This is a genomic window from Bacillus altitudinis, assembly GCF_001191605.1.
GTDB classification, from domain to species: domain Bacteria; phylum Bacillota; class Bacilli; order Bacillales; family Bacillaceae; genus Bacillus; species Bacillus altitudinis.
On the sequence record NZ_CP009108.1, the window covers coordinates 1,844,063 to 2,766,808 of the forward strand.

Sequence of the window (922,746 nt, forward strand, 5' to 3'; positions counted from 1 at the left end):
CAGAAATTCCAGCTAATACTGGAAATATTGCGCGAACATGTGCAGCAACAAATACAACACTTCATCTGATTCGTCCGCTTGGTTTTTCGACAGATGATAAAATGCTGAAGCGTGCAGGACTCGATTATTGGAAATATGCCAATGTCGTCTATCATGATTCATTAGATGAATTGTTTGAGGCTCATCCGAAGGGGCAATTTTTCTATATCACTAAGTTTGGGCAAAAGCCGCATACAACGTTCGATTACTCGCAACTAGATGAAGACTACTTCTTCGTATTTGGCAGAGAGACAAGTGGATTGCCAAAAGATTTGATTGAACGGAATATGGATCGCTGTCTACGTTTACCAATGACAGAGCATGTTCGTTCACTGAATCTATCGAATACGGCAGCGATTCTTGTGTATGAGGCGCTTCGCCAGCAGCAATACCGAGATTTGATATAAGAACATGATAAAAGCCGAGATCCGATCTCGCTTTCAGTGAATATGTAAGTACTGAAAATATGAACGAAATGAAAAAGGATGTTCCGCTGATGGAACATCCTTTTTTTCATTTACCAGGCTTGCCTTCGTAGCCAGCTGTGAAAATGGATACTAAAAACGTAATGATGACGCCCATCATAATGACCGTTCTCATATAAGCTCCCCCTTATCCCTTTGTTCCTTCGCTGCCAGTTTCATATGTTGTGAAGTTCGCCTTGAAAAGCAGGAGATGAAGATCATTTTTCTCCTGTTTTTCCTTTATTATGAAGGGTCTTGCGGATGGTTGTCAATTCAGTTTGCCAATTCGTCATTTTGAAGAACGAAAGCATGTAATAGGACGCCTCCGCATAGATTGTAAAACAGTATCTGATTTCTAGCTTCAATCTTGAAAGAGGAGGTTCATATGGATATTTTAAAGAAAATTGAACAGCACAGAGAAGAAGAGCAGCGACTGAAATGGGAAGGCACCTTCAGTGAATATCTAGATATTATTAAAGAAAATCCACTTGTCGCTCAATCTGCTCATTCTCGCGTTTATCATATGATTAAGGACAGCGGGATTGAAGAGGAGAATGGGGTCAGAACCTACAAATTTTTTGATCAGGAGCTTTTTGGTTTAGAGGAATCATTGGAAAGGCTAGTGGAAGAGTATTTTCACCCTGCGGCTAAACGTTTAGATGTCAGAAAGCGTATTTTATTGTTAATGGGGCCAGTCAGCGGCGGGAAATCGACGCTTGTCACAAGGCTGAAAAGAGGGCTGGAAGAGTATTCACTAACAGATCATGGCGCAGTCTATGCGATTAAAGGCTGCCCAATGCATGAAGATCCGCTTCATCTCATTCCGCAAAATCTGCGGGAGGATTTCTATAGAGAATACGGCATACGTGTGCAGGGGAATTTATCACCTTTAAACTTGATGAGGCTCGAAGAGGAATATGGTGGCCGCATTGAGGATGTGAGAGTGGAACGAATTTTTTTCTCAGAGGACAAACGGACCGGCATTGGTACCTTCAGCCCGTCGGATCCGAAATCTCAGGACATTGCTGACTTAACAGGAAGTATTGATTTTTCAACGATTGCTGAATTTGGTTCAGAGTCAGACCCGCGTGCGTACCGGTTTGATGGAGAGCTCAATAAAGCAAACCGTGGAATGATGGAATTTCAAGAGATGTTAAAGTGTGATGAGAAATTTCTATGGCATCTTCTTTCATTAACGCAGGAGGGGAATTTTAAGGCGGGGCGTTTTGCGTTGATTAGTGCGGATGAATTGATTGTTGCACATACGAATGAAACGGAGTACCGATCATTTATTTCGAATAAAAAGAACGAGGCTTTACACTCAAGAATTATTGTGATGCCGATCCCTTATAATTTAAAGGTGACAGAGGAAGAACGTATTTATCATAAGATGATTTCAGAAAGTGATGTCTCAGATGTTCATATTGCACCGCATACGCTAAAGGTAGCTGCGATGTTCTCTATTTTGACAAGGCTGAAAGAGCCGAAGCGGTCTGATATCGATTTGGTGAAAAAAATGCGACTGTATGATGGGGAAAGTGTCGAAGGTTTCCAATCTGTTGATATTGATGAGATGAAAAAGGAATTTCATGACGAAGGAATGAGCGGAATTGACCCGAGATATGTCATTAACCGCATTTCATCCACCATTATTCGAAAGAACATGGAATCCATCAATGCACTGGATGTCCTCCGTTCCTTAAAAGAAGGACTCGATCAGCATCCATCGATCTCAAGTGAAGATCGGGAACGTTATTTGAATTTTATTTCTGTCGCACGAAAAGAGTATGACGATATGGCGAAGAAGGAAGTTCAAAAGGCATTTGTGTATTCCTATGAGGAGTCTGCGAAAACTCTCATGGATAATTACTTAGATAATGTTGAGGCGTACTGCAATAAAAACAAACTGCGTGATCCGTTAACAGGTGAAGAAATGAATCCTGATGAAAAGCTCATGCGTTCAATTGAGGAACAGATCGGCATTTCTGAAAACGCCAAAAAGGCATTCAGAGAAGAAATCCTCATTCGGATTTCGGCTTATGCGAGAAAGGGCAAACGCTTTGATTATAATTCTCACGAGAGATTACGTGAAGCTATTCAGAAGAAGCTCTTTGCCGATTTGAAAGATGTCGTGAAAATTACGACATCGACGAAAACGCCGGATGAGCAGCAGTTGAAAAAAGTCAATGAAGTAGTGGCGCGATTGATTGATGAGCATGGCTATAATTCTACAAGTGCAAATGAACTCTTAAAATATGTAGGCAGTCTTCTGAATCGTTAATAAATGAAGGAGGCATTATTGGCGCAAACCAGCACCGGTAATGTCTTTTTTAAAAATCGTCGTCATTTCGACGACGACCAGCATACGATAATGGAATCGATGGGTACAAGAATTGTCCAAAAAGGTGAGGAGGGGGATGGATGTCCCGGCAAGAAAAAAGTCAGTTTATTGTGTCTCAGGAAGACTGGTCCCTCCATCGAAAAGGCTTTGATGACCAGCAGCGTCATCAGAAAAAAGTCAAAGAGGCGATTAAAAACAATTTGCCGGATCTTGTCACAGAGGAAAGCATTATTATGTCTAATGGCAAAGATGTGGTCAAAATTCCGATCCGTTCTTTAGATGAATATAAAATTCGGTACAACTATGATAAGAATAAGCATGTAGGTCAGGGGGATGGAGACAGCCAGGTTGGCGATGTGGTCGCTCGGGATGGATCTGACAGTAAGCAAGGGCAGGGAAAAGGTCAAGGTGCTGGAGATCAAGCCGGTGATGATTATTACGAAGCAGAAGTCTCATTAATGGATTTAGAGGAAGCGCTATTTCGTGAGCTGGAGCTACCAAATCTTAAACAAAAGGAACTTGATGATATCGTTGTCGAGGAAATTGAGTTTAATGATATTCGCAAAACGGGGTTAACCGGTAATATCCATAAAAAACGAACAATGCTGTCAGCATTTAAACGAAATGCTATGACAGGAAGCCCTTCCTTTTATCCTATTTATCCAGAGGATATTAAGTATAAGACGTGGAATGAAGTCACCAAACCAGAATCGAAAGCGGTTGTCCTAGCGATGATGGATACGAGCGGAAGTATGGGGCTTTGGGAAAAATATATGGCGAGAAGCTTTTTCTTTTGGATGACACGTTTCTTGCGGACAAAGTATGAGACAGTCGAGATCGAATTCATTGCTCACCATACAGAGGCGAAGGTCGTAGACGAGGAGCACTTCTTTTCTCGGGGAGAGAGCGGGGGAACCATTTGTTCTTCTGTCTATCGAAAGGCACTAGAGCTCATAGACGAACGATATCCCCCGTCACGATATAATATTTATCCTTTCCATTTTTCTGATGGTGACAATTTGACCTCTGATAATGCACGGTGCGTGAAGCTCGTTTCTGAAATTATGAAAAAAGCCAATTTATTTTGTTATGGTGAAGTGAATCAATATAATCGGCATTCTACGTTAATGTCAGCATATAAACATATTCAGGATGAGAAATTTAAACATTATATTTTGAAGCAAAAATCAGACGTTTTTCTCGCATTAAAAAAATTTTTTCAGCAGGAAGAAGTTCTTTCTTAAAGAGAACATTCAAAAAAACCTTTCAGCATAAGGGCTGAAAGGTTTTTTGTGTGGAGAAGGAAGGGATCACCAGAAAAAAAGTAAAACTTTCTCTTTGACATTTCAATTTTCATTTATTAATATTTAATCTTGTTAAATATAAGTTTTTCAAAAAAGATGCCGATCGTCTTTTCTTCTTTTTCTGCTTTTTGCTCATAAGTGAACAATAAGTATAAATGGGCTGCACACCATTTTCAGCGGAGTAGAAAAAGGGGAAACAGACAGCTCTATGAGCTTGTTTCATAATCTGTCAGATGATGGGCATTCTAAGTTTGCTAAAGCAGATGACACTATATTTTTATACATGAAAGGAGAAACAAAACATGAACAGAGGGCGTTTATTGCTAACAAATATTATTGGCCTTATTGTGATTCTTGCCATTATTGCCGGAGGTGCTTATTACTACTACGAAAGCACAAACTTCGTAAAAACAGATGAAGCAAAAGTGACAGGTGACATGTACCAAATTACAGCGCCAGCAGCTGGACAAATCAAAGGCTGGGATATCAATGAAGGTGACGAAGTGCAAAAAGACAGCACAGTGGCAAAAGTTGAAGGAGAAGCAAAAACAAACATTAAAGCAGTGGCTGATGGCACATTAGTCAAAAAAGAAGTACAAAACAACCAACAAGTGCAGCCTGGGACAGTTCTTGGTGAAACGATTGACTTAAGCAAGCTTTACATTACAGCGAATATTAAAGAAACAGACATTAAGAACATTGAAAAAGGTGACAAAGTGGACATCGTTGTAGACGGCGATCCTGATACAACATTTGAAGGAACAGTTGAACAAATTGGTTATGCAACAAACTCAACATTCAATATGCTGCCAGCCACAAACTCAAGTGGTAACTACACGAAAGTGACACAAAAAGTAGCAGTGAAAATTTCAATTAAAAATCCATCTGACAAAGTACTTCCAGGTATGAATGCTTCTGTCAAAATTTCATCTTAATGATGACTGATATCAAAAAATGAAAGGAGGTTGTCTGAGATGGCAAATCAACCTGCAGCGACAAAACAGGGAGCAGGCTCCTTGTCTTTACTGATCATTTTAATGGCCGGTTTGTTCGTAGCGATTTTAAACCAAACGCTTTTGAACGTAGCCATGCCCCATTTAATGACTGAATTTAATGTGAGTGCGACGACAATTCAGTGGCTTACAACAGGTTACATGCTTGTTAACGGTGTGCTCATTCCGTTATCTGCGTTTTTAATCACACGTTTTGGCCAGCGCAGCTTATTCCTCGTGGCGATGATTTCATTTACACTAGGGACTTTTATTTGCGGTATTGCGCCAAACTTTTCTACGATGCTGATTGGTCGTTTGATTCAGGCAGTCGGTGGCGGTATCTTACAGCCGCTCGTCATGACAACAATCCTTTTTATTTTCCCTCCAGAAAACAGAGGGAAAGGAATGGGGATTTTTGGTCTTGCGATGATGTTTGCGCCAGCTGTCGGACCAACGTTATCTGGTTATATTATTGAACACTATTCATGGCGTATTATGTTTTATGGACTTGTACCAATCGGTGCGATTGTCATTATCGCGGCTTTCTTTATGTTTAAAAATATTGTAGAGCCTAAAAAAATCAAGCTGGACAGTCTTGGTGCGATTCTGTCGATCGTTGGTTTTGCTTCGCTTCTATACGGAGTGAGTGAAGCGGGAAGTGATGGTTGGACAGATCCAATCGTTTTATCTACGATTATCATTGGTGCGATTGCGATCATTCTCTTTATTTTCCAACAGCTAAAAGCGGATAATCCGATGCTTGATTTCCGCGTGTTTAAATACAGCATTTTCTCATTATCAAGTGTTATTAACATTATTATTACCGTTGCCTTATACACTGGGATGTTCTTACTACCGATCTACTTGCAGAACCTCGTTGGGTTTACTGCACTGCAATCGGGGCTTTTAATGCTTCCAGGGGCACTTGCGATGCTCATTATGTCCCCAATTTCAGGGATCTTGTTTGATAAATTTGGACCTCGTCCACTTGCCATTGTGGGGATGCTGATTACGGTTGTCACCACATACGAGTTTACACAGCTTACGATTGATACATCTTATAGTCACATTGTGCTCATGTATGCAGTACGTGCCTTTGGTATGTCACTCTTGATGATGCCAGTCATGACTGCTGGGATGAACCAATTACCACAGCATTTAAACAGTCATGGTACAGCGATGTCAAACACACTGAGACAAATCAGTGGTTCGATCGGTACGAGTTTGATCACGACGATTTATACAAATCGCACGACATTCCATTATTCCAATATGGCAGATCAAACGAATACGGCTGATCCGTTCTTTATGAATTCATTCCAAGCGGCTGTCTCTAATGTGATGCACCATATGGGCATGACAGCAGAAGCTGCTCAAAAATATGTGTCGACCCAGCTCTTTACGAAAGCACAAGTTGATTCCAATGTGATGGGCATCAATGATGCTTACATGTGGGTGACATTATTCTGTGCAGCTGGTGTGATTCTCAGCTTGTTCCTGCGAGATGTACGTAAGGATAAAAAGCGAAAAGAAAAGCAGGATAAGAAACAAGAAATGACATTGCTTCCAGCACCTAAGGAAGCAAACCAAGATGCAAGATAAGTGTGGAGGGACCGTACATGAAAATTTATGTCGTATACGATAGTGAAGGTGACCATACAAAAGCACTTGCAGAAGCGATTGCAGCTGGCGCAGGTGAAACAGAGCAAGCTGAAGTGTTCATTGATCATGTGAAAGATGCGGATATCCGCAAGCTTGATCAAATGGATGCAATCATTTGGGGCTGCCCTGGTCACTTTGGTACCATTAGTTCTGGATTAAAGACATGGATTGACCGTCTTGGGTATTTATGGGCAGAAGGAAAACTCATCGATAAAGTCGGTGCCGTTTTCTGTACCACTGCAACAACACACGGCGGATTAGAAATGACGATGCATAATTTGATTACGCCAATGTTCCATCAAGGGATGCTTGTGGTCGGCCTTCCTGGAAATGTTCCAGAAAATGCGTTATACGGCTCTTATTATGGAGCAGGTGTGACGTGCCCGATTGATTCTGATGAAGTGATTTCTGCAGAAGGCATTGAGCTGGGGAAAGCATTAGGAAGACGTGTAGCATCAGTCACTGCGTCATTTAAGCGATAAGGAGAGGGTTCTTTTGGCGACGATTATTGTAGCGTTAGTAGCTGCTTTTCTAGTTATTATCGGATTAGTAGCGTTCAATGTCAGACACGCTTCGGCCGAGAAGGAAGAGATCAAAGAAGATGTATCGAATCATCCTGACGTGCCGCATAGCGAGCCAGAAGTTGCGGCGAGACCTGTAGAGCCTGAAGTGGAAGAAAAAGCGTCAGAGCCTTCTCAGACAGATGATGCTCCGTCAGGTGATGATTTCTATAGACAGGCGCTTCAAAAGTTTAAGCAGCCAGAACCACCTGTCAAAGAAGAAGAACCAGAGACGAAAATGAATGATGATATGTATCGTTCTGCTTTACAGAAACTAAAGCAGAAGGACAAATAAAAAGAGAACCTCTCGTCAGGTTCTCTTTTTTTTATTGCACAAAAAAACCGCCGGCATAAAAGCCGAGCGGTTTTCCTTCACTCTATAAAGTGCTAAAAGAGCAGATGCTCTTAAATTACGCTTTGTTAACGTTAGCAGCTTGTGGTCCACGGTTACCTTCAACGATTTCGAAAGAAACTGATTGACCTTCTTCTAAAGTTTTGAAGCCTTCGCCTTGGATAGCAGAGAAGTGAACGAATACATCGTCTTGACCTTCTACTTCGATGAATCCGAAACCTTTTTCAGAGTTGAACCATTTTACTTTACCTTCTAACATGAAATTTCCTCCTAAAGCGATCTTAACGCTTAAATTCACTATTCTTGCTCTTACACAAACTTCAAAGACGAAAACTCTTTCAAAACTTTCTTCTTAAAGATGATACGAACAAAAATAATTACCTTTACTTTACCAGTGTTTGCGGGAAAAAACAACTGTTATACGAAAACTTTTTTAAAAATAATTAGCACTAACAAATTGAGGAAAAAGCCTATGTTAAGTGTTCTCTTTTTCGTCCAGAAAAGCTCACTTGGTTTCTGCCTGACTGCTTCGCTTTATAGAGCTCCTGGTCTGCAATAATCGGTAATTGTTTCATGTTTTCACTTGTTCCTGCATCATAAGCACATCCAATTGACACCGTAATGTAAATCGATGTTCCGTTTTGTAAATAAATTGGCTGATCCGCCATTTTTTTTCGTAAACGTTCCGCAATTTGCCATGTTTTTTCAACGGAACAATTCGGTAAAAGCACAGCAAATTCTTCACCGCCGATTCGCCCAATATAATCAGAGCTTCTTGTGTTCTTAATCAGCCTTGTTCCGATTTCTTTTAAAACGATATCTCCCTCATGATGTCCATACTGATCATTGATGGTTTTGAAATAATCGATGTCTAGATAAATCAAGGACATTTGATGGATAGGTTGCTTTAAGTTCAGAGAAAAAGCATCATTTAATATCTCATCGAATTTCCGTTTATTTAAAACACCAGTTAAAAAGTCATAATGAGCTTGGAATTTATACAAATTTAACATCTGATACGCTTTTGTTTGATGCTCAATGACATAAAAGTTAAATAAACCGGCAATATACGAGAACATCCAATAGGCAGCATGCAGTTCAAATGACCTTTCATTGACGATGATGATAAATAAAATCGTCGCTATGACGTTGCTCATGGTAATAGATAATAGCATTTTTACGACGTGATTGATATGACGCTCAGCAATTAAAAAGGAAGCTGTGGCGATAAATATCATGGAAAAAATATTAATGAAAGAAGCGACATTGGCTTCGATTAATAATCGGCCAATAATGATCACACAGGCTGCAATGAACGTTTGTGCAATGCCTCCATAAAATGCCGTTAAAATAAGGGGGATATGTCTTAAATCGATGATGGCTGGTCCTGCTTTAATAGAGAAAAACATTAAGAGGACACCGAGTAACCCAGAAATCATTCCTTTATAAATTTGTCTGAGCAGGGTGTCTTCCTTTTTTAAAAAATTCTCTTTAAACACAAGCATCAATAAATAATGGAAAGTGACAAGAATTGTTAAATTAATAAAGAGGTCTCTTAGCAAAATAAAATCACCTTTTTAAAATTACTAAAATTTGTTGCAAAAGAAAAGGGGAAACAAGATAATTAATAAAAATTTCACTTATGAGGGGTTTAAAATGAGGAGAAAACAATTTCCAGATCGAACGGACTCGCTTTCTTTTTTGAGACGTGGCCTGATGAAGGATTTGAACGAGATATGCCCATTGAATATCAAGATCTAACGTTTCGGTTTGAGAATGAGGAAGAGCGATTTGTGGTGACGATGTCTCTTGGAGTACAAGAATTTTCTTTGAGGGCTGTTCGAAAAAAGGACGCATCCGTTTTAGGAGTATATGCCTTTAAAACTGTGCGACATGTAGAAATAAAAAAGGATCGGCAGCATGAAAAAGAGCTGTTGATACTATTAGATGTTTGTTATCACGATCGAAATTACCTTCTTGCCTTCCTTCTGCATCATGGTGAAAGAGCATTTTTCGGGAGAATAAACAGGAGCCTTCTGAAAAAAGGCTCCTGTTTTAGTTATTTGTGCTCGATGTCATTGAGTACTTGCTGAATAGATTCATCATCCATTACATTCATGACACTTTCATCAATGTGAAGAGACTGGGCGTAAGACTCTCTCGGCGGCTGATGGGTTTGGTATGTTTTCGATGATGTTTGATGCTGGCTTGTTTCATTAGGCTGGACAGCGGTGAATGCCTGCTTGATCATTTGTCCTACTTCAGCTGTGCCTTTTGAGTCTTTACGTGAATGTGAATGGGACTCATGACGAGATGACTCATGATGGTGTTGATCTTTGCCTTTCATCATTGAGGACAAATTCATTTGAGTCATGCTGCTTAGTCTTCTCCGTAATAGTGGTGAAAATAATGCAATGATGGCTGTTGATGCTGCGATCATTGCACCAGTACTCATACCTTTTCTCTTTTTAAACAAACGAATCCCTCCATTTGATCGTGATGATACTTCTTCATCATGTTTAGGATGACCAATCAAGGCTGATTTATGAATTCATTGCTGAAATAGAGGATGTGTGCATAAAAAGTCTGCTGGATGAAAAACCTATGAGCAAAAGGAGGGAATAAATTGATGAATAAGAAATGGATGCTATCTTTATTACTCGTTCCAACATTGATCACTGCTGGGTGTGGAATGAACAATCAAGGCGATGAACGAAGAGGAACAATGAAACGACAGTACGAAAATGTCACATATAAGAACGACAACATGAGACAGGATCAACCAAATGTACAAACACCTCAGAAGGTGAAAGTGGCAGATAAGGCATCAGAGCTTGTTGCCAACATGTCTGAAGTGAAAACAGCGAACGTACTTGTCACAGGGAAAAATGCATTTGTTGCTGTCGTGCTTGAAGGCAATAAAAGCGGAGATGTAACAGACGATTTGAAAAAGAAAATTTCTGACAAAGTCAAATCGACGGATCAACAAATTGATAATGTGTATGTATCTGCTAATCCAGACTTTGTCGATCGTATGGCAGGGTACGGAAAACGTATTAGAAGTGGAGAGCCAATTTCAGGATTCTTCGACGAGTTTACTGAAACGGTTCGACGTGTCTTCCCTGAATCAAAATAGCTACGACAAAAGCCGTATGTCATATGCGGCTTTTTTGTTTGGAACCGCACCTTGCGCACCTGACTGCATAAAGTAAAAAATATATCACCTCTTGTTGATCTTTGTTTTTTCATAGAAAGAGAAAGAGGTTGCAGGATGAATTCAGGTGGGGAGTAAATGAAAGCAAAACCGTCATTAATTCATAAAAAACTTGTAAGCGGAATGATTGCAGCAGGTTTGATTTTTTATGCGTTCACTGCGTACTTGATTTATGTAGCGTTCCAGCTGGCAGAGCAATATCTAGAGCAGCATTCTTCGCCTAAAACGGTTTTAACGGAAGGACTCAATAAGCAAGTCTATGAACATATTCGAATCTACTATGCAGAGGATGAGGGCGCCTTTGTCGATCTGACCATAGAAGCGCTTGAGCAGGCAAAGAAGAGGACGATGTCAGTGTTTCAGTATGAAGCTGATAAACCGTTAGATATCATTTATTTTGATGATAAAGAGACGATTGAGCAATTTGCCGGTATCAAGCATATTACAGGTTTTTATTCTGATGTTGATCATATGATTGGATTATACCCAGATAAACGGGAAGAATTGTTGAAGAAAGAGACACTGCCTTTATACTTTTTCAACACGTTATTCATTCATGAGTATGCCCATTTTGTTTTCTATGAAAAGGTGCATGCATATAAGGTATCTCCAGTCGTCTTTCCCCTTTGGTTCCATGAAGGAACAGCAGAATGGACGGCCTATGATGTGCTGAATGCCACGTCTGAACGGTTTGACGTCATTCCTTTTAAATCTCTTTATTCTGATCAAGACTGGCAAGAATCTCGCACGACGTATGAGACAGATGTTTATTTACAAAGCTACTATATGATCTATGAGCTTGTGGAGCTTTATGGACGAGATGTCATACATGAGATCATGGAGGAAACGGCGAAAACTAGTCGTTTTGATAGAGGGTTTGAACAAGCGACAGGACAACGTCTCACAGATTTTGAAGAGCAATTTAAACTGAAATATCAAAGAAAAAACGGCTGACCTGAAAATCGGGTAGCCGTTTTTTTGTTTAATGAAGCGGTTTTTGCTGGTTGGCTTTGCTCGGCGGCATCTGCACTTGTCCCTGCATAGGGGCAAATGTAGATGTCATCGCCTGCATATCTTGAGCTGTAAGCTGCGGAACTTGATAATAGCTATGTTTGTTTTGATATAAGAAAATTTCATACGCCATTTCAATAAAGTTCGGGATTTGCGCTGCAAGCACACGTCGTACCACAGGGTTTGTGACCTCTAATGCAGTCATTGAGAGTAATCCAGCATGAGATTTCACGAGACCAAGCATATGCCCTGTAATTCCCGCATCCTTTACATCCTGTAATGATTGATTTGGCTTCTTAGGCTGAGATGGTTTTATTCCGTATGTCACCTGTGTCTGTTCGTTCATCATATAAGTAGATGTTTCTTCACTAGGCTTTTGACCAGTAGAAAAGCAATCTACCGTGACGTTGTACTGGGACAATACAAATTGATATTGTCGATCTAACATGTCGGATAATGCGGGATCTTGGATAAATTGCCGAAAGATCATGTATTGATCCAAAATATTAATGGTCCCTGCTAATACCTCATGTAAATCAAATAACTCATGCCCGCCATGATTGAATTGGGGCTGCTGGACATGTCCTTGAACGTTTGGTTGCTGATCGTTTTGCATAAAGAATCCTCCTTCTGTTTTATACAGTCTGTTTTAATGTGAGGAAGTTTTCCTCCTTTCATGCAAAAAACATTATTTACAATTAGAGGGTTTTCTTCCTTTTTGTCGAAAAAATGTATCAGACGAATGAACATGGGGGTACCAGATGCAGGACAAAATCATTAATCGTTTGATAGAAGACGAACATGTGCAGGCACCAGTGATTGGCATCGGTGTTTCGCCGTTTGAACAGCATCATCTTGAGGCTTTTTTTCAATCATTTCCGCATGAATTAAATGCCTCTTTTATTGTTGTGCAAAATCATGTGACAGGCGATTGTGTAACTGATTTGGAAGCACTTGTTTTACCGATTGGCTACCGGGCAAAGCCGATTAAGCATGGTGAGAAAGTCATGAAAAATACGATTTATGTTTGTCCGCAGCATGCAGCTGTGACATTGACAGAAGACAAACGGCTACACATAACAGAGCAGCATCCTACAAACAAGGCGTGTGCTGTAAATTCGTTGTTTCAGTCACTTGCCAATGTGCAAAAGGAAGAGGCCTATGCGATCTTTTTTCAAAAAGGCTATTGTGTAGGAAGTGGTTTGCTTCAAATCGTTGAGCAAGGCGGTACAGCCATATCGTGCAGTGAGACAAATAGTGGGTTTGATCGTATGTATCATCAAACATTTCAAGACCCTTCTGCACTTGCGTCATATATAGCCAACATCATCAACGTTCCGCATACAGATGTTGCAGACCCTGTTTTAATCAGAATCATTGAACGTCTTGAAATGCATAAAGGAATTGCATTTTCAACCTATGAGAAGCGCAGACTGCTCTCTGTCATTCAAAAAAGAATGAGGAGTGCGAACCAATCGATCTCCTTATTGTCCGAGTACGATCGTTTATTAGAGAGAGAACCAGATGAGCTTGATCGCCTGCATGTACAGCTTTTAAGCGGCACGACTTCCTTTTTTAGAGATATGGAAGCCTTTCGAGTATGTGAACATCACATCATTCCGTCGATCATTGAAAACACAATGAAAAATGGGAAATCTCGATGCCGCATTTGGATTGCAGGATGTTCTACAGGTGAAGAAGCCTATTCTTTTGCGATGTTATTTTTAGAAGAAATGAAACGAAGACAAGTGTCCATTGAACTTCAAGTGTTTGCAACAGACATCAACCGGAAAGCCATCCAAAGTGCAAGCAAAGGTGTTTATTCGCTTGAGTCTATGGCACGGATGCCAGAAAAATGGAGGGCGCGATATTTCGAAAAAAAAGGTGACGCTTTTATTGTGAAGCAGTCGCTTAGAAAACATATTGTCTTTGCTCCTCACAATTTATTGATCGATTCACCTTTTATCCACCTCGATTTTATCAGTTGCCGAAATGTTCTGATGTACTTCCAGCCAGAAGTACAAAAACGAGTCTTATCTCGATTCCAATATGCACTAAAGGATCAAGGGATGTTGATATTAGGACCGAATGAAAAGGTACCCAATATCCCTCGTTTATTTCATTTGTTAAATGAAAAGTGGAACATTTACACCCACTCAAACGTTCCTAAATACAATGCAGGTCATACGGAGTTAAAAAAACGAGCTGTCCAATATATGAAAGAAGTAGAGCAGGAGTATGATGCATGTTTCATCATAGACGATTGCGAGCAAATTCTCGCGATATCAAACGGTGCCTATTCTTTCTTAGCGCATGCAGAAGTCTCAGATGAATTATGTGAATATGTAACCCCTGATTATATGAAAGAGATACTAAGTCAAAGCTTTCAAAAGGTGTGGACTGAAGAGACTGAGGTTGTCTTTCAACATGTCCTCATTTCGGAAAATGGAAGAAAGCAGTATGCAGATTTTACAGTGAAACATTTTGATCGCCGTTTTAAAGGAGTATACGTCATTCTCATTCGGAAGAGTGAGAGAGGAAAAAATCAAAAGAACGGCAGGGACAAAGGGATGTTAGAGCAGAATTCGGTTTATCAACAGCGAATTGTCGATTTAGAAAACGAGCTCAATGAGGTCAAACAAAAGGAGCAAGAAGCAAGGGCTCAATTAAAAGAAAAAAACAAGCAAATAGAAGTGCGCGAGAAAACAAACGAGCATTTTATTAATATCATCAACAACTTAAAGGTGACAAGAGAAGAACTGTACCGGCCGTCTGTGAAGCCAGAACTTGCCACGTTGTTTGTGGACCGGGAAATGAATATTCGCTATCACACTCCTACAGCTACCTCTTTATTCACTTCAGCTCAAACCCGGCACCAGCAAACGTTTCAGTCGATGGTGAAGAAGCTATCGAAGGAAATGCTCTATCATGATATTCAATCTGTCATTTCAGATAGGCGCGTGATCGAACGTGAAATTGAAACGAACGAAGGAGAACAATTCACGGTTCATATGACACCTTTCTATGATCAAGATCGCGAGGGAGCGGTGATGACCTGGATCAAAATGACCGAAATGACGAAATTGAAGCAGGCTCTTCATCTTGCGGTGACAGCACTTGATAACAGCCATATTCATATTGTGGTTGCAACGGGAGAAGGCGTTATTCAGTGTGTCAATCAGCGCTTTTGTCAGTTTGTACAGCAGCATGAATATGACTTGATCGGAAAAGATATTTTTTCTGTCTATTATGCGTTGTGTCAATGTGATGATCTAGCGAAACAATGGGACGTGTGTTTAAGAGAGGGCAGCTGGACAGGTGAGTTGTATTTTCAGGACTTATCAGGGCGTGAGCGATGGGAAAGAGTCTCTTTACACCGAATCGATGACCCTGACAAAATGCAGTCTACTGTCATGCGGATTTCGGAGGATATTACAAGTCAAAAACAGTCTGAGAAAATGCTGATGAAGTCTGAAATGCTGTCAGCAGTTGGACAGCTTGCAGCTGGTATTGCCCATGAGATACGTAACCCACTTACGTCGTTAAAAGGCTTTTTACAGCTAATGATTCAAAGTAAAAAGTATCAGAAGGATTATGCCGATGTGATGATGTCAGAGTTTAATCGGCTTGAGTCTATTATTAACGAATTCCTTGTGCTCTCTAGAAGCAAATCTGTTAAATTTGAACCGGTGAATGTGAATCTTCTGCTCGAAGAAGTCATTATGGTCGTTGAATCTCAGGCGGTCTTAAAAGGAGTGTCGATTCAAAAGAATCTGGCGCCCTCTCTGCCACATATTCAAGGCATTCCAAATGAACTAAAACAAGTGTTCCTTAACATTCTTAAAAATGGAATTGAAGCGATGGATGGAGTAACAGGTGTGATCCAAGTGACTTCATTATTGAAAAACGACCAAATGATGCTGATATTTGAAGACCAAGGAAAGGGCATACCAGAAGACGAGATTGGGAAATTAGGTGAACCTTTTTACACAACGAAAGAAAAAGGCACGGGTCTTGGATTAATGATGACCATTAAGATTATTGAAAGCCATGGCGGTACCATTCGTTTTGAGAGCAAAAGCTTTGAAGGGACACGTGTGATTATTACGTTTCCAAGTAATTGAGATCAGCTTTACATGAAATCCATCCATTCTCAATAATTGCTTTGTACAATAGAAGAGATGAAGTTCAAAGGGGAGAAATCTAATGAAACGTATACAATCCATTCGAATGGTCTGTTGTTTGATTTTGGTGATATTTAGTCTGCAATCTTTACTGCCTAGTATGATGACAGCTGAGGCGTTTTCTTCTTCTGAGAAAAAGGAGACTTTATGGAAACAAACAAAGCCGATGAACATAAAAAAAGCCCGAAAACTGATAGGAGAAACGGTAACGGTGAGCGGAATCGTAACAGCAGATCAATCCGCTATAGGGAATGGGAAACTATCAACATATATTCAAGACAAAACAGCTGGTCTCAATATTTATTCTGCGCAGCCGAAGAATTTTCCAGAACTGAAAGCAGGCATGAAGGTCACGGTGACTGGCAAGGTGACGACTTATAAAGGGCTCGTTGAAATTGTGCCAGATCAAGATCGTCTGAAGATAGATGCTGTGAATCAGCCATTGCCTTCGCCAAAGAAAGTTTCCATTAAACAATTGGAATCGGATCAGGCAAGCAAATATGAAGGAAGATTAGTGAAGGTAAAAGGCTATGTAGAACAAGCGCCAGATCAGCCAGCTGGCGGTGGATACAATGTGGTCATCATCGATAAAAAATATCATAGCACAGTTCTTAGAGTCATGGTTGATACGGGTGCCATTGATCAAGTGAAGACCGGAAAATGGTATGAGTTTACTGGCGTTTTAAGCAGATATGATACGCTGCAAGTACTTCCAAGACACAAAACCGATGTCAAATTGCTGAAGCACCAGCCAAAGCCGCCAAAAATCAAAAAAGAATATGAGGCAACGGTAGATCGTGTTGTGGATGGAGATACCATTCATTTGAAGAAGCCTGTGCTCGGCACAACAAAGGTACGCTTCGTGAATATGGACACACCAGAAACCTACCACCAGCCCAAAAATGAATTAGATCAAAACCAGCTGCGCTTTGGACAAAAAGCGACGGATTATTTAAAAACGCTTCTTTCAAGTGGTGATCGAGTCACATTAAAGATTGGCCCGGAAGCAAAGGATGGATATGGACGTCTTTTAGCTCAAGTCAAAACCAAAAAAGGGCTGAATACGAACCTAGAGCTTGTGAAAAAAGGATATGCCCCTACTTATTTCATTTGGCCTGTTGGAGATGAAAAAGAGTATCGGATGTTCCAGCAAGCAGTGAAAGATGCCAAGGAAAAAGGGCTTGGTATTTGGAATGAAGAAGATCCTCTGCTAGAACAGCCGTTTGAATTTAGAGCACGCGAGCAGAAAAAAGGGCTCACACGTTATGTGGGGGATTCATCTGCAAAAACCTACGTATCACCTGACAGCTGGAATGAGATCGATGTGGATAAACGTATCTTTTTTGCTTCTAAAGAAGAAGCAGAGCAGGCTGGATATCAGGCGTCAGCATCAACCCGTGAAGTTCCATTAACCATTTTAAGCATGAATGATTTACATGGGAAAATTGATCAGCAATATGAGCTGGATGTAAAAGGTGATGGCAGTAAAGGAACATATGGACGGATGGATTATGTGGCGGCTTATATAAAACAAAAGCAAGCTGCGCAAAAAAATACACTGACAGTTCATGCAGGAGATATGATAGGCGGAAGCTCGCCGGTTTCTTCTCTTTTACAAGATGAACCAACCGTTGAACTAATGGAGAACATCGGCTTTGATGTTGGGACTGTCGGCAACCATGAGTTTGATGAAGGTGTAGATGAATTATTGTGCATCTTAAAAGGTGGAGATCACCCGAAAGGCACAAAAGGATACGATGGGCAGAACTTCCCGCTTGTTTGTGCAAACTGCGAATACAAGGACACTGGCAAACCACTTTTACCGGCCTATGAAATCATGGATGTCGAAGGAATTCCTGTGGCTTTTATCGGGGTAGTGACAACATCAGCGGCAGGAATGGTCATGCCAGAAGGAATTAAAGATATTCAATTTACTGATGAAGTCAAAGCTGTCAATGAAGCAACGAAAGAATTAAAGCAAAAAGGGATTAAAGCGATCGCAGTTCTGGCTCATATGACCGCCTCTCAAAATGGTGATACCATTACTGGAGAAAGCGCAAGGCTCGCCAAAGAAGGTGATGACGAAATTGATGTCATTTTCGCTGGCCATAATCACGAAGTGGTCAATGGAGAAATGAATGGAAAATTAATTGTCCAAGCCTTTGAATACGGAAAGGCAATTGGAGAAGTCAATGTCACACTTGACCGGAAAACAAAGGATATTGTCAAAAAGAGTGCAAAGATCCAGTATGTAGACCAGGCTGGTATTGAAAAGGATCAGGAAGCAGCGGACATTTTAGCCCATTACGGAAAAGAAGTGGAGCCGATTATTAGTGAGGTGGTTGGAGAAGCTGGCGTCAAGATGGAAGGTGGCTATTCCAATGATGGTGATACACCACTTGGCAACCTCATTGCGGATGGCATGAGATATTCAATGAAAAGTGACTTTGCCATGATGAATGGCGGCGGTATCAGACAAAATCTCGAAAAAGGACCCATTACTTGGGGAGACCTCTTTAATATTCAGCCATTTGGAAATGTGTTAGTAAAGCTGGACATCAAGGGGAAAGATTTAGTTGATATCATTGAAGCTCAAATATCTCCTCAATTTGGACCGGATTATAGCATTTCAGGCTTTTCTTATTCGTACAATCCGTTAACATATAAAGTAGTCGACTTAAAACTGCCTGATGGTTCTTCCGTTGATTTCGATAAAACGTATACACTCACAGTGAACAACTTCATGGCGACTGCCACTGGAAGTAAGTATGCACCGATTGGGCGGCTAGGGAAAAATCCGGAAACAGGCCCAGAAGATTTAGAAGCAACGGTCGCTTTTGTAAAGAGCTTCGAGGGAGCTTCTATTGTGTATCAAAAAGAGGGCCGAATTCAACAAGCGAAACAAGAAGAAAAGGCAGCAGCAAGCTAAAGAATCATCAGCAAAGACAAAGGAGTTAACGCATGAAAAAATGGCTTGCAGTGATTGTCATGTCAGCGGGAATTGTGGTGCTTGGCTGGGGAATCTGGCAAATGGCTTCTACTCACCTACAAACAGCACATTCTTTAGAGGAAGCAAAAAAGGTCGTAGAAACTGATCAAGGGATGACGAAGGAAAAATTTTCACCTGAAATGGGGAAAGCCTCTGGCATCCTGACCATTCCGAAATTAAAAGCCGATTTGCCGATTGTTGAAGGGACAGATGCGGACGACCTTGCCAAAGGCGTCGGTCATTATAAAGGCAGTTATTACCCTGATCAAAATGGACAAATCGTTTTGTCGGGACACAGGGATACGGTCTTCCGCCGGACTGGTGAACTGGATATTGGGGATCAGCTGAAAATCACTGTACCGTATGGTGAGTTTGTTTATGAAATTACGCATACGAAAATTGTGGATCAGCATGATACATCCATTATTACCTTACAAAATAAAAAAGAAGAGCTTGTGTTAACCACATGCTATCCATTTCATTTTGTCGGCAATGCACCAGAGCGGTACATTATTTATGCGAAAAGAGCATCTGTCTAACGTCAAAAGAGCCTGTATGATCAGGCTCTTTTTCTACATATTGTCCATTAATTCAGCCATATCAGGTGGAAGCGGTGCTTCTATCGTCAGCTTTTCACCTGTGAATGGATGGTTCATGTCTACTTGTTTGGCATGAAGGGCGCATCTGTTTATCAGGTCACGCTTCCCGCCATATAATGTATCGCCAGCTAAAGGATGCCCGAGACTGCTAAGATGGACCCGAATTTGATGCGTTCTGCCTGTTTCTAATCGAAGCTTAACGGCCGTCATCTGTAAACGTTTATTGAGATGGAAGACCTCATAATGAGTCTTGGCGCTTTGACCAGTAGGAGAAACCCTCCTTCTGACGGCATGGTGTTTATCACGTCCAATGGCTGCTTGGATCGTTCCTTTCTTTTTCTTAAACAGTCCTTGTGCGATGGCAAGATACGTTCTGTTAATCGCTTTTTTTGAAAGCATTTGATCGAGTACAGCATGTGCCAACCTGTGTTTGGCAAAAATAACGGTGCCGCTTGTGTCTTGATCCAGCCTATGTATATGTCTGACCCGCTTTTCTTCTCCATTTGCTTGAAAATGGAAAGCGACTAGGTTCGCCAGCGTACCTGTTTGTCCTTTTTCATTTGGATGCGTCGGCCTTCCAGCAGGCTTTTGGACAACTAATAAATGCTCGTCTTCAAAGAGTACCTCTAATTCACCGTATTCTGGCGTCACATCACTTTCTTCCGTCTCAAATAAATCAATGAGAATCTGATCACCTGTACTCACTTTTGCAGCATGGTGGGCAGGTTTTTGATTGAGACGGACTTTTTGGTGCTCCATCCAAAAATGGATAATCGGTTTAGAGGCAGACACTTCGTCTTTTAAAAATTGACTTAAGGAATTGCCATTTTGATGCTCACCTACTTTTAGGGAGAGCGTGTGTCCTTTTATGATCATGATATTCGTCCTCTCTTTGGGTATATATAGGAAACACTTACCTTAGCGAATGACTTTTTTTCTGTGCTATTCTGAATGGAGTAATAACGACAGAGAGGTAGATGCCACGTGAGATTAATGAAAGCTGCGACAGACCTTCAAGAGCAGGCAATTGAAGAAGTATCAAAGGAAATTGAAGATCTTTTATCCCATTCTGTCAATGGAGAAGCGCAGGAAAAACAACCCCCGCTTACATTCATTGATGGTGTGTATAACGGGACAATGGATGATGCTTTTCGTATCTTATCAGGTCTTCAGCTATTACATACCATTATTTTAAAGCCGAAGCGACATATCACAAAACGAGATCGTGAGTTATTTGAACTCAACCGTGAACAAATTAATGCGTGCGGCTTTTCTTTCCCGTTTGATTTAGATGATTTTGCAGGCCGTCACCTTCAAAATGCGTAAAAGTTGGTGTGAACTTCCTTGTTAACTTACAAGGTCGTCGCACATACTATTTTTAAGGGAACGGAGAAACCTTCAAGATCTGTAATACCAATTCCGCTCTTTTTCAACAATGTCTATTCTCCACGAATCGGAGCGCTTGGATCTCTTGCAGAAAGAATCGAACATGACAGGAGCCTGACAAAACGATGCAGGCTCCTTTTATACATAATCATTTTAGCAGACATTCATCTTTGAAAGTCAATTTTATTCACGATATGATAGCAGTATGGAAGATATTTCAGACTTTCGGAAAAAAGGAGTGGCCTCTTTGGTAAAGGCGATTATATTTGATTTTGATGGATTAATTTTAGATACAGAAACACATGAATATGAGGTTCTGCAGGAAATGTTTGCGGAGCATGAATCGGAGCTGCCTCTGTCTGTATGGGGAAATGTGATTGGAACGCAGGCAGGTTTTAAGCCTTTTGAATACTTGGAAGAGCAGTTAGGAAAGACATTAGATCATGAGGCACTCACAGAAGACCGGCGTTCACGTTTTCAAAAGAGAATGAAGGACGAAGCAGCAAGACCTGGTGTAGAAGCTTATTTAGAAGCGGCAAAGGAGCTTGGAATTAAGATTGGACTTGCTTCCAGCTCAGATTATAAATGGGTGTCTGATCACCTGAAAAAAATTGGACTTTTCGATTACTTCGAATGTATCCGCACGTCAGACGATGTGGAAGAAGTGAAACCTCACCCAGAACTTTATTTGCAAACCGCACAATGCTTAGGCGTTGAGCCAAAAGATTGCGTGGCATTTGAGGACTCTGTGAATGGGTCAATCGCTGCCAAACGAGCGGGTATGAAATGTGTCATCGTGCCAAATAAAGTGACGAGCACACTGCAGTTTGAAGAATATGACGCGAGATTAGAATCCATGGCTGAAATCGAATTGCTCCAGCTATTCCATCAGCTTGAAAAAGAGGATCAGTAAGGGGGCAATACATCATGGCAGAAAAACTAGATTTAACGCGATTTGAAAAAAGAATGGTGATTCGAAATATTAGAGAAGAAGATATCGACCGAATCATCGCATTGCAAGAGGTATGCTTTCCAGGCATGGACCCTTGGAAAAAAGAGCACCTTGAAAGCCACCTTGAACATTTCCCAGAAGGCCAGTTCTGTGCGGAATTCGAGGGAGAAATCATTGGCTCATGTTCAAGTTTATTAATTAACTTTGATGAATACGATGATCGTCACACATGGCAGGACATCACAGATGATGGATATATCACAAACCATAATCCAGATGGGATGAATATGTACGGAATTGAAGTAATGGTCAGTCCTGAGTACCGCCGGATGAAAATCGGTCATCGTTTATACGAAGCAAGAAAAGACTTAGCGAGAAGATTAAATTTAAAAAGCATCATCATTGGTGGACGTATCCCGAATTATCATAAATATCAAGAGGAAATGACGCCTCGCCAATATGTAGAGCAAGTCATGCTGCACCAAATTTATGATCCTGTGCTATCTTTTCAGCTGTTAAATGAATTTAGCCTGATGCGGATCAATCCGAATTACTTGCCGGATGATAAAGCTTCCAGCACGTACGCAACGCTAATGGAATGGAACAATGTCGATTATCGCCCGCAATCGAAAAGATATTATAAATCGGCGTTCCCAGTACGTATTTGTGTCATTCAATATGCAATGAAGCAAATTCATTCCTTTGAGGAGTTTATGAATCAAGTGGAGTATTACGTGGATGTGGCATCAGATGCGTCAGCTGACTTTGCCGTTTTCCCGGAAATCTTTACAACCCAGCTTATGTCATATTTAGAAGAGAGATCACCAAGTCTAGCAGTGCAGCGGATCACAGAATATACCGAGGACTACATCAATTTGTTTACAGATCTCTCGGTCAAGTACAACATTAATATCATCGGTGGTTCTCATTTCGTTGAAGAGGAAGGGAAAATCTATAATATCGCCTATTTATTTAGACGTGATGGAACGATTGAAAAGCAATATAAGTTGCATATCACGCCGAATGAAAGAAAATGGTGGGGGATTTCAGCTGGTGACCAAGTCCGGGTATTTGATACGGACTGCGGTAAAATTGCGATCCAAATTTGCTACGATATTGAATTCCCTGAGCTTGCTCGAATTGCAGCTGACAAAGGAGCGAAAATTATTTTCACTCCATTCTGTACAGAAGACCGTCAAGGCTATTTACGAGTGCGTTACTGTGCGCAGGCGAGAGCGGTTGAAAATCAGATATATACGGTCATTTCTGGAACAGTCGGAAACCTTCCGCAAACAGAAAACATGGATGTCCAATATGCACAATCAGCCATCTTTGCACCATCTGATTTTGAATTCGCAAGAGATGGCATTGTAGGGGAATGCAACCCGAATATTGAAATGGTGGTTGTCGGTGATGTCGACTTAGAAATATTAAGAAGGCAGCGTCAAGATGGGACGGTTCGTCAGCTGAAAGACCGAAGAAGAGACGTGTACCATATTGAATATAAGAAATAATCAAAACAAGCGCCCCGCAGTTATGCGAGGCGCTTTTCTGTATGTTTACATTTTCTTTAATGCGAGTGTAGCAAAGTGGGCAATGCTTTTGGCAGCTAAAAATGGAACGTCTGATTTGACAAGAGATTGATAAATCGTTTTTTCTACTTGTTTCCATGTAAGAGCAGGCTCTTCTAAAAGATTTTTTAAATCAGGTCCTACATGCTGGTTGAAAAACTGCTCAAATTGTTCACGTTTTTCTTGTCCGGCAATCACTTCTAATTTTTGTAGCCACTTTTCTTGTTTTTGGAAAGATTGTTCGATGTTTTGTTTAATGGTGTCTGTTGTTGAAGGAAGCTGAAAATCACTTTCTGCTGTCACCTGCTTCGTTTGAATAGATGCAGCATCAGCTGTTTGTGTAATAGGTGAAGCGAATAAAAGGACAGTGGTGGAGAGCATCAAAGATTTTGCGATTGTTTTCATTAAGAAAACCTCCTAGTTCATTTAGTATTGTGCACGAGATTTATTATACATTTTTGTTAAAATAAGGTAATGAGACTTACCGCTTATTTTTTCATGCGACAAAGGGATGCCAAATGAAAAGACGAATATACTGAATGGAAATGATGTTTTACAAAGGGAGAGGGATATGGGGCGACAATCTAAACATCTGTATATCAATTTGCCGGTTAAGCATGTAAATGAGTCAAAGGCTTTCTTTGAACAGCTGGGTTTTGACTTTCAACAAGAACTGACGAATGAACATGCTGCTTGTTTTGTGATGAATGAGACGATCACAGTCATGCTGTTATCACTTAAGCATTTCCAATCCATTTCAGAGAAGGAATTGGTAGATGCCAGAAATGGCGCAGAGGTCATTATCTCTTTACAGGTCGAGACGAGGGAAGAGGTTGATGAGCTTGTAGAGCGTGCGATCGCAGCTGGTGGTTCACCGTTTAAGGAAAAACAAGACCATGATTTCATGTATGGCTGGAGCTTTCAGGATCGTGATGGTCATTTATGGGAAGTGTTTTATATGGATGAGGAGAGAAGCGACCTTTCATAAGGGTGCTTCTTTTTTATTGATGATCAGTGGTATGATAAGAGGGTAAAAAAGAAGGAATTCATCTAGAGAAAAGTAGGTGCTGCATGGAGTTTTTACTTGTCTTAATGCCAGTGTTCGGCATATTCCTTATAGGGTATATTGGGCAGAAGACAATTGGTTTTGATATACATACGCTCTCATCAATGTCTTTATATTTAATGTCACCATTTCTTGCGTTTGAAACCTTTTATCAAAATAAAGTATCGATGGACTATGTGTACTTATCAATATTTGTCGTAGGGCTTTGTCTTTCACTTGTTTTATGTGTCTTCATTTTATCTCGAATTTACGGGTATTCGAATGAAACGTATTGCGCCATGATTTTGTCATCAGCATTTATGAATAATGGAAATTACGGCACGCCTGTTGTCCTTCTTGTTTTTGGAGCAGCTGGTTTAGATATTGCGATTGTGCTAATGGTCCTTCAGCAGCTCGTCATGAGTACGATCGGCATGTATTATGCAGCAAAAGGTGGAGAGGACGCGGGAGACTTGAAGGTCGTTCTAAAAAAAGTGCTGCGTATGCCTGTTGCTTACGGGGCTCTTCTTGGTCTATTATTTCAGCTCATTGACCTTTCATTACCTAAAGAGCTTATGACAGGTGTTCAGCTGGTCGGGGATGCAGCGATACCAACGATTATGCTGATTTTAGGTATGCAGCTCGCAGTGATTTCTTTTAAACAAGTGGATTATCGTAATATTTCCTATGCGGTGCTGCTGAAGCTGTTTATCTCACCACTCATCGCCTTTGGTTTTACGCTTATTTTACCGGTAGATGATTTGGTGAAACAAATTATGATTTTAGTTGCAGCGATGCCGACAGCGGCGAATACAACGCTGATGGCTGTGCAATTTCGAACGAAGCCTGAGTTTGTCTCAAGCACGACGTTTCTCAGTACGATTTTAAGTATTGTGACTTTACCTGTTTTATTATGGATTTTATCCATGCACCCTCTGGGATAGGGGACGGCAAACAAAGGGGGACTTATGAATGAATGTAGATGTTCATTTTCAAGTAAGTGATGTGTTAAAAACGAAGCATTTTACACATGCGAAAGTGTTAGCGGGGGAAAAGGGATTGTTTCGGCAGGTAAAATGGGTACATGTACTTGAAGTGCCTGCTGTAGAGGATTTGTTAAACGGAGGCGAGCTGATCTTAACGACGGCCGCAGGCTTCCATGATCAATTGGAAGTCTTTCAGGCGTTTTTAAGACAGTTGATTGACTCAGGTGCGGCTGGCTTGTGTATTGAATTTGTACCGCTCCGGTTTGATGTGCCAGAAGAACTGATTATTTATGCAGAAGAACGTGATTTTCCGCTTATTTTGTTTACAAAAGAAGTGAAGTTCGTCAATATTACACAGCATCTCCATACGATGATGATTGAGCGTCAGTATCAGATGATGGCGGATTTAGAAACACTGTCGTCCAAGTTGAATGAGCTTTTATTGACTCCTCATCCGCAGATGGATATTTTGGATCAAGTGTATCAGCATGTGAGAGGGATACTACTGCTGATCCCTGTTCAAGGTGAGCCGATTATTTTATGTGATTCTTCCAAACAAACAGAAGAGCTGGTGATGAATTATTTGCAATATGCTTCATTACCAAAAGGATATGAAGTGACGCAAAAACAAGTCCTTGCACTCAAACAAACCTTTGCAGACCTCGTCCTCATTCATCAATCGAACACACTCTCGGAATTTGAACTGCTTGTGATGGATAAAGGAGCGAATGCCCTTGCCCAGCAAACTTTAAGAGAGCTGTATACAGAAGAGCTGAAGAAGACAAAAGAGAATGAATGGCTGCAAAAATGGTTTCATGAAGATCATACAGAAAGAGAGATCATAGAACACCTTGAGGAGACAGAAGGGCTGAAAAAACCGACCGGCTGTGTGGTGATGCTCTTTCAAAAAAACCACCAAATAGAAGAAATCGCAGGGAATCTTTATTTTCTTGTCTCTTGCCGTTCTATTTTTCAGCGTGCTGGTTTCTATTTGATTGTGTACGAGCATCAAGGACAAACCTTATTTATTTTATTGAATACAAGAAAAGTTGAGGACTGGAAAGAGCGTGCAGAAAAAGCGGCAAACGACATCACGCAATTATATGACCGTGAGAAGCCCGGCGAGGCAGTCATCAATTATGGAATCGGTTCATATTGTGAGCAATTTCAACACATGAGAAAAAGTTTTCAAGCAGCGAAAGAAGTGCTGCATTTAAAGAAAGTGATGCCGCAACGGATAAAAAGCCCATTTTATGAAGATTTACATATGCTTCGGTTGATGCCTGTCATGAAAGAAAGCGGGTTATTAGAATGCATGGTGAAAGAGTATTTAGAGCCGGTGATTTTATATGATAAACAAAATAGCGGCAGGCTCTATCAGACGCTGAATATCTTTTTACAGACAAACGGTTCTAAAAAAGAAACCGCAAGCCAGCTCTATATTGTGAGGCAGACGCTTTATCACAGATTGGATAAGCTTCATGCTTTACTTGGTGAGGATATGATGCAAGCGCCAAAACGTCAAGCGCTTGAATTTGCGATCCTTGCTTATGAATTTTTACAGGGGAATCGCCATTAACGGTATATGTTAGATTTTGCCGAGGGATCAAGTAGAGTGTCTCATGGTTCTTTTCAATCAGTTGACGATCTGTCTAATGTAATGTGTCTGGCCCCTTTTTTATAATGAGAGTAACGACACGGGCGGTCTTGTTTCAGTTTCATATGCCTCACTTTTATCCATATAATGAATGGAGAGGTCATATGCAGGACCGGTTTAAGCTTCTTTGATGATGAAAACGGATACATGGGGGCGTGGGAAGATGAAAACACATAACGCACAAGATCTTCAGGCGAAAGATGATCAGTTCATTTGGCATCATATGAAAGGGACAAACAAAGAAAATGAAAGTATGGTGATTCATGAGGCAGAAGGCGCATGGGTGACAGATATTCATGGAAATCGCTATTTAGACGGAATGTCAGGACTATGGTGTGTCAATGCCGGATATGGACGTAAAGAGCTTGCAGAAGCGGCGTATAGGCAATTAAATACGATGCCTTACTACCCACTGACACAAAGCCATGTGCCAGCGATTCAGCTGGCTGAGAAGCTCAATGAATGGCTAGACGGGGACTATGTGATCTTCTTTTCTAACAGTGGTTCTGAAGCGAATGAAGCGGCATTTAAGATTGCCAAACAATATCATGCGCAAAAGGGAGAGAGTACACGAACAAAATTCATTTCCCGATATCGATCGTATCACGGCAATACAGCAGCAGCTCTTGCCGCAACGGGTCAAGCGCAGCGTAAGTACAAATATGAACCGTTAGGACAGGGGTTTATCCATGTCGCACCGCCTGATATGTACCGGCACCCTGAAGATCAAGAGAGCTTGGCAAGTGCTGATGCAATCGATCAAGCAATGACGTGGGAATTAAGTGAGACCATTGCTGGCGTCATCATGGAGCCGATGATTACAGGAGGCGGTATCTTAATGCCGCCAAAAGGATATTTGAAGAAGGTGAAAGAAATCTGTGAAGATCATGGGGCGCTCCTCATTGTGGATGAAGTCATATGCGGCTTTGGCCGGACAGGAAAGCGGTTTGGATTTATGCATGAGGAAGTGAAGCCAGATATCATCACCATGGCAAAAGGGATCACAAGTGGATATTTACCGCTATCTGCAACGTGCGTAAAACGAGACATTTATGAAGCGTATGCAGGAGAAGATACGTATGACAGGCTACGGCATGTGAATACATTTGGCGGTCACCCTGCTTCCTGTGCGGTTGCGCTTGCTAACCTAGAGATCATGGAAAACGAGCAATTAGTGGAGCGGTCACGCACGCTTGGCCAAGACATGCTCGAACGTTTGCAAGAGTTAAAAGAGCATCCATTTGTCGGTGATGTGAGAGGAAAAGGTCTGCTGTTTGGGATTGAGCTTGTGCAGGATCAGGCGTCAAAAAAGCCAGCTGATCCAAGTGTAGTCGGTCAATTGATTGCAGAATGTAAAAAGCGGGGATTGATCATCGGGAAAAATGGCGATACAGTGGCTGGCTATAATAACGTGGCACAGCTCGCACCACCGCTAAATATCACTGATGAAGACGCCTCATTCATTATTCATACTTTAAAAGAAAGCATGGCACAATTATAGCAGAGATTTCTCTGCTTCAGATTGTTGACAAAGGGCTAAAATATTATTTATTTTAGCCCTTTGTCTTCTTTTCAGCGTGATAGAAAATCTTTGCAGCCCTAGGAAGGGTGAGCACCAGCACGCAGGACTGACAAAGAATGCGAGGATTTGCCTACACGCTGTAGCAGAGAGGTTTCTCTGCTTTTTTCTATGCCCTGAAAGGATCAGGTTTTGATCGATTTGCTAGGCTGAATGGTCAATGGGCACACTAGGTGTATTGAAAAAAACATGTGATTCTATTACTGTAAGGAGAAGATAGAACCAATACACACGAGAAGGAGACGGCATATGAGTTTTCATGATCAACCCATTCTACCTGCTGTTCGCAATATGAAGCAATTTGAGGAATTTTTAAAAAGTCCATTTACATATGGGGTCTTACTAGATGTTCATTTAGGGCGGCTTAAGGGCATCATGAATGAGGCGAATGCGCATCATAAAAAAATGTTTGTCCATGTCGATCTCATTCACGGAATCAAACATGATGAGTACGGAACGGAATTTATTTGTCAGGAAATGAAACCAGCTGGCATTATTTCTACTAGGTCTTCTGTCATAGTGAAAGCCAAGCAGAAAAAGGTATATGCCATCCAGCGAATGTTTTTACTTGATACAAGTGCGATGGAAAAAAGCATGGAGTTTGTCGGAAAACATCGTCCAGATTTTATTGAAGTATTGCCGGGTGTCGTGCCAGATTTAATTACAGAAGTGCGCGAAAGAGCTGGAATACCAATATTTGCAGGAGGATTTATCCGAACAAAAGAAGATGTAGAAAGGGCGCTTGCAGCAGGGGCGACAGCTGTCACCACATCGAATACAGAGCTTTGGAAAGCATTCCAAAAGTGAAAAAGATAAAATGTGAAAATTGATTGACAACGTTTTCATCCTCTGATACTATAGCACTAAGTTAATATCATGTGATGGAGAAACGGAGATCCACAACGACGCTTTACTAGGTGACAAATGACCCTGATGTAAAGTATGTTTGTTGTGGATCTTTTTTTCTGTATCTTTTCTACACATTTATAGGGGATGGCAACTGAACCAGAGGAGGAATTTTTCATGACACCATTTTGGGGTGAAGTCGTTGGTACAATGCTTCTGATTATTTTTGGAGGCGGTGTGTGTGCGGCAGTCAGTTTAAAGAAATCGCTTGCTTATCAGTCCGGTTGGATTGTAATCGCTTTCGGATGGGGATTTGCAGTAGCGATTGCAGCTTATGCCACTGGAGGAATCAGCGGTGCACATTTAAACCCGGCGCTGACAATAGGTCTAGCATTAGAAGGAAGTTTTCCTTGGGCTGATGTTCCAATGTATATTGTCGGTCAAATGCTTGGCGCATTACTCGGAGCTATTATTGTCTTCTTACATTACTTACCGCACTGGAAAGCGACAGACGATCCAGGTGCAAAACTAGGCGTATTCTCAACTGGTCCTGCGATTCCGCATACTTTTGCAAACGTGCTCAGTGAAGTCATTGGTACATTTGTATTGGTGGTAGGAATTTTAGCGATTGGTGCAAATAAATTTGCAGACGGAGTCAATCCGTTGATTGTTGGTTTCTTAATTGTTGCAATTGGTCTTTCATTAGGTGGTACAACTGGTTACGCAATTAACCCTGCACGTGATTTAGGTCCAAGAATCGCACATGCCATTCTGCCGATTCCAGGTAAAGGTCCATCAAATTGGAAATATGCTTGGGTTCCTGTTGTTGGTCCAATTTTGGGCGGTGCATTTGGCGGTGTTTTCTATAATGCAGCCTTTAAAGCGAACGTCACACCAGCCTTTTGGATTGTAAGCGTTATTTTAGTTGTGGTATTGTTAGGACTCTATGTTTCTACGAAAAACCAGACAAATGCTGTCAATGAAAGTATGTAAGGGGAGGAAAACACCATGGCAAAAGAAAAATATATTCTCGCATTAGATCAAGGGACAACAAGCTCAAGAGCGATCTTATTTGATCAAGAAGGTAAAATTGCACATACAGCTCAGAAGGAATTCAATCAATATTTTCCGAACCCAGGCTGGGTAGAACACAATGCAAATGAAATTTGGAGCTCTGTTCTATCAGTTATTTCAACTGCTTTAATCGAATCAGGAATTGAAGCAGATCAAATCGCCGGTATCGGAATTACGAACCAGCGTGAGACAGCTGTTGTTTGGGATAAACATACAGGCGCACCTGTTTACAATGCAATTGTTTGGCAGTCACGACAAACATCTGGTATATGTGATGAGCTAAAAGCGCAAGGGCACGATGAAACGTTTAGAAATAAAACGGGTCTACTCATTGATGCTTATTTCTCAGGCACTAAAGTGAAATGGATTTTAGACAATGTAGAAGGTGCTCGTGAGAAAGCAGAAAATGGTGACTTGCTGTTTGGCACAATTGATACATGGCTCATTTGGAAAATGACTGGCGGTCAATCACACGTAACAGATTATTCAAATGCATCAAGAACGTTAATGTTCAATATTTACGATCTGAAATGGGATGAAGAACTACTTGATATCTTAGGTGTTCCAGCTTCCATGCTGCCAGACGTCAAACCATCATCACACATTTATGGTGAAACAACAGACTATCACTTCTTCGGTAAAAATATTCCAATTGCAGGAGCGGCAGGAGATCAGCAGTCTGCGTTATTCGGTCAGGCTTGCTTTGAAGAAGGAATGGCGAAGAACACATATGGTACAGGATGTTTCATGTTGATGAATACAGGGGAAAAAGCAATTAAGTCGGATCATGGATTGTTAACGACGATTGCATGGGGCATTGACGGCAAAGTTGAATATGCTTTAGAAGGAAGTATTTTCGTTGCTGGCTCAGCGATCCAGTGGCTGCGTGATGGACTTAGAATGTTTAAAGACTCAAAAGACAGTGAAGCTTATGCTGAGCGCGTTGAGTCAACAGACGGCGTATATGTCGTACCAGCATTCGTTGGTTTAGGCACACCATATTGGGATAGTGATGTCCGAGGCGCTGTATTCGGTTTAACACGCGGTACTTCTAAAGAGCACTTTGTTCGTGCAACGTTAGAATCACTTGCTTATCAAACGAAAGATGTTTTAGATGCGATGGAAAAAGATTCAAACATCTCACTTAAAACATTGCGCGTCGATGGCGGGGCTGTAAAGAATGATTTCTTAATGGGCTTCCAAAGTGATTTGCTCGATGTACCAGTAGAACGTCCAGAAATTAATGAAACGACGGCACTCGGTGCGGCCTATCTTGCGGGAATAGCAGTTGGCTTCTGGAACGACCGTTCAGACATTGCAAAACAATGGAACCTTGACAAGCGCTTTGAACCTAAAATGGAAGAAGACAGCCGTGACTCGTTATACAGCGGGTGGAAAAAGGCTGTAAAAGCAGCTCAAGCTTTCAAATAAACAAAAAGTATGGTATACTTCAAGTAAGTTAATAGAACGGTTGGAGAACTGGAGAGACCGCAAGCACCGAAGTGTAGAAATACGCTTTGGGTGTTTGCGGTCTCTTTTTCTTTACCGTACAACATGGGAGGAACAAGAGATGACTTTTTCTAGCTTAGAAAGAGAACAAATGCTTCAGGACATGACAAAAAAACCATATGATGTGTTTATCATTGGTGGGGGTATTACTGGCGCTGGTACAGCACTTGATGCGGCTTCACGCGGAATGCGTGTCGGTCTTGCGGAAATGCAGGATTTCGCAGCGGGTACGTCTAGCCGCTCAACGAAACTAGTGCACGGTGGACTTCGTTATTTAAAACAATTTGAAGTGAAAATGGTCGCAGAGGTCGGTAAAGAGCGTGCCATCGTATACGAAAACGGTCCTCATGTGACAACGCCAGAATGGATGCTTCTTCCGATGCATAAAGGCGGGACATTCGGTAAGTTTTCAACTTCAATCGGACTTAGAGTATATGACTTTTTAGCTGGCGTTAAGCATAGTGAACGCAGAAGTATGCTAAGTGCAAAAGAGACACTTGCAAAAGAACCACTTGTGAAAAAGGATGGCTTAAAAGGCGGGGGCTACTATGTTGAATACCGTACAGATGATGCACGCCTGACAATTGAAGTCATGAAAGAGGCTGTGAAATTCGGGGCAGAAGCGGTCAACTATGCGAAAGTAAAAGAATTTATTTATGATAAAGGCAAAGTTGTCGGTGTTGTCATTGAAGATGTCACAACACAGAAAACATACGATGTATATGCGAAAAAAATCGTCAATGCGACAGGTCCATGGGTCGATCAGCTAAGAGACAAGGACCACTCAAAAGAGGGGAAACATTTACAGCATACAAAAGGAATTCACTTAGTATTTGATCAATCTGTTTTCCCATTAAAACAAGCAATCTACTTTGACACACCTGATAAACGAATGGTCTTTGCGATTCCAAGAGAAGGAAAAACGTACGTGGGAACAACAGATACCGTTTACAAAAAACAGCTGGAACATCCGCGTATGACAAAAGCAGATCGTGATTACGTGATCAAAGCCATTCAATATATGTTCCCAGATCTTAACATTACAGAGAAAGACGTTGAATCTAACTGGGCTGGTCTTCGTCCACTCATTCATGAAGAAGGGAAAGATCCTTCAGAAATTTCTCGTAAAGATGAGGTATGGACATCATCTTCAGGCTTAATCACGATTGCCGGCGGTAAATTAACAGGTTACCGTAAAATGGCTGAACACATTGTGAATCTTGTACGTGATGGACTTAAAGAGGAAACTGGAAAAGATTTCGGACCATGTAAAACGAAACATATGCCTATTTCAGGTGGGCATGTAGGCGGTTCGAAAAATATGGCATCCTTTGTTCAAGCGAAAACGGCAGAAGGAGCATCCGTTGGTTTGACAGAACCGATTGCACAAAAATTAGCTGAGAAATATGGCTCAAACGTCAGCAATGTCTTCAAGCGTGTAGAGCAGCTTCAAGGGGAAGCAGACAAACGAAACATTCCCGCATATGTGTTGGCTGAACTTGTCTATGCGATCGAAGAAGAATTGGCTGTAACACCTGTCGATTTCTTCTTGAGAAGAACAGGCAGCCTATTATTTAATATCAATTGGGCAAAAACGTATGCACAGCCTGTTGTTGACTATATGGCAGATCGTTTTGGCTGGGATGAAGCGACAAAACAGAAACATCAAACTGAATTAGACCGACTATTCCATGAAGCAGTCGTACCGCTTGATGCTGAATAAGTAAAAAGCCGATCGTGTATCGGCTTTTTTTATTTTGTTCATCGTTTTTTCATATGTTCATGATATAACATGACATGAAGGATAATTCCATATAAAATAACAGTAGATGTTATTTTATTGATGATAAGAGCTGGGAGGACGACCATGAGTTGGAATACGAATTATGAGCGTTGGATCAATGAGAAGCACCTGGATACTGAACTAAGGGAATGGCTGGAGGCACATCAAGATGATCATCAAGCGCTTGAAGACTGCTTCTACAAAAACCTTGAGTTTGGTACTGGAGGAATGCGCGGAGAAATTGGTGCTGGAACGAACCGAATGAATGTTTATACTGTTCGAAAAGCATCTGCTGGTCTTGCTGCGTATATTGCAGCACATGGAGAGGATGCAAAAAAAAGAGGTGTCGCCATTGCCTATGATTCACGCCATAAATCTCCTGAATTTGCGATGGAAGCGGCCAAAACACTTGCTTCACATGGCATTCAAACATACGTATTTGACGAACTGCGTCCGACACCAGAACTCTCTTTTGCAGTTCGAGAACTGAATGCCTTTGCAGGGATTGTTGTGACAGCAAGTCACAATCCGCCAGAATATAATGGCTATAAAGTTTATGGAGAAGATGGAGGCCAAATGCCCCCATTTGAAGCAGATCAAGTCATTAAAGAAGTAGATGCCATCGAAAATGAATTAGCCATTTCAGTGGAATCAGAAGAAGTATTGAAGCAAAATGGTTTGATCCGCATGATTGGTGAAGAAATCGATCAAGCGTATATGGAAAAATTAAAAACCATTCGTGTGCACCCTGAGCTTGCAAAAGAAGTCGATGTCAAAGTGGTGTTTACCCCGCTTCACGGGACGGCGAATAAACCTGTCCGAAACGGACTTCAGGCCTTTGGTTATGAGCATGTGACGGTTGTACCTGAACAGGAAAAACCAGATCCGCAATTCTCGACGGTCACATCTCCAAATCCAGAGGAGCATGCCGCTTTTGAATACGCCATCAAGCTTGGCAAAAAGCAAAATGCTGATATGTTGATTGCGACAGATCCAGATGCAGATCGATTAGGTATCGCTGTGAAAAATCACGATGGAGAATTTACCGTTTTGACGGGCAACCAAACAGGCGCCTTACTACTTCATTATTTATTATCTGAAAAACAAAAACTAGGTCAGCTACCGCCTCGCCCCGTTGTGATGAAAACGATTGTGACAAGTGAGCTTGGGCGTGCTGTTGCCTCAGCATTTGGAGCTGACACGATTGATACGCTCACTGGCTTTAAATTTATCGGAGAAAAAATCAAGCAGTTTGAAGAAAGCGGAGAATACACGTTTCAATTCGGCTATGAAGAAAGCTACGGCTATTTGATCGGTGATTTTGCACGAGATAAAGATGCAGTTCAAGCTGCGTTATTAGCAGTTGAAGTCGCAGCCTTTTATAAGAAACAAGGGAAGTCATTATACGATGCGCTTGTTGATATTTTTAAGGAATTTGGATTTTACAGAGAAGGCTTAAAGTCATTAACCTTAAAGGGGAAAGTAGGAGCAGAGCAGATTTCTGCTATTCTTCATACCTTTAGATCAAACCCGCCAGCTTCTATCGCCGGTCAGCGCATTACGGTCATTGAGGATTATCAATCAAGTCAAAGGCACCTTGTGGCTGAAAAGAAAGAAGAAACGATTCATCTGCCGGCATCAAACGTCCTGAAATATTTCCTTGAAGATGGCTCATGGTTTTGTTTACGACCTTCTGGTACGGAGCCTAAAGTCAAATTTTATATTGCAGTCAAAGGCACATCGTTAACAGACAGCGAAGAAAAGCTGAAACACTTATCAGAAGAAGTCATGAAAGTCGTCTATGACATTGTGGAAGAAACAGCTAAATAAAATATCACAAAGCCATCATGTCATGCATGATGGCTTTTCTCAGTCGAAAGGATGAGAAAAAATCATCCTTTTTGAGAAAGAGCCGCACAGATGCTCATGGTATAATCAACATATTGATCAGAGAGGCAGTAAAAGCCGGGGGTACACACGATGGGAGATTACCAAGAAAAAGTCAAAACATTAAAAACGTTAAAAGAAATTGCTGAAAAGTTAAATGAAGGAATGGAAATGAAGGAAACGCTTCATGAAGTGCTTCATATGCTTATGGAAGTGACAGGCTTTCAAACAGCATGGATTTATTTTATAGAAGAAGACGGATCGTATGAACTAATGGCAGAAGTATGCTTACCTGAAGCGCTGGCAAAGCATCAAAAAGAGCTCATGTGTCAAAACGATTGCTATTGCATCAACCGCTACACGAAAGGCTCACTGCAATCAGCGACCAATATCATCAATTGTAAACGGATTGAAACGGCGATTGAGCAAAAGCTTGGAGATACAGAAGGAATTACCCATCATGCAACCGTTCCGCTCCAAGCATGTAAGCGTACGTTTGGCTTATTAAATGTGGCGGCAAAAGGGAAGGTCACATTTACACAGGAGGAGCTGAATCTGCTTGAAAGTATTGCACTGCAAATAGGTACGGCTATTCAGCGCATGAAGCTTGTGCAAAATGAGCAGCAGCATGCACTGCTAGAAGAACGAAACCGGCTTGCACAGGATTTACACGATTCTGTGAATCAAATGCTGTTTTCCGTGAGTTTGACTGCAAAGGCAGCGCGTCAAATGACAAGTGATCAACATTTAGGGGAAATGATTGATTTTATTCAGCATTTATCACAAGATGCCCTCATTGAAATGCGTTCACTCATATGGCAGTTAAGACCAAAAGGACTTGAAAAAGGATTTACGACAGCGATTGAAGAGTATGCACAGCTTTTAGGTCTAAATTGTTCATTGTCTTTATCAGGCTGTATGGAAATAGATCATTCAAAGCACGAGACTTTATTTCGCGTATGTCAAGAAGCTCTAAATAACTGCCAAAAGCATGCGGGCGTTGAGAAAGTAGAGGTCAAACTGGAGCAATCAGGAGATACGTTTGGTATGAAAATCATCGATCAGGGAAAGGGATTTCAGTATGATGAACAAATGAGTCTTCCTTCATTTGGGCTGAAAGGGATGGCTGATCGTATCCGAAGAGCAGGCGGTACATTTTGCATCAATTCTGAGCTAGGTAAGGGAACGACGATTGATGTGAAAGTACCATTTTCTCAAGAAAGGAAGGGATTGTCATGAGGGTAGTTATTGCAGATGATCATCATATTGTCAGAAAAGGGCTGGTCTTTTTCTTGCAAACTCAGCCAGATGTAGACATCGTCGGTGAGGCATCCAATGGGGAAGAGGCACTGCAGGTAGTTAGGCAAACAAAGCCTGACATTGTCTTGATGGATCTCTCTATGCCTGTAATGAATGGAATTGAGGCGACAAAGCAAATGACGCTGGATATGCCGGATGTCCGCATTGTCATTCTGACAAGCTATGCAGATAAGGACTATGTGATCCCTGCTATCCAAGCGGGAGCGAAGGCTTATCAGCTCAAGGATGTAGCACCTGAAAAGCTTCTCACGACAATGATTGAGGTGCAAAATGGTACGTATCAATTAGACGGTCATATTACGACGTTTCTCGTCCAGCATCTAACTGAACCTAAAGAGCAGAAATGGGCATTGATGAACGAACTGACCAATAGAGAACGTGATGTCTTATTTGAAATCGCAAAAGGGAAAAGTAACAAAGAAATTGCCTCATCGCTTTTTATTTCTGAAAAGACTGTGAAAACTCACGTGTCTCATGTGTTATCAAAGTTAGAGCTGGCAGATCGAACTCAGGCCGCTCTATATGCGGTAGATTATCAAAAAAATCAGCCGAAAGAGCTGTTGTAAACAGTCATGGTGGACATTCCAAAAGACTTCATGAGTATTCTCTCGTGAAGTCTTTTCTTCTTTATGAAAGGCGGTTAGTAAAAGGCTGAAAAGAAAACAAAGAGCTAAAATAAAGTTCATTTTAGCCCTTTGTCAACAATCGAAAATCAACCTTTTCCTTTATGTGTACATTGGTTCAGCATATGCTTCAGCAACGGCAGCTTCTGAAGCATGGTCGATATACTGCAGGAGTCCATATAAACATTTTTCAACATCTGCATCGTTCCGGTTAAATTGATACGCATGTAAGAAATGCTCAATACGTTTCGAGAGCAAATCATCTTGCGTACGGACCATAAGAATAAGTAAATTATCCCATTGCGAGCGATGCGTATAATAAAGTGCCTTATCATAATCTGCCACATTCATTAAACCTTCTCCTTTCCCTTGAGAAGTCCTCATTAGTTTGCTCGGATCAGGTCGACTTTTTCAGGGGAAAAGTTGGTGTCTGCATAAACAGGGTACCGGGAATTATAGGCTGAATAAATGCTTGATGTATGAAAAAGAACCAACCAGCAAAACCTAAACAAAATAGACATGAAAGTGAGAATATTGATATCATGCACCCGAAATTATGGATGCTTTTTGCAGCAGGAATTGTTTTATTTGGCAGTCTGATGATACATCCATCTTCACAAGCAGCTGTGCAGCAGGCAGAGAATTGGGAAAGACTTGCGTATACTGCCTTGCAAGATGAATATGAAGGCGCCGTTTTAAACGATTATCATTACATTGGACGTACACAAGTGAATGAAGATCAAACAAAAGATGTGTTTCGCGTGACCGTGAAGGAAGGCTCCACACGATTTGCAGCACATGCAGAAATTTATTTTCATCCGGTGACGGGGCATTTGATTAGTATTAACGTATTTCGGCTATAAAAAAGCACCTCTTTTAAAAAAAGAGGTGCTCCAGCGGTAGTCAAACCCTCGCATTCGGTGTCAGTCCGGCACTGGTGCTCACGAATGTCAAATTCGCTCTGCAAAAGTTGCTGTTCTTCCTAGACTGCAAAGGGTTTCGATCATGTTGAAAAGAAGATTTATTTCATGCTTCCTTGAAGATATGAGCGAATATCCACACCGAGTGAATCCGCTAAACGCTGTCCATAATCTTCATCTGCACGATAGAAGTTACAGATCGCAAGTAATTTCGTTTTTTCATTTACGTCTTTCAAGTCAGCTGTCAGGTTCTTGATCAATGCTTGTTTCTCTTCTTCAGAGTAGCTTCGATATTTTTCTCCAGCTTGTTTGAAATCATTTGGTTTTTCAATTTTTTGTCTCACCATACGGTCACCGTGAAGAACCGGTTCACTTTCTTTGTAGTGAGGGTTTTCTTTTGGCTGATCGTCATAACGGTTTGGTTCATAGTTAATATGACCGCTTGGACGAGTTGTAGTCATAAAGCCATCCTGTTGGTTATTGTGAACAGGCGCATAAGGACAGTTCACTGGGATGCGCATGTAGTTTGCACCTAGGCGGTGACGCTGCGTGTCAGGATAAGAGAACAGACGACCTTGAAGCAGTTTGTCTTCAGATGCTTCAATTCCTGGTACTAGGGCACTTGGCGTGAAAGCAGATTGTTCTGTTTCAGCAAAGAAATTTTCTGGATTGCGGTTCAGTGTCATGCGGCCCACTTTTTGCAGCGGATAATCTTCCTCGCTCCACGTCTTCGTCGGATCACATGGATCATAATCTAGTTCATCATAATCACTGAGCGGCATAAGCTGAACGTAAAGATCCCATGCTGGATAATTTCCTTTTTCAATACGATCATACAAGTCTCTTGTCGCATGCTGGAAGTCGTTTGCTTGAATTTCTGCAGCTTCTTCCATCGATAAATTGCGAATGCCTTCTGATGGTCTCCAGTGGTATTTCACATATTTTGTTTCTCCGTATTTGTTTACCCATCTAAACGTATGAACACCAGAACCGCGCATTTCAGCGTAGTTCGCAGGAATACCTTCGTCAGAGAATAGCCATGTGAGCATGTGAGTGGATTCAGGTGTTAACGTCATAAAATCCCAATAACGGTCAGGATCTTGAATGTTGGTTACAGGATCTGGCTTGAGAGAGTGAACCATGTCAGGGAATTTGAGTGCATCACGAATGAAGAAGATCGGCAAGTTGTTCCCAACTAGATCATAGTTGCCTTCTTCTGTATAAAATTTGACAGCGAAACCACGAGGGTCACGTAATGTTTCAGGTGAACCTTTAGGGTGAATAACCGTTGAGAAACGGACAAAAACGTCTGTTTGTTTTCCTTCTTCACTTAAGAAGGCTGCTCTTGTATGTTTCTCCATGCTATTTTCTACTTCAAACACACCATAAGCGCCGGCGCCCCTTGCATGAACAACACGCTCTGGAATACGTTCACGGTCAAAGTGTGCAAGTTTTTCAATCAAATGGTAATCATCAAGAAATGAAGGCCCTCTGTGACCAGCAGTTCTTGAGTTTTGATTATCGCCAACTGGCACGCCTTGATTCGTCGTCAAATTTTTATGATTAGAATTTGTCATTCTTTTTCTCCTCCTGTAAACAAAAAATGGTTTCTAGCAATCTATATACCCTAATTATATTGAATCAAACATGATAGTCAATATTTATTTATAATAATTTTAAATAAATTATTATTACAATGAGGTAAAGAAAAAGACGAAAGAAATAAATTCTTTCGCCTTAGAGCAGAAGCTCTCTTAGAGCATCTTTGTTTTGTGTTAAATCACTTAATGTGTATTGGTCAAGAACGCGTAAATAAGCAGTGAGAGCTTCATGAAGTACGTGCTTTAATGAACAAATCGGGGAGATAATACAGCTGTTTTTCTTCGGATCAAAGCATTCAACCATGACTAAATCATCCTCTGTATAGCGGACAACCTCACCAATATTAATGCTTTCTGGGCTTTTCCCCAGCCTAATCCCACCATTTCTTCCGCGGATCGTTTCTACATAACCACGTTTTCCAAGATGGTAAATGACCTTTGTCAGGTGATTTTTCGAAATGCCATAAATATCGGCAATCTGCTGAATATTTGACAGTTCATTGTTTTCTCTCGAAGCTAAATAAATGAGTACCCTTAATGAGAAATCTGTATAATTCGTAAGTTTCATTTGGACGACCTCTAAACCTAATAGAGTTTTGTATCATCGTAACACATTTTAGACAAAAACTGTTCGAGAAAGTACTAAATGTGACAACATTTAAAACATGCATTTTAAATATTGCTTTTATAAGCTGTCATCCATTACGATAAAGATGTATTTAAAATACATCTTTTGAAAGAAGGAATAACGATGTTATCCACAGATCAAATGAATGCCATAAAACAATCAGCCCCTCTTCTAAAAGCTGAGGGAACAAAACTTGTGACTGTTTTTTATCAAAATATGATCAGACAGCACCCAGAGCTACTCAATCAGTTTAATAAAACAAATCTCATGAATGGAAGCCAGCCAGAGGCGCTTGCCGCAACACTCTATCAAGCTGCACTGCACATTGATCGCTTGGCAGACTTGTTACCTGCTGTGAAACAAATTGCCCATAAGCATGTCAGTGTCATGGTGAAAAAAGAGCAGTACCCAATCGTCGGATATCACCTTCTTGAAGCAATGAAAGAGGTATTTGGGTTATCAGAGGAAGATGACACATTGTTGGCTTGGAAGGCTGCATATGACATCATTGCGAATATATTCATCACCATTGAGGCAGAAATGATGGCTGAAAATGTGAAACAAACGGGTGGATGGGCAGATGTCAAACCGTTTATTCTGAAGAAAAAGAAACAAGAATCTCCATCACTCATTTCCTTTTATTTCGTACCAGAGGATGAATCTGAGCTACCAATGTATGAAGCTGGTCAATACATTACGGTGCAGGTAGATATGCCGGGTGAAGCCTATGTATACAGCAGACAATACAGTTTATCAGATCAATATCACCCATCTTACTATCGCATCACCGTGAAACGAGATGGCCATGTCTCCACATTCCTGCATGATGAAATGGAAGAAGGCGATATTCTTCACGTGAGTATGCCGCAGGGAATGTTCTGCTTGCAAGATGACACAAAAGAACCCGTTTATTTGATTAGTGCCGGTTCTGGTGTCACACCAATGATTGGTTTAGTGAAAACAGCGTCGCATAACAATCAGCCATTCACGATGATTCATGCAGACAGACTAGAGGATGTAACCGCTTTCGAACAAGAGTTTGAACACGTTCTCACTTCATCTCCAGAGGGGCGAATTATCCTTTGTAACGAACAATTTGAAAAGAGTGGAAAGAGTGAGCTGGTTGAGAAGGCGGCTTCCCGTATTGACCAGCCATTCCTCCAATCAGTCATTGGTGAAGGGAAAGGCCAATTTTATGTTTGCGGTTCCCCAGCATTTACACAAGAGATGATCCTTAGTTTAAAAGCGATGGACATCCCGGAAGAGAATATCCATTATGAATCGTTCGGCGGGCAGTCCATGAAAGAGATGGAAGTCGTCTAAACAACTGGTTGAACATCATGTTTTATTAAGTACGCTCATATAGTAGGGATAAGTCCGATGAGGAGGGATGGTTTCCTTGAGCGTATCTGAAAAGCGTCTTTTACAACGAGCCATTGATGAAATTACAGAAATTGCAGAAGGATTTGGTCTGGATTTTTATCCGATGAGGTATGAAATCTGTCCCGCGGAGATTATTTATACATTCGGTGCATATGGCATGCCAACACGATTTAGCCACTGGAGCTTTGGAAAGCAATTTCACAAAATGAAGCTTCATTATGATTTAGGATTAAGCAAAATTTATGAGCTTGTGATTAATTCAAATCCTTGCTATGCCTTTCTCCTTGATAACAATTCGCTTGTTCAAAATAAACTAATTGTGGCTCATGTCTTGGCACACTGCGATTTCTTTAAAAACAACTGCCGTTTCCAAAACACAAAACGAGATATGGTGGAAAGTATGTCAGCGGCAGCAGAGCGAATTAAAGAATATGAACATATCCACGGTACAAAAGAAGTCGAGTCCTTTTTAGATGCTGTATTGGCATTGCAGGAGCATATTGATCCGTCGCTTGTTCGTTCAAAATTAAGCTGGAATCTCGACGATGAAGATGAATATGAAGAGGACAAACCAAAACGTCAAACGCCATATGATGATTTGTGGGGAATGGATGAACCAAAAACACGTGAGAAAAAGAAAACGATCAAGCAATTCCCCCCAAAGCCAGAAAAAGATATTTTGCTCTTTATCGAGGCACACTCCCGGGAGCTAGAGCCTTGGCAGCGGGATGTGCTGACGATGCTGAGAGAGGAAATGCTCTATTTTTGGCCACAGCTAGAAACGAAAATCATGAATGAAGGCTGGGCATCGTATTGGCACCAGCGGATTATGCGTGAACTTGATTTAGATTCAAGTGAATCGATTGAATTTGCAAAATTAAATGCAGGTGTCGTGCAGCCATCTAAGACAGGAATCAATCCTTACTATTTAGGGCTGAAGATTTTTGAAGATATTGAAGAGCGCTACGATCATCCATGCGAGGAATTAAAAAAAGCAGGAGTGACGGAAGGGTCCGGTCGCAGCAAAATGTTTGAAGTGCGAGAAATTGAATCAGACATTTCTTTTATTCGAAATTACTTAACGAAAGACCTTGTGATGAGGGAAGATTTGTACTTGTTTCAAAAGCAGGGGAGAGACTATAAAGTCATTGATAAAGAATGGAAGGCAGTCCGTGATCAGCTAGTCAGCATGAGGGTCAATGGCGGCTTTCCGTATTTGACAGTCATCGATGGCGACTATTTAAAAAACAACGAACTCTATATTAAACATTGGTATGAAGGCATTGAGCTTGATCTCAAATACTTAGAAAAGGTGCTTCCATATTTGTATCAGCTATGGGGAAGAAGTGTGCACATCGAGTCAGTTCTTGAAGGAAAAGAAGTGATGTTTTCATACGATGGAAAAGGGGTTCATAGGAAGTATCTCACTTAATGATCAAAAAAGATGTCTACGACTAGACATCTTTTTTTGTGATTAGCACTTTATTGGTTTTTCAGCAGTTTGAAAATGTGTTTCGCTTGATCTGTATTTTCCATAAGCCCTTTTAGCTGCTCACTTGTTGGTCCATAAGCATAAAATGGTACTTCATCCCCTGTATGACCCGATGTGGTCCAGCCTGTATGAGACCTCGTATTGATGACTTTTTCGATGGCATCATCGATTTGAACAGGATCTTTTGTTTCAGCCGCCTTTTGAATAGAGGCGATTTCCTCTTTTGTGAAATCAAGGTCGATGTATTGTTGAAGCGCAGTCTCGACCGTCATACCCCCTACAATTTTGTTTGCAATGAAATCAGGTGTCTTTTTTGCTGCTTTGACAGGCTGATAATCCCAGCTGCCCGAGCCGTCTGCTCCGAAGGAAAGGCCGCCAGTTGAATGATCTGCGGTCGTGATGACTAATGTGTTTTTATCCTTTTTTGCGAAACGAATGGCTTCTTCAAATGCTTTTTCAAAATCCTTCATCTCACTCATCGCACTGACAATATCGTGGTCATGTCCAGCCCAGTCAATTTGACTGCCTTCAACCATGAGGAAAAATCCTTTTTTGTTTTTAGACAGCTGTTTGATGGCTGAGGATGTCATGTCTTGCAAGGAAGGGGTCGTTTTATCACGATCAATTGCTTTATCGAGACCACCGTCAGCAAAAATGCCTAACAATTTTTGCTGTTTGTTTTTTTGTAAGTCAGCTTTATTGGTTACGTAACGATAGCCTGCTTTTTGAAATTCTTTCGTCAAATCACGATCTTTGCGGACAAAATCGATCAGTCCTCCGCCAAGCATGACATCGACTGTATGCTGTTTGCCAATTTTCTCATCGAAGAAATCATCAGCAATGGCTGCTGTGTTTTTTCTAGACACATCGTGGGCGGCATACGCAGCAGGTGTCGCATTGGTTAATTCAGATGTGACGACGAGACCAGTAGACTTTCCTTTGCGTTTTGCTTCTTCTAATACTGTTTTTAGTTTTTTGCCATTTTTGTTTACACCAATGGCGTTGTTGTATGTCTTTTGACCAGTTGCCATGGCTGTACCAGCTGCTGCTGAATCAGTAATGTTACTTTTAGAATCATCAGGGTATGTTTTATGCATGCCAGTGAGGTAAGGGTCAAACGCTGTTTGCTTGGAAAGATCACCGTTGTGTTTAAATGAGCGGTAAGTTGAAAGGTAAGGTGTTCCCATGCCATCTCCAATGAGCACGATCACATTTTGTACGTCATTTTTTGGTTTCTTTTTAGCCTCAGCTTTGTCAGCCTGTCCAAATTCAATTCCTGAAAAAATACCAATCGATAACACAGATGCGGCTGCGATTGCAGCTATTTTCGTTTTCGAGCTTTTCAACACACTCATTCATTTTGCCTCCTCATTGTTTATGTATCGCTCTCACGTTTACAATGGTAGAGCAGAAGTGTGGATTCCAAATGACAGCACCGTAAAGTTCACTTTAAAATTGTAAAGGTCCACTTTACATAGAATGAACCAAAAAGAGAAATGAATGTATGATTTATCTATGACAAGATGCATTTGTTTTGTCATGATTGTGTAATAAAAATGAAATAAAAAGAACCCTAAAAAAAAATAATTTTTGCCGAATTAATAAGCATAATGTCGTAGGAAGTCAAGACTATTTCTTCTGGTATTCGATCCTTATAATAGAAAGTAGATAAAAATTCGGATCACGATAGATACATACAGGAGGAACAAATGAAAAAACAATTGATCACAGCTGCAAGTGCAGTTCTACTTGGGACGACATTATTTGCCGGAGCTGCCTCAGCACAATCAGTAAAGGTTCAAAAAGGTGACTCTCTTTCTGTTCTAGCGAAAAAATACAAAACAACCGTGAGTAAGATTAAATCAGACAATAAACTGAAATCTAACACGATTTATGTTGGACAAACTTTAAAAGTGAATGGTACTTCTTCAAAAAAGGTAACGAAAACATCAAAAACAACAACAAAAGTAAAAGCGTCTTCAACGACAGCCACTCATAAAGTTGTCAAAGGTGATACTTTATCTAAAATCGGCAAAAAATATGGAATGACAGTGAAAGAGCTGAAATCGTTAAATAAACTCAAAACAGATCTGATTAAAATTGGACAAAAGCTGAAAGTGAAAAAGACATCCAAAGTGAAACCAACACCTGTCAAAGAAAAAACAGTTGCTACTTCTTCTTTAAACACGTCTAAACTCGTAGCAGATGCGAAAGCACAAAACGGTACACCATATAAATGGGGTGGAACGACACCGAAAGGCTTTGATTGCAGCGGTTTTATGTGGTATATCATTAACAAACAAACAAAGATTTCAAGACAAACAACTGAAGGTTTTTGGGGATCAATGAAAAGCGTCTCAACACCTAAAGTTGGAGATTTTGTCTTCTTTACAACCTATAAATCTGGCCCATCTCACATGGGTGTCTACCTTGGGAACAACAAGTTTATCCACGCTGCTTCTGATGGTGTGACGATCAGCGATATGACTTCAAGCTATTGGAAGCCAATTTACCTTGGCGCAAAGACATTTGTAAACTAATAATGGATCTTAAGAGACTGCTTACTAGGCAGTCTCTTTTTTTGTATATCGTTTGCGCAGCTCAATCAGTCCTTTATCATAGCTCTCTATGAGTCTAAAGGCTTTTAAATAAGCAAAAGTGGAGACGAGTTATCAAAAGAATAATTTTATTTTCACTTTATAAAAATTATATCAAAAAAGTATAATTTTGTATGTTGTATAATAAATAGAAGAAGCCAAGCTATGATTTGAATAAAGATTGAAGAAAATCTACCCTGATGATTGACAAATATTTTGTTGATAATTAAGAATTTTCACTCTGTTTTGAAAAAAAGTGTTTTCATTTTTTAATTTTCATATATAATAATTTTACGCCGCTAATTTATTGCGTTAAATTAAATCTAAATATTCAGAAAATAAAGTGAATTACGAAGTGGTGGCGTCTTTAGACGGATACTAAGTTTTGGGAGTGATGGTATGAGCAATTCGTTGTTTAGAAAGAAGAGCATTTCAGAGCTAATTGCGGCAACACAAGGGGAAAAAGCGTTAAGAAAGGAATTAGGTTCATTTGACTTAACGATGCTTGGTATTGGAGCGATTATAGGTACAGGGATATTTGTACTGACAGGTACAGGCGCCGTCACAGCAGGACCAGGACTTGTTTTATCATTTGTGATTGCAGGTCTTGCATGTTTATTTGCGGCATTGTCATATGCGGAATTCGCTTCCACAGTGCCAGTATCAGGATCTGTTTATACATTTACGTACGCATCTATGGGAGAATTTTTAGCGTTTATCATTGGCTGGGATTTGATATTAGAATATATGCTAGCCGCTAGTGCCGTTTCAGCAGGCTGGTCAGGCTACTTTGTGTCGTTTTTAAATGGGATAGGGATTCATATACCGGTTGAATTAACAGCAGCACCAGGTGGTTTAAAGGGTCAAGTGACATATTTTAATCTTCCTGCATTTATTATTTTAATGATCATCACCTTCTTGCTGTACTTCGGTATTAAAGAATCAAAACGAGTCAACAACATTATGGTCATTATGAAAATTGCGGTGATTCTGCTCTTTATTTTAGTCGCTGTGAAATATGTAAAACCTGAAAACTGGACACCATTCGTTCCTTTTGGAACTTCAGGTGTGTTAAGTGCAGCAGCTCTCGTATTCTTTGCATTTATCGGATTTGATGCAGTTGCTTCTGCGGCAGAGGAAACAAAAAATCCATCCCGCAACTTGCCAAGAGGAATCATCACTTCCTTATTGATTTGTACCATGTTGTATGTGGTAGTCAGTGCCATCATGACAGGCATTGTTCCATTTATGAACTTTGAGGGAGTATCCCATCCAGTGTCTCTTGTTTTACAAGTAGCCGGTCAAAATTGGGTGGCGGGTATTGTAGATGTTGGGGCGATTTTAGGGATGACCACGGTCATGCTTGTCATGCTGTACGGCCAAACACGTGTCATGTTTGCCATGTCTCGTGATGGCTTGGTACCAAAGGTTCTTTCAAAGGTTCATCCAAAACATAAAACACCTTATATCAATACTCTTTTCTTTGGAACATTGTCAGCATTAATGGGTGGATTCATTCCGCTTGATGAGCTGGCAAGTCTAGTGAACATCGGAACACTTTCAGCTTTCATTTTGATTTCAGTTGCTGTCATTGTCATGAGAAAAACACAGCCTGATTTGCCGAGAGCATTCAGATGCCCCGCAGTCCCGTTCATTCCAATCTTGGCTATTCTATCTTGCGGACTGCTCATTTATAAGCTTGGCACCATCACATTTGTTCGTTTCTTAATCTGGCTTGCCATTGGGCTTGTTGTCTATTTCTTATATTCAAGAAAGCACTCCGAATTAAACAAAAAATAAGAGTGTACAGAAAAAGCCAGTCAAGTATGACTGGCTTTTTAGTATTAAAAACCTAATTGAAGATCGACATCAATGGAGACGATCGCATAGACACAAACGATGACAAAAATATTCAGAACGACGCCTAGGAAACCTGGTCCAGTGCGGCCTTTTTTAATGAACAGTTCAATCACACCGAATGGAACTGCGGCCATTGCAAAAGGAAGCATTTGAAACGAATAAAATGTCACATTGCTGATAATGGCGAGGTTCAGCATGAGCAGCGATAAAATAGCGGTGCCGACCGAAATCCAGCCAAACACATTATGCTCTTTAAAAATTCTTACCAATTCCATAATTCCACCTCGCTCACTTTGGCCGTTTTAATGCGTTTTGTCTTCACAAATTTCTCTATTTCTTTAGAAGGACCTGTGACAACAGAACCGTAAACCGTGACACCATTTTGATTGATATAGCGTATTCGGTTAGAGAGGTCAAGTTCAGGTCTGCCAGAGATCGTTTTTGCCCAGGATGGATGCTGGTTGACATAGGCGAGGGCATCTTTGAACTGATCAACCTCTGTTTTTGATGTGTGCTGAAGCTCTTTTAAAAATTCAGAGTCTTTCCCGGGAAAACCGATTGGACGCTGATTTCCACTTAATGAATCTTCTGTTTTGATCGCATTCCAAAGCACTTTCATATCATATTTTTTAGCAAATGAATACACGTCTTTCGGTGTGTATGCTTTGTCATAGGATACATACACTTCACTCACTGTTCCTTCAGGTAGCTTGTCTAGAGTAGTGAGTGTTTGTTTTTTAGATGTATCTGCCTGAGACGAAGGGTGCGTAAAGAAATCCTCCGTATTACGTGCGCTGTCGCCATAATAAGAGATCGTAGGCTGCTTTAATTTATCGAAAAACATTTCGATTTGTTCACTGCCGATGGCTTCTGTTTTATTGCCAATTTGTTTTTGCAGCTTAAGTTCTGTGTTCATACCAAATAGTTTGACTTGCCCTTTTAAATCCTTCATATCAATGGCGACATTCGGTTTTGTTAGGGCGACTGTTACAGCGGCCGTTTCCATAAAATGATTGCCTTTACTGTCTGCTCCGCCAACGCCGTAGTATAGATAACTACCTAGTGTACAAAGCGGTAAAATAATCAATGTAGATATAACAGCAAGCACAGAAATACGTAAATAGGACTTTCTTTTTCCGTATTGTAAAATGGCTTTTTGTTTTTCAGGACTGATGGAGAAGTCTGTCCAATCTGAGTCATTCAGTTCTTGGCTTAAGCGTTTTTCATTTTCTTCCAGCTCTTCTTCAAACGCCATCATTTCTTCCTCGTTCATCTCGCCATTATTATATTGTTCCCATCGCTTATTAAACTCTTCATTCATCATTAACACCTCTGTTATATAGTGCTTTTAGGCGCTGCCTTGCACGAAATAAAACACTTTTAAAATTTGCTTCAGTAATATTCATGACCTTGGATGCTTCTTTGTAATTTAGTTCTTTTAAATAATACAATGTCAACGCTTCCTTGTAGTTATCTGGAAGTTGCTCCAAATACATGTTGAGAACTTCTTTTATTTCAATCTGTTCAGCAGGACTTTGTACAGACGTTTGTAAAAGGCCGCCAATGAGATCATCCGATATGGTCACTTCTTTTTTATGTTTCCTGACATAATCAATAAAAGCATTTCGTGCCACCTGAAATAACCAAGGTTTCACTTTGCTATGGTCGTAGGAATGAATATGTATATAAGCACGCATAAAGGTTTCCTGCAATAAGTCCTCTGCCAAATGTTTGTCTTTTGTCATGGAGAGCAGAAACCTGTAAACATCGTTCATATACATTTGATAAATTTCATCGATCGTCACTGATTTTTCTCCCCTCTATGTTATACACGCATAAGAAAGGCATAAAGTTGCACGAAACTTCTCATAGGCCGTACATTACTCATCTCTTTCGCCGAATCAAAATCATTTCTCCTTATCATAGCGAAATTTGCATCATTTATAAAGTGTTTTCAATAGAACAAATCAGGAAAAAAACTCAAAAAACGACAATTTTGGACACATTTCTTCCTCTATTCTCTCCTAAAAACACATACTTGAATACAGAAGGAGCGGTCATCTTAAGTGAAAAGATGATTTTAGTGAACCGTCTCTATTTTATCAACAGGAGAAAATTTTTAGTACCAGGTAATAAAAAATTTGTTATAATAGAAACAAATCCTTCATTCTTCAAACAAAGGAAGTGCACTATGTATAAATTTTCAGGCTATACCGTCAAAGCATTTTTTGCTCTCCGAGGCGGAATCAAAGTATATCAAAAAGAGAATCTGCCAACAGACCGGGGGTTTGTCATTGCTTGTACGCATGAGGGTTTTGTGGATGTTCTTGCATTAGGCGCAGGAATTCTTCCGTTTGAGATCCACTACATGGCGAAAAAAGAATTGTTTGCAAATAAATGGATCGGCGGATTTTTAAAGAAGATTCATGCTTTTCCAGTTGATCGAGAGAATCCTGGGCCAAGCAGTATTAAAACGCCCATTAAATTATTAAAAGAGGGGAAAATCGTTGGAATTTTTCCAAGCGGAACACGTACAACAGAAGATGTTCCTTTAAAAAGAGGGGCCGTTACGATTGCGCAGCTCGGCAAATCACCAATCGTTCCAGCAGCGTACAAAGGACCTTCTAATGCAAAAAGCCTTTTTAAGAAGGGGAAAATGCGCTTAATTATTGGTGAACCGATTGAGCTGTCTGAATTTGATCATCTGCCGCCAAAAGAAAGATTAGGTGCGATGACAGAAGTATTAAACACAAGAATCAAAGAACTTGAAGCTAAGTTAATCGAAAAGGGATAAAGAAAACGACCACTTGCTAAGGCAAGGGTCGTTTTTTTCTTAAGAAGCGCCTTCTTCAGCTGCTTCTAATAGTTGTTCGTTTAGTTTTTTGACTTCGATGTATGCCACATGGTGTCCATCGACTTCATTAATGATAAATTCATAGCCTTGTTCACGAATCGCGTCATTTTTCTCGACTTCATATTTTTGTGTAAGGAACCAGCCGCCGATTGTGTCGACTTCTTCGTTATCAAGCTGAATACCTAGTAGCAGGTTAACTTGATCTACAAGGACCTTTCCATCAAAGATGTAGTGGTCTTCTCCCAATTTACGCACTTCGTTGATTTCATCAATATCGAATTCATCACGAATCTCACCGACGATTTCTTCAAGGATGTCTTCAACTGTTACAAGTCCTGCTGTACCGCCATATTCATCTGATAAAATGGCCATGTGTACTCGCTCACGCTGCATTTTAAGCAGTAGATCATGAACAGGAACCGTTTCAATTACATGAATAATTGGGTTTACAAAATGTTCGATCGTATCACTTGTGGAACATTCACCACTAATACATGCAGTGAGTACTTCTTTAATATTCACAACACCGATGATGTTGTCTTTATCGCCATCTTCAATTGGATAACGTGTATATTTCTCGACCTTGGTCACTTTCAGCATTTCCTCAATCGTAATATCATGCGGGAAGCTGACAACTTCGGTACGAGGAATCATAATTTCTTTCGCCAGACGGTCATCAAATTCAAAAATTTTATTCACATATTTGAATTCAGACTGGTTAATCTCGCCGCTCTTATAGCTCTCAGATAAAATAATCCGCAATTCTTCTTCAGAGTGCGCCATGTCATGCTCAGAAACTTGCTGAAGACCAAATGCTTTCGTTAATAAACGAGCAGATCCATTTAACACCCAAATGAACGGAAACATCACTTTATAAAATATCATAAGCGGTCTAGCAAATAGAAGGGACACTTGCTCAGCCTTTTGAATGGCGAGTGTTTTTGGGGCAAGCTCTCCAACCACGACGTGTAAAAACGTCATAATACTAAACGCAATAATAAAAGTGACAATATGACTGGCTGATTGAGGAATCGACAGCTCTACAAATAGTGGAGCAAGCATATGCGCAATTGTTTCTTCCCCTAACCAACCAATCCCAAGGGCGGTAATGGTAATACCGAGCTGACAGGCCGACAGATACTCATCAAGGTGAGTCGTGACGTGCTTGACAGCAACTGCTGTTTTATTACCTTCTGCAATTAATTGATCAATTCTTGAGCTTCTTAAGCGAATGATCGCAAACTCCGATGCAACGAAAAACGCGGTTAAAGCTATAAGTAAAGCAACTATGAGTAAATTCACTATGTCCAATTAAGGCCTTCGTTCTGACTTTGAGAACGAAGGTAACACCTCCTGTTTAGTAAAAATTTTAACTTAACAGCAGTAAAAATGATTGGACAGCCGTCATTTTTTCAGGAGTAAGCTGCTCTTTTAGTTTTTCACGTTGTTCTGGCTGAAGCTGCTTACAACGTGCCAAAATGCGGTCCATATGCTCATTCATCCGATCGATATCAGAGGTTAAATGGACAAGTTCGTCATGTTCTTCCTTTTGAGAAGGGAATTGTTCATCTAATCTGGATTTGATGTCAGAAAGAGCCAATCTCTGCTGTTTGCAAAGAACGATTAATTGTAATCGTTTTAAAGCATGTTCATCGTAATAACGATAATTAGAGCAAGATCTAACAGGCGCAAGCAACCCTAGATTCGTATAATAATCTACAGTTCGTTTCGTCACCTGTGCAATCTGTGCTAGTTCACCAATACGATACTTTTTCTCAGCCCCATCTGAACATCTCCTCCTAACCGTCACGTTATAGTTTATGAAAATAGTTTAATATAATTCGAGTCTGAAATACAAGATAATTGTTCAGATTTCCTGCCAATATGAAGAAACAAAGGGCATTTCCATCAATTTAGGTTGTCATCTCTAAAATACTGTAGCGATACAGGAATTTTCAGATTATTTATGGTAAGATAAAATGAATACCGTTTCATATATATGTAGAGAGACGGATTTTACGTGAACCGGAGGTGGTTAAGTGGGGCCCTCAAAGTAGTCTTATTTAATCAGTTAACCGTTTTGCAAAAGACAACATCATCAATCAGGAGGTGACTCCTTGTTCTTCTAAGAAAGAGCAAGGTTAAATGGACGATATTGTTAATCTGAGTATAGTCGGAGTTTTGATTGCTTTAACAGCTTTCTTTGTTGCATCTGAATTTGCCATTGTAAAGGTGAGAAGTTCAAGAATTAATCAGCTTGTTGCCGAAGGGTCCAAAAAGGCTATCATGGCGAAAAAGGTGACATCAAGGCTAGATGAATATTTGTCAGCCTGCCAGCTTGGTATTACAGTGACATCCCTTGGTTTAGGGTGGATCGGTAAACCGGCAGTAAAAGAACTTTTAGTTCGAGGTTTCGGTTTGACAAACATTCCTGATTCAGCAATCAGCCTGATCTCAGCAACACTTGCGTTCTCTATTATTACCTTTTTGCATGTAGTTGTTGGCGAGCTTGCACCAAAAACACTTGCCATACAAAAGGCAGAAAAAATGACGCTTTGGCTGTCAGGACCGCTGCATGCATTTTATATCCTTATGTACCCTTTCATTTATGTGTTGAACGGGTCAGCCCGTGTACTAACGAAAATGATGGGCATCGATATGGGGTCTGAAAAAGAACATTCCCATTCCGAAGAGGAATTAAAGATTTTATTATCTGAAAGCTTAAAAAATGGGGAAATCAACTCATCAGAGTATAATTATATGAACAAGATATTCGATTTTGATAATCGAATCGCAAGAGAAATTATGATACCGCGAAGAGAAATTTGTGCGATTCCAGAAGATATGCCGTTAGACGAAATACTGGTGATCATGACAAAGGAAAAGTACACACGCTTCCCAGTGTTTTCAGGGGATAAAGACCATGTCATTGGCATGCTCAACAAAAAGCAGCTCTTTGCAGATATTGTGTATCAAGGAGAAAAAGATCAACTGAAGCTTCAAGATTATATTTATCCAGTGATTGAAGTGATTGACACGATTCCAATTCAAGAGCTTCTCGTCAAGATGCAGCGCGATCGAATGCATATGGCGATTTTAACGGATGAATATGGCGGGACATCTGGACTTGTCACAACGGAGGATATTTTAGAAGAGATTGTTGGAGACATTCGAGATGAATTCGATGAAGATGAGCAGCCGGTCATTCAAAAGAGAGCGGAGCATCATTATATATTAGATGGAAAAGTGAGATTAGAGGAAGTTCAAGATTTGATCGAAATGTCATATCATGATGAAGAAATTGATACGATAGGCGGGCTAATCTTAAATGAGAACATTGATATCCGAGAAGGACAATCCATTTATCTTGATGATATTCGGATGAAGGTCTTGGAGATGGATGGACGCTATGTGAAAAAGATCGACCTGAAAAAAGGCGTCACATCATCAGAAAAAGAAAATACACGAACAGGGCTTGATATAAAAGAGCCACTGTTAGTAAATGAAATGACCTTGAGCGAAAAATAAGCTCAAGGTTTTTTTAGGTATTTAGCCTCTTTTATAAGAATGTATGTTCGTATATAATAAGAACAAACGTTCGTAAAAGGGGGATGGACATGCTCTGGTATGAAACAGCAAGTATCGCGGAGAAAAAAACCTCAATGAAACGTATTGAGTTTCATTTAAAAAATTTCAAGAACTATCAAGCAGCCATTTTAAATATTGAAAGACAGCTTGAAAAGCGAAGTTCTCTCCAACATCATCATATGGCACGTCAAAAATTAGAAGAGCAGAAAAGTCAGTATGAACTGATTGTTGCTTGTATTGAAACGGCTTTAAAAGAATTGGATGAGATAGAGCAGCAGCTCATTGATTATAAGTATTTTCGAGATTGGCGCATGGCAAAATGTGCAATCGAAATCGGCTATAGTGAGAAGACACTATTTTTAATGAAGCGCCAGCTGATGGATCAACTGCTCATCAGCCTAGCTGCCATCACAGATATTTAAAACAGAAGTTGTCCTATTTGATAAAACACCGCAAAAAGGCATAAAGAGCCGATAATTGTTACAAGTAAATAGGCAGCAAGCTTTCCTATTTGACGCTGCATCAGCATCGTCGCAGATTCTACACTAAACGTAGAGAATGTGGTAAAGCCGCCAAAAAAACCGGTTCCTATGATCACTAGCAGTGGATGATTGGACGTTACAGCGCCTGTGAGAAAACCTAAACCGGCTGCACCTAATAAATTAATGAAAATAATACTGTACGGGAAAAGGGCATGGGATGGAGTTTTCTGGATTGTTTGGCTGATGAAGAAACGACATGCACTGCCGATTCCTCCAGCTACAGCTGTATAAAAAACAATCATTTATCTGCTTCCTTTCTGCTGCTTATTTTGATGAAAGAGCCGTTCTGCAAGGATCAGGCCAGCTAAAGCAGCGGCTACTCCAGCAATGACTGAGAGCAGGATGTACATCATACTTAAATTGAACTGCCCTGCCTGTAACAGAAGAACTGTCTCTTTAGAAAAGGTGGACATGGTCGTAAACCCGCCGCAAAACCCTGTTCCAATCAAAGCAGCAAGATATTTTTTCCCTTTCTGAAATAGAAAGTATCCTGTCGCAAAACCAAGAAGTAGGCTGCCGGAAATGTTTTCAATCATCGTTGCATAGGGGAATGTCTGGCTGATGACAGTTTGGCTTAGTTCATATCTGCAAAGTGTACCAATCAATCCACCGATAAAAACGGCGAAATAAGTTTTCATCTGCATCATTTCTCCTTTTGAAAAAATAGCGGGTTATCCGTTACCACACCATCAATTGGGTGTTTTTTGATTCGATCCGCTGTTTTTTGATCTTTTACAGTCCATATGAATACTGCCATTCCGAATGAATGAATACGATCTATCCACCATTTATTGATCATCGTTTTCTTCATATTAAGACAATTTGCAAACGAGCTGTATGTCGTTAACTTTCGTTTCGTTAGTTTAAATGCATCAGGCTTTATAATCAAAGCTGTGCGAAGAGAAGGGGCGAATGCTTTGATTCTTTGCAGTGCATGAACATCAAAAGATTGAATCATGATATGACGAGAATAGGCAAACCGATTGATGATGCGGGCAACTGCCTTTTCGATTCCTATCTGCCGTTTTGGGTGTTTGATCTCGATCAATATTCCAATCCGCTGACTGTATCTTTCAAGAATTTCTTGTAATGTTGGAATTCGTTCATTCGTATACTGTTGGTCAAACCAGCTTCCTGCGTCCAGTTTTTTCAACTGATCAAGTGTATAGCTTTTGACTAATCCGTTTCCGTTCGTCGTTCGATCAACGGTATCATCATGGATGACGACGACGTGCTGATCCATTGTCATTTGTACGTCTAATTCAATATAATCTGCTCCTTGCTCGACAGCTACATCAAACGCAGCGATTGTATTTTCTGGGGCGGCGCTTGATGACCCTCTATGTGCGATAATATACACTTGCTCCAGCTCCCTGACATAAGTTCTGGTCTTATCATATCAAATGCTTTGGTGGTTTTCCTTCTTTACTATATGGAGAAGAAGAGCGCCGTATTATCATGGAACCTCATGTACCGAAAAAGCTTGATGTATCATTTTGAAAAGTTACAGGAATAGAGCAAGCTTTGATTGAGTAAACCTGAATTACATCAATTTTTCTTCGATCAATTTTGTCCAAATCGTCAGCGTTCGTCAAAATATTAGTGCTTTCGTCATGTTGACTGAAAATTCTGATGTTTTATAATGATGAAAAGGAGGCGAGATGATTGGGTAAAGGGAGAATTAGAGTGGAAGAACGTATTAAGGCCGAAACGGATGCTGAAATGTTTAAAGCGACTCTCCTTGATCAGGCTCAGAAGAAAAAGTAGTTTGCTGCCCGTCGATATGTCTCAAGCCAAAATTTCATAATTGAACATCATGCCTCGGGATAGGTCCCGAGGCTTTTTATATAGAGGTCAGACATTTAAGAGAGGACATAAACGAAGGTTATATTATAAACTAGAGAGGATTGTTTTAAAGGAGAGAGACAGAGATGTTTACACAAAAATGGATGGATACATATTTTACAGTCGATATTGCGATCCAAATAGGCATTAGCCTTTGTATTTTATTGCTTTTTTTATTACTTCGAAAAGTATTTACGAAATACTTGTTTCACCTGCTCTTTAAACTGACAAACCGGTCTAAAACCGAAGTCATTAACCAAATTGTCGTGGCGTTTGAAAAACCTGCGAGGCTGTTTTTTGTGGCACTAGGTTTATATTTTGCGTTAAGACAAGCCCCATACTTTGAGCACCATATGGATGTCATTGTCAAATTGTATAGATCCTCTATTATTTTGATGCTGACGTGGGGACTGTGTAATCTAACCGCAGCTTCTTCTTTCTTATTTCAAAAAGTGAATTCAAAATTTGAATTAGAAATGGATGATATTTTAGCGCCATTTTTATCAAAGGTTCTTCGTTTTATTATTATTGCACTGAGTATTAGCGTCATTGCACAAGAGTTTAATTATGATGTGAACGGACTTGTGGCAGGGCTTGGTCTAGGTGGTCTTGCTTTTGCGCTCGCTGCGCAGGATACAGTGGCGAACTTTTTTGGAGGAATTGTGATTATTACAGAGAAGCCTTTTACAATGGGCGATTTTGTAGAGACTCCAAGTGTACTTGGGACTGTAGAGGACATTACCTTCCGAAGCACAAAATTTAGAACACCTGCTGAAGCTGTGGTGACCGTGCCAAATTCGACCCTTTCAAAGGAGCCAATCACAAATTGGACGAGAATGAATAAACGTCAAATTACGTTCTCCGTTCGCGTATCGTACAATACACCGAAGGAAAACATTGATAAGTGCATCAAACGTCTGAAGCAAATGCTTTATGAGCATGATGGGGTTCATAAGGAAACGATTATGGTGAATTTCGATGTGCTGGCAGACAGCTATTTAAACTTATTCTTTAACTTTTATACAAACACAACGGCTTGGTCTGAAAACCTGGATATTAAGCAGGATATTAATTATCGCATTATTGATATTTTCCATGAAGAAGGGGTAGAATTTGCTTTCCCTGGACAGACCATTTATATGAAACAAAAAGGTGAGAAACAGCTCGGTGAATAAAGGAGGAATGGTGGTTGGATCAAACAAAAGTGGCAGCGCTAAGAGAGAGATTATCAAAGGCCTCACATATTACAGTCCTTTCAGGTGCTGGGATGAGCACAGAATCGGGAATTCCCGATTTTAGATCAACGGGTGGACTATGGACAGAAGATACTTCTCGCATGGAGGCAATGAGCCGGTCTTACTTTTTATCACATCCTCATCAATTTTGGCCGAAATTCAAAGAATTGTTTCAAATGAAGATGAGTGGAGAGTACGAGCCAAACGCTGGACATGCTTTTTTAGCCAATTTAGAAAAGCAAGGAAAACGCGTGGATATTTTCACGCAAAATATCGATGGTCTGCATAAAAAAGCGGGAAGCCAGCATGTGTATGAACTGCATGGTTCCATTCAAACAGCTACATGTCCATCATGCGGGTCAACATACGAACTGCCTTATTTATTACAAGAAGAGGTACCGGTTTGTGAGCGGATTTCATCAGACGGCCGCACATGTGGACGAGTACTTAAAACAGATGTTGTCCTTTTTGGAGACATGGTGAAGCACTTTGATCAAGTGGAGAAATCGCTCCAGCAAACGGACATGCTGCTCGTCATGGGAACTTCCTTAGAAGTGGCACCAGCACGATATATTCCAGAAGATGCTGCTCATCATCCTTCCATCTTTAAGGTCATGATGAATTTAAGTGAAACGGAATTCGATCCGCTGTTTGATCTTGTCTTTCACGAACGAATTGGCGAGCTTGTGAATGCTTTATAAATCATAAAAAACCCGCATCCAACAGGTGCGGGTTTTCTTTATTGCTGTAGTGGCTTCATTGTTTCATCAAGGACTTCAAACGTGTAGCCCTTCGCCTTTAATTGTGTGATCAGACTGTTTAAGTATTTTGCGGTAGCTGGTTGATCATGCATTAAGATGATTTTTGGCTCTTTCGGGTACTTGGTTTCAAGCACTTGCAGCTGATTTAATACTTCTGGTACATATTTTGAGCTTTTATATTTCCAGTCAAGACTGTCAATGGTCCAGTCCCAGTATACAAAGCCTTTTTGTTTTAAACGTGTTTTTTGCTGGTCTGTTAAGTTTGGAGAACTGCCATAAGGTGTTCTCACAAGATGTGTATATTCACCAGTAACAGAAGCCAATATACGTTGATCTTCTTTCATCTCATTTACAGGAGAATCACTTTTTTGATAAAAGCGTTTCACATCATGCGTGATGCCATGAAGTCCTAATTGATGACCTTCTTGATGAAGTCTTTTCACAGCTGTTGGGTGTTCTTTGATTTGCGGCCCGAGCATAAAGAATGTGGCCTTCACTTGCTGTGATTTTAGCACATCTAACAGCTGATTTGATGTAGCAGAAGGGCCATCATCAAAGGTCAAAAAGATCGTTTGATCCGTTACATGTTTGTTTGGATTGATCTTAAAATGTGCATCTAATGTTTTTGGCGAATCATCTTTTGCTTTCAGACTTGTACTTGTGTCTCGAAATGGACTGCTCGCAGACACTTCATTCGGTTGATCTGCTGCCTGCATATTGGTTTTAGATATATCCCAAATGAAAAAAAGGATCAATGTCAGAATGACTAGACCAATTGCCTTTGAGAGCAGCATCGTGTTTGAAGGTGTCTGTTTTTTCGTAACCCGTTGCATTACAATCGCTCCAATAAATCAGTAGTTTGTGTCGAATCACGTAGTGGATTCTGTCTTTTTTCGCTGTTTTTTGTCGTGCTCATATGGAGTAAGTATACAGGAAAAAAGAGCCTATGAATATAGAAGATGCTAAAAAATTGGAATCTTTTTGGTTATGAATCTATATTTGTTACAATAGAAGGTTATCCAGTCAAATGGATATGAAATAATTCTGAATAATCATTGAAACGTTTACATTTATCCGCTAAGATAGCATCAGATTCAACCATTAAGCAAAGCGAAGGGGAGATTCCATATGAAAGTATTGTACAATGGGGATTTTATTGAAAAAAAAGATGCACATGTTGATATTGAAGACAGAGGCTATCAATTTGGCGACGGAGTCTATGAGGTCATCCGCGTATATAATGGAACTTTGTTTACATTAAAAGAGCATACTGAGCGTCTATTCAAGAGTGCAAAGGAAATCGGCATTCATCTGCAAGGTACAGTATCCGATATGGAAGAGAATTTGAAGAAGCTAGTCGCAGATAATCAAGTGATTGATGGTGGCGTGTATATTCAAGTCACGCGAGGCGTCGCACCTCGTAAACATCAATATGGTGCACTTACCCCTCAGATTACGGCATATACATTTCAAGTGAAAAAGCCTATTCAAGAGCAGACAGCTGGTGCGAAAGCTCTATTGTCTGAAGATCTTCGCTGGTTAAGATGTGATATTAAAAGCTTAAACCTTTTATATAACGTCATGGAAAAGCAGAAAGCGTCTGAAGCTGGTGCGTTTGAAGCGATTTTAATAAGAGACGGCTTTGTGACAGAGGGAACGTCCTCGAATGTGTATGCCGTCATTGACGGTGTCATTCGTACACACCCAGCAAATAACCTGATTTTAAACGGCATTACACGTAGAAAGCTGCTAGAGGTTTGTCAGGAAGAAGGATGTCGTGTGGAAGAAACCCGCATGAGTAAAGACGAACTTTTGCATGCGCAGGAAATTTTCATTAGTTCAACGACAGCTGAAGTGATTCCAATTGTAGAGATAGATGGTCAGCCAGTTGGGGAAGGTGTTCCAGGGGAGATCACGAAGCGTGTACAGGAAGGGTTCCAGAAAAAAATTAAGCATGAAAGCGAAGCATCTATTTCTTCGTAAAAGGAAAAAGGCTGTAAACCAATGTTTACAGCCTTTCAGCGTGTAGCCAAACCCTCGCATTCTTTGTCAGTCCTGCGTGCTGGTGCTCACGAATGTCAAATTCGCTCCGCGCCAGTACTCGTCCTTCCTAGGGCTGCAGAGGTTTTCTATCACGCTGAAAAGAAGACAAAGGGCTAAAATAAAGTTCATTTTAGCCTTTTGTGATGACATTTATTTCACGATCAGTACAGGTATATCTGATTTGGACGATAACTTTTCACTCACACTGCCAAAGAGCATTTTTTTCAATCTGCTTTGGTCACGTGCTCCCATGACGATGAGGTCTGCTGAAATCTCTTCAGCGTATTCGATAATCGCTTCTGCAGGCTCCCCTTCAACAATTTCAATCGCAGCTTCAAACTGCTCTTCATTTAACAGCATTCTTGCTTCTGCAACGACCTCTTCTGTATGGTCTTCAAAAATCAAGGGACTTTGCTGTTCATCATGAGGTACATACACAGGGGGTGTTTGAAGGTCTGCCATGCCGCCTCCGATATAAGCGCCGCCAGTCATTGGGCGAGGTGCATCAAACACCTGTCTGCTGGATTTCCCATCATGAGCGTAGGCAATGGTCAGCTTGGCATGCAACGTTTTGGCTAAAGCGATTGCCTTCTTTAATGCTTTCTTACTGTCTTCATGTCCATCAAACGCAACGACCATCCGATCAGCTTGAAACAATGTCCTCATTCCTTTCAAAAGGAGTCTATACGTTCATGGTATACCCGTTATGAGAAAAAGATACACATGAAAACGATTGTGTTTTTGTTAGAAAATTTCATTTATTGAAAAATATTTATTGACAAAATGGTGACAGCCACTATAAGATAAAAAAAGATTCAAGAGCCAAAAGGAGGAAATGTCATGTGCAACATCATTGGAAGAATGAAATCAAACTGCATGAATGGGTTGATTCACGTGACAATTACACCTTCATTGGTCATTGAAAAGGGACTCGTATGTTCCAATTGATCGGATGAATCAAGGCGTATGTTGCGTATTTGTCAACATGCGCCTTTTTATCATGTATAAAAGAGGCGTACCAGTCAGCTGGTTGCCTCTTTTTTTGTTGTATACATTTCGTATATCGAAATAATGGAATGCATCAACAACTAAATGAAGAGGAGTGAAAGCATGTGAACATGCCAAAGGCAAGACAAATGACAAAAGCTCAAAAAACGAAACAAGGTGACAATCAGGAAAATATAGAAAGCGGCTAGCTTTAAAAGGAGAGACAAACATGTTTTCAGTATTTGTGAAATTAGGCTGGTTCTTTAAACAAGAGTGGAGGCGCTATACAATCGCCATTACGCTGCTACTCATTGTGAATGTGCTTGAAATGCTGCCACCGAGGTATCTAGGTCAAGCAGTTGATGACATTCGGTCTGGTCAATTTACAACATCCAGTATCTTATTTTACGTAACCATTTTTTGCTTACTTGGTGTCAGTGTCTATGCGCTCACCTACTTTTGGATGTATCAGTTATTTGGCGGCGCAAATGTCATGGAGCGTGTGATGCGCGGAAAATTAATGCGCCACTTACTTAAGATGACACCCACCTTTTATGAAAAGAAAAAAACCGGAAATTTAATGGCGTTAGGTACAAATGATTTGAATGCTGTGGCTTTAACAACAGGCTTTGGCGTTTTAACATTAGTCGATTCCACTGCTTACATGCTGATGATCTTTTTTACGATGGGACTGACGATCAGCTGGAAATTAACTTTAATGGCCATTATTCCAATGCCACTGATGGCGATTTTGATAGCGTTTTATGGCAGTAAAATTCATGAACGCTTTACAGTCGCTCAAGATGCATTTGGTGATATGAATGATCGTGTATTAGAATCAGTTGCCGGCGTTCGGGTGATTCGGTCTTTTGTACAGGAAAAACAAGATGTGAATCGCTTTCGAGAAATGACAGATGATGTCTTTCAAAAAAATATGAGAGTGGCGATCATTGATTCATTGTTTGAGCCGACGGTGAAATTGCTTGTGGGGATCAGTTATTTAATCGGTATCGGTTACGGCGCATATCTTGTGTTCCAAAGTGATTTAACCATTGGTGAGCTTGTCGCATTTAACGTCTATCTGGGGATGATGATCTGGCCAATGTTTGCCATTGGTGAATTGATTAATATCATGCAAAGAGGAAATGCCTCATTAGACCGGTTGAATCATACACTCAGTTATCAACCGGATGTAACTGACGCAGCCAAGCCAAAAAGATTACAAGAGCCTGGCGATATTCAATTTGAACATGTGACATTTAGGTATCCAACTTCTTCTAAAGATAATCTAACGGATGTCTCCTTTACTGTACGAAAAGGGCAAACGATTGGTATTACAGGAAAAACGGGAAGCGGAAAAACAACGATTGTCAAACAGCTTCTTCGTCAGTATCCGACAGGTGATGGAAAGATCTTGTTTTCAGGTGTTCCAATTGATGACATTGAATTGGATCAACTGTTCCAATGGATTGGCTATGTTCCGCAAGATCATGTCCTTTTCTCAAAAAGTGTAGAAGAGAATATGCGTTTCGGTCATAGAGACGCGAAAGAAGCTGAATTAGCACAAGCGATTAAAGATGCTTACTTTGAAAAGGATTTACGCCTTTTACCAGAAGGCTTGGAAACCATGGTTGGAGAAAAGGGAGTGGCGCTGTCAGGAGGACAGAAGCAGCGGATTTCCATTGCACGTGCATTATTAATTGATCCAGACATTTTGATTTTGGATGACTCGTTATCTGCAGTTGATGCAAAAACAGAAACGGCTATTTTAGAGAATTTAAGACAAAATCGTCATGGAAAAACGACATTTATTACAACCCACCGTCTATCAGCTGTTGAGCATGCGGATCTCATTCTTGTCATGGAAGAAGGGCGTATTGTTCAAAAGGGAACCCATCAAGCGCTTATTCAGCAAGATGGCTGGTATAAAGAGCAATTTCTGCGTCAGCAGCTGACAAATCAGCTGGAAGGAGGGGATGAGGCATGACAACAGGGAGAAGACTTCTTGCCTATGCACTCCTATATAAAAAAGTATTGTCTGTTGCTTTGATCTTTCTGATCATTGCAGTTGGTGCTGAGTTGACAGGACCTTTCATTGGGAAAAAAATGATTGATGATCATATTTTAGGTGTAGAAAAACCGTATGTTGAGGTAGATGAAAAAACAGATAAAACGGTTTATTACCAGGGAAATAACTATATAAGAAGTGACCGGCTACAGAATCAAAATGAAGCTGGAAAGCAAATCAATGTCGTGCAAGTCGGATTTGGGTACTATTTTGTGAATGAACCGATTCGATTTGACGGGAGCCGGACAATAGAAGGGGATCAGCTCACCATTGAAAATGGGAGCGAGCGTGAGACGTATCAGGTACAGCGCTTATCCAAAGAGGAAATCTTCGCTTTTTATCAGCCGGAAATCAGTGGTTTGGTGCAGCTTGTTCTATTTTATTTTGGGATGCTCGTCATTGCGATTTTCTTTCAATATGGGCAGCACTATTTACTCCAGCGTATTGCAAATCGCATTATTCAAAAAATGCGAGTGGACGTATTTGAACATATCCAAACGCTTCCGATTCGGTATTTTGATAATTTACCGGCTGGAAAGGTTGTCGCGCGGATTACGAATGACACAGAAACCATTCGTGATTTATATGTAACAGTACTCGCTAATTTCGTCACAAGTGCCATTTACATGGTTGGAATTTATATCGCCATGTTCTTATTAAATGTGAAGCTGGCGCTCATTTGTTTAGTGGCTGTTCCGATTATTTTCCTATGGTCGATGACTTACCGAAAGTTTGCGTCGGTTTACAATCATCGCATTCGATCCATCATCAGTGAAATTAATGCCAAGCTAAATGAAGCTATTCAAGGAATGACGATTATTCAAGCATTTCGACATGAACAAGCAACGAAAGAAGAATTTGATGAGCTGAATAACAATCACTTTCGATATCAGCGAAAGATGCTTCATTTAAATTCACTGCTTTCACATAACCTGGTGAATCTGCTTCGGAACTTAGCATATGTCGCACTCATTTGGTATTTTGGCGGCGCGTCCTTAAGTGCGACGGGCATTGTGTCGATTGGGGTGCTCTATGCATTTGTCGATTATTTAAATCGTTTGTTCCAGCCGATTACAGGCATTGTGAATCAATTTTCTAGATTAGAATTAGCAAGGGTTTCATCTGAACGGGTCTTTCGATTATTAGATGAGCCAGGTACTGAAGTGGAAGAACCAGTTCAGAAGAAACTAGAGGGACACGTTCAATTTCAGGATGTTACCTTCGCGTATAATGAAGGGAAAAATGTATTAAAGAACATCACCTTTGAGGCGAAAAAAGGTCAGACGGTGGCACTTGTTGGACATACCGGTTCTGGGAAAAGTTCGATCATGAATTTGCTACTACGTTTTTATGATATTCAGCATGGGGACATCCTCATTGATGGAAAAAGCATCTATGATCAGTCGCGCCAAACGTTGCGTAAACAAATGGGCATTGTACTTCAAGATCCTTATTTATTTTCTGGAACGATCGCATCCAATGTCAGTTTAGGAAATGAAGACATTAAAAGAGAAACGATTGAAACATCGTTAAAGCAAGTGGGCGCAGCAGAACTATTAAAGCATTTGCCTGAAGGTTTTGATGAACCAGTTGTTGAAAAGGGGAGTACTCTTTCCTCTGGGGAGCGTCAATTGATTTCATTTGCCCGTGCACTGGCATACGATCCAGCGATCTTAATTCTAGATGAAGCGACGGCTAACATCGATACAGAAACAGAAGCCATCATTCAACGGGCACTAGATGTCGTCAAAGAAGGCCGAACCACTTTTGTCATTGCACACCGATTATCTACTATTAAGAAAGCTGACATGATTTTGGTGTTAGAAAAGGGTGAGATTGTCGAGCGCGGCAGCCACGAAGAGCTCATGGAGCAAGGCGGACTGTATGCGCAAATGTACGAATTACAAAAGGGAGCTGTGACGAGCAGCTAATGAAGTATTTTAATATAGAAAGCCTCTTTCAACTGAAAGAGGCTTTTCTCAGTGGTGAAACTCAAGTAACTTTAATATTAATAGGAAGATATATTTTTGTAATTATGAATCAATATCACATATGTGAAATAAGATATGTAAAATGGTTAATTAATGAATTTTTATACATATTTTTTAGTTTTTTTATCCAAAAATATATGATTTTCTCTTATTTGTGATATTATATTCTTGTATCAAAAAACAGGAGGATTGAATATGAAGAGTAAAAAAAGGTTATTTAAGAACGTCATCTTGATTGCTGCAACAACATTAATTATTTCTGGATTTAGTGAAATTACATCATCTGCATCAGCAGCTGAACAAAAAGTACCAAAGAAACAAGTAGTCGAGACAAAAACTGATTTATCATCACAAATTCAATCATTTAAGACTGCTAATCAGGTTGGACAAGTTCATGCTTTAGGTAATATTGATTCTTCAGAATATGCTGCAAGGGTTACTCTTAATTTAAGCCAAGTTAGAAAAATGACATCTGCTCAGCGTAATATTTTTGATAAAGGATTTAATAAAAAAGATTACAGCAAGCTAAAAGATGCACTAGGCACAAGTGCGACTGTACTTGGATTGGTATTTGTAACTAGTACACCTGCAGGAGTAGTTGCGGGAGTGTCTGGTTTAATAACTACCTTAGCTCCTAGTGCTCGAGGTACTCTTAAGAATATGGTTTATAATGGATATTGGCAAATGGGGTATTTAGAAGACTTTTTAACTAAGAATAAAAAATACGATCTTATAGATGTTCAATTGCCTTTCATTGAGTACAAAGTAAAAGGAAAAAGAATTAGATTTGTTACAGGAAAAGGTGTAGTAAAAAGAGTTCATTCAAAATCAGGCTGGATTACTCTTTAATTGATTTTTTGAAATATTCAATTTAATTTATTTTTATACTCATATTAAAAAGTCGAGGTGATTTTCACCTCGGCTTTTTGAATTTCTCTGGCTACATTGGGTGTGTTTCCATCAATAAGCGATACCGACGCGTTGATGCACAAATTCCTTTGAGTTTAACTGCTGATACAAAAAGTGTGCGGTATCTTCAACTGAAATTTTCTGTCCATCTATAGGGAGAAAATTCTTTTCATAGCGATATGACCGTGTCACTTCTCCATCTGGTAAATAGGTTGGGCAAATGATTGTCCAATCTAGTTCAGTTGATTGAAGAATTTCAAATGCTTTGGCATGTTCTTTAGCAGCTCGGGAAGTGGTTCGCCTTGATTCATTTGTTTCAAAGCGGTAAAGCTCAGGCTGCTGCCTTGCTTTTAAAATCCCTGCAGTGCCAATCGTTATAATTCTTGATGTTCCTGTTTGCTTCATGGCTTGTACGATATGCTCCATTGAAACAGATAAAGTATCATCACCATCTGTTGATAGACAGCTCACGACAATATCTGATCCTTTAATCGTTTCAAGCACATCCTCTTGATTTCTGGAATTGCCGGTGACTTGAAACATACCCGCAAGCATTTCTTCCCGGTTTGTCCGAATTAACGAGCGAACCATGTAACGATCATCTTCTTTTACGAAACGAAGAAATGCTTGTCCTACACGTCCATGAGCACCGAAAAGAGCTATTTTCATCTGATCGATCCCTCCACTACATACTATAAGTGAAAAGAACTTAAAATGGTACAGTTTTATGTCATGCTTTTTTTATAAAGATGAAAGGACCGAATACTATGAGCATATTCACATAATAGAGAGAGACCGACAAATTGTAGAAGTTCAAAATTCACACCTGAAATAATGTCCATGAAGATCCGCTCCTTTCTAATACATCATATGAATTCAAAAGGAATCGGTGAGGGATAAAACCAAAAAAAGAAGACACCATAAGAGGTGCCTTCTATGATCCAGATATGAAATTAAGCTTTTGTTCCGCCAAGGTTTTGCTGAGCGTAAGATACAAGACGTTTCGTGATTTCTCCACCAACTGAACCGTTAGCACGAGCTGTTGTTTCTGCTCCAAGGTTTACACCAAACTCAGAAGCGATTTCGTATTTCATTTGATCGATTGCTTGCGCTGCTCCAGGAACTAGTAATTGATTTGAACTATTAGAATTTGCCATGATGTGAATCTCCTTTTTATATATGATTTTTTTGGTTGGGTTTGCTGGAATCGCACCAGCGAAATGACCAAGTCATTTGCCACTTGGCGAAACCCAATGTGGTAACTGCTTTGTACTAAATATTATGGTTCGCTACGAAAAAAACATACGGAAAAAGAACATGGTAAATGTTGTTTTCATATACAAAAAACCACCACCCAATGGTGATGGTTTGTGGAACGTCTTCTTATTCAGCTGAGCGGATGCGCAGCTCAGTCTCTGTATCAAAGAAGTGCGCTTTATTCATATCAATGGCAAGAGGGATCGTCTGACCTGCCTGAATATCTGTGCGAGAATCAACACGTGCAATAAACGTTTGACCAGCGAGAGAAGAATAAAGCATCGTTTCGGCTCCCATTAATTCAGCCACTTCTACGTTTGCTTCAATTTTTGTTCCTTCAGAAGCCTCTATAAACACAGGCTCATCATGGAAATCTTCTGGTCTGATGCCTAGAATCACATCTTTTCCGATATAGCCCTGACTGCGTAATACTTTCATTTTTCCTTCTGGTACACGAATGTGCGTATTCCCAATGGCAATGGCTCCGTCAGACAGTTTTCCTGTAAAAAAGTTCATCGCTGGAGAGCCAATAAATCCTCCTACAAAGACATTCTCTGGGTTTTCATACACATCCTTTGGTGCGCCAACCTGCTGAATAAAGCCATCTTTCATGACAACAAGCCGAGTAGCCATTGTCATAGCTTCTGTTTGATCGTGTGTGACATAGATGAATGTCGTCTGTAGCCGCTGATGAAGTTTAGAAATTTCGGCACGCATCTGAACTCGAAGTTTAGCATCTAAATTAGAGAGAGGTTCATCCAAAAGAAAGACTTTTGCATCTCGCACAATGGCCCTTCCAAGTGCAACACGCTGTCTTTGACCTCCAGACAATGCCTTAGGTTTTCGATCTAAGTATTGTTCAAGTCCTAATATTTTTGCAGCGTTTCGTACCCGCTCATCAATTTCTGCTTTAGGAAATTTTCGAAGCTTTAATCCAAAAGCCATATTATCGTACACATTCATATGAGGGTATAAGGCATAGTTTTGGAAAACCATCGCAATATCCCGATCTTTTGGTGCCACATCATTCATTCGCTTGCCGTCTAATAGAAAATCCCCTTGTGAAATTTCTTCAAGGCCTGCAATCATGCGGAGAGTTGTTGATTTTCCGCACCCAGATGGACCAACAAACACAATAAATTCTTTATCCTCAATATGTAGATTAAAGTTATCTACTGCTGTTACTTTGTTATCGTACACTTTATAAATTTGATTTAGCATCATTTCAGCCATAGGTGGTAGCCTCCCAGTCCTTTTTGAAAGCGCTTTACTTATAAATGAAGTGTATAAAAAGGAAGGGTGTCTGTAAATGGACAACGTGCACAACATCTTATTTTCATTTTTAGGCAAGGTGCTCATGATAGGATCATTTAAGAAAGATCGAGAAGATTCATCATGAAATAAGCAGCTGACGCTTCTTGAAAATGCCGTATATCTAGCCCTGTCCGTTCAATAAATTTATCAATCCGATACTGAAGGCTGTTTCGATGAACATATAACGCTTTTGCTGCCTGCGATGCATTTAAATTACACTGCATATAGGTCGTGAGAGTCCGGTAAACGTCCCGATCAAAGATTGTTTCTATAAATGCATCTGAAATAGCGGCAGAAACCATGTCTGTATCATGGCGAATGAAAGCAGGTAGACATTGATAAAATGTTGCAACCCCTGACCTAAGTTTTCCTTGCTTCAGATGCCATAAAAAGAGCTGATGTTCATTTAATAATCTCATTTTTAAATTTCCATTCGGCAAATGCAGCTGTCCTTGCATGAAGACAACGTCTGTTAAAAAATCACTTGTGATGGCTTGAGACAAATCATGTAGCTGTTCAAGTTGACCATTTTCTGATGTAGCGTTTGTTTGAATGAGCATAGCTGTTTCAGTGCCTGTCCATATGAAATGAATATGTTCGAGGCTGCTGTTCACAGCCTCTTTTATTTGCTGCCTTTGTTCTGCTTGGTGATCCATTTTAAAAAAATGAACACGGACGGAGTGATCGATGGTGATTGATTTGTTTTCAAAGAGATAGCTGTACCATTTCTGTTCTTCTTCCGTTTCCTGCGTATGAGGTACATCAATTGGTGTGAGGAATGAATTGAGAAGAAGCGTTTCCCTTTCTGTTAGCTCCGTTTTGTTTACTCCGAATATTTCGCCTTCGTCTGTTTGATACCAGAGAGTTTGTTTATCATTTGTTGGTGAACTGATGATATGGTGTCCGTAAACAAGTTTTAGCTTTTCTAACATGGCGAGGCTCCTTAAACAGTTTAATCATACACATGGAATAGCATTAATTCGTGGATTTCTTCTTTTAAGGTTGGTTCAACTTCATGAGGCGGAAGCTGAGAGCCCCATTCAATATCACCCGTTTTGTGATAAATGCCTTCATAGTGTGAACCATTATGAAAAAAGGATATTTTCCAACCAGGTAATTGCGCTTTTTTAAAGAGAGGTTTCCATTGAAAATGAGAAATCATATCATCATTGCCTCCTTGCTTTTATTGATGAAACAATAAATACACACGACAATACGGAAACAACCTTGAACTTGGTTTTATTGTATCTCATCTGATGAAAAGAGCATAGGGAAAGCACAGATTTCAGAGACATGAAAAGAAATCATCAGTAGGCGTTTGCATGGTCTATAGGAGTAAGAGCCATTTGTGTTAGGTAAGATGCGTATTCAACGATTCTTTTCCCAATCAGCCATTCTGAGTTTTTCAATGGTGTATGTAGAAAAATCTCGCGGCCTGGACGAGAATTGGCTTCAAACATCCAGATAGCACCTAAGTGATCAATACCTAAGTCAAAACCAATTTCGCCAATCAGACCGGGCATTTTTTCATCTATCACACGACTAAGTGCGAGGGCAGTATCAGAGAGCTCTTGCAAAACCTTCAAACGTTTCTCTGCATCAGGAAAGATATCATACAGTGTTTTTACTGAACCACCATGCAGTTGATGGGTTGTGACAGTGTGATCTCCTGAAACTTTTCCAGCAGCGGCTGTAACAGTCCAATGACCATACTTATTTTTATTCGTATGAATTCTAAAATCCAGTGGTTGATTGTCTATTTGAAGAAGCTCAATGCCTTGTTGTGCAATCAAGTCGTGAATTGCACAATCTTCCCGCAGTTTTTTCACGAAATGATCTACGGAATGATATGAAGTGCATTTCCCTTTATTTGAGCAGACAGTGATCCCGTTTTCCGTCTTCTTTAACTGATAAATACCGTCTCCGTGACTGCCGTTTGTTGGTTTTAAATAAATGACATGATGCAGATGAAGGAGTGTTTCTATTGTATTTAAAGCATCAACAGGATCTAATCGTATGGAATGTGGTAAGAAAGAGCTTGTTTTTTCATCTGTTAATAGCTGTTCATGAATGTCCCATTTATTAAAAAAATAAGGGTTGAACCAAGGGATATCGTAGTCTTGAGTGAGTTTTCGTTTTGTTTCTTGAATGAATGCCGACTGAGCAGCCTTTCTATTAGGCAGCCGGTCATAAACAACGGATGGGAGGGGCATCTGCTTTTTTACCCAGCGCTCCTCTTGGTAAAGCAAACCGTCTACTATTCCTTTATCCCAATCGATCGAATGAGTACCAAAAAGATATGCAAAACCAGCATGCTGCCTGCAAGATTGCAGCAGTTTTATAAAATAGGAAGATCTTGCGCCTAAAGGTGCTGTATTTTGTTCGAATCCTGCAGTGAAAATGCCGATGAGAGGTCCTATATAGAGTGTATGTTGAACTAATATGACATCAGCTTTCGTTTTGTATGGAATGAGTAAAGTGCGATAAAGGTCTTCTGATAATAAAATCCTTTGTGATTGATGATGATAGGAAATGGTGAAATCATCTACTAAACAAGAACCTAAAGCAATAGATAAAATTGCCTCCTGCTCTTTAAACTGAGCAGGGAGATGTACTGTTTTTTCACTTGCTGAATGAGGAGCGATGATGTAGCGTTTTCTCTTCATAAGGAACCTCCTTTTCTTCAGCCATCATCGATTTGGCATGTTCAAGTATGGTCTGAATCAATTGATTCTCCCTCTCAGGGTAAGCTTTTAAAAAAGAGGATCGTCCTGGCTTTGATCTTACATTTGAGATGAAAAGTCTGCCTTCATTTGTATGAAGCAAGTCTATAGCGAATTCAATACACGGTGAGAAAGTTTTGTCTATAAACGCTGGAAGAGATGACTGAATGGAGGCAATATCATCTAACAACAGCTCCTTGATGTGTGGCTTTAATGAGTTTAAATAGTGATCAAAGGCTACCACATGAATGGAATTTTGTGTATTGCTTAAAAGGCTGTTTTCTACTGATGGTTTTGTATGAATCCCCATGCTATTCCATTGATTTTGTGAATTTTTTATAAGAAAAATCCTAATTTCATTGAATATAACGTCTTTTTGATCATTCGTGTTAAAAAATTGAAGGAAAGATCGGCCGATATACTTTTTGCACCAACGCTCAACCTCTTCTGAATGTGAAAAGGTGATGATTTGCTTAGCGTTTAGCTGCACAGTAATGAGTGATTTGTCTCTTAAAGAAATGAAGCAAGAGGGTGCTGCGTGCTGTTGAGAAAGCGGCTGTATTTTACAATATCCGCCCTTTCTGACCAAGTTGAGAAGGTCTGAAGGCTCTGTCAATAGAGAGCAGACTGGTAAGTATGGTTGTAAAGAAGGCAGGAGACGGAGCTGCTCGAATAGCCGCATTTTATTTGAAATTCCAGTATTCAAAAAAACGGTTTTTGGATACTTTTTTAACCAATTCATGATAGGTTTTGCTTTTTTAGATTGTGCGTCATGCTGATAAAGACAACGATCATAAATCAAGTCAGGAATCTGAAATTCTGACGCTTCAAATCCTTTGCCAGTCTTAAATTTTTGACCGTGAATGATATTTGAAGCAGGCTTTAAATCTAGAGGTGAAAAACGAACAACTTCTAAATCAAAAGAAGAGGCTGCTTTGGCAAGCTGAAGTGTGAATGCCTCTTCATGCTTCGGAGAAAGAGTGACAATGCCGAGCGTTGACGTCATGAAACAACACCTACTTTTCAAATTCTTTTTTTAACATCTGAAAAACACTTTTTGTTGATTTTACATAAACTTGGCGTTCCTATATCATTACGACAGATCGTTGTCTCATATGTCACATTGAATGCTTCATTTGCTTGGGCTCTTGACAACAACTATAATACGTATAGATAAAAACAATAAACTTCAGGTGTTGTTTGAAAGGTAGATGACGACTTTGGATATATTCACAACGTTTATCTTTATGATTGTGATAGGTGCAGTTATAGGGGCAGCAACAAACCATCTCGCAATTAAAATGCTCTTTCGTCCGTATAAGCCATATTATTTATTTGGGAAGCAGCTCCCATTTACACCAGGTCTTATTCCTAAAAGGAGAGATGAAGTAGCCAAGCAGGTTGGCGTCATGGTGATGGAGCATTTACTAACGCCAGAGGGTATTCAAAAACGATTTGAATCATCGGAGGCAAGGCAAGAGATATTGCAGACAGTGCACCGATATATTGATAAAGGTGCTGATATGGAAATGACGGTTTTCTCCATGTTAGAAAGATACGGTTTTTCACAGGCTGACGTTAAAGCTGACGCATGGCTTCATCAGTGGACTGATCATAAGCTCCACTCACTGCTTGAAAAGTATGATCAGCAAACGTTGTCTGAGCTGCTGCCACAGGATGTAGAAAATAAGCTTGCATCCAAAATTCCACATGCCGCAGATTATATTTTAAAGAGAGGCATTCATTACTTTGAAAGTGATGAGGGAAAAGCAAGACTCGGTCATATGATAGATGATTTCTTAAAAGAACGAGGAATGCTTGGCAGTATGGTCCAAATGTTTTTAGGGAATTCAAGCTTAATTGATCGCGTACATCCTGAAATGATGAAGTTCTTAAAGAATGCAGAGACAAAAAGGTTTTTATCAGATTTACTTGTTCAAGAATGGGACAAGGTAAAGCAATTTTCTTTACATGAGCTTGATAAAAAATGGAATGTGAAAGAGCTTCTATTTAGTGTGAAAAAGCAATTGCTTTCACATTTTTCTACAAAGGTTCTGTTAGATAGACCAGTAGGAGTTTACATCAGTGCAGTAGCGGATGATCTTAAGACCAAGTTTGCTCCATCTCTCATTGATAAAGGGATTGAAGCCGCATCTAATGCGCTTGAGGGACTGCTCGCAAAGCTCCAATTTGAAGAAATTATTCGTGAACAAATTGAACTTTTCCCGCTTGAAAAAATGGAAGAGCTTGTGATCAGCATATCTAATAAGGAGCTGAAGATGATCACATTTTTAGGCGGTCTTTTAGGTGGATTGATCGGTGCTGTCCAAGCGATTTTTGTCACCTTATTCTAAGGCAAGATCGAGAAATTTCGATGAATTTATTGTATATATGTGAAACGAAAGCCATAGTTTGTTATAGTGGAGTGGTGTCCGCCGATCCATATCGGTGATAACGGATAGAAAGGAGACATAACATGTCTGTAAATCTTTATGATGTTGCATATGACCTTGAAAAAGCACTGCGTCATAGCGAAGAATATTCAGCGTTAAGAAATCTTTATGATGAGGTAAACGGGGATGAATCCTCTAAAAGAATGTTTGAGAACTTCCGTGACATTCAAGTAAACCTTCAACAAAAACAAATGACTGGTCAAGAGATTACACAAGAAGAAGTAGAGCAAGCGCAAAAAACGGTTGCACTTGTGCAGCAGCACGATAAAATCTCTCAGTTGATGGAAGCAGAACAACGCGTAAGTGTTCTCATCGGTGAATTAAATAAAATTATCATGAAGCCTCTTGAAGAGCTTTATGGAAATACAGAAGAAAATTAATTGAAAGGGCGATCATATTCGCCCTTTTTTTCATTCATATCGCCGCTTGTATATCTTTAAAAAAAGGGTTGTCGAAGCTCGTAAATTCTGCGATAATACTTATTGAAAGTGCTTTCAAAAAGCGCTATCGTGATGAATTGGGTGCGTTCCACTTTGGATTTACGACGATGAGTCAAATGAGAGAGAAGCGCTTCTGGGAGAAAAGCAAAGCATAAGGGGATATGATATAAGCAATGCTTTGGTGTGTGAAAGATGAGGGGATCATGGGGAGCTTCATCACGCCATTGTTACGCATCCAAACCATACATAAAAAAAAGCCTAGGGGTAGGCTTTTTTTATTTGCGATTGAGGCATAAAACAAGGGCTGCTTCAACTGCATGTTCTAAAGCGCTAAGCTAGGGCATATCCTCATCGTAAGTACAGTCATCAAGAAGGGGGATGCCTCAGTGTCAAAAAAGCTACTTGCACTCAATATAGATGGAACGTTACTTCGTTCCAATGGGAAAATCCATTCCGCTACAAAAGAAGCTGTGGAATATGTTAAGAAAAAAGGGGTTTACGTGACGATTGTCACCAACCGTCATTTTCGATCTGCACAAAAAATTGCCAAGGCGTTGAAAATACCAACTTCAACTCTTGTGACGCATAGTGGTGCATTTATCGCTGATAAGCTTGATGAGCCGCTCCATGTGAAGAAATTAACGGAAGAGAAAACATTTAATCTTGTGCAGATCCTTGAAAGCTTTGATTGTAATGTTCGCTTGTTACATGAAAAATTCTCAATCGGCAATCGGAAAAAAACACAGTCTCAATTGATGGGAAAAACGTTGATTCATCCGTCTGATCCCATTTTCTATCCCGTTCAATTTGTTGAATCATTAAGTGATATGCTCATGGATGAACCGGTTAGCACACCTGTCATTGAAGTGTATTCGACGGCAGCACTTCAGCCTGAAATCCACACAACCATTCAACAAGCATTCCCATCTGTTGATCTGATTAAGATCAGTGATGAGAAAATGAACATTGTATGCAAAGGGGTATCGAAAGAAGCAGGACTTTCTCTTTTAACTTCAGCACTAGGTTTTACATTAGAAGATACGGTCGTGATCGGTCACGGGACAGACGACATCCCGATGCTTGAGTTAGCTGGCTTAGGCGTTGCGATGGGGAATGCACCTCATTCGGTCAAACGTAAAGCCGATTGGGTGACACGTTCTCATGATGAACAGGGTGTTGCTTATATGATCAAAGAATACTTTAGAATGCAGCAAAGGGAAGGTTTTTTACATCAATTTGATATTAAACGATAATACAGTGAAGGCCCTGTCTATTAAGAAATGGCAGGGCCTTCGTCTGTTCTCTTCATTGCTTTTCCTAGATGAATTTTGTAAAATGAAACAAGTTTGAAGATAAAGGTGATACGATGCGAATTTTAGTTAAAGGGCTGTCTGATGAACGATTTCATCGACCGCTTGTCAATATAGCCAATTTATTTGAAGAAGATAGTGAAGTGCTGTTTGATTCCGGTGAAGTGGATGATGGCCTAGTGATGGTGTTTGATTGGAAAGAAACCCATGGTAGGGTGGAGGCTTCTGGCCATATTGCTGGATCAGATATGACGAGTCGTTTTACAAGAGAGATGCCAGAGGGCTTGAATGAAAAAGAGCGCTGGAAGCAAATCAAAAACACTGTGCTGTCTGTTTATTTACATCTGCTTCAGGAATATACAGGAATGACGCAAAAATGGGGGATTCTTACGGGGATACGCCCTACGAAATTACTTCATAAGATGCTAAGAGAAGGCATGACAAAGGAAGAAGCACATGCAGCGTTAAAGCGCGATTACTTGATTCATGATGAAAAGATCCATTTGATGCAGGAGATTGTTGATCGTCAAATCAAAGCCATTCCAGATCTGTACGATCTACAGGAGGAAGTGAGTATTTATATCGGTATTCCTTTCTGTCCAACAAAATGTGCTTATTGCACGTTCCCTGCTTATGCCATTCAAGGACAAGCTGGAAGAGTGGGAACGTTTCTTTTTGGGCTGCATTATGAGATGCAAAAAATGGGCGAATGGTTAAAGGAACATGGGATTAAAGTGACGACTGTTTATTTTGGCGGAGGTACTCCAACGAGTATTACAGCAGAAGAAATGGATTTGCTGTATGAGGAGATGTATCGCTCTTTTCCAGATGTGAAACATATTCGGGAAGTCACTGTAGAAGCGGGACGACCTGATACGATTTCACCTGATAAGCTGGAGGTGCTCAACCGTTATCATATTGACCGGATTAGTATCAATCCGCAATCATATGAGAATGAAACATTGAAAGCGATTGGCCGGCACCATAGTGTGGAAGAAACGATTGAAAAGTATCATTTATCAAGGCAGTATGGCATGAATAATATTAACATGGACTTAATCATTGGACTGCCAGGAGAAGGGCTAAAGGAATTCCAACATTCCTTGCAGCAAACAGAAGAACTGAAGCCTGAATCTTTAACGGTGCATACACTTTCCTTTAAGAGAGCGTCTGAAATGACCCGCAATAAGGAAAAGTATCAAGTGGCAGACCGAGAAGAGATCACACGTATGATGGATGAAGCGGTTGCTTGGACAAAAGTACATGACTATCATCCGTACTATTTATACAGACAAAAAAACATTTTGGGGAATCTCGAAAATGTCGGGTATTCGTTAGATGGACAGGAAAGTTTGTATAATATTATCATTATGGAAGAAGTGCAGACGATCATTGGCATCGGATGCGGTGCTGCGAGTAAATTCATTGATCCGCGAACCGGAAAAATTACGCAATATGCCAATCCAAAAGATCCAAAGTCTTATAATGATCGTTATGAGCACTATACGGAAGAGAAGATTCAATTCCTTGAGTCATTATTTGCTTCTCACATGTAAACACTGCGGTGACGCAGTGTTTTTTTCATTTGTAAAAGGGTATATAGGGGGTAAAAAGGTAAAGCAGGTGTACATATGATGGATGTGATCGGAATTGGGATTGGGCCAGCAAATTTAGGATTGGCCGCTTTAATAGAGGAGTATGAAGATGTGACATGCTGTTTTTTTGAACAGGAAACCGAATTTGCTTGGCATCCTGGTATGCTCATCAAAGGAACGGACTTACAAGTTTCCTTTCTAGCGGACCTTGTGACAATGGCTAATCCAAGGAGCAAGTATACATTTTTAAATTATTTACATGAATCAAACAGGCTTCACCGCTTTTATACATTTGAACAATTTGATATCCCCCGGAGAGAATTCAATGAGTATTTATCCTGGGTTGCAGGTGAATTAGATAGCTGTCAGTTCGGGATGAAGGTGGAAGAAGTGACCGACTGTGAAGACGGGTATCTTGTAAAAGTTCGGCGGTTGAAAGATGGGGCGCTTTCTGAATATCGTGCAAAGCATGTCGTCCTTGGTACTGGAAGCAAGCCGATGATTCCTGTCGATGTGCCAGAAGCTGCGTTGCCGCATGTGACCCATAGCAGCCGTTATATAGATCAACAAAAAGAACTTCATGAAGCTGAAAAGGTGGCGGTGATTGGTTCAGGTCAGAGTGCAGCTGAAATTTTCTTAGACCTGCTTCAGCATCAGAAGAAAGGACAGCAGCTTTCATGGTTTACACGTTCAAGTGAATTTAGAGAACTAGAGACAGCGGAGCTTGGTCAGGAGCTATTTACACCTAAGTATGTTGAATATTTTCATTCCCTTCCTTATGAAGAACGGATGAACACATTGCCTAGACTGGCAGGATTAAGGAATGGCATAGATGCATCGACGCTTTCTCGCATTTATCAGGAATTGTACCATCGATCCGTTTCAGGAGAAGAGCCATCTGTACTCATTCAGCCAATGATTGAGCTTGAAGCGATACATATGGAGGATGAGCAGCAGGTAGAGCTGCATTTGAAACAATGGCAGCTGAAGAAAGAAAAGAAAATCACAGTCGATCATGTTGTATTGGCTACAGGATATAAGCCTAATATTCCGGAATGGTTTAGCGCATATGAACCATTGATTGAATGGGAAAGCGATGAGCATTTTAAAGTGACAGACGACTTCAGGCTTGTGTTTAAAGACAAACGGTCTCATCATCTCTTTACATTCACGAACCTCGATCACTCTCATGGAACAGCGGCGACCAATTTAAAACTATCGATCTACCGCAATCAGAAAGTCATCCGAACCATTCGCGGGGATACGAAAGAACAAGTGAAGCAAGAAACAGCATTTCAGCAATTTGAATAGATATAAAAAAGGGCCCCTGCACAGGGCCCTTTTCAATTAAATGGTTGTTTCTCTTTTTACTTTTGGTTTTTCAGTTTTCCATTTGAAGATTTTGTTTAGGATTTGATAGATACGCTTTGATTCTTTCGTCACTAGCGGTCCTAAAATCGCAAGGATTAATACATATAATGCAGCAAATGGCTTCAATGTAGCGGCAAGCCCGCCTGCAATTCCAAGTTCGGCTACAATGATGGAAAACTCTCCTCTTGATACGATGGTTAATCCAATATTAGAAGAGGCTTTATGAGAGAAACCGGCTCTTCTTCCAGCAAACATCCCAGCGGTGAAGTTCCCGATCAAGGTGAGAATGACAGCACCGATCGCAAGCCAGAAGGCATCTCCTAATGTAAATGGATCAATACTTAGTCCAAAGCTGAAGAAGAACATGGCGCCAAAGAAATCTCTAAAAGGAACAACGAGATGTTCAATGCGGTCTGAGTGCTCTGTCTCTGAAAACACCAGACCGAGTAAGAGAGCGCCAATGGCCTCTGCGACATGAATCGTCTCTGAAAAACCAGCCACGAAGAACAAAGCGGCAAAAATGACAATGATAAATACTTCATTCGAACGGATATCGAATAGTTTGTTTAATAGTTTTGGCAGCTTACGCGCGATGATAAAGAAAATCATCATGTAACCAAAAGCGATTAAAATAGATAATAAGGCACCGCCAACGGACGTGGCATCTCCAAGGACAAGACCGGATACGACAGATAAATAGACGGCGAGAAAAATATCCTCAAACATAATAATCCCAAGAATTAACTCTGTTTCAGGGTTCGCTGTCCGTTTTAAATCGACAAGGACTTTGGCGACAATGGCGCTGGATGAAATGGTGATAACGCCTGCCATAATGAGAACTTCGAGGAATCCAAAGCCTGTGATAAACCCATAAAGCAATCCTAAGCTAAAGTTGATCAAAATATAAATAGATCCGCCGACTGCAATGGATTTACCCGATTTTATGAGTTTGCCGACAGAGAACTCAAGCCCCAGATAGAATAGAAGGAACAGGACACCCATTCTACCAAAAAACGAAATAATCTCGGTGCTCTCGATAAACTTCAAATCAATGATCCCGATGGTTGGTGCATGCGGACCAACAATCATCCCGAGGACAATGAGAAAAGGAATGATAGAAAATTTAATTTTATTGGCGATTAAGCTGGCAATGGCGATGAGAATAAGCGCCGTTCCAACTTCAAAGACTAAATGATCCATTCATCACTCTCCCCCTCTAGAAAGAAAATCACGTATCAATCGCTTCAAGTGTTTTCTTTCGCCTGAAATGACCATCGTATCATTTGCTTGAATAATCGAATCGGCACCGGGGTTGAGTAATTTTTCATTTGTATGTTTAATGATCGCAATGACGGTGACTTCATAATTTTGTCTCACATCTAAATCGCCGAGTGTATGTCCAACCGCTTTTGCGTCTTTTTCTACCTTAAACCATTCAATGATCAAATCATTGAACGCCATTTCAATCGTTTCAAGTGCTTGCGGCTTATACACCATACCGCCAATAATGGCAGCAATTTGCCGGGCTTCAGCATCATCGAGAGAAATGGTGGACAGTACTTCATCTGGATCTTCATCGTCGAAACGATAAATCTCCCGTCTGCCATCATCATGAATCACAATCGTCATCTTTTCTCTATTTCTCGTTTCAATTTCAAATTTCTTTCCAATCCCAGGAAGATCATTTTCTTTAATGTTCATTTTATCCCTCCGAATATGATAGGTTTTGTTTTTCATATAGTGAGTACGGATGAAATAAAATGAATCAGTCGAGGTAATTTGATTGGTACATAATGGGGATCGCACACTTCATTTCTAAAAAACATAAATCAATAGATAACGCTGTGGTTGATGCAAGCTTTACAAGAAAAGCTTTTGAAGCGCCCATTGATAACCTCTGTTTTAACAGAAGAGATGCGGCATGTTTTTTTGAAAACGGAGGTGTCTTCACAGCATTGATTTCTTCATCATAAATCGATGGAGAAATCAGGCTGGGTGTGCTCGCTTCTGCTTGTGAAGCAAAAACGACATTTGAAAAGGGAGAAAACATGACGATGCAGCTAATCAATATACATATGGAACTTCTTATCAATCATTCTCCCCCTTTCATATGATGTTTTATTTCTTATTTTACTATATAAAAATATATTTCTCGTTTCAACAATTATGCTTATTTTAGTATCAGTTGATCTTGAAATTTTTTATGTAGAGGAAAAGGAATTACTTGATGGAAATTGAAGTAAGTGATGAGCTTGAAAAGAAAGAGGGGAATGGATGATGACATATATCAATTGTCAGGTAGATGGGGATATTTTTGAAATCGTTTTCAATAGGCCTGAAGCGTATAATTCGTTTCATGTTGACATGTTTGCTGAATTGAAGGAAGCGTGTGATAGAGCGAGTGAGAGCAGTGCGAAAATTGTTGTACTTAAGGGGATGGGCAAAGGGTTTTCAGCAGGCGGAGATATTGGAATGATGCTAAAGCAAGATCGTGAAGAAGATTTTCATCGCGTGATGGATCTGATCGAGGGAATTACACTTTCTTTAGCCAGTATGAAAAAAGTGACGATTGCACTTGTCCACGGGGCAGCGGCTGGTCTTGCTTTTAGCTTTGCTCTTAGCTGTGACTATTTGTTTATGCATCAAGATGCTAAACTTGCCATGAACTTTAATGGAATCGGGTTAATCCCAGATGGCGGAGGGCATTTTTTCCTCACCAAAAGAGTTAGTGAGCAAACCGCTAAACAATTGATTTGGAGCGGGCAAAAGCTGCCGGCTGAAGAAGCGCTCAAGCTTCGCCTTGCAGACGGCGTGTTTCAAGATGAGGTGGATACGTATCAGAAAGCGTGCGTCAAGACGTTTTTAAATATGCCGCTTCAAGCCTTTGTTGAAACAAAGATGATTTATTTTCAGCAGTCAGAATCACAGCTGTTAGCCGTTCTTCAAAAAGAGCGTGCTGCACAAGCTAGACTGAGACAAAGCCGTGATCATCAGGAGGGTGTTCAAGCGTTTTTGGAAAAAAGACGTCCTGTGTTTCATTAAATAGAAGAATGAATGGCCGGCGGATGCCGGCTTTTTTAACGTTCAAATAAAAGAAGTTTACCTGCATCATTTACGAGCCGGTGAGAATGCTTTGTGTATTGTTGTTCGATTAAACGATGACGTCCTAATTCTTTTGCTTTTTCATCACTATCTGTGGTGATTTTTTCGTTTAATAAGGTTTCACCTGACGAATCAAATACAGTCAAAAAGTAGGTTTTCTCCATCTCTGATCTTCCCTTTCTTCTTGTTTTTTAATGAATTATACAAGGAGGAAGTTAAAACCTCTTTTTTTACCCCTAAAAATGTGTTTTTTAGAATAAGAGCGATAGAACGTGCATTCGTAAAAACGGCGTGATAAAATATGGACAACTACAGTAACGTACAAGGAGATAGACGTTTGACGAAGCTCACTTTTATTCATGCCGCAGATCTTCATTTAGATAGTCCGTTTGCGGGAATGTCCAATATACCGAACCGAATTTTTAAGAGGTTGAAAGAAAGTACATTTCAAAGTGCCAAGAACATGTTTGAACTTGCAATTGATCGAGAAGTAGACTTTATGCTGCTTAGCGGAGATCTATTTGACGAATCGAATCGCAGCCTAAAAGCACAACTTTTTTTAAGAAATCAGTTTCTTCAGCTGCAATCACACGGGATTGAAGTGTTTATTATTTATGGTAATCATGATCATTTAGGTGGTGAATGGACACCAATTGAGTGGCCAGAGAATGTTCACGTTTTTTTGAGCAGTACGCCAAGTGAGCAAGCCTTTTATAGAGAAGGTCAGCTTGTGGCAAGTATTTACGGGTTCAGCTACAAAGAGCGGGCTGTCCATGAAAATATGACACCTTATTATGAAAAAAAAACAGATGCCCCCTATCATATTGCCATGCTTCACGGCACATTAGCAGGTCAAGAAGGGCATGATGCGTATGCACCATTTCAGCTTCAGCAGCTTCTAGCCCGGGATTTTGATTATTGGGCGCTTGGACATATTCATAAGCGGGCTCTTCTGCATGAAGACCCAATGGTGATTTATCCTGGAAACGTGCAAGGAAGACATATAAAAGAAACAGGAGAGAAAGGCTGTTATGTCGTTTACCTATCTGAAGATGCTCAAAGAGCGGAGTTTATGAGCTGTTCAGATGTCATCTTTGAGACATTGATAATAGATATCACACATACCGCTCATATGACCGATCTTGTGATACTTGTGGACAAAAAGATGAGTGGACTGAAAGAGAGAGGTGTTCCTCATTTTGTGAAAATCGAACTAACTGGCGATGCTCCTGCTTATATGGAGCTCACGCAGCTTGAAGTGCTTGAGGAGCTGATGGCTGTTCTTCATGAACAGGAGGAAGATGAAGACTTGTTCGTTTGGGTGATGTCGATTGACTGCCGGACACATGTAGATGCCGTCTATCCAGAAGATTCTTTTTTGACAGAACTAACAGCAGAAATTGCCGAGTTTGATGCGTATGATGAGCTGCTTTCACCGATCAAGCGTCATCCAACCTATAGAAAGGCAGGAAGAGCTTTTACAAAAGAGGACGAGATCGATATTAAAGAAGAGGCACAAAGGCTGCTGGCAGAACAGCTGAAGCAATTATGAGAAAAGGAGAGGCATGATGAAAATACGTTCACTCCATATTGCGAATTTCGGGAAATTTTCCAATCAAACCTTCCACTTTTCTGATGACGGTTTTCAGTTAGTTTATGGCCTGAATGAATCGGGGAAAACGACATTGAAGGCGTTTATTGAATCGATGTTATTTGGTTTTTCCAAAAGCCATATGTATAAGCCGAAGCATGGCTCATTTTATGGCGGGTCTCTTACATGTTTAGATGAGGAATTAGGTGTGATTCATATTGAAAGAACATCTGATCATGGCGGCCAAGCTCAGGTGTTGCTGCCAAATGGTGAAGTGAAAGATGAAGCGTTTCTACATGCGATGTTAAAGGGAACGGATCGCAGATTATACCAATCGATCTATTCTTTTGACGTGTTTGGTCTGCAAAATGTACAAGCATTAAATCAAGATCAAATAGGGGAATTTCTACTCTTTTCAAGTTTGTTTGGCTCAGATGCGGCATCTAAAATGGACAGCAGGCTACTAAAACAGCAGGAGCAGCTTTTTAAACCGAATGGACGTAAGCCTGAATTAAATCAGCAGCTTGATCATGTAAAAGAGCTGTCAGGTAAGTTGAAACAGGCCAAATTGGTAGAAAGTCGTTATACCGAAAAGAAAAAAGAACAAGCTGAATTAACCGAGAAGGTAGAAATGCTTCAGCATGAAATGAGACAGACTGAAAAAGAGATTCGGCATTTGACTGAACATATTCGACTTTATCCTATGATAGAAAAAAAGATAGAGTTAAAAAAAGATTTGGCTAGTTATCCAGAACGAGTCAAACGGTTTAGACCGGAAACCGCGCATGAACTTGATAAATTAGAATCACACCTTCACCCAAAAAAGGCGCAATTGACGGCACTGAAACAAAAATTAGATCATTTGCAAACGTCGCTCACGCAAGTTCAGCCACTCTATGACAAGGATACGGTATTGGAGATGAAGCAGGTCATAGCTGAATCATCTGATGCTGAACTTGTGAAGAAACGCTTAGCAGAAGGGAAAACAGAGCAGAATTCTTTGAAACAAAAAATAGAAGAAGCATCAGCGAAGCTGAAGTGGCAGCGTCCAATCAAGCTTGACCAGCTGGATGATTCACTTGACTTTGAGTGGGAATTAAAAGAGGCTGTGAGCCAATACGTTCGTTTAATGGATAGGAAAACACAGCTCGATGACCGGTTTGATCATGCAAGACATGAGCTGGAAGAAGCGGAAACCGCTCTAAAAGGATTAAAGGAACAGCCCGTTAAAGAGCAAGATGCAGAAGATGTCAGGGGCACAAGGGCTACAGTGAAACAGAATCATTCCAGAGTGTGGTTATTCCCGCTGATGTTCGTGCTATGTGCTGTCATTCTCACGGTCTTATTCGTTTTAGCAGAGAGCTGGGTGACGTTACTGTTTGCAGGATTTTCCGTATTTATCTTGATTGCTATTTATCCAGTGCTTAAACAGACTCAGATGAAGGAAGCAAACGACAGTAACGCCTATCATTCTTTTCAAGTTCAAACAGCTTCAGCTGAAACGCTAGTGAAGCAAAAGGAGCTTTTATACGAAAGAATGATACAGCAATATGAAGACTGGGAGCGGGAACTGGAACCTGTACAGCAGCAAGTAGAAGATATGAGAAGGCAGCTGGGTTTGTCCTCAGAGCTCTCATTCCTTGTGGAAGCTTTCCATATCTTGAAACAATTAAAAGCGAATACAGCGGCATATGAGGCGCTTAACAAGGAAATAGAGATGCTCACACAGCAGCAATCGACCTACGAGCAAAGAGTTTCAGCGCTCATGAGTCTCCTTCAAAGAAAAGAAGGGACCATTCAAGAGAATATCTCAGCCTTTCAAGAGATATTGAAAGATGAGGAAAAAAGAGAAAAAGAACGTCAGACATTGCACGTATCCATTCAGCATGTAGAGCACCAGCTGACAACATTAGAAGGAGAAGTTCAATATTATGAAAAACAAACGGACGAGCTTTTTCGAAAAGTAGAAGCAGCGTCAAAAGAAGATTATCATGTCCTATCTCATCTATCCAAAGAATACCGGGAGCGGCTGTACAATTTGCAGCAGCTGAACCAAGAGCTGCACAAAAGCGGTTATATAGATGAGGAAGAGGTCATTGTCCGTAAAGGTTTACGCACCCTTGAGGAGCAGTGTGCACAAGCAAAAAGGCGTCTGAATGACATGCAAGAGAATGTGACGAATATGAAAAGACGCTTGGCAGAATTAGCAGTAGAAATACGCCAAATAGAAGCATCAGGTACGGTGTCTGATTTGACTCATCAGCTTGCTGTAGAGCAGGAGCAGGCAAAGCATCTAGCGAAAAAATGGGCGGCTATTCAGCTCGTTCGTTCCGTCATTCGAGAGAAACTCAATGAGCATAAAGAAACGAGGCTACCAGCACTCCTCCAAACAGCTTCCCGATTTATTCAGCCGTTGACGAATGATCGTTATGAAGTGATTTTATTTTCTGCCGAAGATGACCGGCTGATTGTGAAACGGAGGGATGGACGCCTATTCCGCCCGGAGGAGCTTTCACAAGCAACATGTGAGCAGATTTATCTCTCGATTCGTTTTGCACTTGCTTTGTCCCACCAGCAAGAGTGTCAGCTCCCATTTATGATGGATGACAGTTTCGTTCACTTTGATCATGTCCGTCTAGACAGGGTGCTGGAGCTGATGAGTGAACTCACTCGTTTTGAATCACAGCTGTTTTATTTCACTTGTCATCATTATATGAAACAAGCAGCGGAAGACGGGCAGATTACGAGTTTAGTAGTGGAATGATTGACAAATTATGACTTATGTTATACTTATATGAGCAGAAACATGGAAGGAGCATTTATTGAATGGCTAAAGGGATCATGACCTATGACGTCGGCGAACAAGTTGACCTGCATTTATTAATTAAATCATCTACTAAAGGGATTGCGAGTAATGGCAAACCATTTTTAACGTTAATTCTTCAAGATCAAAGTGGAGATATTGAGGCGAAGCTATGGGATGCAAAGCAGAATGATGAACTCACATATGCTGCGCAAACCATTGTGAAGGTAGTAGGTGATATTCATCATTATCGCGGAAGGAATCAGCTGAAGCTTAGGAATATACGTCCTGTTGCTGAAAACGAGCAAATCCGCATTGATGATTTTCTAGAAACAGCTCCTATTCCAAAGCACGATATGATGGATACCATCATGCAATATATTTTTGATATGAAAAACCCTAATATTCAGCGTGTCACAAGACATTTGCTGAAGAAATATGGACAGGAATTCGCTGATTACCCAGCAGCTACGAAAAACCATCACGAGTTTGTTTCGGGTCTTGCCTATCACGTGGTATCGATGCTTCATTTAGCGAAATCCATTGTTGATCTATACCCATCACTAGATCGAGATCTTTTATATTCAGGGATCATTCTACATGATTTAGGGAAAGTCAAAGAGCTTTCGGGTCCTGTCTCCACCACATATACAGTAGAAGGGAACTTAATTGGCCACATTTCTATTATGGTGACAGAAATTGCGAAAGCCGCAGAGGAGCTTGGCATTGATTCTGAGGAAATTCTGATTCTGCAGCATTTAGTGCTGAGTCATCATGGAAAAGGGGAGTGGGGCAGTCCTAAACCACCAATGGTGAAGGAAGCCGAAATTCTCCACTATATAGATAATTTAGATGCAAAAATGAACATGATGGATCGTGCGCTTGAGCATGTGAAGCCAGGAGAATATACAGAGCGTATTTTTGCACTAGAGAATCGTTCGTTTTATAAACCAACCTTTCACAATGAATCATCATGATAAAACGCCCGTTTGATGCGGGCGTTTTTTTTCATAACTTGTCTTCTTTTCGCATAAGCATGTAACACAAAGGAAGAGAGATTAGTCCTGAAAAAGGAGGGGAAGACAATGTTATTTTTTCCATGGTGGGTATATGCATGTATCATTGGCATTATTTTTTGTGCCTATAAATTAATGACGACAGCCAAAGAGGAGCAAGAGATTGATCAATCCTTTATTGAAAAAGAGGGAGAAATCTTTATCGAACGAATGGAGCAGGAGAGAGAGCGTAGATGTCAAGGACAGCAAATGAAACGATCACAGGAAACGGCGAAGCATGAGGACCATTCGATTGCATAATCAATAAGAATAAAAAAACCCCTCTACAAGTTCATGTAGAGGGGTTTTTCGTTCATTATTGGTTTGTTGTTTGTTGTGTGGTTTGCTCAGATTTTTCTTTGAATGTATTTTCAAGTTCTTTATCTTTTACTTTCACATCAGCATCTTTCACCAATTTGTTTAAGATCGTCTGAATTTCATTGTTATCTGCTTGTTTTTGATCAAGCAGTTCTTTTTTCAAGTCTGCTTTCATGTCATCGTATTTACCGCGTTCTTCGGTCTTTTTAATGATATGGTAACCAAATTGAGATTTTACTGGTTTGCTGATTTCATTTACTTTTAGTTTGAAGGCAGCTTTACTGAAGTTCTCATCCATTTGGCCATCTTTTGCGAACCAGCCTACATCGCCGCCTTGTGCTGCTGAAGCAGTGTCAGTTGAATATTCAGATACAAGGTCATCCCATTTTTCGCCTTTATCTAATTTCTTTTCTACTTCATCTGCTGTTTTCTTGTCAGCAACTAAAATGTGGCTTGCGCGGATTTTTCCTTTTAGGTCATCGTAATACGCTTTTACTTCTTTGTCAGTGATTTTGATGTTAGCTTTGGCAGCCTTTTGAGTCAGCAGCTCATATTTTACTTGATCTTTGATGTAATCTTTTCCGAATTCATCTTGAAGTTGTTTTAAACGATCTTCACCAAGTGTCTTTTTATATTCTTCCAATTTCTTATCAATTTCTTTATCTGATACTTTGTATTTGTCAGCAAGAACCTTTTGTTGAACAAGTAGGTTTAAAGCATCTCCACCTGCTTGTTTTTTAAGTGTTGTGTAAAGCTCTTCTTTTGTGACATCTCCTGATTTTGTTGTTGCGATCACTTCTTTGTCACCGCTACTGCATGCGCCAAGAGTTAAAACACTTACTGCTGTTACAGCTGCTAAAGCCATTTTTTTCATTCAAAAAACACTCCTAATCTTTCCAATTTATTTATCATTGCTTGTATCATAACATATTGTGACATGCTGTAAAAAGAAATGCAAATGGGAGGGCATTCGTCTAGTCAAATTTTTGCGACCAACATACACATATATTGATCACAAAAAGGAGGCTGAATTATATGGGAGCAGGATATTCTAATGGGTTTGCTTTATTGGTCGTGCTATTCATTTTGCTGATCATCGTTGGTGCAGCATATCTTTATTAATTAAATCGCTGTTACAGAAAGGAGCCGTCCTGCCATGCGTGCGGGCGGTTCTTTTTTAAAACGATGACAAGTGCCTAAACGTTTTAAAATTTTCTGCATACACTGAGCTTAGAACAGAGGAAGAACTGGCAGGAGGTGTTTTCACATGGGAGGAGAAGTCTTTGCTGGCGGTTTTGCACTAGTCGTCGTATTATTCATCTTATTGATCATTATCGGTGCATCTTGGATTTGCTAATAGATCATCATACACAAAAAGCTGCCATCAAACAGGCAGCTTTTGCTTTGATCTTAAATAGATATGGTAATTTCAACAAATGATGAGATCAGTAAGATCAGTATCGATACATTGATAAAGCGAAACACCTTATCTTGCCGTTCTTCAGGAATCTCTCTGACAAGGCATAATGTATTAGTAAGCCTGTTTATTGAATACACAATAAACGCGGCAAAGACGATGAAGTAAAATAAAACTATCGGAGATCCCCCCTCTCTATGCTATTCCCATACTACATTACCAAATTTTTTATGAAAAAGATAGAAGTTGGCTTTAAAAACCTCATGATGAGGAAGTTGGGTCAACTAAAATATCAAACTCGTCTTGGGCTTGATCAATGATGCATGATTTTGGCGCTTTGAGCAGTTTCCAAGCAAATAAAAAGTCAGGCAAACAATAGCCTGCATGAATACTTGCGATCATGATAAAATAGTGTGCGTACATTGGAAATGCCATTCCTAAAACAAAGTAAACAGGTGAGATGACACAAAACGGGCTGAGCAGTGAGAAAAGCATCACTCTCTTAGGCACGCGCTGCCAGCAATTTCGTTTAAATAACGTCATTTTTTTCTTATGTTTCATGACTGGGATCAAGTGAACCACGCGGTGGACAAGCAATGTCGCAAGTAAAAGCACGACAAAAAGTGGTGCATTGTGACTGCTGAGTCTCGTTTCAGGATGAGTCAGTTGAAAACATAAAAATGCCATAATGAAAAAAAATACAGTAAGACATATGGCTGAAATCATCATTCTCGTATAACCATAATCCTTTTCAAGATTAATGGTCTTCCAACAATTCATTTTTCATCCTTCCAATCTCAAAAAAACTAATTGAATATCTCAAGATAATTTACTCTTCCTGAGGATAAAAATCAATGGTTTTCATGAAAAAAAATAAATTGTTACATTCATATGGAGTAAAGAGAGGAAACTTTGGGTTTTTCAAGAAAAAAAGACATAAGAGGGAGGTTCGTCTCTTTCGTCAATGAGTAATTTCGGCTAAAATAGAGTGACTAAGAGAAAGAGGGAACGTACATGAGTATTGAGGAACGAATGAGCCAGCTCGAATATTATATGGAACTGTTACTGACGGCGACAGATATGAGCCGTTATCCATATTATGCGCTATTGATCCGGCAGCGTGTATCGAAAGAAGAGGCAAAGGACATTGAGCGTATTTGTGTTGAGCTCTCAGATGAAATGGACAAGCAAAAAGCACAAGGCTACGTCATGTTCGACGATCTCCTTGCGCTGTTTGCGGGACAGTTAATTGAAAAGCTGGATGTTCATGAGACGATTTTTGCTTTGCATGATCAAGGGCTGTTTCAGCCGTTAATGAATGAATTTATAAAGATCATTAAACAATTTGATTTGCTTTAGCCGCTTTTTCCTCTGCTGTGTCTTCAAGTTCTTCAGGCTTTTTCGTGACTTTCCCACGTTCATTCAAAAAGTCCTTCTCAATGTTTGAAAACGATTTCTCAAAAATCTCCATGAAATCCTCACCATAAATGTTTCGGATAATACACATCATTTCTAAAATTTCAGGGAACTTTCCGTAAATGTCATGAAGCGGCTGTGCGCCTTTGACAATACCAGTTCGGGCCGGGTCGTAATCTTCGAGTAGTTTATGGAATGTCTCTTCGCCTTTTGGCGTTAGCTCAATATACGTATTGCGTTTATCGTTTAACTTTTTAGAAAATTTTAAAAATCCTCGTTCCTCCAGTTTCTTGGAGAAGTTAAACGCCGTTGATACATGCATGACGCCAAACTTTGCAATTTCTGATATTGAAGCTCCTTTTAATTGATACGCAATCCACAAAATATGATGTTCATTGATATTTAGGTTATACGGTTTGATCCACTGCTGCCAGTCCTTTTCAATGGATTTCCAAAGAGCTTTGCTCAATTGGGCCATTCTTTGACTGAATAAAAGTGCTTCTTTTACATCGAAAGGCTGTTCCGAATGATTCATCCATTTCACCTACTTCTCTTTTTCTTGTAATTCTATTATGCCAATAAAATAAAGATTAATAAAGCTGAAAATTCAAGAATTTTTAAAAGTCATGAAAAACATTGACAAAATAACCTTTTTTCAACAAAAAAAGTGCGGGATACGCACCCCGCACACTTTTGTAAACGAATATTTTTTTGTGAGTATATTAGTTTTGTAAGGTTTTCTCCAGTTGTTTGAGCTTTTCCTCAATTTCCTGAATTTCCTTTTGTAAGTCCTGCTGATGAGGTTTGATTTCCTCGCGCCATTGCTGAATGGATGTTTGCAATTCAGTTCCGACCTCTTTAATGACCTCAGCACTTTCTTTTGCGGTTTCAACAATCTGCTCTTTTAAAGCTTGTCCATCTCTTTTTAATCTTGTCAGCGTATCTTCGAATTTGTCATAGCCGTCTTTCATCTTTCCGCGTACATCTCTGCCAGAAGAGGGAGTCGTCAGGAGCACTGCCGCACCTCCGAGGAGACCGCCTACAAATAATCCTGTTAATAAAGAACGTCCACTAGCCATTCCAATCACCTCTAGTCAAATTTTACACATTCGCATGTTCTCTCTGAGCTGACGATCAGCTTCATTGAACTTCCATACATAGCTTGCTTTATTTTAGCATACTTTTGAAGAAAAGGGAGGGGAGAAGGTTGTCTGTCTTTCTGTTCGTTTTTACGTGTATGTGTGTGATTTTCGCAGGTGGTTCTATTCATTATGTAAGGCAGCTTGGGTATGCAGGGTCTTATCCGCCAAAACATGTATTAAGACAAAAAGCAATTGTGTGTGCTGCAGGTGCAGGGATTTCGCTCTCCATTTTGCTGCTTACCCTTTTTCTTTTATAGAAGCATGAAAAAAAACTCTTCATCTAATGAAGAGGTTCCAGCATGTAGACAAACCCTCGCATTCGTTGTCAGTCCTGCGTGCAGGTGCTCACGAATGTCAAATTCGCTCCGCGCCAGTACTCGTCCTTCTTAGACTTCAAGGGCTTTCAATCATGCTGAAAAGAAGACAAAGGGCTAAAATAAAGAATCATTTTAGCCCTTTGTCAACAATATGAAAAAAACCTCTTCATCTAATGAAGAGGTTCAGTTATTCGTTAAGCGACTTCAATCATTCTTGCGCGCTTTAATATGGACTGAGCAATCGGGAAGACAAATACCATAGCTATCGTATTGATCACAGTTGCTGGCAGGACAACACCTACAAGAAGTGCTGGTAACGCAGCCGGCAGTCCAGTAATCAGTAAAGCGGCAGATAGGAAAATCACGCCCGATACGACGGTCCCAACAGCGGTGAGTACAGCGGTCAGAACGACTTTGTTCTTGATCTTCAGGCAAGATAAGAAAAGGGCTAAGAAGATAAAGGCTGTCACCGGTTTATCAATCATATTTGGAATTTGTCCGCCTGGAAAACCTGTTGTCAAAGCGGAAATGACCCCAGTAACTAGGGCGATCACAACGACATGCTGTACTTTCGGAAAAAGGATGATGCTTAAAAACATCATAACCAGCATCATATCAGGTTTCATTCCAAAAAAGATGGGCGGGAAAATCGTATGCAAAACAGCTCCCATTGCTGCAAGCAATGACATAATCACTAATTCTTTTGTTTTCATTTCTATGCTCTCCTCTGCTAAGCTCTTAGAACTCTCCAATAATATGGCTGATCATTTATTGCAAGAGTCATGACTTTATATTTCTCGTTATTATAACAAATTTATTTCACGATAGAAAAGCCTTTTTACTCATTTTCTTGCTGGAACTTTTTCATAAAGTCCGCAAGCTTTTGGCAGTCTTCTATAGAGACGGCGTTGTAAATCGAGGCTCTGCATCCGCCAACAGAACGGTGGCCGGCGAGTCCAACCATTTGTTCTTGTTTTGCTTTCTCCACAAAGGATGCAGTGAGTGCATCATCACGCAGGGTAAACGTGACATTCATATGTGAACGGCTGTCAGCACGTGCATGCCCTTTGTAAAAACCGCCACTTTGATCAATCGTATCATACAGAAGCGCTGCTTTTTGTTCATTGCGTTTTTCTGCTGCTTCTACACCGCCCGCCTGTTTCACATGCTCCAGGACAAGGGACAGCATATAAATCGCAAAAGTTGGTGGTGTGTGATAAAGAGAATTGGCTTTGGCATGTGTTGAATATTTTAAAATTTTAGGTGTGCCGCTTTTTTCTTTCTCTAATAAACGTTTGCGCGCGATCACAATCGTGATACCAGAAGGCCCTAGATTTTTTTGTGCCCCGGCATAAATGAAATCAAATGAAGACACGTCTATTTTTTTGCTGAGAATATCACTGGACATGTCGGCAATAAGCGGGAGTGACGTGTTCGGGAACGTTTTCCACTGAGTACCGAAAATGGTATTGTTCGATGTGATGTGCAAGTAAGCACCGTCATTTAAAACGGACGCATCTACATCTGGAATATACGAATAGTTGTCGTCTTCACTTGAGGCAAACACTGATGTTTCACCAAACCCTTTTGCTTCTGACAAGGCTTTCTCTGACCAAGCACCTGTTTGGATGAAATGAGCCGTTTCGCCTTCATGTAAGAAGTTCATCGGAATCATTGCAAATTGAAGACTTGCCCCGCCTTGTAAAAAGAGGACCTCATAATCTTCTGGAATGTCCATCAATTCTACCAAGAGTGCTTTCGCTTTATTGTGGACTTCTTCATACTCACCGCTGCGATGAGAAAGTTCCATCACAGACATCCCGGTTTGTTTAAAATCAACAAGTTCTTCCTGTGCTTTTTGAAGCACTTCTAGCGGCAGCGCCGCCGGACCAGCATTAAAATTCGTCGTTCGCTTCATCACAATCTCTCCCTATTTCTCGCGTTAATGGATCAAAAGATAAAACCATCCTATCACAAATTTGAAGCATTTGGACAAAAAATTTGAATCGTCCTAAATATCTTACGATTCAGAGGATAAGCTCAGAAAAGAGGCGAAAAAAAGAAAAACCTCATCCATTAAGATGAGGTAAGGCGCGTATGGATGGCAGAAGAAATGTCTTTTAAATCCTCTGATGTATATTGATCTTGGTGAGATTTCCATACGGCACCAAAGCCGTCGCCTTTGCCATAACGTGGAATGATGTGCATATGGTAATGGAACACAGATTGTCCGGCTTTTTCACCGTTGTTGTTCAGAAGGTTTAAACCAATTGGTTCAAATTCTTGTTTGATGGCTCTAGCGATTTTTGGAATCGCTTGGAAGTAATGATTAGACACTTCTGGTGTCATGTCATAAATGTTTTCTTTATGTATTTTCGGGATTACAAGGGTATGTCCTTTTGTTACTTGGCTGATATCAAGAAAAGCCAATACATGCTCGTCTTCATATACTTTTGCACATGGAATGTCTCCATCAATGATCTTGCAAAAAATGCAGTCGCTCACGCCATGTCACTCCTCATTATTTTTCCTTTATCGTATCACAAAAAGAAGCAAAAAAGAAAACAGGACAAGCGAACTCCTTTGGTCGCTCATCCTGCTCCTGCAGAAGAAATGCTGATGCTTTCATTTGATATGCCTTTTGAATTCTCTATTTACTGAAATAAAGAATTCATATGCCTGCTATTTCTGCCGTAAACACCTCATTTGACGTTTTGGTTCGTCGTATACATATTTGTATAGGACACAAAAATCAAGAATCAGTGAAGCAAAACAGAAGCTAAGGTTTTTAGATGAAAAACCAACTTGTCATGCGGTTATTGCCTTTAACAAACACCTCATTTACGTATTGGTCATCAAGTTCATTTCTTCTACATACATTATGATGACCAGTATGCCGATGTTTTATTCATGAGTTGTCTATAGGTAAACATTTCAAATTGTCTTTCGTTTTTGGTACTATAAAGGAAAAAAGAAAGAAAGGAACGAACTGATGTCCCTTCTAACTGTAAAAGATGTAACGGGTGGATATACAAAGAATCCCGTTCTGAAAAATATTTCATTTGAATTAGAAAGAAACCAAATCGTTGGTCTCATTGGCTTAAACGGGGCGGGAAAAAGTACAACCATTCGTCATATTATTGGATTAATGAAACCTCATAAAGGGGTCATTGAGCTGAACGGACGAACCCTTCAAGAAGATCAAGAGGCGTATCGTTCACAATTTACGTTTATTCCAGAGACACCTGTCTTATATGAAGAATTAACGTTAAAAGAGCATTTAGAGCTGACAGCGATGGCTTACGGCCTTTCAAAAGAACAATTAGAAGAACGTCTGCCGTCTTTGCTGAAGGAATTCCGAATGGAGAAGCGATTGAAATGGTTCCCTGCTCATTTTTCTAAAGGGATGAAGCAGAAGGTGATGATTATGTGTGCGTTTCTTGTGGAGCCAGAGTTGTATATTATCGATGAGCCGTTTTTAGGGCTTGATCCGCTTGCGATCAACGCACTATTAGAACGGATGAATGCGGCGAAACAAAATGGCGCAAGTGTTCTGATGTCAACGCATATTTTAGCCACAGCGGAACGTTATTGTGATTCCTTTATTATTTTGCATGAAGGGGAAATTAGAGCGAAAGGAACACTGACAGAACTAAGAGAGCAGTTCAACATGAGAGATGCGACACTCGATGATCTTTATTTGGAATTAACAAAGGAAGAAAGCTATGAGTAAAACAACGCAAACCATTTGGAAATCACGATTAGAAGAACACGTACAAGAAACAAGAAAATATTTAAAATATATGTTCAACGATCATCTTGTGATTGTGCTCATTTTTTTCCTTGCAGGCGGGGCGAGCTGGTACAGTAATTGGCTGAAGCATATTCCAGCTCACTTCCCATCCTATTGGGTCATGGCAGTTGTTTTCTCATTGGTACTGACTAGTTCTTACGTGCGAACGTTGATCAAAGAGGCAGATCTTGTGTTTATGCTTCCTTTGGAAGCTAAGATGGACCCTTATTTAAAACAAGCGTTTAACTTTAGCTTCATTTCTCAGTTATTTCCTTTGATTGCCGTGTCCATTATTGCACTTCCGCTATATTCGGCTGTCTCCTCAGGCGATCTGATGCTATATGTGCTCATTTTGGCGCAAATGATCTTAATAAAAGGTCTGAATACAGCAATTCAATGGAGAATCACTTATTTTCAAGGGAAACATGTCAGATGGATTGATGCAGTGATTCGTTTTCTGCTCAATACAATGTTAATGTATACCGTTTTACAAGCAGCTTATGCCATTGCCATCGTCTTTTATCTTTTATATGCTGTCTATCTCATTTATCTAACAAATGCAGTAAAAAAACAGCCCTTTCAATGGGAATTGCATATTTCTGATGAGTTAAAACGAAAACAGCGTTTTTACCGCTTGGCAAACTTATTTACGGATGTCCCTCATTTAAAGAAACAAGTGAAAAGAAGGGCGTATATGGACTGGGTCTTGCAGTTTGTTCCTTATGAACAGCGTAAAGCTTTTTCTTATATGTATGTGAGGGCGTTTTTACGTTCAAATGACTATTTTGGTCTTGTGTTTAGGTTAACGGTCGTGTTTGTGCTCATCCTCTTGTATACAGGTGCAGCAGGCTGGGTGGGGGCATTACTTGTCTTGTTTACAGTCTTTATCACAGGTGTACAGCTTGTCCCGTTAACAAAGCACTTTGCTCATCTGTCGTTACAGGCACTTTATCCTGTGTCTCAGCAAGAAAAAGATCGAAGCTTTTTTGTTCTCGTACGAAATGTACTCATTATCCAGTCAATTTTACTGAGCTCCGCCGTTTTCCCAGCAGGTGGATGGAAGGGAAGCGGACTTGCTCTTCTCATTTCATTGGTATTTGTGCTTGTCCTATTTAAGCCTTACGTACAAAGTAGATTAAAAAAGATGAGATAAGCATTTTTTACAGCGTGTGTATGATGTCACCAAGGAGGGAACTGGGATGAATGCAGCTGAACGGGAACTGTATGAAGAGGCCATTTTTTTTCAAATGCGTTTTTTAAGAAAACCATCCAAGATCGAGCGGTTTTCAAAAGGTGTTCAGCAGCAAGTGAATCGCCGAATCCCTGCTCGATTTCATCAAGTCATCACAAGTGCGGTGAAAACAATGGTTGAATCCACCGTATCAGGAAGCCATTTTACTTCATTTACAGTCATTGATGAACAATTGTCTATTGTAGAGCGAAATGAGCTGGCAAAGGAAAAGGTGACATATTATCAAAAGGCCGCTGCGATTGAAGGAATTGGCACAGGTGCGGGTGGATTGTTTCTCGGAATGGCGGATTTCCCTCTCCTTTTAAGTATCAAGATGAAATGTCTTTATGAGCTTGCCTGTATATATGGATTTGATTTGTCTCAAAAAGAGGAAAGACTCTTTTTGCTTTGTATTTTTCAACTCGCCTTTTCAAGCAGTACACACCGTCAAAAAATGATGAAACTCATTGAAGAATGGGAAACAACCCGGGAAGAAATGGATTGGTATAGCTTTCAGCAGGAATATCGAGATTATATTGACCTTGTGAAGCTGTTTCAATTAATGCCTGTGGTCGGTGCCGCTGTTGGTGGGGTGGCAAATCATCAGCTGACAGGACAGCTTGGTGAAGTCGCACGCCATGTGTTTCACTTGAGAGTGTTGAAAGAATCGAAATAGAAAAGCCGCTGCCCAGCAGCGGCTTTTTTTCATTCATCGTAGGAAAGGACGGCATGAGCGATTACCTTTGCTGCGACAGGCATTGCGTTTTCGTTAATATCAAATTTTGGATGGTGGTGTGGATACACATCTTGGCTGTTTTCTGGCATAGCGCCTGTGTAGAAGAAAGTACCAGGAACATGCTGAAGGTAGTAAGCAAAGTCTTCTCCGCCCATTTGGGTTTCGGCTTCTTTTACTTCTGTGACTCCTTCTGTCTGTTTGGCTATTTCTGCTATATATTCAGTTGGTGCAGGGTGATTTTTGACTGCAGGATAGCCTCTTACATATTCATAAGTATAAGAAGCATCGTGCATGTGGCAGACACCTTTCACCACCTGTTCAATTTCACGTTCAATGATATGGCGTGCACTCTCTTCAAAGGAACGTGCAGTACCTGTCAGCACGGCCGAATCTGCAATGACGTTAAAGGCATTTTCAGCGACAAATCCCCCTACAGATACAACCGCAGAATCAATCGGGTTGACTTTACGGGCCACGACCTGCTGAAGATTGGCTACAATTTGTGAACCGATGAGTACGGCATCTTTCGTCAGGTGCGGCTGTGCGCCATGTCCGCCTTTCCCTTGCACTTGAATAGAGAAACGATCGGCGGCTGCCATAAAGTTCCCGCTTTTATAAAGAACAGTGCCGCATGGCTCTGAGGACCAAAGGTGGGTGCCGAAAATGACGTCAACACCGTCTAAACAGCCATCTTCAATCATTGGTTTCGCACCGCCGGGGGCATATTCTTCAGCGTGTTGATGAATGAGGACGATTTTTCCTTTTAATTGATCTCGGTGCTCATGTAAGATCTTCGCTAAGACGAGAAGTGTTGCTGTGTGGCCATCGTGACCGCATGCGTGCATGACGCCAGGTTTTGTTGAACGGTAAGGTACATCCTTTTCATCATGAATGGGAAGTGCATCAAAATCAGCTCTCAGTGCAATGGTCGGTCCAGGGGAAGTTCCTTCAATAAAAGCGAGTACACCATGTCCGCCTACATGTGTGCGTGTTGGGATATGTAATCTGTCATAATATTGAGCGATGTAAGCAGCTGTTTCCTCTTCCTGAAAAGAAAGTTCTGGATTCATATGGAGATAGCGTCTAATTTCAACCATTTCCTCATAATGTTCATCAAGACGTTCATTGATCCTTTTGTGTAAAGTGGATACTGTCATTGATCCGAAAACCTCCTTTAGGCTCTTTTACTGATTGTATGGTAATTGTTAGAATCTTTCAACAGAAGAGGATGTCGAGAATGATAGAAAAGGTCATTTTACATAAAAGTCGAAGGTTAAGTATGAAGCTTGAAAAAGGGGGAGTGGCATTGGGAAGCTGTCCAAATTGTTCAAAAGCATTTTCTTTCGTCGAAAAATTTCATTTATCGCATACGAGAATGATGCTTTGTCCAAGCTGCCGGCATCAAATCAAAGAAACGTTCGTTTCGAAGATGAGCTTTTTGATGATTTGTTTGATTCCACTGTTGGTACTACTTATTCAGATGAAAGGTGCTTCACCTATGCTCAAATGGCCCATCTTATTAGGATGGATCTTGCTGAATTTTTATGTACTTCAGCCAATCATTCATCGGTACGAGCTTAGAGATAAGCGTTGAAAGCCCAGCAGAAGGGCTTTTTTTTATGAAAAAAAGAAGTGCGAAGAGCAGCACTTCTTTAATGGTCTATGACGGCATGATAGGATGTCAGATAGGCAGGACGAGAGAAGATGGAGCCAGTATCCTCGTGCGGCTGAAAGAAGGCTTCTGACTCTTGAAAGTCTTGAAATAAGTCTTCAGATTCCCAAAGGGTCAAAATTAAGTACACTTCTTCATCCTTTTTTGGTCTTAACACACGAAGCGCCTGAAAGCCGCGCTGGTGTTCTGACATATTTGTTTTTTTCTGAAAGGTGGATTCAAAAAGTGCTCTGCTTTCGAGCTTTACAGGGATATGATTCAGCGTGACAAAGCCAGATTGGACGAGCTCACCTTTTGTATAAATCACATCATAGGCATGGGGTGCTTTAAAGACTGTCTCACCCTCCGTTTCATGAAAAAGAGCCGCTTGTTCCTTACCGACCGTATAAAGCAGATTTTCAAGATGATGTTTTTTTGCGATTTTTTGCAAAAAGTCTGCTGTTCCATATGTAATATAGAAATTCATCTAAACCGCCTCCTGCTTGATAGTATAACAAAAGAATGATATATAATTCTTTGGTAGTCAATCCATAAAACATATTATGAAGCAATACATCCCATACTATCCGTATAAAGGAATGAGGTGACCTAATTTGAAGAAAAAGAAGATAATCATTCCATTAGTCATTGCAGGAAGTACAATCGTGCTTTCATTTATTGGCTATCTGACCATTTTATTTTTAGGACATTATGTCATAGACGAAAAGAAGCTCGTTTTTCACGCTTCCTCGAAAATCATTGATCAGAATGGAAAAGAACTCACAAGCATGTATTCAGAAAATCGGGACCCTGTGTCATTAAAAGAGGTCCCAGATAAAGTGGCGAAAGCTTTTGTTGCTGTAGAGGACAAGCGCTTTTATGAGCACCACGGAATTGATGCACAATCGATTTCAAGGGCGGTTTATCGAGATATATTAGCAGGTGGAAAGGTAGAAGGCGGCAGTACCATCACCCAGCAGCTCGCCAAAAATATCTTTCTCACAAATGATAAAACGTTTCTTCGAAAAACAAAAGAAGTCATTATTGCGATCAATTTAGAAAGAGATTATTCAAAGGACAAGCTGCTTGAAATGTATTTGAATCAGCTTTACTTTGGTCATGGCGTCTATGGGATCCAAGCAGCGGCCAATTACTATTTTAGTAAAGATGTAAAAGATCTCACTGTCAGTGAAGGAGCTACACTTGCTGCCATGCCAAAGGCACCTTCAACGTATTCCCCTGTTCTACACCCAGATAAAAATAAACAAAGACGGGATACCATCCTGAATTTAATGAATGAACAAGGATATTTGTCTTCTACAGAAACAGTTGAAGCAAAAGGAAGAACACTTGGTATTCATTTAAAAAAGAAATCAGAAACCCCTTGGGTGGACAGTTATGTAGATCTCATGATTAAAGAAGCAGAATCACAGTATTCGATTTCGCATGAACAATTGCTTCAAGGCGGCTATACTATTACCGTACCAATCGATATGAATTTGCAAAAAGTTGCCTATGATGCGATGAAAAACAATCGTTATTTCCCGGGAAAAAGCGGGTCACCTGAAGGCAGCGCTGTGTTTATTGACAACGCATCTGGTGGTGTAAAAGCAGCAATAGGCGGACGAGAATATCAGGCAAGAGGCTATAACAGAGTCACAGCTGTTAGACAGCCTGGTTCTGTCTTTAAGCCGATCGCAGTATATGGTCCAGCGATGCAGGAGAAAAAATTCAGACCGTATTCACTGCTTGAGGACAAGGAAAAAAGCTATGACGGCTATTCTCCAAAGAACTACGATGGACAGTACGAAGGCAGGGTCACGATGGTAGAGGCTCTCATGAAAAGTAAAAATACATCTGCCGTATGGACGTTAAGCCAGCTTGGCATCGATACGTCTAAATCCTATCTTGAGAAAATGGGAATGGATATTTCGGATAAAGGACTTGCCATAGCGCTTGGCGGTTTAGAAAAAGGGGTTTCTCCGTTGCAGATAGCTGGAGCATTTCATACATTTGCAAATGAAGGCGTCTATAAAAAGCCGTTCTTCATTCAGAAAATCACGAATGATGATGGTGAAACCGTTGAAAAAAATCGAAACAAAGAAGAACGAGTGTTTAGCGTACAAAATGCTTGGAATATGACAAGAATGCTTCAACAGGTCGTCAAAGGCGGAACCGCTCAGAGCGGATCATACGCTGGAGATTTGGCTGGTAAAACAGGCACAACTACGTATTCCGGTGTCAAAGGGGCAACGAAAGATGCTTGGTTTGCTGGCTACACGCCTAGTACAACAGGGGCAATCTGGATGGGGTATGACAAAACGGATAACAGTCATTATTTAACTGGCGGCAGTCAGTATCCAGTGCAGTTAATGAAAGATATTTTAACGACAGCCCAAATAACCAATGAAACATTCCAAAAACCAGAGGGAATTAAAGAACTTCAATCGCCAATCCATTTAGAAGGACTGTCAGGCTTTGAAGCACGTTATGCATTTAAAATCAAAGGGCTCTTTACATTGGAGCTGTCATGGGATGAACAGGAAGACAAACGCGTTGAATATCGTATTTATGAAAAGAGAAATGGAAGCGAGACCCTGATCGATTCTGTAACAGGAACAAACAGCTACACAATGCCGTATGCAAATGTGTTTTCAGATGCGCAGTATAAGGTTGTTCCATACAATACTCAAACACAAGAAGAAGGCGAAGGTAGTGCTTATATCAAGCCAGAGGCTTTTGGACGTTAATATTCGGCGATTTTTTGAACATTGAGCCGCTTTAGTATACCGAGCCCTGAAAAAGCGGTATAGTAAAAGCAGTGTTTGAGCCTTATACAAAGAGAGTGTGAGGCGAAAGGTGGAATGAAAGGTAATGGGAAAAACGAAGGCTTTTAATGACACGTTCTTAAAGGCGTGCAAAGGGGAAAAAACAGACCATGTACCAGTTTGGTATATGAGACAGGCAGGACGCTCGCAGCCTGAATATCGTGCCCTTAAAGAAAAATACGGGCTATTTGAAATTACGCATCAGCCAGAGCTATGTGCTTACGTAACAAGACTTCCTGTAGAACAATATGGTGTAGATGCCGCTATTTTATATAAAGATATTATGACTCCGCTTCCAGCTATTGGTGTGGATGTTGAAATTAAAAATGGAATTGGACCAGTGATTGACTCGCCTATTCGGACAAAGGCAGATATCCAGCGTCTTGGAGAGCTTCATCCTGAAGAAGACCTGCCGTATGTGCTTGATACGATCAAGCTGTTAACAGAGGAGCAGTTGAATGTTCCGCTGATTGGTTTCGCAGGTGCACCTTTTACGATGGCAAGCTATATGATCGAAGGCGGTCCATCTAAAAATTATCATAAAACAAAGGCGCTCATGTACAGTGAGCCAGAGACATGGATGCTTTTGATGAATAAATTAGCCGATATGACGATCACATACATACGCGCTCAGGTAAAAGCAGGCGTCCGAGCATTTCAAATCTTCGACTCTTGGGTTGGCGCTTTAAATGCAGCAGATTACCGGACCTTCATTAAGCCTGTCATGCAGCGTATTTTCACAGAGCTGAAGCCTGAAAACGTACCAATGATTATGTATGGTGTCGGTGCGAGCCATCTGGCGAAAGATTGGCATGACTTGCCGCTTGATGTCGTTGGACTGGATTGGCGTATGAGTATAGACGAAGCGCGAAAAGAAGGCTTAACAAAAACGTTACAAGGAAACCTTGATCCAACGATTTTACTTTCTCCTTGGGAAGTGATTGAAGAAAGAGCAAAAGCGATTTTAGATCAAGGAATGAAATCAGATCAATTCATCTTTAACTTAGGTCACGGGGTATTTCCTGATGTCTCACCAGACACGTTAAAGAAGCTGACTGATTTTATTCACGATTATTCAGCTAAACATAAAAAGACATCCATCTAAATGATTTCAAATGATCTGAAGGAGTGTTGGTTGTGGAGAAAAAGAAAATGGGGCTACTTGTCATGGCATATGGCACCCCATATAAAGAAGAAGACATTGAACGTTACTATACACATATCCGCAGAGGCAGAAAGCCAGAGCCGGAGATGCTGCAAGATTTAAAGGACCGCTACAAGGCAATTGGCGGCATTTCTCCTTTATCAAAAATTACAGAACAGCAGGCAAATGGTTTGTGTGAACATTTGAATGAGATCCAAGACGAGATTGAATTTCATGTATACATTGGGTTAAAACATATTGAGCCTTTCATTGAAGATGCAGTCGCTGACATGCACCGAGATGGCATCACAGAAGCGGTGAGTATTGTCCTTGCACCGCACTTCTCCACATTTAGTGTGAAATCGTATAACAAACGTGCACAAGATGAAGCAGAAAAGCTTGGCCATCTGAACATTACTTCTGTTGAAAGCTGGTACGATGAACCGAAGTTTGTGGACTATTGGGTGAAACAAGTGAAAGAGACGTATGCATCCATGAGTCAGGAAGAAAGAGATTCAGCAGTGCTGATTGTGTCTGCACACAGTCTTCCTGAAAAAATTATTGCAGCAGGGGACCCATACCCTGATCAGCTTGCACAATCTGCAAAAATGATTGCTGAAGGTGCAGGAATTGAGCATTATGAAATTGGCTGGCAAAGTGAAGGCAATACGCCTGATCCATGGCTTGGACCAGACGTACAGGATCTCACACGTGACCTATTTGAACAAAAAGGCTATAAAACATTTGTATACGTGCCTGTTGGATTTGTCGCTGATCACCTTGAAGTGTTATACGACAATGATTATGAATGTAAAGTCGTCACGGATGAAATTGGCGCAGCCTACTATCGTCCAGAAATGCCAAATGCGAAACCAGCATTTATTGATGCACTGGCAGCAGTCGTATTAAAGAAGCTTAATGAAAGCAAGTAATCATATAAAAGAAGGCGATCCTATGCATGACAATCAAAAACACCTTGTCATCATTGGCGGTGGCATCACGGGTTTGGCCGCCGCCTTCTATTTGGAAAAGGAAATTGAAGAAAAAGGCCTTCCTATCCAAATATCTCTTATTGAAGCGAGTCCTAGGCTAGGTGGAAAAATTCAAACATTATATAAAGACGGTTATATCATTGAACGTGGACCCGATTCATTTTTAGAAAGAAAGGTCAGTGGACCCCAGCTGGCAAAAGATGTTGGGCTATCTGATCAGCTCGTCAATAATGAAACAGGGCAAGCGTATGTATTAGTCAATGAAACCCTTCATCCGATGCCAAAGGGCGCTGTCATGGGCATTCCAACTCAAATCAGTCCTTTCATTACAACTGGGCTTTTTTCAGTTGCCGGAAAAGCACGTGCAGCGATGGATTTCGTTTTGCCAAAAAGCAAACAGACAGAAGATCAGTCTCTGGGGGAATTTTTTAGAAGACGTGTGGGTGATGAAGTGGTGGAGAATTTAATTGAACCGCTACTATCAGGCATTTATGCTGGTGACATTGATCGCCTGAGCTTAATGTCTACCTTCCCGCAGTTCTATCAAACAGAACAGAAGCATCGTAGTTTGATTCTTGGGATGAAAAAATCACAGCAGCATGCAAAAGCGCAACAAGTGACAGCGAAAAAGCAAGGACAGTTCCAGACAATCAATCAAGGGCTGCAAGCACTTGTTGAAGCGGTCGAAAGTAAACTCAAGCTGACGAAGATTTACAAAGGGACAAAAGTGACCCAGATCGAAAAAGCCGAGGGAGGTTATGGCGTTCAATTAGACAGCGGTCAAACGCTTTTTGCAGATTCTGCCATTGTGACAACTCCTCACCAATCGATCTATTCCATGTTTCCAAAAGAAGCAGGGCTTGAGTACTTGCATGACATGACATCGACTTCTGTTGCAACAGTTGCACTCGGATTTAAAGAAGAGGATGTTCACAATGAATATGATGGCACTGGTTTTGTCATCTCAAGAAATAGTGATTTCTCCATTACAGCATGTACGTGGACAAATAAGAAATGGCCTCACACTGCACCTAAAGGAAAAACATTGCTTCGTGCATATGTTGGGAAAGCTGGCGATGAATCAATTGTCGAACAGTCTGATCATCAAATCGTGAGCATCGTGCTGGAGGATTTGAAGAAAATCATGGATATTAAAGCAGATCCAGAGCTGACGACAGTGACTCGCTGGAAAACAAGCATGCCGCAATATCATGTGGGTCATCAAAAACAGATTTCGACGATGAGAGAAACGTTTAAGCAATCATATCCTGGTATTTATATCACGGGTGCTGCATTTGAAGGTGTTGGAATTCCTGATTGTATTGATCAAGGAAAAGCTGCCATCTCAGAAGCTGTATCTTATCTATTTTCATAAAAAACAAACTCCCTTTTCTGTCATGGAAAGGGAGTTTTTCATGTTCGTATGTTTAGAAAAGAGTGGTGAATAATAAAATTGAACAAAGTTGTTGCATCTGAGGAAAAAGATGTGGTATATTACTTTCTGTACTTAATGACCGAAACGTTCAAATAGTCATTTTGGGAGTGAGATCATGAGTGTTGATAGGAGACAAATGATTTTAGATGGAGCAACAAAGGCATTTACCCAGTTCGGGTATAAAGCCACGACAATGGACCTTGTAGCAAAGCTTGCCAACGTTGGAAAAGGAACGATTTATACTTTTTTCAAAAACAAAGAAGAGCTGTTCGATGAAATTTTCACATCACTGTTAATGGAGATGAGGAAAATTGCAGATGAAGCAATAGATGAGAAGAATAGTTTCTCAGAAAACCTTCATTTAGCACTCTTTGCAATATTAGAATTTCGAAAAAACCACCAGCTTACAATTAAAATCTTTCAGGAAAATGCGGAGCTTGGCACATCAGCAGTGAAAGAAATGATTGAAAAAATGGAACAGATGATCATTCGCTATATTAAAACAAAAGTAAAAGAAGCGATTGAAAAAGGCGACATTAAGCCCTGTGATCCTGAATTGACGGCATTTGTGATGGTGAAACTATATATTGCACTTATTTTTGACTGGGAAAAGCGATATGAGCCTTTAACAAAAGAAGAGGTCGCTGAATCGCTCGAGCTTTATGTACTAAAAGGACTGTCTGCAACAACATAATTTTTTTTAAGTTCAAATGACCGAATTCTTAATTTAGTCATTCACCAATGGGAGGAAAACAGCAATGAATGTAATTCGGAATCAATGGAAAGACATTGTGACGAGCAAAAAACTACTGATCCCGATTTTAGCTGTCTTATTTATTCCACTGATTTATAGTGGTGTATTTTTAAAAGCTTACTGGGATCCATATGGTACAGTTGATCAATTACCTGTAGCGGTTGTCAACTTGGATGAAGGCAGTCATTATGACGGCAAAACCCTTCAAGTGGGCGATGATTTAGTGAAGGAATTGAAGAAAAACGATAGTTTTAAATGGCATTTTGTTGATAGTGAAGAAAAGGCCATCAATGGGTTAAATAACGAAGACTATTATCTCGTCGTCGAGATTCCGAAAGATTTCTCGAAAAATGCGAGTACAGTACTAGACAAACATCCGAAAAAATCGAATCTGAAATATTATACGAATCCAGGCGCAAACTATGCTGCGTCTCAAATTGCGAATAACGCCATTATCAAATTAAAAGATTCGGTTTCAAAGGAAGTCACAGAAAATTATGCAGAGGTCATCTTTGATAACTTCAAAACGATTGCAAAAGGATTAGATCAAGCAAGCGATGGAGCGAAGAAAATTGATGACGGAACAAAAAGCGCAAAAGACGGTAGCCAAAAGTTAAAAGACAATTTGGCGAAATTGGCAGAAGGAACGTTAACGTATAGCGAAGGTGTTCATCAGTTTGCAGGAAAAATGGGTGAACTGAACACTGGAATTCAATCTCTTGATAGCGGTCTTGGTCAGCTCTTAACAGGCTATCAAACGATTGATCAGAAATTTGGTGAACTTGGCACAGGAATTGATACATTGACCGAAGGGTTAAACACAAGCCGTGAAGGTCATGAGCAGCTTTCTTCTAAAATGCCGCAATTCACAGCAGGCATTGAGCAGCTGAACAATAAAGCACAGTCATTTTCAGAAAAAATCGCTGCTGTGGAGAAAGTATTGTCTTCACCTGAATTAGCGAATCTTGAAAAGATGGCGCCTAAGATTGATCAGGTGAAAAAAGATGCAAAAACGTTTAGTACCAAACTTGCTTCTTTAAAAGAAGCATTATCTAATCGAGATGCAAAAGTAAAAAGTATTATTCAAAACAGCTCGATGACAGATGAAGAGAAAAAGGCGGCAATGGATCAGCTAGACAGTCTTCCTACAATCGAACTGCCTGATTTGTCTGGTCTTGAGCAAAGCTTAGCGGCGCTGCAAGAACTGCCTGACGCAAGTGAAGTTCAGTCTGCGGTTGCATCTGCAAAAGCACAGCTACAGCAAGTCAAGCAGCTGCCAGAGAAAACAGAACAGCTGTATACATCAACAGTCGCCATACAAAATGCGATTGATCAAATGACATCTGGTACGAATAAATTGTATCAAGGTGCACTGAAGCTTCAAACGGGTCAAGGGAAATTACAAGATGGCCTGCAAACAGCAAATGGAAAGCTTGACACAGCGAAAAGTGGTGCGGATAAACTGGCAAATGGTTCAAGCCAGCTTAGTGCAGCATTGAATAAACTAGAAAGTGGATCAGAGAGTATCCAAAGCAACTCATCTAAACTGGCTGAAGGGTCAAAATCCCTTGATAAAGGATTAGGTGACTTAAAAAGTGGAACTGGAAAGCTTTCTGATAAGCTAAAAAGCGCTGCAGATGAAACAGGAGACATTGATGCGGGGCAGGACAACTACAATATGATTGCAAGCCCAGTCAAAACAGAGAATGATACAGCGAAAAAAATTGATAACTATGGAACAGGGCTCACACCATATATTTTATCAATGGGACTCTTTGTTGGAGCTCTTATGCTGACTGTTGTATTCCCAATGAAAGATCCTGCAGGACGCCCTAGAAATGCGTTTGAATGGTTTGTCAGCAAATATAGTGTGCTTCTCTTAGTCGGTATCTTGCAGGCAGTGATTGCAAGCACCATGCTGATCTTTGGGCTTGGACTTGAAGTGGAAAGCCTCTGGCGCTTCTATCTCTTTGCAATCATCGTCAGTCTGACATTCCTAGCGATCATTCAGCTTCTTGCGACGACGATGGGGAACCCAGGACGCTTTATTGCCGTCATTATCTTGGTTCTTCAGCTTGCAGCAAGTGCGGGTACATTCCCGCTTGAGCTTGTACCAAAATTCTTCCAAGTCATTCATAGTCTGCTTCCAATGACGTATACCATCAACGGATTTAGAACGATCATTGCAAGCGGTGATAACAGTTATTTATGGCACCAAGCAGCGATTCTTGGAACAGTAGCCATCATCATGATGGCTGCAACAACAGCATACTTTGCTTGGAACATAAGAAAAATGAAACAAGAAGAAGCTTAATCAAAAAAACCTTTCTCTTCCATGAGAAAGGTTTTTCATTTCAGATTGTTGACAAAGGGATAAAATGAACTTTATTTTATCCCTTTGTCTTCTTTTCAGCTCAGCGTGATAGAAAAACTTTGAATACTAGGAAGGACGAGTACTGGCGCGGAGCGAATTTGATATTCGTGAACACCAGCACGCAGGACTGACACCGAATGCGAGGGTTTGTCTACACGTTGAAACCTTTCTCTTTCATAAGAAAGGTTTTTTTCTATTAGAAATTAGACATCAGGAACCCGAAGCGATATATTTTAAGAAGGATGCTGAAAAAAGGCATGCTTGGAAAGAATTTCTTTTAGATGAAGGAGGATATGCCGAATGACAACGGAAGTAAATGAAACGGTTCAGCTTATTCAAAAGCTTGTGTCAATCCCAAGTCCATCAGGAAATACTGAGAAAGTGATTGGCTTTGTCGAACGTTTTTTACAAGATTTAAATATTGAAACGAAGCGAAATAGAAAAGGCGGATTAATTGCCACCCTAAAAGGAACAGATGACAAGGAACACCGCATGTTGACAGCACATGTCGATACGCTCGGTGCGATGGTCAAAGAAATTAAATCAAATGGCCGGCTGCGTCTTGCACTCATTGGAGGCTTTCAATATAACTCGATAGAAGGCGAGTATTGTGAAATTGAAACAGTAACAGGCCGTACATACACAGGTACCATTCTGATGCATCAAACGTCCGTTCACGTATATGAGGACGCTGGAAAAGCGAAGCGAAATCAAGAAAATATGGAGATTCGCTTAGATGAGAAAGTGAAAAATGCAGACGATGTGCAAGCACTCGGCATTCAAGTAGGAGACTTTATCTCATTTGATCCTAGAGTGGAAGTGACATCTTCAGGTTTTATTAAATCAAGACACCTTGATGATAAGGCAAGTGTGGCGTTGTTGCTGAGATTGATTCACCGCATTCAAACAGAGAACATCACATTGCCGCATACGACACATTTCTTAATTTCAAATAATGAAGAAATCGGATACGGTGGGAACTCGAATATCCCGGAAGAAACGGTGGAATATTTGGCTGTTGATATGGGAGCCATCGGTGATGGTCAATCAACCGATGAATACAGTGTGTCGATATGTGTGAAGGATTCTAGCGGTCCTTATCACTATGGTCTGCGCAAACATTTAGCAGCATTAGCTGAGGCAAATAAGATCGATTACCGCCTTGATATATACCCTTATTATGGCTCAGATGCGTCGGCAGCGATTCGAGCAGGGCATGATATCATTCATGGACTGATTGGACCTGGCATTGACTCTTCGCATGCCTTTGAAAGAACCCATGAAGATTCATTGATTCATACAGCCAATCTACTGTACCACTATGTTCAAAGCAAATTAATCACAGTATAAAAAAAGAACCCCGATCGCGGGGTTCTTTTTGATTAGCTTGAAAGCTGTGTTGGCTCAGGTACATCTTGTCCAGTCATCACGCGGTGTCCTTTTTCAGGGTCATATTGCCCTTCCCATTTAGACATCACGACAGCTGCAAGTGCATTACCAGTTAAGTTGACAACGGTTCTTGCCATATCCATGATACGATCAACACCTGCAATAAAGGCTAGACCTTCAGCAGGAACACCGATCGTTCCAAGTGTTGCAAGTAATACAACAAAGGATGTACCAGGAACGGCAGCCATTCCTTTTGATGTCACCATCAGTACAAGGATTAGTGTGAGCTGCTGTACGATTGTGAGGTCAATGCCATATACCTGCGCTAGGAAAAGCGCCGCAATGGCTTGATACAAGACGGAGCCGTCTAGATTAAATGTATAACCAATTGGGATAACAAAAGAAACAATTCCTTTTGGACACCCGATGCGCTCCATTTTATCCATGACTCTCGGTAAAACTGTTTCAGAGCTGGATGTACTAAAGGCGAGAAGCATTTCGTCTTTCATGTAAGCAAGAAATCTGAAAATATTGACGCCAATCATCTTTCCAATAATTCCGAATACAACGATAAGGAAGAGAGCGAGCGCAAAATAAACAAGACCTACGAGCTTACCTAATGAAACAAGAGATTCAAGACCAAATTTTGATACTGTCACACCAATGAGCGCGAACACACCAAATGGTGCAGCTTTCATCACAACATTGACGACATGGAACATCGCATGTGACACACCTTCAAAGAAGGCGAGCACTGGTTTGCCGCGTTCACCAATCGCTGAAACGCCAAGTGCGAATAATACAGTGAAGAAAATAATCGCAAGCAAATCACCTTCCGCCAATGATTGGAAGAAGTTCGTCGGAACGATATGAAGGAACGTATCAGCAACCGATTTACTGCTTTGTTCTTTTTCCGTTTCAACATACTGGCTAATATCCTGTTTTTCTGTATGTCCAAAGTCAACGCCTGCACCTGGTTGAACAAAGTTCGCAAGCACAAGACCAAGGATGATCGCAAACGTTGTGATAATTTCAAAATAAAGAATGGTTCTAAAACCAAGCTTCCCTACTTTTTTACCATCACCCGCACCTGCAACACCTAAAATTAAGCTAGATACGACAATCGGAATGACAATCATCTTAATGAGTCGTAAGAAGAAGTCTCCAATTGGTTTTAAATATGTCTCAACACCAGGGTTACCGAAAAAGATCGCACCAACCACGACACCGAGAATAAGACCGATTAGGATTTGAGTAGCTAATCCAAATTTTAATTTTTTCATAGATTTCCTCCCTAACATATTCATTAAAGGAATATTCCCATTATATTAAGTTTTAATATATGAATTAAAGTATAACTAAAATTAAAGAGGTTCGTCCACGATTAAATTATATTAAGAAAATACAAAATTATTTGAAAAAATGGACACTTCGAACCCCCTTCGTTGTTTTAAGTCAATAAAAAGTGCCTTCCGAACTAAAAGTCATCATATGAAAATACTAAAAAACCCTTCTGTACCAAGGGTTTTACCTTTTTACCTATTTTTCAGAAAAAATAAAAAGCACTTTTGACTCCAACTGACGAAGGAGGAAAAAAGTGCTTTTTTGTTCTATTTATTTCCTTATTTAAGATAACTTACTTGTGAGCATTCCTCACATTCATTACCGTAACACTCGTGCTGTTCCATTAAATCATTTCCACATTTTGTGCATTTTTTTGAAGGCAAATTTCTAAAAAACTCAGTGATTTTTCCTAGCATTTGTCATCCTCCAATACGTTTTATTGCTATCATTGTATTATAACAGATTGGTAATTGTCAATCTGTTTTGTAACAATAGGCAAGAAGAATGCTTTTTTTATGAAAAATGGGTATATTGTAAGAAGGGGATTTTTTGAAAAGGAGGAAATATGACGATGAAATTAACCGTGATTGGCTGCTACGGAGGATTTCCAGCAGCTGGTGAAGCCACATCAGGTTATCTTTTTGAATCAGATGGTTTTCGTCTGCTTGTCGACTGCGGGAGCGGAGTTCTGTCAAAGCTTCAGCAATACATTGATATAGAAGAACTAGATGCTGTACTCCTTTCTCATTATCATCACGATCATGTTGCAGATATCGGACCTCTCCAATATGCGAAGCTAGTGGGTTATCATTTAGGAAAAAGCAGTGGTCCGCTGACGATCTACGGACATACCGGGGATCAAGCAGCATTTCAGCGGCTCTCTGATGATGTACATACAAAGACAAAACCTTATCACCCGGAAGAGGGCATTCAAATTGGACCATTTCAAATTGATTTTTTGAAAACGGTTCATCCGGCAGAATGCTATGCGATGAGAATTCAGGCAAATGAGGCTGTGGTGGTGTATACAGCTGACTCCAGCTATCAAGATGCATTTATCCCTTTTAGCAAGGATGCAGACTTACTTATTGCCGAAAGCAACTTTTACGCCGGACAAGACGGATCGGGTGCAGGACATATGAACAGCACTGAAGTAGGGAAGCTGGCAAGTGAAGCAAATGTTGGAGAGCTTATCATCACCCATCTGCCTCATTTCGGTCGGCATAAAGACCTAGTCAATGAAGCACAGGCGTTATATACTGGCAATATACAGCTTGCCCAATCAGGGCTTAGATGGAACAAGGAAGGAAGATAGAGATGCTGTTTATCGATAACGAGCAACATTATGACCCAATGATTAATTTAGCAATTGAAGAGTATTGCTTAAAATATTTAGATCCAGAAGAAACGTATTTGCTGTTTTACATCAACCAGCCATCCATTATTATTGGAAAGAACCAAAATACAATAGAAGAAATCAATACAAAATATGTCGAAGACAATGGCATCAAAGTCGTTCGCAGGTTATCTGGCGGTGGTGCAGTTTACCATGACAAAGGAAACTTGAACTTCAGTTTTATTACAAAAGACGATGGGGACAGCTTTCATAACTTTAAAAAATTCACCGAGCCAGTCATCAAAGCGCTTGAAAAGCTTGGCGTCAAAGCGGAATTAAGCGGCAGAAATGACATCATGGCAGATGGGCGTAAAATTTCGGGGAATGCTCAATTTGCTACACGAGGACGTATCTTCAGTCATGGCACCCTATTATTTGATTCAGAAATCGAACATGTTGTCTCGGCATTAAATGTGAAGAAAGAAAAGATCGAATCAAAAGGTATCAAATCCATTAGAAGCAGGGTTGCGAATATTAGTGAACTGATGGATCAAAAGATGACAACAGAAGAATTTAGAAAAATTCTTTTAAGCTATATTTTTGACACGAACGGAGACGTGCCTGAGTATCAGCTGACAGAAAAGGATTGGGAGAAGATTCATGAGATTTCTCGTGATCGATACCAAAAATGGGAATGGAACTACGGCCGTTCACCTAAGTTTAACTTGCAGCACTCTAAGCGTTTTCCAGCTGGATCGATTGATCTTCGATTAGAAGTGAAAAAAGGCATCATTCAAGACTGCAAAATTTTTGGTGACTTCTTCGGTGTAGGGGATATTGCTGATATTGAGAAACGACTCATTGGGCAGCAATATGATCGCAAAACCATTAGTGATGTATTAGAAGACATGGATATGCGCCATTATTTTGGTAACGTATCAAAAGAAGATTTTCTGGATTTGATTTATTAAGCAAGGACAAGCACGGCTAGAGATAGCGGTGCTTTTTCTAATGAAAGAGATGAAAGCGGTTTACATTTGATCTTGTGAATTTTTTCGATTGTCTATTATAATAGAAAGGAGGAATGTTTGGTCATGAAATGAATGGCTATTCATTCATTGATGAAGTATAAGGGGTGGGAGAATGGATTTGATCAAAAATCTTGAGCAGACTGCGATGACCAAGGGAGAGAACGTCGCACTGATCTTTGAAGGGAACAAGTGGACCTATCAAGAACTGATGACAAGTATCGAACGTTTTGCAGATGGTTTAGTGAGCGAAGGGTTTCAAGCGGGAGATCATATCGCGCTGATTTTAGGAAATTCACCGCATTTTGTGATTTCATTTTTTGGTGCATTAAAGGCAGGACTTGTTGTTGTACCTGTCAATCCAACATATACGCCAAGTGAAATCGGCTATATGCTTGTCACTGGTGATGTAAAAGGGATTGTTGCACCGGATCAGCTTCTGCCGATATACGAGCAGGTGTATGAACAGCTTCCATCTATTGAACGAGTCATTATTTGTGCACAAAATGAATCTGCGTGCAGGTCAAGTTTAAAAGAAGTATCTGATCGTCTTGTTTTCTTCGGAAAGCTTGTGTCTGGAGATGCGCCGGAAACTGAGCATCCTGTCATACAACCTGACGATACGGCCGTTATTTTATTTACATCTGGCACAACAGGAAAACCAAAAGGGGCAATGCTCACTCATGTTAACCTATATTCAAATGCAAGAGACATTGCGGAGTACCTGTCAATTGATGAGAAGGACAAGGTGATTGCTGCTTTGCCGATGTTCCATGTGTTTTGTTTGACCGTCTGTATGAATGCCCCTTTGATTCATGGAGCGACCATCTATGTCCTGCCGCATTTCAGCCCATCAGAGCTTTTACGAATGATGGAGAAAGAAAAACCAACGCTATTTGTTGGTGTTCCAACCATGTATAACTATTTATATCGTCAGGACGGTCATGAGGAAGCGATGAAGTCGGTGAGGATTTGTATATCAGGCGGTGCGTCCATGCCTGTTGCTTTACTTCACGGTTTTGAAGAAAAGTTCGGTGTCACGGTGTTAGAGGGCTATGGATTGTCAGAGGCTTCCCCAGTGACGGCATTCAATCCCCTTGATGGAAAAAGAAAACCAGGCTCGGTCGGCACTGATATTATGAATGTGAAAAATAAGATCGTGAATGAACTTGGAGAGGAAGTTGGACCAAACGAAGTCGGAGAACTGATCGCAAAAGGGCCAAACATTATGAAAGGCTATTATCAAATGCCAGAAGACACAGAAGCAGCACTGAAAGATGGCTGGCTGTACACAGGAGATTTGGCGAGAAGAGATGAAGACGGATATATTTATATCGTCGATCGAAAAAAGGATATGATTCTCGTAGGCGGGTATAATGTCTATCCAAGAGAAGTAGAAGAAGTGCTTTATCAACATGAAGCTGTAGCAGAAGCCGTTGTCATCGGTGTGCCCGATCCAAACACAGGAGAGGCTGTTGTCTGTTACATTTCCCCTAAGAAACATGCTCACATCAATCAAGAAGACATCATCACACATTGTTCACGCTATTTGGCGAAATATAAGCAGCCCCAAACGATCCATTTCATTGATGATATTCCAAAAAACACGACTGGTAAAATTTTAAGAAGAGCGCTAAAGGATAAGTACCAAGCAGAAACAAGTAAATAAAAAAGAGTCTCTTCTTATGAGGCGGCTCCTCAGCGTGTAGACAAACCCTCGCATTCTTTGTCAGTCCTGCGTGCTGGTGCTCACGAATGTCACATTCGCTCCGCGCCTCCTAGACTGCAAAGGTTTTCTATCACGCTGAAAAGAAGACAAGGGGATAAAATCAAGTTCATTTTATCCCTTTGTCAACAATCTAGGGAGTCTCTTATGAAGAGGCTCCTTTTTGAATCGCTTCTTGTACCTGTTTTCGAAAGGAATTTGACTGTTTTTGATTTAATTCATAATAGGTGCCGTCTACTAAAAAAACAACTTGAGAGCGGTTGGTCCATAGCTGAAAAGAAGTGCCATTTGTCCGTCCGAACATGACCTTGGCGATATAATCTGGCTTCTTTACATTCTTTTTGAGATGGCTGCTTGTTTGTTTCCCTTTGTTTAATTGTTCAATTAGATCCTCAGTTGTATCTTTATCATCTATTTCATAAGAAATGGACTGGTTCGTCGGTGAAAGCAATAATTTCTCTGCTCGATTTTCATCGAAGATGTCACTTGTCCGGCTGAACACATAAAAGAAGGTAATCAGTAAAAGCCCAAAGATCACAATTCCTGCAAGGATTTTCTTCATGATGAACCTCCAACTCACTTTTTTATAGTTAGTTTCTCCGATTTTTGAACAGCATAATCATTTTTTTCACTCAAGCTTTTTCAGATAGGGCATGCTATGATGGAGCCACATGAGACAGGTTCTAAACAAAAACGTGCGTGATTACAATAGAGAGAGAAATGGAAAGGAGGCTGACCAGTGCGAGTACGCAAATGGATAGCTCTTGCAACGGTAGCATACATATTGTATGGTCTTTTTATTTATTCTTACTTATTTCTAATGGGGGATTCATCTGTCCCTGACAGTGTGAAAGGGACAAGTGCAGACCCGCATACATTTATGACAAGCCATGAGCTTTTGATCAGTGGAAATTACTCGAACATTCGTAACCTGTTGTACTTTATGACAATTCCTTTAGATTGGTATGTCTTTTTCCTTTTGCTCATTTCAGGGTTTTCAAGGAAATTAGCAGATTGGAGCTTGGCAGCAGCTCGTTTTCACCTTGTGAGCAAACTTGTGTATGTGTTTGTGCTGTCACTTTTGACGATGCTGATCACATTGCCGGTCAAGTGGGTGAGCTACCAGTTGTCCTTGTACTACGGTGTTTCAGCACAAAGCACAGCAAGTTGGCTAAAAGACCAAACGCTTGATTTTTGGATTCAATATCCACTGCTTGTTCTATGCGCGATTGTGTTCTTTTGGCTCATTCAAAAGAAAAGGAAATATTGGTGGCTGTATGCTTGGTGTTTAACCGTTCCAGTTACACTGTTTCTCTTCTTTATACAGCCGGTCGTTATTGATCCACTCTACAATGATTTTTACCCATTGAAGGACCAAGCGCTTGAGAAAAAGATATTAACCCTTGCAGAGAAAGCACACATTCCAGCAGATCATGTATATGAAGTCAACATGTCAGAGAAAACAAACACGATGAATGCTTACGTCACAGGAATTGGTGAAAATAAGCGTATTGTTTTGTGGGATACGACACTTCAAAAGCTGAAAGACCGTGAAATCTTATTTATTATGGCGCATGAGATGGGACATTACGTGATGAAGCATGTGTATATCGGTTTAGCAGGATATTTAGTGTTGTCTCTGGTTGGATTTTTTGCCATTGACCGTCTTTATTTTTCCCTTTACCAAAAAGGCGCTTCTCCATTTCGTCTGAAGGCACCACATGACGTTGCTGCTCTTCCGCTTCTTTTGATCATTGTATCTATGCTGTCATTTGCTGCTTCTCCTTTTACAAATGCTGTGTCAAGGCATCAAGAACGTGCAGCTGATGAATACGCCGTGAACTTGACGAAAGATGGAGAGGCGGGGGTAACATCATTTCAAAAGCTTGCAAAATCAGGGCTTTCCCAAGTCAATCCGCCACTTTTAGTGAAAATATTCCGCTATGGACACCCGACGATGATGGAGAGAATCATCGATATGGAAAAAGCGGCGAAAAAAGAGGAAACATCGAAAAAGCAATAAATAAAAAATCCGGCTCAGTTCGCCGGATTTTTTTGTCACACTTATTTTAGTTAGAAGCTGCTTGAACGTTAATCAATCCTTTTCCATAATAGAACGAATTACCAAGCGGTGTTGCTGTATTTTCTAAGCGCTGACGAACCTGAGAAGTTGATAGATTCGGATACTTAGAAAGGATAAGCGCTGCTGCTCCTGCTACATGAGGAGATGCCATCGATGTTCCCGTATAAGATGTATATCCACTGCTTGGTACTGTACTTAAAATAGATGTACCAGGTGCAGAAACATCTAATTCAGGACCTGCGCTTGAAGACGAGTTTCTGACATTGTTGCTGTTCACGTTGGCAACAGCAATGGTTGAGTCGTATTTAGCAGGATAGCCAACGGTGCTAGTAGAGCCAGTTGAACCTGAATTCCCTGCTGCGGCAACGACAACTACTCCGCGGTTATTCGCTGTGTCTACAGCATTTTTAAGCGCTGTGGATCCGCTTGGGCCGCCTAAGCTCATATTGATGACATCCATGTTATTGGCAACAGCCCATTCAATACCGCTGATAATCCAGCTGTATTGTCCATCTCCGTTTCGATCTAACACTTTAACGGCATACAAGGAGGCGCTTGGCGCAACCCCAAGAACACCAATCGTGTTATCAAGGGCAGCAATGGTTCCGGCTACGTGAGTTCCGTGTGATTGAAAGTCTTGTGTGGCATTTGGCTCTGAAGGGACGAAGCTAGCACCGCCTGCAACATTTAAGTCAGGGTGTGCGGCGTGGATTCCAGTATCAAGGACAGCTACTTTGACGTTAGCACCTTTATAACCTTGAGCGTGTACGGCTGGAGCTTTGATTTGAGGGATACCATAAGGGACGGTTTGTGCATATGCTTCTGCTTTGTGGTCTTCTTCTACATAAGCAATGCTAGGGTCGTGTTCAAGTTTTTTTGCGGCTTGTTCAGACATCTTCACTTGTGCAGCATTAATGAGGCGGTATTGTTTTTCTAATTTCCCACCATTTTGTGTCACTGCTTGTTTCTTAGAGCTGTTTGTGGTGGCAGAAGCTTTAAAGCCAACGATATAGCTTTTTTCACTTTCTGACTTTGAGGCAGTCTCGGCATTTGCCATCGAGCCTCCAAACCCTGCTGAAAACAGAAGAGGGACAGCCAATAAAACACTTGTCATCACATTTTTCTTTTTCACGCACATTCCACATCCCTTTTTCTTATTTCAGAATAATCATCCGTAGTCTATAAGAATGATCCGTTTGATTATTCTGTATTTTCAGTTTAATGGAGGTAGGCAAATAAGAGTAGACCTGAATTTTTGTGGAAGTCCTAGCGAAAAATAGGGAATTAAGTCGCTTGGAAATTATGGTAAAATATGTTTATTGTGTATTTTCAACGATTTTCTGTTAAAAAGGAATCGTGCTTTTTTTCTCATGATCTATTTGGGGATAAACATTCGATACCCGAAATGCCTTAAAATAGGTAGAAAAGGCTATCATCTATTTCGAATTTCGATATAAAAAAATATTATTTTATCATTATTTTTGACATGAAAAAGAACCTGCTTTGGAAACAGGTTCTTTAAGAAGGGGCAGATTGTGTTAAATGGCTGACCACGTTGTAATCGTTCACCTTCCATTCACCATCTGTCCATTCCACATAATTTAAGCAGGCATTGACAAGTCTAGTGTCCTGAATACCCATATGTTCGTCAGCTAGTGCGGTGAGTAAGGCATGGATGGCAGCCCCGTGTGCCACGATTAGTACCCGTTTATCTGGGTAGGTTGCTCTCACTTTTTCAATACCTTCTAGCATTCGATCTTGAAGTGCCGATAGTGGTTCCATATTTGGATACTGTTTATTAGGAAACAGCTTCTGACGTTCCTCAAATGACATGCCTTCAGCGTCGCCATAATCACGTTCAATAAAATCGTCCATGATCACGAGCGGTGCATGTACATGCTGTAAAATCAAATGAGCTGTTTCTTTTGCCCTTGATAGCGGACTAGAAATGACAACATCCCAGTGGGCATCTTTTAGGTAAAGACCGGTTTGTTCCGCTTGCCATTTACCAGTGTCATTTAAAGGGATATCTGTTCGTCCTTGAATTCGTTTTGCTGCATTCCAATCGGTTTCACCGTGTCTGACTAGGCAAATTGCTGTCAATCAAATCCCGCCTTTTCTATCTTTTCTTCTATTATACTAAAACAGAAGAAGAATGACTGGATCAGCGATTTGTCAGACTCGTTAAGGACTCGACCGAACTTGCCACTTGGGACACTGTTTGTTTGACTTCTTTCAATTCGTTTAGGAATGTTTGCAAATCTATTTCAATTTTTCCGTTTTGGTTTTTGCTTAAGTTCATGCTGCTGACGATATCATCGAATAGAGAGTTGATTTGGGTCATTTTTTCTTTACTGTCTGTCACAAGTAAATTCACGTCAGCAATATGCTGTGACACAATGGCGATTTGTGAATTTGTGTTGTTGACGAGCTCAGATACAGTTGAAACCGTTTTCTTTGTATCCTCTGATAATTTGCGAACCTCGTTTGCAACGACAGCAAAGCCTTTGCCATGTTCACCTGCTCGAGCTGATTCGATTGAAGCGTTTAAAGATAGTAAATTCGTTTGCTCCGCAATACCTGTGACGATCCCAAAAATTTGTTCAATTTGTTTCGCAATTTCTTCTAAGCGTTTAATTTCTGTTTCAATCTTTGTCATACTGCCGTCAATTTGGTTCATTTGCGTCTGCTGAATTTCTAACTCTTTTTTACCGCCTATTGATTTCTCTTCAACTTGTGCTGAAATCTTTGTGCCAGCCTGTGACATATCCGCCATCTCATCAGATTTTGATACAAGTTTGTCCACTGCATTTGTTGTGTTTGAGAAGAGAGAAGCAAGTGAATTAGATGTTTCTGTAATTTTTGTATGAAGCTCTTTTTGCTGTAGTTCTGCTTCATCACGAACTTTAGAGTATTCATTTTGGAACGTATCTAGGACAAGCTGCTGCTCTAGATTTAAAATTTTCGTCGTCGCCTTCACTGCCGTCTGATATTCTTTGAAATCTTGGATATGCTGGGCAAATAAATCCATAATGGATAGCAATAGGTCTTGGAAAGCTGCCATATACCATTTAGGTTGAAGCCCAATTCTTAAATGAACTTGTGCAATTTTAATTCTTTTGGCCACATAAGATTCGTCAATCACACCGGCAAACATTTCACTAATATGAATGCGTAGTGTTTTCTTTAGACGCTCGACTGAGCTGTTATCTTGAATGATGTGCATCAAGGAAGACTCGACTTCTAGGTTTTTATAAAATTTATCGACGATATGTTCAATTTCATCTTGAACGATTGGATTTAGCTGTTTCAAGATAAAAAGGTCTTGCTGCGTCAAATCAATCATTTTAATTTGTTTGGCAATGTCCGTATTCTCCGGAAAATTGATTCGTTTTATCCCATCATCCTGCTGTGTGAAAAAAGCAGTGTTTTTCTTTTTACTCTCTTTTTTAAATAACAATGTGTTTGTCCCCCCATGATCATCAAAAATATCAGACTTTATGTTTTTTATCGGATAATATTGGATTTTTTAAAGGGAAAACAGTGAAATTTTACTGTTCTTTATATGACCTTTTTAGTGGTTTTTTCGCCGGACCTTCTACTACTTCTCCCGTAATGGAGAAACGAGACCCGTGACAAGGACAGTCCCACGTGCGGTCACTATTATTCCACGCGACTTCACAGCCTAAGTGAGTACAGGTTGTATCGACAAGAAAGATATCTCCGTCCTCTGACTTAAAAGCGCCACATTTTTTATGCTCATAAGACACAATCCCGCCTTCCCCCGGTTTTAAATCATCAATTGTTTGATCAGCTCGCTTTAATTTACCACTGATCAGCTTCGCTGCAACATTGGTGTTTTCTTTGATAAAGTCTTTTACGAATGCGTCTGACACGAGTCTTGATGGAGTAAAGAGGGATTCGTAAGGATTCGATTTTCCTTCGATCAAATCTCCGATCAGTGTCGCTGCTACGTGGCTTGTGGTCATGCCCCATTTTCTAAAGCCTGTTGCCACAAAAATATTCGAATGATGTTTTGTCAGGCGGCCAATATAAGGAATTTGATCCATTGTGACCATATCATGTGTGGACCAGCGGTAAAGGACTTCCTTTATGCCAAGGGTGGCTTCACCAAACTTTTCTAGTGCTTCATAGTGTGCGGATTCATCTCCGCCTTGTCCGGTTTTATGGCCTTGTCCACCGATGAGCACGACATCTTCTCCATGGAATTTCGCCGTTCTTAATGAATGGGCAGGCTGATCAATTCCTAAGTACATGCCGTTTGGGAGCGGTTTTTTTGTTTTGGCTGCGACGACATAAGATTGCTCAGGATGGATTCGCGTGAAATACAGTCCTTTGCCATCGTAAAAAGGAAAGTGTGAGCATGAAATGATAGAGCGCCCCATCAGATGATGGCCACTTTTTGTGATGACAGCAGGGTGTTTTCCTTCTTTTACATCGACTGCCGTTGTCTGTTCAAATATGCGCACGCCTCGGTCAATGAGCTGATCAATCAGTGCATGAAGATAATGAAGAGGATGAAATTGTGCCTGCTGCGTCATGGCGAGGGCTGCCTTGATGCCAGCATCAAACGGGAGCGCTGTTTTCCATTCGCGATCGATACCGAGCTGTTTGTACGCATCTAATTCCTTCTTTAACTTTTTGACGCCGTTTTCTTCTGTTGTATAAAGGTAAGCATCTTTTACCTCAAGATGACAATCAATGTCATACTCTTTCACACGTGCTTGGATGTGTTCCTTTGCTTTTTCATTTGCTTCTACATATAAACGGGCTTTCGGCATACCAATATGCTGAATCAGCTCATGATAGTAAACATCATGCTGGGAGGTAATTTTCGCTGTCGTATGTCCAGTGGTTCCTTGCAATACTTGATCAGCATCTATGATGATGACATCCAGCCCGCGTTCTGTCATTTCAAATGCAGTAGCGATACCTGTAATACCGGCACCGACAATGATGACATCTGCTGTAAGATCTTCGCTGACAGTAGGAAAAGAGGGCTTCTCACTATCAGCTAGCCATAACGACTTTGCTTGTTCCGATCCTTTATGTTCTTGTTCCATGTTGTCGCCTCCAGTCACTTGTTGTGTATAATTTTTCCACGATGCTGAAAATCATACATTTTAATGGAAACAAGAGCGAAATACATAAAAAAATGAGCAACACATAAAAATAAACGAGATAAAAAGGAAGGAGTGGACTGACGTGTCAACAAAGCAGCCAAAGAAAACGTTACCGCCTCAGCATCAGAACGAACGTCCAGGACTTGAATATAAAATGAACCCTAGACCTATCTTTGATCGAGAGGTGCAAGGCAAAAAGCTGACAGGGAAAACGGCGATTGTCACAGGTGGAGACAGCGGGATTGGAAGAGCAGTATCTGTCTTATTTGCGAAAGAAGGAGCCAATGTAGCAATTGTTTATTTGAATGAACATCGCGATGCGGAAGAAACGAAGGACTATATTGAAAAGATGGGAGGCCGCGTCATTTTAATAGCAGGTGACCTAGGGGATGAAGCTTTTTCAAACGAGGTCGTCAAAAAAACAAAAGATGCTTTCGGTTCGATTGATATTTTGGTCAACAACGCAGGTGAACAGCATCCGCAAAAAAGCATTGAACAGATTACCTCTCACCAGCTTCTTCGGACATTTCAAACGAATATCTTTGCCATGTTCTATTTAACAAAAGCGGTGCTCCCTCATTTAAAGAAAGGAAGCAGTATTATTAATACAGCATCGGTCACTGCTTATAAAGGTCATGAAACCTTAATTGATTATTCATCGACAAAAGGGGCGGTTGTAACGTTTACAAGATCATTATCTCTATCTCTTATCAAACAAGGGATTCGGGTAAATGGGGTAGCGCCTGGACCGATTTGGACACCGCTGATTCCATCCACATTTACGGAAAAGGAAGTGTCTGAATTTGGTGGAGATGTCCCAATGGAGCGGCCTGGTGAGCCAGTAGAGTTAGCGCCGAGTTATTTATTTTTAGCGAGCGAAGACTCTTCTTATATGAATGGACAAATGATTCATGTGAATGGCGGAACCATATTAAATGGATAAAAACAAAAAACTTGCGGTAAAGAGACAAGCTTTTGTCTCTCTGCCGCAAGTAAAATCATCATGATTGATGTAAGCAATGTTCTGCATATTGAGCTGACAGGTCATTAAAATGCTTTTCATCACGCTGATCTAGCGCCTTGTCAATCTCTTCTCTAAGGAAGGTTAAGCGCTGTTTATAAAGCGCCTCATCTAAAACCATTTGAATATAAATGTCTAAAATAGTAACGCCATTCTCTTCGGTTTTTTGGGTGTTGCGGGACTTCATGAGCTCAGCATACGTTTTTTTCTCTTTCATAAAGAATCCCCCCGATGCCTTTTTTATAGTATATGGATTGGCGGAGAAAAAATCAACAAGAATTTATAATTTTTAGACAATTTATTTTTGAGCCATATCAACACCCCTTGTCCAGTCGACAAGATACGATATATCTTTAAAAATGGCTTTTAGATAGATCGAATGTACTAAAAAATATGATAAAAAGATGATTTTAAATAAATATTGAAAAAATCCTGCCGTTTCTTATACGTTGGTGATAGATTAATAGTATCTAAAATAACCAAAAATTAACACAGGAGGAAATGAAGTGTCAGGAATTAGTGAAACACCATTAGATTCATACGTCATTAATCAAACAACAATGGCGGTCCTTCCGGTTGAAGAAGGAAAACGAGTATATTCAAAAGTGATCGAAAGAGAGACAAGCTTTTACGTTGAATTAAAGCCGCTGCAAATTATAGAACGCAGTTGCAGGTTCTTTGGCTCAAGCTATGCAGGCAGAAAAGCGGGAACATACGAAGTAACAGGAATTTCCCACAAGCCACCCATCGTGATTGACTCATCCAATCATCTGTATTTCTTCCCAACCTATTCATCCAACCGCCCTCAATGCGGATGGATCTCCCACAAATACATTCATATCTTTCAGGAATCATCCCTCGGAGACACGGTTGTTACTTTTACAAATGAGCAATCGGTCAAACTAGATGTCTCATATAAGTCATTTGAGAGTCAGGTACACCGAACAGCGTATCTTCGAACGAAATTTCAAGATCGACTTGATGGAGGTCTTCCTAAGAAACAAGAATTTATGCTGTATCCAAAGGAACAGCAGCTCAACCTTGTGTATGATTTTATCTTAAGAGAACTTCGTAATCGTTATTAGTGAGAGACCAGCGGCAGACAGCCGCTGGACTGCTTACTCATCGCCATCACTTTTTTGCAGAAAAAACCATTGATTATCGTATAAAAAAATATATAATTTATCTATATCGTATAATTTTTTATACAGTGAAAGGGGTCATGGGGATGATGTATGAAGAGCTGGATACGCCGGCACTACTCATTGATAAACGGGTGATGATGGAGAATGTAGCGGCGATGCAGCAATACGCAGACCGTCAGCATGTCAAATTGCGCCCTCATACGAAAACGCATAAAACGCCTGCACTTGCCAAGCTGCAGGAAGAGAAAGGTGCATCTGGCATTACGGTGGCGAAAGTAGGAGAGGCTGAAGTAATGGCAGCCCATGGGCTCAAGGATATTTTTATCGCCAATCAAATTGTAGGTGAGACTAAACTCAAGCGGATTCGCAAACTGGCAGAGTCGATACAGATTTCTTTTGGTATAGATTGTGTTGAGCATGTGAAGCAGATTGAGCAAGTCTTTCGTGAATCAGAGAAAAAAGCGGAGGTTTTAATTGAGATAGAGGTTGGAGAGGGAAGGTCTGGTGTCATTGAAGAACGTGATTTCTGCCACATATTAGAGGCGATTCAAACAAGTGATGCCGTTCATTTAAAGGGGATTTTTTCTCATGATGGTCATACGTATCAAGCGGAAAGTAAAGCACATTGCCGGACATTATACAAGGAGGCTGTAAATCGAACGCTCCGTTTTGCGCAGATTGCAGAAAAAGCTGGTATGCCGCTAGAGGTCGTCAGTATTGGATCAACACCGCCATTTTTATTTCAATTTGATATCCCAAAAGGAGTCACAGAAATACGGCCAGGCACATACATCTTGATGGATGCTTCCCAGTCCAATGTAATCGGCACATATTCACATTGTGCAGCATCTGTGCTGACGACGGTCATTAGTAAACCGACAGAGCGCCGGGTGATTACAGATGTAGGGGCCAAGGGGCTGACGGCACAAACACGTACAAAAGGGCTGACGAAAACAGAGGGCTTAGGCAAAGTGAAAGAATATGATGATGTATTTGTTTCAAGCGTATTTGACGAGCATGCCATTATCTATCATGAAGGCTTTCGTCAAAGTGTACAGATCGGTGAGAAGGTGCAAATTATTCCGAATCACATCTGTCCTGCTGTGAATCTTCATGAAAAAGCATACCTCATTCAAGATGGTGAAGTGGTAGAAGAGCTGGAGATTGCTTGTAAAGGAAAGTTGCAATAAATTGGTAGGATCATAAAAGGCGCCGAAAGGGGTCTTTTTTATTTGATTAAAAATGACGAAGATGAAATAGATTGAAACCAAACGTGCCTCTCTCGTCGTCTATTGACTGTATCATCATGAAATGGCAGGGAAATGTGAACCATTAGAAGGATTTTCATTCATTTCCGCATAAATCACAGAAGTGATACATGCGGTCTGTTACAATAAAAACAAGTCATTTCTTGCAATGTGTTCGTATGAGGTAAAAGTTGATCATATTTGACCGATATGAACAAATGGGAAAGAGAAATGGGGGCCCTGTATGAAAAAACGATGGCATTTGATGCTGCTATTTACCGTGACAGTGACACTACTCACGGCCTGCAATCAAGCAGGTCAGCCGCCTTCAAAACAAAACACAAAAGAAGCTGCGTATGAACAATGGGTTCAGCGTTATATGGATGAGTTAAATGAAGCATATGAAAACATGACCGATCAATTTATTTCAGATGGACATGGAAAAATTCAAGTAAATGAAAAATTGACAAAAGCGACGAAAGCATTCGACCGTGTCATTCAAAAAGGGCTTACTCATCAAGAAGTGCCAGCTGTGTATCAAAAGGCAGACAAACAATTAAAGACAGGTCTTGCTTCATTTGAAAAAGGAATGAGCAAGGTAGAGCAGCTGTTGAAGCGTCCTGATCAAGAAAAGCTGTTTATGTCAGCAACTCAACATTTTCAAAATGGATTGCAAGAGACAGCCTCTTTCATTGAAGAAGTAGGAAACGTTCAGCAATCACAATGAAAAGCCTGGAAGAGAGACTTCCAGGCTTTTTTAGATGTGCAGTGTTTGCTTTAATCGGCGTACACCTTCTTGAATCATGGCTTCATCCGTACAGGCAAAACCAAGCAGCAACCCTTTCCTTTTGCTTTCATAACAATAGGGGCTTAATGGATAAATGCCGACACCTGCCGCTTTTGCGGCCTCAATCGTGCCTTGTTCATCAAAGTCTGATGTTCCTTCTAAAAAGACGTGAAGGCCTGTATCGGTTCCATATAAACGGAAGTGTTTGTCAAAGTGATGTGTCAAAAGAGCATCCATCATCGCTGCCTGCCGTTTTTTATACACCTGTCTCATCCGCCTGACATATCGCGTAAACTCTCCTTCTCTGAAAAAAGAGGCAAGAGTGATTTGCTCCATGATCGGCAGCTGTCTTTGAATAAGTGATTGCAGTGCAGCGATTTCTTTGATGACTGCTTTGGAGCCGATGATGGCAGCAAGGCGGATGCCTGGAGCAAGTACCTTGGAAAAACTGACAATATAGATCACATGATCGGGTGCTTCTGAAAATAAAGAAGGAAGCGGTCCGCCATGATAACGATAATCCCCATCAAAATCATCTTCTAATATGTAAGATTGAGCCTTCGCAGCAAACTGCAGCAGCTCCCGTCTTCTATTGACGCTCATACAGACACCGGTTGGCCGCTGATGAGAGGGCGTTACAGCGATCAGCTTTGTACGTTCTGGCAATGTATTCACCATCATTCCTTCTTCATCGACTGGTGCGGGGTAAATATTCATTTCGCGATGTAGAAAGGACAACCTAGCTCCAGGAAAACCAGGATCTTCAACAGCGACTGTATCTCCTTTTTTGAGCATGACTTGTGAAATCAAGTCAATGGCTTGCTGTGTGCCCCCTGTTAACACCATTTGGTCTTCTTCTATATCAATGCCGCGTTCAACCGATAAGTATTGGCGAATTTCTGAACGCACTTCCCATAATCCATGCGGAGAAGAATAGCCCCAATCCTTCATATTTAAGCGCTGTAGTGCTTTTAGAAGCGAGCGTTTCCATATGTTTTGAAAATGGTCATCGATGGCTGGTTCTTGATGGCGGAAATCAATCTCAAGTGTGTCATGAAATTGATTGGCCGAGAGCCAGTGATCCATTTGTTTTTCAGCCTCGTCAAAGTGAGGTCTTGTCGGAAGTGCAAAAGGCGGTTCGTTTTGATGTGGGGGAGAAGCAGCATAGTGATCACTTGAAATGACCTTTGTCCCGCCTCTTCTAGAGGTGCTGACATAGCCTCTTGCCAGCAGTTCATCATAGGCAAGCTGTACGGTGGATCGAGATACGTTGAGCTCTTGTGCTAATACTCTTGTCGGAGTCAACTGATCATCAGGATTCAGTGTGTTTGTATGAATTTTTTGAATGATGCCATTGACGATTTGCTGCCAGAGCGGGGTAGAGCTGGAACGGTCTAAATGAATGTACACAGTGCACCTTCTTTCCTTTGTCATGTCATCATTGATGATGACATGGAATTATGGACTGGTCAATAGCTTCATTTTTGGATGTGGGAAGAAATCCAAATGATGTGTACACTGGTTCATATCATTTACACAGAGGAGAGAGTCCCATGATTCCTGCATCAAAAGAAGAAACAGCACAGCTATCCATGATTCCGTTTGTGTTCGTTTTATTTAGCCTTTTTATGATTACAACAGCAGTGAACCTGCAAGTCCCTCTTTATACGGAATATGCAGAGCAGGCAGGATACGGAAAGGCGTCAACAGCCCTTGTGTTTGCTGCGTATGTTTTCGGACTGATTCCAGTATTACTGTTACTTGGCGGCATGTCTGACCGGGCTGGACGAAAACCGATTTTATTGATCGCTCTTTGCTTTTCATTATGTGCCACCCTGCTCATGATCGTGCATCCGACCATACAAATGCTCTTTGTCGCCCGGCTGCTGCAAGGAGTGGGACTTGGGTTAAGTGTTGGCACATGTACTGCCTACTTGATTGCTTTATATCCAGAGAAATCGGGCTGGATCCCAACGTTTATCGCATTATGCAGTTCAATTGGATTTGGTGGAGGTGCTCTTTTTACAGCGATTCTTTCTTTTGAGCAAGTGTCACTGACGCCTCTTAGCTATTGGATTGTGTTGGTCTTGATTATGTTGACGATTGTTGCTGTATTCTTTTTGGTGCCGCCTGTACAAGGGGATGCAAGTAAACCGCTAATGAACATGCCGAGGTTTCCAAAAGGGACAATGCCTGCCAACTTAGCCATTGCTATCGCATGGTCTGTGTGCGGTCTTGTCATTTCGATTTTGCCAGCACAGCTTAAATTAAATGGCTATGAATTGTGGGTAGGCCCGGCGCTGTTTTTTATTAATATGGCAGGTGTTCTGATGCAGCCTTTTGTCCGAAAGATGAATAGCAGTGCAGCGCTTCGTATCGGTTTTATTTGTCTTCCGTGCGGATATGGCCTGCTGTTATTCGGTGCTAATAGCGGGTCTATATTCCTTGTCCTTGCTGGAACTCTTTTAGCGGGCACAGCTTGCTATGGATTTACTTACTTAGGCGGTCTCCAGCTGATTGTTGAGAAAGAGAAGAAGGAAGCGGCTAGAGCCGTTGCTGGATATTACTTGTTTGCGTATCTAGGTCTTGGCATACCAAGTGTGTTCGTTGGTCTCTTTGCTGATATGTACGGTACTCAGACAGTGTTAACGCTCTTTTTCATGCTCGTGTTGGCTGCCTGTCTGATCTTGTTTAGTTTAAGTTTCAGAGAGAGGCAAAAGTGAAATGGATTCTTTCTCTTTCCTCTCCAATTCGTTTAAAATAAAGACAGAAGAGGAGGAGGGAAATGAAAAAAGTACAGCTAAATGGTGCGATGTGCAGATCACAAGAGGAGCTTCATGATCAACTAAAAACAGTGTTACAACTTCCTGATCATTACGGGAAAAATCTTGATGCCCTTTGGGACTGTTTAACAGGAGAAGTGAGTATGCCTGTAGAGCTCACGTGGATTCACTATCAAGCAAGCAAAGACGAGCTTGGTGATTATGCAGAGAATTTGCGGCAGTTATTTCAAGAGGCTGAAGAGGAACTGCAAGGGCAGTTTCAATTGTATATTGAAGCGTAAAAAAGCAGCTGATCCCAAAAGCTGTTTTTTTATGCAGTTTTCACCCTTTCTCATTCTACTATTGAATATTTCACTAAATATGATAATATATGAACTGCCGTTAATTGATAATGATAATCATTTGTGGCAGAGAGCTTGATAGAAAGTGTGAACCCTGTATGAAGTTGTACCAATTAAGTTTGTTGTTTGTGTGTTTGGCATGTGCGTCGCTGTTTGTCGGAGTACAGGACCTGTCTCTTTTACAGTTGTTTCATCTATCAGATGAACAAATGAACACCTTATTTTCAAGTCGCATCCCGCGGCTGATGAGTATTGTGCTTGCTGGCATGAGCCTGAGCTTATGCGGTTTTATCATGCAAAGCATGACGAGAAATAAATTTGTCTCTCCAACGACTGCAGGAACAATGGATTGGGCCAAGCTGGGTATTTTAACCGCTATGCTTGTTTTTACACAGGCAAGCCCGCTGATGAAAATGGCGATTGCGTTTTTATTTACGTTAGCTGGCAATCTATTATTCTTAAAAATTCTACGCCATATTAAGGTGAACGATACGATCTACGTACCGTTAGTCGGCTTAATGTTTGGCGGAATTGTTAGTTCAATTTCCACGTTTATAGCCTATAAATATGATTTGATCCAAAACGTATCCGCATGGCTGCAAGGGGATTTTTCTCTTATTGTTCAGGGACGTTATGAACTACTCTATGTGAGTGTTCCTCTATTGATCATCGCGTATTTATATGCTGACCGCTTTACAGTGGCTGGTATGGGTGAGAGCTTTGCCGTCAATTTAGGTTTAACGTATAAACGTGTCATGGCAGTTGGTTTGGTGATTGTTTCGATGATTACTTCTGTAACGATTTTGACTGTTGGCATGCTACCTTTCCTCGGCTTAATCATTCCGAATATTGTATCGATCTACCGAGGGGATCACTTGAAAAAGAGCCTGCCGCATACGGCTTTATTAGGGGCCATTTTTGTGCTCATATGTGATGTACTCGGACGGGTGATCATTTATCCATATGAAATATCTGTCGGGCTTATGGTCGGCATTATTGGAAGTGCGATCTTCCTGTACATGTTATTAAGGAGGAAGCGCTATGCATAAGAAACGAACATTATTTCTCATTGCAGCCATTGCAGCCGTATTCATTGTCATCTTCGTCACCTTTCAAATGGGGTACTGGGAGTACACAGTGCCGAGCCGTTTAAAAAAGGTGCTTGCCATGACTTTGACAGGAGGCGCGATTGCCTTTTCCTCTGTTGTATTTCAAACATTGACCAACAACCGAATCTTAACGCCAAGCATTTTAGGGTTAGACGCGCTTTACTTGTTTTTGCAAACGGCGATTATTTATCTTTTTGGATCGACCAACTTGATGATCGCGAATAAGAACCTGAATTTCTTTCTCTGCGTTGGATTAATGATTCTTTTTTCTGTGCTGCTCTATACGGTCATGTTCAAACGCAAAAACAAGCATATTTTCTTACTCCTGCTTGTCGGGATTGTGTTTGGAACATTGTTCAAAAGTCTTTCTTCCTTTATGGAAATGCTCATTGACCCGAATGAATACCAAGTCGTACAGGACAAGTCCTTTGCCAGTTTTAATCACATGAACACAGATATTTTACTCTTCGCTTCTCTTTTATTTGCGGCACTTTGTCTTTATATATGGACCTTCCGCGCGAAATTAGATGTCATGTCGTTAGGAAAGGAACAGGCTGTGAATCTCGGGATTGACTATGACGGGATCACAAAAAAGATGCTGATCGTCATTGCTGTCCTTGTTTCTATTGCGACCGCCCTCGTTGGCCCGATTACGTTTCTTGGCTTACTCGTTGTAAATGTGGCAAGAGAGCTGTTTCGTACATATCGGCACACGTACTTGCTATTAGGCTCGTTTTTCATTAGTATTATTGCGCTTGTAGGCGGGGAATTTCTTGTGGAAAAGGTATTTACGTTTCAAACACCGCTTAGTGTGCTGATTGATTTAGTCGGCGGACTGTATTTTATTTATCTACTTTTAAAGGAGAGTCGTTCATGGTCGTGATGAAGGGAGTCAGTAAGACATATAACGGAAAAACAGTGCTTCACGAAACAACTGTCAGTGTAAAAAAAGGACAGCTGACCTCTCTCATTGGTCCAAATGGCGCAGGCAAAAGTACGCTTTTGTCCATCATGAGCCGCCTGATTCAACCTGATACAGGGGCAGCTTATTTAGAGGACAAACCTTATCGTGCATACTCTCCTCAGGAGCTTGCGAAAAAAATGAGCATCTTGAAGCAGTCGAACCACATGAGTGTGCGTCTGACCGTTCGTGAGCTTGTCAGCTTTGGCCGCTTTCCTTACTCACAAGGCCACTTGACAAAAGAAGATGAGAACATGATTGATGTGTCGCTTCAATACATGAGACTCGTCGAAATTCAGCATCAATATTTAGATGAACTAAGCGGCGGACAAAGGCAGAGAGCCTTTATTGCCATGGTGCTGGCTCAGGATACGGATTATATTTTCTTAGATGAGCCTTTAAATAATTTAGATATGAACCATTCAGTTGAAATGATGAAGCTGTTTCAGCAGCTCGTGAAAGATCTTGGAAAAACGATTGTTGTTGTTCTCCATGATATTAACTTTGCATCTGTCTATTCAGATCACATCGTTGCCTTAAAAGAGGGTCAGGTGATCAAAGAAGGAAGCGTTGATGAAGTGATTCAAACAGAAGCACTTGAACACATTTATGACATGCGCATACCGATCGAAGTCATTCGTGGTGAGCGTATTTGCTTATATTTTTCTTGAAAAAATGAAGAGGTGATCAATCATGAAAAAATGGATTTGGATGATAACAGTACTAACAGCGATTGCTGTCCTTGCTGCCTGTGGTAACCAAGGGAAAACAGCGGGAACGAATGAGGAAACCGTAACAGTAAAGGATATGTTGAATAAAGACGGTGTGAAGATCAAGAAAAACCCGAAAAAAGTCGTCGTTTTTGATATGGGAAGTCTCGATACACTTGATAAGCTTGGTGTCAACGTGACAGCCTTACCAAAACAAGTGATTCCTCACTATTTATCTAAATATGAAAGTGACAAATATGAAAATGTCGGCGGGTTAAAAGAGCCAAACTTTGAGAAAATTGCAGAGATGAAGCCTGACTTGATCATTATTCAGCACCGTCAAGCAGATGCATTTGATGAATTTTCTGAAATTGCTCCGACGATTTATATGGATGTAGATAATGCAAACTATATGGATTCATTTAAAAAGAATGCTGAGACGTTAGGGAAGATTTTTGATAAGGAAGACAAAGTCAAAAAAGAACTTTCTGCTATTGATCAAAAAGTAGATGCATTAAAGAAACAAGCAAAAGAGTTAAAGAAAAATGGTCTCGTCATCATGGCGAACGACAGCAAAATGACGGCATTTGGTCCTAAGTCAAGATATGGTCTGATCCATGATGTATTTGGGATCACACCAGCAGATCAAAAGCTAGAGCCATCTGATAAACACGGACAAAGCATTTCGTATGAGTATATGGTCAAAACGAATCCAGATTACTTATTTGTCGTGGATCGCGGTGCGGCGATTGGAGAAGAAACGTCTGCGAAACAGCTTGTTGAAAATGATTATGTGAAATCAGTCAAAGCGGTTAAAAACAATCATGTGGTGTATTTAAACTCTGACATGTGGTATTTAGCAGGCGGCGGCCTTGAATCATTGAATGCGATGATTGATGAAGTGAAAAAAGGAATTGAACAAAAGTAATGGATGAAAAGCTGCTCCTATCGAGCAGTTTTTTATTGTGGATACATAAAAATATGTTGCGTGCAGGAAACTTTCATCAAAATATGTTATAGTGGAACCTACATTGTGAGACTAAGATAGAGTGAGGGTTCGGAAAGGATGAAGGAGAAAACAAGATCAAAAAGAAGGCTAAGACCTTGGGTGAAAGTCGTGCTGTTTATCATGGCATTTGTCATGGTTATGGCTGTATCTGTCACAGGATATGCATACTATAAAATTTCAAAAGCGTCGAATAAAGCGCAAGTATCTTTAGAAAGAGGAGAGACCTCGCAAAAGCGTGTGAAAGCTTTTGATCCAGGAAAGGATAGCTTTTCGGTGCTGCTCTTAGGGATTGACAGCCGTCCAGGTGAAACGGTAGACGAAGCAAGAAGTGATGCGGTCTTACTGGCGACGGTGAATCGAACAGACAAAACGATCAAGCTCCTAAGTATTCCTCGTGATTCTTATGTTGATATACCGGGGAGAGGATATGATAAAATTGCTCATGCCCATGCGTTTGGGAGTGCAGATTTATCAGTCAAAACGGTAGAGAATTTGTTAAACATCCCGGTAGACTATGTAATTGCAGGAAACTTTAAGGCGTTTCAAGACATTGTCGATGAGCTAAATGGAATTGACGTAACGATTGAAGATGAAGGCATTGCAAAACAAATGGAAAAGGATTCAAAAGGAAAAGTTCATGTGGAAACAGGCACGCATACGCTCAGTGGTGAAGAAGCATTAGCGTTTGTGAGAACGAGAAAGGCAGATAGTGATCTCATGCGCGGAAAGCGCCAAATGGAAGCACTTCAAGCCATCTTTGAAAAATCAAAATCCATTTCTTCCATACCGTCTTATGACAACATCATTGATACACTTGGGGATAACGTCTCCACCAATTTATCCATGAAACAGTTGATCGGTCTATTCCCTTTACTGAGTTCATTAAAATCAGTGGATACCATCCAATTAAAAGGGCACGATTACCAGCCTGGGAATGTGTATTACTTTGAGTTAGATGGACCAGGATTAGAAGAAGTGAGACAAGAGCTGAGAAAACAGCTCGAATTGTCATAATGGAGAAAGAGCCTGCCGCTATGGCAGGCTTTTTTTAATAATAGAGGGTTGCAGGCATCGTTGGGTACCACACACCATTTAAAGCAAGCGCCCAGCCATACACCTTTTGACCTGATTCAATCTTGTCCTTTACCGAAGTGAGCGCTTCGTATGAAAAGACTTGATAAGACTGTCCGGTTTTTTTAGCGACAATGACCGATAGAATATTGTCATTGAATACACTTGGCTCTTCGTCCGTACTCGTCCAAGCAATTCGATTATAGTAATTCATGTTGAAAGGATTTTCGAGTGCTTTCACTTCAAACTTTACTCGTTTTCCAACGATAGAAACCGTTGTATAGGCTACACTTGTTATTTGTGTAGATGCTGCTGGGGCTTGTTTTCCTGTTTGCAGTGGTTCTAATGCTGACACTGTGCTTGGCACAAGTAATCCTGCTGCTAAGGTAAGTGCTGTTATTTTTTTGAACATGAGTTGGAACCTCCTAATTTTTGGTATAATAATCAATTCGCCAAAAAGTGAAGAGTTCCTTCTATAAATGTAAAATATAACCATATTATTTTCCTGAATGGAGGAAATAATGGGTGAGCATTTCCTCTACACGATGACGTATACGGGGATTAAAATATTTATGCTTTTCTTCATAGCCATTGATCAGAAATAAATATGTCGTAAATCCTTCATCGTGTTCAATTTGCTGTACGTTCATTTTTTCTTTACGTAACTGTTGTTTCAGTTGATAAAGGGCTTTTTGTGCTTCTTTTAATGAAGAGGTGACTAGCTGAATATATGGTTCATTTAGTTTGAATGTTTGATGTTTTTTAAGGTGCGTCAAATCACGATTGAGGATGGAGATGACCATTGGAAGAAAGATGGCTTGTTCCATCATCTGAAGTTGTACGCTTGATAATCTCGTCATGTCCATGCCTGCTTTCTTTATATATAGAACATTTGTTCTTATTTATTATATCGGATGAGTTAAAAAATCTCAAGGGGGGGGCTGAGAGGGATTCATTTGTATATTTTTATGTTTTCCATGTAAAATGAAAGATAGACAAACCTTGAAGGAGTCAAACAAGTTGCCATTATTTCTTTCTATATTTACTCATGAAAATATCACATCATTTTTTGAAAGCTACAAGGCTTTTGGACCCATTGTGGCTATATTACTCCCTTTAATAGAAGCATTTCTACCGTTTTTACCTCTCGTGGCATTTGCGGTGGCCAATGCAAATGCTTTTGGGCTATGGGAAGGCTTTTTATTGACCTGGATTGGTGCAAGTGCAGGGTCTATCCTTGTCTTTTTACTGATCAGAAAATTTGGACAGATGAGGATGTTGAACTTTATTAGCAGACACCCTTCTATTCAAAAGCTAATGCTTTGGGTTGAAAAGCGGGGATTTGGTCCGTTGTTTATTTTACTCTGCTTTCCTTTTACACCTTCTGCTGCCGTTAATGTCGTAGCAGGTCTATCAAGAATCAGCGTCTGGCAGTTCTCATTAGCTGCTTTATCAGGGAAGTGTGTCATGCTCTTTATTATTAGTTTTATCGGCTATGACATTTCAGCTTTAGTAAAGAATCCGTTAAGAAGTGTTTTTGCGGTTCTAGTCATTGCTTTATTATGGTATGTTGGAAAGAGAGTAGAAAATAGGTTGAATATTCGGATGAGTCAGCGTGAGGACAAAGGAGGCTCTTAATGAAAAAGAAGCCATTGCTATGGTTCATGATTATTACATGCATCGTCTTGTTGTTCCAAGTAAAGAATTTCATGTTTGTCACGTACAAAGTAGAAGGGGTTAGTATGGACCCGACATTTACAGATGGAACAGAATTATTAATTAACAAGTTCTCGCCAAAACTCACGAAAATTAGCCGGTTTGACTATGTATTATTTCATGGCCCTAAAAATCAAATCTTGATCAAACGGGTCATTGGGCTTCCAGGAGAAACAATCAAATATGAAGATGATCAACTGTTTGTTGATGGTGTAAAGTGGAAAGAGCCGTATTTAAAAGAGCAGAAAAAACATAAAATGGGCAACGTCCTAACAGGTGATTTTCAGCTGAAAGCCATCACCGGTCGTCAGAACATACAAAACAATCATTACTTCGTGATCGGAGATAATCGAATACATAGCTTTGACAGCCGGCATTTTGGAACGATCTCAAAGGATCAAGTAGTCGGTGTAAAAAGGAATCATGATGAATAAAAAAGAGCCGCTCTGCTTATGCAAAGCGGCTCAGCGTGTAGACAAACCCTCGCATTCGTTGTCATGTCTGCTCTCCAGTGCTCACGAATGTCAAATTCGCTCCGCTCTGGTGCTCGACCTTCCTAGACTTCAAAGGTTTTCTATCACGCTGAAAAGAAGACAACGGGCTAAAATCAACATCATTTTAGCCCGTTGTCAGACAATCTGAAAGCCGCTCTGCTTATGCAAAGCGGCTCTTTCTATTTAGCGGCTTTATAATCAGTCTGTCTTTTTGCCCAGACATGATGTAAGAAACGAAAAAACGGTGGTAGCATGGCGATGACCAAAATAATTCTAACGACTTGTACAGCCACAACAAAGGTGGAATCCTCATGAAGTGTAACAGCTGTTGTGGCCATTTCTGCAATACCGCCAGGCGAAAAAGCAAGAATGGCCGTAATGACAGAAATACCTGTTATTTCTGCAATGGCAATTGAACTGAGAACGGTCGCGGCAATCAATCCGGCTGAGCTGACGACGGCCACAATCAAGGTATTTTTTAGCCCGACAAACATTTGTTTATTCATTTTTGACCCGATGGTTGCCCCTAGAAATACCTGTGACGCAATGTTCGCTTGGGCTGGCCAGTAAGGAATCAAATCATGACCTGTCAAGGCGCCTGCCCCTACTTGGAGAGCTGCCACACCTAACATACTGCCGATGAGCCAAGGGGCAGGAAAGTGAAGACGCACAGCTAGGCGTGACATCAGCCATGCCCCTAAAATGAGTGCAGCAGTCCAAGAAATGTTTGATATTGTGAAAACGCCTGATGAGAAGGCGCTGCCTTGGGCGACTACCGCATCTGATTGGCTTTTTGTATTTAAATAAAATACCGTAAATGGAATGGTCAGTACGACCATTAACACACGTATCGTTTGTACGAGACTTACTACAGCTGTATTTGCTCCAACCTCTTGGGCGATGCCCGGCATAGCGGAAAGACCGCCGGGGGCAGTGCCGACAAAGCTAGTCAGCATATCTGTTTTACTCAGCTTCCATAAGACAAACCCGGAGAGCATGGCTAATAAAATAGAAAAGACGAGCATGAAACTCACGGGAAGCCAATTTTCAGCGAAAATGTGAAGGACTTTCATGTTCATTTTTTGTCCTAGTTCGATTCCGAGAATGAATTGACCAAGGAGTAGCCATCTGCTGTGAATACGTAAGGTATTCTTTCCTTTACGCTGAAACAGGGCGGGACGGCGCAGGGCAATAAATGCAGCTGTCATTAATGTGCCAATCATCCAGCCGATAGACATCCCTGTTAGAGATAAAAGGAATCCACCTAAACCGCTTACCGCAATCAAAATGAGATCGGTTCGAAGGCTGTTTCCTTGCTTCATCACGTATAAACCTTCTTCCTGTATATTTGTTCAGTAAGTGAAATGTTGTTATCTTCACTATAATACAAAAGTCTCTATAAATAAAATACGAATTTTTTTAGTATTTTCATAAGATTATCTTATGGTTAACTCTGTTAGAAAAAAGATTGTTTTTGATATAAATGACATATAATTTTTGTCAAAAACAAATACAATATACAACGATTTTCCCCTATTTTTGTTATCGGTTGACTATCATTTTCAATTACACTACAATGCTTAGTGTGAGGTGATGACATGAAAATTCCTTCTTTTAAATATAACGAAAAGGGATTGAACCGCTTTTTCGGTCCTTTAGAAGGAAGGATTATGGAGATCCTTTATCAAGGTGAGGATATGCCGATTAAAGAGGTACAGCAGAAGCTGTCAGATGAGAAGCCAATTAATTTCAACACGGTCATGACGGTACTCAATCGATTAACCGAAAAAGGAATTGTGGAAAAGAAAACAAAAGGGCGTTCATCTATCTATAACCCTGTTTTAACAAAAGAAGAATTTCTAAATGAGCAAACGAAATGGATTACTCAAGGACTGATGGATGATTTCGGCCCCCTTGCAGTCAATCATATGGTGGACGCAATTGAAAGTGCTGATCCTGAATTACTGAAGGTACTCGAAGCAAGGCTTGCATCCAAAAAAGAGGAGAAACGACATGATTAAAATGAAGTCGAGTCTGCTGTTTTTAGGCGGTATATTGATTGGCTTAGTGATCTTTTACCAGATGGGCTATTATGTACTCTCAAGCTTTTTTGGCTGGAATCAAGCATATAACCTGATCCATGTATGTCAATCTGTTCTCGAATTTTATGGATTCACTCCTTTAAAGTATTTTCTGGATGCGTTCGTCTTGTATACGCTTGGTTTTGCCGTTTTCTATATGACAAAGCAGGTCAGAAAGTATCTTCATTTCAAAAGAAATATGATGATGGCAGTCGATCAACATTCAACGCAAACTCTATCAGACAAGTATAGAAATGAGATTATTGTGTTTCATTGCCATGAACCGCTTGCTTTCGCAATGGGGATGCTTCGGCCAAAAGTGTATCTCTCAACAGCGCTTATAGACATGCTGGATGAAGGGGAAATCGATGCGGTTGTCTATCACGAATTACATCACAAATACAGCTACGATCCTTTAAAGACTTTCGCTTTCTCTATGCTCACAAAAGTGATTTGGTACATTCCTGTGTTAAAGCATATGAGACAAAGTTACTCCGTTTTTCGTGAAGTCATTGCAGATGACTATGCCATTCAGCAGACAGGGACTGAGCTTGGAGTAGGGCAAGCCCTTTTGAAACTCATTAAAAAAAGAACCCAGTTTCAAAAACAAACGAAATTTGCCGTGTCCTTTGGAGACCGAGCATTGAATTTAAGAATCCAAAAAATCTTAAACCCAACATACAACATACCGTTCAATGTACCACTTATCCCAATTGTGACATCAACCATCCTCATGTTGGTCTTAATGATTATGCTCAACTTAAATTACTAATTTTTTTTACGAATGAACATTACATGATGTAGTGTAAAAATGGGAGGAAATCACTATATGAAAACAAATCAAGAAATAGGAACACTTTTTGTACGCGTCATCTTAGGCATTATTTTCTTTTTACATGGACTTCAAGCATATCAAGGTGGACTAGGAGGCACTGCGGCATTTTTTGGTCAAATTGGTGTCCCAGAATTTATGGCCTATATTGTCAAAACAATTGAACTGGTTGGTGGAATTGCCCTGATTCTAGGTTTAGGCACACGTCTTTTCGCAGCTTTATTTGTGCCAATTATGGCTGTAGCCATTATCACAGTTGGTTTTGCAAGAGGATTTGTGGGCGGTTATGAATTTGAACTTTCTTTAATGGTCATGGCGCTTTACTTGACACTTAGTGGAAGCAAGATGCTATCGATTGATGGATTGTTAAAACAACAGCAGCAAAGCAATGAAGCAAAATTTCATTAAATAACAAAAAACTCCTTCTGCGATTTGTAGCAGAGGAGTTTTTTTATGGTCAAAAGGTCGTTTTATCATTAAAAAAGGAAAAGCGAAGAGTCGTTTTGATGATGACAGCCCTTTATTTCACATATTGAATGAGCAAAAAAGCAATTTCATTTTTTGACGGAACATACGATCTCCTATTAAAATAGGAGTAACTAAGAAACATGGTGCGTTAAAAGATATAGAAACCAGACAGCATGCTGCTGTTCATCTTGAGCAATACGCTTCATTAATTCCTTTGTTCCTTGATCACGGACATAGTCTGATACCGTTAAGTAAAAATCGACTGTTTTTTGTTCGTCTTTAAAGGCAAATAAGAGACCTTCCCTAAATTGGTCTGGACAAGGCTCTGTTATGCTTGGTTTGTGGTTTTTACCAGTCAAAGAATAGTATAGCTTTGTAAATAGCTGATAATGTCTGACTTCATCCTGACGTATTTCTTGAATGATTTTTTTCGCTTCAGGATTTTTTGCTTTTTGTGCAAGTTTTTCATAGCATTGGATCGCAGAATATTCGCCATTGATGGCCTTTTCAAGGTCTGCAATGATCCTTGTGTTTTGGCGCATGTCATATGGCGAGTAGTCATAATAACCGTAATACATGATATTGCCAGCCTCCTTTTAGATCATGATGGTTTATGATATGAAAAGAGTCGGGAAAGGTGCCTATTTTCTTTTCGATCGGAGGAGAAAGGGAAGGTGATAGGAAAATAGCTATTTACCTTTATTTTCGCTAGAATATGAGTACATAAGAAAGGTGTTGTGGAACGTGGAGATTCAGTTTTTAGCAGGCAGATCGGGGAGTGGAAAAACGACTGCAATTCTAGAAGAAATCAAAGAACAACTGCGGCTTGATCCGCTGGGTCCGCCAATCATTTTTTTAGTCCCGGATCAAATGACATTTTTAATGGAATATGAGCTTGCAAAAACGTCTGAAGCTGGTGGAATGATCAGGGCCAAAGTCTTTAGTTTTACTCGGCTTGCCTGGTCTATATTACAGCAGACTGGCGGTGCGAACCGTCAATTTGTCACAAGCACAGGAATTCAAATGCTCTTAAGAAAAGTAATAGAAGAACAGAAAGACAAGTTTAAGGTATTCAAAAAGGCGAGTGATAAACCGGGATTTGTTGAGCAAATAGAAAAGACGATGGCTGAATTCAAAAGGTACTGTATGATGCCGGAGGATATTGAAAAAATCTCGGCATCCAGTATGCATTCAGAGTATACAGAAGAAAGACGTGCGGCGGAAAAATTGCATGATCTTCATGTTCTTTATCAGCAGATGGAGCAGCATCTGCAAGATGAGTATGTGCATTCAGAGGATTACTTGACACTTCTGGCTCAGCAAATTCCTTTATCAGAAGAATTGAGAGGGGCACACATTTATATAGATGGTTTTTATCAGTTTACCCCCCAGCAGCTTCTTGTCATTGAACAGCTTTTGCTACATGCAGAAAAAATAACAGCTGCATTCACAGTGGATCGTTCCTATCATGACACGCAGCCAAATGAACTTGATTTATTTCGCATGACAGGTAAGACATATTCCCAGCTTTATCAGCTGGCTAAAGAGTGCGGAGCGGTTATTTCTGAGAACATTTTGGAGAGAAATAAGCGGCATCTTCATACCCCAGATCTAGCTTATTTAGAAAATCAATATGAACAGAGACCTTTGCGGCCGTATCAAGAAGAAACGCCTCACCTTACCGTATCGAAAAGTGCAAATAAACGAGCTGAAATTGAGGGGGTAGCGAGAGATATTCTTGATTTAGTAAGAGAGGAAGGTCTTAGGTTACGAGATATCTCAATTGTTGCAAGACATGTAGACGACTATAAAGATACGTTAAAAGAGGTGTTTCGAGATTACGATATTCCTTTCTTTATTGATGGAAATGAATCGATGCAGTATCATCCGCTCATTGAGTTCATTCGTTCGAGCCTCGATGTCATAAAAGGGAACTGGCGGTATGAGGCGGTGTTTCGCTGTGTGAAAACGGAGTTCTTATTTCCGCTTGAACTCGCTAAAAACAAAGCAAGAGAACAGGCGGATCAGCTTGAAAACTATTGTATTGCTTACGGTGTAAAAGGTGAACGCTGGACGAATGGTTCACGATTTCATTATCGCCGCTTCCAATCACTAGATGAAGATTTTGGACAAACCGATCAAGAAATAGAAATGGAGCAAATGCTGAATGATGTAAAAGAATGGATTGTTCCGCCTCTCTTTCAATTGCAAAAAAGATTGAAAAAAGCGCAAAAGCTAAGAGACATGGTGGAGGCAGTGTATGTCTTTCTAGAAGAAGCCCAAGTGCCAGAAAAGCTTGAAAAGGCAAGGCTTGAGGCAGAAGAAGCAGGCAGGTTAGCTGAAGCGATGCAGCATGGTCAAGTGTGGGATGCTGTCGTTCAATTGATGGATGAATTTGTTGAAATGCTGGGCGAGGAGGAGCTCTCATTTCCATTATTTCAACAGATGATAGATACAGGACTGTCCTCTCTCAAGTTCGCTTTGATTCCCCCTTCACTTGATCAAGTGTTTATCGGAAGTATGGATTTATCCAGAATGTATCAAGTAAAGTGTACGTTTGTCATTGGAGTAAATGATGGGGTTATACCTGCCCGGCCCTCTGATGAAAGTGTATTGTCTGAGGACGACCGGGAATGGTTAAAACGTGCAGGAGCAGAGCTGGCAGAGACAGGGAAGGAACGGCTGCTGGATGAACAATTTTTGATATATCAAGCGCTGTCCAGTCCATCGCACTACCTGTATTTATCCTATTCAGCTTCAGATACGGAAGGGCGGTCTCTTTTGCCTTCGACCCTCATCAAGTATTGTGAGGAACTGATGCCAAACCATCAGCAAGCCCTCTATGTGTTAGATCCAGAGCAGTTGGATGATCAGGAGCAATTAAAATTTGTAACAAACGAGCATGTCTCGTTATCCTATACCGTTTCGCAGCTGCAACAATGGCTCAATCAATATCCGATCAGCGGCGTATGGTGGAGTGTATATAATCATTTGATGACCTCGTCAAACCGCGACGTATCAAAAAAAATCATGTCCAGCTTGTTCTTTACAAATAGAGCGAAACGTTTAAAGCCGAATGTCACAAAAGAACTTTACGGTGACCATATTCAGGGCAGTGTTTCAAGAATGGAGAAATTCAATGCATGTGCATTTTCTCATTTTGCTTCCCACGGGTTAAAACTAAAAGATCGACAATTTTACAAATTAGAAGCACCTGATATCGGTCAGCTCTTTCACTCGGCTTTAAAACTGATTTCAGATACGCTTGTTGAACAAAAAAAGGATTGGAAAAACTTAACGAAGGAAGATTGTGTGACCTACTCAAGGCATGCAATCGAACAGCTGGCTCCACGTCTGCAAAAAGAAATTTTATTAAGCTCTAATCGGCATGCTTATATAAAAGAAAAGCTCCAAAAAATCCTCATCAGGGTGTCTTCTATATTAAGCGAACATGCAAAAGTGAGCGGATTCTCTCCGGTTGGACTTGAGTTAGGTTTTGGAGGTCAAGGACCTCTGCCGCCGTTTACTTTTCAATTAAAAAACGGCTGCACGATGGAGCTTGTTGGAAGGATTGACCGAGTGGATAAAGCAGAAGGATCAAAAGGACTTCTATTAAGAATTGTCGACTATAAGTCCAGTGAGAAGGGGCTTGATCTAGCAGAAGTTTACTACGGTTTAGCCTTGCAAATGCTCACTTATTTAGACCTGACCATTACGTATTCTAAAGAATGGCTTGGCATGGAAGCGACACCGGCAGGAATTTTATACTTCCATATTCATGACCCGCTGATTCAAGCGCCTATTCCGCTTGGAGAAGATGCAATTGAGCAGGAAATATTGAAGAAATTTAAAATGAAGGGTCTATTGCTCGAAGATGTGGAAGCAGTGAAGTTGATGGATCAAACACTCGAATCAGGAAGATCACAAGTCATCCAAGCTGGTTTGAAAAAGGATGGTTCTTTCCGATCTGACTCTGCGGTATTAAGTGAAGATCATTTTCACATTCTCACAAAACACGTTCGGCGAACCTTTGAAGAGGCAGGAGAAAGAATTACAAGCGGTGAGGTAGAGATAAACCCATATAAATTAAAGGATCAAACCCCTTGCCGCTTTTGCTCCTTTAAGTCTATTTGCCAATTTGATGAATCAATAGAAGATAATGAATTTAGGGTGCTCACCTCTGAGAAGGATGATGTCATGTTAGACCGGATCAAAAAAGAAGGGGATCAGTATGCAAATACCAAAACCGAATAACAGTACTTGGACAGATGACCAATGGAACGCCATCGTTTCAGAAGGACAAGATATTCTTGTTGCTGCGGCGGCAGGGTCAGGGAAAACAGCGGTCTTGGTTGAACGGCTCATTCGAAAAATGACTCGGCCGGAGCAGCCAGTTGATGTGGACAGGCTGCTCGTAGTGACTTTTACCAATGCTTCAGCAGCAGAAATGAAGCACCGGATCACTGAAGCACTTGAAAAAGAACTATCTAAAAACCCTGGTTCCCTTCATATGCGGAGACAGCTGTCACTTATGAATCGTGCCAATATTTCTACCTTGCACTCTTTTTGTTTGCAAGTTCTCCGTACCTTTTATTATGAGATTGACCTTGATCCAGGTTTTCGTTTGGCTGATCAAACAGAAGGAGAATTATTAGGAGATGAAGTGTTAGATGAACTGTTTGAGGATGAGTATAAGGCTGGAAAGCCGTCATTCTTTGAACTCGTTGATCGTTACACATCTGATCGGCATGATTTAGATCTTCAATGGCTTGTCAAAAGAATTTATGAGTTTTCTAGGTCACATCCAGCGCCCGAACAATGGATGCGGGCATTCCTTTCTCTTTATGATGTGGATACACAGACAAAGGTAGAAGAGTTACCCTTTTATCCATATATCAAAGAGGACCTTTCTCTCGTTTTAAGAAGCTGTCAGGAACTGCTGGAACAAGCGCTCACTTTATCAAAAGAGCCGGGCGGTCCAGCACCGAGAGCAGAGAATTTTATAGATGATTTAGAGCAAGTAAATGAATTAATAAGGCATCAAGATGATTTTGGAACACTTTATGAGCTTTTGCCAAACATCAATTTTAAAAGGTTAAAGACTTGCAAAGGGGATGACTATGACCCAGCTCTGTTAGAAAAAGCAACAGATGCACGCAATCAAGCCAAAAAACAATTAGAAAAGCTAAAAGATGAATACTTTATGCGCAGTCCCGATCAGCATTTAAAAAGCTTGGCTGAAATGAAGCCAGTTGTAGAAACACTTGTAGAGCTTGTGATTCAATATGGCGAGCGTTTCGAAAGAGCAAAACAAGAAAAATCAATCGTAGACTTTTCGGATCTAGAACATTATTGTTTGCGCATTTTAGCGAAGCAGGACGCAGAAGGAAATCTCATTGAAACAGAAGCGGCTAAATACTATCAACAGCAATTTGAAGAAGTACTCGTGGATGAATACCAGGATACAAACCTTGTCCAAGAAACGATTTTAAAGCTCGTGTCTAAAGGAAAACATCCTGCCGAAGGCAACCGCTTTATGGTTGGTGATGTGAAGCAGTCCATTTATCGCTTTAGACTTGCAGAGCCGATGCTCTTTTTAAATAAATATAAACAATTCAAAGCAGATAGCAAAGAAACAGGTAAAAGAATTGATCTAAATAAAAACTTCCGCAGCCGGGCTGATGTTTTAGACAGTACCAACTTTCTGTTCAAACAGCTGATGGGAGAAACAGTTGGAGAAATTGAATATGATGAACAAGCTGAATTAAAGCTTGGAGCGAGTTATCCGCAAAGCGAAGACACGACGTCAGAAATGCTTCTTGTTCATTTAGATCAGCACGACACAGAAAACGATGAAGAACGAGAAGAGTTAGAGACGGTACAATTTGAGGCGAGAGTGATTGCGAAGAAAATAAAAGAACTGGTAGAACAGCCTTTTCAAGTGTACGATGCAAAACAGCAGCTGACCCGCAACTTGCAGTATCGAGACATTGTGATCTTGCTTCGCTCAATGCCGTGGGCTCCGCAAATGATGGAAGAGTTGAAGAAGCAGGGAATCCCTGTTTATGCGAATCTTTCCTCAGGTTATTTTGAAGCTACAGAAGTATCTGTCATTCTTTCTTTGTTAAAAGTGATTGATAATCCATATCAAGATATTCCGCTCGCTGCTGTTTTAAGGTCACCTCTTGTTCATTTAGACGAAAATGAGATGGCACTGATTAGAACAAGTGATAAAAAAGGCACTTATTATGACGCTGTGAAGGCATTTATGAGTGTGACACACTCTGATCATCCGACATGCAGAAAGCTGGAGCGTTTCTTCCTTCAATTACGCAAATGGCGTGATTTTTCGATTCAGCATTCGGTAGCAGAACTGATTTGGGAAGTGTACCGAGATACACAATATCTAGATTATGTCGGCGGGATGCCAGGAGGTAAGCAAAGACAGGCAAACCTTCGGGCTTTATATGATCGAGCGAAACAGTATGAAAAGGCTGCATTTAGAGGGCTGTTTCGATTTCTTCGATTTATTGAAAGAATGCAAGAGCGTGGAGATGATCTTGGAGCGGCAAAAACGTTCAGTGAAACAGAGGATGTTGTCCGCATGATGACCATTCATAGCAGTAAAGGACTCGAATTCCCTGTTGTGTTTACTGCAGGACTTGGCAGGAACTTTAACATGATGGATTTAAACCAGTCCTATTTGCTCGATAAAGAATTAGGTTTTGGCAGCAAATATATTCATCCTGAGCTGAGAATTAGTTATGCAACATTACCGCTGATCGCGATGAAAAAAAAGATGAGAAAAGAACTATTATCTGAAGAACTGAGGGTTCTATATGTGGCGCTCACAAGGGCAAAGGAAAAATTATTTTTAGTCGGCTCTGTCAAAAATCAAGTGAAAGCTTTAAGCAAGTGGCAAAATGCCGCAAACGGAGACGACTGGCTTCTTCCTGATTTTGAACGATATCAAGCGAGAACATACTTAGATTTTATTGGCCCAGCTCTTATCCGTCATCAAGCGATGTCTTCTCTTTTAGAAGAATCGAGAGAAGTCGTTCTCTCGCATCCATCATCATTTTCTATCACCTTTCATCAAGCGTCCGATCTTCTACAAGAAGACATATCACTTGAAAAACAAAAACAAGACGAAGTGGTACAAGCATTAATGGAAGGTGTGCCTGTTCAAGGATATGGCGATTACGAGGAGGAAGTAAAAGAAAGACTTTCATGGCGTTATCCATATTTAGCGGCCTCCCAAGTAGGGACAAAGCAGTCAGTTTCTGAAATCAAAAGAATGAAAGAAATACAGGATGAATACAGTGTGCCTTCTTCCGTTCGAAAAGCTCGTGCGACATTGTACGAACGACCGGCTTTTATGAAGAAAAAAACACTCACAGCCGCAGAACAAGGGACGGCCATGCATACAGTCATGCAGCATATCCCTCTTCCTTCAAATGAACCATATGATGAATCTCGTGTAGAAGAGCTGCTCCATTCTTTAAAAGAGAAAGACTTACTAACAGATGAACAAATCCAGTCCATCAATCGAGAAGGAATTGTGGCCTTCTTTTCTACTGCTATTGGTCAAAAACTGCGGAAAGCGGACTGGGTGAAACGAGAAGTATCGTTTAGTATGGTTTTACCGGTTAAAGAGGTATACAGCCATATTGATGCAGAAGGTGAACCTGTGCTCATTCAAGGAATGATTGATTGTTTATTTGAAGCAGATGGCAAGCTCTATTTACTTGATTATAAAACAGATCGAGTGACTGGCAGATTCTCAGGTGGCTTAGAGGAAGCTGAAGCGATGTTAAAAAAACGCTATGAAACGCAAATATCGTTGTATACAGCAGCGGTAGAGCGTTTAACAAACAGAACATTAGAGGAGAAAATCCTTTATTTCTTTGATGGAAATCTAGAAATTTCTTTATAGGTGGAATGAATGAGAGGTGAATCACATGAGGATTCTGCATACAGCGGATTGGCATCTAGGGAAAACCCTTGAAGGCCGAAGCAGGCTTGAAGAGCAAGCGGAGTTTTTAGATGAATTAAATCAAATCGTCAAGGATGAACACATTGATGTCATTGTGATGGCAGGCGATGCCTTTGATACAGTGAACCCTCCTGCTCGCGCAGAACAGCTTTTTTATGAAAGTCTGTCTGCATTATCTGATAAAGGAAAGCGTCAGGTGGTTGTGATCTCTGGCAACCATGATAACCCAGACCGTTTATCAGCCGCATCTCCTTTAACGAATGAGCAGGGGATTCATTTAATTGGATATCCGACAAATGATTTAATTCATGTCGATGTTCCTTCTGCAAGTGAACGTCTATCTATTGCCGCACTCGCTTACCCATCCGAAGCAAGGCTAAACGAGGTGCTGGCTGAAACATTTGAAGAGAAACTGCTCCGTGATCAGTACAATTTAAAAATACAACAAATGTTTCAACATTTAAGCAACCAATTTCAGGCGGATACGGTCAATATCGCAACAAGTCATATTTATGTGGCAGGTGGCAGTCAAACGGATTCGGAAAGGCCGATTGAAGTGGGAGGCGCATATACCGTTGCGGCCGAAAGTCTGCCTGAGGCGGCTTGTTATGTCGCACTGGGGCATTTGCATCGCCCCCAAACCATTAAACGTGCCAAAACGATTGCCCGCTATTCTGGCTCTCCACTTGCATACAGCTTTTCTGAAGCAGGCTACGCCAAATCAGTCACCATTGTAGATGCAAAACCGAATGAAACAGCAAGCTGGAAAGAAGTGTTTTTATCAAGCGGTAAACCACTTATGAAGTGGAAGGCGACTGAAGGACTGAGCCAAGTACACAGTTGGCTGGATGAAAAGCGGGATCTTCAAGCCTGGATTGATTTAGAGATTCACTTAACAGATCAGCTGTCGATCGAACAAATTCATCAGCTTAGAAAACAGCATAGTGGATTTGTCCATATTAGACCAAAGTTTAAAGAGTTACAGCAAAAAGAAGAACAAAAACAAGTGGAAAAGCTCTCGATTGAAGAGCGGTTCGTGAAATTTTATGAGCGTCAGACAGGTGGAGGTCTACCTGATGAAAAAACCGTCAAGCTATTTTTAGAGCTTGCCAATGACATGCAAGAGGAGGAAGCGAATTGAAGCCGATCACGCTAACCATTAAAGGACTTCATAGCTTCAGAGAAGAGCAAACCATTGACTTTAGCTCCTTATGTGATGCAGGTGTGTTTGGTATTTTTGGACCGACTGGAAGCGGAAAATCGTCTATATTAGATGCCATGACACTAGCACTCTATGGCAAGGTCGAACGTGCACTCAATAATACGCATGGTATTTTGAACCAAGCTGAAGAAAAGCTGTCTGTCTCCTTTACGTTCGCTTTGCAAAGGGAACACCATATTTCTTATAAAGTGGAACGTGCCTTTAAACGGGCAGATGAAATGAAGGTTAGAACGACGTTATGCCGATTGATTGAAATTGGTGATACGCAGACAGTTCTTGCAGATAAAGCAAGTGAGGTCAATCGTAAAATAGAAGAATTACTTGGTTTAACCATTGACGATTTTACGAGAGCGGTTGTTTTACCCCAAGGAAAGTTTGCGGAATTCCTTTCATTGAAAGGAGCCGACAGACGCCAAATGCTGCAGCGTTTGTTTAATTTGGAGAAATATGGTGATCAGCTCGTCAAACGTTTACGCGCAAAGGCTCAAAATCACTATGGTCAGAAAAACGAACTGCTGGCTGAACTGACTGGATTAGGAGAAGCTGGTCCAGAGGCATTAGCGAAAGCTAAAGAAGCAGCTGCGCAGGCGCAAGCTATTTTTCTTGAGAAAAAACAAACGCGGGACGAAGCGTTCACTACTTTTACAAAAGCGCAAGCCATCTGGCAGTATCAAAAGGAACAAGAAGCGTACGAGAAGGAACAAAACAAACTCAATCTACTGGCATCCACGATGGAAGAGAAAAAGAATCAACTTCGCATTGCAGAGCAGGCAGAGACATTAAAGCCTTATGCGGATGCATTAACAAAGGCTGAAAAGCAGCTCTCTCAAGCATCAAAAGAGAAGCAGGAAGCAGAAAAACATTTACTTCATCAACGAACGATCTATGATCAAATGACGCAGGAGTATGAGCAAACACGGCAAAAGAAAATGGAAAATGAGCCAGAGCTTCTTCAAAAGAAAGAGCAGCTGATTCAATTAAAAGAAATTGAACGAAAAAAAGAAACAGCTCTTCAGGAAAAGACCGTACTAGAGCAGCAAAACCATGAAAAAGCGCAGCAATTGACTCAAAAAAAAGCGGAAGCCGAAAACCTGCAATCTTTATTAGAGCGTGCGCTTGCGAAACAAACACAGTTGAAGCATGAGCTGGAACAATTACAAGTCTCTGTCAAAGAGCGGAAACTTGTACAAGACGCACTTCGTTTCAGTGAAAATGTTCAAAGAATGAATGTGAGTATTCAAAAGGAAGAACAAAAGATTGAGGAGCTAAGACAGCGTTCAGCACAGGCGACACAATCATATGAAAAGCTTCAAAAACAGCAAAAAGATCATCATGAAAAAATAAATCAATCGTTTCAAGCGATAGAACAATTGTATTTTTATGTATGTGAATTTGAACGAGGTCTTACAGAATGGAGTCATAAAGAGCAGGACAAAAAACAAGAAAAATTAAAACAGCGTGATGTTGTCAGATCGGCAGAATTAAGAAAAGAATTAGCGGCAGAGCTGGTAGACGGTGAACCATGTCCTGTTTGTGGATCGATTCATCATGATCCAAAGGCTGTGATAGACAATGTCCATGAAGAAACGGTTGCCCAAATTGATGAATGGATTGTAAAAATGGATAAAGAGCTCAAGCTGGCAGAGGAATATGCTAGAGACATGTTTGCTGCAAAGCAGCTGCTTGAAACGCATGCCAATCAATTAGTTAAACAGTTCTCCTTTTTATCTCAAAAAGCCCCCGATTCTGAAGTAGCTGCAGCAGTAGAAGTAGTACAGAATCCGCAGTCTTTGCAACAGCTGATTCAAGAATGGAAAGGCGTAAAACAAGATATTCAAGCAATCGAAAGCAAACGAGCTCGTTTAATGGACGTTACTTATGATCAAGCGGCAGAAATGAGCAAAGTCAAAGATCAACTGACATTTGAGCAGCAGCGCATACAAGAACTAGACATGCTGATCAAGGAGCTTCGATCTGAGCTTTCCGAACAACTGACGCAATTTGAACAGACCTTTCCTCACCTGGCAATCAACCAAGTGCAGGAAATGCAGCAACAAATTGATGAAAAGGATCAACAAGCGGAAGGTTATCAAGAGCGTATTGAGAAGAGTATTTCTTTTCTAGAGGAAAAACAGCAGGCAAAAGAGCATCTGCAAACAGCCATATACGATCTAGAGAAGGAACTCGATAAGTTGGCGCATCAGCTCGGAAGCCAGCAACACCTGATCGATCAATATGAAACAGATTTACAGCGATATCCTTTAAAAGCCGCTTCTCTTTCTGATGAACTGAACGAAGTTCAACAATCTCTTGCTCATCTAAATGAAAAAGAACAGCAATCGTACGAGCAATTCAAGCATGCACAGCAATTATTTAGTGAGGCGCAAAGCCATTTCTCAAGCAGTGAACGTCAGCTCCAAGAGGCTAAGCGGCGAAAACAAGAAGCTGAGGAAGCATGGCAAAAAGAAACAGGATCTACTCCTTTTGATCAGCCGCAGGAGATTGAACCTGCTTTAATGGATCGATCTGTACGTCTTACAGTCAAACAGGAAATTGATGAATTTGAGGATAAAAGAAAGCAATGTGCAGCAAACTTAAAGCGAATTTCTGAACTGTTAAAAGGTGAGTCGCTGGATGAAGACGAGTGGACAGACATTCAACTAAAAAAAGAAGCGGCGGAAAAAGCGCTTGAAGAAGCGACAGCGCTGAGTGGATCTGCACAAGAGCATCTGCGAGTGATTGAAGCAAACCATCAGCGCTTTGCAAGCATTCATGAACGCCTTGAAGAACTGCAGCAAGAAATTGACCGGCTGGATAAGCTTCAAACTGTGTTTAAAGGGAATACATTTGTTGAGTTCCTAGCAGAAGAACAGCTAGAAAGTGTCAGCCGTGATGCTTCTCATCGTCTTGGGATTTTGACAAGACAAAGGTATGCCATTGAAGTCGATTCAGAGGGCGGTTTTGTGATGCGGGATGATGCCAATGGAGGTGTCAGACGTCCGGTATCCAGCTTGTCTGGGGGAGAAACTTTCCTGACGTCTTTAGCACTTGCCCTTGCTCTGTCTGCACAAATTCAGCTGAGAGGTGAGTTCCCGCTGCAATTCTTCTTCTTAGATGAAGGATTTGGTACGCTCGATCAAGACTTGTTAGATACGGTGATTACAGCATTAGAGAAGCTACAGTCTCAAAATTTGGCCGTTGGTGTGATTAGCCATGTGGAAGAATTAAAGATGAGACTGCCAAAGAAACTGATTGTCCACCCAGCAGATCCAAGCGGGAAAGGAACAACAGTCTCGATGGAATTAATGTAAAGTGAGGTGATCTCAGGATGGCAAAGCAAACGATTGGATTATGTGAGCTGTGCGGAAGACAAGAGGTCGTCCTTACGGAACATCACTTGACGCCAAGAGAAGAGGGAGGGGCCTTTCTACCGACTGCCTTCCTGTGTATCCCTTGCCATAAACAGGTACATGCTCTTTATACAAACCAGGAGCTTGCCGCACGTTTGAATACGCTGGATGCACTAAGACAAGATGAAAAGCTTGTTCCGTACATCAAATGGATTCGAAAGCAGCCGGCAAGCAAGCTGGTCAAAACAAAGAAATCAAGACAACGCAGAAAGAAATAAACATAAAAAAGCGCTCCTCTAAATGAAATGAGTGAAGAGGAGCCGCTTTATGCATTGCCTACCATATTCTGATCATTTAAGTCAGGATCCACATAGTTGGTGGCGCTAATGCCATTATTTAAAATCAAGAAATCTCCGGTATTCCCCGCTCCAGAGCCTAAAGCAGATTTTGAAGAACTTTTAGGCGAAAGATAAAATGAGTCACCGACGTTTACGACGCCCCCAGAAATCGAGTTAATGTAAATGGGTCCGACAATTGCTGGCATAATCGACATCCTTTATTCGAAGTCATATCACCATCATATGCGCAGGTAGGTCCAATTGTGAGTTTGGCGGCTGTTCGTCATTGTTGCTAAATAACTCTCGAATATGCTTCACTCGCGCAACGGCATTTATTCCGCACGTAGAGCCAATTTGATAGATAGAGGAGGAAGAGACCCCTTCTACATGAATGGACGACACTTTAATGAGAGGCTTTTCATGATAAAAGGCCGTTCTAACCGCTCGTTCTGGCAGCATCAATGGGATCGGCTCATAATACACTTCAAATTCTTTTGCATCTAGGTTTTCAGCTTCATTTCCATAAAACAAACTAATGGTTCGCTGAACAGCTAACACCTTCACGTTCGGACATAGCTCTTGTGTATCACCAATTTGAACAACACTTGATATCCCGACAGAATTCACCTTCGAGAACTTCACTTGAGATGTGCGCTTGATCATTATCGAGGGGCTAGAGGAACAAACGGTCCAATAATTAATGATTCTGGCGGTGTATCGAAAATCGATGACAGTTGTACGTGATCCGTGTCCCCGATAATAAATAGGGAAGAGGACGATACCCCAACTACTTTAATGCTTCCGGTTTCGATGTTGCGGTTGACGACTGTGAAATTCATCCGTTTTCCTCTCCTTTCGTTTCATTTGGAATATGGGCTAAAAAGTGTTCGATTGCCCGTTTGACATCATGTTTCACGTATTCAGCAATTTGCTCGGAACGTTGAAGCGGGGTCATATCTTCCCTTTGTGGCAGCTGCCCCGCATAATATTTGATTCTGCTGTCTATTTGTTTTCGAATGTCCTCAATGATATGGTGTTTGTTGCTTTCATCAAGCGAGCCTTCGTATCGCTGCTCTAGTTCTTCAAGAAGCTGCGGTGCTTCTTCATTTAAGAATGCATCGACAAGCTGGCGTGTTTGATTGAAAAATTGATCAGCCATTTCTTGCTGCATCATTCCAATTCCCGGGGTTGTTGTTTGGCCCACTTCAAAATTTTGAACACTATTTGGATCAGATGGATTGAGGCCGATATTTAATGTGCCTTCCAGCCGCTCGATTTTCAGTTGATCAAATTGATAATCAATCCGTTCAATCGTTGTTGTCGGTTTATCTTTGATCATTTGCATTTCCTGCTGAAGCTCGTTAAGCCTTTTTTCAAGCATCATGATTTGCTGTGTTTGCTTTTGAATGATGCCATACATTTGTGAAGCGCTGTTTTGATAGTCATACATATGCATACACCTCCGGGGATTGCAGATGAACTTATGTTGTTGGTGACTGAAGCGGTACAAAAGGTGCTGTGCTTGCGCCTTGAGATTCTTGAATTCCTTGTGTGCCTGCTGCGGCAGGTGCTGACTCTACGTAGCTTCCAGTGTTATACAGATTGGAGAGTGCCTTGATTGATCCAGCACTTCCGATTTGCAGAACGGATGAGTTACTCACAGACTCCACACGTAAGTAATTAATTTGTATCGCTTGATTAATATAGAAGTTCAACGGATTCTCACTCCTTACAAGTTACCAACAAGCGGTTGATCAATGACATCACTATCATACGTATTTGTCACACTTTTATAGTTGCTAATGCGTAATTGATCACCAGTGTTAAAACTGCCTGCGCCGGCAAACGTTTTAACCTGACTATTTGGAGAAATGGTGATGCAGTCTCCAACATGAACGACTCCGCTCGTTCCGACGGCATTTACTTTAAAGGCTCCAACAATAGCCGGCATAGCGGTGCACATCCTTTAGAAAAATAGGGCACTTCGTTTTTGGGCGTTTCACCATAGCTTATGATGGGTCTTTTAATATGTGATTGTCTTTTTGAAGAACTTTGATGAGAGGAATGAAGTGTATGGTTTACCCTTTATTCGAGCATTCTTTAGAGGTGGTTTTGATGCCTTTATTTAAGAGTGTGTCAAGCTCTTGACTGCACCTGATGGTTTCTTCGGCATTCATTCCGAATTTTTTTGCGGTCTCAATTAAATGTAATCTTTTTTGTTCAATTTCATAATTGATCATAACGGACGCCAACTCTCACATTTTTTATCAAATAGAAGGATATGGTTAGTATACCCTATTTTTCTATAAAAAAAGCTCTTTCGTCAATATGAGAACTAAAGTGACAAAATTCGAAAGTGTCTTTACAGGCGCGATGTCTCTTTTTTAATCTCAGTTTGTAAATAACGTCGTCTTTTGTTGATATACTGTCGGATTAATTCTCGCTCTGAACGCAGCATGTCTTGTCGGTTTTTCGTATATGGATCATCTCCAATTCGCTGCTCAATCGAAGCATGCCATGTCTCAATGATGGGGAGAAGCCGGTTTTCTAAAAAATGTGTATCTAGTACGTGCTGGAAAAGGGCATAATAGTCTCTTTTAAATGCAGGGATGTCTAGTAATCTAGCGGTTAATGTATTGAAACCGCTGACTGGAATATAATCAAACGCCATTTCTTCTCCGTGAATATCACGACCCCAAGTCGCATCATAATCCCAAGGCATTACTTGAAACCTTCCTTGATCATTCACATAAAGCGCATAGTTATGAACAAAGCCATCAAAATTTTGGGTACACACGACACCAATGAGCCAGCGAAAATATTGTGTCACATCAAGGTACTGCTCAATCTTATTTGCAAACGTGTCGTCCCTTGCGGTGTTCAAAAAGTAAATAAATTCACTCAGCTGCTTGTCGTGTTCAGGAGTTCCCGTTTTTTTCTCATAACCGAGAAGAAGATGTTTTTTTGGCTTTTTATCAAATGAACTTAAAAGAGAGAAGTTGGCGTCATCATCTACAGCATAATAAATGCCGCCTCCATGCAGCTGTCGTTTTTGGAGGAACAGCTCATCTACAGATTCTATTTTTAAATAAATGCCTTCTTTTCTTCCATTAATGGTCAGAAACACATGAGAAGCGGACGGGCTGAAGACACCCATTTGTTCAAAGAAATAAAAAGACAGCCTGTTGCGAATGAAAGAAGGATCATTGTACTCTGCATTTAAGTGAAAAACGGATTCGCCTTGTCTTTGCTTTGGTTTTCGATATTCAATTTGATAGGATTTTTTCTTGAGCTTTCGAATGTGTGATCCTCGGTATGAGGCATAAATATGTGACTTGGTTTGGCCGGTTTTCAGAATGGCCTCAACGGGTTCATCGTTCCATACGTCCTTTTTTAATTCCATGAGATCTTTTGGATGAATCCAGATATCCAGTTGTTTTAAAGGTTCTGTGTCCATGCGTTCATCACCCTCCTATATCTCCTCCACTATATGAAAATGAAGGAATGTCCTGTACCTGCTGATAGGTATTCATGGAGTTTTATAAGAAAGAGGCATTCGCCAAGAACACTTGTCTATCGAGTCTCGTAACATAAAGCAGAGAAGATAAACAGCTTTGTCTGTTTGTTTTGTCAGCACAGATTGGGAGGGGAATTGTTCGTGAGCACATTTGATCATTCGCATATTGAACATGCAGTTGATTCACTTCGAAGTGAGGGGCGTGATCATCACTTAGATCGTGAACCTGAATCGGGACATTCGCACAAATCATCTCGTTCTCGTCATTCAAATCGCCGTCACTGGTTCTTTGGTGGGGGAGGCTGCCGTAAGTCACATCGCAGCAAAAAAAGCCATAAAAGCTATCGTTCTAAGAAAAGCTATCGCTCTAAAAAAAGTCGCTGCTCAAAGAAAAGTGTAAAGAGCGAGAAACCATGCAAAAGTAAAAAGTCGTATAAAAGCAAAAAGTCTTGCCGCAGCAAAAAGAGTGAACCAAAAAAATCATGCCGCAGCAAACACAGATCACATCATAAGAAAAGCTGCCGCAAATCACACCGCAGCCATCGATCTAAACGTTCTCATCACCATAAACGGAGTCACTCTTGCCGAAGATGCGGGAAGAAAAAACATCATTCCCGCCATCAAGGAAATGTTGATCGTAAATGGGATCAAGGGAATATGTGGGAGTATCGACGCTACCGCTAAATGTCAGGTCTTCATTTTTGAAACCCTTTTTAAAAGAGAGTATGATAAAAAAGGGTTTTTTTTATTTCGTAGAGAAATAAAAATGAGACATCATAATGTATTGAAATGAAGATTGTGAGGGGAAGACATGAAGTTTTTTACAGGTGAGATACATAACAGATTGTTTATCGGGGTCGTCATTGATGATGAATGGGTGATGGACGTCAAAAAGGCAGAAGCAAAACTATTTGAGCTAGAAACATTGCCAAACTCTTTATCTGAATGCATCAACATGGGGGACAAGTTTGTCGAACACGTCAAACAGCTTCTTGATTGGGCGGAGAAAAAAGAAGAAGACCGCGGCTCTTATGTCTATCCGCTTTCGGACGTGACACTCCATGCACCGATTCCAAAACCAACGAAAAACATCATGTGTGTTGGGAAAAACTATCAAGATCACGTCATGGAAATGGGAAGTGCGGCAGATATTCCTAAAGACGTGATGATCTTTACAAAGGCGCCTACCTCTGTTGTAGGGCATGAAGCGGACATTCTTCTCCATGAAGATGTGACAAGTGAATTGGATTACGAAGGGGAGCTTGCCATTGTCATTGGCAAAACAGGAAAGAATATTGCTCCTGAAGAGGTCCAAGATTACATTTTCGGTTACACCATTTTAAATGATATAACGGCAAGAGATTTGCAGAAAAAACACAAACAATTTTTCATCGGAAAAAGCTTAGATACAACTTGTCCAATGGGACCTTATATCGTTCACAAGTCAGTGATCGAGGATCATGGAGCACTCCATGTGGAAACAAAGGTAAACGGAGAGGTTCGTCAGTCTGCGAGTACGGAATTAATGATCTTCCCAATTGAAGACATTGTGTCAACTCTTTCAAAAGGGATGACGCTGGAAGCGGGAGACATCATTGCAACAGGTACACCTTCTGGAGTCGGCAAAGGTTTTGAACCGCCAAAATTTTTAGCCTCAGGCGATCAGGTTGAAGTAACAATTGAACCAATTGGGACGTTATCAAATCGCGTCAAATAAAGGCGTGTTGACACAGGATTGTCGCTTTGTGTTCGACTTATTTCGTGGTACGATGAGAAGGTAATTGTTCTGATAAAGGGGGAAATCACAAATGGGAACACATTTACATATTACAGCGTGGGTGCTAGGTATTATTCTATTTTTCGTTGCCTTTGCATTAGCAGGTAAAAACGATAAAGGCGCTAAAATTGTGCATATGATCGTACGCCTATTTTACTTGATTATTATTGCAACGGGTGTAGAGCTGTATGTTCGCACAGGAATGAAAATCCCGGGTTACGGGGGCGAGTATGTTGGAAAAATGATACTTGGTATTCTTGTGATTGGTTTCATGGAAATGGTCCTGGTACGCAAGAAAAAAGGAAAATCGGTGACGGGTGTATTCATTGGTTTTATCGTGGTTGCTATTGTGACCATTCTTCTCGGCTTACGTCTGCCGATCGGTTTCCATATCTTTTAAGATAAAAAGGGCATTGCTTATCAAAAGCAGTGCCCTTTTTATGTGAGATCAAACTGAGACATCAGCCGGTGACCGTCAGACGTCGTCCATTCCAATTGAACTTGATTTGCGTCCGAATGATGGTGGCATTGAAGGGCAAGTGATTGCATGTCTCCTGAAAACTGAAAAAAAGACACGCGATGAGAAGGATGGAAGGAAGAGAAGACACAATCATAGACGGAAAAGCCAAGCTGTTCTACATAGTCAATGATCTGATAAAAGACGCTTTCCGGTACGAACATAAGCAAATCAAGCCACCCTTTAGAAAGAGACGCTGTATATTGAATGCGTTCACCGCCTTTTACCTCCATCAACTTCCCATTATCACAAAGAACGACAGACCCGAGCAATTCTCCTTTTGTCCATCGATCCTTTTCTTTCAAACAGATCATAGAACTTTGAAGGCTTTCAGGCATCATGATGTCTCCTTCTTCGTCTTCAATCAGACAATGACCGTTTTCCATCAGTAAGTACCCGTTACACCATTTTGGGTGGTTTTGCTGAAGATAGGTCATGCGGTTCTCCATTCGCAAAACCTCCTTTCCTCTTTCTTTTCTTACCAAATGAAGCTTGTCCTATACACAGGAGGAAAAAAGGACAAATCAACTATCAAGGAGACGATGCATAAACTAAGAAAGGCTAAATGAGAACACTTGATGAAAAACGGATGGGAGCTGATGATGATGTGTGGAATAACAGGCTGGGCAGACTTTAAAAAGCAGCTCATCCAACAGGATCATGTAATCAATCAAATGACAGATACATTATCTAAACGAGGGCCGGATGATACAAATACGTGGAAAAGTGAGCACGTTCTTTTCGGCCATAAACGGTTAGCCGTTGTCGATGTTGAAGGCGGAAAGCAGCCGATGACATATACCCATCAACACCATGATTATACGGTGGTATACAATGGAGAACTCTATAACACAGAGGATATACGAAAAGAATTATTCAAAAGGGGGCACCGCTTTCTTGGGCATTCTGATACAGAGGTTCTTCTTCACGCCTATACAGAATGGAAGGAAGAGTGTGTGACCCATTTTAATGGAATTTTTGCATTTGTCATTTGGGATAGTGAACGTGAATTATTATTTGCAGCGAGAGACCGGCTCGGTGTTAAGCCATTTTTCTATACAGAACGTCATCATTCCTTTTTGTTTGGCTCAGAAATCAAAGCACTTCTGGCTCATCCTGAAATGAAAGCCAAAGTGGATCATGAAGGGTTATCAGAAATCTTTGGTTTAGGGCCGTCTAGAACACCAGGGCAAGGCGTATTTAAAGGGGTGAAAGAGCTGAGACCTGCTCATGCTTTAACCTTCTCAAAAGATGGTTTGCGTGTGTGGAGGTACTGGAATGTCAAAAGCAAGCAGCATACAGATTCGCTTGATGACACCGCTCAGCACGTGAAGGAACTCTTTACGGATGCTGTTACAAGACAGCTCGTCTCTGATGTGCCTGTATGTACGTTTTTATCGGGCGGTGTGGATTCTAGTGCCATTACGGCCATTGCCGCCAAGCACTTTGAGAAAATAGGGAAAGCCCCGCTGCATACGTATTCTGTTGATTACGACGGAAATGATCAATTCTTTGAAGCAAGTCAATTTCAGCCCAATGCTGACGGGCCGTGGATTGATCGAATGACCAAAGCGTTTCAAACGAATCATCACAGCTGTATCATCGGGCAAAAAGAGCTGGCTTCTTATTTAAAAGAAGCGGTTGAAGTGCGAGATTTGCCGGGGATGGCAGATATTGATTCTTCTTTGCTATGGTTCTGCCGAGAAATTAAAAAGGATTTTGTTGTCGGTTTATCAGGTGAATGTGCAGATGAAATTTTTGGAGGTTACCCATGGTTTCACATGGCAAGCGAAACCAATGGATTTCCGTGGATGAGATCAACGGAAGCACGCATTCAGCTTCTTCAAGACTCATGGCAAAAGAAATTATCACTGAAGGAATATGCGCAAAGCAAATATGAAGAAACCGTGGCAGAAACCCCTCTTTTAGATGGGGAAACTGGAGTAGATAAAGCCCGAAGAGAACTTTTTTACTTAAATATGATTTGGTTTATGACAACACTGCTGGATCGAAAAGATCGTATGAGCATGGGTGCGAGCCTTGAGGTACGTGTACCATTCGCAGATCATCGTCTTGTTGAGTATGTATGGAATATTCCTTGGGAAATGAAAATGTATGGAAATCGGGAAAAAGGGGTTTTGAGAAAAGCATTAGAGGGAATTTTACCGAATGAAGTGCTTTATCGCAAGAAGAGCCCTTATCCGAAAACACATCATCCTGCTTATACTCAGGCGGTAAAAGAGATGTTAACAGATTGTCTCGCGCAAAAGGATTCTGTGCTTCATGAATTTTTAGATCCACATCAATTAAAACAGCTGATTGAAACAGAAGGGGCTTCTTTCCAGGTTCCTTGGTATGGTCAGTTAATGAAAGGCCCACAGCTCATTGCCCATTTGGCACAGATTCATCATTGGTTTGAAACATATCGAATTGATATAGAAGCATAACAAAGGGTCGGCTTTCTTGCACTTGTTGAAAGGAAGTCGGCTTTTTTGCTACATAACATGAGACTTTTAGAGCACATCAAAAGTTGATCTAACCGCTTCAATTTGTATAATTAACTTAAAGTGAATTAATTTGGAGGAAAAAGGATAATGAAAATCATTGTGATCGGAGCAGGACCAGGGGGACTTGCAGCAGCTATGATGTTGCAAAGCAAAGGACATGATGTTCATATATATGAAAAACAGTCCTTTGTTGGCGGACGTAACTCTAAGTTTCAACTTGGTGATTTCACGTTTGATACAGGTCCTACTTTTCTCAGTATGATTCATATTGCAGAGGAACTATTCACCTTTGCCGGTAAAAATCTCTATGATTATATAGATGTGATTGAATTAAAAGAAATGTATAGGTTAATCTTTCAAGATGAGAAGCTTGATATGATTCGAGATCGAGACGAAATGTACAAACGACTAGAAGCCTTTGCACCTGGTGAGGGCGAAGGGTATGTACGTTTTATGAATGATACAAAACGAAAAATGGATCGCCTAACGCCGATTCTACAAAGTAAAATGGATCGTTTCCATCATTATTTGCGTCCAAAGGTCATCAAAGCACTTCCTCAGCTCTCATTAAATAAAAGCTTATATGATGTGCTGTCGGATTATTTCTCAAATGAATCAGTGAAATATGCCTTTACATTCCAATCAAAATATTTAGGGATGTCACCTTGGGAATGCCCAGGAGCGTTCTCAATTCTTTCCTTTATGGAGCATGACACAGGCGTTTATCATCCGAAAGGCGGAGTGAATCAGCTGTCAGAAGCGATGGCAAAGGCAGCTGTTGAATCTGGGGCTACCCTTCATCTATCAACTGGAGTTGAGAAGTTGCTGACGGAAGGCAGGAAAGTGAAGGGCATTCGCTTAGAAACCGGTGAAGAAATACAGGCAGATGAGGTCGTCGTAAATGGTGATTTTGCACACGTGATGACAAAGCTTGTAGAGCCGGGTCTTTTAAAGAAATATAGCGAGAAGAAACTGAAAAAGAAAAAATTCTCATGCTCCACCTTTATGCTGTACCTAGGTTTAGATACGATATATGATGAGCCGCATCATACCATCGTTTTTTCCGATGACTATGCGAAGTTCGTCAAAGAGATTACGAAAACCTTTGAGCTGCCGGATGATCCGTCCATTTATATTCAAAATGCAAGTGTGACAGATGATTCGCTTGCGCCAAAAGGCAAGTCCGCTCTTTATGTGTTAGCACCCGTTGCCAATAATCAAAGCGGTATTGACTGGGAAGCGCATCAAGAAGAATTTAGAGAGCTTGTGCTGGATACACTGGAGCGGAAAACGGGCTTTAAGAATATCAGGCAGCATATTGAAGTCGAGCGGATGATCACGCCGAAGCATTGGGAAGAAGAGCTGTACGTGTATGAAGGAGCTACATTTAATCTTGGTCACCAGTTGACGCAGATGATGGTACTCAGGCCGCATAATGAATTTGATGAGTTGAAACACTGCTGGCTCGTTGGTGGAGGAACCCACCCAGGCAGTGGATTGCCAACCATTTTAGAATCAGCGCGTATTACGACAAATGCGATTCTGTCAAAAGAGAAACATACGCATAAAAGAGTGCCACATGAAGAAAAGGGGAGCGCCTCATGAAAAAACATATATTGATTGCTGGCGGCGGTATTGGCGGAATGATCTCAGCTCTCTATTTAAAAAAAGCTGGACATGATGTCACCCTTGTTGAAAAAAATGAACGGCTCGGCGGGAGACTTGCTTTTGTACGTGAGAAAGGATATAAAGTAGATGAAGGTCCGACCATTGTCCTACTTCCTGATATGTTAAAAGGCATTTTACATGACGTAGGCATTGATGAAACATCTCTTGATCTCTTGCAGCTCGATCCGCTGTATACGATCCACTATCAAGATGGAACCTCCTACACGAAATACTCTGATACACGGCGACAACTAGAAGAAATCAAACGTGTATTTCCAAAGGAAGAACAGGGATATTTAAAATTTATGCAAGAAATGACGGATCGGTTTCAAGAAGGGCAGGAAGCTTTTCTAGAAAAATCATTTCATGAAAAACGAACCTTTTTTACAAAAGCGAACATGAAGATTTTAATGAAATTAAAAGCATATCGAACCGTTCAAAGTTCTCTCAAAAAATATTTTTCGGATGAGCGCCTCCGAGATGCATATGCACTTCAAACCCTCTATGTCGGAGGAAATCCGTATGAAGCATCTGCCATTTATTCGCTTGTTTCATATAGTGAGCACGCACACGGAATTTACTATTTAAAAGGCGGATATGCGAGTTTAGTAGATATATTGGAGAGACAGCTCTTAAAGACGGGTGTACACATAAGAAAAAGTGAAGAAGTCGCACAACTTGAGTTTGAGGGGAAACGTGTGGTCAAGGCAAAAATAAATGATGAACACATAGCAGCTGATGCATTTGTGATGAACGGAGATTATCCAGCGGCGTTAAAACAGCTTGGTTTAGGTGAACAAGACCGGCGTAAATACGTTCCATCCTCCGGCTGCGTGATGGTGTATCTAGGGTTAAACAAAGTATACGATGAAGCACCTGTTCATCAATTTTTCATGGGAGAACACTTTGATCAGCATATGAGAGAGGTGTTCCAAACGAAAACGATACCTCAAGATCCATCATTTTATACGTTTAATCCATCGACCATCGATCCATCCCTTGCCCCAGAAGGCAGCAGTGTCCTATATATGCTCATTCCTGTTCCATCAGGAGATCACATCAACTGGGAACAAGAGACAGACTTTGTGGATAAAATGGTGGAGCGTCTCGAGAAAAGAGGCTTTCCACAGCTGCGAGAGGCGGTTGTCTGGCAAAAGGTGAGAACACCGAATGATTCAATGCGAGAAGGATTGTTTGAAGGCGGCAGCTTTGGACTCGCTCCTAATTTGTTTCAATCAGGTGTGTTTCGCCCGCAAGTAAAGGTTGCAGATGTAGACAATCTATATGCGGTAGGTGCTTCCATCCATCCCGGCGGCGGTGTACCGATCGTGATGCAAAGTGCAAAGCTCATGGCTTCTGTACTGCTTAAAGAGCTGAACAACAGAAAGGAAGTGAAGCTAAGTGGTTGATGTGCAAACAGCATTGAAAATATGTGAAGAGACCATTCAAACCCATTCAAAAACGTTTTATCGTGCCTTTTCCATGCTGCCTAAAAAGAAAAGACAGGCTGTTTGGGCTGTTTATTCCTTTTGTAGGAGAGCGGATGACATTGTAGATGAGTCTCCTTCACCAAAGGAAGAACTGGCGTCTTTTCAGGAGGCATTTGAACGTTTCTTGCAAGGAGAAGTAGATCGTGATGATCCAATGTGGGTGGCGCTGGAGTATACATTTCAACAGTTTCGTATGGATGAATCCCCATTCCGTGACCTGCTGCGAGGACAGGAGATGGATTTAGAGCAGCACCGGTATGAAACGTTAGATGAACTGCTCATCTATTCCTATCATGTCGCAAGTACAGTTGGATTAATGCTGCTTCCGATCATTGCACCGCGTAAAAAAGAACAGCTAAAAGAAGCAGCGATTTCCCTTGGGATTGGCATGCAGTTGACCAATATTCTTCGAGACATTGGTGAGGATAAGGCGGAAAGGAACCGCATTTATTTGCCAAAACAAGTCATGGATCAATTTGGGTATACAGAGCAAGAATTACAAGAAGGGATCGTCAATCAAGCCTTCCAGCACGTATGGGAATATATTGCGTTTGAGGCAGAGGCGTACTATGAGGAATTTTTTGACCATCTACATGAATTCCCACTTTATTCAAGGATACCGGTGAAAGCAGCTGCTCACTTTTATAAGGCTATTTTAGATAAAACTAGAGAAAACGAATACCGCGTCTTTACGAAGCGGTCATATATTTCAACACAAGAAAAAGCACTTATTTTAGAAGATATTACGTAATGAAAAGAAGACAAAGGGGTAAAATAAAGTTCGTTTTAGCCCTTTCAGCGTGTAGACAAACCCTCGCATTCGGTGTCAGTCCTGCGCTTCGGTGCTCACGAATGTTAAATTCGCTCCACGCCGATGCTCGTCCTTCCTAGGGCTGCAAAGGTTTTCTATCACGCTGAAAAGAAGACAAAGGGCTAAAATAAAGTTCATTTTAGCCCTTTGTCAACAATCTGAAAGGACTGCACCCGCAGTCCTTTTTATGTGGAAGTAAACCGATACTCCGTCCACACCCTTGAACGCCACCGCCTATACATAAAGATGCCTCTTACCCATTCATCCACGATAAAAGAAATCCAAACCCCGATCAGGCCCATCTCAAGTTGAATGCCTAATAAATAAGCGATCGGAAGGCCGATGCCCCACATTGAAATCATCGCCATATAGACTGGAAACTTCGCGTCACCAGCTGCCCGCAAGGAGTTGATGATGACCATATTAAAAGAACGTCCAGGCTCTAAAATAATCGTCAATATGAGGAGGAGGCTCGCGATTTGAATGATCTCACTGTTGCTAGTGAAAAAAGTAAGTAAATGCGTCGATGATAAAGATAAAGCAGTAGAAGAAAGAAGCGAGATGGCAATGGCCCAGTATAAGCTTTTCATGCATCTTCGATAGGCCGCATCAAATTCTTTCGCCCCGATCAGGCGCCCAATTAAGATTTGCGTTCCTTGGCTAATGGCGGCACCAAATAACATAATGAACATCATCAAATTCTGGGTATAGACTTTTGCTGCCAGTGCTTGCGTGCCCATAAATGTGATAAACAGCGTAATAATCATTTGAGAGCCATTATAAGAAAGCTGTTCTCCAGCAGAAGGAATGCCGATTTTTAGCAGTTTTTTTAAATGCGTTCGCTGGATGTAAAACGTTTGCTTGAATGAAAACTGCAATCCAATTCGGTGTCGAACAATGAGGATCATGGCAGTTAGACCGATCAACCGTGCAAATGATGTGGAAAGAGCAACACCCATGACACCTAATACAGGGAAGCCAAATGGTCCGAAGATGACCAAATAATTACCAGCAACGTTTAACAGGTTCATACCGATGGTGACATACATCGTATCTCTCGTGAATCCATAGCTTTTTAAAATAGCACTATAGGTCATAATGAGCGCCTGTATAAAAGAAAGCAGGCCGACAATCTGTAAAAAGACGGTTGCATCTGGCATTAGCTCGCTTGATAATCCCATCATATGCAGGATGGGCACGGCTAACACAAACATAAGAAGACTGATCACAAAGCTAATGAGGAAGTTGGTGCCTAGTGATACATAGGCAACTTGGGTCGCTTCCTGCTTGCGGCCCGCTCCTAAAAGCTGCGCAATGACAATCGTCGTCCCAGTCGTAATGAAGCTGAACATCACAATCAATAGATTTAATAGCTGATTACTAACCCCTACTGCGGCAACACTATTGTCAGAATACTGGCTGAGCATCAGTGTATCTGCGCTGCCCATCAGCATATATAAAGAGATTTCGATAAAAATAGGCCAAGTTAATGCAAATAATGAAGGGTGGGATTTTTCACTTTTGGCTTGAACCTTTTGTATTGTCAGTGCTTGTGGTTTCATCACATCGCCTTCTTTCGTATAAATCCGATTTATAGTGTACCTTGCATCGACTATAATAAGAAGAGATGAAACCGAAACTTATTGGAGAAATCCGACTTCATAAGGGGATGAATATGGGTCCGTTTATTACATTTACTGTACCGCCATTTCCAGTCTATATTGCTTCAGGCAAAGGTGTATTCCATCCAGGAGAACGACATATCTCCAGAATTTTCACCGTATTTGATCTTCTTTATGTCACGAAAGGGGAACTATGGATCACAGAAGACGAGGTGCCTCATCACGTAAAAGAGGGAGAATATATCATCTTATCACCGGGACTTGCCCATGGTGGACATCTGCCATGCAAAGAAGAAACACTTTATGAGTGGCTGCATTTCTCAATTGATCCATTTGAGTTTACAGATCGGCCGAGAGAACACTGGTTTGACATGAAGCAAAATCAAGCCACTTTTGAAAAAGCAGCAAGCTATGAATTTCGTCTGCCCCGAAAAGGAAAAGTGAAAGGGGGAAGCGTGCTACAGAAGCATCTTTTAGCGATGCGCGCTTTAAATGATGATGCGTCTGAACTTCAGCTCAAAAAGCAGCTTCAATTTGAGGAAATGCTCATCCATTTACAAAAAGAAGCATTTCATATTCCAAGTGCAAAGGAGACTGTCGCTTCAGAAGTGGTTTACTATCTTGAACGTCATTTTACGCAAAAATTACAGATGGAGAAGCTGGCAGAGATTCTTCATTATCATCCTGATTACATGACAAGGTGCATGCAGACCGTGTACGGACTGACGCCGAGCCAGTACATCAATCGACTCAAAATCGAAAAAGCCAAAAGCCTGCTTGCTTCAACGAATGAAAAAATAGCTCTCATTGCAGAACATGTAGGCATTGATGACCCTACTTATTTTTCAAAGCTGTTTCGGCAAAATGAAGGCATGACGCCTATCGAGTATCGTCATCTTGCTAAAAGAACGACAAAGTAAAGGAACGTGAACAGATGAAAGGAAAAAAAGAAGAGATTGTGAGCATACGTCCATTAGACGAAACCGATTTAGAAGTGGTATGGCATTTAAGGTTTAAAGCACCAGACCAGGCCTATCGAAAGTGGAATGCACCGTATTTTATTGAACATGACATATCGCTTGCTGCATTTAAAAAACGCTATTTACAGGATGATTCTGTCCTGCCAAAACTATTTGGCATTGATGTCGGAGGTGAATTAAAGGGCACAGTTTCTTATTATTGGGAGAATGAACGCACACGCTGGCTGGAGTGTGGGATTCTTATTTATGACTCGCGTTTTTGGAATGGGGGCGTTGGAACAAAGGCATTGCGTCTATGGATCGATGAACTCTTTTCACACATTGATATCCCACGCATCGGTCTGACCACCTGGTCTGGAAATGAACGCATGATGCGTTGCGCAGAGAAATGCGGGTTTATCCTTGAGGGAAGACTGCGTAAGGTTCGTTACTATCAAGGGGAGTATTATGATTCGATGCGGTATGGAATGCTGAGAGAAGAATGGCAAAGCCTTCCACACCATTCATTTGAATAGTTATTTTTAAGATTAGGAAAAAAGTATAGTAAGATTCAATAAATTGAAAAAGAAGGGTGGCGGATGAATGTGAAATGGATTACAGGTTGGTTTGTATCCATAATAGTCGCAATCTACCTATTCGTTGATGCACCAAAACACGGGAAAAATAAATGGTTATGGGCCATCTTAGGTCTTTTACTCGGGCTCTTTACACTTGGAATATATCTCATTCAAACAGGAAGAAAAGGGTTGGGCTGGACAGTACTGATTGTGTCCATTTTCATCTATGCGATTGCCATCCTCGTCTTTGTCTTGTACTTCCTCATGCTAGTCTTCGGGTACTCCAACGCAAATTAGAGAGTACGGCTGCACATACATCATAGGTGATTTTTTTCACTTCAAGTTGCTACCGATTGATGGTTTGATGGCGCCATAGCATCATAAGGATAAAAGGTGTTGGGCTCGGGCATGATGATCCTCATGTTTAACCATCTTATTTTATCTCATGTGGCTCACTGTTTTGATCAAGTAAGTCCTTCATAAAGAAGGGCTTTTTTCTTTTATTTTTTGAGCAGGGACACCTGCAATGACAATCTGCTCTTCATGAAAGGAGCGATTCACTACAGCATTTGCTCCGATGGAAATATGATTCGCAATATAAATGTTTCCAAACAGTTTAGCGCCAGGGCCGATCCATACATGATCTCCGATGACGGGCACATCTTTTTCATGATGGTTTTGACCGATATTCACACCTTGATGAATATCACAAAACGCACCGATTTTGGCATGCTTGTTCACAATCAACAGCCCAGTATGGTTGATTCTGAGCCCAGGTCCAAATACACCAATCGGGATATCAAAGCCAAGCTGCATGCCTTTCTTTTTATGTAAGTAACGATAAAACCATTTGCGTAACGTAGCACCGCTATTCGTATAGTACTCATATTTTCGTAAATATCTTTGATATTTCCAAATATCATCCCCAAGCCACTTTGGTCTTTTTCGATTGATGGCAAGTGCTTTCTGATCTTGTGCCAAGTAGTGGTGAAGGTCATGCTTCGTTAAAATCATCAGATCTCCCTCGATTCCCTTTCGTTTCAGAGAAATTATACCATCATAACCATTTATATCAAGATAAAATAACGTTCATTTTTTGTTTTACTACATTCATTTCATTCGGCCGTCCCGTATCAAACAAGGGAGCTACAACGCATAGAGCAAAAGAACCAGGAGAATTGATTTGTAATTTTTTTCAACATTTTTCATACTCAAACGTTACATCGCCTTATGGCTGTAGATGTTTGTAAAAAATACACGAAATTACTCGTTAAAAAGAGAATATAGCATTCATATGCTTTTAGAATCATCTTTTTGAATACAATTGACTTTCGTATCTTACATACTCTAGGCTAGTAAATGAAAATGATAATCTTTATCAATTGGAGGAGTGTTTTATTATGTCCATCAAAACCGTTTCTAAAAATCAGCAATTTTTAGAGCAACAAAGTCAAAGAGAATCTAATGCAAGGTCTTACCCGAGACGGTTCCCATTAGCCATGCAAAAAGCCGAAGGTATGATCGTGACAGATGCAGATGATAGAGAATTTTATGACTGCCTAGCAGGTGCAGGAACACTTGCCCTTGGTCACAATCACCCGGTTGTTATAGATGCTATTGAACGTATGCTTCATGAAAAAAGACCGTTGCATACGCTGGACATCACTTCAGAGATTAAAGAAGAATTTGTGAATGAGATTTTTTCTCACTTGCCAGAAGAGTTTGCAAAAAGAGCAAAAATTCAATTTTGTGGACCAACTGGTGGTGATGCTATAGAAGCAGCAATTAAATTAGTCAAGACAGCGACGGGAAATCGTTCCATTCTATCATTCCACGGAGCATATCATGGTGCTACGCATGGCACGATGTCATTAAGCGGCAACTTATCGCCAAAGGAAAAAGTACAAGGATTAATGCCAGATGTTCACTTCCTGCCTTATCCATATGAATACCGCTGCCCATTTGGAATCGGCGGTAAAGACTCACATCGCATTTCCAGTTCTTATATTGAGCGTGTATTAAATGATCCTGAGAGTGGAATTCTCCCGCCAGCAGGCATGATCTTTGAAGCGGTGCAAGGGGAGGGCGGCTCCATCCCGGCATCAATTGAATGGATACAAGAAATGAGACGAATCACAAAAGAAAAAGGAATTCCACTTATTATTGATGAGGTTCAATCAGGCATCGGCCGAACGGGTAAGATGTTTGCCTTTGAACATGCTGGTATTGTGCCAGATGTCATTGTGTTATCAAAAGCAATTGGGGGAAGCCTGCCACTATCCGTTGTGATTTATGACAAAGACTTAGATCAATGGAATCCAGGTGCACACATTGGCACGTTTAGAGGAAATCAAATGGCGATGGCAGCTGGAACTGCTACGCTTAAATATATAAAAGAAACCAATCTGCTTGATCATGTAGAAGCGCTTGGTCAGCGTATGCAGGCCAATCTAAAAGACATTCAAAAACAAGTGCCTGCTCTCGGTGATGTGCGAGGAAGAGGATTAATGATTGGTGTTGAAGTTGTGAATCCAGATGAGAAACAGGATGTGGACGGCAGTTATCCAGCAAATCCAGAGCTAGCCAGTCTCATTCAAAAGAATTGTTTTGATAAAGGCTTAATTGTGGAGACAGGAGGCCGTTTTGGAAGTGTGATTCGATTCTTACCGCCTTTGACCATGACAGAAGAACAGCTTGAAAAAGTCATCACGATTTTTAAAGAGGCAGTTTACGATGCAGTCAACTAAACCATCTGTCGATTCATTATTTATTCAACAAAGCCAGCTTGGGAGGGAGTCCTTCCAAGCGGCTCTCTACACATCCATCGACAGCTTACTGGCAGAGTGGCAAACAAGCAGAGGACCGTATAGCGGAATATTGCCTGGGAAATTAGCGACTCATGTCGAATCGTTATTCCAGATTCAACCGGCTGGTGAATCCATTGAGTCTGTTTTTCAAGATATAAAAAATCACCTTTTACCGCATTTGGTTGATGTGTCACATCCTAAATGCCTGGCACATTTGCATTGCCCACCTCTTATCCCTGCTCTGGCAGCAGAGGTGATCGTAAGTTCCTTTAACCAATCAATGGATTCCTTTGATCAAAGCGGCATTGCATCTTTGGTTGAGGAGGAAATCCTCAAGTGGTTATGTGAAAAGTTTTCTTATGGAGAACGAGCAGATGGGACCTTTACGAGCGGTGGAACCCAATCTAACTACATGGGACTGCTTTTAGCAAGAGATGCATTTTGCGAAAACACATGGCAATGGAATGTACAGCAGAAAGGGTTGCCGAGTGAGGCAAACCGTATGCGGATTCTTTGCTCCAAGAATGCCCACTTCACTGTGAAAAAATCAGCATCTCAGCTAGGTTTAGGTGAGCAGGCTGTTGTGTTAGTTGAGACAGACGAACATCACCGAATGGACCTGCATGATTTGCAGAAGAAGCTTATGGAGCTTAAGGAGCAGGATTTGCTTCCATTTGCAGTCGTGGCGACTTGCGGGACAACTGATTTTGGCAGTATTGATCCTGTACGTGACATATATGACATGGTGAAGCCTTTCGGTTTGTGGATTCATGCAGATGCTGCCTATGGAGGAGCGCTTGTATTAAGCAAAACCTTCCGAGGAAAATTAGATGGCATCGAGCTTGCTGATTCGATCACGATCGACTTTCATAAGCAATTTTATCAGCCGATCTCCTGCGGGGCATTTCTACTAAAGGATAAAAGACATTTTGGTTTGATTGATTACCATGCAGATTATCTCAATCCAAAGGAAGATGAACTGGAAGGCATTCTGCATCTCGTGAATAAATCTGTTCAGACGACGCGCCGGTTTGATGCGCTAAAACTCCTTCTCTCTCTGCGTATGATTGGAGAAGAAGGATTTGCAAGTATCATTGACCATACCATCCATTTTGCGAAAGATGTGGCTACGTTGATTGAGAAAAATGAGCATCTTGAGGTGATCAATCCTGATCCAGAAATCAATGCAGTCGTGTTTCGTTTTATAGATGATCATCAAGCAGAGGACATCAATAAAGTCATTCATCGCACGCTTTTCCAAACAGGAACGGCTGTCGTAGCAAAAACAGTAGCCGATGGTCAAACATGCTTAAAATTCACTTTGTTAAATCCGAGAACGACTATTACACATATTGAGGAAATCCTTTCTGACATTGTTGATATCGGGATCGCTCATATTCAATCCGGGAGGGTACTACGTTGAGTCAATATAAACAAATGGCTGAAAATGCAACGATGCAAAGCTTTTTAAACTGTTTTTTACGTGAAACAGGAATTGATCGATCTGCAAAGAAAGAGACAAAAGCAGACGGCTCACTTGTATTTGTAGCAGCATTAGCAAAGCAAGATCTTGAGCTTGTCATTCCGATTCGATATTTTTCGCCTGTAGGCCGTCATCTCTTTGATTTTCCCGTTCGTTTTCGCCCGCAAGGCAATGAGCAACAGGGGACGATCGTCGATTATACAACACTTGTTGCTTTATGTTCAAAGGAACTTCTCATTGAATACGGCCGCACAGATGCAGAGGATGAGTTCATGCTTCGCATCATTTTAAGCTGCCGGAATATTGAACGATTCATCAGAGAGAGAGAAAGTGATCGGGCAGCTCTTTCTTCAGCTGATTTTGAATATATCGAAGCGGAGCAGTCACTCCTTCTTGGGCATTTAACGCATCCTACACCAAAAAGCAGACAAGGAATGACAGAAGAGGAGGAAGCTATTTATTCTCCTGAGCTGAAAGGCTCTTTCCAGCTTCATTACTTTAAAGCACATCCGTCAATTGTGCTTCAGGATTCTTCAATTTCACAGTCTGCGGCAAGCCTCATGTTTGAGGAGCTTATGCGCCAGATGCCAGAAGAAAAAGAGAGACTGACGACGTTAACAGAAGGCGGTCAATATGTCCTGATTCCGATTCATCCGCTGCAAGTCCAAGTAGTGATGGAGAAAGCGTTCGTCAAGCGTTATATAGAGGATGGAAAGCTGGCGTATTTAGGGCCGCTAGGGTCTGAATACACAGCGACATCTTCCTTTAGAACGGTCTATCAAAAAGACTCTGCGTACATGCTCAAATTCTCTGTCCCTGTAAAGATCACAAACTCTTTACGCGTTAACAAACAAAAGGAACTTGATCGCGGAGTTGAGATGTCTCGTATCTTAAAAACAGAATTAGGCGTTTCTTTATATGACAAATTTTCTGGATTCCGTGTGATTGAAGATCCTGCGTATCTATCTATTCAAGGGGATGAGGCGGAATCTGGCTTTGAAGTCGTCATTCGTCAAAATCCATTTTTGCATCATGAAAAAGGGGCAAGCTTAATTGCAGGGCTATGTCAGGATCATGCATACGGAGAAAAATCACGCCTTTCAGGCATTATTCATGAATTAGCAGACGCTGAAGGCAGATCAACAGAAGCTGTCAGCCGTGATTGGTTCACACAATATTTATCGATTTCGTTAGAGCCGATGCTTTGGCTGTTTGAAACGTATGGTCTTGCCCTTGAAGCCCATCAGCAAAATGCTGTCGTACAGCTAAAGAATGGATATCCGCACACATTCTATTATCGTGACAATCAAGGCTACTATTATAGCGAATCGAAAAAGGATCAGCTTGCGAAGCTTGTTCAAAACTTAAGCGTCAGAAGTGAAACCATTTGTGCAGACGATGTAGCGGTTGAGAGACTGCGTTACTATTTCTTCTTTAATCATTTGTTTGGTCTTGTGAATGGTTTTGGTACAGAGGGGCTTGCACAAGAAGAAGATTTATTAGCCCTGATTAGAGACACACTGATTGCGCATGAAGAGACATATGGTGCATCTGAGCTGACGAACAGTCTTCTCCGGTCACAGGAGCTGCCTTCAAAAGCGAACTTACTCACGCGGTTTGAAGATATGGATGAACTGACAGGTTCTTTAGAAACGCAATCTAGGTACACGTCTGTATTGAATCCGCTCTTTTTACATAAGGAGGCGCTGATTGGATGAGGCATCGAATTGGGTTCATTCGCGCTGAATATGAACGGGACGTCCAGCTTGTCCACAAGTGGATGCAAGAAGAGTATGTCCACCCATTTTGGCATTTGAATATTCCATTTCCTGCTTTTGAAAAGCACTTTTATCAGGCCATTCATGATCCGCATCAAACCCTTTATTTAGGAACCATTGATGGCACGCCGATGAGCTATTTTGAAGCATACAATGTGAAAGGGGATATCATTGAATCGTACTATCAGCCTTCTCCGCATGATCAAGGCATTCACCTGTTAATTGGAGAGCCAGATTATGTAGGGAAAGGATTTGCGGCTCCGCTGCTTCAAGCCATGACAGCATTTCAGTTTGAGCAGAACAAACGAACAGAAAAAATCGTGGCTGAGCCAGATATTCGGAACGAAAAAATGATTCATGTCTTTGAAAAGTGTGGATTCGAACGTGTGAAACCAGTCACTTTACCAGATAAAACAGGTCTTTTAATGTTTTGTCATCGAGATCGATTTGAAAGGAAGTATAACCATGACGCGGTTCAACAAGCAAAATAATGTAGTGGATGTCATTGGGATTGGCATTGGACCATTTAACCTAGGGCTTGCTGCATTATCTGAAGAAGTAAACGAAATTGACGCTTTGTTTTTTGAAAGAAGTGAAGCGTTCCACTGGCATCCAGGTATGCTCATTGAAGGGACAACACTTCAAGTCCCCTTTTTAGCGGATCTTGTCAGTATGGCGGATGTGAAAAGCAAATATAGCTTTCTCAACTATTTGCAGGAACAAAACCGTTTGTATTCATTTTACTTTCTAGAAGACTTCCATATCCCGCGCAAGGAATATAGCCATTATTGCCGCTGGGTCGCGGATCAATTAGATTCTTGCCGATTTGGCATGAATGTCGAATCTGTCTCCATTGTTGAAAAAGCTGGAGAAAAACGATATGAAGTGCATGTCCGTCATGTGAAAGATCAAACGGTAGAGGTGTTTGAAAGTAAGCATCTTGTTTTAGGTATCGGCACACAGCCTGCGGTACCAGCACCTCTTCAGCCAGCTTTAGGGGATCGGGTGTTTCATTCTGCTGATTACTTGAAACGAAAGAAAGAAGGCTGTTTTAAAGGAAAATCCGTGACGGTCATCGGTTCTGGTCAAAGTGCGGCAGAAGTATTCTATGACATTTTATCAGACGATGAGGCGAAGGATATTCATTGGTTTACACGCTCTAAAGGGTTTTTCCCAATGGAATATTCAAATTTGGGTCTTGAGTATTTCTCTCCAGACTATATTGATTTCTTTTATGAGCTTCCGCAACTTAAAAAAGATGCGCTATTAAAGCAGCAAGATTTGCTGTATAAAGGCATCAGCTCAGCGATGATCCGAGATATTTATCACTTGCTTTATGAACGTTCTGCTTGCGGAGAGCAGCTGAACACCGTGCTGCAGGCGATGACGGAGGTCAATTTGATTGAGGAAACGAGGGACGGCTTATCGCTTTCATGCAATCAATGGGTCAAAGAGGAATCCTTTAAGCATGAGACAGACATTGTCGTCTTGGCAACGGGCTATCAATCTGTATTACCGCCATTTATTGATCCGATTTCCCATCATATTCAGTGGGATCATCAAGGACGCTTCCAGGTTGAACGTGAATATCGATTGAAAACAAACACATTAGGTGAAAATGATATTTTTGTACAAAATGCAGAGCTTCATACACATGGAGTAGGCGCACCAGATTTAGGGCTAGGGGCGTACCGAAACAGTGTCATTATCAATGAACTGGCTCGTCGACCTGTGTATCCACTTTATCAAAAGCATGTTTTCCAGACATTCGGTACACATAAACACGCAAATACATTTGAAGAAATCAAAGGGTAAGGAGGATGAACCGATGAGTGTACAAGATGAATTGAAAAAAGCGGTCAATCCTGCTGCTTGGAAAAAAGCAAACCAACGAATGGTGGCAAAAATGCTGTCCGAATATATGTATGAGGATATGCTTCATCCCGTTCAGCTAGATCATCAGGATGGCATCGCCCAATACGAATTAATCATTCACGAACAGAAGAAATATCGTTATCTCGCAAAACCTCGTTTGTTTGATAGTTTTGATACGATTGCTGAATCGATCGAGTGCTGTCAAGACGGAACATGGACAAAGGATGTTAGTGCCATTGTGTTTTTACTAGACATTCAGCCAATCATCCCAATGTCTTCTGAAACAACTGGCCATCTGATCAAAGAGCTTCACCATACCTTGTTAGCGGATGTTCATTTACTGTCGAAAAAAGCACTTCGTGCAGATGAGTTAACGGATACAGATTACGCATGGATTGAAGGCGAGATGACGGGTCATCCTTGGATCGTCTATAACAAAGGGCGTATTGGATTCAGCTACGATGATTACTTAGCCTATGCACCTGAAAGGCAGGAATGTGTGCAGCTGTCTTGGATTGCTGTTCACCGAGAACTTGCGACATTCCATGCGGTCGATCATGAGAACTATGAGCACATCATTGCCAAAGAATTAGACGAAGTCACGATTCGTCAATTCCAACGTGTGTTAAAAGATGAAGGGCTGAATGCGGCTGATTATTATATGATGCCTGTTCATAAATGGCAGTGGACGCATATGATCATCCAGCATTTCCCCGAAGATTTAGCCATGCGCCGTATTGTGTATTTAGGAGAAGGGCTGGATCAATATATTCCACAGCAATCGATCAGAACCTTTACGAACATCTCAAATAAAGGCAAGCATCATATTAAACTGCCAATGAGTATTTTAAATACGCTAGTGTACCGGGGGCTCCCATCAGAACGTACGGTTATTGCGCCACGTATTACAGCGCATATTAAAGGAATTGCCGATCAAGACGCCTTTTTATCCGATGTATGCCGCGTGATTTTACCAGGTGAGAATGCGAGTATCAATGTTGATCATCCTTATTACAGCAAGCTACCTGGTGCGCCATATCAATACCTTGAAATGCTTGGGGTCATTTTTAGAGAAAGCATTTATACGTATTTAGATGAAGGGGAGAGCCCTGTTACGCTGGCGGCACTCACTTATGAGGATCATGAAGGCGAGCCTTATCTAAAGCAGCTCATTGAAAAATCGGGTCTGTCAGCAAAAGAATGGATGGCGTCATTCTTCCATGTTGTCATGCCGCCGCTTCTGCACTTTATGTATCAATATGGCACGGTGTTTTCACCGCACGGACAAAATACAATTCTTGTATTAAAAGATCACAAGCCGCATCGTTTGGCCATCAAAGATTTTGTTGATGATGTGAACATTAGTGATCAACCGCTGCCTGAATTGGCTTCATTAGAAGAAGATCTAAAGGAAGTGCTGCGTAGTGAGCCGCCTGAGGGTCTTGTACAATTTATTTTTACGGGCCTGTTTATTTGCAATCTTCGTTACGTGTCAAACGTGTTAGACAATCACAATCTGTTAGATGAAACGACGCTTTGGCGCTTGCTTGCAGAAGAAATTCAGCAGTATCAAAAGCAATTTCCACAGCTAAAAGATCGTTTTGCTTTATTTGATCTATTCCAGCCTCAGCTGACAAAGCTTTGCTTAAACCGTAATCGCATGATTGATTATGGCTATGGAGATGGAGATGACCGGCCGCATGCATCAGAGCATGGCAAGGTCACAAATGCACTCGCTCAAGTTCTCTCATCCGTAGGCGAAAAATAAAAAAGAAAAGCTGTAGACAACATCTGTCTACAGCTTTTTGATTTTTTATGAAAATGCTTGTGAGGCCAGAAAATAGAGAAGCGCAGGATCGTTCTGCTTTTCGTTCCCGCGAATCATCATAAAATGTGCGACGTTTGTTTTCGTAAATCCTGCTTCTACAAGTGATGCATGCAGGCGTTCAGCTGTTTCTTCCTGCATATCTAAACGAAAGGCGCCAGAATAAGACGTGAGAAGTGATTGAATGAGTGATAGCGCCGTTTGTTCATCGTTTGCTGCAAGCGGGCCAATCATTAGATTAGCTGGTGTTTCCACACCAAACGCGAAGCCGGTGATTTCGTGGTGTTCATCCTTTGCGATCAGTTTAAATGTTGCTCGCTCCATTCGTTTTATTAAGAAGTTTGATCGATTGGTCCCTGCGCCTTTTTCATCCAGTCTTTCAATAGACGGGAGGTGCGTTTCATCAGCGGGAAAAAGATGAATCTGATGTGACACGTGAAGCGCACTAGGATTTGTTTTTTGTGCTTTGTATGTATGAATATAACCGGCTGTCTGAAAGCCGATTTTTTCATAAACTGGCTGTCCTTGTACAGTAGCCGTTAAAACGACAGGGACACTTGGATCACTATGACGAAGCAGTGTGTCAATCATTTGACGGGCAAGACCGAGGCCTCGATGTGTCTCAGATACAATGACCGCTCCAATTGATGCCATTCTGTCATATTGAAAAAGTCCTGCGCATGAAATGACTTGTCCGTCAGTTGTTGTAAAACCGGTAAAATGTCCATTTGTTAAAAGAGATGTGAGCTCTTCCGCATTGTAATCAGGCCAGTCGACCTCTTTTGACAATGCGACAAGATCTGGTATGTCATCAAGTGTTAAAGATCGTTGAATAACGTTTGGCAATACACGCAACTCCTTCTTCGATGATTTCTCTACATGTATCGTACCATAAGAACGCATAAGAAAAAGGAAAAGGGAGCACCTTTTCCTTTTGTATAGTTTAATAATTGAGGTCACGATTGTATTCATATTCAAAGGTGAGCTGTAAGTTCTTAATTGAGACAACGCCTACTTTGATTAACCGTCCACCGATCAATTGAGGAACCTCGGTTGCATTAAAAGAAACAAAAAAGCGGTCTTTTGCCGGCACTTGACTTGTTTTATAAGAAGAGATGTCAACTTTTTGACCGTTCCAAGGTACGTTCACTGTTCCGCCTTTTAAGGAAGAGACCGTGAATACATAATTATATGCATTTGTACTACCTTTTTCAGCTTCTAATGACAGGCCAGTGACAACGGCATCCTGCGGCAAGCTGCTTAAATCAAAAGAAGAATTGGGAGATCCGGCTTCATTGAAACTATTCAATGTGGCAGGTGATCCATATCGTTTCGTTGTGCCTTTTTCAATACTTTTATCAAAGACAATACGATACATGTTGTCCTCTTCATTTAATAATTGCTTTGGTTTAACGGCTAAGTAGTAGTCAGTGCTTGCGGCAATTTTCGGCATATGGATGATTTCATTTTGGTTGTTTGTCCGCACAGAGGAAGACACGAGTGACCCGCTCTGATTGTAAAGATAAAGATCGAAATCATTTCCAGCTTTCACATTGACGAGTTTGATAGAAAAGCGGCCATCTGCTCCATCAAATTTAGAGCTGGTGAACCGATAAAAATCAATGTCATTCATAGAAGAGATACTGCCTTCGTGATATAAATAGGTCTTGTTTAGATGAAGAGAGTGCTGTAAGAATTGAGCTTTGTCCATCGTATCATTGTTTGCATAATCACTGTCTGGATACAGATGCTCCAATTCTTCTGTATAATATGTTGTTTGTTTCGTAGAAGTTTCACTCGCTTGTGCAGGTGATTGGAAAAGAGGGCTAGCGATAAAGAGGCCTGTAAGCAATAAAACCCCGATCTTCTTTTTGAACATGACAAACATCTCCTTTTAAGTAAATGACTTTCATTTGTAATATCGGTAAATAAACGTAATTTTTCATATTTATGTCATTTTTAATGATAAAAAGAACCTCCTGGAATGGAGGTTCTTTGTTAATGAACGTTAAAATATCGAGCTTCAGGATGAGAAACGACAATGGCTGAAACGGATGCTTCAGGCTCCATCATAAACCCTTCTGTGAGATGAATCCCGATTTTTTCTGGCTGCAGCAGGTGGAATAGTTTTTCTTGGTCTTCTAGATTAGGGCACGCTGGATAGCCAAAGGAATAGCGCTGACCTTGATATTTGGCTTGGAATCGTTTCTCCATCGTGAAATCGACTGGGTCTGGGAATCCCCATTTATCACGAATTACTTGGTGCGTTCGTTCAGCCAATCCTTCTGCAAGCTCAAGTGCTAAAGCTTGGACAGCATGCATTTTTAAATAGTCGCCCTCTTGTTTAAATTGCTGCGCAACTTCTCGTATGCGGGCACCAGCCGTCACTGCAAATAAGGCAATATAATCTTTCTCGTTCTCTCCGCTTTTCCGCACATAATCAGAAATAGACCGGTACGGAAGTTTTTCCTGTCTTGGAAATTGGAATGTCTCAATGACGCGGTCAGGCGCTTCTGGATCATAGATATGCAGATCATTCCCATTTGAACTGGCAGGGAAGAATTGATAGACAAATGCAGGTGCAAACCAGTTTTTCTCTCTGCCTTCTTGAAGAAGATCTGTGATCAGCTGTTTTAACTCCAATGCTTTTGGATGCTGTTCAGCCAAGAGCTTTTTGACCTTTCCTTTTAAACCGAGGTGATGGCCGATCAGCATTTGCTCATTGACATAGGGCATTATGTGGTGCAAATCAATATTCCGTACATAATGGCGTTTCGTATTTTCTGGCGTGAAAATGGCTGCCTCCGGAAGCGTAGCGCGTTTTTCTAGTAATTCAATCACAGCTTTTGGCTGCGTTGTTTCTTTTTCCTTATGGAGTGCTTCTTGGTCCTCTAAGGGTTTTGTTTGAAATTGAAGAGGATTCGCTCTTAATTCATTCGCTAAAGACAGGCCGTCCATTGCATCTTTGGCGTAAAGGACGGGACCATCATATTGAGGCGAAATTTTCATCTTCGTAAACTTCCGTGAAAGCGCCGCGCCGCCCACCAAAATGGGAACAGAGATGTTTGCTTTTTGTAAATCTTGAGCGGTCAAGACCATTTGCTGTGCTGATTTGACAAGTAAACCTGATAATCCAATCATATCTGGCTTTTCTTTTTGCACCGCTTCAATCAATGTTTGTGGGGTTACTTTGATTCCGAGATCGACGACGTGAAAGCCATTATTGCTCAAAATGATGTCGACCAGGTTTTTCCCTATATCATGGACATCGCCTTTGACGGTGGCGAGGAGAATCTTCCCTTTGCCGCTTGCGTCCTTTTTCTCCATAAATTGCTCAAGGTATGAAACAGATGCTTTCATGACCTCAGCGGATTGGAGGACTTCAGCTACAATCAATTCGTTTTGATTAAAAAGGCGCCCAACCTCTGACATTCCCTGCATTAATGGTCCATTGATGACATGAAGAGGTGATTCAAATTTCTCCAAAGCAAGGGCCAAATCATCAATCAGGCCTTCTTTCGTCCCTTCGACGACATAGAGTGCCAGCCTTTCATCAAGTGATAAGGAGATCTTTGGTTTCTTCTCTGTTTTCTTTTTCCCGCGATAAAATTGGGTGAACTCAGCAAGGGTTTGATCATTTGTTTCATAAAGTAAAGTTTCAGCCAGCTTGATTTCTTCCTTTGGAATTGAAGCGAAGCGTTCAAGCTTTTCAGTATTCACGATCGCATAATCAAGCCCTGCTTTGACGCAGTGATACAAATAAACGGCATTCAATATTTCTCTACCAACTGGCGGGAGTCCGAAAGACACGTTACTAATGCCTAAAATGGTGAGACATTCAGGCAGTGCTGCTTTGATTCGCTCAATGCCTTTAATCGTCTCTTCAGCAGCACCAATATACTGTTCGTCTCCAGTACCTACTGGAAAGACAAGCGGGTCAAAAATGATATCACTCGCAGGGATTCCATATTTTTTCGTGAGCAGGTCATGGGATCTTACGGCAATCTCAAGTTTTCGATCTGCTGTGACGGCCATCCCTGTTTCATCGATTGTTCCAACAACAAGTGCGCCGCCATATAGCTTGACAAGCGGAAGAATCTCTTCAAAGCGCTCTTCTCCATCCTCTAAATTAATAGAATTGATAATGGCTTTTCCTTGAGAATACATGAGTGCTTTTTCGATGACATGTTTATCGGTTGAATCAATGACAAAAGGAGCTTTCACTTTTTTCATGGCTTCTTTTAAAAAGCCTTCCATGTCTGCTATCTCATCACGATCAGGGTCTGCTAGACACACATCAATGACGTGAGCGCCATTTTTCACTTGAGCACGGGCAATTTCTGCCGCCTCTTCAAACTTTTGTTCTGCGATGAGCCGTTTGAATTTGCGTGAACCAATGACATTTGTGCGCTCACCAACAAAGAGGGGGCGCATCGCTTCTTCATAAATGAGGGGCTCGATGCCTGATACGGTATGCGGTGATGACTCATGCGTCATGCTGCGGGGCTGAAGCGAACGTACTTCATCTGACAATGCCTGAATATGTGCAGGCGTTGTACCGCAGCAGCCGCCGACGATATTTAACCAGCCTTCTTTTGCAAAAGCGGCAATTTTTTTAGCAAGCGAAGCAGGGGATTCGTGATATTGCCCTTCTTCATCAGGGAGACCAGCGTTTGGATAGCAGCTGACAGCCGACTTTGAGATGGAGGAGAGTGTACGGATATGGTCTGTCATAAATTCTGGACCAGTTGCACAGTTTAGTCCGACGCTGATTGGTTTCATATGCTCAAGTGAAATATAAAAGGCTTCAATATCTTGACCAGCAAGGGTGGTGCCCATTGGTTCAATCGTCCCTGACACCATCAGTGGCAGCTCAATACCGGTCGCGTGAAAGGCTTCTTGAATGCCTTTAAAACCAGCTTTGACATTCAGCATGTCTTGACTCGTTTCTAAAAGAAGAGCATCACATTTCCCATCAATCAGGGCGCGGGCTTGTTCTTCATAATTTGCAACGAGCTCTTCAAACGTTGTGCCGCCTGTCACGGATAATGTTTTTGTAGTGGGCCCCATTGCGCCTACTACAAAGCGGGGCCAGTCTGGCGTCGACAAACGGTCTGCTTCACGCTTTGCCAGCTGAGCTGCTTTTACGTTCAATTCATAGGCGAGATGGCCAAGTCCATATTCATCGAGAACGAGCTTCGTCGCACCGAATGTATTTGTTTCAATGAGGTCAGCACTTGCCTCTAGGTATTGCCGGTGAATCGTGGAGATAATGTGAGGGGCTGTGACGTTTAAATATTCGTTACAGCCCTCATACTCTTCTCCGCCGAAATCCTCTGCTGTGAGATCGGCGTTTTGAATCATTGTGCCCATTGCACCGTCAAGGACGAGGATGCGTTTTTTGAGCTGTTCAGTGATAGTTGGCATGGATGTTTGGCTCCTTTTCTTTCTGATGGATGTAAGTTGTCAGTTCTGCTGTTAAATCTGATCGAAGGAAAGGGGTAATTAAATAGATACCATTAAACAATTCGCAAGCTGTATCTAATAAAGAGCGGGCAATCGCTAACCCTTCTGTCCGCTGCTTTTCTTTATTTTCGCCTGCCTTGGCCATAATCTCACGAATCGAGTCAGACAATTTAATGCCGGGAATTTCATGATGAATAAACTCTGCGTTTCGGCTGCTTGTTAGCGGCATAATACCGATGTAAATCGGTTTATCTAAATGTCGGCTTTCTTCATGAATCTTCACAAGCTGTTCCTCAGAGTATACAGGTTGTGAAATAAAATAATCGGCACCGTATTCGATTTTCTTCTCGAGGCGTTTGACCGCTTTATCAATATGACGGACATTTGGATTAAACGCACCAGCCACAGAAAAATTAGTCTTTTTCCCGAGCGGCTTCCCGGAGAAAGATAGTCCCTCGTTAAATTGTTTGATCAGACGGATCAAATCAAAGGAGGTTAAATCATACACAGATGTCGCACCTGGGAAGTCTCCAATTTTAGACGGATCGCCTGTGATGGCTAAAATATCGGTTAGTCCAAGCGTGTCTAGCCCCATTAAATGAGATTGGAGTCCAATCAAATTGCGATCACGACATGTGATATGGACAAGTGAACGCATATCAAGCTGCTGTTTTAATAAAGCGCCGCATGCCACATTGCTAATACGCGGGGTAGCTAGAGAGTTATCGGCCAGTGTGAGGGCATCAATGCCTGCACTTTTTAATTCGTTCGCTGCGACGAGGAATTTTTCAAAGTTCAGCTTCTTCGGCGGGTCCAGCTCGACGATAATCGAACGTTTTTTCACAGCCAGCTCGTCAAGACCTGGTTCTGTCCGTTGATCTTGGATGGAAATGATTTCTTCTTTTAATACTTTCACTTCTTTTTCGGTGATAGGTGCTAAATCTTTGACCGCCTCAGCCATGGCGCTTATATGCTGAGGGGTTGTTCCGCAGCAGCCTCCAATGATTCGTGCGCCCTGATTTCTAAACTCAAGTGCACTTTTTCGGAAATAATCATTATCTGTATCATAGACGAGTCTGCCTTCTTCAAGGGAGGGGAGACTGCTGTTTGGATAGACAGATAAATGCGAATTTTGCAAAAGTGGAACGCCTTCAAGTGCCTGAATCATATGATAAGGGCCTAATCGGCAGTTAATGCCGACGACATCAGCGCCAAGTGAGGATAATTCAGATAAGCCGTCTTTTAGCGGTGTACCGTCCTGCAATACACCTTGCTCATGCATGGAGACGTTCATGACAATCGGAAGCGCTGTTTCTTTGCGAGCAATCTCAAGAACGGCTTTTGCTTCTTCAATATCGTAATATGTTTCAAGCAGTAACCCATCAGGCTCTTCATTTAAAAGGATATAGAGCTGTTCTCTAAAGCTCCGTTTAATCTCGTCTAAAGAGTAGGCATTTTTGTTAAATGTTCGAATGCCACCGATCGTTCCAAGGACATAAGCTGAGCCAGCGGCTGCTTTGGCAATTTGTACAGCTTTTGTGTTAATGCGTTTTGTTTCTTCTTCTAAACCGTAGCGGGATAGTTTAATATAATTCGCACCGTATGTGTTCGTTTGAATAATGTCCGCTCCAGCTTGCACATATGCCTCGTGCACTCTTTTGACTTCATCTTCTTTTGATAAATTTAATTCTTCAAAGCAACGGTCAATGCCATAAGAGTATAAAAGTGTTCCCATTGCTCCATCAGCAATCAGTACGCGATTTTGTAAGTCTTGTAATAGGCCCATTGGTTTCCTCCTTATTTCTATGTAACAAAAAAAGCCTTCTGATAAGAAGAAGACTTTTTGGCTGTATTGAAATTCTTCTTCTTATCTTCCAAGCAGTTGCTTGCTGGATTTAGCACCTTGGTCATAGAAAATAGATTTCTACTACACCGGTTGCTGAGGCTTCACAGGGCCAGTCCCTCTGCCTCTCTTGATAAGAAAGCGATATGAACATGTCAATGAATTGAACTTCCATCAACTGTATCGAAAAAATCGGAAATAATCAATGGAAAATTTGAAATTTATCGAAAATTTATAAATTGGACGTCAATCGGTAAATCTGCCTTGCGCATAAGCGCAATCACTTCTTGTAAATCATCTTTATTTTTTCCTGTCACACGCACTTGGTCATCTTGAAATTGCGACTTTACTTTTATACCAGATTGTTTGATCAAGGCATTGATCTTTTTGGCATTGTCCTTATCAATCCCGCTAATCAGCTTTGCACGCTGGCGAACGGTTCCACCTAGGGCATGTTCTGTTTTTCCGTAGTCAATGTTTTTAGTCGGTACGTTTCGTTTAATCAGTTTTGTCACAAGGACATCCTTTAGCTGCTCCAGCTTGAAGTCATCATCAGAAATGAGAACGAGTTCTTCTTTTTCTAGTGAAATATCACTTTTACTTCCTTTAAAATCATAACGGTTTTTAATTTCTTTCAGTGCTGCTTGAATGGCGTTTTGCACCTCTGGCAGCTCCACCTTCGATACAATATCAAATGAACTTTCTTTTGCCATCACATATGACCTCCAACTATAGATATTGCGTCTATTTTATCATGCCCATAGGGGAAGAAGAAACTTTATCGAAGAGAGTTCAGATGTATGCGGTATAATTCAAGTACAGTTTGTCCACTTTAGCTAACAGAACTAGAGATGTTCATGATGACAGAAGTATAGTAGAATAAAGTGAATCAAAAGATGAACGAACGCTCTTTTAAGGGCAGATAGGAAGGAAGAGAACATGAGACCAGGTGAGCAACTGACCTTGCAAATAGATAACGAGATGGAATACGGCTACTTTTTAACAGATGGCGAAGATTCTGTTCTCCTACATCGCAGTGAGATGACAGAGGATATTGGAGATCGTGATGAAGTAGAGGTCTACTTATATGTAGATCATGAGGAAAGACTGGCAGCGACGATGAAAATTCCTAAAATCAATGCACATACATACGACTGGGTAGAAGTCGTAGACGTTGTAGAAGATATGGGTGCTTTTGTCGATATAGGTTTGTCAAAGGATGCACTTGTTGCAACTGAACACCTCCCGCCTTTTGAGGAAGCGTGGCCGAAAAAAGGCGACAAACTATACTGTATGCTCAAAGTGACAAGTTACGGGAGAATGTTCGCAAAACCAGCCACTGAAGATGTGATCAGTGAATTGTTTACTGAGGCGCCAGAAACGTTAATGAACAAAGAAATCACGGGGACAATCTATCGCTTAATTGCGACAGGTTCTTTTATGCTGACAGATACAGGCGTGCGTGGATTTATCCACCGCACGGAACGAAAGGAAGAGCCTAGATTGGGATCGACCGTGACAGGACGCGTCATTGCAGTGAAAGAGGACGGAACTGTAAACGTTTCTCTGCTTCCGAGAAAGCAGGATGCATTATCTGTCGATGCAGAAGAAATCTTAACTTACATGAGAACGAGAAACGGTGCAATGCCTTTCGGCGATAAAAGCGATCCAGAAGATATCCGGGAAAGATTTCAAATGAGCAAAGCAGCCTTCAAACGAGCATTAGGTCATCTGATGAAAAATGATCTTGTTTACCAAAAAGAAGGATGGACATACGAGAAAAAGTGAGCATTTGCTCACTTTTTTTATTTTTGTCATAAATAATGGTTTTTTTCAGTGAAAAAAGTCATGAAAAAAGCTGAAAATCCTTCACTTTATCATTGAAACAATGACTCTCAAATCCGATAAATAAGGGGTAAGGATGATAAAAGGAGTGTGTTTTTGGATGAAAGTGAAGATTTCATTACTTCTGATGGCAGCTATGATCATGGTACTCGCCTCATGCAGCAATCAGCAGGGGGGACCACCGGTATCAAATACGAAGCATATTGGTGTCATGCTGACGGATGATGGTCTTGGTGATCAATCATTTAACGATTCATCATTTAAAGGATTAGAAAAAGCACGTGATGAGCTTGGCATTGAATTCGATTATAGAGAAATTGCAGAAACCGATACATATGAAAAAGGGCTGACCGAGCTTGTGAAAGATGGAAATGACCTGATCATCGGTGTAGGTTTCAGTATGCAAGAAGACTTAGAAAAGGTAGCGAAAAAATATCCGAAAAAGCAATTTTTACTCATTGATGCTGTGTCTGAACTGAAAAATGTCACATCAGTGACTTTTAAAGAAGAGCAGGGCAGCTATTTAGCGGGAGCACTTGCTGCCATGACAACAAAAAGCGATGTCATTGGTTTTGTGGGCGGAGTCGATGCAGAGGTGATCCATCGATTTGAACAAGGCTATCAAAAAGGCGCAAAATCAGTGAATCCGAAAATTAAGGTCGTATCCACGTATGCTGGCACATTTAGTGATGCAGGTAAAGGCAGTAACATAGCGAAAGACATGATCAAAAAGAAAGCAGATGTTTTATATGCCGCAGCCGGTTATACGGGTGTTGGTGTATTAAAAGAAGCGCAAGCGCAAGGCAAATATGCAATCGGCGTGGACAGCGATCAGTATTATACAGCTGAAAAAGCCGTTATTTCGTCTATGGTCAAAAAAGTAGATGAAGTCGTCTATCAATTCAGCGAACAGCTCGTCAAAAGCAGCAAAATCAAAAGTGGACATATCGTTTATGACTTAAGTAATGACGGAATCGATATGGCAAGAATCCGGGTGCTCAAAGATGCTGAGAAATTGACCAAAAAATTAAATGGACTGAAGCAAACACTTCTGAAAGAAGAGGGGGCAGCATCATGAGCTTACGCATCAAAATTTTGCTCAACTCACTCATTTCACTTCTTTTAGCGGTTGGCGTAATTGCCTTTATTATTGTGAGCATGACAAAGATTCAGTCATCAAGCGAAACAGAAGTTCAAACCTTACTGAACGTACAAAAAACGAAGGCCAGCTTTGAAAGTGTCGAACAAGCCATGACCAATTATTCCATGACCCTTTCAGATGAACAGCTAGAGGTCGTTCAAACCGATATATCAACAGCGAAAAAAAAGCTGCAAACGTTAAACAAAAACGCAGGAAATATGAACAAAGAAGCCCTAACACGGTTAAATTCAAAGTTTGACACATGGACGCAAGAAGCAAACAATGCCATTGGTGAAAAAAATGCCTCTGATGCCAGACGAGTGGCTGCCAGAATTGACGGTGTTTTAAACGACGTGCATACGATGAATAAAAGAGCACAAGAAGCGTATGAATACCATTTAGAGGAGGCGGCAGACAATGTGCAAAGGATCATCACAAGCGCATCTGTCGCAGCCCTCACATTGATTGTCATCGCCGTCTTTTTAAATATTGGTTTAACGAGATCCATTGTGACACCAATCAAATCCCTTTCTTACCGGGCAAAACAGATTGCCGAAGGAAACCTCGCTGTGGAGCGGATGGACATCAAGCGGAAAGATGAAATCGGTGGCTTAAATGAGTCGTTCAATCAAATGACGGATCAGCTGATTAGCTTGATTCAAGAAATCAGCCATGTATCAAGCCAAGTAGAATCATTCTCGGTTCAGTTAGATGATGAAAACAAAAAGCTTATGGAATCGGCCAATCAAGTGTCTGTATCGACAGACGAAATGGCGAATGGTTCACAAGCGATTTCAGAAGACCTTCAGCATGGCGTTAGTTTGATTGAAAAAATGGATTCACATGGCCGTAAGAATTCCGAAAGATCACATACAGTCATCCGTAGTACAGAGGATGCCATTGAAGCGGTGGAAAGCGGAAAGCACACGTTAACAGAAACAAAAGCAGCCATTGAAAAAAATACACGTGCGACGAGACAAATTGAAGAGTCTGCAGGAGAATTCACTCAGTACGCAAGCGGAATCTCCGCAATGGCCAAAACGGTTTCTGATATTGCGGACCAGACAAACCTCCTCTCGCTCAATGCGGCGATTGAAGCGGCAAGAGCAGGAGAAGCTGGCAAAGGGTTTGCCGTCGTAGCGGACGAAATTCGTAAGCTGGCAGATGAATCGTCTCGTGCAACAAGACAAATTTTTGACATGGTGAGTCATATTGAAAAAGGCATTCAATCCATTAGCCAAACTGTACAAGAAGGGGTCAAGCTATCACTTCAGCAGCAAGATGCAATGGACAAAACCTCACACTCCTTTGAAGATATAGAAACAAAAGCACAACATATTAAGCAAGAAATGGCGGTCTTAAATGACCAAATTATTCAATCAACAGAGCTTGGCGGACAAGTGCTGCACTCGATTGAAAATATTAGTGCCGTTGTAGAAGAAACGGCAGCGGGCAGCGAAGAAATTTCTGCCTCGGCAAACGAACAACTGCAATCTTTCCATCAAATGAACAAACAAGTAGAAGAACTGATGAGTATGACGGCAAGGTTAAACGAAACCGTTCACCGATTTAAGCTATCATAAGAAAAGCACCCTTCCCGTGATGATTCAGGGAAGGGTGCTTTTTATGATGGGCTGCCTGTAAAGAAAATGGCAAGTGTGCTAGGGCCTGAGTGGGACCCGACAGCTGCGCCGATGACCTGGATGTCGATTTCTTTTGGATGAAATTCGGCTTCGATTAATTGTCTCATTTCTTCTGCAAGTGCAGGGTCATCTCCATGACTAATGCCAACAGTTTGGCTGGACCAGTCAGATCCGCGTTCTTTCATCAGCTCGATTATGCGTTTCAATAATTTTTTACGGCCACGAATTTTTTCAAGGGGTATCAGTTTTCCATCCTCAACGTGTAAAATGGGTTTAATACTTAACAATCCGCCAACAAATGCGGACGCTTTACTGATTCTTCCGCCTCTTGCTAAATACGATAAATCGTCTACAGTAAAAATATGTTGTAAAGATTCACAAAAATGCTTTACAGACGTTTCAATTTCTTGTATTGTATTTCCGTCAATGGCAAGTGATTGAGCGTGTTTGACAGCTAGTCCATAACCAAGTGAAGCACATTTAGAATCAATGATTCGTAAATCGAAATCAGGGTATTCTTCCTTCACTTCGTTTGCCATCATCACAGCGGTTTGGTATGTACCTGAAAGCTCTGATGAAAAGGCAACATAAATAGCCGATGTATGGGTTTGTGCTGCAGAAACAAAGGCTTCCTTTATCCGGTTCGGTGAAGCTTGTGATGTTTTTGGACTTGCACCTTGTCTCATCGCATCAAATACTTGTTTTGGTTCAATGGTAATCAAATCCTCAAATTCCTGCTCGCCGAGTAACACACGCAGCGGAATGAGTGTCATGTTTTGTTCATCATAATAAGAAAGAGGCAGATCAGCAGCACTGTCTGCTATGATATGAACGGTCATCAAAATCCCTTCTTTCTAAAAAAATCAACCATATTTTACATCTTTTTAGCCTAACTATATCATAGAAAATCATCTTTTCGTGTTCAAATTCTAAATTTTAGGGAAAACCATAGAGAGAATGGTAAGTGGAGGAATGACAACATGTTCATTGGAGAAGCAAAAAAATTCATCGTCGTCGTCATTGGTGCCTTACTCAATGCGATTGGACTGAATTTATTTTTAATCCCTGCTGACGTATATGCAAGTGGTTTTACAGGGGTTGCCCAGCTGTTATCTAGTTTAATCGATCAATATGCACCGTTTTATTTATCAACAGGGATCCTATTATTTATTTTAAACATTCCGGTCGGCATTTTAGGCTGGATGAAGGTTGGTCGTTCCTTTACTTTGTATAGCATTATTAGTGTGGCACTGACAACGATTTTCCTCGGCATTTTACCAGAGACAAGTGTTTCTGAAGATATTTTATTAAATGCTGTATTTGGCGGAGTCATTTCTGCACTTGGCATTGGGATTACACTGAAATATGGGGCATCTACAGGCGGCCTTGACATTATTGCGATGATTTTAGCGAAATGGAAAGACAAACCAGTTGGCACGTATTTCTTCATTTTAAACGGAATTATCATTTTTACAGCAGGATTGTTACAAGGTTGGGAGAAAGCTTTATATACCCTTGTCACATTATATGTGACGACTAGGGTAATTGATGCCATCCATACGAGACATGAAAAGCTGACCGCCATGATTGTGACAAAGAAAGCAGATGAAATCAAAGAAGCCATTTATGGAAAAATGGTCAGAGGGATTACGACTGTTCCGGCCAAAGGGGCATTTACCAATGAACAAAAAGAAATGATGGTCATTGTCATTACAAGGTATGAGCTGTATGAACTTGAACAAATTATAAAGGAAGTCGATCCAAAAGCCTTTACAAATATTGTTCAAACAACCAATATTCTTGGATTTTTCAGACGAGATTAGAAGGTGGGTAGAAGATGAAAAAAGGGTTAGTGCTTTTTCTCGTTCTATTGGTTTTAACAGCTTGTGGACAACAAAAAAAGGATGAACCAGACAAGGAGGTATCCGGTCAAATGGGAGAAAAAACCGTTGTACTCACAGTAGACCCCGTCCAAAAAGGTTCTTCGGTTCAATTTCATATGTCACTCAAAAATGAATCAGATCGAGATATTGAATTCACGTGTAACACAAGCCAAAAATTCGAATTGAGTGTGTACGATGAAGACGGAAATGAAAAATACCGTTACTCGAAAGACCGTATGTTCACACAAGCCATCCAATCCTTTGTGCTGAAAGCAGATGAAACATATGACTTCCAAGACACGTGGTCAAACGGTGTGGAGCCGGGAACGTATGAAGCGGTCGTCACATTTAAAGGAAAAGCAGAAGGGCTAAAGCAAATCACTGAGAAGAAAACGTTCCAAGTGAAATAAGCATAAGAAAAGCTGTCCACAAAGCGGACAGCTTTTTTCGTTAAAGATCATCAAGCAGGTCTTGGAACGTATGCAGCTGGTTTCTTTCTGCATCTGTCGAATTAGCAAATGCAGACGATACGGCGTTTTTAGCTCGCTGAACTGCTTGTTGACGCTCTAAACCAGATGGAAATGAAGAAGTAAGGGCTTCCTCAGTAAATGATTTGGCTTGATCAAAAAGTTCGTTTCTCACAATGAACCTCCAGAAGCATCAGTCTTCATATTTCCCCTGTCCTCCGCAGCTTCTTCAAGTGTGGAACGATACGGAAAACGTGCGTCATGCAGACTGACTGAATCTTTACCTTGTTGTATAAAGCGTTTCGATTTGCTTCTTTTACCCATTCGGAATCCGCCCCTTTACACAAGCTGACAGGACAACCTGTCTAACGGTAGTATGCCCGCTTCGACCTGCTATGTATGAATGGAAAAATTAAAGCGAGAAGTAATTCGTTAGGAATTTTGCAATCCCATCTTGTTCATTCGTATCTGTCACTTCATTAGAGACGCGTTTCACTGCATCAATCCCGTTGCCCATGGCAACCCCGCATCCAGCAAATTCAAGCATCTCTAAATCATTGTCTTCATCTCCGAATGCCACAATCCGCTCCTGAGGCACACCGTAATAATCACTGATCTTTTGCAGTCCAACGGCTTTGTTCATACCTGTTTTAATAATTTCAATGACGTGCCACGGAGCAGCCCAGCGTCTGTGGTCAATCACTTCTGCATGAACATCTGTCAAATAGCTCCGGATCGCTCCGACGTCTTCTTCTTTTGCGTGAATTAAGACGCTTGTGACATTCTCTCCAAGATTGTTCCGAAGGTCTCCAACGGTCACTTTATTTGCATTCATATTAAATATATCAATGAGCTTTTCATCATGATAATGGAAATACAAATCGTCTAGCACTTCAGCTAACACATTGTGTACTTTATATTCCTCACTAATATCCACAAGCTGTTTCACGACTTGAAGATCAAGTGATGTGTGAAATCTGCCCCATTTTTCATCAAGAGGATGATGGACAAACGCTCCATTAAAGTTCACAATCGGTGAATCGAGCTGCAATTGCTGATAATAAGGAGAGCTGGAACGAAATGGCCGGCCAGTTGAAATACAGACATGATGCCCGCTGTCTTTCACTTTTTGAATGACATCAAGTGTGTGTGCAGAAATCGTTTTATCGTCTTTTAATAACGTGCCATCCAGGTCAAGTGCGATTAGATAAGGTTTAGTCTCCATAAAATCTCCTTTGATCTGTAAGTAATAGGAGGCAGCTGGTGCGGGTGCCTCCACCTATAGTGTATCTTTATCACATCTTCGTTGTCTACATGTTAAAATAAACAAAGACGGGAATGATAAAGGAGGATTCATAGGCTGTGATCACCATTGATGAGCAAATGACACACGATATTCCATTTTTACATATCGTAAAAGCTGAAAATAAAGATAAACCACTGCCACTTGTATTTTTTATACATGGATTTACAAGTGCACGCGAGCACAACTTACACTTCGCCTTTCATTTGGCGGAAAAAGGCATGAGAGTCATTTTGCCTGACTGTGCTTATCATGGTGTAAGATCAGAAAACCTCAGCTTAGAGGAGCTGGCATCAAAGTTTTGGGAAATCGTCCTGAACGAAATACGTGAAATCGATATCTTAAAAACATATTTTCAAGAAAAACAATTGATTGAAGCCGATCTAATAGGTGTTGCAGGTACTTCCATGGGAGGCATCACGACCTTTGGTGCACTCGCAAAACATGATTGGATTAAAGCGGCAGTCAGCTTGATGGGCAGTCCGAAATATACGACATTCCTACAAGCACAAATTATGGACATGCGGCACAAAGGGTTGATGAAAGAGATTACAGATGAAGAGGTTCATCAGCAATTAGACGCGCTGCGTCCTTATGATTTAACGCTACAAACAGATCGATTAAACAAAAGACCGCTGTTATTCTGGCATGCAGAAAACGATCCAGTTGTCCCTTACAGACATGCAAAAGCTCTTTATGACGAGTTAGCAGAAACCCAATATAAAGAAGATCCGCACCTGATTCGTTTTATTACAGATGGACAGGCTGGCCATAAGGTCTCAAGACAAGCGATGTTTGAAACCATTGACTGGTTTGTGACACACCTGAAAAGCACAAACGTTTAGCCAAAAGGAAAAGTACGTTATACTAGTTGAAAAAGGAGTGGATATCATGGATGAAGCATTGAAAGAAAATATTTTAGGCGCCCTAGAACAGGTGATTGACCCTGAGTTAAACGTAGACATCGTCAACCTTGGACTTGTCTATGATGTCGATCTTGATGAGAATGGAAAAGCGGATATCACAATGACTTTAACATCAATGGGCTGTCCCCTTGCACCAGTTATCGTCGATGAAGTCAAAAAAGCATTAAGCGACTTGCCTGAAGTGAAAGAAACAGAAGTTCACATCGTATGGAATCCACCTTGGACACGTGACAAAATGTCAAGATACGCTAAAATTGCGCTTGGTATTCAATAAGTAAATACGACCTGGTATGAGTAGAACTCGTACCAGGTTTTTTTATGAAAAATTAAGGTAGAGGAGGAGTATGGCTTGATATAATGGATGTAATTTTATAGAACGGAGTACCTATAATGAAACGAAAGTGGATATGGATCGTCCTTTTGATGGGATATGGTGCTGCCTTTTTTGCATCAGTCTCTATACGTGAAGATCAAGCACACAAAAGACAAGGACTTGAGGCGTTTACAGATGTGAGTCACCTCATGCCGGTCAAAATAAAAAAAGTCGTGCAAGGAAAAGAAATAGAATCTTTAAAAGAAGTATTAGAAGAAGCAAAAGAGAAGAATCTGCCCATTTCAATCGCCGGAAAGCAGCATAGTATGGGCGGCCACACGTATTATGAAAATGGCATTGTACTAGACATGACGAAATTTCGCCGAATCGTATCATTTAATGAAAAAAAGAAGACCATTCGGGTCCAGAGCGGCGCCACATGGGATGATATTCAAACATATGTGAACCCATATGGTCTTGCAGTAAAGGTGATGCAATCTCAAAACATCTTTACGATTGGTGGCTCGTTAAGTGCAAATGCACATGGACGTGACATTCGCTACGGCTCACTTATTGACACTGTGCGCTCTTTCACACTGTTAAAAGCAGATGGAGAGATCATCACAGTAAAGCCTAGCGATGATTTATTTACTGCCGTGATTGGAGGATACGGCTTATTCGGTGTCATTTTAGATGTTGAGCTTTCCTTAACAAAGGATGAATTATATAAAATGGAGACAACCTCTCTACACTTCGATGAATACACTGATTATTTTCAAAAGCATGTAAAGAACAATAAAGAAGTGCGCATGCATCTCGCAAGAATCTCTACAGCGAAAACAAATTTTTTGAAAGAGATGTATGTGACGAATTATTCACTTACTTCTGATCAACAGATCGATCCATACCGCGAGCTCAAAGAAGATCAGCTCGTCATCCCTTTAAAATTTATGCTCGGCCTTTCGAGAAGATTTGATATGGGGAAAGATTTGCTATGGAACTTGCAAAAGAAGTATTTTCAAAGTCAAAATGACCAGCTGATCACAAGAAATAACGTGATGCGGTCTGATTCTGCTTTTTTAGAATATGAAAATGAGTCAGATACCGATGTGCTTCAAGAATACTTTGTTCCAGTTGATCGTTTTCGTGCGTATATCGATTACATGAGAGGGTTTTTACAACAGGAAGAATTGAATTTAATGAACATCACGATCCGCTACGTACAAAAAAATGAAAAAGCGGATCTCTCATATGCGAAAGAAGATATGTTTGCACTTGTTTTGTTAGTGAATTATGGTTTTGAGAAAGAAGAGAAGGCAGAAGCAGAGCGGGTCATCCGGCAAATGACAGATATCACCTTGCGGCACCATGGAAGCTATTACTTACCATACATGCCTTATCAAACGAAAGCACAAATGAAACAAGCGTATCCAAAAACCGATCTATTCTTTCAAAAGAAAAAGCAAGCAGATCCAGATGGCAGATTTATCAACTACTTTTATGAAAGGTACAATACACAATGAATGCTAAAGCAATGAAATGGTTCGTCTATTCACAAAGTCTACTGTTTTTCGCCAGTAGTCTCATTTTCCCTTTTTATATTCTTTTTATTAAAAATGTTGGGTCGAGCTATTCTCAATTTGGTCTTGCTTATGGTCTGTTTGGTTTGAGCGGTGCGTTCATTCATTTATTATTAGGAAAACTTCCTGAAACGACCGACAGGCGTCTCTTTTTAATCATTCATTCGTTTGGTATGGCGTTTCTTCTTCTCCTTTTTCCACATATCACAGAAGTAGAGCAAGTTTATATGATTCAGATTGCCTTAGGTGTGCTAGGTGGTGTTCAGAAGCACGGAGAGAAACTGCTCGTCACCGAACTCACAAATGAGAAGAAGCGAATGAAAGAAGTTGGGCACTATCATTTTTGGACAGCGCTTTTTTCATCTATCGCCATCATGCTTGGCGGCCTGTTTGCTGATTTTTTCACCATTCATTTGATTTTTTATGCAAGTTCCCTATTATATTTATGCAGTGCGCTTTTGGTTCTCAATATGAAGAACAATAGATAAAATCCGCATGTCTCACGAAGATATGTGGATTTTTTTATGAAAAAAAATGAAAACAAATATTAAATATACAATTGAATTAATTTTTATACATGTTATAATGTTAAATAATTTCACAAAGATCAAGAGGGTGTATTGACGTTGAAAATAGGTATTATAGGTGCTACAGGGTACGGTGGTGCGGAATTAGTTCGTATCTTTAAGCAGCATCCACATGTGGAGGAATGTATATTGTATTCATCAAGTGGTGATGGGCAATTATACAGTCAATCTTATCCGCATCTGACAACGATTACTGACCAAACATTAAAAGCCATTGATCCGGCTGCCATTGTGCAAGAAACAGATGCTGTGTTTTTAGCGACACCAGCAGGCGTTTCAAGTGAACTCACACCGAAGCTCATGAATCAAGGGGTGCCAATTATTGATTTATCAGGTGACTTGCGCATTCAAGATGGGGCCGTTTATGAAGCGTGGTATAAACGAAGGGCAGCGGATGATGCATCGGTTCAACAAGCTGTATACGGATTATCTGAATTGAATCGTGATACCATTAAGCAAGCGGAAGTCATTGCAAACCCAGGCTGCTTTCCTACTGCAGTTCTTCTAGGTTTAGCACCGCTGATGAAACAGAATTTAATCGATGAATCTATGATCATAATAGATGCAAAAACCGGGGTGTCCGGTGCAGGACGATCAGCCTCACTTGGCACACATTTTTCAGAGCTGAACGATAACTTTAAAATTTATAAGGTGAATGAACATCAGCACACACCTGAAATAGAACAAGTACTTAGAGAATGGAACCCGCAAACGGCGAACATCACATTTTCAACACATCTTGTCCCGATGACAAGAGGGATTATGGCGACGATGTATACACAATTGAAAGCAGATGTCACAAAAGTAGAATTAATGAAACGGATGAAGGACTTTTATGAAGATTCCTATTTTGTAAGAGTGAGAGATCATGGGATATATCCGCAAACAAAAGAAGTATACGGCAGTAACTTCTGTGACATTGGTTTTCATTTAGATGAGCGAACAGGCAGACTGACGATTGTATCTGTCATAGATAATCTCATGAAAGGCGCAGCCGGCCAAGCGGTTCAAAACTTCAATATCATCAAAGGCTTACATGAAGAGGCGGGCCTCACAATGACACCTCTCTATCCATAAGAACAGGGGAGACAACAAACATGATCGAATTGAATGAAAAAAGTATTGTCAAAATAGACGGGGACGTATCATCACCAAAAGGTTTTGAAGCAAAGGGGATTCATATAGGATTACGCTATTCAAAAAAAGACCTTGGCTTGATCATCAGTGAAGTACCAGCAGCGAGTGCAGCGGTATACACTCAAAGTCACTTTCAAGCTGCGCCTCTTCAAGTCACACAAAAAAGCTTGAAAAAGACGGGCAAACTAAAAGGTGTCATTGTCAATAGTGCGATCGCCAACGCATGTACAGGTGAGCAGGGATTAAAAGATGCATACGACATGCAGGCAGCCTGTGCAGACATGTTAGGGACAGAGCCTGATTACATTGCTGTTTCTTCTACTGGTGTCATTGGAGAGTGTCTGGATATGGATAAAATCAAAACAGGCATCGCTCAGCTAAAAGAAGCAAAAGCAGGAAATGGCCACTTTGAAGAAGCGATTCTAACAACAGATACAGTCATTAAAAATACGACATACTCCTTGACGATAGACGGGAAAGAGATTCTCATTTCTGGTGCAGCAAAGGGCTCTGGTATGATTCATCCGAACATGGCAACAATGCTCGGGTTTGTCACAACCGATGCAAATGTCGAACAAGAAGCTTTGCAAAATGCTCTTCGTGACATTACAGATGTGACGTTTAATCAAATTACCGTCGATGGAGAAACATCAACTAACGATATGGTGCTTGTGATGGCAAATGGAATGGCAGAAAACCAGGCACTGAATGAAGAACATCCAGAATGGCCATTGTTTAAAGAAGGATTAAAACTAGCCTGCGAAGATCTAGCAAAAGAGATTGCAAGAGACGGAGAAGGCGCAACTAAATTAATCGAAGCGAAAGTTGTTGGTGCAAAAAACAACTTAGAAGCTGGTATTATTGCAAAAAAAATCGTAGGTTCAAGTCTTGTGAAAACAGCCGTATACGGTACGGACGCCAACTGGGGCCGGATTGTCGGAGCAATCGGTCATAGCGCAGCTTCTGTCACGCCAGAAGAGGTGGAAGTTTACTTAGGCGGGCAATGTCTGTTTAAACATAATGAACCCCAGTCTTTCTCAGAAGAGGAAGCAAAAGCGTATCTAGAGCAGGATGAGATTACGATTTTCATTCAAATGAATGAAGGAAATGGTGAAGCGGCCGCATGGGGCTGTGACCTTACCTATGATTATGTGAAAATTAACGCGAGCTATCGCACATAATGAAGGAGATAGACATGGATAAAACGATCGTGTTCAAGTGTGGAGGCAGTGTCATTCGAGAACTTTCCGATACCTTTTATGAAAATGTCCGCTCACTTCAAGCTGCTGGATTTAAACTGGCTATCGTACATGGCGGAGGTCCTGAAATCACGAGCATGCTGCAAAAATTAGAAGTGAAAACGGAATTTGTAGATGGACAGCGCAAAACAACAAAGCCGGTGTTAGAGGTAGCCGAAATGGTCCTTTCAGGAACGGTGAATAAATACTTTGTTTCAGAGCTGGCAAAGCATGATATATCATCTGTCGGTGTATCTGGTAAAGATGGACAGATGCTTGTCGCCGATTTTCTCGATCAAGATGTATATGGGTACGTTGGCGAAATCAAAGAAGTCAATCCAGAGATGGCAGAAGCACTAATGGAGAAACAATTCATTCCCGTCATTGCGCCGCTATCTATGACCGAAGAATGCCAAACGTTAAATGTAAATGCTGATCTTGCAGCATCAGCAGTCGCAGGAGCTATGAAAGCTGATAAGCTCATGTTTGTCACAGATGTGGAAGGAATTTTAAAAAATGGTGAGCTGTTAGACGTTGTCACCGAACAAGAAGCGCTCAAGCTCATCGATGAAGGTATTATTTCCGGGGGAATGATTCCAAAAGTGCAATCTGCGCTAAGTGCTTTATCAGGAGATGTGGATGAAGTCATGATTGTGAATGGAAAAGGCAGTATTTTTACAGGAGATACCTTTAAAGGAACTCGAATTGTAAAACAAAAGGAGGCGGTCCTGTGAGTCATCTCTTTCAAACGTACGGACGGTGGAATGTTGAAATTAAAGAGGCAGAAGGTTCTTGGGCAGTTGATACAACTGGGAAAAAATATTTAGACTTTATACAAGGCATTGCGGTCACGAATTTAGGTCACAATCATCCAAAGGTCAATCAAGCCATCAAGAAGCAGCTTGACGAGGTCTGGCACGTATCAAATCTATTTGAAAATGGACTGCAAGAAAAAGCAGCGGAAAAGCTGGCAGCAAACAGTTCAGGAGATCTCGTATTTTTCTGCAACAGCGGGGCTGAAGCGAATGAAGGGGCTATCAAATTGGCCCGAAAAGCAACAGGTAAAACAAATATTGTGACGTTTTTGCACTCTTTCCATGGGCGCACGTATGCTGGTATGGCTGCCACAGGTCAAGATAAAATCAAAACTGGTTTTGGACCGATGCTGGAAGGCTTTCATTATATACCGTTTAATGACCCTGAAGCGATCACAGCGTGTGAAATCGATGATGTCGCAGCTGTCATGCTGGAAGTGGTGCAAGGTGAAGGTGGAGTGAATCCAGCTACAGCTGAATTTCTAGAAGCCGTTCAAACGTTTTGCAAAAAACATCAAGCACTTCTGATTGTAGATGAAATCCAAACGGGTATTGGGCGAACAGGGACAGCATTTGCCTATGAGCAATCGGGACTTGATCCTGATATTATTTCAGCCGCAAAAGGTTTAGGAAATGGGTTTCCAGTCGGTGCAGTGATAGGGAAAAAAGCTTTAGGGGATGCATTTTCTCCAGGCTCTCATGGCACAACATTTGGTGGGAATATGCTCGCTATGTCAGCTGTGAACGCAACCCTTGATGTGATATTCAAAGAAGACTTTCTTTCAGAAGTGAAAGAAAAGGGTGCGTATCTCTTAAAGAGACTGCAAGAAGTCAAACAGCTGAATATCGTGAAAGAAGTACGGGGCAAAGGATTAATGGCAGGGATTGAGTGTCACCAGCCAGTAGGTGATTACATCACAGCCCTTCGAGCGCAAGGTTTGCTGGTGCTTCCAGCTGGTCCGAATGTCATTCGTTTATTACCTCCACTGAATGTCAAAAAAGTTGAATTGGATCAAGCAATAGAAGTGGTCATTCAAGTGTTAGCAAATGAAGCAGTAACGGTCTAAATTTTTTTACACTAGAACGCATAAACATGCATTTATATTATTAATTATTCAATATGGGGTGACACAAGCATGAAAGGTTATTTAAATTTAGAAGATGGAGCCTCTTTTGAAGGAGATCTGACAGGAGAAGCTGGCATGACAGGTGAAGTGGTCTTTTTTACAGGGATGACAGGTTATCAAGAGGTGCTCACAGATCCTTCTTATAAAGGACAAATCATTGTCTTCACATATCCGCTCATCGGAAATTACGGCATCAATCATGAAGACTTTGAGAGCAAAAAACCACAAGTAAAAGCGGTCGTTGTCTATGAGGCAGCTGACCATTTTTCTCATCACCTTGCAGCCGTAAGCTTAAAAGATTATTTACAGAAGTGGAACATTCCGCTTCTTACACATACAGATACTCGCGCAGTCGTGCAGAACATTCGAGCCAATGGAACGATGAATGCAGTGCTTAGTTTAGACGAAAATGAAACGCCACCTGCAATGAAGCAAGACAATGTGGTTGAGCAGGTCACAGAAGATGAAGTATACACACAAGGCAGCGGCGAGGATCATGTAGCGCTCATTGATTTTGGCTTTAAAAAATCAATTGCGGACTCACTCGAAGCGCGCGGCTGTAAAGTCACAGTGATTCCGTACAAACAAATGGAAAAGGTATTTGATATCAAGCCAGATGCGATCCTTTTGTCAAATGGACCTGGAGATCCAAAAACAATGAAGCCATATTTAAAAACCATTCATGACATCATGATGACCTTCCCGACACTAGGCATTTGCTTAGGTCATCAATTAATTGCTCTTGCGCTTGGCGGGGATACGTATAAGCTTCCTTTTGGCCACCGCGGAGCGAATCATCCGGTACAAGATACAGAATCAAAACGTGTCTTTATGACAAGCCAAAATCATAGCTATGTGGTCAATGAAAAAAGCATGAATGACAAAGAAGTGGACGTCAAATTCCTCCACGTGAATGACGGATCTGTTGAAGGATTCATTCATAAAGAGAAGCTGATAATGTCCGTTCAATTTCATCCAGAAGCACATCCAGGCCCTGCAGAAAGTGAATGGGTATTCGATGATTTTATTGAGAAAGTGAAACAAGCAAGGAGAGAAGTCGCACATGCCTAAAGATCAAAGCATACAAACCATTCTAGTCATCGGGTCCGGTCCAATCATCATTGGTCAGGCAGCAGAATTTGATTACTCAGGGACACAAGGTTGTATGGCCTTAAAAGAAGAAGGCTACAACGTCATTTTAGTGAATAACAACCCAGCAACCATTATGACAGACGAGTCATTTGCTGATGAAATTTATTTTGAACCGCTTTCAGTTGATTCAGTGACAAGAATCATTGAAAAAGAGAAACCAGATGGTCTTTTAGCCAATCTTGGCGGACAGACGGCTTTAAACCTTGCTGTCGAGCTGGAAAAAGCCGGTGTGCTGAAAAAGCATGGGGTAAAACTGCTCGGAACGTCAGTTGAAACAATTGAAAACGGTGAAGATCGTGAGAAATTCCGTGCTCTCATGAAGCATTTGAATGAACCTGTACCAGAAAGTGAAATTGTGGATAATGCGAAAGACGCCCTTCAATTTGCAAAAGAAGTGGGCTTTCCTGTCATTCTTCGACCAGCCTACACACTTGGTGGTAAAGGGGGAGGCATCGCTTTAACTGAAGAGGCTTTTAAACCGCTGATTGAAGGTGCTCTTCTAGCGAGTCCGATTCATCAGTGCTTAGTTGAAAAAAGCATTGCTGGCTTTAAAGAAGTCGAGTATGAGGTCATGAGAGATCGTCAAAATACGTGTATCACTGTATGTAACATGGAAAATATCGATCCAGTTGGTGTGCATACAGGTGACTCGATTGTCGTTGCACCGTCACAGACATTAACGGATCAGGATTATCAAATGCTCCGCTCAGCAAGCTTAAAAATTATTTCAGCGCTTGATGTCGTTGGCGGCTGTAATATCCAATTCGCTCTTGATCCACTCAGCAAAGAATATTTTGTCATTGAGGTCAACCCTCGGGTCAGCCGGTCTTCTGCTCTTGCATCGAAAGCAACAGGCTATCCGATTGCCAAAATGGCGGCAAAACTTGCGGTCGGTTATACACTAGATGAATTGAAAAATCCGCTTACAGGAACAACGTATGCTAGCTTTGAACCGGCACTCGATTATGTCGTGGTGAAATTCCCGCGCTGGCCGTTCGATAAATTTAAACAGGCAGACCGGAATTTAGGCACAAAAATGAAGGCGACTGGTGAAGTCATGGCGATTGACCGTAATTTAGAATCTGCCATTCAAAAAGCAGTCGCATCACTTGAAATCAAAACAAAGGGCTTTCACTTGCCTGAACTGAAAGAACATTCGACTGAACAGTTATTTGAATTAATCAAAACACCGGACGATCGCCGTTTCTTCGCTGTCATGGAGCTGCTTTCCAGACAAGAAACCGTTGAAACGATTCATAAAACGACGAAGATTGATCTGTTTTTCTTACATGTCTTCAAGAATATGATCACACTCGAACAAGAATTGAAGAATCATCAGGGGACGCTATCCAAAAACACCTTAATAAAGGTGAAAGAAAAAGGTTTCCTTGATGAAACAATCGCTTCTCTGACGGATCGCAGTGAACAAGATATCAGACAGCTTCGCCAAGAGTATGGCATTGCCGCTTCATTTAAAATTGTCGATACATGTGCGGCTGAATTCGATGCAAAAACGAATTACTTCTATTCTACGTACTTTGGCAAAAGTGATGGAGAGCATCAAGAGAAAACAAAGCAGCGTGCACTCATCATTGGCTCCGGTCCGATTCGAATTGGGCAGGGAGTCGAGTTTGATTATAGTGCCGTTCACGGCGTTCTTACTCTACAAAAGCTTGGATTTGAAACCATCATGATGAACAACAATCCAGAAACGGTTAGTACCGATTATGAGATTGCAGATCGTTTATACTTTGAGCCGATCACGTTAGAACATATTTTAAACGTAGTTGAAGCGGAGCAAATTGATTTTGTCATCGTTCAATTTGGCGGGCAGACAGCAATCAATGTGGCGGAAGGTTTAGAAAAAGCCGGCGTTACCTTGTTAGGCACGTCCTTTGACACACTAGATGCATTAGAAGATCGCGATTTATTCTATCAGCTTCTTGATGAACTGAATCTTCCTCATGCAAAAGGAGATACAGCTCATTCAAAAGAAGAAGCACTGGGGCATGCTACAAGCATCGGGTACCCTGTTCTTATTCGTCCATCATATGTCATTGGTGGAATGGGCATGATCGTTGTTCATACAGAAGCTCAATTGGCAGAACTACTTGATCAGCCAGATCATTTACCTTATCCGATCTTAATTGATGAGTATGTCACTGGAAAAGAAGTGGAAGTGGATCTTATTTCAGACGGACAAACGACATTCATTCCAACAATCGTTGAGCATATTGAAAAAGCGGGCGTACACTCAGGTGACAGCTTTGCCATCTTGCCAAGTGTCTCTATTAGTGAAGACATCAAAGAGCAGGTGTATAACGCTTCTGAACAAATCGCAAAGAAATTAGCTTTTAAAGGCATTATGAATATTCAATTTGTGATAAAAGGGAACCAGGCGCTCGTATTAGAGGTGAATCCTCGGGCAAGCCGGACTGTTCCAGTTGTAAGTAAAGTCATGGGTGTTGACATGATCCCAATGGCGACTCAGCTGTTAGCTGGTGCAACGCTTGAAGAATTGAAACCGGCAACGAAGAATAAGGGGGGCACAGCTGTTAAATTCCCAGTCTTCTCCTCACATGCCATTCAAGATATCGATTTAAAGCTGACACCTGAAATGAAAGCGACGGGTGAAGGAATGTGTGTTGGAAAGAACGTCGAAAGCGCGTTGAAAAAAGTGTTTGCACCGATCTGGAAACAAAAAGGAAGCCTCTTTATACAAGGCAGTGAATTATTCGTAGATGAAGCAAAACGAGCAGGCTTTGACGTCTGGACTGGCAGCTTTGAATCGTGGCTGCAACAAGACGATAAATCGCTTCACATTCATTTAGGTAATGATGAAGAGGCAAAAGAACAGCGTGTAAAAGCACTCACACATGGTGTTCAAGTTCTAACCGAATATGAAACAGCGCAAGCGTTCCTGCAAGGAAAAGATGGAGATGTATCACCAGTATCTCTCCACGAATTATATAAAAAGGAAGTGACGGCATGAGCCAAGTCGACGTGCAACCGGCATTATACGGAAAAGACTTTTTATCGTTAAAAGACTTTTCGATCAATGACATTGCGTACTTAATTGAAAAAGCAGAAGAAATGAAACAACATCCATATCAAGATTTATTCAAAGGAAAAACATTAGCGATGATCTTTGAAAAATCTTCAACTAGAACCCGTGTCTCGTTTGAAGCGGGCATGACGCAGCTAGGCGGACATGCGCTCTTCCTCAGCTCAAATGATCTGCAAATTGGCAGAGGAGAAACGATTGGTGATACAGCGCAGGTGCTGTCTGGGTATGTAGATGGCATTATGATTCGAACCTTTGAACATGAGAAGGTAGAAGAACTTGCAAAATACGCCTCTATTCCAGTGATCAACGGACTAACGGACTACTCTCATCCATGTCAGGCACTGGCTGATTTACTGACGATTAAAGAAGCAAAAGGCACACTAAAAGGTGTGAAAGTGGCGTACATCGGTGATGGGAATAATGTGGCTCATTCCTTAATGGTTGGCTGCGCGCAGTTAGGCTGTGACATTGCCGTTGCATCACCAAAAGGCTATGAACCTCTTCAAGAAGTGACAGAGACTGCCCAGGCGTTTGCAAAACAATCAGGCGCAGAAGTCATCGTCACAACAGATCCAGTAGCTGCTGTTCAGGATGCAGATGTCATTTATTCAGACGTATTTACAAGCATGGGACAGGAAGCTGAAACAGAGAAACGTCTAGCTGAATTTAAAGAATATCAAGTCAATGAGGAACTCATGCAACATGCAGCAGCAGATTATATCTTCCTTCATTGTCTGCCGGCACACCGAGGAGAAGAAGTGACGGCTGATATCATTGATGGACCACACTCTAAAGTATTCCAGCAAGCAGAAAATCGCTTGCATGTGCAAAAAGCGTTAATCAAAGAGCTCATGTATCAACAACCTAAATAAATCACAAGTGTCCCTGTCTCGACTGAGCAGGGACTTTTTACATGTTGGATTGGAGAGACAATGGACGGGACATAATAACATCAATCGAGAAAGGAGGATGGAAATGGGTCAACAGCATCAGTTTAAATCTGGTAATAAGGCACCTAATAATGGTGTTTATATCGAAATCGGTGAGACCGGTAGTATGGTGAAAGATCCTTTAAAGATAAAGCTTAAAGCAGGAGACGTCTTTCCGGATAACTCGAACCATAACCGTGTTTGGACTTACCAAAGAAAGCCGTAAGCAATTGACTAAGAGTCCATATGAATAAGTCTTTAGAGGCATGTGTCATGCCTCTTTTTTCTTTATAATAAAAAACAATTAAGTTCCAATTTTCAAATAAATAGTATGAAAAAAAGAAAGATTAAGGTAAAATATGTAAGAATAGTATAAGGTTGAAAGGATTTGTGTGATGGAAAAGATGAATCTCAGTGAAAGTGTTTGGAATAAACGCTTCACCTCATTGTTCATATCAAGACTCATAAAAAATACAGGAGAAAGTTTTGCTTTTACATCCGTTCTTTGGTTATTGATTTTAAGAGGGGATGGAGCGCTCGGTACCGGACTTCTTCTAGCAGTGACAGTTCTTCCTTCATCATTGTTGGCCCCAATACTAGGACCTCTTATGAAAAGACATCATTTATCTAAATGGATGTTTGCTTCAGATGTCATTCGAGCAACCATTGTACTCATTATTCCACTACTGCATTTTTCGCACATATTGCCTCTATGGTTATTGATCTCATTAATGGTTATTCAATCGGCAACAGGTGCAGCCTATAACCCGGCTTCTGTGGCTATCCTTCCGCAGATTGTTCCAAAGCATCTCATTCAAAAAGCAAATGCGATCCTGCAATCATCTTTTGAAATTGTCGCACTTGCTGCGGTGATGGTCGCTGGTCTTTTGGTCAAATTAATTGGACCTGCAGATACGCTCCTGATCACCACTGCTTTATTTATCATATCGGGCTTGTTCATTATTGGCGTTAAACTCCAAAAGTCAGATGCAGAAAAAGCAGCAGACATTAAACAAGCAAAGAATACATATCTGTATAACTTAAAAAGAGGCTTTCTAGTCGTTAAAAATCATCATATTTTATTTGCACTGACCCTTTATTGTATTTTAATGAATGTCGCTGCAGCTCCGTGGCAGGCATTATCCGCTGTATATGTAGCAGAAGCGCTGCAAAGTGATTCAATGGTGTATTCCATTTTAAGAGGTGTCGCCGCAGTCGGTGCGTTTATGATGGGCTTTGCACTGGCGAAGGTGAAAATCAAAAGGTTTGGCTTGTTCTTTATTGTCGCAGGCATGATTGAAGGAGCTGCATTCTTTATCACTGGAATGAGTACATGGCTTCCAGTCGTTCTTCTAGCTTCCTTTATTTTTGGTGCAGCCGTCAGTGCGATCAATGTTCCAGAGATGGTCATTATTCAAACGTCTGTTGACCAAGAAGATCAGCCGCAAGTATATGCCGTGATCAATGCGTCATCAAATGTCTTTCTCCCGCTTGCAGCCGTCATATCGGGCGTCCTGGCAGAACGCTTTGGAGCAGGACCTGTCATTGCGGGGGGCGGTGTGCTTGAAATTTTATCGGGCATCGCGATCTTCCTGTTCACAGGGCTTGCGAAAAGCCATTTGTCAGCAGACAAACAGAAGTCCGAAACGGTTGAGGTGTAACTCAAAAACCCCCTGTAATTAACGGCAGGGGGTTTTAGCGTGCGCTCTCAACTTCTGGTCATCATTCTGAAAAAAAGAAAAAGAGCTAATCTCAAATCATTAGCTCTTTTCCAGCAATATTAAGAATGTTCTGTTGAACTTTCTGTTTCTTTCATTGGACTTACTTCAGCAAAGATGAATAAAATAACCGTAAACACTATGGCAAGAATGGAAGTTAACGTAAAATCATAAGCAGCTCCATTCATAGATGCAACGATGTAACCAGCCATATGTGTCAGCAGAAAAGTCCAAATGAGGGTGATAATGTAATGCATTATTCCACCGTCCTTTATGTAACAATCTATTGACTATCATACCATAGATACGAGTTCAGAGAAAAGACTGTTTTCCGCCTTTATGTGACCATTTTGAGACCTTCTACTATAAAAATAAAAAGAATTCTTCTGTCTTTAGGGGATTTCCTTATTCCTACAAGAGTTGTTGTTCATATCATAGAAAGCAGAATCACTGAAAGGAGGCTGGCCATATGGGTGTAAGCGAACGTTTTTTCCAGCTTGGTTCCCAGTGGAACGTCATTCACCTTCCTCAAAAACCAAATGGCTTTGGCATTCTAATCCTCGGTGACCGAAATCACTTTGTGCAGGAAAATACATCATTCTGGCTTCAGCATTACGGAAGAAACCAGCTTTTAACTGCTTTAAAGGATGAAGGATATACATTGTTTAATAGTCATCTTCATGGGAATCACTGGGGATGTGAAGATGCTGTTTTTAGTGCGAAACAGCTTGTTCATCACACATTAAAACAAGAAATATTAAACCGGGAAATTCATGTGCTGGCAGAGGGAATGGGTGCACTTGTCGCCATGAGTCTTGCCGAAGAAATGCCAGAAGTGCTAAGGTCTATAGCCATGATGAATCCATGTTTACACCTGCAAGCACAAAGAGAAAGAGAAAAGGAACACAAATTCTTCTACAAACAGTTCATGAAAGAACTCGCACAGAGCTATGGGTGCTCTGCAAAGGAAGCAGAAACGTATCCACTTCCTTCTTGCCCCGTTCATTCAGCTCATGTACCGATTCATATATGGCAGAGACTAAACGGCGCACCGTATGCCTATGAACTACATGCAAAGCCTTTTATTGATCAACATATGATGAATCCAGACCATTGTCAGATGGACCTTACCTTGCATATGTTTGATCATCCAAGAAGAATCTTTCAGTCCATTCACAAGTTTTATAAATCGCATGAAAGAGAATTGTAATGAATAGGATGATAACAGCCCTTCATGGAAAGGGCTCTTCTTTTTATTCGATATGCTAAAAAAGGGGACATGAACATGGAAACAGGACTGATCATAGGTGCAGATGAATTTTTTGGCCTGACACTTTGTGAATATATGATGAAAGAGGGCATACAAGTGGATATCACATATCCTAAGGAGAAGTCAGAGGAGCAAAAAATGTTATTAGAAGAGCGGATGATGTGGCTTGGCCGCAATGATCTTGTCCGCGTTATTGATGGTCAAGATAGGAAAGAGGCATATGACCTGATCTTTTTTCAATCAGATGATTCAATGAATAGAGAGACAGACCTCGAAGCGAAGCATGGCATATACCGCTTGTTTTACGAAGAACCCCAAAGCCATTCGCATGAACAAAGCGTTTCGGCTGTTATCCTTCCACGCATGTTTGGTCCGTGGTCACTCCATGAAGAGAGACGAACAAAGGATGATCACGCATTTTTTGTAGAAGATGTCGCAAAGGAGCTTTTAAAGTGGGCACGGACTGATCAAAGGCAGGAAATGATCCATCAATTGAAGGTAGAAAGACAAACAGGTGACAAACAAGCAGAAGAAATCATAGCAGAATGGAAAAGACAAAACTCAACATTTTTCGACAAAAAGCAAGAATGATCTTCCATCTTATCTTTTTTCAGTATAAAATAAACCTATATTTAACATACAGGTTCATGCCTGCGTGTTGCAAAGGGAGTTGAACATGGCATGAAGTACCAGCGGCTTGTCATGATCTTTTCGTTCCTTCTTCTTATGCTATCTGCCTGCTCGCAGGCGCCGTTAAAAGGACATATTGAGAAGGTGGGTTTACTCGTCCCCGATACGATTAATGATCAAGTTTGGGGAACGAAAGGTTATAAAGGCTTATTAAATATCCAATCAACATTTGGTGTAGATGTTTATTATAAGGAAGGGATGGTCGACAAGGAGAAAATCGTTGATGCCATTGAAGAATTTCATAAAAAAGGAGTCAATTTGATTATTGGCCATGGCAATGAATACAGCGAAATTTTCAACTTGATCAGTGAAGATTATCCGAAAACACAATTTATCACGGTCAATGGAGGCAAGCCTCAAGCTGATAATGTCACAAACGTCACGTTTAAAGGAGAAGCAATGGGCTTTTTCGGAGGCATGACAGCAGCACATATGTCCAAAACAAAAAAGATTGGTATTCTGGCTACATATGATTGGCAAAGTGAAGTAGACGGTTTTATCAAAGGTGCAAAATATCAGGACGAACATGTGCAAGTCCTAGCGGAATTTGTCGAAAACTGGGATGATGCTGACAAAGCGGTGAACCTCTATCAAAAATTGAAAAAACAAGGTGTAGATGTTGTGTATCCAGCAGGTGATGGTTATAATATCCCTGTCATTGAACAAATCAAAAACGACAATTTATCTGCGATCGGATATGTCACTGATCAATCCAACCTTGGAAGCCATACGGTGTTAACTAGCACAGTACAGCATGTCGATAAAGCGTACAGTATCATTGCGAAGAAGTTTAATGAAGGCAAGCTAAACGAACAAGGTGAGTACTCCTTTGACTTTAAAGAAGGAGTGATCGAAATGGGGAAATTTAGCTCAACCATAGACCGTGCTTTTGTGAAAGACATTGAGAAGGATATTGCGAATTACAAAAAAACAGGCAAATTGCCAAATGAAAAGTGAGGACGTTAAACATGCAACACGAAAAATCGATGGAGTTTTTACAAATTGCGATGAAGTATTTTCCACAAGCAAAAGAAGAATTAGATAAAGCAGGGATTCAGCTTGATCCACAAGCACTTCAGCCGCTTCTCTCTTTGTTTACATCTGTCATGCAAGAGGCATATGAGCTTGGAAAAGCAGATGCAGCATCAGAAAAAGCCACAGAATAGTGGCTTTCAGCGTGTAGACAAACCCTCGCATTCTTTGTCAGTCCTGCGCGCTGGTGCTCACGAATGACAAATTCGCTCCGCTCCAGTGCTCGTCCATCCTAGACTGCAAAGGTTTTCTATCACGCTGAGAAGAAGACAAAGGGCTAAAATATTTTAGCCCTTTGTCAACAATCAAAAAAAGCCACAGAATAGTGGCTTTTTTTTATGATAATTTTTTCTTGAAGGCACTAATCATAGGACCAACATCTTTAAACACAGGCTTCAGCTCATCGATGGAGTTCATAATGTTTCCAATTTGATTCATGACATGCATGTAGTCAATGGAGTCATCACTTGAAGAAGTCTCTGCACGCTCCTCCTTTTTTTCTATCTTGCTTTTCTCCTTTTCTAGCGGCTGACCAAACATCATTGCTGAGAAAATATCCTTTTGCGCCATATCACATGTTCCTTTCTACTATTGGTATATCATTAATCTATGAAAAAAGTGAGAGGAAAGGTTAGACGTTTGTATTGCCAAGGAGAAAAAAATAAGGTAAAATTAGTACCAGATACTAATATAAGATCACAATATCACATGCTCGTATGAGTAAAAGGAGTCTTATTCAATGAATGCTGGAATTATTGGCCTTGGCCGCTATATACCTGAAAAAGTATTAACAAATCGTGATTTAGAAAAAATGGTTGAAACTTCTGACGAGTGGATTCGTACTAGAACAGGTATAGAAGAAAGAAGAATTGCATCTGATGATGTCAATACATCTCATATGGCGCTTGCTGCTGCAAAAAAAGCATTAGCTGACGCAGATGTGGCTGCAGAAGATATTGATATGATTCTTGTAGCGACAGTTACGCCAGATCAAGCATTTCCGACAGTCGCTTGTATGATTCAAGAGCAGCTCGGTGCACATAAAGCATGTGCAATGGATATTAGCGCTGCCTGCGCTGGCTTTATGTATGGGCTTGTTACTGGAAAACAATTTATCGAATCAGGCACTTACAAACACGTGCTTGTCGTTGGTGTAGAAAAGCTTTCTCGCATTACCGACTGGGATGACCGCAACACAGCTGTTTTGTTTGGAGATGGAGCAGGTGCTGCTGTACTAGGAACAGTCAGCGAAGGAAAGGGAATTCTATCATTTGAGCTTGGAGCCGATGGAAGCGGCGGGAAGCACTTGTACTTAGATGAAAAAGATCATACAATCATGAATGGAAGAGAAGTATTTAAATTTGCTGTGAGACAAATGGGCGAGTCAAGCGTAAACGTGATTGAAAAAGCTGGACTATCAAAAGAAGACGTAGACTTCTTGATTCCGCATCAAGCAAACATTCGCATTATGGAAGCAGCACGCGAACGCTTAGAGCTGCCAGTTGAAAAAATGTCGAAAACAGTCCATAAATATGGAAACACATCAGCAGCATCCATTCCAATTTCACTATGTGAAGAAATCGAAGCCGGAAAAATTCATGACGGCGATGTGATTGTAATGGTTGGTTTTGGTGGCGGATTAACGTGGGGCGCAATCGCTATGCGATGGGGCCGATAAAAGAGTGGGGTGCACAAATTAATGGATAAGAAACGAGTAGTTGTTACAGGATTAGGTGCTTTGACACCTCTTGGCAACGATGTAGAGACAACATGGAAAAATGCTGTAGCAGGTGTATCAGGTGTTGGCCCGATCACACGTGTTGATTCAAGTGAATATACAGCAAAAGTAGCAGCAGAACTAAAAGATTTTAACATCGAAGATTACATGGAGAAAAAAGAAGCGAGAAAGATGGCACGCTTCACACAATATGCAGTCGTTGCTGCTCAAAAGGCTTTAGATGATTCACGCCTTGAAATTACAGATGAAAACGCACCTCGTGTTGGGGTATGGGTTGGATCTGGTATTGGCGGACTTGAAACATTCGAAGAGCAATTCGAAGTGTATTCGAATAAAGGAGCAAGACGCGTAAGCCCGTTCTTCGTTCCAATGATGATTCCAGATATGGCAACAGGCCAAATTTCAATTGCTCTTGGCGCAAAAGGGGTTAACTCTTGTACAGTAACAGCATGTGCAACAGGAACAAACTCCATTGGTGATGCCTTTAAAGTCATTCAGCGTGGAGATGCAGATGCGATGATTACAGGTGGAACAGAAGCACCGTTAACGAAAATGTCGTTTGCTGGCTTCTGTGCAAACAAAGCCCTTTCGACAAATCCTGATCCAGATACAGCAAGTCGTCCATTTGATAAAAACCGTGACGGATTTGTCATGGGTGAGGGAGCGGGAATTGTTGTTCTTGAAGAATTAGAGCATGCGTTAAAACGTGGTGCGACCATTTATGCAGAAATCGTTGGCTACGGCTCAACTGGAGATGCATACCATATCACAGCACCTGCTCCAAACGGAGAAGGCGGCGTACGTGCAATGAAAGAAGCCATTCGTGATGCAGGTTTAACAGTGGAAGAAATTGATTATATCAATGCCCACGGAACAAGCACACCGTATAATGATAAGTTTGAAACAATGGCGATTAAAGAAGTGTTTGGAGAGCATGCGAATCAGCTTGCGATCAGCTCGACAAAATCAATGACAGGTCATTTACTTGGCGCAGCAGGCGGAGTAGAAGCGATTTTCTCTGTTCTCGCGATTAAAGACAGTGTCATTCCGCCAACGATTAACCTTGAAACACCAGATGAAGAATGTGATCTTGATTATGTAGCAAATGAAGCACGTTCAAAAGAAGTACAAGTTGCGTTGAGCAACTCACTTGGTTTTGGCGGGCACAATGCGACAATTATCTTCAAAAAATACGAAGCGTAATATGTCTTAAGAAGGCGGTGATCTATAAACAGATCGCCGCCTTTTTGCATATGATGAAAATGGAGGTGTTCAGCGGTATGGGTCTGATCAATACACAATATCTCATTGAGCAATCATCATCATTTCAGGAGCTGGCGGCACGTTTTGTCCCTTATTTTAAAGGAGCGGAGAAAAAAGAAGGATCATCTATTCTCGCCCATTTACAACATCACGGAATGGTGCGATCATGGAACGCCTGCCAGGAAATGATCGACAAGCTCAAAGAAAAAGGGTATTTCCAGCTTGTGATGAAAGAATACAAAGCGCTGCAAAAAAAGTGGGGAGGTCCTGATGTCCCTGTCTTTATTTTGCCTGTTAATGAGAGCAGCAAAGAGATCAGAGAACAATTTTACTTTCAATCCGGCATGGCATTTGATGACAAAATCTTTCTTTTTTTATCCCCGCATACACCGAAGGAGCGAATCGGTACGTTGCTGACGCATGAATATCACCATGTATGCAGGTTGCATTTTCTCACGAAAGAAGAAAAAGATTTTACATTCCTTGATACAATCATGATGGAGGGGCTCGCTGAATATGCTGTGTATCATAGATATGGAGAAAGCTATACAGCAAAGTGGACGACTTTATATGACGAATCGCAGCTGCAGCGCATGTACAAGAAATGGGTATCCAGTCACCTTTATCAGAAAGTGCAGGACGACGAAAGGCTGATACAGAATCTCCTTTATGGAAAAGGGAACTACCCCAAAATGCTTGGCTATGCCACTGGATTTTATATCGTGAAAAAGTATTTCGATGAGCACCGAATCAGCGAGGAGTCTATGATTGCGGAGCCAGCGGAAACGTTTTTAAAGGCGATAGAATCGTAAAGACAAACATTCACAAAAAAAGTGACATATTACAATTTTACTAAATACTTCTTGATTTCGTCATGCTGATGTAATAATATACAAATATAAATTTTGATAATTCTTTTTATTCTAAAAAGACGGAATTTTTCGATTCGGTTCATTTGATCTATGGAGAAAGGGGCGAATGCATGAGCACACTGCTTGAAGTGCAAAACTTAAAAACCTATTTTTTTCGAAAAAAGGAACCAATACCTGCTGTTGATGGCGTTGATTTTAGTATCAAAAAAGGGGAAACAGTCGCATTAGTCGGTGAGTCTGGGTCTGGTAAAAGTATTACGTCTTTATCCATCATGGGTCTGATTAATGGGACTGGTGGGAAGATTATGGATGGTTCCATTAAGCTTGATGGAAAAGACCTTGTTACATATAGTGAAAAGGAATTGTGCAATATTCGCGGTAATGATGTATCCATGATCTTTCAGGAACCCATGACCTCACTTAATCCCGTCTTAACCATCGGGGAACAAATAACAGAAATCCTCATTTACCACAAAAAACTTTCAAAAAAAGAAGCGACCAAAAAAGCGATTGATTTGCTAAAGCTTGTAGGCTTTTCAAGGCCGGAACAAATCATCAAAGATTACCCGCACCGTTTATCCGGCGGTATGCGTCAACGAGTCATGATCGCCATTGCGCTAAGCTGTGATCCGAAGCTCCTCATTGCGGATGAGCCGACTACTGCTCTTGATGTGACCATACAAGCCCAGGTGCTGACCTTAATGAAAGATTTATGTTCGACCTTTGGTACATCTATACTTCTCATTACGCACGATTTAGGTGTTGTGTCGGAAGTAGCAGACCGCGTCATTGTCATGTACTGCGGACAGGTTGTTGAAAATGGAACCGTTGAAGAGTTGTTTGATCAGCCGCTTCACCCATACACAGAAGGACTGCTTGAATCCATTCCGGTCATTGACGGAGACATTCAGCCATTAACGGCGATAAAAGGAAATGTCCCTGCGCCAGATCAGCTTCCCGCAGGATGCCGTTTTGCGCCTAGATGCCCGAAAGTAATGGAACGCTGCATAGGTGAATTGCCCAAACTGGCAACCTTTGAAAATGGTAGAAGCGTCAGGTGTTTCTTATATGAGGAGGCAAGCCAAACATGACACTTGCTGAAAATCAACCATACATGACAGATCAATCTGAGAAAGAAACCATCCTGGAATTAAAAAATATACGAAAACACTTTCCGATTAAAGCTGGGGTGCTGCAAAAGAAAGTAGGAGCAGTCAAAGCGGTTGACGGCATCGACTTAAACATTTATAAAGGCGAAACGTTAGGCATCGTTGGAGAGTCTGGATGCGGTAAATCCACATTAGGACGGACGATGATTCGTTTATATGAACCAACAGAAGGACAAATTCTATTTAAAGGGCAAGATATCTCTCATGTATCTGAATCAAAGCTAAGACAATCAACAAGGAAAAACATCCAAATGGTTTTTCAAGATCCCTTTGCATCACTCAACCCTAGAAAAACACTTCGAAGTATCATCAAAGAACCCTACAAAACACATCACTTATATTCCTTAAAAGAAAGAAATGAAAAAGTAGAACAGCTTTTATCCAAAGTCGGCCTTCACCCAAGTTTTGCGAATCGATACCCGCACGAATTCTCCGGCGGACAAAGGCAACGGATCGGTATCGCTCGTGCACTTGCCATGAATCCTGACATGATCATCGCAGATGAGCCTGTATCAGCACTTGATGTATCCATTCAGGCGCAGGTCATTAATCTGATGGAGGAGCTTCAGGAGGAATTTGATCTTACCTATCTATTTATCTCTCACGATTTAAGTGTGGTCAGGCATATTAGCGATAGAGTCGGCGTCATGTATCTCGGCAAAATGATGGAGCTTGCCGATAAGCACAGTCTGTACGATGAACCGCTCCATCCGTATACACAGGCCCTGCTTTCTTCTGTTCCCGTCACCCGTAAAAAAGGGCAAACGAAAAGAGAACGCATTATGCTGCAAGGTGACCTGCCGAGTCCTGCGAATCCGCCAAAAGGCTGTGTATTTCACACAAGATGCCCGCATGCGAAAGAAATCTGTAAAGAAAAAGTACCAGCATTTGAGGAATTAAAAACGAACCACTTTGTTGCCTGCCACCTCTACAATGCTTGATCAAGCTTGTATGATCTCATCTTTGAGAGGGGGGATGAAACAGGATTCTGTCATTATTTTTAAAAAAAGATAGGGGGAATTGTCTATGAAAGTTAGAAATAGAAAGTCCATTTTGGTCAGTTTACTGATGATTTTTACATTAATCCTTGCTGCTTGTTCTGGTGGAAATAAAACGTCTGGAGACAGTGAAAAGAAATCCACTGGTAAACCTGTACAAGGCGGCGATCTTGTCATCGGTTCAATTGCAGAGCCAACATTATTTAACTCGCTGTATTCTACAGATGTGGCAAGCTCTGATATTGAGGAAAGAATCTACAGCTTCTTACTTCAAACAGACGGAAAGCTGAACCCTCAGCTATCGCTGGCAGAGGATATTAAAGAATCTGATGACGGCAAGCAGTTTGATGTCACCATTAAAAAAGGTGTGAAGTTTCATGATGGTGAAGAACTGACTGCTGATGATGTTGTGTTTACATACAGCATTCCAATCAATAAGGACTACAATGGGGAGCGCGGATCAGGCTTTGAAGTATTAGAGTCTGTAAAAAAAACAGGGGACTACTCGATCGAATTCAAGCTCAATAAAAAAGATCCCTATTTTTATAATGTCACACTAGGAAGCTACGGTATTTTACCTAAGCATATTTTAGGTGATGTGCCTATAAAAGATCTCGGTGAAAACGAATTTAACCGAAAAAAACCAATCGGTTCAGGTCCATTTAAATTTGCAGAATGGAAAGAAGGAGACTACGTCAAACTAGAAGCCTTTGACGATTATTGGGATGGACGTCCTTACCTTGATACCGTCACGATTAAAACGATTCCTGATGAAAATGCAGCTATTGCTCAGTTATCAGCAGGCGATATTGATTTCTTTGCTGTACCGGGAGCGGAGCTGCAAACAGCTGAAAAAATAAATAACATCAAAATCGAGTCCGATTTAGGCCTGAATTATTCTTTTATTGGCTGGAATCAGAAAAACGATCTCTTTAAAAGTAAAAAGGTCCGCCAAGCGCTTACCCATGCCATTGATCGTCAAACGATTGTCGATCAAGTGTTAGATGGAGACGGGAAAGTAGCCAACATCCCAGAAAGCCCGCTGTCATGGAACTACCCTAAAAATGAAAATGTCCCAGTATTTGAATTTGATCAAGAAAAAGCGAAAAAGATGCTAAAAGAAGAGGGCTGGAAGGATACAGATGGAGATGGCTATCTTGATAAGAATGGTAAGAAATTCTCCTTTGTATTAAAGACCAACCAAGGAAATAAAGTTCGTGAAGATATCGCTGTCGTTGTACAGCAGCAACTTAAGGAAATTGGTGTAGAAGCGAAGCCGCAAATTGTAGAATTCAGTGCGTTAATCGAACAGACATCTCCACCAAAATGGGACTATGACGCTTTACTTCTAGGGTGGAGCCTAGCTACTTTCCCTGATCAATATAGCATCTTTCACTCAAGTCAGTCTGAAAAAGGTTTAAACAAAGTTTGGTATAAAAACAATGAAGTTGATCAGCTGCTCGTAGATGCTAAAAATTTAAGCGATCGAAAAGATTATACAAAGGCGTATGAAAAAATTTATGAACTAATTGCAGAAGATCAGCCATACACATTCCTTTATTATGCCAACTCACATCGAGCTATGCCAGCTAACCTACAAGGCTACTCTTATCATCCGAAAGATGAGTATTACAAAATCGAAAAGTGGTGGATTGAAAAGTAGACCCATTGTGAAGAAGGGGGGAGTTTCTCCCCTTACAGCGTGAAGACAAACCCTCGCATTCGGCGTCTGTCCTGTGTGCTGGTGCTCACGAATATTTCATTCGCTCCGAGCAAGTACTCGTCATATCACGCTGAGAAGAAAAATAGGGCTAAAATAACATCATTTTAGCCTTTTTTCACAGAATGGTGATCCGATGAAAAAGGAGTTGTGCATATGGTTACATATATCATTAGAAGGACATTGCTGTCGATTCCCATCTTATTGGGGATTACCATTTTGTCCTTTGCCATTATGAAAGCAGCACCAGGCGATCCGATGTCACTCATGATGGACCCTACCATTAGTGCGGCAGATCGGGAAGCCTTTATTGATAAGTACGGCTTGAACGATCCTGAATATGTGCAATATATGAAATGGCTTGGCAATATGCTTCAAGGTGACTTTGGCACATCCATTGTCAAAAAGGGAACGCCCGTGGCTGATTTGATTTTTGCCCGGCTGCCAAATACCCTCATCCTCATGATCTTTTCTACATTAGTTGCCCTGCTGATTGCTATCCCATTTGGTGTTCTTTCAGCAAAACGTCCGTATACAAAGCTTGACTATGGCATTACGGTTACATCTTTTATCGGACTGGCTATTCCAAACTTTTGGTTTGGTCTCATCCTCATTATGGTTTTATCCGTGAACTTAGGGTGGTTTCCAACTGGCGGAGTCTCTACCTTGAATGCCGATTTTAATGTGTTTGACCGACTCCATCACATCATTTTACCAGCCTTTGTTTTAGCAACGGCTGATATGGCTGGGCTGACCCGGTACACAAGGTCGAGTATGCTTGATGTCATGAGGCAGGATTACATTCGCACAGCAAGAGCGAAAGGCTTTAGAGAAAACAAAGTCATTTTTAAGCATGGTTTAAGAAACGGTCTTATGCCTGTCATAACGATTTTCGGATTGATGATACCATCCTTTATTGGCGGCGCAGTCGTGGTGGAACAAATCTTCACATGGCCTGGACTTGGAAAGCTGTTCATTGATTCTGCCTTTTCGAGAGATTATCCGGTCATTATGGCAATGACCGTTATTTCCGCAGTGCTTGTGGTGGTTGGAAATTTAATAGCGGATATTTTATATGCAATCGTTGATCCGCGTATTGAATATTAGAAGGGAGCTGAAGCACAATTGGCACAGCCTAATATGGGAACACCTCCTGTTGATATCAAATTAAAGGAGGGCCTTCCGCCAAAGCCAGAGACGATGCTGCGTTTATTTTGCGAGAAATTTTTCAAAAATAAATTGGCGGTTGCCGGCTCCGTGATCTTATTGATCATTATCTTTTCTGCCATTTTCGCTCCAGTGATCGCTCCATATGCACCAGAGCAGCAAGATTTATTGAAGCGGCTTCAGCCGCCAAGTGCTGAGCATTTTATGGGCACTGACAAGTTTGGACGCGATATTTTCTCAAGGGTGCTATATGGCGCGCGGGTCTCTTTATTGGTCGGTTTCGTCTCAGTGGTCGGTGCAATCACCATTGGCACTGTCGTTGGCGCGGTCGCGGGGTATTTCAAAGGATTTGTTGATTCCTTGTTAATGAGGTTTGTGGATGTCGTGTTGTCGATTCCAGACATTTTTCTATTGATCACGCTCGTCACCATTTTCAAGCCGGGCGTTGATAAATTGATTTTAATCTTTGCTTTGACCGGCTGGACAACAACGGCCAGGCTCATCCGCAGTGAATTCTTATCACTTCGAACAAGAGAGTTCGTACTCGCGGCGAGAACCATTGGAACGAAAAATCATGTCATCATCTTTTCGCATATTTTACCGAACTGTATCGGTCCTATTATTGTATCGGCTACATTAAAAGTAGGCTCCGTGATTTTAGCTGAATCAACGCTCAGCTATCTTGGCTTTGGTATTCAGCCGCCAACGGCAAGCTGGGGCAACATGCTGCAAGATGCACAAAATTTCTCGATTATGGTGCAAGCTTGGTGGTATCCGCTTTTCCCAGGTCTCTTTATTTTAATAACGGTTCTTTGCTTTAACTTTTTAGGAGATGGCTTAAGAGATTCATTTGATCCTAAGAGGATATGAACGAGTCATAATCAGGCTGTAGAAAGATCTCAATAGCCTGATTATATGGTTCATTCCCACTTGATATTTAGAAGTATATAGGTACAAGAAAAGTAATTGATAGAGTTTGGATTATTTAATGATTGAAGGTTTGGTAAACTCCTTTTCCTGTTGCTAAGATATTGTTTTTTCGTTTCAATAGTTTTTTTGACCTATTTAAGGGCTGAAAAGCTGTCCTTTATTGTAACAGGCAGTCAATTACGGAGAAGATGGAGTTTATGATCGATTTTTTTAGTATTTCTAATTCTAATGGCATTAATTTAGATATAGAGATGAAGGAAGATTATACTAAATTAATTTGCATAAGAAAAAAATATATAAAAACCAAAAAATATAATATCTAATTATTTACTTAAAATGAATAATATGGTAGAGTAATATATAGATATTCTTTATAATCTACCCATAATAAGTAGCACATTACTTTCCTCAAAGAGTAACACAACATTTTATCTTCGTATTTCTGCAATTTATATCACATTTATTTCTCTAAATCATTATTAATATCTCCCAATCAATGACTTTTTTCTTGAAAACAATCCCTATTTAGAAAAAAAATAATTTGTGTGATTCATTTTATTAAGTATAGAGAGGTGAGAAATTTTGGTATGATCAAAAACTTAAAATTCAAGTATATAGAAGCAGGCGAATTTCATTTTGGAACAGAGTGGAACAAAGAAAAGTTTATAAACATGGTAAATAATTATAATGTTCCGCTTGAATGGTTATTAAAAGAAGTCCCTCAGAAAAAAGTATATTTAAATGATTATTGGATTTCTGAAACTCCAGTTACGATTGGAATGATGAAAGAATTTTATCAAAATAATCCACATGTGCAAATGCCCTTAGTCATAAAAAAACATATTAATAATAACGATTTAGATTTCCCAGCATATCACATTAATTTTGAAGATGCGTTGATGTTTTGTTACTGGGCTTCAGAAACCTTGGGAGAGTGTATAGATCTTCCAACTGAACCCGAGTGGGAAAAAGCCGCTAGAGGAAGTTGGGATGATAGAGAATTTCCATGGGGCGATGAGATAATTGAGAATGTAAATATAAAAGGTCAATACAATTCTTTGCCTATCCCAGTAAAGAACATAAAGGAAAATAGATCTCCCTATGGTGTCTATGATCTTTCTGGAAATATAGAAGAGTGGACTAGAAGTTACAATCGACCTTATTTAGGTTCGCCCTTAAAATATTCTAAATCATTAAATTACCATATTTTGAGAGGTGGGACGTGTGAACATGGAGTAGATTTAGCTAGATGTTCAAGAAGACACGGAAATATTCCCAGTGTATTTAGAGGATTCAGAATTGTAAAAAGGAAAGAGGTTAATATATTTCAAAATGATATATATTCAGAATATTCGGAAGTTAATGAAGGTGATTTTATATTAGCAAGAACTTCAAAGTTAGACCAGCAAAACTTGATCGTTGATATAGATTTAAATAAAAAAGCTTATTTGGACATTCAAACATGTCAATCCAATGAAATAAAATTATTCAAAGGTTTTTCCAATCCAGGTTCAGAAATTTTGGTTCAATTTGAAGGAGATGTTGGAGGTCAATTAAAAGTAAGAAAACCCTCATTATCTGAATTGGATTCTTTATTAAGGAACTTAGACGTCAATAAAATAATTCAATAGGAAACAACTTAATATGCAATATCGTGGAGGGTTAGATTAGTGAGCACAGGTTGTTTTTAGCCCAATGCTTATTTTTAAGGGTGTACTTTTCATCGCAATAGTAGTGAAAATGCTTCTATAAATGGGATTTACAAAAAATAAAGTGAGGAGAACAAAATTGCAACTTAAACTGGATGATTATAAGTTACTTGCCCAAAAATTAAAAATCATACCCTATAAAAAGAAATATATGTACTTTTTCGGGCCTATTGAATTGCCTATTAATTTAAATGGAGAAATTATTATTTTTAATTGGTATACCTGGTTTGTACATAATGAAAAATGGTCCTTAAAAAAAACGCTGGAAAAATTACCGAGCCTATCTCAAAACGAATCTCAACAAAGCACTGTTTTGATATACGGAGACTTTGAAAACTCAGAAATGGCAAAAGTTAGATTACACAGTATCTGTCACACTGGAGATATTTTTGGAAGTGAAAAATGTGACTGTGGAATTCAGTTAAAACTGTCACTACAAAAAATTTATCAAGCTGGAACAGGTGCATTATTTTATTTATCAAATCATGAAGGAAGAGGGATAGGTCTATTTAGTAAATCAATGACCTATGTTTTACAGCAGAAAGGTTATACCACGTTAGAAGCTAATTTGTTGCTGGGGTATAAAGTAGAATGTAGAGATTATGAAGAAGCTTCCTATTTATTAAAAACATTAAGAAATAAGCCAATCATTCTACTAACGAATAATCCTGATAAAATAAATAATTTGAAACAAAGTGGAATTGCGATAGAGAGCTGTGAAAATGTGATTGGTGAAGTTAATCAATTTAACATTAAATATTTAGAGACAAAGGTAAATGATATGAATCATTCTTTTAAATTAGTAAAGGAGGATGAAAAATGCATACAGGGCCATTAAGAGCAATAGTAATTGACCAAACAGGGAAGTATGCATACACTGGCGGCTATGATAAAAGAGTTTACAAATGGGATTTAAATAGCGGATCCTCATATCTTCTTACTGAACATGAGCATTTAGTCGGAGGATTAACACTAAGTAAAGATGGAGGATATTTACTCACATCCTCTTCTGATTATTCTATGAAATTGATTGATACTAAGACTGAATCGGTAATAAAAACTTTTTTAGGTCATACTGACGACATCGAATATGCAATTTTCGCAGAGGACGATCAATATATTATATCTACATCCTTACAACATGATGGCAGAGTTTTAGTGTGGAATGTTGAAAACGGTAATATTATTCGTGAATTTAATGAACATAAAAGCAGTGTCAAATCTGTATGGACATTTAACAATAAAGTTTTTTCCTGTGATAATAACGGGAATGTTTTGGTGTGGAATTTAATTACTGGGGAAGTGCTAGATAATTTAGGTCCATATACTTGTGACATAGATACCATTAATGGAGATATAAATAGAGGGATTTTATTAATAGGGTTAGATAATGGTGATATAGATGTATATGATGCTCTAAAACATACAAAAATGAAAACATTAAAAGGTCATAAAATCGGTGTTAAGACTATAGAGATATCTCCATCTGGAAATTACGTATTAACTGCTGCATACGATCATCAAATTTTTATTTGGGATCGGAATTTCAAAAGGCTTTCATCATTACCTCAATACAAATATCAGTGGGAAGTAGGGTTTGCTTTTAGTAAGGATGAAAAAAACGTATATGGTTGTACATTTGGATATAAGTTTTGTGAATGGGAGTGGGAAAAAAATCAACTAATTGACAATAACATAACATGTGCAACCCCTTCCATAAACGATATAGCTGTTAGTGAAAATGGAAATGTCGCTACTGCTTCAGATGATGGTGTGTTTAGACTAAATGGAGAAAAGATTATGTCGGTAAATCATGTTTTGAATAACGCCGTAGGTATGACGAATGATGGTTCTATAATAGCTTGGGGAGATCATAAAGGATATTTGCATTTGGTAGATGCTGAACTGAAGACAATGATTAAATCAATTGATTTTTCATCTGGGCCACTTAATTCAATTGTTTATGATAGAGAACATCACTCGTTTTTTATAGGTTCATATAGTGGGAATGTATTTGAAATAAACCTTTACGATTTCAGCATCGTTGATCAGTTTCGTGCACATAATGGGGCCATTAAAGGAATGGTAGTAGAAAGAGAATTTATTGCTACGGGTTCTTCAGGTGGGGAAGTGCATATTTTTAATCGAAAAAATATATCAGAATGTATTCGTTTAGTTGGTTCGTCATTTGTCATAAATGATCTTTCATATAATGAAAAGAAAAATTTACTTGCAACAGTTAGTAGAGACAGAATTGTAAGAATTTATGATGCATCAAACGGATCTTTAAAAGGTCTTCACAATATGCATAACTACTCAGTTAAAACAGTATGCTTTAATGCTTCAGGAGTATTATTTGCAGGTGATTATTGGGGATATATTAGTGTATGGGATTTAAATGATGACAAGAAAAACATATTTAAAGTAGCGAATAATGGAATAAGTTATATGGAGAAATTAGGTGAAGAAGTTCTTGCTGGATCTTATGATGGAGGAGTATATTCAGTGAATAAAAGTGGTGAAAATTCAGAATTTATAAGATTATTTGATCAATCTGAAAATTATCATGTTTTAAAATGAGATATAAATTTATTTTCATTCTTATTTAAAGGAGGTGAGAGAAATGGGTCGTAAAATTAAAGTTCAACCAATCCGCAGCTCAGTAAACACACGTAAATAATTATAGGTTTGGGTAGGGATATAAAAAAGTATCCCTACTTAATTTTAATATAAAAAGGAGGAGAAAAAATGTTAATTAGACCACTTAGGGTTGATTATGTAGCTAGTAAAAATTATATTATCACTGTTGATACGCAAGGTGTACTACACCGTTTAAATGATAAATTAGAAGTTGTTAAAAGTTCAGCAGCACCGCTAATTAATACGAAGGTTTATTGTCTTACTGCAACGGACGATTATATTTATACTCGTGATTACTTTGGAGTCTTAAGTAAATACTGTATTGAAACCTTAAAAAAATTACAGACACTACATACTGAACATTATGCATTATCAGAAAAAATATTACAAAATGAAGAGCCGTCACCTTCAAATGCGAGAGGTATTCGAGTGTTCGGAGAGTTTCTATATACAACTAATGGTTTTGGGCAAATTATGAAATTAAATAAAGAATCATTGGTTGTTGAGGAGATAATTGAACACCCTAGTAATGAAAAGACATTCATTGATTATTTTAATGTGGAAAATGATATTGAACAAATTATTACAGATAAGGAAGGAAATTTGTTTTTCGGTGATTTAAGTAAGCTTGAATTTAACAGAAAAATTAAAGTTGATGAGGGAAGTGTACATGTAGTTAGGTATGATCCTAAGAATAACCGTTACATCGCTACACAAGATTATGGTTTGGAAAATTCATATGGTATTGAGTCAGGTCTTGCAATCATTGATCCCGAATCACTCACGTTTACAAGTCACCCATTCACAACAGATGATGTTGAATTTATTTTCTTTGACAAACACTTCACTGAAATTTACACTGGAGGATTTGATGGGAAAATTTATGTATTTGATAATATGACCCCTAGTCTTAAACTTAAGCGAACCTTGGGTCCATTTAATCACCAGATTTCATATGGTCTCATGCTGAATGATGATAGAATATTAGTTCTTTTACAATCTGGAGAAATGCTGATTGTTGATAAATATGGAAATGAATTAGAAAAGTTGGATTTTGATTATGTTTGCTATTGGGATTTTGTGAATGGTGAAAGTTCAGATGAATTCTATGCTCCAAATGGCAAAGGGATTACTAAATTTGTTGTTGAGGAGGTCAATGATTCAGATATTATAATAAGAGAAAAAGAGAAATTTGTATATAACTTTGGCTTAATATTTAAATTAGTGCGTGTAAACAGCTCAAGATTTGTTGCTTTATCTAGAAAAAATTTAATTTTTAGCTTTGATGAAAATGGCTATGTTCTATGGAGTACAAATTTAGAATATCTGCCTAAAAGTATATCGTGCTGCTCGAATAAACAAGTTGCAATGGTAGGGTTAGATAATGGAATAATGCAAGAAATAGACTTAAATAATGGTAGATTATTAAGAAGAAAAAATTTCGATGCGGCCGTTACTACTTCTATATTTAATGGGGAAGATGTTGTAATAGGAACTTCCAATGATTCTCTTCACTTTATTGATTATGTCACATTTGAAGAAAGTCATAAATCGCTCAATTTAAAAGGGTATCCAAAAAGAATTCGACTTGAGGGACAGTATCTAGTTTTAACAGGTGGTGGATTCGGTTATATTGAAATTGATAAAGATACCTATGACATTAACAAAAGAATGGTAGGTGACTTGCTTTATAATACAAGAGAAGAATCTATAAGAATAGATGATTACATTTTAATATCTTCTTATGGCCACCAAATGGGTGTATATAATTACGAAAATAATCAGATTGTTTATTTAATTGAGAGGTTGCCAGACTATGTAAAAGCAATTAAACATTATAAGGGAGGAAATGGGGAGAATTATTTAATTATTGGTGGAAATAATGGATTCTTACAATGCTATCGAGTCAATAAAGATGGATCACTCCTATTAATAAAGGAATATATTTTTTAATGCGAAAGTTAAGGTTACTATTAGCGGCTAACCTGATTTCAACTGTGGGAACCGGAGTAACTTCTTATTTAATCATTTGGTTGCTGATAGACCAATTGAATCAATCAGTATTGTATGGAATTTTAACCATTGTCACGATGATTTTTGTGTTCTTTGCTTCGCCCTTTTTAGGAAGCTTGGTTGATAGACACTCTCGGAAAGCTATCTTCCTGCAATTAGAATTAATAGGTGCGTTCATGCTGATTGTTTTTCTCATCCTCTTTGATATTTCAAATTTCCTTAATATTTTTCTTGTCGTTTTATTAACACTATATAATACAATTTATGATTCAATAAAATACCCAACGTTATCAGCTTTAACTCAAGAAATGTTTAAAGAGGATGAGTATAGTAAAGTCAATAGTAGTTTAGAAGTTCAGGGGCAAGCAGCTTTGATGATTAGCTCTAGTTTAGCCGCTTTTATGATCGGTCAAATATCCATCACCCTTATATTGGTTATGAATATCATGACATTTCTTGCCGCTTCAATTATCATATACAAACTTCCTTATCAACGAAGTCGTGTGGTAGAAGAGGAGACCAATGCCACGAAGAGTGTATCATACTGGGTTAACTTTAGGTCTTCACTTCAATACCTAACTCAACGGAAAGTTTTGTTCGTAATTTTATTAACGACTTTTGTGCCTAGTATTGTTATTATTGTGGCAAATTATTTGGATCCAATTTTTATTTATCAATTTTTGAATGAAGGTCCCTCAGTAATTGGTATTGCAAATATCTTTTACGCAGTCGGAGCAATTGGCGCTGGTTTCGTAGCCTATCAAATGTCAAAGAGACTTCCACATATTCAAGGTGTCATTATGTTTATGATCGTATTTGCTATTTCAACAGTCGTTATCTTTCTTTTCCCTCACTCTGTGACATTTATTGTAGCAAGTTTTTTTTGGGGTCATTCAAATGCTGCCATTAGAGTATTTAGAAAAAGTTATATGTTCCAACATGTTGATAATGCATATATGGGACGTGTCAACTCATTAATTAATGCATGTAAGTTATTAGGTCAGATTGCTTTAATTGGAACTTTAACTATAACTGTTGTGCCAGCTGGAAAATCTCAATATGGATATCTTATTTTATTCATCATCGTATTTGCTGCTCTATTCATCACATCATATTTATGTATGAAAAACTTTAATTACAAGAATGAAAAAAAGTATACTTCTGTCTGAGAGTTGACTTTAGAAAGAGGAGCGTTAACGGAAATTGGTTATATGAATTGATCAATTGTTTTGTGTGTTTTAATTTTGCTAAAATAAATATTAACATTGAAATCAGAAAAAGCAGACTTTACTTTAAAACACATCCAACTCCATCTTGCTGCACGAGTTTCAAGTATTAGGTTTTCATTTTAGGATGATTGAAGCTTTTTCCTTACTTGCTTGGAAAATTAAAACCAGGTTGTATTTTAATTACAACGACAATCATTATGGGATTTGGTATGAAGTTTATCATACCAGTTGAGTTTCTAGAAGCACTGTTTGGGTTACAGTCAGTCTACCTTTTGGTTTTTTTATCGGTCTAATGAATGCCTTCTTAAATGTGCCGATTAGCAGTTTATTTCTGGGACTTACTCATTACTCCACATGCTTATAGGAGTCATGCGATTCCCATCTTACAAATGTTCTCTAACTTCATTCTTGGCATTGCCAGTATTTTTTCTAAATATATTGGTGTCATATGGATTACTGATATCTCTGGTGTTTTCCGTCTTATTAACTGCCGCGAAAAAAATAAAGGCAAACCACCTGTCGTTCAGCTTGAAGTTTTGATAAAGTTGGAATAATTTCTCTATCCCTTGCCCATACTGTGGACAACAGTTTTTATAAAGTGAGGGATTGGTTATGTTATTTCTTCATGACGTATGGGTGAATTGGTTTGAAGGGGAAGAAAATGGCTACAATGTGTGTCATTTTCATGAGTGGCGCAAGGAGGACAGCGTTGAGCTGTTAGATCAAGTGCCTTTACTTAAGGTGCAGAGTCCTTTGTTTGATTACATAGAGAATGATCTATCAGAGCTGCCAAAGACGCTGCTAGAGACTGTATTTGAGAAATCATATATTCGAAAAAATCATGAACGCCGTAAATTAGAGTATTGCTTTGTGGTCACGGACGGGATTAGAATCATCGCTGTGGATACGATTGGTTATTCCATCCCTGTGAGAAAGAGCCGATTGATTCCAAGACAGGAGCAATTGGTATATGAAATGGTGAAAGATGTGAAGGCAGAGGAGTATGAATTCACGCCGGACAGCCTTGAATCGACGAAAGAATATCACATCCTATCATTACCACCGCAGCATATCAGCGGATTAACGAGAAAAGAAAGACAGCTGAAGCAGCTGATGTTTATGGCGCTAGATCAACTAAAGGGGCTTCAAAACCGAGCTGAAATTGCCTATTGGTATACAGAATGGAATCCGCGCATGTACAACCAGATCAAACGAATGTCTTTCGAGGAAATTTGGAACATGCTTTATAACGAAACCATTGATGGATGGTCAGAAAACCATTTAGCCTTTTGTGAAAAAATGATTAAAGGACAGCCGTTTTTTGAAAAACTTTGGGAAATGGAAAACGAATCAAAAGTGAATTAGAAAAAGCTTGCAGCTGAATAAGCTGCAAGCTTGTTTTATTTGCGTTTCCGGCCAAGACCCATTGCATTCTCCATTTTTTTCAGCATTTTGTTTGCTGCACGGTTTGCCTTTTCAGCACCCTCATCTAAAATGCGGTCAAGCTCATCTGACTCAATGAGTTCATAATAGCGATCTTGAATTGGTTTTAACGCATCCACGACCACGTTCGCAAGATCTCCCTTAAATTCACCATAACCTTTACCTTCGTATTTTTGTTCAAGCTCTGCAATCGATACGTTCCCTAATACAGAATAAATCGTCAGCAAGTTGGCAATTCCAGGTTTGTTTTCTTTGTCATATTTGACGATCCCTTCTGAATCAGTCACAGCACTTTTGATTTTCTTTTCAAGCTGTTTTGGCTCATCTAATAAGGTAATGAAAGATTTTTGGTTCGGATCAGATTTGCTCATCTTTTTCGTTGGGTCTGTTAAAGACATAATCCGAGCGCCTTCTTTTGGAATTTTGACTTCAGGTACAGTAAAGATGTCGTTATACTTTCGGTTAAAGCGTTCAGCAAGCGTTCTCGTTAATTCAAGATGCTGCTTTTGATCTTCTCCTACAGGAACTAAGTCCGTACCGTATAACAAAATATCGCCAGCCATTAGTGGCGGATACGTTAATAGTCCTGAAACGACTGCTTCCTTACCAGCGGATTTGTCCTTAAATTGAGTCATTCTTTCTAATTCCCCAATATAAGCGACACATTGCAGCATCCATCCTGCCTGGGCGTGGGCAGGTACCTCTGATTGGATAAACAATGTTGCCTTCTCAGGATCAAGTCCCACTGCCAAATAAAGAGCGGCTAAGCTTCTAATATTTTGTCGAAGGGCTAAACGATCCTGACTCACCGTAATGGCATGCTGATCGACCACACAAAAGTAGCCGTTGTAATCATGCTGAAGATCGACAAATTGCTTCATCGCTCCAATGTAGTTCCCCAATGTCACAGAACCGCTAGGCTGAATGCCTGAGAAAATCGTCTTTTTTGTCATACTAAAACCTCTTTTCTTCAATATAAAAAGGCCCACCCATCACTTTTCAACAGAAAAGGGACGAATGAACCGTGGTACCACCCTTGTTATTTCAATACGAAATCACTCAAGACGTTGATATCGGAGACTGCTCCGTCTAAGCCTACTGACTCTGTCAAGTGTTCGGTTAGCTGCTCCAAAGCCCATTCCATACATGCCATTATCTGCTTGCACCAACCGCAGACTCTCTGTAAATGGTGAATATATGTACTCTTCTTTTTCATCGCAAAAATGTAATTTCATTCATTATAAATAAGCAAAAATCAAAAGTCAAAACTTACATATAATAAATCAAGAGCAATATTAACATTTCAATGAGTAAACTCAAACCTAATGTTCTTAAGGTTGAAAAGTTACTTTGAAAAGATGATGATAAATGTTTGTTTAAACTGTCATCAACATGGTCCTTTTGCTTATTTAAAGAATCAAAAACCTTTCGGAAGCTGTAAGATATTTGATCAAAAAATCCACTTTTTAAAGTGATGAACGATAACCACACTAGCAAAGTGCCAGAAGATAAATAAAATGTGATGTTAATCATGCTTAAGAAAGATATGTGCCCATAAAAGAGGAAGCTTAAAATGAAAACAAGGCCATTAGAACTAAGTAAAAGAATAAAAAATCTAATAACAATCACTCCTGCGCATTAAAACTTTACTGTACTAAAATAGCAATAAAAACGTTTAATTCAAGACTTTCACTATATAAGAAAAACGAAACAAGGAAAGAAGCTGTTGTTTTAATCAATTTCTTGATATCAGTTTACAATGAATCATGAAGATTGCCAATTGTATAGACAGGATTACTTCTGATTAGGTATTTGAGATCACGAAATCTCAGAAAAATAACCAAATTATTTCAATTTTTTAATAAAAATATTAAAAAACAGTGGAAATATGAAAATTTTCTTAAAAAAATGAATGCACAATTACTTATTTGCTAGTATAATAGTTCCTGTAGTTCATTTATGAAGGGGAGGTCAACAACTAGATGAAAAAGTCTAAATTTTCACTGCTTTTAGTTTTTTTATTGGTGCTGACTATTTTTGTATCTGCATGTTCAGGTAAACAAAGTAGCGACAAGGGCACTGCATCCAAAGATTCAAAACAAGAGGCTACAATTTTAGAATCACAGGAAATGCCTGCAATGGATACAATCCAAGCGAGTGATACAATCAGTTTTACGACTATGAATAACGTGTTTGAAGGTTTGTATCGTTTCAACGATAAAGAAGAATTAGTGCCTGGTATGGCTGATGGGGAACCAGTTGCTAACAAAGATAAAACAGTTTACAACATCAAAATTAAAGATGCAAAATGGTCTAATGGTGACCCAGTTAAAGCTCAAGACTTCGTATATGCATGGCAACGTGCTTTAGATCCAGAACAAAAGTCTGAGTATGGCCCATATATGATGGTTGGTAAAATTAAGAATGCTGATAAAGTTTACAACAAAAAAGCAAAGCCTGAGGAACTAGGAATTAAAGCTGTAAGCGATAAAGAACTGCAAATTACACTTGAAAAACCAATTCCTTACTTCCAATCTCTGCTTTCATTCCCAACATTCTATCCAGTGAATGAAAAATTCGTTAAAGAACAAGGTGACAAATATGCGAAGACTGCAAAGAACCTTGTATACAACGGACCATATGAACTTTCTTCTTGGGATGGACCACAAGCAACTACTTGGGAATACAAAAAGAATGAAGAATATTGGGACAAAAAGAACGTCTCTATGACAAAACTTACTTTTAAAGTATCTAAAGATCCACAAGCAGCTGTTAACGCATTTGAAGCGGGAGAAGCTGATATTACACCTAAATTATCAACACCTGCCATCATCTCTCAATACGAAGGTGATAAGCGGATGAAAAGATTACTAGAACCTACTGTGTTCTGGTTGAAAATGAACCAAGGAAATAAATCTTTAAAGAATGAAAACGTTCGTCGTGCAATTGCAACGGCAATTGATAAAGAAGCGTTTGTAAATGATGTATTGCAGAATGGTTCAGTTGCTGCATACTATCAAATTCCAAAAGATTTCGTACATGATGAAAGCGGAAAAGACTTCCGTGATGGAATGCCTAAATACTTAGAAACTAATAAAGATGAAGCGAAAAAGCTTTTTGAAAAAGGGTTGAAAGAATTAGGAACGTCTAAAGTAACGCTTAATTACTTAGGTGATGATTCTGAGACAGCTAAAACAATCGGTGCTTTCATTAAAGATCAGCTCGAGAAAACTTTACCTGGCTTAGATATCAATATTCAAAGTGTTCCTTTCGCTACTCGTATTGATCGTGATAAGAAAGAGGATTACGATCTTCAGATGGCTGGATGGGGTCCAGATTACCTTGATCCGATCACGTTCTCTGACTTGTTCATCACAGGTGGCGGAAACAACCACATGGGTTACTCAGATAAAAAATATGATCAGTTGTTAAAAGATGCATCTGGCAAATTAGCTGCTAAACCTGAAGAACGCTGGAAAGCTTTACAAGAAGCTGAAAAAGTATTATTACAAGATGACGCAGCACTTTCACCAATTTATCAGAGAGCAACTAACTATCTGATTAATAACAAAGTAAAAGGATTTGTCATTCACAAAGTTGGACCTGAATTCAGCTACAAATGGATGAAAATTGAAGGATAATTAACAATCTTATAGAAAAGAGAGTGTATTCTCTGAATATACTCTCTTTTTCACTGAGAGAAATATGTCGAAATATACAGAAAAGTCAGTTTTATCAGGAGGTGCAAGTATGCTGAAATACTTAATCAGACGGGTTGCCTACATGGTTGTTACCCTCTTCATCATTGTTTCAATCACTTTTTTCTTAATGAAACTTATTCCGGGTTCTCCTTTTGTTAATGCGCAAAAGTTATCAGAAGCTCAACAAGCTGTACTTAATGCAAAATATGGACTAGATCAGCCAATTCCTGTTCAATATTTTCATTACATGATTAATACATTCACTGGGGATTTAGGTGTTTCATTCCAATTCAACAATACCTCCGTAACAGAACTTCTTTCATATCGAGTAGGACCATCTGCTGTCCTAGGCCTTCAAGCGATTATTTTAGGAACGATTGTTGGTATCTTTTTGGGAGTAGTTGGAGCTTTAAGACAGAACACATGGGTGGATTACTCTGCTACTTTCTTGGCAGTTATCGGTAAATCAATTCCGAGTTTTGTATTCGCTGGATTACTTCAGTACTATATTGCGGTGAAATTGGGGTTATTACCAACTCAATTTTGGAATGGGTTTGAATATACAATTTTACCTACTATAGCGTTAGCAATGTTCCCTATCTCCATTTGTGCTCGTTTTATGAGAACAGAAATGGTTGAAGTACTTGAGACAGATTACATTTTACTTGCAAAAGCAAAAGGAGCAGGCTATTTTGAGATCGCATTTAAACATGCAATGAGAAATGCTTTAATACCTGTTGTCACAGTACTTGGTCCATTGACTGTTAGTTTAATGACGGGATCACTAGTAATAGAAAAAATCTTCTCAATTCCTGGAATTGGTGAGCAGTTTGTTAAAGCCATTACAGTAAACGACTACCCAGTTATCATGGGTACAACTATCTTATTTGCCGTTCTTTTTGTAGTGGTTGTATTTATTGTCGATATTCTATATGGAATTATCGATCCTAGAATTCGTGTAGCGGGAGGTAACAAATAATGAAACAGCAAGAAGAAAATATTGATAAAAGTCTGTTTGAACCCGCTGGTGTTGATACATTATCTGCTGAAAAAATTGAAAAACCAAGTCTAAATTATTGGCAAGACGCATGGCTTAGAATTAAAAAGAATAAAGCCGCTGTTGTTAGTATGGTGATTTTATTTTTAATTGTATTCATGGCGCTCGTCGGACCATTAATTAGTGGCAAAGACTTTAGTACTCAAACAACGTCTGAAGCGAACTTACCGCCGCGAATCCAAGGGTTAGAGCATGTTAGTTTCTTACCTTTTACTGGTGAAAGAACACTAAAAAATGGTGATGTGGTCAATCCATATGAACAAAAAGGGATTGAACATTACTACTGGTTCGGTACCGATAATCTTGGGAGAGATCTATTTACACGTGTGTGGAAAGGAACTCAAATCTCACTGCTTATTGCTGTTGTTGCAGCTGTGATCGATTTAATTATTGGTGTTGCCTACGGCGCTATTTCTGGTTATTTCGGTGGGAAAATTGATAATGCGATGCAGCGGATTTTGGAAGTTCTAATGGGGATTCCAAACTTAATCGTTGTCATATTAATGATTCTCGTCTTAAAACCAGGGATTATTCCAATTATTATTGCACTAAGTATTACCGGGTGGATCAGTATGGCTAGGGTCGTGCGTGCTCAAGTCATGAAGCTGAAAGAACAGGAATATGTACTAGCCGCTAGAACTTTGGGATTAAGTAACTTTAAAATTATCTTTAAGCACATGTTGCCAAACTTAACAGGTGTGATGATTATTAATACAATGTTCACTATTCCTAGTGCGATCTTTTTTGAAGCTTTCTTAAGTTTTATTGGATTAGGTCTGCAAGAGCCGCAAGCTTCACTAGGGACATTAATTGAAGATGGGTTTAAATCAATGATCGCTTTCCCATATCAGATGGTTTATCCAGCAATTATCATTAGTGTTATCATGATCGTCTTTAACCTTGTTGCCGACGGTGTGAGAGATGCACTTGATCCAAAAATGAAAGATTAGTACGGGGCGGTGATGTTGATGAATAAACAAGAAACGATTTTAAAAGTAAATGACTTAAATATTTCATTCCACACATTTGCTGGCGAAGTTAAGGCAATTCGAGGTGTGAATTTTGAATTGAAAAAAGGTGAGACGCTTGCCATTGTTGGAGAATCAGGCTCTGGTAAATCGGTAACTTCTAAATCAATCATGGGTCTGCTTCCTAAATCTAACTCCGAAGTGAAAAAAGGAGAGATTTTGTTTCAAGGTAAAAACCTAACAAAACTTTCTGACAAACAGATGCAGAAAATAAGAGGGAAAGATATCGCCATGGTCTTTCAAGATCCAATGACATCTTTGAATCCGACTATGACAATTGGCAAGCAAATTATAGAACCCATCTTAAAACATCAAAATGCAAGTAAAGAAGAAGCTAAAAAAAGAGCACTTGAGCTTTTGAGTCTTGTAGGTATTCCGAAACCGGAACAGAGGTTCAAGCAATACCCTCATCAATTTTCTGGTGGGATGCGACAAAGGGTTGTCGTTGCAATAGCTCTTGCTTGTAATCCGAAAATTTTAATTGCAGATGAGCCAACTACTGCTTTAGATGTAACCATTCAAGCCCAAATCTTAGAACTGATGAAAGATCTTCAAAAGAAAATTGAAACATCTATCATCTTTATCACACATGATTTAGGGGTCGTTGCGAATGTAGCAGATCGTGTAGCGGTTATGTATGGTGGTCAAATTGTTGAAATTGGCACCGTAGATGAGATCTTCTATAACCCAAAACATCCATATACTTGGGGATTACTGAGCTCTATGCCAAGTCTTGATGCAAAAGAGGAGAAATTGTTTGCAATTCCAGGCACGCCGCCTGATTTGCTGAATCCTCCAAAAGGAGACCCGTTTGCGGCTAGAAATCAATTTGCAATGAAAATTGATTTTGAACAGCAGCCGCCTTTATATCAAGTATCAGAAACTCATTTTGCAGCTACATGGCTTTTACATCCTAACGCACCAAAAGTAGAACCTCCTGAATCAATTAAGCAAAGAATGCGACAATTTAATGCGCAAAAAGGGGGGGATCACATTGAGTGAAAAAGATGTTATTTTACAAGTGAAAAATCTTAAGCAATATTTTAATGTGGGTAAACCTAATGAAGTAAAAGCTGTTGATGATGTCAGCTTTGACATTTATAGAGGTGAAACATTGGGTCTTGTAGGTGAATCTGGTTGCGGGAAATCCACTACTGGGAGAACCATCATTCGTCTATATAATGCAACAGGTGGCGAAGTTATTTTTAACGGGCAGAATGTGCATGATAAAAAATCAACAACAGATCTTAAACAATTTAACCGAAAAATGCAAATGATCTTTCAGGACCCATATGCCTCCCTCAATCCAAGAATGAAAGTTGTGGATATTATTGCAGAGGGTATCGATATTCATGGTCTTGCAAAATCAGCACAAGCACGTAAAGACCGTGTGTATCAATTGCTTGAAACGGTTGGTTTGAATAAAGAGCATGCGAATAGATACCCGCATGAATTTTCGGGCGGTCAAAGGCAGCGTATTGGGATTGCTCGTGCGTTAGCTGTTGAGCCGGATTTCATCATTGCCGATGAGCCAATCTCTGCACTAGATGTGTCGATCCAAGCGCAGGTCGTCAACTTAATGAAAGAACTGCAAGAAGAAAAGGGCTTAACGTATTTATTCATTGCCCATGACCTTTCCATGGTGAAATATATCAGCGATCGTATCGGTGTGATGTATTTTGGGAAATTGGTTGAGCTGGCACCAGCGAATGAATTATATGAAAACCCGCTTCATCCATATACAAAATCATTACTATCTGCGATTCCACTTCCAGATCCTGATTATGAGCGTAACCGCAAACGGATTAAATACGATCCATCTGTTCATAAAGGAACAAATACGGAATTTCGTGAAGTGAAGCCAGGTCACTTTGTCAGCTGTACTGAGGAAGAATTCAAAGAGATCAAAGCAAAACAATAAGAACAGAGAAGAAGCACTGCGATATCAGTGCTTCTTTTTTTATTTTACAAAAAAACAAGTTGATGGTAATTTTTATATAAAATGAGTAAACCAGGAGGAAATCAAATGTTGTTATGGAAGACGTTTCGCTATTCATGTCTTCACTTTTTTATCGTCACGATGCTTTTTTCATTATCTTTTTTAACGGAACCAAATGGAGGAAAGTGGATGATCGCATTTTTAGTGCTCATTTGCATCATTTCGTTTTCAGTTGAATTTGCTCTGTATCGGCGCACGAATAAACAGAAGGAAGAAGTCCGGCGTATGAAGTACCTTTATTTCATCATGTTTCAGATTGCCATGACACTTCTTTTGTTTGCTTGCTTTCAAATGCTCATGAATCGTTCGATATAAAACTTTTTTGCTTTCTCTTGAAAAAAAGTGAAACCACCAATGGCATTGCTGCGTCTTACTAGTACAGGCGTTTAAATAGCAGGAAATCGGGAATAGATAAGGAAGTGGTTCTTAACTACATCATAAGGAGCGGATCCATGAATTGGTATGAAAAGCTCAGTGAATACTTCCCGATAGAAGAAATGAAGTCAAAAGAGCATATGGAAGCTTTATTAAAGGAAAGAAGTGATATTTATCATAAAGAAGAAGGGCCTCATCATGTGATGATGTACGCTGAATTTGATTCTTTCATCTTTATTGATTATTTATTTGTTTCCAAGGATGCAAGAGGTGAAGGCCTCGGCTCAAAGCTCATTCATAAGCTGAAGGAAAAAAGAAAACCGATCTTGCTTGAGGTCGAGCCTGTAGATGAAGATGATGCAGATACTGCAAAACGCCTAAAGTTTTATCAGAGAGAGCACTTCAAGCATGCTGAATCAATTGGTTATAAACGCAGGTCACTTGCAACGAATGAAGTGAACCGCATGGAAATTCTTTATTGGTCGCCTCGTACAGATAATGAGGAAGAAATGATGGAGGCCATGAGAAAGACGTACGAAGGAATCCATACGTATAAAGACGAAGAATGGTATGGACAATCGTATGAGGATGTTGATGATGTGCTGAAGCTCGTTGAAAATAGAAAACAAAAAAATATTTTCGATCATCTCGACTAAATGAGAATGTTCAGACTTCAAACATCTGCACAAAAAGAATGAAATTGTCTAGTTTTTGTCACAAAAATTGCAAGAAAATCTGTTCACACTTACTTTTTTATAGTATAATCACTATAAAGATTACTTATTTAGAACAATTTTAATTTAAGAATACAGATCAATATTCATTCTACAAATTGAGGAGTGAAGATTTATGGTAACATTATACACATCACCAAGCTGTACATCATGTAGAAAAGCAAGAGCGTGGTTAGAAGAGCACAATATTCCATATCAAGAGAGAAATATCTTTTCTGAGCCTCTTTCAATCGATGAAATCAAAGAGATTCTTCGTATGACGGAAGATGGTACAGATGAAATTATCTCAACACGTTCTAAAGTATTCCAAAAACTAAATGTAAATGTTGAGACAATGCCGCTTCAACAATTGTATAAACTAATCAATGAGCATCCTGGTCTTCTAAGACGTCCAATTATTTTGGATGAAAAAAGACTGCAAGTTGGGTACAACGAAGATGAAATTAGACGTTTCCTTCCTAGAACGGTTCGTACATTCCAACTTCGAGAAGCTCAGCGACTTGCTAACTAATAGACAACACGAAAAGCTGCCGATCATTTGGCAGCTTTTTTTATTTATTTTCAGCCGTTTGTTCGTAAAAGAGACTGGCTAAAATAACGGTTGCGACGGTTAAAAAAGGAAGCAACAATTCAAGTGTTGTATGCTGCGCCATAAATTCATTCAGTTTTACATCACGGACAATCATTTCTCCGCCAGTAAAAGCTAAAAGTGCACTCCCTCCGTATAAAAGAATCGGAAACTTGGTTAGTGCTGCATGAATCAGCTTACTCCCCCAGATAATAATCGGGACTGAAATCATTAAGCCAAAGGCAGTGAGCACCATGTTCCCTTTAGCTGCCCCTGCAACAGCGATCACATTATCAAGTGACATAAAAAGATCTGCAATCACGATGGTCTGAACAGCACGCCAAAGGGAGCCGCTGCTTTTAATCCGAATGGATTCTTTCTTTTGTTCGATTAACAAATTGTATCCGATATAAAGGAGAAAGAGACCGCCGATAAATTGCAAATAGGGGATGGTCAATAAATAAACGGCAGCACCAGTCATGGTGATTCTCATCAGCACTGCCAAAAGTGTGCCGATCCATATGGCTTTGTTTCGTTTTTCATTTGATAAGCTTCGACTGGCCATTGCAATGATTAATGCATTATCTCCGCCTAATATGAGGTCTATGCCAATAATCATCAGTAAGGATACGATCCACTCTGTTTCCATCCAGTTCACCTCATTTCACTAAAATAGCTCGTACAACCAATATATGAAGACAATTCAAATATATGTTTCTGCAAGTTTTCTCTGCAAAAAATGCGTTTTTATTTCTTTTATTCATGTTTTATCATAAAATAGACAGTACACAGCAATACCTCATTTCTTTAAATGGTTAACATGTAGACGGAACGGGTAAAGTGTAGTAAAGTACTATTAATTGGGAGCTTGTATGTCCCTTCAACATCTTATATAGAAGGGAAGGTTGGCAAAATGGAAATCGAGAGAATAAATGAACATACAGTCAAATTTTATATTTCCTACGGTGATATTGAAGATCGCGGTTTTGACCGTGAAGAGATTTGGTATAATCGTGAGCGCAGTGAAGAGCTGTTCTGGGAAGTGATGGACGAAGTGCACGAAGAAGAAGAATTTGCAGTAGAGGGACCACTTTGGATTCAAGTACAGGCACTTGATAAAGGTCTTGAAATTGTCGTGACAAAAGCCCAACTTTCTAAAGATGGACAAAAGCTCGAATTGCCGATTCCAGAAGATAAAAAAGATCAAACAGATGAAGAAAGTTTAGATGCTCTGCTTGATGATTTTCATAAAGAAGAGCAAGATCAAGAAGATCATAATGAGAAGGACAAAAAACTTCAACTTCAGTTCGTTTTGAAAATGGATGATTTTGAAGATTTGATTGCACTTTCTCAATTAAATATGCAGGATTTTACGACAAGTTTATATTCGTTTGAAAACCGTTATTATCTATATGTTGACTTCCACGAGGATTTGTCAGATGAGCAGGTGGAGAATAAGCTTAGTATTCTGCTTGAATATGCTCATGAATCAGTGGTCAGCATCTACAGACTGCAAGAATACGGTCAGCTGATTGTCAAAGAGAATGCGCTTGAAACGATTCAACAGCACTTCTCGTAACAACCAAAAGTCGATTTCTATAGAGGAATCGACTTTTTTATCTGAATGAAAAAGTAAATAAAGTGATCGGCAAGGAGAAAATGAAATGAGAAATGTAGTCAAAGTTCTATTTTTTCTTATCATTACGATAGGTGCTTATTTGATTATCCAAATTTTTGCCGGTGATCTAGCGGTAAGTGTATTAAGTTCCGTCAGTGTTCTATTCACTTTATCGATTATCTTCATCGGGTTTGTCATTTTCTTAGAAAACAGAAACCCCTCTCAAACGATTACGTGGCTTGTGCTGCTTGGGAGCTTTCCGCTTTTCGGGTTTTTGTTTTATATTTTCTTTGGACGCAATATTAAAAAGCGCAGACTTTTTGAAAAGAAAGCGGTACTAGACGAACAGCTTGTCCAGGAAGATGAACGTATCCACAGAGAGGCGATTGAAAAAATGACTCATATGGGTGACCATCAGCAGCTCTTATTTAAACTGGCCCACAGACTTGGACATACCCCTATTACGTATCGCACATCCTCTAAAGTTCTGACCAATGGAGAAGAAACGTTCTCTCATATTTTTGAAGAGATCAAAAAAGCAACACATCACATTCACCTAGAATATTATATTCTCCGTCATGATGATCTGGGACAAGAATTAAAGGACATTTTAATCGAGAAAGCAAAAAGTGGTGTGATTGTCCGCTTTTTATATGATGATGTAGGCAGCCTAAAACTTTCCCGTCAATATATTGCTGACTTAGAAAAGGCTGGCGTGCAGATCGTTCCGTTTTTACCAGTGAGACTGCCCTTATTAAATAATAAAATCAATTTCCGAAATCACCGGAAAATCGTGGTGATTGATGGAGAAGTAGGATTTGTCGGCGGACTTAACATTGGGGACGAATATATGGGGAGAAGCAGACAATATGGATTTTGGCGTGATACGCACCTGATGATTAAAGGTGAGGCCGTTCGTGATTTGCAGCAGATTTTTATGCAGGATTGGTATTACATGACCAATGAAAGGTGCTCGGGTGTGGATTATTTTAAAGATTTCAGCCATATGGAGAGTAGAGCAGAAGGCGTACAAATGATTGCGGGTGGTCCTGATAAACAGTGGGAAGTCATTAAAAATCTCTTTTTCTCCATGATTATCTCAGCCAAAAAATCAATTTGGATTGCTTCACCTTATTTTGTACCTGATGATGATATTTTGTCCGCACTGAAAATTGCTGCTTTGAGCGGAGTCGATGTACGAATCATTGCACCGAAAAATCCAGATAAACGCATTGTATTTCATGCGTCCCGTTCATACTTCCCCGAACTTTTAGAAGCAGGTGCGAAGGTATACGAATATGATCAAGGCTTTATGCATAGTAAGTTTATCATTGTGGATAGTGAGCTAGCATCAATTGGTACAGCAAATATGGATATGAGAAGTTTTCATCTGAACTTTGAAGTGAATGCTTTCCTCTATAAAACAAAAAGTACAGAGAAGCTGGTCAACGACTTCTTAGGTGATTTAGAGCAGTCGCATGAAATTGTTCCAGAAGAATTTGCGAAGAGACCTTTGAGGGTGAGGCTGTTTGAATCAACAGCAAGATTATTATCACCTCTTTTATAAAAATTGTATTTTCCCCCTTTTCTAAAAGGGGGATTTTTTATTTTAATAAGGGAAAGTAGGTTAAAATCGCGTTTTGATACGATAAAAGTTCATTTTCGATATTCGCTTCCTGATGAGAGAAAAAGCTATAATACGGTCATCAAAGAGCAAGGGGTGAAATATATGAATGCAGCGATCATGGAGAATGGCAAGCTGATTCGCATCACACAACATCTGACTAAAAGGCGGCTAGAGCATGTAAGAGCTACATGCAAATTTTACTGTCCTGAATGTAGGCAGGAGGTTCTATTAAAGCTAGGTGAGCATCGTGTCCATCATTTTGCACATAAACAGCTCTCGGCATGTCCATTAGCGTCCACCGGTGAAACAGCTTATCATCAGGCAGGGAAGATTGCTCTTAATGATTGGCTCACGCAGCTTGGATATGAGCCGTTACTAGAGAAATATGTTTCAAACATTCAGCAGCGCCCTGATGTGACCGTCGGTATAGAAAATAAAAGCTATGCCATTGAATTTCAATGCGCAAATATTTCGTGGAAAGAGCTGCATAAACGAACGGAAGGTCTCCGTGCTGCGGGGCTCTATCCTATATGGATCATAGGGGCGAATCGTTTAAAACGAATGGCTGGCCAGCTCTTTTCATTCTCCTCCATTCATTGGGGAATTTTAAGGCAGTCAAAGAATAGGAGACTCATTTTTTATTGTCCGATCCAAAATAGATTTATCCACCTGGATCAACTTCTCGTGTTTCAGCCAACGAAAATATGTGCTTCAATGACCGTTAGACCGCCTTCAGCTTATCGCCAACTACCAGCACTCTTATCTGTTTCCTCGAGCAATCATCAATTGTATAAAGAGTGGCTCAAGTGTATTCGGCAATTTAGGGAGCGGCCACCCCGCATTTTAGCAAATGAAAGCAAGCGTTTAAGAACCATTTTTTATGAGCATCATCAAACAGCATGGCCATTTCTACCGACAGAATTATTTATCCCCCTGACAGAAGCATATATCTTTTCAAGCCCTGTTTATGTGTGGCAAGGATGTCTTTATGATTGGATGGTTCGAACGGGAAAAGAACAAGTGACCATTCATCTTCTTTTAAAAGAAATTGAGCGATGTGTCCAGAATAAAGAAGTGAAGCTCCGATATACCAATGTCACAATAGAAGAAATCAAAGAGGTGATCATTTCATATGTACGGGCGCTTGTGAAACTAGGGTTTTTATACATGACGAAAGAGGGTAATTATCAAGTAACGTCGAATCAAAAGCCTATACGAACAGCAGATGAAGCGATAAAACGAGATGCTTTCTTATTTCATTAGCATGTTTCATGCCCACTTTGATCATGATAAGAAAAAGGTGGTGCTGCTATTGAATAGAAAGAAACGCTTTTTTCTCATTTTTTTAGTTTGTTTGGTATTTATTTCTGCATATGATTTGACAAACATAGTTCAAAACAAAGAAGATAAATACAACACCAATTTCTTTCACTTTCCGAAAGGTTGGTTCAACACAACTCATGCAAGGGGGATTCATATGACTTCACAAAATAACAACAATCATTTACCAGACAGAAGCGAAGTAAAAGAAGAAAACAAATGGCGCCTTGAAGATATTTTTGAAAGTGTCGATTCTTGGAATAAGGAATTCGAAGCTGTAAAAAAAGAAATTCCGAAGCTCGCCCAATTTAAAGGCAAGCTGGCCCATTCTGCTGATGTCTTGTATGAAGCCCTAACATTTCAGGATCAACTTTCTGAAAAGCTTGGCAAGCTTTATACATATGCGCATATGAAATATGATGAAGATACAACAAATTCATCATTTCAGGCTTTAAATGATAAAGCATCCAATTTATTTACACAGCTGTCTAGTACATCTGCCTATATTGTTCCGGAGATTTTATCTATTCAAGAAGATAAGCTGCAGCAATTTATTTTGGAAAAAGAAGAATTAAAACTTTATTCTCACGCTCTCGAAGAAATTAACAAAGAGCGTCCGCATATTTTAAGTGAGGAGCAAGAAGCTTTATTAGCTGAAGCCTCTGAACCTTTATCAACATCATCCACTACGTTTAGTATGTTTAATAATGCAGATATTTCGTTCCCTTCTGTTAAGGATGAAAATGGAGAAGAAAAGAAAATTACTCATGGCAACTTCATTACTTTTTTAAACAGTGATGATCGTGAAGTGAGAAAGAATGCTTTTAAAGCCGTTTATAAAACGTATGATCAATATAAGAATACTTTGGCGTCTACACTCAGCGGCTCGATTAAAAAGGATAATTTTTATGCGAAAGTACGTCAATACAAATCGGCAAGAGAAGCAGCGCTATCACGCAACAGTATTCCTGAAGAAGTGTATGACAATCTAATTGATACAGTTCATCAATATTTACCCTTATTACACCGCTACATTGAATTGCGTAAAAAGGTATTAAAGCTTGATGAAGTGCACAATTATGACTTGTATACACCATTAGTAAAAGATGCTGGCATGAAGCTGACCTATGACGAAGCAAAGGATTATATGCTGAAAGGGTTAGCGCCATTAGGAGAAGAATATGTTTCGGTATTAAAAGAGGGACTCGAAAATCGCTGGGTAGATGTTTATGAGAATAAAGGGAAACGAAGCGGCGCGTATTCTTCTGGAAGCTATGGTACGAATCCTTATATCTTAATGAACTGGCAAAATAATATTGATAATTTATTTACGCTGGCTCATGAATTTGGTCACTCTGTTCATAGCTACTATACAAGAAAGCATCAGCCATATCCGTACGGAAACTACAGCATTTTTGTAGCGGAAGTAGCTTCTACAACAAATGAAGCATTACTAGGCGAATACTTACTCAATCATTTAGAGGACAAAAAGCAGCGCTTGTATGTGCTCAATCACTTGTTAGAAGGATTTAGAGGGACGGTATTCAGACAAACGATGTTTGCAGAGTTCGAGCACCTGATTCATGTGAAAGCGCAAGAAGGGGAGGCATTAACGCCAGAGTTTATGACGAACCTGTATTACGACCTGAATAAGAAGTATTTTGGCGACGGTATGGTTGTGGATAAGGAAATCGGATTAGAATGGACGCGAATTCCGCATTTCTATTACAACTATTATGTGTATCAATATGCGACAGGCTATAGTGCGGCTCAGGCATTAAGTAAACAAATTTTAGAAGAAGGGAAACCTGCAGTGGAGCGCTATACAGACTTCCTTAAAGCAGGAAGCTCTGACTATCCAATCAACGTGCTGAAAAAAGCTGGTGTAGATATGGCATCAAAAGAACCAATTGAGGCAGCATGTCAATTGTTTGAAGAAAAATTAAAGGAAATGGAAGAGCTCATCTCAAAGACTAGTGAGTAACGAGAAGACTTCTGTCAGATGTGTGAGTGCAAACTCACCTTTTGGCAGGAGTTTTTTCTTGAAATAAAAAAGACCAGATTGTTGACAAAGGGCTAAAATGAACTTGATTTTAGCCCTTTGACTTCTTTTTAGCGTGATAGAAAACCTTTGCACGCAGGACTGACACCGAATGCGAGGGTTTGCCTACACGCTAGACCTCGTCTATATGAACGAGGTTTGTACATTCAATGATTACGCTTTAAAACCTTTGAAGGTTTTTCGGTGATTCATTCGATAGAGTGTAAAGAGAATGGAAGCGAATAGGAGTGGAGATGTCAGGTATAGAGGCAGCATCTTCATTAAGCCTAATATATTTAAACAGAAACATAAGCCAATGGCAACAAGTCCAATGGTTGTGCTGCGCATGCAGATCCCCCCATTTTTTTGTTACTTTCACTATATGAAAGTGACAGTCCTCTTATGTTTTGTGACAAAAATATGAACATATAGTATATCGGTTGTCATAAGTCGACAAAATTTGATATACTACAGATGTGAAATTAATCACATACAAACATTACCCCTTTGTTTGACCGTGAAAAATTTCTCCCATCCCCTTTGTTGTCGTTAAGACATAGTGAAACCGCGCTTATCCCGGCGCGGTTTCTTCGTACTTATAAATAGAACAAGTGTTCTTTTGGGGGTGAAGAAAAAAACATGGGTCAGCACCCATGTTCATTCTCACAGCGGTAGACATCAAGATCTGAATGATTGTCTCCTTCTGTATAACGCCAAAACATTTCTTGATGTACTTGTACACGTTCTACCTTTTTAGCGAATGCGAGCTTTTTCATCTCGCGTTCAACTTCTTCAAGTGTCAGGTCATATACAACGGCAATTTCTTTTGCTGATGCAAATTGAAAGTAAGCGATAAACCATTCAATTGGCGGTCGTTCTGAAGGTGTTGGTTTTTCGCCAATCATTTCAAAGAGAATTTCCTCGTAAATATCATAAGAATATGCACCTGAAATCTTTAATCCTTCTTCACCATTGATCGTATTAAAAAAGGCGAAAGTGGGAAGCTCAGACACATCCATTTCAGCTGCGATTTTCATATCACATTGGAGCGCTTTGACAGCACTTTGAGAATGGATATCTCGCTGGAACTCTTCAATGTCCAGTCCAGCCGTTTTTGCATTTTCTAGCAAGACTTGTTCACTGGTGACGTCCTGCTGATGGCAAAAAAGCGATTCTTGAATGAGTCGTAAAAATTTCATTCCGCATTTTCTGCCCTGAAGTTCAGCTGCTTTTAATGCAAGAGAGGCGAGATAAGGTGATGTCACAATTTGTTCAGACAGCATTTGTTCTTTTTTGGTCTGAGTTTTCGTGGCAAATTTCCCCCACGCTTCGGTTAGTAAATGTTTTTTTCGTTTCCGGTTCAAAGCATTAATACTAGAACTTGTAACCGTTCGTAAAGTGAAGAAACGGCCATATTTCATTTTCAACTTTTTAATTGATGGCTCTAATAACCAGCAGTCCGGGCTGAGAGGATCAATGAATACATAGATTTCAATCGGCTTTTGAGGATGTCCGTGACAATGTGAGAAATATTGCTCATGCGGATTGCAGCTCAAGATCGTCCGTCCTTTTCAGGTATTTGGTTGACCATGTGACGAGCCGTCAAAGACAGCCGCTCAAATAAAAAGTCACGAATATCGCCGGTTAGTCCTACTTGATCCATTGCATCCTCCATACATTCAAGCCATGCGTCCGCCCGCTCCTCAGTAATCGGAAAAGGGAGATGTCTCGCCCGTAGCATTGGGTGACCATGCTCCTCAGTATAAAGCGGCGGTCCGCCTAAATATTGAGTTAAGAACTGTTTTTGTTTTCTTGCTGTTTCTTTTAAGTCATCCGGGAAAATAGGATGAAGCAAAGGATGACACTTTACATTTTCATAAAAAGTATCAACAAGTTGCGATAGAAGTTCCTCTCCAACCGCTTCGTAAGGTGCGTTAAACGATTGTACCATGTTGACTACTCCTTTAACTCGTAGCTAATAGGATGGCTCACCCTATTGCGAATTTCATGTATTTCAAAAGTGATATTCAGTTTGTTCTATTTTATTGTTTCTATTCTTGTATACTTATTTTAACAACCTCTACTCAATTCCACAAACAAACCGCTTTGGTCCTTTGGGAATAGTGAGGGAGACAGGTTCCGTGTTCAATTGACCATATCATAACACATTCAGTCAAAAAAGGGTGAAAAGCGACATACAAAAAACCGAAGAGGTTATTCTCTTCGGTTTAGGCGAAATATTGAGCTGTGATTTTCTTTACATAATTTTGTGTTTCTTTAAATGGAGGAATGCCTCCGTACTTATCTACATTCCCTGAGCCTGCGTTATAAGCGGCTAAGGCGAGTGAGACATTTCCATTATATTTTTGAAGCATTTGTTTTAAATACTTCGTTCCGCCTTCAATGTTTTGGGCTGCATCAAAGGCATTGTTCACGCCAAGTGATTTAGCAGTAGACGGCATTAGCTGCATCAGTCCAAGTGCACCTGCATGGCTGACAGCATTCGTGCGATAACCGGATTCTTGCTTGATCACTGCATGGATCAGTTTTTCTGGAACTCCGTGTTTTTGAGCCATTTGTGAGACGATTTGATTAATCTCTTTTGATGAAGGGCCTGAAACAGCTTTTTGAAGGGGCGGTGTGTAGCTGTTATTTAAGACGTTTCCAATACCATTTGCGGTATTCAATTGGCTGTCATTTGCATAAAGAGACTGAGATTGAAGCTGTTCACTGCCCGCTATCGCAGATAAATATGGATTCATGCGTGCATATTGCGTGTTCGGAGACGTTGATGGGTCCGATCCCATGAAAGCAGAAATGGAAAGCGGGAGACGAGATAATTCTGATCCGCCTAAAAAATCTTGCAACAGCGACTGGAATGAAGTCTCAGCGCTTGATTCTTGTCCAGCTGTGAGTTGTGTTTGTCCATTATCAGATTGTAACGTTTTGAGTGCTTGAAGCTGTATAAAGGATTGAAGTTGATTGACGTTCATCATGTTCCTCCTTCAAGGAATTCATCTATTCTTTTGTTTTCATTTTTTCTTCATAAAAACGTACGACTTTGTTTTTCGTGTGTCTTGGTGGGATCTGAAATTGCTGAAGCAATGCTGTGAAAGCAGCTTGTCCAATGTCTAAATCACTCACTTCAAATTCAAGTTCATAGTCCTCTACTGTTAAATATCGGCTGTGATCCAAAACAATTAAGCCTTCTTTGATCATTTTTTCTGCTCTTGACGTTTCCAGTGAACCAAAATACACGATTTGATCCTTTTGAATGTGAAGGTGTACTAACCTGTCTGCCACTTCACCTTCTGGCAGTTGGAAATGTTCAAGACTAGCGGGAGGATCGATCGTTTGGTGGGTTTCCAAAAGGCCGATCTCATGCGGTTCCTTTAATGTGAGGACCCACTGCCCACCTTTTTCTCTCATTCGTAATGCAGCGAATTTGGATTTTATATCAAATTGAGGTGTATCAAAATAATAGTTGGTTTGAGTGAGGAAGTCCTCGTCCTTTAATTGAAAATATTCTTTTAGCTGTTCAAATTCTTCTTTCATTAATAATTGTTTTAGTTCTATCTCAATTTCCTGTGCCATTTTGACATCAACCTTTCATTTAGAGGAAATATGATTATTGTACATGAAAAGCTTCTTTTTTTCTTATTTATTCCTTAAAAAGAGACGTATATAGATGCTAAATGAGGCAAAATGAACAACGAAATGGAGAAATCAAATTTTCTCAAAAAGTTCGGTTTATCAATATTGAACTTGATATGATAAAATAAAGCTGTACTTTGTTGTAAAGGAGATCATGATGCAAAACAGAATTGAAATCACAGAAGCAACTTTAAAAGAAGACAGGCTGATCTTGACGGTCCAGTCAGATGAGCAAATTCAAAAAGCAAAAGCATCAGGACAAATGCTTGTTGATTCTGATCACTTTGCGTTCGTTTACATACTTGAGACTGAGGAGTCTTTTACGTATCTTATTTTAGGAGAACATACATGGGCTCCATTAAAAGAAGCAATGAATCGTGAAATCCCTGTCTATTTGGCGGCGGAAGAGCAAACGCTAGAACTCATTCAACTTCATCAGGAATTAAACTATTTAATCGACAATATTAAAGACAATGCCAATTACGGAGATATGGAAGAGAAAGTGAAGAGCACATTCCTCTGAAATAATTAGGTATTTGGAATTGGGGGAAGTTTCATGGACAAAAAACAATGGGATCAATTCCTCGCACCATATAAGCAAGCAGTCGAAGAATTAAAAGTGAAACTAAAAGGCATTCGAAAACTGTATGAATTTGAGGATGACCATTCACCAGTAGAATTTGTCACTGGCCGAGTGAAACCCGTTGCCAGCATATTGGAAAAGGCAAAGCGTAAAAACATCCCGATGCATGAGATTGAAACGATGCAGGATATTGCAGGGCTTCGCATTATGTGCCAATTTGTAGAAGATATACAAGTCGTCAAGAAAATGCTTCAGTCACGAAAAGATTTCGTGGTTGTAGATAAACGCGACTATATTGCAGAACATAAAGAAAGCGGATACCGCTCGTACCACCTTGTTGTGTTATATCCGCTGCAAACGATCAATGGAGAGAAGCAGCTCCTCGTCGAAATCCAAATCCGTACATTAGCCATGAACTTTTGGGCGACCATCGAGCATTCTCTGAATTATAAATATAGCGGGAATATCCCGGAGAAGGTCAAGCAGCGCCTTCAAAGAGCTTCTGAGGCAGCATCTCTTCTTGATGATGAGATGTCTGAAATCAGAGGGGAAATTCAAGAGGCACAAGTGGCATTTTCCCGGAAAAAGAAAAACGATAGCTGAGCCTAAGCTTGATCAAATATGATGCTGCTTTCTCGTCGCAGCAAGGTGGAAAAGGAGAAGAATTCATGAAATTTGCAGTTTCTTCGAAAGGGAATTCTGTATCTGACACACTCAAAAATAAAATACAGACCTACTTATTGGATTTTGGAATGGAATTAAATGAAGAGGAACCCGATCTCGTCATTACAGTTGGCGGAGACGGAACCCTTTTATACGCTTTTCACCGGTATAGCAACCGTCTGAACGAAACCGCTTTTGTCGGCGTACATACAGGCCATCTTGGTTTTTATGCGGACTGGGTACCGAGTGAAATAGAAAAGCTTGTGTTAGCCATTGCCAAAACGCCTTATCATATTGTGGAATATCCGATTCTTGAAGTCATCGTCAGGTACAACGATGGCGGCCGGGAAGAAAAATATTTAGCAATGAATGAATGTACGATTAAAAGTATGGAAGGTACACTTGTGGCAGATGTTGAGATTAGGGGTCAGCTTTTTGAAACATTCAGAGGAGATGGTCTTTGTTTGTCTACACCATCTGGCAGTACAGCCTATAATAAGGCACTTGGCGGGGCTATTATTCACCCATCCATTAGGGCGATCCAGCTGGCAGAAATGGCTTCAATCAACAACAGAGTGTTTAGAACGGTCGGTTCGCCGCTCATTTTGCCGGACCACCATACGTGTGTGATCAAACCGATTAATGATGTGGATTTTCAGGTGACGATAGATCATTTGTCGCTGCTGCATAAAGATGTGAAATCCATTCAATGCCGAGTGGCAGACGAGAATGTCCGGTTTGCCCGATTTAGACCATTTCCATTTTGGAAAAGGGTGCAAGATTCCTTTATCGGCAAAGGAGAATAAGAAAGAGGTTGTTCTCGCTGGAATACTTTAAGATAAACAAAACCATATCAGCCAAAGAAGAAGGCAGGCTGTTGAAGGACTACTTAATCGATCTTGGCATTTCAAAACGAATGCTGACAGATATTAAATTTGATGGCGGTGACCTTCTGATTAATGGAGAGCATGTGACCGTGAGATATGAGCTGCGCGAGGGAGACAGGCTCACCATTTTATTTCCCGAGGAAAAAGTGAGTGAAGGGCTAAAACCTGCGGCCATTCCGCTTGATATTTTATTTGAGGACGAGCACGTGCTTGTGCTGAATAAAAAGCCATATATCCCATCGATTCCTTCTCGAGAGCACCCTGAGCATAGTATTGCAAATGGGTTGCTTCACCATTATGCTAAGCAGTCCGTTCGACTGACTGTCCACTTGGTGAACCGTCTTGATCGTGATACTTCTGGTGTCATGTTAGTCGCTAAACATCGCTTTGCACACAGCCTTTTATCAAAGGCGCAGAAAAAAGGGGAAGTCAAGCGAACGTATAGAGCCATGACACACGGCATGATCACGCAAAAGGAAGGAACAATTAGAGCAAAAATTGCTCGAAAAGGGGACAGCATTATTGAACGAATGGTGAATGAATCTGGTCAGGAAGCCGTAACACATTATACGGTGCGGGCGGTACATACTCATTTAGATATGTCTGATGTGTCCCTTATCCTTGAAACGGGAAGAACTCATCAAATTCGTGTTCACATGCAATTCCTTGGTCATCCGCTTGTTGGAGATACGCTATATGGTGGAACAAGCGAGAGAATAGGCAGGCAGGCACTTCATAGTGAAACCCTTGTTTTTCCGCATCCGATAACAGGGGAGTCCATGACCTTTTCGGCTCCTTTGCCGGATGATATGACATTATTGCTTCAGTAAACAAGTAAACCCGGTCACCTGTCATGGTGGACCGGGTTTTTTATTGCGTGAAATGCTGAAATCTTGAATCATCATATGGCATAGATGAAGGAACAGATACTGTCTCAAGCTCTGGATATCTAAGGGCAGAGAGCTTGTGGCCAAAGACACAGCCTGTATCAATGTTAACCGTTCTACCGATAAATCTTGGTTCTTTTACGGGTGTATGCCCGTACACAATCCATGGTTTTCCGTGATATTCCTTTGCCCAGTCCTTCCTGACAGGTCGACCGTCTGGCCATGTTTCTCCGGTGACTGCTCCAAATAATAGATAAGACCTCATCTGTTTGTTCGGTTTTTTGCCAATATCCTTTTCCTTCATCGCTGCGTGTGCAATGATCAGTTCATTCGGAATCAGTACATCATAAAGCGGTGCCTTTTCAAATAAATGTTTAAATTCACGTGATAAAATGGTTTGTTCATCATGCGGCAGGTTTTTGATTTCGTTGACCGTTGTTTCAATGCCATGCAGTAATTTTACGGGATTTCCTTTCAAATAGCGATACAGCTTAAAACAATGGTTGCCAGGCACATAGCGGATGGCGCCCTTAGAATAGGCGTGTATGACAAATTGCATCACGGCAACTGATCGAGGGCCGCGGTCTGTTAAATCACCAACAAGGGCCAGTGTTCTCTTATCAGGGTGGACAGGTAGTCCGTGTTTGAGTTCGTATCCTAGTTTGTGTATGAGGGTAAGCAGCTCTTCGTAGCAGCCGTGGATATCGCCGATGATATCGAATTTCATAAAGGTTCCTCCTGATTTTTTCATCCATTTATCGGATATAAAGAAGTTTGAATTTTAGAAAATATAACGAATGGCTTTCATTTCATTTGGGCAATTGTTAGAATCAATGCTTTAACGTAAAACTTAAAAATTAAACATGAATGTTAGGAGGCTTTAGCCAATGGAGCATACATCTGTTTCATCACTCGTTGTCGTTATTATTGTAGCCTTTTTCACCCCCATTTTATTGCACCGATTTAAGCTGACCATCCCGGTCGTTGTCGCTGAAATCATCATGGGGCTCATCATTGGAAAAAGCGGTCTTCAACTAGTTGTTGAACACGACGCATGGCTAGATACGTTATCCATGCTAGGTTTTATTTTTCTTATGTTTTTAAGTGGACTTGAAATAGATTTTTCTTCTTTTGAATCAAAGAAGAAAGCGCGAGAACTACCAAATGGATTAAAAGAACCGAATACATTTAAAACAGCGACCATTATTTTTGTTGGCGTATTTTGTATGTCCTTTATCCTGTCTTATGCGTTTGTCCTTGCAGGATTTATTCAAAATGCCTTTTTAATGACGCTTATTATTTCCACCATCTCATTGGGTGTGGTAGTTCCTACCTTAAAAGAGGAAAAGTTGATGCAAACGAATATTGGTCAAATCATTTTGCTTGTAGCCGTCATTGCTGATTTGGTGACAATGATTTTACTTGCTGTGTTTTCCTCCATTTATGGCGATGGAACAGGGAACATGTGGTTGCTCTTATTATTATTTGCGGCAGGTATTCTTCTTTATTTATTTGGCCGGGTATTTAAGACAAAGTCCATTTTTCAGTCCATGTCAAAAGGAACGGTGCAAATTGGGACAAGAGCCATCTTTACTCTCATTATAGTCTTAGTTGCCTTATCTGAATCACTCGGTGCTGAAAATATTCTGGGGGCTTTTTTAGCAGGTGTGCTTGTGTCTCTTCTTTCGCCTAATAAAGAACTCGTACAGCAGCTGGACTCATTTGGCTATGGATTTTTAATTCCGATCTTTTTTGTGATGGTCGGTGTGGACCTGAATATATGGTCACTCTTTAAAGATCCAACCATCATGATCATGATTCCGCTACTGTTTATTGCATTATTGCTTAGTAAACTCGTTCCGATTCTTTATTTAAAAAAATGGTATGACATGAAAAAGGTCATTGGTTCTGGTTTTTTATTAACCTCGACGTTATCCCTAGTTATTGCGGCTGCAACGATTGGTGAGCGGCTTGGTGTCATTGATCATAAAATGTCAGGAGCCCTCATTCTAGTCGCTGTGCTCACGAGTATTTTAACGCCTGTTTGGTTTAAGGCGTTATTTAAACAAGAACGTGAAACCAATCATAAAAAGCGTGTGACGTTTATTGGAGCGAATCAGCTGACGTTACCTGTGACGCTTGATTTACATCAGGATGAATATGACATCCGTATTTTACACGTCTTTCAGGAAAATAAAGAAGCCTTGCTTGCTGACTCCATCTTTGAAGTTGAAGCGATTGAACAATATGACGATGATACGCTCAGGCAGGCTGGCATCGGGCAAGAGGATGTGCTCGTTGTGGCTACAGGCAGTGAAACGAAAAATAAGGAAATTGCTTTATTTGCAAAAGAAGAAGGGTCTAAACAAGTCATTGCAAGTGTCAACAAAGCGGAAGCCGAGCTGACTTTAAAGGAAGCAGGGATCGATACCTTTTCTAACTTCTTATCATCTAAAACGGTGCTGAGGGCATTGATTGAAGCACCTGATGCGATTCGCTTGTTAACAAATGAGGATTCTTCTTTGTATCAAATTCAAATGAACAATCATCGGTATCATAACGTCATGCTGAGGGAATTTCCATTTACCGGCGATTTGGTGTTTGTCCGTATTTTTAGAGGAATTGACAGCTTAGTACCGCATGGGGATACGACGCTTAGAAGCGGTGACCGCGTGCTTGTGTCTGGCTCCCGGGAGTATGTGGCAGGACTAAGAGCCCAATTAGAGTTGCAATGAACCCTTGACCGATGAACAAATCCTGATTAAGATAGAGGTACAACAATATATGTTTGATCCACTAGGGGAGTCCTTTAAAAGGGCTGAGATAAAAGTATAGACTTTTAGACCCTCATTACCTGAACAGGTTCATACCTGCGTAGGGAAGTGGTGCGGTGTTTGACTATGCTTTTTACAAATTCCAAACCACTTTCCACGCGGAAAGTGGTTTTTTTATATGGAAAAACAGGAGGAGAGGAACATGACATTTTCGAACGAATGTAAAGAAGCAGCAGCTAGATGGTGGAATGGGAGCTTTACACACCCTTTTGTGAAAGGGATTGGTGATGGCACACTTTCACTCGATCGTTTCACTTATTATGTGATGCAGGATTCGTACTATTTAACTCATTTTGCAAAAGTACAGTCGTATGGAGCTGCCATTAGTGAGGACTTATATACGACAGGCAGAATGGCATATCATGCGCAGGGTACGTATGAAGCAGAGCTATCACTGCATAGAAAGTTCACAGAACTGCTCCAGATCTCTGATGAAGCGCTGGCAAACTTTAAACCTTCTCCAACTGCGTATGCATATACCTCGCATATGTACCGATCTGTGAAAAGCGGTCGTTTTGAAGAAATTTTAGCCGCATTATTGCCGTGCTACTGGCTTTATTATGAGGTAGGAGAAAAACTGAAACAAACAACACCTGACCATCCGATTTATCAAGAATGGATTTTGACATATGGCGGGGATTGGTTTAAAGAGCTTGTTTTTGAACAGGTGAACCGTTTTGATGAACTTGCAGAAAAAGCGCCAGAACATGTGCGGGCTAATATGAAAGAAAATTTCGTGATTTCGAGCTATTACGAATACCATTTCTGGGAGATGGCGTATGAAAAAGAAATGTGGCAGACAGCATGCTTAGATGGGGTTGGTGCAAATGGAACTCCATGCAGTGACAAATGATACGCTTCCTGTCAGGGAGCTCATCAAGCAAATAAAAGACATTGCGTCTGAAGTAGACTTTATTCATATTCGTGAACGATCGAAGGCAGCAGGTGAGCTGGTTCACCTCGTGAAACAACTCCTAGCAGAAGGTGTTCCGAAAGAAAAGCTGATTATCAATGACCGAGTTGACGTTGCGCTGCTGACCAATATTCACCGGGTTCATCTTCCAGGACACAGCTTTTCGCCAAAGGAATTAAGACAAAAATTTCCTCACCTCCATGCGGGGGTATCGGTTCATTCGATAGAAGAAGCCAAAGCAGCAGAGAAGAACGGGGCAGAGTATGTCATGTTTGGGCATGTGTATGATACCGCATGCAAACCCGGACTTCAGGCGAGAGGCATAAAGATTGTGGAAGACATGACTTCTTCGCTGTCCATTCCAGTCGTTGTCATTGGTGGAATCACACCAGAACGACTGCCAGAATTGATGCATGTTGATTTAAAGGGAATAGCCGTCATGTCGGGGATTTTTGCTCATCCTCAGCCGCGCAAAATGGCGCAAATATTTTCTAAAAAGCGAAAGGAGAATCCTTATGAACAAGCATTATGATGTTGCAATCATTGGTGGTGGAATCATAGGGATGTCGATCGCTTATCACCTTGCAAAAGCAGGAAAGCAGATTGTCTTATTTGAGGCAAATGAGATCGGGAAGCAAACGACGAGTGCGGCTGCTGGCATGCTGGGTGCACATGCTGAAGGAGAAGGTGATGAGGATATTTTCTTTCAAGTAGGCAGACAAAGTCAGGTTTTATATGAAAAATTAACGGTCGACCTTCAGCGTGAATCGGGCATTGATATTCGGACATCAGTGGGCGGGATTATGAAGGTGGCTTTTACAGAACAAGAAAAGCGAGCGCTTTGCCGGATGCAGCATTTGCCCACATTTGAATGGCTTGAAGCAAGCAGCGTAAAAGAACGTATGCCTCAAATAGCAGATGACATCGTAGGAGCAGGCTTGATAGCAGATGATGTACATGTCGAGCCATATGCGGTATGCAGGGCTTTTTGGCAGGCGGCTGTTCGGCATGGAGCGGATGTGAAGGAGTTTACCCCCGTTATCGATGTGAAGAGGGGAAAAGAAACTTTGACAGTCAGTACAGCTAAAGGCATCTTCACATGTGATCATCTGACTGTAGCAAGTGGTGTATGGTCAGGCCGTTTTTTAGAAGAACTGGGGTTATCACATTCTCTCTATCCTGTAAAAGGAGAATGCGTGTCTGTTTGGAATAACGGTCCAGCGCTTGCACACACCATCTATCATGATCATTGTTATATCGTTCAAAGGGATAGCGGTAAGCTAGTGATTGGTGCAACGATGAAACCGAATGACTGGCAGGCCGTTCCGACACTTGGCGGTATTGAAGCAGTTATTCACAAAGCATCTCAGCTCATGCCTTCTATTCGAGAGATGCCGATTGATCAATGTTGGGCAGGTCTTCGGCCAGCGACAAGCGACCGGCACCCCTATATCGGAAAACATCCGGAAGACGAGCGTATTCTTTTTGCAACGGGACATTACCGAAATGGCATTTTACTTGCGCCAATTACGGGGGAAATCATTCGCGGCTTGATAGTAGGCGAGTCTGTTCACAAGGAATGGCTTCATGCGTTTCGTATTGGGCGAAAGGAGGCATTGTTCGTATGAAAATTCAATTGAATGGAAGAATGGTTGATTTCGATAAGGAAAATGGCACGATTTTTGATCTGCTGTCAGCCTATCAACTTGAAAACCGAGTGGTGATCGTTGAAAAAAATCAAGAAATTATAGATAAAGAAGCCTTTCAACAGGTAAAAATTCAACCAAATGACACGATTGAAATCGTTCACTTTGTAGGAGGAGGATGACACCATGCTGCGCATTGGCGGAAAAACATTTACATCAAGACTATTACTAGGGACAGGAAAGTATCCATCATTTGAAGTTCAAAAAGAGGCGGTCAACGTATCAGAAGCTGAAATTTTGACCTTTGCTGTGCGAAGAATGAACATATTTGAACCATCACAGCCCAATTTTTTAGAGCAGCTTGATTTATCAGCCTATACATTGCTGCCAAATACTGCAGGGGCAAGTACAGCGGAAGAAGCGGTGCGGATTGCTCGTTTAGCGAAAGCTTCTGGACTGTGTGACATGATCAAAGTAGAAGTCATTGGCTGTTCAAGATCTCTTCTGCCAGATCCAGTCGAAACGTTAAAAGCATCTGAAATGCTATTAGAAGAAGGCTTTATCGTGTTGCCATATACGTCAGATGATGTGGTGCTGGCAAGGAAATTAGAAGAACTTGGTGTTCATGCCATTATGCCAGGTGCTTCTCCAATCGGTTCAGGTCAAGGGCTTTTAAACCCTCTGAATCTATCGTTTATTATCGAACAGGCAAAGGTGCCAGTTATTATTGATGCGGGTGTAGGTTCGCCGAAGGATGCTGCTTATGCGATGGAATTGGGCGCTGATGCTGTATTACTGAATACAGCCGTGTCTGGCGCAAAGGACCCTGTGAAAATGGCTAAAGCGATGAAGCTGGCGATTGAATCTGGAAGACTCGGTTTCGAGGCAGGCCGTATTCCACTCAAAAACTATGGAACAGCCAGCAGTCCGCAAGAAGGAATGCCAGCATTTTGAGCACACGTTATTCACGCCAAGAGCTTTTTAGGCCGATCGGTACAGAAGGACAAAAACGGCTAAATGCCTCAAATGCCGTCATTATTGGGGCTGGGGCACTTGGAACAGCGAGTGCTGAAATGCTCGTCCGTGCCGGCGTAGGATCTGTCACCATTTTGGATAGAGATTATATTGAATGGAGCAACCTGCAGCGTCAGCAGCTTTACACAGAACAAGATGTTCTTGATCGGCTGCCAAAGGCTGTGGCTGCTGAGAAAAGACTCAAGCAGGTGAACAGTGACGTTCACGTGAGAGGCATCGTCATTGACGTGACCGCTCAAAATATTGATGAGTACGTCAGCGGGGCATCCATCATCGTGGATGCAGCGGATAATTTTGAGGTGAGAATGATTGCGAACGATGCGGCCGTCAAACATCAAATTCCGTTCCTTTACGGGGCCTGTGTAGCAAGCTATGGTATTCAATTCACAGTGATTCCTGGTGAAACACCATGTTTACACTGCCTGCTTGAGCATTTGCCTGCACAAGGCATGACATGTGATACAGCAGGAATTATTAGTCCAGTAGTGCAGCAGGTTGCGGCCTATCAAGTGGCGGATGCACTGAAGCTTTTAACAGGACACCACATCACACCGGTATTAAGATCGTTTGATTTATGGACAAACGAGCGATCTGATATTCGATCCGTTACGTCTTTAAAAAAGAAACAATGTCCAAGCTGCGGTCTTAAGACATATCCATTTCTCTCATATGATCAAAGAGCAAAAGCAGATGTATTATGTGGACGAAATACCGTACAAATTCGCAGTGCACTAGGGGCACCCCCTGCGCTGCATGAAGTAGCCCGTCAGCTAAAGAAAGCAGGAATGGATGTGTTGGAAAATCCTTATTTGCTTTCGTGTCAGAAGGATGAGTACAAGCTTGTTTTATTCAAAGATGGCAGAGCGCTTGTACATGGGACAAATGATATTGCGAAAGCGAGAACGATTTATCATCAATGGATTGGCTAATGAGAGGGTGAGATGACATGACGATTAAAAAAGCATTAACCATCGCAGGTACTGATTCTGGTGGTGGAGCAGGTATTCAAGCAGACTTGAAAACCTTTCAGGAGCTTGGTGTGTACGGAATGTCCGCCATTACGGCCATTACAGCGCAAAACACACTTGGCGTTCACGGTATTTATCCTCTGTCTATCGAGGCGCTCGAAAGTCAAATTGATGCAGTAGCAGAAGACTTGTTGCCAGATGCCGCTAAAACAGGGATGCTGTGGAGTGCCGACATGATCAGTGTCGTTGCTGAAAAGACGAAGCAATATGACTTGAAACTAATTGTCGATCCAGTCATGATTGCCAAAGGCGGCGCTTCTTTATTAAATGAAGATGCGGTCTCTGCTATGAAAACACAGTTACTGCCTGTCAGTTATGCAGTCACACCGAATCTCCCTGAGGCAGAAGTGCTGATAGGCATGCGCATTCAGACAAAAGACGATCGCCATAGAGCAGCAGAACGACTTTATGAGCTTGGCACGTCCTATGTTGTGATCAAAGGAGGTCATAGTCCTTCAGACGGCCTCATTACAGACCTTTTGTACGATGGAAAAAGCTTTTTTGAACTCACGAACGAACATATTGATACACCACATACACACGGAACAGGCTGTACATTTGCAGCGGCATTAACGGCAGAAATAGCAAAAGGTCGTTCCATGAAAGAAGCCTTTGAAACGGCAGAAACCTTTGTCCATGAGGCGATCAAATTTCCTCTGAATATTGGCGCTGGGCACGGACCGACTAACCACTTTGCTTATCAGCAAAACAGAGTCAAAGCATAAAAAGAAGACTGTCTTCACTTGTGAGGACGGTCTTTTTTCTGAAATAAAAACTTTCTTTCAACGGAAATTGTCAATATCTCATGATTTGTGATAAGATTATGATCAGGTACTAATACTATGTCTTGAAAAAATAGGAGGCTTTAATACATATGAACTTTTCTTTAGAAGGCCGTAATATTGTGGTGATGGGTGTTGCCAATAAACGAAGCATCGCTTGGGGGATTGCTCGTTCACTTCACGAAGCAGGAGCTCGTTTGATTTTTACTTATGTTGGAGATCGTCTTGCAGAATCAGTAAAAGAACTAGCAAGCACGCTAGAGCGTGATGATTCCATTATTCTTCCTTGTGATGTGACAAGTGATGAAGAAATCGAAAAATGTTTTGCAACGATTAAAGAAAAAGTACAAGTCATCCATGGTGTTGCACATGCGATTGCATTTGCGAACAAAGAAGAGCTTGTCGGTGAATATTTGAACACGAACCGTGAAGGTTTCCTTTTAGCGCACAACATTAGTGCCTATTCACTAACAGCTGTAGCAAAAGCAGCACGTCCGCTCATGACAGAAGGCGGAAGCATTGTCACACTTACTTACCTAGGCGGAGAGCGCGTTGTCTCTAACTACAATGTCATGGGTGTAGCAAAAGCAGCCCTTGAAGCAAGTGTGAAATACTTAGCAGCTGATCTTGGAGCGGAAGGCATCCGTGTGAACAGCATTTCTGCTGGTCCAATTCGTACGTTATCTGCAAAAGGAATCAGCGGCTTTAATACGATCCTGAAGGATATTGAAGAGCGTGCACCGCTTCGCCGTACAACGACTCCTGAAGAAGTTGGCGATACAGCACTATTCTTATTCAGTGATTTATCCCGCGGCATGACAGGTGAGAATCTTCATGTTGATTCTGGCTTCCATATCATTGCCCGCTAAACGAATAATTGATTTGCAGCATACCAATCACTGGTATGCTGTTTTTTATTTTTCTTCTGATTTGGGGTGTCCTCTCATATATATAAGGAATGAATCATTCGGGAGGGATCAGTATGTCAAATAAAGGTGATGAGAATCAAAAGCCGCTTATGTATATTGTTCAGCCGAGCTATGATGAATCAGCGCCGGCCATGCAAAATATTGTGAGAAAGCGCAAGAAGTCCGAAAAACCTTCAGAAACCAAAAAAAGCGCCAAAGAGGATGTAATCGAAGAGAGCGTGCAAGAATCTGTATCACAGGAAGTAAAGCAGAAAAAAGAAGAGCCGCCTGCGCTACAGCAAGAGCGGGAGATCAATCAAGAAAAAGATAATTCACAAAATCGAGAGGCAGTACAAGAACAAGAACAAGAAAAACAGCCAGAAGGCGTATTTCATGAAACAAAAGAAGAACCAAGAAGAAAACGAGTGAAGAAGCCGTTAAGCCAAATGAATATTGAGGAGAAAGTCGATTTTCTTACAAGTCTGCCGCATAATATGCCGAGAGCGCTTTGCCTCATTGAAGCCGATGGAAAAACATACAGAGGAATCATCATGGAGAGACAAGACAATATGGTCGTCATCCGCACAGCAGGCGGCGGTAATCCAGTAGAATTAGCGATTGGTGATATTTCTTCTATTCATCCACTTGGTTTTTAATGAACATAAAAAAAGTCCCATAACGGGACTTTTTTTGTTAGCAGCTACGGTTGATGAGTCTTGGATTTAAGCACTCGATTGCGCAGAAGCAGTCAAGGTCTACTTCAATGCAATATTTTGATTTTTCTAAACGGAACACATCACATACGGAATCTTTATCTGTAAAATCTAAAATATGACGATCTTTGTCAAATGCAATAAGCAAGCTGAGTGTTGCGCAGTGATCAGAGATGTGTTCGACTCTGAAAAATGCAGTGCTGAAGCAAGGGCCAGCATCTACTTCTCCGACGTTTCCGAATGCAACGAATGGTTTTGATTTTGAGGTAAATAGAACAAACGGGACAGTGTCACCTAATGAATGTGATGGAGAAAGGAGATTGCTGTAACAGCTGGTCGGGCAATCCTCTTCGACGGCATTTTGTAAGTCGTTTATGTTTTCAACAGCCTCTGCTACACAGTTCCATGAATGTTTGCGGCTCATATTCAACCCTCCTATACAAGGAAATTTGTTTGAGTGTTTGAGCACTGTCATCATCATCTATAAGCTTTATTATGTGTCTCGCCGGTTGATGCATCTAATGTCAATCAATGCGGAAGCGGCCGCCTTTTGCTGACTGCTCCGCATGATTGGTTGTCATTCGTGAGGAAGGGGATGCTTTGACTTATGACAAGTTAGATGAGCGGGCGATTGGTTTAGCCGTGGTGATGATGCTTTTTATCTTTTGTTGGCATGACTCTGTCGACAAGTTCTGGATTTAAACATTGGATCGCGCAGAAACAGTTCAAATCAACTTCGATACAAAAGTCCGCTTTTTCTAAACCAAAGAAGTCAGGATCGCAAGGGTGACAAACGCTTAGCGTATGTCCGTGTACATCAACAGGTCTTAATACAGATAATGTGGCACAGCAGTCATGCAATTTTTCAACCCGGAAGAAAATGGATTCGAAGCATTGGCAATCGTCAACAAATCCTCCAATGTTTCCGAAAGTAGAGAACAATCCGCCCTTTTTATCAAAAAGTAAAAACGGAATCGTATCTTTTCCAGAAACTGTCGGGCTTAATAAATTACTGTAGCAGCTCGTAGGACATTTATCTTCTACAGCTTCCTGCTCTGCTAAAATCTTATCAACCGCATCGCATACACAGTTTTCATCATGTCGGCCATGGTGTTTTCCGCAGCTCATGGATTTCAGCTCCTTTAACAAGGTATTTGACTTTAGTCCTTAACAACATATGTATGCGCCCTCTAGTTGGTGTGGGTAAATGACTATTTATCTTTGTTGTATTTTTAGAAAAAGGAAAAGCAGAGCTTTTCGCTCTGCTTTTGTACATTAGAGGATACCAATTGCAACGATCGTCGCAACAAGTGTCTGTGTAAGCGTTTGGATGGCAATAGAGATGTCCGCATCGATTGTAGAGACTGTAACGTTTCTAGAGTTTTCGATAACAAGTTTCTGGCGGTTTGTTTGTTTGTGAGTAGCGGCTTGTAAGAGATCTTGTGTGACGCGGTCAGCTAAATCACCGTCTGCGATTGAGATGTTTGTAATGGTAATGATCGCTGTTTGAACAGCTACTTGGATAGATGCTGCTACCTGTGCATCAACAGAAGAGACGTTAATGTCACAAGAGTCTCTAACGATAATGACTTCCTCAGATGTCTGTTTTGTGACACTCACTTGATCAAAGTCTTGTAAAACATCTTCATCATCATAATAGTGGCCGTCACAAACTGCTTTTCTTTCGTAGTTATGGTGGTAATCTCCGTGGTGTGAACAGTTACGATCTAGAGCGACCCAAGAGTATGGTTTAGAATCCATTTCTTTTCCTCCTTCCGTTTACTTTATTAAATGCTGGAATGATTGGTTTTGTCTCGGGCATTTATCCTAGCAGGCAACCCATTTTTATTTAATCGTTATTTTGCTGCGCTTGACGGCGCTGCTGGATACGATCTCGAAGTGAATTTCGTTTAGGACGCACTTGTGGTTCAGGCTCGACCTCTTCTGTATGTTTTGCTGCCTCTGCCTGCCGCTTTTTCTCTTGCTGCTGCTGTACGAAATCATCTGCTTTCTTTTGTAAGTCTTCAACTAATTTCAAAATCATTTTTCGTTGATCATCTGAAATGTTTGCTTTCTGATCATCTGTGATGTTGTTTTTGTTTAAAATATCACTCACAAGAAGACTTGTTAGTGGATCAACATCAGTGTTGATTTGAAACTCCTTTTTTTCGTTCTCTTCAGCCACGATTATTTCACCTCTTTCATACGTGATGTTAGAAAAAGAAAGGGTCAAAGAATGCCGGCTTCAACTAAGAGTACATTCAATGTTTGGGTGAGAATTTGGACGGAGTTCATAATAGATGCATCTGATAATGTAATCGTGACGTTATAGCAATTGATGATTTGGATCACAGTCTTCTTTTGGACTGTCACTTGTTGTGAGGCTAAGAGCTGATCTGTGATGTCTGTAGCCAATTCATCGTCTGGTACAAGAAGTTGGATTAAAAGAGTAATGATTGTCGTTACGGTCGCTTGAAGGGAGAGTGCGGCTGTTACATCTGTTTTATGAATCGTGACATTTTCGGAATCCTTAATCTCGATGAAATCATCATAATTGCTGATTAATTCGTTTAACAGTTGTGTGTATAATAAATCAGCACTTTCTTCAATAGACAATACTTTCACTCCTTTCTTATCTATACATTATTTAATGCAGCAGAGGCTCAAGGTGGAATCGGAAAGCATGAAAAAGTACAACCCAATTTTATTTGCACTCGATTCATCATGGTGGTCTTTCTTTTTGCATATATAAAGAAAGGACGGAAAAAGAAGAATGAAGGAGGTGGAGGTTCCATGAGCGGCGCTTTGTCATTTGCTATATTTGCCCTCGCATCCTTTAGGCTGACGAGATTGATCGTGTTTGATACGATTACAGCCCCCTTTCGCCGTCTATTTCATGAAGAGCAAGAAGAGGTAAACGAACAAGGTGAAGTCGAGACCTATATCGTCATTAAGGGGAAGGGACTGCGATCGTGGGTAGGAGAGCTGTTAAGTTGTTATTGGTGTACGGGTATGTGGTGCACTGCTGCTTTACTACTGATATACATATTTTTTCCTGTCATCAGCATGTGGCTTAATTTACTATTAGCGATTGCCGCCGCAGCAGGCTTGATTGAAGCAGTCGTGTCGAAGCTTGTGAAATAAACAGGCATTCTGATCAGACACGCTTAAAGAAAATGCATATACTAACATGGAATAGGAAAGGAAGGGTTGCGATGAAACCAACTGAAACACCGTCACATATGCTTCAAGGGTATCCAGCGCAGTCAAATCAACAATCTGTATATACGAAGAAAATCAAGAAGACTGGCTGCGGCTGCGGGAAGAAAAAGAAACCTCAATAGGGAAAAACAAAAGCCGGATTTATCCGGTTTTTTTGTTGCCCTTTTTTTGGGTGATGCATATGTAAGAGAGAAGGGGTGACCAGAATGGATGCATTCGAACAATTAATCGGTTCCTTGTTCACTAAACCCCATGATGGGAAAGAGCAAGCGCACGAAAAAGCTGAAATGGATCTAGCGAATAAAGCGAAGGATCTTGAAGAGCACTTAAAAGCATTTGGCGAGAAAATGGATACTTTTGCGAAAGAAACAGAAGCATTCATGATCCGTCATGGAGAGGCAGATTACGTCTTTAAACAGCAGAAATAAAAATTCCGCACTTTTTTATGTGATCGTCCAAACCATTTCATGTATTTTTCATATTTTGTAAGGGAGAAGAGGAGGTGCTTATATATGAGTTGTTACGGTTACGGTGGCGGTTATTGCGGAGGTTATGGTGGCGGCTACGGCGGCGGTTATGGTTCAACTTTTGTTCTTGTCGTCGTGCTTTTCATCCTTCTAATCATCGTTGGTGCTTCTTTCTTTAACTAAACAGTAAGAAGGTGAGGGAAGCAATAGGGAAGCCTTTTGCTTTCCTTTCTCTTTGCTAACAAGGCAGCAGGATAGGCACATATCTCGCCTATTTTCATATAGTAAGGTGATTACTCCACAAAGAGGAGGCAAAGGAATGGATAATAAGTTCTTTAAAAGTGTGGAAAATAAAACAGGTGTAAATATGAATGATGTCTTTAAGCTTGCAGGTTCTTTGCAAAACGCGAACTTTAAAGATGAGAATACCGTTCGAGGTGTCATTAAAAAAGTGGCGCAGCTTGCAAACAAACGTGTACCTAAAGAAATGGAAGACAAAATCGTTCAATCGATTACAAGTGGAAAAGAAAAGCTTGATTTTAATACAATCGCTAAAATGATGAACAACAAAAAATAAACAACAGGCTCTCCATTTAAAGGGGGGCCTGTTGTTTTTGTGTGAATAATTCGCGATTTTTCTTTAAAAGAGGGTACAAAAAGCGGGAGCGGTGAGCCGTTTTTCCTCTTCTATATGATGGAACGGATAGATAAAGGGATTGTTCTGCTCTCGTCATGGCAACGTATAATAAACGCCGCTCCTCTTCAATGGCTTCTTCATCACCGTTTCTCAGCTCATCAAGTGCAAAGTCATGAGGGAGCGCCCCATCAACCACGCTCGTGATGTACACTGTTTGGAATTCTAGTCCCTTCGCACGGTGGATCGTCATGAGCTGAACGCCTGGTTCATCTGATTTTTCCTTTTCAGCAGATTTCATATGTACGGCATGAGCGAGGAAGGCTTCAATTGTTTCAAAACGTTTCGCCGCTGTTTTCACATCTCGTACATCATCTGTTCCTTTTTCAAGCACATTCGTATCATTCACTCGTTTTTTTAAATAATCACCAAGTCCCATCCTTTGTTCAATAAACGCTACAGCTTCAGATGGCTTTAACGTTTTTAACGTTCGAAACAGGGGAACGATCGATTGCAGTTTTTTGCGCTGAAACGGCTGAATGTCTGTTAGCTTTCCAAGTGCCTCTACCATAGAACAATCTTCCGTAATGGTCAGCGCCTTCATGGTATTCAGTGTTTGCTGCTTTAAAAAGAAAACGGGCAGCAGCAGCTTCATTGCGGCGACATCATCTGCATCCTGACTTAGCGAAAGAAAAGCGAGCAGCACCCGAACAATTCTTCTGCTATAAAAGGCTTTTACGCCAGCATCGGTTTGATACGGAATCGCCGATTGATGAAGACGTTCATAAATCGCACGGCCTCCTGTATTCGTTCTAAACAGCACGCAAAAGTCATTCGGTTTTGCACCGTTTTTAATTTTCTCCTGAATATCTGCTACGATCATGGTCGCTTCCTCTTCCTCGTCATATGGATAAAAAAGAGTCGGCGGAATTTTCTCCACGCGAACGGCTTTTAACGTTTTCTCGTAACGATGCTGGTTCTTCTTAATAATGGCGTCTGCACTTGCGACAATCGTATGATGAGAGCGGTAATTTGCATGTAAATGGACGATCTCGGCCGAAGGATAGTCCTGTTTGAAGTCAAGAATAAAAGCAGGATTGCTTCCTCTAAATGCATAGATGGCTTGATCATCATCACCTACACAAAATAGCTGCTCGGATTCTCCAGCTAAAAGCTGGATTAATTGATATTGTACGGGATTAATATCTTGAAATTCATCTACTAAAATATACTTGAATCGTTCTTGATATTGTTTGAGCAATTCAGGCTGCTTATTCAGCATGTGTAAACAGGCAATGGCCATGTCATCAAAGTCAAATTGTTGATTTTCACGCTTTTGCTGTTCGTATGACTGATAGATTGTCCACATTTGCTTTTCCTTTTCATCTTTCAGCTCAGGAAGTTCGTTTGGTAAAAAAGCATTTTTCCAATAGCCGATTGATTGCAGCACTTGATCGGTTGGATAGTCTTTTTCATCAAGTCCTTCATTCATGATCGCTTTGCGAATATACTGCTCTTTTTGCCAGTCGAATTTAATCAAATGCTGTCCGTTCCATTTGCCCCGATCATCGTGAAGCAGCATTTTATAAAATAGACTGTGGAATGTGCCTGTCACAACTTGGCTCGCCTGTGAAGGATGAAGCTGATACTGCATACGTAGTCTTTCTTTCATTTCACTGCTTGCTTTTGTGGTGAAGGTCACGAGCAGGATATGGTGAGCAGGGATTTGATGGTGCGACATCAGATAAGCAGCTCTTGCTGTCAGTACCCTTGTTTTCCCGCTGCCGGCGCCAGCTAGTACAAGCATCGGACCGTCTTTGTGTGTGACTGCTTGAAGCTGCGGTGCGCTAAAGGTGATGTGTGGAAAGAGGTCAATGGTATGCACTTCTTCATTCTTTTCTAAATGAAAGGTTTCGCCAAATTGAATGGACCGTGGTTCCTGCCAGTCATCCGATTCTTCTGTTTGTGAGATGATCTGTTTGCCGGTTGGAAAGCGAAAGCCGCCAAGTTCTTTGTAGGATGCCTCTTCCTCTCGTTCAGCCGGTTTCTTTTCCTCTTGTTGTTCTCTTTTTTCGCAAATCTCTTGCTGAGATATTTGCTTATGGATAAAGGCAGGTTCTTCATGTATATTTAATCTAAAAAAGACGGGGTGTCCGCAATATGGGCAAGATAAATGCCCTTTTTTCCCCTCATCATGGAGGAATTGATAGTGTTCTCTCGAATATGTATGTAATGAGATCGTTCGATCATGTCGTCGTGCGCATTTCAAAGCTAGTCCTCCAATAGTCAATCAATCTTAAAAAGAAACACATCTAATCATATCAAATGAGGCGTGTTTCAAACAGTCATAATTAGGGAATAGTAGAGTAGAAGAGAAGCAAAGGAGGCGTTCTTGATGGGATATATAGCCCCGATTCAGCCGGATCTGTATTTTCAATATATCAATCGTCCTGCTCCTCAGGATAAAGAAGACTATGCGAAAGTGACGAAGGTCACCCGCACCTTTCATGACAAGGTATACAGAGAGCTGGAGAAAAAAGAGGACTTAGTGACAGAAGCGGAAACGAAAGTACAGCAAAAAAAGCGGGAACGCTTTGTACGAGATATGTTTATGGAAGAAGGTAAGGGCGTTCATATCAATACTTACGTCTAAATGACTGCGCTTTCTTCCTGAGCGAACGAGATGGAATCAATAAAAAGCCAGAGCATCCATGATGCCCTGGCTTTTTATTTTCGTTAAACGGATAGTGTTTTTGTCATTTTGACATGTGTAATTCCTGCTTCTTCAAACGGTTCTGAAACGGCTTTGTAGCCTTTCTTTTCGTAGAAAGGAAGAGCTTGGACTTGTGCATGCATGACAGCTTCTTTCGCTCCGTTTGCCATCGCTTCAGACTCAAGTGCTTCTAAAAGCTGGTGGCCAAGACCGAAAGAGCGCGCCTCTTTTAATACACAAATTCGTTCAAGCTTTGCCTTATGACCTTCAATTATGCGCAGTCTAGCAGCAGCTTGTGGTTTGTTGTCATCATTATAAATGACAAAGTGAATGGCTTCGTCCTCAAGTTCATCAATTTCGATCTCTAACGGGACTTCTTGTTCTTTTACGAAAACTTCTTTTCGAACATAATAAGCATCTTCTCGTTGTGTTTGTTCTTTTACGATGACTGTATTCAAATGTCTTTAACCCTCTTCTCCTAAGATAAATGTTTCATAAACGGTCCAAGAACCGTTCTCTAATTGATATAAAAGGTGGAAGCGGTCAACCGTTTCCTCGTGGTCAATTTTTCTCAGCTTCAATGTGCCTAGAACGTCTGAATGCTCATCGTCTGATAACTTTTGAGCCACTGTCACATGCGGAACAAATGCATATTCAGGTGTACCAGCAAGCGGATCAGTGTACAACTTCTCATTGAGAGTCATTAATTCTTCGTTCGGTTCTACTTTCATATAAATCACGTTGTTTACAGGAGCGAATGAACTGAATTTTTTAATACGTAACGTAATAGGAGAAGCATTTTTTGCGTACTCTCGCAAGGTGGAGACGACCTCAGCTGCTTCTAGATCCGTTAATTCAAAAGGTGTTCTTAATGTTAAATGAGGTGGTATGAGTGCATAGTTCGGATCATAACGTTTCCGATAAGAGTTCGCAATGTCTTGCAATTTTTTTGATGGAAATAAAACAACTCCGTATTTCATCATGTTCCCTCCTGATTAAGAAAGTATTTATTATTTTTTATTATAACAAAATTCAGTTGATTAACGAATATGGGAGCATTCTTTTTAACGAAGGTGAAATGAGCGGCTGCCAAAACGTCCATTTATGATCGCCTTCGAATGTCTCAAATAAATAATCCGCACCGGACTTCTCCAAAAGGACCTTTAATTCTTCGTTCGGCTGAATAAAGTCAAGCACTTGCCCATCTGTCGTTTTCACAGCTGTTTCTTCTAACCCGATTTGATGGATAATGGCATAATGAGCAAGGGATGATGACTGTTTGACTGCTTGCAGAACAGACTCATCCACGTAAGGAGACTGCAAAATCAGTCCGCCAAATAACGAAGGATAATCAATGGCTGTCATAAGTGAGATCGTAGCACCTAATGAATCACCAATAAATGTACGACCTGATCCAACTTGATACGTTGGATAGTGTTCATCAATATACGGAACTAGTTCATTTGCCAAAAAGCGTTTATACGCCTCGAACTTTGGTCCGTCTGGATGATACGTATTTCGTCTTTCAGTAACATTTTCATATGGGACACCAATGATAATCGAGCGTTCCATTTCTTTATTTTGCATTAATTTTTCCGCCTGTCTGCCTATTTTACCTAGACGGAAATAATCATGACCATCTTGTGCAATGATGACATGATATGTATAAAGGGGGGAGTAATTGACTGGCAAATAAATCAAAATGGTCATATCTGCCCCAAGTTCTTTTGACTGTAAGGTTTCTTCTTGAATGATGCCTGTTTTCTTCACCATAATCCATTCCTCCAGCTAACCAAATTCATCATAAGTGAAACGTTTCCATTCATTGTAACACGAAAAACAGCGTTGTTCCTATATGCTAACATGCAATCAAATTGGCTGACATCCAATCTGCTACAAAATACAGAAAATTTTAATTAATCGTTACATTTCCCCTTGAAAAATGAGGTTTAATGCGTTACAGTATTAAGAATTAGAACAGACAGACAACACATTCTTATCGTGAGAGGTGGAGGGACTGGCCCTTTGAAACCTCAGCAACCGGTATGCATCACTTCATGTGATGTACCAAGGTGCTAAATCCAGCAAGCAGCTTTTTTGCTTGGAAGATAAGAGGAAGCGATTAAACCCCTTCTTCTTATGAAGAAGGGGTTTTTCTGTTTTGAAATTAGATTTTTACTTAGGATGGTGTCAAATGACAGAACATGTGGAAACGAAGTTAGCGCAAATTGGAAACCGCAGCGAAGAGGTGACTGGTACTGTCAGTCCTCCCGTTTATCTTTCAACAGCTTACAGACATAGAGGCATTGGGGAATCAACAGGATTTGATTATATTCGAACGAAAAACCCAACAAGGCAGCTTGTAGAAGATGCGATTGCTTCACTCGAAGAAGGAACGGCCGGTTTTGCCTTCAGTTCGGGAATGGCTGCCATCCAAACGATCATGGCGCTGTTTGAGAGCGGGGATGAACTCATTGTTTCATCAGATTTATATGGCGGTACATACCGTCTATTTGAAAACGAATGGAAAAAGTACGGACTGCGCTTTGTTTATGATGATTTTTCAGATGAAGACTGTTTACGCTCTAAAATGACGCCAAATACAAAAGCCGTCTTTATTGAAACGCCAACAAACCCACTCATGCAGGAAGCGGATATTCAAAAGGTTGCGAAAATCGCAAAAGATCACGGTGCATTGGTCATTGTGGATAACACCTTTTATACGCCCGTCTTGCAAAAACCGATTACACTCGGAGCAGACATTGTCATTCATAGTGCAACCAAATATTTAGGCGGACATAACGATGTTCTTGCCGGACTTGTCGTCACAAATGGGGAGCAGCTATCGGAAGACATGTTCCAGCATCAAAACGCCATCGGAGCGGTTTTATCTCCATTTGACTCATGGCTTTTAATGAGAGGAATGAAAACATTGGCGCTGAGAATGCGCCAGCACGAAGCTAATGCGAAGGAATTAGCTGACTTTCTAAAGCAGCAGCCGGAAATTCAAGATGTGCTTTACCCAGGAAAGGGAGGCATGCTGTCATTCCGAGTAGCCAAAGAGGACTGGGTCAATCCATTTTTAAAGAAGCTGAAAACGATTTGTTTTGCTGAAAGCCTTGGCGGAGTCGAAAGCTTCATTACGTATCCTGCAACGCAAACCCATATGGACATCCCAGAAGAGATTCGCATCGCAAACGGTGTTTGTAACAAATTGCTCCGTTTCTCAGTCGGGATTGAGCATGTGGAGGATCTAAAAGCAGACCTGAAACAGGCACTATCAAATGTGAAAGAGGAGGTACACACGAAATGACCACACACGATTGGACACTAGAAACACAACTCGTTCATAATGCGTTTAAAACAGACCGTTCAACAGGTGCAGTCAGTGTACCGATTCAACATGCATCGACGTTTCACCAAAGCAGCTTCGATGACTTTGGTCAATATGACTACTCCAGATCAGGCACCCCTACACGTCAGGCATTGGAGGATACCATTGCAGCGCTAGAAGGAGGAACGAGAGGGCTTGCCTTTGCGTCAGGTATGGCAGCCATTTCAACCGCTTTTCTTCTATTATCAAAAGGAGATCATGTCCTTGTCACAAGAGATGTGTACGGAGGGACTTTCCGAATGATCACCCAAGTTCTTTCAAGATTTGGGATTGAGCATACCTTTGTGGACATGACCAATTTGAATGAAGTGAAACAAGGCATTCAATCAAATACAAAAGTCATTTACATGGAAACACCGTCAAACCCTACACTCGGTATTACGGATATTGAAGGTGTCGTACAGATTGCGAAAGAACATGACTGTCTGACTTTCTTAGATAATACGTTTTTAACGCCTGCGCTTCAGCGTCCGCTGGACCTTGGTGTAGACGTTGTGCTGCACAGTGCAACGAAATTTTTAAGCGGCCACAGTGATGTACTGTCAGGCTTAGCCGTGGTGAAAGATGAGAAGCTAGGAGACGAACTTTATTCGCTGCAAAACTCCTTCGGGGCGGTGCTTGGCGTACAGGATTGCTGGCTTGTGCTCAGAGGATTAAAGACCCTTCAAGTCAGATTAGAAAAAGCCAGTCAAACCGCATTAGAACTGGCTACATTTCTAAAAGAACATCCTGCGGTCAAAAAAATATATTACCCAGGATTAGATGATCACCCAGGGGCAGACATTCAGCGGAAGCAGGCGAGCGGTGCAGGTGCTGTTCTTTCATTTGAACTAGAAAACCAAGCGGCTGTCAAAGAATTGGTCGATGGCGTCACATTACCTGTATTCGCCGTCAGCCTCGGAGCAGTCGAATCCATTCTTTCCTATCCGGCCAAAATGTCCCATGCCGCTATGCCAAAAGAAGAAAGAGAAAAAAGAGGCATCACGGATGGTTTACTTCGATTAAGTGTGGGCGTAGAAAACGGAGAAGACCTCAAAAGGGACTTCAAACAAGCACTAGATCAACTAAAGCCAGTTCTTGTGAACCAATCATAAAAGTCAGTAAAAAGCCGGTATGGATACCGGCTTTTTACTGACTTTTTTGAACAAAACCATTGACGACTGACGATGATGGTTATATAATAGAGACTGTCAGTAACAGAAAGCCCAGAACTGATACATAATCCGATTCCGTAGCTCAGCTGGGAGAGCGCTACCTTGACAGGGTAGAGGTCGCTGGTTCGAGCCCAGTCGGAATCATCGTTTAAACCCTTGCCTAGCAAGGGTTTTTTGATTGTCGGTAACAAATATTTGTTCTGTTTCTTTTGGTTGGGGACGAACTTTATCCACCAAATTGTTTCTCAGTATTTTTAGAATCAAAAAATTCCTTTTCCATACCAATCACACATTTTTTAATAGTATCAGCATATCCAGTTTAAGAGGTTACTTACAAAATATTTAGAACTTTTTAGTAAGAATCCTCAGAAATGTAATACGGTTTTAAGTATTTTCATTTATAATTCTCTATTTGTCTATACTTTTCATATCGCTGTTGTATAAGCTCTTCCGAGGATAATCGTATCAATTTTTTAAGAGATGATTCGATTGCAGATTCAATCAATTTTGCCTGTGATTTGATATCATTTTGTGCTCCACCTTTCATTTCAGGAATGATTTCATCAATAATTCCTAAATGCTTTAAATCTTTTGCTGAAATTTTCATGTGTTTAGCAGCTTCTGGAGCATACTTAGCATCCTTCCATAGGATAGATGCTGCTCCTTCTGGTGAAATGACCGAGTACCATGAATACTCTAACATATGGATATGGTTACCGACACTAATGCCAAGAGCTCCACCACTTGATGCCTCTCCAATTACAATACAAACAATTGGCACTTTAAGTGTTGCCATTTCCAATAGATTTCGAGCTATTGCTTCAGAAATTCCACGTTCTTCAGACCCTTTCCCTGGATAGGCGCCAATTGTATCAATAAATGTAATAATAGGGCGATTAAATTTATCAGCTTGTTTCATCAGTCTTAGCGCTTTTCTATATCCTTCTGGATGTGACATTCCAAAATTTCTTTCTATATTTTCCTTTGTACTTCTCCCTCTTTGATGACCAATAACCGTAACGGGCATCCCTTTAAATTTTGCAATACCACCTATCATTGCTTGATCATCACCATATAATCGATCACCATGAAGTTCGAAAAAGTTTGTAAACAATAAAGGTATATAATCCAATGTCGTGGGCCGGTTACGTAGCCTTGCAATTTGAACTCGTTGAAAAGGTGTAAGATTAGAATAAATTTCATCTTGCATTTTATTTAAACGTTTTTCTAATTCTTGAATTTCTGTTGATAAATCTACATTATGTTCTTTCATCATTTTCTTTAATTCATCAAATTTCTCTTTTAGTTCAATAATAGGACGTTCAAAATCCAAACTCATTTTATCCTCCAAAGGGTATGATTTACCTCACTCTAATCAAAAGACTTAGAAATAGAATCAATAAATAATTCAAAACCATCCACAACTATTTTTTGTTCTGATTCTGATAAATTATTGAGGATACGTTGATAAAATGTAAGGGATTGTTCTCTTAAGCGATTAACAGTAATGTGACCTTTTTCTGTGAGGTGCAGAAAAAGTTCTCTTCTGTTTTTTTCATTTACTTCACGATAAACAAGCCCCATTTTTACTAACTTATCTACCAATCTACTTACAGTTGAAGTCTCTAATCTAAGTTTATTGGAAAGTTGCCAAACAGTTAATTTTTCCACCTCTAGTTCCTCTAACGCCATCATTTGAGAAGTTGGTAGAGGTTTTTCAAATGGTCCATTGGGCAAATTTTGAGATTCAAAAACCCCTGTTATTATAATCATTTTCTTAATATCTGATCTTAGTTTTAAGGCATCTTCTCTTTTCAAAAGGTCAACCTCCTACAATTCATGCATCATACATCAATTGTATTATACATGAATATGATTTTTTCACAAGCTTAACATAAGCCAATATGACAACATGGACGAGATATTTCTTCTTGTTAAATGTGTCTAATTTGTGAATTTAACAAATTCCACAAACTAAAATATATGGAAGTTCAGTCTATAGTAGGTAACATAATACTCATTGTTATGGCGGGTATCTAGTCTCGTAAAAGTGACAAGACTAATCATTTTGAATGAATAGAAGGAGGTTTCATGATTATTGCCATAACTGATGTTACATACGGTAGTAAAGTAAGAGAGCCAAAAGGTGCTCTGCGTTACTACTATACACATGCCTTAGAAATCGAAAATTCTAAGGAAGAGCTTCTCATCCAAATGGACTTTACAGATAAGCTCTCTAAAAAAAATTACACGGAGGTAATAGGAAATGAGAATTAACCACAATATCGCAGCACTTAACACATTAAACCGTTTATCAGCAAACAATGGTGCAAGCCAAAAGAACATGGAGAAACTTTCTTCTGGTCTTAAAATCAACCGTGCAGGAGATGACGCAGCAGGTCTTGCAATCTCTGAAAAAATGCGTGGACAAATCCGAGGATTAGAAATGGCGTCTAAAAACGCACAAGACGGTATCTCTCTTATCCAAACAGCTGAAGGTGCATTGACTGAAACTCACTCCATCCTTCAACGTGTTCGTGAACTAGTCGTTCAAGCTGGAAATACTGGTACACAGCAAGGTGAAGACTTAGCTGCAATTAAAGATGAGATCACAGCGCTTGTTGAAGAGGTCGATGGTATTTCTAATCGTACTGAGTTTAACGGAAAAAAATTATTAAATGGTACGTTTAATGGAGTAGGCACACCAGAAGTTCCGCCGACAGATCCAGATGACCCAAGTACAGGTACACCAGCAACTGATGGCGATGCTTTAGTTTTCCAAATTGGTGCAAATGCTACACAACAAATTAAGGTAAACATTCAAGATATGAGCGCTGCTGCTTTAGGCGTTACAGACGACGATGGTGCAGTTGAGACAGGTAAATCTGTTAAAGATATCGATATATCTAAATTTGAAACAATTGCAGCTGGTGACGATGGTGGATTTGATGATCAGTTAGCAATCGTTGACGGAGCTATTACACAAGTTTCTGCACAACGTTCTAAACTTGGTGCAGTTCAAAATCGTCTAGAGCACACAATCAACAACCTTGGTGCTTCTGGTGAAAACTTAACGGCTGCTGAATCTCGTATTCGTGATGTTGACATGGCAAAAGAAATGAGTGAATTCACTAAGAACAACATTCTTTCTCAAGCTTCTCAAGCTATGCTTGCACAAGCGAATCAACAGCCACAAAACGTACTTCAATTATTACGTTAATAAATCAAAAGCCCCTTTATATAGGGGCTTTCAGACCGTAGACAAACCCCACCTTTACTTCAAGTAAAAGTGGGGTTTTCACATTTTTTGATAAAAACATTATGTGTTTTACGCTGGACATGGCTCTTTCCATGTCCAGTTTGCTAGCTTTTTAAGATTCATGGCAGCGAAAGTAAGCATCGCCTGCATTGAAACTTTTTTCAGTCCTCGAAGTTTCGTCCAACGCATACCATGCTTTTCTTTTGCATCCGCAAAAACGCGTTCTATTGTTTCTTTCCGTTTTACATAGATGTCTTTATTCATTTGTGTCAGCCTCAGATGGTCTGCTTCATCTAGATAGTCCTGCCAAATATGCCGATGAATTTGTTTAGTGTGATTTTGACTTTGTGTACAGTTATTTAAAAACGAGCAGGATTTACATACCTCTGAATCAGACGCATATTGCTTATAGCCTTCTCTAGTCGTTGTACGATAAGAGAGAATTTGCCCGTTGGGGCAAATGTAACAATCAAAATATGCATCATACACGTATTCATTCTTTTTCAAATAACCAGCTTTTGTTCTTGGGCGAGTGTAAGGCATGACAGGTCTTATCTCTTGATCCATTAAAAACTTAGCGATGTAAGGTGTTTTATATCCTGCATCTACTGCGACTACAAATGGTTTTCCGACTTTTTCTGTCACCTTTAATACGAGTGAATCCAACATACGACTATCATGAACATTTCCACCAGTGACCAGTGATCCTAAAATAAATCCTTTAGTATCACAAGCCGTATGAAATGAATAGGCAAATGATTTTTCTCGCTCATCCTTCACATAGTAACCACTCTCTGGATCAGTCGTACTTACCTTGATTTCTTTTGTCTCTTCTTTAGTCTGTAGGGGTAAAGGCTTTTTTCCATGTTCTTCACGGTCAATATTGATCTCCTCATGAAGCTGATTTTGATAACTTCTCGTCTCTACTCGAACGATTTTCTTTTCAAGTTTTTTCTTATTGGCATTCGCTTTTACATGAGTGGAGTCAATGAAGGCAATAGAAGGGTCAACGAGTCCTTTTTTCATCGCTTCTCTTAAGATTCGGTAAAAAATTTGTTCGAATAAATCTGTATCATGGAAGCGTCTCACGTAGTTTTTACCGAAGGTAGAAAAGTGCGGGATTTTCTCAGAAAATCCATATCCAATAAACCAACGATAAGCCACGTTGGTTTCAATTTCTCTAATGGTTTGCCGCATAGAGCGAATGCCAAATAGATATTGAATTAAGACCATCTTAATGAGAACAACGGGATCAACACTTGGTCTACCGTTGTCAGAACTATAATGATCTTTGACAAGATCATAAACGAAATCAAAGTCGATCGCTTGATCAATTTTTCGTACAAGATGATCTTCAGGCACTAATTCATCTAAGGCCACTACTTCTAATTGATTTCTTCTTTCTTCTTCACGTTTCGATAACATGTTCATCCCCCACAGAATTGTGTTATTACCCTTATTATACAAAAAAGCTTGTAGACAAAGGCTGAAAGCCCCTTTATATAGGGGCTTTTTTTGTTAGTCTTTATTCGGTTCGATGCCTCATTTTATTGATCGTTCTAAAAGATGCTTCAACGCCAATAAATACGACAAAGAATATTACTATCCAACTGACCAACCTTCATAGAACTTGCCTTACTAGCGTGAATTAAAACATATATAATACTTCTATTAAAGTTGTTGGTTTTAAAAAGTAAAAAACATGGTAAAATTAGATAAAAGTATAAGAAAGAGTGATTCTATGGAATATGTAATTATGTTAATCTTTTTATTATCACTTTTCTTTATTTTTACTGTTTTCCTAAAAACCCGTTACAGTTTTGGTGAAAAATACTTAGTCTTAAAATTTGGTTTATCTAAAACAGAAATACCAATTGATCAAATCGTTAGTATTAAAGAGTCGGACAAGTATGGAGTTGCAGATAATATTGATTATAGAATTGGTGCTCCATATGGTCAACCAGATAGAATCGTTATTGAAACTATGAATAAGCGTTTTCTAGTTTTTTTAAATGAAGGTCATCATTTTCTTCAAAATTATAAAAAAGCAAGTGCTAGAATATAAGATAAGTACCTTCTACGATAGAAGGTGCTTTTTTATTCGAGTTCCTCTTCTTTAAATATACTAATAGAATGAATACTTCAGCCAAGCTCACTTACGAAGAGTTGCTGCAGGGTTTATCGTAGGCAAAACTCATGGTAGACTTTGATTGGACAGAAACATGACATATCTCTTGAAAGGATGATTGTGGTGGTGAAAACAGATAAAGTCTCCTCCTGAATACAAGAAATCACATTCAGGAGGAGATAAAAAATGTTTAAACAAATAGATGAAAATTATCCGAGAAAAGAGCACTTCCATCATTATACAAAGTCAACCCGATGCTCATATAGCCTGGTGATCGATCTAGACATCACGAAATCGCATTCAATATTAAAAGAAAAAAAGTTAAAAGTATATCCTGTGCAAATTTATTTGTTAGCAAGGGCTGTGCAAAAAATACCGGAGTTTCGGATGGATCTAGTGAACGATGAACTTGGTCATTGGGAACTTCTCCATCCTAGTTATACGATTCTAAATAAAGAAACAAAGACATTTTCAAGTATTTGGACGCCTTATGACGAAAACTTTGCTCAGTTTTATAAAAGCTGTGTGGCGGACATTGAAACATTTAGCAAAAACAGCAACCTATTTCCGAAACCTCATATGCCAGAAAACATATTCAATATTTCAAGTCTACCTTGGATTGATTTTACTTCTTTTAACCTTAATGTATCTACAGATGAAACTTATTTACTGCCGATATTTACGTTAGGCAAATTTAAGGTGGAAGAAGGAAAAATCATCTTGCCAGTCGCCATTCAAGTACATCATGCTGTTTGTGATGGCTATCACGTCGGTCAGTATGTGGAATATTTGAGGTGGCTTATTGAACATTGTGAAGAGTGGTTAAACGAGTCATTGGGTAAGTCCTGAATGTCAGGAGTGATTTGCAAGAGGTTTAAGCAGACTTTAACGAGTCTGCTTATTTGTTGTGTGATGAAGGAGCTATTAGTTTGCAAACAAGGCAATCATGTTTTGTTTCTCAATTATTTTTGCGGTTTCTTTTCGGCGTTTTGTAAAAATGAACTACAAAAATCATGTCGAAACACGACGATGATTGATTGAGGCACAGCATCTTAAAATGTGTAAAACATATGAAAACAGACCTTAAGGAGGTCTGTTTTCATATTGGAATCTGTCGAAAGCATCATTAACATAGGGAAGAAGTAAGTGTTGTATTCATTTTTGTTGTGCACAACAATCTATGTTAAGCCTCAAGGTTGTGTAAATAACCATCAAGATAAAAAGACATTGTATTCATCACATCTGTTTTAAAATCTCGTTTAAATTCATGCATATTATGATTTTCAATAATAGTGATGACTTCATCAGGTAAGGTGGCAGTGAGTTTGCATCCTGTGATAATTGCTGCTTCAGCTTGAAAAATATCCATCACTTGCGCCTCATTGATCACATCATTTTGACAAAGTAAGTCTGTCATTTCCGTTAGCTTTTGAAATAACATCATTTTTGATTGAAGCATGGTGTCAGAGTCTACGTTTCTTTCCAAAACAGAAGTGCGAATTGCTTCTAATCTGATGTACATAGGATTTTTATCAATGATTTCTTCCAATTCCTTCAGAAAAAGATGTTTGATATCCTGAAGGTTTTTAATTTGTGTTTCAGAAATAATCTCAATGAATCGCTCTAGTCTCTTTACATATTCTCGGCATAATAGCTGGAAGAACAGAGCTTCTTTCGTTTTGAAATAAACAAACAATATGCCTTTAGACAGCTTCGTTTCTTTGGCGATATCTGACATTTTGATTTGGTTATATTCATGTGTTTCAAAAAGCTCTGCTGCTTTATCTAAAATCGCTTGAGCTCTTAGAGCCTTAGCTTCATCTGTCATCGCTCTTTTCATTATTTTTCAACCTCCATTTCAAAGGATCATTTTGATTTGGAGTCAGACAAAGTGATATATAAGGAAGCATGTGATTAGCTGAATCTTTTAATGATCTTGTCAAACGTACGATCACCAAGAAGATTCTTCATAAACACCATAGGTTTAGCACCAAACCCAACCAAATAGCGCGTTTTAGGTTTCGTTACAGTGACAGCTTTTACAATTGTATTTGCAATGACTTCTGGTTTTGTTAAATTACTTCCTGAATAAGTTTTTACCATGTTGTCTGCTGATTTGTTGGCAGCTTCTTTATAAGCTCCTTTTGCAGAAGCGGTTCTAAGTTTTTCTGCTGCAATGACTCCCCAGTCGGTTGCAATCCCGCCAGGTTCCACAACTATGACATCAATACCAAATGGTTCAACTTCTAACCGTAAGCAATCAGAAAAACCTTCTACTGCAAATTTTGTAGCGTGATACCATGCGCCAAATGATGTCCACACTTTACCACCCATAGAAGAGATATTGACGATCTTTCCATATTTGTTTTGTCTCATACTTGGCAGAACAAGCTGCGTCATTCTGGCAAGTCCAAACAGGTTTACTTCTACTTGTCTTCGAGCTTCTTCCATAGATACATCTTCAACCGCACCATATGAGCCGTAGCCCGCATTATTGACAAGCACGTCGATTCTTCCTTCTTTGTCCAAAATCTCACGTACACAGTTTACCATAGACTCTTCATCAGTGACATCAAGTGACATGGTGTTAATTCCTTGATTGGTGAGGTCTTTCATCATTTCTTTTCGACGAGCAGCACCATAAACAATGAAACCTTTCTTATTTAATTCAATTGCTGTGGACTTTCCAATTCCTGCTGATGCACCTGTGATAAGAGCGACTTTTTTACTCATTTGTAATTCCTCCTTTTGGTGACCTCGGGTCATTTATAAATGACTTGAGGTCAATTATAAATGACTGTTAGTCAATTGTAAAGGAAGGATATTATTGTGTTTTATCATTTGGTTTTATGGTCAAATTTATGACCTCTTTAAGAGTACAAAAAGGTGTTTTTTATGATCTAACCATCATTGTCCTGGGTATCTGGTGGTGACCCGCCATGTTAAAAATACGAATGATATACTTATATCAATTAATATTGGGAGGTATGCCCCTTGAAATCATTCTGGGAGAAAGAAGAAGAGAGTCCTTTTACGTTAGAAAAGATAGATGAGGAACAAATTCGTGAAGCAGAGGGAACGCTTGGTGTCACTTTACCTGATACATACAAAAAACTCATTTTAGAATGGAATGGTGGTTTTACAGTTCGTAATGCTTTTCCAACCGAACGGCCGAATTCATGGGCAGAGGATCATGTTCAATTCGACCATCTAAGAGGAATCGCCAAAGATGATGGAATTATGAATAGCGCTCAGTTAAGTGATGAATTGGAGCTGCCCGAGGGACTTGTTTTCATCAGCGGGGAAGAAGATACATGGATCGCCATGGATTATCGAGAAACGAAGGAACATCCTCCTATTCACTATTTCGATTTAGAGCTGGAAGTAAATTTTAAGCTGGCAGATACTTTCGATGAATTTGTTGAGCGGTTATATACAGCTGACGATGCCATGGTTGAAGTAATAGAGATTGAGGAGGAAGCTTCGGATTTATATATCAGTAAAGAAGAGCTTGAACACATTTTTGAGAGAGGAGACCTTCGTCAGCAGAATCTCTTCAAAATGGCACATTATCCGATGGAAGACATTGAAGAGATCGCATGGTTTTTCTCGCGCATGAAACAGTGCATTCAACAGATAAAAGATCAACATGTCTTGTATGAAACAGCTACTGCTATTCACTCCAACCTTCTGTTAAACCCAGATATGCCAAGGAATGACCGTATTAATCAAGAGCTGCAAGAAATTGCTGAATTTCTAGAAAATAGTGAAGATCCGAATACCGCCTTTTTGGGAGAGGACATTCATCCAGTGAAAAAACGATAGTGAAAGATGAAAAGCCCTTTCTAGGGCTTTTCGAAAGTAGTTTATGATCTCTTTTTATTTAAAATTTTCATAATGAATAATGCTATATATGAAGCAATGAATGAGCCTAAAGTGTAAACAACAGCCCAGCCAAAGAAAGAGACATTGAAAAGTGTAAATGTCAGAATGAGCAAAATGATAAAGCTCACAATTGGCATGAAATAAACCTTTTGTACAAACAATGTGACGATAAAAGAAGCGATGATCATACTGACTGGAAGCAAGCCGAATGCGAATTCTAAATGAGTCATATCCATTCTCCTTTTAAATGACTTAGCTACATTTGATTTGTTCTCATTGTCTCTCTTACACTCAAAATTCATAGTACATCGGGTTTTTGAGTTTAATAAATTATATTAGACAGAAGAATCAATAACCATATCATAACACATAAAAATGAAATTATTTCATTTTATGTAATTTAAAGGGTTTTTGATGATTTTAAATCTTTCTTTTTGTCATCTTATTGAAAGTCATATTTAAATAAAGTATAGTAAATTTATATGATATAGAGGAGGATGGTTAAAAATGATGCATGCAGGAAGATTACGCCAGAAAACTTTGAATCAGTAATTTCATATGTTCAAAGGCTCTGTTTTCATCAAACGGAGTAAACGGGGTAGTCTGCACATTTTTAATGATCTTCAGCGGGAAAGTATGCAATTTCACTAGAAAAGAGGCAGCTAATCGGTCTGTCTTTTTTTGTATGTTTTTTATGATGCAAAGAAAGGCATATGTCTAGCTTTGTTTACTCTGACCACATAAAGTAGCCTGTTTGTGGGTTTTGTGATGATATTCTTGATGCCTATTGATCATGACTAAATGAACAATTGGAGGATTGGATATGAATAGACTGGAATTAAAGCAGTTAGTCAAACATCACGGATTAGAGATTTTAGAGAATACCATCAAAATAAATGAATCAGGTGTGGATTTCCGTGTCGCTCACGTCGAAGATTTACATGGTGATCAATGGATAATAAGAATGCCTCGCAGACCTGAATCAATGAAACATACCTTACAAGAAAAAAAGACATTAGATTACATTAGTAATCAGGTTCACTTTCAGGTTCCTAAGTGGTCTATCTTTACAGAAAGTCTGATTGCTTATAAACAATTAGAGGGGGTACCGGCGGCTAGTATTGATGTGGAACAGCAATCTTATGAGTGGAGATTTGACCAAACGAATGTACCGCAAGCTTATTATGAATCATTAGGAAGAGTTTTAGCGAATGTACATTCCTTAGATCAACAGCCTTTTAAAACGATCGGTGTGGACATGCTCAGTGCTCATGAATTAAGAGGATCAATGAAACAGCGAATGGAACGTGTCAAATCGCAATACACCATTAACAGCGGTTTATGGGAGCGCTGGCAAGAATGGCTAGCTAAAGATTCTTTATGGCCGCCTTTTGTAGGAGTGAAGCATGGAGATTTGCATCCTGGTCACATTCTGATTGATGAAAATCAATGTGTTACCGGTGTGATTGATTGGTCTGAAGTGGGGGTTGGTGATGTATCTGCAGACTTTTTGTCGCATCAACTTCTCTTTGGGAAAGAAGGATTAACGAAACTTATCCATGCGTATGAAAAAGCAGGCGGGAGAACTTGGTCAGGAATGGATGAACATATAATAGAACTTCTGACGACAAGTGCGATCACTGTGGCCGAGTACGCACAGAGATCAGGATTGAAAGATATGTATGAAACGGCAGCATACATGTTGGCAAACGAAAGCTAATCAATCAGAACAAATCCAAAAAAAGCCCCTAAAAAGGGCTTTTTTTAATCTAATTCATGAAAAAACTGTTTGAGTTGATCAATGAAAACGGATTTGGATTTTCCTTTTTTATAAATGAACTCAATATTGATGTTGAAATTGATAGATGGCTCAATTGAAATTTGTTTTAGTGTTCCTTGTTCTACTTCATTTCTAACACAATGATGAGGAAGAAACGATAGTCCCATTCCTTGTAGCACTAAATTTTTTGCAGTTTCCATATGATCAACCTCAATGGAAATGTTCGGTGTGATGTTGTTTTTTTGAAATAATCGGTGGAGCATCAACCAATCAAATGACCCATAGTCAAAGAAAATAAAAGGTTGTTCTTCTAGTTCATTCATATTGATGTTGCCTAGGCTGGCAAGCGGGTGATGAGTTGGGACGAACAGCCCGATTGGATCGCTGAAAATCGGGATTGATTCAATTTGAGGATGTGTTTCAGTCCTGACAATGCCAAAGTCTACTTGGTTGTTAATCACTTTTTGGACAACATCCTTTGAATGTCCTGTTACAATTTTCACTTTCAGATTTTCGTATTTTTCTTTTAGGGCGGGCAATATGTTAGGCAATAGATTATTGGAAATAGAGGATGCGCATCCAATCGTCAATTCATAAGGGAGCATCGTTTGTTTGAGACTATGCTTTGCTTCTTGATAAGAATGGAGAATCTTTTTGGCATGCGGGTAAAACTGTTCACCTTTTTCCGTCAGAGATAGTTTATTTCTCTGTCTATCAAATAATTTCAGGTCTAATTCTTTTTCTAACGATTGAATACGTGCCGATACAGAAGGCTGGGTTAAATACAATGCTTCTGCAGCTTTATTGATACTGCCTAGCTGGCATACATAAATAAACGCTTCTATATTCTCAATATTCATGTTATCCCCTTATATGACGTTCTTTAAATGTTTAGTTTTTCAAGCTCATACACTAATTTTACAGCTTCTTTCGCCAAAATGACAGTAGGGTCAATCACTTTCACAGCTTTGGTTGACCTTAGAACTAAAGGAATTTCTGTACAGCCGGCAATGATGGCTTCTGCTCCTTGATTGATTAAAATTTCTGCAGCTAACGCCAGTTCACTTTCGCCTTTACTCAATTTCCCTGCTTTCACGGCATAAATCCCATTCATCACACTTTTCTGAAGATTTTCACTAGGAGTCATGACATCAATCTTGTGATGGGCACAAGCTTTTTGATAGAGCTGGGTTTTTAATGTGCCATCAGTACATAGTAAGCCCACAGACGTATAGTGATGTTTGTTCAGGTGCTTTGCGGTTTCTAATGGCATATTCATGATAGGGATATGAGTGGATTGTTGTACGTTTTCTAAAAAGAAGTGAGCGGTATTGCATGCAATCAGAATAAAGTCCGCTCCTGCGCGCTCTAATCTTTTAGCTGATGCAATCATATATTCTGTAGGATCTTCGCCTTTCCCAAATATGGCATTGGTTCTATCAGGGATTTGCGGATCATTATCAGCAATCACATGGAGATGATCCTGATCTTTTATCGCTGGTGTATGAGAAATGATTTTTTTCATCAGATCAATCGTCGCTAAAGGGCCCATACCACCCATAATACCAATTGTTGTAGACATGCATATCACCACATTTCATTTTTTTCTATTATAAAAAAAGAAAGGATGGTGAGTGTTATAGAAAAGTTCTATTTGTATATAGAAGGTTGATTAAAAGCACCTTTTATTTTCTTCTTTATCTGTTTTGCGGTATGAGTTGCAATCTAATCAAAAAACATTAGAATAAAGAAAAATTGATAAAGGAGCTACCATATGAATTTCAATTTGGATGAAGCTTTAGATATGTTGAGTCGAACTCCTCGTACATTAGAAAGTCTTTTGTCAGGTTTATCGAAGGATTGGCTTTACAGTCGTGAAGGGGAGGGAACGTGGAATCCCGTTGAAGTCATTGAACATTTGATTGAAGCAGAGAAATTCAACTGGATTCCCCGATTAAATGTCATTCTTGCTGATGGAGAGAATACCCCATTTCCTGCATTTGACCGCTACGCCCATTTGAATCAAACTGAAAGACAGATAGAACAGGCACTAGCGGAGTTTCATCATGTGCGGATGGAGAATGTGGCATACATTCAGCGTATGACACATTCAAATCTTGATCTAGAGAAAAAGGGCGTCCATCCAGAATTCGGCGTCGTGCAAGTGAGCGAATTACTTTCTGCGTGGGTTGTCCATGATTTCACCCATATCTCCCAAATTGTTCGAGTCATGGCGGAACGATATCGAACCGATGTGGGTCCATGGAGCGCTTATTTAGGGATTTTGAATAGGAAATAAATGATTAATGACGCTTCGCGGCCCACTCGGATTGAAGAATGGCATATTGATACTCATCGACCCAATGTCCTTTTGACATATAATTTTGTAGCAAATGTCCTTCGCGTCTCATGTCTAAACGTTCCAGTACTCGAATAGATTTTTCGTTTCGTACATCTGTAAAGGCAATGATTTTATGCTTGTTCAGTGTAGTGAAAATATATTCGATCATTGAATTCAAGGCTTCATGAATATAGCCCTTTCCTTGAAATTCAGGCGCAAGTGTAAATCCTATTTCAATGATTCTAGGCTCGCTGCCGAGTGTATGAATGGCGCAATCTCCTATCAACTGATTGGATTCAGATAAGGCAATCGCGTATTGAAACCACGTCCCTGGTTGATTAGGTTGTTGCGTCATTTGGTGTTGTACAAATGATTCAGCGTCTTCGTACGTGTAGTTTTCCCAGGATTGAAATGTGGCAATAGAGGGATTTGATCGGTATTGATAAAATGCTTCAATATCCTGCTGATCAACCTGACGAATCACGACCCGGTTTGTTCTTGTAAATATGCTGTTTGCATTCTTCATGTGTTACCCTCACTTTTTAGTTTGTTCTTGATTTGAAAAAGTCTATTAGCCATTCAGATAGCTGTTTTTGCGCTTTGGTCACAAATCGATCGGCATAATACGTTAATTCAAGATGCCGAACAGGAGCAGGGGCAGAAATAGGAATAGAGACAATATTAGGCCATGCTGAATGTTGCTTTAACAGCCCTCTTGGCTGGATGGTGGCGCCGATCCCGGCTTCAACCAGCTGCAATAATGAAGTGGCAGACCCAACATCCATGACCGTGTCCAATTCAAAACCGTGTTCTTTACATACGTCATCGACCAAATCTCTTCCTAGATAGCCTTTTGGATACATGACCAGTGCATGCTTTGTCAGCTCTTTTAGCGTCACTTCACGCCTTTTTGCCAGTTCACTGTCTGAATGAACAAACAATTCGTAGGGCTCATCGCCAAGTGGAATTTGAATCAGTCGTTTATCCGCAGGCCCGCGCAGCCCAATTCCGATATCGACTTTATGTGAGAGCACCTCGTCACGAACAAAGATGGTCGAAAAAGCCTTTAGGTTGATCTCTGGATACAGCGTTTTAAATTCTACAAAAAGCGGAACAAGCTGAAAGTCAAGATCAGAGGGAAGGACGGCAAGCCGAACGGTACCCCGCTGTTCAGATAACAGTTCTTTCATAGCATTTTTGGCATCTCGTTCAGCCTGAAGCATTTTTATGCCATATTGATAAAGAAGCGTACCAGCTTCGGTTGCAACTACTTTTTTACCGATTCGGTCAAAGAGCGGCATCCCAACTTCAGCCTCAAGCAGCTGAATCTGTTGGCTTAATGTAGGCTGTGATATACCTAGTTGCTCTGCAGCCTTTGTGAAATGTAAATGATCGAATACAGCCATAAAATAGGTAATGTGACGAGTATCCATATGCCATCCTTTCATTAATGATAGTATTTTCCTATCATCATAATACGAATTATTGTATTGATCAATGAATGAAGCGGATTTATACTCATAGTAACCTCAACAAGATGAGAGAGGAAGAAGAGTATTGATAAAAAAAATATTTTATTTAGCTGCTTTATTTTTAGCTGCCTTAAACTTGCGCCCAATCATTACATCCGTGGCTTCTATGATGAGCATGATTCAATCAGACCTTGGCGTTAGTGCACTCACGGCAAGTCTTTTAACCACTTTGCCGGTCTTGTGCATGGGAGTGTTTGCCCCTGTAGCAACGAAACTAAGCCGCCGGTTTGGATTAGAGAGAACTCTTTTCTTCTCGATTTTTCTTATCACAATTGCGACTGGACTGCGTGGTACAAGTCAAACGGTTACGATCCTTCTCGTGACTGCTTTTGCAGGAGGAGTTGGAATAAGTTTTGCCGGACCATTGTTGTCTAGTTTTATTAAAAAGTATTTCCCGAAAAGTCCTGGGATTGTCAGTGTGTACTCTATATCGATGACAGTTGGAGCTGCACTTGCTTCGGGCTTGACCATTCCGATTTACCTTCGCAGTGAGCATAACCTTCCACTTGCGTTATCTTGCTGGGCGGTTTTAGGCGTTATTGCACTGATTTTGTGGCTCGGTCTAGCTCGTCAAAATCAACAAGCGGATCATGCAGATGTGCCGCTGAGATTACCGCTGCGAAACAAAAAAGCCATTCAATTCACCTTGTTCTTTGGCTTTATGTCTAGCATGTTCTATTCGTTAACAGCGTGGATTTCACCCATTGCGCTTGATTTTGGGAATAGTCCGCAGTATGCCGCCATGCTGCTTACGATATTTACGCTCATTCAGATTCCGGTGGCATTACTCGTTCCAAACATCGTCAATCGTCTAGGAAAGCCGAAATTATTTCTGATTTTATGCAGTTTGTCAGAGCTGATTGGACTCATATTCCTTCTATTGCCAATGCCGATCCTGCCAGCTGTTATTTTTCTGGGGATTGGAGCAGGTGGATTATTTCCTTTAGCGCTTATGCTGCCTATTATTGAAACGCGTACACCAGAAGAAGCCGGTACATGGTCAGCGATGTCACAGATGGGCGGGTACATCATGGGAGGATTTGGTCCATTTTTAATCGGTTTGATTTTCGATATCAGCGGACATTTTCAAGCTGCTATTGTCGCAATGCTCGCCATCGTGATGCTGATGATTGGCGTGCAGTTATCGATGAAGTTAGGGAAAAAACGTGATGAGGTATCCAATTAAAGATCAATATACCGCTGCTTTTATATCATGACTCAATTGAAATCGCCATAGCCTATTCCTAAGTAGGCTATGGCGATTATTTTACTCAATTTTTAAAAGATGCACCTGAATGAATTATCGTGCCAGATTTTTTTCAACTTTACGAGTGGCCATTTCTGCAGCCTCCATGATCATTTCACCTAATGTTGGGTGAGGATGAATCGTCATGGCTAAATCTTCTACTGTAGCACCAATTTCAATAGAGAGAGAAAGTTCTGATATAAGAGTAGATGCCTCTGCACCTACGATCTGTGCTCCTAAAATAAGGCCAGATTCAGCATGGGCCACAATCTTCACAAATCCTTCTGGTTCTTTTAATGCCAGTGCTCGACCATTAATAGAGAACATTGTTTTTCCAGTAACAGTCGGAATGGATTGTTGCTTGCAATCCGTTTCGCTCAGTCCAACACTCGTCAATTCTGGGCTAGAAAACACAACAAGTGGGATCGCTTTATAATCGATCATCGAAGGTTTCCCGGCGATTGCCTCTGCTGCCACCTTCGCTTCATAGGAAGCTTTATGAGCCAGAGCAGGACCCTCGGTGATATCACCAATTGCATAAATGTGCGGAATGGAAGTTCTGCATTGTTCATCAATTTTAACTAGTCCGTTAGGGGTAATGGACAAACCGATAGAATGGAGACCTAATGTTCCATCTGTATTCGGTTTTCTTCCGACAGTAATCAGTGCATATTCCGCTTGCACCGTGTAACTTTCTTTCTGTTTCTCATAATGAAGATCAATTCCGCTCATATGCTGCTCGGCACCTATGACGTTTGCTCCTGTAATCACGGTGATGTTATCTTCTTTCAATTGTCGAACAACAGGTGAGACAAGTTCACTTTCAAAACCAGGCAATACTTGATTGCCGCCTTCTAGAATGGTGACTTTTGATCCAAACCTTGCAAACATCTGTCCGAGTTCAACACCAATATATCCACCCCCAACTACGACAAGGCTTTTAGGGATTTCGGGAAGGGATAGTGCTTCAGTGGAAGACAATATACGACCTCCGAAAGGGAGTGATTTAATTTCAATTGGACGAGAGCCGGTTGCTAATATAAGGTGTTTGAAGTTGATTCGTTTTTCACCTTTTTCGGCATGTTGAATCACCGCTGTATGCTGATCGAACAAGCTTGCATCGCCTTCCAAAATGGTAACTCCAGCTGACTTTAACAAAAATTGGACGCCTCCAGCTTGTTTTTCCACAACAGCTTTTTTGAACGCTTGAGCTTCATTGAAAGAACCGCTTTCTTGAAAACCACCCCATTGTGTGCGGAGTTTGAACCGCTCTGCTTCTGCTATTAGCGCTTTAGAAGGGATACAGCCTACATGGGTGCATACGCCACCTAACTGATCACGTTCTACAATCGCAGTCTTCATGCCGAGATGAGCTGAACGTAACGCCGCCACGTAGCCTCCCGGACCTGATCCAATCACCAATGTATCTACTGTTTCTAAATGAATCATTTCTTACACCTCCAATTTCAAAATATGATGATCATAATATATTATAGTCATCATATTTTGGCGAAGTCAATCCCATCTGAGTGAGGAAAGATGGATTTTAGTCAATTGACACAAGATAATATGATAATTATAATATTTTAATAAATACACTTAGATGAGTTAAAAGGAAGGAGAAAAGAGGATGCCTTATCCGAAAGGTCATAAGTCAAAAGTGAGAGAGCAGATCATCGCTAGTGCTGCACGAGCATTTCGAACAAATGGCGTCCGTAGTATCAGTTTGCCATACATTATGAAAGGGGCAGGTCTAACTCATGGAGGGTTTTACGCTCACTTTAAGAACAAGGATCAGTTGGTGATAGAGACTTTTCATTTTGCTATTACTGATACGATCAAGCTGCTGCAAAGTGTTGCAGACAAGAAAACAGACCAGCCTCGAATTCAGACGATCATTGACTTTTATTTAAGTTCCGTTCACCGTGATCAGACGGAGATCGGCTGTATATTGCCTGCACTGGCAGGGGAGATTGCTCAATTATCGCAAGAGGTACGTAAAACCTATACAGATGAATTGAAACGGTTTATGGCGTTTACAGCTGATACGGGAAACATAGATCTCTCTACCAGTTACGCACTAGTAAGCAGCATGATTGGTACAATTGCTCTTGCACGAGCTGTCAATGATTCGCAGTTCAGTGATCAATTGTTAATGGCAGGTAGAACACAGGCAAAACACATTTTAAATTCAAATTAAAAAACATAGGGGATGTTGCGATGTTGATTAGAGAAGCAAGCATAGAAGATTATCCACAATTAAGACAAATCTATTTAGAATCCCGACGTCAGAGCTTTCACTGGCTCAATACAGAAGAAATCAAACTGCAAGATTTTGATCAAGATACGCAGGAAGAGCAAATTTTCTTAACTGAGGAGAACAATAAAATCCTTGGATTCATCTCATTATATGTACCAGATCGTTTTATTCATCTCTTGTTTGTACATCCAGAAGCTGCTGGTCAAGGGGCTGGCGATCTGTTGCTGAAACATGCGATCAAAGTGCTCGGAACACCAGTCACCCTCAAATGTGTATCCGAAAATCACAAAGCTTTGTCTTTTTATCAAAAAAGAGGATGGAAGGCTGTTGTAGAGGAAGGGGAGCCTGGGGCGAAGTACTGGGTGCTTGCTTATGAATAAGGATAAAATTGTAAAATAATCTAATGTGACTCACACGTTAGGTATTGGTGATCCTGCTTAAAAAAAAGCCTCCATAATAGAGGCTTTTTAATTTACTTTCTAACCGTTATATAAAGAGCGCCTAATAGAGCGCCATTTGATTTATACATCCATACTTCTACTTGGTTACTACCTGAATCTTTTAACCCTTTAATATCTCTACCGGATACAGAGACATACTGTGATCCTTTCACAACAACAGCATATGAGGCAATGTCATCAATAGGATAACTAGATCCTACGTTAATTGTGATATTTCTTGCATTTGTTTTAATTGGAGCATCCGCGGATAAAGATTTTAGCGTAATAGGCATAGATGAAAGATGATTAGTTTGAACGGATTCTTGAGCAGAAGCAACCCCTCCAATAGTAAAAGTCAATGCAGAAACAGCAATAAGAGAATACATAGATTTCTTCATTTTCATTCTAAAGCACTCCTTTTAAATTAGTTTACAAGTCATTAATTCGATATTAAATCGAGATATTCCTGTTAAAAAGTGTTAATTAATTGTGAACATTTTCCTTTCGGGATGAATTGAAATTTTCTGTGAAGAAAACGACTTAATATCTATCTATTAAAAATTTAAAACATTATTTTTTAGTAAGAATATTGCTCATTACTCGTATTGCTAAAGCTCCTTCTCGATTTGAATATCTACCTATTTTAAGAAATTTCCTCAGAGAATTGTGAAGAGGAAAAGTCTAATCTTTTCCCATGGATGATATTGAAAAAAATCTAGCCATTTCCTAATTCTATCTTCATTCATTCGCCGCTTAAAAGATCATTTACAACTAAAGAAGTGACACGGCATTGACCGTTTGCGGGACTCTATTTTGAACTAGATTGTGAAAGCCAAGCTTTATCAAGAGCATCATAATTATTTCAGTTTTGTAAGGTCCTATCATTAATGTCATTTCAGTGTGAATGTAAGTATTCAAGTCTATATAGGCTTTTTCAAGAATTAACAGGTCTTGGTTCTTATTGAATGTTTTTTGTATAAATGAATAAAGATAGACTATATGTTAAAACGAACACAAATTACAGAAGAAACTTATGTTAAAAGGAGGAACGATTATGAAAAAACTTTGCCGGGAAGTCTGGATCGAAGTTAATCTTGATGCGATTAAAAGAAATATCGAAGCCATTCAAGCGCATATTCCAAAGAAGAGTAAGATCATGGCTGTCGTGAAGGCGAATGCTTATGGACACGGTTCAGTGGAGGTAGCGCGGCAGGCACTAGAAAGCGGTGCGACGGAGCTCGCAGTTGCTAGCTTAGAGGAAGGCATTGTGCTGCGAAGAGCAAAAATTGAAGCGCCGATTTTGGTTCTTGGATTTACACCGCTCGACTGTGTGAAAAGGGCCGCAGCCTGGAGAATCGACCTCTCCGGCCTTCGAGAAGACTGGATTGCTCAAGCAAACGAGATCTTAGCGAAAGAAGAAAGCAAGCGACGGCTTGGGATTCATGTCAATGTTGACACGGGGATGGGGCGATTAGGTGTACGGACAAAGGAAGAGCTGTTAGCGGTGGTGAAGGCGCTTGAAAAGAGTGAAAACCTGAGGTGGGATGGAATATTTACGCATTTCTCCACTGCGGATGAGCCTGACCCTGATTTCACGTTGCTGCAGCACAGCATCTTCATTGATTTTCTTCGGTTTTTGAAAGAAGAAGGGATCAAACTGCCGACCGTACATATGAACAATACAGCTGCTTCGATTGCGTTTCCTGAATTTAGTGCCGATATGATCCGGCTTGGTATCGGACTTTATGGATTGTATCCCTCGCAATACATTGAAAGCTTAGACGCTGTTCAGCTAGAGCCCGCTCTCAGTTTAAAAGCAAGAATTGCGTTCGTGAAGAAAATGGTGACAAAGCCAAGAACCGTCAGCTATGGGGCAACCTATGTGGCAAAGCCTGACGAAGTCATTGCAACCATACCGATTGGTTATGCAGATGGGTACTCACGTGCTTTATCCAATCGAGGGTTTATGCTTTTCCGCGGAGAAAGAATGCCGATTGCTGGCCGAGTCACAATGGATATGACGATGATCAGCTTAGGAGAGATGAAAGCAAAGCAAGGCGAGGAAGTCGTCATTTATGGCCGTCAAAAGGGCGGAGAAATTTCTGTTGATGAAATTGCTGAAATGCTCAATACGATTAACTATGAAGTCATTGCAACATTAAGCCGCCGTGTTCCAAGGTTTTATCGTCGAGGCGGGAAGATTATTAAAATATCGACGCCGGTGATGTATGTGTGAAAGTAAGGACAGCATGAAATTGCAAAAATCCCCCTTTATAAAGGGGGATTCAGATTGTAGAGAAACTCATATTTTTCTACAATCTTTTTTATTTTCATCGTAATGATGATGGATTTGAGTTTCACGTCTTATTTCGGCTTAAGCTCGATACTCTTTATCTAAAATAAGAATGGGTTTAATCGTAGATCCATTTTTAGAATCTTCAAAAGCTTGTTCAATCTCTTCTAATTCGTAGAATTTTGCTAGTTTCTCAACTGGGAATTGTCCATTTTTAAAGAACTTGACTAGTTTAGGAATGAATAGTTGAGGAACGGCATCGCCTTCTATCACACCTTTTAACGTGAGCGCATTGAGCATGAGATCATTGGTCACATTAAACGTTAAATCGCGCTTTCCTACTGCTACTGTTGCACAAGTTCCTTTGACACGCAGGCAGTGAAGGGCAGCTAGCGTGACTTCTGGTACTCCAGTTGTTTCAAATGAGTAATGTGCTCCTTTTCCTTCTGTGATTTCCTTCACTTTTTCAGCTGGATTCTCATGTTTACTGTTGATGACATGTGTTGCACCTAATTCTTTTGCTAGCTCAAGGCGGCTATCATGGATATCAACGGCAATAATCGGATCACAGCCTGCAATTTTTGCTGCCATTAACCCACTTAAACCAACAGCACCTGTACCGAACACAACAAAGCTTGTACCTGGAGCTGGAGCAAGTGAATTTAAGACAGTACCGCTCCCAGTCATTAAGCCGCAACCGAATGGTCCTAAATAACGTAAATCAGTTTCTTTGTCTACTTTCACCACATTTTTCTCATCAACCGTTGCATATGTACCAAATGACGATTGACCAAAAAATTGTGATACATCTTGATGATCATGTGTATGGATAGGCGTTTCATTATGTTTATTACGACCAGAAAAATTCAGTGGAATCATGTTTTCGCATCCACCAGCGTTCCCGTCAAGACAATTATGGCAATGACCGCAATAAGCGAAACCAAGTACAACGTGGTCTCCTTCTTGAACGGTTGTGACATTAGAACCTGCTTTTACGACAATGCCAGAGCCTTCATGTCCTAATAAAGCAGGACGTGGGACAGGGAGCGTGCCATCTAATACAGTGGCATCCGTATGACAAACGCCAGATGCAACGATTTTGACAAGCACTTCATCTGCTTTTGGATCATCTAGTAATAGTGTTTGTTTCTCGAAATCTTTTTCATTTGTTGTGACCATCGCTTGAATTTCCATATCATGTGCCCTCACTTTTTGTATAGTATGATATTCTGAAGAAAGGTTAGATCAAATGTCACAAAAAATTCATTTCTTTATGACTAAGTTGATTGTAGGACGAAAGATTTTCCGTTTCAATCAGCAAAAAATCTTTTTTGTATAGGTTTTCAACACAAATGAATTTATGTATCTCTAATCAACATTTTTTAAAAAGTGTCTAAAGGAGGGGCCCCATGATCAAAAAAGAGGATCGCCGTGTTGAGCGAACAAAAGAAACACTTCGTCAAACATTCAAAATACTAGTAAAAGAAAAAGGATATTCGCACGTAAAAGTGAAGGATATTGTGGAAAAGGCAAACTATAATCGGACCACGTTTTATGTGCATTATGAAAGTAAAGATGAATTAGCAGCAGATGTTATTCACCGGGAAATGGTCAATTTCGAATATGAATTTTGTAAGCCGACTCGTGAAAATCCACTGTTGGATTTAACTCGCATGAAACCAGAGGGCACCGATGTATTTCAATATATCGTTGAAAATCGCGACTATTATGATTTATTAGTGATGGAAGACCGAATTCCCCACATACAAGAAAAATTGCTTAAGAAAATACAATATATTTTCCAAAATAGAATGTCGTTTGTGAGTGATCAGTATACAGAAATCAACGACAGTTATTTTGTCCAATATCGTTCATACGGCATTTTCGGTTTTATCATTGAATGGATCAGAAATGACTATAATGCATCTCCCTCAGAAATGGCACGCCGCATTATCAATTTATTATATATTCAATCCTCACTTATGATTCAATTGAAAGATGAAGAAGTGATTATGAAAAGGTGATGTTTAGCTGATAGTTATGATAGATCTATTGGTAGGTATAATAGGTGACTTTAGATGTTAATTCATTTGATTTTATAAAAATATTAAATTTAAAATCTCTTAAAATTGTAAACTTTGTAAAAAATATAACGATAAAAGGAGGGAATATAAAGAGTTGGAGGAATAAAAATGAAAAAAAGGTTTTTATTATTCATTACGGTACTTTTATTAATGAGTACTCTTAGTCCATTCAAAGCGCATGCGACAAATTCAACTGGTTGGACGAAACGAGCTGATTTACCAGAAGAACGTATTAATGCTGGTGTGGGAGTCGTTGATGGGAAGATTTATGTGTTTGGTGGAGCAAGTGAAAAAAATACATTAAACAACCAAACATTTATGTATGATCCTAAAAAGGATGCTTGGGAAGAGAAAGCTAGTATGCCAAGGTTTAGAACAGGGGGTACTTATGCTACAGTAGGTAACAAAATCTATTTAATAGGTGGAATTAATGAAGAAACAAAAGTTGCTTATAATACAATAGATATATATGATACAAAACTAGATCAATGGGCAGATGAGCCGATTCAGATACCTAGGGAACCTGTTTTTTCAGCATATAGAAAGGGCACTCTTCAAGCAGTTGCGGTAAATGAGAATATATATATTGTATCATCAAAGAACGCCTATAAGAATAATGTCTATCGCTACAATACAACTACTGGTGAATGGGAGAGTCTGAATTCATCAGTTTTACCTCCTCGAAATGGGAGAGCTATATCTGCAATTGATGGGAAAGTCTATGTTGCAGGTGGAGAAAATTCGATAGGGCATAGTAGAGAAAAGTCTTTGTTTCAGTACGAAATTGCAACAGATAAATGGAGTATATTAAAAGGCGGCGACTTAACTTCTTATACAGTGGAACCGGCCTATGAAACGTATAATGGGAAATTTTTTGTAATTGGTGGACAACTTTCTGGTGACCGTTCAAGTAAATTATTAAATGAAGTTCAGATTTTTAATCCAAAAGATGGCCAATTTAAAAATTCAGCATATGAATTGCCAGAAGGAAGAGTATCGGCTGTTACAGCAATTGTTGATGATCAATTATATGTCATTGGCGGACGTGACTACTCGTATTCTATGAATAATCTTTCTGTAAAAAGTGATTACAGATCAGTGATTTCTATCCCATTAAAAGACTTACAAATGACTGAAGATGAAGCAAAGTCAGATGATGGGACGACAGAAGAACCGAAAGACCAAGATGGAACAAAACCCGGTGATGATACAATAGAAGAACCGAAAGATCAGGATGGAACAAAGCCAGGTGATGGTACAACAGAAGAACCGAAAGATCAGGACGGAACAAAGCCAGGTGATGGTACAACAGAAGAACCGAAAGATCAGGACGGAACAAAGCCAGGTGATGATACAACAGAAGAGCCGAAAGACCAAGATGGAACAAAACCAGGCGAAGAAACTGCGAAAGGTATACTTTCTATTACCATGATCAATGGGTTACAAAAGGATTATCTGCTCTCAATGAAAGAAATCAACGATTTTCTTAATTGGTATAAAGAAAGAAGCTTTGGAATCGGAATGAACTTTTATGAGATCAATGATGAACACAATAAAGGACCTTTCACAAGTAAGAAAGATTATGTGGTGTACCAAAACATCTTAATGTTTGATATCAAGCAATATTGATAAAATGAAAGCTGCTGATAATAGATTAGCAGCTTTTTATATTTTACATCATTGTTAAAATTAGGATGAACATCATAAACAAACAAGATATTTTTTTAAAAATCTGCTAAACATCCTATAACTACGTCCGATAATAGAATTGTCAGGGTTGATAAGCCCTAGAATAAAGGACTTTTTTCAGACAAGGACGTCTGTCAGGTCCCACATACATGGAGGTAATAGGAAATGAGAATTAACCACAATATCGCAGCACTTAACACATTAAACCGTTTGTCTGCAAACAACGGTGCGAGCCAAAAGAACATGGAGAAACTTTCTTCTGGTCTTAAAATCAACCGTGCTGGAGATGACGCAGCAGGTCTTGCAATCTCTGAAAAAATGCGTGGACAAATCCGCGGATTAGAAATGGCATCTAAAAACGCACAAGACGGTATCTCTCTTATCCAAACAGCTGAAGGTGCATTAACTGAAACTCATGCAATCCTTCAACGTATGCGTGAACTAACTGTTCAAGCAGGTAACACTGGTACTCAACAAACTGAAGATTTAACTGCTATTAAAGAGGAAATGGATGCGCTTATCGAAGAAATCGATGGAATTGGTGACCGTACTCAATTTAATGGTAAAAAGTTATTAGATGGTACTGGAGGAACATTTACTTTCCAAATCGGTGCTAACAAAGGTCAGTCTTTAGGAATCACAATTGACAGCATGAAATCCGCTGATTTAGGAACTACTGTAGCAATTAGTGCTATTGATGTAACTGATTTTGCTACTACATCTTTTGATAATCAACTTGATGGAATTGATGAAGCAATTACAGCTGTTTCTGCACAACGTTCTAAACTTGGTGCAGTCCAAAACCGTCTAGAGCACACAATCAACAACCTTGGTGCTTCTGGTGAAAACTTAACAGCTGCTGAGTCTCGTATCCGTGACGTTGACATGGCGAAAGAAATGAGTGAGTTCACTAAGAACAACATTCTTTCTCAAGCGTCTCAAGCTATGCTTGCACAAGCGAACCAACAGCCACAAAACGTACTTCAATTACTACGTTAATGAAAGGCCCCTTGATGGGGCTTTTTTTAATGCCGTTTTTTCTTCGTTTTTTCTCCTTAATTATGATTCTTAAATCCCTATGATAAATCATGAAAAATGACCTTTAAATTTGGCATACTCTAGCGAAACAATCATAATGAATAAGACTTTTTCCTTATTTATTCCTTTTTTGTTAAACATATTCCATTAAAGTTCGATAAATGGATTGTAAGGCTTACAAAAAAATTCTAATTTAGAACTTTTGGACATGGATGTCTAATTGGTTCAAACACATGGAGGTCATTTAATATGAGAATTAACCACAATATCGCAGCACTTAACACACTGAACCGTTTGTCTGCAAATAATGGAGCAGGGCAAAAGAACATGGAGAAGCTTTCTTCTGGTCTTCGTATCAACCGTGCAGGAGATGACGCAGCAGGTCTTGCGATTTCTGAAAAAATGCGTGGACAAATCCGGGGGTTAGAAATGGCGTCTAAAAACGCACAAGATGGTATTTCTCTTATTCAAACAGCTGAAGGTGCATTAACTGAAACACATGCGATTCTCCAACGTATGCGTGAGTTGACAGTTCAAGCGGGTAACGTAGGTACACAGCAGACTGAGGATTTAACGGCGATTCAAGATGAGATTAAAGCACTTGTTGAAGAGATTGATGGTATCTCAAGCCGCACAGCATTTAACGGAAAGAACCTTTTAAATGGAGATGTTACAGACGGATTCCAATTCCAAATTGGTGCGAACAAGGAACAACATATTATTGTTGAAATTGGTAAAATGGATGCAGAAACATTAACAGTTAAAGATATTGATGTAAGTGTTGATGGCTTCAATTTTGATACTGAAATTGAAAAAATCGATGCGGCAATCGGCGCTGTATCTAAACAACGTTCATCACTTGGGGCGGTCCAAAACCGTCTAGAGCACACAATCAACAACCTTGGTGCTTCTGCTGAAAACTTAACAGCTGCTGAGTCTCGTATTCGCGACGTTGACATGGCGAAAGAAATGAGTGAGTTCACTAAGAACAACATTCTTTCTCAAGCTTCACAAGCAATGCTTGCACAAGCGAACCAACAGCCACAAAACGTACTTCAATTATTACGTTAATTAAAAGCCCCCGTTGAGGGGCTTTTTTTATGTTGATTTTAGCAACAGATGTAATTGAAAGTCAGGAACAGCTTCATAGAAGAAAGCTCGATTTAATTCATCATTCTTTTGATCCCACCTATGCCACCAGTGGCCGACCTCACCAGTGGAGTCAGCTTGAATCATGTCTTGCAGCTGCTCTAGGTTGATGATTTTTCTCGGTTCTATTAAGAATGAATGCATACGATGATACGCCTCAAGGCATTTAGGTTGTTTTGTTTGAACGGCATATTGTACATAATAATTGAAAAATTCTTGTACAAATGTCAGATGGGAAATGGGGGTTCCTTTTAACTCGACGCCTTCCCATGCCATATCTGCAATTGCACAGAGCCACCAGCCAAGCTCATTGGCATGCTGCATTTGTTGTAAGGTATGCCGTTCAAAAGAAATAAGCCCATCTTCTTGTGCTTGTTTGAGCATACGCTCAAGTGTCTGTGCCTCAAGAGCGGCCTTTGTCATTCCCTGACCATGTATTGGATCTAATGTGCATAAGGCATCACCCATGACCAATAAGCCGCTTGGCCAATCTTCCATTTGTTCATAGTGGTTTCTGACACAAGCCGGAACTCTAAATCCTTTTGGTTTCGTATAGGGAATTAAATGAGTGATGGCTTCTGCTATAGAGGGATTGGTCAGCCTAGCGGTCTCTACATCAAACTGATCAGCGTCCGTTGTTGGATAATGAGAGCCGCCAGCTGCTGAGAGAAGAACAGCTGCTAAATCATGATCTACTCGTTCAAACAGTCCTGTAGGAATTTTCTTATTTGGCTGTCCAACGATGACCATTGGTTCCAGATTCGGTGCCTCAGGTGGTATTTGGTAGTATCTTGTGCTATAGCCAAGAGACACGATTAGCTCATCTGTCTGCGGCAAGGTTCGCCCTGCGCTTTTCAGCCATTTTGGCAATTTAGACATTCTTCCAGACGTATCAATGACTAAGTCCGCACTTATTTTGTTGATGATTCCAGGCTTTATCCTCCGATCTTTGACCTGTAATCCACTCACTTTAGTCGTTTCTTCTTCAAAAAGAAGAGCGATCGCTTCATGTTTTTCTAAAAATTGAACACGTTCCTCGCATAACATTCTTTGCATCAGCACCCACTCTAGCATGGCACGTCGTGTGACAGCTGTTTCTTCAGTATCGGTGAGTACTAACTCGCCATCTTTTGTCATAAATCGAGATGTCTGATGCCATGTGTTGTACCCGCCCAATTCGAGTAATTCTTTTGTATAACCAGGAAATAGACGTTCCACTATTTTTTTGCCTAGTGGCAGCATTCTATGTGGATGAAAAGCTTGAGGCGTGCCAAGACGATTCTCAGGAGCGTCTGGCAATTCGTCCTTTTCAATAATCAATACTTCAAGGTAAAAACTTGATAAAACCTTTGCAGCGAGCATTCCCGTTATTCCGCCTCCGATGACGATCGCCCGCTCATACTTCATGGGTTGTGTCACAACATGCGCCTCCAGTGAATATATAAAATGGTTACATGACCATTTCATCATATGTTGATTTTCTAAGTATAGCAAATTCTCGTTTTTTTGAATATAGAAAGGAATTGGCATACTTTTTACTCGTAAATATGAAAAAAACTTCAATCTTGATCATTATTTTTAAAAAATAATGATCAAATTTAAGAGGAATGACCGATAAATATATTAAGGGGGTAGAGAGAATGGATATACTACAGAGTATTGTAACCGCAGTACCTTATATGATGAAGATTTTAAAAGATGAAGTGACGATGGGGGTCATTGATCGAGAAAAATTCTTGCTGTATTTGCCATCAAAAGATGTGGATTTTCAAATACGGACAGGAGATCCTATTAAACCAGATGATCAGAATATGAAAAATGCGCTTAGAGGAGAAACATCAACTACATTCGTACCTGAATCGGTGTATGGGACGCCTTTAAATGCAATGGGATTGCCGATTTTCGATGAAAATCAACAAGTCATTGGTGCAATCGCTTTAGGTTTTCCGCTTAAAAATCAAATAGAGCTTGAGGCGTATATGGAGTCATTGAACGACATCATTCAAAGTATTCAAGAAAAAGTACATGTGGTGGCGGCTCATTCAGAAGAGCTCTCTGCGACAAGTGAGGAAATGACATTCCAAACACAGCAAACACTTGAAAGTTCGAAAAAAACTTCAGATATTACAAAAATGATCAAAGGTATCTCTAAGCAAACGAGTTTGCTAGGATTGAATGCTTCAATTGAAGCGGCCAGGGCAGGGAAAGAGGGAGCGGGTTTTAGTGTGGTAGCGAGCGAGGTTCAAAAGCTCTCAAGCGAAACCTCACGTGCAACGGAAAATATAGAAAGCTCATTGCAAGGGATTTCCTCTAATATACATACATTACTTGAGAGTATGGGCCATATGAAAGGGTCATCTTCAGAACAAGCCCAACTTGTGACGGAGTTTAGTGAAATTGTAGACAGGTTGACGACAGTTAGCAAAGAAATGAAAGAATTTATGCAAAAGGTGATGTCAACGTAAAAAACGAAGCAAGGGATTTCCTCTAATATACATACGTTACTTGAGAGTATGGGCCATATGAAAGGGTCATCTTCAGAACAAGCTTTATTAGTGACGGAGTTTAGTGAAATTGTAGATAGGTTGACGATGGTTAGTAAAGAAATGAAAGAATTTATGCAAAAGGCGATGTTAACGTAAAAAACGAATCCAGAAAGGGTTCGTTTTTTTGTTGGCTCGTTATTTTCTGTTTTTCTGATCAAAGCGATAATCGTATGTTTCACCTTTGACCACATTTAAAAACTCATGTCCAATTTGAACGAGCTGTGCATTTTCCCATTTGATCAGAGGATCTTTATCAGGGTACTTCCAGTAGATTGTTTTCTTGTGATGGGTGAGTTTGTTTTCAATTTCTGCTCTGACCGCATTCTCTTTTAGCTTTCCTCCGCTATGTCGATACGTGTTAATGGTATAGGTTCCATCAGGTGATGATATCGAGCGGATGAATGTTCCGTGAGACACGCCTTGAAGAGAGAAGCATTTCCAGTAAATAATTCCGGCGAAGCTAAGACATAAGATGGCAAGGATGATGGTGGTTTTCTTTTTAAACATGAATTCCTCCAGGTGTAGATCGCAATATTCTAATATATGAGAGAGATTACAAAAAGATTCATATAGTTCAAAAGTTCTATTCATTTCAATTATCGGTCATTTTTTCTCAACATTCAACAGTTAGCCCGTAAAGATAAGGAAAATTTAAGGATGCATTCAGATCACACTGGTGAATCGAAAACACTTTACAAAAGAATTTGCGATCAGTAGACTTATGCTCATATAGAGAAATGGGGCAGATGGAATGAATCAAATCATAGATACGTATCAAAATTATGAAGAGCTTTCCGCTCATGAAAGAAAAGGGATCGACTATCAGATTCTTCATCAGCGGAAAGGGGATCAGCTTCTCGTCCTGTCACCTCATGCGGGAGGAATTGAATCTGGCGTGAGCGAGCTGGTCCATGAAGTGGCAACAGATTATTCTATGTATTTATTTGAGGGCCTTAAAGTGAAAGGCAATCATGTTCTTCATATTACGAGCACACGTTTTGATGAGCCGATTTGTCTTTCTCAAGTGCATACACATCATTATACGTTTGCACTCCACGGCTATGGAGAAACAGACGTCCTACAAACTTTAGTTGGCGGTACCGACAGGGAAAAAGCTGCTGAAACAGTGAAGTGTCTCACACAAAATGGCTTCCATGCCTTACTTTTATCTGAATCGGATCAATTTGCTGGAACACATCCTCAAAATATTAATAATCAATGCCTCACAGGAAAAAGTGTTCAAATTGAAATTAGCCAAGCTCAGAGAAGAGCTTTCTTTCAAGACTTTAGGCGGAGCCGTAGGCGTGATACACAAACCGAACAATTTTATCAATACACAAATGTACTGAAACAAGTGTTAAGCCTTTATGAATAAACTTCTGACGTCACGTGTGCAGACGCTTTTGTTTGATACGCAGCTTCATTTTCTGCGACCTTGCCTGCTCTCATTAAATAAGAAGTGAATTCTTTTTGAAATTGAATGCCGGCTCTTCGCTGTTCAAATAGAGCAAGCCGTTTTTCAGCAAAAGCCCGAGTGACATGAAATGTTTGAGCAATATGTAAAATGGCTTGCTGCCTAAGGTTTGGGAGCGTCATTTGCAGCAGCATAAAAGTCGGAACACAAAAGTGATACATGAATTGTTTTGCTTGAAACTCTTGCAGTTCTCGAAAGAGCTTGTGCATGTTAAAGTGGTTGCCTGTATGCTTCAGCACATGACAAAGCTCGTGGGCGAAATCCTGCCACTGTTCTTCTGACGATAAGGCCCTGTTTAAAATAATACTGTAAAGACCTTGATGTTTGATCATCATGCTGCCAGTATCCTCGTAGTGTACCCATACATGAAATTCAGCGGCGATCCTATGCATGTCTACATAGGCAGGACCGCTTATTTGCAGTTGAGTGTATAACCGTTTAATATCTTCTTCTAAATGGGTTAAAAAATAAGTCATGTCAAAACCTCCATACAAACGTATGTTCTATTTTTGCCGTAAAAGAAAAGTCCATATAGGACTAAATGGCTAATAAAGCTATCGCTTACTTTTTATATCGGCTTATTTTTAACAATTTTAACATAAAATCAAAGAAAATTGGAAGTTTTTCCTGTTTTTTATTTTATTTTTTACAAAGATAAAACGGCGATTGAATTCAAATTTTACCATAGTCTTATGACGAAAACAAACAAATTTGTCTTACGTTTGCCACCGATTGATGAGCAAGATCAAACATCAATTTAACAAAAAGGAGTGCAAAACATGGTACAAATTTATCAAGATTTTATTCCAGTTGGAAACGGAAATCGGCCAGGATATGCTATGACGCCGCTTTATGTAACTGTGCATAACACAGCCAATACATCTAAGGGAGCTGACGCAAAAAGTCATGCGGCATATGTCAAACGCTCAACAACAGAGGTAAGCTGGCACTTCACAGTGGATGACAAGGAAATTTTTCAGCATCTCCCTTTAAATGAAAATGGATGGCATGCTGGGGATGGACATGGAGATGGCAACCGAAAATCGATTGGCATTGAAATTTGTGAAAATGAGGATGGAAACTTTCAACAAGCTGTCAAACATGCCCAGTGGCTTATTCAAAAGCTTTTAAAAGAACATGGCATTCCATTAGCAAATGTGGTGACGCATCAGCATTGGTCAGGAAAAACATGTCCACGTCTGCTGCTAGCTACATGGGATGAATTTAAAAGAGGAATTGAGACTGCAGGTGATCCGGAAACGGTGATCACATATGTGGTGAAAAGCGGGGATACGCTAACGAGTATTGCCAAAGCCCATGGTGTCACAGTGAGTGATTTACAGACATGGAATCAGATTAGTGACCCGAACATGATTCGAGTTGGACAAGTTCTCAAGATTTATCGAACAGAAGAAAAGCTCAGTTATGAACTGCCGGATGGGGTGTTAAAGGTGACATCACCTCTGACAAAGGGAGAGCATGTACGTCTCGTCCAAAAAGCGCTTGCTGCTGTGTATTTTTATCCTGATAAAACAGCTGTAGATAAGGGCATTGATGGCGTTTATGGGGAAAAAACAGCCAATGCCGTCGCGCGATTTCAACTAATGAATGGTCTAACAAGTGATGGGGTATACGGTCCTAAAACAAAAGTGAAGCTGCTTCAACTATTAAATCAGTAAGTCTTTCTTTTTGGCCGCTTGAATGACGGCTTCACTCTTTTCATGTAATCGGCAGACATAAGGGGATGGCTTAAATTCAGCAAACTGAACATATCTCAATTGTTTAAGTTTCTTTTTCATATTGGCACCTCAATCGTTGCAGCAGTTGGTTTTATTGTATGCAAGTAGATGTGAAAATGGAAGTAGGACGCGGATGAAGTTCCGCGTCCTTTAGTGTAATCAAGCTTTTTTATTTTTATACTCATCTAGGAGCTGTTCATTCTTTTTGAAAATACGCTCCGTATGGGGACTTACTTTGTAATCAGCCATACTAATATGGCGCTTTTTCTTTAAAATCTTAAATGGGTTTTTCTTGCGATTGTTATTATCCCCTTGAAGTGCGTGTTCCATCTTCATCACCTTCCTCTTCGTCAGGCAAGATTAGGTCATAAATCGTTGTAAGTGAAGTCATTAATAAATAGTCGAATTCAGTGACAATATCCTCAGAGGTCAGCTTAATCACAAAGTGTGCATCCGCTACTGAAAACGGGATGAGAACCAATTTGCCGAAATCATCGTAATACACTTCCTGCCTGTCAAGCTTTGCTTGAATGAGCGCTCTCTGATCAAGTGTCCGCAGCAGGTCATCTTTTTGCTCCTGCGTATCATAAGGGCAAAGAACTGCTTGAATATTCATTTTTTCTGCAAAAGAATAGATCAGTCGTTCAATTCCCTCTATATAAGCTTCTATACTTCCATAATATACATGGATCGGTTCGTTTTTCAATAGGTATTGGTACGTTTTTAGTTTATTGAGGTAAGAATGAAGAAGGTCGTTATTTTGTTCTAGGAGTTGATGGGTGTCGGTTTCAAGTTCATGATTTCCGAGTTTTTTAATATAGGAGCTGAGGAAAATAAAGGCATCAGTTAATGCGAAAAAAACAGCAATAATCAGGTAGTGCATCCAATCGGTGAAGATTGAAGCAGGGTCATTTGTCCAGTACACAACAGCACCCGCTACATAAATCCAATACCACGTTTTACGAATTGCAAACATCTTTTCTTTTACTTTTTGTTCAAAGCGCCATACCGAAAATACATATACAGCAAGAGCTCCTAGCAATAACCAAACAGTCAATTGAAAAAATAATAGCATGTTCTTCTCTCCCATAGACAGATGGATACTTATTTATTTCTATGGATATGATTGGAAACCCTGCTTCATGAAAAAATGGCTTGCAGAAAAAGAGCATTTGAGCATGCAAACAAATAAAAAAAGACCTGTTAGACAGGTCTTTGATATTAGAGAATCGCATTTAACACAAAGTATATAAGTGCCCCTAGAGTTCCCGAAATCGGTAATGTGATCACCCAAGTGACAAGCATACGTTTTGCCGTACCCCAGTTGACTCCTTTTACTCTATGTGCAGAACCTACACCTAGAATAGAAGATGAGATCACGTGAGTGGTACTAACCGGTAAGTGAATAAATGTCGCACCGAAGATAATAGCTGCACCCGTTAAGTCTGCAGATACTCCGTTTACTGGACGAATCTTCATGATTTTACCGCCGACTGTTTTAATAATCTTCCAGCCGCCGATAGACGTACCTAGTCCCATTGCAAGCGCACAAGAGAATTGTACCCAGAAAGGAATGTCATCTGTTGTATGCAAATTACCTGCAATTAAAGCCATCGTAATAATTCCCATCGCTTTTTGCGCATCGTTTGTTCCGTGAGTATACGATTGCAGTGCAGCTGTTAAAATTTGAACACGTCGGAATTGTTTATTTGTTTTTGCGAGATTGTTGTTTCGGAATACAATTTTGATAATGGTATACACGATATATCCCAAAACAAAAGCCAGGATAGGTGAAAACAAAAGTGCTTGAATGATTTTAATGAATCCCGAATAGTTTAAAGCGCCAAAACCAGCAGAGGCAATAACAGCTCCTGCAATTGATCCGATCAGTGCGTGTGAAGAACTACTCGGAATCCCGTAATACCAAGTAAGCAAGTTCCAAGTTATCGCTGCAATTAAAGCAGCCAAAATGACGACAGATCCGTTTTGAAGTGTAAAAGGATCTGCGATGTCTTTTGTAATGGACTTTGCCACACCTGTAAATGTCATTGCTCCTAAGAAGTTCATAAACGCTGCCATAATAATAGCATGTCTAGGCTTTAACGCCTTTGTTGAAACAGAAGTAGCAATGGCATTTGCTGTATCGTGGAATCCGTTAATGAAATCAAAAGCAAGTGCACAAATGACAATAAGTATGGTAAGGATGAGTAATGTATCCATGTTTAACTAACCCCGTTACGCATTCTTCATAATGATTGTTTCTAGATTGTTGGCAACACTTTGACAGGAATCTGCGATTTCTTCAAGTGTTTCGTAAATTTCTTTGTATTGAATGACCTTAATTGGATCTGTTTCTTTTCCAAACAAGTTCTTTAGTGATTTGCGGTGAAGATTGTCACAATTATGCTCAATCTCTTTAATTTTGATTGCGTGCGGATGAATATCTTTCAAGCGATTATCAGCCAGTAATTCAATAGTCGTTAAAATTTCTTTCGCACATTCTCTGATGTAGTGGCTGAATTTGTCGATATGTTCGTCAGAGCTTGTAATTGAATAAATTTCTAAAGTTGCTGAAAAATGCTCAATTCCGTCTAAAACATCGTCGAGGCTATTCGTCAATTGAAGAATGTCTTCACGTTCAATCGGTGTAATAAAGGCTTTGTTCAGCTCTTTAATCATGGTATGAACATGATTATCACCTTTTGTCTCATATTCCTTCAATGTGTCAGAAAATTCTTTCAGAGTGGTTTGATTTGTTACTTTATAGCTAACAAAATACTCAGCAGTTTCATCTAAATTTTTAGCAATTTCCGTTAACAAGACGGAAAACTTGTCTTTTTTCCTTTTTAACATGTAAAAACCCTCCATTGTATAAATGAGACAATGCACACATCAAATAATTATATATTCTTTTGTCGAAAAAAAACAGGTGTAGTCGAAAATTTCTTCACTTTTTCTATTTGATCTTATTCTGACCTAAAGATGTGATCTCAACTCACCTTTTTCAGAAAGGGGAAAAGAAAGCAAAAAAGCGGACCATTTTTGGCACCGCTTAAACGTTAAGAAGCTGAATAAACAAGCTTAAACCGCTCACAAACAAGAAGCATATCTTCCTTAAATGTTAATCCGTACGGCTTCAGGGCTTCTGTGAAAAATTCTTCATGTTCTTTGTACCAATAGTCATATGAAAGATCGCCTTCACCTTCTGCTTTTGCAAATGATTCAGGAACCTCATTCATTGGCATGATATCTACTTGTGTGATCTCTATGATGGCTTTTGGTTCCTCCCTGCTGTCCAAAATGACCGCATATTGACCGGGTTTTGGAAGCGGCTCTTGTTCTTTTTCGTAAAAAAGGTATCCAGAACAAGTGGCTGTTTTTTTTCCTTGTTGTACAAGGTCAAGCAAGTGATCTGGATCTGCGCCAAATGCCCAAGCAGAAACAGAGGCGTGATCAGGAGTTTTTCCTGATTTTTCTTCCCAATAAGATTCCCAAAATAAAGTGCTTTTGTGGTTCATCCTTTTTCCCCCTTTGTTATGAGTTTATTATATCGTGAAGTTTCAAACTTGGAAATCGTATGTCTTTATTACTACGAACTGTGCATGTCATATGTTTTGAAAACATGTGTTTTGTTTGGCAGATATAGGATGATAGAATGAAAAATTTTGAAATTTTAGAATAATCTATTGTATTCTGGTCAAGAAGTCGGTAAGGTCAAAGTAAGAATATGGAAGGGGTGTTGTTCATGAAACGCATTTCTCTAACTGTTTTGTCCATATGTCTGTTTGTTTTCTCGTTTTTCCTGCCGGTCAGCCAAGTCACTGCAAACGAAACTCATGGGAATAAAGTAGCTGTTGGCAAAGATGGTATGGTGGCTACTGCACATCCGCTTGCATCGGAGATTGGTGCTGACGTATTAAAAAAAGGTGGGAACGCAGTGGATGCTGCTGTTGCCATTCAGTACGCACTTAACGTAACAGAGCCAATGATGTCTGGAATTGGCGGTGGCGGATTTATGATGGTTTATGATGGGAAGACAAAGGAAACATCCATCATCAATAGCAGAGAGCGAGCACCACAGGGCGCAACACCTGACATGTTTTTAACAGATGATGGAAAAGTGATTCCATTTGCTGAGCGATCTACACATGGAAATGCGGTAGGTGTTCCAGGGACTGTAAAAGGTCTTGAAGCTGCATTAGATAAGTGGGGTACTCGTTCTATGAAGGAATTGATTGAGCCCTCCATTCAACTTGCAGAAGATGGTTTTGAAATTGATTCTGTCTTGGCAAAAGCGATTGATGATCATCAAGGAAAATTGAAAAAAACGGCCGCAGCGCCAATTTTTCTTCCAAATGATCAGCCGCTCGAAGAAGGAGATCTGCTTGTCCAGCCAGGTCTTGCAAAAACATTTAAACTCATTGCGAAAAAAGGAAGCAAAGCATTTTATGAAGGAAAAGTAGCAAAGGCACTTGCAAATACAGTTCAAGATTTTGGCGGGACGATGACTTCAAAAGATATCAAACGTTATGAAGTCAAGACTGACAAGCCAATCTGGGGAGACTATAAAGGATATCAGCTTGCAAGCATGCCTCCACCAAGCTCAGGCGGGGTGTTTATGCTACAAATTCTCAAAATACTTGACCATTTTAACCTGTCTCAGTATGACCCCAAATCATTCGAAAAATATCAGCTGCTTGCTGAAACAATGCACCTCTCCTATGCTGACAGAGCCGCATATGCCGGCGACCCCGAATTCGTAGATGTTCCACTAAAAGGACTACTAGACGATGATTACATTTCAGAAAGAGCCTCTCTCATTCAATTAGATCAAATGAATCGCAGCCCGAAAGAAGGAGATCCTTGGGCATATGAGGATGAAAAAAATCCATCCCCAATTGTTCCTCAGCCAGAAGATAAAACCATTGGTGAGACGACCCATTTTACTGTTGCAGATCAGTGGGGAAATGTTGTGTCATTTACAACGACCATTGAACAATTATTTGGTACAGGGATTCTTGTTCCAGAGTATGGATTTTTCTTAAATAATGAACTGACTGATTTTGATGCAAGACCTGGCGGGGCAAATGAAGTCCAGCCCAATAAACGTCCGTTATCAAGCATGACCCCGACGATCATTTTTAAAGATGGAGAGCCTGTCATGACTGTTGGGTCTCCTGGTGGAACGACGATCATTGCTTCTGTTTCACAGACGATTCTCAATTTACTTGAATATGACATGGAGCTTCAGGATGCAGTAGAAGAGCCAAGAATCTACACAAACAGCTTAACTTCGTATCGTTATGAAGTAGGTGTCCCTCTAGATGTAAGAACAAAGTTAAATGATATGGGTCACCAGTTTGGCAGTTCCCCTATTGATATAGGGAATGTGCAAGCTTTACTGATTGATCGAAAAGCAGGGACATTCACTGGAGTAGCTGATTCTACGAGAAATGGAACTGCTGTTGGTGTCAATCTAAAAGTAGCTGCAGATCAATAGCATTTCCCGGGAAAAGAAGCGCCTCATCAAGAAGGCGTTTCTTTTTAGTTTTCATTAAAATAAAAACACAGTTGACACCTGTGAATAGTTTGAATAATATATAGACTAACATCAATCATACATAGCTGATCGGACAACCGAAGGCTCTTGGCATTGACGTACAGGACTTTTTTGTACTTCAATCGCTGAGGGCCTTTTTTGCGTATAGAACTGAAAACGGCAAGGTTGGTGTCACTATTCAATGTGAAAGGGAGCGGATAACATGAAAAATTGGATATGGATGTCTATTGCGATGACACTTTTCATCATCACAAGTGCCGCATGCTCAAATGCGAATGAAGCCTCAAATCAAAATGGAAAGGTTGAGCTGTTGAATGTGTCATACGATCCTACACGTGAATTGTATCAGGAATACAATCAAGCCTTCCAGACTTATTGGAAAGACAAAACCGGTGAAGATGTGACGATACAGCAGTCTCATGGAGGGTCGGGTAAGCAGGGGAGATCGATTATTGATGGACTCGAAGCAGACGTGGCTACACTTGCTCTTGGGTACGACATTGATGCCATTGCAGATAGAGGGCTACTTTCAAAGGATTGGCAAAAAGAATTTCCGAATCAGTCCACACCTTACACGTCTACGATTGTGTTTCTTGTGAAGAAAGGGAACCCCAAAAATATTAAAGACTGGGATGACTTGCTTCAGCCAGGTGTATCTATCATCACACCAAATCCAAAAACGTCAGGCGGTGCAAGATGGAATTATTTAGCCGCATGGGCATATGCCGATAAAACCTTTCATGGGGATGAAGAAAAAACGAAGGATTTTGTAAAAAAGTTATATGAGCATGTTGAGGTACTCGATTCAGGTGCTCGTGGCGCCACAACAACTTTTGTCGAGCGCGGTCTTGGTGACGTGTTAATTGCTTGGGAAAATGAAGCCTATTTAACACTGCATGAATTAGGCAAAGACAAATTTGAGATTGTCAGTCCCTCCATTAGTATTTTAGCAGAGCCGCCCGTTGCCGTTGTCGACCAAAATGTGAAACGAAAAGGAACAGAGAAAGTGGCAAAGGCTTATTTAGATTATTTGTATTCTAAAAAAGGACAGGAAATTGCGGCGAAAAACTATTATCGACCAAGAAATCAAGAAGTGCTAAACAAATATAAAGATCAATTTAAAGAGATTGATATGGTGACCATTGATCATGCATTTGGCGGATGGCGAAAGGCGCAGAAAAGATTTTTTGATGATGGCGGATTATTTGATCAAATATATAGCGGACAAAAATAGGGGGCGATGTGATGAAGAAAGGCTATGCTGCCGCCAATAAAAGAAAACGTGTATTGCCTGGATTCGGGCTGAGTCTCGGAGTGACACTTGTTTTTGTCAGTGCGATTGTCGTGATTCCTTTATCTATGGTATTTATTTGGACGGCTTCATTAGGAGCAGAAGGAATTTGGAATGTCTTTAGTGATGCGCGGGTGCTAAAGTCGCTGCAGCTTACGGTTACGACTTCTTTTGCAGCTGCAATCATCAATGCAGGTTTCGGTGTACTGATCGCATGGGTTCTCACGCGGTACTCGTTTCCAGGAAAGAACATCCTGGATGCCCTCATCGATTTGCCGTTTGCTCTTCCAACGGCAGTGGCTGGCATCGCTTTGACGACTCTATATTCTCCGAATGGGTGGATTGGGCAATTTTTGCATGTGAAGGTGGCTTACACCCCGCTCGGTATTATTTTGGCACTGATTTTTATTGGCATTCCATTTGTCATAAGAACGGTTCAACCGGTCATTGAGGGGCTTGAGCAGGAAGTGGAAGAGGCTGCAGCCATACTTGGTGCTACAAGAAAACAGACCTTTTTTCATGTACTGCTGCCTGCCTTGTTTCCAGCGGTAATGACTGGATTTTCTCTTGCATTTGCAAGAGCACTCGGTGAATATGGCTCCGTTGTGTTTATAGCGGGAAATATTCCGTTTAAAACAGAGATTACACCACTGATGATCATGTCTAAGCTTGAGCAGTATGATTATCAAGGTGCCGCAGCCATTGCTTGTTTCATGCTGCTCTTATCATTTGTCATTTTGTTATTGATTCACGGATTGCAGTGGTTTGTCGAGCGGAAAAAACAAGTGGAAGTGAGGTGAGACGATTGGAAAGGGAGCTTCTTAAAGAGCACCGCATCAAGTACAGGAGTCCTGTGACGGAATCAAAAGCGGTGAAGAGTATGTTGATTGGTGTGGTGTATGTTTTTTTGATTTTGTTTTTACTCATGCCGTTGATTGCTGTGTTTTCAAAGGCCTTTGAGAAAGGATGGAGTTCTTATCTTCTTGCCATCTCACATCCAGACACGATTGCGGCAATCAAATTGACTGTTTTCATTGTGATGATCACATTGCCGCTTCAAATGATTTTTGGGGTCAGTGCTGCTTGGCTCATCACAAAATTTCATTTCCCGGGAAAACGTTTGTTAACGACTGTCATTGATCTTCCGTTTGCGGTGTCACCTGTCATTGCAGGACTTGTATTTGTACTTTTATTTGGTTCAAATGGACTTTTAGGACCGTGGCTTTTAGCAAATGGATGGAAAGTGATTTACTCTGTACCGGGGATGATTCTTGCGACCATCTTTGTGACATTTCCTTTTGTTGCGAGAGAATTAATTCCGTTTATGCAAAATGAAGGCATTCATGAGGAAGAAGCATCGCTTACGCTTGGTGCCAGTGGGTGGAAGACCTTTTTCCTTGTGACACTTCCAAATATAAAATGGGCCCTTTTTTACGGCGCCATTTTAGCAGGGGCAAGGGCGATTGGTGAATTTGGTGCAGTGTCAGTTGTATCCGGTCATATCCGCGGAATGACAAATACAATGCCGCTTCATATAGAAATTCTATACAACGAGTATCAATTCCAAGCGGCTTTTGCCGTGGCCTCTCTCATGGCGTTTGTAGCGGTCATCACATTAATCATCAAGCAGATCATTCAGCAGAGAGATCACAGGCTTGGCAAGCGTTCAAAATAAATGGAGGGATCAGCCTTGGGGATTACAGCGAAACAAATATCAAAGCAATTTGGGCAGACGAAGGTTTTGCAAAACGTGGATTTGACGATCGGAAATGGGGAATTAATATCCTTACTAGGACCATCTGGATCAGGTAAGACGACTTTATTAAGAATTATTGCAGGGCTTGATGATGCGAATACAGGGCAGATCTTATTTGGAGAACAAGATTATACTCACATTCCAGTGCGAAAACGGCAAATTGGTTTTGTCTTTCAGCAATATGCGCTTTTTCGAAATATGACGGTATTTGATAATGTGGCTTATGGATTGAAGATGAAACCTAGAGGAGAAAGGCTGCCTAAAAAAGACATCAAAGAGCGGGTGCATGAGCTGCTGAAAGTTGTTCAATTAACGCAGTATGAACACCGTTATCCAGAGCAGCTGTCAGGTGGACAAAAGCAACGTGTAGCACTCGCACGTGCTCTAGCCGTTAAACCGAAAGCTCTTCTCTTAGATGAACCTTTTGGTGCACTAGATTCAAAGGTGAGAAAAGAATTAAGACATTGGCTGAAAAAAGTTCATCAAGAATTTCAAATGACGACAATCTTTGTGACGCATGATCAAGAAGAAGCGTTTGATATCGCTGATCGTGTTGTAGTGATGAATGAGGGCAGAATCGAAAAAATCGGCACAAAAAAAGAAATGACAGAGCAGACAGACAACCTTTTTGTAGCTGAATTTTTAGATATAGGAAGCCATATTTAACAAGAAGTTGATGTGATGTAATGAAAGAGATGCGGCAAAAAGCTGCATCTTTTTTTATAAAAATTTTCCTAGGAACATTGACTTATAATTTCGAATATTATAATATCTTTACAAAGGTAACAGTATTGAACATTTTATAAAACATCTATTTGTAAGCGCTTCACAAAAGGTTCTATTTTAAAATGTTCATTCTTTTTGTTACATGTGTTCATATTTAAACCAAATGAAAGGGGTGGTTGTTTGAACAGCTTGTTTGAGTTAGATCAACAGCTGATTGAGCTGCAATACGAAGCATCTTCAAGTGAGGAGGTGACTGCCTATTTAGCAGAAAGGTTAGAAACTGGAGGATATATTAAATCGAGCTTTTTACCAGCAGTGCTTGAAAGAGAAAAAACATATCCGACCGGTCTTCCTCTTGCGACCTTTGGGGTGGCCATTCCCCATACAGATCCTGAACATGTAAACAAACCGGCGATCAGTGTAGCGACATTAAAGGAACCTGTTATTTTTCATAAGATGGGAAGCCCTCATGAGACAGTTCAAGCCAAAATTGTGTTCGTTCTGGCAATCTCTGAACCTAGTAAGCAGCTCGTGATGTTAGAGAAACTGATGACGCTTTTCAGAAAAGAAGAAGTAATGACAAGTTTATCTCAGATGACATCGTATGAAGAAGCCGTTGATGTACTTCAAAAAGAATTAAACCAATAGTTATTCACGACATAATGTAAGCGCTTTATCTAAAATCAGGAGGTGGATGTATGATCAAGCAAGCCGTCGATTTCATCTTAGACTTAGGGCCAACAATTATGCTCCCAATTATTATGACGTTATTCGGTATGATTTTAAGGCAAGGATTTAAAAAATCCTTCCGTGCAGGTATTACGATCGGAATTGGATTTGTCGGGGTCAATCTTGTCATTAATTTACTCGTAAGCGGTCTTGGACCAGCAGCCAAAGCCATGGTCAATTCTCTTGGATTAAAGCTTGATATTTTAGATGTCGGCTGGCCGATTGGAGCCGCTATTTCATTTGGTACACCTGTTGCCCCTTTAATGATTCCTCTTGTGCTCTTGTTAAATGTTATTTTGCTGTCTGTTAACTTTACGAAAACATTGAATGTGGATATTTGGAATTTCTGGCATTTGATTTTCGCTGCTTCTGTTACTTACTACGCTTATCATAATATGTTCTTAGCCCTTGCCGTTGGTTTAATCGTTTCTGCGATTACACTAAAACTCGCCGATTGGACGGCACCGACGATTGAACACCATTTCGGATTAAAAGGCGTATCGATGGCTCATGCTGAAACGGTCAACTTCGCTCCGCTGATGTATGCGTCAAACCGCGTGATTGATAAAATCCCTGGTTTAAACAAAATTCATGCGGATCCAGAAACTTTGAAAAAACGTTTTGGCATCTTTGGTGAACCGCTTGTGATGGGTCTTATACTTGGTATCATTATTGGTCTTCTTGGTGGCTATGATGCAAAAGGTGTCATGACCCTTGGAATTCAAATGGCTGCAGTGCTTGTGTTAATGCCAAGAATGGTTGCTTTATTAATGGAAGGACTTATTCCAATCTCTGAGGGTGCTCGTTCTTATATTCAAAAGCGTTTCCCTGGAAAAAATGTCTATATTGGTTTGGATACAGCGATTGTCATTGGTCATCCAGCGAATATGGCTGTAGCCCTTTTGATGGTGCCAATCACCATTTTGCTCGCTGTCGTTCTTCCCTACAATGGTATGCTGCCGTTTGCAGACTTATCGGTTCTGCCATTTACAGTGGTATGGGCAGTAGCTGCCGCTCGTGGGAATATTATTCGCGGCCTCATTAACAGTATTTTTACTTTAATGATTGTTTTCTTCATTGCAACGAACCTTGCACCACTCGCCACAACAATGGGGAAAGCAGTTGGTTTCGACTTCCCAGAAGGGGCAAATATGATTTCTGGTATTGATCTTGGTTCACACGTCATTCCTTGGATCATGGTGAGACTTCTTGATCCGAGCAACCCTTACTTCATTGCTGCGATTGTCTGTGCACTGGCATATGCGCTTCTTTGGTACTGGGTGCGAAATGATATTAAAAAGCAGTATGCAAAAGAAATGGGCTTAGATCAGAAAGATCAATAAACGAGCTGGAGGGATTCTCATGGCAAAAAAAATATTAGTATCTTGCGGAACGGCAGTTGCGACGTCAACGGTTGTGGCAAAAAAGGTAGAAGAGACATTAAAGGAAAAAGGATACGATGTCATCGTTGAACAATGTAAGGCATCTGAGGTTCCGCAGAAAGCGGAGGGTGCTGATTTAATTGTGACGACAACGCCTGTTAGTGATACAAAAGGAACGCCTGTGATTCAAACGTTATCTTTTTTAACGGGATTTGGCATTGAAGAAGATATTGAAAAAATTATCGATCATATTAAGTGAACGATGATTGCGTGGAGGAGCTGCGAAAGCTCCTTCCATGTCATTTGAAAGGGGGAGCTCTCATGCAGCAGCATGCTTATAGCCGAACGTCTGCCATGTTTTCTATTTTCCTTCCGGCCTTGTTAATATGTGTGTTTTTTCTCTGGTCTCTTTATACGTTGCTGTCGGCAGGACCTGAGCCATTAGCTGTGTTAGGTGTCTATACGCTGCCTATCCTTATGCTTTCTAGCATCACTGGCCTGAATCAGCCAACGAATATCATGATTAGTGAAGATGAGCTGAAAATAGGTGCTTTTGGCAGGTGGCACACATATGCCGTGTCCGATATTAAAGGAAAATTGTTTTTAAAACCATATCCTCATATCGGGAAAGTATATGTCAGAGTGGGACCTGCGCGAATATTTGGCGGACGCTACTGGATTTCAAGTGAGATGAGTGAGTACAAGCAGCTCGTTCAATCCTTGCAGAGTCTTGCGACATGTGATGAAAAGGAGGATGCGGCTAAATGAAATCAGCTGTCTTTTATTCTTCAGAGGACATTCGTTACGAGGAGCGGAAGCGGCCAGCCATTGGTGATGATGAAGTGTTATTAAAAATGCGTGCCTGCGGGTTATGCGGGACGGATATTTATAAAGCGACACATGAGACGGTACCTCCTGGCACAGTGCTAGGGCATGAAATCGCTGGTGACATTATCGAAACAGGCCGTCACGTCACACATGTTCAAACGGGAGACAGGGTGTATGTAGCGCATCATGTCCCTTGTTTTACTTGTGACTTTTGTCAAAGAGGATTTTATACAATGTGCCCGCAATTTGCAGCCACAAATGTAGAGCCGGGCGGTTTTTCGGAATATATTCGTGTTCCTGCTTTACATGTGAAGCATACAATGGGCAAGCTCCCACATGACGTCTCATATGAACAAGGAGCGATGGTCGAACCGGTTGCCTGCTGTCTTCACGGCTTTGAAAGGGCGCCCGTTCATCCTGGAGATTCAGTCTTGATTCTTGGAGCGGGGCAAATAGGCTGCATTCAATTACAGCTTGCCAAATATTATTTGGCTGGAAAAGTGATGATCACAGACGTAAATGAGAACAGGCTCCTTCAAGCAAGAAATCTTGGGGCGGACGTCGCTTTTCATCCAGCATCTGAGCCAGTAGAAAACCGCGTCATGAAAGAAACAGATGGAAAGGGAGCGGACCTTGTCATTATTTCTGTGGGGAGCAGTGCGCTTTTAAAAGAAGCATTTCAAGCTGTTGCAAGAGGTGGAACGATTTTGGTCTTTGCTCACTTTCCGAAAGGGGATGTCTCCATTCCAGCAGAACGTTTTTTCCATGATGAAGTGAAAGTAGTCGGAGCTTATTCGTCGCATCCATACCATTATCGTGAAGCGCTGGAGCTCTTAAAAGCAAAGGCCGTTCATACAGAAAAAATGGTGACGCATCGATATCCATTGAGTCAGCTTCGTCAGGCGATAGAATGCGCTAGGCATCCAGAAGGTGAAAGCGTCAAAATCATGATGTATCCAGATGAATGAGAATGTACGAGATGGAGAGAAAGAGAAGGTCTTTGGAAAAGGGCTTTGCCTTTCTCTTTTTTTCTGAAAAAAGATGAAAACGCTTAAAAAATAAACGGAAATGCTTGACTTCAATGAGAGTTAAACGTATGATAATTACAAATGTAACACATAAGAACAAATGTAAAGGGGAGAGAAGAAATGCAAAAACAAATCACTTTGCCTGAACAGATTAGTCATGAGAAATTAGCAGATTTATATAAACAAATGTGGTTAGTAAGATATTTTGATGAAAAGGTCGATCAATTCTTTGCTAAAGGATTAATCCATGGAACGACCCATTTATGTGTTGGACAGGAAGCATCGGCTGTTGGATCTATTGCTGTGTTAAAGGATGAAGATAAGATTGTCAGTACACACCGCGGACATGGTCACTGTATTGCAAAAGGTGCAGAGGTCAATAAAATGATGGCTGAACTATTCGGACGTGAAACAGGTTACTGCAAAGGAAAAGGCGGTTCCATGCATATTGCCGACTTAGAAAAAGGAAACCTTGGGGCAAATGGAATTGTTGGCGGCGGTATTCCGCTTGCAACTGGTGCGGCGCTCACGTCCAAGATGAAAAAGGAAGGCTTTGTGGTCCTTTGTTTCTTCGGAGACGGCGCTACAAATGAAGGCAGCTTCCATGAAGCGCTGAATCTTGCTTCCATTTGGGATTTACCTGTTGTGTTTATTTGTGAAAACAACCAATACGGTATGTCTGGTCCTGTGAAAGAAATGATCAACATTGAAGACATCTCAACAAGAGCAGAAAGCTACGGAATGCCAGGGAAAACAGTTGATGGAAATGACATGGTTGAAATCATGAATACAGTAGATGAAGCGGTAAGCCGTGCAAGAGCTGGAGAAGGGCCATCACTCATTGAAATGAAAACGTATCGCTGGAAGGGTCACTCAAAGAGTGATGCGAAAAAATACCGTACACGTGAAGAAGAGACAGAATGGAGACAAAAAGACGGAATTAAACGCTTTAAGTCACTCTTAATGGAGCTAGATGTTCTGACAGAAGAACAGGCTGCTCGTTTACAAGAAGAAGCGAAGCAAGAGATCGAGGCATCTGTTGAATTTGCGAAAAATAGTAAAGAACCATCAATTGACACACTATTAGAGGATGTATACGCCTAATTAGGAGGGGAATCACGTGACAAACACGACAGTGAGAGAGATTTCATATTTAGAAGCCGTTCGAGAAGCAATGAGTCAGGAAATGAGAAAAAATCAAGATGTCTTCATTTTAGGTGAAGATATCGGCGTATACGGTGGCGCATTTGGTGTCACGCGCGGGATGATCGAGGAATTCGGTCCAGAACGCGTCCGCAATACGCCGATTTCAGAGGCTGCCATCGCAGGAGGCGCAGTCGGAGCGGCTTTGACAGGGATGCGTCCGATTTTAGAACTACAATTCTCTGACTTTATTACAATTGCAATGGATCAGCTTGTAAACCAAGCAGCGAAAACACGTTACATGTTTGGCGGAAAAGGGAAAGTGCCGCTTGTTGTCAGAACACCAGCAGGTTCCGGGACAGGTGCCGCAGCGCAGCACTCCCAAAGCTTAGAAGCGTGGATGGCTCATATTCCTGGACTAAAGGTGGTTCAGCCTTCAACAGCTTATGATGCAAAAGGACTTTTAAAAGCAGCAATGGATGATGACAACCCTGTCATTTTCTATGAACACAAGCTTTTATATAAAACAATTGGTGAAGTACCAGAAGAGCAGTACTCGATTCCTTTAGGGAAAGCGGATGTGAAGAGAAGCGGAAAGGACGTCACAATTGTCGCAACAGCCATTATGGTGCACAAAGCGCTCGAAGCAGCGAAGGAACTAGAAGCGGAAGGAATCGATGTCGAGATCATTGATCCGAGAACGCTCGTCCCATTAGATGAAGAAACCATTATTGAATCTGTGAAAAAAACAGGCAAATGTATCGTTGTGCATGAGGCAGTGAAACGAGGCGGCTACGGCGGAGAGATTGCGAGTATGATAGCGGAAAGTGAAGCCTTCGACTATTTAGATGCACCTATTAAACGACTTGGCGGTCTTGCCGTTCCAATACCGTACAACCCAACGCTGGAAAAAGCAGTCATTCCACAAGTGCCAGATATTATTGAAGCAGCAAAAGAGCTCGTGCGCTCTTAAGTAAAGGGGGAGAAGATCATGCCAAAAGAGATATTTATGCCGAAGCTAAGCAGTACGATGGAGATCGGTACCTTGCTTCAATGGTTTAAAGAAGAAGGAGATTCGGTTGAAATCGGTGAGCCTCTATTTGAGATTATGACAGACAAAATCAATATCGAGGTTGAAGCCTATGATGATGGCGTTTTTCTAAAGAAATATTACGAAGCAGATGATCAGATTCCAGTCAATGCTGTCATTGGATATATCGGAGAGGCAAATGAGCAGGTACCGAGCGAGCCGCCAGCGCAGTCAGATGAAGCATCTTCTGAAGACAGCGGAACGTCATCACCATCTGAACCATCTGTTTCGACTGAAGTTGAACCAACGGTGGGTGAGAAAGTACGCGCAACACCTGCAGCGAGAAAAACGGCAAAAGATCACCAAGTAGCCATTCACGAAGTATCTGGTACAGGACCAAAAGGCAGAATTCAAAAACGGGATGTCGAAGCGTCCCTTCATACGAACGAGGAAGGCCAGCGCATATCACCACTTGCAGGAAAAGTGGCTGCTCGTGAAGGGATCGACTTAGCGAATGTTGCTGGTTCTGGCGTCCACGGAAAAATCATGAAGAGTGACGTAAAAGCAGCAGGCGCACAAAAGGCAGAGGCTGCTCCAGTGAGAACACAAAAACTAGCCGGGATGAGAAAAGTGATCGCAGATCGCATGTCACAAAGTGCCTTTACAGCACCGCACGTCACATTAACAAGTGAAATTGATATGACAAAAGCAAAAGAAGTGCGCAAACAGCTGCTCCCAGCGATTGAAAAAGAGACAGGCTACAGATTGTCGTTTACAGAAATCATCATCCATGCGGTCAGCAGTGTCCTCACGCGCCATCCGCAAATCAATATGACGTTTGAACAAAATGAGCTCCATTTCCATGAGGATGTGCACATTGGTCTTGCGGTTGCTGTGAAAGACGGCTTAATGGTTCCGGTCATCTCTCATGCAAATCAAAAAGGGCTGAAACAGCTCACAAAAGAAGCAAAAGAAATTGGTCGAAATGCTCGCGATCAAAAGCTGCTACCAGACCAGTTGAAAGGGTCTACATTTACCATTAGTAACTTAGGGATGTATGCCATTGACACGTTTACCCCAATTATTAATCAGCCGGAAGTGGCGATTTTAGGTGTTGGACGCATTCAAGAAAAACCTGTAGTGATCGATGGAGAAATTCAGGTGCGGCCAATGATGGGCGTCAGTTTATCATTTGATCATCGAGTGGTAGATGGTGCACCAGCAGCAGCCTTTTTAACAGACCTTAAAAAAGTGCTTGAACAACCATTTGAATTGCTAATGTAGGAGATGAATCGGATGACAAAAACGTATGATCTGACAGTCATTGGCGGAGGGCCTGGCGGATACACTGCCGCCCTTCAAGCCGCTGAACGTGGACACAAGGTTGCATTGATTGAAGAGGATTTTCTAGGGGGGACTTGTTTAAATCGAGGCTGTATCCCTTCAAAGACACTGCTCAAACATGCAGAAGTCATTGAATCCATTGAGAAAGCAAAAAGCTGGGGAATCGAAACAGGTGAGATGGTTCTTTCCTTCGATAAAATGAGAAAACGTAAAGATGATGTCATCGAAAAACTCAGGGGTGGAATCGCCTTTTTATTAAAGCAAGGAAAGATTGATGTATATAACGGCAGAGGAACAGCTGTGACAAAAAATCGCATTGACATTGAAAAACAAGATGGGTCAGAAACGATTGAAACAAAAGAGCTGATCATTGCCACTGGCTCATCACCTGCTATTCCTCCTATTCCAGGGCTCAAAGAGATTCAATTTGACACAAGTGATACGATCTTTGACATCCCAGATATTCCTGCATCTGTCGTCATTATTGGCGGGGGTGTAATTGGTCTTGAGCTGGCATGTATCTTCCAGAGTCTCCAATCAAAAGTCACCATTATAGAAGCCGCTCCGTCGATTATTCCGCAGGAAGATGAAGAAGCGTCGAAATTACTAGAAAAAGAATTGAAGAAAAAAGGCATCCATATCGCAAAGAAAACGACGGTGACAGAGGTAACAGAAAGTGAAGGAGTCAAAGCGATTCATGCGACAGACGATAAAGGAGAGACGCACATCTTTACGGCTGAAAGACTGCTAGTTTGCGTCGGAAGAAGACCAAATGTCTCTGCTGTCAGTCAGCTGGACCTTCAGCTGGATGGTCCTTTTATTAAAGTAAACGATGAGATGAAGACAAGTGCTGAAGGTGTATATGCAATTGGCGATGTAGCCGGCGGCTATCAGCTCGCTCATGCGGCGATGGCAGAGGCAGCTGTTGCGGTTAGCAATATATGCGGCGAGCCTGAAAGAATGAATCACGACATCGTTCCTAGATGTATTTATACATTGCCAGAAGTAGCGAGTGTGGGACTGACAGAGAAAGAGGCAAAAGCCAAAGGGCTAAACGTGCGGGCAGAGCGATTTGATTTAGCTGCAAGCGGAAAAGCGTTGGCAGCAGGTGTTCAAACCGGTTTTATTAAACTCGTGTACGATACCGTATATGGTGAAGTCATTGGCGCTACAATGGTTGGTCCGCACGTAACGGAGATGATATCAGAGGCTTCCTCATTTATGTATTTAGAAGGAACAGCTGAAGAGATGGCCAAAATGATTCATCCGCATCCAACCATCTCAGAAGGCTTTTATGAAGCAGCTCTTGATATTGTGAGTAAGCTGAGAAAATAAATGCCAAACAAGGGATAGGGAGGAGATCCGTGTGCACGTCCAGCTTCATCAGAAAGTGGCACTTGTGACAGATAGCACAGATGGATTTGGAGAAGCCATCTGCCTGGCTTTGGCCCGGGCAGGTGCACATGTTTTCATACACGCTTTTCGTGATGAATCAAAAGCAAAGTCGATAAGCGAAGACATTGAAAAATTAGGCGGCCAATCGACTGTTGTCATCAATCCGCTTGAGACACCGCGTGATGCCACGCTGATGCTAAGACAAGTCATCGATACATGCGGCAAACTTGATATTTTAGTCAATCAAGCCGAGCAAACAGCAGATGGGGAGATTGATGACGTAAGTCCTGAGATATGGGTCGATGAAGTGGAAAGGTCCGTAAATACAGTCTTTCTTTCCAGTCAAGCTGCAGTGTGGCATATGGTGGATCAGAAGCAGGGCTGTATCATTAATATTTCCTCATCAGGCAGCATAACAGGTGATGGCGGGATCTCACATGCTACATCAAATAGTATGTTGAATGCCATGACAAAAGGATTAGCGCGCGAATTTAAAGACAAAGGCATCCGGGTATTGGCACTACTTCCGCCGCCTCTCCATTTGCTTCCTGACAAAGAGCAAATCAAGGAGACGGTGGCTCATATGACGGTTTTCTTAAGTACATCGTACGGCGCATTTACAGATGGAGCAGCGATTATGCTTGATGGGGGTGAGAGCGCTGGCTAATCAACAAAAACCAGTTCTCATCGTAGGTGGCGCCCAAGGGATCGGCAAAGAAATTGCTCAGCGTTTTTTAAAAGAAGGGCATCGTGTAGCTGTGTCAGATATAGATGAACAGGGACTTTTGCTTTTAAAACAACAGCATCCTCAGCTGCTGACGTTCCAAGCTGACGTTTCATCGTGGGAAAGTGTTCAGCAAATGGCGTCAGCAGCTGAAAGGGAGTTGGGTGGCATTGGGCATCTTGTCTATTCAGCAGGAATGACGAAATCCCTTCCTTTTTTAGAGGTTGATTTTTCACTTTGGAAAAAGACACTGGCTGTGAATCTATATGGTCTTTTCTACTGCATCAAAGCATTAGCACCCTATCTATGTGAGCGGAATGAAGGCAGCGTCGTCATTATTGGATCAGGATCTGCGATAACAGGCTCTGGCGGCGGCATCCAGTATTACGCATCAAAAGCCGGGGCATTTGGTCTCATGCGTTCGCTCGTAAAGGAATTGGGTTCCCATCATGTCCGCATCAATGTCATTGCACCGCGCGTCATTGAATCTCAGATGCTTGATACGCTCTATCCGACTGAGCTTGAGAAAAGTCAGCTTCGATCACTTATTCCTATCGGGAGATTAGGAAAACCAGAAGATATTGCTGGAGTCACTTTATTTCTCGCAAGTGACGAGGGAAGCTATTTGCACGGACAGATACTGTTATTAGACGGCGGGAGAACGTATCAGCCTAAATATAGCGAGGGAAAAAGAGCGGAGCGTTAATCGCTCTTTTTGTCATTTTCATAACAATTGTTCCAATTAGAAACGAATGTTTGGTATACTGGTAATCATAGTATATTAAAAGGATGATGTCACATGCTGAATTGGGAAGAAAGACGACAGCTCGTCAAGGTTGCTCATCTTTATTATACAGACGGGTGGACGCAGCAGGAGATTGCAAAAAAACTCAATGTCTCAAGACCAGTCATTTCAAAGCTCTTACAAAAAGCAAAAGATGTGGGAATCGTTGAAGTGTACATTAAAGACGAAAGTATTCATACAGTGGAACTTGAAAAACAGCTGGAAACGACTTTTCAATTAACGGATGCTGTCGTTGTCCCAAGTGTCGGGACAATGTCTGAGATGGTCAAACGGGCAGTCGGTCAAGCGGGCGCCTATTATCTTTCTAAAAACATGAAAGGCGCTGAGAAAATCGGTATTTCATGGGGAACCACACTTGCCGAGCTCGTGAAGGAATATCCATTTGAACGAAGAAACGATGTCAAAGTCATTCCTTTAGAGGGCGGAATGGGCAGGCAGGCAGTCGACATTCATGCGAATCAGCTGGCATATGAGCTGGCAAAAAAGATGAATGGTACGTGCTCCTATTTATATGCACCTGCGATTTTAGAAACAGAAGAATTAAAAGAGCGGCTGATGGCGATGCAGGACATAGAAGCTGTGCTTGAAGAAGGCAGAAATGTTGATATTGCCCTGATCGGTATTGGGAATCCGCATAAAGGCTCTACATTGAAAACAGTCGGTTATTTAAAAGAAGAGGATTTGTCTGGTTTAAGGCAATCAGGAGCTGTTGGTGATATTGGTTTTCGTTTCTTTGACGGGGAAGGGAAACCAGTCCAAGATGAGCTGAACCAAAAGGTGATTGGATTATCGTTAGAACAATTAAAGAGCGTGAAAAAAGTCATCGCAGTTGTAGAAGGAACCCATAAGGCTGAAAGTATTTTAGGGGCCTTAAACGGCGGCTTTATTCAGGTGCTCGTCACCGATGAATTGACTGCGGCAGCTATTTTAAAGGAAGCATCTGTCCAATAAACAGCTGACAGCTATCGTATTGTATAAAAAGAGCAACATCAAACGAGAAAGGAGCTGTGTATCTTGAAGAAAACCGAAATGGAAGCAAACCTACACTGTACTCGGTGCCAAGAAGAGACCCTCCACAGCATCGTTTATGTGAATGATCAGATGAAAAGCGTTGAGTGTACAGAGTGTCATCAGAAGATCAGTGTGCAAGTCGACATCATGAAGGAATTTTACAAAGAAGTATATGAAAAAATTGCCACAAAGCCGAAGCGGATGACGCAGGAGTATAAGGCGAATCTGAATGGATTTATTTCAAGACTCCCCATCCGGGTTTTAAGTAAGCCATACCGGCTGATGAGATATTTAAACGAATCTTATAAGGTCATTAAGCAATATAAAAAATAAAGCAGAGGCTGTCTTAGCGCTCTGCTTTATTTTGTGTTTTTTTCATGTAGTAATAAATCGGCAGTCCGGCAATGCCGATCAGCATGGAGATCAGGCAGCTTTGCCAATCGGTGATCATGGTGCTGATTAAGACAAAGAAAGAGCCGATAATCGCAATGATCGGTGTGAGCGGGTAAAGTGGTACGCTATAAGCGCGCTTCATTCCCTTGTTTTGTTTTCTTAGCTTAAAGACAGCGAAAAAGGCCATCACATAAAAGATGTAAATCATGAAAATCGAAACCTCTGACAGCTTCTCAGGATTACTGACGATCATAAACACTATGGCAATCAAAATCTGTACAAATACAGCGATCCAAGGTGTTTGAAAAGTAGGATGAATGCGTGAAATGGCTTTGGCAAACGGAATTTGTTTTCGTTCTGCCATTGCAAAAATGACACGCGGGAACGAAAGAACCTTTCCATTCAAACAGCCAAAGATACTAATGATGATTCCGATACTAATAATTTTACCGCCAATGGGACCAAAGAGCATTGTAGCAGCTGTGCTTGTGGCATTTTCACCTAGTTGAACGATTTGATCAGCTGGTAACACATGCAAGAGGGCGATGTTAATAAAGAGATAACATGCTGTGACAATTAAAATACCGCCTGCCATCGCGCGAGGAAGCAGTTTCTCTGGATTTTTCATTTCACCGCCAAGCGCTGCAAGCAAAATCCAGCCATCATAGGCGAATAACGTCGCCAAAATTGCTGCACCGAAGTTCATCTGAGCGATACTCTCATTGACGGCTGTGAAAATATGTTCATTTCCTTTCCATAAGCCAAACACAATAATTGCTGCAATTGGAACAAGCTTTCCGATCGTGGTCAGTCCTTGGACAAAACCACCGTATTTCGTTCCCATGATGTTGATCACACATAAAAAAAGAACGGTGATAATGCCAATCGTTGTAGCCCATAAAGAAGAAAGAGAAAATAAATTAGCTAATAATGAACCAAAATAAAGACCAAGAGCACCAATAATCGCTGGCCCGTAAATAATAATTTGCACCCAGCCACATAAGTAGCCCCAAAATTCACCGTATATTTCTTCAAGATAGGCATATAAACCGCCAGTACGTGGGATTTGTGTACCAATTTCAGCGACTGTGAGTCCGCCTGCAAGGGTTAAGATCCCGCCTAACAGCCATGCGAATAAGGCGATGCCTGAGCTTCCTGAATAAGAAAGGACGTTGCCAGGCTTCATAAAAACGCCAGATCCAATAATTGTTCCGATGACAAGAGATAGGGCAAAAAATAAGCCGATGTCTTGTTTTAACGCTGGTTGTTCTTTGTTCATTACACACGACCTCCTGCATCACTTTCGTACGTTACTGTGACATGTATTTTGTTCATTGTAATACGATTTTAGGAAAACAAGAATTAAAAAAATTTTCTGATTTTCGTATTTGTATTTAAAAGTGTTCGTTTATTGGAGATATTAGGATGAATGTTATCTTAAAAACGAACAATATAATAATATTTTCGATTTAATGTTAATTTAATAGGTGAAAGCCGAACATCCAATAAAGATGCAGCCGAATGGTTGACTTTTCTTCTAAAATGACCTATTTTATTCATAAGGATATTATCTTGAATTCGAGATATTTTATAATAGGAGTGAACACAATGAAAATAAATGGGATTCACCACGTATCAGCACTAACAGCAAATGCTCAGAAAAACGTTGATTTCTACCGCCAAATCCTTGGCTTAAAACTGGTGAAAAAAACAGTCAATCAAGATGATCCATCGATGTATCATCTATTTTATGGAGATGAGGTCGCCTCACCTGGTACAGAGCTGACGTTTTTTGAAATACCGATGCTCGCCCGCCGGCTGGACGGAACAAATGCGATCTCACGCACAGGTTTGATTGTCACTTCAGAGGAGGCACTCACCTTTTGGGAAAAGCGCTTTGAAGAAAAAGGTGTAAAGAAAGAAACAGCTTCTTTAAGAGGCGGCAGACCTGCCTTGAAATTTACAGATCCAGAAGGACAGCAGCTGTTTTTGACTGTAGAACCAAGCGTGCAAGATGGAGCGAAGCCGCCAGTGCATGATGAGATTCCTGCTGATTTTGCGATCAGAGGTTTGGGACCAGTAGAATTAACAGTCGCAGAAGCAGATAAAACGATCAGTGTGTTAACGAGCATCCTTGGTTTCACAGAAAAAGCACGTGAACAATCAAATGATGGGGAAATCGTGACGATTTTTGAATCAGGACAGGGCGGAGCTGGAACAGAGATTCATGTCATTGAAAAAGCAGAAGGACCTGCTGAGCGATCTGGCAGAGGGAGTGTTCATCACGTAGCCTTTCGTGTAGCGGACGCAGAAGAGCTTGAAAAATGGCATGATAAAATAGCTAAAGCCGGTTTCACCAACTCTGGTGTTGTAGAACGTTTTTATTTTAAAGCCCTATATTTTAGAGAGCCAAACGGCATTTTGTTTGAAATCTCAACAGACGGTCCGGGATTTACAGTGGATGAAAGCGTGGATGAGCTTGGTGATCAATTAGCACTTCCACCATTTTTAGAGCACAAACGAGCAGAAATTGAACAAAGATTAGTCCCAATCAAGTGAACATGAAAAAAGCAGCTCATAAAAATTGAGCTGCTTTTTTCGTTAAGAGCTGACTTGCTTTGATTCAGATTGTGTTAATGTCACTTGTTTTGTTTCTTCTGTTCCATTACGAACGAGTGTGATGCTGATGGTATCTCCTACTTTTGCATTCGTGTAAAGCTCGTGACGTAATTCACTGCCGGTTGTCACTTTTTTACCATTGATGGCGGTGATGACATCCTCTGTCTTTAATCCAGCTTTGGCAGCAGGTGAGCCAGCAGCGATTTCTTTTACGTACACGCCTTTATCCAGCTGACTGCTTGTCAGTCCAAGCGTTTCCTGCTGATAAGCATCTGGTACTTGTTCGAGATCCAGCATGCTGATACCGATATAAGGTCGTTCGATTTTTCCTTTTGTGAGAAGCTGCTCTGCAATTGGTTTGACATCATTGATTGGGAGCGCAAACCCGATACCTTCCACACCTGTTTCAGAAATTTTCATACTGGTGATCCCCACAACCTTTCCGTCTGTTGTTAAAAGCGGCCCGCCGCTGTTGCCGGGGTTAATGGCGGCATCTGTTTGAATGACATTAATACTGCTTTCGCCAGCTGATGTATCCATAGACACTGTTCGATCGACACCGCTGACAATTCCTTGTGTCACTGTTCTTGATAAATCTTCACCAAGCGGATTTCCGATTGCAATGACGGTTTCTCCTGCACGAAGGGATGAGGAGTCTCCAAGTTCAGCGACTTTTGTAACGCCGTTGCTGCTAATTTCGACGACAGCAAGATCAGTCAGCGGGTCAGAACCGACCACTTTTCCTTCCACCGTCTTGCCATTATGCAAGGAGACTGTTAATTTATTTGCTCCTTCAATCACATGGTTGTTTGTTAATACATAGGCTTTACTGCCCGATTTTTTGAAAATAACCCCTGATCCGGTACCGCTTTCTTGCTCTTGACTGCTGCTGTTTTGATTTTGCTGTGATCCATCAAAAGGTGAGTTCATATCACCAAAATCTGTGGTTGTTTGACTTTGTGTTTGATAGTTTGTAATGCCGACGATGGCTGGTGATACGTTTTCGACCATACTGGAAATACTGCTGGTCGAATTGGATGTTTGTGACGCTGTTGTTTTTGACGAATTTGTACTTGTATCATTTGTCGATACAGCGGCTGTTTTCGTTGACGAATCAGTTGAATGATTTTCTGAATGCTGAGCATATGGAGTTAGAACGTAAACACCTAACGCTAACGTACCGCCCACAATCCCGCTGACAAATGGCTTCAGCCAGCCACTTGGCTTCTTCTGTGTTTTTTTCGGCTGTTCAATTGTTTGTAATTCATAAGAAGTGCGTTTTTCATCTTTTTGATGTGTCATCAAGATCACTCTCTTTCATCGATTTTTACATGTATGTGTTTAAGGTGATTGACCGTATGTGGTGGATACTGACTTTATCGTAAGAAAAAAGTGTGGGATAAAAATGAAAACATTGTGGGAAATTGTTAAAATAAGTAGTGAATCTAAGCAAAATAGAGGAGATTAAACTGTGGAGACTATTGGAATCATTGGATATGGAAGCATGGCAGATATGATGGTACAAAAATGGCTGGATAAAGGAGTACTTCATGCCAGTCAGTTTATGATCCATACACGAAGTGAAACGGAGCGTCTGCAACAGCTGAAAGAGAAGAACCAGCATGTCAACATTTGCTCTTTAGATGACATCTCTGCATCATGTGATGTCGTGTTTGTTTGTGTACCACCGCTTGCTGTACTTGATGTCTTAGATCAGCTGAGCCCCGCAAAGACATCTCTTCATATCGTATCAGTGGCAGCGGCTGTCACGTTAGACAAATTAATGCAACATACGAATCAGCCGGTTTCTAGATACATTCCCACTTTGACATCAGCCGTAGGGACGGGTGTATCCCTTGTGGCGCATGGTGAAACCACTGGACAGGAGGCACAAGAACGACTCCACCGCCTGCTTTCAGCTTTTAGTATCGTCAGGGAAGTAGAAGAGGACCGGTTTGATGCGGCGAGTAATTTGACAAGCTCTTCTCCGGGCTTTATTGCAGCAATCTTTGAAGAAATGGCGAGAGCCGCTGTTCGGAATAGTGAGCTTTCTTTAGAAGAAGCCTATGAATTTTTAACATATGCGCTGCTCGGTACAGGACAAGTTCTTGTTGAACGCGGACTGACATTTGCTGAAACGGTGAATAGGGTCGCAACAAAAGGCGGGATTACAGGAGAAGGCGCTGCAGTCATCCAGCAGCAGGCACCGCAAATGTTCGATGACTTGTTTACACAAACGATGAAAAAATATGCGCAGCTAAAATCGCAAATCGATGAAGCAGACAAACACCACTAAAGACATAGCTAGTGGTGTTTTTTCTGTCAAATAAATCCTTTCGCATCAATGCTTTTGACCTGTATTACCTGAGTCTAATTTCCTTATTTTCAGACATTGTATTGAAAAATCAATCAAGTTCTCATATAATTTTTTAGAAAATTTAGAAAAATATACACAAATTTTAAGTTTAATTAAAGGGGGATGGGGATGAAGCTCTATGTATCAGTCGATATGGAGGGAATTACTGGTCTAGCTGATCATACATTTGTTGATAGCCGCCAGCACAATTATGAGCGCGGGAGAAAAATCATGACAGGTGAAGTGAACGCCTGTGTAGAAGCTCTTCTTACACATGGGGCGACCGAGATTTTAGTGAATGATAGCCATTCTAAAATGAATAATCTGTTGATTGAAGATTTGCATGAGGAAGCATCTCTCATATCAGGGGATGTAAAGCCTTATTCAATGGTTCAAGGATTAGATCAAACGTATGATGCCGCTGTTTTTTTAGGCTACCATGCGAGGGCATCAATGAAAGGTGTGATGTCTCACAGTATGATTTTTGGTGTCAGACATTTTTACATAAATGATCATCCAGTTGGTGAAATGGGCTTTAATGCGTATGTCGCAGGCTATTATGGTGTTCCGGTCATTCTTGTATGCGGAGACGATCAAGCGGCACTTGAAGCAGAAAAGTTAATGCCTGGCGTGAAAACAGTGGCGGTGAAAGAAACCATTTCAAGATCTGCTGTGAAATGTCTTACTCCTGCCAAAGTCAACCAACTAATCTCTCAGCAAGTGGAAGTCGCAATGAAAGAGATTCATCACATCAAGCCGCTGACGCCACCTGATCAGCCGCTGCTGAAGATTGAGTTTGCCAATTATGGACAAGCTGAATGGGCGAATTTAATGCCTGGTACTGCCATTATTGATGGGACAACAACGGTGACGTATCAAGCAGAGAATATATTAGAGGCCTACCAAGCGATGCTTGTCATGACAGAGCTTGCCGCACGTACAACATTTTGTTAAGCGAGGGGGAGACGGCAGATGACCAGCTTTTTGCTCAAGCGTTTGATTGCGATGATTGCCACGATTTTAACGATTACGACGTTAACGTTTATTTTAATGAAGGTCATCCCAGGATCGCCCTTCAATGAAGAACGAAATACAAACGAAACTGTCCAGCGAAACCTCGAAAGCTACTATCACTTAGACGAACCACTCTATGTTCAATATATGATCTATTTAAAATCCATCGTTACTTTTGATTTTGGTCCTTCCATTAAAAAGCCTTCTGAAAGTGTCAATGATTTATTGGCGAGAGGTTTTCCAGTCTCATTAGAACTTGGTCTTATCTCTATTTTGATTGCTGTCATCTCCGGCATCTTGCTCGGAATCATGGCTGCCCTCCGGCATAATGGCTTGATTGATTATATCGCCATGACGATTGCTGTTTTCGGTATATCCATACCAAACTTTATCTTTGCTACCTTATTAATTCAGCAGCTTGCTGTGAATGTAAAGCTCTTTCCTACAGCGATGTGGACAAGTCCAATGCATATGGTGCTTCCTACCATTGCACTGGCGGTAGGTCCAATGGCTATCATTGCCCGGTTAACGAGATCGAGCATGATAGAAGTGCTGTCGCAGGACTATATTCGAACTGCAAAAGCGAAAGGACTTTCCCCTTATAAAATTGTGTTTAAACATGCCCTGCGGAATGCACTTTTACCTGTTGTCACGATCCTTGGCACACTTGTCGCAAGTATTTTAACAGGCAGTTTTGTGATTGAAAAAATATTTGCGATCCCTGGAATGGGAAAATATTTTGTTGAGAGTATTAATAATCGTGACTATCCTGTCATCATGGGAACCACTGTTTTTTACAGCATCATCTTAATTACCCTTCTTTTCATTGTAGATGTGACATATCGTCTGCTTGATCCAAGGATCCAGCTGCATCAGAAAGGAGGAAAGGCATGAGTATACACCTTCAGCATGATCAAACGAATCAAGCGCATGAAGTGCCAGATGAATGGTTTGCTCCTAAAGAACAAAAGACATCTGAAGTCCATGCCATTAAAAGACCTTCACTTTCGTATTGGGCGGATACTTGGCGACGGTTAAAACAAAATAAACTCGCTATGTTTAGTTTATCGGTGCTGATTTTTCTTTTCTTCATGGCTGTATTAGGCCCACTCCTTGCACCGATTAGTGTGACAGAACAGCGGCTTTCCATGCAAAACTTGCCACCATCAGCTGCTCACTGGTTTGGAACAGATGAACTTGGACGTGATGTGTTTACACGTACTTGGTACGGCGCACGCATTTCATTATTTGTGGGCGTGATGGCCGCTCTCATTGATTTTGCAATCGGTGTCATCTATGGCGGTATTGCAGGCTATAAAGGCGGGAAGTACGACCATGTCATGATGCGGATCGTCGAGGTGCTTTACGGTCTGCCGTATTTACTCGTCGTCATTTTATTGATGGTTCTGATGGGGCCTGGCCTTGTCACTATTATTGTGGCGCTCACTGTCACAGGATGGATCGGGATGGCAAGAATCGTGAGAGGTCAAGTCCTTCAGCTGAAAAGCCAAGAATATGTCCTTGCCTCGAAAACCTTTGGCGCAAAAAGTTTGCGCATCATCCGCAGAAATTTACTGCCGAATACGATGGGACCGATTATTGTCCAGATGACGCTGACTGTACCGACAGCGATATTTGCTGAAGCGTTCTTAAGTTTTCTTGGTTTAGGGATTCAAGCGCCGTTTGCAAGCTGGGGTGTGATGGCCAATGATGCCTTGCCGACAGTGCTGTCAGATAATGGTCACTGGTGGCGTTTATTCTTTCCGGCATTTTTTATTTCGCTGACGATGTTTTGCTTTAATAATTTAGGTGATGGCTTGCAAGATGCGCTTGATCCGAAGATGAAGAGGTGATGGCGTGATGAAAAAAATGCTTCGGATTATCGATCTGCATGTTAGCTTTCGGACATATGGCGGTTCTGTTCAAGCGGTACGCGGGGTGAATGTGGATGTGTATGAAAAAGAAACCCTCGCCATTGTAGGAGAATCAGGCTGCGGGAAAAGTGTGACGTCTCAAAGTATCATGCGGCTTCTCCCTGCATACAGTGCACAAGTTGATCAAGGGGAAATTTGGTTTCGTGATCGCAACTTGCTGTCATTATCTGAAAAAGACATGCGCAGCATACGTGGTGTCGATATCTCCATGATTTTTCAAGATCCTATGACGGCACTCAACCCGACGCTGACAATTGGAGATCAGCTGATGGAAGCTGCAAAAGTGCATCAGAAGCTGACAAAAAAAGAAGTGAAAGAAGAGGCGCTTCGTATGCTTGACTTGGTGGGGATACCGCAGCCGAAAGAGAGGCTGAAGCAATATCCGCATCAATTCAGCGGTGGCATGAGGCAGCGGCTCATGATTGCAATGGCTCTTATTTGTGAGCCGAAGGTGCTGATTGCAGATGAACCGACAACTGCACTAGATGTCACCATACAGGCGCAGATTTTAGAACTATTTAAAGAGATTCAGAAAAAAACAGGCGTGACGATTATTTTAATCACACATGACCTAGGGGTCGTAGCACAAGTCGCTGATCGAGTGGCTGTCATGTACGGGGGGAAAATCGTTGAAGTTGGGACAAGGCGAGATATCTTTTACAGTCCGCAGCATCCCTATACAAAAGGGCTACTGCAATCCGTTCCAAGGCTGGATATGAAAGATGAGCTCATTCCTATTGAAGGAAGCCCGCCTGATTTATTTGCCCCGCCAAAAGGATGTCCATATACTGATCGATGCCCGTCTGCGATGAAAGTGTGTGATCATATCATGCCGCATGAAACGCAGCGTTCACCTACACATGCAGTACATTGCTGGCTTCAAGATGAACGAGCGAAGCAAACGGTTTTATCTTCAACACAAAGGGGGAGTTTTTCATGAGAAAAACAGGTTGGATTCTCAGTATGTGCTTTATCGCAGTGATGCTGCTTGCAGGATGTACAGCCAATGAGCAAGCAGGCAAAGGATCTTCAAGCAAGGGCGAAGAGAAAGTTTTGACATTAAATAACGAAAACGAACCGACATCATTTGATCCGCCCATTGGTTTTAATAATGTGTCCTGGCAAGGGCTCAATAACTTAATGGAAGGATTAACGAGACTGAATGAGAAGCACGAACCATCTGCTGCCATGGCGGAAAAATGGGACATTTCAAAGGACGGAAAAACGTACACGTTCCATTTAAGGGATGGGATTAAGTGGTCAAATGGTGACCCAGTCAAAGCAAGTGACTTTGAATATGCGTGGAAGCGGCTGCTAGATCCAAAGACGGGCTCTTCTGCGGCATTCTTAGCTTATATGATTGAAGGGGGCGAAGCGTTTAACAGCGGAAAAGGGAAGAAAGAAGATGTAAAAGTCAAGGCTGTTAATGATCAAACGCTAGAGGTCAAGCTAGCATACCCGCAGAAATCTTTCTTAAATATGACCGCAAACCCTGCCTTTTTCCCGGTGAATGAGAAGGTAGCGGAGAAGGACCCGAACTGGGCCAAGGATGCGAAAACCTTTGTCGGTAATGGACCGTTTAAGCTGACAGAGTGGAAGCATGATGAAAGCTTTACAATGGAAAAAAGTGACACGTATTGGGACAAACAAACGGTCAAGCTGGATCAAGTGAAATGGCTCATGATCAGTGATCGAAACACAGATTACCAAATGTATCAATCAGGAGATTTAGATACGGCCTTCGTTCCGGCAGAACAAAGTGAAGACCTGTTAAAAAGCAAAGATGTGCAAATTGAAGATCAAGCAGGGCTGTTTTTTTATCGTCTAAATGTCAACATGGAGCCTTTTCAAAATAAGAACATTCGCAAAGCCTTTCAAATGGCGATCAATCCTCAGGATATTGTAGAGTATGTAACGAAAAATGAAGAGAAGCCAGCACGTGCCTTCGTTTCACCAGGAATTTTAGATTCAAAGGGTGAAGATTTCAGAGAAGCTGGCGGCGACCTTGTCAAACATGATACGAGTGAAGCCGTAAAACTATTAGAAAAAGGGTTGAAAGAAGAGAACTATTCAAAGCTGCCGCCCGTCACATTAACATATAGTACAAAGCCTGAAAATAAGAAAAAAGCAGAAGCCATTCAGCAGCAATTAAAAGAAGCGCTAGGGGTAGATGTGAAGCTTGCCAACATGGAAGCAAATGTGTTTGCAGAAGATCAAAAGGCACTCAAATTCCAATTCTCGCAAAGTTCATTTCTAGCTGACTATGCAGACCCAATCAATTTCTTAGAGAGCTTCCAAACAGGAAATGCGATGAACCGGACAGGTTGGTCAAATGATACGTATGACCAGCTGATCAAAAAGGCGAGTCAAGAAGCAGATGAACAAAAGAGAAATCGTATGCTGCATGATGCCGAGGCACTTCTGATGGAAGAAGCACCGATCATTCCCATTCATTTTTATAACCAAGTCTATTTACAAAAAGAAGGCGTAAAGGGCATTGTCCGTCATCCTGTTGGTTACATTGATTTGAAATGGGCACAGGTAGATGGAGAGTAAATGAAAAGAATGAGAGAACGGGACGCTTTGAAAAAAGCGTCTCAGCGTGTAGACAAACCCTCGCATTCGGTGTCAGTCCTGCGCTTCGGTGCTCACGAATGTCAAATTCGCTCCGCGCCGATGCTCGTCCTTCCTAGGGCTGCAAAGGTTTTCTATCACGCTGAAAAGAAGACAAAGGGTTAAAATAAAGTTCATTTTAACCCTTCGTCAACAATCTGGGACGCTTTGAAAAAAGCGTCTGTTCCTTTATTTGTTCATCTTATGAAGAAGATGCCCATAGATTGAAAGAAACGAAGAGAAAGAGGGGATTGGCATGAACCATCTGCCAGTGGCACTTCAAACAGGAGATACAGTGGGAATCATTGCGCCAGCAAGCCCGCCTGATGAGCTGAAATTAGCAAGAGGTATTTCTTTTTTAGAAAGCTTAGGGCTAAAGGTGAAAAAGGGGAAGTATATCGACTCCCGGTATGGTTATTTAGCAGGTCATGATCATGAACGAGTGGAAGATATTCATCACATGTTTCAAGATCCAGACGTGAAGGCAGTGATTTGTGCTTGCGGAGGATACGGAACAGGAAGAATTGCAGAAGCCATTGATTATGACCTCATTCGCCGGAACCCAAAAATCTTTTGGGGATACAGTGATATTACGTTTTTACATACAGCGATTCAGCAGCAGACGGGTCTTGTGACCTTTCATGGTCCAATGCTCTCCTCTGATGTGGGACTTGAAGGGGTTCACCCGTATACAAAGGATACCTTTTTACAGCTATTCACTCCGAAAGCCATTTCGTATACGAACCACCTGTCACCTCTTCACACTTTTTATCATGGCACGGCTTCAGGCGAAATCACCGGAGGAAATCTTGCCCTTATTGTCACGACACTTGGTACACCTTTTGAAATTGATACAAAGGGGAAGCTTTTATTGATAGAAGATATTGACGAAGAACCATATAAAATCGATCGAATGATGCAGCACCTAGCCTCTGCAGGAAAATTACGTGATGCGGCTGGATTTATCATTGGTGATTTTCATCAATGTGAGCCGAAAAAGAAAGAGCAGTCGTTAACGCTCGATCAGTTATGGGAGACGTATATTGTTCCGCAACAGAAACCTGCACTTGGTGGTTTTCGGATCGGTCATTCATCTCCAAACTTCGCCATTCCAATCGGCGTGCACGCAACATTAGATGCTACAGGGAAAAAACTTCATATTTCCCCAGGTGTTGCAGCGAAAGAGGCGATCAAATGAAAATCGTAGATGTTCGCACATGCAGAACGAATGTACCGCTAAAGAAGCCTTTCAAAACAGCATTAAGAACGGTGTATGACGCCGCATCTCTTATTGTGATCATCACCTATGATCAAGGTGATGTCAGCTATGGAGAGGCAGTGCCGACATCGGTCATTACAGGTGAAACACTGGAAAGCATCGACTATGCTATTTGCGCTGTGATGAGGCCGATCTTGATTGGGGCCTCATTGTCACAATATGAACAAATCTTTTCAGCGATCTACCGTGTACTTGTAGGAAACACGAGTGCAAAGGCTGCAATAGATATGGCGATATACGATGGTTTAGCGAAGCAGGCTGGCCTGCCGCTTTATCAATATCTTGGTGGTTATCGTGATCAGCTGGAAACGGATTATACGGTCAGTGTCAACCGTCCGCTAGAAATGGCAGAGGATGCGAAGCAATATGCAGCTGAAGGCTTTCGTACCTTAAAGATCAAAGTGGGAAAAGATGATATAGAGACGGATATTCAGCGGATCAAACGGATTCGAGAAAAAGTCGGGCCGGATATTCAAATCAGGCTTGACGCCAACCAAGGCTGGACATGGAAGGAAGCGGTTGTGGCCATTCGAAAAATGGAGGCATTCGATATTGAACTAGTCGAGCAGCCAGTGCCTAAAGAAGACATCGAGGGTCTGCGCCGGGTGACGGAAGCAACAGACACATTGATTATGGCAGATGAAAGTATTTTTAGCCTCCATGATGCCATCAAGGTGTTAGAAACGAGAAGCTGTGATCTCATCAACCTAAAATTAATGAAAACAGGCGGTATCAAAAAAGCGCTGAAAATCAATAGTTTAGCAGAAGCATACGGCGTCAAGTGCATGGTTGGCAGTATGATCGAATCAAAACTAGGGATTACCGCAGCCGCTCATCTTGCTGCAAGCCAGCCGAATATTACCCGTTATGATTTTGATGCGCCGCTTATGCTCAAAGAGGACTTAATAGACGGAGGAATTGTCTATCAAGGAAAAGATATTCTCTTTCCACCGCATCATGGATTAGGCATTCAAGGAGTGAAAGGGGTCTTATGATGTTATATGAATCAAAGGTTCCAGTCGCAAATATATGGACAGCACCGCAGTCGCCGAGAGATATGGATCGACACGTTCTTCAAAGCTCCGTCCAGATCAAAGAATGGATTGATCAGCAAACATATGAACAGAAATTGGCCTTATGTGAAGAAAACCTTATTCAAACCCAAGTACTGCTTGGCGAACGAGTCATTGGGCTGGAGGAGACAGATGGCTGGATGAAAGTTGTCATCCCGCAGCAGGCAAGCCGGAAACACCCGCAAGGCTACCCAGGTTATATCCCTGTAGAGCAATTAAATGAAGTATCAGAGAGTGAACCAGCTGCTAGTCCCTTGATTGTTTGTCAGAAAAAAGCGGTTTTATATCAAAATGGAACACCGGATATGGAGGTTAGTTTTTTAACAGAACTAGCACCTGTTGAAGAAATGAGCGATTCCTTTGATGTTCTGACTCCAGTAGGAAGAAGAGAAATCAAAAAAGAAGATGTGCGCCGCGCTTCATCACCTTCTTCTATGAGCGGTAAGGATGCCTTAGCCATAGGAAAACAATTTATTGGACTGTCGTATTTGTGGGGCGGCATGAGCAGCTATGGCTACGACTGTTCGGGTTTTGTTTACAGCATGTACAAAGCGTGTGGATGTTTATTACCGAGAGACGCAAGTGACCAAGCAGTTCAAGGAACTCCAGTCGCATCAAATCATTTGGCGCCAGGTGATCTCATGTTTTTTGCCAATGACAATGGGAAGGGAGCAGTTCGCCATGTAGGGATGTATGCTGGAGATGGCATGATGCTTCACTCGCCTAAAACGGGCAGACAGATTGAACTTCTTTCTCTTTCTGGTACTTCATATGAACAGGAATGGGCAGAAACAAGGCGGTATTTGAAAGCTGAGAGGGGGAGATGTGATGGGAAGTGAACCACTTCTGCAAGTCAACAACTTAAAAAAGCATTTTCATCTATCGAAAGGAAGAACGTTAAAAGCATTAGATGGTGTCACCTTTCAGCTGAAACAAGGCGAAACCTTTGGTCTTGTTGGTGAGTCAGGCTGCGGTAAATCTACACTTGGAAAAGTGCTCATGCGGCTTTATGACCCGACAGAAGGTGAAGCTTTGTATGAAGGGAAAAGTCTCCATCACTTATCGAACCGAGAATCATTTGATTTCAATAGACAAATTCAAATGGTGTTTCAAGATCCGTATTCTTCTTTAAATCCTAGGCTCTCTGTAAAAGATATTATTCTGGAACCGATGGAGATCCACCAATTGTATGGCAGTCAAAAGAAAAGGCTCGCACGTGTGAAGGAACTGCTTGAAGCGGTGGGGCTAAGTCATGATTTTGCTACACGCTATCCTCACGAATTCAGCGGAGGACAGAGGCAAAGAATAGGGATTGCTAGAGCACTAGCCTTATCGCCAAAGTTTATTGTGGCAGACGAGCCGATTTCTGCACTAGATGTATCCGTTCAAGCTCAGGTCGTGAATTTGCTGAAAAAACTGCAAAAGGAAGAAGGATTGACGTTTTTATTTATTGCCCATGATTTATCGATGGTCAAATATATTAGCGATCGAATCGGTGTCATGTACTTAGGACATCTCGTGGAAATGACTAGCAGTGATGCTTTATATAAAACACCGCTTCATCCATATACACAAGCATTGCTGTCTGCTATCCCGATTCCAGATCCTGATGTGGAAGATAAACGCAAGCGCTTTATTTTAAAGGGAGAAATTCCAAGTCCAGTGAATCCGCCAAGCGGCTGCGTATTTCGGACAAGATGTCCTGCTGCAATGGATGTATGTGCGGACAAAAAGCCAGTATTACAAGCAGTCGAAGAAGGACATGAAGTGGCCTGTCATTTATATGATAGGAAATAGATAGAGGGAAGAAGACAAGCGTTTAAAAAGCCAGCGAGTAAACAAGCTGGCTTTTTGGCTTTTATGAACGCCTAATAGGTAATGTACAGCATCTAAAAGAGCCGCCGGATTTAATGATTTCTGAAAAATCCACTTCAATGACGGTGTAGCCGCGTGCTGTTAATGCAGCATTTGTTTCTTGGTTGATTGGTAAGCTGATGACTTTTTTCTGACCAATGGACAACACATTTGGTCCAAGTGTGAACTGCTCTTGCTCACTTATTTCAATGAGATCATAATGCTTTGTGAGCATATGAAGATCCTTTTCCGTAAAAGCTTCAGGGTAAATCAAGATCTCATGATGAGAAAGAATATTCATCACACAATCAAGATGCAAAATGTGAGAAGGAAGATGAATAGGAATGATGTCGTGATTCGGCAGTTCTTTTTTGAGCTGCTGGATGGCGGCTAGATTTGTTCTTTTGCTGATCCCCACAAATACCCGGGTTTGGTCTACAAGCACATCGCCGCCTTCAATCGTTCCATCATCCAGCGTGATGGTTGTCCATCCTTTTGTCTGTGCCCATTCTTTTAAGGAATGTTCTTCTCCTTGTCTGACAGGGGCTGCCATATTTGAAACAAATAAAGTCTGTCCAATTGTAAATCCAATATCCCGAGTGAAGACTTGTTCAGGGAAACGTTCATTTGCAGGAAGAAGGACAGGCCGGACATGATGGTTTTTCAGCGTTTGGATGAATTGCTTATGCTGCGTGAGGGCTTTGATTTGAGAAATATTTTCTCTTGCAAAATGCTTTTGGGTTTCATTGATGATCTGTTTAATTTCCATATAAATTGGACTGCATAAGAGGACTTCTTGTAAATCATCATATTCACTCATACATTGCGGCGTTTTATACACTTTCTCTGATTTCATAGAATCCATCAAAGGGCCTCCTTGTTTATCGATAGTTATATTATTCCTCCTTCTAGTAAATGTTGAAACATTTCCGAAAGAAAATCTCTCATGAGAGACTAAAGCAAAAAGTTTAGACAAACCTAATAGAATAGTGTTTAATAAAAGTCGTTCCGCATCAACGAAAACAGCAAGAAGGAGCTATGACGATGAGTGAAGAAAATTTCAAATACTGCAAGGAATCGAAAGTTGTGAAAACCAGCAGGGTATTTCCCCTCGATACGAATAACCACCAAACGTTATTTGGCGGGAAATTAATGAGTTATATAGATGACATTGCTTCCATCTCGGCAGCAAGACACAGCCGTAGTGAAACAGTCACCGCATCAATGGATTCAGTTGATTTTTTAGAGCCGATTGGACAGAAAGAGTCCGTCTGCTTAGAATCTTATGTGACATGGGTCGGCACATCTTCTATGGAAGTATTCGTCAAAGTCATTAAGGAAAACTTGATGTCTGGAGAGCGCAGACTCGCAGCAACTTCATTTCTTACCTTTGTCTCGCTTGATGAAAACGGGAAGCCAAAACGAGTTCCACAAGTCATGCCGGAAACAGAGGAAGAAATCATGCTTCATCAAACAGCGAAGCAGCGGGCAGAGGAAAGAAAAAGCCGTCGGAAGCATAGTAAAGCTTTGGCTGACGCACTTGGGACGGATAAGCCTTGGGCGTAAAAATCACCCTTTAAGCGGTGATTTTTTTTTTGAGTCGGTATCTTGCATGGCAAGATAGTGTGTGGTAAGATCAAACTATCTTGTCATGCAAGGTACTGAAAGCGGAGGATCGATGATGACACAATCAACACAAATGCTAAAAGGAATTTTAGAGGGATGCCTGCTGTCGATTATTTCTGAAGGTGAAATTTATGGCTATGAAATGACAAAGAAGCTTGCTCACTATGGGTTTGATCAAATTAGTGAAGGCAGTATTTATCCGATCTTGCTGCGCATGCAAAAAGAACAGCTGGTCAGTACGTCCACAAAAGCATCGGCGAGTGGGCCGAAAAGGAAATACTATACGCTCACACAAAGAGGTGAAGAAGCGCTGACGGATTTTACCATGCGATGGAATGAGCTGTCAGGGAATGTAGAGCGATTATTACATAAAGGGAAGTGAGAAGATGGTAACAAAAGAAACGAGACACATCTTATTAGAGCTGCAACTCTATCTCATATCAAAAGGGAAAAATCAGGACGAGATCGACGAAGTGATGGATGAATTAACGACACACGCTGTCGAAGCTGAGAAAGATGGGAAAACAGGGGAAGATGTATTTGGCGGAGATCCACGGGGCTTTGCTGACGAGCTAGCGAAAGAGCTCTCTAGAAATCATAAAGACTGGGTTCCGTTTGTCAGTGCTTTTTTAATTGGATCTCTTTTTTACATGATGTTAGCAGATGCCATCAGTCAAAGTTTATCGTATTCTTGGTATGCACTCATTGGTTATCCGCTCATCATAGTGGCCAATGTGGTCATGACCATTGTGATGTTTAGAGCTTCTGCCTTTCAAACAAGCAAGAGGGCATTCTTTTACTTTTGGATATTAGGTGTTTTTCAGATGACAGCCTTGATCACAGTGAAATTATTGGACCAAAAACTTGGTACTCCTTTACTTGTGCTGACCTCGAGCCAAAGATGGGGCGTCATTGTTCTGTTGCTGCTGTGTATTGTCTTATTGAATGCTATATTAAAGGCGAATATGATGTCGCTCATTCCGTTGATCTTCTTTGGACCGCAACTCCTATTCGAATGGCTTGGATGGACATCACCTCTCATGCTTCTTTTCACAAGTCTGGTATCCATTGTGATTTTAGTCTTGCTCACAATCGCTTTTTTACAGAAAACAAACAAGAAAAATGAACATTTAATGTAGATAGAGCACATCACTTGCGATGTGCTTTTCTTTTTCTAAAAAAATGTAGATATGGGATCACATTTTTCTTTACAATGAGAAGAGGACAAAAATGAAAAGGGGTTCTGTGATTGGATATTGTATGGGGGTATGTACTCGTTTTTATATTGGCTGCTTTACCTTTCTTTGAAGTGGTTGGTGTCGTTCCGCTGGGGATTTTAAGTGGTCTGCATCCTGTGACAACGGCAGTTATTGGATTCGTCGGCAACTTTCTTACCGTCTTGCTACTCATCGTCTTCGTGGACCGATTTAAAGCGTGGTGGCTGAAGAGGAAAGAGGAGAAACATGATGAAAAAGGAGAGAAAAAACAGCTGAAAGCCAGAAAGGTTTGGGAACGGTACGGTCTCCCTGGTTTGGCACTTATCGGTCCTTTTATTATTGGCAGTCATTTAGCGGCTTTTATGTGTATGAGCTTCGGTACGAAAAGAAAACAAGTCACTGTGTGGATGACGGTCAGTTTAATCATGTGGACCGCATTAGCTGCTAGTTTAACGGGTGCGGGGTTCCATTACTTTGCCCCAGATTCAAATGGGTTGTTCGGAGATATTTTTAGCAAGTAAGCAGGGGGGATAACAAATGACACATCAAACACGGATCGTGTTTGAAACAGAGCGCCTCAGACTGAGAACAATGGATGAAGACGATGCGCCTTTTTTATATGAAAAGCTGTTCCAAGATGAAGAGGTCATGAAGTATTATCCTTCACTAAAGGATGAAAAGCAGACAAAAGAGTGGATTGCTTGGAATCAAAAGAATGACCGCACGTATCATACATCCCTGTGGATCATTGAAGAAAAAGAAACGAAAGAACCACTTGGACAAAGCGGAATTGTTCTCCAAAACGTCGAAGGACAAACAGAGCTTGAAATTGGTTATATGCTAAAGAGATCGGCATGGGGAAAAGGATATGCTGTTGAGGCTGCAAAAGGCTGTCTTGCGTATGGTTTTGACGAAATGAAGGTGAGGCGAATGGTCAGCTTAATTCGTCCTGACAATGAAGCGTCAGTCAAGGTCGCAATGAAAATGGGAATGAAAAAAGAAAAAACCATTTCAAAATGGGATCAAATGATTGATGTTTACAGTGTTACTCGTGATGGAAAAAGCGGCTCGCTTGAATCATAAGGAGAGCCGCTTTTTCTTTTGTTCTAACTGAAGTAAATATTTCTTTCGTTCGATTCCCCCGCCATATCCGCCAAGTTCACCGCTTGTTTGAATGACTCGGTGACAAGGAATGATGATGGCCAACTGATTGGCACCATTTGCATTTCCAACTGCCCGAACCAAATGGGGATCGCCAAGCATGATGGCAAGATCTCGATACGATCTCGTTTCGCCTGGTGGAATCTGTAAGAGAAGATCCCATACCCTTTTTTGAAAAGGGGTGCCATGTATAGCAAGTGGCACAGTAAACTGCGTGAGTTTCTTTTCAAAATATAAGGCCAATTCCTTTGCTAATTGCTGATGGACGTTTGTTTCTCCAACTAAAATACGGGCATGATGTTTTTTTCTGATGTTCTCAATTTCTCTTTCTAATCCTCGCCTTTCCATAAATTCAAGCAAATACACATGGGTTGCATCTGAAATGCTCATCATCCGCCCAATCGGAGTGGAAATAAAATTCGCATGCAAAATATTGACTTGCGCCTTTTTGGGTGGATTTCCCATGATTTTCGTAAAGGCATCATTGAAGGCACTGGAAGACTCGTAACCGAAGGTGACTTGCTGATCAATGACTTTTTTTCCGTTTAGAATCTCTTTAAACGCTAGTCCCATTCGGCGTGATCTAGCATATTGAACAAAGGTCATTCCATAGATTTCTTTAAATTTTCTCCGAGCTGTTGCAGAGTGAATCCCTAATTGGCGAAAATCTTCTTCTTTCCATCGTTTCTCAGGACTCTCTTCAACTGCTGATACAAGTGTTTTGACTTCTTCTGGAATGCTGTTAGGATATGTTAAAGGCGTGCATCGCTTACACGGCCGATACCCTGCAAGCAGCGCCTCCTCTGCTGTAAAGAAAAACTCGCAGTTTTCATATTTTGGTTTTCTAGCAGTACATGTGGCATGACAGAAGATGCCGGTTGTTTTAATACCTGCAAAGAACGTGCCGTCATATTGCGGATTCTTATCAACAAGTGCTTGATAAAATTCGTGTTTTTGTTCGTCGGTCATCATCATTTGATCCACCTCTTGTTTTATTATATCAGTGATGTGGTCGTTCCTCTTTCTAACATTTAGTATACTTCGCTTTCATCCACTTTCTTTCGAAAAATGAACAAGTATATTTGAAGGGGAAAAGCAAAGTGGTAGACCGGCATATCAGGGTGTGATACACTTTTTTATACAGAATCGGCTTTACGCTAGATCTGCTTATCATGAATTGGTTTTCTAGGGTTCCGTGCGGGCAGCGCAGTCTGGACCGAGAGAAAACACATAGGGTCCTCTAAGAATGGGCCGTATGGACACGGAGGGATAAAAGCCCGGGAGATTTGATCAAACGATCGATTTCCGGGCTTTTTTTATTGCTTGGAATCGGTAAGAAAGGAAGAGATCGAATGAAATGGGGAAATGTTTTGATTGCAGCCGTATTTGAAGTCGGCTGGGTAATGGGGTTGAAATATGCTGGCTCTATATTGGAATGGAGTGCAACCATCGTTTGTATTGTCGTCAGCTTTTATTTACTCCTGAAAGCCACGACGGTACTTCCAGTTGGCACACTTTACGCCGTTTTCACCGGACTTGGAACAGCCGGTACGGTCATAGTAGGAATGGTCATGGGTGAGCCGGTACAGCTAGTAAAATTACTTTTGATCATGGTCCTTTTAAGCGGTGTATTAGGACTCAAATTGACCACAGGTGAAAAGAAAGGGGAGGCTGAATCGTGAGCTGGCTTTTACTCATTGGGGCAGGCATCTTAGAAATGCTTTGTGTCACCATGATGAATCAATTCCAGAAAGATCGCCATGTCAAATGGATTTTCTTCATAGCAGCTGGATTTTCGCTTTCCTTTCTGATGCTGTCTCTTGCGATGAATACAATTCCGATGGGAACGGCGTATGCGATTTGGACAGGAATCGGAGCAGCTGGAGGAGCGATTGTTGGGATGCTGTTTTATGGTGAGTCGAAAGACGCAAAACGTATTTTATTTATCGCACTGATTTTATCAGCAGCGGTCGGGTTAAAAATCATTGAATAAGAAAAGGCTGGCAATCATATGCCAGCCTTTTTGCTACATCGAATGATGATTGGAATCGTTTTCATTTTTGCGGTAAAGTTGACTCACAAGCAGAAAACACACACCAAATGTAAGTAAAGGAATGAGTCTTTCTCCGGTCATAAATAGATAAATGCCCGTGATGAGACATACGATGCCGAGCCAAAAGCTCACTTTACCAAACAAAGTCATGTTTTTCATCTCCATCACTCCTTTTGTGATAAAAGGTCTATTCATATTATATCACGCCAGGTGCAGAATTGAATGAATATTCAATAAAAAATACGACGCTTAATTGCTTTTTCTGTTTCCAGTCCAGTATAATATTTCATTAGAATGAAAAATGTAAATGAGGTCATAAGACATGAGAACATTGATTACAGAGAAACTTGAATTACACAGACAAAAGCATGAACAAAAAGGCAGGCTTTTAGTCAGTTGCCCGGATCAGCCTGGTATTGTGTCAGCTGTTTCTACTTTTTTATTTGAACATGGAGCAAACATCATTGAATCTAGTCAATACACAACAGATCATGAGAGCGGCCGGTTCTTTTTAAGAATTGAATTTGATTGGAAAGACATTTCTGCCAACTTAGATCAATTGAAAAGCAGTTTTGAGCCAATTGCGCAATCATTTCATATGACGTGGAGCATGTCGCGTGCAAGTGATCTGAAAAAGCTGGCGATCTTTGTGTCCAAAGAGCTTCATTGTTTACATGAACTTTTATGGGAATGGCAAAGCGGTAATTTAATGGCTGAAATAGCGGTTGTTATCAGCAATCATGAAACGGCAAAAGATACAGTCGAAGCACTCGGCATTCCATTCCACTTCGTGAAAGCAAATAAAGACATTCGCCAAGATGCAGAAAAACAGCAACTTGCATTATTAGAAGAGTATGATATTGATGCGGTTGTGCTTGCGAGATACATGCAAATTTTAACGCCAGCCTTTATTGAACAGCATCCGAACAAAATCATCAATATTCATCATTCCTTCTTGCCGGCTTTTATAGGGGCTAACCCATACAAGCGTGCATATGAGCGAGGGGTTAAACTGATTGGCGCAACTTCCCATTATGTCACCAATGATTTAGACGAAGGGCCAATCATTGAACAGGATATTGAGCGGGTAGATCATAGAGATGATGCAGAGGCATTAAAAAATATTGGCCGCACGATTGAGCGCAGTGTGCTTGCCCGTGCTGTCAAATGGCATCTAGAAGATCGAATCATTGTCCATGAGAATAAAACGATTGTGTTTAATTGACCGCTTGACTTTTCTGAAGCAATTGGTGATAATATAAAAAAATTAACGAGCGTTGAGAAGGAATAGTAAGCAGGACCTGCTGTGTAAAGAGAGCAAATGACACGCTGAAACATTTGCCGCAGACAGCTGCTGAACCTACCCTTTGAGCCTTAGAGGAAAAATCTAAGCGCATGCCTGGCGTTACAGGAGTTGAGTGGAATAAGCAGACGTATGCTTATTCAATGAAGGTGGTACCACGGAAAATCCCTTTTTCGTCCTTTACATAAGGAGAAAAAGGGATTTTTTATGTGGTGAAAGGTATAGCGGAGGGAATCAATGATGAAAAAGCAAAGGATCGTCATAAAAATTGGTAGCAGTTCATTAACAGAGCAAAAGGGAGCCATTGATGAACAAAAAATGCAGGATCATGTCAAAGCCATTGCAAAGCTAAAAGAGGCAGGACATGAAATCATTCTCATTTCGTCAGGTGCCGTTGCGGCGGGATTTGGCAGTTTAGGATATCCGTCAAGACCTGTGACCTTAAAAGGGAAGCAGGCTGCTGCTGCTGTTGGTCAAGGCTTGTTAATGCAGAAATATACAGAACTATTTTCACAGTTTCAGATGACGCCTGCACAAATGCTTTTAACACGTAATGACTTTTCAGATCGTACAAGATATCGAAATGCTTACGCAACGATGATGGAGCTGCTCGAAAGAAAAATTTTACCGATCATTAATGAAAATGATTCTGTGTCCATCGAGGAGCTTACCTTTGGTGATAATGACATGTTATCAGCACTGGTGAGTGGCTTAATTCATGCAGACCAATTGATCATTTTAACAGATATCAACGGAATTTATGATGCCAATCCAAGTGAGAATCCTGATGCGAAGCGGTTTGATGTGCTGACTCACATTTCAGATGAATTGTTCTCATATGCGAAGAGTACGGGTTCAAAGGTTGGAACAGGCGGGATGAAATCTAAGCTTTCAGCTGCACAAACAGCTCTCTCCCTTGGCGTTAAAGTCTTCATTGGCACAGGTGCAGGAGAAGACAAGCTTCTTCACATTCTCGCTGGTCAAGGGGACGGCACATATATTGGTGAACAAGACTTATCATCAGTCAATAACCGTCGCCAATGGATTCAATTCCACTCACCAGTCTCTGGGAAGATCATGATTGATGCGGGAGCAGAGGCGGCGATTTTGCATAATGGAAGAAGTCTTCTTCCAGCTGGTGTCATTGATGTAGCTGGTGAATTTTCTAAAGGAGAGGTCGTCGAAGTTGTTGGTCCAAACGGGTTAGTCGGTAAAGGGCAAACATTGTATGATTCAGATGAGCTTCTTGGCATTAAAGGGATGCGAAGTCATGAGCTTTCTCATGAAAAACCTGAAGTCATTCACCGAGATCACTGGGTTCAGCACGTACAAAACTGAGGAGGGAAAACGATGAATGAAGTTCTAGAAAAAGCAAAAAAGGCAAGCGCAGCCAAAGATCAGCTGCTATTAAAAACAACTGAACAAAAGAATGCTGCATTAGACGCTATTGCAAAAGCATTAAAAGCATCTTCAGCGTATTTAATTGCCGAGAACCAAAAAGATGTTCAGGCGGCTATAGACAAAGAGTTCACGCCATCTGTGATCGACAGAATTACATTAACAGAAGAGAGAATTGAAGCGATTGCAGACGCTACGCATCAACTCATTCAGCTCAAAGACCCAATTGGTGAAACATTAGAGACCATTCAAAAAGAAAACGGGCTTTTCATTGAAAAAGTACGTGTGCCTCTTGGAACGGTTGGGATGATTTACGAAGCAAGACCAAACGTGACAGTCGATGCGGCCACTCTTTGCTTGAAAACTGGAAATGCTGTGATTCTTCGAGGAAGTTCATCGGCCATTCATAGTAATAAAGCGATTGTGAAAGTCATTCACGAAGCGCTGCAACCAACGGATATTCCAGTAGACAGTGTACAATTGATTGAAGATACAGGCCGTGAGACAGCTAAAACCCTGTTCACTTTAAATGACTATCTAGATGTCCTGATTCCACGTGGCGGGAAACATTTAATTGATCTTGTTGTGAGAGAGTCTACTGTTCCAGTACTTGAGACGGGTGCAGGGAATTGTCATATTTACATTGATGAAACAGCCCAAAAAGAAATGGCTGAACAAATTGTTCTGAATGCGAAAACACAAAGACCATCTGTTTGTAATGCCATTGAGAGCATTGTCATTCATGAAACATGGGCAAAAGAACATGGTGCTTCGCTCTTTGAAGCACTTCAGACACATGGTGTAGAGATACGGGGCGATGAAGCAGTATGTGCACTTGCACCGAGTGCCACATTAGCTAAGGCCACTGATTTTGAAACGGAATTTTTAGCGCCGATTGTCAGTATTAAAACCGTCAAGACCATGGAAGAGGCGATACAGCATATTCAAATGTATAGCTCTAAGCATTCTGAAGCGATCATTACGGAAAACGACCAGCATGCGGCACTTTTCTTAACAGCCGTTGATGCTGCCGCTGTGTATCATAATGCATCTACCCGGTTTACAGATGGCTTTGAATTTGGCTACGGAGCGGAAATCGGTATTAGCACACAAAAATTGCATGCTAGAGGACCAATGGGTCTGCCAGCCCTAACCTCTGAAAAATTTGTCATTCGTGGGCAAGGACAAATAAGAGAATAACCGATTCAAAAAGAGAGTCTTATCGCACAAGGCTCTCTTTTTCCTTTCATTTTTGTATTTCTTCGGTCAAGTATGATAAAATATGGTAATGTTTTATATTTTGAGAAGATTGGAGAAGGCAACGTATGGCGAAAATCATTCCCTCTTCGGATATTGGAGTGAAAATCAACAAGTGGTATGAATTAATCCGCAGATTTGATTCAGAACAAGCAGAACAGTTAAAGCAGGAAATTCGCACCTCTCTTGATTCAATGGAAGAAGATCAGAATTTGCTTCTCTATTTTTCTTTAATGGAATTCAGGCATGAGGTCATGCTCGATTATTTAAAGCCATTAAAGGAAGGAAAGCTTCGCGCCAACTTTTCCGAGCTTTCGAAAGAAATAGATGAGCATCAAACGCATGTCACAGGCATGCTTGAATATTACTATCATTTCTTCAGAGGCATGTATGAGTTCGGCCGGAGAGAGTACATTGCTGCCATATCGTCCTATCAAAAGGCAGAGCACAAGCTTTCTTTTGTATCCGACGATATTGAACGTGCAGAATTTCATTTTAAAATGTCAGAAATATATTATCACATGAAACAAACACACATTTCGATGCACCATGCCAAACTAGCGCTGGATGTCTATATTCAGCACGAACTATATGGGCTTCGTACCATTCAGTGTGAATTTATTGTAGCCGGTAATTATGATGATATGAGAAGGCATGAAAAGGCATTGCCACATCTCGAAAGAGCACTTGCAAGATCAAGAGACTTTCAGAATGTGCGTTTTATTGCTTCTTCTTTGTTTAATATGGGCAACAGCTATTACAGAATGGGAGACTTGAACCGCGCACTCGACTTAATGAAAGAATCCATCTCATTATTTGATCAAAATCAATCTGATCATCTTCGTCGATCGATAGACCCTCTTTATACAGCCGCTCAGATCTTATACAAACAAGGTAAAAACAATGAAGCATTATATTACAGAGAAGAATGTATGAAACGAGCAGAAGCTCTGCAGGATGACATTCATATTCAGAAGACCATTTTTTTAGAAGCATTGTACTTACGACAAGATGCAGAGCATATTAAACGAATTTTCCATTTTTTAGAATCTTCCTATGCATATCCAGATATAGAAGAGCTGGCTTTAGACACCGCAAAGTATTATAATGAAATGGAGGATTATGAAAAATCTTCCATGTTCTATGGGGAAGCGGAACATGCTCGTATCTATATTCAGAGAGGGGATTGTTTATATGAATTTTAAAAAATGGGCAGTCGTCTGTACAAGCATCACGATCTTGGCATTATGGATCACATCACCTAATGCCGACCCCGATAACAGAAACCATACGCTAGAAAAACCGAATCCGCAACATATCACGATCTAAAAAGCCCTTTTTAAAGGGCTTTTTTTATTGACCGCTTCAATCATCGGAGGTTGCACATTCATAAAAATAAAAAATGGAGGAAAGATGAAAGTGAGTGTTTTTCATTGACTCTTGAATTTAAATTGTGTACAATTCAATTGTAGAAAATATTAATAGAGCGAAAGAGGGTTATATTCATGTCAGAAGTTTTATTTACTGCAACGGTATCAGCTGTAGGAGGAAGAGAAGGTAAGGTTGTGTCAACAGATGGCGTACTAGAGCATGATGTAGCAATGCCAGGAACGCCAAGAGCGAAAAAGCTTGAGAAAGCAACGAATCCAGAGCAATTATTCGCAGCGGGCTATTCTGCATGTTTTGATTCAGCTCTTCAAATGGTCGCAAGACAAGAGCGTATCCGTTTTGAAAGTGAAGTAACGGCACATGTAAGCTTAATCAAAGACAGTTCAGACGGCGGTTTCAAACTAGGTGTCAAATTAGAAGTAAAAGGAACTGGAATTGAGCAATCTGCACTTGATGAACTTGTTCATAAAGCACACGGCGTTTGCCCATACTCAAAAGCAACGCAAGGAAACATTGAAGTAGAATTAGTAGCTGTCGCTCAATAATAGACATCAAAAAAAGGCTGAGGGAATATTCCCTCAGCCTTTTGATTGTGTTAATTTTTGCAAAAGCTCATGTAAAGAAGCGCGAAGTGTTTTCAGCTCTTCTTCTGATCTGCCTGTTCCAGACAGCATTTGAAATGGAATCGAAGTGGCCTTCTCTTGTAAAGCTTCTCCGTATTCTGTTAAACGAATTTGGACCGAACGCTCATCCTCTTTCGAACGTTCACGGATGATGAGTCCATTTTGTTCCATTCGTTTTAGCATAGGTGTGAGTGTACCGGAGTCTAAATATAAAAGCTCTCCCATTGTTTTCACATTTAATGTCCCATGCTCCCATAACAAAAGCAGTGCCAAATATTGCGGGTATGTGATATTTAACTCTTCTAATAATGGTTTATACTGCTTTGTCATTTCTCTTGAACTTGCATATAACAAGAAACAAAGCTGATTTTCCAGCTTCATATGTTCAAATTCATTTGTCATATCTGTCACCAACTATTTTTTGTCATACTTATCATTGTATAAGATTTTCTTCCTTTTTAAAATAAATACAGACTAAAAATGAAAAATTCTTCAATGTGCCATAAATGTTTGAGCAACGAATAGAACGTGAAAGGTATAAGTAGAAGAAGGAGGAGATCAAGATGAAACCATTATTTACTGCAAAAGTAAAAGCACAGCACGGAAGAGCAGGACATGTTCGTTCTGATGATGGTGTGCTTGACCACAACATTGTGATGCCAAACGCAAAGAAAGATGGAGAAACTGGTACGAATCCTGAACAATTATTTGCAGCGGGTTATGCGGCCTGCTTCGGAGGGGCGCTTGAACAAGTCGCTAAGAAGCAAGGTGTCGAAATTGAATCAGAAGTAGAAGGACATGTTAGTCTATTAAAAGATGAAAGTGATGGCGGTTTTAAACTTGGCGTGAAGCTGATTGTTTCCGCTAAAGGGCTTGACCATGACAAAGCGAAAGAGCTTGTTGAGGCTGCACATGAATTCTGTCCATATTCAAAAGCAACAAGAGGAAACATCGAAGTAGAGCTTGAAGTGGCGGAATCATGAAAAGAAAAAAGGGCTAAAATTTAGCCCTTTCTCACTGACACCTGCTGTGGAGCAGGTGTCTTTTTTTAATATTCTTTCTTTTTGTCGTATGTGTCCCATGCTTCAAATGGAGCATGGGTTTTTTGAAGGGTCAGCTGGTAAAATGGAATGTTTCTTGATTCGTATTCTTTGTTGATTTCTTCATAAATAAAGGAGTCATCAAAACCAGAAGTCGCTGCATCCTTGTGTCCAGCGGCAAAATATACGGCCTTTGGTCTAGCCCAATAGATAGCACCAAGACACATTGGACAAGGCTCACAGCTTGTATACAAAATACAGTCTTCTAATTGATATGTATGTAGTGTTTGGCACGCCTTTCGAATAGCTGTCACTTCTGCATGTGCAGTTGGATCATTACTCGTTGTGACATTGTTGCTTCCCTCTGCAATAATCTGACCGTCTTTGACAATGACCGCTCCAAAAGGGCCGCCTGTGCCACTATTTACTCCTTCTACTGCAAGATCAATTGCGCGTTGTAAAAAAGCTTCGTGATTCATTGTCTTCCTCCCTTTGTTCGACTGACTTCTCTAGTATAAACGAATCATGATAGAAAAGGAATCATTGTAGGAGGAGATCGAACAGGACAATTTACGCATAAAAAACCCCTGCCAAATGTTCAGCAGGGGAAGAGTGAGTCCATTATGCGTGCTGCGCTAGCTTTTTACGAGCGACTTCAGCAGCTGTCACCATGTTTTTCAAAGCAGCAATGGTTTCAGGCTCTTGTCTTGTTTTCAGTCCACAGTCAGGGTTGACCCAGAAGCGATCTGTCGGACATACGTTCAGTGCATCATCAATGATTTTACTCATTTCTTCAACAGATGGAACGCGCGGGCTGTGGATGTCATATACCCCAAGTCCAAGACCTTTCAAATACGGGTGTTTTTCTAAATAATCGAGGAACCCGCCATGACTGCGTGAATGTTCAATCGTAATCACGTCTGCATCAAGGTCTTCAATCGTATCAACAATATCCTCGAAGTTGCTGTAGCACATATGTGTATGAATTTGCGTTTCATTTTGAACAGACGATGTCGATAGACGGAATGACTCTGCTGCCCAGTTTAAGTATGCTGCCCAATCACTCTCTTTTAAAGGAAGACCTTCTCTTAGCGCAGGTTCATCCACTTGAATCACTTGAATACCCGCTGCTTCTAACGCTTCTACCTCTTTGCGTAAAGCAAAAGCGATTTGGAAGGCAATGTCTTTACGAGAGATATCTGTTCTTGGGAAAGACCAGTTTAAGATCGTGACAGGCCCTGTCAGCATTCCTTTGACTTTTTTCTCTGTTAAGCTTTGAGCGTAAACCGTCTCTTTCACTGTCATTGGCTCTGTAAATTCTACATCTCCATAAATGATCGGCGGCTTCACGCAGCGTGATCCATAAGATTGAACCCAAGCGAATTTTGTAAAGGCAAATCCAGCGAGTTTTTCACCGAAGTATTCAACCATGTCTGTACGTTCAAATTCTCCATGAACGAGTACATCTAGGCCAATCTCTTCTTGAATATCAATCCATCTTTTTGTTTCTTTTTTAATAAATTCATCATACTCTGCATCTGTCCACTCATTTTTGCGCCATTTTTGACGAGCACTGCGCACCTCAGCTGACTGAGGGAAGCTTCCGATTGTTGTGGTTGGAAGAAGCGGCAGTTCAAGAGATTCATTTTGAATGCGTAGTCGTTCTTCAAAAGCAACTGGACGTTTAAAATCTTTTGATGAAAGATTATTGCGTTCTGCTGTCAGGTCCGCATTCGTTCCTTTCGCGAATTCTTTTAACGTCAGAAGTGCTTCATTTGCTGCATGGATGTCTGCATCAATGGCAGCCGCTCCTTTTGATAAGCCTTCTTTTAATAGCGTTAATTCAGCCAGTTTTTCAGTGGCATAAGAAAGTCCGTTTAATAGTTTTTCTTCAAGCTGTTCGCTTGGATGTTTTGCAACTGGGACATGTAGCAGGCTGCTTGAAGGCTGCAGCCATACTTCTTTTGGCTGCACGTCAGCAATCACTTCAGAAATAAACGATAATCTTTCTCCTAGATCTGATCTCCAAATATTTCTGCCGTCGATGATACCGGCTGCTAAAATTTTATCTTTTGGGAAGCCGTGTTTTTTCAATTGTTCAAGGTTTCGTCCTTGATCATGGACAAAATCAAGACCGATGGCTTCAACAGGATACGTCACAAGCTCTTCATAGGCATCTACTGAGTCAAAGTATGTTTGAAGGAGAACGTTTAAGGCAGGTACAGCTTCTTTAATCGTTTGATAGATGGCTTTTACTGCTTTCACCTCTTCACTTGAAGCTGTGACTAAAGCAGGCTCATCAATTTGAACCCATTTTACACCGGCTTCTTCAAGCTCTTTTAACAACTGAGTATAAAGCGGCACTAGGCGTTGCTGAATCTCTTTCACTTCATTGGCTTCATAGCCTTTAGAAAGAGAAACAAATGTATAAAGACCGAGAACGACAGGTTTTGTTTCAACACCAAACGCTTTTTTCACCTTTTCGTATGCTTCAAGCGGTTTGTTATGTGTGAGTTTGAATTCTGTGCTTTTTTCATATTCTGGAACGATGTAGTGATAGTTTGTATTAAACCATTTTGTCATTTCACTTGAGACAGCATCTTTTGTTCCTCTTGCTATCGCAAAGTATGTATCTAGCGGGTCTTTCAAGCTGCGGAAGCGCTCTGGAATCCAATTGAACATAACGGCAGTATCCAGCACATGATCATAGAAGGTGAAGTCGCCAGAAGGAACAACGTCAATTTGTTGATCAATTTGAGTTTTAATAGCGGCTAAAAATTGTTCATCGAGTGTGCTTAAGAGGGTTTCTCGGTCAGTTTGACCTTTCCAATAAGACTCAAGTGCTTTTTTCCATTCTCTGTTTAAACCAATTCGCGGGAAACCTAGATTACTTGTTTTAACAATTGTCAATTCCAATTCCTCCTCTAAATATAAAAAGACACTTACACTCATGGTCAAGATTGATGAGGGCAAATGTCTGGTTTAAAAAGACAAAATGTGTGTGCGAAAGAAGGCGTAAGTATCAATGACGAACGCTTTTCCGACATCTCCTATCAACCGTAGGGGGTTTGATGTGATAGAGCGGCTGGTATCCTGGCTCGTGAATCTGCAAGCTTTTCATCCTTCCCATCTTTACGACAGTGGATGATTAACGAAAAGCTCTCCTCACTTACAGTGGCGGGACCGCGCCGGATTTTCACCGGTCTTCCCAATTAAAATTCGACGTGTGATCGAATTACCGACTCTCAAACTATGAATTTATTGTGTTCGATTATATAACGTTCACTTCATTTCGTCAAAGTAAATTTTGAATAATTTTAATTAAAAAAATCCTGAGAAAATTCTATCTTTTCTCAGGACCTAACATGTACCTATAGAGACAAAAGTTCTGCTTCCAATGTTTTCTCAAGAAGCACATCTGGTGCAGTTAAATATAAAAACCCGTTTCCTACAAGGGTTTTTGATTGTTTTAGCGGAAGGGTTCTCCGTACGAGCTGAGCATATACCTCAGGTTCTGTCAGCTTACGCTGGAACGCTTCTTCTTCGGCATTTTTAATAATGGCGAGTGCACCGCTCACATGAGGGGCAGCCATGGAAGTGCCTGTTAGTCTTCCGTATTTATGGTTAGGGAGAGTGGATAAAATGTCTTCACCTGGAGCGACGAGGTCGATTTCTTTATTCGCATTGGAGAATTCAGAGGATTCTCTTGCAAGAGAGACAGAGCCGACGGCAATGACCTCATTGTATGCAGCTGGGTAGGAGAACTCTTCAGTACGCTCGTCTCCGTCACCTTCATTTCCTGCTGCGCAGACAACAAGCACACCGCTGCTTACCGCATGTTGGATGGCCTTTTGCAGTGCTGGTTCATTGCTTGGCCCACCGAGAGACATGGAAATGATATCAACCTTCTGCTCAACCGCATAGTTAATGCCATTGATAATCCATTCGTATTTCCCGCTGCCATTTTTCCCTCCAAGAACTTTTACGATCAACAGCTTGGCTTCAGGTGCAACACCTAAAATGCCGCCATTTTGATCCGTTGCTGCAATCGTTCCTGATACATGGGTACCATGCCCGTTGTAGTCTTTTACATTCTCAGCATCTCCATTGTCATCATCGGTAAAGTTTTTTCCTCCGATAATCTGATCTTTTAAATCGGGATGCTCCGTGTCGCAACCTGTATCAAGGACAGCAATGGTTATGCCTTTTCCTTTGAAGCCACTTGACCAAAGTTCGGGTGCTTTAATCTCCTGAATACTTTCCGGCGTCTCTTTCGCTTCCATCACATTGGCTTTTACTTCATACGGAATTAAGCGAATTTCACCTTTCATAAGAAAGCCCTCCTTATTTTGTTTTCAAAGTAGATTCAGGTTGCGTAATGTTATTGTATAAAACAAATGTTTGATCGGAAAGGGTCAATTGTAATAATTTTTCAAATAATCAAATAATTATTTATTGTGCAGTTCTCCTCATATCTTGCCGAAAGAAGTCACCTTTTGAAGAAAACTCTTAGTATCATATGAAAAAGAATGAAATGCTGCATAGTGAGCTTGCACCTGTACAGATGAAAATGGGTGAAAAGAACTAAAAAAGGCAGATCGAAAAAACAATCATATAAAGAGATAGAGGATGACAGAAAAGAAAAAGGTACATGCCATGTGCAGATGATTGTTTTTTCATTATAATGATCGAAAGAATATAGAATGTAAAAAGTATTTGACATTTTTTAAGCGGATGATATGATTGAAATGTAAAAAGTATTTGACATTTTGATTGGGAGGGGACTAACCGTTGGATGTTGTAAAAGTTGTGTATTCAGTCATCTTATTAGTGATCGGACTGTTCATTTTTATTGCGCCTATGATTCAAAAGGGTGATGAAAGAAAGAGATTTATCTACTCAAAAGCGCAATCGTATGCATTTATGGTGGTCATTGGTATGCTTTTATTAGAAGTCGCACAGTCCATATTTTTAACGACCCAAGGGAACAATTCTGATAAGGGGTTTGGGATTTCTCCCATCATGTTCCTAACTGTGATTTCGGTCATTTATTTAGTTACATTACTCATATACAGAAAAAAATATGGTGATTAAATTGGAAAATCATATAAGAGAACTAAGGAAATCCATTAAATTATCCCAAGAAGAACTTGCTAAACGGTGTAAGGTCTCGAGACAAACCATCAATGCCATTGAAAACGATAAGTACGACCCTACTTTACAATTAGCCTTTGACATCGCCTCTGTTTTGAATACGACTGTAGATGAGCTTTTTGTCAGTCAACCTAAAAAGAAGTAAGGGACCAGCCTAACCAGCCTCAGAAAAGAGGCTTTTTTTGTTGATTTGTGTAATGTGAAAGGATCAGCTGAAAATAAAAATCAACCATATTACATAACAATTCCTCATTCATGAAAAATAAGATATGAAGATTGTGACTGTTCCAATGGAGAAAGGCAACATATAATAATGGAAAGACAAGCTTGCCTTTTAGATAGGAGAGATAGAGATGAACAAAGGGAAGATACTCGTGGTCGAAGATGAAAAGAAAATTGCAAGAGTGCTGTCATTAGAACTTGAATATGAAGGATATGAGGTCACAGTCCAAGATACAGGGATGAAAGGACTCCATGCGCTCGAGGAGGAGAGTTTTGATTTAGTGCTTCTAGATGTCATGCTTCCAGAATTAAGCGGACTTGAAGTGCTTAGAAGGGTTCGAAAGACAAATACGGCAACACCGATCATTTTGATTACCGCAAGAGGAAGTGTTCCCGATAAGGTCAGTGGTCTTGATCTTGGGGCAAACGATTATATTACAAAACCCTTTGACATAGAAGAATTATTAGCGCGAATTCGTGCACAGCTGAGGTTCAATCACAATGCGCAAGAGGAAAAGGACATTGAGCTAAGTATTGCAGATTTAACGGTGAATGAGAAAACAAGAGAAATTCAAAGAGGCGGTCAGACGCTTGAGCTGACACCGAGAGAATATGACCTGCTTGTTCATTTATTGAAACATCAGCAGCAAGTGCTCACAAGAGATCAGCTTTTAACAGCTGTCTGGGGTTTTGATTATTTTGGTGACACGAACGTGGTTGATGTCTATATTCGCTATTTAAGGAAAAAAATCGATTACCCGTTTGAAAAACAATTGATTCACACAGTGAGAGGTGTGGGTTATGTGATGAAAGGATAAAGCATGAGATTAAAAAATAAGATCCAGCTTTATACATCGTTGTCCTTGTTTTTAATGGTGCTGCTGTTTCATACAGCGATTTATTTTATTTTTTCAATGACCTTGACGCAAAAAGATATGTCCAGACTGTCGGAAGTAGCTGAAAATATTGCGATTGCACTAAAGAAGTCAGAGGAAGAGGGCCTTCCATCTTCAGAGCTTCTGAAAGCGTATCTGCCTCAAAATGGTATGATCCGTGTCGTCACAGAGAAAGGCGAATCAAAGCTGACCATCACGAAGGAATCTACGTTTAGCTCACTTCCTTTTACATACGAATCTGGTCAGACAGTAGAAATTCAAGAATACAATAAGCAGATGATTGCGTTTGCGGCTATCCCTGTCATTTGGACAAATGGGGACATTGTGTCGCTGCAAGTATATGAAGAAATTGAAAATACAGAAGAGAACTTGGCGTTATTAAAAATGATTTTAATCGCTACTGGCGTTTTGTTTATTGTGCTTTCTTATTTTGCAGGCCACATTTTAACAAAACAAATTGTCCGCCCAATTAGTCGAATGACCAATACGATGAAAGCAAGTATGAGAGAAAAGGCATTTAAACGAATTGAATTAACAGGCGATTCAAAGGATGAACTGTATCAAATGGGTCAAACCTTTAATGAAATGGCCGAAATTCTCGAGAAACATTATGAGAAAGAGCAGCAATTTTTACACGATGCTTCTCATGAATTGAAAACACCCATTACCGTCATCATGAGCTACAGCAATTTACTAAAACGCTGGGGGCAAAGCCGGCCAGAGGTCGTAGAAGAATCCTCTCAAGCCATTCATGATGAGGCGAAAAAAATGAAAAGGCTGACAGATCAACTACTCACACTGGCGAAAAATGGGCAGCCGCTTTACTTGGACATGAAGCCGGTTGATCTTGGTCAATTGTGTAGCCAAGTCGGCCATACACTTGAAGTGGCAACCAATCGAACCATCCTTACTCATATACAAACAGATCAGCCTGTGATTGCTGAAGGGGACGAAGAGAAGATCAAACAGCTTTTGACCATCTTGATTGATAATGCGGTTAAATATAGTGCAGAGCCAGTTGATGTGAACTGCGGACGAGCAGGAGAGAAACCGTTTATTTCGGTTGTTGACAAAGGAATTGGCATAAAAGAAGAGGATCTGCCGAAAATCTTTGACCGCTTTTTCCGTGTGGATGAAGCGAGAAACAGTGAGACGGGCGGGACTGGACTTGGTCTGTCAATTGCGAAGCAAATTGCTGAAGAGCATGGGGCTGAGCTAAAGGTAGACAGCCGTATCGGTGAAGGAACCGTGATGACCATTCTTTTTCAGAAATAAGTAGGTCTTTTCTCATCAATTTCTCATTTCCTCCTTATAAAATAGGAAATAGGAAGGAGGCGCTGCATGTCTAGAAAACTGAAAATGCTGCTTGCGCTCGCAGGATGTCTTTTCATTCTTGTGGCTTTTGCAATGCTCATGATTCAAACCATTGACAAAAAAATATTAAGCGAAGCAGACATAAAAAAAATCATCGCAAAAGACTACAATGGAAACATCACAAATATTGATCTGATCAACCATAAACAGGACTATACATTGACGCTTGAAAATTCAAATGGCATCTATCAAATCATTGCATCTTCCTCAAGCGGTCAAATGAAAGAGATGAAACAGTTAAAGAGCTATCAAAAACCAAATGAGAAAAATGCCGAACTCCAAGCAGAAGAAGTGGCAGTGAAAAAAGTGAAGGGTACCGTGATTCAAAAGAAAGAAAAATCGGATCGCTTTATCTTTACGATTCAATCAAAAAAAGAACTGTATCAAGTGGATGTTGAGAAAGACACGTTCAAGGTGATTGAAGCAGAAAAGAAAAAGCCAACCTCTAAAGAAAAGAAGCTGACAAAAATAACGGTAGAAGAAGCCATTCAGATTGCCGTAAAAGAAGTGGGCGGCACAGTGGATGATGCAGATCTTGAAACTTTTAGCGGAATGCTCGTGTTTGAGGTAGAGCTCGATTTGCCGGATGGAAGAGAGGCAGAGGTGTTAGTGAATGCCTATACAGGAGATATTGAAGGCATTACGTACGAAAACTAATCATTTTCTCATGATTTTCTCATCTTCCTTTCCTTCCTTTATCATCTTGTTTTTTTAAGATAAAGGAGAAATCAAACAAGGAGGAATGAAATATGATAAAAAAAGTACTAGTAGCTACAGCATTCACAGGAGCCCTTGTCGCAGGTGGTTTCACCCTTCAAGCGCAAAATACAAATCAAACGGCAAATGCCGAACAAGTGGTGCAAAAGAAATCTTCATTTGTCTCAAAGAAACAGGCTGAAAAAGCAGCATTAAAAGTTGTGAAAGGCTATGTAGATGATGTAGATCTTGAGCGTAAAAAAGGAAAATGGGTATATGAGGTCGAGATTAAAAAAGGCGGCTTTGAATATAAAGTATATGTCGATGCCAAAACAGGCAAAGCGCTCAATGATCCAGTCAAAGAAAAGAAACAAAATGTAAAAATCACCAAAAAACAGGCTGAACAAATTGCCCTTGCAAAAGTAAAAGGAACAGTCACAGATTCAGAATTAGATAAAGAAAATGGTGTGTACTTGTATGAAATTGAAATTACGACACCAAGCGGCGAAGAAGTTGATTTTGAGATTTCCGCTAAAACAGGCAAAATCCTCAAGCAAGAATGGGACGATTAAGGTATAAATGAACCTTACACTTTTATGTGTAAGGTTTTTTCATTGGGACAAACTACTTGAAAGGAGGCGAGAGAATATGATGAAGAAAAAAGAAGAAGAACAGACGATGGATCGTGCGGAATATGTTCCCCATCCTGATGGAGAAGGATATGCTTTGTTTTTGCATGATTCCTTTCATCTCCTCTCCCAAGAGGATATGAATCAGCCAGAAGAGGAATAAAAGACATGAAAGGGCGATGGTCAACTTGTCTATCGCTCTTTTTTTGAAAAGAAAGCGAATACATCAGGAAACTTGGCATCTTGCTTATTGACATCATTGCGCTTTTTCTGTAATCTCAGTGTGTCAACAATATGAGACTTCGTTAGGTGAGGCTCCTGTATGGAGATACGCTGCTGCCCAAAAATGTCCAAAGACGCCAATGGGTCAACAGGAATCATCGACATAAGGTGATTTTTAATGCAGCTGGATGAATCCTATGCCATACAGTGCTAAAGCTCTACGATTGAAGGAGCAAGTGTTTATTTGTCATGCTTACAAAGCGCCTTCATTCGGTTGAAGGTGCTTTTTTATGAGAAAAGGAGGTGTGGGGATGGATCATCCCGATTCGAGACACATAGAGAGTATGTCAAAAGATCAGATTGACACATCAGATAGAGGAGATCCTGACCCCCGCACAATCTAAGGGATTCGGGTATCTCCTGATTTTGGGGAGGTAACAGCGATGATACAGAACATTACGTACGATGAACTCATTTTACGCATCATTATTTTACTAAGAGATGGAAAACGTAAAGAATTTAAAAACATTATGGAAGAACTGCAGCCTTATGATATGGCCTACTTATTCAAGGAGCTTCCAGAAAAACACCGCGGCCGCTTTCTCAGCTTTTTAACAGTCGATGACGTGACGGAAATGATGGGTGAACTGGAGCGGGAATATCAAGAGATTGTTCTTGAAAAAGTAGGGAAAGACAAAGCCACCTTCGTCACAAACAAAATGGATAACGATGATCTAGCCAACTTGTTTGATGAGATGGAGGATGAGCTGAAGGATCAGCTTTTATCTAACATGGAAGCAGAGGAATCCAAGGCCGTCCAGCTTCTCATGAATTATCCTGCTGAGACAGCAGGTCGGATCATGACCAATCGGTACGTTTGGATTCCGCAGCATTATACGGTTCAGGATGCCGTGGTGAAGCTGAAAAGCTTTGCTGAAATTGCCGAATCGATCAACTACTTATATGTCATAAATGATCAAAAACAGCTTGTAGGGGTACTCTCATACAGGGATCTTATTTTAGGTGAGCCAGATGAAAAAGTGCAGGATCTTATGTTTACAAGAGTCATTGCCGTTGGTGCCTTTCAAGACCAGGAAGAAATCGCAAAGCTCATTGAACGATATGATTTCCTTGCCATCCCTGTTGTAGAAGAGAACAATGTCCTAGTCGGAATTGTGACAGTCGATGATATCATTGATGTTGTGATTCAAGAGGCAGGAGAAGACTATGAAAAGTTTGCTGCCTCTGGTAAAGATATCACGTTCGACACACCGGCATTTGTGGCGGCATACCGCCGTCTTCCATGGCTCATTTTGCTCCTATTCATTGGGCTGATTTCAGGCAGTATCTTAAATTATTTTGAAGATACTTTGCAACAAGTCGTTGCTTTAGCGTTCTTCATGCCGATGATTGCAGGTATGACAGGGAATACAGGGACACAGTCTCTAGCGGTTGTCATTAGAGGATTGTCAAAAGAAGAATTAACGAAAAAAACCATTATGCGCTTGATTTTCAGAGAGCTGAGAACAAGTATTTATATTGGGATTGTTTGTTCAATCATTATTACGGTCGTTGCCATGGTATGGCAGGGCAATATGATTTTAGGTTTTGTTGTTGGTTCCTCGCTTCTTGCAACACTGATTATTGGGACAATGGCAGGTACGGTCGTGCCGATTATTTTACACAGATTAAACGTGGACCCAGCCATTGCATCTGGACCACTGATCACAACATTGAATGATATTTTATCCTTACTCATCTATTTTGGAATTGCAACAGCATTTCTTCATACACTGATGTAGTCAAAAGACTGTAAAATGTAACGTTTTACAGTCTTTTTTGAATAAAGATTGCATATAGCGCTTCCATCCTTTACATTTTAAGGAGAAGGTGGGAGAGAAAAATGAAGAAGTTTTTATTCATTTTCATGTGCATTGCTTTGCTAAGTGCATGTTCAAGAGAAGACGAGGGGAAAGACAGAAGACTGGTGGCATCAGAGCATATGCTTGAAGCGATAACTGAAGGAAATAAACGAAAAATGGACAATGTCTATGTCGAAGGCGCAATCCCAAGCCCAAATGACATTCTTAAATCGAAAAAGGAATGGGGAATTGAGACGCTTTCTTATGAAGATTTTCAATTGGAAGAAGCCAGCATCCACGTCTTTCATGCGAATTATAAAGATGCAAACACTGGAGAAAAAAAGGCGCTTGCCTTTCGGGTGAAAGAAGATCCTGAAAAAGGCGGCGTACGAATTGACTTTGTAGGGGTTGTTGAAGGAACAGACGCTTCATCTAAATAAAAAGAATCGTTCATATGCTTGGCATAAGTTGAGATAATGTAAAAGGATAGAAGAGCTGAAAGAATGTCGCTCTATCTATCCTCTTTTTTATCACACATGTTCTTATTAATGAAAACAATGATCTGTCTCAGATCACATATTCGTAATGCCTATTAACTCCATAAATTGTGACAGAGCACTGGTCATGTACGAATCACGTCGCCTGATCAACACAGTGGGTACGATTCGATGTGGTTCTGGTAACGGATGACAGGTGAATTTGCCTTCCCCCCGAGATTCAACCATAGATTTTGGTAATACGGTCACTCCCAGCCCGCTTTCAACACATTTAAGGACGCCCTCTAACGTACCATATTCCATGACCTTCATAGGAGGATAGCCGTTGTTCTCTAGCCACTTTTGCCATCGTCCTAAATAAATACAATGGGCGAATGACGAGAGCAACGGCTCATGTAAAATAGATTCTACCTGGAATTGCTCCGTGGAGTAGCTTGTAATGAGAACGAGGGATTCTTCCAATACAGGATACTCGATGATTTCTGGATGAAGAATTGGCCCATCTACCAAGGCGCCGTCTACTTTGTAGTTGAGGATAGCGCTAACTTGATCGACTGTAGGTGCCATATACAAGCTCAATTCTACTTGTGGAAATTTTTTGTGATATTCTGTGAAAATGCTGGGCAATCTTGTAGATGCGGTGGACTCTATAGATCCAATGTGTAAAGATCCCCGCGGAGTAGAGGAAAGCTTTACTGCTTCTATCGCTTCTTCGTAATCGTATAGTAATTTATTTACATAGGGAAGCAATTCACGTCCTGCAGGCGTTAAAGATATTTTCTTATGATATCGATAGAGAAGAGGTACACCTAACTCTTGTTCAAGACGTTGGATTCTTGCGGTGACATTGGACTGCACATAATTTAATTTTTGAGCAGCTTTTGTGATGCTTTGTTCAATGGCAACGGCTTTAAATACTTCCAAAGATTTAATATCCAAACTAACTCTCCTTTTTTGCATCACAAATTGTGATGATCTATATGCTATTTTTTGATTTTACGTGATCCAATGAAGTATGTAAACTGAATGATAGAAGAGGTTGATGCTCATTGCGTCCCTTTTATTTGATCGAGAGGAGAAAATGAGAATTTTTTAGCTGTGGCAATTAAAACAGACGTTTCCATTTAATAAGGAGGGGAATCGATTGATTTCAAAGGTAAATATCGAAGAAAAATTTTCGCAAATAAATGATTATTGGAATCCTAGAATAAGTGGAGAGTTGAACGACTCATACATGAAAATGGTGAAAATTAAGGGTGAATTCATTTGGCATCACCATGATGATGAGGATGAAATGTTCTTTGTGTGGAAAGGCAATCTAGTCATCCGTTTTAGGGATAGGGAAATAACGCTTAATGAAGGAGAATTTCTTGTGATTCCAAAAGGAGTTGAACATCAGCCAATTGCTGAAGAAGAAGTTCACTTGCTCTTAATTGAACCCAAAACGACGCTAAACACGGGGAATGTGCTCAATGAACGAACTGTTTCGATTCCTGAACAAATTTGAAAAACTAAATCGTTAAAGATCAAGTATCTTAGGTGATAAATAGTTGAATGGTTGTTTTAGCTAATAACGAGGCTGCAATTGCTGCCTCGTTTTGCTGCTTCAATGATTCATTGGCTTTCGTTGTCTGAAATAGACTCTTCTGCAAGAATCGGTCTTTGGGTAAGTTCGTGCTTTCATCGTTTCATATTCAGGTCGATCAGATGCTAAGTCTATTTTGCCGAGTAAGCGATTTTTATTTAGTTCATCGATTTTTGTACCGGAAGTGTGCGTTAATTTGACCTTCCAGCATTTTTTTCTTATATTGTCCGCTTTTTAATGCCTGTTCTTTTTTCTTCATGTCTTTTAAAATTTCCGCTGTCTGCACACCATCTTCCCGTTTATTGGCGATATCCATTAAACGTTCTACATCAGAAAAAGAATATTTTCGTGTGCCTCTTGTTGAGCGCTGGGGGTAGATGAGTTTCCGTTCCTCATAATATCGGATTTGCCTGACGGAAAGCCCTGTTAATTCACTGACAATCCCGATTGAAATGACTTTTTTATCTTTATAAGATACATCTTCCTGCGTCATATCCTCACCCCTGCAAGTCTTTTCTTCATATTATATCCAACAGTCAGTAAAAAAACCTAACGTTTGTTAGATAATATAACACAGAAATGAATAAAGTGAAAAACAATGGAAGGAAAATTGACATATAAAGTGCAAATCATATCACGTGAACATATGATAAGAAAAAGAAAAAATGAGGAGGAGGCGCACTTGATGGAGAAAACACAGATCATCCGTATGGCAAAAGAAATCATCGCATTAGATGTGAAGAGGGATGAACTGCTGGAGCAGTTCATGCAGGCTGCGGGTCAGAATGCACATGCTCTTCTTAGAGCCGTACAAAATGATTTGTATAAAAAGTCCTCATAAGCACCCGATCCATATCCATTGATAGGAGGGGAGATGTCGTGCGGCGTATATTAAAAGAAGCTTTAGCGAAAGAAAGACATTATTATACGAAGCAGCTTTGCTCACTTGGGGTGTATAGCCCTGATATGACCAAGAACATGACAATTAGTGACTTAAAAAAAGAGTATCATTTCTTTTTCAACAAAACAGACCGCTATCTTTAACATCCCTTATCATGTGCACTGTCACATGAAGGGTTCTTTTTTTGCGTGTTTAATATTATAGCAATATTGAATTTTGTAGAAATTTGACGAATCAAATGTAAGAAAATATAGAGCCTTTACAGATTATGTTAAAATTTGTCGTAACTTGATGGTTTGCTGGAAAAGCTTTTTTTCGAGATGATTGTGAAAAATAAGAAGGATTTTAAAAGTTTATATCGAAATCTTATACATAACACGAATGGAGTCACTTATGTGGTTGAAAGGGTTTTCAAAAACGTACTTCTATTTTTTACGAAAGGCTCCAACTGCACCGCAAGAAAGCCTTGAAGTTAAAAAAATATTATAAGAGGTAGATATGTGATGAGACTATCGTTTAATGAAGAAGAAGTAGAACGTTCAATGACGCTTTACAAAGTTTTTGCAAGAGCATTTAAAAGCGTTTCCGAACACAGTATTAGAGACAGCAAGGAGCATGGATTCAATCCAACTGAATTTGCCGTTCTCGAATTACTGTATACGAGAGGTGCTCAAAAACTTCAGCAAATCGGCTCAAGACTCCTGCTTGTCAGCGGGAATGTGACGTACGTAATTGACAAGTTAGAACGAAATGGTTTCATTGAAAGAGAACAGGACCCAAAGGATAAACGGTCAGTTTATGCCCATTTAACGGATAAAGGGCGCAGTTATCTAGATAAAATTTATCCAATCCATTCTCTTCGAATTGCGCGGGCGTTTTCTGGTCTTTCGCGTGAAGAACAGGAGCAATTAATTAGTCTGCTGAAAAAAGCAGGTATTCACAGTCAGCATTTGTTATTTAGATAAAACGAAAAGGTGCCATGGTTGGCACCTTTTTTATGTATCCAGCTGATGAGCAGGATAGGCGATAAATTTTTCAATATCACTAGCTGGAAGTGGCTTGGCATAATAAAAGCCTTGTAGATCGTCACAGCCCTGCGCAGATAAAAGTTGCGCTTGTGCAAAAGTTTCAACACCTTCAGCAATGACTTCTAGAGATAGCTGGTGCCCCATTGCAATAATAGCCCCTGTGATTTGCTCAGACTTTGAATCACTCAAAATATCCTCGATAAATGATTTATCAATTTTCAGACGGTGAATCGGCAAATCCTTCAAATAGCTTAAAGAGCTATGGCCTGTACCAAAATCATCAATACTAATACGGACGCCAAGTTGTTTTAGAGATGTCAGTACTTGTTTTGACTGCTTGATGTTATCCATTGTCATGCTTTCTGTCACTTCAAGCTCAAGAAGTGATGGTTGAAGGTCGTATTTTTTTAGCGTTAGTTTGATCAAATCAATTAAGTCTTCAGAGTTAAACTGCTTAGCAGATAAATTGACCGCTACAGGGATTTTCAATTGCTTGTCATACCACAATTTTGCCTGCTGACATGCCGTGTCAATGACCCACCTTCCAATATCGATAATCAGGCCGGATTCTTCAGCAAGTTCAATGAAAGCCTCGGGTGATTTTAGAGAACCGTCTGGTGCTTTCATTCTTAAAAGGGCTTCAACACCTGTCATTTGTCTTGTTTTGGCGCTGATTTGCGGCTGATAATGAAGCACAAACTGCTTTCTTTGAATGGCATCTCGTAGCTCCAGTTCGCGATTGAGTCTGTCCTCACTCAATCTCTCCATAGATTCAGTAAAGAATTCATAGCGGCTTTGTTTATGTTTCTTTGATAAATACATGGCCATATCTGCTTTTCTCATCAATTCCATGCCATTCTTTCCGTTTTGCGGAGAGATGGCGATTCCAATACTAATGGATGTAATGAGCTGATGGTTTTGAATGAAAAAAGGTCGTTCAAATTGGCGAATGATGTTTTTCGAAAGCTGTTCAATTTTATGTGTACCATGCTCCAGGTGAGGGAAGATCATTAAAAATTCATCACCGCCAATTCTTGCAATAAAACCATTGTCAGGCAAACATTTGGTTAGTCTGTTTGCGGCGGCTTTCAACAGCAGATCGCCTATGTTATGACCAAGGGCATCATTAATAATTTTAAACCGATTTAAATCAAGAAAAAGAACTGCCGTTGACGTTTTTGTCTCTTCTTGAGCGGATAAAACATCATTTAAATGATTAATTCCGTGACGACGGTTCGGAAGTTCAGTTAATGCATCATAATGTGCCATCACATGAATTTCTTTTTCAGCAATCTTCTGCTGGGTTAAATCCTTTAAAACGAGATAAATGCTGTCAAGTGTATGGTTGACGTGTACGGGTATGTATGTAACATGATAATAATAAAAACGATCTGCTGCTTTCAGTTCTGCTTCACGCGTAATTGCTTTTTTAGATTGATCAATAAAGTCTTCCCACATCTCAGTCGGCATGACATATTGACTCACATCATCACCAATCCAGGAATTGCACATTTTCAAAATGTGTTTGCCTGGATCATTCGCAGATATCACTTTTCGATCAACAGATAACACGATAATCCCATCTATATTATGTTTGATCAGTGATTGGAACCGCTGTTCATTTTCTTTTAGCTGATCGGATTGTGACATAATCCGGTGATCAATATATGCGCCGAAAATCATAAGTGATTGGACGATAAGCGTCATCAGGCCGATGAAAATGGACAGGCTAAATGGTGACATTTCAAGAGAACCACCCGCAGCGACCTGACCATCTGAATGAAAAAACATCGTCGAAGACGCCATGCCTGTGTAATGCATGCCCGCAACAGCACCGCCCATCATCAGTGCACCCGCTATTTTTAACAGCTGATCTCCCCGCCTTTTCTCAGAGCGATGGAGCCGGAAAAAAAGGTGTAATGAAAAGAATGAAGCGAGCGCACCAATAAAAAACGAAAGAAAAAAGAGAACAGGGTCATAGCTGATGGTGACATTCGCCATTGATTCCAATCCGAGGTAGTGCATGCTGCAAATAGCTGAGCCCATCGTGATCGAACTAATCAAAAGTCGTCTTGTAGAAAGTTGTTGCTGAATACATATTGAAAATGCAATGAAAGAACCGATAAAAGAGGCCAAAATCGATAAAATGAGTAAGGGTGTTTCATATGTGATACCAGAGCGTAGGTGAAACGCCATCATGCCAATAAAATGCATTGACCATATTCCCATCCCCATGATCATCGCACCAATGATCAACCATACTCTTTTCTTTGCGCCGCTCGACTGGATCACCCGGCTGGCTAATTGAAGAGCTGAGTAGGAGGCGACAGCGGCGACAGCGACTGACAGAAAGACAAGCCATCCGTTGTAGCTTCCTGTTAAATGTGTCATGTAAGAAAACCTCCTGTATCTAAAAACAGACATATACTTAATATATCGGATCAAGTGGCGCCTGTGTTCACTTTTCCTTTACTTAAAAAGGGCATTTAGCATTTTTTTTGAACATTTTTTATAGTAAAATCAAATTTAATGTAAAAAAACGAAGAAAAGTGAATCATTTTTGGTTTTTTATTCGTTTAATAGGTGGCACGGTACGATTTGCAAGCATAGCCTGTCAAACTGATTATGTGTGAAAGGGATTGATAAACATCGAAGATTTTATTATTTCATTAGCTGATGCCTTTAAGAATTTGTCGTACTTCGGCATCTTTCTTGCATTATGCATTGAATTTGTTCCTGCTGAAGTGGTGTTGCCTCTTGCAGGTTACTGGGTTTCAAAAGGGGACATGGCCTTCATTGGTGTTGTGGCTGCCGGTTCTATTGGTGGTGTGGCAGGCCCCTTGACCTTGTACTGGTTAGGACGTTATGGAGGGAGACCCTTTTTAAATAAATATGGGAAATATTTCTTTGTGAAACCTGAGTCACTTGATAAATCGGATGCATTTTTTGAAAAGCATGGCGGATTTGTTGCGTTTAGCGGCCGATTTATTCCAGGGGTCAGAACCCTTATTTCCATTCCGTGTGGTATTGCGAAGATGAATGTGTGGGTTTTTTGCCTGTATACGTTTTTGGCGATTACGCCAATTACATTTGTATATGTGTATCTAGGATTTGTCCTTGGGGAGAACTGGCAAGAGGTTGGAACCATTTTAGAACCATATGTATTGCCGATTGGAATTGGTATGCTCTTATTGTTTGTTCTCTACGTGTGGCTGAAACGAAGAAAAAGAAAAACAGAAACACCAACGGCTTAATCAGTGGGTGTAGATAAAAAGTCACCTGTTGACAATCCGGGGTCTGTTGATTATGATATAAGTAATCTAAATATTCTTAATCCCACCAAAGGGGAGTAGCGTCCGGTTATCACCGGAAACAAAGTCGTCATTACATGGAACCTCATTCCATCGGCTTTGTTGGCATGATTTACATATCACATGTCTAGCAAGACCTTTGCCATTACAGGCAAAGGTCTTTTTTGCATTCATAAGCCTTTGTCTGTTGTGGGACAATAGATAAAAAATAAGGAGGAATGATGATGGATGCAGCAATTATTTTAGAGTACGGGTGGGTTCTTCTCGTATTGATTGGATTAGAAGGGATTTTAGCAGCTGATAATGCGCTGGTTATGGCTGTGATGGTCAAACACCTTCCTGAAAAACAAAGAAAAAAGGCATTGTTTTACGGACTTGCGGGAGCATTTGTCATGCGATTTGGTTCTCTTTTTCTTATTTCGTTTTTAGTAGATGTGTGGCAAGTTCAAGCCATTGGCGCAATTTATCTTCTATATATTTCGATTCACCATATTTTAAAATCGCACGTATTTAAGAAAAAGGAAGCAGACACAAACATGAAACAAAGCGGCTTTTGGGCAACCGTCGTGAAAGTTGAGCTTGCTGACATTGCATTTGCAGTAGATTCTATTTTAGCAGCTGTTGCATTAGCTGTGACTCTGCCAGCAACAAACCTTCCACAAATTGGCGGGCTTGATGGCGGTCAATTTATTGTCATTCTATTGGGCGGTATCATTGGTCTAGTGATCATGAGGTTTGCGGCGACTGTATTTGTGAAACTGCTTAAAACGAGACCAAGCCTAGAAACAGCAGCATTTGTCATTGTCGGATGGGTTGGCGTGAAGCTGACGCTCTATACACTTTCTCATCCAGCCATTGGGGTCGTGTCCTCTCATTTCATTCATTCAACATTATGGAAAGTCATTTTCTGGACGGTTCTTCTCGCAATTGCAGCATTTGGTTGGTTTTTATCAAGTCCATCAAGAAAAGGCGGCCAGCAAAACGAGGAAAAACAAGAGATGCGGCTGGAAGAGTAGGTTTTTTGAAAGAAATATCATTTCATTTTCATAACACGTATATTACAAAAAAGGGGGGATACCCCCTTATTTCTTTGCTTTTAAACGAAACGTTGTAAAGTAGATAAAGAAATACATGTCACAATTGAGTAACAGGAAATGAATTCCTCATTTCTTCCTTTGCGCTTCCCTCATAAATTAGCTATCATAAATGAGTAATATAGGGAGAACTGAGGTGAAACCATTGCTTAGCCTTTTGTTTAAAAAGGGAAAGAAAAAGCAAACATTAGAGCAGTCGGCAATCAACATCCAACAGGGTGATACCGAGCTGCAAAATGCATTAATCGAGCAATACAAACCATTTGTCGCTAAGACGGTTTCATCCGTTTGTAAACGATATATAGATGAAAAAGATGATGAATTCAGCGTAGGCTTAATTGCCTTTAATGAAGCGATAGAAAAATACTCTGCCGAAAAAGGCAACTCACTCCTTGCATTTGCGGAGTTAATTATTAAAAGAAAAGTAATCGACTATATTCGAAAAGAAGCAAGAAACGCGCCAACGGTTCAAATGGACCTTCAAGAAAGTGAGAATGGCGAGTACTCGCAAAGCATGATTGAAGCAGAGCTTTCTGCAAATGAATATAGGCGTTTAATTGAACAAGAACATAGAAGAGAAGAGATTGAACATTTTAAAGAACGATTGAAAGTATATGGTCTTACGTTTCAAGAACTGCTTGAGCATTCACCAAAGCATGCGGATGCGAGACAAAATGCCATTAAAGTGGCCCATACACTCGTTAAGCACGATGAACTGAGAACCATTTTATTTCAGAAAAAACAATTGCCAGTCAAACAGCTGGAAAAGCTAGTGGAAGTCAGCCGCAAAACGATTGAGAGAAATAGAAAATATATTATTGCGATGGCGATCATTATGACAGGTGATTATGTGTATTTGAAAGATTACCTTAAAGGGGTGCTTAATTCATGAGAAGAGGCATTATAGTAGAGAAAAACAAAAAATATGTCACACTGCTGACCCCTGATGGACAATTTCTGCGGACAAAGTATGAACAGCAAGACTATGAAATCGGTCAAGAAGTGACGTTTCCGAATGAATCACGTCTCGAAAGAAAAAGAGCCGGTTTTTTTGACCTGCTTCGTTTACGTCCGTTAAATGCAGGAATTCTATCAATTGCAGCAATTATTGTCGTGATCTTCACTATGATGCCATCTTTCTCAAGTCAAAAAGCATATGCATATATGACGATTGACATTAACCCAAGTTTTGAGCTGAAACTCGATCACAATTATCAAGTGATCGGTGTCACTCCGCTGAATAAAGATGCGAAGCAAGTACTGGCCAGTATGAAAGATTTAGAAAAAAACGACATGACCAAAGTCGTGCAGGAAATCATCGATGATTGTGATAAAAAAGGATACGTGAACCACTCTAAAAGCATTTATATTTCAACTGTTTATGAAAACAAGCAGGATCATACATACAAAACAAACGTAAAAAGTAAAATCAGCACCATCTCGGGGGAATATCAAAAGCGCAATTATAAGCTAGAAACTGTGGAAGGTGACCTGGAAACAAGAGAAAAGGCACAAAAAGCAGGCATTTCAACAGGAACTTATATTAGAAATCAAGAAATGCAAGAAAACGAACAAGAGGACGTTAAAAAAGAAGATGAAGATCCAGCAGATGACGAGGCTGTCAAAGAAGAAGAGCCGAAAAATGCTGATGAAGATCAAAAAGACGAAGACAAAAAAGAAGACATCAAGACAGACGGTAGCGATGAGATGCAGCCGGATAAAGAGGCTCCTGAAGGCGAAGACAAAGAGCAGAAGGAAGTTGAGAGGGAAGAGCAAGGAGCTGTTCAAAAGCCTCACCAAACAAGCCCTAATCTTGACAAAAAAGAGAAAAAGGGAAAAGAAGAAAAGGACCGCCCTTTTGAAAAAGACAAAGAGCAAAAAAAAAATCACTCAACTGATCCAGATGAAAAAAAACATCCAAACGGCACATCACGTGGTGATACTGAAAAGCATGTAAAAAAAAACGACAGTGGTCAGAATCGTCCGTACGGTGAACGTAACAGAGATGGCGTCAAACAAAAAGGAAAAAACACACCGCCCTCATACCGTGAAAACCGGGATGAGCCTACATATGAACAGTAAAAAAACGCCAGAATAGATCCGGCGTATTTCACCATGTCTTTATTTAGTTGAATGGCCCATTTGAGATTGCGCCTGCTGTACGAGTCTTTTTGTCATCTCGCCGCCAACAGAACCGTTTGAACGTGCGACTGTATCTGAACCGAGATTCACGCCAAATTCTTGAGCGATCTCGTATTTAAATTGATCTAAAGCTTGTTCTACTCCAGGAACAAGAAGTTGATTTCGATTTGCCATCACATATTCCTCCTTTCACCTCATGTTTGTTGCGCCTTCTTATTTTGAAAAAAACAGCCTGCAATTATGCTGGCAATTGCTGCACAAAAAAGCCGAGGTGATGAAGGTCACCTCGGGCTCAGTTTTAAGCCTTTTTCAGCTGAAGCGTATTAAACATCATTTCTTGCGCTGTGCTTTGCAAGTGAGAAGTGAAAACGGAGAAAACTGTGGAACTGATAATGCCTTTAATCAATTGCCATTGCGGCTTCGTCAATTCTGTAAACTCTTCGTGGAGCTTGTCCGTCTGCTCTTCTGTCATTTCTCGTAAATTCGTTTCCTTTAATGGAAAATGTGTATGGTGATAAATAAAATCAAGGACGTGCGCATATGCTTCATAAAAACGGATGGGGCTGATAATATCATCCGTTCGATCTGTGATCGTATTAAATAAGGCAGATAAGATCATACGAATAGAATCAAAATCAAATACTGATTTTAAATCCCGGACAATTAATAAAATAACGACCTGATCAATGGAGTACTTCTTGCCAAGCTCTGGATGGCCGATCATATCTTTAATATCGCGCTTGATCCAGTTTTGAATGGCTGTCGATTTAAGAGAAGTCAGCTCACACAAGTTGCCAAGCTCAACGATTTCGTTCGTTGAAAGCCCGTGCTCTGATTTTTGCTTCCGCCGTTCGAGTTTTTCAAAAAACGAAGGGATTTTTAATCCATCATATTCATGTTCCTTATCGCTTTTTACAGATAAATTCAAAAGCTGAAGCGGAGTCAGATCTCCCTCGCCTTTTAGAGAATACAGAAGTCTCGTCATGTCAATTCTCGTTAATTTAAAAGTCACCATGTTCCACCTCATTTGTACGTCAAAAACGTGATTATTGATCTAATTCAACATCATAATCTCTTTTTAATGAAAATGCAAAATAAACTAAAATAGGACCGCTGCGTCACAATTTGTTCACTTTTTAGCGGATGCAAGTAGCGTAATCATTGAAATGACGAGGTTTGAGCCAGTATGATAAACATAGAAAACGATTCCTTTTTCCTTGCAATTTGAGACGTTTATTTTTATAATTTTATTAATAAGTTCAAATGAACTTAATATGACAGCGGAGGTTATGTATGGGTAAAAGAATATTTCTGTTTATATTAACGAACATTCTTGTTATCACTACGATTGGTATTGTCCTATCGGTTATTAGTGCAGCAACTGGTGTTGGTTCTTATATAGGAGCAGACGGAAGACTTAATATCCTTTATCTTCTTGTATTCAGTGCAGTTGTTGGTTTTGTAGGCTCGTTTATGTCACTAGCGATGTCTCGCTGGATGGCAAAAATGATGATGGGTGTGCGTGTGTTAAATCCAGAAAAGGATTCTTTAACATATGATGAGCAGCAGCTTGTTGACCGCGTTCACAGACTATCAAGAGCAGCAGGCCTTTCTAAAATGCCTGAGGTCGGTATTTACCAATCATCTGAAGTAAATGCATTTGCGACAGGTCCTTCTAAAAGAAGATCGCTTGTTGCCGTATCAACTGGATTGCTTCATGAAATGGATGATGCAGCAGTTGAAGGGGTTATCGCTCACGAAGTCGCTCACGTAGCGAACGGTGACATGGTTACAATGACGTTACTTCAAGGAATCGTCAACACGTTTGTTGTCTTCCTTTCAAGAATTGCGGCATGGATTGCAAGCCGTTTCGTTCCACGTGAAGAGCTTGTGCCGATTGTTCACTTTATCGCTGTGATCGTCTTCCAAATTATTTTCTCTATCTTAGGAAGCCTTGTCGTATTTGCTTACTCTAGACATCGCGAATTCCATGCAGACCGCGGCGGTGCGGACCTTGCAGGAAAAGATAAAATGATTCATGCGCTCCGTTCACTAGAGGCGTATACATCAAGAATTAAAGATGATGATCAAACAGCTGTTGCTACACTGAAAATCAGTGGTAAAAGAAAAGCTTCTCTTTTCTCAACACACCCTGATTTAAACGAAAGAATTAGAAGACTCGAAGCAAAATAAGAAAGATCAAAAGACATTCTGCGTAAGGATGTCTTTTTCTTTTTGATGAAAAAGTAAATAAAGCACAAAATACCTTTAAAATCTTCTTTCTTTTCATTAAAATGATATAGTATTCGAAAAGAAAGATAAAAGAAGGAATAACCATGAATCCAATGAAAAAACTAATCGACCGGCTGTCGGCTTTTCAGTTGATTGCCCTTTATTATTTTCTTGCTGTGACCGTGTCGTTCATTCTACTCAGTCTGCCAGTGGCTCACCAAGAAGGAGTCAAATGGACATTTATTGATGCGCTGTTTACAGCTGTGAGTGCTGTCAGTGTCACGGGTCTGACTGTTGTCGATACGTCACAAACATTTAGTGTGACCGGGATGTGGATCCTTGCATTTGTTTTGCAAATCGGGGGTATCGGCATTATGACCCTTGGTACATTCGTCTGGCTGGTTATGCGAAAAAGGATCGGCATTAAAGAAAGAAAATTAATTATGGCAGACCAAAACCAAAGCAACTTATCAGGAATTGTAAAACTCATGAAGCAGGTCTTATATTTAATCTTACTGATTGAGTTTGTAGGCGGTCTGATTTTAAGTATGTATTTTCTCAAGTATTACGATGTGCAAGGTGCTTTTCTACACGGATTTTTCTCTAGTATCAGTGCCACAACCAATGGAGGATTTGATATTACTGGGAATTCGTTAATTCCTTATAAAGATGACTATTTCGTCCAATTTATTACGATGCTGCTCATCATTTTTGGCGCTATTGGCTTTCCGGTACTTGTCGAAGTAAAGGATTATTTATTCAATCAAGACCGAAAACATGCATCGTTTTCATTGTTTACGAAAATTACAACAATCACGTTTGGCCTTCTTGTTGTCGTTGGGGCAATTGGGATTTATGCACTTGAAGCCCGGTTTACTTTTCTAGGGAAGAGCTGGCATGAAATCTTGTTTTATTCTTTGTTTCAATCAACAGCTACTAGAAGTGGCGGGCTTTCGACATTAGATATTACGCAATTGACAGAGCCGACACTGTTATTTTTATGTTTGCTGATGTTTATCGGGGCATCTCCAAGCTCGGTAGGGGGCGGAATTCGGACAACCACGTTTGCCCTTAATTTACTTGCTTTGTTTCATTTTGCGAGAGGAAATAAGTCCATTAAAATCTTTAAAAGAGAGCTTCATCAAGCGGACATTAATAAATCCCTCATGGTGACGATGATGGCCTTTATTTTAGTGTTTGGTGCTACGTTTCTGTTAACTTTATCAGACCATCATACACTTCTTGAAACTTTATTTGAAGTTTGTTCTGCCTTCGGAACAACAGGACTGTCGCTCGGAATTACGTCTGACTTGTCCGTATTTGGTAAGTGTATTATTATGGTCGTCATGTTTATAGGACGGATTGGAATTCCAAGCTTCTTGTATTTAATTGGCCGCCGGGAAAGTGAAGCGAATTATCATTATCCGAAAGAGCGTGTGATCATCGGCTAACCAGCATTCCTACTGAATGCTGGTTTTTTTTATTTCCATTATATAACTGGCTAAATCACAAAGGATGTTCGCAATCTATAGGTAAGAGGTGAAAGAGACGTGCTGGATGTGTTATGGAAAGCAATTGTAATGCTGCTCGTTGGTACTTTGCTGCTGAGAATAGCAGGGCCTAAATCCATTAGTCAATTAACGGTTCAACAGACGGTCATCATGATTTCGATTGGATCGATTATTATCCAACCCTTTATTGAGCATAATTTACTTGAAACCATTTATGCGGCCGCCATTTTTATTTTGGCGCTTGTGATTATGGAAAAGCTGTCGATCCAATTTGATTTTTTTGAAAAATTGGTTTCAGGGAAGTCTGTGGTGATTTTAGAGGATGGAGAAATGCTTGATCACAAGCTGAAAAAAACGCGGCTGACAAGGGACCAATTCAAAATGCGCTTAAAGCAGCAGGGCATCACAGACATTAGCAGTCTCAAAAAAGCAACACTAGAAGCGAATGGGCAAATTGGATATGAGTTAAAGCCTGAGGAAAAACCAGTGACAGTCAAACAAATGAAAGAGCTATTTGATCAATTGAGCGAAGAACTAAACATGTTAAAAAGGAATGATGACAAATGAAAAGAAAAACAGCAAAAAATGAAGCACTCACAAATAATATGACGCCTACAGAAAGCATGGCACACGATCAAGGACAAACACAATTTGACGAGCAATCAGAAGACCGCCAGGCGAACCGAAATTCTCATCAAGGTAAACAGGGGGGAGCATCTCGTGACTAAAAAACATGTGAAAAGTAAAGATATGAAAGACCATAAAAAACCGATGAACCCCGATATCTTGGAAGAGGAATTTGGCAGCGAGCTGGGAGATATAAACAGCAGTAAATGGATTGATACCTTAATGAATCCTAAAAAAAACGATGAATGTCATACTGAACAGAAAAACAAAAAATAAATAGAAAAAAAAACGATCCAGAGAGATCGTTTTTTCTATTTAATATAACTGTTTTGTCTGCCAGTAATGGTTCGCATCAGACTGGTCATTTTGAGCTCGATGACTGGTTGTGCAACAGTTTTAACAAATGTACTAGATAGGGTAAAGGTTAAGAGGACCGTAAGTAGCAATAGAATCAATACACTTGCCGTATTTAGAGCCCAATCATCAAACCAAGTCGTTCTTAAAAGCTTAATCACAAAGCCATGAAGTAAATAGACATAAAGCGTTCTTGTGCCCCATTTGGTAAAGAAGAACCGGCGGGTTGGGACTAATGCAAAGAAACTAAAGGTAGCAGCAAATGCAAGTAAATACCATGCCATTCGTTTCATAGCTGCAATGAGTCCTTCATCTCCAAGAGAAGCGTAAGACTGTGACCCAAATAAAAAGGAATAATCGAATTCATAAAAATAGCAAAACATGAACACGGCCCACAGTACAAGAAGTGCAGTCAGTTTCCCTTTGCTTGTTCGGATAAATTCAAAGTGCTGCTTTTTTAAATAAAAGCCAGCTAAAAACATCGGCAAAAAGACAAACGTACGAGATAGGCTGAGCGTATCGCTAATGCTGTCCACGTAACCGACAAGTAACGCCATCGATAAACTGACAATCATTGCCCAGTGGAATGGCAGTTTTGAAAAAGGAATGAGTAGTAAGTTCCAAAAGAATAAACTGATTAAAAACCATAAAGACCATTGTGGATCAATCGGATTTAAGTTAGAGATGCTTTGATCCTGTAAAAAATAATAATACACAGAATAGATGACCTGAAAAATCAAATATGGGATGATCAGCTTAACTGCGACTTTTTTCATAAAACCTGGTTTTCTAAAACCTTTGGCAAAGAAGCCAGACACCAATATAAAAGCGGGCATATGGAATGTATAAATAAATTTATATAAGTAGAGTATCCAGTCATTATCATGTATGAATGACCGTAACAAATGACCAAAAACAACTAGAAAAATCAGAAGAAATTTTGCATTATCGAAATAACTGTCTCTCGTTGACGTCATAACATCACCTTTCCTGCTTCATTTCGAACATAAACGTTCTAAGTGCACTGTTCCCTCATTTGCCCCATTTTAAAATACAAATTGGCTCATTTCGCTATTTGATGTGAAATTGTAGAACGGTTGTAAAAGAAGCGTAAGAAAAGAGAATCGTTATACAATCGTGTCATCCAAATGAAACAAATGAAGCAAGCCTCATGTAAAAAGTTCTCTTTTTTTATGAGTCGAATGAAGGAACAATGAAAATCTTGTAGAAATATTGTAGAGGAATGAGGCTGGAAAAGGAGTGTAAGAGAATGACTGAAACGCTCGATGGTGCGAAAAATATCAGAAAATTAGAAAAAGAAAACGAATATTTGCGAAATGAATTGATACAGCACAAAATGCTGTTAAATAAGACGTTAGATGCCATTTTTATATTTGATCAGCACCTCAACATTATTCAAGCCAATGAAGCGACATGTAGGCTTGTGCAAACACCGAAAGAAGACCTCCTCAATAAATCCGTTCTAGATTTCCTATACGGCATCCCGAAAAACAAAATTGACTGCTCACTTGAGATTTTTTTTCGAAAAGGAACGTTAAAAAGAGAGATCTCCATTCAACTTGAAAATGGAGAGACAAAATATATTGAATTTGTAGCAGAGCACGACGTGGTGAATCAACAATATATTGTCGTCATGCGTGATATTTCTTCAAAGAAAATATTAGAGCGAGAACGTTCGATGAATGAGCAGCTGTTTAAAGATTTATTTGATCGAGCGATTGACGGTATGGTCATATTTGATCAGGATGGTTGTATGATTGACGCCAATCACTCTTTTTGCCAGAGCTTTGAACTTCAAAAAACAGATTTAACAGACCGCTACTTAAATGAATTTGTTGAAGAAGAAAATCTTCCAGCGCTCCAGCAGCTCTTAACTTCATTGAAAGAAACAGGGAAAGCAAAGGGAGAACTTCCTGTTACCCTTCAATCTGGGCAGAACAAATTATTCGAACTGACCATCACATCCAATGTGATGAGTGGTTTTTACATGTCCATCATGCGTGATATTACAGAAAAAAGATTAATGGAAGAAAAGCTGCTAAAAAGTGAAGAACGTTTTAGAGAAATATTCGAAAATGCGATGGATGCCATCATCATTTGGGCGGATGATGGAGAGATTGTCAGGGCAAATGAATCCGCCTGCCGAATTTTCGAATTACCGATGCAGCAGCTGATTGGCAAGAAACTCATGGATTTTCTAGTCAAATCTGATCGCAGATACCGGCCGACAAGAAGACGGTATATCAGGAATCTTGAAATCAGAGAAGAACTCCTCTTTAGAATGGCGAATGGCCAATTCAAAGAGCTTGAGTTCACCTCTAAGCATGCGGTATTAGAAGGGCAGCACTTAACCATTTTACGGAATGTCAGTGACAGAAAGCGAATGGAAGAGGAGCTGCGAGAAAGTGAGCTCAAATTCCGTAAAGTATTTAATGGCTCTATGGATGGCATTGTTCTTTTCGATAATCAATACCGGATTATTGATGTGAATCCTTCCGCAAGTGAACTGCTTGGCCTCAAAGATGATCACTTAACGGAAATGAACCTTTTTCATATCCTTGCGCCATATCAAATTGAAAATTTGGCGCAGCCAGCTCAGGCGATGTCATTAGACGAGATGGACAATGAAGTTCCATTTGTGCTGAACCATCCAGATCAACGTATTTTGGAGTTTTCTTTTAAACGAAATATTATTCATAACATGAATTTGGCCATCTTTAGAGATGTGACTGAACGCAAGGAATTAGAAGAGCGGGTAAGAAAATCGGATACGCTTCATGTTGTCGGAGAGCTTGCTGCTGGAATTGCCCATGAAATTAGAAATCCAATGACGGCTTTAAAAGGCTTCATTCAGCTGCTCAAAGGAAACATTGAAGGGGAGTATTCGCTCTATTTTAATGTCATCACATCAGAGCTGAAAAGAATCGAATCCATCATTACAGAATTTTTGATTTTAGCGAAACCACAGGCCATCATCTATGAAGAAAAAAATGTCGTGCAAATTGTCAAAGACACGATGGACCTTCTTCACGCACAAGCCAATCTTGGCAATGTGCAAATGCACTTAAATGTGCTGGATGATATTCCGCTCATCTACTGTGAACAAAATCAGTTAAAGCAAGTCTTTATTAACATTTTAAAAAATGCGATTGAAGTAATGCCTCAGAAAGGAAATGTTTACGTGAGCATTCAAAGGAAGGGGGAGGAGCACATTGTGATTTCTCTTCGTGATGAAGGCTGCGGCATGACAGAGGATAAACTAAAGCGTCTCGGAGAACCATTTTATACAACAAAAGAAAGAGGCACTGGACTTGGGTTAATGGTTAGTTATAAAATTATTGAAGAGCATCAAGGAACCATTGAAGTAGAGAGTGAAGAAGGGGTCGGAACAGTGTTCCATCTCACGCTTCCACTCCGGCAGCAGAAACAAGAAGGGGAGCTTTAATGTGTATTATACAGTCTATACCGCACCAATCGGGGCATTATACATACTAGAGAAAGATGGTGCCATCATTGAAGTGAAGTTTGATGATGAATCGTTTTTGGTCAAAGAACAGAGAGACCATTTTAAACAAGAAGACACGCCTGTATTAAAAGAAGCGAAAAAACAGCTGGATGAATATTTTAAGGGCGATCGGAAAGTGTTCGATCTCCCGCTCAAGCAAGCAGGCTCTCCGTTTCAAGAGCAAGTGTGGGAGGCACTTTCTACTATTCCGTATGGTGAATCAAAAAGCTATGCTGATATTGCAGAAGCGATCGGTAATCCAAAGGCTGTCAGAGCCATTGGACAAGCTAATAGACGCAATGCATTGCCAATTTTTATCCCGTGTCACCGGGTCATTGGAAAAGACAGGACTCTGACTGGCTATGCAGGGACGAAGACAGGGATGAAAGCGATCCTGTTAGAATTAGAAGGCATCCCATTTGTTCAAAAATAAATGAATTGACCTGTTCCAAATGTTTAGTGAGCGACATATCCTTTTATTAAGCTAAAAAAGTTGGTCTAGGGAAAAAGGAGGCTGCTAACATGTTATGGGGCAAAAAAGATAAAATGTACGCCGTCACATCACTATGTGTCAAAATGAACGTGTTGACAGAAGAACAGAAAAAAGAAATATTAGCAAAAACGAACGAAACAAAAAAGCGCGGTGCTCTTAAATGATAAGAACCCCGCGCTTTTGTTTGATTAAAGTGACACGCTTTCAGTAAATAGTGCATCAATCTCTTCTGTATAGTTGGAAGTGATAATGCCTTTTTCTGTAATGATCCCGGAAATGAGATGGTGAGGAGTGACATCAAAGGCAGGGTTAAATACCTGCACGTCAGGAGGCGCTATTTGGATGCCGTTTAATTCCTTTACTTCCTGCGGGTCGCGTTCTTCAATCGGAATATCTGACCCATCCTGAGTTGACACATCAAAGGTCGAAAGAGGCGCTGCCACAAAAAATGGAATTTGAAAGTGTTTAGCCAAAATAGCCAGACTTAACGTTCCAATTTTATTTGCTGTATCACCGTTTCTAGCGATTCGATCTGCACCAACAATAACGGCAGAAATTTGTTTTTCTTTCATCGTATGGGCTGCCATATTATCCGTGATAAGCGTCACATCTACACCGCCCTGCATCAATTCCCATGTCGTCAGACGAGCGCCTTGAAGGACAGGACGTGTTTCACATGCGTAAATGTGAAGATCGAGGTTTTTCTTTTTCGCTAAATAAAAGGGTGCAAGCGCTGTTCCGTACCGGCTTGTGGCAATCGAGCCTGCGTTACAAATGGTCATAATTCGATCACCAGATTTAAAGAGCTGAAGAGCATTTTGACCGATTTGCCGACATGTTTCTTCATCTTCGATTTGAATTTGAATGGCTTCATGGACAAGATCAGTTTTGGCTGCATTCACCGAAGCAGCACGCTCAATGCGCTGATAAAGCCGGTCTAATGCCCAGGCAAGATTCACAGCGGTTGGACGAGCACTGTTTAAATATTCTTTCAGGCGAGCGACTTCTCGCTTAAAGAGATCAATGTCTTCTGTATCAATCTCTTGTGCACTGAGTGCGAGCCCAAAAGCCGCTGTAATGCCAATAGCAGGTGCTCCGCGCACTTTTAGCGTCACAATGGCATCATACACATCTTCTTTTGTATATAAATGCTCAAACACGGTTTCAGCAGGTAATTTTTGCTGATTCAAAATGTTGATACGGTTTTCTTCCCATTCGACGGAACGGGGAACTTCAAATTCTTTAGACAAAACTCGTCACTCCTTTACAGTTTGCTGGAATAATGCGACGAGGTCAGACGCTGTTTCCACTGCTTGATATTGTTTGATCAATGTTTTTCCTAGTGTAAGTGCTGCTTTTTTCTGCTGAAGCCTTCTAGAATGTGATGGAATCGCATCAAGATCAGCCGCATGCGCAAGACCGATGGTTCGGCGAACAAGCTCACAGCCAGCAAAGCCGGTGGCTTCTTTTAAAATACGGTCAAACGTTGTTTCTAAAAAGCTGTCCGATACACTAAACGCTTCAATACTGTCTTCTTTCCATGCTTTTGTGAACACTTCTTTGAATGTTGCCCACACATTGACGACATGATCAAAAAGGTGCTGCTGATCCTGCTCATTCTCATGAGATAAAGCATTGATGAACAGATTGGCAATAAAGTGACCGATATCGAATCCGAAAGGACCGTAAAAAGCGAACTCTGGATCAATGATTTTCGTTTCCGTTTCGTTTGCAAAAATACTGCCTGTATGAAGATCTCCATGTACCAGTGTTTCAGCAGAGGTTAAGAAGATCCGTTTCAATTCGGCTGCTTTTGCTTGCAGTTCAAGATCAGCCCATAGTGCTTGTGCCTCTTCTCTTAATTGCTCTTCGAAGTCATTCGTTTCGCTGTCAAAGAAAGGATCTGTGAAGACGAGTTTCTCTGTAATGTCACAAAGATCAGGGTTTGTAAACTGCTTCACGAATTGTTTTTTGATTTTAGGATTTGTGGCAAAGTCAGACGTGTAAAATAGTGTTTTGCCTAAAAATTCTCCGACATGATCTGATAAATACGGATAATGTTTTCCGGCAATTAGCCCTTTTCTGACGATTTCAAGGTGTGATAGATCCTCCATTGCCGTCACTGCAAGAGCTGTATCCGAATAATAGACGGCTGGTACGAGATGTGGTGCATACTCTGATTGCTTGATGAGTGCTGCACTTTCAATTCTTGCGCGGTCTAATGTCAGCGGCCAGCTTTCTCCAACGACCTTTGCATAAGGAAGAGCCTGCTTGATAATCAGTCCTTTTGCTTGTTTGTGATCATAAATATGAAAGACGTAATTTAAATTTCCGTCGCCAATTTCAGTGCAGGTCAAATGACTGCTCTCTTGAATCAATCCAAGTCTAATGGCTAATGCAACTGCCGAACTCTCTGTTAATTCTTCATATGATGCCGTAAGTGTAACCAATTGCTTCCCCTCCAAATCATATAAAAAAGCCTCTTTCTCCTGAGAGAAAGAGGCTTGATGGCGTGTATGCTCGAAGCCTCTCTTATCTCTCAGCACATACGTCTGATGGAATTAGCACCGTGCCCTATAAGACAATGAATTGTCTTGGCGCTGTTCTTGCTGCGCCCCACTTCACAGTGGTATTAACGGTCGGTTGCTGTTGGGGTCAAAAGGCCAAATCCCTCGCCCAACTCTCGATAAGAGAAATCAATATGTAATTGTTTCATGTCTGCTTGCATTTCTTAATTCTAGATATTATCAGAGCTGCAGTTCACATGTCAATCTTTTTTCAAAATTGCTTTACAATTCATAAAACAATCCATTACAGTGATTGTATTGTCACGTAACTTGAATAGAAGGTGAAAAAATGGAATTCCAGCAATCAGATGTATTGAAACATTTACCGAAACAATTTTTTGCGTCGCTTGTTCAAAAAGTGCAGAAAAAAATGCAGGAAGGGGCAGATGTGATTAATTTAGGTCAAGGAAATCCTGATCAGCCCACTCCTCCACATATTGTGAAAGCGATGCAGGAAGCGGTAGCAAAACCTGAAAATCATCAATACTCCTCATTCCGCGGGACAGCGAAACTAAAAAAGGCCGCAGCTGCTTTTTATGAAAGAGAATATGGCGTCACGCTTGACCCAAAGACAGAGATTGCTATCTTATTTGGAGGAAAAGCGGGACTAGTCGAATTGCCGCAATGTTTACTGAATCCAGGTGATACGCTGCTTGTTCCAGACCCAGGATATCCTGATTACTGGTCAGGCGCTGTGCTTGCCGGAGCTCATATGGTCACAATGCCTCTTCTTGAACAAAATGATTTTTTGCCTGACTACCACCAACTGTCAGAAGAGGATAAGAATCAAGCAAAATTGATGTACTTAAATTACCCAAATAATCCGACTGGTGCGACTGCAACCCGGACATTTTTTGAAGATACTGTTGCGTTTGCGAGTGAAAATAATATGTGTGTAGTCCATGATTTTGCATATGGCGGCATAGGATTTGACGGCGAAAAGCCCCTCAGTTTCCTGCAAATAGACGGAGCAAAAGAGACAGGTATTGAAATATATACTTTGTCCAAAACGTATAATATGGCTGGATGGAGAGTCGGTTTTGCAGCAGGGAATGCCTCTGTTATCGAAGCCATTGAGCTTTATCAGGATCACCTGTTTGTGTCACTGTTTAAAGCAACTCAAGATGCAGCAGCAGAAGCACTTTTAAGCGATCAAACGTGCGTCCAAGTACAAAATGATCGGTACGAAAATAGACGAAACACTTGGATTGCTGCATGCAAAGAGATTGGCTGGGACGTCAGTGCGCCAAAGGGCTCGTTTTTTGCTTGGTTAAAGGTGCCTGAAGGGTATACATCTGAAACTTTTTCTGATGTATTATTAGAAAAAGCACATGTTGTTGTTGCACCGGGGAATGGCTTTGGTGCTCACGGTGAAGGCTACGTCAGAGTCGGTCTTTTAACAAGTGAGGAGCGGCTAAAGGAAGCCGCTGATCGTATCGCTGCCTTGCAGTTATTTGAAAAAAAGCCATTGACAACGTAAAAAAATGGTGCGATAATTCAGGCAATATTTAAGAAAATTGAATATTCTTATCAAGAGTAGGCAGAGGGACTAGCCCAATGAAGCCCGGCAACCGACTTCCATGAAGCACGGTGCTAATTCTTGCAGCAAGCGCTGAGAGATAAGATTCGGATGAATGAGACGAAACCTCTTTAACGCGCTGATCAAGCACTTAAAGAGGTTTTTTTATTGACCATATACAGGACGCAATCGAAAGGGGATTCCTAGTGAGTGAACTACTGGCAACATACGTACTAACACATCGAGAGGATGAACAAATAGACCGAAAAGCAGAGCAGATCGCACTTGGGTTAACGGTCGGGTCATGGACGGACTTGCCGCAGCTCAAAAAGGAGCAGCTGAAAAAACATAAAGGCCGTGTGGTGAGCGTAAAAGAACAGTCCCCCGCAATTGGTGGTCTGTATCAATCAGAGGTGACCATTGCTTATCCTGAGGCTAACTTTTCAGCTGATATACCAGCGGTGTTTACGACGATTTTTGGAAAGCTTTCACTGGATGGGAAAGTAAAGCTCGTCGATATCGAATTTTCGGAAAGGTTTAAACGCTGTCTGCCAGGACCGGTATTTGGCATTGAGGGGCTACGAAAGAAAGTAGGCGTGTTTGATCGGCCGCTATTGATGAGTATTTTTAAAGGCGTGATCGGCCGTGATATGGAGGATTTAAAAGAACAGCTCCGTTTACAGGCTTTAGGTGGAGTAGACTTCATCAAAGATGATGAGATTTTATTTGAAAGCCCATTAGCGCCTTTTGAAGATCGAATCAAGGAAGGAAAAAAGATATTAAAAGAAACATATGAAGAGACAGGACATCGCACGCTTTATGCTGTTAATTTAACTGGTAGAACTTTTGATTTGAAAGATCGAGCAAGAAAGGCAGCCGAACTCGGGGCTGATGCGCTTTTATTCAACGTTTTTGCCTATGGACTTGATGTCATGCAAAGCTTGGCTGAAGACCCAGAGATCCCATTGCCGATCATGGCACATCCAGCAGTGAGCGGTGCAATGACATCCTCTCCAGACTATGGATTCTCGCATTCCCTTCTTTTAGGCAAATTAAATCGATATGCTGGCGCTGATTTAAGTCTTTTTCCCTCTCCTTATGGGTCAGTTGCCCTTCCGAAAAAAGATGCCTTTGGCATTTACGAAGCGTGTGTGAAAGAGGATGCGGTTCAACAAACATTTCCTGTCCCTTCAGCAGGCATTCACCCTGGAATGGTGCCGGTCTTAATCAAAGATTTTGGACTTGATCATGTCATTAATGCAGGCGGGGGAATTCACGGACATCCGCGGGGAGCAATCGGAGGAGGGAAAGCCTTTCGTTCGATCATTGATGCGGTAGTCAAAAAAGAGTCTATCGAAGAAAAAGCGTCAACTTGTCAAGACTTACAAGCAGCACTTGATCTTTGGGGAAGGGTAGCAGAATAAATGAAAAAACCAATTGTATGTTGTGATTTTGATGGCACGATTACGAAAAATGATAATATCATTCGTATCATGAAGCAGTTTGCTCCAAAAGAATGGACGAAATGGAAGGATGGTGTTCTAGCAAAAGAGATCACGATCCAAGAAGGCGTCGGGCAAATGTTTCAGTTACTGACGAGTGATCAGAAAGAAGCCATTCGGTCATTTATTTTAGAGGATACAGAGATTCGTGAAGGATTTGAACAGTTTGTCGATGATGTCAAAAAAGCAGACATTCCTTTCTATGTACTCAGCGGCGGTATGGACTTTTTTGTCTATCCCATCCTGGAAGGGATTGTCGAACAAGAGAATATTTATTGTAACCATGCATCATTTAAAGAAGACCATATTCAAATTGAATGGCCGCATGCCTGTGATTCAGAATGCCAAAATGGCTGTGGCTGCTGCAAGCCTTCCATTATTCGAGAGCTGACGCAGGAAGATGACTTTATTATTATGATTGGTGATTCAGTGACTGATATTGAGGCAGCGAAACATGCGGATCTCACGTTTGCGCGTGACTATTTACTGAACGAATGTAAAGAGCTAGGACTCGTACATAAAGAGTATGAAACATTTGTTGATCTAAAAGCGCAATTTGATCAAATAAAGGAAGTGAAGGAATGGCAGACGAGAAGAGTAAACGCTGGAAGGAACTAGCAGACGTCAAACGTGAATTGGCACAAAGAGACTGGTTTTACGGAACGAGCGGCAATTTATCGATAAAAGTGTCGGATGATCCCATCACGTTTTTGGTGACGGCAAGTGGCAAAGATAAACGAAAAGAAACCGATGAAGATTTTGTTCTTGTTGATGCAGCAGGTCAGCCGGTTCATCCGAATGAGCCGCTCAGGCCATCAGCTGAAACACTGCTTCACACATACGTTTATGAGCGGACGAAAGCAGGATGTTGTCTTCACGTCCACACGATCGATAACAATGTCATTTCTGAGCTGTATGGCGATAAAGGAGAAGTTCGTTTTAAAGGCAACGAAATTATTAAAGCGCTTGGTTATTGGGAAGAGGATGCAGAAGTCACTGTTCCTATTATTGAAAACCCAGCTCATATTCCGCACCTTGCAAAACAATTTGCAGTGCACCTGACGGACGATGCTGGTGCTGTACTCATTCGTAATCATGGCATCACCGTTTGGGGGAAAACCGCATTTGAAGCCAAACGAGTCTTAGAGGCTTATGAATTTTTATTTACCTATCATTTGAAAGTAGCGCTTTATCAAAAGCAGCTTGTTAAATAAAAAGGAGGAAACACACATGGCGACCATTTACATTCATAATGAAGAGAACACGTTACTTGAGAACGAACAAGAGGTCCGGGCGTATTTAGAACAGCAAGGGGTCATTTATGAACATTGGGATATTGAAAAACTACCAAAACAGTTATCAGAAAAGTACGATTTAACAGATGATGAAAAGGAAGAAATTTTAACTGTGTTTCAAGAGGAAATAAAGAGTATTTCCGAGCGAAGAGGATACAAAGCGCAGGATGTGATTTCATTATCAGATGCGACCCCTAACCTTGATGAACTGCTTCAAAACTTTAAACGTGAGCATCATCATACGGATGATGAAGTCAGATTTATCGTGAGCGGTCATGGAATCTTTGCCATTCAAGGCAAAGACGGCGTCTTTTTTGATGTGAGACTGAATCCAGGTGATTTAATTTCTGTGCCTCCGAATATTCGTCACTACTTTACACTTCAAGAAGATCGTCAAGTCGTCGCCGTTCGCATATTTGTCACAACTGAGGGCTGGGTTCCAATTTACGAAGAAGAAACGGTTTAATAGTGGGAGCTGATCATTTCGCATGAGGCGGAAGATCAGCTTTTTTTAGGAAAATAGACATAAAATGAGAGAGAAAATAGTTGATTTTGGTCTTCTGCATAGGATAAAATTCTGTTTAATCAATGTGTCAGTCCTGTCCAATTTTGAAGTTTACCCCCAGAATTCATTGGGTAAAAGGTCTTTAGGCTGTAAAAAATTAAATAAAATAAGCATATTTAATTTAATTTACAAATAAAGTATAATTTTGGTGTCGGATCATTTAGAGCGTAGACAGACGAATTCATAGCGGGAGCTGAGATCATGAATATTTATGTACGGAAAGAACAGCTATTAATGTCAATTGATGAAAAGAGAAGACAAATGGTAGAAGCTGCTCAAGTAGAAGGCTATACAGGTGAGACGACAATTAAATATAGTCAAGAACTGGACAACCTAATGAATGAGTATCAGTATCTTCTTTTTCATGAACAACAATCTGTTGCTTCCTTTCATGATCTTGTATCACAAATGAGTCTCCTTTCTGTCAATCGCCCTTCTTATTGACATCAAAAAACCGGTCTTGCCATTAGCAAAACCGGCTGAATGCTTCAGCTATTAGTGTGCAGAAGGGAGCATGATGATCACGGTTGTTCCTTTATTCACTTCGCTCTCGATATCGATTGTCCCCCCATACATCGAAATGATTCGTTTACACACAACAAGCCCAAGACCTGTTCCTTTTTCCTTCGACGTAATAAAAGGGAGGAAGATATGTTTCAGCATCTCTTCTGGTATACCTTCACCTGTATCTTTCACTTTTATGATGACCTGTTCTTTTTCAGCCTCAATGACAATCTTCAAATGACCGCCATTTGGCATCGCTTCTAACGAGTTTTTCGCTACATTCAATACCACTTGTTTAATGTGATCCTTCGTGCAATACACACCAACATCTTGAATGGTATTGATTTGCAAATCAACCTCGACATTATAAAGGTTCGCCTCAGAAAATACAATTGGCATGATCTCACTGACAATTTCTTTCACAGAATTATTTTGCCACTTTTCAGCCGTTGGTTTTCCTAGCACAAGAAACTCACTGACGATTTGATTAATCCGTTTAATTTCTTCCTCGATGACAGAAAAATAAAGCTGATCCTCTTCTGAACGATACTTCTTTTGCAAAAGTTGAATAAACCCGCTAATGCCTGTTAATGGATTGCGAATTTCATGCGCTGTACTTGCTGCGAGTGTTCCAATGAGTTCAAGTTTTTGTGCTTCATTTTGGTGGCGTTCCTGCTGGGTTTGTCGTCTTAAAATGATATATTGGACGAGTGTGAATAAGATATTTAAGAGAATAAATGCACTGGATAAAGGAAACAGCATCACAGACAGTACTTCACTTGTTGTCGCACGCTGCGGAAAAACCTCCAGCTTCCAGCTGTTTTCATCTAAATATGTAGACACGGTACTATCACTTTCAGATGCTGGCTGTGGACCACTTGTAAACACAACGTCTCCATTTTGATTCAGCATCTTAAAATGAAGCTCTGGGTTTAATACATTCATAATATTTCTTAAATAATCAATTTGAATCGCAGCGACTAGCACATCCGTGACTTCGTCGTTTTCATTCAAAACAGGGACACAAATGGAGAGAATCCGCTGCTTAGTAATGCGGCTTACATAGTTATCTGTGATGACGGTCTGTTTTGTGACTTGAATACGTTTAAAGTAATCTCTAAATGACAGGTTGATTTTTTCCTTTAATGGTGTGGTGCTGGCTGTGACATTTCCTTTTTGGTCTAGGAGATACAGGCCTGAAAAACGAGGTTCTTGTTTATAGATTTTCTCTAGGATGTTTTGTACTCTTTTCGTTTCAAGCGGCTGGTCAAATCCCATGGCAAGGGAAGTTAATCTTGCTTCTGTTTCACTGATTAAATAATTCATTTGGTTTTTGTGAATATTTAACATAAGTGTAGCGGTTTGTTTGTTTTTTACATCAATTTTCTCAGTTTCTTTTTCGTAGATAAAATAACTAATGATGAGGGTTGGAATCACGACCAAAATAAGGTAAAGCTTGATCTTCTTCCAAAACCCTTTCAGTATACTCATGATTCATCGCTCCAACGTATTACCTAATAGACTTATTATAGCATTGAACCTATCTTTATTACGATGACTTGTGAGATTTTTAAAAAATTAGGTGATTCGTTCTGGTCTCTTTTTCATGCTAAAAATGGTTCAACATGTTGACATTTTACTTATTGTTTATTAATGTCACATTAGTGGGTTGCATTTCATAAAGGATGATAAAAAATGGAAAATCATAATGTTGAGAAATCTTTGAAATTATTTATTGTACTATCACGTGCCTATCGCTCCATTAATCACCACATGAACAAACATATTGTGAAGCACGGTCTGAATCCGACTGAATTTGCTGTATTAGAATTGCTGTATCATAAAGGTGATCAGCCGCTTCAGCAAATAGGTGATAAGATCTTACTCGCAAGCGGAAGCATCACGTATGTGGTTGATAAATTGGAGAAAAAAGAACTCCTTAGCCGGAAAGCTTGTGCAGAAGACCGCAGGGTGACATTTGCACATATTACGGAGCAGGGAAGAGCTTTGCTTGATGACATCTTCCCAGATCATGCAAAAGAGATTCACGAGATGATCAGTGTGCTTAGTGAAGAGGAGAAGGATGCCTGTATCGATATGCTCAAACATGTAGGGCTGCGTGCCAAGCATTTATATGATCATAAAGAATAAACAAAGGAAGCCGTTGGCTTCCTTTTTAGTATGTAGAGTAATCCTCGCATATGGTGTCAGTCCTGCGCACCGATAAACGACAAGAGCTTTCAAACGCGCTCATAAGAAAGACAAAGGACTAAAATAAACATTATTTTAGCCCTTTGTCATGATCTGAAAGGAAGCTGCTGGCTTCCTATTTATTTTGCTTTTTTCTCAATTGGCAAAATAAGAACTTCGACGCGTCTGTTTTTACTTCTGCCTTCTGCGGTATCGTTAGATGCAATCGGTTTAAATTCACCGTAACCTTTTGTGCTAAAGTTCTCTTGGTCTAGGTTGCTGTTTTCAAGGAGAATATTTAAAAAGTTGACCGCACGAATGGCGCTTAAATACCAGTTGGATTCAAATTCAGAATTCCGAATCGGAACGTTATCTGTATGTCCGCTAATGACGATGTCACGAGCAGGGTTAATGACGAGCAGCTTGGATATTTCTTTGGCTAACGGAACATCCTGCGAGCGGATCACCGCTCGCCCAGAATCAAAAAAGATGCTGTCTTCAATTGTAATAAGCAGACCTTCATCCGTCAGCTTTGTTTCAAGCTTCGAACCAAGTTTTTTATCCGCAATGAATGAATCTACTTGCTTTTTAACCTTTGTTAATACCGCTTGGTCACGAGCTTTCGCTTTTGCTTCTTCTTCATCTTCTGCTGATTTTTTGGTTTGATTGCTGTTTTCTGTTTCCTCGGTGCTCTGCATGCTTGATTGGTCCATTACGCCAGTGCCGCCAGTAAAGACAACATTAAACGATTTAGCCATCTGTTCATATTTTGCCGCATCAATGGAGCTAGATGCAAACAGCACAATGAAGAGGGCGAGAAGAAGCGTAAGAAGATCGGCGTAAGGGATCAGCCAAGACTCATCTACATGGTCTTCATGATCATGTTTTTTACGTTTCCTAGCCATTCTGTTTTTCTCCTTCTTCAATGACAAGATTTGCACGTTCTTTTGCTGGTAAGTACATCAGAAGTTTTTGCTCAATGACCTTTGGAGACTGGCCTTCAAGGACAGAAAGAATCCCTTCAATCATAATGAGACGAAGCTTTACTTCTTCTTTTGATTTACGCTTCAGCTTGTTGGCAAATGGATGCCACAACACATACCCTGTAAAAATCCCTAGCAGTGTGGCGACGAATGCAGCACTGATCGCATGTCCAAGTGCTTCAATGTCTCCCATGTTTGCAAGTGCGGCAATAAGTCCGACAACGGCACCAAGTACCCCTAGAGTCGGAGCGTATGTACCAGCTTGTGTAAAGATTAATGCGCCTGACTGATGTCTCTCCGACATGGCATCGACTTCTTCTGTTAAGACGTCGCGAATAAATTCAGCACTTTGACCGTCAACCGCCATGCTTAAGCCGTTCTTTAGAAAATCGTCATCGACTTCCTCAAGATTTGCCTCTAATGCCAAAAGACCTTCACGACGAGCAATTTGTGCCCAGTTTGAAAATAGAGGAATCATTTCTTGTATCGTTGGAAGCTTGCTATCTTTGAAAATTTTGCCGAATAATTTTGGTGTTTTCTTAATTTCACTAGATGGGAAGGCAATGACAACAGCTGAAATTGTCCCAACCACAATGATCAATATAGCCGCCGGGTTGATAAGAGCGGTTAGACTCACACCTTTCAAAACCATACCGACACTCAGTGCAATAAATGCTAAAATAATACCAATTAACGATGTTTTGTCCATTATCTCACCAAATCCTTTAACTATCTTTTTCTATAGTTAATATCGGTGTCTTCTAGAAGGGTTTTAGTCAGAATATAAAATTAAGACAGTTTATGTGAAGAAATTTTGACGAAAGCGCTTTCTGAAAGCCATAAAAAAAGAAACTCCCTCATATAAAAGGGAGTTTTCAGCGTGTAGCCAAACCCTCGCATTCTTTGTCAGTCCTGCGTGCTGGTGCTCACGAATGTTACATTCGCTCCGCGCCAGTACTCGTCCTTCCTAGACTGCAAAGGTTTTCTATCACGCTGAAAAGAAGACACAGGGCTAAAATCAAGTTCATTTTAGCCCTGTGTCAACAATCTGGAAACTTCATCTTTTTTGAGCTGTTTCATCTAAGAGCAATTCTTTTAATTTTTCTTCATGTATGATTTTAATCAAATCGTAGTTCCAATTGATCATGTGATCCATGTGTTCCACCTCTTTTTCTTTTATCGTAAAGGAAAAGAGGAGGGGGAGCGTCGGCGCTCAGATGGAATTTAGACACTGCCACATGATGGAGCTGAAGATCCTCCTTAGGATGTACTTAGCTCTTTTTCACAACAATTTCGTCATGTTCAACATCGACTGTAAATCCAGTAAGTTGTTCTTCTTCAAGCAAGATGTCCGTCATTTGATCCTCAACATGCTCTTGAATCGTTCTTCGTAACGGACGAGCCCCAAATGCTGGATGATAACCAAGTTCAGCGATTTTTTCTTTCGCTTCGTTTGTGACGTGAACAGTTAGATTTTGTTCTTTTAACTGCTCTGACAAATCTTTGAGCAGAAGATCCACAATTTTGACTAAATCGTCTTTATCTAATGAATCAAACTGAATGATGCTGTCAAAACGGTTCAAGAATTCCGGTTTGAAATAAGCGCTCAGTGAATCAATCAATGATTGTTCTTCGATGGCTTCTTTTTGTTCAGACTGGAATCCGACTTTGACCGCTTTTTTATCTGTGCTGCCAGCGTTACTTGTCATAATGATGACTGTGTCTTTAAAGCTGACGGTTCTGCCTTGGCTGTCTGTTAGACGGCCATCTTCCATGATTTGAAGGAACATATGCTGGACATCAGGGTGCGCTTTTTCGATTTCATCGAGCAAAATGATGCTGTATGGTTTTCTGCGAACTTTTTCCGTGAGCTGGCCGGCTTCATCATGTCCAACGTAACCAGGAGGAGAACCGATGATTTTGGACACGGAGTGTTTCTCCATGTACTCACTCATATCTAAACGAATGATCGCTTCTTTTGAGCCAAATAATTCTTCCGCTAATGTTTTAGACAATTCGGTTTTCCCGACGCCTGTTGGCCCAACGAAAAGGAAGGAGCCAGTTGGTCTGTGTTTTGATTTTAAGCCGGCTCTGCTTCTTTTTACGGCTTTCGCCACTTTTTCAACCGCATGTTCCTGACCAATGACGCGGGCTTTTAAGCGCACATCAATTTCTTTCATTTTTGTTTGTTCGTCTGCTTGCAGTTTGCCGACAGGGATACCTGTTTTTTGTTCTACAATCGACTGAATGTCCTCAGCTGTGACGACATGTTCTTTGACATTTGTTTTGTTTTGCAATCTCGCTTCAATCGCTTCTTCTTCGTCTCGAAGCTTCGCTGCTTTTTCATATCGTTCTTCATTTAAAGCAGCTTGTTTTTCAGCGGCAATTTGCGCAAGACGGTTTGTTAATTCATCTTCACTTACTGCATCAATGGAGAGATTCGCTTTTGAACCTGCTTCATCCATTAAATCAATGGCTTTATCTGGCAAGTGGCGGTCTTGAATATACCGCGAAGATAATTGAACACACGCTTTAATGGCTTCGTCAGAATAGGTGACACCATGATAGGCTTCATACTTATCTTGAATGCCTTTTAATATCTCGAATGCTTCATCCTGTGTTGGCTCATCAACGATGACGGGCTGGAACCTGCGTTCAAGGGCAGCATCTTTTTCAATTTGACGATACTCTTTTAATGTTGTCGCACCTACTAGCTGCAGTTCCCCTCGAGCTAGAGCTGGTTTCAAAATGTTTCCGGCATCCATTGACCCTTCGGCAGAGCCTGCGCCTACAAGAAGATGAATTTCATCAACGAATAAGATGATATTTTTACGGCTTTGCAATTCTTTGATTAATTGCTTCATCCGTTCCTCAAATTGACCACGTACACCTGTGTTTGCCACAAGTGAAGAGACATCTAATAAATAAACTTGTTTGTTCTTTAATTTATTTGGTACATCTCCATTTGCAATTTTTAGTGCTAGTCCTTCGGCTATGGCCGTTTTACCAACACCAGGTTCACCAATGAGGACAGGATTGTTTTTATTTCTTCTATTTAAAATCTCAATGACTCTTGTGACTTCTTCATCACGGCCAATGACAGGATCGATTAAACCAGCATGTGCGCCATCCGTTAAGTTCCGGCCAAGCTCGTCTAGCAAGCCTTTTTGTTTAGGCCGCTCTTGGCTCGTCGCATGTCCTGCTTGCTCAGAGAAGAATGAGCTGCCTCCGAAAAGGTTAGGACCCATTTTCATTTTTGACTGTTCCATCAAAGAGGTATAGCAGTCTTCACATAAAACCATTTGGCTACGGGACGAATTTACTTGCATATTCAGGCGAATCGTTGCTTCATTCACTTGACAATGTTGACAACGCATGAGCCATGACCTCCTTAAAATAAAGTTTGACTTTATTTGACCAATGAATGTTAAATAAAATGGTCTGTTGTTTGACCATCTTTGACTATAGTATACTCTGACCTATTTTGACTTTCAACTGTTTTGCTCATAGCTGAATGAAAAATCCTTTTTTGCATTTAATCATGGTTTGTCCTTCTTTTCAAGGAACTTGTCTCATAGGATAAAAAAGAGACAATCGAAAGTGATGGGTGCGGAGGGGTCATATGAAACGTTCAAATGAATCCGCTTTTCAGCTTGCCTTTGTATATGTAGGAACAGTGGTTGGAGCTGGGTTTGCGACAGGAAAAGAAATCGTAGAATTTTTTGTTCGTTTTGGCTGGATTGGATTGATCGGGATTTTGATTAGCGGTGTTATTTTTACCGGCCTTGGCGCAAAAATGATGCTGATTTCCAAACGAATTGAAGCGGAGTCTTATCAAGATATGAATCGGTTTTTATTTGGAGCTGCTGCGAGTCGATATATTAACATCGTCATGTTTTTTATATTACTAGGTGTTACGTCAGTGATGATTTCTGGAGCAGGCGCTATTTTTGAAGAACAACTTGGCATCTCAAAAGAATATGGTATTTTTTTAACGATTATTTTAAGTGTCATTGTCCTTTTTAAAGGGTCAAAAGGGTTATTTGGTGTCAATGTACTTGTCGTTCCAATGCTGATTTTCTTTTCGCTGATTGTGTTTCTAGACTCATTTGTGTTTAGTAGCGGTGAAAGCCACGTTCTGGGGCTGCAAATGGGAGAGGGCGAATGGATGTTGTCTGCGATTTCATATGGTGCATTTAATTTAGCGCTGTCTCAAGCCGTATTAGTGCCGGTCGCAAACGAAATGACATCCGAAGCCGTTATAAAAAAGGGAGCGGTGCTTGGAGGTCTGATGTTGACACTCATTCTGCTCGCCTGCTTTTTATCCCTTTCTTCATTAGAAATGCTGGAGGCGTATGATATCCCGATGGCTCAAGTGGTGTATCAAGTCGCAAACTCCATTCATCTCATCTATTTATTCGTGATCTTCGGTGAAGTCTTTACATCCGTTATAGGGAATTTATACGGTCTCGAAAGACAAGTGAGGGTGTATATCCGATTGAACAGTACGTATACGATATCCTTTATTCTTCTTTGCTGTTATGTGATCAGTAAAATTGGATACGGCACACTCATTTCAACGGTTTACCCTGTTTTTGGCTATGTCAGTATCTTTTTTATCCTCTTCCTTTGTCTGAAAAAAGTGCCTGCATCAGGTGATAAGTAAAGAAGGGATAGCTTGTACACCAATTATGTGGTACACTATCCTCTGTGAAAATTGAACAAAAATCCGTGAAAACGGGAGAGGTTCTAGCAAAACCCTCTATAAAAAACTAAGGACTTGCCGTATCCTTGGATGTGGCATTTTTTATTTTTTATGGCTGGGACACCTCATACACATGTAAAGGTGTCTTTTCTTTTGAGAAAATAGGGGTTTTCATGAACCTTTCAGATGCAGCTTTGTGCGGTGGTACGGGTCTGCAAAAGGAGGAAAAGGAAAAATGAAAAATGAAAAAGCGGTCGTTGTCTTTAGCGGGGGACAGGACAGTACGACATGTTTACTATGGGCACTTCAACAATTTAAAGAGGTTGAAACGGTAACCTTTCATTATAATCAGCGTCATCAAGAAGAAATTGATGTCGCCAAAAGAATTGCTGACAAGCTAGGTGTGAAAAATCATCTATTAGATATGTCTCTTTTAAATCAGCTTGCACCAAATGCCTTAACAAGAGATGACATTGATATTGAAGAAAAAGAAGGAGAACTGCCTTCCACATTTGTTCCGGGGAGAAACTTAGTTTTCTTATCCTTTGCATCCATTCTTGCGTATCAAATTGGAGCACGTCATATTATCACGGGTGTGTGCGAGACAGACTTTAGCGGCTACCCAGATTGCCGAGATGAGTTTGTGAAATCTTGTAACGTCACGGTGAATTTGGCAATGGAAAAACCATTTGTCATCCATACGCCGCTCATGTGGCTGAATAAAGCTGAAACGTGGAAGCTGGCTGATGAACTGAATGCGCTAGATTTTGTGAAAAATGAAACACTCACTTGCTATAATGGCATCATTTCTGATGGCTGCGGGGAATGTCCTGCATGTAAGCTTCGGAAAAATGGCTATGACACTTATATGGACATGAAGGAGGCGAACTAAATGCTTTCTCAAATCTATCCACAGACGAATCACCCTTTTTCGTTTGAATTAAATAAAGATATGCATGTATCGGCAGCCCATTTTATCCCGAGAGAAGATGCTGGCGCTTGTAGCCGCGTACATGGTCATACGTATACGATTAACATTACGATTGCAGGAGATCATCTAGATGATTCAGGTTTCCTTGTGAATTTTAGCACGCTAAAAAAACTCATTCATGGACAGTACGACCATACACTGCTCAATGACCATGAAGAATTCTCATCGAATGATCCATATGCGATGCCAACCACTGAGGTTGTCGCAAAGACTGTGTATGATAAAGTGGCCGCATATTTAACGACTTTAGCGAACAAACCAGTATGTGTTCAAGTTTTTGTCAGAGAGACACCAACAAGCTACTGCATTTACCGTCCGAAACGAGTTGAGCTCAATGACTAAAGCGATTCCTGTCTTAGAAATCTTTGGTCCAACCATTCAAGGAGAAGGAATGGTCATTGGCCAAAAAACCATGTTTGTCAGAACGGCTGGCTGTGACTACTCCTGCAGCTGGTGTGATTCATCTTTTACATGGGATGGATCAGCTAAGCATGATATTCAGTGGCTTCAGGCAGAGGACATTGTAAAAGAGCTGAAGAGAATAGGTGGAAAGGCATTTTCTCATGTCACCATTTCAGGTGGGAATCCTGCGCTTTTAAAACAAATGGAATCACTTATTGATTTATTGCATGAAGAAGGAATTGATACGGCGCTTGAAACGCAGGGAACGATGTATCAAGATTGGTTTTTGAAGATAGATGATTTAACCATTTCTCCAAAACCACCAAGTTCAAATATGAAAACAGATTTTACGAAACTTACACGTATCATAGATGAATTGAAAAATGGAAACAGATTGCAACATGCAAGCCTGAAGGTCGTGATCTTTGATGATCTTGATCTAGCCTATGCAAAGGATGTTCATGCGAAATACCCAGAACTCCCCTTTTATTTGCAAGTTGGAAATGATGATACGACGACAGCTGATGATGCGTACTTATTAACGCACTTATTAAAGAAATACGAAATGCTTGTAGATCAAGTAGCGCAAGATCCTGATTTGAATCGTGTGAGAGTCTTACCGCAACTGCACACGCTATTGTGGGGAAATAAACGAGGCGTATAGAAAGGAAGAAACAAAATGACGACAAGAAAACCAGAAGAATTAGAAGGTGTCACTTTACTAGGAAATCAGGGGACCAATTACTTGTTTGACTATGCACCACAAGTGCTTGAAACGTTCCCGAATAAACATACGAATAGAGATTATTTTGTGAAATTCAACTGCCCAGAATTCACATCCCTTTGCCCGCAAACAGGGCAGCCAGATTTTGCGACCGTGTATATCAGCTACATCCCAAATGAAATCATGGTCGAAAGTAAATCATTAAAATTATATTTGTTCAGCTTCCGTAACCACGGTGACTTCCATGAGGATTGTATGAATATTATCATGAACGACCTCATTGAATTAATGGACCCAAGATATATCGAAGTATGGGGCAAATTTACACCAAGAGGCGGTATTTCAATTGATCCGTATACGAACTATGGAAAACCTGGGACAAAGTATGAAGAGATGGCATCGTATCGTATGATGAATCACGATATGTATCCAGAAACGATTGATAATCGCTAATAAATAAAAAAAGATATGCGGATGACATGTCTTTTTTTATGGAGTAGATTATGATGGCATATAAAAAAAGAGAAGAGTCATGTCACTCTTCTCATACCAATAGGAATAGAACTTGCTAGGACGGCTGGGGGCTACCAGCTCGTATGTATAGTATACACGATAGAACGTATGTTTGTAAAGGTGTATCATGCTTTTATTCTTCATATATTTACTTTAAGATAAAATTGAAACGAGCGAATGAAAATGGGGGCGTTTGTGTTGGCAAACAAAGAAGACAAAACAGAGAAGCTGCTGATGGAATTAAGGGAAGAGCTTCAGATGCTTGAACATCAAAACAAAGAACGATATAAATGGAGTGCCTCCACATTACTTGGAGTGATCGCCCTTTTAATTGATAAAGGCGTGATAACACCTGAAGAAGTTGATATGTACAAAACAAAAGCGGAAATGCAAACCTTTCACGCGCAAAAAGACTGACGCCTTCATCAAATGATGTAAGAGAAAATAAGAAAAAGACATAATAAATTGATGATTCAATTTATTATGTCTTTATTTCTGCAATTCTTTTTCATCGTATTAAACGAGCTTATACATTAATACATCATCCCAGTATTCATGATCATTTATTTTAAATTCATTGATTTTACGCCCTTCTTCTAAAAAGCCCATCTTTTTATACAAAGAAATAGCTTTTTGGTTTGTGGAGAAAACGGCTAAACTAACCTTTTCAATTGAAGGGTTCTTTTCTGCCCAATTTAATAATGCTGTTAGTAACATTTCCCCTATGCCTAAACCTCTATAGCTCTTATCAACCATCAAGCCGAAAGAACCAACGTGAGAAGTTCTTTTTCTATTTGATGATTGTTCAAAGGCTATCCATCCAATGACTTGATCGCCAGTTTGGGCAACTATGTACGTCTCATTTTCGTTTTCTATTCTTTTCTGTATCCATTCCTTGTGTTCTAACAAGGTTTTTTTGTATTCTTCCGGCGTTGTCAGTAAATAATCTGACTCAGCAATCACTGATTTTTGAATTTCTAAAGTAGTTTCAGCATCTTCTATTTTTCCAAAACGTACAATGATATCATTTGAATGTTGCATATTAGTTTCTCCTATCTAGAGCTAATATTGCATCAGATCACTTTTTTTACATAAAACATAAAAAGTAAGGTATTGTGATCAGCTCTGCTTCGTATATCCTTATGTAACGGTAGGCTGAATTGAGGATTGCAAATTAATGTACGGAGTCTTTGATGATTTTATAGTTTTTATGATTAACGACTGTTAGTGAATCCAGTTCTAAATCTCTATAGTTGTCCATAATGGTGACATCCACAATAACAGAGTTTTCATTCACTTTTTCAACTACACCTGTTAAACCATTTCTAAATTCGATCACATTCCCAATTTTTGCAATCTTCAACCGATCCCTCTCCTTTAAAAACAGATTTCATTCCCTATTAAAAAGTATTTTGCAATATTTTCATACCAATGTAAAGGATAAAGACGTTTTTCTTTCGTTTTCGTTGTACGCTTTGAAAACGAATGGTATATTTAATATTTGATCAAGGCTGAAAAGGAGCGATTTTTTTGACTGAAGAACACATCAACACAATACTAGAATCATTACGGAATGGTACTGAAAAACAAGTGACCATTCAAAAGGATGATTTTTTAACATTTCGTTCTGTATTGGTCAATCAAGATGATTTTAAACATTTTCGCGGAATCGCCAAGCATGGTGGAGATGTTATTTTTGAATATCTTAAAGAAGCAAGAAGCTAAAGCTTTTTCTCATTCATGAGAAAAAGCTTTTTATTTTGGTTCTTTTGTCACACTTCAAACCAGCTTGATACATATGAAAAGAAAATGTAATAACCCATAATCAGGAGCATAAGGATGATTATAGGCTAAAAAGAGACTATATTAAACGCTTACATTACCAGTTCATGCGTATTTCAACTAGGACATGCCATTTAATGACGGAATTTGGACAGGCATGAAAATCTTTGTGCGTGAAAATAGAAGAAGCTCTTGTTAGAGTGGACAAGTATCTTACAGCCTACATTGATTAAAGGAGGAATGAGGCGAATGATCAAAATTCATACAGCTCTTTTTGCCATCCTTATGCTCATCTCAGCGATCAAGATGGACAATATACAAGAGCAAGAAGGCACATTAAGTCAGAAACTTGAACAAGCACCTGTAAAGCATCAGTTTTCATATATAGATCAAGATGAAAAGCATACTGTGATCCCAGCGTTTTCAGAGGAGAAACATCAGCCGAAAGTGAAAATGCTAAGCACGTCAACAGAGGAGAAGGCATCAAAACCGAAGCCGAAGCCGAAGAAAAAGGAAACGGCAAAGCCAGCAAGCTCAAGAAATCAATCACACTATTCTAATGAAGAAATGGACTTGCTTTCTCGGTTGGTACATGCCGAAGCAAAAGGTGAATCTTACGCCGGGAAAAAAGCGGTAGCAAGCGTCGTCTTAAACCGAGTGGAACACCGCTCTTTTCCTGACAGTGTCAGAGGCGTGATTTATCAGCGAAATGCCTTCCAGCCCGTATCAAATGGAAGTATCAATGATAAGGCAGACCAGGATTCCGTAAAAGCTGTGAAGCAGGTTGTCAAAGAAGATGACAGAACAACAAAGGCGATTTATTTTTATAATCCAAAAACGGCGACAGATAACTGGATTCGTTCTCGTAAAATTGTAGAACGCATTGGTCGTCATGTGTTTGCAGTGTAAAGAAAAGCAGCGATCAATCAGTCGCTGTTTTTTTGTCTTCAATTATTAAAATATTTTCAGGACTTGTCTCATAGAATGTGAAAAGAATTTGCTTTTAGACAAGGGGAGGCTACATGAATCGATTTGTAAAAGGGGTCATTCTGCTATCTGTCGCAGCTTTCATTGCTGAGTGTATCGAGTTTTTAGTCAATATGATTTTAGCGAGAGAGCTTGGAGAACATGGAATGGGTTTATATATGAGCATCCTTCCCATCATCATGCTTGTGCTTGTGATCGCCAGCTTAGAGCTGCCAGTCTCCATTTCTAAATTCATTGCAGAATCGCATGAGCGGCTTCATAAAAGTATGCTTCGCCATGCATTTAAAATGACGCTTGTGGTGACATGCACCACAACGGCAATAGCAGCCATTGTACTGCCTTTCATTCCTGTATTTCAATCGTATCATCCGCTGATGAAGGGCTTGGTTCTGTCACTCATTCCAATCATCGCATTTACTTCCATTGCACGCGGCTATTTTATGGGCAAGCAGCAAATGGGCAGAATTGCTCTAGCCAATATGCTGAAGAAAACGATCCAGCTTATCTGTTTGTTTTTGTTTTTTCATTGGTATTCGTTTGATATTGAAACAGCTGTGCTTATCGCGATTGGCGTGATTGTTGCAAGTGATCTCGTCGTCTTTATCTATTTATATTCCCAATACGTCATGGCAAAAAATGCTGTGAATGTCAGATCGGTTGAGTTAAGAGGGATTGACGTCAGAAAACGTTTGTTAGCAGTCTCCATTCCGACAACAGGTATGCGTATCTTTCATGCCATTGCCAATGCGATTGAACCGTTTTTAATCAAAGGAGCCCTCGTTGCAGCGGGCATTTCTGGTACGCTTGCTGTTGATCATTACGGAATGCTTGCTGGCGTAGCGATGTCGATCGGTTTTTTTCCGGCGTTTATCGCTCATTCCATTATGATTGTGATGATTCCGAATGTATCAGAAGCCTATGCCTTGGGGCAGTATGATCTCGTGAAAAAACGTGTCAGACAAGCGATTCTCATTACGTTTGGATACGGGGTGCCAGCGGTGATGATCATGTATTATTTCGCTTATCCGCTCACGCAGCTCTTTTTTGACTCACCTCAAGCAGCCGTCTACTTGCAGCTGCTATGGCCTTACTTCTTATGCCACTTGTTCGTGATGCCGTTTCAAGCGTGCTTAATTGGCATGGGTCTCATTAAAGATGTGTTCCTACATAATATATGGGTGCACGTGGTGTCGTTCTCTATGGTGTATTTTCTAGGATCCATCGAATCCTTAAATATGATGGGCGTTATCTTAGGAATGAACACGGGGATGCTGCTATTAACGGCTTTGCATTATGCGACGATTTGCAAGGAACTCGGCGTCTCCATGTTTCTTACATTGAAAAAAGCTTGAATGTCATGTGCAGCTAGCGGGCAAGCTATAGGAAAATCAGGAAGGAAGATGCTGATGAATCGTAAATATCTACCCGCCAGTCTTCTCATGATGACCCTTCTTTTATTTCTGATGAACATAGAGGCTGAAGCAAAAGAGCCTGTCATGGCGCCGAGGATAGAAGCTCCTACATTAACAGGTGAAACTCAGGTGATCCCGGTGAAAGGGAAGCGGACCATTCTGCATTTTTGGACAACGTGGTGCCCGTCCTGCAAAATGGAGCTTCCAGCCTTTGAACAGATTGTGAAAGAAAATCAAAGTGATGTAGACATACTGACTGTGAATTTACTTGGTGCTGAGCAAAGCAAGCAGGCAGTTGCCCAATTTGTGAAAGACAGAAAGTTCACATTTCCGATCGTTCTCGATGAACACGGAGAAATGATGAAGAAATACCAAATCATGACGATCCCGACGACCTTTTTCATCAATGAAAAGGGTGAAGTGGTCAAAAACCATGTAGGTCCGCTGACGAAAAAACAAATCAAAGAGTGGACAAATTCGTAGAACACAAGCTTTCTGTAAAGAACCAATGGGCGATCCGTTGGTTCTTTTTTGTGTTCAATTACCTTTCAGATGAATAAAATGTGCTCAGAAAGAGGAAGAAATGTCGGACACTAATAATGATAATTATTATCAAAAAGAAATTATAATAATTATTAATTGAAAATTGATCAGAACCTGTTATAATGAGTTACAGACCTATAAAAAGCTTGAAATAGCAGAAAATATAGATGATAAACGGAACGGGCAACGATTGATAATGTGAAAATCATTATCAATTAGAGAGGAGAAAGTAATCATGAATGAGAATACAGCACTTTATCAAACGACAGATCAAAAAGGATCCAACTCGCTCTTTCAAAAATGGGCACAGCACGGAGAATTAATCGCAGCAGGCATTTCGGGGATTCTCATCTTGATTGGATGGTTTCTAAAGGATGAAACGATGTGGAGTATTCCTCTTTTCATTCTTGCTTTTGTTATTGGTGGTTTTGCAAAGGCAAAGGAAGGAATTGAAGAAACCATTTCATCCAAGACATTAAATGTAGAACTTTTAATGATATTTGCTGCGATAGGCTCAGCGATCATTGGCTACTGGGCAGAGGGCGCCATTTTAATTTTTATTTTTTCGCTTAGCGGTGCGCTAGAAACGTATACGTCAAATAAAAGTAAAAAAGACTTAACGGCTTTAATGAGTATCGCTCCAGATGAAGCCGCTTTAATTGAAGAAGATGGCACCACCATCCAAATCGCTGCTTCTTCACTTACGCCAGGCGACCGTATTTTAATCAAAGCGGGCGAACGAATTGCAGCAGATGGTGTGATCATGAGCGGAAGAACAAGTGTAGACGAATCTGCCTTAACGGGTGAATCGGTGCCTCAGGAAAAAGGGCAAGGGGAAGATGTGTTTGCAGGAACAGTGAATTTAAATGGTTCATTAACAGTAGAAGTAACAAAACATAATGAAGAAACACTTTTTCATAAAATCATTAAGCTTGTGGAATCTGCACAAGAAAGTGTATCGCCAAGCCAAGCATTTATTGAAAAATTTGAAGGTGCCTATGTAAAAGGTGTGCTCATCACTGTGGCAATTTTAATGTTTCTGCCTCATTTTGTACTTGGCTGGAGCATGAGTGAAACGTTCTACCGTGCGATGGTGTTTATGGTAGTTGCCTCGCCTTGTGCACTTGTTGCCTCAATTATGCCAGCAGCTCTTTCACTCATCTCAAACGGTGCAAGAAACGGTATGCTTGTAAAAGGAAGTGTCTTTTTAGAAAAACTGGGCACAAGTACGATGATTGCATTTGATAAAACGGGTACGATTACAAGTGGAAAACCAGCTGTTGAAAAAGTGGTCTTAGCAAAAGGGCAAGATGAATCGTCCTTTTATCAAGCGCTCTATCAAATTGAAAGTCAGTCAAACCATCCATTAGCTAAAGCCATTTCTGATATGGCAAAAGAGCATCATACAGATCGGGCAGCCCACATAACCATTGAAGAAACATCAGGTTTTGGTGTGGAAGCACAATTAAATGAGGACACATGGCGGATTGGGAAGAAAGATTTTGCCGGAAAAGCTTCAATGGATCGTGACATTGAAGAGAATGGTGATGTTCTTTCATCCAAAGGATATACAGTTGTCTATGTTCAAAAAAATCAAGAAGTCGTCGGCTGTCTCGGTTTGAAGGATCAAATCAGACCTGAAGCCAAAAAAATGATTCAGGAGCTGAATGATTTAGGCATCCAAACCGTCATGCTCACAGGGGATCAGCAAAAAACAGCTGAAGCGATTGCAGAGGAAGCAGGCATCCAAACCGTTGTCGCTGAATGTCTTCCAGATGAAAAGTTACACGAAGTCAATCAACTGAAAAAACAAGGTGATTCGATCATTATGGTCGGAGATGGAATCAATGATGCACCTGCACTCGCCACAGCAGATGTTGGCGTCGCAATGGGCGGAGGCACAGATGTTGCTTTAGAAACAGCAGATCTCATCTTAATGAAAAATAACTTAAACAACCTGACAAAGATGATCCGTCTTTCAAGAAAGATGAACCGAATCATTAAACAAAACATCATCTTTTCATTAACTGTTATTTGTTTGTTAATCTGTGCGAATTTCTTACAAGTTCTTGATTTACCTTTTGGTGTCATTGGGCATGAAGGCAGTACGATTTTGGTTATTTTAAACGGACTTCGTTTGCTTCGTGCTTCTTAAGCAAATCACAAAAGCGCACTGGCTTTAGGTCAGTGCGCTTTTGTGCGAAATACAGTGAAAACTGATACAATAGATCAGTAGTCAAACGTGTGAGGAGGATCACGATGAATCGAATGAAAAACTTGTCTTCTTGGCTTAAGAAAAAAGACATTCAAGGTGCATTTATACATACAAAGGAGAATGTATTCTATCTATCTGGATACTTTACAGAGCCGCATGAAAGAGTGATGGGGCTGTTTGTTTTTCAAGAAGCAGATCCATTTTTCATTTTGCCTAAGATGGAAGTTGAGCAAGCAAAAAATGCGGGATGGGCTGGAGATCTCATTGGATATGAAGACCATGAAAACCCCTTTGATTTCATACAAAAGGCACTAGAAAAACGAGGAGTAAAAGCGACTCGCCTAGCGATTGAAAAAGAATCCATTCCTTTGCAAAGAGCAGAGCAGCTTCAAGCTGTCACTGGGGCAGAAACATTCGTCCGGGCAGAAGATGTGCTCAATCAGCTAAGACTAATTAAAGACGAAGCTGAAATTGAAACATTGAAAAAAGCTGCTCAATTGGCAGACGAAGGCGTCAAAATTGGGGTTCATGCCCTAAAAGAAGGGGTGACGGAAACCGAAGTTCTTGCTGTCATCGAATATGAACTGAAGAAAAAAGGCATTCAGGGCATGTCCTTTTCAACCATGGTACTATTCGGAGAAAAATCAGGAGAACCTCATGGAAATCCGGGACAGGCAGCCTTGAAAAAAGGTGATTTTGTTTTATTTGACCTTGGCGTGATTGTGGATGGCTATTGTTCAGATATTACAAGAACCTTCATCTATCAAGAAGCGTCTGAACAACAAAAGGATATTTACAACACCGTCTTGAAAGCCGAATTGGCAGCACTTGATATGAGCCAGCCGGGTGTGAGAATTGGTGACCTTGATTTAAAAGCAAGAGGGCTGATCGCAGAAGCAGGGTATGGCGAATACTTCCCGCATCGTCTAGGGCATGGACTCGGGGTTTCTGTTCATGAGTTCCCTTCTATGAGTCAAGCAAATGATGACCTTCTAAAAGAAGGGATGGTCTATACGATCGAGCCGGGTATTTATGTACCAGGAGTCGGCGGGGTTAGAATTGAAGACGATGTTCTCATTACAAAAGATGGCCCAGTCACCTTAACCAATTATCCAAAAGAGTTGACGATCATCAAGTAATGAAAAAAATCACGATGAACGTCCAAGTATTGGGAGCGTCATCGTGATTTTTTTGTCACTCTTTGCGATCCTTATCAACAAAAAAATCATCAATTGATTGAAACGGCTTGATTTTATGTTCTTTTCCTAAAGGATGTAGTGCGAATCGAGCAGAAAACAAAATAGTCAAACATAATATGATCCATATGATAATACCCATCTTGAATTCCCCTTTCCACCCAGTGATTTGTTCAGCTCACATACATCTTAAAGTATGAAACGCTTACCATATCAAGAGAAAGTAGGAGAAAAAATGCCTAACATAAGGGATATTGCGAAAAGAGCGGGTGTATCTGTTACCACCGTTTCACGAGTGATGAATGATCATCCTTATGTCAAAGAAGAAAAGCGAGAGCGCGTACTTAGTGCGATGAAAGAGCTCAAATATACACGGAATATTCAGGCAGTGCATTTAGCAAAGGGATATTCCAATATGCTTGGAATTGTACTTCCGACAATTGATCACTCCTATTTCAGCGGAATTGTCACAGGGATTGCAGAGAAAGCACAGGAGTGCGGAATGCATTTTGCCTTGTTTCAAACAGGATATGACCCAGTAAAGGAAAAAGAAGCATTAATGAGCTTAAAAGAGCAACGTGTGGATGGTTTAATCTTTTGCTCAAATGCGTTAAGTGATCGAGACATTTTAAAGTGGCAGGAATCTGGCCCTATTATTTTTTGTCATCCTACTCCGCATGTCCCATGTTCATCGGTATCGATTGCGCATGATCAGGCTTTTAAGGCAGGGCTTGAACACTTAGCGGCATGCGGTCATGAGCGAATCGCAATCGTTCTTGCTAGAACAGAAGGGGAGAATAGCCAAGTTCGCATTCAGACTTATCAAGAAATGATGCGGTCGCTTGGGCAGGACATTGATGATGAATGGGTCATTGAAGGAAAACTGACCATTTTTGATGGCAAGCAATTATTTACAGAATGGAAAGAGATGAAAAATCGTCCGACAGCCTTACTGATTACAAACGATGATGTCTCAGCAGGTTTTTTACTAGAGGCACAGCGTCACCAAATAAACGTTGGAGAATCACCAGCCATACTTGGCTTTCAAAACGATCAATTGAGTGAAGCATTGGGGATTTCTAGTATAGACATTCCCCTCAAACAAATGGGGCAGGAAGCATTTGACTTGTTCAAGCAAGCATTACAAGGTGAGGCACCAGAAAAAAGAGTGCTGTCATATCGACTCGTTGAGCGCACAACGACTATTTTAAAAAACAATCGTTGACGCACGTTTCATCTGTTTTGTACGATAAGAAGGATTGAATAAGAAGGAGGTGGGGATGTTCATGGAATCCTTCACCGTTGATAAAGCGTTAAATAATAATGTCATCATCGCAAAACACCCTTCTTTAGGTGAAGTGGTCCTGATTGATAAAGGGATCGGCTTTGGGAAAAAATCGGGTGACGTTCTCGATCAAGCGGCATTTGAGAAAATGTTTGTGTTAAAGAATACAAAAGAGCAAACAGAATACAAACAATTGCTGCACCACATTAATGAGGACATGATTGAGCTTGCCAATGACGTCATTTATCATATACGAGAAAAAATGGGGCATCGTTTAAATGAGCATATTCATATTGCACTGACAGATCATATTGCCTTTAGCTTTAAGCGAGTTAAGCAAGGCTATGATATCACCAATCCTTTTATGCTTGAAACGAAATCCTTATACCCGAAAGAATACGAGGTCGCAAAGGAAGTCGTGGAACTGATAAATGCGCGGCCAGATGTTGAAACGAAGCTGCCCGAAGGAGAAATTGGGTTTATTGCGCTCCACATTCACTCTGCTTTAACGAACCGGCCTTTATCCGAGGTCAACCGTCATTCGCAGCTCATGACACAAATGGTCCAAGTCATAGAAGATGCATTTCATATGAAAGTAGATAGAGAAAGTATTCATTATTTACGCTTACTGCGCCATATTACGTTTTCGATTGAGCGTATTAAACGGGAAGAATCATTAGAGGAGCCAGAAAAGTTGCTTCATCTATTGAAAAATGAATATCCTTTATGCTACAATACTGCTTGGAAAATGATCAAAATTTTGCAACATGCATTGAAAAAGCCTGTACAAGATGCCGAAGCTGTCTACTTGACACTACACCTGTACAGATTGACGAATAAAATTTCATAGTTTCCTTGAAACGTGTAACTGATTCGATCAGGCATGAGTGACTTAAGGTAAATACAGGATAAGATCCTGTTATTTGCGCAACCTTATATCACCATGCCTTTTTTGTGTTCTGAAAGTGAAATGTAAACGGTTAATTATGAAATGTACGTCAATATGTGATTGAAATGTATGTTGTAAGCGAAAACAAAAGGAGGTTCAACCAGTGTTTAAATCACTTTTTGGTGTGTTGCAAAAAATTGGACGAGCACTTATGCTTCCAGTTGCGATCCTTCCTGCTGCTGGTATTTTACTAGCACTCGGAAATGCGATGCAAAATCCGCAGCTGATTGATGTCGCTCAATTTTTAAGCAATGATACAATTCAGCTTGTTGCTAGTGTTATGGAGAATGCGGGGAATATTGTCTTCTCGAATCTTCCACTCCTATTTGCTGTAGGGGTTGCCATCGGTCTTGCCAATGGAGACGGTGTGGCAGGGATTGCCGCGATCATCGGTTACCTTGTCATGAACGTAACGATGAGTGCCGTATTAATGGCCAACGGTTCTATTCCATCCGATTCAGTCAAATTGGCTAAGTTCTTTAAGGAAAGTCATCCAGCATATGTGAATATGCTCGGCATACCGACCTTGTCTACCGGCGTTTTTGGCGGAATTATTGTCGGGGTATTAGCGGCTTATATGTTTAATAAATTTTACAAAATTGAGCTCCCGCAATATCTTGGCTTCTTTGCTGGTAAGCGTTTTGTTCCAATCGTTACGTCGATTTCAGCACTTATTTTAGGGCTTTTGATGCTCGTCATTTGGCCGCCAATCCAAGGTGCATTGAACTCATTTTCAACAGGACTGCTTGCAGCGAATGAGCCGCTGGCTGCCTTTGTATTCGGTGTCATTGAACGGTCATTAATTCCGTTTGGTCTGCACCACATATTCTACGCACCATTCTGGTATGAATTTTTTAGCTATAAGAGCTTATCAGGAGATATTATCCGTGGTGACCAGCGTATTTTCATGGCGCAAATCAAAGATGGTGTTCAGCTGACAGCTGGGACATTCATGACAGGGAAATATCCGTTCATGATGTTTGGACTTCCAGCAGCAGCACTTGCGATTTACCATGAAGCCAAACCTAAGAATAAAAAGCTTGTAGCAGGAATTATGGGATCAGCGGCCCTTACTTCTTTCCTAACAGGGATCACTGAACCGCTTGAATTCTCATTCTTGTTTGTTGCACCGATATTATTTGCGATTCACTGTGTATTTGCTGGATTATCCTTTATGATAATGGATATTCTAAACGTGAAAATCGGGATGACCTTCTCAGGAGGGTTAATTGACTTCTTCCTATTTGGTATCCTGCCGAATAGAACCGCTTGGTGGCTTGTCATTCCAGTCGGTCTCGTACTGGCTGTCATTTACTACTTCGGATTCAGATTTGCGATTCGCAAGTTTAATCTGAAAACGCCAGGACGCGAAGATGAAGCAGCTGACGGTGCAAGCAGCGCTCAATCTGGAAAAGGCGATGACTTACCTTATGAAATTCTTGAAGCAATGGGTGACCAAGAAAACATTAAACACCTAGATGCTTGTATTACGCGTTTACGTGTCACTGTAAATGATCAGAAAAAAGTGGATAAAGACCGTTTGAAAAAGCTTGGCGCTTCAGGTGTCCTTGAAGTAGGGAATAACATCCAGGCCATCTTTGGTCCACGCTCTGATAATTTAAAAACACAAATGCAAGACATTATTGCAGGGCGCACACCTCGACCAGCGAAAGACCCTTCTGCAAAAGAAGAAGTTAGCCAGCAGGTTGAAGAAGTCATTGCAAAACCGCTTCAAAACGAACAAGGGGAAGAAATGTTTGCTTCACCAATTACAGGGGAGCTGCATCCAATTACAGATGTGCCAGATCAAGTATTCTCAGGGAAAATGATGGGTGACGGTTTTGCTATCTTGCCAAAAGAGGGAACAGTGGTTTCACCAGTAAGAGGAAAAATCTTAAATGTGTTCCCAACAAAACACGCCATCGGCCTCCAGTCTGATGGTGGACTTGAAATCTTGATTCACTTCGGGATTGATACAGTCAGCCTCAAAGGAGAAGGATTTGAAGCATTTGTACAAGAGGGAGATCAAGTAGAAATCGGTCAGAAACTTTTAGAGGTTGATATTGATAAAATTAAGTCAGAAGTACCATCTTTAATGACACCAATTGTATTTACAAACTTAAGTGAAGGACAATTTATTGACCTTCAAGAATCCGGTGAAATCAAAGCTGGCCAAGAAAACATCATGAAAATTTCAAAATAATTTTCATAACTGCCGTTCTTGTTAGATGACAAGCTCGGCAGTATGATATAATATTGTGGATGTATGAAATGTATAAAAAGGAGATTGATAAAAATGGCTCAACAAACATTCAAAGTAACTGCAGATTCTGGAATTCACGCACGTCCTGCAACAGTTCTTGTACAAACTGCTAGTAAATATGATGCTGATATCAACTTAGAATATAATGGTAAAACAGTGAACCTGAAATCTATTATGGGTGTAATGTCTCTAGGAATTGCGAAAGGTGCTACAATCACAATCTCTGCTTCTGGTTCTGATGAAAATGATGCACTTGCTGCGCTAAAAGACACAATGAAAAGTGAAGGCCTAGGCGAGTAATGCAACAACTGAAAGGAATCGGTGCTTCAGCAGGCGTTGCGATTGCAAAAGCATATCGTCTAGAAGAACCAGATTTAACAGTTCACCAAAAAGACATCAATGATCCAGAGACAGAAGTGAAACGCTTTGAAGAAGCAATTCATGTTTCAAAGCAAGAACTTGAAGCAATTAAAGAGCATGCGCTAAAAGAACTTGGCCAAGATAAAGCGGATATTTTTTCTGCACACCTTCTTGTGTTAAGTGATCCAGAGCTGCTCAACCCAGTGAAGGATAAAATCACATCGGATAAAGTAAATGCTGAATTTGCTTTAAAAGAAACAGCAACAATGTTTGTTACAATGTTTGAAGCAATGGACAATGAATACATGAAGGAGCGTGCAGCGGATATTCGCGACGTTACAAAACGTGTCACTGGTCATTTGCTAGGCGTTGACATTCCAAACCCAAGTATGATTTCTGAAGAAGTCATTATCATTGCTGAAGATTTAACACCTTCTGATACAGCTCAGCTGAACAGACAATTCGTCAAAGGTTTTGCGACAGATATCGGTGGTCGTACTTCTCACTCAGCGATTATGGCAAGATCAATGGAAATTCCAGCAGTTGTTGGGACAAAAGAAGCAACAAAAACGGTGAAAAACAATGATCTGATCATTGTTGATGGTATTAGCGGAGACGTCATCATTCAGCCTTCTGAAAATGAAGTGAAAGCGTATCAAAAAAAGCATGAAGACTACTTAGCTCAAAAAGCGGAATGGGCGAAACTTGTTGACCAGCCAACGGTCACAAAAGACGGCGTTCACGTAGAGTTAGCTGCGAATATTGGAACACCTGAAGATGTGAAAGGTGTACTTGAAAATGGCGGCGAAGCAGTTGGATTGTACCGTACAGAATTTTTATACATGGGCAGAGATCAGCTCCCAACAGAAGAAGAGCAGTTCGATGCGTATAAAACCGTTTTAGAGAAGATGGAAGGCAAAGCTGTGGTTGTCCGCACACTAGATATTGGTGGCGATAAAGAACTTCCTTACTTGCAGCTTCCAAAAGAAATGAACCCGTTCCTTGGCTATAGAGCGATCCGCCTTTGCCTTGAAGAGCAGGAGATTTTCAGAACACAGTTACGCGCGTTACTTCGTGCAAGTACATACGGAAACTTGAAAATCATGTTCCCTATGATCGCGACGTTATCAGAATTTAGAGAAGCAAAAGCTATTTTACTTGAAGAAAAAGAAGCATTGGTTGCTGCTGGTACAGAAGTATCTGATTCCATTGAAATCGGAATGATGGTAGAAATTCCATCAACAGCTGTTATCGCAGATCAATTTGCAAAAGAAGTAGATTTCTTCAGTATTGGAACAAATGATTTGATTCAATACACAATGGCTGCTGATCGAATGAACGAACGAGTGTCTTATCTTTACCAGCCATACAATCCAGCTATTTTACGCCTCATAACGCTTGTGATTGAAGCAGCGCATAAAGAAGGTAAATGGGTTGGCATGTGCGGTGAGATGGCAGGAGATGAAATCGCAATCCCGCTCCTACTTGGATTAGGATTAGATGAATTTTCAATGAGCGCAACATCGATTCTTCCAGCAAGAACGCAGTTAAGCAAGATTTCTAAGGAAGAAGCTGCATCATTTAAAGAGCATATTTTATCACTGAGCACAACTGAAGAAGTGGTTGATTTCGTGAAAAAAACGTTTCAACATAACTAGGTGATGTAAACCAGACAGGTCAAACTGTCTGGTTTTTTTGTCGAATTTTATCATAATCAGTCATATCGATTGCAGAGAAGGGCATCCTAACATAAAAAATGGAGGTGACCAGTTTGTCTTTCTCTGACTATAAGCCAGGTGATCAAGTATATGTGATTTATCGAAATCCACATGCAGCCAATGTCGCACAAATTAAAGAAGCGGAAATCGTTTCACACCCTTATAATGAACAAGAGCTTGCACTATTTCTACTTGAAACATATCACCCATTAGCCCCTGATGATGCCGTATTTCCAACATACGAAGAAGCAGAAGCCCTTTATCAAGATCTGTTTGAATAAGGGAGATTTTAGAAAGGATAGAAGCCATCCTGAGAGGTTAAAGTAACGGTATGAACCTATAAGGTAAGGATGTGCTAAATATGATCAAACCGTTCGTTCCCCAGCTTGTGTATATTGAACCTCGGGCGCTAGAGTACCCATTAGGACAAGAGCTGAAAGAAAAGTTTGAAGGTATGGGAATTGAAATTAGAGAAACAACGTCACACAACCAAGTGAGAAATATTCCGGGGAAAAATGACTTGCAAAAGTACCGTAATGCAAAATCGACGCTCGTTATCGGCGTGAGAAAAACCTTGAAATTTGATACATCTAAACCATCTGCAGAGTATGCCATTCCGTTTGCGACAGGATGCATGGGGCATTGCCATTATTGCTACCTACAAACGACGATGGGGAGTAAGCCGTACATTCGCACATATGTCAATGTAGAAGAGATATTAGATCAGGCTGAACAGTACATGAACGAGCGTGCACCTGATATCACGCGATTTGAAGCTTCATGTACATCCGATATCGTAGGAATTGACCATTTGACTCACACACTCAAACGAGCGATTGAATACTTTGGTCAAACCGATCTTGGCAAACTGCGCTTTGTTACGAAATTTCATCATGTAGACCATTTGTTAGATGCAAAACACAATGGGCGGACAAGATTCCGCTTTAGTATCAATGCCGATTATGTCATTAAATATTTCGAACCTGGAACATCACCACTCGATCAGCGGATTGAAGCGGCTGTAAAGGTAGCAAAAGCAGGCTATCCACTTGGCTTTATTATTGCCCCTATTTACATTCATGAAGGGTGGCAAGAGGGCTATAAAGTCCTATTTGAAAAACTCGATGCAGCTCTCCCTGAAGAAGTGAGACAAGATATCACCTTTGAAATGATTCAGCACCGTTTTACAAAACCGGCGAAGCGTGTCATCCAAAAAAACTATCCGAAAACAAAACTAGAACTAGATGAAGAAAAGAGAAGATATAAGTGGGGTAGATATGGAATTGGAAAATATATCTATCAAAAAGATGAAGAACAAGAACTTAGACAGACATTAGAATCATATATCGAACAGTACTTTCCGTCTGCAAAAATTGAATATTTTACTTAAAACAAGTCATTATGGCTTGTTTTTTCTATTTAAATTTTCTTACAACTATTGAATGCGGTACCAATTTTGCCGATATACACATTAAGATGCGAAAGTAGGATGTAGGGGTGATGAGATGTTTAAGAAACTTCAAGTGAGAATAGCTGTTTTCATCTCAGTTATTTTAATTTTAACCGTTGTCGCAGTTCAAGTGGGTTCCAATTTAGTATTAAGACCATTGATTGAACGAGATGCGAAAACAACGACAGCAGCAACGGCAGAAAGCATGAGAGACATCATAGCACTAAAGCTTGAGAATTACGGTGATACGATTAACAAATTGGCAACAAGTACACTTACTGAAGATTTTGCACAGAAACAAACAAAGCAGACATTGGCATTTGAAAACGATGAATTAAAAGGATTGCAGGAGCAGGATGAACTCATCTCGCTTGCCTATATAGGAACAAGTGATGGTAAAATGTTCGCTTTCCCGGAGTCCGATTTTGGTGAAGGGTATGATCCGTCTAAACGAGACTGGTATATTCAAGCAGCTGAAAAGCCTGACGAAGTCCTATGGACAGATCCGTACATTGATAAAGCAACAAATGAAATGGTCGTTTCAGCCACGAAGGCGATCGTACGAAACGGGAAAGTAGTCGGTGTCGCTGGACTTGACTTGAAACTGGCTTCCATTCAGTCTTATATAAAAGAACAAAAGATTCCTTATATGGGAACGGCTTTCTTAGTTGACGGCACAGGGACCATTTTGGCACACCCAACAGAGCAAGGAAAAAATATCTCAAAAGTCGCTTCTGTGAAAAAAGCGATCGACAACTCGGGTATTGATGATGACAAACAACTGACCGTCATCTCAAAAATTAAAGAGGCAAACTGGACGATCGGTGTGAGCTTCGAGAAAAAGAAACTTCTTTGGATCACTGAACAAATGAATCAGACAAGTATCATTATTTCTGTCATTGCCATTATACTTGCCATGATTCTAAGCTACTTATTGGCTAGAAGCATTACAACACCAATTAAACGCCTCATCGAGCATGTTCGTAAAGTGTCTGAAGGCGATTTAACCAGCTCGCTTGAGTCGAAGTCTCAGGATGAGATAGGTTTCCTCACGAAAAGCTTTAATCAAATGACTGAAGGCATCAGGGATTTAATTGAAAAAGTGAAAGAGTCTTCAGATCAGGTTGTGAAATCAACGGATGAAGTGACACAAATTTCAAACGAGACCTTGCTATCTAGTGAACAGATTGCAACGGCTATTCAAGAGGTCGCTGTAGGAGCGACGAAACAAGCATCAGAAGCGGAAACCATTAATGAAAAATCAGAGCATTTGTATGAAAAAGTTCGTCATATGGGTGAGCTTGCCACGCAAATGCAAACCAACTCAAAATCATCGGAAGATGCAAGCTATAGAGGACTTGATGCTCTTGGTCTGCTCGTCCAAAAATCAACACAAGCGAATGAAGAATCGAAGAAGGTAGAGCAAATGCTGCTTGACCTTGAGCATAAAACGAAAAATATTGAAAACGTCGTAACAGCGATCTCTGAAATCTCAGATCAAACGAATTTACTCGCACTGAATGCAAGTATTGAAGCAGCGAGAGCAGGAGAAAGCGGAAGAGGATTTGCTGTTGTTGCAGAAGAAGTCAGAAAGCTGGCTGAACAATCTGCGGAATCAACGAAACATATTAGTGAAACCGTAAAACTCATTCAAGATGAATCGAAAAAGGCAGCTGAAGCGATGACAGCAGCAAGCAAAATGAATGAAGAACAAGGTGATGCCATCAATTCAACAGGAGAGGCACTCAGCAGTATCACAATGGAAATGCAGGCACTTGTCGGCTCCATTGACAGCATTCATACACAAATCAATGAAATGACTGAAGAACAGCAGAAAATGAATGATTCCATTCAAAGTATTGCGGCCATTTCACAAGAATCCGCCGCTTCAGCTGAGGAAGTACATGCTTCCACAGACGAACAAGTACAAGCTTTAGAAAGAACGAAAACATCAACAGAAATGTTGAACGAATCAAGTCAGGCACTGCGTCAGGCAGTCAATCGGTTTAAACTATAATCTTGCAGAAAAGAACCTTGCCATGTGAGCAAGGTTCTTTTTGTATGATAAAATATGAACAGAGGAGGGTGCCAACATGCATGTTAATCTATCTGGCAAAAAAGCATTGGTCGCAGCAAGCAGTCAAGGTATCGGTAAAGCCATTGCCTTTCATCTTGCAAAAGAGGGAGCAGATGTGATGCTCTCGGGAAGACATGAGCAAACGCTGCAAGAAGCGGTCAAAGAATTATCCCCGCTTGTAAAAGGGAAGCTGACGTATCAAGTATGTGATGTATCTGACGCCGAGCAAATTAAAGCGCTTGTCGTCGCAGCAGCAGGTGATGAAAAACGTCTTGATATACTCGTGAACAATACAGGCGGTCCTCAAACAGGAACACTTGAAACCTTAACAGATGAAGATTGGATGGAATCATTTCAGCTTCATTTACTCAGCTATATTCGGTTATTAAAAGAAGCCTTGCCGTATTTAAAAAAACAAGGTGCACGCGTGTTAAATATTGCATCTATGTCGGTCAAAGAACCGATCCCAGGCTTGATGCTGTCGAATACATTTAGACCGGCCATTACCGGCTGGACAAAAACAGCTGCTCAGGAGCTTGCCAAAGATGGCATTTTGATCAATACCTTAGCCCCTGGGAAAATTGAAACAGAGCGCGTGAAACAGTTAGACAAACACCGTGCACAAGAGGAGCAACAATCGGTTGAAGAGATCAAAGCACAAGCTGAACGTATGATTCCGCTGGGCCGTTACGGGCAGCCAGAGGAATTTGCAGCATATGCGGCTTTTCTTTTATCTGAAGCCAATACATATATGACAGGTCAAACCCTCATCATTGATGGTGGATTGACAAAGTCTCTATAAGGAGGAATTCTTGATGGCACAAATCAAAACAGTTGGTTTTATTGGAATCGGTGTAATGGGGCGTAGTATGGCAGGGCATTTAATGAATGCTGGCTACGAAGTTCTCGTTTATACAAGAACAAAAGCAAAGGCAGACACATTGATTCAAAAAGGTGCTCTTTGGAAATCGACCGTAAAGGAGATCGCAAAGGAGGCAGATGCCGTCATCACAATGGTCGGGTATCCATCAGATGTAGAAGAAGTCTATTTAGGAGAAGATGGACTCGTGGCACATGCTGCGCCTGGTACATACCTCATTGATATGACCACATCGAAACCTCAGCTGGCAAAAGAAATTGAATCGAAAGCGAAGGGAAAAGGACTATTTGCATTAGATGCGCCGGTCTCTGGCGGAGACGTTGGAGCCCAAAACGGCACGCTGGCCATTATGATTGGTGGAGAAAAAGCAGCCTATGAAGCGTGCCTGCCGCTATTTCAGCAAATGGGAGAAAATATTCAATATCAAGGACCTGCAGGAAGTGGTCAGCATACAAAAATGTGTAACCAAATTGCTATCGCAGCAGGGATGGTAGGTGTGGCTGAGGCAATGGCCTATGCTGAAAAATCAGGACTTGATCCAGAGCAGGTACTTAAAAGCATCACAACAGGAGCAGCCGGCAGCTGGTCTTTGTCAAACCTTGCGCCAAGAATGCTGAAAGGTGATTTCGAGCCAGGATTTTATGTGAAGCATTTTATTAAGGATATGGGCATTGCACTTGAAGAGGCAGAGCTGATGGGAGAAGAGATGCCAGGCCTTTCACTAGCGAAGTCATTATATGAAAAGCTCAGCGAACAGGGCGAAGAAAACAGCGGAACACAAAGCATCTATAAATTATGGGTGAAATAAAAAAACTGCCCCGCCTAGGTGGAACAGTTTGTAGCGTGTAAACAAGCCCTCACATGGCTGAAAAAAGAAAACAAACTAAAAACCTGTCCCGAAAAGAGACAGGTTTTTTTGATCTTATTTTCCGATGAATTGCTGCGTCCAGTAGTTACCAGATTTTACATAACCTACACCGATATGTGTATAGTTTTTGTTTAAAATGTTCGCTCTGTGACCTTCACTGTTCATCCAAGCTGTTACTACTTCTTGAGGTGATCTTTGACCTTGCGCAATGTTTTCACCTGCTGTTTTGTACGTGATACCAAATTGCTTCATTTGATCAAATGGAGATCCGTAAGTTGGGCTTGTATGAGAGAAATAGTTTTTATCTTTCATATCTTGTGATTTAGCGCGAGCAGATTTGCTTAATTTAGAATCAACAGAAAGAGCTTTTAAGCCTTGTTTTGCACGCTCTTTATTTGTCAGCTCAACCACTTCTTGTTCAAATGCATTTAAGCTGCTGTCTGCTTTTGTTGCAGTTGTGTCTTTTTGATCAGATTTTGAGCTGTTGTTCGTTGTGTTTTCTTTTGCTGGTGTGCTTGGTTTAGAAGTAGCTGGTTTTTTCACTGATTCTTGTTTTTGCTCATTTTTTGCTTTGTTTACTTCTTTCACCACTTTTGTACCAGTAACAGGTTGACCACTTTTGATCAGCTTGTTTAATAGAGCTTCGATCTCTTTTTGATTTGAAGTGCTTAGCTTGTTTACATCTGAAGAGATATGTAATTTTGCAGCTAATGTATGAAGATCAATGGCTTGATGCTGTACGTTTATGACTTGTTTCAGGTTAAGCTCTTTCGCATCAGCTGAATGCCCTCCAGTGAACGTGATCAATGCAGCAGCTGTCAGCGCTGAAAAAATGAATGATTTCTTTTTCATTTTGTAACTCCTCCTAAAATCTTTGTTTTGTTTTCTCACAGAAAATCATAACATGGACTTTTTGTTATAAACGTACCAGCATCCTCCATTGACAACGCCCATTTGTCATTTTTGTTAAAGTCATAGAAAGAGTCTCCTTATATCAATGAATGGAGAATCTTTCTATTTAAAGAAAACGACATAAACATACCAATATTTTAAAGTGTTAGTATATTTTTTTGCAGAATAGGGATTGACAGCTTTTTTTCACTTGTTTCGCTGTAACAACTATTACAAAAGTGTTACAATAATGAGTGGTAATTGTAAAAGATTGAAAGGATGAGAGGAGCTACATAAGTGGGAGAGAAACAGCATCAAGGTGCTGCCGAGCAGAAAAAAATGAAGCGCCGGAACGCCTGGAGAATTAATCTCTTTTTCTTCGCTGTATTTAGTTTATTTGCTGGACTTGTCATCAAGCTCGGCGTGCTGCAAATCGTCAATGGTGAGGATTATAAAAAGCAAGCCAACCGAACTGAAGTCAAAACAGCATCATACCCGTCTCCAAGAGGAAAAATGTATGACGCGAGAGGAAGAGTCGTTGTTGATAACGAAAGTGTTCCTGCCATCGTTTATACATCAGAAAGCGGTGTGAAAGCGGAGGATAAGATTAAAGTAGCAAGAAAACTTGCGACTTATATAAAAATGGATACAGATTTTTTGAGAGAGCGTGACATTCGAGATTTTTGGCTGGCAAGCCACCCGGAAGAAGCGGATAAGCTCATTTCAAAAGCAGAGCAAAAGAATCTTAAATCAAAAGATGTCTATCCACTTCAAGTAGAGCGTGTGCCTAAGAAAGAAGTCAAGGCGATCGAAAAAGATGCAGAGGAAAAAGCAGTTGCAGCGATCTATCGCAGGTTTACAGGCGGATATGCCTTTGAACCTCAAATCGTGAAAGCGATGGACCCGAACGAAGAGAAAAAAGGGGACGAAAAAGTTGCGCTGCTTGATGAAACAAAAGAATCAAAACAGACATCATCCGTAAGTTTGACATACGAAGAGATCTCACTTGTATCAGAGCATCTTGATGAACTGCCTGGTGTAAATGTCATCAATGACTGGACAAGGAAATATCCATATGAAAAAACCCTCTATAATGTCCTTGGCGGTGTCACCACCCCAGAGCAAGGCATTATAAAAGAGCGTGAAGATTACTATATGGCAAGAGGTTACTCGCGAAATGACCGAGTAGGAAAAAGTTATTTAGAATATCAATATGAGGATTTTCTCAATCCAGAAAAAGCAACTGTTCAATATACACAGGTCGGCGGAAAACTGCTTGATGAAATCAAGCGGACAGAAGGACGAAGAGGACTTGACCTTGCACTCACATTTGATATGGAGCTGCAAAAGGAAGTCGACAAAATCGTTGAATCAGAGCTAAGATCCGCTAGTGCAAGAAACTATATGATGGACCGTGCCTTTGTTGTGATGATGGACCCTAACACAGGTGATGTTCTCGCGATGTCAGGGAAGAAAATGGACGGCAGGGACGTCACAGATTATGCGATCGGAACATTTACGACACAGTATGAAATGGGCTCTGTTGTCAAAGGAGCTACTGTCCTCTCTGGTTATCAAGATGGTATGTCACACAATCAATCCTATTTGGATACACCGCTGTATTTTGCGGGAAGTGGAGGAAAGCCTAAACAGTCTTACAAAGTTCTTGGATGGGTTAACGACCTTCAGGCACTCCAAAAAAGTTCCAACGTTTACATGTTCCAAGTGGCGATGAGAATGGCAGGGATCACCTATCAAAAAGATGGCCCGTTACGGGCAAGACCTGAACACTTACAAAAAATGAGAAACTACTATGCGCAATTCGGTCTTGGCGTGAAAACAGGCATCGACTTGCCGCAGGAATCAAGCGGAATGCAGACGCATCCTCAGACAGTCGGCGGACTCTTGCTTGATGAAGCGATTGGTCAGTATGACACGTATACACCACTTCAAGTCGCACAATACATGTCGACCATCGCAAATGGAGGTAACCGTATTCAGCCAAGAGTGGTGAAAAGTGTTCACTTTCCAACGAATAAGGAAGAAGTAGGTCCTGTTGTGAAGAAATATGAGCCGAAGGTGCTAAACACCATTAACAACTCGAAAGCAGATATCGACCGCGTCAAAATGGGACTAAAAATGGTCACATCAACAGGCGGGACTGCCGCTGGCCGGTTCGGTCAGCATGATGTCGCAGGGAAAACGGGTACAGCCCAAACCTTCTACTATGGTGCCAACCGGAGCTGGTGGGGGAATGCCACGTACAACTTAACCTTTGGAGGATATTATCCTTCTTCCAATCCGAAAGTGGCATTTAGTGTCGTCACACCGTATGTATCAGATAAAGATCCTGTCATTAAAACCATTCCAAGTAAAATTGTTGATAAGTACGTTGAATTACAAAAGAAATATGAAAAGCAATAAACAGCAGGGAGCACAGCAAGAGAAAGTGCTCCCTTTTTGCTGAAAATATGGACGTTTCACACGAGATTGGGAGGAAAATACGGTTTTTCTAGCGAATCCTTTTTATACATCAAACTAAGGACAGCCCTAAAAAAATTAAAGGAGGGTCGGACGACGATGGAACAAAAAATGAAAGATTCGAATCAGCTGTACTCGAATATTGATTTACATGCCGTTCTTTCTTCTAATGGCCGCTTTCTCTACATTTCTTCCAATTGTAAGCAGCTTTTGCTCTATGAACAAAAGGATTTACTAGGGTGTTTTTTGAAAGACTTTGTTCATACCGAAGATCAATTTCTCGTCGAAAGTTATTTCTATAATCAGCACATGCTAGAGATTTGCCACTTTAGACTGCTTAGAAGTGATCTTACAGCTGTATGGGTAGAAGCAAGCATTGATTTTGTTGCTTGTGATGGGTTAGACAACGATTTAAGTAGAGAAATGATCCTGAAAATGAGGGTAATGAATACAGAGCCTCAAAAAGCAGCATTTCAACCAACAGAAGTGTCAGAACAGTCGTTAGGCAGTCTACCGGCTTTCCAAGATGTCAGTGAAGCTGAAAATCTGATTGCCATGCTGCCAAATCCGTTATGTATTACGGCGCTTGGGAAAATTGTGTATGCCAACGATGCGATGCTGCAATTAATGGGTGTATGTACAAAAGATGAAATGATCGGCAAGTCTGCGTTTGATTTTATTGCCGAGGAGTACCATGACATTGTGAGAAGCCGAATCAAAAGACTGCAGCAAGGCCTTCCAGTCGGAATGATTGAACAAATATGGAAAAGGAAAGACGGGAGCATGATTCATATTGAAGTGAAGTCATCTCCGGCAATTTATCAAAATCAACGGGCAGAACTTTTACTATTAGTGGACATCTCTTCCCGTAAAAAATTTCAAACCGTTCTTCAAAAAAGTAGAGAGCGGTATCAGCTGCTTATCCAAAATTCTATTGATACCATTGCCGTCATCCACGATCATAAATGGGTATTTATGAATGAATCAGGTATTAAATTATTTGAAGCCGAACATTACGATAAATTAATCGGAAAAGATATCTTTCATCAAATCCATTCATGTGATCAACAAAAAGTCAAAAAGAGCTTATCACGTATAATCGAAAGAGCATCAGATTCTGAGATTGTGACGATGAGCTGCCATACGTTTAAACACCGGTTGATTTATACAGAAATGGTTTGTATCCCTACCACATTTTTTGGTGAAACAGCCGTTCAAATTATTTTAAGAGATATATCTGAACGAAAACAGACAGAAGAACTCATGCTGCGCTCTGAAAAATTATCAATCGCAGGTCAATTGGCAGCAGGTATTGCACACGAAATAAGGAATCCACTGACGGCGATTAAGGGCTTTTTACAGCTCATTAAACCAAAAACAAAAGACCGTGATCAATATTTTGAAATTGTCTTCTCTGAGCTGAGCCGGATTGAAATCATCTTAAGTGAGCTACTAATGCTTGCGAAGCCGCAGCAAACAGCATCCATGCAGACGCTTGATTTGAAAAAAATCATTAGCGAAGTCACCGCTCTGTTAGAGACACAGGCCAACTTAAATGGAATTTTGATGAACACAAGTGATATCGAGGAGGATCTTCTGATGAATGGGGATCAAAACCAGCTGAAGCAGGTGTTTATCAATTTAATCAAAAATGCCGTCGAATCCATGCCGGACGGAGGGAAGGTAGACATTACCGCCAAAGCCGAAAAAGAAGGGATACTTGTCACGATTAGAGATGAAGGAATTGGTATTCCTGAATCGGTCATGAAGCGGATCGGTGAACCTTTTTTAACAACAAAAGAAAAGGGAACAGGACTTGGGCTCATGGTGACATTTAATATTTTAGAAAATCACAACGGAACCATCCGGGTAGATAGCCACCCAGAGAAAGGGACTGTGTTTCACATCATGTTTCCCGCAAAATAAAAACAACGGCAAGAGAGCCGTTGTTTCATCCGTCTATTGATTGTATGGAACGCTTTTCAAGAACAAATTGTTCGAGACGGTCAAGTCCTTCTTTTAACGTTTCAAGTGAATATGCATAGGAAAGGCGCACATATCCTTCTCCGAGTGAAGAGAAAGCAGAACCAGGTACGACCGCAAGTCTTGTACTTTCTAACAACTCCATGCAAAAATCAAATGAACTCATCCCAAACGATTCAATGGAAGGGAAAATATAAAAAGCGCCGGAAGGCTTAATGACCGGAAGCCCCATAGAAATGAGTCGATCATATACATAGTCGAGTCTTTTCTTATATTGCTCTCTCATGATCAGTGCATCATCCACACCATTTGTCACTGCTTCAAGTGCCGCCTTTTGTGAGATAGCCGAGGCACAAGACACGTTATATTGATGTACTTTTAATACATGTTTAGCAATAGGAGCGGAAGCAAATAAAAAGCCGATTCTCCATCCGGTCATGCTATGAGATTTTGACAATCCATTGATGACAATCGTCTGTTCCTTTAAGAAAGAAGCAATGGAATGATGTGGACGATCAAATGTCAGCTCACTATAAATTTCATCAGATAGAATAAAAATATCCTTTCCTTCAAGAAGCTGTGCAATTTCTTTCAATTCTTCTTCTAATAGCGTGACCCCAGTTGGATTTGAAGGGTATGGAAGGACAACACACTTTGTCTTTTCCGTTAATGCATCTTCAATCAGCTTGGCGTTTAATTTAAAACCGGCATTTGTTGTGTCGATATGCACAGGCACCGCACCGCACATCCGAATGATCGGTTCATAGCCAGGGTACACAGGGCCGGGCAGGATGACCTCATCGCCTTCAGTCAAAATGGTTCGAAACGCAGCATCAATTGCTTGACTCGCACCTGTTGTCACAATGATTTCTGTCTCTGCATCATAATCAAGATGGACTTTCTTTTTGATGTACTGCTGGATCGCTTGTCTTAGCTCTAAAAATCCAGCATTATGAGTATACGAGGTGAAATTCTCGTCAATGGCTGTTTTGGCAGCTGTTTTGACATGATGCGGCGTATAAAAATCGGGCTGACCTATGGTCAATGAAACGACATCCTCATATGAAGATACGAGATTTGAAAATGTTCGAATGCCTGAAATTTCAATATCCTTTACTCTTGGATTCAGCAAATGCTCCATTTCTCATCACCTTAAAAATTTATGTTTTTATCCTATTTTACCATTCACTGCATAAATGTCACCTGCGGAAAGGCTTCGGATATCGTTATATGTAGTCTATTCTCCTATCCATCACAGCATGAGTGATATATGAAGAAAGAGCAACATTTATTATAGCGTAACCTGCTCGGAAAATACAGCTCTGCTTAAGATGATTAGAATAAGGCAAAACGGTATAAACTGAAAGAACGAGAGAATCGAGTCATGGGAATTGCTTTCACAGGCATACGATCTCCTGAAGGAGGACGATAATAGATGGATCAATCAGCAAAGACATCGAAAATAGCCTTTTTATCCGTCATGAGTAATACGTTTGTTGTGGTCCTTAAAATCATTGTAGGGGTGTTAACTGGATCTGTTGCGGTTTTATCAGAAGCCATTCACTCTTTTCTCGATTTAATGGCCTCTTTTATTGCATTTATCTCTGTTCGTATTTCAAGAAAGCCGGCAGATTCAAAACATCCTTATGGACATGGGAAAGTTGAGAATATTTCTGGAACGATTGAAACTTTGTTGATTTTTGTTGCTGGGATTTGGATCATTTATGAATGTGTTCATAAATTAATGCATCCAGAGCCTGTTAAACTGCCGGTACTTGGTATTGTGGTCATGCTGATCGGGGCACTTATCAATTTTGCTGTGTCGAGAGTTGTGAACAAAGAGGCAGAGCGAGTACATTCTGTTGCTATGAAATCGAATGCACTGCATCTTTTAACAGATGTGTTTACGTCACTAGGGGTTGCCATTAGTTTATTGCTTGTTGCATTAACGGACTGGTATTTCCTCGATCCGATTATTGGAATGGTGCTAGCGCTCTATATTATGCGTGAAGCGTTTAAACTCATGAAGGAAGCCTTCCCGCCGCTTGTCGACGCCCGGTTAACCCCGGAAGAAGAACAAGCGATAGAGGCCATCATTCAAACATTCAGCCAAGAATTCATTGAATATCATGACTTTCGAACAAGACGATCCGGTGCTGAAGAATATATTGACTTCCATTTGATTGTTCATGGAAAAACAACCATTGAAGATGTTCACCAATTATGTGATAGAATTGAAGAGAACATCCAGCAGGCGTTTCCGCATGCACAAATCTTTATTCATGTAGAACCTGAAAGTGAAAGAAGCACACAAACGTAAAAAGGCGATACCACCTCTTTGAAGGTTGTATCGCCTTTTTTTACGCTTCATCTATGAAATGAAATTAATATCCATAAGCAGTATCGTAATCTTCATACCAAGAGATATAAGCAGTATCTTCATTAGATAAACCATGTTTCATATCTAAAAAATCAGCTTCGCAAATATCTTCAATCACAGTCATTTCGTTGTTCTTTAATAGTACGACAGTTCCCATAATGAACACCTTTCTTTAAAAAATCCTTGACTATTGTACCATGTGAAACGTGATTGTCAACAGAAGAATCGAAATGAGAGGAAAATATCACAAAATGTTAAAAAATCAGGCGTTGAAAGAACTAGATGTGCCATAATTTTCGTGAATTTTCAGTATTTATTCACATAAATCATCATTGAAAAATGATCTAAAATTCATGTAAAAATGTAAAGCTCCATTGATCTTGCGATATTCATAAGATATAATAACGAATGATTATAAGAAATTTATAGAAAACATACATAATAAAGGAGAAATAGGATGGAAACAAACATGTCAGAAGCACCTATTCAAGAAGAAAAACATCCTGAACTAGCTGGAGTAGGTTATCGTTTTCTTGCTCATCTTTTAGACGGTGTCATTATTAGTGTACCATTTTCAATCATTGTATTTATTCTCGCAACACTCTTTTTTGTCTCAAGCCCTGAGGCGGCATTTTTAATGTATGATGATAGCTATTACTATTCTTCAACGGTGATCACGGATGAAGAATGGGCAGTCATTGTGGGCCTTCTCTTTTTCTATGGCGTAACGACCTTAATCGGTATCGCGGTGACTTGGCTTTATTATGCGATCATGGAATCATCAAAGTTGCAAGGAACTCTTGGCAAGATGGCTCTTGGCATCAAAGTGACAAAAGTAACGGGTGGAAAAATAACATTCGGGCGCGCGACAGGCCGCTTTTTTGCAAAAGGCTTTTTGTCTCCAATCTTATTCATTGGCTACATCATTGCGTTTTTCACAGAAAAAAAACAAGCACTTCACGACTTGATTGCAAGTACCATTGTCGTAAAGAAATAATGAAAAGAAGCACCTCTGCTAAATAGTACGGGGTGCTTTTTGTATAGATTGCTTGTATGGAAGAGGGAAACGTCACATAAAGTAGAATGATAGTGAAAATAAAGCAGAGAAGGGAGTCAATCTATTGAAAAGAGGGAAAATGACCGTTCAGAAAAAAGGGGCAAGCTTCGGGCTCTTTTTCACAGCACCTGTTTTGGCCTGGGCATTGTATGATTTTGCAAATACGATATTTTCATCGAATATGATCACCATTTTCTTCCCATTTTACTTGCAGGAGACGATAGGCGACAGTGCGAGGATGGATCAAATCGCCAGTACATTTATTTCTTATGCGAACGCACTTGCAAGCTTTTTCCTCGTCATTTTTACGCCTTTATATGGTGTGCTGATTGATCGTACAGGGAAAAAGAAGCGGTATATCACGGTGTTTACCCTGATTTGTATTGCCTGTACCTTTATGATGGGGATCTTTGCTGGGATTGATTTCTCAAGCGAATGGTTTGGTCTTCCTGTCTCCTTATTGGTGGTGGTTACCTTGTTCGTCATCGCCAAATTTTTCTATCACTCTAGTCTTGTTTTTTATGACACCATTTTGCCCGATCTTGGGACAAAGGATGAAATCCCCCTCATTTCTGGATTCGGTATTGCTGTCGGCTATTTAGGTACACTTGTCGGCCTTTCTGTTTATTTACTTGTAGGAAATGACCAGTTTCATGAAGCATTTATTCCGACAGCCCTTTTATTCTTTCTCTTTTTTCTGCCCTTTCTCTTTATTATAAAAGATCCTCAACCTCTCCCGCAGCAAGAGAAAAAGTCGTCTTTTTTCAGCGGGTATAAAGAGATTATTCGTACGTTTAAAGAGATGAAGCAGTACAAACCGGCCTTTATTTTTATGATCGCTTTCTTTTTTATGAATGATGCGTTGCAGACAGCGATTGCGATGATGGCTGTTTATGCAAAAATTATCATTGGTTTTACGGCAGGTCAATTTATTTTGCTTTATCTTGTGTCCACGATTTCAAGTATCATTGGCTCGTTTCTATTCGGATATGTCACAAAGGCCATCGGGGCAAAGCGCTCGATTACAGTCGTGTATGTCATTTTAATTGTGGCGCTCATTCTAGCTGTGACAGCGACAACTGAATGGGTCTTCTGGGTAGCAGGCAGTTTATTTGGAATTTCACTTGGCGCGAGCTGGGGATCATCACGAATCCTCATTATTGAGCTGACGCCTAAAGAAAAACGAGGACAATTTTTTGGGCTCTTTGCGTTTTCGGGAAAGGTGTCTTCAATCGTCGGTCCCATCATTTATGGCTCCGTCACACTGCTATTTGCAGCACATGGGAATCTCGCAAGCCGTCTTGCATTAGGGTCTTTGCTCATCCTTGCAGCCATAGGACTTGTGATTCATCAATTCGTGCGAGAGAAAGCGTAAAGAAACGTCAACTTTTTACCCATGCTGCCGATATAAAAAGTACAATCTTATATTGAAGAATAGAGGGATTTCCGTGGCTTTAAACAAACAAGAAATTTTACTTGACTCTGGTACTAATGAATTGGAAATTGTGAAGTTTGAAATTGGTTCAAATCAATTCGGCATTAACGTCATGAAAGTAAGAGAAATTATTCAGCCAGTTGAGGTGACAGTTGTACCGCACTCTCACCAAGATGTAGAAGGAATGATTAGTTTACGAGGCGAGATTTTACCAGTCATCAATCTATTTTCCTTTTTTAATGTCGAGTCAGATCAGTCAGAACAAGAGAAATACATTGTGACTGAATTCAACCAACGGAAATTTGTGTTCCATACAGGAACGGTATCACAAATTCACCGCGTCAGCTGGGAAGAGATTGAAAAACCAACTGCACTCAATCAAGGAATGGATCGTCATTTAACAGGGATCATCAAGCTTGACGAGAAAATGATTTTCCTTCCAGATTACGAAAAAATCATCTATGATATTGAATCCGCATCTGGTGTAGACACATATCATATGTTTGACGGTGAGAAAGACGAGAGAAGAACAGGGAAGAAGCTGTATGTTGTTGAAGATTCTCCGCTTCTTATGCGCTTATTAACAAATGAATTAACCGAGGCAGGCTATAAAAACATTGTGACCTTTGAAGATGGGAAACAAGCATATGACCATGTCATGGATCTTGTCAGTAAAGGCATTAGTGTGACAGAAGAAATTGATATGATTATTACGGATATAGAAATGCCAAAAATGGATGGACATCGATTAACAAAGCTGCTGAAGGACAATCCTTTAACACAGTCCATTCCAATTCTCATTTTCTCTTCATTAATTACGGACGATCTGCGTCATAAAGGGGAAACCATCGGTGCAGATGATCAAATTAGTAAACCAGAAATTCATCAGTTGATTGAAAAAGTAGATCATTTTATTATCTAAAGAAAAAACCACTCGCTTTGAGTGGTTTTTCAGCGTGTAGACAAACCCTCGCATTCTTTGTCAGTCCTGCGTGCTGGTGCTCACGAATGTCAAATTCGCTCCGCGCCAGTACTCGTCCTTCCTAGAGCTGCAAAGGTTTTCTATCACGCTGAAAAGAAGACAAAGAGCTAAAATAAACAACATTTTAGCCCTTTGTCCATAATCTGAAAAACCACTCGCTTTGAGTGGTTTTTCTGTTTAAAAATAACTTTCCCCGAGCCGTTTGAAGACGGGTTTTGTATAATGTGATTTTTGTTTTGTGGCGGCAGGTTTTTCTTTTAAACCGACATACGTTTGAAGTATTTGTTTCGCTCGATTTAATGACATATTCGCTTTTGGATTGCGATATGATTGATTTAAATTTCCTAAGTGTGGCAAAAATTCGAAGTCTTCTTTAGTTGGTGGCAGATGAAAATAATAATCTCCAATTTCAATCAGCACGTCGGACTGTTGTTGACTATATTTGGGATTGTTAGAGAAATGTAGGCCCACTTTTCTTCCTTTACCTTCTTGCAATAGTTTTTGCAGCGCACGTTTTTTCAAAAGATAAAGAAACTTGGGATTTGGTGCGGTTTTAGCATGGCGGTTAACAGTATAAATGGCTTTTGCGATGTTTTCTGCTGTAGGTTCTATGTCTTTAGTATGAGCATAATCGTCCATTTTTTCTCTCCTTTGTCTTTCGTCTTCCTGTGCTTAGTATAAATTATACGATTTTATTAGTAAATTGCAAATAGAGTTATTGTAAAAAGCAATAAGATTACATGGTTATTATTTAAAATAGCCAAAAATCATGATGTTGAAACCTTGCTGAAATTTGAAGAGGTCGACACATCTTTCTATCACTTTTATGATGAATGTCTCGCTGTTTTAGATGAAAAGCATACCATTATGTTAAATATTCAAGTGGTAGGAATTGGCTGAGCATTGGTAAAAGATGCAGTAGGGTGCATAAGTTAAAAGATCGTTTGTTTTCGATCATTAGAGGATTTAGTGAAATGTATACAAAGTGAACTATCATAACAAGATAACTACCTATTTGAATCAATGGGTAGTTTATCAATGTATAGATGGTTCATCGTGTAAAATCTACCATATGCAAGACAATCAAAGTCGAACATATGGCTTAAAAACATGGACTATTTCGTATGGCTAGAATAAGCACAGTAAAAACAGCCGTTAAAATCAGTTTCACTCGTCATTTTTTTGGCTTCATCCATGGCGCTTTCACTGTTCATGTGCAGACCAATCAATGTACGGCTTGCTGCATCACCTAAAAATGCGCAGTCTTCTGTATGTACAACATATTGTCCTTGATCATTTTTTGAATGAATAAAATAATAGCTTTTTAGCATACCCCTCACCTCCAACCTGACTATCCTACTATAAAACTTCCAATAATGTAAAGGTTTTTTATTAAAATTGTTGCAATTTTATGCACATTCCTTTTATTTTATAAAAAGGAAAATATATTATAAAATATGAAGATCAAAGTCAATGAGAACAGAAAGGATGGTTTAGATTGAAAGATATTTTAACGCCTTTATTGGTCGCTTTTGTGGTTGGAGGCATTGTGTACGTGATAGATGATCGGCCGATTCATCCTTTTCTTCTTTTTCTCATCTTATTTATTAGCATTTATACAGTCGATAGAATCGTTCATTTTGCTTCGAATCATTTCCATGAGCAGAAAAAATAATCGTCGTTTATGTTACACCCATGAAAAAAGGACTTTCTATAGAAGAAAGTCCTTTCAGCGTGTAGACAAACCCTCGCAATCTTTGTCAGTCCTGCGTGCTGGTGCTCACGAATGTGAAATTCGCTCCGCTCCATTACTCGCCCTTCCTAGACTGCAAAGGTTTTCTATCACGCTGAAAAGAAGAAAAAGGGCTAAAATAAACATTATTTTAGCCCTTTTTGCTTCATCTATTGTACTCCCTGCCCTTTTAATTCACGCTGTACATCTAAGTCGGCAGCTTCTCTGCTGAACTTTGGCAGTGTAATGAAGTAAAAAAGGAAAACGAGTAAAATAATAATACCCATTCCGTAATAAATGTAAGAAACATTGGTGATGAGCTTTGGAAATAACACGGCAATTAAACCTAGCGTCATTGATTGTGCAAACATGGTGAGCGGATCAACCCACCCTGATACGCGTCCCATCAGACGAGGGTGAACAATTCTTGGGAGCCAGCCTCCAATGACAATGTTGACTGGACCAATACATGTACCAATGACAAATGATGTGACATAAAATAACCATAATGTATGGGTAGAACCAAGGACAAAAATTAAAATACCTGCAACTAGAATTGGAATCGACATGAGATATTGCATCTTTACCTTTTTCGCAAGAATAGAGCCAAGTAAGCTTCCAACTAGAAGGCCGGCACCGATTGCGATCGTAAAAAAGGATGTATGCAGTTCAAAATGGTCCGGTGAAAGACCGTATTTCATTGTAAACATCGGAAGAACGGCAAATGCGCCATTCACAAGACCAAAAACAAAAAAGCCGAAAATTAAAGAAGCCAATAATTTATTTTTTAAAATATAGAGAATGCCTTCTTTAAAATCTTTTAGAGACGTCTTAACGGTCATGCCTTTCCAGCCTGCTTGTCCATTTGGCTGTCGTGCTTCAATTGGAATATTGCATGATCGAATGAGAATACCGGAAATAATAAAACTGACCAAATCAATGGTAATGGCACCGTGAAGTCCAATCGTTTTATACATAATGGCACCAATTCCAACACCAAATACCATAAATAAACTAAACAGCATTTGATTTAAACCAGCCGCTTTTGCATATTGATCTTTATTTAAAATGGCCTGAACGAGAGAGGCTTCAGCTGGATAGAAGAACTTCGTAATGGCACTTCGTATAAACAAGATCAAGAAAATAAGCGGCAGTGAATTAAAATAAATGACGATAAATAAAACGATTGTCAGCCCAGCTCGTATCCAATCACAATTCTCTGCGACTTTTTTACGATCAAAACGGTCTGCGACCACACCGACCATAAAAAAGACAAAGATTGTAGGCAGTGAATACATTAACTCTGCTAAAGTGGCGTAAGCGGGCTGATGACTAAAATGGTCGAGCAAATAAAAGGCAAACGCCATATTGCCTACTGTTGTCCCCATTTGCGAGGCAAGTGCTGCAAAAAAGAGACGAACAAAATTTCTGTTTTTAAAAATATCCATAAATACGCTCCTTAACCTGAAGATCCCACTTTCTATCATATAAAATTTTAACCATTCGTACAATTGATTTCTCCTACTGGCTAATGGTCACAGGTGTTCCATTTGGAACTATTGAAGCAAGTTCGATGACATTCTGATTGTACATGCGAATGCACCCTCTAGACACAGCTTTACCAATTGAAGACGGGTTATTCGTTCCATGGATGCCGTAATGAACTTTTGAAAGGCTCAGCCAATAGGCGCCAAAGGGACCTCCTGGGTTTGGCTGTCTGTTGACAATATAATAAGAACCTGTCGGTGTCATGTTTAATATTCTGCCAGTTGCGATCGGGTATGAGCGCAAGAGCTGTGATCCAGAAAACAGTACGAGACGTTTCGCTGAAATTGACACAGATATGCGGTAAGGGATCGTGTTAGGATCCGGTAACCCAGGGATGATGATGACTTCATTTTGTTCTGGCTCGCGGGTTTGAAGTGACGGATTTGCAGCCTTTAAAGCATCTGTCGTTGTTCGAAAATCAAGTGCTATAGAAGCAAGTGTTTCTCCACTTTTTACCGTGTATCGCAGCACGAAAGCACACTCCTTTTACTCAAATAAAAGAAGCCATGATCCCCGCCTCACATATACTATATGGACGGGATCAGGACCGATAAGGTTTCTCCTAACATTTGTCATGAGAATGATCTTTGTTTATACATATGCAGGAAAAGGTGATTTGGCTTCTCTTTACACGTGAGATGTTAAGGTGAAAAAAGTGATTTCAGGTTTGGCTAAAAACCGAAGCGGCAGTCTAGTTGTCCCAAGCCCGCGGTTGACATAGATACGGTGCTGATAGCTACCGTATAAGCCTTCGACATATGTACGCCCAAAAGGTGCTGTGAGAATCGGTCCATAGAAAGGAAGCTGTATTTGACCACCATGCGTATGCCCAGAAAGCTGCAAGTTAATAGGTGTTGTTTCAAGCTCTAGTGCCGCATCAGGCTCATGCACAAGCAATAACGTAAAGAGATCAGAAGAGACTTCTCGTTTGATGAAATGGTAATCAGGCATACTCATCATGAGATCATCCAGTGTAGCGATCTGTATGCGTCCGCCTTCTTTTTCTAAGTGAAACACTTCATTTTTACATAATGTAAAACCACAAGCTTTCATCGTTTCCTCATATAGATCAATGCCAAATGGTCCGTAGTCATGATTTCCGCATATGGCAAACTTTCCAAACGGAGCATCAAGCTTAGACAAAGAGGCTTTGGCTTTTTCATGTTCTTCAATCGATGATTCAAAATCAACAAGATCACCTGTAAACACAATGAGATCGGGAGATGCAGCGTTGATCTTTTGGACAACAGTCTCTAAATCTTTTGCCGAAAATGTATCACTTAAATGAACATCACTAAATTGCGCAATTTTAAACTGGTCAAAAGAAGCCGGTAGCTGAGCATCATGAATGGTGAGTGATACGGTGTCGATCATGCGCGGCTCAATGTACCGAGCATAGCCATAACCGGATGTGGTCGCCAAAAGTCCGAGAATACTCGCACCAGCTGCTCCTTTTAAAAATTGCCTACGGGAAAGTTGCTTCATATAAGACTCCTTTAAAAATAAAATTAAGTATAGCATGATTTTTGATGAATCTCCCATATGGTGTATGGAGGGGAAATCATGATATGATAGATGGATAATGAATGAATAGTCATTCAAAACACACAAAGGGGGAGAACAAATGACGAAGCAAACAGTGATTGTCACAGGGGGATCAAGCGGAATGGGAAAGGCGATGGCGACTCATTTGGCACTCGGGGGCTGGAATGTTTTGATTACTGGAAGAACAGAAGAGACCCTTGAAACAACGGCAAATGAAATCAAACAGCAAGGTGGTTCGATCGCTTATTTTCAAATGGACGTGCGACATCCAGAAGATGCTGATCAAATGGTGAAGTTTGCAGTAGATACATTTGGTGATGTGGATGCACTCATCAATAACGCAGCAGGCAACTTTTTAGTTCCAGCAGAAAAACTGTCTCCTAACGGCTGGAAAGCGGTCATTGATATTGTGCTAAATGGCACCTTTTTTTGCAGCCATGCAGTGGGCAACTATTGGATTCGTCAAAAGAAAAGCGGAAGTATGATCAACATGGTCGCCACATATGCATGGGGGGCTGGTGTTGGTGTAGCGCATTCAGCAGCCGCAAAAGCAGGCGTACTATCACTTACCCGAACGCTTGCAGTCGAATGGGGAAAGCAATATCGCATTCGCGTAAATGCCATTGCGCCGGGGCCCATTGAAAGAACAGGTGGTGCTGATAAACTGTGGGAATCTGAAGAGGCTGCCCAAAGAACATTAGATAGTGTTCCGCTCGGTAGACTTGGTACACCAGAAGAAATTGCAGAACTTGCGAGTTTCTTATTATCTGAGCATGCATCTTATATTAATGGAGATTGTATCACGATGGATGGGGGGCAATGGCTCAACCAATCACCATTTTGAATGACCGTGTAAGACCTGCTTTTGATATGGTATAATCACACAAAGAGAGAAGCAGGTGATGAAAATGGTCGATCCATTGGATATTTTAACGAATATTGAAGATGTTTTCCCGCACTATCAAGCGATCTTCAGTGCGGAGGAACAAAAAGTGATAGGCTATGAGATTCTTGGAAGAATGAAGCTTGAGTCGGGAACAGTTAGTCTAGGCTCCTTCTTTACGGATTCATCTATTCCTGACGAATATAAATTGGAAGTAGATCACAAAGTATTAAGTCAAGCGCTTGATCTCTTCACAACCGCAGATGAAGATTTGCTCATCTTTATTAATCATGATGCGAATGTCCTCATGCTTGATCATGGCGAAAGTTTTTTAGAACTTTTAAAAGAATATGAAGCAAAGGGTATTCAGCTTAGCCGGTTTGTCATTGAAATTACTGAACATACGTTTAGCGGCGACATTGAACAGCTTTACCATACGTTAACGTATTATCGTACATATGGGATCAAAATCGCCGTATCTAATATAGGAAAAGAAAGCAGCAATCTTGACCGGATTGCTCTGCTTTCACCTGATCTATTAAAAATAGATCTACAGGCTTTAAGAGCTTCGTCTCCATCTCCTTCCTATGAATATGTGTTATACAGCATTTCACTTCTTGCAAGAAAAATAGGAGCGGCTTTAATCTATGAAGATATTGAAGCGAATTTTCAGCTGCAATATGCATGGAGAAATGGCGGAAGATATTTTCAAGGCTTCTACCTTCACGAGCCTGCGGCACAATTAATTGACCGGAACAAACGAAAAGAGCGGCTTAAAGAAGAATTTCAGCAATTCATTGCCCATGAGAAAAAGAAACTCCAAGCTGTCTATGAACATTCTGAAACCTTTTATAAGCGAATACATCAAGCCGTCAGTACGTTAAAAAAATCATGCAGCACAAATGATGAACTTATACAAAAACTGGCACATGAACTAACCGATTGCAGCTTTCGCATTTATATGTGTAATGAAGAAGGGTTTCAAATCACTGGGAATGTGTTTAAGAAAGAGAAAGAATGGCTGTTTCAGCCAGAGTATATAGAGAAAAACTGGAGCTGGCGCCCTTATTTTCTAGCGAATATTCTTCAAATGAGAATTAGCGGAAAAGGATTTTTCAGCGATATCTACAGTGATTTAGAAACTGGAGAACGAATACGTACGTTTTCTTATCCGTTAGAGGGAGACGTGTATTTGTTTGTAGATCTTCCGTATGCTTATCTATATGAGCAGGAAGGATTAATTTAAAAGCAGCCGACATGGCTGTTTTTTTATTAGAAAAAAGATAGAAAAAATGGTTGACAATGAAACTGATAATCATTATCATTTAGTTATAGAGAGAAGCTACTCTCTGTTCCCCAACCCCTCTATCAGATCAAGATCCAAAAAACTTGGCGCTACCCCCGCCAAGTTTTTTTTGTGCGCCAATCATTCCCTTCATGCATAGGACATCCCAATTCATCCATACACCTTAAATGATGATAGTTAGACAGTAGGAGGGAAAAGTCATGATCAAACGTGACAAACGGCTGCTGATTGATTTACCAATGCCAGATCACCCAGATGCAAATGGTGCAGCGGCTGTGCAAGAATTACTCGGCGGAAAATTTGGTGAAATGTCCACATTAAACAACTACATGTTTCAATCGTTTAACTTTAGAGGGAAACGAAAGCTCAAACCATTTTATGATCTTGTATCAAGTATTACAGCTGAAGAATTCGGTCATGTAGAGCTTGTGACAACTGCAGTCAATCTCATGATTACGGGAACCACCCATGGGGGCGATCCAGATACGACCCCGATGAAAGCGGCTGTTGATAAACGAAATACGCAGCATTTTATCCAAACGGCACAAACAGGCTATCCGTTTGACTCCATGGCAAAGCCGTGGACAGGTGAGAATGTGTTCTCAAGTGGTAATCTGATTCTGGATCTTCTTCATAACTTCTTCCTAGAGTGCGGAGCTCGTACGCATAAAATGCGCGTATATGAAATGACGGATCACCCTACGGCAAGAGAAATGATCGGTTATTTACTTGTCAGAGGCGGCGTACATGTTGTGGCGTATGCAAAAGCCCTTGAGGTAGCGACAGGAGTAGATGTTGGGAAGATGCTGCCGATTCCAAATCTCGACAATAAATACTTTGATTCTGCAAGAAAGTTTGAAGATCAAAATGTTCATACAAAGCTGTATACATTTAGTGACACGGATTATAAGGATATCAATCAAATTTGGAAAGGAAACCATCCAATTGATGGAAAGCCGCTGACAGTTATTGAGGGCACACCAAAAGGTGCACCCGTGCCAGATTATAGAGATTTGCCGGAAGAGTTTGCTCCAGGTATTTCAAAAGAAGATTTTGACGAAATTGCGAAACGCTTGATGAGATCGGCCGGTTTATAAAAAACAAGATGCATGAGATAAGAAAAAAGACTCAAAATAAAAAAACAGATTCTTTTTCTTTTTTTGAATTCAAGAGGAAAAATATCATCTGAGAACACTTTATGGTATGATGCTTTGTAGGACTTGTGTATAATCAATACGGGTTCATCTTGAGTTGTTTTTTTGAAAGGAGTCTTTTTTTAGAATGTCACAATTAATGGGTATCATTACAAGGCTGCAAAGTCTTCAAGAGACAGCAGAAGCTGCAAACGAGCCGGCACAGCGTTATTTCGAAGTGAACGGTGAGAAAATCTGTAGTGTTAAGTATTTCGAAAAGAATCAAACGTTTGAATTGACTGTTTTTCAACAAGGGGATAAGCCAAACACTTTCCCATTTGACAACATTGATATGATTTCGATTGAGATTTTTGAGCTTCTACAATCCTAAGCTGAATCGTATGAAATGTTTTTTCTAAGAATTCCTTCGTTGATTGCGGAAGCATACACTTCATAAGTGATGAACAAATGGAAGATGATCATTCAGTGCAATATTCGGATAAGAGACCATTGAAAAGGAGTTCCTTTCTGTGAGTGATTCTTTTTTCTTTAATCTTTCTGAAGAGCATTTAGCGTTTTCTGATGTTGTCATGAGAATGAAAGACTTTATTCAAAAAGACCCGAGATCTGTTTATGTACTATCAATTGGTACGGACTCTCAGGTCAATCAGAATGTCACAACATTTATGACTGCAATTCATCTTCACCGGATCGGCAAAGGAGCTTGGGGCTGTCTCACGCAGCAAGTGTTGAATCGGCCTGTACAAAGTCTTAGAGAAAAAATTTCATTAGAGACAGCGTTTAGCCAAAAGGTATGTGCAGACATCCTTGAGGGACCTTTAACAGAACTGATGGATTTGCTTCTTCCGTTTGCTGAGGAAGGGGCAGACCTTCGTTTTGAAGTCCATCTAGATATTGGCAAAAAAGGAAGTACAAAAGAGCTGATCCAGGAAATGACCGGAATGATCACAGCCATGGGAATTGAAGCAAAAATAAAACCCGACTCATACGCAGCATTTTGCTACGCCAATCGATACACAAAATAAATTCCGTCATTTTTCTCCAAACGTTGTCGAAACGTGCGGTTGACGATTCGATTCTAGTTCCTTATTCTAGCTGTATAGAGAGGAAGCAGACATTCAAACGCCTGCTAATCAATATAAAAGCATATATGAAACAGGGGGCCTGATGTTGAATGAGCGTCATCGAAAATCGTTTTAATGAAGAAGAGAAAAAGCTATTATTAAACGTATTACTGAATCAGGAATATGCTGTCGAATTACTAAGCAGTGAGATCAATGATATAGAATGTGGAACAAAAAATGTCGACGACAATACGTATAAGAAATTGATCACATTGTATGACAGAGTAAGGTTTGAGAATTAATATCGATTGAACATTCTATTAGATACTCTACGCTGAGTATCTTTTTTATGCAGAAAAAAATCTTTCGACAAAATTCGTTTTAGTTTATGCTTAATGTTAAAGGGGAATGTATGATTGATGATTGAGAGAAAAGGGGTCGAAGAAACATGATAGAGATAGAACCGGCTCAATTACTTGAGTCAACAGTAGCTGAGCATATGATTGATGCAGATAAAGTGGCACACGTTCAAATTGGAAATAATCTTGAGCACGCCCTATTGGTCCTGACAAAAACAGGATATACAGCCATACCTGTTCTGGATGCTTCTTATCACCTTCATGGATTAATTGGAACTAATATGATCATGGATAAAATCTTTGGCTTAGAACGAATTGAATTTGAAAAGCTCGACCAATTGAAGGTAGAAGAGGTCATGCTATCAGATATTCCAAGACTGAAAACGACCGATCCTGTTTTAAAAGGCGTTCACGCTGTGACGAATAATGGATTTGTTTGTGTGGAAAATGAAGAGCAAGTATTCGAAGGGATTTTCACTCGGCGTGTTGTATTAAAGCGCTTAAATGAGGTCATTCATTCCGCAAAAAAATGAGCTGCAGCCCAGCTTATTTTTTTTGCCTTCATAAGCTATTATTTATATAATGACTATATAAAATAAGAAAAACTTATCAAGAGAAGGAGGGCGCCCATGCAGCTTCAAGAGTTACATATGCTTGTTGTACTTAGTGAGGAATTGAATATGAGAAAGGCTTCAGAGCGGCTCTTTGTCTCTCAGCCTGCCTTATCTCAAAGGCTGCAAACGATTGAAAAAGAGTGGGGAACCAAAATCTTTTTTCGTTCACAAAAAGGCTTGACAGTGACTTCAGCAGGTGAACAGATTATTCAATTTGCCAAAGAGGTTACGACTGAGCAGGATCGAGTGCGAGAGAGAATTGATGAGCTTGAAGGAGACATACACGGTACACTCAAGCTTGCAGTTGCGTCCATTATTGGTCAGCACTGGCTGCCAAAGGTGCTGAAGCGGTATGTCGAGAAATACCCAAATGCCAAGGTATCTCTTGTGACCGGCTGGAGCAGTGAGATGCTTAAAAGTCTGTATGAAGACCATGTCCACATTGGCATCATTCGCGGGAATCCTGATTGGAAGGGCACAAAGGAATACTTAATGACCGATCATTTATATTTAGTCGATTCTGTCATCAAGGACGTGGATGAGTTAATTGAGACAGAACGCCCGTTTATTCAATTTAAAAGTGATAGCACCTATTATCAAGAAATTCAGCACTGGTGGCATCAAAAGTTTAAAGTGTCGCCAAAACAGACGATTCTTGTGGACCAGATTGAGACATGTAAACAAATGGCCTATCACGGTATCGGCTACGCCATTTTGCCTTCGGTCACCCTATATGATCATGAGAAAAGCGTACACAAAACCCCGCTCGTAGACGCAAATGGAGAGCAAATCGGACGTGACACGTGGCTGTTAGGATATGAAGCCTCTTTTCAGTTAAAACAAGTTCAAGCATTTGTTGGTGTGGTGAAAGAAATGCTTGAAAGTGAGGCAGTGTAAGTACTTCTGGAAGAGGAGGTGCTTTTTAGGATAAGTGGTTTGATAGGTTTCTAATAGATTTATCTACTGAAAAAGCAGAAAGCTGGAAGAAATGATGAGAAATCAACAAAAAAAGAAGATGGATATACCGAAGTGGGGAACTTATTTACGCGAGAGATGGCGTGGACGTTTTGCAAGTCATCTTTCTTTAGAAGAACAAAAAGAGATTGGGATGGATGGCTTCCTATGGCACTTATGTAGCTGGGGAAAAGTTGAATGCCTTGAAAAAGAGGCAGCGATTAACGCCTTTCATCAGCAATCAAAGCATACATGTACTCTTTTTTATCAATTTGCTCAAGAAGCGTATCTGTTTGAAAACGCCGCTGACCTGTCAGTAAAGGAATTGCCGTATACAGACGGACACATGGACTATAGTGATCTGTATGTCATGGATTGGGAAGAAAATTGGACATTTGTGATGACGCACGAAACCGATTGCGGTCCATATTTTATTCAGAAATAAAAAAAGAGTAAATCACAAAGAGATAGAGTGATGATCAGTTAAAGCCGCCTTCCAATTGGAATGAGCGGTTTTTTGATGTACGCCATGTGTATTTTGAACAGCACCTTTTCATAAAACATTTGACAATGAAAATCATTATCATTTAAAGTGTACATATAATAATTGAAAATGATTATCATTTAGATGAGGTGACCAATAGATGAAAGCACTAATTGCATTTGCGAGTATGTCTGGCAATACGGAAGATATGGCAGCGATCTTAAAACAAACGCTTGAAGGAAAAGGGATAGAGACAGAGATGATGGAATTTGACGACACAAGTGCAGAAGATCTTTCTTCATACGATTATGTCATGATCGGCTCTTATACATGGGGTGACGGTGATTTACCTTATGAAGCTGAAGATTTTTATGAAGAGGTCTCATCCCTTGAACTTTCTCACATCAAAGCGGCGGTATTTGGATCAGGCGATTACAGTTATCCGAAGTTTTGCGAGGCTGTTCATACCTTTCATGACATGCTGAAATCGACAGGTGCATCCGTATTTCCTGAAACATTGAAAATGGAACTTGCGCCAGATACAGATGAAGATGTGGCGTGCTGTGAGGAGTTTGCAACGAGCTTTTTAACGTGGGCATCATTGTCTGAGAAAAGAGTTGAAAATCATGTTTCATAAAGGTGCGACAGCTGTTGCTGCGTCTAAAAGTGGCGGCTACTTTGTTGCTGTCAAACGAGAAGGTATTTTTCATTACAGTGTGGAGGGCGGATGGCAGCAGCTTTTTAAGCTTAAGCATAAAATCCACGCTATCAGTTATATTGGTCCGTATTTGTTCGGTGTTGGTGAAAATGGAACTGTCATACGATCAGGAGATGAGGGCCACACATGGGCGCTATCATCTTTTCCGACAAATGCAGTTGTTTGGTCTATTACAGGACGCAAAGATGGGTTTGTATGCGCACATGGAAAGCATAGTATTTATGTGTCAACCGATTTCGGAATTTCCTGGGAAATTATGAAGCCATTTGCTCATGTAAATCAGCCCCCTGTGATTCGCTCATTATGTGTAGCCGGTGATTATCTTTATATTGGAACACAGATTCATGAGGTGCATGGAGGAATATGGGTGTATGACTTGCAAAGTGAACAGATTTTTCTCCTAAACAGAGAAGAGCACCGAATGACTGCTTCTATGTTGCTTTGCGGGGAACACCTCCTTGTCTGTGCGATGGGCTCTAAAAAAGGGAAAAGAGGATCTGTTCAAATTTTAGACTTACATACAAATATGCTGCATGATATTCAATCACAAGCTTTTGCGCGAGAGGAATCATTTTTGGATGTGTCAGAGGATAACGGCATTGTGTACGTGACCACCTCACAGGACGAGCATGGATTTTCTAAGGTGTATCAGCTTGATATAGAGCAAAAAGAGCTCAAGTGGTTTGATACGATCAAAGGGCATGGTTTTCGTGTCGCCAATCAAAAGGAGAATTTTTTCTGTGCGGGTTTATATGAAAGTAAGTTTGTCAGGCCTTATGAGGAACCTGCACTGATTCATTAATAAGGAGGAAGAAAAAGTGACGAAAAAAGTTTTATTGGTGTATGCCACAATGTCAGGAAATACAGAAGCAATGGCTGATTTAATCGAAAAAGGGTTAAAGGAAGCTGGGGCTAGCGTGGACCGGCATGAAGCGATGGATATTGATGCTGAACTTCTTCATGATTACTCGCACATTCTGTTAGGTGCATATACTTGGGGAGATGGTGATCTTCCAGATGATTTTATTGATCTATATGAGGAAATGGAAGAGCTTGATTTGACGGGTAAAGCATTTGCTGTATTCGGTTCTGGAGATACATCTTATGAACATTTTTGTGGAGCTGTGGATTTAATTGAAGAAAAAGTGAAGGAGCTGGGCGGTGATATCGTCCTGCCATCCATCAAAATTGAGCTGAATCCAGAAGGAAACGAGGAAGAGGAATTGATTTCTTTTGGTAGACAATTTGTTCATCTTCACCAGCAAGAAGCGGGATAAAGAGGCCCGCTTGTTTTATTTGCCAAGGCGCAGACGATTCTTTCACTTGTCATTAAAACTCTCCTTTGGTACAGTAATGAAGTATAAATTAAGAGGAGGACATACATACATGAAACAAATGGACGCTAATGAAATTATTTCATTTATTCAAAATAGTACAAAATCAACACCTGTGAAAGTCTACATTAAAGGGGACTTAGAAGGTATTGAATTTGGTGAACATGCAAAAACATTTATCACAGGTAACACTGGTGTTGTCTTCGGTGAGTGGAGCGAAATTCAAGAAGCTCTAGCATCAAACAAAGACAAAATTGAAGATGTTGTCGTGGAAAATGACCGTCGTAACTCTGCGATTCCTATGTTGGATTTGAAAAACATCAAAGCACGTATTGAGCCAGGTGCAATCATTCGTGATCAAGTGGAAATTGGCGATAATGCAGTCATCATGATGGGTGCTTCTATTAATATCGGTTCAGTCATCGGTGAAGGTACGATGATTGATATGAACGTTGTTCTTGGCGGCCGTGCGACAGTAGGTAAGAACTGTCATATCGGTGCGGGATCTGTTCTTGCAGGTGTCATTGAGCCGCCTTCTGCTAAGCCAGTTGTAGTAGAAGATGATGTTGTCATTGGTGCAAACGCTGTTGTTTTAGAAGGTGTGACAATTGGAAAAGGTGCAGTTGTAGCAGCTGGAGCGATCGTTGTGAACGATGTCGAGCCTTACACGGTTGTAGCAGGTACACCTGCAAAGAAAATCAAAGACATTGATGAAAAAACAAAAGGTAAAACTGAAATCAAACAAGAACTGCGTCAGCTTTAATTGACACAATTCGCAGCTGAAGACATAGACGTGGATGATATATCCACGTCTTATTCGTATAGAGGAAAGGAAGCGAGTTCACTTGTTAAATCGTGAGCAATTAATATCCATTCGAAGAGATTTGCACCAAATTCCTGAGCTTGGTTTTAAGGAATTTAAAACACAAGCTTACCTCATCAAGCATCTCGAATCGTACCCAACAGATCGAATCGAGATGGAAACATGGCGGACTGGACTTTTTGTGAAAGTAAAAGGGACAAATCCTACGCGCGTCTTTGCGTATCGTGCAGATATGGACGGATTATCTATCCCTGAAGAAACGGGCTATCCATTTCAATCGGTACATGAAGGCCACATGCATGCATGTGGACATGATCTTCATATGACCATTGCTCTTGGTATCATTGATCATTTCGTGCATCAGCCAATCAAAGAAGATCTGCTATTTATTTTCCAACCGGCAGAAGAAGGGCCAGGCGGAGCTGAACCAATGCTTACAAGTGATGTTCTAAAAAAGTGGACGCCAGACTTTATTACAGCGCTGCATATTGCACCTGAATATCCAGTCGGCACGATTGCAACAAAGCCGGGCCTATTATTTGCTAATACGAGTGAGCTTGTGATCGATCTTGAAGGAAAAGGCGGGCATGCCGCATACCCTCATTTAGCAAATGATATGGTGGTGGCTGCAAGTGCACTAGTAGGGCAGCTGCAATCGGTGATTTCACGAAATGTGGACCCTCTTGATAGTGCCGTTATTACAGTTGGCACGATTACAGGTGGCACTGCTCAAAATATCATTGCGCAGCACGCAAAGCTTGATGGAACCATTCGCACGCTCTCGCCAGAGTCTATGGAAAAGGTGAGAAAACGAATTGAAGCACTGGCAAAGGGAATTGAAATTGGCTACGAATGCAAGGCGACAGTTCGATACCCTTCATCTTATTACGAAGTGGACAATTCAAAGGATTTGACAGAGGAATTTATGTCATATGTAGCCGAAGAAGGTCTTGCGAATGTCATTGAATGCAGAGAAGCGATGACAGGAGAAGATTTCGGCTACATGCTGAAAAAATACCCTGGGTTCATGTTTTGGCTAGGGGTAGATTCAGAATATGGTCTGCACCATGCAAAACTCACGCCTGACGAAAATGCGATTGAAACAGCTGTGAACGTCATGACGGCTTATTTTAAAAAGCAAGCAGGTGAATGAATAATCAAATGGTCTCCTGTACACCTTATGAACAGGAGGTGTTCTTGATTATGACAAGAATTGGTGTAGAACCATCTTTATCCGATGTAGAAGAGCTTTTGAAGCAAAAAGGGTATGATGTCGTACGTATTCAAAATGAACAGCAAATGGATCAGTGTGACTGCTATGTGGTCACAGGACTAGATTCAAATGTTCTTGGCATTTCAGACACAACGACAAAGGCATCTGTCATTACAGCGTCAGGTATGACGGCTGATGAAATTTGTCAAGAAGTAGAACAGCGTGTTCAATAAAACTAACAAAAAAGAACCAGGATATTATGATCCTGGTTCTTTTTGCTCTTTGGCTAGATCGAGTGCTTCTTTCATTTTTTTGCGTAGAATTCGTTCGACACGCCACTGCTCCATCGTTTCAGTTTTTGCAATGATGCGAAGGACGAGGGATGAGGAGCCAAATGATTCCACTCCAACGACTTGAGGACCTTCGATGATTTGCGACATGCTCTCACGAACTTCATCACAGGCTGCTTGCAAAGTGGTGATCATCTGATCCACACTTTCATCTGGGGATAATTCGATATCAACGAGTGCCTGCATCGTCCCTCGTGAATGATTGCTTACATTCAGTATACTTCGGTTCGGAATGAAATGAAGAGTGCCATCAAAGCTTCTAAGCTGTGTTGTTCTCAGTCCAATTTGTTCAACGATCCCATCGAAACCAGCAACCGTTATATACTCGCCGACATCAAATTGTTTTTCGAGCAGTATGAAGAAGCCTGTCACAATATCACTCACTAATCCCTGAGCGCCAAATCCAATGGCAAGTCCTACAACACCTGCGCCAGCCAGCAAGGCGGTTGGGTTATAATGAAATAAGTCGAGGATCATCACAACTAGAATAAAAATCAGCAAGTAGGCGAAAATATTTAAGGTAAGACTTTGCAGCGTCTGAGCTCGTGATAAAGAGACATCATGCTTTTCAGAGAATGCTGAATAGGCACGCTTAATCATCTTATTTCCAATCGCTCTGATGATAAAATAAATCACAAAAATAGCAATGAGTTTTAGCAAAATCATACTGATATTCATGATGATGGAAACCCAATCTACTTGTTCAAGTGCTTTCATGATCTTCAAAACCTTTCTATGTATGTGCGAAATGAGAAGCTAATCATTTGTTCCCTTATGCAAGTCATGTTAAACTTTTAATAGTTGGAGCGAGAGATTGTGACAAATCGTTAATTAAATTTATTATTAATTAATATTGACTAAAAATCGCTTAAGTATTATAATTATATTTGTGAAGTTATTAACTAAATGAGAATTCAACCTGTTGATTCTCATTTTATATACAGCTAAGAAGCCTGTATAAAGATATTATTTTTGGAGGGATTTACATATGGCAGAGCGTTTTGTAGGAAAACAAGCTCCACGTTTTGAAATGGAAGCAGTACTTGCTAATAAGGAATTTGGTAAAGTGAGTTTAGAGGAAAACATCAAGAATGACAAATGGACAGTTCTTTTCTTCTATCCAATGGATTTCACTTTTGTTTGTCCAACTGAAATTACAGCAATGAGCGATCGTTATGATGAGTTTGAAGATTTAGATGCAGAAATCATCGGTGTATCTACTGATACAATCCATACACATCTTGCTTGGATCAACACAGATCGTAAAGACAATGGTCTTGGAGAATTAAAATACCCACTAGCTGCTGACACAAACCACACAGTATCTAGAGAATACGGTGTTTTAATTGAAGAAGAAGGAATTGCACTTCGTGGTCTATTCATCATTAACCCAGAAGGCGAACTTCAATATCAAACAGTATTCCACAACAATATCGGTCGTGATGTAGATGAGACACTACGTGTTCTTCAAGCATTACAAACTGGTGGACTTTGCCCAGCTAACTGGAAACCTGGTCAAAAAACACTTTAATTGATAGTTGAAGAAACAGTCTAACGGGTGTTAGACCTTCAGATTGTTGACAAAGGGCTAAAATGAACTTGATTTTAGCCCTTTGTCTTCTTTTCAGCGTGATAGAAAACCTTTGAAGTCTAGGAAGAACGAGTACTGGCGCGAAGCGAATGTGACATTCGTGAGTACCAGCACGCAGGACCGAAAAAGAATGCGAGGGTTTGTCTACATGCTGGGGTCTAACTGATGTTAGACTTTTTTGTTTCGAGACATACAATGGATGGAGGCGCTTCAAAATGAAATTACGTCAACCAATGCCGGAACTAACTGGTGCAAAAGAATGGTTAAATGGAGAAGTAACAAGAGAAGAATTAATTGGTGATAAACCAACATTGATCCACTTCTGGTCAGTTAGCTGTCACCTTTGTAAAGAGGCGATGCCGCAAGTGAACCAATTCCGTGATGAATACAAAGATCAACTAAACGTGATCGCAGTTCACATGCCACGTTCAGAGGATGACCTTGATCTAGAAAAAATCAAAGAGGTTGCAAATGAGCATGAAATCACACAGCCAATCTTTGTAGACAGCGACCATAAATTAACAGAAGCATTTGAGAACGAATATGTACCAGCTTACTATGTATTCGATAAAACAGGTGCTTTACGCCACTTCCAAGCTGGCGGAAGCGGTATGAAAATGCTTGAAAAACGTGTCAATCGAGTTCTTTCTGAGTCTGAAAAGGCTGCAGAATAGGCTTTCCCCCCATGAATGGGGGTTTTTTCATGGGGAAAAATAGGAGACATATTGCACTGGATGAATATGATTGTAGGTGGAATGCCTAAGAAAAGAGAAAATGAGGGATTTCATTAAAAAAATTTCCTAAAATAAAAAGGTATTATGACCTATTTACATTTTTATTTTGAAATGAAAATGTAAAGATTTTAACTTTTTACTATTCAGAACGTTTTTGCACAAAAGAAATTTCAGTTTGGTAAATAACTATATAAATCAAGTAGTATAAGCGTTTATTCAAAATTTTTACAATATTTTAAAGGTGGTCAAAAGCCTATAGTGGCAATGAAATGGGTGCCGATTTTTCTTCTTTGGCAAAATTTTAGTTGGAAATACCTATCTGATAGCAAACTGTAAAATGATAAAAAAATAGTTGATAAAATTAGTTTTCTAATCTAATATTTACTATAGAATATTTTTTATATGATGAGGGGGAAATCCATTGTTTAATGAGAGGGAAGCGTTACGTTTACGATTGGAACAATTAAATGAAGCAGAAGTAAAGGTCATCCGTGAATATCAAATTGAACGAGATGCGATTTACGCAAAACTAAGAGAATTAGACCGTCAAGGTACAGGTCTCGTCACAGATACAAAAAAAGAAGTACGTACAGAGAGAAAAACAGATTCACTGCCTGTATTAGCTGAGCTGGCTGCACAAGAAATGAGAAGCTACAATCAGCCTGCGCAAACGCAGTCAAACGTTACATCATCTTTAGGAACAGGTCAGCTAAATGGTGCACCTGTAGGTATTCCTGAAGGATCTACAAGACGCAGAAGAGGCACAGCTAGACCTGGATCAAAGGCAGCTAAGCTTCGTGAAGCTGCAATCAAAACATTAAAGCGTCATAATGCGGCGATTAAAAGCTCTGAACTTCAAAAAGAGATTGAAAAAGAGAGTGGTCTTGAAATTCCAAATATGACAACGTTTATGCAAAGCTTAATTAAAATGTACCCAGAAGTGAAGAAACCTTATCGCGGACAGTATATTTTAGAAGGCGACATTCAAACAGAAGACGAATAAATAAAAAAGAAACTGCTGGGCGTAAATGCCAGCAGTTTTTTCTTGCGTACGTGATGAATGAATCACTTTTTTTGATCAACTGTATAGACAATCTTTCGTTCTTTGGGCATGTTGTCGCGCTGTTTTTTAAATCCATCGATCTTCACTGTCATGACCTCTCCACTCCGCTGCACCGCATCAACTTTTGCCTGGAGCGTTTCTACTTGTTCGTTTAGTTTCTTCAAAATCGGTCCTATTTCTTCGGTTGTTTGTAAAATAGGGTCTTGTGAGAACGGCTCGGCATTTGTTTGGGCTGACTGGTCGATATCAGCAAAATGAGAAGCGATCCATTCCTCGCTTTCGGCCAACTGTTTTTGGTAGCTCGTGAGCGTTTCATAAAAAATGGCTTCTTTTGCTTTTTCGATTTGCAGTAATTTTTCTTGTGTTTCATAAAAACGCTCCTGTAGATGCCGGACGCCTTCTTGTAATAAATGAAGCTCTGCGTTTTTATCGCCTAGAGTTTGCTGCAGTTTTTCAATCACAGCGGATAAAGTATTTCCTTTTTTCTCCTCTTTTGCAAGCTGTTTATCTTGGTCTAGTAATCGCTCCTGTAGTTGCTGAGACATTTCCTTATATTTTACAACCTTCAAATGCAATCGGTGCTTTTCCTCTGTTTCTTTTCGTCTATGATAGGTTTCCTTTTGCAGCATTTCATGAAGAAGGACGATTTTATGTAATAATTCCGATTTGCTATAAGAGAGATCTTGTATTTTAGATGATGCTTCGTCTTGGTCAATGGTCATTTCATCCAATTGTTGTTTTAATTGAGTGAAATCCTTTTTCATCTCATGATATTCTTGAGATAGCTTCTTGTTTTTAGCATAGGTATACGTGGACTGTAAATCTGAAATTATCTGTTGATATTTGGCCGTTTCAGCTTTTAAAAATAGATTTTCTTGAGACAGATCATGGAATAGGGGAGAAGCATGGCGCCGGTTCATAGGTAGACCCTCCTTATTCATGTTATCAATAAAGTATGCGAAATGAGTGCGATTAGAACAACCATATCAAAGGGGATGAGATGATGAGAATAGTGAATGTGATACTAGCCGGAGGTGCTTCTAGGCGTTTTGGAGAGCCAAAGGCAAGTCATGTCTATCAGGGGAAACCACTATATGAACATGTGAAAGAGCAACTTTTGAAAGGGGAAACCGTCATCATCAGTCACCCGAAGCTTCTGCCTTTTTTCAAAGCAAGAGGGGAACAAGCTGTTTGGTTAGATGATGAACAGGTGCGTGGGTATGGCCCGCTTGCAGGTATATATACCGCTATGCAAAAGCAAGAAGCAGAGTGGTATTTAGTGACGGCATGTGATATGCCATTCATACGAAAAGAGACAGCCGTCGCTTTATCTTCTTATTGCCATAAGCATGTAGATGCTGTGGTTCCGATGGTGCAGGGAAGATTACAGCCGTTATTTGCGCTTTATCACCGCCGCAGTCTTCCGTTTATTTCTGCGTGTTTAAAAGAGAATCAATTAGCTATCAAAGACTTATTACAAAAACTTCACGTCCAGGTTGTTCCAGCCGACGAACTGAACGTGGCACCAAATGAATTTCATAATATCAATAAAAGAAGCGATTTACCTGAAAACGGTATGATATGATACATAAAAACGAGAAGGAGAGAACAATATTGAACGAGCGATATTCAAGGCAAATCTTGTTCCCTCCGGTAGGCGAAAAAGGGCAGTCTGCGCTTGCCGAAAGTCATGTCCTTATTGTTGGAGCTGGTGCACTTGGAACAGCATCTGCTGAAGGGCTTGTCCGATCTGGAATTGGTACTTTGACGATTGTAGATCGTGATTATGTCGAATTCTCAAATTTACAACGGCAGCAGCTGTACACTGAACACGATGCAAAGATGCATGTGCCAAAAGCGGCAGCGGCGAAAAAACGTCTCCAAGAGATCAACCATGAAGTGACCATACACGCTCTTATTGAAGATGCAGGAGTAGAGCTGTTAAGACCTTTATTCCGAAAAGCAAATATCGTCATTGATGCGACTGATAATTTTGAGACAAGAATGGTGATGAATGACTTATCTTTAGAAACAAATACGCCTTGGATTTACGGTGCCTGTGTGAGCAGTCAGGGAATGTATATGACCATTTTGCCGGGCAAAACACCTTGCTTATCATGTGTATTTACCTCAGTGCCTATTGGGGGTTTGACATGTGATACAGCTGGTATTATTTCTCCTGCTGTCCAAATGGTGTCGGCTTATCAGCAAACAGAGGCATTAAAATATTTAACAGGGCATGAAGAGCAAATGGAGCGAAAGTTTGTCACGTTTGATTTGTGGCAGTCGTCTTCGTTTAAAATGGATGTATCTCGTACGAAGCAGGAGAGCTGTCCATCTTGCGGCATAAATAGAACGTATCCATATTTACAGGAACAGCGAAAAAAAACAGCGATTCTTTGCGGGCGTGACACCATTCAGATCATATCGAAGGATTTAGAAAACCTTTCATTTCAGCATGTAAAAGAGCGTCTGTCCTCTATTTGTGAGGTGGAAGTGAACGATTTTTTAATTCATATACGCTATGAAAGACACCGTATCGTTTGTTTTAAAGGAGGACGTGTATTAATCCATGGGACAAATGATGAAAGAGTAGCCAATTCATTACTAGCAAGACTGCTAGGCATATAGGAGTGAGAAGTGATGGAAAGACGACAGCCAATTCCAGTAGAAGAGGCAGTAAAGAAAGTCCACCAATTTCAAAAACATGGACAAGTCGAATGGGTTCCTTTAAAGAACAGCCTTGGAAGATGGATTGCAGAGGATATTTTAGCAGATCACGATGTTCCTGCCTTTGATCGTTCTCCGTATGATGGTTTTGCACTTCGAGCAGAAGATACAAAGGAAGCATCGAGCGAGCATCCGATTGAATTTGAGGTCATTGATCATATAGGGGCAGGTATTGTTTCTGCAAAAACGATCGGTCCTTTTCAAGCGATTCGCATCATGACAGGAGCGAAGATTCCAAAAGGAGCAAATGTTGTGATCATGCTCGAATTGACGAAAACGTTTGAAAAAGACGGTAAATCAATGATGTCACTTAAAAGACGGCTGAAAAAGGGGGACAATATTTCTCGGCAAGGAGAAGAGACCCTCAAAGGGAACGTCATGATCAAAAAAGGCTCAAAAGTTACCCCAGGCGTGACGGCGATATTGGCAACGTTCGGGTATGCGGTTGTGCCAGTCGTCAAAAAACCGGTGATCGGTATCATCTCAACAGGTACCGAGCTCCTACAAGTAAGTGATGCCATGGTGGACGGTAAAATTAGAAATAGTAACCTAAGCATGGTATACGCTCAGGTTCTTGAAGCTGGAGGAGAACCGCTTGATTTAGGCGGTGTATCCGATGATTTTGATCAAAGCTATGAAGCCGTAAAAGCAGCCTTAAGCAAAGTTGATATGCTCATCACAACAGGTGGTGTATCGGTAGGTGATTTTGACTTTTTACCTGCTATTTATGAAAAACTAGGTGCAGAGGTGTTGTTTAATAAAGTCGCCATGAGACCTGGAAGTGTGACGACCGTTGCTGCGTTGTCAAATGGTCAATTGCTTTATGGGCTGTCAGGAAATCCGGCTGCCTGTTTTGTTGGCTTTGAACTATTTGTCAAACCGATCATTTATAAATGGTGTTTGAAAGAAAATCCATTTCCCGTTTTTGCTGAGGCGAAGCTGACACATGATTTTCCAAAAGCCAATCCATTCACACGATTTGTTAGAGCATCACTTGATTTCGCTGGCAGCCAGCTGAGTGTGACGCCAACCGGTCTTGATAAATCTAGTGCGGTGACATCTATTGCTCATGCTGATTGTTTCATTGTTTTGCCTGGAGGAACAAGAGGGTTTAGTGCAGGTGACCAGGTCAGCGTTCTGCTATTTCACCACGAAGGCGGTGCTCCATGTTGGATGACAAATTAAACATTCTACAAGTCGTGGGCTATCAAAATAGTGGTAAAACGACGCTGATCGAAAAATTATGTCAGCTGGCGGATGAAGAAGAAATGCAGCTAGGCTGCTTCAAACATCACGGACATGGCGGAAAGCCAGACCGTCTGTTCAAACAAAAAGATACGGATCGATATGTTCAAGCGGGTGCATTTGCCGCAGGTGTGGAGGGAGAAGGTGAATGTCACTTTTTCATACGGCACATGACATTCACACAACTAATCAACATGTGTCAGCATCTTCCTTTAGATGCCGTCTTGATCGAAGGATACAAACAGGCGCCTTATCGCAAAATCCTGTGTGTCAAAGACGAACAGGAACTCATTGATCTTTCAACACTTTCTCATATACAAGCAGCCATTTATTTCAATAAAGAAATACAATTCACTGAGAAATACCCGTTTCCTGTGTTTTCAGCATTTGACAAGCGCGGGATCACATTTGCTTTTAATTTATTGAAGGGGGAAGCCTCGTATGAATGAACTTTTTAAGATCACAAAAGAGCCGATTGATGTGAATGAATTGATTCAGCATGTCACAAGACGCAAAGCGGGAGCCATTACGACATTCATAGGCACGGTAAGAGAATGGACAAATGGCAAAAAAACGCTGCGTTTAACATATGAAGCATACATACCAATGGCGGAAAATATGTTGAGTCAAATTGGACAAGAAATTAAAAAACGCTGGCCCGATACAGAAGCTGCTATTGTGCATCGTATTGGCACTCTTGAGATATGTGACATTGCAGTGGCAATAGCTGTTTCATCACCTCATCGGAAAGCTGCATACGAAGCCAATGAATATGCGATTGAACGAATAAAGGAAATAGTTCCTATATGGAAAAAGGAATACTGGGAAGATGGAGAGGCTTGGATAGGTGATCAGCTTGAAACCGTTTCATACCCGGAAGGAAAACCTAGTACTCTCCAACTTAACGAGAAAGAAGGGAAGCGGCATGATTAGCGTATTATTGTTCGCCGGCCTTGCTGAGAAGGCCGGTAAACAACAAATCATCATTCAAAAAGATCAAACAACGGTTGATGAGATTAAAATAGAATTACAGGAGGTATATGGTGTTGATACTGCACAAAACGTGATGGTTGCAGTCAACGAAATATATACGAGGGGAAATGCTGAAGTGCGTAGCGGGGACACTGTTGCACTCATTCCTCCTGTAAGTGGTGGATAATAGATATTAGAGGATTTGGTTATGGCCAGCGGCTGTAACCAATTTTTTTATGTGTGAAAAGTTTGGAGAGGTACTTGGGTATGATCTTCGTAAATAAAACATCCCCGGCGTGCTTTAGAAATGTGAGGATCGAGCTGTTGAATGAGATCATACAATTCGCTGATTCGTCTCACATTGAAATCTGTTTGAGCTTGAAGCTGTTCTTTTAGTTCTTTTGTGCTCACGATGCTTCCCTTTTTTTCTTTAATAATATCTACACACCTTGCTGCGTAGTATATTTTGTCATTAGAAGGTCTGCTCTCTTTCATATCAAGTAATTTGAGCTCATGATAAATCAGTTCTCTTTCCTTTCTAAAGTATTGCCATGCTTCTTGTTCCTTTTCATAAAGTAAAATCAATTGCATTTTCAATTTTTCTCTTAACATTCACTTGACTCCATTTCCACTATCATTTAACCTACCTCTATTTTACATTATATGAAAAAATAACATTTGATCAAGTAAAATCCTTTTATTTTTATTTTTTTAATATGAAAGTATTGATACTAAAGGCTCATCTGTTCTATAAAAGGCGCTAAACATAGTCCTATAAAGCCGGGATTCATTGAAATTACTAGGAATATTTTAACAAAAAATTGTTGTGTCTAACTGAGACCATCTGAATCCAAAGGAAAAGGATATTTATTCCGAAAGACATGTTGTTTACTTCATAAACTGTTTTTCAGTCAGTAAAATCATGATTTTTTCATATGAATATGGTCGGATCAAGGTATCATTTGAAGGATGTCGTTCATGAAAATAGAATAATAGATTCAATCCTATCACTATGAAAATAAGAAAATCAAATGATCTATCACTTATTGGCAATCTTTTGATAAAATAGAAACAACAAGAGTATGAAAAAACGTTTCGATACTTACAGCACATGGAGAGGATGACATTTGATGAAAGAAACAACGCCAAAACCCACAATGATTGGAGTAAGCACAAGACCATCAGAGCATTTAAAAAGAGTGTGGGAGCAGCCATTCGTTTGGTGGCCTTTATCATGTGTGCTTGTATTAACAGTTGTTGTCACTTATTTGTCTCAGCTAGTGAATGAAGGATTGTGGGCAGATTTAATTTTACCAATCCCTTTCGTTTATGTGATCACGCTTATTGGTCTGGTCATTGGGATTGTCATTAATACTGCCGTATACAAGTTCATCGTCTTTTTAGCAAAAGGTGATGCAACATTTCATCAGCTGTTTTCAGGTGTACTGTATATCACACCTATTACGATCATTGGTACGATTATTTCTCATTTGGCGATCATTTTTTTTCATGTGCCAAAAGATATCACGGTTACCTCATTAAACGCATTCATTCGAATGTCTGGTCCATGGCATGCCGTGTTAGCCAATATCGATCTTTTTGTGATCTGGAATCTTGTTTTAACAGGCTTTTTATTGATCAAAGTCGGCCGCATTTCGCCAAGAATATCTTGGATTATTGTGAGTGTCTTTTATGTATTATCTTTAATTTTTCAATATGTAGGAACCACAATCACCATCAACATGCAGTAAGCTGGGGGTAGAATGTTTTTATGAGAAAGAAAATCATTATCGGATCCATTATCATTATTGTGATTGGTCTATTCATTGGATTTAATATTGCAAAAAACCAATCAAAGCCTGCCTCTACGGCATCATTTAAAACAGTCCAACTTGCATCAAAAGAAATAACTTCTACGGTGATGACGCCTGGAACACTTTCATTCTCGGAGGAGCAATTCATTTATACAGAAGAGGAGAAGGGAAGACTGAATCATATCGCTGTGAAAGAAGGAGAAAAGGTGAAAGTTGGAACACCGCTCCTTACATATGAAAATAAGGAACTGGAGCTTGAAGAACAGCAGCAAGCACTTGCGGCTGAATCAAGTACACTAAAGCTTGAACAATTACAAAATAGACTCAATACATTAGATGAAAATCAGGGAAAAAAGGCGGGCTCTGATTCGAAAAACGAGCGAGATCAGCTTGAACTCGAACTCAAAGCCGCTGAATTAGAGCAAAAACAAGCGGAGCTTAACCAAGAAAAAATAAAGGCACAAATAGAAGATTTAACGATACATAGCAAAATTGAAGGAACAGTCATCTCCATCGAGCAAGATGCTGGCGCAGGGAAGCTAGAAGAGAGACAGCCGGTGATCCATATTGGCAATGAGAAAAAAATGATCGTACGAGGCTTAATCACTGAGTATGACGCTATGAAAGTCAAAAAGAAACAAAAAGTAAAGGTAACGTCTGATGTCATTCGCGGAAAGAGTTGGCAAGGAGTGGTGAAAAAAGTGGGCGCTGTGCCTGCCCATTCAACAGCAGAAACAGCTGCTAGTGATCAAACGGTACAATATCCAGTCGAAATTGAAATAAAAGGGAAAAAGCCGGATGCAAAACCAGGCTTTAAAATGATCATGGAAATTGAAACGGACAAGCGTCAAGTGCTCACAATTCCTGAAACAGCCGTGAAAAAAGAGAAAGATGGATCATACGTTTATGTTGTTGAAAAGAATGCACTGAAGAAAGTAAAAGTGACATTAGGTGAAACGTCAGGTCAAGATCTTGAAGTGACGAAAGGTTTAACAAAAGAAGATCAAATCATTGCAGAGCCATCAGATGATATGTATGACGGAATGGAAGTGAATGCTGAATGATTCAGCTTTCAAACGTGACAAAAAGCTACGAAGTCGCTGAGGAGACATTTGATGTATTAAGTGATGTGGCCCTTGTCATTGGTAAAGGCGAGTATATGTCCATTATGGGCCCGTCCGGCTCTGGAAAATCAACGTTAATGAATATCATTGGCTGTTTGGACCACCCGACCTCCGGACAGTACCATTTTCAAGGTATGGAGCTGTCGGCAGCAAAGGATCAAGAACTGGCAGTGATTCGAAATCGATCCATTGGTTTTGTTTTTCAACAATTTTATTTACTGCCTAGATTAAATGCGAGGCGAAATGTTGAACTTCCGATGATTTACGCTGGTATCAGTCAAAAGGAAAGAAAAGAACGTGCGGAAATGGCACTTGAAAAGGTTGGTTTGGCAGATCGAATGAAGCATATGCCAAACGAGTTGTCAGGGGGTCAAAAGCAAAGAGTAGCCATCGCACGAGCGATTGTCAATGAGCCGAAGCTCATCTTGGCAGATGAACCAACAGGCGCTCTTGATTCAAAAACGAGCGGCTCGATTATGGAACAGTTTACAAAGCTCAATGAGGAAGGAACAACGGTTGTGCTAGTTACTCATGAAGAAGAAATAGCTGCGTATACAAACCGGATAGTCGTTGTAAGAGATGGACGCCTCGTTCAAGATAGATTGATACAAGGAGACGCAATGAATGAAACTCTTTGAAAATATCAAAATAGCGCTGAATTCTGTCCTAGCTCATAAATTGCGGTCTATTTTAACAATGCTTGGCATTATTATTGGGGTTGGATCAGTGATTGCAGTCGTTGCCATCGGTCAAGGCGGAGAGCAAATGCTGAAAGAATCAATTTCAGGGCCAAACAATACCATTGATATGACCTATACACCCTCTGATGAGGAGTTAAATGCGAATCCTAATGCGTTATTTGAAGCCACATTTACTGAAGAAGACATTCAAAGTGTTCAAGCATTGAATGGGGTTAAACAGGTTGCCTCCTCCACTGCACAAGGCATGCAATTAAGATTCCAAGATACAACAATAGATGCAACGGTCAATGGGATTAATGAAGGCTACACGAATGTACATTCTTTACATATAGCAGAAGGACAGGACTTACGTGAAATCGATTTTAGGAGCGGAAGAAGGGCAGCTGTTATTTCAGAAGGGATACAAAAAGAATTGTTTAATGGAGAGAAGGCAGTAGGCGAGTTGATTTGGATGAATGGACAGCCGGTTGAGGTGATCGGAGTTTTAGCAAAACAGGAAGGGCTGTTTTCATTTGATATGAATGAAATATATGTCCCTTTTGCAATGCTGACAACTGCATTTGGTGTGAAAGAATATGATAAGTTGTCTATTCAAGTCGCACATGCTGATCAAATGAAAGAAGTGGGAAAGAGTGCGGCTGCACGCTTAAATGAAAATCACCATACAGACGATGCTTACGAAATGATCAATCTGGAAGAGATTGCAGCAGGCATTGGTCAAATTACGTCTGTCATGACAACAATCATTGGCTCAATTGCTGGAATCTCATTACTTGTTGGCGGCATTGGTGTCATGAATATTATGCTCGTATCTGTCACAGAAAGAACAAGAGAAATCGGAATTCGAAAGGCACTTGGGGCAACTAGGGCTCAAATACTCGTTCAGTTTTTAATTGAGTCTGTCGTCCTTACACTGATCGGTGGGTTACTTGGAATTGCGCTTGGCTTCGGAGGTGCTTCACTTGTGTCACTGTTTGCAGGGTGGCCTTCTCTTGTATCGTGGCAAATCGTATGTGGAGGCGTCCTATTTAGTATGCTCATTGGTATTATTTTTGGACTGATTCCTGCCAATAAAGCAGCGAGGCTCGATCCGATTGAATCACTTAGATATGAATAATCCTAAAGTTAACTTTCAAAGTGCTGACAAGAAGGTAGAACGAGATATATTGCCTGCTGCTCCACACCTGAAGCTTTTATGCAAAACGCATAAAGGCTTTTTTTCGTTCAATTGAATGAAATGAAAAATGATAGAAATGCTAATATCATGACTTTCTTCTCAATGTCACATATTTTTCAGTTTACAAATGGTACATATAAAGGTAAGATGACCATTGTGAAAGATTTTGATAGTTATTGAATGTATTTGATTGTTTTGTATTGATAATGTTGAAAAAAGCGATTACAATAAAGGTGCGCGCAAAATGAATACGTTTTCAAAAGGGGGTGTTTTCAATGCTCACACCAGAAAGACATCAACTCATTATCGACTATTTAGAAGAAAACGATGTCATCAAAATACAGGACTTAACGATTATGACGGATGCGTCTGAATCTACAATTAGAAGAGATTTATCAGCCCTCGAAGAAAAAGGCTTTCTTAAAAGAGTTCACGGAGGAGCTGCTAAAATATCTAGTATTCGTCTTGAACCAGATGTGTTTGAGAAATCTGCCAAAAACCTTCATGAAAAGTCATTGATTGCAGAGGCAGCTGCATCACTTTTAAAACAAGGCGATTGTATTTACTTAGATGCTGGTACGACAACACAGCAAATGATTGACTTTATCGATCCAGATCAAGATATCGTGGTGGTGACAAATGGTGTCATGCACATTGAAGCACTCATGAGAAAAGGCATTTCTTTTTACCTGATAGGCGGATCAGTGAAACATCGAACAGGAGCCATGGTGGGAGCCGCAGCTTTGACAGCTATGGAAAATTACCGTTTTGACAAGAGCTTTGTTGGGACGAACGGCATTCATCCCGAGGCAGGGTTTACAACACCTGATCCAGAAGAAGCGCTCATTAAAAAAAGAGCTATAAAGCAGGCGAAAAAAACCTACATCTTAACAGATGCCTCAAAGTTTGGCGAAATATCGTTTTCAGCCTTTGCTAGTTTACAGGAAGCCACCATTATCACAAACGACGCAAAAGAGGATTCATTCGATAATTACCATGAAAAAACGGTTATAAAGGTAGTGAAAACATGATTTATACAGTTACTTTAAACCCATCAGTTGATTACATCGTACACGTGGAGGATTTTGCGGTCGGCGGTTTAAATCGTTCAACCTATGACAAAAAATATCCAGGTGGTAAAGGAATCAATGTCTCAAGGCTTTTAAAACGGCACGGTGTTGAATCAAAAGCACTTGGATTCATTGGCGGTTTTACAGGCAAATATATTCAAGACTTTTTACAAAACGAACAATTACAAACAGCCTTTCATGAGGTGTCAGAAGATACACGTATCAATGTGAAACTAAAAACAGGCGAAGAAACAGAAATCAACGGGCTCGGTCCAAGTATTACTGAAGCACAGTTCGATTCGTTTTTATCCCAATTCACTTCATTAACAGAAGGCGATGTCGTTGTATTAGCAGGTAGCATTCCTTCTTCACTGCCTCATAACACATATGAGCGCATTGCTGAGGTATGTGCGAAGCAAGGGGTAAGAGTAGTACTTGATATTTCTGGAGAAGCCTTAAAAAAAGCAGCAGATCTGAAACCATTCTTAATGAAACCAAACCATCATGAGTTAGGTGAAATGTTTGAAACCAGTATTTCATCTGCAGAAGAAGCCATTCCTTATGGGAAAAAGCTGTTGGAACAAGGTGCTGAACATGTCATTGTATCTATGGCTGGAGACGGCGCTCTCTTATTCAGTAAGGAAGGGATCTTTCAATCTAATGTTCCAAAAGGCAAGCTGATCAACTCAGTTGGTGCAGGGGATTCAGTCGTTGCAGGATTCTTAGCTGGCGTTTCTAAAGGCCTTTCCAGAGAAGAATCATTTAAGCTTGGCGTCACATCAGGAAGTGCTACAGCATTTTCTGAGGAACTTGGAACAAAAGAGCTTGTCGATACATTATTACCACAAGTAAAAGTCACACGCATTTAAAGGAGGAGTCATCATGAAAATTACAGAACTACTCACGAAGCATACGATTAAGCTTCAATTAGACAGCCAGCAAAAAGAAGCCGTTATTGAAGAACTGGTCACTGTATTAGATACAGCTGGTAAATTAAATGATAAAGAAGGCTACAAAGCAGCTGTTGTTAATCGTGAAAAACAAAGCTCTACGGGAATCGGAGAAGGAATTGCGATTCCTCATGCGAAAACAGCAAGTGTGAAAGAACCTGCTATTGCATTTGGCCGTTCAACAGCCGGTGTAGATTATGAATCATTAGACGGACAGCCAAGTCATCTTGTCTTTATGATTGCAGCAACTGAAGGCGCAAACAACACGCATTTAGAAGCACTTTCTCGTTTATCCACACTTCTCATGCGTGAAGAGATCCGAAAGCAGCTTCTTGAAGCGGCTACTGAAGATGAAATCATTGAAATTATCAATACACATGATAAAGACGATGAAGAAGAAGAGGAAGTCAAAGAGGAACCGGCTGCACCGGGAAAACCTGCTAAAATTTTAGCGGTGACAGCTTGTCCAACAGGCATCGCGCATACATTTATGGCCGCAGATGCTTTGAAAGAAAAAGCAAAAGAAATGGGCGTTGACATTAAAGTTGAGACAAACGGCTCTAGTGGAATTAAACATGCCCTGACAGCAAAAGAAATTGAAGAAGCGCCAGCTATTATTGTGGCAGCTGATAAACAAGTTGAAATGGAACGCTTTAAAGGCAAACATGTCATTGAAGTACCTGTGACAGCTGGAATTCGCCGTCCGCAAGAATTGATCGAAAAAGCCATCAATCAAGATGCGCCGATTTATAAAGGTTCAGGCGGCAGTTCTTCAAAAGATGAAAATGAATCGTCAGGCAAGGGAAGAAGTGGATTCTATAAGCACTTAATGAGCGGTGTAAGCAACATGCTTCCGTTTGTTGTTGGGGGCGGTATCCTCGTTGCGATTTCATTCTTCTGGGGAATTAACTCAGCTGACCCTAAAGATCCTTCTTTCAATTCATTTGCAGCTGTATTAAAAGGGATTGGCGGAGATAATGCACTTGCCTTAATCGTTGCTGTATTAGCTGGATTTATCGCAATGAGTATTGCAGACCGTCCAGGTTTCGCACCAGGTATGGTTGGCGGATTCATGGCCTCTGCAGCAGGTGCTGGATTCTTAGGCGGATTGATTGCTGGTTTCCTTGCTGGTTACATTGTGGTGCTGCTCAAAAAAGTATTCACTTTTGTACCACAGTCGCTCGATGGTATTAAACCAGTTCTGCTCTATCCATTGTTCGGTATTTTCTTTACAGGAATTATCATGCATTACATCGTCAACACACCTGTTAAAATGGTAATGGACGGATTAACACACTGGCTTGAATCACTTGGTACTGGAAACCTTGTATTAATGGGGATTATTTTAGCTGGTATGATGGCCATTGATATGGGTGGTCCGATTAACAAAGCTGCCTACACATTTGGTCTTGCGATGATTGCTGCTGGCAACTATGCACCGCATGCTGCGATTATGGCAGGCGGAATGGTGCCGCCGCTAGGAATTGCCCTAGCGACAACGATCTTTAGAAACAAATTCTCTAAACGTGACCGTGAAGCAGGTATTACATGTTACTTCATGGGAGCTGCGTTCATTACGGAAGGGGCTATCCCGTTTGCAGCGGCAGATCCTCTGCGCGTCATTCCTTCAGCTGTGATTGGTGCAGCAGTTGCAGGTGGATTAACAGAATTCTTTAGAGTGACGCTTCCTGCACCGCACGGCGGACTATTCGTTTTCTGGGTAACAAACCATCCAGTTCTTTACATCATCAGCATCTTAATCGGTGCCATCGTTACAGCGCTACTTCTCGGAATTCTAAAAAAACCAGTCCGACAAGAAGCTTAATTTGAAAAGAAGCATCGTGAAGAGCGGTGCTTCTTTTTGTTTAATCATCAGCAAATTAGGAAAAAATATCTAATTGAATGGTTGTCTTGTGAATTTTTAAATGACATGTGATAAAGTAAAGTTATTCAATTCGCGTTTCAAGTCTTTTAGCAGAAAGTCTTAGGAGGAAGCAGTATTTTGAACGAAGAAAACAAACAAAACGAAAATGACATTCAATCTGATGGGAAACAAGCCAAAAAAGAGAAGAAAAGTTCTCTGTTTGAATGGATCAAAGCTATTTTAATTGCACTTGCCCTCGTCCTCATCATCCGTACGTTTATTTTTGAGCCGTATGTGGTGGAAGGAGAGTCAATGGAACCAACCCTTCATGATGGAGAAAAGCTGTTTGTCAACAAAACCATCAACTATCTCGGTGGAGTCAAACGTGGTGACATCGTGATTATTAATGGAAAAGACGGTCAGAAAATTCATTATGTCAAACGATTGATCGGCCTTCCAGGCGACACGATTGAAATGAAGGATGATACGCTTTACATTAATGGTAAAAAAGTAGATGAGCCTTATTTAAAAGAGAACAAGGCGCATGCCAAAGAGTATGAGGTACATTTAACAGGAGATTTTGGTCCAGTGAAAGTACCGAAAAACGATTACTTTGTTATGGGTGACAACAGACTGAATTCTATGGACAGTCGAAATGGACTCGGACTCATTGAAAAGGATCGGATTGTCGGCACATCAGAATTTGTTTTCTTCCCATTTGGCGATATTCGACAAACACAATAAATACACCTTTCTCATTGCGTAAGAAAGGTGCTTGAATGGACGACCCTTCCTGTAGGGTCGTTTTTAATTTGGTGTGAGCATCGTGACAATGATGACAATGGCCAAAACAGAAGCGAAAACGGACCCAGTAATCGCCAAAACAGAACGGAATAATCCAATTTTCACATTGTCTTTTCCGCGCTTTTGTAAAAAGCGTTTTGAAAAGATGTGGACCAGTGTGTAAATGAGGACAAGCCCAATATAAAGGCCAAAGTCTCTTGCATTAAAGCCTGTTGCCGATAAATAAATGCCCATAAAGAAAATTAATAAACAGTATTCCATGAGTGTGAGTAATCTCAAATCGCCCGAACTCCTTCAACAAAAACATTCCCACTTATTATACCATATTGGACAAAAAGCCTTTGTTCTTAGCGAGAGACGTTTCTATCAATCGTTATTCATGTTATACTTCATATTGATGAATGAGTGATGGAGGATTAATAAATGATTGCAGTGAATAATGTTAGTTTGCGATTTGCTGATCGTAAATTATTTGAAGAAGTAAATATTAAGTTCACTCCTGGCAACTGCTACGGACTAATTGGTGCCAATGGAGCTGGTAAATCAACGTTCTTAAAGATTCTTTCTGGAGAAATTGAAGCTCAAACGGGCGATGTTCATATGAGTCCTGGTGAACGTTTAGCGATTTTAAAACAGAACCACTTTGAATACGAAGAGTTTGAAGTGTTAAAAGTCGTCATCATGGGTCACAAACGTCTATATGATGTGATGCAGGAAAAAGATGCGATTTATATGAAACCTGATTTCTCAGATGAAGACGGGATTCGTGCAGCAGAGCTTGAAGGTGAGTTTGCTGAGTTAAACGGATGGGAAGCGGAAAGTGAAGCTGCGATCCTATTAAAAGGTCTTGGCATTCCAGAGAGCCTGCAATCGAAGAAAATGTCTGAGCTTGGCGGATCTGAAAAGGTAAAAGTGCTTTTAGCACAAGCTTTATTCGGTAAACCTGACGTTCTCCTTCTCGATGAGCCAACGAACCACTTGGACTTACAAGCGATCCAGTGGCTAGAAGAGTTCCTCATTAACTTTGAAAATACCGTCATCGTCGTATCGCATGATCGTCATTTCTTAAACAAAGTATGTACGCATATTGCAGACCTTGACTTTGGAAAAATTCAAGTGTATGTCGGTAACTATGATTTCTGGTATGAATCAAGCCAGCTGGCATTAAAACTCAGCCAGGATGCCAACAAGAAAAAAGAAGAACAAATTAAGCAGCTTCAAGAATTCGTTGCTCGGTTCAGTGCGAACGCATCTAAATCGAAGCAAGCGACATCAAGAAAGAAATTGCTTGATAAGATTTCGCTAGATGACATTAAACCATCTTCTCGTAAATATCCTTATGTTCATTTTGCGCCAGAGCGTGAAATCGGAAATGATGTCCTTCAAGTAGAAGGTCTATCAAAAACGATTGACGGTGTAAAAGTACTTGATAACGTCAGCTTTATTATGAATCGTGAGGATAAAATTGCGTTCTTAAGCCGTAATGAACTTGCTGTCTCTACTTTATTTAAAATCCTTGCTGGTGAAATGGAGCCAGACAGCGGGACATTTAAATGGGGCGTGACAACATCTCAAGCATTCTTCCCTAAAGACAACAGTGAATATTTTGAAGGAAGCGATTTAGATCTTGTTGATTGGCTTCGTCAATATTCTCCTAATGATCAAAGTGAAAGCTTCCTGCGTGGTTTCTTAGGCCGTATGCTTTTCTCTGGGGAAGAAGTGAAGAAAAAAGCAAGCGTCTTATCAGGTGGAGAAAAGGTTCGTTGTATGTTATCAAAAATGATGCTGTCTGGAGCGAATATTTTGCTGTTAGACGAGCCGACGAACCATTTAGACCTAGAGTCCATCACAGCGCTAAATAACGGTCTAATGAGCTTTAAAGGGGCTATGCTCTTCTCATCTCATGACCATCAGTTTGTTGAAACAGTTGCAAACCGTATTATCGAAGTGACGCCAAATGGCATCGTTGATAAGCAAACAACTTATGATGAGTTCTTATCAGATCAAGAGATTCAAAAAAGACTACAAGAACTGTATGCATAAACATAAAGAAAAAAGACATCCACATGAGGATGTCTTTTTTCTTTAAAAAGCCCAATTTCCATTACAGATTACAGGTTCAACTTTATCCCCCGCAGTAATATTGTCAAAGTAGGTTGAAAACATTGATATATAGAGGTTTTATGCTTTAAAAAAGAGTAATAAAATGGATACGATCTAGAAAAGAGCTTTTTTGTAACCAAATGTGATTATCAATGCGTGACCAGAAAAGTATAGTATAATTAACCTTAACAGTTAATAAAGTTTCCCTTAGAATCAGCCTTTCTTTAAATTATCAAGGGAGTTTGTTTTGTGAATGAAGTGGGTACTCTGAAGCTTGCTTGCTGATCTTAAATTAAAACGCTTCTCCTTCCTTTGAAGATTGTGGATAAGGAAAGGGGGAGATACTTTTGTTATAAGAAGAAGTAAGCTATTACACAACGCTAGAAATCAATGACTAGTTACTTTGAGTGCCAATGTAGCTAAAATATGTAGAGGTAAGTGTTGACTGTAAAAGCTTTTACACTAGTTGAATATTAGTTGTTTTGTAAATTGCTTGTAGGCATTTGTATATGAAGAATGATTAAGCGATACACAACATAATAAGCTGTTACCAGTATGAAAGTATTTAAATAAGAGCTATTTAGGACGGCTATGGGAGCTACTCTTTTTTGTTGGAAGTGAATCATATTACCACAGTTTATATATCCTATTGCAGCTAAAAACAGGGGAATACACATTACACAACATGCTACTGAAGAGCTCCTGTAAAATTGGAGGTTAAAGAGTGTTTCAAACTCCCTCTAAAATTCTGATATTATTTTTATTAGACATATTGGTAGAAGAGAGGTGTTCATCGTGGAAGAAGAGAATGAAAAAGAAGATTTAAAGGTAGATAATTCACGGAATGAAATTCCAGTGAATAACTATAAATTAGTAACAGGTTCAATATCAGGATTAAATACGAATGCATTGAAATTAGCAACAGGTGCACTGTCAGGATTAAATACGAATGCATTGAAATCAGCAACAGGTTCAATATCAGGATTAAATACGAATGCATTGAAATCAGCAACAGGTTCAATATCAGGATTAAATACGAATGCATTGAAGTCAGCAACAGGTGCACTGTCAGGGTTTAATACGAGTGCATTGAAACCAGCAACAGGTTCAATATCAGGATTAAATACGAATGCATTGAAATCAGCAACAGGTTCAATATTAGGATTAAATACGAATGCATTGAAATCAGCAACAGGTTCAATATTAGGATTAAATACGAGTGCATTGAAATCAGCAACAGGTTCAATATCAGGATTAAATACGAGTGCATTGAGGTCAGCAACAGGTGCACTGTCAGGATTAAATACGAATGCATTGAAATTAACAACAAGTGCATTCTCATCAGTCAGTTCAAATTGGGTTTTATCAGATTCGGTGGTTAATGAAATGTCTTTAGTAAACAATGAAACGGATGCCAAATACATATTTAGTAAAATACCCAAAGATGACTATCAAATACTTCAAAGTTTTGATGATGATAGTGAAAAATTGGAGTTTGTTCTCGAAAATAAAGAAAACACCGAATCTATACCTGTGAGAGGCATACCAAAAGTATTGGCAGTTACAGATATTGTAACAAGCCTTAGTACTAAGGATGTTTTTAATCTTTATAGACATTTAGTTGAATTCCCAATGCTCGGTTTGGAGCATCCAGTGGGACGAAGAATTTTCGATGAAATTAACATGAACTTAATTATAGTTGAGAACTTAAACTTATTCCGTGTAAGAAGTCGAGATATCAAAATAAGAAAGCTACCTTTTACCGATAAAGAGATGTTTAAAGCCCCACACGGAGTATCTGGACAAGGCAGATATAATTTTGGAGGTCACGGAGAATTATATACTTGTAATGTAAAAGAAGTGGCTCTAAACGAGATTGTATCAGATGATCCTAATTTAAGATACGACATAATTGAATGGAAATTAACGGAACCTGTAAAGTTATTAGATTTATCAGACTCTGGATCTCCTTTAGTGCAATACTGCAGTTTTGAAAAGTCGACTCAAAACGGTCAAGAGTACTTACTTCCTAACTTTTTAGCGCAATGTGCAAAGTATCATGGAGTATATGGAATTATTTATGAGAGTGTAGTTAATCCGGCTGCATTAAATTATGTCTTCTTTGATTATCAAGAAAGATGGTTTAATACTGTAGATATGGAATTTGACAAAACATACAATCAAAATAGTTTAGCCACTATGAAATGAAGTGGAGTTTTATTTATGAGCAAAAGCCACCAATAAGGATGGCTTTTTTATTCTCCTAATAAATTTACATAAACATCATTAAATAAATGAATTTGAACTGTTCATTTAATCCAAATTGAAATATTATGAAATTTTGCAGTGTTATCTGATGTAGGGTCCACTTTTACATAAGGATTAAGACTATAAGCAATAATTTGTTTATTATGTTTTTTATAATTATCTTTCATCTATTCTATTAACTTTCCAAATTCCTCATAGACTTTGACACTCACACTTTGAATATTCCGAAATCCTTCTACATCTGTATCCTTAACAGTAAGTTTTTCAAAAATAAAAGAATAATGGTTTACTATTTTTGTCTTTTCTTTTTATATGGACACTCCCTTAATCCAAATTACATTAGATAAATATAGCCACGTGCTTCCAAGTATGCAGAAACACGTGGCTGATGAACTTGATAATTTGTTCAAATCTAAAGAAATGTGACAACTCAGGGTTTAAAGGCTTCAAAACGTCTCTATATCAAGTTACTTCTTAAAAAGCCCAATTTCCATTTCGGAAAATCGGTTCACGTTTACCATCTTTTGTGATTCCATCAATATTCATTTCCTTTGAACCAATCATGAAATCGACGTGTGTAATACTGCTGTTCACACCAGCTGCGTCTAGTTCCTCACGTTTCATCTCTTTACCGCCTTCGATATTAAATGCATAACCGCTGCCAATGGCAAGGTGATTGGATGCATTTTCATCGTAAAGTGTATTGTAATAGAGGATATTTGAGTTAGAAATTGGTGAATCGTCTGGTACAAGGGCAACCTCACCTAGATAATGTGAGCCTTCATCTGTTTCAACGAGAGAGGTTAAAATGTCTTCGCCCTCTTTGGCTTTCACATCTACAATACGCCCATTTTCAAAGGTTAACGTAAATTCATCGATAATGTTTCCTGCATAACTAAGTGGCTTAGTGCTAGAGACAGTCCCGTTTACACCATCTTTTTTAGGTACGGTAAAGACCTCTTCTGTTGGCATATTGGCCATGAATGATACGCCGCGTTCACTTACGCTGCCAGCACCTACCCAAATATGCTGCTCTGGAAGTTCAATCGTTAAATCTGTACCTGGTGCTTCATAGTGCAGCTTGTGGTAGTGACGTTCATTTAATACTTTTACTTTTTCATTTAGTGATTCATCATGCTTTTTCCACGCTTCAACAGGATCTGGCTGGTTAGCACGGGCGACTTTAAAGATTTGGTCCCATAATAATGCAACAGCTTCTTCATCTGCATGCTCAGGGAAAATCTTTTTCGCCCAATCTTTTGATGCAGCACCGACGACTGTCCATGCAACTTTGTCAGATTGAACGTATTGACGATATGTATGAAGTGCTGAACCTGCAGCTTTTTGCTGTGAAGCAATTTTTTTCGAGTCAATGCCACTTAGAAGATCAGGGCTTTCTGACAAGATCGTAATAAAAGCACCGCCACGTTTTGCGATGGTTTCCATCATCTGTGCTTCCCATTCTGGAAATTGCTCAAACACATCTTGTGGGGCATGTTCATATTTTAAACGGGTCAGAACACCATCACTCCAGCGGATATGTACGTTTTTCGCTCCGCGCTCATATGCGTGTTTTGCCACAAGGCGGACAAGGTCTACAGATTCAGTGAACGCAGATACGACCACTTCTTGACCACTTTGAACATTTACACCTACTTCAACGATGGTTTTTGCATATTGATCTAGTTGTTTTTCGAATGAACTCATAAAAACCCTCCTTTAGTCATGTTCATCATATCAGATTTAAGACCGAAAAGGAAAATGGGGAGCCGTCCCGAAGCAAAATAAAAAAGCCGCTTTCGTGCGGCTTTTTTAGCGGTTCAGTTGTTTCACAGGCTGTGCATTAGAAGGGGGCATATGTGAAAACGATAGGCTCATTCCTCCTAAAATAATACCGGTTAAAATGACTGTGACAACGACCCGTTTACCTAAATCAAGCAACATGTTCTTCCTCCTTCACGTTTATCCATTCATCACGATATGATCGAAATGATGAAAAAAGAAGTAGAACATGAAGATTATTTTAATGTTTTTTGCAATTTGTCGATGACTTCTAATGAACGACCTGTTCCAATTGCGACAGATTCAAGAGGATTTGCTGCGATATGAACTGGGACGACAATTTCTTGAGAGAGCCATTCTTGAATGCCGTTTAATAGTGCACCACCGCCAGTTAGAATGACACCTCGATCTACGATATCACCACTCAGTTCTGGAGGGCTGTCTTCTAATGTAGCCCGAATCGCCTCTAAAATATGAAGAAGTGATTCACGCATAGCACCTTGAATTTCTGTTGATTCAAGTGTAATTGTTTTTGGAAGACCTGTGACAAGGTCGCGTCCACGAACTTCTAATGACTCAGGTTCGTGTTCAATGAGTCCATAACCAATTTCCATTTTTACCTGCTCAGCTGTCCGTTCACCAATCAGTAAATTGTATTTCTTTCTCACAAAAGTAATGATATCTTCATCCAGTTGATCTCCGCCAATTCGGATCGAGTGGCAAGAGACAACTCCGCCAAATGAAATGATCGCTACCTCTGTCGTTCCTCCGCCAATGTCTACAACGACGTTGGCAACAGGCTCGTCCACCGGGAGATCAGCACCGATTGCAGCTGCGACGGGTTCTTCAATTAAATGCACATGCTTTGCCCCGCAATTTTTGACAGCATCGCTGATCGCGCGGCGTTCGACAGCTGTTGAACCTGATGGTGTACAAACAACCACAGTCGGCTTTCTAAAGGTAAACCCAATATTTTTTCCTGCTTTTTTCATAATTTGTTTAAGTAAATCGGTTGTCATATCGTAATCAGCGATGACACCATCTTTCATCGGACGGATCGCTACAATTTTTCCAGGTGTTTTCCCAATCATCTCTTTTGCTTCTGACCCCACTGCAAGGACAGTTTTTGTTTCCGTATCTACTGCCACAACGGATGGTTCATTGAGAATAATTCCTTTATTTTTACTGTAAACCAATATGTTAGCTGTTCCTAAATCAATTCCAATTTCGGCATTTTGAAACATGTTTTCACCCAATCTCTATTTTTGCTGTTTTAAACAATTTTACATTTAAAAGTTCAGAGGGTTGAGGTCATTTGTGGGGGTGTGTGATCACCTTGAAATGAATCTGTAAAATTCAAGTCTCATTTTGACATTCACAATAAATTTTCCCTTTGGTTTTTCGATTTTGAAAAAAATTTTTATGCAGGAGAAACCTTTTAAGAATCTCTTACGTCTACGATATATCAATTGGTGAAAAACAGATTGATCTTGAGCTAATGAAAGAAAGAGGGAACGAAATTGAAATCTATCGGAGTTGTAAGAAAAGTAGATGAACTAGGGCGTATTGTGATGCCAATCGAATTGAGAAGAGCACTTGATATCGCTATTAAAGACAGTATGGAATTTTTTATAGATGGAGATAAAATCGTCTTGAAAAAATATCAGCCAGAGGGCGTCTGCCTGATGACTGGTGAGATTACTTCTGAGAACCACGAGTATGGAAATGGTCAAATTACATTAAGCGCTGAAGGCGCAGAACTACTGCTAAAAGAGCTTCAAGAAGTCCTTCAGCAGTAAATAAAAATAGCCTGTTCTCTCCCATTGTGCTGAGAGCAGGCTATTTTTTCTAAAAAAGTTCCTTAAAAATGCCGCATCTCCCTCAAAAAATAAGTGGAAAATGGTACAATTGACAAAGAATCTCAGGGCGGCAGGTGGAATTATTTGAACAAAACATATCAAGTACGGATCCTGTTATCCGTTCTTGCATTTATATTAATTTTGAGCTGGGATTTCTTTTATTATCTTAGCGGCTATCACATTAATTGGCCGCTCGATCTAGCCTTTACAGTCGTTGTTTTGGCCGGTATTTGGACCATCTCAGGCTATGTGGACCGGTTGAATTTGCTTGTATCAGATTTAAATAAACGAGAAAAAGAAGCACACGAACTGACAGAGCGGCTGAATCGAATCACAGATAACTTGCAAGAAATCGTTTTTGAAACCAATGAAAAAGGGGAAATCATTTTTTTAAATCAAGCATGGAAACAAATGACGGGTTACGACATAGAGGAGTGTCTAGGTACGATGTACAATCAGTACTTTGATCAAGAAGAGCATGTCGTTCAGCATTTGTTGTCTGTGATCAAAGAGCATAAGGATGAGGGGCGGGTGGAGCTGCAGCTTCTCCATAAAGAAGGAAAAAAGGTATGGGGAGATGTGCATTATAAGCTTTATTTCGATGAACAGCACCAGTTTACTGGAGGTATTGGAACGGTTGCAGATATCACGAAACAAAAGCAGGCAAAGCTTGAACTTGAAAGATCAAATCAGCAATTGCAAATGCAGGCACAAAAGCTGGCTGTTGCAGGACAAATAGCCGCTGGCATTGCCCATGAAGTCAGAAATCCGCTCACCTCAGTCAATGGATTTTTGCAGCTGATGAAAACGCAATATCCTGAAAGAACCGATTATTTTGATATCATCTTTTCTGAAATTAAACGCATTGATTTTGTTTTAAGTGAACTGCTTGTCTTAGCAAAACCTCAATCGGTTCAATTTCAAGAAGTACAGCTCCATGATTTGCTAGAGCAGGTGATTACCTTATTAAAGACAAATGCCGTTCTTTCAAATATTGATCTCAAACAGCCATTTAAAAAGCAGGATGCTGGCACGATATTAGCAGACGCCAATCAAATGAAGCAGCTGTTCATTAACTTAATCAAAAATGCGATCGAGGCGATGCCTGAAGGCGGCAATATATACATATCAACAGAAAAAGTGATGAATGAATGGAAAATCACGATCCAAGATGAAGGAAAAGGAATGTCCGAAGAGGACATTCTGAAAATATATGATCCTTTCTTTTCGACTAAAAAAGAAGGTACAGGACTTGGTTTAACGATCTGTGCGACGATCTTAAAAGATCACCATGGAAGAATGGATGTAAAGAGCGAGCTCAGCAAAGGGACGGCTTTTGATATTTACTTACCTGTGTATCAAAAAAGCAGATAGTAGCAAGGTGAGAGGGTGTGATGTGTGATGACGAAGGAGACAAAAACGTTATTTGTGTATGGGACACTTTTAAAGCACGAAAAGTATCACGAGACATTGATGAAAGAAAGCAGTCCATTAGCAGCATCTGCTTGGATAAAAGGGAGACTGTACGATACAGGTGAGGGTTACCCTGTGTGTGTTGTCTCGGAACAAAACACAGTATACGGAGAATTGTATGAGGTCAGTGATGAAACGTTGCATAAGATAGATGAGCTAGAGGAAGGGTATGACCAGCAGGAAATAGAGGTTATGACAGACCAGGGACCAAGGTCAGCCGTTGCTTATACAATATGTAAGCAGAAGGCTTCGAGCCTAAAGGAGATTGAAAGCGGCTGCTGGAAGTCATATCAACTATGGGAGCGCAAACCGTCTTCCTTCTATTATTTTGCCTATGGGTCCTGCATGGATGATGCAAGGTTTAAGCTTGCGAAAGTGGATCATTATTTTAAACAAATCATCGGCGGCGGCACACTTGATCGTTTTACCACAAGGTTTACATTGGTGCGTCCTGATGGATCAAGAGCAGATATGGTAGAAGACGGCGGAGAAACAGAGGGTGTTCTATATGAAGTGCCTTTTGATGCCATTCGTTATTTGTACAAACGAGAAGGTGTAAATGAAGGGACTTATCGTCCAGCATTTGTCGATGTCACAGTAGGTGATCAAGTGTATGAGGACTGCTTAACGTTTCTCGTTTTAAAAAAGAGCGAAGAAATTGCGCCTCCTGGTCATTATCGCAGTGAAATCGAAAAAGGAGCAGACCTTTACTTAAGTGAAGCGTTCCGCAAAAAAATACGGTCGCATATGGATTCATTAATCAAACCGTAGTAAAATGCATGGTAAGTGATATAAAAGGAGTCTGAACATGAAAAAGGAATATGCAGTCATTGGTCTTGGACGCTTCGGCGGAAGTATCTGCAAGGCGCTAAGCGAAGAAGGACTTGAAGTCATGGCCATGGATATGAATGAAGATCGTGTGAACGAATATGCTAAAATTGCATCACATGCCGTGATTGGTGATTCGACGGACGAATCTGTTTTAAAGAACCTAGGCATTCGCAATTTTGATCATGTGATCGTGGCGATAGGTGAAAACATTCAGGCGAGTATTTTAACAACGATTATGCTGAAAGAACTTGGTGTCAAAATGGTCACAGTGAAAGCTCAAAATGACTACCATGAAAAGGTTTTGAATAAAATTGGTGCGGACCGTATTGTCCATCCAGAACGAGACATGGGCAGACGGATTGCACATAAAATTATTTCTAACAACGTGCTTGATTATTTAGAGCTGTCAGATGAGTACAGCCTTATTGAAATCGTAGCCAACAGCAGACTTGCTGGGCACTCTTTGTTAGATCTCGACATTCGTGCAAGGTACGGGATCAATATCGTGGCAATTAAGCGAGGGAAAGAAGTGATCGTTTCACCGCTCGCAGATGAAATGATTCAAAAAGAAGATATTCTCATTGTCATTGGGGCAGTAGCAGATATCGGGCGCTTTGAAAAACGGGAAATGCAGAACGACTATTAAACACTCCGAGAAGGGGTGTTTTTTGCTTTAGAAGTGTACATATGGGGCGGACATTGTGGGAGAGAACAAAGTGGAAAAGAGCCGTTTACTTTCTAAAAGAACAGCAAAATAGAACATGGTTATTTTTCAGCCAATTATCACTATTCAGAAATAAAAATCAATCTTTTGATATGGTTGATTTTCTCTAAATGTCATTGACTGGACAAACAGATTCGTTTACGATAAGAAACATTATATTGTTTACTCGGAGGAGGCAGTGTCGTTGGATAAGGAGCTTTTCAGACATCAAATTGAGGTAGCTGCAAAGAGAAAAAAAGCAGCCCTAGTGATTAAACATGCGAAGGTTATGGACGTGTTTAACCAGGAATGGATAGACGCTGATGTCGCTGTTGAAAATGGAAAAATAGTAGGAATTGGGGAGTATGAGGGGGAACAGGAGCTGGATGCAACAGGTCAAATACTTGTTCCCGGTTTCATTGACGGCCACGTTCATATCGAATCCTCGATGGTGACTCCTGCTGAATTTTCCAAAGCTGTCGTTCCTCACGGCGTGACAACTGTTGTAACAGACCCGCATGAAATTGCCAATGTATCCGGTGTTGCAGGTATCCGTTTTATGCTCGAAGAAGCGAGAAAAGCTGCTCTAAATATATATTTCATGCTGCCATCCTGTGTACCGGCAGTCAGCTTTGAACGATCAGGTGCTACACTAAAAGCAAAAGATTTAAAGCCTCTTTATCAGGAGAAAGAAGTGCTTGGTCTTGCCGAAGTGATGGATTATGTCGCGGTGGAACAAGCGGAAGAAGATATGCTTCAAAAACTGCTTGATGCTCAACATGAACATAAACTCATTGATGGCCATCTAGCAGGATTAACGGACCGATTAATTAATGTGTACCGAACAGCTAATGTCCAAACAGATCATGAGGTGACAACAGCTCAAGAGGCCCTTGAACGTGTCAAAAGAGGGATGTATGTCATGCTCAGAGAAGGCTCTGTTGCTAAAAACGTGAAAAACGTATTACCTGCTGTCAATGAGAAGAATGCGAGACGCTTTTTCTTTTGTACGGATGATAAACATTTAGATGATTTAATGGCTCAAGGAAGTATTGATGAACAAGTACGGATGTCGATACAGGAAGGATTGGACCCCTTTTTAGCATATCAAATGGGAAGTTTAAACGCAGCGGAGTGCTTCGGTCTCAAAACAAAGGGAGCGATTGCACCAGGCTTTGACGCGGACTTTATGCTCATTTCTGACTTACATGAGGTAGGAATTACAAGCGTCTTTATCGCAGGAGAATTGGTCTCTGAACATGGAGAATATTTGCCAAGTGTCGACAAGATCACGCCAAGTTCTTCGCTCATGCAATCGGTACATGCAGTGGACGTTCAAGAGAAAGATTTAACGCTGCCTATAACAGATCATCAAAAGATGAATGTCATTCGCATTATACCGAATCAGCTTGAAACGAAATTAGAACAAATATCTCCATCTGGAAGCGATGGACAATTTACGAGTGATATTGATCGAGATGTATTAAAAATAGTGCTTGTCGAACGCCACAAAGGTCTATCTGAAATTGGGATAGGGGTTGTCAGCGGATTCGGCTTAAAAGAGGGGGCAATTGCAACAACAGTTGCCCATGACTCGCATAACCTAATTGCCGTTGGAACAAATGATGCTGATATGATCAAAGCCATTGAAACGTTAAAAGAAGCAGGGGGTGGTTTGACCGTTGTAAAAGACGGAGAAGTTCTTCATACGCTTCCATTACCGATTTCCGGTTTATTATCAGATCAACCTGCACATACGGTCAATGAAAGCCTTCATGCACTCCATGATGCTTTAAAGGAAACAGGCTTTGTCTTAGACTTTAATCCGTTTTTGACATTATCCTTTTTGGCACTGCCAGTCATTCCTGATGTGAAAATGACAACACAAGGATTGTTTGATGTGAGAAGTTTTCAGCATCTCCCGATTCAATCGTAAAACAATGACTGAACCCGCACGTATCGTACAGATATGCGGGTTTTTTATTGCGCATAAAAAAGAGACACAGCCAATTGACTGTGTCTCCTTGTACGTCATTACACTTCCATAATAATCGGTAAGATCATTGGGCGGCGTCTTGTTTTTTCATAAAGGAAAGGAGCAAGAGTGTCAGTAATCTCGTTCTTAATTTCTGACCATTGAGTCGTCTTGCGTTCCATTACTTTTTCAAGATGCTTTGAAATGAGATCTTGCGCGTCATTAATGAGGTCTCCAGATTCTCTCATGTAGACAAAACCTCTTGAGATTAAATCAGGCCCTGCAGAAATTTTGAATTCTTTCATATCCATGCTGACAACAACAATGACAAGACCTTCTTCTGAAAGAATGCGGCGGTCTCTTAACACGATGTTACCAATATCACCAATACCGCTACCGTCGATATACACGTTGCCTGATGGAATTTTGCCAGCGACACTTGCTTCGTCACCTTTCAGTGCAAGAACTTCACCGTTATCCATGATAAAGCAGTTTTCCTCAGGGATTCCGCAATCATTCGCAAGTTTAATATGCGTTTTTTGCATGCGGTACTCACCGTGAATCGGCATGAAGAATTTTGGTTTAATTAAACGGAGCATTAGCTTTTGTTCTTCCTGCCCGCCGTGTCCAGAGGTATGAATATTATTGAGTGAGCCATGAATGACTTCAGCACCAGCACGATAAAGCTGGTTAATAGTACGGCTTACGCTAATATTGTTACCTGGGATCGGTGAAGATGAGAAGACAACAGTGTCTCCAGGGTTAATTGAAATCTGGCGGTGCGTACCGTTGGCAATACGAGAAAGAGCGGCCATCGGTTCACCCTGACTACCAGTACAAAGAATGGTTACTTTGTTTGCTGGAAGGCGGTTGATTTCATTGTGTTCAATGAATGTGTTTTTTGGACATTTGATATATCCGAGCTCTTGTCCAATATCAATGGCAGACTCCATGCTGCGCCCAAACACAGCGACTTTTCGGCCGTTGGCAACAGCTGACTCGATCACTTGCTGAAGTCTGTGAATGTTAGATGCAAATGTAGCAAAGATAATACGTCCATCTACTTTTCTGAAGATGTCATCAATGCTTTCACCTACACGTCTTTCGGACATCGTAAATTCTGGAATTTCACTATTTGTACTGTCAGATAGAAGACAAAGAACGCCTTCTTTCCCGATCTCAGCCATTTTCGTTAAATTGGCAGGCTCGCCAACAGGAGTAAAGTCAAACTTGAAATCGCCTGTATGTACGATGTTACCAGGAGGTGTCTTCACGACAATTCCATAAGAATCTGGGATACTGTGCGTCGTTCTAAAGAAAGACACAGCTGTTTTTCTAAATTTGATCGTATCTTCTTCTTCAAAGATGTGAAGTTTGGTCTGTCTTAATAGACCATGCTCTTCCAATTTGTTACGAAGTAGGCCGATTGCGAGTTTGCCTCCGTAAACTGGAATATTCACTTGCTTGAGAAGGTAAGGGATACCGCCGATGTGGTCTTCATGTCCATGAGTAATAAAAAGACCTTTGATTTTATCTTCGTTTTTAACTAAATACGTATAGTCAGGGATGACGTAATCAATTCCAAGAAGTTCATCTTCAGGGAACTTAATACCAGCATCAATCAAAATGATTTCATCTTGAAATTGAACGCCATACGTGTTTTTACCGATCTCGCCTAATCCGCCGAGCGCAAAAACTGCCGCCTGATCGTTTTTTACAAATTTCATTCCTCTCATAGCTCCAATACTTTAAAATTTTCACTTTCTCGTTCATAGTCTAAAAAAGCACCGTCTACAGGCTGAATGAATTCAATATTGTAGTTATGTTTTTTCAACTTATCGCGTACGTCTCTTTCAGAAACCGCTTCAACGTATAGTGAATCTGTGTGTTCTCTCACAGGTACCTCAGTCGTACTTGCCTGAAAAAATACCTTATATATCATCCAAATCTCTCCTTAAATACCGTATGTTACACTCGCTTATTCTATTATATTAAAAAAACGCGCATAAGAAAAGTCTCAGAGAAAAAAGGACCTTCAGCAAATGTGCGGAAGATCCTTTTAAGCAATCGATTTTTTACGAAGCATGTCCTTCCATTGTCTTCGAATTTTCTTGCGCAGACGACGAAGCATCGCGGATCGCCTCCTTTCGGTATGAGTCTCATTCAGCCATTTGTTCCGTTCTCTCTATATACTTGTATTATATGATGTTTCCACTTAATGTTACATGGTTATATGTGGGAAATGGGCGTTTTAAGAGGAAGTGGTTTCGTCAGTGAAGATCTTTCTGTATGATGAAGGGGAGAGGGTATACATAACAAGAGACAGGAGACGAGATATGAATAAAAAAGTCATCTTCTTTGATATCGACGGTACTTTATATGACCATGATAAAAAAATACCTGAATCAACGAAGCGAGCTGTTCGTTTATTAAAAGAAAAAGGGCATCATCTCTTCATTGCATCTGGCCGTTCGCCTTTTCTCATCCAGCCTATTTTAGAAGAAATAGGGCTTGACTCATTTATTGCTTATAACGGTCAGTATGTCATGTACGAAGGAGAAGTCATTTACGGCAATCCGCTTAAGCAAGAGCTAATGGATAAAATTTATGAAACAGCGGATCAACATGATCATCCGCTTGTTTTCATGGGAGAGAAGACGATGAAGGCGTCTGTGCCGAACCATCCATTTATCCACGAAGGGATTGGCACTTTAAAAACAGAGCATCCCGAGCATGATTTGTCATTCTTTAAAGAAAACGTCATTTATCAAATGCTGCTATTTTGTAAAGCAGAAGAGGAACACCAATATGAAGCGTTCCGTGAAGAAATTGATCTCGTCAGGTGGCATGAGCTGTCTACTGATGTCCTGCCAAAAGGTGGATCAAAGGCTGAAGGAATTAAACGAGTCATTGAAAGACTTCCGTACGATCAAAAGGACACAATTGCCTTCGGTGACGGGCTGAACGATCGAGAAATGATTTCGTTTGTTGGAACAGGCGTTGCGATGGGGAATGCAGTCAATGAATTAAAAACATTAGCTGACTTTGTCACCAAACCTGTAGATGAGGATGGCATATTCCACGCTGTGACTGAATTAGGCCTTATTGAAGAATAAAAAACAAGACCCGCTGATGGACGGGTCTTGTTTTTATTCTATGATCTGCCGATCGCAACCGCGTTGTCTGGCTCGGCGAATGGATGATCTTTTTGAATATGATCATAAAACATAATGCCATTTAAGTGGTCAATTTCATGCTGAAAAACGATGGCCGGAAACCCTTTGAGGCGAATATCAATGTCTTCACCTTCAAGCGTTGTACCTTTCACCCTGATTTTTTCATAGCGCGGGACGAATCCAGGGATGGCTTCATCAACAGATAAACAGCCTTCTCCAGTAGCTAAATAAGCTCTTTTGACTGAATGGCTAACAATGCGAGGATTGAATAATGCATAGCTGTAAAGTTCTCCGCCCTCGTCTTCACAGTGAACAGCGATCATTCGTTTACTGATATTGATTTGCGGAGCTGCTAGGCCAACACCGGGTCTAAGTTCATATTTTTCAGCAATGTCTGCATCCTGACTGTTTTTGACAAATTCAATCATGTCAGCTAATTGCTGTTTTTCTTCTTCTGTTGGCGGGAGTTCGACCGCTTCAGCTGTTTGTCTTAAGACGGGATGCCCGTCTCGTACGATATCATCCATGGTAATCACAAAACTTCACTCCTATTTCCTTTGTATGTAAAGTATATAAAATGATACACAACATATGCAATGAAATAAAGAAGACCGGTCGTATGAGACCGGTCAGAGGCTTATTCAGCCATTAGCAGCAGCCACCGCCGCCTAAGAATGCTGCGCCAACAATGATCAATAGAATGAATAGGACGACGATTAAAGCGAATGTACGTCCACCACCGTAACCGCAACCGTATCCACCACCATAACTTGGATAGCAACAACCGCCGCCGTATCCATAACCGTAACCGCCGTATCCACCATACATACTTCCATGACTATAATTAGACATACTTTTGACCTCCTTTGGAAATACACTCGGCCTCTCATAAGTGAAGGCGAAGCGTGTAATATAAACTATGTATGAATGCACTATTTGTATAGTCATGAGCCTAGAGCATGAAAAAAATCTTCTTTCCCCTTAAAAAACCAGCCTCTTTCCTTGTCACAACCGCCCTGAAAAATTATAGTGGTATGTGGAGATGTAAAGGGGGACCTTGTAATTGAAACAGATGAAAAGAAGAATAAAAGCAGGTGCAGCTTTAGCGGGGATATGTACCCTCTTGCTTGCGGGCTGCGGAGGTCAAAATCCGCTGTATGAGATGCAAGATGCCATGACGAAAATGAGCGAAAAAGAAGCATCCTTTGAAAAAGAACAAGGCGCACTGCAAAGCTATGAGAAAAAAGAGCAGCAGTTGTATAAAAAAATGATTCAAACAACAAAAGACCACACAAAAACAGTCTCAAGCTTGTCTGATCAAGCATTAGCATCGGCAGAAAAGCGTGAAGAACATTTAAAAACAGAAAAAGACAGCATGGATCAATCGAAAAAAGAATTTCAATCTGTAAAAGAATTCGCTGGACAGATAAAAGATACGGAAGTAAAAGACAAAGCAGAACAAACAGTCAAATCAATTGAAAAAAGATATGCATCGTATGATCAGCTTTACCGTGAGTATCAAAAGGCGCTGAAACAAGACAAGCACTTGTATGAATCTTTAAAAAGAAAAGACTTAGGATACGCTGAGCTGAAATCCAAACTGAAAACAGTCAATCGTTCCTATAGTAAAGTGAGAAAAGAAAGCAAGAAGTTCAATCAATATACAGATCAATTGAACGAATATAAACAAGCTTTATACAAAACAGCTCAGAAAGAATCACAAAACAGTTAAAAACAGTACTTGCATATTTGCTGCTAGTTTTGTTTATCGCTGCTACTCACAAAGTGCCTGCGTGTCGTTACTCGTTTTTCCAAGATGTCAAACTGAAAAGAAGAGAAAGGGTTAAAATGAAGTTCATTTTAGCCCTTTGTCCATCATGATCAAAAGAGCTAAAAATAGCTCTTTTTTTATTTTTCGACAAAAACAAACATGTGCTATTGTAGTACAGTGATCCACTCTATACTAGTACAGTTTGTGCTGTTGATTAAACAGATTGATACAGGTCACCATAAAAAGTAAAGCGAATACATTTATTTAAATAAAGCCGTTAAATCAATTGACGGACTATTTTTCTTGTTGTAAACTATTCCTTGTTAACAGAAGTTGTATTAGTTTTTTGTGAACTATCGTTAATACAGTTAGAAAAACTCAAAAGCAAGCGATCATCCAATGTTTCGACAATGATCTTTGTGGCTATTATATACAGGAGTCATATGAGCATTTTGGGTTATCCTATATCTGTATGTATAAATGGATTCACGACAAATTGACTGTTAAAAGAAAGGAAGAGGTGACTTTAGAATGGCTGCAAAAACAAAAAAAGCAATTGTTGATAGCAAAAAGCAATTCGATGCCATCAAAAAGCAGTTTGAAACGTTCCAAATTTTAAACGAAAAAGGCGAAGTCGTAAACGAAGCGGCAATGCCAGATCTTTCAGATGACCAATTAAAAGAATTAATGCGCCGTATGGTGTTTACACGTGTATTAGATCAACGTTCAATTTCATTGAACCGTCAAGGACGTCTTGGCTTCTATGCGCCAACAGCTGGACAAGAAGCTTCTCAGCTTGCAACTCACTTTGCACTTGAGAAAGAAGATTTCATTCTTCCAGGATATCGTGATGTACCACAATTAATCTGGCATGGTCTTCCACTAACAAAAGCATTCTTGTTCTCTCGTGGACACTTTGTTGGGAACCAAATGCCTGAAGATGTGAATGCACTTTCTCCGCAAATCATTATCGGTGCACAAATCATTCAAGCTGCTGGTGTAGCTCTTGGTTTGAAAAAGCGCGGTAAAAATGCTGTTGCAATCACTTACACTGGTGATGGTGGAGCTTCACAAGGTGATTTCTACGAAGGTATTAACTTTGCAGGGGCTTACAAAGCGCCAGCGATTTTTGTTGTCCAAAACAACAGATATGCGATCTCTACACCTGTTGAAAAGCAATCTGCTGCACAAACGATTGCACAAAAAGCAGCTGCAGCTGGTATCGTAGGCGTACAAGTTGACGGTATGGATGCATTAGCTGTATACGCAGCGACTGCTGAAGCTCGTGAGCGTGCTGTAAATGGTGAAGGTCCAACATTAATTGAAACTCTTACATTCCGTTACGGCCCACATACAATGGCTGGTGACGATCCAACAAGATATCGTACAAAAGAAGATGAAAATGAGTGGGAGCAAAAAGATCCATTGGTACGCTACCGCAAATTCTTGGAAAACAAAGGCCTTTGGTCTGAAGAAGAAGAGAATAAAGTCATCGAAGATGCAAAAGAACAAATCAAACAAGCAATCAAAGAAGCTGACGAACAGCCTAAGCAGAAAGTCACTGATTTGATTGAAAACATGTACGATGTGAAACCATTTAACTTGGTTGAACAGCTTGAAATCTACAAACAGAAGGAGTCGAAGTAAGCCATGGCGCAAATGACATTGATTCAAGCGATCACTGATGCGTTACGCACAGAACTGAAAAATGACGAAAACGTTCTCGTTTTCGGAGAAGACGTTGGTAAAAACGGCGGCGTATTCCGTGCGACTGAAGGATTGCAAAAAGAGTTTGGTGAGGATCGTGTATTCGATACTCCACTTGCTGAATCTGGTATTGGCGGTCTTGCAATTGGCCTTGGACTACAAGAATTCCGCCCAGTAATGGAAATTCAATTCTTCGGATTCGTTTACGAAGTATTAGATTCTGTTTCTGGACAAATGGCTCGTATGCGTTACCGTTCTGGTGGACGCTGGCATTCTCCAGTGACAATCCGTTCTCCATTTGGTGGAGGAGTTCACACACCTGAGCTTCACGCTGACAGCTTAGAAGGTCTTATTGCACAACAGCCTGGTATCAAGGTTGTTATTCCTTCAACACCTTACGATGCAAAAGGACTATTAATTTCTGCAATCCGTGACAACGATCCGGTTGTATTCCTTGAGCATATGAAACTTTATCGTTCTTTCCGTCAGGAAGTTCCTGAAGAAGAGTACACAATTGAAATCGGTAAAGCTGACGTGAAACGTGAAGGTTCTGACCTTTCAATCATCACTTACGGTGCAATGGTTCACGAATCACTTAAAGCTGCTGAAGAACTTGAAAAAGAAGGCGTTTCTGCTGAGGTCGTCGACCTTCGTACAGTGAGCCCACTTGATATTGAAACAATCATCGCTTCTGTTGAAAAAACAGGCCGCGCGATCGTTGTTCAAGAAGCACAAAAACAAGCTGGTATTGCAGCAAACGTAGTAGCTGAAATCAATGATAGAGCAATCCTTAGCCTAGAAGCACCAGTACTTCGTGTAGCTGCACCTGATACTGTATTTGCTTTCTCTCAAGCTGAGAGCGTATGGCTTCCAAACCATAAAGACGTGCTTGAAACAGCTAAGAAAGTTCTTGAATTTTAATTAAATGACAGAGGGGAAAAGAATTTATTTCTCTTCCCCTTTATCAATTACATGACCGTGTAATGTTGACAGAACAATGGTTTAACATAATCTAGGAGGCGAAAAACAGTGGCATTTGAATTTAAACTTCCGGACATCGGAGAAGGTATCCACGAAGGTGAGATCGTTAAGTGGTTTGTAAAACCAAACGACGAAATCAATGAAGATGACGTTTTAGCAGAGGTACAAAATGATAAAGCAGTTGTAGAAATTCCTTCACCTGTTAAAGGAAAAGTATTAGAATTAAAAGTTGAAGAGGGAACAGTTGCAACTGTAGGACAAACAATCATTACGTTTGATGCACCTGGTTACGAAAATCTTCAATTTAAAGGCAGCGAAGAAGAAGGCGAAGCGAAAACTGAAGCTCAAGTACAAGGTACTGCTGAAGCTGGTAACGAGCCTGAAAAGAAAGAAGTTGCTCAAGAAGAAGCGGCAGCAGCAACTGGTGCTGGCGCACAAGAGCAAGTAGATGCTGATCCTAACAAACGCGTTATTGCTATGCCATCTGTACGTAAATATGCGCGTGAAAAAGGCGTTGAAATTTACAAAGTTGCAGGTACTGGTAAAAATGGCCGCGTGCTAAAAGAAGATATCGACAGCTTCCTTAATGGCGGTTCTGCAGCAACTCAAGAAGCAGCACCTCAAGCAGCTGAAAGTGCGAAAGAAGAAGCAGCTCCAAAAGCGGCAGCAGCTCCAGTTCTAGAAGGAGAATTCCCAGAAACTCGCGAGAAAATGAGCGGAATCCGCAAAGCGATCGCAAAAGCAATGGTGAACTCTAAGCACACAGCTCCTCACGTAACATTAATGGATGAAGTTGATGTAACAAACCTTGTTGCACATCGTAAACAATTCAAACAAGTTGCAGCTGATCAAGGAATCAAGTTAACTTACTTGCCTTACGTTGTAAAAGCTCTAACTTCTGCTTTGAAAAAGTACCCAGTACTTAACACTTCTATCGATGATAAAACAGATGAAGTTGTTCAAAAGCATTACTACAACATCGGAATTGCAGCTGATACTGAAAAAGGCTTGCTCGTTCCAGTTGTGAAAAATGCAGATCGCAAAGCGATTTTCGAAGTATCTAATGAAATCAACGAGCTTGCAACAAAAGCACGTGATGGTAAATTGGCTCCAGCTGAAATGAAGGGTGCATCTTGCACAATCACAAACATCGGTTCTGCTGGTGGACAATGGTTTACTCCAGTCATCAACCACCCAGAAGTAGCGATCCTTGGTATTGGCCGTATCGCTGAAAAAGCGGTTGTTCGTGATGGCGAAATCGTTGCAGCTCCAGTCTTAGCTCTTTCCCTAAGCTTTGACCACCGTATGATTGATGGAGCTACTGCGCAAAATGCCCTTAACCACATCAAGCGTTTATTGAATGATCCACAATTAATTTTAATGGAGGCGTAAATTCATGGTAGTAGGAGATTTCCCAATCGAAACAGATACTCTTGTCATCGGTGCAGGTCCTGGTGGATATGTAGCTGCTATTCGTGCTGCACAGCTAGGACAAAAAGTAACAATCGTTGAAAAAGGAACACTTGGCGGCGTATGTCTAAACGTCGGCTGTATCCCTTCAAAAGCATTGATCAATGCTGGACATCGTTTCGAGAATGCAAAGCATTCTGAAGACATGGGTATCAAAGCTGAAAACGTAACAGTTGATTTCACAAAAGTTCAAGAGTGGAAAGCTTCTGTTGTAAACAAATTAACAGGTGGAGTTCAAGGTCTTCTAAAAGGAAATAAAGTAGACATCGTCAAAGGTGAAGCTTATTTCGTAGACAGCAACTCTGTACGTGTCATGGATGAAAATTCAGCGCAGACTTATACATTTAAAAATGCAATTCTTGCAACTGGATCTCGTCCAATCGAATTGCCTACATTTAAATACACAGACCGCGTGATCAACTCAACTGGTGCTTTAGCGCTTAAAGAAGTACCTAAAAAGTTAGTTGTCATCGGTGGTGGATACATCGGTACTGAGCTTGGTACTGCTTATGCGAACTTTGGAACAGAAGTTGTCATCCTTGAAGGTGGAGACGAAATCCTTCCAGGTTTTGAAAAGCAAATGAGCTCTTTAGTGAAACGTAACCTGAAGAAAAAAGGAAACGTTGAAATTCATACAAACGCTCTTGCAAAAGGCGTTGAAGAAAAATCTGACGGTGTCACTGTTACTTTCGAAGTAAAAGGTGAAGAAAAAACTGTCGATGCTGACTACGTACTTGTGACTGTTGGTCGTCGTCCAAACACAGATGAGCTTGGTCTTGAGCAAGTTGGTGTTGAATTGACAGACCGCGGAGTTGTCAAAACTGACAAACAATGCCGTACAAGCGTTTCAAACATCTATGCAATTGGTGACATCGTTGATGGACCACCACTTGCACACAAAGCTTCTTACGAAGGTAAAATTGCTGCTGAAGCAATCGCTGGAGAGCCAGCTGAAATTGATTACCTTGGTATTCCTGCTGTTGTATTCTCTGAGCCAGAACTTGCAACTGTTGGATACACTGAAGCAGAAGCGAAAGAAGAAGGAATCGACATCGTTGCAGCGAAATTCCCATTCGCAGCGAACGGACGTGCACTTTCTCTTGATGCAACTGATGGCTTCATGAAAATGATCACTCGTAAAGAGGATGGTCTAGTGATCGGTGCACAAATCGCAGGTGTTGGCGCTTCTGATATGATTTCAGAGCTTAGCCTTGCAATTGAAGCTGGAGTGACAGCTGAAGATATCGCAATGACAATTCACGCTCACCCAACTTTAGGTGAAATCACAATGGAAACGGCTGAAGTAGCAATCGGAAGCCCAATCCATATCATAAAATAATGAACGTTGAAATCCTCTCCACACGGAGAGGGTTTTTTTATGTATGTGAAACCTCGCTGAAAACGAAAAGCCCTCATGAGCTGAGGGCTTTTTTCATATGGATATATAAGTGCAAAGTCGAACCGTTAATTTGTATTCACTCGATCTAATGCTTGGCATATGGGTGATAAGATATCCTCTTTACTTCGGACATTACCTTCCACCTTCACAATGACTTTTTCATTATTGACAAGTAAAATAGCCGGCAGTTCGTCTACTTCATTTTTCCAGCCTTTACGATCTTCTTTGACAATCATCTTGGACATTTCCTTCGGATATTCATTTTTTAAATCGAGCACTGCGTCATAATAAGGACTTTCTTTATCAAGATTTTCTGCATCAGTAAAAAAGAGAATTCTCGGCTTTTGAATATGACTGACCTGGTCTGTCTGATTCGGTATGATATACGCAAATGAGCATGAACTAAGTACAAAGAGCATAGGGAATATAATGAGAAGGGTCCTCATAAAATTCAATCTATTCACCTCAAAATCCTTTGGGGTTGTACCAACATTTTTAGGAGCTAGTTCCCTGTTAGTCACTCTAGTGTATCACGTCCTTTTTGACAATTTTCGATTGTTACTCAATTGTTACAGAATTGATATGAAGGAAAATACATTTGAAACGTTTCCTCAATATGATGAGAAAAAAGCATATATTTATAAAAAATAATTAAATGTGTCATACAATTAACCGTTGACAACTTAAATGTGACATCATATTATAGAGGTATGAAATAGATTAAACGCTTTCAAACTTTGAGTAAAGAAAAGGGGAATGTACGTGGGTACAATTATTTGTCAAGATTGCAATGAAACCATTGATCAATTTGAAAATGAAAAAGTGACAACACTTTATGGAACATGTGGTCACTGTCATTGCTGTGATGAAGCCTCTGAATAAATAAAAAAGCATGCAGCTCCAATTGGGGCTGCATGTTTCTTTTTTATAAAATGGCTTTTTGTTCTTTAATGACACGAATCATATCTAGTGTGGAATCTTCTGGTCCTTGAACAGGAAGACCGATTTCGATATTTTTAAAGATATAGGAGATATTTTCTTCTGTGATGATTTCTCCTGGTATAAAAATAGGAATACCAGGCGGATAAACCATGACAAATTCTGCAATGATACGGCCAGCCGCTTCTTTAAATGGAATGACTTCCGTTGTTGCGTAAAAAGCGTCACGCGGCGTCATCGCAAGCGAAGGGATCTCAGGCAGTAACACTTCTGTCACGGCTTGTTTGCCGCCTTGACGTGCAGAGGTGGCCGCAATTTCCTTCATAGCCGTTACAAGCGTATCAATCGTCTCATCACAATCGCCAGGCGTCACGATACATAAAATGTTGTATAGGTCAGAGAGCTCTACTTCAATTCGGTAGCTTTCTCTCAGCCATTTCTCCACATCATGGCCATTCAGTCCAAGGTCTTTAATGGAGATGATTAATTTTGTTGGGTCATAATCGTAAGTAGAAGGTGAACCGAGAATTTCTTGACCAATACAAGTAATACCTTCAATTTCGTTTAAACGAGTTCTTGCTGATTCAGCTAATCGAATGGCTTCATCTGCAAGCGCCTTTCCTTCAGTCGCTAATCGCTTTCTAGCGACATCCAGGGAGGCTAAAAGCAAATAAGAAGTAGACGTAGTTGTCAGCATGCTTAAAATAGATTGTACTCGATCCTTTGAAACAAGCCCTTCTTTTATATTTAAAATCGAGCTTTGGGTGAGAGAGCCGCCAAGTTTATGCACACTTGTTGCTGCCATATCAGCTCCCGCCTGCATCGCAGACAATGGAAGCTCATCGTGAAAATGAATATGCACACCATGTGCCTCATCTACAAGAACAGGTACGTCATACGAATGAGCAATCTCTACAATGGTTTTTAAATCAGCTGAAATGCCAAAATACGTTGGGTTAATCACAAGCAGCCCTTTCGCATCTGGGTGTTTAGTCAGCGCTTTTTTAGCTGACTCTGGCGTGATGCCATGAGAGATGCCAAGCTCTTTGTCAATTTCCGGGTGAATAAAAACAGGTACTGCACCAGAAAATACAATAGCAGACATAATCGACTTATGGACATTACGTGGAACAATAATTTTGTCTCCAGGGCCACAGACGGTCATCACCATTGTCATGATCGCGCCGCTTGTTCCTTGTATAGAGAAAAACGTATGGTCGGCACCAAATGCTTCTGCTGCAAGCTCCTGTGCTTCTTTGATCATTCCTCGAGGCGAATGTAAATCATCAAGAGGTTCTATATTAATAAGGTCAATGCTTAATGCATTGTCTCCAATGAATGCTCTAAATTCAGGGTCCATTCCGGCTCCTTTTTTATGGCCTGGAATGTGAAATTGGACTGGATTAGTTGAAGCGTGTTTTTTTAGTCCAGTGTATAAGGGTGTATCATGTTGTGACAATTGCTTTCCCACCTTCATCGAAATACCTGCTATTATTATCCCAATAACAGCAGATTTCATTGCATAAAACAAAAGAATTATATTATGAACTGATCGGAATGTAAAGCATAAAATCAATCGGATTCTGATCAAACAGATGCTATAATAAAAGTTCAAATAAGAAATGTGGATTAAAGTGAGGGACAAGTAAATGGAATATCAATATCCAATGGACGTCGACTGGACAACTGAAGAAAAGATGGCGGTCATTTCATTTTTTCAAGCCGTTGAAAAAGCCTATGAAACAGGAATTGCGAAACAAGCGTTACTAGAGGCTTATAAACGATTTAAAGAAGTTGTACCATCAAAAGCAGAAGAAAAGACGCATTGTGCGGCGTTTGAAAAGGGAAGTGGGTATTCCCCTTATCGCACAGTAAAAAGTGCAAGAGAGGCTGAAGAAACAGCTATGATACGGATGTAAAAAACGAGCCAATATAGGCTCGTTTCAGCGTGTAGACAAACCCTCGCATTCGTTGTCAGTCCTGCGCGCTGGTGCTCACGAATGCCAAATTCGCTCCGCGCCAGTGCTCGTCCTTCCTAGACTGCAAAGGTTTTCTATCACGCTGAAAAGAAGACAAAGGGCTAAAATAAAGTTCATTTTAGCCCTTTGTCAACAATCTGAAACGAGCCAACATAGGCTCGTTTTTTTATACAGATTCTTTTTGTGTAAAGCGGTATAGATAAGTTACTGTGCGGAAGGCATCTTCAATTTTTGATAAGAATTCTTCATTATTCATTTGAACAACTTCTTCTCTAGGAAGCTGGATGCCGCAAAGGAGTTCGGCCTTTTTGACTGTTTGAACACGTTCAAATAGTGTTCTCAGCTGTTCAGCATCAAGTTCGCTGTGGCGGAGGACGTCCGGTTTCATATGATCCTTAGACCAAACAAAGTCTTGCGGTATTTTCTTTTGGATCGTGTCCAGCTCTTTTTCAAATAATTGTCCATATTCACCTTTTACTGGAGATTCATAAATGAGCGCAAACCATACAAATACATGAGTTTTCCAAAGCCCAATTTGAAAATGAGGGAGCTTTTTATACCCACGCTTACTGTTAGCGAAAGCCACCCAAGTGTCATTTGGCGGGTTGACTGATCTTCTTGCATGTTTTGCCACGTGGACAAACATTTCGTCTCCTGTAATAGAAGAAAGAAGCGGTGCAAAATGTTCACCAAGTGCTTCAAGCTTTGGACGGACTCTCTCTTTTAATACGGCCATACGTTCATCTAAACCGTCTACTGTGAATGTTTCAAAATCTTCATCTCTAAAACGCATTTCACTCATGTTATGCCTCCTGTATCTTTTCGCTGATCATATTTTATCATAGCTTGGGTCAAGCTCAAAAAAAGATGCACTTTAAAGAGAAAGATAGCAGGGATCTTGGTTCGGCGTTTAAAAACATCGATTTTGTGGTACATAACAAATAGGTAAAAACACAATTTTCAGAATGTCGTTGCGGTTATGCGATCGCTTCATACGATATAAGCAAGAACCATTTCTCTTATCGATTGTATTTTTTATCAATGAAAACTGACAAGGAATGAATCATTCTCTGGAAGGGGCGTTGACCAATGAAGCAAATCGTGAAGCATGGGTATAGACAAGAGAAGAAGAATCGCATCGCTGTGTGGAGATTAGAGGTTGATTATGAGCTTTCTACGCTTCATGAAGCCATCGAGCAAAAAGACGATATCCAAGTAGAACGCAGCAAACGAAAGCTTGAGCGCCTAAGAAAAGAATGGGAGCAGCTTCAAGGGTAAAACAAGGTGAGGTAAAAACGAACCAATTCATCGGTTCGTTTTTGTATGAAGCTGCTTTTTTCTTGCTTTTACGTACATAATATCAGTATGCTAATACAAATAGGTACTACATAGAAAAGAGGTTTACAGTCCGATGACAAACTGGGTGGAAATTGACCGACTTGCAAAGCTTTGGGTAAAAGAAGCGGGTAGCCGCATTAAAGAATCCATGCAGGAAGGTCTATCAATTGAAACAAAATCAAATCCAAATGATCTTGTCACAAACATCGATAAAGAAACAGAACGTTTCTTCATTGAAAAGATACAGTCGACATTTTCAGATCATCATATTTTAGGAGAAGAGGGCCAAGGGGAAGAAGTGACCTCTCTTGACGGGATAGTATGGATCATTGATCCAATTGATGGCACCATGAACTTTGTCCATCAAAAACGAAATTTTGCCATTTCAATTGGGATATTTGAACATGGTGTGGGGAAAATCGGTCTTATTTATGACGTCATTCATGACGAGCTCTATCATGCAGTCAAAGGAGAAGGGGCGTATATGAACGATACCTTACTCCCGCCTTTAAAAGATGTCGCCATTGAAAAAGCCATTGTCGGCATTAACCCAACATGGGCGATTGAAAGCCCCCATTTTGACGCTAAGCCGTTTGCCCGTCTCGTACGCGATGTGAGAGGAACAAGAACGATTGGATCAGCTGCACTTGAACTGGCTTATATTGCAAGCGGAAGAAGCGACGCATATGTCACGTTAAGGCTAGCGCCATGGGATTATGCTGCTGGATGTGTGTTGCTTGATGAGGTAGGCGCTGTTTACTCGAATATTCACGGAGAACGCTTAACGTTTCTAGAGAAAAATAGCATTGTTGCCGGAAATCGATCCGTCTGTGAGAAAATCTTGCATGATTACATAAAAGGAAGCGGAAATAAAAAATAAACAACATCACTTCATGAGAATGAAGTGATTTTTTGTTTTTCCTGAAACTTTTTGGTAAGGCAGATGTCTAAACGAATGAGGCCTTAATTTGATGTAAAGGATTGTGTAGCAATGTTTGATTTGTTTAGTGATTTATCCCTCCATTTTGAAAGGTTTTTTATTTTAAATGAGTACAGTATCCACATGATTCAATGGTGTGTGCTTGGACTATTTGTCCTTTTCATTACACTTCCCATATGGAAAGAAAAGAAGAGTAGTTATGTATTTTATGCTGGAATCGTATTAAGAGTAGTTCTGCTAGGGAGTATGACACTTGAGATGATTCACCAAGTTCTAGCTAGACAGTATACGATCGAAACATTTGAAGTGCTGACAGATTTCATGCAATTTCTCATCTATGGATATGTCTTGCTTGCATCACTTTTCTATGTGATTTCTCTTCCTTATTTAAAAAATAGGGGCATGTTTTTTGCATTTGATTTATCTGTGTTACTTCTGCCTTTATGTCAAACGGTATTTATTGTGTTAGTTGAGAGCAAAAAGTTCTTTCTCAGCGGTGATGCGGAGCTGATATGGAGAGATTTGATCATCATTTTGCTTATGATTGGCTTTGCCGCTTTGGTACTTCACCTATTCTTTCGTTTGTTTTGGCATCAGAAGTGGAAAGAATTGCTGTTTTTCTATGGCCTGATTTTCGCTGCGCTGCTGTATATTTTTTATCCTTCTATCTCGAAGTATGAGCTACAATCTTCGTTTAAATCCATTGTGATTTTAGCAGCGGCTGCAGGAAGCTTTATGACATTACATTTGTTATGTGTGTTACTACAAAACAAGGGGAAGTTGAGACAGTGGGGTGCTTGGGGAATTGTCGTCTTTTTTACGCTAATGCTGAACCCGATCCTAAATCTCCCACATATCATGTTTCAATTTACTAAAACGGAACTGACAGATACTTTCTCAGAAGAATATCGCCCTTTATCTGAAGCAAGTGCAAAAGCATTCGCTTCAAAGTTTGTACCATCGGACACTACATTATATTCAACGACTAGTAAACAGCCGATCTCTGATAACTACGTGTTTGCAGCCGATCAATATGAAGTGAATGTTTCTGCGTTTACAGGTGAATTAAACAGCTATTTTTATAATGGTCGCGCAAAGGGTCAGCATTTGACCGATAAAGAATATAGGGAAAAAACCATTGAATTTTTTGAAAGAAGCGGCCGATCCGTTGATCTAGACCGCATTCATGTAGTGATTGAAAAAGAAGACGGGGAGACAAGCGTTCTTCTTTTGCCAAAAATGTCTCAGAATAAAGATGAGAGCCTAGCGTTTGCCACATGGAAAAAAGAGACGCTTCGACAAGCGCAATATGGGAACGCCATCTTTCAATTAAAGGATATAGACGGGATCAATTTATCAAACAAAGAAATGAAAACGAAAATAAATCGTATTTATAAAAAGCTAAATTTACAGCCAACAGATTATCAGATTACAGACGTTGATGGCTTTTATTTTCAGTGGCAGCATGAAGTGGAGGTAAAGACAGCCGATCAATCTACATTTGTGTTTAATGGTTCAACGAAAGAATTGCTGAAAATACAGCTATCAAAAGCGATTCTTCAACAGAAAAAAGGAAATATCAGTGACGAAGATTTGTTGGAAATGATAGGGAAACAGTCAAAAGACGTGAAGACAGAAACAGGATCTCGTGAACACAAACAATATACTTTTCACGGGTCATCCCATTTACTTCATGTGACGAGAGATGCCGATGGAATTGCGTTGAATTGGCAATCAGACTCTTCTTTACCGCATACGGTATCGAATCAAGAACGTGATGAAGTCTATCAGCAAATCCTCAAAAAGTATGAACCTTATGCCATCTATAAAAAACAAATCAAGCCGGTGAGAATGATCGACAAAGAGGGAAAAATGAGCATTTCGTGGTTTGTGATCATTCAAACCTTCGGATCGAATGAGCGGAAAATATATGAAGTAAACGGACGAACAAAAGAGGTGCAACGTTTTGACAGATAAAGAAAAACAAGCCATCTTTCAAGACTTATATGAATTGTATCAGGAAGGGGAGCTTGGAGAAGAGGCTTCTAACTGGATGAAGACGCATGAAAAGCAGTTTCAGCATTCTTTTAAGGGAAACGAGTTTGCTCCTGCCCACACTGAGGATCAGAGTGATTATCTCGAATTAAAACGCATGAAGTGGTTTATTTCTTCGTTATACTTCTTTTTTATCGTATTATCAATTTGGATGACTGTGTGGTTTTATTTTTGATGTCTAGACCGACCAATCAAATTGAAAAAATATATGAAGAATATTTTCAGGAAATCACCAAATATTTATATCGCAGAACGGGAAATGTCGAAACAGCCAAGGACCTTGCGCAGGATGTATTTATCAAGGCACTGCATGGATTATCCTCTTTTAAAGGACATTCAAGCATTAAAACATGGCTTTACACCATTGCTTATCATACGTTTGTCAACGACTATCGCCGAAAAGTAAAACGAACTTTTACGGATGTAGAAAAAGCTGATTTTTTAGAGCAGCAGATATTCATGACACCTGAAGACCATTTAGAAACTCAAGCTGATATTCAAAGGCTGTGGAGCCAGATCAATCAATTGAAGGATTCTTACCGAGAAGTCCTCATTTTAAGAGATATTCAGGAATTATCGTATGAAGAAGTAGCGGAAATTTTGAATTGGACCTTATCTAAAGTAAAGACAACCCTTCATCGAGCTAGATTAGAGCTGAAACGAAAGCTACATTGTGAGGAGTTCAACAAATGAGCTGTTATTTGATTGAAGAACTATTACCACTTTATATAGAAGGGGACACGAGTGAAGAAACAAATCAATTAGTGGATGAGCATTTACGTTCATGCAAAAAATGCCGTTATCTATATGAAGAAATGAAAGAACCAGTCTCTATTGCAAAGTCAACAGATTTCATACCGTTCATAGATGAAAAAGAAGAAAAAAGAAAGTTTGAAAGGCGCTACTATGGAAAACTGTTATTACGGGCAAGTATCGTTTTTAGTATCGTCTATCTCATCATGCTCTTGATCTATTGGATATAAGAAAGAACCCCCATCTGGATGAACCGGATGGGGGTTTTTTGAGCTTAGTTCAATTTTTCTTTAGCAATTTGAACTGCATCATAGAACGTTTTTAATTGCTCTTGAGGAATTTTCTTAAGCAATTGGTTGAAAACAAGTAATTCAGTAGAGCTGAATCCAAGACCTTTAGCGATTTTAGAATCAATTACAACGTTTCCTTTTTTGTCTAGAACAAGTGCATCACCAGCAAGATCAACAATTCTGATCACTGATTTGAAAAGCTTTTCGAATTTAGTTGCTTCTTCTTTAGTAAGACCAAGTTCAACAGCTTTTTCTGCATCAAAAACTAATTTTCCTTTTTCGTTTTTAGTGATGCTTTCACTGAAAACGATTGTAAGAACAGCTGCGCGATCTAAGAATTTCTCAGCAGTCGCCGCTTCTTCTTCAGTAAGACCGAGCTCAACAGCTTTTTTCACATCAAATGTGTAGTTGTTGTCTTCCTCAACAAATGAATTGATGAGAATGCTGATAACACGCTCGTTTTTCTCCAATAAATCTTTAATAATTTGTTGCTGCTCAAAAGGAATCCCTTTGAAAGTTGCAGCACTTGCTTGCCCAGGAGCTACTGTTGTGAAAGTAAAAATGATAGCTAAAGCGAAAAATACAACAGAGCTGAGCGATTTGCTCAAAAACTTCTTCATGCTTCTTTTCTCTCCCTTTTCTGTTAAATTTTGTTGCAAGAACAGCATACCATGAGAAACTTTGTGGAAGAATAGGAAAAATGTAACTTTGTGTTTGTTTTTGGAGAACTATAAAAGTTCTTGTCGAAAAATGGAAGAGTTCAGATTGCTTATATTTGCCAACTCTATATGAAGTTTTTAGTTGAATCACTAGGGTTACATAGGTGGTTAGTCTTGTTTTTACCCAAAATAAAAGCCTTCTACATGTAAAATGTAAAAGGCTTTTCATAAATTTTATGATTGTACGTTTAATTTTCGTTTTAATGTAAATCCTGTACCCATGAAAATCATGGCGAACACAATACTTAAGCATGTTCCCAGTATGCTTTTTTCTGCAACAGACACTCCAATAAACGCCATACTGACGACGGCAAGTAATGCACATAATAATAGAAGCCATTTGATTTGTTTCATTTGTCTCCATCCCTTTTTTTAGAGTTAATATAAGTTTACAGAAAAACGATCGGCATTTAAAGGGGATTGTGATATAATATGAAAGTTATCTAATTATTTTAGGAGATGAAAATGTGAAACTTCGAAAAGACCTTCGCAACATCGCAATTATTGCCCACGTTGACCATGGTAAAACGACGCTTGTTGACCAATTGCTCCATCAAGCTGGTACTTTCCGTGCGAATGAAAATATCGCTGAGAGAGCCATGGATTCAAATGATTTAGAGCGAGAGCGCGGTATTACGATCTTAGCTAAAAATACTGCGATCCATTATAAAGATACACGCATTAATATTTTAGATACACCAGGACACGCCGATTTCGGTGGTGAAGTTGAGCGTATCATGAAAATGGTAGATGGTGTACTTCTCGTTGTGGATGCATATGAAGGTTGTATGCCTCAAACACGATTCGTGCTAAAAAAAGCACTTGAGCAAAACTTAACACCAATTGTTGTTGTCAATAAAATTGACCGTGACTTTGCTCGTCCAGCTGAAGTAGTCGATGAAGTCATTGACTTGTTCATTGAATTGGATGCAACAGAAGAACAGCTTGAATTCCCAGTTGTATATGCATCAGCAATCAATGGTACAGCAAGTAACGATGCTAGTAAGCAAGATGAAAACATGGAATCGTTGTTTGAAGCGATTGTCAACCATATCCCATGCCCAGTCGACAACCATGAAGAACCGCTTCAATTCCAAGTGGCGCTACTTGATTACAATGATTATGTTGGAAGAATTGGAATTGGCCGTGTATTTAGAGGAACGATGCAAGTAGGACAGCAAGTTGCTCTAATGAAAGTGGATGGCAGTGTAAAACAATTCCGCGTGACGAAGATTTTTGGTTTCCAAGGGTTAAAACGAGTGGAAATCAATGAAGCGAAAGCTGGAGATCTTGTCGCAGTATCTGGTATGGAAGACATCAACGTAGGAGAAACAGTCTGCCCGGTAGAACACCAAGAGGCTTTGCCGATCCTTCGTATTGATGAGCCGACACTTCAAATGACATTTGTTGTCAATAACAGCCCATTTGCAGGCCGTGAAGGAAAGTACGTGACATCACGTAAAATTGAAGAGCGTTTAGAACAGCAGCTTCAAACAGACGTAAGTCTTCGTGTAGATCCAACGGATTCACCTGATGCTTGGGTCGTATCAGGACGCGGTGAGCTTCATTTATCAATTCTGATTGAGAATATGAGACGTGAAGGATTTGAACTGCAAGTATCGAAGCCAGAAGTTATTGTAAAAGAAGTAGATGGTGTTCGATGTGAGCCTGTAGAGCGTGTTCAAATTGATGTACCTGAAGAGCATACTGGCTCTGTTATGGAATCAATGGGTGCAAGAAAAGGTGAAATGATTGACATGATCAATAATGGTAACGGTCAAGTTCGCCTGATCTTTACAGTTCCATCACGTGGTTTAATCGGATATACAACTGAATTTCTTTCATTAACTCGTGGTTTTGGTATTTTGAACCATACATTTGACAGCTACCAGCCGATGCAGTCTGGTCAAGTTGGCGGACGCCGTCAAGGTGTACTTGTTTCAATGGAAACAGGTAAAGCAACTGCTTACGGAATCCAAGGCGTTGAAGAGCGCGGTGTGATTTTCGTTGAGCCGGGTGTTGAAGTATACCAAGGAATGATTGTTGGTGAGCATAACCGTGAAAACGATCTTGTTGTCAACGTGAGCCGTATGAAACAACAAACAAACGTACGTTCAGCGACAAAAGATCAAACGGTTAGCATGAAAAAACCACGTATTATGTCACTTGAGGAATCTCTTGAGTACTTAAATGAAGACGAATACTGTGAGGTTACACCGGAATCGATCCGTTTAAGAAAGAAAATTTTAGATAAAAACGAACGTGAGAAAGCTGCAAAGAAGAAAAAGCTAGCAGGATTATCTTAATTCCATGAAGAATTAAAAAGATAGAACCCTGAAAGATAAGGGGAGGGAATCTTTTTGAATGATCAGGAAGTAAGTGAGAATCTATCCTTTTTCGCGATGCTGTTTCGTGTCGATGAAAATCCGCAAACAGGGATGTGGCTCCTATATGGCACCATCCTTGTTTTAGCGATTATTGTTTTTAAACTCGGCTTTGCTAGACGTTTACCGATTTTAAAAGCACTTGTCATTTATTTGTTTTTGATTTTTGGCTGCACGTTTCTCACATTTCTAGGAATCTTCTTGCCAGTAGCAGAAGGCCTGGTTGTGGCAGCTGTCATTTTGATTATTTATAAAATACGGCTGCATCGTGCGAAAAAAGAAGGAACAGTGAGTACGTAAAAAAGACCTGAACTTGTGTCAGGTCTTTTTTATGTCTTCTGTTCTTTTTTTCCTTTTTTCTTCTTTTTCTCTTTCGTCGCAGGATCTTGATAAAGAGAGAATCTGCCAGTTTTGATGCGTGCCTCTGTCTTTACTTTAATTCTTTCTTGGCAGTCATCGCACATATATGTATGAATCGGTCGATTTCTTAACCGTTTAGCAACAAGTGTATCATCATTAATGGTTTCAAGCTTTTCACATAATGAGCACTTCACTCTCATCATTTTCACCTCACTTTGGTCATGCCTTGATTATAGCATGTTTTTTGAGCTACTTAAAATCAGCATAAAAAAGGCTTATATCACAAGAGATATAAGCCGTTCTCATTATTTCTTCTGATTCATATGATGGTTTGATTGATCGTTTTGGTTTTTTTCTAATTGCTTTTGATCTTGTTGTTTGAGCTGATGATTCGGATCATTCGTCGGATCTGTTTCGTTACGGTCGATTTCATTTCGAGGCATTTCTGGCATAACACGGCCCACAATGGCTGCTAGTTCGTCCATAATTCCGCTTACTGGTCTGCCAGCTTGTATTTCTTTGCCCATTTCCTTTAAACGGCTCACTGTATCTGGATCAGCGACGACAACAGCATTCGCACCTTCTGGGTCATTTTTCAGTGCTTTGGCGACTGAATATTTAATGGTTTCAACTTTGCTTCTATCTAAATCATCTTTTACATCAATGCCGACGACAGCATACTTGCCGATGACGATCGCTGTTGCGTCATTTACATCTGCTACATGCTCAGTTACATTCACTAGGTGCTGCGCCACATCTGTTGATGGGCGGGCTTTGTCAGTGTTTTTCTTGGATGAGTCTGATACTCTTACTAAATGCTTGTTTCCGTCTTGATGTTCTTGTGCCAAAGGCTTCTCTTGATGTTGGCAAGCGCCTAATAAAAGAATGGTTTGAACCATGAATAACGTCAAAAATAGTCGCATGTGTATTCCCTCCTTCACAAACTGCATGATTTATTTTATTGTTGAATTAACCTTCTAACTTTATTCATGAAAACATATATTTTAACAATCGTTTTTGGAAAGACAAGGATGAATGAAACCCCGATCAGGAGGCGAAGGACCTGAGTAAAATTTATGTATTAGACACAAATGTGTTATTACAGGATCCGAATTCAATCTTTTCATTTGAAGACAACGAGGTCGTGATTCCGGCCGTAGTGTTAGAAGAAGTAGACTCGAAAAAAAGATATATGGACGAGGTTGGGCAAAACGCACGACGTGTCTCACGTTTAATCGACGGCTTGAGATCGAAAGGCAAACTGCATGAAAAAATTACGCTGGAGTCAAAAGGAACGCTGCGTATTGAGCTGAATCATCGCTCTTTCCATGAACTTCAAGAAATTTTCATCGAAAAAACAAACGATAACCGGATTTTGGCTGTTGCGAAGAATTTGAGCTTAGAGGAAGAAACAAAACCGGATGGCCGGCCTGTTATTTTGGTCAGCAAAGATGTCCTGGTGCGAGTAAAGGCGGATGCCATTGGTCTGCAAGCAGAGGATTTCTTAAGCGATCGAGTGCTACAAAATGAAGACATTGATAACGGCTATCACGAGCTCTATATTCCGACTGAGCAGCTGAATACATTTTATAAGCAAAATCAGTTACCAATAAAAGACGTCACCCAAACGCCATTAAACCCTCATCAATTTATTATTATGAAGGGAAATGAAGGTGGTTCTGCTTTGGGGATGCTTGATCAAAAAGCAGAGCATGTGAAACGGCTTATTTATGACCAAGAACATATTTGGGGAATTCGCCCAAAAAATGTCCAGCAAACGATGGCGCTTGAGTTACTTTTACGCCGCGATATTCCGCTTGTGACACTTATCGGAAAAGCGGGAACAGGCAAGACACTGCTTGCACTTGCTGCTGGATTAATGCAGACAGAGGACCTCGGCATGTTTAAAAAGCTCATCGTGGCACGCTCTATTGTTCCTGTTGGTAAGGACTTAGGGTATTTGCCAGGCGAAAAAGAAGAGAAGCTCAGACCGTGGATGCAGCCGATCTATGACAACCTAGAATTTTTATTTAACACAAAAAAACCCGGTGAACTCGATGCGATACTAGCGGGCATCGGTTCAATTCAAGTGGAAGCTTTAACGTATATTCGCGGGAGAAGTATCCCTGATCAATTTATCATTATCGATGAGGCGCAAAACTTAACAAAACACGAAGTAAAAACATTATTAACGCGGGTTGGTGAGGGAAGTAAAATTGTGCTCATGGGAGACCCAGAGCAGATTGATCACCCTTATTTAGACAGCTTAAATAATGGGCTCACATATGTCATTGAGCGTTTCAAAGGGCAGCAAATATCTGGACATGTCAAGCTTGTCAAAGGAGAAAGGTCTGGACTTGCACAGCTTGCAGCTGATTTATTATAGTCCAGACCCGTCATCTTATGTAATGATTAACTCTTTGACGCCTTTAATCGGCTGAGTGATGTTGGACTGATCCTCGAAATAAACGTGGATTGGTCCTTCTTCTGTTATAGGTTTTCCATTTTGGCTGAAATGGGCAATGCTATCCATCGCCTTAGAGAGCGGAACAGCAATTGTTTCTGTTTCTGTGACAAATTCACACGTCTCCGCTTGTTCGAGCGGTTCTGCATTTTTTATCATGTCGCCAAGTTTCATCCCGAAGCTGCCTGTGACAAGTCTTTCTTTTTCGTACTTTTTCTCTGTTTTTAATGTGGGTGGAAGTGTTTGACCTTCTCTTATGACCCGCTCTTGATCGAGTTCTTGATCTAGCTGCTGCTCTTCGCTTGCTGCACTTTTCTCAAAAAATGAATCCATTAAAAATTTACGGTCATCAAAAATCCATACACTCGGATCAATGGTGATCTTGTATTGTACGTTCCCCTTGATTTGAATAATGCTCATGTTCAAGACAACCCCTTTCCAACATAAATTATAGAAGTTTTCGCCCGCTTTGTCACTTTCATAAACATGCACCTCCTTGTACAAACTACGATTAGACGAAAAATAGGGAGGATTTTGGGCATGGCATGTCGTGACAATGAAGAGCTTCAGCGATTTGTAGAAGAGGCAAAAAAGGTGGCCAAAAATGGAAAGGTAGCATCCTATATTCCGGCACTCGGTAAAGCGGATCAATCGGATTTATCTGTCGCTGTTTATCATGTGAGTAATACGTGCCACTCAGCGGGAGATGTTGATAAACGATTCACCCTGCAAAGTATTTCAAAAGTATTAGCACTGGCACTCGTGCTCTCAGAAGAAGGACCGAAAAAAGTGTTTCAATATGTTGGACAAGAACCGACTGGCGACCCGTTTAATTCGATGATTAAACTAGAGACAGCAAGCCCAAATAAGCCGCTTAACCCAATGATTAATGCAGGAGCGCTTGCCGTTACAAGTTTAATAAGAGGGGCAACGCCGCAAGATCAGCTGAACCGATTGCTTGGTTTTATTAGAGAGCTTGCGAATGACACCACCATTACATATTGCAAAGAAACCGCTGCATCCGAATTTGAAACATCAATGATTAACCGCGCAATGTGCTATTATATGAAGCAATATCATATCATTAAAGGGAATGTAGAAGAGGTGATGGATGTCTATACGAAGCAGTGCGCCGTCATGATGAACAGCCTGGATTTGGCGAAGATCGCGTGTGTTTTTTCATTAGATGGCAGGCATCCAGAGACAGGAAAGCAAATCCTTTCGAAAGATGTCGCTAGAATTTGTAAAACGTTTATGGTCACATGCGGTATGTACAATGCGAGCGGGGAATTTGCGATCAATATCGGAATCCCTGCTAAAAGTGGTGTTTCAGGCGGAATTATGGGGGCGGCGCCATACGACTTTGGGATAGGTATATTCGGGCCTGCTTTGGATGAAAAAGGGAATAGTATTGCGGGTATTAAGCTGCTTGAGCTCATGAGTGAAAAATATGAGATGAGTATCTTTTAATAACGAATGGCTTCTTTTTATTTTTACAGAGCGAACTGTACAAATCTGCTTGCAATTTTGGGCGTTTCGCTTTATGATAAATAGAAGAATTAGGTACTCGCCTGGGGAACGGAGGGATACTTTTGGCGTCAGAAATTTTAGTCGATCATCGGCAAAAAGCACTGGCTTTATTAAAATTGGATGCAGATAAAATTTTAAAATTGATCCAAGTGCAAATGGACAACTTAACGATGCCGCAATGTCCTCTTTATGAAGAGGTTTTAGATACTCAAATGTTCGGATTATCGAGAGAAATTGATTTCGCTGTCCGGCTTGGATTAGTTGATCAACATGAAGGCAAAAAACTACTCGATAAACTTGAGAGAGAACTATCCGCACTTCATGATGCGTTCACAAAAAAATAATGATTGAAAACTCAAACTTCCACAACATAAGTTTGAGTTTTTTTGTCCGCCTTTTTATTTTGATTGATGCCAAACGGACTTGATTGTCTCATGAAAGACGAACAATATAAAGAGGTAAAACGGGATCAAACGGAGAAAATGTAGTAGAATAAGAACAGCTAAGAGAAGAGAATATCAAGCAGTAGAAATAGACGTTAGGAAGAGGATTATATGTTAAAGAGAATGCTAAAATCGTATGACTACTCATTATTGTTCGCCATTATATTAATTAGCGCATTCGGCTTGGTGATGGTGTATAGCTCAAGTATGATTACATCTGTGATCAGATATGATGCTGCGCCAGATAATTTTTTCAAGAAACAGCTTTTATTTATGATTGTCGGGGCGGTCATCTTGATTTTTACAGCCCTCATTCCGTATCAGCTGCTCTTAAATAAAAGATTCCAAATTGTGATGCTTTTGCTATCTGTGTTTTCTCTCATTTATGTGTACTTTGGCGGTCACATTGCAGGGAATGCTAGAAGTTGGATCAAATTTGGGCCTTTTAGTCTTCAGCCAGCGGAATTCGTGAAGATCGTTGTCATCATTTATCTTGCTGCTGTCTATGCAAAGAAGCAGCATTATATTGACCATATTTTAAGAGGGGTTACACCTCCAATTGTGGTTGTCTCCATCCTATGCGGATTTATTATTTTGCAGCCAGACTATGGGACAGCTTTTATCATTGGTATGATTGCCCTTGCGATGATTTTATGCTCAGGGTTTAGCGGTAAAACGCTGGCCAAGCTGCTCGCTTTATTTAGTGCGGTGATGGTTGTTGTGACACCGTTTATTATTCTTTTTTGGGATAAAATTTTCACGCAGAATCGTCTTGGACGTTTTGAGAGTTTCCAAGATCCATTTAAAGACGCAGGCGCTTCTGGGCATCAATTGATTAATTCATATTATGCGATTGGATCAGGCGGCTTTTTTGGTCTTGGTCTTGGAGAGAGTGTACAAAAGTATGGATACCTTCCAGAACCGCATACAGATTTTATCATGGCAATTATCTCGGAAGAGCTTGGTTTTTTCGGTGTATTTTTTGTCCTTGCTCTCCTTGGCTTTATTGTCGTGAAAGGTTTTTACATTGCGAGAAAGTGTGAAGATCCGTTTGGAAGTTTGCTTGCAATAGGAATTTCTTCAATGATTGCCATCCAAACGTGTATTAATTTGGGCGGTGTTTCAGGGCTCATTCCGATCACTGGGGTTACACTTCCGTTTATCAGCTACGGGGGATCCTCTATCATTTTACTGAGTGGATGTATGGGAATATTGCTGAATATCAGCATGTTCACTGAATATAAAGAGCGTTATAAAAAGAAAAAATCAATCAGCAAACCATCGATTCAAAAAAATGGATTGCAGAAAACTTTGAATCTTTAGAAAACAAAAGTGTACAGTTTTCATTTCTTCCTTTATTATAGAGTACATATAAAATTTTAAGGGATATGGAGGAGTGAGAATGTCACAGAGAACAATTCAAAAGGTTCTAGTTGCAAACAGAGGGGAAATCGCTATCAGAGTCTTTAGGGCCTGTACGGAGCTCAACTTACGTACAGTGGCCATTTACTCCAAAGAAGACTCGGGCTCTTATCATCGCTATAAAGCCGATGAAGCATATCTAGTTGGAGAAGGTAAAAAGCCGATTGATGCCTACCTTGATATCGAGGGGATCATCGAAATTGCAAAACGAAATGACGTGGATGCGATTCATCCAGGATACGGATTTTTATCTGAAAACATTCATTTTGCAAGACGATGCGAAGAGGAAGGCATCCAATTCATCGGCCCAACTTCTCAACATTTAGATATGTTTGGAGATAAAGTAAAAGCGAGAGATGAAGCGAAAAAAGCTGGAATTCCAGTCATTCCAGGAAGTGACGGGCCAGTTGATTCGGTCAAAGAAGTCGAAAAATTCGGTGAAGAATATGGTTACCCGTTTATTATTAAAGCTTCACTTGGAGGCGGCGGCCGAGGTATGCGGATTGTCAGATCAAAAGAGGAGCTGAACGAAGCCTATGACCGTGCAAAGTCAGAGGCGAAAGCGGCTTTTGGAAATGACGAAGTATACGTTGAAAAGCTGATTGAAAATCCGAAACATATTGAAGTGCAGGTGATTGGAGACAATCACGGCAATATCATTCATTTATATGAGCGTGACTGCTCTGTTCAAAGGCGTCATCAAAAAGTCATTGAGGTTGCACCAAGTGTGTCTCTTTCTAATCAATTGCGTGAAGACATCTGTGAAGCGGCTGTTCAGCTGGCGCAGAATGTATCGTATATCAATGCAGGGACTGTAGAATTCCTAGTGGCAAATGGGGAGTTTTATTTTATTGAAGTCAATCCTAGGGTCCAAGTGGAACACACGATCACAGAAATGATCACAGGTGTCGATATCGTCCAAACCCAAATTCTTGTCGCAAAAGGACATGACCTTCACAGCAAAGAAGTCGGGATACCAAAACAAGAAGATATCTTTACACATGGATTTGCCATTCAATCAAGGGTCACAACAGAAGATCCTTTGAATGACTTCATGCCAGATACAGGAAAAATCATGGCTTACCGTTCAGGCGGTGGTTTTGGTGTACGTCTTGATACAGGGAACAGCTTCCAAGGTGCGGTGATTACACCTTATTACGATTCACTGTTGGTCAAGCTGTCTACTTGGGCACTTACATTTGATCAAGCTGCGGCTAAAATGGTCCGAAATTTACAAGAATTCAGGATTCGCGGCATTAAAACAAATATCCCGTTTCTTGAAAACGTCGCAAAGCACGAGAAGTTTCTAAGAGGGGAATATGATACATCGTTTATTGATTCAACACCTGAGCTATTTAACTTCCCTAAGCAAAAAGACCGTGGAACGAAAATGCTTACTTATATTGGTAACGTTACCATTAATGGGTTCCCTGGTATTTCGGAAAATAAGAAGCCTCATTTTGATAAACCAAATGTGCCGAAACTTGCTGTCCATGAAACGATTCCTTCTGGAACAAAACAATTGTTAGACAAGCATGGACCTGAGGGGCTCGCCAATTGGGTGAAAGAGCAAAGCGGTGTACTTTTAACGGATACAACCTTTAGAGACGCACATCAATCCCTGCTTGCAACACGCTTTAGAACACACGACTTAAAGAAAGTTGCGCAGCCAACAGCAGGTTTATGGCCAGAGTTATTCAGTATGGAAATGTGGGGCGGCGCTACATTTGATGTGGCATATCGTTTCTTGAAAGAAGATCCTTGGGAAAGATTGAAAGAGCTTCGTCAAGAAGTGCCAAACACTTTGTTCCAAATGCTATTAAGATCATCAAACGCTGTCGGATATACAAACTATGCGGATAATGTGATTAAAGCATTTGTAAAGGAATCGGCAGAGGCAGGCATTGACGTCTTCCGTATTTTTGACAGCCTAAACTGGGTCAAAGGCATGACGCTTGCCATTGATTCTGTTCGTGAATCAGGCAAAGTGGCAGAGGCAGCGATTTGTTATACAGGTGATATTCTTGATCCATCACGTCCGAAATATGATTTGAAATATTATGTCTCTCTTGCGAAGGAGCTTGAATCCGCAGGCGCTCATATTTTAGGCATTAAAGATATGGCGGGATTATTAAAACCGCAGGCGGCTTATGAACTTGTATCTGCTCTAAAAGACGAGCTCACGATTCCAATCCATCTTCATACACACGATACGAGTGGAAATGGACTCTTCACCTATGCAAGAGCGATTGATGCAGGTGTTGATATTGTTGATGTTGCAGTCAGCTCTATGGCGGGGCTCACATCACAACCAAGTGCGAGCTCATTATATTATGCTTTAGACGGACATGAAAGAAAGCCCGAAATGAATGTTCAAGCGGTTGAACGTCTTTCTCAATATTGGGATTCCGTCAGAAAATATTACCATGAGTTTGAAAGCGGAATGAATTCACCGCATACAGAAATTTATGAGCATGAAATGCCTGGTGGCCAGTATAGTAACCTGCAACAGCAGGCGAAAGGGGTCGGCCTTGGCGACCGCTGGAATGAAGTAAAAGAAATGTACAGACGTGTAAATGACATGTTTGGTGACATTGTGAAAGTGACACCGTCTTCTAAAGTGGTCGGAGATATGGCACTTTATATGGTGCAAAACGATCTGACAGAAGAGGATGTTTATGAAAAAGGAGCAACACTGGATTTCCCAGATTCGGTTGTTGAATTGTTTAAAGGCTATTTAGGACAGCCTCATGGCGGATTCCCAGAAAAATTGCAAAAGCTGATTTTAAAAGGGGAGGAGCCGCTTACTGTCAGACCAGGTGAGAAACTGAAACCAGTGGACTTTGAAGAAATCAAAAAGCAGTTCAAAGAATCACATGACTTGACGTTAACAGAACAAGATGCCATTGCATATGCTTTATACCCGAAAGTCTTTTCTGAATTTGTTCAAACAGCAGAAAGCTATGGAGATATCTCTGTTCTTGACACACCTACCTTCTTCTACGGCATGAGACTTGGTGAAGAAATTGAGGTAGAAATTGAGAAAGGGAAAACCCTCATTGTCAAACTCGTGTCCATTGGAGAACCGAATCCGGACGCTACAAGAGTGCTTTACTTTGAACTGAATGGACAGCCGCGTGAAGTGGTCATTAAGGATGAAAGCATCAAATCCTCCGTTCAAGAAAAAATGAAGGCAGATCGCTCAAATCCAAATCACATTGCGGCATCAATGCCAGGCACTGTCATCAAAGTACTTGTTGAAAAAGGACAGAAAATTTCCCAAGGTGAGCATTTGATGATCAATGAAGCGATGAAAATGGAAACGACGGTACAAGCACCGTTCTCAGCAGTCGTGGATGAAATTCATGTCACGAATGGAGAAGGGATTCAAACTGGAGATCTGTTGATTGTCTTAAAGCCTGAATAATGAGTGAGACACATCCATTTGGATGTGTCTTTTTTTGAGCGCATTAAAATGTGCAGCCGGCCGATAGAGTGATTACACTATAGAATGAGGTGAAGAAAGAGTGGAAATTGTCGTGATTTGGTTTCGCCGAGATATGCGATTGGATGATCATATCGCCTTATCAAAAGCGATCACATATGCAAAAAAACATCAGTACCGATTATTTGCTTTTTATCATCTAGATCCGTTTTTTACAGAAATGGAACTGGATTTGAACAACGAACATTTCTTTCAAAACTTGGCCAATTTCGTCAAGGAAGCGAGAGAATCTCACATGTATGTTCATCTCATTCATGATGATATTTTGTTCGCTTTTCAAAAGCTCCTGGATGCTTATGACATCAATGCGGTCTTTTTTAATGAGGACGAAGTAGGAAATGGTCGAATACGTGATGAGCAAGTGACCCGTTTCTTAGAAGAAAAGGGCATTCATGTGTCAAAGTGGCAAGATACGCATCTGCATGGGGCGAGAGATATTTTAAAAGCGGATGGGTCTCATTATCAAGTGTTTACTCCATACTATCAAGCTTGGAGGAAGCAGGAGAAGCAGTCTGTGATAAAAGTTGACAAATCATTTCTGAGCAGCAAGCATACGATTTGTGATGAGTCACTTTCTGAAAAGGGAGATGCGAAACTAAGGGACATCATTAAGAAATGTACAAGGAAATTCGATCAGATTGGGTCAGACAAAGCGAGAAGCACGCTAGGCGGCTTTATTCAAGAAAGATTGACGCGTTATCATGAGAAACGAGATATTCCGTCTGTTTTTGGGACGAGCAAGCTGTCTCGGTTCTTAAAAACCGGGACCATTTCTATTCGCACAATCTTTCATGCGGTCAATGAGGAAGAACTTGTTAAAGATGAGGGCAAGGAAACATTTATCAAAGAGCTGGCATGGCGTGATTTTTATCATATGATCTTTGCGCATTATCCAGAGATGAAAGAAAAAGAAATCAACGCCTCCTTTCAACATATAAAATGGAATGATGATGAGACACTTTTTGAAGCTTGGTGTAAAGGACAAACAGGCTTCCCGCTCGTTGACGCTGGGATGAGACAGTTAAATGAAGAAGGGTGGATGCATAACCGTTTGAGAATGGTGACGGCTTCATTCCTGACAAAAGATTATCTCATCGATTGGAGAATGGGCGAAGCGTATTTTGCGAGAAAACTTGTCGACTATGATGAGGCTTCGAATATTGGAGGATTTCAGTGGGCAGCCTCCGTCGGAACGGATGCTGTTCCTTACTTCCGTATTTTTAACCCAACGACCCAGTCGAAACGATTTGATCCAAGCGGAGAATATATTAGAAGGTATGTGCCAGAACTTAAGCATGTGAATGAAAAATGGATTCATGAACCGAGTAAAATGCCGATAGATGATCAAATGAAATCGGGATGTGTGCTGGGGGATACATATCCTCTGCCTACAGTCGATCATCAAGAAAGACGGAAAAAAGCCATTTCGCTATTTGAAGAAGCGAAACAAACATAAAAGAAATCCCCCTTTTCGGATGAAAGGGGGATTGTATGTTTATCTGAAAGGCTCTCTATTTTCATATTTAAACCGGGCAATGAGTAAGCAGAAGTAGCATAGTACCCCAAACAAACAAGAAATAAAGAATGAATGAGCAAGCGCATAACCGAGTGCGAGCTGAGAATAAACAGACATGACACCAGAAATCGCTTGAAGTGTAATCAGAATGGCTGAAATGATCCATCCATAATACAGCTGCTTTTGTTCTTTATAATGTTTAAGGGCATGGAACATCGCAACAAATATCCAAACGAATAAAAGAAGGGCTGCTGCTCGGTGAGACATTTGAACCCATTGATTAAAATACGCTGGAAGTGCGCCGTCTTTTGAACAAAATGGGAAGACAGAGCATGCAAGACTTGATTTTGTATGTCTCACATAGGCGCCCGTATACACCACAATATACGTATATGTGATCAACCCATAAATATGGAACTGCATTCTTTTGCCGATATGAAGCGGCTTCACAAGCTTTGTTTCAGATCTGGTGGCTTCAAACACAAGCAGTGCCAGTAGTAAAATGGAAGCAAAAGAAATCAGTGAAATACCGAAGTGCAGTGCCATGACAAGTGCGTTAGAACCAAACACAACGGCGAGTGCCCCTAACAGCGCTTGAAGCAGTAAGAATATAATGGACATGATGACCAAAAATTTGGTTTCACGGAATACTGGACTGATTTTTTTCCAGCATAAGACCGCCAGTGCCAATACAAGAATGGTGGAAACTCCTGTTGACATGCGGTGGCTCCATTCGATAATGGAAGCAGGGTTCATTTCTGGAAAGAAACGACCGTGGCAAAGGGGCCACTGTCTGCCGCAGCCAAGACCGGAGCCAGTTTTCGTCACAAGCGCACCGCCAATCAGAACGATCAGCATCACAAATGTTGTGACAACGCTCAATAACCTTAAAGCAAATTTCATCAAATGATTTCACCTTCTCTAAATAACTTCTGATCTAAATGAAAACCTCACATGTTCTCAAGTTTAAGCCAAATGCGTGTTCTGTTGCAATTCATAATGACCAAAGTTCACAAAAAAATGATATGTTAGTTCACAAAGTTTACAGATTTAGAGTGCTTGATCTTTCTTTGACAGTCTGATAGAAATAGAGGAGAGAATATTTCATTTTGCACCGCCTTCTGAAACGCACATCCTAATAAATTCACGAAAAGTTCACAAATAACTTCAAGTTTGTCGTTTATTATTTAATAGGATGTTTTTTTACAGCTCTTTATCTTGTATGATAGAGTTGTAACGATTTTACGTTTTATTCGTTCGTTTGAAGGTTTGGGCAAGGGAGGTTATACACATTGGCAAATTCCAAAACAGCCGCGGAAGCAGCTATTCATGGACAAATAGAAGAAACAACCGCTTTAAAAGATTTTCTTGCTCTTATTAAAATGGGCATCGTCAATTCCAATTTCATTACAACATTTACTGGAATGTGGCTTGCTTTTTATTTTACAGATATGAGTTTCCTTGGAAATCTTGATATTGTTCTGTTAACAATGATTGGTTCTTCTCTTATTATTGCCGGTTCATGCGCCATTAATAATGCGTTTGACCGTGATATTGATATACTAATGGAAAGAACAAAAACAAGACCGACGGTGACAGGTAAAGTTCAGCCGGGTCAAGCGTATGCATTTGGTATTCTGCTTGTTGTACTTGGACTGATTATGCTTTTGATGACAACTGTTACATCAGCAGTGATTGGATTTATCGGTGTCTTTACTTATGCAGTTCTATACACGATGTGGTCTAAACGCCATTACACCATTAATACAGTCATTGGGAGTGTATCTGGTGCGGTTCCGCCATTAATTGGCTGGACAGCTGTTACAGGCACCATCGACACAACGGCTTGGGTCCTGTTTATGATTATGTTCATCTGGCAAATTCCGCATTTCTTATCACTTGCGATTAAGAAAACGGAAGATTACCGCAAAGCAGGTATTCCAATGCTGCCAGTTGTTTACGGCTTTGAAGTCACAAAACGCCAAATCATCATTTGGACAGCATGTCTTCTCCCGCTTCCATTTTTCTTAGGTGGATTAGGATGGCCGATTGTCGCACTTGGCACATTGCTGAACATTGGATGGCTCGTCATTGGTCTTATGGGCTTTAAAATGAAAGATATCATGAAGTGGTCAACACTCATGTTCGTTTATTCATTAAACTACTTAACGATCTTTTTCGTTGCGATGATTATTATTACACTATTCTAGAGTGAAATACACTTTGATCACATCAAAACAATGGCTATATCTTATAACACAACATTTTCTTACAACTATGAAAGCCGCCTGATATTCAGTTCTATTTAGGCGGCTTTCTGTTTATACATAGATGGTATTTTGAGTAAAAACATCATTTTTTTATGAAAAGAGGAAATGTAAGTGCTTTTATAAGAGGCGGGGGTTATGGATGGGTGAAAGGTGATTTTATAAATAAGAGGTAAAAAGCGAAAGGCAAAGGAGATCAAGCAAAAGGGGTTGGGACAAATTATGATAAGAAAATGGCGTGTTTATTCACTGTTTCTTTTACTGACGCTCGTTTTGGCGGGCTGCGGTGAACCATACTTATCAACACTCAAGCCAGTTGGGGAAGTAGCAGATAAACAGTTTTTCCTAACGGTACTGAGTACACTTATTATGGTTCTTGTCGTTATTGTTGTATCGATCATTTTCTTTTACGTCATCATTAAATTCAAACGTTCTAAAGTGGGAGAAGATACGATTCCTAAACAGGTAGAAGGGAACCGTAACCTCGAAATTACGTGGACAGCGATTCCGATACTTCTACTCATTATTCTCGTTGTACCTGTTGTGGCATACACGCTTGAGCTAGGGGATACAAGCGCTATGGATAAGAAAAAACGAGATCCTGAAAAAACACTTGTTGTGAATGTAAGAGCCAGCTTATATTGGTGGGAATTTGAATACCCTGATTATGGGATTGTGACAAGTCAGGAATTGATTGTTCCAACTGACCAAAAGGTTTATTTTAAGCTGAAAGCATCCGATGTGAAACACTCTTTCTGGGTTCCATCGGCTGGGGGTAAAATTGATACAAATACAGACAACGAGAACAAGTTTTATTTAACATTTGACTCAAAACGAACGAAAGATGCTGGAGAATATTTCTATGGGAAATGTGCGGAGCTTTGTGGTCCATCACATGCTTTAATGGACTTTAAAGTTAAAACGCTTTCTCAAGATGAGTTTTTAGGCTGGACGAAAAAGATGGCAGATTATAAGAAGCCTGCATCTACGTCAGATCTAGCCCTTGAGGGTGAAAAACTTTTTAAAGAGAAAAACTGTTTAAGCTGTCACGCGGTAGAGCCTGGAGATGAACGGCCAGAGGCGGCAAGGACTGCTCCAAACCTTGCAACCTTCGGAGAGCGGACAAAAGTAGCTGGAATTAAAGACATGAACAAAGAAAATGTCAAAGCATGGCTGAAAGATCCAGAGAGCTTTAAACCAGGTAATAAGATGACAGGGACGTACCCTAAACTAAATGACTCAGAAGCAGATGCACTCTACGAGTATTTAAAAGGTCTTAAAATACAGTAAATGCCTTGAGCAGCTTGAAGTTGCGCACATTCAAAAGGGTATACGATCTATGTGAAGTTTTTGTTAAGAGCTCCCGAATAAGTCTCTACATCCAAGAATAAGTCATCTGTCAGATATAGTCTGTTTTTAGAACGTGAAGATAGACATTGATATGAAAAGGGGCAAATGGGAGATAAGAGGGGGATTTCATGGTGAGTACAATAGCTAAAAAGCGGGGGTTTGGCGCTGTCTTATGGGATTACTTAACGACGGTTGACCACAAAAAAATTGCCATACTATATTTAGTGGCAGGGGGATTTTTCTTTTTAATTGGTGGCCTGGAAGCGATGATTATCCGTATTCAGCTAGCCATCCCTGAAAATGATTTTGTGAGTGCAGGGTTTTACAATGAAGTCATGACGATGCATGGAACAACGATGATTTTCCTTGCAGCAATGCCGCTTTTATTTGCATTAATGAATGCGGTTGTTCCCATTCAAATTGGTGCACGTGACGTAGCGTTTCCATTTGTGAATTCACTTGGTTTTTGGCTGTTCTTTTTCGGTGGTATTTTCTTAAACCTTGGATGGTTTATGGGCGGGGCACCTGATGCAGGCTGGACTGCCTATGCGTCGCTCACGCTGAATTCAGAAGGGCACGGCATGGATTTCTATATTTTAGGGTTGCAGATAGCGGGTATTGGTACGCTAATTGCCGGAATCAACTTTCTTGCAACGATTATTAATATGAGAGCGCCAGGTATGACGTATATGAGAATGCCGCTCTTTACCTGGACGACGTTTGTGGCATCTGCACTAATTTTATTCGCATTCCCGCCGCTAACAGCAGGACTTGCGATGCTGATGCTTGATCGAATGTTTGATACGAGCTTTTTTAATCCAGAGCTTGGCGGAAATACAATCATCTGGGAGCATTTGTTCTGGATTTTTGGACACCCAGAAGTGTATATCTTGATTTTGCCGGCATTTGGGATTTTCTCTGAGATCATTCCAGTGTTTGCAAGAAAAAGATTGTTTGGTTATTCGTCCATGGTGTTTGCGACTGTATTAATTGGTTTCCTTGGATTCATGGTGTGGGCGCATCACATGTTCACAACAGGACTTGGTCCAATTGCCAATGCGATCTTTGCCGTAGCCACAATGGCGATTGCGGTGCCAACTGGAATTAAAGTATTTAACTGGTTGCTCACCATATGGGGCGGTAATGTGAAGTTTACAACGCCGATGCTATATTCAGTTGCGTTCATTCCGTCATTCTTACTTGGCGGTGTAACCGGCGTCATGCTTGCAGCAGCAGCAGCGGATTATCAGTTCCATGACACGTACTTCGTTGTGGCGCATTTCCACTATGTCATTATCGGTGGTGTGGTCTTCGGTATTTTAGCAGGTGTGCATTATTGGTGGCCGAAGATGTTTGGGAAAATACTGAATGAGAAGCTTGGGAAAATTGGCTTTGTGCTGTTTTTCGTCGGTTTCCATTTAACGTTCTTTATCCAGCATTTTCTCGGTCTTTGGGGCATGCCGCGCCGAGTCTTTACATTCTTGCCAGGTCAGGGTCTAGACCTTGGGAACTTGGTCAGTACGATTGGGGCACTGTTCATGTTTGTAGCAGTTGTCATCATGCTGATTAATATCATCTGGACGACAGCAAAAGGGGAGCGTGTATCGGGCGATCCTTGGGGAGATGGAAGAACGCTTGAATGGGCAGTATCTTCACCTCCGCCAGAATATAACTTTAAGCAGCTGCCTCTTGTACGGGGACTTGATCCATTATGGATTGAGAAAATGGATGGTAAAAAAGGAATGACAGCATCTGAACCGCTCGATGATATTCACATGCCGAATAATTCCATCTTGCCTATCATTATCTCATTCGGTCTATTTGTGTCAGCGTTTGGTTTTATGTATCGTCAAGAACACAGCTGGGGTCTACCGGTGATCTTCATTGGTCTTGGCATCACGTTTGCGACCATGCTCGTTCGCTCTCTTAAAGATGATCATGGATACCATATTCACAAAGAAGATTTGACGGATGACGATGACAAAGGGGTGAAAGCATAATGGAACCACAAAAAATGACAGCGGAAACCTTTCCGGCTTCTCCTGAGAAAGCCACGTTAGAAGGAAAGAATAAGTTCGTCGGGTTCTGGTTGTTTCTTGGGGGAGAAACGGTCCTGTTTGCATCTTTGTTTGCCACTTATTTGGCGCTGAAAAATTCAAATGCAGGCGGCGCAACAACAACTGAAATGTTTGACCTCACACTTGTCTTTATTGCCACAATGCTTCTGTTAACGAGCAGTTTAACGAGTGTGTATGCTATGTATCATATGAAAAACTTTGCCTTTAAAAAAATGCAGCTTTGGCTAGGTGTAACCGTTCTTTTAGGTGCTGGATTTTTAGGGGTAGAAATTTATGAGTTTTATCATTATGTGCATGCGTATGAATTTACAATTACGAGCTCTGCACTTGGCTCTTCCTTCTATACGCTTGTTGGAACACACGGGGCTCACGTCGCATTTGGACTCTGCTGGATCACCGCTCTGATGATTCGGAATATGAGACGCGGTCTAGATTTATACAATGCACCAAAATATTATGTGGCGAGCCTTTATTGGCATTTCATTGATGTTGTGTGGGTCTTCATCTTTACCGTTGTATATTTAATGGGAATGGTGGGATAAGAATGGGAAATAAAAACACAAATCAGTCCAAAGTCGATCTTGTCTATCGGAAAAAGAAAAATGCCGAAGAAATGAAGCATCAGCTCATTTCTTTCGGCTTGATGATTGGTTTAACGTTTGTTGCCTTTTTAACAATCGCCTCTGAAGACGTCGGAAATTGGTTCGCTGTCCCTTTTATTTTACTGCTTGCAGTGATTCAGGTGGCTTTTCAGCTTTATTATTTTATGCACATGAACCAAAAAGGGCATGAAACACCCGCGTTGTTTCTTTACTCAGGTGTGTTTGTCGCGTTTATTACCGTTTTAGCCTTTTTGACCATTATTTGGTGGTAAGCTCGCTTTGCCCTTGAAGGAGGCGCAGCAATGGAAAACTTAGAGATATTTGGATTTCGTGCATTATGGAGTCCTTACTATTTGACATGTATTGTAGTAGCAGCCACTTTTTATCTGCTTCTCGTGACGAAGGGAAAGCACCGTGCGACGGTGAAAGAGAAAACGCTGTTTCTCACGGGGCTTGTGTTGCTTTATGCAGTGAAGGGGAGCCCGATTGATTTAATGGGGCATATTATGTTCAGTGCGCATATGGCGCAAATGGCAGTGCTCTATTTGGTCATCCCGCCGCTTCTTATTACAGGTTTACCTGCGGCGATTTGGGAGCGGATCATTCAAACACGGGGTATTCAGCCGATTTTCCGCTTGTTTTCTAAGCCGTTGATTGCCTTGCTCGGATTTAACGGGTTGTTTTCGCTGTATCATATTCCGCTTGTGTTCGATTTTGTCAAAACAGATCCGTTTTATCACGCATTGATGACGGTTGTCATTTTTATCGCTGCCTTTTTCATGTGGTGGCCGCTTGTCCATAAAGTGCAAAGTCAGCCGCAGATTACGGGCATTTTAAAGCTTGGATATATTATGGCAGATGGGATTTTAATGACACCTGCCTGCGCACTCATTATGTTTAGTGAAGCGCCTATCTATGCCACTTATTCAGATGCCGGCGCATGGATACAAGCACTGCACCTATGCGTACCGAGTGATATGCTTGCTGGTCTTGCGCTTACGGGACCTGACATGTTTCATACATTGCCGCTGCTAGAAGATCAGCAACTAGGTGCTATTTTGATGAAAATCATTCAAGAGATTGTATACGGATCGATTCTTGCTGTTGTCTTCTTTGACTGGGCAAGAAAAGAAAGAGCGAAAGATGCCGTACCAGATGCGCTCATTCCGAAATATGAATAAATGAAAAACACAGCCGCAGGGGCTGTGCTTCCAGATTGTTGGCAAAGGGCTAAAATGAACTTTATTTTAGCCCTTTGTCTTCTTTTCAGCGTGATAGAAAACCTTTGCAGCCCTAGGAAGGACGAGCACTGGAGCGGATCGAATTTGGCATTCGTGAGCACCAGCGCACAGGACTGACAACGAATGCGAGGGTTTGTCTACACGCTGAAAGCACAGCCGTAGGGGCTGTGCTTCTTTTATGCTTCAGCAGTTATCGCTTCTAGTTTTTCTTTCAATAGGTTCAGCGTTTTTTTGCTGGATTGAATAAGAGATTTAGGGAAATCTTCGCCTTCTCCATATTCAACACCATGCGGATAATAGTGTTTTCCAAGTAAAGGTGTCAGCAGCTGGATGTGGGCTTTTTTGGAGCCGACATCTCCCTCAGTGGCGTAGCCAGAGATCCGTAAGTAAAACGTCCCCTCTACCATGTTATACTTCCTGTCGTACGTCACACGCTCATAATCCCATTGATCGGCTCGTACAAATCCTTCACTTTCCATAATGAAATCCAATTTATTTAAGTCAGCTGATACCTTTTCAATCCCCGTACCTTCAAACTTCACCCAAAACCCCTCCTTATAAAAATTCCCTTTACTGACAATCATAGTATGAAAGCGTTAAACTTTCAACTGTGAAAGGTATGTTCTTTTATAAGCTGGTTACAGTAATAAAGAAAATAACGGATGGAGGAATCAACGTGAAAACGAAAAAAATCAAAGATATCATGACGAAAAAAGTAGTGACGTTGCAAAAGGACGACAATGCGTATGAAGCCGCAGTCAAAATGAAAGATGCTGACATTGGTGCCATTCCAGTAGTCGATGGGGATCAGCTTGTTGGTATTGTCACAGACCGCGACCTTGTACTTAGAGGTATTGCTGAGAAAAAGCCGAACTCACAAGAGGTTGGTGCCATCATGACGAAGGAAGTATTGACAGCTGAAGAAGATGCAACCCTAGAAGAAATTGTCCGGTTGATGTCAGAACATCAGCTCCGCCGTATCCCGGTTGTCAAAAACGGGGCACTCACAGGAATCGTAGCCCTTGGGGATTTATCAGTTGAAGATTTATCAAACGATCGTGCAGGTGATGCTCTGACGGAAATCTCTCAACAAGACCAGGATCATGGCCAAGGATTTCTTCATTAGGAGGGGCATATTTTAAATTCGTGTTAAATAGGCTGTATTGTCGTTGATAAATGGAGCAAGTTTTGTTTAAATGACAGTAGAAGGTACTTTTTGTACCTTGTCAATTTAACGGAGGTGTTTATTTGAAAACTGTGCTGAAAACACTCTTCATCCTCCTGATTATATCTGGAACGTACGTTCTGTTTATTCAATATGGATCTTCACCAGAAAAAGAAAACAGCAATGAGCCGAAGGTGTCTAATGAAGAAACATCTAGCGATAAGCCGATCAACATTCCGAAAAAAGGTCTCATGTCCTTTATGGGGAAGTCTTCAAACGAAGTGCTTAAACAGCTAGGGGAACCAGATCGCATTGATCCTTCCGCATATGATTATGACTGGTGGATATACAATCAATCGAAGAAACACTATATTCAAGTAGGGGTAAAGGACAGTAAAGTGGTGACCTTGTTTGCGACAGGGGATGGGCTGAATGTTGAGCCGTTTAAAATCGGTCAAGCCACAAGTGAAGTATTTAAAAAAACACAAATCGCTCCTTACATTCATGTAGAGGACGAGGGAAATTCATATCGCTTTGAATTCTCAGAAGATGATATGAATACCAGGCCGACGGTGAAAGTGGGAGATGATGTGTATGTCCAGCTCTACATGGATAAGTTTGAAAGCACTCTTTCGAGCATTAGAGCCTTTAACGCAGATACATTTGTCAAACAAAAGCCGTATGAAGTCGTCTATCGAGGCCAATTAATTGAACCTGAGGCGATATCAGGTGAAAAATGGAAGGATATTGAAGCGTCGAGTCAAAAACAAATTTTTGATATGACCAATATTATCCGCCATAAGTACAAACTGCCGACCTTAAAGTGGGACGATGAAACCTCTGAAGTGGCATTCATGCATAGTGAGGACATGAAAGATCATCATTATTTCTCCCATGAATCTAAAAAATACGGCACGCTGAAAGACCGGTTAGAAAGAGGAGAGGTCGCATTTCAACTTGCGGGGGAAAACATTGCGTATAATTATGTTGATGGCCCTGCAGCTGTAGAAGGCTGGCTGAATAGCGAAGGTCACCGGAAGGCATTGTTAAATCAAGATTACACGCACCTTGGCGTTGGTGTGAAAGAAAAGTACTATACACAAAACTTCATTAAGAAAACGTCTTAATCCTCTAAACAGCTGCGCACAGATGGCGGCTGTTTTTTTATGAAAAGGGCTCACCAAAATAGATCCAGATGTATATAGTATAGTAGGCATTTGTATGGGGGGTGAGGATATGACAAATAAGCAAAAGCAAACATCCATTGATGAATTTAAACAGTTCGTCAGACGCCATCCGAAATTAATCCAAGAAGTGCAGACGCAAGAAAAAAGCTGGCAAAGTTTATACGAGAATTGGGTCATGTTTGGTGAGGAAGATGATATGTGGTCTCCTTACCGGCAAACACAAAAGGAAGAAGCAAAAGAAGAAAAAGCCGCTAAGCAAAGTGAACCGGGAAAAGCAGATTTTATGTCTAAAATGGTTTCTGCAGTGAAAAAAATGGACGCTGATCAAATGAATGAACAAATTAATAAAATGAGCCAGTCTATTTCCTCTTTACAAAGCTTACTCGGTCAATTTTCATCAAATGGCTCAAAGAAGGGTTCATCTGGAGGCAGCCAGCACCCATTCTCCTTCAGGAAAGATTAATTGAAAGGGGATGCTTTTGGTGCGGAGAGAAGTACAAGAGTTTGTCATGGCCGAAGAGGATCGAATCAAATTCATCAGGCAGCGCCCACTCTGGTATAGACAGTTAACGCGGCATCCTGAAAATGTCACTTCGTTTGAATTAGATAAAATGAACTTTTACGAAAAAACCATTCCTCATCGTGTGAGCCAGTTGAGCAATAGTGTCCAAATGGCTGAAATGATGATTCAGATGTTCCAAGCAATGCGCAATCAAAATGGAGCCGGGTGAGGCTTTTTTTGAGTTGATTAAGATGTCTATTTCATGAGCATCCTATGAAAGTAGACGAAAGGAGAATCAGAACATGAAATGGATGCTGTCAATATGCGCATTGCTTTTTCTTCTCACCGGATGTCAAAGTCAACATGATCAAGAGCAAGTAACTAGGCAAGAACCAGCAGTACCAGTCATGCAGCAGACGCAAAGTGAAATGAAGCAGCAAGGCTTTTTAAAATACAAAGTGCAGGGATCTGTTGTGTATATAGAAAGTACACTTCAAGATTTTCACCTTGAACCTTCACCCCTGAAAAAGGATAAGAAGGCGGGGTATTTTACTGTGTATGTAGACGGGAAACGGGCAGGCAATGAGTATACTGCGGCGTTTGTGGTCAAGCACCTTTCAAAAGGAAAGCATAAAATGACCGTTGTGCTAAATTCTCGTCACCCTGAATATAAGCAGAAAAGAGAGACGTGGGATGTATTTGTCACGTAAAAGCATTTTCTGATCCATAGGTTTCGTGGTAAACTATGAATTGGAGGTGCAACATTTATGTATGCGACAATCGAATTCGTGGAGCTCCAAGAGGAAGCAAATCAATTGGCTGCCATGATTCTTCAGTCGGAGGAGGCTGAACATTACCGCAACTGCTTTAAGCGTCTCCAGCAAGACGAAGAAGCCCAACAAATTATTGCCCATTTTACAAAAGTAAAAGAGCAATATGAAGATGTGCAGCGGTTCGGCAAATACCATCCGGACTATAGAACGATCTCAAAAGAAATGCGTGAGGTCAAAAGAAAGCTAGATCTTCACGATACAGTGGTTGATTTCAAAAAAGCAGAAACAGCGATTCAATCCATCTTAGATGAGATTAGTATTGAAATCGGGCAAGCTGTATCAGCATATATTAAAGTTCCAACAGGGAACCCATATTTTGATGGTCTATCATCATGCGGCGGTGGCTGTGGATCAGGAGGCAGCTGTGGCTGTAAAGTATCTTGACGAGACTTGAACGTCTCGTCTTTTACATAATGAACGGAAAGAATTGAAAAGCGGCAGGTGAAAAGATGGATACCAAACGTCAAGGGATGGTCGTTTGGCTGCATTCGTTAAAGCAGTCAAAAGCGCTAAGGAAATTTGGGAATGTTCACTATATTTCAAGGAAAATGAAATATGCAGTGATTTATTGTGATATGAATGATCTTGAGCGCCACATGGCAAAGCTCAGTTCATTGCCATTTGTAAAACGTGTTGAGCCTTCCTATAAACCTTTTATTAAATTAGAGTACGAATCGAAATTGGACAAAGCAAAAGAGTATGATTATAAGGTGGGCTTTTAAAGACACAAAAAAACCCCCGCGGCATCACCCGCGGGGTCCTTCTATTCTTAATGATTCATTAAGGAGAAGGCAAAGGGAGAGGAGAAACCGGAGGAAGAACTTATGGGGAAACGTAAGTCTTCTCCGCGGTTGGCAACAGCACCACATCAGATGCTGTTAACAGTAGTATGACCCTCTCTTTTGTGATCTATACATAGAAAATGAATGGAATTCAGTGCATTGTCCCATGTGGAGTGGATATGGTAAGATAATGTTGAATTTTTTGTCATCAAACAATATTCAATAGATGCAAGCAGAAAAAGTGGTGGAAAAATGAGAGTGATTTCTGGAACAAAAAAAGGCCGCACGCTGAAAGCCGTACCCGGCCAATCAACAAGACCAACAACAGATAAAGTAAAAGAATCCATTTTTAATATGATTGGACCGTATTTTGATGGGGGATGGGCCCTTGATTTATTTGCTGGAAGTGGTGGTTTAGGAATTGAAGCGCTTTCTAGAGGATTCGATCATTGTATATTTGTGGATCGAGATATGAAGGCGATTCAGACGATTAAAGGCAACTTGAATCAATTGTCGCTGATGGATCAAAGTGAAGTGTTTCGAAATGATGCAAACCGTGCACTCGCCGCTGTAGTGAAGCGAGAAGAATCTTTTCAAGCCATCTTCCTTGATCCGCCGTATAAAGATCAAAAGTTGAAAGCACTTCTTGATACGATTGATGAGCATTCCTTATTAGCAGATGATGGCGTCATTGTGTGTGAGCATGATAAAGATGTGACACTGCCAGAGGAAGCAGGACAGCTGCATATCTCAAGGCAGGAAATGTACGGAATGACTGGCATTACGATCTATAGAAAGCGGGGAAATTAAAGCATGGGGAATATAGCCGTTTGTCCGGGTAGCTTCGATCCAGTCACATTGGGCCATTTGGATATTATCAAAAGAGGGGCGAAGATTTTTGATGAAGTATATGTGTGCGTCCTCAATAATTCGTCAAAAAAGCCGTTGTTTACTGTTGAAGAGCGATGTGAACTCATTCGTCAAGCAACAAAGGAGCTACCAAATATCAAAGTGGAATCCTTTCATGGACTGCTCGTTGATTATGCGAAACAAAAAGAGGCGAAAGTCATTTTACGCGGACTTAGAGCGGTGACGGACTTTGAATACGAGATGCAAGGGACATCAATGAACAAAGTGTTGAATGATGACATTGAAACGTTCTTTATGATGACGAATAATCAATACTCCTTCTTAAGTTCAAGCATTGTTAAAGAAGTAGCGAAATATCATGGATCAGTCAAAGAGCTTGTACCGCAAGAGGTCGAAGCTGCGCTGAAAGAGAAATTTAATGGATGAGTGCATTGTGCACTCATCCATTTTTTAATTTCTGATAATAGAGTGCAATATACACGATCAGACTGAACAAGGTGATGAGAGGACCAGCAGATACAAGCTGATTCCATAACACGCTGCTAAACATCACGACTTGCTCGCTTGTTTCAAATGCCCCTGCTGGAAGCGCCATGTCTGCTTTAGAGACATAAAGGGGTTTGAATAACAAAAAGGCAAAGACGGCTGCGTAAATACCGTGAAGCAAACGGGCGAAGAAAAACGGTTTAAAGCGTATATCGGTTGCTGCCAAAATCCCAGCTACCTGAGCTTGAACGGAGAATCCGCTAAATCCTAAAATAAAGCTGACCACAATTGTTTTAGCGAGCAGGGAAACCTCTTGTGACCCTGTGAGCTGACTTCCTAATGTGATTTCAAATAGACCCGCAATCATGGCTAGATCTAATTCCGGCGGAAGGTGCAGCGTTTTCAGTATAGAGCCGATCCCGATAGAGAGAAGATCTGTTACATGAACGACAGCGAGCATTTTACTAAAGACAGAAAATAAAATGATAAAGCCGCCAATCATAAAGAGCGTTTGAACAGATGACATGACAGCGTCACTTAATATTTGGCCAAGTGGTCTTTTTTCTGCGAGTCTTGCCGTATGAAGAGCGCTGAATGCTTCTCGAATTGGAGGCAATAAAAATCCTTTTCGGCTTCTGAGGTGCGCATCATGACGTGCTTTATATCCGCGCATCGTCACCCCAACCGCGAGATTTCCTAAATAATGTGCACAGGCTAACACAATGCCTAAAGCTGGGTGATGAAAAAATCCTACAGCCACTGCTCCAAAAATGAACAAAGGGTTTGAAGAATTGGTAAATGACACAAGGCGTTCTGCTTCAATTCTTGTCAGCTGTCCTTCCTGCCGAAGTCTTGTCGTCAATTTAGCGCCAGAAGGAAAACCAGAGGCCATTCCCATCGCTAATACAAAACCGCCGACACCAGGCACCCGAAAGATAGGCCGCATAAATGGCTCTAATAATACGCCGACAAATCTGACAATCCCGAAACTGATTAATAGCTCGGACAAAATAAAAAAAGGTAGCAGCGATGGAAAAACCACTTCCCACCACATTGCAAGTCCATTTTTCGATGCTTGCAAAGAGGCTTGTGGATGTGTTATCACAGTGGCTGTTAAAAAGATAAAAAAAGCAGCGATGAACAGAGTGTTCCATTTTTTCATGGAGATGTCGCCCCTTGCCGTTATAATCTATTGGCGAGCTCGTGATTAAAGAAAAAGAGATGCTAGCCGAGCCTGTCTTCTATTACTATACGATGAGAAGGGGCATGTTTAGACCTATAGATTCGTATATATGCATAGAAAGAGGAGGGTGGATTCATGAAACGACCGATTATCGGGCTTGCGCTGGGCTCCGGGGGTGCCAGAGGGATGGCGCATATCGGGGTTTTATCTAGTCTTGAGAAACAAGGAATTCAGGTGGATATGATCGCAGGAAGCAGTATTGGTGCTCTTGTGGGGAGCTTTTATGCGGCAGGACAAGACGTAGAAAAAATGAAAAAACTTGCACTTGTCTTCAGAAGAAAGTATTATGCTGACTATACACTGCCAAAAATCGGTCTGTTAAAAGGAAATCGAATTTTGCAGCTGATTCACACGTTTACATATGGGAAGAATATTGAAGAAATGCGCGTGCCTCTTGCGATTGTCGCCTGTGACCTTCAGACAGGGGAGAAGGTTGTGTTCAAAGAAGGGTCTGTCTCACAAGCAGTCAGGGCAAGCATTAGCATTCCGGGTGTGTTTGTTCCGCATGAAATAGGCGGCAGGCAATTGGTGGATGGAGCGGTAGTGGACCGCATTCCTGTCTCTGTTCTCAAAGAAATGGGGGCAGATCTCATTATCGCCTCTGATGTATCAAGGGTGAAAAAAACAGAAAAGGCAACGAGATTATCGGATGTCATTATGCAAAGTTTGGACATCCTTCAAAATGAATTGGTTCGTCACCAAACCATTCATGCAGATCTCATGATTCGGCCGAAGCTCGAGACCTTTAGCTCTAGTGCGTTTACACAGGTTCAAGAAATGATTGAAGCAGGTGAACTCGCCGCCGACCAACTAAAAGGAAAACTGAAAGATGTCATTGATAAATGGGAGTGTTAATCGAATGAAAAAATTAAATATTCGCTGGCTCAGCTTTTTTGCTGTTGTTCTAGTCTTATTTGGCTTAACTTTTGTGAAACTGCCCTATTACGTCACAAAGCCAGGTGATGCCACAGAAATTGCGCCACACATTCAAGTAGACGGAGGATATGGCGAGAAGGGCAGCTTTTCTCTTATGACCATTAAAGTAGGTCCAGCCAATCCATATACGTATTTGCTTGCAAAAATGAACAAGTATGACGAAATCGTTCCAGAAGAAAATATTAAAGCGGACGGAGAGTCTGATGAGGATTATATGAAACGGCAGCTGCAGCTCATGAAAAGTTCTCAAGAAAATGCGATGATTGCCGCTTATACAAAAGCGGGAAAAAAAGTAGATTATACGTTTAATGGGGTATATGCGAGCTATGTGATGAAAGGAATGCCTGCATATGGGAAGATTGAAGTTGGTGATAAGATCAAAAGTGTCGACGGCCATACATACGAGTCAGCAGATAAAATGGTTTCGTATATCAGCAGTAAAAAAGCAGGCACGACTGTCCGTTTTGTACTTGAACGTAATGGCAAAGAAATCACGCAGAACGTGACGTTAAAACCATTTAAAGAAGAGCCAAAACGAGTGGGAATTGGCGTATCACTATTTACAGACCGTCATGTGAAAGTGTCTCCTTCTGTGAAAGTGGATATTGAAAACATCGGCGGTCCATCGGCTGGTTTAATGATGTCACTTGAAATTTACAATCAGCTGACAAAAGAAGATGAAACACATGGCTATGCGATCGCAGGAACTGGAACGATTGATGCAGATGGTACAGTCGGACCGATTGGCGGAATTGATCAAAAGGTTGTTGCAGCAGACAAAGCAGGGAAAGACATCTTCTTTGCACCGAATGATAAAGGTGACCCAAACTCTGACTACAAAAATGCAGTCAAAACAGCAAAAGATATTAAAAGTGATATGAAAATCGTTCCTGTGGATACCATGCAGGACGCACTAAACTATTTAAACAAATTAAAAGAGAAAGCATCATAAAAAAGAGCAGCCTGCAAATCAGGCTGCTTTTTTCTATCAAGATGAAAAGAGTCCGCTCTCTTCATCATATCGAATCGGTGATGTTTTAAACTCTGCTTTCGTTAATTCTGTTTGCATGGGTTCACAGATGGGAAGGCTGAACACCCTTGAAGCGCGAATATCAAGATCAAGGGCGGGATGTGAAAAGGAAGACAGTTTACTCACAAGTGGTACATCCAACTCTTTTTTTACAAGAGACAGGTACTGTTGTCCTTTCCTTGTCATTCCAAGTAAACGAATATAGGGCGCTTTTTTCTCTTCAAGCAGCTCGTGCATCGTCTTTTTCTTCACGTTCATTAATAGATGCGTATTCATCCGCTGTAACCTTGTCCACGTATATCGTTTTGTTTTGACAAGTGATAGATACTCCTCGTAGGAAGACGCATGTGTCATGGCTTTTTGCATGCGGTGTTCAATGCCTTCTTCAATTTCATAGATGCCCTCTAGTTCACTCGTATCCATTGTATGAAAGACATGTTTCAGAAAGCGAAAATAGGCTTCTTGCGTATGTAAAAGACCATATGAAGAATGATAGTCGTGTAATTGCTTTAAAGTAGCGTCCGGGAGGTAGGGCGTGACTGCTTGAAATGAGCTCTGTTCTTTTAAAGCTTTTCGGATACTTGTGGCGCTTGCGATTTTTTGGTTGTCAGGTAGTTCTTCATCATGATAATCAGATGCAATTCTTTGAGACGTAAAAGGCTGCATGTGAGGAGCTCTCTCTAAGATGGCTTTAACATAATGAAAGCCTAAAATGTTATTTGGTTTGGACAAATCCAGTAAGTGTTCAGAATGAATGACTTCTTGAAACGCACCTGCTGCTGCTGCGGGATAACTAAGACCTTCTTTCACCTTTTCTTTTGTGAAAAGGTCAATCTCTGCCTTTTTTTCATACCAAGCGTGTGCTGTGCGCTCAAATGCGTTGATCTCTCCATCCTCACTGCCGAAAAAAAGAGAATGGCATTTTAATGCATCAAGGATGGACACAGCGCCATTGGCGAAGGTTTCTGCCTTTTGTACGGCATATATGTATGGAAGCTCACACACAATGTCTACGCCGTTTTGCAGTGCCATTTTTGTGCGTGCCCATTTTGAGACGATGGCAGGCTCCCCGCGCTGGAGGAAAGAACCGCTCATGACGGCAATGGCAACATCTGAGGAGGTTTGTTTTTTCGCCTGATTCACATGATAGGCATGCCCATAATGAAATGGATTGTACTCGACAACGACTCCCACTGCTTTCAATAGATGTTCCGCCTTTCTTGCTATGGTTAAATGGTCTGTGCTACAGTAGCATAAGGGAAAAATGAAGACCATTTTTTTCAGTTTAGGCATTCCGAGAACTGATGTCAAACAGCCCTTTGACGTCATGAAGGACTGTAAAGAAAAAATATTGACAAATAGCATGATGAAAGCTATAATCATGTTTGTTGCTCTTAGAGGTGATACAATTGAAATGGACAGTTTATCAGTTACATCAAAAAGCTAAAAACAGCTTCGATTTTCATGAGACGGTTGACTTAAATGAACTTACTAGCCTTCATTCAGATATACGTCGTATTTCACCAGTAGAGGTGAAAGGGACTGGAGTGATCGAATCAAAGCAAGTCGCATTTGATTTAACCATCACAGGTGAAATGACATTGCCTTGTTCAAGAACGCTTGTTGATGTAAATTATCCATTTGCGATTTCAACAAAAGAACTATTTGTACTTCATAAGACAGACGATATAGAAGATGAAGACGTATCTGTTGTAGAAGACGATATCATCGACTTAACGCCTATAGTCAAGGAAGAAATTCTTCTTGAAGTGCCCATGCAAATCTTTTGCGACCAAGCTGATGTAAAAGGTGCTGCACCACAGGAAGGGAATGACTGGGCGGTCATTTCGGAAGATGCACATCAAAACCGAATTGATCCTCGTCTGGAAGGCTTGAAGAAGCTCTTAGAAGAAAATAATGAATCTTAACTCTTTAAGGAGGTGGGAATAATGGCTGTACCTTTTAGAAGAACTTCTAAAATGAAAAAAAGATTGCGTCGTACGCATTTCAAACTACAAGTACCTGGTATGGTAGCTTGCCCAGAATGCGGTGAAATGAAAATTTCTCATCGTGTCTGCAAATCTTGCGGAACATACAAAGGCAAAGACGTAAAAAGCAACTAATGCTTGATAAAAAAACGTGAGGGAATCTTCCCTTGCGTTTTTTTATTGATCTATTTTTTAGGTTTCTCTCCTGCAAATAGTCTATCTACTCTAGTAAGCGCATATGATGTGGTATTCAGATTCAGGGGGGATGATGAGTTGACGATTACACGGCAGGACGCATGGACACAAGATGAAGATTTACTTTTAGCAGAAGTTGTCTTAAGGCATATCCGAGATGGAGGTACCCAGCTTTCAGCATTTGAAGAGGTTGGAAAAGCATTGTCAAGAACAGCAGCAGCATGTGGATTCAGGTGGAATTCTTACGTCAGAAAGCAGTACCAGGCAGGCATTGAGCTTGCCAAAAAACAGCGAAAAGAACTGCGTAAAAAAATTGGTATCCATTCTTCGGGTTTACCGCAGCATGCGTTCACCATAGAAGAGAAGGCATCTTCTGATCAGACTGAACTGACGCTTCGAGAAGTAATTCGGTTTCTAGAGCAGCTTGAGAAAGAACCATCTGGTCCAGCTTATTTACGGGAGGAGCTTAAAGATGCACAGCATCAATTAAAATCACTCACCGAAGAAAATGAACAGCTGAAACGTCAATTAAAAATGACAGAAGAAGATTACCGGGCACTTATTGGTATTGTTGAAAGAGTCAAACAGAATATCAGCTTAAAAGATTACGCAAAATAAGAAAACGCCCCTCACAGATGGAAAGAGGGGCGTTTTCTTAATGATTAAGCGGACTCACCTGTGTTCTTTTGTATATGTGCAGGCTCCCAAATGAGTGGGTTTTCTCCTTTATCGCGTTCCATATCATATTTCACCGCTTCAAAGCCCATTTTATCCCAAAAACCGGCAGATTTGACGCGTGGATTCGTTCGAATTGGAAGGCCGAAAGATTTTGCGAAATCAACAAGCGCTTCGCCGTATCCTTTACGCTGATATCCTGGCAGCACTTCTAGTTTCCACAGCTCTAGATAATCATGATTATGGTCAAAATACGTCGTCGTCGAGCCATCTACTTGATAGAGGCTCATACGTGCCACAAGCTTATCTCCAAAGTAAATCCCATAAAATGGAGAGTTGCTGTCATTTTCAATCATATTACTTTCTAGGTCTTCAAGCATGGAAAGTTCTTGTATGCCATATTCCTTAAATTGTTTAAATTCCTCTAATGTTTTGTAGTTAATCAGAAGACGTTTTACTTGTGTCATGTGATCTTCCCCCTTACACACATAATGTCGACAGTGATGTCATTGAAGGCGTTTTCATCCCATCCGCCTAAAAAAAGTTTTTACACTTATTATTATAGTTTTTTAATTAAAAAAATTCAATCATAGCGCGTTATCTGCTTTTTGCATCGTAGCACGAAACTGGTAAAATAGTTGATAACATGAAGTAAACAGAAAAAGGGAAGTGCGGCAATTGAAAATTGGAATCATTGGCGGTGGTGCGATTGGTCTGCTTTGTGCCAGTTATTTATCAGAGCATCATGACATCACCCTCTTTACAAGAAGAAAACAGCAGGCAGAAGAAATTCGAGCATTAGGCATTGAACGAATGGTAAGAGGGGAAACCATTCAATCAGCTGTTGGAGCCGATACGGGAGTCAAAGGAATATTTGATTTGCTGATTGTGACAGTGAAGTATCATCACCTGCAAGATGTTCTAAGTGAATTATCAGGACTGCCTCGTCAGCGGATCTTATTTTTGCAGAACGGAATGGCCCACTTATTCGATTTAAAGAACTGGAAAGCGGCACATCAGTTATATATTGGTGTAGTAGAGCATGGCGCAATGAAGGTGTCTGATCGCGCAGTAAATCATACAGGAATTGGTGTCATCAAGTGGGGAGCATTTCTGCATGAGGAAAAAGGACCTATGAGTAGTGAACTGTCAACGGGCGATTTTCAAATGGTTTATACAGATGAATGGAAGAAAGTACTGGAGGAAAAACTGCTCGTCAATGTGTGTATTAATCCTTTGACGGCTTTATTACATGTGAATAATGGGGAATTGGTATCGAACCCGTCATATGAACATATGATGACATGTGCATTTGAAGAAGCGGTTTCCATTCTAGGGTTGCTTGAGAAAGATCGTCTATGGGCTCATGTGAAATCAATTTGTCATCAAACGGCTGCCAATCAATCGTCGATGCTGCAAGATATCGTCAAAGGCCGCCAAACTGAAAGAAAAGCAATCATTGGCTACCTTTTAAAAAAAGCTCAAGGTCAAGGGATGACGCCGCCGTTCCTCACTTTCTTGAATAGAAGCTTGGAAGTATTGGAAAAAAAGCAAACAAAATCTTTTGAGTGAGCTCATTTACATGCTATACTTTTTTCGGGAAACTAACTATTTATTGAAGAAAGGAAGTTCTAAACATGCAATTGACTGAACTTTCCATCCGAAGTCAGAATTTATTCATACGTGATTATATAGAAGAAAAAAAAGAGATGACTGCTTTTTTTGATTATGATATACATTCTGAGCACACATGGAAAAAGAGATACGACGATCTCATGGAAAGGAGCTTCCCGCGCGAGGCTTTAGCGGATTATATGAGCGCATATCATGCGAAATTTGATTCGGCTGCGATGCGTGAGAATATTGAGAAGATCCGTGATGAACGGAGCGTCATGGTGGTTGGAGGACAGCAGGCAGGCTTACTGGCAGGTCCGCTTTATACCATACATAAAATCATTTCCATTATTCAGTTTGCCAAAGAAAAAGAATCAGCGCTTGGCGTTCCTGTTATTCCGGTCTTTTGGGTAGCGGGTGAAGATCACGACGTAGACGAAATTAACTTTGTGTACACGTCTGGCGAAAAAGGCCCAGTCAAACAAAAGCTTCCATTACATCATGTGAAAAAAACAGCTGCGAAAAGAACACCTCTCCACCAAGAGAAAACAGAGAGATGGCTTCGTGATGTATTTTCAACCTATGAGGAATCTGCTTACACCAATGACTTGTTTGATCAGCTTCTTCGATGTTTACGCAAATCAGAAACGTTTACTGATTTCTTTGAGTGGATTGTTTGCGATCTATTTGAAGAAGATGGACTGCTGTTATTGAATTCAGGAGACTTCGGCGTGAAGCCACTTGAACGTACGTTATTCAAGCAAATTGTGGAGTCGAGTGATGCGATCGTGGCTCGCTTAAATAACACGCAGGCTGCCATGAAACAAGCGGGGTATCAGCCGATTATTGAAGCTGGTGACCATCAAGCCAACTTGTTTTACGAATATGATGATGAACGTTTCCTCATTGAACAAGAGAATGGCCAATTTTCTATATCTGAAGTGGGGCTTACTTGGACAAAAGATGAGCTTTTGCAGGAAGTCGAGGAGCACCCAGAGCGGTTTAGCAATAATGTGGTGACCCGTCCATTGATGCAGGAAGCCCTTCTTCCAACGCTTGCTTTTATGGCTGGACACGGTGAAGTGAACTATTGGGGTGAGCTGAAAGGCATCTTCGAGTACTTCGATGTCAAAATGGCACCCGTTCTTCCAAGACTGCACGTCACCATTCTTGAAAGGCATATTGATAAGAAGCTGCCAATAAGAGAATTGTCGGTTGAAGAGGTGCTGACAAAAGGCGTGAAAGAAAAGAAGGATGCGCACTTTCAGCAAAGTCTTCCAGACAGCTTCGTTCAATCAGTTCAACATGCCAAACGTGAATTAGCGAATGTTCACGAGGCAATGAGACAAGAAGCGCTAGAGATCGAACCAAGCTTTGAACAGCTATTAGATAAAAATGCCAAATTTATAGAAGACCAGCTTCAATTTGTTTATCAAAAGGTTGCAAAGCGTGTGGAAGAGAAGGAAGGATACATCCTTCGAGATTTTGAAAGGATTGAAAATAGTTTAAAACCACTCGAAGCACCACAAGAAAGAATTTGGAATATCATGTACTTTTTAAACAAATATGGTCCAGAATTCTTCAAAACGTTCAAAAATCTGCCATTTTCATTTCAAAACAAGCAACAAATTGTCAAACTTTGAAATAAAGTTTTAATGAACCCTGACTAGTTCAGGGTTTTTTTTTATGTGGAAACAGTGTAAAATAAGTTTTGTGGAGAGAAGTGGTGGATAGTGGAGAGTATGGGTGAGAAAGTGGGGCTCTAATATCATGTTCATGGGTGAATACCAACATACGATTGATACAAAAGGGCGCATGATCATCCCTGCTAAATTTAGAGACGGTCTCGGAGAACAGTTTGTGCTGACGAGAGGGCTTGATCAATGTTTATTTGGCTACCCTATGAGTGAGTGGAAACTAATTGAAGAGAAACTCAAAGCACTGCCGCTAACGAAAAAAGATGCACGTGCGTTTACCCGGTTCTTCTTCTCCGGCGCAGTTGAATGTGATCTGGACAAGCAGGGGCGCATTAACATCGCATCCAACCTACTCCAATATGCAAAACTCGAAAAAGAATGTGTGGTCATCGGCGTTTCAAATCGAATTGAGTTGTGGAGTAAGTCGATCTGGGAACAATATACAGAAGAGCAAGAAGATTCTTTTGCTGAAATTGCTGAAAACATGATTGGATTTGATATATAATAATCCCTTGTGCAGCAAGCTTTCTACACATTCATTTCTATTTGAAAAAGGTGGGACCATATCATCATGTTTCAACATGAGACAGTATTATTAAAAGAAACAGTTGACGGTTTAAACGTCAAAGAAGACGGTACATATGTGGACTGCACGCTAGGCGGCGCAGGTCATAGCTCATATTTACTATCTCAATTAACAGAAAAAGGTACATTGATTGGGTTTGACCAAGACGATGCTGCACTGGATCATGCACGAGAGAAGCTCGCACATGTTAAAGCGAACATTCTTTTCATAAAAAGCAACTTCCGATATTTAAAAGAACGTCTGAATGAACAAGGAATTACAAGCGTAGACGGTGTGATTTTTGATCTTGGGGTTTCATCACCTCAGCTTGACACACCAGAGAGAGGCTTTAGTTATCACCATGATGCACCTCTTGACATGCGAATGGATCAAACCGCTGCTTTGTCGGCAAAACAAGTGGTGAATGAATGGCCATTTGAAGATCTAGTTCGGATTTTCTACAAATATGGGGAAGAAAAATTCAGCAAGCAAATCGCACGCAAAATTGAAGAAGCTAGAAAAAAAGCGCCAATTGAAACAACAGGTGAGCTTGTCGACATTATTAAAGAAGGAATTCCCGCACCTGCAAGGCGAAAAGGCGGACATCCAGCGAAAAGAGTGTTTCAAGCGATCCGAATTGCCGTAAATGACGAATTGAAAGTATTTGAAGAAGCACTAGAACAAGCAATAGAGTTACTCAATCCGAAGGGGAGAATTTCTGTCATTACATTCCATTCACTTGAAGATCGGATTTGTAAAAGTACATTTAAAGAAATGTCTTCTCTTCCAGAACTTCCGCACGGACTACCAGTGATTCCAGAAGGACTTGAACCAAAACTGAAGCTGATCACGAGAAAACCAATCGTTGCATCAGAACAAGAGCTGGAATATAACAACCGTGCCCGTTCAGCGAAGCTCCGAATTGCAGAAAAAAAGTAAACGACACCATAGATGATGATAAAAAGGAGGTTTCTTATGAGTAATTTGGCTTACCAAAGAGAAGTAAAGCAACATCAAACCGAGCAACAAGGTCAATCGGTTGTGATTAGAAGAAGAGGTTCTATTACACTTGGTGAAAAAATCTTACTTGTCATGTTTGTCATGGCTCTCATGTGCAGCTCGATCCTCATCATTTCGAAAGCCTTTGCTGTTTATCACGCAAATATCGAAGTGCAGAAGCTAGAACAGCAAGTGTCTTTAGAATCGAAAAAGATCACTGAACTGCAAAAGCAAAAAGATTTACTAAGTGAACCAGAGAGAATCATTGAAGCCGCTAAAAAAGCAGGCTTAAGCATGTCGAAAGATGTTAAGAAGGTCGATTAACATGGCGATGCCTAAAAAGAATAAAATGATGAACAGAGGCGCGGCAATTGCGAGTATTTGCTTCGCCCTGTTTTTCTTTATCATCCTTGCACGTTTTATTTATATTCAGATTACGGGAACCGTCGATGGACAAGTGTTAGCTGCAAAAGCCAATGAACAATATCAATCGAAAAAAACACTTGAAGCCAAAAGAGGGTCCATTTTAGACAGAAACGGAAATGTGATTGCAGAAGATACATCTGTGTATAAGCTGATTGCGATCATGAGCAAGAAAATGACGGTCGATCCAAAGCATCCGATGCATGTCGTTGACAAAGAAAAGACAGCAAAAGAGCTGTCAAAGGTCATTGATATGAGTGAGAGTGAAATTTTAAAGCGTCTGAATACAAAAGATGCATTCCAAGTCGAGTTTGGTAAAGCTGGAAAGGATATTAGTTTTTCAACTAAGGAAAAAATTGAAAAGCTAAAACTTCCTGGGATCGCCTTTGAAAAAGACACAAAGAGGTATTATCCAAACGGCATGTTTGCTTCGAACTTAATCGGTTATGCTAGATTAGATGAAGCGACGAAGGAAATGTCAGGCGCAATGGGTCTAGAAAAGGCGCTGAATAAATATTTAAAAGAAAAAGATGGCTATGTAACGTATAACAGCGACAGAAGCGGATGGGCACTTCCGAATAGTAAAGAAGACATCGTTGCCCCGAAAGACGGGAAAAACGTCACGCTGACCATCGACCAAAAAATTCAGGCATTTCTTGAAGAAAGTATGACGCAGGTCGCTAAAAAATATAAGCCGAAGAAAATCATTGCGACAGTCGTTGATCCGAAAACTGGAAGAGTTCTTGCAATGGGACAGCGGCCAAGCTTTAATTTAAATGAACTCGACATTACGAATTATAACAACGATGTCATTTCCTACGCATTTGAACCAGGTTCAACGATGAAAATTTTTACACTTGCTGCTGCTATCCAAGAAGGAGTGTACCAAGGCAGTGACAAGTATCAGTCTGGTACTTATAAAGTAGGCGGTGGTCTTGTAAGAGACCATAACAACGGAAATGGCTGGGGAAAAATTGATTTTCATGAAGGTGTTCTACGTTCTTCAAACGTAGCTTTTGCGAAACTGGCAAAAGAAAAGTTAGGTTTCACACGCTACGAACAATACTTACAAAAATTCCATTTCTATGACAAAACAGGCATAGATTTGCCGAACGAAGCGTCTAGTAAAATCAATTTCAGATACGAATATGACAAAGCATCGACTGCTTATGGTCAGGCGTCCGCGATTACCCCAATTCAGCAAATTGAAGCGGCGACAGCCATTGCCAACGGTGGAACGATGATGAAGCCATATGTAATTGATCATATTACAGACCCGAACACAAACAAAACAATTTTACAGCACGAACCAACAGTAGCTGGAAAACCAATTTCTTCTGATACAGCGAAGCAAGTCCGTGACATTTTAGGTGAGGTCGTTTCCTCAAAAATTGGCACAGGACAGCCATATCAAATCAAAGGTTTTGATGTCGCTGGGAAAACAGGTACAGGACAAATTGGCGGTGCTGGCGGCTACCTTCAAGGGAGAAACGATTACGTCTTTTCATTTATGGGAATGGCACCAAAAGATGATCCGAAGCTGCTCGTTTATGTGGCTGTCCAACAGCCTCAGCTATCTGAAACACAAACAGGCTCTGCCCCTGTTTCAGAAATCTTTAACCCTGTGATGAAAAATAGTTTGCTCTATTTAAATATCGCACCAACAAAAACAGATGATAAAAAATCTGGCAAACAGAAAATAAAACAAGAAACAATGCCGTCATTCCTAGATTTAGAAGTGAAACAGGCAGAAACAGAAGCAAAAAACAAAAAGTTATCACCTGTTGTCATTGGTGACGGTCTATCCATTAAACGCCAATGGCCAAATGCGGGCTCTGAATTCTCTGAAAGCCAGAAAGTCTTTTTGAAAACAGCAGGGAAAACCATTAAAATGCCTGATATGACAGGCTGGTCCAGAAGGGAAGTTCTTCAATATGCGTCTATTTCAGGTGTGCATATTGAAACAAATGGACAAGGATATGCTGTCAAACAAAGCGTGAAAAGTGGAGCGGAGATTTCAGATAAAGTCGTCACAGTGACCTTCAAAAGTCCAAATTAACTTGAAAACCTAGCAAATCATTTGCTAGGTTTTTTTCTTCTGCTTGAGCGATGGACGAGATCGTTCTATAAAAAGACGAGCCTGCATATGATGAAAACAAGCCATATGTAAGGAGTGAACCGGGCGTGCGAGTGTCAAGTGTAACAGTGAGAAAACGATTGCTTTTCGTGCTGCTGTTTGGGGTGATCATTTTTTTCATCATAGATACTAGATTAGGATATGTGCAGTTTATTATGGGCGAGAAGCTGACAAGTTTAGCGAAAGATTCATGGAGCCGTAACCTTCCATTTGAACCAGAACGAGGAGATATTTTGGATCGAAATGGAGTGGAGCTGGCGACGAACAAAAGTGCTCCCTCTATTTTAGTCGTGCCGCGGCAGGTGAAAGACCCAGCAGAAACAAGCAAAAAATTAGCAGCAGTGCTGAATATGTCTGAGGAGAAAGCGTACAAGCATGTCACCAAGAAAACGTCTATAGAACGAATTTCCCCAGAGGGGAGAAAAGTATCTCATGAAAAAGCAAAAGAAGTCAGAGAGCTTGATTTAGATGGAGTCTATGTAGCAGAGGACAGCATTAGACATTACCCGTTTGGAAGTTTCTTATCTCATGTATTAGGTTTTGCTGGAATTGATAATCAAGGCTTACTTGGGCTAGAAGCGTACTATGATGATGACCTAAAAGGTGAAAAAGGCTCTGTGAAATTTTATTCTGATGCAAAAGGGCAGAAAATGCCAGATGAAGCAGATGATTATACACCGCCTAAAGATGGGCTTGATATGAAATTAACCGTTGATTCAAAAGTGCAAACCATCATCGAACGAGAATTAGACAATGCCCAGGCAAAATATAACCCAGATGGCATGATTGCCATTGCTATGAATCCGAAAAATGGTGAGGTTCTGGGAATGTCGAGCAGACCTGACTTTGATCCGGCTGACTACCAATCAGTTGATTCAAAAGTATTTAACCGAAACTTACCGGTGTGGAGCACATATGAGCCAGGATCGACGTTTAAAATCATTACACTGGCAGCTGCCCTGGAAGAAAATAAAGTAAATTTAAAACGTGATCATTTTTTTGACAGCGGATCTGTGACAGTGGATGGCGCAAGACTCAGATGCTGGAAAAAGGGAGGACATGGATCACAGTCGTTTCTAGAAGTGGTACAAAACTCTTGTAACCCAGGATTCGTCGAGCTAGGCGACCGTCTTGGGAAAGATAAACTATTTTCTTATATTAAAAATTTCGGCTTTGGTCAAAAGACAGGAATCGACCTTCAAGGAGAAGGTAGAGGAATTTTGTTCCCGCTTGATCGTGTTGGTCCTGTAGAACAGGCAACAACAGCCTTTGGTCAAGGTGTATCTGTTACGCCGATTCAACAAGTAGCTGCAGTGGCAGCCGCAGTAAATGGAGGAACGCTTTACACCCCTTATATTGCAAAAGAATGGATCGATCCAATTACAAAAGAGGTAGTGAAAAAGCAATCACCAATTGCCAAGAAGAAAGTCATTTCAGCGGAGACGTCTAAAGAAATCAGGTATGCCCTTGAAAGTGTAGTCGCTCAAGGAACTGGTCGGAATGCATTCGTTGAAGGATATCGGGTGGGCGGAAAAACAGGAACAGCACAGAAAGTAAAAGACGGAAAGTACATGGAAAATAACCACATTGTGTCATTTATCGGGTTTGCACCTGCGGATGATCCAAGCATTGTTGTATATGTAGCAGTAGATAACCCAAAAGGCACGATTCAATTTGGTGGGACAGTAGCAGCACCTATTGTGGGCCATATTATGCGAGACAGTCTGCCTGAAATGGGCGTGAAAAAAAGAAAAGGACAAATTGAAAAGAAGTATCAATGGCTGGACACAAAAACCATTGAGGTACCGAATCTTGTAGGAGGATCTGTTTCTGACCTTGAATCACTCCTGATTAATCTAAAGATTGATGCTTCAGGAACTGGCAGTAAAGTGGTGAAGCAATCGCCTGCTGCCGGCACAAAGGTCAAAGAAGGTTCCACGATCCGATTATACTTAAATGATGAATAATAAAGAATGAACAGAGGGTAGCCGCACTCATTCGGCTGCCTCTTTTTGTTGAAACAGAAGGGTCGCTTTAAAAAAAGAGCATAAAGTGTGCTTTTTCCAAGAGAAACTTAAGGAATACGCTGGATGTATCCTTTTTTTTACGATAAAATATAGACTGTGTGTTTTTTTCACAAGACATGCACGTGAACGAATTTGAGAGGTTTGATATGAAATGAAATTACAAGAACTCCTTACATACTTTAAAAGTGAAAACAATGAACTGATAAACGAAAATCCGGAGATTACTTCCATTGAAATGGATTCAAGAGAAGTGAAAAAAGGGAGTCTTTTTGTCTGTATAAAAGGCTATACAGTAGATGGACATGATTACGCTGAAAAAGCAGTGAAAAGCGGGGCTGCAGCGATTGTAGCAGAACACCCACTTCACATAACAGATGTACCAGTCATTATTGTAAAACACTCTCAAAGAGCACTTGCAAGAATAGCAGATGCTTTTTACGAACAGCCAACTCATCAACTCAATCTAATTGGTATTACAGGAACGAACGGGAAAACGTCCACAACACACATGATTGAGCAAATCATGAGAAAAGCCGATAAAAAAACAGGTTTAATCGGTACGATGTATATGAAGGTAAACGATGAAATTCTCGAAGTGAAAAACACAACACCTGAGAGTGTCACCCTTCAGAAGACCTTTAAGCAGATGCTTGATCAAGACGTAGATACGGCCATTATGGAAGTATCATCACATGCTTTGCATCTTGGGCGTGTTCATGGATGTGATTATGATATTGCCGTCTTTACAAATCTTACCCAAGATCATTTGGACTACCACAACACAATGGAAGAATATAAACATGCAAAAAGCTTGCTCTTTTCCCAGCTCGGAAGTGCCTTTCAGCACGATAAGCCGAAGCATGCCATTTTAAATGCAGATGATGAAGCGTCTAGTTATTTTGAAAAAGTCACAGCTGCTGAGATTATGACGTATGGCTTAGAGCAAGAAGCAGATGTAATGGCAAAGAACATTCAAATCAAACCAAAGGGAACACAATTTGATTTGATCACCCCAATCGGCACAAAAAATGTGACGGTTGCCCTTATTGGGAAATTCAATGTGTATAACATTTTAGCAGCTGTATCAGTAGGAATTGTATCAGGCTTAACGTTTGAAACGATCGTTAGTGCCATTGAAGAACTTGAGGGAGTCAAAGGAAGATTCGAACTTGTGAATTTTGATCAAGACTTCCCAGTCATCGTTGATTATGCGCACACACCTGACAGTTTAGAAAATGTACTGACTACGTGCAGAGAATTAACAGAAGGTAGAATTTTCTGTGTAGTTGGCTGCGGGGGCGACCGTGATAAAACCAAGCGCCCTCAGATGGCCCAAATCGCTGTGAAATATGCAGATGAGCCTGTTTTCACATCAGATAATCCAAGAAGTGAAGATCCATCAGCCATTTTGAAAGACATGGAAAATGGCGTGCCAAACGCCTATTATCACAGCTTTGTGAACCGGAAACAGGCCATCTTTTTTGCCATTGCCAATGCAAAAAAGGGCGATACAGTCTTAATAGCTGGAAAAGGGCATGAGACGTACCAAATCATTGGTGATCAAGTCTATGACTTTGATGATGCCAAGGTGGCAGCGGACGCTATTTTAGATCTAAACAAATCTTAAAAATGATGAAAAGAGTGTAATGAAATGAAGCATTTTGTACAAAAACAACATACGAAAGACACGAATGAATATCATAATAATGAATGCTATTTTCTAATGGAAAACGGCTTTGGAAATTCGGAAGGAGTAAAGAACAATGCTTGAACAGGTGATATTGTTTACAATCATAATGGGATTTTTAATCAGTGTTCTTTTATCCCCGATTTTTATTCCGTTTTTAAGAAGACTTAAATTTGGTCAAAGTATTAGAGAAGAAGGACCTCAGTCTCACCAAAAGAAATCTGGTACCCCAACAATGGGTGGAATTATGATTATCTTTTCTATTACAATTACAACGATCGTGATGATTAACAAATTCTCTGAGATTAGTCCAGAAATGTTTTTATTGTTATTTGTCACCCTTGGCTACGGATTATTAGGATTTTTAGATGATTATATTAAAGTAGCGATGAAGCGAAATCTTGGCTTAACATCGAAACAAAAACTGATCGGGCAAATTGTGATTGCTGTGATTTTCTATGCAGTCTTCCATTATTATGAGTTTGCAACGACTATTCGCATTCCAGGAACAGATGTCAGCTTTGACTTAGGATGGGCATACTTTATCCTCGTCGTTTTCATGCTTGTCGGTGGTTCTAATGCGGTAAACCTTACGGATGGACTTGATGGTTTATTATCTGGAACAGCTGCTATTGCATTCGGAGCTTTTGCTATATTGGCTTGGAATCAATCTCAGTATGATGTTGCGATCTTTTCGGTAGCAGTAGCAGGCGCTGTCCTTGGGTTCCTTGTCTTTAATGCGCATCCTGCAAAAGTATTTATGGGTGATACGGGATCGCTTGCTTTAGGCGGTGCCATAGTGGCCATTGCCATTTTAACGAAACTTGAGATTTTACTCGTCATTATTGGAGGAGTATTTGTTGTTGAAACGTTATCCGTTATCCTTCAAGTCATCTCCTTCAAAACAACTGGAAAAAGAATCTTTAAGATGAGCCCGCTTCACCACCACTATGAGTTAGTTGGCTGGTCTGAGTGGAGAGTAGTTGTCACCTTCTGGACAGCTGGTTTATTGCTTGCTGTTTTAGGAATTTACATCGAGGTGTGGTTATAATTGAATAGGATGCAAATGTTAAAAGACGAACATGTACTAGTACTAGGCCTTGCAAAAAGCGGATATGCGGCAGCCTCAATTCTTCACGAGCACGGAATAAACGTGACGGTCAATGACCAAAAAGCTTTTGAAGAAAACGAGCCTGCTCAGTTACTTTCTGAAAAGGGGATTGATGTCATTTGTGGCAGTCATCCTCTTCGTGTGTTCGACGATAAAGAAATTACGATTTTAATTAAGAACCCTGGAATTCCTTATGAGAATGTGATGGTCCAAGAGGCGCTTCGCCGAAAAATTCCAGTTTGGACTGAAATAGAATTGGCGTATCATTTGACCTCATCTCCTTTTATTGGGATTACCGGATCAAATGGAAAAACGACCACGACTACTTTGATTTATGAAATGTTGAAAAAAGACAGCCAAAAAACATTGGTAGCAGGTAATATCGGAACGGTCGCAAGTGAAGTTGCCGCGCGTGCAGCGGGCGATGAATGGATCGTAACTGAGCTCTCTTCATTTCAGTTAATGGGAACCGTTGAATTCAGACCTAAAATCAGCTTAATATTAAATATTTTTGACGCACATTTAGACTATCATCACACGCGTGAAGAATACGAAAAAGCAAAACAGAAAGTGTATGCACATCAACTGGAAGATGACATAGCTGTGGTTAACCTAGATGATCCATCTGTTGTCAAACTAGCAGAAGATTCGAAAGCGCAAAAAGTGTTTTTCTCAGTTAAAGAGCCGGTAGCACATGGAGCGTTTATTAAAGATGGTGCCATCTACTATATGAATGAACATGTCATTGACCTAAAGGATGTTGTTCTTCCTGGTGAGCATAACCAAGAAAATATTCTAGCAGCTATTTGTGTTGTAAAAAATGCAGGCTGCTCAAACGAAGCGATTGCACAAGTTCTTACTACATTTAGTGGAGTGAAGCATCGTTTGCAATTTGTGGAGACGATTCAAAATAGAAAATTTTATAATGACAGTAAAGCGACCAATATACTGGCAACAAGTAAAGCTTTGTCTGCCTTCAAGCAGCCGACCATTTTACTAGCAGGTGGACTGGATCGTGGCAATGAATTTGATGAATTAAAACCTTTTATGAAGAATGTAAAAGGAATGATTACATTTGGTGAGACTGCGCCTAAGTTTGTGAAGCTTGGTGAAGAGCTGGGAATACATCACGTAAAACATGTCGATAATGTTGAACAAGCAGTACCTGCGGCGTTTAGCATATCTGAAGAAGAAGACGTGATTTTATTGTCTCCGGCTTGTGCAAGTTGGGATCAGCATAAAACATTTGAAGAACGTGGAGACATGTTTGTAAACGCCGTGCATATGCTTAAATAAGGGCTTGTCTCTCATATGACTGACAGCCCAAATGAAATTATGCTTGGGGTGTCGGTCTCTTGACGAATAAGAAAACTTCTCCGGATTTTTTGCTTGTTGTCATTACGTTACTTTTATTGACGATTGGTTTAATTATGGTGTACAGCGCAAGTGCTGTGTGGGCATCGTATAAATTTGATGATTCATTTTATTTTGCAAAAAGACAGCTTTTGTTTGCCGGAATCGGAGTTATCGCAATGTTTTTCATTATGCGGGTCGATTATTGGACGTGGCGGACTTGGTCAAAGATACTGATTGCAGTGTGTTTTCTCCTCCTCGTGCTTGTCTTGATTCCTGGTATCGGTATGGAGAGAAATGGTTCAAGAAGCTGGATTGGTGTCGGTGCGTTTAGTATTCAGCCCTCTGAATTTATGAAGCTTGCGATGATTGCGTTTCTTGCAAAATTCTTATCTGAAAAGCAAAAGAATATCACATCCTTTCGTAAAGGATTCGCCCCAGCACTAGGCATTGTGTTTTCTGCATTTGCCATCATTATGCTACAGCCGGACCTAGGTACAGGAACGGTTATGGTTGGAACCTGTATTATTATGATATTTGTTTCAGGTGCGAGAATCGCTCACTTTATCTTTCTCGGTCTTTTAGGGCTTAGCGGATTTGCCGCACTTGTCTTATCAGCACCCTATCGAATAAAACGAATTACATCTTATTTAAATCCTTGGGAGGATCCACTTGGCAGCGGGTTTCAAATTATTCAATCCTTATACGCTGTCGGTCCAGGCGGCCTGTTTGGAATGGGGCTAGGTCAGAGTAGACAAAAATTCTTCTATTTGCCTGAGCCTCAAACAGACTTTATCTTTGCTATATTGTCTGAAGAACTTGGATTTATAGGTGGATCACTCATTTTGCTTCTCTTTAGTGTTCTATTGTGGAGAGGCATTAGAATAGCCCTCGGGGCACCAGATTTATATGGAAGTTTCTTGGCAGTGGGTATCATCTCAATGGTTGCCATTCAAGTAATGATTAATATCGCAGTTGTCACTGGTCTCATCCCTGTGACGGGCATCACACTCCCATTCTTAAGTTATGGCGGTTCATCACTGACATTAATGCTGATGGCAATTGGCGTACTTTTGAATGTAAGCAGATATGCTAGATATTAATGTGCTGATAGTTCATGAAACCATATAGACTTTTATTTTGCAAAAGTATGAAAAAATGATTTGAAGAGTGAAAATGGCAGTTTCTGTTTCGAAAACATGATGATTGACTCTTCTTTACAGGTTTTGACGGAGCCCTGTTGTTTAAAACAGGGTTTATACTTTGTTCAGAGCAGAAAAAAATTGAGGGGAAATGGTATAATGCGTATAGTTATTAGTGGAGGCGGAACAGGCGGGCATATTTATCCTGCTCTAGCTTTTATTAAAGAAGTGAAAAGACTGCATCCTGATGTGGAATTTTTATATATTGGCACTGAGAATGGGCTTGAAAAGAAAATTGTAGAAAGAGAAAATATCCCTTTTAAATCAATTGAAATTTCAGGTTTTAAAAGAAAGCTTTCCTTTGATAATGTAAAAACAGTGATGAGGTTTCTAAAGGGCGTCCAAAAAAGTAAATCTTATTTAAAAGAATTTAAGCCGGATGCTGTTATTGGAACAGGTGGTTATGTGTGTGGTCCAGTTGTTTATGCTGCGTCTAAGCTAAAAATCCCAACGATCATTCACGAACAAAATAGCCTGCCAGGCATCACAAATAAGTTTCTGGCACGGTATGTGAATAAAGTAGCCATCTGTTTTGAAGAAGCAAAGGAACACTTTCCTTCAGAAAAGGTTGTTTTTACGGGAAACCCAAGAGCCTCTGAAGTCGTCTCTATTAAAGAGGGAAAATCTCTTAAAGAGTTTGGGCTGGATGAGAAGAAAAAAACGGTTCTTATTTTTGGCGGGAGCAGAGGTGCAGCTCCAATCAATCGAGCAGTGATTGACATGCAAGATGAATTAAAGGCAAAGAACTATCAGCTTTTATATATTACAGGTGAGGTTCATTATGAAAAAGTGCTGAACGAATTAAAAGAAAAAGGTGAAGCACCGAATATGATCACAAAGCCTTTCTTGCATCAAATGCCGGAGTATTTAAAATCAATTGATGTCATTGTTGCAAGAGCGGGAGCCACAACGATTGCTGAAGTGACGGCACTTGGAATTCCGACCATCTTCATTCCAAGTCCATACGTGACCGCAAATCATCAGGAAATTAACGCTAGATCACTTGAAAAACATGATGCTGCGATCGTTTTAAGAGAATCAGAGCTTTCTGGAGATCGCTTGCTTCATGCAATTGATGAAATTGCTGGTAATGACGAGAAACTACATCAAATGAGCCGTTTAACAAAAGAACTCGGAGTACCAGATGCGGCCACACGTTTATATAATGTGTTAAAAGAAATTACGACTTCATGATGAATGATATGAGGTAAGGCGGAGGGTAATATGGAGAACTTGAAGAATGAATTATTAGAAGCGCAAGTTGGTAAAGTACTTGAAAATGAATCGCTTGCAAATCATACGACAATGAAAATAGGCGGACCGGCCGATCTATTAGTCATCCCTAAAGATGTCGATGCTGTCAAAACAATTATGGATCAGGTGAAAAAACATGATACTCAATGGACGGTCATTGGGAGAGGGTCCAATTTACTTGTTCTTGATAAAGGAATTCGCGGGGTCGTTTTAAAGCTGGGTGCTGGGCTTGATCACTTAACTGTCAATGATGAAGAAATTACAGTTGGCGGAGGCTATTCAGTTGTAAGACTCGCGACGTCTCTTAGTAAGCAGGGGTTGTCAGGATTGGAATTCGCAGCTGGTATTCCAGGATCTATTGGTGGCGCTGTTTATATGAACGCAGGAGCACATGGATCTGACATCAGCAAGATTCTTGTGAAAGCGAGAGTCTTATTTGAAGATGGAACGATCGAGTGGTTAACTAATGAGCAAATGAACTTTAGCTATCGAACTTCTGTGCTTCAAAAGGAACGCCCTGGAATTGTTCTCGAAGCAGTGTTCAAGCTTAAACAGGACGAACGTGAGAAAATCACAAAGAAAATGCAGCAAAATAAAGATTACCGCAAGGAAACACAACCGTATAATAAACCATGCGCCGGCAGTATTTTCCGAAATCCATTACCTAAATATGCAGGACAGCTTGTAGAAAAGGCGAATTTAAAAGGATATCAGATTGGCGGCGCTAGAATTTCTGATATGCACGGAAACTTTATTGTCAATGCTGGTGGGGCGAAGGCTCAAGATGTGCTCGACTTAATTCAGTACATTCAAAAGAAAATCAAAGATGACTACAATGTAGAGATGCATACAGAAGTAGAAATTATTGGTGAAGCAAATTAAAGGCTACTACTTATGAATGATGGTATTACAGGAAAACAAACGGCATTTTTTCATGCCGTTTGTTTTCTAATCAATATGAGATAAAGAATGATCCAAAGGTGCGGACAAGCAGCTTTGAATGAGGTGAAGAGTATATATGCGGCCTGATCATGAAAATGAAAAGATCGTCAATATAGAAGAGCGAATCCCTAAAATTAAAGAACAAAGGAAGCAGAAAGCGAATCGGAGATTAATCTCTTTTATTTTGCTGTTTTTTATCATGGTTTTAATTATTGTCTATTTGCAAACACCAATCAGTAAAATTTCTTCTTTAACCATTACCGGTAATGAACATGTACCAACAAAACAGCTCGTTAAACTTTCGCAAATTAAAGAAGGCGAGACAGAGTTTTGGAATTTAAATAAAGATATGACAGCAGACCATATAAAGCAAAATAAATTGATTAAAAGTGTCAGTATCAAAAAACATTTCCCTAATAAGGTCAGTATTGCTGTCAAAGAGTATGCAAATATTGCGTATCTGCAAAAGGGACATTTTTATTATGAGCTTCTTGAAAACGGGACGGCTTTGCCAGATGAAGTAACACCAAGTCACGCAGGACCTATTTTTGTCGATTGGGACAATAAAGAGAAATTGAAGCAAACAGTGAAAGCTCTAAATCAACTGCCGGCTTCTATTCAGGAACTAATCTCAGAAGTATATTACGTACCGACTAGCTCCAATCAGTGGCTCGTTAAATTTTATATGAATGATGGAAACACCGTTATTGCATCAATTAAAACATTCGCAGATAAAATGACGACGTACCCTGCCATTGTCAAAGAGCTTTCGTCTTCTGAGAAAGGTACGATTCATATGGAAGTAGCTACGTATTTTGAAGCTTTTAAATCTAAGAAAAAGGAAGATGAACGTTGAGAGGCAAAACCGTCATATTCTCAATTGTAATGCTTGTTCTTGGATTTCTGATTTCTTTTTCATACCAATATACGAAGCAGCATCGAGCAGATGTCAATCGAACAGAACAATGGAAAAAAGAATATTCTTTGAAAAGTCAGCTAACAAAGCAAGAAAAGGCGAATCAAAAACTTGAAAAAGAACTTTATCGTCTTCAATCAAAAGTCCAAGAAACAGAGTTTGGTTTGAAAAATGAAAAAGAGCAGTATTTTAATGTTTTGGAAGATGTTGAGAAATACAGAATGTTTACAGGAGAAATAGGTGTAAAAGGGAAAGGGGTAAAAGTATCTCTTGAAGATGCATCTTATATCCCGAGTGGACAAAATGTCAATAATTACATTGTGCATGAGAGCCACATTTTCCATGTGATAAACGAACTATTTATATCAGGGGCATCTGCTGTAGCTATAAACGGACAAAGAATCACACACCAATCATACATACATTGTAACGGTCCAGTCGTCACGGTTGATGGTGTTCAACATCCAGCACCATTTGTCATATCTGCTATTGGAGATCCAGCTGTTTTGATTCCTGCATTAAACATTGCAGGCGGGGTGGTTGATCAGCTGACAAGTGATCATATTTCCATGACGATTGAAAAGAAGGATATTCGTATGAATCCTCTTCTAAGAAACAAAGATTAAATGTGAAAAGGTGAGTGGTGTTGAGGAAAAAGAAGCCATTACTTAGTTTGACAGTCCTGATGGTCATATTTGGCATCATGGTCTCGATCCAGTTTAACTCTCTACAAAAGCCTAAAGTTCGCGATACTCGAGACGTTTGGGAATTAAGAGAGGATTTATCTGCATCTAAAAGTAAGGAACTGGATTTATTGAAAGAAATTGATAAATATGATGAAATGCTAAAAAAGTATGGCAACCAAGAAGATCAATCCAAAGAAGCACAATTAACAAAAACGTTGAAGGATTTGAAAGAAAAGGCTGGTTTTACAGAGGTAACGGGTGAAGGAGTTGAAATAGAAATTACTCAGCTTTTTTCTAAGGAACTTACCGGAGAAGAAGTCAAAAATATACCACCTGATCTTCTGAAAAAATTAATCAACGAAGCCAATATGTTTGGGGCAAAACATATTTCCATTAATGAACACCGGGTGATTAACACCAGTGTTATTCGAGATATTAATGGTACGACGAAAATGGATGGTTACAGCATAGATGGTGATACAGTCACGATTAAGATGGTCAGCGAGCAGGCCGATAAATTATACAGCCGTTTAAATGTATCAGATATTGGTGATTTGTTTGCTCAGGAAAATTTCAGTTTGAGTATTAGACCGCCGAAGAAAAAAATTCATTTAAAAGCATTTGACGGTACAATTCAATTAAATGAATTGAAGCCTCTTGACGATGTAAAGGAGGGAAAATCTTAATGTGGCTTCCTGTACTTGGTTTAATCATAGGAGTTGCGATCGGTTTCTTAACGAATTTTACGATACCGAATGAGTATTCTAACTATCTTTCCCTCGCTGTACTTGCTGCGCTTGATACATTGATTGGTGGAATCAGAGCACATCTGCAAGGGGCATACGATGAACTAGTGTTTGTATCAGGTTTCTTCTTTAATATTATACTCGCAATAAGTTTAGCTTTTCTGGGCGTCCATCTTGGTGTAGACTTGTATTTAGTCGGAATGTTTGCATTCGGTGTTAGATTGTTTCAAAATATCGCCGTTATTCGAAGAATTCTACTAACAAAATGGACAATTTCTAGAGAAAAAAAGAAAAAAAGTGAGTCATAAAAAAGGATATACATATGATGTAACGAATATTTTCAGTAATCCTAATAAAAAATGTTGATTTTTTAAGTTTTGTTACACACTTGTAAAAACACATTCATTGTATTGTTGTTCAGCAAATAATAGAATAGAAAGTATTGATATGTGAGGAGGTGCCATAGAATGAACAACAATGAAATTTACGTCAGCCTTGACATCGGTACATCCAATATAAAAGTCATCGTCGGAGAAATGGCGGATGATTCGCTTAACATTATAGGTGTTGGAAATGTCCCTTCAGAGGGGTTAAAAAAAGGATCGATTGTTGATATAGATGAAACAGTTCATTCTATTAGACAAGCATTTGAACAGGCTGAGAGAATGGTAGGTTTTCCTTTACAAAAGGCGATAGTCGGAATTAACGGAAACCACATTCATATTCAGAATACGAGCGGCGTTGTCGCAGTGTCTAGTGAAAATAAAGAAATACATGCTGAAGATGTGAGACGTGTCTTGGATGCTGCACAGGTAGTATCTATTCCGCAAGAACATCTCGTAGTAGACGTCATTCCGAGACAATTTATCGTCGACGGAAGAGATGAGATCACAGATCCGAAAAAAATGCTAGGTGTACGGCTAGAAGTGGATGGATCGTTAATCACAGGTTCTAAAACGATTCTACATAACTGGCTCCGATGTGTAGAGCGGGCTGGTATTGAAATTATGGATATTTGCTTGCAGCCACTTGCATCGGGTTCAGCAGCGTTATCGAAAGATGAAAAAAATCTAGGGGTAGCTCTTGTCGATATTGGCGGCGGCTCTACTACGATATCCGTATTTGAAAACGGGCATCTCTATTCTACTCACAGTATCCCATTGGGCGGAGAGAACATTACAAAAGATTTGTCTATAGGACTTAGAACTTCCACTGAAGAAGCTGAACGAATCAAAAAGCAATTTGGGCATGCATTCTATGATGAAGCATCGTCTGAGGAGACATTTGAAGTTTCCGTCATCGGTACGGACCAAAAACAGACGTATACACAACTTGAAGCAGCCAATATCATCGAAGCGCGATTGGAAGAGATTCTGCTTTTTGTGGCAGAGGAATTACGCAATATGGGTGTCCATGATTTGCCTGGCGGATTCGTTCTAACAGGTGGACAGGCAGCTATACCAGGTATTCTTTCTCTGGCACAAACGGTCTTACAAAACAATGTAAGAATCGCAAGTCCTAATTATATTGGGGTCCGGGAACCTCAATATATGACAGGAGTGGGCTTGATCCATTTTGCTTATCGCAATGCAAAGATTCAGGGCAGACAGGTTGGATTCCAAATGCCGGATGAAGCATTTCATGAAGTAGGCGCGTCCATGGAGCCGGTTTCTTCTACACCACAAGTAAAAGAAGCTCAGCCAAGACCGAAAGTGAAACAAAAAGCGCAACAAGAGACAAATAAAAAACCGGGCAAAATGAAAAAACTATTTAATATGTTCTGGGAATAGAACTAGATTTTCGACGGATTAGGAGGATTCAGCATGTTGGAGTTTGAAACAAATATAGATGGCCTAGCATCAATTAAAGTAATCGGTGTAGGTGGCGGCGGAAATAACGCTGTCAACCGAATGATTGAAAATGACGTACAGGGTGTCGATTTTATTGCAGTGAATACAGATGCACAGGCGTTAAACTTATCAAAAGCAGAAACAAAAATGCAAATCGGTGCTAAGCTGACAAGAGGGCTTGGAGCAGGTGCGAATCCTGAAGTCGGTAAAAAAGCTGCTGAAGAAAGCAAAGAACAAATTGAAGAAGTCCTAAAAGGCGCTGACATGGTCTTTGTGACAGCCGGTATGGGCGGTGGAACTGGTACGGGTGCTGCACCTGTCATTGCGAAAATCGCAAAAGATTCAGGAGCCTTGACAGTTGGAGTTGTGACTCGTCCTTTCACATTTGAAGGAAGAAAGCGTCAGCTTCAAGCAGTTGAAGGGATTGCTTCTATGAAAGAAGCAGTTGATACGTTAATCGTGATTCCAAACGATCGCCTGCTTGAAATTGTCGATAAAAATACGCCAATGCTTGAAGCATTCCGTGCAGCAGATAACGTGTTAAGACAAGGTGTTCAAGGGATCTCAGATCTCATTGCAACACCAGGTTTAATTAACCTTGACTTTGCTGACGTGAAAACGATCATGTCTAACAAAGGTTCAGCTCTTATGGGAATTGGTGTCGCAACAGGCGAAAACCGTGCTGCTGAAGCAGCGAAAAAAGCCATTTCTTCACCACTTCTTGAAACAGCGATTGATGGAGCACAAGGTGTTATCATGAATATTACTGGTGGTACGAACCTTAGTCTTTATGAGGTACAAGAAGCAGCGGATATTGTCGCATCAGCCTCTGATGAAGATGTCAACATGATCTTTGGATCTGTCATTAATGATAACTTGAAGGATGAAATTGTGGTCACAGTCATCGCAACCGGTTTTATTGAGCAAGAGCCGGAAGTGACAAAACCTCAAAGAAATCCATTAGGACAAGGATTAAAGCAAAATCAATCCATTCCACAAAAGCGTGAAGTAAAACGTGAGGAACATCAGCAAACATCATCACAACCAAGACAAAATACACAGTCAAGTGATGATACATTGGATATCCCAACGTTCTTACGTAACCGCAATAAACGATAAGCAAGCACGATTCAACCCCTTCCTTTGGAAGGGGTTTTTTATGTATGCATGGTGAGAAGATCCTGAACCTGATTGATATAAAAGTCTTGTTTCTGTGTGTTATTTGGATCTATCGTATGTGTTTTGGCTTGAGTCTCTTAAGTCAAAAGAATCATTTTTAATTTCCTTTACAAAAAACGACAAAATGTTGAACTTTATTTGACTACATTAATGAGAACACCATGAATCTTGTCATGATCAAAAAGAAGGGGGAGGGCAGGATACACACTGTTTGACCATTTGAGGAGGAGGGATTTTATTGAAAGTGAAGTTTCGCAAAACCGCCGTCTATCGTTTCATAAGTCTTTTGGTGATTGGTACTTTAACGATGACAAGCTTTGGGATGGTTCAAGCAAAATCGACTTCTACCTCATATCAGGAGGAAGCCGTTTCCTCTCAGACAACAAAAGCCAAGATTTCTTCGAGATTAAAGAAGCAGTTTCAAAAGGAAGATAAGGTGACCTTCTTAGTCAAAATGAAGGAACAAACGAATGTACAAAAAGTAGCAAAAGAAGCTGTATCAAAAGCAAAAAAACAAAAATTAACCGCGGCTAAAACGCAGTACACAAAAAGATCAGCCGTTGTATCTGAGCTGAGAGCAACATCTGATGAAACGCAGCAAGCGCTCCTAGCGTATTTACAAAAGGAAAAAAAGAATAAGCAAGTGAAAGATATTCATTCCTACTATATTGTGAATGGTCTAGCTGTGACGGCAACAAAAGAAGTGATGGAAAAGGTTGCTTCTTTTCCAGAAGTAGCTCAAGTGCTGCCGAATGAAACACGTCAACTTCATCGTCCTGTTGATTTGAAGCATGCTAAGCCAAACAAACAAATCAAAGCAGTAGATGGAGTTGAATGGAATATTGCTCAGGTGAATGCACCAGAAGCGTGGGATTTAGGCTATGACGGGACCGGAACCGTTGTGGCAAGTATTGATACAGGTGTCGAATGGGATCACCCTGCGCTAAAAGAAAAATACCGCGGGTTTGATCCTGCTCGTCCGAACGAACCATCTCATGAACTGAATTGGTATGATGCCACAACAGGCTCTGAAGTCCCTTATGATGACTTGGAGCACGGGACCCATGTGACAGGCACAATGGTTGGTTCTGAGCCAGATGGACAGAATCAAATTGGGGTCGCACCGGGAGCAGAATGGATTGCAGTGAAAGCTTTTTCAGAAGATGGCGGTACAGATGCTGATCTGTTAGATGCCGGTGAGTGGATTTTAGCACCGAAAGATCGTAACGGAAATCCTCACCCAGAAAAGGCACCTGATGTTGTGAATAATTCGTGGGGCGGTGGGCCAGGTCTTGATGATTGGTATAAAGATGTAGTGAATGCTTGGAGAGCAGCAGACATCTTTCCAGAATTTTCAGCCGGTAATACCGATTTATTCAATCCAGGCGGTGCGGGTTCGATTGCAAATCCTGCTAACTATCAAGAAGCCTTTGCTACAGGCGCAACAGATCATGACAACAAGTTAGGGTCTTTCTCCCTTCAGGGTCCTTCTCCATATGGCGTAATGAAACCAGATATTGCGGCTCCAGGAGTAAACATTCGTTCTTCGATCCCGGGAAAAGGATATGAGGATGGGTGGAATGGTACATCGATGGCAGGTCCGCATGTCTCAGCTGTTGTTCTTCTTCTTCGCCAAGTGCAATCAGACCTTTCTGTTGATGAAATACAGCAAATTCTCATTGAGACAGCGAAACCACTGACAGATCAGCAATTTCCTGAATCCCCTAACAACGGTTATGGGGCAGGGTTGGTTGATGCAAGAGAGGCGATTACGGCTTTAACCAATGGAATCGGTACGATTGAAGGTCAGGTGACAAAAGAGGGAGAAGATACAGAACCACCTGTTTTTTCACATAAAGGTCCGAATGAAATTTTTGCTGCAACGCCAACCCCATTGACCATCACTGCAGAAGATGGGATAGCAGTGACAAATGTTTCTTTGACTTACCGAGTAGATCAAGGTGAGTGGGAGACGCTGAAAGCCAACCGCACGGATGGAAATCATTTAAAAGGAACCTATACGGTGCAGCTCCCTGAACTTGAGGGGGAAAACGTGACATACCGATGGATTGTGAAAGATTTTGGAGGAAATGAAGCGGCATCAGATTCTTATACACTTCCAATTAAAACATCCATCACCACTGGCTACTCACAAGATTTTGAAGCATGGCCAAGTGGATGGTTCAGTGGTGGAACAAAAGATCCGTGGCAGTGGGGAAAACCGTCCACAGGTCCAAAACAAGCATTTAGCGGGGAACATGTCTATGCCACCAATTTAGACAGTCCTTATGAAAATAAAACGGACGCCAATTTGTCTATGCCGCTCATTGCTGTACCAGATTCAGGTTCTTCCTACCTGCAATATCAATACTGGCATGATCTCGAAGCCAATTATGATTATGTGCATGTCTATGTACAGCCAGAGGGTGAAGACGCTGTTCAAGCGACAGCTTATACGGGGAAAACAAATGCGTGGACAGCAGGCGAAGTTGATTTATCTGCTTATAAAGGTCAAAAAGTGAGAGTCTTGTTTCAGATAAGAACAGATGGCAGTGTCACAAAAGATGGCTTTTATTTAGATGATGTGAAAATCACAGATGAGGCTTTGTCTCAACAAGCCAAGAACCAGCTAGGTGTGATCAAAAAAGAAAAATCCACAAGCCAGAATAAAAAATCAGTTGATCCAAAAAAGGCAAAGCCTGCTAAAGTAAAAAATAAACATGTACAAATTCAAAAGCAAAACAGTCATGATGCTCCGTCTATTCAAGCTCTTCCAATGAGAGCGCAAATCAGTGTTCTAGAAAGCGGAAAATCAACTTCCACCGATGAAGCGACAGGGAAATATCAGCTGTCTCAAGGAGCAGGAGAATGGACAGTGAAAGCGGAAGCTTACGGCTTTGAATCACGGTCCCAAAAAGTCAAAGTGGCATCAAAAGAAACAGCAGAAGCGAATTTCTCCTTACAGCCGCTAGAGAAACGAACGATCTCCGGCACGGTCGTCAATGAAACAACTGGTGAAAAGGTGAAGAATGCAACTGTTTATCTTGTGGAAGACGCAAAAATTGAGCCGGTGAAAACAGATGAATCCGGTGAATTTTCTCTAGAGGCATTAAGCGGTGTCTATACAGTCAAAATTTTTGCAAAGGGGTTTAAAGGCTATACGTTTTCAGCGGATGTGACGGAAAAGCCACTTGAAAAGTCAGTGAAACTTGAGCCCTTTATCGGTTTTCCGGGAGAGATTGGCTACGATGATGGAACGGCTGAAAATGCACGGGCTTTCTACGATCCTGGCAATGGGTGGGCTGTGAAGTTTTCATTAGAAAAAGGAAAAAAACAAGCACAAGTCACAGGTGGTCTTTTCCGGTTTTGGACATCAGAATGGCCAGCTCCTGGAGGCGATGAATTTGCTGTTGAAGTATATGATGCTTCTGGGAAGGGTGGCGCACCAGGTGAGAAAATCGCAGGACCTTTAAAAGCAAATGCGCTGCGTAATGGTGAATGGACAAAAGTAGATTTAGAAGATCAAGCCATTACAGTGGATGGAGATTTCTATCTTGTTTATATTCAAACGAAAAAGAATACCGAATCTCCGGGACTTGCCACAGATGAAGATGGCCCTAATGCTGAAAGAAGTTGGCAGCTGACGAGCGGTGCTTTTTCTCCTTCTCCGAAAGAAGAGGGGAATTATATGATACGTGCGCTCGTAAACTATGAAGCAGATATACCAGAAATCACTTCTCCAAAGGCAGGAACCATTACAAATCAAGGTGAATTGACGATTGAAGGCACGGCCTCTCCGGGTCTCGATGTGGCCATTTATCAGAATGATGAAGAGGTGGCCAACGTCAAATCAGATGAGTCGGGTACTTTCAAAGAAAATGTATCTGTTCCAAGTGGAGAGCATGTCTTCACGGCGGCGACTGTAACGGATAAAGGCTCAACAAAACATTCCAAGCCAGTCAAGGTGATCATCGATCAAACAGCACCGACATTGACCATTGATACACCGAAAAAAGGCGACAAGTCTAATAGAGAATCACTCACGGTGGAAGGGAAAGTAGCGGATGATTATCTAGATCAAGTCACAGTCAATGGAAAAAAAGCGACCGTAAAGGATGGGGCATATTCTGCAAGGGTGCTGCTTGAGAACGGGAAAAATACAATCAAAGTGACAGCAAAAGATGCGGCTGGAAACAAAACGACTAAAAAGGTCGACATCGATGTACAATATGATGCACCTGTCATTTCTGAATTAGCGCCAAAAGACAATATGAATCTATCATCAGGTGAATCGGTTAAGATTTCATTTAAAAGCAGGGAAAAGCTAGATGCCACCTTTGTTCTTCATATGCCGCTGACAAATGCTAGATCAAAACTTCAAAACACAACCGAACTGCCGATTCGTGAAGTAGCACCGGGAACGTATGAAGGCTACTGGACGGCGACATCTATTGCAAAAGCAAAAGGTGCAGTGATTGAAGTCATTGTCAAAGATGATTATGGAAATGTCACAAGACAGAAGGCAGAAGGAACACTCACCATCAATGAGAAAGAATGACAGCGAAAAAGACACGACTCTTCGGAGCGTGTCTTTTTTTGTGCAATTGATAGAGGAGACACTTGTCCAACAAATCATTCCGATGTTCTTTCTGTTTCATACGTCGACAAAAACGATAACAATCCACCAAAAGTTCTCTATCATCCCCTACAAGAATTGACAGACTTCCATCCGATGACTGTTTTATACTGGTACAAACAAGTGCAAGTACTGCTTTTGATTCTTTGTTTCAGATGAAAGGAGCAGAAGGTGGTCATTTATTTAGATGTCATTTGGCTGTTAAACTTTTGTTTTGATCTATTGCTGCTCTTACTCACGGCATTTATTCTCAAACGACAAGTGAAAAAAAGGCGATATATGTTAGGAGCTCTCATTGGATCGAGCATTGTTCTCTTGCTCTTTACGCCATTTGCAATGATTGTGTCGCACCCTTTAGGCAAACTGCTTTTTTCTGTCTTGATCGTGCTTGGAACCTTTGGCTTTCAAAGATTTCGTTCCTTTTTTCAAAACCTGTTTGCTTTTTACTTTGTCACATTTTTGATGGGAGGGGGCATGATCGGGGTTCATTCGTTTTTGCAGACAAATACAGTCATTCAAGATGGACTGCTTATTTCACAAAATGATGGATTTGGTGATCCCATTAGCTGGCTTTTTGTTCTCACTGGCTTTCCGGCCATTTGGCTGTTTTCAAAGAAACGATTAGGAGAGGTTGGTGCGAAAAAAAGACAATATGACGAACAAGTACTTGTGGAGATACACATTCAAGGAGAAACGATCCGCTTAAATGGTCTGGTCGATTCTGGAAATCAGCTGTATGATCCATTGACGAAAACACCTGTCATGATCGTCCAGCTCGATCAGCTCACATCTATTTTCGGAGAGCCATTTATAGAAAAAATGAAACAGTTTCATCCTGTTGAATTGATGCAAAAGCTCGATGACCATTTTCCGCTGCTTGATCGTTTAAGACTCGTTCCGTATCGCGCAGTCGGTCATGATCACGGGTTTCTACTATGCTTTAAACCAGATACGGTCGTCCTTTATACAAAAACGCATATGATCCAGCCAGCGAAGTGTTTTGTTGGGATGAGTCTGAGTGGATTATCAGCAGATCAGGAATTTCAAGCCATCATTCATCCAGAGATGTTAGACGGAAAAATGATACAAGGGGTGTCGTAGTTTTTTTGTGATGTCTTTTATCTTACGAAGTCAACTGGACATTTAGAAGGGAGAAGAAGATGAAAAAATTAAAATTTAAACTCACTTACTACTGGTATAAACTCCTCATGAAGCTAGGGCTAAAGAGTGATGAGATTTATTATATTGGTGGAAGTGAGGCACTGCCTCCGCCATTATCAAAGGATGAAGAACAAGAATTGCTCGTTAAATTACCTAAAGGTGATCAAACAGCAAGAGCCATTTTGATCGAAAGAAATTTGCGATTGGTCGTTTATATCGCAAGAAAATTTGAAAACACAGGGATTAACATTGAGGATTTGATTAGTATCGGAACGATAGGCCTCATCAAGGCAGTAAATACGTTCAATCCAGAAAAAAAGATCAAACTGGCCACATATGCGTCTAGATGTATTGAAAATGAAATTTTGATGTATTTGCGCCGAAATAATAAAATCCGTTCAGAAGTATCCTTTGATGAACCGCTTAACATCGACTGGGACGGTAATGAACTGCTTTTATCAGATGTACTTGGGACAGATGATGATATTATCACCCGCGATATTGAAGCAAATGTCGATAAAAAATTACTGAAAAAAGCGTTAGAACAATTAAACGATCGTGAAAAACAGATCATGGAACTGAGGTTCGGTTTAGTTGGCGGTGAAGAAAAAACACAAAAAGATGTTGCCGACATGCTTGGTATTTCTCAGTCCTATATTTCAAGGCTCGAAAAAAGAATTATTAAACGATTGCAAAAAGAATTTAATAAGATGGTCTAAAAAAATTTTTTTGAAAGCTTTATCCCTGCACTGTCAAAGGGATCACCATTTTTTCACATCTTTCACGTCGTAGACCGTGCATATTTTTCCATCCCACGGAGATACTGAACTTTGTACAACAGCTCCTGTAGGGAGGGAAAAAAGTGTCCAGAAATAAAGTGGAAATCTGCGGAGTCGACACCTCCAAACTGCCTGTTCTGAAAAACGACGAGATGAGAAAATTATTCAGACAGCTGCAAGATGAAGGTGACGATACAGCAAGAGAAAAGCTAGTTAATGGCAATTTGCGGTTGGTTTTAAGTGTGATCCAGCGTTTTAACAACAGAGGCGAGTATGTTGATGATCTCTTCCAAGTAGGCTGTATCGGATTAATGAAATCAATTGATAATTTTGATTTAAGCCACAATGTCAGATTTTCAACTTATGCGGTTCCTATGATCATAGGAGAAATCCGTCGATACTTGCGCGATAACAACCCTATCCGGGTGTCTCGTTCACTAAGAGATATTGCCTATAAGGCGCTTCAAGTCCGTGAGAGACTGATTAGTGAGACAAGCAAGGAACCAACGGCAGAAGACATTGCCAAAGTGTTAGAAGTCCCTCATGAGGAAATTGTTTTTGCCCTAGATGCCATTCAAGATCCTGTTTCTTTGTTTGAACCGATTTATAATGACGGAGGAGATCCGATTTATGTGATGGATCAAATTAGTGATGAACGGAACAAAGATACACAATGGGTAGAAGAATTGGCCTTAAAAGAGGGAATGCGCAGATTGAATGATCGAGAAAAAATGATCCTTCGCAAACGCTTCTTCCAAGGCAAAACACAAATGGAAGTGGCAGAAGAAATCGGCATTTCTCAAGCACAAGTATCAAGGCTTGAAAAAGCAGCAATCAAACAAATGAATAAAAATATTTTTTAAAGCCGCCGCTAATGTGCGGCTTTTTTCATTCTTTTTAGAGAACCCATCTCTAGTATTGACTCTGTTATTTTTTTCATTTAATCTGTTTTTAACAAATGTTATTTGAAATATCATTTGTGAGGGAATAGAGAAGCGGAAAGAAGGGTTATTATGACATTCCATGATGAAAGAAGGCTGCTCATTAAGGTTGCGCATATGTACTATGAAGAAGGCGCCACTCAATCTAAAATTGCAGAAGCTGTTGGGGTTAGCCGTTCGCTCATATCGAAATATTTGGCAAAAGCACGTGAAGCAGGAATCGTGGAAATCATTATTCATGATGAAGTGAATCAACAATATGGTTCGTTAGAAAGAAAAATAGAGCGAAAATACGGGCTGCGAGAAGTCGTGTGTGTGGAATCTCTCAGTCAAGAAACAACAAAAAGTCGAATAGGAGCTGCGGCTGCGGGCTTTTTATTAAAAGTCATGAAGGATGGACAAGTCATCGGTTTTTCATCAGGGACAACCTTGCATGAAATGGCGAAAGCGCTTACGTCTGTTCAGCATTTTCCGTCTGTGACATTTGTTCCGCTAGTCGGAGGCGTCGGAAATGAAGATGTTGATATTCATGCCAACTATATTATTGGAAGATGCTCAGAAGCACTCAAATCCAAATGTGAGTTTTTACATGTGCCTGTCATGCTTGATACGAAAGAAGCGAAAGATGTACTCATTAGACAGCCGTCGATCAAAAAAGTCATTGAATTAGGAGAATCATCAAATATCGCGGTCGTAGGAATAGGCGGGGTTCCGCAACATTCAACGATGGTGAAATCCTATATGACAAGTGGTGAGGAAGATATCCTGCAAGCGAAAGATGTCGCGGGTGACATTTGTTATAACTTTATTGATCATAAAGGTGAAGTGTATCCGCATCCGTGGAACGACCGGGTGATGGGGATCAGTCCTCAAAAACTGAAAGAGATCCCGCTTGTGATTGGTGTCGCTGGAGGAGAAGAAAAAATTGAAGCGATCAGGGCAGCGTTAGAAGGTGGATTAATTCATGTGTTAATTACAGATGAACAAACCGGAGATGCCCTATTAAAGTAACTACCTAAGCCGATTAGGTAGTTTTTTTGAGTCTTTAGACTCAAAAAGATTGAAAATTTTATCGATTTTATCTTGACACAAAGTTGACACATCATATAAACTAAGTTCATAACAAATGATAAATAAAATAACAAATGTTACAAGAAACAGATTTTTGTTAATTTTTATAACATTTGTTAAAAGTTTCAGATTATTTTTCTAGCAATCTATTGTGAAGCAAGAAAACCTGAAAGGATGATTTAGATGTCAATTTATCAACAATTGTTAGCACGAGAACGCAGCGGAGATCCAATCAAAGTTGGGATAATCGGGGCAGGCCAAATGGGGTTTGGACTCATTTCACAAATTTCTAAAATTCCAGGCATGATTGTCGCAGGTGTTTGTGATATTCATCTTAGTGCAGCTGAGAAAGCAGCGAATTTTTACAAGCAACATGCGAAACCACATCAAATGGTCGTCACAAATGATTACAGAGAAGTGATTCAATCAGATTCCGTGGAAGTCGTTGTGGATGCAACAGGTGTTCCAGAGGTCGGAGCAAACATTTCTTTGGAAGCGCTTAATTCAAAAAAACATCTCGTTCTTTTAAATGTAGAAGTCGATATTACGATCGGTTTGGTCATGCATAAATTATTCACGAATGCAGGACTTGTTTACTCTGGATCAGCTGGAGATGAACCAGCAGCAACGCTAGAACTATATGAATTTGCAAAAACAATGGGGCTTGAAGTATTGGTTGCTGGGAAAGGTAAGAACAACCCATTCTTCCCAGAAGCAAACCCAGATACGTGTAAAGCTGAAGCAGATAGTAAACATATGAGTGCCCACATGCTGGCAGCATTCCAAGACGGAACAAAAACGATGGCAGAAATGAACCTATTAAGTAATGCAACAGGACTTTTGCCTGATAAAGTCGGCATGCACGGAGTAGAAGCGAATTTAGAAAATGTAGCAGATAAATTAAATCAAAAACAGCAAGGCGGCGTACTGGATAACTTCGGAGTCGTTGAATATGTAAACGGACTGGCACCAGGTGTCTTTGTCATCGTCAAGAGTGATCTTGAGCCAGTAGATGAAGAGCTTCGTTACTTAAAAGTTGGAAAAGGTCCTCACTACACACTGTATCGTCCTTTCCACTTAGCAAGCCTTGAAACACCAGTGACGATCGCAAAAGCAGTCTTACAACATGATTCTTCAATCCATCCAATTGGTGTACCAGTATCAGAAACTGTCGCTGTGGCGAAAAGAGATATTAAAGCAGGAGAAACACTTGATGGTATTGGCGGATACTCCGTAAGAGGTGTACTTGAAACACATCAAGACATGAAAGCGAACGGCCACATCCCAATTGGCTTAATCAGCGGAAAAGTGGTAGCGAAAAAAGATATCAAATTGGGGCAATTCCTATCTCATGATGATGTAGAACTTGATGCAAGCACAACGGTCTGGAAGCTGCGTTCATTACAAGATCACTTATTTCAATCATAAGGACGTGAGGCTATGGAAAAATTAGCAATCGTACTTTGTATCATTCTGATTGTGCAGTATGGTTTATCGTTTATTCAAATCAAGTACTACCGCAAGAGCATGGATTCACTGATTGACGACTATAAAGGGAAACAAGGCTATCACTTGTTTTCAGGAATGGAGCGGCGCAAATTTGGTCCTGGAGCCATTGCGCTCATCATTGTCGATGAATCATACATCATTCAAAAGTGTCATGTGCTGGGTGGCGTCTCGATTTTGTCTAAATTTAAGGAACTGCCTTCCTATGAAGGAAAACATGTGGGGGCTGTGCTTGATGAGCATCACATGATGAAACAAACATTGAAAAAGCGCAAAAGGGGACCAGCTGTCATGCAAGCACTCTCCATGGCAGCGGAGCAGGCGCTTGTCTCGATTTCTAAAAAAAATATAACAAATGTGAACTAAGAAAGGGGAGATGAAACATGGAATGGATTCAATGGTTTGGAGAGCACTTTATCGGGATGTTTGAAGCCGGCGGAAAGCAGTTCATGGGTCTTGTGACAGGTATCGTTCCAACGCTTGTTGTGTTACTTACTTTCACTTATGCTGTCATGAAGTTTATTGGAGAAGAGCGAGTGAATAGAGCGATTCAGTTTGCAGCGAAATATACCATTTTGCGCTATACGTTAATGCCGATCTTATCCGTTCTTATTTTGACAAACCCAATGGCTTATACGTTTGGCCGCTTCTTACCTGAAAAACAAAAACCAGCATTCTATGATTCAGCTGTTTCATTTGTTCATCCGGTGACATCGCTGTTCCCGTATGCCAACGCTGGAGAACTGTTTGTCTACTTAGGAATTGCGAACGGGATTAAAGAAGCTGGATACTCTATGTCAGAGCTGGCTGTTCGTTACTTCTTAGTCGGGATCGTTGTCATTTTACTTCGCGGAATCATTACGGAATGGATCACAAAGTACTTAGCAGGAAAAATGAAAGCGAATTCACAATAGGGGAGGGTTAGACATGACAAACCACAAAGTATTTGTTGCAAAAGGTGCTGGCGGATGGGGAAAAGGATTAGAGCTTGAACCAACCGGTAAAAGAAGAAAGGTCGTTTCCATTACAGGAGGAGGCATTCACCCAGTTGCACGTAAAATTGCAGAAATGACAGGGACAGAAGCATGTGATGGCTTTAAAAATTCTATACCAGAAGATGAAATGATGTGTGTTGTCATTGACTGCGGAGGAACAGCGCGAATCGGACTTTATCCAATGAAACGCATTCCAACTGTCGATGTGCTGGCATCCTCTCCTTCTGGACCGCTTGCAAAACACATTACAGAGGATATCTTCGTATCAGGTGTCACAGAAAAAGATATTTCCTTTGCGGAAGCAACTGATAGTGAAGGGAATGTAGAAGGTCAAGAAAGCAGCGGCCCAATTGACAAAGAGAATTTCAAAGAAACCTATTCAAAACTGAAAGAGGAAAATATCGAGCGTCAAGAAAAAGGGAATTTCCTCATGAGATTCTCAAGAGGAATCGGAAAAGTAACCGGCACATTCTATCAAGCTGGTCGTGATTCTGTTGATATGCTCCTTAAAAACATTATTCCATTCATGGCCTTTGTCAGTATGTTAATTGGAATTATCAATTATACGAAAATCGGTGATCTGATTGCCCATTTCCTTTCACCTTTGGCAGGATCTTTATGGGGGCTCTTACTGCTCGTTGTTGTCTGTACCTTACCGTTCCTGTCGCCTGTCTTAGGACCTGGGGCAGTCATCGCACAAGTCATCGGTGTACTGATTGGTAGTCAAATTGCACTAGGAAACATTCCGCCTCAATTTGCTCTTCCAGCACTGTTTGCGATCAACGGTCAAGTAGGGTGTGACTTTATCCCGGTTGGGCTATCACTTGGTGAAGCGAAGCCGGAAACGGTACAATATGGGGTACCAGCTGTTTTGTATAGCCGTCTCATTACAGGCGTTCTATCTGTTGTGATCGCATACGTTGCCAGCTTCGGTATGTATTAAACGTATTAAAGGAGGAATCGAGATACATGGTAACACAATCTGTCGTAAAAGAAATTGGGATCTTAGTCCCGCAGTTTAAAGAAGATAAGCTGATTGTTTTATTTGGACCAGCAGCGCCGCAGGAATTAAGAGATATGTCTGTCATTCATGAGTTTGAACACTTAGAAGAAGAGCCGCTGAAATTAGGCGGAACGATTCAAGTGGGCGACCAAACTTATACCATTACTGCTTTAGGCAATAAAGCAAATGACAACTTTAAGGAACTCGGCCATATTTCGATCTACTTCCAAGAGCCGTTTGATGATGTATTACCGGGAGCTGTCTTTGCATCCCCGCATACGTTTCCTGATATTAAAGAAGGCGTACGAATTGAAATTTCGTAACCATGGAAAAAGCTGTTCCTTATAGGGAGCAGCTTTTTTGCGTTAGGTTTACTGATTGAAACATTTGCGATATGCTGTAGACGTTATTATTTGTATATTCAGAATTTTTATTCAGGGGGAAAAGATCGTGTCGCTTGACTTGAAGGATGTTTCTTTAAAACGAAATGGAAAATGGCTGCTTCGTTCTATTGACTGGCAGGTGAAAAACCAGGAACACTGGGTGCTTTATGGTTTAAATGGTGCTGGGAAAACGGCTTTATTAAATATGCTTTGCTCATATTATTTTCCAACGTCAGGTGAGATGACGGTGTTAGGCCATGTGTTTGGCAAGGAAGCGCTTGGTGAAAAACTAAGGAAGAAAATTGGTCTCATCTCTGCTGGTCTTGAAAAGAAGCTGCACAGAGATGACAATGCATTTGAAATTGTTTTGAGCGGGGCATTTGCTTCCATCGGACTTTATGAAACACCGACAGATGAGATAAGAGAGAAGGCGATTGATTTATTAAAAACATTTGGCTCGTTTCAATATGCCAATCGCACGTATGAAACCCTCTCGCAAGGGGAGAAACAAAAAGTGCTGATCGCAAGAGCTTTAATGAATGATCCGAAGCTTCTAATATTAGATGAACCTGTGACAGGTCTTGATTTTTTAGCAAGAGAACAAGTTCTGGAGACGATCTCATTGATTGCATCAAAACCAGATGCGCCCACATTGCTCTATACGACCCACCACGCAGAAGAGATTCTCCCGATTTTTCAGCATACCTTATTATTAAAAGAAGGTACTGTTTTTCATAAAGGGGAGACAAAGCAGATGATGACAAGTGACTTGCTTTCTTCCTTTTTTGAATGTCCAGTTGAAGTCATGTGGCAAAACGGCCGCCCTCACTTAAGTAAATTGTAGATAAGAGAAACTATTGGTCTGCTTCCCTGCTTTTCCATCATACATATTATAGTAGAAAACGAAAGGCGGGGAAGGACAGATGATCAGTATTTCTGAATTCCAAATCAAAGATGTTGTCGATGTGTCCAGCGGAAAAAAATTAGGTACCATTGGAGACATCGATATCAATGTCACGAGCGGTAAAATACAAGCGATTATCATTGGCGGTACAGGTAAAATGATGGGATTTTTCGGAAAAGAAGAGGAAATGATTGTCCCGTGGCGAAATATAGTAAAAATTGGCGAAGATGTGATACTTGTCCGTTTGTCTTCTTAAAATTCGTATAACTCCTCAATGAATCATTCAATGATCCTTAACATAAGCTCTCCATTCTCAGCAATCAATGTCTTTTTCGGGTAAAAAGATTACGTTTTCATATCAATTTGAAAAAAAAACTGTAGAAAGGGCACATTTGAGTGTAATATTTAATGAATCCCACTAACTGTCTTAGCAGGTCTTGTGGTAAAATAGGAGCGATATAAAGAGAGATGAATGAAAGGTGGGAGGCAGCTTTGATAGACAAATATGACCCCTTTCAGCAGAAATCACCTTATGCAATGCTGATCCATGATTGGACGAACATGACATGTTCTGGAAAAGAGATATTGGCCGGTTTTACGACAAAAAATGGCGGCTTTAGTCTTTCTCCATATCAATCAATGAACACTGGACTCCATGTAGGAGATGATGCTTCTAGTGTCCAAATGAATCGTCAAGTCATTGCAGATGCTACTGCTGTGCCGCTCTCTAATTGGGTGTTTGCTGACCAAACACACGAGGATCGCATCATGAAAGTCACAAAGGAACAAAAGGGAAGAGGAAGTCTTCAGTATGATGAGGCGCTCTCTAGAACAGATGGTTTATACACCTCTGAACCAAACATCATGCTCGCTCTTTGTTTCGCTGACTGTGTTCCGCTTTATTTTCTAGCGCCGCAATCTGGGCTGATTGGAACGGCTCATGCCGGCTGGAAAGGAACCGTTAAGCAAATTGGCGCCAACATGGTTGATGCATGGGTTCGCCAAGAAGGCGCTGATGCCGATCATATACAAGTCGTCATTGGACCATCCATTGGCAGCTGCTGCTACATAGTAGATGATGTTGTCATAGATCAAGTGAAACAGCTTCCTTTTACAACAGAGGATGTGTATTCCGAGATGTCACAAGGACAATACAAAATTGACTTAAAAACATTAAACAAAAACGTATTACTTCATGCAGGATTAAAAGAAGAAAACATACATGTCAGTTCGATGTGCACAAGTTGCAATGAGCAGCATTTCTTCTCACACCGGCGTGATCAAGGGAAAACAGGACGTATGATGTCTTTTGTCGGGTTTAAGGAGGCATAAGTGCAATTGAATGTACGAGAGAATCTCAGACAAATAAATGAACAAATCAACGAAGCATGTAAAAGAGCAGGTAGACATCCAGACGATGTATCGGTTGTCGCTGTCACAAAATATGTCTCGATTGAACGAGCATTAGAAGCCAAGGATGCCGGAATTTTGCACTTTGGTGAAAATCGTGACCAAGGGTTACTTGAAAAACAGGCAGCCATAACCGATGAAAACATTAGCTGGCACTTCATCGGCAGTTTACAGACGCGAAAAGTGAAATCTGTCATTCAGACCATTGACTACTTACATTCGCTAGACAGAATGTCCCTTGCGAATGAAATTGAAAAAAGAGCAGAACACACGGTTCGCTGTTTTGTACAGGTGAACACATCACTTGAGGAGTCAAAACACGGCTTACAAAGCGAAGACGTGATTCCATTTGTCAAACAGCTCGCTCATTTCAAACATATTGAAATTGCTGGACTCATGACGATGGCTCCATTTACAGATGATCATACTGTGATACGAAACTGTTTTAAAACATTAAAAAGCCTTCAACAAGAGGTAAAACAACTGAACCAAGTAAATGCACCTTGTCAGCATTTATCGATGGGCATGTCAAACGATTTTGAAATCGCAATTGAAGAAGGTGCGACATTTGTTCGGATTGGCTCTTCACTTGTTGGAAATGAAACAGGAGGTGCGTGACATGAGCATAAAAAATAAGTTTAAAAGCTTCTTCACACTCGATGATGAAGAGTATGAGTACGAATACATTGATGAAGAAAGAGAACCAGCACAAGAAGAAAAAAACACAAAAGATAAAGCGGCATTTCAAGAGCGTCCTCAGGCAGGAAAACAAAATGTCGTCAGCTTGCAAAGCGTGCAAAAATCCTCTAAAGTGGTGTTAAGTGAGCCACGTGTTTATGCAGAGGCTCAAGAGATTGCAGATCATATTAAAAATCGGCGTGCAGTCGTCGTCAATTTGCAGCGCATTCAGCACGATCAAGCAAAGCGAATCATCGACTTCTTAAGCGGAACGGTTTATGCAATCGGTGGAGACATTCAGCGTATTGGCTCGAATATATTCCTCTGCACTCCTGATAATGTGGATGTATCTGGCACAATATCAGAGCTATTGACAGAGGAAGAACCTCAGAGGTGGTAAATCATAGTTATTCTAAATTTCATTTTTAATATTTTGGGTACGGTATTAACGATTTACTCATTCGCGATCATTATTTACATCTTTATGTCATGGGTGCCATCTGCAAGAGAAACATCGATTGGCCGCTTCTTGACAAACATTTGCGAACCGTATTTAGAACCATTCCGTAAAATTATTCCGCCAATTGGCATGATTGACATCTCGCCAATTGTGGCATTGCTTGTGATTCGTTTCGCATCATTGTATGGACTAACTGGTCTTTATAATATGATTGTACGATTCATGTAGACAGGCTGCCGGGCTTGGCATCTGCCAGGCTCTTTTACATAAAAGGGGAACAAAATGAGCGATATTTATCAACATTTTAGAAAAGACGAACAGCCATTTGTCGACCAAGTATTAGGCTGGAAAAACATCGCACTCGATCAATATCGAATGAAATTAACAGACTTTCTTGATCCGCGTGAGCAGTTCATTACCCAGTCCGTGATTCAGCATTCTGATGAACTGGGTCTCATGTTTTTTGGCGGGTATGAGGAAGCAGAGCGGAAAAGGGCTTTGATCTATCCTGACTATTTAGCACCTACCATACAGGATTTTGAACTGACTTATTTTCAGGTGAACTATGCGAAAAAGTTTATTTCGATAGAACACCCCAACCTTCTCGGTTCGCTCATTGGGACAGGCCTGAAGCGTCAAAAATTCGGTGATTTGTTGTTTTCAGAGGACAACGTGCAATTTATTTGTACAAGCGATGTTGCCGATTTTGTTCGGGCTCAGCTGACGCATGTGGGCAGAGCATCTGTTTCATTAGAGGAAATTAGCAAGGCAGATCTTCAGCCAGTCATCAGCAAAACCGATATCAAAGAAGATACGATTTCTTCACTGCGGCTTGACGCTGTATGTGCTGCTGTCAGCCGTCAGTCTCGGCAAAAAGCACAGCTTTTGGTCAAAAATGGTCTTGTCAAAGTAAACTGGAAAGTCACTGAAGACCCTTCCTTTACAATTGGTGAAGGTGATCAGCTCTCTGTCAGGGGATTTGGCCGCTTTAGCTTAAAAACAATTGATGGGAAGACGAAAAAAGATAAATTCAAAGTAACATTTGAGCTTCTGACATAACGAATTTGAATCTGGAGGTGGCAAGATTGCCATTAACACCTAATGATATTCATAATAAAACGTTCACAAAAAGTTTTCGCGGCTATGACGAAGATGAAGTAAATGAGTTTTTAAGCCAAGTACGTAAAGATTACGAGATCGTACTTCGCAAAAAGAACGAGCTTGAAGACAAAGTCAACGAGCTTGATGAAAGACTAGGCCATTTTGCAACAATCGAAGAAACATTAAACAAATCCATTCTTGTGGCGCAAGAAGCAGCAGAAGACGTGAAGCGTCATTCTGATAAAGAAGCGAAATTGATCATTCGTGAAGCTGAGAAAAATGCAGACCGTATTATCAACGAAGCGTTATCAAAATCAAGAAAGATTGCAATGGAAATCGAAGAGCTCAAGAAACAGTCGAAAGTCTTTAGAACTCGTTTCCAAATGCTCATCGAAGCTCAGCTTGATCTTCTGAAAAATGATGATTGGGATCATTTGCTGGAATATGAAGTTGACGCTGTCTTTGACGAAAAAGAATAAGTGCATCACCTTGACATGACGTGCTCATGTTGCATATAATACCATCATAAATTAACAAGAGATAAACGTTTGAAAGGGACACTCGCAGTTGTCAAATGCGTAATAAAGCGAATCAGGGACGGTGGAAGCCTGACATTACGGGACGCTGCAATGAGATCACCCCTTTAGTTCCTTTTCTGAAATGAATGAGTAAGAAAAGGCGTCTGATCACGTTACGATTTTAGAGTGGATAAGCGGCAATTTCAAAGCGCTTGTCTAAAAGGGTGGTACCGCGAGACAAGCCTTCTCGTCCCTTATGGGATGAGAGGGCTTTTTTTATTGTTTTTTAATACGAATTTGCATGTGGAGGAATAGGTATGAACTACAAAGACACCTTATTAATGCCAAAAACAGAATTCCCGATGAGAGGAAACTTGCCGAACAAAGAGCCTGAAATCCAAGAGGAGTGGGCAGAAAAAGACATCTATCAAATGGTTTTAGAGCGGACAAAAGGACGCCCGACCTTTATTTTGCATGATGGACCTCCATATGCGAATGGTGACATTCATATGGGGCACGCACTCAATAAAATCCTCAAAGATTTTATTGTCCGTTTTAAATCAATGAATGGATTCCATGCACCGTACGTACCGGGCTGGGATACACATGGCTTACCGATTGAAACAGCCCTTACGAAAAATAAAAAAGTCAAACGCAAAGAAATGTCGACAGCAGAATTCCGTAAACTATGTGAGGAGTATGCTTGGAAACAAATCGAAGGTCAGCGCAATCAGTTTAAGCGTTTGGGCGTAAGAGCAGACTGGGACAATCCATATGTGACATTAAAGCCTGAATACGAAGCGCAGCAAATTCTTGTCTTTGGTGAAATGGCGAAAAGAGGCTATATTTACAAAGGCCTTAAGCCTGTTAACTGGTCTCCATCAAGTGAATCAGCACTTGCTGAAGCAGAAATTGAATACAAGGACAAACGTTCACCATCGATTTACGTATCATTTAAAGTGAAAGATGGCAAAGGCGTACTTGAAAACGGCGAGCAGTTCATCATCTGGACAACAACACCTTGGACACTTCCTGCAAACCTTGGCATTTGTGTTCATCCAAACCTAGAGTACAGTGTGCTTCAAGTGGGTGCTGAGCGATATGTCATCGCATCTGAGCTAGTTGAACAAGTGGCAAAAACACTTGGCTTTGAAGAGTACGAAGTTGTGAAAACCTTAAAAGGTAAAGAATTAGATAAGATCGTTGCAGCACATCCAATTTACGATAGAGATTCTCTTGTGATGCTTGGCGATCACGTCACAACAGATGCAGGAACAGGCTGTGTTCACACAGCGCCAGGTCACGGGGAAGATGACTTTATCGTAAGTATGAAGTACGGTCTTGATGTGCTATGTCCAGTAGATGAAAAAGGTGTGATGACAGAAGAAGCACCTGGTTTTGAAGGACTATTCTACGAGGATGCCAATAAAGCCATCACAGAACAGCTTGAAGCAAAAGGCGCATTGAAAAAACTCGACTTTATCACGCACTCCTATCCGCATGACTGGAGAACGAAAAAACCAACGATTTATCGTGCAACTGCTCAGTGGTTTGCTTCCATTAAAGATTTCAGAGAAGCACTATTAGATAATATTAAAGAAACGAAATGGGTTCCAGCTTGGGGCGAAACGCGCCTGTTCAATATGGTGCGTGACAGAGGTGACTGGTGCATTTCAAGACAGCGTGTATGGGGCGTTCCAATCCCAGTCTTCTATGCTGAAAATGGTGAGCCAATCATCACAGATGAAACGATTCAGCACGTCTCTCAATTATTTAGAGAACATGGCTCGAATATTTGGTTTGAAAAAGAAGCAAAAGAATTATTGCCTGAAGGCTTTACACATCCAGGCAGCCCGAACGGTGAATTTACAAAAGAGCAAGATATCATGGATGTATGGTTTGATTCTGGTTCTTCTCACCAAGCGGTATTAGAAGAACGAGATGACCTGGTTCGTCCAGCAGACCTTTACCTTGAAGGTTCTGATCAATATCGCGGCTGGTTTAACTCATCTTTATCTACAGCAGTTGCTGTTACAGGAAAAGCGCCATATAAAGGTGTTCTCAGCCATGGCTTTACGCTTGATAAAGAAGGACGCAAGATGAGTAAATCATTAGGCAATACGATCGATCCGACGAAAGTGGCGAAGCAGCTTGGTGCGGAGATTCTTAGACTTTGGGTATCTTCTGTCAACTATCAAGCCGATCATCCAGTGTCTGATGACATTTTAAAACAAGTCGCAGAAGTTTATCGTAAAATCCGTAACACGTTCCGCTTCTTGCATGGTAACCTGTTTGACTTTGATCCAGCAGTCAATGCAGTACCGGTCGAAGAGCTTCGCGAAGTGGATCAATATATCTTAATCAAATTAAACAAATTGATTGATAAAGTGAAAAAAGCTTATGATGATTACGAATTTGCGGTTGTCTATCATGCCATCCACAACTTCTGTACGATTGAGCTTAGCTCTTTCTATCTCGATTTTGCAAAAGATGTGGTATACATTGAGCATGCGGATCATCCAGACCGCCGCAGCATGCAAACGGTCTTCTATGAAACATTAATGGCGTTAGTGAAGCTGACAGCACCAATTCTTCCGCATACAGCAGATGAACTATGGAGCCACTTAAGCTTTGTTGAAGAGCCAAGTGTTCAGTTAACAGATATGCCAGAAGGTGTGGCTGTTCCTCAAGCAGAAGCGACAGAAGTGAAGTTTGACCGCTTTATGGAAGTACGTGACGATGTGCTAAAAGCGCTGGAAATTGCGCGTAATGAGAAAGTCATCGGACGTTCACTTGAAGCAAGTGTGACCCTTTATGCAACAGAGGAAGTGAAAAACCTTCTTGCATCCATTAAAGAAGATGTGAAACAGCTCTTTATCATTTCTGAATTAACAGTAGAAGATGAGAAGCATGCAGACGCATCAGCGCCTGAATACACATCAGGACGAATTGTCGTTCAAAAAGCAGAAGGAGAACTGTGCGAACGTTCCCGCATTATTTCAAAAGATGTTGGCGCAAATCCAAAATACCCAACATTGTCGCTTAAAAATGCTGAAATCGTGGAGAAATATTACCAGAATTAACAGCGAGATATCACCAACTAGCGCCCCGCATAAAGCGGGGCGTTTTTGATATAGAGAAAATGACAGCGTTTAGAACGAAAGGAAAAATCTTATGGCTTTAAAGTGAACAGGCGGGGCAACAATATGATTATCACGACAGGGCAGGAGTTGAAACAGCGACATGAATGGCGATCTAGAGACGATTTACATGGAACTCCTTCAAATGAGAGAAGAACTGCAATCGAAACTGTTTGAATATGCATCATTGCGTTCACCCGCTGAACATGTCACTTTCGATCAAGCAAAAACGACCACGCTTCTTTATCACATCAAAGAAGAACTGCAAGATGTTTCGCTCGCGATTGCAAAAATTGAACAAGGAACTTATGGCATATGTGAGGCGACTGGGCATACAATGCCCATTGAACAAATGAGTATTCTTCCGACTGCTCGTACGACTGACGACTTTTTATATCATAAGCAATACGAGAAAAAAGCATTCACCCCTTATCCTTATGAATCAAATGATTCTCATTTTGAAGCCTTCCACATGTAGGGAGGTTTTTGTCTGTCAACTAAAGTTTCTTTACTCCATCCTGTTTTCTTGATAAAATGCTTAAAGACCAAAGTATGAAGATGGAGGAACGTGTGTGTTCTATTACATAATCGCATTCGTGATAATTTGTTTAGATCAATTAACAAAATGGCTCATTGTCAAACATATGATGCTCGGTGATTCTATTCCTGTGATTGATGGCTTCTTTTACATCACATCCCACCGAAATTCAGGAGCCGCATGGGGGATTCTCCAAGGACAAATGTGGTTTTTCTATGTGATCACACTCGTTGTTATTGCAGGAATTGTTTATTATTTGCAAAAACATGGACAAAAGGACAAGCTACTTGGCGTAGCGCTTGCCTTAATGCTTGGCGGAGCGATTGGAAACTTTATTGACCGTATTTTCCGTCAAGAAGTGGTTGATTTTGCTCATTTCGTATTTGGGGATTATCATTATCCAATCTTTAATATCGCAGATTCCTCTCTATGTGTGGGGGTCATTCTGCTCTTTATTCAAATGCTTTTAGATGGAAAGAAAAATAAGGAGTCAACTACATGAATCAAGTAAACATTGCCGTTTCAGAAGAACAAACGAGTGAACGGCTTGATAAATTTTTAAGCACAACTGAACCAGAATGGTCAAGAACCCAAGTCCAGCAGTGGGTGAAAGATGGGCTCATCGAAGTAAATGGAAAACAAGTGAAGGCCAATTATAAAGTACAAGCTGGAGATCAAATCAAAGTAGAGATTCCAGATCCAGAAGCACTAGATGTAGAAGCGGAATCAATGGATCTTGATATTTATTATGAGGATGAAGATGTACTAGTGGTCAATAAACCAAGAGGAATGGTCGTTCATCCAGCACCAGGACATGTGACAGGTACTCTTGTCAATGGCCTCATGGCTCATTGCAATGATTTGTCAGGCATTAATGGTGTGATGAGACCAGGAATTGTCCACCGGATTGATAAAGATACGTCAGGGCTTTTAATGGTCGCAAAAAATGATATGGCGCATGAATCACTCGTCAATCAGCTGGTGGCGAAAACGGTCACTAGAAAATACACAGCCGTTGTTCATGGCATCATTCAGCATGATACTGGAACGATTGATGCACCAATTGGTCGAGACAAAAAAGATCGCCAAAGCATGACGGTCACAAAAGAAAATGCAAAGCAGGCAGTCACTCATTTTGATGTGATGGAGCGCTTTAAAGACTTTACCGTTGTAGAATGCCGCCTTGAAACAGGAAGAACCCACCAAATTCGTGTTCATATGAAATACATTGGTTATCCTCTTGCCGGAGATCCAAAATACGGCCCGAGAAAAACGGTTGATTTCAATGGACAACTGCTGCATGCAGGCGTGTTAGGATTTGATCATCCTAGAACAGGAGAATATATGGAGTTTACAGCTCCAATTCCAGCTGATATGCGGGGCTTTATCGATTCATTAAGAAATAACGATTGACAGGCCGTTCTTTTTTTGAAATAATAAACGAAGAAATTGAGATTCTTTAAAACAGTCCAGAGAGGCTGAGAAGGATAACGGATCAATTTGTGCACGAGTATGCACAAATGAGCGCCCCTCTCTGCCCTTTGCAGAAGGGGCTTTTTATTTGTCAAAAAGAGGTGTAAAAGATGGAACAAAAAGCAGTCATTCTTGATGAACAAGCGATAAGACGAGCGCTTACCCGTATTGCACATGAAATGATTGAGCGCAACAAAGGGATGAAGGATGTCATCCTAGCCGGGATCAAGACAAGAGGTATTCATCTTGCAAAGCGCCTTGCAGAGCGCATCGAGCAAATTGAAGGAAACCCAGTGACTGTGGGTGAACTTGATATTACGCTATACCGTGATGACCTGACAAAAAAGACAGAGAACCAAGACCCGCTTGTCAAGGGTGCAGACATCCCAGCTGACATTAATGACAAAACACTCATTGTCGTTGATGATGTGCTGTTCACAGGTAGAACCGTCAGAGCCGCTATGGATGCGCTTGTGGATGTAGGAAGACCATCTTCCATTCAGCTAGCTGTTCTAGTCGACCGGGGACACCGGGAGCTGCCGATTCGGGCAGATTATATCGGGAAAAACATCCCGACATCAAAAGCAGAGACAGTCATGGTTCAGCTCAATGAAGTAGATCAAAACGACCTTGTCGCTATATATGAAAAATAACCTTTTTAAATGCATTCCAGAGAGTTTGCAAAGAGGGCAATAACAGAGACACCGAGCACACGACTAAAGTGACGTGTACGGTTTTTCTAGGCCTCTTTGCGCATACTCGCAAAGAGGCTTTTTTAATGAAAAAGGACACATCTAGGAGGAAAATCATGAGTCAGCAAAAAGCCAATTTAGGCATTCGAGATATCCCAAAACCGTTCACATGGCTGTCACTCAGCCTACAGCACTTGTTTGCCATGTTTGGTGCAACCATTCTTGTACCAAAGATCATTGATATGAGCCCAGCCGTCGCGCTCATCTCAAGCGGGGTTGGAACCATTGTGTACTTAATCATCACAAGAGGGCAGATTCCGGCGTATCTTGGATCGTCCTTTGCCTTTATCGCCCCTATCTTGAATGTAAAAGCCACCGGCGGCCCTGGAGCCGCAATGGTAGGTGCCTTTATGGCTGGTGTGGCATATGCACTCATCGCATTATTTATCAAATGGCTTGGCACAGGCTGGCTAATGAAGCTTCTGCCGCCTGTCGTTGTAGGACCCGTCATTATGGTCATCGGACTCGGACTCGCTGGAACAGCTGTTAACATGGCGATGTACGTGGATCCGAATGCAAAGGAGCTTGTTTACAGCCTGAAGCACTTAATGGTTGCAGGCTTCACACTCGCTGTCACCATTATTAGTATGATCTTCCTAAGAGGATTCCTTAGCTTGATTCCAGTCTTAATCGGCATTATCAGCGGCTACCTCTTTGCCTTAACACAAGGCATTGTGAACTTCCAGCCGGTCATTGCTGCAAAATGGTTTGCTGTACCAGACTTTGTTGTACCATTTGTCGACTATACACCTGCTGTGACTTTAAGCATTCTCACAGTGATGGTGCCGGTTGCCTTTGTGACCATGTCTGAGCACATCGGCCATCAAGTCGTGTTAAGCAAAGTTGTTGGACAAGATTTTATTAAAAAGCCAGGTCTTCATCGCTCCATTTTAGGAGACAGTGCGGCGACAATCTTCGCTTCACTCATCGGCGGACCTCCAACAACGACTTATGGAGAGAACATTGGCGTCCTTGCCATCACAAGAGTGTTCAGTATCTTCGTCATCGGCGGAGCAGCGGTGTTTGCGATCTGCTTCGGCTTTGTTGGGAAAATTTCAGCATTAATCAGTACAGTACCATCCGCGGTTATGGGGGGCGTTTCGTTCCTGCTCTTTGGAATCATAGCCTCAAGCGGACTGCGAATCCTGATTGATCATAAAGTGAACTTTGAAGAAAAGCGCAATCTCATTATCGCATCAGTCATCTTAGTCATTGGAATTGGCGGAGCATTCATTGAGGTGAAACAAATCAATCTGACGCTGTCAGGAATGGCACTCGCTGCCATTACTGGCGTCCTTTTAAATATGATTCTGCCGCATCAGAAGGCAGAAGATGATGAGTCAAATGAATCGAATACCGAAAACCTTTTAAAAGAAGTCCAGTGAGGCTGACAAGGGTTCTAAACGGAGCAGAACGTGCGAAAGCACCCCTGCTTCTTTTGGAGAACCCTAAGCTGCCGAGGCTTAGGGTTTTTTTGAACCTGAAAGTGATGAAAAACTAGAGGGGGCAGAAAAAATGAATGATTTATCGACAATGAGCAGCTTGTCAAAGGAAGAAATTTTACAGCTGATTGAAGAAGCATGTGCATTGAAAAAAGGGAAACAGGAACATGGTTTAGCAGGTGAATTTGTGGCGAACCTCTTCTTTGAACCAAGTACAAGAACGCGTTTTAGCTTTGAGGTGGCAGAGAAGAAACTTGGAATGAATGTGCTGAACCTAGACGCAGCAAGTACCTCTGTTCAAAAGGGAGAGACCCTTTACGATACAGTGAAAACACTTGAATCCATCGGAGTCAAGGCATGTGTCATCAGAGACAGTACCGACGAATATTACAAAGAGCTGATTGGGAAGGTCGGGATTCCAATCATTAATGCGGGAGATGGCTGCGGACAGCACCCTACACAATCATTGCTGGATTTGATGACGATCTTCGAAGAGTTTGGCGGCTTTGAAGGATTAACGATCTCGATTCATGGTGATATCAAACATAGCAGGGTGGCAAGGTCCAATGCTGAAGTCCTCGCAAGACTAGGAGCGACAGTGCTCTTTTCAGGACCAGCTTCCTTCCAAGATGAACAAAATCCTCATGGAACGTATGTCGAAGTGGACGAAGCCATGAAGCGGTCTGACGTGGTGATGCTGCTGAGAATTCAGCATGAAAGACACTCAGAAAAGATGGGCAACGAGGGTTACTTATCGACTTATGGATTAACAATAGACAGGGCAAGCAAAATGAAAGAAAGAGCGATTATTATGCATCCAGCACCAGTAAATAGAGGTGTTGAAATAGATGATTCATTAGTAGAGTCAAAACAGTCAAGGATTTTTAAACAAATGGAAAATGGTGTGTATATCCGAATGGCTGTGTTAAAAAGGGCTTTTCAAAATAGCAGACTACATCAAAAAGGGAGAGATTCTGTCTATGTCATATCTCATTAAAAACGGTTTTATCTTATCAAGCACAGGGGAAAGAGTGCAGCAGGATATTAGGGTAGAAGGAAAAGTGATTCAAGCAATGGGTCACTTAGAAAGAGAAGACGGAGAAGAAGTCATTGATGCAGCAGGGCTATTTGTATCACCAGGTTTGATTGATCTGCATGTGCATTTAAGAGAGCCAGGCGGCGAGAAAAAAGAAACCATTGAAACAGGATCTAAGGCAGCAGCAAGAGGCGGGTATACGACCATTGCAGCGATGCCGAATACACGGCCAGTTCCAGATACAAAAGAACAAATGGAATGGCTGATGAATCGAATCAAAGAGACCTCATCTGTAAGAGTACTGCCATACGCTTCCATCACGACGAGACAAATTGGTGAAGAGATGACAGACTTTGCAGCGTTAAAAGAAGCGGGCGCTTTTGCCTTTACGGATGACGGTGTTGGTATTCAAACAGCAGGCATGATGTACGAAGCAATGAAAAAGGCAGCAAGCCTTGATCAAGCCATAGTGGCGCACTGTGAAGATAACTCACTCATTTATGGAGGATGCGTTCATGAAGGAGACTTTTCAAAAGCAAATGGGTTAAACGGGATACCGTCAATTTGTGAATCGGTGCATATTGCAAGAGATGTCCTCTTAGCAGAAGCAGCGAATTGTCATTATCATGTATGCCATATCAGCACAAAGGAATCAGTCCGAGTGGTACGCGATGCAAAAAAAGCAGGCATTCGTGTGACGGCTGAGGTCTCGCCACATCACCTTCTCTTATGTGATGCAGACATCCCAGGTCTTGACACAAACTATAAAATGAATCCGCCACTCAGAGGAGCAGAAGATCGCGAGGCACTGATCGAGGGGCTTTTAGATGGCACGATTGATTTTATCGCCACAGACCATGCACCGCATACAGAAGAAGAAAAGAACGAAACGATGCAGAGGGCACCTTTTGGGATTGTTGGACTTGAAACAGCGTTCCCGCTTCTTTACACACGTTTTGTGAAAACAGGGGAATGGACATTAAAAGAACTTGTTGATTATATGACCATCAAACCAGCAGAAGCCTTTGCTCTTCCATACGGAAAGCTGGAAGAAGGTCAAATCGCTGATATCACACTGATTGATTTAAACAAAGAAATGGCAATTGACAAAAAAAGCTTCTTATCTAAAGGACAAAATACACCGTTTGACAAATTGACTGTATCAGGATGGCCGGTCATGACACTTGCATCTGGGAAAGTCGTTTATGAAGAGGGGAGACTAGTAAAATGAAGAGACGCTTAGTGCTAGAAAACGGAACAGTATTCGAAGGAACAGGCTTTGGCAGCTTAGAACCGTCAGTCGGAGAAGTCGTCTTTAACACAGGGATGACAGGCTATCAAGAGATTTTGTCTGACCCGTCGTACTGCGGACAAATTGTCACACTCACTTACCCGCTGATCGGCAACTATGGCATTAACCGTGATGATTTTGAATCGATCACACCGTTTGTGAAAGGGCTGATCGTGAAAGAGCTTTGTGAAAAGCCTTCAAACTGGCGCTCTTCATACTCACTTGATGAGTATTTAAAAATGAAAAATATTCCGGGTCTCAGCGGCATTGATACACGCAAGCTCACGCGCATGATTCGAAGTGCAGGTACATTAAGAGGAGCATTTGCAGGACCGGATGAACAAGTAGAAGACGTTTTGAGCCGCCTTCAAACGATGCAGCTGCCAACAGATCAAGTAAGCCAAGTATCTGTGAAAAATGCGTATCCAAGCCCAGGAAGAGGCAAAAGAATTGTGCTTGTCGATTTCGGCATGAAGCACGGCATTTTGCGCGAGCTCAATAAGCGAGATTGTGATGTCATTGTGGTGCCATACAATATCACGGCAGATGAAGTATTACAGTTAAAACCAGATGGCATCATGCTTTCAAACGGACCTGGGGATCCAGTCGATGTGCCAGAAGCGGTTGAAATGATTCAGCAGCTGATTGGAAAGGTACCACTCTTTGGTATCTGCCTAGGACACCAGTTATTCGCGCTTGCGTGCGGCGCAAGTACAGAAAAAATGAAATTTGGGCATAGAGGATCCAACCATCCAGTCAAAGAACTAGCAACTGGCAAGGTAACCTTGACGTCTCAAAACCATGGCTACACGGTTAGCGCCATTAATGAAGACGTGCTTGAAGTCACACATATTGCGCTAAATGACAACACCATTGAAGGATTAAAACATAAAGAAGCACCAGCATTTACTGTCCAGTATCACCCAGAAGCATCACCGGGTCCAGAAGATGCGAACTATTTATTTGACGAGTTCATGGACATGATTCATACAACTGAGAAAGAAGGGGAAGAAGTATGCCAAAACGCGTAGATATCAAAAAGATTTTAGTGATCGGTTCAGGTCCAATCATCATCGGTCAGGCAGCGGAGTTTGACTATGCAGGCACACAGGCTTGTTTAGCGCTAAAAGAAGAGGGCTATGAAGTCGTTCTTGTGAACTCTAACCCTGCGACGATCATGACAGATACAGAAATGGCCGATAAGGTATACATCGAACCACTGACACCAGAATTTTTAACACGAATCATTCGAAAAGAACGTCCTGATGCGATTCTGCCGACACTTGGCGGACAAACTGGATTGAACCTTGCTGTTGAATTATCAGATCTTGGTGTACTCGCTGAATGCGGTGTTGAAGTACTAGGCACCAAGCTGTCAGCTATTCAAAAAGCAGAGGACAGAGATTTATTCCGTAATCTAATGAATGAATTAAATGAACCTGTACCAGAAAGTGAAATCATCCATAACCTTGAAGAAGCGATGGCATTCACAGATCAAATCGGTTTCCCGGTCATTGTTAGACCAGCCTATACACTAGGCGGAACAGGCGGCGGAATTTGTACAAATGAACAAGAATTAAAAGAAATCGTCGAGAATGGACTGAAGTTAAGTCCGGTGACACAATGTTTGCTTGAAAAAAGTATCGCAGGTTTTAAAGAAATTGAATATGAGGTTATGCGTGACAGCGGAGATCATGCCATTGTGGTTTGTAACATGGAAAACTTTGATCCTGTCGGCATCCACACAGGTGACAGTATCGTTGTGGCACCAAGTCAAACGCTAAGTGATCGTGAATATCAGCTGCTTCGTAATGTGTCACTCAAGCTGATTCGTGCACTTGGCATTGAAGGCGGATGTAACGTACAGCTGGCGATTGATCCAGACAGCTTCCAATACTATATTATCGAAGTAAACCCGCGCGTGAGCCGTTCTTCTGCTCTTGCGTCTAAAGCAACTGGATATCCAATTGCAAAACTTGCAGCGAAAATCGCAGTCGGCCTAACACTTGATGAAATGATGAACCCAGTCACAGGTAAAACATATGCAGCGTTCGAACCAGCACTCGACTATATCGTTTCAAAAATCCCGCGCTGGCCGTTTGATAAGTTTGAATCTGCCAACAGACGACTTGGAACACAAATGAAAGCAACGGGTGAAGTCATGGCGATTGGCCGCACATTAGAAGAGTCTCTTTTAAAGGCTGTTCGTTCACTTGAAGCGGATGTGCATCACATTGAATTAAAAGACGAAGCGGACATTACAAACGAAGTGCTTGAAAAGCGGATTATCAAAGCAGGAGATGAGCGTCTGTTTTATATCGCTGAGGCGCTAAGAAGAGGCTATACCGTCGAACAGATTCATGAATTCTCGAAAATTGATTATTTCTTCCTTCATAAGCTGGAAGGCATCATCGCATTTGAAAAGACACTAAAAGAAAACAAAGGCAATGTAGACGTTTTAAAAGAAGCGAAAGAAAAAGGTTTCTCAGATATTTATATTAGCCGCGAATGGAATATGAATGAGGCAGATGTCTATAACCTAAGAACAGAAGCAGGCATCGTTCCTGTGTATAAGATGGTGGACACATGTGCGGCAGAATTTGAATCAGAAACACCGTATTTCTACAGCACATATGAAGATGAAAATGAATCCGAACGAACAGATAAGAAAAGTGTCATCGTGCTAGGCTCAGGTCCAATCAGAATCGGACAAGGGGTTGAATTTGATTATGCGACCGTTCATTCAGTGTGGGCAATCAAACAAGCAGGCTATGAAGCCATTATTATTAACAACAACCCTGAAACCGTCTCAACAGACTTTAGTATTTCAGATAAGCTCTACTTTGAACCACTCACTGTAGAAGATGTGATGCACATCATCGACCTTGAACAACCAGAAGGTGTCGTTGTTCAGTTTGGCGGACAAACAGCGATTAACTTAGCAGATGAATTATCAAATAGAGGGGTTAAGATACTTGGAACATCGCTTGAAGACCTTGACCGCGCGGAAAACCGTGACAAGTTTGAACAAACATTAGAAACTCTCGGCGTGCCGCAGCCAAAAGGTAAGACAGCAACGTCTGTGCAAGAGGCAGTAGCGATTGCGAATCAAATCGGTTACCCCGTGCTTGTCCGTCCTTCCTATGTATTAGGCGGCCGTGCAATGGAAATTGTGTATCAAGAAGCTGAGCTCCTTCACTACATGGAGAATGCGGTGAAAGTCAATCCGCAGCACCCAGTGCTCATTGACAAGTATTTGACAGGAAAAGAAATTGAAGTAGATGCTGTGTCTGACGGAGAAACGGTTGTCATACCGGGCATTATGGAACACATTGAAAGAGCCGGAGTTCACTCTGGAGACTCCATTGCGGTCTACCCGCCGCAAACTTTGTCTGAGGACATCAAAGCGAAAATCGCAGAATACACGATTAAACTCGCAAAAGGCCTTAACATCATTGGGCTTTTGAACATTCAATTTGTTCTATCAAAAGGAGAAGTGTACGTACTTGAAGTGAATCCGCGCTCAAGCCGGACTGTCCCATTCTTAAGTAAAATTACAGGCATTCCAATGGCGAACTTAGCTACAAAGGTTATTTTAGGAGAAAAACTGAAAAACTATGGCTACCAAGAAGGGCTTCATGTTGAGCAAGAAGGCGTATATGTTAAAGTTCCAGTCTTCTCTTTTGCAAAACTGAGAAGAGTAGATATTACACTAGGCCCTGAAATGAAATCAACAGGTGAAGTCATGGGGAAAGATGTCACAATCGAAAAAGCCCTCTATAAAGGGTTGATTGCATCAGGCATTCAAATTCCAAAAGACGGAACGGTTCTCCTGACAGTGGCTGATAAAGATAAAGAAGAAGGACTTGAGATTGCAAGAAGATTCCATTCCATCGGCTATCATATTTTAGCAACAGAAGGAACAGCGAATTACTTAAAACAAGCTTCCATTCCATCAAGTGTTGTCGGCAAAATAGGAGAAGAAGGAAAGAATCTGCTGGATGTCATTCGAAATGGTGAAGCCCAATTTGTCATCAACACCTTAACAAAAGGAAAACAGCCGGCAAGAGACGGCTTTAGAATTAGACGTGAATCTGTTGAAAATGGTGTCGCTTGCTTAACGTCACTAGATACAGCGGAAGCGATTTTAAGAGTGCTAGAGAGCATGACATTTAGAGCAGATGAAATGCCAGAAGTGAAAACGAATGCTGAGGTGACAGTAACGATATGAAAAAAGCATACTTGACGGTCGTCTCAAACCGAGAGATCGCTGATCATATTTACGAAATGACATTAAAAGGTGATCTTGTTGAATCCTTTCAAACAGCTGGACAGTTTCTTCATATTAAGGTCAGTGAATCCATGACACCGCTGCTGAGAAGACCGATCAGTATTGCCAACATTCATGCCGAAAAGCAAGAAGCAACCATCATTTACCGCGCAGAGGGAGAGGGCACAAAGCTCCTTTCCCAAAAGCGGGCGGGAGAGTCAGTCGATGTGTTAGGACCGCTTGGAAACGGCTATGACCCTTCAGTCGTTCAGGCCGGACAGACCGCATTATTAGTCGGTGGAGGAATCGGTGTGCCTCCGTTATATGAACTGTCTAAGCGGTTAACGAAAAAAGGCGTCATCGTAAAACATGTTCTCGGTTTTCAATCGAAAAAGGATGTATTTTATGAGGAGAAGTTTCAAGCACTCGGAGATACGTTTATCGCAACCGTTGATGGGACATATGGTTCGAAAGGTTTCGTGACAAATGTCATTGAAGAGAATGAGCTGGACTTTGATGTCTTGCTTTCCTGTGGACCGACACCTATGTTAAAAGCACTAAAAGACTCTTATCCCGATAAGCCTGTCTATATTTCAATGGAAGAACGAATGGGCTGCGGAATCGGTGCATGCTTTGCTTGTGTCTGTCATACCGATCAGCACGAGAAACCGTACGTTAAAGTTTGTCTGGATGGACCTGTTTTTAAAGCGGAGGAGGTGGCGCTATCATGCTAAACATCGAATTACCCGGCTTATCTTTAAAAAATCCAATCATTCCTGCATCAGGCTGTTTTGGATTTGGAAAAGAATTCGCATCATTATATGACCTTTCCTTGCTGGGCGGCATCATGATTAAAGCCACGACCCTTGAACCGAGATTTGGCAACCCGACACCTAGGGTAGCTGAGACAGGAGCCGGTATGCTGAATGCGATTGGTCTCCAAAATCCAGGTCTAAAAGGCGTGCTTGAACATGAATTACCTTGGCTTGAGCAGTTCGATACCCCTATTATTGCCAATGTTGCTGGATCACAAGTTGATGATTATGTTGAAGTAGCAAAGCAAATTAGTCAAGCAAGCAATGTTCACGCCCTTGAACTGAATATCTCGTGTCCGAATGTGAAAACAGGCGGAATTGCCTTTGGGACCGATCCAGAAATGGCGGCCACATTGACAAAAGCTGTCAAGGAAGTTTCCTCCGTTCCTGTTTATGTGAAGCTGTCACCTAATGTAGCCAATATCGTTGAGATTGCTAAAGCGATTGAATCGGCTGGAGCGGATGGACTCACCATGATCAATACCTTGATTGGGATGCGTTTAGATTTAAAAACAGGCAAACCCATTCTTGCCAATAAAACAGGCGGATTATCAGGTCCTGCTGTAAAACCTGTTGCCATCCGAATGGTGCATGAGGTCAGTCAGGCCGTTTCTATTCCGATTATTGGGATGGGCGGGGTGCAAAGCGCTGAAGATGTACTTGAATTTTTACTAGCTGGTGCAAGTGCGGTAGCTGTTGGGACAGCCAATTTTGTGAACCCATTTATTTGCCCGGAAATCATTGATGAACTGCCGAATGTGTTAGCGGCTTATGGGTATTCATCTGTAGAGGAATGCATCGGAAGGAGCTGGAAACATGAAGCACTTGCCCATCATCGCGCTTGATTTTCCATCAGGACAGGAGGCGCACGCCTTTTTAGATCGTTTTGAAGGTACTCCATTATTCGTAAAGGTTGGCATGGAGCTGTTTTACCAAGAAGGTCCTGCCATTATTGACGCACTGAAAGAAAAAAATTGCCGTATTTTCCTTGATCTGAAGCTTCATGACATTCCAACAACCGTGCAAAAAGCGATGAACCGGCTTGCTGCACTTGGTGTTGATTTGGTGAATGTGCATGCAGCCGGCGGGAAAAGAATGATGCAGGCGGCCATAGAGGGGCTTGAAAGCGGAACCCCTGCCGGCCAAAATCGCCCAGGCATTATTGCAGTGACCCAGCTGACAAGCACGTCAGAAGATATGATGAAAAAAGAATTACTAATTGACCGCCCATTGCAAGAGGCGGTGCTTCATTATGGACAATTGGCATATGAAAGTGGACTTGATGGTGTGGTGTGCTCTGTTCATGAATCAAAACAGCTTCATGAACAAATCTCTCCTTCCTTTCTCACTGTGACGCCAGGAATTCGCTTACCAAATGATCAAACGGATGACCAAAAGCGTGTGGCGACACCTGCCTTTGCCAAAGAACAGGGTGTTTCACAGATTGTTGTGGGAAGATCGATCACAAAAGCCACAAACCCAGTGGAAGCTTATCAACAAATTTTGAAAGAGTGGGAGTGACTGCCGGATGAAAACGAAAATCGCGAAGCATTTATTACAAATCAAAGCTGTCTCTTTAAAACCAGACGAACCATTTACATGGGCGAGCGGTATCAAATCACCGATTTACTGTGACAATCGCCTCACCTTGTCTTATCCTGAGGTCAGAGGGGACATTGCGGAAGGTTTAAAAGACTTGATTCTCACTCATTTTGAAGGAGCGGAAGTTGTCGCAGGTACAGCTACAGCTGGCATTCCTCATGCGGCATTAGCAGCTGATCGTCTGAACGTACCGATGTGTTATGTAAGAAGTAAACCAAAAGCACACGGAAAAGGAAATCAAATTGAAGGAGCCGTATCACCTGGCCAAAAGGTGGTTGTCGTAGAAGACCTCATCTCAACTGGAGGCAGCGTTCTTGAAGTTGTGGCTGCTCTAGAAGAAGAAGGCTGTGACGTACTCGGAGTTGTTGCGATCTTCACTTATGGACTGCCAAAAGCAACTGCGGCTTTTCAAGAGAAAAACATTCCCTATGTCACGCTGACAGACTATGACACACTGACAGAAGTGGCACTTGAGCTAAAAGCAATCGAGTCTTCTGCTATGAATAAACTAAAACGCTGGAGACAGGATCCTTCGTCTGAATCTTGGATGGAAGAAACGGTCTAAAAAGCTTGTTTTGTTTTAAAAAAAGCTGTGCTGCGCTGCACAGTTTTTTATTTGGTTAAAAATAGTAAAATAGACTCAAATTTAAATAAAAACTAATCCTATCAATAAAGTCGGGTTGACTTTTGTTTGAATTGTGTTAATATTTAATACAAATTAAAACTCTTATCCAGAGAGGTGGAGGGACTGGCCCGATGAAGCCCGGCAACCTGCGATTTGCAAGGTGCTACTTCCTGCAAAATGATTCTATTTTGAAAGATAAGGAAATCGTGAGCTTCCTCATCTTTCTTTCGGACTGAAAGAAAGTTTTTTTATTTTAACGGTGAGGAGGAAGAGGAGATGGAACTGAAACAAAACCAGGATGAGGACTTAGTGAAGCACATGCAAGAGCTGATTGGGGATATGAAATTCGGTTCAATTACGTTGATCGTTCAGGACGGTCAAGTGATTCAAGTGGAAAAAAATGAAAAAATCAGATTAAAGTAGTGCGGAGAATAGCAATAGAAGCAGTACTCCGGAAGGGGAGAAACAATGTTAACTTATGAAAATTGGCAAGAGCCGTCCATTACATTTCAAGAGGACGATTTGTATAAAGGGGCCCTATCTGTGCTGAAATGGGCGTACGGCCACTATGGTGATCAGCTCGTTTATGCATGCAGTTTTGGCATTGAGGGCATTGTCTTGATCGATCTTATTGCGAAAGTAAAAAAAGATGCAAGAATTGTCTTTTTAGATACAGGTCTGCATTTCAAGGAAACATACGACACCATTGATGCAGTTAGGGAAAGATATCCCGGGTTAGACATCGTGCTGAAAACACCTGAGCTGACGGTGGAAGAGCAGAATGAGCAGCATGGTGATAAATTATGGGAAACGAATCCTCAAAGCTGCTGCCATATGAGAAAGGTCATTCCATTGCAAGAGGCACTATCTGGCTATCCGGCATGGCTGTCTGGTTTAAGAAGAGAGCAGTCGCCTAAACGAGCAGGTACGAACTTCTTAAATAAGGATGAAAAATTCCAATCAGTCAAAGTATGTCCGCTCATCCACTGGACGTGGAAGGACATATGGAGATATGCGTCTAGAGAGGATCTTACTTATAATCCGCTGCATGACCAAGGATATCCGAGCATCGGGTGTGCACCGTGTACACAGCCGGCATTTACTGCTGATGATTTGCGTTCTGGAAGATGGTCAGGGACAGCAAAGACTGAGTGCGGATTACATGAGTAAGGGAGCATAATGTATGGAAATCGCCGCAATTTTATTTAGCTTATTCTTTGCTTTAAATATTGGCGCAAGCGGAGCAGCCGCTTCGATGGGCATCGCATATGGTTCAGGTGCGATCAAAAAGCCAATATACGCGCTCAGCGTTTGTGCGGTTGGAATATTAGCAGGTTCAGTGATTGGCGGCGGTGAGGTCGTCAAAACGATCAGCTCCGGGATTATGCCGGAATCTGTCATCACACTTGAAATTGTGTGTATCATCATTGGCTCGGCCGCATTATCACTTTTCATAGCGAATCTCTTGGCCATTCCTTTATCCACAAGTGAGGTCACGGTAGGAGCTGTGGTCGGTGTGGCAGCCGCATATAAAGTGCTGTATGTGAAATCGATCTTAGTCATTGTCTCTTTTTGGGTGATTATTCCGATTGTTGCCTTTGTTTTTACCTTTGCTGTTGTCAAAATCATCAGATTGTTCCCTAAACGGACGTTATCCAAAAAAGGTACATTGATCTTGTCTGTTGTTTTGATTATCAGTGGGTTTTTAGAAGCATTTTCAGCCGGCATGAACAATGTCGCCAATGCGGTCGGCCCGCTTGTCGCGTCAGGTGTTTTAACAGTCGGGCAAGGAACCCTTTACGGCGGAATCTTTGTGGCCATTGGGGCGCTGCTTCTAGGAAGAAGGGTACTAGAAACAAACGGAAAGAAAATTACACGCTATCAAACGGGTGAAGGCATTCTATTATCGAGCACCGGTGCAGGACTTGTCATCGTCAGCTCTATATTCGGACTCCCTGTTCCCCTTACTCAAATTACCTCCTCGTCCATTATTGGGCTAGGTATGGCAAAGGGTGGACCGAACATATTCCATAAACATGTTGTGAAAAAAATGCTGAAGGTATGGGTTGTGTCACCTTTCTTATCACTTAGTCTATCTTATTTGCTAGTAAGCCTTTTCTTAAAAGGAGACTATTACTCTATCTTTATCATGATGAGTGTACTGCTAGCTTCACTAGGTGCACTGAGTCTTATGAAGGCAGTTAAAAATGAGAGCAGCTCGATTCATGAACAGGGCGGCGGGATTTAAATATAAATCCGACTATTAACATCTAATAAATATGAACATTGAGAGGAAGATGAACAAATGAGTTTAACACCACATGGTGGCGTATTAATTAATCGAGTAAATGAAGAATTTGATCTAAGCACAGCTGCGAAAGAAATTGAGCTGGATGCCATCTCTTTTGCAGACCTTGAACTCATCGCAATTGGCGGGTATAGTCCAATTGAAGGGTTTTTAACGAAAGCTGATTATGAAGCAGTTGTCAGCAGTATGCGACTAGCAAGTGGTGTCGTTTGGTCTCTTCCGATTACTTTGCCTGTCACAAAGGAAAAAGCAGCGGAGATCAATCAAGGTGACATTGTTCGTCTATCGTATAATGGAACAGTATACGGGGTCATTGAGGTGGAAGATCAATACACACCTGATAAGGAAAAAGAAGCAGTGAATGTGTATAAAACAGATGACCGCAATCACCCAGGCGTGAAAAAATTATTTGAACGCGGTGATACGTATATTGGTGGTAAAATTACACTGACGAAACGCAGTGAAAAACCTTTCCCGCAATTTACGTATGAGCCAGAAGAAACAAGAAAACATTTTAAAGAAAACGGCTGGAAAACCATTGTCGGTTTCCAAACGAGAAACCCAGTCCATCGTGCGCATGAATACATTCAAAAGACAGCACTGGAAACAGTAGATGGTCTATTTCTAAATCCACTTGTTGGTGAAACAAAATCTGATGATATTCCAGCAGATGTAAGAATGAAAAGCTATCAAGTGTTACTGAACGGTTATTACCCGAAAGACCGCGTCTTTTTAGGTGTTTTTCCTGCTGCCATGCGTTATGCTGGACCAAAGGAAGCGATTTTTCATGCGCTTGTGCGTAAAAATTATGGCTGTACACATTTTATTGTCGGCAGAGATCATGCGGGTGTTGGTGATTATTACGGCACATACGAAGCGCAGGAGCTATTTGAACAATTTACAAGCGAAGAAATTGGAATTACACCATTAAAATTTGAGCACAGCTTTTACTGCAATACATGTGAAGCCATGGCAACACCAAAAACATGCCCACATGATAAAAGCGAACATGTCATTCTTTCAGGTACAAAGGTCAGAACGATGCTGAGAAATGGTGAATTACCACCGAGCACGTTCAGCCGAAAAGAAGTCATTGAAACATTAATCGAAGGATTAAAAACGACGGTATCTTAAAGGAGGATATGACATGAGCAACGAACATATCGTGTGGCATGATTCATCTATTACTAAAAAAGAATATCAACAGAAAAACAACCATACAAGCGGGATCATTTGGCTGACAGGTCTAAGCGGTTCAGGTAAATCGACGATCGCCAACGCAGCGGCTCGAGAGCTCTTTGAACAGGGGTACCAAGTGACAGTCCTTGACGGCGATAACGTACGCCATGGACTCAATAAAGACTTAGGCTTTTCAGATGACGACAGAAAAGAGAACATTCGGCGCATCGGTGAAGTGGCGAAATTATTTGTTGAGCAAGGAACGATTGTCATTACTGCTTTTATTTCACCATTTCAAGAAGACCGCCAAATCGTAAGACAGTTAGTCGAAGACGGAGAATTTCACGAAGTGTTTGTGAAATGTGATCTGAACGTGTGTGAAGAGCGTGATCCAAAGGGATTATATAAAAAAGCAAGAAACGGCGAAATTCCATTTTTCACGGGAATCGATTCACCATACGAAGAGCCAGCTGCGCCTGAGCTTGTTCTAGATACAGGTGAATTATCACGCGAGGAGTCAAAACAGCGGCTTGTTGAATATGTAAAAGGTAAAACGAAATAATCGCCTGATGGCAGGGGGAGAAAGCAAGATGGGGAAAGTATACATTGTTGGTGCCGGACCGGGTGATCCAGACTTAATTACGCTAAAGGCCCATAAGGCAATACAGCAGGCAGATGTCATTTTATATGATCGTCTTGTCAATCAAGAGATTCTTGCCCATGCCAAACCGGAGGCGGAGTTGATCTATTGCGGCAAACTGCCGAATCATCATACGATGAGACAGGAAGCGATTAATGAAGCGCTTGTTGCTTATGCGAAGGAAGGGAACATAGTCGTTCGTCTAAAAGGCGGTGATCCCTTTGTATTTGGCCGCGGCGGTGAAGAAATCGAATGCTTAGCTGAGCACGGTATTCCGTATGAAGTTGTCCCAGGGATTACTTCTGGCATTGCAGCCGCTGCTTATGCAGGCATTCCAGTCACGCACCGAGAATTCAGCTCAAATGTTGCGTTTGTAACAGGGCATTATCAAAAGGATGAACATTTTGAAGAAAAGTGGGAAGCGCTGGCGACGGGGATTGATACCCTTGTCATTTACATGGGCGTCAAAAACGTGGAAAGAGTCCAGCGGCTGCTTTTGAAAAATGGGCGGAATCCTGAAACCCCAGCTGCGTTTATTCACTGGGGAACGACCACAAGGCAAAACACGACTTGCTGCACGGTGGCGACACTATCTGAAACGGTTGAAAAAGAAGGGATCGAGCATCCGAGTTTAATCGTAGTAGGAGATGTCGTTCACTTTCATCAAAAGTTGAACTGGTTTGAACCAGCACTGATTGAGAAATGAAAACAAAGATGAAAAGACACGTGTGGACATCGTGTCTTTTCGTCTGAATAAAACTAAGGTCGCAAGGAGGAGTCAAATGAAACAAGCTGTCCTTTATGTTGGGCATGGAAGCAGGGTAAAAGAAGCACAGGATAAAGCCATTTCTTTTATGAAAAGCTGTATGCCGTTAGTGGAAGCAGATATCCAAGAAATTTGTTTTTTAGAGTTGACGGACCCTTCAATCGAAGAAGGGTTTGAGACTTGTGTACAAAAAGGAGCAACCCACATTGCGATCGTCCCGCTCCTCCTTTTAACTGCCATGCATGCCAAATCAGATATTCCAGATGAGATTGTGAAAGTACAAAAACGTTTCCCACAAGTGAAGGTGACATATGGAAGACCTATAGGCGTGAACCAAGAAGTCACGAAAGCGGTTATCGCAAGGATTGAAGAAGCTGGATACAAGGGAGAGCGTGCAAAAATTCTCTTAATTGGCCGTGGAAGCTCTGATCCAGATGTAAAGCGGGATGTGTTTGGCATTGCAGATGATGTCCGAAGCATGTTGCCTTGTGCAGAGGTTTTTCCGTGTTTTATTACAGCGTGTGAACCGAATTATCGTGTTGTCTTAGCACAGTTAACAGTAGATGACGATACGCCTGTCTATCTCGTGCCTTATCTTTTATTTACCGGCATTTTAATGAAAGAGATTGAGAGTGAAGCGAATCAGGCGAGAGAGCGGCTGCGAGATGTCCGTGTCTGCCGATATATTGGGTTTCATCCCCATGTAAAAGCAGCTTATATTGAACGTGTGCAGGAAACCATCTTAAACAAAGAGGATGCGTTTCGTTTTCAAGGAGAAAGCCATGCTTCCAGTTCATCTTGATCTAACCAATAAACATGTGCTGATTGCCGGCGGTGGAAGGGTTGCGGCTAGAAGGACGAGTGCGCTATGCATGGAGCCATGCAGCATAACCATTGTGAGCCCTGACATTTGTGATGAAATGGCGAATCTCATTGAGACATATCAGCTGACTTGGAAGAAAAAGAAAGTTGATGCGGAAGATGTAAAGGATGCATTTTTGATTGTCGCTGCTACAGACGACCCTTCAGTAAACGAGTGGATGACGCAATCAGCGCTTCCTCATCAGCTCGTCAACTGTGTGAGCCAGTCAGAGCTTGGCAATGTGATTGTGCCAAAGGTTGTGAGGGCAGGAAAAGTGACAATCTCCATATCTACGAGTGGTGCAAGCCCAGCCCGCACTAAACAGCTGGCTGCGGCCATTGAGACCTTGCTTGAACAAGAGAATGTAGATGCACTGGATGAGCTCTATATAGAAAGAAAAAAACGACAAAGAAAGAGCCGATAAAATCTCATCTAAAGATTTAATCGGCTCTTTTTTATTTTCTCAGCTTTAGGACAACATCCTCATCAGGCGTCACAAATAATGTTTGCTGCTGATCATACGTGACAAAGCCCGGTTTTGCTCCGTTTGGTTTTTTCACATGCCGGATTTTCGTATAATCGACAGGGACGGAGCTTGATTCTTTTGCCTTCGAGAAGTAGGCAGCAATTTGTGCCGCTTCAAGCAAGGTTTGTTCATCAGGCGCTTTGTGACGAATGACGACATGTGATCCAGGAATATCCTTTGTGTGCAGCCAAATGTCATCACGAGCTGCCGCCTTTGTGGTCAAATATTCGTTTTGCTTGTTGTTTTTTCCAACGAGAATCGGAACACCTTGAGAAGATTCATATGCTTCAAGCTGAATGGCCGATGACTTTTTCTTTTTGGCGTTGCGTTTTTGTTTGGGACGCAAATATTTTCCTTCCACCAGTTCTTCTCTTATTTCCTCTAAATCTTTTGGTGAGGCAGAGGACAGCTGCTGGATCAGCTCATCAAAATAAACAATTTCTTCATGTGTTCGTTCGATTTGTTCATTTACGGCCTCTACTGCATTTTTTGCCTTTTGGTATTTTGTAAAATACGCTTGTGCATTTTCAGAAGGGGTTTTGTTTGTTTTGAGCGGGATCGTGATCTCTCCGCCTTCTTCATCATAATAATTGATGACAGTCGCTTCTTTATCCCCTTTTTTAATTGCATATATATTGGCAGTAAGCAATTCACCATAAAGCTGGTACTTATGCGCATTTTGAGATTCTTCAAGCGTTCTTTTTAGTTTTTTTAGCTTGTTTTCATTTTTCTTTTTTTCATTCACAACAAAACGTTCAAGATCAGCCGCCTGCTGTTTGACTCTGTCTCTTTCAGCTTTTCCGAAATAAAAGCGGTCAAGCAGCTCGCTTAGAGAATCAAATGTCTTCATGTCACCATGGACGTGCTGAAGTTCTAATAAATAAAAATACTCTTTCCCGTCTTTTCTCGTGAGCTGAGGGGTAAAAGAATGCGCCTGAATGAGCTGAAACATCTCGAGCAATGTACTTGGAATCGTTTCCTGATTGGCAAGACCGGCCCTGTGGACAGCTTCCTTAGCAAACAGCGGAGAAACCCCGGAGAATGTATCGACAATTTGATTGGCAATTTTCCCTTCTTGAAAACGTAAATGCTTTAAAATATCTTCCTTCGTCACGTCAAAAGGATTCAGCTTTTGCTGTGCCGGCGGCAGAAGATATTGATGTCCGGGCAGCACCGTTCGATAGCTGTTCACAGATGGAGAAAGATGTTTCAGTCCGTCAATGATCTGCTCCGTTTCGTCCTCCACGAGAATTAAGTTGCTGTGCCTGCCCATAATTTCAATATACAGCTTACGGGTTTGTTCATCGCCAATTTCATTTCGGCTTCGCACGTGCAGCACGATCACCCGATCTAACCCAATTTGTTCAAAACGTTCAATGAACCCACCCTCAAGATGTTTTCTGAGAAGCATACAAAACATTGGCGGTTCGCTCGGATTATCATCATGGTGCTCAGTGAGCTGTACTCTTGCATAGCTCGGGTGAGCGGATAAAAGCAGCTTATGATTCTTCCCCTTTGACCGGATATGAAAAATCAGCTCATGCTTGTATGGCTGATGTATTTTCGAAATTCTTCCGCCAGTTAATGTTTCTTGCAATTCATTAGTCATACCGTATGTAAAAATGCCGTCAAATGACATGTTGGATACACCCTCTTCTTTCACACAAATCTACTGAAAGAACCTTACGTTTTCTCGTTCTTTAGGCAGTCTTATTATTATAGCATGATTTAGGACGAGTCTGAATAAACTGGCTTATAGAACACTGCATAAGAGAGAGAACAAAAGAGGAGTGGACGAGGTCAAATGAATTGGCATGAACTGAACCAAACCGATTTATTAAAAACAATGAATACATCGATAGGTGACGGACTGTCAGAAAAAGATGTGCAAAAGCGGCTTGAAAAGCATGGGCCAAATGAATTACAGGAAGGGAAAAAGGCGTCGGCGTTCGTTATTTTTTTAGCGCAATTTAAAGACTTTATGGTGTTAATCCTGCTTGCGGCAACGATTATTTCTGCCTTTTTAGGTGAATATATTGATGCTGTGGCGATTGTGGCGATTGTGCTGATAAATGGTGTGCTTGGCTTTTATCAGGAACGCCGTGCGGAAAAGTCCCTCCAAGCACTAAAGGAATTATCAACGCCTCATGTCTATGCAAGGAGAAACAATGAATGGGTCAAGATCCCGTCGAAGCACCTCGTGCCGGGAGATATTGTGAAATTTTCAAGTGGGGATCGAATTGGGGCAGATATCAGATTACTAGAAACAAAGAGTTTGGAAATCGAAGAATCTGCCCTCACTGGAGAGTCCATCCCAGCGGTCAAACATGCGAGTCCGCTCTCGCGAGATCATGTCTCACTTGGAGATTTGACGAACATGGCCTTTATGGGGACGCTTGTCACAAGAGGAAGCGGTGTAGGGGTTGTCATTGGTACAGGGATGAATACGGCGATGGGACAAATTGCCGGTATGCTGGATTCAGCAGGTAATATGGAAACACCGCTGCAAAGACGCCTTGAGCAGCTGGGGAAAATTTTAATTGTGGCTGCATTATTTTTAACTGTGCTTGTGGTTGTTCTTGGTGTGGTGCAAGGACATGATTTGTATCATATGTTCTTAGCGGGTGTATCTCTCGCTGTTGCTGCGATTCCAGAAGGACTGCCGGCGATCGTCACTGTCGCACTTTCCCTAGGTGTGCAGCGGATGATTAAACAAAAATCCATTGTCAGAAAGCTGCCGGCTGTGGAAACACTCGGCTGCGCCTCGATTATTTGCTCAGATAAAACAGGCACAATGACACAAAATAAAATGACAGTGACACATGTATGGGCAGAGGGGAAAACGTGGAATATTTCTGGCACTGGGTACGAGCCGTCAGGTGATTTTACCTTAAACGGAGAACTTGTCCATGTAGACAAACATCCAAGCCTGCAAAAGGTGCTATTATACGGAGCACTTTGTAATACATCGACCATTGTTGAAAAAGACGGTGAGATGAGACTTGATGGCGATCCGACAGAAGGAGCACTTCTAACCGCTGCGCGTAAAGCGGGTTTTACAGAGCAATTCATCGAAGCGGGATTTCGAGTGGTGGAGGAATTCCCTTTTGACTCTGAAAGAAAAATGATGTCAGTCGTCGTGGAAACGAATCAGAAGGAGCGGTATGTCATTGCCAAAGGGGCGCCAGATGTGCTGATGAACCGTTCAAGTCATATGATGCACGGCGGACGCACCGCCTCATTTTCAAAGGCCCACCGGCAAGAAACAGAAGCTGCCATTCAAGGTTTAGCAAGACAAGCGCTTAGAACCATTGCGATTGCATATAAAAAAGTAAGCCTGACAGAAAAAATCACATCTGTTCAGCAGGCAGAAACTGGCCTCACATTTATCGGTCTAGAGGGCATGATTGATCCACCTCGTCCTGAAGTGAGACGAGCGATTAAAGAATGCCGGGATGCTGGCATTAAAACAGTGATGATTACAGGCGATCACGTAGAAACGGCTAAAGCGATCGCTAAAGATTTAAGTCTCTTACCGAAGCAAGGAAAGGTGCTTGATGGAAAAGCTCTGGATCAGCTAAGCGACAAAGAGCTGGAGCAAACAGCAGAAGATGTGTACGTCTTTGCCCGTGTATCACCTGAGCATAAACTGAGAATTGTGAAGGCCTATCAAAAAAATGGCCATATTGTCGCGATGACAGGTGATGGGGTGAATGATGCGCCAGCGATTAAACAGGCGGATATCGGTATATCCATGGGGATTACCGGAACAGACGTTGCCAAAGAAGCTTCTTCTCTTATTTTGCTTGATGACAACTTTGCGACCATTAAATCCGCTATTAAAGAGGGCCGGAATATTTATGAAAACATTCGCAAATTTGTCCGCTATTTGCTGGCATCGAATGTGGGAGAGATTTTGGTCATGCTGTTTGCGATGCTTCTTGCGCTTCCATTGCCTCTCGTTCCAATTCAAATTTTGTGGGTAAACCTTGTCACAGACGGCTTGCCGGCTATGGCACTTGGAATGGATAAACCAGAAGGCGATGTCATGAAGAGAAAGCCGCGCAACATGAAAGAGGGGATTTTTGCAAGAGGGCTTGGCTGGAAGGTCATATCAAGAGGGTTTCTGATCGGGATTGCCACTTTGTTAGCCTTTATGTTTGTGTATCACCGTGATCCGAACAATCTTCAATATGCGCAGACGGTTGCATTCAGCACACTCGTTTTGGCGCAGCTCATTCATGTGTTTGACTGCCGCAGTGAACGGTCTATTTTTGAACGCAATCCATTCGGGAATATGTACTTGATCGGCGCCGTTGTGTCTTCCCTTCTGCTGATGCTTGTGGTCATTTATTATCCGCCGCTTCAGCCGATTTTCAAAACGGTGGCAGTCGCACCAGTCGATTGGCTTCTGATCATCGGTATGTCTGCATTGCCAACTTTTTTACTGGCAGGATCACTTTTGACAAGAAAAAAATAATTGGTTATGGTATAATTTTGAGGTAATAGTGTCTGCTATTACCTTTTTCATTTTATTAATATGAAAGAATTGGGTGTTTTCACATGATACGCAGTATGACGGGATTCGGCCAAGCGAGTAAAACGGATGGTGAACTGACAGTGTCAGTTGAGCTAAAATCGGTCAATCACCGTTTTAAAGAGGTTCATGCCCGTTTGCCGAGGCCGCTTTTATATTTCGAAGATACATTAAAAAAAATTATTCTTCGTCACGTGCAGCGCGGTCGAATTGAGCTGTTTGTTACGATTGAAGGCGGTAAACTTGCAAGCCGGTCTTTGCAGATTGACTGGCCGCTGCTTGATGAATATATGAAAGCCGCAAAAGACCTTGAGGACCGCTATCATATTTCAGGTATTCAGCATGCACATGACTTACTGAAGCTGGAACAGGCTGTTCAGGTGGAAGAGTCAGTCAGCCGTAATGAGCAGCTGGAGCATTTGCTGATAGACACTTGTGAAGAAGCTGTCAAGGAGCTTTGCTTTATGAGAGAGCAGGAGGGAACATCACTTCAAAAAGACTGTGAACTCAGGCTGTCTGAACTCGAGGCATTTACAGAAGAAATCAAAGTGTTTGCACCAGAGGTTGTGAGTCAGTACAAAGAACGATTGAATCAAAGATTGCAAGAATGGATCGGAGAGGCGCTTGAAGAGAGCAGACTGACCACAGAGGCGGCCATTTTTGCTGATCGCTGTGACATTACAGAAGAGATTACCAGGCTGAAAAGTCATTTTCAGCAGTTCCAGCAAATTTTGACGCAAGGTGGCGCTGCCGGACGAAAGCTTGACTTTCTTGTACAGGAGCTCAACCGTGAAGTGAACACGATTGGATCAAAAGCAAACCATCACCATTTAACAAAGCTGGTGGTTGAAATGAAAAGCGCTATTGAAAAAATAAAAGAACAAGTGCAAAATATAGAATAGTCATTGTGTATGCTGTTTACAGTGCGTCTCTTTCGGCGAGACTAGAGACGTTTATATTACAGGGGGACGAAAGAAGATGACCATAAAGTTGATCAATATCGGATTTGGAAACATCATTTCAGCGAATCGGATGATTTCGATCGTCAGTCCGGAATCAGCACCGATTAAACGAATGATACAAGACGCAAGAGATCGAGGCATGCTCATTGATGCGACATACGGAAGAAGAACCCGTGCTGTTGTCATTATGGACAGTGACCATGTCATCTTATCTGCCGTTCAGCCTGAGACTGTCGCGCAAAGACTTTCTGTAAAAGAAGAAATCATAGATGAAGGGCAGGGGTAATACGCCATTATGAAAGAAAGAGGACTTTTAATCGTTCTCTCTGGACCTTCGGGAGTTGGAAAAGGAACGGTCAGACAAGCCATTTTCTCCCAGGAAGATACGAAATTTGAATACTCTATTTCTGTGACAACCCGCAAACCGCGTGAAGGTGAAAGAAATGGTGTTGATTATTTCTTTAAAACCAGGGAAGAATTTGAACATATGATTGAAAACAAAAAGCTGTTAGAATGGGCAGAATATGTCGGGAATTACTACGGCACGCCTGTTGACTATGTAGAACAAACATTGAGCGAAGGAAAAGATGTTTTCCTTGAAATCGAAGTGCAAGGTGCACTTCAAGTAAGAGAAGCATTCCCGGAAGGTCTCTTTATTTTCCTTGCACCGCCAAGTCTTTCAGAACTTCAAAACCGCATTATTACACGCGGGACAGAATCTGAGGATCTCATCCGTAACCGAATGGCTGCTGCAAAAGAAGAAATTGAAATGATGGATGCTTATGACTATGTCGTTGAAAACGACGATGTCGAGCTTGCATGTGAAAGAATTAAAGCGATCGTCCTTGCAGAGCACCTGCGAAGAGACAGAGTCGCACCAAGATATAAAAAAATGCTGGGGGTAGAATAAACCATGTTAGATCCTTCAATTGACTCATTGATGAACAAACTTGACTCAAAATATACACTTGTCACAGTGTCTGCACGCCGTGCACGTGAAATGCAAATCCATCAAGATCAACAAATCGAAAACACAAAATCCTATAAATTTGTAGGGAAAGCTCTTGAAGAAATCGATGCTGGTCTTTTGACATTTGAAAAAGAAGAGCAAGAATAACATCGCTTCTGCCATGCAGATACGATACGTTCAAAAAAGTCAAAACTATGATTGGTTTTGACTTTTTTGAATTGTAGACGAATTTGTGAAAAAGGCCGTTAAGGGGGACAAACAAATGTTACAGTCGAAAAATATTTTACTCGGCGTCAGCGGAGGAATCGCCGTATATAAAGCAGCTGCACTCACTAGTAAACTCGTACAGGCAGGCGCAAACGTAAGAGTGATTATGACAGAATCTGCCCGTGAGTTTGTGTCTCCGCTCACCTTCCAAGCCCTATCTCGGCATGAGGTGTATGTGGATACATTTAAAGAAAACAATCCAAAAGTCATTGCGCATATTGATGTAGCTGACTGGGCCGATCTCATTCTTGTTGCCCCTGCAACAGCACATACCATTGGTAAAATGGCCGCAGGACTTGCTGATGATATGCTCACAACCACCTTGCTTGCTTCAACAGCTCCTGTATGGGTTGCACCGGCTATGAATGTGCACATGTATGACCATCCAGCTGTCAAGCGGAACATCCGCACTTTATATGAAGACGGCTACCGGTTTATAGAGCCAAGTGAAGGCTATTTAGCATGTGGCTACATTGGAAAAGGACGCTTAGAGGAGCCTGAAAAAATTGTTGAACACATCCGTGCGTTTTTTGATGAGCCAGCCAGCTTGCCGCTTTCAGGTAAAAAAGTCGTGGTCACAGCTGGCCCTACACGAGAAGTGATCGACCCTGTTCGTTTCCTTTCAAATCGATCTTCTGGGAAAATGGGCTATGCCATTGCAGAAGCTGCCGAGCAAATGGGGGCTGATGTCACGCTCATTTCAGGACCTGTTTCGTTAACTGCGCCTGAGCATGTGGATGTGGTGCAAGTGGAATCGGCTGAGGAGATGTATCAAGCAGCGTTAGAGGTGTACGAGAAAGCAGATATAGTGATTAAATCAGCAGCCGTTGCCGATTATACGCCTGTCACGACGTATTCTCATAAAATGAAAAAACAAGACGGTGAACTAGCGGTTGAATTTAAGCGGACGAAAGATATTTTAAAAGAGCTTGGGAAAAGAAAAGAACATCAGGTGCTAGTCGGCTTTGCAGCTGAGACGCAGGATGTAGAATATTATGCGAAAAAGAAAATCGAATCCAAGCATTTAGATATGATTGTCGCGAACAATGTTGCAGCAGAGGGCGCAGGCTTTGGCACAGATACAAATGTCGCAGCATTGATCAAAGCAGACGGAACAAAAAAAGAGCTGCCAATGATGAGCAAAAAAGACCTTGCCTTTGAAATCTTACAGGAGGCAAAGCAACTGCTGCCAAAAGAGCGTGATCGAGCATGATTGCTGAAGTGATCGTCGATGTCACAACGAAAGCCATTGACAGGCCATTTGACTATCGTGTGCCAGACCGCTTTAAAGGCCTTGTCAAGGCTGGTATGAGGGTAGTGGTTCCTTTTGGCCCAAGGAAGATTCAAGGGTTTGTGACAAAAATCAAAGAAGAAACAGACGTACAGTCAGGAAACATCAAGGACATTGTCGATTTATTTGATTTATCTCCTGTTCTGACAGATGAGCTATTGGAGCTTTCCCACTGGCTGACGGAAAAAACATTGTCCTATCATATTACGGCGCTTCAATCGATGCTCCCAGCAGCGATGAAAGCCAAATATGAAAAAGAAATTCAGGTGTTATCAGCTGAGGAACTTCCGCAGTCATTGAAAGAGCTTTTCGGTCAGCAAGAGAGCATCCTTTACGCTGACATTCCGCCTGAACAGCTGAAGCCTATTCAAAAGCATGTCCAAAAAGGCCATCTAGAAGTCAGATATCACGTCTCACAAAAATCCGGAAAGAAAAAGGTGCGGACACTTCAGATAGCAGTTACGAAAGAAAAACTTGAAGAAAAACAGAAGCAGTTAAAGAAAAATGCGGTGAAACAGAAGGCGCTGCTTACCTTTTTATTTCAAGCGAATGAAACGACGTTTTTAGCAAAAGATTTGCAGCAACAAACAGGTGCTAGTTCTCAAACGATAAAAGCCTTGATTCAAGAAGGTCTGTTAACAGAAAGCTATGAAGAGATTTATCGAGATCCTTATCGGGATAGGGAGTTTACACCATCTACTCCTCTTGATCTCACAACAGAGCAAGCAGAAGCGGCAAAACCCATTCATCAAGCAGTGAGCGATGACAAACATGAAACGTTTTTACTGCACGGAGTCACAGGAAGCGGTAAAACCGAAATTTATTTACAGACGATTGATCATGTCCTCCAAAAGGGAAAAGAAGCGATCGTCCTAGTTCCTGAAATTTCATTAACGCCTCAAATGGTCCAGCGTTTTAAAGAGCGCTTCGGGTCCAATGTGGCTGTCCTTCATAGCGGCTTATCGACTGGGGAAAAATACGATGAATGGCGGAAAATCCACCGCAAGGAAGTCAAGCTTGTCGTTGGCGCAAGATCGGCTGTTTTTGCCCCGTTTGAGAATCTAGGAATGATCATTATAGATGAAGAACACGAATCGTCATATAAACAAGAAGAAATGCCTCGGTATCATGCGAAAGATGTGGCCATTGAACGAGCAGGGCGGCACCAATGTCCGGTTGTATTAGGCAGTGCAACGCCTTCACTTGAGTCATATGCTCGTGCGAAAAAGGGTGTGTATACACTGCTGACGCTCAAACGGCGCGTCAATCAGCAGCAGCTGCCGCACGTTTCGTTAATTGATATGAGAGAAGAATTAAGAAACGGCAACCGCTCCATGTTCTCAGAAGAATTAATGCTCAGGTTAAAAGAAGTACTTGAAAGGAAAGAGCAGGCGGTTTTATTTCTCAATAAAAGAGGTTATTCATCCTTTGTGATGTGCCGAGATTGCGGATATGTGGAACAATGTCCTCATTGTGAGATCTCTCTCACTTATCACCGCTTTCAAAAACGGCTGAAGTGCCATTACTGCGGTCACGAAGCTCCTGTACCTGCAGAATGTCCAGAATGCCATAGTGAGCATATTCGCTATTTTGGTACAGGCACGCAGCGTGTGGAAGAAGAGCTGACGAAGGTATTACCAGAAGCAAGGGTCATCCGAATGGATGTAGATACAACCTCTCGAAAAGGTGCGCACGAAAAGCTTCTCACGTCCTTTGGCAACAAAGAAGCGGATATACTGCTTGGGACGCAAATGATTGCAAAAGGCTTAGACTTCCCAGATGTTACACTTGTCGGTGTCCTTAGTGCGGATACGTCTCTTCATATCCCTGATTTTCGTTCAAGTGAAAAAACGTTTCAGCTTCTTACACAAGTAAGCGGACGTGCGGGACGTCATGAAAAAGCGGGGTCAGTCATTATTCAATCATATACACCTTCGCATTATAGTATTGAATTAACCAAACAGCATGATTATGAAGCCTTTTATGAGCAGGAGATGTTGCACCGTCGTCATCAGTCCTATCCGCCATTTTATTTTTTGGCGATGGTGACTGTATCACATGAAGAAGTGACAAAGGCAGCGCATGTCACGGACAAAATTGTTCAGTTCCTGAAAATGAATTGTGCACCGAATACAAGAATTCTCGGTCCTGCTGCTTCTCCAATCGCTAAGATCAAAGATAGATATCGATATCAATGCGTGATAAAATACAAAAGGGAAAATGAACTGGCAAGTTTATTACGAAAAATACAAGATCATTATCAAAAAGAAATGGAACAAAAACAGTTGATGATATCAATCGATATGAATCCATATATGATGATGTAAAACGGAGGTCTTTTCGTGGCAATCAAACCGATAGTCTTACATCCTGCAGACGTGCTTGAACAACAAACAGAGCTTGTTGATACATTCGATAAAAAACTGAAAAAACTGCTGGATGATATGTATGATACAATGCTTGAACTAGATGGAGTCGGCCTAGCCGCACCACAAATCGGCATCTCAAAAAGAATCGCCGTGGTCGATATCGGAGAAGATTCTGGGAGGATTGACTTAGTAAATCCTGAGATTCTTGATGTGGAAGGGAGCCAGACAGACATTGAAGGCTGCCTGAGCTTTCCATCTTTGTACGGAACGGTTGAAAGACCAAATTATGTGAAGGTGAAAGCCTTTGATAAGAAAGGCAAACCATTTACAATAGAAGCAGAAGGATTTTTAGCAAGAGCTTTATTGCATGAAATTGATCACTTAGACGGCGTATTATTCACGTCGAAAATCATTCAAACGTATACAGAAAAAGAACTTGCGGAAATGGAAGGGTGAAGAAAATGGCACGTATCGTATTTATGGGAACCCCTGATTTCTCAGTACCTGTGCTGCAAACACTTATAACAGAAGGATATGAAGTTGTCGGGGTCGTCACACAGCCTGATCGCCCGAAAGGCAGAAAACGAGTGCTCACGCCGCCTCCTGTAAAAGTAGAAGCCTTAAAACACGGCATTCCAGTTTTACAGCCTGAAAAGGTACGTCTTGATGAAGAAATTGATAAAGTGCTTGCGTTAAAGCCAGATTTGATCGTAACAGCAGCGTTCGGACAAATTTTGCCAAAAAGATTACTTGATGAACCTGAATTTGGCTGTATCAACGTTCATGCCTCACTGCTGCCAGAACTAAGAGGCGGTGCACCGATCCATTATGCGATCCTGCAAGGCAAAAAGAAAACAGGCGTGACGATCATGTATATGGTAGAAAAGCTTGATGCAGGTGACATGATTAGCAAAGTAGAAGTAGAAATTGATGAATTAGACAACGTCGGAACACTGCATGATAAATTAAGTGTGGCTGGTGCGGCGTTATTAAAAGACACAGTTCCAAATGTGTTAAGCAGGTCTATCTCGCCAATTCCGCAAAATGAAGAGGCAGCAACGTATGCACCAAATATTAAGCGGGAGCAGGAAAGATTAGACTGGACCAAGCCAGGAGAAGAGCTTTACAACCAAGTTCGCGGCTTAAATCCATGGCCAGTTGCCTATACTGAATGGAACGGTGCTAACTTAAAAGTATGGGAAGCGAAAAAAGTTCCGCTTCAAGCACCAGAAGAACCTGGGAAAGTGATTGAGCTTCAAAAAGAAGGACCAGTCGTTGGAACAGGAAATCAGCAAGGCCTTTTATTAACGAGTGTACAGCCCGCTGGAAAGAAAAAAATGAGCGGTGAAGACTTCTTAAGAGGCGCAAATATCGAAATTGGACAGAAATTAGGGCTAATCAATGAAGAAAAGTAATGTGAGAGAAGTAGCGCTAGACGCTTTAATCAAACTCGAACAAAATCAAGCCTACAGTAACTTGCTTTTGCAGTCAGTGATGAAAGAGAAAGAACTTTCCGATCAAGACAAACCGCTATTAACAGAACTTGTATACGGTACACTGCAAAACAAGCTGGCACTTGATTATATGCTCACACCCTTTGTGAAAAAACCGCAAAAAGTGGCTCCATGGGTGATGCAGCTTTTGCGGATGTCTCTTTATCAGATGGTTTACCTTGAAAAAATTCCAGATCGTGCAGCCATCCATGAAGCAGTGGAACTAACGAAAAAGCGCGGACATAAAGGTATTTCTTCACTAGTCAACGGCGTTCTTCGTTCTGTGCAAAGAGAAGGCGTGCCAGCATTTGATGCGATCAAAGATCCGGTAAAAAGGCTTTCAATAGAGACAAGCCATCCATTGTGGCTCGTACAAGAATGGGTGGAGGCGTACGGTTTTGAAGCAACAGAAAGCATGTGCCGTATTCATTTAGTCCCGCCAAAGCAGACATTGCGTGTCAATCGAATGAAAAAAGACCGCCCTGCACTGCAGCAAGAACTCATGGATGCAGGAATTGAAACAGAGCTCGGCGACTTATCTGAGGATGCACTCAAACTCATGAAAGGATCTATCGTATCTACTCCTTTCTTTCAAGAGGGCTTTGTCACGATTCAAGATGAAAGCTCCATGCTTGTCGCAAGAGCGCTGGATCCTCAGCCGGGAGAAATGGTGCTTGATGCCTGTGCCGCTCCTGGTGGTAAATCAACACATATCGCAGAGCGAATGAACGATGAGGGGAAGATTGTGTCTCTTGATTTACATGAGCACAAAGTAAAACTGATCAATCAGGCAGCAAAACGTCTGAACTTAACGCATATTGAGGCAAAAGCGCTTGATGCAAGGAAAGTATCCGACCATTATGATGATGCTTCGTTTGACCGTATTCTCATTGATGCACCATGTTCAGGTTTTGGCGTCATCAGACGAAAACCAGATATGAAATATACAAAGTCCTCGGAAGACTCAGCAAGACTTGCGACAATTCAGCAATCGATCTTGCATGAAACAGCCCAGCTGCTAAAGCCAGGCGGAACCCTTGTATACAGTACATGTACAATGGATCCAACAGAAAATCAACAAGTGATTCATGCGTTTTTACAAGAACACCAAGACTTCGACCCCGATCTATCTCTTAATGAACGGCTGCCTGAGCAGGTTGCTCCGTTTGTTCAAAACGGAAGTGTACAAATTCTTCCTCATTATTTCGGAACAGATGGTTTCTTTATTTGCAGCATGAGAAAGAAGGGATAAAAAATGACAGAACAAAAACAAAAAGTAAGAAAAGAACTGAAAACAGACATGCCGTCGATCTACTCGTTCGAGCTAAATGAAATCAAAGACTGGTTAAAGGAACAAGGCGAGAAGCCTTTCCGTGCAACACAAATTTTTGAGTGGCTTTATGAAAAACGCGTCACGTCCTTTGATGAAATGTCTAACCTTTCAAAGGAATTAAGAGAAAAATTAAAAGATCAATTCGCCATCACGACTTTAAAAACAGTGATAAAACAAACATCTCAAGATGGAACGATCAAGTTCTTATTTGAATTACACGATGGCTATACCATTGAAACCGTGCTGATGCGCCACGAATATGGCAACTCTGTCTGCGTCACAACACAGGTTGGCTGTCGAATTGGTTGTACATTCTGTGCATCTACACTTGGCGGTTTGAAACGTAACCTTGAGGCGGGAGAAATTGTGGCCCAAGTATTGAAAGTACAACAGGCGCTTGATGAAACAGATGAACGCGTCAGCTCAGTTGTCATCATGGGAATTGGCGAACCGTTTGATAACTTTGATGAAATGCTTGCATTCCTTAAAATCATTAACCATGATAACGGCTTAAATATTGGTGCACGTCATATTACCGTTTCGACGAGCGGGATCATTCCAAAGATTTATCAATTTGCGGATGAGCAAATGCAAATCAACTTTGCTGTCTCCCTGCACGCACCAAATACTGACATTCGAAGCCGCCTCATGCCAATCAATAAGGCATACAAGCTGCCAAAATTAATGGAAGCTATTGAATACTATATTCAAAAAACAGGCAGACGCGTGAGCTTTGAATACGGTCTGTTTGGCGGAGTCAATGATCAAGTCCATCACGCAGAAGAACTTGCTGATTTATTAAAAGGAATCAAATGCCATGTAAACCTCATCCCTGTGAACTATGTACCAGAAAGAGATTACGTGAGAACACCAAGAGAACAAATCTTCCTATTTGAAAAAACGCTGAAAGAACGAGGCGTAAACGTAACGATTAGACGAGAGCAAGGCCATGATATTGATGCTGCTTGCGGTCAGCTAAGAGCGAAGGAGCGTCAGGAAGAGACGAGGTGACGAATGTTGATAAGGGCAGCCTTTCAAACCGATACAGGAAAAGTCCGTCAGCATAATGAAGATGATGCAGGTATTTTTGAAGCAAAAGAAGACACACTTCTAGCTGTTGTAGCAGATGGAATGGGAGGTCATCTTGCTGGTGATGTAGCCAGCAAGATGGCAGTTTCTTCTTTAAAAGAATACTGGCAGGAAACATCTTCAATTCCAAATAAACCAGCCGATCAAGAAAATTGGTTAATCTCAAAAATTAGCGACATTAATGACCAAGTATACGAACATGCGAAAAACAATGAGGAATGCCAAGGAATGGGGACGACCATCGTTTGTGCGCTCGTTCATTTGCAAACGGTCACAATTGCCCATATTGGTGACAGCCGCTGCTATTTGCTAAGAGAAGGTGCGCTGACCCAATTAACAGATGATCACTCACTAGTGAATGAGTTAGTGAAAACAGGAGAGATTTCAAAAGCGGATGCAGAATATCATCCAAGAAAAAATGTGCTGACCAAAGCGTTAGGAACGGATAAACACGTTCAAATTGATGCACGAACTTTTGAAGTGGATCCAGGAGATCAAATTTTGCTTTGCTCAGACGGATTATCGAATAAAGTAGAAGAAGAACATTTGATTCAGATTTTATCGCAAACAACCGCACCAGATGAAAAAGTAACAGAGTTAGTTCAAACAGCGAATGACAACGGCGGTGAAGATAACATTACAGCAGTACTGTTAGAAATCTCCTCCCAAACAGAGGAGGGTGACAGCAAGTGTTGATCGGAAAAAGGATCAGCGGCCGTTATCAAATTCTTCGCGCCATAGGCGGAGGCGGAATGGCCAACGTTTATTTGGCGGAGGATATGATTTTAGATCGCGAAGTGGCGATTAAAATTTTACGGTTTGACTTTGCAAGCGATGATGATTTTATTAGACGGTTCCGGAGAGAAGCGCAATCAGCAGCCAGCTTAGATCATCCGAATATTGTCAGTATCTACGATGTAGGAGAAGAAGATGACATTTATTATATTGTCATGGAATATGTCGAAGGGATGACGCTGAAAGAATACATACACGCCAATGGACCGCTTCATCCAAAAGAAGCCGTTCGCATTATGGAGCAAGTCGTTGCGGCGATGGAAGAAGCCCATGCGAAACAGCTCGTCCATCGAGACATTAAGCCTCACAATATATTAATAGACAACTTGGGGAATATCAAAGTCACTGATTTTGGCATCGCCATGGCGCTTAGCTCAGCGACCATTACCCATACGAATTCTGTTCTTGGCTCCGTGCATTATTTGTCCCCAGAGCAAGCGCGCGGTGGTCTTGCAACGAAAAAGTCAGACATTTATTCACTTGGTATTGTTCTTTATGAGCTGATTTCAGGACGCATGCCATTTGAAGGAGAATCCGCTGTCAGTGTCGCACTGAAGCATTTGCAATCAGAGCCGCCATCTGTGAGAAGGTGGAATCCTTCTGTACCACAAAGCGTGGAGAACATCATTTTAAAAGCGATGGCCAAAGATCCATTCTATCGATACGAAGATGCATCTGAAATGCAAAAAGACTTAAAAACGGTTTTTGACCCTGCAAGACTAAAAGAAAAGCGCTTTGTCATTGAAGAAGATCATGAAGCAACAAAAGCCATTCCTATTATAAAAGATCATCAAGTCGATCAAGACAATGAAAAAACAGCCGTCCACCCGGTTCAAAAACCAAAGAAAAAAGAGAAACAAAAGCCGAAGAAAAAACGGAAAAAATGGCCGTGGATTGTAGCGTCGATCTTATTTGTTTTGACGGCTGCGACCATTTTAGCGATCACGGTCTTCCCAGGATTACTCTTTCCAAAAGACGTAGAGGTAACCGATGTTTCTGGCATGACGGTTGAAAAAGCGGAAGACACCTTGAAGAAAGCCGGATTTACCGTCGCTTCTGAACCCATTGATATTGCCGACGAGAAGATTGAAAAAGGGCTGGTTGTCAAAACAGACCCGAAAATTGGAACAAAGGTAAAAGAAGGGACAGAAATTCAGCTTTATCAAAGTACAGGTAAAGAAAAAACCGAATTACCTGATGTAACAGGTGAAAAGGTCGAGAAAGCAAAAGAACTATTAGAGAAAAAAGGGTTTAAACAGGTTGTTGTAGAGGAAGTGAATGATAATGACACAGAATCAGGCATTGTCATGGAACAGAAACCTTCCGCGAATACAGAACTTGTCGCAGCAGATGAAGAAGTCACATTGACCGTCAGTATAGGCCCTGCCGATATTACCTTACGGGATTTAACGACGTATAGTAAACAGGCCGCATCAAATTATTTAGAGGATAATGGACTAAAGCTAGATGAAAAAGAAGCATATTCTGACGATGTGCCAAAAGGTGAGGTCATGAAGCAGGAACCGGGAGCGGGGACAGCTGTTAAACCTGGTGATACGGTTAAAATTACGTTCTCCCTTGGACCAAAAGAGAAACCAGCCAAAACAGTGACTGAAAAGATTGCGATCCCATATGAACCAGAAACAGAAGGACAAGAAATGAATGTTCAAATATCCATTGACGATGCAGAACATAGCATTTCTGATTTATATGAAACCTTTAAAATCACTGCGCCCACTGAGCGAACGATTAAATTTAAGATAGAACCTGGTCAAAAAGGATACTATCAGGTGACTGTGGATGATAAAGTAGTAAGCTCCAAAACGATTGAATACCCTGATGATGAATAAAGGAGGGACTTTATGCCTGAGGGCAAAATTATTAAAGCATTAAGCGGATTTTATTATGTGCTGGATGAGTCTTTAGAAAGTGGCAAAGTAATTCAGTGTAGAGCAAGAGGGATTTTTCGTAAAAACAAAATAACCCCTCTTGTTGGAGATTATGTCGTCTATCAAGCAGATAACGATAAGGAAGGCTATTTGCTGGAAGTAAAAGAGCGGACCAATGAGCTGATTCGGCCGCCTATTAGCAACGTTGATCAAGCGGTGCTCGTTTTCTCAGCAGCAGAGCCGACCTTTAGTACATCGCTGTTAGACAGATTCCTAGTGCTTGTTGAAGAGAGCCAGATTGAACCGATTATCTGCATCACAAAAATGGACTTGCTGAAAACAGAGCAAGAGCGAGAAACGATTCAAGCCTATGCAGAAGACTATCGCCAAATTGGATACGACGTTCATTTAACATCGACAATCGAAGGGGATGGAATTGAAAAGCTGACCCCGTATTTCCATCACAAGATTACTGTTTTTGCAGGTCAATCGGGTGTAGGGAAGTCTTCCCTCTTAAATGCGATGAGTCCTGATTTAGCACTGAAAACAAATGATATTTCCTCCCATCTTGGCAGGGGGAAACATACAACAAGACATGTGGAACTCATTCGAACGGCTGAAGGGCTCATTGCCGATACACCAGGATTTAGCTCGCTTGAATTTACAGGTATCGAAGCGGAAGATTTAGGGCTCTATTTCTTAGAAATCAGAGAGAAGAGTGCAGAATGTAAATTCAGGGGCTGTTTGCACGTAAAAGAGCCTGGATGTGCAGTAAAAGAGGCAGTAGAACACGATCGCATCAGAGAGTATCGCTATCAGCATTATTTAGAGTTTTTAACTGAAATTAAAGACAGAAAGCCGAGGTACTAAATCATGGTTTATATTGCCCCATCCATTTTATCAGCCGATTTTGCCAATCTTGCGAAAGATATCCGTGATGTGGAACAAGGTGGAGCGGATTATATTCATATTGATGTGATGGACGGTCATTTTGTACCGAATATGACATTTGGACCAAATGTAGTGGAGGCGATCAGGCCGCATACAAAGCTGCCGCTCGATGTTCACTTAATGATTGAGCAGCCAGACCAGTATATCCCTGCATTTGCAAAAGCGGGCGCTGATATTATTTCTGTTCATGTCGAGGCGTGTCCACACTTACATCGCACGATTCAGCATATAAAAGAACAAGGTGTCAAAGCAGGGGTTGTTTTAAACCCGCACACACCCGTTTCTCAAATCGCGCATGTATTAGAGGATGTTGACCTCGTCTTATTCATGACGGTGAACCCTGGTTTTGGCGGACAGGCGTTTATTCCTGCTGTTCTCTCAAAGGTAAAAGAAGTAAAGACACTTAGTGAACAAAAAGGCTTAACTGATTTACTCATTGAAATAGATGGCGGTGTCAATGTAGAGACAGCAAAGAGCTGCAAAGAAGCAGGCGCTAATCTACTTGTTGCCGGCTCAGCGGTATATGGGAAAGAAGACCGCACGGCGGCCATTCAGGCCATTCGAGAAGCATAACAAAAAGAACCAAAGTCATTGTGATCTTTGGTTCTTTTTCAATGGAGAGGAGCGTAATCATGCACATACATATCGTGGCCGGCGGTCCTTTTGTGTACATCCCGCCGCTTGATCATGAAGCATCTGAGGAGGACATTCTCTGGATCGGCGTAGACCGGGGAACCCTTTTCTTACTAGAGCATGGCATTGTACCTGACAGAGCATTTGGTGATTTTGATAGTGTGACAGAAGAGGAGCTTCATGAACTGAAAAAGAAATTGCCTGCACTCAATCTATTTCAGGCAGAGAAAGATGAAACGGATTTAGAACTTGCGCTGAACTGGTCTTTGCGTCAGAATCCAGCCCATATTCAAATTTACGGCATCACAGGCGGAAGAGCAGATCATTTTCTTGGGAATATCCATCTCCTTTATAAAGGCATTCAGCACAAACAGAGCATGAACCTTGTAGATAAACAAAATATTATTCAAATGTTTGGACCTGGTACATACGAAATCAAACAAGACCCGGATAAAAAATATGTGTCGTTTTTGCCCTTCGGTACATCGGTTGAAAAGCTGACATTAAAAGGTTTCAAATATCCTCTGAAAAATTGTCATATTGAGCCTGGTTCCACACTATGTATTAGTAACGAACTCATCCACTCAAATGGTACTTTTTCTTTTCATGAAGGCATATTAATAATGGTAAGAAGCAAAGATTGACCAACCTATCAATGTGGATGGCTGATTAAGCTCAATTGTGCTGCAAGCGGTACTTTTAGGAGGGGGACAAAATGAAATTTTATACAATCAAACTGCCTAGATTTCTTGGCGGCATTGTCCGTGCGATGCTTGGTTCATTTAAGAAAGATTAATGAGTAATCTCCTTTATTTCCACATAAAAACGCCTGCTACAGTTAAATGTAGCAGGCGTTTACTCTTGCTTATACACGCTCAACTTTACCAGATTTCAAAGCTCGAGCTGATACATATACTCTTTTAGGCTTACCGTCCACTAGAATACGAACTTTTTGAAGGTTCGCGCCCCATGTACGTTTTGTAGAGTTCATTGCGTGAGAACGGTTGTTCCCAGCTTTTGTTTTTCTGCCTGTAATAACGCATTTACGTGCCATTTGTTTCCCTCCTAACTGCGAAAACATCATCATATTCTTCATATACGTACTTAGAGATGCCTCAAGATACTTTAATAATTTACCACAGCTTCAAGGGGTTTGCAAGGATTGTTTGCTCCTCTTTCAAGAAAAATACCTTGACATCTTGATAAAAAATCAAGGCTATAGTATAAGTAGGATTGGGTCGGATTGAATGATTTCTTTTAAAAAGAAGGGTCTTATAGTAAAATAGTGATAACTCAGGGCAATTTCTCAAAAAGGGGGAACCAATGTGTCCATTGAACTTAGAACGAAATACGGACAAATTGATATATCAAATGAAGTCATTGCAATGGTGGCAGGAGGCGCTGCGATCGATTGCTATGGTATTGTTGGCATGGCGTCCAAAAATCAAATAAAGGACGGCTTGACGGATATTCTCCGCAAAGAGAACTTCAGCCGGGGTGTTCTTGTGCGTCAAAAAGAAGATCGCATTCATATTGATATGTACATCATCGTCAGCTACGGTACAAAAATATCAGAAGTCGCACATAATGTTCAAACGAAAGTCAAATATACGATTCATCACACGATTGGACTTTCAGTTGACTCAGTCAACATTTATGTACAAGGAGTAAAAGTTACGAACCCGTAGTAAGGAGGAAATATATTGTCTATTAGAAATCTGGGTGGCCGCTCATTTGCAAAAATGATTCTTGCAGGTGCTCACCATCTTTCTCAAAACGCACAAATTGTTGATGCGTTAAATGTTTTTCCAGTGCCAGACGGAGACACGGGGACAAATATGAATTTGTCAATGACTTCAGGGGCAAAAGCAGTTGAAGAAACAAATACCGATCACATTGGTAAGGTCGGGGTGGCTCTGTCGAAAGGGCTGTTAATGGGGGCAAGAGGAAACTCAGGTGTGATCCTGTCTCAGCTCTTCAGAGGTTTCAGCAAAAATATAGAACAAAAAGAAACAATTGACGCAAAAGAATTTGCGCTTGCCTTGCAGGCCGGCGTTGATACAGCATATAAAGCCGTCATGAAACCGATTGAAGGAACCATCTTAACGGTTGCAAAAGACGCTGCAAAGAAAGCGGTTGCTGTTTCAGCAACAGAAGACCAAATCGATCGTGTGCTTGAATTAACGATTGAGGAAGCAAGAGCATCACTTGACCGCACGCCAGATCTCCTTCCTGTTTTAAAAGAAGTCGGCGTTGTAGATAGCGGCGGTAAAGGGCTTCTTTGTGTATATGAAGGTTTCCTTGCTTCATTAAGAGGAGAAGAGCTTCCTCCTAAAACGGCCTCTTTGCCAACATTAAAAGAATTAGTGAGTGCAGAGCATCATAAAAGTGCACAAAGCCATATGAACACAGAAGATATTGAATTTGGCTATTGTACAGAATTTATGGTGAAATTCGAAGAAGACAAACAGTCCTTTGACGAAAATGCCTTCAGAGAAGAATTAAGCGAATTCGGAGATTCACTTCTTGTGGTATCTGATGATACGCTTGCAAAAGTTCATATTCATGCAGAGCAGCCAGGAGATGTCTTATCATATGCACAGCGCTATGGCAGCTTAATTAATATGAAAATTGAAAACATGAGAGAGCAGCATAGCTCGATCGTCAATGAAGAAAAAGATCACTCGCCTGCTACACCAAAAGCAACAGCTGCTGAAAAACAGCGTTTTGGAGTAGTGAGTGTCGCAATGGGAGAAGGGATTGCTGACTTGTTTAAAAGTATCGGAGCATCCGTCGTCATTGAAGGCGGACAGACGATGAATCCGAGCACAGAAGACATTGTCAAAGCAATTGATAGCATTCATGCCGAAACCGTCTTTATCTTACCTAATAATTCTAATATTGTCATGGCAGCTAAACAGGCGGCAACTGTCTCAAGTCGTGAGGTCGTTGTTATTCCGACAAAGACCGTTCCTCAAGGAATGTCGGCACTTCTTTCTCTCAATGAAGCAGCTTCAAATGAAGACAATGAAGCAGCGATGTTAGAAGCGATTGATCATGTGAAAAGCGGCCAAATTACCTTTGCAGTGAGAGATACCCAAATTGATGGGATCGACATTGCCAAAGGCGACTATATGGGCCTATACAATGGAAAAATCACCTTAACAGCTAAAAATCAATTAGATGCAGCAAAAGAGCTTTTGACCCAAATGGTGACAGAAGATGATGAGATTGTCACAATCATCAAAGGGGAAGATGCATCATCTGATGAGATGGAAGCTTTAGAAGCATATATTGAAGACACATTTGAAGATGTAGAAGTTGAAGTCCACGATGGAAAACAGCCGCTTTATTCATATATTTTGGCTGTTGAATAAAGAAAGAAGGGCACATGAAGCCCTTCTTCTTCTTTTGCATTTTTTTACTATGTGTTCATTCGTGAAATGAGTTGCGGGAATCGAATGAATCCATTAGTCTAAAGGGAGTAACAAACCAATCTGTGATTGGTGATGAGAGGGGAAGACCTATGAAATTTAGAAGTGTGTTTGATATTATTGGACCCGTCATGATTGGTCCATCAAGTTCGCACACGGCGGGTGCGGCTCGTATTGGAAGAGTGGCTCGCAGCTTGTTCGGAAGGGAACCGAAACGAATTGTTGTGTCGTTTTATGGCTCTTTTAAAGATACGTATAAAGGACACGGGACAGATGTAGCCATTATCGGCGGTGTTCTTGATTTTGATACATTTGATGAACGAATTAAAACAGCGATTGATATTGCAAAAAGCAAAGAAATCGACATTGAGTTTAAAGAAGAAGATGCGGTGCCAGCGCATCCAAATACAGCAAAAGTAGAAATTTCAGATGCGAATGGAAGCCTTGAATTAATCGGGATTTCCATTGGCGGAGGTAAAATTGAAATCACAGAATTAAATGGCTTTGAACTGAGACTCTCAGGGAATCATCCGGCCATTCTTGTGGTTCATAACGACCGCTACGGGACGATTGCAGCAGTTGCCAATGTGTTAGCGAAATTCGCCATCAACATTGGTCATATGGAAGTGGCACGTAAAGAGGTCGGGCAAGAAGCACTCATGACGATTGAAGTGGATCAGAATATTGATCCAGCGGTTTTAACAGAGCTTGAGACGCTGCCAAACATTATTCAAGTCACACAAATTGCAGAGTAACAACAAGGAGGTTATGTATGATGTTTAAAAACGTCAAAGAACTCGTGCAGCTAACAGAAGAACGGAATACCTCCATTTCAGAAATTATGATTACTCAAGAAATGGAAGTGACAGGGAAGTCACGTGAAGACATTTTCTCGCAGATGTACCGCAACCTAGAAGTGATGGAACAGGCCGTTGAAAACGGACTGAAAGGTGTGAAATCATTATCTGGTTTAACAGGCGGGGATGCTGTGAAACTTCAAGCATATATCGCATCAGGCAAAACATTGTCTGGTCATACCATTTTAGATGCCGTGAGTAAGGCAGTGGCAACAAATGAAGTGAATGCAGCAATGGGAACGATCTGTGCAACGCCTACTGCTGGCTCAGCAGGTGTTGTGCCAGGAACGCTCTTTGCGGTGAAAGAAACATTAAAGCCAACAAAGGAACAAATGGTCAGGTTCCTATTTACATCTGGTGCATTTGGTTTTGTTGTCGCCAATAACGCAAGTATCTCTGGTGCAGCAGGCGGCTGTCAGGCAGAAGTAGGATCTGCATCAGGTATGGCAGCAGCAGCCATTGTAGAAATGGCAGGCGGTACGCCGCAGCAATCCGCTGAAGCCATGGCCATCACCTTAAAAAATATGCTGGGTCTTGTTTGCGATCCAGTCGCAGGACTTGTGGAAGTGCCATGTGTGAAACGAAACGCAATGGGCGCTTCTAATGCGATGATTGCAGCAGATATGGCACTTGCCGGCATTACAAGCCGTATCCCTTGTGATGAAGTCATTGATGCGATGTACAAAATTGGTCAAACGATGCCAACCGCTCTTCGTGAGACTGCACAAGGCGGACTTGCTGCAACACCGACAGCAAGGGAGCTTGAAAAGAAGATTTTCGGAGGTGTGACCTCATCTCGTGATACAGAAATTGCAAGATAAGATCTCTGCCCTCAAAGGGATTGGAGAAGAAACAGAAAAAACACTAAATGAACTTGGAATCTACACAGTAGCCGATTTACTCGGCTACTTTCCTTATCGATATGACGACTATGAGCTTCGCAATTTAGAAGAAGTCAGACATGACGAACGTGTCACAGTTGAAGGAAAAGTGCACAGTGAGCCCGTTCTCACCTATTATGGAAAAAAACGAAGCAGGCTGACATTCAGGCTGCTTGTCGGTCGTTTTTTGATTACAGCCATATGCTTCAATCGCCCTTATTTAAAACGAAGTCTTGTTTTAGGCGATACGGTATCCGTCACAGGGAAGTGGGATAAAAACCGGCAATCCATTATGGTGCAGGAATTTAAAAAAGGAACACACGAACAAGATGGCAGTATAGAACCTGTTTATTCAGTCAAAGAAAATGTAACCGTGAAGATGATGAGACGATTTGTAAAACAAGCGTTGTCACTCTATGTAGACCATGCTGAAGATCCACTGCCAAAGCAGCTTGTAGCTGCTTATAAACTCATGTCTTATCAAGAAGCACTAAAAACCATTCATCTCCCTGAAACGAGAGACTCGCTCAAGCATGCAAGACGACGCTTCGTGTACGAGGAATTTCTCATCTTTCAACTGAAGATGCAAGCGATCAGAAAAAAAGAACGAGAAAAAACATCAGGCATCCAGCATCCGTTCGCAAAAGAGGCGGTCTTTGAGTTTGTTCATAGCCTGCCGTTCCCACTGACAAAAGCACAATCAAGAGTGCTGGATGAAATTATGGCAGATATGGCATCCCCGTACCGAATGAACCGGCTTCTTCAAGGAGATGTTGGATCGGGGAAAACAGCTGTAGCGGCAATTGCCCTTTATGCCGCTCATTTATCCGGCTTTCAAGGTGCGCTGATGGTGCCAACTGAAATTTTGGCTGAACAACATGCTGATTCACTGTATCAGCTAGTTGAAAAATGGGGGCTAAATATTGCTCTTTTGACGAGTTCAGTGAAAGGAAAGCGCCGCAGAGAACTGCTTGAACGTCTGAAAGAGGGAGATATTGATATTTTAGTCGGCACGCATGCCCTTATCCAGGACGAAGTGGAATTTCAGCAGCTTGGTCTTGTTATTACAGATGAACAGCACAGGTTCGGCGTGGAACAGCGGAAAAAACTGCGAAGCAAAGGGCAGGACCCAGATGTTTTGTTTATGACCGCAACGCCGATTCCAAGAACGCTTGCCATCACAGTATTTGGAGAAATGGACGTCTCAGTCATTGATGAGCTGCCAGCCGGCCGAAAGCAGATTGAAACGTATTGGGTGAAGCATGACATGCTTGAAAGGATTCTTGCTTTTGTTGATAAAGAGCTGAGAAAAGGCAGACAAGCGTATATTATTTGTCCACTTATAGAAGAATCAGACAAACTGGATGTCCAAAATGCGATAGATGTTCACAGCATGCTGACAGAGGCGTATCGCGGAAAATGGTCGATCGGCTTAATGCATGGGAAACTCGCAAGTGATGAAAAAGATCAAGTGATGAGAGATTTCACTTCCAATGAAGTACAAATCCTTGTGTCAACGACAGTTGTTGAAGTTGGCGTCAACGTGCCAAATGCGACCATCATGGTCATTTATGATGCGGACCGCTTTGGACTGTCACAGCTTCATCAGTTAAGAGGCCGGGTCGGACGCGGAGAGCATCAATCTTTTTGTATTTTAATGGCGGACCCTAAATCAGAGACCGGTAAAGAGCGCATGCGGATCATGTCTGAAACAACGGATGGCTTTGAACTGTCTGAAAAGGACTTAGAATTAAGAGGCCCTGGCGACTTCTTTGGCAAGAAACAAAGCGGAATGCCTGAATTTAAAGTGGCAGATATGGTTCATGACTATAGAGCGCTTGAAACCGCTAGAAAAGATGCGGCAGAGCTCGTGCAGTCTGAAGCCTTTTGGACAGACCCTGAATACAAAGAACTTAGGCAAACACTCGTAGACAGCGGTGTGCTTGGCGGAGATAAATTGAGCTGATCAAGTGCTGGAGGAATTTTCTTGTCTTTTTGAAACAAGGATTGATTTATCATCTATGAGATTATATACTACTATTAGTACCTAGTCATAAATGTACGGATGGTGTCTGCATATGAAACTAAATAAAAAAGAACGACAAAAGCTTCTCCAGCAAACGATCAGCTCGACTCCGTTCATTACTGATGAAGAATTGGCAAGTAAGTTCGGTGTAAGCATTCAAACGGTTCGTCTTGACCGTTTGGAGCTGTCAATCCCTGAATTACGCGAACGAATTAAGCACGTGGCCGAAAAGACATTAGAGGATGAAGTGAAGTCTCTTCCGCTGGATGAAGTCATTGGAGAAATGATTGATGTAGAGCTTGATGATCAAGCGATTTCCATTTTTGAAGTAAGAAAAGAGCATGTATTCAGTCGTAACCAAATTGCCAGGGGACATCATCTTTTTGCCCAGGCAAATTCGCTGGCAGTAGCCGTCATCGACGATGAACTGGCTTTGACAGCAAAAGCAAATATTAAGTTTACAAGGCAGGTCAAACAAGGCGAAAGAGTCGTCTCAAAAGCCAAAGTTGCCTCACATGATAAAGAAAAAGGCAGAACCGTAGTTGAAGTAAACAGCTATGTAGGTGAGGAAGTTGTCTTCTCAGGCGATTTCGTCATGTATCGCTCAAAACAAAAGTAAAAGGTGGCACATAACATGAGAATTGCAGTCGATGCAATGGGGGGAGATCATGCCCCTAAAGCCATTATTGACGGTGTGCAAAAAAGCTTAGAAGCATTTTCAGATATCGAGATTACACTAGTCGGCGATGAAAGCAAGATCAAATCATACATAACAAATCATGAACGCATCACGATCTTAGATGCAAAAGAAGTCATTGAACCAACGGATGAGCCAGTGCGTGCAGTGAGACGTAAAAAGGATTCTTCTATGGTGAAAATGGCGCAGGAAGTTTCAGAAGGAAGAGCAGATGCCTGTATTTCAGCTGGAAATACTGGGGCACTCATGACAGCAGGCCTGTTTATCGTAGGCAGAATTGATGGCATTGACAGACCAGCACTTGCTCCGACGTTGCCAACACTTGATGGCAGCGGGTTCTTATTATTGGATGTCGGCGCAAACGTTGATGCAAAGCCAGAGCATCTTGTGCAATATGCCATGATGGGATCTATTTACGCAGAGCATGTCTTCCCGAAGAGCAATCCACGCGTTGGACTTTTAAATGTCGGGACAGAAGATAAAAAAGGCAACGATTTAACGAAAAAAACCTTTGAATTATTAAAAGCATCAGATTTGAATTTCATAGGAAATGTAGAATCGCGTGACTTATTAGAAGGTGTAGCTGATGTCGTTGTCACAGATGGTTTCACGGGGAATATCGCCCTTAAAACGATCGAAGGCACAGCTCTTTCTGTTTTTAAAATGCTGAAAGAAACCTTAACATCCAGCTTCACAGCTAAAATAGCAGCAGGTATGATGAAGCCAAAATTAATGCAGATGAAATCTAAAATGGATTACTCCGAATATGGTGGTGCCGCATTATTTGGTTTAAAAGCACCCGTTATTAAAGCGCATGGTTCCTCTGATGAAAATGCGATTTTTCATGCCATTCGTCAGGCGCGCGACATCGTTAAAAAAGACGTTTCAGCTATCATTCATCAAGAAGTTCAAAAAGAAGACACGAATGAGTCGTAATGGAGGTAGAGCAGCATGAGTAAAATTGCTTTTTTATTCCCAGGCCAAGGCTCTCAAAAAATTGGCATGGGAAAAGATTTATTTGACCAAGAAGCAGCATCTAAAGCTGTGTTTGAAGAAGCAGATCAGACCCTTGATTTTGATTTATCTTCAATGATTTTTGAAGGAGATGCAAAAGAACTGACGCTGACATATAATGCACAGCCAGCTCTTTTAACGACAAGCATCGCGATCTTAAAGAAATTTGAAGAGAGCGGAATCAAAGCAGATTATGCAGCAGGGCACAGTCTGGGTGAATATACAGCCCTTGTTGCAGCGGGAGCTCTTTCGTTTAAAGATGCCGTTTTCGCAGTGAGAAAGCGTGGCGAATTAATGAATGAAGCCGTTCCAGCAGGAGAAGGCGCAATGGCGGCGATTCTTGGCTTAGACCAAGCGGCGCTTGTAGAAGTGACAAGAGAAGTGACAGAAAGCGGTCATCTTGTAGAACTTGCGAACTTAAACTGTCCGGGCCAAATCGTCATCTCTGGTACAGCAAAAGGTGTGGAACTTGCATCAGAGAAAGCGAAAGAAAAGGGCGCAAAACGTGCAATTCCACTTGAAGTGAGTGGACCTTTCCATTCTGCATTAATGAAACCAGCAGCTGAAAAATTCACAGATGTATTATCTAAATTAGACATTTCTGATGCCGCGACGCCAGTGATTTCAAACGTAACAGCAGACATCGTGACATCACGTAATGAAATTGAAACGAAGCTGATTGAACAATTGTATTCTCCTGTTCGATTTGAAGAAAGTGTAGAACGCCTGATTGACTTAGGCGTGACAACATTTATTGAAATTGGTCCTGGTAAAGTGCTCTCAGGTCTTGTGAAAAAAGTCAATCGCCGCCTGACGACCATTTCCGTATCAGATCAAGAAACAATTGAAGCAGCAATTCAAACACTCAAGGGGGATTCTTGATGCTTACAAATAAAACAGCCGTTGTCACAGGTGCATCACGCGGTATTGGCCGTTCGATTGCGATCGATTTGGCGAAAAAAGGTGCCAATGTTGTGGTGAACTATTCAGGCAACGAAGCAAAAGCAAATGAAGTCGTCGATGAGATCAAAGCACTTGGCCAGCAGGCTTTTGCTGTCAAAGCGGATGTGTCAAATGCAGAAGATGTACAGGCATTAATGAAACAAACCGTTGATACATTTGGTTCAATCGACATTCTTGTGAATAATGCTGGAATTACAAAGGACAACCTGCTCATGAGAATGAAAGAAAATGAATGGGATGATGTCATTAACATAAACTTAAAAGGTGTCTTCAACTGTACAAAAGCTGTGACACGTCAAATGATGAAACAGCGCAGCGGAAGAATCATCAATGTAGCATCTGTTGTCGGCGTTTGTGGAAACCCTGGACAAGCAAACTATGTTGCAGCAAAAGCTGGTGTGATCGGTTTAACGAAAACAACAGCGAAAGAGCTGGCAAGCCGTCATATTACAGTCAATGCCGTAGCACCAGGCTTTATTTCTACTGATATGACTGACAAGCTTGATGAGAATGTTCAAACAGAAATGCTTAAGCAAATCCCGCTCGCACGCTTTGGTGCGCCTGAAGATATAAGCAACGTTGTTGTCTTTTTAGCTTCAGAAGGAGCAGGTTATATTACAGGCCAAACCATCCAAGTGGATGGCGGAATGGTTATGTCCTAAGAAATATCAAAATTTCGTTACGTTTTCTCTAGTTTTTTAAAAACGAATCAACTATAATACTTTGAGGGGAGGTGAAAGGCAATGGCAGACGTATTAGAGCGTGTATCAAAAATTATTGTAGACCGCCTTGGCGTTGATGAGGCTGACGTGAAAATGGAGGCTTCATTTAAAGAAGATTTAGGCGCTGATTCCCTTGATGTAGTTGAGCTAGTTATGGAACTTGAAGATGAGTTCGATATGGAAATTTCTGACGAAGATGCTGAAAAAATTGCAACAGTCGGTGACGCTGTGAACTACATAAATAGCCAGCAATAAGCGTAACAAAGTCCCGTCTATTTTCATGGCGGGACTTTGAAAATTTATGTTAGTTTCAACATATTCAGCTGATCAATTGTCAGCCTTTTTCAGATGCTAAGGAGCACGGTTTCCTTGCATGTAGAAAGAGAGACTCCATATAATCAGTATCCTTAAAGGCGATGACGCCTACCTGGAGGTTGCTATGCCAAAACAATATAAAGACAAACAGAAACAGAGCAAAAAACTAGAGCAATTCAGAGAATTTCAGCAGCGCATTTCTGTACACTTTAAAAATGAGAAACTACTCTATCAAGCCTTTACACATTCCTCTTATGTGAATGAGCATCGGAAAAAACCTTATGAGGATAATGAAAGACTTGAATTTTTAGGGGACGCTGTTTTAGAATTGACGATCTCACAGTTCTTATTTGCAAAGTACCCAGCCATGAGCGAGGGAGATTTAACAAAACTGAGAGCGGCGATCGTATGTGAGCCATCACTTGTGTCATTAGCGCATGAGCTGTCCTTCGGAGACCTTGTTCTTTTAGGAAAAGGGGAAGAAATGACAGGCGGTAGAAAGCGTCCGGCACTCTTAGCAGACGTATTTGAGGCGTTTATCGGAGCGCTTTATTTAGATCAAGGACTTGAGCCTGTTGAGCGATTCCTAGAAGCCTATGTGTACCCGAAAATTAATGACGGGGCATTCTCACATGTCATGGACTTTAAAAGCCAGCTTCAAGAATTTGTTCAGCGAGATGGAAAAGGTGTACTTGAATACCGAATCCTGCATGAAAAAGGCCCAGCACATAACCGGGAATTTGAAGCAAATGTATCCCTTAGGGGAGAAGTGCTCGGAATTGGAAATGGTCGTTCAAAAAAAGAAGCGGAACAGCATGCTGCACAGGAAGCACTTGCTAAATTACAGAAACATCATATGAACCAATAAAATCCCCCTCGTGATTCAGGGGGATTTCACTCTGTTTTCCATCATCTTTTTTCAGTTCATATGGTAAGATAATAGTACTTTAAATACATAAGGAGGATCACTCTCATGTTCCTCAAACGTTTAGACGTGATAGGATTCAAATCTTTCGCACAGCGTGTGACTGTAGACTTTGTCAAAGGGGTTACAGCTGTTGTTGGACCAAACGGAAGCGGCAAAAGTAATATTACTGATGCGATCCGCTGGGTACTTGGAGAGCAATCAGCAAAAAGCCTCCGCGGAGGAAAAATGGAAGACATCATTTTTGCAGGAAGTGACTCAAGAAAACGAGTCAACTTAGCAGAAGTGACATTAACGCTCGATAACGAAGATCACTTTTTGCCGATCGATTTTCACGAAGTCAGTGTGACAAGAAGAGTCTATCGTTCTGGAGAAAGTGAATTTCTCATTAACAATCAATCTGTCCGCTTAAAGGATATTATTGATCTTTTCATGGATTCAGGTCTTGGAAAAGAAGCTTTTTCGATCATCAGCCAAGGTAAGGTAGAAGAGATTCTATCGAGTAAAGCTGAAGAAAGACGTAGCATCTTTGAAGAAGCAGCTGGTGTCCTGAAATATAAAACAAGAAAGAAAAAAGCCGAGAATAAACTGTTTGAAACGCAGGACAACTTAAACCGGGTAGAAGATATTCTGCATGAACTAGAAGATCAAGTAGAACCACTAAGAATGCAGGCATCTATTGCAAAAGACTATCTGCAAAAGAAAGAAGAACTTGAAAATGTAGAAATTGCTCTCACCGTCCATGATATTGAAGCACTGCACAAAAAATGGACAACACTTGGTGAAGCTGTCGAGCGGTTCAAACAAGATGAAATGAAGCAGTCCACAGACATTCAAGCGAAGGAAGCCAAAATCGAAGAATCGAGAGACCGTATTCAGGCGCTTGACGATTCGATTCATGACCTCCAAGAAGTCCTCCTTTTCACAAGTGAAGAACTAGAAAAGCTTGAAGGGAAAAAAGAAGTTCTAAAAGAACGGAAAAAAAATGCGGCCGCTAACCAAGGGCAGCTAGAAGACACGCTCGTGCGTTTAACCGAAAAACAGGCGTTGTTAACGGAAAAGATTGAACAGCAGAAAGTCACACGTGACAGCCTGCAAACAGAAGTGCAGCAGCTAAAAGATGAAGTGAAAACAAAACAACATCAGCTGTCTCTTCATAGTGAAGATGTGGAAGGGCAAATTGAACAGCTAAAAAGCGATTATTTTGACCTGTTAAACGAGCAAGCTTCTATCCGAAACGAACGCACATTACTAGAAGAACAGCAGCGCCAAGCAGCCTTGCAGCTAGAGCGGTTAACGCAAAATAATCAGAAACATATCGAAGAACGGGTGTCTGTGAAGGAAAAGAAAACAGAAGCCGAGAAGCAACTTTCAGAACGAGAAGAAGACATTTTGGCTCAGGTGAAACGCTTTAGAGAAGCGGAACAAAAGCTAGAGCAGATGAAACGTCAATACGAGAAAAAAGAAACGGCTCTTTACCAAGCCTATCAATATGTACAGCAGGCAAAATCTAAAAAAGAAATGCTTGAATCCATGCAGGAAGACTTCTCAGGATTTTTCCAAGGAGTGAAAGAGGTTTTAAAGGCAAAGGACCGGTTAGGCGGTATTCACGGGGCGATTGCAGAGCTGATTCAAACAGAGCAGCAACATGAAACAGCGATTGAAATTGCACTTGGCGCAGCCACGCAGCATGTCGTTACTGAAAATGAAGCGGCTGCCAGACAGGCCATTGGATACTTAAAGCAGCATTCCTTTGGGCGTGCGACCTTCCTGCCGATGAACGTCATCAAAGAACGAACCATTCAGTTTAGAGATATTCAAACAGCTGAGCAGCATGACTCATTTATCGGCGTAGCGAGTCAGCTCGTTTCCTTTGACGAAAAGTATGAAAAAGTCATACAGAATTTGCTTGGAACGGTCCTGATTGTTCAAGACTTAAAAGGTGCCAATGAGCTGGCGAAAATGCTTGGACATCGTTATCGCATCGTGACCCTTGATGGGGACGTGGTGAACCCAGGCGGTTCAATGACTGGGGGCGGCGTAAAGAAAAAGAACAATTCCCTCCTCTCCAGAACCCGAGAGATTGAAACATTAACAAAGCAGCTCGTTGAAATGGAAGAAAAAACAACGATCCTTGAAAAAGAAACAAAAGAAACGAAGCAATCGATTGCCGCAAGCGAAGTCCAATTAAATGAACTGCGTCAGCGCGGCGAAATGCTTCGAGAAAAGCAGCAAGAGTTAAAAGGGACATTATATGAACTGCAAGTAGCGGAAAAAAATATTAACGCTCATCTAGAGCTCTATGATCAAGAAAAAGAAGAGTTGCAGCAGCGCTCTAGCGAACTTGCGAGCAAGGACAAAGAGCAGGCAGCCCTTGAAACATCTATAGGTGAGAAACTGACCTCTCTTGACGAAGAGATCAACACGTTAACAAAACGGAAGCAGACCCAAAGCTCAACGAAAGAAACCATTTCTTCCGAATTAACAGAGCTGAAAATCTCGCTTGCCAAAAAAGAGCAGTCTTTAGCGAATGAACAAGAAAAACTATCGAGCTTAACGGCTGAATTAGAAGAGGCTGAAAAGACGCTGACGGAAACAAAAGAAGATTTGTCCCTCTTAACAAGTGAAATGTCATCCAGCTCAAGCGGCGCCGAACAACTGGAAGAAGCGGCAAAAGAGAAACTGGAACATAAAAACAAAACGACAGCGCTTATCTCAGAGCGACGCAAACAGCGCCTGGCTCTTTCTGAAACATTAGAATTCGCAGAACGTGAACTAAAAGAGCAAAAACGCCTGTATAAACAGCTCACGACAAGCTTAAAAGATGAAGAAATCAAGCTTGGCCGCATGGAAGTTGAACTTGATAACCTCATCGCCTATTTAAACGAAGAGTATGCCCTTTCGTTTGAAGGAGCAAAAGAAATGTATCATCTGACGCTATCGCCGGATGAAGCAAGAAAACGCGTGAAATTGATCAAACTAGCCATTGAAGAGCTTGGAACAGTGAACTTAGGCAGTATTGACGAGTATGAACGTGTTAATGAACGTTTTCTCTTCTTAACTGAACAGCGCAATGATCTGACAGAAGCGAAAAATACGTTATTCCAAGTCATTGAAGAAATGGATCAGGAGATGACGAAACGTTTCTCTGAGACATTCTCTCAAATCCGCGGGCATTTTGAATCTGTTTTCCAAGCATTATTTGGCGGAGGAAGAGCAGACCTTAAGCTCACAGATCCAAACGATTTACTAAACTCAGGCGTCGATATTGTGGCGCAGCCGCCGGGGAAAAAGCTGCAAAATCTAAGCCTGCTTTCAGGCGGAGAAAGAGCATTAACAGCCATCGCTTTATTATTCTCGATCTTAAAAGTGAGACCTGTTCCATTCTGTGTGCTAGATGAGGTAGAAGCAGCGCTTGATGAAGCGAATGTGTTCCGCTTTGCCCAGTATTTAAAGAAATATAGCCAAGAAACACAGTTCATTGTTATTACACACCGAAAAGGAACCATGGAAGAAGCAGATGTTCTGTACGGTGTCACGATGCAGGAGTCAGGTGTCTCAAAACTGGTATCTGTCAAACTAGAGGAAACGAAAGAGCTTGTCCAGTAATTAAAGGAGGTTTTTGAACCAATGAGCTTTTTTAAGAAATTAAAAGAAAAATTTACGCAGCAAACCGATTCAGTATCAGAAAAGTTTAAAGATGGACTTGAAAAAACGAGAAATTCGTTTCAGGGAAAAGTAAATGAACTCATTTCTCGCTATCGTAAAGTGGATGAAGACTTTTTTGAAGAACTAGAAGAAGTGTTAATCGGTGCTGATGTTGGTTTCACGACTGTGATGGAACTGATTGATGAGCTGAAAAAAGAAGTGAAATTAAGAAACATTCAAGACCCAAGTGAAGTACAAGCAGTCATCTCTGAAAAACTCGTGGAGATTTACAATAGCGGTGAGGAACAAATCTCTGAACTGAACATTGAAGACGGCCGTTTAAATATTATTTTATTTGTAGGCGTGAACGGTGTCGGTAAAACCACAACCATTGGTAAGCTGGCAAACAAGCTGAAAAATGAAGGGAAATCCGTCATTTTAGCAGCAGGTGATACGTTCCGTGCGGGGGCGATTGAGCAGCTTGAAGTATGGGGCGAGCGCTCTGGTGTTCCTGTCGTTAAACAAACAGCAGGCTCTGACCCGGCAGCGGTCATCTATGATGCCGTTCAATCAGCTAAAGCCAAAAAAGCAGATGTCCTGATCTGTGATACAGCAGGCAGACTGCAAAATAAAGTCAACTTGATGAAAGAGCTGGAGAAGGTCAAGAGAGTCATTGAACGCGAAGTGCCCGATGCACCGCATGAAGTACTGCTTGCCCTTGATGCGACAACGGGTCAAAATGCGATGGCGCAAGCGAAGGAATTTTCTAAAGCAACAAACGTGACAGGTATCGCTTTAACAAAGCTTGACGGTACTGCAAAAGGCGGGATTGTTCTTGCCATTCGCAATGAGCTCAACATCCCTGTAAAACTTGTCGGATTAGGTGAAAAAGTAGACGATCTGCAAGAGTTCGATGCTGAATCGTATGTGTACGGATTATTCTCAGACATGATTGATCAAGAAGACTAATCAAGATGTCGGCAAAACTGCCGGCATTCAGCGTGTAGACAAACCCTCGCATTCTTTGTCAGTCCTGCGTGCTGGTGCTCACGAATGATAAATTCGCTCCGCGCCAGTACTCGTCCTTCCTAGACTGCAAAGGTTTTCTATCACGCTGAAAAGAAGACAAAGTGCTAAAATCAAGTTCATTTTAGCCCTTTGTCAACAATCTGGGGATGCCGGCAAAACTGCCGGCATTTTTATTTATATATCGCCGCAGGAAGTGACAAGATAAAAACTTGACACATAGATTAGAACCGTGTAAACTTAGTTGTTGTAAAGGGAATGAACTTAACAAAGGGGAGAGAGCCCATGACGCTTGAAAAAACAACGAGAATGAACTACTTGTTTGATTTCTATCAATCGTTGTTGACCGCAAAACAAAAGAGCTACATGTCGCTTTACTACCTAGACGATTTTTCCCTCGGTGAAATTGCGGATGAATATGAAGTATCAAGACAGGCTGTTTATGATAATATTAAACGGACTGAAGCGATGCTTGAACAATATGAAGAAAAGCTGCTCTTGTTTAAGAAATTTAAAGAGCGTAAAGAACTTCTCACAAAAATGAGAGAGCTTGTAGCAGATTCCGCGCAAAAGGAAGAAGCAGAAGCTTTAATTGAATCGCTTGAGAAATTAGATTAGGAGGCGGCACAGTATGGCATTTGAAGGATTAGCCGACCGACTGCAGCAGACGATTTCAAAAATCCGCGGCAAAGGAAAAGTGTCAGAGCAAGATGTAAAAGAAATGATGCGCGAGGTACGCCTTGCCCTTCTTGAAGCTGACGTCAATTTTAAAGTAGTCAAAGACTTTGTGAAAAAAGTAAGCGAGCGGGCAGTTGGACAAGAGGTCATGCAAAGTCTTACCCCAGGACAACAGGTCATTAAAGTTGTAAAAGAAGAACTCACTGAATTAATGGGCGGGGAAGAGAGTAAAATCGCTGTAGCAAAAAAATCTCCAACTGTCATTATGATGGTTGGTCTTCAAGGGGCAGGTAAAACGACCACAACTGGAAAGCTTGCCAACTTACTTCGCAAAAAACATAATCGCAAGCCGATGATGGTGGCTGCTGATATTTACAGACCAGCAGCGATCCAGCAGCTTCAAACGCTTGGGAAACAGCTTGATATGCCCGTATTCTCATTAGGTGATCAAGTTAGTCCTGTCGAAATTGCCAAACAGGCAATTGAAAAAGCGAAAGAAGAACATCATGATTATGTCATTTTAGATACAGCAGGACGTCTTCATATTGATGAAGACTTAATGGATGAACTTCAGAAAGTAAAAGAAGTCGCAAATCCAGAAGAGATTTTCCTCGTTGTTGACTCGATGACTGGTCAAGATGCTGTCAATGTCGCAAAAAGCTTTAATGAACAGCTTGGTTTAACAGGTGTCGTTCTGACAAAACTAGACGGTGATACGCGAGGCGGGGCAGCACTTTCAATTCGTGCAGTCACAAATACGCCGATTAAATTCGCCGCACTAGGTGAAAAGCTTGATGCAATTGAACCATTCCATCCAGAGCGTATGGCATCGAGAATTCTTGGCATGGGAGATGTGCTCACGCTTATTGAAAAAGCACAAGCAAACGTTGACCAAGATAAAGCGAAAGAGCTTGAACAAAAAATGCGGACAATGAGCTTCACGCTCGATGATTTCCTCGAGCAGCTTGGGCAGGTTCGCAACATGGGTCCACTTGATGAACTGATCCAAATGATGCCGGGAGCCGGTAAAATGAAAGGGCTCAAAAACGTCCAAGTAGACGAAAAGCAGCTCAATCACATCGAAGCGATCATTAAATCAATGACGACCGAAGAAAAAGAACAGCCAGAGGTCATCAATGCAAGCCGCAGAAAACGGATTGCAAAAGGAAGCGGAACATCTGTACAGGAAGTCAATCGCCTTTTAAAACAATTTGACGAAATGAAAAAGATGATGAAGCAAATGACCAATATGTCCAAAGGAAAGAAAAAAGGCGGCTTTAAATTACCATTTATGTAATTGGTTATACATGATAAAACCGTTGTTAAGAAAAAACACTTTACAAACCCTTTTATCATTGTTAATATACTATCTTGTTGAAATATTTTCGGAGGTGCTAGTAAAATGGCAGTAAAAATTCGTTTAAAACGTATGGGAGCAAAAAAATCTCCTTTCTATCGTATTGTTGTAGCAGATTCTCGTTCACCACGTGACGGTCGTTTCATCGAAACAGTTGGAACTTACAACCCAGTGGTATCACCAGCTGAGGTGAAAATCAACGAAGAATTAGCGCTTAAATGGCTTCAAAATGGTGCGAAACCATCTGATACAGTTCGTAACCTTTTCTCAAGCCAAGGAATTCTTGAAAAATTTCATAATGCGAAAAACAGCAAATAATGAATGAGCTGTCCTTGGAAGAATTGATTGTGTCCATCGTCGAGCCACTTGTTGATTTCCCTGAAGATATTCACGTATCTTCATTAGAAAAAGATGAGCAGGTCATTTACACACTGTCTGTCAATGCTGAAGATACCGGAAAAGTGATCGGTAAGCAGGGACGTACAGCTAAAGCGATACGAACAGTCATGTTTGCAGCAAGTGCAGAGTCTTCTAAGAAAGTTCAACTTGAGATTGCTGACTAAAAAGGGAGAGGGCTTAGGACCTCCCCTTTTTTTACACGTTTAAATCTATTTTTCGTTATACTGTAGAGGACAAATGCCTTCGGATAGGGGGACAAAAAGGAAGATGCAGATCATTCAACATGTCACCGTCATGCAAGTATTAACTGAAAGCAGTAAGGACAAACTGTTAACGACTTTTTTGGAGAAAAAAGAAAGACTAGAACGTGAGTGCAATCAACTATATTTTCAACTAAAAAAGCATGAAAAAGAACCACATCAGCAAGAAGCCATCCCTCAATTTCAAAAAGCCATTGAAAAAAGACAAGAGAAAATGAGGCAAATTGATTTTCAAGTCGAGCAGCTTCATATCTTGCCTCTTGGCAGTGAAATGAAAGAAACAGAAGTGGATGCGCTGATTGAAGTAAAAATAGGTGATAAATGGGATGACAAAATGCAAGACAATGTCATCGTCGTGAAAGACGGCACCATTGTGGAAATACGTCAGGGGTGATTGAGAACATGGAGCTAGAATGGTTGAATGTCGGAAAGATCGTCAATACACATGGAGTGCGCGGAGAAGTACGTGTTGTGTCAAAGACTGATTTCCCAGAAGAACGCTACAAAAAAGGCAGCGTCCTTTATATTTTCAAACAAAATCAAAAAGAACCGCTAAAAGTGACTGTCGCATCACATAGACAGCACAAACAATTTGATTTACTGACATTTGAAGAAGTCGGCTCGTTAAATGAAGCTGAGCAATTAAAAGAGTCGATTTTAAAAGTAGAAAAAGAACATCTTGGTTCATTAGATGAAGGGGAATTCTATTTCCACGAAATCATCGGCTGTGAAGTATATGATGAAGAGGACAAACTGATTGGTCAAATCAAAGAAGTTTTAACGCCAGGGGCAAATGATGTATGGGTGGTTGGAAGAAAAGGCAAAAAAGATGCCCTCATCCCTTATATTCCATCTGTCGTCAAAACAGTTGATATTTCATCCAAGAAAGTACACATTGAAGTGATGGAAGGACTCATTGACGAATGAAAATTGACTTCTTAACACTGTTTCCTGAAATGTTTGAAGGGGTGCTTCACTCATCGATCTTAAAAAAAGCTCAGGAAAAAGATGCGGTCTCATTTGATGTCGTGAATTTTAGGGAGTATTCCGATCATAAACATAAAACAGTGGATGACTATCCGTATGGCGGCGGTGCTGGCATGGTTCTGAAAGCACAGCCTGTATTTGATGCGGTAGAAGATTTAACGAAAAAAGCAAACAAGAAGCCCCGCATTATTCTTGTCTGTCCTCAAGGAGAAAGATATACACAAAAGAAAGCAGAAGAGCTTGCAAAAGAAGAGCATCTTATGTTCATTTGCGGCCACTATGAAGGCTACGATGAGCGCATCAGGGAGCATCTTGTCACAGATGAAATCTCAATCGGAGATTTCGTTCTCACAGGCGGAGAGCTGCCGGCGATGATGATTGCAGACAGTGTGGTCAGGCTTTTGCCTCATGTGCTTGGAAAAGAAGCGTCTCATATCGAAGATTCATTTAGTACAGGTCTGCTTGAGCATCCGCACTATACAAGACCAGCTGATTATAAAGGATTGAAAGTACCAGATGTGCTTCTCTCTGGAAATCATGCCAAAATTGAAGAGTGGCGGCGTAAAGAATCGTTGAAGCGAACCTATACAAGACGGCCAGATTTGATCGATTCTTGCAAAACATTAACGGATGAAGAAAAAAGATGGCTTTGGCAGCTTCATAATGACTAGATTGTATTGCACAAGGTATACAGGTGTGGTATGATACTACTTGTGACTTGGACGGCTTGCCGATTCAAGTTTGAAAACGATGTTCCGCTGCAATGAAGAAAGAGGACATGAGCATCTGTTGGAAGGAGTTGAAAACGATGCAACAATTGATTGAAGAAATCACAAAAGAACAATTACGCACTGATCTTCCTGCGTTCCGTCCTGGTGACACTTTACGTGTACACGTGAAAGTTGTCGAGGGTACTCGTGAGCGTATCCAGATCTTTGAAGGTGTTGTAATTAAGCGTCGTGGTGGTGGAATCAGCGAAACTTTCACAGTTCGTAAGATCTCTTACGGTGTAGGCGTTGAGCGTACATTCCCTGTACACACACCAAAAATCGCTAAGATCGAAGTTGTACGTCACGGTAAGGTACGTCGTGCGAAACTTTACTACCTACGTGAACTTCGCGGTAAAGCGGCTCGTATCAAAGAAATCAGACGATAATGATATCAAAGGAAAGAGCTTGTTACCTGTAACAGGCTCTTTTTTTGTACAATGTATAGAGACAACCGTTAGAAGAGAGAAGGTGCACATATGACAATTCAATGGTTTCCAGGCCATATGGCAAAAGCAAGACGGGAAGTCACAGAAAAATTAAAGCTCATCGACATCGTATTTGAATTAACCGATGCAAGGATTCCGATGTCCTCTAGAAACCCAATGATTGAAGAAATCCTCCAAAACAAACCGAAAATTATGCTTTTGAACAAAGCAGATAAAGCAGATCCTCGTATGACAAAAGAGTGGCAGGCACACTTTGAAGCGCAAGGTGTACGGTCGCTTGCCATTAATTCTGTCGATGGACAAGGGTTAAATCAAATCATTACGACATCAAAAGAAATATTAAAAGAAAAGTTCGATCGAATGAAAGCAAAAGGTGTTAAGCCGCGTGCCATTCGAGCTTTGATTATCGGAATTCCCAATGTCGGCAAATCAACGCTGATCAATCGGTTGGCAAAGAAAAATATTGCGAAAACAGGAGATCGACCTGGTATTACGACGTCACAGCAATGGGTGAAGGTAGGAAAAGAACTTGAACTGCTCGATACCCCCGGAATTCTCTGGCCGAAATTTGAAGATGAACAAGTAGGTCTTAGGCTGGCCGTCACCGGAGCGATTAAAGACTCAATCATCAACTTGCAGGATGTCGCCGTTTATGCGCTACGCTTTTTAGAAGAGCACTATCCAGAGCGATTAAAAAAACGCTATGATCTAGCAGAAATACCTGAAGATACAGTTGAGCTGTTTGATGCCATTGGCACAAAACGCGGCTGTCTGATGAGTGGAGGATTCATTAATTACGACAAAACGACCGAAATCATCATTCGGGATATTCGAACGGAAAAATTTGGTCCCCTCACTTTTGAGAAGCCTGAAAGCTAAAAGACACGCAGCTCATGCGGGTCTTTATTTTTTGCGAAAAACTGCCGATATAAAGAAGGAGGCTGCGGAAAAGCCAATGTACACGGTCAAACAAATAAAAGCATTAATAGAACAACATGCTGACGACGAGTCATACATTCGTGAACTATTGAAAGACGATACAAGAAAAAGTGTCCAGAAGCTGATGGACAAATGGAACAAAGAGAGAGAAAAGCAGCAAGAACTACATGCAGCATGGAAGCAAATGCTGCAATTTGAAACCAAAGCAAAAGCGCAAGGATACACTTATATTGCAGGCATAGATGAAGCAGGAAGAGGACCACTCGCTGGCCCAGTGGTTGCGGCAGCTGTGATATTAAAAGAAGATACCGTCCTACTCGGTTTAAATGATTCAAAACAGCTATCTGAGAAAAAAAGAATGACCTATTATGAGCTCATTCAAAAGGAAGCGCTCGACATCGGCATCGGCATTGTTGATGCGGCAACGATTGACGAAATCAATATATACGAAGCATCAAGACTGGCGATGGTGAGGGCTGTAAAGCAGCTCACTCACACACCTGATTATCTACTCATAGATGCGATGACGCTCCCGCTTCCTACTCAACAGGAGAATATCATCAAAGGAGATGCTAAAAGCGCATCCATCGCAGCTGGTGCATGTATTGCCAAAGTGACAAGGGACCAAATGATGGAAGAGTATGGACGCCAGTACCCTGAGTATCAATTTGAAAAACATAAAGGGTATGGAACGAAAGAGCACCTTGCTGCCATTCAAACACATGGCGCCACACCTATCCACCGGTTATCATTTGCACCAGTGAAATCTGTTATTTCATAAATATTTTGACACAAGGAGGCTGCCTGTGATGACAAGAGTTGAAGATATACATACTGCACTGAATAGTCGGCTGAATACGGCAGAATCTGTTCCGCTTAACACGGAAGGAAAGGAAAATATTCACCGGCTCATTCTCGGCAAAGTACTGAAAATGCTCGGGGATGATACAGCACTTGTTCAAATAGGTTCGACCAAAATCAAAGCGCAGCTAGCGGCTCAGCTCAAAGCCGATTCTTTCTACTGGTTCCAATTAGAACAAGAAGGTGGAGGCAGTCTGAGTAAATTAAGACCTGTTCAGCAATTTGACCAAGATCCTAAAACATTAAAGGATGCCGCAGCTAAACTACTAGAAGGTCTGTCGCTTAAAAATGGACTTGAACAAATGTTAACAGCTACAGCTTTTTTAAAAGAAAAACCGGTCATCAACGAAGCAGAGTTAAAAACGGCAGTAAAATGGATTGAACAACTTCAAGGTGCGGATATCAAAAAAGGTCTGCAAGCACTTCTTTTTGCTTTAAAGAAAGATTTGCCGATTCAACAAGGAGTGCTCCAATCAATATTAGCGATGAAATCCCCCTCTGCACTTCATCAGGATGTGACAGCACTGCTAGATCGATTAACACAGCTTCCGAAGCAATCAGAAGCCACACAGGCTCTTACACAGGCCGTTCGTACGGTTGTAAATGCTGAGACAACCGTTCATGCAGAAAAGCTCTTATCGGTGCTTCTAGGAGCAAAAGAAGGTCAAACGAAGCAAGGAGAAAGCTTGCAGCAAGTGCAGCCTCATGTCAATCCGGCTCAGCAAACAAAGCAGAGCCAGCCCACCGCTATACAACAAGGGCGACAGGCGGATACAGTGAATCAGAACAGCGTGCAGCAATTATTAAGTCCAAAACAGCTCCCGCTTCAGCAAATAGAACGCATTCTGACGAGCATCACAAAGCAAGGTACAGACGGACAGCAGCAGCTTGATGTAAAACAACTCACATCACTGGTTCAAGCAGTCCAGCAGGCAGGGCCACAGGCTGACGCAAAGGCAGCCGTGCTTCAAAGGGAATTTCCGTTTCTTTCAAAAACAGAGGCGAACGCATTGGTAAAGGTCATTCAGCAGACTGAACCAGCATTAGGCAATAAAACCGATGTACTCAATTTACTGATGACGATGAAAAAAGCGATAGGTGTACGAGATGAAATTGGGATGCTGAAATTACTGGAAAAGGGCAGCCAAGATGTCAAAAGCCAAGAGCTTCACCAATTAAAGATGGTTTTAAATGATGCAAGGCAAGCTGATGTTCCCGAGCCCGTAAAAAAAGAAGTGGATCAATTATTCCATAGATTAAATGGGCAGTTACTAGTGCATCAGGAAAACCAAACAGTTAGTCAAATGATGGTTTCTTACCCTCTTTTCTCAAAACATAGTGTTCAAGATTTAACCTTTATTCTAAAAGGGCATAAGAAAAAAGATGGCTCTATTGATATTTCTCAGTGCCGTTTAATGTTTTATTTAAACATGGAAAACTTAGAAGAAACGTTAATAGACTGTACGATTCAGCAAAAAGTGATGTCAATTACAGTCGAGACGGCTCACGAACTGCAAGGGACCATTAATCCAATGATTCCAGCTGTTCGAGAGAATTTAAATGCCCTAGGGTATAGTTTGACGGGGATTACAGCGAAAAAGAGAGAAGAGCCAATTGATCCGTCTGACTTTCTAGATGAACACTTTCATAAAATCAGCGAGAAAGGGCTGGACTTACGAGTATGAAAGATTCAAAACCGCTTAGAAGAGCGATCGCTCTACACTATGATGAAGAAAAACAAAAAGCGCCAAAAGTCGTTGCAACAGGCAGTGGCTATGTGGCTGATCATATTATTGAAGAAGCTCAAAAAGCTGGAGTCCCTATTCAAGAAGACCGTAATTTAGTAGAACTGATGCGCCACTTAACGCTCGATGAGGAAATCCCAGAAGCGTTATACGATACTGTAGCAGAAATATTTTCATTTATCTATCGATTGGATCAAAAAATGAAAAAATAAGGTAAAATAAGTGTTTTGACTGAAAAATTTATATTTTTAATAAAATAAAAGTTTGAATGTTTAGAAGGATTTTACGATTTTACATAGAACCCTAGACATTCTCTTTTTTATTCTTTAAAATGAAAGCGCAGTCTATTTTATAATTTTTGTTTCTACATATGTTGGGAGGATGGGAAATGAATATCCATGAGTACCAAGGAAAAGAAATCCTAAGAAAATATGGGGTTTCAGTTCCAAATGGTAAAGTAGCATTTACACCTGATGAAGCAGTGAAAGCATCAGAAGAGCTTGGAAGCTCTGTATATGTCGTAAAAGCACAGATTCATGCAGGCGGCCGTGGTAAAGCAGGTGGGGTAAAAATTGCAAAAACAAAAGATGAAGTGAAAGGGTTTGCAGAGGAATTGCTCGGCAAGACACTTGTCACACATCAAACAGGGCCTGAAGGGCGCGAAATAAAACGCTTACTTATTGAAGAAGGCTGCGATATTCAAAAAGAGTACTATGTAGGACTCGTTTTGGATAGAGCGACATCAAGAATTGTTTTGATGGCTTCTGAAGAAGGCGGTACTGAAATTGAAGAAGTAGCAGAAAAAACGCCAGAAAAAATCGTGAAAGTGGTCATCGACCCAGCGATTGGTCTCCAAGCCTATCAGGCGAGAGAAGTTGCGTTTAAAATTAATATTCCAACAAAATTAGTTGGTCAAGCTGTTAAGTTTATGACAAGCCTTTACAATGCGTTTATTGAAAAGGATTGTTCAATTGCCGAGATAAATCCTCTTGTTGTAACAGGTGATGGAAAAGTCATGGCACTTGATGCAAAATTAAACTTTGATAGCAATGCCTTATATAGACAAAAAGATATATTAGAATACCGTGACCTTGATGAAGAAGATCCAAAGGAGATTGAAGCATCTAAATATGACCTAAGCTACATTTCACTAGATGGGAATATTGGCTGTATGGTGAATGGAGCAGGCCTTGCGATGTCTACAATGGATATCATCAAGCATTACGGCGGGGACCCTGCAAACTTCCTTGATGTTGGCGGCGGTGCAACTGCTGAAAAAGTAACGGAAGCATTTAAAATCATCTTATCTGATCAAAATGTCAAAGGGATTTTCGTGAACATTTTTGGCGGCATCATGAAATGTGATGTCATTGCAGAAGGTGTTGTTGAAGCGACGAAACAAGTCGGCTTAACATTACCACTCGTTGTACGTCTTGAAGGAACAAACGTTGAATTAGGGAAGAAAATCCTGAGTGATTCAGGCTTAAATATCACTTCTGCTGAGTCTATGGCTGACGGGGCAGAAAAGATTGTATCTTTAGTCAAGTAGAGCAGAAAGGCAGGGAACCTAAATGAGTGTATTTATTAATAAAAATACGAGAGTAATTGTTCAGGGGATTACCGGTTCAACCGCATTATTCCATACAAAACAAATGATTGAGTATGGAACAAATATCGTTGGCGGTGTCACACCTGGAAAAGGTGGAACTGAAGTAGAGGGAGTTCCTGTATTTAATACTGTATCTGAAGCAGTACAGACAACTGGAGCAAATGCTTCTGTTATCTATGTACCAGCACCATTTGCAGCAGACGCCATTTTAGAGGCTGTTGATGCAGAAGTGGATCTAGTGATTTGTATCACAGAACACATTCCAGTTCTGGATATGGTTAAAGTGAAACGCTATATGGAAGGTAAGAAGACAAGACTTGTTGGACCGAACTGTCCTGGTGTGATTACACCTGAAGAATGTAAAATTGGCATCATGCCTGGCTACATTCATAAAAAAGGTCATGTTGGTGTTGTGTCTCGTTCTGGAACGCTTACATATGAAGCGGTACATCAGCTTTCAGAGGCTGGTGTTGGTCAATCAACAGCTGTAGGAATTGGCGGCGACCCTGTCAATGGTACGAACTTTATTGATGTATTAAAAGCCTTCAATGAAGATCCTGAAACGCATGCTGTGATCATGATTGGTGAAATCGGCGGTACTGCTGAAGAAGAAGCAGCTGAATGGGTAAAAGCAAATATGACCAAGCCGGTTGTTGGCTTTATTGGCGGTAAAACAGCGCCTCCAGGAAAACGTATGGGACATGCTGGTGCCATTATTTCTGGTGGTAAAGGAACTGCTGATGAAAAAGTAAAAACAATGCGTGAATGTGGAATTGAAGTGGCAGAGACACCATCTGTCATGGGAGAAACCTTAATTAAAGTGTTAAAAGAGAAGAATCTCTTCGAAGCTTGTAAAACGCATTAATGACACAAGAAGACTTGTTCTTTGACAAGTCTTCTTCTTTCTATCTTAAACTGGAGGAATGGTATGTACAACGTGTCCGAAAGAATGATTTTTCACCGCTTAAAAGGCCTCATCTCACCCTCTTTGTTAACAAAATGGTGGAAAGTCGATCCTGAGCTATATATAAATGAAGAAACACATCATTTCAAACAGGATCGATCATTACAAAAGATCGACTTTACCCGCTTACAACAAGCTGAAGAAAATGAATTCCCCATTTTTCAACACATCGTTCAAGCCTATTTAAAGCAAAATATTCACATGATTCCCATCACATCACCTTTATATCCCAGCTCACTAAAACACATTTATGATCCTCCCCCAGTATTATTCCTAAAAGGAAACGTTACCTATTTAAATGAAGAAAAAAGTTTAGGTGTAGTAGGTACACGAGTGCCATCCTCTTATGGAGAAGCGTGCGTGAAGAAAATTGTTGGAGAACTTGTAGAGGAAGATTGGATGATTGTGAGCGGTTTAGCAAAAGGAATTGATGGACTTGCACACAAAGAGTGCATAAGAAAAAAAGGAAAAACGATTGGTGTTGTAGCTGGCGGCTTTCAACATGTATATCCAAAAGAACATGTGCAAATGGCTCAATATATGGGAGAACATCATTTACTGTTGTCAGAGCACCCGCCTTATATCAAACCAGAAAAATGGCATTTTCCAATGAGAAACCGATTAATTAGTGCCCTGACAAGAGGAACCATCGTGGTCCAGTGCAAAGAAAAGAGCGGTTCGCTTATTACAGCCTACCAGGCATTAGAGCAAGGAAAAGAAGTGTTTGCTGTTGCAGGATCGATCTTTGATTCTAATTCTATAGGTCCAGCTAGATTGATTCAGCAAGGTGCCAAGCTTGTTCATTCAACGAAGGATATTTTAGAGGAATTCTCCTTGAGCGGTGTTCAATATACTGAACTCACATAAAAATATCGTTTGACAAAAGACATCGGAATATTTAATAATAGTGAGGATTTAAGTTTACACTTTGTTTTTCGTGTTTATAATGATGTTCATCATAAAGAATTTTAACGATTGCCTGTTAGATAGGTGCAATTAACATAAATATAAATTTGTGAAATGGATAAAGAGAGAACACCTCTTAAGGGGGATTTTGAGTATGGCTGATTATTTAGTCATCGTTGAGTCGCCAGCAAAGGCGAAAACGATTGAGCGTTATTTAGGAAAAAAGTATAAAGTAAAGGCTTCAATGGGGCATGTAAGGGATTTACCGAAAAGTCAGCTTGGTGTTGACACTGAGCATGACTTCGAACCGAGATATATTACGATTCGAGGAAAAGGTCCAGTCTTAAAAGAATTAAAAACAGCAGCGAAGAAAGCAAAAAAAGTATATCTCGCAGCTGACCCCGACAGAGAGGGAGAAGCGATTGCTTGGCATTTAGCCCACAGCCTTGACCTTGACCTCTCTTCAGATTGCCGCGTTGTCTTTAACGAGATTACAAAAGATGCAATTAAAGATTCCTTTAAACATCCACGTATGATCGATATGGACTTGGTTGATGCGCAGCAGGCAAGACGGATTTTAGATCGTCTCGTTGGATATAAAATCAGCCCGATTTTATGGAAGAAAGTCAAAAAGGGTTTAAGCGCCGGTCGTGTTCAATCAGTTGCACTCCGCCTGATTATTGACCGCGAGAATGAAATTAATGAATTCAAACCAGAAGAATACTGGACAATTGATGGCACCTTCCTAAAAGGGAAAGAAAGTTTTGAAGCGAGTTTCTTTGGCGTAAATGGCAAAAAACATCCGCTAAAAACAAAAGAAGATGTAAAAGAAATCCTTGCGAAATTAAAAGGAAGCAAGTTTTCTGTTGAAAAAGTGACGAAAAAAGAACGTAAACGCAACCCAGCTGTTCCGTTTACAACATCTACCTTACAACAAGAGGCAGCGAGAAAACTAAACTTCCGTGCGAAGAAAACGATGATGATTGCACAGCAATTATATGAAGGAATTGATCTTGGTAAAGAAGGTACAGTAGGTCTCATTACATATATGAGAACGGACTCAACACGTATTTCCAATACGGCAATTGAAGAAGTATCTGCTTTCATTGATCAAACGTACGGCAAGAATTTCTTGAATACAACAAAACGTACTGCCAAAAAGAACGAAAATGCACAGGATGCTCACGAAGCCATCCGTCCGACTTCTACGCTAAGAAAACCAGCAGATGTCAAACACGTGCTAAGTAGAGATCAGCTTCGTCTTTATAAATTGATTTGGGAACGTTTTGTGGCAAGCCAAATGGCACCAGCTGTTCTTGATACAATGAGTGTGGATCTTGAAAATAACGGGCTTACTTTCCGTGCAAATGGAAGTAAGGTGAAATTCCCTGGATTTATGAAAGTATATGTTGAAGGGAAGGACGACCAGTTAGAAGAAAAGGACAAAATGCTTCCTGATCTGAAAGAGGGGGATACCGTTCTTTCAAAAGATATTGAACCAGAGCAGCACTTCACGCAGCCGCCTCCACGTTACACTGAGGCAAGACTTGTCAAAACCCTTGAAGAGCTAGGTATCGGCCGCCCATCGACGTATGCACCAACATTAGATACCATTCAAAAGCGCGGCTACGTGGCACTTGATAACAAACGGTTTATTCCAACAGAGCTTGGAGAGATTGTGCTCAACTTAATTATTGAATTCTTCCCTGAAATCATTAACGTAGAATTTACTGCGAAAATGGAAAAAGAACTTGATAGCGTTGAAGAAGGTACGATTGAATGGGTACGCATTATCGACAGTTTCTATCAAGATTTTGCAAAACGGGTAGAAAAAGCAGAAGCAGAGATGCAGGAAGTTGAGATTGAGCCTGAATACGCCGGAGTTGATTGCGAAGAGTGTGGTCATCCAATGGTGTACAAAATGGGGAGATACGGTAAGTTCATGGCATGCTCTAATTTCCCTGACTGCCGTAACACAAAACCAATTGTCAAAGATATTGGTGTCAAATGCCCGACTTGTCACGAAGGAAATATCGTTGAACGGAAATCTAAGAAGCGCCGCATTTTTTACGGTTGCGATCGTTTTCCAGAGTGTGAATTCGTTTCTTGGGACAAACCAATTGAAAGAAAGTGTCCAAAATGCGAAAATATGCTTGTAGAGAAAAAGCTGAAAAAAGGCATTCAAGTTCAATGTGTGAACTGTGATTATAAAGAGGAACAACAAAAATAGCGGTGAGCAGCCTTGTTCACCTGCTTTTTTATGTCATCAAATAGAACTTACGAAATAGGAGAGTTGTACAATGAGTCAATTTGTAAATGTGATCGGAGCAGGTTTAGCAGGAAGTGAAGCGGCATGGCAAATTGCCAAGCGCGGAATTAAAGTCCATCTGTATGAAATGAGACCTGTCAAACAAACACCAGCTCACCACACAGATAAATTTGCGGAGCTCGTATGCAGTAACTCATTGCGTGCGAATGCTTTAACGAACGCAGTCGGTGTTTTAAAGGAAGAAATGCGTCATTTAGATTCAGCAATCATCGCAGCAGCAGATGAAAGCTCGGTTCCTGCTGGTGGAGCGCTTGCAGTAGATCGTCATGAATTTGCAGCTAACGTCACAGACCGCGTGAAAAATCACCCGAATGTGACGGTCTTTCAAGAAGAAGTGCAAAGCATTCCAGAAGGTCCGACGATTATCGCAACGGGTCCTCTTACATCAGAAGCACTTTCAAAAGAATTAAAATCTTTAACAGGTGAAGAGTATTTATATTTCTACGATGCAGCAGCGCCTATCCTCGAGAAAGACAGCATCGATATGGATAAAGTGTACTTGAAATCACGTTATGATAAAGGGGAAGCGGCTTATTTAAACTGTCCGATGACAGAAGAAGAATTCGATCGTTTTTATGAGGCGCTCATTTCTGCTGAAACTGTGCCGTTAAAAGAGTTCGAAAAAGAAATCTTCTTCGAAGGCTGTATGCCCATTGAAGTCATGGCCAAAAGAGGAAAAAAAACCATGCTCTTTGGCCCGATGAAACCAGTTGGACTTGAAGATCCAAAAACAGGAAAAAGACCTTACGCTGTTGTTCAATTAAGACAGGATGATGCAGCAGGTACTTTATATAATATTGTTGGTTTCCAAACACATCTAAAGTGGGGCGATCAAAAGGAAGTATTCCGTTTGATTCCAGGTCTTGAAGAGGCAGAGATTGTTCGCTATGGTGTGATGCACCGTAATACATTTATTAACTCGCCAAGCCTTCTAAAACCGACGTATCAATTTAAAAATAGAGATGACTTATTCTTTGCCGGACAAATGACTGGTGTTGAAGGATATGTTGAGTCCGCGGCTTCAGGACTAGTGGCTGGAATCAATGCAGCTCGTTTTGTTAAAGGAGAAGAGCTTGTGACACTTCCAGAAGAAACAGCGATTGGCAGTATGGCTTACTACATCACATCAACAAACAAGAAAAGCTTCCAGCCGATGAATGCAAACTTTGGATTGCTGAAAGATCTTGGCGTTCGAATTAAAAACAAACAAGAGCGCTATGCAGAGTACGCTAAACGCGCAATCGAAACTATTCAAACTATTTCGAAATCTCTGTAGTAAAACATTGCACGGAAAGCAAGATATGTGATACCATTTAAAAGCCTTAAAGAGGTGTAAAAATGACAGATAAACAGCGTCTTGTCCACTTATTCATTGAATATTTGCAGATTGAAAAGAACTATTCAGCTTTAACGATCTCAGGTTATACTGAGGCGATTGAAGAGTTTGTCAGATTTATGAACATTCAAGGAATAGACGGTTTTGAAGAGGTATCCTATCAAGATACGAGAATTTATTTAACAGAAGCTTATGAAAAAGGCCTTACAAGAAGAACGATTAGTAAGAAAGTCTCTGCACTTCGCAGCTTTTATAAATTTTTATTAAGAGAACAGCTTGTGAAAGAAAATCCTTTTTTACTCGTTAGCTTACCAAAGCAGGATAAGCGAATTCCTTCATTTTTGTATGAAGAGGAACTAAAAGAGCTATTTACAGTTTCTGATGTAAATACACCGCTTGGTCAAAGAAATCAAGCCATTTTAGAACTACTTTATGCAACAGGTATGAGGGTCAGTGAGTTATGTTCATTAAAAGAATCTGATCTTGATTTATCGATGGATACAGTGCTTGTACATGGGAAAGGCAGCAAACAGCGGTATGTACCTTTCGGATCTTATGCATATGAAGCGCTCTCCACATATTTAGAGGATGGAAGGCAGAAGCTGAAAGTGAAGGGAAAGGATCGTGCTGATTCACATGTGTTTTTGAATCAGCGCGGAGCTCCTCTTACAGATAGAGGCGTTCGATTCATTCTAACTGAATTAATGAAAAAGGCGTCTGGCACATTACATATCCATCCACACATGTTAAGGCACACCTTTGCTACGCATCTTTTAAACGAGGGAGCGGATTTAAGAAGTGTTCAAGAACTTCTCGGTCACTCAAATTTATCATCAACACAGGTGTACACGCATGTATCAAAAGATTCTTTAAGAAAAACGTACATGTCTCATCACCCAAGGGCTTTTAAACGATCCTAAAAGGAGGTTTTTTCATGTCATCATTTCATGCAACCACAATCTTTGCCGTTCAACATAAAGGAAAAAGTGCGATGGCTGGAGACGGTCAAGTCACTTTTGGGCAGGCTGTCGTCATGAAACACACAGCAAAAAAAGTGCGCCGTCTTTTCGGAGGCAAAGTACTCGCAGGTTTTGCTGGTTCAGTTGCAGATGCATTTACACTCTTTGAGAAGTTTGAAACGAAGCTTGAAGAATACGGTGGTAACCTAAAACGAGCAGCTGTAGAACTGGCGAAAGAATGGCGGAGTGACAAGATGCTCAGACAGCTTGAGGCCATGCTTATCGTCATGAATAAAGAAAGCATCCTGCTCGTATCTGGAACAGGAGAGGTCATCGAGCCAGACGATGGCATTTTGGCTATCGGGTCAGGCGGCAACTACGCGCTTAGCGCCGGGAGAGCACTCAAAAAACATGCAGGTGACCATCTCTCAGCTCGAGAGATTGCAAAGGCGGCTCTTGAAACGGCCGGAGAAATCTGTGTCTACACGAACGATCAAATCACTTTAGAAGAGCTTGAATAGAAAGGACATGAGACGTATGGAGAAAAAGCCGTTCACCCCAAGAGAGATAGTTGAAAAGCTCGATCAGTACATTATTGGTCAGCTTGATGCGAAAAAAGCAGTGGCGGTGGCTTTAAGAAACCGTTACAGAAGAAGTCTTTTACATGATAAGCTAAAGGATGAAGTCGTTCCTAAAAACATCTTAATGATTGGTCCGACAGGTGTGGGGAAAACAGAAATTGCCCGCAGAATTGCAAGGATTTCTGGTGCACCTTTCATTAAAGTGGAAGCGACGAAGTTTACTGAAGTTGGATATGTCGGACGTGACGTAGAATCAATGGTCAGAGATTTAGTGGAAACAGCAATCAGACTAGTCAAAGAAGAAAAAATGAAGGATGTTCAAGAAGAAGCGGAAAAACAAGCAAACAAACGGCTTGTTCATCTACTTGTTCCTGGAAAGAAAAAAAGTCAGTCTGTGAAAAATCCTTTTGAGATGCTGTTTGGTGGTTCTGATGCTGATGAAAGTGATCGAGATCACTCAAGTGAAGAAGTAGAGCTTGAGTCGACGAGAAAACGCATTGCGCACCAGCTGGCGATGGGTGAACTTGAAGACCATTACGTCACGATTGAAGTTGAAGAGCAGCAGCCTTCCATGTTTGATATGCTTCAAGGCTCGGGTATGGAGCAAATGGGTATGAACATGCAGGATGCGCTTAGCAATCTCATGCCTAAAAAGAAAAAACGCAGAAAGCTGACCGTCAGAGAAGCGAGAAAAGCGTTAACTGCTGAGGAAGCTTCAAAACTGATTGATATGGATGAAGTCGGTCAGGAAGCCGTGCAAAAAGCAGAGCAGCAAGGAATCATCTTTATCGATGAAATCGATAAAATTGCCAAAAGCGGTGGTGCATCGTCTGCAGATGTTTCTCGTGAAGGGGTTCAACGTGATATTTTACCGATTGTAGAAGGTTCCACTGTGATGACGAAGTATGGGGCTGTGAAAACAGATCATGTTCTATTTGTAGCAGCAGGCGCTTTTCATATGGCGAAACCCTCGGATTTGATTCCAGAGCTTCAAGGGCGCTTCCCAATCCGTGTAGAATTAGATAAATTAAGTATAGAAGACTTTGTGAAAATCTTAACGGAACCAGATAACGCGTTATTAAAGCAATATAAGGCTTTACTTGAAACAGAAGGTATATCTCTTGAATTTTCTGACGATGCTATTCATAAGATTGCCGAAGTGGCTTATCACGTCAATCAGGAGACGGATAACATCGGTGCAAGAAGGCTTCACACCATACTTGAGAAGCTGCTAGAAGAGCTCTCATTTGAGGCGCCTGATATTACAATGGAAACAGTGACTATTACCCCTCAGTATGTAGAAGAGAAGCTAGGAAAGATTGCAAATAACAAAGACTTAAGTCAATTTATACTTTAACAAATGAATAAAGTAATCTAGGAGGATCATTATTATGGCGTTACTACAAAAAACAAGGATTATTAACTCGATGCTGCAAGATGCAGCGGGGAAACCGGTTAATTTTAAAGAAATGGCAGAAACACTGAGAGATGTCATTGATTCAAACATTTTCGTATTAAGCAGAAGAGGGAAGCTTCTTGGCTACTCCATTAACCAGCAGATTGAAAATGCACGTATGAAAAAAATGCTGGAAGATCGTCAGTTCCCTGAAGAATATACAAAAAGCTTATTCAATGTCCCTGAAACATCTTCAAACCTTGACATCAACAGTGAGTACACAGCTTTCCCGATTGAGAACCGTGATTTATTCCAATCAGGTTTGACAACGATTGTGCCAATCATCGGAGGCGGAGACCGCTTAGGGACGTTAATCCTTTCTCGTTTGCAAGATACATTCACAGATGATGATTTAATTCTTGCTGAATACGGCGCAACAGTTGTTGGAATGGAGATTCTTCGCGAGAAAGCGGAAGAAATTGAAGAAGAAGCAAGAAGTAAAGCGGTTGTTCAAATGGCGATCAGCTCTCTTTCATATAGTGAGCTTGAAGCGATTGAGCATATCTTTGAAGAACTTGATGGAAACGAAGGGCTGCTTGTGGCAAGCAAGATTGCTGACCGTGTAGGAATCACTCGTTCAGTGATCGTAAACGCACTTCGTAAATTAGAAAGTGCAGGCGTTATTGAATCTCGTTCTCTTGGAATGAAGGGAACATACATCAAAGTATTAAACAACAAATTTTTAATTGAACTTGAAAATTTAAAATCTCACTAATCAAAAAACCCTTTTCGGCCGAAATAAACGCTGAAAAGGGTTTTTTTGTATAAAAAAAGAGGATTTGTCCGAAAAATGACACTCTTTTTTCCAAGAAACCCCTTACAATTCTGTAGTGCTTTGAATCTAGGTCTTTATACCTATTCGTAAAATAGATATATATTACGAGTTTTTTTTACAATTACATCATAGACTTTAATCCTATTATTTCTTACAATGAACATATGGTTTTACAAATCTCGACATGATTAAATGGAATGAAATACATATGATTGGAGGTATATGGTTTTGGATATATTTTCTGGAACGATAAGCAACCTTGAGAATGCCTTGGGCAGAGCGAATGTTAAGCAAAAAGTCATAAGCAATAATATCGCGAATATAGACACACCGAACTACAAGTCTAAAAAAGTTGCATTCCACGACATGCTAAATGATGCGTCAATCAAATTAGATGCTAAAAAAACATACCAAGGTCACATTGATTTTTCTAAAACAGGGTCTAATTATTCAGTTGTTTCGAGTAACCGTACTTCTTATCAAGAAAACGGAAATAATGTCGATATTGATCAAGAGATGAGTGAACTCGCTAAAAACCAAATTCAGTATAATGCGTTGGTTGAAAGAATGAGCGGAAAGTTCAATTCTCTTAAAACAGTTTTGACAGGAGGTAAGTGATGTCAATTTTTTCAGGCGTTAACGCTTCGGCCTCAGCATTAACAGCACAGAGGCTCAGAATGGACGTTGTATCCTCGAACCTTGCGAATATGGATACAACAAGAGCTAAACAGGTTGATGGCAAGTGGGAGCCTTATAGACGCAAGCTCGTCACATTACAGCCGTCAGGTGAATCATTTTCATCTATATTGAACTCAAGCATGAATTCGAGCGGCAAATTAGGAAACGGCGTCAAAGTAACAAAAATTACTGAAGACGAAACTCCATTCAACCTTCAATATGATCCTACAAATCCCGATGCCAATGAAAATGGATATGTTCAAACACCAAACGTTGATCCATTAAAGGAAATGGTTGATCTCATCAGCAGCTCAAGGTCATATGAAGCAAACGTGACTGCGCTGAATGCGAATAAAAGCATGCTGATGAAAGCTTTAGAAATAGGAAAGTAAGGTGAAAAGAATTGGTTAACGCAATATCTCCTTTCCAGCTTCAAACCGCTCAGCAAGCAAGTGAATTGACGAATGCGTCGTCTGTGCAGGCGGCTGCACCTAAAAGTCAAACGAATTTCTCTGATGTGCTGAAGAATTCCATTGAGGCATTAAATCAATCACAGCTGAAATCAGACCAGTATACGAATGCTCTCGCACAAGGGAAAGATGTCAATCTCGATGAAGTCATGATTGCTTCACAAAAAGCGAGTGTGACACTCACAGCTGCAACCGAGTTTCGGAATAAAGCAGTCGAAGCGTACCAAGAGATTATGAGAATGCAGATGTAGGAGGTGCTGGTGGACAAAAAATAGACTGAATGGAATGACCGGGGGTTAAGATGAATCGTACTTTAATGCAATTAAGAACAAAAACAGTTGAGTTTTGGCGAAATCGATCAAAATTACAAAAAATACTCATGATTGGCGGCGTAGCTGCCCTAGCAATCATTATTACGGTTGTTAGCATCTTTGCTTCTTCTGAAAAAATGGTTCCGTTGTTTAGAGATTTGTCTGAGGCAGAAGCAGGACAAATCAAACAGGAACTGGATGGCAAAAACGTTAAATCGGAACTTGCAAATAACGGAACGACGATTTTAGTTCCAGAAAAGCAAGCAGACACTTTAAAAGTCACACTCGCATCAGAAGGACTTCCTAAAACGGGGAATATTGACTACTCCTTCTTTGCGAACAATTCCGGCTTCGGTTTAACAGATAATGAATTTGATGTTCTGAAAGTAGACGCAACTCAGACAGAACTATCCAATCTGATCAACACGATTGATGGGATTAAAGATTCAAAGGTTATGATTAACCTGCCAAAAGATTCCGTTTTTGTTGGAGAAGAGCAAAGTAATGCATCAGCATCAATTGTGCTGCAAGTTCAACCAGGCTACACGCTTACTCAGCAACAAGTAAAAGGCCTTTATCATCTTATTTCAAAAAGTGTGCCGAATTTAAAAACAGAAAACATTGTCATTATGGACCAAGATTCCAACTACTATGACTTAAACAGTAGCTCAGATTCCTATGCAAGTGGAATGGATGCACAGCAGCAGAAAAAAGAGGAGATTGAAAAGAATCTTCAACGAAAAATTCAACAGCTGCTTGGAACGATGATGGGTCAAGAGAAAGTTGCCGTATCGGTCACTACAGACATTGATTTTACTGAAGAAAAAAGAAAAGAAGATCTTGTCGAACCAGTTGATCAAGAAAACATGCAAGGAATTGCTGTCAGCGCTGAAAAGATTGCTGAAACTTATTCAGGTAATGGCGCAGCAGCTGGAGGCACCGCTGGAACAGGTGACGATGATGTCACAAATTATCAAGGTGCCGATGGAACGAATGGAAGCGGAGATTACGAAAAGAGCGAAGATCGTATCAATTATGAAGTCAACCGCATTCATAAAGATATCAAAGAAAGTCCTTATAAAATCAGAGACGTTGGCATTCAGGCACTAGTTGAACCGCCTACTGCAAACGATCCGAACTCATTAACTGCTGAAAGGCAGGATGATATCAAAAAAATTCTTTCAACCATCATCAGTACATCGATTGATAAAGAATACACAAACGGTCAAGCACTCACTCAAGCTGACTTAGATAACAAAATCGTTTTATCTGTATCAAAATTAGACGGTAAACAGCAAACGGCAGCAGAAAACCCTTCAAACAATATTCCGATTTGGGTTTATATTGTTGGCGGTGTGCTACTACTCGCCATTATCGCTCTCATCATTCTTCTCGTACGTAAGCGAAGAAAAGAAGAGGAAGAAGAGTTTGAGTTTGATGAACGTACACCAATCCATGTTCCTGATATCGATACTGAGCCAGAAACAGAAGAAATGGTGAGAAAAAATCAGCTTGAAAAAATGGCAAAAGATAAACCAGAAGACTTTGCTAAATTGCTACGCAGCTGGCTGTCCGAGGATTAGGAGGAATACACATGTCGAGAAAAGATCCAAATCGACTAACAGGCAGACAAAAAGCAGCAATCCTAATGATTTCCTTAGGGCTAGACGTGTCAGCATCTGTATACAAACATCTGTCTGAAGACGAAATAGAAAAATTAACATTAGAAATTTCAAATGTAAGAAGTGTAGATACTGCTAAAAAAGATGAGATCATCGAAGAATTTCACAGCATTGCCATCGCGCAGGACTACATATCACAAGGCGGCCTTATGTACGCAAGACAAGTGCTTGAAAAAGCGCTTGGTGAGGACAAAGCGGACAGCATCTTAAATCGCTTAACATCCTCACTTCAAGTGAAACCATTTGATTTTGCTAGAAAGGCTGACCCAGAGCAAATTTTAAACTTTATCCAGCATGAGCATCCACAAACCATTGCGCTCATTCTTTCCTACCTAGATCCAGTACAGGCTGGACAGATTTTATCTGAGTTAGGCGAGGAAGTACAAACCGAGGTTGCAAGAAGAATTGCTTTAATGGACCGCACATCTCCAGAGATCATCAATGAGGTGGAACGTATTCTTGAACAAAAGCTCTCTTCAACCTTTACGCAAGATTATACCCAAACGGGCGGAGTCGAAGCGGTAGTCGAAGTCCTGAATGGTGTAGACCGTGCAACGGAGAAAACCATTTTAGATACACTGGAAATTCAAGATCCTGAGCTTGCTGATGAAATTAAGAAACGTATGTTTGTCTTTGAAGACATTGTCACTCTTGATAGCAGAGCCATTCAGCGCGTGATTCGAGATGTTGAAAATGACGATTTACTACTTGCACTCAAAGTGGCAAGCGAAGAAGTCAAAGAAATTGTCTTCCGCAACATGTCGCAGCGTATGGTCGAAACGTTCAAAGAAGAAATGGAGTTTATGGGACCTGTCCGGCTTAGAGATGTCGAGGAAGCACAGACTCGTATTGTCAGCATCGTAAGACGACTTGAAGAGGCTGGAGAAATCGTCATAGCTCGAGGTGGAGGAGACGATATCATTGTCTAGGATTATCAAACATGAAACATCTGTTATTCCTGAACAAGGCCGTCAAACCATTCCCTTGCAGCAAGTGGAATTCAAAAGAGAACATCACGAAGAAGAGCTTGTCAACGAAACAGAAGCATCTCAACTTGTATTAAGTGATGCACAAGATGAAGCAAGCCGTATTTTAGAACAAGCAAATCGTGAGCTGGAACAAACAATGGCTGAAATCAATCAGCGGCGAGCTGATTTTGAAGCAGAAAGAGTACAGCTCATTGAAGAAGCGAAACAAACAGGATATCAAGATGGTTTTCAAAAGGGCGAAGCAGATGCGACTTTACAGTATCAATCGATTCTTGATCAAGCGAATGACATTGTCAGCCTTGCAAAGCAGGACTATGAAGCAAAAATTGAAAGCTCTGCTGAAGAAATTGTCGAACTTGCCTTTGAGCTCGCTAAACGAGTATGGAATGCAGCTGAGGATACAAAAGAACAATTTTTAACGCTAGTGAAGCAGGTCATTTCAGAAGTGAAAGAATATGACGATATTTCCATCTATGTCGACCCTGCACATTACGAACATGTGATGGAATATAAAGACGAATTAAATAGAATCCTTCAAAAGAATACACATCTTGCCATTTACTCGGATGAAAAAGCACCAAAAGGTACTTGTTACGTCGAAACAAGCTTTGGAAAAGTGGAAGCGAGTGTTGATACCCAAATGAATCAGTTAAAAGAAAAGTTATTAGAAGTCATTGATTCAGGTGATCACAAATGAACATAGATGTGCTAAAAGAAACGATTGAAACCGCCGATCCTTATAAACGTTTTGGTAAAGTCAATCGAGTTGTTGGACTGATGATCGAGTCCAAGGGGCCAGAAAGCTCAATCGGTGATGTATGTCTTATTCACAAAAAAGGGAGTAAGAATCATCCGATCAAAGCAGAAGTCGTTGGTTTTAAAGATGAAAACATTCTGCTCATGCCCTATGTAGAAGCCTCTAACATCTCACCAGGCAGTCTTGTTGAAGCAACAGGTGAGTCGTTAAAGGTCAAAGTAGGAACTGGTTTAATCGGGCAGGTTGTTGATGCCTTCGGTGATCCACTGGACGGCAGCATGCTTCCTAAAGGACTTGCACCTGTCTCAACAGAACAATCTCCTCCAAACCCGATGGACAGACCGCCTATTCGTGAAAAAATGGGCGTTGGTGTCAGAGTGATCGACAGCTTGCTCACAGTCGGCACTGGTCAAAGAATTGGCATATTCGCGGGAAGCGGTGTTGGTAAAAGTACCTTGATGGGGATGATTGCCAAGCAGACAGAAGCGGATCTCAATGTCATTGCACTTGTTGGAGAGCGTGGACGTGAAGTTCGCGAGTTTATCGAAAAAGATTTAGGAGCTGAAGGACTGAAGCGTTCGATTGTTGTTGTCGCAACTTCAGATCAGCCCGCACTGACAAGATTAAAAGCAGCCTATACAGCAACAGCTATTGCCGAATATTTCAGAGACAGAGGAAAAAATGTCATGTTTATGATGGATTCTGTCACAAGGGTCGCCATGGCACAGCGGGAAATAGGACTTGCAACCGGTGAACCGCCAACAACAAAAGGATATACGCCTTCAGTGTTCGCTATACTGCCAAAATTGCTAGAACGAACTGGTACAAATCAACTTGGTTCCATCACAGCGTTTTACACAGTGCTTGTTGATGGTGACGATATGAATGAGCCGATCGCTGATACAGTGCGGGGGATTTTAGATGGCCACATAGTACTTGATCGTGCATTGGCCAACAAAGGACAGTTTCCAGCTGTCAATATTCTGAAAAGTATCAGTCGTGTCATGAGTAATATCGCAAGTCATGATCATAAGGAAGCGGCTAACCGGTTCCGCCAGCTTTTATCCACATATCAAAACGCTGAAGACCTCATTAACATTGGAGCATATAAAAAAGGCTCCTCTAAAGATATTGATGAGGCTATGCAAGCTTACCCACAACTGATTTCATTTTTGAAGCAGGACGTTGAAGAGGCTGTATCGATTGAAGACAGCGTGAGGATATTGCTCAGTTTGATGAATAGAGAGGATTGACAAAAACAGTGAGATATCAATACAAATTTCAAAAGCTCTTAGAATTGAAAGAAAGTGAAAAAGACAAATCACTCGCAGCGTATCAACAATCCGTTTCGGCATTTGAGCAAGCCGCTGAAAAACTCTATGAAAATATGAGTAAAAAAGAGCTAATGGAAAAGAGCAAAGAAGAAAAGCTGAGAAGTGGGATGAGTGTTCAAGAAATGCGTCATTACCAGCAATTTGTGACGAACTTAGATAACACCATTCATCATTATCAGCAGCTTGTGATCATGAAACGCCATCAAATGAATGAAAAACAATCTGATTTAACAGAAAAAAATATTGAGTTTAAAAAGTTTGAAAAAATGAAAGAAAAGCAATTTGAAAAGTTCTCCCTTGAACATAAGGCAATTGAAATGAAAGAAATGGATGATATCTCTATCAGCCAATTCATGTTTCAAGGACATTAGGAGTCGAGATGAATGCCTAAGAAGGAAAAAACAAAGGAATCAAGTGGCGGCGGTAAATTTCAATGGATCTTGTTTATTGTCATTATCCCATTGGTTGTGCTTGTGATCGTGACGGGCACAATCCTTTATATGGCGGGTTATGATCTAAAGAAACCGCTCCAAAACATTCCGGGGATTAGCAGCTTGGTTGGATCAGATGACACATCAAAAACGTCATCTTCAAATAACGATCAACGTGATACAGAGTTGAAAGCGTTGAAAAAGACGATTAAAGAACAAGAGAATGAACTTGAAATTGCTCAAAAAGACTTGAAGACAAGTGATGAAGAGATTAAACGATTGAATCAAAAAATCAATTCACTTGAAAAAACATCTGATAAAGAGAACACGTCAGCAAGTGACAGTTCATCAAACAGTACATCATCAAGTAATAACGCATCAGGATCTTCCTCTGATTCGTCAGCATCTTCTAATCAGCAATCAAAAGGAAAGGTCGCCAGCATTTATGAAAGCATGGATGCAGGGAAATCTGCCAAAATTTTATCAGAGCTAAGTGATAAAGAAGCTTTGAAGATCCTTGAAGAGCTGAGTAAAAATAAGCTGACGGACATATTAGCAAAACTGACACCTCAGAAGGCAGCAACGTTCACGAAGGAGCTTGCCAAAAAAGAAGAAAGTGAAAATGGGGGTGGACAATAAGTGAAGCTATTGGACATTGGAGCCTTACAGCAATCTTCCCAAAGTCTCTCGGGACTAAAGGGAGAGGGGGCAGTATCTGCTCGCGGCCTGTTTAAACAATTGTTAAATGGCGCAGGTATTCAAAGTGGTCCAGCTATTTCTCAGCCAGCGGAAATCACTCTATCCATGAATGATGCGATGCAAATCATTGAAAGATGGATGCAATCACCTGAAGAAGGAATAGATGGAGATCTTCTTGCGGCACTTCAGGCGCTGCAAGGTCAAAAGCTTGAAGGGGCTGACTTAAAGTCACTTGAAGAGCTATTTCAAAAGATGGAATCGGTTATCTATGGCGATCAGGATGAGAAGCCAGTTGCTGAACATAGTGAACAGCTCATACAAGTCCACTTTTTCTTATATCAAATACTGAATCAGCAGCCGGTGAGCTTTGATGCAAAACTTGTACAGGATATTCAAGCAAAAGGTGAAGATTTCATCAAGTTTCTAACGAAAAACGGAGCAGATGAAAAGCTCATTCAACAAGTAAAAGAGCAGTTCTTCTCGCAAGGATCGGCACCTAAGCTGAATAATATGTCGCAAAGCGAGCTGAAACACTTTAATCAGTTAATCGATCATATGATGGCGAATGCGAAAGGGTCAGATAAAGAATGGAAAATTTCCTTAGGAGAGTTAAAAGAAATGGTTGCTCCAAGGCAAGAATCTTCCTTCTCATCTCCAGCAAAAGGTGCTGCCTCACTTGAATGGCTTATGAAGAAAGAAGTCATCAAAGGTCAAGGCACTGCGGCACCTGCTTCTGAAAAAACAATCACCCATACGCTGCTTCCAGGGCATAAACAGTTTTTCCAACTGCAATCAGCTGCTCCTATGCAGCAGACGCAAACAACTGACGAAAAGCCAGGCACGGTTGATCAGCAGATTTTAAATACGTGGAAACAAATGAAGTTCACACCATTTGGCAATTCAAGCGGACGGTTTACCGTACGATTAAATCCAGAAAATCTCGGGTTTATTACCATCCAGCTAACGAAACAAAACGGGATGTATGCGAGTAAAATTACAGCTTCAACGCAAGCAGCTAAAGAGCTGCTCGAGCATCATCTGCCGCAACTCAAGCAGGCGCTACCGAATATGTCGGTTCAAGTTGACCGTTTCCATATACCGCTTCAGTCAAATGAGCAGCCGTCTTTTGGACAATTTAATGAGGAAGGCAAGCAGCAGCCATCAAAAGGACAAAGTTTCCAGCAGCCTGATGAACAGGAAGCTGAATTCCAAGATGTACTAGATGCGCTTGTTGGATCAGAAGAAGAAGAAGAGGAGGAGATCTAATGGCAACTGTTGATGCGACGAATAGAACAGCCGCACAAGCGGACACTTCTTCAAACGCAGCAAAGAAAACAGATACACTTGGCCGAGATCAGTTCTTGAAAATCTTGCTTACGCAGCTTCAAAACCAAGATCCGACAAACCCGATTGATGACCGTGAGTTTGTCACACAGCTTGCAACATTTTCTTCTTTAGAACAGCAAATGAATATGAATGAATCAATCACCAAAATGAATCAGATCATGTCTACATTTGTTGCACACCAAGATCCATTTACGACATATGTAGGCTGGATTGGTAAAGAAGTAGCGGGTAAACAAGATGATAAAGACATATCTGGCACTGTGAAGTCTGTGAAAAACATAAACAATGAATACTTCCTATATTTAGAAGATGGAACGAAAATCAGCCCTTGGGACGTTACAACTGTTGGAGAAAAATCGTAAGCAAATCGAGGAGGAAAATAAATGTTACGCTCACTTTACTCAGGAATTAGTGGAATGAAAAACTTCCAATCAAAATTAGATGTTGTAGCCAACAACGTAGCCAACGTCAACACACACGGATACAAAAAAAGCCGTATCACGTTTAAAGATATGGTCAGCCAAACCATTGGAAGTTCTGGTGGGCCAACGAACAACTCTGGTTCAATCAACTCAAAGCAAATTGGTTTAGGGTCATCTTTATCTTCAATCGATAAAATCATGTCAGCGGGATCTTCTCAAAATACAAATGAACCTTACGACTTCTATATCAATGGAGATGGGTTTTTCCGTATTGAAGTTCAAGGAGAAGTTCTTTATACAAGAACAGGAAATTTCGACACTGATTCAGAGGGAAGCTTAGTCACCCCTGATGGAAATTATCTACTTGGAATGAATGGACAAAAGATAACGATTCCAGACGGTGTTTCAAGTGTAAGTGTTGGTCCAGATGGAACGATTTCGGTTGTTGAAAACAATGTATCAAGAACCGTTGGTCAAATATCACTCGTATCTTTCCGTAACGCAGGAGGGCTAGACAAAGTTGGTGACAACCTTTACCGCCAAACGTTAAGCTCAGGTGCTCCAAGTAATCCAATCGTACCAGGTGAACAAGGAACGGGCGTCGTCCAAACAGGTAAACTTGAAATGTCAAACGTTGATTTAACAGATGAGTTTACAGAAATGATTATCGCACAGCGTGGATTCCAATCGAATGCAAAGACGATCACAACATCTGATGAAATTCTGCAAGAACTTGTGAATCTGAAACGATAGGAGGTAGGAGGAGCGGTTTATCGCTTCTCTGCTTAATATGATTGAAGTGACAAGATTAAATGGCAAAGGATTTATGCTCAACGCTCTCCATATCGAGCAAATCGAAAGCTTTCCAGACACGACCATTACACTCGCCAATGGAAAGAAATTCGTTGTGAAAGAAGATGAAGAGCAGCTTCAGGAGAAAATCATTTCTTTCTATAGAAAAATCCAAGTCATTTCATTGAATCAAGGAATAGAGGAGTTTGAATGAAGAAGAAATTAGTCGTAGTAATGCTAATCATGATTATTGCTATCGTCGGAATTGGAGCAGGTATTGTCTTTCTGGTGAATGGGTCAGACGAAGCAAAAGCAGAAAAAGAGCCAACAGCAGATGAAGTCGTAAAAGCTTCTGTTGAAATTCCTGAGATTGTGACCAATTTAAAATCTGAAGGAAATGCGGTCAAACTTGTACTAAATATTGAAACAGATTCAGAAAAAGCCAAAGAAGAGCTTGAAAAAAGAAGCTTCCAAGTGAAGGATGCTGTGATCGACATTTTATCAGACACGAATGCAGATGAACTTGATGGCAAAAAAGGCAGAGAACATTTTAAAACACAGGTCAAAAACAAAGTGAATAACTATTTGCAAGATGGCAAGGTGAAAGAAGTTTATATAACCTCCTTTAATCTGCAATAGAGGCGATTAATTGACACGATGGAGGTGAAGAAATGTCAGGAGAAGTGCTTTCCCAGAATGAGATCGATGCATTATTATCCGCCATATCAACAGGCGAAATGGATGCAGAAGAGCTGAAAAAAGAAGAAACGACGAAAAAAGTGAAAGTGTATGACTTTAAACGTGCACTGCGCTTTTCAAAAGACCAGATTCGAAGTTTAACAAGAATTCATGATAACTTCGCTAGACTGCTTACCACACACTTTTCAGCGCAGCTAAGATCATATATTCAAATTTCTGTCAGCTCGGTTGACCAAGTGCCATATGAAGAATTTATTCGTTCGATTCCTAATATGACATTATTAAACTTATTTTACGTCAGCCCGCTTGAAGGAAGAATCATGCTTGAAGTGAACCCAACGATTGGCTATGCCATGATGGATAGGCTGATGGGTGGGATTGGCATTAGTCATAATAAGACAGAATCACTGACAGAAATCGAAACAAAGATTATCTCAAACATGTTTGAGGGAGCTTTGGAAAACTACAGAGAAGCGTGGCAGTCCATAACCGACATCGAGCCAGAAATGGCAGATTTCGAGGTAAATCCCCAGTTTGTTCAAATGGTGTCACCAAACGAAACAGTTGTCGTCATTTCTCTTAATACACAAATTGGTGAGGTAAGCGGGGTTATTAACCTCTGTATTCCTCACGTAGTATTAGAGCCTATTATTCCGAAGCTGTCTGTACACTACTGGATGCAATCGGAACGAAATGAACCGAAACAAGAAGAAACAAAGGCCATTGAAAAACGGATTATGACGGCGAAAATACCGGTAGTCGCAGAGCTTGGACAATCGGAAATGACGGTGGAAGAGTTTTTGAATTTGGAAATTGGTGATTGTATTGCCTTGGACAAACCAGTAAATGCGCCTCTTACTGTTATGGTCGGAAATAAACCGAAATTCTTGGGACAGGCCGGCCGCGTGAATCGGAAACAGGCGATTCAAATTCTAGATCACGACATAAGAGGTGAAGAAGATGGAGAATAACGGAAGTAAATTATCACAAGATGAAATCGATGCGCTCCTTAAAGGAGGCAGCAATGACGATATAGAGCCTGATACACTCCTTTCTGCAATGGAACAAGATGCCATTGGGGAAATCGGAAATATATCATTTGGAAGCTCTGCAACAGCACTTTCAACCCTATTAAGTCAAAAAGTGGAGATTACAACTCCAACTGTCACAGTGATTCAAAAAAGCAAGCTGAATGAGGAATTTCCTCATCCGTATGTCGCAATTGAAGTGAATTATACGGAAGGCTTCAGCGCTAGTAACTTGCTTGTCATCCAGCAAACCGATGCGGCAGTCATTGCGGATTTAATGATGGGCGGAGATGGAACAAATGCTGACCCGTCGTTAAGTGAAATTCACTTAAGTGCAGTACAAGAAGCGATGAACCAAATGATGGGTTCAGCAGCGACGTCCATGTCAACAGTCTTTAATAAAAAGATTGATATTTCTCCGCCTCGCGTTGAGCTGCTTGATGTGAAAGAAGGAGAAGGCACAGACCGCATTCCAGCTGAAGAGATGCTTGTCAAAGTGTCCTTTAGATTAACGATAGGTGAACTCATAGATTCAAATATTATGCAGCTTTACCCTATTACGTTTGCGAAAGATTTGATTGCAGAATTAACAGACCCAGCGGAAGAAGAGCCGGTTCAAGAAGCACCTCAGAGTGCACCTGAACCACAGCAGGCTGCTCCGCAAGCACAATCTGCTCCTATGCAGCAATCGGCACCGCCGAAAAGACAGGCGAAGCCAAAGCCGGCAGAACCTGTCAATGTGGCGCCAGTTGAATTTGAGGCATTTAGTGAGCCTCAGCATACAACAAGTCAGCTCGGTAATCTTGATATGCTGATGGATATTCCACTTTCCATTACAGTGGAGCTTGGAAGAACGCAGCGCAGTGTGAAAGAAGTACTTGAACTTTCCGCTGGAAGTATCATTGAACTGGACAAACTTGCAGGTGAGCCAGTCGACATTCTGGTCAACAAACGAATCGTCGCCAAAGGAGAAGTTGTTGTCATTGATGAGAACTTTGGTGTACGTGTGACTGACATTTTAAGTCAGTCTGAAAGACTTTCTAATTTAAAATAAACAAACATATAGGGAGAGAATAAGTAAATGGCTACTAAGGTATTAATCGTAGATGATGCAGCATTCATGAGAATGATGATTAAGGATATTCTTGTAAAAAATGGATTTGATGTAGTAGGAGAAGCAGAAAACGGCGCACAAGCTGTTGAAAAATATAAAGAAACATCTCCTGATCTAGTCACAATGGATATCACAATGCCAGAAATGGACGGGATCACAGCATTAAAAGAAATTAAACAAATCGATGCTTCTGCAAAAATCATTATGTGCTCAGCGATGGGACAACAATCAATGGTTATAGATGCCATTCAAGCAGGTGCAAAAGACTTTATCGTGAAGCCATTCCAGGCAGACCGTGTACTTGAAGCAATTAATAAAACGTTAGGCTAAAAAAGGGTGTAAGACTTGTTGAAAAAACGTTTGATATTTATAGCAATGATCAGTTTTATGCTTTTCTTGACAGCGCAGCCCGCCTCACTGTTTGCTGAAACAAAAGATCCTGAAAATGGCATGGTGAATGATTGGATCAAAGATGAGAAAGAAAGCAAAAAGGATACAGAAAAGAAAACCACTGACAATCAAACGAATCCGGCAGAAGAAGTTCCCTCTTCTTCTGTCTCCATTATGGATTTTGTCAAAATGATTGGTGCCTTACTTTTTGTCATCCTGCTCATTTACGGATTGGTGAGATTTGTTGGAAAGCAAAACCGCTTACTCAAGCCATTTCGCTATGTTGAAAATATTGGCGGAACGACGGTTGGTCAAAATCGTTCAGTTCAGCTAATCAAAGTGGGCAAACGAGTGTTAGTTGTTGGTGTAGCAGACTCAATCCATCTGCTAAAAGAAATCGATGATGAACAAGAATGCGAAGCGATTGTGAAACAATACGAAGAAGCGATGGAAAGTAAGACTGACTTACCGAAAATGATGCAAAAATTGACATCGCAAGTGAAGAAACACGATCAGCCGACCACTTCTTCTTTTTCAGCCAATTTAAAGGCGCAGCTAGCCGAATTGAAAAAGACCCAATCAGAAGTCAGAAAGAAAGGCCCGAAACAAAATGAATGAGTTTATCGATTTATTTAATTCCAGTGGCGCAGGGAATATTAGCACATCTGTCCGTCTTCTTTTATTGTTAACTGTATTTTCAGTTGCACCAGGCATTCTTATTTTAATGACCTGTTTTACACGGATTGTGATTGTTCTTTCGTTCGTCAGAACATCACTTGCAACCAACTCAATGCCGCCAAACCAAGTGCTTGTAGGACTTGCTTTGTTTCTCACATTTTTTATTATGGCACCCACGTTCTCAGAGATTAATAAAGAGGCACTCACGCCGCTTTTAAATGATGATATTACGTTAAATCAGGCCTATGAAAAAGCCGAAGTGCCAATTAAAGAGTTTATGAGTAAACATACGAGACAGAAAGATTTGGCTTTATTTCTTAGTTACGCAAAAATGGATACCCCTGAATCGATTAAAGATATTCCCTTAACGGCGATGGTACCAGCATTTGCAATTTCAGAATTAAAGACGGCATTTCAAATTGGTTTTATGATTTTTATTCCATTTTTAATTATTGACATGGTGGTCGCAAGTGTCCTGATGTCGATGGGGATGATGATGCTTCCGCCGGTTATGATATCGCTCCCTTTCAAAATATTGTTATTTGTATTAGTTGATGGATGGTATTTGATTGTTAAATCTTTGCTGCAAAGCTTTTAGAGTAGGTGCTTAAAACATGAGTTCAGAATTTGTCATTACGATGGCTGAAAGATCAGTGTATGTTGTTTTACTTGTCAGCGGGCCGCTTCTTGCGCTCGCACTAATCGTGGGACTAATTGTCAGTGTGTTTCAGGCGACAACCCAAATCCAAGAACAGACGCTTGCGTTCATTCCAAAAATTGTTGCAGTGCTCATTGGACTTGTTGTGTTTGGTCCGTGGATGCTTTCAACAATTGTGTCATTTACAACAGAGCTGTTCTCGAATTTAGATCGATTTGCAGGTTAATCAGAGATGTCAATCATAGAATTATTTCCTGCCTTTCTTCTCGTTTTCATTCGGATCACCGCTTTTTTTGTGACAGTGCCGCTATTAGCGCATCGAACGATACCAGCAGTTCACAGAGTTGGTTTTTCACTGTTTTTGGCTGTCATTAGTTTTAGCACCATTAAAGAACCGCCAGCACTCGATATCGACGGTCTTTACATGATGCTTGCCGTGAAAGAAGCAATGGTCGGACTTCTTCTTGGACTGATTGCATATATCATGGTGTCCGCAGTTCAAATTGCCGGCTCATTGATCGATTTTCAAATGGGTTTTGCGATCGCCAATATTATTGATCCACAAACAGGGGCGCAAACGCCGCTGATGGGGCAGTTTTTTTATACGGTGACCTTGCTGCTGATGCTGGCAACAAATGCACATCATTTGCTGCTTGATGGAATCTATTACAGTTTTCAATATATTCAAGTTGATCAGTATGCACTGAACTTCGGTAGTGAATCCTTTGCTTACTTTATTGCAAAGAGCTTCAACCAAATGTTCATCATAGCCTTTCAAATCTCAGCACCTGTTGTGGCTAGTTTGTTTTTAGTCGATTTGGCATTAGGAATTGTGGCACGTACAGTTCCGCAAATGAACGTATTTGTCGTTGGACTTCCCATTAAAATGGGCGTGAGTTTTATTATGATCATCATTTGTATGGGTGTCATCTTCGGGGTCGTCCAAAATACATTTGAAACGATTGTGCTCACCATGAGGAATTTCTTAGCATTGGTCGGTGGTTCGTCATGACGACAAGACTTAGACTCGACTTGCAATTTTTCGCAGGTGAAAAAACAGAAAAAGCAACACCGAAAAAGAGACGGGATTCACGTAAAAAAGGGCAGGTTGCCAAAAGTACCGACGTCAATACAGCCATCTCATTTCTACTAATCTTTTTATCATTCTTTTTTATTGGGCCTTTTATGAAAGAGCGTATTATTGCGCTCATTGAACGTTTTTATTCAACAACGATGCTAATGAAGGTTAGCACATCTAATATTCACCAGTTATTCTTGGAATTGCTTCAAGAGACAGGTCTCCTCCTCATGCCAATTCTTGGTGTTGGGATGCTGGCAGGGATCATCAGTAACTATTTACAAGTTGGATTTCTCTTTTCAACTGAAGTGATCAAGCCCAAATTAGAAAAGCTTGATCCAATCAAAGGGTTTAAACGAATATACAGTATTCGAGCACTCGTTGAGCTATTAAAATCCATTTTAAAAATTGGTTTTGTTGGTTTTGCGACATTTATCGCTCTATGGATGCACTTTGACGAAATCTTGCGGCTCCCTCTACTCACTGCAGAGGAAACCCTTCATTTCGTGGCAAATATGACCTTGATTATGGGGCTATATGCAGCAGGTGCTCTTCTGATCTTAGCCGGGCTTGACTACATGTATCAGAAATTTGATTATGAAAAAAACTTACGGATGTCTAAACAAGACATCAAAGATGAGTATAAAAAATCAGAGGGTGACCCGCTCATAAAATCAAAAATTAAACAGCGGCAAAGGGAAATGGCCATGAGACGGATGATGCAGGAAGTCCCAAAAGCGGACGTCATCATTACAAACCCGACCCACTACGCAATTGCCCTGAAATATGACGAAGAAAAGATGGACGCACCCTATGTTGTGGCAAAGGGAACGGATATTTTGGCTTTGAAAATTAGAACAATTGCGAAAGAACATGATGTCATGACTGTAGAGAACCGGCCACTCGCCCGCGCCCTCTATGATCAAGTGGATATCGACCAAGCGGTGCCGGAAGAGTATTTTAAGGCGATCGCAGAAATTTTGGCTTACGTATATAAAACGAAACAAAAGATTTTATGAATTTTTGGTTTTAAAAGGAGAGAACAGGCATGTCAGCAAGAGATTTATCTGTTTTATTCAGTGTTATTTTAATCGTGGCGATGCTGGTCATACCGTTTCCGCCCATCCTATTAAGTATTTTAATCATTATTAATATTTCTCTTGCGCTTATCGTGCTTCTCACCACAATGAACATGCAAGAACCACTGCAATTTTCCATTTTTCCGTCTTTGCTTTTGCTCTTAACACTGTTTCGTTTAGGGCTTAACATCTCTACAACCCGTTCTATTTTATCAACTGGAGATGCTGGTAAGGTTGTAGAAACGTTTGGATCATTTGTTGTTGGGGGCAATATACTCGTTGGTCTGGTTGTCTTCCTTATTCTGATCATTATTCAATTTATTGTCATCACCAAAGGGGCGGAGCGTGTATCAGAGGTTGCGGCCAGATTTACACTCGACGCGATGCCAGGTAAACAAATGAGTATTGACGCAGATTTGAATGCAGGAATGCTGACAGAAAGTGAAGCTAGAAACCGCCGTGAAAAAGTAGCAAGAGAAGCAGACTTTTATGGTGCGATGGATGGTGCAAGTAAGTTCGTTAAAGGGGATGCCATCGCAGGTATTATCATCGTTATTATCAATATTATTTTTGGCATCATTATTGGGATGATTCAGCAAGGAATGTCGATTCAAGAATCAGCTTCCCACTTTACTCTTTTAACAGTAGGGGACGGAATTGTGTCGCAAATCCCTGCACTTCTCATCTCAACAGCGACAGGGATTGTTGTCACGAGAGCGGCTTCTAACGGAAACCTTGGTTCAGACATTACGGGTCAGCTCTTTGCCTTCCCTGCCATGCTTTACGTCACAGCAGGCACGATCTTCCTGCTTGGATTGTTTACGCCAATTGGCGTACTTTTGACAGGGCCGATCGCAGGTTTACTTGCACTCGGTGCGTACATGATGTCGAAAAACAAACAGGATCAAGAAGAGATTGAAGAAGTACTGGAAGAACAGGCAGAGGTAGAAGAGATGAAAAGTCCAGAAAGTGTCATTCATCTCCTGCAAATGGATGCCATTGAATTTGAATTTGGCTACGGGTTGATTCCACTTGCAGATGCCAATCAAGGCGGAGACCTGCTAGACCGAATTGTGATGATCAGAAGGCAGCTTGCTCTTGAACTAGGTCTTGTCATTCCAGTTGTCCGTATTCGAGACAACATTGCGCTGAACCCGAATGAATACAGGCTCAAAATAAAAGGGAACGAAGTGGCAAAAGGAGAGCTGCTGCTTGATCATTACTTAGCGATGTCCCCAACGCCTGATGATGATCCGATTGAAGGAATTGAAACAATCGAACCATCCTTTGGTCTGCCGGCAAAATGGATATCAGAAGCAGAAAAAGATCAGGCTGAAATGCTTGGGTATACAGTGGTCGATCCAGCATCTGTTGTGTCTACACACATCACAGAGAAGATTAGACAAAATACCCACGAACTGCTTGGACGCCAAGAAACGAAGCAATTAATCGATCATCTGAAAGAAAGTTATCCAGTTCTAGTAGATGAGGTAACACCGAATCCACTAGCAGTCGGGGATATCCAAAAAGTACTTGCAAAACTTCTGAAAGAAAAGGTCTCCATTCGAAACCTTGTGACCATTTTTGAGACCCTTGCAGACTACGGAAAATTAACGACTGATACAGACTTGCTAACAGAGTATGTTAGACAGGCACTTGCAAGACAGATTACTGCACAGTATGCAAGAGAAAATGAATCACTGAAAGTCGTGACATGCTCAGGCCGAGTCGAAAAGGTGATTGCAGACAGCGTGCAGCAAACAGAGCATGGGAACTACTTATCGTTAGATCCAGAATCCTCTGAAAGTGTGATTCAATCAGTGGCGAGAGAAATTGAACAGCTTTCGCTTCGTCAGGAAACGCCGGTTCTATTATGCTCACCTCCTATAAGAATGTACGTCAAACAGTTGTTAGAAAGATATTTCCCAGATTTACCGGTACTATCTTATAACGAACTAGAAGCAAATGTGGAAGTACAGAGCATCGGAGTGGTGGATATCTAATGAAAATGAAAAAAATCACAGCGAATTCTATGCAGGAGGCAACGATCCAAATCAGGCAGCAGCTTGGGAAGGATGCCGTCATATTAAATTCGAAAACCGTTGTCAAACGAAAGCTGTTCGGTTTAAAGAAACAGCAAATGGTCGAAGTGATTGCAGTGCTGGATCAAGATTTTGAAGAAAGAGCCGGTAAAGGATTACAACCAGCAGCTGCGCCTATCCCGGTTTTACCGAAAAAGGAGCAGATTCAACATCTTACGCAAGAGCTGTCGGCTGCCACTCAAGCAGTTAAAGCAGCGCCTTCTCATTCTCAGCCTTTAGAATATGCAAGAAACGAGCGACATGCTGGGATCTTGCCGGATTCTCTCATGAAGATTGATCAAAAGCTAAAAGATCAAGGTCTTGATGATGAGATTCGAGATGAATGCTTAAAGGGTCTTTTAACAAAGGGTGCTGTGAAAGAAGATCAGATTGAAAAAGAACTTGAAAAACTGCTCACAGGTATGCTACCAGCTCACACTTCTGATGAGCCGATGATTCGTTCAACATACATTGTGTTGTTTGGTTCAACTGGTGCTGGTAAAACCACAACGATTGCAAAGCTTGCTGCGAAAACAGCCATTCAGCAGCAAAAGAAAATTGCTTTTATCACAACAGATACGTACCGGATTGCAGCGATTGAACAACTAAAAACATATGCTGAACTGCTGAATGCACCTCTTGAAGTTTGTTATTCAAGAGAGGACTTTGTGAAAGCACAGCAGACCTTTAAAGACTATGATCATATTTTCATTGATACAGCAGGCCGTAACTTTAAAGAAGAGGCGTACATCAAAGAGCTGACGGATATCATTCCATTTGATGAAAGCATTCAAAGCTTTCTTGTCATGAGTGCGACGTCGAAGTATCAGGATATGAGAGCTATGGTCAATCGATTTGAACATGTTCCAATCGATCAATTTATTTTCACAAAAGTTGATGAAACAGACACGATGGGAACGATCTTTCAAATCATTGCAGAATCTCAAATCGGGCTAGGGTTTTTAACAAATGGCCAAAATGTGCCTGAGGATATTCTTGAGAGTTCCCCCCTTGATTTGACAAGGATGGTCTTACAATGATGAAGCCTGACCAAGCCGAAGGTTTAAGAAAGCTTGTTCAGCAGAATCAACTGATTGTACCGAACTCTCTTCGTGCGAATGGACAGGCGAAAACCATTGCTGTCATGAGCGGTAAAGGCGGAGTAGGTAAATCGAATTTGACGCTGAATATGGCACTGTCTATCGCAAGTACGGGCAAGCAAGTGCTCATCATCGACCTCGACTTTGGCATGGGGAATATTGATATTTTACTAGGGAAAACATCGACCAGCTCTATATTAGACGTGCTTGTTAGAAAAAAATCCTTCCAAGCGGCTATGACAAAAGGAACGGACAATCTGTATTACATTTCTGGCGGAAGCGGGCTTGAACAGCTGTTTTCTTTAGACAAAGATCAATGGTCGTTCTTTTTAGAAGAGATGGAGAAAATATTGAATGACTTTGACTGTATATTCTTTGATATGGGTGCAGGCTTGTCAAAAGATCAACTCCCTTTTGTCTTATCGGCAGGTGAGGTGGTCGTTGTGACAACGCCAGAACCAACATCCATCATGGATGCATACAGCGCAATTAAGCACTTAGCCATTCATCAGTTTGAACAGTCTGTTCAAATCATTGTCAACCGGTGTAAAACCCCTTCGGAAGGATCTGAAACGTACCGGAAATTAGCGGGAGTGGTGACGTCATTTCTACACCGAAAGCTTGTGTTTGCTGGTGCGGTACCTGATGATCCTGCTGTTCCTAAAGCAGTCACTGAACAAATACCATTTTATATGAAACAGCCTCATTCAAGGCTAAGTAAAACCATTAAAATGTTGGCTGAAACACTTTATCATCAGCAGATAAGAGAGGCACAGAGAGAGCAGCATACGTTTATAGATAAGTTGTCCTCTTTTTTTAAAAGGAGGAAAGTGGACTTATGATTAGAGTGCTTGTAGTAGATGACTCGGCTTTTATGAGAAAACTCATCAGTGATTTCCTAAGTGCCGAGCAAGAAATTGAAGTCGTCGGAACGGCGCGAAATGGAGAAGATGCCTTAAAACGGATTAAGGAATTGAATCCAGATGTTGTCACACTTGATGTGGAAATGCCTGTTCTAAATGGAACAGAAGCATTAAAACAAATTCTGGCTGAACACGACCTTGCTGTGATTATGGTGTCAAGCCAGACGAAGCAAGGGAAGGAATTAACCATCCATTGCTTAGAACTCGGTGCTTTTGACTTTGTGACAAAGCCTTCAGGAAGTATTTCGCTCGATTTACACAAAGTAAGAGGTCAAATTGTAGAGCGGGTACTTGCGGCAGGCCTGTCTAGAAAACGTACTGAGAAACAAGTTTCTCCTAAGCCGTTCATGAAGCCGCCAAGTCCAATTCCAGCGGCCGCTCCCCGCCTGCAAGAAGTAAGAAGCGGCTCATCACTCCGAAAGATTATTTCAATCGGAACTTCTACGGGAGGGCCTAGGGCGCTTCAACGAGTCGTCACGAAGCTGCCAAAAGACATAGAGGCGCCGATTTTGATTGTGCAGCATATGCCGGCAGGATTTACGGCATCGCTGGCTACTAGATTAGATCATTTATCACAAATTACAATCAAAGAAGCTCAAGATGGAGACATCGCTAAAAATGGAGTGGCTTACATAGCTCCTGGTGGATTGAATATGTCACTTCATGAACAAGGGGCAGCTTTAGTGATCAGGCTGTCCCCAGAAGACACTGACAGCCGTCACAAACCTTCTGTTAACTATTTATTTGAATCCATCAGCAACATAAAAGGTTACGAGAAAATCGCTGTCATTATGACAGGAATGGGTAGTGACGGCACAGAAGGTGTCAAAAAAATGGTCGCAAGCGGTCATACAAAAGTCATTGCAGAAAAAGAAGAATCATGTGTTGTTTTCGGAATGCCTAAATCAGTCATTAAAGCAGGCCTTGCACATGAAACAAGGCATGTGGATGACATCGCACATGCAATTATAAGCTCCATGAAAAAAGAGAGGGCGTGAACACGTTGGATGTAAACCAATACTTAGATATCTTTTTAGATGAAAGCAGAGAACACTTACAAACTTGTAATGAAAAACTTCTTGAATTAGAAAAGAACCCAACAGACTTGCAGCTAGTGAATGATATATTCAGAGCCGCTCATACACTGAAAGGCATGAGTGCAACGATGGGCTATGATGATATGGCTCAATTAACACATCATTTAGAAAACATGTTTGATGCCATCAGAAACGAACAAATGATTGTCACTCCTGAATCAATGGATACGATGTTTGAAGCACTCGATCACCTTGAAGCAATGGTTCAATCGATTGCAGAGGGCGGGGATGGAAAACGTGATGTCACGGAGATTAGTAAAAAACTAGATGTGACAGGAAGCCATGCAGAAACAGCATCTGCCGTTGAGACAGCTGAAGCATCATCAGCTGCAAGCGACCTAAATTATAACGAATTTGAGCGTACAGTTCTTGATGAAGCAAGAGAACAAGGCTTTAAATGTTATGAGCTGACCGTGACATTAAGCGACGCATGCTTATTAAAAGCCGTTCGTGTCTATATGATTTTTGAAAGACTGAACGAAGCAGGAGAAGTTGTCAAAACGGTTCCGAATGCAGAACTTTTAGAATCAGAAGATTTTGAATCTGAATTCAGCATTTCTTACTTATCGAAACAGCCGATGGAAGAAGTGAAAAAAATCGTGACAGCGATCTCAGAGGTTGAACAAGTGGAGATTTCTGAAGTCTCTGCCTTTGAAGAAGCGGCTCCGGCTGAAACAAAAGCAGCGAAACCTGAGCAGAAAAATGAAGAAGCCACAGTTCCTGCCACTAAAGCGCCAGCAAACGATGCGCCAAAAGCAAATGGCAATAACGGTGCAGCTGCCGGCGGAACGAAAACGATCCGTGTCAACATCGATCGTCTAGATTCACTTATGAACCTGTTTGAAGAGCTTGTCATAGATAGAGGACGTTTAGAACAGATTGCCAAAGAACTTGAAAACAACGAACTCACGGATACAGTGGAAAGAATGTCCCGTATTTCTGGCGACCTGCAATCGATCATCTTGAACATGAGAATGGTACCTGTAGAAACGGTGTTTAACAGATTCCCACGTATGATTCGTCAATTGACGAAAGAGCTCAATAAGAAAATTGAACTGATCATTGAAGGTGCTGAGACAGAGCTTGATCGAACAGTGATCGATGAAATTGGCGATCCGCTCTTACACTTACTTAGAAACAGTCTCGATCACGGGATTGAATCACCAGAAGAACGTGTGAAAAAAGGCAAACCAGAAAAAGGAACCGTTCTATTAAAAGCGTATCATAGCGGAAACCATGTCTTCATTGAAGTAGAAGATGATGGCGGCGGGATTAACCGTAAAAAGGTCCTTGAAAAAGCATTAGAGCGCGGAGTTATTACGGAAAGAGAAGCGGAAACACTTGAAGATCACCAAATTGATTCATTGATCTTTGCAGCAGGGTTCTCTACAGCTGATACGATTTCTGATATCTCGGGCCGAGGTGTAGGTCTTGACGTTGTGAAAAACAAGCTGGAATCATTAGGTGGTTCTGTGAGTATTAACTCAACAGAAGGTCAAGGCTCACTTTTCTCAATTCAGCTTCCACTCACATTATCGATCATTTCCGTACTTCTTGTGAAACTAGAGGAAGAAACATTTGCTATTCCGATTTCTTCTATTATAGAAACGGCTGTCATTAAGAAGAGTGACATCCTTCAAACGCATGATCGTGAAGTCATTGATTTCCGCGGATTTATCGTACCGGTTGTGTACTTGAAGAAACAGTTCAACGTACCAAATGCGAATGATTTAGAAGAAGAACTGCACATTATTGTTGTCCGTAAAGGAGACAAGCTAACAGCATTTGTGGTCGATTCGTTTATCGGTCAGCAAGAGGTCGTATTAAAATCACTTGGAGATTACCTACCAAACGTATTTGCGATATCAGGCGCAACAATCTTAGGTGACGGTCAGGTTGCACTCATCGTTGACTGTAATGCACTGATCAAGTAAAAAACAATAGAGGAGCGGTCTGAAATGAGTACAGATATCAAAACTGGCGAAAAGATGATTGTGTTTATCGTAAACAAAAAAGAATACGCCATTTCAGTATCAGAAGTAAAGTCCATTGAAAAATGGCAGCAGCCGACAAGAGTTCCTGGCGTTGCCCCTTATATATGCGGTGTCATTAATCTACGCGGTGTCGTGACACCTGTCATTGACCTTAGAGTGAGACTTGGATCAACTGACAACGAGATTACAGACGAAACAAGAATGATTATTGTACAAGTTGGTGACATTGAAGTCGGCTGGATTGTTGATGAAGCAAATGATGTCATTACTGTCCATCAGGAAGAGGTAGAATCTTCTACTGATTCAGCTGAAAAAGAAGGACTGTCATGGGTGACAGGAATTATTAAGCATGATCAGCGTCTATTCAATATCATTCATGCTGGTGCGGTCCTCGACAAGAGCGTGCAAGATGCACCTGTTCATTAAGGGGGATGTGAAATGAGCATTTTCAATGAAATTAAAGATGAACAGCTAGATATATTAAGTGAGGTTGGGAATATCGGAGCAGGCCATGCAGCGTCTGCTCTTGCCAGCCTATTGAATCGCAAAATTGATATGGCTGTTCCTTTTGTCAAAGTTCTCTCGTTTGAAGATTTAATGGATTTCTTTGGTGGAGCAGACCTTCCAGTTGCCAGTATCTTTTTGCGAATGGAGGGTGATCTTACCGGTTCAATCTTTTTCATTATGCCGTTTGAACAAGCTGAACAATTTGTAAGGGAGCTTGTTCAGGACCCAGCATTTGATATTGATACGATTCATGAACACATGCTAGGAACATCAGCGCTTCATGAGCTAGGAAATATTTTAGCAGGTTCTTATTTATCAGCACTTGCCGATTTAACAAAACTGCAGCTTCACCCAAGTGTTCCAGATGTCACGCTCGATATGTTCGGGGCTGTCATTAGTGAAGGGTTAATGCAGTTTAGTCCTCTCGGCGATCAGGCAATTGTGATTGATACATCGATTTTTGATGATCAAAATAAGCAAGAGCTGAAAGGAAATATGTTTCTATTACCAGACTTTGAATCGTTTGAAAAACTGTTCAAAGCATTAGGTAACCTATAATGAACGTGCAGATTCCGGCAGTTGTAAAGGTTGGTATAGCGGATGTTCAGCTTGTGAAAACACCGGACCGTATTCGGACATCCGGTCTTGGTTCTTGCGTAGGACTTGTCCTTTTTGACCAAGAAAAAAAACTGGCAGGACTTGTCCATGTCATGCTTCCAGACTCCTCTCTTTCAAAAGGAGCGGTAGAGAACTTGGCTAAGTATGCAGATACAGGTGTCAAGCATACAATTGATCTGCTCTTAAAAGAAGGAGCACGCAAACATGCGCTAAAAGCGAAGCTTGCTGGCGGCGCAGAAATGTTTAAATTTAAGTCAACCAATGATCTGATGAGAATTGGACCTAGAAATGTATCAGCTGTGAAAGAACATCTGTCTCTTCATCATATCCCGATCATTAGTGAGGACACGGGCGGGAACAATGGACGCACGATTGAATTCGATCCGCTTACAACAGAACTTGAGATCCGCACTGTGAAACAAGGCATTATGAAGATATAACTAAGGAAGTATAGGGGGAGAAAGATGCAATCCTTAAATTACGAAGATCAGGCGCTATGGGCTAGATGGAAAGAGTGGAAGGACCCAGCTGCTGGAGATGATCTTATGCGCCGCTATATGCCGCTCGTCACATATCATGTTGGAAGAATTTCCATCGGTCTCCCGAAGTCAGTGCACAAAGAAGACTTGATCAGTCTAGGGATGCTCGGTTTATATGATGCCCTTGAAAAATTTGACCCCGGAAGAGATCTGAAGTTTGATACATATGCATCCTTCAGAATTCGTGGGGCCATCATCGACGGTCTTCGTAAAGAGGACTGGCTGCCTCGTACATCAAGAGAAAAAACAAAAAAAGTAGAAGCGGCAATTGAAAAGCTTGAACAGCGATATTTGCGAAATGTGACACCAACAGAGGTTGCTGAAGAACTCGGCATGAGTGAACAAGATGTGGTCACAACGATGAATGAAGGGTTCTTTGCGAATTTGCTCTCGATTGATGAGAAGCTGCATGATCAAGAAGACGGAGAAAACGTTCAAGTCATGATTCGTGACGAAAAGACTGTGACACCTGAAGAAAAAATGCTGAAAGATGAATTAATTGAACAGCTTGCCGAAAAAATGACAGAGCTTTCGGAAAAAGAAAAGCTTGTGATTAGTCTTTTCTATAAAGAGGAATTGACGTTAACGGAAATCGGTCAAGTGCTTAATTTATCGACCTCTCGCATTTCGCAAATTCATTCAAAGGCATTGTTCAAGCTTAAGCATCTGCTTGATAAAGCCATTCAATCTTAAAGAGTTAGTGAGTGAAAAAATATGCTATGGCTGATTAGCTTTATGCTTCATGCTGCACTTATTTATTTTGTGATCATTTTATACACGAGAATGAATTCGCTGAAGGCAACAGAACAAAAGCAGCGAGAGCTTTTAGAAGAAACGGAAAATACCCTGGCTGCATTTTTGATGGAAGTCAAAGAAGAGAATGAAAAACTATCAAAAGCTGCAGCCACTTCCCCTGATTTTTCTGCTGAAGAGCTGAAATCGGATCTTCAGACACCAAAGCAACCACAACCACCAATTGAATCCCAGCAATCGGTAGAAAGTGAAGATCCAGTTCCAGAGCACCTGTCGGCTCTCCTTAGCGAAGTTGAGGTGCAGGAAGAGAAGGTAAACGAACCCGTTTCAAGTCTTGAAACAGAAGCTTCTGTGCCTTCTGAAAGTGAAATAGAAGAAACATTTGAGGATCAAGTAAAGGCCTTATATGATCAAGGGCTATCATTAGAAGAAATAGCGAAAGAATTAAAAACGGGCAAGACAGAAATCGAGCTTTTATTAAAATTTAGCGGAAAGCTGTAAAGGATTCTTGATTGTCAGTCCATCATGTGTTATATTATTTCTTGGTGTTAAATACACACGCTTAATGATTCGTATGAAGGTGCTGCCGTGGCGCAGTTTTATGTGAACATGACTTAAGCGGAGGAAAAAAAACCATTATATTAGGAGGCAACAACATGTCAGTTATTTCTATGAAACAATTGCTAGAAGCTGGTGTTCACTTCGGTCACCAAACACGCCGTTGGAACCCAAAAATGAAGCGTTACATCTTTACAGAGCGTAACGGTATCTACATCATCGATCTTCAAAAAACGGTGAAAAAAGTAGAGGAAGCTTACAACTTCACGAAAAACCTTGCTGCTGACGGAGGAAAAATTCTTTTCGTTGGTACGAAAAAGCAAGCACAAGATTCAGTGAAAGAAGAAGCAATCCGTTCTGGTATGTTCTATGTAAACCAACGCTGGCTTGGTGGAACGTTAACAAACTTTGAAACAATCCAAAAACGTATCAAACGTTTAAAAGATATTGAAAAAATGCAAGAAAACGGTACGTTCGAAGTTCTTCCTAAGAAAGAAGTCGTTCAACTGAAAAAAGAATTAGAACGTCTTGAAAAATTCCTAGGCGGAATCAAAGACATGAAGGGTCTTCCAGATGCACTTTTCATTATCGACCCTCGTAAAGAGCGTATTGCAGTTGCAGAAGCTCGTAAATTGAATATCCCAATTATCGGTATCGTTGACACAAACTGTGATCCAGACGAAATTGATGTTGTGATCCCTGCAAACGATGATGCAATCCGTGCTGTAAAACTTCTAACTGCTAAAATGGCAGATGCGATTCTTGAGTCTAAACAAGGCGAAGAAGAAGCTGTTGTAGAAGAAACGACAGAAACTGAAACAACAACTGCGTAACCTATTCAAAAGGTGATAAGAGGGAACTGCCTTTTATCACCTTTTTTTCACCTAGTAATCCGTGTTTTAACATAGAAGGAGGAAATGTAAAATGGCAATTACTGCTCAATTAGTAAAAGAACTGCGTCAAAAAACTGGTGCAGGTATGATGGACTGTAAAAAAGCGTTAACAGAAACTGATGGTGACATCGATAAAGCAATCGATCTTCTAAGAGAAAAAGGGATCGCAAAAGCTGCGAAAAAAGCAGACCGTATTGCGGCAGAAGGATTAACTCTTATTAAAACTGACGGCAACACTGGCGTTATCCTAGAAGTGAACTCTGAGACTGATTTCGTTGCGAAAAACGAAGGATTCCAAAATCTTCTTAACGAACTTGCTGATCATTTACTTGCTGCGAAACCTGCAACAATTGAAGAAGCACATGCTTCTAAAATGGAAAATGGTTCAACAGTTGAAGAACATATTACTTCTGCAATTGCGAAAATCGGAGAAAAAATTACGCTGCGCCGTTTCTCAGTCATCACAAAAGAAGATAACGCTGCATTCGGTTCTTACTTACACATGGGCGGACGCATCGGTGTATTAGCGGTTCTTAACGGAACAACTGATGAAGAGCTTGCGAGAGACATCGCAATGCACGTTGCTGCTGTAAACCCTAAATACATTTCTCGTGACCAAGTGTCTGAAGAAGAAGCAAACCGTGAGCGTGAAGTATTAACACAACAAGCGCTTCAAGAAGGAAAGCCTGAAAATATCGTTGCTAAAATGGTAGAAGGCCGTCTAAACAAATTCTTCGAAGAAATTTGCTTACTTGACCAAGCATTCGTTAAAAACCCAGATGAAAAAGTGAAACAAGTTGTAGGTGCGAAAAACGCAACTGTTCAAACTTATGTTCGCTATGAAGTGGGCGAAGGTATCGAAAAGCGTCAAGACAACTTTGCTGAAGAAGTTATGAGCCAAGTGAAAAAATAATGTTTGAAAAGCTCTCTGGGGCTTTTTTAGGGAGCACAAGCACTGTGTTCCCTATTTTTTAGAGGATATTGATTTACAAAAGACGGTTTCTTACGCATAATAAGAGACGGTATAGTTTACACTTGGAGGTTATCATGAGCAAACCGAAATATAATCGCATTGTACTGAAGCTAAGTGGAGAAGCACTAGCTGGTGATGCTGGAAATGGAATTAACCCAACTGTCATTCAATCAATTGCAAAGCAAGTAAAAGAAATTGCAGAACTTGATGTTGAAGTTGCAGTCGTTGTAGGTGGAGGAAACCTTTGGCGTGGTAAGACAGGCAGTGACTTAGGAATGGACCGGGCAACAGCAGACTATATGGGGATGCTTGCAACAGTGATGAATTCATTGGCATTACAAGACAGCCTAGAAACGCTTGGCATTCAGTCTAGAGTACAAACCTCTATCGAAATGAGACAGGTTGCAGAGCCATACATAAGAAGAAAAGCGATCCGCCACCTTGAGAAGAAACGTGTCGTGATTTTTGCTGCAGGTACTGGTAACCCTTATTTCTCTACTGATACAACAGCAGCACTTCGTGCAGCTGAAATTGAAGCAGATGTCATTTTAATGGCGAAAAACAATGTAGACGGTGTCTACAGTGCTGATCCTCGTACAGATGCGGATGCAGTAAAATATGATAAGCTTTCATATCTTGATGTACTAAAAGAAGGGCTTGCTGTAATGGATTCTACTGCGTCCTCATTATGTATGGACAATGACATTCCATTAATCGTCTTCTCTATTATGGAAGAAGGAAATATTAAACGTGCCGTCAATGGCGAATCAATCGGAACGATCGTGAGGGGGAAATAACGTGTCAAAAGAAGTGTTGAACCAAACAAAAGAAAAAATGGAAAAAGCCGTTCAAGCATACGGACGTGAACTAGCAACTGTCCGTGCGGGCAGAGCTAATGCTTCCCTTTTAGACAAAGTAACAGTGGATTACTATGGTGCGCAAACACCACTAAACCAAATTGCGTCAATTACAGTGCCAGAAGCACGTATGCTGATTATCACACCTTACGATAAAACAGCGATCGGTGATATCGAAAAGGCGATCCAAAAGTCTGATCTTGGTATCACACCAACAAGTGACGGAAACGTGATCCGTATTGCGATCCCAGCACTAACAGAAGAAAGACGTAAAGAACTTGTAAAAGTTGTGAGAAAATACTCAGAAGAAGCAAAAGTAGCTGTTCGTAACGTTCGTCGTGATGCAAACGATGAATTGAAAAAGCTAGAGAAAAATGGGGAGATCACTGAAGATGAATTAAGATCATCTACAGAGGATGTTCAAAAATTGACAGATGAATATGTCGCTAAAATTGATGAAGTGACAAAAGATAAAGAAAAAGAAATCATGGAAGTTTAAGAAAAAACTATGTACAATAGATAATAGTGAAAAGACCCTCTTCATGTTTACAGGGGGTTTTTTTGTTAATACTGTTGAGGACTATATTATTAGCGGGAACGCAACCTTTTTGGGTGATGGAGGAATCTCATGCTCAATATACTCAAAAATTGGAAGAATCAGCAAACAGCAGCTTCCAACTTAGAAAGCCTGACAAAAGAAGACATATTAAATGGAGAAATTCCTGAACATATCGCCATTATCATGGATGGGAATGGAAGATGGGCGAAGAAACGTGCGCTTCCACGGGTAGCAGGACATCATGAAGGTATGAAAGTTGTCAAGCGCATGACCAAGCTTGCAAATGAGCTGAATGTCAAAGTGCTGACTTTGTATGCTTTCTCTACAGAAAATTGGAAACGTCCAAAACTAGAAGTAGACTTTTTAATGAAGCTTCCTGAAGAGTTTCTAAACATCTATCTGCCTGAACTCATCGAGGAAAATGTCCGTGTACGTTTAACAGGTGATCCAGACGGCCTCCCGCAGCATACGAAAAAAGCGGTAGAGAACGCAGTGAAGAGTACGGCGAATAATGACGGACTCATTTTAAATTTTGCGCTCAATTATGGAGGACGGACAGAAATTATTTCTGCATGCAGACAAATTTCTGAAAAAGTCAAAGAAGGCAAGCTTCGAGCAGAAGACATCACAGAAGAGATGTTTTCAGCTTATTTAATGACAGAATCTCTTCAAGATCCGGATTTGCTTATTCGTACGAGTGGAGAAATTAGATTAAGCAACTTTATGCTTTGGCAAATTGCATACAGCGAGTTTGTCTTTACGGATGTGCTTTGGCCTGACTTTTCTGATGAGCATCTCATAGGCGCTATCGGAGAGTACCAGCGCCGCGGCCGGAGGTTCGGTGGAATTTAGAGGGTGGTGCAGATGAAACAAAGAATTTTGACGGGTGTTCTGGCAGCTGCAGTGTTTTTACTTGCAGTGATTTATGGACAAATGCCATTTACCCTGCTGATTTATTTAATGGGAAGTGTCGCTCTCTTTGAGCTCCTTAGAATGAAAAAGATTTCGATTTTCAGCTTTCCTGGCATTGTCAGCTTAATATTGCTTTGGCTTTTAATGGGCGGAGAAAATAGCTTCTTCCCGAACGTAGACGCATCAAAAATGCAGATTGCTTTATTTGCAGTCTTAATCCTTTTAACTTATACAGTTCTGAGCAAAAACTCTTTCACATTCGATGAGGTTGCTTTTGTTATATTAGCCACATTATATATTGGCGTTAGTTTCTATTATTTTATTCAAATTAGAGGCTTGTATGGCATGAGTGCGATCTTCTTCGCAGCGGTGATTATTTGGTCCACTGACTCAGGTGCCTATTTTATTGGGAAATCTATGGGGAAACGAAAGCTTTGGCCAGAGATCAGCCCAAACAAAACAGTAGAAGGATTTATCGGCGGAATCGTCACAGCGGTCGTGCTGTCACTTGTGTTCCAGGCGGTTACAGGATTTTTGCCATCATATCTGCTTGTTATGTTTATTACTCTTTTGCTCAGTATTTTTGGACAGCTTGGCGACCTTGTGGAATCTGCTTTAAAGCGTCATTACCATGTGAAGGATTCAGGGACAATACTCCCAGGTCATGGCGGAATTTTGGACAGGTTTGACAGCTTTTTATTCGTTCTGCCGTTTTTATATTTATTGCTGGCCACGTTTGCTAGCTAACCTCATAGAAACTAATTGAACGAGAGAAGGAGTGGCAATTTGAAATATATTTCGCTATTAGGCGCAACAGGATCAATCGGAGAACAAACATTAGATGTGATCAGGCAGCATCCAGACAAATTCAAGTTGAAAGCGATGACGTTTGGCAGAAATATAGACAAGGCCATCCCTATCATTGAACAATTTCAGCCTGAATTTGTTGGATGTGTAGACGAAGCGACCTATCGCACGTTAAAAGGTCATTCATTTCAATACGATGTTAAAATTGCTGCGGGTGATGAAGCGAACATCGAAGCAGCGACCTATGATGCAGTGGATGTTGTGGTCAATGCACTGGTAGGGAGTGTCGGACTTGTGCCGACATTAAAAGCCATTGAACAAAAAAAGACGATCGCACTTGCAAATAAGGAAACACTTGTGACAGCTGGTCATATAGTAAAAGAGTACGCCAAAAAGTATGACGTGCCTTTACTTCCTGTCGATAGTGAACACTCCGCTATTTTTCAATCCCTGCAAGGTGAACAAGCTAAAAACATTGAACGCTTAATCGTCACAGCTTCAGGCGGCAGTTTCCGAGATAAAAAACGCACGGAGCTTGAAGGTGTAACGGTTGAAGAAGCGCTGAATCATCCGAACTGGTCTATGGGCGCAAAAATCACGATCGATTCAGCGACCATGATGAATAAGGGGCTTGAGGTGATTGAGGCGCATTGGCTGTTTGATATCCCATACGATCAAATTGATGTGCTGTTACATAAAGAGAGCATCATCCATTCCATGGTGGAATTCCATGACAAAAGTGTCATGGCTCAGTTAGGTACACCTGACATGAGGGTTCCGATTCAATACGCGCTCACTTACCCTGATAGAGCGCCATTAAAAGAAGCGAAATCATTAAACCTTTGGGAGATTGGACAATTAAATTTCCAAAAAGCGGATTTTGACAGGTATCGCTGCTTACATTTTGCTTATGAATCAGGTAAAATAGGAGGGACAATGCCTACTGTGCTTAATGCAGCCAATGAAATAGCTGTTGATGCATTTTTAAAAGGCAAAGTAACGTTCCTGCAAATTGAAGAATTGATTGAAAAGGCACTGAACAGACATCATGTGATTTCAACGCCTAGTTTGCAAGATATCCATGAAGTGGACAAAGATACACGAGACTTTGTTCAATCAATCCTCGCATAAGGTGGTATGTTCGTGAATACAGTGATTGCGTTTATTATTATTTTTGGAACGCTCGTTTTTTTCCACGAGCTTGGCCATTTAATTATGGCGCAGCGCGCAGGCATTTTATGCCGCGAGTTCGCAATTGGTTTTGGACCGAAGATTTTCTCCTTTAAACGAAAAGAAACCGTCTATACCATCAGACTTCTGCCAATCGGCGGATTTGTTAAAATGGCTGGAGAAGATCCTGAAGTCATTGAAATTAAACCGGGTCATACAGTGGGGCTCTTATTCAATGAGCAAAATGAAGTAGAAAAAATCATTTTAAATGATAAAGAGAAATATCCTGATGCACTTGTCATTGAAGTTGAACAAATTGATTTAGATCATGCGATGAGAATTTCAGGATATGAGGCTGGAAATGAAGACATCCTGACTGGCTACAATGTAAGCCAAACAAGCTTCTATATTGCAGATGGTGAAGAAATTCAAATTGCGCCATACAACCGTCAGTTTGGTTCAAAAACAGTATGGCAGCGTATTAAAGCCATTGCAGCTGGACCGATTATGAACTTTATCTTGGCATATGTGATTCTAGTGGCTTTAGGATTTATTCAAGGTGTAACCGTGGATGATCCTGTACTTGGTAAGCTGACAAAAGACGGCCAGGCAGCGCAAGCTGGGCTTATGCAGGGAGATCATATCGTTTCAATTAATGGGGATAAAATGAATTCTTGGACAGATGTTGTTCAAACGGTTCAAAAGAACCCAGATAAAAAAATGAATGTCGTCATTGACCGAGATGGCAAAGAAAGCACCATTCAAGTTGTACCGGAAGCTGTGAAGGCCGAAGGAAAAACCATTGGCCGTTTTGGCTCTTATCCGCCAACGGAAAATGGCTTTCTCAAAGTCATTTCATCCTCAGGCACTACAGTGATATCTACAGCAGGTCTCATCTTAACGAACTTGCAAAAGATTGTCACAGGACAATTTTCATTAGATATGCTTGCAGGTCCTGTTGGAATATATGACATGACAGGAGAAGTAGCGAAACAAGGTGTGTTAACATTAATGCAGTTTGCTGCGTTTCTTAGTATCAACTTAGGGATCGTGAATTTATTACCGATTCCTGCATTAGACGGAGGAAGATTACTTTTCCTATTCGTTGAAGCCATTCGCGGCAAACCAATTAATCGTGAGAAAGAGGCACTTGTTGTCTTCATTGGTGTTGCGTTCCTCATGCTATTAATGCTAGTAGTGACATGGAATGACATCCAGCGATTATTTTTATAAAAACCATTGTCTCTTGTTTCTCATTCTGGGAAACAAGAGTTTTTGTGAGAAGTCCTATTTCTTAAATGAGGTGTAACGACATGAGACAATCCCTGACTTTCATTCCAACTCTTCGAGAGGTGCCGGCAGATGCTGAGGCAAAAAGTCATCAGCTATTAGTAAGAGCTGGATTTATTAGACAAAACACGAGCGGTATCTATCATTACCTGCCTTTAGCACATAAAGTGATTCAGCACATTCAAGCCATTGTTCGCAAGGAAATGGAAAAGGCGGGAGCAGCTGAGCTGTTAATGCCAGTGCTGCAGCAAGCAGAAATGTGGCAAGAGTCAGGAAGATGGTATACATACGGTCCAGAACTCATGCGTATGAAAGATCGCCACGGCCGCGAGTTTGCACTTGGCCCAACACACGAAGAAGTGATCACATCACTCGTACGCAGTGAAGTCAAATCGTATAAAAAGCTTCCTTTGACACTGTATCAAATCCAATCTAAATTCCGTGATGAACAAAGACCTCGCTTTGGGTTATTGCGCGGACGTGAATTTATTATGAAGGACGCCTATTCATTCCACTCTTCACCAGAGAGCCTTGATGACACATACAACAAGATGTTTACAGCTTACTCGAATGTCTTTTCAAAAGTAGGTCTTAACTTTAGACCCGTCATTGCCGATTCTGGGGCAATGGGAGGAAAAGATACACATGAGTTTATGGCGCTGTCAGAAGTAGGAGAAGATACAATCGCATACTCTGACACATCTTCCTACGCTGCGAACATTGAAATGGCTGAGGCTGTGTATCACGGAGAAGAAGCAAACCCTGCGGACTTCAAAGAACTTGAGAAAGTACACACGCCGCAGGTAAAGACGATACAAGATGTTGCGGCATTCTTAGAAGTCGCTCCTTCTACATGTATCAAATCTGTCTTGTTTAAAGCGGACGATGCGTATGTACTTGTCCTGACAAGAGGCGATCATGAAGTAAATGATGTGAAAGTGAAAAACTTAGTTGGAGCACAGCTTGTTGAGCTTGCTTCACGTGAGGAAGTACTAGACGTGATCGGAACAGAACCAGGATTTGTTGGACCAGTGAAGCTTGAAGCGGAAGTAACGATTTATGCAGACCACGCTGTAAAAGGAATGACAAACGCAGTTGTAGGTGCAAATGAATCGGATTATCACTATGTCAATGTTAATCCTGCTCGTGATCTGTCAGTGAAGGAATATACAGATCTTCGCTTGATTCAAGAAGGAGACGTTTCTCCAGATGGTGAAGGCACAATCCAGTTCGCAAAAGGAATTGAAGTAGGACAAGTCTTTAAACTAGGCACGCGTTATTCAGAGGCAATGGATGCAACATACCTCGATGAAAATGGACGTGCGCAGCCAATGATCATGGGCTGCTATGGCATCGGAATTTCTAGAACTCTTTCTGCGATTGTTGAACAGCATCATGATGACAAGGGGATTATTTGGCCAGAAACAGTTGCGCCATATGATCTTCATCTACTTGCCTTAAATATGAAAAACGATGCACAAAAGGAACTGGCTGAAACGCTGTATGAGCGTTTACAGGAAGAGGGCTATGATGTCCTTTTCGATGACCGCCAAGAGCGTGCAGGCGTTAAATTTGCCGACAGTGACTTAATTGGACTGCCAATTCGCATTAGCTGCGGGAAACGTTCAGAAGAAGGTATTGTCGAAGTGAAATTCAGAAAATCAGGTGAATCACACGAAGTATCTGTTGATGAACTGATTTCATTTATACGCCAAGCATAAAAAACGAACAAAAAAATGAAGGTACCTCCTGCAAAAAAGAGGTACCTTTCTGATTTGCAAAAGGAGGGTCCTGTCTTGGATGAACAATTACCGATTACCCGGCGGCAATTTCATATATTACTCAATCAGATTCAAATGACAGATGATGACCTCAGTCGTTACTTTGAAGAAGGCGAGATCGTCAAATTGACGGTGCATAAGGCGGCAAAAACGTGGCATTTCCATTTTAAATTTAAGGCGCTTTTGCCTTACCAAGTATATGCAATGTTTTTAAGCAGGCTGACAAATGCATTTTCTCATATTGCACAAGTTACTTGTACGATTGAAGTCAATGATCCGCACATATCTGAAGAGCTCGTTCAATCGTATTGGTCCCATTGTGTGGAAGAGCTTCAAGGGATTTCTCCCCCAATCATCAGCTTGCTTCAACAGCAAAAACCAGCCCTGTCTGGACATAAGATCATCATCAAAACAAAAAGCGAAACTGAGGCTCTAGCCATCAAGAAGAAATATAGCCCAATGCTTCAGGCTGCATTTAAACAAGTTGGTTTTCCAGAACTTCAATTTGATACAGAAATTTTTGTATCAGATCAAGAGATTCAGAAGTTCAGAGAACAAAAACTTGCTGAAGATCAAGAAAGAGCCATGCAAGCCCTTGTTGAGATGGAGAAGAAGGAAAGTGAGGATCAAGAGGAAGCTCCTTCTGGCCCTCTGATGATTGGCTATCAAATCAAAGACAATGAAGAAATACGTACGCTTGATAGTATTATGGACGAAGAAAGACGAATCACCGTCCAAGGGTATGTGTTCGATGCAGAAACGCGCGAACTAAAAAGCGGCAGAACCCTTTGTATCTTTAAAATTACCGATTATACGAATAGTATTTTGATCAAAATGTTTGCGAGAGAAAAAGAAGATGCTCAGCTCATGAAATCCTTGAAAAAAGGGATGTGGGTCAAAGCAAGAGGAAGCATTCAAAACGATACGTTTGTGAGAGATCTTGTCATGATCGCAAATGACGTCAATGAAATGAAACCTCAGCTGAAAGAAGATACTGCACCAGAGGGAGAAAAGCGTGTTGAGCTTCATTTGCATTCGCCAATGAGCCAGATGGATGCTGTCACTGGCATCGGTAAACTTGTTGAACAAGCAAAAAAATGGGGGCATGAGGCCATTGCCCTGACAGATCACGCCGTTGTACAATCCTTTCCAGATGCGTATGCAGCAAGTAAAAAGCATGGCATCAAAATGATGTACGGGGTGGAAATCAATTTAGTCGATGACGGGGTACCGATTGCGTATAATCCAGAGCACCGCTTGTTAGAAGATGCGACGTTTGTCGTATTTGATGTTGAGACAACAGGACTCTCTGCTGTGTATGATACGATCATTGAGCTTGCAGCCGTGAAAATCAAAGGCGGGGAAATCATTGACCGCTTTGAGGCATTTGCAAACCCTCATCATCCGTTATCAGCCACAACCATTGAACTAACCGGTATCACGGATGATATGGTGAGAGATGCACCAGATGTGGTCGATGTTGTTCGGGATTTCAAAGAGTGGATTGGACAAGATATCCTTGTTGCTCACAATGCGAGCTTTGATATGGGCTTTTTAAATGCAGCATATAAGCGACTGTTAAAAACAGATAAAGCGTCAAACCCTGTCATTGATACACTAGAACTCGGCCGATTCCTTTATCCTGAATTTAAAAATCACCGGCTGAACACGCTGTGTAAAAAGTTCGATATTGAACTCACGCAGCATCACCGGGCGATTTATGATGCAGAAGCAACTGGGTACCTCATGCTGAAGATGCTAAAAGATGCGGCTGAAAAAGAGATTGCCTACCACGATCAATTGAACGAAAACATGGGGCAGTCCAATGCGTATCAGCGCTCACGTCCTTACCATGCAACGGTGATTGCACAAAATGAGACGGGTCTAAAGAATTTATTTAAGCTTGTTTCACTTTCTCATATTCATTATTTCTACCGCGTGCCGCGTATCCCGCGCTCACAGCTTGAGAAATATCGAGAAGGTTTAATTGTTGGGTCTGCTTGTGATAAGGGTGAAGTGTTTGAAGGGATGATGCAGAAGTCACCTGATGAGGTAGAAGACATTGCTGCATTTTACGACTATTTAGAAGTTCATCCGCCAGAAGTGTATCAGCATTTACTCCAGCTGGAGCTTGTTCGGGATGAACGTGCATTAAAAGAGATCATCACAAACATTGTAAAACTTGGTGAAAAACTGAATAAACCAGTCGTGGCGACTGGAAATGTGCACTACCTGCATCCAGAAGACAAAATTTATCGCAAAATCTTAATTTCATCACAAGGCGGGGCGAATCCACTCAATCGTCATGAACTGCCAAAAGTTCATTTTAGAACAACTGATGAAATGCTAGAAGCCTTCTCTTTCCTTGGAGACGAGAAGGCGAAAGAGATTGTCGTGACGAATACGCAAAAAGTATCTGAGATGGTCGAAAGTATTAAACCAATCAAAGACGATCTTTATACACCAAAAATCGAAGGTGCAGATGAAGAAATTCGGGAAATGAGCTATAACATGGCTCGCGGCATCTACGGTGACGATTTACCGAAAATTGTAGAAGACCGGATTGAGAAAGAATTAAAGAGTATTATTGGTCACGGTTTCGCTGTTATTTATTTAATTTCTCATAAGCTTGTTAAGAAATCACTTGATGATGGATATCTAGTTGGTTCAAGGGGGTCAGTTGGTTCATCTCTCGTTGCGACATTAACAGAGATTACAGAAGTGAACCCGCTTGCGCCGCACTATGTATGTCCAAGTTGCAAGCACTCTGAGTTCTTTAATGATGGATCGGTTGGCTCAGGATTTGACCTTCCTGATAAAGACTGTCCTGAATGCGGGACGCCGTATAAAAAAGACGGACACGATATTCCGTTTGAAACGTTCTTAGGTTTTAAAGGAGATAAAGTGCCCGATATCGACTTAAACTTCTCAGGAGAATATCAGCCGATTGCCCATAACTATACGAAAGAGCTGTTTGGTGAAGAGTATGTATACCGCGCAGGTACAATCGGTACCGTTGCAGAAAAAACGGCATATGGTTATGTGAAAGGCTACGCAGGAGATCATAACCTTCATATGAGAGGTGCTGAAATTGACCGGCTTGTACAGGGCTGTACGGGCGTCAAACGGACAACGGGCCAACATCCAGGCGGTATTATCGTAGTGCCGGATTATATGGACATTTACGATTTCTCACCAATTCAATATCCAGCAGATGCGACAGGTTCTGATTGGAAAACGACACATTTTGATTTCCATTCAATCCATGATAACTTGCTGAAACTAGATATTCTTGGACACGATGATCCAACGGTCATTCGGATGCTTCAGGACTTGAGCGGAATTGATCCAAAAACGATTCCGACAGATGATCCTGAGGTCATGAAAATCTTCCAAGGAACGGAACCTCTCGGTGTCACAGAAGAACAAATTGGATGTAAAACGGGAACACTTGGGATCCCAGAGTTTGGCACAAGGTTTGTTCGTCAGATGCTTGAGGATACAAAACCGACCACCTTCTCGGAACTTGTTCAGATCTCTGGTCTATCTCACGGTACAGATGTATGGCTCGGCAACGCCCAAGAGCTGATTCATAATAAAACGTGTGAACTAAGCGAAGTGATTGGCTGTCGTGATGATATTATGGTCTATCTGATTTATCAAGGTTTAGAGCCGTCACTTGCCTTTAAAATCATGGAATCTGTTCGTAAAGGGAAGGGACTTCCTCCTGAATGGGAAGAAGAAATGAAGAATAATAACGTACCGAACTGGTACATTGATTCTTGTAAAAAGATTAAATACATGTTCCCTAAAGCCCACGCGGCTGCTTATGTATTAATGGCCGTTCGAATTGCTTATTTCAAGGTGCACCATGCACTTCTGTACTATGCGGCTTATTTTACCGTTCGTGCTGATGATTTTGATATCGAAACGATGACAAAAGGATCGAATGCGATTCGAGCGGTCATGGACGATATTAACTCAAAAGGTCTTGATGCATCACCGAAAGAGAAGAACCTATTAACTGTACTAGAGCTTGCACTTGAAATGTGTGAAAGAGGCTATCACTTTAAAAAAGTAGACCTATACCGATCAAGTGCCACTGAGTTTATCATTGATGGAGACGGGCTAATCCCGCCATTCAACTCCATCCCTGGACTCGGAACAAACGTTGCGTTAAATATTGTACGCGCACGCCAAGATGGTGAATTCCTTTCAAAAGAAGATTTACAAAAACGAGGAAAAGTGTCTAAGACCATCCTTGAGTATTTGGATCGTCAAGGCTGCTTAGAAGCACTTCCTGATCAAAACCAGCTTTCTTTGTTCTAATGTGAAAAATGAAGAGCGCCCTTAAAGGGCGTTTCAGCATGTAGACAAACCCTCGCATTCTTTGTCAGTCCTGCGCTCCGGTGCTCACGAATGTCAAATTCGCTCTGCTCCGGTGCTCGTCCTTCCTAGACTGCAAAGGTTTTCTATCACGCTGAAAAGAAGACAAAGGGCTAAAATAAAGTTCATTTTAGCCCTTTGTCAACAATCTGGAGCGCCCTTAAAGGGCGTTCTTTTTATATATACAATAAAATTATTATGTAAACTAAAATATTTTAACTGGAATTATTTTCTTGTTGGTTCATATATCTTGATTTAACGTCGTGTTTTGAGAGAAGAGATTGTATGTCATTCTTTCTACCCAAATAGAGCAAAAAAGAGAATTTAGCCGTCTGAAATGTTCTCATACGACATATGATCATTTTGGGTACAGTCACATGAAGAATCAGGAGAAAACCCTCGGTGAGCGTCAAGCTGATGGCTGTTTACTATGCACATTTTTGAAACACGCTTGATTCTTTTCAACACTGTACAAAACACGTACGGAATGACAAGGAGGTGGTCATTTCTTGTTCAATGTTTCACGTTTTAAAAAAAGAAGGGGTGAGAAGTAGGTACATGTCAGATTACAACTATGTAGAGGTGCTTCAAAAATCCATTTTGTTTTACGAAGCCCAGCGTTCCGGAAAGCTTCCTGAAAGCAATCGTCTTAACTGGCGAGGGGATTCTGGACTAGAGGATGGGAAAGATGTTGGTCATGATTTAACAGGCGGCTGGTACGATGCTGGTGATCATGTGAAGTTCGGGCTTCCGATGGCTTACTCGGCAGCCGTGCTTGCATGGACAGTCTATGAGTACCGAGAAGCTTACGAAGAAGCAGAGCTGCTTGATGATATGTTAGATCAAATCAAGTGGGCAACCGATTATTTTTTGAAAGCCCATACAGGTCCAAATGAATTTTGGGCACAAGTAGGCGATGGGAACGCGGATCATGGCTGGTGGGGTCCAGCAGAAGTGATGCCGATGAACCGGCCAGCATTTAAAATTGATGAACATTGTCCAGGAACAGAAGTAGCCGCCCAAACGGCAGCCGCTTTAGCAGCAGGTTCAATTATTTTTAAAGAAACAGACGCGCCTTATGCAGCAAAGCTTCTCACCCATGCAAAGCAGCTTTATGCATTTGCTGACCAATATCGCGGTGAGTATACAGATTGTGTCACCAATGCTCAGCCATTTTATAATTCCTGGAGCGGCTATATTGATGAGCTCATTTGGGGTGGAATATGGCTGTACTTGGCGACAAATGACCAGACCTATTTAAACAAAGCACTAAAAGCAGTAGAAGAATGGCCGAAGGATTGGGATTATACGTTTACGATGTCGTGGGACAATACCTTTTTTGCTTCGCAAATTTTACTTGCGAGAATCACAAAGGAGAAAAGGTTTATCGAATCGACGGAGCGTAATCTCGATTACTGGTCGACGGGTTTTGTTCAAAATGGAAAAGTAGAAAGAATCACTTATACGCCTGGCGGACTAGCGTGGTTAGATCAATGGGGTTCACTTCGTTATACAGCAAATGCTGCATTTTTAGCGTTTGTGTACGCAGATTGGGTCTCTGATCAAGAAAAAAAGAATCGATACCAAACGTTTGCGATCAGGCAAACACACTATATGTTAGGGGATAATCCGCAAAATAGAAGCTATGTCGTTGGGTTTGGCAAAAATCCGCCGATGCATCCACACCATCGAACTGCACATGGCTCATGGTCTAATCAGCTGACAACTCCTTCTTCTCATCGGCACACGCTTTATGGAGCGCTTGTTGGGGGGCCTAATGCACAGGATCAGTATACCGATGACATCTCTGACTATGTATCAAACGAGGTAGCAACAGACTATAATGCCGCCTTTACTGGAAATGTAGCCAAAATGGTGCAGTTGTTTGGTCAGGGGCAGTCAAAGCTGCCGAATTTTCCGCCTAAAGAAAAAGTGGAAGATGAGTTTTTTGTAGAGGCAGCTGTCATGAGTAACGATACAACATCTACTCAGATCAAAGCCATTCTATACAATCGATCAGGCTGGCCGGCAAGAAGTAGTCAATCACTTTCTTTTAGATATTATGTCAATCTAAGTGAGATATTTGCGAAGGGATTCACTGATAAAGATATTCAAGTGACAGCTGTTTACAATGAAGGCGCTTCCTTAACTCCGTTAACGGTGTATGACGCATCATCCCATATCTATTTTACAGAAATCGATTTTACTGGCGTAGCTATTTTTCCAGGAGGTGAATCGCTTCATAAGAAGGAAATACAGTTCCGGTTATCTGCGCCAAATGGTGCGAATATATGGGATGCCTCAAATGATTATTCCTTTCAAGGATTAACATCCAATATGCAGAAAACAGCGAGAATTCCTGTTTTTGATCAAGGTATTTTAGAATTTGGTACGCTTCCGAATAAATAAATATAAAGGGTGAGGACATGACAAATAAAGAACGGTTTTTAACGCTTTATCATCAAATGAAAAACGATGCGAATGGATATTTTTCAAAAGAAGGCATTCCGTATCATTCCGTTGAGACACTCATTTGTGAGGCACCTGATTACGGGCATATGACCACTTCAGAAGCTTACAGCTATTGGTTATGGCTTGAAGCATTGTATGGTCACTACACAGGCGATTGGAGCAAACTAGAAGCGGCTTGGGATAATATGGAGAAGTTTATCATTCCAGTAAACGAAGATGGACATGACGAACAGCCGCATATGAGTTCTTACAATCCATCTAGCCCAGCCACATACGCTTCAGAGAAACCATATCCAGATCAATATCCGAGCCAGTTGACGGGTGCTCGCCCTGCTGGTCAAGATCCAATTGATCATGAACTGAGGTCAACTTACGGAACGAATGAAACGTATTTAATGCACTGGCTTCTTGATGTAGACAACTGGTATGAATATGGGAATTTGCTCAACCCATCACATACAGCCGCATATGTAAACACATTCCAGCGGGGTCCACAAGAATCCGTATGGGAGGCCATCCCTCATCCATCACAAGATGATAAAACGGCCGGAAAGCCCAATGAAGGTTTCATGAGCTTGTTCACAAAAGAAAATCAAGCGCCAGCCGCCCAGTGGCGCTACACAAATGCGACGGACGCTGATGCACGTGCGATACAGGCAATGTATTGGGCAAAGGAACTTGGCTATAATGGTTCAGCCTATCTTGATAAAGCGAAAAAGATGGGGGATTTCCTTCGTTACGGAATGTACGATAAATATTTTCAAACAATTGGAAGCGGCAAGCAAGGTAATCCGTATCCTGGAAATGGAAAAAGTGCATGTCATCACTTAATGGCATGGTATACCTCTTGGGGCGGGGGACTTGGAGAATATGCGAATTGGTCATGGCGTATCGGAGCGAGCCATTGTCATCAAGGGTATCAAAACCCAGTCGCTGCCTACGCTTTATCCTCAGATAAGGGAGGCTTAAAGCCATCGTCACCGACTGGTGCAAGTGATTGGGAAAAGACGTTAAAGAGACAGCTTGAATTTTACGTCTGGCTTCAATCAAAAGAGGGAGCGATTGCAGGAGGTGCTACCAACAGCTGGAATGGAGACTATAGCGCTTATCCAGCAGGAAGAAGCACATTTTATGATATGGCTTATGAAGATGCGCCTGTTTACCATGATCCTCCGTCCAATAACTGGTTTGGAATGCAAGCATGGCCGATTGAGCGTGTAGCAGAGCTTTATTATATCTTTGCAAAAGATGGCGACAAAACATCTGAAAATTTCCAAATGGCTAAATCTGTCATCACAAAATGGGTCAACTATTCACTAGATTATATTTTTATTGGCACGCGTCCTGTGTCGGATCAAGATGGGTATTTTTTAGATGGTCAGGGTCAAAGGATTCTAGGGGGGGCAAATGTGGCTGTTGCTACGACGAGTGCACCCGGAGAGTTTTGGATTCCTGGGAATATAGAATGGAGCGGTCAGCCTGACACTTGGAGCGGATTCCAATCTGCAACAGGTAATCCAAATTTAACGGCAGTTACAAAAGATCCTACTCAAGATACTGGTGTACTGGGCAGTCTCATCAAAGCGCTCACATTCTTTGCTGCTGCAACACAGAAAGAGACAGGGAACTACACAGCACTTGGCATAAGAGCAAAAGAGACAGCGGCACAGCTCCTTGAGGTTGCTTGGAATTACAATGATGGTGTAGGGATTGTGACAGAGGAAGACAGAGAAGACTACCACCGTTTCTTTAAAAAAGAAGTGTACTTCCCAAATGGCTGGAACGGAACATTTGGTCAAGGAAATCAGATCCCTGGTTCCAGCACCATTCCTTCTGACCCGCAGCGAGGAGGTAACGGAGTGTATACGAGCTTTGCAGATCTTCGTCCGAAAATCAAGCAAGACCCAGCTTGGTCAGCCCTGGAGAGTAAATATCAATCATCTTTTAATGAAGCAACAGGCAAATGGGAAAACGGAGCGCCAAGTTTCACCTATCACCGTTTCTGGTCGCAAGTTGATATGGCTACAGCTTATGCAGAATACCATCGTCTCATAAACGAATAGAACGTAGTGCAGCTGCCGGCTTTTTTAGTCGGCGGTCTTCTCATAAGATAAATGAAGTGAAAGCAAAGGTGATGTCATTATGGTTAAAAAGAAAGAATTTATGAATCATTCATCGAATGGCGGATCACAGGAACAAGAAAATCAAAGCTGGAGAAAAGAAGCAAATGATCGAATCTTACAACATAGACAAAGAGAGCTTGTCATAAACGTCATCAATAAGGAAAAAAAGCCAGTTGCCGGAGTAGAGGTGGAAATAAAACAAATCAGACATGAATTTGCATTTGGTTCAGCAATGAATGACCAAGTACTATTCAATCAAACGTATGCTGATTTTTTTGTCCAACATTTTAATTGGGCTGTGTTTGAAAATGAGGCAAAATGGTATGCTAATGAGCCTGAAAGAGGGAAAATAACCTACGAAAAAGCAGATACCATGCTGAATTTTGCCAATAGACACCAAATTCCAGTGAGGGGGCACGCCTTATTTTGGGAAGTAGAGGATGCCAATCCAAACTGGCTGAAATCATTACCGAATCATGAAGTATATGAAGCCATGAAAAGGCGGCTTGAACATGCAGGGAATCATTTTAAAGGAAAATTCCGTCATTGGGATGTAAACAACGAAATGATGCATGGCTCATTTTTTAAAGACCGGTTTGGGAAACAGATTTGGAAATGGATGTATGAAGAAACGAAGAAAATTGACCCTCAAGCCTTGCTGTTTGTCAATGATTATAATGTAATCTCATACGGCGAACATCACGCATATAAAGCACATATCAATGAACTTCGTCAGTTGGGGGCACCAGTTGAGGCCATTGGAGTTCAAGGTCACTTTGCAGATCGAGTGGATCCAGTCGTTGTAAAAGAAAGACTAGATGTGCTTGCTGAGCTTGGTCTACCGATATGGGTGACAGAGTATGACTCTGTTCATCCGGATGCCAATAGACGAGCGGATAACTTAGAAGCTTTATATCGGGTAGCCTTTAGTCACCCAGCCGTAAAAGGTGTGCTGATGTGGGGATTTTGGGCAGGTGCTCATTGGAGAGGTGAGCACGCAGCCATCGTGAATCATGATTGGTCGTTAAATGAAGCAGGCAGGCGTTATGAAAAGCTTCTACAGGAGTGGACGACACAAAGAGTGGAAAAAACAGATGCGAATGGCCAAGTGACATGTCCAGCGTTTCACGGGACGTATGAGGTTCGAATTGGTGAAGAAAGTAAAATGTTGCAGCAGCAGACGATTGAACTTGACTCAGCTAAACAAACACCACTTCAACTAGATATCATCGTACCAGTAGAATAAGAGATTGTGAGGAGAATGGAATGAAAAAATGGGTTCAACGGGTGGCTTGTTTTATGCTGCTGATCACTTTATGGGCGGGTTGGTTCACTCTGACCGTAAAGGCCTCCTCCTATGTGCAAACATCTGGTACACATTTTGTATTGAACAACCACCCATTTTACTTTGCTGGCACAAATAATTATTATTTCCATTACAAATCAAAAAAGATGGTAGATGCTGTTTTTGACGATATGAAGGCAATGGATTTAAAGGTTATTCGTATTTGGGGATTTCACGATGGTACCCCTCAAGAAAACTCAGTCTTACAATCTCGTCCAGGTGTTTATGAAGAATCCGGTTTTCAAAAACTAGACTATGCGATTTATAAAGCAGGGCAGGAAGGAATCAAGCTGGTCATCCCACTCGTGAACAATTGGGATGACTTTGGCGGGATGAATCAATATGTGAAGTGGTTTCAGGCAGGATCACATGATCACTTTTATACAGATCCTCGGATTAAAACAGCTTACAAAAACTATGTGCGCTATGTATTAGAGAGAACCAATACGTACTCAGGTGTTCAATATAAAGATGATCCTGCTATTATGACATGGGAGCTCGCCAATGAGCCGCGCGCTCAGTCAGACCCTTCGGGAAATATACTAGTAAACTGGGCAGATGAAATGAGTGCATGGATCAAATCAATTGACTCGAATCACCTTGTTGCAGTAGGAGACGAAGGGTTCTTTCGCATGACAGGTCATGACGATTGGTTTTACAGTGGGGGAGAAGGTGTTGATTGGGATCGTTTGACTGCTCTCCCTCATATTGATTATGGAACCTATCATTTATACCCGGATCACTGGAATCAGTCTGCTGTATGGGGAGTGAAATGGATCAAAGATCATATCACCCGAGGAAACGCAATTGGCAAACCTGTTGTATTAGAAGAGTTTGGCTATCAAAATCAAGCAGCCCGTCCTGATGTATATGATAGCTGGCTGAAGACAATTGAACAGCTCGGAGGCGCAGGTAGCCAATTTTGGATTTTAACAAGCATTCAAGACGATGATTCCCTCTACCCGGATTATGACGGTTTTCGAGTTTTAAAGGAGAGCCGGGAGGCAGGAATCATTCGTGAACACGCCAAAAGAATGAATGAAAAGAACTGATGAAGAATGCCTGTTTATAAGGAACTTCATTTGCATAAAAAAATTGGATATGGTATAGTTTTTATGGAAATGCTAACGATTACCGAGACAAGAGTGGGGAAACCCGCTCTTTTGTATTGAACAGGCAATTTTTGTCTCGACATTATTCATCCGTTTTCTGCTCCCCCTGCTCACAATAAAGCAGGGTTTTTATGCAGAATGATTGATAAGAGCGTTTATCGAAAGCACAAGGAGGAAGAGAATGAGCAAAAAAGTAGTGGATATCGTAAGCGACATGGTGCAGCCAATTTTAGATGGCTTACAGCTTGAACTCGTTGATGTTGAATTTGTCAAAGAGGGTCAAAACTGGTTCCTTCGCGTATTTATTGACTCTGACAAAGGCGTCGATATCGAGGAGTGTGCCAAAGTGAGCGAAGCCTTGAGCGAAAAGCTTGATGAGGCAGATCCAATTAGCCAAAACTACTTTCTTGAAGTGTCCTCTCCTGGAGCGGAGCGCCCATTAAAGAAAAAAGCTGATTTTGAAAAAGCACTTGGAAAAAATGTTTTCATGAAAACATACGAACCAATTGATGGTGAAAAGGCATTTGAAGGTGAGCTTACAAGCTTTGATGGTGAGATTGCAACAGTGACAGTGAAGATCAAGACAAGAAAGAAAGAGATCAATATTCCATACGAAAAAATTGCTAACGCAAGATTAGCAGTTTCGTTCAATTAACCTTTTCATTGATATAAGGGGGAACCATAAAAATGAGTAGTGAGTTGTTAGATGCCCTGACTGTTCTTGAGAAAGAGAAGGGCATTAGTAAAGAAATTATTATTGAAGCGATAGAAGCTGCACTCATTTCTGCATACAAGCGTAATTTTAATCAAGCACAAAATGTGCGTGTTGATTTAAACCGTGAAACGGGAACGATTCGCGTATTCGCAAGAAAAGATGTTGTAGATGAAGTGTATGATTCTCGCCTTGAAATTTCTGTAGATGATGCAGCAAATATCAACCCGAATTACATGGTTGGTGACGTGGTTGAAATTGAAGTCACACCAAAAGATTTCGGACGCATTGCAGCTCAGACAGCGAAACAAGTCGTGACGCAGCGAGTGAGAGAAGCAGAGCGAGGTGTGATTTACACTGAGTTTATCGATCGTGAGGAAGACATCATGACGGGAATCGTTCAGCGAATTGACAGTAAATTCATTTACGTGTCACTTGGCAAAATCGAAGCCCTTCTTCCGGTCAATGAACAAATGCCAAATGAGGACTACAAACCACATGACCGCATTAAAGTGTTCATTACGAAAGTAGAAAAAACAACAAAAGGACCACAAATTTATGTATCAAGAACACACCCAGGTCTTTTAAAGCGTTTATTTGAAATCGAAGTGCCAGAAATTTATGATGGTACTGTAGAGCTTAAATCTGTCGCTAGAGAAGCAGGGGACCGTTCTAAAATATCTGTTCGTACAGATGATCCTGATGTTGATCCAGTTGGTTCTTGTGTAGGACCTAAAGGTCAGCGTGTACAAGCAATTGTCAATGAGCTGAAAGGCGAAAAAATTGACATTGTTCATTGGTCGAATGACCCTGTTGAATTTGTTGCCAATGCGTTAAGTCCATCAAAAGTTCTTGATGTCATTGTAAATGAAGAAGATAAGGCGACAACTGTCATTGTCCCTGATTATCAGCTGTCATTAGCCATTGGTAAAAGAGGTCAAAATGCGCGTCTAGCAGCGAAATTAACGAGCTGGAAGATTGACATTAAAAGCGAAACAGATGCAAGAGAACTCGGTATTTTCCCAAGAACTGAAGACTCTGAATCTCTTTTCTTAGAGGCTGAACCAGTAGCTGAGGAATCTGACGAATAAGAGGTGATATAAAAGGTGAAAAGCCGAAAAAAAATCCCGCTTAGAAAATGCGTCGTGACGGGAGAAATGAAACCAAAGAAAGAACTGATTCGCGTTGTTCGTTCAAAAGAAGGTGAAGTGTCTGTTGACGCAACCGGAAAAATGAACGGGCGCGGCGCTTACCTTTCTCTCGATAAAGAAACCATTCTTGCGGCGAAGAACAAACGTAGTTTACAGCAGCAATTTCAGACACAGATTGACGAACACATTTTTGAAGAATTACTAGAACTAGCTGAAAAGGTGAAAAAACCGAATGACTGAATCTGAATGGTATCCTTTGCTTGGTCTAGCAAATCGAGCTCGTAAAGTCGTGTCAGGAGAAGATCTGGTGATCAAAGAAATTAGACATGCGCGTGCTAAGCTGGTTCTTCTTGCAGCAGATGCCTCATCCAACACAGAGAAAAAGGTATCTGACAAATGCAAATTTTACAATGTTCCGGTTAGAAAAGTTGAAGACCGTTCCGTTCTCGGACGTTCTATAGGGAAGGAAGCTCGCGTAGTTGTCGCTGTCACTGACCAAGGCTTCGCTAAGAAGCTCATAAGCTTGCTCGATTAATTTATTTGGGGGTGAACGAATGGCTAAAGTGAGAGTATATGAATACGCAAAAGCCATAGATGTTTCAAGTAAAGATATTATAGCAGCGCTTAAGGATATGAACGTGGAAGTGAACAACCACATGGCGACGCTTGAAGACGACACTGTGAAAAAGCTAGACGCTATCTATAAAAAAGCCAAAGCAAAAGAGACAGCTAACGAGAAACCCGCAGAACAAAAAAAACAATCATCTAACAAAAACAATGATAGAAAGAAGAATGACGTGCAGAATAATCAATTTAATAAAAACAAAAAAAACAACAACCAAAACAAAAACAAAAATAAACGCGGCGGCAACAACAAGGCGCAGCATCAGCAAGCAAGACCTGTGAAGCCGAAAAAAGAGCTTCCTGAAAAAATTGAATTTACAAATTCAATGACAGTCGGCCAGCTTGCTGACGAGCTTGGCAAAGAAACTGCTGAAATCATCAAAAAACTGATGATGCTTGGTGTCATGGCTACGATCAACCAAGAGCTCGACAAAGATACAGTCGAATTAATTGCTTCTGAATATGGTGTTCCAGTAGAAGAAGTAATCATTTTAGAAGAAACTGAACTTGAAAAGTATGAAGTTGAAGATAAAGAAGAAGATATGCAAGTACGCCCTCCAGTAGTAACGATCATGGGACACGTTGACCACGGGAAAACAACGCTTCTTGACAGCATTCGTAAAACGAAAGTTGTTGAAGGCGAAGCGGGTGGAATTACGCAGCATATTGGTGCATACCAAATTGAAGAAAACGGCAAGAAAATCACGTTCCTTGATACACCAGGACACGCAGCTTTCACTACGATGCGAGCACGCGGTGCTGAAGTAACAGATACGACGATCTTGGTCGTTGCAGCAGATGACGGTGTCATGCCGCAAACGATTGAAGCGATCAACCACGCAAAAGCGGCAGAGGTGCCAATCATTGTGGCTGTCAATAAAATTGACAAACCAACAGCGAACCCTGACCGCGTGATGCAGGAATTAACTGAGCATGGTCTTGTACCTGAGGCTTGGGGCGGCGAAACCATTTTCGTTCCTTTATCTGCAAAAACAGGTGAAGGCATTGACGAATTGATCGAAATGATCCTTCTTGTCAGCGAAGTAGCAGAACTAAAAGCCAACCCAAATCGTGCGGCAAAAGGAACTGTGATCGAGGCTGAGCTTGATAAAGGAAGAGGTTCTGTTGCAACCCTTCTCGTTCAAACTGGTACACTTCAAGTAGGTGACCCAATCGTTGTCGGAAATACATTTGGCCGTGTACGTGCAATGGTCAATGACATCGGACGCCGCGTGAAAACAGCAGGACCATCTACACCTGTTGAAATCACTGGTTTAAATGATGTACCGCATGCAGGGGATCAGTTCCTCGTATTCAAAGATGAAAAAACAGCTCGTCAAGTCGGTGAGGCGCGTGCGTCTAAACAACTTGATGAACAGCGTTCAGACAAAGCGAAATTATCTCTCGATGACCTATTTGAGCAAATCAAACAAGGTGATGTGAAAGATATCAACTTAATCGTAAAAGCAGACGTACAAGGTTCTGCTGAAGCACTGACGGCAGCTCTTCAAAAAATTGAAGTAGAAGGCGTCAAAGTGAAAATCATCCATACGGGTGTTGGAGCGATTACAGAATCTGATATCATTTTAGCAAGTGCTTCTAATGCGATTGTGATCGGATTTAACGTACGTCCTGATGGCAATGCGAAGAGCACAGCTGAAACAGAAAACGTAGATATTCGCTTACACCGCATCATCTACAAAGTCATCGATGAAATTGAAGCTGCAATGAAAGGGATGCTTGACCCTGAATATGAAGAAAAAGTCATCGGTCAAGTTGAAGTTCGTCAAACGTTCAAAGTATCAAAAATCGGTACAATTGCTGGTGGCTATGTCACTGAAGGTACCATTACTAGAGACAGTGGTATCCGCTTAATTCGTGATGGCGTCGTCATCTTTGAAGGTGAAGTCGACGTATTAAAACGATTCAAAGACGATGTGAAAGAAGTTTCACAAGGCTATGAATGTGGTATTACCATTAAGAAATACAATGATATCCGTGAAGGTGATGTCATGGAATCATTCGTTATGCAAGAAATCGAAAGAAAATGATCGGTTATACCGAGTGTGAGTGTATGATCTATGATGCATCCTCACTGAAGGAAAAACGTGCGGTTCTGCAGCGTATCATGACAAGAACGCGCCATAAATTCAATGTGACCATTGCTGAAATGGACTATCAGGATACATGGCAGCGTACTTCGATCGGAATCGCCGTCATTTCCTCCTCCCGGGTTCAAGTGGAAAAGGAACTTCAGCGTGTGTTAAGCTTTATTGATTCTTTTCCGGAAATTGAACGAACGATCACGAAAACTGAGTGGTTTTAACTAGAGGTGATAAGATCATGAGTATGAGAGCAACCCGTGTGGGTGAGCAAATGAAAAAAGAATTAGGCGACATCCTTGGCAGAAAGCTAAAAGATCCAAGAATCGGCTTTTTGACTGTAACGGATGTTGAAGTATCCGGTGATTTACAAATTGCCAAAGTCTACATTTCTGTTCTTGGCGACGAGAAGAAAAGAGAGGAAACCTTAAAAGGCCTTGCAAAGGCAAAAGGGTATATCCGCTCTGAAATTGGCAATCGAATCAGACTTCGCAAAACACCAGAGCTTCACTTTGAATTCGATGAGTCTGTAGATTACGGTAACCGAATTGAAAGCCTGATTGCTGAACTAAACACAAAAGATCACGAATAAGACGTTGAAATAAGGATAGGCGATGATCGTCTGTCCTTTTTCATCGTTTATGAAAGGAGAGAACGCAGGTGCAAAACGGTGTTCTTTTATTACATAAAGAAAGAGGCATGACCTCTCACGACTGTGTGTTTAAAGTGAGAAAGATATTACACACAAAAAAAGTGGGACATACAGGGACACTCGATCCAGAGGTTTCAGGTGTTCTGCCTATTTGTATTGGACGAGCGACAAAAATTGTGGAGTACTTAACAGATAAATCGAAAACGTATGATGCGGAAATCACCATTGGATTTTCTACAACGACAGAAGACCAAACAGGTGAAGTAGTAGAAGAAAAAAAGGTGCCGGTACCGATGTCAGAAGATGACATTGATGCTGCGTTGAAACAATTTGAAGGAACCATTGAACAGATCCCTCCGATGTTTTCTGCTGTGAAAATTGGCGGAAAAAAGCTCTATGAATATGCAAGGCAAGGCATTGAAATTGAACGTCCAAGCCGTGAAATTACCATTCATCGCATCGAGCGGACAACATCTGTCACATTTGAAAATGGTAAGGTATCCTTTAGATTCACCGTACTGTGTTCAAAAGGCACATATGTGAGAACGTTAGCCGTCGATATCGGAAAAAAACTTGGGTTTCCAGCCCACATGTCTCACCTCATTCGCATAGGATCTGGTGACTTTACGTTAGATGAATGTATCACTCTTGATGAGTTGCGGGAGATCAGCGAGAAAGGAACGGTTGAGGAACATCTTGTGCCGATCGAGCGTGCGCTCAATCATTTGCCGAAATGGGAGATAAATGATACATTAGCAAGTAAAGTGGAAAACGGTGCAGTCCTACCTATGCCTGATGAATTTGCTCATTTTGCAGAGGAAGATCGTGTCGCTGTCTTTGCTCCTTCAGGCCGTTGTATGGCGATTTATATGAAACACCCGACCAAACAGAACCTGATGAAGCCGGCGAAGATTTTATCACAGGACAAGCAATCTTAAAGAAAAGGTGACCATCTCGTGAAGACTATACATATTTCACACCCACATACATTGAATCAAAAGGATCAAGTCCCGTCTGTGATGGCTTTAGGGTATTTTGACGGTGTTCACCTCGGACACCAAAAAGTGATTGATGCAGCGAAAAACATTGCGGAAAAAGAGGGTTTAGCTCTAGCTGTCATGACTTTTCATCCGCATCCATCACATGTTCTGCAAAAAGCACGTGAACCAAAAGACTTAATCACACCGCTTGAGGATAAGATTGATTTTATCGAACAATTAGGTGCTGACTACTTATACATTGTGCAATTCAGCGAAAGCTTTGCAGCACTGTCTCCTCAAGACTTTGTCGATCAATATTTGGACGAACTGAATGTGAAGCATGCAGTCGCTGGTTTCGATTTTACATTCGGCCGGTTTGGCGCAGGCACAATGGAAACGTTTGACGAATACGGGAAAGGGCGGATTGCTGCGACCATTGTACCTAAGCTTTCCAACCAAGACCGGAAAGTCAGCTCAACCCTTATACGTTCCGCATTGAAAAATGGAGACGTTGAATATGTGAGTGAGCTTTTAGGCAAACCGTATCAGCTGCGAGGCATTGTGATTCATGGAGATAAACGAGGACGCACGATTGGCTTCCCAACCGCCAATGTTGGTTTATCTGCTGAATACATCATCCCGCCAACAGGCGTATATGCAGTGAGAGCGGAAGTGAAAGGCAAGGTGTATGACGGTGTTTGTAACGTTGGCTACAAACCAACATTTTATGAAAAACGTCCTGATCAGCCTGCGATTGAAGTGAACCTTTTTGATTTTAACGAAGAAATTTATGGTGAACCGATTAAATTACAGTGGTACAAACGGATTCGCAGTGAACAAAAATTTAACGGTATTCAAGAATTAACGGCTCAAATTAGTCAAGATAAAGAAGAAGCGATTCAGTTTTTTCAAAATTATCTTCATTAAACAAAAAAATCGCAGAAAAACCGCTCTATCATTTGCAAAATCGGCATATTTTTAGTATGATAATTCCTGTAGCTTTAAAACCACTTACTTGGCAGGCCGACTTCACCGACGGTTGCGAGGTAGATGGGGCTAACATGATTTGGAGGTGAAACAGGATGGCTATTACTCAAGAGCGTAAAACTCAATTAATTAATGAGTTCAAAACACACGAATCTGATACTGGATCTCCAGAAGTTCAGATCGCTGTCCTAACAGAATCAATTAACAACTTGAACGAGCATTTACGTACTCATAAGAAAGATCACCACTCACGTCGCGGTCTTTTGAAAATGGTAGGTAGACGTCGTAATCTTCTTACGTATCTACGTAATAAAGACGTAACTCGTTACCGTGAGTTAATTAACAAACTAGGCTTACGTCGATAATCGTAAAAAGCGGGAGGATTCCCGCTTTTTTATCGTATAATCACTAATATTTTATGGTTAAAATGTTGAAAGAATGGCAAAAACCCTTCTACATACAGCTTTCACATTGATATGTGAAAATCATTTTGTTCATAATAAGAAATAACCTAAAAACTTTACGACGAGAGAGGAGTTTATCTCAGAATGGGACAAGAGAAACAAGTCTTCACCATAGACTGGGCTGGACGTCAACTGACAGTTGAAACTGGCCAGCTTGCAAAGCAAGCAAACGGAGCGGTTCTCGTACGCTACGGAGATACGGCTGTGCTTAGCTCAGCAACAGCTTCTAAAGAACCAAAACCACTTGATTTTTTCCCGCTCACTGTAAACTACGAAGAAAGATTATATGCAGTTGGTAAAATTCCTGGTGGTTTCATTAAAAGAGAAGGCCGCCCAAGTGAAAAAGCAATCCTTGCGAGCCGCTTAATTGACAGACCGATCCGTCCACTATTTGCAGACGGATTTAGAAATGAAGTACAAGTCATTAGTATTGTCATGAGTGTGGATCAAGATTGTTCATCTGAAATGGCTGCAATGTTTGGCTCATCTTTAGCTTTATGTGTGTCTGACATTCCATTTGAGGGACCAATCGCTGGCGTGACAGTAGGACGAGTAGATGGAAAACTCATCATCAACCCAAATGTTGAGCAGCTTGAACAAAGCGATATCAACCTTGTTGTAGCTGGAACAAAAGATGCAATCAACATGGTAGAGGCTGGTGCTGATGAGGTACCAGAAGAAACAATGCTTGAAGCCATCATGTACGGACATCAAGAGATCAAACGCTTAATCGAATTCCAAGAAGAAATTGTGAAAGCTGTCGGTAAAGAAAAAATCGATATTCCTTTATATGAAGTCGATCAAGCATTAGCAGAGGAAGTAAAACAACTTGCTGAAGCGGATCTACTGAAAGCGATTCAAGTACATGAGAAGCATGCTCGTGAAGATGCCATCAGTGCTGTGAAAAAAGCTGTCGTTCAAAAATTTGAAGAAGAAGAGCGTGACGAAGCAACGATTAAACAAGCGAAGGATGTCTTAAATAAGCTTGTGAAAAACGAAGTTCGCCGCCTTATTACTGAAGAGAAAGTACGTCCAGATGGACGCGGCGTCGATCAAATCCGTCCACTTTCTTCAGAAGTAGGACTTCTACCAAGAACGCACGGTTCAGGATTGTTTACAAGAGGCCAAACACAGGCACTCAGTATTTGTACATTAGGTGCACTTGGTGATGTACAGATTCTTGATGGTCTTGGTGTTGAAGAGTCTAAGCGATTCATGCACCATTATAACTTCCCGCAATTCAGTGTTGGTGAGACCGGCCCAATGCGTGGTCCAGGCCGTCGTGAGATTGGACATGGTGCGCTAGGCGAACGTGCATTAGAGCCAGTCATTCCATCTGAAAAAGATTTCCCTTATACGGTTCGCCTTGTATCTGAGGTGTTAGAATCAAACGGTTCTACTTCACAAGCAAGTATTTGTGCGAGCACACTTGCGATGATGGATGCAGGTGTTCCAATTAAAGCACCAGTTGCAGGGATTGCAATGGGACTTGTTAAATCTGGTGAATACTACACAGTGCTGACAGACATTCAAGGAATGGAAGATGCACTTGGAGATATGGACTTTAAAGTAGCAGGTACATCTAAAGGTGTAACAGCGCTTCAAATGGACATCAAAATCGATGGTCTATCAAAAGACATTTTAGAAGAAGCACTTCAACAAGCGAAAAAAGGAAGAATGGAAATTTTAGATAGCATGCTGTCAACGATTCCAGCTTCTAGAGGAGAATTGTCACGTTATGCACCAAAAATCTTAACGATGACAATCAATCCAGATAAAATTCGCGATGTCATTGGACCAAGCGGTAAACAAATCAATAAAATCATTGAAGATACCGGTGTGAAAATTGATATTGAACAAGACGGTACAATCTTTATCTCTTCTACTGAAGAAGACATGAACCAAAAAGCGAAGAAAATCATTGAAGATCTTGTCAGAGAAGTTGAAGTTGGCCAACTTTACTTAGGTAAAGTGAAACGAATTGAAAAATTCGGTGCCTTCCTTGAAATCTTCAGCGGCAAAGATGGACTTGTTCATATTTCTGAGCTTGCACTTGAACGTGTTGGCAAAGTAGAAGATGTCGTGAAGATTGGTGATGAACTCCTCGTCAAAGTCACTGAGATCGATAAACAAGGCCGTGTGAACCTTTCTCGTAAAGCTGTTTTACGTGAAGAAAAGGAAAAAGAAGAAAAGCAGTCTTAATGAGAACAAATAAAATGTGTTAGAAGCCAGGTATCCGTGCCAGGCTTCTTTCTTTTCTTGCGCGTAACAATAGTTCTAGCTTGTTTCTCCCCATCATAATTTGTGGTAAAGGGGAGGGACAACCATTGAAAAAAACGATACCATTCTTTGTGTTTGTATTTTTACTGCTCGTGTCATATCAAACGATGAAGCAGCCGGCTGCTGTTACATATATGAATTCAATGAAAGAGCACGCCGAGGTAGCATCTGTTTCAAAAGATATTCTGTATCAAGAGATCGAATCGAAGTCTTCTGACTATGAAGAGAAGCCGCAAAATGCTAAGATTGATAAAGTGTGGAAAAAGATGCCTGGTTTAAATGGACAGACAGTCGATATCGATGCTTCTTACGAAAAAATGAAAAAACAGGGCTCTTTCGATGAAAAGCTGCTTGTTTTTAAAGAAACAAAACCATCTGTCCATTTACATGAACTTGGTGCTGAACCTATCTATAAGGGACATCCAGACAAAAAGATGAATGCATTCTTGATCAATGTAGCTTGGGGCGACGAGCATTTAACAAAGATGTTGAATACACTAGAAAAGCATCAAGTGAAGGCAACCTTTTTCTTAGAAGGCAAATGGGTGAAAAACAGTCCAGACCTTGCTAAAAAAATCGTGGCAGATGGTCATGAAATTGGAAATCATTCATACAATCACCCGGATATGCGCACACTGACAAGAGAACGAGCATTAGAGCAGATGATTAAAACAAATCGCCAAATTGAAGAATCCCTTGGGAAAAAACCGATATGGTTTGCGCCTCCAAGTGGCAGCTTTAAAGAAGAAACAGTAAAGCTTGCGAAACAAGAAGGAATGGAAACCATTATGTGGACAGTAGACACGATCGACTGGCAAAAACCATCACCAGCTGTATTACAAAAACGAGTGCTTGGGAAAATTCACAATGGGGCGATGATATTAATGCATCCAACAGACGCAACAGCGAGAAGTCTTGACGCACTTATCATTCAAATCAAAGAAAGAGGATATGAATTAGGAACGGTTTCTGACCTCCTAAGTGAAAAAAGACATCCGTGATGCGATCTGTTTGTTGAATAGGAGGAGCAAAACTTGGTCAAAACGTATACATGCCAAAACGGAGTAAGAATTGTACTTGAAAACAATCCCACTGTAAGGTCTGTCGCCATTGGTGTCTGGATTGGAACAGGTTCTAGACATGAGACACCAGAAGTAAATGGGATCTCACACTTTTTAGAGCATATGTTCTTTAAAGGAACAAAGACGAGATCTGCACGTGATATCGCAGAATCCTTTGACCGCATTGGTGGTCAAGTGAATGCCTTTACGTCAAAAGAATATACTTGCTATTATGCAAAGGTACTTGATTCACATGCTGGGTATGCCCTCGATGTATTGAGTGACATGTTTTTCAACTCTGCTTTTGACGAAGAAGAGCTGAAGAAAGAAAAAAATGTGGTCTATGAAGAAATTAAAATGTATGAAGATACTCCTGATGACATCGTTCATGATTTGTTAAGTAAAGCCATTTACGGTGATCATTCATTAGGTTATCCGATTTTAGGGACAGAGGAAACACTCTCTACTTTTAACGGTGATTCCCTTCGAAAATATATGGACGAATTCTATACGCCGGATCGCGTCGTCATCTCTGTTGCAGGGAACGTCGATGACACCTTCATTCGTGAGGTCGAAACATTATTTGGCTCGTATGAAGGAAAGGGGAAAAAGCAGCCTGTCGAAGCCCCGCAATTCCACTATGACAAACTGACACGCAAAAAGGAAACAGAACAAGCGCACCTTTGCATGGGATTTAACGGACTTCCTGCTGGAGATCAGGGCATCTATGACTTAATCGTCTTAAATAATGTTCTAGGCGGTAGCATGAGCAGCCGGTTGTTCCAAGACGTAAGAGAAGATAAAGGACTTGCGTATTCTGTATTCAGCTATCATAGTTCATTTGCAGATAACGGAATGCTGACGATCTATGGTGGAACTGGAGCGAAGCAGCTGAACCTGCTATCTGAAACCATCTTACAAACATTAGACGTCTTAAAACGTGAGGGAATTACGCAGAAAGAACTTGAAAACTCTAAGGAGCAAATGAAAGGCAACCTCATGCTTAGTCTTGAAAGCACAAACAGCAAGATGAGCCGAAATGGTAAAAATGAATTACTCCTTGGCAAACATCGTACGCTTGATGAAATTATTGATGAAATCAATCGCGTCTCATTAGACGGCGTGAACAATTTATCGAAAAGAATCTTTACAGAAGATTATGCTCTCTCGCTTATTAGTCCAACGGGTGATCAGCCATCATAATGTAAACAACACGGCAGACTTCTCAAGAGGTCTGCCGTTTATTGTATACCAAGAAGAAAGGGGCTCTGCGTTCATGAAACACGAAAAACTGAAACAGCTATCTCCGCTTCTTAAACAAGCCATCTCTTTCCGGCCGATGACATCTGGATTTTCGGGAGACCGCACCTTTTTGGTCACAACGCCTAGTGAAAAGCTAGTACTCAAGCTATCAGACATTCAGAAATATTCCAGTTTGAAAAAGAAAGCGTCCATTCAGCAGAAGTTAAAAAATCGAGGCGTTATTTGTTCTGAAGTGATGGAGGTCGGAGTGAGTGCTGAACAAAACTGTACTTTTCGTATTTTTCCATTTATCGAAGGAGAGATTGCTAGAGCATCCATTCATCTGCTCACAGAAGAAGAGCAGTATGAAATCGGAAGGCGGGCAGGCAGAGACTTGAGTATCATGCATACATGCGATGCCCCTTTTTATGCAGCCCCTTGGGATAAGAAGGTATTAGCGAAACATGAACGGTATGTATATGCCTATCAATCAAGTGGAGTTGCCTTTTCCCATGATCAATTCGTATTAGATTTTATTCAGTCACATGCTGATGTAGTTAAAGAGAGACCAAACCAGTTCCAGCACGATGATTTTCATGTAGGGAATATCATCATACAACGTCATCAATATGCGGGTGTGATCGACTTTGATCAATCCGACTGGGGTGATCCGATTCATGACTTTTATAAACTGTCTTTATTCAGTCGAGAAAGCAGCATTCCATTTTCAGCCGGGCAATTGGATGCCTATTTAAGTACGCAGACAACACATGATTTTTGGCTTCTTTTTTCCATCTATACAGCCATGAGCTGTTTTTCTTCTATTGTTTGGACGTTATCCTATGACCCGGGGCATGTAAAAGACATGGTGAATCGAGTGGAGAGAATGCTGACAGACCATAATCGTTTTACTCAACTTATACCAGTTTGGTATGTAGATAGGCTTCATTCGTGACCTATAGAATGGCCCGGTCTATTCACCCTCTGTGCTGCATATATGATATGGAAGGGGAGTGATGCGATTTTGAGGCTGAGTGAGCTGTCAGGAAAAGAGATCGTCGATATTAAAAGAGCGGAGCGGCTTGGCGTGCTTGGACAAACCGACCTTGAAATAAATGAACAGGACGGTCAAATTACAGCACTCATCATACCTTCCGTCAAATGGTTTGGCTTTCGAAAACAAGGAAATGACATCCGCGTTCCGTGGAATCACATTCAAAAAATAGGATCAGATATGATCATTCTCGATGTGCCTGAAGAACTTCAGCCGCACGGAGAAAAAGAGCACCCATCATAAAAGGGTGCTCTTTTTCTTTTCTCTTCCCGATTTGTTCACAGGCTGAATCCTCTCCTCATATGCTGAAAGGGAGATTCGGAAAATATTACAGACTTTTTTAAATAAAGAAGGTGAACGGTCAGTATGTTGAGCGGTTTAACGGTTGCGGTGATCGGGGGAGATGCTAGGCAGCTTGAAATCATTCGCAAGCTGTCACAGCAGCATGCCAAAGTGTTTTTGGTCGGTTTTGATCAGCTGGATCATGGATTTATTGGTGCTGAAAAGCTGAAAATGTCAGAGCTTCCATTTGAGCAGGTAGACAGTATGATCCTTCCGGTATCAGGTGCTACAGACGAAGGGGTCGTTGCCACCGTTTTTTCAAATGAGAAGGTCGTGCTAGAAGCTAAATATTTAGAAAGAACCCCTGCACATTGTACCTTGTACTCAGGTATTTCTAATATGTACTTAGACAATATGGCAAAGCAGGTGAACCGGAAGCTTGTGAAGCTGTTTGAGCGAGATGATATTGCCATATATAACTCTATTCCAACAGTTGAAGGGATTATCATGATGGCTATTCAGCAAACGGACTATACGATTCATGGGTCACATGTCGCTGTTCTCGGACTTGGTCGAACAGGGCTCACCATTGCCCGCACATTTCGGGCGCTAGGTGCGGAAGTGAAAGTTGGTGCTGCGGATACAGCCCATTTAGCGCGAGCCTTTGAGATGGGACTTGATCCATTTTCAATGGACCGTTTAAAAGATGAAGTAACGGATGTCGACATCATCATCAATACGATTCCAAGCTTAGTATTAGATTCATCTGTCATCGTCAGCATGACACCAAAGACACTCATTTTGGATATCGCCTCCCGCCCAGGTGGAACAGACTTTGACTTTGCACAAAAGCATGGAGTGAAGGCACTTCTTGCACCAGGACTTCCAGGGATTGTGGCACCAAAGACAGCCGGGCAGATCATTGCAAAAGTGCTTTCTGGGCTCTTATGTGAACTTGCGGAGGAAAAAAGGGGGATGAAATCATGACTACACTAAAAGGGAAAAGAATCGGCTTTGGTTTAACAGGTTCTCACTGCACGTACGAAGCCGTTTTTCCGCAAATCGAATCACTCGTGAAAGAAGGGGCAGAAGTGCGTCCTGTCGTGTCGTATACGGTGCAAAATACAAATACGAGATTCGGAGAAGGAGCGGACTGGATTGAGCGGATTGAGAAGCTGACAGGATTTCAAGCGATTGACTCAATCGTCAAAGCAGAGCCACTCGGACCAAAACTTCCACTTGATTGTATGGTCATTGCACCTTTAACAGGCAATTCAATGGCGAAATTTGCAAATGCACTGACAGACAGTCCAGTCTTAATGGCTGCTAAGGCGACCATTCGTAATCACCGCCCTGTCGTTTTAGGCATTTCCACCAATGATGCATTAGGTTTAAATGGTACAAATCTCATGAGACTCATGTCGACAAAGAACATTTTCTTTATTCCATTCGGCCAAGATGATCCATTCAAAAAACCGACTTCCATGGTAGCGCATATGGATCTACTGACGAAAACGGTAGAAGAGGCGCTCGAGCATAGACAAATTCAGCCCATTTTAATTGGAGCAAACGAATAATAGATTCACTAGAAAATCATGAAAGATTCAAAAAAGGTACTTCAAGCCTTGCTTTTCTATGGTAAAATAAAATGTAAAAAGTCATAGGATGGCCATCCGAAAGAAAAGAATCATGGATGGGTCGGAAGGAGTTTTACTGATGGGAAGAGGATTGCATGTAGCTGTAGTTGGAGCGACTGGAGCTGTCGGTCAACAAATGTTAAAAACACTAGCTGACAGAGATTTTGAAATGGATACACTTACTCTACTATCCTCAAAACGTTCTGCTGGAACAAAAGTGACATTCAGAGGTCAAGAGTATACCGTTCAAGAAGCAACACCTGAAAGCTTTGAAGGGGTCAATATTGCACTATTCAGTGCGGGAGGAAATGTTTCCAAAGCGCTAGCTCCTGAAGCGGTCAAACGAGGTGCAATTGTTGTCGATAATACAAGTGCTTTTCGTATGGACGAAAATACCCCTCTTGTCGTACCAGAGGTAAACGAAAAAGATTTGCATGACCATCAAGGGATCATTGCAAACCCTAACTGTTCAACGATTCAAATGGTGGCGGCGCTAGAACCGCTTCGTCAAGCGTATGGCATGAAAAAAGTCATTGTGTCTACTTACCAAGCAGTATCAGGTGCAGGACATGAAGCCATTGACGAACTGTACAGCCAGTCGCAAGCCATTCTAAATAAAGAAGATGTGAAACCAGAAGTCATGCCTTATCAAATTGCCTTTAATGCGATTCCACAAATTGATAAATTCCAAGACAATGGCTATACATTTGAAGAAATGAAAATGATCAATGAAACGAAAAAAATCATGCACTTGCCAGAGCTAGAAGTAGCGGCAACATGTGTGAGACTACCAATTGAAACGGGTCATTCAGAATCAGTTTACGTTGAACTTGAATCAAATGACGCAACGGTTGATGACATCAAGTCCATCCTAAAAGATGCACCAGGTATCACATTACAAGATGATCCGTCTCAGCAAATTTATCCAATGCCTGCAGATGCTGTTGGTAAAAACGACGTATTTGTCGGCCGCATTCGGAAGGATTTGGATCGTCCAAATGGCTTCCATATGTGGATTGTATCTGATAACCTGCTAAAAGGCGCTGCATGGAACTCCGTTCAAATTGCAGAAAGCTTACGAGCATTAAAATTAGTTTAACATTCAATGGATGATGAGGACGAATAGAAGAGAGTTAGGCATCTTTCGCCTGCTCTCTTCTGTTACGTCAGAATGAACTTGGAGTGAAAACAGTGAAAATAATTGTCCAAAAATTTGGCGGTACATCTGTCAAAGATGATCAAGGGAGAAAAAGGGCACTTGCACATATCTTATCTGCAAAAGAGAAAGGCTATAAATCGGTCGTTGTCGTGTCTGCGATGGGACGAAAAGGCGATCCTTATGCGACAGATACACTGCTTGGTCTGCTTTACGGCAGTGCGCAGCATATGACAAACCGAGAAAAAGATTTACTCGTGTCTTGCGGAGAAAATATTTCAGCTGTTGTTTTTTCAAGTATGCTGAATGAAAACGGGCTAAAGGCTGTAGCGATGACTGGATCACAGGCAGGCTTTGTGACAGATAAAGAACATACAAATGCGAAAATTATTGACATGAAGTGTGAACGTCTTGAGGCGGCACTTTCAGAGCATGATGTGGTTGTCGTTGCTGGATTCCAAGGCGCTGCAAAAAATGGAGACGTGACAACAATCGGACGAGGCGGCAGTGATACGTCAGCTGCTGCGTTAGGCGCTGCATTGCAGGCAGATTTCATCGATATTTTTACAGATGTAGAAGGGGTCATGACAGCAGATCCTCGTATCGTAGAAAATGCAAAACCACTGAGAGTCGTGACATACACAGAAATTTGTAACCTCGCATACCAAGGGGCAAAAGTCATTCACCCTAGAGCTGTTGAAATTGCCATGCAAGCAAAAGTACCAATGAGGGTCCGTTCAACATACTCTGATGATGAGGGCACACTCGTGACATCACACTACTCAGATAAAATGAGTCATGATGTGTACGACCGCCTGATTACGGGTATTGCACATGTCAATGATGTCACACAAATCAAAGTCCCAGCTAAAGAGGGACAGTACAGCGTACAAACAGAAGTCTTTAAAGCAATGGCAAATGCCCAAATCAGTGTCGATTTCTTCAACATTACACCGAGCGAAATCGTCTATACGGTGACAGGTGCAATGACTGAAAAAGCAACGGCGATCCTAAAAGATCTAGGCTATACGCCGATTGTCACGACAAACTGTGCAAAGGTATCAGCTGTTGGAGCAGGCATTATGGGTGTACCAGGTGTCACATCTAAAATTGTATCTGCACTATCTGAGCAAAATATTCCGATCCTACAGTCCGCTGACAGTCATACGACGATTTGGGTGTTAGTGAACGAAGAAAACATGAGAGCGGCTGTCAATGCCCTTCATGAAGTGTTTGAACTTTCAAGATAAATGTGATTGAATCATGATGAGGTGAAAAAAATGAATTTCGGAAATATCGCAACAGCTATGATTACACCTTTTGATAAAAAGGGCAACATTGATTTCCAAAAGCTATCAATTCTCATTGATTACTTGTTAAAAAACGGCAGTGACTCTTTAGTCGTTGCAGGGACAACAGGCGAATCGCCAACTTTATCGACTGAAGAAAAAGTCGCTCTTTTTCAGCAATCGGTGAAATTAGCAAATGGTCGTTGTAAAATCATTGCAGGAACAGGCAGTAATAACACAAATGCGTCTATTAAACTAACGAAAAAAGCAGAAGAAGCGGGCGTTGATGCAGTGATGCTTGTCGTACCTTACTACAACAAGCCATCACAGGAAGGCATGTATGCACACTTTAAAGCAATTGCCGAGTCTACATCTCTTCCTGTCATGCTTTACAATGTACCAGGAAGAACGGTTGCTTCATTAGCACCAGAAACAACGATTAAGCTTGCGCAAATACCGAACATTGTCGCAATCAAAGAAGCAAGCGGTGATCTAGATGCCATGACAAAAATCATTGCAGAGACACCAGAAGATTTTGACGTTTACTCTGGTGACGACAGCCTAACGCTTCCTGCGGTTGCGATTGGTGCAAAAGGAGTTGTCTCTGTGGCTTCTCATATTGTAGGCCTTGATATGCAGCAAATGCTAAAAAGCTACGCTTCAGGACAAACAGCGAATGCGGCATTGATTCATCAAAAGCTGGTGCCGATCATGAACCAGCTGTTCTCAGCGCCAAATCCAACGCCTGTCAAAACAGCTCTTCAGCTGAAAGGATTAGATGTCGGATCCGTTCGACTCCCGCTTTTACCTTTATCAGAAGAAGAGAGACTGAATTTAAGCAGCGTATTAAACAGCTGATCAAAACAAAAAAATTCGTAAGCGGTCATTCTCAGATGTCCCTGAGTATGACCGTTTTTTATACATAAACACTTTCTTAAAATGTGACTTCATCTTGTTTTCTAAAATTAGATTCAGTTATAATAGCATTAAGCGATGATGGACGGGCTTGAGACTAGGAGGATAAGAATTTTGAAAAAGAAAAATACAGAGAACGTAAGAATTATTGCACTGGGAGGCGTTGGAGAAATCGGGAAAAACTTATATGTCATTGAGATTGATTCCGACATATATGTTGTAGATGCAGGACTCATGCATCCAGAAAACGAAATGCTAGGCATTGACGTGGTCATTCCTGATATCTCTTATTTAACAGAACGAGCTGATCGGGTGAAAGCAATTTTTCTTACCCACGGACATGATGAAGCAATCGGAGGCGTATTCCATTGCTTAAGCAAATTGTCTGTACCAGTTTACGGCACGAAGCTGACCCTTGCGTTACTTCGAGAAAAGTTAAAGCAATACGGCTTCAATCAAAAAGCTGATTTGCGAGAGGTTCATGCAAAGTCAGTCATTACATTTGAAACAACAAAGGTATCGTTCTTTAGAACGAATCACAGTATTCCTGATTCAGTCGGAATCAGCTTCAAAACATCTCTTGGTTCAATCGTATGCACAGGTGATTTTAAATTTGATCAAACCCCAGCGCTTAACCAAGCCTGTGACATCGGAGAGATTGCGAAAATTGGAAACAATGGCGTTTTAGCACTTCTTTCAGACAGTGCAAATGCTGAAAAACCAGGCTATACACCTTCTGAGGCGCTCGTCCAAGACGAAATCTCAAATGCGATGTACAATGCTGAAAATCGTGTGATTGTCGCTGTATCTTCATCAAATATTAACCGTGTACAGCAAATCATTAATGCCACAAACCAAAATGGCCGTAAGCTTGCAGTAGCAGGGAAAAATATGATGACAACTCTTCAGCTTGCGATCAAACTTGGTTATGTGACAGCAGACGAAGAATTATTTGTTCCAGTCCAAGAAGTGAAAAAAATGGCGAAAAACAGTGTGGTCATTCTCACAGCAGGAAGCCACGGTGAGCCTCTCGCTGCTTTAACAAAAATGGCGAAACAAAATCACAAACAGCTTCATATTGAAAAAGATGACACGGTTGTGATTGCGTCTACACCTCTTCCAGGACAAGAACTCACCTATTCAAAAACGGTGGATTTCCTTACAAGAAGCGGAGCACAAGTGATTTTTGCTCAAAAACGTGTGCATGTATCTGGACATGGCTGTCAAGAAGAGTTAAAGCTCATGCTGAACTTACTGAAGCCAAAGTATTTAATTCCAGTAAACGGCGAATATCGCATGCAAAAAGCACATTCTCGTATTGCTGAAGAAGTGGGCATGAAACGAAGCGACATTTTCTTAATTGATAAAGGGGATGTTGTGGAATTTAGAGGTCAAAACGTCAAAATCGGTGAAAAAGTACATCAAGGGAACATTTTGATCGACGGTCTTGGTGTTGGTGATATTGGGAATATTGTCTTACGTGATAGACGCCTATTGTCTCAAGATGGCATCTTAATTGTGGTCATTACGCTCGATAAACAAAAGAAACAATTAATTTCTGGACCTGAGATCATCACAAGAGGATTTGTTTATGTAAGAGAATCCGAAGAGCTGATTGTGAAAGCAACAGAAATGGTCAAAGGGATTGTGAAAGAGCAAACGGAAAACTCAATTGTTGAATGGTCAACACTGAAACAATCCATGCGCGATGTACTAAATCAATTCCTATATGAAAAAACAAAACGTAAGCCAATGATCATTCCAATTATTATGGAAGTGTGATGAGAAAAGTCCAAAGAGCACAAGCTCTTTGGGCTTTTTTGATGTGACATGATGAATGCGGATGGAATGTGACGATCTTGTTCATAATAGGAGGAGAGTTTTTAGGAAAGGATGGAGACAAATGGACGAACAGAATGAACAGCAGCCTGAGCGAAAACCAGAAGAAAAAGATAGCATTATGAGCAAAATACAACAGCTTGGTGAAACAGCCGTCCCGCAGTTGTCACAAGATACAAACATACATTGCCTCACTATTATTGGACAAATTGAAGGGCACATGCAGCTGCCGCCACAAAATAAAACAACCAAATACGAACATGTCATTCCACAAATCGTAGCAGTTGAACAAAACCCAAAAATTGAAGGACTTCTAATCATTTTAAATACAGTCGGCGGCGATGTAGAAGCAGGACTAGCCATTGCGGAAATGCTCGCTTCTTTATCCAAACCGACTGTATCCATTGTGCTTGGCGGCGGCCACTCTATTGGGGTCCCAATCGCCGTATCGTGTGATTATTCATACATTGCCGAAACAGCAACAATGACCATTCACCCTGTACGCTTAACCGGTCTAGTCATCGGTGTTCCGCAAACCTTTGAATACTTAGATAAAATGCAGGAAAGAGTCATTAATTTTGTCACGAGTCACTCAAACATTACAGAAGAGAAATTTAAAGAGCTTATGTTCTCTAAAGGCAATCTAACAAGAGACATCGGGACAAATGTCGTTGGCCATGAGGCGGCTGAATACGGACTGATGCATGAAGTCGGCGGCGTTGGACAAGCGATTAAAAAGCTGAACGAGCTTATTGGAGAACGGGCTGCACAAAACGAGGGGCTGATCCAATGATTTTATATACACCTATGCCTTATGAAGCCATTTACGCTGAGGAACAAGGAGAACGTAAACTTCAGCAGGTAAACATTCAGGGCGTGCCAGTGATGGTTGAAATGAAAGAAGATGAAGCGGAAATCGTTCAAGTAATGAGTACAAATCCAATGGACTTTTTGAATCAGGAGCTTGCACCAGGTAAGCGATTGAAGTTACATTTAGGCACCAATCAAACCGACTCATATGAATGATTCTATGCTATAATAAAGGGAAAACTTACAACAAGATGCAGCCAAAACCAGGCTGCTTTCTTTCTGATCTTTTCGTAGGTTATATTTTCTTTTGTAGTAAGGTGATGAGTATGGCGAAAAAGAGAAAACGTAAAACAAGAAAAAAACAAAATAAACAGCTAAAACTGAAATATGAACTAAATGGGTTAGTCTGTATTGCCATAGCGATCATTGCCATTTTACAGCTAGGTGTAGTTGGACAAACCTTTGTACATCTATTCCGATTTTTTGCAGGTGAATGGTTTATTCTCTGCCTTATCGGATTATTTCTTTTTGGTGTGACGATCTTTTGGAAAAAACAAATTCCTGATTTACTGACAAGAAGAAAAGCAGGCTTATACTGCATCATTGCGAGCATCTTGCTTTTGTCCCATGTGAAGCTTTTTCAGCATCTTTCAGCTGCAGGCGTGATAGGCTCTCAAAGTGTAATCAGAAATACGTTTGAGTTATTCTTAATGGATATGAAAGGTGAGACAGGCTCGCCCGATTTAGGAGGCGGTATGATCGGTGCCGTATTATTTGCGGCCTCCTATTTCTTGTTTGCACAAGCAGGATCGCAAATCATGGCCATTGTACTAATGCTGATCGGAATTGTGCTGATCACAAACCGGTCACTGCAAGAAATGGTCAAAAAAGTGACGCTGCCTGTATCACAATTTTTGGTGAAGCAGTGGAAAGCATTTATTGAAGATATGAAAGGCATAAGGCAGGCGAAAAAGAATGCACCTGCGCAGAAAACAAGTGAAAAGAAAAAACGTTCACGCTTGCAAGAAGAGGCCGAAGAAGATCATGATCATATCTTGATCGAGGAAGAAGAACAGGCTTCTGACAATCGTCAGCCGATTATCTCAAGTTTTGCTGATCGAGATGACATGCTCACACCGCAAGTTCAAAAAGATCAGCCGATCAATGAGCCAGATCCTCTTCAAGAAACTGTACAAGGCACTCCGTCTCATGATACAGGGGATGAACCAAAAGAAGCTCCGCCTATGACGTTTACGGAGCTTGAAAATAAGGATTATGAGCTGCCATCGCTTGATATTTTAGCTGAGCCGCAGCATTCAGGTCAGCAAACAGATAAGAAGAATATTTATGAAAATGCAAGAAAGCTTGAAAAGACCTTCCAAAGCTTTGGTGTAAAAGCAAAAGTGACACAAGTTCATTTAGGGCCGGCCGTCACAAAATATGAAGTATACCCTGATGTCGGCGTGAAAGTAAGTAAGATCGTCAACTTGAGTGATGATCTAGCCCTTGCATTAGCAGCAAAAGACATTCGAATTGAAGCGCCGATTCCTGGCAAATCCGCCATCGGAATTGAAGTGCCCAACGCAGAAATTGCGATGGTTTCTTTAAAAGAGGTTTTAGAATCGAAACAAAATGACCGCCCAAATGCCAAGCTACTCATCGGACTCGGCCGAAATATTTCTGGTGAAGCTGTGCTGGCTGAAATGAACAAAATGCCGCATTTACTTGTGGCTGGTTCGACAGGAAGCGGAAAGAGTGTATGTATCAATGGTATTATCACAAGCATTCTCATGAGAGCAAAACCTCATGAAGTAAAAATGATGATGATTGACCCGAAAATGGTTGAATTAAATGTTTATAACGGCATCCCGCATCTGTTGGCTCCAGTTGTGACCGATCCTAAAAAAGCCTCACAGGCACTTAAAAAAGTGGTTAGTGAAATGGAGCGCCGTTACGAATTGTTTTCTCATACGGGCACAAGAAATATTGAAGGGTACAATGATTACATTAAACGAATGAATCAATCAGAAGAGGCGAAGCAGCCAGAACTCCCTTATATTGTCGTCATTGTAGACGAGCTTGCTGATTTAATGATGGTTGCTTCCTCTGATGTGGAAGATTCCATTACAAGGCTTTCTCAAATGGCACGTGCTGCAGGGATTCATTTAATTATCGCCACACAGAGACCTTCGGTTGATGTCATTACTGGTGTCATTAAAGCCAATATTCCATCCCGTATTGCATTTAGCGTATCGTCACAAACCGATTCAAGGACCATTCTTGATATGGGAGGCGCAGAAAAATTGCTGGGCAGAGGGGATATGTTGTTTTTACCGGTCGGTGCGAACAAACCAGTTCGTGTACAAGGCGCCTTTTTATCAGATGAAGAAGTGGAACATGTCGTTGATCATGTCATCACACAGCAAAAAGCACAATATCAAGAAGAAATGATCCCAAGTGAAGAAACGCAAGATCAGCTTGGGGCTGTGGACGACGACTTATATGATGAAGCAGTTGAACTGATTATTGGCATGCAGACGGCCTCTGTTTCTATGCTGCAAAGGAGGTTCCGCATCGGTTATACTCGTGCTGCACGTCTTATTGACGCAATGGAAGAGCGCGGGGTTGTCGGACCATATGAAGGCAGTAAACCGAGAGAAGTCCTCCTCTCAAAAGAACAACATGACGAGCTCTCTTCATAATTCGAAGAGAGCTTTCCTAACATGAAGTTAACGATATATTGATTATGTTAACTGGAAGTCAGACTATTTATTTATTTGCAAAAACATGATATAGTTATGTTCATCTTATCTCGGAATAGAGATTTCTCATCTTATCATTTGCATTGATTAGACGGAGGGAAAACATGTCGACCAAAACAGACAATCGCCATTTATATTTGAAAGTGATTGACCGTATTAAAGAAGATATTCAAACAGGCGTATATGCCGAAAAGGAAAAGCTGCCTTCTGAATTTGAGCTCTCAAAGCTTTTAGGCGTGAGCAGAGCGACCCTTCGTGAAGCCCTTCGTATATTAGAAGAAGAGAAATATTTAATAAGAAGGCATGGTGTGGGGACTTTCGTCAACTCAAGACCGCTTTTTTCTACTGGTATTGAACAGCTGACAAGTGTCACAAAAATGATTGAACAGGTCAATATGACGCCAGGTACTATCTTTTTGTCCTCACAAGAAGGAGAGCCGACAGAGAATGATGTCATTCGTTTTCAGTGTGATGAATCCGAGAAGGTTTTTTCAATGGAACGCGTTCGAACAGCAGATGGACAGCCAGTCGTCTATTGTTTAGATAAAATTCCGGTCAAACATCTTCCCGCTTCTTTTACTCATGAGGAAGAATCGCTTTTTGAGCTGTTTGGCAGAGAACCGCACAGCGGAATTAAATATGCAGTGGCAGACATCGAACCGATTGGTTATCACGATCAGGTTTCACCGATACTAGAATGTGACCCAGAAACAGCCTTACTATTACTGAAACAAATGCACTATGATCAAGATGATCAGCCGGTCTTATACTCGCTCAATTATTTTCGAGCGGATAAATTCAGCTTCCATGTCATACGTAAACGATTTTAACAAAGCAGTCGCTTCCATAGGCGGTTGCTTTTTGTTTGCCCATACATAAAACCCGTGAAACATGCCACACTAATACGTAACAGTATATAGAATTGGGTGAATGATGTTGGGCGAGAAAACAGTCAGTAAAAAGAATATTATTGCATTATCATCAGTGCCTCTAATCATGACACTTGGGAACTCGATGCTAATACCCGTATTACCAGAGATAGAAAAGAAACTCTCAATCACTTCCTTTCAAGTGTCACTCATTATTACGGTATACTCCGTTGTGGCGATTTTGTGTATTCCGATTGCCGGTTATTTATCTGACCGAATTGGGCGAAAAAAGGTGCTTTTGCCGTGCCTTTTAATCGCAGGACTTGGAGGAGCTGTGGCAGCTGTTGCCTCAACCATCATGAAAGAACCCTATATGTGGATTCTATTTGGTAGGGTCCTTCAAGGAGTTGGCTCAGCCGGGGCAGCACCTGTCGTTATGCCGTTTATTGGCGATTTGTTTCACGATGATGAAGAGGTAAGTGCGGGACTTGGAGCCATTGAAACTTCTAATACAGCTGGAAAGGTACTAAGTCCTATTATTGGGGCACTTCTCGCTTCTTGGTTTTGGTTTGTACCGTTTTGGTTCATTCCATTCTTTTCAATCATTAGCTTTGTGATGGTACTGTTTATGGTTGAATCCGCAAAGAAAGAGGAAGATCCGCCTACATTTAAAGAGTTTTTAAAATCAACAAAGACGATTTTTAAGCATGAAGGACGCTGGCTTTATGCCATTTTTGCTATTGGTGGTTTTATTATGTTTCTTCTTTTTGGCGTGCTCTTTTATTTGTCAGATAATCTAGAGGCGGCGTATCAAATAACGGGTGTCAAAAAAGGCTTGCTGCTAAGTATCCCGCTCCTTTTCTTATCAATCAGCTCGTATATTGCGGGGAAAACAATCGGGAAAGAAAAGGGGAAAATGAGGATATTTCTCATCGTTGGTATGGCTCTTTTATCACTTTCGTATATATTTTTATGGTGGAATCACAGTTTTTACGTGTTGTTTGTCTGCTTAAGTATTGGTGGCGTAGGGATTGGCATTGTGCTTCCAGCACTGGATGCGTTGATAACAGAAGGTATTGAAAAAGAGCAGTGCGGAACCATTACGTCATTTTATAGCAGCATGCGGTTTATCGGTGTTGCTTTAGGACCTCCAATTTACGCATTTCTTATGGATAAAGGAGACTCCATCGTTTTTATTCTATCGACCATATGTAGTCTCATTTCATTATTTTTGGTCCTCTTTTTTATCCAGCCAGATGAAAAGGATGAAAGTGAACAATTGAAAACGGTTTAAACATAGAAAAAAGACGGTATTTTGCCATCTTTTTTCTTTTTTATAAATTGACATGTAAAATTTTGATAGTTAAACTAATGTATAGTAATATCTTTTAAATTATCCCAAATAGGAGGTGTTCAAAAACATTCATTTTCTGTCTTTGTTTTAAGTCAGAAATTGAGCTCGTGGCTGATGATGGATATGCGTTTCTTCAACACGAAAGGACAATTGAATAGGTCATCCTGCCATTAGCACGTTGATGGAGACGAAGTCAGCACTTCAGACACGCTCAAAAACAGCAAATTGATTGATGAACTAGAAGGAGCTTGAAGCAGCTATGTTGCAAATAATTAAAGCAAGATGGATTGTATTAATGGTGTGGATGATAACAGCTGTGATTCTGTTTATTACTGCGCCCAATTTAGAGGAATTAACAAGAGAAAAAGGGCAGTTAAAGGTTCCAGAGGGGACACCAACAGCTGAGGCACTTCACTTATTGGATAAGCTTTCAGATCATAATGGGAAAAAAGATACTGGTGTGATTGTATTCTCCGAACAACATTTGTTCCCTGCAAAAGAGCAGGAATTAAAAAAGGCTTTAGCTGCACTCATGACACATGCCCCAGAACTCCACATTGACGGAATTACTTCGTATTTTCATGTAGAACGTGACATTCAAAAACAACTTTTATCAAAGGATAAAAGTACACTTCTTGTTCCATTCAAATTCGACCACTACGAAACAAAAGCTGTGAAGGTTAAAGAACGAATTGAGGAAGTTTTAAAGCCCTACAACGTCTCATATGAAATGACAGGTCAAAAATTTGTGGACTCAGATGTCATTAAAAGCTCTCAACAAGGTCTGAAGAAAACTGAACTTATTACGATGATTTTTATTTTCTTTATTTTAATAATTGTATTCAGATCGATACTGGCACCTGTTGTTCCGCTTATTACGATTGGCATTTCTTATGCTGTCAGCCGGTGTATTGTGGCTTTTCTCGTAGAATATACACCATTTCCTCTGTCTAATTTCACTCAGATTTTTATGGTAGCTATTATGTTCGGTATAGGAACGGATTATTGTATATTACTTTTAAGCCGTTTTAAAGAGGAGATTGGTCAGGGGCGTGATGTCAAAGAATCGATTATCATCACGTATCAATGTGCAGGGAAAACAGTCTTTTTCAGCGGCTTAGCTGTGTTAGTCGGCTTCTCAAGTATTGGTTTCGCAAAATTCCAATTGTACCAATCAGCCGTCAGCGTTGCCGTAGGCGTTGGCATTCTGCTCATTGCACTTGTCACAATCGTTCCCTTTTTTATGTCGGTTTTCGGAAAATCCCTTTTTTGGCCGTCTAAAAGAGAAAACATTCGTCATCCACAAAGTAAGATTTGGGAATGGGCTGGGCGCTTTTCATTTAAAAGACCGCTCATCAGCTTAGGGGTAGTTGCACTCATCACTGTTCCTCCAATTCTGATGTATGACGGCACTCTTTCTTATAATAGTTTAAATGAGATTGGGACAAAGTATGAGTCAGTGTCTGCATTTAATACGATATCTGAGCAATTTGGCTTTGGTGAAGCGCTGCCGCTGAATGTGCTTGTCGAAAGTGACAATGAGCTCGATAATCAAGAAAAGATTGTCATGATTGAAAAACTGACCCGTAAGTTAAGTGACATTGAGGAAGTAAAAGCGGTTCGCAGTGTCACTCGCCCAGTTGGAGATGGGTTAAGTCAGCTCTATGTTACCTCTCAAGCGAAAGAGCTAGGAGGAGAGCTTGGGAAAGGTCATGAGGGTATCGGGAAAATTACAGATGGCTTGACCGAAACAAACTTAGCACTTCTCAAACAAAAACCAAAAATTGAAGAATCCGCTAAAGGGATTGATCAATTGATTGATGGGACAAAAGCCATCAAAGGCGGGATCGGAGAAGTGAGGAAATCACTCATTTCTTTAGAGGATGGTGTGAGGCGCAGTAAAGAGGGCGTAGGAACCATTCGCACTGAAATCAAACAAGCGAAAAAAGAATTAGAGCAAGAATACCGCAGAAGTGAAACCATGATTCAAGACCTTGAACGAGTCGTAAGCACACTCGAAGGTCACGCAACATCAAATGAGCAACTGATGACAACGATTAAGAAAGTGAAACAATCCTATGAAAACGTATCATTTGAAGGACTTGAAAACCGGCTTCCAGAAATCAAAGATATGAATGAATATAAAGAAATCAAAAAAGTATTCAAAGACACAAAAGGAATCCTCGATCAAGCTGGAGAGCAAATGAGCGTCTATGAAGAGGAAGCATCTGCCTTTAAACAAAAGATCAAGAAAGCAGATCAAGTCATTCAAACGTTCTCAAGCAAGCAAAAAGAAATTAAACAACAAGTAAAGGCGCTGATGACAGGTCTAGATCAAATTTATGATGGTCTTGATGAAACGAATAAAGGACAAAAACAGCTCATCAAAGAAATGCCTAAAATTGAAAATGGTGCAGATCAGCTGACTGATGGCCAAAAAGCCGTGAAAAAAGGGTTTAACCAGCTATCATCTAAACTCTCACTATTAACAGATGGATTAGATGAAAGTATTTCCGGACTTGAGCAAGTAAAAAGCGGCTTTACCGAGGCGGACAGCTATTTAAAACAGCTTCAGGAAGCACCAGATGAAGAAGTAACGGGCTGGTTTATACCAGAAGAAGTATTGAAACGCCATGAGTTTAAGAAAATATTTAATACGTATATGTCCCCAGATCGTAAATTAACTACCTTTGAAGTGATTTTAAATGTAAATCCATACAGCAATGAAGCAATGAAAGGTGTAGCAAAAATTGAAGAAACCCTTGATCAATATTTACCTGTAAGTGGTTTGAAAAACGCCAACTACGGTGTATCTGGTATCTCCAGTTTAAATGTTGACTTAAAAGAAACGTCAGACGGTGACTTTATCAGAACGGTTATTTTCATGTTAATTGGTATCTTTATTATTTTAGTTTTATTATTAAGGTCAATCGTCATGCCGATATACTTAACACTTTCACTTATATTAACGTATTTTACATCCATTGGCTTAACAGAATGGATTTTCAAAACATTCTTTGGCTACGATGGTGTCAGCTGGGCTGTTCCATTTTTCAGCTTTGTGATCCTTGTGACCCTCGGCATTGATTATTCGATCTTCCTCATGGATCGTTTTAATGAATGGAAGGGAGAGCATGTTCAAGCATCCATGATATCAGCGATGAGAAATATGGGGTCGGTCATTATTTCAGCAGTTGCTATTTTAGCGGGTACTTTTGCTGCGATGCTGCCCTCGGGTGTATTATCATTAGTTGAAATTGCAACGGTCGTACTCATTGGACTTTTATTATATGCTTTTGTTGTTCTACCACTCTTTATCCCGGTCATGGTTCGCATCTTTGGAAAATGGAATTGGTGGCCGTTTAGAATGAAATAACAACCTGCGTCTCTGCTTTTAGCAGAGGCGTTTTTATTTCCTATCCTTTCCTCTGATTGATATAATGACTATTAAATGGCTGTTTCACGTATATATCAGCTATGTTCTAATACATAATAAATAGGATGAACAAAGGAGGTTTCTCATGACGTACTTACAAGAGAAGACATTTGATACACCTGGTCTTCATACTCATATTGTCAAAACAGAAAAATTTAAAACCGTGACGATCCTTTTTAAAATGCTTGCGCCTTTATCCAAAGATGACGTCACCATGCGTTCTCTTTTCCCGCATGTGCTATTAAGAGGAACAGAAAAAATGCCGAAAACGGGAGAGCTTCGTGCTTATTTCGACGAGCTCTATGGGGCGACCGTTTCCGCAGACATGGCGAAAAAAGGTGAAAATCACATCATTACCTTCCGTCTAGAAATGGCGAATGAAAAATATTTAAAGGATCAAACCCCTTTACTAGAAAAAGGGATTGCCTTACTCTCTGAACTATTATTCCACCCGTACGTGGAAAACGGGGTATTTCATGAATTGTACGTTGAGCAAGAAAAACGAACATTGAAACAGCGCATTCAAGCCGTTTATGATGACAAAATGCGCTATTCAAACTTAAGACTTGTGCAGGAAATGTGTAAAGGTGAGCCATATGCACTGCACGTCAATGGTGAAATGGAAGACGTAGAAGCGATTACGTCAGAAGCGCTCTTTAAAGCATACGAGCATGCACTTCAGTCCAACCAGCTGGATCTCTATGTTGTGGGAGACGTTGATGAACAAGACATCAATCGAATGGTCTCGCAATACTTTAAAACAAGTGAAAGAGAGCCGGTCAAACAAAATACCGAATCATCAAGATCACAAATAGAGCCAAAAGAAGTCATTGATGAAGAGGACGTAAAACAAGGAAAGCTGAACATTGGCTTTCGCACACATACAACGATAGCGGATGAAGATTATCCGGCGCTGCATTTGTTTAATGGCATATTCGGCGGCTTCTCGCATTCAAAGCTATTTATCAATGTGCGCGAAAAAGCAAGTCTTGCGTACTATGCTGTTTCTAGACTTGAGAGCTTTAAAGGTTTGATGATGGTCATGTCAGGAATTGAAGTCGGCAACTATCAGCAGGCAGTAGACATTATCAAAGAACAATTTGATGCCATGCAAAAAGGCGATTTTTCTGATGAAGCAATTGAACAGACAAAGGCTGTCGTCAAAAATCAGCTGCTCGAAACAATTGATACGTCTTATGGAACAGCGGAATACTTATATCAGCATGCCGTCGTGCCAACAGGGGAGAGCCTCGATTCCTTTTTAGAAGCGTTAGACAGAGTGACAAAAGAGGACATCATCAAAGTGGGTCAAAAAATCGAATGGGATACGACCTATTTTCTTAAAGGAACGGAGGGTGCTTCATGACAGTGAAAACAATTCAATTCGATCAGCTGCAAGAGACGGTATATCACGAAAAAATGGACAGCGGACTAGACGTCTATGTGCTGCCAAAGCAAGGGTTTAACAAAACATATGCAACCTTCACAACAAAATATGGCTCTGTCGACAATGAATTTGTGCCGCTTGGCAAAGAAGACATGATCCGAGTGCCTGATGGAATTGCCCATTTCTTAGAGCATAAGCTGTTTGAAAAAGAAGATGGTGATGTGTTTCATACATTTAGTAAACAGGGAGCAGCCGCAAACGCATTTACGACGTTTACGAGAACGGCATACTTATTTTCAAGCACGGCCAATGTCGAACAGAATCTTGAAACACTCATTGATTTTGTGCAAGAGCCTTATTTTACTGAAAAAACGGTCGAAAAAGAAAAAGGCATCATTGGTCAAGAAATCAACATGTATGATGACAATCCAGATTGGCGTTTATTCTTTGGTCTGATCGAAAACCTCTATCAAGAGCACCCAGTGAGAATTGATATTGCTGGAACCGTTGAAAGCATTGCGCCAATTACGAAAGACCATTTATATGAATGCTACGAAACGTTCTATCACCCAAGCAATATGCTTCTTTTTGTAGTGGGTCCTGTTGATCCGGCGCAAATTTTAGACCAAGTAAGAGCGAATCAGGCAAAAAAACCATTTACCGATCAGCCGGATATTCAGCGGAAAGAGATCAATGAACCTGATCGTGTATACCGAAAAGAATACGAACTGAAAATGAATGTACAAGGTTCTAAATGTATGTTTGGTTTGAAAACGAAAAACCCGCATAAAAAAGGAAAACAGCTCCTCAAACATGAGCTTGGCATGAATCTTATTTTAGAGACATTGTTTGGTAAAAGTTCTCTGCAATACGAGCGTATGTATGAAAAAGGCTTGATTGATGAGACATTCAGTTACGATTATACGGAAGAAGGCGGTTTTGGCTTCACTTCAGTTGGCGGAGATACAAATGACCCTGATCAACTCGCAGATGAATTAAAAGAAACGCTTCTTCAAGCAAAAAGCCTGATCACAGAAGAAAAGATTGAACTTGCTCGTAAGAAAAAAATTGGCAGCTTTTTAAAAGCGATGAACTCTCCAGAGTACATCGCCAATCAATTCACTCGATACGCATTCTTAGAAATGAGCTTATTTGATGTCGTGCCAGTACTGGAGCAAATCCAATTAACAGATATTCAGGAAATCTTAGACGAAGAAATTGATGAAGAAAGAATGTCAGTTTTCAAAGTCGTACCGAAAGCAAAATAAATGAAAAAAAGACAAACTCAACGTATAAGAGTTTGTCTTTTTTGTGTCCAGCTAAAGAAAGCGCTTTATATGCGAAGATATTGATTGACAATTGTTTTGGGTATTAGTTAAACTCTTTAATAGTTAAACAATCAAACTAAAGGAGCAGCATATGGTACAAAATAAAATTGCCCAGCTCATCCAGAGGTATGCGGACGTCTATCTCATGATGGAGAAAAAAGTATCGAGTATGATCACGGAAAAGCTGGATAAAGAACTGACACTTGATCAGTATTACTCGCTTCGATACATCAATTTACACCCAGGATGTACATCAACAGACCTTGCCAGCGCATGTAATGTCAATAAAAGTGCTGTGACATCCATGACCAATCGTCTTTTTAATAAAGATTATATTTATCGTGAGCATGATCAAGCTGACCGAAGAAACGTTCATCTCTATGTGACGCCCGAAGGAAAAGACGTGGTCAGCCGAATGGAAAAACAGCTTCAGGATCTTGTTCGGTCATATTTAGAAAAATTTGATGAAAAAGAAATCGAATCATTTATTCAAACATATGAAAAGATTTATCAAATTATCATCGAAGAGGAGGCACAACATAGTAATGAGAGCAATCATAAAGGGTAGATGGCTGATCACGATCCTTTGGGTCGTACTAGCGGCTGTATTATTAATCACCGCTCCTAATATGGCGCAATTAACAAAAGAAAAAGGGCAGATTTCTGTTCCTGATGGTTATCCTTCTTCCTATGCCGATCAATTATTAAAGAACATGTCTGAAAATGGGGATACGGAAAAATCGATCGTCATTGTCTTTCAAGGAAAGGATATCGTCAAAGAAAGAGAAGCCTCTTTAAAGAAAGCGATGGAGATTTTAGAAAAGGATCAAGATCTCCATGTTGAAGACATCACTTCTTATTTTGATGCAAACAAAGATATTAAAAAACAGATGCTCTCTAAAGATCAAACAACACTTCTTGTTCCAGTTACATACGACTCGAACAAAATCAAAGCATCCGATTTTAAAGAAAGAGTCAATGAAAAGCTTAAGAGCCTGAACCTGAAATTTGAAATGACAGGGCAGCCGCTAATCGACGATGATGTCATCACAAGCTCACAAGAAGGTCTGAAAAAAACGGAATTCATTACAATAGGATTTATTTTAATTGTTCTTGTGCTTGTCTTTAGATCCGCAGTGGCACCATTCGTTCCTTTAGTGGCCGTGGCGCTTTCCTATTTGGTCAGCCAATCCATTGTGGCTTACCTAGTAAAGTATGTTGATTTTCCGCTCTCGACCTTTACCCAAATTTTTATGGTCGCCATCATGTTTGGGATTGGAACCGACTACTGCATCTTATTGCTAAGCCGGTTTAAAGAAGAACTATCTCACGGAAAAGATAAGATTGAGGCGATTATTACAACATATAAGACGGCAGGTAAAACCGTTTTATTCAGCGGAATTGCTGTCCTCATTGGTTTTACGTGTATCGGTTTAGCCGAATTCCAACTGTATAAATCAGCTGTAGCCGTGGCGGTTGGTGTCGCCGTGTTAATTGTGGCACTGCTCACTGTCGTTCCATTCTTTATGGCGGTTTTAGGAAAAGTGTTATTTTGGCCGATCAAAGGCGATATTGCCCACCCGCAATCGAAAATGTGGGAAACAGCTGGTCGTTTTTCATTTAAGAAACCACTTCTCAGCTTGCTAATCGTTGCAATTATTACCCTTCCAGCGATTCTCATGTATAAAGGAACACTTTCATATAACAACCTAGACGAAATCGGCAATAAATACGAATCCGTCAATGCATTTAATACGATCTCTGACAAATTTGGACCAGGTGAAGCCCTTCCAGCAACAGTTGTCGTGAAATCATCCGATCTTTTAGACAATAACGAAGGTCTGATTGCTATTGAAAAACTTAGTCGTGCGATTGAACAAACAGATGGCGTGAGTAAAGTAAGAAGTGCGACACGCCCTGTTGGAAAAGGACTGAATGATCTGTACGTGAAATCTCAAGCCAAAGAGCTAAATAGCGGGCTTGATAAAAGTAACGAAGGGTTGAAAAAGATCCAAGATGCTCTTACAACCATGAGTAAATCCATCGAGGATCAAACACCACAAATTAAATCATCTGGAAAAGGCATTAACAAATTGATTACTGGAACCGAATCCGTAAAATCAGGTATTCAAAACGTCGAAAAAACGATGAGAGATCTGCAAAACGGAATTGATCAAAATAAAAAAGGTGTTTCTGAAATTAAAGAAAGAATAAAGGGTGCGAAAAAGGAATTAACAGATCAAGTCGCACAAGTAAATCAGCAAGTAGCACTGTATAAAAGCATTTCTAAAGAATTAAAAGCCGCATTGACACAAGTCGATACGTCATCCTCTGCCGCAGCGGATGTGAAAGCTTTGATCAGTCAAGCGAATAAACAGTTCAGTACACTTGAGCAGCAAATTCCGCAGGTGAAAGAAAACCAATCATATCAAGCCATCAAAGCTTCATATAACGAACTTTCTGCTACTTTGCAAGAAGGCGCTAAACAGGCAGACAGCTATGCAAAACAAGCAAAAGAAGCAAAAAAACAGCTTGAAGCAGCAGATGCTTTTATCGCAAAAGCTTCAGAGCAGCAAAAAGTGTTTACAAATCAAATTGATGAGCTGATTGCTGGCTTAGAAGCCATTGAAAACGGGCTAGATCAAACGTCTAAAGGCCAAGGGCAGTTAGCTGATGGTATGCCTAAACTTGCAAATGCAGCCGGCGACATCATTAATGGTCAAAAACAAATGAAAGAAAAAATTGGCGGCTTTGGTGACGATCTGACCAAGCTGACAGATGGTCTAAACAAAAGTGTCGACGGACTTGAGAAAATTTCAAACGGCTTAATGGGTGCAGGAGACTACTTAGATGAACTGAAAAACGCACCAGATCAAGACATGGCCGGTTGGTTTATTCCAAAAGATGTTCTAAAAAATAAAGCTTTCAAGCAAGTGTTCGATTCCTATATGTCGGATGACCGCAAAATGACAAAGATTGACGTCATTTTAGAAGACAATCCATATGGAAACGACGCCATGAAAACAATTAAACAAGTAGAAGCTTCGGTCAAACGTGCACTTCCTGAAACAAACTTAAAAGATGTTTCATTTGGCGTATCTGGTGTATCAAGTATGAACGCTGATTTAAAACAGCTGTCAGACCAAGACTTCAATAAGACGGTTTTTTACATGATGATCGGTATTTTCTTAATACTAGTGATTCTCTTCCGTTCTCTCGTGATGCCGCTTTACTTAGTTGGATCGCTGATTTTAACGTACTTTACCGCCATTGGTGTAACAGAATTTATTTTCACCCATTTCTTCGGATATCCGGGCATCAACTGGGCTGTTCCATTCTTTGGCTTTGTCATCTTAATGGCGCTTGGAGTCGATTATTCGATTTTCTTAATGGAACGTTTCAATGAATACAAAACAAAAGACATCCAGTTTGCCATGACTGAATCAATGAAAAATATGGGATCTGTTATTATGTCTGCTGCCGTCATTTTGGCAGGAACATTTGCAGCGATGCTGCCATCAGGTGTATTGTCACTCTTACAGATTGCAACACTTGTTCTCACAGGGCTTTTATTGTATGCACTCGTTGTGCTACCATTGTTCGTACCTGTGATGGTCAAATTGTTCGGATCAGCGAATTGGTTCCCATTTAAACGAAAAGAATAAGGATTCCATAAAGAAAGTAGGAACAAAGTATGAGTCGTTGGGCACTGATTACTGGTGCCAGTGGCGGAATTGGGCAGGCGACAGCCAAAAAGCTTGCCCAAGAAGGCTGCCATCTGATGCTCCATTATCATCAAAATGAACAAGCGGCTAGTCGTCTTTCCGCTGATCTCAAAGAAACATATCAAGTAGAAACGCACGTCGTCCAAGCTGATTTAGCGAAAACAGGCGGAGCAGCAGAGCTTGTCAGCCGCCTGCCGCTTGATCCAGATATTCTTGTTTTAAATAGCGGAAAGAGTCATGTTGGTTTAGTGACAGATACTGAAAAAGAAGACCTAGCCAGCATGGTGCAGCTTCATGTGACAAGTCCTTATGAGCTTACCCAATCTATTTTGCCTGCCATGATCCAAAAAAAGTCAGGTCATATTATTGCGGTTAGCTCGATATGGGGGGAAACGGGTGCCTCGTGTGAAGTACTGTATAGTATGGTCAAGGGTGCTCAAAATGCTTTCATTAAAGGGCTTGCCAAAGAGCTTGCCCCAAGTGGAATTAGAGCAAATGCAGTCTCACCAGGTGCTGTTCAAACTGATATGATGAAAAGCTTCACACAAGAAGACCTTGCGATGATGGAAGAGGAGATTCCGCTCGGCCGTCTTGCCGCACCTGAAGAGATAGCCGATGTCATTTGGTTTCTCGCCTCCAAGCAGTCAAGTTATATGACAGGTCAAATTTTATCTGTGAATGGCGGCTGGTACTGTTAAAAAACGTGTATAATTCGTCTCTCCATGACAAAAGCTATGGCTGTAATTCATCTTTTCGAATGGAGGAATCGACATGTCAGTACTTGAGAACTGGGACCATTGGAAAAACTTTTTAGGAGACCGTTTAAATCATGCGCAGGATAAAGGCTTAAAAGATGATACTATCAATAACCTTGCGTATGAAATTGGCGGATACCTGGCTAATGAAGTTGAAGCAAAGAATGAGCAAGAAAGAGTACTTGCTGACCTTTGGAGCGTCGCATCAGAAGATGAGCAGCGCGCAATTGCCAATATGATGGTCAAACTGGTTGAAAATAATAGCTCGCACTAAACAAAAAGAGAGGTCGTTTGTGCCTCTCTTTTTATTTTAACTGTTTCACAACATTGTGCTTTCTAAAAATGTGAAAATGCTTTATGATAAAGGAAGGTAAAAATTTGCCACAATGAAGGGGGTAATATCATTTGGCAAAGCTCGAATGGTATTTTGAATATGAGATACAGGTGAACCGTCCCGGACTTTTAGGAGACATTTCTTCTTTAATGGGGATGCTTTCAATTAATATTGTGACAATTAATGGTGTTGATGTATCAAGACGCGGCATGCTTCTTCGATGTGACCACACAGATCAAATTAAGCGGCTTGAATCAATTTTAAATACAATGGAAACGATAAAAGTAACGAAACTAAGACAGCCAAAACTTCGTGACCGTTTAGCTGTTCGTCATGGAAGATACATTCAGCGTGATGCGGATGACAAAAAGACGTTCCGTTTTGAAAGGGACGAGCTTGGTCTACTTGTCGATTTTATGGCTGAATTATTTAAAAAAGAAGGACATAAATTGATTGGAATTCGCGGCATGCCGCGGGTTGGAAAAACAGAATCAATTGTTGCTTCAAGTGTATGTGCAAGTAAGAGGTGGCTGTTTGTATCGTCGACTCTTTTGAAACAGACCATTCGCAGTCAGCTGATTGCAGATGAATACAGCCCAGATAACGTCTTTATTATTGATGGGATTGTGTCGACAAGAAGAGGTTCTGAAAAGCACTTGCAGCTTTTAAGAGAAATTATGAGACTGCCTGCTACAAAGGTGGTAGAGCATCCAGATATCTTTATTCAAAATTCAGAATATACAATGGATGATTTCGACTACATCATTGAATTGCGTAATAGTGCAGACGAAGAAATTACATACGAGCACGCTGAAGAACCACAAGTGTTTGATCATTCTGGTTTTTCTGGCTTCGATTTTTAATATGGTAATGGTAGGTGTTTGTTTTGACTGAATTGGGAAAACGGCTCGTTGAGGCCAGAGAGGAAAAAGGGATGTCGCTGGAGGATCTGATGGCGGCTACCAAAATCCAAAAGCGCTATTTGCTAGCAATAGAACAAGGAAACTATGATATCATTCCAGGTAAATTTTACGTCAGAGCGTTTATTAAACAATATGCCGAAGCCGTTGGACTGAATCCTGAACAATTGTTCGAAGAGTTTCGTAAAGATGTACCAAGCACGTATAACGATGAAGTGTCTGATAAATTATCAAATATTAAACCGCAAAGAGAGCTGCCAAAGCCTGCCTCAAAGGTACTGGAGCTGCTTCCGACGATTTTAATCATTGGAGGGATCCTTGTGGTGATCGCTATCATTTATGTGATCGTTCAAGCGGTTAATCATGATAGCGGACAAAAAAATAATCAGGCGGCTCCTCAGCAATCAGAATCAAAATACGAAGTGTCTGAGGATTCATCGCTTGCAAAGGATCAAAAGAAAAAGGAAAAAGCTTCGTCAGATGATCAAGAAAAATCATCTGAAAAAGACGATTCCTCAAAGGATTCATCTAAAGACGATGAAGATGTTTCTTTGAAGGTGACGAATACAGAGGGTTCTACGACAACGTATGAAGTATCAGGTGCAGAAGAGATGGAGCTAACCATTTCTGCCTCACAAGCTTCATGGCTTCGTGTGAGAGACGAATCTGGAAAAGTGCTGAAGATGGGTGAATTGAAAGATGGCGAATCGTTTAAAACAGACTTAACTGATCTTTCCCAAGTCGATATCCGCTTAGGAAATGCATCGGGAATCGATATTAAAGTCAATGACGAAACGCTGAAGTACGAATTAGACCCTAAAAACACCATGACACAAAACATTGTGATTGTGAATAAAGGAAAGGAAAAGTCATCTTAAGCAAGTAGATGACTTTTCTTTTGTTCCTACTATTATATATACATAAAAAAATGGCTTATTGGAGGATTGGAATTCATGTTTAACTTACCGAATAAAATTACTCTTTCTAGGATCGCCTTGATTCCTGTGTTTATGTTGATTATGCTTGCTCCATTAGATTGGGGTGTTGCGCGCTTTGGTGACGTCAGCATCGAAGTCACTCACCTTGTTGGAGCGATCTTGTTTATTGTCGCTTCGACAACCGACTGGATTGATGGTTACTATGCACGTAAGCTCAATTTAGTCACAAACTTTGGTAAGTTTTTAGATCCGCTTGCAGATAAATTGCTTGTTTCAGCGGCTTTAATTATACTTGTTCAATACAATCTCACACCGGCATGGATGGCAATTGTAATCATTAGCCGTGAATTTGCTGTAACAGGTCTAAGGCTTGTCTTAGCTGGAGGCGGTGAAGTGGTCGCAGCCAATATGCTTGGAAAAGTGAAGACGTGGGCGCAAATCATTGCGATTTCGGCACTTCTTTTGCATAACCTGCCGTTTGAACTTGTATCATTCCCATTTGGTGATCTTGCTATGTGGGTAGCGGTGTTCTTCACTGTTGTCTCAGGCTGGGATTACTTTGCGAAAAACTGGGAAGCCTTAAAGAATTCTAACTAAAAAGGACGTGTACGCTTTGAAGTCAGAGAGAAAAGCAGAAATTATTGCAGTCGGTTCCGAACTTTTGCTAGGGCAAATTACGAATACGAATGCACAATTCATCAGCAAACAACTAGCTGAAATTGGTGTGAATGTTTATTACCACACAGCTGTTGGTGACAATCCAGAGCGTTTAAAAAGGGCCATTCAAGTGGCACAGGAAAGATCAAATTTTATTATCTTCTCAGGTGGTCTTGGACCAACGAAAGACGATTTAACAAAAGAAACCATTGCGAGTACGCTCGGTAAAGAGCTTGTGCTAAATGAAGAAGCATTTGAGTCTATTCAAGAATACTTCCGTAAAACCGGACGTGATATGTCGCCGAACAACCGTAAACAGGCGCTCGTTCTAGAGGGATCTGATGTGCTCGTAAACCGTTTCGGAATGGCACCTGGCATGTTTATACAAGAGGGAGATACGTTTTACATTCTGCTCCCTGGACCGCCAAGTGAATTGCACCCGATGTTTGAAAACGAAGCGAAGCCGCTTATTTCTGAAAAACTTGGCCTAAAGGAAAAAATCGTGTCTGTAGTCTTGCGTTTCTTTGGCATCGGTGAATCTCAACTGGAAACAGATCTTGAAGATTTAATTGATGCACAGACCAATCCAACGATTGCACCGCTTGCAGCTGACGGGGAAGTGACGCTAAGGCTGACAGCCAAGCATGAGGATGAAAAAGAAACAGAGCGTCTGTTAAAAGAAACAGAAGCACAAATTTTAGAACGGGTCGGCGAGTACTTCTACGGATATGGTGATACATCTCTTGCCTTTGAAGCTTCAAAGGCCTTGCATGAACACGGGAAAACAGTAGCAGCGGCTGAAAGCCTGACTGGTGGTATGTTTTCAGAGTGGCTGACAGATCTCGAAGGGGCATCATCCATTTTAAACGGTAGTGTGGTTTGTTACACAAATCAAGTCAAGCAGCAAGTGCTGGGCTGCCGTGAAGAAACATTGTCTTCTCATGGTGCTGTCAGCAAAGAGTGTGCGTTAGAGCTCGCAGAAGGCGTTAGAAAACTGACGGGAAGCGATATCGGTATTAGCTTTACAGGTGTGGCAGGTCCTGAACCACACGAAGGACAGCCGGTTGGAAAAGTATTTATCGGGCTATCGACAAAAGATCAGACAGACGTGTTTGAATGGATGTTTACTGGCAGCCGATCAGGCATTCGCAAGCGTGCTGTGAAATATGGTTTGCACCACCTTCTCAAATTATTAAAAGAAAGTTAATTTTGGTTTTTATGAGGTTTACTCCTTTATAAAAGAGCGTTTTTTCTAATAGAAACAGCTCTTTTCTTAAATAATCTGCCAAGAAAAAATCGAATATGTGTTCGTTTTTTTCTTGGCAAATGACGTAAAACAAGGTATAGTATAGATAGTGGAATTGATAAAGGAGGAAACAATAGAATGAGTGATCGTCAAGCAGCCTTAGATATGGCTCTTAAACAAATAGAAAAACAGTTTGGTAAAGGCTCTATTATGAAACTAGGAGAGCAAACAGATACACGTATTTCAACAGTACCTAGTGGTTCGTTAGCACTTGATACTGCGCTTGGAATAGGTGGATACCCTCGCGGCCGTATTATTGAAGTATATGGTCCAGAGAGTTCTGGTAAAACGACAGTAGCACTTCATGCGATTGCTGAGGTTCAGCAGCAGGGAGGACAAGCTGCATTTATCGATGCGGAGCATGCGCTAGATCCAGTTTACGCTCAAAAATTAGGTGTCAACATTGATGAGTTATTGCTTTCTCAGCCGGATACAGGAGAACAAGCACTTGAAATTGCAGAAGCACTTGTTCGTAGTGGTGCAGTTGATATTGTTGTCATTGACTCAGTAGCTGCTCTTGTACCAAAAGCAGAGATCGAAGGAGACATGGGAGATTCACACGTTGGTCTTCAAGCACGTTTGATGTCTCAAGCACTTCGTAAACTATCTGGTGCTATCAACAAATCAAAAACAATTGCGATCTTTATTAACCAAATTCGTGAAAAAGTAGGGGTTATGTTTGGTAATCCTGAAACAACGCCTGGTGGACGTGCACTTAAGTTCTATTCATCTGTTCGTTTAGAAGTACGCCGTGCTGAACAGTTGAAACAAGGGAACGACATCATGGGGAACAAAACGAGAATTAAAGTTGTGAAAAACAAAGTGGCACCGCCATTCCGTATTGCCGAAGTAGACATTATGTACGGTGAAGGGATCTCGAAAGAGGGAGAAATCATCGACCTTGGAAGCGAACTAGATATCGTACAAAAGAGCGGGGCTTGGTATTCTTATCAAGAGGAACGTCTTGGACAAGGACGTGAAAATGCGAAGCAATTCCTAAAAGAGAATAAAGACATTCTTCTTATGATTCAAGAGCAGATCAGGGAGCACTACGGTTTGGATACAAACGGAGTGAAATCAACTGACGAAGAAGGACAAGAAGAATTGGAATTGAATGACTAAAAAGACGCTGAAAAGCGTCTTTTTTTTACAATTACATAACAGCTAGCGGGTCAAAAGTTCTGTCTTTGCTTGAAATAACGACTTACGCCTTAGTCTGACTAGCTTGACAAGTATTTCCGACACAATTACAATGGGAATGTATCACTTGTTTTTCTTAACATGATTGATAACTAATTTAAACTTGACAAGGGCAGTGAGGATCTCATTCCCTGTGAAGGCCCTGTATGTTGAGACACAAAACAATGTACATGCCGACACTTTATTTGTAAAACCAAGTTCATAGCAAGAGGAGGTGAAAATATGTCGCCTACGATGTTTACGATCATCTCCATTTTGCTGAGCCTAATCTGTTTAGTTGTTGGCTACTTTGTTCGTAAAACCATTGCAGAAGCAAAAATATCCGGCGCAAGAAACATGGCCGAACAAATTGTTGAGGATGCAAAGCGTGATGCGGAAGCATTGAAGAAAGAAGCACTCTTAGAAGCGAAAGATGAAATTCATTCGTTTCGTGTAGAGGCGGAGCAAGAAGTTCGTGAAAGACGTAATGAGCTTCAAAGACAAGAAAACCGTTTACTTCAAAAAGAGGAAAACCTTGATCGCAAGGACGAATCTTTAGATAAACGGGAGTCCCTGTTGGAGAAGAGAGATCATTCTCTGAATGAACGACAACAACATATTGAAGAGATGGAAAGCAAAGTGGATGATATGATTCGTTTGCAGAAAGCTGAGTTGGAGCGTATTTCTAGTCTAACTCGAGATGAAGCGAAACAAATCATTCTGGATCAAGTTGAAAATGAGCTTTCCCACGACATTGCAGTCATGACGAAAGAATCTGAAAACCGGGCGAAAGAAGAGGCTGATAAAAAAGCGAAAAACATTCTTTCACTTGCGTTACAGCGTTGTGCAGCTGATCATGTAGCTGAAACAACAGTATCTGTAGTCAATCTTCCAAATGATGAGATGAAAGGTCGTATTATCGGACGTGAGGGACGAAATATCCGTACGTTAGAAACGTTAACAGGTATTGACCTGATCATTGATGATACACCTGAAGCTGTCATCTTATCGGGCTTTGATCCGATAAGACGTGAAACAGCGAGGATAGCTCTGGACAAGCTAGTCCAGGATGGACGTATTCATCCTGCACGAATTGAAGAAATGGTGGAAAAATCACGCCGTGAAGTCGATGATTATATCCGCGAGATGGGTGAGCAAACGACATTTGAAGTCGGAGTTCACGGTTTGCATCCGGATCTCATCAAAATTCTCGGTCGCTTAAAATTCCGTACTAGTTATGGACAAAATGTCCTGAAGCATTCAATTGAGGTTGCACATCTTGCAGGTCTCATGGCTTCAGAGCTTGGAGAAGATGCAAAGCTTGCAAAACGAGCAGGTCTTCTGCATGACATTGGAAAAGCCATTGATCATGAAGTAGAAGGAAGCCACGTGGAAATTGGCGTTGAGCTTGCGACGAAATATAAAGAGCATCCTGTTGTCATCAACAGTATTGCATCTCACCATGGTGACCAAGAACCGACATCTATTATCGCTGTTCTTGTTGCGGCAGCCGATGCATTATCTGCAGCACGCCCTGGTGCAAGAAGTGAGACGCTTGAAAATTACATTCGGAGACTTGAGAAATTAGAAGACATCTCTGAATCTTATGAAGGTGTTGAAAAATCGTTTGCGATACAAGCTGGACGTGAAGTGCGTATTATGGTGAAGCCAGATTCAATTAATGATCTTGAAGCTCACCGTCTAGCAAGGGATATTCGTAAGCGGATTGAGGACGAGCTCGATTACCCTGGTCACATTAAAGTGACAGTTATTCGAGAAACTCGCGCAGTAGAGTATGCAAAATAGAGCGGTGCGCTTAGCGCCGCTTTATTTTTTTGTGTAAATATGCAACACTGATAAGAAGATCATTTTATAAGAGAAAGGGTTCAAAACGTATGAAAATATTATTTGTTGGAGATATCGTTGGTTCACCTGGCAGAGATACACTGAAAGAATACTTGCCAAAGCTAAAGAAAAAATATCAGCCACACTTTACGATTGTCAATGGAGAAAATGCGGCTCATGGGAAAGGTCTTACTGAAAAAATCTATCATGAGCTGCTTCAAGCTGGGGCTGATGTGCTCACGATGGGGAACCATACATGGGATAAAAGAGACATTTTCGATTTCATCGATGATGCACCCCATATTGTTCGTCCGGCAAACTTCCCGCAAGGTACACCAGGGAAAGGGCTCACTTTTATTAAAAAACAAGGTAAAGAACTAGCTGTCATCAACTTGCAAGGCCGCACATTTTTACCTCCGATTGACTGCCCATTTCAAAAAGTAGATGAGCTTATAGCAGAAGCTTCAAAACATACACCGTTTATTTTTATTGATTTTCATGGCGAAGCCACAAGTGAAAAGCAAGCAATGGGTTGGTATACAGATGGCCGTGCATCATGTGTCGTTGGAACACATACACATGTTCAAACAGCAGATAACCGCGTCTTGCCAAAAGGAACTGCTTATATTTCGGATGTTGGCATGACTGGTCCTTATGACGGCATTTTAGGTGTTGATCGGGAAACGATTATTAAACGATTTAAAACGAGCCTTCCTGTCCGTTTTGAAATTGCAGAAGGCCGCACGACATTAAGTGCAGTGATCGTAGAAATTGACGAACCGTCGAAAAAAGCTGTCAAAATTGATCGAATTTTGATAAATGATGACCATATTTTCTTTGAATAAATATTCACATATTTATTTCAGAAAAATATTAATCAGAAAGAAGGAATATGCGCCCTCTATCGTGAATATAGTAAAAATGGTAGGTAGCCTGCTATTTTTGAAAAACATTTTGGGGATGGATTTTCAAAAAAATAGCAACATCTAACAAAGATTGTTCTAATGAACACTCACTTATCCATTGTAAATTTAAGGGGGAGCAAAAATGGAAATTTTAAAAGTTTCAGCAAAGTCAAATCCAAATTCAGTAGCAGGAGCATTAGCCGGCGTTTTACGTGAACGCGGTGCAGCGGAAATACAGGCTATCGGCGCTGGAGCACTGAATCAGGCGGTCAAGGCTGTCGCCATTGCAAGGGGATTTGTTGCGCCTAGCGGAGTGGATTTGATATGCATTCCAGCCTTTACTGACATTCTTATCGATGGAGAAGAAAGAACAGCAATCAAACTGATTGTTGAACCACGATAATTCTAATTTTATTATTTTCAACCTGCTTACATCATGTAAGCAGGTTGTTTTTGTTTACCGCTATACATTTCTCATATAACATATTTCTTTCACAAAATAGATAGAAAATGACATATTAGAGCTTGCATTTTTTCACCATGATGATAAATTAAGATTAAGTTGAAAATACTTCATCAAAAATAAATATTTAAGTAGGTGAAATAATGGTTGAAGCTTTTTTAAAAAGAGGAAAGCTTGTTTTTATTTTATTTTTTATCGTTCTCATTGCTGGAGGTTATTTGTTTACACAGCTTCCTAAACGAGAACTGCCAGAGTTTCAAGCGAATATTGTAACCATTTCGACTGTTTTCCCTGGTGCAGATGCAAAACAGGTAGAAAGTGATGTCACCAATAAGCTTGAGTCGGCCATTTCTGATATCAATGGTGTAGAGAAGACAAGCTCTGTTTCTGCTATTGGTTTCTCAAATATTGTGCTTGAAATTGATGATCAAGCCGATTTTCAAAAGGTGGCAAGTCAAATCAAGAGTGAAACCACAAATGCCGCCTCTTCTTTTCCAGATGGTGTGATGGAGCCAGATGTAAAGGATGAGTTTGGCAACGTGCCAGTTGGTTCTTATATGATTGTATCAAGTAATTCATCTGATTTAGCAAAAAGTCAGGAATCGCTGCGTGCGTTAAAAGAAAAAGTGGAGGACATCAAAGGTGTTGATGGAGTCGTCATCAAAGGGTTCAATGACAAACAAGCAATATTGAACTTGGATTCAAGTAAACTGGAGGATAACGGGTTAAACGTGACCGATGTCACAAATGCCATCAATCAAGAATTTGATACATCCCCTCTAGGTGACGTCCAGGCAGATGGAGAAAAGGTCAAGCTGTCCATTGATGCCTATGATCGTTTAGATCAAATCAAAAAGATTGAGATCTTCTCAAAAACGAGCCGAGAGCCTGTTACACTCGGTCAGCTTGGTCGTTTAAAAGAAGTAGAAAAAGAGAAAAGTGATATCGTTTCATATAACGGAAAGCCAGCCTATTCATTTACAGTCAATATCAAGCCAGGACTGGATATTCCTAAAATGTATGACAAAGTCAGTGCGGTCATTGAAAAAGAGAAAGAGCTGCCAAATGGTGTGGATTGGATAGACTACTATTCACAAAAAAGTGAAGTAGATGCTATTTTTAACGATTTAATCAAAGAAGCGATCGTGGCCGTCATCGCCGTCATTGTCGTCACCACACTTGGTCTAACCATTGGTGGTGCGTTTATCGTTTCACTTGCGATTCCGCTATCCATAACGATCGGAACCATCCCGCTGCCGTTTTTACAAGTGGACCTTAATCAAATTTCAATTATTGGCTTTATCATTGCGCTAGGGATACTTGTAGATGACGCCATTGTCGTCAACGATAATATTTTAAGGCAGATGAAAAAATACGAAAGTCCGCTTAAAGGAACAATTGCAGGTGTAAAAGAAGTGGCTGGATCCATTTTAACGTCAACACTGGCAGTTGTCTTTGCCTTCTTGCCGCTTGTTTTCCTTTCTGGTGCGAACGGTTCATTTATTCGAGCGTTACCGTCTGTTCTAGTCACAACTGTACTTGCGTCAATGGTTATTTCATTGACACTTGTGCCAGTGTATCAATATACAGCAAACCGAAAAAGAAAGAACAAGAAGATTCAAAAGGAACCGGGCTTTTTAGGCAAACCATTAAAAAGATTAGCTGATTTTTATGCAGATCGAGTACTGACAAACATCGTGAAGCGGCCACTTCTCATTGGATTAAGTGGTTTGCTCGTTGCCACACTTGCCTTTTTGCTTATTTTCGCCACACCATTTGAGTTTTTCCCTGCGGCGAATAAGAAAGAAGTTGTTGTCACTGTGACACTTCCAAGTGAAACAACCTTAGATAAAACAAATGACACATTAGAGAAAATAGAACAAGAGATCAAACAGCAAAAAGGCATTGAAGAGACGGCCATTTTTGCAGGCGGTGGTGTGCCGAACTTATTTAATGAAAGCATTTCAAACGCAAGTGATCATACTGGTCAGGTTGTTGTCAGAGTAGACAATGAGCAGATGACAAGCAAAGCATTGATCGATCGTATGACAGAGCCATTGCGAAAGAAATTTAAAGATGCTGATATCTTTATGAAAACCATTGTTCAAGGACCACCAACGGGAGCGCCTGTGACCGTCACTGTTGCAGGAGAACAATTTTCAAAACTCGTGGATGTGAAAGAGAAGCTCACAAAAGAAATGAAAGAAAGCGGAGCGAGCCTGATCACAGACGATGTCAATCAGCCGGTGAAAACCATCTCATTTGAATTAAATCGTGACCGAATGGCAGAGGATGGGCTCACTGCTCAGTTTGTCAGCAGACAGCTTGGCCTTGTTACAGAAGGAATTCCATTAGGCACCTTTAAACAAGGAACAGATGACATCGACCTCGTAGTGAAACAAGACATGAGCACACATCAAAACGGACTGAAGCTAAAAGACATCAAGGTGCCTGTGAGTGCAAATGAGGGTGGCATTCCTCAATTGGAGCCGCTTAGCCGATATGTAAAGGAAAAAGAAACAGAGCAGTATGAAAGCATTCCTCATGAAAACGGGATGCCGACGATCACGTTAAAGGCATATCCTGGTACATCAGATACGTTTAAAGAGGATATGACAGAAGTCGTAAATGAAGTTGGGAAAAGCGATGCAGCGAAGAATTTGACCATTTCTCAGGGCGGAGAAAATGAAGATCAAACCCAATTCTTTATTGAAATTAGTCTCTTATTTGGGGTAGTCCTTCTGCTCATTTATGTGACCATCGCTTTCCAGTTCAATTCACTCATGCTTCCGCTTTTAGTTCTTGGAACGGTTTACTTAGCGATATCCGGCGCCATTATTGGACTATTTGTCACTCAAACGCCGTTTAGCTTTATGGCCACAATGGGGATTGTCTCATTGGCAGGTATTGTTGTCCGAAATGCGGTCGTTTTGTTTGAATTTATTGAACAGAGGCGCAAGCAAGGTCTCGATCAACAGGCAGCTGTGATTGAAGCGGGGAGAGCAAGGATTAGACCTATTTTGCTGACAGCATTTACAGCACTTGTCGCTCTTATGCCCGTTGCTTTAAGTAATGACCCACTCTTTAAGCCGCTAGCGATCTGCATCGTATCAGGTGTCTTTTTCTCAACGATTCTGACACTACTGATTGTGCCGGCTTTGTATGTGGCCGTTTCAAAAAAACACTGACAACTTAAAAGCAAATCTCCGAATAAAAGGAGATTTGCTTTTTTTTTTAGAAAAATATCTAAAAAAATATGTGGAGTGTTCATTTGTCTTCTCCTGAAAGACATCGGTATTTACGTCTAAAATAAGACATGATAAGATCGGATTGGGAGAAGTTTTTTAACAAAGGGGTTGTACGTCATGTGTGGAACGATGAAAGCGATTGTTAAAAAAGAAAGCGCTTACGGAGCGACGATGATGGAAATGCCAATTCCAGAAATAAGGGATCATGAAGTGCTTATCCAAGTAAAGGCTACATCGATATGCGGAACGGATGTGCATATTTATAATTGGGATGATTGGGCGAAGGGGAGAGTCAAAGCACCGTACATTTTTGGTCATGAATTCACAGGGGAAGTTGTCAAAACGGGGAACCAAGTCTCACGAGCAAAAGTAGGGGATTTTGTATCGGCTGAGACGCATATTGTCTGTAATCAGTGTTATATGTGTTTAACGGGTCAGCAGCATTTGTGCAGCGAAACGAAAATTTTAGGGGTCGACATTGATGGCTGTTTTGCTGAATATGTCAAAGTACCAGAACAAAATGTGTGGCATAATCCAGCTCAAATGCCAGTGGAACTTGCATCTATTCAAGAACCGCTTGGAAATGCTGTTCATACAGTTCTGCATACACCTGTTTCAGGAAAGTCAGTGGCGGTTTTTGGCTGTGGGCCCATTGGTTTAATGGCGATTGCGGTTGCAAAAGCCTCCGGGGCTGTCCAAGTGTTCGCTGTTGATAAAAATGAATACAGACTGGATCTTGCCCGTAAAATGGGTGCAGATCATATCGTGGATATCGGAAAAGATGATCCTGTTGCCATGATCAAGCAGCTCACGCGGATGGAAGGGGCAGACGTGATGTGTGAGATGTCAGGACATCCCGTTGCGATTAATCAAGCACTCGAAGCTTGTGCAAATGGAGGGAAAGTGAATATACTAAGTTTGCCAGAGCGGCCGGTAACCATTGACATTACGAATCAAATTGTTTTTAGGGGATTAACCGTGCAAGGGATCACGGGGAGAAAAATGTTTGAGACGTGGCGTCAAGTATCTGAACTTTTAAGAACGAATACCATTGATGTACAGCCGGTTGTCACCCATACGCTGCCATTTGAAGATTTTGAAAAGGGATTTGAACTCATGAGAAATGGTACGTGCGGGAAGGTCGTACTGATCATGCCATCATATCAAAGGGGGACGAAATGATGAAAGAATTTACGTATTTACAAGATGAATTGGGCACAATGAAGCAGCAAGGCACCCATCAAACACTGAAAGAAATCGATTCCAAACAATCATCCACGGTGACATTAAATGAACAATCCGTCATACAACTCTCTTCAAATAACTACTTAGGTCTCACCTCACATCCAAGGCTGATGAAAGCGGCAAAAGAGGCGATTGATGAATTCGGTGCTGGAACAGGATCTGTACGAACCATTGCTGGAACGATGACAATGCATGAACGGCTTGAAAAAAAGCTCGCAGCTTTTAAAAAGACAGAGGCAGCCCTCGTATTCCAATCAGGCTTTACGACCAACCAAGGGGTCTTATCCAGTATTCTCACAAAAGATGATATTGTCATTTCAGATGAGCTGAACCATGCCTCAATCATCGATGGGATTCGCTTAACAAAGGCAGATAAAAAAGTATATGCTCATTCTAATATGGAAGAGCTTGAGAAAATATTAAAGAAATCGATGAATTACCGCGTCCGTCTTATCGTGACAGATGGTGTGTTCTCAATGGATGGAGATATTGCACCGCTTCCTGAGATTGTAAGACTTGCAGAAGCATATGATGCCTTTGTGATGGTAGACGATGCCCATGCGTCTGGAGTACTTGGTGAAAATGGCCGCGGAACAGTGAATCATTTTCAACTTGACGGCAGAGTGCATATTCAGGTTGGCACACTTAGTAAGGCAGTTGGTGTGCTAGGCGGTTACGTCGCTGGTTCTGCCGTTTTAATCGACTATTTAAAGCATAAAGCAAGACCGTTTTTATTCAGCACCTCACATCCGCCGGCTGTCACAAGAGCCTGTGAAGAAGCCATTGAAGTGTTGTTAGACGAACCGGAGCGCATTGAAACACTTTGGGAGAACGCGGCCTATTTTAAAGAAAAAGTCATCGGTCTTGGATTTGAGGTGGCACCAACAGAAACGCCTATTATTCCGATGATGATTGGAGACGAGGCACTCACTTTCCGTTTTTCAAAAGCATTAATCGAGCGCGGCGTTTTCGCTCAAGGCATTGCTTTTCCAACTGTAGCGAAAGGAAAAGCGAGAATTAGAGCCATCATCACAGCAGAGCACACAAAAGAAGAGCTTGACCGTGCACTGACAATCATCGAAGAAGAAGCAAAAAAACTGAATATACTTGATTGAGAGAGCTGAGGCTCTCTTTTCTTTTGCGCTAATCTTTCCATATTTCATCAAATCTACCGTTTGTTATGTATAATGTATGTAAAAAGATCTATTGAGGTAAGTGGTGAGGCAAATATTATTTAATAAAGAAGATTTTCATGAACAATTTTTAGATTATAAGAACAAAGGGAGAATAGATAAAAATCACCCTTTTCACAACATGTTTAATAAAGATATCCCAAACAACATTCGTTATGAATTAGAAAAACGCCATATGAGGAATTTGGCTAGGATCGATATTAAAGCATCTACAGGAAATGGAAAAGTTGCAGAATGTTTTTGGATTGCACTTTTAGACAAGAGATTAACCTCAAATCCTAATTCTCAAAAAACAACGACACAAAAAGGGATATTTATTGTTATTTTATTCGCTGAGAATGGGGAAGATTTTTATTTAACAATTGAAACTGGAACTGAAAATTTATCTCTATCTGAAATTAGGGAAGAGGCAGCCATTTGGAGGGAAAGGCTACAGCCTGAATTAAAGCATCATAAAAGACTAGAGGGCTTTCATATAGGTGATTTTCATTTGGGTAAATCGTTAAGACCTAAAAAATATGTAGCAAGCTCATTGATCTTTAAAAAGTATAATATTGATCATTTTGACCATCACCAATTAATACAAGATATCAATTCTTTAAATGAGTTTTTTTATGATTTTGTTTACGAAGTATATTTGGATCAGGACCTTATTCCAAAAGTGGAACATCAGAACAAATTTAAAAGAAAAAGAATCATTCATAGAGATGTTTATAAACAATTAAGAGAAGAAAGATCAAAGCAAAACGAAGAGACGGGTAGAATAGCAGAGCAATTTGTTTATCATAAGGAAGTAGAGCAATTAAAAGCAGTGGGAAGTGAACAATTAGCGGAAGCTGTCGTTTGGGTAGCTGAAACAGAAGATGGTCACGGATTTGATATCAAATCTTATTACCCCGATGGAAAAGAGAAGCTTATAGAAGTAAAAGGATCTAAACTGACTCACCATGACTTTCCATTCTTCTTATCTGAACAAGAAAGAATGGTAGCAGAAGAAGAAAAAGAATCATATGTAATTACTTTAGTTGAGAGTGTCGGTACACAGCAGATGAAGATTGTCAAAGAAATACAAAATCCTTTAGGAAAAGACGATCTTCATCTGAAGCCTACTCAATATTCATGTAAAATTCGTGTGGATTGAAAAGTGTGGACACATATGAATTTATTTTCAATTCACGACAAAATAGTCTATACTGTAGGGTGGAGCTTGGTTTGAAAGGAGTACAAATTCATGAATGAAGAGCAGAGAAAAGCGAGCGGACAAGTAAGTTCATCGGACAAAAAATCCGAAAAGGACTACAGCCAATATTTTGAAGCTGTGTACATTCCGCCTTCCTTAAAAGATGCAAAAAAACGGGGTAAAGAAGAAGTCGAATACAATCAATTTCAAATTGACGAGCGGTTTCAAGGGTTAGGGAACGGCCGCAAGTTTTATATTCGCACATATGGCTGTCAAATGAATGAGCATGACACAGAAGTGATGGCTGGTATTTTTATGGCGCTTGGTTATGAACCAACAAATTCGACTGAAGATGCGAATGTCATCTTATTAAACACTTGTGCCATTCGTGAGAATGCAGAAAACAAAGTGTTTGGAGAGCTTGGTCATTTAAAAGCATTAAAGCGTGAAAAGCCAGATTTAATCTTAGGCGTCTGCGGATGCATGTCGCAAGAAGAATCGGTCGTTAACCGTATTTTAAAGAAACACCCATTTGTTGACTTGATTTTCGGTACCCACAACATTCACCGCCTGCCAGAGCTATTATCTGATTGCTACCTTTCAAAAGAAATGGTCATTGAGGTTTGGTCTAAAGAAGGCGATGTGATTGAAAATCTTCCGAGAGCCCGCCAAGGAAAAATTAAGGGATGGGTGAATATTATGTACGGCTGTGATAAATTCTGTACATACTGTATCGTCCCTTACACGCGCGGTAAGGAAAGAAGCCGCCGTCCGGATGAAATTATTCAAGAGGTCAGACGCTTAGCAGCAGAAGGATATAAAGAAATTACCCTTCTTGGTCAAAACGTGAATGCGTATGGAAAAGATTTTGAAGACATGGAATATGGTCTTGGTCACCTAATGGATGAGCTGCGTAAAATCGATATTCCACGTATCCGTTTTACAACAAGCCACCCGCGTGACTTTGATGATCACTTAATTGAAGTGCTTGCCAAAGGCGGAAACCTTCTCGATCATATTCATTTGCCGGTTCAATCAGGAAGTTCTTCTGTGCTGAAACTCATGGCAAGAAAATACGACCGTGAACGTTACCTTGACCTAGTGCGCAAAATCAAAGAGGCAATGCCAAATGCTTCATTAACAACGGACATTATCGTTGGGTTCCCAAATGAAACAGATGAGCAGTTTGAAGAGACGCTTTCCCTTTATCGTGAGGTTGAGTTTGATGCGGCTTATACGTTCATTTACTCTCCAAGAGAAGGAACACCAGCAGCCAATATGAAAGACAACGTGCCAATGCGTGTAAAAAAAGAACGTCTGCAGCGCCTGAATGCACTCGTAAATGAAATTTCTGCGAAGAAAATGAAGGAATATGAAGGGCAGACTGTCGAAGTATTAGTAGAGGGTGAAAGTAAAAACAACCCTGAGATCCTAGCCGGATATACAAGTAAAAGCAAGCTTGTGAATTTTAAAGCACCAAAAGAAGCGATTGGCAACATCGTCAAAGTGAAAATCACACAAGCCAAAACTTGGTCTCTTGACGGAGAAATGGTTGGAGAAGCTATCGAGGTGAATTAAAATGACGCTTTATTCAAAGAAAGAGATTGTCGAGCGCGCAAGAGAGCTCGCGAAAATGATTTCTGAAACAGAAGAAGTTGATTTCTTCAAAAAAGCAGAAGCGCAAATCAATGAAAATACAAAAATTGCAGCGATCATTAATCAAATTAAGGCGCTTCAAAAGCAAGCTGTGAATTTAAAGCATTATGGCAAACATGAAGCCTTAAAACAAGTGGAAGAAAAAATTGATGCCCTGCAAGAAGAACTGGATGAGATCCCAGTGATTCAAGAATTCAAAGAATCACAAACAGAGGTTAATTCCCTGCTTCAGCTTGTAGCGCACACGATTTCTAATCAAGTAACGGATGAAATCATTCTTTCAACCGGCGGTGACCTTTTATTAGGAGAAACCGGTTCAAAAGTGAAAAACTCATCCCCAAGTTGCTCCATTAAATGAGAAAACCCCGCAGATGCGGGGTTTTTTGTTTTCTGATGTAAGAATTGCATACCTTCTTTCTCCTTCAGCTTCCATCAACCCCAATCTCTCACTCTCCAACTTTTCCAATTTTCAAGGCAAGTTTATGGGCGACCATGCATACACTGAAACAGAAATGAATTTAATTGAACATGAGACTCAAAATCGTGACACACTAGACGAATGCCCAGCATAAGATAAAACGATCAAGAACAAGGAGGCATGCCGGAATGTCTGAATACAGAGAAATTATTACAAAAGCGGTGGTTGCAAAAGGGAGGAAATTTACCCAAAGCACACACACCATTTCTCCATCGCAAAAACCAACCAGCATCCTAGGCGGTTGGATCATTAATCATAAGTATGATGCTGAAAAGGTCGGTAAAACAGTTGAGATTGAAGGTACATTTGATATTAACGTGTGGTATTCTTACGCAGACAACACGAAAACCGAAGTGGTCACAGAACGTGTAAAATATGTAGATATCATCAAACTGAGATATAAAGATAAAAACTTCCTTGATGATGAGCACGAAGTGATTGCGAAAGTCTTACAGCAGCCCAATTGCTTAGAAGTCACCATTTCTCCAAATGGCAATAAAATTGTCGTTCAAGCAGAGCGTGAATTCATTGCTGAAGTAGTAGGGGAAACCAAAATTGTTGTAGAAGTCAATTCAAGCTGGAAAGAAAAAGATGATCACGAATGGGAAGAAGAAGTGGATGAGGAATTAGAAGATATTCATCCAGAATTCCTCGCGGGTGATCCAGAAGAGTAATTGATGACTAGGGCGCATATCCCCCTAGTTTTTTTGTGCCTTGATCTAGGGAAAAAAGGTGAATTTTTATGCTATAATGAAAGATGGTATGAATTCGAAAGTAATATAGTGAGGGATTAGAAATATGGCAAGTTATACGCCCATGATACAGCAATATTTAAAGATCAAGGCAGATTACCAAGATGCCTTTTTATTTTTTCGCTTAGGCGATTTTTATGAAATGTTTTTTGATGATGCAAAAGAAGCAGCACAAGAATTAGAAATTACGTTAACAAGCAGGGATGGCGGCACGATTCCAATGTGTGGTGTTCCATATCATTCTGCGTCTGCATACATAGAACAACTGATTGAAAAAGGCTATAAAGTCGCCATTTGTGAGCAGGTGGAAGACCCTAAAACGGCAAAAGGTGTGGTCAAAAGAGAGGTCGTTCAACTAATTACACCAGGTACGGTCATGGATGGCAAAGGACTGAATGAAAACGAAAATAACTTTATCGCATCTGTTTCCAGCTTTCAAAATGGCTACGGTCTTGCGCTTTCCGATTTATCAACAGGTGAAAACATGGCGGCTTTCATTGAACGGTTAGATGAAGTTGTGTCTGAAATTTATTCTGTCGGTGCAAAAGAGATTGTGGTATCAAAGCAGCTTAATGAAGAAACGGTGAAAACCTTGAAGGAACGCTGCCAAGCGACCATCTCATACGAAGATAGCGCTGAATTAATAGATGAAGCTGAACGACTCGTTGCTCATCTTGACGAACATCTGAAAAGAGCATTTTTAACACTCTATGCATACTTAAGAAGAACGCAAAAAAGGAGTCTTGATCATCTTCAGCAAGTTCAAGTGTTTCAGCTTGAACAAACGATGAAAATTGATCTTTACTCAAAGCGAAACCTTGAATTAACAGAAACCATCCGTTCAAAAAGCAAGAAGGGTTCTTTATTATGGCTCTTAGATGAAACAAAAACGGCAATGGGCGGAAGATTGCTGAAGCAATGGATCGATCGTCCGCTCATCCGCCTTTCACAAATCAAAGAACGCCAGGAAATGGTGCAAATTTTGATGGAACATTTCTTTGAGCGAGAGGATCTGCGAGAACGTTTAAAGCAAGTGTATGATCTTGAACGTCTAGCAGGCCGTGTGGCATTTGGAAATGTGAATGCCCGAGATCTTATTCAATTGAAAGAATCTCTCAAGCAAGTGCCGGCTATTAAAGAGCTTGTCCATTCTCTCCCGGAGGAAATGGCGAAATCTAGAGCAAATGACATTGACCCATGCGGTGATTTACTTAATTTATTAGAAGATGCTCTTTATGAGAATCCGCCGATGACGTTAAAAGAAGGCAATTTGATTAAAGATGGCTACAATGCAAAATTAGATGAATATCGTGATGCGAGCCGAAACGGGAAAGATTGGATCGCTCGTCTTGAACAGCAAGAAAGAGAATATACAGGCATTCGATCGTTGAAAGTCGGCTTTAATAAAGTGTTTGGCTACTATATCGAAGTGACCCGTGCAAATACGCATTTATTAGAAGAAGGCCGTTATGAAAGAAAACAAACCCTTGCCAATGCAGAGCGGTATATTACACCTGAATTGAAAGAAAAAGAAGCCCTTATTCTTGAGGCGGAATCAAATATTAGTGAATTGGAATATGAACTATTTTCTGCGCTTCGGGAACAAGTAAAAGCCTATATTCCTAGATTACAGTTGCTTGCAAAACAAATGAGTGAGCTTGATGCGCTGCAATGCTTTGCCACTGTGAGTGAAAAACGGCGTTATGTTCGCCCTGAATTTTCATCAGATGAAGTGGAAGTCATTGATGGTCGTCATCCTGTTGTTGAAAAAGTGATGGATCATCAAGAGTATGTGCCGAATGACTGCCAAATGGGCAAAGGGAGACAAACCTTGCTCATTACTGGTCCGAATATGTCAGGGAAAAGCACATATATGAGACAAATGGCATTGATCTCGATTCTTGCGCAAATTGGCTGTTTTGTGCCAGCATCAAAGGCAACCCTTCCGATTTTTGATCAAATCTTTACACGTATTGGGGCAGCAGATGATTTGATTTCTGGTCAAAGTACTTTTATGGTAGAGATGCTTGAAGCAAAAAATGCGATGGTACATGCGACAAAGAACAGTTTGATTTTATTTGATGAAATTGGACGCGGGACAAGCACTTATGATGGAATGGCTCTTGCACAGGCAATCATTGAATTTGTGCATGATCATATTGGTGCCAAAACCCTTTTCTCCACTCATTATCATGAACTGACGGTACTGGAATCCCAATTAAGCGAACTGAAAAATGTCCACGTACGAGCAGAAGAACATGAAGGGACAGTTGTTTTCTTACATCAAATCAAAGAAGGAGCAGCGGATAAAAGCTACGGCATCCATGTAGCGCAGCTTGCTGAACTGCCTGATGCGATCATTGATCGAGCCCAGACCATCTTAACGGAGCTTGAGAGCGGATCACATGAAGTGATTCCGAGCGTCTCTAAAGCCCCGAAAAAAGAAATGGCTGAGGAAAAACAGCAGCTTTCTTTCTTTGAAGTGGAAGAAAAACCGCAAACAAAACCTGTTCTGAAAAACAAAGATCAAGCAGTGATCGAAGAATTGAAGTCATTTAATTTAATGGATATGACACCGCTTGAAGCGATGACAAAGCTATATGAATTGCAAAAGAAATTATAATGTAAAGTGAGGTGAGCAAGAAATGGCAAAGATTATTCAGTTATCCGATGACCTATCAAATAAAATTGCAGCTGGTGAAGTGGTCGAACGCCCGGCTTCTGTTGTGAAGGAGCTCGTGGAAAATGCGATCGATGCTAGTAGTACTGTCATTGAAATCGATGTAGAAGAAGCAGGACTTTCTTCTATTAGAATTATTGATAATGGGGTGGGAATCGATGCTGAAGATTGTAAGCTCGCCTTTCAGCGTCATGCGACGAGTAAAATCAAAGATGAAAATGATCTGTTTCGTGTCAGGACGCTCGGTTTCAGGGGGGAGGCGCTGCCAAGTATTGCCTCCGTCTCTCACTTAGAAATGAAGACAAGTACCGGTGAAGGTGCTGGAACACACTTAGCTCTCCAAGGCGGGAAGATCATTTCGGAGAAAAAAACCACTGGCCGTCGCGGCACCGAAATTGTGGTCACCAATTTATTTTATAATACGCCAGCCCGTCTAAAATACATGAAAACTGTTCATACGGAGCTTGGCAACATTTCTGATGTTGTGAACCGAATTGCACTTGCTCATCCAGAAGTGTCGATTCGTTTGCGACATCAAGGAAAAGTGCTGCTTCAAACAAATGGAAACGGAGATGTGCGGCATGTGCTTGCGGCCATTTATGGAACGGCAGTGGCCAAAAAAATGCTGCCACTACATGTACAATCACTTGATTTTGAAGTGAAAGGCTATATTTCCTTACCAGAAGTGACAAGGGCATCACGTAATTATATGTCTTCTGTTGTCAACGGTAGATATGTCAAGCATTTCCCGCTGGTGAAAGCCATTCATGAAGGATACCATACACTGCTCCCGATCGGACGCCATCCAATTACATTTATTGAGATGAAGATGGACCCCATTTTAGTCGATGTGAACGTACATCCTTCTAAACTTGAAGTCAGACTAAGTAAAGAGCAAGAACTTCATGAGTTGATCAAACAAGGGATTAAGGACGTCTTTCAAAAGCAACAGCTCATTCCAAGTGCTTCAGTGTCAAAAAAAGCACCAATGCCAGCAGTGAAAAATGAGCAACAGTCCTTATCTTTTGATTCTAAACAAACAATGAAAAGCCGAATGGAAACACCTGTTTCCTATGAGCCGGACTCACTCGCATCGGCTGTATACGAGACTAGTCAGAACGACACATACGGGGTGCGTGAACCGGAAAGTACGGAAGCGCCTTTACCAGCATCGTCTGAAGAAACGTTTGACCATGTATATGTAGAGGAATCTGCAGCTTCGCATGAACAACATGACGAAGTGATACTGGAAGAGAGTGCAGCCCAGCATCAGGCTGAAAGTGAACGTGTCCCTGTGATGTATCCGATTGGACAAATGCATGGAACATATATTTTGGCCCAAAATGAACGCGGTCTTTATATCATCGATCAGCACGCTGCCCAAGAGCGAATCAAGTATGAGTACTTTCGTGAAAAGGTAGGAGACATTGAACAGGAAGTGCAAGAAATGCTTGTTCCATTAACCTTTCACTACTCAAAAAATGATATGTTGATTATTGAAGAGCATATCGATATTTTAGCAAAAGTAGGGGTCTTCTTAGAGCCATTTGGATCAGGTAGCTATATCGTTCGATCACATCCGCAGTGGTTTCCTAAAGGGGAAGAGGCTGAACTCATCGAAGAAATCATTCAGCAAGTACTTGATGAAAAGCGTGTGGATATCAAGAAACTGAGAGAAGAAGCGGCGATCATGATGAGCTGCAAAGGCTCGATTAAAGCAAATCGTCATTTGCGTCACGATGAAATCAAAGCCTTATTAGATGAACTCCGGCAAACACAAGACCCATTTACATGTCCGCATGGCAGGCCGATTATGATTCATCATTCCACATATGAAATGGAGAAGATGTTTAAGCGGGTGATGTAGCTAGGTTTGAGATGGTGGGTGAATCGGTTTGCCCACCAATTAATTTTTCAATCCGATAGTCTGTTTCGTGTTTTTGTGATGTGAAGATAAACATCCGCTGTCATGTTGTAAGGATAACCCCTTTCCTCAAATGGATAGGGGTTTTTGTTATTTGGTTATACGATTAAGTGAAGCGTGATATGATTGTAAAAAGGAGGGAATATGATGACATTCAAAAAAGCGTTCAATATAGGTTACTTTGTTTTGCTTTTATCTTTTTTTGTCGTATATTTTTTGCTTCCAGTCGATCAACTATTTACCGCAATGATGATCCTAACCTTACTATTTGGCGTATATCAATTTGTGATTTTTAAAAAACTAAAAGAGCAAAAATAATAATAAAAAACGCCATATATGAGTTTGCCAACTAAATGATGACAGACCATCATAAGATATGGTGTAACAATTATATAAAATGCAGTAAGCACAGCGGCAAGACATGTGATAAATGAGAAAAAGCGCTCTAAGAGCGCTTTTTTGTTTAGCATCCGCAAGGATTTGGCGGTGTGACGACAACTGGTCGTTTATTAATATCAATCGTATCCTCTGCATAAAATGTGGAACCGATGCTGATCGCACGATTTTCTGCGCGGAACGTATATGTACCTGCAGCAGGAAGTACTTTATGAGAAAGTTGTAATGTATATTGGGAACTTCCGAATAAATCGAAACGAGCTGGAATGCGGACAGTTTTTCCATTGTTCAAAATGTAACTGTCTTTTAAAGCTTTTCCATTGATAATATCCTTTGTTGTGGCTTGAAAACCTGCTGGTAAAGTAAATTCAACTGCACCAATACTAAGAACAGAATTTGGACGGTAAGTCAGGTCAATGTCAGAAAAAGACCATTCTTGTTTACTTGCTCCTGTGATTTTTGCATAAAGTGCAGCTGGTCGTGCATTTGTTGAAGCTTTGCCTTCCTCTGTTTTAGCCCCTTCAGCTGATGCGGCTAGCGGTACTGAGAGTGCCATGACCAATGTAAGCATCCCCATCATAATGATTGTCCATGTTTTCTTCATTTCTTCCTTCCCCCTTGGTTGATTATAGGTAAATAATAGATGATTACATCCATTATTTACCTATAAGATTACCATATTCCTATATGTCATTAAATGGTATTTTATACCCTTATTTTGCTTGTTTTTTAGTAATAACGGTGTAGGAATGCATTTGGTTGGTTCATTCCGTAAGCATTTCCTGTCATATGATGATTTGCCGGCATCATCATCTGCATATCATGATAGCCATATGGCTGGTAGGGAGCCATACCATAATTGCCGTAGTGACCGAAGTGATGGTGATCGTTCATCTGTACATTTGAATAGGGTTCATACTGCTTCATAAAAGGGGAATAGGCTGAATGATGATGCGGATGGTGTCCGCTATAAGCATCTTTTTTACCGGTATGATAATGATTTGGCATATTCATAGGGTCATGCATGTTTGGTGCGATCATATGCTCATGATTGGCTGTATACACATTTTCAAACGTGTGATAGGGATTTCCTTGATGGTAATGGTTGGTTTGGTTATTCATATTGTTCATTTTGTATCTCATCCTTTTTTTCAGGTTGCCATATCTTATGAACTGCACCTGTTTCATGAGCCTATCCATATGAAAGAAAAGAACAACATGCAACAAAAAAACCGGCTTTTCAGCCGGGAAAACAAAAGCAGGTGCAGCGTCAAGCACTAAAATGAGAAGCTATGTCTTTTTCTGCGACGCTTCTTACATCTGCTACAGACACTTTTAGGAAAATAATGGGGATCGTAGCTTCTTGACGTATCCCAAAAATCGCTCTCAAACCAATCATCTTTTTTATGATAATACTTCTTTTTTTCACACGGCTCAATATGGTGATGATCGTCATGCTTTTTACAGCATTTTGAGTGGGAATGTTTGCTCTTGCATTTGCACATTGTCATCCCTCCTAAATGTGACTCAATGCTAGTATATGCAAGAAAGGTGTACGAGGACTGGATGGTGGCGCTCCTTTTGTAAAAAAAGGCTAATTCTTTAAAAACTCAAATAAAAAGAATTGACTAGTGCTAAATTAACATGATAAAATATAAATTTTTATCCTCTGATGAAATGTGTTATAATGATATTGTGAATACTTTCGGAGGTGGCGGATTTGTTTCAAATAGGTGATAAAATTGTTTATCCAATGCATGGAGCCGGTGTGATTGAAGGAATGGAAGAAAAAGAGATTTTAGGTAAGACGCAGGAATATTTTCTGATTCAAATGCCGAATATGCAGATGATGGTCCCAAAAGGCAGAATCAATCAACTAGGTATACGTCCGGTAGCTGATCAAGCTACGCTGAAAGTTGTGATGAACAATTTTGCAGAAGAAACAAACGACGACACGCTTACTTGGAAGCAAAGATATGATGAAAATCTGAAAAAGCTAAAAACAGGTTCGATTGAAGATGGCGCAGACGTTGTCAAAGATCTGATGAGACGTAATCAGAAAAAAGCCTTAAATTCTAGTGAAAAGAAGATGCTTGAAGATGCACGGGGCATGTTAGTGAGCGAAATTTCACTTGCACAAGGCATGTCGCAAGATGAAGTGCTGACAGCATTAGAGAATGAATTAAGAGTTTAATGCTGGATATACAGAGACTGGCTGTAAACAGAAGGAGATATTCCTTTTGTTTACAGCTTTTTTATTTGAAAAAAAGATGAAAATTCCCAATTTTGTAGGTGTTTTTGACTAAAACTAAAATGAGGTCATAGGATTTAGTTTTTACTTGGACAAGAACCGTTTTAAAGAAGCCGAAAATACCTAGGGCAACATAAAAAAACAGGTAAGTTCTCCTGATTCATGAAAAGGAGCCGGACATTCTTTGAATTCTTTTAGCGATTGATAGTAAAATAATGCGATAAGATGACATCGAAGAGAATGAAAAGGAGCGGTGAAATGAAAAGACTACTCATAAGTGGATTCATCTTTCTCATCCTGTGTGCTCTTTTAATGGTGAAATGCAGCCATTCTATCCAAGAAAATAAAGAGCAAAAACAACATTATGAAGAAGTAGAAAAGTATAAGAAAGAGCGAAAAAAAGGGGATCAATATGAAAGTTTTAAACAGCTTATACGGCATGAAAGAGACGGCTATGAGATAGAGTTTCATGAAAAAGGAGGAAGTGACTTACTTGTCTTTTCTCCTCACGGCGGTGAAATTGAGCCAGGAACAAGTGAAATTGTAGAAGCATTTGAAAAGAAGTACTCTACGTATTTATTTGAAGGGACAAAACAAGACAACAATCGTGATTTGCATATCACTAGTACAAAATTCGATGAACCGATTTTGGTTCAAATGATTAAAACATATCCCTTTTCTATATCTATCCACGGCTATAAAAGTGATAGAAGACATACACTTGTGGGCGGGACAAACGAAAAAATGCAAGAAGCGGTTGTGCGAGAACTAAAAGACAGGGGCTTCTCCGCAGAGCTCGTGCAAAAAGGCGAGCGCCTCTCTGGAACGGATCCAAACAACATTAATAATCAAAATGCAAGTGGCGAAAGTGTCCAATTAGAAATTAGTACGGCGCAGAGAAAAGCCTTTTTTGACAACTTTGATACAAGAAAAGGAAAGAAAAAAGCATTTAGTCGCTATGTCAGTGGTTTAAAAGAAGTGCTTAGAGAATTCGACCCTTCTTCGTAGAAAAAAGGTTTTGATGGGCAAAAGTACTCTCTTTAAACTTGGTAAAAAAGATAGAAATGTGCAAAATCAACATAAAATATGAAATAAATGACAATTTGCCTTAAAATCATAAATTATGTAAAATAATAGTTATCAGTTTGATATGATAGAATGGGGCTGAAGTGGATGGCACACAAAATACCATCTTCCGAAGTAGGTGTAAAAATCAATCAATGGTACACACATATTTGCAAATTTGAAGTTGATCAGGCAAACGATATGAAGCGCCTTGTTGAAGAAGACATTCATGAGATGGAAGAAGATCAAGATTTATTACTCTATTATTCTCTCATGGATTTTCGCCATCAAATGATGCTTCAGCACTTAACGCCAGTCCATGCAGGGAATGAATCGCTTCAAGCGGTTTCTTTTCCAAAAGAAATTGAAGAGGCAGAAGATGAGATGACGGGTTTATTGGGCTATTACTTTCATTTTTTCCATGGAATGTATGCATTTACCCAGCACCGGTATATCGAAGCCATTTCCTATTATAAGCATGCGGAACATCAGCTGATCTTAGTGACAGATGAGATCGAAAAAGCGGAATTTTATTATAAAATTGCTGAAGTATACTATCATATGAAACAAACCTATTTTTCTATGCATTATGCGAAAAAAGCGAGAGACATCTATAAGAAACATCAGCTTTATGGAAAAAGAAGCATTCAATGCGATTTTGTGATGGCAGGTAATTGGATTGATGTAAGTCAGCATCAAAAAGCGCTCCCGTATTTAGAAAAAGCTTTAAAAGTGTGTGAAGCAATGGAAAGAAAAGAATGCACATCTTATTTTAAGGCGATGGCCCTCAATAACTTAGGAACTTGTCATTATAGTATGGGAACCTATCATACAGCGACGGTCTTCTTTGAACAAGCCATTTCACTTTATCAAAAAGATCAAGCTGCAACGATGATCAAATCATTGTTTTCACTGGCTCTTACTTGTTTTAAACTCGAAGATATGGAGCGAGCGAGTGAGGCTATAAAGGAAGGCATGAATCAGGCATCTATATTGGGAGATGAAATTTATCAATTGAAATTCCAATTTTTACAGGCACTCTATATAGAAACAGACAGCTCTGAACAATTGAGATCAGCCCTTTTGGGACTACGAAACAAAAAAATGTTTGCTGATTTAGAGGAATTGGCACTTGATGCGGCTAATTATTATAAGGAACGCGACATGTACAAGGAATCTTCCACTTTTTTTGAAATTGTGATCGAAGCGCGTACGCACATTCAAAAAGGAGATGAGATGTATGAGAACGAAGCATAACATGTCAGCTGCTCAAGTAGAAGAAAGACTTCACACATAAAAACAGACAAAACAACACCCTTTACGAAAAACGTAAAGGGCTTTTTTATTTATTCTTGGATGGCTTTTTCTGCGTCGATGGCACCTGCTCCGTAAATCATTGGGTCCTCTCCAGACCACTTGCTTGTATTTTCTTTTAATAAGGCTTTGACTTCATCAGGTGTTAAATCTGGTGAATGCTCTAATAATAGTGCGCAGATACCGGCACAAATGGGTGTCGCCATCGAAGTGCCAGATAACGTCGTATAATCATCATCGACTCTACTTGATTTATCTAGTTTATCTAGGAATGATCTTGGTGATCTAAGAGAGACGATATTGACTCCTGGTGCGAGGAGGTCGGGCTTTGTTTCACCGTAGACCGTTGGACCTCTGCTCGAAAATGGTGCCACGACATCGTCACTTGATTCTGGCGTATTTCGATCATCATAGGCTCCGACCGTAATGACTTTTTGACTCACGGCAGGGCTTGCGATTGTTTGACTGTTAGGACCGGAGTTCCCAGCAGCAACGCATACAACAATCCCTTGATCCCAAGCTGCATTGACAGCGCGCACCATCGGATCGTCTTGTTCGTCATCATAACGCTGCGCATCGCCGCCTAGCGACATACTGATAATGTGAATTGGATCATCAGGATGGTCTTCGTTGAACTGTATGCACCATTCAACACCTTCTATAATAGTAGAAAGTGATCCAGCGCCTTGTTTATTTAACACTTTTACCCCAATGATATTGGCTTTTGGAGCGGGTCCTTTGTATAAGCCGTCTGAGGCAGCTCCGTCTCCAGCCACATCCCCAGCGCAATGCGTTCCATGACCGTTATCATCGTAAGGTTTCGTTTTTTGTTTGACTAAATCTACAAAGTCGCGAATTCTTCCATCTAAGTCCTCATGTGGGTATATGCCTGTGTCAACGACCGCTACCGTAATGCCTTCACCGGTTAAGGTTGTGCCATTTCGAACGACTTCATCCGCATGACTTGATTGTGTCGCCACATCCAGCAGTGCATGTACCTGTCTGTCTAAATATATTTTGCGAATATGCTCCCCATTTGCTAAGAGTTCCTCTAAAGCAGCAGGGGTAAGATCAGCTGCGCAGCAGTTAATATGTGAAAAATGTTTTTTGATGTTTGTTTTTCTGCTTTTTTTCATTAGCTGCTTTGTGCTTTGAATACCTGCTTCGACTGCATCTTCTTTAAATTCAATGATGACCCGAAGCTTCTTGCTCTTCTTTAACCTTCCTTCAAAAAAACGATGAAGAAAACAAGGCGTCCACTTAAAAGGCTTATAGAGGTGAAGGACGGTCTCTCTTAAAGGCTGATCCAATTTACTAGCATGTGTTCTGACCATTTGTACCATGGAAAATCCAAACATGTGATGCCCTCCATTCTAGCTATCCATTCTCGTACACTCTTACGTTATGAACATGACAGCATCTTTGTTCGGATTCTTGTCCCTTCTTTTGTTCATATTGGCGGCTGACTCATTCCCTTTAAAAAGAAAAGCGCTTACATTTTGTAAAATAATAGAAAAAGGTGGAAATCATATTAAAACTGCCGATGATAGGTGGGAGAGTTCTTCTTAGAGAACCAGTAAAACAGAGGATTCTGCAGAAAAAAGGGGGGTTCTAGACAGGGTCAATGCTCATACAAATGTGATTCATTCCAGATGAAAAAAATCAAATTCGCATAAAAAAAAGACGAATTAAAGAAAACAGACTGGGTAGGACTAGGTCATTTTAAACATAACTTCATTTGTTTGTCATACTATTCTAACTCTGTTTTCAATCAGGAAAGGCGTTTCTGTGTATATAAATGCAATTATCTTATTTTTGAGGAATCTCATGATCTAGAGTGTTATGATCAAATTTGAAGAGAAAATGTGGAAAAAATGAAAAGAAATGATGATTCAATATTAATCATAGAAACGGCTTAGAAATCTGTTAAAGGAGAACGGGAATGAAGAAGTTTTTTGCTTTGCTTCTCCTGCTTGTCATCGGATGGGGCGTCTATTATACCATGCAAGCACAGGAACATGATGAGCCAGTGTCATCAGGTGGAGAAGACGAAAGCGGTTCAAATGATATGTATCGCAATTTTAAAGAACTGGAAGAGAATGAATCAACAGATCATTATCAAATCACATCCAATCCAGTGCCCGGCAGCCGTCTTCTAGTGATGTCGCCTCATGGCGGGAGAATCGAAGGCGGCGTTAGTGAGATTGTCCATTTTTTTGATAACGATTTTTCTACGTACTTATTTGAAGGTTTTAGAGAAAATGCATCAGAACTTCATATTACAAGTACAAACTTCGATGAACCAATCGGAGTCGCACAGGCAAAAGCACATGATTATGTATTAGCTGTTCATGGATATAAAGGGGAGCCGGGAATTGACCACACCCTTGTTGGCGGAACAGACTATGACCGTGCTGAAAAAATTGTGAACTCATTAGAGCGCAACGGTTTTTCTGCTGAACTTGCAGTTGCACACGCAACCCTAAGCGGAACGAGCAATCATAATATTAATAATCTTACAAAAACAGGGCAAAGTGTACAGCTTGAGATTAGTAGAAGTCAACGGGAAGCGTTATTTGACAGTTTCGATTTTCGGTATCGATCGAGTACAAAAAACGAGACGTTCTACCGGTATGTCAGGGCGATTCGCACGGTGCTGGATGAAGAATATACGTAAGGATGGTGCACATCTTAAGACAGCAAGGTGAATTCTTGTTACACTATAAAAAGTGATAACAAAAGGAGAGACAGATATGGCGCGTCATCATTTTCATCTTCAGGCAAGCTGGCCTGGTCTGCGTAACGATGTGGGGACAATCGAATGTGCACAGTTAAAGACGGAGATTTCCATTCCAAAAGAAATGGATGGACCGGGTATTGGAACAAATCCAGATGAGATGCTCCTAGGTGCAGCGGCCACATGTTATATCATTACACTTGCAGCCATGATGGAGCGGAGTCAATTAGAGAAAGAGGATCTATCGATGAGCTCTGAGGCAGTTGTCGATGTGACAAACGGTGTGTTTACATATGAGAAAATCATTCACCGTCCTGTCATCATTCTCAAAGAGTCTGCTACTGCACAGGACATAGAACGAGCTCGTAAGCTTGCACATAAAGCTGAAAGCTCATGTATGATCTCTAGAGCTGTGCAAGGGAATGTCCATATTTCCTTAGAAGAAACCATCAAAGCTGGTTATTAAGATAAAAAAGTCATTTTCTCTTGATTAATGGAGAAAATGACTTTTTTTATGACGTCCATTCGGTTTGATCGAATGGTTCTTTCTTTTGTTTTTTGGATTGATTTAAGACAATGACGCCGCATATGACAAGTGCAAGACCAATAAATCCTTTCATATGAATGGTTTCGTTAAATAGCACGAGGCCCACTAGAGCAGTAAGTGCTGTACCGACCCCAGACCAAGTGGCATATGCAGATGACAGCTCAATTGTTTTGAGTGCCAAACTGAGAAAGGTAAAGGCGCACCCAAATCCGATCAGGACCCCCATACTCGGCAGCGCCTGTGTAAAACCTTGCGAAAGCTTCAGCATCGTACTGCCAAAAACCTCTGTCAAAATGGCTCCTGTTAAATAAAGCATTCCTTTCATATCACTTCACATCCTTTAAGACATATTTAATAGTACGACCCCTGAAACAAGCATTGCCATTCCAATAAGTGCTTGACGGTTCAAGGTTTCTTTGAAAAAGAGCACGCCAAAAAAAGCCGTGAGGACGGTACCTACCCCAGACCATGTGGCGTAAGACATGCTAAGTGGAATGATATTAAGGGTCAATGACAGCATGTAAAAAGCAAGTGTATAACCAGCGACAACGACAGCGCTAGGTTTAAAGCGTGTGAAACCATTTGATAGTTTCAGCATCGCTGCCCCAATCGCTTCTGAAAAAATGGCGATAGCCAAAAAAAGATATCCGAGGATCATCATCATCCCTCCTCTAAAATGTGTAAAATCCGATGAAGTAAAAGGGTTTTTTCCTCTCGATTCAATGGTTCAAGCTGAAACATTTCTGAAAACCATATGCCATCACAGGCAAGACGGATCAATTGGCTAAGTGCAGGGTCATTGATTTCCTCGGCTGCTTTTTCTTTAAATTCCGCATAAAAATGACGCCAAGGATTTAATAACGCTTCATCAAATGACATGGTTGCCAGCATACTTGTACATAGCTGTGTGGTGTTTTGTCTATCAAGATCATTTAATGTGGCCAATATATAGGCACGTACATAGGGCGCCTTTTCGTTTTTGTATGTTTCCTGATACGTGTCAAGCTGCTGACGAAAAGAGGCAACCGCATGCTCATTCATTTGCTGGATCAGGTCTTCCTTGCTCGAAAAATGATACAGTAGCCCAGCTTTGGTCATATTTGCATGTTCTGCCACCTGCTGAAGGGTGAGCTGACTCAATCCTTCTTTTAGAATGGTGTGAGCTGCTGCCTCAAAAATTTGTTCTTTTTTCGTTTTAGACATAAAAAAAACACCTACTTTACTGAACGGTCGGTAAAGTAAATGTTAACCTATGAAAAACAAATGTGTCAATCGATTCATTTTATAAGAGGATGTTTTCACTAAATCGTCATATTCAATAATAAGGGTATGGTCCATAAGGCGGGTATGGCGGTGGATAAGGATAACCATAGCCATATCCTGGAGCAAGAAGCGACCCAGCTAAAAGCCCTCCAGCAAAACCACCTAAAAATGGCGGTCCAAAAAATCCAGGTCTCCCATAGCCAAAACCAGGGCGCCCAAACCCAAACCCAGGTCTTCCAAAACCAAATCCAGGGCGTCCAAATCCAAAAGGTCTTCTCATCTCATCTTGAACAAACGGTGCGTCAAAATAATTCATAAAAAAAGACTCCTTTCACATAAAATCACTGTAACTGACATCAGTGTATTCGAGTGGCCCACTTGTGTTTGGGTGAATGCCTAAAATAAGGAGGAATGTAAAAAATGGGCCTGTATCCGTCTGATTGGGCTAAATGTCCACCTCATGCACATGCTTATAAAGCGAGAACGGATGTAACCGAAGAACATTATCATTTAATAGAAGGTATTTCTCAGCCTGTGAATGGAAGCAGTACCGACAGTCATACTCATTATTACCGGGGGATCACATCATTTGAAAGAGGGCATTTCCATAGATATTATGGCGTCACTGGACCTGCTATCCCAAGAGTGGACGGGACGCACTACCATGAAATTGAGGAAGTCACGTTTTCTGCCTATACCGACTCTGTCCCGATTCCATACGGGGGAGTCGTTTACAGTCCAGATGAAGAAAGGCCAACGCATAAGCACCGTTTAAAAGGAAAGACATATGAAGTGGTCGGGAATGAACCACTTGGCTGGTGACGGGAGGATATAGGAGAGAAAGAGAAGTTATGCTATACTGTAGGCAGTTTGTAAAAGAGAGTGATGTTATGAAAAAACAACCAGTGATTGTATTAGTAGGTCCGACGGCTGTCGGAAAAACAAAGCTGAGCATTGATATAGCGAAAGCATTTAATGGAGAAATTATCAGCGGGGATTCCATGCAGATCTATAAAGGAATGGATATTGGCACAGCGAAAATCACCCCTGAAGAAATGAATGGCGTACCGCACCATTTAATCGATATTAAACAACCGGATGAATCGTTTTCTACAGCTGAATTTCAGCAGCTTGTCCGCTTAAAAATCAAAGAGATAGCTGCGAGAGGGAATACGCCCATGATTGTTGGTGGAACTGGGCTATATATTCAGTCTGTTTTATATGATTACACGTTTACTGATGAGAAAAGTGATCCTGCTTTTAGAGAAGAGATGACGCTGTTTAAGCAGCAGCATGGACCGATCAAACTGTATGAAAAGCTAAAAGAAGCCGATCCTGACGCTGCAAAAGCGATTCATCCGAATAACGTCCGCCGCGTGATCAGGGCGCTTGAAATCATCCATACAACAGGTCAGAAAATGTCTGATATGCAAAACGGGCATCAAGAAGTTCCTCTTTATGATACTGCCTTCATTGGGCTGAAAATGGACCGAGAGCTTTTGTACGAGCGCATTCATCAAAGAATTGATATGATGTTAGATGAAGGCTTAATTGAAGAAGTGAGCGCACTTTATCAATCTGGTTTGAAAGATTGTCAGTCTGTTCAAGCGATTGGTTATAAAGAGTTGTATGCCTATTTTCAAGGCAACTGCTCACTTGATGAAGCCATCCAGCAATTAAAACAAAATTCCCGCAGATATGCGAAGCGTCAGTTTACGTGGTTCCGTAATAAAATGGATGTCACCTGGTTTGATATGACACCACCTTGCCACTTTTCGGACAAAAAAGAGGAAATTTTCGCATATATAGCAGGAAAGCTTGGACTTAAAGCGAAACTGTAGTTATCAGAATCAAGGAGGACGAAACATGAAACCGATTAATATTCAGGACCAATTTTTGAATCAGATCCGCAAAGACAATACATTTGTCACAGTATTTTTACTGAATGGCTTTCAGCTTCGCGGTCAAGTAAAGGGATTTGACAATTTCACGGTGCTGCTTGAGACAGAAGGGAAGCAGCAGCTTATTTATAAACATGCGATTTCAACATTTGCACCTCAAAAAAATGTAAATCTTGAATTAGAATAAACACCCGTTTTCACCAATAGCCCCATGCAGCTGCGAATAAACCGGCCGAAACCCGCTACGTTTTTTGTCAGTGCAGAGGGGCTATTTTGCATGCCATGAAACTTTTCTGTCCAAGTTGCGTATAAATCCTTATTGGACATTTAAAAGGTGAGGGGATTTATATGGAAAATGCAGAGCTTGAATTGAGAAGGATTCGAGTGATCCTTCTTTTGATTGGAATCGTTGTCTTATTTGGAGCATGCGCCATCTCGAACATCGAAACGAGACAAGAAAGTTGGCATAACCATTCTGGTGAGCATGATGGGAGCCATGTTGATGGTCTTTTACCATCATCTGTTGCGCTAAAAAATAATCACATTGCTGTTGTAAAAGATGATGAAGTACATGTATACCGGTTTGATGAAAAAGAAGGAGAGCTGACGCTCATTACGACAAAATACATAGATGAATGGGATGAAGATGATGGTGATAGTGAAGACTTTGATGAAGAGTAAGCACGTAAATTTACAAATGAATGTGAAGTCGCTACACTATAAACATGCATCAGACATCTAGACAGAAAAGGATGAGTTCATGACACACAAAATTAAAATTAATCATTGGGAACAAACTTGTGAAGATGACTCCTGTTTCGAATATGGAACAAGCGTTTCTGTAAACGGGAAAGAGTTAGTAAGAGAAGCCTCGATCGTCTCTGCGCTTGAAGCGGTGCTGAAAGAATTAGGTGTTGAAGTGGAAATAACAGAAGTGTCAGAAGATTTACAGTGCGATGCCTACAAAAAATAAAACAAAAAGTCTAGTCTACTAAGCGATTTTTTTTCGTGTTATGATAGATTTCGGTTTCAGTTGAATAGGGAGTAGGGCAGTCTATTTTTAGAACCTGCTCTGCTCTATTTATTTGAACGTACGAGTTCGGCTATGAATGTTCGGCCGGGTTGGTTGATTTTTTTCGTTTCGAGCATCTATATGTTGTGTTTTGAAAAAACATAGTATACTATATATAGTGAATAGCGGAATGATCAACAATACTAAAAACTAGGTCGTGATGGAATTGATTCAAATCGTATTTGATTCAAAAACAGGAAATGTTCAACGCTTTTTGGACAAGACCCCTTTTACAGACAAACGAAAATTGACTGGAGAAGAGTTTTTGGATACGCCGTTTATTCTCGTCACCTTTACGACAGGATTTGGACAAGTCCCTGGTACCACTCAGTCATTTTTAGAGAAAAATGCGCACCTTTTACTAGGTGTAGCGGTGAGTGGGAACAAAGTGTGGGGAGATAACTTTGCCAAAAGCGCCGATACGATTTCTAAACAATATCAAGTTCCTATTTTGCACACCTTTGAACTAAGCGGAACAAAAAGGGATGTTGAATTGTTTACACAGGAGGTAGAAAGAATTGTCACAAAATCAGGTTCCAAAGTGGATACAATTAAATAACGAGATTATGATTCAAAAAGAAGGAAAGTTTCAGTTCGACAAGGACAAAGAAGCTGTACATAGTTATTTCGTAGATTATATTAATCAAAACACGGTCTTCTTTCATAATCTAGAAGAGAAGATTGATTACTTAATAGAAAACGACTACTATGAGGAAGAATTTTTAAGACAATACAGCATGTCAGATATTAAAGAAGTATTTGAAGCTGCATATGCCAAGAAATTTAGATTCCCATCATTTATGAGTGCGTTTAAGTTTTACAATGACTATGCACTGAAAACAAATGACAAAAAGAAAATCCTTGAACGCTATGAAGACCGCATTTCAGTTGTGGCTCTTTTCTTTGCGGGCGGAGACAAAAAGAAAGCACTTGAGTTTGTGGAACTGATGATCAACCAAGAGTATCAGCCAAGTACACCAACATTCTTAAACGCAGGCCGTAAAAGACGTGGTGAGCTGGTGAGCTGCTTCTTGCTTGAAGTGAATGACTCATTAAACGATATCTCAAGAGCCATTGATATTTCCATGCAGCTGTCTAAATTAGGCGGCGGCGTCAGCTTGAACCTTTCAAAGCTTCGTGCGAAAGGTGAAGCGATCAAAGATGTTGAAAATGCGACCAAAGGTGTCGTAGGCGTCATGAAACTTCTTGATAATGCATTCCGATATGCAGATCAAATGGGACAAAGACAAGGTTCAGGAAGTGCGTACTTGAATATTTTCCACAGAGATATTAATGATTTCTTAGATACGAAAAAGATCTCTGCGGATGAAGATGTTCGTGTGAAAACACTTTCGATCGGTGTCGTCATTCCAGATAAATTTATCGAGCTTGCTAGAGAAGATAAAACAGCTTACACATTCTATCCTCATACAGTTTATAAAGCTTATGGACAGCATCTTGATGAGATGGATATGGAAGAAATGTATGACGAGCTTGTAGAAAACCCGAAAGTCAAAAAAGAAAAAGTCAATCCGAGAAAACTTCTTGAAAAATTAGCTGTTCTGCGCTCAGAATCAGGCTATCCATATATCATGTTCCAAGATAATGTGAATAGAGAGCACGCTCTGAACCATATTTCACGTGTGAAATTCTCAAACCTTTGCTCAGAAGTACTTCAAGCTTCAGAAGTCTCTTCTTACACGGACTATGATCAAGATGATGAGATCGGACTTGATATTTCTTGTAACCTTGGTTCTTTAAATATCATGAACGTGATGAAAAACAAATCCATTGAAAAAACAGTTAAGCTTGCAACGGACTCACTCACACTTGTGTCTGAAACAACAGATATCCGCAATGCACCAGCTGTTAGAAAAGCGAACAAAGCGATGAAGTCAATTGGACTTGGTGCGATGAACCTTCATGGGTATTTAGCTCAAAACCAAATCGCTTATGAAAGTGAAGAAGCAAGAGATTTCGCTAATACGTTCTTTATGATGGTGAACTATTACTCCATTAAGCGTTCAAGTGAACTTGCAAAAGAAAAAGGGGAAACATTCCACCGTTATGAGGGCTCTGGTTATGCAACAGGTGAGTACTTCAATAAATACGTAGAAAATGATTTCACTCCAAAAACAGAAAAAGCAGCTGCGCTATTTGAAGGCATGCACATTCCAACAAAAGAAGATTGGGCAGCACTCAAAGATTTTGTAGCGGAAAATGGCATGTACCATAGCTATCGATTATGTATTGCGCCAACAGGTTCTATTTCGTATGTTCAATCGGCAACAGCTTCTGTAATGCCAATTATGGAACGTATCGAAGAAAGAACATACGGAAACAGCAAAACGTATTATCCAATGCCAGGACTTTCAGCACAAAACTGGTTCTTCTATAAAGAAGCATACGATATGGACATGTTTAAAGTAGTCGATATGATCGCAACCATTCAGCAGCACGTCGATCAAGGAATTAGCTTTACATTATTCCTAAAAGATACGATGACAACGCGTGACTTAAACCGCATCGATCTTTATGCACACCATAAAGGCATTAAGACACTTTATTATGCAAGAACGAAGGATACAGGGCAGGAAGGCTGTCTTTCTTGTGTTGTTTGATTAAAGGAGAGTTTAACGTGACAAAAATTTATGATGCAGCCAACTGGTCAAAACACGAAGACGATTTTACACAAATGTTTTACAACCAAAACGTCAAGCAATTCTGGCTTCCAGAAGAGATTTCCTTAAACGGGGATCTCTTAACATGGAAATATTTAGGTGAAGAAGAGCGAGATACGTACATGAAGGTACTGGCTGGACTGACGTTACTTGATACAGAACAAGGAAATACAGGAATGCCGATAGTGGCTGAACATGTGGACGGTCATCAGCGTAAAGCCGTGTTAAACTTTATGGCCATGATGGAAAATGCCGTGCATGCAAAATCATACTCAAATATCTTCATGACGCTTGCACCGACTGAAACGATTAGTGAAGTATTTGAATGGGTCAAGAAAAATAAATTCTTGCAAAAGAAAGCAGATATGATTGTAGGTCTGTACCGTTCCATTCAAAAGGATGACCCGATTTCCTTATTTAAAGCAATGGTTGCTTCAGTGTATTTAGAAAGCTTCCTATTCTATAGCGGCTTTTACTACCCGCTATATTTCTACGGTCAAGGAAAGCTCATGCAAAGTGGTGAAATCATTAACTTGATTTTGCGCGATGAAGCGATTCACGGTGTGTATGTTGGATTGTTAGCACAAGAAATTTACAACAAACAAACACCTGACGTGCAAAAAGAGCTTTATGATTTCTCTATCGATCTGCTTAATGAGCTTTATGAAAATGAACTTCATTACACTGAGGATATTTATGACCAAGTCAATTTATCGCATGATGTGAAAAAGTTCATTCGTTACAATGCCAATAAAGCGTTAATGAACCTTGGATTTGCCCCTTACTTTGAAGAAGAAGAGATCAACCCAATTGTATTGAACGGACTCAATACAAAAACAAAGTCACATGACTTCTTCTCAATGAAAGGGAACGGCTACAAAAAAGCAACAGTTGAGCCGTTAAAAGATGATGATTTCTTCTTTGGAGATGAATCATAAGTAAAACGCAAAAGTCAAAACGCATCACTCGTTTTGGCTTTTTGCCATTTCTAACAATGTGTTACATACTGGAGGTTACCGAACATGGGAAAAATGGACGAAATCATTTTAGTTGCACCGCGCGCACGCTTGTTCCAAAACGAAACACTTGCGTTTAATGGTGTGAATAGTGAAGAGAAAACAATCAGCACCATAATGAAAGAAATCGAAGAGCACTTCGAACAGATGCGAAGAGGCGATGCAGAAGAAAATCCTGACTTCAAACAGCCGATACCTTATGTCGTGATTAAGCGTGAGGACGAAGTGTATGTATATGAAAGACTTCAAGGCGGGGGAGAGACTCGCTTACATCATAAGTTATCTCTTGGCTTTGGCGGTCATATGAATTTCATTGAAGGAAAAAAATTTGCTGAGATTCTAAAAGAAAATACCGATCGTGAACTGGACGAGGAACTTTCGATTCAAGAAGAAGACAAACTTGAGATGAAAACCCTTGGACTTATTAATGATGATGACAACAGTGTCGGCCGTGTGCACATCGGACTGTTATCAGCCCTTGAATTATCACCGGGTGCTCATGTAGAAGTAAAAGAAACAGATCAAATCTCAGGCAAATGGATGAAAGTAACAGATTTGAAAAAGCCTGAGTACTTCGATCATCTTGAAACATGGTCTCAATTTGTCGTGAACATTTTAGCATAATTGGATAGACAACAAACCGGCTCTAAAGATGACTTGAGCCGGTTTGTTTTTTAGATTATTGAAAAACGAATGCGTCGTGACCGGCCTGCTTTAATCGAGCGACGAGGTCATCTGCATTTTGCTTTGAACGGAAAGCGCCAGCTTGGACTCGGTACATGCCGCTATCCAGTACGACCAGCGCTTCAAATCCTTTGGATCTGAGTGTAGCTGCTAGTTCATCCGCATTGGCTTTGACCTTGAAAGCCCCTGCTTGCACTTTATATAGGTTACTTGCTTTTTTTTTCAATTGTAGGGCTTTTTCTAATCCAGTGGCATGAGCACGAGCGATCCCTTGAAGGAAAGTAGCGTTACGGAGCTTATTTGCATCAGCTACCGTATCGATGAAACCGTTTTCAGTTAAAATGGCAGACATAGAAGTTTCCCGCAGAACGTGGAAGTTCGCCGTTTTCTTGCCGCGGTCGGCAAAATCAACGGAGCGGACAATCTCATCATGAAGGGCATTGCGATACGTGGTGGTTGGTGCTGAAACGCCAGGGTACACATAACTTTCAAAACCTGTGCCTCCGCCAGCATTAATATGAATAGACACGAAATAGTCAGCTCCCCAGCTGTTTGCCGCATTCGTACGCTGGGATAACGTGACGGATTGGTCAATTGAACGACTTAAGCGGACGGAAACCCCATCATATTCACTAATCAACATATCCCTCAGAAAAAGCGCAATTTGCAGTGTGATATTTTTCTCCAAAAGTCCATTAGCAGCAGCTCCAGAATCTGTTCCTCCGTGGCCAGGATCAATAAAAATTTTCACCATCTATTCATCACCTCGTCTTTATTTTATGAGGAAATAGAAAAATTGCCTGTACAAAATGCGGAAATCATCGAGACTCTTTTCTGCACAATTTGTGATGAAAAAGCGCCATTTTTCTAAGAAAAAACAAATTGTTGGTTTGTCCGCCCGAAATGGATGAATACAATGGAAATAGCACATCATTTCCTGGGAAACCGCACAATCCCCTACAATAACCGGTATCTCGGGTCATTTTGACAGTAAACCGATGCTAGTGCGGGCGATTGTCACGATTACAGCTCCACCCGAATAGATTAAAGAGAGAAGAGCGAGAGGTGAATACGTTGGAGCGAGCTGTCACATATAAAAATAACGGCCAAATCAACATTATACTTAATGGACAGAAGCAAGTATTGGTTGATGCAGATTCAGAGGCAGAATACCTAGAGGCCTTGCAAAAAAATGAGGCCAAACACAGCATCTTACGAGAAATAGAACGAGAAATGAACAGCCTTGTCGGGATGGATGAAATGAAACGAAACATAAAAGAAATTTATGCTTGGATTTTTGTGAATCAAAAAAGACAAGAACAAGGATTAAAGGTAGGAAAGCAGGCGCTTCATATGATGTTTAAAGGAAATCCCGGCACAGGGAAAACAACGGTTGCACGGCTTGTCGGGAAGCTTTTCTTTGAAATGAATGTTCTTTCAAAGGGGCACTTAATTGAAGCGGAACGAGGAGATCTGGTTGGAGAGTACATTGGACATACAGCTCAAAAAACAAGAGATTTGATTAAAAAATCACTAGGCGGCATTTTGTTCATCGATGAAGCCTATTCTCTTGCCCGCGGAGGAGAGAAAGATTTTGGGAAAGAAGCCATTGATACCCTTGTAAAACATATGGAGGATAAGCAGCATGAATTCATCCTCATCTTAGCTGGATACTCCAAGGAAATGGATCATTTTCTTTCTCTAAATCCTGGTCTGCAATCGAGATTTCCGATCAATATCAACTTCCCTGATTATACGGTCGATCAGCTGATGGATATTGCGAAACGAATGATGGCCGATCGGGAATATGTCTTTACCCAAGAGGCAGAATGGAAACTGCGAGATTATTTAATGCACATCAAGAGCACAACGAGTCCTGCCAAATTCAGCAACGGCCGTTTTGTGCGAAACACCATTGAAAAAGCGATCCGAACTCAGGCGATGAGGCTGCTTCTTGTGGATCATTATGATAAAAAAGATTTACTTACGATTAAAAGCCATGATCTGCAAATGAAAGAGGATACGCCTTCTTGAAATGGCGTATCCTTTTTGTAAAGAGACAAGAAATTAAACCTTCCGAATGGTGGTATACGTGTGATGTGTTTGGTATGATGGTACTACTGAAACTTAAGTACAGAAAGGAAACAACTGACGTTGAATGAACATGAAATGATCGAAAAAGCGATCCTTGTCGGCTGTCAACTGCCGCATATAACGGATGAACGCTTTCAATATTCTATGGAAGAATTAGCTTCCTTAACCAAAACAGCTGGCGGTGAAGCTGTCAGCATCATGACGCAAAAAAGAAATAGACAGGACAGCGCGACTTACATCGGAAAAGGGAAAGTGGAAGAGCTTGAAGTGCTTTGCGAGGAGTTAGACTGTGACGTTATTATTTTTAACGACGAGCTTTCGCCTAGCCAGTTAAAAGCTTTGGCGACTGCCTTAGATGTGAAAATCATTGACCGTACGCAATTGATTCTAGACATCTTTGCCAAAAGAGCCCGTACAAGAGAGGGGAAGCTGCAAATAGAGCTTGCCCAGCTTCAGTATGCCTTGCCGAGATTAAGTGGACAAGGGATCAGCCTTTCAAGACAAGGCGGCGGAATTGGCGCAAGAGGTCCAGGTGAAACAAAACTTGAGACAGATAGACGTCATATTCGAAATCGCATACACGAAATTCACGGACAACTATCTGCAGTCAAAGAACATCGCACGAGATACCGGGAACGACGGAAGAAAAATGGCGTATTCCAAATCGCTATTGTCGGGTACACAAATGCCGGGAAATCAACATTGTTTAACCAGTTAACAGAAGCGGATAGCCATGAAGAAGATTTGCTGTTTGCCACACTTGACCCAATGACGCGTAAAATGACACTTGAATCTGGCTACAGTGTACTGATTTCCGATACAGTTGGTTTTATTCAAGACCTTCCAACCACACTGATTGCAGCATTTCGTTCCACTCTTGAAGAAGTAAAAGAAGCAGACTATTTGCTTCATGTGATCGATTCTTCGAATGAGGATTATGAAGGTCATGAACGAACGGTTCATAAGCTTTTAGAAGAATTAGAAGCTGACCGTATTCCGATGCTGACAGTCTATAACAAAAAAGACCAAATCCGGCCGGATTTTATCCCTTCCTCAAAGCAGCGCCACATTTTAATCAGTGCTAGGCGCGAGGAAGATGTGAAGCGGTTAAAAGCGGATATCATGGCTGAACTGAAAAAAGATTTTTTAAAGCCATATCATGTAAGGATTCCAGCATATGAAGGGAAACTCATATCTGCCTTAAAGTCAGAAACCTTGGTGGAATCACTGGAATTCCAAAAGGAAGCAGAGCTTTATGACATCACTGGATTTAGTGGTGAGGAGCAAACCATATTAGGACAAATCAAGAAGTATATGTTGTAGGAAAGGAATTAAATCACGATGTTTCACACTTTAAAACATGGCACCATTTTAGAAAAAAAAGCAGCAGAAGCAGAACAAGACATTTCACAAATACATCAGCAAATTGATCGAAAGAGCGAACAAAATGAGTGGCGGGTTCTTGAAAGCTACCGGAAACATAAAGTCAGCGACTCTCATTTTAACCCGACAACTGGTTATGGCTACGATGATATGGGAAGAGACACGTTAGAAAAGATCTATGCGGATGTATTTGGAGGGGAAAGCGGTCTTGTACGCCCGCAGATCATTTCTGGAACACATGCCATTTCCATCGCCTTATTCGGTGTGCTGAGACCTGGTGATGAATTGATCTACATGACGGGGAAACCTTACGATACCCTAGAAGAGATTGTCGGGATTCGCGGCAAAGAAGGGACAGGCTCATTAAAAGATTTTCAGATCGATTACAAAGCCATTGATTTGCGTCAAGATGGATCTGTCGATTTCGATAAAGTCAAAGAATCTATTTCCCAAAAAACAAAAGTCATCGGGATTCAGCGTTCTAAAGGCTATGCGTCAAGACCATCCTTTACAATAGAAGAAATTGAACAAATGATTTCATTTGTGAAAGACATCAATGAGGACATCATTGTATTTGTTGACAACTGTTATGGTGAATTTACTGAATTACAAGAGCCGTGTCATGTGGGCGCAGACCTTATGGCAGGTTCTCTCATTAAAAACCCAGGCGGCGGCCTTGCCAAAACTGGCGGCTACATTGTCGGTAAAGAAAAATGGGTAGAAGCTTGCTCTTATCGAATGACATCTCCAGGCATCGGCAGTGAAGCGGGTGCATCGCTGTATGCGCTTCAAGAAATGTATCAAGGATTTTTCTTAGCACCGCATGTTGTTGCACAAAGTTTAAAAGGCGCCGTGTTTACAGCGCGTTTTCTTGAAAAACTCGGGTTCCAAACAAACCCGTCGTGGAATGCGAAAAGAACCGACTTGATTCAATCTGTAGAATTTGGAGACCCTAAAAAAATGATTGCATTTTGTCAGGCGATTCAATATGCATCACCGATTAACAGTCATGTCACACCGCATGCAAGCTATATGCCGGGATACGAGGACGATGTGATTATGGCAGCGGGCACATTTGTCCAAGGAGCCAGCATTGAATTATCAGCTGATGGTCCGATTAGACCGCCTTACACAGCCTATGTTCAGGGCGGTCTCACGTACGCCCATGTGAAAAATGCCATTTGCAGTGCAGTAGATGCCTTATTAGAGCAAGGTTTTATTGAAGTGCCTGCTCGATAAAAAAATCCATGTTAATATTCCTAACATTTCGTTGACACATAATATAACATGACATATAATAAATTTAAGCAAAGAGGAGGAGACAGTTGAGATGAGTGATAACATTCGCCGCTCAATGCCTTTATTCCCAATTGGGATTGTCATGCAGCTAACAGAATTATCTGCAAGACAAATTCGCTATTATGAGGAAAATGGTTTAGTATTTCCAGCTAGAAGTGATGGGAATCGCCGATTATTTTCTTTCCATGATGTTGATAAATTACTAGAAATCAAAAACCTCATCGAACAAGGAGTAAACATGGCAGGAATCAAAAAACTTTTTGCCAAAGCTGAGGCAGAAAATCCATCGTCTGAAACAAAGACAGAGGAGAAAACCACAGCGAAGCACAACTTGACAGATGATGAACTCAGGAAGCTACTGAAGAAGGAACTCATTCAGGCTGGACGTTTCCAACAAGGAACGACCTTTAGGCAGGGGGATATGTCAAGGTTCTTCCGTTAACCAATTAGCAAAAGCATTGCTATACACATTTTACCTTTTGTAGGGGAGGAGTTTTACGAAATGGCAAAGTACACAAGAGAAGATATCGTAAAATTAGTAAATGAGGAAAACGTAAAGTACATCCGTCTGCAATTTACAGACATTCTCGGAACAATTAAAAATGTTGAGATTCCTGTGAGCCAGTTAGAAAAAGCTCTCGATAACAAATGTATGTTTGATGGTTCATCTATTGAAGGGTTTGTACGTATCGAAGAATCAGATATGTACCTATATCCAGATCTAAACACGTTTGTTATTTTCCCTTGGACAGCAGAAAAAGGTAAAGTTGCACGCTTTATTTGTGACATTTATAAGCCAGACGGAACACCATTTGATGGAGACCCTCGTAACAACTTAAAGCGTATCTTGAAGGAAATGGAAGAACTAGGATTTAGTGATTTCAACCTTGGACCTGAGCCAGAATTCTTCTTATTTAAATTAGACGAAAAAGGCGAGCCAACGCTCGAACTAAACGATAAAGGTGGATACTTTGACCTTGCACCAACAGATCTAGGCGAAAACTGCCGCCGTGACATCGTGCTTGAGCTTGAAGAAATGGGCTTTGAAATTGAAGCGTCTCACCACGAAGTAGCACCTGGACAGCATGAAATTGACTTCAAATATGCAGGCGCTATCCGCTCTTGTGATGACATTCAAACGTTCAAACTCGTTGTTAAAACAATTGCGAGAAAGCACGGACTTCATGCGACATTCATGCCAAAACCATTGTTCGGTGTAAACGGATCTGGTATGCACTGTAACCTATCATTATTCAAAAATGGCAAAAACGCATTCTTTGATGAAAAAGCAGATTTACAATTAAGCGAGACAGCTAGACACTTTATCGCAGGTATCGTGAAGCACGCAACAAGCTTCACAGCGGTCACAAACCCGACGGTGAACTCTTACAAACGTCTTGTTCCTGGCTATGAAGCACCTTGCTACGTAGCATGGAGTGCACAAAACCGCAGCCCATTGATTCGTATTCCAGCATCACGCGGCATTAGCACACGTGTAGAAGTACGCAGTGTAGACCCATCTGCAAACCCATACCTTGCACTAAGTGTATTACTTGCAGCAGGTCTAGACGGAATCAAAAACAAACTAGACGCACCAGCGCCAATCGACAGAAACATCTATGTCATGGACAAAGAAGAGCGCCTTGAAAACGGCATCGCTGACTTACCTGCAACACTTGCAGAAGCACTTGAGCTGCTCAAGTCAAACGAAGTCATGATCAACGCACTAGGCGATCACTTATTCGAGCACTTCATCGAATCAAAAGAAATCGAATGGGATATGTTCCGCACCCAAGTACACCCATGGGAACGCGATCAGTATATGTCTCAGTATTAATAAAGAAATCCTCTTGGAGCCATTGGCTTCAGGGGGATTTTTGTTTTTATGAGTGTTTCTTATATTTTAAAATGAAGCAGGCACCACCCACCATTCACCCACAAAAAAGTGATAAAAAACCACTCCATTATCTTGGAGATATACTCTTCATAATTATTCATTGAATCTGTGTCTATTTTTTCTAGTATGAGGTCCAAGCCAACGAAGCTGTACCTATGCAGAAAGATGAGAAGCAGCTACTAATGATTAGATTGCCCTCAAAGTGTGCAAGACGATTCTGACGAGAATGATTAAAAAGAAGAGGAAGACGGGGCTGCCTAAGATGGCACGCAAACGATCAAAACGGTGGTTCCTACTTTATCGCTTAGAGGATGGACATCGTGTTCATCTATATGAACTGCTTAGTCGGATCAGGAAAAGGTGGAGGATTATCAGATGAAAAACAAATTCTTAGAAGGAGACTGGATTAAAGCATCTAAGAAAGGAAAAAGAGAACAACTTAATAAAGCAGGTTATGTACTTAAAGTAGCCGAGGATGATATTTTAGTAAGGTTCCTTAGTGGTAATACTTTGGTTGTTCCAAAGTCTTGGGCTGAAAATTTGGATGAGGCACTTATTGTTGTAATATCATCGGTTGGGAATTATGGGTTACAAGAAAAGAGTGATATACTCTACCCTGCTAAATTTGAAGGTGTTATCGCTGTAGGAGCATTAAATATGAACGGTGATATATGGAAAGGGACAACTGTAGGTAATGGCCTTAAATGTGTTACTTCCGGGGCATTATATAAAAAGTTATTCAAAAGATGGTTCTTTTTTATATAGTAGTGGTACTTCAATGGCGGCTGCCTACATGGCAGGTCTTGCTGCTCTCTTTTTTGAAGAATATTCTTCTTATAATAAATCCACAATCTCTAAAAAATCATGGGAAAAAATCAAAAATTCAGATAAAATAAATGGGTATTCAGTTATGGATACAGTTAAATTTTTTTGAGAAACTAGGGTTTATATGAAGAATAAGCTTATTTTAGTAGTACTGTCTTTTATTCTATGTTTTTCGCGGTGACTCCAGCATATTCTTAGAGCGTAACTTCACTGAATAGTGAACTTGTGGTTAGTGATCAATTGATTGAACAAGATACGAGGATACCAGTATAGATGTTTCAAACTTTAATAAAGAATTTGACTTTCTTTTGAATGATCCAGTATTTATTGAAATAGAAGAAACTTTAGCGTTACAGAGTCAGAATGCTGAATTGAAAGAAGACAGTGTAACTGGTCAGTGGATACCGGTGGTGGCTGCTGCTTTAAGATTATTAATTTCTCAAGTTGGAAAAAAGGGAATGCAAAAAGGATGGAAAGTAGCTAGACCATATGTGCAGAAAGCATTAAAGGCGCCTCAAAATCGTATTATTGATGGCCCTGGATCAGGAGGGTGCATTATACAGGTACGTAGCAAAAAAACCACTATTCAGACTAGATTATGCACCTATAAAACATGGAAGACCTGCTGTTCTGCATTATCATGTTCCACCAAATCTAGAAGATCATCATGTTATTTTCTAAAGGGGAGATCAACGTTGCTTAACTTAGACGATACAATGCATTTGCATGTAGGCTATTATGAAAATGATTTAGATTATGAAGGAGTGTTTTTAAAAAGTTTAGATTCAGGGAAATGGTTATTGTTTTTTTATCAAGAAAGCTATGGTATAAAACTTGAACAAAAATATGAAAAATATGATGATTTTGTTTTGTTGGTTGGAGAGTATAATATTGATGATGAAGATATTGAGGATAAAAGTGATGCATTGTTCGAACAATTTCTAAAAGAAAATGGTTTAATAAAAGCATAGCGTTTTTACGTTACAATAAATAAAATGATATAGAAGAAGATATCTTTATCTGTTTAAAGACTGTTATGTAGACTTTAAAACTTTTCTAGAAGTATATTGATTCTGAAGGCGATGCATTTTGGGAATAATAGAACCAAAGTGTCCATTTTTATGGGCACTTTTTTTATTTGCATTGCCGAGAAAAAGCGAACATGAATATTTTGTCCAGAAAGAAGAACCTGTGGACGCTGATCATTGGGCACTTTAAGTGCCACAATGGGTGCCCACTTTTATGTTGTGTTTTTTGTATCTTTATTCCTATTTAATGACAAGTTTTGTGTTAGTAAAATTGACCTTGTCAATGAATAGGAGGGAGTGACTTCTTCTGGGGAAGATACTTGATGCAAAAGCACTAACAAGTGCCATGGATACAAGGGCGAAATCCTATCAGGAACTCCGTGAACAAATGGTTGATTTAAAAAAGGCACTACAAGGCGTAGCAAATCTCCGTGACGATTTCACTGTGAAAGGTGCGGATAACATTAAAAGTTTCTACAAAGAGCTCGCCGGAAATGTAGATATGTTTATCAGCTTCATCGATAAGCAGAAAGCCTTTCATGATGGTGTATCTGGTACGCTTGATGATACGAGCTTTGGCGGGGACACCTTTGTAGAAGAACACTTTTTAGACAATGCAGTACATAGGTCATGAAAAACGCTAAAAGCATTGTGAAGGATCAAAAAAATGCTCTTAAAACGATTTTTGAAGATATCGATGACCTCATTTCACTGGAGGTATTCGATAGCAAAACCTTTGATGAAAAAATAGAAGATGCTGAAGATGTTCGAAAAAAGACAGTAAAAGACTTAATAAAGCTAGATCAAAATTTAAAAGATGAATATGCTTTGTCAGAAACGGAGCAGCAAGCTACAATGGCATTGTATGCAGAAATGATCAATGCCACGAATGACGGTAAATCTATTTCACCTCTGAATTTTGACAAAAAAGCATTTCAAGATAGTGAAATCTACAAGGCAAAAAGCGATATTGAGAAGCAAACTGCTGAATATCTCAAAATTAAAAAAGAACAAGAAGAAGCCCACGAGATCGCAAAGGAACAAAAAGCGCTAGCCAACCGTCCTTGGTATGAAAAAGCCCTTGATTATGGGGGAAACATTGTCAATGAGCTAACCGGTGTGAATGATGCAAAACGTGCAGCTACGGGCGTCGATCCAATCACAGGCGAAGAGCTTACCGCAGGCCAACGAGTCGCTGCAGGTGGCATGGCGGCAACTGGCTACATCCCAATTGTCGGCTGGGTAGGGCGCATTTTTAAAGGTGGAAAAGCGGTCTATAAAACCACCCAAGCCACATCAACCGCAGTCAGAGCGGTCGATATCTACAAGACGTCACAAAAATCTTTTGATGCCCTAAAGACATCCCAAAAAGGTTTATACGGCCTCATTGCGACCAACGGCTTCAGCGAAGCGATTACTGGTAGAGATATGTTTGGGAAAAAGATCTCGAAAGAACAGCAGGAGGCGAGTATGAATGCGGCGCTTGGAATGCTTTTGCCGTTTGGGGCGAAAGGGTTTATGGAAAGATGGATCAAATCAGGTATGTAATAAACCAATAGAATGGCATGCAAATCATTTGTTGGCTACTACTGCGAATTCACCAGTAAAATTAGTTCTTCAAGATTTTCTTTCAAAAATGAATTCAAATTAGAATCTCACTAACAATCAAACACCCTCCCTTATCAATGGCGTAATCTGGATACGGAACAAAGGTGCTGAGGAATGTGGCCATATGCATATTTTAGGGAAGGATATGGTCGTTCGTGTTGCTGTCAAAAATGACAATGACTATATAGCAGAACCAAGCCTTATTCCGCAGCGTAAGGAAGGTGGGAAGAAGGTAACACTTAAGCATTTCCTCCAATTATTGAAAGGGTCGAAGCACTTTTAAAAGCATGTCCGTTATCTTTGAGTACCCTGAAGATTAAAAAGTACGCAACTTCTGAATGGGAAGTTGCTCTATGTTATTTACTCCTAAAATAACTCAAGATGGCATTTATAATTAAAGTGATCACAGATGCAATCAGTAAAGATATACTGATTGCACCCAATCCTAAACCTTCCCACTTTCCTACGAAAAAACTTATTAATAATACTCATGAGAATAAGAATCGATGGTATTCCATACTGTAAAGGTGCATTCTTTCTTTTAAAGATCAAAGAAACACCCAATATAACAATCGTAAGGATAACTGTTAGCAGCTAAAATGATGACATTTATTGACCTTCCTTCTTTTGAAAATATATGAAATTATTTTATTTCCTCATCCATTACTTTCTTATACTTTTCAAATTCAGAATCTTTCATTTCACCGTTCATTTGTAATAAAAAGTTTCCTTTTGAATAGGTGTGAGAGAAGAACATAGATCCAGCATTGCCTAACTCATCATAATAGGATTTCGCCTTCTGTAAATCAGTTTCATTTCCAAATTTAAAAATCCTTCCACCAGCATTTTCACCTAAGGAAGGAACGAGAATCCTTTTTCCTTCTTCTCTTATATTTCCAAACTCTTTTTGTTTAAGATCAGATGGTTTTTCTGCTTCAAGCCCAGCACTTTTAAAAGCTTCAATAATATTGGCTGTCGTGAGCTGTTTTTCATTTGATGCTGCGCTACTGCAAGCTGTTAGCATCATTAAACAAATAAAAATGAATATAGATAATTTCTTCATATTGGATCCTCCTGATTTTTAGGTGCAAAGGAAATTTTACATGAAGTACCTTCTTTTTACTATCGTTTCGACAAAAATAGACAGCGTGAATGACTAATTAACTAATATTCTTCTTTTATTTTGCCTAAATTGTTAAATATACTCAGCAAGATGGTATACTTATGTGCATATTTTACTAGGAGGCATTCACCTTGAAATCATTTTGGGAAATAGACGAGGAAGGTTACTATACGTTAAAAAAGATCGACGAAGCAGAAATAGCTAAAGCTGAAAAGAAACTTGGAGTCACTTTGCCAGATACATATAAAAAGCTCATTATGGAACAGAATGGTGGTTATGCCGTTCATAATGCTTTTCCAACCACTCACTCTAATTCATGGGCTGAGGATCATATTCAATTTAATCACCTGCTGGGAATTGCTGAAGGTGAAGGAATTATGGATAGTGCCTATTTGATAAAAGAGTGGGAGCTGCCAGAAGGGCTTGTTTTGATCAACGGGGATGGACATACTTGGGTAGCAATGGATTATCGAAAAACGAAAGAGAATCCTGCAATTCATTATTTTGATGTTGAGATGGAAGAAGACTTTAAGTTAGCAGATTCCTTTGATGAATTCATTGAGGGGCTTTATACAGTTGAGTACAGTGTTGACGAGGAAGTAGCAGATGGTGAATACGAAGAAGAAGAAGAAGAGGAATATATAACTAAAGCAGAACTTGAAGCGATCTTAGAGAAAGAAGCACCTGATCCAGCCGATATTCATCAAATTACTAAATATCCGTTACAAGATTTAGAAGAAGTAGAGTGGTTCTTTAAAAGAATAAAAAGCTATATTGAATCTGTTAAAGATGAAGACGTTCTTTATGAAGTAGCTGCAAGCATTGACACAATCCTTATATTAAGAGTAGATACAATGCCAAGTAACGATATTATAAAAAAGACATTATTTGAAATTGTAGACATTTTTGAAAAAACTGAAATTCCTCAGATAACTGTAACAGCTGGAAATTTCGCTGTTAATATTGATTTTTTAGATTAAGGCAAAATTAGAGCATGTAGAGTGTACTGTATAGGGTGAATTTTCAAAGAGTGAATGAGAACGGATGTTTAATTATCTGTTTTGAATTCATTATAATATAATTTAGATTGACCCCTTCGTGAACCTGGCTGAAACTCAGTCAGGTCTTTTTATATCAATTTCAAAACAATATTTTGTGAATTTCTTTTTAAAAAATGAAGGTGGTCAATCTAAAAGAAATAAGTATCAAGTCCTTTCTGGCTACTCTCTCTTTTAACCAACATACCATTCAATTATTATCATATTTGCGGGATACCGAAAATTTCTATTATGAGCAGATTCACTTTACATATGTTGTAAAATGCGTGTTAGAATTATACTAGGGATTTGTTTAGAAGGGGGTAAAGGAATGTCAGGATTAATTGCCTCTCAGGAGGTAGGAAACATGTTAAACACTTGGAATCTTGCGATACAAAAAGGGGATTTATCGGCAGCTATAGAAATGCAAGATGACATAGACAGGGCAATTGATTTAATGGAAGAAAATCAAGATATTCTTTTGTACTATCAACTGTTGAGCTTTAGGCTTAAGCTGAAACTTCAGAATATTAGCAGAAATTTAGATAAGCCATTCTTTCAGCGGAATGCTCCAGACGAAAAAGAAGAAAAAACAAATAAACTCATGTCATATTACTTCTACTTTTATAATGGGATCTATCATGACTACTTACAAGATTATGATAAGGCATTAAGTTACTTCAGAATAGCTGAAAAAAAGTTGGCTTATGTTGATGATGAAATAGAAAAAGCTGAATTTCATTATAAAATCGCAGTTCTATTTTATGATTTGAAAATGACCTTTTTATCAAAATATCATGCACAAATTGCGTGTGACACATTTAATGCGCATGAAACATATATCAAAAGACAGATTAACTGTAGGATGCTACATGCGTTAAACTTAATTGATCAATTTGAATATGATAAAGCAAGAGCTCTTTTTAGTGAAGCTGAGAATATGATCGAAAGTATTAATGACAATCATTTAATCATTCATCTATATTACAATATGGGTTTTCTAGAAAGCAAAAAAGAAAATTTAGAAGAAGCATCAGCACTATTTAGGCGCACGTTGAGTTATAAAGAGATCGAAAATCAAGATTTATTGAAGATGAGATGTTTATATGAACTTTCTAGAATAGAAATCTCCAGTAAAAGTAATGACGCGATTGAATGGATAGATCTAGGCATTTCTTTATCAGAACAAGTCAACCATAACGTTTTTCAAATAAAATTTAAATTGTTAAAAGAACTATTGTATGAAAAAAATCACTCTCAATTGAACAATATAAACAATCTGTGTTTAGAGCTTGAAGAGAAAAGAGTATGGGTTGATTTAGAGGAAATTCTGGTTGATGTGGCGAAATATTTAGAGGGGAGAGGCTTGCTGAAACAATCATTAAATTACTATAAAAGAGCCTTACTCGCAAGCCAGTATGTAGGAAAAGGAGTGAATTAATTGAAGAAGTCGGTTTTTATTACATTTTCACTAGTTGTGGTAGCTCTAGGTACACTTTTCTTTACAAACGGTTTGACTCAACCTCTACATGAAGATGTCCAAACAGTTGCATCAAGAGGTAGCTCTGGAGGTTAATTGGTTAAAAAACGATAAAGTGGATTAAAGCGTCAGACTTCTTATGGTATTCTGGTAAAAGAATATGCCATAAAGGAGTCTTTTTTATATTAATTGCTCCATTTGCTTTGATGGCAGCGTATAGAGATACTAAAAAACAAATGAATTAATTAAGCTTTTTGAAGAGGAGACTTTCAGTGTCTGTTGGAGGGACTCCGGGTATTACCCAATTTCACTGTATATATTTATGCGAGAGCTGTATAAAGCATGGGATTCTGAAAAACCGAAAAAAATTTATGAAGAATTTCAGGATGTTTTTATGAAGAAAGAGAAGAAAACAATTTGAGGTAAAAACAAATATAGTATATACTTTCAATTTTGTTACTTAAATCCTAAATATGGAACTGACTGTAGAATGTTAAGACTGATTGTTTTATAATTTCACGGTAACATGGATTGTAATTAAAAGTATAAAACGTAAGTGAAAGTATATCGGGGGATTTGGATGATAAAAAAAGAAGTTTTTCAAATAGTTTTGTTTACAGTCCTTTTGGCAATTTTTCTTTATCAAGGTGTACAAAGAGATTTTCCTTTTGAATATCTGATTACCTTAGTTGTGTGCTATGTTGCTGTAATAGTTTATAGAATTATAAAAGTAATGAAATATAAAAAGGAGCAAAGTACAGTTAAGTAGTATGAGCTATTTTTGTTTGCGGTGTCCGCAATCACTTTTGGGATCAGACGTTTGAGGTCATGGCTCTTTGGCATGTTGACATTAAGAATTATATAATGAACTAAATTTAATTTCGGAGGTGCTTTTATATGTCTATTCAAGTGGATGATGATGATGTTTTAGAGATGTGTAATATATATGCTCAAGAAACTCATCACAGAGAAGCATTGATTTTAGGAAACAGGAAGGGTCTATTGGAATTAAAAAATGCGATAGATCAGGCTTTAAAAACCGGTAGTGCTGTTGCAAATTTATACCCATCTGATTTTGAAGGGTATGAAACTTGTATTGCTCTAGTGGATGATGAAAAGCAGTTTGAGAAATTAATTACTCCTTATGTAGAGGAATATACACAAGATGATGATGCGATTGATCCAATTGATATTATTAAAGAGTACGATTCCAAAAAAGAAAAACCCTTATAATAGAGTTTTTCTTTTATTATTTAGTGGAGTATAGTTTCACCTTTTTTAGCTTTGTGTTTACTTGGTATTGATGCTCTAAGAGCATGGGGTATATGGATTGGTAGTCTTGTATAATATAGTTCAAATAGAGTTTAATATTTAATAATTGTTCTTCCTAAATGTTGGCCATTTTTAATGGCTTCAATTGTTTCAGGTAACGTATCGAGAGTAATCTCATTGACTAGAGTCGTTTGGGCGATATTCCATTCGTTTGCTATCTCGTTCCAAATGACTTTGCGTTTATTGATTGGTACATTTACAGAATCGATCCCTAGAAGGTTGATCCCTCTTAAAATAAAAGGTAACACAGTTGTTGTTAATTTAATTCCACCTGCATTCCCGCACATGCTCATGCTTCCACCATAAGAAATTTGAGGGATTATGACAGAAGCCACATCTCCTCCTACGGTATCTAAGACGAAGTCATATTTTTGCTTGTTTAATGGTTTTTTGAGCTCTCCTAACTCGTTTGCAAAAATGACATCAGTTGCTCCTAAAGATTTTGCAATGTCAACTTGATGATCTTTACGCACTAAAGCATGAATATTTTTGTACCCAATTTTAGATAATAATTGTATCGCGATGCTACCAACTCCACCAGTTGAACCTGTAACGAGTATATGAGGTTGATTTTTTGTATTCATACCATTTTCCTGTAAAGCCATGATCGAAAGAGCGGCTGTAAAGCCTGCTGTTCCAAAAATCATTGCTTCTTTTAAAGTCAAGTTATTTGGCAAAGGAACAATCCAATCCGCAGGTACTCTAGCATATTCTGAAAAACCTCCAGTGTGGCTCATGCCCATAGCGAAACCTGTGACAATCACTTGTTGACCTTCTACGAAACGATGATCTGTTGTATGAACGATCGTTCCACTTAAATCAATTCCGGGAATCATCGGATAGTTACGAATAACACCTCCATTTTTTTGAACAGCCAACATATCTTTATAATTGATTGAAGAATATGCAACTTTAATTAATACTTCTCCTTCAGATAAATCATTCACACTTACATTTTGAAGATCATAACTCACTTGATCATTTTGTTCTGTCACTAGTATCGCTTTAAATGAATCCATTATTTATCTTCCTTTCTAAAAATGTATTATCGCAAAACATTTCTGGTGCAAAAGTATTTCAATTGAAAAACTACCATGATATTATAGGTAAAGTCAATGTGGGGGAGATAAAATGGAATTATCAGAGTGCATAAATTTTTTACTAAGTGTTAGTCAAAATAAAGTGTTTAAGTACTTTAGTAAGCTTTTAGAGGAATGTGATTTGACACCCGCTCAATATGGTGTGTTGAACTGTTTGTGGAGAGAGGGCCAGCTATCTCCCAAACAAATTGGAGAACTTGTGTATTTAGAAGCCTCAACAGTTTCTGGAATTTTAGATAAAATGCAAAAAGCGGACTTAATTGAACGCACAATAGATCCAAAAAATCGAAGAAATATTTTAGTAGAGGCGACTCAAAAATCTTTAGCCATTAGAGAAAAAGTTGAAGCAGCAACAATTGAGCTGAACAATACAGCGCTCCAAAACTTGTCAAATGATGATAAGGTTGTGCTAAAAAAAGCATTGTATACAATTATCAATAACTTTAAATGATGTATTTTTATAAACAAGTTACTTATGTATCAAGAGGTAGCTCTGATAGATAATTGGTTAAAAAACGATAAAGTGGATTAAAGTGTCAGGCTCCTTATGGTATTCTAGTAAAAGAATATGCCATAAAAGGAGTCTTTTTTATATGAAAATATTAGATGCTCCATCTTTACTATTAGCTGTAGAACAGAGATCAAAGGCCTATGATGAGCTTCAAGAAGAAATGAAACTTGTGAAAAAAGCAATAAAAAGTGTGTCGGGCTTAGGTGATGAATTTACTGGAAAAGGTGCAGACAATATCAAATCTTTTTATGAGGATCTTGCGCTGTACACAGACACATATCTTGATTTTATCGATATGCAGAAAGCTTTTTTAGATGGGGTGAAAGGAAAGCTTGATGATGAATCATTAGGCGGGAGTACTTTTATTGATGAGCACTTTTTAGACACTCAATTGAAACAAGGGATTCAGAACAATAAAGATATGGTCAAAGAACAAAAAGAGGCACTTTCCACTATTTTTGACGATATTAGTGATTTAATTGAATTACATACTTTTTCAAGTAAAGAGGTCAATGAACATTTAGACGATGCGAACAAAAAAAGAAAAGAGACCATTGAAGTTTTACATCAAATAGACAATGATTTGAAAACGGAATACGCAAAGTCAGAAGCGGTTGAGAATCACCTCAACACATTTTATGCAAAGATGATGGCTGCTACTGGAAAAGGAAAGAATGCGCAGCCAATGTATTATGATGCAAAAGCATTTCATGAGACAGACGTGTACAAGAACCATGATCAGATTGATGCTCAAGTGAAAGCCTATTTAAAGGTGAAAAAAGAAGAAAAAGAAAAAAGAAGAATCAAAGAACTGAAAGAAAAGCTCAATGATCCTTCGTGTCTATCAGAAGCGAAATACTTTGAGATTGTAGATGAGATCGGTTATGAGAATCTCACATATGATCAAAAAATGTATTACAGTCAGCTTCTCCAAATCAAAGCACAGGAAGAAGCATCGGAGGTGTTCATTGATAGTGTAAAAGGTGCTGCAGTTGGTCTATATGACGTGGCAAAAGATACAGTGACCGGAATCTATGATCTTGTCACTGACCCTGGTGGGGCTGTGGAATCAGTTGTAACGGCTGTTTCACATCCAATTGAAACATCGAAAGCGATTGGAAAATCGATTTCAGACTCATTCCAAAAAGAAGTCATAAATGGTGACGCGTATTCACGGTCACACTGGTTCGCCTATGCGACTGGTTCTCTTGCAGAAATTGTCTTTGGTTCTAAAGGGGCAGGAGCCATCACAAAAACAGGGACAACAGCTGCCAAAACAACAATGAAGAAAGGCCTTGAACAAGGAGCAAAATCAATCGGTAACGTCACCATTCCGAATCTATTGCCATACTCACCAAAGTTTCAAATGGCTGGTGGCCCGAAGCTGCCGTATAACGTGTTTGATGGAGAAAATCTCAAAAATAAACTTCTCTCCATGGCAAAGCGACTAGACAACAATTCAGGATACGGAATCTCTCAGACAGGCAGAAGATTACCAGCACCCAAATCACCACCGACCGTTGTCAGTTACGGAGATCACTATGTGCGGTGGAAACGCAAAAAGGTATTAAAACCGAATGTCGTTTATTCAACAAAGCAAGGTTACACCTACACAACAGATCACTACGGACGCATTGTCAAAGTCGAAGCAAGTGATTTAAAATATGGAGAGGTCAAAAGAAATCAATATGCTCAATCCAATTCAGGTAAGCCGGACAGATTACTGGATGATGATGGTGGACATTTAATTGCGTCAATTTTCAAAGGGTCAGGCGATATTGATAATCTTGTTCCAATGAATGGAAATTTAAACAAAGGTGAATGGAAAAAACTTGAGAACACTTGGGCTGATGCTCTTCAAAATGGTGATGAAGTTAAAGTGAAAATAACTCCTAACTATAAGGCTGATTCTCTACGTCCTGAAACTTTTGATATTAAGTATAAAATCGGTGATGATGAATGGGAAATCAGACGATTTGATAATGTGTATGGAGGTAAAAAGTAATGAAAGAAGAAGAACTAGAATATGTATATAAGCTGATAGTTGATGTTGTAGTGGAAACCATACCGGTCAAGTGGAAAAAGGTCTATTTATATGGTGAGGTAGTTGAAGGTTCACAGACTGCTTACTTTTATTTTTTACCTGAAGAAAATGATAGTAAGCCGGTATATAGTCATGAGATAACTGAATTGTTTGAAGTGAGTGAACATGAATACAAAGAAAGGTGGCATCAATTAGTCGACTACATCCAAGAACTTGGGAGAGTGTTTGAACAAAGTGGTCAAGCACCTTGGACAAATTTTACAATGATAATTGATGAAACAGGATATTTAAATATAGAGTTTAATTATGATGACCTTTCGAATACAAACCCTCATGAAAGAAAAACTATTTGGAAATATAATCATCTAGGCATTATACCTAAAAGCAATTCGGGTAAAAAACATTTAGAAAAGTACCTTTCTACTTTGGAGTAAAAATCGTTTTGAGAATATTAAAGAAATACAGACTAGAGAACATAATAAGAGCACTCATTCCAAGCAGAAAGGGTGCTCTTATTCACTCTAGAATTTCTCATTTCACCTATTTAAACCGATAAACCGTCACTTCACAATCGCCAAGAACCTCTTCCATCATCTCTCGAACAATCGTCCAATCGCCGCCTGCCAAGCCGCAGCCGATCCCATAAGGAATGGCGATAGAATGAAGGGGATGCTCTTCATTTAGATTTGTCACTGTCTGTTTTAGATGTTCAAAGCAGCTGCGTAATGCGTCGTCATCTGTTTGTTTTGTTTTTCTTCCGTATCCAACTTGGGCGAATAAGTTGGCAATGGTTTTTCCGTCGCTCGTTGTGATGAGCTGAACGGAGCTTAATAAATCATCTCCTTGTTCTGCACATAACCGTTTATAGTCTTTATACACATTTGGATATTTGCTTTTGATCTGCTTTGCTAACCCTGCTCCCATGACACCCTTACAATTCACTTGGTGACAGATGATGTCTTCTTCTGCGTCTAAGATATTGCCTTCTACCGTTTTGATCATTTCAAGTCATCCCTTTTCAATAAAATGCAAACTTATGTTCTATTATATCAGTTTTGATGACATTATGTTTAAAAAAATGGATACGTTCATACGATCAAATTGGCAAAAACAGTCCATGACATCTAAAATAGTGAAAGATAAAGAAAAAGTAGTAAGGAGAGTCTTATGGATAAAATAGAAACAAATCGGTTAATTCTTAGACCATTTCGTGATGAAGATGCACCCGGAATGCTTGCATACTTGTCTCAACCAAGAGTGAATTGTTTTCTGGATGATCAAATCTCTACATTAGAAGAAGCGGTAGCTAAGGTGCAAAAAAGAAAAGCAGATCACTCTTATATGGCGGTTTGTTTAAAAGAAAGTCAGTTGATTATCGGTGAACTGTTTTATCTAAAAGATGAGCCGGATACGTATTCGATTGGCTGGAATTTTCATGCGTCATATGAAGGAAAGGGATATGCCCGTGAAAGTGCTGAAGCGCTCTTGTCATATCTTTTTGTCAATCAAGGAGCAAGGCGTTTATATGCATATGTAGAGGATGACAATGATCGATCTCAAACATTATGCGAACGTTTAGGCATGAGGAAAGAAGGCTTCTTTCTTGAGTTTGTTTCATTTACTACAAATGAGGATGGCACCCTCAAATATGAAAACACCTATCAATATGCTTTGCTGAAAAAAGAATGGGAGCAGTATCATTCTAAATAGTGCTTTGTTTCTTGGTATCCGAATGACAACGAAGTAACAAAAATGTGAGATGATCCCTTTATTTTGTTCGCTCGATCGATGTCACGGTCTTCTTTTTTCATTTATCCTTTTCCTAAACGAAGCAAAAGGAATGAAATGAGATGCAGGAGTTTAATGAACGGGTATTTCGGTCGATTAATCAACTTAGTATGAATCACGATGTCTTAAATCCAGTTCTTATTGGATTGGCTGAATATTCAGTGATGTTCATTGCGATCATATTTTTGATCATGTGGTTTCAAAATCGGAGCAGAAGAAACAGATGGATGATGATATCTGCTGGGTTGACCTTTATCTTGGCAGAGATGTTAGGGAAAGTCGCTGGGCTCTTTTATTCCAATCAGCAGCCCTTTGCAGAATTGAATCATGTTAATCTTTTAATCGAAAAGGAAGTGAACAACTCTTTTCCGAGTGATCACACCATTTTTATTTTTTCCATTTGTATAGTCTTATGGCTTTTTCACAAGCGTCGTATTTATTGGCTTTTCATTGCCTGCGCTGTAGGATTTTCAAGGATTTGGGTAGGTGTTCATTATCCATTTGATGTGCTGGCAGGTGCTGTGATCGCTTGTTTAACGGCGGTAACGGTTGTTTATTTGCCGCTATTCCAAAAGGGCGTTAGCCTGCTTCTGTCGTGCTTTGAATGGGTGGAGCAGAAATGGGCAGGAGAGAGAACCAAATAAAATGTAAGTCCACGAAAAAACACCCCAATCTGTTATGAAATCAGATCGGGGTGTTTATTATTTTCGCCAAAATGTGGAACAATCTGCTTTGTCTTCAATGTTAAATTCAATGATTTTTTTAAGTAGAGGATAGTCAATCGGTAAGCTTTCCTTCATCCGAAACATCTTTTTTCCATGGTCATAACCAGCTTGTACAATATCTGCTGAAAAGTGATCAATCCCTTTTCCTTCTGGTGCGACAGAAATGTGGTGTTTTGCGACGCTAAATCCGATAATAAATGTGCCATGATCTGTGAACATGGGCTGATTCCAAGCAATTCTGGGCTCTAATTGAGGGAATGTGTCTGAAATCCATTGTAAGATGTCTTGCATGCGCTGTTTCAGCTCTGGATGACCGATGTTGCTTACATATTCTTCAAAAACCTGCATTGTTTTCATCCTCCATATTCATCAAGCCTCAGACGGGATTCGAACCCGCACTCCTTTCGTAAGCATAGGCTAGGGGGCAACACGCTTCCCTACGGAATTTCACCGACAGGAGTTTCACCTGTCTCAGCTCATTTGCTTTTCGGTGCTTCTGAAACCCTTGCCTTGCGACCCGCCAGCTACAATTGTTTTACGGCGCTCTTCCCTTCTAGAGCTACTGAGGCACGGAAGTTCTTGTTCATATTATATAGAGAAACTTGAAAAATGAAAAGCTATGCTCATCATCTAATCCAATCGCGCACAAAATAGTCAAAGGCACATATGATAAAAGACCATATAGTTATGTATACAGCATGGAATTGGGCTGATTGTAAGTGACAAACCTGTTGATGAGTAAACTAAAAGAGATAAACAATCAAACAAAATTAGAAGGCTTTACTCACAAACGTTCGATGAGTTCTCCCTTTTTGCTCACCATGGAAGATGGGGAACCTTTTTACTCATGGGTGTTTTTTGAAAGAAGTGTGTTTAAGACTTGCTATTTTTCTTTGAGCTCTATCAATGAAAAGCAAAATTGTGTGCTGTTGGAACTTCTTGTACCGTGCTGCAATAGATCAACATGCTGTCAAAAAGTTTTGTATCGATCTAGTTCGAAAATTCTTGTCGATCTTTCTTTTTTATGTGGAATGATTGAAGTAGAGCTTCCTGTATATGATGCGCTTATTTTAAAAAACATAGAATCTCACCACATCTTTCTTTGTTTTTCCACATCGTCCAGTTCGGTGGAAGTATGGCGGAATGGAACAAAATTTCTCAATACGGCAACTGTTGTGTTGCATCATCAAGATCATCAGGATGTACCAGTCGCAATTAGGATTCAAACTGGTACATTTTGTTATGATCTTCTTGTCCAAAAAGGAGAAAGTCGTGCGATTACTGTGAAAGATGTGAAATTTATCTTGAAATCTCCATCAACTGAAAGTGTGCAAGCACGATTAGACATGCAAATCAACATGGTGCAAAGAAGAAAAATAAAGCTTTGAAGCTGTGATAATCGCACAATCATCCAATATCAATGGATCATAGTCTATCAAGATTAGGTTGAAGGAGGGTTAAAATGGCTATTTTAGGCGGATGTAGTAATGAACAAGCGGGCTTTGTAAATGATGCAGTATGCTTCACACTTGATTTAGCAGCAGCAGCTGATGCAGTTGTCGTCTGGACAGATGGAACACCTTATGTCATAAACGGAACCATCATGGTGGAAAACAATGGGATTGTGGCTGTGGCACCTACCGTGGCTTTAGAGGTAAACGGTACAGCTGTTCCTGATTTCACGGTACCGCCAGGAGAGAGTCGATCCATTACGCTCAGTGATCTGAACTCAATTGGGATTTTAGCTACTGGTGGAACCTCGACTGGAAGTATTGTCGTTTCGTTTTCTCTCAATTATCAGTATTAGTGTGTATGTCTTGATGATTCCACAGTTTGAAAGTAGTGAGAGACATGTGCGCCCAACTTAATATGTGTGGAGGAATAACTGGTCCAACCGGGGCCACGGGTTCAACGGGAGTAACTGGCCCAACGGGAGCCACGGGTTCATCAGGAGTAACTGGTCCAACCGGTGCAACGGGCTCAACGGGAGTAACTGGCCCAACGGGAGCCACGGGTTCAACAGGAGTAACTGGTCCAACGGGAGCCACGGGTTCAACGGGAGTAACTGGCCCAACGGGAGCCACGGGTTCAACCGGAGTCACTGGTCCAACGGGAGCCACGGGTTCAACCGGAGTCACTGGTCCAACGGGAGCCACGGGTTCAACAGGAATAACTGGTCCAACGGGAGCCACGGGCTCAACGGGATCGACGGGTTTAACGGGAGCCACGGGCTCAACGGGATCGACGGGTCCAACGGGAGTAACTGGCCCAACGGGAGTAACTGGCCCAACGGGAGTAACTGGCCCAACGGGAGCCACGGGTTCAACAGGAATAACCGGCCCGACTGGAGCCACGGGTTCAACCGGTGCAACGGGCACAACTGGTGCCACAGGTCCAACAGGAGTAACTGGTCCAACCGGAGCCACAGGTGACACAGGTCCAACCGGTACTAGTTTAACAACTAACTCGATGTACGCATCCAATACGTCGGGAAGTACGGTGCTGGTTGTTTTGGGCGGAACGGCAGTGACGCTGCCTAATAACCAAAGTTTAGATGGATTTACCGTAAGTGGTGGTAATACGGTGTTTACTGTACCTGTTTCAGGACGATATTTCATCACGTATCAAGTAAATACAAACGCTGCACTTCTGGCAGGAACAAGAGTAATTAACAACGGAACCCCCATAGCAGGGTCTATTTTAACACCTGCTTTATCTACATCTACCTACAATGTATCTCTCATTACAACACTTGCAGCAGGGAATCAAATTTCTCTTCAAATATTCGGTTTAGTCGCAACCGTAGTATTACTTGGCGGGGGATCTGTTGGAGCGGCATTAACCATTATCAGATTGGAATAAATCCAAAAAGCCCAATAAGGGCTTTTTTTCAATTCAACCGTGTCCTTTAATAGAAAAAAGACGGATTTTTTAGTGTATGCATCATTGACTAGGAGAAAGAAACGCAATAACAAAGGAATCGGTTATTGAAGATTCAAGTGATTCATATTAAAATGATGTCAAATGGACGAATTAGCAATTGCTAATAGAAGTTCCATATTTAGTGAAATCATGTGGTGTAGCTGAAGGTGATTGGGGGTGTAGAATGAGCAAAGTTCCTGTGGCGGAATTGGCATCACTATTAAATGACTGGAACATGGAAATCAAAAAAGATCATGCAGATGAGGCAGAACGGCTATTTGCTAAAGCGAAACAAGCAGTAGAGGAAATTGATGATGCTGACATCCTCATGTATTATTCTCTTCTTGAGAAAAGGCATCATATTCTGATGTACAATTTAAGAGGGCAAAAAGGCAATGTTTCAACGAAAAGTAAAGAAGGCCATTATGGGAAAAAAGATGATGATTTGTCTAATCGCCTTGCTTACTATTTTGATTTTTATGAGGGTGTGTATGAACAGCATCAGGGGAATTATGAGGTTGCATTACAGATGTATCAAAGTGCGGAAAAGCTCTTAGATAAAATTCCAAGTGAAATCGAACGCGCTGATTTCGATTTTAAGGTCGCGTGGCTTTACTATCGCCTGAGTCATATCATGCTTTCATTAAGTTATATTCGCAGGGCTCTACACGTCTATAAACGTCACAAGCACTATGAAAGAAGAACTGCACTTTCATATTCTCTTATTGCAGCCAACCTTACAGAGATTGGCAGGTACGAAGAAGCGCTTGAGAATTATCGTTTGGCGGAAGAGGTGTTGACGAGCGAACAGGATGATTTTATGCTGGCTCAGCACCATCATAATGTCGCCATTTTATATTCATTTTGGAATAAACCGAAAGAATCTATACGACATCTTGAAAAAGCATTGTCTCATCAAGAGTATTATGATTCAGATTTCTTTTTCCATTCTACGTATCTGATCAGCCGGGAACTCTGTGTGATTGGTGAAAAGCAGCGTGCAAGTCAGTATATAGATGCTGCATATGCCCGAATGAAAGAAGCTTCTCATGAAGTGTTTCAGCTCAAAATAGGCATCGTACATGATCTTTACTTAACGAATGTGCCACAAAGATTTCAGCAAATTAATGAGAAATTAAGAAAGTTAGAAGAAAAGAATGAATATCATGAAGTGAAAGAGCTTTCTCACTTTGCTGCAAAGTATTGTGAAAAGCAAGCACTTTATGAGCAGTCTGTTTTTTACTTGAATAAAAGTTTAGAAGCGGATTTACATATGAAAAGAATGGGGTTGATATAAGATGAAAACAGGATTAAAAGTATTATTCGTTGTGGGTTTAGCGGTCGCTGCGGCTGTTTTAACTGAAAATGTAGCGGGTTCTTTCGAAGTAGCAGAAAAAATCATTGGTGGTTAATCACCCAATCATTTCTCGCCCTTGTTGATGATGATCAGCAAGGGTTTTTTATATGTGTGAAAATAGGCTCTTCTTATTAAACGCTGCAAGAACGTTTAATAAGAAGAATTCGCAACAAAGGGGGTGTGCAAATTTGTTACCTGCTCCATTATTCTAAATAAATATAGGGCAGAGCAACAAGTTAAAAAGGTCACCTTTCTTTGCTTAATTTAATTTTTTGCAGGACTTTTCATTCAAATTTCATCAAATTGGTCTATAGTACATAGAAATTGTTACAAAAGTGGGAACACCGCTCCATTTGTCACGCATATGATGAGATGAAGTGTAAGTTGAAGGCAGGTGATTGTATGGATCCTCGGGTATATGGAGGCTTTCATGGCGGCGGTTTTAGCGGAGGTGCAGTGGGCCCTCATATTGGCTTTGGCGGGTATTATGTGAGCCCTGGCGTATTCTCGGGCTTAGGAGGTTACCCTGGATATGGAGGGTTCGGGACGTTTTCTGGATATTCTCCATATGGCTCCACATTCATTATGGGGCGTCCTCCTGGTTTTTATGTAAGAAGTTATTAATGTTTTATCACAGTGGTTGAAATAGCCATCTAAGATTGGCTATTTCAATTGGTGAAAGTGCTTAAATGTAGCTGTGATCACGATAACCCCTAGGATGCAAATAGGCAGCCAAATGATGATAAACGGATCGTACGCATCTGTGTATGCTGCTAAAGCAGCTCCTAGGCAGTAAAAGACAATAGAACCGATTCGCAGCAAGCTCACATGTTGAATAGGGGCTTTTCTTTTTTCCCGATTTGATAAGCGCTGCGCCAAATCTTCAAATAAGTTAGCAAGTGTACTCGTTAAAACTGTTGTAGAAATGCCAGCGACATTTAATTTGCGTGCGGCCGCCGTTTGCATGCCCATCGCCATACTTAAAAGGATAATCAGCATAAAATAAGCACCTTGCGTATAAGGAAAAATGGTCATAAGAGCAAATAGAAGCAAGATGATGACTTCTATGATAAAGATGCGTGTAACGGCTTTTGGCCAAAATGTTTTTTCTTGTTTTCCACCTATGACAACAGCTAGTAAAACACCTAGAACAAATCCGCTAAGTGCCGTGATGGAATGAAGAGCGGTTAACTGCAATGAACTGCCTGCTGCAATGCCAAGCAGTACAATATTTCCCGTCATATTTGCTGTAAACACATGCCCCAGGCTTAAATAGCCAATAACATCCACTATTCCTGCGGTAAGACATAAGAACATCAGGGCAATGTTTCGTATTGAGTGTGCGGTCAAAATAGTCATCCCTTTCTTCCTATCTAATGAATAAGTGTAACGCTTAATGACCGCGTATGTCCATTTTATGAGCTGGTAACATGTCCTGCAGCTGATATAAAACTTGTCGAAAAGAATCATCATTCACATGGTGCCTCATTTTCCGGAATGGATCGCCTTTTTCCTTTAGACGTTTCATAACAGCCGGCATCGTAAATAAAGAAGGGTGACAGTCTTCGCTATTTAATTCTTCCCATTCAATCGGTGTTGCAACAAGTCCGAGCTCGTTTCCTCTCGGGGAATACGGGGCGATGATTGTTTTTCCAGCATCATGTTGAAGGTAGTCTAAATATAAACGGTTGCCGCGGTTTTTCTTTAGACGCTCTAGCGTAAACAGCTCGGGTGCTTGTTCGCATAAAAATTGGCAGATGAACGCAGTGAATTGTCTAGTTTGTTCATATGTGAAGGCATTTTTCTTCAATGGGATATAAACTTGTAGCCCTTTCCCACCACTTGTTTTAATAAATGCGGTGAGAAAGAGTCCATCTAAAATGGCCTTGATTCGTTTGGCTGCTTCTATTGCTAGGTGAAACTCTTTAACAGAAGGCGGATCTAAATCAAATACAATTTCTACAGGCCGATCTGTATCTCTCGTTTCAAAAGGAATATGAAATTCCATCGCCAGCTGGTTACCAAGCCAAAGCAACGTATTAGGATCATTACAGATTGTGTAAGACATATCGTGCGCTTGATCTGTCTCAACAAAATCAGGCGCATAATCGGGCGTTGCCTTTTGATAAAAAGATTCTCCACCAGTGCCATGAGGAAAGCGTATTAACGTAAGACGTCTTTCACGTAAAAAGGGCAATAAATAGGGAGCGGCTTGCCTCAAATAAAGTAAGTAATCTGCCTTTGTGATATGAAGGGCAGGTACAACCGGTTTCTCTGGGTGGGTGACGTCAATCAAAGCTGGGAGCGGATAAAGCTGTTTGAGCATGTGTTGAAAGGTACACGTTGCTGGATCTGCAGCGAATAAAAACGAAGAAAACCGGGGCTCTCGTAAGGCTGATCCATCAAAAGAGATACAGGCAATCTTTGCGACAATGGATGGTGGGATTTCATAATGTGATGCTCCAGTCATTTGACCTTTGGTTAGAAATAAGGTGCGCAGGGTTTGTTCTTCTTCTTTAGAAAAACCATGCTTAAATTGGACAACCTCTAAGAGATTCGTTTCTTGATAAAGACATCCTTGAAAATAGCCATTGTCTTTATCAAAACGAGTCACGATGACAGATACATACCGCCAATTTTTGATTTTGAGCCATTCTTTCGAGCGGGTATGCTCCTGCCATTTACTCATTTTCTTTTTAGCAACTAATCCTTCCGCTAAATAGGTCAGCATGATTTTTTTCATGTCATCAGGGCTGCTATCGGTTTGGATGATTTGAAGAAGAGAAGGGTGATTCAGCTGAACGGAGGGAGGAAGATTTGCTGCTTGGAACACCTCATGCAGCTCAGCTTTTCTTTCAATCAGCGGTAAATCAACGAGGGATTTCCCTTTGCATCTCAATAGATCAAATGCAATCAAATGACATGGAAACCGCTTAGCCTGGCGTTGAATGGTTTCTGTGTTTTTCAGGCGACCTCTTTGCTGAACCTTTGTAAAGTCGCTTTCTTGTTCACTCAGTAAAAAGGCCAATTCTCCATCTAGGGTCAGCGGTAAAAAAGGTGCAAGCTGCTTTGTTAGTTGCTGGCACTGCTCAATGACTTCAGGAAATTGTTTGTTTAATCGTTTTCCCGCTCTGCTCTCTAAATGGATGGCGTCTTTTTCCCATATAAGAATGGCCCTGAAGCCATCATATTTTAATTCATACAGCCAGTCTGCTCCAACAGGAATATCATGTGCAGACGTTAAACGCATCGGTTTCATTATGTTTTTCACTTCCTTACATCATGTGTTCTTAGAGTGGGATGAAATTTTCATAAACATACATAACTCTGATGAAAACATTACATAGTAAGGAGAAAAGAACGGAGGCGTTACGATGCATACAGTATGGAAGGGCGGCATTAGCTTCGGACTGGTGAATATTCCAGTCAAGCTGTTTACCGCTACAGAAAACAAAGATATTAAATTAAGACAGCTTCATAAAGAATGCCATACGCCGATTAACTACAAAAAGGTTTGTGCTAACTGCGGCGAGGAGGTAGCGCCAGAGCAAATTGTAAAAGCGTACGAGTATGCCAAAAATAAATTCATTGAATTGGATGAGGAAGAACTCGAAAGGCTGAGAAAAGAAAATGAAGAAAAAGCCGTCGAAATCATTGATTTTGTGAAGATAGAAGAAATCGACCCCATCTATTATGAAAGAAGTTATTTCCTATCTCCAGATACCGGCGGAGCAAAGGCTTATTCATTATTAAGAAAAGCGTTGCAAGAATCAGGGAAAATCGGTGTAGCCAAGATCATGATTCGCTCAAAGGAGCAATTAGCAATTGTTAGGTGCTACGAACATATTTTATTAATGGAAACCATTCATTTTCCTGACGAAATTAGGCAAGTATCAGACATCCCGAATATCCCGCAAGAGGAAAACATCGTGAAGAAAGAGTTAGACACAGCGCTCCTTTTAATTGAGCAGCTGACCACCACATTCGATCCAGCCGCATATCGGGATGAATACAGAGAGCAGCTGATGAATGTCATTGGAGACAAAATCTCTGGAGAACATACCGTTCAGCCAGAAACGACAGGTAAAAAAGAGGCTTCATCCAATGTCACCGATTTAATGGCCGCTTTGCAGGCTTCTATCGATCGATCAAAACCGGCAAAAACGAAAAAAGCAGCACCTAAGAAAAGAAAAGCACCCGCTAAAAAAGAAAAGAATGCATAAAGAAAAGACCGCTCGCCAAAGGGCGGTCTTATTTTGGCTTCACCACATCCTGAATCGTCCCGTCTGTTCTGTGGATGACAACTGCTGTTCCTTTTTTAGATGAAATCTCTTTCGCGCGGTCGATGGCTTCCTGTTTCGTTTCTTTTACCTCACTTGCACGCTTCGCTTTTTCAGTTTGAACCGCCCAGCCTTCATCATGTTTCACGACATGCTGCGCATGATCCATGAGCTCAGGTCGTGCAGAGCTGCTTTTCTTAGAAGGAGTCACAGAACCATGAGAGTGAAAGTCCTCCATTTCTTTTTCCGTCGCATTCTTTTTCCACTCTTTCGCTTGATTGATCGCAATTGGAATCGCTCTACCTTCTTCATAGCCTTCCTGCACCATTTTGTTGGCAATCTCAAGTGCTTTTTTTCGAATGACTTTGTCTAGTGATTGGAATGAAGCTGGATAATCTTCCATTGTCCAAGGCATATGGAACGCTCCTTTCTTTTATTTGAACACCTTCCCCCATATGCAATGGATCAAACATTTAACCATCTCAATCCAATGGCTTGGTTGAAATACATCGTTTTGCTGAGGAAGAATGTTTTCAATTCCTGCACAATAGAAGATAGTAAAGGAGTGATTGAAATGATGATGAAAGGCTTGTATGAAGCACATTTACCTGTGAGTGATTTGAAGGCATCCATTTCTTTTTATGAAAAATTGGAATTAACACTTGCTCATGAAAATGAACGAGTGGCCTTTTTATGGATTGAGAAAGGAAAGAGCTGGCTTGGCTTATGGAAGGCTGATATATCCACTATTCCATATCATCCAGCGACGCGACATGTCGCCTTCCAAATAGAAACATCCAGCATTGACCAGATCAAAGAATGGCTGATAGAAAAAGGGATCGGCATTCATCCGATGTTTGGTTTTTCGGAAGAGCAACAGCCTTTAGTACTTGATAATCCGCCACAATTTCATGCCGCGATTTACTTTCTTGACCCAGATGGCAATTTGCTTGAATGCATTGCACCGCTTGAAATCGATGCAGGAGAACATCATGAGATGATGACATTTGAAGATTGGGAAAGAAAGAAACATCCGTTTATTGATTGACAAAACCGCTTATTGTAACTATATTGATTACAACGGTGGTGAAGGAATGTGAAACAAATTAGCAGCAGATATACCATTGCTGTTCATATCTTGTCTTTTATTGCGGGTGTTTCAAAAGAGTGCACAGGGGATTTTATTGCAGAAAGTGTTAATTCAAATCCAGTCATTATCAGAAAAATGATGGCTATGCTCAAAAAGGCGGATCTCATTGAGATTCGCCGAGGAGTTGGCGGTGCTTCTTTAAAAAGGCCGGCAGAGGACATTACTCTACTAGATGTGTACCGGGCTGTGGATGTAAGCGAAGATGAAGAGTTATTTAACTTTCATCAACCAGTCATTGCATGTCCAATTGGTCAAGCCATGGATACGAGACTGCGGCAAGAACTTAAAGAAGCACAGTCCGCACTTGAGCATCACCTTAAACAAGTGACAATTAAGCAATTATTAATCGAGGCGGAGTAGAAAAAGCTCATACATAGAGCTTTTTTTACCCCTTCGTTGTAACCATTTCGATTATAACGAATGATCTGATGCAAGAAACCAGCTGCTTCATACATGAAACATCACCGTTGAACGAAAAATGAGGAGGTCAAATCAATGACATTATTAGTGACAGGTGCAACAGGACAACTTGGATCGCTCGTCGTCAAACATTTGCTCGCAAAAGTACCAGCTGAACAATTGGCGGTCAGTGTTCGAGATCCGCAAAAAGCAGTTCATCTAAAGGAAGCTGGGGTGGATGTGCGCAAGGGAGACTTCACACAGCCGGATACACTTCAATCAGCGTTTCAAGGGATTGATCGCCTTTTGATCATTTCGTCTGGGGATGGAGATCGCGTGAAGCAGCATATCAATGCCATCCAAGCAGCGAAAGCAGCGAATGTGTCATTTATTGCTTATACAAGTGTTGTCAATGCAAGAGAAAGTCAGCTTAACCTAGCACATGACCATGCAAAAACAGAAGAAGCAATTTTGGCCTCTGGCATACCTCATGTTTTTCTAAGAAACAATTGGTATGTGGAAAATGAAAAAGATACGATTCTGGCATCAGTGAACGGAGCGCCGTTTATCAGCCCAATTGGTGAAGGTAAAGTCGGCTGGGCAACAAGAAATGACTATGCAGAAGCAGCAGCAAATGCGTTAACACTGCCGGCACATGATCAGGAAATCTATGAATTGTCAGGACCGCTTCGCACACACACTGAACTTGCACAAATGGTCAGCAAAGTGAGCGGGAAAGAAATCAAAGTAGAGCACATGGATGTAGATACATTTGGAGAATTTTTAGCGTCAAATGGTGTACCGAAAGAAGCTGTTCCATTTGTCAAAGCGATGCAAAGCGGAATTCGCGATGGGGCATTAGCAGTCGAAAGCCATGATTTCGAAAAACTATTAGGCCGTTCTTTAACACCTATTGAAGATAGAATACGAGAAATGATGTCAAACTAAACAATTAAAAACGCCCTGTAAAAGGGCGTTTTTTCTATCCTTGTTGATCCGTTATTTTGAAAATATAGGTGTAATGTCCATTTTGTCGTACATATTCTTGTATGTAGATGTTAGAATTTTATGAGATGATTCCAACAAATGAATGACGCTTACTTTATTATGAAATACATTATTCAAGATATTCATTTTGTTTTAATCCTATTAAATAGCAGGATGTGATGACATGTTACGCAAAGCCTTTCTCTCTTATTTGACTGCCAGTATGATCACAATCATCGTCATTATGATTGAACTCGGTTTTCGTTCAGCCGTTGTTTCACCATTTGTTTTACTTGATTCGAACAAAGAAAGCAACCCAAAAGTATTCGTCGCTCATTCGCTATATCAGGGTGACGTTTTATTAACCTATCAAGACGGTTCTTTCAATGGCCCTTCAGAAGCATCCCTTCAATTAAGTGGAAAGAACATAAATCTCACACAGATCCCATCTGCGAATGGAATCAGTATGATTGAAACAGACAAAATAATGAATGATAAGGCATTGGTTTTTCTAAGAAAAGGTTTTGTACCTATCCATGATGATACGATCATGATGGAACAGGTAACGCAAAATCCCTTCTTTTCTACATACAATCTAACGAATCTAACAGAAACAACTAAGATCAACACAAACTTTAAGCATAGCATTACATTTGTTACATTCATGACTTTAATGGGAATTCTTTTGCCCGCTTTGTTATTTTTCCTTTTTAACCTTCACGAATCGATGAAAAACCTATTCACATTATTCATTCCCTTTGTTCTAGCCATTTTTCTTCCCTTGGGATTAAATTATTATTTCTTAATGGGATACGTGCTATCTGTTACAGGATCTTATGTGTTGAGTATGATTCTCTCTATACTTGTGCCTAGTTTCCTGTCAGTCTTATTGACAGCTTATTCATTTGAGTATGTGACAAAAGATTCTTCTGATGTAGTAGGAGAAAATGAAGACACTTTAGGGAATTCATTCTTCCTGAACGTTAGGGAGCAAGCCGTTTTATTTGGTGCTATCACATTATCCTTGATATATTTCGGCTCTTATTTAGTCATGCCTTTGGCGTTTCAAGCGAAGGTTATGGATCATCTTTTTCTATTTTGTGCTTGGTATTTCGCCCTAGTCATCTTATTTATTATGGGTTACTCATTCATTCAAAAAATGATAAATAAGTATGAAATCTTACGGACGGACGAATTCATAAATATTTGCAAAGATATTGAGCATAAAACGAACCAAAAGGTAAATATATGGGTGAAAAAAGACTCACAACATGATGTGAATGCCTGGATATATTCATTTCAACTTCCATTTAGAAGAAAAGTCAATCTATATGTGACGGAAGGGTTATTAGATAAGTTTGATAGAGAGGAAATTCGTGCGATCTTATTCCACGAAATGGGACATGTAAAATTAAAACATGCGCATTTCACCATTTACCTCACTGTGATTGTCACCTTACTTATGGGAATCAGTATGTACTATGCCAGACAGGTGATGCTTGCCAATGGTTGGTGGCAATATATTTTGTTGTTCCCAGCAGGGTTATTGATCATGATATTTATGACGGAGTGGTTGCCAAAGAAAATGAGTCGCTTATTTGAGATTCAGGCGGATCGCTTTGCTGTTCACCATCTTGAGAATCAAACTCTATATCTCAATACTTTGATAAAATTAAGTCATTTGATTGAAGAAGATGGAGATGACGGAAGAAAATCTGAATGGCGTGAAAGTCATCCTTCTTTTGAAAAACGAATTCATCACATAAAGAAAATCATGAAGTGAAGGCGGTTTGTGTGAAAGACGACACTTCCTTCGGTAGTATGAAGAAATAAAAACATGAATGTTCTCAAACGCCCTGTAAAAGGGCGTTTTTTTCATGTACCTTCACAAGCATGATGTCCAAATTTTAGACAAATCCGTTCGTTGAAATTTCAGAAATTTGGGATTAAAATGAAATGAAAGTCTATTATTTAGTCGTCAGATGACCAGATATAAATCAAGGTGCAGTAAAAGAAAGGAAGTTCGCCGATGAGAGTCAGTTTATTTGTCACCTGTATCATTGACACGATGCAGCCACATGTAGGAAAGGCGACTGTTGAGGTATTAGAGCGGCTTGGTGTTGAAGTGGAATTCCCTGAAGAACAAGTGTGCTGCGGGCAGCCCGCCTTTAACAGCGGCTATACAAAAGAAACAATCAAAGCGGCCAAAAATATGATGAAAGCCTTTGAATCAGCTGAATATGTCGTCACACCATCAGGTTCTTGTAAGGCCATGTTTTTAGAATATCCGCACCTTTTTAAAGAAGACCGAGCGTGGTTCGCCCGTGCTCAGGCACTTGCTGCGAAAACATATGAATTAACGGAATTTATTGTTGATATATTACATGTAACAGATGTAGGAGCGAGTTTGAAAGGAAAAGCCACCTATCATACCTCCTGCCATATGACGAGACTGCTTAGAATTAAGGAAGCGCCTTTCACACTGTTGTCAAATGTCAAAGATTTGGTGATGGAACCATTGCCTCGCGCTGAAAATTGCTGCGGATTTGGAGGAACTTTTTCAATCAAAATGACACCCATTTCTGAGCAGATGGTCGATGAAAAAGTACAAAGCATAGAGGAGACAGGCGCTGAATATATCATCGGTGCTGACTGTGGATGTCTGCTGAATATCGGGGGAAGGCTGAATCGTCTTCATAAGCCAGTTAAAGTGATGCATATCGCAGAAGTGTTGAATAGCCGCTGAAGCTAAGAGGGGGAACGGCACATGAGTATGAAAATTGGAGAGAAGGCTTTTAAAGAGCGGATCGGCGAAGGATTAGAAGACGCTGTGATGAGAGGAGCTGTTTCCTCTGCACAGGAGCGTCTGTATAAAAGACGGATGACTGCAAGTGAAGTGCTTGGAAACTGGGAAAAGTGGCGTGAACTTGGAGAGGACATCAGGCAGCATACACTTGCCCACCTTGATGACTACTTATATCAATTAAGTGAGAGCGTGAGTAGACGTGGAGGTCATGTGTTTTTTGCAAAAACAAAGGAAGAGGCATCGGCGTACATCCAAGATGTCGCACAAAAAAAAGCAGCAAAAAAAATCGTGAAATCAAAATCAATGGTCACAGAAGAAATTGAAATGAATCAAGCGCTAGAAGAGATTGGCTGCGAGGTAGTTGAAAGCGATCTTGGAGAATATATTCTTCAAGTTGATGACCATGAACCACCTTCACATATCGTGGCACCAGCCCTTCATATGACGAAAGAACAAATACGGGAAGTTTTTCACGAAAAGCTTGGATATGATATGTCAGAGACTCCTGAAGAAATGACCAAATTTGTAAGAGCTTTGTTACGAGAAAAATTTCTTGAAGCAGACATTGGTGTGACGGGCTGTAACTTTGCTGTGGCTGACACAGGATCGATTTGTCTTGTGACGAATGAAGGGAATGCGGATCTTGTCACGTCTATTCCAAAGACACATATCGCAGTCATGGGGATGGAGCGGCTTGTACCAACGATGGAGGAGCTCGATGTCCTTGTCGGTCTATTGTGCAGAAGCGCAGTAGGTCAAAAGTTAACAAGCTATATCTCTGTCGTGGGGCCAAAAGGAGAAGAAGAAGTTGATGGGCCAGAAGAGTTCCATTTGGTCATTGTGGATAACGGACGGTCAAACATATTAGGTACGGAATTTCAGCCAGTTTTGCAATGTATTCGGTGTGCAGCCTGTATCAATGTGTGCCCCGTTTATCGGCATGTTGGCGGTCATTCGTACGGATCAATTTACCCGGGTCCGATTGGTGCTGTTCTTTCGCCGCTACTTGGAGGATATGACGACTACCAAGAGCTTCCTTTCGCCTCAAGTTTGTGCGCAGCCTGTACAGATGCTTGTCCAGTGAAAATTCCACTTCACGAATTATTAATCAAACATCGACAAGTCATCGTTGAAAAAGAGGGGAGAGCGCCTAAAGCGGAAATGATGGCAATGAAAATGTTCGGAATGGGCGCATCCACTCCTAGAATGTATCGATTTGGAACAAAAGCAGCCCCTGTGCTCTTGAAACGTATGGCTTCAAACGGACAGATTTCAAAAGGTGCGGGTCCTTTAAAGAATTGGACAGAAATTCGTGACCTCCCAGCGCCAAGCAAAGAAAGGTTTCGGGATTGGTTTAAAAAGAAACAAAAGGAGGAGCGACAATGAAAGGAACCATTTCTCATCGGGATCCATTTTTAGCACATATCCAGCAACAATTAGGCAAAAGCTCCTCCAAGCCTGCATCTATTCGGCGTCCGGTTTGGAAGCATCGAGTCAATTGGGAAACAAATGAAGGTCTGTCGAAAGAAGAATTGGTAGAGCAATTGAAGGTGCAATGTCAGCAAATTCATACGAAAGTGGTAGAAACAACGCCAAAAGAAGCACCCTCAACGTTACGATTATTGATGAAAGAGTATGGAGAAGGTCCTGTGATGACTTCGAGCGATAGACGTTTTGCACAATATGAATGTCATCCTATGTTTCAAGCCTTGCGGAAAGAAGGAATCTCAGTCACTAGCTGGAATGCAGATACATCAAGAGAAGAAAATATAAGGCGGGCAGAACAAGCGAAATATGCAGTGGTATTCAGCGATTACACACTTGCAGAATCCGGAACCGTTGTTCTTTCCTCCCATCAAGGTCAAGGGAGAGCACTTCATTTTTTACCGATGATGTATATCGTATGTATTGAAAAAAGCACAATTGTCCCGCGGATGATTCATGCTGTTTCAGCTCTTCATCGCCTAGTAGAAGAAGGAGAGCAGACGAAAGGCGCCATTCATTTTATATCAGGTCCAAGTAATTCTGCCGATATTGAAATGAATTTAGTCGTTGGTGTTCATGGGCCGGTGCGGGCTGTGTATGTATTAATAGATGATGAATGAGGGCTTTCGTGAAGAAAGCTTCAGCGTGTAGGCAAACCCTCGCATTCGGTGTCAGTCCTGCGCTTCGGTGCTCACGAATGTTAAATTCGCTCCGCGCCGATGCTCATCCTTCCTAGGACTGCAAAGGTTTTCTATCACGCTGAAAAGAAGACAAAGGGCTAAAATCAAGTTCATTTTAGCCCTTTGTCAACAATCTGGGGCTTTCGTGAAGAAAGCTTTTTTTATGTAAACATTCTTAAAATTCATCTTGCCTCTAGGCGAATGGTCATAGTAAGATGACGTCATACAAGATGAGAAGCTCATCTACTGCTGATGTAAAGGAAGCTGCTAATGGAAATGAAGACAAATGCTCCAAAGAAGTCGATTGCGGTGCCGCTTGTGATCTCCATCATTGCGATTTCGTTTTCGGCCATTATTGTGAAGTGGTCAAGTGCGCCTGCTGCTATTTTAAGTATGTATCGAATGATATTTGCGGCGGTTTTGATGCTTCCGTTTATTCTGCCGCGTCAAAAAGAGTTTGTCTCGTTAAAGCGGAGAGACTGGTTTTTCTTATGTATGTCAGGTTTCTTTTTAGGGCTCCATTTTGTTTTGTGGTTCGGCTCATTGAAGCTCACCACAGTGGCGAGCTCTACAATCATCATTGCACTTCAGCCGATGGTGTCATTATTAGGCGGATTTCTCATTTTTCGTGAACAAACAACGAAGTCAGCCATTTTCACAATGTGTGCGGCGATTGTTGGTGCGCTCATGATCGGATGGGGGGATATCGGACATAGCCAAGACGCCATTATAGGAGACATTTTATCCTTTTTCAGTGTAATCGCTGTTGTTTGTTATTTATTAATCGGTCAACAAGCTGTGAGAAAGATATCTCATTGGATTTATAGTTTTTGTGTATTTGGTTTTGCCGGCCTTTTTTTAATTTTATTTAACCTTATACAGCAAACGCCTTTTGTAGGCTATTCGGGTAAAGAATGGGGGATTTTTTTACTGCTCGCCATTATCCCTACCATGTCCCATGTCATTAACAACTGGCTGTTAACCTATGTGAATGCGACAACTATTTCAATGAGTATTCTAGGAGAACCTGTTGGGGCAACGATACTCGCTGTTTTACTGCTTGGAGAGAAAGTCACGCTGCTGCAAATGTTCGGTGGTCTTCTTGTCCTTTTAGGTGTCTTTTTCTTTTTGATGCAGCAGCGACAAGGGATCGTGATGAAAACAAAAAAATCCGGTTAACTCCCGGATTTTTTTACTCTTTTAAATGATTTTTTTCAATTACTTTGTTTAATCTAGCCTCGACTTTCTTCAATTCCACTTGTTTTCTTCTTATCATTCGAATCGCGATGACAACGATGGTCACGATCAATGCAATGAATAGAAGAGAAAATACTTGAAATACGATATCCCCAATGTTGAATGCAGTATTCGCTTCATTAGGCATGTGTAACCCTCCTTATATCTATATATTACCATAATCAATAAAAGATTGAGATTTATCCATAATTTATCTATAATAGGTAAAATATCACTCATTAAAGGAGAACCATTATGAGAACTTTAGTCCTTTTACGAGGTCTCCCAGGTGCAGGTAAATCAACTTGGATCAAAGAACAAGGCTTAGAACCATATACATTATCAGCGGATCAGATCCGTCTGTTAACCCAGCCTCCGCAGTTATCAGTCAATGGGAAACCGGAAATTTCAAGCAAACATGATCATAAAGTCTGGTCTTTATTATTTGAACTCCTCACAGCCCGAATGGAACGAGGAGACTTTACTGTCATTGATGCAACACATGTCACAAGTAAGTCCATTTCGCAGTATAAATCATTAGCTACTTCATACCGCTATAGAGTGTATGTCGTCGATTTTACGCAAGTGCCTCTTGAAACAGCCCTGCTGCAAAATCGCGGTCGAGAGCCGCACAAAGTAGTGAAGGAATCTGTGTTATATCAAATGAATGAACGGTTAAAGACAGAGAAGGTGCCTTCATGGGTAACCGTTTTGACGCCTGAGGAATATCCAGTCATTATGACGTATCAGCCCAGGTCTTTTGATCAGTATGAAGCCATTCACGTCTTCGGTGATATTCACGGCTGTTACACAGCTCTAAATACTTATTTGCAAGGAGACTTGAAAGAAAACGAGCTTTATATCTTTGCAGGTGATTTGCTTGATAGAGGAATAGAAAACAAGGAAGTGTTAGAATGGATGCTGGCACATAGAGAATGCCGCAATGTGATCGTCATTGAAGGAAATCATGATCAGCATCTTTACAAATATGCACATGAAGAAAAAGTGAGAAGTAATATGTTTAACCGTCATACTGCGCCTGAAATTGCGGAAGCAGGTTTTGACCTAAAAGAATTAAGGAAGTTTGTCAGAACATTTCATCAGCTCACCTATTTTACGTATCATGGTCAGACATTTCTTGTCACCCATGGTGGGCTTGCCCATTTGCCAGAAGAGCTTCTGCATGTCTCAACGCAGCAGCTTATTCACGGAGTAGGTGAATATTCAGATGACATTGACCACTTATTTGTGCAAAATACTTCTGGATTAGATATCATTCAAATTCATGGTCATCGCAATTTATATAGACTGCCTATCCAAGCGGCGGATAGATCTTATAATCTCGAAGGTCAGGTTGAATTTGGTGGACAGCTGCGTGTGTTAAAAATTACAGCAGGCGGGATTGAGACACATGAAATTGACAATCCTGTCTACAGAGCTTCTGAAAACAAGCAACCGGTCTTTGTTCAGCCCAATGTGACGCTGGATGATTTTTTATCCCATTTAGATCAGCATGAATATGTACAAGAATTAAAGCTGCCACACGATATTTCATCTTTTAATTTCACCAAAAAAGCATTTAGTGAAAGACAATGGGATGAAATAAATGTCAAAGCAAGAGGGTTGTTTATCAATATGACTTCAAAGCAGATTGTGTCTAGAAGTTATAATAAGTTCTTTAATATTGATGAACGTCCTGAAACCAGAATGCAGCATTTAGTGAATCATCTTCAATTTCCTGTCACGGTCTATGATAAAGCAAATGGATACTTAGGCACGGTTGGGTTTAACGACATAAAAGATGAACTGGTGTTTACGTCCAAATCGTATACGTCACATGTGAAGCAAAATCAGCATGCTGCTTGGGTCGAAGAGCTATTTTATGCGACCTTTGACGATGTGCAGGTCGATTACATCAAATCATACGTACGCGACAACCATGTATCCCTTGTATTTGAAGTCATTTTGCCAGAGAAAGACCCGCATATTATCACATATGATCATGATCAACTCATTTTACTTGATATCGTGAAGCGTCAGCTGAGCTATGAAAAAGAACCATTTGCTGAAGTGAAAAGGCTCAGTGAACAGCTTGGCATGCGGTGCAAACAGCAAGTGGCAGTGTTTCATGATTGGACCTCTTTCTATAAATGGTATCAATCTGTATCACATGATGACACAATCAAAGAAGAAGGTTATGTCATTGAGGATAATAGTGGCTTTATGACCAAGTTAAAGCTTTCTTATTATCAATTTTGGAAGCAAATGCGATCCATTAAACAGCGTGTTGCAGATAAGCGCTCCACCCAAAAATATATGCAGGCTTTGCAAACAGCAGAGCAAGCAAGATTTTATACATGGCTACTCCAGCAAGATCCAGTAAACGTGAGAAACAGCTCAATCATTGAGCTGCGTTCACAATTTGAGCAAACAGAAGCGGCCCATTTGAATAATGACGGAATAAATGCATAGTCTAACAAAGAGTCTTTTCTAAAGAAAAGGCTTTTTTTCATGAAATCGAAAGGTGGAAGCTGAAATGCCAGATCATATTGAAGTCATTCTTCGAACCATATTCGCTTTTGCTATTTTATTCGGCGGTGCCCGTCTTCTTGGAAAGCAAACCATTGCACAAATGAATATTTTTGATTTCATTGCAGCGATCAGTCTAGGTTCAATTGCGGCGAACTTGGCGTTTAATACTACGCTTCCGCTTCATCACACAACCATTTCTTTTGTGACACTTGTGATCATTATTTATGTGATTTCTTTACTTGCTTTAAGAAGCCGGAAGGTGAGAGGTTTTATGGCCGGTAAACCAACGCTTGTGATTCAAAATGGCAAAATCCTTGAAGAGAATATGAAAGGAATGAGGTATACACTTGATTATTTAAATCAACAGCTCAGAGAAAAGAATGTGTTTGACATTAGTGAAGTTGAATTTGCAATGATTGAAACAGATGGGCATATGTCAGTGAAAAAATACCCTTCATTTGATTATGTCACGCGAAAAGACCTTAACCTGTGGATGCAGGCAGAGCGTTACATGCCCATTGAAGTCATTATGGACGGAAAGCTCATTTTGAAAAACCTTCATGAAAACCAATTAACGGAGCAGTGGATATATGAAGAAATTCAAAAAAGGCAGCTGTCTTTAAAAGACATTGTTTATGCGGTTCGTTCAAGTAATGGCAGTTTATACATTGATACATATGACGATCACATCCATTCTCCAATTGACCAAGAATGAACATATAGTTCAGACGACACCCGCGCGTCACAGAACTGCCAATATTTATAAGTCATTTGGATGTCATCTATCTAGGTATCATTTCTCAATTATTATTATTTTCTGAAAATGTAGTGACGGAGAAAAATAAGTATGTTTAAGTATAAATAGAAGAATTTAAAATATTAATATAATATACATCAAGCGGAATGAACATTCATTCCTGATAAAACGAAAGGAGAGGATGAAATGCCCGCAGCAACTACTGATAAACAGGAGCAGATTATGAAGGCTTCTCTGGACTTATTTATTGAACGGGGTTTTGACGGTACAACGATGCCGATGATTTCGAAAAGAGCCAATGTTGGAGCAGGAACTATTTATCGTTATTTTGATAGTAAAGAAGCTCTTGTGAACATTTTATACCAGCGAAGCCTGACTGCATTTATCGACAAGGTGAATACAAACAGTCCAGACCCTAAAGCAAGTATCAGGACTTATTTCAAACATGTCTTTTATTGCTTAGTGCTCTTTACAAAAGAGAATCCAAGTGGTCTGTACTTCTTAGAAATTGACAAACGCTCACACTATTTAGATGAGACAAGTAAAGAGAAGATGCAGCAGCTATTAAATGAGCTATTTCATATTTTTGAAGAAGGCAAAAAGGATGGAATTCATCCAAATCTTTCAGGGAGAACGATTTTATCCATTGTATTTGGAGCGTTCGTTCAGCTTCATAAACAGATTCTAGCAGAGGAAATTGAACCAACGATTGAATTTTTAGAAGATATTGAGCAATGCTTATGGCGTGCCATTAGCGTTGCATCATAAAGAAATAAAGGGAGTGGGCACATGCAACAAACATCAATCATTCCAAAACCAAAAACATACGGACCTTTAAAAAATATTCCTCATATCAAAAAAGGAGAGCTTTCTCAAAGCTTTTGGCGGCTGGCAGATGAATTGGGAGGGATTTATCAATTTGAATTTTCAGATATAACCGGTGTTTTTGTTTCCAGTCATGAGCTTGTCCAAGAAGTATGTGATGAGAGCCGATTCGATAAATTCATCGGGATTAGTCTTGATAAAGCAAGAGCATTTGCAGGAGATGGCCTATTTACAAGCTGGACAGAAGAACCAAACTGGAGAAAAGCTCATCAAATCTTGATGCCGGCGTTTAGTCAGCAGGCGATGAAGGGCTATCACGAGATGATGCTCGATATTGCAACGCAGCTTGTGCAAAAATGGCAAAGAACAGGCCGCGATGAAGAAATTGAAGTAGCAGAGGATATGACAAAACTCACTTTAGATACAATTGGTCTTTGCGGTTTTGATTTTCGGTTTAACAGCTTTTATAAAGAGAATCAGCATCCATTTATCGAAAGCATGCTGAAAGGCTTAAATGAAGCGATGGACCAATCGAAAAGATGGCCGATTACAGATAAACTCATGATCAAAAGAAGAAAAGAATTTGAGCAAAATGTCGATTTTATGAAGCGATTAGTAGATGATATTATTCAGGAACGGAAAAAACAAGATAAAATGGGCGATGATTTGCTGTCCCTTATGCTGCATGCGACGGACCCTGAAACAGGTGAGCGTCTGTCCGATGAAAATATCCGTTATCAGATCATTACCTTCTTAATTGCGGGGCATGAAACGACAAGTGGTCTGCTATCATTTGCGATTTATTTCTTATTAAAGAATCCAGAGAAACTAAAGAAAGCCGTCCATGAAGCAGATGAGGTGCTACAGGACGGTCTGCCGACATTTAAGCAGGTGCAACAGCTAAGCTACACCCGTATGGTGTTACATGAGGCACTTCGACTTTGGCCGACTGCGCCTTCTTTCTCAGTTTACGCTAAAGAGGACACAGTAATCGGAGGGGAATTTCCGATTGAGAAAAACCAAAGTGTGACTGTGCTGCTTCCTAAATTACACCGTGATCAAGCGGTTTGGGGAGAGGATGCGGAAGAATTTAAACCAGAGCGGTTTCTGCACCCTGAAAAAATCCCGCAACATGCCTACAAGCCTTTTGGAAATGGCCAGCGTGCATGTATTGGGATGCAATTTGCCCTTCATGAAGCCACGATGGTTCTGGCGATGGTTCTGCACAACCTTGAACTGATTGACCATACGTCGTATGAACTGGATTTAAAAGAATCTCTGACCATTAAGCCGAATGATTTTAAAATCAAAGTGCGGCCAAGAAAGCAGCAATTCTTTATGGCGCCTCCGAAAGAAGAACCAACAAAAAGCACGGCATCTGCTGAAGCAAAAATAGCGAGTCACGGAACACCGCTATTGGTCTTGTACGGATCAAATCTGGGCACAGCAAAGCAGATGGCAAACGAATTTGCTGAAGACGGGAAAGCAAAAGGGTTTGACGTGACAACGGCACCGCTTGATGATTATACTCGAAAGTTACCAGAGTCAGGCGCAGTTTTAATTGTAACGGCTTCATACAACGGTCATCCGCCTGACCATGCGAAACAGTTTGTGGATTGGGTGACGCAGGATGAGGAGCAGGATCTATCAAACGTGACATTTGCAGTCTTTGGGTGTGGGGATCGAAATTGGGCGAGCACGTATCAGCGTATTCCTCGTCTGATTGATGAAGCACTTGAAAGAAAAGGGGCGAAGCGTGTAACGGATATTGGTGAAGGCGATGCGGGCGGTGATATGGATGAAGATAAAGAAACATTCCAGAAGACAGTCTACGATGAGCTTGCAAAAGAATTCAATTTAACCTTGCAGGAGAAACGCCAAGAAAAGCCAAACCTATCCATTGCATATACGAATGAGCTAGTGGAACGTCCTGTAGCTAAAACATACGGTGCTTTTTCAGCTGTTGTATTGAAAAATCAAGAATTACAATCTGAAAAAAGTACCCGCCAAACAAGACATATCGAACTTCAATTACCTGAAGGCAAGCACTATAAAGAAGGAGATCATATCGGAATCGTGCCAAAAAATAGTGCAATACTCGTTCAGCGAGTGACCGATCGTTTTAAGCTGGATCCAGAGCAGCACATGATACTCTCTTCGGAAAAAGAAGCAAGTCATTTACCATTAAATCAGCCAATTCAAGTCGGAGAATTGCTGGCGTCACATGTAGAGCTGCAAGAGCCTGTGACACGTACTCAGCTAAGAGAACTTGCAAAATATACGGTGTGCCCACCTCATCGTATTGAACTTGAACAAATGGCGGGAGACATTTATCAAGAAGCTGTATTAAAGAAACGTGTGACCATGCTGGATTTACTAGAACAATACGAAGCATGTGAACTGCCATTTGATCATTTTTTAGCCCTTTTACCAGGATTGAAGCCTCGTTATTACTCGATCTCCAGTTCGCCAAAGGTGGATGAAAAGAGGCTTAGTATCACAGTAGCTGTTGTGAAAGGAAAATCATGGAGCGGACGCGGTGAATACGCAGGCGTCGCATCAAACTATTTATGCGGACTGCAAGAAGGAGATGAAGTGGCCTGCTTCCTTCATGAAGCTCAAGCAGGATTCGAATTGCCGCCTTCTCCTGAAATACCAATGATCATGATTGGACCAGGAACAGGTATCGCCCCGTTTAGAGGGTTCATTCAGGCAAGGGAAGCATGGCAAAATGAAGGGAAGTCGTTAGGTGAAGCCCATCTTTATTTTGGCTGCCGCCACCCGCATGAAGATGATCTGTATTATGACGAAATGCAGCTTGCAGAAGAAAAAGGAGTCGTCACCATCCACCGTGCTTACTCTCGCTACGAGGAGCAAAAAGTGTATGTCCAACACTTCATTAAAAATGATGGAGCCAAGCTCATTGAATTGCTCGACAAAGGCGCCTACCTGTATATTTGCGGGGATGGAAAGGTCATGGCACCAGATGTCGAGGCAACACTTATTGAACTGTATCAGACTGAGAAACAGTGTGCGAAAGAAACAGCTGAACAATGGCTGACATCTCTAGCCAATGACAACAGATATGTAAAAGATGTATGGAGCTGATCACGCTGAAAAGAAGACAAAGGGCTAAAATAAATCACATTTTAGCCCTTTGTCAACAATCTTAAAACCGCCACTTTGGCGGTTTTTCTTTTTTTATAGAGAGATCGCTAGAATAAATATTTGGAAGATACGAAACACCTAATTTACAAATGAAATATTTTGTAAAAAATAAGAATATTCTCTCATTTACTCCAATATGAAACAATCGTATCATTTTTGATATAGGACATAAAGGAGGAATATGATGAAAAAGGTGAAAAAATTAATCCCTTCTCTACTCGTTTTTGGTGCTTTAAGTGTGCCTAGTTTTGCCCATGCAGCATCTGATTCAGTACTTACGTCTGATTATGACATGGTGACTTCTGACGGAAAGGTGATTTCTTCAGCTGACTTCCACAACGATTTGAAAACCCCCTCATCCTTTGACAAAGTGGATGATATCTCTTCTACTATTGGCGAAAAAGTAAAACCACTCACAAAATATTTAAAAGACTTTCAAACAAAAGTAGTCATTGGAGACGATGGTAGAACAAAAGTGACGAATACAAGAGTAGCACCCTATAATTCTATTGCTTATATTACATTTGGTGGATCTAGCTGCACAGGAACACTCATTGCTCCAAACAAAATATTGACAAACGGACACTGCGTCTACAATACAGCCACAAGAAGCTATAGTGCAAAAGGGTCTGTCTACCCAGGCATGAATGACAGCACGGCCGTGAACGGCTCAGCAAACATGACCGAATTCTATGTACCAAGCGGATATATCAACACGGGGGCGAGTCAATATGATTTTGCCGTCATTAAAACAGATACGAACATTGGAAATACGGTCGGCTATCGCTCTATTCGTCAAGTGACAAATCTAACAGGTACAACGATTAAAATTTCTGGATATCCAGGTGATAAAATGAGATCGACTGGCAAAGTGTCACAATGGGAAATGTCAGGTCCAGTCACGAGAGAAGATACGAATCTCGCATACTATACGATCGATACATTTAGCGGAAACTCTGGCTCTGCGATGCTAGATCAGAACCAACAAATCGTCGGGGTCCATAATGCAGGTTATTCAAACGGAACGATCAACGGCGGACCAAAAGCGACTGCTGCCTTTGTTGAATTTATCAACTATGCGAAGGCGCAATAAAAATAGAACAATCAGCTTGTTTCCTTTACAGGGGACAGGCTTTTTTTATCGTCAAATGCAGAAAAGTTTCTTTTTTTGTTCATCACTATTTCATATTTACAAGCTATGCTGAATGAAATAAATGAAAAAGAAAGAAGAGATATGAGTGAAAAATAAAAAAATAGATATGATATTGTTGTTGATTTTATTGATTGCAGCTTTTCTCTACACTTATCAAATTTGGCAGAATGACAGTGCCAATCAATATTATTTAGCTGCAGTCAAAAGTATGTCCAAAAGCTTCCATCACTTTTTTTATGCCTCATTTGATGCAGCTGGATTCGTATCAATTGATAAACCACCCGTCGTTTTATGGATTCAAACCATCAGTGCACTTATTTTTGGTTTTCATACATGGAGTGTGATATTGCCGCAGGCACTTGCTGGAGTGGGATCTGTTCTTCTTCTTTATCTCATGATAAAACCGGCTTTCGGTCAAGGTGCTGCAAGGGTGTCAGCGGCCGTTATGGCTCTCACGCCAATTGCCGCAGCTGTGAGCAGAACAAACAATATAGACAGTATGCTCGTCTTCACATTACTTGCGGGTACGTATTTCTTAATGCGTGCTGTAAAAAGCGGAAAGATGCGCTGGCTTCTTATGGCCTTCGCTTTGGTAGCGGTAGGATTTAATATGAAGATGCTGCAAGCGTTTATGGTCGTTCCAGCATTTATTTTCTACTATTTTATTGCTGCTCGCGTACCGTTAAAAAAGAAAATTTTCTCGCTCTTATGCTCTATGGTCGTATTAGCCTGCTTATCTCTATCGTGGGCAGTTACTGTAGATATGACAGCTGAAAGTGAGCGCCCTTATGTGGGAAGCAGTCAAACAAATTCAGTGTTAGAACTTGCCTTTGGGTATAACGGCACGGAACGGCTGCTTGGTCAGACGACAGGGAAATCCTTTGGTGACATGAACCAGCAAGCAGGTATGGTGATGCCAGACAATTCTGGATTAGGCGATTCGTCAGAGGATCAGTCAAACAGAAATCAGCCGCCGCCACCCCAAAATCAAATGACGCCACCTCAACATGGTCCAGATGGTGGTTCTCCGTCTGGAAGTGCTGTAGGTCAACAAAGTATGAATATGTATGGCACGGGGAATCCCGGTATATTTCGTTTATTTCAATCTGCATTGTCAGGTCAAATCAGCTGGATGCTGCCGTTTGCTTTGTTTGGGCTTTTAGGGAGGATCATCAGTTGGTGGAAGGAGAGAAAAGCTCAATTAAATGAATGGAAACAAACGATGTTTTGGACAGCATGGCTGATTCCTGCTGCCGGATTCTTTAGTATTGCGAGTTTCTTTCACCATTACTATCTCATTATGCTTGCCCCGCCTATTGCAGCACTATGCGGCATAGGAGCTAAGAAGCTGGGAGAGTTATTTAAGGCTAACAAAGGAGTATCTGCGTATTTGCTTCCAGCAGCAATCGCTGTTACAGCCATCTTCCAAGGGTATATTTTGAGTAACTATACGACTCAAATCAGTAGTATTTGGATGTATGCCATTGCGATTGCGGGAACAAGTATTGCTATCCTATTGCTGATGTATAGAGAAAAACAATTGATCATGAAACGACTGCTCATCACTGCTTTGACAACGCTGTTACTGTTTCCAGGTTTTTGGTCCGCCACCCCAATCATATATGGTGGAAATGCTGTTCTTCCAGAGGCAGGTGTACAGCTGGCTAGTTCACGAGGAGGGAACATGTTTACATCTAGTGTCGATCAAGGCTTACTCACTTATTTAAAGGCGCATCAAACAGGAGAAACGTATTTATTTGCAACGCTTACGACTGTTACCGCAGCGCCATATATCATTGATGAAGATGAGAATGTCATGGCCTTAGGCGGTTTTAATGGGACAGATCCTATTTTGACTGTCAACAAATTAAAAGCACTTATTCAACAAGGAAAGGTGAAATACTTTTTATTACCAGACAATCAGTCATCAGCTAACAGCAAATTGGTGAGCTGGATTAAATCACATGGTACAGTCATCTCATCTGAAGAATATAAACGATCCTCATCAGCTGAAGAGGGGATGCCGTCCAAGATGTCTTCACAAAACGAAACATTATATAGAGTAGATGAAATATCTTAAGTAGAACAAGGCGAATGATGAAGAAATCATTCGCTTTTTCTTATGAATCTTTTGCTAGGCAGATTCAGCTCATGTTTTTCACATGTCATCACGCAGCCACTCATACATTAAAAATGACTCATTTCCTTCAAGTCAACATCATTTCATCAAAAGTATGAGGAGGTCACGAGCTTTTGAAGATGAGAAAAGGCTGGATCGCTGCTGTCGTTCTTTGTTTTGTCATTTGGATGGGTGCGTTATTAGGTGGTTTTGGAGAGGATCGTTCCGCAAAAGGGGCAGATCGTTATGATCATGTGATTCAATTTCCTAAGGAACGGTATCCTGAAACAGGCAGTCATATTCAAGAAGCTATTCGAAAAGGACACTCAGACGTGTGTACCATTGACCGAAATGGGGCAGATGCCCGCAGGCAAGAATCATTAAAAGGAATTCCCACAAAACCTGGTTTTGACCGGGATGAATGGCCGATGGCGGTGTGTCTTGAAGGAGGAAAGGGGGCGAGCGTTCAATATGTCAGTCCATCAGATAATAGAGGCGCTGGTTCATGGGTCGGGCATCAAATCAGTGGGTATCCTGACGGGAAACGAATTTTATTTATTGTCAAATAAACATAGACAAGAGGCTCCTTGAGAGGGGCTCTTTTTGTTCAACAGGAGCGTATTCGAGCTAGCAGGTACAAAAGATTCAGTGGTACAATCAATCCATCAGGTACAAAGACTGACAAGTAGAAAATGTGAAGGGACATATGCTTATGGAAAAGAACCGTGCATTATACGATTTTTTCATGCAACATGCAGAGAAACTGACTGAAACATGGTATGAATCAATTGAGGATGATGATCCAGAATCCATTTATCGTTCAACAGATTCCAGCATCATAGCAGAGCTAAAACGGCAAAATCAAGATTATTATCAGCATTTTATACGCGCACTTATTGAAGACAAGACGTATTTACATACGAAATTTAAAAAATGGTCTGAAGACTTAGCAAGTGATCCGAAGCACTTGAACACGCCATTAGATTACGTCGTGAGAGAGTATATGTCCAATCAAAGAGTGGTTCTTCATTACTTAAAAGAGTTTATAAAACAGCATCAAGGTGATATTGACATTGACCGAATATTTTATTGGTATGATTTGATATCTGAGGCATTTAACATTTCAATTCATGTCTTTATTCAGCAATATGTGAAAAATACCACCAATAAACTCGTTGCACAAAGAGACATGATTTATGAGCTGAGTTCCCCAGTCATTGTGTTAAAAAGTCATGTTGCCTTATTGCCTTTAGTTGGAGATATTGACACTGCGCGAGCAAAGATTATCTTAGAAAATACATTAAAACAGTGTTCGCAAAAAGGTGTTCAACATTTATGTATTGATTTATCAGGTGTCGTCATCATTGATACGATGGTAGCACATCAAATCTTTGATCTTGTCACGTCACTTCGGTTAATTGGGGTTGATACGACCATTTCAGGCATTAGACCAGAAATTGCTCAAACGGCTGTACAGCTTGGACTGCCTTTTAATGAATTTCAAACGGCTTCATCACTTGCTCACGCTTTAGATCGTATGACTGAATTTTCATCCATATAAAAACCAGGCCTAGTAAACGGCCTGGTTTTTATTTAGATCACAGCGTCAATTTTTGTTACTTTCCAATCCTTTTGTACTTTCTCGAAAGTGACAGTACGTTTTACTTTGCGTCCATCAAGTGTTGGGACTGTGAATTCGTATGTGCGGATTGTACTTTTCTTAGAGACGAGTTTAGGTGTTGCCTTATCCCAATTAAGCATATTGTCTCCGTCACCAACTGGCACAGCCATTTTACCTTTATGAACGATGAACTGATAGTCTTTTAAACCGTGAGTAATGGCATCTTTTGTGAACACTTGAGATAGATAGCTGTTTAGTTTTTTCTTTGTATCAAATGTTTTAGACAGGTAGTTGTAAGTCATATCTTTATAAGTAAATGATTTTAATTTGTAATCTGAATGCTCTTTAATGTTGTAGCCTGACATCGCACTCCAAAAGTGTTCTCTTGCATCAAGGGCAATATGTAACGCTTCTTTATTTGTCAAAGCGGCTGATTTTTTGGAAGCGGCCAGTGTTGTTGTTTGTAATGAGATCATAAGCATAATAGCGGTTAATAAAACAAATAATTTTTTCAAGGCGATTGCCTCCTTTTCTCAATGAAAACTTCTTATGTTACAAATGTTACAATAGTTACAGAGATATTACAAGTATTAAATCTAAATGTTTTTTATTTCTTTTCTTTCTACATATATAACGTTTGAGGGAGACAAAAAGTTTTCATTTTTTTATTTTTTTCTTCCTCATTAATATTTAACCGTTCTAAAGAAGAATAAAACGTCTTTTGGAAAGATTTCTATTTGTCTCTTCAACACTCTTTTTTTATGTATGACATATACTGTCGTGATGAATGTCTAAGAAAGTGGTGTTTAATATGTATAATCCATATGAAGGTACGTGGAATGGGTACTTGTACGATCGGCAGGTACAAAGCATGCCGGCGTTTCCTATTTCTCAAGTTGGAGGATTTCCCGGCTTGCCATTCGGAGGGACTGGGCAAGGGCAAGGAGCAGGAGGACAATCGGTCCCGCCAGCCCCGCCGCAGCATATCATCTCGCAATATCAACAAGCAGTTTCTCAGCCTCAAAGTATGCAGCCGCTCATTGCAGGGCAGAGTGTAGGCGGAAGCCAGCAAACGGTTCAATTTGCAGCTGGATGTAATAGAAGGTGGACCATTGTGTTCCTTAGAAACGGTCAAGTATTTCTCATGTATGTTCTTTCCTCGCAGCCTTTTGGCCGTACAACGGGTTTCATATGGCCGAACTTTACATTTGGCTCGTTCCCAAGCTCTAGTATTCTTGCATATTCTTGTTCATAAAAGAAAAAGCCGGCTCTCATCAAACGTTGATGAAATACCGGCTTTTTTTAATGAATATTTCTAAATACGCCAATCACTTTACCTAGTATACTCACATTCTGTAAAATAATCGGTTCCATTGATGGATTCTCGGGCTGTAATCTAAAGTGTGTATCTTCCTTATAAAAACGTTTCACTGTTGCTTCATCTTCTTCTGTCATAGCCACCACAATATCTCCATTGTTGGCAGTGCTTTGCTGACGCACAATGACGTAGTCTTTGTCCAAAATACCTGCATCGATCATACTTTCTCCCATAATTTCAAGCATAAATACTTGTTCATCTGGCGCTGCAAAAGTTTCTGGAAGTGGGAAATATTCTTCTACATTCTCAACAGCCGTGATAGGCAAGCCTGCTGTGACTTTTCCGATGACTGGAACATTCATTACAGCGCTCTTTGGAATATTCATTTCCTCTTCATCTAGTACTTCGATCGCTCTAGGTTTCGTTGGGTCTCTTCTAATTAAACCTTTCGTTTCTAGTCTAGCTAAATGTCCATGGACAGTTGAACTTGATGCTAGACCGACAGCTTCGCCAATTTCACGAACGGATGGGGGATAACCCTTGCTTTTTACTTCTTCTTTTATGAATTTCAGGATATCGAGTTGTCTTTTTGATAGCTTCGTCATCTTTTGCACCTCAAAACGTCAATTTTAAAGAAATTATAGCATGTTTTTCCTAACAGTACAAACATAGGTTCGAAAAAAACGTTTGACAGAAACGTTTGTTCGTATTTATAATGAGTGTCAGAAAGAACGAACACACATTCTATTAGGAGAGATGACATTATGAGGTTAAAGGAATCTATTATTTTTATTGGGCTATTCTCATTCATCGTTGGCATATTTCTCTCACTTATTGCAGTCACTAGCCATAATGATCCAAATCAATATGTTAAAATAGAGGTTCAATCAGGTGATACTCTTTGGGGATTAGCTGATCAAGTAAACGACAGTAAATCGATCGATAAAAATGCTTTTATTGACTGGGTAACTGAACACAATGATCTCGCTTCAACTGACATCCAGCCTGGAGACATCCTTGTCATTCCAGTTAAAAAAGAGCATCCAGTCGTATATCAACTTGCAACAGTACAGTAGAAAGGTCGATTGAAGACATGAATGCAATCATTTATGCGAGAGTAAGTACTGCCAAAGAAGAGCAAGAAACCTCGCTTAAAAGACAAGAAGAAGAACTGCTTGCTTTAGCTGCAGCGCACAAGATGAATGTAGTCAAAGTGATTAAAGAAAAAGCGAGTGGATACGATCTTGATCGTGACGGTGTTTTTGACATGCTGGCTACGCTGAAAGAGGAAGAAATCGATGCTGTTCTCATTCAAGATGAGACACGCCTTGGAAGAGGGCAGGCGAAAATCGCTCTTCTTCATTGTCTGTTTAAAGAGAAAGTCAAGGTGTACAGCGTATTTCATAGAGGAGAGCTTGAGCTTTCAGAAGCAGACGAAATGGTCATTGAAATTGTAGGCGTTGTAGAAGAGTATCAGCGGAAAATTCATAATTTGAAAATTAAGCGTGGGATGAAAAAAGCTGTTGAGCGAGGGTATCAACCCGAACTGAATTTAAAACACCAAGAACAGGCGCCTGGCCGCGAACGTATTGAAGTACCGATTTCTGAAATTGTTCGATTAAGAAAAAATAACATGACATTCGCTGAAATTGCAGTGACATTGCAGGCACTTGGTTTTGACATTTCAAAAGCAACCGTCCATAGAAGGTACCAAGAATATGAAAAAGGGCTTGCGACTTAAAGCGTGATTTGTTGTAAAAATGACTGATATTTAGTAGTATGTAGAGAAAATGTTTTAAAGGAGTTTGTCATGATTTCTAAAGAACAGCTTGCAAGAATCAATGAGCTTTCAAAAAAGTCGAAAGAGGCCGGTTTGTCGGACGCTGAGAAAACAGAACAAAAGCAATTAAGAGAGGAATATTTAAAGGCTTTTCGTTCTTCTATGAAAAATACACTTAAAACCGTGAAAATCGTCGATCCAGAAGGAAACGATGTCACACCAGAAAAATTAAAAAGAGAAAGAGACCAGAATCTTCATTAAAGGTCATCATTTCTTGATTTTTGAAAAGATGGGAGGAATATTCTCATCTTTTTTCATATTTGTATAAGTTTTTAGGTGATCGATAAACTAAATGTGACAAAATCCTTCTTTTTCGGCGTGAAATAGTTGTGAAAAAAGGACAGTAGATTTATGATAATGGTGTACACAAGATACGGAAGGGGATTTATATGGAAACGATTGAATTGAAATCTATTGCAACAATACGTACTCTCTCCATAGACGCAATTGAAAAAGCGAATTCCGGTCACCCTGGAATGCCGATGGGCGCTGCACCAATGGCGTACGCTTTATGGACGAATCACTTAAACGTAAGTCCGCAAAATCCAAATTGGTTTAACAGAGACCGTTTTGTGTTATCTGCGGGACATGGCTCTATGCTTTTATATAGCATGCTTCATTTAAGCGGATACAATCTGAGCATCGAAGATTTAAAACAATTCCGCCAATGGGGAAGCAAAACACCTGGACATCCTGAGTTTGGACATACTGAGGGCGTAGATGCGACAACAGGTCCTTTAGGACAAGGGATTGCGATGGCTGTAGGAATGGCACTTGCAGAAAGACATCTTGCAGAAACGTATAACAAAGACAACTTTAATGTTGTGGATCACTATACATACAGCATTTGCGGAGATGGAGACTTAATGGAGGGCATTTCCTCTGAAGCTGCTTCACTTGCTGGTCATTTAGGCTTAGGCCGTTTAATTGTTCTTTATGATTCAAACGACATTTCTTTAGATGGCGACCTCGATCGTTCTTTCTCTGAAAATGTGAAGAATCGTTTTGAAGCGATGAATTGGGAAGTTCTTTATGTAAAAGACGGCAATAACATTGACGAAGTGACGGCTGCCATTGAAAAAGCCAAACAAAGTACAGACAAACCTACACTTATTGAAGTGAAGACGACAATCGGTTTCGGATCTCCAAACCGTGCGGGAACGTCTGGGGTGCACGGTGCACCGCTTGGCAGTGAGGAAGCGAAGCTAACGAAGGAAGCTTATTCTTGGACGTTTGAAGAAGATTTCCATGTACCTTCTGAAGTGTACGATCATTTCAAAACAGCTGTTAAAGACGCTGGACAGAAAAAAGAAGCAGCGTGGAATGAACTGTTTGAGCAATATGAAAAAGAATATCCAGAACTAGCAGCTCAGCTGAAGCTTGCGATTGAAGGGAAACTTCCTGAGAATTGGGATCAAGAGGTTCCTGTTTATGAAGCAGGTTCAAGCCTTGCCTCTCGTGCTTCTTCTGGAGAAGTATTAAATGGCATTGCAAAACAAGTACCATTCTTTATTGGCGGGTCTGCTGACCTTGCTGGATCAAATAAAACAACCATTAAAGATACAACTGACTTTGGCAGAGAGAATTACGCTGGCAGAAACATTTGGTTTGGTGTGAGAGAATTCGCAATGGGTGCAGCATTAAACGGTATGGCACTTCACGGCGGACTTCGTGTATTCGGCGGAACATTCTTTGTTTTCTCAGACTACTTAAGACCTGCCATTCGTCTTGCTGCATTAATGGGACTTCCTGTCACTTATGTATTTACGCATGACAGTATTGCGGTTGGGGAAGATGGACCAACGCATGAGCCAGTTGAACAGCTCGCTTCATTACGTGCGATGCCTAACCTTTCTGTTATTCGTCCAGCTGATGGAAACGAAACAGCTGCAGCATGGAAAATTGCTGTATCTTCAACGAATAAACCGACAGCGCTTGTTCTTACTCGTCAAAACCTTCCAACGATTGATCAATCACCAGAGAAGGCGTATGAAGGCGTAGAAAAAGGTGGATATGTCGTCGTTGAAGCAGCTGATGCACAGCCAGAAGCTCTTCTACTTGCTTCAGGATCTGAAGTAGGTTTAGCCATTGAAGCGCAAAAAGCACTTGAAAAAGAAGGCATTCGCGTTTCTGTCGTGAGCTTACCTGCATGGGATCGCTTTGATGAGCAGTCAGACGAATACAAAGAGTCCGTTCTTCCTAAAGCAGTGAGAGCACGTGTTGCAATCGAAATGGGTGCTTCACTTGGCTGGGAACGTTACACTGGCCTTGATGGCGATGTGATTGCGATTGATAAATTTGGCGCTTCTGCACCAGGCGAAACCATTATTGAAAAATACGGTTTCACTGTCAGCAACGTGGTGAGCCGCGTAAAAGCAAAGCTGAATAAATAATCAGTCTCCAAGCATCATGCTTTTTTGCAGTCGGTTTGCAGAGCTTTTCACTATGCTCTGCAAACTTTTTTCTTTTTTCTTGTTTTTTTGACAAAACTAGTTTCTTCTTGCTTCATATATAGACAATTCTTTCTTTCACATTTTTGTATAATACAAGCAATAAGCGAGATTGACGAAATGTGAAAGGAAGGGATAGACATGGAACGCCATTATTATATTTATTGGATTGAGGATGAGTTTGCTCATCATTATTTTGGTAGAGAATCTATTTTGTTTCATTTGTTTGAATCGTTACACTGGACGAACCGCAGTGATGACGAATTAGTCATGCTTGTTAAGCAAGTGGATTATGTAACGAAACGAATCCCTGCTTTTCATATGCACCAGCGTTTAATGAACAATTTAACCAACATTCACTATACACAAATAGGCTCAATATACAGTGCATCGCTACCAGATGGAAAAGGCACAGCCGCATTCATTATAAAAGACCGTTACATTCAAATGTCTGCCACAGGCAGTTATGAGGCAGAAGCGGTGTTTTTTGAAGTACTCAGAAAAATTAGTCCTTGTTTCCTGGCTATGGACTTTGGATCAAAGAAGCATGGGTGGCTCAATCCGGTAAAAGTGAGGAATTTTGTTTAAAAAAATAAAATTGAACGTGAAATGTTGTATAATAGCCTTTTGTTTAGTACACTTTATACGAGACAACATGAAGGAGGAAGAATTATGGATTTATGGGTTGTCATCCTTGTAGGCGTTGTTGCACTGCTTGCAGGAGTTGCACTCGGATTCTTTATTGCTCGTAAGTATATGATGAGCTACTTGAAAAAGAATCCACCAATTAATGAACAAATGCTTCGAATGATGATGATGCAAATGGGCATGAAACCGTCCCAAAAGAAAATCAATCAAATGATGAAAGCCATGAACAACCAAGCGAAATAATACGTACGTTATTATGATCATAGATGGAACATGGTCCCTAAAGATTGGACAAGCGATGCCCTTTCTTTATTGAAGTCACCTTCATCAGACGCATAAAACCACTGTACTTGCATGAATAAAGCAGGGAAAGTGGTTTTTATTTTGCCGTGAACCGTCCGTTAAAGACAAAACAAAAAACCCCTGTGAGCAGAGGTTTTCGTTTCTTTTATTGTCACACATATCAACTTTTCTAAAATCGTGCGGCATTTGTTTCTATCTTGAGATATCATTAGTTGGCTGAGTTTGAGTGTAAGTGTCGTTGATATTGTAAGAGGAGATGATCTAGCTGCTGGCTATGTTCGATGGTCACTGTTGATGTCATCCCATTATGCAAGACAACTTTCATCAGCTCTTCTCTTTTTTCTTCAATTTGGGTTAATAATGATGTTTTTACCAAAGTCATGTTCCTTTCATGCAAATCTTGATAAAAAGAATCGATTCTATTATATCCATTTTAAGGTTTATTTTCAAATTTAAAGGGTTTGGTATCTTGATGTCAAATTAAATTATATAAGGTTTTAAGAGATTAGACCATCTTTATTGAGATGATGTAAAAAAAATGAAATGAATTTGTCATCTCATATTGTATATTGTAAGAAGGGGGTGTTCTTTTGTCAGATTTGAATTACTTTTTAGCGTTTGGAGCAGGGTTTCTATCTTTTATCTCACCGTGCTGTCTGCCACTTTATCCAGCCTTTTTATCCTATATTACGGGCGTTAGTATAGATGAAGTGAAATCTGAGAAGGTGATGCTGAGAAGAAGAAGTCTGCTTCATACATTATTCTTTTTAATTGGGTTCTCTCTCATTTTTATTGCCATTGGATTTGGGACATCGTTTGTTGGGAAGTTTTTCATTGAATATCAAGATGCGATTCGTCAAATTGGTGCCATTCTTATTATTCTCTTTGGCTTTATGATTCTTGGTGTATTTCAGCCTTCTTTTTTAATGGGAGAAAAGAGGTTGCAGTTTAAAAATCGTCCAGCCGGTTTTTTTGGATCGATTCTCATCGGAATGGGTTTTGCTGCTGGTTGGACACCATGTACCGGCCCGATTTTATCAGCTGTCATCACACTTGCCAGCAACAAGCCAGAGTCCGCTGTGACCTATATGATTGCGTATGTATTAGGTTTTGCTATCCCATTTTTTGTTCTTTCCTTTTTCATCACAAAAATGGCTTGGATCAGAAAGCGTCAGCAGCTCATCATGAAAACTGGCGGGATTATTATGATCGTAGTAGGGATCTTGCTGTTCTTTGATCTTCTGACATGGATCATTATTATGTTCTCATCATTATTTGGAGGATTTACGGGTTTTTGAAATCGTTTTCTACAGTCGCGGCGAATGGTTTTTTTTCGTCAATTGGAGTATATTATACATAGGCTGACCTTAAAGAATAAAGGAATGATTTGATATGATGATCATAATTTCTTCTATAGTGGCGGTATGTATGGCGGTAGCCGTCATGTTTATTCGCATTAAATCATCTGCAAAACCTGCAACCGCGAAAAAAATTATATTACCTCCTATCTTTATGAGCACTGGTGCACTGATGTTTTTTGTGCCAATGTTTCAAGTAACTGGAGCTGAATTTTTAGAGGCGATTACTGTAGGGATGTTTTTCTCTATCTTTTTAATTAAAACATCGAAATTTGAAATTAGAGGTAATGAAATCTATTTGAAGCGTTCAAAAGCATTTGTGTTTATTCTCATTGGGCTTCTTGTCCTTCGTATCGGAATGAAGACGATTTTAAGCTCTTCCATTGATTATGGTGCGCTTAGCGGGATGTTTTGGATTCTAGCCTTTGGCATGATTGTTCCTTGGCGGGTTGCGATGTATTTGTCGTTTAGAAAGATGTCTAAACAATTAGATCTGCAGCAGGCCCAAATAAATTAAACCTCCTTTTTTAAAAAGGAGGTTATTTTAATAAAGATTCATATGGCGAATGGTCGATCTTTTTTTCTTGAAGGCGCTTTAGTAGAAATTTATGATCCCGCTTCGGTGTAGCGATAATATAGCCGCGAATGATTAAGTCTAAATTAATGCTGGCCGCTTGTTCTTTAAGTGCCAGTTCGCCAATTTTACCGGCGATTTTTTCTTTGGCGACGTCTCTAAACAGCTCTGGAACCGGTAATACTAGCTCATTTAATAGCTGTTTGTCTTCATCGCGCCATAGGTGCAGGCTCTTTTGAATATATTCATCCTGCCAATCAAGCTCTGATTTCCCGTCTTCTTTCGGCAATCGTTTTAAAAACTTGCGAAACATAAAAAAGCCACCGATTGCTAGTAATCCAATCATCACTGTACCCCAAAATAAAATGAACCACAAAAACCAGCCGCTTAACATGTTCTCACTCCCTATATCCCTTCTCTCTACTCTATTTTACATGAAGGGAAGGTAGAAGAAAATAACAAAAATGTATGTGTTTTTTCTCTATATACGCCTTTTTTGATAAAGAGGCGCCCATTTACTAGAATGACCCAAACCATTTAGTAGAAAAGGAATACATTATTGTATAGCGACTCTACTATTTGGCCATGGTGGTTCGCACAAGGTATTGACTTGAAACGAACGGAAGAGAGCCCGCCTGTATACAGGCGGGCTCTTAATGTTTGAAGTGCGGCATTTGAAAGGAAAATGCTCCGTCTTGACGATGGGCATCCTTTTTGATTTTGATTGATATGATTCTGTTTTCGTAATCTGTATCAATGTCTTTGTCGTTCAAATAAAAAGGGAGCATTACACTTTTTTCAATCGGCTGTTCTCTTTCATCAATCAAATAAGCGAGGATGAGCTCACATCCGGAAAAGGTCAGTTTTAAATCAGTGATCGATAGGGTGGAGAGGTCGATCTCAATAATATAATCACGGCTCGTTTCATAAAGATCGATTGGGAGCTGTTCGTCATACCATGCAAAAGGATCGTCCATTAATACATTCAGCCAATCATCTATTTCAAGAAAATCAGAGGAATTCACTTGCTTTTCATTCTCCATAAACACTCCTCCATCACATCTCATAATAAATCTTATGATGAAAGCTGAAATGTGTGAAGGACCTAAAACATCCCGTTTGGTCACGGGCTTTAGAGAAAATGTTTACATATCATGATGTGAATTGTGCTTTTGTCTTGTATGGTTGCGATTTTTCACTTTTTTACTGCCTGATAGTGGCTCAGGCTGCCCGCCTTGATGCTCTTTAGGAGAGTTTTGACGTATGTCTTTCCCTGTGTTTTTGTTCGTCATCATTTCTCACTCCTTTCTTATTGGTTTTTTTTACGCTTTTTATTGTTTTGCTTTTGTTCTTCTGTTAAAACGAGCTGATCATTTTCTATATAACCTGCACCATTTCCTTGGCTTTTGGCTGCGTTCATGCCGTCAATGACATGATTTGCTTTTCTTTTTGTCATGTTCTATCACCTCAGCATTAGTATGAACCCGTGCTGCTCAGTTTATGAAGAGTAATCATTTCCTTGTGATAAGCTAAACTTATTGAATTTAATAAAAGCATTGTTATTTACTTATGTATGAATTTGTTTTAAGATGAAATTGTGAGAAAATTGTGGTGAAATACGACGATTTTTCTGAGAATTGAAATTGATCTTGATCATCAAAAGGGGGATTTTGGACATGTCGAAACAGCAGCAAGTCGCTAAACAAGACGCTTTTCAATCTAGAAAAACGTTTTCGACAAATGGGAAAACGTATCACTATTATTCGCTAGAAGCACTAGAGAAACAAGGAATCGGAAATGTTTCTAAGCTGCCTTATTCCATTAAGGTACTTTTAGAATCAGTGCTTCGCCAAGTAGACGGTAGAGTGATCAAAAAGGAACACGTTGAAAACTTGGCAAAATGGGGAACTGCCGAGGTAAAAGAAATTGATGTTCCATTTAAACCTTCTCGTGTTATTTTACAAGACTTCACGGGTGTGCCAGCTGTCGTTGACCTTGCTTCTTTAAGAAAAGCAATGGCAGATGTGGGCGGAGACCCAGATAAAATCAACCCTGAAATTCCAGTTGACCTGGTCATTGACCACTCTGTACAAGTCGATAAAGCTGGAACTGAAGATGCATTAAACATTAACATGGATTTAGAATTCGAACGTAACGCAGAGCGTTATAACTTCCTTAGCTGGGCAAAGAAAGCGTTTAACAATTATCAAGCTGTTCCGCCTGCAACAGGGATCGTTCACCAAGTGAACTTAGAGTATCTTGCAAGTGTTGTTCATGCAATCGAAGAAGATGGCGAGATCATCACTTACCCAGATACATTAGTTGGTACTGACTCACATACAACAATGATTAACGGTATCGGTGTACTTGGATGGGGCGTTGGCGGTATCGAAGCAGAAGCTGGTATGCTTGGTCAGCCTTCATACTTCCCAGTACCAGAAGTTATTGGTGCTAAATTAGTTGGAGAGCTTCCAAACGGAACAACTGCAACTGACCTTGCCTTAAAAGTGACACAAGTTCTTCGTGAAAAAGGCGTAGTGAACAAGTTCGTCGAGTTCTTCGGACCTGGTGTTGCACAATTGCCGTTAGCAGATCGTGCAACAATTGCGAACATGGCGCCAGAATACGGTGCTACTTGCGGATTCTTCCCAGTAGATGAAGAAGCGCTAGCTTACCTTCGCCTTACTGGACGTGATGAAGAGCAAATTAATATCGTTGAAGAATATTCTCGCGCAAATGGCTTATTCTATACGCCAGATGCAGAAGAGCCAATTTTTACAGATGTTGTGGAAATTGATCTTTCTCAAATTGAATCAAACTTATCTGGTCCAAAGCGTCCACAAGATTTGATTCCACTTTCTAAAATGAAAGAAACGTTCCATCAGCACATTGAAAGCCCAGCTGGTAACCAAGGGTTTGGCTTAGAAAAATCAGAGCTAGACAAACAAATCGAATTTGATCTAGCAAATGGTGAAAAAGCTGTGATGAAGACAGGTGCGATTGCGATTGCAGCGATTACGAGCTGTACGAATACATCGAACCCATACGTCTTAATCGGAGCAGGTCTTGTTGCGAAGAAAGCAAGTGAGCTTGGCATGAAGGTGCCAAACTACGTGAAAACGTCACTAGCGCCAGGTTCTAAGGTTGTAACAGGATACCTCGTGAACTCAGGACTTCTTCCATACTTAAAAGACCTCGGATTTAACATTGTTGGGTATGGCTGTACAACATGTATCGGAAACTCAGGACCGCTTGAAAAAGAAATTGAAGATGCTGTCTCTGAAAATGATCTGCTGATCACTTCTGTTTTATCAGGTAACCGTAACTTCGAAGGTCGTATCCACCCGCTTGTAAAAGGAAACTACCTTGCATCTCCACCATTAGTTGTGGCTTATGCACTTGCTGGTACGGTGAATATTGATTTAACAAAAGATCCGATCGGTGTCGATAAAAATGGCGAGAACGTTTATTTCAATGACATTTGGCCATCAATGGATGAAATCAACAGCGTCGTGAAAAGCACTGTCACACCTGAGCTATTCCGTTCAGAGTATGAAACTGTTTTTGACAACAATGACCGCTGGAATGAAATTAAAACGACAGACGATGCATTGTATAAATGGGATGAAAATTCCACATACATTGATAACCCGCCATTCTTCGAAAACTTATCAGTTGAACCTGGTAAAGTTGAACCACTTAAAGGATTGCGCGTAGTGGCGAAGTTTGGTGACTCTGTCACAACAGACCATATTTCTCCTGCTGGAGCGATTGGTAAAGACACACCTGCAGGTAAATACTTGCAAGAAAGAGGCGTATCGCCTAGAGACTTTAACTCATACGGATCTCGCCGTGGTAACCACCATGTTATGATGAGAGGTACTTTTGCAAACATCCGTATTAAGAACCAAATCGCACCAGGAACAGAAGGCGGGTATACAACGTACTGGCCAACTGGTGAAGTGACATCCATTTATGATGCATGCATGCGTTATAAAGAAGATGGAACTGGTCTTGCGATCTTAGCAGGTAAAGATTACGGAATGGGTTCTTCTCGTGACTGGGCTGCAAAAGGAACAAATCTTCTTGGAATTAAATTCGTTCTAGCGGAAAGCTTTGAGCGTATCCACAGAAGTAACCTTGTCTTCATGGGCGTACTTCCTTTACAGTTTAAAGACGGTGAAAGTGCAGAAACTTATGGACTAACAGGAACAGAAACATTTGAAGTAGATGTTGATGAAACAGTTCGTCCGCGTGATCTTGTCACTGTAAAAGCAATTGATACAGATGGCAACGAGAAAACATTTGAAGTAATTGTTCGCTTTGACAGTGAAGTCGAAATTGACTACTACCGCCATGGTGGTATCCTTCAAATGGTATTGCGTGAAAAATTGGCAAGCAACTAATAAAGCAAAGAAGAGAAGGCGCTTAGACAGCTTTCTCTTCTTTTTTAACATAGTGGAGGATCAATCATGTGGAAAAAAGGAATGGCAAGCGCTGTTTTACTTGTGTTGATTGGTTTACTTGCGTGGAATGTATTCGGACCAAAAGAACCTGCCATCGGTCTTGAAACAGGGGACAAAGCCCCTGATTTTGAGCTCAAAACCCTTGATGGCAAAACGGCATCGTTATCTGATTATCGAGGGAAAAAAGTACTCCTCAATTTTTGGGCGACATGGTGTAAGCCTTGCCGAACAGAAATGCCAGATCTAGATGCAATTAGAAGTAAAAATGACCAAGTTGAGGTACTAGCGGTGAATTTGACGAACACTGAAAAGAGTGTGGATCACGTCGCCTCATTTATTGATGAACTTAAGGTCAGTTTTCCTGTTTTATTAGATCAAAAAGGTATTCAAGCGAGATATCAGGTACTTTCCTATCCGACGACATACATACTAGATGAAAAAGGGCGTATCCTGTCTGTAAAGCATCAAATGCTCACAAAAAAAGAAATTGAAAAAGAGCTGGATCTATAATGATTCAGCTCTTTTTTGCTTATTTTCTAAATGTTTTGGCGAAAATGGTATGAACAGAGTGGAGGTGGTGATAGACATGAGAAGAAGAAAGCGCCGTACATTTGAAGAACTTGTGCTTGAAAATAAAAAAGAATTATTAAGCAATGAGGAATTTTTAAACCAGCTTGAAGAAAAGTTGGAAGAGCGATTTAGGCAGAAATAAGTTATGATTTATCCTTTTTCGTTCATCCTAAAGAAGAGGGAGGGATGAATGATGGGTAGAGAGCATGATAAACAAGCGCAGTTTACACCAGACCATTTAGGGACAAAACCTGTAGCATACAAACGAAATAAAGGCAAAAAGATGCATAATAAATCGAATGAACAGCCTGATGTGATACAGACGAAGGGCGAATAATAGGAGGGAAGCATGATGAATGACAAGTCATATCAATCCAATCCAGATGATCGTTCTGACAATGTTGAGAAGCTGCAGGATATGATCGAAAACACACTTGAAAATATTGATGAATCTGAAGCAGCAATGGGTCTTTCAACAGAGGAAGAAAAGCAGATGATCAAGCAAAAAAATGAAAACCGTAGAACAAGTATTGACGCAATGCGTTCTGAAATAAAGGACGAGGAAGCAGCAAGAAAGAGCGGTTACACTGAATAAACCAGGGATTCCTGGTTTATTTTATTGCCTCTTTTTAGAAGAACCATTTGGAATGTGGTAAAATGTCAGAGACGTTAGGTTTTGATAGGAGAGCGATGAAAACGTGTATGTATCTAAAAAAGAAATAGAAGTCCGTTATGCAGAAACAGATCAAATGGGTATTGTGTATCATGCCAACTATTTAATCTGGATGGAAGTCGGCAGAACAGCGTTAATTAAAGAATTAGGCTTTTCCTATGCCCAGTTAGAGGCAGACGGTGTCCTTGCACCTGTTGTCGATCTTCAGGTTCGATATAAGAAACCACTACTGTACGGTGAAACGGCTACAGTTCACACATGGATTGAAGAATATAACGGCGTGAAAACAGTGTATGGCTATGAAATACAAAAACCTGATGGACAAACGGCTATTACAGGGACCACCTCACATATTTGTGTGGACAAAGAAACCTTTAGACCGATTCAATTTAGAAAAGCTTTCCCTGCATGGCACAGCGTATACGAACAGTCCAAGAAGCAGGTTTGATTCATGGCATTTGGAATTAAAAGAAGAGATTTGAATGCTTGGAAATCAGCTGTTCGGCAAGGGAATGTGGCCTTTTTGACACACTATTGGCTTGATGACCGTTTTCCGCATGCGAACACTGTCACAAAGGCAGCCTGTCAGGATATAGAACAATTAATCGCTTGGGGACAGAAGCATGGATTAAAGAAAGAATGGATCCATGTTCGCGAAGGTTTTCCTCATTTTGATCTCATCGGTGATTCGCAAAAACGGATTTTGCAAAAAGAGCGGTCATTAGGAAACATTCAGGAGTATGGACTTTATATTGAGTGATAAACAAAAAAGATACCCGAGGGATGAGGTATCTTTTTTGTTTATTCATAATGAAATTCTGGTTCTTTCACGGACTCGTTATAATCAATATGCAGATCATGGTTGTCAAAATACCAAATATCACTTTCTTCCACGAAGAAAGTAATGCCTTCTACTTCAGCGGTTGCGCCGGCATTTTGAGGTTCATCTTTTGCGACGCCGAGAGAAAAGCCTTTTTGTACATTACTGCACCCGCCATATCTGACAAAAAAGCGAACATGATCACCTTTTTCTAAATCCAGTTCATTCTTGTACCAATTGAGTGCATCATCTTTTATCGTTAATTTCAATGTGATCGCCCCTTTTTGAAGTCATGCTGTTTTTAAATGCAGGATGCAAAAACAGCTTTTCTTTCTTTTACCACATATTTAAATTGATGAAACGGCTAAAGCCATTTGATTTTCGGTTCAGTTTTGTTGAGAATTCGTTTGAGGTTGGCGATGTGTCTGAAGATCACAAAGCCAGCAAGAACAGCAACAACAATAATTAAAAATAGATCTTGGGTGAATATGCTGTAAATGAATGTGTAGATCCCAGTCAGCATAGATGATAATGAAACATATTTACTAATGTATAAAAATAAGAAAAAAGCAGCGATCATCGTGATAAATAAGAACGGGGCATAAAATAACAGCACGCCGCCTGATGTAGCGACCGCTTTTCCCCCTTTAAATTTTGCAAAGACAGGAAAGCTGTGACCGATAACAGCAGCCACTCCTGCTAATAAGGGATGAATGTCCAGTTGCATGAAAAACGGTAAAGCCGAAGCAAGAGTCCCTTTTAAAATATCAGCAGTGATAACGATGGACCCTGCTTTCACACCCAGTGTACGGAATGCATTCGTCGCACCTAGGTTCCCGCTGCCATGTTCACGGATATCGATTCCCTTTGCAGCTTTCCCGACAATGAGACCTGATGGAATACTGCCGAGAAGATAAGCCAAAATAAACATCAAAGCAATTAACATCTGCATAACTCCTTTATATTCTCCCTCTTGTCTTACATTTTAACATGATCTTATGAAAAACATGGCGATCTTTTTTTGAAAAAAACGATGGCCGATGAATTCAGCTTTGTTTTTAACAAGAAATTCGCTAAAATAGAAGAAAAGGAGTGTCTGGATGAATCATCCTTCAAAACAAGAAATTGGGCGTATATTAAAAAGCAGTAAGCGAATTGCGGTTGTTGGTTTGTCAGATCAGCCGCACCGAACGTCTTATATGGTTTCAAAAGCCATGCAGGATGCCGGTTATGACATCATTCCTGTCAATCCAACGATTGATGAAGCACTTGGGGTAAAAGCGGTCGCCTCTTTAAAAGACATAGAAGGGCCTGTTGATATCGTCAATGTCTTTAGACGTTCTGAGTTTTTGCCTGAGGTGGCGAAAGAATTTCTTGAAATAGACGCACCTGTTTTTTGGGCGCAGCAAGGCGTATATCATGAAGAGGCAAAAAGGCTGATTGAGGAAAATGGCAAGGTCGCCATCATGGACTTATGTATCAAAGTGGCTCATGCGATGACAAAAACTCATTAAATCGTCAAAAATCCTTGTTTTTTCAAGGATTTTTGCTTTTTTGTTGCAGAAATATATTTGCGATTCTAGAAGAAAGCGATAAAATAAGGCGACAGGGACCTATCGGTGACCTTGCATATCGAGAAAAAGAGCGATAAGATAAATATAGAACATTTGTTCTGTTTTGCTAAAACCATCATATGATTGCATTTGGCTTATGAAACAGTCTTGTTTATAATGGACTTCTAGTTCTGATTGCAGAATGTAGAACATTCTCATAACCGTGCATAAGAGCATGTATCGCTGAATCACACATGCATGGTGATGATGCAGCTTATTAAAGTGGACAGTAATGAGCAGCATGATCATCATTAAAATCTAGAGAGATCATTGATGATTAGCCGGTTATGTTTGTTAGTGAAAGGGGATTAAGCATTTGGTTAAAAAGCAGCAAGTAGATTATAACGATGATTCTATTCAGGTGCTAGAGGGGCTTGAAGCCGTCCGTAAACGCCCAGGGATGTATATTGGATCGACGGATTCACGAGGTCTTCATCACCTTGTCTATGAGATTGTAGACAACTCTGTCGATGAAGTGCTCGCTGGCCATGGAGATCATATCATTGTCAAAATACATAAAGATAACAGCATTTCCGTCCAAGATAAAGGACGCGGAATGCCTACTGGTATGCATAAGCTTGGAAAACCGACACCAGAAATCATTTTAACGGTCCTGCACGCAGGCGGAAAATTTGGTCAGGGCGGTTATAAAACAAGTGGTGGACTTCACGGGGTTGGGGCGTCCGTTGTGAACGCACTTTCAGAGTGGCTCACCGTGACGATAGAACGCGATGGATTTATTTATCACCAGCGCTTTGAACATGGCGGCAAGCCAGTCACATCACTTGAAAAAATCGGGAAAACGAAAAAGACCGGTACACTGATTCATTTTAAGCCAGATCCAACGATGTTCAGTGTCACCACCTATAATTTTGATACATTATCAGAGCGTTTAAGAGAATCAGCCTTTTTATTAAAAGGGCTAAAAATAGAGCTGATTGATGAGCGCCATAATGTGCAGGAAACCTTTTATTATGAGACAGGTATTGAAGCGTTCGTTGCTTATTTAAACGAGGAAAAGGATGTACTTAGTGAAGTCGTTTCGTTTGAAGGCGAACATCAGTCCATTGAAGTCGATTTTGCCTTTCAATTTAACGACGGATATTCAGAAAATATTTTGTCGTTCGTCAATAACGTAAGAACCAAAGATGGCGGTACGCATGAGTCTGGTGCAAAAACGGCCATGACGAGAGCCTTTAATGAATATGCACGCAAAGTGACCCTTTTAAAAGAAAAAGACAAAAATTTAGAAGGTACAGATATTCGTGAAGGCCTGTCAGCTGTTATTTCTGTCAGAATTCCTGAAGAACTTCTTCAATTTGAAGGACAAACAAAAGGAAAGCTTGGAACGAGTGAGGCAAGGTCAGCTGTTGATGCCGTGATTTCTGAAAAATTGGCTTATTTTCTTGAAGAAAACCGCGAAACGGCGACACTGCTTGTGAAAAAAGCGATTAAAGCGCAGCAGGCAAGAGAAGCGGCTAGAAAAGCAAGAGAAGAAGCAAGGAGCGGCAAGAAACGGAAAAAATCTGAAGCAACACTCAGCGGAAAATTAACACCTGCTCAATCTAGAAACCCGGCAAGAAATGAACTGTATCTAGTAGAGGGCGACTCTGCTGGTGGATCAGCCAAGCAAGGACGTGATCGAAAATTCCAAGCGGTGCTGCCGCTTCGAGGAAAGGTCATTAATACAGAGAAAGCAAAGCTTGCGGATATTTTCAAAAACGAAGAAATCAACACCATTATCCATGCCATTGGCGGCGGGGTTGGTGTCGATTTTAATGTAGAAGACATCAATTATGACAAAATTGTCATCATGACAGATGCTGATACAGATGGCGCGCATATTCAGGTTCTATTGCTTACATTCTTCTACCGCTATATGAAGCCGCTGATTGAGCATGGCAAAGTATTCATTGCCCTTCCGCCTTTATATAAAGTTAGCAAAGGCTCAGGGAAGAAAGAAGTCATTGAATATGCTTGGTCTGATGAAGAAATGGATGATGTACTAAAGAAAGTTGGAAAAGGATATACGATTCAACGCTATAAAGGTTTAGGTGAAATGAATGCCGACCAGCTATGGGAAACGACAATGAATCCAGAGTCGAGAACGCTTGTCAGGGTGAAGATCGATGATGCTGCACGGGTGGAGCGCCGCGTCACGACACTGATGGGTGACAAAGTAGAACCACGCCGTAAATGGATTGAAAAGAATGTCGCCTTTGGACTTGATGAGGAAAGCAACATTCTTGAAAATGAAAACTTGTCGCTAGCTGAGGAGGTTTAAACATGGCACAACAAGAACGATTTCATGATTTACCGTTAGAAGAAGTGATTGGGGACCGTTTTGGTCGCTATAGTAAATATATTATCCAAGATCGTGCACTTCCAGATGCACGTGATGGATTAAAGCCTGTACAACGAAGAATTTTATATGCAATGTATGCGGAAGGAAATACACAAGATAAAAACTTCCGTAAAGCTGCCAAAACAGTCGGTAACGTAATTGGTAACTATCATCCGCATGGTGATTCTTCTGTTTATGAAGCAATGGTGAGAATGAGCCAGGATTGGAAAGTGCGAAATGTGCTGATTGAGATGCATGGAAATAACGGGAGTATCGACGGAGATCCTCCTGCTGCCATGCGTTATACGGAAGCAAGGCTTTCTGCAATTGCATCAGAGCTTTTAAAAGACCTCGACAAGGAGACGGTCGAATTTGTCGCGAACTTTGATGATACAAGCAAAGAGCCTGTTGTCTTACCAGCGATGTTTCCCAACCTTCTTGTGAACGGGTCAACAGGGATTTCAGCCGGTTATGCGACTGATATTCCACCGCACCACCTAGGAGAAGTGATTGATGGCGTGATTAAGCGAATTGAACAGCCGCATTGTACGGTTGAAGATTTAATGACAGTCATCAAAGGGCCTGATTTCCCAACAGGCGGGATCATTCAAGGTGTGGATGGAATTAAGAAGGCATATGAAACAGGAAAAGGAAAGATTATGATTCGCGGAAAAGCGGAGATTGAAACCATCCGCGGTGGACGCCAGCAAATCGTGATCACAGAAATTCCTTATGAAGTGAATAAGGCCAATCTTGTCAAAAAGATGGACGAGTTCCGCATTGAAAGAAAAGTAGAAGGGATTTCTGAAGTTCGGGATGAGACGGACCGTACCGGCCTTCGGATTGTTGTAGAGCTGAAAAAAGAAGCGGATGCGAATGGTGTCTTGAATTTCTTATATAAAAATTCTGATCTGCAAATCCCTTATAACTTTAATATGGTCGCGATACATAACAGAAGACCGACTTTAATGACGCTTACAACTGTACTAGACGCTTACATTGCTCATCAAAAAGAAGTGATGACGAACCGCTCAGCATACGAGCTTCGAAAAGCAAAAGAACGTCATCATATTGTAGATGGATTAATTAAAGCTCTTTCCATTTTAGATGAAGTCATTGCGACGATTCGTTCGTCTAATGATAAGCGTGATGCGAAAAACAATTTGATGGAGAAATATGATTTTACAGAAGCTCAATCAGAAGCGATTGTTTCTCTCCAGTTATATCGTTTAACAAATACAGATATCACTCAACTAAGAGACGAAGCAAGAGAGCTTGACGTGCGAATTGCAGAGCTTGAAGACATTTTAGCGAATGAGAAGAAGCTGTTTAAAGTCATTACGAACAACTTGAAGAAGTTGAAAAAGACGTATGCTGATGAAAGACGATCCGTCATTGAGGAAAAAATTGAAGAAATTAAGATTAACCTTGAAGTGATGATCGCATCAGAGGACGTGTACGTCACAGTCACAAAGGATGGATACATCAAACGGACGAGCCAGCGCTCCTATGCTGCATCAAACGGTAAGGACTTCGGTATGAAGGATACAGACCGACTGATTCACCAGTTTGAAATGAATACAACAGATGTTCTTCTGCTATTTACGAATAAAGGGAGCTACATTTACTGTCCAGTTCATCAGTTGCCAGATATACGCTGGAAAGACATGGGGCAGCACATAACGAATATTATTTCGATTGATCGCGATGAAACCATTCAAAAAGCGATCCCAATTAAAGAATTCGATGAATCATCGTATCTCTTGTTCTTCACAAAAGGCGGTATGGTGAAGAAAACAGAGCTTCTCCAATATAAAGCGCAGCGCTATTCAAAACCGCTTGTCGCCTTGAATTTAAAAGGTGATGATGAACTTGTAGATGTTCATGTTACAACAGGTCAGCAAGAATTGTTTATTGCGACGAAAAATGGCTATGGATTATGGTTTGATGAAGAAGAAGTGAGTGTGGTCGGTCCGAGAGCGGCTGGTGTGAAAGGCATCAATTTGAAGGACGGAGATGAGGTGGTCTCTGGACAAATCATTGATCCGAAGAACAATGTGCTTGTTCTCACGACACAAAGAGGTGCTGTGAAGCGAATGAACCTCTCTGAATTTGATAAGACATCAAGAGCAAAACGTGGAGTGATCATGCTAAGAGAATTAAAGAAAAACCCTCACAGAATTGTTGCTGTGATTGCTGCTTCACTGCATGATACACTTGAGATTGATACGGAAAAGGGTGCCACGATCCCGCTCGATATTTCCACACTAAGGGCAAATGATCGTTATAGCAATGGATCGTTTATTTTAGATGAGGAAGAGCAGGGAGAAGTAACTCAAGTTCTTTTATCACCTGCTGCATCTGACCAAGATGACAATAAATAAGCAAAACGAAAACCCCCCTGCGTAAGGCAGGGGGGTTTTTATGATGAGGTCAATTTAACTCTCGTGATTGCCAAACATGCTTGTAATGGCATGCACTACTTCAATTCCTTGGTAAACGAAAAGAGAAAGTGAAGTGACAGAGAACAGACCTAGAATGAATACTCTTAAGAAAAATAACATCGTGTAAAACCTCCCAATTTTTGTTTGATTTAAATGGTTGGGTTAACACGAGCCACTCGGAAATTCGAAGACTGGTAGAACACTGCAAGTAAATGCTTCTTTTTCCGGTCAAATCGATCAGTATAAGTGATGCGTGCAAATCCAGCTGCCATACTGCCAATGACTAGCAGTGCTGTAAATGCCGCAAATACTGCGTTCACATGTTTTTGTTTCTTTTCATCGCCTGCTGTCTGAATGATTTTCATTTCATGTGATTCTTGATCAGCAACCACCTTTGCATGATGGTATACCTGAACGGAATGAGGCATTGAGAACAAATGAAAACTTGCAAGTGCTATGAATAAGACTGCTAATTTTAACAGCATATTTTTTTTCATTTTTCTCACCCCTTCCTGTTTATTTTCATGATCTTACCACGTTTTCAGTTATTTGAAAAGTCTTATTTTTTTACTTTCCCTCTTTAAAAAAGCGATAAACATCAAGACATCTATAGGACTGTTTCACTTCATGAAAGGTTTCAATTTTATTTATTAAATTTAAAAAAAGTACCGAGATCAAAGATCTGGCACTTTTCAAAAAGAATGTATTGATGTCGGTTTTGCAACAGCTTTTGTAAAGATTCCTGCAATACAAATGGCAAACAGAACAAAAATAAACGCATGAAGCAGACCGACTTGATTGGCGAGCAGTCCTAAAACAGGGGGCCCTGATAGAGAGGCTGTATACCCAGATAAAGTGACGATACTGACACGTTTGACAGCATAGCGGCTATCATCACCAGCTGCTGAAATGGTCAGCGGGAAGCCTAAGGACGCGCCAAGTCCCCATAAAAAGATAGATATCATACACACGACAAGTGAAATCTTTAAAATCACCAAGAATAGTCCGGCGGCAGCAGATAAGATCGCGACTCTTAGCAATAACACCCTGCCAAAGCGATCAATGAAACGTCCGCTCAGTAGTCTGCCACTAATCATCCCGCACAAAAATAATGCATAGATGACCGTACTCATTGAATGAGAAACCTGATAGCCATCAACCATTGCTAGTGGAATCCAATCATTTGCAGAACCCTCTACAAATGCGAGACATAAGGCAATCATCGCTAATGAGATCGTCCGTTTGTTCAGCCATGATGTTTGAGAAGCCTCAACTGATTCTGTCTGCGTCTTATCCGGATCTTTTCCTGTCCCGTGCGGAATAAACCGTGTACAAATCAGGATGCTGAGAAAGAAAAGGAGTGCAATGGTGAGAAGGTGAATGAGGACAGACACACCTAAATAAATAAAGAGAATTCCGGCACCTGCACCAATTAACGTTCCAATACTGAAAGAAGCATGCAAAATCGGCAGGATCGTTCTCTTGATCTGATACTCAATCTCCGTTCCTTCTAAGTTCATGGCTACATTGCACATGCCTGAGCCTGAACCAAAAAGAAAAAGACCAGCAGTGACAATCAGCGTAGAAGAGAGGGCGGCGCCGATTGCAAGGGTTGAGAATCCAATAAACATCAAAAAAGCGCTGACCACAATCGCCACTCGGCCGCCTTTTTTGCGAACGAATACATTGGAAAGAATCAGCCCGACAATGGAACCTACAGATAAGCCGAGTAAAATGAGTCCCATTGTGCCTGTATCTGCTTGCAATAAATCTCTCACTTCTGGTGTTCTTGAAAACCAAGTGGAGATGGAGATCCCAGACATCGTAAAAATAACAATAATCGCTTTATACCACTTTAATTTCATCTAATCCCTCATATCTATGTAGTCATACAGAACAAATCTACTCGATTATAAAGGAGACTTCTTGATTCGTAAATAACATGAGGGAGGATCATCATGAAGAAAATATTCCAACTTCATCATTCTTTGATAGAATAAAGACAAAAGGGGCGATACATATGTCATATCGAATAGGTGTTTTAAAGGGAGACGGGATTGGACCGGAAATTGTTAATTCTAGTATGCGTATTTTAAAGACAGCGCTGTCACAGTTCAAAGAACCATTTGTGGAATTTGTAGAGTGTCCTATCGGTGCTGAAGCCATTCATTCTCATCAAGATCCAGTGCCAGCTTCTACTATAGCCGCCTTGAAAAAATGCCATGGCTGGATATTAGGACCTCATGATTCAGCTTCATATCCTGATCAATTGAAAGAAAGAAGAAATCCAAGTGGAGAACTGCGTCATACATTTGATTTATTTGCAAATATTCGTCCATCGCAATCGCTTCCAGGTGTGAAAAGCGTTGCCAGTGGTGTCGACCTTGTCATTTTTCGAGAAAATACAGAAGGCTTTTATCCAGACCGGAATATGTATCAGGGGACAGGAGAGTGGATGATTACACCAGATGTCGCCATATCTACAGGTGTGTTTACAAAAAAAGCAATTACCCGTATTGCCCACGCAGCCTTTCAACGTGCAGTGGAGAGGAGGGGGAAAGTCACCATTGTTCATAAAGCGAACGTGATCAAATTAGGATCTGGCTTGTTTTTACGAACATGTCAAGAGGTAGCCAAAGCATATCCACAAGTGGAGGTTGAGGATATTCATATTGATGCGATGGCTGCTCATTTAGTGAGACGTGCAGGTGATTTTGATGTGATTGTGACAGAAAATATGTTTGGCGACATTTTATCTGATCTTGCAGGAGAACTAGTCGGCAGTTTAGGAATGGCACCTTCATTAAATTGCAACGAAAATCAAGCGATGGCACAGGCGGCACATGGTTCAGCACCTGATATAGCTGGTCAAAATATCGCCAATCCAATGGGCATGATTCTTTCTACAGTGATGCTTTGTAACTGGCTACATGTGAAATATCAAGATGAAAGATTAAAACAGACAGCGAGTCTGATCGAACATACTCTTGGTGAGGCCTTAAAAAAGAACTTGAAAACGAAGGATTTAGGAGGAAATGAGACGACAACACAATTCACCGAGGCATTCATTCAAACGATGAATGAAGTTTCAATAAAAGGGAGATGAACATGAAAACCGAAAAAGAAAAGATGATCAAAGGAGAATACTATCACCCAAATGACCACACATTGATGAAAGATCGAGCAAAAGCGCGACAATTGACATTTGCCTATCAGCAAACAAATGAGCCATCACAGAGAAAGGCCATTTTAAAGGAGCTTTTAGGCGCTTGCGGAGAAGATGTGGTGTTTGAAGGCAGAATACAATGTGATTATGGATACAATATCGAGGTTGGTGAGCATTTTTTTGCAAATTTTGATGCTGTGTTATTAGATGTTTGCAAGATTACAATTGGAGATCATTGTTTGTTAGGTCCGAATGTACATATATACACAGCTGGACATCCGTTAAATCCAGAAGAACGTCAAACAGGTATTGAATTCGGCAAACCAGTCACAATTGGACATCATGTATGGATTGGCGGCGGTGCCATTATCAATCCAGGTGTGACAATCGGAGATCATGCTGTCATTGCATCAGGAGCCGTTGTGACAAAAGATGTTCCGGCAAATGTGATTGTTGGCGGGAATCCTGCAAAAATCTTAAAACAATTAGAGGAATGAAAATCTGACGAATCAACCGTTGGATTTTCATTTTTTGTTTTATCTCAATAAGATAAGTATACTTAATAATGAGACAAAGAAAATTCAATTGTTGATTAACTTCCTAGAATATATATTATGTAAACTAGATATTAATTAATGCAAAAAGAGAATCTTTGACTTGATCCTCTTTATTATTAGATTTTATATTCAATCGACTCAAACGCAGCACTACTTTCCAGTCTCAGCAAACTGTTTCAATCGATCTCCAATTTCATCTCTTACCCTTTGGAAAAATGACCACTTCTCTTCTTCTGTTCCTTCTGCTTTTGCTGGATCATCAAAGTCCCAATGGACACGTTTGACATGAGGTGGAGTCATCGGGCATTTATCAGCTGCGTCCCCGCATAGTGTGACGACTAAGTCAGCGTGATGCAATATTTTCTGATCAATCAGGTCAGACGTTTGATTAGAAATATCAATCCCTATTTCTTTCATTGCTTTTACAGCATTCGGATTTAATCCATGAGCTTCGATACCAGCACTATAGACCTTCCACTCATCTCCAAGATGTTTTTTAGCCCAACCTTCAGCCATTTGACTGCGGCAAGAATTACCGGTACATAAAAAGTATATTGTTTTCTTTGACATGTTGATCGTCTCCTTTAATGTATAATCATTAGCCAGAAATACAATGCTAAAAGTGTGATGAATAGCGTTGGTACAGTTAAAATGACCCCTATTTTGAAATATGTCCCCCAGGAAATCTTCACACCTTTTTGAGAAAGGACGTGGAGCCATAGTAGTGTTGCTAAGGAGCCAATGGGCGTAATTTTTGGTCCTAAATCAGAACCAATGACATTTGCGTATATTAACGCTTCTCTCATCATTCCTTGTGTATCGGTGCCGGAAATGGCTAATGCATCGATCATGACCGTCGGCATATTATTCATGACAGATGAAAGAATCGCTGCGATAAATCCCATACCAAGAGTACCTGCCAATAAACCTTGATTTGCTACAGCTTGAATCACGCTAGAAAGAGCATCAGTAAGCCCTGCATTTCGCATGCCATAGACAACAACGTACATACCTATGGAAAAGAAAACGATCGCCCAGGGAGCTTCTTTTAGAACGCTTTTTGTTTGAACAGAAGGGCTTTTTTGTGCAATGACCAAGAATAAAATAGCAATCACTCCAGCTATGACCGATACAGGTATAGATAAAAATTCGCTTGCAAAATAACCAATCAACAAAAAAGCTAATATATACCAAGATAATCTAAACATCTTTGGATCTTTTATTGCTTCACTAGGTTGTTTTAACTCATTCATATCATAGTGTTTAGGTATACTCTTTCTAAAGAAAAGGTACAGTACAGTGATACTCGCAAGCAACGAAAAAAGGTTTGGAACAACCATTCTGGATGCATATTCAATAAATGTAATGTTGAAATAGTCGGCTGTTACAATGTTCACCAAATTACTTACGACAAGTGGAAGCGATGTTGTATCTGCAATAAACCCACTCGCGATAATAAAAGGGAATACTATTTTTTCATTGAAGTGTAATGCTCTGACCATGGCTAAAACAATGGGTGTCAAAATAAGTGCTGCACCATCGTTTGCAAATAGAGCAGCGACGATTGCACCAAGGATGGTCACATACACAAACATACGTAGCCCACTGCCTTTTGCAGCCTTTGCCATATGCAATGCTGCCCATTCAAAAAAGCCGATTCGATCAAGGATGAGTGAAATGACGATAATGGCGACAAAAGCTAAAGTCGCATTCCAAACAATGCCTGTCACGGTGATCACATCGTTTACATTCACAACACCTACGATTAATGCTAAAATAGCTCCTCCACAAGCGGACCACCCTATGGATAAATTTTTTGGCTGCCAAATAACCAGTACCAAAGTGAACAAAAATATGATTAATGATAAAACGGCAAAACTCAAACCCATCCCTCCTTACGAACAAGAAATGTTTGTTGCTTTATGTTGTATACTTTTTAAAAGGTCATCTTCTTTATCAATTTGATTTAAGATGATCCGAATCGTCTCAAATTCTGGAGACAGTGTATTGATTGAATAATAACGCCACTGCCCTTTTCTGTTCTCATGAACAAATCCAGCTTTTTTTAATTTTCGTAGATGCTGACTAATCGCTGGTTGACTCATTTCGAACATATCTACCAGTTCACAAACACAATATTCTTTCTCCAAAAACAATTTCATCATGATCAGTCTTGTTTGATCACTGAGTGTTTTTAAACAATTCGACATATGTGTCACACCAATTGAAACATCTGTAGTCACAATGATTCCCCCTCTTTTCAACTCCTTCAATAGTATATAACTGAAAACTTATATAATCAATTGATTATATGAATTCAAACAAAAATTGATTCGTGTGAAAATGATTGATTTAAATACCGACTTCTCTTCTTCAAATGAAACCACATAGTTATTTAAATAGCCCAGTTCTCTATATTGGCAAAAAAGGTGTTGATAAAAACAAAAGACAGAGGTCTTGTGCCTTTTATCATTCGAGTGAAATTAAATAATCAAGAAGAAAAAACTTACGAGGCAAAGACGGTTATACATGCCACTGGTACGTGGAAAAACCCTAACCCAATAAATGCTGAAGGGATTATGACAGAAAATGAAAAAAGAGTTGCTAATCGAATGGCATTCCTGATATTTTAAATCGCGATCTGACTCGGTATCAGAATTGCATTGGGTAGCATTGGGCATTCTGCTGTTAACACTTTGCTAGAGCTGCCAAAACTAAAAGAGACATCAAAAAGCACAGAAATGATATGGATTTTAAGAAAGCAGGATATTAGTGAGGTATTAAGAGGAGAAAACAATGATCAATTGCCTGCAAGAGGTCAATTAGATGGAAAGGACCCTTCTTGGTGTCCTATGATCAGAAGGTGAAAGAGGGTCCACAAATTAAGATACAGTTATTGTTTCAACTAATTAAAGGACCCTTGTTCTTGTCTTGGTACAAATTAGATAGGTCATAAAGGTTTTTGGGGTAATTCCATTATTTGAATCTCCATCCCCCATGAAGTTGTGATATAGAAAAATCCAAGAGAGCTCAGCTCTCTGACTTTAACATCAGACTGTTCTGCAAAATATTTTAAAGCCTCTTCTATATCGGTAACTGTAATAGCTAGATGGGCTACACCGATATCACTGGGTTTTAGGTGAACATTCTGTTGATCTGGCGTCGACCATTGAACCAGTTCGATCTTTCTACCGCCATATTGCAAAAATGCCGCCCCTTCTACAACTGAATGTTCGTGAACCCCAAAGTACCTTTTTAAACTATCGTCCTCAAACTGCATCCGTTTTGGCCGGAACAAGACTTCAAAACCCAAAATATGAGTGAAGAATTCAACTGCTACTTCGATATCGGGTACTACAAATCCTGAATGCTCGATTGTACCTTGAAAAATTGTATTTTTCATATCGCTAAACCCCTTTGATTTTTGGAAGTAAATGTTTCATTATAAAGTGGTATTTAAAGTAGCTATATCAATCTTTTGTGATTTCTATATCTTTTTTGAATATCCATTAAAATTTACATGTTCCATCTGAACAATATTCATCGAGCGACGACTCTAATTTATGCTCTTCAACCTTACGATTCCCGTACTCTTCTTTCCATACCTGTTGTAATGTTTCTAAAAACACTTCGCTAGGTTGTGCTCCTGAGATGACATACTTATCATTCACAACGTAAAAGGGCACGCCCTGAATCCCAATTTTAGATCCCTCGGCTCTATCAGCTGCGATATTCTCGCTATATTGATCATTTGATAAAACATCCAAAGCTTCGTTGCCATCAAGACCTATTTCACTTGTAAGTTGAGCAAGTGTTGCGTGATCACCGATATCTAGTGAATCTGTGAAATGAGCTTTCAAAATACGTTCCATAAACTCCCGAATCTTCCCTTTCTCTTTTGCATAATAAGAAAGACGAAGTGCATCATATGAATTCGTAGGAATCATTGTATCAAATTGATAATCTAACCCAACCTCTTTTGCTTTCTGTTTCAATTGATTGTTCAGTACTTTTGCTTTTTCATTTGGGACACCATGCTTAGAGGATAATACTTGATGGATATCCATTCCTGTATTTTTTTTCGCATATGGATCTAATTGAAAATGTCGAAATAAGACTTCGACCTCTTCTTTATGTTCAAACTGTTCTAACCCTATTTCAAATTGACGTTTGCCAATATAACAAAACGGGCAAACAAAATCAGACCAAATTTCTACTTTCATCCTATGTTCCCCCTTTATGATTTTAATGAATGTATTTTGTCTATTCTTCTTTATTACGCTTTTGAACGTGCGAGGTGGGATGATGTTAATTAAAATCTTTTTAACTAATCCCACCAATGCTCTTTTTTAAAACGTTCGTGCTACCGTTTTTGCTTTTTCAATTGTTGAAGTAACAATTTCTTCTTCTTTAGTTGGATCATAGTCAATACCTTCAACAAAAATCGTTGGTTCCACTTCAATTCCAACAAACTTCAGCGCACCTCTTACGTAAGAATCGGAATGTTCCATTCCAATTGCCTGCGAATAAAATCCTCCCATACCATGAATATGGATTGCTTTTTTCCCTTTCATCAATCCTTCTGGACCTTCTGATGTATATTTAAACGTTTTTCCAGCACTCATGATTGTATCAAAATAGGCTTTTAATAAAGGTTGGATTCCTAAATTCCACATTGAAGACTGAATGATATATTTATCTGCTTCCATAAATTGCTTTGTGAATGCATTCACTGCTTCTATTTTTTGTGATTCAACATCTGTTAGCACTTCCCCACTTCTTAACTTCTTTTGTCCAGTTAAAAAATCAGCATCGATTAATGGCACATTTGCATAATAGACATCTACTTCTATTATTTCATCCGTTGGATTTACTTTCTTATATTCAGTGATAAATGCTCTAGCAACTTGCGTACTTCTTGATTGTTCCTCACTTTGAGGTGTTCCTTTAACAAATAATACTTTTGACATGATCATGTCCCCTTTATGATTTTGATTTTGAATACTTATAAAAAGAATGCACACGCAATATTTTGGTATGACCCTAAATGATTCCTATAATTTCTGCTGAATCAACAACCTCATACAAAAAGCTGATTTAATGATTATAGACAATGGGCATTTTTCCGATTAATTGGTGTTGCCTAGCAGCGTCATACATGAGTTTAGCGACATTTTCCCTAGATACGGACATTTTAGCTGGCTGATCGCCGAATGAATAACCGTAAGATTGCCCGTTGTATTTGATATTAGGATTAATGATTCGAACGACTGTCCAATCCAGGTTCGATTCTTTAATCAGTTCTCCTATCTTCTTCATTTCGGCATAACCATTTGGCATGAGAAGTTTAGGCAATATTCTTGGCAATATCGTCGATAAGCTTTTCTTATCGTCTTCAGATTGCAAGGCTGGCGTCGCGAGTGTAATCAACCTTTTTTTGGTGAACTTCTTCATCGCTTTGACAATTCGGTTATGTCCGTCGGCGATCGGTGTACCTTTTTGTTTTCGAGACAAATCAATGCCGGGACCTAAGGTGCTTATCACGACATCAGCTTCTGAAACTGCCGTTTCAATAGCTGAAGTGTTCGTTAGTTCACCCGTTACAATGCGTAAATTCGAATGCTTTTGCTTGATTTTCTCAGGGTTTCTAACATATACCGTAACGATATCTCCGTTTTCTAATGCAAATTGTGTTAAAAGTTGACCGATTGCACCAGTTGCACCAAAAATAGTGATGTTCATGGTCGTCTATCTCCTTTTGTTATTCAGAATGATCACAATGATTTCCTTGATCAAAAATCTTTCGTAATAACATGTGTTATTTAAGCAACGCGCGTTGTATAATTGATGATAAGATGAAAAAGAATAATAAACAATAACCAAAATAGCCAATATGTAGTTTACGCAACACTTCTAATGTATTGTCGTTTTTAGACAAGATGATGAACCCTAAAAGGAGAAGAAAAAATAATTATGCCAAAAAAAGATCCGAGAATACTTCGTACAAGACAATTGATTGTAGACTCTTTTCTTTCGTTAGCTAGTGAAAAAGATTTCAACCATATAACGGTACGTGATATCACAGAAAAGGCTACTATTAACCGGGCTACATTTTATGCGCACTTTGACGATAAATTTGATTTATTACATTCTACAATCACCAATACATTTACAGACAAATTGAAAAAAAGACTCAATGATCACGATGGATTCAATGAAAAAGTCATTGCAAATATTTTTCTAGCCATGTGTGATCACCATAAAGAGATAAGCGACCTATGTCCCAAAGGTTATCATTCTTTAGGAACTATTATCGAAAGTAAAATTAAAGAGGAGTTACAGAAACTAATAGCTGATCTTATGCTAAAAGGAACTAAAAACATCATCGAATTAGAGGATAAACAAATGGTAGCAACCCTATCTACTATGCTAAGTTGGGGGATATACGGAGCTGCATACACATGGAATAAGGATGGAAGACTTATTTCATCAGAAGAGCTAGTGACTAAGACCCTGCCTATCTTTAAAAATGGCATGAGTCAGTATTATCTTTAATGAAAATGATGTTAACAATCTGCTTGAGCCGGCAGTGCTATAAAAAATATTAAAAAAACACAGAAATGGTATGGGTTTAAATAATGGTGTATTTGGAGGAGTGCAAGAGGTCAATTAGGCAGGCACGATTTGTTGTTGCTTAAATGACAAAACTTCTACGACCTTCTCAATAAATTAAATCGGTCGTAGAAGATGGCCCTTATTTGTTGTACTGTAAATCAAATAATCTGGGATATTTCTTTTAAAAATTGCTTTCTCTTTTCATCTGTTGTTAAGTTCACTCTAGAAAAATGAATCCATTTCGTGGATTCATTTTTCAATCCCAAATCAGCTAGCGTTCTGTTAATAAAAACGCTTTGAATAGCATTTCCAGCTTCAGATTCAATATAATCCTTATCTGTTGTAGATGTTGAGATCACGGTTGTTTTTTTTATATTTGTCAATAAACCTTTCAAAGTACCAGTGTTTTGATCTTCAATGAATGCGAAACCGCTTAACATCACTTTATCAATAAATCCTTTTAACATAGCAGGTAGATCCCACCACCAGACTGGGAAAATAAATACCAATTCTGTTGACTGTTTTAATTTTTCTTGATAATCCTTCACTAATGAATAAGGCGTTTCTCCTTTATGAAAATGCTTTAATTCTTCAGCTGTAAACACAGGATTAAATCCATCTTTATATAAATCGATTACTTGAAACGGTTCTCTCTTTGTTTCTAATTTTTCTGTTATGGAAGTCAAAATGGCATGATTATAGCTTCCATCCCAAGGATGTGCATAGACAATCGTTTTCATTATTCATTCACCCTTTTTCTGAGTTTTGCATCATTTTTTGATGTACATTGATTTTATTGTATGCTATAACATACTACAAGTACGGTAATCAAAGTGCGATACTAACCCAAAGGAGAGTATAAAATGAATGAGGAGTCCTTCCAGACGAAAGCTGAGCTAAAAGATACTGGTTTTGGGTATACTTTGTCATTAATTGGTGGGAAATATAAAATGCCAGTTCTGTATGCTTTATATTCAAACGATGGTCCTGTTCGCTATAATCAGCTGAAACGTAAGCTCGGAACGATTTCTTTTAAAACATTAACCAATACACTAAAAGAGCTTGAGGCGGATCACTTAATTCATCGTAAAGAATATCCCCAAGTGCCTCCAAAAGTAGAATATAGTTTATCTGAAAAGGGTTTATCACTGATGCCTGTATTAGATGAGATATGCTATTGGGGAGAGGAACAAATGAAAAATAATTAGGTAGAGTGGAAAGAAAGCTACTACAGTTTAAACATGCTTTCTAAAGTAGCTTTCTTCTCATCTTATATCAATCCGATTGGCTCATTTTGTTGATGCGCTAACTCCATTTCTTCTGCCAGATAGAGAGCGTTCTTCTTATCTATATCATATCAGGCCAATTGTGGATCAGTTGACGTAATCTAACTGCAACAGTCTTACAAACATCTGGCATTAAGTAACTATCAGAATCCGAAAGATCCAGCAAAGGAATGATGTCATCTGTAAAGTTTTCAAAGGGGTATGTCCCCGCCAAATCCCTCCATTTCATTTAAATTCATTTCGCAAATATTACTCCTGATTGAACCTATAATAGGACAACGAGGCACGCAACGCTCTATTCTACCAGAGTCCTAAGGTTATTTTGATTTAATCCCTGCCCCACAAAGAGGGATGATAATGGTTTCTTCTGATTCCTTTTGATATTTCATGTAGCCAGCAAAATTGATGGCAGATGTCACTTCGACATAAAATCCTTTCTCACTTAGTTTAGAGCGTGCATGTAGAATTTCTTCTTCTTCAATATCAATAAACGTACCATTCGTCTTGTATACAGCTTCTAAAATTTGTTTAGAACGCGCCGGGGCAGCAATAGCGATCCCTTCTGCTACAGTCCCTTTATTTGTCACAGGCGTTGCTGATTCCTCCGCATGTTGAAAAGCTTTCACAAGTGGTGCGCAGTTCTTTGCTTGTACAGCAACAATTTTCGGTATGTTATGAATGAGACCATTTTCGAATAACTCTCTAAAGCCATAATACGCACCGAGTAGCAGAGTGCCGTTTCCAACCGGAATGATTAAAGCATCCGGTGCTCCTTTTAGTTGCTCATAGATTTCATAGGCGTATGTTTTTGTACCTTCGAAAAAATAAGGGTTATAGACATGGCTTGCATAAAAAACGTTTTCCTCGTCTACTGCCTTTTGGGCCGCAGCTGCAATGTCCTCTCGTGTACCATGAATTTCTTTAATCGTTGCTCCGTGGGCTTTTATTTGAGCGACTTTTTTAGGTGATGTTTGATCACTTAGATAGATGTCACAGGCAATACCACAACGCGCCGAATACGCAGCAATTGCCGTTCCTGCATTCCCGCTGCTATCAGCAATGACTTTTGTTACCCCTAATTCCTTAGCTGTTGTCATTAACACAGCTGCTCCACGGTCTTTAAATGATAGTGTCGGCATCATATAATCAACTTTTACATATGTGTTTGGCTCATTAGGATCTAGAACGATTAAAGGAGATTGGCCCTCGCCCATTGTCACAGTTTCCCACGTCTTAGAACCTTTTGGAAATGGCATGGTTTCAACATAACGCCATAATGAATTTGGATAGTGCTCCCAAGCTGTGACGTCTATTTTCGGTGTATCTTTCACTAGATTGAATACTCCACCACAATCACATTTCCATAGAGTTGGTGTCATCTCATATTTTTCCCCGCAATGGTTACAAATTAATTGATTCATTCATCATCTGCCCCTTTGGATATTTTTTTATACAAAATATATTTTTTTATATAGGATGGTCAAAAAAATATTCTAAATATAGGCAATGGCATCCATTTCAATTTTGAAACCAAAATGTAATTCATTCGTTGGTACAATCGTACGAGCTGGTTTATGTTCACCGAAAAATTCGGTATAAACCGCATCTACTTTGTCCCATAATTCAATATCTGAAATGTATAATGTCATGCGCAAAATCTTTTCTTTTTTACTTCCAGCAGCCTCTACAATCATCTCTACATTCTTAAGCGCTTGTAATGTCTCTTTTTCAATGGGGCCGAACTCTTTTTCTGTCGTTTCAGGATTGATAGCAAATTGTCCCGACACATAGACCGTGTTTTGATGAATGGTTGCGAATGCATAGTGTCCGTTTGATTTTAGATTTCCTACCTCGAGTATGCTTTCCATTTTGACACTCCTTACCTCGATTTATTTTTGATTTCATCCAAATAGCTATAGACCGTTACTTTGGAAATGCCTAACATAGATGCGACCTTCTCAACAGATCCTTTCATTAAAAAAATGCCCTTTTCATCCATGAATTTGATTAGTTCAATTTTTTCATGACGTTTCATAACTGGATGAACACTGTTTTGAATGATTTGTTGGATCAATTGATCTACTATTTCTTCCACATTTTCAAGATCATCATTTGATGTTGTTTCTTTTTCTTGAGCTTCCACTTGTGTAGAAAGAAATGTGTCCATAAATTGCTGCATTTGATTTAGTGCTTCAACATCAAAATTGATACAGAAAGCACCGATTACTTTTTGCTTTGAATCACGTATTAATGAAGTCGAAGAACGAATCGTACGCTTATCTTCTGTTACAAATGTATAACCAGCCAAATAATCTTCTTTAAAATCTTCTGATTGTAATACAGTCTTGACTAGATGATCAAATGATTGGCCTATTTCTCTTCCTGTCACATGGTTATTTACTGTAAACATGACAGATGCTTGAGGATTCGTTAAATCATGAATCACCACTTCACAATTTGTTCCAAACATTTTTGCAGTAGATTTTGCTAAAGGAATATAACTCTCTAATAACTTTTTAATATGTTCCACGCCTAAGCACCTCATTTTTTTATTCCACTAGATTATATAATTTTTATATATAAAAACAATATATAGATTTATTTATATATCATAATGCACACAAGATCACAAATATGAAAATCACCATATAAAAAAAGCAGCCATTGACTGCTTTTTGCTTGTGCTCCTTTCTAATTGTCTTCCTGCTGGATGCCATACAAAATGACGTCAATTCCCCATCGGAACCGTTTCATTGATACGGTATCACCTGCAAACATTTCTTCTTTTACACGATGAATGAAAGGAAACTGCGTTTTGTCTGCTTGAAGAAATGCTTTTTTTGTGTCTGTAATTTGTGAAGAGCCTTGTTTCTTCCAAGAGACCTTTTCGTATGCTACAGAAGATACGTATAACAGCAATAGGTCTACTCCCCATGCTGCGGATGTAGATTTGATCCCGCCTTCATGCAATGCAGCGAGAAGATGTTCGGTCAACTGAAGAAAGTTCGTTCCTTGTGGAATGGTGGAAAGAGAAATTTCAGCGAGACCAGGTTTTTCGAATAGCAGGAGGAAATAAGTATGCAATAGGTCGAATAACTGTTCTTTCCATGTGCTATCCTTTGAATCTGGATAGACCATTTGTCCGAGACCATAATCCAATACGTAAGCACTGAGTTCTTGAACATTGTTCACGTAGACATACAAGGATGCAGGTCCCGTATCGAGTGCTTTAGCCACCTTACGCATACTCATGCCCTCTATCCCATGCTCCTTAAGAAGCTCATAGGCCGTTTTCACAATAAGCTCACGGCTTAAGGGTTCTTTAGCCGGCCGAGACCGGCGACTGATCATACGACGATTTGAATTGTTCATACTCTCTTTATAACATGTCAAAGTAAAATAGTAAATTGAGCATCAATCATCATCCTTTTGAAAAGAATTCATCATATCTGCAAGCTTGACCGCAGCGTCTTTTGAAAAACACAGTTTTAAACTATTCTCCGATTCATTAGCTTTTTTCGATGAATATTCGTACATCATGTCTTCGTATTCTTCAATCGCCTTTTCAAAATGATGAGGATGTCGGACAATAGCAAGTGCTAGCTCCCTTGCATCAAACATCGCCATGTTCACACCCTCGCCTGCGAATGGTGACATGACGTGAGCTGCATCACCGATAAGCGTTACTCCTTTATGACGATTCCATTTGAAACCGACAGGAAGCGTATAAATCCGTCTTGGAATGATGGCATCTTCTGCATAACGAATATAATTTTTCAGCTGATCATCCCAATCACTAAATAACGCTAATAATTGTTCTTTTGCTTCTTTCGCTTGATGAAACGGTATACCACAAGTCTCGATCCAGTTGCGTTCTACCATAAGGCTTGCATACACTTTGATTCGGCCATCTCCGTTTAACTGCCCAATCAGTCCTTTGTGGTCTGCCAAAGCAAACATCTTACCTCGTTTATTAAATTCAGCTAAATCAGGGTGGTTCTCCTCTACGCTTAAGACATTCAGTTCTAGCATCGTGAGCCCAGAGTATTCAATTTCAATATCTGTTAACAGAGGACGTACACGAGAAAAAGCACCATCAGCCCCAATCAAAAGGTTAACAGTTTCGACAACTCCATTTTCAAAATGAAGCTCCGTCATGCCGTTTTCTAATGAAACGCATCTTTCTAGTTTATACCCATATTTGATGGTTTCAGCATCAATTTGTTCTAACAGTAGTTCACATAACACACCACGATCAATTTCCGGGCGAGTACCTGTTTGATCTGATTCCGTTTCTTCATCTAAATAAATTCTTCCTGATTTATCAAGTAATCGGAAATCTTCCCCTTCATAGCGGGCGTTCTTTTGAAATTTCTCATAAACTCCTGCTTCTTTTAAGGCTTTTTGACCTGTTTCTTCGTGAATATCCAGTGAGCCGCCTCGTTCAAGGCTCTTGTCATGCATCTCTCGTTCATAAATGGTTGTTTGTATACCGTAATTTTGCAAAATTAAGGCAAGTGTTAGTCCCCCAGGTCCTCCTCCGATGATAGCGATTTGCTTTTGATTCTTAGATAATGACGTCATCTTCTGCATCTCCTCATCCCTTTGTGGAAATCGTTTTAAATTCCATTTCATTTATATTATAACGAACATCGTTCGTAAAGAACAGTGTTCGTTCAAAATCGTTTGTTGTACGATTTTGTTTTCATGAAAAGAAACCCATCTCCCACCCTCATATGATACACTCCATCTAGGAAGGTTAAAGGTTGTCGAATCATAACAATGATACTTAGATCAGTAGGTCTCCAGTGTTCTCACTCTAAGTGTAAGAGGTGTTTCTATGAATAAATTATTGGCTATGTTGATATTAGGATTAGGCTTTAGTGGTGCCGCACTTATTCTTTCTATCCCTTTGTTATTCAAAGTCAAACCAGAACAATTTGAGCTGGTGTTTGCTGCTGGATCAGCGGGCGCTTTCGCAGTATTTGCGGTCTCATGCCTAGTGCTTCGAAAGCAATTCAATCGCTAAAAAACCTAAACAAAATCCACCGTCATGAACAGTGGAAATGTGTTTAGGTTTTTGTGATTTACCTTAGTGTTCAGTCAAAGAATGTATACAAGCTGACCCTGATAAGGAATCTACTTATTCAAAACAAAAGAAACTGCTGAAACATATCACGATATGCACGCTAAACGAATCACTAGCTTTGGCATAATAGATATCAATGCGAAAATCTTTGATATGAATTCTGACCTTCCTCATATCACAAAAGGTCCATTAAACGCATATCGTTTTGTGATATAATCTTGAGTCAAAGACAAGCGCTAAGAGAAAATGAACTGGCTGAATGGACATCATGAATGTGAAAAATTCTGTAGAAATGAAAGGGTGATAGCGATGAGAAGACTTGAGTCTGGTATATCAGTAGACAACGAAACATTTTCTGATGTTGCCAGGTATGAAAATGAAACAATCAGCAGAACAACGATCATCAACTCAAATGTTTGTTCTCCTATTTTTTGGAGCTGTCACTTGGATCATCTTGTATTTGATACGTGTGATCTGACGAATGCGAGATTTTTTGCCGGTAGTACGATTGATCATTGTACTTTTAGTCATTCAGACTTGCGCTCTGTGGGCATTGGCAAAAACGAAGCTGTCTTCACCAATTGCGAATTTTCTTCCTGCGATATGAGGGGAATGACATTGGAGAATGCTACGTTTATCGATTGTACTTTCTCTAATTGTAGATTCAATGACCGTGTTTTACAGGCAGTGAACATCGTCAATTGTACCTTTGCTGGTAAGCTAATAGATATAACGTTTGAGGGAAATGGCAAACAAAAGCTGATCGCCAATATTGAAAACTGCACCCTTGATGGTGTTCGTTTTATAGGCTGTGACCTAGCGGCATGTATTCCGCCAGCATCCAAAAACCATTTATATGTTGAACATGTATCTGCACGTGTGAAAAAGGCCTTAGAGAAGATAGATGATGATCCTACTCTGTCTGACCATGATCGGAAAATACTAGTGCGGAGTCTGCGGAAGCTTGAACAAATGGAACAGTATATTTTTAACACGAAATATATGGAGAAAATACATGGGGCCGCTTTTGTTGAACGCTTTTTCAGTCATCTTGGATGTAGCAAGGATCACATGTAGCGTTTGCTACATCCCTTTTCCTATTTTATCTTTATGTGGTACATTAGCTTCGAGTATATTTGAGCGGAATGAGTTCTTCGATTTTCACCTTGACTAGCTCCCCATCCATATCAAGGATGACAAAACACGTTGGTCCAAAGTCTGAAATGAGCTCTCGACAGATGCCGCAAGGGCTGACTACCCTAATTCTTCTATCTTTTTCATCTGAATAAGGGTGTCTCACTGCAACAATTGTATCAAAATCTTTGTATCCATTCGATAAAGCGCTACCAATTGCAATGGCTTCTGCACAAACAGTTACCCGTCCGATATAGGCTTCTATATGGACAGCTGATATGATTTCTCCTGTTTTCATGCGGATCGCTGCCCCTACATGATGCTTGTCATCTTCATAAAGACTGATCATCTTCTTTTTTGCTTCGTCTATTAATTCTATATCTTCTTGTGATAGATCAAACGTTTTCATTTCGTTCCCCTTTCACCTCACTGCTCGTATGTATTATACCAAACATGAGGTGATGAACTGAATAGGGAAAAAACAGCCTATGATTGTACATATCATCATCTTCTTATCCTTTATAGCTTCACTCTCCTTTACTAACCAGCCAACAAACCGTTTGATCTGTAGTGAATTGCCATTCTGAATGTATTTCATATTCAATTGAAAAAGGCTGCTTTTAAGTAAGCAGCCTTTTCGCCTATCTACATCAGAACATGTACCCTTTCTAGGTGTGAACTGAATCCCTATCGATTGATCACTTGAATGATTTTCTTCAGAGCATCTGCCGCTTCTGGAATTGGCATGACAACAAACACATGCAGCATTTCAGGATAAACAAAGGTTTTGATGTCCATTCCTTGTGCTGTTAATTTTTCATCAAGCTTGATGGCATCTGGATATAACATATCATGTGTTCCGATAAAATGAGTGATCTTCGCTAGTCCTTTGAAGTCGCCGTATATGGGACTGATCAATGGATCTGTGAGACTTTGATCAGCTGCCCACAATTTAGTGATGACTTCCATTCCTTCATGACCTAGAATCGGGTCCTTTTTTGCATATTCAAAAATGAGAGGGTTGCTCATACTCATATCAACACACGCAGATAGTAACACGATATCCTTTGGCTGCGGCAGATCTTCCTTCTTTAAAAGGTGCGCAAGACCAAGTGAGATGTTTCCGCCAGCTGAATCTCCCATGATCGTCAATTGATTGGCACTTCCAGCAGTTTTCAGAAGGTCTTTATATAGGTTAAGAATTTTCGGATACGTATCCTGGTTGCTATAATGAGGCACTTTTGGGTAAATAGGAGCGACTACTTTCGCACCTAGTGATTGCGCCATTTTATCCATGAACCACCAATGGACATTCAAAGGCTGATTTGTCCACGCACCACCATGTAGATAGAGAATGACTTTTTGATTTTGTGATGCTTGTTCATTCAATGTGAAAACTTGCATGCCTTCGAATGTCTGCTCTTGTACCTCACTGATTAACTTCACATCCTCCCCAATGGCATAAGGCTGCGTATTTTCAATTCCTTTTTGCTCAAGAAATTTTTTTGTCTGTTCGATACTAGAAAAACTCTCTTTATTACTTTGCGAAGCGAATAATGTTTCAAATTGAATACTTTCTTTAGAACGTTCACCATGATACATTTCTACACTCATTTTTTTCTCTCCTTCACCCAATAGGTTTATTGATCATCCTGCATTGGAACACGAAATGATTCCAGGTAAACTTGTACTTTCTTTTCAGGGGTTTTTAATAAGTTAGATAAAAGGTCTTGAATGAGACGAAGGCTTTTAATTTTCTTTTCAATTTCTTCATGTTTAAGATGGACAATTTGTCTTAGGGTATCAAGGTCTATGTCTTGACTTAGCATGTCCATAATTTCAGCTATTTCCTTTAATGAATAACCGAGCGTTTTCGCATCTTTGATCAATTGAATTTTCACAACATAGTCGTCTGTATAGAGTCTGTAACCGTTTGAACGTCGTCTTGGAGCAGGTAATATGTTGTGCTCTTCATAGTAACGAATTACGGCAGGACTTACTCCTGTTTTTTTGGCAAGTTCTCCTCTAGTCATCAACTCCATCGTTACTCCTTTTTTATTATTTTGTTTTACTATATGTACATTATAAAGGCTGAACTATACTTCAAGGTCAAGGTGAAACATTTTTCGGCCAACTTTTGTTATCAAATGATTGTAGCAAAGAGATCTCTAGTGCTTGCTATGACATAATTGAGGTTACTTTTTGGGTAAACAAAAAAACACCATCGTACCCGGCCAAATAAGGCGGATGCAATGGTGTCATCATCATTCCATCTCGATTATGATAAATCTTCCCCATTTGTTGCAATCACTTTTTTGTACCAGTAGAAGGAATCTTTTTTGTAACGATTTAATGTCCCATTCCCTCTGTCGTCTTGATCTACATAGATCAAACCATAGCGCTTACTCATTTGAGATGTTCCGCAGCTAATTAAGTCAATACAACCCCATGGTGTATACCCCATTAAGTCGACACCTTCTTTGACTGCTTCTTTCATCTGTTCAATATGTTGTTTTAAATAATCAATTCGATAATCGTCGTGAATTTCTCTGTCTGGTGTCAATGTATCTCTTGCGCCAAGTCCGTTTTCACAAACAAATAAAGGTTTTTGGTATCTGTCATACAGTTTAATTAATGAAATGCGCAGACCCATTGGATCAATTGGCCAATCCCATTGTGATAACTCCAAATGCTCATTTTTAATTGGACTATCAAATGTACCCGCTAGCTCGGCTGCATCTTCTCGGGCTTCTGCTACGTGGGACATATAGTAGCTGATCGCCACAAAATCAACGATGCCCTCTTTCAAAATTTGCTCATCCTGCTCTTCGATATCAAGTTTGATGTCGTTGTCAGCAAAATATTTCACCATGTATGTTGGATATTCACCTCTAGCTTGAACATCCGGATAGAACATATTCAATTGGTTCGATTTTACCGCTTGCAGCTGGTCCTCTGGTTTCGTTGTTTTTGCATAGGCTTCAATTTGGTTAATCATACAGCCAATTTGTGCATGTGGAATGATTTCTTTTGCAGCCTTCACTGTGAGAGCGCTGGCGATAAATTGGTGATGTGATGCTTGATACGCAGCCTGTAATTTATGGTCTACTAGGTCCTCTAAAATTCCAGCACCGGTGTAAAGGCTGTTGAGGTTCATATTCATTTCATTGAATGTAATCCAATACTTCACTTTATTTTTATATCTTTCTAAAATGGCACGGGCATATTTTTCAAACAACGGGACAAGTTCTCTACTCATCCAGCCATTATATTTCTCTGTTAAAGTAATCGGCATTTCATAATGAGACATCGTGACTAACGGTTCAATTCCATATTTCGCACACTCATCAAATACGTTATCGTAAAAAGCCAATCCTTCTTCGTTCGGCTTGTCTTCTAAACCAGTTGGAAAGATTCTTGCCCATGAAATAGACAAGCGAAACACTTTAAAGCCCATCTCTGCAAATAGTGCAATATCCTCTTCATATCGATGGTAAAAATCGATTCCGCGTCTTTTCGGGAAATCAAATTCATCGGGTTGTTCCTTGTATCTTGTTAATTCAGCTGAACTCACATCGAAAGTAAAGTTGTTCACTTTTCCTTTTTCATAAGGATCTTTATATGCAGCAAAGTCTGATGTCGACAGGCCCTTGCCACCTTCTAAGTATGCGCCCTCTATTTGATTGGCAGCAGTTGCGCCACCCCATAAAAAATCATCTGAAAATCCTTTTTTTAATTCTTTCATTTCAATCATCCCTTCTCTTTATATTAGTGAATAAGCATTAAGAGCTTATTTTGACCTGCGGTGACATGAGCGTCACCTGTATGAATCACATCAAGGTATTGCGTTGAATTTGTGACGATAATAGGTGTCACTACATCTAAATGGTTTGATTGAATGCCTTCTATATCAAACGATAATAAATGATCCCCCGTCTTTATCTTATCGCCCTCTTTTACCAGTACATCAAAGAATTGGCCGTTTAGGCTGACCGTATCAATCCCCACGTGGATCAATAATTCAATCCCATCATCTGAAACGAGTCCGATGGCATGTTTAGTAGGTGTAACAGTCACTACTTTTCCTGAGAACGGTGCTTGTACCACCCCCTTATCAGGCAAAATTGCGACTCCCTTCCCCATCATTTCACTTGAGAACACGGAATCATTCACTTCAGATAAAGGAATGACCTTTCCACTCATAGGTGATTGAACTTCATAAGGGTTTGTTTGCTTAGACATTTGTTGATTCTCTGTACTCTCAGTGTGATTTGGCTTTTCTGCTGCTTGCTCGTTAGCAGCCGTGACAGACTCCTGAAATCCAAGGAGAATGGTGATGAGAAGTGACACGATGAAGCTAAGGGCGATTCCAATCAGAGCCAGCTGAAAATTATTTGTCCCTTTCATAATGTAAGTTGGCAGTGAAGTAATGCCTGGGATCGAAAAGGCTGTTGTTTTAACTGAAAATAAACCGTAAAAACATCCACCGACTGCGCCGCCAATTAATGAAGAATAAAAAGGTTTTTTTAGTCTAAGTGTGACTCCATAAATGGCTGGTTCTGTGATCCCGAAGAAACTAGGAAGCAATGTTGAAAGCGCTAAAGACCTTGTTTCTACCCGCTTGGTGCGGATGATGACACCTAACACAGCGCCTGCTTGTGCCATATTCGCAATGAAATTCATTGGAAGCAGCATGATATCGTAACCCACTTTTTCAAAGCTGGCTAACGTGCTTGGGAAGAATGCGTAATGCATTCCAGTTAACACAATGAGTGGCATAAGGCCCCCCATTAATAAACCGGCAATCGGACCAGCGAAATTGAACAAAGAAGTGAAAAAGATTTCTAAATATTGCCCAGAAACGTTCCCAATAGGAGCGATAAAGGCCAGTGTAAGAGGAGCCGTGATCATTAGGCTCAATACCGGTGTAAATACGATACTTAAGGATTTTGGGATCGCTTTTGTTATCCACTTATCGACAAAACTTAGTAATAGCACACCTAAAATAATTGGTAATACAGAAGATGTGTAATTATTTAGTGGAATACTTAACCCTAAAAAACTTAACGGGTCTACTCCTTTTGCTGCACCTTCGATCATCGTTGGATATAGTAAAATCCCTGCTAATGCGAGCGCAAGAGATTCTCGCGTTTTAAATTTCTTCGCTGCCGAATAAGCAATGAGGAAAGGTAAAAAGTAAAAGACAGCATTTGAAAAAATTTGAAGTACTTGATAGGTAGAACTTGTCTCCGTCAGCCACCCTAAGCTAACGAACAGTGCCATGATCCCTTTGATCAATCCACTACCAACAATCGCTGGTAAAATAGGTGTGAAAATCCCGCTGATCACATCGAATACGACTTCAATTGGGTTCATCTTTGACGTGTTTTTAACAGGAGCAGAATCATTGCTACTATGACCGGCCAGATGATCGATTTCCTCATAAACCTCTGCTACCTTTGCTCCAATAATGACTTGGAACTGTCCACTTTGGAATTGAGCACCTAAAACACCATCTAATGTTTTCAGCTCATCTACTTTTACCTGACTTTCATCGTTGAGATTAAATCTTAGCCGTGTGATACAATGCCAACTTTGAGATATATTTTCGGTTCCACCAATTAATTTCACAATTTTTCCAGCTAATTCTTTGTTTTCCATGCTTTCACCCCTTCATTTTCACAAAAAAACCTAAACAAAATCCACCATAGAAAAGATCATTCTTTCTCATGGAGATTTGTTTAGGTTAATGCTTTTTCATAACACGCCTAAAAGAAATCATTTATTTTTTTGGTGTTCCTTTGTGATTCTCTCAATATGGATGACTAAAAAAACAAGTTCGTCTTCTGTCACATTCCAATTGAATTCTCGTTTTAACATTTCTTTGATGATCAATCCGCAGGCATAACTCTTCATATAACGATCCTGTATTAATTCTTTTAACGAGTCATCCATCTGCTGCGGTGGTTGATTGGTTTCCTGCCTGACAATAAAATATCTCAAGTGGGTAATAAACCTCGAATAATTAATGGATGATTTATCCAATATCATCTCGAAAATATTTTGAATGATTTTGACGATTTCTTTCGTGAGGTGAGTCATCTTAATGGTGTCTCCCATAGACTGACCATCTATTTGAGCGTTTACAAAATGCAGGGCAATGAGTGAAGCTTCAGTATCTTCAAAAGAAATGCCCATCATCTTTTGAATAATTGTCAGTGCTTTTTTCCCGACTTGATATTCTTGAAAATAGAGATGTGGAATTTCCCACACAATGGGGTTTTCATACGCCATTTTTTCTTCGTGCCTTTGAATAGCGAAGGTGAGATGATCGGATAGCGAAAAGAGCGCGCTGGAACCTAACTTCTTATTCAACATCTCTTCGCCTACGCGAATGATTTTTTCAGTTAATAAAAGGATATCAGTTGGGATAGCGGCAAGTTGAGATTCTAATGGAGACGTCTGATCAGAATAAAATGTCTTACTGACAGCGCTCTCATCAAGTGTATCACCTTTCTTCTTTTTAAAACCTATTCCTGTTCCAAACACAACGACTTCATTTTGAGCCTCTGTTAGAGCTAATACGATATTATTATTTAAAACTTTAACGACGGTGAACATCCTCATCCCACCTTACCTAAAATGCTAAAAAAGCATAAAAAAACACCAAAATCTCAGCAAACAACGTACAAATGTACAATCTGTTTACCTGACTTGGTGGTGCCTGATCATATCAGTAACACTCCTGCATCGGTTACGACTTTATTTTAAATAGAGGAATGACCAAAGTCAACTATTTTTTTCTGAAAAAATAGATTGAAATACCCAGAATCATTTTATCTTTCCTTGTCTTTTTACAGTTTAACATATTTAAGGTTGCTGTAAGGTTCGGATTAATACGAGTTAAGGTTGAGGTTGTACAATGGGTTTGTAAGGAATTGAGGGATGAGTCAAATGGTCCCCTCTTCTAAATCAATCATAGGGGTGAAAAGCTTTGAGAGAAAATAAAATTTTGTCTTCATTATGTTACTTCAGTATCTTTTTTGCACCATTTCTATTTCCGATTATCGTTTATTTCTTAGGAAAAGACGAAGTGAAATACCATGCGAAAAAATCACTATGGACACATATTATTCCTTATTTGATTTTCGGTCTTGGTATTGCCGGTTCAGGTTTACTTGGCATGAACGATATCAGTCATGCTGGTCCGTTCTTAATTGCAACGTATGCTGTGACATTCCTTGTGGCGATCTACTTCTTCATTTGGAACATTGTGAAAGGCATAAAAGTGTTTTCAGAATAAGAGTTAGAAAAAACGGTTCTGTGATTGAGCAGAACCGTTTTTTTGTATGTCCGTTTAAGCGGGTAATTGGATATCAATCGTTGTTCCTTCTCCTATCATACTTTGTATTGTCATATCTCCCCCATGTTTTTGGATGATATCTTTTGCAATCGCCATTCCAAGGCCTGAGCCTGCATGTGTCCCTCCAGTATTCGTCCCTCTATAGTAGCGATCAAACACTTTTTCTAGCTCTGCCTCTTCAATTCCTTTGCCGTTGTCTTGAATGGTGATGTGGGTATGTTCTTTTTGTTCAAGCTGTACAATGATTTTCACATCAGCATCATTGTGAACAAGGGCATTTAAAATGAGATTGGTGACCGCTCTTCGTATGAGGATCGTATCAATATTCAGCATGAGCTTGTCTACATTCGTTTGTAGCTCAATGGTCTGATCTGCATATCTCGAATCGTTGAGGATATCAATTAACGTTTCACGCAGCAATGGCACAATGTTCACAAGCTCTTTATGCAACATCACGTCGTTATTTTTCAGCCTTGTTGTTAAATTGAGATCCTCCATCACATCTTTGATGTACAGTGATTTATTCTCAATGATGTTAGCGTAATGTCTGATATCTTGTTCTGAAAGAGGATAATTTGGATCTTTCATGATTTCTGCATAGCCTTGAATAGAGGATAATGGTGTTTTAATATCATGAGAAATATGACTGATCCACTCTTCCCGCATTTGCTCTAATTTGTCTTTTTCTTTTTGGCTTGAAGCGAGCTGCTCTGATAAGTGATTGACATTATAGAACACATCTTTATATATCCCCTTCGTTGGCAGCTTCGTCGTATAATCTCCGTTTGCGAGCCTCTGGATGCCGTAAATGGCACGGCCGAGCGGTTTGATGAGTTGCCGGCTGAATAAGTATCCAATGAATAAGGCAATGATGGCATCAATCGATAATAAAATCATCGTCCCGATATTGAATTGCGATATTAATTCTTTCGTATCAAAAGAAAATAAATATTTTCCGATGGAAGGGTCCTTAAATCCGATGAAGTAGCTGTATTCCTTACCCTTTCCATTTTTCCCGCCAGCATAGATCGTCGACATCAATTGCTTATCTTTATATTTATGTAAGTTTACAATTTCTATAGGTGTGTATTTGCTTTTTAAGCCTTTAGGTGCTAGTGCATGATAGACGTCTTGTCCATTTTCGTCTAATATTTGAATCCACGCATTTTGTTGTTTTAAAGCTTGCTGTCCTTCTTTACTCACAGTGATATCTTGATTAGACAAGGTGATGTATTGTTCAAATGTTCTTGTGAAGGTTTCCGGTGTATTTTCTTCGTTTTGCTGACTGCTTGCTTGTAGTACAAGCCATATCATGAATCCAAATAAGTTAATAAAGACCGTGATAATGGTCACGATAATAACAGAGACCATGTATCTGCCTGTTAATCGCCATTTCATCTTTACGCATCCTTTACAACAAATTTATAGCCAAGTCCTTTGACCGTCACGAGAAATTCTGGTGTAGATGGGGAATGTTCTATTTTTTCCCGCAGTCTTCGTATATGAACCATTACCGTATTATCAGAACCGAAGAAATCCTCTCCCCAAACCGTTTGATAAAGCGTTTCTTTACTGATCACGCGATTCGGATGCTGCAAGAAATAAGTCATCAACATAAGTTCTTTCGGAGTGAGTTCAATTGTCGCTCCGTTTTTCGTCAGTTCGGCTTGCTGCTCGTTTAACTCAAATGGTCCTTTTTTGATCACGGGCTCCGCTTGAGAAGGCTGTACGTATGATGACCGTCTTAGCTGGGCTTTTACCCGGTAGGCGACTTCTTTTGGACTGAACGGTTTTGTAATGTAATCATCGCCGCCAATGGCAAGTCCTACAATTTTGTCTGATTCCTCTCCCTTTGCTGATAAAAAGATAATCGGAACATGTGAGACATCTCTGATTTGTTTGCAAATATCGTAGCCTTCTCCGTCTGGCAGCATAATATCCAGTATGACGAGATCTGGTTGTTCTTGATGAAATTGCGTGAGCCCATCACGCGCAGTTGAAGCTGTTAACACCTGGTCAATGCCTTCTCTTGTTAATACGGTATGGATTAATTCTAAAATTTCTTTTTCGTCATCTATAATCAATACTTTGCTTTGAACCTTTGGCATGATGATCACTCTCCTGAAGTCATTGTTATTATTATACCCAAAGTGTTGACGTCGTGAAAAATCAACTTTCTATTTGCACAGAAAAAAGCCAATTTTCTTTTTGAATGAGAAAATTGGCTTTTCGTGTTTCTCTAGCGTTTGACCACAAATGTTGTCACACTTTGAGCAGGGAGATGAGCCCAAAATTGATTTCCTGATATGTTTAAGTCAGTTCCAGGTTGAAGGTTGCTGCTGCCGCTCGTCACCCATCTAGACGCCTGAGAGACGGAGCCATTTTGCACGACGAAGTGTTGATTGACCCCTGCATTGTTTTTGTTAATCGCGACAATGACGACCTGATTGTTTCCTTTATAGGCTGAGACGAAAACATTCGATTCAGGGCTTTTCGTTGCATCAATTCTGACGTACCCTGGACGCACAAACTTGGAGAAATGCGCCATGTTGTATCCGCGCTTGCTAATCATTCCATCTTCTTTCATAGGACCGTATGATCTCCGGATGTACCACCACACATACGCCTGAAAGTCCCCTTCCACCATTGAATGGTGAATATGCTCTGATACCCCTAATGCCTCAGGCCAGCGGTCCGCTGAATTGTTATCACTATTCGGGTAGTAGACCTCTGTCATCCATAGCTCTTTCCCTGCCCCTTTTTGTTTGAAAAGAGGGTACGGAAGCTGGCTAATTTGGGTTCCGTATAGATGAGCGCCGAGAATGTCCATATTCCTTAGCGCCTGCGGATCGTTTAAGATAGGATCTGAGATATTCTTAAGGTATTGAAACGATTCTGGTGCAATCACACGTGCATTAATGGAACCGGCATTTTCTCTCATGAAACGCAAGATTTCCTGAGGTGTCCACCATGTCCATTCGTGTGCATAATCGGGCTCGTTTTGAACAGAAATCGCATAAAGATTGACTCCGTTGTTTTTCATGTAAGTGACAAAATCATTCAGATGCTGAGCATATGCTGCGTATTGATTGTATTTAAGCCGCTTGGCAGGTGATCCATTCCGGTTAAATGTTTCAACCATACTGCTTGGAGGATTCCAAGGGGAAGCAATGACTAGAGCACCATGCTCGATCGCTCGTTTGGCCGTCGCGACTTCTCTGCTCCAATTGTTTCTGTTTTCGTCTACATAAATTCTAAGAATGGAAAACCCTAACTGATTTTGTCCATTGCCAAAGGCAGTCTCCCTTTGTGGCGCTGTCAAATCACCAATCCAAGCTGGATGGTTCATTCCGCCAAAACCACGAATCACTTGTCTTTCTGCATTAAGGTTAATGTTTGCGTCAGCTGCTGATACTTCAGCTACTCCGGGGCCTATGAACATGACAGATAGCATGGTGAAACACACCAATAAAGCAAGCATTGGTTTTTTTATACATGACATCAAATTTCCCACTCCTCTATCAAACATTTAAGCACCTTTATTCGCTACCTTTGAGTAAACTGCCAAGAATCAAATTGGAATAGATTTCCCCCGCCTGTTCCGGTAAAGACAAAAAATACGTTGTGCACTCCGGATGCGCCGTTAATCGATGTTTCTATTTCCCGCCAGTTTTGTGTTCCACCGGTGGAAGGGACATTCAGTGTACCGACCAGTCTGCCGTTCGCGCTGCCAAGGCGTACTTCTATTTTCCCGCCTACTGTCGATGCGACATTGGCTTTAAATGTTCTAGCGCCATTTGAACCAAAGTCTACATTCCCTAAAGCCACCCAATCGCCGTTTTGAATGTTGATGACATGCTGGTTATTCACTGGTCCCCCTGGTGCTGACGAGGCTTCTGTCAAAATGCGTCCATTCCAAGCGAATGTTTCAGCTTCAACACGTTGATATGGGTTCAGATTAGATAGCTGTTTCACTCCTTCATAATTGGCTGCTACTTCTCGAAGGGAGCCATCTGCATTATGCACAAGCTTGTTAATATGTGGAGAGCGATAGCCTTTGCCGCTTCCGTATAATGCAGAGCTAACGGTTTGCGTATGATACACGACATACCACTCATTTTTAAAATTGAACACCGCATGATGGTTGTTACCGCCGCCACCAAAAAAAGCACCCGGATTTTTTAGAAAGTGTCCTTTATACGTGAAGGGTCCCATCGGACTTGAGCTCGTCATATAGCCGATTTCACCAGGTGGTTTATCAGCAGGATGTGAGCCGCCAAAATTGATGCAATAGGAATAGTAATAGGTTCCGTTATACTTATGCATCCCTGAGTCTTCAAACATAAAAGGAGCATCAATGGTGGATGCGCTACTGGCCACACTTGTCATATCAGCACCTAGCTTCAGGACTCTTGCTGTTTTAGGATTTGCCCATTGTCCCTGCGTTGGATTGGAACCGCCTGGAACGCCTCCGCCGGCATATAGATAGCCAGTACCGTCATCATCTACAAATACGGCCGGATCAAAAAGCCATACAACTCCGGACATGCCAGGTGTACTTGGCGTAACGAGTGGTTTTCCAATTGGATCAGTCCATGGACCAATCGGGCTGTCTGCTGTAAGGACTCCAATCCCTCCGCCGCTGTTAGCGAAATAAAGGAAAAATTTATCCTTTCCATTGATCTTCTTTACCGCTGCTGATGGGGCCCATGATGCGCCTGCCCATTTGGCAATGCCTCTGCCGCCATTTGCCCCATTTGCTCCCGCTACTGGAATCGCTCCGTGATCGGTCCAGTTGACCATATCCGCCGAAGAGATGACGAATACTCTATTCAGATTTGCAAATGAATTGTCCTTAATTGTTCCGTTGCTTTGATATTCATAGTCATCACTCGACATATAAAGGTACACTCTTCCGTTATAGGTAAGCGCAAACGGGTCTGCTCCTAAGTGATGATCAATGAGCGGGTTTGCATTTCCTACTTGCTTGGCAATTGGTGTGCTTGCCGCATGAGCTTCATATACTGGCAAACAACTCAGTACCAAAGTGAAGATCAATAAACAAACGCTACACTTCATCCTCGTCCTCATCGTGTCATTTCCTCCTGTTTTCATCTTCCTGATATTGGGGTTTAGGCCCAATTTCAAATTATGTTGATGTTTCGTGATGAAGAATGAATACAAAGAATGATTTCTCCCTGTGAAACCCTGTAAAGAGTGCGATGAAAACCCTTACTTTTTAACTAGAAGACAACAAAAAAATGCAGTCTCCATTTTGGAGCTGCATTCTTCCTCAATGTTCAATAAATGTACTTCTACATATACCGAGCGGTCACCATTTTCTTTCTCGTGTAAAACTCTACTCCGTCTGTTCCATTGGCGTGCAAGTCTCCGTAGAAGGAATCTTTCCAGCCGGAAAATGGGAAGAAAGCCATTGGAGCAGGGACACCAATGTTAATGCCTAACATGCCGGCTTCGATGTTTTCACGAAATTCTCTTATGCTTGAAGCGCTGTCTGTGTATAGGCAGGCACCGTTTGCGAATTTTGATTGATTGGACAGGTCGATTGCTTCTGCGAGTGATGAGACACGGACAATGGATAAGACTGGGGCAAAAATCTCGTCCTGCCAGATTTTCATTTGATTTGTGACATGATCAAAGATCGTTGGTCCGACAAAATACCCTTCTCCATTTGTTTCGTTATCTTGTCTGCCATCACGAATCAGGCTTGCGCCTTCTTCAATTCCTGATTGGATATATTGAAGAGTTCGTTCTTTATGCTCCTTCCGAATGACTGGTCCGAGAAAGACATCTTTATTTATTCCGTTTCCTATGACAAGCTGGTTGGATTCATCGACCAATTGTTGAATCAAGTCGTCTGCCACGTCTTCTTCCACTGCGACAACAGCTGCTGCCATGCAGCGTTCACCTGCTGATCCAAAAGCAGCTCCAATGATTTGTTTTGTGGCTGATTCTAAATCAGCATCTTTCAAGACGATGGAGTGATTTTTTGCACCGGCAAGTGCTTGTACACGTTTACCATGTGATGTCCCTTTTTTATATACGTATTCTGCGACTGGCTGAGAGCCGACAAACGAAATGGCTTTTACCTTTTCATGTTCAAGCAGACCGTTTACTACATCGTGAGCGCCATTGACAATGTTGAGCACACCTTTTGGAAGTCCCGCTTCTTCAAATAGTTCTGCTAACCGTGCAGCAAGGATTGGCGTCCGTTCTGAAGGCTTTAAAACAAATGTATTTCCGCAAGCGATGGCAAGCGGGAACATCCAGCATGGGACCATCATCGGAAAGTTAAACGGGGTAATGCCGCCGATGACGCCAATTGGGTAGCGGTACATGCCAGACTCTAGACCAGTCGCAATATCAGGCAGTTGTTTCCCCATCATTAAGGTTGGTGCACCAGCGGCAAATTCCACACATTCAATTCCTCGCTGCACCTCTCCTTTTGCTTCTGTTACACTTTTTCCGTTTTCCAGCGTGACGAGTTCAGCCAACTCATCCCATTTCTCAACGAGTAACTGTTGGTATTTAAATAAAATACGTGCGCGCCGGGGAACAGCTGTTTTAGACCAAGTGGTGAACGCTTCCTGTGCTGCTTGGACTGCATGTTCTACATCCGTTTTTGTTGAAAGCGGTACTTCTGCGATGACTTCGCCAGTAGCTGGATTATAAACAGCTTCCGTTTGGTTCGTTTCGGCGTCCACCCATTGTCCGCCAATATAATTTTTCAACGTTTGTACATCTGTTTTGGTCATGTTCCCTCTCTCCTCTTTGTTTGGATTGTGATGCAATCGTGTGTTGATTTATCGTCATTGTCTCATCTAAGGGGCCTTCATCTGTATACACTCTTTGTCAAATGAAACCACAGTTTTGCTTTACGTTCTGATAAAACATGTGAAGTCTATCGCTTTCAGCTCTTTTGGTTCCGCAGATCTGTCCCCCCTTTTAGGTCGTTTTATCTGTGTGTCATGTGGCATGATCATGTTAACTAATTGATGATGTATTTTTGGTTAACTGTTGGTTAACTTTAGAAAAATCATAATATTAATAACGCTTTCAGTCAATGATCAGTTTGTTGATCTAAAAAAACCTGATGCCAAGTGCATCAGGCTAAGACTGTTTATGTTAGTTATTTAGAAGAAATTGCGTATTGACTCGGCTCTGTATAAGCCGGGAGCATCTCCCCGTGTGCTTCAATTAATTCATTACATAGTTTAATGGTGTCATCAATTGATAATTCAGCACTTGTATGCGGGTCTAATAATGCCGCTTGGTAAATGTGTTCTTTTTTGCCGCTGATTGCAGCTTCAATCGTCATGAGCTGTGAGCTGATATTGGTCCGGTTGAGTCCAGCCAATTGTTCAGGTATCTCTCCGATATAACATGGCATGATACCGCTCCGGTCTGCAACACATGGCACTTCCACACAGGCTTTTTCAGGAAGGTTGTGAATGAGTCCTCCTGTGTTCAGTACATTTCCACCAAATTTAAAGGGAACGTTCGTTTCAATCGCTTCAATGATACGTGAACCATATTCTTTAGAGCGCGTATGCGTGATTTGTGTGTTTCCCACAAGGTCATGTTTCATCGTATTCCAATTGTTGATTTGTTCCTCGCAGCGTCTTGGGTATTCATCGAGCGGAATGTTAAACTGTCCAATCAGTTCTGGATAACGAGATTTGATAAAATACGGATGATATTCTGCATTGTGCTCTGAGGATTCGGTGACATAGTAGCCGAATTTATCCATTAGTTCAAAACGAACCATATCAGGATGCCGCATTTTTTGTTTTTCTTTTGCTCTTGCTTTGATTTCTGGATACAAGTCTTGACCGTCCCGTTTCACTTCTAATAACCATGCCATGTGATTAATGCCGGCAATTTTTTCTTCAATGCCTTCATGATCCATTTCAAGTGATTGAAATAAATCTTTCGTACACACCTGTACGCTATGGCAAAGACCAACCGTTTGAACCCGAGTATAACGCAGCATAGCGCCAGTCAGTGTGGCCATTGGATTCGTGTAATTTAATAATAAGGCGTGTGGACATACCTCTTCCATATCCTTTGCGAAGTCCAGCATCACGGGAATGGTTCGAAGTGAACGGAAAATACCGCCGATGCCAACCGTATCCGCAATCGTTTGTCTTAATCCATATTTTTTTGGAATCTCAAAATCAATAACAGTGCTTGGCTGATAGCCTCCTACCTGGATGGCATTGATGACATATTTCGCATTCTTTAAGGCTTCTTTCCGGTTGTGATACGACTGAATGGTCACATGTGCACCGTAGTTCTCTTTTAAGTGACGTAGCATCGTTTCTGATTCTTTCAGCCGGTTATGGTCGATATCATATAACGCAAATTCAAAGCCAGCAAGTGCGGGAACGAACAAACAATCTCCTAATATATTTTTAGCAAACACGGTACTTCCTGCACCGATAAATGTAATTTTAGACATAGACGACACTCCTTTTTACATCAAGGTTGGATTACCCTTTAACAGAGCCTTGAGACAGCCCTGCGATAAAGTATTTTTGCAAAAGTAAAAACATCGTGACCATTGGCAGCATCGCAATAAGAGCAGCGGCGCCAACGAGCTGGAGCTGGTGTTGATTTTGACCAAAGAAATTGGATAAGGCGACTGTAAGTGTATGCATCTCTTTATCTTGCAAGAAGAAGATGGCAAATTGATAGTCGTTCCAAATATACACACAGGCAATGATTAAAACAGAAGCGGTAATCGGCTTCAGCAGCGGAAAAACGACGGTGAAAAAGACTCTGAGTGTTCCCGCACCATCAATACGAGCGGCTTCTTCAAGCTCCTTTGGAATCGTCGACCGGATAAAACCGGCATATAGAAAAATCGTCAGTGGCAAAAAAGCAGCAACATTGTTTAAAATAGCGATTTGATAAGTATTCATCATGCCAATTTGTACAACCATTTTGTATAAAGGGACAAGGGCTGTGAGCGGCGGTATGACCATAATGGCAATGAATAAGAGATACACCGCTTGATTCAGCTTTGTTCCTCTTCTTGCGAGTGGATAGGCGGCAAGTGATCCAAAGATGATGAGTAGGGCAGCCGAGCTGAACGTAATGATCACTGTATTCAAAAAGGACTGGCCAAGCTGAGCATCTGTCCATGCCATCAGAAAGTTTTCAAAATGAAGCGTTGATGGGAACAACCATTTTGAGCTAAAATCTCCTATCCCCTTTAGAGAGGTCGTGACTAAAATATAAAATGGAATCAGGTGAAGCAATGTAATCGAAAGGGCGAGTAAGGAGTACCATCTTTTCTTTCGTTTATAGGCGTTATCCATCACACCTCGGTCTCCTTTCGTTTGAAATAAATGAGCGCTGCGACACTTACGACAAGGATGATGACAGCCATGAAGACACCTTGCGTCGCTGCATAGCCTGCATCCTGCCGTTTGAAATACAAATCGTACATAAAAGTCGACATCGATTGCGAGGAATCTCCGGGTCCTCCGCCAGTGAGCGCGACAATGACATCAAATAATTTAAGTCCACCGATCACATTGAGCACAACATTGATGGTGATAGATGGCATTAAAAGCGGTAATGTGATGCGCCAAAATTGCTGAAGACCTGAAGCGCCATCGAGTTGTGCTGCTTCATAATAATCTTTAGGTATGCTTTGGAGTCCTGCTAAATAAATGATCATGGCAATCCCGACGAATTGATACGTATTCACAAACACAATGATCCAAGTGTTTAGCTGCGGATTACCAAGTGCGTTCATTGGATCAAATCCAAAAAAGGTAACAACGTCGTTTAAAGCACCACCTTGGTACGCAAAGACAAAATACCAAATATAGCCCATAGCAATCGGGCTGATCATGACGGGTAAATAGATCACCGTTCTTGTGATGGCTCTCATTTTTAAACTTTGATTTAATAAGAGTGCATATCCAAGACCAATCATATTTTGTAAGATGGTGCTCCCGATGCCGTAAAGAAGGGTATTTTTCACAACAAGCCATGTGGTTGGATCTTGCAGCAATCGTTTGTATTGATCCAGTCCAATCCACTCATACTGTTGTGAGAAACCGTTCCAATTTGTAAAAGAAAGCTGAATCCCGTTAAAAAAGGGATAAATGATAAAGGCACTGACAACGAGAACAGCAGGCAGATACATCCACCAAAGTGAAGAATTTTGGCTATTTTTCATCTTCTGTTTTGGAAAAGAGGTAAATGTCGCCGCCTGTTTTTCTTTTGTGATGTCACTCATTGGCTTCACTCCTGTTTCAGCATGAGCCTGCTATTGTTTTTTCAGACGCTTATATTCCTCTTCCATTTTCTTCGATAGTTGTTCCGGTGTGATGGAGCCTGCTAATAATTCTTGACCGGTCGTTGCCATGACAGCCCACATGCCGCTCGGTAAGTATTTCCGATCAAAATAGGGTTCAATCTTAATATCTTCATATTGCTCGTAAAATGTAGAGTAATAGTTTTTGGCTTTGACTTCTTTTAAGGCCGTTTCAGAGGAAGTGCCCTCTGCGATTTTCTTTGCGTTTTCAGGCTTTGCTAAAAAGTCAATGAATTGTTTTGCTTCTTTTAGATGCTTTGAGTCTTTCCATGCCGCAACAGTAAAGCGTTCCCCGCCAATCCAGCTTTGCTCATCACCTTCATGAATAGCTGGTACGGGCATGGTGCCTACTTTGATCGATTGATTGAGTTCAGTCGCCTCAGGTCCTAAAGATCCTCCCACAAAGGTGAAAGCGATTTTGTTTTGTGCCATCAGCTCAGGTGCTTGGGATAGTTTCGCCGTGAGTACGTCTTTGTTTAAAAGGTCTTGATCTTTCAGCTCCTTCATAAACTGTGCAAGCGGTGTATAGTGAGACCAATCAAATGATCCATTTTCAAGGTCTTTTCCGTATTGATGTTTTTGATCGGTAATGAGTAAAGGCGTTGCCAGCTCATCAAAGACTTGGGCAATATTAGAATTGTCGCCTCCTGGGATCCAGAGCGGCACAACGTCTCCTTTACTTTTTTCTTTGACAGTTTGTAAAGCACTTTTCAGTTCATTCAGTGTTTTAGGAACTTTTATGCCATATTCTTTTAATAGATTGGCATTAAAACTAAGTCCGTCTTTTGCTTGATTCAGCGGATAGGCATAGACTTTGCCGTCTTTGTCTTTTAAAATTTGATCGAGTGAAGGATCGAGTTGTTTTACCCAGTCCATCTCCTTTAGATCAGCCACGTATTCGCTATATCGCAGCTTGGCCCAGCCGTGTGTATCAAATAGGTCTGGCATATCGTTTGCCCCCATTTTGACGCGTATCATATCTTCATAGCTGTTGCCAGGGAAGTTGGCATCAATTCGGATGTTTTGATGTTCTTTTTCAAAATCACGGATCACTTCTTCAAATGCCTTTCTCTCCCCGCTGTTACTCATTGTGGAGAATAGAGTCAAGGTCACTTTCCCGTTTGCTTCAGACGCACCGTTATTGCCGCAAGCAGACAAGATCATCGACAAAACTAGAGCTACACACAGCATCAGAATTTTTTTACTCATCGTTTCCTCCTTTTGATTACTGAAAATTCAGACGATTATCGGTAGAATTCATGCAGTTGCGGAAACAAAAGAAGTCCATTATACTGGAATTCTATTCTTTTCAAAGAGATAAGAGAGCAATTGGGTGAACTGCGTTGTTTTCAGCATGATCTGGCCATCATGCTCAGCAGCTCCCTTCCTGCTTTTTTGTCTCTTTTTTGTTTGCTGAAATGCTCGTTCACCCCCTTTCATGGATTGGGCATGTGCTGCCTCTTTGCATGAGCTTTGTTGGCACGACGACTTTTAGGGGAAGCTTTCTTCCTTCTATCCGCTCAAGCAAAAGCTTTAGACCTACTTCCCCCATTTGTTCTGTATATACTTTAACCGTTGTGAGCGGCGGGCTTGAAAAGGAAGCGGCTTCGATATCATTAAACCCCACGATTGAGACATCTTGAGGTACACGAAGACCGGCTTCATGTAGCGCACGCATAGCGCCTATTGCCATAGAATCACTTCCGATAAAAAAGGCTTCTGGAAGCTTTCCTTTCTGAATGGCTTTTTGCATAAGTGAGTAGCCTTCTTGCATCGAATATTCGCCTATGTGGATGTCATTCATATGAAGAGTTCCCGCTTCTTGCATTCTTTTGATAAAAGTTGTTTGTCTTTCATCCTCAATCACAGCATTTCCTTCGAAATAATGCTCCCTCTCTTTCCCGCCAATATAGCCTAGATGTGTATAGCCGAGAGATTGCAGATGACGAATGGCACGATCTGCCGCTCTGACAAAATCCACATGTACACAATCATACAAATCTTCATCCGCATAATGATTGATAAACACAATATGTTCCATTCGGTTTGTCATCTTTTCAACCGTATCAGGGCTGATTCGTCCAATGACAATCAAACCGTCAATATCCTTTAGTATCGCCCCTTTGTCCATGTTTCTTAGGCGAAAGGTATGGAGAGTAGACAGACCTTGTTTGGCATATTCTTTTTCAATTCCTTTTCGAATCGATGAAAAAAAAGGATCATTTAATTCTTCGTCAATGGATTGGGCGACAACGACACCGATGACTGGGGATGCGGGTGGGCTTTTTACTTCTGCTTGATCGGCTTTTCTTGCTCTGACTGGGGTATAGTTTAATTTCTTGGCTATGTCGAGGATGTTTTGTCTTGTTGCGTGTGAAACGGCAAGCGTTTGGTCGCCATTTAACACACGGGATACAGTAGAGACGGATACTTTTGCATCATGAGCAATATCTTTGAGTGTAGTCATAGGTAAACTCCTCATCATTTTTGACTAAATGTTTACTAAAGATATTTGAAGAATAACACATAAATAAAGCGCTTTCAATTATAAATTTGTGCTTTTATGAAGTTTTTGAGTATGTTTTGATAAGGAGATAGTTTGTTTAGTAAAATTGCGTAAAAAAGAGGATGGGCTTCATCCTCCTTTTTACTAAGGTGATTTCATTGTGGCTGTTTCTTTTGCGAACAATTGCTTCATTATTTCCCATGCTTTATCTAATTCTTCGTGAAGGCCAAATAAACCTGAAGTGCCAATGATGTAAATTTCATTTCCTGCCTCAGCAAGCAACCGGAACGTGCTTTCATTACAAGAGCCGTCTACCTCAATTGAAAATGAGTATCCCCCCTTCTCTTTGATTTCTTTCACCTCTTTTATTTTCGGAAGCATTTCTTTGATAAAAGGCTGACCCGCAAACCCTGGATCAATTGTCATGATCGTCACCCGGTCTATTAAATGAATAAAAGCATCTAATGCTGCAACTGGTGTGGCGGGATTGAGAACAAAGCCGACCTCACACTTTCTTTCGTGGATATGCCGAATGATTCGAAAAACGTCTTTTTGCACCACTTCTGGATGTAAACAAATCATCGTTGCGCCTGCATCAATACATGCATCAATTAAAAATTCCTGAGGCTGTTCGGCCATTAGATGAACATCAATCGGAACATCTGTCAGTTTCCGAAGTTGTTCAATGAAAAAGGGTGATAAGGTCATATTCTTTACGTAATGACCATCCATGACGTCGACATGATAACGGTCTGCCCTTGTGTTCAGAAGCTGAATTTGTTCACGGAAGTGTGTTAAATCCATGCACATCAATGAAGGTGAGAAAAAAGCTGTCATCCTGAAATGCCTCCTTTTTAAAGATGAAATAAAAATTTGATCAATCCAATCAATATTCCGATGATACCGAAGTCTGTATCTCCAAATGTTGTCCCTTCAAAGCCAAGAGTGCCTAACACAGGAAGTAAACAAGCTGGTAAAAATGAAAGGAGTATTCCATTTACAAAGGAACCGGCGACTGCACCTCTCACTCCCCCCGTTGCATTGCCATATACGCCCGCTGTCGCACCGCAGAAAAAGTGTGGCACAAGTCCAGGAACAATGACAGTTAAACCAAACAAAGGAAGAAGGAAAATAGACACGATGCCTCCTGCAAAACTGCATAAAAAACCGATGATCACCGCATTTGGAGCAAATGGGAAAACAGTTGGTGCATCAAGTGCCGGCTTTGCCCCTTTGACGAAACGATCGGCAATCCCTTTGAAAGCAGGCACAATTTCCCCGATTGCCATCCGTACACCTGCTAAAATAATGTACACCCCAGCAGCAAAGGTAATGGCCTGAATGAGAATGAAGACAGCAAAGTTCGTACCACCACTAATGTTTTCTATGAATGAAATTCCCGCAAACGGTGCAATCGCAAAGAAAAGCAAAGCCATCGTAATGGAGATGGCCACCGATGTATCTCTTAGAAAACCGAGTGATTTAGGCACTTGAATGGTTTCCGTTGATTTCTCTGGGCGCCCGACCCATTTGCCGATCATTCCCGCTGTAAAATAGCCGAACGTACTGAAATGACCGAGCGCCAGATCATCATTTCCAGTGACTTTCCTTGTAAACGGCTGAAGGATTGCGGGAGCAATGACCATTGCTGCACCTAATACGATTGAACCAGTGGTGATCAGCAGCGTTCCTTGCATGCCAGCTGTTGACAGAACGACTGCAAGCATAGCCGCCATATATAGCGTATGATGACCAGTTAAAAAGACGTATTTAAAGGGTGTGAATTTTGCCAAAAGCAAATTGACCACCATACCAAAAATCATAATAAGCGCTGTCTGTGTACCGAATTCCTTTTGGGCAATGGCCGCCATGGCATCAGTATTTGGGACAACCCCTTGAATGTGAAAGGCTGCTTCAAACATCTTTCTGAAAACCCCAAGTGAATCAGATACGACTGTGGCGCCCGCTCCTAATATTAAAAAACCCATTGTTGTTTTTAAGGTGCCTGATACAGTATCGGCAGCTGACTTTTTCTGCAAAAGTAAACCAGCGAGTGCAAACAAACCGATGAGAATTGCGGGTGTGCCCAATATATCGTTCATGATCAGTTCTATCATGATGTGAATCCCCCTTTTTCCGTCGATTATATGTGTTTACGAAGGACGTCTTTAATGGCTTCCTGGTCTAACAAGTTATTTAATCCAGCGACCTTTCTTATGCCGTCATCCAGCTGATCAATAATGTCTGTTGCGCCGATATAGAGGTCTGCTTGTTCATTTTTGCTTGTACTGAGATCGGTGTGATCCACTTCCGCTAAAAGTCCTAATTCTTCTAATGCTTTTTTGACATTCATTTCAACAATAAAGCTGCTTCCTAAACCGTTTCCGCATACAACTAGAATTTTTTTCATTCTCTTTTTCCTCCTTTATACTTGTGAAAATCGATTGATTAATTGTTGAATGGCTGCTAATTCCTCTGCTTCAATCAATTGTCTCACCCGTTTTTCTTCACTTAACAGCATCGTCAGCTGTTTGAGTGCTTTCAGGTGGGTCATACTGTCAATGGCAGCTAATACAATGATGAGCCGAACTTGCTTTTTTCCATCCTTTGAAAAGGAAACGGGCTGATGACATGACATAAGTGACATGCTTAATTTGTTCACGCCATCTTCTGGTCTGGCATGCGGAATCGCCACTTGTGGCGCAATCACAATATAAGGGCCATTTTGATGAACAGACTGGATCATCGCTTTCACATAACTTTCCTGAATCGCTTGTTGATCAAGCAAAGGCTGCGCTGCTTTTGTAATGGCCTCCTGCCATGTGTCTGCTGTTTGCTGGAGCTGAATGGTTTCTTCTGTTAATAAATCGTTTAACACTGGTTTCCACCCTTTCTGGTGTGATACATATGTGGGATGAAGCAGCTCCTTCAGGTCATGAAGCAATGCTTTTTCATTTTGAACGATGGTATGCTGCTGAATGATATTGAATAAAGCATTCACATGGTGCTCATCAAGCTTAGGTTCTGAGCCTTCTCCATATTGAAGCAATGTTTTTTTCTCATAAGCAGTGAGAATCGGGTGAACGAGATGAACAGGTTTTCCTTTAAACGAAATAGGTGTCGTTGACACAACAAAGTCGGCATCAATGGATGTTAATTCTTCATATGAACGTTTTGATAACAGTCCGCGTATGTCGATGTAGCCGATTAATTCAAGAAGCTGCGTTTTCAGCATGTGACTTGTGCCAATTCCTTCTCCGCAGACAATGTAAACAGAACGTTTCGCAATCGATGAAATCCCTTCTCTTCTCATCCAGCCGCCAAAATGCATCGCCACATAGGCAATTTCATGATCGCTCATCTTTGAACAGGTCGCCTTCTCTAAATGGCAAGCAACCTTTTGCGTGATGTAAAACACCTCTGGCTGTGCATGTTTAATGGAATCTGTTAATTCATTGATGATCTCAATGTGATAGATGAGCCTATAATAGGCCGGAATTAAATGCATGGTTAAGTTTTGTTCCAAGACTTCTACTTCCTGGAAGGAAATACACGCATAACGCTGAAAGTCAATGGTCATTTGTCTCGCAATGGTTCGAATGAGATGTTCTTCTGGTTTTTGACTTGTTGGAAGTTTTTGTTTTTTGGCACTGAGCCATAGCGTACTAAGAAAATAGATTTCATCATCATGAACCAAAAGACTGGTTTCTTTTTGAATTTGCGCCATGAAACGAATAGCAGCCAAGCATTCATCTGTTTCCTGCAATGTTCGTTTTTCTTCTGTTGAAATGTGTACAGCACGTCCTAGCTTCATCCGTTTAAAGTAGAAAAAGAGATCCATAGACAGCTGATCCAGCATGTCATCTGCAAACTCAAGCTTCAGATCTTGTTCGGACTGTTGAAGGAGAGCATGTATTCTCTTATATGAAATAGGACCCTTTAACCAAACCGATGGAAACGTTTTTTCATTTTTTATCATGGTGCGAATGAAATGAATATAAGGTTTCAGCGCCAACCGAATTGTTCTTTCTTCTCCTGAAATTAAATAGCCACTGGCCGCCTGATAATGAAGTGTAAGCTGCTGTTTTGAAAGTGCTTCTTTTAGTTGTTTCATATCTTCAAGCAGTGTATTGCGGCTTACCTTCGTCATCTCCATAAAATCATCAATTTTTAGATGCTTCTCACTGCATGCAATGGATAGGAGCAAGATGGCACGTCTTTCTTTTACACATGGTTCATAGTCATGACCGACAAGAACAGTGTCAGCTTTTTCGATAATGACTTCTTTCTCGTGTGGATGTAAATAGTAGCCTCGTTGATCTTTTCGCTGGACGCCACTAAGCTGATGGGTTTCCAGCCAACTATTCATTCGTTTGATTTCAGCGTAGACCGTTCGAGTAGAGACATTCAGTCGATTCTGTAAATCTTCAATTGATAGATAAGTGGTCGTGTGAAGCAGCATCGATAATAAAGTCGTGCCCCTTTTGGTTAAGTGCAGTTGGAATCCCTCCCCTCTTCCCTTTGGTTATAAGTCTAATCAACTCGCATGAGTCAAAGAAGTCCAAATGTTTTCAGTAAATGTTGTGCAGGTTTTTGGGTGTTCTTTTGTTATAAGAAAAAGCACACTCGTTTGAGTGTGCTTTGAGACTTGTATACAAAGAGCTCTTTGTCTTCTTTTACGTGTTTGAGGACGAATAAACGCAAAAAACCTAGAATGGTATAAAGCCAGTAAAGGTTTTTTCACTTCTTATTCATTTTTTATTTTTCCTATATGTGACGCTTAAACTTATTTTTTGTTTAAACTAAATCCGAAATCCAAATCGTTTTCAAATGAAATACAAATACTCCAATCACTTTCTAATGATATAAAGTAGTGGTGCTGTGGGATATCTAAAAAATAGACTAGTAACTCTTCTAGATGTTTTAATTCAAACTGGTACCCAAACTCTGTAAGGTTATCCCCTATGTAAATTACTTGTAAGTTATTATCTAAATATTTTTCTTTTAATTCAGTTATAAAGAGAAGAGCATCAGAAAGTAACGATTCATGATTTGAGGTCTTACTATAATGTTTATTGGTTTGTAACCAATCTATTTTTGAACCAGCAAAATCAAATTTTTGTTCTATTAAGTCTAAATAAATTTTTGGATTTTTATGTACTTTGACATATTTAAGAAGGTCTTTTAATTCCAAATCCTTTATTAAATCTTCATCATAAGAATTCAATAAAATTACCCCCTTTGTGTTTTTTAAAGTCTTTCTTGTCAAAATCCATAGGAATCGCTGTTTCGTCATTTTGTTGCAATCAATTCAGTGTACAATGCCATTGTAGCTTGCTGATCCGTCTCTGACAAAGCATATTCATCTTTTTTTGACCGAGTTATATTAAATTTTCTGCCATACCAAAAATTCATTCTTCTGTGTTCAAGTTCAATCCCAATAATAAATATAGTGCTGAGTTGAAGAATCGCTTGTCATCCCCATTTTTTCATACAATTGTTGTGCTTTTATATTAGAAGTCGCTGTTTCTAAACAGATAAATCGGGCTCCTTTATCGTTTGCAAATGAAAATGCTTTTTTCATCAATTGCTTACCTACCCCCTTTTGACGAAAATCGTTTATAACAAACAAATCATTTAAAATGAACGCATCTTTCATCGCAACAGATGAAAATGTGGGATACAGTTGTACAAATCCTACATATTGTTCACCTTGCTTTGCAACAAACAAAATAGACTCTTGTTTACGGTATCGTTCCACTAGAAAATGATAAGCACCTTCTACATTAGAAGTCTGTTTATAAAATTGGCGATATTGATCAAATAGAACCGAAACTTGTTTTAAATCATTTTCATTAGCTCTTACTATATCCACTCTTCTATCCCCTTTTCATATCAATTAGTAGTATAATAATCGATATTCTGACATGTAAAAATGTACAGATTTATACTTTATTAAATGTCAGAAGGGAGGAATGAAGAAATGAAACATTATATTTTCCCTTTCAGTGCCAATCAACCAAAATATAAACAAATTTATGAGCAATTTAAAAAATTAATCGAGGAGGGAAAGTTAAAAACAGGAGAAAATCTTCCTTCCATTCGTTCACTAGCCAATGACCTAGGTGTTAGTCGCCACACTACACTACAAGCATATGATCAATTATTAGCTGAAGGATATATTCAAGCCAATGAGCGTAAAAGCTATAGGGTCAATGAATTTGAACCGATATTTCTTCAATCCTCTATTTCAGAAGTACCTAGAAATGAACCAATACAATTGATCGATTTCATTGATTTCAAAGCAAGTACTGTTGATGAGGAACAATTCCCTTTAAAAGTTTGGCGGCAAATTTCCAACAAAGTGCTGCAGCAATCCATTAGCTTTCAATATGGAGAACCTTTTGGAGAACCGGGGTTTAAACAAGAACTGGCTGATTATTTATTTCAAGCGAGAGGTATGATCATTAACCCCAAAAATATTATCGTTGGAAGTAATACACAGCAACTACTGTTGTATTTAGGATTTCTATTAAAAGAACGTTTTTCTAGTATCATTGTTGAAAACCCTGGTTATAGCGGTGTACGTGAGGTCTGTCATTTACATGGATTTGAGATTGAAAGTATTCCTGCATCAAAACAAGGTGTATTATTGGACTCACTCGTAAATAAAAGCGGGAAATTATTGTACATAACACCTTCACATCAATATCCTACTGGTACTGCACTATCGATTCAACAAAGAATTGAATTGATTCAATGGGTACGATCAAATAACGGTTTCTTATTAGAGGATGATTACGATGGAGAATTTCGATATGGACAAAAACCATTTCCTGCTTTAGCCTCTTTAGATGCTGCACATGTCATTTATTTTGGTACGTTTTCAAAAGCATTTCTACCAGCTATACGATTAGCATATATGGTGTTACCTGATTCATTAATCAATATCTATATGAGTAAATTTGAACATTTCGAACATAATGCTTCGTTATTGCACCAACTGACCATGACTGAATTTATGAAAAGTGGTGAATGGACAAAACATATTAAGCGTATGCGCAATACTTATAAAAGGAAAATGAATTTATTGGTACAACAAGTTCAACATTTATTTGGAAAACAAATTGAGATCATTGGTGACAATGCAGGGTTATATATCATGTTACGTATACACACTCCCTATTCCGAAAAAGAATTAATTGAAAAAGCTCTTCAACAGCATGTTAAAGTGTATCCTACAAGTCATTTATTTATCGAAAATCCACCTGTACAACCGCACATACTGCTCGGTTTCGCAAACCTTTCTCTTGAACAAATCGAAAGAGGTATTTGTTTATTAAAAGAAGCATGGGAATAAGATTGGTGGTTCATGGACGATTTTGTTTGAAACTTAGAGCGTGAATTTCATAATTGAATGTTGTGAATCGACTCTTTATCAAAATACCATCTCCACTTTTTTCGGTATGAAGTTCAATCAACACAAAAAACCTTGAAAGGTATTAGCCAATCAAGGTTCATTTTGTTACTGCATTTTCACTGATTTTTTCATTTCCTCTATTATTTGATTAAACCACTGTAGAGGGTTTAATGAGATCGCCGGAAAGTATATTTCTGTATTATTTTCAATAAAGCTTTCTTTTTTTTGTATTGTTAGAGTACTATTCAAAAAACCCTGACAATCCTTTATAGTAGACAGCAGACATTCTTTGCTAGCTTCATGGATAAACTCATCTAACGCTTCCTCTGGTGAATCAATATCCTGATGAAATGTCCCACCTAAAAAATCTTCTAACTTCTTTAAATAACTAGAGCTCTCATTCATTGAATCACCTATCATCATTAAAATTATCAGTTTAAATAGCGAGTTTAAAAACCTTCATCTCATAGAAAACAAAGTAGTGGTGTTTGCTAACCTAATTAATGTCAAACGAGAGCTTTCAGGTTGTGGTTCTGCTCTTTGATCAATTAATCTTGCTTACAATTAAATTGCGCAGTTTCCAATATGAAGTTCAAAGTGTTTTTCTTCTGAAAATATTTGAGCAATTTTACCTGTTATTTTATCTGCTACAATGATGCTATGATTCTTTGAAAATAGCCAAATTTCTTCAATTGCCTTATCGAAATCTAAAGCTTTTACATTTGCCCAAACAGGAAAAGGGTCATTGTCAATTAAAATAAACCATTCTTTTTTCTCTTTGAGAAAATCTAATGAATTTTTTAACCAAGTCATAATCGAGTCTTTGTCTGTATTTGTTAATATTTCGGAAGGTGTTGAATCTATTTGACGAAATTGTTTTAATACTGTTTCACATAATTTTAGCCATTGAGAAGCATCATCTTCAAAATCAATTACCTCAATATATGCTAATTGTTGTATTTTCTTTTTAGCATTCATCAAAGCAATTTTTTTCTGTATTTTTTCATTTTTATATGCCATATTTTTCATTCCTCGTTATTCATTGTAATAGATATGGTGATCACCATTTGGTCCATATATATTTGAATATCTTTCTTTTTTAAAATCATAATTAAATGGATCTGCACCCTCTTTTGGTTTCCCTGCGTGAGTGTGTAATTTTCCATCATTAGTATGTTGCACTATAACTCTTTTTCCTTTTGGGGTATCAAATTCATAGTACCGGCCATGGTGAGTATGGTTAGAACTGTACTCATAATTACGATATTCTTGCCCTTTCTTAAAAACATTATCTCCTACTTGCCATTGACGAGTAGGCTGTTGAGACCTAGGTATCCCCCCTAAATCCTTAGCGTGTCGCAAAGCCCTTTTTCGATTAAATCCTTCTGGACTTTGAGAACTTAAACCTATCTTCCCATGAAACCCTTTTGCCCCAAACGGCAAAAGCATCCCCAGCGCCGCATTCATACTCGCTTCCTGTTGTTCTTTCGAGATCTTATTTCCAAACATATCTCGACCCGTAATCGCTTCGCTGAAGCCGTTTGTTGCGGTGAGGCCATATAAGCCTTTTTGTGATGTTTTCAACGCATCGAAAGACTTCTGTGATGTCTTGTAAATGTCGACCGCTCTTACTGCGGCTGAGGTGGCTTGAGTCGTTTTATAAACGGCTTTACCGCCTTTGAAAATGCGTCCTGCCCAACCGACGATTGGAATATATCCTGCTGCTGCCATGCCGCCTGCGGCGACTCGCTGGCCTGCGGTGAGTTATTCACCTGTGATCGGATCGACACCTGTTGCGGCACGTTTTGCATCGTTCACGCCTGTCAGTTCATTGACGATATTTCCTCCGTAATCAAGAGCTTTTTCATACCAAGGACGGTTGGCGAGCGCTTCTTGTTCCTTTGCAATCTTGCGGGCTTCTTCTTGATCTTTTTTGATTTTCAGATATTCAGAAGTTTGCTTCTCAATATCGCTTTTTGCCTTGTAGATTTCGCTATTTTGATACGCTTTCTTGTCAAAATTCATAGGCAAAATTGCTTTCCCGTCATTTGTCGCATTCATCATTTCAGCGTACAATGCCATTGTAGCTTGCTGCTCCGTCTCTGACAAAGCATATTCATCTTTTAAATTTTGATCAAGCTCTCTTAGTTCTTTGACCGTCTTTTTTCGTTCATCTTCCGCATCTTCTATTTTTTCAGCAAAGGTTTGGCTATCAAATACCTCTAGGGAAATGAGGTCATCAATATCTTGAAAAATCGTTTTGAGTGCCTGTTTTTGATCTTTCACAATGCTTTTTGCATTCTTGATGCCCATATGTACTGCATTGTCTAAAAAGTGTTCCTCTATAAAGGTATCGCCGCCAAAGCTCGTATCATCCAGTGTCCCAGAAACACCTTCATGAAAGGCTTTTTGCTTATCAATAAAGCTAATAAACATGTCTACATTTCCAGCCAGCTCTTTATAATAGCTTTTAATATTATCGGCACCTTTCCCAGTGAAATCATCACCGAAGTTGGCAACACCTTGTAATGCCTTTTTTAAATCTACCATTTGTTCGCGGAGTTCCTGATAGTGTTTTGACCTTGTATCCATGGCACTGGTTAGTGCTTTTGCATCAAGTATCTTCCCCAGCAGAATTCACTCCTTCCTATTCATTGACAAGGTCAATTTTACCAACATAAGGAATGTCATGAAATAGGAATAAAGATACAAAAACAGCTTCTATTTAATCAGAGAAAGGTGCGTTTCTTCAAAAAACGGACACCAATCAAGGCATTTTAAGTGCTCAATGATCAGCGTCCGCAGGTTCTTCTTTCTGGACAACATATTCGGTTCATTTTTCTTGTCTATTAAAGGGTATAACATATTTTATATAACGAATATGTTATACCCTTTCTTCTTAAACTAACGCACCTGTTAGCATAACAAAAAAATGATTATTTTATTTTTTTTAGCATTTTAAAATTAGCCAACTTAACTCCCTTTTTTTCCACAGTTTGTGAACAAACAATTTTGTAACCTAGATGTTCAAAAAATGGCTTAGCTGTAATACTTGCTTCGGTATCAATTTCTAAAAGATTTAGTTTCTTTGCCTCAGATTCGAGCATATCAACTAAAGCTGTGGCTATACCTTGTCCTTGATAATCTTTATGAACGAATAGTCTATCTAAGTACCCGTTATGCGTTAAATCGCTAAAACCAACAACTTTATCATTCACTTTAGCAACAAATGTTATATTTTGTTCCAATGATTCCTTCCAAGAATTCATTTTAGATTCTTTTTCATCTCTTGGTGCCCAAGCATCCAATTGTACTTGGGAATAATCTTTTGAATTTACGGAATGAACTGTTTCATAAAACAATGAAATAATCTCTTTTGTATCAGTTTCCTTAAACTTTATAATCTCCACTTTCTGTTATACCTCCCCTTTTTAGGATAAGCATCCTAATATACTTATCATTATTTCATCAACTTCTTCTTGCGCTATACTGCTCCGTTAGTTGAAGGAGGGTGAACGTTATTCTCTCTTATAAATTTTTATAGACATCTGCATATGCTACTTTCAGTTGCTCTCTTAATTGCCTATTTTCCTCTTCCAACTTTTTGTTTTTTCTTTTTAGAGATGCAATGAGAGCATCTTTGTTGTTTTCGGTCATTTCTCGCTTTACTTATTTCGGTGTAGTTAACGCATCAGTGTGCTTTCTTACGATTTAGACTTAAGCAATTGCAGCTCTTGATCCATGATTTCAGCTGCTTCTGAAATAAATTGAATGATTAAATCCAATTCTTCTGGCTTGTATTCATTTGTGAGTTTTTTGGTGGATGCCGATAAAGATAGAAAGAGTTGTTTCACCTGTGATTTCCCAGCCGTTAATGGAACAATGATGACTCTTCGCTTGTCTTTTGGGTCCTTCTCCCTTTTGACGTAGCCTGCTTTTTCTAACCGGTCAATGAGAGCGGTGACCGCACCTGAGCTAAGACCGGTTTTTTCACTTAATTCACCTGCTGTGAGTGGTCCAAGTTCGTTTAACAAATCTGCTGATTTGAGATCTGTTGGAAAAAGGCCGAGCGATTGAGCGGCTGCTTGGTGGAATAAAACGGTTCGTGTGGCGAGGCGCCTCATTGTATGTATGATCTGGGCTGCTCTGTCTTCAGCCTCGTTCTTTATTGACAACTTGTTCTCCTCCCTTTAAAATCAATTTATCTTGATCATCAAGATAAATGTTCTCTTACTTTATGGTTAAGTTGATCATAGCAAAAATAATGAGAGAACGTAAGCAGGAGGTAAATGAAATGAATCACGTGGATAAAGGCAAGGCATCCACTCGCTTTGTTGTCGTCGGGTTGCTGTTAGGGATTTTTATGGCAGCGATGGACAACACCATTGTCGCAACAGCAATGGGAAGCATCGTCGCCGATTTGGGCAGTTTTGATAAATTTGCTTGGGTGACTGCTTCTTATATGGTGGCAGTGATGGCCGGTATGCCGATTTATGGAAAGCTTTCAGATATGTATGGTCGAAAGCGTTTTTTTCTGTTTGGACTTATTTTCTTTTTAATTGGATCTGCGCTGTGCGGCATCGCACAAACAATGGATCAGCTCATTATTTACCGTGCGATTCAAGGACTTGGAGGCGGTGCTCTTCTTCCGATCGCTTTCACGATTATCTTTGATATCTTCCCGCCAGAAAAACGCGGGAAAATGTCCGGTATGTTTGGTGCAGTTTTTGGTCTATCCAGTGTATTAGGACCGCTGTTAGGAGCAATTATTACGGATTCGATCGGCTGGCATTGGGTGTTTTATATTAACGTACCAATTGGTATCGTCAGTGTGTTCTTAATCGCCAAATTTTATCAAGAATCGCTCGAGCATCGTAAGCAGAAAATTGACTGGTCAGGTGCCATTACACTTGTCGTTGCGGTTGTCAGTTTAATGTTCGCCCTTGAGCTTGGCGGTAAATCGTATGCATGGGATTCTGTTCAAATCTTGACACTATTTGCTGTGTTTGTAGTCTTCGGCACCATCTTCTTCATTGTTGAACGAAAGGCCGAAGAACCGATTATTTCATTTTGGATGTTTAAAAATCGTTTGTTTGCGACATCTCAAATTTTGGCGTTTTTATATGGCGGGACGTTTATTATTCTAGCTGTCTTTATTCCTATTTTCGTCCAGGCGGTGTACGGTGAATCTGCAACAAGTGCCGGGTTCATTTTAACACCGATGATGATTGGGTCTGTGATTGGCAGTATGATTGGTGGAACGATGCAGACGAAAGTACCTTTTAGACGATTAATGACTATCTCTGTGATTTCATTTTTTGCTGGGATGCTACTGCTTGCCAATATGTCGCCAGATACAGCAAGATTGTGGCTTACGCTCTTTATGATGATTTCAGGTTTTGGTGTTGGATTTAGCTTCTCCCTTCTGCCATCTGCTTCAATGAATGATCTCTCTCCGCGCTACCGCGGCAGTGCTAATTCTACCAATTCGTTCATGAGATCACTTGGGATGACTTTAGGTGTGACGATTTTTGGAACGATACAAACCAATGTCCTGACAAATCGTTTAGCAGATGCTTTTAGCGGAATGAAAGGAGCTTCTTCTCAAGTTGGTGACCCACAAGCCATTTTCCAAGAGGGGGCACGCTCACAAATTCCGCCTGATATTTTAAATAAAGTGATTGATGCGATGTCACAAAGTATTACATATGTATTTATGATTGCTTTATTCCCGATTGCACTTGCGGCGATTACGGTCGTATTTATGGGAAATGCACGAGTACGTACATCAAATGAAATGAAAGAAAGCGAATAATGAAAAAAAGCAGAGCCGCATCGCTCTGCTTTTTTCATTTTATTGATATAAAAGTTGGGCTTTTCCTTCACTGCCAACGATCTTTATTTTAGATGTGACCATGTCTTTGGCTGCTTGTTTTGCTTTTTGTAAATACATACGCGGATCTAAGCTTTCAGGTTCGTTTGAGAAATGATCACGAATCGCTTCAGAGTATGCATTTTTTAGTTCAGTGGACACATTGACCTTTGCCATACCGAGTGCGACACATCTTTTGACATCCTCATCTGGTACAGCTGAACCACCATGAAGGACAAGTGGCACATCGACAAGCGCTGCAATTTGTTCAATGCGGTCAAAGTCGATATCCGGCACCCCTTTATAGATGCCGTGGGCCGTGCCGATCGCAGGTGCTAAAGTAGGTACACTAGTTTCTTCTACAAATTGACGGCATTCAGATGGAATGGCTTTTTGGGCATCTTTTTCATCCACGACAATATCATCTTCTACCCCGCCTACCTTGCCTAACTCGGCTTCCACATTCACTCCTACTTTTAAGGCAAGGTCCACCACTTCTTTTGTGCGGCGTACATTTTCTTCATATGAATGCATGGAAGCATCGATCATCACAGATGTATATCCTGCTCGTATACAAGTAAGAATCACATCAAAATCAGTGCAATGATCGAGATGAAGGCCGATTGGGATTTGGTATTGATCCGCTGCCGCCTTTACTGTATCTGCAATGGCTTTTGCGCCAAGCGATTGGACCGTGCCAACCGTTGTTTGCAAAATGACAGGTGATTTTAATTCAGCTGCCGTTTCGAGTACCCAGTAAATACTATCAAAGGAATGTACATTGAATGCGACAATTCCGTATTTTTCTTTTTTTGCTGCTTCAAGCATAGGTGTTGTGGAAAGTAAAGGCATGGTCAAACATCCTCTCTCGTCAAAATATCTGTTTTTAATACAGCGAGCATTTCTTCATTTGTTCTTGTTTCGAGCAGTTTTTGCCGTTTCATTTCATCCATTAATCCGCGTGAAAGAGCAGAAAGTGCTTGTAAGTGAGTAGTTCCTGCTTCACTTTTTGGAATGAGTAAGGATAAGAAGAAAAAGCAAGGCTTTCCATCAAAAGCGTCCCATTCGATTCCGGTTTCTGTACGGACGATGACGAGTGCCGGTTTTGTGATGGCGTCTGACTGTGTATGCGGAATGGCAAATCCATCTTGAAAGCCGGTTGTACTCAGAGCTTCTCTTTCAGCTAGTCCTTTTTTGACTGCCTCAGGAGATGTAGAAATCCCTGCTTCAGCGGCAATGTCAGCTATGGCTGCGAAAACGCCAGCCTGTGAAGAAGCTGTTTCATGTAGATTCATATAAATATGTTCCATCATTTCTCTTCCTCCCTATTAAACTGCGGGTTTGTCTATTTTCTTGCGGTAAAGTCCGTATAGAATCGCACCTACAAGTGAGCCGATGAGTATGGATAGTACCCACTGGAATGCGCCTGTGACGACTGGAAGGACAAGGAATCCGCCATGCGGAGCTGGAACCTGTACGCCAAACAGATACGTCAATATAGCAGAGATGGCGGAACCAAACATGATAATTGGCAGGACAACGACTGGGTTTTTTGCTGCAAATGGAATGGCTCCTTCGGTAATATGAGTCGCTCCGAGAATATAGTTGATCATCCCAGCATTTCGTTCTTGTGGTGTAAAATGTTTTCGGAAAATCGTTGTGGCAATCGCAATGATAAGCGGCGGTGTGATACATGCTGCTGACACCCCTGCCATGAAGTAAAGGTTACCTTCTGCGAGTAAAGCCGTTCCTGTGACATAGGCTGCTTTGTTAAAAGGTCCTCCCATATCAAATCCACACATGGCTCCAACAATTAAACCTAAAAGCAATGGATTTGTGGATTGAACTGATGAGAGAAAATCCATTAATGAATGATTTAGCCCTGTAATTGGAACTAATAGCGGGGTCATGACAGCCCCAATTAAGAAAATACCAATGACAGGATAGATGAAAATTGATTTTAATCCGTCAAGTGATGCTGGTAATTTTTGAAGCAGGAATTGAAGAAGTACGATGATATACCCTGCTGCAAAACCTGCGATAATACCACCTAAGAATCCAGCGCCTCCATCGTTTGCAAGCAAGCCACCGATAAATCCGACAACCATCCCTGGGCGTTTGGCGATTGAATCAGCGATAAATGCTGCTAAAATAGGTACCATTAAGCTAAAGCCGAGTCCGCCAATGTTTTTCAAGTAGGCAGCAAACGGATGATACGTTTCATGCTGAGGATCAGCTGAGTAAATACCGAATAGAAAAGATAAAGCGATTAAGACACCGCCCCCAACAACAAATGGAAGCATGTGTGATACACCGTTCATTAAATGCTTATAGATGGTGTGTATCCACTTATTCGCTGACTTTTGTTGAGCGGATGAAGGCGCAGATGGTTTTTCTGTTCCAGAAGCTCTTCCTTTCACTTGATGAACGGGGGCTTCTCCATTGATAATGCCTTGAATCAGTTCATTTGGTGTGCGGATACCCTTTGCTACAGGCACTTCAATCAGTGGTTTGCCGTGAAAACGATCTGTATTCACATCTTTGTCCGCTGCAACAATAACGCCATCTGCTTCCAAAATGTCTTGATCCGTTAAAGCGTTTTCAATTCCTACTTGACCATGCGTTTCAACTTTGATGTCGACCCCTAATTGCTCAGCTGCGATTTTTAATGCCTCAGCTGCCATAAATGTATGCGCAATGCCTGTTGGACAGCCAGTGGCAGCGACAATTTTCTTGCGGCTCATGTGAACTCCCCCTTATATGTTCTGAATGTGTATTTGCTCAATTAATGAATCAATGTCATGTAAATCACTTAACCCTTTTGAAAAGGCGGTAGATGCCCCTGTTGCAATGCCGTAGCGTAAGCATTCTTCATGAGGTTGTCCTTCCAGCTGTTTACTTAGGAATGCAGCGAGCATGGCATCACCAGAACAAGCCGTGTTTACGACCGTTCCTATTGGTGCATTTCCTTTTAATACGGCTTCATTTGTAAGGAATAGTGCACCTTCTCCTCCTCGGGAAATGAGTACTTGCTCTGCACCCATCTCGATCAGCTTTCGTCCTGATTCAACGAGTTCTGTTTCTGATAAACGGTGGGTTTTTCCAAAAAATGCGGCAATCTCTTCTTCATTTGGTTTTAGTAAATATGGTTTGTACTGAAGAGTCTCTAAAACCGCTTTAGAGCTTGTGTCTAAAATAAATTTCACGTTGTTTTGATGACAAATAGCGGCTATCTCTGAGAAAATGCTAGCAGGAACGCCTTTAGGCAGACTGCCTGACATAATGAAGATGCTGCCTTTTGGAATGGTCGAGATTTTTTCGCGAAAGGCATCAAGCGCTTTTGCCTCAATAGCGGGTCCTTGATTCACAAGCTTGTATTCTTCCGTTGTGTTAATAAATACATTAATGCGTGTAATCCCATCCACTGGGATAAAATCGGTTTGAATGGAAAGATCTTTTAACGATTGTTCAATATATGAACCTGAAAACCCAGCAATAAATCCTAATGCAGTGCTGGTGAAGCCATATTTCTTTAGCATAATGGAGACATTAACACCTTTTCCATTCGGCTGATAATCTTCATCTTCCGTACGGTTGACTGTATCTGCCCGCATTTCTTTTAATGCAATATATAGGTCAATAGCAGGATTTAAGGTGCAGGTATAAATCAATTGGTTTCACCTTCTTTCTTTTCTCTAAAGAAAGTATCTCATACGATTCAGTGAAAATGTTTTCAGATTGTGTAAAGGTTTTCACGGTAAAAAGCCTCCCATCATAAAGTGTGGAAGGCTTTTTGAGTGTTTATTTCATCCGAATCACATAGGCGTCTAGTAAAATGCGGGCAATGACATGAAGCGACAGGCGGGACCTGACTTCATAATCTGGGAAGAATGATTGTTCCCCTTTATATCCGACGAGTGTCATATCTGATATTTTACTTAATGTAGAATCAATTCTCGTTGTGACCGTAATGGTCGTGACCTGCTTCATACTGAGGTTTTGGCAGGCTTCTACTAGTTCAGACGTTTCTCCATTTAATGAAACAAAGATGGCAAGTTCGTTTTTATCAATGTCACGCGATTTGAGCCGAATGATATTCGGGTCGTCATGAACTTCACATGTTTTCCCGATGAGCTGCAATTTGATGGTCATCTCTTTGGCGATCATCTCTGAAAAGCCTCTGCCAAAAATATAAATTTTGTCCGCATCGTGGATTTTTTGAACTGCATCCTCAATTTGCCCAATACTTTGCAGTTGAATCGTCTTTAAGACCTCTTCTTCATTTTTTCGAATGGCTAGTTTGATGTCTTCGTCAATATTTTTTAGTTGATCACTATCATCTGTCATTTTCTTTTCTTGTTTCAATCGATATTTAAAGGATGTATAGCCGTTGTATCCGATTTTCTTCATCAGTCTGACAATGGTCGCCGTCGACACGTTGGCTCTTTCACTTAATGTGACGATGGATAAGGTGGAGATATCCTCTAAATGCTGGTGAATATAATGCAGTAAATAACGTTCTGTTTCACTTAACGTTTGATACACATCACTTGGTATATTAAATAATGGTTCATTCAATGCGATTCCCCCTTACTCATTTCATACTATAATTAAATGCCCTATGAAAACAAGATGATTCTTTTATCCTGTATTTTTTATTAGAAAGCTGGATGAGTGAAATTTTGTTTTTAACATAAGCTAAGAAAAAGAACGGTTTGTGTGAAAGGAGTTGATCACTGTGCTTCAATTCTTGTTTTTTCTGATCTTTTTATATGTGGTGTATGTATTTTTGACCGCATTTGTCTTGTTTTATTTACCGTTTCAAAAAACATGTAAAGAACATTGCATCTATAAAGCTTCTTCCATCTCAGGAGACGACCAAGGCATAAATCAAGTCATGCTGCTTGATGACGGGTTTGAATCAGGTCAAGTGAGAGTTCAAATGATTCGAGAGGCTAAAAAGAACATTCGTTTGAGTTATTATTCCATTCAAAAAGGAAAAACCGCCGAATGGGTGCTTGGTGCTTTAATTGAAGCGGCTGATCGAGGAGTAAAAGTTCAGCTGTTGTTAGATGGCATTTGCCATAGCCTGCGTGGACCGCTGAAGCATTTGCGTTATGCTGTGGCGAATCACCCGAATATGGCCATTCGTTTTTATGAGCCTTTTCGTTTGTTCAAGCCATGGACGTGGCATAACCGCCTTCACGATAAGCTTCTTTTGGCAGATGGCAGGGTCGCTGTCATGGGTGGCAGAAATATTGGTGATAAATACTTTGCAGATCAGCCGCCGAAAGACTTTGCGTATGACCGAGATGTGCTGCTGTACAACGCCAAAAAAGGAAAAGTATTAGATGAAATGGAGCAGTATTTCGTTTATTTGTGGAATCATGATTTTACGAAAAGAACAAAAGATGTATTTTCCAAGGCAAAAGCGAAAAAAGGAAAAAAGCTAAGAAAACAGCTACTTCGATCTTATCAGGAAGCCATTCGTACAAAAGAACCCTTTGTCACGTCCACATATGATTGGGCAAAAGACGCCATTCGTGCAAAGCAGATTGCATTTTTCACAAATCCAGTGGAACGCTTAAATAAACGTCCGCTCGTCTTGAAAAAGTTAAACGATCTCGCACAGCGGTCAAAGCGTTCGGTTCTGATCCAGACGCCTTATGTCATACCGACACGGCCAATGAAAGACGGACTCACGCCATTACCAAGTGATATTCAAACGACGGTCGTGACAAATTCTCTTACAGCGACACCAAACCCTTTAGCATTTGCAGGATATTTAAGCACGAAAAAGGAACTCATGAAAACGGGTGTTCATTTGTATGAATATCAAGGGCCGTATTCAATTCACGCGAAATCAATGGTCATTGATGATAACTTAAGTATTATTGGAACATATAATCTAGATGCAAGATCCAGCTTTTTAAATACTGAATCGATTTTGGTGATTGATAGTGCACCATTTGCGTTATCTCTTACGGAAGCAATCGAACGAAAAATCGCTTATAGTGTTCTCGTAGCGAAAGATCGAACAGAATATAAAGCAAGCGACTATGGACAGAAAAAAAAGCCTTTCATGAAAAGGCTCCTTTTAACTGGTTTATCTACCATAACGGTTTTATGGCGGCGGTTGATTTAAATAAAAGGGCAGCTACTTTTGTGGCAGCCCTTTTTCTTTTGACTGCTCCTCTTCTACTGGTTCAAACTTGGTTAACTTAAATACGAGGATTCCTGCCACAATGACAAGTACACCTAATAATTTTGTAAAAGAAAATGTTACTTTTTCTAACCCAAGCCAGCCAAGCGAATCAAATAGAAGCGCACAACCTAGCTGGGAGGTGAGAACAATCGAGATTCCATAAGTGGGACCGAGACGTTTGATGCTCTGAACAAGACAGATGACAACGCCTACCCCGATGGCTCCGCTTATCCAGTACCAGGCTTCCATATGCCTTAATTGAAACATGCCGGTTCCTTCTAACAAAAGACCCATCAAAAGTGAAGCGATAAAGCCCATTCCTAGAACTAGCGTCGTTGTTGACCAAGAGCCTGTATGCTCATTGACTTTACTATTAAAAATGGTTTGTAAGCTGACAAGTGCCCCAGCAGTGACAGCTAATATTATTCCTATGATCATATATAAGTCCCTTCGTTTCTTCTATTCATAAATGTTGTGTTCTGCTATTTCTAAAAGCCCTTTTTGATCACAAATCGTAATCTTTCCTCTTCGCCTTTCAATCAGCCCTTTTTCTTGGAACTGCTGAATGACCCGATTAATATGGCGGTAGCTTGTTCCAATTAAGCTCGCTGCATCCGTGAGGCGAAGCGTGCGTGCGTGCGCGTCATCATCACCTGTTAAAACAGACAATAAATAGCTTGCAAGCCTGACCTCTACAGGGTATAAAAGGTGGAAGCTTAAATCATTTGATTTTGTATAAAATTTGTTTGTGATGCCCTTGAGCAAAAAGGCTAAAACTCGTGGATCGTCCTTTGCATGCCGCATGAGGGCTTGATGAGAAATCCTGAGCATATGTACTTCTGTAACGGCTTCAACTGTATTGACCATATCTGTCTGCTGAACGTATTCAATATCTCCAATCGCTTCAAGAGGGTTTTTAAAGCAAAGAATAAACGTTTTTCCTTCCTTTGTGGTGGTGAAAATCTTTAATTTTCCTTTCACCAGCAAGTACATATACTCCCTTTTATCCCCTTTTGAACAAATCAGCTCACCTTGCTGATAACGCCACAAGCTCACATGTGAGATGAGTTTTTGATGAAAGACATTCTGTAACTGATGCATCTTCATATAAGAGGAAAAAAGAGATTCATCATGCAGCTCCTCCATCTGATGCCCTCCTTTATAGTTTTAAGATGATGACGCCTGCAATCATTAAAAAGATGCCTGCATAATGGGGCCATTTCATTTTTTTCTTCTGAACACCAAACCATCCTTTTGCATCGATGGCAAAGGTAAACGCAAGCTGTGCGATAAGTAAAGCAGCGATGGTGAGTGTCACCCCAATGATTTGAATGGCAGTGACCTCATTAAAGATAATAATGGCTGCAAATGCACCTCCAATTAAATAAAGAGGCTGCACTTTTTTGTATTCCTTAAAGTGGCCATCCCGTACGATGAGTAAAATGACGAGAGAGATGATAAACCCTGTCAGCTGCGTGATCGTTGCTGCCTGCCACGTCCCGATATCTTGACTAATTCTGGCGTTGGCTACGCCTTGCAGTGTAATACAAGCGCCTCCTAATAATGCGAAAATAACACCTTTCATTCGTTCAAAAGCTCCTTCTTTTTTCAGTCTAGTTCCATTAAATGATAGATGCCCTCATGTTGAAAAGGACATATGTCCCACTTTGCGTATTATATCAGAAACTTTCCCTTTTACAGTTTCTCCGTTTTAGATTTTTCACAGTGGGTACAGTTTTATATCAGCTGAAAACAGAATATTGGATTGCATCACATATAAAAAGGAGACATGTCAGAATGAGAAATCAAGAGAAACACTTTATTAATGGAGAATGGGTCGCATCAACAGGAAACGAAACGACGGAGGTCATTAACCCTGCGACAGAGGAAGTCATTGGCACCATTAGTTTAGGAACGAAAGAAGATTTAGATCAAGCTGTCAAAGCAGCTCGAGCTGCCTTCCCTTCTTTCTCAAAAACATCTCGAAATGAACGAGTAGAAATGCTGGAAAACATTGTGCGCGGGTACGAAAAACGTAAGGATGAGCTTGTAGAAGTGATGACACAAGAACTTGGTGCACCATTGAAAGTGTCCGAAGAAGTTCATTACAAAATGGGTTATGAACATTTTTCTAAAGCAGCAGAAGCACTGAAATCTTATACATTTACCGAAGACCGCGGTGGACATACGATTATAAAAGAGGCGATTGGTGTCAGCGGATTGATTACACCGTGGAACTTCCCGACGAATCAGACATCTCTTAAAATTGCGGGTGCCATTGCGGCAGGTTCACCAGTTGTCTTAAAGCCAGCGGAAATTACCCCTTTTGCTGCGATGATTCTTGCAGAAATTATTGATGAAGCAGGTGTACCGAAAGGAGTCTTCAACTTAGTAAACGGAACGGGTGACGTGATTGGTGACGGCATTAGCTCACATCCTGATATTGACTTCGTTTCATTTACAGGATCAGGTGCCGTCGGCTCTAAAATTATGGAAAATGCAGCGGACAATGTGAAGAAAGTAGCACTTGAGCTTGGCGGAAAATCCCCTCTTATCGTCTTAGACGATGCAGATGTGGACGAAGCAGCAGAAACAGCCATTCATCATATTGCGATGAATACAGGTCAAGTGTGTTCTGCAGCTACACGTGTGCTGATTCCAGAATCAATGAAAGACAAGTTTGAAAAAGCGCTGCTGAACGCCCTGCCGAAGTTTACAGTTGGTGATCCGAGAGAAGATCACGCTACTGGCCCGCTTGTTTCTAAAAAGCAGTGGGATACGGTGCAATCTTATATTGAAAAAGGAATCGAAGAAGGTGCTACCCTTCTTGCTGGGGGAACTGGAAAGCCAGACGGAATCGATAAAGGATATTTCGCCAAGCATACCATTTTCACCAATGTGAAAAATGATATGACCATTGCGCAAGAAGAAATCTTTGGGCCAGTCATGAGTGTGATCACGTATCAAGACCTCGATCATGCCCTTGAGATCGCCAACGATACAGTGTATGGTCTTGCCGGGTATGTTGTTGGTCAAGATGAAAAAACATTAAAATTTGTCGCTGAACATATTCGTGCCGGTCAAATCACCATTAACAATGCTGAAACAGATTACTTTGCCCCATTTGGCGGTTTTAAGCAGTCTGGTATCGGAAGAGAATGGGGAGACTTCGGTATCGAAGAATATTTAGAAGTGAAAGCTGTGATGGGACTTCCAACGGCGTAAATAAAGAAAGGAGAAAAACCTTAAGGTTTTTCTCCTTTCTTTATTTAACAATAAGAACCCAGTTCGAATTTTAAGAACATCTCATACTCTCCTATTTATTCTTATCTATAATGATAATACTTATCAAAAAGAAGAGTATTATTTGATGAATAATCGAGAATTTAATTTTTAACTAATTCCCAAAATTACTTCAACTTCTTTAATATGATCTAATTCATAGAACATAAAAAATTCAGCTTCTTTTAGATTTGGAGATTTCATCAAAATCTCTAAACGATCAGAATAATAACCAAAAGAGATTGTTCTCCAATTCACAGCTCTTATCTTTTGCAATTGTTTATAATCCTCTTGGAATTTTTCCTCTCGTTTTAATTTCATTAAATATATTTCATCAATTAAATTGAAAAGTTTATTTGTTTTGGAAACATCAAATCTTCTAATGAGAAGAACAATAAAAACAATTATTAAAATACTTGAAGCAAAATATAAATAAGTATCAAATATACTGAATGAAAGTTTATCAAAATCATTCTGCTGCTCATGTGAGCTATCAAGTAATTTCGGATCGTTAGAATTGTATTTTCTAGAAATAAAATTTAACCCAAAGTTAAATATGAATTAAAGTAAGAGTTCAAAAATAAAAATATTGGCACAATTGTTATTGTAATAATTGAAGCTTTTGTAGAAAAGTTGGCAGCTCTTTCGTATTTATCTTTCGCATAAATTCGCAAATCAGAAACTTGACTCAGATTTAATTTTTCTAATTCCTTTCTATGGATTGACACATTCTTTGCTAATTTAAACTTAACTTTTGGATCTTCTAAATCTCTAATAATACTCATATTACCTCCTTGACTAAACATATTCATTTCACCATGCACAGCTATTAGAAATCTTAATCATGACAATCAATATTATATATTTTACTTAATGGCAAACTTTCGGTAAAGTTCAAATTGAACCTATATATATAATTCCTATCGAATTAATCTATGTTTATATTCCTTGTGAGGTGGATATTGTTGCAACTTCATGTATTGAACAGTCCGTTTAGCCAGGAGCAGGCAGAGTTACTCAATCAGCTGCTTCCGACTTTAACAGAACAGCAAAAAATTTGGCTTACTGGTTATTTATCAGCGCAGGCAGCGCTTGCCGGCTCAGAAACTGTCACTCCGGCGCCTTCTGCCGCAGCAGCTGTACAGCCTGTGAGCAAAGATGTGACCGTGCTTTATGGGTCGCAAACAGGCAATTCCGAAGGGTTAGCAAAAAAGACAGCCCAGCATCTTGAAGAGAAAGGCTTTCAAGTGACGCTCTCTTCTATGTCCGATTTTAAACCGAATAATCTGAAAAAAATAAATAATTTACTGGTCATTGTCAGCACACATGGCGAAGGAGATCCGCCGGATAATGCCCTTTCGTTCCATGAATATGTTCACGGCAGACGTGCGCCAAAGCTCGATCATTTAAGCTTTTCTGTCCTTTCATTAGGTGACAGCTCATACGAATTCTTCTGTCAGACAGGAAAAGAATTTGACGAACGATTTGAAGAGCTTGGCGGTACACGCCTGTTTGACCGAGTGGATTGTGACCTTGATTATGATGAGCCATTTTCAGAATGGCTTCAAGGTGTTGCCTCTTCTTTGAGTGAAGGTGAAGCTGTATCACTGCCGCAAGAATCAGCGGGAGCCAACAATCAAGCCGTTTCTGAATATTCAAGAACGAATCCTTTTTATGCTGAAGTTCTTGAAAATATCAACTTAAATGGGCGTGGATCTAATAAAGAAACACGTCACTTAGAGCTTTCGCTTGAAGGTTCAGGCCTCGTGTATGAGCCAGGTGATAGCCTTGGCATTTACCCGACAAATGATCCTGCGCTTGTCGACGAACTGATTCAAACATGCGGGTGGAATGAAGAAGAATCCGTCACCGTTCATAAAAATGGAGACACTCTTCCTTTAAAAGAAGCACTCACCTCGCATTTTGAGATCACGGTTTTAACAAAACCACTTCTTCAAAAGATCGCTGAACTGACAAAAAGCGAATCCTTACATGCCCTTTTAGAAGAAGGAAACGAAGAAAAACTGAAAGAATATATCGCAGGCCGGGACCTAGTAGATGCGGCTCGTGATTTCGGTCCTTTTGAAGGAACCGCCGCAGATTTCACGTCCATTTTAAGAAAAATCCCTGCACGCCTTTATTCCATTGCAAGCAGTCTCAAAGCAAATGACGAAGAGGTTCATTTGACGATAGGGGCTGTCAGATATGATGCGCACGGCAGAGAACGCCAAGGTGTTTGTTCGATTCTATGTGCAGAGCGCCTGCAGCCAGGTGATACGTTACCTGTTTATATTCAGCACAACCAAAACTTTAAGCTTCCTCAAGATCCAGATGCACCGATCATTATGGTAGGACCAGGCACAGGCATCGCCCCTTTCCGTTCATTTATGCAGGAGCGTGAGGAAATGGGTGCAAACGGAAAATCATGGTTATTCTTCGGTGATCAGCATTTTGTGACGGATTTCTTATACCAAACAGAATGGCAAAAGTGGTTAAAGGATGGCGTCTTAACGAAAATGGACGTGGCTTTTTCAAGAGATACTGAGGAAAAAGTATATGTCCAGCACCAAATGAAGAAACAAAGCAAAGAATTATTTGAATGGCTTGAGCAAGGTGCTTACGTGTATATTTGCGGAGATGAAAAGCATATGGCGCATGATGTTCACAATACCCTTCTATCCATCATTCAAGAAGAAGGTGCGATGAGCAAAGAAAAAGCAGAAAGCTATCTTGCCAACTTACAGCAGCAAAAACGCTATCAGCGTGACGTTTATTGATTTGATGCTTGAAAGAAAGGAGCTTTTACTTACATGGTGAAGACAGCATTAACAGCGCCGGATGGACCTCCGAGCGACGTAGAGGAAATCAAAGAAAAAAGTGATTATTTACGGGGTACGTTAAAAGAAGTGATGCTTGATCCGATTTCAGCGGGAATTCCGGATGATGACAACCGTCTGATGAAGCATCACGGCAGCTACTTACAAGACGATCGTGATCTGAGAAATGAACGGCAAAAACAAAAGCTTGAGCCTGCCTATCAATTTATGCTGCGTGTCCGTCTGCCTGGCGGAATCGCCACATCTAATCAGTGGCTTGTGATGGATGAGCTTGCTCACAAATATGGAAACGGTACGTTAAAGCTGACTACTCGTGAAACCTTTCAGCTTCACGGTATTTTAAAATGGAATATGAAAAAGACCATTCAAGACATTCATTCTACTATGCTTGATACAATTGCTGCTTGCGGCGACGTGAACCGGAATGTCATGTGTACTTCAAACCCCTATCAATCAGAAGTGCACCATGATGTATACGAGCTGGCGAAAAAATTAAGTGATGACCTGCTCCCGCAAACAAGAGCTTATCACGAAATTTGGCTTGATGAGGAAAAGGTTGCGGCAACGCCAGATAAGGAAGTTGAACCGATGTATGGTCCGCTTTATTTGCCAAGGAAATTCAAAATTGGTGTGGCGGTCCCTCCTGCTAATGACATTGATGTCTTTTCGCAGGATCTAGGCTTCATTGCCATTATAGAAAACGATCAACTGGTCGGCTTTAATGTCGCAATTGGCGGCGGAATGGGGATGACGCATGGTGATACAGCGACTTATCCGCAGCTTGCAAAGGTCATCGGCTTTTGTACACCTGAACAAGTCGTAGAAATTGCCAAACAAGTCATCACCATTCAACGTGACTACGGAAACCGTTCCGTGCGAAAAAATGCCCGCTTTAAATATACGGTGGACCGCCTTGGTCTTGAGAATGTAAAAGAAGAACTTGAGCGCCGTCTTGGGTTTACTCTTTTAGAGGCAAAGGATTATCACTTTGATCATAACGGTGACCGTTATGGCTGGGTAAAAGGCATTAACGGCAGATGGCATTATACGCTGTTTGTAGAAGGCGGACGCATCACAGATTATGATGATTATCCGCTGATGACAGGCATCCGCGAAATCGCCAAAGTTCATACAGGTGACTTCCGTTTAACCGCCAATCAGAATTTAATCATTGGGAATGTGACAACTCATAAAAAGAAACAAATCGAACAGCTGATTCAAAAGTTTGGTTTATCAGACGGCCAGCAGCACTCCGCCCTGCGGCGCAGCTCAATGGCTTGTGTGTCTTTGCCAACTTGCGGCTTAGCGATGGCTGAAGCAGAGCGCTACCTTCCTCGATTGATTGATAAAATCGAAGACATCGTTGAAGAAAACGGATTAAGTGATAAAGAAATCACCATTCGAATGACTGGTTGTCCAAATGGTTGTGCTCGTCATGCGCTTGGAGAGATTGGATTTATCGGAAAATCACCTGGTAAGTATAATATGTATCTTTGGTGCCGCATTTGATGGCAGCAGATTAAGTAAATTATACCGTGAAAATGTGGGTGAGGAAGACATTCTAAAAGAACTTGGCTCTATTCTCCCCCGCTATGCAAAAGAACGAGAAGAAAAATGAACATTTCGGCGATTATGTCATTCGTGCAGGGATTGTGAAAGAGACAACAGATGGAACGAATTTTCATGTGCAATAAAAAGAGACAGGAATTATCCTGTCTTTTTTATTTGTTCTGTTTCTTATTTAAGTATTCGGTCAGACTCTTATATACATCTGGATTGTCTAATGAAGATAGATCGGGTGAAGGCTTCTCTTCATACGCCCCTTTAAGTAAACGTCGTACAATTTTTCCATTCCTTGTTTTCGGCAAAGCTGAAATGAGATGAACTTCTTTTGGTGTGAGCGCTTTTCCAGCATGTGAACCAACATGGGCTGAAAGCTCTTGGATAAGGGCTGCTTCTTCAAAAGCATGCGGACTGGTCACGATGAAACAGACGAGCGCCTCCCCTTTCACCTCATCCTTTACCCCAATCACAGCGGCTTCATGCACGGCAGGATGCCAGGTAAGGATGGATTCAATTTCAGCTGGCCCGATGCGTTTCCCTGCTGTATTAATGACATCATCCGATCTGCCGGTGATGTGGAATTCTCCGTCCTCTGTTTGCATGACCCAATCTCCGTGTGTCCATACACCATCAAATCGTTTGAAATACGTATCTTCATAACGCTCCGGTTCGTTCCAAAAACCACATGTCATGCCGACCCATGGCTTTTTCACCACAAGCTCCCCTACCTCATTCATCACGCTTTGCCCGGCTTCATTGTATACATCTGCCGCCATTCCTAAGATCGCCGCATTAAAGAGAATCGGTTTGATGGGTCGAAGCAGCGTACTGCCTACAATGCCACCAGAAACCTCGGTTCCTCCTGAATAATTTAAGATGGGAATGTTCTTTTGACCAATGGTGTGAAATAACCATTGCCACGGAGCTTCATTCCACGGCTCCCCAGTAGAAATAATGGCTTTGACATGCGGTAACTCGACCCCATCAATCGTTTGCTGCATCGCAGAACGAACAAATGTAGGGGAAAGTCCAAAATGAGTGACTTTCTTCTCGTGGATGAATGACCAGAGCTGCTGCTCATCTGGATAATCGGGAGCGCCGTCATATAAAACGATGGTAGCGCCATTGATCAAGCCACCAAAGACGAGGAATGGCCCCATCATCCAGCCCATATCAGTCAGCCAAAACAGTCGGTCTCCTTTTGCCACGTCCATACATAGCCCGGCATCAAAAGCTGCCTTTATCGGAAAGCCTGCGTGTGTGTGAACGGCTCCCTTTGGTGTGCCGGTTGTGCCTGACGTATACAAGATCATCAGCGGGTCTTCATTTGTGACATAGGTTGCGCCGGTGATCGGCTGTTCTTTTAACAAATCATTTAGCAATACATCGTCCTGATATCCGGTATGAGAGGAAGTGTGCACAATCACTTTTTGCACAGTTGCGGTTTTGTTGATGGCATCAGCCACACATTCCCGCATGTTGATCGTTTTCCCTCGCCGCATCATTTCATTCGCTGTGACGACAATGGATGCGCCTGACGCACGAATGCGTACAGCGAGTGGCTCGCTTCCATAGCCTGAGAAGACTGGGCTGAAAATCACACCAATCTTTGCAAAGGCAAGCATGACGGCGACCGTTTCTGGAAGCATTGGCATATAGATGATGGCTACATCCCCTTTTTGAAGTCCTTCTTTCAAAAAGCCAGCTGCAAGACGGCTCACTTTTTCTTGAAGTTCGAGAAATGACCATTTCTTTTCTTCACCGGCTTCATTGCTCCAAATGATGGCGGGCTGATGCTTCGTCTCTTCTTTTTCTGCCCATTTGTCCACAGCCGTTTCGGTAATGTTTAGTGTGCCGCCCTGATACCATTTCGGCCACATCAATGAGTAGTGACCTAATGCCGCTTCATATGGTTTTTTCCACTGAATGCCGACCGCCTTCTCCGCTTCTCTCCAAAACCAGTCTGTGCGATCAATACTGGCTTGATAGAATGAGTCATACGTAGAAAAACCAAGAGATTTCATCCACTGATGCAAACGTGTTTTTTGGCTCTGCTTTTCTTCCGGTATCCATTCTGGTTTCAGGTTGATCATGAGATCTGCCCCCTTTAGACCGGATAGACCGGATGTTTTCGTTTCGTAAATGTCATGTCTTTCGATGAATAGGCTACTAATCTATGACAAAGTTCCGTTCTTAGACGGTCAAATGGGATGACGCCATCGACAATCATTTCAGAGGCAAGCTCATAGATATTCATATCTTCCTGGTATTCCTTCCGTTTCTCTTGTATAAATGAAGCCCTCTCTTCGGGCGGGAGTTCTGCAATTTTATTTGCATAGACGGCATTTACAGCGGCTTCTGGACCCATCACAGCGATTTGCGCCGATGGAAGAGCGAGACAGCAGTCGGGCTCAAAAGCAGGGCCTGCCATTGCATATAGTCCTGCTCCGTATGCTTTACGGACGATGACGGATATTTTCGGAACGGTCGCCTCTGACATAGCGGAGATCATTTTTGCCCCATGACGAATAATGCCGGCTTGTTCCACTTTTGTTCCAATCATAAATCCTGGTATGTCCGCGAGAAAGAGCAGCGGGATATGAAAGGCATCACAAAGCTGAATAAACTTGGCGGCTTTATCAGCTGAGTCGTGGAATAATACGCCGCCTTTGACCCTTGGCTGATTGGCAATGAGACCGATAGGCTGACCGTTCATTCTGCCAAAGCCTGTGATTAACTCTGCGGCAAACAGCTTTTTGATTTCAAAAAATGACCCTTCATCAATCAGTAAATCGATGAGTTGATACATATCAAATGGGGTATTCTGGCCTTTAGGGATTAAGTCTTGGATGGTGGTTTCAGATGGTTTAGGTGCTTTTGCTGCTGTCGTTTTTGGTTTTTCTGTATAGTTGGCAGGCATATAGGTTAAATAATCACGTGCAATTTGAATGGCCTCTTCCTCTGTTTTGGCTAATATATCTCCGCATCCAGAAATGCTACAATGCATTTTCGCACCGCCCATTTCCTCAAGTGATACTTTTTCACCAATCACCATTTCAGCCATTCGCGGCGACCCTAAATACATGGATGCATTTCCTTCGACCATGACGACAATGTCACAAAAAGCAGGGATATACGCACCACCGGCAGCAGAAGGACCGAATAGTAAACAAATTTGAGGAATGCGTCCAGACAGCTTGACTTGGTTATAAAAAATTCGCCCTGCTCCTCTTCTGCCTGGAAACATTGCGATTTGATCGGTGATTCTTGCACCCGCAGAATCGACTAAATACAGCATTGGACAATTGAGCTTCTCGGCCGTTTCTTGAATTCGAATGATTTTTTCTACTGTTTTGACGCCCCACGATCCTGCTTTAACCGTAGAGTCGTTTGCCATGACACAAACAGTCTGCCCATTCATACGCCCGGTTCCTGTGACGACACCATCTGCTGGTAAATGTTCATCTTTGCACTCTGCAAACATGGCATCTTCAATGAAAGAATCCTCATCTAATAGCAAATGAAGCCGATCACGGACAAATAATTTTCCTTTTTCTTTGTTTTTTTGATGGTAGCGTTCTGCCCCGCCCTTTTCAATTCGTTGTTTTTTAAATTCATATTCTTCGATCATAAACATTCCCCTTTCTTGCTATTTGCCAATGTAATGAGGCGTTCGTTTTTCTTGAAAAGCCTTGAGACCTTCTAGTCGATCTTCTGTATGAATAAGCCGCAGATAAGCTTCGTATTCTTTCGTCAGACCTGTTTGTAAATCGTGATCAAGGCTGGATTGAATGGCTTGTTTTGCTTCTTTTAAAGCGATCGGTGCATTTTTGGTGATTTGTTTTGCGAGTGTGATGGCATCATTCATCAGTGAATCGGCTGTAGAGATACGTTCAATCAGTCCGATTTGAACGGCTTCTTCTGCTCGTAAAGAAGTGCCTGTGAAGATCATTTCTTTCGCTTTCCCGGGTCCGATCAGGCGCGGAAGTCTTTGTGTGCCCCCTGCTCCCGGCAGGATAGCTAGTCCTGTTTCCGGCAGGCCGAGCGCTGCACCCGCTCTTGCGATGCGGAGATCACAGGCGAGCGCGAGCTCAAGACCTCCGCCAAGTGCGTGTCCGTTTATCACGGCAATGACAGGAACAGGCAAAGATTCAATGTCTGTAAAGGTTTGCTGAATGGTCAGAACGGCTTCTTTGGCTTCTTGTGCTGACATCAATCGCCGTTCTTTTAAGTCTGCTCCTGCGCAAAAAACTTTAGCGCCAGCTCCTGTCATGAGCAAACAGCGGATGTTTTCATCATGTTTGATTTCTTGAATCGTTTGATTGATTTCCTCTAGCATAGCAGCTGATAGAGCATTGGCTTGTGCTGGTCTGTTTAAGGTCATGATGCCAATGTGATCATCTTGTATTGAAAAATGGACCAATGAAGTCATGTGATTCACCCTTTATCAAGTAGTGTGAGACTGAAAAGCGCGTAAACAGTGACTTGGCAGGGTTCGATCCACTTTTGCTTCAATCCATTCAGCCGCTTTAATCAAGCGAGGGAGGTCGACATTTGTTTCGATCCCGAGTTTGTGAAGCATGTGCACCACGTCTTCTGTCGCCACGTTTCCGCTGGAGCCAGGTGCATAAGGACAGCCGCCAAGCCCCCGCTAGAGGCATCAAATATGGTGATGCCGGCTTTTAATGCTGTATAAATATTGGCAAGCCCCATTCCTTTCGTATCATGAAAATGAAGCGCAATTTTATCAGCAGGAAAGCGTTCAAGTAAAAGGTCTAACCGTCTTTCTACTTGTAGCGGATGGGCTTCCCCAATGGTATCCCCGAGTGATATTTCATCAATGCCGAAGGAGAGCAGCTGTTCCGTTAATCGCAGCACTTGGTCCATCGGCACTTGTTTTTCATAAGGACATCCAAACACGGTTGAAATATAGGCCCGCGTTTGCCGTCCTTCTGCTTTTAAATCGGCTGTCATTTGTTTGATCACAGGCAATGTTTCCTGTATAGATCGATTCATATTCTTTTTGTTATGTGTCTCACTCGCTGAGATAAACATAGCCCCTAGCTCAAGGTTTGCTTCAAAAAAATGAGCTAACCCCTTTTCATTTGGGATGAGTGCGGCATAGGTAATATCCTCTTTTTTGTTTAATGATTGGGCTAATTCTTTGGCGTCTTTTAAGGCTGGAACCCATTTCGGATGAACAAATGAGGTGACTTCAATATAAGGAAGATGGGCTTCTTCGAGTAAATGGATCCATGTTCGCTTCTCCATTGTGTCCAGCCAAACGGATTCATTTTGCAGGCCATCGCGCGGGCCGACCTCTCTAATGAGCACGTTTTTTGGTAATGCCATGCGGCTTTCCCCCTATTCTGTCAGCTCCAAAAGTACCTCTCCCTCGTCAACAAAGTCCCCCTCCGCCTTATACACTTTACTGATCACACCTGCTTCTTCTGCAACAATGGGAATCTCCATTTTCATGGATTCTAAGATGGCGACTTCCTGTCCTTTTTGCACATCATCACCCTGTTTCACAAGAAGCTTCCATAAGTTTCCGGCCATTTGTATCGTGACAGTTTTCATGAACGGTTTTCCTCCCTTTTTTTCATCAGAAAATCGGTTGTGATGCTGCCATGTAAAAAGGCAGTTGATTCGGCCATTTCCTTTAAAAGCGGTACATTGGTTTTGATCCCTTCTATTTCATATGCTTGTAATGCTGCTTTTAATCGTTCTATGGCGAGTTTTCGAGTATCACCGTACACAATCATTTTCGCAATCATTGGATCGTAAAATGGGGTAATGACACTTCCGCTCGTTACGCTTAACTCATGACGGATATATGGGGCATCAGGTGTAGAAAGCCGAGTGATCGTGCCTGGCGAAGGGTAAAATGTCACAGGGTCTTCAGCGTATATTCTGACTTCAATCGCATGCCCAATTTGATGAATATCCTCTTGGCTAAAAGACAGGGGCTCTAATGCTGCAATTTTTAGCTGCTCCTCGACAAGGTCAATCCCAGTAATTTCTTCAGTGACAGGGTGTTCTACTTGCAATCTCGTATTCATTTCTAAGAAATAAAATTGCTGGTTTTGATCGACTAAACATTCAATCGTGCCCGCATTTTCATACCCAATCGCTTTGGCAGCTTTGACGGCCATCTGTCCCATTTGCTGTCTCACCGTTTCTTCAAGACAGA

926 protein-coding genes, 1 tRNA gene, 9 pseudogenes, 10 riboswitches and 3 other annotated features (2 of these 949 only partly in view) are annotated in these 922,746 nt (G+C 40.7%); of the genes and pseudogenes, 676 read left to right on the forward strand and 260 right to left on the reverse strand.

Going from position 1 to position 922,746, the window contains the following annotated elements; genetic code table 11:
• The 7 genes from trmL to ID12_RS09330 all read left to right on the forward strand — a co-directional run.
• Positions 1–446, forward strand: partial view of a tRNA (uridine(34)/cytosine(34)/5-carboxymethylaminomethyluridine(34)-2'-O)-methyltransferase TrmL gene (trmL, locus tag ID12_RS09300; protein WP_003211950.1) — the 3' portion only. Its footprint begins 28 nt before the window's first position; 446 of the gene's 474 nt are visible here — the last part of the coding sequence; the start codon falls outside the window, past its left edge; the stop codon is at positions 444–446.
• A 442-nt stretch (positions 447–888) separates the two neighbouring features.
• Positions 889–2,784 (forward strand): PrkA family serine protein kinase, encoded by a 1,896-nt coding sequence (locus tag ID12_RS09305; protein WP_017360374.1) that lies wholly within the window; start codon positions 889–891, stop codon positions 2,782–2,784.
• A gap of 140 nt (positions 2,785–2,924) precedes the next feature.
• Complete coding sequence (gene yhbH, locus ID12_RS09310) at positions 2,925–4,088, forward strand: sporulation protein YhbH (protein ID WP_007497035.1); 1,164 nt, start codon at positions 2,925–2,927, stop codon at positions 4,086–4,088.
• Positions 4,089–4,450: 362 nt separating this feature from the next.
• Entirely contained in the window at positions 4,451–5,083 is a 633-nt protein-coding gene (locus ID12_RS09315) for a biotin/lipoyl-containing protein (RefSeq protein ID WP_007497037.1), read from the forward strand.
• A 39-nt stretch (positions 5,084–5,122) separates the two neighbouring features.
• Entirely contained in the window at positions 5,123–6,742 is a 1,620-nt protein-coding gene (locus ID12_RS09320) for a DHA2 family efflux MFS transporter permease subunit (protein ID WP_048003249.1), read from the forward strand.
• Between the two features lie 17 nt (positions 6,743–6,759).
• The gene (locus ID12_RS09325) at positions 6,760–7,284 is read left to right on the forward strand and encodes an NAD(P)H-dependent oxidoreductase (protein WP_008358701.1); all 525 of its coding nucleotides are present in this window, start codon (positions 6,760–6,762) and stop codon (positions 7,282–7,284) included.
• Positions 7,285–7,297: 13 nt separating this feature from the next.
• Positions 7,298–7,657 carry a hypothetical protein gene (locus ID12_RS09330; protein ID WP_050827088.1) on the forward strand — a complete coding sequence of 120 codons (360 nt, stop codon included), beginning with the start codon at positions 7,298–7,300 and terminating at the stop codon, positions 7,655–7,657.
• A gap of 115 nt (positions 7,658–7,772) precedes the next feature.
• Here ID12_RS09330 and cspB read toward each other — a convergent pair whose 3' ends face one another.
• Together cspB and ID12_RS09340 are read right to left on the reverse strand one after the other, a co-directional pair.
• Positions 7,773–7,973 (reverse strand): cold shock-like protein CspB, encoded by a 201-nt coding sequence (gene cspB / locus ID12_RS09335; RefSeq protein ID WP_008349061.1) that lies wholly within the window; start codon positions 7,971–7,973, stop codon positions 7,773–7,775.
• Positions 7,974–8,184: 211 nt separating this feature from the next.
• Positions 8,185–9,276, reverse strand: a complete 1,092-nt coding sequence (locus tag ID12_RS09340; RefSeq protein WP_050827089.1) for a GGDEF domain-containing protein — start codon at positions 9,274–9,276, stop codon at positions 8,185–8,187.
• Positions 9,277–9,370: 94 nt separating this feature from the next.
• Between ID12_RS09340 and ID12_RS19640 the strand changes: the two are divergent.
• A pseudogene (locus tag ID12_RS19640) lies at positions 9,371–9,739 on the forward strand (hypothetical protein).
• A gap of 34 nt (positions 9,740–9,773) precedes the next feature.
• Here ID12_RS19640 and ID12_RS09345 read toward each other — a convergent pair.
• Entirely contained in the window at positions 9,774–10,190 is a 417-nt protein-coding gene (locus ID12_RS09345) for a hypothetical protein (RefSeq protein ID WP_024719940.1), read from the reverse strand.
• A gap of 153 nt (positions 10,191–10,343) precedes the next feature.
• Here ID12_RS09345 and ID12_RS09350 point away from each other — a divergent pair, with 153 nt between their 5' ends.
• Both ID12_RS09350 and ID12_RS09355 read left to right on the forward strand, forming a co-directional pair.
• Positions 10,344–10,850 (forward strand): YhcN/YlaJ family sporulation lipoprotein, encoded by a 507-nt coding sequence (locus ID12_RS09350; protein ID WP_008349054.1) that lies wholly within the window; start codon positions 10,344–10,346, stop codon positions 10,848–10,850.
• A gap of 156 nt (positions 10,851–11,006) precedes the next feature.
• Positions 11,007–11,882: a hypothetical protein gene (locus ID12_RS09355; RefSeq protein WP_041093337.1), complete on the forward strand. Its 876-nt coding sequence runs from the start codon at positions 11,007–11,009 to the stop codon at positions 11,880–11,882.
• A gap of 28 nt (positions 11,883–11,910) precedes the next feature.
• Here ID12_RS09355 and ID12_RS09360 read toward each other — a convergent pair whose 3' ends face one another.
• Entirely contained in the window at positions 11,911–12,555 is a 645-nt protein-coding gene (locus ID12_RS09360) for a spore coat protein (RefSeq protein ID WP_050827090.1), read from the reverse strand.
• Between the two features lie 145 nt (positions 12,556–12,700).
• Between ID12_RS09360 and ID12_RS09365 the strand changes: the two genes are divergently transcribed.
• The 3 genes from ID12_RS09365 (at position 12,701) to ID12_RS09375 (ending at position 19,651) form a co-directional block, all read left to right on the forward strand.
• The gene (locus ID12_RS09365; protein WP_050827091.1) at positions 12,701–16,063 is read left to right on the forward strand and encodes a CheR family methyltransferase; all 3,363 of its coding nucleotides are present in this window, start codon (positions 12,701–12,703) and stop codon (positions 16,061–16,063) included.
• A gap of 82 nt (positions 16,064–16,145) precedes the next feature.
• Positions 16,146–19,052 (forward strand): 5'-nucleotidase C-terminal domain-containing protein, encoded by a 2,907-nt coding sequence (locus tag ID12_RS09370; protein ID WP_050827092.1) that lies wholly within the window; start codon positions 16,146–16,148, stop codon positions 19,050–19,052.
• 32 nt (positions 19,053–19,084) lie between these two features.
• Entirely contained in the window at positions 19,085–19,651 is a 567-nt protein-coding gene (locus ID12_RS09375; RefSeq protein WP_024719945.1) for a class D sortase, read from the forward strand.
• Between the two features lie 33 nt (positions 19,652–19,684).
• Here ID12_RS09375 and ID12_RS09380 read toward each other — a convergent pair whose 3' ends face one another.
• Positions 19,685–20,587, reverse strand: a complete 903-nt coding sequence (locus tag ID12_RS09380) for an RluA family pseudouridine synthase (protein WP_048003244.1) — start codon at positions 20,585–20,587, stop codon at positions 19,685–19,687.
• A gap of 108 nt (positions 20,588–20,695) precedes the next feature.
• Here ID12_RS09380 and ID12_RS09385 point away from each other — a divergent pair, with 108 nt between their 5' ends.
• From ID12_RS09385 to ID12_RS09395, 3 genes are all read left to right on the forward strand, one after another.
• Entirely contained in the window at positions 20,696–21,037 is a 342-nt protein-coding gene (locus tag ID12_RS09385; protein WP_048003243.1) for a DUF5365 family protein, read from the forward strand.
• 307 nt (positions 21,038–21,344) lie between these two features.
• Positions 21,345–22,010, forward strand: coding sequence for an HAD family hydrolase (locus ID12_RS09390; RefSeq protein ID WP_017360360.1), 666 nt, complete (start codon positions 21,345–21,347; stop codon positions 22,008–22,010).
• A 14-nt stretch (positions 22,011–22,024) separates the two neighbouring features.
• Entirely contained in the window at positions 22,025–23,563 is a 1,539-nt protein-coding gene (locus ID12_RS09395; RefSeq protein WP_007497061.1) for a bifunctional GNAT family N-acetyltransferase/carbon-nitrogen hydrolase family protein, read from the forward strand.
• Between the two features lie 45 nt (positions 23,564–23,608).
• Here ID12_RS09395 and ID12_RS09400 read toward each other — a convergent pair whose 3' ends face one another.
• Complete coding sequence (locus ID12_RS09400; protein WP_025207006.1) at positions 23,609–24,025, reverse strand: hypothetical protein; 417 nt, start codon at positions 24,023–24,025, stop codon at positions 23,609–23,611.
• A gap of 166 nt (positions 24,026–24,191) precedes the next feature.
• Here ID12_RS09400 and ID12_RS09405 point away from each other — a divergent pair, with 166 nt between their 5' ends.
• The 11 genes from ID12_RS09405 (at position 24,192) to ID12_RS09455 (ending at position 37,872) form a co-directional block, all read left to right on the forward strand.
• Positions 24,192–24,608, forward strand: coding sequence for a VOC family protein (locus ID12_RS09405; protein WP_008349030.1), 417 nt, complete (start codon positions 24,192–24,194; stop codon positions 24,606–24,608).
• Between the two features lie 83 nt (positions 24,609–24,691).
• Complete coding sequence (locus tag ID12_RS09410) at positions 24,692–25,609, forward strand: AEC family transporter (protein ID WP_007497064.1); 918 nt, start codon at positions 24,692–24,694, stop codon at positions 25,607–25,609.
• Between the two features lie 28 nt (positions 25,610–25,637).
• On the forward strand, positions 25,638–27,230 hold the full coding sequence (locus ID12_RS09415; RefSeq protein ID WP_017360358.1) for a PucR family transcriptional regulator: 1,593 nt from the start codon (positions 25,638–25,640) through the stop codon (positions 27,228–27,230).
• A 241-nt stretch (positions 27,231–27,471) separates the two neighbouring features.
• Positions 27,472–28,809: an aspartate aminotransferase family protein gene (locus ID12_RS09420; RefSeq protein ID WP_017360357.1), complete on the forward strand. Its 1,338-nt coding sequence runs from the start codon at positions 27,472–27,474 to the stop codon at positions 28,807–28,809.
• 327 nt (positions 28,810–29,136) lie between these two features.
• Positions 29,137–29,694 (forward strand): glycerol-3-phosphate responsive antiterminator, encoded by a 558-nt coding sequence (locus ID12_RS09425; RefSeq protein WP_017360356.1) that lies wholly within the window; start codon positions 29,137–29,139, stop codon positions 29,692–29,694.
• 216 nt (positions 29,695–29,910) lie between these two features.
• Positions 29,911–30,726, forward strand: coding sequence for an MIP/aquaporin family protein (locus ID12_RS09430; RefSeq protein WP_008349011.1), 816 nt, complete (start codon positions 29,911–29,913; stop codon positions 30,724–30,726).
• Positions 30,727–30,741: 15 nt separating this feature from the next.
• Positions 30,742–32,238: a glycerol kinase GlpK gene (glpK, locus tag ID12_RS09435; protein ID WP_007497075.1), complete on the forward strand. Its 1,497-nt coding sequence runs from the start codon at positions 30,742–30,744 to the stop codon at positions 32,236–32,238.
• Positions 32,239–32,377: 139 nt separating this feature from the next.
• Entirely contained in the window at positions 32,378–34,039 is a 1,662-nt protein-coding gene (glpD, locus tag ID12_RS09440; RefSeq protein WP_017360355.1) for a glycerol-3-phosphate dehydrogenase, read from the forward strand.
• A 144-nt stretch (positions 34,040–34,183) separates the two neighbouring features.
• Positions 34,184–35,929 carry a phospho-sugar mutase gene (locus ID12_RS09445; RefSeq protein ID WP_050827093.1) on the forward strand — a complete coding sequence of 582 codons (1,746 nt, stop codon included), beginning with the start codon at positions 34,184–34,186 and terminating at the stop codon, positions 35,927–35,929.
• Between the two features lie 150 nt (positions 35,930–36,079).
• Positions 36,080–37,225: a GAF domain-containing sensor histidine kinase gene (locus ID12_RS09450; protein ID WP_008349005.1), complete on the forward strand. Its 1,146-nt coding sequence runs from the start codon at positions 36,080–36,082 to the stop codon at positions 37,223–37,225.
• A complete protein-coding gene (locus ID12_RS09455; protein ID WP_008349002.1) occupies positions 37,222–37,872 on the forward strand; it encodes a response regulator in 651 nt (216 codons plus the stop codon). The genes ID12_RS09450 and ID12_RS09455 overlap by 4 nt, the downstream gene beginning before the upstream one ends.
• Before the next feature lie 159 nt (positions 37,873–38,031).
• On the opposite strand, the gene ID12_RS09460 is transcribed toward ID12_RS09455, so the two are convergent.
• A complete protein-coding gene (locus ID12_RS09460) occupies positions 38,032–38,280 on the reverse strand; it encodes a YhdB family protein (RefSeq protein WP_008349000.1) in 249 nt (82 codons plus the stop codon).
• 128 nt (positions 38,281–38,408) lie between these two features.
• Here ID12_RS09460 and ID12_RS09465 point away from each other — a divergent pair, with 128 nt between their 5' ends.
• Positions 38,409–38,792, forward strand: a complete 384-nt coding sequence (locus ID12_RS09465; RefSeq protein WP_050827094.1) for a YqzG/YhdC family protein — start codon at positions 38,409–38,411, stop codon at positions 38,790–38,792.
• Positions 38,793–38,950: 158 nt separating this feature from the next.
• Here ID12_RS09465 and ID12_RS09470 read toward each other — a convergent pair whose 3' ends face one another.
• Positions 38,951–40,426, reverse strand: a complete 1,476-nt coding sequence (locus tag ID12_RS09470; RefSeq protein WP_035703421.1) for a catalase — start codon at positions 40,424–40,426, stop codon at positions 38,951–38,953.
• A 160-nt stretch (positions 40,427–40,586) separates the two neighbouring features.
• Positions 40,587–41,018: an Rrf2 family transcriptional regulator gene (locus ID12_RS09475; protein ID WP_007497090.1), complete on the reverse strand. Its 432-nt coding sequence runs from the start codon at positions 41,016–41,018 to the stop codon at positions 40,587–40,589.
• 183 nt (positions 41,019–41,201) lie between these two features.
• Between ID12_RS09475 and ID12_RS09480 the strand changes: the two genes are divergently transcribed.
• Together ID12_RS09480 and ID12_RS09485 are read left to right on the forward strand one after the other, a co-directional pair.
• Positions 41,202–42,401 (forward strand): globin domain-containing protein, encoded by a 1,200-nt coding sequence (locus tag ID12_RS09480; protein ID WP_050827095.1) that lies wholly within the window; start codon positions 41,202–41,204, stop codon positions 42,399–42,401.
• Between the two features lie 67 nt (positions 42,402–42,468).
• A complete protein-coding gene (locus tag ID12_RS09485) occupies positions 42,469–43,893 on the forward strand; it encodes a SpoVR family protein (RefSeq protein ID WP_007497093.1) in 1,425 nt (474 codons plus the stop codon).
• Between the two features lie 50 nt (positions 43,894–43,943).
• On the opposite strand, the gene ID12_RS09490 is transcribed toward ID12_RS09485, so the two are convergent.
• Positions 43,944–45,308, reverse strand: coding sequence for an alkaline phosphatase (locus tag ID12_RS09490; RefSeq protein WP_035392556.1), 1,365 nt, complete (start codon positions 45,306–45,308; stop codon positions 43,944–43,946).
• A 354-nt stretch (positions 45,309–45,662) separates the two neighbouring features.
• Here ID12_RS09490 and ID12_RS09495 point away from each other — a divergent pair, with 354 nt between their 5' ends.
• Together ID12_RS09495 and ID12_RS09500 are read left to right on the forward strand one after the other, a co-directional pair.
• Positions 45,663–46,493 carry a C40 family peptidase gene (locus tag ID12_RS09495; protein WP_007497097.1) on the forward strand — a complete coding sequence of 277 codons (831 nt, stop codon included), beginning with the start codon at positions 45,663–45,665 and terminating at the stop codon, positions 46,491–46,493.
• Positions 46,494–46,949: 456 nt separating this feature from the next.
• A complete protein-coding gene (locus ID12_RS09500; protein WP_025207016.1) occupies positions 46,950–48,350 on the forward strand; it encodes a branched-chain amino acid transporter BcaP in 1,401 nt (466 codons plus the stop codon).
• A 44-nt stretch (positions 48,351–48,394) separates the two neighbouring features.
• Here the strand turns inward: ID12_RS09500 and ID12_RS09505 are convergent, their stop codons facing one another.
• The 3 genes from ID12_RS09505 to ID12_RS09515 are packed head-to-tail and all read right to left on the reverse strand — an operon-like array spanning position 48,395 to position 50,215.
• Positions 48,395–48,685 carry a hypothetical protein gene (locus ID12_RS09505; protein WP_008348984.1) on the reverse strand — a complete coding sequence of 97 codons (291 nt, stop codon included), beginning with the start codon at positions 48,683–48,685 and terminating at the stop codon, positions 48,395–48,397.
• Positions 48,673–49,731, reverse strand: coding sequence for an anti-sigma factor (locus ID12_RS09510; RefSeq protein ID WP_024719964.1), 1,059 nt, complete (start codon positions 49,729–49,731; stop codon positions 48,673–48,675). Before ID12_RS09510 ends, ID12_RS09505 begins: the two co-directional genes overlap by 13 nt.
• A complete protein-coding gene (locus ID12_RS09515) occupies positions 49,724–50,215 on the reverse strand; it encodes a sigma-70 family RNA polymerase sigma factor (protein ID WP_008348979.1) in 492 nt (163 codons plus the stop codon). Before ID12_RS09515 ends, ID12_RS09510 begins: the two co-directional genes overlap by 8 nt.
• 386 nt (positions 50,216–50,601) lie before the next feature.
• Here ID12_RS09515 and ID12_RS09520 point away from each other — a divergent pair, with 386 nt between their 5' ends.
• On the forward strand, positions 50,602–51,204 hold the full coding sequence (locus ID12_RS09520; protein ID WP_017360344.1) for a lysophospholipid acyltransferase family protein: 603 nt from the start codon (positions 50,602–50,604) through the stop codon (positions 51,202–51,204).
• A 39-nt stretch (positions 51,205–51,243) separates the two neighbouring features.
• On the opposite strand, the gene ID12_RS09525 is transcribed toward ID12_RS09520, so the two are convergent.
• A complete protein-coding gene (locus ID12_RS09525) occupies positions 51,244–52,575 on the reverse strand; it encodes a hemolysin family protein (RefSeq protein WP_007497105.1) in 1,332 nt (443 codons plus the stop codon).
• A 58-nt stretch (positions 52,576–52,633) separates the two neighbouring features.
• Positions 52,634–53,074, reverse strand: a complete 441-nt coding sequence (locus tag ID12_RS18900) for a MerR family transcriptional regulator (protein ID WP_076821966.1) — start codon at positions 53,072–53,074, stop codon at positions 52,634–52,636.
• A 335-nt stretch (positions 53,075–53,409) separates the two neighbouring features.
• Between ID12_RS18900 and ID12_RS09535 the strand changes: the two genes are divergently transcribed.
• On the forward strand, positions 53,410–54,792 hold the full coding sequence (locus ID12_RS09535; protein ID WP_050827096.1) for a hemolysin family protein: 1,383 nt from the start codon (positions 53,410–53,412) through the stop codon (positions 54,790–54,792).
• Positions 54,793–54,881: 89 nt separating this feature from the next.
• Positions 54,882–55,274, forward strand: a complete 393-nt coding sequence (locus tag ID12_RS09540; protein ID WP_024719967.1) for a hypothetical protein — start codon at positions 54,882–54,884, stop codon at positions 55,272–55,274.
• Here the strand turns inward: ID12_RS09540 and crcB (ID12_RS09545) are convergent.
• From crcB (ID12_RS09545) to ID12_RS09555, 3 genes are read right to left on the reverse strand one after another with little or no spacing between them, the layout of a single operon-like run.
• Entirely contained in the window at positions 55,271–55,636 is a 366-nt protein-coding gene (gene crcB, locus ID12_RS09545; RefSeq protein ID WP_050827097.1) for a fluoride efflux transporter CrcB, read from the reverse strand. The genes ID12_RS09540 and crcB (ID12_RS09545) overlap by 4 nt on opposite strands.
• Positions 55,637–56,038 (reverse strand): fluoride efflux transporter CrcB, encoded by a 402-nt coding sequence (gene crcB, locus ID12_RS09550; RefSeq protein WP_034647784.1) that lies wholly within the window; start codon positions 56,036–56,038, stop codon positions 55,637–55,639. It abuts the gene before it with no gap.
• On the reverse strand, positions 56,038–56,754 hold the full coding sequence (locus tag ID12_RS09555) for a glycerophosphodiester phosphodiesterase (RefSeq protein WP_050827098.1): 717 nt from the start codon (positions 56,752–56,754) through the stop codon (positions 56,038–56,040). Before ID12_RS09555 ends, crcB (ID12_RS09550) begins: the two co-directional genes overlap by 1 nt.
• Before the next feature lie 305 nt (positions 56,755–57,059).
• Here ID12_RS09555 and ID12_RS19250 point away from each other — a divergent pair, with 305 nt between their 5' ends.
• The 3 genes from ID12_RS19250 to ID12_RS09565 all read left to right on the forward strand — a co-directional run bounded on the left by ID12_RS19250 (position 57,060) and on the right by ID12_RS09565 (position 59,175).
• Positions 57,060–57,161 carry a YhdX family protein gene (locus tag ID12_RS19250; RefSeq protein WP_017360338.1) on the forward strand — a complete coding sequence of 34 codons (102 nt, stop codon included), beginning with the start codon at positions 57,060–57,062 and terminating at the stop codon, positions 57,159–57,161.
• Between the two features lie 164 nt (positions 57,162–57,325).
• Positions 57,326–58,414 carry a mechanosensitive ion channel family protein gene (locus ID12_RS09560; protein WP_017360337.1) on the forward strand — a complete coding sequence of 363 codons (1,089 nt, stop codon included), beginning with the start codon at positions 57,326–57,328 and terminating at the stop codon, positions 58,412–58,414.
• Between the two features lie 29 nt (positions 58,415–58,443).
• A complete protein-coding gene (locus ID12_RS09565; protein WP_026050067.1) occupies positions 58,444–59,175 on the forward strand; it encodes an NAD-dependent protein deacylase in 732 nt (243 codons plus the stop codon).
• 38 nt (positions 59,176–59,213) lie between these two features.
• Here the strand turns inward: ID12_RS09565 and ID12_RS09570 are convergent, their stop codons facing one another.
• Complete coding sequence (locus tag ID12_RS09570) at positions 59,214–60,068, reverse strand: polysaccharide deacetylase family protein (protein WP_008348955.1); 855 nt, start codon at positions 60,066–60,068, stop codon at positions 59,214–59,216.
• Positions 60,069–60,363: 295 nt separating this feature from the next.
• Here ID12_RS09570 and dat point away from each other — a divergent pair, with 295 nt between their 5' ends.
• Positions 60,364–61,218, forward strand: coding sequence for a D-amino-acid transaminase (gene dat, locus ID12_RS09575; RefSeq protein ID WP_008348952.1), 855 nt, complete (start codon positions 60,364–60,366; stop codon positions 61,216–61,218).
• 210 nt (positions 61,219–61,428) lie between these two features.
• On the opposite strand, the gene ID12_RS09580 is transcribed toward dat, so the two are convergent.
• Complete coding sequence (locus ID12_RS09580; protein WP_008348950.1) at positions 61,429–61,935, reverse strand: universal stress protein; 507 nt, start codon at positions 61,933–61,935, stop codon at positions 61,429–61,431.
• Positions 61,936–62,494: 559 nt separating this feature from the next.
• Here ID12_RS09580 and bmrC point away from each other — a divergent pair.
• From bmrC to ID12_RS09600, 3 genes are all read left to right on the forward strand, one after another.
• Positions 62,495–64,252 carry a multidrug ABC transporter ATP-binding protein BmrC gene (bmrC, locus tag ID12_RS09585; protein ID WP_050827099.1) on the forward strand — a complete coding sequence of 586 codons (1,758 nt, stop codon included), beginning with the start codon at positions 62,495–62,497 and terminating at the stop codon, positions 64,250–64,252.
• Positions 64,249–66,264 (forward strand): ABC transporter ATP-binding protein, encoded by a 2,016-nt coding sequence (locus ID12_RS09590; RefSeq protein ID WP_050827100.1) that lies wholly within the window; start codon positions 64,249–64,251, stop codon positions 66,262–66,264. The genes bmrC and ID12_RS09590 overlap by 4 nt, the downstream gene beginning before the upstream one ends.
• A gap of 255 nt (positions 66,265–66,519) precedes the next feature.
• On the forward strand, positions 66,520–67,173 hold the full coding sequence (locus tag ID12_RS09600; protein WP_035392539.1) for a hypothetical protein: 654 nt from the start codon (positions 66,520–66,522) through the stop codon (positions 67,171–67,173).
• A gap of 111 nt (positions 67,174–67,284) precedes the next feature.
• Here the strand turns inward: ID12_RS09600 and ID12_RS09605 are convergent, their stop codons facing one another.
• From ID12_RS09605 to ID12_RS09635, 7 genes are all read right to left on the reverse strand, one after another.
• Positions 67,285–67,902, reverse strand: a complete 618-nt coding sequence (locus ID12_RS09605; RefSeq protein WP_008348943.1) for an NAD(P)-dependent oxidoreductase — start codon at positions 67,900–67,902, stop codon at positions 67,285–67,287.
• Positions 67,903–68,186: 284 nt separating this feature from the next.
• A complete protein-coding gene (locus ID12_RS09610; RefSeq protein ID WP_008348940.1) occupies positions 68,187–68,390 on the reverse strand; it encodes an alpha/beta-type small acid-soluble spore protein in 204 nt (67 codons plus the stop codon).
• A gap of 226 nt (positions 68,391–68,616) precedes the next feature.
• Complete coding sequence (locus ID12_RS09615; protein WP_024719977.1) at positions 68,617–69,723, reverse strand: ABC transporter ATP-binding protein; 1,107 nt, start codon at positions 69,721–69,723, stop codon at positions 68,617–68,619.
• A gap of 137 nt (positions 69,724–69,860) precedes the next feature.
• Positions 69,861–70,736 carry a helix-turn-helix domain-containing protein gene (locus tag ID12_RS09620; protein ID WP_008348935.1) on the reverse strand — a complete coding sequence of 292 codons (876 nt, stop codon included), beginning with the start codon at positions 70,734–70,736 and terminating at the stop codon, positions 69,861–69,863.
• 20 nt (positions 70,737–70,756) lie between these two features.
• Positions 70,757–70,966, reverse strand: a complete 210-nt coding sequence (locus ID12_RS09625) for a YheE family protein (protein WP_008348933.1) — start codon at positions 70,964–70,966, stop codon at positions 70,757–70,759.
• Between the two features lie 145 nt (positions 70,967–71,111).
• Complete coding sequence (locus tag ID12_RS09630) at positions 71,112–72,470, reverse strand: YheC/YheD family endospore coat-associated protein (protein ID WP_050827101.1); 1,359 nt, start codon at positions 72,468–72,470, stop codon at positions 71,112–71,114.
• On the reverse strand, positions 72,427–73,533 hold the full coding sequence (locus ID12_RS09635) for a YheC/YheD family protein (protein WP_035392532.1): 1,107 nt from the start codon (positions 73,531–73,533) through the stop codon (positions 72,427–72,429). Before ID12_RS09635 ends, ID12_RS09630 begins: the two co-directional genes overlap by 44 nt.
• 214 nt (positions 73,534–73,747) lie before the next feature.
• On the opposite strand from ID12_RS09635, the gene ID12_RS09640 reads away from it, so the two are divergent.
• From ID12_RS09640 to ID12_RS09660, 5 genes are all read left to right on the forward strand, one after another.
• Entirely contained in the window at positions 73,748–74,881 is a 1,134-nt protein-coding gene (locus ID12_RS09640) for a DUF445 domain-containing protein (RefSeq protein ID WP_050827102.1), read from the forward strand.
• A 122-nt stretch (positions 74,882–75,003) separates the two neighbouring features.
• Positions 75,004–75,360, forward strand: coding sequence for a YlbF/YmcA family competence regulator (locus ID12_RS09645; protein ID WP_008348927.1), 357 nt, complete (start codon positions 75,004–75,006; stop codon positions 75,358–75,360).
• Between the two features lie 446 nt (positions 75,361–75,806).
• The gene (locus tag ID12_RS09650; protein ID WP_008348923.1) at positions 75,807–76,673 is read left to right on the forward strand and encodes a Cof-type HAD-IIB family hydrolase; all 867 of its coding nucleotides are present in this window, start codon (positions 75,807–75,809) and stop codon (positions 76,671–76,673) included.
• 113 nt (positions 76,674–76,786) lie between these two features.
• Positions 76,787–78,286, forward strand: a complete 1,500-nt coding sequence (locus ID12_RS09655; RefSeq protein WP_050827103.1) for a coproporphyrinogen III oxidase — start codon at positions 76,787–76,789, stop codon at positions 78,284–78,286.
• Between the two features lie 75 nt (positions 78,287–78,361).
• Positions 78,362–79,636, forward strand: coding sequence for a lysine N(6)-hydroxylase/L-ornithine N(5)-oxygenase family protein (locus ID12_RS09660; protein WP_050827104.1), 1,275 nt, complete (start codon positions 78,362–78,364; stop codon positions 79,634–79,636).
• Between the two features lie 36 nt (positions 79,637–79,672).
• On the opposite strand, the gene ID12_RS09665 is transcribed toward ID12_RS09660, so the two are convergent.
• The 3 genes from ID12_RS09665 to ID12_RS09675 all read right to left on the reverse strand — a co-directional run bounded on the left by ID12_RS09665 (position 79,673) and on the right by ID12_RS09675 (position 81,788).
• Positions 79,673–80,896 carry a cation:proton antiporter gene (locus ID12_RS09665; RefSeq protein WP_007497140.1) on the reverse strand — a complete coding sequence of 408 codons (1,224 nt, stop codon included), beginning with the start codon at positions 80,894–80,896 and terminating at the stop codon, positions 79,673–79,675.
• A 3-nt stretch (positions 80,897–80,899) separates the two neighbouring features.
• On the reverse strand, positions 80,900–81,397 hold the full coding sequence (locus ID12_RS09670; RefSeq protein ID WP_017366937.1) for a cation:proton antiporter regulatory subunit: 498 nt from the start codon (positions 81,395–81,397) through the stop codon (positions 80,900–80,902).
• A 64-nt stretch (positions 81,398–81,461) separates the two neighbouring features.
• The gene (locus tag ID12_RS09675) at positions 81,462–81,788 is read right to left on the reverse strand and encodes a hypothetical protein (protein WP_025207030.1); all 327 of its coding nucleotides are present in this window, start codon (positions 81,786–81,788) and stop codon (positions 81,462–81,464) included.
• 185 nt (positions 81,789–81,973) lie between these two features.
• On the opposite strand from ID12_RS09675, the gene ID12_RS09680 reads away from it, so the two are divergent.
• Positions 81,974–82,738, forward strand: coding sequence for an enoyl-CoA hydratase (locus ID12_RS09680; RefSeq protein ID WP_231493322.1), 765 nt, complete (start codon positions 81,974–81,976; stop codon positions 82,736–82,738).
• Positions 82,739–82,773: 35 nt separating this feature from the next.
• Here the strand turns inward: ID12_RS09680 and ID12_RS09685 are convergent, their stop codons facing one another.
• Positions 82,774–82,962 carry a YhzD family protein gene (locus ID12_RS09685; protein ID WP_008348907.1) on the reverse strand — a complete coding sequence of 63 codons (189 nt, stop codon included), beginning with the start codon at positions 82,960–82,962 and terminating at the stop codon, positions 82,774–82,776.
• Between the two features lie 173 nt (positions 82,963–83,135).
• Here ID12_RS09685 and ID12_RS09690 point away from each other — a divergent pair, with 173 nt between their 5' ends.
• The 4 genes from ID12_RS09690 (at position 83,136) to ID12_RS09705 (ending at position 88,508) form a co-directional block, all read left to right on the forward strand.
• Positions 83,136–84,350, forward strand: a complete 1,215-nt coding sequence (locus tag ID12_RS09690; RefSeq protein WP_017360320.1) for a metallophosphoesterase family protein — start codon at positions 83,136–83,138, stop codon at positions 84,348–84,350.
• A 16-nt stretch (positions 84,351–84,366) separates the two neighbouring features.
• Positions 84,367–87,153 carry an ATP-binding protein gene (locus tag ID12_RS09695; RefSeq protein WP_050827105.1) on the forward strand — a complete coding sequence of 929 codons (2,787 nt, stop codon included), beginning with the start codon at positions 84,367–84,369 and terminating at the stop codon, positions 87,151–87,153.
• A gap of 62 nt (positions 87,154–87,215) precedes the next feature.
• The gene (gene yhaM / locus ID12_RS09700) at positions 87,216–88,169 is read left to right on the forward strand and encodes a 3'-5' exoribonuclease YhaM (protein WP_007497151.1); all 954 of its coding nucleotides are present in this window, start codon (positions 87,216–87,218) and stop codon (positions 88,167–88,169) included.
• Positions 88,170–88,277: 108 nt separating this feature from the next.
• A complete protein-coding gene (locus ID12_RS09705; RefSeq protein ID WP_050827106.1) occupies positions 88,278–88,508 on the forward strand; it encodes a sporulation YhaL family protein in 231 nt (76 codons plus the stop codon).
• 55 nt (positions 88,509–88,563) lie between these two features.
• Here the strand turns inward: ID12_RS09705 and ID12_RS09710 are convergent, their stop codons facing one another.
• Positions 88,564–89,439: a peptidylprolyl isomerase gene (locus ID12_RS09710; protein ID WP_007497153.1), complete on the reverse strand. Its 876-nt coding sequence runs from the start codon at positions 89,437–89,439 to the stop codon at positions 88,564–88,566.
• Positions 89,440–89,600: 161 nt separating this feature from the next.
• Here ID12_RS09710 and ID12_RS18910 point away from each other — a divergent pair, with 161 nt between their 5' ends.
• Entirely contained in the window at positions 89,601–89,687 is an 87-nt protein-coding gene (locus tag ID12_RS18910) for a YjcZ family sporulation protein (protein ID WP_008361129.1), read from the forward strand.
• A gap of 145 nt (positions 89,688–89,832) precedes the next feature.
• Complete coding sequence (locus tag ID12_RS09715) at positions 89,833–89,922, forward strand: YjcZ family sporulation protein (RefSeq protein WP_017360317.1); 90 nt, start codon at positions 89,833–89,835, stop codon at positions 89,920–89,922.
• Between the two features lie 53 nt (positions 89,923–89,975).
• Here the strand turns inward: ID12_RS09715 and ID12_RS19525 are convergent, their stop codons facing one another.
• Both ID12_RS19525 and ID12_RS09720 read right to left on the reverse strand, forming a co-directional pair.
• Positions 89,976–90,161, reverse strand: coding sequence for a hypothetical protein (locus ID12_RS19525; protein ID WP_072368131.1), 186 nt, complete (start codon positions 90,159–90,161; stop codon positions 89,976–89,978).
• Positions 90,162–90,243: 82 nt separating this feature from the next.
• Complete coding sequence (locus ID12_RS09720; RefSeq protein WP_007497155.1) at positions 90,244–90,762, reverse strand: DUF3267 domain-containing protein; 519 nt, start codon at positions 90,760–90,762, stop codon at positions 90,244–90,246.
• Between the two features lie 234 nt (positions 90,763–90,996).
• Between ID12_RS09720 and ID12_RS09725 the strand changes: the two genes are divergently transcribed.
• The gene (locus tag ID12_RS09725) at positions 90,997–91,341 is read left to right on the forward strand and encodes a YhaI family protein (RefSeq protein WP_048002577.1); all 345 of its coding nucleotides are present in this window, start codon (positions 90,997–90,999) and stop codon (positions 91,339–91,341) included.
• On the opposite strand, the gene ID12_RS09730 is transcribed toward ID12_RS09725, so the two are convergent.
• A complete protein-coding gene (locus tag ID12_RS09730; protein ID WP_048002576.1) occupies positions 91,319–91,933 on the reverse strand; it encodes an HTH-type transcriptional regulator Hpr in 615 nt (204 codons plus the stop codon). The two genes, ID12_RS09725 and ID12_RS09730, sit on opposite strands and share 23 nt — an antisense overlap.
• Positions 91,934–92,120: 187 nt before the next feature.
• Positions 92,121–92,477 carry a YtxH domain-containing protein gene (locus ID12_RS09735; RefSeq protein WP_007497160.1) on the reverse strand — a complete coding sequence of 119 codons (357 nt, stop codon included), beginning with the start codon at positions 92,475–92,477 and terminating at the stop codon, positions 92,121–92,123.
• A gap of 128 nt (positions 92,478–92,605) precedes the next feature.
• On the opposite strand from ID12_RS09735, the gene yhzF reads away from it, so the two are divergent.
• Entirely contained in the window at positions 92,606–92,797 is a 192-nt protein-coding gene (yhzF, locus tag ID12_RS09740; RefSeq protein ID WP_008348888.1) for a membrane protein YhzF, read from the forward strand.
• A 254-nt stretch (positions 92,798–93,051) separates the two neighbouring features.
• Here yhzF and ID12_RS09745 read toward each other — a convergent pair whose 3' ends face one another.
• The 3 genes from ID12_RS09745 to ID12_RS09755 all read right to left on the reverse strand — a co-directional run bounded on the left by ID12_RS09745 (position 93,052) and on the right by ID12_RS09755 (position 95,362).
• On the reverse strand, positions 93,052–93,570 hold the full coding sequence (locus ID12_RS09745; protein WP_017360314.1) for a tryptophan transporter: 519 nt from the start codon (positions 93,568–93,570) through the stop codon (positions 93,052–93,054).
• Between the two features lie 125 nt (positions 93,571–93,695).
• On the reverse strand, positions 93,696–94,775 hold the full coding sequence (gene serC, locus ID12_RS09750) for a 3-phosphoserine/phosphohydroxythreonine transaminase (RefSeq protein WP_007497164.1): 1,080 nt from the start codon (positions 94,773–94,775) through the stop codon (positions 93,696–93,698).
• A 158-nt stretch (positions 94,776–94,933) separates the two neighbouring features.
• Positions 94,934–95,362, reverse strand: a complete 429-nt coding sequence (locus tag ID12_RS09755) for an HIT family protein (RefSeq protein ID WP_008348883.1) — start codon at positions 95,360–95,362, stop codon at positions 94,934–94,936.
• 487 nt (positions 95,363–95,849) lie between these two features.
• Here ID12_RS09755 and ID12_RS09760 point away from each other — a divergent pair, with 487 nt between their 5' ends.
• From ID12_RS09760 to ID12_RS09770, 3 genes are read left to right on the forward strand one after another with little or no spacing between them, the layout of a single operon-like run.
• Complete coding sequence (locus ID12_RS09760) at positions 95,850–96,590, forward strand: ABC transporter ATP-binding protein (RefSeq protein ID WP_008348877.1); 741 nt, start codon at positions 95,850–95,852, stop codon at positions 96,588–96,590.
• Positions 96,583–97,803, forward strand: a complete 1,221-nt coding sequence (locus tag ID12_RS09765) for an ABC transporter permease (RefSeq protein WP_017360312.1) — start codon at positions 96,583–96,585, stop codon at positions 97,801–97,803. The genes ID12_RS09760 and ID12_RS09765 overlap by 8 nt, the downstream gene beginning before the upstream one ends.
• Before the next feature lie 46 nt (positions 97,804–97,849).
• Positions 97,850–98,557 (forward strand): EcsC family protein, encoded by a 708-nt coding sequence (locus tag ID12_RS09770; RefSeq protein ID WP_017360311.1) that lies wholly within the window; start codon positions 97,850–97,852, stop codon positions 98,555–98,557.
• Positions 98,558–98,586: 29 nt separating this feature from the next.
• Here the strand turns inward: ID12_RS09770 and ID12_RS09775 are convergent, their stop codons facing one another.
• Together ID12_RS09775 and ID12_RS09785 are read right to left on the reverse strand one after the other, a co-directional pair.
• Positions 98,587–99,774, reverse strand: coding sequence for a M20 family metallopeptidase (locus ID12_RS09775; RefSeq protein ID WP_050827107.1), 1,188 nt, complete (start codon positions 99,772–99,774; stop codon positions 98,587–98,589).
• Positions 99,775–100,269: 495 nt separating this feature from the next.
• Positions 100,270–100,755 (reverse strand): antibiotic biosynthesis monooxygenase family protein, encoded by a 486-nt coding sequence (locus ID12_RS09785; protein WP_007497177.1) that lies wholly within the window; start codon positions 100,753–100,755, stop codon positions 100,270–100,272.
• Between the two features lie 127 nt (positions 100,756–100,882).
• Here ID12_RS09785 and ID12_RS09790 point away from each other — a divergent pair, with 127 nt between their 5' ends.
• The 7 genes from ID12_RS09790 (at position 100,883) to ID12_RS09820 (ending at position 111,145) form a co-directional block, all read left to right on the forward strand.
• On the forward strand, positions 100,883–103,018 hold the full coding sequence (locus tag ID12_RS09790; protein ID WP_017360307.1) for a transglycosylase domain-containing protein: 2,136 nt from the start codon (positions 100,883–100,885) through the stop codon (positions 103,016–103,018).
• A gap of 124 nt (positions 103,019–103,142) precedes the next feature.
• Complete coding sequence (gene hemE, locus ID12_RS09795; protein WP_050827108.1) at positions 103,143–104,201, forward strand: uroporphyrinogen decarboxylase; 1,059 nt, start codon at positions 103,143–103,145, stop codon at positions 104,199–104,201.
• 32 nt (positions 104,202–104,233) lie between these two features.
• Entirely contained in the window at positions 104,234–105,172 is a 939-nt protein-coding gene (gene hemH, locus ID12_RS09800) for a ferrochelatase (protein WP_017366949.1), read from the forward strand.
• 22 nt (positions 105,173–105,194) lie between these two features.
• Positions 105,195–106,607, forward strand: a complete 1,413-nt coding sequence (gene hemY, locus ID12_RS09805; protein ID WP_008348859.1) for a protoporphyrinogen oxidase — start codon at positions 105,195–105,197, stop codon at positions 106,605–106,607.
• 175 nt (positions 106,608–106,782) lie between these two features.
• The gene (locus tag ID12_RS09810) at positions 106,783–107,361 is read left to right on the forward strand and encodes a TetR/AcrR family transcriptional regulator (RefSeq protein ID WP_007497184.1); all 579 of its coding nucleotides are present in this window, start codon (positions 106,783–106,785) and stop codon (positions 107,359–107,361) included.
• Between the two features lie 64 nt (positions 107,362–107,425).
• A complete protein-coding gene (locus ID12_RS09815; protein WP_050827109.1) occupies positions 107,426–109,735 on the forward strand; it encodes a YhgE/Pip domain-containing protein in 2,310 nt (769 codons plus the stop codon).
• A 360-nt stretch (positions 109,736–110,095) separates the two neighbouring features.
• Positions 110,096–111,145, forward strand: a complete 1,050-nt coding sequence (locus ID12_RS09820; protein WP_050827110.1) for a M42 family metallopeptidase — start codon at positions 110,096–110,098, stop codon at positions 111,143–111,145.
• A 32-nt stretch (positions 111,146–111,177) separates the two neighbouring features.
• Here ID12_RS09820 and ID12_RS09825 read toward each other — a convergent pair whose 3' ends face one another.
• Both ID12_RS09825 and yhfH read right to left on the reverse strand, forming a co-directional pair.
• Complete coding sequence (locus ID12_RS09825) at positions 111,178–112,467, reverse strand: glutamate/proton symporter GltT (RefSeq protein WP_008348850.1); 1,290 nt, start codon at positions 112,465–112,467, stop codon at positions 111,178–111,180.
• A gap of 339 nt (positions 112,468–112,806) precedes the next feature.
• Positions 112,807–112,944, reverse strand: coding sequence for a protein YhfH (yhfH, locus tag ID12_RS18925; RefSeq protein ID WP_008359029.1), 138 nt, complete (start codon positions 112,942–112,944; stop codon positions 112,807–112,809).
• Positions 112,945–113,099: 155 nt separating this feature from the next.
• On the opposite strand from yhfH, the gene ID12_RS09830 reads away from it, so the two are divergent.
• From ID12_RS09830 to ID12_RS09840, 3 genes are all read left to right on the forward strand, one after another.
• On the forward strand, positions 113,100–113,843 hold the full coding sequence (locus ID12_RS09830) for an MBL fold metallo-hydrolase (RefSeq protein WP_045034874.1): 744 nt from the start codon (positions 113,100–113,102) through the stop codon (positions 113,841–113,843).
• A gap of 2 nt (positions 113,844–113,845) precedes the next feature.
• Positions 113,846–114,835 carry a lipoate--protein ligase gene (locus tag ID12_RS09835; protein ID WP_008348846.1) on the forward strand — a complete coding sequence of 330 codons (990 nt, stop codon included), beginning with the start codon at positions 113,846–113,848 and terminating at the stop codon, positions 114,833–114,835.
• Positions 114,836–115,007: 172 nt separating this feature from the next.
• Entirely contained in the window at positions 115,008–116,561 is a 1,554-nt protein-coding gene (locus ID12_RS09840) for a fatty acid--CoA ligase family protein (protein WP_008348843.1), read from the forward strand.
• Positions 116,562–116,763: 202 nt separating this feature from the next.
• On the opposite strand, the gene ID12_RS09845 is transcribed toward ID12_RS09840, so the two are convergent.
• A complete protein-coding gene (locus ID12_RS09845) occupies positions 116,764–117,180 on the reverse strand; it encodes a YhfM domain-containing protein (RefSeq protein ID WP_007497192.1) in 417 nt (138 codons plus the stop codon).
• 177 nt (positions 117,181–117,357) lie between these two features.
• On the opposite strand from ID12_RS09845, the gene ID12_RS09850 reads away from it, so the two are divergent.
• Complete coding sequence (locus ID12_RS09850) at positions 117,358–118,641, forward strand: M48 family metallopeptidase (RefSeq protein ID WP_017360300.1); 1,284 nt, start codon at positions 117,358–117,360, stop codon at positions 118,639–118,641.
• A 46-nt stretch (positions 118,642–118,687) separates the two neighbouring features.
• On the opposite strand, the gene ID12_RS09855 is transcribed toward ID12_RS09850, so the two are convergent.
• From ID12_RS09855 to ID12_RS09870, 4 genes are all read right to left on the reverse strand, one after another.
• Entirely contained in the window at positions 118,688–119,833 is a 1,146-nt protein-coding gene (locus tag ID12_RS09855) for a serine alkaline protease SapB (protein ID WP_039962807.1), read from the reverse strand.
• 386 nt (positions 119,834–120,219) lie between these two features.
• Positions 120,220–120,804, reverse strand: coding sequence for a histidine phosphatase family protein (locus ID12_RS09860; protein WP_050827111.1), 585 nt, complete (start codon positions 120,802–120,804; stop codon positions 120,220–120,222).
• A gap of 61 nt (positions 120,805–120,865) precedes the next feature.
• On the reverse strand, positions 120,866–122,227 hold the full coding sequence (locus ID12_RS09865; protein ID WP_419761247.1) for a globin-coupled sensor protein: 1,362 nt from the start codon (positions 122,225–122,227) through the stop codon (positions 120,866–120,868).
• 25 nt (positions 122,228–122,252) lie between these two features.
• On the reverse strand, positions 122,253–123,785 hold the full coding sequence (locus ID12_RS09870) for an FAD-dependent oxidoreductase (RefSeq protein ID WP_050827113.1): 1,533 nt from the start codon (positions 123,783–123,785) through the stop codon (positions 122,253–122,255).
• A 142-nt stretch (positions 123,786–123,927) separates the two neighbouring features.
• Here ID12_RS09870 and ID12_RS09875 point away from each other — a divergent pair, with 142 nt between their 5' ends.
• A complete protein-coding gene (locus tag ID12_RS09875; RefSeq protein WP_050827114.1) occupies positions 123,928–124,788 on the forward strand; it encodes an SDR family oxidoreductase in 861 nt (286 codons plus the stop codon).
• Between the two features lie 58 nt (positions 124,789–124,846).
• Here ID12_RS09875 and ID12_RS09880 read toward each other — a convergent pair whose 3' ends face one another.
• Positions 124,847–125,083 carry an IDEAL domain-containing protein gene (locus tag ID12_RS09880; protein ID WP_050827115.1) on the reverse strand — a complete coding sequence of 79 codons (237 nt, stop codon included), beginning with the start codon at positions 125,081–125,083 and terminating at the stop codon, positions 124,847–124,849.
• 289 nt (positions 125,084–125,372) lie between these two features.
• On the opposite strand from ID12_RS09880, the gene ID12_RS09885 reads away from it, so the two are divergent.
• The 3 genes from ID12_RS09885 (at position 125,373) to ID12_RS09895 (ending at position 127,985) form a co-directional block, all read left to right on the forward strand.
• Positions 125,373–125,951 carry a competence protein ComK gene (locus ID12_RS09885; protein WP_017366958.1) on the forward strand — a complete coding sequence of 193 codons (579 nt, stop codon included), beginning with the start codon at positions 125,373–125,375 and terminating at the stop codon, positions 125,949–125,951.
• 143 nt (positions 125,952–126,094) lie between these two features.
• Positions 126,095–127,201 carry a D-TA family PLP-dependent enzyme gene (locus tag ID12_RS09890; RefSeq protein ID WP_050827682.1) on the forward strand — a complete coding sequence of 369 codons (1,107 nt, stop codon included), beginning with the start codon at positions 126,095–126,097 and terminating at the stop codon, positions 127,199–127,201.
• Positions 127,202–127,502: 301 nt separating this feature from the next.
• Entirely contained in the window at positions 127,503–127,985 is a 483-nt protein-coding gene (locus ID12_RS09895) for a hypothetical protein (RefSeq protein WP_019743337.1), read from the forward strand.
• A gap of 30 nt (positions 127,986–128,015) precedes the next feature.
• On the opposite strand, the gene pdxR (ID12_RS09900) is transcribed toward ID12_RS09895, so the two are convergent.
• Complete coding sequence (gene pdxR, locus ID12_RS09900) at positions 128,016–129,455, reverse strand: MocR-like pyridoxine biosynthesis transcription factor PdxR (RefSeq protein WP_050827116.1); 1,440 nt, start codon at positions 129,453–129,455, stop codon at positions 128,016–128,018.
• A 143-nt stretch (positions 129,456–129,598) separates the two neighbouring features.
• On the opposite strand from pdxR (ID12_RS09900), the gene ID12_RS09905 reads away from it, so the two are divergent.
• The 7 genes from ID12_RS09905 (at position 129,599) to ID12_RS09935 (ending at position 135,972) form a co-directional block, all read left to right on the forward strand.
• Positions 129,599–130,768: an MFS transporter gene (locus ID12_RS09905; protein WP_050827117.1), complete on the forward strand. Its 1,170-nt coding sequence runs from the start codon at positions 129,599–129,601 to the stop codon at positions 130,766–130,768.
• 62 nt (positions 130,769–130,830) lie between these two features.
• Positions 130,831–131,109: a barstar family protein gene (locus ID12_RS09910; protein ID WP_039963454.1), complete on the forward strand. Its 279-nt coding sequence runs from the start codon at positions 130,831–130,833 to the stop codon at positions 131,107–131,109.
• A 158-nt stretch (positions 131,110–131,267) separates the two neighbouring features.
• Positions 131,268–132,218: an ABC transporter permease gene (locus ID12_RS09915; RefSeq protein WP_017366964.1), complete on the forward strand. Its 951-nt coding sequence runs from the start codon at positions 131,268–131,270 to the stop codon at positions 132,216–132,218.
• Entirely contained in the window at positions 132,211–133,161 is a 951-nt protein-coding gene (locus ID12_RS09920; protein ID WP_050827118.1) for an iron chelate uptake ABC transporter family permease subunit, read from the forward strand. Before ID12_RS09915 ends, ID12_RS09920 begins: the two co-directional genes overlap by 8 nt.
• Positions 133,152–133,910 (forward strand): iron ABC transporter ATP-binding protein, encoded by a 759-nt coding sequence (locus tag ID12_RS09925; RefSeq protein ID WP_050827119.1) that lies wholly within the window; start codon positions 133,152–133,154, stop codon positions 133,908–133,910. The genes ID12_RS09920 and ID12_RS09925 overlap by 10 nt, the downstream gene beginning before the upstream one ends.
• Before the next feature lie 22 nt (positions 133,911–133,932).
• Entirely contained in the window at positions 133,933–134,877 is a 945-nt protein-coding gene (locus ID12_RS09930; RefSeq protein ID WP_050827120.1) for a siderophore ABC transporter substrate-binding protein, read from the forward strand.
• 138 nt (positions 134,878–135,015) lie between these two features.
• On the forward strand, positions 135,016–135,972 hold the full coding sequence (locus ID12_RS09935; RefSeq protein WP_008348636.1) for an LCP family protein: 957 nt from the start codon (positions 135,016–135,018) through the stop codon (positions 135,970–135,972).
• Between the two features lie 34 nt (positions 135,973–136,006).
• On the opposite strand, the gene ID12_RS09940 is transcribed toward ID12_RS09935, so the two are convergent.
• Positions 136,007–136,441: a hypothetical protein gene (locus ID12_RS09940; protein ID WP_035700181.1), complete on the reverse strand. Its 435-nt coding sequence runs from the start codon at positions 136,439–136,441 to the stop codon at positions 136,007–136,009.
• Between the two features lie 85 nt (positions 136,442–136,526).
• The gene (locus tag ID12_RS09945; RefSeq protein WP_008348633.1) at positions 136,527–136,889 is read right to left on the reverse strand and encodes a YhjD family protein; all 363 of its coding nucleotides are present in this window, start codon (positions 136,887–136,889) and stop codon (positions 136,527–136,529) included.
• A gap of 160 nt (positions 136,890–137,049) precedes the next feature.
• Here ID12_RS09945 and ID12_RS09950 point away from each other — a divergent pair, with 160 nt between their 5' ends.
• Both ID12_RS09950 and lepB (ID12_RS09955) read left to right on the forward strand, forming a co-directional pair.
• The gene (locus ID12_RS09950) at positions 137,050–137,667 is read left to right on the forward strand and encodes a TVP38/TMEM64 family protein (RefSeq protein ID WP_017366969.1); all 618 of its coding nucleotides are present in this window, start codon (positions 137,050–137,052) and stop codon (positions 137,665–137,667) included.
• Positions 137,667–138,179, forward strand: coding sequence for a signal peptidase I (lepB, locus tag ID12_RS09955; RefSeq protein ID WP_007499139.1), 513 nt, complete (start codon positions 137,667–137,669; stop codon positions 138,177–138,179). Before ID12_RS09950 ends, lepB (ID12_RS09955) begins: the two co-directional genes overlap by 1 nt.
• Before the next feature lie 239 nt (positions 138,180–138,418).
• On the opposite strand, the gene ID12_RS09960 is transcribed toward lepB (ID12_RS09955), so the two are convergent.
• Positions 138,419–139,561, reverse strand: a complete 1,143-nt coding sequence (locus tag ID12_RS09960; RefSeq protein ID WP_025207105.1) for an AbrB family transcriptional regulator — start codon at positions 139,559–139,561, stop codon at positions 138,419–138,421.
• Between the two features lie 276 nt (positions 139,562–139,837).
• On the opposite strand from ID12_RS09960, the gene ID12_RS09965 reads away from it, so the two are divergent.
• The 3 genes from ID12_RS09965 to ID12_RS09975 are packed head-to-tail and all read left to right on the forward strand — an operon-like array spanning position 139,838 to position 141,560.
• A complete protein-coding gene (locus tag ID12_RS09965; protein WP_007499135.1) occupies positions 139,838–140,260 on the forward strand; it encodes a BlaI/MecI/CopY family transcriptional regulator in 423 nt (140 codons plus the stop codon).
• Entirely contained in the window at positions 140,253–141,092 is an 840-nt protein-coding gene (locus tag ID12_RS09970; protein WP_050827121.1) for a M56 family metallopeptidase, read from the forward strand. Before ID12_RS09965 ends, ID12_RS09970 begins: the two co-directional genes overlap by 8 nt.
• A 57-nt stretch (positions 141,093–141,149) precedes the next feature.
• Positions 141,150–141,560 (forward strand): DoxX family protein, encoded by a 411-nt coding sequence (locus ID12_RS09975; RefSeq protein WP_008348626.1) that lies wholly within the window; start codon positions 141,150–141,152, stop codon positions 141,558–141,560.
• A gap of 191 nt (positions 141,561–141,751) precedes the next feature.
• Here the strand turns inward: ID12_RS09975 and ID12_RS09980 are convergent, their stop codons facing one another.
• Positions 141,752–142,198, reverse strand: coding sequence for a ferritin-like domain-containing protein (locus ID12_RS09980; RefSeq protein ID WP_007499129.1), 447 nt, complete (start codon positions 142,196–142,198; stop codon positions 141,752–141,754).
• Between the two features lie 166 nt (positions 142,199–142,364).
• On the opposite strand from ID12_RS09980, the gene addB reads away from it, so the two are divergent.
• From addB to ID12_RS10005, 5 genes are read left to right on the forward strand one after another with little or no spacing between them, the layout of a single operon-like run.
• The gene (gene addB / locus ID12_RS09985) at positions 142,365–145,874 is read left to right on the forward strand and encodes a helicase-exonuclease AddAB subunit AddB (protein WP_050827122.1); all 3,510 of its coding nucleotides are present in this window, start codon (positions 142,365–142,367) and stop codon (positions 145,872–145,874) included.
• Positions 145,852–149,556, forward strand: a complete 3,705-nt coding sequence (addA, locus tag ID12_RS09990) for a helicase-exonuclease AddAB subunit AddA (RefSeq protein ID WP_050827123.1) — start codon at positions 145,852–145,854, stop codon at positions 149,554–149,556. Before addB ends, addA begins: the two co-directional genes overlap by 23 nt.
• Before the next feature lie 25 nt (positions 149,557–149,581).
• Complete coding sequence (gene sbcD, locus ID12_RS09995; protein ID WP_007499123.1) at positions 149,582–150,757, forward strand: exonuclease subunit SbcD; 1,176 nt, start codon at positions 149,582–149,584, stop codon at positions 150,755–150,757.
• Entirely contained in the window at positions 150,754–154,149 is a 3,396-nt protein-coding gene (gene sbcC, locus ID12_RS10000; RefSeq protein ID WP_050827124.1) for an exonuclease subunit SbcC, read from the forward strand. The genes sbcD and sbcC overlap by 4 nt, the downstream gene beginning before the upstream one ends.
• 17 nt (positions 154,150–154,166) lie before the next feature.
• On the forward strand, positions 154,167–154,466 hold the full coding sequence (locus tag ID12_RS10005) for a hypothetical protein (RefSeq protein WP_017360217.1): 300 nt from the start codon (positions 154,167–154,169) through the stop codon (positions 154,464–154,466).
• A gap of 47 nt (positions 154,467–154,513) precedes the next feature.
• Here ID12_RS10005 and ID12_RS10010 read toward each other — a convergent pair whose 3' ends face one another.
• The 8 genes from ID12_RS10010 to ID12_RS10045 all read right to left on the reverse strand — a co-directional run bounded on the left by ID12_RS10010 (position 154,514) and on the right by ID12_RS10045 (position 157,983).
• Positions 154,514–154,732, reverse strand: a complete 219-nt coding sequence (locus tag ID12_RS10010) for a spore germination protein (RefSeq protein WP_003211468.1) — start codon at positions 154,730–154,732, stop codon at positions 154,514–154,516.
• Positions 154,733–154,754: 22 nt separating this feature from the next.
• Positions 154,755–155,189: a spore germination protein GerPE gene (locus ID12_RS10015; protein ID WP_025207112.1), complete on the reverse strand. Its 435-nt coding sequence runs from the start codon at positions 155,187–155,189 to the stop codon at positions 154,755–154,757.
• Complete coding sequence (locus tag ID12_RS10020; RefSeq protein WP_003210893.1) at positions 155,189–155,365, reverse strand: germination protein GerPD; 177 nt, start codon at positions 155,363–155,365, stop codon at positions 155,189–155,191. Before ID12_RS10020 ends, ID12_RS10015 begins: the two co-directional genes overlap by 1 nt.
• Entirely contained in the window at positions 155,362–155,976 is a 615-nt protein-coding gene (locus tag ID12_RS10025; RefSeq protein ID WP_008348607.1) for a spore germination protein GerPC, read from the reverse strand. Before ID12_RS10025 ends, ID12_RS10020 begins: the two co-directional genes overlap by 4 nt.
• A gap of 31 nt (positions 155,977–156,007) precedes the next feature.
• Positions 156,008–156,241 (reverse strand): spore germination protein GerPB, encoded by a 234-nt coding sequence (locus ID12_RS10030; RefSeq protein ID WP_017366980.1) that lies wholly within the window; start codon positions 156,239–156,241, stop codon positions 156,008–156,010.
• Between the two features lie 14 nt (positions 156,242–156,255).
• Complete coding sequence (locus ID12_RS10035) at positions 156,256–156,477, reverse strand: spore germination protein (RefSeq protein ID WP_003211745.1); 222 nt, start codon at positions 156,475–156,477, stop codon at positions 156,256–156,258.
• A 127-nt stretch (positions 156,478–156,604) separates the two neighbouring features.
• Entirely contained in the window at positions 156,605–156,766 is a 162-nt protein-coding gene (locus ID12_RS10040) for an aspartyl-phosphate phosphatase Spo0E family protein (RefSeq protein WP_008348605.1), read from the reverse strand.
• A gap of 122 nt (positions 156,767–156,888) precedes the next feature.
• Positions 156,889–157,983, reverse strand: a complete 1,095-nt coding sequence (locus tag ID12_RS10045) for a CotH kinase family protein (protein ID WP_050827125.1) — start codon at positions 157,981–157,983, stop codon at positions 156,889–156,891.
• Between the two features lie 201 nt (positions 157,984–158,184).
• Between ID12_RS10045 and ID12_RS19695 the strand changes: the two are divergent.
• The 4 genes and pseudogenes from ID12_RS19695 to ID12_RS10065 all read left to right on the forward strand — a co-directional run.
• Positions 158,185–158,664 (forward strand): annotated as a pseudogene (locus tag ID12_RS19695) (CotG/ExsB N-terminal domain-containing protein); the annotation flags it as partial.
• A complete protein-coding gene (locus tag ID12_RS10055) occupies positions 158,552–158,836 on the forward strand; it encodes a hypothetical protein (protein WP_411229932.1) in 285 nt (94 codons plus the stop codon). The pseudogene ID12_RS19695 and the gene ID12_RS10055, both read left to right, overlap by 113 nt.
• An 18-nt stretch (positions 158,837–158,854) precedes the next feature.
• Positions 158,855–159,760 carry a fumarylacetoacetate hydrolase family protein gene (locus tag ID12_RS10060; protein WP_035700212.1) on the forward strand — a complete coding sequence of 302 codons (906 nt, stop codon included), beginning with the start codon at positions 158,855–158,857 and terminating at the stop codon, positions 159,758–159,760.
• A 91-nt stretch (positions 159,761–159,851) separates the two neighbouring features.
• Positions 159,852–160,220 carry a YisL family protein gene (locus tag ID12_RS10065; protein WP_007499115.1) on the forward strand — a complete coding sequence of 123 codons (369 nt, stop codon included), beginning with the start codon at positions 159,852–159,854 and terminating at the stop codon, positions 160,218–160,220.
• Positions 160,221–160,258: 38 nt separating this feature from the next.
• Here the strand turns inward: ID12_RS10065 and ID12_RS10070 are convergent, their stop codons facing one another.
• Positions 160,259–160,786 (reverse strand): DUF2777 family protein, encoded by a 528-nt coding sequence (locus ID12_RS10070; protein ID WP_046526631.1) that lies wholly within the window; start codon positions 160,784–160,786, stop codon positions 160,259–160,261.
• Between the two features lie 156 nt (positions 160,787–160,942).
• Here ID12_RS10070 and asnB point away from each other — a divergent pair, with 156 nt between their 5' ends.
• From asnB to ID12_RS10090, 4 genes are all read left to right on the forward strand, one after another.
• Entirely contained in the window at positions 160,943–162,784 is a 1,842-nt protein-coding gene (gene asnB, locus ID12_RS10075; protein ID WP_024720029.1) for an asparagine synthase (glutamine-hydrolyzing), read from the forward strand.
• Between the two features lie 147 nt (positions 162,785–162,931).
• Positions 162,932–164,449, forward strand: a complete 1,518-nt coding sequence (locus tag ID12_RS10080; RefSeq protein WP_008348593.1) for a phytoene desaturase family protein — start codon at positions 162,932–162,934, stop codon at positions 164,447–164,449.
• Complete coding sequence (locus ID12_RS10085; protein WP_050827127.1) at positions 164,446–165,921, forward strand: phytoene desaturase family protein; 1,476 nt, start codon at positions 164,446–164,448, stop codon at positions 165,919–165,921. Before ID12_RS10080 ends, ID12_RS10085 begins: the two co-directional genes overlap by 4 nt.
• Entirely contained in the window at positions 165,914–166,753 is an 840-nt protein-coding gene (locus ID12_RS10090; protein ID WP_024720032.1) for a phytoene/squalene synthase family protein, read from the forward strand. Before ID12_RS10085 ends, ID12_RS10090 begins: the two co-directional genes overlap by 8 nt.
• 245 nt (positions 166,754–166,998) lie before the next feature.
• On the opposite strand, the gene ID12_RS10095 is transcribed toward ID12_RS10090, so the two are convergent.
• Positions 166,999–168,375 (reverse strand): MATE family efflux transporter, encoded by a 1,377-nt coding sequence (locus tag ID12_RS10095; RefSeq protein WP_050827128.1) that lies wholly within the window; start codon positions 168,373–168,375, stop codon positions 166,999–167,001.
• Between the two features lie 113 nt (positions 168,376–168,488).
• On the opposite strand from ID12_RS10095, the gene ID12_RS10100 reads away from it, so the two are divergent.
• From ID12_RS10100 to ID12_RS10110, 3 genes are all read left to right on the forward strand, one after another.
• A complete protein-coding gene (locus ID12_RS10100; RefSeq protein WP_050827129.1) occupies positions 168,489–169,355 on the forward strand; it encodes an AraC family transcriptional regulator in 867 nt (288 codons plus the stop codon).
• A gap of 14 nt (positions 169,356–169,369) precedes the next feature.
• Positions 169,370–169,930 (forward strand): GNAT family N-acetyltransferase, encoded by a 561-nt coding sequence (locus ID12_RS10105; protein WP_024720035.1) that lies wholly within the window; start codon positions 169,370–169,372, stop codon positions 169,928–169,930.
• A gap of 63 nt (positions 169,931–169,993) precedes the next feature.
• Positions 169,994–170,269 carry a hypothetical protein gene (locus tag ID12_RS10110; protein ID WP_046527332.1) on the forward strand — a complete coding sequence of 92 codons (276 nt, stop codon included), beginning with the start codon at positions 169,994–169,996 and terminating at the stop codon, positions 170,267–170,269.
• 180 nt (positions 170,270–170,449) lie between these two features.
• Here ID12_RS10110 and ID12_RS10115 read toward each other — a convergent pair whose 3' ends face one another.
• On the reverse strand, positions 170,450–170,986 hold the full coding sequence (locus ID12_RS10115) for a serine O-acetyltransferase (RefSeq protein WP_050827130.1): 537 nt from the start codon (positions 170,984–170,986) through the stop codon (positions 170,450–170,452).
• 386 nt (positions 170,987–171,372) lie between these two features.
• Here ID12_RS10115 and ID12_RS10120 point away from each other — a divergent pair, with 386 nt between their 5' ends.
• The 6 genes from ID12_RS10120 to ID12_RS10145 are packed head-to-tail and all read left to right on the forward strand — an operon-like array spanning position 171,373 to position 179,683.
• Positions 171,373–172,719, forward strand: coding sequence for an aspartate aminotransferase family protein (locus tag ID12_RS10120; protein WP_050827131.1), 1,347 nt, complete (start codon positions 171,373–171,375; stop codon positions 172,717–172,719).
• Entirely contained in the window at positions 172,706–174,202 is a 1,497-nt protein-coding gene (locus tag ID12_RS10125) for a pyridoxal phosphate-dependent decarboxylase family protein (RefSeq protein WP_050827132.1), read from the forward strand. The genes ID12_RS10120 and ID12_RS10125 overlap by 14 nt, the downstream gene beginning before the upstream one ends.
• The gene (locus tag ID12_RS10130) at positions 174,199–175,980 is read left to right on the forward strand and encodes an IucA/IucC family protein (protein WP_050827133.1); all 1,782 of its coding nucleotides are present in this window, start codon (positions 174,199–174,201) and stop codon (positions 175,978–175,980) included. The genes ID12_RS10125 and ID12_RS10130 overlap by 4 nt, the downstream gene beginning before the upstream one ends.
• Positions 175,977–176,531: a GNAT family N-acetyltransferase gene (locus ID12_RS10135; RefSeq protein WP_008348567.1), complete on the forward strand. Its 555-nt coding sequence runs from the start codon at positions 175,977–175,979 to the stop codon at positions 176,529–176,531. Before ID12_RS10130 ends, ID12_RS10135 begins: the two co-directional genes overlap by 4 nt.
• Positions 176,506–177,855, forward strand: a complete 1,350-nt coding sequence (locus tag ID12_RS10140; RefSeq protein ID WP_050827134.1) for a lysine N(6)-hydroxylase/L-ornithine N(5)-oxygenase family protein — start codon at positions 176,506–176,508, stop codon at positions 177,853–177,855. The genes ID12_RS10135 and ID12_RS10140 overlap by 26 nt, the downstream gene beginning before the upstream one ends.
• Before the next feature lie 13 nt (positions 177,856–177,868).
• Entirely contained in the window at positions 177,869–179,683 is a 1,815-nt protein-coding gene (locus tag ID12_RS10145; RefSeq protein ID WP_048002557.1) for an IucA/IucC family protein, read from the forward strand.
• 45 nt (positions 179,684–179,728) lie between these two features.
• On the opposite strand, the gene ID12_RS10150 is transcribed toward ID12_RS10145, so the two are convergent.
• From ID12_RS10150 to ID12_RS10170, 5 genes are all read right to left on the reverse strand, one after another.
• Positions 179,729–180,586, reverse strand: a complete 858-nt coding sequence (locus ID12_RS10150) for a GNAT family N-acetyltransferase (RefSeq protein ID WP_050827135.1) — start codon at positions 180,584–180,586, stop codon at positions 179,729–179,731.
• A 97-nt stretch (positions 180,587–180,683) separates the two neighbouring features.
• Complete coding sequence (locus ID12_RS10155; RefSeq protein WP_017360193.1) at positions 180,684–181,619, reverse strand: hypothetical protein; 936 nt, start codon at positions 181,617–181,619, stop codon at positions 180,684–180,686.
• Between the two features lie 119 nt (positions 181,620–181,738).
• Positions 181,739–185,167: a methionine synthase gene (gene metH / locus ID12_RS10160; protein ID WP_050827136.1), complete on the reverse strand. Its 3,429-nt coding sequence runs from the start codon at positions 185,165–185,167 to the stop codon at positions 181,739–181,741.
• Complete coding sequence (locus ID12_RS10165; protein WP_050827137.1) at positions 185,151–186,992, reverse strand: bifunctional homocysteine S-methyltransferase/methylenetetrahydrofolate reductase; 1,842 nt, start codon at positions 186,990–186,992, stop codon at positions 185,151–185,153. Before ID12_RS10165 ends, metH begins: the two co-directional genes overlap by 17 nt.
• A gap of 78 nt (positions 186,993–187,070) precedes the next feature.
• Positions 187,071–187,189: riboswitch (SAM riboswitch) on the reverse strand.
• Between the two features lie 81 nt (positions 187,190–187,270).
• On the reverse strand, positions 187,271–187,762 hold the full coding sequence (locus ID12_RS10170) for a YajQ family cyclic di-GMP-binding protein (RefSeq protein ID WP_007499076.1): 492 nt from the start codon (positions 187,760–187,762) through the stop codon (positions 187,271–187,273).
• A gap of 226 nt (positions 187,763–187,988) precedes the next feature.
• Here ID12_RS10170 and ID12_RS10175 point away from each other — a divergent pair, with 226 nt between their 5' ends.
• The 3 genes from ID12_RS10175 to ID12_RS10185 all read left to right on the forward strand — a co-directional run bounded on the left by ID12_RS10175 (position 187,989) and on the right by ID12_RS10185 (position 191,618).
• Entirely contained in the window at positions 187,989–188,837 is an 849-nt protein-coding gene (locus tag ID12_RS10175; RefSeq protein ID WP_050827138.1) for a CvfB family protein, read from the forward strand.
• 157 nt (positions 188,838–188,994) lie between these two features.
• Entirely contained in the window at positions 188,995–189,972 is a 978-nt protein-coding gene (locus ID12_RS10180; protein ID WP_050827139.1) for a BMP family lipoprotein, read from the forward strand.
• Positions 189,969–191,618 (forward strand): methyl-accepting chemotaxis protein, encoded by a 1,650-nt coding sequence (locus ID12_RS10185; protein ID WP_050827140.1) that lies wholly within the window; start codon positions 189,969–189,971, stop codon positions 191,616–191,618. The genes ID12_RS10180 and ID12_RS10185 overlap by 4 nt, the downstream gene beginning before the upstream one ends.
• A gap of 41 nt (positions 191,619–191,659) precedes the next feature.
• Here ID12_RS10185 and ID12_RS10190 read toward each other — a convergent pair whose 3' ends face one another.
• Complete coding sequence (locus ID12_RS10190; RefSeq protein ID WP_008348544.1) at positions 191,660–192,517, reverse strand: DegV family protein; 858 nt, start codon at positions 192,515–192,517, stop codon at positions 191,660–191,662.
• A gap of 141 nt (positions 192,518–192,658) precedes the next feature.
• Here ID12_RS10190 and ID12_RS10195 point away from each other — a divergent pair, with 141 nt between their 5' ends.
• Together ID12_RS10195 and ID12_RS10200 are read left to right on the forward strand one after the other, a co-directional pair.
• A complete protein-coding gene (locus tag ID12_RS10195; protein ID WP_007499067.1) occupies positions 192,659–193,501 on the forward strand; it encodes a YitT family protein in 843 nt (280 codons plus the stop codon).
• 14 nt (positions 193,502–193,515) lie between these two features.
• Entirely contained in the window at positions 193,516–193,971 is a 456-nt protein-coding gene (locus ID12_RS10200; RefSeq protein ID WP_050827141.1) for a BsuPI-related putative proteinase inhibitor, read from the forward strand.
• Between the two features lie 40 nt (positions 193,972–194,011).
• Here the strand turns inward: ID12_RS10200 and ID12_RS10205 are convergent, their stop codons facing one another.
• The 3 genes from ID12_RS10205 to ID12_RS10215 all read right to left on the reverse strand — a co-directional run bounded on the left by ID12_RS10205 (position 194,012) and on the right by ID12_RS10215 (position 195,253).
• Positions 194,012–194,203, reverse strand: a complete 192-nt coding sequence (locus ID12_RS10205; RefSeq protein WP_008348541.1) for a DUF3813 domain-containing protein — start codon at positions 194,201–194,203, stop codon at positions 194,012–194,014.
• Positions 194,200–194,352, reverse strand: coding sequence for a hypothetical protein (locus ID12_RS10210; RefSeq protein ID WP_008348539.1), 153 nt, complete (start codon positions 194,350–194,352; stop codon positions 194,200–194,202). The genes ID12_RS10205 and ID12_RS10210 overlap by 4 nt, the downstream gene beginning before the upstream one ends.
• A gap of 88 nt (positions 194,353–194,440) precedes the next feature.
• Positions 194,441–195,253, reverse strand: a complete 813-nt coding sequence (locus ID12_RS10215; RefSeq protein ID WP_008348537.1) for a Cof-type HAD-IIB family hydrolase — start codon at positions 195,251–195,253, stop codon at positions 194,441–194,443.
• 137 nt (positions 195,254–195,390) lie between these two features.
• Between ID12_RS10215 and ID12_RS10220 the strand changes: the two genes are divergently transcribed.
• From ID12_RS10220 to ID12_RS10280, 13 genes are all read left to right on the forward strand, one after another.
• On the forward strand, positions 195,391–196,176 hold the full coding sequence (locus ID12_RS10220) for an alpha/beta fold hydrolase (protein ID WP_041093094.1): 786 nt from the start codon (positions 195,391–195,393) through the stop codon (positions 196,174–196,176).
• Positions 196,177–196,222: 46 nt separating this feature from the next.
• Entirely contained in the window at positions 196,223–196,531 is a 309-nt protein-coding gene (locus tag ID12_RS10225; RefSeq protein ID WP_003211530.1) for a metal-sulfur cluster assembly factor, read from the forward strand.
• A gap of 116 nt (positions 196,532–196,647) precedes the next feature.
• Entirely contained in the window at positions 196,648–198,093 is a 1,446-nt protein-coding gene (locus ID12_RS10230) for an FAD-binding oxidoreductase (protein ID WP_050827142.1), read from the forward strand.
• Positions 198,090–198,638, forward strand: a complete 549-nt coding sequence (locus ID12_RS10235; RefSeq protein ID WP_048001695.1) for an MFS transporter — start codon at positions 198,090–198,092, stop codon at positions 198,636–198,638. Before ID12_RS10230 ends, ID12_RS10235 begins: the two co-directional genes overlap by 4 nt.
• Positions 198,639–198,776: 138 nt before the next feature.
• On the forward strand, positions 198,777–199,814 hold the full coding sequence (gene argC, locus ID12_RS10240) for an N-acetyl-gamma-glutamyl-phosphate reductase (RefSeq protein WP_048001745.1): 1,038 nt from the start codon (positions 198,777–198,779) through the stop codon (positions 199,812–199,814).
• A gap of 20 nt (positions 199,815–199,834) precedes the next feature.
• Positions 199,835–201,055 (forward strand): bifunctional ornithine acetyltransferase/N-acetylglutamate synthase, encoded by a 1,221-nt coding sequence (gene argJ, locus ID12_RS10245; protein WP_007499060.1) that lies wholly within the window; start codon positions 199,835–199,837, stop codon positions 201,053–201,055.
• Positions 201,056–201,069: 14 nt separating this feature from the next.
• Entirely contained in the window at positions 201,070–201,846 is a 777-nt protein-coding gene (gene argB / locus ID12_RS10250; protein ID WP_017360181.1) for an acetylglutamate kinase, read from the forward strand.
• Positions 201,843–202,994, forward strand: a complete 1,152-nt coding sequence (locus ID12_RS10255) for an acetylornithine transaminase (protein ID WP_050827143.1) — start codon at positions 201,843–201,845, stop codon at positions 202,992–202,994. The genes argB and ID12_RS10255 overlap by 4 nt, the downstream gene beginning before the upstream one ends.
• Before the next feature lie 69 nt (positions 202,995–203,063).
• Positions 203,064–204,125, forward strand: coding sequence for a carbamoyl phosphate synthase small subunit (locus ID12_RS10260; protein ID WP_017367005.1), 1,062 nt, complete (start codon positions 203,064–203,066; stop codon positions 204,123–204,125).
• Positions 204,118–207,198 (forward strand): carbamoyl-phosphate synthase (glutamine-hydrolyzing) large subunit, encoded by a 3,081-nt coding sequence (locus ID12_RS10265; RefSeq protein WP_050827144.1) that lies wholly within the window; start codon positions 204,118–204,120, stop codon positions 207,196–207,198. Before ID12_RS10260 ends, ID12_RS10265 begins: the two co-directional genes overlap by 8 nt.
• Entirely contained in the window at positions 207,195–208,145 is a 951-nt protein-coding gene (argF, locus tag ID12_RS10270; RefSeq protein ID WP_017360177.1) for an ornithine carbamoyltransferase, read from the forward strand. Before ID12_RS10265 ends, argF begins: the two co-directional genes overlap by 4 nt.
• A gap of 103 nt (positions 208,146–208,248) precedes the next feature.
• Complete coding sequence (locus ID12_RS10275; protein ID WP_008348517.1) at positions 208,249–208,428, forward strand: YjzC family protein; 180 nt, start codon at positions 208,249–208,251, stop codon at positions 208,426–208,428.
• Positions 208,429–208,597: 169 nt separating this feature from the next.
• Positions 208,598–209,863, forward strand: a complete 1,266-nt coding sequence (locus tag ID12_RS10280; RefSeq protein WP_007499050.1) for an MFS transporter — start codon at positions 208,598–208,600, stop codon at positions 209,861–209,863.
• A gap of 119 nt (positions 209,864–209,982) precedes the next feature.
• On the opposite strand, the gene ID12_RS10285 is transcribed toward ID12_RS10280, so the two are convergent.
• Entirely contained in the window at positions 209,983–210,177 is a 195-nt protein-coding gene (locus tag ID12_RS10285; protein ID WP_008348514.1) for a YjzD family protein, read from the reverse strand.
• A gap of 212 nt (positions 210,178–210,389) precedes the next feature.
• On the opposite strand from ID12_RS10285, the gene ID12_RS10290 reads away from it, so the two are divergent.
• From ID12_RS10290 to ID12_RS10305, 4 genes are all read left to right on the forward strand, one after another.
• A complete protein-coding gene (locus ID12_RS10290; protein WP_007499048.1) occupies positions 210,390–211,130 on the forward strand; it encodes a hypothetical protein in 741 nt (246 codons plus the stop codon).
• 75 nt (positions 211,131–211,205) lie between these two features.
• Positions 211,206–211,781: a hypothetical protein gene (locus ID12_RS10295; RefSeq protein WP_017360175.1), complete on the forward strand. Its 576-nt coding sequence runs from the start codon at positions 211,206–211,208 to the stop codon at positions 211,779–211,781.
• 90 nt (positions 211,782–211,871) lie between these two features.
• Complete coding sequence (locus ID12_RS10300) at positions 211,872–212,837, forward strand: BMP family ABC transporter substrate-binding protein (RefSeq protein WP_008348509.1); 966 nt, start codon at positions 211,872–211,874, stop codon at positions 212,835–212,837.
• An 11-nt stretch (positions 212,838–212,848) separates the two neighbouring features.
• Positions 212,849–213,046, forward strand: coding sequence for a ComZ family protein (locus ID12_RS10305; RefSeq protein ID WP_008348507.1), 198 nt, complete (start codon positions 212,849–212,851; stop codon positions 213,044–213,046).
• A gap of 202 nt (positions 213,047–213,248) precedes the next feature.
• Here the strand turns inward: ID12_RS10305 and ID12_RS10310 are convergent, their stop codons facing one another.
• Complete coding sequence (locus ID12_RS10310) at positions 213,249–213,482, reverse strand: hypothetical protein (RefSeq protein WP_017360173.1); 234 nt, start codon at positions 213,480–213,482, stop codon at positions 213,249–213,251.
• Positions 213,483–213,651: 169 nt separating this feature from the next.
• Between ID12_RS10310 and ID12_RS10315 the strand changes: the two genes are divergently transcribed.
• From ID12_RS10315 to ID12_RS10385, 14 genes are all read left to right on the forward strand, one after another.
• Positions 213,652–214,590: a beta-ketoacyl-ACP synthase III gene (locus ID12_RS10315; RefSeq protein ID WP_008348504.1), complete on the forward strand. Its 939-nt coding sequence runs from the start codon at positions 213,652–213,654 to the stop codon at positions 214,588–214,590.
• A 21-nt stretch (positions 214,591–214,611) separates the two neighbouring features.
• Positions 214,612–215,853, forward strand: coding sequence for a beta-ketoacyl-ACP synthase II (gene fabF, locus ID12_RS10320; RefSeq protein ID WP_007499040.1), 1,242 nt, complete (start codon positions 214,612–214,614; stop codon positions 215,851–215,853).
• Between the two features lie 77 nt (positions 215,854–215,930).
• Positions 215,931–216,725 carry a DUF2268 domain-containing putative Zn-dependent protease gene (locus tag ID12_RS10325; protein WP_046527014.1) on the forward strand — a complete coding sequence of 265 codons (795 nt, stop codon included), beginning with the start codon at positions 215,931–215,933 and terminating at the stop codon, positions 216,723–216,725.
• A gap of 170 nt (positions 216,726–216,895) precedes the next feature.
• Positions 216,896–217,876, forward strand: coding sequence for an ABC transporter ATP-binding protein (locus ID12_RS10330; protein WP_050827145.1), 981 nt, complete (start codon positions 216,896–216,898; stop codon positions 217,874–217,876).
• 23 nt (positions 217,877–217,899) lie between these two features.
• On the forward strand, positions 217,900–218,895 hold the full coding sequence (locus tag ID12_RS10335) for an ABC transporter ATP-binding protein (RefSeq protein ID WP_050827684.1): 996 nt from the start codon (positions 217,900–217,902) through the stop codon (positions 218,893–218,895).
• Positions 218,896–218,980: 85 nt separating this feature from the next.
• A complete protein-coding gene (locus ID12_RS10340) occupies positions 218,981–220,615 on the forward strand; it encodes a peptide-binding protein (protein WP_050827146.1) in 1,635 nt (544 codons plus the stop codon).
• Between the two features lie 213 nt (positions 220,616–220,828).
• Positions 220,829–221,779, forward strand: a complete 951-nt coding sequence (locus tag ID12_RS10345) for an ABC transporter permease (RefSeq protein WP_034621771.1) — start codon at positions 220,829–220,831, stop codon at positions 221,777–221,779.
• 33 nt (positions 221,780–221,812) lie between these two features.
• Complete coding sequence (opp4C, locus tag ID12_RS10350) at positions 221,813–222,709, forward strand: oligopeptide ABC transporter permease (RefSeq protein ID WP_080987789.1); 897 nt, start codon at positions 221,813–221,815, stop codon at positions 222,707–222,709.
• Between the two features lie 647 nt (positions 222,710–223,356).
• A complete protein-coding gene (locus ID12_RS10355; RefSeq protein WP_050827148.1) occupies positions 223,357–224,400 on the forward strand; it encodes a formylglycine-generating enzyme family protein in 1,044 nt (347 codons plus the stop codon).
• A 121-nt stretch (positions 224,401–224,521) separates the two neighbouring features.
• Entirely contained in the window at positions 224,522–225,316 is a 795-nt protein-coding gene (locus tag ID12_RS10360) for a GTP cyclohydrolase II (RefSeq protein ID WP_050827149.1), read from the forward strand.
• Complete coding sequence (locus ID12_RS10365; RefSeq protein ID WP_050827150.1) at positions 225,298–227,058, forward strand: WD40 repeat domain-containing protein; 1,761 nt, start codon at positions 225,298–225,300, stop codon at positions 227,056–227,058. Before ID12_RS10360 ends, ID12_RS10365 begins: the two co-directional genes overlap by 19 nt.
• Before the next feature lie 168 nt (positions 227,059–227,226).
• Complete coding sequence (locus tag ID12_RS10370; protein WP_050827151.1) at positions 227,227–229,071, forward strand: hypothetical protein; 1,845 nt, start codon at positions 227,227–227,229, stop codon at positions 229,069–229,071.
• Complete coding sequence (locus ID12_RS10375; RefSeq protein ID WP_050827152.1) at positions 229,071–230,300, forward strand: MFS transporter; 1,230 nt, start codon at positions 229,071–229,073, stop codon at positions 230,298–230,300. The genes ID12_RS10370 and ID12_RS10375 overlap by 1 nt, the downstream gene beginning before the upstream one ends.
• A gap of 672 nt (positions 230,301–230,972) precedes the next feature.
• A complete protein-coding gene (locus ID12_RS10385) occupies positions 230,973–231,725 on the forward strand; it encodes a YjbA family protein (protein ID WP_025207150.1) in 753 nt (250 codons plus the stop codon).
• Between the two features lie 35 nt (positions 231,726–231,760).
• Here the strand turns inward: ID12_RS10385 and trpS are convergent, their stop codons facing one another.
• Both trpS and ID12_RS18940 read right to left on the reverse strand, forming a co-directional pair.
• Complete coding sequence (gene trpS, locus ID12_RS10390) at positions 231,761–232,756, reverse strand: tryptophan--tRNA ligase (RefSeq protein WP_008348488.1); 996 nt, start codon at positions 232,754–232,756, stop codon at positions 231,761–231,763.
• Positions 232,757–232,809: 53 nt separating this feature from the next.
• Positions 232,810–233,028: a binding site (T-box leader), on the reverse strand.
• Positions 233,029–233,072: 44 nt separating this feature from the next.
• Entirely contained in the window at positions 233,073–233,336 is a 264-nt protein-coding gene (locus ID12_RS18940; protein WP_234717143.1) for a DUF3899 domain-containing protein, read from the reverse strand.
• Between the two features lie 449 nt (positions 233,337–233,785).
• Here ID12_RS18940 and ID12_RS10395 point away from each other — a divergent pair, with 449 nt between their 5' ends.
• From ID12_RS10395 to spxA, 8 genes are all read left to right on the forward strand, one after another.
• Complete coding sequence (locus ID12_RS10395) at positions 233,786–235,444, forward strand: peptide ABC transporter substrate-binding protein (protein ID WP_050827153.1); 1,659 nt, start codon at positions 233,786–233,788, stop codon at positions 235,442–235,444.
• A gap of 109 nt (positions 235,445–235,553) precedes the next feature.
• The gene (opp3b, locus tag ID12_RS10400; protein WP_035392438.1) at positions 235,554–236,483 is read left to right on the forward strand and encodes an oligopeptide ABC transporter permease; all 930 of its coding nucleotides are present in this window, start codon (positions 235,554–235,556) and stop codon (positions 236,481–236,483) included.
• Positions 236,483–237,511: an oligopeptide ABC transporter permease gene (opp3C, locus tag ID12_RS10405; RefSeq protein ID WP_035392435.1), complete on the forward strand. Its 1,029-nt coding sequence runs from the start codon at positions 236,483–236,485 to the stop codon at positions 237,509–237,511. The genes opp3b and opp3C overlap by 1 nt, the downstream gene beginning before the upstream one ends.
• A gap of 18 nt (positions 237,512–237,529) precedes the next feature.
• Complete coding sequence (locus tag ID12_RS10410) at positions 237,530–238,591, forward strand: ABC transporter ATP-binding protein (protein WP_035392433.1); 1,062 nt, start codon at positions 237,530–237,532, stop codon at positions 238,589–238,591.
• A complete protein-coding gene (locus ID12_RS10415; RefSeq protein WP_370648313.1) occupies positions 238,560–239,510 on the forward strand; it encodes an ABC transporter ATP-binding protein in 951 nt (316 codons plus the stop codon). The genes ID12_RS10410 and ID12_RS10415 overlap by 32 nt, the downstream gene beginning before the upstream one ends.
• A 105-nt stretch (positions 239,511–239,615) precedes the next feature.
• Entirely contained in the window at positions 239,616–239,903 is a 288-nt protein-coding gene (locus ID12_RS10420) for a hypothetical protein (RefSeq protein WP_050827154.1), read from the forward strand.
• 137 nt (positions 239,904–240,040) lie between these two features.
• On the forward strand, positions 240,041–240,619 hold the full coding sequence (locus tag ID12_RS10425) for a GNAT family N-acetyltransferase (RefSeq protein WP_007499012.1): 579 nt from the start codon (positions 240,041–240,043) through the stop codon (positions 240,617–240,619).
• Positions 240,620–240,812: 193 nt separating this feature from the next.
• Positions 240,813–241,208 carry a transcriptional regulator SpxA gene (gene spxA, locus ID12_RS10430; RefSeq protein WP_003211421.1) on the forward strand — a complete coding sequence of 132 codons (396 nt, stop codon included), beginning with the start codon at positions 240,813–240,815 and terminating at the stop codon, positions 241,206–241,208.
• 40 nt (positions 241,209–241,248) lie between these two features.
• On the opposite strand, the gene ID12_RS10435 is transcribed toward spxA, so the two are convergent.
• A complete protein-coding gene (locus ID12_RS10435) occupies positions 241,249–241,914 on the reverse strand; it encodes a TerC family protein (protein ID WP_007499010.1) in 666 nt (221 codons plus the stop codon).
• Between the two features lie 264 nt (positions 241,915–242,178).
• On the opposite strand from ID12_RS10435, the gene mecA reads away from it, so the two are divergent.
• The 4 genes from mecA to pepF all read left to right on the forward strand — a co-directional run bounded on the left by mecA (position 242,179) and on the right by pepF (position 247,814).
• The gene (mecA, locus tag ID12_RS10440; RefSeq protein ID WP_008348474.1) at positions 242,179–242,844 is read left to right on the forward strand and encodes an adaptor protein MecA; all 666 of its coding nucleotides are present in this window, start codon (positions 242,179–242,181) and stop codon (positions 242,842–242,844) included.
• A gap of 85 nt (positions 242,845–242,929) precedes the next feature.
• Positions 242,930–244,450 (forward strand): cardiolipin synthase, encoded by a 1,521-nt coding sequence (gene cls / locus ID12_RS10445; protein ID WP_008348473.1) that lies wholly within the window; start codon positions 242,930–242,932, stop codon positions 244,448–244,450.
• Positions 244,451–244,612: 162 nt separating this feature from the next.
• Complete coding sequence (locus ID12_RS10450; protein ID WP_050827155.1) at positions 244,613–245,773, forward strand: competence protein CoiA; 1,161 nt, start codon at positions 244,613–244,615, stop codon at positions 245,771–245,773.
• 214 nt (positions 245,774–245,987) lie between these two features.
• A complete protein-coding gene (pepF, locus tag ID12_RS10455; protein WP_282900478.1) occupies positions 245,988–247,814 on the forward strand; it encodes an oligoendopeptidase F in 1,827 nt (608 codons plus the stop codon).
• A gap of 231 nt (positions 247,815–248,045) precedes the next feature.
• Here pepF and ID12_RS19255 read toward each other — a convergent pair whose 3' ends face one another.
• From ID12_RS19255 to ID12_RS10475, 5 genes are all read right to left on the reverse strand, one after another.
• Entirely contained in the window at positions 248,046–248,219 is a 174-nt protein-coding gene (locus ID12_RS19255) for a hypothetical protein (RefSeq protein ID WP_008348466.1), read from the reverse strand.
• A gap of 296 nt (positions 248,220–248,515) precedes the next feature.
• The gene (locus tag ID12_RS10460; RefSeq protein WP_007499002.1) at positions 248,516–249,427 is read right to left on the reverse strand and encodes a ClpXP adapter SpxH family protein; all 912 of its coding nucleotides are present in this window, start codon (positions 249,425–249,427) and stop codon (positions 248,516–248,518) included.
• On the reverse strand, positions 249,424–249,822 hold the full coding sequence (locus ID12_RS10465) for a globin domain-containing protein (protein ID WP_007499001.1): 399 nt from the start codon (positions 249,820–249,822) through the stop codon (positions 249,424–249,426). Before ID12_RS10465 ends, ID12_RS10460 begins: the two co-directional genes overlap by 4 nt.
• Positions 249,823–250,099: 277 nt before the next feature.
• A complete protein-coding gene (locus tag ID12_RS10470) occupies positions 250,100–250,864 on the reverse strand; it encodes a lytic transglycosylase domain-containing protein (protein WP_050827157.1) in 765 nt (254 codons plus the stop codon).
• Positions 250,865–250,889: 25 nt separating this feature from the next.
• Positions 250,890–251,465, reverse strand: coding sequence for a CYTH domain-containing protein (locus ID12_RS10475; protein ID WP_050827158.1), 576 nt, complete (start codon positions 251,463–251,465; stop codon positions 250,890–250,892).
• 217 nt (positions 251,466–251,682) lie between these two features.
• On the opposite strand from ID12_RS10475, the gene ID12_RS10480 reads away from it, so the two are divergent.
• From ID12_RS10480 to ID12_RS10495, 4 genes are all read left to right on the forward strand, one after another.
• On the forward strand, positions 251,683–252,048 hold the full coding sequence (locus ID12_RS10480) for a UPF0738 family protein (RefSeq protein WP_008348459.1): 366 nt from the start codon (positions 251,683–251,685) through the stop codon (positions 252,046–252,048).
• 33 nt (positions 252,049–252,081) lie between these two features.
• Positions 252,082–252,711 (forward strand): GTP diphosphokinase, encoded by a 630-nt coding sequence (yjbM, locus tag ID12_RS10485; protein WP_008348457.1) that lies wholly within the window; start codon positions 252,082–252,084, stop codon positions 252,709–252,711.
• Positions 252,712–252,776: 65 nt separating this feature from the next.
• Positions 252,777–253,577 carry an NAD kinase gene (locus ID12_RS10490; RefSeq protein WP_008355343.1) on the forward strand — a complete coding sequence of 267 codons (801 nt, stop codon included), beginning with the start codon at positions 252,777–252,779 and terminating at the stop codon, positions 253,575–253,577.
• 17 nt (positions 253,578–253,594) lie between these two features.
• Positions 253,595–254,488 (forward strand): RluA family pseudouridine synthase, encoded by an 894-nt coding sequence (locus tag ID12_RS10495; protein ID WP_035392659.1) that lies wholly within the window; start codon positions 253,595–253,597, stop codon positions 254,486–254,488.
• A gap of 40 nt (positions 254,489–254,528) precedes the next feature.
• On the opposite strand, the gene prpE is transcribed toward ID12_RS10495, so the two are convergent.
• Positions 254,529–255,272, reverse strand: coding sequence for a bis(5'-nucleosyl)-tetraphosphatase PrpE (gene prpE, locus ID12_RS10500; RefSeq protein WP_017359667.1), 744 nt, complete (start codon positions 255,270–255,272; stop codon positions 254,529–254,531).
• 160 nt (positions 255,273–255,432) lie between these two features.
• On the opposite strand from prpE, the gene ID12_RS10505 reads away from it, so the two are divergent.
• The 10 genes from ID12_RS10505 (at position 255,433) to ID12_RS10550 (ending at position 264,347) form a co-directional block, all read left to right on the forward strand.
• Positions 255,433–257,280, forward strand: a complete 1,848-nt coding sequence (locus tag ID12_RS10505) for a monovalent cation:proton antiporter family protein (protein WP_046527497.1) — start codon at positions 255,433–255,435, stop codon at positions 257,278–257,280.
• A 53-nt stretch (positions 257,281–257,333) separates the two neighbouring features.
• Positions 257,334–257,443, forward strand: a riboswitch (TPP riboswitch).
• Between the two features lie 78 nt (positions 257,444–257,521).
• Positions 257,522–258,232, forward strand: a complete 711-nt coding sequence (gene tenA / locus ID12_RS10510; protein WP_050827159.1) for a thiaminase II — start codon at positions 257,522–257,524, stop codon at positions 258,230–258,232.
• Positions 258,207–258,824, forward strand: coding sequence for a thiazole tautomerase TenI (tenI, locus tag ID12_RS10515; RefSeq protein WP_035392414.1), 618 nt, complete (start codon positions 258,207–258,209; stop codon positions 258,822–258,824). The genes tenA and tenI overlap by 26 nt, the downstream gene beginning before the upstream one ends.
• Positions 258,808–259,920: a glycine oxidase ThiO gene (thiO, locus tag ID12_RS10520; protein WP_050827160.1), complete on the forward strand. Its 1,113-nt coding sequence runs from the start codon at positions 258,808–258,810 to the stop codon at positions 259,918–259,920. The genes tenI and thiO overlap by 17 nt, the downstream gene beginning before the upstream one ends.
• A complete protein-coding gene (thiS, locus tag ID12_RS10525) occupies positions 259,917–260,120 on the forward strand; it encodes a sulfur carrier protein ThiS (protein ID WP_017367025.1) in 204 nt (67 codons plus the stop codon). Before thiO ends, thiS begins: the two co-directional genes overlap by 4 nt.
• A gap of 4 nt (positions 260,121–260,124) precedes the next feature.
• Complete coding sequence (locus ID12_RS10530) at positions 260,125–260,892, forward strand: thiazole synthase (RefSeq protein WP_007498979.1); 768 nt, start codon at positions 260,125–260,127, stop codon at positions 260,890–260,892.
• Complete coding sequence (locus ID12_RS10535; protein ID WP_035700330.1) at positions 260,889–261,902, forward strand: thiazole biosynthesis adenylyltransferase ThiF; 1,014 nt, start codon at positions 260,889–260,891, stop codon at positions 261,900–261,902. Before ID12_RS10530 ends, ID12_RS10535 begins: the two co-directional genes overlap by 4 nt.
• 17 nt (positions 261,903–261,919) lie before the next feature.
• On the forward strand, positions 261,920–262,726 hold the full coding sequence (gene thiD, locus ID12_RS10540) for a bifunctional hydroxymethylpyrimidine kinase/phosphomethylpyrimidine kinase (RefSeq protein WP_017359661.1): 807 nt from the start codon (positions 261,920–261,922) through the stop codon (positions 262,724–262,726).
• A 149-nt stretch (positions 262,727–262,875) separates the two neighbouring features.
• Complete coding sequence (fabI, locus tag ID12_RS10545; protein WP_003211867.1) at positions 262,876–263,652, forward strand: enoyl-ACP reductase FabI; 777 nt, start codon at positions 262,876–262,878, stop codon at positions 263,650–263,652.
• 113 nt (positions 263,653–263,765) lie between these two features.
• On the forward strand, positions 263,766–264,347 hold the full coding sequence (locus ID12_RS10550) for a CotO family spore coat protein (RefSeq protein ID WP_050827161.1): 582 nt from the start codon (positions 263,766–263,768) through the stop codon (positions 264,345–264,347).
• Between the two features lie 37 nt (positions 264,348–264,384).
• Here the strand turns inward: ID12_RS10550 and ID12_RS10555 are convergent, their stop codons facing one another.
• The 5 genes from ID12_RS10555 to ID12_RS10575 form a co-directional block, all read right to left on the reverse strand.
• A complete protein-coding gene (locus tag ID12_RS10555; RefSeq protein ID WP_008348434.1) occupies positions 264,385–264,828 on the reverse strand; it encodes a CotY/CotZ family spore coat protein in 444 nt (147 codons plus the stop codon).
• A 212-nt stretch (positions 264,829–265,040) separates the two neighbouring features.
• Complete coding sequence (locus tag ID12_RS10560; protein ID WP_008348432.1) at positions 265,041–265,532, reverse strand: CotY/CotZ family spore coat protein; 492 nt, start codon at positions 265,530–265,532, stop codon at positions 265,041–265,043.
• A gap of 147 nt (positions 265,533–265,679) precedes the next feature.
• Positions 265,680–266,165, reverse strand: coding sequence for a spore coat protein (locus ID12_RS10565; protein ID WP_050827162.1), 486 nt, complete (start codon positions 266,163–266,165; stop codon positions 265,680–265,682).
• Positions 266,166–266,253: 88 nt separating this feature from the next.
• On the reverse strand, positions 266,254–266,589 hold the full coding sequence (locus ID12_RS10570) for a hypothetical protein (RefSeq protein WP_050827163.1): 336 nt from the start codon (positions 266,587–266,589) through the stop codon (positions 266,254–266,256).
• 44 nt (positions 266,590–266,633) lie between these two features.
• On the reverse strand, positions 266,634–267,020 hold the full coding sequence (locus ID12_RS10575; protein WP_050827164.1) for a spore coat protein: 387 nt from the start codon (positions 267,018–267,020) through the stop codon (positions 266,634–266,636).
• 177 nt (positions 267,021–267,197) lie between these two features.
• Between ID12_RS10575 and ID12_RS10580 the strand changes: the two genes are divergently transcribed.
• From ID12_RS10580 to spoVIF, 5 genes are all read left to right on the forward strand, one after another.
• Positions 267,198–267,548, forward strand: a complete 351-nt coding sequence (locus ID12_RS10580; protein WP_050827165.1) for a DUF1360 domain-containing protein — start codon at positions 267,198–267,200, stop codon at positions 267,546–267,548.
• Positions 267,549–267,619: 71 nt separating this feature from the next.
• The gene (locus tag ID12_RS19585) at positions 267,620–267,748 is read left to right on the forward strand and encodes a hypothetical protein (protein ID WP_008348422.1); all 129 of its coding nucleotides are present in this window, start codon (positions 267,620–267,622) and stop codon (positions 267,746–267,748) included.
• An 84-nt stretch (positions 267,749–267,832) separates the two neighbouring features.
• The gene (locus tag ID12_RS10585) at positions 267,833–268,054 is read left to right on the forward strand and encodes a hypothetical protein (RefSeq protein ID WP_008348420.1); all 222 of its coding nucleotides are present in this window, start codon (positions 267,833–267,835) and stop codon (positions 268,052–268,054) included.
• Between the two features lie 84 nt (positions 268,055–268,138).
• Entirely contained in the window at positions 268,139–268,276 is a 138-nt protein-coding gene (locus ID12_RS18950) for a YjcZ family sporulation protein (RefSeq protein ID WP_008348419.1), read from the forward strand.
• 136 nt (positions 268,277–268,412) lie between these two features.
• On the forward strand, positions 268,413–268,670 hold the full coding sequence (gene spoVIF / locus ID12_RS10590; protein WP_008348417.1) for a sporulation-specific transcription regulator SpoVIF: 258 nt from the start codon (positions 268,413–268,415) through the stop codon (positions 268,668–268,670).
• Between the two features lie 16 nt (positions 268,671–268,686).
• Here spoVIF and ID12_RS10595 read toward each other — a convergent pair whose 3' ends face one another.
• Positions 268,687–270,996 carry an ATP-dependent helicase gene (locus ID12_RS10595; protein WP_050827166.1) on the reverse strand — a complete coding sequence of 770 codons (2,310 nt, stop codon included), beginning with the start codon at positions 270,994–270,996 and terminating at the stop codon, positions 268,687–268,689.
• Between the two features lie 126 nt (positions 270,997–271,122).
• Here ID12_RS10595 and ID12_RS10600 point away from each other — a divergent pair, with 126 nt between their 5' ends.
• A complete protein-coding gene (locus ID12_RS10600) occupies positions 271,123–271,380 on the forward strand; it encodes a hypothetical protein (protein WP_008348414.1) in 258 nt (85 codons plus the stop codon).
• Positions 271,381–271,463: 83 nt separating this feature from the next.
• Here the strand turns inward: ID12_RS10600 and ID12_RS10605 are convergent, their stop codons facing one another.
• The 3 genes from ID12_RS10605 to ID12_RS10615 are packed head-to-tail and all read right to left on the reverse strand — an operon-like array spanning position 271,464 to position 273,213.
• Entirely contained in the window at positions 271,464–271,898 is a 435-nt protein-coding gene (locus tag ID12_RS10605) for a GNAT family N-acetyltransferase (RefSeq protein ID WP_008348412.1), read from the reverse strand.
• A 6-nt stretch (positions 271,899–271,904) separates the two neighbouring features.
• On the reverse strand, positions 271,905–272,420 hold the full coding sequence (locus ID12_RS10610) for a YjcG family protein (protein ID WP_024720139.1): 516 nt from the start codon (positions 272,418–272,420) through the stop codon (positions 271,905–271,907).
• A 52-nt stretch (positions 272,421–272,472) separates the two neighbouring features.
• A complete protein-coding gene (locus ID12_RS10615; RefSeq protein ID WP_046527487.1) occupies positions 272,473–273,213 on the reverse strand; it encodes an esterase family protein in 741 nt (246 codons plus the stop codon).
• A gap of 220 nt (positions 273,214–273,433) precedes the next feature.
• Positions 273,434–273,555, forward strand: a riboswitch (SAM riboswitch).
• A 79-nt stretch (positions 273,556–273,634) separates the two neighbouring features.
• On the opposite strand from ID12_RS10615, the gene ID12_RS10620 reads away from it, so the two are divergent.
• From ID12_RS10620 to ID12_RS10630, 3 genes are all read left to right on the forward strand, one after another.
• Positions 273,635–274,753 (forward strand): methionine biosynthesis PLP-dependent protein, encoded by a 1,119-nt coding sequence (locus ID12_RS10620; protein ID WP_035700347.1) that lies wholly within the window; start codon positions 273,635–273,637, stop codon positions 274,751–274,753.
• Positions 274,750–275,928 (forward strand): cystathionine beta-lyase, encoded by a 1,179-nt coding sequence (gene metC / locus ID12_RS10625; protein ID WP_008348402.1) that lies wholly within the window; start codon positions 274,750–274,752, stop codon positions 275,926–275,928. The genes ID12_RS10620 and metC overlap by 4 nt, the downstream gene beginning before the upstream one ends.
• A gap of 131 nt (positions 275,929–276,059) precedes the next feature.
• Positions 276,060–276,132 (forward strand) — tRNA-Val (locus ID12_RS10630).
• A 250-nt stretch (positions 276,133–276,382) separates the two neighbouring features.
• Here the strand turns inward: ID12_RS10630 and ID12_RS10635 are convergent.
• Positions 276,383–277,327 (reverse strand): acetyl-CoA carboxylase carboxyltransferase subunit alpha, encoded by a 945-nt coding sequence (locus tag ID12_RS10635; RefSeq protein WP_050827167.1) that lies wholly within the window; start codon positions 277,325–277,327, stop codon positions 276,383–276,385.
• Positions 277,328–277,359: 32 nt separating this feature from the next.
• The gene (locus ID12_RS10640; protein WP_050827168.1) at positions 277,360–277,806 is read right to left on the reverse strand and encodes a MarR family winged helix-turn-helix transcriptional regulator; all 447 of its coding nucleotides are present in this window, start codon (positions 277,804–277,806) and stop codon (positions 277,360–277,362) included.
• 273 nt (positions 277,807–278,079) lie between these two features.
• Here ID12_RS10640 and ID12_RS10645 point away from each other — a divergent pair, with 273 nt between their 5' ends.
• Positions 278,080–278,265: a hypothetical protein gene (locus tag ID12_RS10645; protein WP_024424989.1), complete on the forward strand. Its 186-nt coding sequence runs from the start codon at positions 278,080–278,082 to the stop codon at positions 278,263–278,265.
• A complete protein-coding gene (gene hag / locus ID12_RS10650) occupies positions 278,255–279,208 on the forward strand; it encodes a flagellin Hag (RefSeq protein ID WP_050827169.1) in 954 nt (317 codons plus the stop codon). Before ID12_RS10645 ends, hag (ID12_RS10650) begins: the two co-directional genes overlap by 11 nt.
• A 108-nt stretch (positions 279,209–279,316) precedes the next feature.
• Here the strand turns inward: hag (ID12_RS10650) and ID12_RS10655 are convergent, their stop codons facing one another.
• Positions 279,317–280,672 carry an IS1182 family transposase gene (locus ID12_RS10655; protein WP_050827170.1) on the reverse strand — a complete coding sequence of 452 codons (1,356 nt, stop codon included), beginning with the start codon at positions 280,670–280,672 and terminating at the stop codon, positions 279,317–279,319.
• A 316-nt stretch (positions 280,673–280,988) separates the two neighbouring features.
• On the opposite strand from ID12_RS10655, the gene ID12_RS10660 reads away from it, so the two are divergent.
• Both ID12_RS10660 and catA read left to right on the forward strand, forming a co-directional pair.
• On the forward strand, positions 280,989–281,312 hold the full coding sequence (locus ID12_RS10660) for a SunI/YnzG family protein (protein ID WP_050827171.1): 324 nt from the start codon (positions 280,989–280,991) through the stop codon (positions 281,310–281,312).
• A gap of 249 nt (positions 281,313–281,561) precedes the next feature.
• On the forward strand, positions 281,562–282,224 hold the full coding sequence (catA, locus tag ID12_RS10665) for a type A chloramphenicol O-acetyltransferase (RefSeq protein ID WP_050827172.1): 663 nt from the start codon (positions 281,562–281,564) through the stop codon (positions 282,222–282,224).
• Between the two features lie 334 nt (positions 282,225–282,558).
• Here the strand turns inward: catA and ID12_RS10670 are convergent, their stop codons facing one another.
• Both ID12_RS10670 and ID12_RS10675 read right to left on the reverse strand, forming a co-directional pair.
• The gene (locus ID12_RS10670; RefSeq protein ID WP_050827173.1) at positions 282,559–283,215 is read right to left on the reverse strand and encodes a TetR/AcrR family transcriptional regulator; all 657 of its coding nucleotides are present in this window, start codon (positions 283,213–283,215) and stop codon (positions 282,559–282,561) included.
• Between the two features lie 74 nt (positions 283,216–283,289).
• A complete protein-coding gene (locus ID12_RS10675) occupies positions 283,290–284,108 on the reverse strand; it encodes an oxidoreductase (protein WP_050827174.1) in 819 nt (272 codons plus the stop codon).
• Between the two features lie 261 nt (positions 284,109–284,369).
• On the opposite strand from ID12_RS10675, the gene ID12_RS10680 reads away from it, so the two are divergent.
• Positions 284,370–285,200 (forward strand): SMI1/KNR4 family protein, encoded by an 831-nt coding sequence (locus tag ID12_RS10680; protein ID WP_050827175.1) that lies wholly within the window; start codon positions 284,370–284,372, stop codon positions 285,198–285,200.
• A 41-nt stretch (positions 285,201–285,241) separates the two neighbouring features.
• Here the strand turns inward: ID12_RS10680 and ID12_RS10685 are convergent, their stop codons facing one another.
• Positions 285,242–285,490 (reverse strand): DUF2651 family protein, encoded by a 249-nt coding sequence (locus tag ID12_RS10685; protein ID WP_035392368.1) that lies wholly within the window; start codon positions 285,488–285,490, stop codon positions 285,242–285,244.
• A gap of 593 nt (positions 285,491–286,083) precedes the next feature.
• Between ID12_RS10685 and ID12_RS10690 the strand changes: the two genes are divergently transcribed.
• On the forward strand, positions 286,084–286,980 hold the full coding sequence (locus ID12_RS10690) for a macrolide 2'-phosphotransferase (protein ID WP_046343313.1): 897 nt from the start codon (positions 286,084–286,086) through the stop codon (positions 286,978–286,980).
• Between the two features lie 44 nt (positions 286,981–287,024).
• Here the strand turns inward: ID12_RS10690 and ID12_RS10695 are convergent, their stop codons facing one another.
• Together ID12_RS10695 and cuyB are read right to left on the reverse strand one after the other, a co-directional pair.
• Positions 287,025–287,900, reverse strand: a complete 876-nt coding sequence (locus ID12_RS10695) for a LysR family transcriptional regulator (RefSeq protein ID WP_046343315.1) — start codon at positions 287,898–287,900, stop codon at positions 287,025–287,027.
• 23 nt (positions 287,901–287,923) lie between these two features.
• The gene (gene cuyB / locus ID12_RS10700) at positions 287,924–288,622 is read right to left on the reverse strand and encodes a cysteate racemase (RefSeq protein ID WP_035392360.1); all 699 of its coding nucleotides are present in this window, start codon (positions 288,620–288,622) and stop codon (positions 287,924–287,926) included.
• Positions 288,623–288,814: 192 nt separating this feature from the next.
• Here cuyB and ID12_RS10705 point away from each other — a divergent pair, with 192 nt between their 5' ends.
• Complete coding sequence (locus ID12_RS10705; RefSeq protein ID WP_050827176.1) at positions 288,815–289,339, forward strand: DinB family protein; 525 nt, start codon at positions 288,815–288,817, stop codon at positions 289,337–289,339.
• A 4-nt stretch (positions 289,340–289,343) separates the two neighbouring features.
• On the opposite strand, the gene ID12_RS10710 is transcribed toward ID12_RS10705, so the two are convergent.
• On the reverse strand, positions 289,344–289,907 hold the full coding sequence (locus ID12_RS10710) for a GNAT family N-acetyltransferase (protein WP_050827177.1): 564 nt from the start codon (positions 289,905–289,907) through the stop codon (positions 289,344–289,346).
• 16 nt (positions 289,908–289,923) lie between these two features.
• The gene (locus ID12_RS10715; RefSeq protein WP_050827178.1) at positions 289,924–290,829 is read right to left on the reverse strand and encodes a LysR family transcriptional regulator; all 906 of its coding nucleotides are present in this window, start codon (positions 290,827–290,829) and stop codon (positions 289,924–289,926) included.
• A 112-nt stretch (positions 290,830–290,941) separates the two neighbouring features.
• Between ID12_RS10715 and ID12_RS10720 the strand changes: the two genes are divergently transcribed.
• Positions 290,942–292,099, forward strand: a complete 1,158-nt coding sequence (locus tag ID12_RS10720) for an MFS transporter (RefSeq protein ID WP_035701038.1) — start codon at positions 290,942–290,944, stop codon at positions 292,097–292,099.
• A gap of 114 nt (positions 292,100–292,213) precedes the next feature.
• Here the strand turns inward: ID12_RS10720 and lpdA (ID12_RS10725) are convergent, their stop codons facing one another.
• A complete protein-coding gene (gene lpdA / locus ID12_RS10725; protein ID WP_046527477.1) occupies positions 292,214–293,608 on the reverse strand; it encodes a dihydrolipoyl dehydrogenase in 1,395 nt (464 codons plus the stop codon).
• 181 nt (positions 293,609–293,789) lie between these two features.
• Between lpdA (ID12_RS10725) and ID12_RS10730 the strand changes: the two genes are divergently transcribed.
• Together ID12_RS10730 and ID12_RS10735 are read left to right on the forward strand one after the other, a co-directional pair.
• On the forward strand, positions 293,790–294,359 hold the full coding sequence (locus ID12_RS10730) for a TetR/AcrR family transcriptional regulator (RefSeq protein WP_035392352.1): 570 nt from the start codon (positions 293,790–293,792) through the stop codon (positions 294,357–294,359).
• Between the two features lie 20 nt (positions 294,360–294,379).
• On the forward strand, positions 294,380–294,799 hold the full coding sequence (locus tag ID12_RS10735) for a GNAT family N-acetyltransferase (RefSeq protein WP_017359613.1): 420 nt from the start codon (positions 294,380–294,382) through the stop codon (positions 294,797–294,799).
• 92 nt (positions 294,800–294,891) lie between these two features.
• Here the strand turns inward: ID12_RS10735 and ID12_RS10740 are convergent, their stop codons facing one another.
• A complete protein-coding gene (locus tag ID12_RS10740; RefSeq protein WP_008348328.1) occupies positions 294,892–295,263 on the reverse strand; it encodes a BLB8/JUQZ-1 family protein in 372 nt (123 codons plus the stop codon).
• A gap of 338 nt (positions 295,264–295,601) precedes the next feature.
• Positions 295,602–295,661: pseudogene (locus ID12_RS19700) on the reverse strand (YunG family protein); the annotation flags it as partial.
• Positions 295,662–295,913: 252 nt separating this feature from the next.
• Here ID12_RS19700 and alr point away from each other — a divergent pair.
• A complete protein-coding gene (gene alr / locus ID12_RS10745; protein ID WP_050827179.1) occupies positions 295,914–297,095 on the forward strand; it encodes an alanine racemase in 1,182 nt (393 codons plus the stop codon).
• Positions 297,096–297,233: 138 nt separating this feature from the next.
• Here the strand turns inward: alr and ID12_RS10750 are convergent, their stop codons facing one another.
• Complete coding sequence (locus ID12_RS10750; protein ID WP_007498906.1) at positions 297,234–298,346, reverse strand: NAD(P)-dependent alcohol dehydrogenase; 1,113 nt, start codon at positions 298,344–298,346, stop codon at positions 297,234–297,236.
• A 215-nt stretch (positions 298,347–298,561) separates the two neighbouring features.
• On the opposite strand from ID12_RS10750, the gene ID12_RS10755 reads away from it, so the two are divergent.
• The 4 genes from ID12_RS10755 to hag (ID12_RS10770) all read left to right on the forward strand — a co-directional run bounded on the left by ID12_RS10755 (position 298,562) and on the right by hag (ID12_RS10770) (position 303,034).
• A complete protein-coding gene (locus tag ID12_RS10755; RefSeq protein WP_050827180.1) occupies positions 298,562–299,176 on the forward strand; it encodes a TetR/AcrR family transcriptional regulator in 615 nt (204 codons plus the stop codon).
• A 168-nt stretch (positions 299,177–299,344) separates the two neighbouring features.
• A complete protein-coding gene (locus ID12_RS10760; protein WP_039168773.1) occupies positions 299,345–300,865 on the forward strand; it encodes a Kelch repeat-containing protein in 1,521 nt (506 codons plus the stop codon).
• A 225-nt stretch (positions 300,866–301,090) separates the two neighbouring features.
• The gene (gene hag / locus ID12_RS10765; protein WP_039168771.1) at positions 301,091–301,924 is read left to right on the forward strand and encodes a flagellin Hag; all 834 of its coding nucleotides are present in this window, start codon (positions 301,091–301,093) and stop codon (positions 301,922–301,924) included.
• A gap of 288 nt (positions 301,925–302,212) precedes the next feature.
• The gene (hag, locus tag ID12_RS10770) at positions 302,213–303,034 is read left to right on the forward strand and encodes a flagellin Hag (RefSeq protein WP_008346306.1); all 822 of its coding nucleotides are present in this window, start codon (positions 302,213–302,215) and stop codon (positions 303,032–303,034) included.
• Positions 303,035–303,061: 27 nt separating this feature from the next.
• On the opposite strand, the gene ID12_RS10775 is transcribed toward hag (ID12_RS10770), so the two are convergent.
• Positions 303,062–304,531, reverse strand: a complete 1,470-nt coding sequence (locus ID12_RS10775; protein ID WP_050827181.1) for an NAD(P)/FAD-dependent oxidoreductase — start codon at positions 304,529–304,531, stop codon at positions 303,062–303,064.
• A 221-nt stretch (positions 304,532–304,752) separates the two neighbouring features.
• Here ID12_RS10775 and ID12_RS10780 point away from each other — a divergent pair, with 221 nt between their 5' ends.
• Complete coding sequence (locus ID12_RS10780; RefSeq protein WP_050827182.1) at positions 304,753–305,577, forward strand: methyl-accepting chemotaxis protein; 825 nt, start codon at positions 304,753–304,755, stop codon at positions 305,575–305,577.
• Between the two features lie 216 nt (positions 305,578–305,793).
• Here ID12_RS10780 and ID12_RS10785 read toward each other — a convergent pair whose 3' ends face one another.
• Positions 305,794–306,165: a DUF5412 domain-containing protein gene (locus tag ID12_RS10785; protein WP_017359605.1), complete on the reverse strand. Its 372-nt coding sequence runs from the start codon at positions 306,163–306,165 to the stop codon at positions 305,794–305,796.
• A 244-nt stretch (positions 306,166–306,409) separates the two neighbouring features.
• On the opposite strand from ID12_RS10785, the gene ID12_RS10790 reads away from it, so the two are divergent.
• Complete coding sequence (locus tag ID12_RS10790; RefSeq protein ID WP_047945590.1) at positions 306,410–307,033, forward strand: poly-gamma-glutamate hydrolase family protein; 624 nt, start codon at positions 306,410–306,412, stop codon at positions 307,031–307,033.
• Here ID12_RS10790 and ID12_RS10795 read toward each other — a convergent pair.
• Entirely contained in the window at positions 307,024–307,608 is a 585-nt protein-coding gene (locus tag ID12_RS10795; RefSeq protein ID WP_008346294.1) for an ImmA/IrrE family metallo-endopeptidase, read from the reverse strand. The two genes, ID12_RS10790 and ID12_RS10795, sit on opposite strands and share 10 nt — an antisense overlap.
• A gap of 303 nt (positions 307,609–307,911) precedes the next feature.
• On the opposite strand from ID12_RS10795, the gene ID12_RS10800 reads away from it, so the two are divergent.
• Positions 307,912–308,811, forward strand: coding sequence for an N-acetylmuramoyl-L-alanine amidase (locus ID12_RS10800; protein ID WP_026050077.1), 900 nt, complete (start codon positions 307,912–307,914; stop codon positions 308,809–308,811).
• On the opposite strand, the gene ID12_RS19590 is transcribed toward ID12_RS10800, so the two are convergent.
• The 6 genes from ID12_RS19590 to ID12_RS10825 all read right to left on the reverse strand — a co-directional run bounded on the left by ID12_RS19590 (position 308,800) and on the right by ID12_RS10825 (position 312,389).
• Entirely contained in the window at positions 308,800–308,931 is a 132-nt protein-coding gene (locus ID12_RS19590) for a hypothetical protein (protein WP_008346290.1), read from the reverse strand. The genes ID12_RS10800 and ID12_RS19590 overlap by 12 nt on opposite strands.
• Positions 308,932–309,030: 99 nt before the next feature.
• Complete coding sequence (locus ID12_RS10805) at positions 309,031–309,207, reverse strand: type II toxin-antitoxin system SpoIISB family antitoxin (protein ID WP_008346289.1); 177 nt, start codon at positions 309,205–309,207, stop codon at positions 309,031–309,033.
• Positions 309,176–309,946, reverse strand: a complete 771-nt coding sequence (locus tag ID12_RS10810) for a type II toxin-antitoxin system SpoIISA family toxin (RefSeq protein WP_050827183.1) — start codon at positions 309,944–309,946, stop codon at positions 309,176–309,178. Before ID12_RS10810 ends, ID12_RS10805 begins: the two co-directional genes overlap by 32 nt.
• A 146-nt stretch (positions 309,947–310,092) precedes the next feature.
• On the reverse strand, positions 310,093–311,091 hold the full coding sequence (locus ID12_RS10815) for an inorganic phosphate transporter (RefSeq protein WP_007498889.1): 999 nt from the start codon (positions 311,089–311,091) through the stop codon (positions 310,093–310,095).
• A 15-nt stretch (positions 311,092–311,106) separates the two neighbouring features.
• Positions 311,107–311,724 (reverse strand): DUF47 domain-containing protein, encoded by a 618-nt coding sequence (locus ID12_RS10820; RefSeq protein ID WP_017359157.1) that lies wholly within the window; start codon positions 311,722–311,724, stop codon positions 311,107–311,109.
• A 206-nt stretch (positions 311,725–311,930) separates the two neighbouring features.
• The gene (locus ID12_RS10825; RefSeq protein WP_048001648.1) at positions 311,931–312,389 is read right to left on the reverse strand and encodes an ASCH domain-containing protein; all 459 of its coding nucleotides are present in this window, start codon (positions 312,387–312,389) and stop codon (positions 311,931–311,933) included.
• A 227-nt stretch (positions 312,390–312,616) separates the two neighbouring features.
• Here ID12_RS10825 and ggt point away from each other — a divergent pair, with 227 nt between their 5' ends.
• The 18 genes from ggt to ID12_RS10915 all read left to right on the forward strand — a co-directional run bounded on the left by ggt (position 312,617) and on the right by ID12_RS10915 (position 329,956).
• Positions 312,617–314,371, forward strand: coding sequence for a gamma-glutamyltransferase (gene ggt, locus ID12_RS10830; RefSeq protein WP_017359155.1), 1,755 nt, complete (start codon positions 312,617–312,619; stop codon positions 314,369–314,371).
• 262 nt (positions 314,372–314,633) lie between these two features.
• A complete protein-coding gene (locus ID12_RS10835; protein WP_123768172.1) occupies positions 314,634–315,665 on the forward strand; it encodes a sulfate ABC transporter substrate-binding protein in 1,032 nt (343 codons plus the stop codon).
• An 11-nt stretch (positions 315,666–315,676) separates the two neighbouring features.
• Complete coding sequence (cysT, locus tag ID12_RS10840; RefSeq protein ID WP_050827184.1) at positions 315,677–316,522, forward strand: sulfate ABC transporter permease subunit CysT; 846 nt, start codon at positions 315,677–315,679, stop codon at positions 316,520–316,522.
• 5 nt (positions 316,523–316,527) lie between these two features.
• Positions 316,528–317,397, forward strand: a complete 870-nt coding sequence (cysW, locus tag ID12_RS10845; RefSeq protein ID WP_050827185.1) for a sulfate ABC transporter permease subunit CysW — start codon at positions 316,528–316,530, stop codon at positions 317,395–317,397.
• A 15-nt stretch (positions 317,398–317,412) separates the two neighbouring features.
• Positions 317,413–318,144 carry a sulfate/molybdate ABC transporter ATP-binding protein gene (locus tag ID12_RS10850; RefSeq protein WP_017359151.1) on the forward strand — a complete coding sequence of 244 codons (732 nt, stop codon included), beginning with the start codon at positions 317,413–317,415 and terminating at the stop codon, positions 318,142–318,144.
• A 240-nt stretch (positions 318,145–318,384) separates the two neighbouring features.
• On the forward strand, positions 318,385–318,852 hold the full coding sequence (locus ID12_RS10855; protein ID WP_017359150.1) for a PTS sugar transporter subunit IIA: 468 nt from the start codon (positions 318,385–318,387) through the stop codon (positions 318,850–318,852).
• A gap of 50 nt (positions 318,853–318,902) precedes the next feature.
• Complete coding sequence (locus tag ID12_RS10860) at positions 318,903–320,276, forward strand: PTS galactitol transporter subunit IIC (protein WP_007498866.1); 1,374 nt, start codon at positions 318,903–318,905, stop codon at positions 320,274–320,276.
• Positions 320,277–320,295: 19 nt separating this feature from the next.
• Positions 320,296–320,574, forward strand: coding sequence for a PTS sugar transporter subunit IIB (locus ID12_RS10865; RefSeq protein WP_008346262.1), 279 nt, complete (start codon positions 320,296–320,298; stop codon positions 320,572–320,574).
• A 62-nt stretch (positions 320,575–320,636) separates the two neighbouring features.
• Entirely contained in the window at positions 320,637–321,083 is a 447-nt protein-coding gene (locus ID12_RS10870) for a hypothetical protein (RefSeq protein ID WP_050827186.1), read from the forward strand.
• Positions 321,080–322,111: an alcohol dehydrogenase catalytic domain-containing protein gene (locus ID12_RS10875; protein WP_035700438.1), complete on the forward strand. Its 1,032-nt coding sequence runs from the start codon at positions 321,080–321,082 to the stop codon at positions 322,109–322,111. The genes ID12_RS10870 and ID12_RS10875 overlap by 4 nt, the downstream gene beginning before the upstream one ends.
• Before the next feature lie 180 nt (positions 322,112–322,291).
• On the forward strand, positions 322,292–323,275 hold the full coding sequence (pdhA, locus tag ID12_RS10880; protein ID WP_008346257.1) for a pyruvate dehydrogenase (acetyl-transferring) E1 component subunit alpha: 984 nt from the start codon (positions 322,292–322,294) through the stop codon (positions 323,273–323,275).
• Positions 323,276–323,306: 31 nt separating this feature from the next.
• On the forward strand, positions 323,307–324,287 hold the full coding sequence (locus ID12_RS10885; protein ID WP_026050078.1) for an alpha-ketoacid dehydrogenase subunit beta: 981 nt from the start codon (positions 323,307–323,309) through the stop codon (positions 324,285–324,287).
• A gap of 18 nt (positions 324,288–324,305) precedes the next feature.
• A complete protein-coding gene (locus ID12_RS10890; protein ID WP_041092297.1) occupies positions 324,306–325,628 on the forward strand; it encodes a dihydrolipoamide acetyltransferase family protein in 1,323 nt (440 codons plus the stop codon).
• Positions 325,629–325,640: 12 nt separating this feature from the next.
• Positions 325,641–327,023 (forward strand): dihydrolipoyl dehydrogenase, encoded by a 1,383-nt coding sequence (gene lpdA, locus ID12_RS10895; RefSeq protein WP_008346251.1) that lies wholly within the window; start codon positions 325,641–325,643, stop codon positions 327,021–327,023.
• A gap of 31 nt (positions 327,024–327,054) precedes the next feature.
• Positions 327,055–327,750 carry an SDR family NAD(P)-dependent oxidoreductase gene (locus ID12_RS10900; RefSeq protein ID WP_046526584.1) on the forward strand — a complete coding sequence of 232 codons (696 nt, stop codon included), beginning with the start codon at positions 327,055–327,057 and terminating at the stop codon, positions 327,748–327,750.
• Positions 327,728–328,513, forward strand: a complete 786-nt coding sequence (locus tag ID12_RS10905) for an SDR family NAD(P)-dependent oxidoreductase (protein WP_046526585.1) — start codon at positions 327,728–327,730, stop codon at positions 328,511–328,513. The genes ID12_RS10900 and ID12_RS10905 overlap by 23 nt, the downstream gene beginning before the upstream one ends.
• Before the next feature lie 93 nt (positions 328,514–328,606).
• Positions 328,607–329,563 carry a sugar-binding transcriptional regulator gene (locus tag ID12_RS10910; protein ID WP_007498849.1) on the forward strand — a complete coding sequence of 319 codons (957 nt, stop codon included), beginning with the start codon at positions 328,607–328,609 and terminating at the stop codon, positions 329,561–329,563.
• Positions 329,564–329,626: 63 nt separating this feature from the next.
• The gene (locus ID12_RS10915; protein ID WP_008358910.1) at positions 329,627–329,956 is read left to right on the forward strand and encodes a hypothetical protein; all 330 of its coding nucleotides are present in this window, start codon (positions 329,627–329,629) and stop codon (positions 329,954–329,956) included.
• A gap of 13 nt (positions 329,957–329,969) precedes the next feature.
• Here the strand turns inward: ID12_RS10915 and ID12_RS10920 are convergent, their stop codons facing one another.
• Positions 329,970–331,295, reverse strand: a complete 1,326-nt coding sequence (locus ID12_RS10920; protein WP_050827187.1) for an APC family permease — start codon at positions 331,293–331,295, stop codon at positions 329,970–329,972.
• 329 nt (positions 331,296–331,624) lie between these two features.
• Between ID12_RS10920 and ID12_RS10925 the strand changes: the two genes are divergently transcribed.
• Positions 331,625–332,575: a ring-cleaving dioxygenase gene (locus ID12_RS10925; RefSeq protein WP_025207212.1), complete on the forward strand. Its 951-nt coding sequence runs from the start codon at positions 331,625–331,627 to the stop codon at positions 332,573–332,575.
• A 42-nt stretch (positions 332,576–332,617) separates the two neighbouring features.
• On the opposite strand, the gene ID12_RS10930 is transcribed toward ID12_RS10925, so the two are convergent.
• A complete protein-coding gene (locus tag ID12_RS10930; protein ID WP_050827188.1) occupies positions 332,618–333,937 on the reverse strand; it encodes a S1C family serine protease in 1,320 nt (439 codons plus the stop codon).
• Positions 333,938–334,106: 169 nt separating this feature from the next.
• Here ID12_RS10930 and proG point away from each other — a divergent pair, with 169 nt between their 5' ends.
• The 10 genes from proG (at position 334,107) to ID12_RS10985 (ending at position 344,701) form a co-directional block, all read left to right on the forward strand.
• Positions 334,107–334,931 carry a pyrroline-5-carboxylate reductase ProG gene (gene proG / locus ID12_RS10935; RefSeq protein ID WP_048001641.1) on the forward strand — a complete coding sequence of 275 codons (825 nt, stop codon included), beginning with the start codon at positions 334,107–334,109 and terminating at the stop codon, positions 334,929–334,931.
• Positions 334,932–335,120: 189 nt separating this feature from the next.
• The gene (locus ID12_RS10940; protein ID WP_048001640.1) at positions 335,121–335,945 is read left to right on the forward strand and encodes a M55 family metallopeptidase; all 825 of its coding nucleotides are present in this window, start codon (positions 335,121–335,123) and stop codon (positions 335,943–335,945) included.
• Positions 335,946–335,963: 18 nt separating this feature from the next.
• Positions 335,964–336,899, forward strand: coding sequence for an ABC transporter permease (locus ID12_RS10945; protein ID WP_048001639.1), 936 nt, complete (start codon positions 335,964–335,966; stop codon positions 336,897–336,899).
• Positions 336,896–337,858, forward strand: coding sequence for an ABC transporter permease (locus ID12_RS10950; protein ID WP_050827189.1), 963 nt, complete (start codon positions 336,896–336,898; stop codon positions 337,856–337,858). Before ID12_RS10945 ends, ID12_RS10950 begins: the two co-directional genes overlap by 4 nt.
• Before the next feature lie 7 nt (positions 337,859–337,865).
• A complete protein-coding gene (locus ID12_RS10955) occupies positions 337,866–338,879 on the forward strand; it encodes an ABC transporter ATP-binding protein (RefSeq protein WP_007498841.1) in 1,014 nt (337 codons plus the stop codon).
• Positions 338,876–340,495, forward strand: a complete 1,620-nt coding sequence (locus tag ID12_RS10960; RefSeq protein ID WP_035700454.1) for a peptide ABC transporter substrate-binding protein — start codon at positions 338,876–338,878, stop codon at positions 340,493–340,495. Before ID12_RS10955 ends, ID12_RS10960 begins: the two co-directional genes overlap by 4 nt.
• 313 nt (positions 340,496–340,808) lie before the next feature.
• Positions 340,809–341,750, forward strand: a complete 942-nt coding sequence (locus ID12_RS10970) for a S66 peptidase family protein (RefSeq protein WP_050827190.1) — start codon at positions 340,809–340,811, stop codon at positions 341,748–341,750.
• Positions 341,747–342,826, forward strand: coding sequence for a mandelate racemase/muconate lactonizing enzyme family protein (locus tag ID12_RS10975; protein ID WP_050827191.1), 1,080 nt, complete (start codon positions 341,747–341,749; stop codon positions 342,824–342,826). Before ID12_RS10970 ends, ID12_RS10975 begins: the two co-directional genes overlap by 4 nt.
• Positions 342,826–343,743 (forward strand): C40 family peptidase, encoded by a 918-nt coding sequence (locus ID12_RS10980; RefSeq protein WP_050827192.1) that lies wholly within the window; start codon positions 342,826–342,828, stop codon positions 343,741–343,743. Before ID12_RS10975 ends, ID12_RS10980 begins: the two co-directional genes overlap by 1 nt.
• The gene (locus ID12_RS10985; protein ID WP_050827193.1) at positions 343,733–344,701 is read left to right on the forward strand and encodes an ABC transporter ATP-binding protein; all 969 of its coding nucleotides are present in this window, start codon (positions 343,733–343,735) and stop codon (positions 344,699–344,701) included. Before ID12_RS10980 ends, ID12_RS10985 begins: the two co-directional genes overlap by 11 nt.
• Positions 344,702–344,762: 61 nt before the next feature.
• On the opposite strand, the gene ID12_RS10990 is transcribed toward ID12_RS10985, so the two are convergent.
• Positions 344,763–345,623, reverse strand: a complete 861-nt coding sequence (locus tag ID12_RS10990) for a dimethylarginine dimethylaminohydrolase family protein (protein WP_025207220.1) — start codon at positions 345,621–345,623, stop codon at positions 344,763–344,765.
• A gap of 179 nt (positions 345,624–345,802) precedes the next feature.
• Here ID12_RS10990 and ID12_RS10995 point away from each other — a divergent pair, with 179 nt between their 5' ends.
• From ID12_RS10995 to ID12_RS11015, 5 genes are all read left to right on the forward strand, one after another.
• Entirely contained in the window at positions 345,803–346,324 is a 522-nt protein-coding gene (locus tag ID12_RS10995) for an acyl-CoA thioesterase (protein ID WP_008346212.1), read from the forward strand.
• Positions 346,325–346,439: 115 nt separating this feature from the next.
• The gene (locus tag ID12_RS11000; protein WP_019743451.1) at positions 346,440–346,766 is read left to right on the forward strand and encodes a PadR family transcriptional regulator; all 327 of its coding nucleotides are present in this window, start codon (positions 346,440–346,442) and stop codon (positions 346,764–346,766) included.
• A 4-nt stretch (positions 346,767–346,770) separates the two neighbouring features.
• Complete coding sequence (locus tag ID12_RS11005; protein ID WP_050827194.1) at positions 346,771–347,523, forward strand: HAAS domain-containing protein; 753 nt, start codon at positions 346,771–346,773, stop codon at positions 347,521–347,523.
• Positions 347,524–347,633: 110 nt separating this feature from the next.
• Complete coding sequence (locus ID12_RS11010; protein ID WP_007498817.1) at positions 347,634–348,122, forward strand: small multi-drug export protein; 489 nt, start codon at positions 347,634–347,636, stop codon at positions 348,120–348,122.
• Between the two features lie 16 nt (positions 348,123–348,138).
• Positions 348,139–348,684 (forward strand): GNAT family N-acetyltransferase, encoded by a 546-nt coding sequence (locus ID12_RS11015; RefSeq protein WP_035700479.1) that lies wholly within the window; start codon positions 348,139–348,141, stop codon positions 348,682–348,684.
• On the opposite strand, the gene ID12_RS11020 is transcribed toward ID12_RS11015, so the two are convergent.
• Positions 348,679–349,737, reverse strand: a complete 1,059-nt coding sequence (locus ID12_RS11020; protein ID WP_050827195.1) for a bifunctional transcriptional activator/DNA repair enzyme AdaA — start codon at positions 349,735–349,737, stop codon at positions 348,679–348,681. The two genes, ID12_RS11015 and ID12_RS11020, sit on opposite strands and share 6 nt — an antisense overlap.
• Before the next feature lie 199 nt (positions 349,738–349,936).
• A riboswitch (guanidine-I (ykkC/yxkD leader) is annotated at positions 349,937–350,048 on the forward strand.
• Positions 350,049–350,114: 66 nt separating this feature from the next.
• On the opposite strand from ID12_RS11020, the gene ID12_RS11025 reads away from it, so the two are divergent.
• Together ID12_RS11025 and ID12_RS11030 are read left to right on the forward strand one after the other, a co-directional pair.
• Positions 350,115–350,444, forward strand: coding sequence for a DMT family transporter (locus ID12_RS11025; protein WP_024719620.1), 330 nt, complete (start codon positions 350,115–350,117; stop codon positions 350,442–350,444).
• Positions 350,441–350,755 (forward strand): DMT family transporter, encoded by a 315-nt coding sequence (locus tag ID12_RS11030; protein WP_017359126.1) that lies wholly within the window; start codon positions 350,441–350,443, stop codon positions 350,753–350,755. The genes ID12_RS11025 and ID12_RS11030 overlap by 4 nt, the downstream gene beginning before the upstream one ends.
• A gap of 33 nt (positions 350,756–350,788) precedes the next feature.
• Here the strand turns inward: ID12_RS11030 and ID12_RS11035 are convergent, their stop codons facing one another.
• Positions 350,789–350,974 (reverse strand): hypothetical protein, encoded by a 186-nt coding sequence (locus ID12_RS11035; protein WP_017359125.1) that lies wholly within the window; start codon positions 350,972–350,974, stop codon positions 350,789–350,791.
• A 163-nt stretch (positions 350,975–351,137) separates the two neighbouring features.
• On the opposite strand from ID12_RS11035, the gene purU reads away from it, so the two are divergent.
• The 6 genes from purU to ID12_RS11065 all read left to right on the forward strand — a co-directional run bounded on the left by purU (position 351,138) and on the right by ID12_RS11065 (position 356,707).
• Positions 351,138–352,040: a formyltetrahydrofolate deformylase gene (gene purU, locus ID12_RS11040; RefSeq protein ID WP_007498809.1), complete on the forward strand. Its 903-nt coding sequence runs from the start codon at positions 351,138–351,140 to the stop codon at positions 352,038–352,040.
• 43 nt (positions 352,041–352,083) lie between these two features.
• Positions 352,084–352,302 (forward strand) — a binding site (T-box leader).
• Positions 352,303–352,358: 56 nt separating this feature from the next.
• Entirely contained in the window at positions 352,359–353,456 is a 1,098-nt protein-coding gene (gene proB / locus ID12_RS11045) for a glutamate 5-kinase (protein ID WP_048002076.1), read from the forward strand.
• Between the two features lie 12 nt (positions 353,457–353,468).
• Entirely contained in the window at positions 353,469–354,716 is a 1,248-nt protein-coding gene (locus ID12_RS11050; protein WP_048002072.1) for a glutamate-5-semialdehyde dehydrogenase, read from the forward strand.
• Between the two features lie 125 nt (positions 354,717–354,841).
• Complete coding sequence (locus tag ID12_RS11055; protein WP_050827196.1) at positions 354,842–355,978, forward strand: response regulator aspartate phosphatase; 1,137 nt, start codon at positions 354,842–354,844, stop codon at positions 355,976–355,978.
• Entirely contained in the window at positions 355,968–356,102 is a 135-nt protein-coding gene (locus ID12_RS11060) for a hypothetical protein (RefSeq protein ID WP_008346190.1), read from the forward strand. Before ID12_RS11055 ends, ID12_RS11060 begins: the two co-directional genes overlap by 11 nt.
• A gap of 176 nt (positions 356,103–356,278) precedes the next feature.
• Positions 356,279–356,707, forward strand: a complete 429-nt coding sequence (locus ID12_RS11065) for an organic hydroperoxide resistance protein (RefSeq protein ID WP_007498801.1) — start codon at positions 356,279–356,281, stop codon at positions 356,705–356,707.
• Between the two features lie 33 nt (positions 356,708–356,740).
• Here the strand turns inward: ID12_RS11065 and ID12_RS11070 are convergent, their stop codons facing one another.
• Entirely contained in the window at positions 356,741–357,187 is a 447-nt protein-coding gene (locus ID12_RS11070; RefSeq protein WP_008346188.1) for a MarR family winged helix-turn-helix transcriptional regulator, read from the reverse strand.
• 161 nt (positions 357,188–357,348) lie between these two features.
• Between ID12_RS11070 and ID12_RS11075 the strand changes: the two genes are divergently transcribed.
• A complete protein-coding gene (locus ID12_RS11075) occupies positions 357,349–357,768 on the forward strand; it encodes an organic hydroperoxide resistance protein OhrB (protein ID WP_008346186.1) in 420 nt (139 codons plus the stop codon).
• 65 nt (positions 357,769–357,833) lie between these two features.
• Here ID12_RS11075 and guaD read toward each other — a convergent pair whose 3' ends face one another.
• From guaD to ID12_RS11090, 3 genes are all read right to left on the reverse strand, one after another.
• On the reverse strand, positions 357,834–358,304 hold the full coding sequence (guaD, locus tag ID12_RS11080) for a guanine deaminase (RefSeq protein WP_050827197.1): 471 nt from the start codon (positions 358,302–358,304) through the stop codon (positions 357,834–357,836).
• Positions 358,305–358,446: 142 nt separating this feature from the next.
• Positions 358,447–360,735 carry a 5-methyltetrahydropteroyltriglutamate--homocysteine S-methyltransferase gene (gene metE, locus ID12_RS11085; protein WP_050827198.1) on the reverse strand — a complete coding sequence of 763 codons (2,289 nt, stop codon included), beginning with the start codon at positions 360,733–360,735 and terminating at the stop codon, positions 358,447–358,449.
• Between the two features lie 156 nt (positions 360,736–360,891).
• Positions 360,892–361,084, reverse strand: a riboswitch (cobalamin riboswitch).
• A gap of 112 nt (positions 361,085–361,196) precedes the next feature.
• Positions 361,197–362,156 carry a S8 family peptidase gene (locus tag ID12_RS11090; RefSeq protein WP_050827199.1) on the reverse strand — a complete coding sequence of 320 codons (960 nt, stop codon included), beginning with the start codon at positions 362,154–362,156 and terminating at the stop codon, positions 361,197–361,199.
• A gap of 460 nt (positions 362,157–362,616) precedes the next feature.
• Here ID12_RS11090 and ID12_RS11095 point away from each other — a divergent pair, with 460 nt between their 5' ends.
• From ID12_RS11095 to ID12_RS11135, 9 genes are all read left to right on the forward strand, one after another.
• Positions 362,617–362,919 (forward strand): hypothetical protein, encoded by a 303-nt coding sequence (locus ID12_RS11095; protein ID WP_035700497.1) that lies wholly within the window; start codon positions 362,617–362,619, stop codon positions 362,917–362,919.
• A gap of 1 nt (position 362,920) precedes the next feature.
• Positions 362,921–363,124 (forward strand): helix-turn-helix transcriptional regulator, encoded by a 204-nt coding sequence (locus ID12_RS11100; RefSeq protein WP_172673023.1) that lies wholly within the window; start codon positions 362,921–362,923, stop codon positions 363,122–363,124.
• A gap of 208 nt (positions 363,125–363,332) precedes the next feature.
• Positions 363,333–364,019, forward strand: coding sequence for a response regulator transcription factor (locus ID12_RS11105; RefSeq protein WP_050827200.1), 687 nt, complete (start codon positions 363,333–363,335; stop codon positions 364,017–364,019).
• A gap of 3 nt (positions 364,020–364,022) precedes the next feature.
• On the forward strand, positions 364,023–365,372 hold the full coding sequence (locus ID12_RS11110) for a sensor histidine kinase (protein ID WP_050827201.1): 1,350 nt from the start codon (positions 364,023–364,025) through the stop codon (positions 365,370–365,372).
• A gap of 66 nt (positions 365,373–365,438) precedes the next feature.
• A complete protein-coding gene (locus tag ID12_RS11115; RefSeq protein ID WP_050827202.1) occupies positions 365,439–366,128 on the forward strand; it encodes a PepSY domain-containing protein in 690 nt (229 codons plus the stop codon).
• Between the two features lie 92 nt (positions 366,129–366,220).
• Positions 366,221–366,739: a PepSY domain-containing protein gene (locus tag ID12_RS11120; RefSeq protein ID WP_008346169.1), complete on the forward strand. Its 519-nt coding sequence runs from the start codon at positions 366,221–366,223 to the stop codon at positions 366,737–366,739.
• Between the two features lie 76 nt (positions 366,740–366,815).
• Entirely contained in the window at positions 366,816–366,959 is a 144-nt protein-coding gene (locus ID12_RS19355) for a hypothetical protein (protein WP_008346168.1), read from the forward strand.
• A gap of 131 nt (positions 366,960–367,090) precedes the next feature.
• Positions 367,091–367,254, forward strand: a riboswitch (M-box (ykoK) riboswitch).
• A gap of 207 nt (positions 367,255–367,461) precedes the next feature.
• Positions 367,462–368,820, forward strand: a complete 1,359-nt coding sequence (mgtE, locus tag ID12_RS11130; protein WP_007498785.1) for a magnesium transporter — start codon at positions 367,462–367,464, stop codon at positions 368,818–368,820.
• Between the two features lie 101 nt (positions 368,821–368,921).
• Complete coding sequence (locus ID12_RS11135; protein WP_050827203.1) at positions 368,922–369,320, forward strand: hypothetical protein; 399 nt, start codon at positions 368,922–368,924, stop codon at positions 369,318–369,320.
• 132 nt (positions 369,321–369,452) lie between these two features.
• Here ID12_RS11135 and ID12_RS11140 read toward each other — a convergent pair whose 3' ends face one another.
• Positions 369,453–370,316 (reverse strand): LysR family transcriptional regulator, encoded by an 864-nt coding sequence (locus tag ID12_RS11140; RefSeq protein ID WP_050827204.1) that lies wholly within the window; start codon positions 370,314–370,316, stop codon positions 369,453–369,455.
• A gap of 205 nt (positions 370,317–370,521) precedes the next feature.
• Between ID12_RS11140 and ID12_RS11145 the strand changes: the two genes are divergently transcribed.
• Positions 370,522–370,884, forward strand: coding sequence for a cupin domain-containing protein (locus tag ID12_RS11145; RefSeq protein ID WP_017367108.1), 363 nt, complete (start codon positions 370,522–370,524; stop codon positions 370,882–370,884).
• 241 nt (positions 370,885–371,125) lie between these two features.
• On the opposite strand, the gene ID12_RS11150 is transcribed toward ID12_RS11145, so the two are convergent.
• Positions 371,126–371,455, reverse strand: a complete 330-nt coding sequence (locus ID12_RS11150; RefSeq protein ID WP_007498778.1) for a MerR family transcriptional regulator — start codon at positions 371,453–371,455, stop codon at positions 371,126–371,128.
• Positions 371,456–371,647: 192 nt separating this feature from the next.
• On the opposite strand from ID12_RS11150, the gene ID12_RS19360 reads away from it, so the two are divergent.
• From ID12_RS19360 to ID12_RS11165, 3 genes are all read left to right on the forward strand, one after another.
• Positions 371,648–371,803 (forward strand): hypothetical protein, encoded by a 156-nt coding sequence (locus ID12_RS19360; protein ID WP_008346151.1) that lies wholly within the window; start codon positions 371,648–371,650, stop codon positions 371,801–371,803.
• A gap of 38 nt (positions 371,804–371,841) precedes the next feature.
• Complete coding sequence (locus tag ID12_RS11160) at positions 371,842–372,006, forward strand: hypothetical protein (RefSeq protein ID WP_008346148.1); 165 nt, start codon at positions 371,842–371,844, stop codon at positions 372,004–372,006.
• Positions 372,007–372,363: 357 nt separating this feature from the next.
• Positions 372,364–372,828 (forward strand): MarR family winged helix-turn-helix transcriptional regulator, encoded by a 465-nt coding sequence (locus ID12_RS11165; protein WP_088004396.1) that lies wholly within the window; start codon positions 372,364–372,366, stop codon positions 372,826–372,828.
• Positions 372,829–372,858: 30 nt separating this feature from the next.
• On the opposite strand, the gene ID12_RS11170 is transcribed toward ID12_RS11165, so the two are convergent.
• Positions 372,859–375,282: a bifunctional diguanylate cyclase/phosphodiesterase gene (locus tag ID12_RS11170; protein ID WP_050827206.1), complete on the reverse strand. Its 2,424-nt coding sequence runs from the start codon at positions 375,280–375,282 to the stop codon at positions 372,859–372,861.
• A 248-nt stretch (positions 375,283–375,530) separates the two neighbouring features.
• Between ID12_RS11170 and ID12_RS11175 the strand changes: the two genes are divergently transcribed.
• From ID12_RS11175 to ID12_RS11190, 4 genes are all read left to right on the forward strand, one after another.
• Positions 375,531–376,145: a DedA family protein gene (locus ID12_RS11175; RefSeq protein WP_007498772.1), complete on the forward strand. Its 615-nt coding sequence runs from the start codon at positions 375,531–375,533 to the stop codon at positions 376,143–376,145.
• 78 nt (positions 376,146–376,223) lie between these two features.
• Positions 376,224–376,394, forward strand: a riboswitch (yybP-ykoY riboswitch).
• A gap of 32 nt (positions 376,395–376,426) precedes the next feature.
• The gene (locus ID12_RS11180) at positions 376,427–377,218 is read left to right on the forward strand and encodes a TerC family protein (RefSeq protein WP_048003405.1); all 792 of its coding nucleotides are present in this window, start codon (positions 376,427–376,429) and stop codon (positions 377,216–377,218) included.
• Positions 377,219–377,432: 214 nt separating this feature from the next.
• A complete protein-coding gene (sigI, locus tag ID12_RS11185) occupies positions 377,433–378,188 on the forward strand; it encodes an RNA polymerase sigma factor SigI (protein ID WP_008346139.1) in 756 nt (251 codons plus the stop codon).
• Positions 378,185–379,378, forward strand: a complete 1,194-nt coding sequence (locus ID12_RS11190; protein ID WP_050827207.1) for an anti-sigma-I factor RsgI family protein — start codon at positions 378,185–378,187, stop codon at positions 379,376–379,378. Before sigI ends, ID12_RS11190 begins: the two co-directional genes overlap by 4 nt.
• 39 nt (positions 379,379–379,417) lie before the next feature.
• Here the strand turns inward: ID12_RS11190 and ID12_RS11195 are convergent, their stop codons facing one another.
• Positions 379,418–379,612 carry an alpha/beta-type small acid-soluble spore protein gene (locus tag ID12_RS11195; protein ID WP_008346135.1) on the reverse strand — a complete coding sequence of 65 codons (195 nt, stop codon included), beginning with the start codon at positions 379,610–379,612 and terminating at the stop codon, positions 379,418–379,420.
• Between the two features lie 124 nt (positions 379,613–379,736).
• On the reverse strand, positions 379,737–380,453 hold the full coding sequence (locus ID12_RS11200; RefSeq protein ID WP_050827208.1) for a DUF1836 domain-containing protein: 717 nt from the start codon (positions 380,451–380,453) through the stop codon (positions 379,737–379,739).
• A gap of 278 nt (positions 380,454–380,731) precedes the next feature.
• Between ID12_RS11200 and htpX the strand changes: the two genes are divergently transcribed.
• The 5 genes from htpX (at position 380,732) to ID12_RS11220 (ending at position 384,084) form a co-directional block, all read left to right on the forward strand.
• On the forward strand, positions 380,732–381,631 hold the full coding sequence (gene htpX / locus ID12_RS11205; protein ID WP_007498762.1) for a protease HtpX: 900 nt from the start codon (positions 380,732–380,734) through the stop codon (positions 381,629–381,631).
• 143 nt (positions 381,632–381,774) lie between these two features.
• Entirely contained in the window at positions 381,775–383,121 is a 1,347-nt protein-coding gene (locus tag ID12_RS11210; RefSeq protein WP_007498761.1) for a TrkH family potassium uptake protein, read from the forward strand.
• A gap of 99 nt (positions 383,122–383,220) precedes the next feature.
• A complete protein-coding gene (locus tag ID12_RS11215; RefSeq protein ID WP_050827209.1) occupies positions 383,221–383,748 on the forward strand; it encodes a DUF421 domain-containing protein in 528 nt (175 codons plus the stop codon).
• Positions 383,745–383,909: a hypothetical protein gene (locus ID12_RS19365; RefSeq protein WP_008346124.1), complete on the forward strand. Its 165-nt coding sequence runs from the start codon at positions 383,745–383,747 to the stop codon at positions 383,907–383,909. Before ID12_RS11215 ends, ID12_RS19365 begins: the two co-directional genes overlap by 4 nt.
• Positions 383,902–384,084 carry a hypothetical protein gene (locus ID12_RS11220; protein ID WP_050827210.1) on the forward strand — a complete coding sequence of 61 codons (183 nt, stop codon included), beginning with the start codon at positions 383,902–383,904 and terminating at the stop codon, positions 384,082–384,084. Before ID12_RS19365 ends, ID12_RS11220 begins: the two co-directional genes overlap by 8 nt.
• Positions 384,085–384,119: 35 nt before the next feature.
• Here ID12_RS11220 and ID12_RS11225 read toward each other — a convergent pair whose 3' ends face one another.
• Entirely contained in the window at positions 384,120–385,139 is a 1,020-nt protein-coding gene (locus ID12_RS11225; protein WP_050827211.1) for an acyltransferase family protein, read from the reverse strand.
• A 293-nt stretch (positions 385,140–385,432) separates the two neighbouring features.
• On the opposite strand from ID12_RS11225, the gene ID12_RS11230 reads away from it, so the two are divergent.
• The 3 genes from ID12_RS11230 (at position 385,433) to ID12_RS19595 (ending at position 388,345) form a co-directional block, all read left to right on the forward strand.
• Positions 385,433–387,628, forward strand: coding sequence for a PAS domain-containing sensor histidine kinase (locus ID12_RS11230; RefSeq protein WP_035392271.1), 2,196 nt, complete (start codon positions 385,433–385,435; stop codon positions 387,626–387,628).
• Between the two features lies 1 nt (position 387,629).
• The gene (locus ID12_RS11235; protein ID WP_017359455.1) at positions 387,630–388,121 is read left to right on the forward strand and encodes a methylated-DNA--[protein]-cysteine S-methyltransferase; all 492 of its coding nucleotides are present in this window, start codon (positions 387,630–387,632) and stop codon (positions 388,119–388,121) included.
• A gap of 89 nt (positions 388,122–388,210) precedes the next feature.
• Positions 388,211–388,345, forward strand: a complete 135-nt coding sequence (locus tag ID12_RS19595; RefSeq protein WP_017359454.1) for a hypothetical protein — start codon at positions 388,211–388,213, stop codon at positions 388,343–388,345.
• Between the two features lie 24 nt (positions 388,346–388,369).
• Here ID12_RS19595 and mtnA read toward each other — a convergent pair whose 3' ends face one another.
• Both mtnA and mtnK read right to left on the reverse strand, forming a co-directional pair.
• On the reverse strand, positions 388,370–389,431 hold the full coding sequence (gene mtnA, locus ID12_RS11240; protein WP_017367119.1) for an S-methyl-5-thioribose-1-phosphate isomerase: 1,062 nt from the start codon (positions 389,429–389,431) through the stop codon (positions 388,370–388,372).
• Between the two features lie 6 nt (positions 389,432–389,437).
• Complete coding sequence (mtnK, locus tag ID12_RS11245; protein WP_050827212.1) at positions 389,438–390,631, reverse strand: S-methyl-5-thioribose kinase; 1,194 nt, start codon at positions 390,629–390,631, stop codon at positions 389,438–389,440.
• A 406-nt stretch (positions 390,632–391,037) separates the two neighbouring features.
• On the opposite strand from mtnK, the gene ID12_RS11250 reads away from it, so the two are divergent.
• The 6 genes from ID12_RS11250 to ID12_RS11275 all read left to right on the forward strand — a co-directional run bounded on the left by ID12_RS11250 (position 391,038) and on the right by ID12_RS11275 (position 396,073).
• Positions 391,038–392,228 carry a pyridoxal phosphate-dependent aminotransferase gene (locus ID12_RS11250; protein WP_008346111.1) on the forward strand — a complete coding sequence of 397 codons (1,191 nt, stop codon included), beginning with the start codon at positions 391,038–391,040 and terminating at the stop codon, positions 392,226–392,228.
• A 44-nt stretch (positions 392,229–392,272) separates the two neighbouring features.
• Positions 392,273–392,374: riboswitch (SAM riboswitch) on the forward strand.
• Positions 392,375–392,473: 99 nt separating this feature from the next.
• Positions 392,474–393,691: a 2,3-diketo-5-methylthiopentyl-1-phosphate enolase gene (mtnW, locus tag ID12_RS11255; protein ID WP_050827213.1), complete on the forward strand. Its 1,218-nt coding sequence runs from the start codon at positions 392,474–392,476 to the stop codon at positions 393,689–393,691.
• On the forward strand, positions 393,692–394,387 hold the full coding sequence (locus ID12_RS11260; RefSeq protein WP_017367123.1) for a 2-hydroxy-3-keto-5-methylthiopentenyl-1-phosphate phosphatase: 696 nt from the start codon (positions 393,692–393,694) through the stop codon (positions 394,385–394,387).
• Positions 394,351–394,983, forward strand: coding sequence for a methylthioribulose 1-phosphate dehydratase (locus tag ID12_RS11265; protein ID WP_050827214.1), 633 nt, complete (start codon positions 394,351–394,353; stop codon positions 394,981–394,983). The genes ID12_RS11260 and ID12_RS11265 overlap by 37 nt, the downstream gene beginning before the upstream one ends.
• A 16-nt stretch (positions 394,984–394,999) precedes the next feature.
• Complete coding sequence (locus ID12_RS11270) at positions 395,000–395,530, forward strand: 1,2-dihydroxy-3-keto-5-methylthiopentene dioxygenase (RefSeq protein WP_008346104.1); 531 nt, start codon at positions 395,000–395,002, stop codon at positions 395,528–395,530.
• A 300-nt stretch (positions 395,531–395,830) separates the two neighbouring features.
• Positions 395,831–396,073 (forward strand): aspartyl-phosphate phosphatase Spo0E family protein, encoded by a 243-nt coding sequence (locus tag ID12_RS11275; protein WP_008346101.1) that lies wholly within the window; start codon positions 395,831–395,833, stop codon positions 396,071–396,073.
• A gap of 51 nt (positions 396,074–396,124) precedes the next feature.
• Here the strand turns inward: ID12_RS11275 and ID12_RS11280 are convergent, their stop codons facing one another.
• Entirely contained in the window at positions 396,125–397,624 is a 1,500-nt protein-coding gene (locus ID12_RS11280; protein ID WP_008346092.1) for a sporulation kinase KinD, read from the reverse strand.
• A 204-nt stretch (positions 397,625–397,828) separates the two neighbouring features.
• On the opposite strand from ID12_RS11280, the gene mhqR reads away from it, so the two are divergent.
• Positions 397,829–398,284 carry a MarR family transcriptional regulator MhqR gene (mhqR, locus tag ID12_RS11285; protein WP_003211701.1) on the forward strand — a complete coding sequence of 152 codons (456 nt, stop codon included), beginning with the start codon at positions 397,829–397,831 and terminating at the stop codon, positions 398,282–398,284.
• A gap of 179 nt (positions 398,285–398,463) precedes the next feature.
• On the opposite strand, the gene motB is transcribed toward mhqR, so the two are convergent.
• The 3 genes from motB to ID12_RS11300 form a co-directional block, all read right to left on the reverse strand.
• The gene (gene motB, locus ID12_RS11290) at positions 398,464–399,228 is read right to left on the reverse strand and encodes a flagellar motor protein MotB (RefSeq protein ID WP_017367125.1); all 765 of its coding nucleotides are present in this window, start codon (positions 399,226–399,228) and stop codon (positions 398,464–398,466) included.
• Complete coding sequence (gene motA, locus ID12_RS11295) at positions 399,221–400,015, reverse strand: flagellar motor stator protein MotA (protein WP_008346088.1); 795 nt, start codon at positions 400,013–400,015, stop codon at positions 399,221–399,223. The genes motB and motA overlap by 8 nt, the downstream gene beginning before the upstream one ends.
• Positions 400,016–400,577: 562 nt before the next feature.
• Complete coding sequence (locus ID12_RS11300) at positions 400,578–402,683, reverse strand: ATP-dependent Clp protease ATP-binding subunit (protein WP_050827215.1); 2,106 nt, start codon at positions 402,681–402,683, stop codon at positions 400,578–400,580.
• A 245-nt stretch (positions 402,684–402,928) separates the two neighbouring features.
• On the opposite strand from ID12_RS11300, the gene ID12_RS11305 reads away from it, so the two are divergent.
• The 6 genes from ID12_RS11305 to ID12_RS11330 all read left to right on the forward strand — a co-directional run bounded on the left by ID12_RS11305 (position 402,929) and on the right by ID12_RS11330 (position 407,058).
• Positions 402,929–403,972, forward strand: coding sequence for a YkvI family membrane protein (locus tag ID12_RS11305; RefSeq protein WP_048003074.1), 1,044 nt, complete (start codon positions 402,929–402,931; stop codon positions 403,970–403,972).
• A gap of 71 nt (positions 403,973–404,043) precedes the next feature.
• Positions 404,044–404,088: riboswitch (PreQ1 riboswitch) on the forward strand.
• Between the two features lie 158 nt (positions 404,089–404,246).
• Positions 404,247–404,903 carry a 7-cyano-7-deazaguanine synthase QueC gene (queC, locus tag ID12_RS11310; RefSeq protein ID WP_008348090.1) on the forward strand — a complete coding sequence of 219 codons (657 nt, stop codon included), beginning with the start codon at positions 404,247–404,249 and terminating at the stop codon, positions 404,901–404,903.
• On the forward strand, positions 404,904–405,344 hold the full coding sequence (queD, locus tag ID12_RS11315) for a 6-carboxytetrahydropterin synthase QueD (RefSeq protein ID WP_024719651.1): 441 nt from the start codon (positions 404,904–404,906) through the stop codon (positions 405,342–405,344).
• Positions 405,337–406,068, forward strand: coding sequence for a 7-carboxy-7-deazaguanine synthase QueE (gene queE, locus ID12_RS11320; RefSeq protein ID WP_024719652.1), 732 nt, complete (start codon positions 405,337–405,339; stop codon positions 406,066–406,068). Before queD ends, queE begins: the two co-directional genes overlap by 8 nt.
• A gap of 15 nt (positions 406,069–406,083) precedes the next feature.
• A complete protein-coding gene (gene queF / locus ID12_RS11325) occupies positions 406,084–406,581 on the forward strand; it encodes a preQ(1) synthase (protein ID WP_003211403.1) in 498 nt (165 codons plus the stop codon).
• Between the two features lie 258 nt (positions 406,582–406,839).
• Entirely contained in the window at positions 406,840–407,058 is a 219-nt protein-coding gene (locus ID12_RS11330) for a hypothetical protein (RefSeq protein WP_017367128.1), read from the forward strand.
• Between the two features lie 99 nt (positions 407,059–407,157).
• Here ID12_RS11330 and ID12_RS11335 read toward each other — a convergent pair whose 3' ends face one another.
• Together ID12_RS11335 and ID12_RS11340 are read right to left on the reverse strand one after the other, a co-directional pair.
• Positions 407,158–407,682 carry a GNAT family N-acetyltransferase gene (locus tag ID12_RS11335; protein ID WP_035392243.1) on the reverse strand — a complete coding sequence of 175 codons (525 nt, stop codon included), beginning with the start codon at positions 407,680–407,682 and terminating at the stop codon, positions 407,158–407,160.
• Positions 407,683–407,815: 133 nt separating this feature from the next.
• A complete protein-coding gene (locus ID12_RS11340) occupies positions 407,816–408,004 on the reverse strand; it encodes a YkvS family protein (RefSeq protein ID WP_003211747.1) in 189 nt (62 codons plus the stop codon).
• Positions 408,005–408,171: 167 nt separating this feature from the next.
• On the opposite strand from ID12_RS11340, the gene ID12_RS11345 reads away from it, so the two are divergent.
• From ID12_RS11345 to ID12_RS11420, 16 genes are all read left to right on the forward strand, one after another.
• Positions 408,172–408,366 carry a hypothetical protein gene (locus ID12_RS11345; protein WP_008348081.1) on the forward strand — a complete coding sequence of 65 codons (195 nt, stop codon included), beginning with the start codon at positions 408,172–408,174 and terminating at the stop codon, positions 408,364–408,366.
• Positions 408,367–408,672: 306 nt separating this feature from the next.
• Positions 408,673–409,332, forward strand: a complete 660-nt coding sequence (locus ID12_RS11350) for a cell wall hydrolase (protein WP_050827216.1) — start codon at positions 408,673–408,675, stop codon at positions 409,330–409,332.
• 113 nt (positions 409,333–409,445) lie between these two features.
• Positions 409,446–410,762: a polysaccharide biosynthesis protein gene (locus ID12_RS11355; protein ID WP_017359440.1), complete on the forward strand. Its 1,317-nt coding sequence runs from the start codon at positions 409,446–409,448 to the stop codon at positions 410,760–410,762.
• A gap of 54 nt (positions 410,763–410,816) precedes the next feature.
• A complete protein-coding gene (stoA, locus tag ID12_RS11360; RefSeq protein ID WP_025207247.1) occupies positions 410,817–411,305 on the forward strand; it encodes an endospore biogenesis thiol-disulfide oxidoreductase StoA in 489 nt (162 codons plus the stop codon).
• Between the two features lie 295 nt (positions 411,306–411,600).
• The gene (locus tag ID12_RS11365) at positions 411,601–413,520 is read left to right on the forward strand and encodes a heavy metal translocating P-type ATPase (protein ID WP_050827217.1); all 1,920 of its coding nucleotides are present in this window, start codon (positions 411,601–411,603) and stop codon (positions 413,518–413,520) included.
• A gap of 104 nt (positions 413,521–413,624) precedes the next feature.
• Positions 413,625–414,719 (forward strand): M24 family metallopeptidase, encoded by a 1,095-nt coding sequence (locus ID12_RS11370; RefSeq protein WP_007498720.1) that lies wholly within the window; start codon positions 413,625–413,627, stop codon positions 414,717–414,719.
• A gap of 292 nt (positions 414,720–415,011) precedes the next feature.
• The gene (locus tag ID12_RS11375; RefSeq protein ID WP_050827218.1) at positions 415,012–416,001 is read left to right on the forward strand and encodes a LacI family DNA-binding transcriptional regulator; all 990 of its coding nucleotides are present in this window, start codon (positions 415,012–415,014) and stop codon (positions 415,999–416,001) included.
• A gap of 55 nt (positions 416,002–416,056) precedes the next feature.
• Positions 416,057–416,911, forward strand: coding sequence for a glucose PTS transporter transcription antiterminator GlcT (glcT, locus tag ID12_RS11380; protein ID WP_017359435.1), 855 nt, complete (start codon positions 416,057–416,059; stop codon positions 416,909–416,911).
• A gap of 202 nt (positions 416,912–417,113) precedes the next feature.
• Entirely contained in the window at positions 417,114–419,213 is a 2,100-nt protein-coding gene (gene ptsG, locus ID12_RS11385; protein WP_017367134.1) for a glucose-specific PTS transporter subunit IIBC, read from the forward strand.
• A gap of 93 nt (positions 419,214–419,306) precedes the next feature.
• Complete coding sequence (locus ID12_RS11390; protein WP_003211078.1) at positions 419,307–419,573, forward strand: phosphocarrier protein HPr; 267 nt, start codon at positions 419,307–419,309, stop codon at positions 419,571–419,573.
• Positions 419,573–421,291 carry a phosphoenolpyruvate--protein phosphotransferase gene (ptsP, locus tag ID12_RS11395; protein ID WP_050827219.1) on the forward strand — a complete coding sequence of 573 codons (1,719 nt, stop codon included), beginning with the start codon at positions 419,573–419,575 and terminating at the stop codon, positions 421,289–421,291. The genes ID12_RS11390 and ptsP overlap by 1 nt, the downstream gene beginning before the upstream one ends.
• Before the next feature lie 98 nt (positions 421,292–421,389).
• Positions 421,390–421,632: a transcriptional regulator SplA domain-containing protein gene (locus ID12_RS11400; protein WP_034657834.1), complete on the forward strand. Its 243-nt coding sequence runs from the start codon at positions 421,390–421,392 to the stop codon at positions 421,630–421,632.
• Positions 421,633–421,712: 80 nt separating this feature from the next.
• Positions 421,713–422,741: a spore photoproduct lyase gene (gene splB / locus ID12_RS11405; RefSeq protein ID WP_007498710.1), complete on the forward strand. Its 1,029-nt coding sequence runs from the start codon at positions 421,713–421,715 to the stop codon at positions 422,739–422,741.
• 115 nt (positions 422,742–422,856) lie between these two features.
• Complete coding sequence (locus ID12_RS11410) at positions 422,857–424,818, forward strand: methyl-accepting chemotaxis protein (protein WP_035392234.1); 1,962 nt, start codon at positions 422,857–422,859, stop codon at positions 424,816–424,818.
• Between the two features lie 76 nt (positions 424,819–424,894).
• Positions 424,895–425,680 carry an SDR family oxidoreductase gene (locus ID12_RS11415; RefSeq protein WP_007498705.1) on the forward strand — a complete coding sequence of 262 codons (786 nt, stop codon included), beginning with the start codon at positions 424,895–424,897 and terminating at the stop codon, positions 425,678–425,680.
• A 13-nt stretch (positions 425,681–425,693) separates the two neighbouring features.
• Positions 425,694–426,566: an NAD(P)-dependent oxidoreductase gene (locus ID12_RS11420; RefSeq protein WP_050827220.1), complete on the forward strand. Its 873-nt coding sequence runs from the start codon at positions 425,694–425,696 to the stop codon at positions 426,564–426,566.
• 114 nt (positions 426,567–426,680) lie between these two features.
• Here ID12_RS11420 and ID12_RS11425 read toward each other — a convergent pair whose 3' ends face one another.
• Positions 426,681–427,478: a CAP domain-containing protein gene (locus ID12_RS11425; protein ID WP_017359431.1), complete on the reverse strand. Its 798-nt coding sequence runs from the start codon at positions 427,476–427,478 to the stop codon at positions 426,681–426,683.
• 336 nt (positions 427,479–427,814) lie between these two features.
• On the opposite strand from ID12_RS11425, the gene ID12_RS11430 reads away from it, so the two are divergent.
• Both ID12_RS11430 and ID12_RS11435 read left to right on the forward strand, forming a co-directional pair.
• Positions 427,815–429,941: a peptidoglycan D,D-transpeptidase FtsI family protein gene (locus ID12_RS11430; RefSeq protein ID WP_008348045.1), complete on the forward strand. Its 2,127-nt coding sequence runs from the start codon at positions 427,815–427,817 to the stop codon at positions 429,939–429,941.
• A 156-nt stretch (positions 429,942–430,097) separates the two neighbouring features.
• A complete protein-coding gene (locus ID12_RS11435; protein WP_024719664.1) occupies positions 430,098–431,924 on the forward strand; it encodes a PAS domain-containing sensor histidine kinase in 1,827 nt (608 codons plus the stop codon).
• A gap of 25 nt (positions 431,925–431,949) precedes the next feature.
• Here the strand turns inward: ID12_RS11435 and ID12_RS11440 are convergent, their stop codons facing one another.
• Complete coding sequence (locus ID12_RS11440; RefSeq protein ID WP_007498694.1) at positions 431,950–433,122, reverse strand: aminotransferase A; 1,173 nt, start codon at positions 433,120–433,122, stop codon at positions 431,950–431,952.
• A 294-nt stretch (positions 433,123–433,416) separates the two neighbouring features.
• Between ID12_RS11440 and ID12_RS11445 the strand changes: the two genes are divergently transcribed.
• Positions 433,417–434,301: a cation diffusion facilitator family transporter gene (locus ID12_RS11445; protein WP_048001615.1), complete on the forward strand. Its 885-nt coding sequence runs from the start codon at positions 433,417–433,419 to the stop codon at positions 434,299–434,301.
• Between the two features lie 64 nt (positions 434,302–434,365).
• Here the strand turns inward: ID12_RS11445 and ID12_RS19370 are convergent, their stop codons facing one another.
• The gene (locus ID12_RS19370) at positions 434,366–434,518 is read right to left on the reverse strand and encodes a hypothetical protein (protein WP_008348040.1); all 153 of its coding nucleotides are present in this window, start codon (positions 434,516–434,518) and stop codon (positions 434,366–434,368) included.
• A gap of 300 nt (positions 434,519–434,818) precedes the next feature.
• Here ID12_RS19370 and ID12_RS11450 point away from each other — a divergent pair, with 300 nt between their 5' ends.
• The 3 genes from ID12_RS11450 to ID12_RS11460 all read left to right on the forward strand — a co-directional run bounded on the left by ID12_RS11450 (position 434,819) and on the right by ID12_RS11460 (position 437,775).
• Complete coding sequence (locus ID12_RS11450) at positions 434,819–435,358, forward strand: RDD family protein (protein WP_007498690.1); 540 nt, start codon at positions 434,819–434,821, stop codon at positions 435,356–435,358.
• A 124-nt stretch (positions 435,359–435,482) separates the two neighbouring features.
• On the forward strand, positions 435,483–436,793 hold the full coding sequence (locus ID12_RS11455; protein ID WP_017359426.1) for an MFS transporter: 1,311 nt from the start codon (positions 435,483–435,485) through the stop codon (positions 436,791–436,793).
• Between the two features lie 73 nt (positions 436,794–436,866).
• A complete protein-coding gene (locus ID12_RS11460; protein ID WP_008348035.1) occupies positions 436,867–437,775 on the forward strand; it encodes a chemotaxis protein in 909 nt (302 codons plus the stop codon).
• Between the two features lie 237 nt (positions 437,776–438,012).
• On the opposite strand, the gene ID12_RS11465 is transcribed toward ID12_RS11460, so the two are convergent.
• Positions 438,013–438,474 (reverse strand): YkyB family protein, encoded by a 462-nt coding sequence (locus ID12_RS11465; protein WP_008356877.1) that lies wholly within the window; start codon positions 438,472–438,474, stop codon positions 438,013–438,015.
• Positions 438,475–438,950: 476 nt separating this feature from the next.
• Positions 438,951–439,166 (reverse strand): hypothetical protein, encoded by a 216-nt coding sequence (locus ID12_RS11470; protein ID WP_048001613.1) that lies wholly within the window; start codon positions 439,164–439,166, stop codon positions 438,951–438,953.
• 167 nt (positions 439,167–439,333) lie between these two features.
• On the opposite strand from ID12_RS11470, the gene ID12_RS19375 reads away from it, so the two are divergent.
• On the forward strand, positions 439,334–439,510 hold the full coding sequence (locus ID12_RS19375) for a hypothetical protein (RefSeq protein ID WP_008348014.1): 177 nt from the start codon (positions 439,334–439,336) through the stop codon (positions 439,508–439,510).
• Between the two features lie 227 nt (positions 439,511–439,737).
• Here ID12_RS19375 and ID12_RS11475 read toward each other — a convergent pair whose 3' ends face one another.
• The 3 genes from ID12_RS11475 to ID12_RS11485 form a co-directional block, all read right to left on the reverse strand.
• Positions 439,738–441,015, reverse strand: a complete 1,278-nt coding sequence (locus tag ID12_RS11475) for an MFS transporter (protein ID WP_008348012.1) — start codon at positions 441,013–441,015, stop codon at positions 439,738–439,740.
• A 73-nt stretch (positions 441,016–441,088) separates the two neighbouring features.
• On the reverse strand, positions 441,089–441,586 hold the full coding sequence (locus ID12_RS11480) for a L,D-transpeptidase family protein (RefSeq protein WP_019743906.1): 498 nt from the start codon (positions 441,584–441,586) through the stop codon (positions 441,089–441,091).
• 156 nt (positions 441,587–441,742) lie between these two features.
• The gene (locus tag ID12_RS11485; protein ID WP_039963342.1) at positions 441,743–442,600 is read right to left on the reverse strand and encodes a metallophosphoesterase; all 858 of its coding nucleotides are present in this window, start codon (positions 442,598–442,600) and stop codon (positions 441,743–441,745) included.
• A 139-nt stretch (positions 442,601–442,739) separates the two neighbouring features.
• On the opposite strand from ID12_RS11485, the gene fadH reads away from it, so the two are divergent.
• The 15 genes from fadH (at position 442,740) to ID12_RS11560 (ending at position 453,799) form a co-directional block, all read left to right on the forward strand.
• Positions 442,740–443,504, forward strand: a complete 765-nt coding sequence (fadH, locus tag ID12_RS11490) for a 2,4-dienoyl-CoA reductase (RefSeq protein ID WP_007498678.1) — start codon at positions 442,740–442,742, stop codon at positions 443,502–443,504.
• Between the two features lie 64 nt (positions 443,505–443,568).
• Complete coding sequence (locus tag ID12_RS11495) at positions 443,569–444,789, forward strand: EAL domain-containing protein (RefSeq protein WP_029575468.1); 1,221 nt, start codon at positions 443,569–443,571, stop codon at positions 444,787–444,789.
• Between the two features lie 260 nt (positions 444,790–445,049).
• Entirely contained in the window at positions 445,050–445,946 is an 897-nt protein-coding gene (locus tag ID12_RS11500; protein WP_007498675.1) for a manganese catalase family protein, read from the forward strand.
• A gap of 184 nt (positions 445,947–446,130) precedes the next feature.
• Positions 446,131–446,373 (forward strand): YkuJ family protein, encoded by a 243-nt coding sequence (locus ID12_RS11505; protein WP_003212254.1) that lies wholly within the window; start codon positions 446,131–446,133, stop codon positions 446,371–446,373.
• Positions 446,374–446,512: 139 nt separating this feature from the next.
• On the forward strand, positions 446,513–447,028 hold the full coding sequence (locus tag ID12_RS11510; protein WP_008348001.1) for a ribonuclease H-like YkuK family protein: 516 nt from the start codon (positions 446,513–446,515) through the stop codon (positions 447,026–447,028).
• Positions 447,029–447,177: 149 nt separating this feature from the next.
• Positions 447,178–447,369 carry an antirepressor AbbA gene (gene abbA, locus ID12_RS11515; RefSeq protein ID WP_008347999.1) on the forward strand — a complete coding sequence of 64 codons (192 nt, stop codon included), beginning with the start codon at positions 447,178–447,180 and terminating at the stop codon, positions 447,367–447,369.
• Between the two features lie 146 nt (positions 447,370–447,515).
• Positions 447,516–447,959, forward strand: coding sequence for a cyclic-di-AMP-binding protein CbpB (gene cbpB / locus ID12_RS11520; RefSeq protein ID WP_007498671.1), 444 nt, complete (start codon positions 447,516–447,518; stop codon positions 447,957–447,959).
• Between the two features lie 96 nt (positions 447,960–448,055).
• Positions 448,056–448,937, forward strand: coding sequence for a transcriptional regulator CcpC (locus tag ID12_RS11525; protein ID WP_007498669.1), 882 nt, complete (start codon positions 448,056–448,058; stop codon positions 448,935–448,937).
• A gap of 94 nt (positions 448,938–449,031) precedes the next feature.
• Complete coding sequence (locus tag ID12_RS11530; protein WP_046343427.1) at positions 449,032–449,439, forward strand: DUF4275 family protein; 408 nt, start codon at positions 449,032–449,034, stop codon at positions 449,437–449,439.
• Positions 449,440–449,638: 199 nt separating this feature from the next.
• Positions 449,639–450,115, forward strand: coding sequence for a flavodoxin (locus ID12_RS11535; protein WP_017367153.1), 477 nt, complete (start codon positions 449,639–449,641; stop codon positions 450,113–450,115).
• Positions 450,105–450,998, forward strand: a complete 894-nt coding sequence (locus tag ID12_RS11540; RefSeq protein WP_008347991.1) for a WD40/YVTN/BNR-like repeat-containing protein — start codon at positions 450,105–450,107, stop codon at positions 450,996–450,998. Before ID12_RS11535 ends, ID12_RS11540 begins: the two co-directional genes overlap by 11 nt.
• 16 nt (positions 450,999–451,014) lie before the next feature.
• Entirely contained in the window at positions 451,015–451,473 is a 459-nt protein-coding gene (locus tag ID12_RS11545; RefSeq protein ID WP_008347989.1) for a flavodoxin, read from the forward strand.
• Positions 451,474–451,582: 109 nt separating this feature from the next.
• Positions 451,583–452,293 carry a 2,3,4,5-tetrahydropyridine-2,6-dicarboxylate N-acetyltransferase gene (dapD, locus tag ID12_RS11550; RefSeq protein ID WP_008347987.1) on the forward strand — a complete coding sequence of 237 codons (711 nt, stop codon included), beginning with the start codon at positions 451,583–451,585 and terminating at the stop codon, positions 452,291–452,293.
• Positions 452,294–452,327: 34 nt separating this feature from the next.
• Positions 452,328–453,506, forward strand: a complete 1,179-nt coding sequence (locus ID12_RS11555) for an N-acetyldiaminopimelate deacetylase (protein WP_046527697.1) — start codon at positions 452,328–452,330, stop codon at positions 453,504–453,506.
• A 50-nt stretch (positions 453,507–453,556) separates the two neighbouring features.
• Positions 453,557–453,799 carry a YkuS family protein gene (locus ID12_RS11560; protein WP_003211408.1) on the forward strand — a complete coding sequence of 81 codons (243 nt, stop codon included), beginning with the start codon at positions 453,557–453,559 and terminating at the stop codon, positions 453,797–453,799.
• Positions 453,800–453,823: 24 nt separating this feature from the next.
• Here the strand turns inward: ID12_RS11560 and ID12_RS11565 are convergent, their stop codons facing one another.
• Positions 453,824–454,633 (reverse strand): mechanosensitive ion channel family protein, encoded by an 810-nt coding sequence (locus ID12_RS11565; RefSeq protein WP_050827221.1) that lies wholly within the window; start codon positions 454,631–454,633, stop codon positions 453,824–453,826.
• Positions 454,634–454,904: 271 nt separating this feature from the next.
• Here ID12_RS11565 and ahpA point away from each other — a divergent pair, with 271 nt between their 5' ends.
• The 3 genes from ahpA to ID12_RS11580 all read left to right on the forward strand — a co-directional run bounded on the left by ahpA (position 454,905) and on the right by ID12_RS11580 (position 457,244).
• Complete coding sequence (ahpA, locus tag ID12_RS11570; RefSeq protein ID WP_007498654.1) at positions 454,905–455,447, forward strand: biofilm-specific peroxidase AhpA; 543 nt, start codon at positions 454,905–454,907, stop codon at positions 455,445–455,447.
• 275 nt (positions 455,448–455,722) lie between these two features.
• On the forward strand, positions 455,723–456,181 hold the full coding sequence (locus ID12_RS11575) for a TlpA disulfide reductase family protein (RefSeq protein ID WP_008345174.1): 459 nt from the start codon (positions 455,723–455,725) through the stop codon (positions 456,179–456,181).
• 481 nt (positions 456,182–456,662) lie between these two features.
• Complete coding sequence (locus ID12_RS11580) at positions 456,663–457,244, forward strand: Rok-like winged helix domain-containing protein (protein ID WP_007498648.1); 582 nt, start codon at positions 456,663–456,665, stop codon at positions 457,242–457,244.
• A 62-nt stretch (positions 457,245–457,306) separates the two neighbouring features.
• On the opposite strand, the gene ID12_RS11585 is transcribed toward ID12_RS11580, so the two are convergent.
• Complete coding sequence (locus tag ID12_RS11585; RefSeq protein ID WP_025207264.1) at positions 457,307–458,224, reverse strand: coiled-coil domain-containing protein; 918 nt, start codon at positions 458,222–458,224, stop codon at positions 457,307–457,309.
• Positions 458,225–458,307: 83 nt separating this feature from the next.
• Between ID12_RS11585 and ID12_RS11590 the strand changes: the two genes are divergently transcribed.
• Genes ID12_RS11590 through moaD form a run of 6 tightly spaced genes read left to right on the forward strand, consistent with a single transcriptional unit; the run spans position 458,308 to position 462,438 of the window.
• Complete coding sequence (locus ID12_RS11590) at positions 458,308–458,889, forward strand: molybdenum cofactor guanylyltransferase (RefSeq protein WP_017359414.1); 582 nt, start codon at positions 458,308–458,310, stop codon at positions 458,887–458,889.
• Positions 458,890–458,918: 29 nt separating this feature from the next.
• The gene (locus ID12_RS11595; protein WP_050827223.1) at positions 458,919–459,935 is read left to right on the forward strand and encodes a MoeB/ThiF family adenylyltransferase; all 1,017 of its coding nucleotides are present in this window, start codon (positions 458,919–458,921) and stop codon (positions 459,933–459,935) included.
• Between the two features lie 9 nt (positions 459,936–459,944).
• The gene (locus tag ID12_RS11600; RefSeq protein ID WP_048001602.1) at positions 459,945–461,219 is read left to right on the forward strand and encodes a molybdopterin molybdotransferase MoeA; all 1,275 of its coding nucleotides are present in this window, start codon (positions 459,945–459,947) and stop codon (positions 461,217–461,219) included.
• A complete protein-coding gene (mobB, locus tag ID12_RS11605; RefSeq protein WP_046527034.1) occupies positions 461,201–461,728 on the forward strand; it encodes a molybdopterin-guanine dinucleotide biosynthesis protein B in 528 nt (175 codons plus the stop codon). Before ID12_RS11600 ends, mobB begins: the two co-directional genes overlap by 19 nt.
• Complete coding sequence (locus ID12_RS11610) at positions 461,721–462,212, forward strand: molybdenum cofactor biosynthesis protein MoaE (protein WP_008345161.1); 492 nt, start codon at positions 461,721–461,723, stop codon at positions 462,210–462,212. The genes mobB and ID12_RS11610 overlap by 8 nt, the downstream gene beginning before the upstream one ends.
• On the forward strand, positions 462,205–462,438 hold the full coding sequence (moaD, locus tag ID12_RS11615; RefSeq protein ID WP_008345159.1) for a molybdopterin converting factor subunit 1: 234 nt from the start codon (positions 462,205–462,207) through the stop codon (positions 462,436–462,438). The genes ID12_RS11610 and moaD overlap by 8 nt, the downstream gene beginning before the upstream one ends.
• 47 nt (positions 462,439–462,485) lie before the next feature.
• Here the strand turns inward: moaD and ID12_RS11620 are convergent, their stop codons facing one another.
• Entirely contained in the window at positions 462,486–462,863 is a 378-nt protein-coding gene (locus ID12_RS11620) for a Rok-like winged helix domain-containing protein (RefSeq protein ID WP_017359410.1), read from the reverse strand.
• Positions 462,864–463,381: 518 nt separating this feature from the next.
• Between ID12_RS11620 and yknW the strand changes: the two genes are divergently transcribed.
• From yknW to lepB (ID12_RS11660), 8 genes are all read left to right on the forward strand, one after another.
• Positions 463,382–464,002 carry a YknW family membrane protein gene (gene yknW / locus ID12_RS11625; protein ID WP_008345152.1) on the forward strand — a complete coding sequence of 207 codons (621 nt, stop codon included), beginning with the start codon at positions 463,382–463,384 and terminating at the stop codon, positions 464,000–464,002.
• Between the two features lie 20 nt (positions 464,003–464,022).
• Positions 464,023–465,129: an efflux RND transporter periplasmic adaptor subunit gene (locus ID12_RS11630; RefSeq protein ID WP_050827224.1), complete on the forward strand. Its 1,107-nt coding sequence runs from the start codon at positions 464,023–464,025 to the stop codon at positions 465,127–465,129.
• Positions 465,126–465,827: an ABC transporter ATP-binding protein gene (locus ID12_RS11635; RefSeq protein WP_050827225.1), complete on the forward strand. Its 702-nt coding sequence runs from the start codon at positions 465,126–465,128 to the stop codon at positions 465,825–465,827. Before ID12_RS11630 ends, ID12_RS11635 begins: the two co-directional genes overlap by 4 nt.
• Positions 465,814–467,007, forward strand: coding sequence for an ABC transporter permease (locus ID12_RS11640; RefSeq protein WP_041092427.1), 1,194 nt, complete (start codon positions 465,814–465,816; stop codon positions 467,005–467,007). Before ID12_RS11635 ends, ID12_RS11640 begins: the two co-directional genes overlap by 14 nt.
• A 335-nt stretch (positions 467,008–467,342) precedes the next feature.
• Positions 467,343–468,098 carry a DeoR/GlpR family DNA-binding transcription regulator gene (locus ID12_RS11645; RefSeq protein WP_048003194.1) on the forward strand — a complete coding sequence of 252 codons (756 nt, stop codon included), beginning with the start codon at positions 467,343–467,345 and terminating at the stop codon, positions 468,096–468,098.
• Entirely contained in the window at positions 468,095–469,006 is a 912-nt protein-coding gene (gene pfkB / locus ID12_RS11650; protein ID WP_048003195.1) for a 1-phosphofructokinase, read from the forward strand. The genes ID12_RS11645 and pfkB (ID12_RS11650) overlap by 4 nt, the downstream gene beginning before the upstream one ends.
• Before the next feature lie 13 nt (positions 469,007–469,019).
• The gene (locus ID12_RS11655) at positions 469,020–470,912 is read left to right on the forward strand and encodes a PTS fructose transporter subunit IIABC (protein WP_008345139.1); all 1,893 of its coding nucleotides are present in this window, start codon (positions 469,020–469,022) and stop codon (positions 470,910–470,912) included.
• 210 nt (positions 470,913–471,122) lie between these two features.
• Positions 471,123–471,695 carry a signal peptidase I gene (gene lepB, locus ID12_RS11660; RefSeq protein ID WP_034647709.1) on the forward strand — a complete coding sequence of 191 codons (573 nt, stop codon included), beginning with the start codon at positions 471,123–471,125 and terminating at the stop codon, positions 471,693–471,695.
• 63 nt (positions 471,696–471,758) lie between these two features.
• Here lepB (ID12_RS11660) and ID12_RS11665 read toward each other — a convergent pair whose 3' ends face one another.
• A complete protein-coding gene (locus ID12_RS11665; RefSeq protein WP_008345136.1) occupies positions 471,759–472,034 on the reverse strand; it encodes a hypothetical protein in 276 nt (91 codons plus the stop codon).
• A gap of 144 nt (positions 472,035–472,178) precedes the next feature.
• Here ID12_RS11665 and ID12_RS11670 point away from each other — a divergent pair, with 144 nt between their 5' ends.
• Together ID12_RS11670 and ID12_RS11680 are read left to right on the forward strand one after the other, a co-directional pair.
• A complete protein-coding gene (locus ID12_RS11670; RefSeq protein WP_007498620.1) occupies positions 472,179–473,798 on the forward strand; it encodes an ABC-F family ATP-binding cassette domain-containing protein in 1,620 nt (539 codons plus the stop codon).
• Between the two features lie 855 nt (positions 473,799–474,653).
• On the forward strand, positions 474,654–476,066 hold the full coding sequence (locus ID12_RS11680) for an RES domain-containing protein (protein WP_234717146.1): 1,413 nt from the start codon (positions 474,654–474,656) through the stop codon (positions 476,064–476,066).
• A 534-nt stretch (positions 476,067–476,600) separates the two neighbouring features.
• Here ID12_RS11680 and ID12_RS11685 read toward each other — a convergent pair.
• The 3 genes from ID12_RS11685 to mreBH all read right to left on the reverse strand — a co-directional run bounded on the left by ID12_RS11685 (position 476,601) and on the right by mreBH (position 479,152).
• Positions 476,601–477,833 carry an aminopeptidase gene (locus ID12_RS11685; protein WP_050827226.1) on the reverse strand — a complete coding sequence of 411 codons (1,233 nt, stop codon included), beginning with the start codon at positions 477,831–477,833 and terminating at the stop codon, positions 476,601–476,603.
• A gap of 105 nt (positions 477,834–477,938) precedes the next feature.
• Positions 477,939–478,070: a protein YkpC gene (locus tag ID12_RS19380; protein ID WP_003210922.1), complete on the reverse strand. Its 132-nt coding sequence runs from the start codon at positions 478,068–478,070 to the stop codon at positions 477,939–477,941.
• Between the two features lie 74 nt (positions 478,071–478,144).
• A complete protein-coding gene (gene mreBH, locus ID12_RS11690; protein ID WP_017359401.1) occupies positions 478,145–479,152 on the reverse strand; it encodes a rod-share determining protein MreBH in 1,008 nt (335 codons plus the stop codon).
• 276 nt (positions 479,153–479,428) lie between these two features.
• Here mreBH and ID12_RS11695 point away from each other — a divergent pair, with 276 nt between their 5' ends.
• The 5 genes from ID12_RS11695 to ade all read left to right on the forward strand — a co-directional run bounded on the left by ID12_RS11695 (position 479,429) and on the right by ade (position 484,710).
• Positions 479,429–479,707 (forward strand): transcriptional regulator AbhA, encoded by a 279-nt coding sequence (locus ID12_RS11695; RefSeq protein ID WP_050827227.1) that lies wholly within the window; start codon positions 479,429–479,431, stop codon positions 479,705–479,707.
• 144 nt (positions 479,708–479,851) lie between these two features.
• On the forward strand, positions 479,852–481,141 hold the full coding sequence (locus tag ID12_RS11700; protein WP_007498613.1) for an ATP-binding protein: 1,290 nt from the start codon (positions 479,852–479,854) through the stop codon (positions 481,139–481,141).
• Positions 481,142–481,168: 27 nt separating this feature from the next.
• Positions 481,169–482,011: a gamma-glutamylcyclotransferase family protein gene (locus ID12_RS11705; protein WP_050827228.1), complete on the forward strand. Its 843-nt coding sequence runs from the start codon at positions 481,169–481,171 to the stop codon at positions 482,009–482,011.
• A gap of 37 nt (positions 482,012–482,048) precedes the next feature.
• Positions 482,049–482,717 (forward strand): potassium channel family protein, encoded by a 669-nt coding sequence (locus tag ID12_RS11710; protein ID WP_008345123.1) that lies wholly within the window; start codon positions 482,049–482,051, stop codon positions 482,715–482,717.
• 262 nt (positions 482,718–482,979) lie between these two features.
• Entirely contained in the window at positions 482,980–484,710 is a 1,731-nt protein-coding gene (gene ade / locus ID12_RS11715; protein ID WP_050827229.1) for an adenine deaminase, read from the forward strand.
• 98 nt (positions 484,711–484,808) lie between these two features.
• Here the strand turns inward: ade and rnjA are convergent, their stop codons facing one another.
• Both rnjA and ID12_RS11725 read right to left on the reverse strand, forming a co-directional pair.
• A complete protein-coding gene (gene rnjA / locus ID12_RS11720) occupies positions 484,809–486,476 on the reverse strand; it encodes a ribonuclease J1 (RefSeq protein ID WP_008345116.1) in 1,668 nt (555 codons plus the stop codon).
• Positions 486,477–486,481: 5 nt separating this feature from the next.
• Positions 486,482–486,691, reverse strand: a complete 210-nt coding sequence (locus tag ID12_RS11725) for a DNA-dependent RNA polymerase subunit epsilon (RefSeq protein ID WP_008345114.1) — start codon at positions 486,689–486,691, stop codon at positions 486,482–486,484.
• A 394-nt stretch (positions 486,692–487,085) separates the two neighbouring features.
• Here ID12_RS11725 and ID12_RS11730 point away from each other — a divergent pair, with 394 nt between their 5' ends.
• The gene (locus ID12_RS11730; RefSeq protein ID WP_008345112.1) at positions 487,086–487,865 is read left to right on the forward strand and encodes a Cof-type HAD-IIB family hydrolase; all 780 of its coding nucleotides are present in this window, start codon (positions 487,086–487,088) and stop codon (positions 487,863–487,865) included.
• 38 nt (positions 487,866–487,903) lie between these two features.
• Here ID12_RS11730 and def (ID12_RS11735) read toward each other — a convergent pair whose 3' ends face one another.
• The gene (gene def / locus ID12_RS11735) at positions 487,904–488,461 is read right to left on the reverse strand and encodes a peptide deformylase (protein WP_008345111.1); all 558 of its coding nucleotides are present in this window, start codon (positions 488,459–488,461) and stop codon (positions 487,904–487,906) included.
• A gap of 112 nt (positions 488,462–488,573) precedes the next feature.
• Positions 488,574–488,753 carry a YjcZ family sporulation protein gene (locus ID12_RS11740; protein WP_026050085.1) on the reverse strand — a complete coding sequence of 60 codons (180 nt, stop codon included), beginning with the start codon at positions 488,751–488,753 and terminating at the stop codon, positions 488,574–488,576.
• Positions 488,754–488,988: 235 nt separating this feature from the next.
• On the opposite strand from ID12_RS11740, the gene ID12_RS11745 reads away from it, so the two are divergent.
• The 5 genes from ID12_RS11745 (at position 488,989) to lpdA (ID12_RS11765) (ending at position 495,193) form a co-directional block, all read left to right on the forward strand.
• Complete coding sequence (locus tag ID12_RS11745; protein WP_050827230.1) at positions 488,989–489,657, forward strand: YkyA family protein; 669 nt, start codon at positions 488,989–488,991, stop codon at positions 489,655–489,657.
• A gap of 570 nt (positions 489,658–490,227) precedes the next feature.
• Positions 490,228–491,343: a pyruvate dehydrogenase (acetyl-transferring) E1 component subunit alpha gene (gene pdhA, locus ID12_RS11750; protein WP_007498599.1), complete on the forward strand. Its 1,116-nt coding sequence runs from the start codon at positions 490,228–490,230 to the stop codon at positions 491,341–491,343.
• Positions 491,344–491,346: 3 nt separating this feature from the next.
• Complete coding sequence (gene pdhB, locus ID12_RS11755; protein ID WP_007498597.1) at positions 491,347–492,324, forward strand: pyruvate dehydrogenase complex E1 component subunit beta; 978 nt, start codon at positions 491,347–491,349, stop codon at positions 492,322–492,324.
• Between the two features lie 108 nt (positions 492,325–492,432).
• Entirely contained in the window at positions 492,433–493,776 is a 1,344-nt protein-coding gene (locus tag ID12_RS11760; protein WP_008345100.1) for a dihydrolipoamide acetyltransferase family protein, read from the forward strand.
• A 4-nt stretch (positions 493,777–493,780) separates the two neighbouring features.
• The gene (gene lpdA, locus ID12_RS11765; RefSeq protein ID WP_050827231.1) at positions 493,781–495,193 is read left to right on the forward strand and encodes a dihydrolipoyl dehydrogenase; all 1,413 of its coding nucleotides are present in this window, start codon (positions 493,781–493,783) and stop codon (positions 495,191–495,193) included.
• 125 nt (positions 495,194–495,318) lie between these two features.
• On the opposite strand, the gene ID12_RS11770 is transcribed toward lpdA (ID12_RS11765), so the two are convergent.
• Complete coding sequence (locus ID12_RS11770; RefSeq protein WP_223255627.1) at positions 495,319–495,699, reverse strand: hypothetical protein; 381 nt, start codon at positions 495,697–495,699, stop codon at positions 495,319–495,321.
• Between the two features lie 316 nt (positions 495,700–496,015).
• On the opposite strand from ID12_RS11770, the gene ID12_RS18980 reads away from it, so the two are divergent.
• Complete coding sequence (locus ID12_RS18980) at positions 496,016–496,135, forward strand: GapA-binding peptide SR1P (protein WP_003212464.1); 120 nt, start codon at positions 496,016–496,018, stop codon at positions 496,133–496,135.
• 43 nt (positions 496,136–496,178) lie between these two features.
• Here the strand turns inward: ID12_RS18980 and ID12_RS11775 are convergent, their stop codons facing one another.
• Entirely contained in the window at positions 496,179–497,651 is a 1,473-nt protein-coding gene (locus tag ID12_RS11775; protein ID WP_090756397.1) for an aminotransferase class I/II-fold pyridoxal phosphate-dependent enzyme, read from the reverse strand.
• A 190-nt stretch (positions 497,652–497,841) separates the two neighbouring features.
• Between ID12_RS11775 and ID12_RS11780 the strand changes: the two genes are divergently transcribed.
• On the forward strand, positions 497,842–498,111 hold the full coding sequence (locus ID12_RS11780) for a UPF0223 family protein (RefSeq protein ID WP_008345089.1): 270 nt from the start codon (positions 497,842–497,844) through the stop codon (positions 498,109–498,111).
• Between the two features lie 226 nt (positions 498,112–498,337).
• Here the strand turns inward: ID12_RS11780 and ID12_RS11785 are convergent, their stop codons facing one another.
• Positions 498,338–498,973 carry a DUF1054 domain-containing protein gene (locus ID12_RS11785; RefSeq protein ID WP_035392176.1) on the reverse strand — a complete coding sequence of 212 codons (636 nt, stop codon included), beginning with the start codon at positions 498,971–498,973 and terminating at the stop codon, positions 498,338–498,340.
• 287 nt (positions 498,974–499,260) lie between these two features.
• On the opposite strand from ID12_RS11785, the gene ID12_RS11790 reads away from it, so the two are divergent.
• The 6 genes from ID12_RS11790 to ID12_RS11815 all read left to right on the forward strand — a co-directional run bounded on the left by ID12_RS11790 (position 499,261) and on the right by ID12_RS11815 (position 503,487).
• Positions 499,261–499,449, forward strand: a complete 189-nt coding sequence (locus tag ID12_RS11790; protein WP_008345085.1) for a hypothetical protein — start codon at positions 499,261–499,263, stop codon at positions 499,447–499,449.
• A gap of 133 nt (positions 499,450–499,582) precedes the next feature.
• Positions 499,583–500,389: an inositol monophosphatase family protein gene (locus ID12_RS11795; protein ID WP_046343457.1), complete on the forward strand. Its 807-nt coding sequence runs from the start codon at positions 499,583–499,585 to the stop codon at positions 500,387–500,389.
• 183 nt (positions 500,390–500,572) lie between these two features.
• A complete protein-coding gene (locus tag ID12_RS11800) occupies positions 500,573–502,426 on the forward strand; it encodes a hypothetical protein (protein WP_234717147.1) in 1,854 nt (617 codons plus the stop codon).
• Positions 502,416–502,679: a hypothetical protein gene (locus tag ID12_RS11805; RefSeq protein WP_017359390.1), complete on the forward strand. Its 264-nt coding sequence runs from the start codon at positions 502,416–502,418 to the stop codon at positions 502,677–502,679. Before ID12_RS11800 ends, ID12_RS11805 begins: the two co-directional genes overlap by 11 nt.
• On the forward strand, positions 502,679–503,197 hold the full coding sequence (locus ID12_RS11810; RefSeq protein ID WP_035701060.1) for an RNA polymerase sigma factor: 519 nt from the start codon (positions 502,679–502,681) through the stop codon (positions 503,195–503,197). The genes ID12_RS11805 and ID12_RS11810 overlap by 1 nt, the downstream gene beginning before the upstream one ends.
• Positions 503,194–503,487, forward strand: coding sequence for an anti-sigma factor family protein (locus ID12_RS11815; protein WP_017359388.1), 294 nt, complete (start codon positions 503,194–503,196; stop codon positions 503,485–503,487). Before ID12_RS11810 ends, ID12_RS11815 begins: the two co-directional genes overlap by 4 nt.
• Before the next feature lie 44 nt (positions 503,488–503,531).
• Here ID12_RS11815 and ID12_RS11820 read toward each other — a convergent pair whose 3' ends face one another.
• The gene (locus ID12_RS11820) at positions 503,532–504,167 is read right to left on the reverse strand and encodes a hypothetical protein (RefSeq protein ID WP_035700632.1); all 636 of its coding nucleotides are present in this window, start codon (positions 504,165–504,167) and stop codon (positions 503,532–503,534) included.
• A gap of 273 nt (positions 504,168–504,440) precedes the next feature.
• A complete protein-coding gene (locus ID12_RS11825; protein ID WP_008345070.1) occupies positions 504,441–504,620 on the reverse strand; it encodes a DUF5325 family protein in 180 nt (59 codons plus the stop codon).
• A 113-nt stretch (positions 504,621–504,733) separates the two neighbouring features.
• Between ID12_RS11825 and typA the strand changes: the two genes are divergently transcribed.
• Positions 504,734–506,572 carry a translational GTPase TypA gene (gene typA / locus ID12_RS11830; protein WP_008345068.1) on the forward strand — a complete coding sequence of 613 codons (1,839 nt, stop codon included), beginning with the start codon at positions 504,734–504,736 and terminating at the stop codon, positions 506,570–506,572.
• A gap of 96 nt (positions 506,573–506,668) precedes the next feature.
• A complete protein-coding gene (locus ID12_RS11835; protein WP_045034298.1) occupies positions 506,669–506,950 on the forward strand; it encodes a YlaH-like family protein in 282 nt (93 codons plus the stop codon).
• 29 nt (positions 506,951–506,979) lie between these two features.
• On the opposite strand, the gene ID12_RS11840 is transcribed toward ID12_RS11835, so the two are convergent.
• Both ID12_RS11840 and ID12_RS11845 read right to left on the reverse strand, forming a co-directional pair.
• A complete protein-coding gene (locus ID12_RS11840) occupies positions 506,980–507,210 on the reverse strand; it encodes a YlaI family protein (RefSeq protein ID WP_008345063.1) in 231 nt (76 codons plus the stop codon).
• A 105-nt stretch (positions 507,211–507,315) separates the two neighbouring features.
• A complete protein-coding gene (locus ID12_RS11845) occupies positions 507,316–507,933 on the reverse strand; it encodes a YhcN/YlaJ family sporulation lipoprotein (protein ID WP_019743435.1) in 618 nt (205 codons plus the stop codon).
• Positions 507,934–508,073: 140 nt separating this feature from the next.
• Here ID12_RS11845 and ID12_RS11850 point away from each other — a divergent pair, with 140 nt between their 5' ends.
• Positions 508,074–509,396: a PhoH family protein gene (locus tag ID12_RS11850; protein ID WP_007499837.1), complete on the forward strand. Its 1,323-nt coding sequence runs from the start codon at positions 508,074–508,076 to the stop codon at positions 509,394–509,396.
• Positions 509,397–509,411: 15 nt separating this feature from the next.
• Here the strand turns inward: ID12_RS11850 and ID12_RS11855 are convergent, their stop codons facing one another.
• Positions 509,412–509,894 carry a hypothetical protein gene (locus ID12_RS11855; RefSeq protein ID WP_050827233.1) on the reverse strand — a complete coding sequence of 161 codons (483 nt, stop codon included), beginning with the start codon at positions 509,892–509,894 and terminating at the stop codon, positions 509,412–509,414.
• Between the two features lie 120 nt (positions 509,895–510,014).
• Here ID12_RS11855 and glsA point away from each other — a divergent pair, with 120 nt between their 5' ends.
• From glsA to ID12_RS11880, 5 genes are all read left to right on the forward strand, one after another.
• A complete protein-coding gene (glsA, locus tag ID12_RS11860; RefSeq protein WP_019743436.1) occupies positions 510,015–510,944 on the forward strand; it encodes a glutaminase A in 930 nt (309 codons plus the stop codon).
• Between the two features lie 122 nt (positions 510,945–511,066).
• Positions 511,067–511,348 (forward strand): Fpa/YlaN family protein, encoded by a 282-nt coding sequence (locus ID12_RS11865; protein ID WP_003212509.1) that lies wholly within the window; start codon positions 511,067–511,069, stop codon positions 511,346–511,348.
• Positions 511,349–511,558: 210 nt separating this feature from the next.
• Positions 511,559–512,770: a putative lipid II flippase FtsW gene (ftsW, locus tag ID12_RS11870; protein WP_008345051.1), complete on the forward strand. Its 1,212-nt coding sequence runs from the start codon at positions 511,559–511,561 to the stop codon at positions 512,768–512,770.
• A gap of 79 nt (positions 512,771–512,849) precedes the next feature.
• The gene (gene pyc, locus ID12_RS11875) at positions 512,850–516,296 is read left to right on the forward strand and encodes a pyruvate carboxylase (protein WP_048001592.1); all 3,447 of its coding nucleotides are present in this window, start codon (positions 512,850–512,852) and stop codon (positions 516,294–516,296) included.
• 100 nt (positions 516,297–516,396) lie between these two features.
• The gene (locus ID12_RS11880) at positions 516,397–517,830 is read left to right on the forward strand and encodes a cryptochrome/photolyase family protein (RefSeq protein WP_050827234.1); all 1,434 of its coding nucleotides are present in this window, start codon (positions 516,397–516,399) and stop codon (positions 517,828–517,830) included.
• A 39-nt stretch (positions 517,831–517,869) separates the two neighbouring features.
• Here the strand turns inward: ID12_RS11880 and ID12_RS11885 are convergent, their stop codons facing one another.
• On the reverse strand, positions 517,870–518,793 hold the full coding sequence (locus tag ID12_RS11885; RefSeq protein ID WP_008345045.1) for a COX15/CtaA family protein: 924 nt from the start codon (positions 518,791–518,793) through the stop codon (positions 517,870–517,872).
• 389 nt (positions 518,794–519,182) lie between these two features.
• On the opposite strand from ID12_RS11885, the gene cyoE reads away from it, so the two are divergent.
• The 6 genes from cyoE to ctaG all read left to right on the forward strand — a co-directional run bounded on the left by cyoE (position 519,183) and on the right by ctaG (position 525,368).
• Positions 519,183–520,100 carry a heme o synthase gene (cyoE, locus tag ID12_RS11890; RefSeq protein ID WP_007499825.1) on the forward strand — a complete coding sequence of 306 codons (918 nt, stop codon included), beginning with the start codon at positions 519,183–519,185 and terminating at the stop codon, positions 520,098–520,100.
• A gap of 279 nt (positions 520,101–520,379) precedes the next feature.
• Positions 520,380–521,447, forward strand: coding sequence for a cytochrome c oxidase subunit II (gene coxB / locus ID12_RS11895; RefSeq protein WP_008345042.1), 1,068 nt, complete (start codon positions 520,380–520,382; stop codon positions 521,445–521,447).
• Between the two features lie 188 nt (positions 521,448–521,635).
• Positions 521,636–523,507, forward strand: a complete 1,872-nt coding sequence (gene ctaD / locus ID12_RS11900; RefSeq protein WP_007499823.1) for a cytochrome c oxidase subunit I — start codon at positions 521,636–521,638, stop codon at positions 523,505–523,507.
• Positions 523,507–524,127 (forward strand): cytochrome c oxidase subunit III, encoded by a 621-nt coding sequence (gene ctaE, locus ID12_RS11905; RefSeq protein WP_007499822.1) that lies wholly within the window; start codon positions 523,507–523,509, stop codon positions 524,125–524,127. Before ctaD ends, ctaE begins: the two co-directional genes overlap by 1 nt.
• Before the next feature lie 2 nt (positions 524,128–524,129).
• On the forward strand, positions 524,130–524,459 hold the full coding sequence (gene ctaF / locus ID12_RS11910; protein WP_003211520.1) for a cytochrome c oxidase subunit IVB: 330 nt from the start codon (positions 524,130–524,132) through the stop codon (positions 524,457–524,459).
• Between the two features lie 30 nt (positions 524,460–524,489).
• Complete coding sequence (gene ctaG / locus ID12_RS11915; RefSeq protein WP_017359380.1) at positions 524,490–525,368, forward strand: cytochrome c oxidase assembly factor CtaG; 879 nt, start codon at positions 524,490–524,492, stop codon at positions 525,366–525,368.
• A gap of 236 nt (positions 525,369–525,604) precedes the next feature.
• Here ctaG and ID12_RS11920 read toward each other — a convergent pair whose 3' ends face one another.
• On the reverse strand, positions 525,605–525,970 hold the full coding sequence (locus ID12_RS11920) for a YugN family protein (RefSeq protein ID WP_017359379.1): 366 nt from the start codon (positions 525,968–525,970) through the stop codon (positions 525,605–525,607).
• Positions 525,971–526,131: 161 nt separating this feature from the next.
• Between ID12_RS11920 and ID12_RS11925 the strand changes: the two genes are divergently transcribed.
• From ID12_RS11925 to coaD, 9 genes are all read left to right on the forward strand, one after another.
• Positions 526,132–526,554: a CBS domain-containing protein gene (locus ID12_RS11925; RefSeq protein WP_034646433.1), complete on the forward strand. Its 423-nt coding sequence runs from the start codon at positions 526,132–526,134 to the stop codon at positions 526,552–526,554.
• Between the two features lie 122 nt (positions 526,555–526,676).
• Positions 526,677–527,720, forward strand: coding sequence for a CAP domain-containing protein (locus tag ID12_RS11930; RefSeq protein WP_008345031.1), 1,044 nt, complete (start codon positions 526,677–526,679; stop codon positions 527,718–527,720).
• Positions 527,721–527,829: 109 nt separating this feature from the next.
• Positions 527,830–528,243, forward strand: a complete 414-nt coding sequence (locus ID12_RS11935; RefSeq protein ID WP_017367184.1) for a YlbD family protein — start codon at positions 527,830–527,832, stop codon at positions 528,241–528,243.
• A gap of 19 nt (positions 528,244–528,262) precedes the next feature.
• A complete protein-coding gene (locus ID12_RS11940) occupies positions 528,263–528,511 on the forward strand; it encodes a YlbE-like family protein (protein WP_017359376.1) in 249 nt (82 codons plus the stop codon).
• A gap of 73 nt (positions 528,512–528,584) precedes the next feature.
• On the forward strand, positions 528,585–528,992 hold the full coding sequence (locus ID12_RS11945; protein WP_007499810.1) for a hypothetical protein: 408 nt from the start codon (positions 528,585–528,587) through the stop codon (positions 528,990–528,992).
• 57 nt (positions 528,993–529,049) lie between these two features.
• Positions 529,050–529,499 (forward strand): regulatory iron-sulfur-containing complex subunit RicF, encoded by a 450-nt coding sequence (ricF, locus tag ID12_RS11950; RefSeq protein ID WP_017359375.1) that lies wholly within the window; start codon positions 529,050–529,052, stop codon positions 529,497–529,499.
• 65 nt (positions 529,500–529,564) lie between these two features.
• Positions 529,565–529,837: a YlbG family protein gene (locus ID12_RS11955; RefSeq protein ID WP_008345023.1), complete on the forward strand. Its 273-nt coding sequence runs from the start codon at positions 529,565–529,567 to the stop codon at positions 529,835–529,837.
• A gap of 312 nt (positions 529,838–530,149) precedes the next feature.
• Entirely contained in the window at positions 530,150–530,707 is a 558-nt protein-coding gene (gene rsmD, locus ID12_RS11960; RefSeq protein ID WP_007499805.1) for a 16S rRNA (guanine(966)-N(2))-methyltransferase RsmD, read from the forward strand.
• Between the two features lie 3 nt (positions 530,708–530,710).
• Positions 530,711–531,193, forward strand: a complete 483-nt coding sequence (gene coaD, locus ID12_RS11965; protein WP_007499803.1) for a pantetheine-phosphate adenylyltransferase — start codon at positions 530,711–530,713, stop codon at positions 531,191–531,193.
• Positions 531,194–531,206: 13 nt separating this feature from the next.
• On the opposite strand, the gene ylbJ is transcribed toward coaD, so the two are convergent.
• On the reverse strand, positions 531,207–532,415 hold the full coding sequence (gene ylbJ, locus ID12_RS11970; RefSeq protein WP_048001591.1) for a sporulation integral membrane protein YlbJ: 1,209 nt from the start codon (positions 532,413–532,415) through the stop codon (positions 531,207–531,209).
• 156 nt (positions 532,416–532,571) lie between these two features.
• On the opposite strand from ylbJ, the gene ID12_RS11975 reads away from it, so the two are divergent.
• Both ID12_RS11975 and ID12_RS11980 read left to right on the forward strand, forming a co-directional pair.
• Entirely contained in the window at positions 532,572–533,351 is a 780-nt protein-coding gene (locus ID12_RS11975) for a patatin-like phospholipase family protein (RefSeq protein WP_017367186.1), read from the forward strand.
• Between the two features lie 4 nt (positions 533,352–533,355).
• Complete coding sequence (locus ID12_RS11980; RefSeq protein ID WP_017359372.1) at positions 533,356–534,384, forward strand: SepM family pheromone-processing serine protease; 1,029 nt, start codon at positions 533,356–533,358, stop codon at positions 534,382–534,384.
• 36 nt (positions 534,385–534,420) lie between these two features.
• Here the strand turns inward: ID12_RS11980 and ID12_RS11985 are convergent, their stop codons facing one another.
• The gene (locus ID12_RS11985; protein ID WP_025207289.1) at positions 534,421–535,665 is read right to left on the reverse strand and encodes a nucleotidyltransferase; all 1,245 of its coding nucleotides are present in this window, start codon (positions 535,663–535,665) and stop codon (positions 534,421–534,423) included.
• Between the two features lie 206 nt (positions 535,666–535,871).
• Here ID12_RS11985 and ID12_RS11990 point away from each other — a divergent pair, with 206 nt between their 5' ends.
• The 3 genes from ID12_RS11990 (at position 535,872) to gerR (ending at position 537,263) form a co-directional block, all read left to right on the forward strand.
• On the forward strand, positions 535,872–536,390 hold the full coding sequence (locus ID12_RS11990; protein WP_008345010.1) for a YceD family protein: 519 nt from the start codon (positions 535,872–535,874) through the stop codon (positions 536,388–536,390).
• Between the two features lie 21 nt (positions 536,391–536,411).
• On the forward strand, positions 536,412–536,585 hold the full coding sequence (rpmF, locus tag ID12_RS11995; RefSeq protein ID WP_008354700.1) for a 50S ribosomal protein L32: 174 nt from the start codon (positions 536,412–536,414) through the stop codon (positions 536,583–536,585).
• A 138-nt stretch (positions 536,586–536,723) separates the two neighbouring features.
• Entirely contained in the window at positions 536,724–537,263 is a 540-nt protein-coding gene (gerR, locus tag ID12_RS12000) for a sporulation-specific transcriptional regulator GerR (RefSeq protein WP_017359370.1), read from the forward strand.
• A 44-nt stretch (positions 537,264–537,307) separates the two neighbouring features.
• On the opposite strand, the gene ID12_RS12005 is transcribed toward gerR, so the two are convergent.
• Positions 537,308–537,787: an N-acetyltransferase gene (locus ID12_RS12005; protein WP_007499784.1), complete on the reverse strand. Its 480-nt coding sequence runs from the start codon at positions 537,785–537,787 to the stop codon at positions 537,308–537,310.
• A gap of 211 nt (positions 537,788–537,998) precedes the next feature.
• On the opposite strand from ID12_RS12005, the gene ID12_RS12010 reads away from it, so the two are divergent.
• The 59 genes from ID12_RS12010 to ID12_RS12295 all read left to right on the forward strand — a co-directional run bounded on the left by ID12_RS12010 (position 537,999) and on the right by ID12_RS12295 (position 600,417).
• Entirely contained in the window at positions 537,999–538,892 is an 894-nt protein-coding gene (locus ID12_RS12010) for a 2-dehydropantoate 2-reductase (protein WP_035392152.1), read from the forward strand.
• A 65-nt stretch (positions 538,893–538,957) separates the two neighbouring features.
• Positions 538,958–540,577: a bacillithiol biosynthesis cysteine-adding enzyme BshC gene (bshC, locus tag ID12_RS12015; protein ID WP_050827235.1), complete on the forward strand. Its 1,620-nt coding sequence runs from the start codon at positions 538,958–538,960 to the stop codon at positions 540,575–540,577.
• 127 nt (positions 540,578–540,704) lie between these two features.
• Positions 540,705–541,136 (forward strand): division/cell wall cluster transcriptional repressor MraZ, encoded by a 432-nt coding sequence (gene mraZ, locus ID12_RS12020; RefSeq protein ID WP_003211163.1) that lies wholly within the window; start codon positions 540,705–540,707, stop codon positions 541,134–541,136.
• A gap of 66 nt (positions 541,137–541,202) precedes the next feature.
• Entirely contained in the window at positions 541,203–542,135 is a 933-nt protein-coding gene (gene rsmH, locus ID12_RS12025; protein ID WP_050827236.1) for a 16S rRNA (cytosine(1402)-N(4))-methyltransferase RsmH, read from the forward strand.
• 36 nt (positions 542,136–542,171) lie between these two features.
• On the forward strand, positions 542,172–542,519 hold the full coding sequence (gene ftsL, locus ID12_RS12030; RefSeq protein WP_025207292.1) for a cell division protein FtsL: 348 nt from the start codon (positions 542,172–542,174) through the stop codon (positions 542,517–542,519).
• A 7-nt stretch (positions 542,520–542,526) separates the two neighbouring features.
• Positions 542,527–544,677, forward strand: coding sequence for a penicillin-binding protein (locus ID12_RS12035; RefSeq protein WP_050827687.1), 2,151 nt, complete (start codon positions 542,527–542,529; stop codon positions 544,675–544,677).
• A 125-nt stretch (positions 544,678–544,802) separates the two neighbouring features.
• Positions 544,803–546,722: a stage V sporulation protein D gene (locus ID12_RS12040; RefSeq protein WP_017359366.1), complete on the forward strand. Its 1,920-nt coding sequence runs from the start codon at positions 544,803–544,805 to the stop codon at positions 546,720–546,722.
• A 211-nt stretch (positions 546,723–546,933) separates the two neighbouring features.
• Entirely contained in the window at positions 546,934–548,409 is a 1,476-nt protein-coding gene (locus ID12_RS12045) for a UDP-N-acetylmuramoyl-L-alanyl-D-glutamate--2,6-diaminopimelate ligase (protein ID WP_007499773.1), read from the forward strand.
• A 136-nt stretch (positions 548,410–548,545) separates the two neighbouring features.
• On the forward strand, positions 548,546–549,520 hold the full coding sequence (gene mraY, locus ID12_RS12050) for a phospho-N-acetylmuramoyl-pentapeptide-transferase (RefSeq protein WP_007499771.1): 975 nt from the start codon (positions 548,546–548,548) through the stop codon (positions 549,518–549,520).
• Between the two features lie 9 nt (positions 549,521–549,529).
• Positions 549,530–550,876 (forward strand): UDP-N-acetylmuramoyl-L-alanine--D-glutamate ligase, encoded by a 1,347-nt coding sequence (murD, locus tag ID12_RS12055; protein WP_370648319.1) that lies wholly within the window; start codon positions 549,530–549,532, stop codon positions 550,874–550,876.
• A gap of 59 nt (positions 550,877–550,935) precedes the next feature.
• Entirely contained in the window at positions 550,936–552,036 is a 1,101-nt protein-coding gene (gene spoVE, locus ID12_RS12060) for a stage V sporulation protein E (RefSeq protein ID WP_007499768.1), read from the forward strand.
• A 198-nt stretch (positions 552,037–552,234) separates the two neighbouring features.
• Complete coding sequence (murG, locus tag ID12_RS12065) at positions 552,235–553,329, forward strand: undecaprenyldiphospho-muramoylpentapeptide beta-N-acetylglucosaminyltransferase (protein ID WP_024720309.1); 1,095 nt, start codon at positions 552,235–552,237, stop codon at positions 553,327–553,329.
• A gap of 30 nt (positions 553,330–553,359) precedes the next feature.
• On the forward strand, positions 553,360–554,271 hold the full coding sequence (murB, locus tag ID12_RS12070) for a UDP-N-acetylmuramate dehydrogenase (RefSeq protein WP_050827237.1): 912 nt from the start codon (positions 553,360–553,362) through the stop codon (positions 554,269–554,271).
• Positions 554,272–554,407: 136 nt separating this feature from the next.
• Positions 554,408–555,187, forward strand: a complete 780-nt coding sequence (locus ID12_RS12075; protein WP_007499762.1) for a cell division protein FtsQ/DivIB — start codon at positions 554,408–554,410, stop codon at positions 555,185–555,187.
• Positions 555,184–555,873 carry a DUF881 domain-containing protein gene (locus ID12_RS12080; protein WP_007499760.1) on the forward strand — a complete coding sequence of 230 codons (690 nt, stop codon included), beginning with the start codon at positions 555,184–555,186 and terminating at the stop codon, positions 555,871–555,873. Before ID12_RS12075 ends, ID12_RS12080 begins: the two co-directional genes overlap by 4 nt.
• Positions 555,874–555,893: 20 nt before the next feature.
• Positions 555,894–556,619: a DUF881 domain-containing protein gene (locus ID12_RS12085; protein WP_007499758.1), complete on the forward strand. Its 726-nt coding sequence runs from the start codon at positions 555,894–555,896 to the stop codon at positions 556,617–556,619.
• Complete coding sequence (locus ID12_RS12090; RefSeq protein ID WP_003210988.1) at positions 556,619–556,987, forward strand: small basic family protein; 369 nt, start codon at positions 556,619–556,621, stop codon at positions 556,985–556,987. Before ID12_RS12085 ends, ID12_RS12090 begins: the two co-directional genes overlap by 1 nt.
• A 159-nt stretch (positions 556,988–557,146) precedes the next feature.
• Positions 557,147–558,469, forward strand: coding sequence for a cell division protein FtsA (ftsA, locus tag ID12_RS12095; RefSeq protein ID WP_007499754.1), 1,323 nt, complete (start codon positions 557,147–557,149; stop codon positions 558,467–558,469).
• Between the two features lie 33 nt (positions 558,470–558,502).
• The gene (gene ftsZ / locus ID12_RS12100; protein WP_007499752.1) at positions 558,503–559,648 is read left to right on the forward strand and encodes a cell division protein FtsZ; all 1,146 of its coding nucleotides are present in this window, start codon (positions 558,503–558,505) and stop codon (positions 559,646–559,648) included.
• Between the two features lie 298 nt (positions 559,649–559,946).
• On the forward strand, positions 559,947–564,266 hold the full coding sequence (locus ID12_RS12105; protein WP_050827238.1) for a S8 family peptidase: 4,320 nt from the start codon (positions 559,947–559,949) through the stop codon (positions 564,264–564,266).
• A 249-nt stretch (positions 564,267–564,515) separates the two neighbouring features.
• Entirely contained in the window at positions 564,516–565,445 is a 930-nt protein-coding gene (spoIIGA, locus tag ID12_RS12110; RefSeq protein ID WP_050827239.1) for a sigma-E processing peptidase SpoIIGA, read from the forward strand.
• Positions 565,446–565,504: 59 nt separating this feature from the next.
• Positions 565,505–566,224, forward strand: coding sequence for an RNA polymerase sporulation sigma factor SigE (sigE, locus tag ID12_RS12115; RefSeq protein WP_007499746.1), 720 nt, complete (start codon positions 565,505–565,507; stop codon positions 566,222–566,224).
• A gap of 143 nt (positions 566,225–566,367) precedes the next feature.
• The gene (gene sigG / locus ID12_RS12120; RefSeq protein ID WP_003211879.1) at positions 566,368–567,147 is read left to right on the forward strand and encodes an RNA polymerase sporulation sigma factor SigG; all 780 of its coding nucleotides are present in this window, start codon (positions 566,368–566,370) and stop codon (positions 567,145–567,147) included.
• A 150-nt stretch (positions 567,148–567,297) separates the two neighbouring features.
• Positions 567,298–568,236, forward strand: a complete 939-nt coding sequence (locus ID12_RS12125; RefSeq protein ID WP_007499742.1) for a sugar-binding transcriptional regulator — start codon at positions 567,298–567,300, stop codon at positions 568,234–568,236.
• 243 nt (positions 568,237–568,479) lie between these two features.
• Complete coding sequence (locus ID12_RS12130; protein WP_007499740.1) at positions 568,480–569,724, forward strand: NAD(P)H-dependent oxidoreductase; 1,245 nt, start codon at positions 568,480–568,482, stop codon at positions 569,722–569,724.
• A 12-nt stretch (positions 569,725–569,736) separates the two neighbouring features.
• Positions 569,737–570,168, forward strand: a complete 432-nt coding sequence (locus ID12_RS12135; protein WP_008354650.1) for a transcriptional regulator GutM — start codon at positions 569,737–569,739, stop codon at positions 570,166–570,168.
• A 17-nt stretch (positions 570,169–570,185) separates the two neighbouring features.
• Positions 570,186–570,716: a PTS glucitol/sorbitol transporter subunit IIC gene (gene srlA / locus ID12_RS12140; protein ID WP_003210918.1), complete on the forward strand. Its 531-nt coding sequence runs from the start codon at positions 570,186–570,188 to the stop codon at positions 570,714–570,716.
• 13 nt (positions 570,717–570,729) lie between these two features.
• On the forward strand, positions 570,730–571,740 hold the full coding sequence (gene srlE, locus ID12_RS12145; RefSeq protein ID WP_017359358.1) for a PTS glucitol/sorbitol transporter subunit IIB: 1,011 nt from the start codon (positions 570,730–570,732) through the stop codon (positions 571,738–571,740).
• A gap of 26 nt (positions 571,741–571,766) precedes the next feature.
• The gene (locus ID12_RS12150) at positions 571,767–572,123 is read left to right on the forward strand and encodes a PTS glucitol/sorbitol transporter subunit IIA (RefSeq protein WP_007499733.1); all 357 of its coding nucleotides are present in this window, start codon (positions 571,767–571,769) and stop codon (positions 572,121–572,123) included.
• Positions 572,124–572,250: 127 nt separating this feature from the next.
• Positions 572,251–573,027: an ABC transporter ATP-binding protein gene (locus tag ID12_RS12155; RefSeq protein ID WP_019743283.1), complete on the forward strand. Its 777-nt coding sequence runs from the start codon at positions 572,251–572,253 to the stop codon at positions 573,025–573,027.
• 79 nt (positions 573,028–573,106) lie between these two features.
• Positions 573,107–573,343: a YlmC/YmxH family sporulation protein gene (locus tag ID12_RS12160; protein ID WP_008344958.1), complete on the forward strand. Its 237-nt coding sequence runs from the start codon at positions 573,107–573,109 to the stop codon at positions 573,341–573,343.
• Positions 573,344–573,555: 212 nt separating this feature from the next.
• Positions 573,556–574,419: a peptidoglycan editing factor PgeF gene (gene pgeF / locus ID12_RS12165; protein WP_050827240.1), complete on the forward strand. Its 864-nt coding sequence runs from the start codon at positions 573,556–573,558 to the stop codon at positions 574,417–574,419.
• A gap of 6 nt (positions 574,420–574,425) precedes the next feature.
• Positions 574,426–575,115, forward strand: a complete 690-nt coding sequence (locus ID12_RS12170; RefSeq protein ID WP_050827689.1) for a YggS family pyridoxal phosphate-dependent enzyme — start codon at positions 574,426–574,428, stop codon at positions 575,113–575,115.
• Between the two features lies 1 nt (position 575,116).
• Entirely contained in the window at positions 575,117–575,575 is a 459-nt protein-coding gene (sepF, locus tag ID12_RS12175; protein ID WP_017359354.1) for a cell division protein SepF, read from the forward strand.
• A gap of 9 nt (positions 575,576–575,584) precedes the next feature.
• Positions 575,585–575,863, forward strand: coding sequence for a YggT family protein (locus tag ID12_RS12180; protein ID WP_393920157.1), 279 nt, complete (start codon positions 575,585–575,587; stop codon positions 575,861–575,863).
• 54 nt (positions 575,864–575,917) lie between these two features.
• A complete protein-coding gene (locus ID12_RS12185; protein ID WP_017367204.1) occupies positions 575,918–576,694 on the forward strand; it encodes a YlmH family RNA-binding protein in 777 nt (258 codons plus the stop codon).
• 26 nt (positions 576,695–576,720) lie between these two features.
• Positions 576,721–577,215, forward strand: coding sequence for a DivIVA domain-containing protein (locus tag ID12_RS12190; RefSeq protein ID WP_008344947.1), 495 nt, complete (start codon positions 576,721–576,723; stop codon positions 577,213–577,215).
• Positions 577,216–577,274: 59 nt separating this feature from the next.
• Positions 577,275–577,512 (forward strand) — a binding site (T-box leader).
• Between the two features lie 59 nt (positions 577,513–577,571).
• Positions 577,572–580,337, forward strand: coding sequence for an isoleucine--tRNA ligase (gene ileS, locus ID12_RS12195; RefSeq protein ID WP_050827242.1), 2,766 nt, complete (start codon positions 577,572–577,574; stop codon positions 580,335–580,337).
• A 160-nt stretch (positions 580,338–580,497) separates the two neighbouring features.
• A complete protein-coding gene (locus tag ID12_RS12200) occupies positions 580,498–580,872 on the forward strand; it encodes a TraR/DksA family transcriptional regulator (protein ID WP_008344944.1) in 375 nt (124 codons plus the stop codon).
• 94 nt (positions 580,873–580,966) lie between these two features.
• Positions 580,967–581,434: a signal peptidase II gene (gene lspA / locus ID12_RS12205; protein WP_008344942.1), complete on the forward strand. Its 468-nt coding sequence runs from the start codon at positions 580,967–580,969 to the stop codon at positions 581,432–581,434.
• Entirely contained in the window at positions 581,431–582,345 is a 915-nt protein-coding gene (locus ID12_RS12210; RefSeq protein ID WP_007499719.1) for an RluA family pseudouridine synthase, read from the forward strand. Before lspA ends, ID12_RS12210 begins: the two co-directional genes overlap by 4 nt.
• 170 nt (positions 582,346–582,515) lie before the next feature.
• On the forward strand, positions 582,516–583,058 hold the full coding sequence (gene pyrR, locus ID12_RS12215; RefSeq protein WP_007499718.1) for a bifunctional pyr operon transcriptional regulator/uracil phosphoribosyltransferase PyrR: 543 nt from the start codon (positions 582,516–582,518) through the stop codon (positions 583,056–583,058).
• 155 nt (positions 583,059–583,213) lie between these two features.
• A complete protein-coding gene (locus tag ID12_RS12220; protein WP_050827243.1) occupies positions 583,214–584,542 on the forward strand; it encodes a solute carrier family 23 protein in 1,329 nt (442 codons plus the stop codon).
• Positions 584,543–584,672: 130 nt separating this feature from the next.
• A complete protein-coding gene (locus ID12_RS12225; RefSeq protein WP_050827244.1) occupies positions 584,673–585,596 on the forward strand; it encodes an aspartate carbamoyltransferase catalytic subunit in 924 nt (307 codons plus the stop codon).
• Entirely contained in the window at positions 585,580–586,866 is a 1,287-nt protein-coding gene (locus tag ID12_RS12230) for a dihydroorotase (RefSeq protein ID WP_008344934.1), read from the forward strand. Before ID12_RS12225 ends, ID12_RS12230 begins: the two co-directional genes overlap by 17 nt.
• Positions 586,863–587,957 carry a carbamoyl phosphate synthase small subunit gene (locus ID12_RS12235; protein WP_007499712.1) on the forward strand — a complete coding sequence of 365 codons (1,095 nt, stop codon included), beginning with the start codon at positions 586,863–586,865 and terminating at the stop codon, positions 587,955–587,957. Before ID12_RS12230 ends, ID12_RS12235 begins: the two co-directional genes overlap by 4 nt.
• Positions 587,942–591,157 (forward strand): carbamoyl-phosphate synthase (glutamine-hydrolyzing) large subunit, encoded by a 3,216-nt coding sequence (carB, locus tag ID12_RS12240; RefSeq protein WP_050827245.1) that lies wholly within the window; start codon positions 587,942–587,944, stop codon positions 591,155–591,157. The genes ID12_RS12235 and carB overlap by 16 nt, the downstream gene beginning before the upstream one ends.
• On the forward strand, positions 591,154–591,930 hold the full coding sequence (locus tag ID12_RS12245; protein WP_007499709.1) for a dihydroorotate dehydrogenase electron transfer subunit: 777 nt from the start codon (positions 591,154–591,156) through the stop codon (positions 591,928–591,930). The genes carB and ID12_RS12245 overlap by 4 nt, the downstream gene beginning before the upstream one ends.
• A complete protein-coding gene (locus tag ID12_RS12250) occupies positions 591,924–592,856 on the forward strand; it encodes a dihydroorotate dehydrogenase (protein ID WP_017359348.1) in 933 nt (310 codons plus the stop codon). Before ID12_RS12245 ends, ID12_RS12250 begins: the two co-directional genes overlap by 7 nt.
• The gene (gene pyrF, locus ID12_RS12255) at positions 592,828–593,532 is read left to right on the forward strand and encodes an orotidine-5'-phosphate decarboxylase (protein ID WP_050827246.1); all 705 of its coding nucleotides are present in this window, start codon (positions 592,828–592,830) and stop codon (positions 593,530–593,532) included. Before ID12_RS12250 ends, pyrF begins: the two co-directional genes overlap by 29 nt.
• A 7-nt stretch (positions 593,533–593,539) precedes the next feature.
• Positions 593,540–594,178 carry an orotate phosphoribosyltransferase gene (gene pyrE / locus ID12_RS12260; protein ID WP_017367212.1) on the forward strand — a complete coding sequence of 213 codons (639 nt, stop codon included), beginning with the start codon at positions 593,540–593,542 and terminating at the stop codon, positions 594,176–594,178.
• A gap of 159 nt (positions 594,179–594,337) precedes the next feature.
• Positions 594,338–594,440, forward strand: a riboswitch (SAM riboswitch).
• A 74-nt stretch (positions 594,441–594,514) separates the two neighbouring features.
• Entirely contained in the window at positions 594,515–594,661 is a 147-nt protein-coding gene (locus tag ID12_RS18995; RefSeq protein ID WP_008344920.1) for a YezD family protein, read from the forward strand.
• A 45-nt stretch (positions 594,662–594,706) separates the two neighbouring features.
• On the forward strand, positions 594,707–595,408 hold the full coding sequence (locus tag ID12_RS12265) for a phosphoadenylyl-sulfate reductase (RefSeq protein ID WP_007499702.1): 702 nt from the start codon (positions 594,707–594,709) through the stop codon (positions 595,406–595,408).
• A gap of 13 nt (positions 595,409–595,421) precedes the next feature.
• On the forward strand, positions 595,422–596,486 hold the full coding sequence (locus tag ID12_RS12270) for a sulfate permease (RefSeq protein ID WP_050827247.1): 1,065 nt from the start codon (positions 595,422–595,424) through the stop codon (positions 596,484–596,486).
• A gap of 57 nt (positions 596,487–596,543) precedes the next feature.
• On the forward strand, positions 596,544–597,680 hold the full coding sequence (gene sat / locus ID12_RS12275; RefSeq protein WP_008344912.1) for a sulfate adenylyltransferase: 1,137 nt from the start codon (positions 596,544–596,546) through the stop codon (positions 597,678–597,680).
• A gap of 13 nt (positions 597,681–597,693) precedes the next feature.
• Complete coding sequence (cysC, locus tag ID12_RS12280) at positions 597,694–598,287, forward strand: adenylyl-sulfate kinase (RefSeq protein ID WP_007499696.1); 594 nt, start codon at positions 597,694–597,696, stop codon at positions 598,285–598,287.
• Positions 598,288–598,315: 28 nt separating this feature from the next.
• The gene (gene cobA, locus ID12_RS12285) at positions 598,316–599,071 is read left to right on the forward strand and encodes a uroporphyrinogen-III C-methyltransferase (RefSeq protein ID WP_050827248.1); all 756 of its coding nucleotides are present in this window, start codon (positions 598,316–598,318) and stop codon (positions 599,069–599,071) included.
• A gap of 43 nt (positions 599,072–599,114) precedes the next feature.
• Positions 599,115–599,933, forward strand: a complete 819-nt coding sequence (locus tag ID12_RS12290; RefSeq protein WP_336884876.1) for a sirohydrochlorin chelatase — start codon at positions 599,115–599,117, stop codon at positions 599,931–599,933.
• On the forward strand, positions 599,914–600,417 hold the full coding sequence (locus ID12_RS12295) for a precorrin-2 dehydrogenase/sirohydrochlorin ferrochelatase family protein (RefSeq protein WP_050827250.1): 504 nt from the start codon (positions 599,914–599,916) through the stop codon (positions 600,415–600,417). Before ID12_RS12290 ends, ID12_RS12295 begins: the two co-directional genes overlap by 20 nt.
• Before the next feature lie 31 nt (positions 600,418–600,448).
• Here ID12_RS12295 and ID12_RS12300 read toward each other — a convergent pair whose 3' ends face one another.
• Complete coding sequence (locus tag ID12_RS12300) at positions 600,449–602,158, reverse strand: Rqc2 family fibronectin-binding protein (RefSeq protein ID WP_050827251.1); 1,710 nt, start codon at positions 602,156–602,158, stop codon at positions 600,449–600,451.
• 165 nt (positions 602,159–602,323) lie between these two features.
• Between ID12_RS12300 and ID12_RS12305 the strand changes: the two genes are divergently transcribed.
• From ID12_RS12305 to spoVM, 17 genes are all read left to right on the forward strand, one after another.
• On the forward strand, positions 602,324–604,999 hold the full coding sequence (locus ID12_RS12305) for a calcium-translocating P-type ATPase, SERCA-type (RefSeq protein ID WP_007499684.1): 2,676 nt from the start codon (positions 602,324–602,326) through the stop codon (positions 604,997–604,999).
• A gap of 83 nt (positions 605,000–605,082) precedes the next feature.
• Positions 605,083–605,958, forward strand: a complete 876-nt coding sequence (locus tag ID12_RS12310; protein ID WP_007499682.1) for a YicC/YloC family endoribonuclease — start codon at positions 605,083–605,085, stop codon at positions 605,956–605,958.
• A gap of 76 nt (positions 605,959–606,034) precedes the next feature.
• Positions 606,035–606,304, forward strand: coding sequence for an extracellular matrix/biofilm regulator RemA (gene remA / locus ID12_RS12315; protein WP_008344898.1), 270 nt, complete (start codon positions 606,035–606,037; stop codon positions 606,302–606,304).
• Positions 606,305–606,313: 9 nt separating this feature from the next.
• A complete protein-coding gene (gmk, locus tag ID12_RS12320; protein WP_007499680.1) occupies positions 606,314–606,928 on the forward strand; it encodes a guanylate kinase in 615 nt (204 codons plus the stop codon).
• 3 nt (positions 606,929–606,931) lie between these two features.
• Positions 606,932–607,135: a DNA-directed RNA polymerase subunit omega gene (gene rpoZ / locus ID12_RS12325; protein WP_008344896.1), complete on the forward strand. Its 204-nt coding sequence runs from the start codon at positions 606,932–606,934 to the stop codon at positions 607,133–607,135.
• A gap of 115 nt (positions 607,136–607,250) precedes the next feature.
• Positions 607,251–608,468: a bifunctional phosphopantothenoylcysteine decarboxylase/phosphopantothenate--cysteine ligase CoaBC gene (gene coaBC / locus ID12_RS12330; RefSeq protein ID WP_008344895.1), complete on the forward strand. Its 1,218-nt coding sequence runs from the start codon at positions 607,251–607,253 to the stop codon at positions 608,466–608,468.
• On the forward strand, positions 608,465–610,873 hold the full coding sequence (gene priA / locus ID12_RS12335; protein WP_050827252.1) for a primosomal protein N': 2,409 nt from the start codon (positions 608,465–608,467) through the stop codon (positions 610,871–610,873). Before coaBC ends, priA begins: the two co-directional genes overlap by 4 nt.
• 15 nt (positions 610,874–610,888) lie before the next feature.
• A complete protein-coding gene (gene def / locus ID12_RS12340; RefSeq protein ID WP_008344891.1) occupies positions 610,889–611,371 on the forward strand; it encodes a peptide deformylase in 483 nt (160 codons plus the stop codon).
• A gap of 5 nt (positions 611,372–611,376) precedes the next feature.
• Positions 611,377–612,330: a methionyl-tRNA formyltransferase gene (gene fmt, locus ID12_RS12345; RefSeq protein WP_017359336.1), complete on the forward strand. Its 954-nt coding sequence runs from the start codon at positions 611,377–611,379 to the stop codon at positions 612,328–612,330.
• The gene (rsmB, locus tag ID12_RS12350) at positions 612,317–613,660 is read left to right on the forward strand and encodes a 16S rRNA (cytosine(967)-C(5))-methyltransferase RsmB (protein ID WP_050827253.1); all 1,344 of its coding nucleotides are present in this window, start codon (positions 612,317–612,319) and stop codon (positions 613,658–613,660) included. Before fmt ends, rsmB begins: the two co-directional genes overlap by 14 nt.
• A 3-nt stretch (positions 613,661–613,663) precedes the next feature.
• Entirely contained in the window at positions 613,664–614,752 is a 1,089-nt protein-coding gene (gene rlmN, locus ID12_RS12355) for a dual-specificity RNA methyltransferase RlmN (protein WP_007499669.1), read from the forward strand.
• 3 nt (positions 614,753–614,755) lie between these two features.
• Positions 614,756–615,526 carry a Stp1/IreP family PP2C-type Ser/Thr phosphatase gene (locus ID12_RS12360; RefSeq protein ID WP_034647887.1) on the forward strand — a complete coding sequence of 257 codons (771 nt, stop codon included), beginning with the start codon at positions 614,756–614,758 and terminating at the stop codon, positions 615,524–615,526.
• Entirely contained in the window at positions 615,520–617,475 is a 1,956-nt protein-coding gene (pknB, locus tag ID12_RS12365; RefSeq protein WP_050827254.1) for a Stk1 family PASTA domain-containing Ser/Thr kinase, read from the forward strand. The genes ID12_RS12360 and pknB overlap by 7 nt, the downstream gene beginning before the upstream one ends.
• Before the next feature lie 12 nt (positions 617,476–617,487).
• Positions 617,488–618,384 carry a ribosome small subunit-dependent GTPase A gene (gene rsgA, locus ID12_RS12370; RefSeq protein ID WP_041090545.1) on the forward strand — a complete coding sequence of 299 codons (897 nt, stop codon included), beginning with the start codon at positions 617,488–617,490 and terminating at the stop codon, positions 618,382–618,384.
• 3 nt (positions 618,385–618,387) lie between these two features.
• Positions 618,388–619,038 carry a ribulose-phosphate 3-epimerase gene (gene rpe, locus ID12_RS12375; RefSeq protein WP_050827255.1) on the forward strand — a complete coding sequence of 217 codons (651 nt, stop codon included), beginning with the start codon at positions 618,388–618,390 and terminating at the stop codon, positions 619,036–619,038.
• A 59-nt stretch (positions 619,039–619,097) separates the two neighbouring features.
• The gene (locus ID12_RS12380) at positions 619,098–619,742 is read left to right on the forward strand and encodes a thiamine diphosphokinase (RefSeq protein ID WP_050827256.1); all 645 of its coding nucleotides are present in this window, start codon (positions 619,098–619,100) and stop codon (positions 619,740–619,742) included.
• Positions 619,743–619,813: 71 nt separating this feature from the next.
• Positions 619,814–619,894, forward strand: a complete 81-nt coding sequence (gene spoVM / locus ID12_RS12385; RefSeq protein WP_008354550.1) for a stage V sporulation protein SpoVM — start codon at positions 619,814–619,816, stop codon at positions 619,892–619,894.
• A gap of 69 nt (positions 619,895–619,963) precedes the next feature.
• Here the strand turns inward: spoVM and rpmB are convergent, their stop codons facing one another.
• Positions 619,964–620,152: a 50S ribosomal protein L28 gene (rpmB, locus tag ID12_RS12390; protein WP_003212514.1), complete on the reverse strand. Its 189-nt coding sequence runs from the start codon at positions 620,150–620,152 to the stop codon at positions 619,964–619,966.
• Between the two features lie 271 nt (positions 620,153–620,423).
• Here rpmB and ID12_RS12395 point away from each other — a divergent pair, with 271 nt between their 5' ends.
• The 131 genes from ID12_RS12395 (at position 620,424) to ID12_RS19385 (ending at position 762,523) form a co-directional block, all read left to right on the forward strand.
• The gene (locus ID12_RS12395) at positions 620,424–620,786 is read left to right on the forward strand and encodes an Asp23/Gls24 family envelope stress response protein (RefSeq protein WP_008344871.1); all 363 of its coding nucleotides are present in this window, start codon (positions 620,424–620,426) and stop codon (positions 620,784–620,786) included.
• 15 nt (positions 620,787–620,801) lie between these two features.
• Positions 620,802–622,475: a DAK2 domain-containing protein gene (locus tag ID12_RS12400; RefSeq protein WP_008344868.1), complete on the forward strand. Its 1,674-nt coding sequence runs from the start codon at positions 620,802–620,804 to the stop codon at positions 622,473–622,475.
• A gap of 149 nt (positions 622,476–622,624) precedes the next feature.
• The gene (gene sdaAB, locus ID12_RS12405) at positions 622,625–623,287 is read left to right on the forward strand and encodes an L-serine ammonia-lyase, iron-sulfur-dependent subunit beta (protein ID WP_008344864.1); all 663 of its coding nucleotides are present in this window, start codon (positions 622,625–622,627) and stop codon (positions 623,285–623,287) included.
• Positions 623,288–623,307: 20 nt separating this feature from the next.
• A complete protein-coding gene (gene sdaAA / locus ID12_RS12410; RefSeq protein ID WP_024720342.1) occupies positions 623,308–624,210 on the forward strand; it encodes an L-serine ammonia-lyase, iron-sulfur-dependent, subunit alpha in 903 nt (300 codons plus the stop codon).
• The gene (gene recG / locus ID12_RS12415) at positions 624,188–626,236 is read left to right on the forward strand and encodes an ATP-dependent DNA helicase RecG (RefSeq protein ID WP_048002835.1); all 2,049 of its coding nucleotides are present in this window, start codon (positions 624,188–624,190) and stop codon (positions 626,234–626,236) included. Before sdaAA ends, recG begins: the two co-directional genes overlap by 23 nt.
• A gap of 112 nt (positions 626,237–626,348) precedes the next feature.
• Positions 626,349–626,915, forward strand: coding sequence for a transcription factor FapR (fapR, locus tag ID12_RS12420; protein ID WP_017359102.1), 567 nt, complete (start codon positions 626,349–626,351; stop codon positions 626,913–626,915).
• A gap of 15 nt (positions 626,916–626,930) precedes the next feature.
• A complete protein-coding gene (gene plsX, locus ID12_RS12425) occupies positions 626,931–627,929 on the forward strand; it encodes a phosphate acyltransferase PlsX (RefSeq protein ID WP_050827257.1) in 999 nt (332 codons plus the stop codon).
• A 15-nt stretch (positions 627,930–627,944) separates the two neighbouring features.
• Positions 627,945–628,889, forward strand: a complete 945-nt coding sequence (gene fabD, locus ID12_RS12430; protein ID WP_050827258.1) for an ACP S-malonyltransferase — start codon at positions 627,945–627,947, stop codon at positions 628,887–628,889.
• The gene (gene fabG / locus ID12_RS12435; RefSeq protein WP_039166716.1) at positions 628,889–629,632 is read left to right on the forward strand and encodes a 3-oxoacyl-[acyl-carrier-protein] reductase; all 744 of its coding nucleotides are present in this window, start codon (positions 628,889–628,891) and stop codon (positions 629,630–629,632) included. Before fabD ends, fabG begins: the two co-directional genes overlap by 1 nt.
• An 81-nt stretch (positions 629,633–629,713) precedes the next feature.
• Positions 629,714–629,947, forward strand: a complete 234-nt coding sequence (gene acpP / locus ID12_RS12440; RefSeq protein WP_003212028.1) for an acyl carrier protein — start codon at positions 629,714–629,716, stop codon at positions 629,945–629,947.
• A gap of 184 nt (positions 629,948–630,131) precedes the next feature.
• Entirely contained in the window at positions 630,132–630,875 is a 744-nt protein-coding gene (gene rnc / locus ID12_RS12445) for a ribonuclease III (protein ID WP_008344850.1), read from the forward strand.
• Between the two features lie 105 nt (positions 630,876–630,980).
• A complete protein-coding gene (gene smc / locus ID12_RS12450; protein ID WP_050827259.1) occupies positions 630,981–634,541 on the forward strand; it encodes a chromosome segregation protein SMC in 3,561 nt (1,186 codons plus the stop codon).
• 21 nt (positions 634,542–634,562) lie between these two features.
• The gene (gene ftsY, locus ID12_RS12455; RefSeq protein WP_017359097.1) at positions 634,563–635,549 is read left to right on the forward strand and encodes a signal recognition particle-docking protein FtsY; all 987 of its coding nucleotides are present in this window, start codon (positions 634,563–634,565) and stop codon (positions 635,547–635,549) included.
• Between the two features lie 342 nt (positions 635,550–635,891).
• The gene (locus ID12_RS12460) at positions 635,892–636,224 is read left to right on the forward strand and encodes a putative DNA-binding protein (protein ID WP_008344844.1); all 333 of its coding nucleotides are present in this window, start codon (positions 635,892–635,894) and stop codon (positions 636,222–636,224) included.
• A gap of 13 nt (positions 636,225–636,237) precedes the next feature.
• Positions 636,238–637,581 carry a signal recognition particle protein gene (ffh, locus tag ID12_RS12465; RefSeq protein ID WP_008344842.1) on the forward strand — a complete coding sequence of 448 codons (1,344 nt, stop codon included), beginning with the start codon at positions 636,238–636,240 and terminating at the stop codon, positions 637,579–637,581.
• A 105-nt stretch (positions 637,582–637,686) separates the two neighbouring features.
• On the forward strand, positions 637,687–637,959 hold the full coding sequence (gene rpsP / locus ID12_RS12470) for a 30S ribosomal protein S16 (protein WP_008344841.1): 273 nt from the start codon (positions 637,687–637,689) through the stop codon (positions 637,957–637,959).
• Positions 637,959–638,204: a KH domain-containing protein gene (locus ID12_RS12475; RefSeq protein WP_012009937.1), complete on the forward strand. Its 246-nt coding sequence runs from the start codon at positions 637,959–637,961 to the stop codon at positions 638,202–638,204. The genes rpsP and ID12_RS12475 overlap by 1 nt, the downstream gene beginning before the upstream one ends.
• A 103-nt stretch (positions 638,205–638,307) precedes the next feature.
• The gene (locus ID12_RS12480; protein ID WP_008344839.1) at positions 638,308–638,694 is read left to right on the forward strand and encodes a YlqD family protein; all 387 of its coding nucleotides are present in this window, start codon (positions 638,308–638,310) and stop codon (positions 638,692–638,694) included.
• A gap of 8 nt (positions 638,695–638,702) precedes the next feature.
• The gene (gene rimM, locus ID12_RS12485; RefSeq protein WP_008344836.1) at positions 638,703–639,227 is read left to right on the forward strand and encodes a ribosome maturation factor RimM; all 525 of its coding nucleotides are present in this window, start codon (positions 638,703–638,705) and stop codon (positions 639,225–639,227) included.
• On the forward strand, positions 639,224–639,958 hold the full coding sequence (trmD, locus tag ID12_RS12490; RefSeq protein WP_007499635.1) for a tRNA (guanosine(37)-N1)-methyltransferase TrmD: 735 nt from the start codon (positions 639,224–639,226) through the stop codon (positions 639,956–639,958). Before rimM ends, trmD begins: the two co-directional genes overlap by 4 nt.
• Before the next feature lie 137 nt (positions 639,959–640,095).
• The gene (gene rplS, locus ID12_RS12495; RefSeq protein ID WP_008344834.1) at positions 640,096–640,443 is read left to right on the forward strand and encodes a 50S ribosomal protein L19; all 348 of its coding nucleotides are present in this window, start codon (positions 640,096–640,098) and stop codon (positions 640,441–640,443) included.
• Between the two features lie 90 nt (positions 640,444–640,533).
• Entirely contained in the window at positions 640,534–641,382 is an 849-nt protein-coding gene (ylqF, locus tag ID12_RS12500; protein WP_007499632.1) for a ribosome biogenesis GTPase YlqF, read from the forward strand.
• A gap of 76 nt (positions 641,383–641,458) precedes the next feature.
• Positions 641,459–642,223: a ribonuclease HII gene (locus tag ID12_RS12505; protein ID WP_046526651.1), complete on the forward strand. Its 765-nt coding sequence runs from the start codon at positions 641,459–641,461 to the stop codon at positions 642,221–642,223.
• A 28-nt stretch (positions 642,224–642,251) separates the two neighbouring features.
• The gene (locus tag ID12_RS12510) at positions 642,252–643,988 is read left to right on the forward strand and encodes a hypothetical protein (RefSeq protein WP_050827260.1); all 1,737 of its coding nucleotides are present in this window, start codon (positions 642,252–642,254) and stop codon (positions 643,986–643,988) included.
• A complete protein-coding gene (locus ID12_RS12515) occupies positions 643,985–644,260 on the forward strand; it encodes a FlhB-like flagellar biosynthesis protein (protein WP_048002829.1) in 276 nt (91 codons plus the stop codon). Before ID12_RS12510 ends, ID12_RS12515 begins: the two co-directional genes overlap by 4 nt.
• 176 nt (positions 644,261–644,436) lie before the next feature.
• A complete protein-coding gene (gene sucC, locus ID12_RS12520; protein ID WP_008344824.1) occupies positions 644,437–645,597 on the forward strand; it encodes an ADP-forming succinate--CoA ligase subunit beta in 1,161 nt (386 codons plus the stop codon).
• 22 nt (positions 645,598–645,619) lie between these two features.
• Complete coding sequence (gene sucD, locus ID12_RS12525) at positions 645,620–646,522, forward strand: succinate--CoA ligase subunit alpha (protein ID WP_007499624.1); 903 nt, start codon at positions 645,620–645,622, stop codon at positions 646,520–646,522.
• Positions 646,523–646,585: 63 nt separating this feature from the next.
• Positions 646,586–647,488, forward strand: coding sequence for a DNA-processing protein DprA (gene dprA, locus ID12_RS12530; RefSeq protein WP_017367240.1), 903 nt, complete (start codon positions 646,586–646,588; stop codon positions 647,486–647,488).
• Positions 647,489–647,681: 193 nt separating this feature from the next.
• On the forward strand, positions 647,682–649,757 hold the full coding sequence (topA, locus tag ID12_RS12535) for a type I DNA topoisomerase (RefSeq protein WP_046526653.1): 2,076 nt from the start codon (positions 647,682–647,684) through the stop codon (positions 649,755–649,757).
• Positions 649,758–649,827: 70 nt separating this feature from the next.
• On the forward strand, positions 649,828–651,132 hold the full coding sequence (gene trmFO / locus ID12_RS12540) for an FADH(2)-oxidizing methylenetetrahydrofolate--tRNA-(uracil(54)-C(5))-methyltransferase TrmFO (RefSeq protein WP_007499618.1): 1,305 nt from the start codon (positions 649,828–649,830) through the stop codon (positions 651,130–651,132).
• A 62-nt stretch (positions 651,133–651,194) separates the two neighbouring features.
• Positions 651,195–652,112 carry a tyrosine recombinase XerC gene (xerC, locus tag ID12_RS12545; RefSeq protein ID WP_050827261.1) on the forward strand — a complete coding sequence of 306 codons (918 nt, stop codon included), beginning with the start codon at positions 651,195–651,197 and terminating at the stop codon, positions 652,110–652,112.
• A gap of 14 nt (positions 652,113–652,126) precedes the next feature.
• Positions 652,127–652,672, forward strand: coding sequence for an ATP-dependent protease subunit HslV (gene hslV / locus ID12_RS12550; RefSeq protein ID WP_007499614.1), 546 nt, complete (start codon positions 652,127–652,129; stop codon positions 652,670–652,672).
• A 16-nt stretch (positions 652,673–652,688) separates the two neighbouring features.
• Entirely contained in the window at positions 652,689–654,089 is a 1,401-nt protein-coding gene (gene hslU / locus ID12_RS12555) for an ATP-dependent protease ATPase subunit HslU (RefSeq protein WP_008344818.1), read from the forward strand.
• A 34-nt stretch (positions 654,090–654,123) separates the two neighbouring features.
• The gene (gene codY / locus ID12_RS12560; RefSeq protein ID WP_007499612.1) at positions 654,124–654,903 is read left to right on the forward strand and encodes a GTP-sensing pleiotropic transcriptional regulator CodY; all 780 of its coding nucleotides are present in this window, start codon (positions 654,124–654,126) and stop codon (positions 654,901–654,903) included.
• A 288-nt stretch (positions 654,904–655,191) separates the two neighbouring features.
• The gene (gene flgB, locus ID12_RS12565; RefSeq protein ID WP_017359092.1) at positions 655,192–655,581 is read left to right on the forward strand and encodes a flagellar basal body rod protein FlgB; all 390 of its coding nucleotides are present in this window, start codon (positions 655,192–655,194) and stop codon (positions 655,579–655,581) included.
• Positions 655,581–656,033: a flagellar basal body rod protein FlgC gene (flgC, locus tag ID12_RS12570; protein WP_007499610.1), complete on the forward strand. Its 453-nt coding sequence runs from the start codon at positions 655,581–655,583 to the stop codon at positions 656,031–656,033. Before flgB ends, flgC begins: the two co-directional genes overlap by 1 nt.
• Positions 656,034–656,044: 11 nt before the next feature.
• Positions 656,045–656,362, forward strand: coding sequence for a flagellar hook-basal body complex protein FliE (fliE, locus tag ID12_RS12575; RefSeq protein WP_007499609.1), 318 nt, complete (start codon positions 656,045–656,047; stop codon positions 656,360–656,362).
• Between the two features lie 50 nt (positions 656,363–656,412).
• Entirely contained in the window at positions 656,413–658,005 is a 1,593-nt protein-coding gene (gene fliF, locus ID12_RS12580) for a flagellar basal-body MS-ring/collar protein FliF (RefSeq protein WP_017359091.1), read from the forward strand.
• A gap of 11 nt (positions 658,006–658,016) precedes the next feature.
• A complete protein-coding gene (fliG, locus tag ID12_RS12585; protein ID WP_008344808.1) occupies positions 658,017–659,033 on the forward strand; it encodes a flagellar motor switch protein FliG in 1,017 nt (338 codons plus the stop codon).
• Complete coding sequence (gene fliH / locus ID12_RS12590; RefSeq protein ID WP_017359090.1) at positions 659,026–659,790, forward strand: flagellar assembly protein FliH; 765 nt, start codon at positions 659,026–659,028, stop codon at positions 659,788–659,790. Before fliG ends, fliH begins: the two co-directional genes overlap by 8 nt.
• Positions 659,787–661,103: a flagellar protein export ATPase FliI gene (gene fliI, locus ID12_RS12595; RefSeq protein WP_008344803.1), complete on the forward strand. Its 1,317-nt coding sequence runs from the start codon at positions 659,787–659,789 to the stop codon at positions 661,101–661,103. Before fliH ends, fliI begins: the two co-directional genes overlap by 4 nt.
• Before the next feature lie 8 nt (positions 661,104–661,111).
• Positions 661,112–661,555 (forward strand): flagellar export protein FliJ, encoded by a 444-nt coding sequence (fliJ, locus tag ID12_RS12600; protein ID WP_024720352.1) that lies wholly within the window; start codon positions 661,112–661,114, stop codon positions 661,553–661,555.
• A 12-nt stretch (positions 661,556–661,567) separates the two neighbouring features.
• Complete coding sequence (locus ID12_RS12605) at positions 661,568–662,254, forward strand: MotE family protein (RefSeq protein ID WP_017359089.1); 687 nt, start codon at positions 661,568–661,570, stop codon at positions 662,252–662,254.
• Entirely contained in the window at positions 662,255–663,580 is a 1,326-nt protein-coding gene (locus ID12_RS12610; RefSeq protein WP_017359088.1) for a flagellar hook-length control protein FliK, read from the forward strand.
• A complete protein-coding gene (flgD, locus tag ID12_RS12615; RefSeq protein ID WP_017359087.1) occupies positions 663,580–664,023 on the forward strand; it encodes a flagellar hook assembly protein FlgD in 444 nt (147 codons plus the stop codon). Before ID12_RS12610 ends, flgD begins: the two co-directional genes overlap by 1 nt.
• Positions 664,024–664,044: 21 nt before the next feature.
• Positions 664,045–664,836, forward strand: coding sequence for a flagellar basal body rod protein FlgG (gene flgG, locus ID12_RS12620; protein WP_017359086.1), 792 nt, complete (start codon positions 664,045–664,047; stop codon positions 664,834–664,836).
• 37 nt (positions 664,837–664,873) lie between these two features.
• On the forward strand, positions 664,874–665,089 hold the full coding sequence (swrD, locus tag ID12_RS12625) for a swarming motility protein SwrD (protein WP_008344794.1): 216 nt from the start codon (positions 664,874–664,876) through the stop codon (positions 665,087–665,089).
• Entirely contained in the window at positions 665,086–665,514 is a 429-nt protein-coding gene (gene fliL, locus ID12_RS12630; RefSeq protein WP_007499592.1) for a flagellar basal body-associated protein FliL, read from the forward strand. Before swrD ends, fliL begins: the two co-directional genes overlap by 4 nt.
• 32 nt (positions 665,515–665,546) lie before the next feature.
• The gene (fliM, locus tag ID12_RS12635; RefSeq protein WP_008354483.1) at positions 665,547–666,545 is read left to right on the forward strand and encodes a flagellar motor switch protein FliM; all 999 of its coding nucleotides are present in this window, start codon (positions 665,547–665,549) and stop codon (positions 666,543–666,545) included.
• The gene (gene fliY, locus ID12_RS12640) at positions 666,535–667,656 is read left to right on the forward strand and encodes a flagellar motor switch phosphatase FliY (RefSeq protein WP_007499588.1); all 1,122 of its coding nucleotides are present in this window, start codon (positions 666,535–666,537) and stop codon (positions 667,654–667,656) included. The genes fliM and fliY overlap by 11 nt, the downstream gene beginning before the upstream one ends.
• 27 nt (positions 667,657–667,683) lie before the next feature.
• Positions 667,684–668,046 (forward strand): chemotaxis protein CheY, encoded by a 363-nt coding sequence (locus ID12_RS12645; RefSeq protein WP_007499584.1) that lies wholly within the window; start codon positions 667,684–667,686, stop codon positions 668,044–668,046.
• A gap of 18 nt (positions 668,047–668,064) precedes the next feature.
• Entirely contained in the window at positions 668,065–668,724 is a 660-nt protein-coding gene (gene fliZ, locus ID12_RS12650; RefSeq protein ID WP_046343533.1) for a flagella biosynthesis regulatory protein FliZ, read from the forward strand.
• The gene (fliP, locus tag ID12_RS12655) at positions 668,717–669,382 is read left to right on the forward strand and encodes a flagellar type III secretion system pore protein FliP (RefSeq protein ID WP_007499580.1); all 666 of its coding nucleotides are present in this window, start codon (positions 668,717–668,719) and stop codon (positions 669,380–669,382) included. Before fliZ ends, fliP begins: the two co-directional genes overlap by 8 nt.
• 16 nt (positions 669,383–669,398) lie before the next feature.
• Positions 669,399–669,668 (forward strand): flagellar biosynthesis protein FliQ, encoded by a 270-nt coding sequence (gene fliQ / locus ID12_RS12660; RefSeq protein WP_003211206.1) that lies wholly within the window; start codon positions 669,399–669,401, stop codon positions 669,666–669,668.
• A gap of 6 nt (positions 669,669–669,674) precedes the next feature.
• Positions 669,675–670,454 carry a flagellar biosynthetic protein FliR gene (gene fliR, locus ID12_RS12665; RefSeq protein ID WP_050827262.1) on the forward strand — a complete coding sequence of 260 codons (780 nt, stop codon included), beginning with the start codon at positions 669,675–669,677 and terminating at the stop codon, positions 670,452–670,454.
• A complete protein-coding gene (gene flhB / locus ID12_RS12670; RefSeq protein ID WP_008344784.1) occupies positions 670,451–671,539 on the forward strand; it encodes a flagellar biosynthesis protein FlhB in 1,089 nt (362 codons plus the stop codon). Before fliR ends, flhB begins: the two co-directional genes overlap by 4 nt.
• A gap of 29 nt (positions 671,540–671,568) precedes the next feature.
• Complete coding sequence (gene flhA / locus ID12_RS12675; RefSeq protein WP_008344782.1) at positions 671,569–673,602, forward strand: flagellar biosynthesis protein FlhA; 2,034 nt, start codon at positions 671,569–671,571, stop codon at positions 673,600–673,602.
• Positions 673,602–674,720 (forward strand): flagellar biosynthesis GTPase FlhF, encoded by a 1,119-nt coding sequence (gene flhF, locus ID12_RS12680; RefSeq protein WP_050827263.1) that lies wholly within the window; start codon positions 673,602–673,604, stop codon positions 674,718–674,720. Before flhA ends, flhF begins: the two co-directional genes overlap by 1 nt.
• Entirely contained in the window at positions 674,717–675,622 is a 906-nt protein-coding gene (locus ID12_RS12685) for a MinD/ParA family protein (RefSeq protein ID WP_050827264.1), read from the forward strand. Before flhF ends, ID12_RS12685 begins: the two co-directional genes overlap by 4 nt.
• The gene (locus tag ID12_RS12690; RefSeq protein ID WP_008344775.1) at positions 675,619–676,701 is read left to right on the forward strand and encodes a protein-glutamate methylesterase/protein-glutamine glutaminase; all 1,083 of its coding nucleotides are present in this window, start codon (positions 675,619–675,621) and stop codon (positions 676,699–676,701) included. The genes ID12_RS12685 and ID12_RS12690 overlap by 4 nt, the downstream gene beginning before the upstream one ends.
• A 5-nt stretch (positions 676,702–676,706) precedes the next feature.
• On the forward strand, positions 676,707–678,734 hold the full coding sequence (locus ID12_RS12695; protein WP_017359080.1) for a chemotaxis protein CheA: 2,028 nt from the start codon (positions 676,707–676,709) through the stop codon (positions 678,732–678,734).
• A 24-nt stretch (positions 678,735–678,758) separates the two neighbouring features.
• Complete coding sequence (locus ID12_RS12700) at positions 678,759–679,220, forward strand: chemotaxis protein CheW (RefSeq protein ID WP_008344771.1); 462 nt, start codon at positions 678,759–678,761, stop codon at positions 679,218–679,220.
• A gap of 12 nt (positions 679,221–679,232) precedes the next feature.
• Complete coding sequence (locus ID12_RS12705) at positions 679,233–679,859, forward strand: chemotaxis protein CheC (RefSeq protein WP_017367253.1); 627 nt, start codon at positions 679,233–679,235, stop codon at positions 679,857–679,859.
• The gene (locus ID12_RS12710; protein WP_007499566.1) at positions 679,859–680,359 is read left to right on the forward strand and encodes a chemotaxis protein CheD; all 501 of its coding nucleotides are present in this window, start codon (positions 679,859–679,861) and stop codon (positions 680,357–680,359) included. Before ID12_RS12705 ends, ID12_RS12710 begins: the two co-directional genes overlap by 1 nt.
• A 24-nt stretch (positions 680,360–680,383) precedes the next feature.
• On the forward strand, positions 680,384–681,151 hold the full coding sequence (locus ID12_RS12715; protein WP_007499565.1) for a FliA/WhiG family RNA polymerase sigma factor: 768 nt from the start codon (positions 680,384–680,386) through the stop codon (positions 681,149–681,151).
• Between the two features lie 21 nt (positions 681,152–681,172).
• Entirely contained in the window at positions 681,173–681,712 is a 540-nt protein-coding gene (locus ID12_RS12720) for a hypothetical protein (RefSeq protein WP_017367254.1), read from the forward strand.
• A gap of 155 nt (positions 681,713–681,867) precedes the next feature.
• Complete coding sequence (gene rpsB / locus ID12_RS12725; RefSeq protein WP_007499561.1) at positions 681,868–682,602, forward strand: 30S ribosomal protein S2; 735 nt, start codon at positions 681,868–681,870, stop codon at positions 682,600–682,602.
• A gap of 91 nt (positions 682,603–682,693) precedes the next feature.
• On the forward strand, positions 682,694–683,575 hold the full coding sequence (tsf, locus tag ID12_RS12730; RefSeq protein ID WP_007499558.1) for a translation elongation factor Ts: 882 nt from the start codon (positions 682,694–682,696) through the stop codon (positions 683,573–683,575).
• A 134-nt stretch (positions 683,576–683,709) separates the two neighbouring features.
• On the forward strand, positions 683,710–684,432 hold the full coding sequence (pyrH, locus tag ID12_RS12735; RefSeq protein WP_008344767.1) for a UMP kinase: 723 nt from the start codon (positions 683,710–683,712) through the stop codon (positions 684,430–684,432).
• Position 684,433: 1 nt separating this feature from the next.
• Positions 684,434–684,991 (forward strand): ribosome recycling factor, encoded by a 558-nt coding sequence (gene frr, locus ID12_RS12740; RefSeq protein ID WP_008344764.1) that lies wholly within the window; start codon positions 684,434–684,436, stop codon positions 684,989–684,991.
• A gap of 129 nt (positions 684,992–685,120) precedes the next feature.
• On the forward strand, positions 685,121–685,903 hold the full coding sequence (locus ID12_RS12745; RefSeq protein WP_007499552.1) for an undecaprenyl pyrophosphate synthase: 783 nt from the start codon (positions 685,121–685,123) through the stop codon (positions 685,901–685,903).
• Between the two features lie 12 nt (positions 685,904–685,915).
• A complete protein-coding gene (locus ID12_RS12750) occupies positions 685,916–686,710 on the forward strand; it encodes a phosphatidate cytidylyltransferase (RefSeq protein WP_007499550.1) in 795 nt (264 codons plus the stop codon).
• Between the two features lie 39 nt (positions 686,711–686,749).
• Entirely contained in the window at positions 686,750–687,901 is a 1,152-nt protein-coding gene (dxr, locus tag ID12_RS12755; RefSeq protein WP_041090509.1) for a 1-deoxy-D-xylulose-5-phosphate reductoisomerase, read from the forward strand.
• A gap of 6 nt (positions 687,902–687,907) precedes the next feature.
• Positions 687,908–689,173, forward strand: a complete 1,266-nt coding sequence (gene rseP / locus ID12_RS12760; RefSeq protein WP_117590920.1) for an RIP metalloprotease RseP — start codon at positions 687,908–687,910, stop codon at positions 689,171–689,173.
• Between the two features lie 80 nt (positions 689,174–689,253).
• Positions 689,254–690,951: a proline--tRNA ligase gene (locus ID12_RS12765; protein ID WP_050827265.1), complete on the forward strand. Its 1,698-nt coding sequence runs from the start codon at positions 689,254–689,256 to the stop codon at positions 690,949–690,951.
• Between the two features lie 75 nt (positions 690,952–691,026).
• Positions 691,027–695,340 carry a PolC-type DNA polymerase III gene (locus ID12_RS12770; RefSeq protein ID WP_050827266.1) on the forward strand — a complete coding sequence of 1,438 codons (4,314 nt, stop codon included), beginning with the start codon at positions 691,027–691,029 and terminating at the stop codon, positions 695,338–695,340.
• A 573-nt stretch (positions 695,341–695,913) separates the two neighbouring features.
• Positions 695,914–697,806 (forward strand): glycoside hydrolase family 9 protein, encoded by a 1,893-nt coding sequence (locus ID12_RS12775; RefSeq protein ID WP_017359075.1) that lies wholly within the window; start codon positions 695,914–695,916, stop codon positions 697,804–697,806.
• A 17-nt stretch (positions 697,807–697,823) separates the two neighbouring features.
• Positions 697,824–699,932: a glycoside hydrolase family 48 protein gene (locus tag ID12_RS12780; RefSeq protein WP_050827267.1), complete on the forward strand. Its 2,109-nt coding sequence runs from the start codon at positions 697,824–697,826 to the stop codon at positions 699,930–699,932.
• A 79-nt stretch (positions 699,933–700,011) separates the two neighbouring features.
• Complete coding sequence (locus tag ID12_RS12785) at positions 700,012–701,238, forward strand: endo-1,4-beta-xylanase (protein WP_050827268.1); 1,227 nt, start codon at positions 700,012–700,014, stop codon at positions 701,236–701,238.
• Positions 701,239–701,258: 20 nt separating this feature from the next.
• Positions 701,259–702,389, forward strand: coding sequence for a glycoside hydrolase 5 family protein (locus tag ID12_RS12790; RefSeq protein WP_050827269.1), 1,131 nt, complete (start codon positions 701,259–701,261; stop codon positions 702,387–702,389).
• Between the two features lie 241 nt (positions 702,390–702,630).
• Positions 702,631–703,104 (forward strand): ribosome maturation factor RimP, encoded by a 474-nt coding sequence (gene rimP, locus ID12_RS12795; protein WP_008344744.1) that lies wholly within the window; start codon positions 702,631–702,633, stop codon positions 703,102–703,104.
• A 32-nt stretch (positions 703,105–703,136) separates the two neighbouring features.
• Complete coding sequence (gene nusA / locus ID12_RS12800) at positions 703,137–704,252, forward strand: transcription termination factor NusA (protein ID WP_007499530.1); 1,116 nt, start codon at positions 703,137–703,139, stop codon at positions 704,250–704,252.
• Between the two features lie 15 nt (positions 704,253–704,267).
• Entirely contained in the window at positions 704,268–704,552 is a 285-nt protein-coding gene (gene rnpM / locus ID12_RS12805; RefSeq protein ID WP_008344742.1) for an RNase P modulator RnpM, read from the forward strand.
• A complete protein-coding gene (locus ID12_RS12810; RefSeq protein ID WP_007499528.1) occupies positions 704,545–704,847 on the forward strand; it encodes a YlxQ family RNA-binding protein in 303 nt (100 codons plus the stop codon). Before rnpM ends, ID12_RS12810 begins: the two co-directional genes overlap by 8 nt.
• A 19-nt stretch (positions 704,848–704,866) precedes the next feature.
• Positions 704,867–706,987: a translation initiation factor IF-2 gene (gene infB / locus ID12_RS12815; RefSeq protein ID WP_007499526.1), complete on the forward strand. Its 2,121-nt coding sequence runs from the start codon at positions 704,867–704,869 to the stop codon at positions 706,985–706,987.
• Positions 706,984–707,262 carry a DUF503 domain-containing protein gene (locus ID12_RS12820; RefSeq protein WP_017359071.1) on the forward strand — a complete coding sequence of 93 codons (279 nt, stop codon included), beginning with the start codon at positions 706,984–706,986 and terminating at the stop codon, positions 707,260–707,262. The genes infB and ID12_RS12820 overlap by 4 nt, the downstream gene beginning before the upstream one ends.
• Positions 707,263–707,279: 17 nt before the next feature.
• The gene (gene rbfA / locus ID12_RS12825) at positions 707,280–707,630 is read left to right on the forward strand and encodes a 30S ribosome-binding factor RbfA (RefSeq protein ID WP_007499525.1); all 351 of its coding nucleotides are present in this window, start codon (positions 707,280–707,282) and stop codon (positions 707,628–707,630) included.
• A gap of 68 nt (positions 707,631–707,698) precedes the next feature.
• Positions 707,699–708,628, forward strand: coding sequence for a tRNA pseudouridine(55) synthase TruB (gene truB / locus ID12_RS12830; protein WP_048002817.1), 930 nt, complete (start codon positions 707,699–707,701; stop codon positions 708,626–708,628).
• 18 nt (positions 708,629–708,646) lie between these two features.
• Positions 708,647–709,597: a bifunctional riboflavin kinase/FAD synthetase gene (ribF, locus tag ID12_RS12835; protein WP_035392042.1), complete on the forward strand. Its 951-nt coding sequence runs from the start codon at positions 708,647–708,649 to the stop codon at positions 709,595–709,597.
• Positions 709,598–709,752: 155 nt separating this feature from the next.
• Positions 709,753–710,022, forward strand: coding sequence for a 30S ribosomal protein S15 (rpsO, locus tag ID12_RS12840; RefSeq protein WP_008354438.1), 270 nt, complete (start codon positions 709,753–709,755; stop codon positions 710,020–710,022).
• Positions 710,023–710,205: 183 nt separating this feature from the next.
• Positions 710,206–712,323: a polyribonucleotide nucleotidyltransferase gene (pnp, locus tag ID12_RS12845; RefSeq protein ID WP_007499522.1), complete on the forward strand. Its 2,118-nt coding sequence runs from the start codon at positions 710,206–710,208 to the stop codon at positions 712,321–712,323.
• A gap of 125 nt (positions 712,324–712,448) precedes the next feature.
• Entirely contained in the window at positions 712,449–713,402 is a 954-nt protein-coding gene (locus ID12_RS12850; protein WP_050827270.1) for a polysaccharide deacetylase family protein, read from the forward strand.
• A 33-nt stretch (positions 713,403–713,435) separates the two neighbouring features.
• On the forward strand, positions 713,436–714,665 hold the full coding sequence (locus ID12_RS12855; protein ID WP_007499520.1) for a M16 family metallopeptidase: 1,230 nt from the start codon (positions 713,436–713,438) through the stop codon (positions 714,663–714,665).
• A gap of 73 nt (positions 714,666–714,738) precedes the next feature.
• Positions 714,739–715,659 carry an aminoglycoside phosphotransferase family protein gene (locus ID12_RS12860; RefSeq protein ID WP_050827271.1) on the forward strand — a complete coding sequence of 307 codons (921 nt, stop codon included), beginning with the start codon at positions 714,739–714,741 and terminating at the stop codon, positions 715,657–715,659.
• A gap of 69 nt (positions 715,660–715,728) precedes the next feature.
• Entirely contained in the window at positions 715,729–716,001 is a 273-nt protein-coding gene (locus ID12_RS12865) for a YlmC/YmxH family sporulation protein (protein WP_008344726.1), read from the forward strand.
• A 123-nt stretch (positions 716,002–716,124) separates the two neighbouring features.
• Entirely contained in the window at positions 716,125–717,027 is a 903-nt protein-coding gene (gene dpaA / locus ID12_RS12870) for a dipicolinic acid synthetase subunit A (protein ID WP_007499517.1), read from the forward strand.
• Positions 717,024–717,617, forward strand: a complete 594-nt coding sequence (gene dpaB / locus ID12_RS12875) for a dipicolinate synthase subunit B (protein ID WP_008344723.1) — start codon at positions 717,024–717,026, stop codon at positions 717,615–717,617. Before dpaA ends, dpaB begins: the two co-directional genes overlap by 4 nt.
• 139 nt (positions 717,618–717,756) lie before the next feature.
• Positions 717,757–718,776, forward strand: coding sequence for an aspartate-semialdehyde dehydrogenase (gene asd / locus ID12_RS12880; RefSeq protein ID WP_041090413.1), 1,020 nt, complete (start codon positions 717,757–717,759; stop codon positions 718,774–718,776).
• A 92-nt stretch (positions 718,777–718,868) separates the two neighbouring features.
• Positions 718,869–720,083, forward strand: coding sequence for an aspartate kinase (gene dapG / locus ID12_RS12885; RefSeq protein ID WP_025207348.1), 1,215 nt, complete (start codon positions 718,869–718,871; stop codon positions 720,081–720,083).
• A gap of 30 nt (positions 720,084–720,113) precedes the next feature.
• Positions 720,114–720,980, forward strand: coding sequence for a 4-hydroxy-tetrahydrodipicolinate synthase (dapA, locus tag ID12_RS12890; RefSeq protein ID WP_039166632.1), 867 nt, complete (start codon positions 720,114–720,116; stop codon positions 720,978–720,980).
• 171 nt (positions 720,981–721,151) lie between these two features.
• A complete protein-coding gene (rnjB, locus tag ID12_RS12895; RefSeq protein WP_008344715.1) occupies positions 721,152–722,819 on the forward strand; it encodes a ribonuclease J2 in 1,668 nt (555 codons plus the stop codon).
• Positions 722,820–722,940: 121 nt separating this feature from the next.
• The gene (locus ID12_RS12900; protein WP_008344713.1) at positions 722,941–723,669 is read left to right on the forward strand and encodes a ClpP family protease; all 729 of its coding nucleotides are present in this window, start codon (positions 722,941–722,943) and stop codon (positions 723,667–723,669) included.
• Positions 723,666–723,902: a YlzJ-like family protein gene (locus ID12_RS12905; protein ID WP_008344712.1), complete on the forward strand. Its 237-nt coding sequence runs from the start codon at positions 723,666–723,668 to the stop codon at positions 723,900–723,902. Before ID12_RS12900 ends, ID12_RS12905 begins: the two co-directional genes overlap by 4 nt.
• A gap of 110 nt (positions 723,903–724,012) precedes the next feature.
• Positions 724,013–726,388: an FtsK/SpoIIIE family DNA translocase gene (locus ID12_RS12910; RefSeq protein WP_050827272.1), complete on the forward strand. Its 2,376-nt coding sequence runs from the start codon at positions 724,013–724,015 to the stop codon at positions 726,386–726,388.
• A gap of 164 nt (positions 726,389–726,552) precedes the next feature.
• Positions 726,553–727,278: a GntR family transcriptional regulator gene (locus ID12_RS12915; RefSeq protein WP_008344706.1), complete on the forward strand. Its 726-nt coding sequence runs from the start codon at positions 726,553–726,555 to the stop codon at positions 727,276–727,278.
• 103 nt (positions 727,279–727,381) lie between these two features.
• Complete coding sequence (locus ID12_RS12920; RefSeq protein WP_172793306.1) at positions 727,382–728,611, forward strand: bacillibactin exporter BcbE; 1,230 nt, start codon at positions 727,382–727,384, stop codon at positions 728,609–728,611.
• Positions 728,612–728,930: 319 nt separating this feature from the next.
• Positions 728,931–732,047, forward strand: a complete 3,117-nt coding sequence (locus tag ID12_RS12925) for an MMPL family transporter (protein WP_008344703.1) — start codon at positions 728,931–728,933, stop codon at positions 732,045–732,047.
• A 145-nt stretch (positions 732,048–732,192) separates the two neighbouring features.
• Positions 732,193–733,473: an EF-P 5-aminopentanol modification-associated protein YfmF gene (gene yfmF / locus ID12_RS12930; protein ID WP_048003277.1), complete on the forward strand. Its 1,281-nt coding sequence runs from the start codon at positions 732,193–732,195 to the stop codon at positions 733,471–733,473.
• Positions 733,470–734,762, forward strand: a complete 1,293-nt coding sequence (gene yfmH / locus ID12_RS12935; protein ID WP_017359055.1) for an EF-P 5-aminopentanol modification-associated protein YfmH — start codon at positions 733,470–733,472, stop codon at positions 734,760–734,762. Before yfmF ends, yfmH begins: the two co-directional genes overlap by 4 nt.
• 151 nt (positions 734,763–734,913) lie before the next feature.
• Positions 734,914–735,390 carry a MarR family winged helix-turn-helix transcriptional regulator gene (locus ID12_RS12940; RefSeq protein ID WP_025207356.1) on the forward strand — a complete coding sequence of 159 codons (477 nt, stop codon included), beginning with the start codon at positions 734,914–734,916 and terminating at the stop codon, positions 735,388–735,390.
• Complete coding sequence (locus ID12_RS12945) at positions 735,368–738,487, forward strand: MMPL family transporter (RefSeq protein WP_050827273.1); 3,120 nt, start codon at positions 735,368–735,370, stop codon at positions 738,485–738,487. The genes ID12_RS12940 and ID12_RS12945 overlap by 23 nt, the downstream gene beginning before the upstream one ends.
• Before the next feature lie 29 nt (positions 738,488–738,516).
• Positions 738,517–739,245, forward strand: a complete 729-nt coding sequence (gene ymfI, locus ID12_RS12950; RefSeq protein ID WP_024720382.1) for an elongation factor P 5-aminopentanone reductase — start codon at positions 738,517–738,519, stop codon at positions 739,243–739,245.
• A gap of 73 nt (positions 739,246–739,318) precedes the next feature.
• Positions 739,319–739,576, forward strand: coding sequence for a DUF3243 domain-containing protein (locus ID12_RS12955; RefSeq protein WP_003211590.1), 258 nt, complete (start codon positions 739,319–739,321; stop codon positions 739,574–739,576).
• Between the two features lie 131 nt (positions 739,577–739,707).
• Positions 739,708–740,499 carry a DUF3388 domain-containing protein gene (locus tag ID12_RS12960; RefSeq protein ID WP_003211480.1) on the forward strand — a complete coding sequence of 264 codons (792 nt, stop codon included), beginning with the start codon at positions 739,708–739,710 and terminating at the stop codon, positions 740,497–740,499.
• 23 nt (positions 740,500–740,522) lie between these two features.
• Positions 740,523–741,434 (forward strand): helix-turn-helix domain-containing protein, encoded by a 912-nt coding sequence (locus ID12_RS12965; protein ID WP_050827274.1) that lies wholly within the window; start codon positions 740,523–740,525, stop codon positions 741,432–741,434.
• Between the two features lie 75 nt (positions 741,435–741,509).
• The gene (pgsA, locus tag ID12_RS12970; protein WP_008344688.1) at positions 741,510–742,091 is read left to right on the forward strand and encodes a CDP-diacylglycerol--glycerol-3-phosphate 3-phosphatidyltransferase; all 582 of its coding nucleotides are present in this window, start codon (positions 741,510–741,512) and stop codon (positions 742,089–742,091) included.
• Positions 742,092–742,107: 16 nt separating this feature from the next.
• Positions 742,108–743,358, forward strand: coding sequence for a competence/damage-inducible protein A (locus ID12_RS12975; RefSeq protein ID WP_007499480.1), 1,251 nt, complete (start codon positions 742,108–742,110; stop codon positions 743,356–743,358).
• Positions 743,359–743,535: 177 nt separating this feature from the next.
• Positions 743,536–744,579 (forward strand): recombinase RecA, encoded by a 1,044-nt coding sequence (gene recA / locus ID12_RS12980; protein ID WP_007499478.1) that lies wholly within the window; start codon positions 743,536–743,538, stop codon positions 744,577–744,579.
• A 300-nt stretch (positions 744,580–744,879) separates the two neighbouring features.
• Positions 744,880–746,442: a ribonuclease Y gene (gene rny, locus ID12_RS12985; RefSeq protein WP_003211958.1), complete on the forward strand. Its 1,563-nt coding sequence runs from the start codon at positions 744,880–744,882 to the stop codon at positions 746,440–746,442.
• 89 nt (positions 746,443–746,531) lie between these two features.
• On the forward strand, positions 746,532–747,326 hold the full coding sequence (locus tag ID12_RS12990) for a TIGR00282 family metallophosphoesterase (protein WP_050827275.1): 795 nt from the start codon (positions 746,532–746,534) through the stop codon (positions 747,324–747,326).
• A 202-nt stretch (positions 747,327–747,528) separates the two neighbouring features.
• Complete coding sequence (spoVS, locus tag ID12_RS12995) at positions 747,529–747,789, forward strand: stage V sporulation protein SpoVS (protein WP_003211281.1); 261 nt, start codon at positions 747,529–747,531, stop codon at positions 747,787–747,789.
• Between the two features lie 203 nt (positions 747,790–747,992).
• On the forward strand, positions 747,993–751,037 hold the full coding sequence (locus ID12_RS13000; RefSeq protein WP_050827276.1) for an efflux RND transporter permease subunit: 3,045 nt from the start codon (positions 747,993–747,995) through the stop codon (positions 751,035–751,037).
• A gap of 177 nt (positions 751,038–751,214) precedes the next feature.
• The gene (gene tdh, locus ID12_RS13005; protein ID WP_048002214.1) at positions 751,215–752,279 is read left to right on the forward strand and encodes an L-threonine 3-dehydrogenase; all 1,065 of its coding nucleotides are present in this window, start codon (positions 751,215–751,217) and stop codon (positions 752,277–752,279) included.
• Positions 752,276–753,457, forward strand: coding sequence for a glycine C-acetyltransferase (locus ID12_RS13010; protein ID WP_116306873.1), 1,182 nt, complete (start codon positions 752,276–752,278; stop codon positions 753,455–753,457). The genes tdh and ID12_RS13010 overlap by 4 nt, the downstream gene beginning before the upstream one ends.
• Before the next feature lie 103 nt (positions 753,458–753,560).
• A complete protein-coding gene (locus tag ID12_RS13015) occupies positions 753,561–754,676 on the forward strand; it encodes an MrcB family domain-containing protein (protein WP_050827277.1) in 1,116 nt (371 codons plus the stop codon).
• A gap of 90 nt (positions 754,677–754,766) precedes the next feature.
• Positions 754,767–756,293: a tRNA (N6-isopentenyl adenosine(37)-C2)-methylthiotransferase MiaB gene (miaB, locus tag ID12_RS13020; RefSeq protein WP_050827278.1), complete on the forward strand. Its 1,527-nt coding sequence runs from the start codon at positions 754,767–754,769 to the stop codon at positions 756,291–756,293.
• Between the two features lies 1 nt (position 756,294).
• A complete protein-coding gene (gene ricA / locus ID12_RS13025; protein WP_008344661.1) occupies positions 756,295–756,729 on the forward strand; it encodes a regulatory iron-sulfur-containing complex subunit RicA in 435 nt (144 codons plus the stop codon).
• Between the two features lie 248 nt (positions 756,730–756,977).
• Positions 756,978–757,523 carry an outer spore coat protein CotE gene (gene cotE / locus ID12_RS13030; protein WP_007499466.1) on the forward strand — a complete coding sequence of 182 codons (546 nt, stop codon included), beginning with the start codon at positions 756,978–756,980 and terminating at the stop codon, positions 757,521–757,523.
• 124 nt (positions 757,524–757,647) lie between these two features.
• A complete protein-coding gene (gene mutS, locus ID12_RS13035) occupies positions 757,648–760,224 on the forward strand; it encodes a DNA mismatch repair protein MutS (protein WP_025207362.1) in 2,577 nt (858 codons plus the stop codon).
• A 22-nt stretch (positions 760,225–760,246) separates the two neighbouring features.
• Entirely contained in the window at positions 760,247–762,148 is a 1,902-nt protein-coding gene (gene mutL / locus ID12_RS13040) for a DNA mismatch repair endonuclease MutL (RefSeq protein WP_050827279.1), read from the forward strand.
• Between the two features lie 204 nt (positions 762,149–762,352).
• Complete coding sequence (locus ID12_RS19385) at positions 762,353–762,523, forward strand: hypothetical protein (RefSeq protein ID WP_017359046.1); 171 nt, start codon at positions 762,353–762,355, stop codon at positions 762,521–762,523.
• A gap of 145 nt (positions 762,524–762,668) precedes the next feature.
• Here ID12_RS19385 and bslA read toward each other — a convergent pair whose 3' ends face one another.
• Positions 762,669–763,205, reverse strand: coding sequence for a biofilm surface layer hydrophobin BslA (bslA, locus tag ID12_RS13045; RefSeq protein ID WP_017359045.1), 537 nt, complete (start codon positions 763,203–763,205; stop codon positions 762,669–762,671).
• Between the two features lie 125 nt (positions 763,206–763,330).
• The gene (locus ID12_RS13050) at positions 763,331–763,732 is read right to left on the reverse strand and encodes a hypothetical protein (protein WP_050827691.1); all 402 of its coding nucleotides are present in this window, start codon (positions 763,730–763,732) and stop codon (positions 763,331–763,333) included.
• A 589-nt stretch (positions 763,733–764,321) separates the two neighbouring features.
• Between ID12_RS13050 and ID12_RS13060 the strand changes: the two genes are divergently transcribed.
• From ID12_RS13060 to ID12_RS13070, 3 genes are all read left to right on the forward strand, one after another.
• Entirely contained in the window at positions 764,322–764,795 is a 474-nt protein-coding gene (locus tag ID12_RS13060) for a CarD family transcriptional regulator (protein WP_007499456.1), read from the forward strand.
• Between the two features lie 315 nt (positions 764,796–765,110).
• The gene (locus ID12_RS13065; RefSeq protein WP_017367282.1) at positions 765,111–765,860 is read left to right on the forward strand and encodes a poly-gamma-glutamate hydrolase family protein; all 750 of its coding nucleotides are present in this window, start codon (positions 765,111–765,113) and stop codon (positions 765,858–765,860) included.
• A gap of 165 nt (positions 765,861–766,025) precedes the next feature.
• Positions 766,026–767,174, forward strand: coding sequence for a Rap family tetratricopeptide repeat protein (locus ID12_RS13070; protein ID WP_039166583.1), 1,149 nt, complete (start codon positions 766,026–766,028; stop codon positions 767,172–767,174).
• A gap of 89 nt (positions 767,175–767,263) precedes the next feature.
• Here the strand turns inward: ID12_RS13070 and ID12_RS13075 are convergent, their stop codons facing one another.
• Entirely contained in the window at positions 767,264–768,589 is a 1,326-nt protein-coding gene (locus ID12_RS13075) for a S8 family peptidase (protein ID WP_017367283.1), read from the reverse strand.
• Between the two features lie 584 nt (positions 768,590–769,173).
• Here ID12_RS13075 and ID12_RS13080 point away from each other — a divergent pair.
• Entirely contained in the window at positions 769,174–769,908 is a 735-nt protein-coding gene (locus tag ID12_RS13080; protein WP_017359039.1) for a poly-gamma-glutamate hydrolase family protein, read from the forward strand.
• Between the two features lie 76 nt (positions 769,909–769,984).
• Entirely contained in the window at positions 769,985–770,434 is a 450-nt protein-coding gene (locus tag ID12_RS13085; RefSeq protein ID WP_017359038.1) for an OsmC family protein, read from the forward strand.
• A gap of 46 nt (positions 770,435–770,480) precedes the next feature.
• Here ID12_RS13085 and erbB read toward each other — a convergent pair whose 3' ends face one another.
• The 4 genes from erbB to ID12_RS13105 form a co-directional block, all read right to left on the reverse strand.
• Positions 770,481–770,840, reverse strand: coding sequence for an SMR family multidrug efflux transporter EbrB (gene erbB, locus ID12_RS13090; RefSeq protein WP_017367285.1), 360 nt, complete (start codon positions 770,838–770,840; stop codon positions 770,481–770,483).
• Between the two features lie 15 nt (positions 770,841–770,855).
• Positions 770,856–771,173 (reverse strand): SMR family multidrug efflux transporter EbrA, encoded by a 318-nt coding sequence (gene erbA / locus ID12_RS13095; protein ID WP_017367286.1) that lies wholly within the window; start codon positions 771,171–771,173, stop codon positions 770,856–770,858.
• A 2-nt stretch (positions 771,174–771,175) separates the two neighbouring features.
• Positions 771,176–771,718, reverse strand: coding sequence for a TetR/AcrR family transcriptional regulator (locus tag ID12_RS13100; RefSeq protein ID WP_008344015.1), 543 nt, complete (start codon positions 771,716–771,718; stop codon positions 771,176–771,178).
• 112 nt (positions 771,719–771,830) lie between these two features.
• Positions 771,831–772,094 (reverse strand): hypothetical protein, encoded by a 264-nt coding sequence (locus tag ID12_RS13105; protein WP_017359036.1) that lies wholly within the window; start codon positions 772,092–772,094, stop codon positions 771,831–771,833.
• A gap of 104 nt (positions 772,095–772,198) precedes the next feature.
• Between ID12_RS13105 and ID12_RS13110 the strand changes: the two genes are divergently transcribed.
• The 9 genes from ID12_RS13110 to ID12_RS13150 all read left to right on the forward strand — a co-directional run bounded on the left by ID12_RS13110 (position 772,199) and on the right by ID12_RS13150 (position 779,072).
• Positions 772,199–772,600: a YmaF family protein gene (locus ID12_RS13110; RefSeq protein ID WP_046526675.1), complete on the forward strand. Its 402-nt coding sequence runs from the start codon at positions 772,199–772,201 to the stop codon at positions 772,598–772,600.
• Positions 772,601–772,668: 68 nt separating this feature from the next.
• Positions 772,669–773,619, forward strand: coding sequence for a tRNA (adenosine(37)-N6)-dimethylallyltransferase MiaA (miaA, locus tag ID12_RS13115; RefSeq protein WP_017367287.1), 951 nt, complete (start codon positions 772,669–772,671; stop codon positions 773,617–773,619).
• A gap of 25 nt (positions 773,620–773,644) precedes the next feature.
• Complete coding sequence (gene hfq, locus ID12_RS13120) at positions 773,645–773,866, forward strand: RNA chaperone Hfq (protein ID WP_003211269.1); 222 nt, start codon at positions 773,645–773,647, stop codon at positions 773,864–773,866.
• Positions 773,867–774,027: 161 nt separating this feature from the next.
• A complete protein-coding gene (locus ID12_RS13125; protein ID WP_017367288.1) occupies positions 774,028–774,360 on the forward strand; it encodes a YmzC family protein in 333 nt (110 codons plus the stop codon).
• A gap of 79 nt (positions 774,361–774,439) precedes the next feature.
• Positions 774,440–774,652, forward strand: a complete 213-nt coding sequence (locus ID12_RS13130; protein ID WP_003212415.1) for a hypothetical protein — start codon at positions 774,440–774,442, stop codon at positions 774,650–774,652.
• A 265-nt stretch (positions 774,653–774,917) separates the two neighbouring features.
• The gene (gene nrdI, locus ID12_RS13135; RefSeq protein WP_017359034.1) at positions 774,918–775,310 is read left to right on the forward strand and encodes a class Ib ribonucleoside-diphosphate reductase assembly flavoprotein NrdI; all 393 of its coding nucleotides are present in this window, start codon (positions 774,918–774,920) and stop codon (positions 775,308–775,310) included.
• Positions 775,270–777,372: a class 1b ribonucleoside-diphosphate reductase subunit alpha gene (gene nrdE / locus ID12_RS13140; RefSeq protein WP_017359033.1), complete on the forward strand. Its 2,103-nt coding sequence runs from the start codon at positions 775,270–775,272 to the stop codon at positions 777,370–777,372. Before nrdI ends, nrdE begins: the two co-directional genes overlap by 41 nt.
• A 17-nt stretch (positions 777,373–777,389) precedes the next feature.
• Positions 777,390–778,370: a class 1b ribonucleoside-diphosphate reductase subunit beta gene (gene nrdF, locus ID12_RS13145; RefSeq protein WP_008344010.1), complete on the forward strand. Its 981-nt coding sequence runs from the start codon at positions 777,390–777,392 to the stop codon at positions 778,368–778,370.
• Between the two features lie 84 nt (positions 778,371–778,454).
• A complete protein-coding gene (locus tag ID12_RS13150; RefSeq protein WP_050827281.1) occupies positions 778,455–779,072 on the forward strand; it encodes a hypothetical protein in 618 nt (205 codons plus the stop codon).
• 55 nt (positions 779,073–779,127) lie between these two features.
• Here ID12_RS13150 and ID12_RS13155 read toward each other — a convergent pair whose 3' ends face one another.
• Complete coding sequence (locus tag ID12_RS13155; protein WP_008344009.1) at positions 779,128–779,886, reverse strand: N-acetylmuramoyl-L-alanine amidase; 759 nt, start codon at positions 779,884–779,886, stop codon at positions 779,128–779,130.
• A 320-nt stretch (positions 779,887–780,206) separates the two neighbouring features.
• Here ID12_RS13155 and spoVK point away from each other — a divergent pair, with 320 nt between their 5' ends.
• The 10 genes and pseudogenes from spoVK to ID12_RS19020 all read left to right on the forward strand — a co-directional run bounded on the left by spoVK (position 780,207) and on the right by ID12_RS19020 (position 789,549).
• A complete protein-coding gene (gene spoVK, locus ID12_RS13160; protein ID WP_008344008.1) occupies positions 780,207–781,166 on the forward strand; it encodes a stage V sporulation protein K in 960 nt (319 codons plus the stop codon).
• 120 nt (positions 781,167–781,286) lie between these two features.
• Positions 781,287–782,549, forward strand: a complete 1,263-nt coding sequence (hflX, locus tag ID12_RS13165) for a GTPase HflX (protein ID WP_017367291.1) — start codon at positions 781,287–781,289, stop codon at positions 782,547–782,549.
• A gap of 18 nt (positions 782,550–782,567) precedes the next feature.
• Positions 782,568–783,848: a methionine gamma-lyase family protein gene (locus tag ID12_RS13170; RefSeq protein WP_050827282.1), complete on the forward strand. Its 1,281-nt coding sequence runs from the start codon at positions 782,568–782,570 to the stop codon at positions 783,846–783,848.
• Positions 783,849–783,939: 91 nt separating this feature from the next.
• Entirely contained in the window at positions 783,940–784,350 is a 411-nt protein-coding gene (locus ID12_RS13175; protein ID WP_007499423.1) for a MerR family transcriptional regulator, read from the forward strand.
• A gap of 60 nt (positions 784,351–784,410) precedes the next feature.
• Complete coding sequence (gene glnA, locus ID12_RS13180; protein ID WP_007499421.1) at positions 784,411–785,745, forward strand: type I glutamate--ammonia ligase; 1,335 nt, start codon at positions 784,411–784,413, stop codon at positions 785,743–785,745.
• A gap of 435 nt (positions 785,746–786,180) precedes the next feature.
• Entirely contained in the window at positions 786,181–786,570 is a 390-nt protein-coding gene (locus ID12_RS13185; RefSeq protein WP_035700856.1) for a S8 family serine peptidase, read from the forward strand.
• A 13-nt stretch (positions 786,571–786,583) separates the two neighbouring features.
• Complete coding sequence (locus ID12_RS19600; protein ID WP_263490855.1) at positions 786,584–786,739, forward strand: hypothetical protein; 156 nt, start codon at positions 786,584–786,586, stop codon at positions 786,737–786,739.
• A 199-nt stretch (positions 786,740–786,938) separates the two neighbouring features.
• Positions 786,939–787,601, forward strand: coding sequence for a DUF3986 family protein (locus ID12_RS19530; protein ID WP_234717149.1), 663 nt, complete (start codon positions 786,939–786,941; stop codon positions 787,599–787,601).
• Positions 787,602–788,004: 403 nt separating this feature from the next.
• Positions 788,005–789,176: pseudogene (locus ID12_RS13200) on the forward strand (ribonuclease YeeF family protein); the annotation flags it as partial.
• A gap of 214 nt (positions 789,177–789,390) precedes the next feature.
• Positions 789,391–789,549 carry a hypothetical protein gene (locus ID12_RS19020; RefSeq protein WP_234717150.1) on the forward strand — a complete coding sequence of 53 codons (159 nt, stop codon included), beginning with the start codon at positions 789,391–789,393 and terminating at the stop codon, positions 789,547–789,549.
• Between the two features lie 73 nt (positions 789,550–789,622).
• On the opposite strand, the gene ID12_RS19535 is transcribed toward ID12_RS19020, so the two are convergent.
• The gene (locus ID12_RS19535; protein WP_234717188.1) at positions 789,623–789,709 is read right to left on the reverse strand and encodes a hypothetical protein; all 87 of its coding nucleotides are present in this window, start codon (positions 789,707–789,709) and stop codon (positions 789,623–789,625) included.
• Positions 789,710–789,909: 200 nt separating this feature from the next.
• On the reverse strand, positions 789,910–790,329 hold the full coding sequence (locus tag ID12_RS13205; protein WP_050827284.1) for a hypothetical protein: 420 nt from the start codon (positions 790,327–790,329) through the stop codon (positions 789,910–789,912).
• 191 nt (positions 790,330–790,520) lie between these two features.
• Between ID12_RS13205 and ID12_RS13210 the strand changes: the two genes are divergently transcribed.
• The 3 genes from ID12_RS13210 (at position 790,521) to ID12_RS13225 (ending at position 794,139) form a co-directional block, all read left to right on the forward strand.
• Positions 790,521–791,369 carry an SMI1/KNR4 family protein gene (locus ID12_RS13210; protein WP_050827285.1) on the forward strand — a complete coding sequence of 283 codons (849 nt, stop codon included), beginning with the start codon at positions 790,521–790,523 and terminating at the stop codon, positions 791,367–791,369.
• 388 nt (positions 791,370–791,757) lie between these two features.
• Positions 791,758–792,867, forward strand: coding sequence for a response regulator aspartate phosphatase (locus ID12_RS13215; protein WP_050827286.1), 1,110 nt, complete (start codon positions 791,758–791,760; stop codon positions 792,865–792,867).
• 936 nt (positions 792,868–793,803) lie between these two features.
• The gene (locus ID12_RS13225; RefSeq protein ID WP_050827287.1) at positions 793,804–794,139 is read left to right on the forward strand and encodes a hypothetical protein; all 336 of its coding nucleotides are present in this window, start codon (positions 793,804–793,806) and stop codon (positions 794,137–794,139) included.
• A 131-nt stretch (positions 794,140–794,270) separates the two neighbouring features.
• Here the strand turns inward: ID12_RS13225 and ID12_RS13230 are convergent, their stop codons facing one another.
• A complete protein-coding gene (locus tag ID12_RS13230; RefSeq protein WP_050827288.1) occupies positions 794,271–795,257 on the reverse strand; it encodes a YhdH/YhfP family quinone oxidoreductase in 987 nt (328 codons plus the stop codon).
• A 112-nt stretch (positions 795,258–795,369) separates the two neighbouring features.
• Here ID12_RS13230 and ID12_RS13235 point away from each other — a divergent pair, with 112 nt between their 5' ends.
• From ID12_RS13235 to ID12_RS13245, 3 genes are all read left to right on the forward strand, one after another.
• On the forward strand, positions 795,370–795,789 hold the full coding sequence (locus ID12_RS13235) for a MarR family winged helix-turn-helix transcriptional regulator (RefSeq protein ID WP_007499409.1): 420 nt from the start codon (positions 795,370–795,372) through the stop codon (positions 795,787–795,789).
• Between the two features lie 142 nt (positions 795,790–795,931).
• On the forward strand, positions 795,932–797,854 hold the full coding sequence (locus ID12_RS13240; RefSeq protein ID WP_050827289.1) for a T7SS effector LXG polymorphic toxin: 1,923 nt from the start codon (positions 795,932–795,934) through the stop codon (positions 797,852–797,854).
• Complete coding sequence (locus tag ID12_RS13245) at positions 797,854–798,327, forward strand: antitoxin YezG family protein (protein WP_041092234.1); 474 nt, start codon at positions 797,854–797,856, stop codon at positions 798,325–798,327. Before ID12_RS13240 ends, ID12_RS13245 begins: the two co-directional genes overlap by 1 nt.
• A gap of 106 nt (positions 798,328–798,433) precedes the next feature.
• Here ID12_RS13245 and ID12_RS13250 read toward each other — a convergent pair whose 3' ends face one another.
• Positions 798,434–798,895, reverse strand: coding sequence for a macro domain-containing protein (locus ID12_RS13250; RefSeq protein ID WP_017367303.1), 462 nt, complete (start codon positions 798,893–798,895; stop codon positions 798,434–798,436).
• 165 nt (positions 798,896–799,060) lie between these two features.
• Between ID12_RS13250 and ID12_RS13255 the strand changes: the two genes are divergently transcribed.
• Both ID12_RS13255 and ID12_RS13260 read left to right on the forward strand, forming a co-directional pair.
• Entirely contained in the window at positions 799,061–799,603 is a 543-nt protein-coding gene (locus ID12_RS13255; protein ID WP_017367304.1) for a GNAT family N-acetyltransferase, read from the forward strand.
• Positions 799,604–799,743: 140 nt separating this feature from the next.
• A complete protein-coding gene (locus ID12_RS13260; RefSeq protein ID WP_008343955.1) occupies positions 799,744–800,325 on the forward strand; it encodes an undecaprenyl-diphosphatase in 582 nt (193 codons plus the stop codon).
• Between the two features lie 57 nt (positions 800,326–800,382).
• Here the strand turns inward: ID12_RS13260 and ID12_RS13265 are convergent, their stop codons facing one another.
• A complete protein-coding gene (locus ID12_RS13265) occupies positions 800,383–800,754 on the reverse strand; it encodes an iron chaperone (RefSeq protein ID WP_008343954.1) in 372 nt (123 codons plus the stop codon).
• A 386-nt stretch (positions 800,755–801,140) separates the two neighbouring features.
• On the opposite strand from ID12_RS13265, the gene ID12_RS13270 reads away from it, so the two are divergent.
• From ID12_RS13270 to ID12_RS13295, 5 genes are all read left to right on the forward strand, one after another.
• Positions 801,141–801,794, forward strand: coding sequence for a CotZ-related putative spore coat protein (locus ID12_RS13270; RefSeq protein WP_017367305.1), 654 nt, complete (start codon positions 801,141–801,143; stop codon positions 801,792–801,794).
• A gap of 74 nt (positions 801,795–801,868) precedes the next feature.
• Positions 801,869–802,213 carry a DUF3992 domain-containing protein gene (locus tag ID12_RS13275; RefSeq protein ID WP_008343952.1) on the forward strand — a complete coding sequence of 115 codons (345 nt, stop codon included), beginning with the start codon at positions 801,869–801,871 and terminating at the stop codon, positions 802,211–802,213.
• Between the two features lie 44 nt (positions 802,214–802,257).
• Positions 802,258–803,268: a BclA C-terminal domain-containing protein gene (locus tag ID12_RS19035; protein ID WP_080987796.1), complete on the forward strand. Its 1,011-nt coding sequence runs from the start codon at positions 802,258–802,260 to the stop codon at positions 803,266–803,268.
• Positions 803,269–803,512: 244 nt separating this feature from the next.
• A complete protein-coding gene (locus ID12_RS13290; protein WP_035391960.1) occupies positions 803,513–804,625 on the forward strand; it encodes a response regulator aspartate phosphatase in 1,113 nt (370 codons plus the stop codon).
• Positions 804,626–805,087: 462 nt separating this feature from the next.
• Positions 805,088–805,309 (forward strand): hypothetical protein, encoded by a 222-nt coding sequence (locus ID12_RS13295; protein ID WP_008343948.1) that lies wholly within the window; start codon positions 805,088–805,090, stop codon positions 805,307–805,309.
• A gap of 39 nt (positions 805,310–805,348) precedes the next feature.
• On the opposite strand, the gene ID12_RS13300 is transcribed toward ID12_RS13295, so the two are convergent.
• Positions 805,349–806,044 carry a YoaK family protein gene (locus ID12_RS13300; protein ID WP_008343947.1) on the reverse strand — a complete coding sequence of 232 codons (696 nt, stop codon included), beginning with the start codon at positions 806,042–806,044 and terminating at the stop codon, positions 805,349–805,351.
• A gap of 34 nt (positions 806,045–806,078) precedes the next feature.
• Complete coding sequence (locus tag ID12_RS13305) at positions 806,079–807,944, reverse strand: DNA ligase D (RefSeq protein WP_050827290.1); 1,866 nt, start codon at positions 807,942–807,944, stop codon at positions 806,079–806,081.
• A 115-nt stretch (positions 807,945–808,059) separates the two neighbouring features.
• Here ID12_RS13305 and ku point away from each other — a divergent pair, with 115 nt between their 5' ends.
• Entirely contained in the window at positions 808,060–808,908 is an 849-nt protein-coding gene (gene ku, locus ID12_RS13310) for a non-homologous end joining protein Ku (protein WP_050827291.1), read from the forward strand.
• Positions 808,909–808,936: 28 nt separating this feature from the next.
• On the opposite strand, the gene ID12_RS13315 is transcribed toward ku, so the two are convergent.
• Positions 808,937–809,380 (reverse strand): DUF2188 domain-containing protein, encoded by a 444-nt coding sequence (locus ID12_RS13315; RefSeq protein WP_007499382.1) that lies wholly within the window; start codon positions 809,378–809,380, stop codon positions 808,937–808,939.
• A gap of 159 nt (positions 809,381–809,539) precedes the next feature.
• Between ID12_RS13315 and ID12_RS13320 the strand changes: the two genes are divergently transcribed.
• From ID12_RS13320 to ID12_RS13355, 8 genes are all read left to right on the forward strand, one after another.
• A complete protein-coding gene (locus tag ID12_RS13320; protein ID WP_050827292.1) occupies positions 809,540–810,013 on the forward strand; it encodes a VOC family protein in 474 nt (157 codons plus the stop codon).
• A 48-nt stretch (positions 810,014–810,061) separates the two neighbouring features.
• On the forward strand, positions 810,062–810,475 hold the full coding sequence (locus ID12_RS13325) for an Rrf2 family transcriptional regulator (protein WP_035700902.1): 414 nt from the start codon (positions 810,062–810,064) through the stop codon (positions 810,473–810,475).
• Positions 810,476–810,610: 135 nt separating this feature from the next.
• Positions 810,611–811,462, forward strand: a complete 852-nt coding sequence (locus ID12_RS13330) for an SDR family oxidoreductase (protein WP_008343941.1) — start codon at positions 810,611–810,613, stop codon at positions 811,460–811,462.
• Positions 811,463–811,745: 283 nt separating this feature from the next.
• Positions 811,746–813,284, forward strand: a complete 1,539-nt coding sequence (locus ID12_RS13335; RefSeq protein WP_223255620.1) for a M48 family metallopeptidase — start codon at positions 811,746–811,748, stop codon at positions 813,282–813,284.
• Between the two features lie 246 nt (positions 813,285–813,530).
• Entirely contained in the window at positions 813,531–814,247 is a 717-nt protein-coding gene (locus ID12_RS13340; protein WP_035700904.1) for a (Fe-S)-binding protein, read from the forward strand.
• Positions 814,248–814,268: 21 nt separating this feature from the next.
• Positions 814,269–815,693: a LutB/LldF family L-lactate oxidation iron-sulfur protein gene (locus tag ID12_RS13345; protein WP_046526646.1), complete on the forward strand. Its 1,425-nt coding sequence runs from the start codon at positions 814,269–814,271 to the stop codon at positions 815,691–815,693.
• Positions 815,690–816,412: a LutC/YkgG family protein gene (locus ID12_RS13350; protein WP_008343937.1), complete on the forward strand. Its 723-nt coding sequence runs from the start codon at positions 815,690–815,692 to the stop codon at positions 816,410–816,412. Before ID12_RS13345 ends, ID12_RS13350 begins: the two co-directional genes overlap by 4 nt.
• Positions 816,413–816,742: 330 nt before the next feature.
• A complete protein-coding gene (locus tag ID12_RS13355) occupies positions 816,743–817,651 on the forward strand; it encodes a DMT family transporter (RefSeq protein WP_035391948.1) in 909 nt (302 codons plus the stop codon).
• A 13-nt stretch (positions 817,652–817,664) separates the two neighbouring features.
• Here ID12_RS13355 and ID12_RS13360 read toward each other — a convergent pair whose 3' ends face one another.
• Positions 817,665–817,856 carry a hypothetical protein gene (locus ID12_RS13360; protein WP_035391946.1) on the reverse strand — a complete coding sequence of 64 codons (192 nt, stop codon included), beginning with the start codon at positions 817,854–817,856 and terminating at the stop codon, positions 817,665–817,667.
• A gap of 107 nt (positions 817,857–817,963) precedes the next feature.
• On the opposite strand from ID12_RS13360, the gene ID12_RS13365 reads away from it, so the two are divergent.
• The 8 genes from ID12_RS13365 to ID12_RS13400 all read left to right on the forward strand — a co-directional run bounded on the left by ID12_RS13365 (position 817,964) and on the right by ID12_RS13400 (position 829,823).
• Complete coding sequence (locus tag ID12_RS13365) at positions 817,964–820,180, forward strand: RNA ligase (RefSeq protein ID WP_050827293.1); 2,217 nt, start codon at positions 817,964–817,966, stop codon at positions 820,178–820,180.
• A 64-nt stretch (positions 820,181–820,244) separates the two neighbouring features.
• Positions 820,245–820,955 carry a DUF421 domain-containing protein gene (locus tag ID12_RS13370; protein ID WP_017359590.1) on the forward strand — a complete coding sequence of 237 codons (711 nt, stop codon included), beginning with the start codon at positions 820,245–820,247 and terminating at the stop codon, positions 820,953–820,955.
• A gap of 228 nt (positions 820,956–821,183) precedes the next feature.
• Complete coding sequence (locus ID12_RS13375; protein ID WP_050827294.1) at positions 821,184–821,765, forward strand: TetR/AcrR family transcriptional regulator; 582 nt, start codon at positions 821,184–821,186, stop codon at positions 821,763–821,765.
• A gap of 21 nt (positions 821,766–821,786) precedes the next feature.
• A complete protein-coding gene (locus tag ID12_RS13380; RefSeq protein ID WP_050827295.1) occupies positions 821,787–824,930 on the forward strand; it encodes a bifunctional cytochrome P450/NADPH--P450 reductase in 3,144 nt (1,047 codons plus the stop codon).
• A 244-nt stretch (positions 824,931–825,174) separates the two neighbouring features.
• Positions 825,175–826,083 carry a trypsin-like serine peptidase gene (locus ID12_RS13385; protein WP_048002685.1) on the forward strand — a complete coding sequence of 303 codons (909 nt, stop codon included), beginning with the start codon at positions 825,175–825,177 and terminating at the stop codon, positions 826,081–826,083.
• A gap of 145 nt (positions 826,084–826,228) precedes the next feature.
• On the forward strand, positions 826,229–828,223 hold the full coding sequence (locus ID12_RS13390) for a glycosyltransferase family 39 protein (RefSeq protein WP_050827296.1): 1,995 nt from the start codon (positions 826,229–826,231) through the stop codon (positions 828,221–828,223).
• Positions 828,224–828,450: 227 nt separating this feature from the next.
• Positions 828,451–828,831 (forward strand): NucA/NucB deoxyribonuclease domain-containing protein, encoded by a 381-nt coding sequence (locus tag ID12_RS13395; protein ID WP_224559893.1) that lies wholly within the window; start codon positions 828,451–828,453, stop codon positions 828,829–828,831.
• 143 nt (positions 828,832–828,974) lie between these two features.
• Entirely contained in the window at positions 828,975–829,823 is an 849-nt protein-coding gene (locus tag ID12_RS13400; RefSeq protein ID WP_017367323.1) for an STAS domain-containing protein, read from the forward strand.
• A 32-nt stretch (positions 829,824–829,855) separates the two neighbouring features.
• Here the strand turns inward: ID12_RS13400 and ID12_RS13405 are convergent, their stop codons facing one another.
• Positions 829,856–830,398 carry an IseA DL-endopeptidase inhibitor family protein gene (locus ID12_RS13405; protein ID WP_017367324.1) on the reverse strand — a complete coding sequence of 181 codons (543 nt, stop codon included), beginning with the start codon at positions 830,396–830,398 and terminating at the stop codon, positions 829,856–829,858.
• 296 nt (positions 830,399–830,694) lie between these two features.
• On the opposite strand from ID12_RS13405, the gene ID12_RS13410 reads away from it, so the two are divergent.
• Positions 830,695–831,138 (forward strand): hypothetical protein, encoded by a 444-nt coding sequence (locus ID12_RS13410; RefSeq protein ID WP_008343821.1) that lies wholly within the window; start codon positions 830,695–830,697, stop codon positions 831,136–831,138.
• Positions 831,139–831,185: 47 nt separating this feature from the next.
• Here the strand turns inward: ID12_RS13410 and lexA are convergent, their stop codons facing one another.
• The gene (gene lexA / locus ID12_RS13415) at positions 831,186–831,806 is read right to left on the reverse strand and encodes a transcriptional repressor LexA (RefSeq protein WP_007499350.1); all 621 of its coding nucleotides are present in this window, start codon (positions 831,804–831,806) and stop codon (positions 831,186–831,188) included.
• Positions 831,807–831,965: 159 nt separating this feature from the next.
• Here lexA and yneA point away from each other — a divergent pair, with 159 nt between their 5' ends.
• From yneA to ID12_RS13445, 6 genes are all read left to right on the forward strand, one after another.
• On the forward strand, positions 831,966–832,277 hold the full coding sequence (gene yneA / locus ID12_RS13420; protein WP_007499348.1) for a cell division suppressor protein YneA: 312 nt from the start codon (positions 831,966–831,968) through the stop codon (positions 832,275–832,277).
• 17 nt (positions 832,278–832,294) lie between these two features.
• Complete coding sequence (locus ID12_RS13425; RefSeq protein WP_025207396.1) at positions 832,295–832,942, forward strand: YneB family resolvase-like protein; 648 nt, start codon at positions 832,295–832,297, stop codon at positions 832,940–832,942.
• Positions 832,943–833,011: 69 nt separating this feature from the next.
• Positions 833,012–833,242, forward strand: coding sequence for a DUF896 domain-containing protein (locus ID12_RS13430; RefSeq protein ID WP_008343816.1), 231 nt, complete (start codon positions 833,012–833,014; stop codon positions 833,240–833,242).
• 188 nt (positions 833,243–833,430) lie between these two features.
• Positions 833,431–835,434, forward strand: coding sequence for a transketolase (gene tkt, locus ID12_RS13435; protein WP_025207397.1), 2,004 nt, complete (start codon positions 833,431–833,433; stop codon positions 835,432–835,434).
• A 198-nt stretch (positions 835,435–835,632) separates the two neighbouring features.
• The gene (gene sirA / locus ID12_RS13440) at positions 835,633–836,079 is read left to right on the forward strand and encodes a sporulation inhibitor of replication protein SirA (RefSeq protein WP_007499339.1); all 447 of its coding nucleotides are present in this window, start codon (positions 835,633–835,635) and stop codon (positions 836,077–836,079) included.
• Positions 836,080–836,163: 84 nt separating this feature from the next.
• Positions 836,164–836,382: a YneF family protein gene (locus ID12_RS13445; RefSeq protein WP_003212379.1), complete on the forward strand. Its 219-nt coding sequence runs from the start codon at positions 836,164–836,166 to the stop codon at positions 836,380–836,382.
• A 268-nt stretch (positions 836,383–836,650) separates the two neighbouring features.
• On the opposite strand, the gene ID12_RS13450 is transcribed toward ID12_RS13445, so the two are convergent.
• Positions 836,651–836,824, reverse strand: coding sequence for an aspartyl-phosphate phosphatase Spo0E family protein (locus ID12_RS13450; protein WP_369810454.1), 174 nt, complete (start codon positions 836,822–836,824; stop codon positions 836,651–836,653).
• A gap of 208 nt (positions 836,825–837,032) precedes the next feature.
• Here ID12_RS13450 and ID12_RS13455 point away from each other — a divergent pair, with 208 nt between their 5' ends.
• Positions 837,033–837,740, forward strand: coding sequence for a cytochrome c biogenesis CcdA family protein (locus ID12_RS13455; protein WP_007499338.1), 708 nt, complete (start codon positions 837,033–837,035; stop codon positions 837,738–837,740).
• A 94-nt stretch (positions 837,741–837,834) separates the two neighbouring features.
• The gene (locus ID12_RS13460; RefSeq protein WP_007499337.1) at positions 837,835–838,317 is read left to right on the forward strand and encodes a CcdC family protein; all 483 of its coding nucleotides are present in this window, start codon (positions 837,835–837,837) and stop codon (positions 838,315–838,317) included.
• 22 nt (positions 838,318–838,339) lie between these two features.
• Here the strand turns inward: ID12_RS13460 and ID12_RS13465 are convergent, their stop codons facing one another.
• The 4 genes from ID12_RS13465 to sspO all read right to left on the reverse strand — a co-directional run bounded on the left by ID12_RS13465 (position 838,340) and on the right by sspO (position 839,830).
• Positions 838,340–838,768, reverse strand: a complete 429-nt coding sequence (locus ID12_RS13465; protein WP_007499335.1) for a DUF2621 domain-containing protein — start codon at positions 838,766–838,768, stop codon at positions 838,340–838,342.
• 259 nt (positions 838,769–839,027) lie between these two features.
• Complete coding sequence (locus ID12_RS13470; protein WP_025207398.1) at positions 839,028–839,417, reverse strand: Hsp20/alpha crystallin family protein; 390 nt, start codon at positions 839,415–839,417, stop codon at positions 839,028–839,030.
• A gap of 102 nt (positions 839,418–839,519) precedes the next feature.
• Positions 839,520–839,666: a small acid-soluble spore protein P gene (locus ID12_RS13475; protein ID WP_003211331.1), complete on the reverse strand. Its 147-nt coding sequence runs from the start codon at positions 839,664–839,666 to the stop codon at positions 839,520–839,522.
• A 17-nt stretch (positions 839,667–839,683) separates the two neighbouring features.
• The gene (gene sspO / locus ID12_RS13480; RefSeq protein WP_017359581.1) at positions 839,684–839,830 is read right to left on the reverse strand and encodes a small acid-soluble spore protein O; all 147 of its coding nucleotides are present in this window, start codon (positions 839,828–839,830) and stop codon (positions 839,684–839,686) included.
• 220 nt (positions 839,831–840,050) lie between these two features.
• Here sspO and acnA point away from each other — a divergent pair, with 220 nt between their 5' ends.
• The 7 genes from acnA to ID12_RS13510 all read left to right on the forward strand — a co-directional run bounded on the left by acnA (position 840,051) and on the right by ID12_RS13510 (position 844,843).
• Positions 840,051–842,780 carry an aconitate hydratase AcnA gene (gene acnA / locus ID12_RS13485; protein WP_025207399.1) on the forward strand — a complete coding sequence of 910 codons (2,730 nt, stop codon included), beginning with the start codon at positions 840,051–840,053 and terminating at the stop codon, positions 842,778–842,780.
• A 66-nt stretch (positions 842,781–842,846) separates the two neighbouring features.
• Positions 842,847–843,350 (forward strand): TlpA disulfide reductase family protein, encoded by a 504-nt coding sequence (locus ID12_RS13490; RefSeq protein ID WP_025207400.1) that lies wholly within the window; start codon positions 842,847–842,849, stop codon positions 843,348–843,350.
• A 76-nt stretch (positions 843,351–843,426) separates the two neighbouring features.
• Entirely contained in the window at positions 843,427–843,552 is a 126-nt protein-coding gene (locus ID12_RS19045; RefSeq protein ID WP_003211002.1) for an FbpB family small basic protein, read from the forward strand.
• 51 nt (positions 843,553–843,603) lie between these two features.
• Complete coding sequence (locus tag ID12_RS13495) at positions 843,604–843,747, forward strand: acid-soluble spore protein N (RefSeq protein ID WP_008357830.1); 144 nt, start codon at positions 843,604–843,606, stop codon at positions 843,745–843,747.
• A 15-nt stretch (positions 843,748–843,762) separates the two neighbouring features.
• Entirely contained in the window at positions 843,763–844,005 is a 243-nt protein-coding gene (tlp, locus tag ID12_RS13500; protein WP_017359579.1) for a small acid-soluble spore protein Tlp, read from the forward strand.
• Between the two features lie 103 nt (positions 844,006–844,108).
• The gene (locus ID12_RS13505; RefSeq protein WP_025207401.1) at positions 844,109–844,531 is read left to right on the forward strand and encodes an acyl-CoA thioesterase; all 423 of its coding nucleotides are present in this window, start codon (positions 844,109–844,111) and stop codon (positions 844,529–844,531) included.
• A gap of 3 nt (positions 844,532–844,534) precedes the next feature.
• Positions 844,535–844,843, forward strand: coding sequence for a hypothetical protein (locus tag ID12_RS13510; protein ID WP_007499327.1), 309 nt, complete (start codon positions 844,535–844,537; stop codon positions 844,841–844,843).
• A 41-nt stretch (positions 844,844–844,884) separates the two neighbouring features.
• Here the strand turns inward: ID12_RS13510 and ID12_RS13515 are convergent, their stop codons facing one another.
• On the reverse strand, positions 844,885–845,172 hold the full coding sequence (locus ID12_RS13515; protein ID WP_008343795.1) for a HesB/YadR/YfhF family protein: 288 nt from the start codon (positions 845,170–845,172) through the stop codon (positions 844,885–844,887).
• Between the two features lie 95 nt (positions 845,173–845,267).
• The gene (gene plsY / locus ID12_RS13520; protein WP_008343794.1) at positions 845,268–845,849 is read right to left on the reverse strand and encodes a glycerol-3-phosphate 1-O-acyltransferase PlsY; all 582 of its coding nucleotides are present in this window, start codon (positions 845,847–845,849) and stop codon (positions 845,268–845,270) included.
• Between the two features lie 154 nt (positions 845,850–846,003).
• Here plsY and ID12_RS13525 point away from each other — a divergent pair, with 154 nt between their 5' ends.
• From ID12_RS13525 to parC, 3 genes are all read left to right on the forward strand, one after another.
• Complete coding sequence (locus tag ID12_RS13525) at positions 846,004–846,417, forward strand: CoA-binding protein (RefSeq protein WP_017367328.1); 414 nt, start codon at positions 846,004–846,006, stop codon at positions 846,415–846,417.
• A 415-nt stretch (positions 846,418–846,832) separates the two neighbouring features.
• Positions 846,833–848,800, forward strand: a complete 1,968-nt coding sequence (gene parE, locus ID12_RS13530) for a DNA topoisomerase IV subunit B (protein ID WP_025207402.1) — start codon at positions 846,833–846,835, stop codon at positions 848,798–848,800.
• 2 nt (positions 848,801–848,802) lie between these two features.
• A complete protein-coding gene (gene parC, locus ID12_RS13535) occupies positions 848,803–851,244 on the forward strand; it encodes a DNA topoisomerase IV subunit A (protein ID WP_025207403.1) in 2,442 nt (813 codons plus the stop codon).
• Positions 851,245–851,298: 54 nt separating this feature from the next.
• On the opposite strand, the gene ID12_RS19605 is transcribed toward parC, so the two are convergent.
• The 3 genes from ID12_RS19605 to ID12_RS13545 form a co-directional block, all read right to left on the reverse strand.
• Entirely contained in the window at positions 851,299–851,424 is a 126-nt protein-coding gene (locus tag ID12_RS19605) for a hypothetical protein (protein WP_008343787.1), read from the reverse strand.
• A 29-nt stretch (positions 851,425–851,453) separates the two neighbouring features.
• Complete coding sequence (locus tag ID12_RS13540; RefSeq protein WP_025207404.1) at positions 851,454–851,801, reverse strand: hypothetical protein; 348 nt, start codon at positions 851,799–851,801, stop codon at positions 851,454–851,456.
• 195 nt (positions 851,802–851,996) lie between these two features.
• Positions 851,997–853,169 carry an MFS transporter gene (locus ID12_RS13545; RefSeq protein WP_025207405.1) on the reverse strand — a complete coding sequence of 391 codons (1,173 nt, stop codon included), beginning with the start codon at positions 853,167–853,169 and terminating at the stop codon, positions 851,997–851,999.
• Between the two features lie 77 nt (positions 853,170–853,246).
• Here ID12_RS13545 and ID12_RS13550 point away from each other — a divergent pair, with 77 nt between their 5' ends.
• Both ID12_RS13550 and ID12_RS13555 read left to right on the forward strand, forming a co-directional pair.
• Positions 853,247–854,410, forward strand: coding sequence for an isocitrate/isopropylmalate dehydrogenase family protein (locus ID12_RS13550; protein WP_038475217.1), 1,164 nt, complete (start codon positions 853,247–853,249; stop codon positions 854,408–854,410).
• A gap of 2 nt (positions 854,411–854,412) precedes the next feature.
• Positions 854,413–854,967: a sugar O-acetyltransferase gene (locus tag ID12_RS13555; RefSeq protein ID WP_008343783.1), complete on the forward strand. Its 555-nt coding sequence runs from the start codon at positions 854,413–854,415 to the stop codon at positions 854,965–854,967.
• Positions 854,968–855,177: 210 nt separating this feature from the next.
• Here the strand turns inward: ID12_RS13555 and arsC are convergent, their stop codons facing one another.
• The 7 genes from arsC to ID12_RS13595 form a co-directional block, all read right to left on the reverse strand.
• Entirely contained in the window at positions 855,178–855,597 is a 420-nt protein-coding gene (arsC, locus tag ID12_RS13560; RefSeq protein WP_025207406.1) for an arsenate reductase (thioredoxin), read from the reverse strand.
• A 14-nt stretch (positions 855,598–855,611) separates the two neighbouring features.
• Positions 855,612–856,910: an arsenical efflux pump membrane protein ArsB gene (locus tag ID12_RS13565; RefSeq protein WP_025207407.1), complete on the reverse strand. Its 1,299-nt coding sequence runs from the start codon at positions 856,908–856,910 to the stop codon at positions 855,612–855,614.
• 12 nt (positions 856,911–856,922) lie between these two features.
• Positions 856,923–857,270: a metal-responsive transcriptional regulator AseR gene (locus ID12_RS13570; RefSeq protein WP_025207408.1), complete on the reverse strand. Its 348-nt coding sequence runs from the start codon at positions 857,268–857,270 to the stop codon at positions 856,923–856,925.
• Between the two features lie 707 nt (positions 857,271–857,977).
• A complete protein-coding gene (locus ID12_RS13580; protein WP_025207410.1) occupies positions 857,978–858,430 on the reverse strand; it encodes a VOC family protein in 453 nt (150 codons plus the stop codon).
• Between the two features lie 106 nt (positions 858,431–858,536).
• Positions 858,537–859,250, reverse strand: coding sequence for a DsbA family oxidoreductase (locus ID12_RS13585; protein ID WP_025207411.1), 714 nt, complete (start codon positions 859,248–859,250; stop codon positions 858,537–858,539).
• A gap of 126 nt (positions 859,251–859,376) precedes the next feature.
• Positions 859,377–859,997, reverse strand: coding sequence for an FMN-dependent NADH-azoreductase (locus tag ID12_RS13590; RefSeq protein WP_025207412.1), 621 nt, complete (start codon positions 859,995–859,997; stop codon positions 859,377–859,379).
• A 127-nt stretch (positions 859,998–860,124) separates the two neighbouring features.
• Complete coding sequence (locus ID12_RS13595; RefSeq protein WP_007499309.1) at positions 860,125–860,769, reverse strand: NAD(P)-dependent oxidoreductase; 645 nt, start codon at positions 860,767–860,769, stop codon at positions 860,125–860,127.
• A 231-nt stretch (positions 860,770–861,000) separates the two neighbouring features.
• Between ID12_RS13595 and ID12_RS13600 the strand changes: the two genes are divergently transcribed.
• Positions 861,001–861,582 (forward strand): TetR/AcrR family transcriptional regulator, encoded by a 582-nt coding sequence (locus ID12_RS13600; protein WP_017367339.1) that lies wholly within the window; start codon positions 861,001–861,003, stop codon positions 861,580–861,582.
• Positions 861,583–861,800: 218 nt separating this feature from the next.
• Here ID12_RS13600 and ID12_RS13605 read toward each other — a convergent pair whose 3' ends face one another.
• Complete coding sequence (locus ID12_RS13605) at positions 861,801–862,382, reverse strand: NAD(P)H-dependent oxidoreductase (protein ID WP_017359568.1); 582 nt, start codon at positions 862,380–862,382, stop codon at positions 861,801–861,803.
• A gap of 123 nt (positions 862,383–862,505) precedes the next feature.
• Here ID12_RS13605 and ID12_RS13610 point away from each other — a divergent pair, with 123 nt between their 5' ends.
• Positions 862,506–862,850, forward strand: coding sequence for a winged helix-turn-helix transcriptional regulator (locus ID12_RS13610; RefSeq protein WP_017359567.1), 345 nt, complete (start codon positions 862,506–862,508; stop codon positions 862,848–862,850).
• Positions 862,851–863,245: 395 nt separating this feature from the next.
• Here the strand turns inward: ID12_RS13610 and ID12_RS13615 are convergent, their stop codons facing one another.
• The 5 genes from ID12_RS13615 to ID12_RS13635 form a co-directional block, all read right to left on the reverse strand.
• Positions 863,246–864,349, reverse strand: coding sequence for a threonine synthase (locus ID12_RS13615; protein WP_025207413.1), 1,104 nt, complete (start codon positions 864,347–864,349; stop codon positions 863,246–863,248).
• Positions 864,350–864,421: 72 nt separating this feature from the next.
• Complete coding sequence (locus ID12_RS13620) at positions 864,422–864,796, reverse strand: RidA family protein (RefSeq protein WP_025207414.1); 375 nt, start codon at positions 864,794–864,796, stop codon at positions 864,422–864,424.
• A gap of 11 nt (positions 864,797–864,807) precedes the next feature.
• Positions 864,808–865,458 (reverse strand): helix-turn-helix transcriptional regulator, encoded by a 651-nt coding sequence (locus ID12_RS13625; RefSeq protein WP_025207415.1) that lies wholly within the window; start codon positions 865,456–865,458, stop codon positions 864,808–864,810.
• Positions 865,459–865,619: 161 nt separating this feature from the next.
• Positions 865,620–866,279 carry a TetR/AcrR family transcriptional regulator gene (locus ID12_RS13630; RefSeq protein ID WP_038475220.1) on the reverse strand — a complete coding sequence of 220 codons (660 nt, stop codon included), beginning with the start codon at positions 866,277–866,279 and terminating at the stop codon, positions 865,620–865,622.
• 63 nt (positions 866,280–866,342) lie between these two features.
• Positions 866,343–867,512, reverse strand: coding sequence for an FAD-dependent oxidoreductase (locus ID12_RS13635; RefSeq protein ID WP_025207417.1), 1,170 nt, complete (start codon positions 867,510–867,512; stop codon positions 866,343–866,345).
• A gap of 256 nt (positions 867,513–867,768) precedes the next feature.
• On the opposite strand from ID12_RS13635, the gene ID12_RS13640 reads away from it, so the two are divergent.
• From ID12_RS13640 to ID12_RS13645, 3 genes are all read left to right on the forward strand, one after another.
• On the forward strand, positions 867,769–867,957 hold the full coding sequence (locus tag ID12_RS13640; RefSeq protein ID WP_025207418.1) for a hypothetical protein: 189 nt from the start codon (positions 867,769–867,771) through the stop codon (positions 867,955–867,957).
• Positions 867,958–868,065: 108 nt separating this feature from the next.
• A complete protein-coding gene (locus tag ID12_RS19050; protein WP_123768181.1) occupies positions 868,066–868,233 on the forward strand; it encodes a YdhR family protein in 168 nt (55 codons plus the stop codon).
• A 93-nt stretch (positions 868,234–868,326) separates the two neighbouring features.
• Positions 868,327–869,094, forward strand: a complete 768-nt coding sequence (locus ID12_RS13645; protein WP_025207419.1) for a pentapeptide repeat-containing protein — start codon at positions 868,327–868,329, stop codon at positions 869,092–869,094.
• A 43-nt stretch (positions 869,095–869,137) separates the two neighbouring features.
• Here ID12_RS13645 and ID12_RS13650 read toward each other — a convergent pair whose 3' ends face one another.
• The 6 genes from ID12_RS13650 to ID12_RS13675 form a co-directional block, all read right to left on the reverse strand.
• Positions 869,138–869,560 (reverse strand): cytidine deaminase, encoded by a 423-nt coding sequence (locus ID12_RS13650; protein ID WP_025207420.1) that lies wholly within the window; start codon positions 869,558–869,560, stop codon positions 869,138–869,140.
• A gap of 278 nt (positions 869,561–869,838) precedes the next feature.
• Positions 869,839–870,765: an alpha/beta hydrolase fold domain-containing protein gene (locus ID12_RS13655; RefSeq protein ID WP_025207421.1), complete on the reverse strand. Its 927-nt coding sequence runs from the start codon at positions 870,763–870,765 to the stop codon at positions 869,839–869,841.
• A gap of 26 nt (positions 870,766–870,791) precedes the next feature.
• Entirely contained in the window at positions 870,792–871,193 is a 402-nt protein-coding gene (locus tag ID12_RS13660; protein WP_025207422.1) for a MerR family transcriptional regulator, read from the reverse strand.
• Positions 871,194–871,429: 236 nt separating this feature from the next.
• Positions 871,430–872,905, reverse strand: a complete 1,476-nt coding sequence (locus ID12_RS13665) for a glycoside hydrolase family 1 protein (protein ID WP_007499283.1) — start codon at positions 872,903–872,905, stop codon at positions 871,430–871,432.
• A gap of 14 nt (positions 872,906–872,919) precedes the next feature.
• Positions 872,920–874,812 (reverse strand): beta-glucoside-specific PTS transporter subunit IIABC, encoded by a 1,893-nt coding sequence (locus tag ID12_RS13670; protein ID WP_025207424.1) that lies wholly within the window; start codon positions 874,810–874,812, stop codon positions 872,920–872,922.
• A 117-nt stretch (positions 874,813–874,929) separates the two neighbouring features.
• A complete protein-coding gene (locus ID12_RS13675; RefSeq protein WP_008343748.1) occupies positions 874,930–875,772 on the reverse strand; it encodes a PRD domain-containing protein in 843 nt (280 codons plus the stop codon).
• Between the two features lie 373 nt (positions 875,773–876,145).
• Here ID12_RS13675 and ID12_RS13680 point away from each other — a divergent pair, with 373 nt between their 5' ends.
• Positions 876,146–876,454, forward strand: coding sequence for a magnetosome magnetite crystal formation protein family (locus tag ID12_RS13680; protein ID WP_007499277.1), 309 nt, complete (start codon positions 876,146–876,148; stop codon positions 876,452–876,454).
• Between the two features lie 54 nt (positions 876,455–876,508).
• Here ID12_RS13680 and ID12_RS13685 read toward each other — a convergent pair whose 3' ends face one another.
• The 16 genes from ID12_RS13685 to ID12_RS13760 form a co-directional block, all read right to left on the reverse strand.
• Positions 876,509–877,912, reverse strand: coding sequence for a sensor histidine kinase (locus tag ID12_RS13685; RefSeq protein ID WP_025207425.1), 1,404 nt, complete (start codon positions 877,910–877,912; stop codon positions 876,509–876,511).
• Between the two features lie 2 nt (positions 877,913–877,914).
• Positions 877,915–878,622 carry a response regulator transcription factor gene (locus ID12_RS13690; RefSeq protein ID WP_025207426.1) on the reverse strand — a complete coding sequence of 236 codons (708 nt, stop codon included), beginning with the start codon at positions 878,620–878,622 and terminating at the stop codon, positions 877,915–877,917.
• Positions 878,623–878,753: 131 nt separating this feature from the next.
• Entirely contained in the window at positions 878,754–880,019 is a 1,266-nt protein-coding gene (xynC, locus tag ID12_RS13695) for a glucuronoarabinoxylan endo-1,4-beta-xylanase XynC (RefSeq protein WP_025207427.1), read from the reverse strand.
• A gap of 41 nt (positions 880,020–880,060) precedes the next feature.
• Positions 880,061–881,605, reverse strand: a complete 1,545-nt coding sequence (locus ID12_RS13700; protein ID WP_025207428.1) for a glycoside hydrolase family 43 protein — start codon at positions 881,603–881,605, stop codon at positions 880,061–880,063.
• 224 nt (positions 881,606–881,829) lie between these two features.
• Positions 881,830–883,290: a CoA-acylating methylmalonate-semialdehyde dehydrogenase gene (locus ID12_RS13705; RefSeq protein ID WP_025207429.1), complete on the reverse strand. Its 1,461-nt coding sequence runs from the start codon at positions 883,288–883,290 to the stop codon at positions 881,830–881,832.
• Between the two features lie 374 nt (positions 883,291–883,664).
• Complete coding sequence (gene melA / locus ID12_RS13710) at positions 883,665–884,996, reverse strand: alpha-glucosidase/alpha-galactosidase (protein WP_025207430.1); 1,332 nt, start codon at positions 884,994–884,996, stop codon at positions 883,665–883,667.
• A gap of 31 nt (positions 884,997–885,027) precedes the next feature.
• Positions 885,028–885,858, reverse strand: a complete 831-nt coding sequence (locus ID12_RS13715) for a carbohydrate ABC transporter permease (protein WP_025207431.1) — start codon at positions 885,856–885,858, stop codon at positions 885,028–885,030.
• Positions 885,858–886,790: a carbohydrate ABC transporter permease gene (locus ID12_RS13720; protein WP_025207432.1), complete on the reverse strand. Its 933-nt coding sequence runs from the start codon at positions 886,788–886,790 to the stop codon at positions 885,858–885,860. Before ID12_RS13720 ends, ID12_RS13715 begins: the two co-directional genes overlap by 1 nt.
• A 30-nt stretch (positions 886,791–886,820) precedes the next feature.
• Complete coding sequence (locus ID12_RS13725; RefSeq protein WP_025207433.1) at positions 886,821–888,077, reverse strand: ABC transporter substrate-binding protein; 1,257 nt, start codon at positions 888,075–888,077, stop codon at positions 886,821–886,823.
• A gap of 217 nt (positions 888,078–888,294) precedes the next feature.
• Complete coding sequence (locus ID12_RS13730; RefSeq protein ID WP_025207434.1) at positions 888,295–889,335, reverse strand: LacI family DNA-binding transcriptional regulator; 1,041 nt, start codon at positions 889,333–889,335, stop codon at positions 888,295–888,297.
• A gap of 183 nt (positions 889,336–889,518) precedes the next feature.
• Entirely contained in the window at positions 889,519–890,211 is a 693-nt protein-coding gene (gene alsE, locus ID12_RS13735) for a D-allulose 6-phosphate 3-epimerase (RefSeq protein ID WP_025207435.1), read from the reverse strand.
• Positions 890,212–890,228: 17 nt separating this feature from the next.
• The gene (locus tag ID12_RS13740) at positions 890,229–891,491 is read right to left on the reverse strand and encodes a PTS ascorbate transporter subunit IIC (protein ID WP_025207436.1); all 1,263 of its coding nucleotides are present in this window, start codon (positions 891,489–891,491) and stop codon (positions 890,229–890,231) included.
• Positions 891,492–891,517: 26 nt separating this feature from the next.
• The gene (locus tag ID12_RS13745) at positions 891,518–891,784 is read right to left on the reverse strand and encodes a PTS sugar transporter subunit IIB (protein WP_025207437.1); all 267 of its coding nucleotides are present in this window, start codon (positions 891,782–891,784) and stop codon (positions 891,518–891,520) included.
• Between the two features lie 15 nt (positions 891,785–891,799).
• Positions 891,800–893,872 (reverse strand): BglG family transcription antiterminator, encoded by a 2,073-nt coding sequence (locus ID12_RS13750; RefSeq protein WP_268745006.1) that lies wholly within the window; start codon positions 893,870–893,872, stop codon positions 891,800–891,802.
• 288 nt (positions 893,873–894,160) lie between these two features.
• Entirely contained in the window at positions 894,161–894,601 is a 441-nt protein-coding gene (locus tag ID12_RS13755; protein ID WP_025207439.1) for a hypothetical protein, read from the reverse strand.
• A 204-nt stretch (positions 894,602–894,805) separates the two neighbouring features.
• Complete coding sequence (locus ID12_RS13760; RefSeq protein WP_025207440.1) at positions 894,806–895,249, reverse strand: GNAT family N-acetyltransferase; 444 nt, start codon at positions 895,247–895,249, stop codon at positions 894,806–894,808.
• A 108-nt stretch (positions 895,250–895,357) separates the two neighbouring features.
• Between ID12_RS13760 and pdxR (ID12_RS13765) the strand changes: the two genes are divergently transcribed.
• Positions 895,358–896,734, forward strand: a complete 1,377-nt coding sequence (gene pdxR, locus ID12_RS13765) for a MocR-like pyridoxine biosynthesis transcription factor PdxR (protein ID WP_025207441.1) — start codon at positions 895,358–895,360, stop codon at positions 896,732–896,734.
• Between the two features lie 165 nt (positions 896,735–896,899).
• On the opposite strand, the gene ID12_RS13770 is transcribed toward pdxR (ID12_RS13765), so the two are convergent.
• The 6 genes and pseudogenes from ID12_RS13770 to ID12_RS13795 all read right to left on the reverse strand — a co-directional run bounded on the left by ID12_RS13770 (position 896,900) and on the right by ID12_RS13795 (position 900,918).
• Positions 896,900–897,199 (reverse strand): contact-dependent growth inhibition system immunity protein, encoded by a 300-nt coding sequence (locus tag ID12_RS13770; RefSeq protein ID WP_025207442.1) that lies wholly within the window; start codon positions 897,197–897,199, stop codon positions 896,900–896,902.
• A 159-nt stretch (positions 897,200–897,358) separates the two neighbouring features.
• The gene (locus tag ID12_RS13775; RefSeq protein ID WP_025207443.1) at positions 897,359–897,814 is read right to left on the reverse strand and encodes a hypothetical protein; all 456 of its coding nucleotides are present in this window, start codon (positions 897,812–897,814) and stop codon (positions 897,359–897,361) included.
• 15 nt (positions 897,815–897,829) lie between these two features.
• Positions 897,830–899,428 (reverse strand): annotated as a pseudogene (locus tag ID12_RS19610) (T7SS effector LXG polymorphic toxin).
• 302 nt (positions 899,429–899,730) lie between these two features.
• The gene (locus ID12_RS13785) at positions 899,731–900,204 is read right to left on the reverse strand and encodes a GNAT family N-acetyltransferase (RefSeq protein WP_025207444.1); all 474 of its coding nucleotides are present in this window, start codon (positions 900,202–900,204) and stop codon (positions 899,731–899,733) included.
• Between the two features lie 118 nt (positions 900,205–900,322).
• A pseudogene (locus ID12_RS19540) lies at positions 900,323–900,463 on the reverse strand (DUF6262 family protein); the annotation flags it as partial.
• 35 nt (positions 900,464–900,498) lie between these two features.
• Positions 900,499–900,918, reverse strand: coding sequence for a MarR family winged helix-turn-helix transcriptional regulator (locus tag ID12_RS13795; RefSeq protein ID WP_046344981.1), 420 nt, complete (start codon positions 900,916–900,918; stop codon positions 900,499–900,501).
• Positions 900,919–901,088: 170 nt separating this feature from the next.
• On the opposite strand from ID12_RS13795, the pseudogene ID12_RS13800 reads away from it, so the two are divergent.
• Positions 901,089–902,655 (forward strand): annotated as a pseudogene (locus tag ID12_RS13800) (MDR family MFS transporter).
• Here the strand turns inward: ID12_RS13800 and ID12_RS13805 are convergent.
• The 5 genes from ID12_RS13805 to ID12_RS13825 form a co-directional block, all read right to left on the reverse strand.
• Positions 902,649–903,518, reverse strand: a complete 870-nt coding sequence (locus tag ID12_RS13805) for a class II fructose-bisphosphate aldolase (protein WP_025207447.1) — start codon at positions 903,516–903,518, stop codon at positions 902,649–902,651. The pseudogene ID12_RS13800 and the gene ID12_RS13805 sit on opposite strands and share 7 nt — an antisense overlap.
• A gap of 2 nt (positions 903,519–903,520) precedes the next feature.
• A complete protein-coding gene (locus ID12_RS13810; protein WP_025207448.1) occupies positions 903,521–903,979 on the reverse strand; it encodes a PTS sugar transporter subunit IIA in 459 nt (152 codons plus the stop codon).
• 15 nt (positions 903,980–903,994) lie between these two features.
• Entirely contained in the window at positions 903,995–905,410 is a 1,416-nt protein-coding gene (locus ID12_RS13815) for a PTS fructose transporter subunit IIC (protein WP_025207449.1), read from the reverse strand.
• A gap of 12 nt (positions 905,411–905,422) precedes the next feature.
• Positions 905,423–906,337 (reverse strand): 1-phosphofructokinase, encoded by a 915-nt coding sequence (gene pfkB / locus ID12_RS13820; RefSeq protein WP_025207450.1) that lies wholly within the window; start codon positions 906,335–906,337, stop codon positions 905,423–905,425.
• A 130-nt stretch (positions 906,338–906,467) separates the two neighbouring features.
• Entirely contained in the window at positions 906,468–907,244 is a 777-nt protein-coding gene (locus ID12_RS13825; RefSeq protein WP_007499235.1) for a MurR/RpiR family transcriptional regulator, read from the reverse strand.
• Positions 907,245–907,404: 160 nt separating this feature from the next.
• Between ID12_RS13825 and ID12_RS13830 the strand changes: the two genes are divergently transcribed.
• A complete protein-coding gene (locus ID12_RS13830) occupies positions 907,405–908,811 on the forward strand; it encodes a phospholipase D-like domain-containing protein (protein WP_025207451.1) in 1,407 nt (468 codons plus the stop codon).
• 12 nt (positions 908,812–908,823) lie between these two features.
• On the opposite strand, the gene ID12_RS13835 is transcribed toward ID12_RS13830, so the two are convergent.
• Genes ID12_RS13835 through ID12_RS13845 form a run of 3 tightly spaced genes read right to left on the reverse strand, consistent with a single transcriptional unit; the run spans position 908,824 to position 910,456 of the window.
• Complete coding sequence (locus tag ID12_RS13835; RefSeq protein ID WP_017359528.1) at positions 908,824–909,309, reverse strand: DMT family transporter; 486 nt, start codon at positions 909,307–909,309, stop codon at positions 908,824–908,826.
• 21 nt (positions 909,310–909,330) lie between these two features.
• Positions 909,331–910,017 carry a Crp/Fnr family transcriptional regulator gene (locus tag ID12_RS13840; RefSeq protein WP_025207452.1) on the reverse strand — a complete coding sequence of 229 codons (687 nt, stop codon included), beginning with the start codon at positions 910,015–910,017 and terminating at the stop codon, positions 909,331–909,333.
• Positions 910,018–910,030: 13 nt separating this feature from the next.
• Complete coding sequence (locus ID12_RS13845) at positions 910,031–910,456, reverse strand: DMT family transporter (protein WP_008343684.1); 426 nt, start codon at positions 910,454–910,456, stop codon at positions 910,031–910,033.
• A gap of 212 nt (positions 910,457–910,668) precedes the next feature.
• Between ID12_RS13845 and ID12_RS13850 the strand changes: the two genes are divergently transcribed.
• Positions 910,669–912,096 (forward strand): aldehyde dehydrogenase family protein, encoded by a 1,428-nt coding sequence (locus tag ID12_RS13850; protein ID WP_025207453.1) that lies wholly within the window; start codon positions 910,669–910,671, stop codon positions 912,094–912,096.
• Between the two features lie 168 nt (positions 912,097–912,264).
• Here the strand turns inward: ID12_RS13850 and ID12_RS13855 are convergent, their stop codons facing one another.
• Both ID12_RS13855 and ID12_RS13860 read right to left on the reverse strand, forming a co-directional pair.
• A complete protein-coding gene (locus ID12_RS13855) occupies positions 912,265–912,474 on the reverse strand; it encodes a hypothetical protein (protein WP_025207454.1) in 210 nt (69 codons plus the stop codon).
• 218 nt (positions 912,475–912,692) lie between these two features.
• Entirely contained in the window at positions 912,693–912,938 is a 246-nt protein-coding gene (locus ID12_RS13860) for a hypothetical protein (protein ID WP_025207455.1), read from the reverse strand.
• Positions 912,939–913,118: 180 nt separating this feature from the next.
• Between ID12_RS13860 and ID12_RS13865 the strand changes: the two genes are divergently transcribed.
• Both ID12_RS13865 and cysI read left to right on the forward strand, forming a co-directional pair.
• Positions 913,119–914,930, forward strand: a complete 1,812-nt coding sequence (locus tag ID12_RS13865) for an assimilatory sulfite reductase (NADPH) flavoprotein subunit (RefSeq protein ID WP_025207456.1) — start codon at positions 913,119–913,121, stop codon at positions 914,928–914,930.
• A gap of 33 nt (positions 914,931–914,963) precedes the next feature.
• A pseudogene (gene cysI / locus ID12_RS13870) lies at positions 914,964–916,684 on the forward strand (assimilatory sulfite reductase (NADPH) hemoprotein subunit).
• Between the two features lie 27 nt (positions 916,685–916,711).
• On the opposite strand, the gene ID12_RS13875 reads toward cysI, so the two are convergent.
• From ID12_RS13875 to ID12_RS13900, 6 genes and pseudogenes are all read right to left on the reverse strand, one after another.
• A complete protein-coding gene (locus tag ID12_RS13875) occupies positions 916,712–918,646 on the reverse strand; it encodes an AMP-binding protein (RefSeq protein WP_025207457.1) in 1,935 nt (644 codons plus the stop codon).
• A 14-nt stretch (positions 918,647–918,660) separates the two neighbouring features.
• The gene (locus ID12_RS13880; protein WP_123768175.1) at positions 918,661–920,184 is read right to left on the reverse strand and encodes an acyl-CoA carboxylase subunit beta; all 1,524 of its coding nucleotides are present in this window, start codon (positions 920,182–920,184) and stop codon (positions 918,661–918,663) included.
• Positions 920,185–920,202: 18 nt separating this feature from the next.
• Positions 920,203–920,985 (reverse strand): enoyl-CoA hydratase, encoded by a 783-nt coding sequence (locus ID12_RS13885; protein WP_025207459.1) that lies wholly within the window; start codon positions 920,983–920,985, stop codon positions 920,203–920,205.
• A gap of 15 nt (positions 920,986–921,000) precedes the next feature.
• Positions 921,001–921,905, reverse strand: a pseudogene (locus tag ID12_RS13890) (hydroxymethylglutaryl-CoA lyase).
• Between the two features lie 12 nt (positions 921,906–921,917).
• On the reverse strand, positions 921,918–922,133 hold the full coding sequence (locus ID12_RS13895) for an acetyl-CoA carboxylase biotin carboxyl carrier protein subunit (RefSeq protein ID WP_008346646.1): 216 nt from the start codon (positions 922,131–922,133) through the stop codon (positions 921,918–921,920).
• Positions 922,130–922,746, reverse strand: partial view of an acetyl-CoA carboxylase biotin carboxylase subunit gene (locus ID12_RS13900; RefSeq protein WP_025207460.1) — the 3' portion only. The gene runs 733 nt beyond the window's last position; 617 of the gene's 1,350 nt are visible here — the last part of the coding sequence; its start codon lies beyond the right edge, outside the window; it ends in the stop codon at positions 922,130–922,132. The genes ID12_RS13895 and ID12_RS13900 overlap by 4 nt, the downstream gene beginning before the upstream one ends.

Excerpts from the sequence above, each read along its gene's own strand:
- ID12_RS09305 (WP_017360374.1), top strand. The coding sequence starts at position 889 with ATGGATATTTTAAAGAAAATTGAACAGCACAGAGAAGAAGAGCAGCGA.
- yhbH (WP_007497035.1), top strand. The coding sequence starts at position 2,925 with ATGTCCCGGCAAGAAAAAAGTCAGTTTATTGTGTCTCAGGAAGACTGG.
- ID12_RS09315 (WP_007497037.1), top strand. The coding sequence starts at position 4,451 with ATGAACAGAGGGCGTTTATTGCTAACAAATATTATTGGCCTTATTGTG.
- ID12_RS09320 (WP_048003249.1), top strand. The coding sequence starts at position 5,123 with ATGGCAAATCAACCTGCAGCGACAAAACAGGGAGCAGGCTCCTTGTCT.
- ID12_RS09325 (WP_008358701.1), top strand. The coding sequence starts at position 6,760 with ATGAAAATTTATGTCGTATACGATAGTGAAGGTGACCATACAAAAGCA.
- cspB (WP_008349061.1), bottom strand. The coding sequence starts at position 7,973 with ATGTTAGAAGGTAAAGTAAAATGGTTCAACTCTGAAAAAGGTTTCGGA.
- ID12_RS09350 (WP_008349054.1), top strand. The coding sequence starts at position 10,344 with ATGAATAAGAAATGGATGCTATCTTTATTACTCGTTCCAACATTGATC.
- ID12_RS09355 (WP_041093337.1), top strand. The coding sequence starts at position 11,007 with ATGAAAGCAAAACCGTCATTAATTCATAAAAAACTTGTAAGCGGAATG.
- ID12_RS09360 (WP_050827090.1), bottom strand. The coding sequence starts at position 12,555 with ATGCAAAACGATCAGCAACCAAACGTTCAAGGACATGTCCAGCAGCCC.
- ID12_RS09365 (WP_050827091.1), top strand. The coding sequence starts at position 12,701 with ATGCAGGACAAAATCATTAATCGTTTGATAGAAGACGAACATGTGCAG.
- ID12_RS09370 (WP_050827092.1), top strand. The coding sequence starts at position 16,146 with ATGAAACGTATACAATCCATTCGAATGGTCTGTTGTTTGATTTTGGTG.
- ID12_RS09375 (WP_024719945.1), top strand. The coding sequence starts at position 19,085 with ATGAAAAAATGGCTTGCAGTGATTGTCATGTCAGCGGGAATTGTGGTG.
- ID12_RS09380 (WP_048003244.1), bottom strand. The coding sequence starts at position 20,587 with ATGATCATAAAAGGACACACGCTCTCCCTAAAAGTAGGTGAGCATCAA.
- ID12_RS09395 (WP_007497061.1), top strand. The coding sequence starts at position 22,025 with ATGGCAGAAAAACTAGATTTAACGCGATTTGAAAAAAGAATGGTGATT.
- ID12_RS09400 (WP_025207006.1), bottom strand. The coding sequence starts at position 24,025 with ATGAAAACAATCGCAAAATCTTTGATGCTCTCCACCACTGTCCTTTTA.
- ID12_RS09405 (WP_008349030.1), top strand. The coding sequence starts at position 24,192 with ATGGGGCGACAATCTAAACATCTGTATATCAATTTGCCGGTTAAGCAT.
- ID12_RS09410 (WP_007497064.1), top strand. The coding sequence starts at position 24,692 with ATGGAGTTTTTACTTGTCTTAATGCCAGTGTTCGGCATATTCCTTATA.
- ID12_RS09415 (WP_017360358.1), top strand. The coding sequence starts at position 25,638 with ATGAATGTAGATGTTCATTTTCAAGTAAGTGATGTGTTAAAAACGAAG.
- ID12_RS09420 (WP_017360357.1), top strand. The coding sequence starts at position 27,472 with ATGAAAACACATAACGCACAAGATCTTCAGGCGAAAGATGATCAGTTC.
- ID12_RS09425 (WP_017360356.1), top strand. The coding sequence starts at position 29,137 with ATGAGTTTTCATGATCAACCCATTCTACCTGCTGTTCGCAATATGAAG.
- ID12_RS09430 (WP_008349011.1), top strand. The coding sequence starts at position 29,911 with ATGACACCATTTTGGGGTGAAGTCGTTGGTACAATGCTTCTGATTATT.
- glpK (WP_007497075.1), top strand. The coding sequence starts at position 30,742 with ATGGCAAAAGAAAAATATATTCTCGCATTAGATCAAGGGACAACAAGC.
- glpD (WP_017360355.1), top strand. The coding sequence starts at position 32,378 with ATGACTTTTTCTAGCTTAGAAAGAGAACAAATGCTTCAGGACATGACA.
- ID12_RS09445 (WP_050827093.1), top strand. The coding sequence starts at position 34,184 with ATGAGTTGGAATACGAATTATGAGCGTTGGATCAATGAGAAGCACCTG.
- ID12_RS09450 (WP_008349005.1), top strand. The coding sequence starts at position 36,080 with ATGGGAGATTACCAAGAAAAAGTCAAAACATTAAAAACGTTAAAAGAA.
- ID12_RS09455 (WP_008349002.1), top strand. The coding sequence starts at position 37,222 with ATGAGGGTAGTTATTGCAGATGATCATCATATTGTCAGAAAAGGGCTG.
- ID12_RS09460 (WP_008349000.1), bottom strand. The coding sequence starts at position 38,280 with ATGAATGTGGCAGATTATGATAAGGCACTTTATTATACGCATCGCTCG.
- ID12_RS09465 (WP_050827094.1), top strand. The coding sequence starts at position 38,409 with ATGAAAAAGAACCAACCAGCAAAACCTAAACAAAATAGACATGAAAGT.
- ID12_RS09470 (WP_035703421.1), bottom strand. The coding sequence starts at position 40,426 with ATGACAAATTCTAATCATAAAAATTTGACGACGAATCAAGGCGTGCCA.
- ID12_RS09475 (WP_007497090.1), bottom strand. The coding sequence starts at position 41,018 with ATGAAACTTACGAATTATACAGATTTCTCATTAAGGGTACTCATTTAT.
- ID12_RS09480 (WP_050827095.1), top strand. The coding sequence starts at position 41,202 with ATGTTATCCACAGATCAAATGAATGCCATAAAACAATCAGCCCCTCTT.
- ID12_RS09485 (WP_007497093.1), top strand. The coding sequence starts at position 42,469 with ATGGTTTCCTTGAGCGTATCTGAAAAGCGTCTTTTACAACGAGCCATT.
- ID12_RS09490 (WP_035392556.1), bottom strand. The coding sequence starts at position 45,308 with ATGAGTGTGTTGAAAAGCTCGAAAACGAAAATAGCTGCAATCGCAGCC.
- ID12_RS09495 (WP_007497097.1), top strand. The coding sequence starts at position 45,663 with ATGAAAAAACAATTGATCACAGCTGCAAGTGCAGTTCTACTTGGGACG.
- ID12_RS09500 (WP_025207016.1), top strand. The coding sequence starts at position 46,950 with ATGAGCAATTCGTTGTTTAGAAAGAAGAGCATTTCAGAGCTAATTGCG.
- ID12_RS09505 (WP_008348984.1), bottom strand. The coding sequence starts at position 48,685 with ATGGAATTGGTAAGAATTTTTAAAGAGCATAATGTGTTTGGCTGGATT.
- ID12_RS09510 (WP_024719964.1), bottom strand. The coding sequence starts at position 49,731 with ATGAATGAAGAGTTTAATAAGCGATGGGAACAATATAATAATGGCGAG.
- ID12_RS09520 (WP_017360344.1), top strand. The coding sequence starts at position 50,602 with ATGTATAAATTTTCAGGCTATACCGTCAAAGCATTTTTTGCTCTCCGA.
- ID12_RS09535 (WP_050827096.1), top strand. The coding sequence starts at position 53,410 with ATGGACGATATTGTTAATCTGAGTATAGTCGGAGTTTTGATTGCTTTA.
- ID12_RS09540 (WP_024719967.1), top strand. The coding sequence starts at position 54,882 with ATGCTCTGGTATGAAACAGCAAGTATCGCGGAGAAAAAAACCTCAATG.
- crcB (WP_050827097.1), bottom strand. The coding sequence starts at position 55,636 with ATGATTGTTTTTTATACAGCTGTAGCTGGAGGAATCGGCAGTGCATGT.
- crcB (WP_034647784.1), bottom strand. The coding sequence starts at position 56,038 with ATGCAGATGAAAACTTATTTCGCCGTTTTTATCGGTGGATTGATTGGT.
- ID12_RS09560 (WP_017360337.1), top strand. The coding sequence starts at position 57,326 with ATGTTTACACAAAAATGGATGGATACATATTTTACAGTCGATATTGCG.
- ID12_RS09570 (WP_008348955.1), bottom strand. The coding sequence starts at position 60,068 with ATGCAACGGGTTACGAAAAAACAGACACCTTCAAACACGATGCTGCTC.
- dat (WP_008348952.1), top strand. The coding sequence starts at position 60,364 with ATGAAAGTATTGTACAATGGGGATTTTATTGAAAAAAAAGATGCACAT.
- bmrC (WP_050827099.1), top strand. The coding sequence starts at position 62,495 with ATGTTTTCAGTATTTGTGAAATTAGGCTGGTTCTTTAAACAAGAGTGG.
- ID12_RS09590 (WP_050827100.1), top strand. The coding sequence starts at position 64,249 with ATGACAACAGGGAGAAGACTTCTTGCCTATGCACTCCTATATAAAAAA.
- ID12_RS09600 (WP_035392539.1), top strand. The coding sequence starts at position 66,520 with ATGAAGAGTAAAAAAAGGTTATTTAAGAACGTCATCTTGATTGCTGCA.
- ID12_RS09605 (WP_008348943.1), bottom strand. The coding sequence starts at position 67,902 with ATGAAAATAGCTCTTTTCGGTGCTCATGGACGTGTAGGACAAGCATTT.
- ID12_RS09610 (WP_008348940.1), bottom strand. The coding sequence starts at position 68,390 with ATGGCAAATTCTAATAGTTCAAATCAATTACTAGTTCCTGGAGCAGCG.
- ID12_RS09615 (WP_024719977.1), bottom strand. The coding sequence starts at position 69,723 with ATGGCTGAAATGATGCTAAATCAAATTTATAAAGTGTACGATAACAAA.
- ID12_RS09620 (WP_008348935.1), bottom strand. The coding sequence starts at position 70,736 with ATGTTAGAAAAGCTAAAACTTGTTTACGGACACCATATCATCAGTTCA.
- ID12_RS09625 (WP_008348933.1), bottom strand. The coding sequence starts at position 70,966 with ATGATTTCTCATTTTCAATGGAAACCTCTCTTTAAAAAAGCGCAATTA.
- ID12_RS09630 (WP_050827101.1), bottom strand. The coding sequence starts at position 72,470 with ATGAAGAGAAAACGCTACATCATCGCTCCTCATTCAGCAAGTGAAAAA.
- ID12_RS09635 (WP_035392532.1), bottom strand. The coding sequence starts at position 73,533 with ATGACGTCAACGCTCGGCATTGTCACTCTTTCTCCGAAGCATGAAGAG.
- ID12_RS09645 (WP_008348927.1), top strand. The coding sequence starts at position 75,004 with ATGTCTGTAAATCTTTATGATGTTGCATATGACCTTGAAAAAGCACTG.
- ID12_RS09655 (WP_050827103.1), top strand. The coding sequence starts at position 76,787 with ATGCGAATTTTAGTTAAAGGGCTGTCTGATGAACGATTTCATCGACCG.
- ID12_RS09660 (WP_050827104.1), top strand. The coding sequence starts at position 78,362 with ATGATGGATGTGATCGGAATTGGGATTGGGCCAGCAAATTTAGGATTG.
- ID12_RS09665 (WP_007497140.1), bottom strand. The coding sequence starts at position 80,896 with ATGGATCATTTAGTCTTTGAAGTTGGAACGGCGCTTATTCTCATCGCC.
- ID12_RS09670 (WP_017366937.1), bottom strand. The coding sequence starts at position 81,397 with ATGAACATTAAAGAAAATGATCTTCCTGGGATTGGAAAGAAATTTGAA.
- ID12_RS09680 (WP_231493322.1), top strand. The coding sequence starts at position 81,974 with ATGACATATATCAATTGTCAGGTAGATGGGGATATTTTTGAAATCGTT.
- ID12_RS09685 (WP_008348907.1), bottom strand. The coding sequence starts at position 82,962 with ATGGAGAAAACCTACTTTTTGACTGTATTTGATTCGTCAGGTGAAACC.
- ID12_RS09695 (WP_050827105.1), top strand. The coding sequence starts at position 84,367 with ATGAAAATACGTTCACTCCATATTGCGAATTTCGGGAAATTTTCCAAT.
- yhaM (WP_007497151.1), top strand. The coding sequence starts at position 87,216 with ATGGCTAAAGGGATCATGACCTATGACGTCGGCGAACAAGTTGACCTG.
- ID12_RS09705 (WP_050827106.1), top strand. The coding sequence starts at position 88,278 with ATGTTATTTTTTCCATGGTGGGTATATGCATGTATCATTGGCATTATT.
- ID12_RS09710 (WP_007497153.1), bottom strand. The coding sequence starts at position 89,439 with ATGAAAAAAATGGCTTTAGCAGCTGTAACAGCAGTAAGTGTTTTAACT.
- ID12_RS18910 (WP_008361129.1), top strand. The coding sequence starts at position 89,601 with ATGGGAGCAGGATATTCTAATGGGTTTGCTTTATTGGTCGTGCTATTC.
- ID12_RS09715 (WP_017360317.1), top strand. The coding sequence starts at position 89,833 with ATGGGAGGAGAAGTCTTTGCTGGCGGTTTTGCACTAGTCGTCGTATTA.
- ID12_RS09720 (WP_007497155.1), bottom strand. The coding sequence starts at position 90,762 with ATGAATTGTTGGAAGACCATTAATCTTGAAAAGGATTATGGTTATACG.
- ID12_RS09725 (WP_048002577.1), top strand. The coding sequence starts at position 90,997 with ATGAGTATTGAGGAACGAATGAGCCAGCTCGAATATTATATGGAACTG.
- ID12_RS09730 (WP_048002576.1), bottom strand. The coding sequence starts at position 91,933 with ATGAATCATTCGGAACAGCCTTTCGATGTAAAAGAAGCACTTTTATTC.
- ID12_RS09735 (WP_007497160.1), bottom strand. The coding sequence starts at position 92,477 with ATGGCTAGTGGACGTTCTTTATTAACAGGATTATTTGTAGGCGGTCTC.
- ID12_RS09745 (WP_017360314.1), bottom strand. The coding sequence starts at position 93,570 with ATGAAAACAAAAGAATTAGTGATTATGTCATTGCTTGCAGCAATGGGA.
- serC (WP_007497164.1), bottom strand. The coding sequence starts at position 94,775 with ATGAAGCGAACGACGAATTTTAATGCTGGTCCGGCGGCGCTGCCGCTA.
- ID12_RS09760 (WP_008348877.1), top strand. The coding sequence starts at position 95,850 with ATGTCCCTTCTAACTGTAAAAGATGTAACGGGTGGATATACAAAGAAT.
- ID12_RS09765 (WP_017360312.1), top strand. The coding sequence starts at position 96,583 with ATGAGTAAAACAACGCAAACCATTTGGAAATCACGATTAGAAGAACAC.
- ID12_RS09770 (WP_017360311.1), top strand. The coding sequence starts at position 97,850 with ATGAATGCAGCTGAACGGGAACTGTATGAAGAGGCCATTTTTTTTCAA.
- ID12_RS09775 (WP_050827107.1), bottom strand. The coding sequence starts at position 99,774 with ATGACAGTATCCACTTTACACAAAAGGATCAATGAACGTCTTGATGAA.
- ID12_RS09785 (WP_007497177.1), bottom strand. The coding sequence starts at position 100,755 with ATGAATTTCTATATTACATATGGAACAGCAGACTTTTTGCAAAAAATC.
- hemE (WP_050827108.1), top strand. The coding sequence starts at position 103,143 with ATGGGAAAAACGAAGGCTTTTAATGACACGTTCTTAAAGGCGTGCAAA.
- hemY (WP_008348859.1), top strand. The coding sequence starts at position 105,195 with ATGCATGACAATCAAAAACACCTTGTCATCATTGGCGGTGGCATCACG.
- ID12_RS09810 (WP_007497184.1), top strand. The coding sequence starts at position 106,783 with ATGAGTGTTGATAGGAGACAAATGATTTTAGATGGAGCAACAAAGGCA.
- ID12_RS09815 (WP_050827109.1), top strand. The coding sequence starts at position 107,426 with ATGAATGTAATTCGGAATCAATGGAAAGACATTGTGACGAGCAAAAAA.
- ID12_RS09820 (WP_050827110.1), top strand. The coding sequence starts at position 110,096 with ATGACAACGGAAGTAAATGAAACGGTTCAGCTTATTCAAAAGCTTGTG.
- ID12_RS09825 (WP_008348850.1), bottom strand. The coding sequence starts at position 112,467 with ATGAAAAAATTAAAATTTGGATTAGCTACTCAAATCCTAATCGGTCTT.
- yhfH (WP_008359029.1), bottom strand. The coding sequence starts at position 112,944 with ATGCTAGGAAAAATCACTGAGTTTTTTAGAAATTTGCCTTCAAAAAAA.
- ID12_RS09830 (WP_045034874.1), top strand. The coding sequence starts at position 113,100 with ATGAAATTAACCGTGATTGGCTGCTACGGAGGATTTCCAGCAGCTGGT.
- ID12_RS09835 (WP_008348846.1), top strand. The coding sequence starts at position 113,846 with ATGCTGTTTATCGATAACGAGCAACATTATGACCCAATGATTAATTTA.
- ID12_RS09840 (WP_008348843.1), top strand. The coding sequence starts at position 115,008 with ATGGATTTGATCAAAAATCTTGAGCAGACTGCGATGACCAAGGGAGAG.
- ID12_RS09845 (WP_007497192.1), bottom strand. The coding sequence starts at position 117,180 with ATGAAGAAAATCCTTGCAGGAATTGTGATCTTTGGGCTTTTACTGATT.
- ID12_RS09870 (WP_050827113.1), bottom strand. The coding sequence starts at position 123,785 with ATGGAACAAGAACATAAAGGATCGGAACAAGCAAAGTCGTTATGGCTA.
- ID12_RS09880 (WP_050827115.1), bottom strand. The coding sequence starts at position 125,083 with ATGAAAGAGAAAAAAACGTATGCTGAGCTCATGAAGTCCCGCAACACC.
- ID12_RS09890 (WP_050827682.1), top strand. The coding sequence starts at position 126,095 with ATGATGTATGAAGAGCTGGATACGCCGGCACTACTCATTGATAAACGG.
- ID12_RS09895 (WP_019743337.1), top strand. The coding sequence starts at position 127,503 with ATGAAAAAACGATGGCATTTGATGCTGCTATTTACCGTGACAGTGACA.
- ID12_RS09905 (WP_050827117.1), top strand. The coding sequence starts at position 129,599 with ATGATTCCTGCATCAAAAGAAGAAACAGCACAGCTATCCATGATTCCG.
- ID12_RS09910 (WP_039963454.1), top strand. The coding sequence starts at position 130,831 with ATGAAAAAAGTACAGCTAAATGGTGCGATGTGCAGATCACAAGAGGAG.
- ID12_RS09915 (WP_017366964.1), top strand. The coding sequence starts at position 131,268 with ATGAAGTTGTACCAATTAAGTTTGTTGTTTGTGTGTTTGGCATGTGCG.
- ID12_RS09920 (WP_050827118.1), top strand. The coding sequence starts at position 132,211 with ATGCATAAGAAACGAACATTATTTCTCATTGCAGCCATTGCAGCCGTA.
- ID12_RS09925 (WP_050827119.1), top strand. The coding sequence starts at position 133,152 with ATGGTCGTGATGAAGGGAGTCAGTAAGACATATAACGGAAAAACAGTG.
- ID12_RS09930 (WP_050827120.1), top strand. The coding sequence starts at position 133,933 with ATGAAAAAATGGATTTGGATGATAACAGTACTAACAGCGATTGCTGTC.
- ID12_RS09935 (WP_008348636.1), top strand. The coding sequence starts at position 135,016 with ATGAAGGAGAAAACAAGATCAAAAAGAAGGCTAAGACCTTGGGTGAAA.
- ID12_RS09940 (WP_035700181.1), bottom strand. The coding sequence starts at position 136,441 with ATGTTCAAAAAAATAACAGCACTTACCTTAGCAGCAGGATTACTTGTG.
- ID12_RS09945 (WP_008348633.1), bottom strand. The coding sequence starts at position 136,889 with ATGACGAGATTATCAAGCGTACAACTTCAGATGATGGAACAAGCCATC.
- lepB (WP_007499139.1), top strand. The coding sequence starts at position 137,667 with ATGAAAAAGAAGCCATTGCTATGGTTCATGATTATTACATGCATCGTC.
- ID12_RS09960 (WP_025207105.1), bottom strand. The coding sequence starts at position 139,561 with ATGAAGCAAGGAAACAGCCTTCGAACCGATCTCATTTTGATTGCGGTA.
- ID12_RS09965 (WP_007499135.1), top strand. The coding sequence starts at position 139,838 with ATGAAAATTCCTTCTTTTAAATATAACGAAAAGGGATTGAACCGCTTT.
- ID12_RS09970 (WP_050827121.1), top strand. The coding sequence starts at position 140,253 with ATGATTAAAATGAAGTCGAGTCTGCTGTTTTTAGGCGGTATATTGATT.
- ID12_RS09975 (WP_008348626.1), top strand. The coding sequence starts at position 141,150 with ATGAAAACAAATCAAGAAATAGGAACACTTTTTGTACGCGTCATCTTA.
- ID12_RS09980 (WP_007499129.1), bottom strand. The coding sequence starts at position 142,198 with ATGTATTACGGTTATTATGACTACTCGCCATATGACATGCGCCAAAAC.
- addA (WP_050827123.1), top strand. The coding sequence starts at position 145,852 with ATGCAAATACCAAAACCGAATAACAGTACTTGGACAGATGACCAATGG.
- sbcD (WP_007499123.1), top strand. The coding sequence starts at position 149,582 with ATGAGGATTCTGCATACAGCGGATTGGCATCTAGGGAAAACCCTTGAA.
- ID12_RS10005 (WP_017360217.1), top strand. The coding sequence starts at position 154,167 with ATGGCAAAGCAAACGATTGGATTATGTGAGCTGTGCGGAAGACAAGAG.
- ID12_RS10010 (WP_003211468.1), bottom strand. The coding sequence starts at position 154,732 with ATGCCAGCAATTGTCGGACCCATTTACATTAACTCGATTTCTGGGGGC.
- ID12_RS10015 (WP_025207112.1), bottom strand. The coding sequence starts at position 155,189 with ATGATCAAGCGCACATCTCAAGTGAAGTTCTCGAAGGTGAATTCTGTC.
- ID12_RS10020 (WP_003210893.1), bottom strand. The coding sequence starts at position 155,365 with ATGAATTTCACAGTCGTCAACCGCAACATCGAAACCGGAAGCATTAAA.
- ID12_RS10025 (WP_008348607.1), bottom strand. The coding sequence starts at position 155,976 with ATGTATGACTATCAAAACAGCGCTTCACAAATGTATGGCATCATTCAA.
- ID12_RS10035 (WP_003211745.1), bottom strand. The coding sequence starts at position 156,477 with ATGCCGGCTATTGTTGGAGCCTTTAAAGTAAATGCCGTCGGAACGAGC.
- ID12_RS10040 (WP_008348605.1), bottom strand. The coding sequence starts at position 156,766 with ATGATCAATTATGAAATTGAACAAAAAAGATTACATTTAATTGAGACC.
- ID12_RS10045 (WP_050827125.1), bottom strand. The coding sequence starts at position 157,983 with ATGGACACAGAACCTTTAAAACAACTGGATATCTGGATTCATCCAAAA.
- ID12_RS10060 (WP_035700212.1), top strand. The coding sequence starts at position 158,855 with ATGAAGTTTTTTACAGGTGAGATACATAACAGATTGTTTATCGGGGTC.
- ID12_RS10065 (WP_007499115.1), top strand. The coding sequence starts at position 159,852 with ATGGGAACACATTTACATATTACAGCGTGGGTGCTAGGTATTATTCTA.
- ID12_RS10070 (WP_046526631.1), bottom strand. The coding sequence starts at position 160,786 with ATGGAGAACCGCATGACCTATCTTCAGCAAAACCACCCAAAATGGTGT.
- asnB (WP_024720029.1), top strand. The coding sequence starts at position 160,943 with ATGTGTGGAATAACAGGCTGGGCAGACTTTAAAAAGCAGCTCATCCAA.
- ID12_RS10080 (WP_008348593.1), top strand. The coding sequence starts at position 162,932 with ATGAAAATCATTGTGATCGGAGCAGGACCAGGGGGACTTGCAGCAGCT.
- ID12_RS10085 (WP_050827127.1), top strand. The coding sequence starts at position 164,446 with ATGAAAAAACATATATTGATTGCTGGCGGCGGTATTGGCGGAATGATC.
- ID12_RS10095 (WP_050827128.1), bottom strand. The coding sequence starts at position 168,375 with ATGAAACCACAAGCACTGACAATACAAAAGGTTCAAGCCAAAAGTGAA.
- ID12_RS10100 (WP_050827129.1), top strand. The coding sequence starts at position 168,489 with ATGGGTCCGTTTATTACATTTACTGTACCGCCATTTCCAGTCTATATT.
- ID12_RS10105 (WP_024720035.1), top strand. The coding sequence starts at position 169,370 with ATGAAAGGAAAAAAAGAAGAGATTGTGAGCATACGTCCATTAGACGAA.
- ID12_RS10110 (WP_046527332.1), top strand. The coding sequence starts at position 169,994 with ATGAATGTGAAATGGATTACAGGTTGGTTTGTATCCATAATAGTCGCA.
- ID12_RS10115 (WP_050827130.1), bottom strand. The coding sequence starts at position 170,986 with ATGATTTTAACGAAGCATGACCTTCACCACTACTTGGCACAAGATCAG.
- ID12_RS10120 (WP_050827131.1), top strand. The coding sequence starts at position 171,373 with ATGTCCATCAAAACCGTTTCTAAAAATCAGCAATTTTTAGAGCAACAA.
- ID12_RS10125 (WP_050827132.1), top strand. The coding sequence starts at position 172,706 with ATGCAGTCAACTAAACCATCTGTCGATTCATTATTTATTCAACAAAGC.
- ID12_RS10135 (WP_008348567.1), top strand. The coding sequence starts at position 175,977 with ATGAGGCATCGAATTGGGTTCATTCGCGCTGAATATGAACGGGACGTC.
- ID12_RS10140 (WP_050827134.1), top strand. The coding sequence starts at position 176,506 with ATGACGCGGTTCAACAAGCAAAATAATGTAGTGGATGTCATTGGGATT.
- ID12_RS10145 (WP_048002557.1), top strand. The coding sequence starts at position 177,869 with ATGAGTGTACAAGATGAATTGAAAAAAGCGGTCAATCCTGCTGCTTGG.
- ID12_RS10155 (WP_017360193.1), bottom strand. The coding sequence starts at position 181,619 with ATGTTCAAAAAGAAGATCGGGGTTTTATTGCTTACAGGCCTCTTTATC.
- metH (WP_050827136.1), bottom strand. The coding sequence starts at position 185,167 with ATGCCAACTATCACTGAACAGCTCAAAAAACGCATCCTCGTCCTTGAC.
- ID12_RS10165 (WP_050827137.1), bottom strand. The coding sequence starts at position 186,992 with ATGGGCCTATTACAAGACTTACAAAATCGCGTACTGATTGCTGATGGA.
- ID12_RS10170 (WP_007499076.1), bottom strand. The coding sequence starts at position 187,762 with ATGGCAAAAGAAAGTTCATTTGATATTGTATCGAAGGTGGAGCTGCCA.
- ID12_RS10175 (WP_050827138.1), top strand. The coding sequence starts at position 187,989 with ATGAGACCAGGTGAGCAACTGACCTTGCAAATAGATAACGAGATGGAA.
- ID12_RS10180 (WP_050827139.1), top strand. The coding sequence starts at position 188,995 with ATGAAAGTGAAGATTTCATTACTTCTGATGGCAGCTATGATCATGGTA.
- ID12_RS10185 (WP_050827140.1), top strand. The coding sequence starts at position 189,969 with ATGAGCTTACGCATCAAAATTTTGCTCAACTCACTCATTTCACTTCTT.
- ID12_RS10190 (WP_008348544.1), bottom strand. The coding sequence starts at position 192,517 with ATGACCGTTCATATCATAGCAGACAGTGCTGCTGATCTGCCTCTTTCT.
- ID12_RS10195 (WP_007499067.1), top strand. The coding sequence starts at position 192,659 with ATGTTCATTGGAGAAGCAAAAAAATTCATCGTCGTCGTCATTGGTGCC.
- ID12_RS10200 (WP_050827141.1), top strand. The coding sequence starts at position 193,516 with ATGAAAAAAGGGTTAGTGCTTTTTCTCGTTCTATTGGTTTTAACAGCT.
- ID12_RS10210 (WP_008348539.1), bottom strand. The coding sequence starts at position 194,352 with ATGGGTAAAAGAAGCAAATCGAAACGCTTTATACAACAAGGTAAAGAT.
- ID12_RS10215 (WP_008348537.1), bottom strand. The coding sequence starts at position 195,253 with ATGGAGACTAAACCTTATCTAATCGCACTTGACCTGGATGGCACGTTA.
- ID12_RS10225 (WP_003211530.1), top strand. The coding sequence starts at position 196,223 with ATGGATGAAGCATTGAAAGAAAATATTTTAGGCGCCCTAGAACAGGTG.
- ID12_RS10230 (WP_050827142.1), top strand. The coding sequence starts at position 196,648 with ATGAAACGAAAGTGGATATGGATCGTCCTTTTGATGGGATATGGTGCT.
- ID12_RS10235 (WP_048001695.1), top strand. The coding sequence starts at position 198,090 with ATGAATGCTAAAGCAATGAAATGGTTCGTCTATTCACAAAGTCTACTG.
- argJ (WP_007499060.1), top strand. The coding sequence starts at position 199,835 with ATGATCGAATTGAATGAAAAAAGTATTGTCAAAATAGACGGGGACGTA.
- argB (WP_017360181.1), top strand. The coding sequence starts at position 201,070 with ATGGATAAAACGATCGTGTTCAAGTGTGGAGGCAGTGTCATTCGAGAA.
- ID12_RS10260 (WP_017367005.1), top strand. The coding sequence starts at position 203,064 with ATGAAAGGTTATTTAAATTTAGAAGATGGAGCCTCTTTTGAAGGAGAT.
- ID12_RS10265 (WP_050827144.1), top strand. The coding sequence starts at position 204,118 with ATGCCTAAAGATCAAAGCATACAAACCATTCTAGTCATCGGGTCCGGT.
- argF (WP_017360177.1), top strand. The coding sequence starts at position 207,195 with ATGAGCCAAGTCGACGTGCAACCGGCATTATACGGAAAAGACTTTTTA.
- ID12_RS10275 (WP_008348517.1), top strand. The coding sequence starts at position 208,249 with ATGGGTCAACAGCATCAGTTTAAATCTGGTAATAAGGCACCTAATAAT.
- ID12_RS10280 (WP_007499050.1), top strand. The coding sequence starts at position 208,598 with ATGGAAAAGATGAATCTCAGTGAAAGTGTTTGGAATAAACGCTTCACC.
- ID12_RS10285 (WP_008348514.1), bottom strand. The coding sequence starts at position 210,177 with ATGCATTACATTATCACCCTCATTTGGACTTTTCTGCTGACACATATG.
- ID12_RS10290 (WP_007499048.1), top strand. The coding sequence starts at position 210,390 with ATGGGTGTAAGCGAACGTTTTTTCCAGCTTGGTTCCCAGTGGAACGTC.
- ID12_RS10295 (WP_017360175.1), top strand. The coding sequence starts at position 211,206 with ATGGAAACAGGACTGATCATAGGTGCAGATGAATTTTTTGGCCTGACA.
- ID12_RS10300 (WP_008348509.1), top strand. The coding sequence starts at position 211,872 with ATGAAGTACCAGCGGCTTGTCATGATCTTTTCGTTCCTTCTTCTTATG.
- ID12_RS10305 (WP_008348507.1), top strand. The coding sequence starts at position 212,849 with ATGCAACACGAAAAATCGATGGAGTTTTTACAAATTGCGATGAAGTAT.
- ID12_RS10310 (WP_017360173.1), bottom strand. The coding sequence starts at position 213,482 with ATGGCGCAAAAGGATATTTTCTCAGCAATGATGTTTGGTCAGCCGCTA.
- ID12_RS10315 (WP_008348504.1), top strand. The coding sequence starts at position 213,652 with ATGAATGCTGGAATTATTGGCCTTGGCCGCTATATACCTGAAAAAGTA.
- fabF (WP_007499040.1), top strand. The coding sequence starts at position 214,612 with ATGGATAAGAAACGAGTAGTTGTTACAGGATTAGGTGCTTTGACACCT.
- ID12_RS10325 (WP_046527014.1), top strand. The coding sequence starts at position 215,931 with ATGGGTCTGATCAATACACAATATCTCATTGAGCAATCATCATCATTT.
- ID12_RS10330 (WP_050827145.1), top strand. The coding sequence starts at position 216,896 with ATGAGCACACTGCTTGAAGTGCAAAACTTAAAAACCTATTTTTTTCGA.
- ID12_RS10335 (WP_050827684.1), top strand. The coding sequence starts at position 217,900 with ATGACAGATCAATCTGAGAAAGAAACCATCCTGGAATTAAAAAATATA.
- ID12_RS10340 (WP_050827146.1), top strand. The coding sequence starts at position 218,981 with ATGAAAGTTAGAAATAGAAAGTCCATTTTGGTCAGTTTACTGATGATT.
- ID12_RS10345 (WP_034621771.1), top strand. The coding sequence starts at position 220,829 with ATGGTTACATATATCATTAGAAGGACATTGCTGTCGATTCCCATCTTA.
- opp4C (WP_080987789.1), top strand. The coding sequence starts at position 221,813 with ATGGGAACACCTCCTGTTGATATCAAATTAAAGGAGGGCCTTCCGCCA.
- ID12_RS10355 (WP_050827148.1), top strand. The coding sequence starts at position 223,357 with ATGATCAAAAACTTAAAATTCAAGTATATAGAAGCAGGCGAATTTCAT.
- ID12_RS10360 (WP_050827149.1), top strand. The coding sequence starts at position 224,522 with ATGGGATTTACAAAAAATAAAGTGAGGAGAACAAAATTGCAACTTAAA.
- ID12_RS10365 (WP_050827150.1), top strand. The coding sequence starts at position 225,298 with ATGCATACAGGGCCATTAAGAGCAATAGTAATTGACCAAACAGGGAAG.
- ID12_RS10370 (WP_050827151.1), top strand. The coding sequence starts at position 227,227 with ATGTTAATTAGACCACTTAGGGTTGATTATGTAGCTAGTAAAAATTAT.
- ID12_RS10375 (WP_050827152.1), top strand. The coding sequence starts at position 229,071 with ATGCGAAAGTTAAGGTTACTATTAGCGGCTAACCTGATTTCAACTGTG.
- ID12_RS10385 (WP_025207150.1), top strand. The coding sequence starts at position 230,973 with ATGTTATTTCTTCATGACGTATGGGTGAATTGGTTTGAAGGGGAAGAA.
- trpS (WP_008348488.1), bottom strand. The coding sequence starts at position 232,756 with ATGACAAAAAAGACGATTTTCTCAGGCATTCAGCCTAGCGGTTCTGTG.
- ID12_RS18940 (WP_234717143.1), bottom strand. The coding sequence starts at position 233,336 with ATGATTAACATCACATTTTATTTATCTTCTGGCACTTTGCTAGTGTGG.
- ID12_RS10395 (WP_050827153.1), top strand. The coding sequence starts at position 233,786 with ATGAAAAAGTCTAAATTTTCACTGCTTTTAGTTTTTTTATTGGTGCTG.
- opp3b (WP_035392438.1), top strand. The coding sequence starts at position 235,554 with ATGCTGAAATACTTAATCAGACGGGTTGCCTACATGGTTGTTACCCTC.
- opp3C (WP_035392435.1), top strand. The coding sequence starts at position 236,483 with ATGAAACAGCAAGAAGAAAATATTGATAAAAGTCTGTTTGAACCCGCT.
- ID12_RS10410 (WP_035392433.1), top strand. The coding sequence starts at position 237,530 with ATGAATAAACAAGAAACGATTTTAAAAGTAAATGACTTAAATATTTCA.
- ID12_RS10415 (WP_370648313.1), top strand. The coding sequence starts at position 238,560 with ATGCGCAAAAAGGGGGGGATCACATTGAGTGAAAAAGATGTTATTTTA.
- ID12_RS10420 (WP_050827154.1), top strand. The coding sequence starts at position 239,616 with ATGTTGTTATGGAAGACGTTTCGCTATTCATGTCTTCACTTTTTTATC.
- ID12_RS10425 (WP_007499012.1), top strand. The coding sequence starts at position 240,041 with ATGAATTGGTATGAAAAGCTCAGTGAATACTTCCCGATAGAAGAAATG.
- spxA (WP_003211421.1), top strand. The coding sequence starts at position 240,813 with ATGGTAACATTATACACATCACCAAGCTGTACATCATGTAGAAAAGCA.
- ID12_RS10435 (WP_007499010.1), bottom strand. The coding sequence starts at position 241,914 with ATGGAAACAGAGTGGATCGTATCCTTACTGATGATTATTGGCATAGAC.
- mecA (WP_008348474.1), top strand. The coding sequence starts at position 242,179 with ATGGAAATCGAGAGAATAAATGAACATACAGTCAAATTTTATATTTCC.
- cls (WP_008348473.1), top strand. The coding sequence starts at position 242,930 with ATGAGAAATGTAGTCAAAGTTCTATTTTTTCTTATCATTACGATAGGT.
- ID12_RS10450 (WP_050827155.1), top strand. The coding sequence starts at position 244,613 with ATGAATGCAGCGATCATGGAGAATGGCAAGCTGATTCGCATCACACAA.
- pepF (WP_282900478.1), top strand. The coding sequence starts at position 245,988 with ATGACTTCACAAAATAACAACAATCATTTACCAGACAGAAGCGAAGTA.
- ID12_RS19255 (WP_008348466.1), bottom strand. The coding sequence starts at position 248,219 with ATGCGCAGCACAACCATTGGACTTGTTGCCATTGGCTTATGTTTCTGT.
- ID12_RS10465 (WP_007499001.1), bottom strand. The coding sequence starts at position 249,822 with ATGGTACAATCGTTTAACGCACCTTACGAAGCGGTTGGAGAGGAACTT.
- ID12_RS10470 (WP_050827157.1), bottom strand. The coding sequence starts at position 250,864 with ATGAACGTCAATCAACTTCAATCCTTTATACAGCTTCAAGCACTCAAA.
- ID12_RS10475 (WP_050827158.1), bottom strand. The coding sequence starts at position 251,465 with ATGGCACAGGAAATTGAGATAGAACTAAAACAATTATTAATGAAAGAA.
- ID12_RS10480 (WP_008348459.1), top strand. The coding sequence starts at position 251,683 with ATGCAAAACAGAATTGAAATCACAGAAGCAACTTTAAAAGAAGACAGG.
- yjbM (WP_008348457.1), top strand. The coding sequence starts at position 252,082 with ATGGACAAAAAACAATGGGATCAATTCCTCGCACCATATAAGCAAGCA.
- ID12_RS10490 (WP_008355343.1), top strand. The coding sequence starts at position 252,777 with ATGAAATTTGCAGTTTCTTCGAAAGGGAATTCTGTATCTGACACACTC.
- prpE (WP_017359667.1), bottom strand. The coding sequence starts at position 255,272 with ATGAAATTCGATATCATCGGCGATATCCACGGCTGCTACGAAGAGCTG.
- ID12_RS10505 (WP_046527497.1), top strand. The coding sequence starts at position 255,433 with ATGGAGCATACATCTGTTTCATCACTCGTTGTCGTTATTATTGTAGCC.
- tenA (WP_050827159.1), top strand. The coding sequence starts at position 257,522 with ATGACATTTTCGAACGAATGTAAAGAAGCAGCAGCTAGATGGTGGAAT.
- tenI (WP_035392414.1), top strand. The coding sequence starts at position 258,207 with ATGGAACTCCATGCAGTGACAAATGATACGCTTCCTGTCAGGGAGCTC.
- thiO (WP_050827160.1), top strand. The coding sequence starts at position 258,808 with ATGAACAAGCATTATGATGTTGCAATCATTGGTGGTGGAATCATAGGG.
- thiS (WP_017367025.1), top strand. The coding sequence starts at position 259,917 with ATGAAAATTCAATTGAATGGAAGAATGGTTGATTTCGATAAGGAAAAT.
- ID12_RS10530 (WP_007498979.1), top strand. The coding sequence starts at position 260,125 with ATGCTGCGCATTGGCGGAAAAACATTTACATCAAGACTATTACTAGGG.
- thiD (WP_017359661.1), top strand. The coding sequence starts at position 261,920 with ATGACGATTAAAAAAGCATTAACCATCGCAGGTACTGATTCTGGTGGT.
- fabI (WP_003211867.1), top strand. The coding sequence starts at position 262,876 with ATGAACTTTTCTTTAGAAGGCCGTAATATTGTGGTGATGGGTGTTGCC.
- ID12_RS10550 (WP_050827161.1), top strand. The coding sequence starts at position 263,766 with ATGTCAAATAAAGGTGATGAGAATCAAAAGCCGCTTATGTATATTGTT.
- ID12_RS10555 (WP_008348434.1), bottom strand. The coding sequence starts at position 264,828 with ATGAGCCGCAAACATTCATGGAACTGTGTAGCAGAGGCTGTTGAAAAC.
- ID12_RS10560 (WP_008348432.1), bottom strand. The coding sequence starts at position 265,532 with ATGAGCTGCGGAAAACACCATGGCCGACATGATGAAAACTGTGTATGC.
- ID12_RS10565 (WP_050827162.1), bottom strand. The coding sequence starts at position 266,165 with ATGGATTCTAAACCATACTCTTGGGTCGCTCTAGATCGTAACTGTTCA.
- ID12_RS10580 (WP_050827165.1), top strand. The coding sequence starts at position 267,198 with ATGAGCGGCGCTTTGTCATTTGCTATATTTGCCCTCGCATCCTTTAGG.
- ID12_RS19585 (WP_008348422.1), top strand. The coding sequence starts at position 267,620 with ATGAAACCAACTGAAACACCGTCACATATGCTTCAAGGGTATCCAGCG.
- ID12_RS10585 (WP_008348420.1), top strand. The coding sequence starts at position 267,833 with ATGGATGCATTCGAACAATTAATCGGTTCCTTGTTCACTAAACCCCAT.
- ID12_RS18950 (WP_008348419.1), top strand. The coding sequence starts at position 268,139 with ATGAGTTGTTACGGTTACGGTGGCGGTTATTGCGGAGGTTATGGTGGC.
- spoVIF (WP_008348417.1), top strand. The coding sequence starts at position 268,413 with ATGGATAATAAGTTCTTTAAAAGTGTGGAAAATAAAACAGGTGTAAAT.
- ID12_RS10600 (WP_008348414.1), top strand. The coding sequence starts at position 271,123 with ATGGGATATATAGCCCCGATTCAGCCGGATCTGTATTTTCAATATATC.
- ID12_RS10610 (WP_024720139.1), bottom strand. The coding sequence starts at position 272,420 with ATGAAATACGGAGTTGTTTTATTTCCATCAAAAAAATTGCAAGACATT.
- ID12_RS10615 (WP_046527487.1), bottom strand. The coding sequence starts at position 273,213 with ATGGTGAAGAAAACAGGCATCATTCAAGAAGAAACCTTACAGTCAAAA.
- ID12_RS10620 (WP_035700347.1), top strand. The coding sequence starts at position 273,635 with ATGACAGAACATGTGGAAACGAAGTTAGCGCAAATTGGAAACCGCAGC.
- metC (WP_008348402.1), top strand. The coding sequence starts at position 274,750 with ATGACCACACACGATTGGACACTAGAAACACAACTCGTTCATAATGCG.
- ID12_RS10635 (WP_050827167.1), bottom strand. The coding sequence starts at position 277,327 with ATGAGTTTGGATTTTGAACGTCCTATTATTGAACTAAAAGAGAAATTT.
- ID12_RS10645 (WP_024424989.1), top strand. The coding sequence starts at position 278,080 with ATGATTATTGCCATAACTGATGTTACATACGGTAGTAAAGTAAGAGAG.
- hag (WP_050827169.1), top strand. The coding sequence starts at position 278,255 with ATGAGAATTAACCACAATATCGCAGCACTTAACACATTAAACCGTTTA.
- ID12_RS10655 (WP_050827170.1), bottom strand. The coding sequence starts at position 280,672 with ATGTTATCGAAACGTGAAGAAGAAAGAAGAAATCAATTAGAAGTAGTG.
- ID12_RS10660 (WP_050827171.1), top strand. The coding sequence starts at position 280,989 with ATGGAATATGTAATTATGTTAATCTTTTTATTATCACTTTTCTTTATT.
- catA (WP_050827172.1), top strand. The coding sequence starts at position 281,562 with ATGTTTAAACAAATAGATGAAAATTATCCGAGAAAAGAGCACTTCCAT.
- ID12_RS10670 (WP_050827173.1), bottom strand. The coding sequence starts at position 283,215 with ATGAAAAGAGCGATGACAGATGAAGCTAAGGCTCTAAGAGCTCAAGCG.
- ID12_RS10675 (WP_050827174.1), bottom strand. The coding sequence starts at position 284,108 with ATGAGTAAAAAAGTCGCTCTTATCACAGGTGCATCAGCAGGAATTGGA.
- ID12_RS10685 (WP_035392368.1), bottom strand. The coding sequence starts at position 285,490 with ATGACTCATTTAGAATTCGCATTCGGCTTGCTTCCAGTCAGTATGATC.
- ID12_RS10690 (WP_046343313.1), top strand. The coding sequence starts at position 286,084 with ATGAATAGACTGGAATTAAAGCAGTTAGTCAAACATCACGGATTAGAG.
- ID12_RS10695 (WP_046343315.1), bottom strand. The coding sequence starts at position 287,900 with ATGAATATTGAGAATATAGAAGCGTTTATTTATGTATGCCAGCTAGGC.
- cuyB (WP_035392360.1), bottom strand. The coding sequence starts at position 288,622 with ATGTCTACAACAATTGGTATTATGGGTGGTATGGGCCCTTTAGCGACG.
- ID12_RS10705 (WP_050827176.1), top strand. The coding sequence starts at position 288,815 with ATGAATTTCAATTTGGATGAAGCTTTAGATATGTTGAGTCGAACTCCT.
- ID12_RS10710 (WP_050827177.1), bottom strand. The coding sequence starts at position 289,907 with ATGAAGAATGCAAACAGCATATTTACAAGAACAAACCGGGTCGTGATT.
- ID12_RS10715 (WP_050827178.1), bottom strand. The coding sequence starts at position 290,829 with ATGAAAGGATGGCATATGGATACTCGTCACATTACCTATTTTATGGCT.
- lpdA (WP_046527477.1), bottom strand. The coding sequence starts at position 293,608 with ATGATTCATTTAGAAACAGTAGATACATTGGTGATTGGATCAGGTCCG.
- ID12_RS10730 (WP_035392352.1), top strand. The coding sequence starts at position 293,790 with ATGCCTTATCCGAAAGGTCATAAGTCAAAAGTGAGAGAGCAGATCATC.
- ID12_RS10735 (WP_017359613.1), top strand. The coding sequence starts at position 294,380 with ATGTTGATTAGAGAAGCAAGCATAGAAGATTATCCACAATTAAGACAA.
- ID12_RS10740 (WP_008348328.1), bottom strand. The coding sequence starts at position 295,263 with ATGAAAATGAAGAAATCTATGTATTCTCTTATTGCTGTTTCTGCATTG.
- alr (WP_050827179.1), top strand. The coding sequence starts at position 295,914 with ATGAAAAAACTTTGCCGGGAAGTCTGGATCGAAGTTAATCTTGATGCG.
- ID12_RS10750 (WP_007498906.1), bottom strand. The coding sequence starts at position 298,346 with ATGGAAATTCAAGCGATGGTCACAACAAATGAAAAAGATTTCGAGAAA.
- ID12_RS10755 (WP_050827180.1), top strand. The coding sequence starts at position 298,562 with ATGATCAAAAAAGAGGATCGCCGTGTTGAGCGAACAAAAGAAACACTT.
- ID12_RS10760 (WP_039168773.1), top strand. The coding sequence starts at position 299,345 with ATGAAAAAAAGGTTTTTATTATTCATTACGGTACTTTTATTAATGAGT.
- hag (WP_039168771.1), top strand. The coding sequence starts at position 301,091 with ATGAGAATTAACCACAATATCGCAGCACTTAACACATTAAACCGTTTG.
- hag (WP_008346306.1), top strand. The coding sequence starts at position 302,213 with ATGAGAATTAACCACAATATCGCAGCACTTAACACACTGAACCGTTTG.
- ID12_RS10780 (WP_050827182.1), top strand. The coding sequence starts at position 304,753 with ATGGATATACTACAGAGTATTGTAACCGCAGTACCTTATATGATGAAG.
- ID12_RS10785 (WP_017359605.1), bottom strand. The coding sequence starts at position 306,165 with ATGTTTAAAAAGAAAACCACCATCATCCTTGCCATCTTATGTCTTAGC.
- ID12_RS10790 (WP_047945590.1), top strand. The coding sequence starts at position 306,410 with ATGAATCAAATCATAGATACGTATCAAAATTATGAAGAGCTTTCCGCT.
- ID12_RS10795 (WP_008346294.1), bottom strand. The coding sequence starts at position 307,608 with ATGACTTATTTTTTAACCCATTTAGAAGAAGATATTAAACGGTTATAC.
- ID12_RS10800 (WP_026050077.1), top strand. The coding sequence starts at position 307,912 with ATGGTACAAATTTATCAAGATTTTATTCCAGTTGGAAACGGAAATCGG.
- ID12_RS19590 (WP_008346290.1), bottom strand. The coding sequence starts at position 308,931 with ATGAAAAAGAAACTTAAACAATTGAGATATGTTCAGTTTGCTGAATTT.
- ID12_RS10805 (WP_008346289.1), bottom strand. The coding sequence starts at position 309,207 with ATGAAGATGGAACACGCACTTCAAGGGGATAATAACAATCGCAAGAAA.
- ID12_RS10810 (WP_050827183.1), bottom strand. The coding sequence starts at position 309,946 with ATGCTATTATTTTTTCAATTGACTGTTTGGTTATTGCTAGGAGCTCTT.
- ID12_RS10815 (WP_007498889.1), bottom strand. The coding sequence starts at position 311,091 with ATGGATACATTACTCATCCTTACCATACTTATTGTCATTTGTGCACTT.
- ID12_RS10820 (WP_017359157.1), bottom strand. The coding sequence starts at position 311,724 with ATGTTAAAAAGGAAAAAAGACAAGTTTTCCGTCTTGTTAACGGAAATT.
- ID12_RS10825 (WP_048001648.1), bottom strand. The coding sequence starts at position 312,389 with ATGAACCACAAAAGCACTTTATTTTGGGAATCTTATTGGGAAGAAAAA.
- ggt (WP_017359155.1), top strand. The coding sequence starts at position 312,617 with ATGAAACGCATTTCTCTAACTGTTTTGTCCATATGTCTGTTTGTTTTC.
- ID12_RS10835 (WP_123768172.1), top strand. The coding sequence starts at position 314,634 with ATGAAAAATTGGATATGGATGTCTATTGCGATGACACTTTTCATCATC.
- cysT (WP_050827184.1), top strand. The coding sequence starts at position 315,677 with ATGAAGAAAGGCTATGCTGCCGCCAATAAAAGAAAACGTGTATTGCCT.
- ID12_RS10860 (WP_007498866.1), top strand. The coding sequence starts at position 318,903 with ATGATCAAGCAAGCCGTCGATTTCATCTTAGACTTAGGGCCAACAATT.
- ID12_RS10865 (WP_008346262.1), top strand. The coding sequence starts at position 320,296 with ATGGCAAAAAAAATATTAGTATCTTGCGGAACGGCAGTTGCGACGTCA.
- ID12_RS10870 (WP_050827186.1), top strand. The coding sequence starts at position 320,637 with ATGCAGCAGCATGCTTATAGCCGAACGTCTGCCATGTTTTCTATTTTC.
- ID12_RS10875 (WP_035700438.1), top strand. The coding sequence starts at position 321,080 with ATGAAATCAGCTGTCTTTTATTCTTCAGAGGACATTCGTTACGAGGAG.
- pdhA (WP_008346257.1), top strand. The coding sequence starts at position 322,292 with ATGCAAAAACAAATCACTTTGCCTGAACAGATTAGTCATGAGAAATTA.
- ID12_RS10890 (WP_041092297.1), top strand. The coding sequence starts at position 324,306 with ATGCCAAAAGAGATATTTATGCCGAAGCTAAGCAGTACGATGGAGATC.
- lpdA (WP_008346251.1), top strand. The coding sequence starts at position 325,641 with ATGACAAAAACGTATGATCTGACAGTCATTGGCGGAGGGCCTGGCGGA.
- ID12_RS10905 (WP_046526585.1), top strand. The coding sequence starts at position 327,728 with ATGGGGGTGAGAGCGCTGGCTAATCAACAAAAACCAGTTCTCATCGTA.
- ID12_RS10910 (WP_007498849.1), top strand. The coding sequence starts at position 328,607 with ATGCTGAATTGGGAAGAAAGACGACAGCTCGTCAAGGTTGCTCATCTT.
- ID12_RS10920 (WP_050827187.1), bottom strand. The coding sequence starts at position 331,295 with ATGAACAAAGAACAACCAGCGTTAAAACAAGACATCGGCTTATTTTTT.
- ID12_RS10925 (WP_025207212.1), top strand. The coding sequence starts at position 331,625 with ATGAAAATAAATGGGATTCACCACGTATCAGCACTAACAGCAAATGCT.
- ID12_RS10930 (WP_050827188.1), bottom strand. The coding sequence starts at position 333,937 with ATGACACATCAAAAAGATGAAAAACGCACTTCTTATGAATTACAAACA.
- ID12_RS10940 (WP_048001640.1), top strand. The coding sequence starts at position 335,121 with ATGAAGCTCTATGTATCAGTCGATATGGAGGGAATTACTGGTCTAGCT.
- ID12_RS10945 (WP_048001639.1), top strand. The coding sequence starts at position 335,964 with ATGACCAGCTTTTTGCTCAAGCGTTTGATTGCGATGATTGCCACGATT.
- ID12_RS10950 (WP_050827189.1), top strand. The coding sequence starts at position 336,896 with ATGAGTATACACCTTCAGCATGATCAAACGAATCAAGCGCATGAAGTG.
- ID12_RS10955 (WP_007498841.1), top strand. The coding sequence starts at position 337,866 with ATGAAAAAAATGCTTCGGATTATCGATCTGCATGTTAGCTTTCGGACA.
- ID12_RS10960 (WP_035700454.1), top strand. The coding sequence starts at position 338,876 with ATGAGAAAAACAGGTTGGATTCTCAGTATGTGCTTTATCGCAGTGATG.
- ID12_RS10970 (WP_050827190.1), top strand. The coding sequence starts at position 340,809 with ATGAACCATCTGCCAGTGGCACTTCAAACAGGAGATACAGTGGGAATC.
- ID12_RS10975 (WP_050827191.1), top strand. The coding sequence starts at position 341,747 with ATGAAAATCGTAGATGTTCGCACATGCAGAACGAATGTACCGCTAAAG.
- ID12_RS10980 (WP_050827192.1), top strand. The coding sequence starts at position 342,826 with ATGTTATATGAATCAAAGGTTCCAGTCGCAAATATATGGACAGCACCG.
- ID12_RS10985 (WP_050827193.1), top strand. The coding sequence starts at position 343,733 with ATGGGAAGTGAACCACTTCTGCAAGTCAACAACTTAAAAAAGCATTTT.
- ID12_RS10990 (WP_025207220.1), bottom strand. The coding sequence starts at position 345,623 with ATGGATTCTATGAAATCAGAGAAAGTGTATAAAACGCCGCAATGTATG.
- ID12_RS10995 (WP_008346212.1), top strand. The coding sequence starts at position 345,803 with ATGAGTGAAGAAAATTTCAAATACTGCAAGGAATCGAAAGTTGTGAAA.
- ID12_RS11000 (WP_019743451.1), top strand. The coding sequence starts at position 346,440 with ATGACACAATCAACACAAATGCTAAAAGGAATTTTAGAGGGATGCCTG.
- ID12_RS11005 (WP_050827194.1), top strand. The coding sequence starts at position 346,771 with ATGGTAACAAAAGAAACGAGACACATCTTATTAGAGCTGCAACTCTAT.
- ID12_RS11015 (WP_035700479.1), top strand. The coding sequence starts at position 348,139 with ATGACACATCAAACACGGATCGTGTTTGAAACAGAGCGCCTCAGACTG.
- ID12_RS11020 (WP_050827195.1), bottom strand. The coding sequence starts at position 349,737 with ATGATGATGACCGACGAACAAAAACACGAATTTTATCAAGCACTTGTT.
- ID12_RS11025 (WP_024719620.1), top strand. The coding sequence starts at position 350,115 with ATGAAATGGGGAAATGTTTTGATTGCAGCCGTATTTGAAGTCGGCTGG.
- ID12_RS11035 (WP_017359125.1), bottom strand. The coding sequence starts at position 350,974 with ATGAAAAACATGACTTTGTTTGGTAAAGTGAGCTTTTGGCTCGGCATC.
- purU (WP_007498809.1), top strand. The coding sequence starts at position 351,138 with ATGAGAACATTGATTACAGAGAAACTTGAATTACACAGACAAAAGCAT.
- proB (WP_048002076.1), top strand. The coding sequence starts at position 352,359 with ATGAAAAAGCAAAGGATCGTCATAAAAATTGGTAGCAGTTCATTAACA.
- ID12_RS11050 (WP_048002072.1), top strand. The coding sequence starts at position 353,469 with ATGAATGAAGTTCTAGAAAAAGCAAAAAAGGCAAGCGCAGCCAAAGAT.
- ID12_RS11055 (WP_050827196.1), top strand. The coding sequence starts at position 354,842 with ATGGCGAAAATCATTCCCTCTTCGGATATTGGAGTGAAAATCAACAAG.
- ID12_RS11060 (WP_008346190.1), top strand. The coding sequence starts at position 355,968 with ATGAATTTTAAAAAATGGGCAGTCGTCTGTACAAGCATCACGATCTTG.
- ID12_RS11065 (WP_007498801.1), top strand. The coding sequence starts at position 356,279 with ATGTCAGAAGTTTTATTTACTGCAACGGTATCAGCTGTAGGAGGAAGA.
- ID12_RS11070 (WP_008346188.1), bottom strand. The coding sequence starts at position 357,187 with ATGACAAATGAATTTGAACATATGAAGCTGGAAAATCAGCTTTGTTTC.
- ID12_RS11075 (WP_008346186.1), top strand. The coding sequence starts at position 357,349 with ATGAAACCATTATTTACTGCAAAAGTAAAAGCACAGCACGGAAGAGCA.
- guaD (WP_050827197.1), bottom strand. The coding sequence starts at position 358,304 with ATGAATCACGAAGCTTTTTTACAACGCGCAATTGATCTTGCAGTAGAA.
- ID12_RS11090 (WP_050827199.1), bottom strand. The coding sequence starts at position 362,156 with ATGAAAGGTGAAATTCGCTTAATTCCGTATGAAGTAAAAGCCAATGTG.
- ID12_RS11105 (WP_050827200.1), top strand. The coding sequence starts at position 363,333 with ATGAACAAAGGGAAGATACTCGTGGTCGAAGATGAAAAGAAAATTGCA.
- ID12_RS11110 (WP_050827201.1), top strand. The coding sequence starts at position 364,023 with ATGAGATTAAAAAATAAGATCCAGCTTTATACATCGTTGTCCTTGTTT.
- ID12_RS11115 (WP_050827202.1), top strand. The coding sequence starts at position 365,439 with ATGTCTAGAAAACTGAAAATGCTGCTTGCGCTCGCAGGATGTCTTTTC.
- ID12_RS11120 (WP_008346169.1), top strand. The coding sequence starts at position 366,221 with ATGATAAAAAAAGTACTAGTAGCTACAGCATTCACAGGAGCCCTTGTC.
- ID12_RS19355 (WP_008346168.1), top strand. The coding sequence starts at position 366,816 with ATGATGAAGAAAAAAGAAGAAGAACAGACGATGGATCGTGCGGAATAT.
- mgtE (WP_007498785.1), top strand. The coding sequence starts at position 367,462 with ATGATACAGAACATTACGTACGATGAACTCATTTTACGCATCATTATT.
- ID12_RS11135 (WP_050827203.1), top strand. The coding sequence starts at position 368,922 with ATGAAGAAGTTTTTATTCATTTTCATGTGCATTGCTTTGCTAAGTGCA.
- ID12_RS11150 (WP_007498778.1), bottom strand. The coding sequence starts at position 371,455 with ATGACGCAGGAAGATGTATCTTATAAAGATAAAAAAGTCATTTCAATC.
- ID12_RS19360 (WP_008346151.1), top strand. The coding sequence starts at position 371,648 with ATGGAGAAAACACAGATCATCCGTATGGCAAAAGAAATCATCGCATTA.
- ID12_RS11170 (WP_050827206.1), bottom strand. The coding sequence starts at position 375,282 with ATGACACATTTAACAGGAAGCTACAACGGATGGCTTGTCTTTCTGTCA.
- ID12_RS11180 (WP_048003405.1), top strand. The coding sequence starts at position 376,427 with ATGGATGCAGCAATTATTTTAGAGTACGGGTGGGTTCTTCTCGTATTG.
- ID12_RS11190 (WP_050827207.1), top strand. The coding sequence starts at position 378,185 with ATGAGAAGAGGCATTATAGTAGAGAAAAACAAAAAATATGTCACACTG.
- ID12_RS11195 (WP_008346135.1), bottom strand. The coding sequence starts at position 379,612 with ATGGCAAATCGAAATCAACTTCTTGTTCCTGGAGTAGAACAAGCTTTA.
- ID12_RS11200 (WP_050827208.1), bottom strand. The coding sequence starts at position 380,453 with ATGGTGACTTTTAAATTAACGAGAATTGACATGACGAGACTTCTGTAT.
- htpX (WP_007498762.1), top strand. The coding sequence starts at position 380,732 with ATGGGTAAAAGAATATTTCTGTTTATATTAACGAACATTCTTGTTATC.
- ID12_RS11210 (WP_007498761.1), top strand. The coding sequence starts at position 381,775 with ATGAATCCAATGAAAAAACTAATCGACCGGCTGTCGGCTTTTCAGTTG.
- ID12_RS19365 (WP_008346124.1), top strand. The coding sequence starts at position 383,745 with ATGAAAAGAAAAACAGCAAAAAATGAAGCACTCACAAATAATATGACG.
- ID12_RS11225 (WP_050827211.1), bottom strand. The coding sequence starts at position 385,139 with ATGACGTCAACGAGAGACAGTTATTTCGATAATGCAAAATTTCTTCTG.
- ID12_RS11230 (WP_035392271.1), top strand. The coding sequence starts at position 385,433 with ATGACTGAAACGCTCGATGGTGCGAAAAATATCAGAAAATTAGAAAAA.
- ID12_RS19595 (WP_017359454.1), top strand. The coding sequence starts at position 388,211 with ATGTTATGGGGCAAAAAAGATAAAATGTACGCCGTCACATCACTATGT.
- ID12_RS11250 (WP_008346111.1), top strand. The coding sequence starts at position 391,038 with ATGGAATTCCAGCAATCAGATGTATTGAAACATTTACCGAAACAATTT.
- ID12_RS11260 (WP_017367123.1), top strand. The coding sequence starts at position 393,692 with ATGAAAAAACCAATTGTATGTTGTGATTTTGATGGCACGATTACGAAA.
- ID12_RS11265 (WP_050827214.1), top strand. The coding sequence starts at position 394,351 with ATGGCAGACGAGAAGAGTAAACGCTGGAAGGAACTAGCAGACGTCAAA.
- ID12_RS11270 (WP_008346104.1), top strand. The coding sequence starts at position 395,000 with ATGGCGACCATTTACATTCATAATGAAGAGAACACGTTACTTGAGAAC.
- ID12_RS11275 (WP_008346101.1), top strand. The coding sequence starts at position 395,831 with ATGAATATTTATGTACGGAAAGAACAGCTATTAATGTCAATTGATGAA.
- ID12_RS11280 (WP_008346092.1), bottom strand. The coding sequence starts at position 397,624 with ATGAGTATACTGAAAGGGTTTTGGAAGAAGATCAAGCTTTACCTTATT.
- mhqR (WP_003211701.1), top strand. The coding sequence starts at position 397,829 with ATGGAAAATCATAATGTTGAGAAATCTTTGAAATTATTTATTGTACTA.
- motB (WP_017367125.1), bottom strand. The coding sequence starts at position 399,228 with ATGGCTAGGAAACGTAAAAAACATGATCATGAAGACCATGTAGATGAG.
- motA (WP_008346088.1), bottom strand. The coding sequence starts at position 400,015 with ATGGACAAAACATCGTTAATTGGTATTATTTTAGCATTTATTGCACTG.
- ID12_RS11300 (WP_050827215.1), bottom strand. The coding sequence starts at position 402,683 with ATGCGTTGTCAACATTGTCAAGTGAATGAAGCAACGATTCGCCTGAAT.
- ID12_RS11305 (WP_048003074.1), top strand. The coding sequence starts at position 402,929 with ATGAAACGTTCAAATGAATCCGCTTTTCAGCTTGCCTTTGTATATGTA.
- queC (WP_008348090.1), top strand. The coding sequence starts at position 404,247 with ATGAAAAATGAAAAAGCGGTCGTTGTCTTTAGCGGGGGACAGGACAGT.
- queD (WP_024719651.1), top strand. The coding sequence starts at position 404,904 with ATGCTTTCTCAAATCTATCCACAGACGAATCACCCTTTTTCGTTTGAA.
- queE (WP_024719652.1), top strand. The coding sequence starts at position 405,337 with ATGACTAAAGCGATTCCTGTCTTAGAAATCTTTGGTCCAACCATTCAA.
- queF (WP_003211403.1), top strand. The coding sequence starts at position 406,084 with ATGACGACAAGAAAACCAGAAGAATTAGAAGGTGTCACTTTACTAGGA.
- ID12_RS11335 (WP_035392243.1), bottom strand. The coding sequence starts at position 407,682 with ATGCAACATTCAAATGATATCATTGTACGTTTTGGAAAAATAGAAGAT.
- ID12_RS11350 (WP_050827216.1), top strand. The coding sequence starts at position 408,673 with ATGATCAAAATTCATACAGCTCTTTTTGCCATCCTTATGCTCATCTCA.
- ID12_RS11355 (WP_017359440.1), top strand. The coding sequence starts at position 409,446 with ATGAATCGATTTGTAAAAGGGGTCATTCTGCTATCTGTCGCAGCTTTC.
- stoA (WP_025207247.1), top strand. The coding sequence starts at position 410,817 with ATGAATCGTAAATATCTACCCGCCAGTCTTCTCATGATGACCCTTCTT.
- ID12_RS11365 (WP_050827217.1), top strand. The coding sequence starts at position 411,601 with ATGAATGAGAATACAGCACTTTATCAAACGACAGATCAAAAAGGATCC.
- ID12_RS11370 (WP_007498720.1), top strand. The coding sequence starts at position 413,625 with ATGAATCGAATGAAAAACTTGTCTTCTTGGCTTAAGAAAAAAGACATT.
- ID12_RS11375 (WP_050827218.1), top strand. The coding sequence starts at position 415,012 with ATGCCTAACATAAGGGATATTGCGAAAAGAGCGGGTGTATCTGTTACC.
- glcT (WP_017359435.1), top strand. The coding sequence starts at position 416,057 with ATGTTCATGGAATCCTTCACCGTTGATAAAGCGTTAAATAATAATGTC.
- ID12_RS11390 (WP_003211078.1), top strand. The coding sequence starts at position 419,307 with ATGGCTCAACAAACATTCAAAGTAACTGCAGATTCTGGAATTCACGCA.
- ptsP (WP_050827219.1), top strand. The coding sequence starts at position 419,573 with ATGCAACAACTGAAAGGAATCGGTGCTTCAGCAGGCGTTGCGATTGCA.
- ID12_RS11400 (WP_034657834.1), top strand. The coding sequence starts at position 421,390 with ATGGAGGTGACCAGTTTGTCTTTCTCTGACTATAAGCCAGGTGATCAA.
- splB (WP_007498710.1), top strand. The coding sequence starts at position 421,713 with ATGATCAAACCGTTCGTTCCCCAGCTTGTGTATATTGAACCTCGGGCG.
- ID12_RS11410 (WP_035392234.1), top strand. The coding sequence starts at position 422,857 with ATGTTTAAGAAACTTCAAGTGAGAATAGCTGTTTTCATCTCAGTTATT.
- ID12_RS11415 (WP_007498705.1), top strand. The coding sequence starts at position 424,895 with ATGCATGTTAATCTATCTGGCAAAAAAGCATTGGTCGCAGCAAGCAGT.
- ID12_RS11420 (WP_050827220.1), top strand. The coding sequence starts at position 425,694 with ATGGCACAAATCAAAACAGTTGGTTTTATTGGAATCGGTGTAATGGGG.
- ID12_RS11425 (WP_017359431.1), bottom strand. The coding sequence starts at position 427,478 with ATGAAAAAGAAATCATTCATTTTTTCAGCGCTGACAGCTGCTGCATTG.
- ID12_RS11435 (WP_024719664.1), top strand. The coding sequence starts at position 430,098 with ATGGAACAAAAAATGAAAGATTCGAATCAGCTGTACTCGAATATTGAT.
- ID12_RS11440 (WP_007498694.1), bottom strand. The coding sequence starts at position 433,122 with ATGGAGCATTTGCTGAATCCAAGAGTAAAGGATATTGAAATTTCAGGC.
- ID12_RS11445 (WP_048001615.1), top strand. The coding sequence starts at position 433,417 with ATGGATCAATCAGCAAAGACATCGAAAATAGCCTTTTTATCCGTCATG.
- ID12_RS19370 (WP_008348040.1), bottom strand. The coding sequence starts at position 434,518 with ATGGGAACTGTCGTACTATTAAAGAACAACGAAATGACTGTGATTGAA.
- ID12_RS11450 (WP_007498690.1), top strand. The coding sequence starts at position 434,819 with ATGGAAACAAACATGTCAGAAGCACCTATTCAAGAAGAAAAACATCCT.
- ID12_RS11465 (WP_008356877.1), bottom strand. The coding sequence starts at position 438,474 with ATGGACGATTATGCTCATACTAAAGACATAGAACCTACAGCAGAAAAC.
- ID12_RS11470 (WP_048001613.1), bottom strand. The coding sequence starts at position 439,166 with ATGCTAAAAAGCTATTATTTTATTCATTCAAAAAATGATCAAGGACAA.
- ID12_RS11475 (WP_008348012.1), bottom strand. The coding sequence starts at position 441,015 with ATGGATATTTTTAAAAACAGAAATTTTGTTCGTCTCTTTTTTGCAGCA.
- ID12_RS11485 (WP_039963342.1), bottom strand. The coding sequence starts at position 442,600 with ATGAAGCAACTTTCCCGTAGGCAATTTTTAAAAGGAGCAGCTGGTGCG.
- fadH (WP_007498678.1), top strand. The coding sequence starts at position 442,740 with ATGACGAAGCAAACAGTGATTGTCACAGGGGGATCAAGCGGAATGGGA.
- ID12_RS11495 (WP_029575468.1), top strand. The coding sequence starts at position 443,569 with ATGGTCGATCCATTGGATATTTTAACGAATATTGAAGATGTTTTCCCG.
- ID12_RS11500 (WP_007498675.1), top strand. The coding sequence starts at position 445,050 with ATGATCAAACGTGACAAACGGCTGCTGATTGATTTACCAATGCCAGAT.
- ID12_RS11505 (WP_003212254.1), top strand. The coding sequence starts at position 446,131 with ATGTCACAATTAATGGGTATCATTACAAGGCTGCAAAGTCTTCAAGAG.
- abbA (WP_008347999.1), top strand. The coding sequence starts at position 447,178 with ATGAGCGTCATCGAAAATCGTTTTAATGAAGAAGAGAAAAAGCTATTA.
- cbpB (WP_007498671.1), top strand. The coding sequence starts at position 447,516 with ATGATAGAGATAGAACCGGCTCAATTACTTGAGTCAACAGTAGCTGAG.
- ID12_RS11525 (WP_007498669.1), top strand. The coding sequence starts at position 448,056 with ATGCAGCTTCAAGAGTTACATATGCTTGTTGTACTTAGTGAGGAATTG.
- ID12_RS11530 (WP_046343427.1), top strand. The coding sequence starts at position 449,032 with ATGAGAAATCAACAAAAAAAGAAGATGGATATACCGAAGTGGGGAACT.
- ID12_RS11535 (WP_017367153.1), top strand. The coding sequence starts at position 449,639 with ATGAAAGCACTAATTGCATTTGCGAGTATGTCTGGCAATACGGAAGAT.
- ID12_RS11540 (WP_008347991.1), top strand. The coding sequence starts at position 450,105 with ATGTTTCATAAAGGTGCGACAGCTGTTGCTGCGTCTAAAAGTGGCGGC.
- dapD (WP_008347987.1), top strand. The coding sequence starts at position 451,583 with ATGAAACAAATGGACGCTAATGAAATTATTTCATTTATTCAAAATAGT.
- ID12_RS11555 (WP_046527697.1), top strand. The coding sequence starts at position 452,328 with ATGATATATCCACGTCTTATTCGTATAGAGGAAAGGAAGCGAGTTCAC.
- ID12_RS11560 (WP_003211408.1), top strand. The coding sequence starts at position 453,557 with ATGACAAGAATTGGTGTAGAACCATCTTTATCCGATGTAGAAGAGCTT.
- ID12_RS11565 (WP_050827221.1), bottom strand. The coding sequence starts at position 454,633 with ATGAAAGCACTTGAACAAGTAGATTGGGTTTCCATCATCATGAATATC.
- ahpA (WP_007498654.1), top strand. The coding sequence starts at position 454,905 with ATGGCAGAGCGTTTTGTAGGAAAACAAGCTCCACGTTTTGAAATGGAA.
- ID12_RS11575 (WP_008345174.1), top strand. The coding sequence starts at position 455,723 with ATGAAATTACGTCAACCAATGCCGGAACTAACTGGTGCAAAAGAATGG.
- ID12_RS11585 (WP_025207264.1), bottom strand. The coding sequence starts at position 458,224 with ATGAACCGGCGCCATGCTTCTCCCCTATTCCATGATCTGTCTCAAGAA.
- ID12_RS11590 (WP_017359414.1), top strand. The coding sequence starts at position 458,308 with ATGAGAATAGTGAATGTGATACTAGCCGGAGGTGCTTCTAGGCGTTTT.
- mobB (WP_046527034.1), top strand. The coding sequence starts at position 461,201 with ATGTTGGATGACAAATTAAACATTCTACAAGTCGTGGGCTATCAAAAT.
- ID12_RS11610 (WP_008345161.1), top strand. The coding sequence starts at position 461,721 with ATGAATGAACTTTTTAAGATCACAAAAGAGCCGATTGATGTGAATGAA.
- moaD (WP_008345159.1), top strand. The coding sequence starts at position 462,205 with ATGATTAGCGTATTATTGTTCGCCGGCCTTGCTGAGAAGGCCGGTAAA.
- ID12_RS11620 (WP_017359410.1), bottom strand. The coding sequence starts at position 462,863 with ATGTTAAGAGAAAAATTGAAAATGCAATTGATTTTACTTTATGAAAAG.
- yknW (WP_008345152.1), top strand. The coding sequence starts at position 463,382 with ATGAAAGAAACAACGCCAAAACCCACAATGATTGGAGTAAGCACAAGA.
- ID12_RS11630 (WP_050827224.1), top strand. The coding sequence starts at position 464,023 with ATGAGAAAGAAAATCATTATCGGATCCATTATCATTATTGTGATTGGT.
- ID12_RS11635 (WP_050827225.1), top strand. The coding sequence starts at position 465,126 with ATGATTCAGCTTTCAAACGTGACAAAAAGCTACGAAGTCGCTGAGGAG.
- ID12_RS11640 (WP_041092427.1), top strand. The coding sequence starts at position 465,814 with ATGAAACTCTTTGAAAATATCAAAATAGCGCTGAATTCTGTCCTAGCT.
- ID12_RS11645 (WP_048003194.1), top strand. The coding sequence starts at position 467,343 with ATGCTCACACCAGAAAGACATCAACTCATTATCGACTATTTAGAAGAA.
- pfkB (WP_048003195.1), top strand. The coding sequence starts at position 468,095 with ATGATTTATACAGTTACTTTAAACCCATCAGTTGATTACATCGTACAC.
- ID12_RS11655 (WP_008345139.1), top strand. The coding sequence starts at position 469,020 with ATGAAAATTACAGAACTACTCACGAAGCATACGATTAAGCTTCAATTA.
- ID12_RS11670 (WP_007498620.1), top strand. The coding sequence starts at position 472,179 with ATGATTGCAGTGAATAATGTTAGTTTGCGATTTGCTGATCGTAAATTA.
- ID12_RS11685 (WP_050827226.1), bottom strand. The coding sequence starts at position 477,833 with ATGAGTTCATTCGAAAAACAACTAGATCAATATGCAAAAACCATCGTT.
- ID12_RS19380 (WP_003210922.1), bottom strand. The coding sequence starts at position 478,070 with ATGTTGCTTGATTTAGGTAAACGGGTCGTTGTCACAGTCATTTTAACC.
- mreBH (WP_017359401.1), bottom strand. The coding sequence starts at position 479,152 with ATGTTTCAAAATGCCGAAATTGGAATTGATTTAGGAACAGCTAACATA.
- ID12_RS11705 (WP_050827228.1), top strand. The coding sequence starts at position 481,169 with ATGACGAAGGAGACAAAAACGTTATTTGTGTATGGGACACTTTTAAAG.
- ID12_RS11710 (WP_008345123.1), top strand. The coding sequence starts at position 482,049 with ATGAAAAAGGAATATGCAGTCATTGGTCTTGGACGCTTCGGCGGAAGT.
- rnjA (WP_008345116.1), bottom strand. The coding sequence starts at position 486,476 with ATGAAATTTGTAAAAAACGATCAGGCGGCAGTTTTTGCGCTCGGCGGA.
- ID12_RS11725 (WP_008345114.1), bottom strand. The coding sequence starts at position 486,691 with ATGATATATAAGGTATTTTTTCAGGCAAGTACGACTGAGGTACCTGTG.
- ID12_RS11730 (WP_008345112.1), top strand. The coding sequence starts at position 487,086 with ATGAATAAAAAAGTCATCTTCTTTGATATCGACGGTACTTTATATGAC.
- ID12_RS11740 (WP_026050085.1), bottom strand. The coding sequence starts at position 488,753 with ATGTATGGTGGATACGGCGGTTACGGTTATGGATACGGCGGCGGTTGT.
- pdhA (WP_007498599.1), top strand. The coding sequence starts at position 490,228 with ATGGCTGCAAAAACAAAAAAAGCAATTGTTGATAGCAAAAAGCAATTC.
- pdhB (WP_007498597.1), top strand. The coding sequence starts at position 491,347 with ATGGCGCAAATGACATTGATTCAAGCGATCACTGATGCGTTACGCACA.
- lpdA (WP_050827231.1), top strand. The coding sequence starts at position 493,781 with ATGGTAGTAGGAGATTTCCCAATCGAAACAGATACTCTTGTCATCGGT.
- ID12_RS11770 (WP_223255627.1), bottom strand. The coding sequence starts at position 495,699 with ATGAGGACCCTTCTCATTATATTCCCTATGCTCTTTGTACTTAGTTCA.
- ID12_RS11780 (WP_008345089.1), top strand. The coding sequence starts at position 497,842 with ATGGAATATCAATATCCAATGGACGTCGACTGGACAACTGAAGAAAAG.
- ID12_RS11785 (WP_035392176.1), bottom strand. The coding sequence starts at position 498,973 with ATGAGTGAAATGCGTTTTAGAGATGAAGATTTTGAAACATTCACAGTA.
- ID12_RS11790 (WP_008345085.1), top strand. The coding sequence starts at position 499,261 with ATGAAGCAAATCGTGAAGCATGGGTATAGACAAGAGAAGAAGAATCGC.
- ID12_RS11795 (WP_046343457.1), top strand. The coding sequence starts at position 499,583 with ATGACAAACTGGGTGGAAATTGACCGACTTGCAAAGCTTTGGGTAAAA.
- ID12_RS11800 (WP_234717147.1), top strand. The coding sequence starts at position 500,573 with ATGATTCAATGGTGTGTGCTTGGACTATTTGTCCTTTTCATTACACTT.
- ID12_RS11810 (WP_035701060.1), top strand. The coding sequence starts at position 502,679 with ATGTCTAGACCGACCAATCAAATTGAAAAAATATATGAAGAATATTTT.
- ID12_RS11815 (WP_017359388.1), top strand. The coding sequence starts at position 503,194 with ATGAGCTGTTATTTGATTGAAGAACTATTACCACTTTATATAGAAGGG.
- ID12_RS11820 (WP_035700632.1), bottom strand. The coding sequence starts at position 504,167 with ATGAAGAAGTTTTTGAGCAAATCGCTCAGCTCTGTTGTATTTTTCGCT.
- ID12_RS11825 (WP_008345070.1), bottom strand. The coding sequence starts at position 504,620 with ATGAAACAAATCAAATGGCTTCTATTATTATGTGCATTACTTGCCGTC.
- ID12_RS11835 (WP_045034298.1), top strand. The coding sequence starts at position 506,669 with ATGCTGTTTCGTGTCGATGAAAATCCGCAAACAGGGATGTGGCTCCTA.
- ID12_RS11840 (WP_008345063.1), bottom strand. The coding sequence starts at position 507,210 with ATGAGAGTGAAGTGCTCATTATGTGAAAAGCTTGAAACCATTAATGAT.
- ID12_RS11845 (WP_019743435.1), bottom strand. The coding sequence starts at position 507,933 with ATGCGACTATTTTTGACGTTATTCATGGTTCAAACCATTCTTTTATTA.
- ID12_RS11855 (WP_050827233.1), bottom strand. The coding sequence starts at position 509,894 with ATGAGCATTATTCAAATCAAGGGGAACGTACAATACAAGATCACCATT.
- glsA (WP_019743436.1), top strand. The coding sequence starts at position 510,015 with ATGGCATGTCGTGACAATGAAGAGCTTCAGCGATTTGTAGAAGAGGCA.
- ftsW (WP_008345051.1), top strand. The coding sequence starts at position 511,559 with ATGTTAAAGAGAATGCTAAAATCGTATGACTACTCATTATTGTTCGCC.
- pyc (WP_048001592.1), top strand. The coding sequence starts at position 512,850 with ATGTCACAGAGAACAATTCAAAAGGTTCTAGTTGCAAACAGAGGGGAA.
- ID12_RS11885 (WP_008345045.1), bottom strand. The coding sequence starts at position 518,793 with ATGAAATTTGCTTTAAGGTTATTGAGCGTTGTCACAACATTTGTGATG.
- coxB (WP_008345042.1), top strand. The coding sequence starts at position 520,380 with ATGATAAGAAAATGGCGTGTTTATTCACTGTTTCTTTTACTGACGCTC.
- ctaD (WP_007499823.1), top strand. The coding sequence starts at position 521,636 with ATGGTGAGTACAATAGCTAAAAAGCGGGGGTTTGGCGCTGTCTTATGG.
- ctaE (WP_007499822.1), top strand. The coding sequence starts at position 523,507 with ATGGAACCACAAAAAATGACAGCGGAAACCTTTCCGGCTTCTCCTGAG.
- ctaF (WP_003211520.1), top strand. The coding sequence starts at position 524,130 with ATGGGAAATAAAAACACAAATCAGTCCAAAGTCGATCTTGTCTATCGG.
- ctaG (WP_017359380.1), top strand. The coding sequence starts at position 524,490 with ATGGAAAACTTAGAGATATTTGGATTTCGTGCATTATGGAGTCCTTAC.
- ID12_RS11925 (WP_034646433.1), top strand. The coding sequence starts at position 526,132 with ATGACGAAAAAAGTAGTGACGTTGCAAAAGGACGACAATGCGTATGAA.
- ID12_RS11935 (WP_017367184.1), top strand. The coding sequence starts at position 527,830 with ATGACAAATAAGCAAAAGCAAACATCCATTGATGAATTTAAACAGTTC.
- ID12_RS11945 (WP_007499810.1), top strand. The coding sequence starts at position 528,585 with ATGAAATGGATGCTGTCAATATGCGCATTGCTTTTTCTTCTCACCGGA.
- ricF (WP_017359375.1), top strand. The coding sequence starts at position 529,050 with ATGTATGCGACAATCGAATTCGTGGAGCTCCAAGAGGAAGCAAATCAA.
- ID12_RS11955 (WP_008345023.1), top strand. The coding sequence starts at position 529,565 with ATGGATACCAAACGTCAAGGGATGGTCGTTTGGCTGCATTCGTTAAAG.
- rsmD (WP_007499805.1), top strand. The coding sequence starts at position 530,150 with ATGAGAGTGATTTCTGGAACAAAAAAAGGCCGCACGCTGAAAGCCGTA.
- coaD (WP_007499803.1), top strand. The coding sequence starts at position 530,711 with ATGGGGAATATAGCCGTTTGTCCGGGTAGCTTCGATCCAGTCACATTG.
- ylbJ (WP_048001591.1), bottom strand. The coding sequence starts at position 532,415 with ATGAAAAAATGGAACACTCTGTTCATCGCTGCTTTTTTTATCTTTTTA.
- ID12_RS11975 (WP_017367186.1), top strand. The coding sequence starts at position 532,572 with ATGAAACGACCGATTATCGGGCTTGCGCTGGGCTCCGGGGGTGCCAGA.
- ID12_RS11980 (WP_017359372.1), top strand. The coding sequence starts at position 533,356 with ATGAAAAAATTAAATATTCGCTGGCTCAGCTTTTTTGCTGTTGTTCTA.
- rpmF (WP_008354700.1), top strand. The coding sequence starts at position 536,412 with ATGGCTGTACCTTTTAGAAGAACTTCTAAAATGAAAAAAAGATTGCGT.
- ID12_RS12005 (WP_007499784.1), bottom strand. The coding sequence starts at position 537,787 with ATGACACAAGTAAAACGTCTTCTGATTAACTACAAAACATTAGAGGAA.
- bshC (WP_050827235.1), top strand. The coding sequence starts at position 538,958 with ATGCAATTGACTGAACTTTCCATCCGAAGTCAGAATTTATTCATACGT.
- mraZ (WP_003211163.1), top strand. The coding sequence starts at position 540,705 with ATGTTCATGGGTGAATACCAACATACGATTGATACAAAAGGGCGCATG.
- rsmH (WP_050827236.1), top strand. The coding sequence starts at position 541,203 with ATGTTTCAACATGAGACAGTATTATTAAAAGAAACAGTTGACGGTTTA.
- ftsL (WP_025207292.1), top strand. The coding sequence starts at position 542,172 with ATGAGTAATTTGGCTTACCAAAGAGAAGTAAAGCAACATCAAACCGAG.
- ID12_RS12035 (WP_050827687.1), top strand. The coding sequence starts at position 542,527 with ATGCCTAAAAAGAATAAAATGATGAACAGAGGCGCGGCAATTGCGAGT.
- ID12_RS12045 (WP_007499773.1), top strand. The coding sequence starts at position 546,934 with ATGAAATTACAAGAACTCCTTACATACTTTAAAAGTGAAAACAATGAA.
- mraY (WP_007499771.1), top strand. The coding sequence starts at position 548,546 with ATGCTTGAACAGGTGATATTGTTTACAATCATAATGGGATTTTTAATC.
- murD (WP_370648319.1), top strand. The coding sequence starts at position 549,530 with ATGCAAATGTTAAAAGACGAACATGTACTAGTACTAGGCCTTGCAAAA.
- murG (WP_024720309.1), top strand. The coding sequence starts at position 552,235 with ATGCGTATAGTTATTAGTGGAGGCGGAACAGGCGGGCATATTTATCCT.
- murB (WP_050827237.1), top strand. The coding sequence starts at position 553,360 with ATGGAGAACTTGAAGAATGAATTATTAGAAGCGCAAGTTGGTAAAGTA.
- ID12_RS12075 (WP_007499762.1), top strand. The coding sequence starts at position 554,408 with ATGCGGCCTGATCATGAAAATGAAAAGATCGTCAATATAGAAGAGCGA.
- ID12_RS12090 (WP_003210988.1), top strand. The coding sequence starts at position 556,619 with ATGTGGCTTCCTGTACTTGGTTTAATCATAGGAGTTGCGATCGGTTTC.
- ftsA (WP_007499754.1), top strand. The coding sequence starts at position 557,147 with ATGAACAACAATGAAATTTACGTCAGCCTTGACATCGGTACATCCAAT.
- ftsZ (WP_007499752.1), top strand. The coding sequence starts at position 558,503 with ATGTTGGAGTTTGAAACAAATATAGATGGCCTAGCATCAATTAAAGTA.
- sigE (WP_007499746.1), top strand. The coding sequence starts at position 565,505 with ATGAAAAAATTAAAATTTAAACTCACTTACTACTGGTATAAACTCCTC.
- ID12_RS12125 (WP_007499742.1), top strand. The coding sequence starts at position 567,298 with ATGACATTCCATGATGAAAGAAGGCTGCTCATTAAGGTTGCGCATATG.
- ID12_RS12130 (WP_007499740.1), top strand. The coding sequence starts at position 568,480 with ATGTCAATTTATCAACAATTGTTAGCACGAGAACGCAGCGGAGATCCA.
- ID12_RS12135 (WP_008354650.1), top strand. The coding sequence starts at position 569,737 with ATGGAAAAATTAGCAATCGTACTTTGTATCATTCTGATTGTGCAGTAT.
- srlA (WP_003210918.1), top strand. The coding sequence starts at position 570,186 with ATGGAATGGATTCAATGGTTTGGAGAGCACTTTATCGGGATGTTTGAA.
- srlE (WP_017359358.1), top strand. The coding sequence starts at position 570,730 with ATGACAAACCACAAAGTATTTGTTGCAAAAGGTGCTGGCGGATGGGGA.
- ID12_RS12150 (WP_007499733.1), top strand. The coding sequence starts at position 571,767 with ATGGTAACACAATCTGTCGTAAAAGAAATTGGGATCTTAGTCCCGCAG.
- ID12_RS12160 (WP_008344958.1), top strand. The coding sequence starts at position 573,107 with ATGATCAGTATTTCTGAATTCCAAATCAAAGATGTTGTCGATGTGTCC.
- pgeF (WP_050827240.1), top strand. The coding sequence starts at position 573,556 with ATGAATGAAAGGTGGGAGGCAGCTTTGATAGACAAATATGACCCCTTT.
- sepF (WP_017359354.1), top strand. The coding sequence starts at position 575,117 with ATGAGCATAAAAAATAAGTTTAAAAGCTTCTTCACACTCGATGATGAA.
- ID12_RS12185 (WP_017367204.1), top strand. The coding sequence starts at position 575,918 with ATGAGCGATATTTATCAACATTTTAGAAAAGACGAACAGCCATTTGTC.
- ileS (WP_050827242.1), top strand. The coding sequence starts at position 577,572 with ATGAACTACAAAGACACCTTATTAATGCCAAAAACAGAATTCCCGATG.
- ID12_RS12200 (WP_008344944.1), top strand. The coding sequence starts at position 580,498 with ATGAATGGCGATCTAGAGACGATTTACATGGAACTCCTTCAAATGAGA.
- ID12_RS12210 (WP_007499719.1), top strand. The coding sequence starts at position 581,431 with ATGAATCAAGTAAACATTGCCGTTTCAGAAGAACAAACGAGTGAACGG.
- pyrR (WP_007499718.1), top strand. The coding sequence starts at position 582,516 with ATGGAACAAAAAGCAGTCATTCTTGATGAACAAGCGATAAGACGAGCG.
- ID12_RS12220 (WP_050827243.1), top strand. The coding sequence starts at position 583,214 with ATGAGTCAGCAAAAAGCCAATTTAGGCATTCGAGATATCCCAAAACCG.
- ID12_RS12225 (WP_050827244.1), top strand. The coding sequence starts at position 584,673 with ATGAATGATTTATCGACAATGAGCAGCTTGTCAAAGGAAGAAATTTTA.
- ID12_RS12230 (WP_008344934.1), top strand. The coding sequence starts at position 585,580 with ATGTCATATCTCATTAAAAACGGTTTTATCTTATCAAGCACAGGGGAA.
- ID12_RS12235 (WP_007499712.1), top strand. The coding sequence starts at position 586,863 with ATGAAGAGACGCTTAGTGCTAGAAAACGGAACAGTATTCGAAGGAACA.
- carB (WP_050827245.1), top strand. The coding sequence starts at position 587,942 with ATGCCAAAACGCGTAGATATCAAAAAGATTTTAGTGATCGGTTCAGGT.
- ID12_RS12245 (WP_007499709.1), top strand. The coding sequence starts at position 591,154 with ATGAAAAAAGCATACTTGACGGTCGTCTCAAACCGAGAGATCGCTGAT.
- ID12_RS12250 (WP_017359348.1), top strand. The coding sequence starts at position 591,924 with ATGCTAAACATCGAATTACCCGGCTTATCTTTAAAAAATCCAATCATT.
- pyrF (WP_050827246.1), top strand. The coding sequence starts at position 592,828 with ATGAAGCACTTGCCCATCATCGCGCTTGATTTTCCATCAGGACAGGAG.
- pyrE (WP_017367212.1), top strand. The coding sequence starts at position 593,540 with ATGAAAACGAAAATCGCGAAGCATTTATTACAAATCAAAGCTGTCTCT.
- ID12_RS18995 (WP_008344920.1), top strand. The coding sequence starts at position 594,515 with ATGGAACTGAAACAAAACCAGGATGAGGACTTAGTGAAGCACATGCAA.
- ID12_RS12265 (WP_007499702.1), top strand. The coding sequence starts at position 594,707 with ATGTTAACTTATGAAAATTGGCAAGAGCCGTCCATTACATTTCAAGAG.
- ID12_RS12270 (WP_050827247.1), top strand. The coding sequence starts at position 595,422 with ATGGAAATCGCCGCAATTTTATTTAGCTTATTCTTTGCTTTAAATATT.
- sat (WP_008344912.1), top strand. The coding sequence starts at position 596,544 with ATGAGTTTAACACCACATGGTGGCGTATTAATTAATCGAGTAAATGAA.
- cysC (WP_007499696.1), top strand. The coding sequence starts at position 597,694 with ATGAGCAACGAACATATCGTGTGGCATGATTCATCTATTACTAAAAAA.
- cobA (WP_050827248.1), top strand. The coding sequence starts at position 598,316 with ATGGGGAAAGTATACATTGTTGGTGCCGGACCGGGTGATCCAGACTTA.
- ID12_RS12295 (WP_050827250.1), top strand. The coding sequence starts at position 599,914 with ATGCTTCCAGTTCATCTTGATCTAACCAATAAACATGTGCTGATTGCC.
- ID12_RS12300 (WP_050827251.1), bottom strand. The coding sequence starts at position 602,158 with ATGTCATTTGACGGCATTTTTACATACGGTATGACTAATGAATTGCAA.
- ID12_RS12305 (WP_007499684.1), top strand. The coding sequence starts at position 602,324 with ATGAATTGGCATGAACTGAACCAAACCGATTTATTAAAAACAATGAAT.
- ID12_RS12310 (WP_007499682.1), top strand. The coding sequence starts at position 605,083 with ATGATACGCAGTATGACGGGATTCGGCCAAGCGAGTAAAACGGATGGT.
- remA (WP_008344898.1), top strand. The coding sequence starts at position 606,035 with ATGACCATAAAGTTGATCAATATCGGATTTGGAAACATCATTTCAGCG.
- gmk (WP_007499680.1), top strand. The coding sequence starts at position 606,314 with ATGAAAGAAAGAGGACTTTTAATCGTTCTCTCTGGACCTTCGGGAGTT.
- rpoZ (WP_008344896.1), top strand. The coding sequence starts at position 606,932 with ATGTTAGATCCTTCAATTGACTCATTGATGAACAAACTTGACTCAAAA.
- coaBC (WP_008344895.1), top strand. The coding sequence starts at position 607,251 with ATGTTACAGTCGAAAAATATTTTACTCGGCGTCAGCGGAGGAATCGCC.
- priA (WP_050827252.1), top strand. The coding sequence starts at position 608,465 with ATGATTGCTGAAGTGATCGTCGATGTCACAACGAAAGCCATTGACAGG.
- fmt (WP_017359336.1), top strand. The coding sequence starts at position 611,377 with ATGGCACGTATCGTATTTATGGGAACCCCTGATTTCTCAGTACCTGTG.
- rsmB (WP_050827253.1), top strand. The coding sequence starts at position 612,317 with ATGAAGAAAAGTAATGTGAGAGAAGTAGCGCTAGACGCTTTAATCAAA.
- rlmN (WP_007499669.1), top strand. The coding sequence starts at position 613,664 with ATGACAGAACAAAAACAAAAAGTAAGAAAAGAACTGAAAACAGACATG.
- ID12_RS12360 (WP_034647887.1), top strand. The coding sequence starts at position 614,756 with ATGTTGATAAGGGCAGCCTTTCAAACCGATACAGGAAAAGTCCGTCAG.
- rsgA (WP_041090545.1), top strand. The coding sequence starts at position 617,488 with ATGCCTGAGGGCAAAATTATTAAAGCATTAAGCGGATTTTATTATGTG.
- rpe (WP_050827255.1), top strand. The coding sequence starts at position 618,388 with ATGGTTTATATTGCCCCATCCATTTTATCAGCCGATTTTGCCAATCTT.
- ID12_RS12380 (WP_050827256.1), top strand. The coding sequence starts at position 619,098 with ATGCACATACATATCGTGGCCGGCGGTCCTTTTGTGTACATCCCGCCG.
- spoVM (WP_008354550.1), top strand. The coding sequence starts at position 619,814 with ATGAAATTTTATACAATCAAACTGCCTAGATTTCTTGGCGGCATTGTC.
- rpmB (WP_003212514.1), bottom strand. The coding sequence starts at position 620,152 with ATGGCACGTAAATGCGTTATTACAGGCAGAAAAACAAAAGCTGGGAAC.
- sdaAB (WP_008344864.1), top strand. The coding sequence starts at position 622,625 with ATGAAATTTAGAAGTGTGTTTGATATTATTGGACCCGTCATGATTGGT.
- sdaAA (WP_024720342.1), top strand. The coding sequence starts at position 623,308 with ATGTTTAAAAACGTCAAAGAACTCGTGCAGCTAACAGAAGAACGGAAT.
- fapR (WP_017359102.1), top strand. The coding sequence starts at position 626,349 with ATGAAACTAAATAAAAAAGAACGACAAAAGCTTCTCCAGCAAACGATC.
- plsX (WP_050827257.1), top strand. The coding sequence starts at position 626,931 with ATGAGAATTGCAGTCGATGCAATGGGGGGAGATCATGCCCCTAAAGCC.
- fabD (WP_050827258.1), top strand. The coding sequence starts at position 627,945 with ATGAGTAAAATTGCTTTTTTATTCCCAGGCCAAGGCTCTCAAAAAATT.
- fabG (WP_039166716.1), top strand. The coding sequence starts at position 628,889 with ATGCTTACAAATAAAACAGCCGTTGTCACAGGTGCATCACGCGGTATT.
- acpP (WP_003212028.1), top strand. The coding sequence starts at position 629,714 with ATGGCAGACGTATTAGAGCGTGTATCAAAAATTATTGTAGACCGCCTT.
- rnc (WP_008344850.1), top strand. The coding sequence starts at position 630,132 with ATGCCAAAACAATATAAAGACAAACAGAAACAGAGCAAAAAACTAGAG.
- smc (WP_050827259.1), top strand. The coding sequence starts at position 630,981 with ATGTTCCTCAAACGTTTAGACGTGATAGGATTCAAATCTTTCGCACAG.
- ftsY (WP_017359097.1), top strand. The coding sequence starts at position 634,563 with ATGAGCTTTTTTAAGAAATTAAAAGAAAAATTTACGCAGCAAACCGAT.
- ID12_RS12460 (WP_008344844.1), top strand. The coding sequence starts at position 635,892 with ATGACGCTTGAAAAAACAACGAGAATGAACTACTTGTTTGATTTCTAT.
- ffh (WP_008344842.1), top strand. The coding sequence starts at position 636,238 with ATGGCATTTGAAGGATTAGCCGACCGACTGCAGCAGACGATTTCAAAA.
- rpsP (WP_008344841.1), top strand. The coding sequence starts at position 637,687 with ATGGCAGTAAAAATTCGTTTAAAACGTATGGGAGCAAAAAAATCTCCT.
- ID12_RS12475 (WP_012009937.1), top strand. The coding sequence starts at position 637,959 with ATGAATGAGCTGTCCTTGGAAGAATTGATTGTGTCCATCGTCGAGCCA.
- ID12_RS12480 (WP_008344839.1), top strand. The coding sequence starts at position 638,308 with ATGCAGATCATTCAACATGTCACCGTCATGCAAGTATTAACTGAAAGC.
- rimM (WP_008344836.1), top strand. The coding sequence starts at position 638,703 with ATGGAGCTAGAATGGTTGAATGTCGGAAAGATCGTCAATACACATGGA.
- trmD (WP_007499635.1), top strand. The coding sequence starts at position 639,224 with ATGAAAATTGACTTCTTAACACTGTTTCCTGAAATGTTTGAAGGGGTG.
- rplS (WP_008344834.1), top strand. The coding sequence starts at position 640,096 with ATGCAACAATTGATTGAAGAAATCACAAAAGAACAATTACGCACTGAT.
- ylqF (WP_007499632.1), top strand. The coding sequence starts at position 640,534 with ATGACAATTCAATGGTTTCCAGGCCATATGGCAAAAGCAAGACGGGAA.
- ID12_RS12505 (WP_046526651.1), top strand. The coding sequence starts at position 641,459 with ATGTACACGGTCAAACAAATAAAAGCATTAATAGAACAACATGCTGAC.
- ID12_RS12510 (WP_050827260.1), top strand. The coding sequence starts at position 642,252 with ATGACAAGAGTTGAAGATATACATACTGCACTGAATAGTCGGCTGAAT.
- ID12_RS12515 (WP_048002829.1), top strand. The coding sequence starts at position 643,985 with ATGAAAGATTCAAAACCGCTTAGAAGAGCGATCGCTCTACACTATGAT.
- sucC (WP_008344824.1), top strand. The coding sequence starts at position 644,437 with ATGAATATCCATGAGTACCAAGGAAAAGAAATCCTAAGAAAATATGGG.
- sucD (WP_007499624.1), top strand. The coding sequence starts at position 645,620 with ATGAGTGTATTTATTAATAAAAATACGAGAGTAATTGTTCAGGGGATT.
- dprA (WP_017367240.1), top strand. The coding sequence starts at position 646,586 with ATGTACAACGTGTCCGAAAGAATGATTTTTCACCGCTTAAAAGGCCTC.
- topA (WP_046526653.1), top strand. The coding sequence starts at position 647,682 with ATGGCTGATTATTTAGTCATCGTTGAGTCGCCAGCAAAGGCGAAAACG.
- trmFO (WP_007499618.1), top strand. The coding sequence starts at position 649,828 with ATGAGTCAATTTGTAAATGTGATCGGAGCAGGTTTAGCAGGAAGTGAA.
- xerC (WP_050827261.1), top strand. The coding sequence starts at position 651,195 with ATGACAGATAAACAGCGTCTTGTCCACTTATTCATTGAATATTTGCAG.
- hslV (WP_007499614.1), top strand. The coding sequence starts at position 652,127 with ATGTCATCATTTCATGCAACCACAATCTTTGCCGTTCAACATAAAGGA.
- hslU (WP_008344818.1), top strand. The coding sequence starts at position 652,689 with ATGGAGAAAAAGCCGTTCACCCCAAGAGAGATAGTTGAAAAGCTCGAT.
- codY (WP_007499612.1), top strand. The coding sequence starts at position 654,124 with ATGGCGTTACTACAAAAAACAAGGATTATTAACTCGATGCTGCAAGAT.
- flgC (WP_007499610.1), top strand. The coding sequence starts at position 655,581 with ATGTCAATTTTTTCAGGCGTTAACGCTTCGGCCTCAGCATTAACAGCA.
- fliF (WP_017359091.1), top strand. The coding sequence starts at position 656,413 with ATGAATCGTACTTTAATGCAATTAAGAACAAAAACAGTTGAGTTTTGG.
- fliG (WP_008344808.1), top strand. The coding sequence starts at position 658,017 with ATGTCGAGAAAAGATCCAAATCGACTAACAGGCAGACAAAAAGCAGCA.
- fliI (WP_008344803.1), top strand. The coding sequence starts at position 659,787 with ATGAACATAGATGTGCTAAAAGAAACGATTGAAACCGCCGATCCTTAT.
- ID12_RS12605 (WP_017359089.1), top strand. The coding sequence starts at position 661,568 with ATGCCTAAGAAGGAAAAAACAAAGGAATCAAGTGGCGGCGGTAAATTT.
- flgD (WP_017359087.1), top strand. The coding sequence starts at position 663,580 with ATGGCAACTGTTGATGCGACGAATAGAACAGCCGCACAAGCGGACACT.
- flgG (WP_017359086.1), top strand. The coding sequence starts at position 664,045 with ATGTTACGCTCACTTTACTCAGGAATTAGTGGAATGAAAAACTTCCAA.
- swrD (WP_008344794.1), top strand. The coding sequence starts at position 664,874 with ATGATTGAAGTGACAAGATTAAATGGCAAAGGATTTATGCTCAACGCT.
- fliL (WP_007499592.1), top strand. The coding sequence starts at position 665,086 with ATGAAGAAGAAATTAGTCGTAGTAATGCTAATCATGATTATTGCTATC.
- fliM (WP_008354483.1), top strand. The coding sequence starts at position 665,547 with ATGTCAGGAGAAGTGCTTTCCCAGAATGAGATCGATGCATTATTATCC.
- fliY (WP_007499588.1), top strand. The coding sequence starts at position 666,535 with ATGGAGAATAACGGAAGTAAATTATCACAAGATGAAATCGATGCGCTC.
- ID12_RS12645 (WP_007499584.1), top strand. The coding sequence starts at position 667,684 with ATGGCTACTAAGGTATTAATCGTAGATGATGCAGCATTCATGAGAATG.
- fliP (WP_007499580.1), top strand. The coding sequence starts at position 668,717 with ATGAATGAGTTTATCGATTTATTTAATTCCAGTGGCGCAGGGAATATT.
- fliQ (WP_003211206.1), top strand. The coding sequence starts at position 669,399 with ATGAGTTCAGAATTTGTCATTACGATGGCTGAAAGATCAGTGTATGTT.
- fliR (WP_050827262.1), top strand. The coding sequence starts at position 669,675 with ATGTCAATCATAGAATTATTTCCTGCCTTTCTTCTCGTTTTCATTCGG.
- flhB (WP_008344784.1), top strand. The coding sequence starts at position 670,451 with ATGACGACAAGACTTAGACTCGACTTGCAATTTTTCGCAGGTGAAAAA.
- flhA (WP_008344782.1), top strand. The coding sequence starts at position 671,569 with ATGTCAGCAAGAGATTTATCTGTTTTATTCAGTGTTATTTTAATCGTG.
- flhF (WP_050827263.1), top strand. The coding sequence starts at position 673,602 with ATGAAAATGAAAAAAATCACAGCGAATTCTATGCAGGAGGCAACGATC.
- ID12_RS12685 (WP_050827264.1), top strand. The coding sequence starts at position 674,717 with ATGATGAAGCCTGACCAAGCCGAAGGTTTAAGAAAGCTTGTTCAGCAG.
- ID12_RS12690 (WP_008344775.1), top strand. The coding sequence starts at position 675,619 with ATGATTAGAGTGCTTGTAGTAGATGACTCGGCTTTTATGAGAAAACTC.
- ID12_RS12700 (WP_008344771.1), top strand. The coding sequence starts at position 678,759 with ATGAGTACAGATATCAAAACTGGCGAAAAGATGATTGTGTTTATCGTA.
- ID12_RS12705 (WP_017367253.1), top strand. The coding sequence starts at position 679,233 with ATGAGCATTTTCAATGAAATTAAAGATGAACAGCTAGATATATTAAGT.
- ID12_RS12710 (WP_007499566.1), top strand. The coding sequence starts at position 679,859 with ATGAACGTGCAGATTCCGGCAGTTGTAAAGGTTGGTATAGCGGATGTT.
- ID12_RS12715 (WP_007499565.1), top strand. The coding sequence starts at position 680,384 with ATGCAATCCTTAAATTACGAAGATCAGGCGCTATGGGCTAGATGGAAA.
- ID12_RS12720 (WP_017367254.1), top strand. The coding sequence starts at position 681,173 with ATGCTATGGCTGATTAGCTTTATGCTTCATGCTGCACTTATTTATTTT.
- rpsB (WP_007499561.1), top strand. The coding sequence starts at position 681,868 with ATGTCAGTTATTTCTATGAAACAATTGCTAGAAGCTGGTGTTCACTTC.
- tsf (WP_007499558.1), top strand. The coding sequence starts at position 682,694 with ATGGCAATTACTGCTCAATTAGTAAAAGAACTGCGTCAAAAAACTGGT.
- pyrH (WP_008344767.1), top strand. The coding sequence starts at position 683,710 with ATGAGCAAACCGAAATATAATCGCATTGTACTGAAGCTAAGTGGAGAA.
- ID12_RS12745 (WP_007499552.1), top strand. The coding sequence starts at position 685,121 with ATGCTCAATATACTCAAAAATTGGAAGAATCAGCAAACAGCAGCTTCC.
- ID12_RS12750 (WP_007499550.1), top strand. The coding sequence starts at position 685,916 with ATGAAACAAAGAATTTTGACGGGTGTTCTGGCAGCTGCAGTGTTTTTA.
- rseP (WP_117590920.1), top strand. The coding sequence starts at position 687,908 with ATGTTCGTGAATACAGTGATTGCGTTTATTATTATTTTTGGAACGCTC.
- ID12_RS12765 (WP_050827265.1), top strand. The coding sequence starts at position 689,254 with ATGAGACAATCCCTGACTTTCATTCCAACTCTTCGAGAGGTGCCGGCA.
- ID12_RS12775 (WP_017359075.1), top strand. The coding sequence starts at position 695,914 with ATGTTTCACGTTTTAAAAAAAGAAGGGGTGAGAAGTAGGTACATGTCA.
- ID12_RS12780 (WP_050827267.1), top strand. The coding sequence starts at position 697,824 with ATGACAAATAAAGAACGGTTTTTAACGCTTTATCATCAAATGAAAAAC.
- ID12_RS12785 (WP_050827268.1), top strand. The coding sequence starts at position 700,012 with ATGGTTAAAAAGAAAGAATTTATGAATCATTCATCGAATGGCGGATCA.
- ID12_RS12790 (WP_050827269.1), top strand. The coding sequence starts at position 701,259 with ATGAAAAAATGGGTTCAACGGGTGGCTTGTTTTATGCTGCTGATCACT.
- rimP (WP_008344744.1), top strand. The coding sequence starts at position 702,631 with ATGAGCAAAAAAGTAGTGGATATCGTAAGCGACATGGTGCAGCCAATT.
- nusA (WP_007499530.1), top strand. The coding sequence starts at position 703,137 with ATGAGTAGTGAGTTGTTAGATGCCCTGACTGTTCTTGAGAAAGAGAAG.
- ID12_RS12810 (WP_007499528.1), top strand. The coding sequence starts at position 704,545 with ATGACTGAATCTGAATGGTATCCTTTGCTTGGTCTAGCAAATCGAGCT.
- infB (WP_007499526.1), top strand. The coding sequence starts at position 704,867 with ATGGCTAAAGTGAGAGTATATGAATACGCAAAAGCCATAGATGTTTCA.
- ID12_RS12820 (WP_017359071.1), top strand. The coding sequence starts at position 706,984 with ATGATCGGTTATACCGAGTGTGAGTGTATGATCTATGATGCATCCTCA.
- rbfA (WP_007499525.1), top strand. The coding sequence starts at position 707,280 with ATGAGTATGAGAGCAACCCGTGTGGGTGAGCAAATGAAAAAAGAATTA.
- rpsO (WP_008354438.1), top strand. The coding sequence starts at position 709,753 with ATGGCTATTACTCAAGAGCGTAAAACTCAATTAATTAATGAGTTCAAA.
- pnp (WP_007499522.1), top strand. The coding sequence starts at position 710,206 with ATGGGACAAGAGAAACAAGTCTTCACCATAGACTGGGCTGGACGTCAA.
- ID12_RS12860 (WP_050827271.1), top strand. The coding sequence starts at position 714,739 with ATGAAACACGAAAAACTGAAACAGCTATCTCCGCTTCTTAAACAAGCC.
- dpaA (WP_007499517.1), top strand. The coding sequence starts at position 716,125 with ATGTTGAGCGGTTTAACGGTTGCGGTGATCGGGGGAGATGCTAGGCAG.
- dpaB (WP_008344723.1), top strand. The coding sequence starts at position 717,024 with ATGACTACACTAAAAGGGAAAAGAATCGGCTTTGGTTTAACAGGTTCT.
- asd (WP_041090413.1), top strand. The coding sequence starts at position 717,757 with ATGGGAAGAGGATTGCATGTAGCTGTAGTTGGAGCGACTGGAGCTGTC.
- dapA (WP_039166632.1), top strand. The coding sequence starts at position 720,114 with ATGAATTTCGGAAATATCGCAACAGCTATGATTACACCTTTTGATAAA.
- ID12_RS12900 (WP_008344713.1), top strand. The coding sequence starts at position 722,941 with ATGGACGAACAGAATGAACAGCAGCCTGAGCGAAAACCAGAAGAAAAA.
- ID12_RS12905 (WP_008344712.1), top strand. The coding sequence starts at position 723,666 with ATGATTTTATATACACCTATGCCTTATGAAGCCATTTACGCTGAGGAA.
- ID12_RS12910 (WP_050827272.1), top strand. The coding sequence starts at position 724,013 with ATGGCGAAAAAGAGAAAACGTAAAACAAGAAAAAAACAAAATAAACAG.
- ID12_RS12915 (WP_008344706.1), top strand. The coding sequence starts at position 726,553 with ATGTCGACCAAAACAGACAATCGCCATTTATATTTGAAAGTGATTGAC.
- ID12_RS12920 (WP_172793306.1), top strand. The coding sequence starts at position 727,382 with ATGTTGGGCGAGAAAACAGTCAGTAAAAAGAATATTATTGCATTATCA.
- ID12_RS12925 (WP_008344703.1), top strand. The coding sequence starts at position 728,931 with ATGTTGCAAATAATTAAAGCAAGATGGATTGTATTAATGGTGTGGATG.
- yfmF (WP_048003277.1), top strand. The coding sequence starts at position 732,193 with ATGACGTACTTACAAGAGAAGACATTTGATACACCTGGTCTTCATACT.
- yfmH (WP_017359055.1), top strand. The coding sequence starts at position 733,470 with ATGACAGTGAAAACAATTCAATTCGATCAGCTGCAAGAGACGGTATAT.
- ID12_RS12940 (WP_025207356.1), top strand. The coding sequence starts at position 734,914 with ATGGTACAAAATAAAATTGCCCAGCTCATCCAGAGGTATGCGGACGTC.
- ID12_RS12945 (WP_050827273.1), top strand. The coding sequence starts at position 735,368 with ATGAGAGCAATCATAAAGGGTAGATGGCTGATCACGATCCTTTGGGTC.
- ymfI (WP_024720382.1), top strand. The coding sequence starts at position 738,517 with ATGAGTCGTTGGGCACTGATTACTGGTGCCAGTGGCGGAATTGGGCAG.
- ID12_RS12955 (WP_003211590.1), top strand. The coding sequence starts at position 739,319 with ATGTCAGTACTTGAGAACTGGGACCATTGGAAAAACTTTTTAGGAGAC.
- pgsA (WP_008344688.1), top strand. The coding sequence starts at position 741,510 with ATGTTTAACTTACCGAATAAAATTACTCTTTCTAGGATCGCCTTGATT.
- recA (WP_007499478.1), top strand. The coding sequence starts at position 743,536 with ATGAGTGATCGTCAAGCAGCCTTAGATATGGCTCTTAAACAAATAGAA.
- rny (WP_003211958.1), top strand. The coding sequence starts at position 744,880 with ATGTCGCCTACGATGTTTACGATCATCTCCATTTTGCTGAGCCTAATC.
- ID12_RS12990 (WP_050827275.1), top strand. The coding sequence starts at position 746,532 with ATGAAAATATTATTTGTTGGAGATATCGTTGGTTCACCTGGCAGAGAT.
- spoVS (WP_003211281.1), top strand. The coding sequence starts at position 747,529 with ATGGAAATTTTAAAAGTTTCAGCAAAGTCAAATCCAAATTCAGTAGCA.
- ID12_RS13000 (WP_050827276.1), top strand. The coding sequence starts at position 747,993 with ATGGTTGAAGCTTTTTTAAAAAGAGGAAAGCTTGTTTTTATTTTATTT.
- tdh (WP_048002214.1), top strand. The coding sequence starts at position 751,215 with ATGTGTGGAACGATGAAAGCGATTGTTAAAAAAGAAAGCGCTTACGGA.
- ID12_RS13010 (WP_116306873.1), top strand. The coding sequence starts at position 752,276 with ATGATGAAAGAATTTACGTATTTACAAGATGAATTGGGCACAATGAAG.
- miaB (WP_050827278.1), top strand. The coding sequence starts at position 754,767 with ATGAATGAAGAGCAGAGAAAAGCGAGCGGACAAGTAAGTTCATCGGAC.
- ricA (WP_008344661.1), top strand. The coding sequence starts at position 756,295 with ATGACGCTTTATTCAAAGAAAGAGATTGTCGAGCGCGCAAGAGAGCTC.
- cotE (WP_007499466.1), top strand. The coding sequence starts at position 756,978 with ATGTCTGAATACAGAGAAATTATTACAAAAGCGGTGGTTGCAAAAGGG.
- mutS (WP_025207362.1), top strand. The coding sequence starts at position 757,648 with ATGGCAAGTTATACGCCCATGATACAGCAATATTTAAAGATCAAGGCA.
- mutL (WP_050827279.1), top strand. The coding sequence starts at position 760,247 with ATGGCAAAGATTATTCAGTTATCCGATGACCTATCAAATAAAATTGCA.
- ID12_RS19385 (WP_017359046.1), top strand. The coding sequence starts at position 762,353 with ATGACATTCAAAAAAGCGTTCAATATAGGTTACTTTGTTTTGCTTTTA.
- bslA (WP_017359045.1), bottom strand. The coding sequence starts at position 763,205 with ATGAAGAAAACATGGACAATCATTATGATGGGGATGCTTACATTGGTC.
- ID12_RS13050 (WP_050827691.1), bottom strand. The coding sequence starts at position 763,732 with ATGAACAATATGAATAACCAAACCAACCATTACCATCAAGGAAATCCC.
- ID12_RS13065 (WP_017367282.1), top strand. The coding sequence starts at position 765,111 with ATGAAAAGACTACTCATAAGTGGATTCATCTTTCTCATCCTGTGTGCT.
- ID12_RS13070 (WP_039166583.1), top strand. The coding sequence starts at position 766,026 with ATGGCACACAAAATACCATCTTCCGAAGTAGGTGTAAAAATCAATCAA.
- ID12_RS13075 (WP_017367283.1), bottom strand. The coding sequence starts at position 768,589 with ATGTTTGGATTTTCCATGGTACAAATGGTCAGAACACATGCTAGTAAA.
- ID12_RS13080 (WP_017359039.1), top strand. The coding sequence starts at position 769,174 with ATGAAGAAGTTTTTTGCTTTGCTTCTCCTGCTTGTCATCGGATGGGGC.
- ID12_RS13085 (WP_017359038.1), top strand. The coding sequence starts at position 769,985 with ATGGCGCGTCATCATTTTCATCTTCAGGCAAGCTGGCCTGGTCTGCGT.
- erbB (WP_017367285.1), bottom strand. The coding sequence starts at position 770,840 with ATGAAAGGAATGCTTTATTTAACAGGAGCCATTTTGACAGAGGTTTTT.
- erbA (WP_017367286.1), bottom strand. The coding sequence starts at position 771,173 with ATGATCCTCGGATATCTTTTTTTGGCTATCGCCATTTTTTCAGAAGCG.
- ID12_RS13100 (WP_008344015.1), bottom strand. The coding sequence starts at position 771,718 with ATGTCTAAAACGAAAAAAGAACAAATTTTTGAGGCAGCAGCTCACACC.
- ID12_RS13105 (WP_017359036.1), bottom strand. The coding sequence starts at position 772,094 with ATGAATTATTTTGACGCACCGTTTGTTCAAGATGAGATGAGAAGACCT.
- ID12_RS13110 (WP_046526675.1), top strand. The coding sequence starts at position 772,199 with ATGGGCCTGTATCCGTCTGATTGGGCTAAATGTCCACCTCATGCACAT.
- miaA (WP_017367287.1), top strand. The coding sequence starts at position 772,669 with ATGAAAAAACAACCAGTGATTGTATTAGTAGGTCCGACGGCTGTCGGA.
- hfq (WP_003211269.1), top strand. The coding sequence starts at position 773,645 with ATGAAACCGATTAATATTCAGGACCAATTTTTGAATCAGATCCGCAAA.
- ID12_RS13125 (WP_017367288.1), top strand. The coding sequence starts at position 774,028 with ATGGAAAATGCAGAGCTTGAATTGAGAAGGATTCGAGTGATCCTTCTT.
- ID12_RS13130 (WP_003212415.1), top strand. The coding sequence starts at position 774,440 with ATGACACACAAAATTAAAATTAATCATTGGGAACAAACTTGTGAAGAT.
- ID12_RS13150 (WP_050827281.1), top strand. The coding sequence starts at position 778,455 with ATGGGAAAAATGGACGAAATCATTTTAGTTGCACCGCGCGCACGCTTG.
- ID12_RS13155 (WP_008344009.1), bottom strand. The coding sequence starts at position 779,886 with ATGGTGAAAATTTTTATTGATCCTGGCCACGGAGGAACAGATTCTGGA.
- ID12_RS13170 (WP_050827282.1), top strand. The coding sequence starts at position 782,568 with ATGTTTCACACTTTAAAACATGGCACCATTTTAGAAAAAAAAGCAGCA.
- ID12_RS13175 (WP_007499423.1), top strand. The coding sequence starts at position 783,940 with ATGAGTGATAACATTCGCCGCTCAATGCCTTTATTCCCAATTGGGATT.
- glnA (WP_007499421.1), top strand. The coding sequence starts at position 784,411 with ATGGCAAAGTACACAAGAGAAGATATCGTAAAATTAGTAAATGAGGAA.
- ID12_RS13185 (WP_035700856.1), top strand. The coding sequence starts at position 786,181 with ATGAAAAACAAATTCTTAGAAGGAGACTGGATTAAAGCATCTAAGAAA.
- ID12_RS19600 (WP_263490855.1), top strand. The coding sequence starts at position 786,584 with ATGGCGGCTGCCTACATGGCAGGTCTTGCTGCTCTCTTTTTTGAAGAA.
- ID12_RS19020 (WP_234717150.1), top strand. The coding sequence starts at position 789,391 with ATGCATATTTTAGGGAAGGATATGGTCGTTCGTGTTGCTGTCAAAAAT.
- ID12_RS13205 (WP_050827284.1), bottom strand. The coding sequence starts at position 790,329 with ATGAAGAAATTATCTATATTCATTTTTATTTGTTTAATGATGCTAACA.
- ID12_RS13215 (WP_050827286.1), top strand. The coding sequence starts at position 791,758 with ATGTCAGGATTAATTGCCTCTCAGGAGGTAGGAAACATGTTAAACACT.
- ID12_RS13225 (WP_050827287.1), top strand. The coding sequence starts at position 793,804 with ATGTCTATTCAAGTGGATGATGATGATGTTTTAGAGATGTGTAATATA.
- ID12_RS13230 (WP_050827288.1), bottom strand. The coding sequence starts at position 795,257 with ATGGATTCATTTAAAGCGATACTAGTGACAGAACAAAATGATCAAGTG.
- ID12_RS13235 (WP_007499409.1), top strand. The coding sequence starts at position 795,370 with ATGGAATTATCAGAGTGCATAAATTTTTTACTAAGTGTTAGTCAAAAT.
- ID12_RS13240 (WP_050827289.1), top strand. The coding sequence starts at position 795,932 with ATGAAAATATTAGATGCTCCATCTTTACTATTAGCTGTAGAACAGAGA.
- ID12_RS13245 (WP_041092234.1), top strand. The coding sequence starts at position 797,854 with ATGAAAGAAGAAGAACTAGAATATGTATATAAGCTGATAGTTGATGTT.
- ID12_RS13250 (WP_017367303.1), bottom strand. The coding sequence starts at position 798,895 with ATGATCAAAACGGTAGAAGGCAATATCTTAGACGCAGAAGAAGACATC.
- ID12_RS13255 (WP_017367304.1), top strand. The coding sequence starts at position 799,061 with ATGGATAAAATAGAAACAAATCGGTTAATTCTTAGACCATTTCGTGAT.
- ID12_RS13260 (WP_008343955.1), top strand. The coding sequence starts at position 799,744 with ATGCAGGAGTTTAATGAACGGGTATTTCGGTCGATTAATCAACTTAGT.
- ID12_RS13265 (WP_008343954.1), bottom strand. The coding sequence starts at position 800,754 with ATGCAGGTTTTTGAAGAATATGTAAGCAACATCGGTCATCCAGAGCTG.
- ID12_RS13270 (WP_017367305.1), top strand. The coding sequence starts at position 801,141 with ATGAGTAAACTAAAAGAGATAAACAATCAAACAAAATTAGAAGGCTTT.
- ID12_RS13275 (WP_008343952.1), top strand. The coding sequence starts at position 801,869 with ATGGCTATTTTAGGCGGATGTAGTAATGAACAAGCGGGCTTTGTAAAT.
- ID12_RS19035 (WP_080987796.1), top strand. The coding sequence starts at position 802,258 with ATGTGCGCCCAACTTAATATGTGTGGAGGAATAACTGGTCCAACCGGG.
- ID12_RS13290 (WP_035391960.1), top strand. The coding sequence starts at position 803,513 with ATGAGCAAAGTTCCTGTGGCGGAATTGGCATCACTATTAAATGACTGG.
- ID12_RS13295 (WP_008343948.1), top strand. The coding sequence starts at position 805,088 with ATGGATCCTCGGGTATATGGAGGCTTTCATGGCGGCGGTTTTAGCGGA.
- ID12_RS13300 (WP_008343947.1), bottom strand. The coding sequence starts at position 806,044 with ATGACTATTTTGACCGCACACTCAATACGAAACATTGCCCTGATGTTC.
- ID12_RS13305 (WP_050827290.1), bottom strand. The coding sequence starts at position 807,944 with ATGAAACCGATGCGTTTAACGTCTGCACATGATATTCCTGTTGGAGCA.
- ku (WP_050827291.1), top strand. The coding sequence starts at position 808,060 with ATGCATACAGTATGGAAGGGCGGCATTAGCTTCGGACTGGTGAATATT.
- ID12_RS13315 (WP_007499382.1), bottom strand. The coding sequence starts at position 809,380 with ATGCCTTGGACAATGGAAGATTATCCAGCTTCATTCCAATCACTAGAC.
- ID12_RS13320 (WP_050827292.1), top strand. The coding sequence starts at position 809,540 with ATGATGATGAAAGGCTTGTATGAAGCACATTTACCTGTGAGTGATTTG.
- ID12_RS13330 (WP_008343941.1), top strand. The coding sequence starts at position 810,611 with ATGACATTATTAGTGACAGGTGCAACAGGACAACTTGGATCGCTCGTC.
- ID12_RS13335 (WP_223255620.1), top strand. The coding sequence starts at position 811,746 with ATGATTGAACTCGGTTTTCGTTCAGCCGTTGTTTCACCATTTGTTTTA.
- ID12_RS13340 (WP_035700904.1), top strand. The coding sequence starts at position 813,531 with ATGAGAGTCAGTTTATTTGTCACCTGTATCATTGACACGATGCAGCCA.
- ID12_RS13345 (WP_046526646.1), top strand. The coding sequence starts at position 814,269 with ATGAGTATGAAAATTGGAGAGAAGGCTTTTAAAGAGCGGATCGGCGAA.
- ID12_RS13350 (WP_008343937.1), top strand. The coding sequence starts at position 815,690 with ATGAAAGGAACCATTTCTCATCGGGATCCATTTTTAGCACATATCCAG.
- ID12_RS13355 (WP_035391948.1), top strand. The coding sequence starts at position 816,743 with ATGGAAATGAAGACAAATGCTCCAAAGAAGTCGATTGCGGTGCCGCTT.
- ID12_RS13360 (WP_035391946.1), bottom strand. The coding sequence starts at position 817,856 with ATGCCTAATGAAGCGAATACTGCATTCAACATTGGGGATATCGTATTT.
- ID12_RS13365 (WP_050827293.1), top strand. The coding sequence starts at position 817,964 with ATGAGAACTTTAGTCCTTTTACGAGGTCTCCCAGGTGCAGGTAAATCA.
- ID12_RS13370 (WP_017359590.1), top strand. The coding sequence starts at position 820,245 with ATGCCAGATCATATTGAAGTCATTCTTCGAACCATATTCGCTTTTGCT.
- ID12_RS13375 (WP_050827294.1), top strand. The coding sequence starts at position 821,184 with ATGCCCGCAGCAACTACTGATAAACAGGAGCAGATTATGAAGGCTTCT.
- ID12_RS13380 (WP_050827295.1), top strand. The coding sequence starts at position 821,787 with ATGCAACAAACATCAATCATTCCAAAACCAAAAACATACGGACCTTTA.
- ID12_RS13385 (WP_048002685.1), top strand. The coding sequence starts at position 825,175 with ATGAAAAAGGTGAAAAAATTAATCCCTTCTCTACTCGTTTTTGGTGCT.
- ID12_RS13395 (WP_224559893.1), top strand. The coding sequence starts at position 828,451 with ATGGGTGCGTTATTAGGTGGTTTTGGAGAGGATCGTTCCGCAAAAGGG.
- ID12_RS13400 (WP_017367323.1), top strand. The coding sequence starts at position 828,975 with ATGGAAAAGAACCGTGCATTATACGATTTTTTCATGCAACATGCAGAG.
- ID12_RS13410 (WP_008343821.1), top strand. The coding sequence starts at position 830,695 with ATGTATAATCCATATGAAGGTACGTGGAATGGGTACTTGTACGATCGG.
- lexA (WP_007499350.1), bottom strand. The coding sequence starts at position 831,806 with ATGACGAAGCTATCAAAAAGACAACTCGATATCCTGAAATTCATAAAA.
- yneA (WP_007499348.1), top strand. The coding sequence starts at position 831,966 with ATGAGGTTAAAGGAATCTATTATTTTTATTGGGCTATTCTCATTCATC.
- ID12_RS13425 (WP_025207396.1), top strand. The coding sequence starts at position 832,295 with ATGAATGCAATCATTTATGCGAGAGTAAGTACTGCCAAAGAAGAGCAA.
- ID12_RS13430 (WP_008343816.1), top strand. The coding sequence starts at position 833,012 with ATGATTTCTAAAGAACAGCTTGCAAGAATCAATGAGCTTTCAAAAAAG.
- tkt (WP_025207397.1), top strand. The coding sequence starts at position 833,431 with ATGGAAACGATTGAATTGAAATCTATTGCAACAATACGTACTCTCTCC.
- sirA (WP_007499339.1), top strand. The coding sequence starts at position 835,633 with ATGGAACGCCATTATTATATTTATTGGATTGAGGATGAGTTTGCTCAT.
- ID12_RS13445 (WP_003212379.1), top strand. The coding sequence starts at position 836,164 with ATGGATTTATGGGTTGTCATCCTTGTAGGCGTTGTTGCACTGCTTGCA.
- ID12_RS13450 (WP_369810454.1), bottom strand. The coding sequence starts at position 836,824 with ATGACTTTGGTAAAAACATCATTATTAACCCAAATTGAAGAAAAAAGA.
- ID12_RS13460 (WP_007499337.1), top strand. The coding sequence starts at position 837,835 with ATGATGATCATAATTTCTTCTATAGTGGCGGTATGTATGGCGGTAGCC.
- ID12_RS13465 (WP_007499335.1), bottom strand. The coding sequence starts at position 838,768 with ATGTTAAGCGGCTGGTTTTTGTGGTTCATTTTATTTTGGGGTACAGTG.
- ID12_RS13470 (WP_025207398.1), bottom strand. The coding sequence starts at position 839,417 with ATGGAGAATGAAAAGCAAGTGAATTCCTCTGATTTTCTTGAAATAGAT.
- ID12_RS13475 (WP_003211331.1), bottom strand. The coding sequence starts at position 839,666 with ATGACGAACAAAAACACAGGGAAAGACATACGTCAAAACTCTCCTAAA.
- sspO (WP_017359581.1), bottom strand. The coding sequence starts at position 839,830 with ATGACAAAAAGAAAAGCAAATCATGTCATTGACGGCATGAACGCAGCC.
- acnA (WP_025207399.1), top strand. The coding sequence starts at position 840,051 with ATGTCGAAACAGCAGCAAGTCGCTAAACAAGACGCTTTTCAATCTAGA.
- ID12_RS13490 (WP_025207400.1), top strand. The coding sequence starts at position 842,847 with ATGTGGAAAAAAGGAATGGCAAGCGCTGTTTTACTTGTGTTGATTGGT.
- ID12_RS19045 (WP_003211002.1), top strand. The coding sequence starts at position 843,427 with ATGAGAAGAAGAAAGCGCCGTACATTTGAAGAACTTGTGCTTGAAAAT.
- ID12_RS13495 (WP_008357830.1), top strand. The coding sequence starts at position 843,604 with ATGGGTAGAGAGCATGATAAACAAGCGCAGTTTACACCAGACCATTTA.
- tlp (WP_017359579.1), top strand. The coding sequence starts at position 843,763 with ATGAATGACAAGTCATATCAATCCAATCCAGATGATCGTTCTGACAAT.
- ID12_RS13510 (WP_007499327.1), top strand. The coding sequence starts at position 844,535 with ATGGCATTTGGAATTAAAAGAAGAGATTTGAATGCTTGGAAATCAGCT.
- plsY (WP_008343794.1), bottom strand. The coding sequence starts at position 845,849 with ATGTTAATTGCTTTGATGTTTATTTTGGCTTATCTTCTCGGCAGTATT.
- ID12_RS13525 (WP_017367328.1), top strand. The coding sequence starts at position 846,004 with ATGAATCATCCTTCAAAACAAGAAATTGGGCGTATATTAAAAAGCAGT.
- parC (WP_025207403.1), top strand. The coding sequence starts at position 848,803 with ATGGCACAACAAGAACGATTTCATGATTTACCGTTAGAAGAAGTGATT.
- ID12_RS19605 (WP_008343787.1), bottom strand. The coding sequence starts at position 851,424 with ATGTTATTTTTCTTAAGAGTATTCATTCTAGGTCTGTTCTCTGTCACT.
- ID12_RS13540 (WP_025207404.1), bottom strand. The coding sequence starts at position 851,801 with ATGAAAAAAAATATGCTGTTAAAATTAGCAGTCTTATTCATAGCACTT.
- ID12_RS13545 (WP_025207405.1), bottom strand. The coding sequence starts at position 853,169 with ATGAAATTAAAGTGGTATAAAGCGATTATTGTTATTTTTACGATGTCT.
- ID12_RS13550 (WP_038475217.1), top strand. The coding sequence starts at position 853,247 with ATGAGGGAGGATCATCATGAAGAAAATATTCCAACTTCATCATTCTTT.
- ID12_RS13555 (WP_008343783.1), top strand. The coding sequence starts at position 854,413 with ATGAAAACCGAAAAAGAAAAGATGATCAAAGGAGAATACTATCACCCA.
- arsC (WP_025207406.1), bottom strand. The coding sequence starts at position 855,597 with ATGTCAAAGAAAACAATATACTTTTTATGTACCGGTAATTCTTGCCGC.
- ID12_RS13580 (WP_025207410.1), bottom strand. The coding sequence starts at position 858,430 with ATGAAAAATACAATTTTTCAAGGTACAATCGAGCATTCAGGATTTGTA.
- ID12_RS13585 (WP_025207411.1), bottom strand. The coding sequence starts at position 859,250 with ATGAAAGTAGAAATTTGGTCTGATTTTGTTTGCCCGTTTTGTTATATT.
- ID12_RS13590 (WP_025207412.1), bottom strand. The coding sequence starts at position 859,997 with ATGTCAAAAGTATTATTTGTTAAAGGAACACCTCAAAGTGAGGAACAA.
- ID12_RS13595 (WP_007499309.1), bottom strand. The coding sequence starts at position 860,769 with ATGAACATCACTATTTTTGGTGCAACTGGTGCAATCGGTCAACTTTTA.
- ID12_RS13600 (WP_017367339.1), top strand. The coding sequence starts at position 861,001 with ATGCCAAAAAAAGATCCGAGAATACTTCGTACAAGACAATTGATTGTA.
- ID12_RS13605 (WP_017359568.1), bottom strand. The coding sequence starts at position 862,382 with ATGAAAACGATTGTCTATGCACATCCTTGGGATGGAAGCTATAATCAT.
- ID12_RS13610 (WP_017359567.1), top strand. The coding sequence starts at position 862,506 with ATGAATGAGGAGTCCTTCCAGACGAAAGCTGAGCTAAAAGATACTGGT.
- ID12_RS13615 (WP_025207413.1), bottom strand. The coding sequence starts at position 864,349 with ATGAATCAATTAATTTGTAACCATTGCGGGGAAAAATATGAGATGACA.
- ID12_RS13620 (WP_025207414.1), bottom strand. The coding sequence starts at position 864,796 with ATGGAAAGCATACTCGAGGTAGGAAATCTAAAATCAAACGGACACTAT.
- ID12_RS13630 (WP_038475220.1), bottom strand. The coding sequence starts at position 866,279 with ATGATCAGTCGCCGGTCTCGGCCGGCTAAAGAACCCTTAAGCCGTGAG.
- ID12_RS13635 (WP_025207417.1), bottom strand. The coding sequence starts at position 867,512 with ATGACGTCATTATCTAAGAATCAAAAGCAAATCGCTATCATCGGAGGA.
- ID12_RS13640 (WP_025207418.1), top strand. The coding sequence starts at position 867,769 with ATGAATAAATTATTGGCTATGTTGATATTAGGATTAGGCTTTAGTGGT.
- ID12_RS13645 (WP_025207419.1), top strand. The coding sequence starts at position 868,327 with ATGAGAAGACTTGAGTCTGGTATATCAGTAGACAACGAAACATTTTCT.
- ID12_RS13650 (WP_025207420.1), bottom strand. The coding sequence starts at position 869,560 with ATGAAAACGTTTGATCTATCACAAGAAGATATAGAATTAATAGACGAA.
- ID12_RS13655 (WP_025207421.1), bottom strand. The coding sequence starts at position 870,765 with ATGAGTGTAGAAATGTATCATGGTGAACGTTCTAAAGAAAGTATTCAA.
- ID12_RS13660 (WP_025207422.1), bottom strand. The coding sequence starts at position 871,193 with ATGGAGTTGATGACTAGAGGAGAACTTGCCAAAAAAACAGGAGTAAGT.
- ID12_RS13665 (WP_007499283.1), bottom strand. The coding sequence starts at position 872,905 with ATGATTGAAATGAAAGAATTAAAAAAAGGATTTTCAGATGATTTTTTA.
- ID12_RS13670 (WP_025207424.1), bottom strand. The coding sequence starts at position 874,812 with ATGGAAAACAAAGAATTAGCTGGAAAAATTGTGAAATTAATTGGTGGA.
- ID12_RS13675 (WP_008343748.1), bottom strand. The coding sequence starts at position 875,772 with ATGTTCACCGTCGTTAAAGTTTTAAATAATAATATCGTATTAGCTCTA.
- ID12_RS13685 (WP_025207425.1), bottom strand. The coding sequence starts at position 877,912 with ATGAAATGGCGATTAACAGGCAGATACATGGTCTCTGTTATTATCGTG.
- ID12_RS13690 (WP_025207426.1), bottom strand. The coding sequence starts at position 878,622 with ATGCCAAAGGTTCAAAGCAAAGTATTGATTATAGATGACGAAAAAGAA.
- ID12_RS13700 (WP_025207428.1), bottom strand. The coding sequence starts at position 881,605 with ATGAGGACGAGGATGAAGTGTAGCGTTTGTTTATTGATCTTCACTTTG.
- ID12_RS13705 (WP_025207429.1), bottom strand. The coding sequence starts at position 883,290 with ATGACCAAAACAGATGTACAAACGTTGAAAAATTATATTGGCGGACAA.
- melA (WP_025207430.1), bottom strand. The coding sequence starts at position 884,996 with ATGTCTAAAATTACATTTATCGGTGCAGGAAGTACCGTGTTTGCTAAA.
- ID12_RS13715 (WP_025207431.1), bottom strand. The coding sequence starts at position 885,858 with ATGGATAACGCCTATAAACGAAAGAAAAGATGGTACTCCTTACTCGCC.
- ID12_RS13720 (WP_025207432.1), bottom strand. The coding sequence starts at position 886,790 with ATGAGTGACATCACAAAAGAAAAACAGGCGGCGACATTTACCTCTTTT.
- ID12_RS13725 (WP_025207433.1), bottom strand. The coding sequence starts at position 888,077 with ATGAGTAAAAAAATTCTGATGCTGTGTGTAGCTCTAGTTTTGTCGATG.
- ID12_RS13730 (WP_025207434.1), bottom strand. The coding sequence starts at position 889,335 with ATGACTACACTCAAAGATATTGCTCATGATGCAAAAGTATCCGTCTCT.
- alsE (WP_025207435.1), bottom strand. The coding sequence starts at position 890,211 with ATGACAGCTTTTTTCTCACCTTCATTGATGTGCATGGATTTAACACAC.
- ID12_RS13740 (WP_025207436.1), bottom strand. The coding sequence starts at position 891,491 with ATGATAGAACTGATCATGAACGATATATTGGGCACACCCGCAATTCTC.
- ID12_RS13745 (WP_025207437.1), bottom strand. The coding sequence starts at position 891,784 with ATGAAAAAAATTCTAGTTGTATGCGGAAACGGTTTAGGAAGCAGCTTT.
- pdxR (WP_025207441.1), top strand. The coding sequence starts at position 895,358 with ATGAAACATTATATTTTCCCTTTCAGTGCCAATCAACCAAAATATAAA.
- ID12_RS13770 (WP_025207442.1), bottom strand. The coding sequence starts at position 897,199 with ATGAATGAGAGCTCTAGTTATTTAAAGAAGTTAGAAGATTTTTTAGGT.
- ID12_RS13775 (WP_025207443.1), bottom strand. The coding sequence starts at position 897,814 with ATGGCATATAAAAATGAAAAAATACAGAAAAAAATTGCTTTGATGAAT.
- ID12_RS13795 (WP_046344981.1), bottom strand. The coding sequence starts at position 900,918 with ATGAGGCGCCTCGCCACACGAACCGTTTTATTCCACCAAGCAGCCGCT.
- ID12_RS13805 (WP_025207447.1), bottom strand. The coding sequence starts at position 903,518 with ATGCCTTTACTTTCCACAACACCTATGCTTGAAGCAGCAAAAAAAGAA.
- ID12_RS13810 (WP_025207448.1), bottom strand. The coding sequence starts at position 903,979 with ATGATGGAACATATTTATATGAATCTACATGAAACAGCTTCTTCACAG.
- ID12_RS13815 (WP_025207449.1), bottom strand. The coding sequence starts at position 905,410 with ATGAGCCGCAAGAAAATTGTCGCTGCCACTGGCTGTCCAACAGGCATT.
- ID12_RS13835 (WP_017359528.1), bottom strand. The coding sequence starts at position 909,309 with ATGATCATAGGAATAATATTAGCTGTCACTGCTGGGGCACTTGTCAGC.
- ID12_RS13840 (WP_025207452.1), bottom strand. The coding sequence starts at position 910,017 with ATGGAGGAGCTGCATGATGAATCTCTTTTTTCCTCTTATATGAAGATG.
- ID12_RS13845 (WP_008343684.1), bottom strand. The coding sequence starts at position 910,456 with ATGAAAGGTGTTATTTTCGCATTATTAGGAGGCGCTTGTATTACACTG.
- ID12_RS13850 (WP_025207453.1), top strand. The coding sequence starts at position 910,669 with ATGAGAAATCAAGAGAAACACTTTATTAATGGAGAATGGGTCGCATCA.
- ID12_RS13855 (WP_025207454.1), bottom strand. The coding sequence starts at position 912,474 with ATGAAATTAAAACGAGAGGAAAAATTCCAAGAGGATTATAAACAATTG.
- ID12_RS13860 (WP_025207455.1), bottom strand. The coding sequence starts at position 912,938 with ATGAGTATTATTAGAGATTTAGAAGATCCAAAAGTTAAGTTTAAATTA.
- ID12_RS13875 (WP_025207457.1), bottom strand. The coding sequence starts at position 918,646 with ATGATCAACCTGAAACCAGAATGGATACCGGAAGAAAAGCAGAGCCAA.
- ID12_RS13880 (WP_123768175.1), bottom strand. The coding sequence starts at position 920,184 with ATGATCGAAGAATATGAATTTAAAAAACAACGAATTGAAAAGGGCGGG.
- ID12_RS13885 (WP_025207459.1), bottom strand. The coding sequence starts at position 920,985 with ATGACTTCATTGGTCCATTTTTCAATACAAGATGATCACATTGGCATC.
- ID12_RS13895 (WP_008346646.1), bottom strand. The coding sequence starts at position 922,133 with ATGAAAACTGTCACGATACAAATGGCCGGAAACTTATGGAAGCTTCTT.